The sequence below is a fragment of the Streptomyces doebereineriae genome (assembly GCF_031845645.1).
GTDB lineage: Bacteria > Actinomycetota > Actinomycetes > Streptomycetales > Streptomycetaceae > Streptomyces > Streptomyces canus.
This window is the reverse complement of sequence record NZ_JAVREZ010000004.1, coordinates 1-716,712: the sequence shown is the minus strand read 5'-3', so window position 1 is coordinate 716,712 and position 716,712 is coordinate 1. Positions and strand designations below refer to the sequence as shown.

Here is a 716,712-nt window from a genome sequence, read left to right as displayed (position 1 = left end):
CCCCCGGCCCCCACCCCCAAAGGCCTACCCAGGCGTGCGAAAAGCCCCTCTCGGTTCGATATTGGCCGGTAACGGATCAGTCTTGAGGAGGCACTCCATGCGTGGAGCCACGCACGCCAAATGGGCCGCTTGCGCGGCGGCGGTAGCCCTCGCGGCGGCGGCCTGCGGGGGTGAGGACAGCGGCAGCGACAGCGGCAGCAGTGACGGCGGCGCGGTGCTGAGCTCCTCCTGGGGCGACCCGCAGAACCCGTTGGAGCCGGCCAACACCAACGAGGTGCAGGGCGGCAAGGTCCTCGACATGATCTTCCGGAGCCTGAAGAAGTACAACCCGGAGACCGGCAAGGCCGAGGACATGCTCGCCCAGAAGATCGACACGAGCGACTCGCAGAACTTCACGATCACGGTCAAGAGCGGCTGGACCTTCAGCAACGGCGAGAAGGTCACCGCCAAGTCGTTCGTGGACGCCTGGAACTACGGGGCCTCCCTCAAGAACAACCAGAAGAACGCCTACTTCTTCGGCTACATCGACGGATACGACAAGACGCACCCGGAGGACGGCAGCAAGCAGAGCGCCGACACCCTCTCCGGACTGAAGGTCACCGGCGAGCAGACCTTCACCGTCAAGCTCAACCAGAAGTTCTCGACCTTCCCCGACACCCTCGGCTACCCCGCCTACGCCCCGCTCCCGCAGGCGTTCTTCAACGACCACGCGAGCTGGCTGCAGAAGCCCGTCGGGAACGGGCCGTACACCATCGACTCGTACACCAAGGGCTCGCAGATGGCCCTGAAGAAGTGGGACGCCTATCCCGGCCCGGACAAGGCCCAGAACGGCGGAGTCACCCTCAAGGTCTACACCGACAACAACACCGCCTACACCGACCTCCTGGCCGGCAACCTCGACCTGGTGGACGACGTCCCGGCCGCCCAGCTCAAGAACGCCAAGAACGACCTCGGCGACCGCTACATCAACACCCCGGCCGGCATCATCCAGACCCTCGCCTTCCCGTTCTACGACAAGAGGTGGAACACGGCCGGGATGGAGAAGGTCCGCACCGGCCTCTCCCGGGCGATCAACCGCGACCAGATCACCGAGACCATCTTCCAGAAGACCCGCACCCCCGCCACCGACTGGACCTCCCCGGTCCTCGGCAAGGAGGGCGGCTTCCAGGACGGACTGTGCGGGGACGCCTGCGACTACGACCCCGCCGCCGCCAAGAAGCTCATCGAGGACGGCGGCGGACTCCCCGGCGGTCAGATCAAGATCACGTACAACGCGGACACCGGCTCCCACAAGCAGTGGGTCGACGCCGTCTGCAACTCCATCAACAACGCGCTCGACAACGACAAGGCCTGCGTCGGCAACCCCGTCGGCACCTTCGCCGACTTCCGCAGCCAGATCACCGCGAAGAAGATGAGCGGCCCCTTCCGGGCCGGCTGGCAGATGGACTACCCGCTCATCCAGAACTTCCTCCAGCCGCTCTACTACACCAACGCCTCCTCCAACGACGGCAAGTGGTCCAACAAGGACTTCGACAAGCTCGTCAACGAGGCCAACGCCGAGACCGACACCACCAAGGCGGTGGAGAAGTTCCAGGAGGCCGAGAAGGTCGTACGGGACAACATGGCCGCCATCCCGCTCTGGTACCAGAACGGCAGCGCCGGTTACTCGGAGCGACTGTCGAACGTGAAGCTCAACCCGTTCAGCGTCCCCGTCTACAACGAGATCAAGGTCGGCTGACCCCGCCATGGGACGGTACGTCGTCCGGCGTCTGCTCCAGATGATCCCGGTGTTCATCGGGTCGACCCTGCTGATCTTCCTCATGGTGAACGTGATGGGCGACCCCATCGCGGGCCTGTGCGGCGACAAGCAGTGCGACGCGGCGACGTCCGCCCAGCTCAAGAAGGAGTTCGGCCTCGACAAGCCGGTCTGGCAGCAGTACCTGACCTACATGGGGCACGTCTTCACCGGCGACTTCGGCACCGCGTTCAACGGCCAGAAGGTCACCGAGCTGATGGCGACGGCGTTCCCCGTGACCATCCGGCTGACGATCGTCGCGATCCTCATCGAGATCGTCATCGGCATCACCCTGGGCGTGATCACCGGACTCAAGCGCGGCCGGCCCGTCGACACCTCGGTCCTCCTCCTCACCCTCGTCGTGATCTCCATCCCCACCTTCGTCACCGGTCTGCTGCTCCAGCTGCTCCTCGGCGTCGAGTGGGGCTGGATCAAGCCCTCGGTGTCCACGGAGGCCACCTTCGGCGAGCTGCTCGTGCCGGGCCTGGTCCTCGCGTCGGTGTCACTGGCGTACGTGACCCGGCTGACCCGCACGTCGATCGCGGAGAACCGGCGCTCGGACTACGTCCGTACGGCGGTGGCCAAGGGTCTGCCGAGACAGCGGATCATCGTGAGGCATCTGCTGCGCAACTCGCTCATCCCCGTGGTCACCTTCATCGGCACCGACATCGGCGCCCTGATGGGCGGCGCGATCGTCACCGAGCGCATCTTCAACATCCACGGCGTCGGCTACCAGCTCTACCAGGGCATCCTGCGCCAGAACACCCAGACCGTGGTCGGTTTCGTCACCGTGCTCGTCCTGGTCTTCCTGGTCGCCAACCTGCTCGTCGACCTCCTGTACGCCGTCCTCGACCCCAGGATCCGCTATGCCTGAATCCCAGGACCAAGAGGGTGCCATCGCCGGGACCGGAGCGGGCGGTGCGATGGATCTCGCGGTGAGTGAGGCGACCACCCTGGAGAAGGGCCCCGACGATACGACCCCTCTGGACAAACCCCGCTCGCTCTGGTCCGACGCCTGGCGAGACCTGCGCCGCAACCCCGTCTTCATCATCTCGGCCCTGGTGATCATCTTCCTGGTCGTCATCTCCCTGTGGCCCTCACTGATCACCTCGGGCAACCCCCTCAAGTGCGACCTCTCCAAGGCCCAGGAGGGCTCCCAGCCGGGCCATCCCTTCGGCTACGACGGCCAGGGCTGCGACGTCTACACGCGCACGGTGTACGGCGCCCGTACGTCGGTCACCGTGGGCGTCTGCGCCACGCTGGGCGTCGCGATCCTCGGGTCGGTCCTCGGCGGTCTCGCCGGGTTCTTCGGAGGCTTCTCGGACTCGATCCTGTCCCGCACCACCGACATCTTCTTCGCGATCCCGGTGGTCCTCGGCGGCCTGGTGCTCCTGTCGGTCGTCACGAGCAGCACGGTGTGGCCGGTCATCGGGTTCATGGTGCTGCTGGGCTGGCCGCAGATCTCCCGCATCGCGCGCGGCTCGGTCATCACCGCCAGACAGAACGACTATGTACAGGCGGCCAGGGCTCTCGGCGCCTCCAACTCCCGCCTGCTGCTGCGCCACATCGCCCCGAACGCCGTCGCCCCGGTGATCGTGGTCGCGACCATCGCGCTCGGCACCTACATCGCCCTGGAGGCGACCCTGTCGTACCTCGGCGTGGGCCTCAAACCCCCCACGGTCAGCTGGGGGATCGACATCTCCGCGGCCTCCGCCTACATCCGCAACGCCCCCCACATGCTCCTCTGGCCGGCCGGAGCCCTCGCGATCACGGTTCTCGCCTTCATCATGCTCGGCGACGCGGTCCGCGACGCCCTCGACCCGAAGCTGAGGTGAGCGGACGTGGTGCTGAGCGCGCGTGAGAGCAGCGGCAGTGCGGCGCGGCGAACCCCGCGCTCCTTCCGCCCGCACCACGTCGTCCTGCCCGGTGGCGCCGCATCAGACGCGCACCCCGAAGCCGAGGCAAGCGGCAGCGGCCCCCCGCGACCGCACCGCGCGGGCAGGTCGGGACCCGGTCGCGGCGTGGCGCGGTGCGGCTGCCGGAGTCGTCGTCGTCCCGCCACGCCTCTTCCGTCCCCGTTCCGTCCTGCGCGGCGCGACCCGCGACGCCCCGACCCGAAGCCGAGGTGAGTCGCCGTGCTGCTCGAAGTGCGTGATCTGCATGTGGAGTTCAGGACCAGGGACGGGGTCGCCAAGGCGGTCAACGGGGTCGACTACGGGGTGGACGAGGGCGAGACCCTCGCCGTGCTCGGGGAGTCGGGATCCGGGAAGTCGGTGACCGCGCAGGCGATCATGGGGATCCTCGACATTCCTCCGGGGAAGATCACCGGCGGCGAGATCGTCTTCCAGGGGCAGGACCTGCTGAAGCTGAAGGAGGAGGAGCGGCGCAAGGTCCGTGGTGCCCAGATGGCGATGATCTTCCAGGACGCACTGTCGTCGCTGAATCCCGTACTGAGCGTCGGGGACCAGCTCGGCGAGATGTTCGTCGTGCACCGCGGGATGTCGAAGAAGGACGCTCGGGCCAGGGCCGTCGAGCTGATGGACCGGGTGCGCATCCCGGCCGCCAAGGAGCGGGTGAGGGACTATCCGCACCAGTTCTCCGGCGGCATGCGCCAGCGCATCATGATCGCGATGGCGCTCGCCCTGGAGCCCGCGCTGATCATCGCCGACGAACCGACGACCGCGCTCGACGTCACCGTCCAGGCCCAGGTGATGGACCTGCTCGCCGAGCTCCAGCGCGAGTACAACATGGGGCTCATCCTGATCACCCACGACCTCGGTGTCGTCGCGGACGTGGCCGACCGGATCGCCGTCATGTACGCCGGACGGATCGTCGAGCAGGCCCCCGTCCACGACATCTACAAGGCGCCGGCCCACCCCTACACACGCGGACTCCTCGACTCCATCCCCCGTCTCGATCAGAAGGGGCAGGAGCTGTACGCCATCAAGGGACTGCCGCCCAACCTGATGCACATCCCGCCGGGTTGCGCGTTCAACCCCCGGTGCCCGATGGCCCGGGACGTCTGCCGCACGGACGTACCGCCTCTGTACGACGTCGACGACAGGCGGACGAGTGCCTGTCACTTCTGGACGGAGTGCCTCAATGGTTGAGCCGATCCTGGAAGTGGGTGGACTGGTCAAGCACTATCCCTTGACGCGGGGCATTCTGTTCAAGAAGCACGTCGGTGCCGTCAAGGCCGTCGACGGTGTGGACTTCGCCCTCGGCAAGGGAGAGACCCTCGGCATCGTCGGGGAGTCCGGCTGCGGCAAGTCGACCGTCGCCAAGATGCTCGTCCATCTCGAGCGGCCGACCGCGGGAGCCATCAAGTACAAGGGCGAGGACATCACCAAGCTCTCCGGCAAGGCGCTCAGGTCGGTCCGTCGCAACATCCAGATGGTCTTCCAGGACCCGTACACCTCGCTCAACCCCCGTATGACGGTCGGCGACATCATCGGGGAGCCGTACGACATCCACCCCGAGGTGGCTCCCAAGGGGGACCGGCGCAGAAAGGTCCAGGACCTGCTGGACGTCGTGGGCCTCAACCCCGAGTACATCAACCGCTATCCGCACCAGTTCTCCGGCGGTCAGCGCCAGCGCATCGGCATCGCGCGCGGACTGGCCCTGCGCCCGGAGGTCATCGTCGCCGACGAACCGGTCTCCGCCCTCGACGTCTCCGTCCAGGCCCAGGTGATCAACCTCCTCGACCGGCTCCAGAGCGAGTTCGAGCTGTCGTACCTCTTCATCGCGCACGACCTGTCGATCGTCCGGCACATCTCGGACCGGGTCGGGGTGATGTACCTCGGGCGGATCGTCGAGATCGGCCGGGACGCCGAGATCTACGACCATCCGACGCACCCCTACACCCAGGCGCTGCTGTCCGCCGTGCCGGTGCCCGACCCGGAGGCCCGCGAGCACCGGGAGCGGATCATCCTCACGGGTGACGTCCCGTCCCCGACGAACATCCCGTCCGGGTGCCGCTTCCGCACCCGCTGCTGGAAGGCCCAGGAGCGCTGCGCGCTGGAGGTCCCGGCACTGGCGGTGCCCGCGGAGTTCCGGTTCGCGGGCGGGCCGGCGGCACACGACTCGGCGTGCCACTTCGCGGAGGAGAAGCAGGTCGTCCCGACCGAGGAGCCGGAGTAACACGGAGGCAACTTGGCTGACCCGGTTCCGATATACGGACGCGTCAGTCTCTACGACGTACGGCCGTGCGGGTGCCGTAAGCGGGCCGGGACGCGCCATGTCGTCCCGGCCCGCTGCTGTTACTGCGCCATCCCCAACGACCGCTTCAGGAAGTCCAGCTGAAGCCGCAGCAGGTTCTCCGCGACCGTCTCCTGCGGGGTCATGTGGGTCACGCCGGACAGCGGCAGCACCTCGTGCGGGCGGCCGGCGGCCAGCAGGGCCGAGGACAGGCGCAGGGAGTGGGCGACCACCACGTTGTCGTCCGCGAGGCCGTGGATGATCATCATCGGGCGGTGCGGCTCGGCCGCATCGACCAGGCCCTCGTCGTGGACCAGCGAGTTGCGGCGGTAGACGGCCGGCTGCTCGTCCGGGTGGCCGAGGTAGCGCTCCTGGTAGTGGGTGTCGTACAGGCGCAGATCGCTGACTGGGGCGCCGACCACCGCCGCGTGGAAGACGTCGGGCCGGCGCAGCACCGCGAGGGCCGCCAGATAGCCGCCGAAGGACCAGCCGCGGATCCCGACCCGGGAGAGGTCGAGAGGGAAGTCCTCGGCGAGCGCCTGGAGCGCGTCGACCTGGTCCTGGAGGACGACCGCGGCGAGGTCGTCCCGGACCGCCTTCTCCCAGGCGGGGGAGCGTCCCGGGGTGCCCCGGCCGTCGGCCACGACCACCGCGAAGCCCTGGTCGGCGAACCACTGCGAGGTCAGGTGCGGATTGTGTGCGGCGACCACCCGCTGTCCGTGCGGACCCCCGTACGGGTCCAGCAAAACCGGAAGGGGGCTGTCACCGGCGTAGTCCTGCGGCATAAGCACGGCGCACGGGATCTTTCGTGCGCCCCCCTCGACGAGTGTCACGCGCGGGGTCAAACCGGGATCTTCTGCGTAAGAGGTGACAGTCGCCGTCTCCTTGCCGTCGCGCAGTACCCGCGCGCGGGCGCCCGGCCGGTCGAGGGCCGCCGACACCAGCACGGTCACACCCCCGGCGCGAACCGCCGAGTGCACGCCGGGATCCTGCGAGACGCGCTCCACCCCGAGCTCGTTCACCCGGTAGACGTGCACCTCGCCGGTCTCCGGCGACTCGGCCTCCGCACCGGCCGACGCCGAGACCAGCACGTCGTCCTCGGTCACGTCCAGCACCGCGCGGACGTGCAACTGCGGTCCGGTCAGCGGGCGTTCACCGACCGCGAGCACCCGCGCGCCACCCTCGTCGGCGATCCGCACGAGCTGTCCCGAAGGGCTCCAAGAGGGCACCCCGGGGAAAAGATCCAGCCAAATTGGATCTTCGTCCGCGTGCACCATCCGGGTCGCTCCGGACTCCGGGTTCACCGCGAGATACAGCTGACTGCGCTGGTCGCGCGCCTGTACGAGCAGCAGCGGAGCGCCCGCCGCTGACCAGTGCACATGGGCCAGATACGGATAGCGCCCCCGGTCCCAGGAGACCTCCGTGCGGGCCCCGTCCAGGGCCAGCACGAACAGCCGTACCTCCGCGTTGGAGGTGCCCGCGGCCGGGTACGGGACGTGGTGTGGCTCACGCTCCGGGTGGGCCGGGTCGGAGATCCACCAGCGCCGCACCGGCGTGTCGTCCACCCGCGCGACCAGCAGCCGGTCCGACTGCGGCGACCACCAGAAACCCCGTGACCGGCCCATCTCCTCGGCCGCGATGAACTCCGCGAGACCGTAGGTGACGTGGTCCGACTCCGGGACGGCGAGCGCCCGGTCCCCCTCGCCCTCGGCGCCCACGACCCTCAGGGCGCCCTGGGCGACGTACGCGATGTGCCGTCCGTCGGGGGCCGGGCGCGGGTCGATCACCGGTCCGGGGACGGGCAGTTCACGTGCCGTGCCGACGCGCAGCTCCGCCGTGAAAAGCCGCCCTGACAAGGCGAAAGAGGCCAACTCGACGGCTGCGTCGGTGGCGTGGCCGACGATGCCGGCACCGCCCTCGCGGCTGCGTTCGCGGCGCGCCCGCTCCTCGGTCGAGAGGTGCTCCTCGGCGCCGCCCAGGAGGGCGCGCGGGTCGGCCGCGACGCGCTCCCCACCGTCCGCCGTGTCGAGCACCCACAGTGAATTGGCCCTGTCCGTGCCGGAGTTCGAGCGCAGGAACACGACACGCGATCCGTCGGGCGCCACGGTGAACGCGCGCGGCGCGCCGAGCGTGAAGCGCTGGGTACGGGCGTGCCGGCGGGGAAAGGAGTCAGGCTCGGTCGTCATGCCCCGACCATATTGGCCATGCGCCCCCTTGTGCGGCCGTGCGCCGACGGATGCGCAGGCCCGGATAGTTATGATCACTACCGCATAGTGGGTATGAACCTGCTGGCCGACGTATGGATTTATCTGCCCCCCTGGTCCGACCCCCCGCGCTCTTGGGATCTTTGGAGGTGAGCCGCCGTGGCACTCTCGATTTCGGCGGTGGTGCTGCTGGCGATCATCGTCTTCTTGTTGGTCAAGAAGTCGGGACTGAAGGGCGGGCATGCCGTCGTGTGCATCCTGCTCGGCTTCTATCTCGCCGCCTCTTCGATCGCACCGACGATCAGTGAGCTGACGACCAACATCGCGGGCATGATCGGCAGTATCAAGTTCTGAGACCGGCTGAGCGGGACTGTCGGTGGCTCCTCGTAGGGTGGGGCCATGACGGAACAGCCCGCTCGGCGTCTTCTCCTGGTGCACGCGCACCCGGACGACGAGTCGATCAACAACGGCGCGACCATGGCCAGGTACGCGGCCGAGGGCGCGCGGGTGACCCTGGTCACCTGCACCCTCGGCGAGCGTGGCGAGGTCATCCCGCCGGAGCTCCGGCATCTGACCGGCGCCGGCCTCGCTCAGGAGCGTGAGCGCGAGCTGGCCGCGGCCATGGAGCGACTGGGCGTCGAGGACTTCGGTTTCCTCGGCGGCCGCGGCCGGTACCAGGACTCCGGGATGATGGGCACCGCCGACAACGACAACCCGCACTGCTTCTGGCGGGCCGACGTCGACGAGGCGGCCCGCCATCTCGTCGAAGTGATCCTGGAAGTGCGTCCCCAGGTCCTCGTCACCTACGACGACCACGGCGGATACGGCCACCCCGACCACATCCAGGCCCACCGGGTCGCCATGCGCGCGGTGGAGCTCGCCGCCGAGACGGGCTGGACGATCGAGAAGGTCTACTGGAACCGCGTACCCCGCGCGGTCGGCGAGCAGGCCTTCGCCCGGCTCCACGACGACCTGCCCGGCCTCCCCTTCACCAAGGCCGCCGTCCTCGACGACGTACCGGGTGTGGTGGACGACCTACGCATCACCACGGAGATCGACGGCACGGCGTACGCCGCCGCCAAGAGCGCCGCGATGGCCGCGCACGCCACCCAGATCGACGTCTCCGGGGCGTACTTCGCGCTCTCGAACGAACTCGCGCAACCCCTCTTCACCACCGAGTACTACCAATTGGTGAGAGGGGAACACGGGGAGAACAAGGAGACCGACCTGTTCTCCGGGATCGAGGGCACGTCATGAGCGACCGCACGTCGATGCTGGCCCAGCCCCTGCAGCGCCCCTCCGCCGGACGGGCCGCCGCCTACCTCGGTCTTTTCGTGCTCGGCGCGGTCGTGGGGCTCGCCGGAGCGCTGGTGCAGGGGGGCTGGTTCCCCGGCGGACTGCTGCTCGCGCTGCTCGGCGAGGCCGGACTGCTGCTCGGCGGAGCGCGCGCCGCCGGCAGCCGCGCCGGAGCCGTCGCGCCCGCGGGCGGCTGGATGCTCGCCGTCATCTTTCTCACCGCCAGCCGTCCGGAAGGCGACTTCGTCTTCGCCGCAGGAAGCGGCTCCTATCTCTTCCTGCTCGGTGGCATGGCTGTGGCTGTGATCTGCGCCACCCTTGGGGGAGGGCGGCAACCGGGCGGCGACCCCGTCCGACTTGGCAAGTGACGTACCACTTCTCCGCATCGCGCGCGTGCGAGTCCCGTGTGGGTTTCCTCAGCGGTCGTGGGATACAGGCCAGAAGTGGCCAGTATGGTGGTGCGCGCCGCCGAGCCGCCCGAAGCACTGAGGTCGAAACGGGCGGTGGAGCCAACCAGGAGAACCTGCCTTGAGTCGTGAAACTGACAGTCCGTCCTCCGGGCCCAACGGGCGCGGCGGAGCCGCCTACCCCTCGGGCACGCCGCCGTACGGGACGCCCCAGGTGTCCGACGGCGGTCCGGACGCGGGCCGTTCGGCCGCGCAGCCGGAGGAACGCAAGACCGAGACCACGCTGACGACCCGGATCCGGATCAACATCCCCGGATCGCGGCCCATTCCGCCGGTCGTCGTGCGTCAGCCCGTCGGCGAGACGGAGAACTCCGGCGACAGAGGCCCGGACTCCCAGGCGTCGGCGCCGAGTCCCTCCTCGACCACGGGCACGGTCGAACTGCCCGCCGACCCCGCGCCGCCCGCCGCGGAGGAGAAGGCGAGCGACTGGTTCGCGCCCCGCAAGTCCGGGCCCGCCAAGGGTGGTCCGGGCGAGGGTGCCACCAACGGGGCGGGTCTGCCCGGCGGTTCGAGTGCGGGTGTGCCTGGTGCCGGTGCGCCGGGTGGTGCGGGCCCGGGTGCCGGTGCGTCCGGTCCCCGTCACGGTGGCTCGAGCGCGGCCGGGTCCGGCGGTGCGCGTCACGGGGCCGGTCGCCCCGGTGGTGTGGTCGGTTCCATGAGCGTGCCCGGCGGTTCCCGCTCCGGCGGGACGAACGGCGCCGGGCTCACGGGCGCCACCGGCGGCCCGGTGGCCCCCGGCCACGGCGGCGGCACAGGCTCCTTCGACGTCACCGAGGCCCTGAACGCCGGCCCGCGCGGCACCGAACCCCGCCGCGACGACCTCCCGTACTTCGCGGAGAACGGCAACGGCTCCGGCGGCCCGAACGGCGAGAACGGCCAGGGCGGGTACGGCGGCCATGACGGCCCGAACGGTCAGGCTGGGTTCGACGGCCAGAACGGCCAGAACGGCCAGAACGGCCAGAACGGCCAGAACGGCCAGGGCGGGTTCGGCGGCCCCGGCGGCCCGAACGGTCAGAGTGGCTTCGGCACGCAGGGTGGCCCAGGCGGCGGCCCCGGCGGGCAGAACGGCCAGATCGACTACGGCGGTCAGGGCGGCCAGATCGACTACGGCGGTGGCTTCGGCGGACCCCAGGGCCCCGCGGGCCCGACCGGCGGCCCGGTCACCGGCGACGGCCCGGTCGTGCCGCCCGCCGGACCGGACCCCTTCGCCGGGGCCGAGTCCTTCGGCGGCGAGTCCTTCAACGGTTCCGACGGCTTCGGCGGTCAGGGCGCACCCGGTGGCCCGGGCGGTCCGGGTGGCGCACGCGGTCCCGGCGGCCCTGGCGCTTCCCGCGGTCCGGGCGGCACTCGCGGTCCCGGCGCCCCGGGCGCTCCCGGCGGCCCCGGAATCTCCGGCGGGCTCGCCGGCCCCGGCACCCCGGGCATCTCCGGCGGTCAGGCCGGTCAGGGCGGCCCCGGCACCCTCGGTCGCCCGGGCGGCCCCGGCGCCCCCACCCCCGGTGGTGTCCCCGGCGCGGGCCTCGGCCCCGGTGGCGGTCTGAGCGACGACACCGCGATCCTCACCCCGCAGAAGCCGGCCCCCGGACCGGGTGCCCCCGGCTTCGGCAACCCCGACAACGTCTCCGGGCACACCGTCACCAGCGGCATCCCGGTCGTGCCGCCCGGCGCCCAGAACGCCCCCTTCGGGCCGGGCGCCGACGGCCGTACGCCTCCGAAGCTGCCCGACACCGCGTCGCAGGAAGCCCCGGCCGCCGCGCCGAAGAAGAAGAAAAAGAAGGGCCGCAGCAAGCTGGCCCTGCTCGGCGGCACCGTGGTCCTCGTCGGCGTCGGTGCCTACGGTGCCGGTCTCCTGATGAACCGGTCCGACGTGCCCAAGGGCACCACCGTGCTCGGCGTGGACATCGGCGGCGGCACCCGCGACGACGCCGTCAAGAAGCTCGACGACGCCCTCGGTGACCGGGTGAACGAGGCCCTGAAGCTGTCGGTCGGCGGCGACACCGTCTCGCTCAAGCCGGACCAGGCGGGGCTCCAGCTCGACGACCAGGCCACGGTCGCCGCGGCCGCGAAGAGCGACTACAACCCCATCTCCGTCATCGGCTCCCTCTTCGGCAACCACCGGGTCGTCGACCCGGTCATGCCGGTCGACGAGGAGAAGCTCCAGGCCGCCCTGGAGGACGCCTCGGGCGGCGCCGGTTCGGCGACCGACGGCACGATCAAGTTCGAGAACGGCAAGGCCGTCGCCGTCTACGGCAAGGCCGGCAAGGGCATCGACGTGGCCCGGTCGACCACCGCGGTCGAGGACGCGTACCGCACCCAGGTGGAGACCGGCACGGCCGGCTCGGTCACGCTGCCGACGACCACCAAGGAGCCGTCGGTCTCGAACGCCGAGGTCGACCGGATGATGAAGGAGTTCGCGGAGCCCGCGATGTCCCAGCGCGTCACGATCCGGACCGACGCGACGCACAGCATCGACTTCGGCGCGCTGTCCCTGCCGAAGATCCTCGGCTTCAAGGCGGTCGATGGCAAGCTCGTGGAGACGTACAACCTCGAAGCGCTCAAGGAGGCGTACGGCGCCACCTTCGTCGGTGTGAAGATCAACGGCGCGAGCGGCAAGCGCGACGTCCTGCCGCAGGATGTCGCCTCCGCGCTGGGCAAGGCGCTGCGCGGCAAGACGGCGGCCGATCGCGTCGTGGTCATCGACACCGACCCGAGCTGACCGACCCGCGAAAACCGCACCGGAGTGCCGCCCGACATGACATCTGTCATGCGGCACTCCGGACGGCCGACACTGCCCGCGGCCGCACCCGCGCAGCCACCATGGCCGTATGACAACGACAGCCCCGGTGGTCGCGTTCGACCAGGTGAGCAAGGCGTACGGCGAGGTACGAGCCGTGGACGGACTGACTCTGACCCTGCGGCCGGGGGAGACCGTGGCGCTGCTCGGCCCCAACGGCGCCGGCAAGTCGACCTCCCTCGACCTGCTGCTCGGCCTCAAGCAGCCCGACAGCGGCAGCGTCCGGCTCTTCGGCACCACCCCGCGTGAGGCGATCGTCGCCGGACGCGTGGGCGCGATGCTGCAGAGCGGCGGGCTGATGGACGAGGTCACGGTCGCCGAGCTGGTACGGCTCGCCTGCGACCTGCATCCCAAGCCGTACAAGGCGAACGACGTCCTCGCCCGCGCCGGTATCGCCCAGATCGCCGAGCGCAAGGTCAACAAGCTCTCCGGCGGCCAGGCCCAGCGCGTCCGCTTCGCCCTCGCGACCGCGGGCGACAGCGACCTGATCGTCCTCGACGAACCCACGACCGGCATGGACGTCACCACCCGGCAGGCCTTCTGGGCCACCATGCGCGAACAGGCCGACCAGGGCCGTACGGTCCTCTTCGCCACCCACTACCTCGAAGAGGCCGACGCCATCGCCGACCGGGTGCTGGTGCTGCACCGGGGCCGCCTGCTGGCCGACGGCACGGCCGCCGAGATCAAGGCCAAGGCAGGCGCCCGCAGGATCGCCTTCGACCTGGAGGGCACGATCGACGAGGCGCCCCTGCGCGGTCTGCCGTTCCTCACCTCCGTCACTGTGTCGAAAAGCGGCTCCGCCGCGGGCAGCGGCCAGACGATCCGCATCCAGTCCACCGACGCCGACGCGACCGTCCACGCCCTCTACGGCCTCGGCGTCTACCCCCGCAATCTCGAAGTCGCCGGGCTCGGTCTGGAGCAGGCCTTCGTCGCCATCACCGCCGCCGAGGAGGCGAAGTCGAAGTGAACAGCCTCATCAAGCTGGAACTCACCCGCGCCCTGCGCAACCGCAAGTTCCTGTTCTTCTCGGTGATGTACCCGTCGCTGCTGTTCCTGATCATCGCGGGCAACGCCGACAGCACGACGAAGGTCGACGGCACGGGCCTGACCCTGCCGACCTACATGATGGTCTCGATGGCCTCCTTCGGCGCCCTGACCGCCGTTCTGATGGGCAACAGCGAGCGCATCGCCAAGGAGCGGGAGGGCGGCTGGGTACGGCAGTTGAGACTGACCCCGCTGCCGGGACGCGGCTATGTGTTCGCGAAGACGGCGAGCGCGGCCGTGGTGAGCCTGCCCTCGATCGTGGTCGTGTTCGTCGTCGCCGCGCTCGTGAAGGACGTACGCCTGGACGCCTGGCAGTGGCTCGCGCTCACCGGCGCGATCTGGGCCGGAAGCCTCGTCTTCGCCGCGCTCGGCGTGGCCATCGGCTACCTCGCCACCGGCGACGCGGTCCGCCCGATCACGATGATCACCTACTTCGGACTGTCGATGCTGGGCGGCCTGTGGATGCCGACGACGACCTTCCCGCAGTGGCTCCAGGACATAGCCAAGTGGCTGCCCACGCACGCGTACGCTGCCCTCGGGCAGGCCATCGAACAGAGCCGCGCCCCGCACGCACAGGACATCGCCGTCCTGGCCGTCTCCTTCGTCCTGTTCGCGGGCGGAGCGGCCTGGCTGTACCGGAAGGACACGTTGAAGGCGTGAGCGGCACCGGCGTCGGGATCGGGCAGCGCCCGGAGACCCGCAAGCAGACGATGGTCAAGTTGCTGTGGACGGGCATCTGGCTGGTCTATCTGAGCGCACCCGTCTCGGACCTCCTGCACGGCGGCCACGGGGTCGTGGCCGTCGTCCTCGGCTGGCTCGGCCTCGCGGTCTTCGTCGCCTGGTACCTGGCCCTGCTGTTCCGGACCGGCCGCCGCAACGCCCAAAGCTTCGTGCTCGTCTCCCTCGCGGTCCTCTCGGTCGAGTCGACCCTGCTCGTCCTCACCCTGGGCCGCGAGTGGCTCGTCCTCTTCGTGTACGTGTCGATCGCGTCCGGCGCGGCCCTGCCGCTGCGGCTCGCCCGCTGGACCATCCCGGCCGCGTCCGCCCTGATGGCGAGCCTCGCCCTGGTCGTCGCCGACGGCACGGACTACATCGGCGCCCTCCTCATCCCGGCGCTGCTCGGCGGCTTCGCGATGACCGGCGTACGCGAACTCGTCCGTACGACCATCGAGTTGCGGGAGGCCAGGGCGCGGGTCGCCCAGCTCGCCGCCAACGAGGAACGTCTTCGCCTGGCCAGGGACCTGCACGACCTCCTCGGCCACTCCCTGTCCCTCATCACCCTGAAGAGCGAACTGGCGGGCCGGATGCTCCCCGCCCACCCCGACAAGGCGGCCCAGCAGGTCGCCGACATCGAACAGGTCAGCCGCCAGGCCCTGGTGGACGTCCGCGAGGCGGTCACCGGTTACCGGCGCGCCCGCCTGGCCGCGGAACTCGCGGGCGCCCAGGTCGCGTTGACGGCCGCGGGAGTCAGCGCCGCGCTGCCCGCCGAACCCGACCTCACCGGCGTCCCCGAGGAGAGCGAGTCGGCCCTGGCCTGGGCGCTGCGCGAGGCGGTCACCAATGTCGTACGGCACAGCGGCGCCCGCGGCTGCACGGTGGAGCTGCTGCACCGCCAGACCCTCGACGGGCCGAGGCTCGAACTCACCGTGGAGGACGACGGCTCGGGCGACGCGGGCAACGGTCCGGGCAACGGCCTGACCGGTCTCACCGAGCGCCTGGAGAAGGCAGGCGGCACCCTGGAGGCCGACGGCACCCGGCACGGCTTCCGCCTGGTCGCCCGGGTGCCCGCCGGTTCCGCGGCCGACGTAGGATCCGCCACATGACGAGCCGCACGATCAAGGTCCTGCTCGCCGAGGACCAGTCGATGGTCCGCGAGGCCCTGGCCGCCCTGCTCGGCCTGGAGGACGACATCGAGGTCGTCGCCCAAGTGGCCCGCGGCGACGAGGTCCTGGCGGCGGCCCGCGCCCACGACATCGACGTGGCCCTCATGGACATCGAGATGCCGGGCGCGACGGGCATAGAGGCGGCGGCTCAACTCCACAAGGAACTCCCGTCGGTGAAGCTCGTGATCCTCACGACCTTCGGCCGCCCCGGCTATCTCCGCAGCGCGATGGAATCGGGCGCCGACGCCTTCCTCGTCAAGGACGCCCCCGCCTCCCAACTGGCTCAGGCGGTACGCAAGGTACTGGCGGGGGAGCGGGTCATCGACCCCACCCTGGCGGCAGCGGCGCTGGCGGAGGGCGCGAACCCGCTGACGGACAGGGAGCGAGAGGTCCTCCGAGCGGCGGCCGACGGCTCCACGAACGCGGAGTTGGCGCAGACCCTCCACCTGTCCCAGGGCACGGTCCGCAACTACCTCTCCACGGCCATCCAGAAGCTGGCGGTACGGAACCGGGCCGAGGCAGTCCGGATCGCGAGGGAGAAGGGCTGGCTGTAACGCCCTAGTTCAACATCGCGCGTGCGGCGTGAGCCTGCTGCCGCACGCGCGCCGCCGCCGGCTCGTCGACGGCCGCCACCACCTCGGCGTACGCGTCCAACTCGACGGCTCCCTGTACGAAGTCCCCCCGCTGCACGAACAACTGGGCCCGTTCGTACCGCAGTCGGGCCGGGTGGGACGGCAGCAGCAGCGACAGCTCCACGGCCCACAGGGCCACGTCCGACCGTTCGGGCCTGGCCGCGGCCCACGCCCGGACGTTGTTCAGGATCCGCTGTACGACGTCCAGCGGATCCGCCGGACTCAGCATCGACGGATCCAGCGAACTCCCCGTCGCCCCGGCGACCAGCAACTCCGCGTCGCCGCCGCTCAACACCCGCCCCCCGTCGAACGGATCGGCCAGCACCTGCTCCTCCGTCGGCCCGAACCCGACCACGAAATGCCCCGGCAGCGCCACCCCGTACACCGGAGCCCCCGCCCGCCGGGCCACCTCCATCCACACCACGGACAGCAGGATCGGCAGCCCCCTGCGCCGCCGTAGCACCTCGTGCAGCAGCGAGGACTCCAGCCGCTGGTAGTCCGCCGGCGCGCCACGAAACCCGCAGCGGTCCCCGAGGAGCTCCCGCAGTGACACCGCCCACGACCGCGGCCCACCCGGCCGGAACGGCAACTGCCCGGCCAGCCGGTCGAGTTCGATCTGGGCCGCGTCGATGCCGGTCTCGTCGAGCTCCCCGTCCGCCTGCGCCCCGACGAGCAGACACAGCGCGGACAGATCCGGCCGCTCGGACCGCGCCTCATCGGCGAACCGCCTGCGGATCTCGGCGGAACGTTCGGGCGGTGGCGGAAACGGGGGACGCATAGCTGGCTCGTGCCCTTTCACGGCGATCGCTACTACCGCGCCTCGCCGGAGACGTCCGGCTCGCGGTAGTGGTGGTAGGCATGGTGCGCGGCGAACCCCATGCCGTCGTACAGGGCCCGCGCACCGGTGTTGTCCGACTCGACCTGGAGCCACGCGGCCGACGCCCCCTCGTCGAGCGCCCGCCGGGCCAGCGCCGCCATCACGGTCGAGGCCAGCCCCCGTCGCCGTAGCGAAGGATCCACCTCGACCGCGGCGAACCCGGCCCACCGCCCGTCGACGACACACCGCCCGATCGCGGCCGGCGCGTCCTCACCGGGGACGGTGGCGAACCACACCGACGGCCCGCTCCTCAGCACCCGCAGCGCGACCTCGCTCACCCCCTTGCGCTGATAGCGCGCCAGCCAGTCCGCGTCGGCCTCCCGGGACAGCACGACACCCGAAGTCTCGCGGTCGGCGACCGGCGCCAGCGCCCCGGTCCACAGCTCCGCCGTCACCTCCCGTGTCCACCCCCGCGCCTCCAGCTCCGCGCACAGCGCCTCCTGGGTGCCCGCGGCGCCGGTCGCGGTCTGTATGTACGCCGGCAGACCGCGGTCGCCGTACCACCGTCGTACGGCGGTCAGGGCCTCGTCGAGCGGCAGGCCGGGGTCGCCGAGCGGGAGGACGGAGTTCGCGCGGCGGGTGAACCCGGAGGCGGCCCGCAGCTCCCACTCGCCGAGCCGCTCGCTCTCCACCGGCCGCCAGCCGCGCGCGGTGATCCGGGCCAGTTCCTCGTACGAGGCGGCCGGGCCCCGGCGGCGGGCCGGTTCGGCGGGGACGACCTTGCCCGCCACCAGCGCGGATTCCGGAATGCGGACGCGCTCGCCGTCCCGGCGCGTGATCATCAGCACACCGTCGTCCCATGATGTGAGAACACCCACCGTGTCGGTGAAGTTCTGCCCCGGCCCGCCGGTTTCGTCCAGGCGCCGCACGGATACCCGTTTGCCCACGTCAGCTGCGGAGATACGGACGACGAGACGCCCCCCGGCGGAGATTTCCACAGGTCAGTTCACCCCTCCTGTTCGGATCATGCCCAAGAACGGAGATACTAGGGGCGGGCATCGACGACGCCGCGCTCCCGCGCGCGAGGCGGCGGAGCCTGAGGAGGCCCGCCAGCATGGAGGAGGAACGACAGCGTGACCTACGTCATCGCGCAGCCTTGTGTCGACGTGAAGGACAAGGCCTGCATCGAGGAGTGCCCGGTCGACTGCATCTACGAGGGCTCCCGGTCCTTGTACATCCACCCGGACGAATGCGTCGACTGTGGTGCATGTGAGCCGGTCTGCCCGGTCGAGGCGATCTTCTACGAGGACGACACTCCGGACGAGTGGAAGGACTACTACAAGGCGAACGTCGAGTTCTTCGACGAGCTCGGCTCGCCCGGCGGCGCCAGCAAGCTGGGTCTGATCGAGCGGGACCACCCGTTCATCGCCGCGCTGCCGCCGCAGGCATAGTCATCCGCATCAGCGGCCCGCACTTCGTGCCGCCTCGGTCCCGTACGGCCTGATCACGGCCGTGCGGGGCCGAGGCGTTTGCCGTACGACCCGAAAGTGAGCCCGAAAGCCGTGTCCGCAGTCTCCGACCGCCTTCCCACCTTCCCCTGGGACAAGCTGGAGCCGTACAAGAAGACGGCGGCCGCGCACCCCGGAGGCATCGTCGACCTGTCGGTCGGCACCCCCGTCGACCCGGTCCCCGATCTCGTCCAGAAGGCCCTGATCGACGCGGCGGACTCCCCGGGCTACCCGACGGTCTGGGGCACCCCGGCGCTGCGTGACGCGATCACCGGCTGGGTCGAGCGGCGCCTGGGCGCCCGCGAGGTCACCCACCGCCACGTCCTGCCGATCGTCGGCTCCAAGGAACTCGTCGCCTGGCTCCCCACCCAGCTGGGCCTCGGCCCGGGCGACCGGGTCGCGTACCCGCGCCTGGCCTACCCGACGTACGAGGTCGGCGCGCGCCTCGCCCGCGCCGGCCACGAGGTCTACGACGACCCCACCGAGCTGGACCCGGCGGGCCTGAAGCTCCTGTGGCTCAACTCCCCGTCGAACCCGACCGGCAAGGTGCTGTCGAAGGAGGAGCTGACGAGGATCGTCGCCTGGGCCCGGTCCCACGGCATCCTGGTCTTCTCCGACGAGTGCTACCTGGAGCTCGGCTGGGAGGCGGACCCGGTCTCGGTCCTGCACCCGGACGTCAACGGCGGCTCCTACGACGGCCTCGTGGCCGTGCACTCGCTGTCGAAGCGGTCCAACCTCGCGGGCTACCGCGCGGCCTTCCTGGCGGGCGACCCGGCCGTCCTGGCGCCCCTCCTGGAGATCCGCAAGCACGGCGGCATGATGACTCCGGCGCCGACCCAGGCCGCGGTGGTGGCGGCCCTGGGCGACGACACCCACGTCCACGAACAGCGCGAGCGCTACCTGGCCCGCCGCACCCTGCTGCGCGAGGCACTGCGGTCCCACGGCTTCCGTATCGAGCACAGTGAGGCCAGCCTCTACCTCTGGGCCACGCGGGACGAGTCCTGCTGGTCGACCGTCGCCCACCTGGCCGACCTGGGCATCCTGGTGGCCCCGGGCGACTTCTACGGCGAGGCGGGCGAGAAGTTCGTACGCGTAGCGCTGACGGCGACGGACGAGCGGGTGCGGTCGGCGGTCGAGCGCCTGGCGTAGACGCGCGGGCATACGGCGAAGGGGTCCGGGATGGTGTTCCCGGACCCCTTCGCCGTATGCGCGAGGTACTAGCCGAGCGGAAGGCCCTTCACCGGCAGGGTGCCCGCCGCCGGCACGCCGCCCTTGGCGAGGGAGCCGGCCGGCAGGCCGCCCTTCGTCGCGCCGGACGCGGTCTCCCCGAGGAGGCCCCCGGCGGAACCGGCGGCCTCGCCCGCCGCCTTCTGCGCGACCGGTGCCACCTTCTTCACGGCCTTGCCCGCGGTCGGCACCGCCTTCTCGACCGTCTTGCCACCGGTCTTGGCCGCGGTCCCGGTCAGGTTCTGCGCCGCGCCGTCCACCGTGTTGCCGACGTTCGCCCCGTCCAGAGCGGTCAGCCCACCGAGGTTCGGGGTGGCCGTCGGCTGCGCGGGGGCCGCACTGGCGGCGCCGGCCGCACCGACCCCGGCTGCCGCTCCCGCAGCCACGAGCAGCGCGGCACGGGCGATCCTGCGGGTCAGGGGGAGGGACATGTTGCTCCTTCGACGGAGGAAAACGTTGCTTAGGACGCCGTGACTACCGCTCGAAGCCGTCGAAGGTTGCGGAGGGCCAACGTAAAGAGTTGGCAATGCGTCGCATTATCACCTACGGATAAAAACGGGCAAAAGGCTTCCGGTCTGAAAGTCTGCCGAATCGTTGCAGCCCTTTGAACTCAAGGGTTTTTGCGGATACGGGGGTGACGTGACGAAAACCTGCGCACACCCGCTCCGACAGTGGGCGCACATGACCCTTCCAGGTGATCTTCCGAACTACCGTCCCGTCAGTATCCGCACCGCGCCCGTGCCGCCCTCGCCGGCCGCCGTACGCCACTCGCTGTCCGTGTTCCCGGCCGTCCACTGCCGCCCGGCGTACGAGACGCGCTCGATGCGCAGCGCGGAGGAGTTGGCGACGGCCCAGTGGGCGAGCTGCCAGCCGCGTTCCCTGATACTGCGGTCGGAGCCCGGGCCGGTGTTCTCCCGCACGGGCAGGGTCACGGTGCGCCCGTCGCCCGAGGTGGGGGTCGGGCTCGGCGAGGCCTTGCCGCCCACCTCCGCGGCGGTCGTCTCCAGGGCGTCCCGCCCGAAGTCCCGTACGAGAGCCGACCGCACCGCGTCCGGGCCCGTGGCGGTGGCCTGGACGGCCTGTGTGGAGTCCTGGCGCCCGTCACAGGTCAGGGTGGCCGCGGAGGTGCCGGTCAGGGCGGCGGCGAGCAAGGTGGCGTCCGGCTCGTGCTTGGCGTACGCCTCCGGATACCCGCTGCGCTGCACACGCTGGGCGGCGACGGTCAGCGGGAGGTCCTGGTAGCCCCGCACCTTGACCAGGTGCTTGTAGAACTCGCCCGCCGCGTACGTCGGGTCCAGGATCTCCTGCGGGGTTCCCCAGCCCTGCGAGGGCCGCTGCTGGAACAGCCCGAGCGAGTCACGGTCGCCGTGCTGGATGTTGCGCAGCCCCGACTCCTGGAGCGCGGTGGCGAGCGCGATCGCCACGGCCCGCTCCGGCAGCCCGCGCCCGGTGCCGACGGCGGTGATCGTCGCCGCGTTCACCGCCTGCTCGGGCGTGAACTCGTACGACGGTCCGACGGCACTGCCCGAGACGACTCTGCAGCGCGGCCCGTCGGTGCCTCCGGTGACGTACTGCACCACGAGGTAACCGGCGACCGCGCACAGGACCACGAGGGCCGCCCCGAAGCGGAGGAGGCGGCCACGGCGCTTGCGAGTAGGGGGCAACGGCTCTGGCATCCGGACAAGATACTGGAGAGTACTGAGACACCCGCGCCGGATGTGGACAGTGGGCGCGAACAGCGGGGCGTTAGGGTCGGGAGCATGGCCGACACCCCTCTTGACCTTTCGCTGGACGCAGCTCAGCTCACCGCGCAGCTCGTCGACTTCCCCTCCGAGAGCGGCACCGAGAAGCCTCTGGCGGACGCGATCGAGACCGCCCTGCTCGCCCTGCCGCACCTGACGGTCGCCCGCCACGGCAACAACGTCGTCGCCCGCACGAACCTCGGCCGTCCGGAACGCGTCATCCTCGCCGGCCACATCGACACGGTCCCCATCGCGGGCAACGTCCCCTCCCGCCTCGACGACGAGGGCTACCTGTGGGGCTGCGGCACCTGCGACATGAAGTCCGGGGTCGCGGTCCAGCTGCGGATCGCGGCGACGGTCCCCGAGCCCAACCGCGACCTCACCTTCATCTTCTACGACAACGAAGAGGTCGCGGCACACCTCAACGGCCTGGGACATGTGGCCGAGGCCCACCCCGAGTGGCTGGAGGGCGACTTCGCGGTCCTCCTGGAGCCGACGGACAACCAGGTCGAGGGCGGCTGCCAGGGAACTCTGCGGGTGCTGCTGACGTTCAAGGGAGAGCGTGCGCACTCCGCGCGCGCGTGGATGGGCTCCAACGCGATCCACAAGGCCGCTCCCGCCCTCGCGAAGCTGGCGGCCTACGAGCCGCGCAAGCCGGTGGTGGACGGTCTCGAGTTCCACGAGGGTCTCAACGCGGTGCGGGTGGAGGGCGGTGTGGCCACGAACGTCATCCCCGACTCCTGCACGCTGACGGTCAACTTCCGTTACGCCCCGGACCGCAGCGAGGCCGAGGCGGAGTCTTTCGTGCGGGACTTCTTCGCGGACTGCGGGGTCGACGAGTTCACCGTCGACGACCACACCGGCGGTGCCCGCCCCGGCCTCACCCACCCCGTCGCCCAGGCCTTCATGGCGGCGGTCGGGGGCGTCGCCCGCCCCAAGTTCGGCTGGACGGACGTGTCCCGCTTCAGCGCGCTCGGCGTGCCCGCGGTGAACTACAGCCCCGGTCAGCCGCTGCTGGCGCACAAGGTGGACGAGCGGGTGAAGGTGTCGCTGATCCCGGAGGCGGAGGAGAAGCTGAGGGCATGGCTGACGTCGTAGATGACGCGTCTCGCCGGGTTCCGCCCGGTGGCGCTTCATGGCGGACACGCGTACGTCCCCCCTCCGTAACCCGCGTAGATCTACGCTGAGACGGAAAAACCAGGCAAGCGGAGGGAGCGCACATGGCTACCGGGAACCCCGAGGGCAAGAAGCAGCCGCCGGAGGAGCAGCGCCTGGGACCTGTCCTCCGCAGGCGGGGACAGGTCACGGCGAGCACGACCGACCAGCGACTGCTGGACGCGGGCGGTCCCTCGGACTGGGTCCACACCGACCCCTGGCGCGTTCTGCGCATCCAGTCGGAGTTCATCGAGGGCTTCGGCACGCTCGCCGAACTCCCGCCCGCGATCAGCGTGTTCGGCTCCGCGCGGACGCCTGCGGACTCCCCGGAGTACGAGGCGGGCGTGCGGCTCGGCCGGGGCCTGGTGGAGGCCGGCTTCGCCGTCATCACCGGCGGCGGCCCCGGCGCCATGGAGGCGGCCAACAAGGGTGCCTGCGAGGCGAACGGCACCTCCGTCGGCCTCGGCATCGAGCTCCCCTTCGAGCAGGGGCTCAACCCCTACGTCGACATCGGCCTCAACTTCCGCTACTTCTTCGTCCGCAAGATGATGTTCGTGAAGTACGCGCAGGGTTTCGTGGTCCTGCCGGGCGGACTCGGCACCCTGGACGAGCTGTTCGAGGCGTTGACGCTGGTCCAGACCCAGAAGGTCACCCGCTTCCCGATCGTGCTCTTCGGCAGCGAGTACTGGGGCGGACTCGTCGACTGGCTCAGGAACACCCTGATCGCCCAGGGCAAGGCGTCGGAGAAGGACCTGCTGCTGTTCCACATGACGGACGACGTGGACGAGGCGGTGGCGTTGGTGTCCAAGGAGGCGGGTCGGTAGTCCCTGTGGGCTCGGAACGCCGGAGGGGCTGGGAAATCAGCCCCTCCGGCCTTTGAGGAGTGGGTGCGGAAGAACCCCTACGCCAGCCCTCGACGCGCGACCGCAGGAGGCCGGTGCCCCGCGATCGACGCCACCATGTCCAGCACCTGCCGGGTCTCGGCGACCTCGTGCACCCGGTACACCTGCGCCCCCAGCCAGGCCGACACCGCGGTGGTCGCCAGCGTCCCGACCAACCGCTCCTTCACCGGCTGGTCCAGGGTCTCGCCCACGAAGTCCTTGTTGGACAGGGACACCAGCACGGGCCACCCCGTCCCGACCATCTCCCCGAGCCGCCGGGTCGCCTCGAGACTGTGCCGCGTGTTCTTCCCGAAGTCGTGCCCGGGATCGATCATCACGGACTCCCGGGGCACCCCCAGAGCCACCGCCCGCTCGGCGAGACCCACGGTCACCCGCAGAATGTCGGCCATGACGTCGTCGTACGTCACCCGGTGCGGCCGCGTACGCGGCTCGGCGCCCCCGGCGTGCGTGCACACCAGCCCCACCCGGTACCGCGCGGCGACCTCGGCGAGCCCCGGATCGACCCCGCCCCACGCGTCGTTGAGCAGGTCCGCCCCCGCCTCGCAGACGGCCTCACCGACGGACGCCCGCCAGGTGTCGACGCTGATGATCACGTCGGGGAACCGCCGCCGCACCTCCGCCACGAACCCGACGGTCCGCCGCGCCTCCTCCGTCGCGGAGACCTCTTCCCCGGGCCCTGCCTTGACCCCGCCGACATCGATGATGGCGGCACCTTCGGCCACCGCCTGCTCCACGCGCGCGAGGGCGGGCTCGTCGAGGAACGTGGCTCCCCGGTCGTAGAAGGAGTCGGGGGTCCGGTTCACGATCGCCATGATCACCGGCTCGTGCGCGTCGAATTCACGCCTGCCCAGCCTGAGCATCGCCTGTGACCTCACTTCGTGCGTCTGTGTGTTCGGAGTCTGCGGCCGCCTGCGACCCTAACTGTCAGACTCGCATGGCACGATCGGACCCTGACACATTCGACGCCGGCGGCCGGCCGCCGGCAGGGACCATGGGGACCTCAGCGATGGTTATGTTCTTGTTCCTGGTCATCGCGCTCGCGGTCGTGGTCGCCGCGGTGACGCTCGCCGTCGTGGGCGGCGGGGAGAGCGACGGGCCGCTGCCGGACGTCACCCCCGAGCGGCTCCAGGACCCGCTGCCGCCGGACCGACCGGTGAACCGCGCGGACATCGACAGCCTGCGCTTCCCGCTGACCGCCCGCGGCTACCGCATGGCTGACGTCGACGACGCGCTCAGCCGCCTCGGCGCTGAGCTCGCCGAGCGGGACGCCCGGATCGCCGACCTGGAGTCCGCGCTGGCCGGGGCCCGCGCCGCGGCCCATGTCTCCATGGAGAAGCCTGAGCACGGCCACGGGGAGCAGCGGTGAGCGACAGTGCTGCCCTGGCCGGACCGGACGGCGCGCCGCGCTGCCCCTGGGCCCTGTCCACGCCGGACTACGTGACGTACCACGACGAGGAGTGGGGCCGCCCGGTCCACGGCGACGACGCCCTGTACGAACGCCTCAGCCTGGAGGCCTTCCAGTCCGGCCTGTCCTGGATCACGATCCTGCGCCGCCGCGAGGGCTTCCGCGCCGCCTTCGCAGGCTTCGAGATCGCCAAGGTGGCCGCGTTCGGCGAGGCCGACCGCGACCGCCTGCTGCTCGACCCGGGAATCATCCGCAACCGCGCCAAGATCGACGCGACGATGGCCAACGCGCGCGTGCTGGCCGAGTGGGCCCCGGGCGAGCTGGACGAGCTGATCTGGTCCCATGTGCCGGCTTCTCATGCGATCCCCAGGACCCTGGGAGACGTCCCGGCGGTGACTCCGGAGTCGACAGCCCTGTCGAAGGCATTGAAGAAGCGCGGCCTGCGCTTCGTGGGCCCGACGACGGCGTACGCGCTGATGCAGGCCTGCGGCCTGGTCGACGACCACTTGGAATCGTGCGTGGCGAGACGCGTTTAGGGGCCCACCCCGCGACGGCGGGTCACCGCCCCAGATACTCCGGCGTCTCCTTGTTCACGAACGCCCGCACGGCAATCGCATGGTCCTCGGACGCCCCGGCCCGCCCCTGCAGCTCGTCCTCCTTCTCCAGCGTCTCCGCCAGAGAGTGCGACAGCGCGTACGCGAGCGACTCCTTGATCGCCCCGTACGCCACCGTCGGCCCCGAGGCCAACGCCCGCGCCACCTTCTCCGCCTCCGCGGGCAGCTCGGTCGACGGCACGAGACGGTTCACGATGCCCAGCTCGTACGCGTCCTGCGCCGAGACGGTCCGAGGAAAGAGCAGCAGATCCGCGGCCCTGCCCGGCCCGACCACCCGCGGCAGCGTCCACGAGATGCCGGAGTCCGCGGTCAGCGCGACTCCCGCGAAGGACGTGTTGAAGGCGGCGGTGTCCGCCACCACCCGGTAGTCCGCGGCCAGCGCGAGCCCGAAGCCGGCCCCGGCAGCGACCCCGTTCACCCCGGCGACCACGGGCTTGCGCATCTCCGTAAGCGCTCGCACCACGGGGTTGTAGTGCTCCTTGACCGTGCTCATCACGACGTCGGACCCCTGCATCAGCAGCCCGATGTGCTCCTTGAGGTCCTGCCCCACGCAGAACGCCCGCTCCCCGGCGGCGGTGAGCAGCACGGCCCGTACGGCGTCGTCCGAGGCCGCCGACTCCACGGCCTCCCGCAGCGCGACCTTCGTGGCGACGTTCAGCGCGTTCATCGCCTCCGGCCGGTTCAGCGTGATCGTCGCGAGCCCGTCGTGCACCTCGTAGAGCACGGTGTCGGCCATGGCGTATCCCCTCCGGTGTGTCCGCTGCATCCGATGTCCGAGGGACAGCATGGCGGAGATCGCCGTCCGAGGACCGGACCGGACGTGTGACCTGCGTCAAAGAATTCCGGAGCGCTCACGACCGGCCGGGATCGGCGCAGCGGCGGAGTATCGCAGCCACATCGCCGAATTGAGTGGTTTTGCTCGCGCGCGTTGCCCAAGCGATGCCGACTGATGTTGGTCATCGGGTCCTGAGATGCGGGATAATGGCTTGGAAGCAATGTGTTCGATGCCGGTGGCGCGTGTCCCACTTTGACGCGCGTGCCCTCCCAGGGCTGTCGGCTTTGACGATGAGCTGGTTTCAGGAAGGGGAACGAGCATGGCGGCCATGAAGCCGCGGACGGGCGATGGCCCGCTCGAGGTGACCAAGGAGGGGCGGGGCATCGTCATGCGCGTTCCGCTCGAAGGCGGCGGTCGGCTCGTCGTCGAGCTGACCCCTGACGAGGCCGACGCCCTTGGCGACGCCCTCAAGAAGGTCGTCGGCTGAGCGGAAGCGACCATACCCTTTCGGCTGCCCCGGCATCTCAGGAGATGCCGGGGCAGCAGTTTTTCCCGGGCTTTTCCACGAATGGCCGTACGGCCCTCACCGGCTCAGCGCTTGACCGCGCAGAGCAGCCCGTCACCCACCGGCAGCAGTGACGGCATCAGGTCCTGGCTCTCGCGTGCGGCCCGCAGCAGCTCTCTGAGGCGCAGCACCTCCGTGGGCTGCGGTCCCGAATCCATCGTGCGGCCGTTGGCGAAGACGCCCTCGAAGACGACCAGTCCCCCCGGACGCAGCAGGCGCAACGATTCAGCGAGATAGTCCATGACCTCCTGCCGGTCGCCGTCGCAGAAGACGAGGTCGTAGCCGGCGTCGGCGAGGCGGGGCAGGACGTCCAGCGCGCGGCCCGGAATGAAGCGGGCCCGGTTGCTGGCGAAGCCACAGGCGCGGAAGGCCTGGCGGGCGAACTGCTGGTGCTCCGGCTCGGGGTCGACGGTGGTCAGCACCCCGTCCGGGCGCATGCCGTGCAGCAGATGGATGCCGGAGACACCGGTGCCGGTGCCGATCTCGGCGACGGCCTTGGCGTCCACGGAGGCGGCCAGCAACCGCAGCGCCGCGCCCGTGCCGGGCGACACCGAGCGCAGCCCGGCGTCACGGGCCCGGTCGCGGGCCCAGCGCAGGGTTTCGTCCTCGGCGACATAGGCGTCGGCGAACGCCCAGCTCGTCTGCCGGTTGCCGGTAATGAGCCTCTCCTTGCCCCGTGGTTGCCTGGGCGTGACTGTATCCGTTGCCGCCGGGAACCCGCAGATGGGACCGGGCGTTTAGAGGGGTGGAGACGCACCCGGGGGGACACAGTTGGATCACAATGCCGAGCAGGCCCTCGAGCAACTGCTGACGCAGGGGACCGAGTGGTATCAGCCCAGATCAAATTCTCGTAAAACCGCTTATCCGGAGCTAACGGGCGAGGTGGCTATGGTAGGGGCTCCACTGGAGACAACCAGAGCCGACAGGGGAGGTGCGGCCGCGCCTGGAGATCGTGGGGGAGTGCTGCGGCGCTTCCTCGGATCGGCGGGCAGGCCGAAATCCGTGAACAACACTGCTGACCACAGCCACGCCGGCGACTACGCCCAGACCGCGACCTTCGCCACCGACGCGGACGGGCAGGCGTGGACTCCGCCCACCTGGGAGGAGATCGTCAGCACGCACAGCGGCCGCGTCTACCGCCTCGCGTACCGCCTCACCGGCAACCAGCACGACGCCGAGGACCTCACGCAAGAGGTCTTCGTCCGCGTCTTCCGCTCGCTGTCCACGTACACACCGGGCACCTTCGAGGGCTGGCTGCACCGCATCACCACCAACCTCTTCCTGGACATGGTCCGCCGCAAGCAGCGCATCCGCTTCGACGCCCTCGGCGAGGACGCGGCCGAGCGACTGCCCAGCCGCGAGCCCTCACCCCAGCAGGTCTTCAACGACGCCCACTTCGACGCGGACGTCCAGCAGGCCCTCGACACCCTCGCGCCGGAGTTCCGCGCCGCGGTCGTCCTGTGCGACATCGAAGGACTGTCGTACGAGGAGATCGCCGCGACCCTGGGCGTCAAGCTCGGCACCGTCCGCTCACGGATCCACCGCGGCCGTTCCCAGCTGCGCAAGGCCCTCGCGCACCGTTCGCCCGAGGCCCGCGCCGAGCGCCGCTCCTTCATGGCCAGGGTCCCCGCCTTGGGGGGAGGGGGCGCGTCCGCGTGAGTGGATCACTGCCCAAACCCGGCGAGGGGAGCCTCGCGGAACAGCATCTGGGAGACCGACTCGCCGCCCTGGTGGACGGCGAGCTGGGTCATGCCACGCGGGAGCGTGTTCTCGCGCATCTCGCCACCTGCCCGAAGTGCAAGGCGGAGGCGGACGCCCAGCGCCGCCTGAAGAACGTCTTCGCGGAGGCCGCCCCGCCCCCGCCCTCGGAGAGCTTCCTGGCCCGGCTTCAGGGCCTGCCGGGAGGTGATCCGGAGGATGGCGACAGCTCGCCGTTCGGCGGGGGAGGACTCGGAGCACTGTCGGGGCGACCCGGCGCCGCCGGAGCCTTCGGCGTGAGACGTGGCGAGCGCTTCGAGTTCGGCTACGTCCCCGCCCGCCCGCACGCCTCGGTGCTCCCGCCCTCCGCGGGCCGGGGCTTCCGCATCCATGACGTCAGCCGTCACGAGGCCGAGCGCTCGGCCTCGCGCGGCATGAGGTTCGCGTTCGTCGCCGCCGGGGCGGTGTCGCTGGCCGCGATCGCCCTGGGCGGCGTCACCACGGGGGCACCGGGCGACACCGACGCCCGCGGGGCCGGCAGCAATGTGACTCCGGCGCGCACACCGGGCACGGGAGCGGCGGTGCCGGAGAACCAACGGCGGCGTGGCGTGGGTCCGTTGCTCGCACAGGATCAGGGACAGCGGACGCTCGGCGACACCCCGGTCTCCCCGACCGAGGCGTCCGCGCCGCTGCTGCCGGGCGTCCCCGCCCAGGTCAAGGAGGCGGCTCTGCACAGCCTCACGGCGCCCGTGCTCGCCGGTGCCGCCGCCATGTCCCCTCTCATACGTCCGCTCAGCAGCACCCCGCCGCTCACCCTGACGTCCTGGTCCGCGACTTCGGACCTGTCCGCCTCCGGCCTCCCCGCCGCGCCCGTCCCCCACACGATGTCCGCGCCCACGCCTCCCAGCACCTCCCGCTGACCGGTGCCCTGCTCCGCGGCGCGTGAACCTGGTTGAATCCACAGGTAGGTCGACGTGCCGCGGACCGCGGCCGGTCAGCTGTGGGGAGAGCATGGACGAGGGGACGCCCACGAAGGCGAAATGGTGGAGCCGACCCAGGCCACGGGGGGTTTCCGGGCCGGGCGAGAGCGACACCCCGACACCAGCCACGACCGGATCCGACGCCGATTTCGTGCTGAGGGCTCCGGAGGATGGGGTGCCTGATGCGGGGGCTGGTGTGCCGGGGGCTGAGGGCGACTTCGAGTTGAGGGCTCCGTTCGGCGGGGCGAACTCGGAGGGTGACTACGAACTCACGGCCCCGCGGGACTCGTCCGTCGAGGAGGGGGACTTCGCACTGGCGCGGCCGCTGCCGACGGAGTCCCCTGCGACGGACACTCCCGTCGACGACCGTTCCACCGAGCCGGTCGACGCCGTCGGTCAGGGTCCTGCAGAGCCCGCCACGGTCCGCCCCGAGCCCGCGCACGGCTCCGACTCCACCAGCACCCCGCCGTACGGCGTACCGGGCCCCTGGGCCCCCGCTCCGCCGGTCCAGCACCCGGCGACCGCACCCGCACACGGCGCAGCGATACCCACGCCGCCTCCGCCGCCCGCCCACGCCACGCCTGTGACCGGGGACACGGTCACTTCCGGGCCGCCGAAGGACCATGACGTGCCCGGGCCGCACGGCTCACCCACGCCCACACCGCCGCAAGCGCTGTCACCAGTGCCCCGCACCCCTTGGCAGAACTACGACCCCTGGGCTCCCGTCCCCGCCCCCCTCCAGCAAACCGGCGCCGCCGTGGACACCAGGGACACCCGGCGTCGCCGAGCCCGGCGAGCGCTCCTCGCCGGCGCTCTCCTGCTCGCGCTCGTCGCAGGCGGTGTCGGTGGGGTCGTAGGGGCGTATCTCGAGCGCAATGGTGCGGGAGGGGACGTCGTGGAGTTGCCGCAGGCTGCGGAGGAGCCCAGGGGGCGGGCTCCCGACAGTGTCGCCGGGATCGCCGCCCGCGCCCTGCCCAGCGTCGTGACCCTGCATGTGAGCGGGGCCGAGGAGTCCGGTACCGGTACCGGCTTCGTGCTGGACGATCGCGGGCACATCCTGACCAACAACCACGTCGTGGAGCCGGCCGGGACCGACGGCGAGATATCGGTGACCTTTCACAGCGGGGACACCGCCAAGGCCACCGTCGTGGGACGGGACAGCGGATACGACCTCGCCGTCGTCGAAGTGAGCGATGTCAGAGGCCTGAAGCCCATGACCCTCGGCAACTCCGACAACGTCCAGGTAGGCGACCCGGTCGTCGCCATCGGCGCCCCCTTCGACCTGGAGGGCACCGTCACCGCCGGGATCATCAGCGCGAAGGAGCGGCCCATCACCGCCGGAGGCGAGAGCGGGGGCGGCACTGACGTGTCGTACGTCGACGCCTTGCAGACCGACGCCCCCATCAACCCCGGCAACTCCGGCGGCCCGCTCCTCGACTCCCGGGCCCGGGTCGTCGGCATCAACTCCGCCATCCGTTCCGCCGACGACGGATCCGGTTCCGGGACCGGGCAGGCCGGCTCGATAGGTCTCGGCTTCGCGATCCCCGTCAACCAGGCCAAGCGGGTCGCCGAAGAACTGATCAACACGGGCAAGGCGACCCACCCCGTCATCGGCGTCACCCTCGACATGGACTACACCGGCGACGGCGCCCGCGTCGGGACGAAGAGCGGTGACGGCGGACCCGCCGTGACCGAGGGCGGCCCGGGCGACAGGGCCGGGCTCGAAGCGGGCGATGTCATCACCGCGGTGGACGGCCGCCGTATCCACTCCGGCGACGAGCTCATCGTGAAGACCCGCGCCCACCGTCCCGGAGACCGCCTCGAGCTCACGGTCGAACGCGACGGCAGGGAAAAGTCCGTCTCATTGGTGCTCGGATCCTCGGACGGCGACTAAGAGAATTGAAAGAGAACCGTCAGAGGACCGATTAACAGAAACCTCACAGAGGCGGCCCCAAACCGCTCTCCACAAGGCAAACAACCCGGAAAACCGCCCACCCGCCCGCACTCGGAGCCCTCGGGACAGTACCGGTCGTACGGGAACGGCAGGTACCGTGGACCCGGCCCGGACCACGGAAGACCCGCACAGACCACCGAGGGCCGAGGACCGAGGACATCGCAAGGAGCTTCAGGTGTTCAATGACATAGGACCGCTCGAGCTGATCACGCTCGTTGTCCTCGCCGTGCTCGTCTTCGGTCCGGACAAGCTCCCGAAGGTCATCCAGGACGTCATGCGGACCGTGCGCAAGATCCGTGAGTTCTCGGAGAGCGCCAAGCAGGACATCCGCTCGGAGCTCGGCCCGGAGTTCAAGGACTTCGAGTTCGAGGACCTCAACCCGAAGACGTTCATCCGCAAGCAGCTGGACAACGACGAGCTGGGGCTCAAGGAGATCCGTAACGGCTTCGACCTGAAGAAGGAGATGGCCGAGGTCACCGACGCGGTGCACAGCACGGACACCCCCGCGGCGTCTTCCTCCGGTGGTCGGATCGACATGACCAAGAAGCCCGAGGAGCCCGGCGAGGACAACCGCCCGCCCTTCGACGCGGACGCCACCTGAGCCGTACGCACCACCGGAAGGCGCCTGCCCGAGCAGTTCGGCTCGCGGGCGCCTTTTCCCGTCGTACGTGACGCGTTTCATACCCTGCTCTCACCTCGTACGGCCTGAACGCATCCCCCATGCGCCCCGCGCGCCGGGCGGTTTCCCGGCAGCTCGGAGCGGTGTGGCTATGCTGCCGAGTTGTTGTGCGGGCCGTACGCGTACCAGCGACGCCGCCCGAAGGGGGGCGGGCCGGTCCGGTCCGACGAGAGCTAGTAGGAGGCGTCCGGCACATGGAGACGACGAGTGGGGCGGTCGCGCAGGCGCCGGCCGCGGAGGGTGGCCAGCAGGTTTCCTCCGCCCGGCGCACGGTCGACGGCTACCTTCAGGCGCCCTTTTCCTGGTACGGCCTCGACGAGGCCTTCACGGGGCCGCGCTGGCTGATGCAGGTCGGCACGTCGGCCGACGGGGCCGTCGAGCACGGGTCGATCGGGCACGGTGACGAGCCCTCGGTGAAGAACGAGGCGGGTTCCACGGCGGAGCCGAAGGAGAAGTTCGCGGTGGTCGTGACCGTCGCCGCGAACCCCTCCCGCAGGAGCGCGGACGGCACGGGGCTGCTGGAGGCCACGTCCGTCTCCTCCGCCGCCTGGCTGGCCGGGGTGGGGCTGCTGTCGTTCACCTGGCCCGGCCAGATGGACCACTCCCTGCGGGACGACTGGCTGGACCAGCAGACCGAGACGGCCTGGGTCCTGGCGGACGACCTCGAAGGAGCCGACTGGTCCACGCTGTCGCTGCCGGTGGACGGGGTGCCCACGCCCTTCCACTACCGGGAGTCGGAGTTCGGCTGGGTGCTCGCGGGCTCCACGCGGGAGGGGGTGCACGTGGGGGCGTACGGGAGAGGCATGAGCGCGTACGGGCTCGGGTTCGCGATGATCAAGGACATCTCGGCGTACGCCTAGCGCGTACGGGGGCACCGCAGGCCCGTGCGGTGCCCCACAACTGTCCTATCGGCCCAGTCGCCGCCGTACCCGCCGGACCTGGCGGTGGTCGGCGACCGCGTCGAGGAACCGGCGTCCGGCACCGGACGCGTGGGCCGGGCCCTCGAGTCGCAGCAGGGCGCCGTCGCGGACGACGGCGTACGCGACGGGGGCGCCGGACCTCGGGAGGGCGACCGGGTGGCGTCCGTCCGGGAGCCGGAGGCGAGCGGGCAGCCTCAGCCGTGCCGTCGTCCCGTCGTCACCGGCGATCAGCGCGGCGTCCGCCGTCAGGGCGGACACGGTGACCTTGAGGCGGGCCGGACCACTGGCCGCGGTCGCCGCCAGGTACGGCAGCGGGAGCGACGCCTCGCCGCGCGCGGTGTTCGCCGCGGCGGCACCGGCCGTGTCGGAACCGAGCCTTCGCCGGCGCTGGTCCACGTCGAGGGCGAGCTGGCCGCTGCCCGTCCAGTACGGCAGCGCGAGCCGCCCGCCGGTCAGCGCCGGGCCCGCGGCCGGGGCGCCCGGGGTGCCGTCGCCGGTCAGGCGGACCATGCGGTCGACGCCCAGCAGCTGGACGTACGCCCACACGTCGTGCACCCCGCGCGCCAACGGCCGCCCGCCCGCGAGCCGTTCCGGATCGAGCCGCAGCCGCCCGGACGCGACGAGCCGCGACCGCCCCTGGCCGAAGGGCTCGAGCCGCACTTCCAGGTCGCCCTCGGGGTACCACCAGTCCTCGCGGTCGCGGTCCTTGACGACCAGTTCGGCGTACGCCAGCCGGAAGGGATCGCGGGCCTCCCAGCCGTCCTCGGTCCCCGGGACCCCGGCGAGCAGCTCCGGGTCGAGCCACCGCTTCCCGTCCCGCTCGAGCAGCACCAGCGGCTCGCCGTCCCCGCGCTGCAGGTCAAGGGTGACGTCGGCGACCAGTCTGCCGCCCTTCCATCGCAGTCCGCCGACCGTGCTGCGGACCTTGACCTCACGGATGCGCTCGGCGAGGGCCACGGCGCCGTCGAAGTCACCGCGTTCGAGGAGTTCGGCGCGGAGGCGGGACAGGGTGGGGAGCCCTTCGCGTACGGCTGCCGGGAACTCCTCGATCGCCAGATGCCGGGCCGCCTCGAAGCGCTCCCGCTGTGCAGCCGGCTCCTCGCGGAGGATCTCGGGTTCGCGGGTGCGGGAGAGGATCTCGACGTGGTAGAGGCGGTGCAGGAGGCGGTTCTGCAGCGCGTCGATGTCGTCGGACGGGGGCGTGCCGTCCTTGATCTGACGCACGACGGTGCGGCAGTTGGACCAGAAGCCGTGACGCGGGTTGAAGCGATGCCGGGTGTTGTTGCCGCCGTCGTCCCGCTTCATCCAGTAGTAGCAGGGATAGTCGGCCAGGACCGAGATCCGCTCGGCCTTCAGATAGGCGGCGCTGACGAAGGCCAGGTCCTCCAGGATCCAGGGCCCCTCGGGGAACAGCAGACCGTGCTCCTCGATGAAGGCGCGCCGGAACATCTTGTGCGGCGACATGCTCTGCATGAGCTCGTCGTACTCGATGGTGCACACGTCCACCGTGTGCCGGAACAGCCGTCGGGGACGCACCATCGTGCTGGACATCTTGCCGAGGACCACGTCGGCGTCATTGTGCTTGGCGTGCTCGTACAGCCGCTCCAGGGCCTCGGGCCCGAGCATGTCGTCGTGGTCGACGAACTGGATGTACTCGCCCTCGGCGTGTCGTATGCCGAGGTTGCGGGGGGCACCCGGCCAGCCTGAGTTCGGCCGGGTGTGCACCTGAACGTTGGGGTGTACGGCCGCGAGCTTCTCCACCCGGGCCGGTGTGTCGTCCGACGATCCGTCGTCGACGTAGATGACCTCGTACTCGTCGGCGGGCAGACTCTGCCCGAGCAGCGACGGGGCACACTCGTCGACGTACTTCCCGGTGTTGTGGACGGGAACGATGACGCTGACCTTGACTCCCGGCATTCCACGGACCCTACCGGGCCCCTGGAATGCCTTCCGTCACATGCGTCTCAGAACTTGTTCCTCGGCGTGATCCCCAGCGACAACCCCGAAAGCCCCCGCTGCCGCCCACCGAGCTTCCCCGCGATCCCCCGCAGAGCAGCCCCCGCCGGAGAGTCCGGGTCCGTCAGGACCACCGGCTTGCCCTCGTCGCCGCCCTCGCGCAGGCGGACGTCGATCGGGATGGAGCCGAGGACCGGGACCGTCGCACCCGTCGTGCGGGTCAGGCCGTCCGCCACCGACTGACCGCCACCCGTGCCGAAGACGTCCACCATCTCGCCGCAGTGCGGGCACGGCAGGCCGGACATGTTCTCCACCACGCCGACGATCTTCTGGTGGGTCTGGACGGCGATGGAGCCGGCGCGCTCGGCGACCTCCGCCGCCGCCTGCTGCGGGGTCGTCACCACCAGGATCTCCGCGTTCGGGACCAGCTGGGCCACCGAGATCGCGATGTCGCCCGTGCCCGGGGGGAGGTCCAGGAGCAGTACGTCCAGGTCGCCCCAGTACACGTCCGCCAGGAACTGCTGGAGGGCACGGTGGAGCATGGGCCCACGCCACACCACCGGCGCATTGCCCGGCGTGAACATGCCGATCGAGATGACCTTCACGCCGTGCGCGGACGGCGGCATGATCATGTTCTCGACCTGGGTGGGGCTGCCGTCGGCGCCCAGCATGCGCGGCACCGAGTGGCCGTAGATGTCGGCGTCGACCACGCCCACCTTGAGGCCGTCGGCGGCCATCGCCGCCGCCAGGTTCACCGTCACCGAGGACTTGCCGACACCGCCCTTGCCGGAGGCGACCGCGTAGACGCGGGTGAGCGAGCCGGGCTTGGCGAAGGGGACCTCGCGCTCGGTCTGGCCGCCGCGCAGCGCGGTCGCCAGCTCCTTGCGCTGTTCGTCGCTCATCACGTCGAGCGTGACGTCGACGCGGGTGACGCCCTCGACGGCCGCGACCGCGTCGGTGACGCGTTGCGTGATCGTCTCGCGCATGGGGCAGCCGGAGACCGTCAGGTACACGGTCACCGCGACCGCCCCGTCGGCCCCGATCTCCACCGACTTCACCATCCCGAGCTCGGTGATGGGCCGGTTGATCTCGGGGTCGTTCACCGTCGCCAGTGCCTCGCGCACCGCGTCTTCGCTAGCCATACAGACGATGGTACGGCGCCGTACAAGCCCCCCTGTACGGCTCTCAACGGTCGTCTACGTCACGTCCCGATGGCCGATCCGACCGTTCTGCCCGGAATACGACATGCCCGTCGTGCTGCTGCCGTGCCTCCAGCTCCTTCATCAGGTCCTGGAGCTCCGAGCGGATCCAGTCGCGCGTCGCCACCTCCCCGAGGCCGATCCTGAGGGCGGCGATCTCGCGGGTCAGATACTCGGTGTCCGCGATCGACCGCTCGTTCTGCTTGCGGTCCTGTTCGAGATTGACCCGGTCCCGGTCGTCCTGCCGGTTCTGCGCGAGCAGGATCAGCGGGGCCGCGTACGAGGCCTGGAGGGACAGCATCAGGGTGAGGAAGATGAACGGATAGTTGTCGAAGCGCAGATCGCGGGGCGCGAAGATGTTCCACAGCACCCACGCGATGATGACGACCGTCATCCAGACGATGAACCGCCCGGTGCCCAGGAACCGCGCGATCCGCTCCGACAGCCGCCCGAACGCCTCCGGGTCCCACTCGGGCAGCAGCCGGCGGCGCGGTGCCCGCGGCTGGTCGAGCCGGGTGCGGGGGCGGGTGGCCGCCGTGGCCCCGGCCGGGCCGCGCTCACGGGCCGACGTCTCGCGCTCAGGCACCATGAGGGGTCCCCTCTTCGGAGTCGAACTCCGTCTCCCGCCAGTCCTCCGGCAGCATGTGGTCCAGTACGTCGTCCACGGTCACCGCGCCGAGCAGCGAGCCCGAGTCGTCGACCACGGGTGCCGCGACCATGTCGTACGTCGCGAAGAACCCGGCGACGACCGGCAGGGTCGCGTCCGGATCGAGGGCCTGCAGGTCGTCGTCGAGCATGGAGCTGACGAGGGTGTACGGCGGGTCGCGCAGCAGCCGCTGGAAGTGGACCGTGCCGAGATACTTGCCGGTCGGTGTCTCGTCGGGCGCGCGGCACACGTAGACCTGGGCGGCCAGGGCCGGGGAGAGGTCGGCGTTGCGGACGCGGGCGAGCGCGTCGGCGACGGTCGCGTCCGGCCGCAGGACGATCGGTTCCGTCGTCATCAGACCGCCGGCCGTGTGCTCCTCGTACGCCATCAGGCGCCGCATGTCGGCCGCGTCCCCCGGCTGCATCAGGCTCAGCAGCCGCTCCTGCTCCTCCGTGGGGAGCTCGGAGAGCAGGTCGGCCGCGTCGTCGGGGTCCATGGCCTCCAGGACGTCGGCGGCCCGCTCCTCCTTGAGCTTGCCGAGGATCTCGATCTGGTCGTCCTCGGGAAGCTCTTCCAGTACGTCGGCCAGGCGGTCGTCGTCGAGAGCCGCGGCCACCTCGGCGCGCCGCTTGGGGGAGAGGTGGTGCAGGACGTTGGCGAGGTCGGCCGCGCGCAGCTGCTCGAAGGTGGCGAGGAGGCTCTCGGCGCCCTGTCCGTGCTCCTCCAGCGTGAAGCCGGTGACCGCGGACCACTCGACGGTCAGCGCCTCGCCCCTGCGCCTGAACGCCCCGCCCTTGCCGCCCTTGCGCACGAAGACCCGGTCGATCTCCCAGTCCCGGCGGGCCGGCAGGTGGTGCACCGACGCGTCGAGGACGGTGACCTGTTCGTCCGTCTCCACGAGCGTGACACGCCGGTCGAGGAGCTCGCCGAAGACCAGGCGCTCGGTGGGCCGTTGCTCGAAGCGGCGGACGTTGAGCACGCCGGTGGTGATGACCTGGCCGGACTCGATGCTCGTGACCCGGGTCATGGGCAGGAAGATGCGGCGCCGGGTGGAGAGTTCGACGACCAGCCCGAGCACGCGAGGTGGCCGGCGCCCGACGCGCAGCACGACGACGAGGTCGCGTACGCGGCCGACCTGGTCGCCGTTGGGATCGAAGACGGCGACGCCGGCGAGGTGCGAGACAAAGATCCGGGGGGCGCCCGCTGCCATGGCTGTGCTTCCTTTGCGTACGGGGTGTTTCGTTCGTCGTTCGTTGTCCGGATTGCCCGCTCGGGAGGGCTTAAGGCTAGCCCGTACCGATCGGATACGCCCTGGTGAGCGGTCCGGACGGTCTGGCTCCGCCCGAGGCCCGGAGCCCCGGTACGCTGCCGTACGCCGCTGAAGGACCCTCGTCAGAAAGGCAGCCCCACCTGTGACTGCGATTCCCCAGGGCCGTGCCCGCAGGGCCGTACTGGTGAGCGCGATCTGCGCCCTGGTCGTGACGGGAACGGGGCTGACAGGATGCAGCGAGGATCCCGACGAGGGCACCAACGGGGTCGGCAAACTGCCCGCCGCCCAGATCCAGTCCAGGACCCGGGCGGCCGCCGGGTCCGCCGACGCGCTGCGCCTGTCGGGGAACGTCGTCACCAGCGGGCGTACATACAAGCTCGACATGCGCCTGAACTCCGACGGCGGCTCCGGGTCGGTCACCGCGCAAGGGGCCACCTTCCAGCTGCTGCGGATCGGCAAGGAGCTGTACCTCAAGGCGGACGCCGACTTCTGGACCCAGGAGGACGGCAAGGGCGACGGTTCGGACTCGGACGCGGCCGCCGACAAGCTCGACGGCAAGTACGTGAAGGTGCCGTCGGGCGACCCGGCGTACAAGAAGTTCAGCGGTTTCACGGACAAGGACGTTCTCCTCGACGGACTTCTGACGCTGCACGGCAGCCTGGACACCGACGGCCACCATGAGCAGGCGGGTACCCGCACGATCCGCATCACGGGTGACAAAGGCGACGGCGGCACGCTGGACGTCTCCCTGGAGGGCCGGCCGTACCCCCTGCGCCTGGCCCGGGCGGGCGGCGCGGGCACGCTGACCTTCTCGGCCTGGGGCAAGAACTTCTCCCTGACCGAACCGGGCAAGGACGAGACGGTGGACTACGGCAAGCAGCTGCCGACGTCCTAGCGTTTGCGCCGTTTCAGCAGCAGCCGCGGAAGCCCCGCCGGGATCGGCTCACGCGTGGTCGCCGGTGTCGGCAGCGGCGGTTCGGCCAGGTCGCCGTCGGGGAGCGATCCCATGATCCCCGTCGGCTCGAGCCGCAGCACCCGGCACTCGCGGGACCAACGGTCCGTCATCGCCTCGCCGTCGGGGGCGTTCAGCCGTTTCCCCTTGAGCTCGGCGACGGCCGCCTCCCACGCCTCGGATCCGGGCGCCAGTTCCACGACCTTCGCCGCCCAGGAGACCAGCCGACCGCCCTTGTCCTTGCTCCGGACGGTCACCTCGGCCGGGCCCCCGTCGGTCAGTCCGGGCAACGGCTGCTCCCCGGGCCCGTCACCGACCAGGCACGCGGCGCCTTCGTGCCACACGTGCCACAGGGCGCGGGCCGGGCCGCCGGGCCCCGCGACCCAGATGAGGCCGGACTTCTTCGTGGCCTCCTCGACGAGGGCCCGGTCGAGCAGCTCACTTGTCATGGGGCCCACCCTAGAGCCAGCCGTTGCGCTTGAGGGTGCGGTGGATGCCCAGGCAGATGACACCGGTGATCGCCATGATCACCGGATAGCCGAGCTTCCAGTGGGTCTCCGGCATGTAGTCGAAGTTCATGCCGTAGACCCCGCACACCATCGTCGGTACGGCGATGATCGCGGCCCAGGACGTGATCTTGCGCATGTCCTCGTTCTGGGCGACGGACGCCTGCGCGAGGTTGGCCTGGAGGATGGAGTTGAGGAGCTCGTCGAAGCCGAGGACCTGCTCCTGGACGCGGGCGAGGTGGTCGGCGACGTCCCGGAAGTACTTCTGGATGTCGGGGTCGACGAGCCGCATGGGCCGCTCGCTGAGCAGCTGCATGGGCCGCAGCAGCGGGGCGACGGCCCGCTTGAACTCCAGCACCTCACGCTTGAGCTGGTAGATCCGCGCCGAGTCGACACCGCGCGAGACCTTGCCGCCGCGCCCCGGGGTGAACACCTCGGTCTCCACCTCGTCGATGTCGTCCTGCACCGCGTCGGCGACCGCGACATAGCCGTCGACGACATGGTCGGCGACCGAGTGCAGCACCGCCGAGGGGCCCTTGGCGAGCAGCTCGGGGTCGTCCTGGAGCCGGTGGCGCAGCGCCCTGAGCGAGCCCTGGCCGCCGTGCCGGACGGTGATGAAGAAGTCCCGGCCGGTGAAGCACATGACCTCGCCGGTCTCGACGATCTCGCTGTTGGCGGTGAGCTCGTCGTGCTCGACGTAGTGGATGGTCTTGAAGACGGTGAACAGGGAGTCGTCGTAGCGCTCCAGCTTGGGCCGCTGGTGGGCCTGCACGGCGTCCTCGACGGCGAGCGGGTGCAGCCCGAACTCACCGGCGATACCGGAGAATTCGGCCTCGCTCGGCTCGTGCAGACCGATCCAGACGAACCCGCCGTCGCGGCGCACCTGGCGCATCGCCTCGTGCGGGCTCAGCTGCTGGTCGGTCTCCACGCGCCGGCCGTCGCGGTAGACGGCGCAGTCGACGACGGCGGAGGGTGTCGAGGGGTCGCGCGTCGCGTCGTACGCACCGGTGTCCTTGCGCAGCGAGGGGCGCGACGGCCGCACGGCGGCACGCAGGTCACGGATCATCGACATGGCAGGCTCCTTCGTGACGGGCAACAAAGGGCGCCGGCGAGGGATGGAACTACCCGGAATGGGGACGTCCTGCTGTGGGTGTTTGGCACGTCCACAAAGCGGGGAGCACCGCACCATCGCGGTGGCGAGCTTCGCTACTGATTCAGCTACTGCTGCAGATCAGACAGATCAGGCAAAACGAACGAAGTGCTCTTCCGCACGAAGACGCGAACGTGAAAGGCGGCGGTTGCCGAAAGTCACAGAGCTGCATCAGCGGCCGGAAGAACGAGTGGTACTACCAGGTCGACTTCGATCCATGACAGCCCCACCTCCTCCGGCCGGTCCCTCGTAAGGGACGATCCATTCCCGTAAGGGAGTCTCACTGGCGTCGGGACTCGATGCGCGACGCTTCTGCGTGCTGCCCCGGCGACCGGGCAAGACTATCAGCCGGCCCAAGTGTCAAGGTGCTGCTTTGCCCGGTACTGACGAGTTCTATGCTCGCCGCATGGCAGATGTTCTTCCTCTGGTCGAGGCCCGGTTGCGCAGCGCGCTGGGCGAGCCGGACGCGCGCGCGGCGGTCACGTTCCTCGGCACGGACCGCATCGAGGTGCTCCGTTTCACCGACGGGGACGTCGTCCGCTACGCCACCCTCGGCATGTCCGCCCAGCCGATGGGCGACCCCACCGCGATGCTCGCCGACCCGGTCAAGGGCCCGCGCGCCGAACTGCTGATGTCCGTACGGTCAGGGCTCGCCGACACCGACAAGGTGCTCCGCCCGCTCGCCGTGCTCGCCGCGTCCCCGCAGGTCGAGGGCGTGGTCGTGGCTCCGGGCGCCTCACTCGACGTGGGTGAACCCCTGTGGCCCGGCGCCCCGTTCACCTCGGTCCTGGTCGCCGAGCCGGGCGGACTGGTCGAGGACCTGGAACTCGACGAGCCCCTCGACCCGGTCCACTTCCTGCCGTTGCTCCCCATGACGCCGAACGAGGCCGCCTGGAAGCGCGTCCACGGCGCCCAGGCTCTGCAGGAGCGCTGGCTGACGAACGGGACGGACCTCAGGGATCCGTCCCGGAAATCCGTCCCGCTGGAGTGAGCAAGGTCACCAAGTGGTGGCCGGAAGCCGTCAGTTGGCGAAGACGGCGACACTGTCCTCGGTCGCGTGCCTCGGCTCCAGCTCCTCCGCCTCGTGTGTGAGCGCCTTCCGCCGTACGACGACCACGAGCGCGCCCAGCACCGCCGTCACCGCCGCCACCACGAACGGGATGTGGATGTCGGTCCACTCCTCGATCTTCGGCGCGAAGAAGGGCGCCGCGGCCGCCGCGAACCAGCGCACGAAGTTGTAGCCCGCGCTCGCCACGGGCCGCGGGGCGTCCGAGACGCCGAGCGCCAGCTCCGTGTAGACGGTGTTGTTCACGCCGATGAAGGCGCCGGACAGGATCGTGCAGACGATGGCCGCCGTGTGGTTGCCGTAGCCGAGGACGAGCACGTCGAGCGCGAGCAGGACGAGTGAGCCGCCGAGCACCTTGAGCGAACCGAACCTCTCCTGGAGGCGCGGCGCGGCGAACACCGAGAAGACGGCGAGCAGCACACCCCAGGCGAAGAACACGGCACCCGACTTGTACGGGGTCATGTCGAGCACGAAGGGCGTGAAGGCCAGCACGGTGAAGAACGTGTAGTTGTAGAAGAAGGACGACACCGCGGCCGAGGCGAGCCCGCCGTGGCCGAGTGCCTTGATCGGGTCGAGCAGGGACGTCTTCCGGGCCGGCTTGGGCTGTTCCTTCAGGAACACCGTGATGCACAGGAAGCCGATCGCCATCAGGAAGGCCGTACCGAAGAACGGGTAGCGCCAGCTGGCGTCACCGAGCAGCGCGCCCAGGAGCGGGCCGCAGGCCATGCCGAGGCCGAGGGCGGACTCGTACAGCAGGATCGCCGCCGCGCTGCCGCCCGCCGCCGCGCCGACGATGACGGCGAGGGCCGTGGAGACGAACAGGGCGTTGCCCAGGCCCCAGCCGGCCCGGAAGCCGACCAGCTCCTGGACCGAGCCCGAGGTGCCCGCGAGCCCCGCGAAGACCACGACGAGGGCGAGGCCGAGCAGCAGGGTCTTCTTGCCGCCGATGCGGCTGGAGACGAAGCCGGTGACCAGCATCGCGATCGCGGTGATCAGGAAGTACGAGGTGAACAGGAGGGAGACCTGGCTCGCCGTGGCGTCCAGGCCCTGGGCGATCGACGGCAGGATCGGGTCCACGAGACCGATGCCCATGAAGGCGACGACGGAGGCGCCGGCGGTCGCCCATACCGCCTTGGGCTGGCGCAGGAGGCTGGTCGCTCCCGCGTCGAAGGGGTCCTGACTGGCTCCCATCATGTGCTCCCATCCAGACGTAGATAGTTGGTATATGCACATAGTAAGTTAGAGGAGCTAATTAATGCAAGCTACATCTACTTGTCCTGGTGAACCGCTTCCGTCCGGACGGGTGATCGTCCTTGACGTGAGGGAGCGAGGGTAGGACCGTGGGGCCCTATGAGGGGCGAACCCAGTTGCCCGAAGTGTGGTGGCCGGGTCAGGGCTCCCGGACTCTTCTCCGATTCCTGGCAGTGCGATGTGCACGGGACCGTGCATCCGCTGCAGCCCGTGATCCCGCCCAGCGTCGAGGCCCTCGATGTCGTGGTGCATCGCACGCAGGTGCCGGTGTGGATGCCGTGGCCGCTGCCGGTCGGCTGGCTGTTCACGGGCGTGGCCTGCGCCGGTGACGACCGCAGTGGCGGCCGCGCCACTGCCGTGGCCTGCACGGGGCCCGGGCCGCTCGGGGGTGTCGGCGAGCTGATTCTCGTGGCCGAGGAGCTCGGGGTCGGGCTCGGGGCGCGCTACGCGGGCATCGACGGGCCGGATCCGGGGCCGTACATGAGCGTGGAGAAGCCGGCGCAGGCGAAGGTGCTCGCTGCCGGTCGGCCGACTCCGCTGTGGCATGTTTCCAGCGCGCCGGACGACCGGGCGGTGTTCGCGGGAGAGGCGCTCGGGTTGTGGCTGTGGGCGGTCGTCTGGCCCGAGCAGTCCGGCTTGCTGATGTATGACGAGCTGGTGCTCACGGATCTGCGGGACGCGGGGGCGGAAGTGGAACTGGTGCCCTGCGGGGCGCTGTCGCCCCGACTGCTGAAACCCTGACTGTAGGGGTCGCACCCTTGCGGCGGGTGTGACAGAGGAGCTGGATGATCTGGTTATCCTTGAGCGTCCTCTTCTGTTCCGTCAGCGTCTGGAGTCCGCGTCGTGCGTATCGATCTGCACTGCCACTCCACGGCCTCCGACGGGACCGACACGCCCGCCGAGCTGGTGCGGAATGCCGCCGCTGCCGGGCTGGACGTCGTCGCCCTCACCGATCACGACACGACCCGTGGCTACGGTGCGGCCATTGCCGCGCTGCCCGTGGGACTGACCCTCGTCACCGGGGCCGAGCTGTCCTGCCGGATCGGCGGGGTGTCCATGCACATGCTGGCCTACCTCTTCGACCCCGAGGAGCCGGCGCTGCTCGCCGAGCGTGAGCTGGTGCGGGACGACCGGGTGCCCCGGGCGCGCGGGATGGTGGCCAAGCTTCAGGAGCTGGGCGTGCCGGTCACCTGGGAGCAGGTGGCGCGGATCGCCGGTGACGGGTCCGTCGGGCGGCCGCATGTCGCCACCGCGCTCGTCGAACTCGGGGTCGTTGCGAGCGTCGACGACGCCTTCACCGACGGCTGGCTGGCCGACGGCGGGCGGGCCTACGTGGAGAAGCACGAGACCGACCCCTTCGAGGCGATCCGTCTGGTCAAGGGGGCCGGCGGGGTCACCGTGTTCGCCCACCCGGGCGCGAGCAAGCGCGGTCACACCGTCCCGGAGTCCGCGATCGCCGAGATGGCCGCCGCGGGGCTCGACGGCATCGAGGTCGACCACATGGACCACGACGAGGACACGCGCGTACGGCTGCGCGGGCTCGCCAAGGAACTGGGGCTGCTGACCACCGGCTCCAGCGACTACCACGGCAGCCGCAAGACGGTCGCCCTCGGCGAGTACACGACGGACCCCGAGGTGTACGGGGAGATCACGCGGCGGGCGACGGGCGCGTTCCCCGTCCCGGGAGCCGGCGGAATCTGAGGCTCGACCCCGCTTCCCGTCACCCGGCGCCGGGCCGTGCCCGGCTCCGTGTTCCACCCCCTTCGGTAAGGCCAGTTCCGTCATGTTCGACGTCGCCGTCTTCGGTTCGCTCTTCCTCACCCTGTTCGTCATCATGGATCCCCCCGGGATCACCCCGATCTTCCTCGCGCTGACCGCCGGCCGTCCCGGCAAGGTGCAGAAGCGGATGGCCTTCCAGGCCGTCTGTGTCGCGGGCGGCGTCATCGCCGTCTTCGGGCTCCTGGGCCACCAGATCCTGAACTACCTGCACGTCTCCGTGCCCGCGCTGATGATCGCGGGCGGGCTGCTGCTCCTGCTGATCGCGCTCGACCTGCTCACCGGCAAGACCGACGAGCCGAAGCAGACCAAGGACGTGAACGTGGCGCTCGTACCCCTCGGCATGCCGCTGCTGGCGGGCCCGGGTGCGATCGTCTCGGTCATCCTCGCCGTGCAGAAGGCCCACAGTGTCGCCACGCAGGTCTCGGTGTGGACGGCGATCCTCGCCATCCATGTCGTGCTGTGGCTGGTGATGCGGTACTCGCTGCTGATCATCCGGGTCATCAAGGACGGCGGGGTCGTGCTGGTGACACGGCTCGCGGGCATGATGCTCTCCGCGATCGCCGTACAGCAGATCATCAACGGGATCACCCAGGTGGTCCAGGCGAGCTGAGCGGCCATGGGTATGCGCAGAGCCCCCGCCCGGCGTCGATGCCTGGCGGGGGCTCTGAAGCTTCGGCGGTGATCCGCGTCTGTTACGAGGCCGAGGTGTCGGCCGGACGGATCCAGAGCCGCTGTCCTATGGCGGCGGCCTGCTGAACGATCCGATTGACGGAGGCGGCGTCCACGACAGTGCTGTCCACGGGCGTGCCGTCGACGTCGTCGAGTCGCATGATTTCGAAGCGCATGGCTTCTCCCTTCGTCTGGTCATCCTCCTGCGGAGAATTACTGCGTACATGAGGAGTCAACGGGGTGCGTGTTACAAACATTCCCTACGCTAAAGAAATTTTTCGAACGGCTAACTACTGACCGGTAAGTGAGTCTTCGGAGACTCCTTGGGACCGGTTGTGTTCACAGCGTGACCGCCGGGACAATGGTGGCGATGAACGACGACCTGGCGCCCCTGAGTGCCCGCATCGACCGCACCAACGAGCTGCTCACGCGCATGCTCGCCGAGGTCGCGAAGACGCCCTCGACGCATGCGATCTTCGTCGACGCGGGATACCTCTACGCGGCCGCGGGACGACTCGTCGCCGGCACCGAGGACCGTCGCGCCTTCGACCTCGACGCCGAGGGCCTGATCGAGGCCCTCATCGACCGGGCCCGCACCATCTTCGCGGACAGCAGACTGCTGAGGGTCTACTGGTACGACGGCGCGAGACGCCGCATCCACACGTCGGAACAGCAGTCCATCGCCGAACTCCCGGACGTGAAGGTCCGGTTGGGCAACCTGAACGCCAACAACCAGCAGAAGGGCGTCGACTCGCTGATCCGCTCCGACCTGGAGTCCCTGGCCCGGCACCGCGCGATCAGCGACGCGGCACTCCTGGGCGGAGACGAGGACCTGGTCTCGGCGGTCGAGGCGGCCCAGGGTTACGGCGCCCGCGTGCACCTGTGGGGCATCGAGGCACCGGAGGGCCGCAACCAGGCGGAACCGCTCCTCTGGGAGGTCGACAGCCAGCGCACCCTCGACCTCGACTTCTTCAAGCCGTACGTCTCCCGGCGGGCGGCTGTGCCCTACGAGGCGACGACCACCCGGCCCACCCGCGACGACGTCCGTTTCGTGGGAGCGCAGATCGCCGCGAAGTGGCTTGGGGAGCGGGGGCGGGCGGCGCTGCAGGAGCTGCTGCCCGGCCATCCGTATCTGCCGGGCTCGGTGGACCAGGACCTGCTGGTGGAGGCGGAGGTGCTTCTCCAGTACTCACTGCGGGGGCAGGCGGATCTGCGACGGTCACTGCGGGACGGGTTCTGGGAGCACTTGCAGGGGCAGTACTGACCACTCGCCCCGCTCAACGGCCGACGCTGTCCCAGAAGTCGGCCAGGGCGTGGGCCATGGGGAGGGGCTGGTCGGCGTTGGGGGAGTGTTCGGCTCCCGGGATCACCGTGCGGCGGGCGCCCAGTCGTACGGCCATGTCGTCGAGGAGAGGCACCGGCCAGGTGTCGTCCTGCGATCCGGACAGGACGTGGAACGGCAGCGGGACGGCGGCGAGTTCGCCGACCCGGTCCGGCTCGGTGCACAACTGGCGGCCCGTCGCGAGGAGTTGGGCGGGCCTGTTGCCGAGCCAGCGGCGGCGGAGCTGTTCGTCGTCCCCGATGCCCTTGGCGGGGCCGCCGACCTCCTCCGGCGGTCCCATGGCCAGGATCGCGTCCCACACCTCGGTCATCGTCATCACACCGAGCGCGTCCCGCAGCAGCTTCACCCGCTGCTGCTGGGAGTCGGAGATCTGCGCGGGGCCCGAGGAGACGAGGGTGAAGGACAGGAAGGGGGAGTGGTCGAGCAGTACGGCAGCGCGCGCGATCTGACCGCCCAGGGAATGCCCGAGCAGCTGCACGGGTGCGTCGAGGGCGGCGGCCTGGGCGAGCACGTCCCGCGCCAACTCGCCTCGCACGTAGGCGGATTCGTCGGTCTCCGGCCCGTCCGACTCGAACTGTCCCCGCCCGTCCACGGCCACGACCCGGTATCCGCGCGCCGTGAGCGGCTCGTGCAGCAGCGTGAAGTCCTCCTTGCTCCCCGTGAATCCGGGCAGCAGCAGCGCGGTGCCCTTCTTCGCGACACCGGGGGGCACGGCCGAGTCCACGACCGCGAACTCACCGCGGGCGGTGCGCAGGGGGTAGGCACGGGCGCCGGGGGGCGGGGTGAAGACGGCTCGGGTGCTCACGGGGTGAGGGTATCGGGCGGTCGGCGCCGTAGGGGTGGCGCGGAGCGCGTTCTCGGGCGGCTGCGGGTTCGTCGTGGCTTGACGCGCAGTGGTGGGCGTGGTCGGCGTCGTCTGCCACGGGCGGTGCGGTGCGGGAACGCCGACGGCCCGGCCCCAGGTGAAGGGGCCGGGCCGTCGGTGTGGGATCAGCTGTCCGCGGGCTCCGCGGCGGCCGTCTTGCGGGCCCGGCGGCGCGGTGCGGCGACCTTCGGCTCCTGGTCCGCCTGGGCCGGGATGTCGGCGGTCACCGCCGGCTCGGCGGCCTTGCGGGTGGTACGCCGACGGGGCGTGGCCTCGACGGTGTCCGCGACGACCTCGGCGGTGGCCGCGCTCTTGCGGGTACGACGCGGCTGGACCTCCGCGGTCTCCGCCGTGTCGGTGGCCTCCGTCTTCGCGGTCGCGGCCGTGGTCTTGCGGGTGCGGCGCGGCTTGGTGGCCGTGCCTTCCGCGGTGTCCACCGCCGTCTCGGCCGCCTTCGCCGAGCTCGCCGTCTTTCGCGTACGCCGCGGGTTGGCCACCTCGACCGCCTCCGGTTCCTGGACCGCCTGGGCCGGGATGTCGGCGGTCACGGCGGGCTCGGCGGCCTTGCGGGTACGGCGGCGCGGCTTGGCTTCCGTGGCCTCGGCCGTGTCCACGGCGGCTTCTGCGGCCGGTGTGGCGGCTGCCTTGCGGGTGCGGCGCGGCTTGGCCTCGGTGGCCTCGGCCGTGTCCACCGCGGTCTCGGCGGGGGGCGTGGCCGCGGCTGCGGTCTTGCGGGTGCGCCGGGGCTTGGCCTCCACGGCCTCCGCTGTGTCGGCGGTGGTCTCCGGCGCCGCGGTCGTGGTCTTGCGGGTGCGGCGCGGCTTGGTGGCCGTGCCTTCCGCGGTGTCCACTGCCGTCTCGGCGGGAGCCGCGGTAGCTGCCTTCCGCGTCCGCCGCGGCTTGGCCTCCGTGGCCTCGGCCGTGTCCACGGCGGCCTCAGCGGCCGGAGCCGCCGTCTTGCGCGTACGGCGCGGCTTCGTGGCCGGAGCCTCCGGAGCGGCCTCGGTGACCGGAGCGGCCTCCGTGACCGGCGTGGTCTCGACGACCGTCTCCACGGCGGCCGGTGTCTCCGCGGACCTGCGGGTCCGGCGGCGGCGCGGCTTGGCCGGGGTCTCGGTATCGAGGGACGGGCCCTCCGCCGCCGTGACGGCGGACTCCGCGGCCTCGGAGACGGCCGGCTCGACCGCCGCCGCTGCCGTGGTCACCGTGGCCGGCGCCGAGTCGGACGCCCCGCCGCGGGTGCGGCGACGACGGCGCGGGGTGCGGGTCGCGGCGGTGTCCTCGACCGCGGTGGTCTCCGACGGGGCGACCGCCTCGGCGGGGGCCGTCACGTCCGGCGCCGTCCCACCACGGGTACGACGGCGACGGCGCGGCGTACGCTCCGAACGCTCGCTGTCGGCGGCGCGGGACTCGTCCCGGCCACCACGCCCGCGACCCCGGTCACGGTCACCACGGCCGCGTGCACCGCGTCCGCCCGGCTCGCCCAGGTCCTCCAGCTCCTCCGCGGCGAGCCCCGCGCGCGTGCGGTCGGCCCGCGGCAGGACACCCTTGGTGCCCGCGGGGATGCTCAACTCCTCGTAGAAGTGCGGGGAGGTGGAGTACGTCTCCGGCGGATCGTTGAAGTTGAGCTCGAGCGCCTTGTTGATCAGCTGCCAGCGCGGGATGTCGTCCCAGTCGACGAGGGTGATCGCGATGCCCTTGGCACCCGCGCGACCGGTACGGCCGATGCGGTGCAGGTACGTCTTCTCCTCTTCGGGAGACTGGTAGTTGATGACGTGCGTGACGCCTTCGACGTCGATACCGCGGGCGGCGACGTCGGTGCAGACGAGGACGTCCACCTTGCCGTTGCGGAAGGCGCGCAGCGCCTGCTCACGGGCGCCCTGGCCCAGGTCGCCGTGGACCGCGCCGGCGGCGAAGCCGCGCTGCTGGAGCTGGTCGGCCAGGTCGGCCGCGGTGCGCTTGGTGCGGCAGAAGACCATGACCAGTCCCCGGCCGTCGGCCTGCAGTATGCGCGCGACCATCTCGGGCTTGTCCATGTTGTGCGCGCGGTACACATGCTGCTTGGTGTTCGCGACCGTCCTGCCCGCGTCGTCGGGCGAGGTGGCGTTGATGTGCGTGGGCTGCGACATGTAGCGGCGCGCGAGACCGATGACCGCGCCCGGCATGGTCGCCGAGAACAGCATCGTCTGGCGGCGGGCCGGCAGCATGTTGATGATCTTCTCGACGTCGGGCAGGAAGCCCAGGTCGAGCATCTCGTCGGCCTCGTCGAGGACGAGCGCCTTGATGTGGCCGAGGTTGAGCTTCTTCTGGCCCGCGAGGTCCAGCAGTCGTCCCGGGGTGCCGACGACGACGTCGACGCCCTTCTTGAGGGCCTCGACCTGGGGCTCGTAGGCGCGGCCGCCGTAGATGGCGAGGACGCGTACGTTGCGCACCTTGCCCGCGGTCAGCAGGTCGTTGGTGACCTGGGTGCACAGCTCGCGCGTGGGGACGACGACGAGCGCCTGCGGGGCGTCGGTGAGGTCCTCGGGCTTGGCGCGGCCGGCCTCGACGTCGGCGGGGACGGTGACGCGCTCGAGGAGCGGAAGGCCGAAGCCCAGCGTCTTGCCGGTGCCGGTCTTGGCCTGGCCGATGACATCGGAGCCGGAGAGGGCGACCGGGAGCGTCATCTGCTGGATGGGGAACGGGTTGATGATGCCGACGGCTTCGAGGGCCTCGGCCGTCTCGGTGAGAATCCCGAGATCGCGGAAGGTCGTAGTCAGGGTGCTGCCTCTTCTGTGTGCGCGGTGCGAGGCGAGCGCGGGGGGTCGTCTACCGTGCTGGGGACGTCGGCTGCCTTACGGGCTAAGCCGTAATGGCACGGGACCACTGCCGACGCTCTAGCGCTCGTACCGCTGAGGGTCCCCCTCCGAACTCCGTACGCACTGTGCCGTACGGGCGAGGAGGGCTGTCGGGTCGGAGCCGATCGGGCCACCGACCGGGCATCCTCATACGTGCGGCCTGTCGAGGTTCGGTGCACTCATGAAGTGCCGTCGTGCCAGCAGGCGCATTACCACCATACCCCGGAATCGTGCACATGCGATGGCCGATTTGGTCACGTAGTCGTCGTCACACTGATTGACCAGGGCCTTCCGCCGTCCGGAGAGCGGGCTATTGTGCGCTTCATGACGACCTCTGACAAGCCCGACAACGCCTCCGAGACCCCTGCCGAACCCACCGGAGTCGCCGCCCAGGACTGGACGAAGGCCTCCGCCGACCCGCAGTACCGAGCCGCGGTCGTCGACCTGCTCGGCGCGCTCGCGTACGGCGAACTGGCGGCCTTCGAGCGGCTCGCGGAGGACGCGAAGCTGGCGCCGACGCTGGCGGACAAGGCGGAGCTGGCGAAGATGGCGTCGGCCGAGTTCCACCACTACGAGAAGCTGCGTGACCGGCTGACCGAGATCGGCGAGGAGCCGACGCTCGCGATGGAGCCGTTCGTCGCGGCGCTCGACGGCTTCCACCGGCAGACGGCTCCGTCGGACTGGCTGGAGGGGCTCGTCAAGGCGTACGTCGGCGACTCGATCGCCAGTGACTTCTACCGGGAGGTCGCGGCGCGGCTCGACGCGGACTCGCGCGAGCTGGTGCTGGCCGTCCTCGACGACACCGGGCACGCCGGGTTCGCCGTCGAGAAGGTGCGGGCGGCGATCGACGCGGACCCGCGGGTGGGCGGCCGACTGGCCCTGTGGGCACGGCGGTTGATGGGGGAGGCGCTGTCGCAGTCGCAGCGGGTCGTCGCCGACCGGGACGCGTTGTCGACGATGCTCGTGGGTGGGGTCGCCGACGGGTTCGATCTCGCCGAGGTGGGCCGGATGTTCTCGCGGATCACCGAGGCGCACACGAAGCGGATGGCTGCGCTGGGTCTGGCGGCTTAGCGCCCAGCGGCTCGGGGGCTGTGCGTTCGTTGTGGCCGGTCGCGCAGTTCCCCTACGCCGGCGCTGATCGGCGCAGTCTGCCGTTCGGCCGCAGGAGCAGGGACAGTGACGCCACCGAGACCACTGCCGCGCCCAGGAGGATCAGCAGGAGGTTGCCCGGGTCCAGCGCGGTGTGGGTCACGAAGGCGCCGAAGAGGGCTCCCGCGGTGCCCGTCGCGAGGACCAGAGAGCGGGTCGGCAGGCGGTGGGCGAGGCGGTGTACCGCCACCCCTGCCAGTACGAGACCGAGCAGTGCGGAGCCGAGCGCTTCGATCAACATCATGGGGTCCCTCCCACACGGCCACACTGCGCATCACGGTCGTAGCCCGTCATACCCGTGACCTGCGGAATGCAATCCTCCTCCGTGTGTTCCCCGTGCTCCATACGTGGAGAAAAGAATCTTGCCCGCGGCACGAAGAGGGGCCCGGCGACTTCCGGTCGCCGGGCCCCTCTTCGTCTGACTGCCTACAGCGCGCCGAAGCCCACCTTGCGCGGAGCCGGCTCACCGAGCTCGACGTACGCCAGACGGTCGGCCGGGACGAGGACCTTGCGGCCGTGCTCGTCCACCAGGCTCAGCAGCTGAGACTTGCCGGCCAGGGCCTCCGCCACCGCCCGCTCGACCTCCTCGGCGCTCTGACCGCTCTCCAGAACGATCTCGCGGGGCGCGTGCTGCACGCCGATCTTGACCTCCACGGCTATGTCCCTCCGACGGTCAGTGAAGTGCGCGGCCTTCCGCGCCGTACCCAGCACACATTAGCCCGGTGAGGGGACGTACACGTTCCGCGCAAGAACGCCAACAGCGAACAACGGACGGGAACAAACGACCCGCACGCGCGCGTGCGGGTCGAAGAGGTGGTCCCGGTGGTGCTCTCAGTGGTTGTCCGTGCCGTGCAGCGGGAATCCGGCGATGCCCCGCCACGCCAGTGACGTCAGCAGCTGGACCGCCTGGTCGCGCGGGACGCTGCGGTCGCTGTGCAGCCAGGACCGGGCCACCACCTGCGCGAGGCCACCGAGGCCCGAGGCGAGCAGCATCGACTCCGCGCGCGAGAGTCCGGTGTCCTCCGCGATGACCTCGGAGATCGCCTCGGCGCACTCGACGGTGACCTTGTCGACGCGCTCGCGCACCGCGGGCTCGTTCGTCAGGTCCGACTCGAAGACCAGGCGGAAGGCGCCGCCGTCGTCCTCGACGTACGCGAAATAGGCGTCCATGGTCGCCCGCACGCGCTGCTTGTTGTCGGTCGTCGACGCGAGCGCGGTGCGTACCGCCAGGATCAGGGACTCGCAGTGCTGGTCCAGCAGCGCGAGATAGAGGTCGAGCTTGCCCGGGAAGTGCTGGTAGAGCACCGGCTTGCTGACGCCGGCGCGCTCGGCGATGTCGTCCATCGCGGCCGCGTGGTAGCCCTGCGCCACGAAGACTTCCTGCGCGGCGCCCAGCAGCTGGTTCCGTCGGGCACGGCGCGGCAGGCGCGTCCCGCGCGGGCGTGCCGCCTCTGTCTGCTCGATGGCTGTCACGCCGCCTCCCAATGTCGTCCACATGCGGTGTGCGCCGCGCCGCCATCGTACTTTTCGGTAACCGTGCTGTGCGCGGTACGAACGCAGAATTTCACGGACCGGACGGTGATGAAAACCGCCCAAAGGTTTCAAATGGTCATCTAGTGGGCAGTGGCCGCCCCGTTCCTGCTCCGGAATGCGCTGATGAGTGCTTTGTCGGCCGCCCGGCGCCGGGCCGACGTCACCGATAGTCGTCCTCGTCGAGCGAGACGACCCTGGCCTGTTCGACGAGGTCGGCCTCGTTGGCCCGGTCGGGGTCGACGCCGGTCAGGGGGTCGTCGCGGTCGGGCGCGACGTCGGTGCGCTGCTCGGCCGCGTCGACCTCGGGGGCCTCGACGTCGCGCTCGGCGACGTCGTCCTCCTCGAAGGCCTCGGAGTCGGTGAAGGCCTCGGGGTCGGTGGGGTCGTAGGCCATGGTGGGCTCCCTTCCTAGAACGTCCCTGAGGTACACAGGGGGCCACATTCGGGTGCCCTGCGTACGAGCCTAGGAGACACACGATCTGGACGCCATGCGATGGACGTGCCGCCGCCGCGCACCCGTCGTACATGTGCTCTGTGATGGCGAACACATGAACCAGTGCGTGATCGTCTCGTAACATTGCCGCATGTCTTCGACCGAGCTGCCCTTTGTGCCGCCCGCCACCGTCCTTCCGAAGGTGGCGCCCGTCAGGGTCGGTGAGGGCGAGCGGATCAGGTCGGTGGGGCTGCCGGGGATCACTCTGACGGTGCGTTCGAGACCACCCGCGCGTGAGGGGCTGCCGCCCGCGTTGTACGTCCATGGCCTGGGCGGTTCCTCGCAGAACTGGTCGGCGCTGATGGAGCAGCTGGAGGGCGACGTCGACGGCGAGGCCGTCGATCTGCCGGGCTTCGGTGACTCCCCGCCGCCGGACGACGGCAACTACTCGATCACCGCGCACGCGCGCGCGGTGATCCGTTTTCTCGACGCGTCCGGCCGCGGCCCCGTCCACCTCTTCGGGAACTCCCTCGGCGGCGCGGTGTCCACGCGCGTGGCAGCGGTGCGGCCCGACCTGGTGCGCACCCTCACCCTCGTTTCACCGGCCCTCCCGGAGATCCGCGTCCAGCGCACCGCCGTGCCCACGGGGCTGCTGGCGGTGCCCGGCGTGGCCGGTCTGTTCACCCGGTACAGCAAGGACTGGACGGCCGAGCAGCGCGTCCGCGGGGTGACGGCCCTGTGTTACGGCGATCCCGGGCGGGTCACTCCGGAGGGCTTCCGGTACGCGGTGGAGGAGATGGAGCGGCGGCTGCAACTGCCGTACTTCTGGGACGCGATGACGCGTTCCGCGCGCGGGCTGGTGAACGCGTACACACTGGGCGGCCAGCACGCGCTGTGGCGCCAGGCCGAGCGTGTTCTCGCGCCCACGCTCCTCGTCTACGGCGGCCGCGACCAGCTCGTCGGCTTCCGCATGGCCCAGAAGGCGGCCCGGGCCTTCCGCGACTCCCGACTGCTGACCCTGCCGGAGGCGGGGCACGTGGCGATGATGGAGTACCCGGAGACGGTGGCTGGGGCGTTCCGGGAGTTCGCCGCGGACGGGGCGACTTCCGACGGTTCCGTGGGAGGCTCTGACAGGCGTGACGGCTCCGTGGGCGCCTCCGGTGAGGGGGCCTCAGGTGACGGGCGCGATATCGCGACGGCCTCCGGTGACGGGGCCGACGCCACGACTGTGGGGAGCTGAGGCGGGGCGTGGGACGCCACAGTCGACGCGGGCCCGCTCCCAAGAAGGGGCCCGACAAGGGCAGTTCCGGCCAGGGTGATTCGGGCGGGACGGGCGCCGAGGGTCTTGGCAGGGAGGCGAGGGGCCGGGCGGGCGCCGAAGGGGCGCGGGGCGTCACGGGTCCCGGCACGGAGGGGACGGACCGGGCGGGCGCCGCGGGAGTGCGGGGTGCCACGGGTCTCGGCAGGGAGGCGAGGGGCCGGGCGGGCGCCGAAGAGTCGCGGGGCGCCACGGGTCTCGGCACGGAGGCGACGGGCCGGGGACGGATGCCGACTTCCTCCGCTCCGGCGCCGCAGGCTGCTCGGCAGAGGACGCAGGGAGGCCGGGGGCCGGACCGCGGGGGACCCGGGGCCGGACCCGGGGTCGAGGCTGCCGGGTATCGGGTGCCTGCGCAGGGCGGCCCGCGGCTTCCCGATGGCACGCCCGCACATGGTTTCCCGCGGCTTCCTGACGGCACGCCCGCGCACGGGTTTCCCCGGGTCTCGGACGGCACGCCCGCACATGGTTTCCCGCGGCTGCCCGACGGTACGCCGGCGCGCGGGGTCCCTCGTGTGGCCGACGGTCCGTCAGGCCAAGGCGGGCGGCGGTTGCCGGAGGGGACGCCCCCGCACGGTTTCCCGCGGCTGCCCGACGGCACCCCGGTCCATGGCGTCCCCCGGGTGCGTGGTGGCCATCCCGAGCAGCGTGAATCCGGGGACGGCTGGGGGGAGTTGAGCGGTCGGGGGCCGGACGGGTACGCCGCCGGACCCGGAGCCGCTCCTCCGCGGCAGCGGCAGGGCCCGTCGGGATCGAGGTCGGGGCCACGACAGGATTACCTCGACGCGTTCACCGACGAGGTCGATGTCTTCGCGCCCGGCGGCCCTCGTGGCCCTGGTGGGCCCCGTGGCCCTGTTCCCGCGAGCCGTCCCGTCACGGGGGCTCGCGCGTCAGCCTCCGCGTACCCCGCCACCGCGCACCCCTCCGACCCGTACGGCTCGGTCACCGACTGGCCCGACGACACCGACAGCGACGAGGACGTCCGCGCCGACCCCGGTGAGGCGCCGCCGGCCGACCCCCCGCCGGCCAAGGGCGACAAGGGCCGGGCCTTCACCGGCATCGCGGCCGCCGCCGTCGTCACCGTGCTCGCCGTCGTCGTGGCAGGACAGGTCACCGACGGCCGCGACACCCCCGTGGGCACACAGTCCGCGACCGACCAGGCCCGGGACGCCCGCGACTCCGCCACGGGCGCCGACGGGCAGCCGACGCCGTCCACCTCGGCCAGTGTGGCGACGCTGACGTACGAACAGGCGATGGGCACCAAGTACCCGCTCAGCGCCAAGCTCGACGGCTCGGGGAAGTTCGACGCGATCCAGGGGGTCGACAAGGCGCCCGGCAAGGGACAGAAATACACCTACCGCGTGGACGTGGAGCAGGGGCTCGGACTCGACGGCGCACTCTTCGCCGAGGCCGTGCAGAAGACGCTCAACGACGATCGCAGCTGGGCCCACGGCGGCGCCCGGACCTTCGAGCGCGTCTACTCGGGCAAGCCCGACTTCGTGATCACGCTCGCCAGTCCCGGCACCACGGCCGACTGGTGCGCCAAGTCCGGCCTCGACACCACCGAGGACAACGTCTCGTGCGACTCGGCCGCCACCGAACGCGTGATGATCAACGCATATCGATGGGCGCAGGGATCAAGCACATACGGTGATCAGATCCATGCCTACCGTCAAATGTTGATCAACCATGAAGTCGGTCACCGCCTCGGCTACTCCCATGTCACCTGCGACAAGAACGGCGAACTCGCGGCGGTGATGCAGCAGCAGACCAAGTTCCTCAACCACGACGGGATCCACTGCCGGGCCAACCCCTGGCCGTACCCCGGGAGTTGACGGATGGCGTCCATGTCACATTGACATGGGTTGATTCGGTCGTACATATTGCTGCGCATGTGGTCTAGTCATGCCGTCGAGAGCAGCGCCGCCATCCAGCTGGCGCTCATCGGTGTGACCCCGCTCTGCGTGGCCGACATTCTCTGTCGCTGACGCCCGCCCCCAGGCGCGCGCGTCGCGAATCCCGCACTTCTCCGTGACCTCGGTCATGGCTCTTTCGACGACCCGACGCCGGGGCAGACGTCTGTCCACTTTCGTCTCACCCTTCGTCAATCTGTCTCGACATTCGAGACTCGTCATTCGAGAGGTCGTCTCCGATGCGTCCACCGTCCCTCACAACGCGCCGTGTGGCAGCGGTATCCGTAAGCCTGGTTCTGGCAGCGGGCGCCGCCGCCTGCGGCCCTGAGGACAACGATGCCAAGAGCTCCGGCGGCGACTCCACGCCCCACAAGGGCGGCACCCTCACGGTGCTGAACTCCAACCCGCAGCAGGACTTCGACCCCGCCCGCCTGTACACCTCCGGCGGCGGCAACGTGCCCTCGCTCGTCTTCCGCACCCTCACCACCCGCAACCGCGAGAACGGCGCCGCCGGTACCGAGGTCGTCCCCGACCTCGCCACCGACACCGGGCGCCCCAACAAGGACGCGACCGTGTGGACGTACACGCTGAAGGCAGGGCTCAAGTACGAGGACGGCACCGCGATCACCTCGGCCGACATCAAGTACGGCATCGAGCGCTCCTTCGCGCCCGAACTCTCCGGCGGCGCCCCCTACCTGCGGGACTGGCTGGTCGGCGCGGCGGACTACCAGGGGCCGTACAAGGACAAGAAGGGTCTCGCGGCCATCGAGACGCCGGACGCCCGCACCATCGTCTTCCATCTGAACAAGCCCGAGGGCGAGTTCCCGTACCTGGCCACGCAGACGCAGTTCACGCCCGTCCCGAAGGCCAAGGACACCGGTACGAAGTACGAGGAGCACCCCGTCTCGTCCGGCCCGTACAAGGTCGTCACGAACGAGAACGACGGTGAGCACCTCGTCCTGGAGCGCAACACGTACTGGTCCACTGCCACGGACGCCGAGCGCAAGGCGTACCCGGACAGGATCGATGTCAAGTCAGGGCTCGACTCCTCGGTGATCAACCAGCGGCTGTCGGCGTCCCAGGGCGCGGACACCGCCGCGGTCACCACGGACACCAACCTCGGCCCGGCCGAACTCGCCAAGGTGACGGGCGACAAGGAGCTCGCCTCCCGCGTCGGCACCGGGCACTTCGGCTACACCAACTACATAGCGTTCAACCCGACGGTCAAGCCGTTCAACAACGTCAAGGTGCGGCAGGCGATCTCGTACGCCATCGACCGGTCCTCCGTGGTGAACGCGGCCGGCGGCAGCGCGCTCGCGGAGTCCGCCACCACCTTCCTGCCGAACCAGAAGTCCTTCGGCTACGAGCCGTACGACCTCTTCCCGGCAGGTGCGACGGGCAACGCGGCGAAGGCCAAGGAGCTGCTGAAGGAGGCCGGACACCCGAACGGGCTCACGGTCACGCTCACCCACTCCAACGCCAAGGACTTCGAGACCAGCCCCGAGATCGCGACCGCGATCCAGGACGCGCTCAAGAAGGCCGGCATCACGGTCAAGCTCCAGGGCCTGGAGGACAACGACTACTCGGACACGATCCACAGTGTGAAGACCGAGCCCGGCTTCTTCCTCGCCCACTGGGGTGCCGACTGGCCCTCCGGCGGCCCCTTCCTCGCCCCGATCTTCGACGGCCGTCAGATCGTCAAGGACGGCGCGAACTTCAACACGGGCCTGCTCAACGACAAGTCGGTCAATGACGAGATTGACGCGATCAACAAGTTGACCGACCTTGACGCTGCCGCCAAGCGGTGGGGCGCACTGGACAAGAAGATCGGCGAGCAGGCACTGACCGTGCCGCTGTTCCACCCGGTCTACAAGCGTCTGTACGGCAAGGACATCAAGAACGTCGTGATCAGCGACTGGACCGGTGTGCTGGACATCTCGCAGGTCGCGGTCAAGTAACCCGATGAGCGAGGCACTTGTCGCCACCGAGGTTCCCGAGGCGTCCGCCTCGGGGGCCTCGGGGGCCCGTCAGTTCTGGCGGCGGCTGCGGGCGCAGCGCGCCGCCATGGTCGCGGCGTCCGTCGTCGCGCTGCTCGTCCTGGTGGCGCTCGCGGCGCCCCTGCTCACCGCGCTGGAGGGCCAGGACCCGACCACCTACCACCCCTCCCTGGTGGACTCCGCGCGCGGCGGCGTGCCCATCGGGTCCTTCGGAGGCATCGGCGCGGACCATTGGCTCGGCGTCGAACCGCAGACCGGACGCGACCTGTTCGCGCGCCTGGTGTACGGCGCCCGGGTCTCCCTGGGCGTCGCGCTGACCGCGACCGCCGTACAGGTCCTCCTCGGTGTCGTCGTGGGCGTCGCGGCCGCGCTCGGCAACCGATGGGTTGATCAACTGTTGAGCCGGATCACCGACATCATCGTGGCCATGCCGCTGATGATCATGGCGTTGGCGCTGCTGGCCATCGTGCCGAGCAGCTTCCCGCGGCCGGTCCTGGTCGCGCTCATCATCGGTTTCGTCGCCTGGGGCACGATCGGCAAGATCGCGCGCGCCCAGACCCTCACCCTCAAGGAACTCGACTACGTGGCCGCCGCCCGGCTGAGCGGCTGGGGCACCGTGCGGATCGCCCGCCGGGAACTGCTCCCCGGTCTCGCCGCGCCCGTCATCACCTACGCGGCACTGATGGTGCCGGCGAACATCAGCATCGAGGCCTCCTTGTCCTTCCTCGGCGTCGGCGTGAAGCCACCCACCCCGTCCTGGGGACAGATGCTCTCCTCGGCCGATGTCTGGTACCAGGCGGCCCCGCAGTACCTGCTGCTGCCCGCGGCCGCGCTGTTCATCACCGTCCTCGCGCTCACCGTCCTCGGCGACGGCGTCCGCACCGCCCTCGACCCGCGCGCGGCTTCCCGCCTGCGCATCGGCACGGGCCGCAAGCAGGAGTCCAAGGCCGGCCAGGAGGGCTCCGCATGAGCGGCTTCACCGGATTCACCCTGCGCCGGACCGTGAGCGCCGTACTCACCCTGCTCGCCCTCTCGGTCATCGTCTACGTCGTTTTCTACGCCACGCCCGGCAACGTCGCCCAGATCACCTGCGGCCCGCGCTGCTCGCCGGAACAGGTGCACCAGGTCGCTCAGCAGCTCCGGCTCGACGACCCGCTGTACTTGCGCTACTGGCACTTCCTCCAGGGCATCGTCGCCGGCCACGACTACTCCACCGGCACCTCGGTCGAGCACTGCCCGGCGCCCTGCCTCGGGCTGTCGTACCAGAGCGACCAGCAGGTCACACAGGTCATCCTGAACAAGCTGCCCGTCAGCCTGTCGCTGGTGGTCGGCGCGATGGTGCTCTGGCTGCTGCTGGGCGTCGGCACCGGCGTGCTCTCCGCATGGCGGCGCGGCCGGTTCAGTGAGCGCGCGCTGACCGGCCTCACCCTCGCGGGAGTCGCCACACCTGGCTTCGTCATCGGCCTCGTCCTGATGATCGTGGTCTGCGGGCAGCTGGAGCTACTGCCCTTCCCGGAGTACGTCGCCTTCTCCGACGACCCCGAGCAGTGGATGTGGGGCCTGCTGCTGCCCTGGGTCACGCTCGCCCTCGGAGAGGCGGCCTACTTCGCGCGGCTGACCCGTGCGTCGATGCTCGAGACGCTCGCCGAGGACCACATCCGCACCTTCCGGGCCTACGGCGTCGGCGAGCGGTCGATCGTCGGCCGGCACGCCCTGCGCGGGGCCCTGGCACCGATCATCGCCCTGAACGCCAACGACTTCGGCAGCGCGGTGGGCGGGGCCGTCCTCGTCGAGTCACTGTTCGGCCTGCCCGGCATCGGCCAGGAACTGGTCCACGCCGTCACCGTCGTCGACCTCCCGGTCGTCGTCGGGATGGTCCTGGTCATCGGTTTCTTCGTGGTGCTCGCCAACGCCTTCGCGGACGTCCTGTACGCGGTGGCCGACCGACGGGTGGTGCTCGCATGAGCCTCGTCCATGTCACGGACCTGACCGTCGAGTTCGGCCACCTGCGCGCGGTCGACGGCCTCTCCTTCCGCCTGGAGCAGGGCGCCGCCCTCGCCCTGGTCGGCGAGTCCGGCTCCGGCAAGTCCACCGTCGCCTCGGCCCTGCTCGGGCTGCACCGCGGCACGGGCGCCCGCGTGGGCGGCTCGGTCGAGGTCGCCGGAGTGGACGTACAGCAGGCGTCGGACGACGACCTGCGGCGGCTGCGCGGCGCGAAGGCCGCAATGGTCTTCCAGGACCCGCTGTCGTCCCTGGACCCGTACTACGCCATCGGCGACCAGATCGCCGAGGTGTACCGCGTGCACACGCGTGTGTCGCGACGAGCGGCACGCGCGCGTGCGGTGGAGGTGCTGGACCGGGTCGGCATTCCGGACGCCGTACGGCGATCCCGGGCCCGTCCGCACGAGTTCAGCGGCGGCATGCGTCAGCGCGCCCTCATCGCGATGGCGCTGGCCTGCGAACCCGACCTGCTGATCGCCGACGAGCCGACGACCGCGCTCGACGTGACCGTCCAGGCCCAGATCCTCGACCTGCTGCACACCCTGCGCCAGGAGACCGGCATGGGCCTGCTGCTCGTCACGCACGACGTGGGCGTCGCCGCCGAGAGCGTCGACGACGTGCTCGTCATGCGGCACGGTCGCGCGGTCGAGCAGGGGCCGGTCGGCGCGGTGCTCGGGGCGCCCGCGGAGGGGTACACGCGTGAACTGCTCGCCGCGGTACCGCGCGTGGACGCGCCTCGGGCACCTTCCCGGGCATCCGGCGAGGTGGTCCTCGAAGCGACGAGCCTGCGGCGCGAGTTCGGACGCGGCAAGAGGGCCTTCGCGGCTGTCGACGACGTCTCGCTGACAGTCCACCGTGGCGAGACCCTCGGCGTCGTCGGCGAGAGCGGCAGCGGCAAGACGACGCTGGGGCGGATGCTGGTCGGGCTGCTGGAGCCGACGGCGGGCGAGGTCCGTCAGGACGGCCACGCGCGCGTGGGGGTGAACCCGGCCGTGCAGATGGTCTTCCAGGACCCCGTCTCCTCCTTGAACCCACGCCGCAGCGTGGGCGAGTCGATCGCCGACCCGCTCCGCGCGCGTGGTGAACGGGACGAGAAGCGGATCAAGGGGCGCGTGACGGAACTCCTGGAGCGCGTGGGGCTCGAAGGGGCGCACTACGACCGCTACCCGCACGAGTTCAGCGGCGGCCAGCGCCAGCGCGTGGGCATCGCGCGGGCGCTCGCGGCCGACCCGCGCGTCATCGTCTGCGACGAGCCGGTCTCCGCGCTCGACGTCACCACCCAGGCCCAGGTGGTCGCCCTGCTCGGCGAGTTGCAGCGGGAGCTCGGACTCGCGCTGGTCTTCGTCGCGCACGACCTCGCCGTCGTACGCCAGGTCAGCGACCGGGTCGCCGTGATGCGGCGCGGCCGGATCGTCGAGACCGGGCCCGCCGACGAGGTGTACGACAACCCCCAGGACCCGTACACCAAGCAGCTCCTCGCCGCCGTACCGGCGCTCGATCCGCGGATCGCGGCCCGGCGCAGGGCCGAGCGCCGGGAAGTGGCCGTGACCTGACGTTCTGTGTCCGCATGATCTCTTAGCGCGACCGAACGCGATCCGCACGGGAAAGTTACGACCGTTCACCCCTTTTGGTGGCGCGATGGACAACCGTCCGTCGCGCCACCGCCTTGTCCGCATACGTTCGTCCCGCTGCGAGCCGCCGGACCAATGGCGGCTCTCGAGACGGGAGATCGGGGGCGCACTCGTGCGCATAGGACTGCTTACGGAGGGTGGCTATCCGTATGTGAGCGGTGATGCCAGGCTCTGGTGCGACCGGCTCGTGCGCGGCCTCGGGCAGCACGAGTTCGACATCTACGCGCTCAGTCGCAGCGAGCGCCAGGAGGACGACGGCTGGGTCCAGCTGCCGCCGCAGGTCGGCCGGGTCATCACGGCCCCGCTGTGGACCGCGCCGGACGACGGGGTGGTGTACGGCAGGCGGGCGCGCCGTCGGTTCGCGGAGTCCTACGGCGAGTTGGCGGCGGCGCTGTGCGAAGGGGGGGTCGGCGACGCCTCGGGGGAGTCGTCGGCCGCCGAGGCGGACCGTTTCGCCAGCGCCCTGTACGGGCTCGCCGAACTCGCCCGCGACGAGGGCGGACTGGTGGGGGCGCTCCGCTCCGAGATCGCCGTACGCGCCCTGGAGCGCGCCTGTCGCGCACCCGGCGCCCGGCAGACGGCGCGCGAAGCGCGCGTACCGGAGCTGCTGGCTGTCGCCGCGCACCTGGAGCGCGCCCTGCGCCCCCTCTCGCTCGACTGGTACGAGGACGACGGCCTCGGCGCGGTCGACCTGTGCCACGCGGCCTCCGGCGGCCCGGCCGCCCTGCCCGGTCTCCTCGCGCACCACTTCTGCGGCGTCCCGCTGCTGGTGACCGAGTACGGCGTGCGGTTGCGCACGCACTACCTGGCCGACACCGAGTCCGCGCCCGCCGTACGGGCCCTGCTCGCCGCCTTCCACGGTCGGCTGGCCACCGAGACCTACCGGCGGGCCGCGGTCGTCACGCCCGGCAACACCCACGCCCGCCGCTGGCAGGAGCGCTGCGGCGCCGACCGCGAGAAGCTGCGCACGGTCTACCCCGGCATGGACGCCGCCCGCTTCGCGGAGGTGGGGGAGTCGGCGGAGTGCGGGGACCCGGACAGGCTGGTCTGGGTGGGCCGCATCGAACCTGCCAAGGACCTGATCTCCCTCCTCCACGCCTTCGCGGAGATCCGCAAGGAGGAGCCCAAGACGCGGCTGAGGATCGTCGGCGCGCCCACCGGCCCCGAGGGCGCGGCCTATCTGGGGCACTGCAAGGCGCTGGCCGCGCAGCTCTTCCCGGACGAGGCGGAGGGACTGCACGCCGTCGGCGACAACCCCGTCTCCTTCGAGGAGATCGGCGGTCCCGAGGTGCCGACCCTGGCCGACGCATACGCCTCGGGCGCGGTCATCGTCCTGTCCAGCGTCGTCGAGGGCTTCCCGATCAGCCTCGTCGAGGCCATGTTCTGCGGCCGGGCCACCGTGTCCACCGACGTCGGCGCGGTCGTGGAGGTCATCGGCGGCACGGGGCTCGTCGTCCCGCCGCGCAACCCGAAGGCGCTCGCGGAGGCGTGCGTGACGCTGCTGCGCGACCCCGAGCGGCGTGAGCGCCTCGGTGCCGCCGCGCGCGCCCGCGCACTCGAACTGTTCACCGTGGAGCAGAACATCACGGCATTTCACAGCATTTACCTGGAGATCGTCTCGCACACGCCGGTCCGCCGGGTCGTGCTGGACAACACTGGCGAGCCCCTCCCGTTCGCCGCCCCCGCCGAGGCCCATGTCCCCGGCCACTGGACCGAGCTCAGCACCCGCGTCGTGGCCCGAGGCGGCCCCGGCCGGGCCGCGGGACCCCCGGTCCGCGCGACGCCTCCCTTCGCCGCCACGGAAGGAGCGTCCGGATGAGCGACGTGGAACTCGACCGCCCCGGCACTCCGGGCAGCCCGGGGGCGCGGGACACGGAGTCGGCGGAGCGGCTGACGCGGGAGACGTCCGTGGGGGGCGAGCGCGGGGCGGATGGCGGCAGGGGGCCCGTCGGGTCCGACGGGTCCGACGGGTTTGGAGGATTCGAGGCATCCGTAGGGCCCGAAAGGGCTGAGCCGGGCGTCGCCGACACACTCACCGGTGAGCCGGAGCCGCCCACCGGTGAGGCTCTCGGGGGCGCCGCCGCGCACGCCCCCGAGTCCGCCGGAGATGCCGAGGCGCATACCCCCGTGGCCTCCGCAAGGGCCGGCGCGCACACCCCGGTGTACCCGGGCAGCCTCGGCGCGCACACCCCGGTGTCCTCGGGCGGCCCCGGCGCGCGTACTCCCGAGGCTTCCGAGGGCGCGGACCCGCATACCCCATCGGCTCCCGCCCCCCGCGCCCCCGAGGTCTCCACCGGTCATAAGCCCACCACCCCCGGCCCCGCCCGCCGTTCCCCTGCCGACCCGGTGAAAGCCCTGATGCACCGTCACCGCGAGCTGTGCGAACGGGCCGTCGACCCCCTGGAGATCGCCGCGGGTCTTGAGGCCCACGGCGTCACCGACCGCACCGCCGTCCGCTTCCGGCACCGAGACGTCTTCTCCCTCGCCGAGGAGATGTACGCCCGCGTCCCGAGGGACGGCGAGAGGCCCCCGCCCCCCACGGCGGAGCAGGCACCCCGGGCCCGTGCCGACTGGGCCCTGCTCACCCTCCTCCCCGGTGCTCTCTGCGCGGCCACGGCGGCCGGCATCCGCCTCACCGACGGCCAGTCCCGCCTGGTCGCCGCCCTGGTGGGCTTCCTGGCCGTGTCCCTGGCCATGCGCGCGGCCCTGTCCCGCGGCCCCCTCGGCATCCCCGACCGCGCACCCACCACCGGCACCTCCACCTGGACGTACTGGCTCCTCGCCTACGCAGCCCTCGGCGACGGCCTTCTCACGGCGGCCGTGACCGGCGGTCCCGATGCCCTGCCCACCGGCGCCCCCGACGCCCCCTGGCCCATGGCCACGGCTCCCGTCCTCGCCCTGGCCCTCTCCTGCGCTCCGGCGGCCTGGTTCGCCCACCTCTTTGCGGTGCGCGCCCGCCGCAAACTGACCGTCAGCCGAGGCCTGGAGGACTTCGCGGCCTCCGTACGCCCCCTGCTGCTCGGCACGTTCGCCTTGTATCTGTGCGCCCTGACGGCTCTCTCGGCCCTGTCCGGCGCCGCCCTGGACGAACCCTCCGCCCACCCACAGGTCATCGCCTTGGGCGCCCTCCTCTTTCTCGCCCGCCTCCTCACCGTCCACGGCTTCACCCACGCCCCCGCGGTGGTGCTCACCGCCGCCGCGACAGCCCAGGCGACGGCCCTGGCCGCGGCCTTCGCCTCCCGCCTGCCGGGCTGCGGCTTCCTGACCGCTCCGGTGGAAGCCCTCGTGGACCTCTGGGGCGCCGGCGGCATCCAGACCCTCTCCTGCGGGCTTGGCGCCCTGGCTCTGCTGATCCACGGCAACCGCAAGCTGACGAGGGCCTCGGCCCACGCCCAGGCGGAGGACCCGTGCTGACCCGGCCCCGAGCGACACACCCGCCGTAGGCGCGACCACCCCGCCCGCCCTGGGCGAAACCGCCCCGCTGAACCCCGCACAGGCCGCCGCAGGCACCCCGGCCCAACCGCCTGAGGCAACTCGCAAGCCCCTCCCGAAGGAGAACCCGCAATGACCACCTCCCGACCTGCCCCCAAGGCCCCGGGAGCAGCCCGATGAGAGTCCTGCTGATCGGAGCCAACGGATACCTCGGCCGCTTCGTCGCCGACCGCCTGCTCGCCGACCCCGCCGTCCAGCTCACCGCGCTCGGCCGCGGTGACGACGCCGATGTCCGCTTCGACCTCGCGTCCGGCAGCCCCGGCGCCCTCACCCGCTTCCTCGACGCGGTCCACCCGGGCGTCGTCGTCAACTGCGCCGGCGCCACGCGCGGCGGCGCCCGCGAACTCACCCGCCACAACACGGTCGCGGTCGCCACCGTCTGCGAGGCCCTGCGGCGCAGCCGCTGCGCTGCCCGTCTGGTGCAGATCGGCTGCGGCGCGGAGTACGGCCCCAGCCAGCCCGGCTCCTCCACGGCCGAGGACGCCGTCCCCCGCCCCGGCGGTCCGTACGGCGTCAGCAAACTCGCCGCCACCGAACTGGTCCTCGGATCCGGCCTGGACGCCGTCGTCCTGCGGGTCTTCTCACCGGCAGGCCCCGGCACGCCCGCGGGCTCCCCGCTCGGCCGTCTCGCCGAGGCCATGCGCCGTGCCATGCAGTCCGGCGACGGCGAACTGAAACTCGCCGGCCTCGGCGCCCAGCGCGATTTCGTCGACGTCCGCGATGTGGCCCGCGCCGTCCACGCGGCCTCGCTCTCCGCCGCACAGGGCGTCATCAACATCGGCTCGGGCCGTGCCGTCCGCCTCCGCGACGCCGCGGCCGTCCTGGCCCGGGTCGCCGGATACGGCGGCGCCCTCCATGAGCTCGACGGTCCTCCCGGCCAGCTGAGGGCAACCATCGGGCATCCCCGCTCCGAATCGGACCACGCGGGACCCGTCGCGTACCCGTACCCCGACGGCTGCGGCAGCTGGCAGCAGGCCGACGTGCGCACCGCACGCGATCGGCTCGGCTGGCGCCCCCGGATCAACCTCGAAGAGTCCCTCGCCGACATCTGGATGGAGGCGGCATGCCGCATCTGACCAGCACGAAGACAAACACGCCGAGCACTGACCTGCGCGTCGGCCTCGGTGCCCCCGGCTTCGCCCATCCCTTGGTCGCCCCCGCCGAATGGGCCGAACTCACCCGTCCCGGCACCCCACTGCACTGGGCCGTCCTCAACGTCGCCGACGGACCCGGGGCCCGCCCCGACCCACACTGCCTCGAAGCGGCCGGCCGGCTGCGCAACGCGGGCGTCCGCGTCCTCGGTCACCTCGACACCTCCGGGGTCCGCACCTGCGGCGAGCTGGTCCCCGAGGCACACCGCTACGTCGACTGGTACCAGGTCGACGGCTTCCTCCTGGACCACTGCCCGGCCGAACACGCCGCGCTCCCCGAGGTCCGCCGCACCGTCACCGCGCTCCGCTCGATCCGTGACGATGCCCACATCGTCCTCGGCCACGGCACCCATCCCCACCCCGGCTACGCCGAGACCGCCGACCAGTTGGTCACCTTCTCCGGCCCCTGGAGCGACTACCGCTGGTCGCAGGTGGCCGAGTGGACCGCCGACTACCCGCCCGACCGCTTCTGCCACCTGGTCCACGGATTGCCAGGCCCGCACCTCGAGGAGGCCCTGCGGATCGCGCGCTGGCAGGGTGCCTCGACGATCTGGTTCACCGACCGCACGGACCGCGGCTGCCGCGTCGACCCCTGGGAGACCATGCCCGGCTACTGGGACGAAATCGTCTCGCGGATCGGAACGGGTGTCTCGGAATGAAGAAGCCCATGGCAGTGTTACGGGGAGAACAACTGTAGTGATTGACCGACCAACGGAGTCCCCGTGTCGCTGCCACCCCTGGTCGAGCCCGCCTCCGAGCTCACCGTAGACGAGGTCCGCAGGTACTCCCGCCACCTGATCATCCCCGACGTCGGGATGGACGGGCAGAAGCGGCTGAAGAACGCCAAGGTGCTCTGTGTGGGCGCCGGCGGCCTGGGCTCGCCGGCGCTGATGTACCTGGCCGCGGCGGGCGTCGGCACGCTCGGCATCGTGGAGTTCGACGAGGTCGACGAGTCGAACCTGCAGCGCCAGATCATCCACAGCCAGGCCGACATCGGCCGCTCCAAGGCCGAGTCCGCGCGCGACTCGGTCCTCGGCATCAACCCCTACGTGAACGTGATCCTTCACGAAGAGCGGCTCGAGGCCGAGAACGTGATGGAGATCTTCAGCCAGTACGACCTGATCGTCGACGGAACCGACAACTTCGCGACCCGCTACCTGGTCAACGACGCGTGCGTGCTGCTGAACAAGCCGTACGTCTGGGGCTCGATCTACCGCTTCGACGGCCAGGCCTCCGTCTTCTGGTCCGAGCACGGCCCCTGCTACCGCTGCCTCTACCCGGAGCCCCCGCCCCCCGGCATGGTCCCCTCCTGCGCCGAGGGCGGCGTCCTGGGCGTGCTGTGCGCGTCCATCGGCTCCATCCAGGTCACCGAGGCGATCAAGGTCCTCACGGGCGTCGGCGAGCCGCTCGTCGGCCGCCTGATGATCTACGACGCCCTCGAGATGCAGTACCGCCAGGTCAAGGTCCGCAAGGACCCGGACTGCGCGGTCTGCGGCGAGAACCCGACCGTCACCGAGCTCATCGACTACGAGGCCTTCTGCGGCGTCGTCTCCGAGGAGGCCCAGGAGGCGGCCGCCGGCTCGACGATCACTCCGAAGCAGCTCAAGGAGTGGATCGACGACGGCGAGAACATCGAGATCATCGACGTCCGTGAGATCAACGAGTACGAGATCGTCTCGATCCCGGGCGCGAAGCTGATCCCGAAGAACGAGTTCCTCATGGGCACCGCCCTGGAGGGCCTCCCGCAGGACAAGAAGATCGTCCTGCACTGCAAGACGGGTGTCCGCAGTGCGGAAGTCCTCGCGGTCCTGAAGTCCGCGGGCTTCTCCGACGCCGTGCACGTCGGCGGCGGTGTGATCGGCTGGGTCAACCAGATCGAGCCGGACAAGCCGGTCTACTAGGCCCACGTCTTCCCGGGAGGGGCTCGGCACCAGGTGTGCCGGGCCCCTTTCCGCTACTGGCGCCGGCCGCAGACCTTGCCGTTCTTCGGCACCGTGCCCTCCAGCAGGTACGCGTTCACCGTGGAGTTCACACAGTCGCTCCCGTTCCCGTACGCCCCGTGTCCCTCGCCTTTCCAGGTGAGCTCCACGCCGACGCCCTTGCCCAACTCGTCCGCCATCCTGCGTGCCCCCTCGTACGGGGTCGCCGGGTCGCCCGTGTTGCCGATCACCAGCACCGGCGCCGCACCGGGCGCGCTGACCTCCGGGGTCGCGTACTGCCCGGGCACCGGCCAGTCGTGGCACCAGCCGGCCGCGTCCCAGCCGAGGAAGGGGCCGAACACCGGCGAGATCCTCTCGAACTCGGGCAGCAGCTGCTTCGTCTCCGCGAGCGTGGGCCGCTGCTTGTCGTCCAAGCACGATATGACTCGTTGTGACTGCGTCAGCAGGCCGTAGCGGCCCGAGGCATCCCGTTCGTTGTAGCCGTCGGCGAGCGCCAGCAGTTCGGAGCCGTCCCCCTGCTCGGCCGTGTCGAGAGCGCTGGTCAGCGAGGGCCAGCTGTCCTGGCGGTACAACGGCAGGACGATGCCGGTGAAGGCCAGCACCTGGGTCAGCTTCCGCCCGGAATACGTGTCCAGCGGGTCCGCGTCGATCCGCTCCAGCAGGTCCGCGATCTTCCGGGTGCCCTTTTCCGGGTCCTGGCCGGTGGATTCGAGGTAGTTGTCGAGGGCGCGCTGGAAGCCCCGGGCCTGGTTCTTGCGGTGGTCCACCAGGTCGGCGGTCGGATCGACGACCGCGTCGAGCACCAGCCGCCCGACATTCTCGGGGAACAGGTGGGCGTAGACGCCGCCGAGTTGGGTGCCGTAGGAGATGCCGAAGTAGTGCAGCTCGGTGTCGCCGAGGACCTGGCGCATCAGGTCCATGTCCCGCGCGGTGTCGGTGGTCGAGACGTGCGCCAGCAGTCTGCCCGCGCCCTTCTCGCAGCCCTGGGCGAAGTCGGTGGCGTCCCTGAGATACGCCCGTTCCTCGGCCGGGGTGTCCGGGGTGGCGTCCACCGCCTCCGCGGCCTGGGTCTCCTTGTCACTACGGCAACGGACGCCTTCGCTGGCGCCGACCCCGCGCGGGTCCCAGCTCACCAGGTCGTACCGCTCGCGCAGCAGGGAGACGGTGGCGGCGTAACCGGGCATTCCGGCGACGCCCGACGCGCCGGGGCCGCCGAAGTTGAACAGGAGCGAGCCGATGCGGTCGCCGCCGCGGGCCTTGGAGCGGATCAGCGCGAGGCCGATCGTCGCGCCGTCCGGCTTCGACCAGTCGAGCGGCACCTTCAACGTCGCGCATTGCCAGTCCCTGCCGGGCGGGGAGGAGTCCGCGGTGGCCTCGCAGCGCTCCCAGCCGAGCTTCTGCGAGGTCAGCGCGTCGGGCAGCGCCTTCGCGCCTGTGGTGGTGGGCCTCGCGCTGCCCGACCGCTCGTCCCCTTCCCCGCCACCGGACGAGCCGCCGCTGCAGCCCGCCGCCAGCAGCGCGGCCGCGGCGGTCACAGCCGCCCACCGTACGAAACGCCCCATTCCAGTCCCCCTCCCCAACCGTCCGCGCCGAGCCACGAACGTCGGTCTGGCCATGGTAGGCCGATCACCTGACACCCGTCGGGGCCTGTGGATAACCTTCTGACCAGCGGTTTCGCAGGAGGTTCGGGGTGGCTGCGGTCGCGCTACGAGCAGACGGTCCCGGCCGCCGGCACCTTTCCGCGCAGGAGATAGCCGTTGACGGCGTCCTGCACGCACTTGTTCTTGCTGTCGTACGCCCCGTGCCCCTGCCCCTTGTACGTCAGCTCGACCCCGACGCCCGCTCCGAGTGCCTGCGCCATCTTGCGCGCGCCCTCGTACGGGGTCGCCGGGTCCCCGGTGTTGCCCACGACCAGGATCGGTGCCGAGCCGGTGGCGCTCACGTCGGGATGGTCGGCGGCGCCCGCCACGGCCCAGTCGGTGCAGCTGACCATCGACCAGGCCATGACGTCGCCGAACAGAGGGGACGCGGCGCGGAACTCGGGCAGCTTCCGCTCGACCTCGGTGGTGGTGTATCGGGGCCTGTCGTCGGCGCAGTTGATGGAGGTGATGGCCGCGGCGATATTGCTGTACTCGCCGTTCTCGCTGCGCCCGTTCAACGTGTCGGAGAGCAGCATCAGGAGCCTGCCGTCGCCGGCGTACGCCTGCTCCAGGCCCTCGGTGAGGTACTCCCAGAGGTCCTTGGAGTACAGCGCCTGCATGATGCCGTTGGTCGCGGCGGTCTGGGTCAGCACCCGCTGCCCGATGCCGGGGATCGGCCTGCTGTCGAGGTCGGCCAGCAGTTCGGCGATGCGGTTCCTGACATCCTGCGCGGTGTCGCCGACGGGGCAGTCCGTGGGCTGCGAGGTGCAGTCCTCGGCGAAGTTGTCGAGCGCGAGCTGGAATCCCTCGGCCTGACCGAGTGAGCCCTGTTCGCTGCTCTGCGTCGGGTCGACGACCGCGTCGAAGACCGCGCGCCCGACGTGCTTCGGGAACAGGTGGGCGTAGACGCCGCCGAGTTCGGTGCCGTACGAGATGCCGAAGTAGTGCAGCTTGTCGTCGCCGAGGACCTGGCGCATCAGGTCCATGTCGCGGGCGGAGTCGGTCGTGCGCACATGCGGCAGCGTCTTCCTGGAATTCTCCTCGCAGGCCGCGTTGAACTCCTTGGTGTCGTCCAGCAGCGAGGCGCGCTCGGCCGAGTCGTCAGGGGTCCAGTCCTGCTCGAAGTACACGTCGAGCTGGGGGGCGTTCAGGCACTCCACCGGGGCACTGCGGCCGACCCCGCGGGGGTCGAAGCTCACCAGGTCGTAGCGGGTGCGCAGTTTCGCGTAGTCCGTGCCGAAGGCGGGCAGCGTGGTGACGCCCGAGACACCGGGCCCGCCGAAGTTGAAGACGAGCGAGCCGATGCGCTTGTCCTCGGCGCCACTGGCCTTCGCCCGGATCAGCGCGAGGCCGATCCTGTCGCCCTTGGGCTTCGCCCAGTCGAGAGGGACCTTGAGGGTGGTGCACTGCCACTCCTCGTCGCCCGGCAGCGGTGAAGGGGCGTCACCGCCGCCCTCGGCCGGGGAGGGTGCCGGACAGTCCTTCCAGCTCAGCTTCTGGGCCGACAGGTCCTCGTCCTGGGAGTCGTCGCCGCAGCCTGCCAGCACGGAGGTCAGCACAAGGGCGGTGGTGGTCAGGGCGGCGGCGCGCAGTCGAGGGGGGTTGGGCATGATCCCATCCTGCGGTCGCGCGCGCGGGGACGCTCGGGGCGCGTGCCGTAAGAGGTACCTGCCGCGGCTCGGCGGTACGGACTACAGCGCGCCCTTCCGGGACAGCTGGTTGAAGGCCAGCCAGCCCGGCAGCACCGGCAGCCACAGCGTCAGCAGACGGAACAGCAGGACGGCCGGGGCGGCGACCTCCTTGGGGAGCCCCACGGCGATCAGACCGACCGTCAAAGTGGCTTCCACGGCGCCCACACCGCCCGGTGTCGGGGCCGCCGACCCGAGCGCGTTGCCGGCGAGGAAGACGACGGCGACGCTGGCGATGCTGAGCGAGGTCCCCTCTTGGCCGAAGGCGCGGATCGAGGCGTCCAGGCACATCACGAAGCAGGCCGTCAGCAGCAGCATGCCGCCGATGCCGGTGACCAGCTTCTGCGGCCGCTGGAGCACGTCCAGCATGCGCGGCACGACACCTGCGAACAGCGACCTCACGCGCGTGACGACGAATTTCCTGAGGAACGGCACCGAGGTGACCACGAGCACGAGCACCGCCACCGTCAGCAGACCCGCGATGACCGTCCGGGACGGCGACAGCGACGGCGTCTTCTCGGTACCGGTCAGATAGCCGAAGGACAGCAGCATCACGATGTGGCAGCCGAGCCCGAACAACTGCGAGGCGCCGACACTGGCCACCGCGAGCCCCGGCCGCACCCCCTGGCGTTGCAGGAAGCGCGTGTTGAGTGCCACACCGCCGACCGCGGCCGGCGCGACGATCTTCACGAACGAACCGGCGACCTGGGCCGCGACCGTCCGCAGGAACCCCACCCGCTCGGGCACGAAGCCCAGCAGCGCCATGGCCGCGGCGAAGTAACTGCACGCCGAGAACAGCACGGCAGCCGCGACCCAGCCCCACTCGGCGTTGGCGACGAGCGGCCCGAACTCGATGTGGGTGAGCTGCGTCAGCAGGAAGTACGCGCCGATGGCACCCGCGATGAAGCTGATCAGCGTGCGCGGCTTCACCCGCTCCAGGCGGGCCGGTTCGACCGGTGCCTGTGGCCTGATCAGCAGCACCTGGTGGCGGATCTGCGTCAGCAGGTCCTCCTCGCGCGCCTCTTCGATGGCCTCGTCGATGGCCCGCTTCTCGGCCCGCGCCTCCGCCTTGACGGTCTTCTTGTCGGGCTTCTCGAGTACGGGTCTGGCGTTCTCCGGCGCCTCCTCCAGACGGGCCTGCTTGGCCTGCTGGGACGCGTCCAGGACCGCCTCACGCTCGCGCTGGGCCCGCTCCCGGGCCAGTCTGCGCAGCGTCGCGCGCGTGGAGCGCGTCAGCGCGATGGGCTGCAGCATCGGCAGACAGTCCGCCACGGCGTCGGGGCCGAGGATGGTGACCGCCGAGGCCACCGCGCGCTCCGCGCCGGCCAGCAGCCCCAGGGTCGTCACCAACTGGGCGACGTCCATGCGCAGCAGCAGGGTGCTGGCCGCGATCTCGCCGCCCCGGAGATCGGTGAGGATCACCGCACCGGACCGATCCACCAAAATCGCGTCACCCGCGAGCCTGCGGTGCGCGATACGCCGCGACTGCAGCGCCTGCACCTGACGCCAGGTGTTGCGCAGCAGTTCGTCGGTGATCTCCTCCTCGGCCAGTGACTCGAGCGTGCGCCCTCCGGTGTGCTCGTAGACCAGCATCACGGCGTCGGGGCCGAGCTCGGAGGTGGCGATCAGCTTGGGCGCGTTGGCGCCGGCCGCGATGGCCGCGTAGGCGAGCAGCGCCTCCTGCTCCAGCGCCTGCCTGAGCGACTGGAGGCTGCTGCGGGTGGCGAAGCCGCGCAGCGTGAGATTGCGCCACACGCGGTAGAAGAAGCCCTGCGCCTGCTGCTCCCGGTCGACCACCGTCACATCCAGTGGGGGGCCGTCCTCCAGGGTGACGAAGTAGCGCCGGCCGCGGTCGCTGTTCTCCGCGGTCTCCGAGGCCTCCTCGCGGGCCGCGCTGACCGGGTGGAAGCCGACGGTCCTGAGGCCCGCGATCAGCGTCCGCCCGGTGGGCCGGACATTGGGCGAGCCGACCGCGTACAGCGTCCCGTAGGCGACCGTCCAGCCGATCAGCACCGTCAGGATGATCGAGAACGGTGTGGTGTAGCCGGTGACGAGCATCGAGAACGCGTCGAGCATCAGCACGATCCACAGCACCGACCGCCAGCGCGGCCTGCGGGACATGCCGACGGCCGTCATATAGGCGATGACAGGCGCGAGATAGCCGTGCACCGGGTCGGTGAGGGCGTGGATGTCGCCGGGGGAGGGCTGGGTGAGCGCCTCCTGGATCGAGCCCGGGGCGGCCTTGGCGACCCACAGGTCGGTGGCGAGAGTCACACCGTGGGCGAGGACCGCGGCGAGTACGCCGTCGGCGATCCGCAGTCCGTCGCGCTTGATCAGCCGCTCGATCGCGAACGCGACCGGGACGAGGAGGATCGCGATGCTGGAGGCGAGACCGGCGATCTTGATGAGCAGGTCGGGCGCCTGCCCGGTGCCCTTGTTGATGTCCTGTTCGAGGCCGGAGGTGGTGCCGTGCGCGAACGCGGCGATCGCGAGCAGGACGACGACGGCCAGCACGCCGACCAGCAGTCGCATGAGGTCGGAGGGCCGGTGCACGCGCGCGGGAAGCAACGGTTCGTCGCTCTCGACCTCGTCGACGTGCACCTCCTCGACGCAGTCGTCGGTGTCCTTGCTGTCCGCGTCGGCGGTGTCGGGGCGCGACGAAGCGTCAGAGGTGCTCTCGGCGTCCTCCGGGTGCACACCCTGTGGCTTCATCGTCTCTTCTTGGTCTCGTATCACCAGTCACCGCCCGCACGATGGTGGCATGCCCCACCGACACACGGGGGCGTCAGGGTGCACATGCGGGGGCGCACAGTCTGCCCGAAGCGCTGTCCCCGGGCGAGGGATACGCACGGTCGCGAGCCCGTCACATTGTCGGTGGGGTGGGGCAGGATGGGGCGGATGAGCGAGCAGAGCCGTCCTCAGGACGCCCACCCGGAGTACGCGGACACGCTGCCGGAGTACGCCGAGCGGGTCCTCGACGTCGCCGAACGCATTCCGCCCGGGCGCGTCATGACGTACGGCGACGTCGCCGAGTGGCTGGAGGAGGGCGGCCCCCGTCAGGTCGGCCGGGTCATGGCCCTGTACGGCGGAGCCGTCCCCTGGTGGCGTGTCGTCCGCTCGGACGGCGTCCTGCTTCCTGGGCACGAACTGCGGGCCCTCGGCCACTACCGCGCCGAGGGCACGCCCCTGAAGGAGGCGAGCAGGGCCGCCGAGAACCATCTGCCGCGCCTCGACATGAGACGAGCGCGCTGGGACGGCGGCGATCGTGCGGAGGGTCACACCTGACAGCTTCCGCCATCCCGCGGGCCCTGGGACACCCTGAGGCCCGTACGGGGGAAACAGGGCACGTCCGTGGCATGCCGTACGTTCGTGGGGTGAGGGACGTACGGGTCGCGTGGGCCGCATGGGTCGCGCGGGATGAAGCGGAAGCCCTGCTTCCGCACTCGGCGTCGGCGTAGCGTCGCCTGCACGCGTCCCCCTCACCCCCCGTCCACCGCCCTCCACGCGCGGCGGGCCGCCCAACAGCACACCCACCAGGACCGGCGAACCACGTGAGCTCCTCTTCCTCCACCAGGCGTCTGTCGCACTCCCCGGTGCGACAGGGGACCCGTGGCGCTTACCGACTGGTGCGTACCCCGCCGGCGCGGGTGGATCCCCCTCGTCTGGACGCCGCACAGCGCGCCGTGGTTGAGCACGGAGGCGGCCCTTTGCTCGTTCTTGCAGGTCCGGGCACCGGGAAGACCACCACGCTCGTCGAGTCGGTGGCCTCACGAATCGCCCGCGGAGGGGACCCCGCGCGCGTGCTCGTGCTGACGTTCAGCCGCAAGGCGGCCGTCGAGCTGCGCGACCGCATGGCGCTGCGCATAGGAGCGGCGCGCGCGCCGCAGGCGACCACCTTCCACTCGTTCTGCTACGCCCTGGTCCGCGCCCACCAGGACAGCGACCTGTTCGTGGAGCCGCTGCGGCTGCTGTCGGGTCCCGAGCAGGACGTGGCCGTACGCGAACTGCTGGCCGGTCAGCCCGACCTGGAGCGGCTCGGACTCGCGCATGTGCGCTGGCCGGACGAACTGCGCGCCTGTCTGACCACCCGCGGCTTCGCCGACGAAGTCCGCGCGGTCCTCGCCCGCAGCCGCGAACTGGGCCTCGGGCCAGGCGCCCTCGACGCCTTCGCCCGCCGCAGTGGCCGCCCCGACTGGCGGGCCGCGGCCGCCTTCCTCGCCGAGTACCTCGACGTCCTCGATCTCCAAGGCGTCCTCGACTACGCCGAACTCGTCCACCGCGCGGTGCTCCTCGCCCGCCGCCCCGAGGTCGCCGAACGACTCGCCGCCCAGTACGACGCCGTGTTCGTCGACGAGTACCAGGACACCGACCCGGCCCAGGTACGGCTGCTGCAGGCACTCGCCGGGGGTGGCCGCACCCTCGTCGCCTTCGGCGACCCCGACCAGTCGATCTACGCGTTCCGTGGCGCGGACGTGAACGGCATCCTCGACTTCCCGTACGCCTTCCCGCGCGCGGACGGCCGGACGGCCCCCGTCGAGGTCCTGCGCACCTCCCGCCGCTCCGGAGCCGCCCTGCTGGCCGCGACCCGCCTGGTGACCCAGCGCATGCCGTTGACCCGGCTGCCGTCGGAGAAGGTCCGCGCCCACCGAGAGCTCGCCCCGGTCCGGGACGGGGGACGCGTGGAGGTGTACACGTACCCGACAGCCGGCACCGAACTGGACAACATCGCGGACATCCTGCGCCGGGCGCATCTGGAGGACGACGTGCCCTGGGGCGAGATGGCGGTTCTGGTGCGCGCGGGATCCCGCACCATTCCGACGGTCCGGCGCGCTCTCACAGCGGCCGGAGTCCCCCTTGACATCGACGGCGACGACCTGGCCCTGCGACACGAACCGGCGGTGGCGCCGCTGCTGACGGCGTTGCGGGCAGTGGCCACGGCGGAGGCGGCGGAGGGGGCCGTACGGCTTGAGGAGGGCGGCGCTTCCGACGAGCCGCGGTCGGTGTCCGACGAGGAGGCGCGGCAGGACTCGGCCGACGAGACGCAGTCGGTGTCCGGCGATGAGCCGCGGTCGGTGTCCGACGACGACGAGCCGCAGCGGGACTCGGCCGACGAGCCGCAGCAGGACTTGGACGGCGAGCCACAGCCCCCCTCCGCGGATCCGCCGTCGGCCACCTCTTGGCTCGACACCGAGACCGCCCTCACCCTCCTCGCCTCCCCCCTCGCCGGTATGGACGCCGCCGACCTGCGCCGCCTCGGCCGTGCCCTGCGGGACGAGGAGCGGGCCGCGGGCAACGCCCTGCCGCCGCCCTCCGACGTGCTGCTCGCGCGGGCGCTCGCCGAGCCCGAACGCCTGGCCGTGCACGACCCCGCTTACGCGCGCGGAGCCCAGCGGCTCGGCGCGCTGCTCGGCAAGGCCCGCGAGCGCCTCGCGAGCGGCGGCAGCGCCGAGGAGGCGCTGTGGGACCTGTGGGAGGGCACACCGTGGCCCGGGCGCCTCGAGCGGGCCGCCCGGCGCGGCGGCGCCGCGGGACGCAACGCGGACCGTGATCTCGACGCCGTGTGCGTGCTGTTCGCGACCGCCGCGCGCGCGGAGGAGCGCACCGGAGGCCGCGGCGCGCTGAACTTCCTGGAGGAGATCGACGCCGAGGACATCGCCGCCGACACCCTCACCCGGCGTGCCGTACGCCCCGACGCCGTCCGCCTGATGACCGCGCACCGCTCCAAGGGGCTGGAGTGGCGCCTGGTCGTCGTCGCGGGCGTCCAGGAGGGCCTGTGGCCGGACCTGCGCCGCCGCGGCTCCCTCCTGGAGGCCGACCGCATCGGCCGCGACGGACTCGCCGAACCGCTCACCCCCGGCGCCCTGCTGGCCGAGGAGCGCCGCCTGTTCTACGTGGCCGCCACGCGTGCGCGTGAGCGACTCGTGGTCACGGCGGTGAAGGCACCGGCCGACGACGGCGACCAGCCCTCCCGTTTCCTGACCGAACTCGGCGTCGAACCCAGGGACGTGACGGGCCGCCCCTGGCGCCCGCTGTCCGTCGCCGCCCTGGTCGCCGAACTCCGCGCCACCACCGTCGACCCACGCGTCTCCGACACCCTGAGGGAGGCCGCCGCCCGCCGGCTGGCCCGGCTCGCCGCCCTCGCCGACGAGGACGGCCGCCCGCTCGTCCCCTCCGCCCATCCCTACCGCTGGTGGGGGATGTTCGAGCCGACCGAGTCCAAGGTGCCGCTGCGCGACCGCGACCAGCCCGTCGTGCTCTCCGGCAGCGCCCTCGACCAGCTCGCCAACACCTGCGCCCTCCAATGGTTCCTGGGCCGCGAGGTGAAGGCCGACGCGCCCGCGACGGTCGCCCAGGGCTTCGGCAACGTCGTGCACGTCCTCGCCGACGAGGTCGCCTCCGGACACACCCCCGCCGACCTCGACGTCCTCATGGAGCGCCTCGACTCGGTGTGGAACGCGCTCGCCTTCGACGCGCCCTGGAAGTCGGCGCAGGAGAAGGAGAACGCGCGCGTGGCGCTCGAACGCTTCCTGAAGTGGCACGTAATGGACCGCACCGGCCGCACGCCGGTGGCCAGCGAGCATGACTTCGACGTCACCTTGGAGGCGGGCGAGGTCGAGGTGCGCATCCGCGGTCAGATGGACCGGGTGGAGGCCGACGGCGAGGGCCGCGCGTATGTCGTCGACTTCAAGACGGGCAAGCAGCCGGTGAGTTCCGCCGAGGTCGAACGCCACCCCCAGCTCGCCGTCTACCAGCTCGCCGTCCGCGAGGGCGCCGTCGACGAGGCCTTCGACGGGGTACGGCCGGAGCCGGGCGGCGCCGAACTCGTCCAGCTGCGCCAGGCCGCCCCCAAGCGGGACGGCGGCGAGACCCTCCCCAAGGTGCAGGCGCAGGAGCCGCTGGAAGGGGAGTGGGTCGGAGATCTGCTCGCCACGGCGGCGGGAAAGGTCCTCGACGAACGCTTCACACCGAACGCGGGGCAGCACTGCTCCCATTGCGCCTTCCGGGCCTCGTGCAGCGCTCAACCGGAAGGACGGCAGATCGTGGAGTGAGTTGGGCACACCGGTGTGATCAGTCGCACCATGCGTGCCGACCTGCGCTTCTTCCGGCCCGCCGAGGTGATTCGTCCTCCGTTGTCAGTGCGCGCCGCTAGCCTCTGCGACATGCCCGCCCGTATCACCGATCCCGATCAGCTCAAGGAGCTCCTCGGCATCCCGTTCACCCCGGAGCAGACGGCCTGCATCACCGCGCCGCCCGCGCCGCAGGTGATCGTGGCCGGCGCCGGCTCGGGCAAGACGACGGTGATGGCGGCCCGCGTGGTCTGGCTGGTCGGCACCGGCCAGGTCGCCCCCGAACAGGTCCTCGGCCTCACCTTCACCAACAAGGCCGCCGGAGAACTCGCCGAGCGCGTCCGCAAGGCACTCATCAAGGCCGGCGTCACCGACCCCGACGTCATCGACCCGGACAACCCGCCGGGCGAACCCGTGATCTCCACGTACCACGCCTTCGCGGGCCGCCTGCTGACCGACCACGGCCTGCGCATCGGGCTCGAACCCACCTCCAGGCTGCTCGCCGACGCCACCCGCTACCAGCTCGCCGCGCGCGTACTGCGCGAGGCCCCCGGCCCCTACCCGGCCCTGACCCGCTCCTTCGCCGACCTCGTCAGCGACCTCCTCACCCTCGACGCGGAACTCGCCGAGCACCTCGTACACCCCGAGCGCCTGCGCGCGTACGACGCCGAACTGCTGCGCGACTTGCAGGGCGCCAAACTCACCAACGACGCCCTGCGCAAGGTCCCCGAGACGGCTGCCGCCCGCCGTGAACTCGCCGACCTGGTCGTCCGCTACCGCGCCGCCAAACGCGAACGCGACCTGCTCGACTTCGGTGACCAGATCGCCCTGTCCGCACGCCTCGCGGGGGCCCCGGAGGTGGGCCGCATCCTGCGCGACGAGTTCAAGGTGGTGCTGCTCGACGAGTACCAGGACACCTCGGTCGCCCAGCGCGTCCTGCTGGCAGGCCTGTTCGGCGGCGGCACCGGCCATCCGGTCACCGCCGTCGGCGACCCCTGCCAGGCCATCTACGGCTGGCGCGGCGCCTCCGTCGCCAACCTCGACGACTTCCCCGAGCACTTCGCCCACCCCGACGGCCGGCCCGCCACGCGGCAGGCGCTCAGCGAGAACCGCCGCAGCGGCGGCCGCCTCCTCGACCTCGCCAACGGCCTCGCCGAGCCCCTGCGCGCCATGCACGCGGGCGTGGAGGCCCTCCGCCCGGCCCCCGGCGCCGAGCGCGACGGCATGGTGCGCTGCGCTCTCCTGCCCACCCACGCCGAGGAGATCGACTGGCTCGCGGATTCGATCACCCATCTCGTACGGACCGGGAAGGAGCCCGGCGAGATCGCCGTCCTGTGCCGCACCGCGACCGACTTCGCCGAGATCCAGGGCGCCCTCGTCGCACGGGACGTTCCGGTGGAGGTGGTGGGACTCTCGGGCCTGCTGCACCTGCCAGAGGTCGCCGACCTGGTCGCCGTCTGCGAGGTCCTCCAGGACCCCGGTGCCAACGCCGCCCTGGTCCGCCTGCTGACCGGCCCGCGCTGGCGCATCGGCCCGCGCGACCTCGCCCTCCTCGGCCGGCGTGCCCGGCGGCTCGTGTCGTACGCGCGCGTGGACGGCGACGACGACCCCGACCGCCGGCTCGCCGAGGCCGTCGAGGGGGTCGACCCGGCCGAGGTGATATCGCTCGCCGACGCCCTGGAGACCTTCCTGGAGACACCCCTCTACAGCGAGGACGAGGACGACGACGGGCTGCCCTTCTCGCCGGACGCGCGTGTGCGGTTCGCGCGCCTGGCCGCCGAACTGCGCGACCTTCGCCGCTCCCTCGCCGACCCCCTGATGGACGTCCTGCACCGCGTCCTCGCCGTCACCGGCCTGGAGGTCGAACTGTCGGCTTCCCCGCACGCGTTGGCCGCCCGCCGCCGCGAGACCCTGTCCAACTTCCTCGACATCGCCGCCTCGTTCGCGGCCGGCGACAACGAGGCGACCCTCCTCGCCTTCCTCGGCTTCCTGCGCACCGCCGCCCAGTACGAGAAGGGCCTCGACAACGCACTGCCCGGCGGCGAGAACACCGTCAAGGTGCTCACCGCGCACAAGTCCAAGGGCCTGGAGTGGGATGTCGTCGCCGTCCCCGGCCTGGTCACCGGGACCTTCCCGAGCACCCAGGGCCGCGAGAAGTGGACCGCCCAGGGCAAGGTGCTGCCGCACGCGCTGCGCGGCGACACCGACACCCTGCCCGACATCGACTCCTGGGACTCACGCGGCATGAAGGCCTTCCACGAGGCCATGAAGGACCACCAGCACACCGAGGAACTCCGCCTCGGCTACGTCACCTTCACCCGACCCCGCTCCCTCCTCCTCGGCTCCGGCCACTGGTGGGGACCGACACAGAAGAAGCCCCGAGGCCCGTCCGACTTCCTCAAGGCCCTGTCCGACCACTGCACGGCCGGCTACGGCGAGATCGAGGCCTGGGCCGACGAACCCGCCGAGGACGCGGAGAACCCGGCCCTGCACGGACAGAGCGCCGACCAGGTCTGGCCCCTGCCCCTCGACGACACCGCCCTCGCGCGCCGTCGCGCCGCCGCCGAGACGGTCCTGGCCCACCTGGAGAACCTCGCCTCCCACACGGACGGCCATCCCGCGGCCGCCCACGACCCGGACACCTACGACGACCCGGACTGGCCCCCACCACCGGATGACGAGGAGCCGGGCTTCGATGACCGGGACTTCGCAGAACCGGACCCAGAGGCCTTCGTGGACGCCGAGGACGAGCCCCTCCCGGAGGACCCCGCCGACTGGGACACCTGGACGACGGTCCGCGCGGCCGTCCCGCACCAGGCCACGGCCCCGGACGGCGACGAGCCCACCGGCCCCCACGAGGGCCCGCGAAGCCATCCCGAGGAGCGTGAGCCTCACGAGGCGCGCGCCCACGTTCCCGAGCGCCCGCCCACGCGTCAGCGCGCCCACCAGCAGACTCCCACGCACCCCCGGCTCACCCCCGAGGAAGCCCGCACCATCGCCTCCTGGGACCGCGACCTCGACGCCCTGGCCGGGGAACTCCTGCGCACACGGCAAGCCGTCACCGACGTGCCCCTGCCCGCGTCACTCACCGCGTCCCAGGTCCTGCGTCTGGCGAGCGACCCGGACGGGCTCGCACAGGAGCTCGCGCGCCCCATGCCGCGCCCTCCGCAACCGGCCGCACGTCAGGGCACCCGGTTCCACGCCTGGGTCGAAGCCCGCTTCGAAGCCCTGACCCTGCCCATGCTGGAACCGGACGACCTGCCCGGCAGCGACGCCGAGATCGCCGACGAACGCGACCTGGAAGCCCTCAAGGACGCCTTCGAGCGCAGCGAGTACGCCCACCGCACCCCCTACCGGATCGAGACGCCCTTCCAGCTCGCCGTCGCAGGCCGCGTGATCCGGGGCCGTATCGACGCCGTCTACCGACACAGCGACGGGGACACGACGACGTACGAGATCGTCGACTGGAAGACCAGCCGCACCCGCACCGCCGACCCCCTCCAGCTCGCCGTGTACCGGTTGGCCTGGGCCGAGCGGCAGGGCGTCCCTGTGGAATCGGTCACGGCCGCGTTCCTGTACGTCCGTACCGGAGAAGTCGTACGCCCCAAGGACCTGCCCGGCCGGGCAGCACTGGAGCGGCTGCTCACCCAGGGACCGGGAGGGCGGTCGAACGGTTCCGCGCAGGCACACTGTGAGGAACCGCCCACCGAGGATGTCGGTGCGGGCCGATAGGCTCGTGACCATGAGCCAACCCGTTGACAGTGCCGTCAGCGCCGTCCGTACGTACATCGAGCAGCACCGCGCCGCCTTCCTCGACGAGCTCGCCGAATGGCTGCGCATCCCGTCCGTCTCGGCGCAGCCCGACCACGGCCCCGATGTACGCCGCAGTGCCGACTGGCTCGCAGCCAAGCTCAAGGAGACCGGGTTCCCCACGGCCGAGGTCTGGGAGACCCCGGGTGCGCCCGCCGTCTTCGCCGAGTGGCCCGCCGGGGACCCGACGGCCCCCACAGTCCTCGTCTACGGCCACCACGACGTACAGCCCGCCGCCCGCGAGGACGGCTGGGACAGCGACCCGTTCGAGCCGGTCGTCCGCGACAACCGCCTCTACGCGCGCGGGGCGGCCGACGACAAGGGCCAGGTCCTCTTCCACGCCCTCGGCGTCCGCGCCCACCTCGCCGCCACCGGCCGCACCGCCCCCGCCGTGCATCTCAAGCTGCTGATCGAGGGCGAGGAGGAGTCCGGCTCACCCCACTTCCGCGCCCTCGTCGAGAAGCACACGCACCGGCTCGCCGCCGACGCCGTGATCGTCTCCGACACCAGCATGTGGGACGAGAACACCCCCACCGTGTGCACCGGCATGCGCGGCCTCGCCGAGTGCGAGATCCGGCTGTACGGCCCCGACCAGGACATCCACTCGGGCGCCTTCGGCGGCGCTGTACCCAACCCGGCCACGACGGTCGCCCGCCTGGTCGCCGCCCTGCACGACGAGCACGCACGCGTGACCGTCCCCGGCTTCTACGACGGCATCGTCGAACTGACCGACCGCGAGCGTGAACTCTTCGCCGAACTCCCCTTCGACGAGCAGCAGTGGCTGCACACGGCCAGGTCGCACGCCACCCACGGCGAGTCCGGACACACCACCCTGGAGCGGATCTGGGCCCGCCCCACCGCCGAGGTCAACGGCATCGGCGGCGGCTACCAGGGCCCCGGGAGCAAGACGATCATCCCGTCGTCGGCCATGGTGAAGCTGTCGTTCCGTCTGGTTGCGGGCCAGGATCCCGACCACATCGAGAAGGCCGTCCGCGCCTGGGCCACTGAGCAGGTGCCCGCCGGGATCCGGCACGAGATCACCTTCGCGCCCGCCACGCGCCCGTGCCTGACCCCGCTCGACCACCCCGCGCTGCAGTCCGTGGTCCGCGCCCTGGGCCGCGCCTTCGAGAGCTCGGTCCGCTTCACCCGCGAAGGTGGCTCCGGCCCTGCCGCCGACCTCCAGGACGTCCTCGGCACACCCGTGCTGTTCCTCGGCATCTCCGTCCCCTCCGACGGCTGGCACGCGCCGAACGAGAAAGTCGAGCTCGATCTGCTGTTCAAGGGCGTCGAGACCTCCGCTTACCTTTGGGGTGATCTCGCCGAGCACTGGAGCCACGCGCCCTGACCGTCCCGCGCCGCCCGGCCCGGCAGCGCGCGGGGCACCCTGAAAGGGCCGCCCCGTACCGCGAGGCCCCGCCGGACCCGGTCGCCCTCCGACGTACGTCCCGCCGAACCGTTCGCCGAAACAATCCGCTGCACCGGGGGAGTTGGAAGCACCCGTGACCACCTGGACCGACCACACCGCCGACCGTCCCGTCTCGCTCACCGCCCCCAGCGGCATCGACCGCGCCGCGCACCACCGGCTCGACGAGGCCTGGCTCGCGGCAGCGTGGAGCCACCCCACAACCCGCTGCTTCGTGGTTTCCGGCGGTCAGGTCCTGATCGACGAGACGGCTGACGGCCGTACCGAACTCGTCATGACCCCGTCCTTCGAGGCCCCGCTGACCGAGGCACACCGCTACTTCCTCGGCATCGACGAGGAGGGTGTCCGCTACTTCGCCCTCCAGAAGGACACCCTGCCCGGCCGCATCGACCAGTCCGCGCGACCGGCCGGACTGCGCGAGGCCGGCCTGCTGCTGTCCGCGCGCGAGGCGGGCCTGATGGTGCATGCGGTCGGTCTGGAGAACTGGCAGCGGACCCACCGCTTCTGCTCCCGCTGCGGCGAACGCACCGTCATCGCCGCGGCCGGCCACATCCGCCGCTGCCAGGCCTGCGGTGCCGAGCACTACCCGCGCACCGACCCGGCCGTGATCATGGCCGTCACGGACGACGAGGACCGCATCCTGCTCGGCCGCCAGGTGCACTGGCCGGAGGGCCGCTTCTCGACCCTCGCCGGATTCGTCGAGCCGGGCGAGTCCATCGAGCAGTCGGTGCGCCGCGAGGTCTTCGAGGAGGCCGGGATCACCGTCGGCCCGGTCGAGTATGTTGCCAGCCAGCCCTGGCCGTTCCCCTCCAGCCTCATGCTCGGCTTCATGGCCCGTGCCACCTCCACCGAGATCGATGTCGACGGGGACGAGATCCATGAGGCCCGCTGGTTCTCCCGCGACGAACTGGGCGCCGCCTTCGAGACGGGAGAGGTCCTCCCGCCGTACGGCATCTCGATCGCGGCCCGTCTGATCGAGCTCTGGTACGGCAAGCCGCTGCCGACGAGGAGTTTCGTCTGAGAGGACGGGCATGCCCGACCCGTACTGGAACCACAACGTCCACTACCACCGCCTGGTGCTCGACGCCGTGCCGGACGGCTGTCGAGAGGCCCTGGACGTGGGGTGCGGTGACGGGCTGCTCGCCCGCAAGCTGGCCGAGAAGGCCGCGTTGGTCACGGGCGTGGACCGCTCACCGGAGATGATCCGGCAGGCGCGCGCGACCGCCTCCGGGAACATCACGTTCCTGGAGGCGGACTACCTGGACGGCACCGCCCTGCCCGAGGCCAGGTACGACTTCGTCAGCGCGGTCGCCGTGGTGCACCACGCGCCCTTCGAGGACGCGGTCGACAGCCTGGTCCGGCTGCTGGCCCCCGGCGGACGGCTGGTGATCGTCGGGATGGCGTACAACAGGACGGCGCTGGACTGGGTGATCAGCGGCTGTGGCCTACCCGTGTCGCTGCTCCTCAGACGGCGACGGGGCGGCAAGCGGGCGCCGGTCGGCATGCCCATGGAGGACTCGACCGTGCACTGGGGCGAGGCGCGCAGGGCTGCCCGCCGCCTTCTGCCCGGCTGCCGTTACCGGCGCCGACTGCTGTGGCGCTACACGGCGGTATGGGACAAACCACTTGAGTCCTAGGTCAGCGCGACAGTGAACGTCTCGCGGTGGTCGGTCAGCCAGGCCTGTATGCGGTCCCAGCGTTCCCATCCGCCACGGTCGGCCAGCGCTTGGAGATAGAGAGGATCACCGTCGGCCACGCGGCGGGCGACGAAGGCCCGGCAGATCTCCGTGGCCTGCTCGATCACGCCGGGCAATTCGGCGCGCTCTCCTGGCGAGAGACCGTAGCCGTCGGCAAGCGTCCGCAGCCGTGCAGGCGCATCCAGTCCGGCGGGATACGCGGCAGCTGCGGACACCGGATCAAGCATGGGAACCCAGTAGCGGGCGGCCATGGCTACGTCCCAGAGAGGACGGCCCGGAGCCGCCAGGTCGAAATCAATCAAGGCGGCGGCACGACCGTCGCGGAAGACGACGTTTTCCGGGCACACGTCGTTGTGGCACACCATCGTTCCGCCCTCCGGGTCGGAGAGGTCCTGGGGCCACTCGACGTCTGTTGCGACCGCGATGGTCGCACCGGCCTCGTGCAGGCGGCGCAGCAGGATGCCCACCGATTCGAGGGCGGTCGTCGTCAGCACCCAGGGCGGGAACGGTGGCAGAGCCACGTCGCCAGGGACGAAGGTCAGCTGCTCACGACCGTCAGCGGTCAGGCCCACGGGAGCCGGAGCCGCGTCGAAGCCGTGCTCTTTCAGCGCGAGGAGGTGGGCATGGAGGGCGTGTGCGTTGCGCGGTGCCGGGCGTTCCACCGACGCACCCCGGCGGAAGACCGCGCCCGCGTTCGCCATGCCACCGACCAGCGCCTCACAGTCCGCCCCGTCCTCGGTCGTCATGTCGATCACGCTACCGCCGAGCCGCCTCGTACAGGGCGGGCATACAAAACCCCCGATCCGGCGCCAGGCCGGTCGGGGGTCGTGTGCGTCATGTGAGTCAGACGCCGAGCGCCTGCTTCACCTGGGCCAGGCTCGGGTTCGTCATCACGACCTCAGCGCCACCGCTGGAGGGAACCACCTGAAGGGTCGGAACCGTCTGATTCCCGCCGTTCGCCTTCTCCACGAAAGCCGCGGACGCCGGGTCCTGCTCGATGTTGATCTCGGTGTACGCGATGCCCTCGCGGTCCAGCTGCTTCTTCAGCCGCTGGCAGTAACCGCACCATGTGGTGCTGTACATCGTCACAGTGCCCTGCATGTCTCGCGCGCTCCTTCGGTGGCTCGGGGGAAGAGGTCGTCCGTTGAGGGAACGTATGCGACCTGAGCGCCATTCCCGACCCGGCTGCCCGGCCAGGTGACGCCTGCCGCATTAGTACGACTGCGGCTACCTGCCTGTGGACAACCGGCTCACCCGTCTCCGCCGACCTGGCAGCATGGCCGTGTGACAGCAGCAACGCACTCCACGCTCTTCCCGCGCACACCGGACTCGGCCGACGCGGTGCTCGAAGGGCTTGATCCCGAGCAGCGCGAGGTGGCCACCGCCCTGCACGGGCCGGTGTGCGTGCTGGCGGGCGCCGGCACCGGCAAGACCCGGGCGATCACCCATCGCATCGCCTACGGGGTGCGGGCCGGAATCCTCCAGCCCTCGAGCGTGCTCGCCGTCACCTTCACCAACCGTGCTGCCGGGGAGATGCGCGGGCGACTGCGCCAGCTCGGCGCCGCGGGCGTCCAGGCGCGTACGTTCCACTCGGCGGCCCTGCGCCAGCTCCAGTACTTCTGGCCGAAAGCCGTCGGTGGTTCCATGCCCCGGCTTGTCGACCGCAAGATCCAGCTCGTCGCCGACGCGGCCGCCGCCTGCCGCATCCGCCTCGACCGGGGCGAGCTGAGGGACGTCACCGGCGAGATCGAATGGTCCAAGGTCACCCAGACCGTTCCCTCCGACTACGCCCTCGCGGCAGCGAAGGCCGGCCGTGAGACCACTCGCGCCGCGGCCGAGATCGCACAGCTCTACTCCGCCTACGAGGACCTCAAGCGCGATCGCGCCGTCATCGACTTCGAGGACGTCCTGCTGCTCACCGTCGCCATCCTCCAGGACCGGCACGACATCGCCGAACAGGTCCGTTCCCAGTACCAGCACTTCGTCGTCGACGAGTACCAGGACGTCAGCCCCCTGCAGCAGCGCCTGCTGGATCTGTGGCTCGGGCGCCGCGACAGCCTGTGCGTCGTCGGCGACGCCAGCCAGACGATCTACTCCTTCACTGGCGCAACTCCCGACCATCTTCTCGACTTCCGTACCCGCCACCCCGGCGCCACCGTCGTCAAACTGGTCCGCGACTACCGCTCCACCCCTCAGGTCGTCCATCTCGCCAACGGCCTGCTCGCCCAGGCCCGCGGCCGCGCGGCCGACCACCGGCTGGAACTGATCTCCCAGCGCCGGCCCGGCCCCGAGCCCGTCTACACCGAGTACACCGACGAGCCCGCCGAGGCCGAGGGAGCCGCCCGCCGTATCCGGGAGCTCATGGACGCGGGCGTCCGGGCCAGCGAGATCGCCATCCTGTTCCGCACCAACTCCCAGTCCGAGACCTATGAACAGGCCCTGGCCGACGCCGGAGTGCCCTATCAGCTGCGCGGCGCCGAGCGGTTCTTCGACCGTCCCGAGGTACGCAGGGCCATCGTCAACCTCCGGGGCGCGGCCCGCTTCGGCGGCAACGACTCGCGGTTGGACGACGCCGTCGACCTGCCCTCGCAGGTGCGTGCCGTGCTGTCGGGCGAGGGCTGGACCACTGTGCCGCCGGCCGGCTCCGGGGCCGTCAGGGAGCGCTGGGAATCGCTGGCCGCCCTGGTGAACCTCGCGCAGGACTTCGCCGCCGCGAGAGTCGGCGCCACTCTGAACGACCTCGTGGCCGAACTCGACGAGCGGGCCGGCGCCCAGCACGCCCCGACCGTCGAGGGCGTCACCCTCGCCTCCCTGCACTCGGCCAAGGGTCTGGAGTGGGACGCCGTGTTCCTTGTCGGTGTCGCCGAGGGCATGATGCCGATCACCTACGCGAAGACGGACGAGCAGATCGAGGAGGAGCGCCGGCTCCTCTATGTCGGTGTCACCCGCGCCCGCGAGCGCCTGCACGTGTCCTGGTCGCTGTCCCGCTCGCCCGGCGGCCGCCCCAACCGCCGCCCCAGCCGCTTCCTCGACGGACTGCGCCCCGGCTCCACCGCCACCGCGGGGCGGACTGCGGGTGGCGGTCCCGGAGGTGTCGAGCGCGGCTTCACCAGCCCCGCCGGCGCCGCTCCCAGACGCACCCAGCGCACCCCGGCGCGCTGCCGGGTGTGCGGGCGCACGCTCACCGACGCGGGCGAGATGAAGCTCATGCGTTGCGAGGACTGCCCCTCCGACATGGACGAGGGACTCTACGAGCGCTTGCGCGACTGGCGTGCGGTGCAGGCGCAACGCACAGGACAGCCGGCCTTCTGCGTCTTCACGGACAAGACCCTGATGGCGATCGCCGAGGCCGTGCCCGACGACGAGCACGAGCTCGCGCGGATCCCGGGCGTCGGCATGCGCAAGCTCAACCGCTACGGAGCCGATGTGCTGACCATCTGTGCAGGCCAGGACGTTTCGGAAGAAGAAAACGAGGCCTGATCCCAACTCGTCGAAAAAATAGTTTGCGCATGCCCCAGCAATCCCCATAGGTTCTTAGCCACGGGGACGGAGGCCTTCTCGGAGGCCCCGATTCCGTGTTCTACTTGCATTTCCGTCGGACAGCGGCTCGCGCCGCCGTCCCCAGAGACGCCGAGAGGAGGCGATTGAAGTGATCAGCATCAACAGCAGCACGGCCATCACCACGGCCAAAATGACCGATCGCTCGGTCGTCTCCGCGTGCATGCTCGGCGTTTCGAACCTGGGCACCGGTCTGTCCGGCATTCCTGCCGCGCGTCCGGCGTCCTCCGTGTCTCTCGCGGTCCTTCCCGTCCGCGAGCGCAATGAGCGACCGACCAAGGCACTGGAAGCAGTAGTGGCACAGGCGCATGTCTATGCCTTTGCGGCGGCCGGTGCCGGATTCCGGAAGCAGACGACGCAGCACCACCTGATGTGGGCCTTCCGTGGGCCAGAACCCTGGAGTGATCCAGCCTGATCGTCGATCAGGCCGGCGCCTTCAGGGCCGCGGAACCCCATCCGGGATCCGCGGCCCTTCTGTTTTCCCCGAACGGGGAGAGCGGAGCGAAGGGGCCTCGGGACAAGAAAAGAACCCGGTACCAAGCGACTACCGGTCCAACAGGGCCGGACCGAACAGACGAGGAAGACAACCCGTGCAACTCGAAGCGCACGCCCCGTCCGTACCGCCTTCCGAAACGATCCCCCCGCCCGGCCTCACGGAGGACTCCGCCTTGACTCCGCTCACCGCGCTCACCGCGCTCGACGACGCCATCGAGAACCTCGGCGTACCCGTCCCCTGCCGTTCCTACGACCCGGAGGTCTTCTTCGCCGAGTCGCCGGCCGACGTCGAGTACGCCAAGTCCCTCTGCCGCACCTGCCCGCTGATGGAGGCCTGCCTCGCCGGCGCCAAGGAGCGGCGTGAGCCCTGGGGCGTCTGGGGTGGCGAGCTGTTCGTCCAGGGGGTCGTCGTCGCCCGGAAGCGGCCGCGTGGTCGCCCGCGCAAGAACCCGGTCACGGCATGAACACCGCAGGAACGATCGACCGCCCCCTCACGAACGACCCCACGAAGCAGGCCCCGATGAAGCCGTCCACCAGCGAGCCCACCGGCTCCGCGATCCCAGACTTCACCACCACCGACGCGTCCGACTCGCGTCAGAACAGGACCCGAGAGATGCAACTCATCCCAGAAGCCCTGGCTCGTGCGCATATGCACGACCGGCTGCATGAGGCCGAGCAGGAACGCCGGGCGATCCGCCTGGCGACCGCCCGCCGGATGCAGCGCCGGGCCGAGCGCGCCTCCCTGCGTGCTCGCCGTGCGCTCGCCATCGCCGTCATGCAGTAGATCCCGACCCACACCTGAAGCGGTGGCCTCCCGAACCGAGCAGAACTGAGCTCACCGGGAGGCGGAAGCTCTCCCCCGCGGGGGCGGGTCCGTCCGAACGGACCCGCCCCCGCGCTGCGTTGTGCGCCTACACCTGACGAAGACCGTTCACGCCTCCGCGGCGGATCCCTCTTCGTCCAGGTCCTCCTCCGGCATGAACCCCGGCAGCCACTCCTCCAGTTCCTCGCGCAGCCGGACGGTCGCGCCCAACTGGCACAGGACGCCGATGGTGCTCAGGGTGACCCGGTGTATCAGGAGGTATGCCGGGGGGAGGTTGAGCTGTTTGCCCAGTTGGTGGGCGGGGGAGCGGGGGTCTGCGATCCGGGCGGCCTGGCTGCGCATCCAGCCGCGGGTGAAGGTGAACTCGTCGACCTCGGCCGGTTCGATGATCGGCAGGAGGTAGTCGAGGACCGCGTCGGGGTCCAGCTCTATCGACTCCTTGACGAAGCCCTCCACGCGGAGGAGTTCGTAGACCGCTTCCGCCTCACCGTCCAGCGTCATGCGCAGGGAGGTGCCGATGGTGTCCGGCAGACCGCCCGGGAGCCGGTCGACCGTGCCGAAGTCCAGGACGCCCAGGCGCCAGTCCTCCTCGCCGCCCGGACCGCCGGGCAGGAGCCGGAAGTTGCCCGGGTGCGGGTCGGCGTGCAGCAGGCCGGTGCGCGCGGGGCCGGAGAAGAGGAAACGGGCCAGGAGTTGTCCGGCGCGGTCGCGCTGCTCCTGGGTGCCGTCGGAGATCACCTCCGACAGGGGCACACCGTCGATCCACTCCGTGATCAGGACCTGGTCGCTCTGGTGGACCACGGCCGGGACCACGACGTCCGGATCGTCCGCGAACTCCTCCGCATGGGCCTGCTGGGCCTGTGCCTCCAAGCCGTAGTCGAGCTCCTCCGAGACCCGGTCGCGCAGTTCGGCGATGAGTGGCTTGATGTCGATCCCGGGGACGAGGGGCCCCAGCAGACGGGCGAAGCGGCCCAGTTGGTTCAGATCGGACAGCAGGGCCTCGCCGGCTCCCGGGTACTGGACCTTGACCGCCACCTCGCGCCCGTCGTGCCACACGGCCCGGTGCACCTGGCCGATGGACGCCGCCGCGGAGGGCTTGTCGTCGAACTCGGCGAACAGCTCCCGCCAGTCCTCGCCCAGCCGCTCCTCGAGCACGGTGTGCACGGTGCGGGTCGGCATCGGGGGCGCCGCCTCCTGCAGCTTCGTCAGGGCCGCGCGGTAGGGGCCGGCGACCTCCTCGGGGAGCGCCGACTCGAAGACGGACAGGGCCTGGCCGAACTTCATGGCGCCGCCCTTGAGCTCCCCGAGCACCTTGAACAACTGGTCGGCGGTGCGCTGTTGCAGCTCTCGGCCGACGATCTCCGCGGACTCGCCCACGATCCGCTTGCCGAGTCCCCAGGTGGCCCGCCCGGCGTAGCCGAGCGGGAGCGCGGCGAGCTTGGCGGTCCGGGTGACCGCCTTCCGGGGAAGATCAGACATGCGCCCTCCAGGTCCCAGCAGGCCGTGGCGCGGTTGCCTTGCGGCACAGCTCCTCCGACGACCCTTGCTCCGTCATTGTCTCGTGCGCAGCCTCCTCCTTGGAGGTGTGTTCTCCCTTACCTTTCTCCGCGGCCCCGCACGGACATGCGGAATGCGGCCGGACCGGCCGCGCGTGCCAGCTCAGATTGGGCAGCGAGACCTCCCAGCGGACGCCCGCGCTCGACGGGAGGCGACCGTCCAGGAAGGCGAGTGCGTGCGCGGCCGCAAGCCCGGCGACTGTAGTGGCCAGTGCCAGGTCACAGGGCCGCGCCGTCAGCCGTCTGCTGCCCGAACGCCACTGGGCGACCAGCCGGGGCCAGGTCTGGTCGCGGTCGGTCCGCGTCTCGTGCAGACAGCCCGCGCAGCCCGTCTCGCCCGGCAGGACGAGAGGGCCGACCACTCCCGTCGCCTCGACCACACCGGCGTACAGATGAGGTGTGCCGGACCTCACGAGGGGCTCGCCGGTGGCCGGGGCGGGCGCGTGCACGTCGACGTCGTCCCGCGGGGCCAGGATCACCAGGGAGAACCCGGGGTCGTCCGCCCCGGTCGAGGCCCGGGAGCCACCGCGGGGCGGGCGCCCCGGAGCCGCCGCGGACACCGCCCGGCGTGCGGCCGTGTCCCTGCGGTCGCCGACGGAGCCGGCGGGCAGCCCACCCGGAGCCACGTCCCAGGGCTCGACCCGCCCGCTGTCCCGCACGTCGACCTCCCCGACGCCGGCACCGGAGAGCAGCGCGGCCAGCACCACACCCACCCGGCCGGCACCCCTGACCTGCACGCGCAGTGAACGGCGGGCGGCCAGGAGTCTCATCGCGTCACCCGGCTCCGACGTGGTCAGCGAGAGGGACGCCAGGTCGGGTGCCAGCCGGTCGAGGACCTCCTTCTTCCCCCGCAACGTGTCCGCGTCCGGCCCGCCGCCCCTCGCGTCGTCGACGAGTCCGGCTCGCGCGAGCCGCCCCACCAGCGTGTCGACATGGCCCTCGGGCAGATCCATACGGCGCCCCTCCTCCCGCAGCAGCGCGAGACCTCGCGTGCCGTTGAGCAGGTCGAGGAAGCTGCCCGTCGCCGTGTCCATCGGACCCAGCGTCATCGCGTGCGCCGGGGTCATCCCGAACTGCACCGTGTTGAGATCGCGCCAGCCGCGCCGGAGCGCGGGTTTCATCTGCGGAACCATTGTTTGCTCGAGCGGAACCACTGCTTGCATGACAGCCCCCGTAGCCCTCGTGGAACGTCCCCGTCCGTCGCCGGAGCCCGGACGACGGCCGGTCGTGGCTCAGGCGGCGGTGCCAGCATGCCCGGACCCGGCCGTCACGTGCCGAAAGTTGTCCACAGGTGAGGGCCATTCGTCGTACAAATCAGACGCATGGCGGGCGATCGGAACCGAACCGTCCCGGAGTCGGGACTTCACCCGTGTGCAGCGGGTAACGTCAGGGCGTGCCCGCCGACCCACTGCACAGCGCCGGAAAGCCACAGCGCAGTACGACGAGCCAGCCGCCGAGCGGCTCGGGGGCGAGCGCGATCGAGGTGCGCAGGAGCAGCCGTCGCCGCCGGACGGTCTCCGCGTACCGCGAGGGCGATCGCACCGTCGTGCTCATCCCTGCCCGGATGTCCGAGGCCGAGGAGCAGCGCTGGGTGAGCGTCATGCTCGACAAGCTGGCCGCCCAGGAGAGCAAACGGGTCCTCGGCGACACCGAGCTCTCCGAGCGCGCCCAGCGGCTTTCGGCCCAGTACTTCGACGGCCGGGCGCGGCCCGCCTCGGTGCGCTGGGTCACCAACCAGAACACCCGCTGGGGCTCGTGCACCCCGTCCGAAGGCAGCATCCGGCTCTCGCACCGGCTCCAGGGCATGCCGGAGTACGTCGTCGACTACGTCCTGCTCCATGAGCTCGCGCATCTGCTCGTGCCCGGACACGGGCCCCGTTTCTGGCGGTTGCTGGAGGCCTATCCGCGCACCGAGCGGGCCAAGGGCTATCTCGAAGGCGTGGTCGCCGCCGACCGGTTGCCGCACCCTCCGGACGCCCGCGGAGAGTGACCGCCGACCCGAACGGGTTTTTGTACCGGATCTGTACCGACCTGCACCGGTGTCCGAGTTTGCCGTTAGCCTGTCGCGACGCACTCGTATTCGGGATGGGGGACGGTCGTTACGCATGGCCAGGGAATTCCAACGCGGCCACAAGGCCAAGATCAGTGACCTGACCGCGGGCACGGATCTGTACGTAGGCGTGCAGATCTCCGGCCCCGGACTGACCTTCGACATCAGCTGCTTCGGCCTCGACGCCGACGAACGGCTCTCGGACGACCGGTACTTCATCTTCTTCAACCAGCCGAAGTCCCCCGAGGACTCCATCCAGCTCCTGGGCGCGCAGTCGGGCGACACGGAGTCGTTCCGGGTCACGCTCGATCAGATTCCGTCGCAGATCCAGAAGCTGTCGTTCACGGCGACGATCGACGGCGCAGGCCAGATGTCCCAGATCGCTCCCGGCTACCTTCGAATCGTCGCCGGTGGCGAGGAAGTGGCCCGGTACTCCTTCGACGGCGGCGAGTTCTCCACCGAGCGTGCCGTGATGGTGGGCGACCTGTATCTGAAGGACGTCTGGCGGTTCGCCGCGGTCGGCCAGGGCTTCGACGGCGGCCTCGACGCGCTGCTGAAGAACTTCGGCGGCGAGGTCGCCGAGGAGGAGCCCGAGGCCGCGCCCCAGCAGCCCGCCGTCCCGGCCCAGTCCCAGGCGCCGGCCTTCGCCCCGCCCCCGCAGGCCGCCGCGCCGGCACCTTCGTTCGGCGCGCCGCCGCCCCCCGCGCCCGCCGCTGCGCCTGTCGCCGGGACGACCCCGCCCGCGCCCGCCGCGCCGACGAGCCCGCAGACGTTCACTCCACCGGGTCAGACCTTCACGCCGCCCGGCGCACCTCCGGCGGGGCAGTTCGCGCCCCCCGGCGCACCCGCGGGCCAGTTCACTCCTCCGGGCGCCGTCGCCGGCCAGTTCGCGCCTCCCGGTGCCCCTGGAGCCTTCCCCGGCCAGGCGCAGCCCTTCGGCGGCGGCACCCAGCTCGCCCCAGTGCCGCCCGAGGCCAACGTCCGGGTCGTCCTGACGAAGTACGCGGAAGCCCCTGTCGGCGACCGCTGGACCGAGCAGAACACGAACCTGGTGCGGGCCACGCTCACCAAGGACGCCCCCATCCTCGCCAAGCAGGGCAGCATGGTCGCCTACCAGGGCGACATCGACTTCGCCCACAAGGGCTCGGGCCTGCTCGGCAAGCTCACCGGGGCGCTCACCGGCCAGGGCATGTCCCTGATGCGCTGTACGGGCAACGGCGAGGTGTTCCTCGCCGACGAGGCCAGCCGTGTCTTCGTCATCCGTCTCCAGGGCGAGCAGATCTACACCAGCGCCCAGGGCGTGCTCGCCTTCGACGAGTCCCTGGAGACCGAGGTGCGCCGCATCGAGGGCGCGGGACTGCCCGGCGGGGGCTTCTTCAGCATGCTCTTCTCCGGCACGGGAGCGGTTGTCGTCAAGACACGCGGCGTGCCCGTCGTCCTCCCCGTCGGCGCGGCCACCTACGTCGACGGCAACGCCGTCATCGCCTGGTCCGCAGGTGCGCAGGCGGTCACCACGACCTCGCTCAGGCTGCGCCGCTCCGGGTACGCCCGGCAGACCACCGAGGCCGTGAACCTCCAGTTCCGCGGCGCTCCCGGCAACTTCGTCGTCGTACAGCCCTTCGAGGTGTGAGGCCATGGACTCCCAGACTCTGACTGCGCACCGCGCCGCCGCGACCGGCGTCCGCATGAGCGTGCACAGCTCCAAGACGCTCAAGGTCACCATGGTCACCGGGCAGGACCTGATCGCCAAGGCCGGCTCGATGATCGCGTACGACGGTTATGTGCAGTTCGACGGGGCGCCCGCGAGCCTGCGCCGCTCGGCGGAGGAGATGGTCAGCGGCGAGGGCGGCAAGCTGATGCTGGCCCGCGGCGACGGCGATCTCTACCTGGCCGACTACGGCGGCGACATCCTCGTCCTGCACCTCAACGGCGAGGCCCTGTCGGTCAACGGCGCCACCCTGCTGGCCTGCGACGCCTCGCTGGAACTGGCCATCGAGCCGGTCAAGGGGCTCGCCAAGCTGTCCGGCTCCGGCCTGACCAACCTCGTCGTCAAGGGCACCGGCTGGGTCGCCCTGGTCAGCCGGGGCATCCCGATGGCCCTGGACTGTGCCGAACGCGAGACGTACGTCGACCCGGACGCCCTCGTCGCCTGGACGACCGGCCTGGAGATGAAGGCCCGCCGCACCATCAAGGCGAGCGCGCTGATCGGCCGCGGCAGCGGCGAGGCCTTCCAGATCGGCTTCAAGGGACAGGGCTTCGTCGTCGTCCAGCCGAGCGAGGACACCGGCGACCGATTCAAGATCCGGGGCTGAGGGGAGCACCAGGCACATCATGCACAGCACACTCTTCGCACACGTCCCGGTCGAGTCGACCGGGCGCTACACACTGCAGAACCCGCAGCTCCTGAAGACCGACGTCACCCAGGGCAGCAGCGCCGTTCTCGCCCGGCAGGGCGCCATGGTGGCCTTCGAGGGCCAGGTCGAGTTCGACAGCCAGTACCGCAACCGCAGTTGGCGCAACGTCGAGCGGATGACCGGCGAGCGCCTCGAACTCATGCGCTGCAAGGGCAACGGCATCGTCTACCTGGCCAACCTCGCCCAGCACCTGCACATCATGGAGGTCGGCAGGGGCATCACGGTCGACAGCTCCTACGTCCTGGCCTTCGACGGCTCCCTCGGTGTCGGCATCGTCGCGGTGGACAGCGCCGTCGAGGTGGCCGCCGCGGGCGCCTACAACCTGGAGCTGTCCGGCTCCGGCCAGGTGGTCCTCATGACCTCCGGCGAGCCGCTGGTGCTGGAGGTGGGACCGGACAAGAACGTCTGTGTCGACTCCGACGCCGTCATCGCCTGGTCCACGTCGCTGCGCACCCAGCTCCAGGCGCCCACCTCCACCTCCGGAGTGTGGCGCCGCCGGGGGACCACCGGCGAAGGCTGGGAGATGCACTTCGGCGGCACGGGCCACGTCCTGGTCCAGCCCAGCGAACTGCTGCCGCCGCAGGGCATGCGCAACGGCGGGATGCTCGGTCAGTTCGGCATGCGCGGCAACTCCCTCGGGGGCAGCAACAGCTAGCCATGCGTAAGGGGCGCCTGTCATTGCCGGGCGCCCCTTACCCGTGCGCTCACAGCCTCGCGCGGGTCGCTTCCAGCAGTCGTACGACCGAATCGTCCGCCACAGCCGCCACCTCGTCGTAGGCGAACCACCGCACGTCGAGCGATTCGTCGCTGACCGTCTCCACGGCCCCGGACGGAGCGAGCGCCGCGTACTGGACGTCGAAGTGGCAGTGGCACGGCGGCGGAATCGGATGCCGGTCCAGGCGCACCGGGCCGCCCGGCAGCAGTGTCAGGCCGGGGATGCCGGACTCCTCCGTCGCCTCGCGCAGGGCCGCCGCCTCCAGGGAGGTGTCGGCCGGTTCGCAGTGGCCGCCCATCTGCAGCCACATGCCCAGCTTCTTGTGGAGGGTCAGCAGAGCCCGTCCGCGCTCCGGGTCGACGACCAGGGCACTCGCCGTGATGTGGCCCTCCTCGCAGGCCTTCCACATGCCGTCCGGGTGTGCCGCCAGATGGTCCAGGTAGGCCTGGCGAAGATCCGCCTGGTCCTCGTATCCCTTGAGGACCAGGACGGCGTCGTCATGGAGACTCACTCTGCGCTGCCGCCCTCGGGGTCGTCCTTCTTCTTGAGGTCGGGCTTCTCCGCGGCCTCGCCGAGCATCTTGTCCAGCTCGGAGAAGTCCAGCTGCTCGCGGTGCACGAAGCCGTCCGGGTCGTCCAGGTCGGACGCGGTCGGCAGCATGTCCGGGTGGGACCACAGGCCGTCACGGCCGTCGACCCCGCGCGCGTCGGTGAGCGAGGCCCACAGACGGGAGGCGTCCCGCAGGCGGCGCGGACGCAGTTCCAGCCCGATCAGCGTGGCGAACGTCTGCTCGGCCGGGCCGCCCGACGCGCGGCGGCGGCGCAGGGTCTCGCGCAGCGCGTCGGCGGACGACAGACGCGGCTTCGCGGCCGCGTGGACCACCGCGTCCACCCAGCCCTCCACGAGCGCCAGAGCGGTTTCCAGACGGGCCAGGGCGGCCTTCTGCTCCGGCGTGTCCTCCGGCTGGAACATCCCCTGCTGGAGGGCGTCCTGCAACTGCTCGGGATTCTGCGGGTCGAACTGGCCGACCACGTCCTCCAGCTTGGCGGTGTCGACCTTGATCCCGCGCGCGTAGCCGTCGACCGCGCCGTACAGGTGCGAGCGCAGCCACGGCACGTGCGCGAAGAGGCGCTGGTGGGCGGCCTCGCGCAGGGCGAGATACAGCCGCACCTCGTCCTTGGGCACGCCGAGGTCCTTGCCGAAGGCCTCGATGTTCGCCGGCAGCAGCGCGGCCTTGCCGGCCGGGCCGAGCGGCAGGCCGATGTCGGTGGAGCCGACGACCTCGCCCGCGAGCACGCCGACGGCCTGCCCGATCTGGGTGCCGAACATGGCCCCGCCCATCGAGCGCATCATGCCGATCAGCGGGCCCGCCATGGCCTGCATCTCCTCCGGCAGGACATCACCCATGGCATTGCCCACGCGCTCGGCGACCGGGTCGACGAGCTCCTTCCACGCGGGCAGGGTCGCCTCGACCCACTCCGCGCGGGACCACGCCACGGCGGAGCCCGCCCCGGAGGGCAGCGACGTCGCGTCGTCGAGCCACAGGTCCGCCAGGCGCACGGCCTCCTGGACCGCGGTGCGCTCGGCGGGGCCGATACTCGCGTCCTTGGTGCCGTCCGCGGTGCCCTGGGACACCGTCTGGCGGGCGATCTGCTTGGCCATGTCCCAGTTCACGGGACCGCCCTCGTACGAGAGCATCTGACCCAGCTGCTGGAAGGCGGCGCCCAGGTCGGTGGGGTTCAGTGAACCGAACATGGCTGCGAGCGGATTGTCCGCACCGGGGCCGCCAAAGCCTCCGGCTCCGGGCAGACCGCCGAAACCGAACGGGTTGGCCGGTCCCTGACCACCACCGCTCTCCTGGTCCTTCTTCTTGCCCTCGTCGCCGTCGTCCGGCTCCTCCGGCGGAAGGCCGAATCCGAATGGGGTGTCACTCACGGGATTCCTCGGCTGGTAAGGCCACCGGTTGCCTCCGGCGGCGCGGCTGCCCGATAACACCCCCCAGCGTAGACACCGACGGCCGTTAGGGCCTCGGTGCTCCGCCGACTCTCCGCCTGCGGCAGGATGGATGCCACCTGGTACGTACGCGTCACTCGCGTTCCTACTGAAGACAACCGCTGGAGACGCCCGGTGAGTTCCCCTGATCCGCAGGTTCGCGCAGCGCGAAACCAGTCAACCAACCCCGCCGCGCGCCGGCCAGTCGTCGCGGTCACCGGTGCCGCGTCCGGCATCGGAGCGCTGCTCACCGAGCGGCTGGCCGCTTCGGAGGAGATCAAGCAGGTCATCGCGCTGGACGAGCGGCGTGGTGAGTGCGCCGCGGCGCAGTGGCACATCCTGGATGTGCGGGATCCGGCCATCGCGGAGAAACTGCGCGGGGCCGACGTCGTGGTGCATCTGGCGCTCGACCTCGATCTGGAGACGGACCCGGCCGCACGTACGGCGTACAACGTCCGGGGGACGCAGACCGTCCTGACCGCCGCGGCGGCCGCCGGCGTCCACCGGGTCGTGCTGTGCACCTCCGCCATGGTCTACGGGGCGCTTCCGGACAACGAACTGCCCCTTTCGGAGGACGCCGAGCTGCGGGCCACCGCGGAGGCGACCGGGGTCGGCGATCTGCTGGAGATCGAGCGGCTCGCGCGGCGGGCCCCTCGGGCGCATCCCGGGCTCAATGTCACCGTCGTGCGGCCTGCCGTGCTGGTGGGCGGCGGGACCGACACCGCTCTGACCCGGTACTTCGAGTCCCCGCGGCTGCTGGTCGTGGCCGGGTCCCGGCCCGCGTGGCAGTTCTGCCACGTCGAGGATCTGTGCAGCGCTCTGGAGCACGCCGTCCTGGAGAAGGTCGACGGGGAGCTGGCCGTCGGGTGTGACGGGTGGCTGGAGCAGGAGGAGATCGAGGAGCTCAGCGGGATCCGCCGGATGGAGTTGCCGTCGGCGGTCGCGCTGGGGGCGGCGGCCCGGCTGCACCGGATCGGGCTGACGCCGTCTCCCGCGGGGGATCTCGCGTACACGATGTACCCCTGGGTGGTGAGCGGGAGCCGGCTGCATGACGCCGGGTGGCGGCCGCAGTGGACCAACGAGGAGGTGCTCGCGGAGCTGCTGGAGGAGGTCGCCGGGCGGCACACGGTCGCCGGGCGGCGGCTTGGGCGGAAGGACGCGACGGCCGCGGGGGCCGCGGGGGCGACGGTGGCGCTGCTGGGGGCGGCGGCTGTGGTGCGGCGGGCCCGGAAGGCGCGGCGGCGGATCTGACCGGAGCGCCTCGCGGGGTGCTGCGCGAGGTTGGCCGGCGGCTGCGGGTCCGCGGGGGCCGTCGCGCCCACGCGGCGGAGCCGCAGATCGATACAGCCCCGCACCCCTGCGAGGCGCGTCCCCTGTACGAGCCTCCAAACGCACACACGCGTGTGCCGGGTGATAGCGCTATTTCCCGTGGTCTCAGGAGTGCGGCACGATGGACGCATGGCACCCACTTACGACCACCCCGGTGAGCAGGCCGCCGATGAGCCGATCAAGCTGATCGCGATCCGTGAGACCCCGCTCTCCCTCGACGAGGTATTCCGGGCCGTCGGGGACGACTCCGCCGGGGGGACCGCCCTGTTCGTCGGGACCGTCAGGAATCACGACGGGGGAGCCGACGTAGACAAGCTCGGGTATTCGTGTCACCCCAGTGCCGAGGCCGAGATGCGGCGGGTCGCCGAAAAGGTCGTCGCCGAGTTTCCGGTGCGGGCCCTTGCCGCCGTGCATCGGGTCGGGGATCTCGGGGTCGGGGATCTCGCCGTCGTGGTCGCCGTTTCCTGTCCTCACAGGGGAGAGGCCTTCGAGGCCTGCCGGAAGCTGATCGACGATCTCAAGCACGAAGTTCCGATCTGGAAGCACCAGACGTTCTCTGACGGTACGGAGGAATGGGTCGGCGCCTGCTGAACCCTTCCTTCACCCCTCCGGTTGCGTAACCGCACCCCTGGCATGAGCGTTGTCAGTGCGGATGATTAATCTGCTGATCAGTCAGTTTTTCGCGGTCGCTCAGCGCGGGGTCGGGAGGTCGGCATGGGGGCGCTCATCTGGTTGTTGATTCCGTTCTTGGCCGCGGTCGCTGCCGGACTGTGGGGCAGTTGGGCCAACCGGACCCGGCGGATGCGCAGCGACGGCCCCGAGCTCGACGGTTACGCCCGTTTCCGCGCCGCGATGGAGAAGTCGCACTCCGGCCCTGACGACCGGGTGACGACGGCGCCCTGACGATGGTCCGACAGGAGCGTCCCGTACTGTCGTGCCATGCCACGCCGCACCGCGACGATGCTCGCCTCCACCCTGATGCTGATCGCGCTCCTGTGCGCGGGAGTCTTCATCAAAGTGCCCTACGCCGAGATGTCACCTGGCCCCACGGTGAACACCCTCGGGGACCACGGCGGCGAGCCGGTACTGCAGATCTCCGGGCGCAAGACGTATCCGACGAACGGTCACCTGAACATGACCACCGTCCGGGTCACCAGCGCCGACTACAAGATGAACCTCGTCGAGGCCGTGTACGGCTGGCTCGCGCACGACAACAAGGTCGTACCGCACGACACCCTCTATCCGGACGGCAAGACCGAGGAGCAGTCCACCCAGGAGAACGCCGAGGAGTTCAGCCAGTCCCAGGAGAGCGCCAAGGTCGCCGCCCTGAAGGAACTGGCCGTCCCGGTGCAGGCCTGGGTGATCGTCTCCACCGTCGTGAAGGACTCCCCGGCCGAGGGCAGGCTGCACGCCGGTGACGTGATCAAGGCCGTCGACGGTACGACGGTGAAGGAGCCGGACGACGTCGCCAAGCTGGTGACCAAGCACAAGCCCGGCGAGGACGTCGTGTTCACGATCGTGCCCGCGAAGGAGCAGGCCGCCGCGGAGAAGGCACATCGGACGGCGACGAAGACCGAGAAGATCACCATCACGACCAGGACGTCCGACGACGAGGGCGAGAAACGCGCCATCGTCGGGATCGCCGCCGGGACCGACCACACCTTCCCGTTCACCGTCGACATCAAGCTCGCCGACGTCGGTGGCCCGAGCGCCGGTCTGATGTTCGCGCTCGGCATCTACGACAAGCTCACTCCGGGCAGCCTGACCGGCGGCAAGTTCGTCGCCGGCACCGGGACGATCGACGACGACGGCAAGGTCGGCCCGATCGGCGGCATCGAGATGAAGACGGTCGGCGCGCGCGACAAGGGCGCCCAGTACTTCCTGACGCCCGCCGACAACTGCGCGGCCGCCGCCAAGGACACCCCCGGCGGACTCACCCTGGTCAAGGTGAACACCATCGACGACGCCCTCGGCGCGCTCAAGGACATCCGCGAGGGCAGGACGGCCGACCTGCCGAAGTGCACGACCAAGAGCTGACCGGCACGCACGGGTACGACGACGGGGGCGCCCCTCACACCGAGGGCGCCCCCGTCGTCGTACCGGAAGACCTGGAAGATCTGGGAGACCTGGAAGAACTCAGTCCGCGAACGTCGCCGACAGCGCCTCCGCCAGGCCGGGAACCAGGTCGCGGCCCGTGAGGACCTCCGTCGGGGAGTCCTTCTCGCGCAGGCGCAGGGCAGAGTCGCGGGTGCCGTCGCGCAGGACCGCGACCGTCATACGGACCTCCTGGCGGGCCGGGTGCTCGGCGACCCACTTCGCCAACCGGGCGTCGCTCAGCCCCTGCGGGACGGACGCCTCGGCGGACGGCGGCAGCATCAGGCGCTCCACGGTGAGCGCGCAGCCGACGACCGCGTCGGGCCAGGCGATCGTGCCGAGGAACTCGTCGAGCGGCTTGCCCGCGGGAATCTCGTCCTGCTCGATGGGGGTCAGGCCCGAGGACTCCTGCGCTTCCTCCAGACCGAGCTGGCTCGCGAGAGCGGGTTCCTGAGCTCGCAGCTGTGCGGTGTCTACGAGGGCGAAGAGGCGAGCGGGCTGGTCCCAGCCGAGGCCGGAGGCGTACTCGTCGATCTCGAGTACGGCCCGGGTGAGCGGGCTCGCTGCCATGGGAGTGTTGGACATGGTCACAATCCTGCCTCGTTCGTGACCGGAATCGGGAACCGAGTAAACGGTGAGTAAGTTGCATAGGTGTGGGCCCGCGATCACGGGGGCTCTGGAGGGGCTCGCGAACACGGGGGCCTGACGGATCGACAGCGAACTTCGAGGTGCGCACCTTGGCTTTCCAGATGCCGGACCGCGGCGGAGGCCCGACGGGGCCGCGGATGAGAGTGGGCCGCCCGTCCCGGCGCGCCCGGACCCTGCTCATGACGCTGGGCGTCCTTGCCGTTCTCGGCATGGCGTTCACCATGTTCGCGGGTTTCTGGACGGACTGGCTCTGGTACCGCTCGGTGAACTACTCGTCCGTGTTCACCACCACGCTGTGGACCAAGATCGGGCTGTTCTTCGTCTTCGGCGTGCTGATGGCCCTCGCGGTCGGTTTCAACATCTGGCTGGCCCACCGGCTGCGCCCGCCGCTGAGCGCCATGTCCATGGAGCAGCAGAACCTCGATCGCTACCGCATGGGCATCGCGCCCTACAAGAGGTGGCTGCTGCTGGGGATCGTCTCCCTGGTGGGCCTGATCGCGGGCGCCTCCGCCTCCAGTCAGTGGCGGACCTGGCTGATGTGGGTCAACGGCGTCTCCTTCGGCCAGAAGGACCCGCAGTTCCACCTCGACATCTCCTTCTACACCTTCGACCTGCCCTGGTACCGGTTCCTGCTCGGCTTCGGCTTCGCCGCGGCGATCCTCTCGGTGATCGCCGCAGCGCTCACCCATTACCTGTACGGCGGTCTCAGGATCACCTCCCCGGGCGCGCGGGCCACGGCCGCCGCGACCGGGCACCTGTCGGTGCTGCTCGGCGTCTTCGTCGCCCTGAAGGCGGTCGCGTACTGGCTCGACCGGTACGGCCTCGCGGTGAAGTCCAGCGACTTCAAGGCGACCGACAGCTGGACGGGCCTCAGGTACGTCGACGCGAACGCCTATCTGCCGGCCAAGACGATCCTGTTCTGCATCGCCGTGATCTGCGCCCTGCTGTTCTTCGCCACCCTGTGGCGGCGCACCTGGCAGCTGCCCGTGATCGGCTTCGGCCTGATGGTGCTCTCGGCGATCCTGATCGGCGGGCTCTACCCCGCGATCGTCCAGAAGTTCCAGGTCCAGCCGAACGAGCAGGCCAAGGAAGCGCCGTACGTCGAGAAGAACCTCAAGGCGACGCGTGAGGCGTACGGCATCGACGACGCCTCGGTGAAGGAGTACGACGGCAAGTCCACCACCACGGACAAGACCAAGCTGCGCGATGACGTCGACGCCACGGCGAGCATCCGGGTCGTGGACCCCAACGTGGTCTCACCGACGTTCCAGCAGCTCCAGCAGATGCGGAACTACTACGCGTTCCCGACCAACCTGGACGTCGATCGCTACAGCAAGGACGGCAAGGACCAGGACACGGTCATCGGTCTGCGCGAGCTGAACCTCGCCGGTATCCCGAAGAACAACTGGATCAACGACCACTTCCGTTACACCCACGGCTACGGCGTGGTCGCCGCGAAGGGCACCGAGGCCGACGCCGAGGGCCGCCCGGTCTTCACCGAGTCCAACCTGCCGTCCCAGGGCGACCTCGGGACGTACCAGCAGCGCGTCTACTACGGCGAGAAGACCACCGAGTACTCGATCGTCGGCGGTCCCCAGAAGGAGATCGACTACTCCGACGACAACGGTGAGAAGACCTACAGCTACAAGGACAAGAGCGGGGTCAACCTCTCCAACCCGGTCAACCGGGCCGCGTACGCGGTGGCGTTCAGCGAGCCGCAGATCCTCTACTCCGGAGCGATCGGCGAGGGCTCGAGGATTTTGTACAACCGCACGCCCAAGCAGCGGGTCGAGGCGGTCGCCCCCTGGCTGACCATCGACGGCGACGCCTATCCGGCGGTGGTCGGCGGCAAGATCCAGTGGATCGTCGACGCCTACACGACGACGAACGGCTACCCGTACGCCTCCCGTACGACCCTCGGTGACACGACGGCCGACTCGCTGACCGCGACGAACAACCAGCGTGCGGTGGTGGCCCAGCAGAACCAGGTCAACTACATCCGCAACTCGGTGAAGGCGACCGTCGACGCGTACACCGGCGAGGTCAAGCTCTACCAGTGGGACACCAAGGACCCGGTCCTCAAGACCTGGATGAAGGCGTTCCCGGGCACGGTGGAGCCGAAGAAGGACATCTCCACCGACCTGATGGCTCATCTGCGGTACCCGCAGGACCTGTTCAAGGTCCAGCGTGAGCTGCTGGCGCGCTATCACGTCGAGGACGCGGACACCTTCCTCAGCGGCAGCGAGGTGTGGCAGGTGCCGGACGACCCGACCAACAAGTCGGGCGACGCGGTGCCGCCGTACTACCTGAGCATGAAGATGCCCGACCAGTCGGCACAGGCGTTCTCGCTCACGACGACGTTCACGCCCAACGGCCGGGACAACCTCAGTGCGTTCATGTCGGTCGACGCCGAGGCCGGCACCAGTGACTACGGCAAGATCAGAATCCTGAAACTGCCGACCAACACCACGGTCAACGGGCCCAAACAGGTGCAGAGCCAGTTCAACTCCGAACAGGACATCGCCGAGACCATCAGCCTCCTCAACAGAGGCGACTCCAATGTGGAGTACGGCAATCTCCTGACGGTGCCGCTCGACGGAGGACTGCTCTATGTGGAGCCGGTCTACGTACGCGGTGGTGGACTCAAGTACCCGCTGCTGCGGAAGGTGTTGGTGACCTACGGCGGCAACACCGCCTTCGAGGACACCCTTGACGAAGCCCTGAACAAGGTCTTCGGGGCGGACGCTTCGACGACCCCGCCACCGGACGACGACGGCGGAACCACCAAGCCACCACCGACCTCCAGCAACCCGACGGTCCAACAGGCGCTGGACGACGCACAGAAGGCCTTCGACGCCGGCCAGGAAGCCCTGAAGAAGGGCGACTGGGAGGCGTACGGCCGGGCCCAGGAGGACCTGGAGGACGCGCTCAAGCGGGCCGAGAACGCGCAGGCCGCAGCGGACAAGAGCGGCGGCAGCAGCGCGAAGCCCAGTAGCAGTCCAAGTCCCAGGAGCAGTCCCAGCAGTAGTCCCCGTAGCAGTCCGAGCAGTAGTCCGAGCGGCTGAGCAGCCGCTGGTCAAATGCCCACCCCGCGCCGTGATACGGTTGCAACACAACGGCGCGGGGTGGAGCAGCTCGGTAGCTCGCTGGGCTCATAACCCAGAGGTCGCAGGTTCAAATCCTGTCCCCGCTACTGAAAGCGAAGGCCCGGATCCTCTTGAGGATCCGGGCCTTCGTGGTGTGCGAACGCATGTGCCGACCGATGGGACGGCCGTGCCGCCTCGGGGAGTTGGGGGTAGCCGTGTTTGACTTGTCTCTCTGTGGGCATGTCGACAAAACGCTGAAGTGACCTCACTGGCTGCGGTATACCAGGTGTACCCAGGTTGCAGGTGGTGCGACGATGGACGTTATGGGGGACAAGGCAACTCTGTTGGAGACAGGGCGTTTTGTGCAGCCTGCCGATTTTTCGGAGTCGACGGGCGACTTGTCGCAGCCCATGGACCGGGACGAAACCGGGGAGGCTGCCGAGGAGGCACGTCAGCTCCTTGCCGCGCAGAGCGGTGATGTCGAGGCGATGAGCGTCCTCGGCGCCCTCCTGCTGCGCCGCGGTGACCTCGACGGAGCCGAGCCCCATCTGCGTGCCGCCACCGCCGCGGGCGACCGGGCCGCCGCCAACAACCTGGGTGTCCTGCTGCACCAGCGCGGTTACGCCGAGGACGCCGCCGGCTGGTGGCGGATCGCCGCCGTCGCCGGATCCGCCGCGGCCGCGCACGCGCTGGGACGCCACCACCGTGAGCGGGGCGACGAGCCCGCCGCAGAGTACTGGCTGCGCCAGTCCGCCGAGCAGGGGCACGCGCTGGGCGCCTACGCGCTCGCCGACCTGCTGGAGCACCGCGGGGACACGGGCGCCGAGCAGTGGATGCGGATCGCCGCCGAGCGGGGGCACCGCGAGGCGGCCTACCGGCTCGCCCGCGCGCTCGACCGCCGGCTGGTTCCCGAGGGCGACGTCGGGGACGACCACGGTGCCGGGGCCGAGGCCGAGCAGTGGTACCGGCAGGCCGCCGCGCGCGGCCACCGTCGGGCGGCGCTGCATCTCGGGGCGATCCTGGAGAGGCGCGGCGCGCTCAAGGAGGCCGGGCGCTGGTATCTGACGTCCGCCAAGGACGGGGAGGCGCGGGCCGCCTGCGCGCTCGGGTTCCTGCTGCGGGACGCCGGTGACACCGAGAGTGCCGCCATATGGTGGCTGCGCGCTGCCCAGGACGGGGACGGCAACGCGGCCAACGCCCTGGGCGCCCTGCACGCCGAGCGCGGCGAGTCGCAGACCGCCGAGCGCTGGTACCGGGCGGCGATGGACGCCGGTGACGACAACGGCGCGTACAACCTGGGGCTGCTCTGCGCCGAGCAGGGGCGGACCGCGCAGGCCGAGCAGTGGTACCGGCGGGCCGCGTACGCGGGGCACCGGGAGGCGGCCAACGCGCTCGCCATTCTGCTGCTCCAGGGCGGGGACACGGCCGGGGCGGAGCCCTGGTTCTCCAAGGCCGCGGAGGCCGGGAGTGTGGACGCCGCGTTCAACCTCGGGATCCTGTTCGCCGGGCGGGGCGAGGAGGCCGTCGCTCTGCGGTGGTACGAGCGGGCGGCTGCCGCCGGACACACCGAGGCCGCGCTGCAGGTGGGCATCGCCCGGCTGCGGGACGGGGACGAGAGCGAGGCCGAGCGGCACCTTCGGTGTGCGGCGGGGGGCGGCAGCGCGGAGGCCGCGTACCGGCTGGCGACCGTGCTGGACGCCCGGCGGCCGCCGGTGCCCGCGCACTCGCTCGGTGAGCCGGTGCACACGGAGAAGAGCGAGTGCGAGGAGTGGTACGAGCGGGCGGCCTCCCAGGGGCATCGGCGCGCTCAGGTGCGGGTGGGCATGCTCGCCGCCGCTCGCGGTGATGTCGTGGAGGCGGCCCGGTGGTACCGGGAGGCCGCGGAGGCGGGGTCCCGGAACGGAGCCTTCAATCTGGGGCTGCTGCTCGCCAGGGAGGGGAGCGACCCGGAGGCCGCCGTGTGGTGGGCCCGGGCGGCCGACGCGGGGCACGGGCGGGCGGCGTTGCGGTTGGCCCTGGTCTACGCGCGTCGGGGAGAGCTGGCCGAAGGGCAGCGGTGGGCCGACCGGGCGGTGGCTCTGGGGCCGGCCGAGGTGGCCGAGCGGGCCGCTCGGCTGCGGGACGCGTTGCGTGAGGAGCTGTCGGCGTAGCGATGCGCGGTGGAGCGCCGGAAGCGATTTGCCTCTGGCCTCCTCCTTCACGTAACGTTGCATTCATCGCCGCGGGGTGGAGCAGCTCGGTAGCTCGCTGGGCTCATAACCCAGAGGTCGCAGGTTCAAATCCTGTCCCCGCTACTGACGATCGAGGGCCGGAATCCGAAAGGGTTCCGGCCCTCGGTGTTTCTCAGGGGCGGTGGCCCACCGCCTCCTCGTACAGGGTCCGGTCCACCGTCTTCGATTCCGGCAGCGGCTCGCCCTCCGCCACGCCTTGTGACGTGTACGCCGCCTGCAGCCGGTCCGTCGTGCCGGACCGGATCTCCCAGTCCATGCGCAGGGACGGGGTGGACCTGAGGATCGCCTCGTCGGTCTTCAGGAGTTTCGCCAGATAGGTGACGAAGGTCGCATCCGACTTGTAGTCGGCCGTGAAGTAGGTGTTCACCGTGCGGATGTACGCCCGCAGCAGGGCGACCCCGGCGTCCACGTCGTCGTTCAGCAGGCCGGGACCGTAGAGCATGCCGCCCAGGGGCTCGCCGAGCGGCTGGCCGCCGAGGAAGGCGTAGCCGGGCTCGCCGTCGACCCTGCGCCAGACCGGGTCCAGGAGCCAGGCCGAGTCGACGCCGCCGTTCTGCAGGGCCGTGAGGACATCGGCCGAACCGAGCTGCTGGTACTGGATCTCGTCGAGGCCGCCGCCATGACTTTCGAGGGCCTTCTCCATGGGGTACGCGATCACCGAGCCCTTGCCGATCATCGTGCCCATCCTGCGGCCGGCCATCTTCACCTGGTCGCCGGTCTCGCCGTCCTTCAGCCGTACCCACAGGCCGCTCTTCGACTTCGGGTCGGGCGAGAAGTTCGCGGCGACCCAGCGGATGTCGAAACCGCCCCGGAGGCCGTTCATGACAGCCGCCTCGGGGGCCGCCCACAACGCGTCGATGTCGCCCTTGGCGAGGAGGGGGAGCGAGTCGGGGGTCGGCAGCACCTTCAGGGTGACCTCCAGGCCCTCCTTCTTGAACTCACCCTTGTCCAGCGCCACTTGGAGGGGTGCCACGTACTCCGCGCTCAGTGTGCCGGTGGCGATCGTGATCTTGCGGGGCTCGGGGAGCGGGGCGGGGGCGGGGGTGCCGGGCTCGCAGCGGGCCGGGGTGCGGGTCGGGGAGAGGTCCGCGGGGTCAGTCCAGGACTTCGCGCCGCAGCCCGCCACCGGGCGGACGGTCCGCGTCCCGCCCCCGCCCGCCTTCGACTCCGAGCTCGTCGAATCGTGTGACGCCGTGCACGCTGTCGACGTCAGCAGGAGGCCTGCGGTCAGTACTGCGCCGTAGAACCGTGTTTTCACGACTGGCCCCTTCCGCGGTCCCTGGGTGCCCATGGGGTGAGCAGGCGGCCCACGATGCGGACCAGTTCGGAGAAGAGGACTCCGAGGGCGGCCACGCAGACGATGCCGACGAACATCACGTCGTTCTGGAACAGGGCGCGTGAGTCGAAGATCAGGTGGCCCAGGCCGTTCGTCGCGGCGATCTGTTCCGAGGCGACGATCACCAGGACCGCCACGCCCGCCGCGATCCTGGCGCCGACCAGGACGGACGGGAGGGAGGCGGGGAGCAGGACGTGGCGGAACATCTGCCACGGTGAGGCGCCGAAGACCTGGCCCGCGTCGCGGTGGCCGGAGGGGATCGAGATCACCGCCGACATCGTCTGGATCCATACGAAGAAGAAGACCGTCGCCGCCACCAGGGCGATCTGGGGGCCCTCGCCCAGGCCGAACATGTTCAGGAAGACGGGCAGCAGGGCCAGTTTCGGGACGACGTACAGGGCGTCCAGCAGGGGTTCCAGGGCTGCCCTCACCAGGGACAGCGAGCCCATCAGAAGCCCCAGCGCGTAGCCGGTGGCCGTGCCGATCGCGTAGCCCGCCAGGACGCGTTTCGTGGTCGCCCACACGTCCGGCCACAGGTCGCCGGCCGCCGCGCGGTCCCAGCCGTCGGCGAGGATCGTGGAAGGGGCGGGGTAGACGCGGTCGTCCAGCCAGGCCCGGGTGGCGGCCAGCTGCCACAGGAGGACCAGGAGCAGGGGGACGGCTGTCGCCAGGGTCAGTTCCAGGGCTCGCCTGCGGCGGTGGGTGCGTACCGGGTGCAGCTCTTCCGGGCCCGGGCGGCGTACGAGTACGGAGACCTTCTCGGGAGCCACGGTCGTCATGCCGGTATCGCCTCCTTGCGCAGCAGGTCCCACAACTCACTCTTCAGGGACGTGAATTCGGGCGCCGAGCGGATGTCGCCGGTGCGCGGGCGGGGGAAGGGCGGGCGGTGTTCGGCGATCAGCCGGCCGGGGCGGGCGGACATCACCAGGACGCGGTCGCCGAGGACGATCGCCTCCTCCAGGCTGTGGGTGATGAAGAGGGTGGTGGTGCGCAGGGTTTGCGTGATCTCCAGCAACTCGTCCTGGAGGATCATGCGGAGTTGGGCGTCCAGGGCCGCGAACGGCTCGTCCATCAGGAGGAGTTCGGGTCCTACGGCGAGGGCGCGCGCTATCGCGACACGCTGGCGCATGCCTCCCGAGAGGGTCGCGGGGTACGCGTCGGCGAAGTCCGACAGTCCCATGCGGGCGAGCCACTCGTCGGCACGGGTGTTCGCCTCGCGGCGTGGGACGCGCTGGATGTCCAGGCCGAAGCGGACGTTGGCGCGGACGGACTTCCAGTCGTAGATGCCGTAGTCCTGGAAGATCATGGCGGCCGGACGCGGTGCTGTCGTGCGGATCTCCAGGGTGCCCGCGCTCGGACGGAGCAGGCCCGCGGCGATGCGCAGCAGCGTCGACTTGCCGCAGCCCGAGGGGCCGACCAGGCAGACGAACTCGCCGGGGTCGACGGTGAGGTCGAGCGGGCCGAGGGCTTCGACGGAGCGGGGCGGGCGGCCGAAGGTGCGGGTCAGGGCGGTGGCGTGGAGTTTGGGGCGCGGATGGTCCGGGGCGGCCTGCGGTGGCTCCGGGGCGGGCTGCGGGTCTCCCACGGTGGGTTCGGGGTGCGGATCTCCCACGGTTGCTCCTTGCGGAGTTCGGTACGGAGAGGGGGTGGCCGCACGACGATATGACGGTCCGTCAGATTCAGGAACCCCGTGGGCAGCACAAAGCCCCGGCGTCCGCGAAGGACGCCGGGGCTTTGTGCTTCGGTGAAGCCTGTTACGCCGCCGCGCAGTTCGGGCAGACGCCCCGGTACGTGACCTCGACGCCCGAGACGGTGAAGCCGAAGCGCTCCGAGTCGGGAAGCTCGGTCAGCGGGTCGCCCGTGGGGTGGACGTCCCGGATGGCGCCGCACTGGGCGCAGACCAGGTGGTGGTGCGGTCGGTGGGCGTTCGGGTCGTACCTCTTGGCACGCTTGTCGGTGGCGACCTCGAGCACCTCGCCGAGGGTGACCAGCTCGCCCAGCGTGTTGTAGACGGTTGCCCGGGAGATCTCGGGCAGCTTGGCCACGGCGCGAGCGTGGACCTCGTCGGCCGTCAGGTGGACGTGTTCGCCGTCGAGGACCTCGGCCACGACGCGCCGCTGCGCGGTCATCCGCCAGCCGCGGCCGCGCAGTCGTTCCAAAAGGTCGCTCATGCGTCCCAGCTTAACAGCATGGGACCAGAATCCGAATGGGTGTGAGTTTGGATGGCTGCTGGACTTGGATTAAGTCCAGATCAAGAGCGGGCCGGTACGCGCTGTCGGGCAGGCGCCCAGCAGCGGATGATGTCGCGGACCGAGACGATGCCCGTGGGCTCGCCGTGGTCCAGGACGATGAGGTGCCGGAAGCCGCCGTGGGTCATCGCGTGCGCCGCCTCCTCCAGGGTCCAGGTCGGGGTGGCGAAGACGACGTCGGTGGTGGTGTGGGCATGTGCGTACTCCGTGTCCGGGCTCTGGCCGAGGCCCACGGAGTTGAGGATGTCGCGCTCGGTCAGTATGCCGATACCGGTGCCATCGGGATCGAGGACCACGGCCGCGCCCACCCGGCGGGCGGACATCAGGGCGGCGGCCTGGCGGAGAGTGTGGGCGGGGCCGATGGTGAGGACCACCGTGCTCATGGCGTCGCGGACGAGCATGGGTTCGCAGTCACCTCCTGGGAGCCGGTGTGTTAGTTCACCGGTTCACAAGTTCACAAATGAGGGTCCTCTCAGAGTCGCAGGTAAAGCGAGGGTCAACAAGAGGGCGCACGTCGCCGATTGAGGGCGTGCGTGCTCAGATGTGCTCCCCGGAAGCGCCCCTCGGCCCCCGGTGGCGGGTCTCTAGTAGCGCTCGTTGAGATAACCCAGGAACTCGTCGTGGAGCAGACCGTTGGAAGCGGCCGCGTTGCCGCTGTGCGGGCCGGGACGGCCGTCGAGACCGGTGAAGGTGCCGCCGGCCTCCGTGACGACGATCGCGTTCGCGGCCATGTCCCAGAGGGAGAGCTCCGGCTCCGCGCAGAGGTCGATCGAGCCCTCGGCGACCATCATGTACGGCCAGAAGTCGCCGTACGCGCGCGTGCGCCACACCTCGCGGGTCAGGTCCAGGAAGCCGCCGAGGCGGCCCTGGTCCTCCCAGCCGGTGAGGGAGGAGTACGCGAACGAGGCGTCCGAGAGCTTGCCGATCTGGGAGACGCGCAGGCGGGAGGCGGCGGAGAGGCTGCGGCCGGTGTAGGCGCCGTGGCCCTTCGCTGCCCACCAGCGGCGGCCGAGGGCGGGGGCGGAGACCACGCCGACGACGGGCTGGTAGCCGCCCTCCGCCGCCTCCATCAGGGAGATCAGCGTGGCCCAGACCGGAACGCCCCGTACGTAGTTCTTGGTGCCGTCGATGGGGTCGATGACCCAGCGGCGGGGGCCGGTCCCCTCGATGCCGAACTCCTCGCCGAGGATGGCGTCGCGGGGACGGGCGCGCTTGAGGTGGCCGCGGATGAGTTCTTCCGCCGCCTTGTCCGCCTCGCTGACCGGGGTCATGTCCGGCTTTGTCTCGACCTTGAGGTCCAGTGCCTTGAAGCGGGCCATGGTGGTCGCGTCGGCCGCGTCCGCGAGGACGTGGGCGAGGCTGAGGTCGTCGAGGTAGTCGGGCATGTTGCGAACGGTATCTGTCGGTGTCGGTACGGGGCCAGCGGGCCCGGTGTGTGGACGCTGCGGGGGTTCGTGCAGACAGGGCCCCGTTTCGCTCGCCCACGCCTGCGAGGCGCCGCCGCGCGCGCCCCTTCGTGTCCTCGCGAACCCTTGACAGTGCTCCCGTGCGCGTCAAATCTGGGCGCAGAGCTGCTTGCTCCCTGGGAGGCGCTGATGCCTGCTGCGCGGGAATCGCTGCTGGATGCCGCTTATACGGCGTTGGCGCGTCGGCCGTGGTCCGCCGTGAGGATGGTGGACGTCGCGGCGACGGCCGGAGTGTCCCGGCAGACGCTGTACAACGAGTTCGGGAGCAAGGAAGGGCTGGCCCGCGCGCTGGTCAGACGAGAGGCCGACGGGTATCTCGTCGGCGTCGACCGGGCGCTCACCGCGCACGGCGACGTCCGGGAACGGCTGACTGCGACCGCCGAGTGGACCACCGCCTCCGCCCGGGAGAACGCGCTGGTACGGGCCATGCTCACCGGCTGCTGGAGCGAGCGGCTCCCTTCGCCGACGCTCTCTCCGGTGCCGTCCTCCTCCGCGGTGCCGGCGCAGCGCCGGGCCGACGGAGCGCTGCCGTCGCCCGGCGACTTCGTGGCACTGGTGCGCGACCGCGCCGTGTCCGTCCTCTCCGGCCCCGGTGTGCACAAGTCGGACGTCCCCGACCTCGCCCGCTCCTGCGAACTGGCCGTCCGGCTCGCCCTGTCCTGCGTGGCGGCCCCGCCGGGTGAGGGCGGGGTCGGGGACCTGGTGCGGAGCGTGCTGCACCGGCAGCCGGTGTGAACGGCTCCAGTGGGGTGTGAAAAGCCCTAGTGAGATGACCCCGACAGTTGGAGTCCGATCACGCCGATGATCACCAGGCTGATCGAGACGATCTTCAGTGTCGAGACCAGGTCGTCGAAGAAGATCATTCCGTAGATCGCGGTGCCGGCCGCGCCGATGCCGGTCCACACCGCGTACGCGGGGCCGACATCCAGCTTCTTCAGGGACAGGGTCAGCAGGCCGAAGCTGCCGAGGGCGAAGATGCAGAACGCGATCGTCGGCCACAGTCGGGTGAAACCGTGGGAGAGCTTCAGACACACGGCGAATCCGGTCTCGAGCAACCCGGCCACCACCACCAGCAGCCACGCCATGTGCTGTCCTCCCGTATGTCCGGCTCGGTGCGATTATGCACTTACCGAACTCGCGTACACCCAAACAATGCGGAGGTCAGTCCCCTTCGGTCCGCTCCCGCGTCGAGAGCAGCCGCCGCAGGGAGTACAGCCGGGCCGGATCGGCGTGACCCTCGGCCACCCACGCGTCCAGCGCGCAGTCCGGCTCATCATGACTGCACGCGCGCGGACAGCCCTCGGTTCCCGGTACCAGGTCGGGAAACGCGAGGATCACGCGGGAGGGGTCCACGTGGTGGAGGCCGAACGACCGTACGCCCGGGGTGTCGACCACCCAGCCGGCGTCGCCCGCCAGGGGAAGCGCCAGCGCCGAGGTCGTGGTGTGGCGGCCGCGGCCGGTCACCGCGTTCACATGACCCGTCACCCGGCGCTGCTCGACCGGGACCAGCGTGTTGACCAGTGTCGTCTTGCCCACGCCCGAGTGACCGACGAAAGCCGTGATCTTGCCGTCGAGGTGCTCGCGCACCACGTCCGCCGCGCCGCCGCTCTCCAATTCCTCGCGGCTGGTGACGACGTACGGAATGTCCAGGTGGCCGTACAGCTCCAGCAGCTTGTCGGGCTGGGCCAGGTCCGACTTCGTCAGGACCAGGAGAGGGGTCAGACCGCCGTCGAAGGCAGCCACCAGGCAGCGGTCGATCAGACGGGGGCGGGGTTCCGGGTCGGCGAGGGCCGTGACGATGGCGAGCTGGTCGGCGTTGGCGACGACCACGCGCTCGTACGGGTCGTCGTCGTCCGCCGTGCGGCGCAGGACCGAGGTGCGCGGCGCGATGCGCACGATGCGGGCCAGGGTGTCCTTCTCGCCGGAGAGGTCGCCGACGATGGCCACCCGGTCTCCGACGACCGCGGCCTTGCGGCCCAGTTCGCGGGCCTTCATCGCCATGACGACCTTGTTGTCGACCAGACAGGTCAGACGGCCCCGGTCGACGGTGAGGACCATGCCCTCGACCGCTTCCTCGTGCTTGGGGCGGATGTTCGTACGCGGACGGTTGCCCTTGCGGTTCGGGCGGCTGCGGATGTCGTCCTCGTCGGTGTGCTTGCCGTAGCGGCGCATGGCGTGAGTCCCCTACGCCTTCTCGCTCCCGAGCATCCCGCTCCACATGTCGGGGAAGTCCGGCAGCGTCTTGGCCGTCGTCGCGACGTTCTCGATCTGTACGCCCTCGACCGCGAGGCCGATGATCGCGCCGGCCGTGGCCATGCGGTGGTCCTCGTAGGTGTGGAAGATCCCGCCGTGCAGCCGGCGCGGGCGGATGTGCAGACCGTCGGCCGTCTCGGTGACGTCACCGCCGAGTTCGTTGATCTCCTTGGTGAGCGCGGCCAGCCGGTCCGTCTCGTGCAGGCGCAGATGGGACACCCCGCGCAGGGTGGAGGGGGAGTCCGCGAGGGCCGCCACGGCCGCGATGCCGGGGGTCAGCTCGCCGACCTCGCCGAGGTCGACATCGATGCCGTGGATCGCACCCGAACCGGTGAACACCAGGCCGTACTCGGTGAGTTCGCAGGAACCGCCCATCTCGGTGAAGATCTCGCGCAGCCGGTCACCGGGCTGGGTGGTGCGGTGCGGCCAGTCCGGGACAACGACCTTGCCGCCGGTCACCAGCGCCGCCGCCAGGAACGGCTGGGCGTTGGAGAGGTCGGGCTCGACGGTGAGGTCCCGGCCCAGCAGGGCACCCGGCGTGACCCGCCAGACGTTCGGCTCGCCGCCCGACTCCGGGGTGTCCACCTGGGCGCCCACCGCGCGGAGCATGTCCACGGTCATCCGGATGTGCGGCATCGACGGCAGGGCGGAGCCGATGTGGCGGACCTCGACGCCCTGGTTGAAGCGCGGGCCGGACAGCAGGAGCGCCGACACGAACTGGGACGACGAGGACGCGTCGATCTCGACCGGGCCGCCGTCCAGGGCACCCCCGCCGTGCACCGTGAGCGGCAGCGCGCCACGGCCGTCGTCGTCGATCCGCGCGCCGAGGACGCGCAGGGCGTCGATCACACCGTTCAGGGGGCGTTCGTACGACCTCGGGTCGCCGTCGAAGTGGATCGGGCCGTCGGCGAGCGCGGCGACCGGTGGCAGGAAGCGCATCACCGTGCCGGCGTTGCCGACATCGATCGTGGCGGGGCCGGCGAGGCCCGTCGGAAGCACCCGCCAGGCCTCGCCCGAGCCGTCCGGGCCCACGCCCTCCTCGATCGCCACGCCCATCGCCCGCAGGGCGCCCGCCATCAGCAGGGTGTCCCGGGAACGCAGCGGGCGGCGCAGCCAGCCGGGCTCGGAGGCGAGGGCGGCCAGTACGAGGGCTCGGTTGGTGACTGACTTCGACCCCGGCACGTGGACCGTCGCGTCGACGGCTGCGCTCGCATGGGGGGCGGGCCAGAGGGCGGTGTCTGCGGGGTTCGAAGCCATGGGGTCCACTTTAGTGGCGGTCGTCTTTCGGGTGCAGCGCCGTCGTGGCTGGTCGCGCCCCGCGGCGGAGCCGGCCTCGCACCCCTGAGTCGGCCGGTCACACCTCCAGCAACCACCTTCCGCCGCCTATCAAGGAGCACAGGCTCACCGCGTGGAACAGGAACAGCCACAGCCCCGCCGGGACGTTCGTGAGACGCGAGAGCTGGTCCGCGTCCGAGTCACCCGCCCCGCCCCGCGCCCGCTTCGCCTGGAGCTCGAAGGCCGGACGTACCCCGCCGAGCAGCAGGAACCACACCACCGCGTACGCGAACGCCGCCTGCACCTGGGGTCCGGCGAGCCAGGACACCACCACGAAGGTGCCGCCCGTGAGCACCACCGTCAGCGCCCCGTACGCGTTGCGGATCATCACCAGCATCACCACGAGCAGGGCCGTCGCCGCCCACAGCAGCAGGGTGATCCGGCCGGCGGCCAGCAGGGCGGCGCCGCCGAGGCCGAGCAGCGGGGGAGCGGTGTAACCGGCCGCCGCCGTGAGGATCATGCCGATCCCGTGCGGCTTGCCCCGGCTGACCGTCAGTCCGCTGGTGTCGGAGTGCAGCCGTATGCCGGTGAGCTGACGCCCCGTGAGCAGCGCGACCAGGCCGTGGCCGCCCTCGTGGGCGATGGTGATGGCGTTGCGCGAGAGCCGCCACAGCGTGTGCGGGACAACTATGGCGAGCGCCGCCACCATGGTGGCCAGGACCACCCACAGGTCGGGGTCGGGCTGCAGGCCGACGAGGCGGTCCCAGAGGTCGGGCAGCGCGGTCGATGCGGTGCTGTCCATGTTTCCCGGTGGCTCCCTCTCCTCGTACGGAGTCTGGCAGTGTGGCACGTATGTGCGGACGGTATGCAGCGAGTCGTAGGCCCGAGGATCTCGCAGGAATCTTTGAGATCGAGAAGTGGGAGCCCGAGGAGACCCTCGAGCCCGACTACAACGTGGCCCCGACCAAGGAGGTTTACGCCGTCCTCGACCGTCCCCTCAAGGACGTCGAGGACCCGCGACCGGTTCGGCAGCTGCGGAAGCTGAAGTGGGGGCTGGTCCCGAGCTGGTCGAAGACCCCCGAGGGCGCTGCCCGGATGATCAACGCGCGCGCGGAGACCGTGCACGAGAAGCCGTCGTACAAGAGGGCCTTCGCCACCCGCCGCTGCATCATCCCGGCCGACGGCTACTACGAGTGGGTCACCGGGTCCGGCGAGCGGGAGCTGGAGGTCGAGGGGAAGAAGAAGCGGCCGCGCAAGCAGCCCTACTTCGTGCTGCCCGCCGACGGTTCGGTGTTCGCGATGGCCGGACTGTACGAGTTCTGGCGCGACAAAACCCTGCCCGACGACCATCCGCAGGCCTGGTGGACGACCTGCTCCGTGATCACCACCGAGGCGGAGACGGGCCCGCTGGCCGTCTCCCCGGCCGACGGCCCGCGCTCGCTCGTCGACATCCACCCCCGGATGCCGCTGATGCTGACCCCGGACCGCTGGGACACCTGGCTCGACCCGTCCCGCACCGACCTCGACGACCTGCGCAACCTGCTCGCACCGCCGCCCGAGGGGCTGATGCGGGCCTTTCCGGTGAGCACGGCCGTCAGCAACGTCCGCAACAACGGGCCGGAGCTGCTCAAGGAGCTGGAGGGGCCGGAAGAGGGCACACTCTTCTAGCCTTCTGGTGTGAAGACCGAGATCATCAGCACCGAGGCCGGGGACGCCCGCATCACCTGGCACCCGGCGCGGAAGGCGCGGTTCGTGCTGGCCGTGAGCCATGGCGCCGGCGGCGGCATCGAGGCACGGGACCTCCAGGCGCTCGCGCGGGTGCTCCCCGGCCATGGCGTGAGCGTCGCTCTGGTCGAGCAGCCCTGGCGGGTGGCCGGCAAGAAGGTCGCGCCCGCGCCGAAGACGCTGGACGTGGGATGGCGGGGCGTCTGGCCCTCGCTCGTGGAGCCCGGCCTGCCGGTGATCTCCGGCGGGCGCAGTGCCGGGGCCCGGGTCGCCTGCCGTACGGCCGTGGAACTGGGCGCCGCCGCCGTACTCGCCCTGAGCTTCCCGCTGCACCCGCCCGGCAGGCCGGAGAAGTCCCGCGCCGCGGAGCTGCTCGGATCCGGGGTGCCCACCCTGGTCGTACAGGGCGGCAGCGACCCGTTCGGGAAGCCGGAGGAATTCCCGGACGGATCCTTCGAACTGGCCGAGGTGCCCTACGGCGATCACGGCTTCGCCGTCCCGAAGCGGGCACAGATCACTCAGGAGGAGGCCGTGACGGTCATCACGGACGCGGTCGTGAAGTGGCTCGGGTCACTGGGGTGAAAGCCCGGGAATGCTGAGCCGCGGACCTCTGTTGAGGCGGACAGAAGCGCTGAGGAACAGCGCAGACCGTCGTAGGAGAGGAAGTCCGCCGCATGGGTTCGACCTTCTGCCCGAGCCGCGGCAGCCGCGCTGACCTGGATTGGGCGGTGCTGCATGCGGCCAAGACCACCCCTATTCGAGGGGCGGCCGGGACGGGTAGTCGTCTATCCTCCAATTCCGGTGGCACCGGTTTCGGTGCTGCCCGGAATCTTGAGGAGGTGGGTCCGGTCACTGGGATCGACGCAGGGACCGACAACGGTCAGGCGGAGCAGCCCGAGGGCCTGGGCGCGAGCACGGAGTCGACTGCGGAGCGCACCGCGCGCTTCGAGCGGGACGCGCTCGAATTCCTCGACCAGATGTACTCGGCCGCGCTGCGTATGACGCGCAATCCGGCCGACGCCGAAGACCTGGTGCAGGAGACGTACGCCAAGGCGTACGCGTCCTTCCACCAGTTCCGTGAGGGGACCAACCTCAAGGCGTGGCTTTACCGGATCCTCACCAACACGTTCATCAACTCGTACCGCAAGAAGCAGCGCGAACCCCAGCGCTCCGCGGCCGAGGAGATCGAGGACTGGCAGCTCGCCCGCGCCGAGTCGCACATGTCGACCGGTCTGCGCTCCGCCGAGTCGCAGGCGCTCGACCACCTGCCCGACTCGGACGTGAAGGAAGCACTCCAGGCGATCCCCGAGGAATTCCGCATCGCCGTCTACCTCGCTGACGTAGAGGGCTTTGCGTACAAGGAGATCGCGGACATCATGGGGACACCCATCGGAACGGTGATGTCCCGACTGCACCGGGGCCGCCGTCAACTGCGCGGCATGCTCGAGGACTACGCCCGTGAGCGCGGGCTCGTCCCGGCCGGTGCCGGAGAGTCGAACGAAGCGAAAGGCTCGGGCTCATGAGCTGCGGAGAGCCGCACGAGACGGACTGCAGTGAGGTACTCGATCATCTCTACGAGTTCCTCGACAGTGAGATGCCGGACGTCGATCGCGTCAAGTTCAAGCAGCACTTCAACGAGTGCTCTCCGTGCCTGGAGAAGTACGGTCTCGAAGAGGCCGTGAAGAAGCTCGTCAAGCGGTGCTGCGGCCATGACGACGTGCCGACCGACCTGCGCTCCAAGGTGCTGGGGCGGCTCGACCTGATCCGCTCGGGACAGGCCGTGCCCGACCACGACGTGACGGCCTCGCCGGCGACACCGCAGGAGTCCTGAACAGTCCGGTCGCCGTTCACTCGAACGTGCTAATCGGCAGGTGATCGGCCCACGCCGCCTCCCCTCGCCGTCCTAGGCTCCTCACAGCTGTGCGGACCTTGGGCTGGAGGGGCGAGATGGAGGCGGTACCGGCACGCGCGCGTGCGTACGTCGCCTGTGTCGCCGTCGCCGTACTGCTCTGTCTGCTGCCGCTGCCGGCCGTACGCACCCCCTGGTGGGAGGTCGCGCTGCTCGCCGCGCTCTCTGCGGGATGTGAGCAGGCCGCCGCCCGCTGGCGGTTCGCCGGCACCTTCTATCCCGTCCTGCTCGCCGGCGCCTTTCTGCTGCCGCCCCCGGCCGCCGCCCTCGTGGCCCTGCCGGGGGCGCTGCTGTCCCCGGTCGAGCAGCGCCCGCGTGGGCTGCGCCGTCTCTGGCGGGCCGCGCAGCTCATGATGAGTGTGTGGGCGGCGGCACGCGTGCACGGCGCGGTGGGCGGCCGGGACGCGGTCGTGGCCTCCGACTTCCCGTACGCGCTGGTCCCGGCCGTGGTCGCGGTGCTCGTCTTCTGCCTGGTGCTGAGCCTGCTGGACGGAGGGATCCTGGCGCTCGCCGAGAGGATTCCCGTACGGCGGGCCTGGCGCGGCCTGTTTCTCCGCTCCCTCGCCCCCGTCGCCGTACACGGGCTGGCCGGGCTCATGATGGCCGTCCTGTGGCGCAGTCCCTACGGGCCCGTCGCCGCGTTGCTCGTGCTGCTGCCGATGTGTGTGTCGTGGTGGGTGTTCGCGCAGTACCACCGGGAGCGCGCCGCCCACCAGGCCACCATCCGGGCGCTGGTGCAGGCCGTCGACATCAAGGACGAGTACACGCGCGGGCACAGCGAGCGGGTCGGGCAGGCGTCGATGATGATCGCGCGGGAGCTCGGCATGGACGACGCCCGGATCGAGGTGCTGCGGTTCGCCGGGATCCTGCACGACGTGGGAAAGCTCGGGGTGCCGACGCGGCTGCTCAGGAAGGACGGGCCGCTGACCCCGCAGGAGCGGCGGATCATCGAGCTGCATCCCGAGTACGGGCACGAGATGGTCCGGGGCATCTCCTTCCTGGGTGAGGCCCGGGCCGCCGTACTGCACCACCATGAGCGGCTGGACGGGAGCGGGTACCCGTACGGACTGACAGGGGGACAGATCCCGGAGTCCGCGCGGGTGGTGGCCGTGGCCGACGCCTTCGACGCCATGACGTCCACCCGGTCCTACCGGCGGGCCCGGCCCGTCTGCGCCGCGCTGGAGGAACTGGAGCGGTGCGCGGGCAGCCAGTTCGACCCACGGATGGTGACGGCCCTCGTCCGTGCCCTGTCCCGGTACGGCTGGCATCCGGCGGTCACGGCCGACGAGCCCGGTGTCCCGCGTCCCCGCCCGGAGGTCACAGGGCGCCCGGGGGCACGTCGGTGAGCGCCCGGAGCGCACCGAAGACGTCCTGCCGGGTGCCGCCACTCCTCACCCTGGTCCACACCTCCGCCGCTCTCCTCGCCACCGGCTCGCTCGCCTTCGTCCTCTGGACCGGTCTCGAGGAGCGCGGCACCGCCCTCACCTTCGGGGTGCTGATCGCGGTCGGTGAGCTCAACCGGCGCAGCGGTCCCCATGTCAGGGAGGCCGCGCCCCTCGGTGCCGCCGGGGCGCTGTCGTACGCCCTGCTCGGCGAGAACGCCGGTGCGCCCACGCAGCACGGCGCCGCGCAGGTCGTCACCGTCGTCCTCGCCGCCTCCCTCGTCGGCAGCGTGCCGCACGTCGGACGCGGACAGGGCCCCACCGCCGATCAGCTCGCCCGCCGCGTCCTGACCGTCGGGTTCGCCGCCGTGTGCTTCCAACCCCTGTACAACCAGGGCACCTTCGCGCAGTGGAGCGGTCCCGCGTACGCCCTGCTCCTGCTCGCCCTGCTCTCGCTCACCGCGCTGTGTGACGCCGTGCTCGCGGCCGCCCTGGCCCACTCCCGCACTCGCTGGCCCTTCGGCCCGCTGCTCAGGGACGAGCTGCGGGCCCTGCTCGGCATCGGGTCCGCCGTCGTGGCCACCGGGGCCGTGATGGCGCTCGCGGTCGCCGTCGCGGGACTGTGGGCGCTGCCCGTCTTCTCGGTGCCCCTGGTGCTCACCCAGCTCTCCGTCCGCCGGTACGCCGCCGTCCGTTGCACCTACCGGCAGACCATCGCCTCCCTCGCCCGAGCCACCGAGATAGCCGGGTACACGCCCGCCGGGCACGCCCGCAGGGTCGCCGCGCTCAGCCGGGAGGTCGGGCGCGACCTGGGACTGTCCCGGCCCGAGCTCACCGTCCTGGAGTACGCCGCCCTCATGCACGACATCGGCCAGCTGAGCCTCGTCGACCCGGTGCCCGCTGGGGCCACCGCGGGTCTGCCCCTCGCCGAACAGCGCCGTATCGCGCTCCTCGGCGGGGCCGTCGTACGGCAGACGGGCGTGGACGCGGCCGTCGCCGTGGTCGTGGAGCGGCAGGCCGACCCCTGCCGGGAGCAGCCGCTGGCCGCGCGGATCGTGCGGGCCGTGAACGCGTACGAGGAGAAGGCGCGTGACGCCGGACCCGGCGGGCCATTGACCGCGCTCGAGGAGCTGCGCCTGGGCACCGCGGGGGACTACGCTCCGGAGGTCGTGGAGGCGCTGGCCAGGGTGCTGTCGAGAGACTGTCTGACCTCCCCCACGACGGGGTAACCCATGGGTAATGAGCGCCCTTCCAAGCACACGTGGTTGGATGCGAGAGAGAGGGTGTCCGGGGGCACAGCCAGCCCACTCGACGGAACTGGCAGGCGGGAATCGTGAGGATCTTCGGCAAGGGACGGCACCGGCCCTCCGCCTCCTGGCGGCAGGCCACGGACCGCGCGTTCACGCTGATCGGCGACGGCCGGTACGAGGACGCGGGCGCGCTGCTGACACGTGCCGCGGACCTGGAGCCGTGGCTGTCCGAGTCCTGGTTCAACCTCGCCCTGCTCCACAAGTTCCGGCACGACTGGGAGCAGGCGCGGGCCGCGGGCCTCAGGGCCGTGGCGCTGCTCGACCGGGAGACCGGGGCGCCCGACTGGTGGAACGTCGGCATCGCCGCGACCGCGCTCCAGGACTGGTCGCTGGCGCGGCGGGCCTGGCAGGCGTACGGGCTGCGGGTGCCCGGTGGGGCGACCGATGCCGGTGAGCCGCTCGGCATGGACCTCGGCAGCGCGGCCGTACGGCTGTCTCCCGAAGGGGAGGCCGAGGTGGTCTGGGGGCGGCGGCTCGACCCGGCCCGTATCGAGGTGCTGTCCATCCCGCTGCCGTCCTCCGGGCGGCGGTGGGGCGAGGTCGTGCTGCACGACGGGGTGCCGCACGGCGAGCGGACCACGGCGTCCGGGCATGCGTATCCCGTCTTCGACGAGATCGAGCTGTGGGCTCCCTCACCCGTCCCCACCTGGGTGGTTCTCCTGGAGGCGGCCACCGAGGCGGACCGGGACGCGCTGGAGCAGCTCGCGGCGGACGCCGGGTTCGCGGCGGAGGACTGGTCGTCGTCGGTGCGGTTGCTGTGCCGGATGTGCTCCGAGTCGCGGATGCCGTCGGACGAGGGCGACGGGGAGCACCTGGACCCCCACGACCACAGCGAACCGGGACACCCGGGGCCGCTGGGGCACCGCACGGACGGTCAGCTGTGGGTGCCGGAGCGGGAGTGCGGGGTGGCTGCGCCGGCCTCGCTGGTTCGGGGACTGTTGGACGGTTGGGTCGCGGACAGTCCGGACTCCAGGGACTGGCGGGATCTCGAAGAGGTCTGCTGACCGTTCGCCGTACCCTGTATCAGCGTCACACCCTCTTTGTTCTTTGTTTGTGCAGGAAGGCGATCCGTAGGTCATGGCCCAGCAGGACACCGATCAGCAGCACGCGGGCGTGCTCCCCGTCGACGACGAGGGGTTCGTCATCGACACCGAGGACACGGAGGAGCGGGAGAACGCCTGGCGTGAGCGCGGCACCTCGCGGCCCATCACCGTCGTCGGGAACCCCGTGCTGCACAAGGAGTGCAAGGACGTCACCGAGTTCGGTGAGGAGCTCGACCAGCTGGTCGCGGACATGTTCGCCAGCCAGCGCACCGCCGAGGGCGTCGGCCTCGCCGCCAACCAGATCGGCGTCGACCTGAAGGTCTTCGTGTACGACTGCCAGGACGACGAGGGCCGGCGGCACGTGGGTGTCGTCTGCAACCCGAAGCTCGTGGACCTGCCCGCGGACAAGCGCCGCCTCGACGACAGCAACGAGGGCTGTCTGTCGGTGCCCACCGCTTACGCGCCGCTCGCCCGCCCCGACTACGCCGAGGTCACCGGGCAGGACGAGAAGGGCAACCCGGTCAAGGTCCGTGGCACCGGCTACTTCGCCCGGTGTCTGCAGCACGAGACCGACCATCTGTACGGCTACCTCTACATCGACCGGCTCTCCAAGCGCGAACGCAAGGACGCGCTGCGGCAGATGGCCGAGAACGAGCCCCGCTACCCCGTGGTCGCGAACGACTGACGTCCCACAACTCCCGACCGCACGGCGCCTGTTCAGGAATCACTCCCCGAACAGGCGCCGTTCGCATGTGCGTCGCACGTTCGATCGGATGTGCTCACATGGTGATCCGAATCGAGTCACACATAGGGAGAATACCGACACCGTGGGGTAGTGAATGAAGCAAATCCGTTCCCAGAATGGTCAGTTGTGGTGCTGAATGGGAAGTGCGGGGATACGCAACGGCGCACGCCCGGTTCAGCGGCAGGGGCATGCGTCAACTGGCGGCTGGAAGGGGTTTGTTCGTGCCTGCTTTCCCACACAGCACCACATCGACGCCGACGGCGATCGCGGTTCCACCGTCGCTCTCTCTCCCGGTGATCGAGGCAGCGTTTCCCAGGCAACTGCATCCGTATTGGCCCAGGCTCCAGGAGAACACCCGTACCTGGCTTCTGGAAAAGCGGCTCATGCCGGCGGACAAGGTGGCGGAATATGCCGACGGACTGTGCTACACGGACCTCATGGCGGGGTACTACCTCGGCGCCCCGGACGCGGTCCTCCAGGCGATAGCGGACTTCAGCGCGTGGTTCTTCGTCTGGGACGACCGGCACGACCGCGACATCGTCCACCGCCGTCCACGCGCGTGGCGCCGGCTGAGGTTCCGGTTGCACGCGGCACTCGACTCACCACGGGATCATCTGCACCACGAGGATCCGCTGGTCGCCGCCTTCGCCGACTGCGTGGTGCGGCTGTACTCGTTCCTCCCGCGGACGTGGAACACCAGGTTCGCCGGACACTTCCACGACGTGATCGAGGCCTACGACCGGGAATTCCGCAATCGCGCCAAGGGAATCATCCCGCCGGTCGGTGAATACCTGGCACTGCGCCGCCTCACCTTCGCGCACTGGATCTGGACGGATCTGCTGGAGCCGTGCGCGGGACGTGAACTCCCGGACGGTATAAGGGAAAACCCGGCGTACCGGCGGGCGGCGCTGCTGAGCCAGGAATTCGCCGCCTGGTACAACGACCTCTGTTCGCTGCCAAAGGAAATAGCGGGAGACGAGGTCCACAATCTCGGCATCAGTCTCATCAAACACGAGGGACTGACTCTCGAAGAGGCGATACGGGAAATGCGACGGCTGGTCGAGAAATGCGTGGACGCATTCCTCGTCGCCGAGGCCGACGCCCTCCATTTCGCCGACGGCCTCGACGACGGCACCGCGCGGGGAAGGGAACTGAGCGCCGCCGTCCGGGCCTGCGTCCGCAATATGCGCAACTGGTTCAGCACCGTCTACTGGTTCCACCACGAGTCCGGCCGTTACATGGTCGACAGCTGGGACGACCGGTCCACGCCCCCGTACGTCAACAACGAAGCGGCAGGTGAGAAATGACCGTCGAATCCGTGAAACCCGAAGCCACTGTGGCTGCCGAGTTGCGTGAGCCGCCGTTCGCGGGCGGGCGCGTCCCCGTCCTCGGCCACGGCTGGCGGATGGTCCGCGATCCGCTGAGCTTCATGTCCGGGCTCCGGCGGCACGGCGATGTCGTACGCCTCAGGCTCGGCCCCAAGACGGTGTACGCGCCCACCACCCCGGAACTGACCGGAGCCGTGGCGCTCAACCCGGACTTCATCATCGCCGGGCCGCTGTGGGAGTCCCTGGAGGGACTGGTCGGCAAGGAGGGCGTGGCCACCGCCAACGGCCCCCAGCACCGGCGGCAGCGGCGCGTCATCCAGCCCGCCTTTCGGCTCGACGCGATCCCGGCGTACGGGCCGATCATGGAGGAGGAGGCGCATGCGCTCGCCGAGCGCTGGCGGCCCGGTGAGACCGTCGACTGCACCTCCGAGGCCTTCCGGGTCGCCGTGCGCGTCGCGGCCCGCTGTCTGCTGCGCGGGGACTTCATGGACGAGCGCGCCGAACGGCTGTGCGTCGCGCTCGCCACCGTCTTCCGGGGCATGTACCGGCGGATGGTGATACCCGCCGGGCCGCTGTACCGGCTGCCCCTGCCGCCCAACCGAAAATTCAATCGAGCGCTGGCCGATTTGCATCTCCTCGTCGACGAGATCGTCGCCGAGCGCAGGGCATCCGGTCAAAAGCCGGACGATTTGCTGACGGCATTGCTGGAGGCGAAGGACGAGAATGGCGAGCCCATCGGGGAACAGGAGGTCCACGACCAGGTCGTCGCGATACTCACCCCCGGCAGCGAAACCGTCGCGGCCACGGTCATGTGGTTGCTCCAGGCTCTTGCCGCACACCCGGAACACGCGGACAAGGTGTGCGCGGAAGTCGAATCGGTCACCGGCGGACGTCCCGTGGCATTCGAGGACGTCCGGGCGCTCACGTACACGAACTATCTGGTGATCGAGGTCATGCGTTTACGGCCCGCCGTGTGGATATTGACGCGGCGGGCGGTGCGGGACACGGAACTCGGTGGCTGTCGCATTCCGGCCGGGGCCGACATCGTGTACAGCCCGTATGCGATCCAGCGCGATCCGAAGTCGTACGACGACAGCCAGGAGTTCGATCCCCTGCGCTGGAGTCCGGAGCGGGCCAAGTCCGTGCCGAAACACGCCATGAGTCCGTTCAGCACGGGTAACCGGAAGTGCCCGAGCGACCATTTCTCGATGGCCCAGCTGACGCTGATCACGGCGGCGCTGGCCCGGAAGTACCGCTTCGAGCAGGTGTCCGGATCCGACGACGCGCCACGGGTGGGCATCACGCTGAAACCGGCCGGGCTGTTGCTGAAACCCGTGCCGAGGACGTAGGTCAGGCGGCCGCCTCCGGGCCCTGGAAGGTGCGCCGGTAGGCGTTCGGGGTGGTGCCCACCGCGCGCAGGAACTGGTGGCGCAGCGCGGCCGCGGTGCCGAACCCCGCCCGGCCGGCGATCGCGTCCACCGTCTCGTCCGTCGCCTCCAGCAGCCGCTGGGCCAGCAGCACCCGCTGGCGCAGGATCCAGCGGTAGGGAGTCGTACCCGTCTCCTGCTGGAAGCGGCGGGCGAAGGTGCGCGGGGACATGTGCGCGCGCTCGGCGAGCTGCTCAACAGTGACCTCTTCGTCGAGGTGCCGCTCCATCCACACGAGCACCTCGCCGACGGTGTCGCACTTCGACCGGGGCAGCGGCCGCTCGATGTACTGCGCCTGCCCGCCGTCCCGGTGCGGCGGGACGACCATGCGCCGGGCGATCTTGTTGGCGACCTCGGGGCCCTGCTCCTTGCGCACGATGTGCAGACAGGCGTCGATGCCGGCGGCGGTGCCCGCGGAGGTGATCACCGGGTCCTCGTCGACGTACAGGACGTCCGGCTCGACCGTCAGCCGCGGATACGCGAGCGCGAGCTCCTCCGCGTGGTGCCAGTGCACGGCGCAGCGCCGGCCGTCGAGCAGTCCGGCCGCGGCGAGCAGGAAGACGCCGGAGCACACGCTGAGCACCCGTGCTCCGCGGTCGACCCCGTTCCGCAGGGCCTCGAGCAGCTCGGGCGGGAAGTCCCGCGTCTCGTAGCGGGCGCCGGCCGGCACGGCGATCAGGTCGGCCGACTCCAGCCGCTCCAGGCCGTGCTCGACGTGCAGGGAGAAGCCCGCCCGCGAGGTCAGTGTGGGGCCCTCGGCCGAGGCGACCGCGAAGTCGTACACGGGCAGTCCGTCGTCGCTGCGGTCGGTGCCGAAGACCTCGCAGACGACTCCGAGCTCGAAGGGATTCACACCGTCCAGGACGACGGCGGCCACGTTCTTCAGCATGCTGCCAGTGTGCCTCAGGAGTGGCAGTAAATCGAGGGTCCACGGCAGTCCTGCCACTGTTGGTAAGGAGTCTGCGGCGCGACAGTAGTGACATGACGACCGCACAGACACAAGGACTGATCGCAATGCTGACTGTTCTCGGAATCCTCGTCCTGCTGGTGCTCCCGTCGGTGATCGGGATACTGCACGACAAGCGCGTCGACCGTCAGATCCGGGCCGCGCAGAGGCGTTACTTCACCTCCACGGCGACCCACCACTCCTGAATCCCCTTGCACGAGACCCGGCCGGTGTCGGTGGCGCACAGGGGGCGCTGTGAACTCAGCCGCACCTGTCCCGCCGAGACCGCCTTGTACGCGGAACTCGCGTCACCGGGCAGCAGGACGATGCCGCTGTTGGTGGCCTCCAGGCCACTGCCGACGACGGCGACCGGCTTCCAGGGGCGGCTCTTCGTCCCGTCCAGCGAGATCCGGATCGTGTCGCCCACCGCGAGGCACACGGTGTCCCCGCTGTCGGTGGCGCCGAGTTCCGCCCGGGTAGTGCACCCGGTCGCCGTGGGCGTGGGCGTGGGCGTGGGCGTGGGGGAGGACGGCGACACTCTGTCGCCGGCTCCCCCCTTCCCGTTCCCGGCTTCGGTGCCGCAGCCCGCGAGAAGCAGCGTCAGCGTCGCGAGGGCGAGGATCGTCTTGCGGATCGGGCGCATGGATGGCCTCCTTCCCTCTTGGACGTACCACCCACGTGCCCGGATCCCGGTCTAGAAGTCCTCGTCCAGGTCGACCGTGCCCTCCACCGCCACCTGATACGCGGACGGACGCCGCTCGAAGAAGTTGGTCAGCTCCTGAACCCCCTGCAGCTCCATGAAGGAGAACGGGTTCTCCGAGCCGTACACCGGGGCGAAGCCGAGGCGCGTCAGGCGCTGGTCGGCGACGCACTCCAGGTACTGCCGCATCGACTCGGTGTTCATGCCCGGCAGCCCGTCCCCGCACAGGTCGCGCGCGAACTGCAGCTCCGCCTCGACGGCCTCCGCCAGCATGTCGGTGACCTGCTGCCGGAGCCGGTCGTCGAACAGCTCCGGCTCCTCCTTGCGGACGGTGTCGACCACGTCGAAGGCGAAGGACATGTGCATGGTCTCGTCGCGGAACACCCAGTTGGTGCCGGTGGCGAGGCCGTGCAGCAGGCCCCGGCTGCGGAACCAGTAGACGTAGGCGAAGGCGCCGTAGAAGAACAGGCCCTCGATGCACGCGGCGAAGCAGATCAGGTTGAGCAGGAAGCGGCGGCGGTCGGACTGGGTCTGCAGACTGTCCAGCTTCTCGACCTCGTTGATCCACCTGAAGCAGAACTCCGCCTTCTCGCGGATCGAGGGGATGCTCTCGACCGCGTCGAAGGCCGCCGTCCTGTCCTCCGGGTCGGGGAGGTAGGTGTCGAGGAGCGTCAAGTAGAACTGGACGTGGACGGCCTCCTCGAAGAGCTGGCGGCTCAGGTACAGCCGCGCCTCGGGGGAGTTGATGTGCTTGTACAGCGTCAGCACCAGGTTGTTCGCGACGATCGAGTCGCCGGTCGCGAAGAAGGCCACCAGGCGGCCGATGAGGTGCTGTTCGGCGGGGCTGAGCTTCGCCAGGTCGGAGACGTCCGAGTGGAGGTCGACCTCCTCGACGGTCCAGGTGTTCTTGATGGCGTCCCGGTAGCGCTCGTAGAAGTCGGGATAGCGCATGGGGCGCAGAGTCAGCTCGAAGCCGGGGTCGAGCAGGTTCTGGGTGCTGGACATTACTGGCAGGCCTCGCAGGACTCGGGGTTCTCAAGGGAGCAGGCGACCGCGTCTTCGGGGGCCGGCTGCTGGACGGGGACCGTCGCCTGCGCGGCACGGGCGATACGGGTCGCCGGGCGCGAGCGCAGGTAGTACGTCGTCTTCAGCCCGGACTTCCAGGCGTACGCGTACATCGAGGAGAGCTTGCCGATGGTCGGCGTCTCCAGGAACAGGTTCAGGGACTGGGACTGGTCGAGGAACGGGGTCCGCGCCGCGGCCATGTCGATCAGACCGCGCTGCGGGATCTCCCACGCCGTGCGGTACAGCGCCCGTACGTCCTCGGGGATCCACGCGAAGCCCTGCACCGAGCCGTTCGCGTCGCGCAGCGCCTCACGGGTGCGGGCGTCCCAGACGCCGAGCTTCTTCAACTCGGCCACCAGGTACGAGTTGACCTGGAGGAACTCCCCGGACAGCGTCTCGCGCTTGAACAGGTTGGAGACCTGCGGCTCGATGCACTCGTACACACCGGCGATCGACGCGATGGTGGCGGTGGGAGCGATGGCGAGGAGCAGGGAGTTGCGCAGTCCGGTGACGGCGATACGGTCGCGCAGGGCCGCCCACCGCTCGGGCCAGGTGAGTTCGACGCCGTAGTGGTCGGGGTGCAGGACGCCCTGGGCGGTACGGGTCTTCTCCCAGGCCGGCAGCGGGCCGCCCCGCTCGGCGAGGTCGGCGGAGGCCTCGTAGGCGGCGAGCATGACGCGCTCGGCGATCCGGGTGGAGAGTTCCTTCGCCTCGGGGGAGTCGAAGGGCAGCCGCAGCTTGAAGAAGACGTCCTGGAGGCCCATCGCGCCGAGGCCCACGGGGCGCCACTTGGCGTTGGACCGCCCGGCCTGCTCGGTCGGGTAGAAGTTGATGTCGACGACCCGGTCGAGGAAGGTCACGGCGGTACGGACGGTGGCGTCCAGCCGCTCCCAGTCGATGCCGTCGCCGGTGACGAACGCGCCCAGGTTCACGGACCCCAGGTTGCACACGGCCGTCTCCCCGTCGTCCGTGACCTCCAGGATCTCCGTGCAGAGGTTGGAGGAGTGGACGACATGGCCCGGCGTGGCCGTCTGGTTGGCCGTGCGGTTGGCGGCGTCCTTGAAGGTCATCCAGCCGTTGCCGGTCTGCGCGAGGGTGCGCATCATGCGGCCGTAGAGGTCACGGGCGGGGATCGTCTTCTTCGCGAGCCCCGCGGCCTCGGCCTTCCGGTACGCGGCGTCGAACTCCTCGCCCCACAGGTCGACCAGCTCGGGCACGTCGGCGGGGGAGAAGAGGGACCACTCGGCGTCCGCGTTCACCCGGCGCATGAACTCGTCCGGGACCCAGTGCGCGAGGTTCAGGTTGTGTGTACGACGGGCGTCCTCACCGGTGTTGTCCCTGAGCTCGAGGAACTCCTCGATGTCGGAGTGCCAGGTCTCCAGATAGACCGCGGCCGCGCCCTTGCGCCGGCCTCCCTGGTTCACGGCGGCGACCGAGGCGTCCAGCGTCTTCAGAAACGGGACGATGCCGTTGGAGTGTCCGTTGGTGCCGCGGATCAGCGAACCGCGGCTGCGGATACGGGAGTACGACAGACCGATGCCGCCGGCGTGCTTCGAGAGGTTGGCGACCTGGTGGTAGCGGTCGTAGATGGAGTCGAGCTCGTCCTTCGGGGAGTCGAGGAGGTAGCAGGACGACATCTGGGGGTGCCGGGTGCCGGAGTTGAAGAGGGTGGGGGAGGAGGGGAGGTAGTCGAGGCGGCTCATCAGCGCGTAGAGCGCGGCGACCTCGTCCAGGGCCCTGACCGTGTCGTCCTCGGCGAGGCCGGACGCCACCCGGAGCAGGAAGTGCTGGGGCGTCTCGATCACCTTGCGGGTGAGAGGGTGCCTGAGGAGGTACCGGCTGTGGAGGGTCCGGAGGCCGAAGTAGCCGAAGCGGTCGTCGGCGTCGGTGTCGACCAGAGCGTCGAGCCGCTCGGCGTGGACCCGCACGAACTCGGCGGTGCGGTCGGCGATGAGGCCCTCGCGGTGTCCCACGGCGACCGATCCGGTGAACGAGGTGACGCCCTGCGAGGCGGCCTCCGCGGCGATACTGATGGTCAGCAGCCGGGCCGCCAGCCTGCTGTAGGCGGGGTCCTCGGAGATGAGGCCGGCCGCCGCCTCGGTGGCCAGCTCGCGCAACTCCGCGACCATTTCGGGGGAGGCCCCACGCGAGGACCGGCCGCGCAGCGCGGCCGCGGCGACCCTGCCGGGGTCGGCGTCGGGGAGGTCGGCGGTCAGCGCGGTCAGGGTCCGCAGCAACGCGGTTCCGGGACCGTCATCGTCCACAAAGGTGGTCGCTGAAGCCGGTTCGGCTGGCGCGATGGTCACGTGGGGCACTCCCTCGCTGGGCACGGGGCCTTGCGGAGGGCAGGGGGCAGCACACGAGCGCACACGGCGTCGCGTCCACCGGCCCATTCCACGAGGCCCGGACGTCAGGACACCCGGGCCGTTTGGCTCGGGCGTGCTGTCGGCAGGTCCTCGGACTGACTCTCATGTGTGCCTATGCACGCATGAGTACACCGTTGCGGGACAGTTCCGGATTCATACCGGATTCCCCTGCGGCGACAGCGAGCATGAGCATACATCTTGTGCCGGGTGAGGAAAGCAGGCCCATATGTTGTGTCGCGGTGACTTCACAGCGTCAACTCATAGGTGAGAAGCGTGAAGTCGTCGCCGGGTATCGGGTTCCAGTCGCGCTCGGGGGCGCGGGAGAAGCCGAGGCGTTCGTAGATGCGGTGGGCGGTGTGCATCGTGGGCTGGGTGCACAGGACGACGCCGGTGGCCGTGCCGCTCGCGCGGTCGACGCAGGCCTGAACGAGGGCCTGTCCGATGCCTCTGCCCCGGGCCGCGTGCGCCACCGCGAGCATGCGGATCTCTGCCTCTCCGGGGCGGGCGAGGTCGGCCATGGGGCCGCCGGACGGGACGAAGGTGACTCCGCCGAGGAGGTCGTCGTTCTCCGTGGCCACCAGGACGTCCGCGGCGGACGCCCTCTTGGCCACGTCCTTGAGTTCTTCGAGGTACCAGTCGCTCTCACCGAACAGGAGGAGGCCGTCCTGGAGGTAGGCCTGGGCAGTGATCTGGCCGAGGGGTTCGTAGTCGGCGGGTACCGCGGGGCGGATCAGGATGTCCATGCGGGTGAGTGTGCCCGACGGATACGGCGACGGGCCGCCGGGCGAGAACTCCGACGGCCCGTGCACTCCGTGACTAGTGGGTCTTACCCGCGGTCGCCGGCGGAAGCTCCACCTGGACCCCCGGGTCGCCCGCGTCCGCCGTGTAGTCCTCCGGGCTGGTCTCGTCCACGCCGTCGGGGACCTTGGCCGCCTTCAGGGCGAAGGTCAGGACCACCGTCACGACGACGTTGAGCACGAACGCCGTCAGGCCGATGTAGCCGATCTCGCCGATGCCGGGGATCTCCTTCGCGGAGCCGCCGAAGTGCTTCTGCGTCGGGGAGGCGACGCCGTACGCGGCGACCGTGCCGTAGATCATGCCGACCGCCCAGCCGGCGAGCAGGGCCCAGCGGTGGCACCAGCGGGTGAAGAGGCCGCCGACCAGGGCCGGGAAGGTCTGGAGGATCCAGATGCCTCCCAGGAGCTGGAAGTTGATGGCGACCGTCTTGTCCATCGTGAGGACGAAGACCAGCGCGCCGACCTTCACCAGCAGGGAGACCAGCTTGGAGACCTTGGTCTCCTGCGCGGGCGTGGCGTCCGGCTTGATGAAGTCCTTGTAGATGTTGCGGGTGAACAGGTTCGCGGCCGCAATCGACATGATGGCCGCCGGGACCAGCGCGCCGATGCCGATCGCCGCGAAGGCCACGCCCGCGAACCAGTCCGGGAACATGTCCTCGAACAGCTGCGGGATCGCCAACTGCGGGTTGGTGACCTTGACTCCGGCCGCGATCGCCATGAAGCCGAGCAGCGCGAGCAGGCCCAGCATCAGCGAGTACAGCGGCAGGATCGTGGTGTTGCGGCGGATCACCTCACGGCTGCGGGAGGAGAGCGTCGCTGTGATCGAGTGCGGGTACATGAAGAGCGCGAGTGCCGAGCCCAGCGCGAGGGTGGCGTACGTCCACTGGCCCGCCTCCAGCGGGACGAGGCCGCCGGCCTTGGCCGCCGTGTACTTCTCGCTCGCCGCGCCGAAGACGTCGTCGAACCCGCCCAGCTTGATCGGGATGTAGATGATCGCCACCGCGATGACGATGTAGATCAGCGTGTCCTTCACGAACGCGATCAGGGCAGGGGCCCGGAGGCCGGAGGAGTACGTGTAGGCCGCGAGGACACCGAAGGCGATCAGTAGCGGGAGGTCCTTGACGAACCAGTTGGTGTTCTCGCCGCCGCCGACGCCCATCACGTCCAGCACCGCCTGGATACCGACCAGTTGGAGCGCGATGTACGGCATGGTCGCGAGGATGCCGGTGACCGCCACCGCCAGCGACAGGCCCTTGGAGCCGAAGCGGCCGCGCACGAAGTCCGAGGTCGTCACGTATCCGTGCTTGTGGGAGACCGACCACAGCCGGGGCAGGAACGTGAAGATCAGCGGGTACACCAGGATGGTGTACGGCACCGCGAAGAAGCCGGCCGCGCCCGCCGCGTAGATCGCCGCGGGCACCGCGACGAAGGTGTACGCCGTGTAGAGGTCGCCGCCGAGCAGGAACCAGGTGACCCAGGTGCCGAACGACCGCCCGCCCAGACCCCATTCGTCGAGGCTTTGCTCGTTCTCGGCCTTGCGCCAGCGCGAGGCCAGGAAGCCCATGACCGTGACGGCCAGGAAGAAGATGATGAAGACGGCGAGTGCCACGCCGTTGACGCCGTCGTTCACTTGGAACCTCCGTGGCGGGCACGCTGGTCACGCTGCCACAGCTTGTACGCGGTCATCGTCAGCGCGGTGGAGATCAGCACCCACAGCATCTGGTACCAGTAGAAGAACGGGATGCCGATGAACGTGGGGTCGACCTTGGCGTACGAGCCGACCCACAGCATCGCCACGAACGGGGCGACGAGGCACAGGGCGATGACCACCCTTGCCGGTGTCACCACCGGCGGTCTCACTTCAGGTGCGTCCGACATTCCGCGACTCCGTCCCCTGGCTGATCACCTGTAACGCGCAGGCAATCTAGGTCACGGTGTCAGGTGAGCGGAAGACCTCGTCCGCATATCGGTATGTCGATTCTGTGAAGCATCAACAGCAGCGGAAGCCTTGGCGGGGATCTTCTTCCTGACGTTCCGTCCGCATCCGTTCGAACGCCCGCCGTGTCGGTACCGGCGCCTGCGGGTGGCCCTGGCGCACATGCGCGACATAGCGGTCGTACGCCGACTCGTCGGTCAGTTCGCGGACGTACCAGCGCACGGCCCTAAACGCCCGTCGGAGTGACCGCATCCCGCGCCTCCTCCCTCTCTTCCCGGGTCGGGATCAGACCGGCCGGGGCCAGGATCTTCGACTCGACGTACGGCGCCTCGCTGAGCGTGGACAGCGCGGGACGGCGCAGGTGCCGGACGCAGACCCGCAGGGCGTCGGCGATCACCACCACGATCAGCAGGGCGAGGACGGCCGTGAGGACGCCGTCGACCGTGGAGTTGGTGACCACGGTGTGCATGTCGTCCATGCTCTTGGCGGGCGGCAGGACCTTGCCGTCGTCGATGGCGTCCTGGAACACGGACCGCTGCTTGAAGAAGCCGACCTTGGGGTCACTGGAGAACACCTTCTGGAAGCTGGCCGTGAGCGTCACGGTCGCGTCCCAGACGAGCGGAATCCCGGTGATCCAGGCCCACTTGAGGCGCCCCGACTTCACCAGCAGCGTGGTGCAGACGGCCAGTGCGACCGCGGCGAGCAGCTGGTTGGAGATACCGAAGATCGGGAAGAGCTGGTTGATCCCGCCGAGCGGCTCGTGGACGCCCACCCACAGGAAGTAGCCCCACAGCGCGCACACGATCGCGCTGGTCAGAACCAGTCCCGGCTTCCAGCTGATGTTCTTGAACGGCCGGTGGACGTTGCCCAGCATGTCCTGGAGCATGAACCGGCCCACGCGCGTCCCCGCGTCCAGCGCGGTCAGGATGAACAGTGCCTCGAACATGATCGCGAAGTGGTACCAGAAGGCCCTGAGGCTCCCGCCGGTGACCTTGGAGAAGATCTCCGAGACGCCGACGGCGAGGGTCGGGGCGCCGCCGGTGCGGGACAGCAGGGTGGCCTCCTCGACGTTCTTCGCCGCCTGGGCGAGCTCGGCGGGGGAGATGGAGTAGCCCCAACCGGTCACCACCTGCGAGGCGTTCTCGACGGTCGTGCCGATCGCACCGGCCGGCGCGTTCATCGCGAAGTACAGCCCGGGATCGATGATGCTCGCCGCGACCAGGGCCATGATCGCGACCGACGACTCCATCAGCATGGAGCCGTAGCCGATCATCCGGACCTGCGTCTCCTTCTGGATCATCTTCGGCGTCGTACCGCTCGAGATCAGGGAGTGGAAGCCGCTCAGCGCTCCGCAGGCGATGGTGATGAAGACGAAGGGGAACGGCGAGCCCGCGAACACCGGACCGTCGCCGCGCGAGGCGAAGTCCGTCACCGGGTCCATCTTCAGCGTCGGCAGCGCGATGACGACACCGAGGGCGAGCAGGGCGATCGTGCCGATCTTCATGAAGGTCGAGAGGTAGTCGCGGGGCGCCAGGAGCATCCACACCGGCAGGATCGACGCGATGAACCCGTACGCCACCAGCCAGACGACCAGCGTCGAGGGCGCGAGGGTGAAGGCGCCGGCCCACGAGGACTCGGCCACCCAGCGGCCCGCGACCAGCGCGAGCAGCAGCAGTCCCACGCCGACGAGGGAGACCTCGGCGACCCGGCCGGGGCGAAGTACCCGCAGATAGAAGCCCATCAGCAGGGCGATCGGGATCGTCATCGCGATGGAGAAGGTGCCCCAGGGCGAGGCGGCCAGGGCGTTGACGATGACGAGGGCCAGTACGCCGAGCAGGATGATCATGATGGCGAAGGCGGCGATCAGCGCGGCCGCGCCACCGAAGGGGCCGATCTCCTCGCGGGCCATCTGCCCGAGTGAGCGTCCGTCCCTGCGCGTGGAGAAGAAGAGCACCACCATGTCCTGGACCGCGCCCGCGAAGATGACGCCCGCGATGATCCAGACCGTGCCGGGGAGATAGCCCATCTGCGCGGCCAGCACCGGGCCGACGAGCGGTCCGGCGCCCGCGATGGCGGCGAAGTGGTGGCCGAGCAGGACACGGCGGTCGGTGGGGTGGAAGTCGATGCCGTTGTTGAGGCGTTCGGCAGGGGTGGCCCTGGTCGCGTCGACCTTCAGGACCTTGTACGCGATGAACTTCGAGTAGAAGCGGTAGCCGATCGCGTACGACCCGAGGGCGGCCGCGACCATCCAGGCGGCGGAGACGTCCTCGCCCCGGGCGAGCGCGAGCACGGACCAGCCGGCGGCGCCGACCAGGGCGACGAGGGTCCAGATGACGATGGTTCGGACGTTCGCGGTACGCACGAGGCGGTCCTCCCGTCCAGACGGAGTCGGAAGGACCGTAGAGCAGGATGTGCGGTTGCGCTACACCGCGTGCGGTACCGGAAAGGACTACTCGACAGGCCTCTTGAGGCGGGCCACGAACTTGTACCGGTCGCCCCGGTACACCGACCGCACCCACTCCACCGGCTCGCCCGTCTTGTCGGACGAGTGGCGGGACAGCATCAGCATCGGCAGGCCCACGTCGGTGCCGAGCAGGCCCGCCTCGCGGGGGGTGGCCAGGGAGGTCTCGATGGTCTCCTCGGCCTCGGCGAGGTGGACGTCGTAGACCTCGGCGAGCGCCGTGTAGAGCGACGTGTACTTGACCAGTGACCTGCGCAGGGCCGGGAAGCGCTTGGCGGAGAGGTGGGTCGTCTCGATGGCCATCGGCTCGGCGTTGGCCATGCGCAGGCGCTCGATGCGCAGCACCCGGCCGCCGGCGGTGATGTCGAGGAGCTCGGCGAGACGGTCGTCGGCGGTGATGTAACCGATGTCGAGCAGTTGCGAGGTGGGTTCCAGACCCTGGGCGCGCATGTCCTCGGTGTAGGAGGTGAGTTGCAGCGCCTGCGAGACCTTCGGCTTGGCGACGAAGGTTCCCTTGCCCTGGATGCGCTCGAGCCGGCCCTCGACCACCAGCTCCTGGAGGGCCTGGCGCACGGTGGTGCGGGAGGTGTCGAACTCGGCGGCGAGGGTGCGCTCGGGCGGTACCGGCGTGCCGGGCGACTGGGTCTCCGTCATGTCGAGCAGGTGCTTCTTCAGGCGGTAGTACTTGGGCACGCGCGCCGTACGGACGCCTGCCCCGCCCTCGGTCTCCGCACTGCTGACGTCGCTGCTCATGGTCTGCCTTCCCGGCTCCGGATGCGGATCACATCGTGATCCCTTCTGTATACCGTCGCCGTCTCTTTTGGTCTAGTCCACCGAGGTAAGTGGTCTAGCGGACGAGAGTACTCCGGCGCCGTTGTTTTCGCTGGCTTCTTTACTAATGGTTCCTGCATATGTAGCTCGCATAACGGCTGGTCAGAGCCATTTCGTAGGCCCTTGACAGGCTTCGTGGTCTGGTCCAAGCTCCCCCTACTGGTCTACACCATTGGTCCAGGTCCCGGCCTGTGGGCGGGAGGTGTGGGCATCCCTGAGGAGGGTGGCGTGAAGCGCAAGCTTGCAGCCGCGATCGGTATCGCGGGCATGGTGGTCTCCGTCGCGGCATGTGGGAACAGCGACAGCGGAAGTTCGGACAACAGCGGCGCGGACGCCAAGGAGCTGACCGTCTGGCTCACCGTCGACGCTCAGAACAACTGGCCCGAGCTGGTCAAGGCCGCGGACGCCGCGGTCCAGAAGAAGCACCCCGGCATCAAGATCAACCACGAGTACTACGGCTGGCCGGACAAGAACACCAAGCTCGACGCGGTCCTCGCCACCGACAAGGCCCCCGACGTGGTCGAGATGGGCAACACCGAGATGCTGGGCTACATGGTCAAGGGCGCCTTCGCGCCCCTGGACACATCGAAGTTCACCAACTCGTCCGCCTGGCTCGACGGTCTCAAGGCCTCGGTGTCCTACGACGGCAAGACCTACGGCGTCCCCTACTACGCGGGTGGCCGCGTCGGCAACTGGCGCAAGGACCTCTTCGCGTCGGTCGGCGTCAAGTCCACGCCGAAGACCTACGCGGAGCTCACCGCCGCCCTGGACAAGGTCCAGAAGAAGGAGGGCGACAAGTTCTCCGCCTGGTACCAGCCCACCCGTGACTGGTACGCGGCCATGTCCTTCGTCTACGACGCAGGCGGCTCCATCGCCAAGGAGGACGGCGGCCAGTGGAAGGCCAACCTCTCCTCGCCGGAGTCGGTCAAGGGCCTCACCGAGTTCAAGAACGTCGTCGACAAGTACATGCACGGCGACAAGACCAAGGACGAGAACGACCGTTACATCGTCTACGGCCAGGGCAAGTCCGGCATGATCTTCGGCGCGGCCTGGGAGGGCGCGACCTCCGCCGACCCGAAGAACGACAAGACCGGCAAGCTCAAGGACAACCTCGAGAACTTCGTGATGCCGGGTCCCTCCGGCAAGAACATGCCCGTCTTCCTGGGCGGTTCGGACCTCGCCGTCCCGGTGAAGTCGAAGGCGCAGGCCGTCGCCGCCGAGTGGATCAACGCCTTCACGGGTCCCTCCGGCCAGAAGGGCCTGATGGCCAAGGGCAACCTGCCCAACAACAAGACCGACCTCGCCACCCTGAAGAACGACCCGGCGACCGCGGTCCCGGCCACCGCGGCCGAGTCCAACTGGTTCGTCCCGATGGCGCCCGGCTGGGGCCAGGTCGAGAAGGCACAGATCCTGCAGAACATGCTGCAGAACATCGGCACCGGCAGGAAGTCGGTCGAGGCCGCCGCGAAGGAGGCGGACGCCGCGATCGACAAGGTCATCAACACCAAGTGACCGCAGGCAGGGCCCCGTTGAGACCGGCGGGGCCCTGCTTCTCGTACGACGTGAAGGACCGCTGAGGAGCACGCGATGAGTGCCGCAGACACGACCACCCCCACCGAGGTGCCGCCGCCGATGTCGGTACCACCGCCGTCCAGGCCGGTTCTGCCGCGCAGAAAGCGGACCTTCAACGCCACCCCCTGGCTCCTGCTCGCCCCCTGTCTGCTGATCCTGGTGCTGGTCCTCGGCTATCCGCTGGTCCGCCTGGTGACGCTGTCCTTCCAGAAGTTCGGACAGTCCCAGCTGTGGGGCTTCCTGCCCGCGGACTGGGTCGGATTCGACAACTTCACGGGCGTCCTCGACGACGGCGAGTTCTGGTCGGTCGTCGTCCGGACCGTCGTCTTCGCGGCCGGCTGCGTGATCTTCACGATGGTCGCCGGCATGCTGATCGCCCTGCTGCTCCAGCGGGTCTCCGGCTGGGTGAAGACCCTCGTCAACATCGCGCTGGTGGCCAGCTGGGGCATGCCGATCATCGTCGCCACCACGGTCTTCAAGTGGCTGTTCGACGCCGACTACGGCATCCTCAACGCGCTGCTCAGCAAGCTGCCCGGGGTCGAGATGATCGGCCACAACTGGTTCGCGAGCGGTCCCCAGGGCCTGGCCGTGATCATGCTGCTCGTGGTCTGGGGCGCGGTGCCCTTCGTCGTGATCACCCTGAGCGCCGGGCTCACCCAGGTCCCGGCCGAGCTGGAGGAAGCGGCCCGGCTGGACGGCGCGGGCGCATGGGGCATCTTCCGGTACGTCACCCTGCCGATCCTCAAGCCGCTCATCGTGATGCTGACGACCCTGTCGGTCATCTGGGACATGGGCGTCTTCCCCCAGGTGTTCGTCATGCGCAACGGCCACCCCGAGCCGGAGTTCCAGATCCTGACGACGTATTCGTACGACCGCGCCTTCGTGGTCAACGACTACGGGCAGGGCTCGGCGATCGCCCTCATCACCGTGCTCCTGCTGCTCGGGGTCGTCGCCGTCTACATGCGCCAGATGCTGAAGATCGGAGAGGTCGAATGACCATCATGGACGCCGTCGCCAGGTCAGGGAGCGGCTCGGGGCGCACTTCGCGGCCCCGGAAGTCCAAGGCGGGCTGGAACCTCCTCGGTCTCCTCGTCTTCGTCACCGCCGGCTTCCCCGTCTACTGGATGCTGAACACGGCGTTCAAACCGGCGAAGGACGCCATCGACCCGGACCCGAGCCTGCTGCCGACGGGGCTGACGCTGAGCAACTTCAGCCGCGCACTGGACATCGCCGACTTCTGGGGCCCGGTCGGCCGCAGCCTCATCGTCTCCCTGTCGGTCGTGGCGATCGGCGTCGTGGTCGGCACCCTGGCCGCCCTCGCCATCTCCCGCTTCGCCTTCCGCGGCCGCAAGATCGTGATCGTGGGCATCCTCGCGGTCCAGATGATCCCCCTGGTCGCGATGATCATCCCGGTCTTCCTGCTCCTCAACGACCTCGACCAGTACGACAAGTTGTCGGGCCTGATCATCACGTACCTGACCTTCATCCTCCCCTTCACGGTGTGGACGCTGCGCGGCTTCATCGTCAACATCCCGAAGGAGCTGGAGGAGGCGGCGATGGTCGACGGCTGCTCGCCCACGGGCGCCTTCCTGCGGGTGGTCTTCCCGCTGCTGGCTCCCGGCATGGTCGCCACCTCGGTCTACGCCTTCATCCAGGCCTGGAACGAGTACCTCTACGCCCTCATGCTGCTCAGCCAGAAGAACCAGACCGCGACCGTCTGGCTCGGCAACTTCACCACCAAACACGGCACCGAATACGCCCCGATGATGGCCGGTTCCACCATGATGGCCGTGCCGATCGTGGTCCTCTTCCTCCTCGTCCAGCGCAAGATGGCCGCGGGCCTCACCGCGGGCGCCGTGAAGGGATAACGCCCCCCGATGACGACATTCGCCAGCGGCACAGACACGCTGACCCGCGACGCGCTGACCGTCCTGCAGCCCGGCTTCACCGGCACCACCGCCCCCGACTGGCTGCTGCGCCGCCTCGGTGAGGGCCTCGCCTCGGTCGGCCTGTTCGGCCGCAACATCGCCTCGCCGGAACAACTGACCGCCCTGACGGCCCAGTTGCGCGCCGAACGCGACGACGTCCTGGTGGCCATCGACGAGGAGGGCGGTGACGTCACCCGCCTGGAGGTGCGCACCGGCTCGTCCTTCCCCGGCAACCACGCCCTCGGCGCGGTGGACGACGTGGAACTGACACGAGACGTGGCCGCGGAACTGGGCCGCCGCCTCGCGGCCTGCGGGGTCAACCTCAACTGGGCCCCTTCGGCCGACGTGAACTCGAACCCGTCCAATCCGGTGATCGGCGTCCGCTCCTTCGGCGCCTCCTCAAAACTGGTCGCCCGCCACACCGCCGCCTACGTCACCGGCCTCCAGTCCGCGGGCGTGGCGGCCTGCACCAAGCACTTCCCTGGCCACGGCGACACGGCGGTCGACTCCCACCACGCGCTCCCACGCATCGACGTGGACGCCTCCGTCCTGGGATCGCGTGAACTCTCCCCGTTCCGCGCGGCCATCGCCGCCGGAACCCGCGCGGTGATGACCGCCCACATCCTGGTCCCGGCCCTGGACCCGGACCGCCCGGCCACGTTGTCCGGCCAGGTGCTGACCGACCTGCTCCGCGGCGAACTCGGCTACACCGGCCTCATCGTCACCGACGGCATGGAGATGCAGGCCATCGCCGGCACCTACGGCATCGAGCGTGGCAGCGTCCTGGCCATCGCCGCCGGCGCCGACGCGATCTGCGTGGGCGGCGGACTGGCTGACGACGAGACGGTACGGCGCCTGCGCGACGCCCTGGTCTCGGCGGTGCGCTCGGGCGAACTCCCCGAGGAGCGGCTCGCGGATGCGGCGGAACGTGTCCGCACGCTGGCCCACTGGACGGCCGCCGGCGCGGCCGACGCACAACTGCCGGCAGACGAGGAGGTGGGACTGCGCGCGGCTCGAAGGGCGTTGCGCATCACCGGCGCAGACGGCTTCACCCCCCTCACCACGGCGCCCTATGTCGCCGCCTTCACCCCGGTGGCCAATGTGGCCGTCGGCGACGAAACGCCCTGGGGCGTCGCCGCCGAACTCGCCCGTCTGATCCCGGGCACGGAAACGGGCAGCTTCGCCGGCGAGGACGCCGGCCTCGCCACCCTGGCCGCGGCCGGTCCCCGTCGCGTCGTGGCCGTGGTGCGCGACGAACACCGCCACCCCTGGATGGGAGCGGCCCTGGACACCGTTCTCAGAACCCGCCCCGACACGATCGTGATCGAAATGGGCCTCCCTCAGGCCCCCGCCCGAGGAGCCCTGCACATCGCGACCCACGGCGCCGCCCGGGTCTGCGCCAGAGCGGCGGCGGAGATCATCGCGGGGGAGTAGGGCTGCAGCAGGTCTGTACGACAGAAGGTGCCGGTCCGTTCTGGGGACCGGCACCTTCTGTCGTACAGACCTGAAGGCGAGAGAGCCGCCCTAAATCCCCTGCCAGTCGGGCTTGTTGACAAACGTGTGCCGGAAGTAGTCCGCCAGCTTCAGCTTGGAAGCGGCACCCTCGTCGACCACGACCGTGGCATGCGGATGCAGCTGAAGCGCGGACGCGGGACACACCGCGGCAACCGGCCCCTCCACCGTCGCCGCAACCGCATCGGCCTTCCCCTCACCCGTGGCGAGCAGCACCAGATGCCGAGCCTCCAGGATGGTCCCGATGCCCTGGGTGATGACGTGATGCGGGACCTGCTCGATGTCCCCGTCGAAGAACCGCGCGTTGTCCACCCGGGTCTGCTCGGTCAACGTCTTGATCCGAGTCCGCGAGGCCAGCGAGGAACACGGCTCGTTGAACCCGATGTGCCCGTCCGTCCCGATCCCGAGCAACTGCAGATCCACGCCCCCGGCATCGGCCAGCGCCGAGTCGTAGGCCTCACAGGCGCCGGGGATGTCCTCCGCCGTCCCGTCCGGCCCCATGAACGAGGACATCGGCACCCCCAGCGGCTGCAGCACCTCGCGCCGCAGCACCGAACGGTACGACTCGGGATGCTCGGCCGGCAGCCCCACGTACTCGTCGAGCTGGGCTATCCGTGCCCGCGACGCGTCCACGGCACCGGACCGCACCTTGGCCGCCAGCGCCTCGTAGATGGGCAGCGGGGTCGAGCCGGTCGCCACGCCGAGCAGGGCGTCGGGCTTGCGCCGGAGCAGCTGGGCCATGGCCCCGGCGATGAGCTCGCCACCCGCCTTGGCATCCGGAACGATGACAACTTCCACGCTGGGCCTGCCGATCTGAGGAAACGGTCTGATCTGGAGTGACGGTCTGATCTGGAGAAACGGTGTGAACCGAGAGGGCTCGACCGAACCCGGTGCAGCCCATGTGGTTTAGACCAATCTAACAGAATCGGGATCCACGGCCCAGGTCCACGAACGCCATCACCTCGCCATATCTCGGACGGCCCCATTCCACGCGGTGGAGCGGAAGGGGGAGGAGGGGAAGTGGAATCGAGCAGGCCTCGGCCGGTTGCATCCTGCCGACCGAGAAGGTGACCGAGGAGGCCCAGTCCGTCCTGGAGATCATCCCTCTCCAGCTCCTGGCCTACGGGGTCACCATCGCCCGCGGCCAGGACCCGGTGCCAGTGCCGGTGCCGGTGCCGGTGTCGTGGTTGCGGTCCGCCGGGCCCCGCCGGGCCCCGCCGGGCTGCACCGCAGGGCGCGACACAAGGCCGGGGCCGGCGCGGAAGCCTCGCGCGAGCCGCCGTCGGCCATCCCTAGTGCAGGCTCAGCAGTGATCCTCCCGTCGCGTCGATGTGCTGCCCCGTGACCCAGCGGGAGTCGGGTGAGGCCAGGAACGCCACCACGTCCGCAACCTCGGACGCCGTGCCGACACGCTTGAAGACCGAGACGGCCTCGGCATGCGCGCGTATCGCGGGGTCGGAGAGCGCGGCGCTGGTCAGATCGGTGTCGATGAATCCGGGCCCCACGGAGTTGGCCGTGATGCCGCGCGGCGCCAGCTCGGCCGCGAGGGAACGGGTCAGGGTGGTGACCCCTCCCTTGGCCATGTGAGTGGCGGCGATGGGGGCGATCGCGGCGTCCGTGGCAGCCGTGACGTTGATGATCCGGCCGTTGTCACGCAGGCGTCGCAGGCCGTGCTTGACGATGAAGAACGGCGCCTTGGCGTTGACCGCCTGCGTCCGGTCGTACATCTCCTCGTCCGTCTCGCCGATGCCCGCGAAGATCGCCATGCCCGCGTTGCTCACCAGGATGTCCAGTCCCTGCGCATGCCGGTCGAAGGCCTCCCACAACACCTGCGCGTCGCCGGGCACGCCGAGCTCCGCGCGGATCGCGAACGCGCTGCCGCCCGCCGCCTCGATCGCGGTGACCGTCTCCTTCGCCGCCGCCTCGTTGCTGCCGTAGTGCACGGCCACCCGCGCCCCGTCCCTCGCCAGCCGCTCGGCGACGGCCCGCCCGATCCCCCGGCTCGCCCCCGTGACCAGCGCCGTCCTGCCCGTCAGCACGCCCATGCCAACTCCCCCTTCGCTTTTACATAGCGGTCGCTACAGAAAAACCGTACAACACCTCCCCGCCCTTTCTCTAGCACCCGCTATACAATTCACTCCATGGTGAGCAGCGAGGAGACGAAGGCGCAGGTCAACTCCACATCCCGGATCTCCAGACCGCGTGGACGACCCCGCTCCTTCGACCGTGAGACCGCGTTGGAGAAGGCGATCCTGGCCTTCTGGGAGCGCGGGTACGAGGCGACGTCCGTCTCCGACCTCACCCGCGTGATGGACATCGGCGCCCCCAGCCTGTACGCGGCCTTCGGCGACAAGCGCACGCTCTTCGAGGAGGCGGTGAGTGTCTATGACTCCCGCTACGCCGCCTTCGCCGACCGCGCCCTGGCGGAGGAGCCCACCGCCCGTGCCGCTGTCGAGCGGACCCTGCGGGAGGCCGCCCGCGCGTACACGGACCCCGACCGTCCGCATGGCTGCCTCATCGCCCACGCGGCCATCAACTGCACGACTCCTGAGGTCGCGGAGTCCCTGCGGAACCGGCGCAACGCCATGATCACCGCGTTCGAGAGCCGCATTCGGGCCGACATCGCCGCAGGCGCCCTGCCCTCCGGTACCGACGCGCGCGCACTCGCCCGGCACAGCGGCGCGATTGTGCACGGCATGTCCCAACAGGCGCGCGACGGCGCGAGCCGGGAGGAGTTGGAGGCGGTCGCGGAAATTGCCATGGCTATCTGGCCCCGCACATGAACCCACACGCGTTAGGCTGCGTGGTGGTTGTTAGGGCGTCCGACTAGTTGACTCCCGTGAGGGAAAGCTCCAACAACAAACAGGCTCCAACGCATGGACACACCTAGTGGTCTAGTCCACAATTGAACACGTGACTTCCGTCTTCCCCGCACAGGAAGGCGGACCGAGGAACCGGAGCTCTCTGCCCTGACTGCCCCGGGTCCTCATCCTCGGCCGACCGGGACCGCACACCCCACGGCCGATATTGCTCCGGGCTGCGGTGCCGGGAAGGTTGAGGGTCCTTCCCAGGCGCCGCGGCCCGCGGGTGTTTTCAGGGCCCGGTGTTTTAGGTCGCACACATACCCCCAGGTACGCTCGCACCTGTGCCCTCCATGAACGAACTGGTCCGCCAGCACACCGCCCTCGACGACTCCGACCTCGAGTGGCTGCATCTGCTGGTCTCGGAGTGGCAGTTGCTCTCCGACCTCTCCTTCGCCGACCTCGTTCTGTGGGTCCCCACCCGCGACGGCACCCGCTATGTCTCCGTTGCCCAGATGCGGCCCAACACCGGCCCCACCTCCTACCAGGACGACATGGTCGGTCACCTCGTCCCGCGCGGCCGCCGCCCCCTGCTGGACGCGGCGCTCGACGAGGGCCGGATCGTGCGTGAGGGCGACCCGGAGTGGCGCGAGGAGGTCCCGGTCCGCGTCGAGTCGATTCCGGTACGACGGGAGGGACGCGTCCTCGGTGTCATCGCGCGCAACACCAACCTCCTCACCGTGCGTACCCCGAGCCGCCTCGAACTCACCTATCTCCAGAGCGCGTCCGACCTCGCACAGATGATCGCGGCCGGTTCCTTTCCCTTCCCCAACCAGCAGATGGACATGGACGCGGCCCCACGGGTCGGCGACGGCCTGATCCGCCTCGACGCGGACGGCATCGTCCAGTACGCCTCTCCGAACGCCCTGTCCGCCTACCACCGCATGGGCCTCGCCTCCGACCTCGTCGGCCAGCACCTGGGCAGGACCACCGCCGAACTGGCCCCCTCCCGCGGGCCGGTGGACGAGGCGCTCTCCAAGGTCGCCAGCGGCTGGGCACCGCGCGAGTTCGAGATCGAGTCCGGCGACGGGGTCATCCAGTTCAGGGCGATCCCGCTCAAGCCCAAGGGCACCCGCATCGGTTCGCTGGTCCTGCTACGGGACGTGACCGAACTGCGCCGACGCGAGCGAGAGTTGATCACCAAGGACGCGACCATCCGGGAGATCCACCACCGGGTGAAGAACAATCTCCAGACGGTAGCGGCCCTGCTCCGCCTCCAGGCCCGGCGCATCGAGTCCGACCGCGGCCGGGAGGCCCTCGAAGAGGCGGTACGGCGGGTCGGCTCCATCGCGATCGTGCATGAGACGCTGTCTCAGAACCTGGACGAACGCGTGGAGTTCGACGAGATCGCCGACCGGGTGCTCGCGATGGTCGCCGAGATCTCCCCGGGCAAGGTCACCGGCCGGCGCAGCGGACGCTTCGGCATCCTGGACGCCGAGGTCGCCACCCCCCTGTCGATGGTCCTGACGGAAATCCTCCAGAACGCCCTGGAGCACGGGTTCCGCGAGGGCGAGACCGGCACGGTCGAGGTCTCGGCCGTCCGCGGCGGTACCACCAAGGAGGCCCGCCTCCTCGTGACCGTCCAGGACGACGGCGTCGGTCTGCCCGAGGGCTTCGACCCGCACACCGGGGGCAACCTGGGCCTGCAGATCGTACGGACGCTGGTGGAGGGCGAGTTGGGCGGTACGTTCGACATGGTCCCGGCTCCGGAGGGCGGCACCCGGGTGATCCTGGACGTACCGGTGCTGGCGCACAAGTAGATCCGCGCACTGGCCGGGGCACCGGCACAGCAAAAAGCCCCGGACCGTTCAGGGGTCCGGGGCTCAAATGCTCGTTGCCAGCGTTTGCTGCGCATCGGGGGTACTGCGCGCTGCGGCTCGGGGGCGGGAGAAGCGTACGCGGTGTACGCGCCGCCAAGCTCAGGCTGTTTTGCGGGGTGGGTATGTCAGGCAGAAGCCTGACGGGCCCGGTTGCGGGCGGCACGGCGCTTCATGGCGCGACGCTCGTCCTCGCTGAGACCACCCCAGACGCCGGAGTCCTGACCGGACTCGAGCGCCCACTGCAGACACTGATCCATAACGGGGCAGCGACGGCAGACGGCCTTGGCTTCCTCGATCTGCAGCAGCGCAGGACCGGTGTTGCCGATGGGGAAGAAGAGCTCGGGGTCTTCCTCGCGGCAAACGGCGTTGTGACGCCAGTCCATGGCTGCTACCTCTCCTTGGTATTACGTGCGGGTTGCTTGTGAATGTGAACGCTTTCACGAATCCCTCAACAAGTGAAGGGCCGTCCGCCGAGTCTTCCCCGGCGTGGTCCTGTGGATTGAAGAGGGGTTCCGGTGGTCTGTGGACGCTGGTGTTGCGGGCTGTCCCGACCGCCACGTAGAGACTCGCAAACCTCAGCGGCGGATACAACCCCTTCCGGAAAGTTTTTTTTGATTCCTCGGTGTCGACTAGGTCACAGCCGTACTTCCATGGGGTGGACCCTGGTCTAAACGTTCGAGTGAAAGGACTTTAGCCCCTTCTGCTCACACAATCACACGCAGTGCACGGCGTACGCCTGTGAACGTCACGCTCGTACGCAGTCCGAGGTGGTCGCCGTCCATCTGGAGGGGCAGGGGCACCTTCGAATGCAAGGTGAACTGGTCCAGGTCGTGCAAGGACACGGCGTGCTTGCCATGGGGGCCGCGTTCGGGGGACGAAGTGAGCAACTGGGTGCCATATCGGGTGATCGCGGTCGTCGTCATACGGCTGAGACCGAGTACGTCGAGGCCTTTATCGAACGAGGCCTTAGGTGACGCGTACATCGGGTGATTGCCGAGGAAGGTCCACGGAGAGGTGTTCGAGACTATGGAAAGGACCAGATCGGTCACCGGCTCCGCGTCCGGACGCTCCACAGTGATCGTCCCGTGGCGGCGGTGCGCCTCGCCGAAGAACTGGCGCAGTGCCTGGCGGACGTAGAGAGCGTGCGTGGATTTCCTGCCGCGCTCACGCTGCTGCTCGACCCGCCCGACCACCCCGGCGTCGAATCCGAGCCCCGCGTTGAAGGTGAACCAGCGTCCCGGGACGGCCTCGTCCTCCGTGCCCGGTGTACCGGAGGCCAGACCCAGGCCGACCGTACGCTCGCTGCCCTCGCGCAGGGCGTCCAGGAGGGCGCCGGTTGCCTCGACGGCGTCGTTGGGCAGACCGAGGGCTCGGGCGAAGACGTTGGTGGAGCCGCCGGGGACCACGGCGAGACCGGGGAGGTGCTCGGGGGCGGGGCCGGCGTGGAGGAGGCCGTTGACGACCTCATTGACCGTGCCGTCGCCGCCCAGGGCCACGACCAGGTCGATGTCCTTGCTCTCCGCCGCCTGCCGGCCCAGGTCGCGCGCGTGGCCGCGGTACTCGGTGGTGACCGCTTCCAGTTTCATCTCGCTCGCGAGCGCGTGGATCAGGACATCGCGCGTACGTGCGCTTGTGGTGGTTGCCGCCGGATTGACCACGAGAAGTGCACGCATGGGTTGCAGCGTACCTACTGGGTGGTACCGGGCACAGGCCGAGGTAGGGATCACGTAAGACTTCGGCGCGTGAACCTTGCCACGGGGGCGTGAGGCAACCCGAAGGCAGCGGTGTGCGTTGCCCGCGCCTCACCCGAGAGGCTTCGGGGGCGAGGGCTACTCTTCAGGGGTGAGCAGCGAGCAGACCCCCGCCACCCCCGAGACCGCCGGTCCGCGCCCGCGGCGCCTGACGTACGCCGCCGCCCTGGCCGCGCTGGAAGGGCTTGCGCTCGTCGCGGGAGGCGTCTGGATGCTCGTGGAGGGCCTCGCCGGTGACCCGGACGACAGGCAGTCGGCCGTCACCGGGGGCGTCACGCTGATCGTCCTCGCACTGCTGCCGCTCCTCGCCGCGCGCGGACTGCTGGCTCGGCGCAGTTGGAGCCGGGGGCCGGCCGTCATCACCCAGATCATGGCCCTGCCCGTCGCCTACAACCTCCTCCAGGCCGACAGCGTGGCGATCCCGGCGGGCATCGCCCTCGCGGTCGTCGCGGTGGCCGCGCTGATCCTCCTCATCAACCCGGCGACGACCCAGGCCCTGGGCATCAGGGGCCCGGGACGGGCACAAGACGGCAAGCAGTAGCGGTAGGGGTGTGGGCGGGGTGCGCCGCCCAGTGGGCGAGCCACGGCTGTCGGCTCCGAGTGCCGACAGTGCCGACAGCGCCGCGGGCTGAGGTGGCGCGCAGCGGCCGTAGGGCTCACGGCGGTTGCCTGGTCGGGCCGAGTCGTTGCAGCGGCTCCTGAGTGTGGGCCTCGGATCGACCCGTGGCCGAGGTGGCGGGCGATCGTCGTGGAACCTGGGTGCCGACGGCGAGCGCGGTGCCGGGGGGCCCGCAGTTGTCGGTCCGGGTTGTTGCTCTGGTGCGCGGCTGTCGGCCGGGGGCGGCGGTGGCGCACGACGGGCGAGTGCGGTGCCGGTGGGCGCCGCAGCTGTTGGTCCGGTGTGCGGTGTCGGCCGGGGGCGGCGGTGGCGGCTGAGGGGGGCTGGCGTCGAGCCGTCGAACCGTGGCCCCAGAGCGGCGGTGGGGTCGTAGGGCGGTCTCGGTTGGCGGCCTCCGGGCTGCTCACCGGGCCGAGGTCGGCGCCCGGTGGCGAGCGGTGGCGTCGGGCCGAGTGGATGTCGTCGGCCCTGAACCCGTCCCTCCGAAGCCTGGACCCGTGACGGACCGCCGCTTGGGGAGGCCCCTGGGCCTACTCCTCCACCAGCAGCTTCTCCCGGAGCTGGGCCAGGGTGCGGGCCAGCAGACGGGAGACGTGCATCTGAGAGATGCCGACCTCCTGGGCGATCTGCGACTGGGTCATGTTGCCGAAGAAGCGGAGGAGGAGGATTCGCTTCTCGCGCGGGGGGAGGTCCTCGAGCAGAGGCTTGAGCGACTCCCGGTACTCGACGCCCTCCAGCGCCTCGTCCTCCGCGCCGAGGGTGTCCGCCACCGCCGGGGACTCGTCGTCCGTGTCGGGGACGTCCAGGGACAGGGTGGAGTACGCGTTGGCGGACTCCAGGCCCTCCAGGACCTCTTCCTCCGAGATGGCCAGCTTCTCGGCCAGCTCATGGACCGTGGGAGAGCGGCCGTGCTGTTGGGAGAGTTCCGCCGTGGCCGTGGTGAGAGCCAGGCGCAGTTCCTGCAGGCGCCGCGGCACCCGCACCGCCCAGCCCTTGTCACGGAAGTGGCGCTTGATCTCGCCCACGACCGTGGGAGTCGCGTAGGTCGAGAACTCCACCCCGCGGTCCGGGTCGAAACGGTCGACCGACTTGATCAGGCCGATGGTGGCGACCTGGGTGAGGTCGTCCAGCGGCTCGCCGCGGTTGCGGAAGCGGCGCGCGAGGTGCTCGACGAGCGGCAGGTGCATGCGGACCAGCTTGTTGCGCAGCTCCGCGTACTCCGGGCTGCCGTCCTTCAGCGCGCGCAGCTCGACGAACAGGGCGCGTGCCCCGCTGCGGTCATGGGGGTCGTGCCGCGGGACCGGCGTGTTGTTCGCGCCCGCCACGCCGTCCTCTGCGTTTCGCTCGTGCTCGCTCATCGTCCCGCCCGTCGCCCTTCCACGAGCCCTCGCCTCCGTCGCCACCGGGAAGACCCCGGCCCGCCCTGCCGGAGGCGCACCCTGCACGGCACCTTGCCGATCCCGCTGCCCGTCGTCCAGGAGGCCGGTCGCCGTGGTGTCGACGGCGCCCTCCTCCGGATGCGGCCGGGCCTGCTCGGGGATGCCGTCGATGCCGTCCGCCATGCGTCGGGAACCGCCGGGGCCGTCGCCCAGGCTGTCGGCGCCGCTCGGGCAAGGAAGGCGGTGTCCGCCCTCGGCCGGCAGCTCCCGTGTGCCGCGCTCTTCGTCCCGCACCGGCCCGTCCCCGTTCCTCACGCCGGCCCGGGTCCCGCGCCGCGCTGTTTGTAGAGGCTGATCGAAACGGTCTTGTCCTCGTCCACGGCCGACGAGACCTTGCCCGCGAGGGCCGAGAGGACGGTCCAGGCGAAGGTGTCCCGCGAGGGTGCGTGACCGTCCGTGGTCGGGGCCGAGACGGTGACCTCCAGCGAGTCGTCGACGAGGCGGAAGACACAGCTGAGCACCGAGCCCGGCACGGCCTGCTGGAGCAGGATCGCGCAGGCCTCGTCCACCGCGATGCGCAGGTCCTCGATCTCGTCGAGGGTGAAGTCCAAACGGGCTGCGAGGCCGGCCGTGGCCGTCCGCAGCACCGACAGGTAGGCACCCGCGGCCGGCAGCCGGACTTCCACGAAGTCCTGGGTCGCGGGCTCGCCTGCGATCTGGGACACCCTCACCTCCAAGGTGGTACAAGCTTTACGGGGGCCGAGGGTCGCCCCCCGGAGTAACGCGAAGTGTGGTTCAGCGGTGACGCTACCGCGCTCTCGACTTTCCTGTCCCCGGGACCCCAACCCCTTGCCGTCACTCACAGTAAAACTGTGAACACGCTCCGTGTCTAGGGGTTTGCGGCTCCAATTGGGAAGAACGCGCGCCGGGTTGACGTACCCAGACGTCAGACGGTCGAACCGTCCTGGAACCCGACGGTCCAGGGTCACACAAGGACATGGTCCACGAAGCACCAACGCCAGTTCTCACCCGGTTCGTGGGTCCGCATGATCGGGTGGTCGGAGTCCTTGTGGTGCTTCGTCGCGTGTTGTCCCGGCGAGGAGTCGCAGCAGCCGACGTGACCGCAGGACAGGCACAGGCGCAGTTGTACCGGGTGGGTACCGTCCCTCAGGCACTCCGGACACGTGTCGGCCAGCGGCTCGGGCTCCGGGTGCGGCAGCGCGTCGGCGTGCGTGCACTGTTTCATGATTGCCAGGTTACGACGGCCGCGCGGGCGGACGCGCACAAAAACCGAGGGGCGGGCGCACGACGATGAGCGAGGGCGGGCGAGGGTCATGGACGTGATGCCACTGCTGTTGCTGGTGGCGGGGAGTGCGGCGGTCGCCGCGGCCGCCCGGCGTACCCCGATTCCGGCGCCACTGCTGCTGGTCGCGGCCGGCCTGGTGATCTCGTACCTCCCAGGGGTGCCGGAGTACACGCTCGACCCGGACGTGGTCCTGCCCATCATCCTGCCGCCGCTGCTGCACTCCGCGGCCACCGACAGCTCCTATCTCGATCTCAGGGCACAAATGCGGCCCGTGGCGCTGCTGTCGGTGGGATACGTGCTCTTCGCGACCCTTGTCGTCGGCTGGGCGGCGTACCAGATCGTGCCGGGGCTGTCGCTGACCGGTGCGCTCGTGCTGGGGGCCGTGGTGGCGCCGCCGGACGCGGTCGCGGCGACGGCGGTGGCACGCCGTGTGGGGCTGCCGTCCCGGATCACGACCATCCTCCAGGGTGAGTCGCTGGTGAACGACGCCACCGCGATCACCGCCTACCGGGTCGCGCTCGCGGCCGCGGTGGGCGAGGGTGCCACCTGGGCGGGCGGCATCGGCGAGTTCCTGCTCGCGGCGGTCGGCGGCGTCGCGGTCGGCCTGGTGCTGATGGTGCCGATCCACTGGCTGCGCACGCACCTCAAGGAGCCGCTGCTGCAGAACACGCTCTCCCTGCTGATCCCGTTCGTCGCCTACGCGGCGGCCGAGCAGTTCCACGCGTCCGGGGTGCTCGCGGTGGTCGTGGTGGCGCTCTTCCTCGGACACCGCGCGTGGGAGGTCGACTTCGCGACGCGCCTCCAGGAGGACGCCGTCTGGAAAATGGTTGCCTTCGTCCTGGAATCGTCGGTGTTCGCCCTCATCGGCCTGCAGCTGCCCGTCGTACTGAAGGGCCTCGGGCAGTACGAGGGCGGCCGCGCCGCCTGGTACGCGGTCGCCGTCTTCCTCGTGGTCGTCGTGTCGAGGTTCGTCTGGGTCTATCCGGCGACCTTCCTGCCGCGCATGCTCTCGGCGCGGATCCGCGCGCGGGAGGACAACCCCACCTGGAAGGGGCCGTTCGTCATCGCCTGGGCCGGGATGCGGGGCGTGGTCTCGCTGGCGATCGCCTTCTCGATCCCGGAGCACCTGCACGACGGAGAACCGTTCGCGGGCCGCAACCTGATCCTCTTCCTCACCTTCACCACGGTCATCGGCACCCTCGTCGTCCAGGGCGTCACCCTGCCCCCGCTGATCCGCGTGCTCAAGCTCCCCGGCCGCGACCAGCAGGCCGAGACCCTGGCCGAGGCCAACGCCCAGGCGCAGGCCTCCAGGGCCGCCGAACGCCGCCTGGACGAACTCCTCTCCGACGAGCGCAACGCCCTCCCGCCGCCCCTCGCCGACCGCCTGCGCATGGTCCTGGACCGCCGCCGCAACGCCGTCTGGGAACGCCTCGGCCAGTCCAACCCCCTCACCGGCGAGACCGTCGACGACACCTACCGCCGGCTGTCCGGGGAGATGATCGGCGCCGAGCGCGCGGTGTTCGTGAGGCTGCGGGACCTGCGCTACATCGACGACGAGATGCTGCGGACACTGCTGCGCAGGCTGGATCTGGAGGAGGCGGCGGCGTATCGGGAGGCGGAGTGAGGCGGCGGTTTATGGCCACCCGGTGAGGACGTCGTCCACGGCCTCGAAGGCGGCGGAGTCGGCGGGCCGGCGTAGGCGGGTCGGTCATGACCGGCCGTGGGCGTCACCGCCCACCAGCTGCTGGTCGGCCCTGCGTCAGGCCTCCTGGGAAGTCCCCGTGACGACCGCCACGACCGTCGCGCCGCGCGGGAAGGCGCCTTCGTCGGCCAGGGTGACAAGTCCGTACAGCAACTTGGCGACATAAAGACGCTCGACGAGCACGCCGTGCCGTTCCTCGAAGTCCTCGGCGAAGGCCTCGAGTTCGGGAGTGGTGCGGGCGTAGCGGCCGAAGTGGAAGCGGTCGTCGAGCTGCCAGTCGCCGCGCGGACCGCCGAAGGCCTGGTGCTGGAGGGCCCTTATGTCGGCCGTCAGGAAGCCGCCTCTGAGGACCGGTACGCCCAGGGCGCGCTGGTCCGGGGAGAGGCCCGCGGCCAGGCCCGCGAGGGTGCCGCCGGTGCCGCAGGCGATCGCGACGACGTCGGCCCGCCCCGACAGCTCCTCGCCGAGCGCGCGGCACCCCCGTACGGCGAGGGCGTTGCTGCCGCCCTCAGGGACCACGTACGCGTCCGTCGCTCCCGCCGCCCGCAGCAGCGCCGCCAGCGTCTTTGGATCGGTCTTGCGGCGGTACGTCGACCTGTCGACGAAGTGCAGACGCATACCGTCCGCCGAGCAGCGGGCCAGGGAGGGGTTCAGGGGGCGGTCGGAAAGTTCCTCACCGCGGACCAGGCCGATCGTGGGCAGGCCGAGGAGGCGGCCGGCGGCCGCCGTGGCGCGCAGGTGGTTGGAGTACGCGCCGCCGAAGGTGAGGATCGGGCGGCCGGCCGCGGCCGTGAGGTTCGGCGCGAGCTTGCGCCACTTGTTGCCGACGAGGTCCGGGTGGATCAGGTCGTCCCGCTTGAGGAGGAGCCGGACGCCCCGGCGGGTGAAGCGCTCGTCCTCGACCTCCTGCAGCGGCGACGGGAGCCGGGGACGCAGGGTGGTGAGGTCGGGGACGCCGGGGCTGGACACCGCTCCATTGTCACTTGAGGCGATCCCGGATGCGCGCCCGCATCGAGGCCATCGTGAAGCCCCGCGGGTCCACCTTCCCGGGCTGCCACTCCAGGTGGCCGATGACCGACCGTTCCGTCCAGCCGTGGTGGCGGCACACCGCGGCGGAAACCCGCTCGATCGCCGTGAGCTGGGCCGCCGGCCAGGGGTCCTCGCCGTCGCCGAGGTTCTCGCACTCGAAGCCGTAGAAGTGGCGGTTGCCGTCGGTGTTGGCTTCGTTGTCGAGGGGGAGCGCCTTCTCCGCGATCACCGCGCGCAGGACGTCGTCATCGCCCAGACCGGCGTGGTTGGCGCGGCCGTAGCCGACGAGATGGACTTTGCCGTCCTTGGTGATGACACCGTGGCAGAGCGGGCCGGGCAGGCCCGTGTAGCCCTTGCGGCACAGCTCCACCGTCGCCGCACTGCCCTTCGTCACCGTGTGATGGATCATCACGCCGTGCACCGGACCCCAGGCGCCGACGTGGTTGCGGTTGTGGTGCTCCCAGTCGCCGACCTCGACGACGGTGGCGCCCTCCGCCCGCAGGACGGCCAGGAATCTGCCCGCGGACATGGGTGAGGCCATGGCCCCCTCCTTCGCACTGCGCACCGGCCGCCGACCGCGGCCGGCTCGTACCGGTGCTTGTACCGAAAACGGCGGACTCCGACTCCTGGTTCGTACAGCGTGCGAGCTGATTCGGACAGGTAAATTCCGTTCCGGGAAGGGGACTTGACCCGCCGTCAGTGGACATGAAGCGCGCATATGCCCAGCCTCGCGATGATCCATTCCCGCTCTTTCGTGTAATAGCACTGCCACGTTCCGTAAGGAAGGCTTGTCCGTGCACACGATGCCCGGGAGCAGATCGCGTCCGGGCATGTACCGGGAGGGCAATTCCTTATGTCGGTAGGCGAAGAGGTCCGCACCGAGCAGGACAGGCCGCAGCAGAGCCTCGGCACGGCGGCCGCGCGGAACCTGGCCACCACCACCAAGTCCGCTCCACAGATGCAGGAGATCAGCTCCCGCTGGCTGCTGCGCATGCTGCCCTGGGTGAACGTCCAGGGCGGCACGTACCGGGTGAACCGACGACTGAGCTACGCCGTGGGCGACGGCCGGGTGACGTTCGTGAAGACCGGAGACCGGGTCGAGGTGATCCCCGCCGAGCTGCGCGAGCTGCCGGCGCTGAGGTCGTACGAGGACGACGACGTGCTCTCCGAGCTCGCCCGACGCTGCCAGCAGCGGGAGTTCACCCCGGGCTCGGTGATCGCCTCGTTCGGCGCCCAGACCGACGAGGTGTACCTGCTGGCGCACGGCAGGGTGGAGAAGGTCGGCACCGGCCCCTACGGCGACGACGCGGTCCTCGGAGTCCTCGCCGACGGCGCCTACTTCGGCGACCAGGCGCTTCTCGACCCGGACGCCATCTGGGAGTACACCGCCCGCGCGGCCACCGCCTGCACGGTCCTCGTGCTGCCCCGCCAGGACGTCGAGCAAGTGGCGGAGCGTGCCGACGCCCTGCGCGAGCACCTCCGGGAACAGCGCGCGATCCCCTCGCAGCGCACCAACAAGTACGGCGAGAAGGAGATCGACCTCGCGGCGGGCCATGACGGCGAGCCCGACATCCCGCACACCTTCGTCGACTACGACGCGAGTCCCCGTGAATACGAGCTGAGCATCGCCCAGACCGTCCTGCGCATCCACACGCGTGTGGCCGACCTGTACAACCAGCCGATGAACCAGACGGAACAGCAGATCCGGCTGACCGTCGAGGCACTCAAGGAGCGCCAGGAGCACGAACTCGTCAACAACCGCGAGTTCGGCCTGCTGAACAACTGCGAGTACGACCAGCGGCTCCAGCCGCACGACGGCGTGCCCAGCCCCGACGACCTCGACGAGCTGCTCAGCCGCCGCCGGGGCACCAAGCTGCTGCTCGCCCACCCGCGCGCGATCTCCGCGATCGGCCGTGAGCTCAACAAGCGCGGACTGGTCCCCGAGACCATCGACATGGGGGGCAACCGCATCCCCACCTGGCGCGGGGTGCCGATCTATCCGTGCAACAAGATCCCGGTCACCTCGGAGCGGACCACGTCGATCATCGCCATGCGTACCGGTGAGGCCGACCAGGGGGTCATCGGCCTCCAGCAGGCCGGTATCCCGGACGAGATCGAGCCGAGTCTGTCAGTGCGGTTCATGGGCATCAACGAGCAGTCGATCATCAAGTACCTCGTGACGGCCTACTACTCGGCGGCCGTGCTGGTGCCGGACGCGCTCGGAGTCCTGGAGAACGTCGAGATCGGCCGCTGGAGGTGACGTTTCTGCACCTGGGAGGCGTGTCCGCGCCCACCGGGGCGGGTACACCCCGGTCGAACGCCGGGGTGGAGACACCTCGGTGGAACGCGCCCACCCACAGCGGAAGCGCCACCGTCCGCGGCCTGACCGAGGGGGGTTCCATGGCCGAGTTCACGACGGGGACGCAGGAGCGTGCGACAGAAAGGGCGGAGGTGCGGGTGCCGGCGGCCGGGCAGACGGAAGTGCCGGCCACCGGTAGGACGGGGGAGCGGGCACAGTCAGGCGAGACGGGCCCAGTGGGGGGTCTCGAGACACGTTCACGCCAGGAGGCCGAGGCGCGTCCGCTTGACGGGTCCGAGGTGTGGCCCGAGTTGCCTTCGCTTCACGGATCCGAGGCGCGTCCGCTTCCCGGCTCCGAGGCACGGGCCGAGACGCCTCTGCTCCACGGGCCCGACCCGCGGTCCGAGATGTCTTCGCTTGACGGGTCCGAGGTGCGGCTCGAGGTGTCTACGCTTCACGGCCCTGACCCGCGCCCCGACACGCCTCCGCTCCACGACCCTGCCCCCCGCCCCGAGACAGCTCCGCTCGACGGCCATGAGGCGGGGGTGATCCTTGAGCGGGTCCGGGCGTCGGTCGATCCCGAGTTGCGCTCCGCCCTGGAGTCGCTGCCCGGTTCCCTGCGCAGGGTCGCGCTCTACCACTTCGGCTGGGAGCACGCCGACGGCACCCCGGCGGCGGGCAACGCGGGCAAGGCGATACGGCCCGCGCTCGTCCTCACCGCGGCCACCGCCCTCGGAGGTGACCGGGCGAGGGCGGCGGCCGTCCGGGCGGCCGTGGCGGTGGAGTTGGTGCACAACTTCACGTTGCTGCACGACGACGTGATGGACCGCGACACCACCCGCAGGCACCGGCCCACCGCGTGGACGGTGTTCGGCGTCCCCGACGCGATCCTCGCCGGGGACGCCCTACAGGCGCTGGCGCTCCGGCTGCTGGCCGAGGACCCGCACCCCGCGGCGGGAGCGGCCGCGGCCCGGCTCGCGGACTGTGTCGTCGAGCTGTGCGAGGGCCAGCACGAGGACACCGCCATGGAGGCGCTCGACCCCGGCGAGGTCACCCTCGACCAGGTGCTGGTCATGGCCGAGGCCAAGACGGGGGCTCTGCTCGGGTGTGCCTGCGCCCTCGGGGCGCTGTACGCGGGAGCGTCCGGGGAGGAGGTCGGGGCGATGGACGCGTTCGGCCGGGAGGCCGGGCTCGCCTTCCAGCTCATCGACGACGTGATCGGCATATGGGGCGACCCCAGCCGCACCGGCAAGCCGGCCGGCGCGGACCTCGCCGCCCGTAAGAAGTCCCTCCCGGTGGTCGCCGCGCTCACCTCCGGCACGGCGGCGGCTTCGGAACTGGCCGCGCTGTACGCGGCGCCGTACGACGAGGGGGATCTGGTGCGAACGGCCCTCGCCGTCGAGGAGGCCGGCGGACGCGACTGGGCGCAGGTGCAGGCCGCCGACCGGATGGCCCGGGCGATGGGGCAACTGGCCCGTGCCGTGCCCGATCCGGAAGCGGCGGGCGGGCTGCTGTCCCTCGCGGAGTTCGTGACGCGGCGCAGCGCCTGAGAACCCCGGAGCGCCCGGTACCGCGCGGTTCCTGACCCCGCGCGGCCCTCCGGGGGCTCCGGCCGACGGGTCCCGCACATCCCCACGGTGTGCGGGGCCCGTTTCCGCGCTCACCGGATAGTCTCAACATCCTTGTGGTCAAGGGTGGTTGAGACAAAGGGGTGGGGCATGGGCGTGGCGATACGGACGGCCGGCGCAGACGACCGCGAGTTGGTCGCGCGGCTGCTGGACTCGGCCTTCCAGGACGATCCGGTCAGTGGGTGGATCTTTCCGGGGGAGGAGGAGCGCCGGACGATCCATCCCCGGTTGATGACCGCGTTCGTCGACATCGTGCTCGCCGAGGGGCGGGTCGATGTCGCGGAGGACGGGGCGGCATGCGCGTTGTGGCTGCCGGTGTCGGCGGAGAACGCTGACGGGCATGACGACGAGGACGGGTTCGCCCAGTTGAGGGAGGCTCTCGATCCGGACAACGAGCGGATCGAGTTGATCGGCCGGCTCACCGCGGATGTGCATCCGTCGGGACGGGCGCACGAGTATCTGTGGATGATCGGGGTGGCTCCGGAGCGGCAGGGGGAGGGCCTCGGGACCGCGCTCATCGGGGCGGTTCTGGAACGGTGCGACCGGGAGACGCTGCCCGCCTACTTGGAGGCGAGCAGCGCGCGGAGTCGGGCGCTGTACGAGCGGCTCGGCTTTGAGCTGGTGGAGCGGCCGCTCGACCTGCCGGACGGACCACAGATGTGGCCCATGTGGCGCGAGCCGCGCGCTGCGCGGTAGCGCCGAGGCGGGTCGTCCGGCGGCTGCGGCCGAGTGGGGGCCGGCCGCGCCCGCGCGGTGGTGGCCGCAGCTTCAGCTCGCCGGCGAACTGCGCGACGAGATCGACGAACTCGTCATCAAGACCCACCCGGTCGTGCTCGGCAGCGGCATGCCGATGTTCGCCGCCGACTTCGCCGTCTGCGGGTTCGCGCTCGACGAGGTCCGCCTGTCCGACAACGGCGTCCTGGCGCGGACGTACAGCAGGAAGGGCTGACTGCGAAAGCCCCGACAAGCCGGGCGTCGACGGCGGGAAGCGCCCGCGGCCCCCTCGCTCTACCCTGAAGGCATGGACAGCGACGAACACGTCTGTCCCGTCTGCGGGCAGCCGGTCCAGACAGTTGTACGGCGTCACAAGACGCTGGGTGCGTGGGTCCCCGTGTGGGTGGGCGGCCCGTGCCACAACCCCGAGTGCGAGGCGAGCGCCGACAAGGTCACCGCGCCCGACAAGGTCACCGCGCCCGGCAAGGGCCCCGGTGACGCCCCCGCCGGAAAAAGTTCCTGAATCCGTGTCGAGAATCCGTCCCCGGCTCCGACGTCCCCCGTGAGAGCCGCCCGCACGGGGCGGCCGAAGCCGAAGGAGCGGAATCATGAAGTACCTGGTCATGGTGCAGGGAACGCAGGCCGACTACGAGGCCATGCGCGGCAAGGGCTCCGAGCAGTCCCCGGCCTGGAGCGAGCAGGAGATCCAGACGATGTACGCCTTCATGAGCGCCATCAACGACGACCTGTCCGAGACCGGCGAGATGCTCGACGGCCAGGGACTCGCCGAGCCCGCGAAGGTACGGCACGTCAGCCGGGACGCGGACGGCAAGGCCGTGATCACCGACGGGCCCTACAGCGAGACCAAGGAGCTGCTGTGCGGCTACTGGGTGCTGGAGTGCGAGAGCCTGGAGCGCGTCACGGAGATCGCCGAGCGCATCGCCCAGTGTCCCCAGCCTGCCGGCGCCCCCGAATACCCGGTGGTGATCCGGCCCATCCTGGACGGCGCCGGGGACATCTGAGGACCGTGCGAGGAGCCACCGGGACCGAGGACCTGCTGCGCCTGCACGCGCCGCAGGTCCTCGGCGCGCTGGTCAGGCGGTACGGCCATTTCGACGCCGCCGAGGACGCCGTACAGGAGGCACTGCTCGCGGCGGCCGGGCAGTGGCCGTCGGCAGGGGTGCCCGACAATCCGCGCGGGTGGCTCATCAAGGTGGCCTCGCGGCGGCTGACCGACGCGCTGCGCGCGGAGGAGGCGCGGCGGGCGCGGGAGGAGCGGGTGGCGGCGCTGAGCGTGCGGGACACGGCCGTCGCCGACCGTGCGCCACGCGAGGACGACACCCTGTCCCTGCTGTTCCTGTGCTGCCATCCGCAGCTCACCGCGTCCGCGCAGGTCGCGCTCACCCTGCGCGCGGTCGGCGGTCTGACCACGGCGGAGATCGCCCGGGCGTATCTCGTCCCCGAGGCGACCATGGCCCAGCGCATCAGCCGGGCCAAGCAGAAGGTCCGGGGTCTCGGTTTCGGCCGGCCGGAGAACTGGGAGGAGCGGCTGCCCGCCGTCCTGCAGACCCTCTACCTGATCTTCAACGAGGGGCATACGGCGACCTCGGGCCCGGCCCTCCAGCGGCGCGACCTCGCCGGCGAGGCGATCCGTCTGACCCGCACGGTCCACCGTCTCCTGCCCGACGACTGCGAGATCACGGGCCTGCTCGCCCTGATGCTCCTCACCGACGCCCGTCGCGAGGCCCGCACCGGCCCGGACGGCGACCTGGTCCCCCTGGACGAACAGGACCGCGCCCGCTGGGACAAGGCGGCGATCGAGGAGGGCGTCGCGCTGGTCACCCGGGCGCTGGCCCGCCGCCATGCCGGGCCCTACCAGATCCGCGCGGCCATCGCCGCCGTACACGACGAGGCGCCCTCGCCGGAGGCGACCGACTGGCGGGAGATCCTCGGCCTGTACGACGTTCTCGTACGGCTCGTTCCCGGCCCCGTGGAGCGGCTGAACCGGGCGGTCGCCGTCGCCATGGTCCGCGGACCGGAGGCGGGGCTCGCGGAACTGGACTCGCTCACCGGCGAGTTGGGGCACCGACTGGACGCCGTACGCGGGCATCTGCTGGAGCGGGCCGGTTCCCACGAGCAGGCCCGGGCCGCGTACGAGTCGGCGGCGGCCAAGACCCTGAGCCTGCCCGAGCAGCGCTATTTGCAGGGGCGGGCGGCCCGGCTGAGGCCCTAACGTGGGCCCCATGTCCACGACACCCATCCTGCACCTGACGGAACGCTCCCTGTGGGACGAGGCGCGCGCCCGGGGCACGTACGAGATGTCCACGCGCGGCCGCACCCTCCAGGAGGAGGGGTTCATCCACTGCTCGACGCGCGAGCAACTGCCCGCCGTCGCCGCCTTCCTGTACGGGTCCTACGACGGCCCCGACGAACTGGTGCTCCTCGTCATCGACCCCGCGCGGCTGGCCGTACCGCTGAAGTACGAGGCCCCCGAGCCCGGTGCCGAGGAGTTCCCGCACATCTACGGGCCGCTCCCGGTGGAGGCGGTCGTCGACGTGGAACCGTGGGAGTGAGCGGTCGCCGTCGATTGTGGCGCTGGGGCCTGTCGGTGTGGGCGGCTCTCGTGGTCGCGGCGGGCGGGCTGACGCTCTGGCTCCAGGACTCGGACGAGCCGTCGGGGCCGTACGTGTGGGAGCGGGCGACTCCGACACCCTCGCTCCCGGAGGGGTGGCAGACGGCGTGCTCCCGCTCCTCCCCCGACGAGCAGGGCCGTACCCTCTGCTTCTTCAGGAGCCGCTAGGCACTCCGCCCGTTTCCGGGTCCCGGCCGGTCAGGCAGTAGGTGCCGCCTGCCGGGTCCCTCATCACTGTCCAGCGGCTGCCTTCGGCGACGAACTCGGCGCCCAGGCGCTCGTGTTCGGCCCGCGTCTCAGCGATGTCCGCGCAGGCGAGGTCCAGATGGGCGGAGACGGGGCGTTCCTCGTCGAGGCGCTGGAGGAGGATGCGGACCGGGAGGCCGGCCGGCGGCTTGAGCACATGGAATTCGGGGAGCGAGCCGGAGAGGGACTCCCAGTCGGGCAACAGGGCGGCCCAGAAGGCGACTTCGGCGTCGTAGAGGGAGGGCGGGATGTCGAGGCAGACCTGGTCGAGGCGGGTGCCGCGGACCACCGGCGGGCGGGTCGACTGCCCGCGCCAGGGATCGGCGCAGAACAACTGACCGGCGGGGGAGCGGAGCACGACCAACGTGCCCTGATCGGCGACCACATGCGCGCCGAGCGCCTGCGCCCCCTTCGCGAACTTCCGTACGTCGTCGACACAGAAGTCGAGATGAGCACCGCCGGGCCCGGAGGCGACGGCCTGAACCTTGACGCAGGCGTCGGCCCCGCCGGGCGGCACCAGGGTCACGAACTCCCGCCGCTCGCCCCGGGAGTCGGACAACCGGGTGCCGGTGGCGCCGGTCCAGAACTCGCAGGCCTGGGCGAATCGTGGCACGGGCCGGTCAACGAAGGCGTACGTCCAGCGGGTAGTCATGCCGTGATCGTAGGCGCCCTACTTCGGCGCTTCCATGAACCGCAGCATGTTCCCCGCCGGATCCCGGAAAGCGCAGTCCCGCACTCCGTACGGCATGTCGGTGGGCTCCTGGATCACCTCCGCTCCCGATTCCCGCACCCGGGCGAACAACGCGTCGCAGTCGGTGGTCGTGAAGTTGACCCCCCGCAGCAGCCCCTTGGCCAGCAACCGGGCCATGGCCTCCTTGTCCGCGGGGGAGGCGTCGGGATCGGCGGCGGGCGGCTCCAGGACGATGTCCACGTCCGGCTGGAGCGGCGAGCCGACCGTCACCCAGCGCATGCCCTCGTACCCGACGTCACCGCGCACCTCCATGCCCAGGACGTCCCGGTAGAACGCGATCGCCTTGTCGTGGTCGTCCACGGCGATGAAGCAGTTCTTGAGTCTGATGTCCATGGGTTCACGTTAGGCCCGTCGGGGCCGGGTGTGCCTGCGGACCACGCAGGGAGGGATCCCCGCGATCTCCTCGTGGGAGCGGGCGCGGTACGTGCTCGGCGTCTCGCCCACCAGTTCCGTGAAGCGCGAGCTGAAGGAGCCGAGGGACGTACACCCCACGGCCATGCAGACCTCGGTGACGGACAGGTCCCCGCGCCGCAGCAGCGCCTTCGCGCGCTCGATGCGCCGGGTCATGAGATAGCCGTACGGCGTCTCACCGAACTCGGCGCGGAAACTGCGCTGGAAGTGGCCCGGTGACATCAGCGCGGTGCGGGCGAGCGCGGTCACGTCGAGCAGCTCGATGTACTCGCGGTCCATCCGGTCCCGCGCCTGTCGCAGCCGCACCAGGTCCTCGATGCTCACCATCACGCCAGCATCGCACGACGCTCACGAGCTGGGCGCGTGGACCTGGAACGCGCTTTGCCTCGCGTTCGCCTGCCGTATGGAAGCGCTTGTTCCCATGAGAGGCATGGACCACATCACGTTCCTCGTGGCGGTCGTCATCGTCACTGCCCTGGCTTTCGACTTCACCAACGGATTCCACGACACGGCCAACGCGATGGCGACGTCCATCGCGACCGGCGCACTGAAACCCAGGACCGCGGTCCTGGTGAGCGGCGTCCTGAACGTCGTCGGCGCCTTCCTGTCGACCGAGGTCGCCAAGACGATCTCCGGCGGCATCGTGGACGACGCCCTCGTGTCACCGGGGATGATCTTCGCGGGGCTGGTCGGAGCGATTCTGTGGAACCTGCTGACCTGGCTGGTCGGCCTGCCGTCGAGCTCCTCGCACGCGCTCTTCGGCGGACTCGTCGGAGCGGTCTGGGTCGGCGCGGGCTCCCACGGCGTCCACTTCGACAAGGTGGTCGAGAAGATTCTGATCCCCGCCGTGGCCTCACCGGTCGTGGCGGGTGTGGCGGCGCTCATCGCCACCTACCTCGCCTACAAGCTCACCACTCGCGCCCGGAAGGACTCGGTGACCAGGGGTTTCCGGCTCGGCCAGATCGCCTCCGCGTCCCTCGTCTCCCTCGCGCACGGCACCAACGACGCCCAGAAGACCATGGGCGTCATCACGCTGACCCTCATCTCGGCGGGCGCGCTCGGCCACGACGCCGGTCCGCCGGTCTGGGTCATCGCCTCCGCCGGTCTCGCGATCGGCCTCGGCACCTACCTCGGCGGCTGGCGGATCATCCGCACCATGGGCAAGGGCCTCACCGAGATCCAGTCCCCGCAGGGCTTCGCCGCGGAGAGCGCGTCCACGACGGTCATCCTGACCTCCGCGCACCTCGGTTTCGCCCTTTCGACCACCCAGGTCGCCTCGGGCAGCATCCTCGGCGCGGGCCTCGGCCGGAAGCTGGCGGAGGTCCGCTGGGGCATCGCCGGGCGCATGGTCGCGGCCTGGCTGATCACCCTGCCGGCGGCCGCGCTGGTCGGCGGCGTCTCCGCGAGCGCCGTGAAGCACGGCGGGAACTTCGGCACGGTCGTCGTCGCGCTGGTCGGTGCCGCCGTCGCCGCGGGCATTGTGCTGCTCTCGCGCCGCAACCCGGTCGGCGCGCACAACGTCAACGACGCCCACGAGGTCACCCTCCGCACCGAGCCGCCGGCGCGCGTCGGTACGGCCGCCTGAACCCCCAGGAGTTCCTGTCATGAGCATCGACTGGACCGCACTCGGCCAGGTCACCGCGGTGAGCGTCGGCGTCACCGTCGCCGTGGTCGTCGTCTTCGCCCTCGGTGTCCTGGGCCTCGCCCGCTTCGAGGGGGCGAGGGAGGATGGCGGTGGTGGCACCTCCACACTCGGCATCGCCCAGGCCGGCCTGTGCTTCCTCGCCTGCGCGGCGGTGGTGGCGTACGGCATTTATCTGATCGTGCCGCAGTTCCACTGATCCACCGAGACGAGAGGGGAGCAACGATGACGCCCCTGCTGACCGATCTGAAGGTCGACTACACCGACCCCGACGACCCCGTCCTCATCCGCCCGGACGGCAGCCCGATCGACACCTGGCGGGAGAACTACCCCTACGCGCACCGCATGGAGCGCAAGGAGTACGACTGGCACAAGCGGCTCCAGCAGATCGAACTGCTGAAGCTGCAGAGCTGGATCAAGGAGACCGGGCGCCGGCTCGTCATCGTCTTCGAGGGGCGGGACGCGGCCGGCAAGGGCGGCACCATCAAGCGCTTCACGGAGCACCTGAACCCCCGTGGCGCGCGGGTGGTGGCGCTGGAGAAGCCCACCGAGCGCGAGCGCGGGCAGTGGTACTTCCAGCGGTACGTCGAACATCTGCCGACGGCGGGCGAGATCGTGCTGTTCGACCGGTCCTGGTACAACCGGGCCGGGGTGGAGCGGGTCATGGACTTCTGCTCGGACGACGAGTACCGGCGCTTCATGCGGCAGGCCCCGCTGTTCGAGCGGATGCTCGTCGACGACGGGGTGGACCTGCTGAAGTTCTGGTTCTCGGTCTCCCAGGGCGAGCAGCGCACCCGCTTCACGATCCGTCAGATCGATCCCGTACGGCAGTGGAAGCTCAGCCCCATGGACCTCGCGTCCCTGGACCGCTGGGACGACTACACCGCCGCCAAGGTCGCCATGTTCCGTGAGACGGACACCCAGTTCGCGCCCTGGACGGTGGTCAAGAGCAACGACAAGAAGCGGGCGCGCGTCGAGGCCATGCGCAGTGTGCTGGCCCGCTTCGACTACTCGGACAAGGACGACGAGGTGGTCGGCACCCCGGACCCGCGGATAGTGGGCGCGGCGGCGGGACTGCTGGAGGCGGGCGAGGACTAGGAGGCGTTGCGGGCCGGGTCCTGGAGCACACCGGGGGCGATCGCGCCTGAGTACACGTACTCAGGCGGGTAGCGGCGCTCGGCTCTGGCAGGGGCGATGCGGGTTTTCCATGATGCAACTCACCCGCGTCGAAAGAGGTGCTCATGGTTCGGGACCTGCAGCTGCGCTCAGCCACTTCCGAGGATCTCGACTGGATCCACGAACTGCGTCACCGGGTCTACGCACAGGAGTTGGGCCAGCACACGCCGGATCCGGCCGGGCGGCTGCGAGACGGTCTCGACGGTGACAACGTCTACCTCGTCGCGGCGCGCGGAACCGCCCGCATCGGCTTCGTCAGCCTCACCCCGCCCTGGCTGGGGCGGTTCGGGCTGGACAAGTACCTGACCCGCGACGAACTGCCGGTGTTGGCCGGCGACGACGTGTTCGAGGTGCGCATCCTCACCGTCGAGCCGCGCTGGCGCGCCACCTCGGCGGCGCCCCTGCTGATGTACGCGGCGCTGCGCTGGATCGCCTCCCGGGGCGGCCGTCGGGTGGTGGCGATGGGGCGTACGGAAGTGCTCGACCTGTACCGGGCCGTCGGTCTGCGCCAGGTCGGCCGTACCGTCCGCAGCGGGGCGGTGACGTTCGAGGTGCTGACCGGCGGTGTGCCCGAGCTGACGAGGCGGGCCAGGGAGCGGTACGGCAGCGCGCTGGAGCGGTTGCGGTCCGTGGTGGACTGGCGGCTGGACATGCCGTTCGCGCCCCGGCCGGACGGCTGCGAGCACGGCGGTGCCTCGTTCACGGCCATCGGCACGGACTTCCGCACCCTGCACCGGCGGCACGACATCGTCATGGCCGATGTGCTGGACGCCTGGTTCCCGCCGGCCCCAGGAGTGCGGGCGGCCCTCGCGGACGACCCGGACTGGGCCGCCCGTACCTCGCCGCCGTCCGGCGCCGAGGGTCTGTCGGCGGAGATCGCCGCGGCCCGGCAACTGCCGCAGGACGCGCTGGCGGTGGGGGCCGGTTCGTCCGACCTGATCTTCCGGGCGTTCGGCCGCCGACTGACCCCGCAGAGCCGGGTACTGCTGACCGACCCGTGCTACGGCGAGTACGCCCACGTCACGGAGCGGGTGATCGGATGCAGGGTGGACCGGTTCCCGCTGCGCCGTGAGGACGGCTGGCGGATCGATCCGGACCGGCTGTCCGCGGCCGTCCACTCCGGCCGCTACGACCTCGTCGTGGTGGTCAACCCGAACAACCCGACCGGGCGGCACGCGCCGGCGTCCGGGCTGCGCGCAGTGATCGCGGCCGCGCCGGACCGTACGCACTGGTGGATCGACGAGGCATACCTGGGCTACGTCGGCCTGGACGAGTCACTCGCCGGCCTCGCCGCTACGGACCCGCGGGTGACCGTCTGCACCTCGCTGTCGAAGATGTACGCGCTGTCCGGCATGCGGGCCGCGTACGTGGTGGCCGAACCGGCCACGGCGGAGGAACTGCGCCGATGGACTCCGCCCTGGCCGGTCAGTCTGCCGGCACAGCTGGCCGCCGTGGCGGCGTTGCGCGCTCCGGAGTACTACCTCGACCGCTGGCATGCCACGCACGCCCTGCGTCGGCGGCTTGCGGCGGATCTGGCCGGGTCGGCGCAGGACGTGACGGTCGAGGAGTCCGTGGCGAACTTCCTCTCGGTGACCCTGCCGCCGGGCGGACCGAGTGCCGCGCAACTGGTGCACGAGTGCCGCCGCCAGGGTGTGTATCTGCGCGACCTGTCGCCGTTGTCGCCGCGGTACGAGGGGCGCACCGTGCGCATCGCGGTCCGGGACACCACCGAGAACGCGCGCATCGTGGCGGCGTGCCGGGCCGCCCTGGACGTGCTGCGGCCGGGGTCCGCCGCGCCCGTGGCGACGCCCGTGGGCGTTTCCGCCACGGGAGCCGCTCGGTGATCACCGTGGCCTCGCTGGCGCCCTACCTTGGTGGGGCGCTGGCCCTGGGCGGTGTGGCGGTGGCGGCCTCAAGGCGCCGCGAGCTGATCGTCCGGTGGTGCGCCTGGGCGGTCGGGGTGCCGCTGGTCACCGGGGCGTTCTGGTGGGGCGAGCCGGGTACCGCGGCCGTCGCCGTCGTGGTCGGGGTGATCGCGGTGCTGGAGTTCGGCGGGCTGATGCTGCTGGGCAGGGCGGACCGTGCGGTGCTGGCCGCGGCGGTGGCGGGTGTGGTGCTGACCGCCTGGCTGGCGCCCGGCGAGGTGCTTCGGGCGCTGGCGGTCGGGGCGCTCACGGTGGCCGCGGTGCCGTTGGTGACCGGCGACGCCGAGCATGGCCTGCGTCGGCTCGGCGCCGGGCTGCTCGGGCTGGCCTGGCTGAGTGTGCTGGCCGCGCTGGTGCCCCTCGGGGCAAGCGCGCTGGCGTTGTTCGTGGCGGTCTCGGTCGCCGACATCACGGCGTACTTCGCCGGACGACGGCTCGGTGGGCCACGGTTGTCGCCGCTGTCACCGGCCAAGCGATGGAGCGGGACCCTCGCCGGGGCCGCGGCCGGGCTCGGCGTGCTGGCCGTGCTGTCCGCGCTGAGCTGGCCGATGGCGGTCGCGGTGGCGGTCGGCGGGCCCGCCGGGGACCTGCTGGAATCCATGATCAAGAGGGGTGCGCAGGTCAAGGACGCCGGCCACTGGCTGCCCGGCTCCGGCGGCCTGCTGGACCGGATCGACTCCCTGCTCGTCGCACTGGCCGTGCTGCTCGTCCTGAGCTGACGTCCTACGCGGAAGGGGGGCGGCGGGCGTGAGCCGGCGGCGGCCCGGGCTCGGCCGGTATCAGCCGGCCGAGCCCCTTCCACACGTTCACCGACCCTGGGGTCAGGCCTTCTTGGTCTCCCAGAAGATCTTGTCGATCTGGGCGATGTAGTCCAGAGCCTTCTGACCGGTGGCCGGGTCGGTCGAGCCCTTGGCGGCCGAGAGGGCCTTGAGGGCGTCGTTGACCAGCTGGTGCAGCTCCGGGTACTTCTCGAAGTGCGGGGGCTTGAAGTAGTCGCTCCAGAGCACGGAAACGTGGTGCTTCGCGAGCTCGGCGCGCTGCTCCTTGATGACCGTGGCACGGGCCTGGAAGTGCGGGTCGTCGTTGGCGGCCATCTTCTCCTGCACGGCCTTCACCGACTCCGCCTCGATGCGGGCCTGGGCCGGGTCGTACACACCGCAGGGCAGGTCGCAGTGTGCGCTGACCTTGACCTTGGGGGCAAACAGGCGGGAAAGCATGGAGCATTCCTTCCTCGTGATCGTCTTCTCTGGTGCGACATTACTCCCTGAGAGAGGCGAATTCGCGGGTGCCCCCATGGGCTTAGGACAAAAGTCCGGGGTCAGACTGAGACTGGTGGATGAACGTACCGGGGAGGTGCCGGGGATGCCGGAGCTGTCGCAGGAGACCGAGCGGGAGAGGTCGTTGCTGCCCTTTGTCGGGGTGGCCGAGGTGACCGGGCCGTCGATGGTGCCCACGCTCCAGCACGGTGACCAGCTCGTCGTGCACTGGGGGGCCAGGGTCGGTCCCGGTGACATCGTGGTTCTGCGGCATCCGTTCCAGCAGGACCTGCTCGTCGTCAAGCGGGCCGTCGAGCGCCGCGAGGGCGGCTGGTGGGTGCTCGGGGACAACGCGTTCGCGGGCGGCGACAGCACGGACTACGGCGTCGTCCCCGAGGAGCTCGTGCTGGGGAAGGCCCGGCTGCGTTACCGGCCGCTCAAGCCGGGTCAGCGCTCGCCGCTGGCCGCCGCGCGCTGGGCGCTGTCAGCCGTACGGCCCGTCTTCCCCGACCGGTCGGCCTCCAGGCGTTTGCGGGCACGGTAGGCGGCCACGTTGGCGCGGGTGGCGCAGCGGTCGGAGCAGTAGCGCCGGGAGCGGTTGGTGGAGGTGTCCAGGTAGGCGTTGCGGCAGGGGGCCGCCTCGCACAGGCCCAGCCGGTCCACGCCGTACTCGGTGAGGTGGAACGCCAGGCCCATCGCCGCGATCGCCGCGTACCCGGCGGTGGCGTTGGACGGGTGGTCCGCCAGGTGCATGTGCCACAGCGGGCGGCCGTCGTCGTCGCGGAAGTCGTGCCCGGAGATCTGCGGGCTCACCGGGAACTCCAGCAGGAGCGAGTTCAGCAGGTCCACCGCGAGCGTCTCGTCGCCCTGGTCCGCCGCCTCGAAGACCGACCGCAGCCGGGCCCGGACCGAACGGAACCGGGTGACGTCGGCGTCGGTGGCGCGGCGGGCGCCCGTGCCGTAGCCGCCGAACAGATCGCGGACGGCCTCCACCGAGGTCAGTGTGTCCTTGCCGCGGGCCGGGTCCTCGCTGTTGACCAGACGTACGGCGTAGTCCGAGTAATAGGCCAGTTCCACTTGTAGTCCTTACGGAGGCGTTCTATCGTCGTGGCACGGTCGGGTAACAGCTGATCGTGCTTCCAGGGTATTACGACAGTGAGCGGACAGGGGGCTCCCATGACGACTGGTGTCGGCACGGACTGGCAGGCCTGGCAGGAGAGCTGGGACCGGCAGCAGGAGTGGTACATGCCGGACCGCGAGGAGCGGTTCCGGGTGATGCTCGACATGGTCGAGGCCCTCGTCGGGCCCCGGCCGCGCGTGCTCGACCTCGCGTGCGGCACGGGAAGTATCACGGCCAGGCTGCTCGCCCGGTTCCCCGACGCGACCAGCACCGGCGTGGACCTCGACCCGGCGCTCCTCGCCATCGCCGAGGGCACGTTCGCGGACGACGAGCGGGTCACCCTCGTGACGGCCGACCTCAAGGACCCGGACTGGCCCGCGAAGCTGCCGTACGACTCGTACGACGCCGTCCTGACCGCCACGGCCCTGCACTGGCTGCACAGCGAACCCCTCGCGGCTCTCTACGGCCGGATCGCGGAACTCGTGCGCGACGGCGGTGTCTTCATGAACGCGGACCACATGATCGACGAGGCCACGCCCCGGATCAACGCGGCCGAACGCGCGCAGCGTCACGCACACATGGATCAGGCCAAGCGGGACGGCGCCCTCGACTGGGCCGCATGGTGGCAGGTCGCCGCCGAGGACCCCGTGCTCGCCGGGCCGACGGCGCGCCGCTTCGAGATCTACGGCGAGCACGCCGACGGGGACATGCCATCCGCCGCGTGGCACGCACGTGTGCTGCGCGAGAAGGGCTTCGGGGAGGCCCGGCCGGTGTGGTGCTCCCCCTCGGACACGCTGCTGCTCGCGCTCAAGTAGGTGCCCATGCGAAAGGGGCGGTACGGGAATCCCGTACCGCCCCTTCGACGTCGTACCGCTAGAGCACCTTCGACAGGAACGCCTGCGTGCGCTCGTGCTGAGGGTTCGTCAGGACCTCGCGGGGATCGCCGGACTCCACCACCACGCCGTCGTCCATGAAGACCAGGCTGTCGCCGACCTCGCGGGCGAAGCCCATCTCGTGGGTGACGACGACCATCGTCATGCCGGACTCGGCGAGGTCGCGCATGACGTCGAGGACGTCACCGACCAGCTCCGGGTCGAGCGCCGAGGTCGGCTCGTCGAAGAGCATCAGCTTCGGGTCCATCGCGAGCGCCCGGGCGATCGCCACGCGCTGCTGCTGGCCGCCGGAGAGCTGGGCGGGGTAGCTGCCCGCCTTGTCGGCCAGGCCCACCTTCTCCAGGAGCTCCCGCGCGCGTTCCCGGGCCTGGGTCCTGCCCGCGCCCTTGACCTGGACCGGTGCCTCCATGACGTTCTCGGCGGCCGTCATGTGCGGGAACAGGTTGAACCGCTGGAACACCATGCCGATGTCCCGGCGCTGCCGCGCGACCTCGCTGTCCTTGAGCTCGTACAGCTTGTCGCCCTTCTCGCGGTAGCCGACCAGCTCGCCGTCGACGTACAGCCGGCCGGCGTTGACCTTCTCCAGGTGGTTGATGCACCGCAGGAAGGTCGACTTGCCGGAGCCCGAGGGGCCGATGAGGCAGAAGACCTCGCCCTGCTTCACTTCCAGGTCGATGCCCTTGAGGACCTCCACCAGGCCGAAGGACTTGTGGACGCTCTCGGCCTTCACCATGGCGGTCATGTCACACGCCCCTTTCGCGACTGAAGGCCATCAGGTTGACCCTGATCTTCTGCCACGGCGTCGGCGGCAGGCTCCGGGACGAACCGCGGGCGAAACGGCGCTCCAGGTAGTACTGGAAGACGCTGAACACGCTGGTCATGACCAGGTACCAGATGGAGGCCACGAACAGCATCTCCATGACGGCGTACGACGTCGAGCCGATCGTCGAGGTGGCGCGCAGCAGTTCGTTGTACGTCACCGCGTACACCAGCGACGAGGTCTTCAGCATGTTGATGAACTCGTTGCCGGTCGGCGGCACGATCACCCGCATCGCCTGCGGGATCACGATCCGGCTCAGCGTCTTGCCGTGGCTCATGCCGAGCGCGTGCGCGGCCTCCGTCTGGCCCTCGTCGACGGCCATCAGACCGGCGCGGCAGATCTCCGCCATGTACGCGGCCTCGTTGAGGCCCAGGCCCAGCAGGGCGCACATGAACGGCGTCATCACGTCCGTCATCTCGTCCTTGTAGATCGGACCGAGATTCAGCATCGGGAAGATCAGCGCCAGGTTGAACCACAGCAGCAGCTGGACGTAGACCGGGGTCCCGCGGAAGAACCAGATGTAGAACCAGGCCACCCAGCTCGTCACCGGGTTCTTGGAGAGCCGCATCACGGCCAGCACGACGCCGAGGACCACGCCCACGATCATCGCGAGGACGCTGATCAGCAGGGTGCGGCCGGCACCCGCGAGGACCGTGGAGTCGAACAGCTTGTCGCCGACCGCGCTCCACTGGATCTTCTCGGCGGTGGCGAACGCGTTGACCAGCAGGGCCACCAGCGCCAGCACGATGACCGCGCTGACGTAGCGGCCGTAGTGGCGGACCGGGATGGCCTTGATGGTCTCCGGTGGGAGGGAGGCCGGCGGCGGTGTGTCCGCCGGCTCCTTGTCGATCTTGTCAGTCACCGTGACTGCCCTTCAGTGGTGCCGGGTCCGTCACTTGCCGCCGTTGACCGCGGCCTTGTCGATGGCGCCGGTCTCGGCGCCCCACTTGTCCAGGACCTTCTTGTACGTGCCGTCCTCGATGATGGCGTTCACGGCCGCCTCCAGGGCGCTCGTGAGCTCCTTGTTGTCCTTGTTCACGGCGATGCCGAACGGGCCGGCGTCGACCTGCTCGCCGACGACCTCGAAGGCGTTGCCGCCATCGGCCTTGCGGGCGAGGTCGACGGCGACCGGGTAGTCGTTGACGCCCGCGACCGCGCCGCCCGACTTCACCCGGGTCTGGGCCTCGGTGTCGTTGTCGAACGACTCGATCGTCATCTTCTTCTTGCCGGCCTCGGTGCACGCCTTGGACTGCTTCTGCAGCGCCTGCTCGTAGGTCGTGCCGCGCTGCACGGCGACCTTCTGACCGCAGAGGTCCTCGATCGAGCCGATCTTCTTCGGGTTGCCCTTCTGGACGTAGATGGCGGTGCCGGCCGTGAAGTAGTCGACGAAGTCGACACCGGGGCCGAGCTTCTTGCCGTCCTCGTCCAGGCCCTCCTGGCGCGCCTTGGTGTCCGTGATGGAGGACATGGCGACGTCGTAGCGCCCGGAGTTCAGGGAGCTGATCAGGCCGTCGAAGGAGCCCGAGGTGAACTGGAACTCCACGCCCAGCTGCTTGCCGAGCGCGGCCGCGATGTCGGGGTCGACGCCGACGATCTTGCCGCCCTCCTGGTACTCCATGGGGGCGTACTCGGCGTTGGTGCCGACCTTGATGACGCCGGCCTTCTGGATCTTCGCGGGCAGCTTGTCGAACAGCGGGGCGCTGCTGGACGACGAGGATTCCTTGCTGCTGCCGCCGCTGTCCGTCTGGTCACCGCAACCGGTGAGAATCAGGGCGCCTGCGACCGCGATCGCACCTACCGCGGCTGTCCTGGTGCGCGCGACGGTCGTACGACGGGTGGAGCTTGCGGTCATGGTGGGTTCCTCCGGCGGATGGGTGGAGTTGCCGATGGGCGGGGCGGCTGCCGAGTGGTTCGGCAGCACTGCCTTCATTCCTCAGGTCGACGAGAGCACACGCCTTCGAGTGTCGCGACCTCGTGTGATGACGGCATCTTGCCATTCGGACTGGACCATTCAGGGGGCCGGTCATGTCAAAATCGGATAACGGGTGACCCCCGAACCGCACCATGTCCGTACATCACGACCGGACCATCTGCGGGAATCTGGCATTCCGGCCGGAAGATCTTCGGTGTGCGTCGCGGAGCGGGTGACCTGGACGGGGCGGGCCGCGGTCGGTTGAGCGACCGTCCGGTGATCGTCAAGGGCCCGCTGATGGTTTGTCCGGATGGCCCTCCATGATTCATGTCACCGGCCTCCGATGATCGATGATCGATTTACGTTCCGGCATGTGACCTTGGACGTATTGGACTCGTCCTCGACGCCGGTCGTCCGGTAAGAAGGTTCTTTACACCCCTCATCCGGGGCTCAGGGCGCGTGTGCGGCGCGCCCGTCGTGTACCGGCCCGTACGCATCAGTGAACAGGGCCGTACGCGGTGCCCGCCCACTTCTCAACCAGGAGTGGCCACCCTCAAACCATGAAGACCTAAGGGGTAAGACAAAGTGGCAGCGGAGATCGTCAATCCTCGCAGCGACAGCGATACGGGACAGGACGGAGGGGCGGAGCCCCTCGATTCCTTCGACCCCGCGTTCGCGCTGCACCGCGGCGGCAAAATGGCTGTGCAGGCCACCGTGCCGGTCCGTGACAAGGACGACCTGTCCCTCGCGTACACGCCCGGCGTGGCGAAGGTGTGCAGCGCCATCGCCGAGCAGCCGGACCTTGTCCACGACTACACGTGGAAGTCGTCGGTCGTCGCCGTCGTGACGGACGGTACGGCCGTGCTGGGGCTCGGCGACATCGGGCCCGAGGCCTCCCTCCCGGTCATGGAGGGCAAGGCGATCCTGTTCAAGCAGTTCGGCGGCGTGGACGCGGTTCCGCTCGCGCTGGCCTGCACGGACGTCGACGAGATCATCGAGACGGTGGTCCGTCTGGCGCCCTCCTTCGGCGGCGTGAACCTCGAGGACATCTCGGCTCCCCGGTGCTTCGAGATCGAGCGGCGGCTCCAGGAGCGGCTCGACATTCCCGTGTTCCACGACGACCAGCACGGGACCGCGGTCGTGACGCTGGCGGCACTGCGGAACGCCGCGCGGCTGAGCGGGCGGTCCATCGGGGATCTTCGTGCGGTGATCTCCGGTGCGGGTGCGGCGGGCGTGGCCATCGCCAAGATGCTCGTCGAGGCGGGCATCGGCGATGTCGCCGTCGCCGACCGCAAGGGTGTCGTGTCCGCCGACCGGGACGACCTCACGTCCGTGAAGCGGGAACTGGCCGGGTTCACGAACAAGGCGGGGTTGTCGGGGTCGCTGGAGGACGCGCTCGCGGGTGCGGACGTCTTCATCGGTGTGTCCGGCGGTACGGTCGCGGAGTCGGCGGTCGCCTCCATGGCGGAGGGGGCCTTCGTGTTCGCGATGGCCAACCCGGACCCCGAGGTGCACCCGGATGTCGCGCACAAGTACGCGGCCGTGGTGGCCACCGGGCGGTCCGACTTCCCGAACCAGATCAACAACGTCCTGGCGTTTCCGGGGATCTTCGCGGGGGCGCTGCAGGTGCGGGCCTCGCGGATCACGGAGGGCATGAAGCTCGCGGCGGCCGAGGCGCTGGCCGCGGTGGTCGGGGACGATCTGGCGGCGGACTACGTGATCCCGTCCCCGTTCGACGAGCGGGTGGCTCCGGCGGTTACGGCGGCGGTTGCCGCGGCGGCTCGGGCTGAGGGTGTCGCTCGCCGCTGAGTTCTGTTGGGTGTGAGGTGGCCTCGTCCGGGTGTGGTTCGTTCCGGGCGGGGCCACTTCTTTGCTTTCGGGTGCGGCTGATCGGGTGAGGGTGGGGTTGTCGATTGGCTGCGGGCCGGTGGGGGCGGGTGTAGCGCGGCGGGTCCGGTGGGTGGGTCGGGGCCGGGGTGGGGGGTGCGGCGAACGGTCCGTCCTGGCGCGGGTGACTGCGACTCCCCAGGGGCGCGGGGAACTGCGCGACCAGCCCCACTCACCCGCACCCGCCCGACAACCGAACCCGGCACCCCCGTAGCCGCCCCGCCCAAGCCCGGCGCAGCTGCCCGCACCCAACCGCAACAGGGCATGTGTCACAGCGCGCCCCGGTTCCCCCGCACCGCCGGCGGACCTATCGTCAAGGTCATGTTCGCTGTCTACGCCGCCCGAATCGACCGCGACAACCCGCTCTCGGGACTGGAGTTGGGGGAGCGCCCGGCCCCCGAAGCCCGCCCGGGTTGGAGCGTCGTCGACGTCAAGGCCGCTTCCCTCAATCACCATGACCTCTGGTCCCTGCGCGGCGTAGGCCTCGCGGAGGACAAGCTGCCGATGATCCTCGGCTGTGACGCCGCCGGTGTCGACGAGGACGGCAACGAGGTCGTCCTGCACTCCGTCATAGGGCAGAGCGGGCACGGCATCGGCCCCAAGGAGCCCCGTTCCATCCTCACCGAGCACTATCAGGGGACGTTCGCCGAGCAGGTTGCCGTGCCGACCTGGAACGTCCTCCCCAAACCGAAGGAGCTGTCCTTCGCGGAGGCCGCCTGTCTGCCCACGGCCTGGCTGACGGCGTACCGGATGCTGTTCACGAATGCCGGGGTGCGGCCCGGAGACTCCGTGCTGGTGCAGGGGGCGGGCGGTGGTGTCGCCACGGCCGCGATCGTGCTGGGGAAGGCCGCGGGGCTGCGGGTCTTCGCCACCAGCCGGGACGAGGCCAAGCGGAAGCGTGCGGTGGAGCTCGGGGCCGTGGAGGCGCTGGAGCCGGGGGCACGGCTGCCGCAGCGGGTGGACGCCGTCATCGAGACGGTGGGCGCGGCCACTTGGTCGCACTCCGTGAAGTCGCTCAAGCCCGGCGGCACGGTGGTCATCTCCGGTGCCACGAGCGGCGACCGCCCCTCGCACGCCGAACTGACCCGGATTTTCTTCCTGGAGCTCAAGGTCGTCGGCTCGACCATGGGGACCAAGGACGAGCTGGAGGACCTGCTCGCGTTCTGCGCGGCCACGGGTGTGCGGCCCGTGATCGACGAGGTGCTCCCGATGGACCGTGCGCGTGAGGGCTTCCAACGGGTTGAGTCCGGTGAGCAGTTCGGGAAGGTCGTGCTCACGAACGACTGATCTCTTCCTTCTCTTCGCGTCGGCGGCCGGTCCGGTTTCGGGCCGGCCGCCGACGTTTGTCAATCGTGGTTGACAGATACTAGGCGTCAACGTAGGTTGACATCATGACCGAAGCAACGGATCTCGCCGAGCGCGCCGGTGATCGCGATCCCCGGGTCGGACTGCGTGCCGTCGCCGCACTGCGCAGGCTGCTGGAGCAGCTGGAGTCGGTGCAGGTGCGCAGCGCGCGCAATCAGGGCTGGTCGTGGCAGGAGATCGCCGCGGAACTCGGAGTGAGCAGGCAGGCCGTGCACAAAAAGTACGGGAGGCATTGATGTTCGAGCGGTTCACGAAGGACGCCCGGGCGGTGGTCATGGGTGCGGTCGAGCATGCCGAGGGGGCTGGGACGGGTTCCGTGGACGCCGAGCATCTGCTGCTGGCGCTGCTGGCGCTGCTGGACCGGGAGGCCGGCCGGGCCTCCTTCGCCCTGGCCGCTCTCGGGCTGGCTGAGCGTGGGGACGCCGTACGGGAGGCGCTGGGCGAGGCGCGGCGGCGGGCCGGGCTGTCCCAGGCGGACGCCGAGGCGCTGGCCGGGCTCGGGATCGACGTCTCGGAGATCGTCGCCCGGGTCGAGGAGGTGCACGGGGTCGGGGCGATGTCCGGCGACCGGAAGGACAAGGGGTGGTGGTCCGGGCGGCGCTCCTTCGGGCGGGGCGCCAAGGAGATCCTGGAGAAGGCGCTCCGTATCGCTGTGGCCCGGCGGGACCGCCATGTCGGCGACGAGCACATCCTGCTGGCCCTGACGATCAGGCCGGGGGTGCCCGGGGAGGTTCTCGCCGATCACGGGGTGACCTATGAGTCGGTCATGCGTGTCCTCTACGGCGGGGGAGAGGCGAAGGCGGCCGGCTGAGTCCCGCCGGGGCGCCGACGCCCAAGACGGCGGCGCCCCGGCCGGTTCACGCCTTCGGCACTCGCAGCAGCGCTCCTATGTGGGCCGCCGCCGTCGACAGATGGCGGCGGGCGTCGCGCAGCTGGTCGGCCGTGATGCCGTGGTCGCGGGCCGCGTCGCGGATGTCGTCGCGGAAGCGGTCGAGCAGGCGGTCCAGGTCGCGGGCCGGGTCGCCGGTGGAGTCCTCGTGGGCCCAGGAGGGTTCGTACTCGGCGGGAAAGTCCTCCGGGGTGTGCGAGTACTGGGGGCCGGATGGCGTCCCCTCGGGCCGCTCGGCCTTCTCGGACTTCGCGCCGCCCCGCCCGAAGCCGAAGTCCTTCCCGAACTCCTTGCCGTAGTCCTTCCCGAACTCGCCGAACTCCTTGGCCAGTTCGGTCAGCCCCTCGCGCACCCCCGTCGGCCAGTCGCCGCGCGCGAAGTGGTCCTGCACCTGCTCCTGTACGCGCTTGGCGATGCGCTGCACCTCCTCCTGCGCCTGCTCCCGGGCCCGGTCCTGGGCCTCCTTGGCCTGGCGGCGGGCCCGCTGGGCCTCCTCGCGGGCGCGGCGGCTCTCGTCCTTGGCGCGCCGGGCCTGCTCCTTCCACTCCTGCTTGACGCGGCGCATCTCCTCCTTGGCGGTGCGCCACGCCTCCTTGTCGGCGTACTCCGTGAAGTCCCCGAAGGGGCCCTCGTGTTCGCCGGTGCCTTCCTTGGTGCCACCGCCCCGGCGGGCCTGGGTCGCGGCCGCCCGCATCTCGCGCCGCAGATCACCCGCCGCGCCGCGCACATCGGCCCGGATCTCGGCGGCGAGCTCGGCGACCGAGTCGCGGATCTCCAGCTCCAGGTCGGCCAGTTCACCGCTGCGGTCGGCCAGCTCGGCACGGCCCGCGTCCGTGATGGCGTACACCTTGCGGCCGCCCTCGGTGGTGTGGGTGACCAGGCCCTCCGCCTCCAGCTTGGACAATCGGGGGTAGACGGTGCCCGCCGAGGGAGCGTACAGGCCCTGGAAACGCTCCTCCAGGAGCCGGATCACCTCGTAGCCGTGGCGCGGGGCCTCGTCCAGCAGCTTCAACAGGTACAGACGGAGGCGGCCGTGGGCGAAGACGGGAGGCATGTCAGAGCACCTTCTTGTCGGTCGTGCCGTCGGCCGGGGCGCGGGTCGGGTCGTCCGTCGGATCGTCCGCGGGGTCGTGGTCGTCCGTGAGGTCGGGGTGGTCGGCCCGGCCGGAAAGGGAATTGTCCCCCGAGGCGCCGCCCTCGCCGTCCACCGGGCCGGCGGCGTCGGCCGGTCCGGCACCCGTGCCGGCGTCCTTCACGAAGGGATCCGTCTCCCACGGCTCCTCCTCGTCCTCCCGGGGCGGGCGGCGCAGGAGGGCGATGGAGCCGGAGACGGTGGTCGCGCGGAGCTTGCCGGTGCCGGCGCCGAGGCGGCCCGTGACCTTGTGGGCGCCCCACTGGCCGTGCACGCGCAGGCCGTCGAAGGCGTTGGAGATCGTCCCGCTCGCGGTGTTGGCCTCCACCTCCGCGTCCGCGGGCTGGGGGAGCCGGATGGCGATCTCCCCCGAGACACTGGTCAGCCGGACCTCGGTGGGGCCCTCCGGATCGAGGTCCACGATCATCGAGCCGCTGACCGAGTCGGCCCGCACCGAGGGTCCGGAGCCTTCCACGACGGTGAGATCCCCGGAGACCGAGTTGAAGCGCAGGTCACCGGTGACGGCCTGCGCCTCCAGGTTTCCGGAGACGGTGTCGGCGCGGACCGGTCCGGAAAGGCCGACGAGGGTCGTGTCGCCGTTGACCCCCTTCACCACCGACGGGGCGCGCAGCCCCGACACGACGGCGGCGGCGCTGACCACACCCACCTCGACGCGGGTGTCGGCCGGCACGGCCAGCGAGACGACCGCGCTGCGCCGCCAGCCCTTGCGGTCGAGCCACTTGAGGAACCCCTTCCAGGGCAGGTCCTCGTAGGCCACTGTGAGGGTCCCGCCCTCCTGGGTGACGACCAGAGGTGGTCCCTCGATCTCGGACACCTCCAGGCGTGCGGAACCTTCGTCCGTGCCCACCACGTTCACCGTTCCGTTGACGATGCGCACGTGGAGTTCGCGTACGGGCTCGTCGAAGGTGAGCTTCCTGGGCTCCGTGACGGACCACTCGGGCATGGTGCAGACCTCCCCGTAGCAACGCGCCATATCGCGTCTCGTGAAATTCACGATATATCGTGGACGCCGAAAGTCAAGACACTCTTTCCGGGGACAGCGCAGGCTTCAAATACGACCAACCCCCGCAAATCGCCCTAGCGTGTGACCATGTCGGAAGCCACCTCCCGAACCGGTCGTACCGGTCCCGCCCCCGGCGCCCTGCTGCTCTGCCGGGCCGAGCCGGATTCCGTCGCCCCCGTCGCCCGGTTGCTGCGCGACCGCATGCGGCTCATGCGCGCGGGGGAGGGCTGGAGCGTCCTCGTGCCGGAAGGCGGCCCGTGGCTGCACGGCGAGGAGCCGGTCGACCGTGTCATGACGGGCTGGGCCACCGCCCTGGCGGTCGGCGCTCCCTGGCCCGTTCTCGCCCTGGGGTGGGACGCCGACCGCGGCGGCTACACCCTCGCGTCCGGCTTCCGCCGCCCTGTGGGCTACGTCTGGCTCGCCAACGGCACCCTGGCGGGCGAGGACGAGGCCATGCACACCTTCGCGGCCCGTCTGGCCCTCGACCCGGTTCTGGACGCCCAGTCCCTCGACCACCTCACGAAACCGGACCCCGCCTCCGACGCCCGTGCCCGCCTGCGCGGCCTGCTCGCGGTCCTCGCGCGCGTGGGCCTGGACCTTCCCGCCGGCCTCGCTCCCGGCGAACCGACCGACCGCCTGCTCGAGGTGGCCCGGGACCTGCCGGACGCCCGCCCGATCGAGTGGGAGGGTTGGCAGACGGTCCGCGGCGAACTCGAAGTGGTCGCGGGCCGCCGCCTCACCCCCTGGCTCCCCTGGTCCGGCGACCCGAAGGCCCGCGCCCTGGCCCTGGCCCAGATGGCGGCAGGCCTCCCGCTGGCCGCCTGGGGCCTGCGCCACCGCAGCGGCGGCTGGCTCACGGCGGGAGCGCTGCTGCTGGCGCACGGGGCGCTCGGGCTGTCGTACGACCTGACGCACCCCCGCGACTGACCCCCACGTCCGATCACCGGCACGAAAAGCGGGGCACCTCAGGGGCGCCCCGCGGTGGAGAAGCCGTACGACCCTATTCGTCGTCCTCGTCGTCCAACCGGGCCAGCCACGTGGCCAGCCGCTCCACCGGCACCTCGAAGTCGGGATTGAGATCGACGAACGTCCGCAGCTGCTCGGCGAGCCACTCGAAGGTGACCTCCTCCTCACCGCGCCGCTTCTCCAGTTCCTCGATGCCACGGTCCGTGAAGTACATGGCTCAAGGATAAGTGCGCCGAAACGGCCGGGCCGCACCCCTTTCGAAGAGGGGTGCGGCCCGGTTCCGTACAGCCTTCGAGAGCGGTTACGCCTCGAACACCTCACGCACGAGCTGCTCCTGCTCCGCCTGGTGCCGCTTGGCGGAACCGACCGCCGGGGACGAGCCGTGCGGGCGGGAGATCCGGCGCAGGCGCTCGCCGTGCGGGATGTCCGCGCCGACCGCCAGGTCCAGGTGGTCGATCAGGTTGAGGGCGATGAAGGGCCATGCGCCCTGGTTCGCCGGCTCCTCCTGGGCCCAGAGGTACTTCTCGGCGTTCGGGTACTTGGCGATCTCGGCCTGGAGCTCGGCACCCGGAAGGGGGTAGAGGCGCTCGACGCGGATGATCGCCGTGTCCGTGACACCGCGCTTCTGACGCTCGGCGTCGAGGTCGTAGTAGACCTTGCCGGCGCAGAAGACGACCTTCTTGACCGCGGCCGCGTCCACCGACGTGTCGCCGATGACCGGGCGGAACTGACCCGACGTGAACTCCTCCGTCTTCGACGCGGCGGCCTTGAGGCGCAGCATCGACTTCGGTGTGAAGACCACCAGCGGCTTGTGGTGCGGGTTGTGCACCTGCCACCGCAGGAGGTGGAAGTAGTTCGACGGGAGGGTCGGCATCGCGACCGTCATGTTGTTCTGGGCGCAGAGCTGGAGGAAGCGCTCCACGCGCGCGGACGAGTGGTCCGGGCCCTGGCCCTCGTAGCCGTGAGGGAGGAGCAGCGTCACACCGCTGGTCTGGCCCCACTTCTGCTCCGCCGCCGAGATGTACTCGTCGACGATCGTCTGCGCGCCGTTGACGAAGTCACCGAACTGCGCCTCCCACAGCACGAGCGCGTCGGGGCGGGCCAGCGAGTAGCCGTACTCGAAGCCCATGACCGCGTACTCGGACAGGAGGGAGTTGTAGACGTTGTAGCGGGCCTGGTCCTCGTTGAGGTACTGGAGCGGAGTGTGCTCCTCGCCCGTCTCCCGGTCGATCAGCACCGCGTGGCGCTGGCCGAAGGTGCCGCGCTGGGAGTCCTGGCCGGACAGACGGACCGGGGTGCCCTCCAGGAGCAGGGAGCCGACGGCCAGCGTCTCGCCCATGCCCCAGTCGATCGTGCCGTCCTCGACCATCGACGCCCGGCGCTGCAGCTGCGGCAGCAGACGCGGGTGGACGTGGAAGGTGTCGGGGATGTTGACCTGGGACTCGGCGATCCGCTTCACGGTCTCCGAGGAGATCGCGGTGTTCACGGCGACCGGGAACTCGGCCTGCGGGTCGGAGACCGGTCCGGCGGCCGGCTGGGCCGTGACGGCCTCGCGGACCTCCGTGAAGACCTTCTCCAGCTGGCCCTGGTAGTCCTGCAGGGCCTGCTCGGCCTCTTCCAGGGTGATGTCGCCGCGACCGATCAGGGACTCGGTGTACAGCTTGCGCACCGAGCGCTTCTTGTCGATCAGGTCGTACATCAGCGGCTGGGTGAAGGCCGGGTTGTCCGACTCGTTGTGACCGCGGCGGCGGTAGCAGATGAGGTCGATCACCACGTCCTTGTTGAACGCCTGGCGGAACTCGAAGGCCAGCCGGGCCACCCGGACCACGGCCTCCGGGTCGTCGCCGTTCACGTGGAAGATCGGGGCCTCGATCATCCTCGCCACGTCCGTCGCGTACATCGACGAGCGGGAGGACTCCGGGGCGGCCGTGAAGCCGACCTGGTTGTTGATGACGATGTGGACCGTGCCGCCGGTGCGGTAACCCCGCAGCTGTGACATGTTCAGGGTCTCGGCCACCACGCCCTGGCCCGCGAAGGCCGCGTCGCCGTGCAGGGCGACCGGCAGGACCGTGAAGTCCGTGCCGCCCTTGTTGATGATGTCCTGCTTGGCGCGGGTGATGCCCTCGATGACCGGGTCGACCGTCTCCAGGTGGGACGGGTTCGCGGCCAGCGACACCTTGATCTGCTCGCCGTCCAGGCCCGTGAAGGTGCCCTCGGCGCCCAGGTGGTACTTCACGTCGCCGGAGCCGTGCATCGACTTCGGGTCGAGGTTGCCCTCGAACTCGCGGAAGATCTGCGCGTACGACTTGCCGACGATGTTGGCGAGGACGTTCAGCCGGCCGCGGTGGGCCATGCCGATGACGACCTCGTCCAGGCGGGACTCGGCGGCCGAGTCCAGTACCGCGTCGAGCAGCGGGATGACGGACTCGCCGCCCTCCAGGGAGAAGCGCTTCTGGCCGACGTACTTCGTCTGCAGGAAGGTCTCGAAGGCCTCCGCGGCGTTCAGCCGGCGCAGGATGCGCAGCTGCTCCTCGCGTTCCGGCTTGGTGTGCGAGCGCTCGATGCGGTCCTGGATCCACCGGCGCTGCTTCGGGTCCTGGATGTGCATGAACTCGACGCCGGTGGTGCGGCAGTACGAGTCGCGCAGCACACCGAGGATGTCGCGCAGCTTCATCAGGGACTTGCCGGCGAAGCCGCCGACCGCGAACTCCCGCTCCAGGTCCCACAGGGTGAGGCCGTGCTCGGTGATGTCCAGGTCGGGGTGCTTGCGCTGGCGGTACTCCAGCGGGTCGGTGTCGGCCATGACGTGGCCGCGGACCCGGTAGGAGTGGATCAGCTCGAAGACGCGGGCGGCCTTCGTGACGTCGTCGTCGTGCGAGGCGTCGATGTCCTTGAGCCAGCGGACCGGCTCGTAGGGGATGCGCAGCGCCTCGAAGATCTCGTCGTAGAAGCCGCCCTCACCGAGGAGGAAGTTCGCGACGATCCGCAGGAACTCGCCGGAGGCGGCACCCTGGATGACCCGGTGGTCGTAGGTCGACGTGAGCGTCATGACCTTGGCGATGCCGAGCTTGTTCAGGGTGTCCTGGGAGGTGCCCTGGAACTCCGCCGGGTAGTCCATGGAGCCGACGCCCATGATGACCGACTGGCCGGGCATCAGACGCGGCACGGAGTGGACCGTACCGAGGCCGCCCGGGTTGGTCAGGGAGACCGTCACACCCGAGAAGTCGTCCATCGTCAGCTTGCCGTCACGGGCGCGGCGGACGATGTCCTCGTAGGCCTGCCAGAACTCGAAGAAGTTCAGCGTCTCGGCCTTCTTGATGCCCGCGACGACCAGCTGGCGGTCGCCGTTGGGCTTCACCAGGTCGATGGCGAGGCCGAAGTTGACGTGCGGCGGCTTGACGAGGGTGGGCTTCCCGTCCTTCTCCGCGTAGTGCCAGTTCATCGACGGCATGGCCTTGATGGCCTGCACCATCGCGTAGCCGATCAGGTGCGTGAAGGAGATCTTCCCGCCCCGGGCCCGCTTCAGATGGTTGTTGATGACGATGCGGTTGTCGAAGAGCAGCTTCACCGGGACCGCGCGCACGGACGTGGCCGTGGGCAGCTCCAGGGAGGCGTTCATGTTCTTCGCGACCGCGGCGGCGGGACCGCGCAGGGTCACCATCTCCGGGCCCTCCGCGGAAGAACCCGCGGCGGCGGGCTTCGCGGCGGCAGCAGGCTTCGCGGCGGCCGGCTTGGCAGCCGGAGCGGCCTGAGCCGGAGCGGCGGCCGGTGCGGCCTTGGCGGGGGCCGGAGCCGCGGCGGCCGGCTTTGCGGCAGGAGCAGCGGCCGGGGCCGGCGCGGCAGCCTGAGCCGGAGCGGCCTGAGCCGGTGCGGTGGGAGCCGGTGCGGCCGCGGCCGCGGTGGTGGTCTCCGCGGCCCCCGCGGCCGCGGTACCCGCCGCAGCCGGAGCGGCGGCCCCCGACTTGTAGTCGGCGAAGAAGTCCCACCAGGCACGGTCTACCGAATTCGGGTCCTGGAGGTACTGCTGATAGATCTCGTCGACGAGCCACTCGTTCGGGCCGAACGCGGCAGCGGGGTTCTTGCCCGCTTGGTCTGCGTCGGTCGAGATGCTCGAGTTACTGGGGGACTGTGGCGACACGGCGGCAACCGCCCTCTTCCGCTTCTCACAAGGTGATGGACAGCGGGAATAAAGGCTACGCCCCCAAGACGGTGAAGGTCAGGCCGGGCCGGTCCATCGTCGTGTAAGTCACATCAAAGAGCGGGTTTCGGGGGTGGAAATGGCGGGAAACAAGCGTGGTTCCGCTGCGTGAATCCACGAGAGGGAAGCGCCCGGCGGGGCCCTGCGCGACGGCGGCGCGGCCCTCTGCCTGATCACACGTGTCCGTCGACGCGGAACAGAGATGGATCTTGTGGCTCCGCTTCGAACTTTACGTCAACTTGGCAGAGATGGAAGTCCTGGAAGGGTGACAAGGATCCTGCAGCCCCGATCGGATTCGGCCACTCCGATCCGGCCGCCGTGCAGATCCACCGCCCAGCGGGCGATCGCGAGCCCGAGTCCGGTGCCGCCGTCGCTGCCCGGCCCGTGCGGCCGCCTGACCTGGCCGCGGTTGAACCGCTCGAAGACGCGGTGCCACTCCGAGCGCGGAATGCCGGGGCCCTCGTCGAGCACCTCCAGCTCGAGCGACTCCGGCAGGGACCCGCGCCGCGCCTTGACCGTCACCCGGCCGTGCGCCGGGCTGTGCTTGACCGCGTTGTCGATGAGGTTGGCGACGACCTGGTGGATGCGCTCCGGGTCGGCGTGCGCGGTGAGCTCCGGCGGGGACACGTCGAGGTGCAGATGGACGTCGTTGCGGGTGTGACTGCCGGACCCGGACGCGATGCCCGCGCGCGCCGTGGCGACCATGTTGGCCTCCTTCAGCACGCCCGACAGGTACGGCCACACCTCGAAACGGCGCTTTTTCAGCGGTACGACGCCGTTGTCGAGCCGGGACAGGTCCAGCAGCGTCTCCACCAGCCGGCCGAGCCGCTCGGTCTGCTTCAGGGCCGTGCGCATGGTCTCGGGGTCGGCCTGGGTGACCCCGTCGACGATGTTCTCCAGCACCGCGCGCAGGCCCGCGATGGGCGTGCGCAGCTCGTGGGAGACATTTGCCACAAGTTCCTTGCGCTGGCGTTCCTGGGCCTCCAGGTCGTCCGCCATGCGGTTGATCGTCTGGGCCAGGTCGCCCAGCTCGTCCCGCCGGTTCTCGCGCACCCGGCGGGTGTAGTCGCCGTGCGAGATGGACCGGGCGACCGCGTTCATGTCGTCCAGTGGCGCGGTGAGCGAATGCGCCACGAACTGCGTAATGAGCAGTGTGGCGATCATCGAGAAGACCGTGATGAAGCGCAGCTCCGTCGCCGTGCGCATCGCGATCATCATCAGCCCGGTGGTGATGAGGACCGCGATGACGACCAGGACACCCAGCTTCGTCTTGATCGAGAACGGGCTTACGCCGCCCCAGGGCTCCCTGGGGCTTCTCCGGCCGGCCGGACCCTCGCTCATGGCGTCGGCGTCTCCAGGGCGTAGCCCACGCCGTGCACCGTACGGATCCGTTCGGCGCCGATCTTCCGGCGCAGCGCCTTGATGTGGCTGTCGACCGTGCGGGTGCCGGAGGCGTCCGCCCAGTCCCACACCTCGGCCAGCAGCTGCTCACGGGAGAGCACCGCGCGCGGGGTGTTCGCCAGGCACACCAGGAGGTCGAACTCGGTGGGCGTCAGATGCACGTCCTCCGAGCGCACCCGCACCCGGCGCTGCGCGTGGTCGATCTCCAGCTCGCCGAGCCGGAGGATGCCGGACCGGGGCGTCGCGGCCGCCAGTGCGGCCCGCTCGACCCGCCGCAGCAGGACGTGCACGCGCGCGGCCAGCTCACGCATCGAGAACGGCTTGGTCATGTAGTCGTCGGCGCCGACGCCGAGCCCGACCAGCATGTCGGTCTCGTCGTCCCGCGCGGTGAGCATCATCACCGGCACCGGACGGGCGGCCTGCACACGGCGGCAGACCTCGAGACCGTCGAAGCCGGGCAGCATGATGTCGAGGATCAGCAGGTCCGGCTGCCAGGCCTCTGCCGTGTCCACCGCCGACGGACCGTCGACCGCCGTTTGCACGAGGAATCCCTCGGCGCGCAGGCGGGTCGCGATGGCGTCGACGATCGTCGGATCGTCCTCGACGACCAGTACCCGGCGCTGTGCGCCCGGCGTAGCCGTCGTGCCGTTGTGGGAGGTGTGTGTCTGCTCCATCGCCCGCCCCTGGGGAGTGCTTTCCGGAACCATGTGGGGTGATTCCTTGTCTGCGCATGACTGCGATTGACGCTTGAATGATCGGCGTAGGGAAGCAGAGTACGGGGAGTCATCACCCCTTTGCTATCCAGGTCGGACGGCAAGGTGCACGACGTCCGGTACGCCCCGGGCAACGTGGATCTCCTCGGTACGTACCTGCTGGAACCCGGCATTTGATAGGGATCCCTCAAATTCCGCAGAGGGTTTCGCGGACCACACGGCCAGTACCCCGCCCGGCTTCAACACCCTTGCGCAACTTGTGAGTCCGGCACGCGCGTAGAGTCCGCCGTTGCCCTCCGTGACCGTCCAGTCGGGTCCGTTGTCGATGTCGAGGCACAGCGCGTCAAAAGTGGCGCATGTCTCATTGACGAATCCGACTAGATCCGTTTCCAGAATGTTCGCCCGGGGATCGGTGAGCGCCTCGGCCGAGAGCGCCGAGAGCGGGCCCGCGCGGTGCCAGTCGACGATCGCCGGTTCCCGCTCGACGACCGTGATCCGCCCCCAGCGTGGGTTCGCGGCCGCATGTGCGAGCGAGAAGCCGACGCCGAGGCCGCCGATGAGGACGTGCGGGGCGGGGCGGTCGTCGAGGGCGTCGAGCGCCGCGTCGACGAGCATCCGCTCGGAGCGTCCGTCGGAGGTGTCCATCAGGAAGCAGCCGTTGGCGATGATCTGGAGCAACTCGCCGTGGCGCCGCAGGACCACCTCTCCGTAGGGGCCCTCGCGACGGTCCAGGACTTCGGGAATGTCGTACGAGGTGGGCATCGGCCCATCCTGGCAGGTACGGCGTCCTGACCGGGACTTCTTGAGAAGTCCCTGTGAATCGGGGGCGAGGTGGCGCCGGTCACAGACAGCGGGTGGGTCGGGCGCGAAGGCTGGGACGGAACGGAAGGAGCAGCTCACCTTGGAACGGACCGTGCCTGCCACTCCTTCCGACGACGCGCCCGCCCCTGCGCCGGTGGCGGGACTGCTCGACGGGATGCCCCGGCAGCGGGAAGGAGGCCAGACCGGTGCCGCCGAGACACCGGTGACACCTCCGGCAACGACCGCCCCGGACACCCGACTTCGCGTCCCCCGCCTGCGGCGGCTGTTCCCCAGCCCCGCCGGGACCCCGTTCACCTTCGTCTACGGCGCCGTCCTGGCCGTCGTCTCGCTCGTCGCCGCGCATCTTGACCCCGCCCTCGTGCACACCCTGCATCAGGGCTCCAGCACCGATGTCGCCCACCTCGTGCGGACGCCCGTACTGGTGCTGGTCGCCAGCGCGTTGTGGATCGCGGGCGGGATCCTCTCGCCGTACGCCGTCGCCCTGCTGTTCGTCCTCACCGCGCTGGAGCGTCGGATCGGTGGGGTGCGCACGGCCGGCGTCTTCCTGCTCGGGCATGTCGGCGCGACCCTCGCCACGGAGGTCCCCATAGGACTCGCGGTCCTGGTCGGGCATCTGCCCGCCAGCTCACTGCACCGTCTCGACTACGGAGTCAGCTTCGGTGTGGCCGCGAGCCTCGGCGCGCTGTCGGGGCTGCTCGCGCCGTGGCTGCGCCGGCCGTTGCTCGCCCTCTTCGCCTGGACGCTGCTGACCGACCTGATCGCGTTCACCGACCCGATGACCGACTGGGGCCATCTGATCGCCCTGACGATCGGCGTCGCGACCTGGCCGGTGGTACGGCGGTGGCACCGCGTACGTCAGCCCGTCACCGACAGGCCCTAGGTGCGATGGTCAGAGACCCGGGGGCGTCCAGACGTACGGCGTCGTCGTGGTCACCGCGTGCATGCCGAGCCTGCGCAGGATGGGCGCGCTGTCGTCGGACGCGTCCACGTGCAGATAGGTGACTCCGCGGGCGACGGCGAGAGCGGCGCGCACGGCGACCAGGGCGCGGTAGATGCCCTTGCCCCGCCACTCGGCGAGCGTGGATCCGCCCCACAGGCTCGCGAACCCCGTGCCCGTGCGGAACACCAGCCAGGCGGCGCACACCACTTCGCCGTCCGCCTCGGCGACGTACACCGCGATGTCGTCCGGCGCGGCGGCCACCCTGCCGATGAGGTCGTCGGCGAGCCAGCTCCAGTCCTGGCCCCAGACCGCCGACTCCATCGCGGCGATCCGGCGCATGTCCGCGTCCGCCGTGACGCGGCGCACGGTGACGCCTGCCGGTGGCGTGGTCTGTCGTACGGCCATCTCGGCGGCGCGGCCGACCAGTACGGTCTCCCGCTCCTCGGGCACGAAACCGGCCGCGCGGAGTCGTTCGGTGAGGTCGGGCGGGGTGTCGTGGGAGCGGGTCTTCCATTCGACGGCCTCGCCGCGTGCCGCGAAGAAGTCACGTTGCCGCGCGATGAGTTCGTCGAGCGCGCCGCCGTCGACGCCCAGGTCGCGCGGCCCGCTCACGAGCCCGCGGAACTGGCCGACGATTCTGAGCAGCGGTCCGTCCTGTTCGTACGTCACCCCTGCGGGCGCGGTCGGAGGAGCGCCGCGCATCTGGTCGTCGTAGGCGGAGAGGAGGGGCTGTATGTCTGTGGTGGTCATGGTCGTTCGTTCCCCCGGTCATCTCGGTCGTTCTGGTCGTCGCCCCGCACGCGCGCGTGGAGGTGCTGGTCGTGCCAGCCGTCTGAGTGGAGGAGGGCGTGGCGCATGGTGCCCTCCAGCCGGAAGCCGGCCTTCTCCGCCACCCGGCAGGAGGCCTCGTTGGCGACGGCGTGGCAGAGGGTGAGGCGGTGCAGGCCGAGCTCGTGCAGCGCCCAGTCGGTGAGCCGCCGGGCGGCCTCGACCGCGATGCCGGTGCCGCGGCCGGCGGGCAGCACCCAGTAGGCGATCTCGGCGTGGCCCCGGTCGAGGTCGACGTCGATCCAGGCGGCGAGGCCGAGGATGTCGCCGGGGCGGGGTTTTTGGGAGTGCTCGTCCCGCGGACCGGCGGCGGGGTCGATGCCGGTGCTCGTCAGGACGCCCGCCCCTTCGCCCCCGTCCTCCCGCGCAACCGCCCACACCGCCCCCGTCTCCCTCTCCCACCGCTCCCGCATCCGCCCGATACGCGCGCGTGCCTCGTCCTCGGTCAGTGTCGGCACCAGGTTCCACCGGCTGATGGCCGGATCGTGGCTCGCGGCCACCAGGGCACCGGCGTCCGTCGTGCGCCAGGGCCGGAGTTCCAGACCGCCGGGAAGAGCCAGGACCGGCTGGGTGTTGTCCGCCATGCGGCCGGCGGGAACCACCGGAGGTATCGGGGCGATCACCGGCGCAGCATGACAGAGGCCGTCCCCGGTCGCCTCCGGGTTTTCCGTGGGCGGTGACGGACGGTCACCCGGCGTCCGGTCCCACGAACTTCGCACTGGTGAGCGGAGCTTGCACATGCCAGCCCAGAGACTCGTACAGCCCCCGCCCCGCCGGCGTTCCCGCGAGGACGCCGGTCTCGGCACCCGCGTCGGTCGCCACGGTATGGAGCGTGCGCATGACGACGCTGCCCAGCCCCCGGCGCCGATGGGCGGCCACGGTCTCGATCTGGTCGAACACGGCGGTCGCGCCGGTCGGGGCGACCTGACCGCGCGCCGCGAGGGAACCGTCGGGCGCGGCGACGAGTACGCGGGTGACGCCGCCGACGGACCAGATGCGCAGCCGGTATCCGTCGGGGACGGCGGTCCGTCGCGCCGACCCGGTCAGCGGGACCGTCATCAGGTAACCCGGCTCGGGATCCACCCACCAGCCCTCGTCCAGCCAGGGCCCGACCACCTCCGGGTCCTGGAACACCTTGAGCCACACCCCGGCCCCCGTCACCCCGCCCGCCACCTTGCGCACCACACCTTCGTCGACACCGTCGCCCAGCGCGTCGAAAACGTGCCGCGACACCTGCGCGACCTGCCCCACGTCGACGGTGAAGCCCCACGCCTCACGCTCCGGTGCCGCCGCCCCGCGGGACACGACCCAACCGGTCACCCACGCCTGTACGACTCCGTCCATGACATCCCCCTGTAATGGCCGCTAACGGCATGTGTCTATTACTGGATGACCATAGGTCCCGAACCGCCGATTCCGGCAGCCGTGATCGCCGACAGCGAACAGGCGGGCGGGTGGGGAACATTCGAAGGGCGCTATGCATTGAGTCGGCATAGCTCAACTTGACTGCCTAAGGGGAGATCATGGCTTCGACGTCCACACCGCTCACCCTGCCCGTGCTGCCGCTCGACGACGAGGTCGTGCTGCCCGGAATGGTGGTTCCGCTGGACCTGAACGACACCGACGTCCGCGCCGCGGTGGAGGCCGCCGAGGCCGCCGCCCGCTCGGAACCCGGAAAGCCGAAGGTCCTCCTGGTGCCACGCATCGACGGCACCTACGCGAGCACCGGCGTGCTCGGCACCGTCGAACAGGTCGGCCGGCTGGCCGACGGCGACCCTGGCGCGCTCATCCGCGGCCGGAGCAGGGTGAAGATCGGTGCGGGGACCACCGGCCCGGGCGCCGCCCTGTGGGTCGAGGGGACCACGGTCGACCAGACCGTCCCCGAACCGCTGCCCGGTCATGTCACCGAACTCGTCAAGGAGTACAAGGCCCTCGCCACCGCCTGGCTGCGCAAGCGCGGCGCATGGCAGGTCGTCGACCGGGTGCAGGCCATCGACGACGTCTCCACCCTTGCCGACAACTCCGGTTACTCGCCCTTCCTGACCACCGAGCAGAAGGTCGAACTGCTGGAGACCGCGGACCCGGTCACCCGCCTCAAGCTCGCCACCCAGCAGCTCCGCGACCACCTCGCCGAGCAGGACGTCGCCGAGACCATCGCCAAGGACGTCCAGGAGGGCGTCGACAAGCAGCAGCGGGAGTTCCTGCTCCGCCGTCAGCTGGAAGCCGTACGCAAGGAACTGCGCGAGCTCAACGGCGAGCAGGAGGGCGAGGAGTCCGACGACTACCGCGCCCGCGTGGAGGCTGCCGACCTGCCCGAGAAGGTGCGGGAAGCCGCCCTCAAGGAGGTCGACAAGCTGGAGCGGTCCAGCGACCAGTCCCCGGAGGGTTCCTGGATCCGGACCTGGCTGGACACGGTCCTCGAACTGCCGTGGAACGAACGGACCGAGGACGCGTACGACATCCAGGGCGCCCAGGCGATCCTCGACGCCGAGCACGCGGGCCTCGAGGACGTGAAGGAGCGGATCACCGAGTACCTGGCGGTGCGCAAGCGCCGCAGCGACCGGGGACTGGGTGTCGTCGGCGGCCGGCGCGGCGGTGCCGTCCTGGCCCTCGTCGGGCCGCCCGGCGTCGGCAAGACCAGCCTCGGGGAATCCGTGGCGCACGCCATGGGCCGTAAGTTCGTCCGCGTCGCCCTCGGTGGCGTACGGGACGAGGCGGAGATCCGAGGCCACCGGCGGACGTACGTCGGCGCGCTGCCCGGCCGGATCGTGCGGGCGATCAAGGAGGCCGGGTCGATGAACCCGGTGGTCCTGCTCGACGAGATCGACAAGGTGGGCTCCGACTTCCGCGGCGACCCCGCGGCGGCCCTCCTGGAGGTCCTGGACCCGGCGCAGAACCACACCTTCCGCGACCACTACCTGGAGGTCGAGCTCGATCTGTCGGATGTCGTCTTCCTCGCCACGGCCAACGTGCTGGAGGCGATCCCGGAGGCGCTGCTCGACCGGATGGAGCTGGTCCGGCTCGACGGGTACACCGAGGACGAGAAGATCGTCATCGCCCGTGACCACCTGCTCCCGCGCCAGCTGGAGCGGGCGGGGCTCGCCAAGGACGAGGTCGTCATCGACGAGAGCGCGCTGCGCAAGCTCGCCGGCGAGTACACCCGCGAGGCGGGCGTCCGCACCCTGGAGCGGTCCGTCGCGAGGCTGCTGCGCAAGGTGGCGGCCCAGCACGAACTGGGCGAGCGGGAGCTTCCGTTCACCGTCACGGACGAGGAGCTGCGCGGTCTGATCGGCCGGCCGCACCACGTGCCCGAGTCGGCCCAGGACCCGGCGGAGCGCCGTACGGCGGTCCCCGGGGTGGCGACCGGACTCGCGGTCACCGGAGCGGGCGGAGACGTGCTGTTCGTCGAGGCGTCGCTGGCCGACCCGGAGACGGGCGCGGCGGGTCTGACGCTGACCGGCCAGCTGGGTGACGTGATGAAGGAGAGCGCGCAGATCGCGTTGAGCTTCCTGCGGTCGCGCGGCGCGGAGCTCGAACTGCCGGTCGGCGATCTGAAGGACCGGGGCGTGCACATCCACTTCCCGGCGGGCGCGGTCCCGAAGGACGGCCCGAGCGCGGGCGTCACCATGACGACGGCGCTGGCCTCGCTGCTCTCCGGTCGCCTGGTCCGCACGGACGTGGCGATGACGGGCGAGGTCTCGCTGACCGGCCGGGTCCTCCCGATCGGCGGCGTGAAGCAGAAGCTGCTCGCCGCGCACCGCGCCGGGGTGACGACCGTCATCATCCCGAAGCGCAACGAGGCCGACCTGGACGACGTCCCGGCGGAGGTGCTGGACAAGCTCGACGTCCACGCTGTCACCGACGTCCGCCAGGTCCTGGAGCTGGCGCTGTCCCCGGCGACCAACGGGGCCGCGCCGGAGGTTCCGGTGGCGGCGTAAGGCCGTAGTCCTCAGCGGGCTCGGCCCGCGGCTGCCGGACGAGGTGAAGGCCCGGGTTCTCGTGAGGGAGGCCCGGGCCTTCGCCGTACGCCGGGGTGGGTCAGCCGCCGGCGAGCGCCTGTACGCGGTCCAGGGCGCCGTTGAACCGGTCGTGGTCGCCGACCGTCGGACCGGAGGAGGTGTACTGCCACATGGTGTACGTGCTCCAGCCGGCCGGGAGGGTGCCCGCCGTCGAGGCGTACCGGGCGATCCACAGCGGGTTGGCGGAGAAGCCGCCGTAGTTCCCGGTGCACTGGGTCCACCAGTTGGTGGCCGTGTAGATGACGGCGTGGCGGCCGGTGCGCGCCTTGTACTGGTTCAGGAAGTCGCGGATCCAGGTGACCATCGCGCTCTGCGACTTGCCGAAGCAGGCGTCGCCGTACGGGTTCCACTCGATGTCGAGGGTGCCGGGCAGTGTCCTGCCGTCCCCGTACCAGCCGCCGCCGCTGTCGACGAAGTAGTCGGCCTGCGTCGCGCCGCTGCTGGTGTCCGGGGTGGCGAAGTGATAGGCGCCGCGGATCATGCCGACGTCGTAGGAGCCGGTGTACTGCTGGCTGAAGTAGGGATTCCTGTAGTACGTCCCCTCGCTCGCCTTGGTGTACGCCCAGCGCACCCCGCTGTTCCACAGGGTCGGCCAGGAGACGTTGCCCTGGTAGCTGGCGACGTCGACGCCCTCCGCCTGGCTTGCGCGGGTGCCGGCGGGCAGACCGTCCTGGCCGTCATGCGCTACGACGCCCATTCCCATGTGGGCGGAGCCGCGGGCCGGGGTGGCGGTGGTTTCGGGGGTTTCGGGAACTTCGGGGACTTCGGCGGCCGAGGCGGCGGCCGGGTGGAGCAGGGAGAACGCGGTGAGCAGGAGTGCGACGAGGAAGAGGCGTCGGGGACGTATCGGTCCGGGTCTGTGCACGGGCATGGCGTGCCTCCGAAGGCTCGGTGATGCTCGGTTGGGGGGAACACGGGACGGCCGTGCCGGGCTGGCGTGAGCATGCCAGCCGCTGCTCGGCGAAGACGCTTCGTGCGACGACGAGGGGTGGGAAGCGGGACCGGCGGCTGCCATTGGTCCAGCCCTGCGAAATACTTACGGAGCCGCGGTGATGGCGCAATTTGGCGGAAACCTTCACGACCGGGATATTCAAGGCAGGGGCTGACGTGCACGAAGACGGAAACGGCGGCGGGAGCCGGGGCGGGGCCGACGTGGCGCCGAGCGGTGTGGACCAGCCCGGATTCCTCGCACTGGAACGCGAGTTGACCGTCCTGCTGCGCCGCGCCCGGGCCAACCAGGGCGAGATGGCCCGCGAGGTCCACCCCGACCTGGAGTCGGCGGCCTACGGCCTGCTCGTCCGTCTGGATGAATGCGGCCGCCAGCGCGCCACCGAACTGGCCGCCTACATCGGCGTCGGCAAGGCCACGATGTCCCGCCAGCTACGCGCCCTGGAGGACCTGGGCCTCGTCGCCCGCGCACCCGACCCGGCGGACGGCCGGGCCTGGCTCGTCGACCTCACCCAGGAGGGCCGCTCCCGGGTGCAGAGGGTCCGCGACGCGCGCCGGGCCCGGTACGCGGGCCGGCTGGCGCACTGGAACCCGGACGAGGTCACCGAACTGGCGAGGCTGCTGCACCAGCTGAACCGGGGCATGGAGAAGTAGTCCGCCTCCGTGCGCCGGTCGGGGTGATCGAAGGCACGGTCGACGGCGGACGGCCGCGCGGGGTGCTCGACGGCGTCGACCGGAAAACGGCTGTTCGGACGATCGCCCGGTTGGTAGGCCGAGCTGGTCGTGTCGCCGTGGGTCGGCCGTGGGTGGTCAAGGGCACGGTCGACGGCGGACAGTCGCGCGGGGTGCTCGACGGCGTCGACCGGAAAACGGCCGTCCGGACTATCGCCCGGTTGGCGGTGAGGGTGGCGAGGCGGGGGGAGCCGGGGGTCTCGGTGCGGGTGGCCACGGCGGTGGCAGGCAAGGCTCGTGTGCGTGCCGCACCACCAGGAGCGGCAGCTCACGGCGGCGGGCATCGCGGGCAGGGACCGCCCGACCTCCACGGCCGGCCCGGCGAGGCCCCGGGAGGCGGGTTCGCGGACGTGGTGACGGCGGGCCTGCTCGTCGGCCGTCGGGATTCCGGTTCCTCTCGGCGGGGCGCCGCCCCTCGCAGGTCCGCGTTCATCACCGGGCCGGCCGGGCGAGGCCCCGGGCGGCCGGTTCGCGGACGTGGTGACGGCGGATCTGCTCGTCGGCCGTCGGGATTCCGGTTCCTCTCGGCGGGGCGCCGCCCCTCGCAGGTCCGCGTTCATCACCGGGCCGGCCGGGCGAGGCCCCGGGAGGCGGGTTCGCGGACGTGGTGACGGCGGGCCTGCTCGTCGGCCGGCAGCCCCCGTCCCTCAAAGCTCCGCGTACACCACCGTCGCGTCGTCGTGGGTCTTGCTGCGGCGCAGATATGTCCGGGTCTTCGCGTCCGCCCGCTCCAGCTCCCGGACGCGGTCCACCAGTGCCTGCGCCCCCTCCTTGCGGACGAAGGTGAGGCAGTCCCCCCAGCCGCCCTCATGGAACTTCTCCACCCACCGGGTCGCCCCGTCGGTCAGGGCCACGAGGGTGCGTACCGCCGAACGTGGCAGCACCCCCGTCACCGCGCGCCCCGCCACCGACGGATCGGCGGCCGCCGTGAAGAAGCCGCCCTCCTTGTTGCGGAGGTTGGCGTCGATCAGGGCGTCCGCGGCCAGGGCGGTGCGGGGGAGGCGGGAGAGGCGCTCGTCCAGTACGGCCGTGACCGTGCCGTCGGCTGCCTCCACGAGCAGCGCCGAGTCCGACAGGACCAGGTACTCGACCGTCTCCGGGGACCACCTCGCCATCACCACCGTCGCCTGCGGTGTTCGTGGGTGAGAAAGGTCACAACCTTCACCATGTGTCTCAGCTGTGCGCGCGATGGCCCGGGACAGCACCTCGGCCGGTGGAACATCCATGAGTGAAACGGCCAGTTCGGTCAGCGCCCCGCCGAGACGGGCCGTGAACCAGGGGACCGAATGCAGACAGCCCGTCGGGCCCACGGGCGGGGTGACCCCGTCGAGGGCGATCAGTACACCGCCCTGTCCGGAAGCGGGGAGAGCGACGCTCGCGAAGTCCTCGTTGAGGCGGCTGACATCACCGGGTTCCGAGACAAGTTCCGTACGCATTCGGCCAGTCTGCACGAGCCCTTCACATGCTTCGCCGAAGAGTGCCAACGGTCGCGGAATTGACGCAGTCGCGCAGGTCAGACGCCAGGTTTGGGGTGGAATGGTTCACTCCGAGCAGGCGTAGCGGCGAATACTGCCACCGGTCTTCGCCGGCGTCCAACCGGCCTGCCGCACAAGACCCGTACGCGTGCCGCAGGAACTTGCCCGCCAACTCACCTACGCGGTTCACTCCTTCGGGTGGCGGCTCAGGCGATGTGCGGCCACCGCCCACCGGCGCTGGGAGGGTCGGAAACCGTACCCCGGTGTGCACAACAGTTGACGGAGCGTCACCCCGGGCCCATGGGTATCACGAGTTCAGGAATGCGAGCAGCGGTGCAGAAGACGCGGCCTCGTCGCACAGGCAAGCAGACGGCCTCCGGCACAGGCGCGGAGCGCACACCCGCCACGCCCGGCGTCCCCGAGACCCCCGTCGGCAAGGGCCGCCCCACCCACGTCCGCACCCGGCTGATTCTCGCCGTCGCCGTCGTGGCCGCCGCCGTCGCCGGAGCCGGCGCCCCCTCCCTCGTCACCGCCTCCGGGGAACTCCACGACTCCCAGGACCTGGTGACGTTCGCCGAGCAGACCCAGGACGCCCTCGACCTCGCCCACTCGCTCGCCGACGAACGCGACGAGGTCACCCCCTACATCGCGGCCGGCCGCCCCAGGTCGAAGGCGCCCGGCGAGCAGTCGAGCGCCCGCGTAGACCGTCAAGTCGAGGAACTGCGCGCCGACACCGACCTGTCCACGACGCTGCGCGGCGACCTCGACGACATCGCCGCCGTACGACGCTCCGCGCTCACCGGCAAGAGCACCGCCCTCGAGGCGCACAGCGCCTACTCCGCCGCCATCACCGAACTGCACCGGCTCGCCGAGGAACTGGCCGAGAGGATGCCGTCCCGCGCGGGCTCCGGCGCCCACTCCCTCGCCGAGCTGGACTCCGCCGTACAGCAGTCCGCCGCCACCCGCGGACTGCTGCTCGCGGCGCTCAGCGTGCCGACGACGACCCAGAGCGTCTACGACCCGATCACCGGCCTGACGAACACCAAGAAGGTCTCCTCGAAGGCCGACACCGCACAGCGCGACGCGCTCAGCGCCGCCGCCCAGCAGGCCCGGCTGCGCTCCGACGCGGCCCTCGCCGACTTCCAGGACTCCGCGCCCGCCACCGCCAAGGCGAGCTACGACTCCACGGTCACCGGTCCCGAGGTCAACTCCGCCGACAAGTACCTCGCCGCCCTGACCGACCAGCCCACCCTCTCCGGCGGCGAACTCGGCACCAGCGCCGGCAAGCTCGACGCGGCCCTCTCCGCCCGCGTCGACCTCATGCGCGGCGCCGAGTCCGCGCTCTTCGACCGCCGGGTCAAGGAGCTTGCCCAGCTCCGCGACGACGACGTCACCGCGCTGGAGCTGCGCGTCGCGATCCTCGGCGCCCTGATGCTGCTGGCCGTCGGCATCGCCACCGCGATGGCCCGCACCCTCACCCGCCCCCTCTCCGTGCTGCGCCGCGGTTCCGCCCGGCTCGCCGGGGCCGAGGACCCCACCGCCGAGGAAGCGGTCACCTTCACCGGCCGCAACGACGAGTTCGCCCAGGTCGTCCGCTCCGTCAACGCCCTGCACGCGCACACCGTCGCGCTCGCCGAGCGGATCAACACCCTGGAGTCCGACCGCAAGCACCTGGTCGGCCAGCGCCAGAAGATGGCGGACGCGCGCGAGCAGCTCAAGAGCGAACTCGCCGACTCCGCAACCCAGCTGGAGCGGCTGCGCACCACCATCGGCGCCACCTTCGTCAACCTCGCGCTGCGCACCCTCGGCCTCGTCGAGCGGCAGCTCGCCGTCATCGAGGGCCTGGAGGAGCGCGAGCAGGACCCGGACCGCCTGGCGACCCTCTTCAAGCTCGACCACTTCGCCACGGTCATGCGCCGCCACAGCGAGAACCTCCTCGTCCTGGCCGGCACGGAACATGTGCAGCAGAGCGCCGGGCCGGTCCCGCTCGTCGACGTCGTCCGCGCCGCGGTCAGCGAGATCGAGCGCTACGAGCGCGTCCGCATCGCCGCCCTCCCGCCGCACGCCCATGTGGCGGGCTTCGCCGCGGACGACCTCTCCCATCTCCTGGCCGAACTCATGGAGAACGCCACCTCGTTCTCCCCGCCCGACCTGCCCGTCGAGGTCTCCGGCTGGCTCCTGGAGAGCGGCGAGGTCATGCTCTCCGTGCAGGACGAGGGCATCGGCATGACCGCCGAGCGGATGACCACCCTCAACTCCCGCCTCGCCGAGTTCGATCCCGAGGCCGCGTACGAGTCGTACGACGAGGGCGGCGAGGGACTCGGACTGGGCCTGTACGTCGTGGCCCGGCTCGCCCACCGGCACGGCGTCCGGGTGCAGCTGCGCGAGCAGAAGCAGGGCGGGGTGGCCGCGGTGGTGGTCCTCCCCAAGACCCTGCTCACCGCCGCGCCCGCGTCCGCCGTACCGGCCTCCGGCACCGGCCCGGTCACCGGCGCGCCCCACTCCTTCTCCCTCCCCGGCGCCGACGCGGAGGTCAACTCCAACGTCCTGAGCGGCCGTTCGCAGGGCGGCGACCCCCTGGTGGACCTGGCCGAGAAGGCCGTACGCCACGCGGAGGCGGAGTCCCCCGCCGAGACGACGATGGAGCTCCTGGCCCCCGTACCGGCACAGGGGGAGCCGGCCCCCGCACAGGAGGAGCCGTCGGCACCCACGGCCGCCGAGATCGACGCCGCCACGGAACACACCCGCGCCGACGAGGAGCCCGTCACCGACAAGGGCCTCCCCAAGCGCACCCCCAAGATCACCGCACCCACCACCCCGGTGCCCCGCCAACGGAACAGCTCCGTGGACGCCGACGCCCTCCGCCGCAGGCTGGGCGGCTTCCGCCGGGGGGCGGAGGCCGGCTACCGCGACGTGGAAGCGGAGATCCAGGAACAGACCGGCGAGACCAGACTGCCGGCGACGCACAGCACCGCATCCGAAGAAGCCACGGGGGGCACAGCCGAGGAGGCAAGCAGTTGACCGCGCCCAGTACCTTCGGACTGAGTCGTGAAGCACGCAATCTCCACTTCCTGCTGACCAACCTCGTCGAGGAGGTCCCCGGCGTCCAGTCCGTCGCCGTGGTCTCCTCCGACGGACTGCTCCTGCTCTCCTCCGACGCCGAGCGGAACGCGGAGGCCCGCGAGGCCCGCGAGGAGAAACCCTCCGGCCCGCGCGGCTCGTCCGCCGACCTCGCGACCGTCGTCTCCGGCATCGGCAGCCTCACCCTCGGCGCCGCGAAGCTCATGGACTTCGGCGCGACCAAGCACACCATGATCGCGATGGACGACGGCAGCCTGTTCGTGATGTCGATCAGCGACGGTTCGCTGCTCGGTGTGCACGGCTCCGCCGACTGCGACATGAGCGTGGTGGCGTACCACATGGCGCTGTTCGTCGGCCGCGCCGGACACGTCCTGACCCCCGAACTCCGCAGCGAGCTGCGCCAGTCGCTGGAGAACGACGCGACAGGGAGCGCCCGATGACGAACAGGCCCGGCCTCCCGGTCCGCGGCGGTGACCGCAAGGCCGCCCGGGTACGGCCGTACTCGCTCACCGGCGGCCGTACCCGCTTCGGCCACGTCCTCCTCGTGGAGACGTTCGTGGCCAGCACAGCGGCCCTCGAAGCTGCCGAGGAGCGCAAGGAGCTCACCAACGGCGGGCTGAAGTCGGTCATGCCGGAGCTGCGGGCCATCGTCGAACTGTGCCGCCGGATGCGCACGGTGGCCGAGATCGCCGCGCTGCTGAAGATGCCGCTCGGCGTGGTCCGCGTGCTCCTCAGCGACCTCGCGGACCAGGGAAAGATCCGTGTGTACGGCACCGGGACCGGTCACGGTACGGGCCGTCCCGACCGCGCTCTGCTGGAAAGGGTGCTCAGTGGACTCCGTCGTCTCTGACGCCGCCGCCTCCTCCGGGTACGGCGTCACCCCGTTCGTCGATGTCGAGACCGACGACAACCTCAAGTCCTGGCAGACGGACCGCACGCGGGCCCCCATCGCCACGAAGATAGTCGTGGCCGGCGGCTTCGGCGTCGGCAAGACCACCCTCGTCGGCACCGTCTCGGAGATCGAGCCCCTCCAGACGGAGGCGCTGATGACCGAGGCCAGCGAGCAGGTCGACGACCTCACCGGCACCCCGGAGAAGGTCTCCACCACCGTGGCCATGGACTACGGCCGCATCACGCTCGACGACGACCTGGTCCTGTACCTCTTCGGCACGCCGGGCCAGGAGCGCTTCTGGTTCATGTGGGACGACCTGGTGCGTGGCGCGATCGGCGCGGTGGTCCTCGCGGACACCAGGCGGTTGAAGGACTGCTTTCCGGCGCTGGACTACTTCGACGGCTGTGGGATGCCCTATGTCGTCGCGGTCAACCACTTCGACGGCAGTGATCGCTTCGAACCGGAGGATGTGCGGGAGGCGTTGACGATCCCCGCCCACATACCTGTCATGATCATGGACGCGCGACGGAAGATCTCGGTGATCGAGACGCTCCTGTCCCTGGTCGGCCACGCACTGGACGTCACACCCGAGTAGGAGAACAGCCCCGCATGCGGAAGATACTCGTCGTCGGAGCCGGCCAGTCCGGACTCCAGCTCGCCCTCGGCCTCCAGTCGCACGGGTACGAGGTCACCCTGATGTCCAACCGGACGGCGGACGAGATCCGCTCCGGCCGGGTCATGTCGACGCAGTGCATGTTCCACACGGCACTCCAGCACGAGCGCGATCTCCAGCTGAACTTCTGGGAGTCCCAGGCCCCGAAGATCGAAGGGCTCGGCGTCTCGGTGGCGGCTCCCGGCTCGTTCGACCCGGGGCCCTCGCAGCGCGCGATCGACTGGCTGGGCAGGCTCGACGGGTACGCGCAGTCGGTCGACCAGCGGGTCAAGATGGCCGGCTGGATGGAGACCTTCGCGCAGCGCGGCGGCCAGCTCGTCATCCACGGCGCGGCGGTCGGCGACCTCGACTACTTCTCCCGCACGTACGACCTCGTGCTGGTCTCGGCCGGCAAGGGCGAGCTGGTCTCCATGTTCGCGAGGGACCCGGAGCGCTCCCCGTACACCGAGCCGCAGCGCGCGCTCGCCGTGTCCTACGTCCACGGCCTGGGCCCGCGCCCCGAGCACCCGGAGACCGAGGCCGTCCGCTGCAACCTCGTCCCCGGCGTCGGCGAACTCTTCGTCATGCCGACGCTCACGACCTCCGGGCGCGCCGACATCCTCTTCTGGGAGGGCATACCCGGCGGCCCGCTCGACGTCTTCAACGGCGTGAAGGACCCGGCGGAACATCTCTCCCTGACCCTGGAACTCATGGAGAGGTTCCTGCCCTGGGAGTACGCGCGCGCCACGAACGTCGAACTCACGGACGCCGGTGCCACCCTGGCCGGCCGCTACGCGCCCACCGTGCGCAATCCGATAGGCCGCCTGCCCGGTGGGGGACTGGTTCTGGGCGTGGCCGACGTCGTCGTCGCCAACGACCCGATCACCGGGCAGGGCTCCAACTCCGCGTCCAAGTGCGCGGCCTCCTATCTCGCGTCGATTCTCGACCAGGGGGAGAAGGAGTTCGACGAGGAGTGGATGCGGGCGACGTTCGAGCGGTACTGGGCCACCGCCCAGCACGTCACCAAGTGGACGAACGCGATGCTCGCTCCGCCGCCGGAGCACATCCTGAATCTGATCGGGGCGGCCGGGCAGTTGCCACCGGTGGCGGACCGTTTCGCCAACGGCTTCGACGACCCGGCCGACTTCGAGAACTTCTTCTACGACCCGGAGAAGACGGGGGCCTACCTGGCTTCGGTGGCGGGCGGCTGACCGTCGCCCTTGCGGGTGCGGGCCGTCTGTGGCCGGTCGCGTCTGTCCGGACGTACGGCTCCGAGGAGCGGGTGGGCCGCGATCGGGGAGACCTTGATCCGCTCGCCGGTTCTCGGGGCCTCGATGACCTTTCCCCTCCCCATGTACATCGCCACGTGGGTCGCCTTGGGAAAGTAGATCACCAGGTCACCGGGGCGCAGGTTCTTCAACGGGATCCTCGGGAGCCGCGCCCACTGCTCCTGGCTGGTCCTCGGGATCGGAGTGCCGGCGTGCGCCCAGGCCTCCGACGTCAGGCCCGAGCAGTCGTACGTCCTCGGGCCCTCCGCGCCCCACTCGTACGGCTTCCCCAGCTGCCGCCGGGCGTACCGCAGGGCCGTCTCGCCCCTTCGGGTGGGCTTGCGGTCCTCCTCGCCGAGGGCGCCGGACGTCGTCAGCTCCTCCTGCGCCTTCTCCACCCCCTTCTCCTCGAACTCGGCCAGCCTGGTGAGCTGTTCGGCGGTGAGGGAGGCGAGGAGTTCCTCCACGTCGGTGAGCTTCTCCTGTACGGCGTCCCGTTCCCGCTTCTGCCGGGCGGCGAGCGTGAGCTGGTCGTCGAGCGCCGTGCGTGCCCTGCGGGCGACTTCGTCGGCACGGTGCTCGGTGCCGGTCAGGCGGCCCACCGTCACGGCCCGCTCGCGCGCCAACTGGCCGATGACATGGCCCTGGTCGAGAGCGTGCTGGGGATCGCGGGCGAGCAAAAGGCGGACGTACGGCGAGATGGTGGTGGTGTTCTGGTACTGCTGCCGGGCCAGCCGTCCCGCGGCGCCCCGGCTGTCGTGCAGGGAGAGACGGGCCTTGGAGAGTTGCGTATCGAGGCGGGCGACCTCCGCACGCTTCTCCTTCAGCTTCTCCTCGGTGGCGTTGTAGGTCTCGGTGGCCTCCTCGGCCTCCCGGTACAGCCGCTGAAGATCCGTCACCAGATCGGCGACGGAACGCTCGCGCGGCTCCGGCTCCGGGACAGCCGCCGCGGGCAGCGGCGCGAGGGCGGTGCCGACCGCCACCGCCGCCGTGCACACCAGACGCAGAAGCCTTCCTGACACGTCATCACCTCCGGTGCGGAGCAGCCCCTCTGTTCCGCACGGTGAGCATCAGGCGGCGTCGGCGTCCTCGCGCGCCGGGTGGGCGGTTCGGCGCAACGTCGTCACCCTTCGGTGTCAGCCGGTCCGTCGTCCGGCCTGTCGTTCGGCCTGTCGGGCTTGGACCAGGGCCACTTCATCCTGCCCACCCCTTTTTCACCTTCGGCGGCGTACTCGTACTTCCACCCCTTCTGGATCCCCATCCTGGAGTGGCCCCTGGGCACGAGGCGGTAGACCAGCACGGTGGGCGGGCCGCCGGCCGTGTCGGGGACGGGGATGCGGTATGTCTTCGGCGGCCGGCCCGTAGGGCCCAGCAGTACGGGCAGCACCCGGCCGTCCATGGGGCCGCCCTCGAAGGGGGTGTCCTCGCTCTTCACCGCACCAGTGTCAGCCATCCGCCGCGAGGGCCGTGACCAGCGCGGCGGTCTGCGGGTCGCGGTTCGCGGTCACGGAGAGCACGGCGACGAACTGCTCGACCAGCCAGTCGCGCAGCTCCTCGACCGGGGGCTGCTTGCCCTCGTCGAGCCAGATCAGCGAGGCCGCCTCCACCGCGGTGATCCACATCCGTACGGTCATGCGCAGCCGCAGGCCGGGTCCGGTGACGCCGAGGTGGCTGAGGATGTGCTCGGCGGCGGCCCGTCGTACGCCATCGACGATGGCGGTGGTCCGGGACGTCTCGACCACGCTGCCGCCCTGGAGGAGTGCGCTGAAACCGGCGTCGTGCTCGTCGACGAAGGCGAGGTAGCGGTCGAGGGCACGGGAGAGGCGGATGAGCAGGGGCCCCTCCCGGGGCTCGTCGAAGCACTGCTCCAGCTCATCGGCGGCGGAGCGGAGGGCGGCCTCGTAGAGCTGCTGCTTGCCGCCCGGGAAGTACCGGTAGACGAGGGGACGGGAGACTCCGGCCGCTTCCGCCACGTCGTCGAGGGAGATGTCCTCGGGGGCGCGGTGCGCGAAGAGAGTGAGGGCGGCTTCGAGAAGCTGGCTGCGTCGCTCCTCGACGCTGAGGCGGCGATAGGCGGGCGCGGCAGGGGTCATGCCTCGAAGGGTAGTCGGCCGTCCGCGGGTACGTCGTGGCTGGTCGCGCCCCGCGGCGGAGCCGCTGATGTCACAGCCCCGCGCCCCTAACAGGTGGGTGCTGCGAGGCACGTCTGACTGCACCCACCCAGGGGCGCGGGGCTGTGTCGATATGCGGCTCCGCCGCGTGGGCGCGACCAGCCCCCACCGGGCCCGCACCTGACCATCAGGCCAGCAGCCCCGATGACCTCCACAGCCGTCGCCCCACACCCCGCAGCACCCCGATGTCGTCCAGGAAGTCGGTCAACCGCTTCGCGCCGGTCTGCATGACCTCACGCCGGTGCCCACTCGCCTTCACCTGCGCCAACGCCTCCCGCTGGTCAAGGCCCACATTCGTGTACACCTCCGGATTCACGAACGCCACGGAGAACACCCGCGCGAACTCCCCGGACGTCACCCGAGTGAACTCCTGCGACCACCGCGGAGCGGAGACCATCTGCCGCCGCAGCTCCTCCCGGGCGTAGCGCACATGGCGCGCCTCCTCCACCACATGGATCCGCGTCACGCCCCTGATCAGCGGCTGCACCCGCTCGTCCGGGAAGGTCAGCCGCTGCATCCAGTCGAGGATCTCCTCACCCAGCAGCGTCGCCGTGAAGGATCCCGGCGTCGTGGAGATGGTCTTGAACAGCCGGCCCAGCTGCTGATGGCCCCGGCTCACCGGGTACCAGGGCGTCCCGCCCCGCGAGATCAGCCGCGCGAACATCTTGGAGTGCCGGCACTCGTCCTCGATCTCGGTGAGCGCGTACCGCACATGCGCACTCGTCGCCGCCTTGTCGTAGATGTGACGGCACAGCAGCTGCATGAGGATGATCTCGAACCAGATCCCCAGCGAGGCCAGCGCCGCGGCCTCGTGCTGCGAGAGCAGGATCCGCTGTTCCTCGCTCATCCGCCGCCACATCGGGGTGTCGTACAGCGAGACCAGCTCCGGCGGCCAGAACCACTTGCCCTCCTCGAAGGGCGCGTCCCAGTCCAGTTCCTCGTCCGGGTCGAAGGAGTGCTTCCTGGAGGAGTCGAGCAGCCGCTCGGCGACCTGCTCCCGGTCCTTGAGCAGACCGAGCGCGTCACGCAGCCCTTCGAGCGCGTCGACTTCTGTCAGACTCGTCATGGCTCTTATGAGACTGCTTGTCAGCAAGCTCGTCAATCCCTTGCGCATGACTTGTTGACCCGGCGTCTACAAAGCGGCAGCCTGCGGAACATGCCGACTTTCGACCTGTACACCACGGACCCCGGGGACCCCCACTGGCAGGTACCGGCGACGGGTGCGGCCCGCTTCGCCTGGGAGTACGACGACGGACGCGACCGCCTGCTGGCCCTCTACCAGAAGGGCAAGGACAAGCAGTGGGACGGGCAGAAGCGCATCGACTGGAGCCTCGAGGTCGACCCGTACGACCCGCTCGGCACCCCCGACGAATCCATCTCCGTCTACGGCACCAAGTACTGGGCGAAGTTCACCGACCAGGACAAGGGAGAGCTCCGCAAGCACCTCGCCTCCTGGCAGTTCAGCCAGTTCCTGCACGGCGAGCAGGGCGCGATGGTGTGCGCCGCGCGGATCGTGGAGTCCGTCCCCGACCTCGACGCCAAGCTCTACTCGGCGACCCAGGTGATGGACGAGGCGCGGCACGCGGAGATCTACGGCCGTTTCCTGCACGAGAAGATCGGGATGCTGTACCCGATCAACGACAACCTCCAGTCCCTGCTGGGCGACACGCTCAGGGACTCGCGCTGGGACATGCCCTACCTCGGCATGCAGGTCCTCATCGAGGGCCTGGCGCTGGCCGCCTTCGGCATGATCCGCGACACCACCGACAAGCCCCTCCCCAAGCAGATCCTCGCGTACGTCATGCAGGACGAGGCCCGTCACGTGGCCTTCGGCCGCATGGCGCTGCGCGACTACTACAAGCAGCTCTCCGACGCCGAACTCCGCGAACGCGAGGAGTTCGTCATCGAGGGCTGCTACCTGATGCGTGACCGGCTGCGCGGAGTCGAGGTCCTGGAGAACTTCGGCATCCCGAGGGCGGAGGCCGAGGAATACGCCGAACGGTCCGAATTCCTCGCCCTCTTCCGCCAGTTGCTCTTCTCCCGGATCGTCCCCTGCGTCAAGGACATCGGCCTGTGGGGCAAACGCCTCCAGCAGGCCTACGCCGACATGGGGGTGTTCGAGATGGGCAACTCCAACCTCGACCTCCTCATGGCCCAGGACGAGGAGATCGCGGAGAAGCTGGACGCCGAAAGGTTCGCGGCCGAGGAGCGGGAGCGGATCACCGAGGTGGCGGAGGCCATCGAGGCGGGCTCCACCGAGGAGTGACGCATCATTTGCGTGCAGTAATGTGCTGACGTGTCCACGCCTATGCCGCCCCAACCTCCCTACGGGGCGCAGAATCCCTACGCGCCCCAGAACCCCTACGGTCAGCAGCCCCCACAGGGTCCCTACGCCCCCGGCCCCTACGGCCAACCGCAGCCGCAGCCGCCGTACGGAAACCCGTACCCGCAGCAGCCCGCGGGTTACGGCTGGGGCATGCCCCCGATGGCCCCGCCGCCCCGGCCGAAGCGGCGGCTCGGGCTCGTGTTCGGCATTCTTGGTGGATTCCTCGCCGTGAGCGTAGTGGGGTACGCGATGAACGGCTCGAAGCTGGCAGGCGGCGGCTTCCCGGAGGCCAAGTACCGGCTCTCCCTCCCCAAGACACTGGTGGACAACCGCTACCAACTCATGCGGGACATCTCCGACTCCGAAGGCAAGGAGCTCGAGGACGAGGCTGCCGGCAGCTGGGATGCCAAGCTCGGGGGTGTCGCGGCAGGGCACTACAGCCCCGGCGGTGACGAGGCGAAGGGCACGCTTGTGGTGACGGGTATCTACGGCCGGTTCAAGGACCCCGACTGGACCCGGAACGACATGATGAAGGGCGGTGGGGAGGGAGCAGGCACGGAAGTGGTCGTGGCTCCGAAGGACTTCCACCCGGCCGGCTCCGGCGGGATCACGATCACCTGCGAGGTCAGCACTCGGACCGAAAGCGGCGTGAAGGTGACGCTCCCGATCTGTGGCTGGGTGGATGCCAACACGTTGGGATCGGTGGTCGAGGCGAGGACCACCGCGACCACCGACGACCCGTCGGACGTGGACCTGGGCAAGCTGGCGGCGACCACCCTCCAGATCCGCTCGGAGATGCGGAAGCCGATCTAGGCCGGGCAGCCCAGATCGTCCGGGATCTCCAGAGCCGTGACCGGCTCCGCCCCCTGCGGCGGGTACGACGTGCGGAGGGTGAAGGCGTACGGGGTCGGGCCGTTGGCGCGCAGGTGCAGCAGGCGGGACTCCGCCTCGGCGACCGTGGGGCGATGGCCGGCCGGGACCCACCACAGGGCCACCATCGCCTCCTGGACCCGCTCGAAGAACTCCCTGCGGCGGGCGAGCATCTCGCGGTGCCGGCCCTGGTACATGTACGCCGTCAGCGCGTTGGTGTCCCGCCACACCGACATGTTGATGATCAGCCACTCGTCGCCGAAGACGGCGATGTCCGTCGCGTCGCCGGACTCGTCCTCCAGTCGCCAGACGAAACCGTCGGCGCTGTCGGCGTCGGCGTTCACGGGATCGAGGTTGTCGACGAAGGCCTTCAACTGCGGGGAGTCCAGCGGGGCTTTGAGACGGCCGATGTTCACCTGGGCGAGTTGGTACACGGTGGCTTCAGTCATGTACCGAACGTTAGGTCGGTAGCCCGGCGGGACTCAACCCCCATCTCAATACCTGGAGTTGAGCACCGCCTTCATCACCGCCCGCGCGATCGGCGCCGCCACCCCGCCCCCGGTGATGTCCCCCCGGACGGCCGACGCGTCCTCCACCACGACGGCCACCGCGACCTTCGGCTCCATGTCCCGCTCGCCCTGCGCCCACGACACGAACCAGGCGTACGGGGTCCCGGAGTTGCCGATGCCGTGCTGGGCGGTGCCGGTCTTGCCGCCGACGACGGCGCCGGGGATGGCGGCGTTGGTGCCGGTGCCCTCCGTGACCACCTGGGCCATGAGCTCCTTCAGCCGTGCGGCCGTCGCCGGGTACATCGCCTGCCGTACCGGGCGCGAGCCCGCCGTCGCCACCGTGTCCCCGTCGTCCGTCGTGGTCCGCTCCACCAGATAGGGCGTGCGGATCTGCCCGCCGTTGGCGACCGCCGCCGAGACCATCGCCATCTGGAGCGGGGTCGCGCGGGTGTTGTACTGGCCGATCGACGACAGGGCCAGCTGAGCCTTGTCGACGGTCGGGTCGAAGGTGCTTCGGGCCACCGAGAAGGGGATCCGCAGCGAGTGGTCGTTGAAGCCGAAGGCGTGCGCGGTCGCCGTCATGTCACGCGCCCCCACCTTCACCCCGAGTTTCGCGAACACCGTGTTGCACGACCACCGGAAGGCCTCGCGCAGGGACAGGTCCTCGCAGCCCTCGGACTCGTTGGTGAGGGAGGTGGTGGTGCCGGGCAGGGTGTACGGCTCCGGCGAGTCGGTCGGCGCGTCCACGTCCTTGATGACACCCGCGTCCAGGGCGGCCGCCGCGGTGACCACCTTGAACGTGGAACCCGGCGGATAGGTCTGCCGTACCGCCCGGTTGAGCATGGGCTTGTCCACGTCCGCGTTGAGCCGGGCCCAGGCCCGGCCCACCCGCGGGTCGTTCCCGGACAGCGCCGCGGGGTCGTACGAAGGGGAGGACGCCAGCGCGAGCACGCGGCCCGTCGCCGGCTCCACCGCCGCCACCGCGCCCTTGCGCCCGCCGAGTCCGTGGAAGGCCGCCTTCTGCGCGGCCCTGTTGAGCGTGGTGACGACGTTCCCGCCCGGGTTGCGTCTGCGCGTGAAGTCGTTCCACAGCGGGAACGGCGTCAGCAGCGGGTCCGAGCCGGAGAGGACCGAGTCCTCGGTGTGCTCCAGGAAGGACGTCCCGTACTCCTGCGAGGCGAAGCCGGTGACCGGCGCGTACAACGGCCCGTCCGTGTACGTCCGTTCGTAGCGCAGCTGCTCCCCGGTGTCCCGGGACCCGGTGACCGGCCGCCCGCCGACCAGGATGTCGCCGCGCTCCCGGCCGTAACGGGCGATGGTCTCGCGGCGGTTGGCCGGGTTCTCGCCGTGGGCGCGGGCCTGGACGACCTGGACGCGGGCGGCGTTGACGAGGAGTGCCATGAGCAGCAGGGCGCAGAAGCAGGCGGCGTGCCGGATGTAACGGGCCATGCCGGGGCCTCGCGTCGTCACGGGTTCTCCTTTCCGTCGTACTGGTGGCGGGCCGAGTCGCTCACCCGGATCAGCAGAGCGACGATCGCCCAGTTGGTGACGACCGACGAGCCGCCCTGCGCGAGGAACGGCATCGCCATGCCGGTCAGCGGGATCAGTCCGCCGACCCCGCCCGCGATCACGAATACCTGGAGCGCCACGATCGAGGCGAGTCCGATCGCCAGCAGCCGCCCGAACGGGTCGCGCAGGGCGAGGCCCGCCCGGTAGCCGCGCTCCACCAGCAGGGCGTACAGCAGGAAGATCGCGGCGAGGCCCGCCAGGCCCAGCTCCTCGCCGGCGGTCGCCAGGATGAAGTCCGACTTCGTGGCGAAGCCGATCAGGATGGAGTGGCCGAGCCCGAGCCCGGTGCCGAGGACCCCGCCCGCTGCGAAGGCGAACAGGGATTGCGCGAGCTGGTTCGGCCCCTGGCCCGCCTCGATCGATGCGAAGGGGTGCAGCCAGTCCTGCACTCTGATGTGCACATGCGGCTCCAGCCAGCCCACGGCGACGGCGCCGACGGCGGCCAGCAGCAGTCCCAGCGCGATCCAGCCGGTGAGTCCGGTGGCGACGTACAGCAGAACGACGAACAGTCCGAAGAACAGCAGCGAGGTGCCGAGGTCCCGCTCCAGGACCAGGACGCCGACGCTGATCAGCCAGATGGTGAGCAGTGGGCCCAGCACGCGGCCGGTGGGCAGCTGAAGCCCCCACAGCCGCCGCCCCGCGAACGCCAGCGCGTTCCGGTTGGTCGCGAGATACGCGGCGAAGAACACCGCCAGCAGCACCTTGGCGAACTCGCCCGGCTGGATGGAGAACCCGGCGATCCGGATCCAGATGCGGGCGCCGTTCACGGAGGGGAAGAGGATCGGGAGGGTCAGCAGGACCAGTGCGGCGGCGACACAGACGTAGGCGTACCGCTGGAGCACGCGGTGGTCGCGCAGCATCAGCACGACCACGATGAACAGGGTCACCCCGACCGTGGACCACACGAGCTGGGTGGGGGCGGCGCGGTCGCCGGGTGTCTCCAGGTCGAGCCGGTAGATCAGGACGAGGCCCAGGCCGTTGAGCAGTACGCCGATCGGCAGCAGAAGCGGATCGGCGTACGACGCCCTCAGGCGCACCGCTCCGTGGGCGATGAGCGCGAGCACGCCGAGCCCGGCGCCGTAACCGGCGGCGCCGGGCGGGACGGAGCCGTTCTTGGCGAGGCCGACAGCGCAGTAGCCGTACACCGACAGCAGGACGGCGAGGACGATGAGGGCCAGTTCGATGCCACGGCGCCGGGGCAGGCGTACCGAGGGAGCGGAGGTCTCCGCGGGGGCCACGGTGGTTCCGACCTTGGTCATGTCCGGAACTTACCCAAATAGGACGTGATGTCTCCTAGCGTGCGGGGATGTCAGCACCAGCGTGGCGCCGTTCCGATGGTCCGGATGTAACGGGCCGGGCCCCAGGCCCAGGTGCCGTCCGTGAGGAGGTACCACTGGCGGTTGCCCTGGACGCTCTGGCCGTTGGTCTTGCAGAAGATCGAGACGACCTCGCCCCGGTCGGCCCACCGGATGATCTGGCCGCCCCGGTTCGGCGCACTGCGCAACGCCAGCGAACTGGCCGTCACGACGCCTCTGGACAGACGGGGGTTGTGGTTCTGGTTCTGACCCTGGCCCTGGTTCTGCGTCTGGCCTTGGCCTTGGCCCTGGCCCTGGTTCTGGCCCTGGCCCTGGTTCTGGCCTTGGCCCTGGTTCTGCGTCTGGCCTTGGCCCTGGCCCTGGTTCTGGCCTTGGCCCTGGTTCTGCGTCTGGCCCTGGCCCTGGCCTTGGCCCTGGCCCTGCGGCTGGTCCTGGGTCTGGTTCTGTCCCCAGTCGTCGCGCGGGTCGTCCGGGTCGTCACCGGCGACGGCGGGCGTGGCGAGGGCGGCCACGGCGAGGGTGCCGGCGGCCACGGCTATGGAGAGACGGGAGCGCAGGGACATGGGGGGACCTCCGTGATGGGGGTGCAAACCTGACTATTCGCCACGTTAGGAGCCCCACACACAGGTCGCCTTTCACACTGAGCCATAGGAGAACCGGCCCAGGGCCGTCTACCGCAAGAACAACGTCGCGACCGCCCCGCCGTTCACCGCGTTGGAAAACGAGAGGCGCGCTCCCAGCACCTCCGCCTGCCCCACCGCGATGGTCAACCCCAGGCCGTGCCCCTTCGACCCGCCCTCGGTACGGAACCGCTGCGGCCCGTGCTCGATGAGATACGGCGGAAAGCCGTCCCCGTGGTCCCGAACGGTGACCACCGGCCCGTCCACCGTGAGAGACACCGGTCCCCTGCCGTGCCGGTGCGCGTTGGCCACCAGATTGCCCAGCACCCGCTCCAGCCGCCGCCGATCCGTCTCCACGGCGAGATCCCGCACGACGACGACCTCGGTGTCGGTACCGGACGCACGGACCACCCGCGCGGCCAACGCCCCCAAGGGCTCGGTGTCCAGCTCCAGGGTCTCCCGCCCGGTGTCCAGCCGGGAGATCTCCAGCAGATCCTCCGTCAGGGTCCGCAACGCCCCCACCCGATCCCGTACCAGTTCCGTGGGCCGCCCCGGCGGCAACAACTCGGCGGCCGCGTGCAGCCCGGTCAGAGGCGTCCGCAGCTCATGCGCCACATCCGCCGTGAACCGCTGCTCGCTCAGCAGCTTCCCCTGCAGGGACACCGCCATGGAGTCCAGCGCCACGGCCACCGCGGCCACCTCGTCCTGCGGCCGTGACGGATCCTTCGTACGGGGATCGTCGACCCGCGCGTCGAGGTCGCCCGCGCTGATCCGCCGGGCCACCCGAGCGGTCGTGTGCAGCCGCGTCGTCACCCTGGTGACCGCGAAGGCGCCCACCAGCAGCGTCGCCGTGATCGCCAGCGCCGACGACCACAGGATCGCCCGGTCCAGCCCCGCGATCGTCCGCGCGCCCTGCGAGTAGTCGACCTCCACGGCCAGCGCCCGGTCCCCGTCCACCGGCCCCGCCGCCCACATCACCGGGCGCCCGCGGTGCTCGCCGACCATCGTGCCGCGGTCCCCGGCCACCGCCAGCGTCCGCAGCGAGCCCGGCAGGTCCGGCGGATCCACGCCGGCGTCCCACATCAGCGTGTCCCCGGCCTCATACGCCTCGGTCGCGTCCTTCAGCCGGCTCAGCGCCAGCTCACGGGCCTCGCCGACGGTCTGGTTCGTCACCGAGACATGCACGAGGACTCCGAGCAGCGCGGCGAGGGCGCAGCACATCACGGTGATGAAGACGGCGGCCTTCACGGCCAGCGTGCCGGACCAGCGTGGCAGCGCGAGTCTCATCGCGAGCTCGCGGACGGGCCGGGCGCCGGGCTCTGCGCATCCCCGAGGGAACGGCTGCCGGTGCGCAGCATCTCGTCGTGGGTGAGGAGCATCGACTTCTGCTGCGGGTCCCAGGTCCACTGGAGCCGGTACTCGTATCCGGCCACCTCGGACGGCGAACGGATGATCACGGACCGACCGGCCAGCTCGACCCCGCTGACCGCGTCCTCCCAGTGCATGACCCGCACGAGCCGGTGCTTCTCGACGGTGTAGACGCGTACGGCGGTGACATTGCCGGGCAGCTGCCGAAAGCCCAGCGTCAGGTCTTTGCGCCCGTCACCGGTCAGGTCGCGGTAGTACGGCTGGAGGACCGGACACCTCTTCCCGGCCGCTCCCGTCTTCCCGCAGTCCGCCATCCGGCGGGCCGTCTCGACGTAGCCCGCGTTGGCGTAACTGCTGGAGTCCTCCTTGATCTCCGCGCGTACGAGCGCGACCGGGTCCACCTCGCGGATGTCGTCGCCGGGCACGGAGACGCCCGCCACGACCTGCGAGTCCACCTCGCCGATCTCGAACGCCGGGCTGGAGGCGGGCGTCAGCTGCGGCCACAGCCGGTCGGGGCTGATCGCGGTCGGTGTCGAGCCCGCGCCCACCAGGTCGCCCGCGTCGCCGCAGCCCGACGCGGCCGCGAGCAGCAGGGCGGCGACGGCGACGGCGCGGGTCGTACGGGGTGCGCGGCGGGCGGGTGGCACTGTGCTCCTGGGGTCGGGGCCGGGCCGTGCGTCGGAGGCGTATCTCGGAAGCGTGCGTCGGCCCGACCACCTTATTCGTGTGGAAGTCCTCTTTGCGTTCCGGCGGCCTCCGGGCCGCCCTACTCGGTCAGCTCCTCCAGCAGCCGGGCCGTCGGGAGGCCGGCCCGGAGGTACTCGACGAACAGTTCGTTGTGCAGCGCCCACGGCGAGCGCCGGCCGCGGATCAGCCGGATCGCCTCGTCGGCCGTATGCCCCCTGCGGACCAGGGCGTGTGCCACGACCAGGCCCGAGCGGTTGTAACCGTGGTAACAGCGGACGAGGACTTTGCGGCCCTCGTCCAGCGCGTCGCTCGCGGCCTGTGCCAGACGCATCACTCCCGCGAGCTGGGTCCCGTCCAGCGGGCCGTCCGGAATCGGCCACACATGGTGCTCGACGCCGGGATCGGGACCGTGGCCCGGAAGCCGCAGCAGCGTCTGCACGACCTCGAACTCGTCCCGTACGACGGCGAACTCCCGTTGTCCGGACAGGCCCTGGAACTCATGCCCACCCATCCACAGCCCGGGCACGATCTCGTCCCACGCTCTGTCCGGAGCCGGTACATCGGGTTGCTTCCTGCGGGTCCGCAACAGCGCCTCCCCAAGCCCCTGCGCCAAGCCCTGCAACTCACGGCAACTCACCCCAAAGGTATCCGGCTTCTTGCCTGCGCAGCACCCCGCCTGTTCCCATGGTCCATGGGGTGATGGTGCATGAGCGGACTGCGCGTCGTACCGACCTGGCGCCATGGTCAGGAGCGGCTGTACGTCTGCCTCACGGACGGCAGGAACATCGCCTGGTACGACCGTGAGGCGGCCCGGATCAATCTGCTGAGCGAGGACCGCAGGGAGGATGTGCTCGATGTCCTCGGGCCCTTCCTGACCGGCCCGGTGGCCGTGGGCCCGCCCCCGGTGCCGACGCCCGCCGAACTGGCCCGGCTCACCCTCCACCCGGACGACGACCTGGCGCCCAACCGGCCCGGCGAGGCCCTCCAGATCGCCCTGGACCGGGATCCCGGCTCCCCGCACCTGATCCGCCGCGACCCCCGTCGGCGCGCGCTGGAGGCGGAACAGACCGTGGGTGAGGCGCTGGACGGCCTCGACGGCATGGGCTGGCACACCCTGCACTCCGTCCCGCTGCCCGGCGGCGACCGTGTCCACCATCTGGTGATCGGTCCCGCCGGACTGTTCGCCGTGCACGCGCTGTACGCCCGCAGGCAGCGGGTCACGGTCGCCGACCCGATGGTCGCCTTCGGCCGCCGCGACCCACAGCCGCTGCTGCGCCGTGTCCGCGCCGACGCCGACCGGGCCTCCTACGCCCTGACGGCCGAGGTCCACCCGGTCCTCGCCCTCGTCGGCCCCGCGGCCGTGACGGTCACCCTCCCGCCCCGCGGGGTCCGCGTCCTCGCGGCCACGGACCTCGAAGGCCTCGCCCGCCTCGGCGGGGTGCTCAAACCGGCGGACGTGGAGGCCCTGCACGCGATGGCACGGGACCGGCACACCTGGACGAAGGTCTAGCGCAGGGTCCCGAAGTAGTGGGCCATGGCCCAGGCGCCGATACGGCCACCGGTCCTGACTGCCACCACGTCACTGCTGCGGAAGTGGACCCCGACCCACACCCGGGCGTCGACCACGTCCCGGTTGTACGCCGCCGCGTCGGCGTACGTCCGGGTCGTGCCGGTCACCGCGGACGAGATCCGGAAGTCGACGTGCCCGCCGGTGAGGCGGTTCAGGACGCTCATCACGGCACCGTCGTTGATGTTGTGCCCGCTGACCCAGTCCGGGTACGGAGGGGTGTCGAGCAGCGGCTGCCAGGACGGGTCGGGCGTGGTGGCGGGGTTGCCGTCACTGTCCGCGAGCCGGATCGCCGTGATCGGACGCCACTGGCCGTACGTCAGCTTGGCGTTCCACGCTGTGATGGCCGCATCGGCCGTCGCCGTGCCGGTCGCGGCGAACAGCCGTGCCGCGTCGACGAGATCGAGTCCGTGCCGTGCGACGTAGCCGCGGTACGCGGCCTGGAACTGCACCGGCAGCACGTCGGAGAAGAACCGCGCGGTCTCGGTCTGCGCCGGGGTCCGGCGGACGCTGTTCTTCGCTCCGATCGCCTTCACCTCGGCGAAGTCCCGGGTGTAGGTCTTCGACGCGAGGGCCGGCGGCGGCCCCGGCAGGAACCGGTCCGGCGAGTCGAGCAGCATCGGGCGCACCTTGCCGAGCCAGGGGACGGCGAAGGGCGCGTTCGCCGGCGGGGTGGGCCGCCAGACGCCGGGGGCGGGCGGCTTGTCGTACGTCACCCGGGCGTCGCGGCCGTCGTTCTCGCGCAGCCGCACGATCCGCGCGGCGGCGCGCTCCCCGAAGCGGACGCCCTGCTTCTCGGCCCTGCCGTCGGGGACCCTCGCCAGGGACGCGGTGTAGGCGGCGTCGAGGCGGGCCTGCGAGGCCGGGAAGTAGGTCAGCAGAACGCGGTGGGCGGCCGCTGCGGCGGCGGCCTCCGAGGAGGCATGACGAGGGCCGCGTTCATGCCACTTGTACGGGGTGTACCGGCCCTCGATGCCGACGACCGCGTTGTAGACGGCGGCGTCGACGAAGCCGTAGTAGAGGAACTGCTCCGCGGCCGGTTTCTTGGCGTCGGTGTGGACGGTGGCGACGGCGGTCTCGCTCCAGTCGAGGATCACCTGGGCGCCGGTCCGCTGCTGCGGGGCGGCCGTGGCGGCGGTCCAGGGTGTGGTGCCGAGGGCGAGGGCGACGAGGCCGGCGAGGAGCCCTAAGGCATGCTGTGTCGCTTTCGTGGTCATGGGGTGGTCCCCCTTCGGGCGGTTGTGTTGAGCCCAAGGGTGGCCCCATGCCCGGGCGGACTCAGGAGTTCCGCGATGTGGTCAGCCCGCTGAACCGGAGGACGTGCAGCCACTTGCCTGCGAGCCTCGGCACCTCGAACGGGCGTCCTCAGGGCAACGCTGTCGCCCGCTCGCCGTCGAGGAGCGGGGCCAGCAGATCGCCGTAGTCCTGGATGCGCGGGCCCATGTCCGGTGCCTCGAAGAACAGCCGGGCCGGTGTGCCGCACTCCTCGACCTCCGTCCAGGTCACCGGTGCCGACACCAGGGGCCGGGTCCGGGCCCGCAGGGTGTAGGGCGTGGCGGTGGTCTTGCGGGCGGCGTTCTGGCTCCAGTCGACGAAGACCTTGCCGGGGCGCAGATTGCGGGTCATCCGGTGCAGGGCCAGCCGGGGCATCGCCCGCTCCGCCTCCACGGCGAGCTGCTTGGCGTACTCCGACACCTGGTCGGACGACGCCCCCCGGACCGCCGCCAGCAGATGCAGCCCCTTCGAGCCGGCGGTCTTCGGGTACGCCTCGATACCGTCCGCCGCCAGCCGCTCCCTGAGCCAGAGGGCGACCTCGCAGCACTCGACGATCGTCGCGGGTGACCCCGGATCGAGGTCGAGGACCAGGCGGTCGGCCTCGTCGGGGGTGCTGATCGGCCACTGGTGGGTGTGGAACTCGGTGACCAGGTTGGCGGCCCACATCAGGCTCGCGAGGTCCTGCACGAGCACCATCCGGGCCGGCCCCTCCGAGCGGGGCACCTCCGCGGTGGTGACCCAGTCGGGCGTACCCGGCGGAACGTTCTTGGCGAAGAACACCTGCCCCTCGGGGCCGTCCGGATAGCGCAGGAAGGAGACCGGACGGTCACGCAGATGGGGGAGCAGCACCTCGGCCGTCGTGGCGTAGTAGTGCAGTACCTCGCCCTTGGTGAAGCCGGTGGCCGGATACAGCACCTTCTCCAGGTTGCTGAGCGCGAGCCGTCGCCCCTCCACCTCTGTGATCGGCGTCATACGATGAGAATCTCACGCATACCTGATGAAACGGTGTAATACCCCAGAAAGGGTGCTGCTGGTGAGATCCATTTGGAACGGCGCCATCTCGTTCGGCCTGGTCAGCATTCCGATCAAGCTGGTGAACGCCACCGAGAGCCACTCGATCTCGTTCCGCCAGATCCACACCGAGGACGGCGGCCGCGTCCGCTACCGCAAGGTCTGCGAACTGGAGGACCGGGAGATCAGCCAGGCGGAGATCGGCAAGGGGTACGAGGACGCCGACGGCACCATCATCCCGATCACCGACGAGGACCTGGCCCATCTGCCGCTCCCGACGACGAAGACGATCGAGATCGTGGCCTTCGTGCCGGGCGACCGGATCGACCCGCTCCAGATGGATGCCGCGTACTACCTCCAGGCGGGCGGCGCCCCCGCCGCCAAGCCGTACACCCTGCTCAGAGAGGCGCTCAAGCGCAGCAACAAGGTGGCCATCGCCAAGTTCGCGCTGCGGGGGCGGGAACGGCTCGGGATGCTGCGGGTGGTGGAGGACGCCATCGCGCTGCACGGGCTGCTGTGGCCGGATGAGGTCCGCGCGCCCGAGGGACTCGCCCCCGACACCAAGGTCACCGTCAGCGACAAGGAACTCGACCTCGCCGACGCCCTGATGGACACCCTCGGCGAGATCGACCTCGACGAACTCCACGACGAGTACCGCGAGGCACTGGAGGAGGTCGTCGCCGCGAAGGCCGCGGGCGAGGCACCTCCGGAGGCACCCGAGCGGGCCAAGGGCGGCAAGGTCCTCGACCTCATGGCCGCACTGGAGAAAAGCGTCCGGGACGCGAAGGAGTCCCGGGGCGAGGAGCCGGGGGAGGTCACGCGGCTGCAGCAGCGCAAGTCGGCGCGGGCGGCGCCGAAGCAGACGGGCGGCAAGAAGTCCACGTCCGCCACGAAGAAGACGGCCGCCAAGAAGACGACGGCGAAGTCGTCACAGGGAACGAAGAAGACCGCGTCGGCGAAGAAGGCGACGAGTGCGAAGAAGACGGCGGCCAAGAAGACGACCGCCCGCAAACGGACCGCGTGACCTGCGCACTGCCGTCGGCACCGCGCAGGTCGCGTCAGTCTGTCGGCGAGGTCAGTCGACGGCCTTCGCGGACTCGATGATCACCGGCTGCGTGGGCACGTCACCGTGACCGCGGCTGCTGCCGGTGCGCACGCCCTTGATCTGGTCGACGACGTCCTGGCCCTCGACGACCTTGCCGAACACGGTGTAACCCCACCCGTTCGGGCTCTTGGCCGTGAAGTTGAGGAACTCGTTGTCCGAGACGTTGACGAAGAACTGCGCGGTCGCCGAGTGCGGGTCGCTGGTGCGCGCCATCGCCACGGTGTACGCCGTGTTCTTCAGACCGTTGTCGGCCTCGTTCGGGACCGGCGCGAGCGTGGGCTTCTGCACCATGTCCGGGGTGAAGCCACCGCCCTGGACCATGAAGCCGTTGATCACCCGGTGGAAGATCGTGCCGTCGTAGTGCCCGTTGCCGACGTACTTCAGGAAGTTCTCGACGGTCTTGGGGGCCTCGGCGTCGGCGAGCTCGAGGACGATACGGCCGAAATTAGTGGTCAGCTCGACCCTGGACATGGGAATCGTCCCTTTCTGGTGGGGCATGACCGAAGCATCTTGTCACACGGCTGCCCAGGCCCGACGGCCCCACGGCCTGGCGGCCCCGCGGCAGAGGCGACGTCAGGGGGCGTCACCGGGCGCGTTCCCGGTCATGCCCCCCGATGGCGTCGGAACGGCCGACGGTTCAGAGGGGGCGGCCGACGGCGACGCCGGGCCCGTGGTGGTGGGCGGGGGACTGCTCACCGGGGCCAGCGGCACCGAGGAGCGGCCCGGGTCCTCGCCGGGCAGGGCGGCCACGGCCCCGGCCGTGAGGACGGCGGCCACCAGCACTCCCACGGCGCCCGAGACCGCCGTACGACGGCGTCGGATCCGTCGGCCGCCGGCGACGGCCGCGTCAGTGACGCTGGGCAGGGCCGGCTCCCGCGAGCCGTCGAGGATGGCCTCGAAGGCGCCCCGCACGCGGCCGCCCTCCCCGTACTCGTCCGAGTCGTACATCTGCCGCCTCACCTCCCGCTCGTCTCGCCCGCGAGACCCTCGACGAGCCCGCGCAGCCGGACGAGCCCGCGGGCGCTCTGGCTCTTGACCGTGCCCGGGGTCACGCGCAGTGCCTCGGCGGTCTGCTCCACGCTCCAGTCCTCCCAGAACCGCAGTACCAGGACCGCCCGGTAGCGGGGCGGCAGTTCCATCAGCGCGGCCTGCATCACCAGCCGCAGCTCGGGCGTGACCGGCGGCTCGGCGGACACCGGTTCCGGCAGCTCCTCCGTCGGCTCCTCCCGCCAACTCCGTTTGCGGTACTGGTCGATGAAGACGCGGGTGAGGATCGTACGGGCGTAGGCCTCGACGTTGCCGTCGCGGCGGACCCGGCCCCAGGAGGCGTACAGCTTCATCAGCGTCGTCTGGGTGAGGTCCTGGGCCTGGTGCCAGTCCCCGCACAGCAGATACGCGCTGCGCCTGAGCTGCCCCTGCCGGGCCTCGGCGAACTCCCGGAACTCCCGCTCCCGGACTGCTTCCCGCACCCGCCGCCCCTCCGCCGCACCGATCACGCCTGTCCTTACAGAGGTACGGCGAGGGGGCTCTGCGAGGTTGCACGCGGCGGCCGGAAACTTTTCTTCCGTGGGCGTGCAACCCGCCCCGGCCGGTGCCCCGTACTCCTCTCACGCAATCGACCCGACGACAGAGGAGCAGCTTTGACGAACCGTCATGGCATCCGACCCACCCGCCGCCTGCTGATCGGCGTCCTCGCGGGAAGCGCCGTGGCCGTGGCGGGCTGGGCGGCCGTCGCCGGCGCCGCGACCGGCACCGCCACGCCGAAGCCGGCGCCGGCCTCGGCGTCCGAGGCGCCCACGGTGGCGCCTTCGGCCGTCCCGTCGCCCGTGCCTTCCCCCGTGCCGTCGGAGCGGCCTTCCCGGCCGAGCCCGGTGCCGTCCGCTGTGCCTTCCGAGCCGGGGACCGCGCCGAGCCCGGTGCCGACGGTCGAGCCGGACCAGCGCCCCTCGGCCGTCCCGAGCCCCGCCCCGGCGGAGCCGACCACCGTACCGAGCCCGGTGCCGTCGGTCCCCACGAGGCCGTCGAAGTAGGGCCGGTACGGACGACGGGACGGCGTTCCGAGCAGCCGTCCCGTCGTACGGCCAAGTCGTCCGAGACCCACTGCGCGGTCACGGTGGAGGGGGTGGTGAGGTGATCGGGTGTTGGCGAGCGGTGGTGGTGCCGTGTCGTCGTGGGGCCGAGTGCTCCGGTGGGCGCCCGGTTTGGGCCGTGTGCTGTGGGAAGGCCCACTGCGCGGTCACGGTGGAGGGGGCGGTGAGGGTGGCCGAGCGCGGGGCGAGCGGTGGTGGTGCCGTGTCGTCGTGGGGCCGAGTGCTCTCCGGTGGGCGCCCGGGTTGGGCCGCATGCTGCCGGAACACGCACTGCGCAGTCACGGTGGAGGAGGCGGTGAGGGTGACCGGGCGCGCGACGAGCGGTCGTGGCGCCGTTGCGTCGTACGGCCGACTCGCCTCAGGAGCGTTCTGGTTGGGCCGTGTGCTGTCGGAAGGCCCACCGCATGTCCGGTTCGACCAGGCACCGCAGGGCGCGTCGGACCGGTGGGGTGCACAGGGCGGTCACGACGGAGGCGGCGACGAGGGCGACCGCGGCCGCGCCGACCGGTTCGTGGACCCAGTCGGGCCCGTACCAGCCCCAGAACCGGGCGCCCTGGACGAGGAAGCCGTGCAGCAGATAGCCGTAGAGCGTGCCCGCGCCCAGCACCGTGAACCAGGTCCGCCGCCCGGGCACCAGGGCGAGGAAGCACCCGACCAGGACCAGCGAGCACCCGAAGGTGACCAGCGTCATCACCGGTCCCGACCAGGCGGGCGCACCCAGCTCCTGGGCGCTGTCCCGGTGGTAGAACCAGGCCCCGCTCATCCGCGGCACGGCCCAGTAGGCCAGCGTGAGCGCGACCGCGAACACCGGCAGGGCCGCCAGCCGTACGGCCCGCCGACGGACCAGACGGAAGTGCTCCGGCTTCAGGCACAGACCCAGCACGAAGTACGGCAGGAACTGCAGGACGCGCTGCAGATCGAGATCGTCGCCGATGGAGGGAGTGAGGGTGGCCAGCATCGCCACGGCGAGGGCGAGTGGCACCGGATGACGCACCCGCTGCCACAGGGGCGTGGTCAGCCGCCAGACGAACAGCGCCACCAGGAACCACGTCAGATACAGCGGATCCAGCAGACTCACCGGCCGGTCCGGCACCTGGTCGGTCCACCGGGTGAAGAACGTGTACGCCGTCTCGAACACGACGTACGGCACGACCAACCCGGTCACCAGCCTCCGCAGCCGCTGCGGACCGGCGTCGAAGTTCCGCGAGAAGTACCCGGAGACGACGATGAACGCGGGCATGTGAAAGGCGTACACGAGCAGGTACAGCGCCGAGACACCCCGGCTCCCGTCCCGCAACGGCTCCCACGCGTGACCCACCGCGACCAGCACGATCGCCAGATACTTGGCGTTGTCGAAGTAGGCGTCGCGCTCCGCGGGACGCTGTGCTGCGAGTCTTTCCCGAGGGGCGACTGTGACAAGTTGCTCGTGCATCCCGGGCGCCTCACCAATCCGGGGCGACCCAAACCCCGTACCTGAGTGCTAGCTGTGCCTCGTAGATGCGCGCGGGAACCGAGGGCATTGGCGTTGACCATGGCGCTGTCCAGGACGAGTGGGGATGGCTCACGGCAGGGGCGTGCCGCCGGTCGCGTTGAGGATCTCAGCGGTGACGAAGCTCGCTTCCTGAGAGGCCAGGTAGACATACGCCGGGGCCAGCTCGGCGGGCTGGGCCGGGCGGCCCAGCGGACTCTGCTTGCCGAACTCCACGGTGTCGGGCAGCGTCGCGGGGATCAGCGGCGTCCACACCGGGCCCGGCGCGACCGCGTTGACGCGGATGCCGCGCTCCGCGAGCATCTGGGCCAGCCCCTGGGTGAAGGTCACGATCGCTCCCTTCGTCATCGCGTAGTCCAGCAGGTGCGGACTGGGCTTGTACGCCTGCACGGACGTGGAGTTGATGACGCTGCCGCCCTCCGGGATGTGCGGCACGGCGAACTTGGTCAGCCAGAACATCCCGTAGAGGTTGGTGCGCATGACCCGGTCGAACTGCTCGGTCGTGATGGCTTCGATGCCGTCCGGCTGCGACATCTGGAACGCCGCGTTGTTCACCAGTACGTCGATGCGTCCGAACTCGGAAACCGCGCGCTCTGTCAGCGCCCGGCAATTGTCCTCGTCACGGATGTCGCAGGAGACGGCGACCGCCTTGCGGCCGGCGTCCTCGACGAGGCGTGACGTCTCGCGCGCCTCGTCCGCCTCCGCCTCCAGATGGGTGAACAGCACGTCGGCGCCTTCCCGGGCGAAGGCCAGCGCCACCGCCCGCCCGATGCCGGAGTCCCCGCCCGTGATGACGGTCTTGCGGCCCTCCAGCCGGCCCGTGCCGCGGTAGGACTCCTCGCCGTGGTCGGGCGGCGGGTCCATCGGCCCGGTCCAGCCCGGGTGCGGCTGGTCCTGCGCCGGAAACTCCGGGCGCGGGTGCTGCGTCGCCGGGTCCTGCTGGGTGTGCTGGTGCTCGGTCACGGCGGCCTCCTCAACGCCGACGGGTTCGGACGGACCAGCGAGTTCCCGCCCTGCATCACCCGAAAAGCCTGGGTACTCCTCCTCGGCCACCGGAGTGAAGTGGCGGACCGGCGTGAGGTCGTCGCTACGCCCGTGGCAGGTATCTGGAAACGACAAGGAGTGGAGACCCATGGCACACGGCGGAAACGTCATCCAGGAACTGACTACGGACCACCGCGAGGTGGACGACCTCTTCGCGCAGATCGAAGCGCTGCCGGGAACCGACCAGAAGCGACGTGAACTGGCGGACCGGCTCACCATGGAACTGATTCGGCACTCGGTGGCCGAGGAGGAGTACCTGTACCCGGCGGTGCGCCGGTACGTCGACGGGGGAGACGACCTCGCCGACAAGGAGATCGACGACCACGGTGAAGTCGAGCGCATGCTCAAGGAGCTCGAAGGCTGCCGGCCTGGGGACGGGAATTTCGACACGCTGATCCTGCGTCTGAAGAACTCCGTCACGGCGCATGTCAGCGACGAGGAGAACCGGCTCTTCCCGTTGCTGGCCGACGTCTGTTCCGCCGACGCCCTGGAGGAACTGGGCGAGAAGGTCCGCTCGGCCAAGCAGCACGCTCCCACCCGCCCGCACCCGTCCGCGCCGGACACCCCACCCGCGAACAAACTCCTCGCGCCCGGTACCGGCATGGTCGACCGCCTGCGCGACATGCTCACCGGCCGCGGAAAGCAGGACTGACACACTGACAGGGCCGACAGGGACCGGACCTTGTCCGTCCCGTCGACGACGCCCGCGAGCCACTCGGCCTGCTGCGCTTGCGAGCGACCGGTCAGCCATCGCGCGCGGGCTGCTCACCGAGACCGGCGTCCGCCGCGTCAACGGTCGCGTCGACGAACCTCCCGGCCCGTTCGACGTGTGGGTCGTGTGCCCGCACGGCCCCGACGACGGCTGCTCCTGCCGCAAGCCCGCACCGCGCCCGCCGACCACCTCGTTGTCGGCGACGTCGGCGCCGATGGATCAACGAACCTGAGCGCAAGCCATACCGCCGCTTCCAGTTCGGGGCACGCTCGGCAAACGCGTCACGCGTCAACAGACCGGTGAACGCCGGCGTGCCTGTGGCTGAGGTAGCCCGTCGGGTCGGCAACTCGCCCGAGGTAATTCACCGCGTCTACGAAGGTTGTATCTACGGTCAGGAGGAGGCCATGAACAGGAAAATTGATATAGAACTAGACTGGCCGAACTAGATGGATTAGCAATATGACGGCGCTTGCATAAGGCGCGGCCAGTCGCGGAACGAGCAGCCACTCACTTCAGAAAAGTCTTTGTGCGAGTTTCGCGAGAGGCGGCCCTTCGGATGTAGCGAGTAGCCTGCGTAGGTCGTCGCAGGCATCGCCATGGATCCCTTCCTCGATGCCAAGGCCCCTAAGAGCCTTGGCCCAATCCACATCATCGGCTGTGTTCGGTGCGAGTAGTGCTAGGCCCGCCTGCCCATCGACACGGGAGCACAGAGCGGCTTGCAGTGCGGGCCAGCGGGCAATAATTTCGGCGAGCGTGATGAGGTGCATCGCGTCGTCAGCAGAAAGCGTTTTTGTAGCACTCTCTTTATAAGCGAGAACTCTCAGATAGAACTGCCAGACGGTTAGAAGTCTTTTGGCTTCTCGAATGGATACATGTCGCTGTGCCGACAGTCTTTCTTGAAGACGATCTCTAACGGCGCGATGCTTCTCCAGGATGAGTACTTGCTTTTCTACCTCTGGAGTCAGTGCTGATTCTTCAGGGATGTTGAATGTCTTAGGAATTCGGCCAGTACTGATGGAGGAGGGAGCCGTACTAGCTGGCGGAGGGGTAGAGCGATCGGCCCCTTCCTTATCGTCGACCGGTCCGAGCAAGTTATTCACAGCAATTGTGAGACTCTGATGTTTGATGGGGGGCAATGCAATCGGAAGTTGGATTAGTTTCCTAAGAAACGTCCAGCCCCAGGATGGATCTTGATGACCAGCCTGTCCTCGTACTGATCCGAAGTCGGCGTAAGCGCGGTCAAGGTGACTTGCCACGACTGAGGAGTCCAGACCTAGCACAAATCGGCAAGGGGGAGCGCTCGGTTCTGCACCACGTTGCTGAGAGTGGAGCGCTCCGGATAGGAAAAGATTGATCGCTTCGAAAACCTCTGCCGTTGCTCGCGCTGAGCAGCGGTCAAGATCGTCGATAAAAATGATTATTTCCTGTCCGCTGGAATAGATCGTGTCCAATAGATCCCGAATATCGTGCTGTACCAGGTATAGATAGCCGGAGCGGGCGTTGTAGTAGGGGTCGCGCAAAGCGCTATCTGCCCCACCGTCTGCGTTTGTGGCAAAGGCCCCACTCAGGACCGGCCCGTCTAAGACTTCTCCTGGAAGAAAGGACCGCGCTCGACCCCATAGGAATCTACTTACGGTATGCAGGAGACCCAAGCTCAGGAGGACCAAAGGTAGCGCGATGGCGAAGAGTGCGGCGTTTACAGTGTGACCTTCCCAATTGTATTTTGCGTCCGCCTTTGCCAATTGTGCTACGACTGGGACCACGAGAGCGAAAACGGCTACTCGTAGTAGAGGGGAGAGGAGGCGCCTAGCTGCAGTGCGCCGCAACTGGTGTCGGTCGAGACGTGCCGCATTGCGTTGTAGCCAATAGGTTTCACGCGCTCGTCCGTCCACGCCCTGAGCGGTGCGCGAAGCTTCTACAATCTCGCGGGAAAGGCCGGCCCAGATTTGATCGCTCGTCTGATAAGACCACGGATTGAAGCGGACAGTCACGGCCTTTCGGGCTGCCGGACGAATTTGATTATTTTTGTGATGAGTCGACTTGGCGTTGCCTTTCCCCATCGGGCTGAGTTGGCGATGAGTTCGCAGCGCCCAAATTGCTGTACGTACAGGAAGGAATCTGCGATGCGACCACGGTGCCCTTTTCTTCTTTGCTGTCTTACGTTTCAACCAATGGCGCTCCACTGGGAGAATCGAAGCGTCATGTTGGCGGGCAAGTACCTCTTCCTCGATGAGTTGCATCATCGTGGACTTCCCTGACCCCCACGGGCCCTCGATGGCTACCACCGATGGGCCGGTTTCGTCTTCGCCAACGCTTCTGATTACCTCGTCGCTGACGTCGATAGGGGCGAGCAAGTCGGCAACTGCGTTTATCAGCGCAATCCGGTCTAGCGAGTCTCGGCTAGCGGGTCGGTCGGAGAATCCTCGGAAGTGAACTGCTCCCCTTTCCGGCACATTTGCATTGGGCACACCAGCCAGGATCAGGGCCCGTTCAGTAAGCTCACGATCGAAGCGTGACATGAGATCTGCGGAAAGATCGAGGGCGACATAACGTTGCAGGTCGGGATGCTTGGTAATTTGTTGATCAAGCCAATTGGCGCCATGGAATTCGCCAATGAAGGGGTATCTACCTCGAAGTTTGTCGAACCACTGGTAATCTCCCGGGCCGAGATCTGCGGCGCAGACTAGGTTCCACCGGTCCGGCGGATTCTCCTCAACGCTCCGGAGCGTCTCGCGGATCTGTGTACGACGGGAAGCAGTCATGGGTCCGGCGAAAGATTTGATCTCAAATGCGATGTACTCGCCGGTCTCCGTCACCTCGAATACGTCGCCCCGCGAGGGGTGGCTTGACAGGAGATTCTCGGGTACCTCCGCGCGTGGGTTGAGTCTAAGGAGGAGCAAGGCGACCAAGGTATGGAACTGCTGGTAGTTGGCTGCGAGTCCGTTCCAAGAGATGTTCACTGGCCAACGGTACGATCAGGCTGGAGGGTCCGTACGGCTTTGCCGGCACCTGCACTGCTGCGGGCGGGCGTGGGAACAGGAGCTCCGTGCGATCGAGCGGTGTACTCCGCGGTGGCGGGATAGCAGTGCGTGCCCCAACGCTGCGGTCGGCAGTGCGTCGTCGCTGAACTCCTGGACCGCAGGCGGCTGAACCTACGCTCGATGTGCTTCGCCCGGGTAGCCCTCGCTGCTGCGGCCTTCCGGTGCTGCTGGCGGTGTCCCCGAATCTGCGAGTGTCTATCGCAGGTCTATCGCGATCGGCGCGCAACAACGACAAAGAGCGGGACCCAGTGAGACTGGTTCCCGCTCTTCATACTTGGCATCTGCGCTGGTCAACCGCATCATCGTGCTGGTTGAAGCGAAGTGCCCCCGGCAGGATTCGAACCTGCGCACACGGCTCCGGAGGCCGTTGCTCTATCCCCTGAGCTACGGGGGCGTGTCGGCGCGGAGTTGGTGGCTCGCGGCGACGGGTAGAACACTACCAGCTCGCTCGGGGTGATCAGGAACGGGTTTCGTGGCGGGGTCCCGGTGTGGGTTCCCGGGCGGGGTGGAAGTGGGGAAAACCCGGACGCGGTGGCCGGTCCGCACCTACTCTCGAGTTGTGCCAGGCGCGTCGGGTCGGGTGCTTGTTGTGGACGACAACAAGGTCATCCGGCAGTTGATCAGGGTCAATCTCGAGCTGGAGGGTCTCGAGGTCGTGACCGCGGCCGATGGTGTCGAGTGTCTGGATGTCGTTCATCAGGTGCGGCCCGATGTCGTGACCCTCGATGTGGTCATGCCCAGGCTGGACGGGCTGCGGACCGCCGCGCGGCTGCGTTCCGATCCCCGGACGGCTCACCTTCCCCTCGCCATCGTCAGTGCCTGTACGCAGCACGAGGTCGACAGCGGTCTCGACGCCGGCGTCGACGCCTTCCTCGCCAAGCCCTTCGAGCCCGCCGAACTCGTACGACTCGTACGGCAGTTGATGGAGCAGAGCACGCAAGGGCGGGTGCCCGGTGCCGGTGCCGGTGCCGGTGCCGAGGACGGTCGTCTGGTCGGGGGCGTCCTCGGCGGCGGAGAGGCCGAACGGGCCGGTCGCTCCGGCGGCTGATCACCGGGACAGCGGTTCCCAGTGACGCCGAGTGACGGCGACGTCCGCAGGCGCGTAGGGCGGGCATCCACCCTCACCCCCGGCGACCGTCCACATCCCGGACCCCCGCCCAAACCCGCTCGCCCTCCCACCCCCCTCCTCCCATACGCTTGTCCCGTGACCCCCGTCGAGCTCTCCCGTACCGTGCTGCGCGCGGTGCGTCGTGCTGTCGACGACGGGGAACTGGACGTAACCGTGCCGGGGCAGACGAGCGTCACGCCGCCGGGGCCCGGTGGCTGTGGTGACTACGCCACCAACGTCGCCCTCCAGCTCGCCCGGCCCGCCGGGCAGCCGCCGCTTCGGGTCGCCGAGATCCTCCGGGAGCGCCTCGTCCGGACGGACGGCATCAGCGAGGTCGTCGTCACCGGACCCGGGTTCCTCAACATCAGCCTGCGGGGGACCGAGACCGCCCTCGTGCGGGAGATCCTGCGGTGCGGTCACCGGTACGGTCACGCCGACCGGCCCACGGGCCGGCTCGTGCAGCTGCACGCCCCCTATGAGGTCCGCGCCGTCGTCGTCATGGACGCCGTCGCCCGCATCCTCCGCTCCCAGGGCGCCCTCGTCCGCACCAGCTGTGCCGGCAGGCCTGCGCCCGAGTGGGCCGCCATCCTCGGCGTCGACATCGACGCATACGGCACCCCCGACGCCCCCGCTCCCCTCGACGTCAACGTGCGCCCCGTACCGGCGACCCTCGACGCCCCCGCTGCCCTTGACGTCAACGTGCGCCCCGTAATCGACGCATACGGCACCCCCGCCGATCCCACCCCCCTCGACGTCAACGTGCGCCCCGTACCGGCGGCCCCCGCCGATCCCACCCCCCTCGGCCGGGACGCCGCCCGCTGGGCCCTTCTCCACCCCGCCCTCCACGACCGGCCCCGCATCACCGCCGACCACCTGGTCCAGCGCGAGAGCAACCCTCTCTTCCGTGTCCGTTACGCCCACGCCCGCACCCGGGCGCTCACCCGCAACGCCGCCGACCTGGGCTTCCACGCCGAGCCCGGGGACGCAGACCTACGGGGCACACAGGCAGCCGTACAGGAAACCGTCGTACAGGACACACCGGACACGACCGTCCTGAGGCACGCCCTCGCCGATCACCCCCGCATCCTCCAGGCAGCCGCCGCGCACCACGCCCCCGACCGCCTGGCCCGGCACCTCGTCACCGTCGCCGATGCCGTTCTCCCTTTTCTCGCCGCCGTCCTTCCTCGTGGTGCGGAGAAACCCTCGGCCGCCCACCGTGCCCGGCTCGCGCTCGCCGAAGCCGCCGGGGCGGTGCTGGCCGGTGGCCTGTCCCTGCTTGGCATCGACGCACCCGAACACCTCTAGAGAGCCAGTCAAGAAGATGAGCCGTTCAGCACATCCCGCCGGGCCCCGGCACGCCGACGTCCTTCCCGAGGGCCACTACTCCGCCCCGCCCGCCGACCTCAACACCCTCGACCCCAAGGTCTGGGCCCAGACGGTCGACCGTGACGAGGACGGTGTCGTCACCGTCGGCGGCATCGACGTCAAGACCCTCGCCGAGGAGCACGGGACCCCCGCCTACGTCGTCGACGAGGCCGACTTCCGGGCCCGGGCGCGGGCGTGGCGCAGTGCCTTCGGAACCGATGCCGACGTCTTCTACGCCGGCAAGGCGTTCCTCTCCCGGGCCGTCGTGCGCTGGCTGCACGAAGAGGGGCTCAACCTCGACGTCTGCTCCGGCGGCGAGCTCGCCACCGCCCTCTCCGCAGGAATGCCCGCCGACCGCATCGCCTTCCACGGCAACAACAAGTCCAGGGAAGAGATCACCAGGGCCATCGAGAACGGCGTCGGACGCATCGTCCTCGACTCCTTCCAGGAGATCGTCCGCGTCGCCCACATCGCCCAGAGCCTGGGGAAGCGCCAAAGGGTCCAGATCCGTGTCACCGTCGGCGTCGAGGCCCACACCCACGAGTTCATCGCCACCGCCCACGAGGACCAGAAGTTCGGCATTCCGCTGGCCGGCGGACAGGCCGCCGAGGCAGTGCGGCGGGCGCTGAAGCTCGACGGTCTCGAGCTCATCGGGATCCACTCCCACATCGGGTCGCAGATCTTCGACATGTCCGGCTTCGAGGTCGCGGCCCATCGGGTGGTCGGGCTGCTCAAGGACGTCCGTGACGAGCACGGTGTCGAGCTTCCGGAGATCGACCTCGGTGGTGGCCTCGGCATCGCCTACACCAGCGACGACGACCCCCGCGAGCCGCACGAGATCGCCAAGGCGCTGACCGAGATCGTCACGAGGGAGTGCGAGGCCGCCAGGCTGCGGACCCCGAGGATCTCCGTCGAGCCCGGGCGCGCCATCGTCGGCCCCACCGCCTTCACGCTCTACGAGGTCGGCACCATCAAGCCCCTCGACGGGCTGCGCACCTACGTCTCCGTCGACGGCGGCATGTCCGACAACATCCGCACCGCGCTGTACGACGCCGAGTACACCGTCGCCCTCGTGTCCAGGACCAGTGACGCCGAGCCCATGCTCGCCCGCGTCGTCGGCAAGCACTGCGAGAGCGGGGACATCGTGGTCAAGGACGCGTTCCTGCCGGCCGACCTGGCACCGGGTGACCTCATCGCCGTACCGGCGACGGGCGCCTACTGCCGTTCCATGGCGAGCAATTACAACCACGTGCTGCGTCCGCCGGTCGTCTCCGTGCACGAGGGCGAGTCCCGGGTCATCGTCCGCCGTGAGACGGAGGAGGATCTTCTGCGGCTCGACGTCGGATGACCGGAAAGCAGAGAAGGAAAGCGGCGAAGGAAAAGCGGAGAAGGAAGATCTACGGTCTTCGGCCCCCGTGCAAATGAAATAGATGTCTCATAATCCGGACGAGGGGCAGAAACTCCCGTCCGGTGAGTGAGACTGGTCCCACCGTAGACGGTATGAGGAAACGAGGTCGGATGATGCGTACGCGTCCGCTGAAGGTGGCGCTGCTGGGCTGTGGAGTGGTCGGCTCAGAAGTGGCGCGCATCATGACGACGCACGCCGACGACCTCGCCGCCCGGATCGGGGCCCCCGTCGAGCTCGCGGGGGTCGCGGTACGGCGGCCCTCCAAGCTCCGTGAGGGCATCCCGCAGGAACTTGTCACCACCGACGCCACCGCCCTCGTCAAACGCGGGGACATCGACGTCGTGGTCGAGGTCATCGGCGGCATCGAGCCCGCCCGCACCCTCATCACCACCGCCTTCGAGCACGGCGCCTCCGTCGTCTCCGCCAACAAGGCGCTCCTCGCCCAGGACGGCGCCGCCCTCCACGCGGCGGCCGGACAGCACGGCAAGGACCTCTATTACGAGGCCGCCGTCGCCGGTGCCATCCCGCTGATCCGTCCGCTGCGCGAGTCCCTCGCAGGCGACAAGGTGAACCGGGTGCTCGGCATCGTCAACGGGACGACCAACTTCATCCTCGACAAGATGGACTCGACGGGCGCCGGCTATCAGGAGGCCCTCGACGAGGCCACGGCGCTCGGGTACGCGGAAGCCGACCCGACCGCCGACGTCGAGGGGTTCGACGCCGCCGCCAAGGCCGCCATCCTCGCCGGGATCGCCTTCCACACGCGCGTGCGTCTCGACGACGTCTACCGCGAGGGCATGACCGAGGTCACCGCGGCCGACTTCGCCTCCGCGAGGAACATGGGCTGCACCATCAAGCTGCTCGCCATCTGCGAGCGCGCCGAGGACGGGCAGTCCGTCACCGCGCGCGTGCACCCCGCGATGATCCCGCTGAGCCACCCGCTCGCCTCCGTGCGCGGCGCCTACAACGCCGTGTTCGTCGAGTCCGACGCCTCCGGCCAGTTGATGTTCTACGGCCCGGGCGCGGGCGGCGCCCCCACCGCCTCCGCCGTCCTCGGTGACCTCGTCGCCGTCTGCCGCAACCGGCTCAGCGGCACGACCGGACCCGGTGAGTCCGCGTACACCGCCCTGCCCGTCTCGGGCATGGGTGAGGTCGTCACGCGCTACCACATCAGCCTCGACGTGGCGGACAAACCAGGTGTTCTCGCCCAGGTCGCGACCGTGTTCGCCGAGCACGGGGTGTCCATCGATACCGTTCGGCAGCAGGGGAAGGACGGCGAGGCATCTCTCGTCGTCGTCACGCACCGCGCGTCCGACGCCGCCCTGGGCGGGACCGTCGAGGCGTTGCGCAAGCTCGACACCGTGCGGGGTGTCGCCAGCATCATGCGGGTTGAAGGAGAGTAACGAGCAATGACCCACCAGTGGCGCGGAATCATCGAGGAGTACCGGGACCGGCTGCCCGTCTCCGACACCACGCCGGTCGTGACGCTCCGCGAGGGCGGCACGCCCCTCGTGCCCGCGCAGGTGCTCTCCGAGCGCACCGGGTGCGAGGTCCACCTCAAGGTGGAGGGCGCCAACCCCACCGGGTCCTTCAAGGACCGCGGTATGACCATGGCGATCACGCGGGCCAAGGAGGAGGGCGCGAAGGCGGTCATCTGCGCCTCCACCGGCAACACGTCGGCGAGCGCCGCCGCCTACGCCGTACGCGCGGGCATGGTCTCCGCCGTACTCGTTCCGCGAGGGAAGATCGCGCTCGGCAAGATGGGCCAGGCGCTCATCCATGGCGCGAAGATCCTCCAGGTCGACGGAAACTTCGACGACTGCCTCACCCTGGCCCGCGCCCTGAGCGACAACTACCCCGTGGCGCTGGTCAATTCGGTCAACCCGGTGCGCATCGAGGGCCAGAAGACCGCCGCCTTCGAGATCGTCGACATGCTCGGCGACGCGCCCGACATCCACGTCCTCCCGGTCGGCAACGCCGGCAACATCACGGCGTACTGGAAGGGCTACAAGGAGTACGCCGCCGACGGGGTGGCCGCCAGGACGCCCCGGATGTGGGGCTTCCAGGCCTCCGGCAGTGCCCCGATCGTGCGCGGCGAGATCGTCAAGGACCCGTCGACCATCGCCACCGCCATCCGTATCGGCAACCCCGCCTCCTGGCAGTACGCCCTCGCGGCGAAGGAGGAGTCCGGCGGGTTCATCGACGAGGTGACGGACCGTGAGATCCTGCGCGCCTACCGGCTGTTGGCCGCTCAGGAGGGTGTCTTCGTGGAGCCCGCCTCCGCCGCGTCCGTGGCCGGTCTGCTGAAGGCCGCCGAGCAGGGCAAGGTCGACCCGGGCCAGCGGATCGTGTGCACGGTCACCGGCAACGGCCTCAAGGACCCCGACTGGGCCGTCGCGGGCGCCCCGCAGCCGGTCACCGTCCCGGTCGACGCGGCCACGGCGGCCGAGCGCCTCGGGCTCGCCTGAGGACCTGGCCCGAGTCGTCCGAGCAGGGAATCCCTAGGAGGGGTGCACAGGGGGCTTACGACACGCATCGTGCGCCTCCTGTGCGCCCTATGTCGCCACAGAACCTTCCTTCGATAGGCTGTACCGAACCCGCCCGCTGCATATGCCCTCGCGTACAGCGGGGTGCCGCGTCGTTTCCGCGGCCGGCCGGGTCTTCGTACGTCATCGAATGTCATTCGACAATCACGCAGCTCAAGGAGAGTCATCGAGAGATGGCCGGTCCCGCATTCCGCGCCGCCGCCGTCCGGGTGCGCGTCCCCGCCACCAGCGCCAACCTCGGCCCGGGCTTCGACGCCCTCGGCCTCTCGCTGGGGCTCTACGACGACGTCGTCGTCCGGGTGGCCGACTCAGGGCTGCACATCGACATCGCGGGGGAGGGGAGCGAGACGCTCCCGCGTGACGAAAACCACCTTCTCGTACGCTCCCTGCGCACCGCCTTCGATCTGCTGGGCGGCCAGCCGCGCGGCCTGGAGATCGTCTGCGCCAACCGCATCCCGCACGGCCGGGGTCTCGGCTCCTCCTCGGCCGCCATCTGCGCCGGAATCGTCGCCGCGCGCGCCGTGACCATAGGCGGCGAGGCCCGGCTCGACGACACCGCGCTCCTGGAGCTCGCCACCGAGATCGAGGGCCACCCCGACAACGTGGCCCCGTGCCTTCTGGGCGGCTTCACGGTCGCCTGGATGGAGGCCGGCGCCGCCCGGGCGATCAGGCTGGAGCCCGACGATTCCATCGTTCCGGTGGTTTTCGTGCCCGGAAAGCCCGTCCTGACCGCGACCGCGCGCGGACTGCTCCCGCGCACCGTGCCGCACGTCGACGCCGCCGCCAACGCCGGCCGTGCCGCGCTGCTCGTCGAGGCCCTCACCAGGCGCCCCGAGCTGCTGCTGCCGGCCACCGAGGACCGTCTCCACCAGGAGTACCGCGCTCCGGCCATGCCGGAGAGCGCCGCGCTGGTGGAGAGGCTGCGGGCCGACGGAGTCCCGGCAGTCATCTCAGGGGCAGGGCCCACCGTGCTCGCGCTGGTCGACGCCGACAGCGCCGACAAGGTGGCCCATCTGGCGGGCGGGGGCTGGGCCGCCAACCGGCTGGAGCTCGACGCGCAGGGGGCCTGTGTGCTCCCGCTCGCGGCCGCCAGTGACATGTGAGATCCGGCGTGTGCCGGATTTCGAGAGGGGGAATGTTTGTTGGATCCGGTAGTGTTAATCTCAAGTCTGCACCCGACCCCACCATGGCGAGGTGCTTCACGTCCCCGTCCGGGACAGACATTCTTCCGGGAGCCTCCCAAGCCGCACAGCGTTCCGTACGACGTACATGGGCAGTACCTCGTACGCGAGCACTGAGCGACTTGCCGGGCACGCTCCGGAACCGGTGTGACCAAGCCACGTGACACGGACACTCAGTGCCACGGCTCTCGGAAGCGCCGTCACCACATTCCTCCGCCACTCAGGCGGACCACCGCCCCGGCACGGTCCACAAGGATGGGACCGACGTCGGACAGCACAAACGGTCGCCGAGCCAGACAGGCCGACGTCCGCTCCAGGGAAGGACCCTTCGTGAGCGACACCACCGATCTGATGGGCGCACGTGTCGAGGAGACCGCTGCCGCGCCCTCCACGGACGCCTCCGCGCCTGCCACCGGTGCCGGCTCCCGGCGGCGCCGCGGTACCGGCCTCGACGGCATGGTGCTGGCCGAGCTGCAGCAGGTCGCATCCGGCCTCGGCATCAGGGGCACCGCGCGTATGCGCAAGAGCCAGCTGATCGAGGTCATCAAGGAGGCGCAGGCCGGGGGAGGTGCCGCGGCTCCCAAGGCGGAGGCCGCCACCGCCACCGAGACCAAGCCGAAGCGCCGCGCCACCTCCAAGGCCCGTACGGGCGATGCCGCCGAGAAGAAGGCGGAGGCGAAGGTCGAGGCCCCCGCCGAGAAGGCCGTGGCCCAGCAGCAGATCGAGATCCCCGGACAGCCGGCCAGCGACGACGCTCCCGCGGAGCGCCGTCGTCGCCGCGCCACCGCCGAGGCCGGCGCCCCCGCGGGCAGCCCCGAGACGGTCGTGGCCGAGGCGAAGAGCGAGCCCAAGGCCGAGACCCCGGCGCAGCAGCAGCCGCAGGGCGACGCCGGTGACGGCGACGGCCGTGGCCGCCGCGACCGCCGTGACCGCGACCGCGGTCGTGACCGCGGGGAGCGTGGCGACCGCGGAGACCGCGGGGACCGCCGCAAGAGCGACGACCAGCAGGGCCAGGGCGGTCAGCGCCAGCAGCAGAGCCAGCAGCAGGGCGGCGGCCGTCCGGACCGCCAGGACCGTCAGCAGCGCGACAACGGTCCGCAGGACGACGACGACTTCGAGGGTGGCCGCCGCGGCCGCCGGGGCCGTTACCGGGACCGCCGTGGCCGTCGTGGCCGTGACGAGATCGGTGGCGCGGGCGAGCCGCAGATCAACGAGGACGACGTCCTGATCCCGGTCGCGGGCATCCTGGACATCCTCGACAACTACGCCTTCATCCGTACGTCGGGCTACCTGCCGGGCCCCAACGACGTGTACGTCTCCCTCGCCCAGGTCCGCAAGAACGGCCTGCGCAAGGGCGACCACGTCACCGGTGCGGTGCGTCAGCCCAAGGACGGCGAGCGTCGCGAGAAGTTCAACGCGCTGGTCCGCCTGGACTCGACCAACGGCATGGCCCCCGACTCGGGGCGCGGGCGCCCGGAGTTCAACAAGCTGACGCCTCTTTACCCGCAGGACCGCCTCCGCCTGGAGACGGACCCCGGCATCCTCACCACCCGCATCATCGACCTCGTCGCGCCGATCGGTAAGGGCCAGCGTGGTCTGATCGTGGCCCCGCCGAAGACCGGCAAGACCATGATCATGCAGGCGATCGCCAACGCGATCACGCACAACAACCCCGAGTGCCACCTGATGGTCGTCCTGGTCGACGAGCGTCCGGAAGAGGTCACCGACATGCAGCGGTCGGTCAAGGGCGAGGTCATCTCCTCGACCTTCGACCGCCCGGCCGAGGACCACACCACGGTCGCCGAGCTCGCCATCGAGCGCGCCAAGCGTCTGGTGGAGCTGGGCCACGACGTGGTCGTGCTGCTCGACTCCATCACGCGTCTGGGCCGTGCCTACAACCTCGCCGCGCCCGCCTCCGGCCGCATCCTGTCCGGTGGTGTCGACTCGACCGCCCTGTACCCGCCGAAGCGCTTCTTCGGTGCGGCCCGCAACATCGAGGACGGCGGCTCGCTGACCATCCTCGCCACCGCGCTGGTGGACACCGGGTCCCGCATGGACGAGGTCATCTTCGAGGAGTTCAAGGGCACCGGCAACGCCGAGCTCAAGCTCGACCGGAAGCTCGCCGACAAGCGCATCTTCCCGGCGGTGGACGTCGACGCGTCCGGTACCCGTAAGGAAGAGATCCTGCTCGCTCCCGACGAGCTCGGGATCGTATGGAAGCTGCGCCGGGTGCTGCACGCCCTCGACCAGCAGCAGGCGGTCGAGCTGCTTCTCGACAAGATGAAGCAGACGAAGTCGAACGCCGAGTTCCTGATGCAGATCCAGAAGACGACGCCGACGCCGGGCAACGGCGACTGACGTCGAGCGTTCGGAAAGAGGGCCGCCCCCTGTTGTCAGGGGGCGGCCCTCTTTGGTTTACGATCACGCTCTTCGGTCGAATTTTCGATCTCTGAACTTCTGAGCCCCAGGGGGGGGACTTGCATGGGCATACCCATGTCCGGAGGCGCCGGGCGCCACAGACGCCGGCTCCGGATCGCTCTGCCCGTCGCCGTGGCCGCCGCGCTGCTGACCACGTCGGCGAACGCCGCCACCGTCGGACCCGAGCCGCTGGCGCCGGCCACGGCCGCCACGGCCGCCACCGTCGCGTCCACGCCGTCGCAGGCCGAGCTCGAGCAGCGGATCGCCGGTGCCATCGCGGCCGAGGACACCTCCGGGACGACGACCCGGTCGCCGATGAGCGGTGGCAGCGTCGACTCCACCGTCTCGCCGATGATCATCGGCGGGACGACGACCACCATCACCTCGGCCCCGTGGATGGCCCAGCTCTGGTACACCGACGACCAGGGCACCACCGACACCAGTGACGACACCGGCTTCTTCTGCGGCGGTGCCGTCGTCGCGCCGACGAAGATCCTCACCGCCGCGCACTGCGTCAAGGGCGCCGACTGGGCCAAGGGCGGCGCCGTGGTGACCGGGGCCACGCAGCTGCCCTCGGACGACGGCGACCTGCACGGCGGCACCGCGACGGCCGTGCTGCGGCAGTGGTACCACCCGTCGTACAACGCGGACGCCATCGACAACGACATCGCGGTCCTGACCCTGGCGGCTCCCGTCAAGGCCACCCCGATCCGCATGACGACGTCCACCGACACCGCCTCGTACGACCCCGCCACGACCGGCGCCAAGAGCGCCAAGGTCTACGGCTGGGGCCGCACCAGCTCCACCAGCGACGACGTCTCCCCGACGCTGAAGACGGCCACGCTGCCCATCAAGTCGGACACGACCTGCGCCGCGGCCTACGGCTCCTGGTTCATCAAGGGGCACATGACCTGCGCCGGGCCGCCCGCCAGTGGCACCGACTCCGGTACGACCGCCATCTGCAGCGGTGACTCCGGCGGCCCCCTCGTCGTGAACGGGCGGATCGTCGGCGTCGTCTCCTGGAACGTCACGGACTGCGTCGCCAAGGGCGCCTACAGCGTCTTCACCAAGGTCAGCAAGTACGTCGGCGCCGCCTATCCGCGCGTCGACGACACCAACCTGAACTTCGACCACAAGGCCGACCTGTGGATGCGCAAGTCCTCCACCAAGGTCGGCTACGAGCAGGACTCCAAGGGCACCACCCTCGGCGCCCGGCAGTCCTGGGGCGACTGGAACGGTGTGAACCTCGTCCGGCAGACCGACCTCAACCGGGACGGCTACCAGGACCTCATGTACCGCGTCTCCGCCACCGGTGACGTCTACTGGCTGCGGTTCCTCCCCTCCACCGGGACCTGGGCCGACCCGAAGAAGGTCTTCACCGACTGGAGGACCCGCACCCGGATCGTCACCCCCGGCGACGTCACCGGCGACTACAAGCCCGACCTGCTCTCCGTCGACTCCGCGGGCGTCCTGTGGATCTACCCGGGCAAGGGCGACGGCAGCTTCGCGACCCGGGTCAGGGTCGGCGGCGGCTGGAGCCAGTACAACCAGCTGCTCGGCCACGGCGACTTCACCGGCGACGGCAAGGCGGACGTGCTCGCCCGCAACAAGAGCACCGGCGACCTCTATCTGTACAAGGGCACCGGCAAGTCCGGCACGGGCGTCTTCGCGGCCCGCGTCAAGGTGCGCACGAACTGGAGCGGCTACAACGCCTTCGACGCCGTCGGTGACATCACCGGCGACGGCAGGGCCGACCTCGTGGCCCGCACCGCGGGCGGCACGCTCTATCTGTACAAGGGCACCGGCAAGGCGACCAGCGAGATCTTTGCCACAAGGACCAGCATGGGGACCGGTTTCCAGCAGTACGACATCTTTGGCTGAAACCGCTGGTGAACAGGGCTTGCCCTGATTCTCCTGTGACGTGCTGTGACCGCCGCTTCACGTGGTGGTCGCAGCACGCTGTGCAACCCTTTCTCGAGTTCCCCCGTCTGACCAGGCGGAGCGAACATGGTGCGGTACGGGTCTTTTTGTGACCACGTCTGACCCTGAAAACAGGGGGTAACCGACCGGACGAGATTCGAGGAGCGCATGTCAGCCGAGGGCAGTGGCAAGGGACGTCGTCGCAAACCCCGCAGCAAGGGACGGAAGGGCCTGCTGATCACGGCCTGGGTCGCCGCGGGGATCGTCGTGCTGGGCGGTACCGGGGCGGGCTACCTGTACTTCAAGCTCAACGGCAACATCAAGAGCGTCGACATCGACCAGGTCCTCGGCAGTGAGCGGCCCACGAAGGTCGACAACGGCTCCGAGAACATCCTCGTCCTGGGCTCGGACACCCGCTCCGGCTCCAACAAGGAGCTCGGCGGCGGCACCGACGACGGCAGCGCCCGCTCCGACACCGCGATGATCATCCACGTGTACGAGGGCCACAAGAAGGCCACCGTGGTCTCCATACCGCGCGACACCCTGATCGACCGCCCCGAGTGCACCGACACCGACGGCAAGGAGCACGACGCCGCGTCGGACGTCATGTTCAACTCCGCGTACACGACCGGTGGGGCGACCTGCGCCGTCAAGACCGTCGAGTCCATGACCGACATCCGCATGGACCACTACCTGGAGGTCGACTTCAGCGGCTTCGAGAAGCTGGTCGACGAACTCGGCGGGGTCACGGTCACCACGACCAAGGACATCAAGGACACCGACAGCCACCTGGACCTCAAGGCCGGCCCGCACGAACTCACCGGCGCCCAGGCCCTCGGTCTCGTCCGCACCCGGCACGGCGTCGGCGACGGTTCCGACCTCGGCCGTATCCAGCTCCAGCAGGCCTTCATCAAGGCGCTGGTCAAGCAGGTCAAGAGTGTCGGCGTGCTGACCAGCCCCAAGAAGCTGTACGACCTCGCGAACACCGCCACCAAGGCCGTCACCACCGACTCCGACCTCGGCTCGGTCAACTCCCTTGTCTCCTTCGCGAGCGGCCTCAAGCACATCAGCCCGTCGGACATGACCATGGTCACGATGCCGGTCCGCTACGACCCGGCGAACCCGAACCGCGTGATCGTGCAGGAGACCAAGGCCAAGCAGATCTGGACGGCCCTGGAGAACGACCGGACGATCCCCGAGTCAGCCACCGAAGGCACCGCGACGGGCCAGGCCAAGGGCGTCGTCACGTCGTAGGACAGCGTCTGCCGAGGTCTGGGAATAGATCGCGGTGCCCCCTCGTTTTGGGGGATGCGGCCAGTGCTGGCAGACTGGTACGTCGGCCCCGGTTCACGCCCCCGCAGCCCGCGGCGGCGACCCGGTGCCCTCCCGAAACTAGGAGACACCTTGAAGCGCGACATCCACCCCGAGTACGTCGAGACGCAGGTCAGCTGCACCTGTGGCGCGTCGTTCACCACCCGCAGCACGATCTCCAGCGGCACCGTCCGCGCCGAGGTCTGCTCCGAGTGCCACCCGTTCTACACGGGCAAGCAGAAGATCCTCGACACCGGTGGCCGTGTGGCCCGCTTCGAGGCCCGCTTCGGCAAGGCTGCTGCCAAGAAGTAGCGAGCCACCAGCGCCGGTCCACGCCGCACTCCTCGGAGTGCGCCGGGACCGGCGTTTTTGGTCGCCCGCCTTCCCCTTCATCCGCAGTACAGGAGCCCTGAGATGTTCGAGGCCGTCGAGGAACTCGTCGGTGAGCACGCCGACCTGGAGACGAAGCTCGCCGACCCGTCGGTCCACTCCGACCAGGCCAACGCGCGCAAGCTGAACAAGCGCTACGCCGAGCTCACCCCGATCGTCGCCACGTACCGCTCCTGGAAGCAGACCGGCGACGACATCGAGACCGCGCGCGAACTGGGCGCCGACGACCCGGAGTTCGCCGCCGAGGTCAAGGAGCTGGAGAAGGCCCGCGAGGAGCTGACGGAGAAGCTGCGGCTTCTCCTCGTCCCGCGCGACCCCAGCGACGACAAGGACGTCATCCTCGAGATCAAGGCGGGCGCGGGCGGCGACGAGTCCGCGCTGTTCGCCGGCGACCTGCTGCGCATGTATCTCCGGTACGCCGAGCGCGTCGGCTGGAAGACCGAGATCATCGACGCCACCGAGTCCGAGCTGGGCGGCTACAAGGACGTCCAGGTCGCCGTGAAGACCAAGGGCGGCCAGGGTGCCACCGAGCCCGGCCAGGGCGTCTGGGCCCGGATGAAGTACGAGGGCGGCGTGCACCGCGTGCAGCGCGTCCCGGCGACGGAGTCCCAGGGCCGTATCCACACCTCCGCGGCCGGTGTGCTGGTCACCCCCGAGGCGGAGGAGGTCGAAGTCGAGATCAACCCCAACGACCTCCGCATCGACGTCTACCGCTCCTCAGGGCCCGGCGGACAGTCCGTCAACACGACCGACTCCGCCGTGCGCATCACGCACATTCCCACCGGAGTCGTCGCTTCCTGTCAGAACGAGAAGAGCCAGCTGCAGAACAAGGAGCAGGCCTTGCGTATCCTGCGCTCCAGGCTGCTCGCGGCGGCGCAGGAGGAGGCGGAGCGCAATGCCGCCGACGCCCGGCGCAGCCAGGTCCGCACCGTCGACCGCTCCGAGAAGATCCGCACGTACAACTTCCCGGAGAACCGCATCTCGGACCACCGTGTCGGCTTCAAGTCGTACAACCTGGACCAGGTCCTGGACGGCGACCTCGACGCGGTGATCCAGGCCTGCGTCGACGCGGACTCGGCGGCGAAGCTGGCGGCCGCGTAAAGAGGTACCTACGCACGACCCAGTACCGAGCACGACACGGAGGACTTGCGTGCAGCCATCATTTGGGGGACGACCCCCAAACCCCCGCGGCTTGCTGCTCGCAGAGGTGGCCCAGGCCACCCAGCGGCTGGCCGACGCCGGCGTGCCCTCGCCGCGCAACGACGCGGAGGAACTCGCCGCGTTCGTGCACGGCGTGAAGCGGGGCGAGCTGCACTCCGTGAAGGACGCGGACTTCGACGCCCGCTACTGGGAGACCATCGCGCGCCGTGAGCAGCGTGAGCCGCTCCAGCACATCACCGGGCTCGCCTACTTCCGGTACCTCGAACTCCAGGTGGGGCCCGGTGTGTTCGTGCCGCGGCCCGAGACGGAGTCCGTGGTCGGCTGGGCCATAGACGCGGTACGCGCGATGGACGTCGTCGAGCCGTGCATCGTCGACCTGTGCACCGGCTCCGGCGCCATCGCGCTCGCCCTCGCCCAGGAGGTCCCGCGCTCCCGCGTGCACGCCGTGGAGCTGTCCGAGGAAGCCCTGCGGTGGACCCGTAAGAACGTCGAGGGGTCGCGGGTCGACCTGCGGCAGGGCAACGCCCTGGACGCCTTCCCCGACCTCGACGGCCATGTCGACCTGGTCATCTCCAACCCGCCCTACATCCCGCTCACCGAGTGGGAGTACGTCGCTCCCGAGGCCCGGGACTACGATCCCGAACTCGCCCTGTTCTCGGGGGAGGACGGCCTCGACCTCATCCGCGGTCTGGAACGGACCGCACACCGGCTCCTGCGCCCGGGCGGCGTCGTCGTCATCGAGCACGCCGACACCCAGGGCGGCCAGGTGCCGTGGATCTTCACCGAGGAGCGGGGCTGGGCCGACGCGGCCGACCACCCCGACCTCAACAACCGCCCCAGGTTCGCGACGGCCCGCAGGGCGATGCCGTGAGCCGCACTCCCCAGACTTCAGAGCAGTACGTGTACGAGGAGGCCCGCTAGATATGGCACGGCGATACGACACCAACGACGCGACGGACCGCACGACCGGTCTGCGCGAAGCCGCGTCCGCCGTCCGCCGTGGCGAGCTCGTGGTCCTCCCGACCGACACGGTGTACGGCATCGGCGCCGACGCGTTCTCCTCCGAGGCCGTCTCCGACCTTCTGGAGGCCAAGGGCCGGGGCCGCAACATGCCCACCCCCGTGCTGATCGGCTCCCCGAACACCCTCCACGGTCTCGTCACCGACTTCTCCGAGCTGGCCTGGGAGCTCGTCGACGCCTTCTGGCCGGGCGCGCTCACCCTCGTCGCCAAGCACCAGCCGTCCCTGCAGTGGGACCTGGGTGACACGAGGGGCACGGTGGCCGTCCGTATGCCGCTGCACCCGGTCGCCATCGAGCTGCTGACCGAGGTCGGCCCCATGGCGGTCTCCTCCGCCAACCTGACCGGTCACCCGGCACCGGAGGACTGCGACGCCGCCCAGGAGATGCTCGGCGACTCGGTCTCCGTCTACCTGGACGGCGGACCGACCCCCGGTAACGTCCCCTCCTCGATCGTCGACGTCACCCGCGAGGTGCCCCTGCTGCTGCGCGCGGGCGCGATCTCCGCGGACGAGCTCAGGAAGGTCGTACCCGACCTCGAGGTGGCGAATTGACGGCCCCTGACGCGGGGCGTGGCATATGGGACGGGGAAGAGACGCGGACCTTCACAGGGCTCCCGCATGACAGCTTCCGCATCCTCCACGTCAGCACCGGCAACGTGTGCCGCTCACCGATCACCGAGCGGCTGACCCGGCATGCCCTGGCGGACCGGCTCGGCGACCCGCTGTGGGGCGGCGTGGTCGTGGAGAGCGCGGGGACCTGGGGCCACGAGGGCGCGCCCATGGAGGCCAACGCGGAGACCGTCCTTGCCGAGTTCGGCGCGGACGCCTCCGGCTTCATGGGCCGGGAACTGCTGGACGAACACGTGATCATGGCGGACCTGGTCCTGACCGCCACCCGCGACCACCGTCAGCAGGTGATCTCGATGGGCCACTCGGCGGGCCTGCGCACCTTCACGCTGAAGGAGTTCACCCGGCTGGTGAAGGCGATAGACACGGCGACCCTGCCGCCCCTCGAGGAGGGCCTGGTGATCCGCGCACGCGCCCTGGTCCGCGCGGCGGCGGCTCTACGCGGGTGGCTCCTGGCCCCGACCGCCGAGGCCGACGAGGTCTTCGACCCGTACGGAGCACCGCTGCCCTTCTTCCGCTCGATCGGCGACGAGATAAACGAGGCGCTGGATCCGGTGGTGACGGCGCTGACGGGGGTTCCTGCGCGCGCGTGACGCAGGGCGGGACCCGAGCCGGCGGGAGTCCGGCGCGTTGGGGATGGGCTGAACGAGGCGCTGGATCCTGTCGTCACCGCGCTCACGGGTGTACCCGCAAGGACGTAACGACCGGGCACCTCACGGGCCCCGGGCCTACATTGGACGTACGTCACCGTCGACGCCCCGGAGTTCACCATGTCGGTCACCCATGCGCCCCAGACCGCCGACGTCCTCACGCGGCAGGACCCCGAGCTGGCCGAGATCCTGCTCGGGGAGCTCCATCGGCAGTCGTCGACGCTTCAGCTCATCGCCGCCGAGAACTTCTGCTCCCCGGCCGTACTGGCCGCGCTGGGCTCTGCGCTGGCCAACAAGTACGCCGAGGGATATCCGGGCGCCCGGCACCACGGCGGCTGCGAGATCGTGGACGTCGCCGAGCGGCTCGCCGTGGACCGGGCGAAGTCCCTGTTCGGCGCCGAGCACGCCAACGTGCAGTCCCACTCCGGCTCTTCGGCGGTCCTGGCCGCCTACGCCGCGCTCCTGCGCCCCGGCGACACCGTCCTCGCCCTCGGCCTGCCCTACGGCGGCCATCTCACCCACGGCTCGCCCGCCAACTTCTCCGGCCGCTGGTTCGACTTCGTCCCCTACGGCGTCGACGCCGAGACCGGGCTCATCGACCACGACCAGGTCCGGACACTGGCCCGCACCCACCGGCCCAAGGCGATCGTGTGCGGCTCCATCGCCTATCCCCGGCACATCGACTACGCCTTCTTCCGCGAGGTCGCCGACGAGGTGGGCGCGTATCTGATCGCCGACGCCGCGCACCCCATCGGGCTCGTCGCCGGGGGAGCGGCGCCCAGTCCGGTGCCGTACGCCGACGTCGTCTGCGCCACCACGCACAAGGTGCTGCGGGGCCCCCGCGGCGGAATGATCCTCTGCGGCGGCGAACTGGCCGAGCGGGTCGACCGGGCCGTCTTCCCGTTCACGCAGGGCGGCGCGCAGATGCACACCATCGCGGCCAAGGCGGTCGCGTTCGGCGAGGCGGCGACACCGGCGTTCGCCGCGTACACCCATCAGGTGGTGGCCAATGCGAGGATCCTCGCGGCCGCGCTGGCCGACGAGGGGATCGTCGTCACCACCGGCGGGACCGACACCCACCTCGTGACGGCCGATCCGGCGCCCCTCGGCGTCGACGGACGCACGGCGAGGGGACGGCTCGCGGCCGCCGGCATGGTCCTCGACTGCTGTGCGCTGCCTCACGCGGACACCCGCGGACTGCGCCTCGGCACCGCCGCCGTCACCACCCAGGGCATGGCGGAGAAGGAGATGGAGAGGATCGCCGCCCTGCTCGCGGGGGTCGTGCGCGGCGACGTCGAGAGCGTCAGGGCACGTGAAGAAGTGCGGGATCTGGTCGGTGGATTTCCGCCGTATCCGGCCTGAGCGGGGGTATCCGCACCTGCGGGCACAGCCGCACATGCAACCATCGGCTCTACCCGGAAGTCCCCAACCATATGCGTGCGTCGCTAGGGTGTGGGGCGGAGATGGCCAGCGAGACCTGTGGGGAAGCCTGTGCGTGAATACCTGCTGACGCTCTGCATCACGGCCGCGGTGACGTATCTGCTGACAGGGCCGGTACGGAAGTTCGCGATCGTGGCCGGAGCGATGCCGGAGATCAGGGCCCGTGACGTGCACCGGGAACCGACTCCGAGGCTCGGCGGTATCGCCATGTTCTTCGGACTGTGCGCGGGCCTGCTGGTCGCCGACCACCTGACCAACCTCAGCGAGGTCTTCGAGAAGTCGAACGAACCGCGCGCCCTGCTCTCCGGAGCGGCCCTGATCTGGCTGATCGGTGTCCTGGACGACAAGTTCGAGATCGACGCCCTGATCAAGCTGGGCGGCCAGATGATCGCCGCGGGCGTGATGGTCATGCAGGGTCTGACGATCCTGTGGCTGCCCATCCCCAGCGTCGGCTCGGTCGCGCTGACCCAGTGGCAGGGCACCCTGCTGACGGTGGCGCTCGTCGTCATCACCATCAACGCGGTGAACTTCGTCGACGGCCTCGACGGTCTCGCGGCGGGCATGGTCTGCATCGCGGCGGCGGCGTTCTTCCTGTACGCGTACCGGATCTGGTACTCGTACGGCATCGAGGCGGCCGCCCCGGCGACGCTGTTCTCGGCGATCCTGATGGGCATGTGCCTGGGCTTCCTGCCGCACAACATGCACCCCGCGCGGATCTTCATGGGCGACTCCGGCTCGATGCTCATCGGCCTGGTGCTGGCCGCGGGCGCGATCTCCATCACCGGGCAGATCGACCCGGACGCCCTGAAGCTGTTCGCCGGGTCCGAGAAGGCGGCCGTGCACCAGACGGTCCCCGTCTACATCCCGCTGCTGCTGCCGCTGAGCATCATCGCGGTGCCGGCCGCCGACCTGATCTCGGCGATCGTGCGCCGGACCTGGCGCGGTCAGTCGCCGTTCGCCGCCGACCGCGGGCACTTGCACCACCGGCTCCTGGAGATCGGGCACTCGCACAGCCGCGCGGTGTGGATCATGTACTTCTGGTCGGCCCTGATCGCGTTCGGCTCGCTCGCCTACTCGGTGAACTCCGCGTCCATGTGGATCGTGCTCGGCGTCGTGTTCCTCAGCGCCATCGGTCTCGTGCTGCTCCTGCTGCCGCGCTTCACCCCGCGCGTCCCGGTGTGGGCTCAGGCCATCGTGCCGCCGCGCTACCGCCGTCGGCGTCCCGTGGCCGCGGAGTCCATGGAGTCCGTGGAGGTGGAACAGCGCACCCCGGTCGCTGTCGGGGTGGCGGGTGTCAACGGCGCCACCGCGCTGAGGGCTCGTTCGCACGCCCCGGAGAGGCCCAAGGCCGAGACCTCGCGCTGACGCCCAAGGTAAGAATCTGACTAAAGCATTGCCAACGCGTGGGAGTTCGGCGGGGCGACAAACTGCCCTTATACCAGACAAGTCGCCCGCGTTTCCGCACAGACGCGCAGCTTCACTCTCATGTGTGACAGCGAGCACACCATCTAGGTAAAGACCGCATCAAATAGTTTGTGATACGGTTCACGAGAACCCAGGGCGGAGCCGAAGGACCGTAGTGCGACGGTCCATTGGCGTGAGGGTCACCCTCAGCCCGGGACTACGCTCGTCCATGACGACACCCTGCCCCCCTTTGAAAGCGGAGTTGCCGCCATGCCGTCCAACGACGTCCGGATCCTGGCTCAGGCCGCCGTGCCCACGGCTGCCGTCGGCGCTGTTGCCGCCGTCGTCAGTGGTGTGGTCGCCGGTGGCAAGGGTGCGATCGGGGCGGGGGTGGCGACGCTGATCGTGATCCTCTTCATGGGTATCGGCCTCTACGTCCTGCAGCGCACTGCCAAATCGCTTCCGCACCTGTTCCAGGCAATGGGCCTGATGCTCTACACGGCTCAGATCCTGCTGCTGTTCGTCTTCGTCGCGGTGTTCAAGAACACCACGCTGTTCCACCCCAAGGCTTTCGCTCTCACGCTCGTCGTCGGCACCCTCACCTGGATCGCCGCACAGACACGCGCCCACATGAAGTCCAAGATCCTCTACGTCGAACCCGATTCGGGCACCAAGCCCGAAAAAACGGGGCACTCGTCGTGAGAGGTAGGGCCGGGATAAATGCGACTGAGAGACCCTGCTATCGTCCGGTGCCAACTGCGGCATCGCGGGCGCGGGCATCCGAGCTGACGCCTGCTCGAACGCGAGGCTCGATGCCCCCCGGCCGCCCCCACATCCGTTACACCAGTCCCGTGCCGAACTGCGGCCTACCGCCGCGCCGACACAACGAGGTTGCCGTACCTATGCGCCACGACGAAGGAGCCCGCGGTGAGTGCTGACCCGACGCAGACGCTCGCTTTCGACACGAGCTGTCACCTGTTCGACGGGTGTGGCTTCCCGGCTCCGGGCCTGCACTCGTTCATGTTCGAGCCCCTCTGGGGCGACGCGGACGGCAACGGCCTCTACTTCAACAAGCCGATGCTGCTCGCCCTGCTCGGCTCCGTCATCATCGTGGGCTTCTTCTGGGCCGCCTTCGCCCGGCCGAAGGTCGTCCCCGGCAAGCTCCAGATGATCGCCGAGGCCGGCTACGACTTCGTCCGCCGCGGCGTCGTCTACGAGACGATCGGCAAGAAGGAGGGCGAGAAGTACGTTCCGCTCGCCGTCTCGCTGTTCTTCTTCATCTGGATGCTGAACCTGTGGTCGATCGTCCCGGTCGCCTCCTTCCCGGTGACGTCGATCATCGCCTACCCGGCCATCCTGGCCGCGGTCGTCTACGTCACCTGGGTCTCGCTGACCTTCAAGCGGCACGGTTTCGTCGGCGCCTTCAAGAACTTCACCGGCTACGACAAGTCGCTGGGCGCGGTGCTCCCGCTGTCGATGACGATCGAGCTCGCCTCGAACCTGCTGGTGCGTCCGTTCACGCACGCGGTGCGACTCTTCGCGAACATGTTCGCCGGCCACACCCTGCTGCTGCTCTTCACGATCGCCAGCTGGTACATGCTCAACGGCATCGGCATCGCCTACTCCGCCGTCTCGTTCGTGATGGTCATCGTGATGACGGCCTTCGAGCTCTTCATCCAGGCGGTCCAGGCGTACGTCTTCGTCCTCCTGACCTGCACCTTCATCCAGGGCGCGCTCGCCGAGCACCACTGAGCACCGCCCCCGCCACACCCCAAGAGACATCCGGTGGCCAACCCCCACCGGTCACTGAAAGAGAAGGAAGAACCGGCATGTCCGCTCTCCAGACCCTCGCTGCGGTCGAAGGCAACCTCGGCTCCATCGGTTACGGCCTCGCCGCGATCGGCCCGGGCGTCGGCGTCGGCATCATCTTCGGCAACGGCACCCAGGCCCTCGCCCGCCAGCCCGAGGCGGCCGGCCTCATCCGCGGTAACCAGATCCTCGGCTTCGCGTTCTGTGAGGCGCTGGCCCTCATCGGCCTCGTCATGCCGTTCGTCTACTAAGACGAACCACGACGACAGCCCCATTCGACGAAAGGCACTGATGTGAACCACGCACTGGTTCAGCTGGCGGCCGAGGCGGAGAAGGAGAATCCCCTCATTCCGCCGTGGCCGGAGCTTGTCATCGGCCTGATCGCCTTCGTCATCGTCTTCGGCTTCCTCGCCAAGAAGCTCCTCCCGACCATCAACAAGGTTCTGGAAGAGCGTCGCGAGGCCATCGAGGGCGGTATCGAGAAGGCCGAGGCCGCGCAGACCGAGGCCCAGAGCGTCCTTGAGCAGTACAAGGCACAGCTCGCCGAGGCCCGCCACGAGGCAGCGCGTCTGCGCCAGGAGGCGCAGGAGCAGGGCGCCACGCTCATCGCCGAGATGCGCGCGGAAGGCCAGCGGCAGCGCGAGGAGATCGTCGCCGCCGGTCACTCGCAGATCGAGGCCGACCGCAAGGCCGCCGCGTCCGCGCTGCGCCAGGACGTCGGCAAGCTCGCCACCGACCTGGCCGGCAAGCTCGTCGGTGAGTCCCTCGAGGACCACGCCCGGCAGAGCCGCGTGATCGACCGCTTCCTCGACGACCTCGAGGAGAAGGCCGAGGCCGCGCGATGAACGGAGCGAGCCGCGATGCCCTGGCAGCCGCACGCGAGCGTCTCGACGCGCTGACGGACAACACGTCCGTGGACGCCGGCTCGCTCGCCGACGAGCTGGCCGCCGTCACCGCGCTGCTCGACCGCGAGGTGTCGCTGCGTCGGGTCCTGACCGACCCGGCGCAGGCCGGCGAGGCCAAGGCCGAACTGGCCCAGCGCCTGATCGGCACGCAGGTCGGCGGCCCCGCCACCGACCTGGTGTCCGGCATGGTGCGCTCCCGCTGGTCGCGCTCGCGTGACCTGGTGGACGCGCTGGAGGAGCTGGCCGACGCCGCCGACCTCACCGCCGCGCAGCAGCGGGGCAAGCTCGACAACGTCGAGGACGAGCTGTTCCGGTTCGGCCGGATCGTCGCCTCGAACACCGAGCTGCGCGCCGCGCTGACCGACCGCGCCGCAACCGCCCCGGCCAAGCGTGAGCTGCTCGGCAGCCTGCTCGGCGGCCGCGCCGATGCGACGACCGAACGTCTGGTGACGCGCCTTGTGGCCGCGCCCCGGGGACGTAGCCTGGAGGCGGGACTGGAGTCCCTGTCCAAGCTCGCCGCCGAGCGCCGGGACCGCATGGTGGCCGTCGTCACCTCGGCGGTTCCGCTGAGCGACCAGCAGAAGCAGCGTCTGGGCGGTGCCCTGGCGAAGCTCTACGGCCGCCAGATGCACCTCAACCTCGACGTGGACCCCGAGGTCCTCGGCGGGATCCGGGTGCAGGTCGGCGACGAGGTCATCAACGGCTCCCTCGCGGACCGCATCGAGGACGCCGGCCGCCGCCTGGCGGGCTGACAGCAACTTCATAGCAGTACGTACTTACGACGGCCCTGGTTGGGCCGTACATGAAGAATCCTGGGGGTCGCCCCCAGACCCCCAAAGTGAAACTTCGGGCCCAACAAGGAGAGCAGGGAACCCAGATGGCGGAGCTCACGATCCGGCCGGAGGAGATCCGGGACGCGCTGGAGAACTTCGTCCAGTCGTACAAGCCGGACGCGGCCTCGCGCGAGGAGGTCGGTACGGTCACCCTTGCCGGCGACGGCATCGCGAAGGTCGAGGGTCTGCCCTCGGCCATGGCCAACGAACTGCTGAAGTTCGAGGACGGCACCCTCGGCCTCGCGCTCAACCTGGAAGAGCGCGAGATCGGCTGCGTCGTCCTCGGTGAGTTCAGCGGCATCGAGGAGGGTCAGCCGGTCTCCCGTACCGGTGAGGTCCTCTCCGTGGCCGTCGGCGAGGGCTACCTCGGCCGCGTCGTCGACCCGCTCGGCAACCCGATCGACGGCCTCGGCGAGATCGAGACCAGCGGTCGTCGTGCCCTTGAGCTGCAGGCTCCGGGCGTCATGGCCCGTAAGTCGGTGCACGAGCCGATGGAGACCGGCTACAAGGCCGTCGACGCGATGACCCCGATCGGCCGTGGCCAGCGTCAGCTGGTCATCGGTGACCGTCAGACCGGCAAGACCGCCCTGGCCGTCGACACGATCATCAACCAGCGCGACAACTGGCGCTCCGGCGACCCGAAGAAGCAGGTCCGCTGCGTCTACGTCGCCATCGGTCAGAAGGGCTCGACCATCGCCTCCGTGCGTGGCGCCCTGGAAGAGGCCGGCGCGCTGGAGTACACGACCATCGTCGCCGCCCCGGCGTCCGACCCGGCCGGCTTCAAGTACCTGGCGCCGTACACCGGTTCGGCCATCGGCCAGCAGTGGATGTACGAGGGCAAGCACGTCCTCATCATCTTCGACGACCTCTCGAAGCAGGCCGACGCCTACCGCGCCGTGTCCCTCCTGCTGCGCCGCCCGCCGGGCCGTGAGGCCTACCCGGGTGACGTCTTCTACCTGCACTCCCGTCTGCTGGAGCGCTGCGCGAAGCTCTCCGACGAGCTGGGTGCCGGCTCGATGACCGGTCTGCCGATCGTCGAGACCAAGGCCAACGACGTCTCGGCGTTCATCCCGACCAACGTCATCTCCATCACCGACGGCCAGTGCTTCCTGGAGTCGGACCTGTTCAACGCCGGTCAGCGCCCCGCGCTGAACGTCGGTATCTCCGTCTCCCGAGTCGGTGGTTCCGCGCAGCACAAGGCGATGAAGCAGGTTTCCGGCCGTCTGCGCCTGGACCTCGCCCAGTACCGTGAGCTGGAGGCGTTCGCCGCCTTCGGTTCCGACCTGGACGCCGCGTCGAAGGCGCAGCTGGAGCGCGGTCAGCGACTGGTCGAGCTGCTCAAGCAGGCTCAGTACCAGCCGATGGCCACCGAGGACCAGGTCGTCTCCATCTGGGCGGCCACCACCGGCAAGCTGGACGAGGTCCCGGTCTCCGACATCCGCCGCTTCGAGAAGGAGCTGCTGGAGTACCTGCACCGCAAGGAGCAGGGCCTCATGACCTCCATCAAGGAGGGCGGCAAGATGTCGGACGACACGCTCACCGCCATCGCCGACGGCATCGCGGACTTCAAGAAGCAGTTCGAGACCTCGGACGGCAAGCTTCTCGGCGAAGACGCGCCGGCCGCCACGGCCAAGTGACGACGGAAGGGACCTGACTCATGGGAGCCCAGCTCCGGGTCTACAAGCGTCGCATCCGATCCGTCACCGCGACCAAGAAGATCACCAAGGCGATGGAGATGATCGCCGCCTCGCGCGTCGTCAAGGCGCAGCGCAAGGTGGCGGCCTCCACGCCGTACGCGCAGGAACTGACGCGTGCGGTCACGGCGGTCGGTACCGGCTCGAACACGAAGCACCCGCTGACCACGCAGGCCGAGACGGTCGTGCGCTCCGCGGTGCTGCTCCTGACGAGCGACCGTGGTCTTGCCGGTGCCTTCAACTCCAGCGCCATCAAGACGGCTGAGAAGCTCACCGAGCGGCTGGAGCGCGAGGGCAAGGAGGTCGAGATCTACATCGTCGGCCGCCGTGGTGTCGCGCACTACAACTTCCGTGAGCGCAAGATCACGGAGTCGTGGGGCGGCTTCACCGACCAGCCCACGTACGCGGACGCCAAGAAGGTCGCGGCGCCGCTGATCGAGGCCATCGAGAAGGACACGGCCGAGGGCGGCGTGGACGAGCTCCACATCGTCTTCACCGAGTTCGTCTCGATGATGACGCAGACGGCGCTCGACGACCGTCTGCTCCCGCTCAGCCTCGAGGACGTGGCGAAGGAGGCCGCCCCCCAGGGCGAGATCCTCCCGTTGTACGACTTCGAGCCCTCGGCGGAGGACGTCCTCGACGCCCTTCTGCCGCGCTACGTCGAGAGCCGTATCTACAACGCGCTGCTCCAGTCGGCCGCCTCCAAGCACGCCGCCACGCGGCGCGCGATGAAGTCGGCCACCGACAACGCGGGAGACCTGATCACCAGCCTCTCCCGACTTGCCAACGCGGCCCGCCAGGCCGAAATCACCCAGGAAATCAGCGAGATCGTCGGTGGCTCCGCAGCCCTGGCCGACGCGTCCGCGGGGAGTGACAGGTAATGACGACGACAGTTGAGACGGCCGCTGCCACGGGCCGCGTCGCCCGGGTCATCGGCCCGGTCGTCGACGTGGAATTCCCCGTCGACGCGATGCCGGAGATCTACAACGCTCTGCACGTAGAGGTGGCCGACCCGGCCCTCGACGGTGCGAAGAAGACGCTGACCCTGGAGGTCGCCCAGCACCTGGGTGACGGCCTGGTCCGCACCATCTCCATGCAGCCCACCGACGGTCTGGTCCGCCAGGCCGCGGTCACCGACACCGGTGCCTCCATCACCGTGCCGGTCGGCGACTTCACCAAGGGCAAGGTGTTCAACACCCTCGGTGAGGTGCTGAACACCGACGAGAAGTACGAGGGCGAGCGCTGGGGCATCCACCGCAAGGCCCCGAACTTCGACGAGCTCGAGTCGAAGACCGAGATGTTCGAGACCGGCGTCAAGGTCATCGACCTTCTCACCCCGTACGTCAAGGGTGGAAAGATCGGTCTGTTCGGTGGTGCCGGCGTCGGCAAGACGGTGCTCATCCAGGAGATGATCTACCGCGTCGCCAACAACCACGACGGTGTCTCCGTGTTCGCCGGTGTCGGTGAGCGCACCCGTGAGGGCAACGACCTCATCGAGGAGATGGCGGAGTCGGGCGTCATCGACAAGACCGCCCTGGTCTTCGGCCAGATGGACGAGCCCCCGGGCACCCGTCTGCGCGTGGCCCTCGCCGGTCTGACCATGGCGGAGTACTTCCGCGATGTGCAGAAGCAGGACGTGCTGTTCTTCATCGACAACATCTTCCGCTTCACCCAGGCCGGTTCCGAGGTCTCGACCCTGCTCGGCCGGATGCCCTCCGCGGTGGGCTACCAGCCGAACCTGGCCGACGAGATGGGTCTCCTCCAGGAGCGCATCACCTCGACCCGTGGTCACTCGATCACCTCGATGCAGGCGATCTACGTCCCCGCGGACGACCTGACCGACCCGGCCCCGGCCACCACGTTCGCCCACCTCGACGCGACGACGGTTCTCTCCCGTCCGATCTCGGAGAAGGGCATCTACCCGGCCGTGGACCCGCTGGACTCCACGTCCCGGATCCTGGACCCGCGCTACATCACGGCGGACCACTACAACACCGCCATGCGTGTCAAGGGGGTCCTGCAGAAGTACAAGGATCTCCAGGACATCATCGCCATCCTCGGCATCGACGAGCTCGGCGAGGAGGACAAGCTGGTCGTCCAGCGTGCCCGCCGCGTGGAGCGCTTCCTGTCCCAGAACACCCACGTCGCCAAGCAGTTCACCGGCGTGGACGGCTCGGACGTGCCGCTGGACGAGTCGATCACCGCGTTCAACGCGATCATCGACGGCGACTACGACCACTTCCCGGAGCAGGCGTTCTTCCTGTGCGGTGGCATCGAGGACCTCAAGGCCAACGCCAAGGAGCTCGGCGTCTCCTGAACTCACTGAGTTCGACTGAGGGGGCGGGGCACGTCCCGCCCCCTCATTCACGCCCACTAGACTTGTAACCAACACCCGGCCGAATCGCCGGGTGGTGACCCGAGGAGCCACCTTGGCTGCTGAGCTGCACGTCGCGCTGGTCGCGGCCGACCGAGAGGTCTGGTCCGGCGAGGCCACCCTGGTCGTCGCGCGCACCACGTCCGGCGACATCGGCGTCATGCCCGGTCACCAGCCGCTGCTCGGTGTGCTGGAGTCGGGCCCGGTGACCATCCGTACGAGTGATGGCGGGACGGTCGTCGCCGCGGTGCACGGCGGTTTCATCTCGTTCGCGGACAACAAGCTGTCGCTGCTGGCCGAGATCGCCGAGCTGTCGGACGAGATCGACGTCCAGCGCGCGGAGCGGGAGCTGGAGCGCGCGAAGGCGGAGGGCGACGCCGCCGCCGAGCGTCGCGCGGACGTACGACTGCGTGCGGCGACTGCGCGCTGAACCAGCGCGGAGCCGTATGACGTTCCTCAGCCGCGGCCGGCACCGGAGTGATCCGGAGCCGGTCGCGGCTGAGGCAGATCTGGATGTTTTTTCCGTTCCGTTACCTATTGAAGGTACCTAGGAGACGAGGAGGTCGGTGTCGATGGTCCTCGCTCTGACTGTGTGCGGAATCGTCGTGGCCCTGGTGGTGCTGGGGCTGTTCGTCTTCGGTCTGCGGCGCAGACTCATCCAGCGCTCCGGCGGTACCTTCGACTGTTCCCTGCGCTGGGACGTGCCGGAGAAGACCGACACCAGCGGCAAAGGCTGGAGCTACGGCGTCGCCCGCTACAACGGCGACCGAGTCGAGTGGTACCGCGTCTTCTCCTACGCCTATCGCCCGCGCCGGGTGCTGGAGCGTGCCGCGATCGAGGTCGCCGGCCGTCGCCTGCCCGAGGGCGAGGAGGAGCTGGCGCTGCTCTCCGACCACATCGTGCTGACCTGTCTGCACCGGGGCACGCGTCTCGAGCTCGCCATGAGCGAAGACGCGCTGACCGGTTTCCTCGCGTGGCTGGAGGCAGCCCCGCCCGGACAGCGCGTCAACGTCGCTTAGCGGCCCGTTACGACAGCCCGCTGTTGATGGCGCTCACCAGCTCTCCGTTACCGGTGTCGCCGCTGAACTCCCAGAAGAACGCTCCGCCCAGGCCCTGGTTCTTGGCCCAGGTCATCTTGCCGGCGATCGTCGCGGGGGTGTCGTAGGACCACCAGTTGTTTCCGCAGTAGGCGTACGCCGTGCCGGCGACGGTGCCAGTGGTGGGGCAGGACGTCTTGAGGACCTTGTAGTCCTCGATGCCCGCCTCGTAGGTGCCGGGTGCCGCGCCGGTCGCCGAGCCTCCGGGGGCGGCCTGGGTGACGCCGGTCCAGCCGCGGCCGTAGAAGCCGATGCCGAGCAGCAGCTTCTTCGAGGCCACGCCCTTCGACTTCAGCTTGGCGATCGCGTCGGCCGAGTTGAAGCCCGCTGTCGGGATGGCGGCGTACGAGGTCAGCGGGGAGTGCGGGGCGGTCGGACCGTCCGCGTCGAAGGCGCCGAAGTAGTCGTACGTCATCACGTTGTACCAGTCGGCGTACTGGGAGGCGCCGCCGTAGTCGGCCGCGTCGATCTTGCCGCCGGAGGAGCCGTCGGCCGTGATGGCCGCGGTGACCAGGTAGCTGGAGCCGAACTCCGAACGCAGCGCCCCCATCAGGTTCTTGAAGGCGGCGGCCCCGCTGGTGTCGCAGGTCAGACCGCAGGCGTTCGGGTACTCCCAGTCGATGTCGATGCCGTCGAAGACATCCGCCCAGCGCGGGTCCTCGATGACCGACTTGCAGGAGGCGGCGAAGGCGGCGGGGTTGGCCGCGGCCTGCGCGAAGCCGCCGGAGTAGGTCCAGCCGCCGAAGGAGTAGAGCACCTTGATGTGCGGGTACTTGGCCTTGAGCTCACGCAGCTGGTTGAAGTTGCCGCGCAGCGGCTGGTCCCAGGTGTCGGCGACGCCGCTGACGGACTGGTCGGCGGTGTACGCCTTGTCGTAGGCGGCGTAGGTGTCGTCGACGACGCACTTGCCGTCCTTGACGTTGCCGAAGGCGTAGTTGATGTGCGTGATCTTCGAGGCGGAGCCCGAGGTCACCAGGTTCTTGACGTGGTAGTTGCGGCCGTAGACGCCCCACTCGGTGAAGTACCCGAGCTTGACCTTGGAACCGGTGGGCGGCGGGTCGGTGGTGCCGCCGGTGGTGTGCACGGCGACCGCGCCGCCGGCCGGTCCGGTCTGGTCGGCGGTGTCACGGGCCTGGACCGTGTAGGAGTAGTCGGTGCCGGCGGTCAGACCGGTGTCCGTGTACGAGGTCGTCGTCACGGTCGCCACCTTGGCACCGTCGCGCAGCACGTCGTAGTTCTTGATGCCCTTGTCGTCGGTGGCGGCGCTCCAGGCCAGCTTCACCGAGGTGTTGGTGATGCCGGAGGCGGTCGGGGTGCCGGGGGCCGACGGGGGCGCGTCTCCTGGAGTGCTGCCGCCGTCACAACTGCCGCCGTTCAGCTTGCAGTTGGCGGGGGATCCGCTGCCGGCGCCGTTGAAGCCGAAGGAGACGGAGGCGCCTGGGGCGAGGGTGCCGTTCCACGACTTGTTCTTGGCGGTCCAGTGGGTGCCGGACGAGGTGACGTCGGCGTCCCAGGCGGAGGTGACGGAGGTGCCGGAGGGAAAGTCCCACTCGACGGTCCAGGAACTGAGGCTGGTGGTACCGGTGTTCTTCACCGTCCACTTGCCTTCGAAGCCGGTGCCCCAGTCCTGGGTCTTGGCGTAGGTGGCGGTGGCGGAGGTCGCGGCCTGGGCGGGGCTCGCGAGGCCGACCAGGCCGGCGAAGGGGAGCAACAGCGTCGCGAACCCTGCCGCGGCTCTGTGTCTGAAGCGCATCGTGCGCCTCCTAGGGGAGTTGGGGGCGTGACTGAGCCTTCACACCCACGGTGCCGCGAGAATAGAAAGGTCTGGACCACGGGTCAATAGGTCTGGACCACTCTGGTGCAAGACGCAACTAGACACCCAACTCCTGTGCCAGTACGGCCGCTTGCACCCGGCTGCGCAGCTCCAGCTTCCCCAGCAGACGGCTGACGTGCGTCTTCACCGTGGCCTCCGCCATGTCGAGGCGGCCGGCGATGTCGGCGTTGGACAGGCCCTCCCCGAGACAGGACAGCACCTCGCGTTCCCTGCGGGTGAGGGTGTCCAGGACGGCCGGATCGGCGCTCGTCCCGCGGACCGGCCTGGCGGCGAACTCGGCGATCAGACGCCGGGTGACGGCAGGGGCGACGATTCCCTCCCCCCGCGCCACCGTGCGCACGGCGGTGATGAGGTCCTTGGCCTCCGTGTTCTTCAGCAGGAAACCGGCGGCCCCGGCCCGCAGGGCCCCGAACACGTACTCGTCGAGATCGAAGGTGGTCAGCACCAGGACGTCCGCGAGCCCTTCCCCGACGACCTGCCGGGTCGCCGACACCCCGTCCAGACGCGGCATCTGAATGTCCATCAGCACGAGATCCGGCCTCAACTCGCGTGCCAGCACGACCGCCTGCTCACCGTCCGCCGCCTCGCCGACCACCTCGATGCCGGGGGCGCTGCGCAGAATGAGGACCAGCCCGGCGCGGACGGAGGACTGGTCCTCGGCGACGAGGACGCGGATCATTCGGGGACTCCTTCACGCAGGGGCAGGGTGGCGCGTACGGTCCAGTGCGGCCCGTCGGGACCGGCGTCGAACGTGCCGTCGAGCAACGCGGCCCGCTCGCGCATCCCGACCAGCCCGGCGCCGGAACCGGGGGCGCGGGGCCCGTCCCGGTCGCCGTACGGACTGCTCACCGCGACGGTCAGGTCACCGTCCCGCTCCGCGAGGCTCACTCGGACCCGGCCCGGACACGCGTGCTTGAGGGCGTTGGTCAGGGACTCCTGGACGATGCGGTAGGCGGCGAGTTCGACGGGAGCGGGCACGGCGCCGTGGTGGCGGGCGTCCAGGGTGACGTCCAGACCGTTGGCTCGGGCGCCGTCGACGAGGGCGGCGAGACCGTCGAGGGTGGGGACGGCGGAGGGCTCGTGGTCGCCGTCGCGCAGGATGCCGATCAGCCTGCGCATCTCGGCGAGCCCGTCGACGCTGTTCTCCCGGATCACCGAGAGCGCCTCCCGGGAGGTCGCGGGGTCGTCGATGGACAGCGCGGCCGTGGAGTGGATGGCGATCGCCGACAGGTGGTTGGCGACCATGTCGTGCAACTCCCGTGCCATCCGGGCGCGTTCGGCGGTGACGGCCTGCGTGCGGTCCATCTCGGCGACCAGCGCGGTCTGTTCGGCGCGCAGCCGGGCGGCCTCGGCGGCGTCACGGTGGTTGCGCACGATCCACCCGGTGGCGGCCGGCGCGTACGCCACGACACCGACGACCACGCCGATCAGCAGCGCCTCCGGCACCCGCCACACCGCGAACGGCACCAGCGTCCCGGCCACGGTCAGCAGACCGGTGATCCACTGGATGCGGCGGGCCGAGGCGAGCGGACCGTAGAGCACGGCCGCGTAGACGACGTCGGTGAACATCAGGATCGTGGCGAGGTTGCCCTGGGTCACGAGGTCGGCGCAGATCGCGGCGGTGCCGGTCAGCAGGGCCGTGCGGGGCGCCGTCCGGCGCAGCAGCTCGCAGCCGGCCAGCACGGTGAGCGGCACGAGGACCGGCCGGGGGCCGTCGAAGAGGGTGATCGGGTCGCTGGACGGCCGGGTGCCCAGACCGATGCCGACCAGCAGCAGGCCGCCGAGCAGCCCGCCGACCGCGATGTACACGTCGAAGCGGTGCGGGCGGGGGAGGGCCATGGCTCCATCCAACACGGTGTCCGCGCGTCGCGCGTGATGCCCGGGAACGGTCCTGGACTGCATCTTTCGATGTACGGCGGTTTCGTCACCGGCGACGACGAAAGGGATCGCGCGCGCCGGGAGCCTGGAGAGCGGACGAAGGGAGCGGTCGTGATCGTCGGACTGATCGTCGCGTGTGAGGTCGCCTTCTGGGTGCTGCTGGCAGCCGGGCTGACCTTCCGTTACGGGCTGCGCATGCCGCGCGTCGGGCTGGCCCTGCTGCTGTGCGAGCCGTTGCTGGAGCTCGTGCTGTTCACGGTCACCGCGATCGACCTCAGGAACGGTGCCGAACCCGACTGGAAGCACGGCCTGGCCGCCGTCTACATCGGTTTCACCGTGGGCCTCGGTCACTCCACGATCAAGTGGGCGGACGCCTGGGTCGCCCACCGGTTCGCGGGCGGCCCGCCGCCGGTGAAGCCGCCGAGGTACGGCATGGCCCGCGCCGTCCACGAGTGGAAGGTCGCGGGCCGCTGGATCCTCGCCGCGGTGGTCGCCATGGCTCTGCTCCAGGCCGCGGTCTGGTACGTCGGCGACGGGCAGACCGAATCGCTGCGCGCCTGGCAGCAACGCATGCTGTGGCTGATCGGCATCAACGTGGTCATCGCCGGCAGCTACACGCTGTTCCCCAAGCGCGGGCGCTAACGCTCCCCGCCCGGGACCCCAGAGCACGTCCCCGACCTCCTTGTTGGCCGTGCGGGCAAGGATGCTGCATCTTCCGGGGGGCGACCCCCGGACCCCCGGCCGGACGGGAGTGGTCGCTAGCGTTCGCCGCCCGGGACCCAGAGCACGTCCCCGACCTCCTTGTTGGCTGTACGGGCAAGGATGAAGAGCAGGTCCGACAGACGGTTCAGGTAGGTCGCCGTAAGAGGGTTCATCGCCTCGCCGTGGACCTCCAGCGCTGCCCACGTCGAGCGCTCGGCGCGGCGTACGACCGTGCAGGCCTGGTGGAGCAGGGCCGCGCCCGGGGTGCCGCCCGGGAGGATGAAGGAGCGGAGCTTCTCCAGCCGCTCGTTGAAGCGGTCGCAGTCCGCCTCCAGCTTGTCGACGTAGAACTGCTCGACACGCAGGGGCGGGAACTCGGGCTTCTCGACGACGGGCGTCGAGAGATCGGCTCCGACATCGAACAGGTCGTTCTGCACACGGGTGAGGACCTTGACGACCTCCTCCTCGAGACCGCCCAGGGCGATCGCCGTGCCGATCACCGCGTTCGCCTCGTTGGTGTCCGCGTACGCGGAGATCCGCAGATCGGTCTTGACGACCCTGCTCATGTCGCCGAGGGCGGTGGTGCCCTGGTCGCCGGTCCTGGTGTAGATGCGCGTCAGATTGACCATGAGGTCAGCGTAAGTACGCTCCGGCCGTCGAGGCGAGCCGGACGGAGGCCTGATCGCCGGTCAGATCGGCCGCCGGGCGCAATCCGGACGAAGTGGCACGAGAGGTGCTCGTGCTTCTCGACGAGAAGGAGGAGCTGTTGAGCGATAGGGTGCTCAACTACGCCGTACGAGACCACTAGTGACGTCTGCCGGTGTGATGTCCGTCAGATGAGACGTGACGCGCATTACTAACCGGTCACACAGCACCTCACGAGCGCTAGGGTCCGCCGAAGAGGCAACGTAAACAGGGTGTAAGGCGTTTCAAAGGGGAGTCGCAACAGTGGCACGGAAGCTTGCCGTCATCGGCGCCGGCCTGATGGGTTCCGGCATCGCCCAGGTCTCCGCCCAGGCGGGCTGGGACGTGGTCCTCAGGGACGTCACCGACGAAGCGCTGAAGCGCGGTACCGACGGCATCAAGGCTTCGTACGACAAGTTCGTGAGCAAGGGCAGGCTGGAGGCGCACGACGCCGACGCCGCCCTCGCCCGGATCACCGCGACCACCGACCTGGGCGCGGCCGCCGACGCCGACATCGTCGTCGAGGCCGTCTTCGAGAAGCTCGAAGTCAAGCACGAGATCTTCCGCACGCTCGACAAGATCGTCCGCGCGGACGCCGTGCTCGCCTCCAACACCTCCGCGATCCCGATCACCAAGATCGCGGCGGCCACCGAGCACCCGGAGCGCGTGGTCGGCGTGCACTTCTTCTCGCCGGTGCCGATGATGCAGCTCGTCGAGCTGGTCCGCGGCTACAAGACGAGCGACGAAACCCTCGCCACCGCTCGGGAGTTCGCCGAGTCGGTCGGCAAGACCTGCATCGTCGTGAACAGGGACGTGGCGGGGTTCGTGACCACCCGTCTCATCTCCGCCCTCGTCGTCGAGGCGACCAAGCTCTACGAGTCGGGCGTCGCGACCGCCGAGGACATCGACCTCGCCTGCAAGCTGGGCTTCGGCCACGCCATGGGACCGCTCGCCACGGCGGACCTGACCGGCGTCGACATCCTGCTGCACGCCACCAGCAACATCTACACCGAGTCCCAGGACGAGAAGTTCGCCCCGCCGGAGCTGATGCGCCGGATGGTGGACGCCGGTGACATCGGACGCAAGAGCGGGCAGGGCTTCTACAAGCACTGAAACCGCACAAGCCCCTCGGGTTTCACACCCGAGGGTGAATTCGGTATCGGTTCGCTTACAGACGGCAACCTCCGACCGCCCAACGCAGTCAGAGGTGTCATCACTGGACATCAGATTCGTGGAGTACTACACGCACTCACGGGGAGCGCATATGTACATCAGGGGCGACCACGCCGAGCTGGTCGTCGGGGGCCGCCTCGACGTCCGCAGCGCGGCGGACGCCCGTACGGTCCTGCACTCGGCCGTCGACGACGGAGTCGGCGATCTGGTGCTCGACCTGTCCGAGCTGGATTCCTGGGACGCCACCGGGCTCGGGGTGATCATGGGGGCGCACCGCAGGGCCGGTCGCTGCGGTCGCCGGCTGGTGCTGCGCGACGTACCGCCGCAGATGCAGCGCCTCCTGGTCGCCACCCGACTGCACCGGATCCTGGCGATCGAAGGCGGCATCGGGGTGGAGTCACTGCCCCGCGTGTGACCCCGGCCACCCAGGCGAAACGTATCCCGCGCGCAATCCTCACGAGACTGTGACGTCTCGGACGGCGCGGTACCCCGGGCTGTCGTAGATACTGTGCGAAGGTTTAGGGTTCGGTCGCCCGCTGTCTGCATCCCTTCCAGCGGGCCCGGACCAGAAGCGACAGCGCAGTGTGCTGCAGGCCGGGAGGGGCCACTGACGGCACACGAGACGCTTTTGGGGGGCTTGAACCTATGGACCCGAACAACCGGGGACCCGAGGAGTACGGCCATGACGACGACGGCGGCACGCCGCGTCAGCGGCCTCCCAGGGACTCCCTCACCACAGACTTCGGCCAGCACTCGCCCACGCTCGCCCGTACCGTGCAGCTCGTCGCGGGCGACTTCCTGCTCACCGTCAACCCCGTCGACGGCAGCGAGATAGAGGCCTGCCCGCCCGGCGAGCGGCCCGGACGGCCCGAGAGATACAGCGCCGCCGAACGCGCCGAGGTGGACCGGGCTGCCCGCCCGCCCGTCCCGCCCGGACCGACCCGCACCGCGCTGTCGCTCCTGGCCCGCCAGGACGAGCGCGAACGACTCGTACGGCTGCTCGCCCGCGGCCGCTCGGTACGCCTGACCGGCCCCGCCGGCTCCGGCCGCACCAGCCTCCTCGACCTCGTCGCCGAGGACTGCGGCGACCTCGCCCCCGACGGGGTGGTCCGCCTCACCGGCTTCAACCGCACGGCGAGCGAACTGCTGTACGACCTCTTCTACGCCGTCTTCAACTCGCCCCTGCACCGCCCCGACCGGGACGAGCTGCTCTCCTGCGTCCGGGAGGTCGGCGCGGTCGTCGTCCTCGACGACATCGAGTTCGGCGGCGCGGCCCTCGACGAACTGCTGGACGCCACCCCCGAGTGCGCGTTCGTGATCGGCGCGACACCCGACGTGCCCGCGCCCTCGGCCGACTCCGCCGTCGAGGAGATCTTCCTCAGCGGCCTGGAGCGCGCCGACGGCCTGGAGCTTCTGGAGCGTTCCGTCGGCCGGGTGCTGACGGAAGAGGAGTCGAACTGGGCGGGCGACCTCTGGTTCGAGTCCGAGGGTCTGCCCCTGCGCTTCGTCCAGGCGGGTGCTCTGCTCAGGCAGCGCGACCGGCTGCGGGCCGGGGCGAACGCCGTCGACGAGTTCGGTGTCTTCGCGGACGCGGCCCCGGTGGACGCCCCGTTCACCCCCGACGAGGGCGAGGAGATACCCCTGCCCGCGCTCGGCGAGGCCGCGGCACCGGCCCCGCTGCTCGCGTCCCGGCTGAGCGAGTCCGCGCGCGCCACCCTGCGGTTCGCCGTCGCGCTCGGCGGCGAGGTGCCCCACCAGGCGCACCTGCCCGCACTGGTGGGCGACACCCACGCGGACGCCGCACTCGGCGAGCTCGCGGACTGCGGTCTGGTCTCCCCGGTCGGCTCCCGCTACCGGCTTGCCGCCGGTGTCCTCACCCAGCTGGAAGCCGCCGGATACGGCGACGACATCGAGACCCCCGCCCTCACCGCCGCCCAGCACTACGGCTGGTGGGCCGGCCACCCCTCGGTCACCCCCGAGCGGGTGTGCGCCGAAGCCGATGCCCTGCTTGCCGCCCTCGCCGTCCTGGTCCCGGCCACCACCCCGCCCGCCGAGGGCGAGGAGGCCGTCACCGTGCAGCTGGCCCGCACGGCGGCGCCCGCGTTCGCCGCCGGCGGCCACTGGGGGGCCTGGGAGCGTTCGCTGCGGGCCGGTTCCGAGGCCTCCCGGCTGGCCGGCGAGGTGTCCGAACAGGCCTACTTCCACCACGAGCTCGGCATCCTCGCGCTCTGCGGCGGACAGCTCGACCGGGCCCGCGCCGAACTGGAGGCCTCCATCGGCCTGCGCGGCGCCCTCGCCGACAAGCGCGGCACCGTCGCGGGGCGCCGCGCCCTCGCCCTGGTCTCCGACCGGGACGGCAGCGCGCTCGGTCTGGCCGGCCTCGGCGCGATGGCGGGCGAGGAGCTGCCCGACGCCCGGTACGACGAGTCGGCCTCGCCGCCCGGGGGAGTTCCCGCTGCCTTCCCGCCGCTCCAGTCACCGGCCGACTCGCAGACGATCGTCGTCCACCGCCCGCCCTCCACACGCGCGCCCTCGCGCAAGGCCCGGGGCGGACTCAAGGGCCTCGCCAAGCGCAACCTCGTCGCGGCCGGCGCGGGTGCGCTGCTGGTCGCGGTGCTCGGCACGGTCGTGACGCTGGGCGCCACCTCCGACAACGACCCGAACTCCCCGTCCAACGAGGTGGGTGTCAACCCGTCGGCCAGCGTCGGCATCGACGACGGCAACCTCGGCGCCGACGTCCCGAAGAACGACGACGGCCAGGGTGACACGGGTACGGCCACGTCCCGTCCGACCGACCCGGGGCCCGATGGGACGTACGGGACTTCGGACGATCCGACGCCTACGGATGTGGCAGAGCCTTCGGACAGGCCGAGTGGGACGCAGGGCGGTGGTTCGTCGAGTTCGTCCAGGCCCTCGTCGCCGAGGCCGTCGAACACGACGAGGCCGACGACCTCGCCGTCCGACAGGCCGTCGACGACCCCGTCCGGCTCGACATCGCCGTCCGCCTCGACGTCCGCTACGCCGACGGATCCGCCCACGGGCACCCCGACCGACACGACCCCCACCACCTCCGACTCGGCCAGCGGCCCCGCCTCCACCACCCCGGTGGAGACCAGCAGCTCGGCCAGTGCCCCGCAGAGCAGCACCGTGAGCTCACCGAGCAACTCGGCGCAGGTCATCTGACGGACAGCGCGACACAAGAGGGCCGGGTCCACGTATCGGACCCGGCCCTCGTCGTCGTAGAAGAAGAGGTGCTGTCAGAACAGCCGCAGCTTGTCGTCCTCGATGCCCCGCAGCGCGTCGTAGTCCATGACGTGGCAGCCGATACCGCGGTCGGTCGCGAGGACCCGGGCCTGCGGCTTGATCTCCTGGGCGGCGAAGATGCCGCGGACCGGGGCGAGATGGGGGTCCCGGTTCAACAGGTCGAGGTAGCGGGTGAGTTGTTCGACGCCGTCGATCTCGCCGCGCCGCTTGATCTCCACCGCGACCGTCTGGCCGTCGGCGTCCCGGCACAGGATGTCGACCGGGCCGATGGCCGTCATGTACTCGCGGCGGATCAGGGTGTAGCCGTCGCCGAGCGTTTCGATGCGGTCGGCGAGCAGCTCCTGAAGGTGTGCTTCCACGCCGTCCTTGATCAGGCCGGGATCCACGCCGAGTTCGTGCGAGGAGTCGTGGAGAACTTCCTCCATCGTGATGATGAGCTTCTCGCCCGCCTTGTTGATGACGGTCCAGACGCCTTCCTCGTCGCCGGTCCCCTCCTTCAACGTGCAGGGCGGCGACATCCAGTTCAGGGGCTTGTAGGCCCGGTCGTCGGCGTGGATGGAGACGCTGCCGTCCGCCTTCACCAGGATCAGACGGGGGGCCGAGGGCAGGTGGGCGGTGAGCCGGCCCGCGTAGTCGACGGAACACCGGGCAATGACGAGACGCATGGTCGGCAACGCTACTCGACGGGCGCATGTCCACGCGATTCGGCCCGTAAGGCTGTGGAGAAACCCTGTTCACTTGTGGCCGATTGTGGGCCTGTTGGGAGTGCTCTTTGTTCGCATTCTCCTGGTGCCGTCACCGTCGGTTGCCTACCGTAGTAAACGGGAGGTCGCGAGGCGTGTACTGAGCGTGTCCGGCAGCGCGAACTCCCTCATCTGTCCGGCAACCCCTGAGGAATCGGGGGTGCGAGAGGAGAACCCATGTCGCTCGACGTCTCACCGGCCCTACTCGAGAAGGCCGAGCGAGGCGAGGTCGACGAAGCGGAATTCGTCGACTGCGTCCGGACCTCCCTGCCCTACGCATGGGAGATGATCAGCTCCCTGGTGGCCCAGCTGAAGGTCGACGGCGGCAACTTCGCCGACAACCAGACGCCCCCGCCGGACGAGCAGGCACGCGGTCAGCTGCTGCGTGCGCTTGCGAGTGACGCGATACGCGGCGCGCTTCAGCGGCACTTCGGTGTGCGGCTGGCCTTCCAGAACTGCCACCGGGTGGCGGTGTTCCCGTTGGACTCCTCGGTCGACGAGACGCTGGTCCGCTTCACCTCGGTGCGCAGTCAGCTGCTGAACCAGTCTCCGGAGTTCCGGGACTGCTGACGCGGCGCCGCTTGCTTGCCGCTCCGTACGCGGGAGGTGCATCAGTACCGGGGCGGCAAGCTCCCGCCGGGCAGGGTTGTTCCGTTTCAGGTCAGATGCGGCAGCACTTCCGCACCCAGCCGCCGTACGTTCTCCTCGGTGGCCGCCAGGTCTCCCGAGCCCTCGACGAGCAGGGCGAAGCGGGAGACACCCGTCCGTTCGCTGGTCGCCGCGAGGCGGTCGGCGCACAGCCGCGGAGTCCCCACCGGGTGCAGCCCGCAGAGCAGTTCCGTGTAGGCCACCGGATCGCGCATCTGCCGCGCACGGCCGTCGACCGTGACATGGGCGCCGAGTCCCTGCCTGAGCCAGCCCGGCATCGCCTTCACGAGGGCCTCCACCGCGTCCGTGCGCCGGTCCGCGATCTGGCAGACACCGGCCGAGACATGGGGCGCGTCAAGGACCTTCTCCGGCGCGTGTCCGGCGGCGCGCGCCTGCCTGCGCCACAGGGCGACCATCTCCGCCTTCTCCTCGTCCCCGACATGCATCCCGAGCAGCATCGGCAGCCCGCGCTCGGCGGCCAGCCGGACGCTCGCCGGGGAGGTGCAGGCGACGACCACCTCCGGACCGTCCGCTTCCGTGAGCGACTCCGACGGCCGTGGTACGACGGGCACTTCACGGAAGCGGAAGCGCTCGCCGTCGGCTCCGACGGAGGGTTCACGCAGCCAGCGCACCAGCAGATCGAGTGATTCCGGGAACCCCTTCTCGTACGCCTGAAGACCCGACCCGAACACCTCCAGGTCGACCCACGGACCGCCGCGCCCCACGCCGAGCGAGAAGCGCCCGCCGCTCGTCATGTGCAGCAGTGCGGCCTGTTCGCCGAGGGCGACGGGGTGGGCCGTGGGCAGCACGCTCACGGCGGTGCCGACGCGGATACGGCGGGTGCGGCCCAGCAGCAGGGCCGCCAGGGTGATCGCCGACGGGCAGGTGCCGTACGGCACGAAGTGGTGTTCTGCCAGCCAGACCGCGTCGAGTCCGGCCTCCTCCGCGACCTCGGCCGAGCGGACCGCGCGGTGCAGCGCCTCCCCCTGGCCCTGCCCCGGGAACTGGGCCGCCAACACGAAACTTCCAACGTGCATGTGCTCTTCCTGCTTCCTTGGCTCCGACACGGAGCTCCCCCACCCGGCATAACCGTCTGACACGTGCCGAGGACACGGCCTGGCGGAGAGATTTGCCGATTGTCTGCAGAATGGGTCGCCCCGGAGGGGCACTTGTGGGGGTTGGTGCCCTACGCGTACCCCGCCTCGTGCCGCGTAGGCTGGACACGGTCCCTGCTCCCTGTATAGCCCCGTGAGGTGTCCTGTGTCCCCGCGTCGCAACCGACCCAAGGGTTCCGGTTCGTCGGACTCGGCCGGCCGGAGTGCCGAGGACGACCGTTCAGGCCGCTACGGCGGCTTCCAGTCCTCGACGCACTGGCAGGGCGAGGACTGGAACATCCGGCATGTGGCAGGGGCGAGCGCGCAGGGCAAGACGTACCGCTGTCCTGGCTGCGACCAGATGATCCCGGACGGAGTCCCGCACATCGTGGCCTGGCCGGACCACTCGGGTGTCGACGAGCGCAGACACTGGCACAAGGCGTGCTGGAACGCGCGGGACCGCCGCACCACGCGGGTGCAGCGGTCCCGTAACGCGCCGAGGTTCTAGGGGATCAGCCGAGGTTCTGGAAGATCAGACGTCCCGCTTCTCCAGCAGGGCGAAGGCGCAGGCGAACGCCGCGGCCGTCACGCCGATGATGATCCACAACGGGTCCCAGCCCGAGGGGCCGGTCTCGGTGAGGGAGTTGGAGTAGAACACGCTGAGCTGGTTCGGGATGGAGTACTCGAACAATGCCTGGCGCAGGCCATCCAGGGACTGCGAGACCATGAACAGCGCGATGACCAGCGGGGCCAGCACGACACCGATCATGATGGTGATCGCGCCTGCCGAGTGCCGGATGATCGAACCGATGATCAGCGAGAACAGGCCGAGCAGGGCGATGTAGAGCGAGATGCCGATGGTGCCCTTCAGCCATTCCTGGCCGGTCGGGGTCCGGGCTCCGTCCAGCAGGGCCACGTCCGCGAGGGCTACGACGAGGACCGAGACGAGGGTGGTCACGAAGGCGACGGCGAAGAACACGACCGCCTTCGCCGTGAGGACCCGGCCGCGGGAGGGGCAGGCGACCATCGTCGTGCGGATCATTCCGGTGCCGTACTCCGAGGCGGTGGTCAGCACACCGAGTGTGATGACGCACATGCTGCCGAGCAGCAGCCCGAAGAAGCCCAACGACAGCGGACTGTCGTTGTTCAGGTCCTCGGGGGAGGCGTTGGCCGCGATCAGCGCGGCGACCCCGATCCCGATCCCGATCACGAGCAGCACGAACACGCCGAGCGTCCAGATCGTCGACCGCACCGACCGGATCTTCGTCCACTCCGACGCGATGGCGTTCCCGAGATGGGTGCGCACGATGGGGATCGGCGAGGTGTAGCCGCGGTACGACGACCCGTCCGCCGGCTGCCGGTTCGGCACGGCGGCCTGGGCCTGCGGCATCGAGGGCTGCGGGGTGCTCATCGGACGTCCTCGGGCTTGGTCGGGGTGGCGGGAGCGGAGGCCTGCGGCTGCGGAGTCGCTGGAGGCTGGAAGGGCGGCTGAGCCTGGCCCTGGGGAGCCGCGGGGCCCGCCTGGGCGTACGGATTGGGCGTGCCGGCGCCGGGACCGCCGTACGGGCCCGCCTGCGCCTGGCCCTGCGGGCCTGCGAACGGCTGACCGCCCTGCTGGGGCGGCGGCGGGGCGTACCAGCCCGGCTGGCCCTGGCCCGGGACCGGCATGGGGGGCTGCGTGCCCGGCGGCAGGGGCTGCATCAGGCCCGCCTTCTGGTCGATGGTCGAGCGGTAGTCCACCGCGCCCTGCGTCATCCGCATGTAGGCCTCCTCCAGCGAGGCCTGGTGCGGCGACAGCTCCCACAGGCGTACGTCCGTGTCGTGCGCGATGTCGCTGATGCGGGGGAGGGCCAGCCCCGTGACCCGCAGCGCCCCGTCCTGCTCCGGCAGGACGTGCCCGCCCGCCTCGGTGATCGCGGCCGACAGCTTCTCGCGCAGCTGCGGTTCGGTGTCCGGCGTCCGCACCCGCGCGAAGCCCGCGGAGTTCGCGGCGATGAAGTCCTGGATGTTCATGTCGGCGAGCAGCTGCCCGCGTCCGATGACGATGAGATGGTCGGCGGTCAGCGCCATCTCGCTCATGAGGTGGGAGGAGACGAAGACCGTACGGCCCTCCGCCGCGAGCGCCTTCATGAGGTTGCGCACCCACAGGATGCCCTCGGGGTCGAGCCCGTTGACCGGCTCGTCGAAGAGCAGCACCTGGGGGTCGCCGAGCAGCGCGGCAGCGATCCCGAGCCGCTGCCCCATACCGAGAGAGAAGCCCTTGGAACGCTTCCTGGCCACGTCCTGGAGGCCGACCACACCCAGCACCTCGTCCACCCTGCGGGCCGGGATCCCGGACAGCTGGGCCAGGCACAGCAGGTGGTTACGGGCCGCCCGCCCGCCGTGCACGGCCTTGGCGTCGAGGAGCGCACCGACCTGCCGGGCCGCGTTGGGCAGCCTGCGATACGGGTAGCCGCCGATCGTCACCTGCCCCGAGGTGGGGTTGTCCAGCCCGAGGATCATCCGCATGGTCGTCGACTTGCCCGAGCCGTTGGGGCCCAGGAAGCCGGTGACGGCACCGGGACGTACCTGGAAGGAAAGGTTGTACACAGCGGTCTTGTCGCCGTAGCGCTTGGTCAGGCCGACTGCCTCGATCATGCTCCGCACCCATCGCAAGGTTCAGGACAGCGGGGCACACGCCCCCCGTAAGGGTTAGGAGCTTATCGGGGCGCTGACGGTTCCGCTCAAATGAAAGCAAAGGCTCTTCGCGTCACGCGTCCCGCTTCTTCAACAGGACATAACCGCCGATCAGCGCCACCGCCACCCACAGCGCCATGATCCCGAGCCCGCCCCAGGGGCCGTAGGGAGTGTCGTCGTCGATCGGGGTGACCACCTGCATGATCCTGCTGCCGGCCTGGTCGGGCAGGTACCGGCCGATCTTCTTGGTGGCCGAGACGTTGCCGAGGATGTTGGAGATGAGGAAGAAGAACGGCATCAGGATGCCCAGCGACAGCATCGGCGAGCGCAGCATCGCGGCGACGCCCATCGAGAACATCGCAATGAGGGTCATGTAGACGCCACCGCCGATCACGGCACGCAGCACGCCCGGGTCGCTGATCTCCGCCCGGTGCGAGCCGAGCATCGCCTGCCCGAGGAAGAACGTCACGAAGCTGGTGACGAGGCCGACGGCCAGCGAGAGCCCGGTGGCGACCGCGATCTTGCTGACCAGGAAGCTGCCGCGCTGCGGCACGGCGGCCAGCGAGGTGCGGATCATGCCGGTGCTGTACTCGTTCGAGACGACGAGCACCCCGAACACGATCATCGCGAGCTGTCCGAGGCTCATCCCGGCGAAGCTGATGAAGGTCGGGTCGAAGGAGAGCTTGTCCTCGCGGCTCATGTTGTCGAACTCGTTCTTCGACAGGGCCGAGATCAGGATGCCGAGCCCGATGGTGACCACCACGGCGAGGGAGAGCGTCCACACCGTGGAGGCCACCGACCGGATCTTGGTCCACTCGGAGCGGATGACCTGGGTCGCCGCCATGGTCAGTTCCCCTTCCAGCCGTCGCCCCACTGCTGCTGGGGCGGCAGCGGTGCGTCGACGGGTGTGTCGCTGTGGGCGTGGTACTCGACCGACTCCGCGGTCAACTGCATGAACGCCTCCTCCAGGGAGGCCTGTTGGGGGCTCAGCTCGTGCAGCACGATCTGGTGCTGCGCGGCCAGCTCACCGATGTACTCGGACTTGCTTCCGTCGACCTCCAGCGTGCCGTTCCCGGTCTCCACGACGGTGACCCCGGCCGCGTGCAGCACGTCGAGCAGCCGCTCGCGCTGCGGGGTGCGGATGCGGACGTAGGACCGCGAGTTCTGCGCGATGAAGTCGGCCATGGAGGTGTCGGCGAGCAGCCGTCCCTGGCCGATGACGACGAGATGGTCGGCGGTCAGCGCCATCTCGCTCATGAGATGGGAGGAGACGAAGACCGTACGGCCCTGCGCGGCAAGGGACTTCATCAGATTGCGGATCCAGTGGATGCCCTCGGGGTCGAGCCCGTTGACCGGCTCGTCGAACATCAGGATCCGAGGGTCACCGAGCAACGCGCCCGCGATGCCGAGCCGCTGACCCATGCCCAGCGAGAAGCCCTTGGCCTTCTTCCTCGCGACGGCGGTGAGACCGACCGTGTCGAGGACCTCGTCCACCCGCTTCTTCGGGATGCCGTTGCTCTGCGCGAGACACAGCAGATGGTTGAAGGCGCTGCGCCCACCGTGCATGGCCTTGGCGTCCAGCAGGGCGCCGATGTAGGTGAGCGGGTCCTTGAGCTGGTCGTAGTGCTTGCCGTCGATGCGGACGTCCCCGGCGGTGGGCCGGTCCAGGCCCAGCATCATGCGCATGGTGGTCGACTTGCCGGCGCCGTTGGGACCGAGGAAGCCCGTGACGATGCCCGGTCTGACGGTGAAGGTCAGATTGTTGACCGCCACCTTCTCGCCGTACCGCTTCGTCAACCCCGCTAGCTCGATCATGCGGACCACGCTAGGCGCGGGGTTCGGCAGATGCCAATCGTATGGGCAAACGGAGGCCGACGAGAGAGGCAAAAGATGTGGAATCCGGCCATCAGTTGCCGTGCCGGACCAGCCCGCGGACACGCCGAAGGGCCCGCACCTGTCGGGGGAGAAGGTGCGGGCCCTTGATGTGCCGTCAGGCGGTGTTACCGGGACTGCTGGGCCGGAACCCCACGGGAGATCGGCTCGTCGTCGGCCGGGCTGCCGGCGGCGGCCACCGCGGCGCCGGTGAGCGTGGCGAGCATCTCGCGGACGTTCGTCAGCTGGGCGTTGATCGAGTCGCGACGGTTCGTCAGAGCCGCAAGCTCCCGCTCGGATTCCGAACGGATGCGGTCGGCCTTGGCGTTGGCGTCGGCCACGATGTCCTCGGCCTGGCGCTGCGCGGTCTCCACCGTCTGGCGGGCGCGGCGCTCGGCGTCGGTGCGCAGCTTCTCGGCCTCCAGGCGCAGCTGCTCCGCGCGGTGCTCGATCTCCGCGAGACGCTTCTCCGCCTTCTGCTGACGCGAGGCCAGGTCGCGCTCGGACTGCTCGCGGCGCTTGGCGAGGTTGGTCTCGAAGTCGGCGGCGGCCTGCGCTGCCTTGGCGCGGGTCTCCTCGAAGAGGGCGTCCGCCTCCTCACGCTTCTGCTGCGCGTCCTTCTGCGCCTCCTGACGGAGCTGAGAGGAATCGCTCTTGGCCTTCTCGACAATCCGGACGCCCTCGTCCTCGGCCTTGGCCTTGCGCTCCGCAGCGAACGATTCTGCGTCGTTGCGGACCTGCTGGGCCGCCGACTCGGCGAGTTCGCGGTGCTGCTCGGCCGCGCGACGGGCCTCCTCGCGCAGGTCCTTGGCCTCCTCCTCGGCGAGGCGGAGGATCTTCTCGACACGCGCGCCGAGGCCGGCGTACGACGGCTCGGCGTCGGAGACCTGTGCCTGGGCGTTCTGCGTCTCGAGGTGGAGCTCCTCGATGCGCTTCTCCAGTGCGGTGATGCGGGAGAGCGCGCTGTCACGGTCGGAGACGAGCTTGGAGATCCGTTCGTCCACCTGAGCGCGGTCGTACCCACGCCGCACAAGCTCGAAGCCGTAGGGGGAAGTGTCGCTCATGGGGTTCCTGTCAAATGAGACCGGTGAGGTGATAGGGGGAATCCTAGGGGCCGAAGCGGTGTGTCATCGAGCGGATACGTGTTTGATCTGGAGAATGACACCCCTTTTGAGTGGCTAACCCCGGGACGGCTTGCCAAAAACTTGGTCAAAGGCCCCAGACGGCACCCGATTCCGACCAGTCGGTCAGCTGTCCGACGGCTTACCCGAACGAGGGGCGCCGACCGCGGCGCCCGCCTTGACGCCGCCGTCCTTGCCCGCCGACGGAGCCTCGAAGGACTCCAACGCCTCCAGGACATCCTGGACACGGGAGATCTCGGTGTTGATGTCCTCACGGCGGCGGACGAGGACCTCGAGCTCGCGCTTGCCCTCCTCGACCGTGCGCTTCGCCTCGCGGATCGCCTCGGCCTTGAGCTCCTCGGCCTCCCGGACCAGGGTGGCCTTCTTCTGCTCGGCCTCCTTGAGGAGCCCCTCGGCCTTCTTGACCGCGGCGATACGCACCTTGCCGGCCTCCGAATTGGCCTCCGAGACCAGCTCCCTGGCCTTCGCCTGGGCCTTGGCGAGCTGCTCCTCCGAGGCCTTGATGAGCGCGTCGCAGCGGTCGCCGGTCGACTTCATGGTCTCCGCGGCCTCACGGCGGGCCCGCTCGTGCAGCGCCTCGATCTCGCCCGTGATCCGGTCGCGCAGCTCCTCGGCGCGCTCCCTTATCGCGGTGGCGTCCCGGCGGGCACCGACGAGCAGTTCGTCCGCGTCCGTGCGGGCCTTCTCCACGCGCGCGTTGCCCTCGACGGTCGCCTCGGACACCAGCCGGTCGGCCTCCTTGCGGGCCGCGCCCACCATGGTGTCGGCCTGCCCCTCGGCGTCCGCGGTGGTCTTGAGCGCCTGCTGCTGCGCCTCGCTGAGCAGCTTGTCCGCCTCGGCGGCGGTCTCCGTGATGAGCGTGTCGACCTGCTCGGCCGCTTCGGAACGCCGCTTGTTGGCGTCCTTGCGTGCCTCGTCGAGGGTGCGATCGGCCTCCGCGCGCGCGGAGTTGACCAGTTCCTCGGCCGCGGCCGCCGCGTCCGCCCTGACCCGCTCGGCCTCGGTACGGATCCGCTCCGCGTGCTGCTGGGCCTGCCCGACCGTCTGGGCGGCCTCGGCGCGCAGCCGCTCCGCGTCCCCGGAGGCCTCCCCGATCAGCTGCTCGGCCTTGGCGACCGACTCGGCGCGCACCCGCTCGGCCTCGGCGACCGTCTCCGTGCGCAGCCGGTCGGTGTCGTTGATGGTCTCCTCGGTGAGCCGCTCCGCCTCGCTGCGCGCCTCGGTGATGAGGGTGTCGGCCTGCGTCGCCGCGTCCGAGCGGATGCGGTTGGCGTCCTCGCGGGCGTCCGCCCGGGTACGGGAGGCGTCCTGCTCGGCCTGGGCGACGGCGTCCGAGGCCTCGGTGCGCGCCCGCTGGGCGTACTCGGACGACTCCGACCTGAGCCGCTCCGCCTCCGAGATCGCCTCCGAGACGGTGCGCTCGGCAAGGGACTTGGCGGCGTCCGTCTCCGCGGTGGCCTCGCGCCGGATCCGGGCCGCGTCCTCGCTGGCCCGCTCCCGCTCGGAGTAGGCGTCCGAGCGGACCCGGTCGGCCTCCTCCTGAGCCTCGCGCCGGGTACGGTCCGCCACGTGCTCGGCGGCGGAGCGCAGCCCGGTGATCTCCTCCTGCGCCTGCTCGTGCAGCCCGGCGACCGAGTCCCGCACCTGCTGGGCGTGCTGCTCGGCGGCCGACACCATCTCGTTGGCCCGCCGGTCCGCCTCCTCGACCAGCCGTACCGCCTCGGCCTGGGCCTCCTCCACGCGGTTGCGCGCCGAGGCCAGCAGCTCCTCGCTCTGCTCGCGGGCCCGCTCACGCTCCTGGTCGGCCTCCTGGCGCGCCGAGCCGAGATACTCCTCGGCCTCCCGGCGGCGCCGGTTGGCCTCCTCCTGGGCGGCGGCCAGCGTCTCGGACGCCTCGGTGGCGAGCCGCTCCGCCGCGGCCTGCGCCTCCGCCCGGACCCGGTCCGCGGTGTCCTGCGCCTCGGTCTTGAGCCGCTCCGCCTCGGCGGCGGCCTCGGAACGCAGCCGTACGGCGACGGCCTCGCCCTCGGCTCGGGAGGCGGACGCGTCGGACGCGGCCTCGGTGCGCAGCCGGTCGGCCTCCGCCTCGGCCTGCTGCTGCAGGGTGCGGATCCGCTCGGCGGCCTCGCCGCGCAGCCGGTCGGTCTCCTCGGATGCCTCGCGGCGGATCCGCGCGGCCTCCTCACGGGCCTCGGTGAGGGCCTGCTCGGCGGCGGCGAGGCGCTCCTCGGCCTCGGTGTGCAGCCGGGTCAGTTCCTCGGCGGCCTCGGCGCGACGGGACTCTATGGCCCGCTCGGTCTCCTCGTGCAGCTCGCGCGCGGCGCGCTCGGCGTCGGCCTTGATCTCCTCGGACTGCTCGACGGCCTCCTCGCGGTGCCGATCGGCCTCCTGACGGGTCCGCTGGAGGGTCTCCTCGGCCTGCCGGCGCAGCGTGGTGGCGCGCTCGATGGCCTCGGTGCGGACCTTCTCGCTGTCCGTGGTGGCGGTCTGGCGCAGCTCGTCGGCGTCCGCCTTGGCCTTGGAGAGCAGCTCCTCGGCGGTCTTGGCCGCCTCCTCGATCTGCTGGACGGCCTCCTTGCGGGCCTCCGCGCGGATCTTCTCGCCCTCGGCGACCGCGTCGGCGCGCAGCTGCTCGGCCTCGCCGCGCAGCCGACGGGCCTCCTCCTGCAGCTCGACCGTCTTGGCGCGGTACTCCTTGGTGTCGTCCTTCGCCGTGCCCTTGAGCTGCTCGGCGATGTCGTGCGCCTCGGCGCGCAGCCGGTCCGCCTCGGTCTCCGCCTCGTGGCGGATCCGCTCGGCCTCCTCGGTGGCGGCCCTGGTGGTCCGCTGCGCGTCCTCCTGTGCCTTGTTGAGGACGTCCTCGGCGGTCTTGGCGGCCTTGGACAGCTGGGTCGCGCTCTCCTCGGCGGTGAGCGTGCGGGCCTTCTCGGCGGCCTCGGTGACGATCTTCTCGGCCTCGGCGCGGGCGTCCGCGACGATCTGCTCGGCGGCCTCCTTGGTCGCCTCGGCCTCCTGGCTGGCCTCGGTGACCAGCCGGGCGACCTGCTCCTTGGCCGTACGGGTGCGCTGTTCGTTGGCCGACTCCGCGCTCGCGAGCGTCTTCTCGGCGGCCGACTTCGCCTCGGTGAGCACCTTCTCGGCCTCGGCCTGCGCCTTGCGCAGCGCCTCCTCGGCCTCCGTCATCCGCTGTTCGGCGGCCCGGCTGAGCTCGGTGGCCTGGCGGCGGGCGCTGTCCGACTCGGTCGCCGTGGACGTGCGCAGCTGCTCGGCGTGGTCGGTGGCCTCCTGGGCCTGCGTGGAGGCGGTGTCGAGCAGGCGCTCGGCGTCCGCGCGGGCGCGGCGCAGCAGCTGTTCGGCCTCCGCACGGGCGGTCTCGGCCTCGCTCTGCAGACGCTGGCGGGCCTCGGAGGTGACCCGCTCGGCCTCGGCACGGGCGGCCGCCATGGCCTGCTCGGCCTCGGCACGGGACTCCTCCAGGAGCCGTCGGGCCTGCGACTCGCTGCGGGCGCGCAGCTGCTCGGCCCACGCCACGTTCTCGTTGACGTGCGACTCGACGGTCTGCCGGCGCTCGGCCAGCTCCTGGTCGAGCTGCTGACGTCGGGTGACGGCCTCCTGGTGCAGCTCCGCCTGCAGACGCGCGGCCTGCTCGGCGTGCTCCTGGAGGATGCGCTGGGTCTGGGCGCGGACCTGGCTCAGTTCGCGCTCGGCGTCCTGGCGCAACTGGTCGGCCTGGATCTGGGCGTTGCGCAGCAACTGTTCGGCCTGGTAGCCGATGTCCCCGCCGCCGAATTCGGGCCGGGACATGAGGGTGCGACGCGCCTCGTGCAACTTGGCGCGCAGCACCTCGACCTGGTAGCCGAGGTCCTCGGCGTGCTGGATCGCCTTTTCCCGCTCGGTCTTCAGCCGCTCCATCTCGGCCTCGAACCGAGAGAGGTGGTCGACGTCAGCCGCCGGCTCTCGCTCCTGGCGTTCGTAGCCCCGCACTGCGCGGTCCCATCCGTCCCCTGGTCGCAAGTCTCTCCTGACGAGCCCTGTCCATCCGCCGAACGGGGCCCCCGGGGAATGGTGTCAGATCAACGGCGGAGCATGGGCTGCTGCCCGCCGCTCGCCCCCCGAAACCCGGACCCCGGCTCGGTTCTGCCGCCATGGGCAGGACCCGGTCGCCCTGGTAAGAGCGGCGACCGCCCCCAACCCTACCGGCCCATATGTACGAGGGTCAGTGCTCAGGTGACTCAACAGGCGCCGAAGTGACCAGTTCTGTCAGTACGCCGTGGCAATCCTTTGGGTGCAGGAAGGTGATCCGTGACCCCATGGAGCCGCGTCGGGGCTCCTCGTACAGGACGCGTACGCCCTTGTCCTTGATGTCCGCGGCCTCCGCGTCCACGTCCGCCGTACCGAAGGCGATGTGGTGGACACCCTCGCCGTTCTTGTCCAGCCACTTGGCGACGGTCGAGTCGGGGCGGGTCGGCTCCAGAAGTTGCAGGTAGGAGGCGCCGCCGTCGGAGGTTTCGTTGATCTTGAGCATGGCCTCGCGCACGCCCTGCTCCTCGTTGACCTCGGAGTGGAACACCTCGAAGCCGTAGGTGGCCCGGTAGAACTCGACGGTCTTGTCGAGGTCGAAGCAGGCGATCCCGATGTGGTCGATTCGCGTCAGCATGTTGTTAGTGCAGCGCTCCCCGGATGGTTACGCAACGTGCGCGCGATCACACCGACGGGGCGATGACGGCACGGAGTGCCACTCAGTACATTTTAAGTAAACCCTCGTTCACTCCTCGGCAGTGCAGCCGGTAAGGGGATCGCAGCTCATGTCTGGATCGAACAGCACGACCTCGGTGATCGTCGCGGGCGCCCGTACGCCCATGGGGCGGTTGCTGGGCTCGCTGAAGTCCTTCTCCGGAGCCGACCTCGGCGGCTTCGCGATCAAGGCCGCCCTCGACCGTGCGGGGATCGGTGGCGACCAGGTGCAGTACGTCATCATGGGCCAGGTCCTCCAGGCCGGCGCCGGTCAGATCCCGGCCCGCCAGGCCGCGGTCAAGGCCGGCATCCCGATGAACGTCCCGGCGCTGACCATCAACAAGGTGTGCCTCTCGGGCCTCGACGCGATCGCGCTGGCCGACCAGCTGATCCGCGCCGGCGAGTTCGACGTGATCGTCGCGGGCGGCCAGGAGTCCATGACCAACGCCCCCCACCTGCTCCCGAAGTCCCGCGAGGGCTTCAAGTACGGCGCGATCGAGATGCTCGACGCGATGGCCCACGACGGCCTCACCGACCCCTGGGAGAACATCCCCATGGGCCAGTCGACCGAGACGCACAACACCCGCCTCGGCATCCAGCGCCCCGCGCAGGACGAGATCGCCGCCCTGTCCCACCAGCGGGCCGCCGCCGCACAGAAGAACGGCATCTTCGAGGCCGAGATCACCCCGGTCGAGATCCCGCAGCGCAAGGGCGAGCCGGTCGTCTTCAGCAAGGACGAGGGCATCCGCGCCGACACCACGGCCGAGTCCCTGGGCAAGCTGCGCCCCGCGTTCACCAAGGACGGCACCATCACCGCCGGTACCTCCTCGCAGATCTCGGACGGTGCGGCGGCCGTGGTCGTGATGAGCAAGGCCAAGGCGCAGGAGCTCGGCCTCGAGTGGATCGCCGAGATCGGCGCCCACGGCAATGTGGCCGGCCCGGACAACTCCCTGCAGTCCCAGCCGTCCAACGCGATCCTGCACGCCCTCAAGAAGGAGGGCCTGGAGGTCTCCGACCTGGATCTCATCGAGATCAACGAGGCCTTCGCCGCGGTGGCCGTCCAGTCAATGAAGGACCTCGGTGTTTCCACGGATCGGGTGAACGTCAACGGTGGCGCGATCGCCCTGGGCCACCCCATCGGCATGTCCGGCGCCCGGCTCGTCCTGCACCTCGCCCTGGAGCTCAAGCGGCGCGGCGGCGGTGTCGGCGCGGCCGCGCTGTGCGGTGGCGGCGGTCAGGGTGACGCGCTCGTCGTGCGGGTACCCAAGGCCTGAGTCCCCGTAGGTTTCGGGCGAAGCGCGTTTTCAGGCGAACGGAGCTGTGATGCAGGACGTCTCCACCCTGGTGGCCCAGGCCAGGGAGGGCCGCCCGCGGGCCGTGGCCCGGCTGATCTCCCTCGTGGAGGGGGCGTCCCCGCAGCTCAGGGAGGTCATGGCGACGCTCGCCCCGCTCACGGGCAACGCCTACGTGGTGGGCCTGACGGGCTCGCCGGGGGTGGGCAAGTCGACGTCCACCTCGGCTCTCGTGACCGCCTACCGCAAGCAGGGCAGACGGGTCGGCGTCCTGGCCGTCGACCCGTCCTCGCCGTTCTCCGGCGGTGCCCTGCTCGGCGACCGGGTGCGCATGTCGGAGCACGCCTCCGACCCCGGCGTCTACATCCGCTCGATGGCGACCCGCGGCCACCTCGGCGGTCTGGCCTGGGCCGCCCCGCAGGCCATCCGGGTCCTGGACGCGGCCGGCTGCGACGTGGTCCTGGTCGAGACGGTCGGCGTCGGCCAGTCCGAGGTGGAGATCGCCGCCCAGGCGGACACGTCCGTGGTGCTGCTGGCCCCCGGGATGGGTGACGGCATCCAGGCCGCCAAGGCCGGAATCCTGGAGATCGGCGACGTGTACGTCGTCAACAAGGCCGACCGTGACGGCGCCGACGCGACCGCCCGCGAGCTCAATCACATGCTGGGCCTGGGCGAGTCCCGCGGCCCCGGCGACTGGCGCCCGCCGATCGTCAAGACGGTCGCCGCCCGCGCCGAGGGCATCGACGAGGTCGTGGAAGCCTTGGAGAAGCACCGCGCCTGGATGGAGGAGCACGGTGTTCTCGCCGAGCGCCGCCGCGCCCGCGCCGCCCACGAGGTCGAGACCATCGCCGTCACCGCCCTGCGCGAACGCATCGGCGACCTCAGGGGCGACCGGCGCCTGGACGCGCTCGCGGAGAGGATCGTCGCCGGCGAACTGGACCCCTACCGCGCGGCGGACGAGTTGGTGGAAGGCCTGACCCGGGGCTGAGCCCCCTGATACGTTGACCGTCATGTTCCTCTCCTTGGCGTAGGGCCGCACCGAGCCACGGTTCGAGCACACGGCTCCCGTGGCTCCTCGGTGTCCCCTCCCACGCCTCCTTCGAGGAACGCACCCATGTCTGCGTCCTATGCGCAGGTGCTGCGCATTCCGTATGCCCGCCGCACCTTCGCCACCGCCCTGCTCGGCAGGCTGTCGTACGGCGTCGTCCCGCTGTCGGTGATGCTCGCCGTGACCCGCGCCTCGGGCTCGTACGCGGTGGCGGGTGCCGTGATGGCGCTCTTCGGTGCCACCGTCGTCTTCCTGGCGCCCGCGCGGGCCGCCCTGATCGACCGCTTCGGGCCGCCGCGGGCGCTCGTCCCCCTGCTCTCGGCCTACGTCCTGCTGCTCGCCCTGCTCACCGCGGCCCTCTGGCGCCCCGGCGCACCCCCTGTCCTCCTCGGCACCCTCACCGCCCTCGCGGGAGCCTGCGTCCCGCCGCTCGGACCCACCATGCGGACCGTGTGGGCCCGGCTCGCCCAGGACGACAAGGCGCTGCTCCAACGGGCGTACAGCCTCGACGGGGTGGCCGAGGAACTGCTCTTCGTGTCGGGCCCGCTGCTGGTGGGCGTCCTCGTCGGGGCCGCCGCGCCGGCCGTGGGGATCGTCGTCGGCGCCGCCCTGATGGTGGCGGGGACGACCGGCTTCGTACGGTCACCCGCGGTACGGGCCGTGCGGCCGGCGGGTTCTTCTCCACGACGGGCCAGCGGCGGCCGGCGCGTACTGCGCCGGGTCCACCGTCCCGTCGTGGCCGCCGCGGCCGTGGGCCTCGCGCTCGGTGTCCTCGACCTGCTCGTCGTCGTGTTCGCCGAGCGGCATCAGCACGGCGGCGCGAGCGTGGCCTGGGTGCTCGCCGCGCTGTCGGCCGGAAGCGCGGTCGGCGGGATGCTCAACGGCGCGGTGAACTGGCGGACGCCCGCCCGGACCCGGCTGGCGCTGCTGACGGCCTGCCTGGGCCTCGCGCTCGTCGGCGCCGGGCTCGCGCCGGGCCTCGGCACGCTCGCCCTGGTCATGGCGGGCGCCGGGTTCTTCGTGTCACCGGCCATCACCACCGCGTATCTCATCGCCGACGCGGCGGTCGCCCCCGAGTCCCGCACGCAGGCCGGCGCGTGGGTCAACACGGCCGTCAACGCCGGGAGTACGGGCGGAACGGCCGTGGCGGGAGCCCTGGCGGGACAGTTGCCGGTGGCCGTGTGTTTCGCGCTGACGGGCGGGGTGGTCGCCGTGACGGCGGTGCTGGTCATGACGAAGGGCGCCCGGGGGAGGGGCGCCCTTCGCGGTGGTACGGATCGGGAGGCCACGCCTGTCGCGTGACGGCTGGGTCAGGCGTCGTCGCCGTCGTCGTCGCGGTCCTGGGTGACCTTGCCCGTGTCGAGGGCGACGTTCCACTCGCCGTGGCTGTTGCCCTTCACGGTCTCCGCCGACCAGGCCACGGTGCCGTTGTCGTCGTCGATGCCGACCTCGGTCACCGTGCCCTTGTGCGCGGCGGCCAGCGCGGCCTCACGGGCGTCCGTCTTCGCGCCCTTCACCGCGGCGAGTTCGGCACGGTCGTCGCCGTCGTGGTCGTCGTCGGTGTCACGCTGGGCGCCGAGGACCTTGCCGGAGTCGGGGGCGATCCGTACGTCGTACTCGGTGCCGTTGCCCTTGACGACGCTCACCTTCCACGCGTCGGCGCCGTCGTCGTCCAGGTCGGCCGAGACGGCGGTGCCCGGCGTGTGCTTCAGGGCGGCCGCGATCGCCTCGGCCGCGGTGACGTCGGCGCCACGGACCGCCGTACGGTCCTCGGTGGCGTCGTCGTCCCGGTCGTCCGCGGAGTCGTCGGCGTCGTCGCGGTCCGAGGCCGCCTGGGCGCTCGTGTTGGTCTGGCGCTGCGTCGCCGTCGCCTCGTCGTCGCCCGCGGCGAAGGCCGCGACGGTGCCGCCGGTTGCCAGCGCGGCGGCGGTGAGGGTGGCGATGACGATGTTGCGCTTCATGAGGATTCCTCCAGAGCCGTTCTGCTTCGTTCGCTTTCGACGACAACCACGCTGCCGGAGGGGAGCTGAACGGGACCTGAAGCCCCCTGAAGGCGTCTTCAGGTTCGCTTTGCCACCCTGTGCGCATGCGCCTGTTGATCGTCGAGGACGAAAAGCGACTCGCCCTGTCCCTCGCCAAGGGCCTCACCGCCGAGGGCTACGCCGTCGATGTCGTCCACGACGGCCGGGAGGGGCTGCACCGGGCCACCGAGGGGTCGTACGACCTGGTGATCCTCGACATCATGCTGCCCGGCCTCAACGGCTACCGGGTCTGCGCCGCCCTGCGGGCCGCGGGCCACGAGGTGCCGATCCTGATGCTCACCGCCAAGGACGGCGAGTACGACGAGGCCGAGGGGCTGGACACCGGCGCCGACGACTATCTGACCAAGCCCTTCTCCTACGTCGTCCTGGTCGCCCGGATCAAGGCACTGCTGCGTCGACGCGGGCAGGGCGCCGGGGCGTCGCCGGTGCTCGAACTCGGTGGGCTGAGGATCGACACCGCCGCCCGCCGGATCTTCCTCGACGGCGACGAGGTCACCCTCACCGCCAAGGAGTTCTCGGTCCTGGAGCAACTCGCGGTGCGGGCCGGCGAGGTGGTCTCCAAGGCGCAGATCCTGGAACATGTCTGGGACTTCGCGTACGACGGCGACCCCAACATCGTCGAGGTGTACGTCAGCACCCTGCGCCGCAAGCTGGACGCGGGCCTCATCCACACGGTCCGCGGTGCCGGGTACCGGCTGGAGGCCGGCAGATGAGGCGGCTGTTCGGCTCGGTCCGGTCCCGGGCCACGCTCGGCGCCACCCTCGTCGTCGCCGTGGCGCTGGTCGCGGCCGGGGCCGCCGTGCTGCTGTCCCTGCGTTCCAACCTCATCGACCAGGCGGGCACGCAGGCCGAGCGGGCCGCGCGGAACGTCGCCGCCGACCTTTCGGGCGGGACGCCGTACACGAGCCTGGAACTGGACGACGACGAGCCGGTCCAGGTCGTCGACGAGCACGACACCCTGGTCGCGGCCACCGAGCACCTGGAAGGGATCAGCGGCACCCGCACTGCCGAGGTGAAGCCGCAGCCGCCCGCGGCCGGTACCGGCGGTACCGGGGGCACGAGCGCATCCGGCGACCCGGAGGACTCCGACGACGACTCGGCAGGGGACGACGAGTCCGTCCTCGAGCCCGGAGAGATCGCCGACGGCGTCGGGCTGACGAACGGCTCCGCCACGATCGACGGTGAGTCCGCCGACTACCGGTTCGCCGCCGTGGAGGTCGAGGTTCCCGGCAAGGGCACACTCACCGTGTACGCCGGCGCCTCCCTCAACCCCGAACAGAGCGCGGTGGGCACCGCCCAGACCGTCATGCTGGTCGGGTTCCCGCTGCTGCTCGGCGTCGTCGCCGCGGTGACCTGGCTGGTCACCCGGCGTGCGCTGCGGCCGGTCGAGGGCATCCGTGCCGAGATGGCCGCGATCACCGCCTCCGAGGACCTCGCCCGCCGCGTCCCGGTGCCGGACACCCACGACGAGGTGGCCCGCCTCGCCCGCACCACCAACGAGACGCTGGCCGCGCTGGAGACCTCCGTCGAACGCCAGCGCCGGTTCGTCGCCGACGCCTCGCACGAGCTGCGCAGCCCGATCGCCTCACTGCGCACCCAGCTCGAAGTGGCCGCCGCGCATCCCGAGTTGCTGGACCTGGAAGGGGCGGTCGAGGACACGGTACGACTGCAACACCTCGCGGCGGACCTGCTGTTGCTGGCCCGCCTGGACGCGGGGGAGCGGGGCGCCGGCGCCCGGGTCGAGCTGGCGGCGCTGGCCCGGGAGCGGATCGCCGGGCGGGCGGGGGTGACGGTACGGGCGGACGCCGTCGAAGTGACGGGGTCCCGGGGGCAGTTGGAGCGCGTGCTCGACAATCTGCTGGACAACGCGGAACGGCACGCGCGGTCGGCGGTGGTGGTGACGGTACGACGGGACGGTGACCGGAATGCCGTGGTCGAGGTCGGCGACGACGGCGACGGGGTGCCGGCGGGCGACCGGGAGCGGATCTTCGAGCGGTTCGTTCGGTTGGACGAGGCGCGGGCGCGGGACGACGGCGGCGCCGGGCTCGGACTCGCCATCGCCCGTGATGTCGCCGCTCGGCATGGTGGGACGCTGACGGTGCGGGACGCGCCGACAGGCGGAGCTCTGTTCGAACTCCGCCTGCCGATCGCCTGAAAGGGCCCCGGTGTCAGGGACGCCCTCGATGCCCCCGCAGATGCTCCGCGATCGGCTTGAGGGCCTTGTCCAGTTCTGTCAGGGACTCAGCCGGCACGAGGTCGATGAAGTGCCTCCGCACAGACGCCACATGATGGGGCGCGACCTTCTTCATCGTCTCCATGCCGTGCTCGGTCAGGACCGCGTACAGGCCGCGGCGGTCGGACTCGCAGTTCTCGCGCCGGACCAGGTCCGCGTTCTCCATGCGGGTGATCTGGTGCGAGAGCCGGCTCTTGGACTGGAGGGTGGCGGAGGCGAGATCGCTCATCCGCATCCGTACGCCCTCCGACTCGGAGAGATTGACCAGGATCTCGTAGTCGTTCATCGTCAGGCCGAACGGCTGAAGGTCCCTCTCGAGCTGATACGTCAACAGCCTGTTGACCTCCAGGTGGGTGCGCCAGGCGCACTGCTCCGCATCGGTCAGCCAGCGCGTGGCCGTCTCGGTCTCCATGAATGAAGTCTACCTAAAAGGTTGAAAGGCGAACTAATGAGGGTGGTGTGACTGTGCGCACGCGTTCGATGTCACACTCCGCAGACTACCGCTCACAGCCCGAAGCGACGCTGGAGGTCCCCCAGCTGTCCGGGAAGGCGCGGTGCCCCCGGCTGCTGTGGATGGCCTGTGGGTGCCCCATGGCCGCCGGGTACTCCGGCCTGCTGCGGAGTCGCTCCGACGGCCTGCTCGGCCATCAGAACCTCCGTCGACTGGAGCAGTACGGTGCCGGCCCCCACGAACTCGAACTGGTGCTCTTCCCCGGAGGCTCCGCCGAGGCCCGTCATCGCACGTAGACCGCCCATCAGACCCGTCATGTAGCCGTGGTCGTAGTGGTGGCAGGGCGAGGGGCAGTCCGCCCAGCCCACAAGCGCTTGCGGGTCCACCCGGATCGGGGGCTCCATGAACACCACCGGCCCGTTGGAGGCGGCCACGAACTTTCCGGTTCCGATGAGAGTCAGGAAGCCCGGCACGATCGACTGCTTCAACGCGAGACTTGGCTGAAAAGCGAGCAGGTTGCCCGAGCGAATGGTCAGGTTGCCGTTGTCGAGGTCGTAGGAGTTCACGTCGAAGGCCCGGTCGGCGAGGAGCATCTTGCCCGAACCCTGCGCCACGACCCAGTCGCTTGCGTGCAGAGGCGAATGGAAGGACGTACGGATGAGACCGTCGAGGCCGCCGTGTCCGATGCCGTTGAAATCCATCTGGCCGTAGTAGGCGATCATCTTCCCCTTCTGCAGGAACCACTGGCTCCCCTTGAGCTCCACGCAGAAGGTGTAGTTGTTGACGTTGTCGTCCGAGGGCAGCGTCATGGGGTCGTACACGGTGGGGCCAGCGCCCGGGTAGTGGCTCACAGCTTCTCCTCCGAGGCCTGGACGTACACCACGCCGTTCCCACTGAGTTCCAGTTGGAAGGCCTCGCCGGAGCCGCGGCCCACCATGTCGCGCCAGCCGAGCGCCGTCGACAGTTTGTTGCGGACGTCGCCGTGGTGGGCGACGTAGGCCTGCGGGTCGACGTGGACCGGGCGCTGCGGGGTGACGGGGACCTCGAAGACCCCGCCGTGGGCCATGACGGCCACCGAGCCGTGTCCCTTGAGCGTGGTCGTGAAGAGGCCCTGGCCGCTGATCTGGCCGCGCACCATGCCCATGACGCCGCCCTGCGAGCCCATGAACATGGTGCCCTGCTGCAGGGTGCCCTCGAAGGCGAGCAGGCGGTCCGCCTCGACGTACAGGGTGTCGCCGGTGAGGTTGATGATCTGGACGTGGTGGCCGCCGTGCCCGAACAGGACGGTGCCACTGCCCTCGACGGTCATCAGGGGCGTGTCCTCGTTGGCCACGCGGCGGCCGATCATCGACATGACGCCGCCCTGGCCGCCCTGGAGGTTCGGAGTGAAGGACACCTCGCCCTTGTACGCCAGCATCGCGCCGCGCTGGCTGAACAGCCGCTGGCCCGGCCGGACGGTCGCCTCGATCATCTTGGAGTTGATCTCGCTGAAGGGCATGTCACACATCCCCCGCGATCGTGTTCCGCTCGCTGGGCTGGACGTACACCAGGCCGTCACCCTCGAAGCGGATCTGGAAGGCCTCGCCGCCGCCCTCACCCATGAACGTGCGGAACGTCACACCGGACTGGAAGGACTGGCTGAGGTTGCCCTGGTGGGCGATGTAGGCGCCGGGGTCGACGGTCAGCGGGTACTGGCGGCTGACCCGCAGGACGACCGCCGGGCCGTCCGACATGATCGCGGCCTGGCCGTGCCCCTCGACCGTGGTCGTGAACAGGCCGTTGCCCTGTGAGGCCCCGCGCAGGCCGGTGAAGCTGGTGCCGGTCCTGAGTCCGCCGTCGGTCGCGAGCAGATTGCTCGACTCCACGTACAGCTTGTCCCCCTGGAGGCCGACGAGGTTGATCTCCGAGGCCCGGTCCGCGAACCAGCACGTCCCGTGCCCCGACACCTCCATCACGGTCATCTGCTCGCCGGTGATCCGCCGGGTCACCATCCCCCGGATCCCCTCACCACCGCCGCTCATCTTCTTGAACGCCATCTGCCCGTCGTACGCGACCATCGAGCCGTTCTTCGCCTTCACGGCGTCCCCGGTCATGTCGACGGCGAGCACCTTGCTGCCTTGAAGTCGGAACATCGCCACGGAGTGAAGGTAGCTGGCGCGAGCCCGCGCCGACAGGTCCTGCGGGTGGAGTCGCACCCTGAGTGGTCCCTTAGGGCGCGGGGTGCCTGCCGGCGGCCTGTGCGGGTGCGGCTGGGTGGGGGCGGGCGTTGTGCGCAGTTCCCCGCGCCCCTGAATGCCTGCGGCGCAGCTGCGGCCCCGGTGGGGGCTTGTGTAGCGTGTGCGGGTGCGTTGGGGGTCGGGTACGCGTCTGCACGTGCCTGCACCTGTCCGACCCAGGGGCGCGGGGAACTGCGCGATCAGCACGACGGACCCGCAGTCGGACCCCATGCCCCGGCTCCCCGGAACCGTTTGTCACAATGGGCGGACGCTTGTGCCTGCGTTCACAAACTGTCGACGTACCTCCCACCGAAGGTGACCCGTGGACCTCAAGACAGCCTCCGCCATCCGACGCCTCCGCCTGGTCTCCGCTCCCGAGGCGATCTCGTTCCTGATCCTGCTCGTCTGCTCGGTGCTGAAGCGGACCACGGACTTCGACGCCGTGCGACCCATGGGCATGATCCACGGCGTCCTGTTCATCCTGTACGTGATCTTCTGGTTCGACGCCTGGAACCGCACCAAGTGGTCCGCGAAGACGGGCATCTGGTACTTCGTGCTCTCCGTGCTGCCCACCGGCGGCTTCTTCGCCGAGCGCAGGCTCAAGCGCGAGGCCGAGGACGCGGTCATCGCCTCGCGCGCCCGCAAGGAAGGGGTCGTGGGCGCATGATCGTCGCCTTCTCCGTGACCCCGCTGGGGGTCGGTGAGGACGTGGGGGAGTACGTCGCCGACGCGGTGCGGGTCGTCCGTGAGTCGGGGCTGCCGAACCGCACCGACGCCATGTTCACCTCGATCGAGGGCGAGTGGGACGAGGTCATGGAGGTCGTCAAGCGGGCCGTGGCCGCCGTGGAGGCGCGGGCGCCGCGCGTCTCGCTGGTGCTCAAGGCGGACATCCGCCCCGGAGTGACGGACGGTCTGACCTCCAAGGTGGAGACGGTGGAGCGGCACCTCGCCGACTGAGCGGGTCTCACCGCGACGCACGAACCCCGGCCCGCGCGGGCCGGGGTTTTCTCGCACCTCCCATTTGAGCGATCGCTCAAAAACGTGTACGTTCCTCCCCGGAGTGTTGAGCAGTCGCTCAAATAACGAGCTCACCCTGGGGGAATCAATGGGGCTCTACATCGAGGCACGCATCCGCGCCGATCTCGACGATCTCTGGACCCGGACACAGGAACCGTCCCAGCACCAGCGCTGGGACCTCCGCTTCACCCGGATCACCTATCTCCCGCGCGCGGAGGGCGAGCCACAGCGCTTCCGGTACGCCACCCGGGTGCTGCCCGGTCTCACCGTCGCCGGCACCGGAGTCTCCGCGGGGGAGCGGGAACGCCCCGACGGCACCCGCACCTCCGCCCTGCGCTTCTCCTCCCCGCACCCGCTCTCGCTCCTGGCGGAGGGCAGCGGCTACTGGCGCTACCTCCCGGACGGCGACGGCGTCACCTTCCTCACCGGATACGACTACCGCCCGCGCTGGGGCCGCGTCGGCGCCGTGGCCGACCGGCTGCTCTTCCGCCCCCTGATCGGCTGGGCGACGGCCTGGTCCTTCGACCGGCTGCGCCTGTGGCTGGAGCGCGGGATCACCCCGGAGCGCGCGCTGCGGAACTGGCTCGCCGAGCTCCTTGTCCGCGCCCTCGTCGTGATCGTCGGCGCCACCGGACTCGGCCTGGAGCGCTTCCTGCACCTCTTCGGCCCCCTGGCGGCGTCGATGGCCTACGTCTCGCCACTTCTCCTCGCCGTCGTCATCTCGCTGGCCCTGTTCACGTCACCCCTGCCCGGCACCCCGGCCGCGCGCCGCTGTCTGCGCCGGCCCGCCACCCGCGTGCGTGCGCCGCGCGTCCTTCGTACCCTGGAGACTCCGCGATGACCTCGATGTTCTGCACGGTGATGGGCGCCGACTTCGACCGCCTGCACCCCCAGCTCCAGCGCCGCTTCTCGGTCGGCCTGACGACCGGTGAGGCGTGCACCGGCCGGGGTGTGATGGACCGCGTCTGGCACGGCGGGGCTTTCGTGAAGCCTTTCCTGGCCCTCGGTACGACCCGCAACATCCTGGTGCCGAGACCGGGGCGCAACGTGCCGTTCGTGATCGAGAACGTGCCCTACGCGGACACCTACGGCCGTGAGACGGTGACCTTCGTGCGCACCTTCCACCTGCCCGGCCGCCCCCGCCGCTTCGACGCCCAGATGGTGCTGAGCCCCAAGGGCGACCGCATCCTCGACTACCTCGGCACCCACCAGCACCTGGCCAGCGAGCTCCACTTCCACGCCGAGCCCGACGGCTCGCTGCTGATCCGCTCCGGGGAGCACCGGTTCCGGGAGGGCGTGGTGGACGTCCGGGTGCCCGAGCTGATCGGCGCGACGGCGGAGGTGCGGGAGTCGTACGACGAGGAGGCAGGCCGTTTCCGCATCGGGGTCCGGGTCGTCAACCGGTACTTCGGCCCGCTCTTCGGCTACGAGGGCTCCTTCGAGGCGACGTACAGCGACATCACGGCCCGCGGGGTCCGCCCCGGCCTGCGCCCCGTGCGCGAGGAGGCTCGCGCATGAGCCCAGAGTCCGCCAAGTCCCTGGAGACCAAGACCAAACTTTTGGAAGGTGCCCTGCGCACCCTCACCGAACAGGGCATCGCCAAGACGTCCGCCCGCACGGTCGCGGCGGCCGCCGGGGTCAACCAGGCCCTGGTCTTCTACCACTTCGGCTCGGTCGACGAACTCCTCGCGGCGGCCTGCCGCTACGGCGCGGAGCGCGCGGTGGCCCGCTACCGGGAACGGATGGCCGCCGTGACCTCGCTGTCCGAACTCCTCGCGGTGGGACGGCAGATCCACGAGGAGGAGCGCGCCGGAGGCCATGTGGCACTCCTCGGCCAGCTGCTGGCCGGCGCCCAGACCCACGCGACCCTCGGCCCGGCCACCGCGGCGGGCCTGGAGCTGTGGATCGCCGAGATCGAGAAGGTCCTCACCAGGGTCCTCGCGGCCACGCCCTTCGGTGAGTTCGCCGACCCCGCGGGCCTGGCCCGTGCGGTGGCCGCCTCCTTCGTGGGCATCGAGCTGTACGAAGGGGTCGACGCGTCCGGCGCCACCGCGGCCCTGGACGCCCTGGAGCAACTCGGCGTGCTCGTCGCCGCGCTGGAGGACCTGGGCCCGGTCGCCCAGCGCGCGGTGCGCCACCACCTGCGCAGGACCGGCCGCCGCTGACCCCGTCCCACCCCCCGACCCGAGGAGGACACCGTGCCCGGCTCAGACAGCCTCTACGAGACCCTGGACGACCGCTTCCGGCCCTGTACCAACGGCGACAGCAGGCTGGAGATCCTGTACGACGGCTGTCGCTGGGCCGAGGGACCCCTGTACCTGCCCGCCTGGCGCCAGCTGATCTGGAGCGACATCCCGAACGACCGCCTCCTGCGCTGGGACGAGGCCACCGGCACGGTCGGCGTCTTCCGCACCCCGGCAGGCAACACCAACGGCAACACCGTCGACGGCCAGGGCCGCCTCGTCAGCTGCGAACAGGGCAACCGCCGCGTCACCCGCACCGAGCCCGACGGCACGGTGACCGTGCTGGCCGAGCGCTACCAGGGCAAGTGCCTGAACAGCCCGAACGACTCCGCCGTACGCTCCGACGGCACGATCTGGTTCTCCGACCCGGACTTCGGCATCCTCAGCGACTACGAGGGGCACCGGGCCGAGTCCGAGATCGGCGCGTGCCATGTGTACCGGATCGATCCGGCCACGGGTGACGTGTCTCTTGCCGCGGACGGGCTGGACGGGCCCAACGGGGTGATCCTGTCCTCCGACGAGCAGCGGCTGTACGTCTCCGACTCGCGGGCGGCCCGGATCCATGAGTACGACATCCACGCCGACGGCACGCTCTCGGGCGGCAAGGTATTCGCCGAGGCCCGCGAGGGCGTCCACTTCGACAACATCCGCTTCGACGACGAGGGCCGCCTGTGGGCCGCCGCCCTGGCCGACGGCATCCACTGCTACGACCCCGACGGCACACTGATCGGCCGCATCCGCGTCCCGGAGCCGGTGGCCAACGTGACGTTCGGCGGGCCGAAGGGGAACCGGATGTTCATCGCGGCCACGACATCTCTGTACTCCCTGGTGATGTCGGTGACCGGGACGCCGAGGGTGTAGCGGTTGTCGGGCCGGTGCGGGTGCGGTGGGGCTTTCGTCTGAAGGGCGAGACGGTGCTGACCACGATGTGACCGGCCGGTAAGGTCGTTGCCGTGCCGAAGCCGCTCAGTCTTCCCTTCGACCCCATCGCCCGCGCCGACGAACTCTGGAAGCAGCGCTGGGGAAACGTGCCGTCCATGGCGGCGATCACCTCCATCATGCGTGCGCACCAGATCCTGCTCGCTGAGGTCGACGCCGTGGTCAAGCCGTACGGGCTGACGTTCGCGCGGTACGAGGCGCTGGTGCTGCTCAACTTCTCCAAGGCCGGCGAGCTGCCGATGTCGAAGATCGGTGAGCGGCTGATGGTGCATCCCACGTCGGTCACCAACACCGTGGACCGCCTGGTCAGGTCCGGTCTGGTCGACAAGCGCCCGAACCCCAACGACGGCCGCGGCACCCTCGCCTCCATCACCGACAAGGGCCGCGAGGCCGTCGAGGCCGCCACGCGTGACCTCATGGCGATGGACTTCGGGCTCGGTGTGTACGACGCCGAGGAGTGCGCGGAGATCTTCGCGATGCTGCGGCCGCTGAGGGTCGCCGCGCACGACTTCGACGAGGACTGACCCGCGGGAAGATCGCCCGGAACGCGTGGTTACGCTCGTAGGCATGAAAAAGAGCGTGCTGACCCGCTACCGCGTCCTGGCCTACGTCACCGGTGTGCTGCTGGTCCTGCTGTGCCTGAGCATGATCGCCAAGTACGGCCTGGACATCGACGGTGCCGCGGACGTCACCCGCGTCGTCGCCATCGCGCACGGCTGGCTGTACGTGGTCTACCTGGTCTTCGCCTTCGACCTGGGTTCCAAGGCGAGGTGGCCCATCCTCAAGCAGGTGTGGGTGCTGCTCGCCGGGACGATTCCGACGGCCGCCTTCTTCGTGGAGCGGAAGATCAGCCGCGAGCTGGAGGGCAAGTTCACCGAAGCGGCCCCCGCACCCGTCAAGGCGTAACCGTTCCTAGGGACTGAGCGGGAGTGAGTCCTGTTGCCAGGTCTCGTGCTCAGCCGAACGCCCCAAACGGTGTTGGGCGTTCTGGTTGCCCGCGTTCGCTCCGCGTCCGGGCGGCACGGATCGTGTCCGTGGTCCGGGGATGCGGGGGCGGGTTCCCTCACGCCCGGGAACGCCTGATCCGGCCTGGACGGTCCGATGCCCCTGCTCATCACTCCGGTGAGCAGGGGGCGGTGCCGTCCGTCGCCGGATCGGGTGTCCCTGGGCGCGCCTTCCGATCACCACGGCAGCAGCATCGTGGCGAGTGGTCTTACGGTTCTTCGTGGTGAGGTGCTTCTGCCAGTGCTGGGCACCCCAACGGCTGGTGTAGGCCGGGTCGACGGCGATGACCGCGATGCCCGTCTGGTCGGCCATTGATGACAATCGGGCGCGGAGTTTACCGGTGGGCATGCCGGAGATCAGCTGCCGGAAGCGCCTTTTGCGGCCGTGCTTCTCGCGGGTCTTCTCGGCGGCGAAGTCCAGGTCCTCCACCGCGATCGCCTTCACACCGCAAGCGCGGGCCCAGTAAAGCAAGCCGGTCAGGGCGTGGCGGACCTGGGCGTCCCGATGGGGCGCGGTGCCGGTCAGGTCGTAGAAGAAGCGGCGCGGGGCGCCGGTCGGGTTGCCGTGGACGTCGAGGCGCCAGGCGGCCAGATGATCCGCATTCATGTCGACGCCGATCACACCGTGCGCGAGCGCGGCCTCGATCGAGAGAGCGGGGGTGAGCGGGATCTGCCAGGAGGCAGTCAGGTACCAGCGGTCCCGGCCGGCGTCGTAGTGGATGCGGTAGGCGAGTGCCCGGTTGGCCGCGACGCGGTCGGCCCACTCGGTGCCCCGGTGCGCGAACGTGACCCGGCAGGCCAGGACGTAGCGTCCGTGCGGGGCGTTCGCCAGATGGGTGAGCGGCGCGGGCAGCTTGATACTCACCTCACCGTCGGGGCTGACGCGGATCGTCTCGTTGCCATACCGCTTTCCCGACTCCCCGTCCGCCTGGCAGAACCAGCGCTCCGCCTCCCAACGCTCGCGCCATGCGCCCTCGGTCAGCCCGGCCGCCTCCAGGTGGTGGCGGGTGCGGGCCAGACGCTTGCCCCCGCGTACGACGTGCACGATGCCGGCCTGCCTCGCGGTCGGCCCGCGCGGCAGCCAGCCGGTCTTCCAGTACCCGCAGCCGCCGGGACTTCGCATGCCACTCCCGCCGCGACCGGTAACCCCCCGGCGCCCCATTGGGCCCCTTGTGGCCGATCGGCTGGGACAGCCGGTCCTCGATCGTGCGGATGCCCGCTTCCAGGTTCTGGATGTGCGCCGACTGACCACGCCGGGCCAGCGCCCACTGGTCGTGCGTGGCTTTGGTGATGCTGCCCGCCCACCGCGACGAAGCAAGCGGCGTCAGCTCCCGCTTACGCACCGCCCACGCCGCACCGGAATGCTCCAGACCGCCCCGGCAACGGGCCTTAAGATCCTTCGAGGCCAGTGATCCAAGATGCGCACCCACCAGGCGCAGCACCTTCTCATCGTCCGGCGTCAGCTGCTTGAGGCGGGTCCGGACGGCCACACCACTGGGACCGGAGGCGACGAACGGCGCGGCGAGGCTCCTCAGCTCACCCACTCTGTCACCCCCGCCCGGCCCCACCCGAAGATCCCGTCGCCATGGGAAACGAGCACCACCCGTGAAGGTCACGCATTCGATGAGGGAACGCCAGTTCCCCGCTGAAACAGACACCATCACCGAGGCGCGTGACACACCACAGACCAGCGGCACTGACTCCCGCTCACCAGAACGCTCTTGAGCGCACTCCAGCGGCAGCAGCTCCAAACCCCCACCGCCGTACAACACGCGTACGGCGGTCGTCCTTCGCGTTTACTTGGACGTCCTAGTAACTTCGAAGGTATGGACGCTGACGCCATCGAAGAGGGCCGCCGACGCTGGCAGGCCCGATACGACGCCTCGCGTAAGCGTGAGGCCGACTTCGCCACGCTCTCGGGTGATCCCGTGGAGCCGGTGTACGGGCCACGGCCGGGGGACGCGTACGAGGGCTTCGAGCGGATCGGGTGGCCGGGGGAGTACCCCTTCACGCGCGGGCTGTATCCGACGGGCTACCGGGGGCGGACGTGGACCATCCGCCAGTTCGCCGGGTTCGGGAACGCCGAGCAGACCAACGAGCGGTACAAGAAGATCCTCGCCAACGGAGGCGGCGGCCTGTCGGTCGCCTTCGACATGCCCACGCTGATGGGGCGGGACTCCGACGACCCCCGGTCCCTCGGCGAGGTCGGGCACTGCGGGGTCGCCATCGACTCGGCGGCGGACATGGAGGTCCTGTTCCAGGACATTCCGCTGGGTGACGTCACGACGTCGATGACGATCAGCGGACCGGCCGTCCCCGTCTTCTGCATGTACCTGGTCGCGGCCGAGCGGCAGGGCGTGGATCCCGCCGTCCTCAACGGCACGCTCCAGACGGACATCTTCAAGGAGTACATCGCGCAGAAGGAGTGGCTCTTCCAGCCCGAGCCGCACCTGCGCCTGATCGGCGACCTGATGGAGTACTGCGCGGCCGGCATCCCCGCCTACAAGCCGCTGTCCGTCTCCGGCTACCACATCCGTGAGGCCGGTTCCACGGCGGCGCAGGAACTGGCGTACACGCTCGCGGACGGGTTCGGGTACGTGGAGCTGGGGCTGTCGCGCGGGCTTGACGTCGACGTGTTCGCGCCCGGGCTGTCCTTCTTCTTCGACGCACACGTCGACTTCTTCGAGGAGATCGCCAAATTCCGGGCGGCGCGGCGCATTTGGGCGCGGTGGATGCGGGACGTGTACGGGGCGCGCTCCGATAAGGCGCAGTGGCTGCGGTTCCACACCCAGACCGCGGGTGTCTCGCTGACCGCGCAGCAGCCGTACAACAACGTGGTGCGTACAGCGGTCGAGGCGCTGGCCGCGGTCCTGGGCGGGACCAACTCCCTGCACACCAACGCGCTGGACGAGACGCTCGCGCTCCCCTCCGAGCAGGCCGCGGAGATCGCGCTGCGCACCCAGCAGGTGCTCATGGAGGAGACCGGGGTGGCGAGCGTGGCCGACCCGCTGGGCGGTTCGTGGTTCGTCGAGCAGCTGACGGACCGGATCGAGGCGGACGCGGAGAAGATCTTCGAGCAGATCAAGGAGCGCGGGCTCATGGCGCACCCCGACGGGCAGCACCCCATCGGGCCCGTCACCTCCGGCATCCTGCGAGGTATCGAGGACGGCTGGTTCACGGGCGAGATCGCCGAGTCGGCCTTCCGGTACCAGCAGGCCCTGGAGAAGGGCGAGAAGAGGGTCGTGGGGGTGAACGTCCACCATGGCTCGGTCACCGGCGACCTGGAGATCCTGCGGGTGAGTCACGAGGTGGAGCGGGAGCAGGTGCGGGTGCTGAGCGGTCGTAGGGCCGCCCGGGACGAGGCCGCGGTGCGAACCGCCCTGGACGGCATGCTCGTTGCCGCCCGCGAGGGGTCCAGCATGATCGAGCCGATGCTGGACGCGGTGCGGGCGGAGGCGACCCTCGGGGAGATCTGCGGGGTGCTGCGGGACGAGTGGGGGGTGTACACGGAGCCGGCCGGGTTCTGACCTCACCCGCGCGCCTCACTCCACGGCCGGCCCCGCCAAGCCCGTCAACAGCACCTGGGTGAAGCCGTGGACCCATGCCTCGTCCGCCGGTTCCGCGCTGACCAGGGTGCGGTGGACCACCGCACCCGCCACCATGTCGAAGATCAGGTCGACCGTGCGGGCCGCTTCCGAGGGGTCCGCCTCCGGTGGGAGTTCGCCGCGGGCCTGGGCACGTTCCCGGCCCTCGAGGACCAGACGTTTCTGACGGTCGACGATCGACGACCGGATGCGTTCACGCAACGCGTCGTCGCGGCACGACTCCGCCACCACCGCCATCAGCCCGTTCTGGGCCTCCGGTCGCGCCAGGATCGCCGCGAACTGGAGGACGACGCCCTCGATGTCCGCGGCGAGGGTCCCGCTGTCGGGGAGCTCCAGCTCGTCGAAGAGCTCGGCCACCGCGTCGACGACGAGCTCGTTCTTGCCGGCCCAGCGGCGGTAGAGGGTGGTTTTCGCGACCCCCGCACGGGTAGCCACATCTCCCAGCGTGAGCTTCGACCAGCCCAGCTCCACCAGCGCCGCCCTCGTCGCCGCGAGGATCGCGGTGTCCGCGGCGGCGCTGCGCGGGCGTCCTGTGGCGCGTGGGGCGGGGGTGCGGCTCTGCATCCACCGACCATAACCGGCGGTTCTCGGCCGCAGTGAGAGAGATCACCGGGGTGGGGTACCGGGCAGGCACTCGGTGCCATTACGCTACGACTCGTAGCGAAAGCTCGCGATGGACGTACGCGAGCGGTGGTACGCACGGCGTGGGGTGGGGACCCGGCGTCAGGACCGCGCTGCACGACCGGCTTTCACATCGCTTTTCACAGACGCGTGTCCACGGGGGAGGATAGACGCATGCAGCCACGGAACATGTCCATGAGCGGAGTCGTCGACCTCGCCGCGGTGAAGGCGGCCCAGGAGGCCAAGGCGAAGGCGGAGCAGGCGCGCGCCGAAGCCGCACGGCAGGGCGGCGGCCCGGGTGCCGTCTCCCCGGCCGATCTCGTCATCGACGTAGACGAGGCGGGCTTCGAGCGCGATGTCCTGCAGCGGTCCACCGAGGTCCCGGTCGTCATCGACTTCTGGGCCGAGTGGTGCGAGCCCTGCAAGCAGCTGAGCCCCGTCCTGGAGCAGCTCGTCGTCGAGTACAACGGACGCCTGCTCCTCGCCAAGATCGACGTCGACGCCAACCAGATGTTGATGCAGCAGTTCGGGGTGCAGGGCATCCCGGCCGTGTTCGCCGTCGTCGCCGGCCAGGCCCTGCCGCTCTTCCAGGGCGCGGCAGGCAAGGAGCAGATCCAGCAGACCCTGGACCAGCTGGTGCAGGTTGCCGAACAGCGCTTCGGGCTGACCGGTCTCGCGGTCGACCCGGACGCCGACCCCGGCGCCGCCCCGCAGCCCGCGGCCGTGCCCGCGGGACCGTACGACGCACTCCTCGAAGCCGCCGTACACGCCCTGGACGCAGGGGACTTCGGCGGTGCCGTCCAGGCGTACAAGAACGTACTGAGTGACGACCCCGGCAACAGCGAGGCCAAACTGGGGCTCGCCCAGGCCGAGTTGCTCCAGCGGGTGCAGGGCCTCGACCCGCAGCAGGCGCGCAAGGAGGCGGCCGAGAAGCCGGGTGACGCACAGGCGCAGATCGCCGCCGCCGACCTGGATCTGGTCGGCGGTCATGTCGAGGACGCGTTCGGCCGGCTCATCGACACCGTGCGTCGCACGGCGGGTGACGAGCGGGACACCGTACGGATTCGGCTACTTGAGCTCTTCGAGGTGGTCGGCGCCGACGATCCACGGGTGTCGGCGGCCCGCAGGGCGCTCTCCCGCGCCCTGTTCTGAGCGGGGGGTCCGAGCGGGGCGTGAGCCCGGTTCTGACCAGTTGCTAAACACCACGGCATGTGTTGCCGGAGTGAAAGATTTGCCGTCAGAGTGTCACTGCGGCCGCGCTTTGCCAAAACTTGGTAAACGCGGCCGCTGTTACTTCCAGTAAGTCAGAGCCGTTGATCTGTCGGATTCTGTCCATCGATCAACGGCTTTGTCCTCCCCCCGGTTGCCACCCAGCGTCGCCGACCGAGACCAGCGGGTCGTTGTTCGGTTATCCGGCCGTTACTACCGAGTAACGAAGCCCCTTGTGCGGGCGGCGAGAATGCACCACGATCGGCGACGCTCGGTCCTTTCCCGTACCCCGACAGCCGGTCGGGCGGCGGGATTCCTTGGGTCCCCACCGAGCAGGGTCGGCGGCAGGTGCGCCGGCTCTTGGACAGGGGGGTCTTCGCCCACACGGCGGAGCCTGTCCAGCAAGGTTGTGCGTGATGCGTGTCAGGCGCGACCAGTGGTTGTCGCTCGGGGGTGATCGCCGGTGATCGGTGCGCGGTTCGCGCCTCCGAAGGCAGGCGCTCTCCTTCCCGAGGACGTAGCACTTCTCCCATCCCTGCCCGGCTGAGCCGTCCTTTCGACAGGGGCAGTCAGGGTCAGGAGATGTACGTCCGAGAAGGAGGAAATATGCAGTCCCAGGTGCGTGGCGGGACCAGATGGAAGCGCTTCGCTGTGGTCATGGTGCCCAGCGTCGCCGCGGCCGCGGCAGTGGGTGTCGGGCTTGCGCAGGGTGCGCTCGCCGCGTCGTTCAGCGTGTCCGGCCAGGAGTTCAAGGTGAAGGCCGGCCACCTCGAGGGCCAGGGCTTCGCCCAGTACGGCGGTATCGACACCGGTTACACGTCGACCGACGGTACGAGCAAGACCGTGCACCCGGTCGCGATCTCGTCGTTCAAGACGGCTCAGATCACGAACATGTGCCAGTCGGTCAAGACCGAGATCCCCCTCATAGGCAAGACGTTCTACCTGCGTCTTGACGCGGGTCCGGACGCCAACCACAAGGTCGAGGCCGAGAACCTCTACATCGACGTCGCTCAGCTCGACGCCGATGCGACGTTCAAGAACATCGACATCGGCGTTGCGGTCAAGGACCAGAGCAAGGGCCCCGCGGTCAAGAGCGGTGACAACGTCCTGCCGGGCGGCTTCGCCCAGCAGGCCGATTCGGCCGACCTGAAGGACGTTGAGCAGACGGCGTGGGCCACCACGGCCGGCACCTTCAAGCTCAGCGGCCTGAAGATGCGTCTCGGCACCAGCTCCACCATGGAGTGCTTCTGACGGCTGAGGCCGCAGGGGTGACTCGGCGCGGCTGAGTAGCCCCGGGGCGGGGAGGCAGCTGCTTCTCCGCCCCGCATGGCCGGCCCGGCGCCCCGTCGGACCGCTTGCACACAGACAGACTTTCCGGTTCTCCACGCCTACGGCCGAGCCGGTATGTACTTCCGGACCCAGGGAGCTTTTTCCATGAGTGCCGAGACTCCGGTCCAGAGCGCCGGGACCTTCACCCGGTTGCGCCTGCGATTCCGTACCTGGCGAGGCCGCCGCCCGTTCTGGGCAGGTCTGTTCACGCTGCTCGGCGGTCTGCCGATCGCCTACTTCCCGTACGCCACCCTCAAGCTGGGCACCATGTCGATCGCCATGGCGACCACCGCTGGTGCCGGCTCCCTCATCATCGGCGTACTGCTGTTCACGCTGGGTCTGACCATGTGGTTCCAGCAAGCCACGCGGATCTTCGCCGGCGTCGCCGCGATCGTCCTCTCCCTGGTGTCCCTGGTGGTCTCGAACATCGGCGGCTTCATCCTGGGCTTCGTGTTCGCGCTGGTCGGCGGAGCGCTCGCCGTCTCCTGGGCGCCCGGAGCGCCGCCCCAGCCGCAGCCGCTGGGCGAGAACGGGACGGAGGGCGGTGCGCCCCAGGGCGCCGACCCCGACACCGCGATCCTGCGGCCCGTGATGGACGAGCCCGCGCCGTACCAGGCCCCCGAGCCCGGTCGTGACGGATCGTCGGACCGGACGCCCGAGAGCGCCTGGGCCGGCGGCGACGACGCGAACGGGGGGTACCGTGTCGGCTGAGAACCTCCATGGCGAGGGCTCCGCGGCCGCGGCGGAGGTCAGAACGGGTCCCCGGCACGCGGCGCCCAAAAAGCCTCTGTTCAACAGGTTCCACATGCCGGCCGGCAAAGCGATAGCCATGGCGGCGATGCCGACGGCGGTCCTCATGGGCATCGGGTTCACGCCGACGCTCGCGCTGGCCGACGACGCGCCGACCGCGAAGAGCCTGACGGCCGACGAGTACAAGGACTGCATCGCGGCGCTGGACAGTGCGTCCCCGTCCGCCTCGGCGAGCCCGTCCTCGTCCCCCGACTCCGACGACTCCGCCACGGCGACGCCGTCCCCGTCGGCCTCCTCCGGCTCGGGATCGGACTCCGGCTCGAACTCGGGCGACTCCTCGACGGATTCGGGTTCCGACGACAAGGCCACGCCCACCCCCACGCCGTCCGCCTCCGCGAGCAAGGAGGAGAGCAGCTCCTCCTCCGGAAGCTCCGACACCGCCACGGCGTCCCCCTCGGCCTCCGCGAGCGACGACGGCAACCTCCTGACGGACATCGGCGACGCGATCACCGGGATCTTCACGGGCGGCTCCGGCGATGCGTCCAGTGCCAGCCCTACGCCGACCCCCTCGGCCTCGGCGTCCAAGAGCGCGGACGACAGCGCCGGGGACACCGCCAAGGAGACGACCGAGAAGGTCACCGACACGGTGAAGGACACCGTGAAGGACACCACCGACACGGCGTCCAAGGCGGCCGAGGACACCACCAAGGCCGTGGAGGACACCACCGAGGCGGCCGAGGAGGCGGCGGCGGACGCCACGGCCTCCCCGAGCCCGTCGGCGAGCTCCACCACGGACCCGGAGGACTGCCCGGTCGCCACGGACGACGTGGGCGACACCGAGCCCGGTGTGACGGTGGCGGACAACGCCTGGACTCTGAAGGCCAGTTCGCTGCTGCTCAAGGGCGCCGACTACCAGGGCATCGTGAAGGTCAAGACCGCGAGCGGCAAGACCAAGAAGGTGCTGAAGTACGTCATCTCCGGCGGCACCGACATCGGTGACCTGCACCAGATCGTCACCGAGCGCGGCAAGACGTATCACGTGCAGGCGGGCAAGGGCACGACGTCCACGATCACTGACGGCAAGACGACCATGTACACCGAGAGCATCTCCGGCAACCTGCTGGGGCTGATCCCGATCACGTTCAGCCCGGACAGCCCGCCGCCGCTGAACATCCCGCTGATCTACTTCACCAATGTGACGGTCCAGCAGGCGGCCCAGTACGGCGGGACGCTGCACGTGCCCGGGATGCGCCAGTACAGCGAGGGCTGACCGACGCCCCTCACGAACCCTTCCGGGAGCCGCACACACGCTGAGGGTGTCCTCTTCAACAGAGGGCACCCTCAGCGCGTTTGTGAGCCCCGTGGCCGCCTGCCGGGGTAGTTCCAGGGCGTACACATCCGCCGGGCACACCAAGCCGGCGCGAAGCCGAGTACGCGCTGATGGGCGGGAGGCCCTGTACGACGGGACAAACACACCGAGGGCGCCCCCTGCCGCAGGGGCGCCCTCGATGTCGTACGGATTCCTACTGCGCGCCGCCGATGTGGTGGACGCGGAGCATGTTGGTGGTGCCCGCGACGCCGGGGGGCGAGCCGGCGGTGATGATGACGATCTCGCCCGGGTTGAAGCGGTTGATCTTGGCGATCTCCTGGTCGACCATGTCGACCATCTCGTCCGTGGTGTTCACGAACGGCACCACGTGCGACTCCACGCCCCAGCTGAGCGCCAGCTGGTTGCGGGTGTTCTCGTCGGTGGTGAAGGCGATGATCGGCTGCTGCGCGCGGTAGCGCGACAGGCGCCGGGCGGTGTCGCCGGACTGGGTGAAGGCCACCAGGCCGCGGCCGCCGAGGAAGTCGGCGATCTCGCAGGCCGCGCGGGCCACCGAACCGCCCTGGGTGCGGGGCTTCTTGCCCGGGACCAGCGGCTGGAGGCCCTTCGACATCAGCTCCTGCTCGGCCGCGACGACGATCTTCGACATCGTCTTGACGGTCTCGATGGGATACGCGCCCACGCTCGACTCCGCCGACAGCATGACCGCGTCCGCGCCGTCCAGGATCGCGTTGGCCACGTCGGAGGCCTCGGCGCGGGTCGGACGGGAGTTGGTGATCATCGACTCCATCATCTGGGTCGCCACGATCACCGGCTTGGCGTTGCGGCGGCACAGCTCGATCAGGCGCTTCTGCACCATGGGGACCTTCTCGAGCGGGTACTCGACGGCCAGGTCGCCACGGGCCACCATGACGGCGTCGAACGCCATCACGACGCTCTCCATGTTGTCCACCGCCTGCGGCTTCTCCACCTTGGCGATGACGGGGACCCGGCGGCCCTCCTCGTCCATCACGCGGTGGACGTCGTCGACGTCCTTGGCGTCCCGGACGAAGGACAGCGCGACCATGTCGCAGCCCATGCGCAGCGCGAAGCGGAGGTCCTCGATGTCCTTCTCGCTCAGCGCCGGGACGTTCACCGCCGCGCCGGGCAGGTTGATGCCCTTGTGGTCGGAGACGACACCGCCCTCGATGACCATCGTCTTGACCCGCGGGCCCTCGACGTCCAGGACCTTCAGCTCGACGTTGCCGTCGTTGATGAGGATCTGGTCGCCGCGGGAGACGTCACCGGGCAGGCCCTTGTAGGTCGTCCCGCAGATGGTCTTGTCACCCGGGACGTCCTCGGCGGTGATGACGAACTCGTCACCGCGCTCCAGCTCCACCGGACCTTCGGCGAAGGTCTCCAGGCGGATCTTCGGGCCCTGCAGGTCGGCGAGGACACCGATGGCCCGGCCGGTCTCCTTGGCGGCGGCACGGACGCGGTCGTACCGCCCCTGGTGCTCGGCGTGCGTGCCGTGGCTGAAGTTGAAACGGGCCACGTTCATGCCGGCTTCGATCAGCGAGACCAGCATCTCGTGGGAGTCGACCGCGGGGCCGAGAGTACAGACGATTTTCGAACGGCGCATGGGGCGATCCTATCGGTTTGTTTCGCTGCGGAATATTCCGTCTGGCGGAAGATACAAATGGGCGGAACGTCGCTCAGCTGGGTTACCGCTCAGTCGCCACGCGGTGGAGCCGCAAATCAATGCCGCGCGACCAGTGCGTAGGTCTGCGTCGCGATTTCCAGTTCTTCGTCGGTCGGCACCACGGCGACCTTCACCCGTGCGTCGGCGGGCGAGATCAGCCGCGGTTCGTCGCTCCGTACGGCGTTGAGCTCGCGGTCCACCGCCGGGCCCAGGGTCTCCAGGCCCGCCACGGCGGCCTCCCGCACCGGCGCCGCGTTCTCGCCGACCCCGGCGGTGAACGCGATCGCGTCCACCGTACCGAGAACGGCGTAATAGGCGCCGATGTACTTCTTCAGACGGTGAATGTAGATGTCGAAGGCGAGCTCGGCCTGCTCGTCGCCCTCGTCGATCCGGCGCCGAATCTCCCGCATGTCGTTGTCACCGCAGAGGCCGACCAGTCCGCTCTTCTTGTTGAGAAGAGTGTCGATTTCGTCGATGGACATTTTGCCAACGCGCGCCAAATGGAAGATGACGGCCGGATCGGTGTCTCCGGAGCGCGTACCCATCACGAGTCCCTCCAAAGGCGTCAGCCCCATGGAGGTGTCCACGCACCTGCCGCCCCGGACCGCGGAGGCGCTCGCGCCGTTGCCCAGGTGCAGCACGATCACGTTGACGTCCTCGGGTGCCTTGCCCAGCAGCTTCGCGGTCGCCCGGGACACGTAGGCGTGCGAGGTGCCGTGGAAGCCGTAGCGCCGGATGCGGTGCGCGTCGGCGGTCTCCACGTCGATCGCGTAGCGCGCGGCCGACTCCGGCATCGTGGTGTGGAACGCGGTGTCGAAGACGGCGACCTGGGGCAGGTCCGGGCGCAGCGCCCGCGCGGTGCGGATGCCGGTGAGGTTGGCCGGGTTGTGCAGCGGGGCGACCGGGATCAGCCGCTCGATCTCGGCGAGCACGGTCTCGTCGATCACCGTCGGCTCGGTGAAGGTCTTGCCACCGTGCACCACGCGGTGGCCTATCGCGGCCAGCTCGGGGGAGTCGAGGCCGAGCCCGTCCTTCGACAGTTCCTCGGCCACGGCCTTCAGCGCGGCGTCGTGGTCGGCGATCGGGCCGGTCCACTGACGGGACTCACCCCCCTGGGGCGTGTGCTTGAGACGGGAGCCCTCCTCACCGATGCGCTCGACGAGCCCCACCGCGAGCCGGCTGCTGTCCCGCATGTCGAGCAGTTGGTACTTCAACGACGAGGAGCCGGAGTTGAGGACGAGAACGCGCGTGGCACTCACTGTGCGGTGGCCTTTTCTGTGGCGGGAGTCGGGGTCTGGGCCTGAATCGCCGTGATGGCGACGGTGTTGACGATGTCCGAGACGAGGGCGCCCCGGGACAGGTCGTTGACGGGCTTGCGCAGCCCCTGGAGCACCGGCCCGACGGCGATCGCGCCGGCCGAACGCTGCACGGCCTTGTAGGTGTTGTTACCGGTGTTGAGGTCGGGGAAGATCAACACGCTGGCCTGGCCCGCGACTTCGGAGCCCGGCAACTTGGTCTGAGCCACGGTCGGCTCGACGGCCGCGTCGTACTGGATCGGCCCCTCGATCTTGAGGTCGGGCCGCCGCTGCCGTACCAGCTCGGTGGCCTCGCGCACCTTGTCGACGTCGGCGCCCGAGCCCGACGTACCGGTGGAGTACGACAGCATCGCGATCCGCGGCTCCACGCCGAACTGCTCGGCGGTCGCGGCCGACTGGATGGCGATGTCGGCGAGCTGCACGGCGTCGGGGTCGGGGTTCACGGCACAGTCGCCGTACACCAGCACCTTGTCGGCGAGGCACATGAAGAAGACCGACGAGACGATGTCGGCGTCCGGCTTGGTCTTGATGATCTCGAAGGCGGGGCGGATGGTCGCCGCGGTGGAGTGCACCGAGCCGGACACCATGCCGTCGGCGAGGCCCTCCTGGACCATCAGGGTGCCGAAGTAGTTCACGTCGGAGACGACGTCGTAGGCCAGCTCCACCGTGACGCCCTTGTGGGCCCTGAGTGCCGCGTACTTCTCGGCGAAGGCGTCGCGCAGTTCGGAGGTCGCCGGGTCGATCAACTGGCAGTCGCCGAGGTCGATGCCGAGGTCGGCGGCCTTCTTGCGGATCTGGTCGACCGGGCCGAGCAGGGTGAGGTCGCACACGCCCCGGCGCAGCAGGACCTCGGCGGCGTGCAGGACGCGCGGCTCGGTGCCCTCGGGCAGGACGACACGGCGCTTGTCGGAGCGGGCCGTCTCCAGGAGCTTGTGCTCGAACATCATCGGGGTGAGGCGGTCGCTGCTCGGCGTGGAGACCCGGCGGGCGAGGTCGGCGGTGTCGGCGTACCGCTCGAAGAGACCGAGTGCGGTCTCCGCCTTGCGGGGCGTGGCCGCGTTCAGCTTCCCTTCCAGCGCGAAGAGTTCGGCGGCGGTGGGGAAGCTGGTGCCGGCCACCGAGAGCACCGGGGTGCCGGGGGCCAGTCGGGCGGCGAGGGTGAGGACGTCGTCGCCCGGCACCTCGTTCAGGGTGAGCAGCACGCCGGCTATCGGCGGGGTGCCGGCGCTGTGCGCGGCGAGCGAGCCGACGACCAGGTCCGCGCGGTCGCCCGGGGTGACCACCAGACAGCCCGGGGTCAGGGCCTTCAGGAAGTTCGGCAGCATCGCGCCGCCGAAGACGAAGTCCAGGGCGTCCCGCGCGAGCCCGGAGTCGTCGCCCAGGACCACCCGGGCGCCGAGGGTCTGGCCGATCTGGGCGACGGTGGGCGCGGCCAGGGCGGAGTCGTCCGGCACGACGTAACAGGGCACGGGCAGCCTGCCCGAGAGCCGCTCGGCGATCTCGTCCCGGTCCTGGCGGGCCACCCGGTTGGTGACCATGGCGAGGACGTCGCAGCCCAGGCCGTCGTAGGCCCGGTAGGCGTTGCGGGTCTCGGCGAGCACCGACTCGGCGGCCTGCCCCCGACCGCCCACGACCGGGATCACGGAGGCGCCGAACTCATTGGCCAGCCGGGCGTTGAGGGAGAGTTCGTCAGGGAGCTGGGTGTCGGCGAAGTCGGTGCCGAGGACCAGGACGACGTCGTAGTCGCGGGCCACCAGGTGGAAGCGGTCGACCAGGGTGGAGACCAGCTCGTCGGTGCCCTGCTCCGCCTGCAGCGCGGAGGCCTCGTGGTAGTCGAGGCCGTAGACGGTGGCCGGGTCCTGGGTGAGCCGGTAGCGGGCGCGCAGCAGCTCGAAGAGCCGGTCGGGACTGTGGTGCACCAGCGGCCGGAACACCCCCACCCGGTCGACCTGGCGGGTCAGCAGCTCCATGACCCCCAGTTCGACGACCTGGCGGCCGTCGCCGCGGTCGATCCCGGTCACGTACACGCTGCGGGTCACGCGTGATCTCCGTTCCGTCGCCTTCGAAGTTCCGTCGCCTTCGAAAAAGTCGCTGTCATGAAAATCGCCCACCGAGGTGAGCGGAAACCCTCTTGACAATACCCCGGACGATGGATAAGGCGCCCGTCAGCACGGGGTGCGACGGCCCCGTGCGGGACGTGAAACAATCGGAATTGGCTCACCGGTATCAACAGCGAGCAGGAGACACAGCACGATGCGCATCGGAGTTCTCACCGCAGGCGGCGACTGCCCGGGTCTGAACGCAGTGATCCGGTCGGTCGTGCACCGAGCGGTCGACAATTACGGCGACGAGGTCATCGGCTTCGAGGACGGCTACTCCGGCCTCCTGGACAGCCGCTACCGCGCCCTCGACCTGGACAGCGTCAGCGGCATCCTGGCCCGCGGCGGCACCATCCTCGGCTCCTCCCGCCTGGAGCGTGACCGGCTGCGCGAGGCGTGCGAGAGCGCCTCCGACATGATCCACGAGTTCGGCATCGACGCGCTGATCCCGATCGGCGGCGAGGGCACCCTCACGGCCGCCCGCATGCTGTTCGACGCCGGTCTCCCGGTGGTCGGCGTCCCGAAGACGATCGACAACGACATCTCCTCCACCGACCGCACCTTCGGCTTCGACACCGCGGTCGGTGTCGCCACCGAGGCCATGGACCGCCTCAAGACCACCGCCGAGTCCCACCAGCGCGTGATGGTCGTCGAGGTCATGGGCCGGCACGCGGGCTGGATCGCCCTGGAGTCCGGCATGGCCGCCGGCGCCCACGGGATCTGCCTGCCCGAGCGCCCCTTCGACCCGGCCGACCTGGTCAAGATGGTCGAGGAGCGCTTCGCCCGCGGCAAGAAGTTCGCGGTCGTCTGCGTCGCCGAGGGCGCCCACCCCGCCGAGGGCAGCATGGACTACGGCACGGGCGAGATCGACAAGTTCGGCCACGAGCGCTTCCAGGGCATCGGCACGGCCCTGGCGTACGAGCTCGAGCGCCGGCTCGGCAAGGAGGCCAAGCCGGTCATCCTCGGGCATGTGCAGCGCGGCGGCGTGCCCACCGCGTACGACAGGGTCCTGGCCACCCGCTTCGGCTGGCACGCGGTGGAGGCCGCGCACCGGGGCCAGTTCGGCAGGATGACCGCGCTCAGGGGCACCGACATCGTGATGGTGCCGCTCGCCGAGGCGGTCACCGAGCTGAAGACGGTCCCGAAGGACCGGATGGACGAGGCGGAGTCGGTCTTCTAGTCATTCGTCCGGGTGGTCGCTGTTCTACGGCCGCCTGTCGACCGCCTCCCAGAACCGCTCCACGATCTCGTCCAGGAACTCCTGGCCGGCCTCGCCGGAGCGTTCGCCGCCCCCGCCCCAGGTCAGGGTGGACACCATCTGCCCCTGGTACTGCCGGTGCAGATCCATGAGGGTCTCCTCCACCAGCCGCCGGTCCAGGGGCACGATCTTCGCGACCTGACGGACGTAGGCCTGCCAGCGGGTGCCTACCGCGCCGCGCAGGCATTCGGCGAGCCGCTTCTCGCGGCCCGTGACGGCGACGAAGTCCGGCAGGTTCAGCTCCAGCAGGTCGGCGAGAGCGGTGGACTGGCGGTCGGTGCCGCGCCACTCGTCGTGCTCCTCCATGGCGAGGTAGGCGAGCAGTTCGAGCCCCACGGCGCGGGCGACGTCCTCGGGGGCGATGCCGCGCGCGACGCGGTGCTCGCGCAGGGTACGGGGACGGCCGATGAGTTCACCGGGGGAGCACCACAACACGCCCGCGAGAGCGGTGAGTTCCGGACTGGTGGGGCAGACGATCCCGCGTTCCCAGGCGACGACGAGATCCGGGGCGACGTAGGGGAGTCCGTACGAGACGCGCAACCCGTAGGCCACGTGCTCGGGCCCCATGCCGAGAGCGACACGGAGTCTGCGGGCGGTGAGGTTGTCGAAGGGCGGTCCGGGCTGGTTCGGCAGGGCTGGGGGTCGGCGCACGGCCCACAAGTTAGGGAAACGGACGTCCGGTGACTACGGTCTGTTCGGCCAGGATCACGGATTGTAGGAATCTACGGTTTCGGCTGCGTGTTCGGGCTGGCCGAAGATCGTCTGTCGGCGGTGCGGACGCGGTGGCGAGGATGGCGCCGGGTGCCCGGACGGGTGGCCGGAAAGAGGTGTGATCTTCGTGTACGAAGTGAATGGCAAGGTAGAGGGGCATATTCGCGAGCGGCTGCTGGCGCCGAACTTCTGGCATCTGGCGACCGTCGGTCCGGACGGAGCGCCGCAGGTCTCGCCCATGTGGGCGGATCTCGAAGGTGAGTACGTCATGGTCAACACGGCGATCGGACGTGTGAAGGAGGAAAACCTGCGGCGCAATCCGAACGTTTCCCTCTCCCACCACGACCCCGACAACCCTTACGACCGGGTCGAGATCCGGGGCCGGGTGGTGCGGTTCGTGGAGGGCGAGGAGGCGGAGCGCTCCATGGACCGGCTCACGCGGAAGTACATCGGCGAGGAGCGGTATCCGTGGCTGCTCGAGGGGGAGCGGCGGGTGATGCTGCTGATCGAGCCGGTGCGGGTGCGCAGGGTCGTGGGAGTGGAGCCGTTCCGGCCCGGGGTGCTCCCTTCGTGAGCCGGCTCATCCCTTGACCGCCCCGCCCAGCGCGAAGCCCCCGCCCAGCCGCCGCGCGATCAGCACGTACAGCAGGATCACCGGCGTCGAGTAGACGATCGAGAACGCGGCGAGCTGCCCGTACGCCACCATCCCGCGGTTGCCGAAGAACTCGTTGATGCTCACCGACGCCGGCATCTGGTCCGGGGTGAGCAGCAGCATGAACGGCACGAAGAAGTTGCCCCACATCATGACGAAGGAGAAGACGGTCACGACCGCGACCCCGGGGCCCATGAGGGGCAGCACGATCCTGGTGAGCGACTGGAGGGAGCCCGCACCGTCCGTCCAGGCCGCCTCCTCCAGTTCCTTCGGGACGCCGTCCATGAAGTTCTTCATCAGCCAGATGGCGAAGGGGAGTTGGGAGGCCGCGAAGAAGAGGATCGTGCCCTGGAGGGTGTCGATCAGGTCGACCTGCACGAACAGCGCGTACACCGGGACCATGATCGCCGTGATGGGCAGGCTGGTCGCGAAGAGGATCGACAGCAGGAACGGCCGGTTGAGACGGGAGCTGAAGCGGGACAGGGGATAGGCCGCGAGGGCCGCGCAGACCACCGTCAGCAGGGTCGCCCCGCCGCACAGGATCAGGCTGTTGAGCAGCGGGGTGAAGGTGATGTCGGAGGTCAGGATCGCGTCGAAGTTCTCGAGAGTGACACCGTCGGGGGCCTTCACCCTCAGGTCGGCGTGCGGATCGAGGGCCGAGAGGACGACCCAGGCGAGCGGCAGCACGAACGCGGCGGCGACCCCCAACAGGCCCGCGTCGGCGGCCAGTCGGCGGTTGCGGCGGCGGTCGGCGAAGTGTGTGGCGGCCATGGTCAGACCTCCGTCCGAAGCAGGCGCATGTAGGCCACGGAGAAGACCGACCCCACCAGGAGCAGCAGCAGGGCCACCGCGGTGCCGTAGCCGATCATGCTGTTCTGGAAGGCCTGTTCGTACATGAAGAGGGGCAGGGTCTGACTTTTGTCGCCCGGCCCGCCCCTCGTCATCACCCAGATCAGCCCGAAGACCGACAGCGTCTGGAGGGTGTTGAGCATCAGGTTCGTGCCGATGGAGCGACGGATCATCGGCAGGGTGATGTGCCACATCCGGCGCCAGCCGCCGGCGCCGTCGACCTCGGCGGCCTCCGTGATCTCCTTGGGGATCTCGCCCAGGGCTGCCGTGTAGACCAGCATCGAGAAGGCGGTGCCGCGCCAGACGTTCGCGAAGGACACCGCCAGGATCGGCAGGGTGAACAGCCAGTTCTGGGACGGGAGATGGAGCAGGTCGAGCACGGCGTTCAGAGTGCCCTCCTTGCGGAAGAAGGCGTAGAGGAGGAAGCCCGCGACGACCTCCGGGAGCACCCAGGCGGTGATGACGATGCCTCCGGTGAGCGTGCGCACGGGCTTCGAGGCGCGCTGCATGAGCGCCGCCAGCGCCAGGCCCAGCGTGTTCTGCCCGATCAGCGACGACACGACCGTGAACACCAGCGTCAGCCATACGGCGTTGAGGAACTCCTCGTCCTGGAAGGCCGTACGGAAGTTCTCGAAGCCGACGAAGGACGACTCGGCCTGACCGGTCAACTGCAGGTCGGTGAAGGCGATGTAGGCGCAGTAGGCGATGGGTCCGGCGAGGAAGAGGAGCAGCAGGACGAGTGCGGGCGTGACCGGGAGGGCGCGGGTGAGGGAGCGCCGGTTCACTTTTCGATCACTTGGTCGTCCGTGGCCTTCTTGAGCGAGTCGTCGTAGTTCCTGGCCGCCTCCTCGACGGAGGTGTCACCGGTCGTCACGCCCTCCATCGCCTCCTGGATCGCGGTGGAGACCTTCGGATACGCCGGGTAGGCGGGCCGGTAGTGGGTGCTGGCGACCAGGTCGGTGAAGAACTTGATGCCGGGCTGGGCCTTGGCGTAGGCGGGGTCCGCGGCCACGTCCTCGCGTACGGAGATGCCTGAGTTGGCGACGTACCACTTCTGGGCGTTGGCCTTGGTCTGCATCGTCCGGACGAAGTCGAAGGCGAGGTCGGGGTTGGCCGCCTTGGCGGGGACGGCCCAGGTCCAGCCGCCGGACATGCTCACCTTGCCGGGGGCCTGACCGTGCTGGGTCGGCATGTACGCGAGCCCCAGCTTGCTCGACCACTCGGGCCATTCGTGTCCGCTGCCGGGCAGCCAGTCCTGCGGGAGCCAGGAGCCGTCGAGATTGATGCCGAGCTTGCCCTTGGGCAGCAGGTCGCCCCGGACGATGGTCTGGATGTTGGGGTCGAGGGCGGTGGAGACGTCCGGGCCGAGCTTCTCCCGGTAGACCGTCTCGACGAAGGAGAGCGCGTCCTCGAAGCCCTCGCTGCCGGCGATCCACTTCTTCGCGGCATCGTCGTACAGGCGGTCCTCGGTCCCGTACAGCAGCATCTCGAAGCCCTGCATGGTGGCGGCCTCGCCCGCGGGTTTGCCGGTGTAGACGTTGAGGGGCGTGACGTCCGGGACCCTGCGCTTGATGGTGCGGGCGGCGTCGAGGACCTCGTCCCAGGTCTTCGGCTGCCAGTCGGTGGGCAGCCCGGCCTTGGCGAAGATCCCCTTGTCGTACCAGAGCCCCCGGGTGTCCGTGCCGTCCGGGACGCCGTACGTCTTGCCGTCCTCGGCCTTGGCGGCGGCCTTCGCGGTGTCGATGAACCGGTTCCAGTCGGGCCACTTGGCGAGGTAGGCGTCGAGGGGCTTCAAGTACCCGCTGGTGATGTCGGAGTTGATGAGGAAGGTGTCCTCGTAGACCAGGTCGGGCGCGGTCTTCGCGGAGCGGAGCATCTGCTGCAGTTTGGTGTAGTACTCCGAGTCCGGGGCCTTGATCGGGACGAGCTCGACCTTCTTGCCGGGGTTCGCCTTCTCGAACTGCTTCTTGATGTCCGCGAGGTAGTCGTCCATGACGTGGATCGAGTTGTCCGTGGACTGCTTGAACGAGACCTTCACGGTGTCCGGATCGCTGCCGGAACCGCCGCAGGCGGTGAGGGCGGATGCGGCGAGGGCGGTGGCGAGCAGGGAGGGAAGTACGGCGGTGGGGCGCACGGGCATGACCTCCTACGGGCTCACGTCGTTGTGGCCGGGACGGCTGCCGTGTGAACGTAAGAGGAGTGGTCTAGGCCCGTCAATGACCGTGCACGGGCTCGGACTTACCGACCCCGGACCTAGTGCTGGCCCTGCCCCCTGACCCACCGGTACTGCAACTCCGGCCGCCCCACCGTCCCGTACTGCGGACTGCGTTCCGCCCGGCCCGCGTCGACCAGATGCTCCAGGTAGCGGCGGGCCGTTATCCGGGAGATCCCGACCACTTCGGCCAGGCCGGTCGCCGTGAGCCCCTCCGCACAGTCCCGCAGGGCCACCGTCACCCGCTCCAGAGTCGGTGCGCTGAGCCCTTTGGGCAGGGCGGCCGGGCCCGGTGCCCGCAGCGTGGCCAGCGCGCGGTCCACCTCGTCCTGACCGCTCGCCTCACCGGCCGACGCGTGGAACTCCGCGTACCGGATCAGCCGGTCGCGCAGGGTGGCGAAGGTGAACGGCTTCAGCACGTACTGCACGACCCCCAGCGAGACACCCTCGCGGACGACCGTCAGATCCCGGGCCGAGGTCACCGCTATCACGTCCGCCTGATGTCCGGCCGCGCGCAGCTGACGGGCCAGTTGGAGGCCGTGCCCGTCCGGCAGGTGCAGGTCGAGCAGGAGCAGGTCGACGGCCGTGCGGTCCAGGAGACGGCGGGCCTCCGCACCCGTGTGGGCCTTGCCCACAGCCGTGAAGCCGGTGACACGGTTGACGTACATGACGTGCGCGTCGGCGGCGACCGGGTCGTCCTCGACGACCAGGACACGGATGGGCTGCTGGGTGGTCATACGTCGCCTCCGGGGGCCGTGGCACCGTGGGGGACCGTAGCGCTGTCTGCGGCCTTGGGGTTCTTGGGGGCGGTGAAGTTTTCCGGGTCGGGGGTGTGCTGGGGAGCCGTCGGGTCGTCGGGGGTGGTGGCGTGCTTGGGGGCGGTTGTGTCGGCGGGGGCGGTGGTGTGCTCGGGGGTAGTGGTGCTCTCCGGGGTGGTGGCGTGCTCGCGGGTGGTGGCGTCCTTGGGGGCGGTGGTGCTCTCGGGAGCCGTCGTGTACTCGGGGATCGTGGTGTGCTCGCGGGTGCTCGTGTCGTCGGGGGCGGTGGTGCTCTCCGGGGTGGTGGCGTGCTCGGGAGCCGTCGTGTCTTCGGGAGCCGTGGCATCCTCAGGGCCCCTGGATTCGCTCCCCAGGGGCAGCCGCACCTCGAACCGGGCGCCGCCCCCTTCGGCCTCCGCCACGGTCAGGGTGCCCTTGCAGCGGTTGACCGCCTGCCGGACGAGCGCCAGGCCGAGCCCGCGCCCGCCGGGACCCGCCGGCTTCGTCGAGAAGCCCCGTTCGAAGACCGCCTCCGCGTGCGCCGGGTCTACCCCGGCCCCGGTGTCGGACACCCGGAGCACCAGTTCCGAGCGGTCCGGATCGGCGTACGCCGTCACCGTCACCCGCGCCCGCACGCTGCCCTGCGCCGCGTCCACCGCGTTGTCGATGAGGTTGCCGAGGATCGTGACCAGGTCCCGGGCCGGAAGGCTCTCCGGCAGCAACCCGTCGTCCAGGCGGCTGTCCTCCGACACGACCAACTCCACGCCGCGTTCGTTCGCCTGCGCGGTCTTGCCCAGCAGCAGGGCGGCCAGGACGGGCTCGCCGACCGCCGCCACGACCTGGTCGGTCAGCGCCTGCGCCAGCTCCAGCTCGGCGGTCGCGAAGTCCACCGCCTGCTCCGCACGCCCCAGTTCGATCAGGGAGACGACTGTGTGCAGCCGGTTCGCCGCCTCGTGGGCCTGGGAGCGCAACGCCTGGGTGAAGCCCCGTTCGGAGTCCAACTCGCCCATCAGGGACTGGAGTTCGGTGACATCGCGCAGGGTGACCACAGTGCCACGCTGCTCTCCGCCGGAGACCGGGGAGGTGTTGACGACCAGCACCCGCGAGGACGTCAGATGCACCTCGTCGACCCGTGGCTCCGAGGAGAGCAGCGCACCCGTCAACGGCGCCGGCAGCCCGAGCTCGGCCACCGACCGCCCGATCACCCGGTCCTGCGGGGACACACCCAGCAACTCCCGTCCGCCGTCGTTGATCAGCGCGACACGGTACTGCCCGTCCAGCATCAGCAGCCCCTCGCGTACCGCGTGCAGGGCCGCCTGGTGATAGTCGTGCATCCTGCTGAGCTCGGCCGCGTTCATGCCGTGGGTGTGGCGGCGCAGGCGGGCGTTGACGACGTAGGTGCCGATGGCACCGAGCGCGAGCGCGCCGCCCGCGACGGCGAGCAGGGCGGTGAGCTGGCCCTGCACCCGCTCGCTGATCTTCTCGACCTGGATGCCGGCGCTGACCAGGCCGATGACCTTCCCGCTGTCGTCCTTGACCGGGGTGACCGCCCGGACCGAGGCGCCCAGGGTGCCGGTGTAGGTCTCCGTGAAGGTCTCGCCCTTGAGCGCGCGCTCGGTGTTGCCCAGGAAGTGCTTGCCGATCTGGTCCTTGTCGGGGTGGGTCCAGCGGATGCCCTGCGGACTCATGATCGTGACGAAGTCGACCTCGGTGTCGGCCATGACCCGGAGCGCGTACGGCTGAAGTGCGGCCGTGGGATTCGGCGTGCCGATCGCCTCCCGCACGGACGGCGAGTCCGCGACCGCCCGCGCCACGGCCCTGGCCTGAACACGCGCCGCGTCCTCGGCCTGGCCGCGGTCACTGACGTAGGTGAACAGCGCGTACCCCGCCACGACCACGGCGATCAGCACGGCCTGCATGGCGAAGAGCTGGGCCGCGAGGCTCCGGGGTCTCGGTACGGGGATGCGCATGTCGTCAGTCTGCCTCCATGGCTGATTGTGAACTAAATGAACGGAAGGGTGACCGCCCTCACAGGGCGGGAGATAGTCACGGCATTCCTTCAAAAGCCCGGACGTGAGCCGCACGCCGGTCATGCCGACGAAGACGTCAAGGAGGGCAGCCGTGGCCGCCAGCACCCCCGATACGGCACCGACAGTCAAAAAGGACCGCACCCACTACCTCTACATCGCGGTGATCGTCGCGGTCGCCATCGGTATCACGGTCGGCCTGGTCGCGCCCGACTTCGCCGTGGAGCTCAAGCCCATCGGTACCGGGTTTGTGAACCTGATCAAGATGATGATCTCGCCAATCATCTTCTGCACGATCGTGCTCGGTATCGGATCGGTACGGAAGGCCGCCAAGGTCGGCGCCGTCGGCGGTATCGCGCTTCTCTACTTCACGATCATGTCGCTGGTCGCGCTGGGCATCGGCCTGGTCGTCGGCAACATCCTGGACCCGGGCACCGGCCTCGCCGTGACCGACGCGGTCAAGGACGTCGGCCATGCGCAGGTCGACGCGGAGGCCAAGGACACCACCGAGTTCCTGCTCGGCATCATCCCGACGACCTTCGTCTCCGCCTTCACCGAGGGCGAGGTGCTCCAGACCCTGCTGATCGCCCTGCTCGTCGGCTTCGCCCTGCAGGCCATGGGCTCGGTCGGGCAGCCGGTCCTGCGCGGTGTCGAGCACATCCAGCGGCTCGTCTTCCGGGTCCTCGCCATGGTGATGTGGGCCGCCCCGATCGGCGCCTTCGGCGCGATGGCCGCGGTCGTCGGATCGGCGGGCGTGGACGCGCTCAAGGATCTCGCGCTCCTGATGGTCGGCTTCTACATCACCTGCTTCCTGTTCGTCATCGTCGTGCTCGGAACCCTCCTGCGGATCATCGCCGGGCTGAACATCCTCACGCTCTTCAAGTACCTGGGCCGTGAGTTCCTGCTGATCCTGTCGACCTCGTCCTCCGAGTCCGCGCTGCCGAGGCTCATCGCGAAGATGGAGCACCTGGGTGTCAGCAAGCCGGTGGTCGGCATCACGGTCCCGACCGGCTACTCGTTCAACCTCGACGGCACCATGATCTACATGACCATGGCCTCGCTGTTCATCGCCGACGCCATGGGCACGCCGATGTCGATCGGCGAGCAGATCCCGCTGCTGCTCTTCCTGTTCGTCGCCTCGAAGGGTGCCGCCGGTGTCACCGGCGCCGGTCTCGCGACCCTGGCCGGCGGTCTCCAGTCGCACAAGCCCGCGCTGGTGGACGGCATCGGCCTGATCGTCGGCATCGACCGCTTCATGAGCGAGGCGCGCGCCCTGACCAACTTCGCGGGCAACGCCGTCGCCACGGTCCTGATCGGCACCTGGACCAAGGAGATCGACCGCGAGCGCGTCGACCAGGTGCTCGCCGGTCACCTGCCCTTCGACGAGAAGACGCTCCTCGACCACGAGGACGACGACGTCTCGGCGGACATCCCCGAGCAGGGCGGCGAGAAGGAGCTGGCCAAGGCCTGAGCGGCCGGACGCCGGTGGCCGTACGGCCACACAGAGCTGAGCCGGGCCCGACCTGAACCCGGGCCCGGCTCCCGCCCCGGGCGGCCGAGTACTCCCCCGTAGCTCGGCCGCCCGGACCCACTCCCCGAAGAACAGCTCAGTCGCTCAGTTTCGCCACCAGCGCGGTGGCCAGAGAGGCGGGTACGCCCGCCGCGGTCAGAACGGTGACCGCGGCGGAGCGGCCCGCCTCTTGCGCGTCCAGCAGCCCGTGGTTCACCGCCTCCATCACCGCGAACATCATCTGCTCGTGGACGTACGCCAGCGCGGGCGCGGGCAGCGGTGAGACGAAGACGCCCTCGTCCAGGCCGCGCTGGAGCAGTTCGGTGGACGCTTGGCGCACGGGGGCGAGCCGCTCGATGATGCCCTCCATGGTGACGCTGCGCTGGGCGAGCGCGACCAGGATGCGATAGCGGTCGGCGACCTTCCAGACCGCGAGCACGGAGCCCGCCACGGCCTGCGCCAGATCGTCGATCCCCTCGCGTCCCGCCGCGTCGGCGGCCGCCACCGCCTCCACGGCCCCGTCGACGAGCGTGCTGATCAGCGCCTCACGGCTGGGGAAGTGGCCGTACACGGTCCGCCGTACGACACCCGCGGCGCGCGCGATCTGGTCCATGGACGCGTCGGGGTCGCGCAGCAGCTCGGTGAGGGCGACATCGAGGATGTGGCGGCGGTTGGCTTCGGCGCGAGGTGAATGGCCCGTGGTCATGGGCGTCATTGTGCCCCTCCCCAGCTGAACTTGCACATGGCTGTGCAGCAGGCGTACATTGCACAGCGTTGAGCAAATGCACATCACTGTGCAAGTCTGCTGAGGGAGGCCACCCCTGCCATGCGACTCGTCATGACCGAACCGGTCGAGAAGATGGAGCGCCCCTACGCCCGCCGCTGGTGGGCACTCCTCGTCCTCTGCCTCAGCCTGCTGATCATCGTGATGGCGAACACCGCCCTCACGGTCGCGGCCCCCGACATGACCGAGGACCTCGGCCTGTCCAGCGCCGACCTCCAGTGGGTGATCGACGGCTACACCGTCCCGTACGCCGCGCTGATGCTGCTGTTCGGCGCGATCGGCGACAAGTACAGCCGCCGCGGGGCGCTGCTGCTCGGGCTCGGAGTGTTCGGGGGCGGCGCGGTCTTCGGCTACCTCGCCGACAGTGCCGCGACGGTCATCGCGGCCCGCGCGGTGATGGGCACCGGCGCCGCGATGATCATGCCGGCCACGCTGTCCCTGCTCGCCGCGACCTTCCCGCGCGGTGAGCGCGCCAAGGCGATCACCGTGTGGACCGCCACCTCCGGCGTGGCGATCGCGGCCGGTCCGCTGGTCGCGGGCGCGCTCCTGGAGCACCACGCCTGGACGTCCACGTTCCTGATCAACGTCCCGATCGCGGCCGTCGCCGTCGTCGCCGCTCTCGTCCTCGTCTCGCCGTCCAAGGCCGCGAAGCGCGGTCGCATCGACTACGTCGGCGGTCTGCTGTCGGTCGTGTGGATCGGCGCCCTGATCTACATGATCATCGAGGGTCCGCACTTCGGCTGGCACGCCAAGGCTCTCGCCGCCGCCGGGGTCGCGGCCGTCGGTCTGGTGCTCTTCGTCGTCTGGGAACTGCGCCACCCGCGCCCCGTCATCGATGTCCGCCGCTTCACCGACCGCGGCTTCGCGGGCTCCAACCTCGCCGTCGCCCTGTTCTTCCTGGCCGTCTTCGGCGCCTTCTACTACCTCACCCAGCACCTCCAGTTCGTGCTCGGCTACAGCGCCCTGGAGACCGGCCTGCGCATGCTGCCGCTGGCCGGCGCGGTCTTCGTCGGCTCGGCCCTGACCGGGTTCCTCACCCCGCGGGTCGGCATGAAGTGGACGGTCACCGCGGGCATGGTCGGCGGTACGGCGGCCCTGGCCCTGCTCACCCGGATCGACGCGGGTTCGTCGTACGGCGATCTCGTCGCGCCCTTGATGGTGCTGGGCCTGGCGATCGGCCTGGCCCTCTCGCCCGCCACGGACGCGATCATGGGAGCCTTCCCCGAGTCCGAACTGGGCGTCGGCGGCGCGGTGAACGACACCTCGATCGAGCTCGGCGGCTCGCTCGGCATCGCGATCCTCGGCTCGCTGCTGGCCACCTCGTACGCGGACCACCTCTCCGACGCCACCGCCGGCAGCAAGCTTCCCGCCTCGACGCTGGACGCGGCGCAGGACTCGGTCGGCGCCGGATACACGGTCGCGCAGGGCATCGGCGAGAAGGCCCAGCAGGTCGCCGCGCAGGCCGCCCAGGCCACCGACCCCCAGCAGGCGGCCCAGCTGAAGGCACAGGCCGGGCAACTCGCCTCCGGTGCCCGGCAGATGGCGGACGCGGTCGGCTCGTCCTTCTCCGACGCGGTGGCGCACACCAGCCTGATCGGGGCGGTCGTGCTGGGCGTCGGGACGATGGTGGTCGCGGTGCTGCTGCCCGGTCGGAAGTCTGCGGAGCCCGCTGCTCAGGACGCGGAGGAGAAGGAGCTGGTCGGCACCCGCTGACTCACCGAACTCTTACCCGGCCCCACTAGCGTGCCGTCCCCGGACGGCACGCTTTTCCATCGGAGGCACACGGGGGATGAAGATCGACTGGGACCGGCGCACCTGTGCGCGCCGCGGCCATGTGACGTACGCGCCGGACGAACCCCGCCTCCGGGACCGGCTGTACGCCGAGACCGCCCTGGGCGGGGCGTGGCGCTGCCTGCGCTGCGGCGACTTCGCCCTGGGCGAGCCGCACGGCTCGGGGCCCGCGGACCACGCGCCCCTCGTGCCGCGCGGCACGGTGCTCAGGGACCTGTTCGTCCTTCGCTTCCTCGCGATCGAGCGGGCTGTGCGCGGGGTGTTCATCGTGCTGGCCGCGGTGGCGGTGTGGAGGTTCAGCAACAGCCAGGACGCGGTGCGCCGGCTCTTCGACGAGTATCTGGACGTCTTCCGGCCGGTGTTCAGGCACTTCCACTACGACCTCGACCACTCGCCGGTCGTCGACACCGTCCAGAAGACGTTCGGGTACCGGCACAACACCCTTGTCCTCGTGGCCGTGCTGCTGCTGGCGTACGCCCTCATCGAGCTCGTCGAGGCGGTCGGCCTCTGGTACGCCAAGCGCTGGGCGGAGTACCTGACAGTGGTCGCGACCGCCGCCTTCCTGCCGCTGGAGATCTACGAACTCACCGAGCACATCAGCTGGTTGAAGATCGCCACACTGTTCCTCAACGTCCTCGCCGTTCTCTACATCCTGCTGGCCAAGCGCCTGTTCGGCCTCCGCGGCGGCCACCGGGCCTTCGAGGAGGAACGGCAGAGCGCGTCGCTGCTGGAGGTGGAGGAGGCCGGCGGGCTGAGCGAGCTCAGCGCAGCGGGTCACACCCCTGGGCCCACGGGTCGGTGATCTCCCGGAGCAGCGTCAGCGCCTCGCGCAGCTGCTTCATACGGCGCCTGCCGAGGTGGTCCTCCCACTCCTTCTCCACCTCGGCGACCACCCCGTCGGCGACCTCCTTCGCCGCCCACGCCTTGGCCGCGCCGCACACCAGCCGGGCCCGCTTGTCGGTCGGGTCCGGGACGCGGGTGACGTAGCCCGCCTTCTCCAGCTGGTCGACCAGGAAGCCCGCGGTCTGCTTGGTGATCTGGGCCTGCTCGGCGAGCTCCGTCAGCCGGGTGCCGTCCGGGCCGATCCGCTGCATGACCCGGGCCTGGGCGGGCGTGAAGTCGTCGAAGCCGGCTTCCGCGAGCACGGCGAAGATTCGATTCTCCAGGGCCCGGTACGGGAGGAACAGGAGCAGCCCCGTGTTGAGCTCGCTCTCCGCCACCATCGTCGACGCTCCCTCGCACTGCTTGACATTGGTCAGAGTCCCTGACTACTTTGGTCAGAGAAGCTTACCACTTGGGGTGGGTGATTGCCGTGGGTGCAGTGCTGGACACCGACGAGCTCTGGCAGATCGTCGACCGGGAGCGGACGAGCCTGGCCGACCTGCTGGAAGGTCTGAGCCCGCAGGAGTGGGAGACGCGGACGCGGTGCGGGGACTGGCGGGTCAGGGACATCGCCGCGCATCTGACGATCGCGGCGCGCTACTCCTACGGCCAGGTCGTACGGGAGATGGTTCGCGCCCGCGGTGACTGGAACCGGATGATCCACGACTCGGCGGTCCGCGAGGCCGACGTGCCGGTTGCCGAGATCGTCGCCAACCTGCGCTCGATCGTCGGCTCCCGCCGCCTCGCGCCGACCACCTCGCCCCGTGAACCCCTCCTCGACCTCCTCGTCCACGGCCAGGACATCGCCCTCGCCCTCGGCCGTGAGCGCGCGATGCGGCCGGCGGCCGCCCGTGACTCCGCCGACCGGGTATGGACCATGCGGTTCCCGCCGCGCCCCTGGCCCCTGCCGAAGGCGCGGCTCGTCGCCACCGACATCGAGTGGACACGCGGGGAGGGCGAGGAGATCCGCGGCCCCATCACCTCCCTGCTCCTGCTGCTCACCGGCCGCCCGCAAGCGGCCCGTGAGTGGGCCGAGCGCACCGGGGAGCCGTTCCCCGCGGGTAGCTGCGCTGGGCTTGGGCGGGGCGCCTAGGGGGGCCGGGTGGGGGTGTTGCGCGTCTGTAGGCCGGTGGGGGCTGGTCGCGCAGTTCCCCGCGCCCCTGGGGAGTTGCAGTCACCCGCGCCACGACGGACCGTTCGCCACCTCGCGCGCCGCGACGGGCTGTTAGCCGCGCGCCACGATGGGCCGGTGGCCGCACGCCGCGCCAGGCCGATCGCGCTCGCCCGCAGGTCACCCAGGGTGCGGTAGCGGATCTCAGGCCTTCTTGCCGAGGGTCTCGGTCACGGCCCGTGGCAGCCATTGGCGTGCGTCGCCGAAGGCGAACCCGAGACGGGTGGCGCGGAAGTTGTCCATGCCGTAGGAGCGGGTGAAGGAGAACGGCGAGACCTCGCCGAGCTCGACGAGCTGGAGGACGGTCTTCCCCTCGGGGACGTGCGCGGCCACCGCCCTGCACAACTCCTCCGTGCCCAGCAGCCCGTGAGAGGCCGCGTTCACGGGGCCGGTGAAGTCCTGGCCCACCGTCCAGGCGAGGAAGTCGGCGATCTCCTCGACGTGGATGTAGGTGGCGGGCTGGTTGTCGACCGGGACGGCGATGGGCTCGCCGGTGCGGATACGGTCCGCGTAATGGGCGAGCCGCCCGGTGAAGTCGTCGTCCCCGCCCAGGACGTGGGCCACGCGGACGGTCGTAACGGGAAATACAGGGTCGGCGGCGAACACGGCTTCCGCTTGTCGCTTTCCTTCTCCGTAATGGGAGTCGAGGAATTCGGGGTCGTCCCAGGGAAGTCCGAGATCGACGGGTACGGTCGCCGGGTCGACGGCGTCCTCCCGCACGAGGGCGATCGAGTCCTCGTACTCGTACACCTCCACTGTCGAGGTCATCACATAGCGGCGGGTGCGTCCGGCGAAGACCCGGCGGGCCACCGCCGCCTGGCGCGGGGTGTAGCAGACCTGGTCGACGACGACGTCGAACGTGCGGGAGCCCAGGGCGCTGCGCAACGAGCTCTCGTCGTCGCGGTCCGCGACCAGGTGAACCGTCCCGCGAGGGGGCGCGGACGAGCCCCGGTTGAGGACCGTGACCCGGTCGCCCGCGGCCAGCAGTCGTGCGATCAGCCGCTTGCCGAAATAACGGCTGCCGCCGATGACCAGTACCTCTCGTGGGGTTTGCATGACCATAATTCTCCCGGCGTATGTCCACGTATTGAAGGGGGAACCATGGGAGTTCGGGCAGGCCTGCCAAAAGAACCACGGCATCTGCGCACTGCCGCCGACGAAACCTCGGTGGCCTTCGACGCGCTGGACCGGCAGATCCTGGAGCTCCTCCAGACCGACGGCCGGATCAAGCTCAGCGAGCTGGGTCGCCGGGTGCGGCTGAGCCCGGCGGCGGTCACGGAGCGGGTGCGGCGGCTCGATGCGGCGGGTGTGATCAGCGGCTACGGCGCCCAAGTGGTCCCGGCCCGGCTCGGCTACGGCATCCAGGCGTTCATCCGGGTCAGCCCGCACGGCGGCTACAACCTGAGGCATCCGAGGACCCTGGAGCTGATGGAGCGCCCTGAGATCACGGAGGTGCACCACGTGGTCGGCGAGGACTGCTGGATCCTCAAGGTCGCCGTCCGGGACACCGTCCACCTGGAGGACGTCCTGGAAGAGGTCTCCACCCTGGGCCGCACGACGACGTCGATCGTGCTGACCTCTCCGGTGCAGCGCAAACCGCTCTTGCCTTGACGTCGGCGTCAAGGACTACGTTCATGGGCATGCGAATCGGCGAGCTGGCCGCACGGGCCGGGACCACGACGCGGACGCTGCGCTACTACGAGGCGCGGGGCCTGCTGCCCGCGCGGCGTGGCCACAACGGATACCGGACCTACGACGAGGACGACCTGAAGCTGCTCCGGCAGATACGGACGCTCCAGGACTTCGGGTTCGACCTGGAGGAGACGCGGCCGTTCGTGGAGTGTCTGCGGGCCGGTCATCCCGAGGGCGATGCGTGCCCCGCCTCGCTCGCGGTCTACCGGCGCAAGCTCGGTGAACTGGACGCGCTGATCGGCGAGTTGCAGACCGTGCGGGCCCAGGTCGGGCAGCAGCTGGAGCGGGCCGAGCGAGCGCGAGACGGGCTGGCCGCCGACGCGGAGGTTCCGGGTGGTCCGGAGCCGCAGTGCGAACTGGGAGGGATCCACAGGTGATCAGGGCAGCGGGTGTGGCAGAAGTGACGGACACGGACTTCGAGACGGAGGTGCTCGGCTCGGAGCTGCCGGTGCTGGTGGAGTTCACCGCCGACTGGTGTCCGCCGTGCCGGCAGATGAAGCCGGTGCTCACGGCTCTCGCCGCGGAGGAGGGCGAGCGGCTCAAGGTGGTCCAACTGGACGTCGACACCAATCCGCTGACCACCAACGCCTACAAGGTGCTGTCGATGCCCACCTTCATGGTGTTCCGGGGCGGGGAGCCCGTGCGGTCGATGGTGGGGGCGAGGCCCAAGCGGCGGCTGCTCGAGGAGCTGACGGACGTCCTGTGACCTGACGCAATACAGAGAAATACCCCGAGCGATTGCGCTCGGGGTATTTCTTTGCGTATATTCAATGATTCGCGACTTCAAAGCTATTGAGTCGCAAAGAAGCTCAGTCAGCACAGTATATCCGGGCGGGAGTGGAATTGTCAAACACCGGTTTTCCGGACGATGAATTGCGGCAGGAGCAGGAATTCATCGACGGGCTGTACGCACATGTGGACGCCCTGCGCGGCGACACCGAGGTCTCCGTCACGGACGCGCTCGCCCAGGGCGACACCCCCATGCAGGCGCGCCTTGAGCGGGACATCCTGGTGGCCGAGCGCTCGGGGCTGCTGGCGGCGCTGAACGCGGTCGACGGCTCGCTCTGCTTCGGCCGGATCGACCTCACCTCGGGTACCACCCATCACATCGGCCGGATCGGACTGCGCACCGAGGACGCCGAACGCACCCCGATCCTCATCGACTGGCGAGCCGGCGTCGCCCGCCCCTTCTACCTGGCCACCGGCCACACCCCGATGGGCCTGCGCCGCCGCCGGCACATCGGCACCGAGGGCCGCCGGGTGACCGACCTGCACGACGAGATCCTCGACCTGGGCGACCAGGAACGGACCGGTCACGAGGACCCGACCGGCGACGCCGTGCTGCTCGCCGCGCTCAACTCCGCACGCACCGGCCGCATGAGCGACATCGTGCAGACCATCCAGGCCGAGCAGGACGAGATCATCCGTGCCCCCCACCGCGGGGTGCTGGTGGTCGAGGGCGGCCCGGGCACCGGCAAGACGGCCGTCGCCCTGCACCGGGCCGCGTATCTCCTCTACGAACACCGGGAGTTGCTGGCCAAGCGTGCCGTGCTGATCGTCGGGCCCAACCCCGCCTTCCTCGGTTACATCGGCGAGGTGCTGCCCTCGCTGGGCGAGACCGGCGTGCTGCTCGCGACGGTCGGGGAGCTCTTTCCCGGTGTGAAGGCGACGGCGACCGACAGCCGCGCGGCGGCCGCGGTGAAGGGGCGCGCCGCCATGGCGGACGTCCTCGCCGACGTCGTACGCGACTGGCAGGCCCTGCCCGACCCGGTGATCGCGATCGAGCACGACCGCGAGATCCTCATGCTGGACGACGGTCTGGTGAAGGTCGCCCGTGAGCGCACCCGGGCCGCCCGGCTGCCGCACAACGCGGCCCGTGAGCACTTCGAGGGCCACATCCTCAACACGCTCACCGACATGGTCGCCGAACGCATCGGCACGGACCCGTTCGACGGGACGAACCTGCTGGACCCGAGCGACATCACGCAGATCCGCGACGAACTCGCCGAGAACCCCGAAGTCTGGGCCGCCATCGACCAGTTGTGGCCACGTCTGACCCCGCAGCGGCTGGTCGCGGACTTCCTCGCCGATCCGGTCGGCTACCTCCCCGACGAGGACGCGGCCGCCATACGCCGCCCGGTGACCCGGGGTTGGACGGTGGCGGACGTACCCCTCCTCGACGAGGCGGCCGAACTCCTCGGCGTGGACGAACGGCTGGCCCGGGCCCGGGCCGAGCGCGAGCGGGAGACACAGATCGCCTACGCGCAGGGCGTGCTGGACGTGTCGTACGCCTCGCGGACCTACGAGTTCGACGACAAGGACGAGGAGGACTCCGAGGTCCTGTCCGCGCACGACATCATCGACGCCGAGCGGTTCGCCGAGCGGCAGGAGGAGGACGACCACCGCAGCGCCGCCGAGCGCGCGGCGGCCGACCGCACCTGGGCGTTCGGGCACATCATCGTCGACGAGGCACAGGAGCTGTCGCCGATGGCCTGGCGGTTGCTCATGCGGCGCAGCCCGACCCGTTCGATGACCCTGGTCGGCGACCCGGCGCAGACCGCGGAGGCGGCGGGCGTGGGTTCCTGGCAGAAGATCCTGGAGCCGTACGTCGAGGACCGCTGGGAGCACGCCCGGCTGGGCGTCAACTACCGCACCCCGGCCGAGATCATGGAGCTCGCGGCGGCCGTGGTGCGCGCCTCGGACCCCGGCTTCGAGCCGCCGAGTTCGGTGCGGTCGACAGGGGAACGGCCGTGGGTGCGCGCCACCGACGACCTCCCCGGCGCGGTCGCGGAGGCGGTGAAGGAGCTGACCCCCGCCGAGGGGCGGCTCGCGGTCATCGCCCCCCGCCATCTGCACCGCAGGCTGGCGGCCCGGCTCGACGGGGTCACCGCGGGCGCGGAGCCGGACCTGACGCGGACCGTCGTACTCCTCGACCCCCGGCAGTCGAAGGGGCTCGAATTCGACTGTGTGCTCGTGGTCGAGCCGGGGCTGTACGGCACGAGCGACCTCTATGTGGCGCTGACCCGGGCGACCCAGCGGCTGGGGGTGCTGCACACGGGCCGGCTGCCGAAGGCACTGGCCGACACATCCGTCCCAGGGATCACCGAGCCGTAACAGTTCCCGCCATGGTCACTGCTTGTGCACGGCCGGTGCGGTAAGCGTGTGCGGTATGGAAGCCCACTCCCACGCGACCCCGCCGGCCGACGGCCCCACGCTCGGGTCGCTGCCCGTCGAGCCGTTGCTCACCGCCGAGTTCGACGTCGACCCCGGCGCGGTGTACGAGCGCCTGCGCAGCACCTACGGGCCGGTCGCGCCGGTCGGTCTGATGGGCGTGCCGGTGTGGCTGGTGCTCGGGTACACCGAGGTCACCGAGGTGCTGCGGAACGAGAGTCTGTGGCGGCGGGACATCCGGTACTGGCGGGCGCGGGCCGAGGGGCGGCTGCCGCGGGACTGGCCGTTGCTGGCCGGTTACGAGGTACGGCAGATGATGTTCATGGACGACGACGAGCATCTGGGGGCCCGGCGCACCCATCACTCGGCGCTGAGCCCCTTCCAGGACGCACGGAGTCCGGAGGGGTGGCAGCTGCGGGCCGCCGTCGCACGGTACGCCGACGAGCTGGTCGGGATGCTGGCGGCGGAGTCCGGGTCCGTGGGGTTCGCGGATCTCGGGGCGCAGTACACGCGGCCCTTGCTGCTCATGGTCACGACCAAGCTGTTCGGCTGTCCTGTGGAGTTGGGCGACGAGCTGGTCATGGACCTGTGGCGGATGCTGGACGGGGGGCCGGACTCGGGGCCCGCGACGGCGCGTGCGCTGGGAGCCTTCACCCGTCTCGCCGCGCATCGCAGGGCCCGGCCGGGTGACGATCTCACGTCCTACATGCTGCTCGCGGATCCGGGCTTGAGCGACGAACAGCTCGGGCGGGAGTTGTTCATGAACGCCGTGTACCTGAACGACATCACCGGGAACATGGTGCTCAACACACTGCTGGAGGTGCTGCGCGGGAACGCGACGGTCCGGCGGAGCCTTTCGGCCGGGCAGCTGGGAGAAACGGTCAACCGGGCGGCGCTGGCGAATCCTCCGGTGGCCAACATGTGTTTTCGGTTCGCCGCGCGGGACGTGCGGCTGGGGGAGGTGTGGGTGCGGGCGGGGGACGCGGTGTCCCCCTCCGCCGCGGCTGCCCATCATGACCTGCTGGCGATCAGCTCGTCCCACCTGGTGGGGTCGACAGTGTCCACCCGGGCGCATCTGGGGTGGGGGGCCGGGCCGCATCAATGCCCCAGTGCGGCACGGGAGTTGGGCGGGATGATCGTGGCAACCGCGGTCGGACGCGTCCTCGACCACTTCGCGCGCGCCGAACTCACCCTGCCGCCCGACCAGTTGCCCTGGCGGTCGGGACCGGTGGTGCGGGGCCTCAGGCTGCTGCCGGTGCGCTACGAACTGCGCGCGGGGGTGCTGCCGGCGCAGCGGCGGGACCCGGCCGAACCGTCCACCGCGCCGACCGCCGACGGATACGCCCGACGGCTGCTCACGGTGCTTCGGCGGCTCATGCCCGGAGGCAAGGAAGAAGACCGGGTCCTTCCGTAAGGGATTCCGAATTGCCCGGCGCAGGGTGAGCGGCCGCGGTTCAGGCCGGCCGCAGCCACACCGTCGCCAGCGGGGGCAGCGTGAGCTGGATGCTGGCCGGGCGGCCGTGCCAGGCCTGGGGGTCCGGCTTCACGATGTCGGGGTTGGTGACGTCGCCGCCGCCGTACTTGGCGAGGTCGGTGTTCAGGGACTCCAGCCAGGCCGGGACGTCGTCCGGGGCGCCCAGGCGGTAGTTGGGGCGGACCACCGGGGAGAGGTTGGAGACCGCGAGGAGCGGGGACCCCTCCGCGTCGTAGCGCAGGAAGGCGAAGACGTTGTCCTCGGACGCGTCACCCACGATCCACTGGAAGCCCGAGGGGTCCGTGTCGCGCTGCCAGAGGGCCGGGGTGTGGCGGTAGACGACGTTCAGGTCGCGGACCAGGTCGCGGACGCCCCGGTGGTCGGCCTCCGCGCCGTACGCCGGGTCCAGGAGCCACCAGTCGGGACCGTGCGCCTCCGACCACTCCGCGCCCTGGGCGAACTCCTGGCCCATGAAGAGGAGCTGCTTACCGGGGTGGGCCCACATGAAGGCCAGGTAGCCGCGGAGATTGGCCCGCTGCTGCCACCAGTCACCCGGCATCTTCGAGACCAGTGAGCGTTTGCCGTGCACGACCTCGTCGTGGGAGATGGGCAGGACGTAGTTCTCGCTGTATGCGTACACCATCGAGAACGTCATCTCGTGGTGGTGGTACTTGCGGTGCACCGGTTCGTGGGACATGTAGTCCAGCGAGTCGTGCATCCAGCCCATGTTCCACTTCAGGCCGAAGCCGAGGCCGCCGAAGCCGCCGGGGCCCATGTGGTGCGTCGCGCGGGTGACCCCGTCCCAGGCCGTGGACTCCTCCGCGATCGTCACCACGCCCGGGACCCGCCGGTAGACCGTCGCGTTCATCTCCTGGAGGAAGTCCACCGCGTCCAGGTTCTCCCGGCCGCCGTGCACGTTCGGGACCCACTGGCCCGGCTCGCGCGAGTAGTCGAGGTAGAGCATCGAGGCGACCGCGTCGACCCGCAGGCCGTCGATGTGGAACTCCTCGCACCAGTAAACGGCGTTCGCCACCAGGAAGTTGCGGACCTCACGGCGGCCGTAGTCGAACTCCAGCGTCCCCCAGTCGGGGTGGGCCGCGCGCAGTGGGTCCTCGTGTTCGTACAGGGTGCGGCCGTCGAACTCGGCGAGCGCCCAGTCGTCGCGCGGGAAGTGCGCCGGCACCCAGTCCATCAGTACGCCGATGCCGGCCTGGTGGAGTGCGTCGACGAGGTACTTGAAGTCGTCGGGGGTGCCCAGGCGGGCCGTGGGCGCGTAGAAGCCGGTGACCTGGTAGCCCCAGGAGCCGCCGAAGGGATGCTCGGCGACCGGCATCAGCTCGACGTGGGTGAAGCCGAGGTCCTTGACGTACGCGGGGAGCTGCTCGGCGAGCTGACGATACGTCAGGCCGGGTCGCCAGGACGGCAGATGGATCTCGTACACCGAGAAGGGAGCCTCGTGCGCGGGGGCGCCCTCCGCGCGGCGGGCCAGCCATTCCGCGTCCTCCCACTCGTGGTGCGAGGCGTGGATGATCGAGGACGTGTTGGGCGGGACCTCCGTGCGGCGGGCCAGCGGGTCCGCGCGTTGGGTCTTGGAGCCGTCGGGACGGGTGATCTCGAACTTGTACAGCTCGCCCTCGCCGACACCGGGCACGAACAGCTCCCAGATGCCGGTGGAGCCGAGCGAACGCATCGCGAACGCCGACCCGTCCCAGAAGTTGAAGGTACCCGCCACCCGCACACCGCGCGCGTTCGGAGCCCACACGGTGAAGCGTGTTCCCGCTACGCCCCGGTGGGTCATGGGCTGGGCGCCCAGTGCCGTCCACAGCTGCTCGTGCCGGCCCTCGCCGATCAGATGCAGGTCGAGGTCGCCCAGCGCGGGCAGGAAGCCGTACGCGTCCTCCGTGTCCTGGACCGTCTCCTCGTACGCCACGAGCAGCCGGTAGGGCGGGACCTCCCGCAGCGCCAGCAGGCCGGAGAAGAAGCCGTCGCCGTCGTCGTGCAGCTCGGCCCGCACGTCCCCGGCCACGACCGTCACGGCCCGGGCGTACGGGCGGAACACCCGGAAGGCCACCCCGCCGGGGACCGCATGCGCGCCGAGCACCCCGTGCGGGTCGTGGTGGGTGCCCGACAGCAGCCGGTCGCGGTCGGCGGCGGGTACTTCCGGTGAGACCGGGATCGGTGCGAGCACCTCCGGTGGTGACGCCGGGACGGGGGCGGCGACCTTCTTCGCCTTCGCGGTCCCCTTCTTCGCGGTCTTCGCGGCGGCCTTCTTGGTGACAGCCTTGCTGACGGCGTTCTTCTCGGCGGCCTTCTTCGCCACGGCCTTCTTCGCGGGCGCCTTCTCGGCCACCGGATCCGGCTTCTTCGCGGCGGTCTTCCTGGTCACCGCCTTCTCCGCGGCCTTCTTCACGCTCTTCGCCGCTTTCGCGGCCGACTTCTTCGGGTCCGAACCGCTGGGGGTGGGGCGGGGGGTCACTGGCGGAGCCTCCTCGGCGAAGGTCAGGTCGGGTCAGATCGGGTCGGGCGACGCGTACCGCGCCACCGCGGCCATCGGCACCTGCAGCCAGTCCGGGCGGTGCCGGGCCTCGTAGACGACCTCGTAGATCGCCTTGTCGGTCTCGTACGCGCGCAGCAGCACCGGATCGGTCCGCGGGTCCACGCCACTGACCTCGGCATATCCGGAACAGTACGCGGCCCGGCACGCCTCGGCCCAGCCCTGTACCGGCAGATCGGTCGAGTGCGCCGCGTAGTCGAAGGAGCGCAGCATCCCGGCGATGTCCCGGGCCGTGGGCTGCGGCAGCCGGCGTTCGGAGAGCGGCTTGGACGGCTCGCCCTCGAAGTCGATCAGCGACCAGTGCCCGGTCGCCGAGCGCAGACACTGGCCGAGGTGGAGGTCGCCATGGATGCGCTGGGCGGTCCAGGTGGTGCCCTCGGCGGCGAGATCACCCAGCGCGGTGAACGCGGAGCGCAGGCCCGGCGCGTACGGCCGGAGCGCGGGGACCGCCTGTACGGCCGCCTCCAGCCGCTCGATCATGCCGTCGACGAGCAGGTGCAGCTGCTGGTGCCCCAGTGTCACGGTCGGCAGCGCCCGGGCGAGCGCGGTGTGCACCTCGGCGGTGGCCCGCCCGAGGGCGTGCGCCTCGGCGCCGAAGTCCTCGCCCTTCGCCAGCTCCCGCAGGGCCAGCTCCCAGCCGTCCGACGCGCCCTGCACGAAGGGCTGCATCACCCCGAGGGTGTACGGCTCTCCGGCCAGCTCCGTCTGCAGCCACCCCGTCGGCGCGGGCACCCGGGGGCAGCCCTCCCGGGCCAGGGCCAGCGGCAGCTCCAGGTCGGGGTTGACGCCGGGCACGACCCGGCGCAGGAGCTTCAGGATGAACGTATCTCCGTAGACGATCGACGAATTCGACTGCTCGGCGGTCATCACCCGGGCCACCAGACCCTCCCGGATGTCCTGGTGCGGGTCCCGCTCGAAAGACAGCCCGCCGATCCGGGTCCCGGAGCGGATCGCTTCCAGGAGCAGTTCGGCGGGCAGTGGGTCGTAGAGGGCGTCGTACGCGGTACGGCCGGTGAGCGGGCCCTCCTCGACATGGCCGATCAGCGCGGGCGCCAGCCGGGGCGGCAGCGCCTCGCGCAGGCCTATCAGGAGCTGGTAGCAGTCACCGGGGTGCGTCGGAGCGCCCACGGTGAGTGGCTGGTGGGCTCGGACCAGCAGGTGGTACAGACCGAGCTTGGCCGTGGGCGGCAGCAGCTCGGTGGCCTCCACCAGCGAGAACCCGGTGACCGGGCGCCCCTTGCCCGCGAACCAGCGCTGCCGCGGCAACCACTCGCGCAGAAGTGGATCAAGCGAGGCGAGGAGGCCTGGACTTGTCGTGGCGGTACGGGTGACGGCTTCCGACATGGCGTGGCGTCCTTTCCCCGGGCTGGCTGATCGGGGTGTTACTGATGCGTGCCCCGGGCGGGGCAGTGGAAACCGCCTCGCCCGGGTCCTCGTCGGCTAAACGGCGTCCTTGCGGAGCCGGAACCAGTAGAAGCCGTGCCCGGCGAGGGTCAGCAAGTACGGCAGCTCACCGACGGCCGGGAACCGCACCCCGCCGAACAGCTCGACCGGATGCCGTCCGTTGAAGGCACTCAGGTCCAGCTCCGTCGGCTGCGCGAACCGGGAGAAGTTGTGCACGCACAGGACCAGGTCGTCCTCGTACTCCCTCAGGAACGCGATCACCGCCGGGTTCGACGACGGGAGCTCGGTGTAGGAGCCGAGGCCGAAGGCGGCGTTCTGCTTGCGGATCTCGATCATCCGACGGGTCCAGTGCAGCAACGACGAGGGCGACGCCATCGACGCCTCGACGTTGGTGACCTGGTAGCCGTAGACGGGGTCCATGATGGTCGGCAGATAGAGCCGCCCGGGGTCGCAGGAGGAAAACCCTGCGTTACGGTCCGGTGTCCACTGCATGGGCGTGCGTACGGCGTCGCGGTCGCCGAGCCAGATGTTGTCGCCCATGCCGATCTCGTCGCCGTAGTAGAGGATCGGCGAGCCGGGCAGGGACAGCAGCAGGGCGGTGAAGAGCTCGATCTGGTTGCGGTCGTTGTCGAGGAGGGGGGCGAGCCGCCGCCGGATGCCGATGTTGGCGCGCATACGCGGGTCCTTCGCGTATTCGGCCCACATGTAGTCGCGTTCCTCGTCGGTGACCATCTCCAGGGTCAGCTCGTCGTGGTTGCGCAGGAAGATGCCCCACTGGCAGTTCGACGGGATGGCCGGCGTCTTGGCGAGGATTTCGGAGACGGGGTAGCGGGATTCCCGCCGTACCGCCATGAAGATCCGGGGCATGACGGGGAAGTGGAACGCCATGTGGCATTCGTCGCCGCCGCTCTCGAAGTCGCCGAAGTAGTCGACGACGTCCTCCGGCCACTGGTTCGCCTCCGCCAGCACCACCGTGTCCGGGTAGGAGGCGTCGATCTCCTTGCGGACCCGCTTGAGGAACTCATGGGTCGCCGGCAGGTTCTCGCAGTTGGTGCCCTCCTCCTGGTAGAGGTAGGGCACCGCGTCGAGGCGGAAGCCGTCGATGCCCAGGTCCAGCCAGAACCGCAGGGCGGAGATCATCTCCTCCTGGACCGCCGGGTTCTCGTAGTTGAGGTCCGGCTGGTGGGAGAAGAAGCGGTGCCAGTAGTACTGCTTGCGCACCGGGTCGAAGGTCCAGTTGGAGGCCTCGGTGTCGACGAAGATGATCCGGGCGTCCTGATACTGCTTGTCGTCGTCGGCCCACACGTAGTAGTCGCCGTAGGGGCCGTCGGGGTTGGCGCGGGACTCCTGGAACCACGGGTGCTGGTCGCTGGTGTGGTTCATGACGAAGTCGATGATCACGCGCATGCCGCGGTGGTGGGCGGCGTCGACGAACTCCACGAAGTCGGCGAGGTCACCGAACTCCGGCAGGACGGCGGTGTAGTCGGAGACGTCGTAGCCGCCGTCCCTGAGCGGTGACTTGAAGAACGGCGGCAGCCACAGGCAGTCGACACCCAGCCACTGCAGGTAGTCGAGTTTGGCGGTCAGGCCCTTGAGGTCGCCGACGCCGTCGCCGTTGCTGTCCTGGAAGGATCGGACGAGGACCTCGTAGAAGACCGCACGCTTGAACCAGTCCGGGTCCCGGTCCTTGGCGGGGGTGTCCTCGAAGGTGTCGTGGACAGGCTCGTTGACGATCATGTTGTGGGTGACCCTCCGATCTGCGGGGTGGACGGTCGCAGGACGGTGAGGATGTGCGCGGGGCGAGTGCCCGGTTCGAGACGCACGTAGTTCGCCCTGCCCCAGTGATAGGTCTCGCCGGTGAGCTCGTCGCGCACCGGCACCGACTCGTGCCATTCCAGGCCGAGTTGCGGCATGTCCAACGAGACCGTGGCCTCCTGGGTGTGGTGCGGATCGAGGTTCACGACCACCAGAACCGTGTTCGAGCCACTCCGCTTCGAGTACGCGATGACCGAGTCCTTGTCCGCGTGATGGAAGTGGAGGTCGCGCAATTGCCGTAGGGCGGGGTTCTCCCGCCTGATGGTGTTGAGCTGGGTGATCAGGGGGGCGAGGCTGTCGGGGGAGTCCCAGTCGCGGGCCTTGAGCTGGTACTTCTCCGAGTTCAGGTACTCCTCGCTGCCCGTGCGCACGGGGGTGTTCTCGGCGAGTTCGTAGCCGGAGTAGATGCCCCAGGTGGGTGAGAGGGTCGCGGCCAGGATGGCGCGCAGGGCGAACGCGGGCCGGCCGCCGTGCTGGAGGAACTCGTGCAGGATGTCGGGGGTGTTGGCGAAGAAGTTCGGCCGCATGTAGGAGGCCGCCTCACCCGAGAGCTCGCTCAGGTACTCGGTGAGCTCCTCCTTGGTGGTGCGCCAGGTGAAGTAGGTGTAGGACTGCTGGAAGCCGATCTGGGCCAGGGTGTGCATCATCGCCGGGCGGGTGAACGCCTCGGCCAGGAAGATCACGTCCGGGTCGGTGGCGTTGATGTCCGCGATCACCCGCTCCCAGAACACCACCGGCTTGGTGTGCGGGTTGTCCACCCGGAAGATCCGCACCCCGTGGTCCATCCAGTGCCGCAGCACCCGCAGCGTCTCCGCGATCAGGCCTTCCAGGTCGGCGTCGAAGGCGATCGGGTAGATGTCCTGGTACTTCTTCGGCGGGTTCTCCGCGTACGCGATGGTGCCGTCCGGACGGTGGTGGAACCACTCCGGGTGCTTGTGCACCCAGGGATGATCCGGCGAGCACTGCAGGGCGAAGTCCAGCGCGACCTCCAGACCCTGCTTGCCGGCCTCCTGCACGAACCAGTCGAAGTCCTCGAGCGTGCCCAGATCCGGGTGGACGGCGTCATGGCCGCCCTCCGGCGAGCCGATCGCCCACGGCACGCCCACATCGTCGGGCCCGGCGGACAGGGTGTTGTTGCGGCCCTTGCGGAAGGTGCTGCCGATCGGATGGATCGGCGGCAGGTAGACCACGTCGAACCCCATCGCCGCGATCGCCGGCAGCCGGCGGGCCGCGGTACGGAACGTGCCGTGCGGCCGCTCCGGCGTGCCCTCCGAGCGGGGAAAGAACTCGTACCACGACCCGAACAGCGCCCGCTCCCGCTCCACCAGCAGCGGCAGCGTCTCCGACGCCGTGATCAACTCCCGCAGCGGGTATCGCGCCAGCACCGCGTCCACCTCGGGCGTCAACGCGGCCGCGAGACGGGCGGCGGCGGGCCGGGTGTCGTCGCGGAGGGCGCGGATGGCCGCGAGGATCACGCCGTTCCGGCCGTCGTCGGGCACGCCGGCGGCGGCCCGCTCGTAGAGCCGGGCGCCCTCCTCCAGGACCAGTTCGGTGTCCATGCCCGCCGGGATCTTGATCTGGGCGTGGTGCCGCCAGGTGGTGACGGGGTCGCCCCAGGCCTCGACCGTGAAGGTCCACAGACCAGGGCTGCCGGCGGTGACGGTGGCGCCCCAGCGGTCGGTGCCCGGGGTCAGTTCGTGCAGGGGGGTCCACGGTCCGGCGCGGCCTTCCGGATCCTTCAGTACGACATTCGCGGCGACCGCGTCATGGCCCTCACGGAACACGGTGGCCGAGATCTCGAACGTCTCGCCGGTGACCGCCTTGGCGGGGCGGCGTCCGCGCTGGACGACCGGGCGGACGTCGAGGACGGGTATGCGCCCGATGGCCGGAGCCGGTGCCGCTGGTGTGGAGGGTCGCTCCTGGCGCGGTGGCCCGGGGTCGACGGGACGCGTGGTGGACGCGTCGGTGCTGGACGTCGGGGGTGCTGACGAATGGTGCGTGGCGGGCATGACCGCTCCTGTCCGCGTCAACTTTGGGTGGGCGGATGGATGTGGGGAGGGGGTCCTGCGTGGCGTACCGGTGAACCTACCTGAGCCGTGTACCGCAGGAGCCTTCCCACCCTATTCGGGTAGGCAATCCAGCACTTTGTTAACTACTCACGCGTATGTCTTTACACAAAACAGGCCCCGTTCTCGCCGAACGGGGCCGCCTTGCGGACGCTCACCCCTGGGAACCGGGCACCTGGAGAAGTTTGTCCGGTGAACCTGCCCCCCGACCGGACACCTTCCCGGAGGCCGCCAGTTTCACCAGCGCTTTACCGACCTGCGCCGGAGTGGCCTTCGGATGGCCGGCGAGGTACAGCGCGGCCGTGCCCGCCGCGTGCGGGGTCGCCATCGACGTACCCGAGTAGGTCGCCCTTGCGGTGTCGCTCGTGATGCCCGCTGAGGTGATCGAGACTCCTGGTGCGAAGAGGTCGAGAGCGGATCCATAATTGGAGAAGCCCGCCCGGGTGTCCTTCGTGTCGGTCGCGCCGACCGTGATCGCCTGCGGTACGTCGGCGGGCGAGTAGAGCCCGGCCGGCAGACCGTCGTTGCCCGCCGCGACCGCGTAGGTCACCCCGGACGCGATGGAGGTGCGGACAGCGGCGTCCAGCTGGGCATTGTGGTAGCCGCCCAGGCTGAGGTTGGCGACGGCCGGCTTCCGCGCGTTCTTCGTCACCCAGTCGATACCGGCGATGACCTGGGCGGTCGTGCCCGAACCCTTGTTGTCGAGGACGCGTACGGCCACCACCTTCGCCTTCTTGGCGACGCCGTACCCGGTGCCGGCGACGGTGGCCGCCACGTGCGTGCCGTGGCCGTTGCCGTCCCCCGCCGATCTGTCGCCCCCGACGAAGTCCCAGCCGTAGGCCGCCCGGCCCCCGAAGTCCTTGTGGGTGATCCGGATGCCGGTGTCGATCACGTACACCGTCGCCCCGGCGCCCGCGGACTCCGGCGAGGTGTAGGACCTGTCCAGCGGCAGCTTCCGCTGGTCGACGCGGTCCAGGCCCCAGGACGGCGGGTTCCGCTGGGTGCGCTCCAGGGTCACCCGGGTGTCCTGGACGACCGAGGCGACGCGTGAGTCCGCAGCGAGCCACCTGGCCTGTCTCTCGTCGGCCCGGATCGCGTAACCGTTGAGTACCGTGCCGTAGGTATGGCTGATTCTCGCCCCGTACTTCTCGGCGAGGCCTTTTCCGGTCGCCGACGGAGCTTTCGTTCCCCCCTTGAGTGTCACCAGGTAACTCCCGCTGACGGAACCGGGCTCTCCGGCGCCGAGTATCCGCCCCTCCGGTGCGGCGTGCGCGGGCAGGGTGATGGCCGAAAGTGCGGCGGTACAGCTCACCGCGGTCAGGCCCCCCACCCAGCGCAGACGCCGATCTCGCGTCCGTGCCATGACTTGAGTTCCCCTCCTCAACTCGGCGTACGGCAGCCGCGGTCCGCCGGGTGCACCCGGCGTCGGCCGGTACGCCATGGGGAAGCCTCTCGTGTGGTGTGAAGTACCACAAGGACGCCTGCGGGGGTGGAATCGGCCATATCGGCTATGGGGGACGTGGGGAGGTTGCGGCGATTTCCGGACCGGTCCTGGGGCGCAGCCCCCACCACGGGCGACATCAACGCCGATACCGTTGTCGGAGACGACGACGCACACCGCCGTGCGTCCTCCAGCGAACGCGCTGAGGTGGCAAGTGAAGGCTATCCGTCGATTCACCGTCCGACCCGTACTGCCCGAGCCCCTCCGGCCGCTGAGCGACTTGGCGCGCAATCTGCGCTGGTCCTGGCATGCGGAGACCCGCGACCTCTTCCAGTCCGTCGATCCGGAGCGCTGGGCCGCGTCGGGCGGTGATCCCGTACGGCTGCTCGGCAGCGTGCGGCCCGCCCGGCTCGCCGAGCTCGCCGAGGACCGCCGTTTCCTGCGCCGGCTCACCGCGGTCGCCGACGATCTCCACGACTACGTCACCGGTGAGCGCTGGTACCAGAGCCACACCGGTGAACTCCCCGCCGCCGTCGCCTACTTCTCGCCCGAGTTCGGCGTCACGGCCGCCCTGCCGCAGTACTCCGGCGGTCTGGGCATCCTGGCGGGCGACCATCTGAAAGCGGCCAGTGACCTGGGCGTACCGCTGATCGGCGTCGGTCTGCTGTACCGCCACGGCTACTTCCGCCAGTCCCTGTCCCGGGACGGCTGGCAGCAGGAGCACTATCCGGTCCTGGACCCCAACGAACTGCCGGTGGCGCTGCTGAGGGAGGCCGACGGCACCCCGGCACAGGTGTCGCTGGCCCTTCCCGGCGGCAAGCAGCTGCACGCCCGGATCTGGCTCGCCCAGGTCGGCCGGGTGCCCCTGCTGATGCTGGACTCCGACGTCGAGGAGAACGACCTCGGCGAACGCGGGGTGACCGACCGGCTCTACGGCGGCGGCAGCGAACACCGCCTGCTCCAGGAGATGCTGCTGGGCATAGGGGGCGTCCGCGCCGTACGGACGTACTGCCGGCTGACCGGTCACGCCGGCCCCGAGGTCTTCCACACCAACGAGGGGCACGCCGGCTTCCTCGGCCTGGAGCGGATCGCCGAACTCTGCGACCAGGGACTGGACTTCGACGCCGGCCTGGAGGCGGTCCGGGCGGGGACCGTCTTCACCACGCACACCCCCGTCCCGGCCGGCATCGACCGCTTCGACCGGGAGCTGGTCGCCCGGCACTTCGGTCCCGACGCGGAGCTCCCGCGCATGGACGTGGGCCGGATCCTCGCCCTCGGCATGGAGACCTACCCCGGCGGCGAACCCAACCTCTTCAACATGGCCGTGATGGGCCTGCGCCTCGCTCAGCGCGCCAACGGCGTCTCGCTGTTGCACGGGCAGGTCAGCCGGGAGATGTTCTCCGGACTCTGGCCGGGATTCGACCCCGAGGAGGTGCCGATCACCTCCGTGACCAACGGGGTGCACGCCCCGACCTGGGTCGCGCCCGAGGTGTTCCGGCTCGGCGCCCGGCAGATCGGCGCCCAGCGCACCGAGGACGCGCTGACCGTCGGCGGCTCGGACCGCTGGGACGCCGTGGGTGACATTCCCGACCAGGACGTCTGGGAACTGCGCCGCTCTCTGCGGGAGCAGCTGGTGGTGGAGGTACGGGACCGGTTGCGGGCGTCCTGGCGGCAACGCGGCGCCGGTACGGCGGAGTTGGGCTGGATCGACGGCGTGCTGGACCCCGACGTCCTCACGATCGGATTCGCGCGCCGCGTCCCGTCGTACAAGCGACTGACCCTGATGCTGCGGGACCGCGACCGGCTGATGGACCTGTTGCTGCACCCCGAACGCCCGATCCAGATCGTGGTGGCGGGCAAGGCGCACCCGGCGGACGACGGCGGAAAGCGCCTGGTCCAGGAGCTGGTGCGGTTCGCCGACGACCCGCGGGTCCGCCACCGGATCGTCTTCCTGCCCGACTACGGCATGGCGATGGCGCAGAAGCTGTACCCGGGCTGCGACATCTGGCTCAACAACCCGCTGCGGCCGCTGGAGGCGTGCGGCACGAGCGGGATGAAGGCCGCGCTGAACGGCTGCCTCAACCTCTCCGTCCTGGACGGCTGGTGGGACGAGTGGTTCCAGCCCGACTTCGGCTGGGCGATCCCGACGGCGGACGGCGTGGGGACCGACCCCGACCGCCGTGACGACATAGAGGCCGACGCCCTCTACGACCTCCTCGAACAGCGGGTGACCCCCCGCTTCTACGAGCACGGCCAGGGCGGCCTCCCCGACCGCTGGATCGAGATGGTCCGCCAGACGCTCACCCTGCTGGGCCCGAAGGTCCTGGCCGGCCGCATGGTCCGCGAGTACGTCGAACGCCTCTACGCCCCCGCGGCCCAAGCCCACCGCACGATGGCCCCGGACGTGGCGCGCGAGCTCGCGGAGTGGAAGTCCCGGGTGCGGGGGGAGTGGCATGGGGTGACGGTCGACCACGTGGAGACCACGGCCGCGACGACCACGGCCGAACTCGGCACCACGCTCGGCCTCAGGGTCCACGTGGGCCTCGGCGCCCTCGGCCCGGACGACGTGGAGATCCAGGCCGTCTCCGGCCGCGTCGACGAGGAGGACCGCATCGCGGACGCGGCGACGGTCCCGCTGAAGTCGGTCGGCGGCCCGGACCCGGAGGGCCGGTGGGTCTACGAGGGCCCGCTGTCCCTGGACCGCACGGGCCCCTTCGGCTACACCGTCCGCATCCTGCCCTCACACCGACTGCTGGCGTCGGGCGCGGAGCTGGGGCTGGTGGCGGTGCCTTCGGAGGAGGTGGTGGAGGGGGCGGGGGTGCTCATGCGGTGAACCGCGGGGGCGCGGGCCGGGCTTCTCCGCTCAGCCCGCGTCCTCCCCGCCGCACAGCTTCCGCAGGACGGCCCCGCACTTTCGCGCATATGCGTGCTGCAGCCCCCGCGTCGCCGGGCCGCCCGCCCGGGCGTACCACTTGGCGGCGCGGCTGAATGCCGACACCGTCAGCCATACCGTGCCGTCGCCCGTGCGGTCGACGACGAAGGACTCCTCGCCGGACTCGGGGTGGCCGGGGAGGGTGCCGTAGGCCCAGCCCGCGCGGCGGTGTTCCTCGACCGTCCAGACGACTCGGCAGGGGGCCCTGATGACGCCCGCGAGGGTGACCGTGACGTCCACGTCGGGGGCCGCGCGGTCCGCGGTGGCGTCTATGCCCACGCCCAGGGCGCGGTGCATCTCCCAGGTCAGGACCGCCTCGGAGGCCTTCCGGAAGACGTCGTGACCCTCGCCTATGCGGGTGCGTACGTGCAGGGGGTGGAAGCCGGGCGGGCAGAAGCCGCTCCGCCGGGTCGCGCCGACGTCGTCGTACGTGAAGGACATGGGACCCAAGAGTAGGGCGGTACCCGGAAATGCCTTCGTTCCGGGTACCGCCCGTCAGTCCCTCGGGACCACTAGCTCACGTTGACCGCGGACCAGGCCGCGGCCACCGCCTTGTACTCGGTGCTGGTGGAGCCGTACAGGGCGGACGCCGCGGAGAGCGTGCCCGTGCGCGCCGACTTGTAGTTGGTCGTCGACGTGAAGTACGTCGTCAGCGCCTTGTACCAGATCTGCAGGGCCTTGGCGCGGCCGATGCCGGTGACCGTGGAACCGTTGGACGTCGGCGAGTTGTAGGACACACCGTTGATCGTCTTGGCGCCGCTGCCCTCCGAGAGGAGGTAGAAGAAGTGGTTCGCCACGCCCGACGAGTAGTGGACGTCCAGGTTGCCGACCGAGGAGGACCAGGAGTCCGCCGAGCCGCCGTCCTTGCTGGGCTTGTCCATGTAGCGCAGCGGGCTGCCGTCGCCATTGATGTCGATCTCCTCGCCGATGAGGTAGTCACCGACGTCGTTGGAGTTGGCCGCGTAGAACTCGACACCCGTGCCGAAGATGTCCGAGGTGGCCTCGTTGAGGCCGCCGGACTCGCCGGAGTAGTTCAGGCCCGCCGTGTTCGAGGTGACGCCGTGGCTCATCTCGTGGCCCGCCACGTCCAGCGAGGTGAGCGGGCTGACGTTGCCCTCACCGTCGCCGTACGTCATGCAGAAGCAGCTGTCGTCCCAGAACGCGTTGACGTACGCGTTGCCGTAGTGCACCCGGGAGTAGGCCGCGACACCGTTGTTCTTGATGCCGCTGCGGCCGAAGGTGGACTTGTAGAAGTCCCAGGTCTCCGCCGCGCCGTAGGCTGCGTCGACGGCCGCCGTCTGGTCGGTGGTGGAGCTGGAGGCGGCTCCGGTGCCCCACGTGTTGTCGGCGTCCGTGAACAGGGTGCCCGCGGAGGAGCTGGTGCCGTGGGACTTGTTGTACGTCTTGTGGGTGCCGCGCGTGCCGTCGGTCAGCTGGTACGTCGAGCCCGACAGGGTGGTTTCCAGGCTGACCGTGCCCGAGTACAGGCTCTTGCCGGTGCCGGTCGCGTTCTCGATGCCCTGGTACTCGAAGAGCTTCTTGCCGGTGGCGGCGTCGGTGATGACGTGCAGCTGGTTCGGGGTGCCGTCGTCCTGGAAGCCGCCGACGATCGTCTCGTAGGCGAGGACGGGGGTGCCCGAGCCGGCCCAGACGACCTTGCGCGCGCCGTCCGCCGCGGTCTTGTCCGAACCCGCGGCCTTGGCGATGGTCAGCGCCTGCTTCTCGGCCTTGGCGACGGTGACCTTCGGGGTCAGGGAGGAGACTCTGATGGTGGCCTTCGTCGCCTTGGAGACGCCCTCGGTCGCACCGGACTTCGACTCGTGGACGACCAGGTCGCCGCCGAGGACGGGCAGGCCGTCGTAGGTGCGCTCGTAGCGGGTGTGGACCGTGCCGTCGGCGTCCTTCACGACGTCCTTGACGACCAGCTTCTCCTTGGAGCCGAGGCCTATCTCCTGGGCCGTGGAGCCGGCCTCGGCCTGCTGCTCCTTGATGAGCGAGGTGCGCGCGGCCGCGGACAGCTGGACGGGGGTGCCCGCGGGGGCGGCCTTGCCGGAGCTTTCCGCCGGGGTCACGGCGGCGGCGCTGCCGGTGGTCAGACCGGTGGTGAGCAGGGCTCCGGCCGCGACAGCGGTGGCGATGGCCAGAGTGGTGCGCTTGTGACGCGCGTAGAGGGGGGTCACACAAGCTCCTTCGTGGGGGAGCCCGGAGGGCGTGGGGTTGCCTTCCGGGGTGGTTGTGAAGTTGTGCGGCGGTTGTGAGGAAGCGTGGCATCAAGGCGCGTACATGTCATGACCCTCAAGTGATGTTGGCCGAAAGTCGACCAGTGGGCGAACATTGCAGCGATGTAAACCCAGTTGACCTGGGCAAAGCCCCAACAAGCCGTCAGTCATGGGATGGCAAAAAGAGGGCGCCGCCCCGGGGAGTCGAACCACCGGGGCGGCGCCCTGTCCGTGTGCCTGTCGGTCGTGCCGCCCTACGGGAAGGTGAGCTTCCAGCTGTTGATGTAGCCGGTGTCCTGGGCCGCGTTGTCCTGGACCCGCAACTGCCAGGTGCCGTTGGCGACCTCGGAGGAGGCGTTGACCGTGTACGTGGTGTTGAGGTTGTCGGTGCTGCCGCCGGTGCCGTACGCCTTCAGCGTGTACGCCGTACCGTCCGGGGCGATCAGCTGCACCCGGATGTCACCGATGTAGGTGTGCACGATGTCGACCGCGACCGCGAGGTTCGACGGCGCGTTGCCGGTGCGCCCGGACACGGTGATCGGCGAGTTGACCGCCGCCCCGTTGTCCGGAATCGATACGTCGGTGGTCGACTCGAACGAGGTGCCGCCACCGCCGCCACCGCCGGGACGCGAGCCGACCGCCACGCCCGCCCAGGCGTTCGCCACGGCCGTGTACTCGGCGCTCGTCGTGCCGTACAGCTCACCCGCCGCCGCGAGGGTGCCGGTGCGGGCGCCCGCGTAGTTGGTCGTGGTCGTGAACTTCGTGGTCAGCGCGCGGAACCAGATCTTCTCCGCCTTGTCCCGGCCGATGCCGGTGACCGGAAGGCCGTCCGCGGTGGGCGAGTTGTAGCTGACGCCGTTGATGGTCTTGGCGCCGCTGCCCTCGGACAGAAGGTAGAAGAAGTGGTTCGCCGGGCCGGACGAGTAGTGCACGTCGGCCGATCCGATGCCGGAGGTCCAGTTGTTGTACGACGCGCCGTCCTTGCTCGGCTGGTCCATGTAGCGCAGCGGGCTGCCGTCGCCGTTGATGTCGATCTCCTCGCCGATGAGGTAGTCACCGACGTCGGAGGAGTTGTTGGCGTAGAACTCGACGGCTGTGCCGAAGATGTCGGAGGTCGCCTCGTTCAACCCGCCGGACTCGCCCGAGTAGTTGAGCCCCGCGGTGTTCGACGTGACGCCGTGGGTCATCTCGTGACCGGCCACGTCGATCGACGTCAGCGGGTGGGTGTTGCCCGAGCCGTCGCCGTACGTCATGCAGAAGCAGCTGTCCGACCAGAACGCGTTGACGTAGTTGTTGCCGTAGTGGACCCGGGAGTACGCCCCGACACCGTCACCGCGGATACCCGAACGCCCCTGCACGTTCTTGTAGTAGTCCCAGGTGAGCGCGGCGCCGTAGTGCGCGTCGGCCCCCGCGGTCTCCGTGTTGGACGCGCTGCCGTTGCCCCAGATGTCGTCGGGGCCCGAGAAGAGGGTGCCCGTGCCGGAGGTGCCGCGGTTGAGGTTGTACGTCTTGTGGCCGCCGCGCGCCCCGTCGGTCAGGTTGTACGTCGACCCGGACTGGGTGGTGCCGAGCGTGACCGTGCCGCTGTACATGGTGTTGCCGGTGCCGTTCTCGATGCCCTGGTACTCGAAGAGCTTCGCGCCGGTCGCCGCGTCCGTGACGACGTGCAGCTCGTTCGGCGTGCCGTCCTCCTGGAGGCCGCCGACCACCGTCTCGTACGCCAGGGTCGGTGTGCCGTTGCCGGCCCAGATGACCTTGCGCGGGGCGCGGTTGACGTCGGGGGTCTTCGCGTCCGCCGCCTTCGCGGCCTTCAGGGCCTGCGTCTCGGCCTTGGCGGCGGGCAGCGCGGCCGTGGTCGTGGCGGGCCTGATGGCCTTCTGGGTGGCCTTGACGACCGTCTCGGTCGCCCCGGACTTCGCGGTCTCCACGACCAGGTCGCCGCCCAGGACGGGCAGGCCGTCGTAGGTGCGCTCGTAACGGGTGTGGAGCGTGCCGTCGCCGTCCTTGACGACGTCACGGACGACCAGCTTCTCCTTGGCGCCCAGGCCGAGGTCCTTGGCGGTGTCCGCCTTGGTGGCGTTCGCCTCGCGTATCAGCTCGGCGCGCTGGGCGGGGGTGAGCTTGAGGGACTCGGCGCCCGGGATCACCTTGCTCGCGGCCGACGGTGCCTTCTCCGGGGCTGCGGTGGCGGCGCCCGACTGGACGGCCGCGGCGATCAGGGCGGACACACCGACGAGGGCCACGGCAGCGGCCTTGCGGTGCAGGGTGCGGGGGGTGCGTCTGTGGGAGGAACTGTCTCTCAACACTGACTCCTTCTGCGCGGCCGCGGATCGCGCGGCCAGGGGAGACCGGACGGTGGGTCGACCGTCCGGGCGGTACGCGGAACGAGGTGCAGGTGGCCGCGGATCAGAACACAGCGAGAGATCTGTGAGGTTGCTGTGAAGCGGCCGTGGGAAGCCTGGCACCGGAAAGCCCGTACTGTCAGGAGCGCGTCAGGAACTTGGCTGGAAATCGTTCGTTGTCCGGGAGTTCATGTTCGCTATACGGACTTTCCACCCTGGTCGGACACCGAGGGCCGGTCCCCGTGCCACGACCCCCACAGCGCCGCGTAGGCCCCGTCCGCCGCCACCAGCTCCTCATGCGTACCGAGCTCGGTCAGCAGACCGTTCTCCATCACCGCCACCCGGTCCGCGTCGTGCGCCGTGTGCAGCCGGTGCGCGATCGCGATGACCGTGCGTCCTTCGAGTACGGCGGCCAGGGCCTGCTCGGTGTGCCGCGCGGTCGTGGGATCGAGGAGCGCGGTCGCCTCGTCGAGGATCAGGGTGTGCGGATCCGCCAACACCACCCGGGCCAGGGCGAGTTGCTGCGCCTGTGAACCGTCCGTACGGCAACCGTTCTCGCCGAGCGCGGTGTCGAGCCCCTCGGGCAGCTCCCGCACCCACCCGTCGGCTCCCACGGCGGTCAGGCCGGCCCACAACTCCTCGTCCCCGGCGCCGGGTTCGGCGATGAGGAGGTTGTCGCGGACCGTGCCCAGGAAGACGTGGTGCTCCTGGGTGACCAGGACGACCTGGCGGCGCAGCTGCTCGGGGTCGAGGCCGACGACGGGGACCCCGCCGACGGTCACCGATCCGGAAGTCGGCGCGTCGACACCCGCGAGCAGCCTGCTCAGAGTGGTCTTCCCGGCGCCGGACGGGCCCACGACGGCCAGGCGTTCACCGGGGCGCACGGTCAGGTCGACGCCGTGCAGGACCTCGCCGCCGCGGCCGTAGGAGTAGCGCACAGCGGTGACGTCGATGCGGTCGTCGGCGGGGGCGGGGGAGGTCTCGGCGGAGGCCCGCGGGGCCGCGGCGAGGCCCTCCACGCGGGCGAACGAGGCACCGCTGGACTGGAGTTGCTCCACCCGCACCAGGATCTGGTCGAGCGGGTTGACCAGTTGCTGGAGATACAGGGCGGCCGCCACCACCGAGCCGAGGCTCATCACACCCTGCGCGTGCAGCACGCCGCCGACCAGGAGCACACCGGCCACGGGCAGGATGTACGCCACCTCCACCACCGGGAAGAACACACTGCGCAGGTAGAGGGTGTAGAGGCGGGTGCGGCGGGCCGTGTCGAGAGCGTCCCGGCTCGCCCGGACGCGCCGCTCCTCGAGCCGGAGCGCCTCGACCGTGCGGGCGCCGGACGCGGTGGCCGCGAGGATCTCGGCGACGTCGGAGGTGGCGGCGCCCTCGGCCAGGTAGCCGTCCCTCGCCCGCCGCAGATACCAGCGCAGGACGAACCAGATGGGCAGCAGACCGAACACGCCGACGGCACCGAGCAGCGGGTCGAGGAAGAACACCGCGGCCAGCAGGAACAGGAACTGCACGGAGTTGATGAGGAGTTCGGGTCCCGCGTCGCGGAGTGTGGTGCCGACGGTCGCGACGTCCGCGGTGCCCCGGGCGGTGAGGTCGCCGGTGCCGGCGCGTTCCACGACGGAGGCGGGCAGGGCCAGGGTGCGCTCCACGAACTCCTCGCGGACGCGGGCGAGGGTGCGTTCGCCGAAGCGGTGGCCGACGTAGCGGGCCCAGCGGGCGAGGAGGAGCTGTGTGCTCGCGCACACCACGAGGACGAGCGAAAGCCGGTCCACCGCGGCCACGCCCTCACCGGCGCGCACCTCGTCGATGATCCGGCCGAGCAGCCACGGGCCGGCCAGACCGCTGACGGCGGCGAGTGAGTTCAGGGCGAGTACGACGGTGAAGGCGCGGGTGTCTTTGCGTATCAGCCGGACGGACGCGCGCCGTACGGAGGCCTGGTCGGCGACCGGGAGGTGGCCCCTGCTCATTTCATGACCTCCGCGTCTCGTGCGACCAGGGCTCGGTATCCCGGTTCCTCGGTGAGGAGTTGCTGATGGGTGCCGGTTGCCGCGAGTTTGCCGTCGACGAGGTACAGGACTGTGTCGGCGTGGTCGAGGACGAGGGGGGAGGTGGTGGTGACGGCTGTGGTGCGGCCTTCCCTGGTCTCGCGCAGGCGCTTGGCCACGAGGGCTTCTGTGTGGGCGTCCAGGGCGGAGGTGGGTTCTATGGCCAGGAGGATTTCCGGGTCGGCGAGGAGGGCCCTTACCAGTCGGATGCGTTGACGCTGGCCCCCGGAGAGGTTGCGGGCCTGGGCGTCCATCGGTGAGTCGAGGCCATCGGGGAGAGCTTGGACGATGTCGTCCGCCACGGCTGCGTGTATGGCGGCCGCGGGGTCGGAGTCCGCACCCATGATCACCTCGCGCAGTGTGCCCGCGAACAGGTCGGCCTCGTGGTCCGCCAGCAGGATGTGCTCTCTGATCCGGTGCAACCGGATCTCGTCCAGGGGGACTCCGGCCCAGGTCGCGCGCGAGGGGGTGTACCGGGCCAGGCGGTCCAGGACCGTCGCCGTGTCCGAAGGGCGCGCGCAGGCCAGTGCCGTCAGGCGGCCCGGGAGGATGCGGACGTCCGACTCCGGGTCGTGCAGAACCGAGGGCTCTGCGGGAGCATCCCGCGTGCCCCGGTCCTCCAGGGGCTCCAGGCGCAGGAAGCGTACGACCCTTCTCGCCGCCACCACGCCCCGGCTGAGCTGGTAGCCGCACTCCACCCAGAACGCCACCGGGCCCACCAGGACCGCGACATAGCCGTACACCGCGACCAACTCGCCCACGGTGATCTCACCTTGGGCGGCCAGGCGGGCCGCGAGCCAGGTGACCACGGCGAGGAACAGCGTGGGCAGGCCCACGCCGAGGGCCTGGACCCAGCTGGTGACCGCGCCGACCCGGTAGCCCTGGGCTTGCAGGTGCCGGCTGTCGCGGTGGAAGGCGTCGGCGACCAGGCCCTTGCCGCCGAGGCCGTTGAGGACACGCAGGCCGCCCGCGAGGTCGGCGATGCGGGAGGTGAGGACGCCCTGGCGGTCGCGGTACTCCGTCTCGGCGCCCTGGAGGCGGGACAGGAAGGGGCCCACGAGGAGGACGATCGCCGGGATGCCGAGGAGGACCACGGCCGCGAGGAGCGGGGAGACCGACACCAGCAGGGCGGCCACCGTCAGATAGGCGACGCACGCGCCGACGCCCGGGCCGACGACGGTCAGGGCCTGGGCGATCGTCTGCACGTCCCCCACGCCGATCGTGACGACCTCCCCGGCCCCGGTCCGGCGCGAGAGGGCGGCGCCGAGGCGGACCGCCTGTCCGACGACCACCTTGACCGTGCGGAAGTTGGCGTCCATCCGCACCCGGGTCATCGTGCGGTGCCGCATGATGCTCAGCCAGGCGTTGAAGGAGCCGACCGCGAACAGGGCGGAGCACCAGCCGGCGAGCGCCGCCCAGTCGCCCGGTTCCAGGCCCTCGTCGATCGCCTTCGCCATCAGATACGGCGTCGCCGCCAGCAGCACCATCCAGGAGCTGCCCAGCAGCGCCCCGGCGACGGACCGCCCGGGCTGGCAGCGGACCAGCCACCACAGATACCGCCAGCCGCCCCGGACGTCGGGCGTGCCGGGGTCCTCGTACGCGTCGATCACCTGTCCCCCTGTCGATTCACGCCAGGCTGTCCCGCCAGGCCCGGTGCAGATCCGCGAACCGGCCCGTGCCCGCGACGAGGTCGGCCGGTGTGCCGTCCTCGACGATCCTGCCGTGCTCCATGACCAGCACCCGGTCGGCGATCTCCACGGTGGACAGCCGGTGCGCGATCACCACGGCCGTACGGCCCTTCAGGACCGTCGTCATCGCGCGCTGCACGGCCCGCTCGCCCGGGATGTCGAGCGAACTGGTCGCCTCGTCCAGGATCAGCACCGCCGGATCGGCGAGCAACGCCCGTGCGAACGCCACGAGTTGGCGCTGGCCCGCCGAGATACGGCCGCCGCGCTTGCGTACGTCCGTGTCGTAGCCGTCGGGCAGGGCGCTGATGAAGTCGTGCGCGCCGATCGCCTTCGCCGCCTGCTCGATGTCCTCGCGGGTGGCGTCCGGCCGGCCGATCGCGATGTTCTCGGCGACCGTGCCGGAGAACAGGAACGCCTCCTGCGTCACCATGACCACACCCCGCCGCAGTTCGGGCACGGCGAGCTCGCGGAGGTCGACGCCGTCCAGAAGGACGCGGCCGTCCGAGGGGTCGTAGAAACGGGCGAGGAGCTTGGCGAGCGTCGACTTTCCGGCGCCGGTCGAGCCGACCACCGCGACCGTCTGCCCGGCGGGCAGGGTCAGATCGAAGCGGGGGAGCACCTCGCCGCCGGTGCGGTAGGCGAAGCGGACGCCGTCGAAGACGACCTCGCGACCCGGGTGCTGCGACTCGAGGGCCGGGAGCTGCCTGGGTGTCACCGGCTCGGGCACGGTCGGGGTCTGGGCGAGCAGGCCCGCGATCTTCTCCAGGGAGGCCGCCGCCGACTGGTAGGAGTTCAGGAACATTCCGAGCCGGTCGATCGGGTCGTACAGCCGCCGCAGATACAGCACCGCCGCCGCCAGTACACCCAGCTCCAGCGAGTCCTGCGCCACCCGGTAGGCGCCCCACAGCACGATCCCCGCGACGGCCGTGTTGGCGACCAGCCGGGAACTGACGACATAGCGGGCCATCTCCAGCAGCGCGTCGCCGTTGACCCGCTCGTGCCGCTTGTTCAGTACGGCGAAGTCGGCGTCGTTGGCGGCCTCGCGGCGGAACGCGCGGACCGGCCGGATGCCGTTCATCGTCTCCACGAACTTGACGATCACGGCGGCGATCGCGGTCGACCGCTTCCGGTACACCCGGCCCGCGCGCCGCCGGTAGCCCCGCACGAGCAGGTACAGCGGCACGAAGGACGCCACCGCGACCGCGCCGAGGGCGAGATCCAGCCAGAGCAGCAGGGCGGAGATGTAGAGGAAGGACAGGATGACGGTGACGAGTTCCTGCAGGCCCTCATTGAGCAGTTCGCGCAGCGACTCCACGTCCGTCGTCGAACGGGAGATGAGACGGCCCGAGGTGTAGCGCTCGTGGAAGTCGATGCTCAGCGCCTGCGCGTGCCGGAAGATCCGGCCGCGCAGGTCGAGCAGCACGTCCTGGTTGACGCGGGCGGAGACCAGGATGAACGCGTACTGGAGTCCGCCTGAGGCCAGCGCGGACAGCAGATAGCCGGCGCCGACCGCGATCAGCGGGCCGTTGTCGTGGTCCCGGAACGCCGGAACCGCGCGGTCGATGGCGTACGCGACCAGCAGCGGGCCCGCCTGCACGGCCGCCTGCTGGAGCAGCAGCAGGAACGTGGTGAGGGTGACCCGCGCTTTCATCGGGGCGAGCAGGGAGCGCAGCAGGAGGGAGGTGGCGCGCGGGGGAGTGGGCAGGCGGTCGCGGTCGAAGGCGTCCACCGCGTCCTCGTGACGGGGGAGCTCCGGTTCGTCGTCCGCGGTGGGGGCGTTGGTGGTGGGGGCCGTCATCGGTCGTCGTCCTTCGCTTCCCCGGTGCCGGACATGAGGTGGGCGTACTCGGCGTTGGTGCGCAGCAGTTCGTGGTGGGTGCCCACGGCGGTGATGCGGCCGTCGGACAGCAGCGCGACGCGGTCGGCGAGCAGCACGGTCGAGGGGCGGTGCGCCACGATGAGCGCGGTGGTGTCCGCGAGGACGTCGCGCAGCGCGGCCTCCACGGCCGCCTCGGTGTGCACGTCCAGCGCGGACAGGGGGTCGTCGAGGACGAGGAACCTGGGCTTGCCGACCACGGCCCGTGCGAGGGCGAGGCGTTGGCGCTGGCCGCCGGAGAGGCTGAGGCCCTGTTCGCCGACCTGGGTGTCGGTGCCGTGGGGGAGGGCGTGTGCGAAGTCCGCCTGCGCGACGGACAGGGCGCGGTCCAGTTCCTCTTCGTCCATGCCCAGCAGGACGTTGTCCTTGACGCTGGCCGAGAAGAGGGTGGGTTCCTCGAAGGCGACAGCCACTCTTGAGCGCAGCTCTTCTCTGGACATGGCGGTGATGTCCTCGCCGTCCAGGGTGATGTGGCCGGATGTCACCTCGTGGAGGCGGGGGACGAGGGCGGTGAGAGTCGTCTTGCCGCTGCCCGTCGTGCCGACCAGGGCCATGGATTCGCCGGGGCGGATGTGGAGGTCGATGAGGTCGAGGATGGGTGGGGAGTCCTCGGGGGCGTCGGGGTAGCGGAACCGGACGTTGCGGAACCGGAGGCCTTGCTCGTCGGCTGCGGGTTCGTGGGGGCTGGGCGCGCCGTTCCCCGCGCCCCTTGAGTAGGCCTCCTCTTCCGGCACTTCATTGATCACTTCGAAATAGCGCTCAGTCGCCGTTGCCGCTTCCTGGGTCATCGCCAGCAAGAAGCCGATGGATTCCACCGGCCACCTGAGCGCAAGCGCTGTCGACAGGAAGGCGACCAACGTGCCCGCCGACAACTCCCCGTCGGCCACCTGCACGCAGCCCAGGACCAGTGCGGCCCCGATGGCCACCTCGGGGAGGGTGGTGATGACCCCCCAGATCGTGGCCAGCAACCCCGCCTTGCGCAGCTCGGTTCCCCGCAGCTTCCCGGACAGTTCACGGAACGCCCGCGCCTGGGAACGGTGGCGTCCGAAGCCCTTGATGATCCGGATGCCGAGCACGCTCTCCTCGACGACCGTCGTGAGGTCGCCGACCTGGTCCTGGGCGAGCCGCGCCACACGGTGGTACCGCTTCTCGAAGACCATGCACGTGATCACCACGGGGATGGCCGGACCCAGGATCACCAGCCCGAGCGTCCAGTCCTGGATCAGCATGATGATCACGCCGACGGTGATCGTCACGCTGTTGACCAGCAGGAACGTCAGCGGGAAGGCGAGGAACATGCGCAGGAGCATGAGGTCCGTGGTGGCCCGGGACAGCAGCTGGCCGGACGCCCAGCGGTCGTGGAAGGCCACCGGGAGGCGCTGGAGGTGCCGGTACAGGCCCGCCCGCATCTCCGCCTCGACATGGGAGAGCGGTCTCGCCACCAGCCATCGCCGCAGCCCGAACAGCAGTGCCTCCGCGAACCCGAGCAGCAGCAGGTACAGCGCGCCGAGCCATACGCCCGCGGTGTCCCCGTCGGCGACCGGGCCGTCCACCATCCACTTCAGGACGAGGGGGATCACCAGCCCCGTACAGGAGGCGAGGATCGCCACGAACGCGGCGGTGAACAGCCGCGCGCGGGCCGGCCGGACATACGGCCACAGGCGCAGCAGGGTGGTTGCCGCCGATCGGTCCTTGGTGGTTGCACGTGTCGTGGACATCAGCTGCGAGCCTACGGACCGGCACTGACAACGCCCACCTAGTTTTGGCCGGACCGGAATCGGCCGTTGGTCCTACGACCTGCATGTTCGAGGGGTCGTACGGCCGCATCCGCCGATCGGTTGATGCCGGTTCGAGCGCGACGGGCGATGTGGCGGCGGGGTCCGTCCCGGGACGCTGATGCCATGTCCGTCATCGAAGTCAGCGAACTGCGCAAGTCCTACGGCGGCCGGGCCGTCGTCGACGGTGTCTCCTTCGCCGTCGAGGAGGGCGAGATTTTTGGAATTCTTGGCCCGAACGGCGCCGGGAAGACCACCACCGTCGAGTGCGTCGAGGGTCTGCGGATTCCCGACGCGGGCCGCGTGCGGGTCACCGGTCTCGACCCCGTCGCCGACCACGCGCGCGTGGCCCGCGTCCTCGGCGCCCAGCTCCAGGAGAGCGAACTCCAGGCCAAGCTCACCGTCCGCGAGGCCCTGGAGCTGTACACCGCGTTCCATGACGAGCCCCTCGACTGGCGCCCGCTCGCCGAGCGCCTGGGGCTCACCCAGAAGCTCACCACCCGGTTCGGCAAGCTCTCCGGTGGCCAGAAGCAGCGCCTGTTCATCGCGCTCGCGCTCGTCGGCAACCCCCGGGTCGTCGTCCTGGACGAGCTGACCACCGGCCTCGATCCGCGTGCCCGCCGCGACACCTGGGAGCTCATCGAGGACATCCGCGCGAACGGCGTCACCGTCCTGCTCGTCACGCACTTCATGGAGGAGGCGCAGCGGCTCTGCGACCGGATCGCCGTGATCGACAAGGGCCGGATCGCCGCCCTGGACACCCCGGCGGGCCTCATCCACCGCTCGGCGGGCGCCACCGTCATCAGCTTCACCCCGTCCGCCCCGCTCGACGCACACGAACTGAACACGCTGCCCGCCCTCGCCTCGATCGAGGACCGGGACGGCCGCCTCACCCTGTCCGGCACCGACGAGACCGTGAACGCCGTGATCACCCTGCTCGCCCGCCGGCACGTCACCGCCCACCAGCTCCGGGTCGTCGACGCCACCCTCGACGACGCCTTCCTCGACCTGACCCAGGAGGCCACGGCATGAACACCGCCGTACTGCGGACCGAGGTCCGACTCTTCCGCCGCGAACCCGGCGCCCTCTTCTGGATCCTGCTGTTCCCGACCCTGCTCCTGGTGATCCTCGGCTCGATCCCGTCCTTCCGGAACCACGAGGCCGACCTCGGCGGCCTCAGGACCATCGACGTCTACGTCCCGGTGGCCGTGCTCCTCGGTCTGATCGTCGGCGGTCTGCAGTCCATGCCGCAGACCCTCACCGGCTACCGCGAGCGCGGCATCCTGCGCCGCATGTCCACCACCCCGGTCCGCCCGACCGCCCTGCTCACCGCGCAGATGACCGTCTACGGCGGCGCCGCCCTGGCGTCCGCGCTGCTGGCCCTCCTCGTCGGGCGGTTCGCCTTCGCCGTACGACTGCCCGAGCAACTGGTCGGATACCTGCTGGCCCTGGTGCTGGCCGTGCTGGCCGCCCTCGCGCTGGGCGCGGTGGTCTCCGCGCTGTCCCGGACGACGAAGATCGCCGGTGCCATCGGGTCCGCCGTGTTCTTCCCGGCGATGTTCTGCGCGGGCGTGTGGGCGCCGGTGCAGACCATGCCGGACGTCCTCGCCCGGATCGTCGGGTACACCCCGTTCGGCGCGGCCGCCGAGGCTCTGAACCGGGCCGCGGCCGGCGGCTGGCCGGGCTGGACCCACCTGGGCGTGCTCGTCGCCTGGACGGTGCTGCTCACGGCCGCCGCGTCGTGCTGGTTCCGCTGGGAGTGAGGGACGGGCCGTGCAGACTGGGGAGATGAACGCGTCGGACGCCAGGATCGACCGGTACTGGGAGCGGCTGCACGTCTGGGGGCCGTACGGGCTGCTCGGCACCAGCATCGTCCTCGCGGTCGTCTCCGCGGGCATCGTGGACGGCCCCGTCGACTGGTATCTCATGGGGGCCCTGGTCGTCGCCGCGATCGTTCTCCAGGCGTGGTGGCACGGCACCCGGTACCGCCGCGTCAGGCGCGGCCGCAGCCCCTCCCGGGCCGGCACCGCGTACTACGCCGTGCGCTGGGCCATCGCCTTCGTGCTGACCTGGATCAACCCGTTCTTCGCGTTCTACGCCGCCACCGGCTACATGGACGCCGACGAGCTGATCCCGGGCCTGTGGCGGCGGCTCGGACTGTTCGCGAGCGCGGTCACCGTGGCGGGCGCGCAGGCCGGCGGGCTGATGCCGGACAGTACGGCCCAGTGGCTCGGGTTCGCCGCGCTCCTGGCCGCCAACTTCGGTCTGCAGTCGGTGGTCGCCCACATCACCGAGCAGGAGGAGCAGCGCTCCCGCGAGCGCACCTCGACCATCGAGGCCCTGCAACAGGCGCTCGACGAGAACGCCGCCCTTCACGCCCAACTCCTCGTCCAGGCACGGGAAGCGGGTGTCGCGGACGAGCGACGGCGGCTCGCCGCCGAGATCCACGACACCCTCGCCCAGGGCCTGACCGGCATCATCGCCCAGCTCCAGGTGGTCGCGAACACGCCCGACGAGGGCCAGGCCCGCGAGCACGTCCACCGCGCCATGGACCTCGCCCGGCACAGCCTCGGCGAGGCCCGCCGCTCGGTGCACAACCTCGCCCCCGTCGCGCTGGAGCACGACGGGCTGCCCCAGGCCCTGAAGAACACGGTCGCCGACTGGGGCGAACGGACCGGAATCCGCGCCGAGTTCACCGTCGCCGGAACCACCGAGCACCTTCACGACGAGCTCTCGGCCACCCTGCTGCGCATCGCCCAGGAAGCCCTCTCCAACGCCTCCCGGCACGCCCGGGCCGGACGCCTCGGCGTCACCCTGACCTTCCTGGGCGACGACGTCATCCTCGACATCCGCGACGACGGAGTCGGCTTCGACCCCCTCGCCGTACCGCCCCGCTCCCGCACCGGCGGCTTCGGACTCGACGGCATGCGGGCCCGCGCCGAACGCATCGCGGGCTCCCTCACCGTCGAGTCCGAACCGGGCCACGGCACCGCGCTGTCGGCTCGCGTACCGTTGGTCCGCCATGACCAGTGACATCTCGGTGCTGATCGTCGACGACCATCCCGTCGTACGGGACGGTCTGCGCGGCATGTTCGAGTCCGCACCCGGCTTCACCGTCCTCGGCGAGGCGTCCGACGGCGTCGAGGCCGTCGAGCGGGCGACCGCTCTCGATCCCGACGTGATCCTGATGGACCTGCGGATGCCGGGCGGGGGCGGGGTGGACGCCATCCGCGAGCTGACCCGCGCCCGGGCCCGCGCGAAGGTCCTCGTCCTGACGACGTACGACACGGACTCCGACACCCTGCCCGCCATCGAGGCGGGTGCGACCGGCTACCTCCTCAAGGACGCCCCGCGCGACGAACTGTTCACGGCCGTGCGGGCCGCGGCGGCGGGCCGTACGGTCCTGTCCCCGGCCGTCGCCTCCCGCCTGGTCTCCGCGGTCCGCGCCCCCAGGGCCCCCGGCAACGAACCCCTCTCCGCCCGTGAGCGCGAGGTGCTGGCCCTGGTCGCCAAAGGCACGTCCAACCGCGAGATCGCCCGCGAGCTGTTCATCAGCGAGGCGACCGTGAAGACCCATCTCACCCACCTGTACGCCAAGTTGGGCGTGAAGGACCGCGCGGCGGCGGTCGCGACGGCGTACGAGCGGGGCATCCTCGGCTAACCGGCGCGGCAACGTCGTCTCAGCCGGCCACCCGCAGCAGCAGCACCGCCCGCGCCGGAACCGTGATCGACGCCCCCGCCCGGTGCACCACGCCCGGCGCCTCCTCCTGCTCCTCCCTCGACGTGTCGACGACCACCTCGTAGCGCTCCGCCCACGGCGGCCCCGGCAGCAGGAAGCTCGCCGGCCGGTCCCCGGCGTGCAGGACGGCGAGGAAGCTGTCGTCCACGATCGGCGCACCGCGTTCGTCCCGGCCGGGGATGTCCCGCCCCGACAGATACATGCCGAGCGTCCCGGCGGGGGCGTACCAGTCCCGCTCCGTCATCTCCGCGCCGCGAGCCGTGAACCAGGCCAGGTCGCGCAGCCCGTCCGCGGAGTGGGCCCGCCCCGAGAAGAACGCCCGGCGCCTGAGCACCGGGTGCCGATGGCGTAGTTCGATCAGCCGGGCGGTGAGGTCGAACAGGGCCTTCCAGCCGGGGTCCTCCAGCAGACCCCAGTCCACCCAGCTGATCTCGTTGTCCTGGCAGTACGCGTTGTTGTTGCCGCGCTGGGTGCGACCCAGCTCGTCGCCGGCGACCAGCATCGGCACACCCGTCGACAGCAGCAGCGTGGTGAGCAGGTTCCGCAACTGCCGCCGCCTGAGCGCCCGTACGCGCTCGTCGTCCGTCTCCCCCTCCGTCCCGCAGTTCCAGGCCCGGTTGTCGTCCGTGCCGTCCCGGTTGCCCTCGCCGTTCGCCTCGTTGTGCTTCCGCTCGTACGACACCAGGTCCCGCAGGGTGAAACCGTCGTGCGCGGTGATGAAGTTGACCGAGGCGTACGGCCGGCGCCCGCCCCAGGCGTACAGGTCGCTGGAACCGGAGAGGCGGTACCCGAGATCCCGTACGTCCGGCAGGGCGCCCCGCCAGAAGTCCCGTACGGCGTTGCGATAGCGGTCGTTCCACTCCGTCCACAGGGGCGGGAAGGCGCCCACCTGATAGCCCCCGGAGCCCACGTCCCAGGGCTCGGCGATCAGCTTCACGCGCCGCAGCACCGGGTCCTGGGCGATGACCGCGAGGAACGGGGACAGCATGTCGACGTCGTGCATGGAACGGGCCAGCGCGGCGGCCAGGTCGAAGCGGAAGCCGTCCACGCCCATCTCCGTCACCCAGTAGCGCAGGGAGTCGGTGATCAGCCGCAGGACATGCGGCTGGACCACGTGCAGGGTGTTGCCGCAGCCCGTGTAGTCCGCGTAGCGCCGGGCGTCGGACTGCAACCGGTAGTACCCCCGGTTGTCGATGCCCTTCAGGGACAGCGTGGGGCCCAGCTCGCCCGCCTCCGCCGTGTGGTTGTAGACCACGTCGAGGATGACCTCGATCCCGGCCTCGTGCAGCGCGCGCACCATGCGCTTGAACTCGCCGACCTGCTGGCCCGTCGTACCGGAGGCGGCGTAGGCCGCGTGGGGCGCGAAGTAGCCGATGGAGTTGTAGCCCCAGTAGTTCTTGAGGCCGCGCCGCAGCAGGTGGTCCTCGTGCGCGAACTGGTGGACGGGGAGCAGCTCGACGGCCGTGACGCCGAGTTTCACGAGGTGCTCGATCGCGGCCGGGTGCGCCAGCCCGGCGTACGTCCCGCGCATCTCCTCGGGGATGCCGGGGTGCAGCGCGGTGAACCCCCGCACATGCACCTCGTAGATCACCGAGTCGGCCCACGGGGTCTTCGGGCGGCGGTCCTCGGCCCAGTCGTCGTCATCGTGGACGACCACGCCCTTCGGGACGTACGGCGCCGAGTCCCGGTCGTCCCGTACGGTGTCCGCGACCTGCTGCTGGGGCCAGTCGCGGACATGGCCGTACACCTCGGGCGGCAGGCTGAAGTCGCCGTCCACCGCGCGGGCGTACGGGTCGAGGAGCAGCTTCGAGGGGTTCCATCGGGCACCGGTCCACGGGTCCCAGCGGCCGTGCACCCGGAAGCCGTAGCGCTGGCCGGGCATGACACCGGGCACGAAGCCGTGCCAGATCTCGTGGGTGAGCTCGGTGAGCCGGGCCCGGGTCTCCTTGCCGTCCGCGTCGAACAGACACAGCTCGACCGCCTCGGCCCCGCCCGCCCACAGCGCGAAGTTGGTCCCCGCCACCCCGTCCGGGCCGACCCGGAACCGGGCGCCCAGCGGCGTCGGCGCACCGGGCCACACCGGCACGGCGGGCACCTTGCGCTGCGCGCCGTTCACCAGCGCGGCGGGGCGCTCCTCGGCGGCTTCGGTCACCGCCTCCTGCTCGGCTGCGCTGGACACCGGTCGGCCTCCCACGGCTCATGGAGCAACGCGGAAAAGGGCGCACGGCGTCCCGGCCGCGACACCCCCTCGCGTCGTTCTCCCCACTGTTCTGCCCAGCGCTTGCCTCGCACTCACGTTTCCCCGGCAGGGCCGGTGGGCGGACTGTGAGTGGGGAGGGTGAAGAGCGGGGCTCGTGGCCGCGTTCCCGGCGTTCGTGAGGCCGGTGCACGAACGGGCTCGTACTCACGTTTCCCCGGGGCGGGGCCGGTCGTTGGGTTCCTCGTGAGGCATGGACAAGGGCGCGCTCGGCGCGCGGGGGCCGTTCTGGCCGCCGTCATGACATGGGCAGGACTGCTGGCCGGAGTCGCCGGCTGTACGACGGACGGGGGTGGCGGGATCGGCGGGGTCGGCGGATTCGGGAAGCCTCCCGCGCCCGAGGACGTGATCAGGGTCGCGCCCGACGACGGCACCAAGGGCGTGCCGCCCGAGGAGAGGCTGCGGATCCGGGTCCCCAGCGGACGCCTCGAGTCGGTGACCGTCGTCAAGTCCCAGGACGCGCAGGACTTCCCGGTGCCCGGGCGCATCTCCGAGGACGGCCTGCGCTGGGAACCCGACGAGGCACAGCTGGCGCTGGCCGCCAAGTACACCGTCGACGCGGTCGCCCTGGACGGGCACGGCCGCCGCTCGGCCCGGCACACGACGTTCACCACCTATGTCCCCGAGGAACGTTTCATCGGGTACGTCAGCCCCGAGAACCGCTCCACCGTCGGCACCGGGATGATCGTCTCCCTGGAGTTCAACCGGGAGATCGAGGACCGCTCCGCCGTCGAACGCGCCGTACACGTCACCTCGAAGCCGCCCGTCGAGATCCGCCCGCACTGGTTCGGCAACGGCCGCCTCGACTTCCGCCCCGAGCACTACTGGACGCCCGGCACCCGTGTGACGGTCGCGCTCCGACTCCGTGACGTGGAAGGGGCGTCGGGCGTCTACGGCCTCCAGCACCGGACCTTCTCCTTCACCGTCGGCCGCAGCCAGGTCTCCCTCGTCGACGCGGCCCGGCACACCATGGAGGTCAGGCGGGAGGGTGAACTCCTCGCGACCGTGCCGATCACCGCGGGCGCCCCGAAGACGACCACGTACAACGGCAAGATGGTCATCACCGAGATGCTCGAAGTGACCCGGATGAACAGCCGCACGGTCGGCTTCGGCGGCGAGTACGACATCCCGGACGTCCCGCACGCCCTGCGTCTGACCGACTCCGGCACCTTCCTGCACGGCAACTACTGGGCGCCCACCGCCCCCGGCAGGGTCAATGTCAGCCACGGCTGTGTGGGCCTCAGGGATGTGAAGGGCGGCAGCTCGGACACGCCCGCGGGCTGGTTCTTCGACCGGAGCCTGGTCGGGGACGTCGTCGAGGTCGTCCACAGCAATGACAAAAAGGTCGCTCCTGACAATGGACTCGGAGGATGGAATATGGGCTGGAAGGAGTGGAAGGCGGGCAGTGCGGTGAAGTAACCCGACAGGGGGGTGGGTCGGCCCAACTTTCCGTTGAAGTTGGGACGGAATGGTGACCTTGGGCTCACACGATGCTCAAAACTCTGCGGTTAATATTCGCCGACGCGTTCGTGGAACGCGCTGGGGAGCGGGCCTGACCAGGCCCTTCGAGGGGAGAAAGACTTGAACGTGCGACCGATATCGGGGGCGTCGGTTGACGCGCGGGGGCGCGGGACCAAGGGGCTGCTGGCGCTGATACTCGGCGTTCTGCTGCTGGCCGTCACCGCCTGCGGCGGGGGAGATTCGGGATCCGGTGACGCCAAGGCCGAGAAGGGCGACTCGGCCGCCACCGAGACCAAGCAGTCCGAGGCGGTCGTCTCCATCACCCCGAAGGACGGGGCGAAGGCCGTCGACACCAGCGGCGCCCTCAAGGTCGGTGCCACCCAGGGCAAGTTGACCGAGGTCCAGGTCAAGGACGCCAAGGGCACCGCGATAGCAGGGAAGATAACCGGCGACGGCGCCTCCTGGACGCCGTCCACCCACCTCGCCTCCGGCACCGCCTACACCGTGCACGCGGTCGCGAAGGACGCCAAGGGCCGTACGGCGGCCGAGGACTCCAGCTTCACCACCCTGACCCCGAAGAACACCTTCACCGGTACGTTCACGCCCGAGGACGGTTCTACCGTCGGCGTCGGAATGCCGTTCTCCATCCGCTTCACCCGGGGCATCACCAGCCCCGCGGACGTCGAGAAGGCCATCACGATCAAGACCTCGCCCGCGGTCGACGTCGAGGGCCACTGGTTCGGCAACGACCGCCTGGACTTCCGTCCCGAGCAGTACTGGAAGGAAGGCACCAAGGTCACCGTCGACCTCAACCTGAACGGGGTCGAGGGCCGCGACGGCGTCTACGGCAAGCAGGACAAGACCGTCTCCTTCACCATCGGCCGCAACCAGGTCTCCGAAGTGGACGCCAAGAAGCACACGATGAAGGTCACCCAGGACGGCAAGACCATCAGGACCATCAAGGTCACCACCGGCAAGCCCGGCTACGACACCTGGAACGGCCAGATGGTCATCAGCGAGAAGCTCGCGGTGACCCGGATGAACGGCGAGACCGTCGGCTACGGCGGCGAGTACGACATCAAGGACGTCCCGCACGCCGCCCGGCTGACCGACTCCGGCACCTTCATCCACGGCAACTACTGGGGCGGCGACGCCTTCGGCAACTACAACGCCAGCCACGGCTGCGTGGGCCTGCGTGACGTCAAGGGCGGTTACGACAGCGGTGTCCCGGCCGCCTGGTTCTTCAACCACTCGCTGATCGGCGACGTGGTCGTGGTCAAGAACTCCGACGACGCGACGGTCGCACCGGAGAACGGCCTCAACGGCTGGAACATGTCGTGGGAGAAGTGGAAGGCGTAGTCCGTACGACGATCAGCGGCCCCGGTGTGAGCTACGGCACCGGGGTCGCTGCGTTGGCCCCCCTTAACCTGCTGGCATGACCGTGAATCTCGAAGTCGCCGAAGGTGTCGGCACCATCCGTCTCGACCGCCCGCCCATGAACGCGCTGGACGTGGCCACCCAGGACCGGTTGAAGGAGCTCGCCGAGGAGGCGACCCGGCGCGAGGACGTGCGCGCCGTGATCCTGTACGGCGGGGAGAAGGTGTTCGCGGCCGGCGCGGACATCAAGGAGATGCAGAACATGGACCACACCGCGATGGTCCTGCGCGCCCGCGCCCTGCAGGAGGCGTTCACGGCCGTGGCCCGCATTCCCAAGCCGGTCGTCGCGGCCGTCACCGGCTACGCCCTGGGCGGCGGTTGCGAGCTCGCGCTGTGCGCGGACTTCCGGATCGCCGCGGAGAACGCCAAGCTGGGGCAGCCGGAGATCCTGCTCGGCCTGATCCCCGGCGCGGGCGGCACCCAGCGGCTCGCCCGGCTGGTCGGCCCGTCCAAGGCCAAGGACCTGATCTTCACGGGCCGTATGGTCAAGGCCGACGAGGCGCTGACACTGGGCCTCGTGGACCGGGTCGTGCCCGCCGACGAGGTGTACGCCGAGGCGCACGCCTGGGCGGCCAGGCTCGCCCAGGGACCGGCGATCGCCCTGCGCGCGGCGAAGGAGTCGATCGACACGGGGCTGGAGACCGACATCGAGACGGGCCTCGCGGTGGAACGGAACTGGTTCGCCGGTCTGTTCGCCACGGAGGACCGCGAACGCGGCATGAAGAGCTTCGTCGAGGAGGGCCCCGGCAAGGCGAAATTCCTCTGAACCGCTTGCAATTGACGCGATGTCTGATCCGGGTCCCTCGATGGGGCGGTTTATGGGAGCCTTAACGCAACCTTAAGTCTGCCTTGTCGAGGGAGTCCGTCGATTGCCTCCCAGCGAGCCTCCGCCGCAGGTCAGCAGGGCTTTCAAAGGCGCCGAAGTGCCGTTGGCATATGCCGATCGACTCCGTCGGAACGACGCATTCCGGGGGGCGTATTCGTCAGGAACGGCCCCGGAGGGCGCTTTGGGCGGCCATGATGGGGGCATGGCGGGGCTGGAGGGTTTCGAACAGCCGCGGGGAGACGGCCGTACGACGGCGGCGCGCTGGTCTCCGGCGGTCGAGGACGAGCACGCACTGAAGGCGCTCGAACTGTTCGGGAATCCTACCGAGGCCGAGGTTCCGTTGCCGTCCCGACCGGAGTCCGCGGCGACCGCACGGCGCCTGACCCAGGTGATCGTTCTTCGGCACTGGGGGCTCACTCCGAAGATGACCGAGGACGCGGTGTTACTCGTGTCCGAGCTGGTGGGAAACGCGGTGCGGCATACGGGCGCGCGGGTGTTCGGCCTCCGGATGCGGCGTCGTCGGGGGTGGATCCGGATAGAGGTGCGCGATCCGTCCCGGGGGCTGCCCTGTCTGATGCCGGTGCAGGAGATGGATGTCAGCGGGCGAGGGCTGTTCCTCGTGGACAAGCTCTCGGACCGGTGGGGCGTGGACCTGCTGCCTCGTGGGAAGACAACCTGGTTCGAGATGCGCGTGGCTGACAGGTAGTCGGTGGGTCGATCACCGTGATTCTCTGACATAACCACTTAAATGGGGCGGGTGACCGCTACCGATCGTCGGGCAGTGCTGCTCGCCACCGCCGGGCTTGCGTTGGCCGCGGGATGTGCGAGCAGCAGTGGTGCCGTCGCCCCTCCAGATGGTTCCCCCAGCGGAGCTCCCGCTCTCCCCGCCCAGCTCACCCACGGCCCCCGCGACCGCCCCCGTGTCGCCCTCACCTTTCACGGTGACGGTGATCCCGCGACCGCCCGCACCCTGCTCACCGAAGCCGAGAAGTACGGCGCCCGGGTCACTGTCCTCGCCGTGGGCACATGGCTCGACGCGCACCCCGACCTCGCCCGCCGGATCCTCGACGGCGGCCACGACCTCGGCAATCACACCCTGCGCCACCTCGACATCAACGCGATGTCCGAGACCGAGGCCAGAGAAGAGATCACCGGGTGCGCGGAGCGGCTGAAGCGGCTCACCGGGTCGATCGGGACCTGGTTCCGGCCCTCCCGTACGCCCGTCGCCACACCCCTCGTCACGCGGCTGGCCCGAGAGGCCGGCTACTCCCACGTCCTCTCCTACGACGTCGACTCCCTCGACTTCACCTCGCCCGGCGCCCCCGTCGTCGCCCGCAAGGTTCTCGCCGAGATCCGCGAAGGGTCCGTGGTGAGCCTGCACTTCGGGTACGCCGACACGATCGCCGCTCTCCCCGTCGTACTGGAAGAACTCGACCGGCGCGGCCTGGCCGCGGTGACCACCACGGAGCTGTTCAGCTGATGCGCCCCACACCCATGAAGCGCCACCTCGTGAAGAGCGCCCTGATCGCGGGCGCCGCGTTCGTCGCCCTCGCCGCCTGCGGCACCGAGTCCAAGGACGGCCCGAACGAGGGCCTGGGCACCAAGGCGGCCGTCCCCGCTCCCGTGAAGCCGGTGCAGAAGCCCGCTCAGGGGCTGCCCGGGATGCCGCCCGTCCTCGATCCGAAGGACGTGTACGCGGCCGACCGGCCGAACAAGCTGTCGCCGGTGGTCAAGGACTTCCCGTCGCGGGTCTATGTGCCCAACACCGAGTCCGACACGGTCTCCGTCATCGACCCGAAGACGTACGAGATCATCGAGACGATCCACGTGGGACGGCAGCCCCAGCACGTCGTGCCCTCCTGGGACCTGAAGACCCTCTGGGTCAACAACAACCGCGGGCACACCCTCACGCCGATCGACCCGAGGACCGGGAAGGCGGGCAAGCCGGTCGACGTGCACGACCCGTACAACCTCTACTTCACACCGAACGGCAAGTACGCGGTCGTGATGGCCTCCCTCGACCGCGAGCTCGTCTTCCGCGACCCGCACACCATGGAGCGGGTCAAGACCGTGCCGGTCAGCTGCTACGGCGTCAACCATGCCGACTTCTCCCTGGACGGGAGGTACTTCATCGTGTCCTGCGAGTTCAGCGGTGAACTCCTGAAGGTCGACACCGAGAAGATGAAGGTGATCGGGCAGCAGAAACTCCCCTTCGACGGGGCCATGCCGCAGGACGTCAAGGTCTCGCCGGACGGGAAGCGGTTCTACGTCGCGGACATGATGGCCGACGGGATGTGGGTCCTGGACGGCGACACCTTCGGCAGGCCGACGCTGCTGCCCACCGGCAAGGGCACCCACGGTCTCTACGTCAGCCGCGACTCGCGCGAGATGTATGTCTCCAACCGTGGCGAAGGGACCGTCTCCGTCTTCGACTTCACCCAGAACAGGCTCACCAAGAAGTGGCAGCTCCCCCACGGCGGCAGCCCCGACATGGGCGGCGTCTCGGCCGACGGCAAGGTCCTGTGGCTGTCCGGCCGCTACAACTCCGAGGTCTACGCCATCGACACCCGCACCGGCGCGCAGCTGGCCCGCGTCAAGGTCGGCAGCGGCCCGCACGGGCTCGCCGTGTATCCGCAGCCGGGGCGGTACTCACTCGGTCACACCGGCATCTTCCGCTGAACCGCCGAGCACCCGCGGGGCCGTGGCGAGCAGCACCGCCTCCGCGCCCACCGGACGGTAACCGGCCGCCTGGAACGCCCGCATGCTGCGGGCGTTCCCCGGTGAGACCTGGGCCCACAGCGGTTCCGTGACCAGCTGCCTGGCCGCGATCACCAGCGCACGCCCCAGCCCCCGGTGCCGTACGTCCTCGTCCACCTCCACCGAGACCTCCAGACGGCCGCCGACCCCGCGCCCCGTCACCAGCACCCCGCCCTTGGCCGTCCAGGCACGGATGTCGTCGCGCCGCCTGCGGGCGTAGGCGACCCGGGGATGGTTCGCGTCCTCGATCTCCGTCAGCGCGAGCGGCGGTTTACCCGGCAGCGGGTCGGCGACCAGCATCGCGTCGATGGTCTCGGACCTGCGCCCGGTCCGGTCCAGGAAGGCGGCCAGGAACCGCGGGTTCAGCGTCGCGGCCAGCGCGTCGCAGTCCAGGCCGCGCAGGGTGGCGTGGACCCACTCGGGGTCCTCGTCGGTGAAGACGACCGAGTGTGCCGTGAAGGACAGCACGCCCGCGTCCCGGTGGCACTCCTGCGGTACGACCGTCGTGCCGCCGTCCGCGGGCGGGAAGACACCGCGGGCCGCCGCGTCGAGTATGTCCCGCAAGGTCTCCATCACACCGCTCCTCGAGTCGCCACCCACTGCAATGCCCACACTCGCAGACATGATCGAGGACGGCACCGCGGTTTTCCCCGGGTGGTCGCCGCACCGGACGTCGGGGTGGGCGGCTAATCTGACCTGCGGCAGTAAGCCGGCAGGACACGACGAAGGCAAGAAAAGGGGCGGACCGGTGGCGCACATCGACATCGAGGAAGCACGCAAGCAGTTCGAGCGGATCGATGCGGACGGAGACGGCACCATCACCGCCGCCGAGTTCAAGTCCGCCCTGGCCCAGGGCGGCGACTGGAACGTGACCGAGTCGGTCGCCGAGGCGATCATCAAGAGCCGCGACCTGAACGGCGACAAGCTCCTGTCGTTCGACGAGTTCTGGGCCTTCCTGAACAAGTAGAGCCGACGGTGAGGGGGGCGCCTCGACGGGCGCCCCCTTCGTCATGCCCCGTCCTGGCCCCGGCGCCGGATCCGTACCGTCCAGCGGCCGTCGTGGCGCTCCAGGACCAACGGCAGGTCGAAGCACTTGCCGACCTGGTCACCGGTCAGGACGTACGACGCCGGACCCTGCGCGAGGACCCGGCCCTCGCGCAGCAGCATCGCGTGGGTCGTGCCGGCCGGGAGCTCCTCCAGATGGTGGGTGACCAGGACCGTCGCCAGTGCCGGATGCTCCCGGCGCAGGGCGCCCAGGGCCTCGATCAGCCGCTCGCGGCCCGGGAGGTCGAGGCCGGTCGCCGGTTCGTCGAGAAGGAGCAGCCGCGGCTCGGGCATCAGCGCGCGGGCGATGAGCGTACGGCCGCGCTGACCCTGCGAGAGCGTCGGCCAGCGGGCGTCGCCGAGGTCGGCGAGGCCGAGGGTGCCGATGAGCCGGGCGGCCCTGTCCCGTTGCCCCTGCGTCGGCCGCCAACGAGGGAGCGGGGCGACGGAGTTGGTCAGCCCGGTCAGGACGATGTCCCGGACCCGCAGGGGCGCGGTGAGCGGATGACGCGGGTCGACGTGACCGACGTGGGCGCGCAGCTCCCGCAGGTCGACCCGGCCGAGCCGGCGGCCCAGCACCTCGACCGTGCCGCGGGTGGGGTGGACCAGGGCACCGCACAGACTGAGCAGGGTGGACTTGCCCGCGCCGTTGGCGCCCAGGAGCGCCCAGTGCTCACCCGCCCGGACGGTCAGGGAGACCTCCTGGAGGATCGGCCTCCCGTCCCGGACGACGTGCACGTCCTCGGCGCGCAGGACCTCCGTCATCGCATCGCCCGGTTCAGCGCGGACAGCACGGCCTGGACGGCGGCGGCCGGACCCACGCCGGCGCCCCAGGCCGTCGTACGGCCGTTGACGCGGCACTCGGCATAGGACGCCGTGCCGTCCTCGGCGAAGTCGACGACCTCGACGCCGTACCCGGCACCGGCGAGCGCGTCCACGAAGGCCGAGAGCGGACTGGTGCCCGTGCCCTCGTGGTCGCCGACGCGCTCGTCGCACTCCAGCGTGCCGACGAAGCGGTGGACGCCGGGCGCCTCCTCGTACGCCGTCCCGTCGTGCAGCCGGACCTCGCCCTCCATGAGATAGGTGGCCCTGAACAGCTCGTACAGCTCCTTGGGGCTCATCTCCCGCCCGCTCGTGTCGGTGGCCGCCTGGACGACCCGGGAGAAGTCGGCGCGCATGCGCGCGGGCAGGTCGATGCCGTGGTGCGTGCGCAGCAGATACGCCGTCCCGCCCTTGCCGGACTGGGAGTTGACGCGGATCACCGCCTCGTACGTCCGCCCGATGTCGGCCGGGTCGATGGGCAGGTACGGGACCTGCCAGGGCTCGTCCGGGTGCCCGACCCGGTGCGCGAGGCCCTTGCTGATGGCGTCCTGGTGGGTGCCGGAGAAGGCGGTGTGGACGAGCTCGCCGGCGTACGGGTGGCGGGGGTGCACGGGCAGCCGGTTGCAGTGCTCGACCGTCTCGCGGACGGCGTCGATGTCGCCGAAGTCGACCATGGGGTCCACCCCTTGGGCGTACAGGTTCATCGCGAGGGTCACCAGGTCGACGTTGCCGGTGCGCTCGCCGTTGCCGAACAGACAGCCCTCCACCCGCTGGGCGCCGGCCAGCACGGCGAGTTCGGCGCAGGCGACGCCGGTGCCGCGGTCGTTGTGCGGGTGGACGGAGAGGATCACACAGTCGCGGCGGGCCAGGTGGCGGTGGACGTACTCGATCTGGTCGGCGTAGACGTTCGGGGTGGCGATCTCCACGGTCGCGGGCAGGTTGTGGGTGACCGGGCGGTCAGGGCTCGCGTCCCACAGTTCCGTCAGTCCGTCGCACAGCTCCAGCACGAAGTCCGGCTCGGTGAGGTTGAAGGTCTCGGGGGAGAACTGGAAGCGCACGGCTGTGCCCTTGAGGGCCTCGGCCCGCCGCGCCATGTGCTCGGCCGCCTCCCGAACGGTCCGCCACACCTCCCTCCGGTCCCGGCCCAGGACGACGTCCCGCCACACCGGTGAGGTCGCGATGTACAGGTGGACGACGGCACGCGGCAGTCCGGCGATCGAGTCGAAGGTCCGGTCGATCAGGTCGGTGCGGGCCGGGGTGAAGACGACGGGAGTGACGTCGTCGGGGACGGCCCCGCCCGTCACCAGATGCCGTACGAAGTCGAAGTCGGCGCGGCTCGCGGAGGGATAGCCGACCTCGATCTCCTTGAAGCCGGTGCGCACCAGCAGGTCGAAGAAGCGGCTCTTGCGGGCGGTGTCCATCGGCTCGGCGAGGGCCTGGTTGCCGTCGCGCAGATCGACGGGGACCCAGAGGGGAGCGTGCTCGATGCGGGCGGAGGGCCAACTCCGGTCGCTGACCGGTACGTTCACGCGGTCCTCGAAGGGGCGGTAGCGGTGGAAGGGCATGGGGCTGGGCCGCTGCGCATTCCAGACGGTGGTCACGGTGTTTCCTTCGGCTCGGTCGACGGAGACCGGCAGCACGGCGTCCCGCGGCGGGGTGCCGGTCGCGTCAGGCCCCGCCGCGGCAGCCGAGAAGAAGGAGACCGCTGAGCGTCATGCCGGTAGGCTAGCCACCCCTCAGGTCCTCAGACAAGTGAGAATCACCGAGTACCGTCCTTTGCCCCGCACGAGTTGGTGAACCGCAGATGCCGCTTGGCCCCGTCCGCCCCAGTCCCCTGGTCGAACAGGCCGCCGAGCGGCTGCGTGAGCAGATCACCGCGGGCCACTGGCCCGTGGGCACCAAGCTGCCCGGTGAGACCACGCTCGCGAAGGAACTGGGCGTCGGCCGCTCCACGGTCCGCGAGGCCCTGCGGGTGCTGGCCGGGGCGGGGCTGGTGCAGCCGAGACAGGGCGCGGGGGTCTTCGTCACCGCGACGCGGACGGTGGAGGACTGGCCCACACGTCTGCGCCGGGCCGCGGTCACGGACGTCTACGAGGTCCGCATGGCGGTGGAGGTCCACGCGGCCCGCCTCGCCGCGCGCCGTCGTACCCCCGAGGACGTGACGGCGATGGAACGCGCGCTGGAGGGCCGGCGGGCCGCCTCCGCGTCCTCCGACGCGGCCTTCGTCGACGCGGACATCACCTTCCACGCAGCGGTGGTCGCGGCCGCGCACAACCCCGTACTCGCCGACCTGTTCAGGGAGTTCACCCCCGTCCTGCGCGAGGGCCTGGTCGAGTTGCTGGCCCTGACCGCCCTGCGCGACGACGACCCCAACACCGCGGACGAGGCCCACGCGGCACTGGTCCGGGCGGTGGCGGACGGGGACGCGGAGAGGGCGGCGGAGATTCTGCGGGCGGAGCTGGAAGATCCGTTCGCGGGCTGAGCGGCGGGCAGCAACCGACGTACCCGCCCCCGCGCGATCACACGATGTCGAGCGGCCGGTGCGGCCCGTCCGGCGGCTCGATCCCGACGGTGTCACCGGGACGCACCACACCTCCCGCCACGACGACACCCATGATCCCGGACCTGAAGCGGGCGCTCCCGTCCGGACCCCGTCCGACGACCTCCTTCAGCAGGCCCTTGCGGAAGCCGTCGATCTGCGCACACGGATTCCGCAGGCCGGTCACCTCGACGACGGCCTCGTCGCCCAGACGCAGCAGGGTCCCCACGGAGAGCCCCAGCAGGTCGACGCCCCTGGTCGTCACGTTCTCCCCGAGCTGCCCGGCGCCGACCTCGAACCCGGCCACGCGGAGCTCCTCGAACAACTCCTCGTGCATCAGATGCACCTGCCGGAGGTTCGGCTGCGAAGGGTCCTTCTTCATCCGGAAACGGTGCTTGACCGTCGCCCCGCCATGCACATCCCCCTCCACGCCGAACCCGGCGAGCAGCGTGATGCTCTCGCGGTTCGGCTTGGTGAAGGAGTACGTCCCGTTGCTGCTGACCGCAGCGATCTTCCCGCCCATGAGGACAGCTTACGATCAGGGCGCCGGTCAGGCGTCGGTCGCCCACTCGCGCAGGGCCGCCTTGCTCGCGAAGTCGGCGACGTTCTTGTCCACGGGGTCGTCGGTGTACTGGTGGAAGCGCCACTTGGCCTTGATGCGGGGCTTGCCGGCCGTGACGTAGTCGGCGATCCAGAGGCCGTCGCCGGCGTACGACGTGTTGTCCACGTCCAACCAGTAGTGCCGGTTGCAGTAGAGGACGACCCGGTTGTTCGGGCGGAGCTGCTTCACCTTGCGGATGAAGCTGTCCTTCTCCGCGTTGCTCGCGTGGGTGCCGTCGCCCGTCGTCTCCCAGTCGACCGCGAGGATGTCGCCCCCCTTCTCGGGGGCGTGTTTGACGAAGTACTCGGCCTGGGCGGTGAGATTGCCGGGCCAGAGGAAGTGGTAGAAGCCGACGACCAGTCCGGCGTCACGGGCGTGCTTGGTCTGCGCGGAGAGTTTCGGGTTGGTGTAGGAGCGGCCTTCTGTCGCCTTGATGAAGACGAAGGAGAGACCCTCCGTGCTGTAGGTGGACGACTGGTAGGCGCTGACATCGATGCCGCGGAGCATGTGGGGGCTCCCTGAAGTGTGGTTGGGGGGACGGGAGTTGATGATGCCCCACATGGCGGCGGAGGAACCTCGGCTGCGCGCGGGCGCAGGTCCGGGCGGCACGGCAACCTGCGCCGACCTCCGCATCCGCAGGATCGGCGGAGAAGAATGCGGGGGACACGCCGTACAGGTCTGTCATGCCCGGAGCGGAGCGAATTGTCGATGGGAACGACATGTCGCCTCCCGCTCAGCACTCGATGATGTTCACCGCGAGCCCGCCCCGCGCCGTCTCCTTGTACTTCACGGATATGTCGGCGGCTTCTGATCATGGGGCTGGCCTGCGGATTTGCTCTGGGATGGGTCACCTTGAGTCGCGTCGGGGACTTTTCGGGGACTTTCTTGCCCAGGGCTGCCTACAAGGTATCCGACGGGGTGTGAGATGGCGGTGGGAGTGGGTCTTTTGGTTCAGCGCGGCCGTCCGTTCGCTTCGTCGGCCTCTGTACTCGTAATGCGTAGGTCTCGGGTTCGAATCCCGAAGGTGGCTCCATGGTGAGCCCCGGGTCAGGCCTATGACCTGGGGTTTCTTCGTTTTGTTGACCTTGAGATTCGGGCTAATCGGACACTCAAGGCCTATGCATCGTAATGCGTAGGTCCGAGGTTGACGGTCGGTGGTGATTCTGCCCTGCAAGGCTGTGAACTGGCCTTTTGTCGCTCGCTATCGGTCCACCTCGGCCTGTTCGGAATGACGTGGTGGCCATTTGGTGGCCAAGTGTGCAGGCACCGTGCAGACCGGCTCCTGCTCAGCCGCGCAACTGGAGGCATAAAGGGGAACAGCTGTTGTGCCAACCCGATAATCGCGCGTTCCAACTGCCTCTCGCTTGGGCGGTTGCCGGGCACTGGCAGACTGTCGTCCTGTGCGAGATCAGCGGATACGAGTGCGGCCCCGTGGTGCCTGGCGGGCCGTTGCTGGAGCATGCTGGCTTCTGGTCCAACCACCTTCTCGGCCTCTGCTGGCCCGCCTCCGGCGACGTCAGGCCAGCGCCTGAATGGTTCGGCGACGATAGTGCCGACACCGACGCGACGTCCGAGATCCTGCTGGACGCCCAGGCGTGGCCTGCTTTCCGGATTCCGTTGGACGCCTGCCACTCAGCTGTGGTGGTCTACCGCAATCTCGTCGGCGACTACGGAATCGACTACCTGCTCGCCCACCCCGATGGGACAGGTGCGGAGGCCGTGGCTAATAGATTCGACGGAGACTGGTCGGGGCTGGGACTTGTCTGGCGTGACCTCAAGCGCATCGTCGTTTCACCGGATCTGACGGCAGCTGGCGTGCACGATCCCTCGGAACGCCTGCTGATCCTGCTGCCGGTCTTGAACGACGCGGAACTGCCGGCGGATGCTCCTGCAGTTGTGGAAGCGGCGCTCACAGCTCTCGGTGCACCACGCCATAGTGCAGCGCATACGGCAGCGCGCCTCTTGGACGGCAGGCGTCGTTCGGCCGGACACCGTGTCCTCACGGGTTCTCGCCTCAGCGGCGGCTCCGGGGATCACTTCAAGTGCGGTCGCATCTTGGTACTGGAATTCGACATACGCGTCTGCCGGGCCCCGGAATGCCACCAGACCACGGCAGCCACGTCACGCGCCGTGGGACTGTGACGTGCCGCCCTACGTCTACCGGATCACCAAGTACGATCCCGTGGACCGCGACGCGCGGGGTGGCTACACCGGTGCGGAGGACCCGGTCAGCGACCACGGACCGGTGGAGGCCGCATACCTGCAGGCAGTTGCCGCCTCCGCCGAGGACACGGGAGTCCGGCGCCTGGCCATCCGCGAACCTGAGGTCGCCCCCGGCTTCACGCACTTCGGCGCCTCCGCGTCTTACGTCCGTCAGCCGCCCGTGAGTAGGCGTTCGCGCTCGGCCGCCACGATCTCGCGAGCCAGCTCAGCATCCGTGATGTCGAATGCTTCCGGGGCGCTGTCGGCGGTTTCGGAGACGCGGGCAAACTCCGCGAAGAGTTGGTTCTTGCGCGCCAGGATCTCAATGATGCGCTGGTCGACGCCTTCTTCGGAGAGCAGGCGGTGCACTTGTACCGACTCCAGCTGCCCCATCCTGTGGGAGCGGCCGATGGCTTGCCATTCGGTCGTCGGCTTGAGCTGGGGCTCGCAGATCACGACGACCGATGCCGACTGAATGTTCAGACCGACGCCGCCTGCCACGATCTGTGCGACGAGGACTGCCCCGTGGCGGGCTTGGGAGAATTCATCAACCATGCTCTGTCGCTTCGCGGCGGGAACGGAGCCGGTAAGGGGCCCGAACACCTTCCCCGGAAGGACCGACGCCACTGCATCGAGGACGTCACGGAAGTACGAGAAGACCAGCACCTTGCGCTCGTTGTCCTCTGCCTCCTGGACGATGTCGACGAGGCGCTGCATCTTCTCGGACTTCGCGCCGGCGCGTAGCGCGGCCTGGCGCATGGCCATGAAGTTGCCTTCGATGACAGCCGCTCGGTAGTGCTGCTCGTCGGCGCTGGACATCGGCATCCACTCGTCGACTTCGAACCGCTCCGGGAGCTCGGTGAGGACGTCTTCCTGATTGCGCCGCAGGTAGGCCGGTGCCACCTGCTTCCGGAACTGGCGAGGAGCGATTTCCGAGGCACTGATCGACAGGTCTGGCCGGAGGTAGCCGACGAGATTGCGGAACTCCTCGATCCGGTTCTCCAGCGGGGTGCCGGTCAGTAGGATCGCTCGCTCCGAGCTCTTGATCAGGGCCGTGGATCGCCGGGTTCGCTGGGCGTCCGGATTCTTGATGTAGTGCGCTTCGTCGAACACCAGGCACGCAAGTTCGGCGCGTTCGGGGATCCGACCTTCCAGCCAACCGAGGATGTCGTAGGTGGTGACCGCGACTCCACCATTGCGGATCCAGGACTTCAGCGCGTCGTCGCGACCGGGCCCGTGCAGGCGATACGCGCGCAGATCGGACTTGGCCTGGACTTCGCGCACCCAGTTGGTCACGACAGCGGCTGGGCACACGACCAGGAAGTGGGAGGAGCCCTTGGCGCGCAAGTGGGCGAGTACGGCGAGTGACTCGACCGTCTTTCCCAGCCCCATCTCGTCGCCGATGATGACCTTCCGTTGCACGATTGCGAAGCGGGCACCGAACGACTGGTATCCACGAAGGGACGCCTTCAGATGGCTGGTGTCGAGCTTGAGCTCCCTGACCGCCTCGACGATTTCGGTCGGTAGGTCGCCGTGACTCTTCTCGGCGTCGTCGGCCAGGAATCCGAGCTCCGCGAGCATCGCGTAGTAGTCGGCCGGGCGGGCGATGAAATCCTCCCAAGGATCACCGCCTGCGGCGTCGTCCCCGCCGCTGAGCTTCGCCCCGCGGCGCTCGACGGCCGCCAGCGCGGTACGCAACTCGGCGACGGTTCGAGCCTGGGGGACGAGAACCACGTGGGAGGTCTTGGAATCAAGGCTTTGGAGGAGCGGCCGAACCGCGTCGGCGGCAGTGAGGTCGGCTGTCGCGCTGCGGATCGAGCGTGCCGTGTCCCAAGCCCGCATCGCCTTGAGGAGCTTCGTGGTGTCGCGGGATCGGTTCCTGATGTCGATTCGGACCGGCATCTCGTCCAGCGTGGTCTGCCAGATGGTCCGTGCGGCGCCGACCATCCGGTTGCCCGTCGTCTCACCGACGCCGGGGAGCGATCGAATCCGTGATTTCTGGTCGAGGACCTGCTGCACGTTCCTGATCCCGGCATCGGTCAGCGCCGTGATGCGCAGTTGGCCGCTGGTTGCGTCCTTGAGCCGCTCGACGGGCATTTCGGCGACCAGTTTGCGAGCCTCGGCCTGTCGGACGGTATTGCCGGCGGCATTGACGGCCGTTCTGAACTGGTCCTCGCGCTGCAGGGCCTGATCGATCGCGCTGATCGCGGTCTTGGCGACATCCAGTTCATGCCGCCCGACGAGTTCGGCTCGGCCGCCGAGGAGTTGGGCGAAGCCGACCGTGTCATCGAGGATGGCCGAGGGCCCGATTGCGGGGACAGCCTTCCTGTCCCAGGCTGCCAGGCTTTCCAACTCGGTTACGAGTGGGGTGCTCGTAGCCCGCCCGTGGAGGGATATCAGGTATGCCGCAGCTTGCTCTGCTTCATCCTTGCGGCCTTTGCCCGACAATATCCGGCGGGCACCGAACAGCGCCCGGACGGCCGTCAACGCTGGGCCGACGTCGTTGGTCAACTGCTGGATGCCCTGCTGGGCATTCGTCGTGAGCGTCGGAAGAGCCTGACGGCAGGCCAGGGAGGTCACCAGGGCGACATCGGACGGTGAGACCTGAAGTACGCGCCATGCGGTGGTGGTCCCGGTCCCGAGTGAGGCCACGCGGCCGAGGAACTGCCTGGCGGCGTCTTCCGCCGCTGCCTCGACGGTCTCACGTTGCTCGACGATCCCCACCGCGAGCTTGCGCCACCCGCTGATCTCCTCCACCACACCACGCAGGTGCTGACGTGCTTCTCGCTCCATTGCCCCCGCCGACTCGCATGACCTCTGGGAAGATTAGCGACCCCGGTTGACGAAGTCGACGGGATCAGGAAATCGCCGGAACGTCCGAGTAGCGTTCGCAGGCCGCCAAGCAGGAGGTTGTGTACGTGCTGCTCGAGGAGCTCAAGCCGGGGCTGCGGATCGACGGACTCATACCGGCGGAGGCAGTCACGGTCATCGCCGCCCAGTGGCACGGTGCGAACGCGCTCGAACTGACCTACAAGACCGCCGCAGGCGGCCTCGACCAGCGGGTCGTCTTCCGCAAGGACGAGGACAAGCTGAGCGTCGCCCGCGGCGGCAGCCGCGCCTTCGACGCGAACACAAGTGACTTCAAGCTGGTCGCCGAGGCTCAGCGGATCTCACTGGCTGGTCTGTTCGACCCTATGCTCGCCGTGGCGACCAGTGACGTTCAGCCGCTCCCGCACCAGATCCGCGCCGTGTACGGCGAGCTCATGCCCCGTACACCGTTGCGCTTCCTGCTTGCGGACGATCCGGGCGCGGGAAAGACGATCATGGCTGGGCTCTACATCAAGGAGCTCCTGCTGCGCGATGACGTCAAGCGGTGTCTCATCGTGGCTCCGGGAGGCTTGGTCGATCAGTGGCAGGATGAGCTCTTCTTCAAGTTCGGCCTCCGCTTCGACCTGCTCACGAACCAGCTCATCGACTCCCAGCTCCATCTCAACGTCTTCGAGACCAACCCGCTTCTGATCGCCCGCATGGACCAGCTCTCTCGTAACGAGCACCTGAAGGCGCAGCTCCAGGAGACGGAGTGGGACCTGATCGTCGTTGACGAGGCGCACCGCATGGGGGGCCACTACTTCGGTGGCAAGGTGGAGAAGACCAAACGGTTCCAGCTTGGCGAGATGCTCGGCGAGATCACTCGCCACCTGCTCCTGATGACAGCGACCCCGCACTCGGGAAAGGAGGAGGACTTCCAGCTCTTCCTCACCCTGCTGGACCGTGACCGGTTCGAGGGCAGGCAGAAGAGGAGCGTCGACGTCAGCGGGATCATGCGGCGCATGATCAAGGAAGACCTGCTTACCTTCGAGGGCAGGAAGCTCTTCCCGGAGCGCATTGCGGAGACCGTCCCCTACGAACTCACGGCACTCGAGTACGACCTCTACGAGGACGTCACCCACTATGTCCGCGAGGGGATGAACCGCGCCGACCGCATCGGTGGCAAACGCAAGAACACTGTCGGTTTCGCGCTTACCGTTCTGCAGCGACGCCTGGCCTCCAGCCCCGAGGCGATCTACAAGAGCCTCGTGCGGCGTACCGAGCGCCTGGAGCGCAAGAAGCAGGAGATCCTTAACGGTACCTGGCGCGAGAGCATGCCCACCATCGACCTTGCCGACTTCGACGATAGCGACCTCAATGCCGAAGAGATCGAGGAGATCGAGGAGGAACTGCTCGATGCCGCGACGGCGGCGCAGACGGTCGACGAGCTCAACGCCGAACTCGCCGAGCTGAGGGCGTTGGTGAAGACGGCGCAGCGGGTCCGCGAGGCAGGTACGGACCGCAAATGGACCGAGCTGTCCGCCCTCCTCCGGGACCACGCGCTGGTGACAGACGCCAATGGCCGACCTCGGAAACTCATCATCTTCACCGAGCACCGCGACACCCTCCACTATCTGCAGGGCAAGATCGGGTCGCTTCTGAGCAAGCCCGACGCCGTCAAGGCTATTCACGGCGGCGTACGCCGGAGCGAACGCCGACAGATCACCGAGGAGTTCACCAAGAACCGCGACGTTCAGATCCTGCTGGCCACCGACGCCGCCGGCGAGGGACTCAACCTGCAGGCCGCACACCTGATGGTCAACTACGACCTGCCCTGGAACCCCAACCGCATCGAGCAGCGCTTCGGCCGCATCCACCGCATCGGCCAGGAGGAGGTCTGCCGGCTCTGGAACCTCGTCGCCTCCAACACCCGCGAGGGCGAGGTTTTCACGCGCCTGCTGGAGAAGCTCGACCAGATGCGCGAGACGTACGGCGGGAAGGTCTTCGATGTCCTGGGAGAGGCGTTCGCCGAGACCCCGCTGCGAGACTTGCTGCTCGATGCCATCCAGTACGGTGAGCAGCCAGACGTCAAGAACAGGATGTACGAGGTCATCGACAGCACCGTCGGAGACGGCCTCAAGGGCCTCCTGGACGAGCGTGCGCTCGCTTCGGAGCACCTCTCAGATGCCGATCTTCGCGCCCTGCGCGTCACGATGGACGAAGCCCGCGCCCGACGTCTTCAGCCGCACTACATCGAATCGACCTTCAAGGACGCCTTCACCCGGCTCGGTGGCCGGATCGTCAAGCGCGAACAGGGGCGTTACGAGATAGCCAACGTGCCCCAGCACATCCGCTCAGCAGGCAACGGACCGATTGCCACCAAGTACGATCGCATCACCTTCGACCTCAGCCACGTCCAGCCTGACGACCGCGCCCGCGCCGACCTGCTCGCCCCCGGCCACCCGCTGCACGACGCCGTCATGGACGAAACCATCCGGAACTTCGGGGGCGCCCTCAACCAGGGCACCGTCCTCGTCTCGGCCACCCTCGAAGAACCGCACCTCCTCGTCGGGGTCGTCGAAGAGGTCGCGGACGCCACTGGTGAGTCGGTGGCCCGACGGTTCGCCTACGCCTACATCGACAGCCACGGCACCGTGCACCCGGCCGGCCCCGCGCCCTACCTCGACTGCGCCGCGGCGCCCAACGGCGCGGCGACCGACATCGCATGCGGACTTCCCTGGCTCGCAGACGCCGAAGACAAGGCAACCAGCTGGATCATCGCCAACCAGCTTCCCGAATACCTGGCCGAGGTCCAGCCCCGTCGCCTGGCAGAGTTGATCAAGACCCGGGAACTGGTGACCAAGCGCCTGACCTCGGAGAGCGAGCGGCTGCTCCGCGATGCTGCGGCAGCCTCCGAGAAGGAACGGAGGGGCGAGAAGCCCAAGGAGTCCTCCGAGAGCCTCCACCGCAAGGCCGTCGAGCTCGACGTACGGCTTCGGAAACGTCTCGCACTGCTCGACCAGCAGCAGCTGATGTCGACCAAGCCACCGCAGATCCTCACCGCGGCGCTTGTACTGAGCGTCTCCGATCTACCCTCTTGCGAGTGAAGACCGCTTTTGTGTGATCACGAGGAGGGCGGGAGCGCGGCGGTAATGCGGTTCGGGCTGACTCGCAGCAAGCCGAGCACCTGCCAGCGCCCGAGTTCGGCGAAGGCACACTCGGCAGGGTGCGGAGCCTGGTGAGGGCAGAGTTGGCTTGATTGTCCCTGGATGTCCTCACGGCCGAGTCCGCGCCGGAGCCGGTCTACGTGGCCGACGTGCGCGGCACCCAATAGCGGAGGCTGCTCAACCAGTGAGGTTCCCGACTTGTATTGGCTGTAGCGGAGCGCGGTCGGGTTGGCCGCTCGTAGTGTTCCGTAGGACGCTGGGCTGGATGGCTCGTGAGGTTCCTGCCGCCCGTTGGGGCTGGCCCGCTCGGGGTGTGCCGCCGACCCGGTGTCCGGTCACGGTCTGACTCAACAGAGGCGTGTCCCGGCAGCGGTTCCGGAAGTCGGCGTGTCGGCCGTGGACGTCCTGTCGTCCGGTCGTGAGGAACGAACTCCTGTGATATTGCTCGGTGTTGACCCGCACAAGTCCACTCACACCGCTACCGCCGTCGACCCTGTCTCAAATCAGCAGGCCGGTTCGCTGAGGATCGAGGCGAGCCTGGCGGAGTACCGGCGGCTCTTGACCTGGGGTCGCCGGTGGCCGCAGCGCAGGTGGGTGGTGGAGAACGCCAACGGGCTCGGCCGCCACCTGGCCCAGTGGCTCGTCGCCCGCGGCGAGACCGTCATCGATGTACCCGCCTCGGCGACCAGCCGCGTCCGTCAACTCACCCGTGGCGGCGGCCGCAAGAACGACCGGATCGACGCTGCCGCCGCGGCCGCGGCCACGGCCCACATCCACGGAGACGGGCGTGAGGTGAACATGGACGACCACTCCACGGCCCTGGCCCTGCTCGACGAACGACGCGTCAACCTCGCCCAGGCCCGGGTCCGGACCGTCAACCAGCTGCACGCTGTGCTGCGTGATCTGCTGCCCGGCGGGGCTCCGCCTCAGCTGTTGGCGGACCAGGCCGCCGCGCTGCTGCGCACGGTCCGCCCCGCCGGCGACGCCGAAAAGGTCCGCAAGGACCTTGCCCGCGACCTGGTCACGGAGATCCGGGCGCTGGACAAGCGGCTGGCGGAGAACGCCGTACGCATGGAGGAACTGGTCGAGTCCTCGGGCAGCAGGCTGATGAACACGCCCGGCGTCGGGCCGGTGCTGGCGGCACGGCTCGTCGGCCGTGTCGGACGCGCCAGCCGGTTCGCCACTGCGGCGGCGTTCGCGAACTACACAGGCGTCGCTCCGGTCGAGATCGCCAGCGCGGACAAGGCCCGCCACCGGCTCTCACGCTCCGGCGACCGCCAGCTCAACTCCGTCCTCCACACCATCGCCATCACTCAGATCAGGATGCCGAGCGCCCCAGGACATGCCTACTACCAGCGGGAACTCTCCGAAGGAAAGACACCACGGGAAGCCAAGCGCTGCCTGAAGCGCCGTCTCGCCGACCATGTGTGGCGCGTCATGATCGCCGACGAGCGCAGGTCCAAACACCCGCTGCCTCAAGCGACTTGACAAAACACAGAGGCACCCCGGCGTGCGGGACGTGCTGATCAGTGGGTCAGGAACGGACTTGAAGGACGGTCTCGGGAAACAGCCAACCGGCGAGGTCTGCACCGGCCACGTTGGAAGGGGCCTTCTCTGGAGCGACCCGCGGGAGACCCGGCACGCGTACGAAGGGTATGTGGGAGGCCGACAGTCTCGGTGTCCCTGCTTCTTGTCACCAGTGGTGGCCTTCCCGGTGGCCAGCCGGTGGCCGGACGCCTTTGGACGGTGCAGCATTGGGTGGCACGGGTCAATCTATTGCACGTGCTCTGATCAGGCAGAACGTCACTCAGTAGCACGACCAGGCACCACGCAGCACGAACGCTCACGGTCTCGTAATGCATACGTCTCGGGTTTGCGTCCCGAAGACTTGGTCGGTTTTTCAGGTCTGGTTCATGACCACGTGAGGGCCGCTGCATTCCATGTGAGGGTGACGGCGCCACCATCGAGGAGTGTGTCGGCGAAGGCGGTGACCTGCCGGATGACGTCGGTGAAGCGTTCGGGGTAGCCGGTTGCGGCGGAACCCTGTCGTCGGCGCCAGGCGGTGTAGGAGGTCTGGCGCCGCTCGGCGAGGTCGGTGATTGCGGTGCTGAGGGGTTTCAGGGTGATGCCGCGGTGTACGGCGGTGGCGGTGAGCGCCGTCGTGAGTTCCTGGCCGTCGAGGTCGTTGAGGGTGAGTAGGCGGTAGAGGTCTCCGTAGTCGCGGTCGCGGGTGTTGAGGTCGCCGAGGGAGACAGCGGTGGAGAGTTTTTCGGCGATGACGGTGGCGAGGGGGTAGCCGAGAATCTGGAAGTTTTCCGTCGTGAGCTGCTGTGGGTAGTCGATGATTTGAGGGCCGGGGGTGACAGGGTCGCCGAAGCTGACATCCAACTGGAGCTTGAGCCGGGCCCGGGCGATGGAGGCGGCCATGGACAGGCGTACGCCGTGGTACTCGTCCTCCTCGCGGATGGGGACGGTCTTGAGCGTCGCGGGATCGAACGCGACTCCGTCGTCGATCTCGGTGGCGGCGATCACCGCGATCCTGCGGACGATCTCGGTTTCCGTGCCTGGGAACGAGCGGCCGAGGATGTCGATGTCGCGGGTCATTCGACGTGCGCCGAACTGGGCCAGCAGCAGGCCGCCCTTGAGGACGAAGTGTTCCCGGCCAAGAGGCGAAACGGCCAAGCGGTAGAGGAATCGTTCGAGGACGTACTCGACCATGATCTCGTCTGTGGACCGGCTGTTGCGGCGAGCCAGGTTGCGCAGGTCGTTGTAGACGCGGCCGGCTGTGGTGTCACGCGCGGGGTTGGCCATCAGGCGAGCACCGCCTCTACGGCGGGACGGATGACGGAGAGGGCATCCAACTCGCGCGCGATGTGCTGGAGTTCGCCGACCCCGCTGCGTCCGTCTCGGCGCAGGTAGCGGCCGAGCGCCGACAGGGCGAGGGTCTCGCCGACACGGTTGCGGTGGCGCATCGCGTCGACGACGCTGCGGGCTGCGTTGTACACGGGGATGGTCTCACCCGGGGCTGCTTCGAACCGCTCGACTCCGAGGGCGAAGGTCTTCGGGGCGTACTGCGCCACCACGGTCGGCGGGTAGGAAATCGTGGGGCGGCGTGTACCGCGCGGCACGGCGATGTGCACTGCCGCGGGGATGTCGTCGATCAGCTCGTGCAGGGCCAGGGCGGACTCACCACACACGGCAGCGTGAGGAGCCCGCGCGCACACGGCCAGTAGGTCTGAATGTGCGGTCTCCGGGGCGTCTGCCCGCCGGTACACCCCACGGGACAGTTCGTCTATCTCCCCCTCCGCCATCAAGGACGCCAGATCACGGGAGGAGAGCAGGGCCTGACGTGCCTGCGCCGTCGTGAACGTGGGGGGCAGGTCGGCCAGCCGCTGCTCCAGGCGCGAGTTGTCCGCAGCACTCATGTATCGAATGGTACCCCTCTGTCAGTCTCAAGGGATCGATTTGATACATCTTGACGACAGTCGACGGTCAGGGCGGATTGGAAGAGAGATCGCGGATGTCACGAACCCCCAGGTCGGACGCCCATCCCGTGGGATTTCCTGGGGACTTTTCGGGGACTTTCACGTCTGTCACAGGGACATTCCGGGGACTTTCCGCCGCGTAAGCAGGGAAGGCCCCGACAGCGCTGAAAGACACGAACACGCTGGTCAGGGCCTGTCACCTCAGCACTCGATGATGTTCACCGCCAGCCCGCCCCGCGCCGTCTCCTTGTACTTCACGCTCATGTCGGCCCCGGTCTCCTTCATCGTCTTGATGACCTTGTCGAGGGACACCTTGTGCGAGCCGTCTCCCCGCAGGGCCATCTTCGCCGCCGTGACCGCCTTGACCGCGGCCATGCCGTTGCGTTCGATGCAGGGGATCTGGACCAGCCCGCCGACCGGGTCGCACGTCAGACCCAGGTTGTGTTCCATGCCGATCTCGGCGGCGTTCTCGACCTGTTCGGGGGAACCGCCGAGGACCTCGGCGAGAGCGCCCGCGGCCATCGAGCAGGCCGAGCCGACCTCGCCCTGGCAGCCGACCTCGGCGCCGGAGATGGACGCGTTCTCCTTGAAGAGCATGCCGATGGCACCGGCGGCCAGCATGAACCGGACGACGCCCTCCTCGTCGGCGCCGGGCACGAAGTTCATGTAGTAGTGGAGCACCGCGGGGATGATGCCTGCGGCCCCGTTGGTCGGGGCGGTCACCACCCGGCCGCCCGCCGCGTTCTCCTCGTTCACCGCCATCGCGTACAGCGTGATCCACTCCATGGAGTGCGCCAACGGATCGCCCTCGGCGCGGAGTTGGCGGGCTGTGACGGCGGCCCTGCGGCGCACCTTGAGCCCGCCGGGCAGGATGCCCTCACGGGACATGCCCCGCGACACGCAGGCCCGCATGACCTCCCAGATCTCCAGCAGCCCGGTGCGGATCTCGTCCTCGGTGCGCCAGGCGCGTTCGTTCTCCAGCATCAGGGCGGAGATCGACAGTCCGGTCTCCCTCGTCAGCCGCAGCAGCTCGTCGCCGGTGCGGAAGGGGTACTTCAGCACTGCGTCGTCGAGCTTGATCCGGTCCGCGCCCACCGCGTCCTCGTCGACGACGAACCCGCCGCCCACCGAGTAGTACGTCTTCGACATGAGCTCGGCGCCCGAGGCGTCGTACGCCCACACCGTCATGCCGTTCGCGTGGTACGGGAGTGTCTTGCGGCGGTGCAGTACCAGGTCGTCGTCGAAGGAGAAGGGGATCTCGCGCTCGCCGAGCAGCTTCAGGACGCCCGCGGCCTTGATCTCCGCCACCCGGTCGTCCGCGTTCTCCACGTCCACCGTGCGCGGGGAGGCACCCTCCAGGCCGAGCAGCACCGCCTTCGGGGTGCCGTGGCCGTGACCGGTCGCGCCCAGGGAGCCGTAGAGCTCGCAGCGCACCGAGGCGACGGAGGACAGCAGCTCCTCGTTGCGCAGGCGGCGGGCGAACATACGGGCCGCGCGCATCGGGCCGACCGTGTGGGAGCTGGACGGGCCGATGCCGATCGAGAACAGGTCGAAGACCGAGATGGCCACGGGCACTCCTTCAAAAAGGGTGGGGGCACACGTCGTCGGGTGCCCCCACCGTGGAACTACTTGTTCAGGCCGGGGTACAGCGGGTGCTTGTCGGCAAGGGCCTTCACCCGGGCCTTGAGCGACTTCAGGTCGTACGAGGGCTTCAGCGCCGAAGCGATGACGTCCGCGACCTCGGTGAAGTCCTCGGTCGTGAAGCCGCGGGTGGCCAGGGCGGGCGTGCCGATCCGCAGCCCCGACGTCACCATCGGCGGGCGCGGGTCGTTGGGGACGGCGTTGCGGTTGACCGTGATGCCGACCTCGTGGAGGCGGTCCTCGGCCTGCCGGCCGTCCAGTTCGGACTCGCGCAGGTCGACGAGGATGAGGTGGACGTCGGTGCCGCCGGAGAGCACGTCGACCCCGGCCTCCCGGGCGTCGTCGGCCGTCAGACGCTCGGCGAGGATGCGCGCACCGTCCACGGTACGCCGCTGGCGCTCCTTGAACTCCTCCGAGGCCGCCACCTTGAAGGACACCGCCTTCGCCGCGATCACGTGCTCCAGGGGACCGCCCTGGAAGCCCGGGAAGACTGAGGAGTTCAGCTTCTTCGCGAACTCCTTCTTCGCCAGGATGATCCCGCCGCGCGGTCCGCCCAGCGTCTTGTGGGTGGTGGAGGTGACCACGTCCGCGTACTCGACGGGGTTCGGGTGCAGCCCCGCCGCCACCAGGCCCGCGAAGTGGGCCATGTCGACCCACAGATACGCCCCGACCTCGTCGGCGATCCGGCGGAACTCCGCGAAGTCCAGCTGCCGCGGGTACGCCGACCATCCGGCGATGATCACCTTGGGCCGGTGCTCCTTGGCGAGCTTCTCCAGCTCGGCCATGTCGACGAGACCCGCCTCGTCCACGTGGTACGCGACCACGTCGAACTGCTTGCCGGAGAAGTTCAGCCGCATCCCGTGGGTGAGGTGACCGCCGTGCGCCAGGTCCAGACCCAGGATCGTGTCACCGGGCTGCGCCAGCGCGAACAGGGCGGCCTGGTTCGCGGAGGCACCGGAGTGGGGCTGGACGTTGGCGTACTCGGCTCCGAACAGCTCCTTGACCCGGTCGATCGCGATCTGCTCGGCCACGTCGACGTGCTCGCAGCCGCCGTAGTAGCGACGGCCGGGATAGCCCTCGGCGTACTTGTTGGTGAGGACCGAGCCCTGCGCCTCCATGACGGCGAGCGGAGCGAAGTTCTCCGACGCGATCATCTCGAGGGTGGACTGCTGACGGTCCAGCTCGGCGTCGACCGCGGCGGCGATCTCCGGGTCGAGCTCGTGCAGGGGCGTGTTCAGTGCGGACATCGGGTGCGGACTCCTCAGCCGGCGGAAAAGGCGGTGTACTCGTCGGCGGAGAGCAGGTCGGCCGGCTCCTCGGCGACGCGTACCTTGAACAGCCAGCCGCCCTCGAAGGGGGCGGAGTTCACCAGCGCCGGGTCGCTCACGACGTCCTCGTTGACCTCGGTGACCTCACCGGAGACCGGGGAGTACAGGTCGCTGACCGACTTGGTCGACTCCAGCTCGCCGCAGGTCTCGCCCGCGGTCACCGTGTCACCGACCTCCGGGAGCTGGACGAAGACGACATCGCCGAGCGCGTTGGCCGCGTGCTCGGTGATGCCGACCGTCGAGACGCCGTCCTCGGCGCCCGACAGCCACTCGTGCTCCTTGCTGTAGCGCAGCTGCTGCGGGTTGCTCATGGTCTGAATTCTCCTGTACGCGGGGGAGTGCTGATGAATGGGGGACTGCGGAAGGCGTGCGTGAGCAGCGACTCTGTGCTCAGCATCACCTACGACGGCTACTTCTGACGCTTGTAGAACGGCAGCGCCACGACCTCGTACGGCTCGTGACTGCCCCGGATGTCCACACCGACACCCGCCGTGCCCGGCGTCGCGTGCGCGGGGTCGACGTACGCCATCGCGATCGGCCTGCCCAGCGTGGGGGAGGGGGCACCGGAGGTGACCTCGCCGATCACCTCGCCGCCCGCGACGACCGCGTACCCGGCACGCGGGACCCGACGGCCCTCGGCGACGAGTCCGACGAGGACGCGTGGCGGGTTCTCCGCGGCACGGGTGGCCGCCTCGGCCAGCGCCTCCCGCCCGACGAAGTCACCCTCCTTCTCGAACTTCACGACCCGCCCGAGCCCGGCGTCGAAGGGCGTCAGCTCCCGCGAGAGCTCGTGCCCGTACAGCGGCATGCCCGCCTCGAGGCGCAGCGTGTCCCGGCAGGACAGGCCACAGGGGACCAGGCCGGCCGGCTCGCCCGCCTTGGTCAGGGCCTGCCACAGCGCTTCCGCGTCGGACGGCGCGACGAACAGCTCGAAACCGTCCTCGCCGGTGTACCCGGTGCGGGCGATCAGCGCGGGCACCCCGGCGACCGTGCCGGGCAGACCGGCGTAGTACTTCAGGCCGTCGAGGTCGGCGTCGGTCAGGGAGGCGAGGATCCCGGGCGCCTGAGGTCCCTGTACGGCGATCAGCGCATAGGCGTCCCGGTCGTCACGCACCTCGGCGTCGAAGCCGGCCGCGCGCTCGGTGAGCGCGTCCAGCACGACCTGGGCGTTGGAGGCGTTGGCGACCACCATGTACTCGGTCTCCGCGAGCCGGTAGACGATCAGGTCGTCCAGGATGCCGCCGTCGGCCTGGCAGATCATGGTGTAGCGGGCGCGGCCGACACCCACGGACGCGATGTTGCCGACGAGGGCGAAGTTCAGCAGCTCGGCCGCCTGCGGCCCGGTCACGGTGATCTCGCCCATGTGGGAGAGGTCGAAGAGCCCGGCCTTCGTGCGCACGGCGTTGTGCTCGTCGCGCTCGGAGCCGTAGCGCAGGGGCATGTCCCAGCCGGCGAAGTCGGTCATGGTCGCGCCCAGCGAGCGGTGCAGGGCGTCGAGCGCGGTACGACGGGATTCGGTACTGCTCATCGGACGGTCGTCTCCCAAGGATCCAAGGCATGACGGGCGAGGGCTTTCCTCCCCATCTGTCATCGGAACCTGAGAGGTTCGCCCTGATCACGAAATGATCCGGGCTTGCACCGTGGGTGGAGCCGCCTTCGAGTCGGCGGCCCGCTTTTCAGATGTGCCTCGCCCGCGCGGTAACGGGGCCTGAGAGATTCAAGGGAGGGACTTGCTCCTTCGGCGCCCGGGTACACGTACCCAGGACTCTCCCGCGCGGATTCAAGCGGCCGGTATGCAGTTGGCGCGGACATCATTGCACGCCGCGCACGCGTCCGGCAGGGCGGCGTCTGTAACCAGCTTGTGGCGGTACGACTACAGAAAAGCGAGAGATCGTCCATTACCTTCTCTTTACGCTCGGTGGGGAGGGGAACCCCGACCCCGGAGGAGGACGATGACGGTGGACAGGACCACGGCGTACGCGACGACCTCGGGCATCGCGCTGCCGGAGCAGCCCGCGGCCCCGGCCGTCGAGCTCCGCGGCGCACGGCACGCCCCGGTCGTCCGCGACCTGCGCGATCGCGCGGGCCGCAGTCCGCACGCCCTGCTCTTCGGCCCCAGGGACCTCGTCGTCATCACCGGCCTGCCGGGCAGCGGCAAGTCCACGCTGATGAAGCGTGCGGTGGGCGGGATCCGGATCGACTCGCAGGACACCCGCGACCGCTGGGACGGCCGGCTGTCCGGCTTACTGCCGTACGCCGTCTACCGCCCCCTGGTCCGGCTCGCGCACTACGCCGGACTGCGCAGCGCCCTGCGCTCCGGCGAGGGAGTCGTGGTCCACGACTGCGGGACGCAGGCCTGGGTGCGCGGGTGGCTGGCCCGCGAGGCCCGGCGTCGGGGCGGCACCCTGCATCTGCTGCTGCTCGACGTCACGGCGGACACCGCGCTGGAGGGCCAGCGCGAGCGCGGCCGGGGCGTCTCGCGGTACGCCTTCCTGCGGCACCGGGGCGCGGCCTCCCGGCTGATCCGCTCCGTGGAGCGCGGTGACCTGCCCCAGGGTTGCGGTTCGGCGGTGCTGATCGACCGGGACGCCGCGGACGTGCTGCGGCGGATCGGTTTCACGGGCTGAGCCACCTTTCCGTCGCACCCGCTAGCCTTTCAGCCACATCAGTAGGTTCACAGCAGGCGGTCAGACAGATGGACTTCCCGGCGGATCTTCCCGCGGACTTTCCAGCACCGGCACACCCGCACCCTCATCCGCATGGCGGATGGCCCGGCAACGAACTGGAGGAGGTGCTCTCGGCCTCCCTCGGCATGCCCTCGGCGGGCGGCCGGATCATCGAGGTGCTCGGCCGCAGCTTCGTCTGGGTCCCCCTGCCGAACGGCGGCGGTCCGCACAGCGGCCCCCTCGACCTGCCCTCCCTGGAGATCGCGGGCCAGGCCTTCGTCCCGGTCTTCAGCTCCGAGGAGCAGCTCCGCCAGGTCGTCGGCAGCCATCTGTCGTACACCATCGCCCCGGCGGTCGAGTTCGCCCGTGGTCTGCCCCCGCACGTGGGCATCGCGGTGAACCCCGACGGAGTGGTCGGCGTGCCCCTCCCGCCCGCCGCGGTCGCGGATCTCTGCCGCGTGGGCCGCACCCCGCTGGACGGCCCCAACACCGGTGGCCGGGTCAAGCTCTACGAGCCGGACTGGCAGGACGACCCGGTCGACTTCCTGGCAGCCGCGTCGGCCGAGTTCGCGGCCACCGGAGTGGTCCTCACGGCCCGCCGCTGCCTGGCCGCGATCGAAACGGCCGACCCGGTGATGTTCGTGGGCGTCGAACTCTCCCAGTGGGAGGGCGATCTGCGCACTCTCCCGATGGACGCCCTCGGCAGGGCCCTGGGGACGACTCCGGTCCCCTGGCCGGTCAACCTGGTTCTGCTGGACGTGGCGGACGACCCGGTGGGCCACTGGATGCGCGAACAGGTGCGCCCCTTCTATACACAGGGCTGACGGCGCACAGATCCCGAGCTCGTGGGCGCTTAAGCTGGTTTCCTACTCGGGGCAACTTTCAAGAAGGGGCGATACAGGGTGAGCGCCACCACGACCGACCAGGTCGAGCACATGCTGCGCCAGGTGACCCCCGGGCGCTACGACGCCTACGAGGCACTGCTGCGCGCCCTGGCGACCCCGAACTCCGGCCAGATCTGGATGCTCCTGTGGCACGGCCAGGCCGGCTCCCCGGACGCCCAGTACGGAAACATGGAGGTCGACGGCTACGGCTACGCCCCCTGTGTGACCTCGGCCCAGGAGCTCAGCGCCAGCGGCTGGAACCGCTCGTACGAAGTGGTCGACGGCATCGATGTGGCCCGCACCCTCTACCCCGACCAGTACGGGCTTTGGCTCAACCCGCACGCCCCCGGCGGCGGCCTCGGCATCCCCTGGCTCGATCTGCGCCGCATCGCCACCGGCCTCGAGCGCCAGCCCGCGGGGCCGCTCAGGCTGTCGGAACCCGGCATCGAGATCCCCCAGTTCTACGCGCAGCTCGTGCAGAACGCCCACCGCACCCCGGCGGTCCGCTCACTGCGCCGCGCCTGGGTGCAGCCGGCGCTCGGGGCGCCGTATCTCGCGATCGGTCTGGACGTGTACGACACCAGCCCCTCGGCCGTGGACTCGGTGCGCGCGATGATGCAGCAGTCCATCGGCGCCGTCCCGGACGGGCTCCCGGTGTCGACCGTGGCGATGTCCGACGAGTACGACCCGGTGGCGCTGTGGATGCGCGCCGGTGCCCGTCCCTTCTACGACCGCGAGGCCCACGGGTCCCCCGCGCAGGCGCCGGCCGCCGGGTACGGCTACCCGCCGACCCGTGGCGGTTACTGAGAGCTACGACTACCTGTTCGACTCGTTTACGTAACGGCCACGTTTCTTCGCGCGTAGATAGCGGCAGGTCATCACGAAAGTCGCCTATTGTACCGTTCTGTCCCAACTAACATGCGTCCGAGAGGCGTTACCCGTTGTTCGGATAACGGAATCCCTCGTACTGCATCACGGTTACGCATACTTTCTTCGCCAGGCCTGGCGGGTGATCGCAGCGAAGCTGAAGACTCCCCAGGCAGACGCAGGATCAGACGTTCCCTGCGAGCTGAGCAAGTCGACAAAGCCGTAATCCACGGCAGGTGTAGGCCGGTCACCACCGGCGAGAGGGGTCGGGTCACTGTGACCGCACCGATCGAGACCACCGGGGCGCAGGCCGAGGCGCAGCCGGAGGCTGTCCTCGTCGGCGTCGACAAGGGGCAGATCGAGGGCCGTTCCCTGGGGCAGATCGCCTGGTCCCGGTTCAAGAAGGACAAGGTGGCGGTCGCCGGTGGCGTGATCGTCATCCTGCTGGTCCTCCTCGCGGTGCTCTCCCGGCCCATCCAGGCCATGTTCGGCCTCGACCCGAACGCCCTGCACCAGGATCTGATCGACCCCAACACCTCGCTGCCCAAGGGCAACTTCGGCGGCATGAGCTGGGACCACCCGCTCGGCGTGGAGCCGAAGTTCGGCCGCGACATCGCCACCCGCATCCTCGAGGGCTCCTGGGTCTCGCTGGTCGTCGCCTTCGGCGCCACGATCCTGTCCAACACGATCGGCGCCGTGCTCGGCGTGGTCGCCGGCTACTACGGCGGACGGGTCGACACGATCATCAGCCGGCTGATGGACACCTTCCTGGCGTTCCCGCTGCTGCTGTTCGCCATCGCCATCTCGGCCACACTCCAGGGCGGTGCCTTCGGGCTCGAGGGTCTGCCGCTGCACATCAGCGTGCTGATCTTCGTGATCGGCTTCTTCAACTGGCCCTACCTGGGCCGCATCGTGCGAGGTCAGACGCTGGCCCTGCGCGAGCGGGAGTTCGTCGACGCCTCGCGCGGGATGGGGGCCAGGGGGCCGTACATCCTCTTCCGGGAGCTGCTGCCGAACCTCGTCGGCCCGATCATCGTCTACTCGACGCTGCTCATTCCGACCAACATCCTCTTCGAGGCGTCGCTGAGCTTCCTCGGCGTCGGCATCCAGCCTCCCCAGGCCTCCTGGGGCGGCATGCTCAACCAGGCCGTCGACTTCTACCAGGTCGACCCGCAGTTCATGATCGTGCCTGGTCTGGCCATCTTCGTGACCGTCCTGGCGTTCAACCTGCTCGGCGACGGTCTCCGCGACGCTCTCGACCCGCGCAGCCGCTGACCCGCGACCGCGGTGAGAGTCCACCAGATTTCCGACAATTGAAGGGGAAGCAGACCATCATGCGAAGGTCAGCGCTGGCCGCAGTGGCGGCCATCGGCAGTGCGAGCCTGTTGCTCTCGGCTTGCAGCAAAGCCGATGACAACGACGGTGGAGACGGGAACAAGTCGGCTGGGGCCAACGCAGCGACCAAGGGCGTCGTCAATGCCTCCACCCAGAAGGGTGGGACGGTCACGTACGAGCTCACCGACGTTCCGGACTCCTTCGACCCGGGCAACACGTACTACGCCTACATGTACAACCTCAGCCGGCTGTACGCCCGCCCGCTGATGACCTTCCAGCCCGGTCCGGGCGAGGAGGGCAACAAGCTGGTCCCGGACCTCGCAGCGAGCGCGGGCCAGCCGAGCGACGGCGGCAAGACCTGGACGTACAAGCTGCGTTCGGGCCTGAAGTACCAGGACGGCACGGCGATCACCTCGAAGGACGTCAAGTACGCCGTCGAGCGCTCCAACTTCGCTCGTGACGTGCTCTCCCTCGGTCCGAACTACTTCCAGCAGTTCCTGGTGGGCGGCAAGGACTACAAGGGCCCCTACAAGGACAAGAGCGCCGAGGGCCTGAAGTCCATCGAGACGCCGGACGACACCACGATCGTCTTCAAGCTCAACACCGCCTTCCAGGAGTTCGACTACCTGGTCGCGACGCCGCAGACGGCGCCGGTCCCGCAGGCCAAGGACACCGGCATCGACTACATCAAGAGCATCGTGTCCTCGGGCTCGTACAAGTTCCAGAGCTACGACGAGGGCAAGCAGGCCGTCCTCGTCCGCAACGAGAACTGGGACGCGAAGACCGACCCGCTGCGCAAGCAGTATCCGGACAAGATCGTCGTCAAGCTGAAGGTCAACCCGGAGACCATCGACCAGGACGTCCAGGCCGGTGACGCGATCGAGCTCGCCGGTACGGGTGTCCAGGCCGCGACTCAGGCGAAGGTCGTCAACGACGCCTCGCTGAAGGCCAACACCGACAACGCATACGGTGGCCGTCTGGTCTACTTGGCGATCAACAACCAGGTCGCCCCGTTCACCAACGTCGCCTGCCGCAAGGCCGTCGAGTACGCCGTCGACAAGGTCTCCGTGCAGACCGCCGAGGGCGGCCCGATCCGCGGTGACATCGCCACCACCGTTCTGCCGCCGGACATCCCCGGCTACCAGAAGGCGGACGTCTACGCCACCACCGGCAACAAGGGTGACGTCGCCAAGGCCAAGGAGCAGCTGAAGGCCTGCGGCAAGACGGCGATCAGTACCAACATCTCCGCGCGCAGCGACCGTCCGCAGGAGATCGACGCGGCCACCGCGATCATCGCCTCGCTGAAGAAGGTCGGCATCAACGCCACCCTGAAGCAGTACCCGTCGGGCAAGTACTTCACCGACTACGCGGGTGTGCCGACGTTCGACAAGAAGCAGAACATCGGTCTGCACATGATGCAGTGGGGTGCCGACTGGCCGGGCGGCTACGGCTTCCTCCAGCAGATCCTGAACGGTGGCGCGATCGGCACGTCCGGTAACACCAACCTCTCGTACCTCGACGACAAGCAGATCAACGAGGCGCTGGCGAAGGCCATCGCCACCGAGGACGAGACCGCGCGCAACGCCCAGTACGCCGCGATCGACAAGCGTGCGATGGACCTGGCGGCGCTCGTTCCGCTGACCTACTTCAAGGTCCTGCTGTACCGCCCGGACAACTTCACCAACCTGGTGTCCTCGTCGGCCTTCAGCGGTCAGTACGACTACCTCAACATCGGCACGACCAAGAAGTAGCCCCGGAAGGCAGGTGAAGGCATTGGTGCCCGTGGGCCTCGCGGCCCGCGGGCACCAGCGCCGGTCCCCGTGATCTCGTACATCCTCCGTCGGACGTTCGCGGCAGTGATCCTGCTGCTGGTCGTCACCGCGGTCACCTTCGCGATCTTCTTCCTGCTGCCGCGGATGGCCGGCCAGACCGCCGACCAGCTCGCGCAGCAGTACATCGGAAAGAGTCCGACGAAGGCCGACATCGCCGCGGTCAAGCAGAACCTCGGTCTGGACGAGCCCCTGTATGCCCAGTACTGGCACTTCATCAAGGGGATCGTGTCCGGCGCCACCTACAACCTGGGCCCCACGACGGCGCACTGTGACGCGCCGTGCTTCGGCTACTCCTTCAAGAACCACGTCGCGGTGTGGCCGCAGCTCACCTCGCGCCTTCCGGTGACCGTCTCGCTGGCCGCCGGTGCCGCCGTGATGTGGCTGGTGTCCGGTGTGGTGATCGGCGTGATCTCCGCGCTCAAGCCCCGCAGCTTCTTCGACCGCGCCTTCATGGGCGTCGCGCTCGCCGGTGTCTCGCTGCCCATGTTCTTCACGGGCAACCTGGCGCTGCTGCTCTTCACCTACCAGTGGCCGATCTTCGGGCGAACCTACGTACCGTTCACCGAGAATCCGGCCCAGTGGGCCAACACACTCTTCCCGGCCTGGTGCTCGCTGGCGCTGCTGTACTCCGCCATCTACGCGCGGCTGACCCGCTCGGGCATGCTGGAGACGATGAACGAGGACTTCATCCGCACGGCCCGCGCCAAGGGCCTGCGGGAGCGCAAGGTGGTGGCCCGGCACGGGCTGCGGGCCGCGCTGACCCCGATCATCACCGTCTTCGGCATGGACCTGGGCCTGCTGCTCGGCGGCGCCGTGATCACCGAGACGGTGTTCTCGCTGCCCGGCATCGGCCAGTACGCGGTGCAGGGCATCACCGACAACGACCTGCCCCCGATCCTCGGCGTCACCCTGCTCGCCGCCTTCTTCGTCGTGATCGCAAATCTCCTGGTGGACCTGTTGTACGCCGCCGCCGACCCGCGGGTGAGGCTCTCGTGACCGAACTCTCCAAGACCGGTGCCGCCCTGGGCGAGCCGGCTCCCGGAAACGCTCCCGACGCCTTCCTCGCGGTCCGCGACCTCAAGGTGCACTTCCCGACCGACGACGGCCTGGTCAAGTCCGTCGACGGGCTCAGCTTCCAGGTGGAGAAGGGCAAGACCCTCTGCATAGTGGGCGAGTCGGGCTCCGGCAAGTCCGTCACCTCGCTGGCGATCATGGGCCTGCACCGGCTCGGGGCACGTGGCAAGAACGTCCAGATGTCCGGCGAGATCTGGCTGGACGGCAAGGAACTGGTCTCCGCCGACCCGGACGAGGTGCGCCGGCTGCGCGGCCGCGAGATGGCGATGATCTTCCAGGACCCGCTGTCCGCGATGCACCCGTACTACACGATCGGCAGTCAGATCGTGGAGGCGTACCGCGTCCACCAGGACGTCAACAAGAAGACCGCTCGCAAGCGGGCGATCGAGATGCTCGACCGGGTCGGCATCCCCGAGCCGGACAAGCGCGTGGACGGTTACCCGCACGAGTTCTCCGGCGGTATGCGCCAGCGCGCGATGATCGCCATGGCGCTCGTCAACAACCCCGAACTGCTCATCGCGGACGAGCCGACGACCGCCCTCGACGTCACCGTCCAGGCGCAGATCCTCGACCTCATCCGGGATCTGCAGAAGGAGTTCGGCTCCGCGGTCGTCCTCATCACCCACGATCTGGGTGTGGTCGCCGAGATCGCCGACGACGTCCTGGTGATGTACGGCGGCCGGTGCGTGGAGCGGGGCAGCGTCGACGACGTCTTCGAGCGGCCGCAGCACCCGTACACCTGGGGTCTGCTCGGCTCGATGCCGCGCATCGACCGGGAGACCTCCGAGCGGCTCATCCCCGTCAAGGGCCAGCCGCCGAGCCTCATCAACGTCCCCTCGGGCTGCGCCTTCCACCCCCGCTGCCCGTACGCGGACATCCCCAAGGGCGATGTCACCCGTACCGTGCGCCCGGAGCTCCAGCAGGTCGGCGGCGGGCACTTCTCCGCGTGCCACCTCTCGCCGGAGGACCGCACGCGGATCTGGACCGAAGAGATTGCGCCGAAGCTGTGAGTGAGACGAAGAAGACGGACGCGGACGTGACGGCCGCCCCCGACGAGCGCGAGATACTGCTCAAGGTCGAGGGCCTCCAGAAGCACTTCCCGATCCGCAAGGGCGTCCTCCAGCGCCAGGTCGGTGCGGTCAAGGCGGTCGACGGCATCGACTTCGAGGTGCGCAAGGGCGAGACCCTCGGCGTGGTCGGCGAGTCGGGCTGCGGCAAGTCGACCATGGGCCGGGTCATCACCCGCCTCCAGGAGCCGACCGGCGGTTCGATCCACTTCGAGGGCCAGGACATCACGCGGCTGAACGCGGCCGGGATGCGTCCGCTGCGGCGGGACATCCAGATGATCTTCCAGGACCCGTACGGCTCCCTGAACCCCCGGCACACCATCGGCGGAATCGTCTCGGCGCCGTTCCGGCTCCAGGGCGTGGAGCCCGAGGGCGGGGTGAAGAGGGAGGTCCAGCGCCTGCTGGAGCTGGTGGGCCTGAGCCCCGAGCACTTCAACCGCTACCCGCACGAGTTCTCCGGCGGCCAGCGTCAGCGCATCGGCATCGCCCGCGCGCTCGCGTTGAAGCCGAAGCTGGTGGTGGCGGACGAGCCGGTGTCCGCGCTGGACGTGTCGATCCAGGCGCAGGTCGTGAACCTGATGGACGACCTCCAGGAGGAGCTCGGCCTCACGTACGTGATCATCGCGCACGACCTGTCCGTCGTACGGCATGTCTCGGACCGCATCGCGGTGATGTACCTCGGCAAGATCGTCGAACTCGCCGACCGCACCTCGCTGTACGAGGCGCCGATGCACCCGTACACCAAGGCCCTGATGTCGGCGGTCCCGGTGCCGGACCCGAAGCGCCGCGGCACCAAGTCGGAACGCATCCTGCTGCGCGGCGACGTCCCGTCCCCGATCTCCCCGCCCTCGGGCTGCCGCTTCCACACCAGGTGCTGGAAGGCCACGGAGATCTGCAAGACGACGGAGCCCCAGCTGATCGAGCTGCGCCCCGGCCAGCGGGTGGCCTGCCACCACCCGGAGAACTTCGAGGACCAGGCCCCGCAGGACACCGTGCTCCTGTCGGTGGCCAAGGAGGCGGCCGCGCTGGTCGCCGAGGAGGTCCTGGCTGAGTCGGCGGAGACGTCGGCGGCGGTCGCGGCGGTGGTGGAGGGCTCCCAGGAGGCAGAGCCTTCCGAGACCTCGGCCGAGAAGCCCGCGGCCGAGGCCACGGCCGACGCCGAAGCCACGTCCGCGAAGACCGGCCCGGGAGCGAGGACCACGCCCGCCACCGGCGTCCAGGAAGCGGAAGACGACGGTCAGGAGTCAACCGACAAGTAACGCATGACGAGTTGGCAAAGTCATGCACATGCCCGAACGGGAGAGTGAAGAGTCGTCCGTGTCCGACTTATCGGCACAGGCTCGGAGGGACGACACGATGGGACTCTCCCGTTCGGCACGCTTAGGAGCCGTCGCGACCGCGGCGGCTTCCTTCTTTGTCATCGCGGCCTCCCCAGGCCCCGCCGCCGGCGCCCCCGGCATCGGTGACCCATACTTCCCGCTCCTCGGCAACGGCGGCTTCGACGCCCGCCACTACACCCTCGACGTGGCGTACAACCCGGACACCGACCGTCTGGACGGCCGTACGACACTCACCGCCCGCGCCACCCAGAACCTCTCCTCCTTCGACCTGGACCTCCAGAAACTCGAGGTCACGAGAGTCGAAGTGAACGGCAGACGCGCCCAGTTCACCCGCGACGGCGACGAGATCCGCATCACGCCGCGCCAATCCCTGCGCAAGGGCCACGACTTCACGGTCGCCGTCACCTACGGCGGCGTCCCCGAACCCCTCAGCGGCCCCATCGTCTTCGGCTCCGACTACGGCTGGATGAAGACCCCCGACGGCGTCTTCGTCGCCTGTGAACCCAACGCCGCGTCCACCTGGTTCCCGTCCAGCGACCACCCTTCCGACAAGGCCACCTACGACATCCGCATCAGGACCCCCAAGGGCCTGACCGCGGTCTCCAACGGCCGGCTCGTGTCGACGTACGACAAGGGCGGCTCGACGTACACCCACTGGCGCGAGAAGAAGCCGATGGCGACCTACCTCGCGACCGCCACCATCGGGAAGTTCGACGTACGCACCGGGAAGACCCCCGGCGGCATCCCCATCTACACCGCCATCGACCCGGTGCTGGAGAACAGCAACAACGTCGACGTGTACGGCGTGACCGCCGAGGCCACCGACTACTGGTCGCAGGTCTTCGGGCCGTACCCCTTCGAGGAGACCGGCGCGATCGTCGACGACATGCCGCAGGCGGGGTTCTCGCTGGAGGTGCAGTCGAAGCCGGTGTACTCGGCGGTGCGCAACGAGACCACGATCGTGCACGAGCTCGCGCACCAGTGGTTCGGTGACTCGGTCTCCGTCGCGCACTGGAAGGACATCTGGCTCAACGAGGGCTTCGCCACCTACTCCCAGTGGCTGTGGGCCGAGCACAAGGGCACCCGCAGCGCCCACGACTCCTTCCTCGCCGGCTACGACGCCCGCCCCGCCGACAACCCGTTCTGGCAGATCACCGTCGGCGACCCGCAGCGCGACACGATGTTCGCGTCCGCGGTGTACCAGCGGGGCGCGATGACCCTCCAGGTGCTGCGCGAACGGATCGGCGACAAGGCGTTCTTCAAGCTGCTGCCGGCCTGGACCAAGCTCCACCGCTACGGCAACGCCGACACCGCCGACTTCATCCGGCTCGCGGAGAAGGTCAGCGGACAGCAATTGGACGACCTGTTCCGCACCTGGCTCTTCACGACGGGCAAACCGGCCCGGTAAAAGCCCCTGCGCAAGAATGTGGTGTGCTCCAGCAACTGTTCAGCCCCTCCGTCCAGCACACGCTCGACCTCGTCGGCATCTTCGTGTTCGCCATCTCCGGCGCGCTGCTGGCCGTCCGCAAGAACTTCGACGTCTTCGGCATCGCCGTGCTCGCCGAGGTCACCGCGCTGGGCGGAGGGCTGTTCCGGGACCTGATCATCGGCGCGGTACCGCCCGCCGCCTTCACGGACCTGGGCTACTTCGTCACCCCGCTGCTCGCCGCCCTGCTGGTCTTCTTCCTGCACCCGCACGTGGAGCGCATCCAGGCCGGTGTGAACGTCTTCGACGCGGCCGGCCTCGGACTGTTCTGCGTCGCCGGGACGACGAAGGCGTACGAGTACGGGCTCGGCCTCACCCAGTCCGTCACCCTCGGTCTCGCCACCGCCGTCGGCGGCGGTGTCCTGCGGGACGTGCTCGCCAACGAGGTTCCCTCGCTGCTGCGGTGGGACCGCGACCTGTACGCGGTCCCGGCGATCGTCGGCGCCACCATGGTCGCCCTGTGCATCCGTTACGACGCGCTCTCTCCGTTCACCAGCGGGCTCGCGGCCCTCACCGCCTTCGTACTGCGCCTGCTCGCGATGCGGTTCCACTGGCGAGCTCCGCGGGCGTGGAACCGGCGATCGACCGTGCGTGAGGAGTAGTGCCCGCCCGGCCGTGCAGCAGCCCCATCTCCTCGGTCAGCCACTGGAACGCCGGGACCACCTGCGGCTGCCACAACGCCATGTTGTGGCCGCCCGCGCTCTTCGGGATGTAGACGACGTGCACGGTGGTCGGCGCCTTCGCGATCTGTTCGAGACCGGTGGCCGCCTCGTAGCCGTCGCCCGGCTGGCCGGACTGGTAGAGCGCGATCGCGGGTGGGGTACGGGCCTCGCGCAGCAGCAGGTAGGGGTTGTTGGCGCGGCGCAGGGCGGGGGTCTCGGTGGCCAGCGAGTTGTGTTCGGCGATCGGGTCGTTGTAGCCCGACATGCTGACCGCGGCCCGGTAGCGGTCGGGGTGGGCGACGGCGAGCTTCGTCGCACAGTGCCCGCCCGCCGAGTACCCGGCCACCGCCCAGCCCGCGGGACCGGCCTGGGCGCGGAAGTTGTCGGTGACCATCTTCGGCACGTCGACGCTGAGCCAGGTGTCGGCGTTCACCGTGCCCGTGATGTTGGCGCAGCCGGTGTCCACCCCGGCCAGCAGGTTCATACGCGGGGCGACCAGGATGAAGGGCGCCACCCGGCCCTGCCGCATCAGCGGCCGCAGCTGGTTCACCGCGTGCAGTGACCCGAACCAGGCCTTCGCCGAGCCCGGATAGCCCGACAGCAGCTCCACCACGGGGAACTTGTGGTGCCGGTAGGCGGGTGTGCCGTACTGCGGCGGCAGCCAGACGTAGACCTCGGCGTTCACGCCCGAGACCCGGCCCTTGAGCTGGGTCACCCGTACGCCGTGCATGCCGGGTCCGGTGGCCTTCGTGAAGTGCTGCTCGACCCTGGGCAACCGTTTCAGCGAGATGCCGCCGGTGCCGTCGGCGCCCAGGTTCGCGGCCTGCTGGACGTGGTTGCCGGTGCCGAGCAGGTCGGCCCAGTTGTCGTACAGGTTGTTCTGGTTGTTGACCACCGCGAAGACGAGGCCGACGGCCGTGCCCTGGGCGAACAGCACCATCAGTACGCGGGCGGCGGCGCGTGCGATCCGGGGGCCCCGCAGTCGCGACCACAGGGCGAGCGGCAGCACGAGGGCGACGACGGACAGCACGATCAGTGTGTAGAGGAACGCGGTCCCGGTGAGGCTCATGTCCCTGTAGAGGGGGATGCCGGGACCTGGGTTTACGGACGAGTACGGACACTTACCGAAGAATTGCCCTCGTCTCACCTGGACCGGCCTGTCGGTGACGCGAGAAAAGCTACCGCTTAGTAGTTGGTTGTTGTACCGTTCAGGCATGCCAGAAGCAGCCTCCGTCACGCGTGCCACCATCGGCGACAGCGAGTTCGACCGGGACACCGCGGTCACCCGCCGTGCACCCGGCGTCTACGACATCGACCTCTCCGCGGGCTGGACGATCATCAGCGCCGTCAACGGCGGCTACCTGCTGGCGGTCCTGGGCCGCGCTCTCGCGGACGCCCTGCCGCACGCCGACCCGTTCACGATCTCCGCGCACTACCTGACCGCGTCCCAGCCCGGACCGGCGGTGATCCGCACGGACGTGGTCCGCACCGGCCGTACCCTCTCCACCGGCCAGGCCTCGCTCTTCCAGTACGACGAGGAGGGCAAGGAGGTCGAGCGAATCCGCGTCCTCGCCTCCTACGGCGACCTCGACTCCCTCCCCGACGACGTCCGTACGATGGCCGAGCCGCCGGTGATCCCGCCGATGGACCAGTGTTTCGGCCCCCAGGACGGCCCTGCTCCCGTCGAGGGCAGCTCCGCCATCACCGACCGGCTGATGCTCAAGCTGGACCCCTCGACCCTGGGCTGGGCCCTCGGTGCCCCGTCCGGCAAGGGCGAGATGCGGTCCTGGTTCGGGCTCGCCGACGGCCGCGACGCCGACCCCTTCTCGCTGCTCCTCGCGGTGGACGCGCTCCCGCCCACCGCCTTCGAGATCGGCATCAAGGGCTGGGTGCCCACGGTGGAGCTCACCGTCCACATCCGCTGCCGCCCGGCACCGGGTCCGCTGCGCGTCTCCATCACCACCCGCAACCTCGCCGGCGGCTTCCTGGAGGAGGACGCGGAGGTCTGGGACAGCGCGGACAGGTTGGTGGCCCAGTCGCGTCAGCTTGCCAGGGTCAGGTTGCCCTGACCCACCCATGGGCGCGGGACTGCTTCGATCGGTCACGCGAGATCCTGTCCCGGTGAAGTCCGACCGTCTCCTGTCGATCCTGCTCCTGCTCCAGACCCGCGGCCGCGTGACCGCCTCCGAACTCGCCGCCCGGCTGGAGGTCTCCGTCCGCACCATCTACCGGGACATCGAAGCCCTCTCCACCTCAGGTGTCCCGGTCTACGCCGAGCGCGGGCGACACGGCGGCATCGAACTCCTCGCCGGCTTCCGTACGGACGTCACCGGCCTGACCGCCGACGAGTCCCGCGCCCTGTTCATCCTGGCCGCCCAGGGCGCCCACGCGGCCCTCGGCCTGGACTCCGCCCTCGGCTCGGCGCTGCGCAAGGTGATGGCCGCGCTGCCCGCCCCGCACCGCCCGGCCGCCGAGGCCACCGCACGCCGCATCCTGGTCGACGCCACCCGCTGGAAGGGCGGACCACAGCGGTCCGTCGACCTGGCGACCCTCCAGGACGCGGTCCTCGCCGACCGGCGGCTGCGGCTGCGCTACCGGCACAGCGGCGAGCGGGAGACCCGCGCGTACACCGTCGACCCGTACGGCCTCGTCGCCAAGGCGGGCGTCTGGTACCTGGTCGCCGACCGGCGGGGCCTGCCGCGGCTGTTCCGGGCGGACCGGGTGCACTCCGCGGCTCTTCTGGACGACCCCGTGAAGCGCCGGCCCGGTGTCGAACTCGCCGACGTCTGGGAGGTGTTGCGGCGCCAGGTCGAGGAGCGTCCCGGCGGCATCGATGTCACCGTCCGGGTCCGCCGCGACCGACTCGACCTGTTTCTGCGGCTGATGGCCCCGTATCTCGCCGAACTCCCCGACGACGACGGCGAGAGCGCGTGGGTGACGGCCCGGCTGTCCCTCGGCGTGGTCGGCGAGGCCCGTCAACTCCTGCAGTTCTCGGACCGGGTGGAGGTGCTCGCGCCGCCCGAGGTGCGTGCGGAGGTGGCCCGCGCGGCCGCTTCTGTCACGGGCTTGTACCAGCGAGTAGGCCGAAGGCCGGAGGAGAAGTCCAGGTCGGACAGGGTGCTTTAGCCGCGCTTTGCCTTGCGCACAGGCGGGGGACAGGCCGGACTCAATGAAGGCTCAGGGGCCGTTGCGAGAGTTCCCGACCTCAGGACTTCCTCATCCTCCCTGGAGCTGTCTCTCATGAAGCGTGTGCGTCTTCTCCCCGCCGTGGCCCTGTTGGCGCTCTCGCCCCTCGCCCTGGTGGCCTGTGGCTCGGGCGACTCGTCGTCGACCTCGAACAACGGCAACTCGGGCGGGCAGCAGAACTGCCAGGCGCCCACCGGCAACGCGTCCGGCATGCCGAGCGGTGCCCCCTCGGGCGCCCCCACCGGCAACGCCACCGCACGGCCGTCGGGCGCGCCCAGCGGCAACCCCTCCGGGATGCCGAGCGGCGGTCCCGGCGGCGGCCAGGGTGGTCAGGGCGGCCCCGGCGGCGGCATGGGCGGCTGCGGTGGACCCGGCGGCGGCACGGCCCCGAGCGGTGCGCCCAGCGGAGCGCCGAGCGCGGCGGCGACGAAGAGCTGACCCCGACGTCGTACGACAGGGGCGGTGCTCCCGGTGAACGGGGGTGCCGCCCCTGTGCGTTGCCCGGACGGGGTGTAGGTGGACGGGCCCTAGTCCAGCCAGTGTTCGCGGCCGATGCTGATCAGGCGCATCTGGCGCTCCGCCACCTGGCAGACGCGCTCCCGCTCCTCCGGGGACGCCTCCAGGGCCTCCAGGAACAGTGAGGCCGTGATCAGCATCTGGTCGACGTAGAGGTTGGCCAGCATTAGCAGGTCGTCCTCGCTCCAGCCTTCGGACACCGGGTCCTTGGCCAGCTCGTCCTTCACCTCCTGGCCGAACCGGGCGAGTTGCTCCCGGATGGCCTCCCGGACAGGCTGGACTCCGCCATGTCGCTCCCGGGCGATAAAACGGACATGAGCGGGGTACGCGTCTACATGGCCGGCGATCAACTCGATGGCGCGCTCGATGCGTTGAGCGTGGTCGTCGGACGCGGACACCGTCGTCCGGATCATCGGGTGCAGGCTGCCCAGCGCCTCCTCGACCAGAGCCGCGCCGAGATCCGCGATGGAGCGGAAGTGCCGGTAGAAGGCGGTCGGGGCGACGCCGACGGCGCGCGTGACCTCGCGCAGGCCCAGGCTGCTCAGGCTCTGCTCCTCCAGCAGGGCCAACGCCGCGTCCAGGAGCGCCTGTCGGGTCTTCTGCTTCTGTGCCTGCCGGATGCCGAGGGTGTGACTCATGTCATCCAGTTAACAACTGTTCTCCGTAATTGGAAAGCCGTGTGACGCGCTAGACTCTGGAGTCAGTGAACAACTGTAACTACAACTGTTCACCCAAACGTAACGACAGCCATCTCGGAGGGGGATCCGTCCCATGCTGTTCCTCGTCGCCGCACTCATGCTGCTCGGCGTCGTCCTGGGCACCGTCGCCCACGCGCCGCTCACCTTCACCGCCGTCGCCGCCGTGGTGATCGCCGTCTGGCTGGGCATCTTCGCGCTCCGCGAGCGCCACGCCCGCCGCCGCACCTCGGCCCACTGACCCCCGCCCCACCGTCCCCAGGAGCACTGATCACCATGCAGCTCACCGCGCAGGCCACCTCCCGCACCGGCGCCCACGATGCCGACGGCATGGCCGTGGCGTCCTTCATCCTCGGCCTCCTCGGCCTTCTCGTCCTCAACGTCTTCCTCGGCCCGATCGCCATCGTCCTGGCCTCGGTGGCCCTGTGGCGCGGCACCGCCCGCCGCGGCCGTGCCTACCTGGGTCTCGGTCTCGGAGTGGCCGACCTGCTGGTCCTGGTGGCGTTCATGCAGTTCGACAGCACGGTGTCCTGGAACCTCTGAGACCTCCGGCAGCGGCCGGTCCTGGCCTGAGGGTGCTCACATGCGACCCGTAGAATCGGCGTCACCATGGCATACCTCGACCACGCCGCGACCACCCCGATGCTCCCCGAGGCGGTCGAGGCACTCACCGCGCACCTCGGCGCCACCGGGAACGCCTCTTCCCTCCACGCATCCGGCCGCAGGGCCCGCCGCACGGTCGAGGAATCCCGCGAGACCCTCGCGGAGGCGCTCGGCGCCCGGCCCAGTGAGATCGTCTTCACCTCCGGCGGGACGGAGGCCGACAACCTCGCCGTGAAGGGCCTGTACTGGTCCCGGCGCGACGCGGACCCCGCAAGGACGCGGGTTCTCGCGAGCCCCGTCGAACACCACGCCGTCCTCGACGCCGTCCACTGGCTCGGCGAACACGAGGGCGCCACGGTCGAGTACCTCCCCGTCGACTCGTACGGCCGGGTCCACCCCGACGCCCTGCGCGCGGCGATCGCCCGCGACCCCGACGACGTCGCCCTGGCCACGGTCATGTGGGCCAACAACGAGATCGGCACGGTCCTGCCGGTCCGCGAACTCGCCGACGTCACCGCGGAGTTCGGCGTCCCGCTGCACGCCGACGCCGTCCAGGCCTTCGGCCAGGTCCCCGTCGACTTCGCCGCCTCCGGCCTCGCCGCGATGACGGTCTCCGGTCACAAGATCGGCGGCCCGTACGGCATCGGCGCCCTGGTCCTCGGCCGTGAGTGGACCCCCGTCCCCGTCCTGCACGGCGGCGGCCAGGAGCGCCACGTCCGCTCCGGCACCCTCGACGTCCCCGCCATCGCCTCCTTCGCGGTGGCCGGCCACCTCGCCGCCGAGCAGCGCGAGTGGTTCGAGCTCGAGATCGGCGCCCTGCGCGACGCCCTGGTCGAGGCGGTCCGTACGGCGGTCCCGGACGCGATCCTCGGCGGCGACCCGGCGCCGGGGGGCCGTCTTCCGGCCAACGCCCACTTCACCTTCCCCGGCTGCGAGGGCGACTCCCTGCTGCTGCTCCTGGACGCCCAGGGCATCGAGTGCTCCACCGGCTCCGCCTGCACCGCGGGCGTCGCCCAGCCCAGCCACGTCCTGCTGGCCACCGGCACCGAGCCCGACCTGGCCCGCGGCACCCTGCGCTTCTCCCTCGGTCACACCTCCACCGAGGCGGACATCGAGGCGGTCGCGAAGGCCATCGGCCCGGCGGTGGAGCGCGCCCGCGCGGCGGGGCTGACGTAACGCCGCCGCTCGAGTCTGCCGCCGGCACGTCCACTGCCGGCGGCAGCCCGCTGACGGGTCTTGAGCGACCATCTGTTCCGGTCAGCTCTCCGTGACCATGAGGGAGGCCATCATTCCCTCGTCCTCGTGCTGGAGCAGATGGCAGTGGAGCATGTACATGTACGTGTCGTCGGCGAAGTCGGTGAACTCCATCGCGATCACGATCTCCCCGCCGCCGACGACCTCGAACGTGTCGTACCAGCCGAGATCGACCCCGGTCGGCTCCTCACCGTTGATCGAGACGAGCTGGTAGGGCACGTCGTGCAGATGGAACGAGTGCTCCAGCTGGCTGGCGTTGGTGATCGTCCATATCTCCTTCGCGCCCAGCGTGGTGCTGATCATGGTCATGCTGGACATGGTGAGCCCGGCCGAACCGTTGATCTTCATGGTCGCTCCCGTGTTGCTGAGGGTGATGGCGCGCGCCGTGAAGTCGGAGGTGTCGTACCGCTCGATGGTGTTGAGCGTGCTCGGCAGGTCGTCCGGGGTGTCGGTGCCGCCCGCCGTGACGGTGAGGAAGTCGTACGTACCGGAGCCGCCGCGGATCCAGCCCGTCGTGATGACGGCCTGGAGCGTGACGTCCTCGCTGACGTCCATGACGAACTCGGCGCGGGCGCCGGCCACCAGACGGATGGTGGTCACCTCGGCCGCCTCCGTCAGATAGCCCTGGTCCGTGGCGATCCGGGTCAGCGTGCCGCCGTCGCTGCGCTGGAGGGTGATGATGTCCGACGGCGAGGCGTTGAGCGCACGGAAGCGGGTGCGGGTCCTGGTGGCGGCGAAGGCGAGCGTGGTGTCGTCGACGTTCTCGCCGTTCACCAGCAGCGGGAAGCTGAGACCGGAGCTGAGATAGCCGCTCTGGTCGTACTTGATGTCGCCGGCGCTGTCCACGGCCAGGCACTGGAAGACGAGCGGGATGTCGTCGACGCCGTAGTCGCCGGGCAGTGCGGCGGACGTGTCGGAGTCGTCCTCGACGATGATCATCCCGGCCAGGCCGTGGGTGGCCTGCTTGGCCGTGGTGCCCAGGGCGTGCGGGTGGTACCAGAGGGTCTTGGCCTCGTCCAGGACCGTGAAGGTGGGGGACCAGGTCGTCCCGGCGGAGAAGGCGTTCTGCGGGCCGCCGTCCATCGTGGGCGGGACGTGGGCGCCGTGGAAGTGGACGGTGGTGTCCTCGGCGAGGCCGTTGGTGATGTTCAGCAGCACGGTGTCGCCCTTGGTCCACTTCAGGGTGGGGCCGAGGAACGACTGGTTGTAACCCGCGGTGCTGCTGGTGACGCCGCTGAGCACCACGGCGGTGCCGGTCTGTGCCGCCAGGGTGAAGGTGGTGGTGCCGTCGGAGGTGGTGCCCTCCAGCAGGTCCGGAATGGTGAGGGTGCCGTCCGTCGCGGCGGCCGCCTTGCTGCGGGTGCCCTCGGTCAGCAGGGAGAATGCGGCGCCTGCCGCCCCCACGGCTCCGAGGCCCACCCCGGCCATCCCGCCGAGGAACTTCCGCCGGTGCAGACCCTTCTTGTGGCCTCTGCTCTCCTTGGAGTGCTCGGGCTTGGCCCCCAGGCCGTCTGTGGTGTGTGTCATGGCCGGGGAGCCTCGACGTAAGGGCTGTGTGAGGACTGGGGTGAAGCTAGGTGCGGGCTCGGGAAGCTGTGAGGGCGGGGCCTGGGTCAACTCCATTGAAAAAAAGCCAAGTTGACGGTCCGCAGGTCATGATCGGGATGCGGGACATGTCGGGCGTGCGGTCTTGGCCGAATGTTCATAACCAAGCGGGATGTTCGTCGCTGGGTGGGATGTTCGTGGCTAGGCGGAGGCACTCGGCACCTTCCGCACCAGCCGCATGTACCGCTCCCAGTCCCAGTGCTCGCCCGGGTCGGTGTGATCCGTGCCCGGCACCTCCACATGGCCGATGATGTGCTCGCGGTCGACGGGTATCGCGTACCGCGCGCATATCCCCGCCGTGAGCCGCGCCGAAGCCGCGTACATCTCGTCCGTGAAGTCCTCGGGCCGGTCGACGAATCCCTCGTGCTCGATGCCCACACTGCGTTCGTTGTAGGCGCGGTTGCCCGCGTGGTACGCCACGTCCAGCTCGCGGATCATCTGGGTGATGTGTCCGTCCTTGCGGACGATGTAGTGCGCGGCCGCGCCGTGCCCCGGGTCCTGGAACACCTTCACCGCGCTGGCGAAGCTGCCCTGGGTGACATGGATGACCACCATGTCTATGCCGTAGTCGTCGGGCCGGTCCGCCCGCCGCCAGTTCGCGTCGGAGGCCGCCACCCACTGCGCGCCGCGGAAGTCGACCGCGCCCTGGACACGCGGTTTCTCCACACCCGGCGCCCGCCACCACAGCCGCGCCAACTCGTCGCGGGCCAGCACCGCCGAGCCCACGGCCGCCGCCGTCCCGCCGATGAGCAGGGCTCGGCGCCCGATGCGCCGGTCGCCGTCCGCGGATGCCTGTTTCTCCCCCATGTGATCGTCAACGGATACTCGTGGGCTTCGGTTCCCGCGTCCCCGTACCCTTGAGGGGTTATGACTGACACCACGCCGCGCCCTCTTCGTGTACTCGCCGCCATGTCCGGAGGAGTCGACTCCGCCGTCGCCGCCGCCCGCGCCGCCGAAGCCGGCCATGATGTGACCGGCGTCCATCTCGCGCTCTCCGCGAACCCTCAATCGTTCCGCACGGGCGCGCGTGGCTGTTGCACCATCGAGGACTCGCGCGACGCCCGCCGCGCCGCCGACGTCATCGGCATCCCGTTCTACGTCTGGGACCTCGCCGACCGCTTCCGCGAGGACGTGGTCGAGGACTTCGTCGCCGAGTACGAGGCCGGCCGCACCCCCAACCCCTGCCTGCGCTGCAACGAGAAGATCAAGTTCGCCGCCCTCCTCGACAAGGCACTCGCGCTGGGCTTCGACGCGGTCTGCACCGGCCACTACGCGAAGGTCGTCATGCTCGCGGACGGCTCCCGGGAGCTGCACCGCGCCTCCGACATGGCGAAGGACCAGTCGTACGTCCTCGGTGTCCTGGACGAGAAGCAGCTGGCGCACGCCCTGTTTCCGCTCGGGGACACGGTCACCACCAAGGACGAGATCCGCGCCGAGGCCGAGCGCCGGGGTCTCGCGGTCGCCAAGAAGCCCGACTCGCACGACATCTGCTTCATCGCCGACGGCGACACCCAGGGTTTCCTCGCCTCGCGCCTCGGCAGGGCGGAGGGCGACATCGTCGACGAGTCGGGCGCGAAGATCGGCTCCCACGAGGGTGCGTACGGCTTCACCATCGGCCAGCGCAAGGGCCTCAGGATCGGCACCCCGGCCGCCGACGGCAAGCCGCGCTATGTCCTCGACATCTCGCCGGTGAACAACACGGTGACGGTCGGCCCGGCCGCCGCGCTGGACGTGAACGCCCTGACCGCGATCAAGCCCCGCTGGTGCGGCGCGGCCCCGACGGGCCCCGGCACCTACACGGCCCAGCTCCGCGCCCACGGCGGCGAGACCGAGGTCACCGCGGAGCTGGTGGACGGCGAGTTGCGGGTGTCGTTCGGGGAGCCCGTCCGCGGGGTGGCCCCCGGCCAGGCGATCGTGCTGTACGACGGCACGCGCGTGGTGGGTTCGGCGACGATCGCGTCCACGGTGCGGGTGACGGCGGACGTGGCCTGAGACCCCCGACGGCTACGGGCCCACGAGGGAACTCCGCGCGCGGCCACTGGGTGGGTGGTCCGGGGGTGTTGGCGGGGTGGGTATGGCTGTGGGGTGTGTCGGGGGTGCCGCGCGCGGGTGCTCGCAGGCCGCTGGGTGGGTGGTCCGGGGGTGTTGGCGGGGTGGGTACGGCCGTGGGCTGTGTCAGGGGTCGCACGCGCGGGTGTCTGCTGGGTGTCGGGCGGAGAGTCCGGGGTGTCGGCCGGTGGGTATGGCCGTGGGCTGTGTCAGCGGGCCACGCGCGCGTGGCCGCAGCCCCTGGCGAGTCGTTCGTCGGTGTTGGCGCGTGCGTTCGGCCGCGGGGTGTATCAGCGGGGCACGCGCGCGTGGCCGCAGCCCCTGGCGGGTCGTCCGCCGGTGCCGGGCCCGCGCGGTCGCCGCGGGCCCGCGCGTACGGGCGTGTTCCGCCACCCCGTGGTGCTGGGTGGTCAGGCCGCGAAGAACTGCGCCAGGACGGGTCCGAGGGCCGTCGGGTCCACCATGTGGGTCTGGCCCTCCAGGACGCGGTACGAGCCGTTCGGCGCCGCCTCCGCGACCGCCCTGGTGCCTTCGCGCATCCACTCGGGGCTCGCGCCGCCCGCGACCGCCAGCAACGGGACCGTGATCGAGGCCAGCCGGTCCCGGGGCACCAGACCGCCGGCCATGACCGAGTTGTCGTAGGCGAGCGTCGGGGCGACCGACTCCATGCCGGGCCACATGGGGGACTGGCGGGCGCCCTGGATCATCCCCTCGCCCATGCCGGTGAGCCGCAGGAAGTGCTCCACCGCGTCCCCGCGCCGGCCCTCGGCGAGCGCTGCCGTCAGCTTCTCGGTGTACTCGGCGTTCCGCTCCGCGCCGCCGTCCAGGAAGTCGGCGTACGGCGTCTCGTAGACGGCGACCCGGCGCACCGGCAGTCCGCTCGCCGCGGCCTCCAGGACCAGCGCACCGCCGGACGAGATGCCGCACAGGCACGCCTCACCGCCCGCCGCCTCGATGAGGGCGGCGAGGTCCTCGACCTCACGGGCCACCGCGTAGGGGGCCGTGTCGCCGCTCGCACCGCGGCCCCGGCGGTCGTACACGAGCACGTCGAACCGCTCGGACAGCGGCACGGCCAGGGGCGCGACCGTGCCGCCGGTGGACATCGCGCCGCTGACGAGGATGACCGCCGGGCCGTGTCCGGTGCGTTCGTACGCGATGGGCGTGCCGTCGCGCGAGAGGGTCTTCTTGTCCATGCCTGTGGAGACTGCCGCACCGCACGGAAATCATCGGTCAGGACACGTCGACCTCGTAGAAACAGAGGTGGTCCTTGATCTCGGCGACGGCGGGCTTCGGCTCGGGATAGGACCACACCAGGTCGGGCGCGTCCGGCAGGGACCAGTAGGACGCGGTGCCCTTGAAGGGACAGTAGGTGTGGGTGTCGGAGGGGGTCAGCAGGTCGAGTCGTACGTCCTCGGCGGGGAGGTAGTACCGCACGGGAGAGCCCGTCTCGCGCAGCACGAGGGGCCGTTCGCTCTCCGCGAGGACCTGGTCGCCGTGCACCACGCGCACGTGCTGGTCGGCTTGCTCGATGGTGATCGTGTGTCCTTCGGCCATACAGAGAAAAGCGCTCGCGGGCCCCCGGTTCTTCCCGCGTACGGTGACCTCATGCGAATCTGCGTCTTCCTCTCCGCCGCCGACCTCGACGACCGCTACACGCGCCCCGCGCGGGAGTTCGCGAAGCTGCTGGGCAAGGGCGGCCACACGCTGGTGTGGGGCGGCTCGGACGTGGGCCTCATGAAGGTGGTCGCCGACGGGGTGCAGGAGGCGGGCGGACGGCTTGTCGGGGTCTCCGTGGAGTTCCTGGCCGCCAAGGTCCGCCCGGGCGTCGACGAGATGGTGATCGCGAAGGACCTCGCCGAACGGAAGAAACTGCTCCTGGACAAGGCCGACGCCGTGGTGATCATGGTGGGTGGCACGGGCACGCTCGACGAGGCGACCGAGATCCTGGAGCTGAATAAGCACGGGCACACCGAGAAGCCGGTGGTGCTGCTGAACACGGCGGGCTTCTACGACGGGTTGAAGGAGCAGTTCCGCCGCATGGAGGACGAGGGATTCCTGCCCCGTCCGCTCACCGACCTGGTGTTCTTCGCGGAGGAGCCGGTGGGGGCGCTGGCGTACCTGGAGGAGTCGCTCGGTACGCGCTGACGCCCTGATGCGAGCATGGCGGCATGGCTACACATGTGATCACCGGAGCGGGCTCCGGCATCGGTGCGGCGGTGACCCGCCGTCTGCACGCGCGCGGGGACGAACTCGTGCTGCACGCGCGTGACGCGGGCCGGGCCAAGGAGCTCGCGGCGGAGTTCCCCGGGGCGCGGACCCTGGTCGGGGATCTGGCCGACCCCGACAAGCTGAGCTGGGCCTTCTCGCACCAGTCGCTGCCGGACCGGGTGGACTCCCTGCTGCACATCGCGGGTGTGGTCGACCTCGGCCCGGTCGGCGAGCTGACCCCGAAGACCTGGCGCCACCAGCTGAACGTCAACCTGATCGCTCCGGCCGAGCTGACCCGCCACTTCCTGCCCCAGCTCCGGGCGACCCGAGGCCATGTGGTGTTCGTGAACTCGGGCGCGGGGCTCAACGCGCACGCCGACTGGTCCGCGTACGCCGCCTCAAAGTACGGCCTCAAGGCCCTGGCGGACTCCCTGCGCCACGAGGAGCACCCGAACGGCGTCCGCGTCACCTCGGTCTACCCCGGCCGCACGGCGAGCCCCATGCAGGCCAAGGTCCACCAGCAGGAGGGCAAGGACTACGACCCCACGCGATGGATCGACCCCGAGTCGGTCGCCACGACGATCCTGACGGCGATCGACCTGCCGCGGGATGCGGAGATCAATGACCTGACGGTCCGCCCCGGTCGCTGACGGTTCCGTGGGGGCGAGAACCATGCGAGAACCACGCCGGTCACCTACGTAGGCTTCACACGTGACCGCAGACCTTCGCTTCGCCCCCGCCACCGGCATCGGCTCCCTCCCCGGCGGCGACGCCCGTGAGGCCGCCAGGACCGCCACCGGCTCCTTCGAGGACTTCCCGTTCCTGCCCGAACTGCCCGCCCGGGGCCCCGGCGCCGACATGATCGGCCGTACCGCCGGAATGCTCGTCGAGCTGTACGCGCGCGTGGAGCCCAGCGGGTGGCGGATCGGGGACCGGCCCGGGCGGGACACCAAGCGGGCGCGGTCCTGGCTGGGGGAGGACCTCGACGCGCTGGAGGAGTTCACCCAGGGGTACGAGGGGCAGCTGAAGGTGCAGGCCGTCGGTCCCTGGACGCTGGCCGCCACGCTGGAACTGCGCAACGGCGAGGTCGCCCTCTCCGACCCCGGCGCGTGCCGGGACCTCGCCGGCTCGCTGGCCGAGGGACTGCGCCTCCACCTGGAGGAGGTCCGAAGGCGTATCCCCGGGGCGCAGATCGTGCTCCAGCTCGACGAGCCGTCCCTCATCGGCGTCCTGCGCGGGCAGGTGAGGAGCGCCAGCGGGTACCGCACCCACCGTGCCGTCGACCGTCAGGTCGTCGAGGCCGGCCTGCGCGACGTCGTCGGGGTTCACGCGGGTGGTCCCGTCGTGGTCCACTCGTGCGCACCGGACGTCCCCTTCGCCCTGCTGCGGAGGGCGGGCGCGGCGGCGGTCTCCTTCGACTTCTCGCTCCTCACCGAGCGTGACGACGATGCGATCGGCGAGGCGGTGGAAGGGGGGACGCGGCTCTTCGCCGGTGTCGTGCCCGGGACGGACACGGCATTGTCAGACCCTGCCGGTAGCGTCATGGGTGTCAGGACGCTGTGGCGCAGGCTGGGGCTGCATCCGGGACTTCTCGCGGAGGCGGTCACGGTCACTCCGTCGTGCGGGCTCGCGGGGGCCTCCCCCGAGTACGCGCGCAAGGCTCTCGCCCACTGCGCCCAGGCGGCGAGGTCCCTCGCGGACAACCCAGAGTAACGGGAGGACAACACGGTGGCCGGCGACAAGCAAGCGGAGACGACGGTGCCCGCCGAGGCACGGGAGAAGCACGCGCAGCTCGCTGAGCAGATCGAGGAGCACCGCTTCCGGTACTACGTGAACGACGCCCCGGTCATCAGCGACGCCGACTTCGACAAGCTCCTGCGCTCCCTCGAAGCCCTCGAGGACGAGTACCCCGAGCTGCGCACCCCCGACTCGCCGACCCAGAAGGTCGCGGGGGCGTACGAGACCGACTTCACGTCCGTCCAGCACCGCTCTCGCATGCTCTCCCTCGACAACGCCTTCAGCGACGAGGAGTTGGCGGCCTGGGCCGAGCGGGTCGCCAAGGACGTCGGCACCACCGACTACCACCTGCTGTGCGAGCTCAAGGTCGACGGCCTCGCCGTCAACCTCACCTACGAGCACGGCCGCCTCACCCGCGCGGCGACCCGCGGCGACGGCCGCACCGGCGAGGACATCACGCCCAACGTCCGCACGATCGCCGAGATCCCGGACCGCCTCACCGGCGACAAGGTCCCCGACCTCGTGGAGATCCGCGGCGAGGTCTACTTCCCGATGGAGAAGTTCGAGGAGCTCAACGCCCGCCTGGTCGAGGCCGGCGACAAGCCCTTCGCCAACCCGCGCAACGCGGCGGCCGGTTCGCTGCGCCAGAAGGACCCGCGCGTCACCGCCACCCGGCCCCTCCACATGGTCGTCCACGGCATCGGCGTCCTGGAGGGCTTCACCGGCATGACCCGCCTCTCCCAGGGCTACGACCTCCTCAAGTCCTGGGGCCTGCCCACCGCCAAGCACAACAAGGTGGTCGACGACCTCGACGGTGTACGCGAGTTCATCGCGTACTTCGGCGAGAACCGCCACTCCGTGGAGCACGAGATCGACGGGGTCGTCGTCAAGCTCGACGAGATCCCCCTTCAGGGCCGCCTCGGCTCCACCTCCCGAGCCCCCCGCTGGGCGATCGCGTACAAGTACGCGCCCGAAGAGGTCAACACCAAGCTCATCAACATCCGCGTGGGCGTGGGCCGTACGGGCCGGGTCACGCCGTACGCCCAGGTCGAGCCGGTGACGGTGGCCGGCTCGGAGGTCGAGTTCGCCACCCTTCACAACCAGGACGTCGTCAAGGCCAAGGGCGTGCTCATCGGCGACACCGTGGTGCTGCGCAAGGCCGGTGACGTCATCCCGGAGATCCTCGGCCCGGTGGTCGACCTGCGCGACGGCAGCGAGCGCGAGTTCGTGATGCCGAGCGAGTGCCCGGAGTGCGGTACGGGCCTGCGCCCCATGAAGGAGGGGGACGTCGACCTGCGCTGCCCCAACGCCCGGACCTGCCCGGCCCAGCTGCGCGAACGCCTGTTCTACCTCGCGGGCCGCAAGTCGCTGGACATCGAGCACTTCGGGTACGTCGCGGCCGCGGCCCTGACCAAGCCGCTGGAACCCTCGGACCCGCCGCTGACCGACGAGGGCGACCTGTTCGACCTCACCATCGAGCAGCTGCTGCCCATCAAGGCGTACGTCCTCGACCAGGACAGCGGTCTGCCCAAGCGTGACCCGAAGACCGGCGAGGAGAAGATCGCCACCGTCTTCGCCAATCAGCAGGGCGAGCCCAAGAAGAACGCCGTCGCCATGCTGGAGAACATCGCGGCCGCCAAGGAGCGTCCGCTCGCCCGCGTCCTCACCGGTCTGTCGATCCGCCATGTCGGCCCGGTCGCCGCCGAGGCGCTGGCGCGCAACTTCCGCTCGATCGACCGCATCGAGCAGGCGAGCGAGGAGGAACTGGCGAACACCGACGGCGTCGGGTCGATCATCGCCAGGTCCCTCAAGGAATGGTTCGCGGAGGACTGGCACCAGGAGATCCTGCGCAAGTGGAAGGCCGCGGGGGTGCGCACCGAGGAGGAGGGCTCGGGGGAGGACGAGGGGCCGCGTCCCCTCGAAGGGCTCACCGTCGTCGTCACCGGCACCCTGGAGCGCTTCACTCGCGACGGTGCCAAAGAGGCGTTGCAGACCAGAGGGGCGAAAGTCACCGGTTCGGTTTCGAAGAAGACGTCTTTCGTCGTCGTAGGTGACAATCCGGGTTCTAAGTACGACAAAGCGATGCAACTCAAGGTGCCTGTTCTGAACGAGGACGGCTTCGACGTGCTGCTGGAACAGGGCCCCGAGGCGGCCACGGATGTGGCACTTCCCACGGAGGAGTAGCGAGCAGCGGCGGTTGAAGGCCACCCGATCGGCGCATACCAGATGCATACGGGTGGCCGGGGCGCATTCGGGCAACCGTCGACGACCGCTGCCCGTGGAAGCCTTCTGCGGCCTACTGTTGAGACGTGCGCCTGCCGTGCCCAGCTGCGGTCGGGGCATCCCCTTGCTCCTGAAGAGCAAGGGGAAGGTTTTTCCAACGCGGCGCCGTCGAGAGTTTTGTCGGGCGAACGAGCCGCGTGGCGTGGGCACCGCCGGCTGTGAGAGGGACGGGAATGGAACCGACCGAGAGCGCCGCCCCGGACACACGGCTGCGCATGCGCCGGCTCACCGGCGCATGGCGGTCGAGCCGCTGGGCCGGGCGGCCTTCGGAGCGTCCGGGTGCGGAGGGGCGCGCCGCTGGACAGTACACCGCGGCCGGCGGCTCCGGTGCCGCACAGCTCACGGCCGAGCGCGCCCCCGGCATGCCGGACTCCGACCCCGACCGACAGCTGTCCTGGCCCGCCCTGCCCACGGCGGTCGTCTCGGCGGCCGGATTCGTGCTGGGCGCGGGCTTCTACCGGGCGTTCACCGGCGGCCACGCCCTCTTCCCGTCCGGCACCGTCGGCTGGTCGCTGGCCGTGCTGACCGGCGTCATCGTCGGCCATCTGGTCGCCCTCGGCCGCGCCCGCTGGTGGGGCGGCACCGGTTCGGGCGCCGCCCTGACCCTCGCCGTCCTGCTGCTGTACGGCTGGGTGCCCGCCGGGATGGTCAGCCTCACCGTCGTCCTGCTGGTCGGCATAGCCCGGCGCCACCGCTGGCGGCAGGGCATCCTGCACGGCGCGGTGGACATGCTCGGCATAGCCACCGGCGCCCTGGTCATCGCCGCGTTCGGTCAGTCGCCGTCCGTCGAGACCCCCTGGAACCCCGACACCTGGACCTTCTACACCGGCCCCGAGGTGGTCCTGGTCGCCATCGCCTACCTCGCGGTCACCCGGGCCCTGGGCTGGTATCTGCACTCCTCCCGGCACGCCGGTCTGCCCACCGTGGCCCGCACCGCCCTGGTCAGACAGGGCCTGGTCGCGGTCGCGCTGCTCGGCATCGCACCCCTGGTCTGCGTGGTCGCCGCCGCCAAGCCCGTGCTGCTCCCGCTGTTCGCGATCCCCCTCATCGCCCTCGACTCCACGCTGTGGATGGCCCGGGCCCGTGCCGAGGAGCAACTGCGCGACCCGCTGACCGGACTGCCCAACCGGCAGTGGCTCCTGGAGCGCATCTGGACCGCCCTGGACGACGCCGAGCGCATCGGCGCCCGGTCCGCCCTGATGCTCATCGACCTCGACCGCTTCCGCTCGGTCAACGACACCCTGGGGCACCTCGCCGGTGACCGGCTGCTCCTCCAGATCGCCGACCGGCTGCGGATCGCGCTGCCGCGCGGGGCGGAGGCGGCGCGGCTCGGCGGCGACGAGTTCGCCGTCTTACTGCCGGTCGCCGACTCCACGACCTCCGCGACCCGGGTCGCCCGCAACCTGGTCGCGGCCCTCAGCTCCCCGCTCGATCTCGACGGGCTGACCCTCGTCCTGGAGGCCAGTGCCGGGGTCGCCGTCTTCCCCGACCACGCCGTGGACGCCGAGGGGCTGCTGCGGCGGGCGGACGTGGCGATGTACCAGGCCAAGCGGGACCGGACGGGCGTAGAGGTGTACGAGTCCAAGCGGGACTCCAACACCCCGGACCGGCTCGGGCTGCTCGGTGATCTGCGCCGGGCGCTGGACGCGCACGAGGTGCAGCTGCACTACCAGCCCAAGGTCCGCTTCGACGGACAGGTCGCCGGTCTGGAGGCTCTGGTGCGCTGGGTGCATCCGGAGCGCGGGAAGGTACCGCCGGACGAGTTCATCGCGATCGCCGAGTCGTCCGGACTGATGCCTTACCTCACCGAGTACGTCCTCGACACGGCTCTCGCCCAGGTCGCCGAGTGGCGGGCGCACGGCCTGTTCGTCCCGGTGGCGGTCAACGTCTCCCCGCGTGACGTCCACACCCCGGGCTTCGCCGGCTCGGTGGCCGCGCGCCTGGCCCGGCACGGCGTCCCCGCGGGAGCCCTGCAGCTGGAGATCACCGAACACGTCCTCCTCGAGGACCCCTCGCGGGCCGCGGACACTCTCGCCGCACTGACCGGGCACGGCGTGAAGATGTCCCTGGACGACTTCGGCACGGGCTACTCCTCCCTGGTCCACCTGCGCCGCCTCCCCGTCAGCGAACTGAAGATCGACCGCTCGTTCGTGGCCAAGCTGGCCGTGGACACCGAGGACGCGGAGATCGTCCGCTGCACGGTCGACCTCGCGCACTCCCTGGGCCTCCTGGTCGTGGCGGAGGGCGTGGAGGACGACGAGACCTGGGAGAGGTTGCGCGACATGGGCTGCGACGCCGTACAGGGCTGGCTGGTCGCAGCCGCGATGCCCCCGGAGGAGACGACGGCGTGGCTCCTGGCCAGGGGATCGAGGGGCTGGCAGAGGCCGAGGGCAGCGCTGCCGGCAGCGGAGTGACGTCGCAGCCCAGGAGGGCGACAGCGCCCCGTCAGGGGCGCGGGGAACTGCGCGATCAGCCACCGCGGAGCCGCGGACGGCAGACGGCCGAACCAGCTGCGAGGGAAACCGTTTAACGGCCGGAGGCCCCCGCCCCATAGGATTGGCCCCAAACCACACGCACTCACCCCAGAGGATCGCTGCATGCCTGGCATCACGCGCGAGGAGGTCGCCCACCTCGCACGGCTGGCGCGTCTGGAGCTGAAGCCCGAAGAGCTCGAGCACTTCGCGGGACAGCTGGACGACATCATCGGCGCGGTCGCACGCGTCAGTGAGGTCGCCGACCAAGACGTACCGCCGACCTCGCACCCGCTCCCGCTGACGAACGTCATGCGCGCGGACGAGGTCCGTCCGTCGCTCACCCCCGAGCAGGCGCTCTCCGGCGCCCCGGCCCAGGAGCAGCAGCGTTTCAAGGTGCCGCAGATCCTGGGGGAGGACTAATCGCCATGACGGACATCATCAAGCTCACCGCCGCCGAGACCGCCGCGAGGATCGCTTCCGGTGAGCTCACGGCCGTGCAGGTCACCGAGGCCCACCTCGCCCGTATCGAGGCCGTCGACGAGAAGGTGCACGCCTTCCTGCACGTCGACCGCGAGGGCGCCCTCGCGCAGGCCCGTGCCGTCGACGAGAAGCGGGCCAAGGGCGAGAAGCTCGGCCCGCTCGCCGGCGTCCCGCTCGCGCTGAAGGACATCTTCACCACCGAGGGCATCCCGACGACCGTCGGTTCGAAGATCCTCGAGGGCTGGATCCCGCCGTACGACGCCACCCTCACCAAGCGGCTGAAGGCCGCCGACGTCGTCATCCTCGGCAAGACCAACATGGACGAGTTCGCCATGGGGTCGTCGACGGAGAACAGCGCCTACGGACCCACCGGCAACCCCTGGGACCTCACCAGGATCCCCGGCGGTTCCGGCGGCGGTTCCTCCGCCGCGCTGGCCGCGCACATGGCGCCCCTCGCCATCGGCACCGACACCGGCGGTTCCATCCGCCAGCCGGCCTCCGTCACCGGCACGGTCGGCGTGAAGCCGACGTACGGCGCGGTCTCCCGCTACGGCATGGTCGCCTTCTCCTCCTCCCTCGACCAGGGCGGCCCCTGCGCCCGTACGGTCCTGGACGCGGCCCTGCTGCACGAGGTCATCGCCGGGCACGACCCGCTCGACTCCACCTCGATCGACGCCCCGGTCCCGGCGGTCGTCGAGGCCGCCCGCAACGGCAGCGTCGAGGGCATGCGCGTCGGTGTCGTGAAGCAGTTCCGCGGCGAGGGCTACCAGGCCGGTGTCATCCAGCGCTTCGACGAGTCGGTCGCCCTCCTCAAGGAGCTGGGCGCCGAGATCGTCGAACTGGACTGTCCGTCCTTCGACCTCGCCCTGTCGGCGTACTACCTGATCGCACCGTCCGAGTGCTCGTCCAACCTCGCCCGCTTCGACGGCCTGCGCTACGGCCTGCGGACCGGCGACGACGGCAGCCACTCGGCGGAGGAGGTCACCTCCCTCACCCGTGAGGCGGGCTTCGGCCCCGAGGTCAAGCGCCGGATAATGCTCGGCACCTACGCCCTGTCGAGCGGTTACTACGACGCCTACTACGGCTCGGCGCAGAAGGTCCGCACGCTCATCACGCGCGACTTCGAGAAGGCCTTCGAGCAGGTCGACGTGATCGTCTCCCCGACGACCCCGACCACCGCCTTCCCGATCGGCGAGCGCGCCGACGACCCGATGGCGATGTACCTGGCCGACCTCTGCACCATCCCGACCAACCTCGCGGGCAACGCGGCCATGTCGCTGCCGTGCGGTCTGGCGCCCGAGGACAACCTGCCCGTCGGTCTCCAGATCATCGCCCCGGCCCTGAAGGACGACCGCCTTTACAAGGTCGGCGCAGCCGTCGAGGCCGCCTTCGTGGAAAGGTGGGGGCACCCGCTCCTCGAGGAGGCACCGTCGCTGTGAGCAAGCTGACCAAGGCGAAGGACTTCAAGAAGTCCAAGTCCGGCACGTACCTGTCCATCGCCGGGACCGCGTTCGGCGCGATCGGCGTCGCCAAGCGGCTCAAGAAGGCCCGCGCCGAGAAGGACACGCTCGTCCTGATCGACGCCACCGTGTCCGCCGTCGCCATCGTCACCGGCCTCGCCATCCTGTACCGCGAGCTGAAGCGGCTGGGCGACGACGACGTCCTGCTGGGCTGAGAGGGAAGTTTCACCGTGACCACCACGACCGACCTGGTGTCGTACGAGGACGCTCTCGCGTCGTACGACCCCGTCATGGGCCTCGAGGTCCATGTCGAACTCGGCACCAAGACCAAGATGTTCTGCGGCTGTTCGACCGAGCTCGGTCAGGACGCCAACACGCAGACCTGTCCCACCTGCCTCGGCCTGCCCGGCGCGCTCCCGGTCGTCAACGCGATCGGCATCGAGTCGGCCATCAAGATCGGTCTCGCGCTGAACTGCGAGATCGCCGAGTGGTGCCGCTTCGCCCGGAAGAACTACTTCTATCCGGACATGCCGAAGAACTTCCAGACCTCCCAGTACGACGAGCCGATCGCCTTCAACGGCTACCTCGACGTCCAGCTGGAGGACGGCGAGACCTTCCGCGTGGAGATCGAGCGCGCCCACATGGAGGAGGACACCGGCAAGTCGACCCACGTGGGCGGCGCGACGGGCCGTATCCACGGCGCCTCGCACTCGCTCCTCGACTACAACCGGGCCGGCATCCCGCTCATCGAGATCGTCACCAAGCCGATCGAGGGCGCGGGCGAGCGCGCTCCCGAGGTGGCGAAGGCGTACGTCCGTGAGCTGCGCGAGGTCATCAAGGCGCTCGGTGTGTCGGAAGCCCGCATGGAGATGGGGCAGATGCGCTGCGACGTGAACCTGTCGCTGCGCCCCAACGGCACGGAGAAGTTCGGCACGCGTTCCGAGACGAAGAACGTCAACTCGCTGCGGTCCGTGGAGCGCGCGGCCCGTTTCGAGATCCAGCGGCACGCGGCCGTCCTGAGCAGTGGCGGGACGATCATCCAGGAGACCCGGCACTTCCACGAGGACACGGGGTCCACGACCTCGGGCCGCGTGAAGGAAGAGGCCGAGGACTACCGGTACTTCCCCGAGCCGGACCTCGTTCCGGTGGCCCCCTCGCGCGAGTGGGTCGAGGAGATCAGGGCGGCGCTCCCCGAGCTGCCGCTGGTCCGCCGCAACCGGCTCGTCGCCGAGTGGGGCATCACGGCTCTCGACATGCAGGCGATCCTCAACGCCGGCGCCCTGGACCCGATCGTCGCCACGATCGACGCCGGTGCCGACGCGGCCTCCGCCCGCAAGTGGTGGATGGGCGAACTCGCCCGCAGCGCCAATGAGTCCGGCACGGCGCTGGACGAGCTGGCCATCACGCCGGAGCAGGTCGCCCGGGTCACCGAGCTGGTCTCCAAGGGTGACCTGAACGACAAGCTGGCCCGCCAGGTCATCGAAGGCGTCCTCGCGGGCGAAGGCACCCCGGACGAGGTCGTCGACAAGCGCGGTCTGAAGGTCGTCTCCGACGAGGGCGCCCTGGGTGCCGCCGTCGACGAGGCCATCGCCGGCAACCCGGGCATCGCCGACAAGATCCGCTCCGGCAAGGTCGCCGCGGCCGGCGCCCTGGTCGGCGCGGTCATGAAGGCGACCCGCGGTCAGGCCGACGCGGCTCGCGTCAAGGAGCTGATCCTGGAGAAGCTGGGCGTCGGCGAGGGCTGAGCCAGAGCGTGGGGTACGGCCCCGGAGGACATGTCCTCCGGGGCCGTACGTCTACTTACGGCGTCCTACGAGCCGTACGAAGCCCAGTGTCCGGCCTTCGTCGGCGCGCACCAGATCCACCGAGTCGCGGGCCATGTCGGCCATCCACGCGTAGGGGCTCTCCTCGGCGCAGACCTCGCTCCACAGCAGCCAGTCCTTCCAGCCGTCGGGCTGCCATTCGGCGGTCTCGACCTCGACGGCCCCCGTGCGCGTCCACTGGCGCCGCCACCAGGCGGCGGAGTGGAACGCCCAGAACCCGGGGTCCCAGAAGGGCTTGAGGTGCTCCGGCGGTTCGGTGCCCTCGATCTCCTCCCTGAGCGCCGGTACGACGATCCCGATCCGCCCACCCGGCTTCAACAACCGGGTCAGCGTGGGCAGATAGAGGTCGTTGGTGCCGAAGTACTGGTACGCGTCGATGCTCACGATCGCATCGAAGCTGCCTTCGGCGAAGGGCAGGTCGTGTGCCTCGGTGTGCACGGGCAGCACCCGGTCGGCGAAACCGGCCTCGGCGATGCGCTTCGCGTTCTCGTCGGGTTTGACCCACAGGTCGGCCGCGGTGACCTGGACGTCGTACTCCCTGGCCAGGAAGACCGAGGTCATCGCCCGGCCGCAGCCCAGGTCGAGCACGCGGGCGCAGGGCCGGAGGGTGTCCAGGCCCAGGGCGGGCGCGAGCCACTCCAGCAGCCACAGCGCGTTCGGGCCCATCTGGTTCTCGATGACCCAGCGGGCGTCGTAGCTGTTGCTGCGCGGGTAGCGGGCCTGGGTCAGCCGCCGGGTGAGGTCCTCACTCGAGGTCCCTGTCATGGACGGGGTGATGTCGTCTGGCATCGGTGAACGGGCTCCTTGAGTCCGGGGAAACGGAAAGGGATACGGAGGAGCTCGGTCGGACGCTCAAACAACGCACCTGCTTCGGTCGGGGGCCGGACGGGCCCGGAGTCTCTCAGCGGAACACGCTACGCTCGCCCGCCATGAACGGTCCTGCGAATTCCGAGCCATCCGACATACAGGAGGAGTACGACGGCCAGGTGCTGGACGCCCGGCGGGCCCGCTGGACGGCCTCCGGCACCGGCGCGCTGCTGGCCCTCGCCGGTCTGGCCGCGGCGGCGCTCCGGTTGAGCGGCTCCGCTCCCGCGCTGGTCCCGGCGGCCTACGCATTCGGCGCCGGGGTGTGCGCGCTTGCCGCGGTCCTGGGCTCCCGCGGGCGCACCCGCTGGGCTCTGTGGCTGCTGATCGCCGGCGTGATGGTGATGGCGCTGGGCGACCAGTTCGACTGACGTGACAGAGTCACCGTTACTGTCCTGTGATCTGTCTCCCACTCTTGTGAATAAACGCACGATCGCGATAAACGATCACTTTCCCCTGCAAGAGTGGTCCACGCATTGCTCATGCGTTCTTTGCGGGCTGTTCACACATGAAGGACTGTTCCCGGACAAAGATCCACAATTCACCTCCCCGGGAGCACGTTCGTGGCAGCCCTTGCACGCTGGTGTGTACGACGACGTCTGGTCGTCGTTCTCCTGTGGCTCCTCGCCCTCGGCGGAGTGAGCGCGGCCGCCGCCGTCACCGGCTCCGCGTACTCGAACGACTACGAGGTCCCCGGCACCGAGTCCGGCCGCGCCACCCAGCTGCTCCAGGACGGCTTCCCGCACCTCGGAGGCGACAGCGACACGGTCGTCTGGCACCTCACATCCGGCTCGGTCCGGGACGCCGACGTCGAGCAGACGATGACCGCGACCCTGGACAAGATCGAGGACCTGCCCGGAGTGGCCGCCGTCGTCAGCCCGTACGACGACGCGGGCGCCGGCCGGGTCAGCGCCGACGGACACACCGCGTACGCCACCGTCACCTTCGCCGACTCGGCCGAGGACATCGACGCCTCCGAGGCGAAGGCCGTGGTGGACACCGCCAAGGACGCAGAGGCCGACGGGCTCCAGGTGGAGCTGGGCGGCAGCGCCGTCGCCCTCACCGAGTCCTCGGGCGGGCATGTCGCCGAGATCGTCGGAGTGCTCGTCGCCGCCGTCGTGCTGTTCCTGGCCTTCGGCTCGCTCGCCGCCTCGCTGCTGCCCATCGCCACCGCCCTGGTCGGTGTGGGCACCGCGTACGCCGGGATCGGGCTGCTCGGGCATGCCATGACCGTCGCCGACTTCGCGCCCATGCTCGGCATGCTGATCGGGCTCGGCGTCGGCATCGACTACGCCCTCTTCATCGTCACCAGACACCGGCGCGGCCTCAAACGCGGGCTCAGCGTCGCCGACTCCGTCGAGAACGCCGTCAGCACCACCGGGCGCGCCGTCGTCTTCGCGGGTGCCACGGTTTGCATCGCCCTGCTGGGGATGCTGATCCTCCGGCTCGGCTTCCTCAACGGCGTCGCGATAGCCGCCTCCCTGACCGTCGTCCTGACGGTCGCCGCCTCCGTGACCCTGCTGCCGGCCCTGCTCTCCCTCATCGGCATGCGCGCCCTGAGCCGGCGGGAGCGGCGCCGCCTCGCCGAGCACGGGCCCGAGCCGGAGCTGCCGACCGGGTTCGCCCACCGCTGGTCCGCGTTCGTGGAACGGCACCCCAAGCTGCTCGGCGCCATCGCCCTGCTGGTCATCACCGTCCTCGCGCTGCCCACGCTGGGCCTGCGCCTCGGCACCTCCGACCAGGGCAACGACCCACGGTCCGCGACCACCCGGCAGGCCTACGACCTCCTCGCGGACGGCTTCGGCCCCGGGGTCAACGGCCCGCTCACGCTGGTGACTCGTGTCGACGGAGCCGAGGACAAGCTGCTCCTCGACAACCTCGACGCCACCATTCGCACCACCGAGGGCATCGCGTCCACCACCCCGGTGACCTACGACACAGGCGGCGACCTCGCCTACTTCACGATCGTCCCCGAGTCCGCCCCGCAGTCCCAGCAGACCAGCGAGCTCGTGGACCGGCTGCGCACCGAGGTGCTGCCGCGCGCGGAGACCGGCACGTCACTCGACATCCAGGTCGGCGGGACGACGGCGTCGTACGACGACTTCGCGGACGTCATCGTCGGAAAGCTGCCGCTGTTCGTCGGCGTGGTCATCGGCCTGGGCTGTCTGCTGCTCCTGCTCGCCTTCCGTTCCGTCGGCATCCCGCTGAAGGCGGCCGCGATGAACGTGGCCGCCGTCGCCGCCTCCTTCGGAGTGGTCGTGGCGATCTTCCAGTGGGGCTGGGGGAGCGAGCTGCTCGGCCTCGGCCGCGCGGGCCCGATCGAGCCCTTCCTCCCCGTGATCATGGTGTCCGTGCTCTTCGGACTCTCCATGGACTACCAGGTCTTCCTGGTCAGCCGGATGTACGAGGAATGGCTGGAGACCCGCGACAACCGGCGGGCCGTCCGGGTCGGCCTCGCCGAGACCAGCCGGGTGATCAACTCCGCCGCGGTCATCATGATCTCCGTCTTCCTCGCCTTCGTCCTCAGCGGCGACCGTGTGATCGCCATGTTCGGCATTGCGCTCGCCGCCGCCGTCGCCCTCGACGCCTTCGTCCTGCGCACCCTCCTCGTCCCCGCCCTCATGCACCTGCTCGGCGGTGCCAACTGGTGGCTGCCGGGCTGGCTGGACCGCCGGATGCCCCGCATCAGCATCGAACCTCCCGAGCGCCGCGCCGCGCATGAGAGGCTCACCGATGTCGTGGAGCAGGACGTCGTGGAGCAGATGGAGAGGGAGCGGGACGAGGATGTACGCGATATCCCTGGGTGACGACGGGGCCGAACTGCGGCCCCTGGAGCCGTGGCACGCGGAGGAGTTCCTGGCCAATCTGGAGCGGGGCCGGGAGTTCATCGGGCAGTTCATCCCCTTCGGTTCCCAGGCCGTCGACGTGGCCTCCGCGCGCGAGACACTCCAGCGGTACGCCCGGATGCGTGCCGACGACACCGGCGGCTACCACGGCATCTGGCTCGACGGAAAACTCGTCGGCGGAGTGCTCACCCTCAACTTCGACGCCGAGCAGGGAAACTGCGAGGTCGGCTGCTGGCTGGAGCCCGCCGCGACCGGCCGCGGACTGATCACCCGGGCCATGCGGATACTGATCGACTGGGTGGTCGAGGAACGTGGTGTCCACCGGGTCGAGTGGGTCGCCGCGTCGGGAAACACGGCCAGCATCAACGTCGCCCGGCGCCTGGGAATGACCCGCGACGGAGTCCGCCGTGAGGCCCACCCCTATCGTGGCGTACGGCACGACCTCGAGGTGTGGTCGATTCTCGCCCCCGAGTGGCGTGAAGCACGCGCGCGTGCAGCCCGGAACGATCATTAAGAACCCTCTCAGACAGGATCCGTACGGTGCCCGACATGGGAACGAAGACAGCTGACGAGACCGGCGCCGAGACGAGCGCAGAGGCCACGACCGAGGAGAAGGTGAACGTCGCCAAGACCGACGCGGTGACGGAGGCCGAGGACACCTCGGCCGAGGACACCGCCGCCGACGAGATCGACGACGAGGACGACCTGCCCGAGTCCGCCCGGGAGGAGGGCCCCACCGGGGTCGGCCAGGGCGCGGGCGCCGTCGTCTCCGCGGCGCTCGGCCTCGTCTCGCTCACCGGCAGCTGGGTCGGCACCATCGCCGCCCAGAAGGAAAGCCTGCTGAGCCAGATGCACAACTCGCAGACTTCGAACGTCTCCACGCTGCTGAAGGAGGGCTACGGCGATGTCTGGAACGTCCAGGCACTGTACGGCGGGATCTTTGCCCTGGTCGCACTGATCGTCGGCGTCGTCGTTCTGGTCCGTCCGGCTTTCGGAGCGCCCGGCAAGCCGCAGGCCGTCTGGATCAAGTCGGTCTCCTGGGCAGGCGTCACGCTCGCTGTCATCGGACTGCTGATCGCCGTCCTCAGGTACAGCGACGTGTTGGTCAGCCTGCCCGCCGCAAGCTGAGTCATGGCAGCTCACGAGGGGTCTTAGGACAGCCGTAGGTACCTTACGGAGGCGATAAGACCCCTCTAGCGCGTCTAAGGCCCCCGCGGCCCGCGAAGATGCGGAACTCTCCCGATGTGGCGGACCCCCCTCGGAGACGAAGGTAGAGGCATCGCAGAAAGCGAAGCCCGAAACCGACTCCGACAAGGACGACACCATGTACTCCGCATACGAGATCTCCCAGTACCGCTCCGCCGAACTGCGCCGCCAGGCCGAGCACGAGCGCCTCGTCCGCGAGACCCTGCGCGGCCGCCGCGCCGCCCGTCGCGAAGCCGCCGAGCGCACCGCGGAGAGCGATTCGCATACCGGCCGCCCCCGGCGGCACCGGTTCCTCCGCACGGCGTGAGCGCCGGCAGGGAGGACGGCCGTACGGCTCTGCCCGTCCCCGCGGTCATCACCGCGGCCGTCCTCCCGGCAACCAGGGCCAGTTGGGGAACCGGACCCGCCCCGAAAACGAGTGCCGCGCTGTCGGACCCGCGTGTAATGCTCGGGCCTGTGGAGACCAGGTCCGTCAGTCCCGTGTTCGTCGGCCGCACCGAAGAGCTGAACAGCCTGAACGAAGCGCTCGCCCGCGCCACCGCGGGCGAGCCTCAGGCGTTGCTGCTCGGCGGCGAGGCCGGTGTCGGCAAGACCCGGCTCGTCGAGGAGTTCGCCACCGCCGCCTGCCGTCAGGGCGCGGTCGTCGCCCTCGGCGGCTGCGTCGAGATCGGCGCCGACGGCCTGCCCTTCGCCCCCTTCTCCACCGCCCTGCGCGCGCTGCGCCGCGCCCTGCCCGACGAACTGGCCGCCGCGGCCGCGGGCCAGGAGGAGGAACTGGCCAGGCTGCTGCCCGAGGTCGGCGAGGCCCTCCCCGCCCGGGGCACCGGCCGGCACGACGAGGAGAGCCTGGCCCGCCTCTTCGAACTGACCGCCCGCCTCCTGGAGCGCGTCGCCGCCGAGCGCACCGTCGTCGTCGCCCTGGAGGACCTCCACTGGGCCGACGCCTCCACCCGCCACCTTTTGGCCTACCTCTTCCGCACCCTGCGCACCGGCCGCCTGGTCGTCCTCGCCACCTACCGCGCCGACGACATCCATCGCCGCCACCCGCTGCGCCCCCTGCTCGCCGAACTCGACCGGCTGCGCACGGTCCGCCGGATCGAACTCGGCCGCTTCAACCGGGACGAGGTCAGCCGCCAGATAGCCGGGATCCTCGCCACCGAACCGAACCCCGCCCAGGTCGACGACATCTTCGAACGCTCCGACGGCAACGCCTTCTTCGTCGAGGAACTCGCCGTCTGCGCCACCGAGGGCTGTGGCACCGGCCTCACCGACTCCTTGCGCGATGTGCTCCTCGTCCGCGTCGAGGGGCTGCCCGAGAGCACCCAGCGGGTCGCCCGGGTCGTCGCCGAGGGCGGCTCCACCGTGGAGTACCGGCTGCTCGCCGCCGTCACCCGGCTCGCCGAGGACGACCTCATCGAGGCGCTGCGGGTCGCGGTGAACGCCAACATCCTCCTTCCGGCCCCCGACGGCGACGGCTACCGCTTCCGGCACTCCCTGGTCCGCGAGGCCGTCGCCGACGATCTGCTGCCCGGCGAACGCTCCCGCCTCAACCGCCGCTACGCCGAAGCCCTGGAGGCCGACCCCACGCTCGTCCCGGCCGACGGGCGAGTCATGCGTCTGGCCAGTTACTGGTACCACGCCCACGACGCGGCCAAGGCCCTGCCCGCCGTCCTGGACGCCTCCGTCACCGCCCGCCGCCGGCACGCCTACTCCGAACAACTCCGGCTCCTGGAACGCGCGATGGAGCTGTGGGACACCACCCCCGAGGACGTCAGGGCCGCCCTGCGCCCCGTCGACTACACCGAGGTCTACCCTCCCTGCGGCTGCGACCCGGCCACCACCGCGCTGCGCTACCTCGACCTGATGGCCGAGGCCGCCGTCGCCGGCCGCCTGGGCGGCGAACGCGAACGCGCCCTGAAGATCACCAGGCGGGCCCTGCACCTCCTGGAGGACGACGGGGACCCCCTGCGCGCCGCCTGGTTCTGGGTCCAGCGCTCCCATCTCGTCCAGGGGCTGGCCCGCGGCGACGGCTGGACCGAACTGGCGACCGCCAAGGATCTCGTCTGCGGTCTGCCGCCCTCCGAGGTGCATGCCGATGTCCTGGCGAACGTCGCCCACTGGTCCATGGTTCACGTTCCCGGCCCCGAGGCCATCACGGCCGCCGAAAGTGCCGTGGAGTACGCGCGCATGGTCGGCGCCCGCGAAATCGAGATGAACGCCCGGCTCACCCACGCGGGTCTCATCGTCGAGTCCGGTGGCGTCGAGACCGGGCTCGCCGAGATGTTCGAGATCCTGCGGCAGACCATCGAGGACGGCATCTCCGCCGTCGCCAGCCGTGTCTACGTGAATCTGCCGAACGCCCTCGAAGCCATCGGGCGCTCCCGGGAAGCCGTGCCGATCCTGGAGGAGGGGCTCGGCTACGCCCGGAAGTTCGGCCTGTCCGACAAGGAGGCCTGGATCTGGGGCAACCTCGCCGAGTCCCTCTATTCGCTGGGCCACTGGGACCGGGCCGCGGAATCCGCCACGAGGGCCGAACTCGTCGGCAGGAGCGCCCAGCCCCGCGGCTTCCACGCCGGCAACCGCGCGGCACTCGCCCTCGCCCGCGGCGACCTGTCCGAGGCGGCACGCCAACTCACCGCCGCGCGCGGCTACTTCGGTACCCATGACAGAACCCCTCAGCACGAACTCCCCCTCACCGAACTGGCCATCGGCATCGCCGCCGCCGAGGGCCGCCTCCTCGACGCCCGCGCCGAACTCGAACGCGTCCTGGACGCCGGCTTCCCGCCCGGCACCCAGCGCTATGCGTGGCCCCTGCTGCTCACCGCCGCCACCATGGAGGCCGACGCCCTCGGCCTGCCCGTCGCCGAACAGGGTCGCGCGAAGATCCTCCACCGCATCAGGGAGGCCGCCAGGCCCCTCGCCACCAACGCACCCGTCTGGCTGGCCCACGAACGCTGGGTCCGCGCCGAACTGCTGCGCGCCGAGAGCGCCGACACCCCGGACCACTGGTACGAGGCCGTCACCGCCCTCGAGCCCTTGGAACGCCCCTACGACCTCGCCCGCGTCCGCCACCGGCTAGCCCAAGCCCTGCTGTCGGCACCCGGGGGCGCCGAGCAGCCCGAGCGCGACCGGGCCACCGAACTCCTGCGCCTCGCCCACGCCGCCGCCGACCACCTAGGCGCCCGGCCCCTCGCCGACGCCGTCACCCTCCTCGCCCAGCGCGCCCGCCTCACCCTGACCGCTGCGCCGGCCCCCGGCCGGGAGGACCCGGTCCGCTCCCTCGGCCTCACCGGCCGCGAACGCGATGTCCTGCGCCTGGTCGCCCTCGGCCGCACCAACCGCCTGATCGCCGAGGAACTCTTCATCTCCCCGAAGACGGCCAGCGTCCATGTCTCCAACATCCTGGCCAAGCTCGGCGTCTCCGGACGGGGCGAGGCGGCGGCGGTGGCGCACCGGCTGGGGCTGTTCCCGGCGGAGGCTCTCCACGCGCCGATCACAGAGTGAGGCGTACGGTGTAGGAGACCGGCAGGGGAGACTGCATGTTCAACATGTTCGAGGAACTGTTCGCACCCGGCCGTAAGCACACCCGTGACGAGCAGAACCGGCTGGAGCTGACCCGCGAGGACGTCGGCGACGGCGACCCCGGACGCGGACCGATAGATCTCACGTCCGGGAAGGTCGTCGTCCGCCGGTCCAGGCCGGACGACGACACCGAGGATCCCTCGCAGAGCGCGCCGGAATGACGGCTCCGGCTAGCTGACCTGTATCTCCAGGATCTTGTCGTCCCCGTCCTTGGGGCTGCCGCGGCCGTCGGTGTTGCTGGTGACGAGCCACAGCTTGTCGCCGCCTGCCGAGACCACCGTGCGCAGCCGGCCGTACTCCCCCTTCAGGAAGGACTGCGGGTCGGCGGAGGCCGCCGTGCCGTTCAACGGGATGCGCCACAGGCGCTGGCCCTTCAGCCCGGCCATCCAGACGGAGCCCTCGGCGTAGGCGATACCGCTGGGGGAGGCGTCGTCGGTGTGCCACTGGGCTATCGGGTTGTGGAAGTTCTTGTCGTCGGACTTGCCCTCGGCGGTCGGCCAGCCGTAGTTGTCGCCCGGCTTGATCGCGTTCAGCTCGTCCCAGGTGTCCTGGCCGAACTCCGAGGCGAACAAACGCTGTTTGGAGTCCCAGGCGAGGCCCTGCACATTGCGGTGGCCGTAGGAGTACACGGGGGAGTCCGGGAACGGGTTGCCCGGGGCCGGGTCGCCCTCCGGGGTCAGGCGAAGGATCTTGCCGCCGAGGGACTTGCGGTCCTGGGACAGGCCGGTGTTGCCGCTCTCGCCCGTGCCCGCGTACAGCATGCCGTCCGGGCCGAACGCGATCCGGCCGCCGTTGTGGATGAAGCCCTTCGGTATGCCCTTGAAGACGGTGTCGGGTGCGCCCAGTTGCTCACCGGAGGCCTTCTGCTCGTCGTAGACCATGCGCACGACGCGGTTGTCCGAGTCGGAGGTGAAGTAGGCGTAGACCATGTGGTCCGAGGCGTAGTCCGGGGACAGCGCGATGCCCAGGAGGCCGCCTTCGCCGGCCGCGGAGACCCCGGAGACCTGCCCCAGCTCCGTCTTCTTGCCGGACTGTCCGTCGACCCGGGTGATCGTGCCGTCGTCCCGTGAGGAGACGAGCAGGTCGCCGTCGGGGAGCGGGGCGAGGCCCCAGGGGGTCTTGAGGTCCTCGGCGACCGTGCGCACCACCTTCACCGAGCCCTTCGCCGGCGGGGTTGCCTCCGCGGCCTGCTGGGTGGGGGAGGACCCCGAGGCCGGACCGCTCGACGAGGCGCTGTCGCCGCCGTCGGGCGAGCCGCCGCCCCCTCCTCCGCCGTCGGAGGAGCAGCCGGCCGTCAGCAGGAGCGTGGTCGCGGCCAGCACGGCCGTCACAGCTCGACGATGCACGATCATGGTCCCTTCGAAGCGGCGGGTTCTACCTGTCATACACCGCTCGCGCCTCCCAGGTTCCCGATCTCCCGGACCCAATGCGCGCACCCGCTCCCGCCAGTTCCGCGGCGCGTGTGCGGTCGGTGGGTCTGCCGGCCCACGGCTCGTGTGCGGTCGGCAGGCATCGGTCCGCGGCGCGGACGCGGTCCGAGGGTCTGCCGGTGCTGCGGGTCCCTGCGCAGTCGGAGGCCTGCTGGTCCGCGGCTCGGGTGCCGCTGGGGGCTGCTGGTCCGCGGCTGGGGCGCCGGCGTTGGTGGGTCTGCCGGCCTTGCGGCGCCTAACGGGCCGGTGGGTCTGCCGGTCCCACGGGCCCCTGGGCAGTTGGCGGGTTTGCTGGTCCGTGGCCTGTGCGCCGCCGCTGGGTCTGCCGGCTTGTGGCCCGTGTGCTGTCGGCAGGCTGGTTCGTGGTGCGGGTGTCGGCCAGGGGCCTGCTCGTCCCACGGATCGTGGCGCGGACGCCGTCCGAGGGTCTGCCGGTGCTACGGGTCCCTGCGCAGTCGGCAGGCTTGCTGGTCCGCAGGTCGGGTGCCGCCGCCGGGGCTGCTGGTCCGTGGCCCGTCGGCGGGTCCGTCAGTCCCACGACCCCTGTGCCGCCGGCAGTGCCGCCACCTCGGTGAGGTCCTGGCCGGTCAGACGGAGGCCGGACGCCGCCGCGTTCTCCGCCACCCACCGCTCCTGCTTGGTCCCGGGCACCGGGACCACGTGAGTGCCCTGGGCCAGCACCCAAGCCAGCGCCACCTGCGCCGGGGTGAAGCCCTCCCCGTGCCGGGCCGCGACGCGGCGCAGGCCGGAGACGATCGGCTGGTTCGCGGCCATCATCTCGGCCGTGAAGCGGGGATGGCGGGCGCGGACGTCGTCCGGTTCGAAGCCCTCGCCGGGGATAAGGGTGCCGGTCAGGAAGCCGTTGCCGAGGGGCATCGCCGCCAGGAAGCCGATGCCGCGTGCCGCGCACCACGGCAGCAGCGTCTTCAGCGCCTCCGGCGACCACACCGACAGCTCCGCCTCCACCGCGCTCACCGGGAAGACCTGCTGGACCCGCTGCAACTGCCGGATCGTCGCGTCGTACAGCCGCCTGCCGGAGCGGCGCCCGCCTCGCGCTCCCATCGCGCAGAGCCCCAACGACCGTACCTTTCCGGCCTGTACGAGCTCCGCCATCGCGCCCCACGTCTCCTCGACCGGCACCTCGGGGTCCTCGCGGTGCAGCTGGTAGAGGTCGATCACATCGGTCTGGAGCCGCCGCAGGGAGGCGTCACAGGCCCGTTTCACATAGCCAGGGCGGCCGTTGGCCACGATGTGCTGTTCGCCCACCAGCAGGCCGACCTTCGTCGACACGAAGGCGTCCTCGCGCCGCTCCTTCAACACCCGGCCGAGCAGTAGCTCGTTGGTGAACGGGCCGTACATGTCGGCCGTGTCCAGCAGCGTCGAGCCCAGATCGAGCGCCCGGTGCACGGCCCTGACCGACTCGTCGCCCCGCTGCCGCGACCCGCTGTAGGCCCAGCTCATCGGCATGCACCCGAGTCCGACGGCTCCCACCGCGAGCGCCGCCGCGCCGATCTTCCTGCGCTCCACCTGCTCGTGACCCTCCCTCTTCCGGCCCCCAACCTAACCTCTGGGCTCCCGGGCGCCTGACATAGCCTCCTGAGCATGAGTGCTGACGTGTGGCTTCCCATCCCGCCCGACGACATCGAGGGACTCCCCGAGGGCCCCGGCTATCACTTCTGGAACGGCGAGGAGGACTTCCCGGCGGACCCGGCCGACTGCGTGTACTACGTCGTCCCCTACATGAAGCCGCTCGATGTCGTCCTGCGGCCGATGCCCCACCTGAGCTCCGTCGAGGTCGTACAGACGCTGTCGGCCGGCGTCGACAACGTGGCACCGGGCCTGAGGCATCTGCGTCCCGGCGTGCGGTTGTGCAACGCGCGCGGTGTGCACGAGGCGAGCACCGCCGAGCTCACGCTCACCCTGGTCCTCGCCTCGCTGCGCGGGATCCCCGACTTCGTACGGGCCCAGGACAAGGGGGAGTGGCGCGGCGGGTTCCGGCCCTCGCTCGCCGACAAGAACGTCCTCATCGTCGGCTACGGCTCGATCGGCTCCGCCATCGAGGACCGGCTCGTACCGTTCGAGGTCGCGCGGGTGGCGCGCGTCGCGCGCTCCGCGCGCACCACGGAGCGCGGGCCGGTGCACCCGCTCACCGAACTGCCCGCCCTGCTCCCCGAGGCGGACGTCGTCATCCTGTCCACGCCCCTCGACGAGACCACGCGTCACCTGGCCGACGCCGACTTCCTGGCCCGTATGAAGGACGGCGCGCTCCTCGTGAACGTCGCCCGCGGACCGGTCGTCGACACCAAGGCGCTGCTCGCCGAACTGGAGACCGGCCGCATCACCGCCGCCCTCGACGTCACCGACCCCGAGCCGCTGCCCCTGGGACACCCCTTGTGGCAGGCGCCGGGCGTACTCATCAGTCCCCATGTCGGAGGACCCACCTCCGCGTTCCTGCCGCGCGCCAAGCGCCTGTTGGTGGACCAGTTGACCCGCTATGTGAACCAGGAACCCTTGCGCAACGTGATCCTTACGACGGGTTCCGAGAACGCTTAGACACACGGAGCAACAGGCGCGCAATCCGCTTCCTGTACCCTCCGCAACCTTCCGGACGCGGGCCGTGCTCACATCGCCGCTGGTCGTCACGGAGCGTAGAGGAACTATGTCCCTGAGTGACGAGACTGGTGTATCGTCCCGACAGGGGCAGCGCCGCGCACCGTTCGGCGCCGGGGATGGACATTGCAGACTGTGAGGGGGGCGACGGGCGATGTACGGCCTATGGACCAACGATCCGACGCGGCGGGGCCGCCGGCTCCGACCCTGGCACACAGCCGCGCGCAGACGCGGCCACCACGCCGGTCACGGCGGTCACCACAGCCCTCAACACCGCAGGCACAGCAGCCGCAGGAGGCATGCGCACCCGGCGCACCCGGACCCCTGGGACCCCGGAGCGGCGCGGACCGGGAGGACCCGGTGAGCTCGCCCCCCTCTCCCACGACGACCCTCGACGGAGCGCTGCGCGCCCGGCCCGCGAGGGGGGCGCTGCTGCCCTCCCGGCCGCCGGTCCTCCGTGGCGGGTCGAGCCTGGTCCACCAACTCCTCCTCGCCCTGGTGTGCGCGGGATACGCCATCGGTTCCGCGCTCGGCTGGGGCTCGCGCGAAGTCGCCCTGATCATGGGCGACTTCGGGCTGAGCGCCGCGGCGGGCGCCGCCGCCGTGTCGTGCTTCCTCCACGCCCGCGACCGCCGGGTCCGCTTCCGGCAGGCCTGGCTGCTCTTCGCGCTCTCCTCGCTCATGGCGTCGCTGGGCAACCTGATCTGGGGGTGGTACGAGGTCGTCCTGGGCCGGGAGGTGCCCAGCCCCAGCTATGCCGACCTGTTCTTCCTGTGCTTCGCGCCGCCCGCCATCGTGGGTCTGCTGGTCCTCGCCAAGCGCCCGGTGACGAAGGCGGGCTGGGTCTGTCTCGGCCTGGACTCCTGGCTGATCGGCGGCTCGCTCCTCACGCTCTCATGGAGCCTGGCTCTCGCCCAGGCGGCCAAGTCGGAGGGGCCCAGCGTCGCGCACACCGCACTGTCCCTGGCCTATCCGCTGCTGGACATCGCCCTGGTCAGCATGGTCCTCGCGCTGCACTTCCGGCGCTCGGCGGTCAACCGCACCGCGGTGAACACCGCGATCGGCGCGCTCGCTCTGACCGTGATGTGCGACGCCCTGTTCACCTCGCCACTGCTCCACAACAACTACCGCTCCGGCCAGTTGCTGGACGCCGGATGGTTCGCCGGCTCCCTGCTCCTCGCCTACGCCCCCTGGGCCGCGCCCCGGCAACCGGACGGCGACCGGCGCCGACCGACCGGGCGCACGCGCGTGGTGCACGAACACCTGCCCAGGCCGCGCTTCGGGATCCAGCGCCACCCGTCCGCGCAGGGAGTGCAGGGAGTGCAGGGCGCGCAGGGCGGTGACCACAGCCGGTATCCGGTCACCCGGCCCATCACCGGGTCGCTGGCCGCCCTCACCCCGTATCTCGCGGCCGCCGTCTGCACGCTGGGGATCCTCTACAACGTCCTCAACGGCCGCAGCGTGGACCGCGTGGTGCTCCTCACCGGCGGCACCGTCGTGCTCGCCCTCGTGGTGCGTCAGGGCATCATGCTGCTCGACAACATCACCCTCACCCAGGAACTCGCGCAGAAGGAGAACCACTTCCGCTCCCTGGTGCAGGGCTCGAGCGACGTCATCATGATCGCCGCACCCAACGGCATCCTCCGGTACGTCTCCCCGGCCGCCGCAGGGGTCTACGGCCGCTCCGCCGAGGAGCTCGTGGGTACGGAACTGGCCGGTCTCATCCACCCGGAGGATCTGGGCTGCGTGGTGCACGAGGTGCGCCGTTTCCTCGCCGCCAGCCCTCTCGAAGAGCCCACCACCCGCATCGAGTGCCGTTTCCGGTCCGGCGACGGCGGCTGGCTCAACGTCGAGTCCACCGTCAACCGTCACCACGGCGGCCTCATCTTCAACAGCCGGGACGTGACCGAAAGAGTGCGCCTGCAGGCGCAGCTCCAGCACAACGCCGAGCACGACCCGCTGACCGACCTGCCCAACCGCGCCCTGTTCACCCGGCGCGTCCAGCAGGCCCTGTCCGGCCGCCGTTCCTCCGACCGCGGCACGGCCGTCCTCTTCATCGACCTGGACGGCTTCAAGGCCGTCAACGACACGATCGGGCACCAGGCCGGGGACGAGCTGCTCGTCCAGGCCGCCCGCAGACTCCAGGACGCGGTCCGCTACGGGGACACCGCCTCCCGCCTCGGCGGGGACGAGTTCGCCGCGCTGATCGTCGGGGACGGCACCCGCGACCGCACCGCCCGCGAGGGCCACATCCTGGAGCTCGCCGACCGCCTCAGGGTCACGCTCTCGCAGCCGTACCTCATCGACGGCAACGATGTCCGGGTCGCCGCCTCCATCGGCGTCGCCTTCGCCGACCCCGGCCTCGGGGCGGGCGAGCTCCTGCGCAACGCGGACCTCGCGATGTACCGCGCCAAGGCGGGCGGCAAGGGCCGCGTCGAGCTCTACGCGCCCCAGATGCAGCAGGACGTCGTACGGAAGGCGGAGCTGGCCACGCGCCTGCGTGCCGCGCTGCACGACGGCGAGTTCGCCCTGCTGCACCAGCCCGTCGTCTGTCTGGAGGACGGCCGGATCACCTCGGTCTCCGCCCAGGCACGCTGGCGCTCCTCCCAGGGGGTGCTGTTCACGCCGGCCGAGTTCCTGCGGGTGGCCGAGGACAGCGACCGTGCGCAGGAGCTGGGCCGCTGGATCCTGGAGGAGGCCCTCGAACAGGCCGCAGAGCGGGCCGCGACCGGGCTGACCGTGCCCGTGGCGGTCCGGATGAGCGCCCAGCGGCTGCTGGACCGCTCACTGCCCCTGGGCTCGGTGGAGGCGCTGCTGACCCGGCACGGGCTGCCGTCGGGCTCCCTGGTCATCGAGCTCTCCGACACCGATCCCCGGGTCTCCCTGGACGAGCTGGAGCGCCGGCTGACCGCCATCCGCCGCGTCGGTGTCCGGATCGCCCTGGACGGCTTCGGCAGCGGCTACGCGGCGATCACCGCGCTGCGCAGACTCCCCGTGGACGTACTGAAGCTCGACCGCAGCCTGGTCGAGGGCGTCGTGGAGTCCGCCAGACTGCACAAGATCACCAGCGGTCTGCTGAGGATCGCCGGAGACCTCGGCCTTCAGTCCGTGGCCGACGGCGTGGACCTCCCGGAACAGGTCGTCGCCCTGCGGGCGATGGGCTGCACCCACGGGCAGGGCATGGCCTTCTCCGGACCGCTGGACGAGTACAGGCTGCGCAGGGCGCTGGCCTCGGGCCACTATCCGGTGCCGCACGGCCCCGCCGAGCCCGCGTTCGCGGGGAGCGGCGCGGAGGTGTACACCAGTGGGGTGACCGCGGTCCTCGGAGGCGGCACGGCCCTCCGCTCACATAATGAGACTCCCGTCCCACCCACTTGACACCACATGCGTGCCGGGGGGAGGGTCAGTGCCATGCGCACCCGAATTCTCGTACTTGGAAAGCGCGTCGGCTGACGCTGAGCCCTCGATCGCTCAGCGACCCCACCCGGCGCGCTCCCCTCGCTTGCCTTATGGCACGAGGGGTTTTTTGTTGCACCAGCACCAGTCGAACACCGCACAAACTTCGCAAAAACCCTCAGCATCGAGAAGAGAATGACGATGACCGAGCAGGCCACCGGGGCCCATCCGCAGCCGCGGCCCCGATCCGGAGGACAGCAGTCCGCCCCCGAGCACGTCACGGGCGCGCAGTCCCTCATCCGCTCTCTCGAGGAGGTCGGCGCCGAGACGGTATTCGGCATTCCCGGCGGTGCCATCCTTCCGGCGTACGACCCGCTGATGGACTCCACCCGGGTCCGGCACGTCCTGGTCCGTCACGAGCAGGGCGCGGGCCACGCGGCCACCGGTTACGCGCAGGCCACCGGCAAGGTCGGCGTCTGCATGGCGACCTCGGGCCCCGGTGCCACCAACCTGGTCACCCCGATCGCGGACGCCCACATGGACTCGGTGCCGCTCGTGGCGATCACCGGGCAGGTGGCCTCCAAGGCGATCGGCACGGACGCCTTCCAGGAGGCGGACATCGTCGGCATCACCATGCCGATCACCAAGCACAACTTCCTCGTCACCAAGGCCGAGGACATCCCGCGCGTCATCGCGCAGGCCTTCCACATCGCCTCCACCGGCCGCCCCGGCCCGGTCCTGGTCGACATCGCCAAGGACGCCCTCCAGGCGAAGACGACCTTCTCCTGGCCGCCGGTCATGGACCTGCCCGGCTACCGCCCGGTGACAAAGCCGCACGCCAAGCAGATCCGCGAAGGCGCCAAGCTGATCACCCAGGCCAAGCGGCCCGTCCTCTACGTCGGTGGCGGTGTCATCAAGGCCGGCGCCACCGCCGAGCTGAAGGTCCTCGCAGAACTCACCGGAGCCCCCGTCACCACCACCCTGATGGGGCTCGGCGCATTCCCCGACAGCCACCCGCTGCACGTGGGAATGCCGGGCATGCACGGTTCGGTCACCGCCGTCACCGCGCTTCAGAAGGCCGACCTGATCGTCGCCCTCGGTACCCGCTTCGACGACCGCGTCACCGGCAAGCTGGACAGCTTCGCCCCGCACGCCAAGATCGTCCACGCCGACATCGACCCTGCCGAGATCGGCAAGAACCGTGCCGCCGACGTGCCGATCGTCGGGGACGCCCGCGAGGTCATCGCCGACCTGGTCCAGGCCGTCCAGAAGGAACACAGCGAGGGCCACCAGGGCGACTACAGCGCCTGGTGGAAGGACCTGTCCCGCTGGCGCGAGAACTACCCGCTCGGCTACGACCTGCCCGCCGACGGCTCGCTCTCCCCGCAGCAGGTGATCGAGCGGGTCGGACAGCTCGCCCCCGAGGGCACGATCTTCGCGGCGGGCGTCGGCCAGCACCAGATGTGGTCCGCGCACTTCATCCAGTACGAGAAGCCCGCCACCTGGCTGAACTCCGGCGGCGCCGGAACCATGGGCTACGCGGTCCCGGCCGCGATGGGCGCCAAGGCCGGAATGCCGGGCAACACGGTCTGGGCGATCGACGGCGACGGCTGCTTCCAGATGACCAACCAGGAACTGACCACCTGCGCCCTGAACAACATCCCGATCAAGGTCGCCATCATCAACAACGGCGCCCTCGGGATGGTCCGCCAGTGGCAGACCCTCTTCTACAACCAGCGGTACTCCAACACCGTGCTGCACAGCGGTCCCGAGGACATCAACCCGGACGCCAAGGGCACGCGCGTGCCGGACTTCGTGAAGCTGTCCGAGGCGATGGGCTGCGTGGGCCTGCGTTGTGAGCGCCCGGAGGACCTGGACAAGGTCATCGAAGAGGCGAACTCCATCAACGACCGTCCCGTCGTCGTCGATTTCATCGTCCACGAGGACGCGATGGTGTGGCCGATGGTCGCCGCCGGCACCTCGAACGACACGATCCTGGCCGCCCGGGACGTCCGCCCCGACTTCGGCGACAACGAAGACGACTGAGCGAGAGAGACGTAAAAGATCATGTCCAAGCACACGCTCTCCGTCCTGGTGGAGAACACCCCCGGCATCCTCGCCCGGATCGCCGCCCTGTTCTCCCGCCGCGGCTTCAACATCGACTCGCTCGCGGTCGGTGTCACCGAGCACCCCGAGATCTCCCGGATCACCATCGTGGTCACCGTGGTCGAGGAACTGCCGCTGGAGCAGGTGACCAAGCAGCTCAACAAGCTCGTCAACGTGCTGAAGATCGTCGAGCTGGAACCCGGCTCGGCCGTTCAGCGCGAACTCGTTCTGGTGAAGGTGCGCGCCGACAACGAGACGCGCTCCCAGATCGTCGAGATCGTCCAGCTGTTCCGCGCCAAGACCGTCGACGTCTCCCCGGAGGCCGTCACGATCGAGGCCACCGGCAGCGGCGAGAAGCTGTCCGCGATGCTGAAGATGCTGGAGCCCTTCGGCATCAAGGAGCTGGTCCAGTCGGGCACCATCGCGATCGGCCGCGGCGCCCGTTCGATCACGGACCGCTCGCTGCGCGCGCTCGACCGCAGCGCATAGGGCCGGGTACGGGCGGCTCCGGCCGCCCGTATACCGAGACCCGGAAACTTCATCTCAGCCCGCCGTCATACGGTGGGACGCAACACCTGCAGACCAAGGAGAGAACCCAAAGTGGCCGAGCTGTTCTACGACGCCGACGCCGACCTGTCCATCATCCAGGGCCGCAAGGTCGCGGTCATCGGTTACGGCAGCCAGGGCCACGCCCACGCGCTGTCGCTCCGTGACTCGGGTGTCGACGTGCGTGTCGGTCTGCACGAGGGCTCCAAGTCCAAGGCCAAGGCCGAGGAGCAGGGCCTGCGCGTGGTGACGCCGTCCGAGGCCGCCGCCGAGGCCGACGTCATCATGATCCTGGTCCCGGACCCCCTCCAGGCCCAGGTCTACGAGGAGTCCATCAAGGACAACCTGAACGACGGCGACGCGCTGTTCTTCGGCCACGGCCTGAACATCCGCTTCGACTTCATCAAGCCCCCGGCCGGCGTCGACGTCTGCATGGTCGCCCCCAAGGGCCCGGGCCACCTCGTCCGTCGCCAGTACGAGGAGGGCCGCGGCGTTCCGTGTATCGCGGCCGTCGAGCAGGACGCGACCGGCAACGCCTTCGCGCTCGCGCTGTCGTACGCCAAGGGCATCGGCGGCACCCGCGCCGGCGTCATCAAGACGACCTTCACCGAGGAGACCGAGACCGACCTGTTCGGTGAGCAGGCCGTTCTCTGCGGTGGTACGGCCGCGCTGGTCAAGGCCGGTTTCGAGACGCTGACCGAGGCCGGCTACCAGCCGGAGATCGCGTACTTCGAGTGCCTGCACGAGCTGAAGCTCATCGTCGACCTCATGTACGAGGGCGGCCTGGAGAAGATGCGCTGGTCGATCTCCGAGACCGCCGAGTGGGGCGACTACGTCACCGGCCCGCGGATCATCACGGACGCCACCAAGGCCGAGATGAAGAAGGTCCTCGCCGAGATCCAGGACGGCACCTTCGCCCGTGAGTGGATGGCCGAGTACCACGGCGGTCTGAAGAAGTACAACGAGTACAAGACCGCGGACTCCGAGCACCTGCTGGAGACCACCGGCAAGCAGCTGCGCAAGCTGATGAGCTGGGTCGACGAGGAGGCGTAAGCCTCAGGCCACGGGGCCGGAGCAGACCAGCTCCGGCCCCGTTGTCCAACCCGTCGCATCACGGACGGGTGATCCTTCCGCAGAGGCGCGGGGCGACCGTCCTGGCGCCACTACACTGCCGTATTACATACGCGTCAGGCCCACAGCGTCGTGCGTCTCCAACGCGGCAAGCACCCCTCCACCGCCTGCGGCCGTCGGGACGGCCGTCCGCATTGGACTTGTGAGGACTCACGTGAGCTCGAAACCCGTCGTACTCATCGCTGAAGAGCTGTCGCCCGCGACTGTGGACGCGCTTGGCCCCGACTTCGAGATCCGGCACTGCAACGGAGCGGACCGCGCCGAACTGCTCCCGGCCATCGCCGAGGTCGACGCGATCCTGATCCGCTCCGCCACCAAGGTGGACGCCGAGGCGATCGCCGCCGCGAACAAGCTGAAGGTCGTCGCACGAGCCGGCGTCGGCCTGGACAACGTCGACGTCTCCGCCGCCACCAAGGCCGGCGTGATGGTCGTCAACGCCCCCACCTCGAACATCGTGACCGCCGCCGAACTGGCCTGCGGTCTCCTCGTCGCCACCGCCCGCCACATTCCGCAGGCCAACGCCGCGCTGAAGAACGGCGAGTGGAAGCGCAGCAAGTACACGGGCGTGGAGCTCGCCGAGAAGACCCTCGGTGTCGTGGGTCTGGGCCGGATCGGTGCGCTGGTCGCCCAGCGCATGTCCGGCTTCGGCATGAAGGTCGTCGCCTACGACCCCTACATCCAGCCCGCCCGCGCCGCCCAGATGGGCGTCAAGGTGCTGTCCCTGGACGAGCTGCTCGAGGTCTCCGACTTCATCACCGTCCACCTGCCCAAGACCCCCGAGACCGTCGGCCTCATCGGCGACGAGGCGCTGCGCAAGGTCAAGCCGAGCGTGCGGATCGTCAACGCCGCGCGCGGCGGGATCGTCGACGAGGAGGCGCTGTACTCCGCCCTCAAGGAGGGCCGGGTCGCCGGTGCCGGTCTCGACGTGTACGCGAAGGAGCCCTGCACGGACTCCCCGCTCTTCGAGTTCGACCAGGTCGTCGCCACCCCGCACCTCGGTGCCTCCACCGACGAGGCCCAGGAGAAGGCCGGTATCGCCGTCGCCCGCTCGGTGCGCCTCGCCCTCGCCGGTGAGCTGGTGCCCGACGCGGTGAACGTCCAGGGCGGCGTCATCGCCGAGGACGTCAAGCCGGGCCTGCCCCTCGCCGAGCGCCTCGGCCGCATCTTCACCGCGCTCGCCGGTGAGGTCGCGGTCCGCCTCGACGTCGAGGTGTACGGCGAGATCACCCAGCACGACGTGAAGGTGCTGGAGCTGTCCGCTCTCAAGGGTGTCTTCGAGGACGTCGTCGCCGAGACGGTGTCGTACGTCAACGCCCCGCTGTTCGCCCAGGAGCGCGGCGTCGAGGTGCGACTGACGACCAGCTCGGAGTCGGCCGACCACCGCAACGTCGTCACCGTGCGCGGCACGCTCGGCAGCGGCGAGGAGGTGTCGGTCTCCGGCACGCTGGCCGGTCCCAAGCACCTCCAGAAGATCGTCGCGGTCGGTGAGTACGACGTCGACCTGGCCCTCGCCGACCACATGGTCGTCCTCAAGTACGAGGACCGTCCCGGCGTCGTCGGCACGGTCGGCCGTATCTTCGGCGAGGCCGGTATCAACATCGCCGGTATGCAGGTGTCGCGGGCGATCGCCGGTGGCGAGGCGCTCGCGGTCCTCACCGTCGACGACACGGTGCCCGCGGGTGTGCTGACCGAGGTGGCCGAGGAGATCGGGGCGACATCGGCCCGTGCGGTGAACCTGGTCTGACGCTTGACGACAGGAGGCTGGGCGGACCGGGAGTTCCCGGTCCGCCCAGCCTGTTTTTCATGCGAGTGACTTCTCCGGTTCCGGTTCCGGCTCCGCCGCCTCCTTGCGCACCTCGACTCCTCGCAGCGTCAGCGCCGCCAGGCCCGCCGCTCCGACCAGCAGCACCGCCCCCGCGATCGCCGCGCCCTGCATTCCGCTGGTGAACGCCTCCCGGGCCGTCGTCGCGAGCCCCGGGAACCGGTCGGCCACGGCGAGCGCCCCGCCCAGCGTCTCCCGCGCCGCATCCGGCGCCGCATCCGGCATCTCGTGGCGGTAGACCGCCGTACCGATGGAGCCGAGGACCGCCATGCCGAGGGCGCCGCCGAACTCCGCTCCGGTCTCCATCAGGGAGGACGCCGAACCGGCCCGCTCCACCGGGGCGCTGCTCATCGCGAGGTCCGTGATCTGCGAGATCACGGTGACGACGCCGACGGCGAGGACACCGCACGCGGTCAGGACCAGCGCCATCGAGTCCGTGCCGGTGAAGGCCAGCAGCGCGTAGCCGGCCGCGCCGATCGTGAAGCCGGCGGTGACGACGTGGGCGCGGTCGACGCCCTTCTGGACCAGGGAGGTCGCGAGCGGGGCCGCGGCGCCGATCGGCACCGAGGGCAACAGCGCCCACAGGGCCGCCTCCAGCGCGCTCTTGCCGAGCACCGACTGCAGATACTGCGTGGTGAAGTAGGCCGAGCCCATCATCGCGAACGAGGAGATGAGATTGAGCGCGACGGAGGGCGCGAAACCGCGGCCGCGGAACAGGGCCGGGGAGATCATCGGCGAGGCCGTGGTGCGCTGGCGGTGCACGAAGAGGACCGCGAAGAGCAGACCGACGGTGATCGAGACGACGTAACGGACGTTCCAGCCCTCGGACGGAATCTCCTTCAGGCCGTAGACGACGGGCAGCACCGAGGCCATCGACAGGGGGACGCTCAGCCAGTCGAACCGGCCGGGCGAGGCGGCCTTCGACTCGGGCAGCAGGATCGGGCCGAGGACCAGGAGCAGCACCATCGCGGGCAGGTTGACCAGGAAGACCGAGCCCCACCAGAAGTACTCGACCAGCACACCGCTCATCACCGAACCGAGCGCGATCCCGGCCGTCATCACGCCGGACCACATGCCGATCGCCTTCGCGCGCTGTCCGGGGTCGGTGAACATCGTGCGGATCAGCGCCATCGTCGACGGCATCAGGGTCGCGCCGCCGATGCCGAGGAGCGCTCGGGCCGCGATGAGGGTCTCCGCGCTGTTCGCGTAGGCGGCGATCAGCGAGGCGGTGCCGAAGGCGACGGCGCCGATCAGCAGGAGCCTGCGGCGGCCGATGCGGTCGCCCAGGGAGCCCATCGTCATCAGCAGGCCGGCCAGGACGAAGGCGTAGATGTCGAAGATCCACAGTTGCTGGGTGCCGCTCGGCTCCAGGTCCGCGCTGATCGACGGGATCGCGAAGTAGAGGACGGAGACGTCCATCGAGACCAGGAGCAGCGGAAGCATCAGGACGGCGAGGGCGGTCCATTCACGGCGGCCGGCGCGGCCGGACGGGGTGGTGGTGCTCGTCGGGTTCGTCATGACGGTGACTATACGAGCGTCTTAAACGCTTGTCTATGACGCTTGTATAAATCGCTTGTCTAGATAGGCTGAGCGCATGGGACATCGCGAGGATCTGCTCGAAGGCGCCAAGCGCTGCCTGCTGGAGAAGGGGTTCCTGCGGACGACCGCGCGGGACATCGTCAAGGAGTCCGGGACGAACCTGGCGTCCATCGGCTATCACTACGGCTCGAAGGACGCGCTCCTGGCGCAGGCCTACGTCTCGCTCGTCGAGGCGACGGGGGACCGATTCGACCCCGGCGGGGCGGGGGAGGGCGCCCTGGCGACTGCTCCTGGATCGCTGGAGCGCTTCCAGGAGGTGTGGACGCACATCGTGAACGCGGTGGGCGAGTCGCGGGCGATCTGGTTGCTCAGCTTCGAACTGATCGTGCAGGGCGACCGGATGCCGGAGGTGCGCCGGATGCTCGTCGAGGCGGAGGAGCAGGGCCGCTCGGGGCTGCTGCCCCTGTTCAACGGCATCCCGGAGGAGGAGCAGGGCAAGGACGCCGTCGACTCCGAGGGCCGCTTCTACCAGACCCTGCTCCAGGGACTCATGGTCCAGATGCTGTTCAACCCGGAGACGGCGACGGACGCCGCCCAGCTCACGGAGGGCCTGCGCCGCGTGATCGAGGGTGCTACGAAGGGCTGACGGGTCCGCCTGATCCCGGCCCGGATGGAGGGCCCGGCGCCGACTCCGACTCGTCCAGCACCAGCAGCCTCGGCTCGACATCGGTCGTGTTCACGGCGTCCGGGTCACGCACGATCAGTTTCAATGATTGTCCCGACCGCTGGTCACGCGCCGGACGGCGGACGCGGTGTCCGGGGTGGTGAGGATGGGCCGGTAGTCCGGTTCCGTCCACGGCCGGCCGGCCGAGACCCATACGCTCCGCGCTCCGACGCCCAGCGCGCCTCGGATGTCCGCGGGGGCCGAGTCGCCGATCATCCACGAGCCGTCGAGCGCGGCTCCGGCGACGGCGGCCGCCGCGTGGAAGATCTCCGGCTCGGGCTTCCAGTGCCCGGCCGCCTCGGAGACCACCCAGCCGTGGACGAGCCGGTCGAGGCCGGAGTTGCGGATCTTCGTCTCCTGCTGGACGGTCCGCCCGTTGGTCACGATCACGCAGGACCAGCCGGCGGTGCGGGCCTCGACGAGCGCCTCGCGGACCGGGTCGGACAGGGTGATCCGGTCGGCCGCGCCCCGGTCGAGGAAGTCCTGGGCGTCGATGCCGCCGTACCGCTCGGACAGCGCCCGCGCGACCTCCCGCCGTGGTGTGTGGCCGCTCGCGTCGAGGGTCATCAGCCAGTCCAAGTCCCCTTCGGGCAGGCCGTGTTCGCTGAGAAAGCCGGTCGCGGCCGCACGGAAGGCGGCGTCCCGGTCGACGAGGGTGTTGTCGAGGTCGATCATCAGTAGGGGCACGGGGATCAGTCTCCCCGCGCCGGTCGCACGCCGAACGCGGCGATCACGGTGCCGCTTACAGCCGCGCCCCCTTGAGCGCCATGTGCAGCAGCAGCCGGTCCTCGCCGTCGTCCAGGTCCAGGCCGGTGAGCTGTTCGACGCGGGAAAGGCGGTAGTAGAGGGTCTGGCGGTGGATACCCAGTTCCGCGGCGGTGCGGCCGGCCTGGCCCGCGCAGTCGAGGTAGACCTCGGCGGTGCGGGCGAGTTCACGGTGGGCGGGGGAGAGGAGGGGGCGTACGACGGGGTCGTGGGCCGTCTCCGGGGGCAGCGCGGTGAGCAGACGGTACGGGCCGATGCGCGACCACTCCGCGACCGGCCCGAACCGGGGTTCCGCGAGCGCGGCGCGGGCCGCTGCCGACGCCTCCTGCCAAGCGGGGGCCAGCTCGGCAAGGCCCACACGGGCCTCGGCGACCCCGGCGACCCCGGCGCCGAGGGCTGGGGTGTCCCGTGCCGCGCCGGGGGGTGCGGTGCCCTGCGTCACTCCCGCGGCTTCCGTACCGCGCGCCGCACCCTGGGATGCCGTGCCGCCTGTCGTGCCCGGGGCTGCGGTGTCCCGGCTCGCGCCTGAGGCTGCCGTGTCGCCCACCGCGCCCGGGGCCGCCCGCTCCAGCAACCGCCCCGCCGCCGAGCTCGCCGGTGTCAGGGTGTCGGTCGCCCGTAGCCGTACCAGGACCGCCAGGGCCTGGCCCGTGACACCCCACGGCACCGTGCACAACGCCGTCGCGTGCGGGACCGTACGGGCCGAAGGGGCGTCGTCCGGGTCGGCGGACGGCCATGGGGCGACGCACACCACGGTGTACGGGCCGTCGGCGCGGGGACCCAGCGCCGTACGCAGGGCGGCCACCGCCATGTCGCCCTGCCAGCCGCGCTCGGCGGTCAACACCGCCCGCAGCTCCCGGCTCAGGTCCGCCCCGTGCTGCGCCTCGTCCGCGAGCAGTGCGCCGATACGCGCCGTCACCCGCATCGCCGCGTCCAGCTGCGGGTCGGTCGGGCCGGGGTCGGAGTCCAGGAGCCAGACGTAACCGAGGACGACCCCCCGATGACGTACGGGCAGACAGATCCGCCCGCGATAGACCCCCGCCTCCGGAGTGGGCGGAATCCGCACCGGCCCGCTCGCCCGGGTGATGCCGAAGCCCTCGAACCACGTCCGGACCGCGGCCGTGGAGCGCCGGGTCAGGATCGAGCGGGTGCGGACGGGGTCCAGCGCCGACGGATCGAGCTCGCCCTCACTGTCGTACACACCGAAGGCGATCAGCTCGAAGTCGCGGTTCTCCAGGGTCGCCGGCACGCCCAGGAGCTCCGAGATCTCGTCGACCAGCTCCTGGTAGTCACCTGCGCGGCTGAAGGATGCGGCATCGGACGTCACCCGGGCATTCTCCCGCAATTCCGCGGTCCTTCATACATCTGTCTGAGATCTGCGGCACGGATGCGTGACAGCTGTCGATGGCCGACGATCGGGGGGATCCTTAGATTTCACGGTGGTTCTATCTGCTGGTTTGTGGAGGTGCCCCGTGCTGGGTCCCGTGATTCTTGCCGCGTCGCGCAGCGACCGGATGCGACGCCTGATCTCGGCGGCCCCGGTGACCAAGCGGGTCGTCGACCGCTTCATCCCGGGCGAGACGGTCGACGAGATCGTGCCGATCGTCCGCGAGCTGACCGACCGCGGTCTGGAGCTGACGATGGACGTCGTCGGCGAGGACATCACCACCCCGGAGCAGGCGGAAGCCGCCCGGGACGCCTATCTGGCGCTCATCGAGCGGCTCAGGACACTCGAACTGGGTACCAGGGCCGAGATGTCGGTGAAGCTGTCGATGTTCGGCCAGGCGCTGCCCGGGGGTCACGAGCTGGCCCTCGCGAACGTCCGGCCGGTCGTCGAGGCGGCCGCAGCCATCGGTACGACCGTCACGCTCGACGCCGAGGACCACACCACCCTCGACTCGATGTTCGCCATCCACGAGGAGCTGCGGAAGGACTTCCCGCAGACCGGCTGTGTGATCCAGGCCTACCTCTTCCGCACCGAGGCCGACGCCCGCCGGCTCGCCGGGGCGGGCAGCCGGGTGCGGCTCGTGAAGGGCGCGTACAAGGAGCCCGCCGAGGTCGCCTACCAGCAGAAACATGAGATCGACAAGGCGTACGTCCGGGTCCTGCGCATCCTCATGGAGGGCGAGGGATACCCGATGGTCGGCTCCCACGACCCGCGCCTGATCTCCGTTGCCCAGGAACTCGCCCGGCAGGCGGGCCGAAAGCCCGACGAGTACGAGTTCCAGATGCTCTACGGCATCCGCGGCGACGAACACCTGCGGCTCGCCGCCGAGGGCCACCGCATGCGCGTCTACACGGCCTACGGCACCGACTGGTACGGCTACTTCATGAGGCGGCTCGCGGAGAAGCCGGCGAACCTGCGCTTCTTCCTGCGAAGCATGATCAGCAAGGGCTGAGCCCCAACACCCGCTCAAGTGCAAGGAGTTACGGAACCCATGGACGCTGTGACCCAGGTCCCCACCCCCGTCAACGAGCCGGTGCACGGCTACGCCCCCGGCTCGCCCGAGCGGGCCCGGCTGGAGGCCAGGCTCAAGGAGCTGGCCGAGAACCCGGTCGACCTGCCGATGACCATCGGCGGTGAGAAGCGGCTGGGCGGCGGCGAGGCCTTCCAGGTCGTGCAGCCGCACAACCACAAGGCCGTGCTGGGCACTTACCGCAACGCCACCCAGCAGGACGCCCAGGACGCCATCGACGCGGCGCTCGCCGCCGCCCCCGCCTGGCGCGCGATGTCCTTCGACGACCGCGCCGCGATCATCCTGCGCGCCGCCGAACTGCTCTCCGGCCCCTGGCGCGAGACGCTGGCCGCCTCCACCATGCTCGGCCAGTCCAAGACCGCCCAGCAGGCCGAGATCGACACGCCCTGCGAGCTGATCGACTTCTGGCGCTTCAACGTCAAGTACGCCCGTGACCTGCTCGCCGAGCAGCCTCCGGCCAACGCCCCCGGCGTCTGGAACCGCCTCGACCACCGCCCGCTCGAGGGCTTCGTCTACGCGATCACGCCGTTCAACTTCACGGCGATCGCGGGCAACCTGCCGACGGCGCCCGCGCTGATGGGCAACGTCGTGGTCTGGAAGCCGTCCCCGACCCAGACCCACGCCGCCGTGCTGCTCATGCAGCTCCTCGAGGAGGCCGGTCTGCCCAAGGGCGTCATCAACCTCGTCACCGGTGACGGCATCGAGGTCTCCAAGGTCGCTCTGGAGCACCGGGACCTCGCGGGCATCCACTTCACGGGTTCGACGAAGACCTTCCAGCACCTGTGGAAGACGGTCGGCGCCAACATCGAGAAGTACCGCACCTACCCGCGCCTGGTCGGCGAGACCGGCGGCAAGGACTTCGTCGTCGCCCATCCGAGCGCCGACCCCGCGATCCTCAAGACCGCCCTGACCCGCGGTGCCTTCGAGTACCAGGGCCAGAAGTGTTCCGCGACCTCTCGCGCGTACATCCCGGCGTCGATCTGGAACAACGGTTTCCGTGAGGAGTTCGCCGCCGAGATCGACGGCATCGCCATGGGTGACGTCACCGACCTGTCCAACTTCATCGGCGCGGTCATCGACGAGCGCGCCTTCGCCAAGAACAAGGCGGCGATCGACCGCGCGCAGTCGGACCCCACCTGCACGATCGTCGCGGGCGGTTCCTACGACGACTCGGTCGGCTACTTCGTCCGCCCGACCGTCGTCCAGTGCACGGACCCGGCGAACGAGGTCTTCACCACCGAGTACTTCGGCCCCTTCCTCGCGGTGCACGTCTACGAGGACGACACGTACGAGGAGATGCTGACCCAGATGGAGTCGGCGTCCGACTACGCGCTGACGGGCTCGGTGATCTCGTCCGACCGCGCGGCGGCGGCGTACACGATGGAGAAGCTGCGCTACGCGGCCGGCAACTTCTACATCAACGACAAGTCCACCGGCGCCGTCGTCGGCCAGCAGCCCTTCGGCGGCGGCCGCGCCTCCGGCACCAACGACAAGGCCGGCGCCCCGCAGAACCTCCAGCGCTGGACCCTGACCCGCGCCATCAAGGAGACCCTGGTCCCGCCCACCGAGTACGGGTACCCGCACATGGGCTGATCGTCCGTCAGCCATCGTTAAGGGCCGGGCTGTTGCCCGGCCCTTCGTGCGCGCACAATGCGGGCATGACCGCGATCACCGAGGACGGCGTACGACTGTGGGCTTCGCGTTCGGGTGAGGGCGACCCGCTGGTCCTGTGCCACGGCGGGCCGGGACTGTGGGACATGTTCGGGGACATGGCCGCGATGCTCGGCGACCGGGCCTCGGTGATCCGCTGGGACCAGCGCGGCTGCGGCCGCTCGCAGCGGTGCGCGGGACCGTGGACGACCGACCGGTTCGTGGCCGACCTGGACGTCGTACGACGCCACTTCGGCCTGGACCGGATGACGTTGTTCGGCCACTCCTGGGGCGCGCAACTGGCGTTGAGCTACACCCTCGCCCACCCTGAGCGGGTGAGCACGCTGATATACGTCAGCGGGTCGGGCATCGTGCCGGCGTCGGACTGGCACGCCCCCTACACGGACAACCTCGCCGCGCGCCTCGGCGAGGATCCCGAACGGCTCGCCCGCTGGCGGGAGTTGCCGAAGAGGGACCCGGAGCGCGCGCTCCTCCAGTGGACGGCCGACTTCGCGGACCACGAGCACGCCCTGGAGCACGCCCGCCGGATGGCCGACCCCTGGTTCGACATCAACTACGAGTGCAACAAGGCACTGAATGCCGAGACCGCGGGGAGCTGGGGTACCGCCGTCCTGCGCACCGCCTGCACGTCCCTGGACGTCCCCGTCCTGATCATCGACGGCGCCGAGGACATCCGCCCGCGTTCGGCGGTGGACTCGCTGGAGAAGGCATTGCCACGAGTACGGCGGGTGGTGCTGCCGAAGGCTGGTCATCTGCCGTGGGTGGAGGCCCCGGAGGGCTTCCGGGACGAGCTGGAGACCGTGCTCGGCCGTACGTCGAGGCCGGGTCGGAGGTGACCGCGGCCGCTGTACATCACCCCGCCCCGCCCACCTCACCCGGACCGGCCGCCCTCACCAGGATCTTCCCGGTGTTCCCGCCGCGCAGCATCAGCAGGAACGCCTCCACGATCCGCTCGAATCCGGTCACCACCGTCTCGTCGGGAACGAGTGCCCCGGTGAGCAGATGCGGTACGGCGAACTCGTACAACTCCTCCTGCAGGTCCACGTAGTCGCGCACCAGGAAGCCCTCGATGCGCAGGCTCTTCTCCACGACGTCCGCGTGGTTGAAGACGACCGGCGGCGTGTCCGGGGTGTTGTACTGGCCCACCGTGCCGATCCGGACCACTCGGCCGCGCTCCCTGAGCGCACCGATCGCCGCGCCCAGGTGCTCGCCGCCGACGTTGTCGACGAACACGTCGATGCCGTCGGGGGCGGCCTTCGTGAGGAGGTCCGCGACCGGGCCGGACCGGTAGTCGAACGCGGCGTCGTAGCCGACCTGTTCGATCAGGTGTCTGACCTTCGCCGGCGATCCCGCGCTTCCGATCACCCTGCCCGCGCCCAGCAGCCGTGCGAAGCGGCCCGTCGCCGTGCCGACCCCGCCGGCCGCGGCGGAGACGAACACGTCGTCGCCCTCCCGGAGTCGGGCGACGCGGGTGAGGCCGACGTACGCCGTCAGGCCCGTACCGCCGAGAACGCTCAGGTACGCGGAGAGCGGTACGCCGTCATGGAGGGGCAGGCGTCTGGTCTCGGCCGGGGTCACCACCGAGTGGGTCCGCCAGCCCTTCCGGTGGAAGACCAACTCGCCCTCCGGCAGGGACGGTTCGCGCGAGGCGACGATTCTGCCGAGCGCACGGCCCTCCAGCGGGGCGTTCAACTCGAAGTCGGCGTCCATCATTTCGCGGTGGTAGGGGTCTACGGACCAGTACAGGTTCTCGACGAGCGCCGTGCCGCGTGATGGCTCCGGAACCCGGGACTCCACGAAGCGGAAGTGCTCGGGGGCCGGGAAGCCGGTCGGGCGGACGGTCTGGTGCACGGTGAGCGCGGTCATGACCGGGACGGTAGGCAGGAATGCGTGGGTGCGGGCAGAGGGTTGGGCTCATGGAACGGGCGGATCCATGAGCCGCCCTCATGGGGGGCGGAAATGAGCAGTGCTGTCGATCTCGCTCCGCAGGAACTTCGTGTCCTGGTCGCGGTCGCCGAAGAAGGCGCCTTCTCGGCGGCTGCGGTCCGGCTCGGCACGACCCAATCGGGCGTCTCGCACGCCGTGCGCGGCATCGAACGCAAGGTCGGCGTCGTGCTGTTCGAGCGGGGGCGGTTCGGTGCCCGGCCCACCCCGGCCGGTGCGCGGACGGTGGCGCACGCCCGCCGCGTGCTGCGGATGCTGGAGACCCTGGTCAGGGAGGCACGCGACACACCTACGGGCGAGATCGCCGGGCCGCTCCGCATCGCCGCGTTCCGCAGCGCGGCCCTGCACCTGCTGCCGCCCGTACTGGAGCGGCTGTCCGCACGGCACCCGGGCATCGAGGCGACCGTCACCGTCGTACGGGAAGTCGGTCCCGGAACGGCCGGGGAGGTGGCCGAAGGGCGGGCCGACCTCGGGATCGCCGGCCTCGGCACCAGCTCGCCGATCCCGCCGCAGCTCGTCGGGGACGTCCTCCTTGAGGAGCCGTACGCCCTCGTGCACCCGGCCGGGCATCCCGATCCGCGGTCGCTGCCGCTGGTGGACTGGACGGAGAACTGCTCCTCCTACACCCGGCAGTGGTGGGCCGCGCAGGACTGGATCCCTGCCGCGACCGTCCGCGCCGAGGACGACGGTGCCGTGCTGTCGATGGTGGGCAGCGGGCTCGGTATGGCGATCATGCCCGCGCTCTCCCTCACCGCGGCCCCGGCCGGCACCGAGATCACCGACCTCGGACCCGAGCGGCCCACCCGCCGGGTCGGCTACGTCACCACCCCGGAACTCGCCGCCACCGCGACCGTCCGGGCGCTCGTGCGGGAGCTCAGGGCGTCGGTGAAACCGCAGGTCAGTGGCGGGTGATCCACTCCGCCGTCTCAGATAGTAGGAAGTCCGAGTAATTGTGGAGACAGACCGGCCGTCCTCCCTTAGCTTTGTAGGAGCCGAACGTCTCGCTCGATCAAGCGAATGGCGGTCGTGAGCCGGGCCCCATGCAGGCAACCCCTGCGGTCCGTCGCTCCCCGCCCCCTCCGGCGTCTCGTTGTCCCCTTCCCTGGAAATTCGAAGGAGTCGATTTCTCATGGCCGAGACGACCGCCCGCCGTCGAGTCCGTCACACCTCCCGGACCAGCGAGTCCGACCGCAAGAACGCCGCCGCAGCCCTGCAGCGTGCCCTCGACCGCCGTGACAACGGCGGCTCGACCGGTCACTGACCGACCCCTCGAAGCCGGGAGCCGCACCCGAACGAGGTGTGGCGCGGGCCCGTCAGGCCCCGCGCCGCACCTCGAAGTGGTCGATGCGCTCCCCGCTCTGCGCGAGCGCCGACACCGTCAGCCGCGGCCGCGCCCCGCTCTCCGCCGCCACCGAGAGCAGCGAGAACCCGCGGTAGCGCACCCGCGACCACTCCACCGTCTCCTTCCGGGGCTGCTCGGACTTCGTCCACTGGAAGGTCTCGACGGACTCGTGGTCGTGCACGCGCCCCTCGTAGCTCTCCTTCACGCCCGCCGGGAAGCCGTACAGATCCCGGCCGCCCCCGCCGGCCGTCACGTACACGATCCCGTCCCGCGTCGGATCCGTGGCGCCGCCCACCGGCACCGGCCGGCCCACCTCGCCGCCGCGGATCGCGTCCGTCCGCTCGTACACGTGGTTGTGCCCGTTGATCACCAGATCCACCTGGTGCTTCTCGAACACCGGCAGCCACTCGGCGCGCACCCCGCCGTCGGAGGCGTGCGAGGACGTCGAGTACGCGCAGTGGTGGAAGTAGACGACGACGAAGTCGATCCCCTCGGCCGCGCGCAGCTCGGCCAGCCTCTTCTCCAGCCACTTCGTCTGCTTCCCGCCCGTGTGGCCGAAGTTGGCCTGGATCTCGTACGACACGTCGTTCGCGTCCAGCGCCACCACGCCGACGTTGCCGTAGACGAAGGAGTACACGCCCGGTGCCGAGCGCGGGTCGAAGCCGCTGTCCGGGAGGGACCAGCGGGCGAGCTGGCCGCCGTAGCCGTCGGGCGAGTACCAGGCCTCCATGTCGTGGTTGCCGGTCGTCACCATCCACGGCACGCTCCGCGCGACCCCCTCGTTCTGCTTGAGGAACAGATCCCAGAAGCCCGGGTCGTAACCGTCCGACGTCAGGCCCCGGCCGTTGCCGTCGGCGTAGCAGATGTCGCCGGCGTGGAGGTGGAAGGCGGGGTTCTGGCGCAGCAGGAGGTTGTCGTTGGCGGCCGCGGCGGTGCCGACGCCCTGGTCGCCGAAGGCGGTGAAGACGAACTTCTCGGGGCTCGCCGGGGCCGTTCGGAAGCTGCTGATGGTCGAGCGGCGGCTCGGGTCCGCCGGGTCGAAGCCGTCGTGGCCGACGCCGTAGTAGTACGTCGTGCCGGGGCGCAGGCCGTCCAGGGCCGTGTGCAGGTAGTACTGGTCGAGGGCGAGACGTACGCCGGTCTGCCCCGGGGTGTGCAGGTCGCGCAGCTCCGCCTCGATCTTCCGGCTCAGGTCGTCGGGTTGCAGGCCGACGCGGACGTACGGCTTCTTCACCGCGAGCGGGACCTGCCACGAGATCCGCATCTGCGTCCTCGGGTCGGCGCCGAAGGCGAGATGGCGGCCGAAGGGGGCGACGGCGGAGCCGGGCACCGAGGCCGTGGGGGAGGGGACGGCGGCCGGGCTCGAAGGGCTGTTGCCCGCGCAGCCGGTCAGCAGGCCGCCCGCGACCGCGCCCGCCGTCACCAGCGTGCGGCGCCGGGACAGCTTCGTCCGCAGGTACTCGTGCTGCTCGGCCATGGTCATCCGGCGCGCGAGCTGGGGCGGAATGCCGAAGTCGGGGAGGTCCATGGCAGTGAACTTCCCAGCGCACCCCAACAGCCGCCAGACCTCCAGGTGAACGTGAGCCGAAGGGCTGACGCCCGTCCGTGCGGGCGCTGTCGTGTCCGTATCGCGGACACGCCATGTCATCCCATGGGACGAGGAGTAGGGTTCCCGCATGTCTCGCAGCATCAATCTCGCAGTGATTCCCGGTGACGGCATCGGCCAGGAGGTCGTGGCCGAAGGTCTGAAGGTCCTCTCCGCCGTCCTTCCGCAGGATGTGAAGCTGGAGACCAAGGACTTCGACTTCGGCGCCCGTCGCTACCAGGCCACCGGTGAGACCCTCACCGACGCCGACCTCGACGCGCTGAAGAAGCACGACGCGATCCTGCTGGGCGCCATCGGCGACCCGTCGGTCCCCTCCGGCGTGCTGGAGCGCGGCTTCCTGCTCAAGCTCCGCTTCGCCTTCGACCACCACGTGAACCTGCGTCCGTCGAAGCTGCTCCCGGGTGTCGACACGCCCCTCAAGGGCGAGCCGGCCATCGACTTCGTCGTCGTCCGCGAGGGCACCGAGGGCCCGTACACCGGCAACGGCGGCACCATCCGCAAGGGCACCGAGCACGAGGTCGCCACCGAGGTCTCCGTGAACACGGCCTTCGGTGTCGAGCGCGTGGTCCGTGACGCCTTCGCCCGCGCCCAGGCCCGTCCCCGCAAGAAGCTCACGCTGGTCCACAAGAACAACGTGCTGACCTTCGCCGGGCACCTGTGGACGAACATCTTCAACAAGGTGGCCGAGGAGTTCCCCGAGGTCACCACCGACTACATCCATGTCGACGCGGCCACGATCTACCTGGTCACCGACCCGGCCCGGTTCGACGTGATCGTCACCGACAACCTCTTCGGCGACATCATCACCGACCTCGCCGCGGCCGTCTCCGGCGGCATCGGCGTCGCGGCCTCCGGGAACATCAACCCGAGCGGCGAGTTCCCGTCCATGTTCGAGCCCGTCCACGGCTCGGCCCCGGACATCGCCGGCCAGGGCAAGGCCGACCCCACCGCCACGGTCCTGTCCGTCGCCCTGCTCCTGCGTCACCTCGGCTTCGAGGCCGAGGCCGCCCGCATCGACGAGGCGGTCACCGCCGACCTCGCCGAGCGCACCGGCAAGCCCGCCCGCAGCACGTCGGAGATCGGCGACGCGCTCGCCGTACGAGTAGCCGGCTGACCGGGCGCGCCACTCGAAAACCATTCGAAGCCGCCGGGTCACTCGAACCCGGCGGCTTTCGCATGTCCCCCGCCGGGTGCCACCATCATCCCCTGGGTCGCATTTCACGCCGTTTCTTCCTCGGCTCCCCGCTTGCGATAATCGAACGCGGAGCCGCGGAGTGAGGGAATGCTCGGACGTCCTAGCACTGGTCACTGACAGTAAAAGGGCGTGAGCGCGGCCCGTCACTACAACCGGTGAAGGACAACCACTCATGACGACGCCCACGATCGAGCTCAAGCCCTCGGCCTCGCCACTTTCCGACGCGGAGCGCGCGGCGATCCTGGCCAATCCCGGGTTCGGCCGCCACTTCACCGACCACATGGTGACGATCAAGTGGACCGAGGGCCGCGGCTGGCACGACGCGCAGCTCGTCCCGTACGGCCCCATCTCCCTGGATCCCTCCACCCACGTCCTGCACTACGGCCAGGAGATCTTCGAGGGCCTGAAGGCCTACCGCCAGGGCGACGGCTCGGTCGCCGTGTTCCGGCCCGAGGCCAACGCCCGGCGCTTCCGCAACTCCGCCCGTCGGATGGCGATGGCCGAGCTGCCCGAGGAGCTGTTCATCGAGGCCCTCGACGCGCTGATCGGCCAGGACGCGGACTGGGTCCCGCCGCACGGCGGCGAGGAGTCCCTCTACCTGCGGCCCTTCATGTTCGCCACGGAGGCCGCGCTCGGCGTCCACCCGGCCAACGAGTACCTCTTCATGCTGATCGCCTCCCCGTCCGGCGCGTACTTCGCCGGCGGGGTCAAGCCGGTCACCATCTGGGTCTCCGAGGATCACGTCCGCGCGGTCCCCGGCGGCACCGGCGACGCGAAGACCGGCGGCAACTACGCGGCCTCCCTCCTCCCGCAGGCCGAGGCCGCCGCGAACGGCTGCGACCAGGTCGTCTACCTCGACGCGGTGACCCGCACCAAGGTCGAGGAGTCCGGCTCCATGAACATCGCCTTCGTCTACGGCGACCGGATCGTCACGCCGTCTCTCACCGGCTCGATCCTCGAGGGCATCACCCGCGACTCCCTCCTCCAGGTCGCCCGCGACCTCGGGTACACCGCCGAGGAAGGTGTCATCACCCTGGACCAGTGGCGCACCGACGCCGCGTCCGGCGCCCTCACCGAGGTCTTCGCCTGCGGCACCGCCGCGGTCGTCACGCCGATCGGCCATGTCAAGACGAAGACGGACGCCTGGACCCACGGCGACGGCACGCCCGGCGAGGTCACCCTGAAGCTGCGCGAGGCGCTGCTCGGTATCCAGCGCGGTGTCAGGGAGGACAAGCACGGCTGGATGCACAAGCTGGGCTGATCCCCGCAGACGTCACACGGGCCCGTTCGGAGGACTTCCGGGCGGGCCCTCGTCCGCGTTCCCCTCCCGGACGCCGTACGTCCGGAGGCCACCGCATGACCACCCGTCATCGCACCCCACCCCAGGGGACGATTCTCGGCCATGTACGGGAGTTGCCGGAGGAGAGTCTCCTCGCGGACGCGTGACCTTCCGTCCGGGTTGTACGCAATAAGGACGATTGACCCTGTGGTCTCTGGTGCGTTTGCCTCGCAGGGAGCCCTCGGCGCGGGGCCGGGGGTCATGCGTCAACGGGGAACACAAGGGGGAACATGTCCAAGGCTTCAGCCATGTCCGGCAGAGCTGTGACCGTGTCCGGCAGAGCCAAAGCCGCGTCCGGCGTCTCCTTAGGCACGGCGCTGCTGCTCGCGTTCACCGGAACGACCGCCGGTGCCGCGCAGCACGCGCCCCGGACGGAACGGGTGGAGCGGGTGAGCACCGCCGCCGACGGCACCCAGGGCGACGGCGCCTCCAGTGCGGCCGTCACCACGCCGAACGGCCGCTACATCGCGTTCCGTTCGTCGGCCACCAACCTCGTGCCCGAGGGGATCAGCCGCCCGGGCACCTACTCCTACATCCGTGACCTGACAACCGGCGAGGTCACCAAGATCGAGCAGGCGCTGAGCACGCCCCGGCTCAGCGCCGACGGACGCTGGGCCACGTACACCGACTGGGGCAGCCGCAACATCAACGTCTTTCTGTCCGACCTGAGCACGGGCACCAGAATCCGGGTCGGGGCCCCCGACGGCCGGGACACCGCGTCCTCGCCGACCATCAGCGAGGACGGTCGCTACATCGCCTACCGGTGGCTCGGGCACCCTGAGTTCCCGACCCGCATCGACCTCTACGACCGTCTGACCGGCACCCGCGAGACCGTCAGCGCGGGCCCGCAGGACTCCAGCCGGGACATGGACAGGCCGTCGATCAGCGGCGACGGCCGCCGGGTCGCCTACCAGGACAACGGCACCGGCGACGTGTGGGTCGCCGACCGCGCCACCGGCGCGCAGACCGAGGCCGACGACGGCACGCCCTCGACCGTGGTCCAGCTGAGCGCCAACGGCCGTTTCCTGGCGATGGATTCGGCCGACGGGTCCTACGTACGGGACCTGCGCACGGGCCGCGTCCAGCACTTCCCCGGTATCCGCGTCCTGGCCGTCAGCCCGGACGGGCGGCGGCTGTTGACGCGGGACGCGGACGCGAACCTGACCCTGCGCGGCCTGTACGGCGGACGCGAGATCCCCGTCGGACACGGCAGCGCCACCGCGGGCTCGGTCTCCGCCCACGGCCGCTCCGTCGTGTACTCCACGGTGGACGCTGACGTCGTCCCCGGTGACACCAACGGCATGTACGACGTCTTCCAGTGGAGGTCAAGCTGATGTTCCGCGCCTCAAGAGCCGTGCTCGGCACGGCAGTCGCGATCGCGCTGGCCTGGACGCCGGCGGCCGCCGCACAGGACCGGGGTCCCCAGGGGCGCGACGAGCCCCGGACAGCGCGGGTGAGCACGGCCGCCGACGGCAGTCAGGCCGACGGACCGTCGAGCGGGGCCGCGATCAGCGCCGACGGCCGCCAGGTCGCGTTCACGTCCACCGCGCCGAGCCTCGGCTGCGAGCGCTTCTCGCCGTGCCTGTTCCTGAAGGACCTGGCCGACGGCGGCCTCACCAGGATCGACCTCGGCAGCGGCCACACCTACGACGCGCCGATGTCGAGCGCCGACGGGAGCCGTGTCGCCTTCTCCGCCGGCACCCGCTTCCAGGCTCCTTACCTGTACGACAGCGCCACCGGCCGTTCGGAGCGGCTGTGGCCCGAAGACCCGCCCGGCTTCGACGAGTTGGGCCGCGCCCAGTCGATCAGCCCCGACGGGACGCACGTCGCGTACACCGTCGGCAACCGCAACGGAGGCCAGACCGCGCGGCTGCTGTACGTCCGTGACACGGAGACCGGCACCGACGAGCTGATCTCGCCCGCCGAGGAGGGCGACAAGAACGGGGCCTCGGTGAGCGGTGACGGCGAGCGGGTCGCCTACTCGGTCCGGGGGGACGTCGAGGGCGACGACCCGAACGACGTCTTCGTCAAGGACCGGGCGACGGGCGAGCGCATCCACGTCGACGCGGACCTCGGTGTCGCCCATCTGATCCGGATCACGGAGGACGGCCGCCGGGTCCTCCTCAACGCCAACACCGGGGTGTACGTCCACGACCTGAGCACGGGCACATCGCGACGGGTGGCCGACGGAACCGCCTCCTCGGCCACGGCGGACGGCCGGTACGCCGTCGTCACGGGCGCGGACGGCGTGCGGGTGCGTGACCTGCGGACGGGGCTGCGAGGGGCCGCCCTGCCGTGGACCGCCACGGTGATGGGCCACTCGCTGGCCGCCAAGGGGCGTGTGGTGGCGTTCAGTTCGACGGCGTCCCATCTGGTGCCGGGCGACACCAACCGGGAGTCGGACGTGTTCGCCTTCTCGGGCGGACTGAGGAAGAACCCGGCCCCGATGCCGTCCGTCACCGAACGGATCGGCGGACCGGCCGGGGCGTCCCACGACCCGGTGATGGGGGAGAACAAGGTCGTCACCTTCACCTCGGAGGAAGACGTCTTCATCAACGCGGCTGTCCGCGTCGTCCAGGTCAACTCCGACACGGAGAAGCCGTCGTCGCAGAGCACCCCCTGCTACAGCGGACGCATGGTGGGCTATGCGGTCCCGTCCGCTGCCGACGGCGCCCCGGAGATCCACATCCGCAACCGCTCCGTCGGCAAGGTCACCACCCTGGACTCCTACCAGGGCGTCCGCTTCACCTGGATGGGGCGGCCCCGGATCAGCCCCACCTGCCAGTGGATCACCTACGCGGCGACCCTGCCCGCCACCGACGCCGACCCGGACCCGCAACCCCGCGTCTACCGCTTCAAGTTCGACGGCGGCACCACGGACGTGGTCAGCGCGCCCTCGGGCGGTCCGGCGGGCAACCCGTCCATCGACTACGACGGCCGGTACATCGCCTTCGAGCAGGACGGCGACCTCTACGTCCGTGACCTGGACACCGGCGACCTGTCGAAGGTCGCGGACGGCGCCTCGGCCCCCTCCCTCAGCGCGAACGGCCGCACGATCGCCTTCCAGCAGGGCCGGTACGTCTCCGTACGGGACCTCGACACCGGCACCACCACGGCCCGGGTCAGGGGCGCCCAGCCCTCGATCTCCGGGCACGGCACAGAGTTCGCGTACACCTCGGGCCGTTCCGTGTATCTGCTCGAACTCGGCACGGGGAAGAGGCAGTTGGTCAGCGTGGACCGCTGGGGCGGCCGCAACGACCTTCCGGCGGAGCGTCCCTCCGTCAACGCCGACGGCACGGTCGTCGCGTTCGAGTCGGCGTCACCCGATCTGGTGGAAGGGGACACGAACGGGGTGACGGACATCTTCCTGCGGACAGTGCGGTAGCAGGCGACAACCACCACGAATGACAGGCAACACCACAACGGGGGAACACCATGCACAGCACCAAGCGATTCTTCGTGCTCGCGGCCGCCCTCGCGGCGGCGGCGCTCACCGCACCCACGGTGAGCGCCGCCCCCAGGGCCCCGCACACCGAACCGATCAGCGTCACACCGGAGGGCAGGGCGGGAGGCGGCGCCTCGTACGACGCCGTCATCAGCCGCAACGGCCGCTACGTCGGCTTCGACTCGACCGCCGAGGACCTGGACCCGAACATCCCGCACGGCGGCATGTACATCCGCGACCTGAGCACGGGGAAGCTCCGTTTCTCGGGCTTCGGAAGCATCGTGGCGGTCCTGAACGACGGCCGCTACGTCTACCACCAGAACGACGTCGTGCTCCACGACTCGCGGACGGGCAAGGAGGAGAAGTTCGGCATCGGGATCCCCGAGGGCTTCGAAGGGCCGATCGGCCAGGTCTCCGTCAGCGCCGACGCCCGCTACGCCGTCTTCACGCTCCGGGAGACCGGCGGGGGCGGCGTGGTCTTCCTGCGCGACCGGATCGCGGGCACCACCGAGCGGATCAGCCACCCGAAGCCCACCTGGGAGCCGCGCGACGCCTCCGGGCCGACGATCAGCGACGACGGCAGGCGGGTCGTCTACCAGTACAACTACGCGAACGGCCCGCGCGGCGACGACTGGGGCGACGTCTGGATGTACGACCGCACCACGCACGAGCGCACTCAGATCGACCGCTCCCGGGACGGCTCGCAGACCCAGCGGGAGTCGACGCAGCCGTCCATCAGCGGCGACGGACGGACGGTCGTCTTCGAGTCCGCGGACACCCATCTGGTGCCGGACGACACCGACGGCAGCTGGAACGTGTTCGTGCACACCCTCGCCACGGGCACCAACCAGCGCCTCCACTCGCCCGGCGACGCCCCCTCCCACGTCTCCACCCGGGCCCCCGCCGTCAGCGCGAACGGCCGGTACGTCACCTTCACGGGCCGGGTCGACGGACTGCCCGGCGGCACCCGCAACCCCGTGTACCTGCGGGACCTGAAGAAGGGCGCGACCACCCTGGTCACCCCCGACGCCACCGGCGACCCGGTGTCCGCCCAGGCCGGACCGGGCGGCATCGCGGACGGGGCCCGGCGGATCGTCTACGTCTCCTGGGACGGGACGCTGATCCCGGGCGGGGACACCAACGAGGAGCGGGACGTGTTCGTACGTCACCTGCGCTGATCAGCACAGTGCTCGCATCCTGAGACGGAGGGTGAGCGCGGGGGCGGTCTGTGCCAGACTGCCTCCGTGCTCTCGTTCGCCATGATTATTGGCAGCAGGCGCGCCGGTCCGCAGTGACCGCCACGTACGACCAGGTACGGGCGGACACCGTCGTCCTCGACCCGCGCGCAGACCTCTCGCACCCGCGAGGGGTTTTTCGCTTTTTCTGGCCCACCCGCAGCCGGAAGCGAGAGCGCGAGGGAGTATGTGGGGGCGGTGGAGCCGGTCATTCCGGTACGACCGAGATCCAATCCACAGGAGCCTTGAGACCATGACCGCAACCAGCGAGCTCGACGATCAGTTCCACGTCTTCGACACCACTCTGCGCGACGGCGCCCAGCGGGAGGGCATCAACCTCACCGTCGCGGACAAGCTGGCCATCGCACGGCACCTGGACGACTTCGGCGTGGGCTTCATCGAGGGCGGCTGGCCCGGCGCCAACCCACGGGACACCGAGTTCTTCTCCCGCGCCCGCCAGGAGATCGACTTCAGGCACGCCCAGCTCGTCGCATTCGGTGCGACCCGCCGGGCGGGCGCCAAGGCGTCGGAGGACCCGCAGGTCAAGGCCCTCCTGGACTCCGGCGCAGACGTGATCACCCTGGTCGCCAAGTCGCACGACCGGCACGTCGAGCTGGCGCTCAGGACGACCTTGGACGAGAACCTGGAGATGGTCCGCGACACGGTGTCCTTCCTGAAGGACCAGGGCCGCCGTGTCTTCGTCGACTGCGAGCACTTCTTCGACGGCTACCGCGCGAACCCGGAGTACGCGAAGGCCGTCGTACGGGCGGCCTCGGAGGCCGGTGCCTCCGTCGTCATCCTCTGCGACACCAACGGCGGCATGCTCCCGGCCCAGGTCCAGGCGGTCGTCGCGACCGTCCTCGCCGACACCGGCGCCCGGCTCGGCATCCACACCCAGGACGACACCGGCTGCGCGGTCGCCAACACCCTCGCCGCCGTGGACGCGGGCGCGACCCACGTCCAGTGCACGGCGAACGGCTACGGCGAGCGGGTCGGCAACGCCAACCTCTTCCCGGTCGTCGCGGCCCTGGAGCTCAAGTACGGCAAGAAGGTCCTCCCCGACGGCAAGCTGCGCGAGATGACCCGTATCTCGCACGCGATCGCCGAGGTCGTCAACCTCACCCCCTCCACCCACCAGCCCTACGTCGGCGTCTCGGCCTTCGCCCACAAGGCGGGCCTGCACGCCTCCGCGATCAAGGTCGACCCGGACCTCTACCAGCACATCGACCCCGAGCAGGTCGGCAACACCATGCGGATGCTGGTCTCCGACATGGCGGGCCGCGCCTCGATCGAGCTCAAGGGCAAGGAACTCGGCATCGACCTCGGCGGCGACCGCGAGCTGGTCGGCCGGGTCGTGGAGCGGGTCAAGGAGCGCGAGCTCAAGGGCTACACGTACGAGGCCGCCGACGCCTCCTTCGAACTCCTCCTCCGCGCCGAGGTCCAGGGCAAGCCCCTGAAGTACTTCGGGGTCGAGTCCTGGCGCGCGATCGTGGAGGACCGCCCCGACGGCACCCACGCCAACGAGGCCACGGTCAAGCTCTTCGCCAAGGGCGAGCGCATCGTCGCCACTGCGGAGGGCAACGGCCCGGTCAACGCCCTCGACCGCACCCTGCGCGTGGCCCTGGAGAAGATCTACCCCCAGCTCGCCAAGCTCGACCTCGTCGACTACAAGGTCCGCATCCTGGAGGGCGTCCACGGCACCTCCTCCACGACCCGGGTCCTGATCTCCACGTCGGACGGCACGGGGGAGTGGTCGACGGTGGGCGTCGCGGAGAACGTGATCGCGGCGTCGTGGCAGGCCCTTGAGGACGCCTACACGTACGGACTGCTGCGGGCCGGGGTGGAGCCGGCGGAGTAGCCCCCGCTCAACACGAGTCCTCGGCGAGCTCCTCGAACTCGCCGAGGCTCATCGCCCGGTCGTCGGCCCAGACCTGGCCGGGTCCCAGGGCGGCGAGGTCGCTCGCGCGAAACGTGACCGTGCCGGTGTACTCGTAGTTGAACTCGGCCTTCCCGAAGGCGAGTTCATAGGTGTACGACGGCACCGGCCGCTGCTCTCCGACCGCTCGGGCGTGCCAGGTGGCCGGCGGCGAGAAGAGCGGGAACTCGGCATCGCCGCCCCGCCGTTTGCCGGGCACCCGCCACCCGGACAGATTCCGCCCGGACTCGTCCCCGGCCGGGGCCCCTTCGAGCGAGAGCCCCTGCACCAGATCGTCACCGCACGGCCGCAGCACGACCTCCGGCGCCCCGCCGTCGTCCACCCGCACCGCGACCAGCGGCAGGATCTCCGCCCCGCACCCGCTCAACAGCCCTACGGCGACGACCACACCGGCCATCGCGAAGACACCCCGCCTCATCGCCCCGCCCCCTTCATGCAGCCCTGCGAGCACATCACGGGCCGGACCGCCGCGCGACCACCGTTGCGCACCGGTCGCGTTGCGGTCCGGCAACTCGCCCGGGACGCAATGGCCGACGTGGTGTCTTGACGGATTTGCGTGCTCTCAGTTCACTCACGCCGTGAGGTAAGTCCTGTGTGAACCCTGAGAGCCGAGGGAAGGTCCATGCGAAGAACCGCCCTGCTCGTCTCCGCCGCCCTGCTCACCTCCCTGCTGCCCCTGGCCGTCGCCCGGGCCGCCGACGACCCGCCCCCGGTCGCCGTCGACCGCTTCGAGGGCGAAGTGCCCTTCGCAAGCCCGCCGGAGAACGGCATCTTCACCTGGGGCAGCGACACCGACGACCCGCCAACTCTCCGGCTGAGCCCCCGAGATGACGCTCCCGAGGGAGACCAGGTCCTCACCGGCAGCTACGACATCAGCGGCTACGGCGGCTTCACACACGACTTCGCCTTCGCCGAGCCCGCCCACGACTGGTCCGCCCACCAGGGCATCCGCTTCTGGTGGGAGGGGCAGAACAACGGCAAGAAGGTCGCCTTCGAGCTCAAGGACGGCGGAGCGAACGGCGAGGCCTCCGAGCTGTGGACGACGTCCTTCACCGACGACTTCAGCGGCTGGAAGCAGATCGAGATCCCCTTCACGGACTTCGCCTACCGCACCGACTACCAGCCCGTCGGCGGCATCGACCACGTCCTGGGGCTGACGGAGATGTGGGGGTACGGCGTCACGCTCCCCGTCGGTGCACCGGGCCGATTCGCCATGGACGGCGTCGAGTTGTACGGCAAGGCCGACCAGTCGCTGCGCGCCGCCGTCACCACCGACTCCGCCGTCTACCCGGTCACGCAAGGCAGGACCGCGACGGTCGAGGTCACGGTCGCCACCACCGGCTCCGCCCCGATCGACGAGCCGGTGACGGTCGCCTACGAGACGGCGGGCGGAACGGCCTCGGACGCGGACTACATGCCCCTGAAGGGCGAGTTCACCTTCCCCGCAGGCACCGCATCCGGCACCACCCGCACCCTCCAGGTCGTCACCCGCAAGGACAGGACCGCCTCCGAGACCGCCGAGACCATCCCCCTCAAGCTCACCGTCACCGGCGCCAAGGCCCCCGCCGAGACCCCGCAGGTCGTCATCGACGCGCACGGGCTGCCGTATCTGAACAGCAAGCTCCCCGTGAAGAAACGGGTCGCGGACCTTCTCTCCCGGATGTCCCTCGCGGAGAAGACCGGTCAGATGACCCAGGCCGAGCGCGGAGCCGTCGGGACCGGGGCCGACATCGCCGCCGACGACCTCGGCTCGCTGCTCTCCGGCGGCGGCTCCACGCCCACGCCCAACACCGCCGAGGCCTGGGCGAAGATGATCGACTCCTTCCAACTCCGGGCGCAGGCGACCAGGTTCCAGATCCCGATCGTCTACGGCGTCGACGCCGTCCACGGCCACAACAACCTGGTCGGCGCCACGGTCATGCCGCACAACATCGGCATCGGGGCGACCCGGAATCCCGGCCTCGCCCAGAGGACAGGTGCCGTGACCGCCGCCGAGGTCCGTGCCACCGGCATCCCCTGGGACTTCGCGCCCTGTCTCTGCGTCACCCGCGACGAACGCTGGGGCCGTTCCTACGAGTCCTTCGGCGAGGACCCGGCGCTCGTCGAGTCCATGGAGACGGTCGTCCAGGGGCTCCAGGGCGCCCGCGACGGACGGGACCTGAAGGACGACGACAGGGTCCTCGCCACCGCCAAGCACTTCGTCGGCGACGGCGGTACCGCGTACGGCTCCTCCACCACCGGCACCTACACCATCGACCAGGGCGTCACCACGGCCACGCGAGCGCAGCTGGAGGCGATCCACCTCGCGCCGTACAAGTCCGCGGTGGACCGCGGCGTCGGCACGGTCATGCCGTCGTACTCCTCGCTCGACGTCGTCGGCGACGGCCTCGGACCGGTCAGGATGCACGCCCGCGCCGACATGATCAACGGAGTCCTGAAGAAGAAGCTCGGCTTCGACGGCTTCGTCATCAGCGACTGGAACGGCATCGACCAGATCCCCGGCGACTACGCGAGCGACGTCCGTACGTCCGTCAACGCCGGCGTCGACATGGTCATGGCCCCCTACGCCTACAAGGACTTCCACGCCGCGCTCGTCCAGGAGGTGCGGGCCGGTCGCGTCAGCGAGAAGCGGATCGACGACGCCGTGTCCCGCATCCTCACGCAGAAGTTCAGGCTCGGGCTCTTCGAGAAGCCGTACGCCGACGCGAGCGGCGCCTCGAAGATCGGTTCCGCCGGGCACCGGGCCGTGGCACGCCAGGCGGCCGCCGAGTCGCAGGTGCTGCTGAAGAACTTGGGGAGCGTGCTGCCGCTGAGGAAGTCGCAGAGGGTGTACGTCGCCGGGTCCAACGCCGACGACATCGGCAACCAGAGCGGCGGCTGGACGGTCACCTGGCAGGGGGCCTCCGGTGACATCACCCCCGGCACGACGATCCTGGAGGCGATGCGCGGGAACTCCGCGCGGCTGACGTACTCCAAGGACGCGTCCGAGCCGCTGACCGGCTACGACGTCGGTGTGGTCGTCGTCGGCGAGACCCCGTACGCCGAGGGCGTCGGAGACGTCGGCAACGGCCATGACCTGGAGCTGTCCGCCGCCGACCGGGCCGCCGTCGACAAGGTGTGCGCGGCCATGAAGTGCGCCGTGCTGATCGTCTCCGGGCGTCCCCAGCTCATCGGCGACCGGCTCGGTGAGATCGACGCCCTGGTCGCCTCCTGGCTGCCGGGCACCGAGGGCGACGGGGTCGCGGACGTCCTGTACGGCAAGCGGGCCTTCACCGGCAGGCTCCCCGTCACCTGGCCGAAGTCGGAGGCCCAGCTGCCGATCAACGTCGGCGACGCGGCGTACGACCCGCAGTTCCCCTACGGCTGGGGCCTGACCACCCTCACCAAGGTCCCGGAGGGCGGGGCGGCCACGCTCGTGGCGCTCGGGGCCGCGGCCAGGGCGGCCGAGCGGGCCGGTGCCGACGACAGGGGCCGCGCGCTCGTCGGGCAGGCCCGGCTGATCGTCCAGCGGAAGGGCATCACCGCGGCCTTCGCCAAGCCCTTCGCCGACGCCGACCACCTGCTGCTGACCGGACACTACGGAGAGGCGGTGCGGAAGCTGACGGAGGCGTATCGGGCCGCCTGAGACGACCGCCTGAGAGGTCCGTTCCGGGAGGTTTCGGGTAGCGTCGAAGTATGAAGGCCGCCGCGCAGGCCGTAGTACGGATCCGGAGCCTTCCAGGGCTGCTGTTCGCCCTGGTGCTCGCGGTCCTGGGCGTCCTGGCGGGCGCCCCGCCCGTCTCCGCCACGACGACCACGACAACCACGACGAGTGCCACGAGCGTCTCGGCCATCGGCCAGGCCCTCCGCGAGAACCCCGTCTACGTCGATCCGGCCGCCGCGGCCCAGCTGTCCGCCAAGGACGCGGACGCCCTGGCGGACCGGATCACGAAGGCGGACAAGCCGCTGTTCGTCGCGGTGCTGCCCGCCGACTACCCGAAGCAGGACCTCTTCACGAAGCTGCGCACCGCGACCGGCATCACCGGCCTGTACGCGGTCCGCCTGGGCGACGCCTTCGACGCCCGCGCCGACGCCTCGGTCCTGTCGGGCGCGGCCGTACGGAACCTGGTGACGACCGTCGAGGGCGAGGACACCCGCGCCCAGCTGACCGACTTCACCGCCGCCGCTGTCACCAACATGGGCGGCTCGGCTCCGTCGACCTGGCGGACCTCCGACGACGGGGGCGGGGTCTCGAGCACGGCACTGATCACGGTCGGCGCGGTGCTCGTGGCCGGTGGGGCGGGCGCGTACACGCTGGTGCGGCGCAACCGGCGCCGGCACGCGGAGGAGCAGCGGGCCGCGCTGGAGAAGCTGCGGGTGGTGGTGGACGAGGACATCACGGCGTTCGGCGAGGAACTGGACCGGCTGGACTTCCACCCGGCCGAGGCGGGCGCCGACGACGCGATGCGCGCGGACTACGAGCGGGCCCTGGACGCGTACGAGCAGGCGAAGTCGCTCATGGGGGCGGCCACGAGACCCGAGGACGTGCGGGCGGTCACCCAGGCCCTGGAGGACGGCCGCTTCTCGCTGGCCCAGCTCTCGGCGCGCCGCGAGGGCCGGGCGCTTCCCGAGCGCCGGGTCCCCTGCTTCTTCGACCCCCGCCACGGTCCCTCCGTCACGGACGCCGGCTGGACGCCGCCGGGCGGGGCCCCGCGCGAGGTCCCGGTCTGCGCCGCGGACGCCACCCGCCTGGCCGACGGCCGGGACCCGGTGATGCGCGAGGTCGACACCGATCAGGGCCGCCGCCCCTACTGGGACGCGGGCCCCGCCTACGGCCCCTGGGCCGGCGGTTACTTCGGCGGCGGCCTCCTCCCCGGCCTGCTGGTCGGCACGGTCCTCGGCAGCATGATGGCCGCCCCCGCCTACGCGGCCGACTACGGCTCCGGTTACGGCGATTTCGGCAGCGGTTACGAGGGCGGCGACCTCTCCGGCTCGGACTTCGACTCCGGGGACTTCGGCGGCTTCGGGGGTGGCGGGGACTTCGGAGGCGGTGGCGATTTCGGTGGAGGAGGGGACTTCGGCGGAGGCGGCTTCTGACCGCTCTGGCTCATTCAGCCCCTCCGGCGGGCGAGGGCGAGGGGGGCGGCGGGGGCGAAAACCGCAGGCCCGGCACCCAACGCACCGGACCCGCGGAAGACCGTACGAGACCCGCCTCACCTCACAGTGACGCGGCCGCCGAAGCGATCGCCGAGGCGAACGTGGACACCTCGGTGTAGACCCCGGGCGCATTCGCCCGGGCGCACCCTATGCCCCAGCTCACGATGCCCACCTGGATCCACGCGTTGGCCGAGTCCCGCCGGAACATGGGCCCACCGGAGTCCCCCTGGCAGGTGTCGACCCCGCCCGCGGCATACCCCGCGCAGATCTCCTCGTTCGCGATGAGACCGCTGTACCCGCTGTATCCCCGGCAGGTGGCGTCGCTCACGAACGGCACGGTGGCCTTCAGCAGATACCGCTGCTGAGCCCCGCCTTCGGTGGCCGCACCCCATCCCGCGACCGTGAAGGTCCCGGTGTTGTACTGCGTCGTCGTCGCGATCTTCAGCGTAGGAAGGTTGATCGGCGCGGCGAGCTTGATGAGTGCCCAGTCCTTGCCGTCACCGTTGTACCCGGGCGCCCGATACACGTACGTCGACCTGACCTGCACCCGCCCGCTGCTGGACTGGAGGTCCGCGACGCCTGCGGTGGCGGTGATGCTGGTGTTCGCTCCGGTGCCGTTCACACAGTGCGCGGCGGTGAGCACGATCTGCTGGGTGTACAGCGCCCCGCCGCACCCCATGGACAGGCGCACCATGAACGGGAACTCGCCCTGCGCGGCACGGCTGCCGCCGACGACGGGCGAGGGCGCGGCCTGCGCGGCCGACACGGGCTGGAGGCCGGCGATCGCGAGCGCGACGGCTCCGACCGCCAGACATCTCTTGAGTGCGGTAAGGAGGTTCTTCAAGGTGATGCCTCTTCCAGGTGGGGGGTGGCTTTGACGAGTTCATGCCAAGCTGGGCGCCAAAAGAAACGCCCAAGTTCTGACATGGGCTGGTCAAATCTGTTGATGGATTATGGGAATCCTGTGAACTCGCGCACAAGGGGTGCGATTCAGCCAGATGCGGGTGTCTCCGCGTCGGCGACCCGCTCCATCAACTCCGCGGCCAGCTCCAGCACCCCCCGCTCGGTCGCGGTCAAGGACGCCAACGCCCCCGCCAGCCAGGCGTCCCGCTCGCCCATGTCCCGCTCCAGCGCCAACCGCCCCGATTCCGTGACGGACAGCACGGACTGACGCCGGTCCACGGTCCCTGCCTCGCGGGCCATCAGCCCCTCCGCCTCCAGTTCGGCGAAGACCCGGGTGAGCGACTGCGGCCGCTGCCGCAGCGCCGCCGCGATCTCGCCGGGGGTGGCCGACCCGTGCCGGTGCAGATGCCCGAGCACCTCCAGCTGGCTCGGGGGGAGGCTGCCGTCGCCGCGCTCCTGCCGGAGCCGCCGGTTCAGCCGCACTACGCCCCGTCGAATGCGGGACGCGGAGGTGAGAGGGTCCATGGGGCAATCGTATGCGAATACTTACTACCTCAATCCGTATCCGGCCCATATTCTCGTCGGATGGCGCACAAACTCCTACGCAACGCGTACGAATCCGGGCTGACGATGACAGCCGTGCTGCTCTGCTGGTCCCTCGCCCTCCGGCTGGAGGCGGTCGCGGGACTGCACACCGACGTCCTCGTCCTCGCGGTCGCCCTGACCCTGACCCTGGCCGGAACCCAGCGCACCGCGGACACCCGCCGCCGTCTCACCGCGCTGGCCCTGCTGCCCGCGACGGCGGCGGTCTCGATCCTGGTCGGCCGGCTGATCGCCGCGCACTACGTCATCGGCGCGGTGGTCTTCACGGCCGGGATGTCGGCCCCCGTCTGGATCCGCCGCTACGGCCGCGCCGCCACGAAGGCGGGCACCCTGATGACCCTCCCCTTCATCGCCCTCCTGGTCGTCCCCGGTCCGGCTCTGCCGCCCAAGGCGCAGGGCGCACTGGTGAGTTGGGGCTGGGCCGCGCTGATCGGGGTGCTGGCGGTGTCCTGCGTGTGGTTGGTGCAGGGGCTGGGGGACCGCTACGGCCCCTGGCGCCCCGATCCCGAGCCGGCGAACCCCCCACCCCGCCGCCCGTCCCCTCTCCGGCCGCGCCCGAGTACCCGCATGGCGGTGCAACTGGCGGCCGCGATCGCCGCCGCCTTCGTCGCCGGCCGGCTTCTCTTCGACGACCACTGGCCCTGGGCGGTCCTGACGGCGTACGTCGCAGCGAGCGGCAACCGCGGCCGAACGGACGTCGTACGCAAGGGAATCGAACGCCTTGCGGGAGCCTGCGCGGGCACACTGCTGGCGGCCGGTGTCGCCACGGCCGGGGTCACCGGTCCGGCTTCGGTGGCCCTGATGTTCACGGTCCTGGCGATCGCCCTGTGGCTGCGCCCCCTCAACTACGCCTACTGGGCGGCCGGAATGACCACCGTCCTCTCGCTCCTCCTCGGCCGGCTCGGCCAGGACGCGACGAGTCTTCTGCCCACCCGCCTCGCGGCGATCGCGGTCGGCGCCGCGCTCACGGTGGCATCGGCGTGGTGGGTCCTGCCGGTGGCGAAGCGGCGGGTGGCGGCACCGGAAGCCGTACGGCCGAGTGCCGGGACCGATCAGCGACTTGCGCGACCGTCCGGGAGCGGTGCCGCTCAGGACGCGTGACGGGTGAGGGCGTACCGCTTCCCGGCGGAGGGCCGGCTCGGGTGCGACCCGAGCCGCCACAACGCCTCATACTCACCCACACCGGCGACCGGTGTCCGCCCCCGGAGCCGGGGTCACGCGTTCTTGATCGCGGAGATGTCGAAGCTCAGCTTGATCTTGTCGGAGATCAGGACGCCGCCGGTCTCCAGGGCCGCGTTCCAGGTCAGGCCCCACTCGGAGCGCTTGATCTCCGCCTTGCCCTCGAAGCCCACGCGCTCGTTGCCGAACGGGTCCTTCGCGGCGCCGTTGAACTCGAGGTCGATGGTGAGCGGCTTGGTGGTGCCGAGGATCGTCAGGTCGCCGGTGATGCGGTAGTCCTCGTCGCCGAGCGCCTCCGCCTTGGTGGAGCGGAAGGTCATCGTCGGGAACTCCTCGATCTTGAAGAAGTCCGCGCTCTTGAGGTGCCCGTCACGGTCCGCCGACCCGGTGTCGATGCTGTCCATCTTGACGTCGATGGAGGCCGTCGACGCGGACGGGTCACCGCCGTCCAGGTGCAGCGAGCCGCTGAACTCGTCGAACTTGCCCTTGACGTTGGTGACCATGGCGTGACGCACGGTGAAGCCGATCGTGGAGTGGGAGGCGTCGATCGTGTAGTCGCCGGTCAGCGCGGTCAGGTCGGTGTTCGTCATGACGTAGCTCCTTGAGGTGAGGATGTTGAACGTTGAACCACTCAACGCGAACGACCGTAGACCTATTCCGTACAGGTTTCAACATCATCCGCGAAGTGTTGGCATGATCGCTCCGCGGTGGTAGATGCCCCGGTATGAACCCGCAGCGCAGAGCCCTCGTGCGACCCACCCGCAGAGCCGTCTTACTCGCGGCGGCACTCCTGGCCACCGCCGCCCCGCCCGCCCGCGCCGCCGCGGCCGACTCCTACGACACCCTCCGCCGACGCTGGCTCGACATCGCCCTCGGTACCGGCTACGACCCGGCAGCGCAGCCGTACGCCGCCCGCCTCGCCGAGACCGGCGAACGCGCCCGCGGCTTCCGCGCCACCATGGCCCCCACTCCCACCTCCCTGTGGCCGGGCCACCCCTACGACCCCCCGGCCGGCATCACCCGGAGCTACGGCCGCCTGTGGACGATGACCCAGGCCTACGTTCAGCGGGGCACCGGCTCCACCGGCGACGAGGCCCTCCTCGCGGACGTCCTCCGCGGCCTCGACCACCTCTCCGCCACCGTGTACAACCCCTCCACCACCCGTTACGGCAACTGGTGGGAATGGCAGATCGGCAGCCCCCGCCTCCTCATGGACACCACGGCCGCCCTGTACGACCACCTCGGCCCGGACCGCGTCACCGCGGCCTGCGCCGCCGTCGACCACTTCATCCCCGACGCGATGCTCACCGACTACTCCGGCACCTCCACCGGCGCCAATCGTGTCGACCTGTGCCGCTCCGTCGTGCTGCGCGGCATCCTCGGCAGAGCCCCCGACCGGATCGCCCTCGCCCGCGACGCCCTCTCGCCGGTCTTCCCGTACGTCACGAAGGGCGACGGCCTCTACGCCGACGGCTCCTTCGTCCAGCACACCTGGGTCGCCTACTCCGGCACCTACGGCCAGGTCCTGCTCGACGGCCTCGGTCGCCTCTTCGCCCTGCTCGCCGGGTCCGAGTGGGAGGTGACCGACACGCACCGGCAGACCGTCCTCGACAGTGTCGAGCACGCCTACGCCCCGCTGATCCACGACGGGCTGGTGATGGACAGCGTCAACGGCCGTGCCATCAGCCGCGGTCACCTCAAGGGGGACGACCGCCACGTCATGCGCGGCGACCACTTCCACGGCCAGGGAATCATCGCCGCCGTCGCGCTGCTGGCGGGCGGGGCGAGCGAGGAGGAGCGGTCTCGCTGGCACGGCCTGGTGAAGGGCTGGATCGAACGGGACACCGTCACACCGATCCTGACGGCACCCCAGTTCGACGTGGCCGACCTCGCCCGGCTGCACGCGGTGGCGGAGTCACCCGTCCCCGCCATCCCCGAACCCGTCGGGCACACGCTGTTCGCCGCCATGGACAGGGCTGTCCACCGCCGCCCCGGATTCGTCGCGAACATCGCCATGGCCAGCGACCGCATCGCCGCCTACGAATGCGGCAACGGCGAGAACCCGCGCGGCTGGCACACCGGCGCCGGAATGCTCTCCTGGTGGGCCGACGGCCGGACCGATCAGTACACGGACTGGTACTGGCCGACCGTCGACTGGTACCGCCTTCCCGGCACGACCGCCTCCACGAAACGTCTTCCCGACCGGGCCGGCGGTGAGTGGGGCGAGCCCAAGCCGGACGTCCGCTGGGTCGGCGGCACGACCGACGGCGAGTACGCGGCGATCGGCCAGCACCTGAAGGGACTGGAGTCGACTCTTCAGGCCCGCAAGTCGTGGTTCTGCGTCGCGGACGCGGTGATCTGCCTCGGCGCGGGCATCACCTGCACCGACGGCGTCCCCGTCGAGACCGTCGTCGACAACCGCAACCTGGGGGAGGGCGGGACACAGTCCTTCCTACGGGGACGGGACTGGGTGCATCTGGAGGGGCACGGCGGCTGGCTCGTCCCCGGCGACCTGCGCGCCCTGCGCGAGGACCGCACCGGTGCCTGGTCCGACATCAACGCCTCCAGTACGACCGAACAGCGCACCCGGCGCTGGCAGACCCTCTGGCTCGACCACGGCACCGACCCCGTGGACGCCTCGTACGCCTATGTCCTGATGCCCGGGGCTTCCCGTCACGCCGTCGCCGCCCGCGCCGCCGACCACCACTGGCTGTCGGTCCTCGCCAACGACAGGGTGTGCCAGGCGGTCCGCGTCGACCGCCTGGGCCTGACCGCCGCGAACTTCTGGCGGGCCGGCACCGCGGGTCCGCTCACCGCGTCGGCCGGGGCGAGCGTGCTGGTCCGCCGCAGCGGTCGTACCGCTACCCTCTCCGTGGCCGAGCCACCCCGTTCGGGCGAACCGCTGGAGATCATCTGGAACCGCCCCGTGCGCTCGGTCGTACGCGCCGACGACACGGTGGAAATCCGCGCCACGGGCCGCCTGCTGCACCTCCGTGTCACTCCGGGGACGGCATGCGCCACGCATGGATGTGAGGTGACTCTCACGCCCTGACTTTGTAAGACCTCTACAAGCGACAGCCCCCCTGAGCAGTCAGAACGCCTGCATGCCTCCCGGGTTCTGTTCAGTGGCACCAGGAAAACGGGCCGGAGACTGTGAGGAGTCGACGGCTCGCATTCCTCGCGGGGCTTCGTAAGGTCACTACATGACCGTTTTGGATGAGGCGCCGGGTGAGACGACGGATGAGCCCACGGGTGAGCCGACGGACGCGCGCGGACGGGTGGCCGAACTGCACGGGATCCGTGCGGCGGCCTTGGCCGGCCCCAGCGAGAAGGCGACCGAGGCGCAGCACGCCAAGGGCAAGCTGACCGCACGGGAGCGCATCGAGCTGCTCCTCGACGCGGGTTCCTTCCAGGAGGTCGAGCAGCTGCGCCGGCACCGGGCGACCGGGTTCGGCCTGGAGGCCAAGAAGCCGTACACCGACGGTGTCATCACCGGCTGGGGCACGGTGGAGGGCCGTACGGTCTTCGTCTACGCCCACGACTTCCGCATCTTCGGCGGCGCGCTGGGCGAGGCCCACGCCACCAAGATCCACAAGATCATGGACATGGCCATCGCGGCGGGCGCGCCTCTGGTGTCCCTGAACGACGGCGCGGGCGCCCGGATCCAGGAGGGCGTCTCCGCCCTCGCCGGCTACGGCGGCATCTTCCAGCGCAACACCAAGGCGTCGGGCGTCATCCCGCAGATCAGCGTCATGCTCGGCCCGTGCGCCGGCGGCGCGGCCTACAGCCCCGCCCTGACGGACTTCGTCTTCATGGTCCGCGAGACGTCCCAGATGTTCATCACCGGACCGGACGTGGTGAAGGCGGTGACGGGCGAGGAGATCACCCAGAACGGCCTCGGCGGCGCGGACGTGCACGCCGAGACGTCCGGTGTCTGCCACTTCGCCTACGACGACGAGGAGACGTGCCTCGCCGAGGTGCGCTACCTGCTGTCGATGCTCCCGCAGAACAACCGGGAGAACCCGCCGCGGGTGGAGTCCACGGATGTGGCGGACCGGCGCGGCGACGTGCTGCTCGACCTGGTCCCGGCGGACGGCAACCGGCCGTACGACATGACCAAGGTCATCGAGGAGATCGTCGACGACGGCGACTACCTGGAGGTCCACGAGCGCTGGGCCCGCAACATCATCTGCGCGCTGGCCCGGCTCGACGGCCAGGTCGTCGGCATCGTGGCCAACCAGCCCTCCTCGCTCGCCGGTGTCCTGGACATCGAGGCGTCGGAAAAAGCTGCGCGCTTTGTCCAGATGTGTGACGCTTTTAACATCCCGATCGTCACTTTCCTGGACGTCCCCGGGTTCCTTCCGGGTGTCGACCAGGAGCACGGCGGAATCATCCGCCACGGCGCCAAGCTGCTGTACGCGTACTGCAACGCCACCGTGCCGAGGATCTCCCTGATCCTGCGCAAGGCGTACGGCGGGGCCTACATCGTCATGGACAGCCAGTCCATCGGCGCGGACCTCACCTACGCCTGGCCGACGAACGAGATCGCGGTGATGGGTGCCGAAGGTGCCGCCAATGTCATCTTCAGGCGTCAGATCGCCGAGGCCGAGGACCCCGAGGCCATGCGGGCCCGCATGGTCAAGGAGTACAAGTCCGAGCTGATGCACCCGTACTACGCGGCGGAGCGCGGCCTGGTGGACGACGTGATCGACCCGGCGGAAACCCGCGAGGTGCTGATCCGGTCCCTGGCGATGCTCCAGTCGAAGCACGCCGACCTGCCCTCCCGTAAGCACGGCAACCCTCCGCAGTAACCCCGCGGACCCTCCGCGACACCCTCGCGGAAACCTCTCTCACGGAGACTGTGACCTATGAGCACCCCTGACATCCGCGTCGAGAAGGGCCACGCCGAGCCCGAGGAAGTCGCCGCCATCACGGCGATCCTCCTGGCTCGCGCGGCGGCCGCCCCGTCGTCCACCCCGACCCACCGAGTCCGCCCCAAGGCCGGCTGGCGCCGCCTGGAGCGCGAGGGCGGCTTCCGGGCCCCGCACAGCTGGCACTGAGCGCGTACGACGCCTGAGGGCCCCCTCTCGAAAGAGAGGGGGCCCTCAGGCTTTTAGGGGCGCGGGGCTGTATCGATGTGCGGCTCCGCCGCGTGGGCGCGACAAGCCACTGGGCTGCCGCAGACGGCGTACGACCGTCCGAGGCAGCCCAGTAGCCGCAAACAGAACCACTTACCGCAGGCGAGCCATCAACGCGTGCTCCACAAGAGTGATCAGCGCCGACTTCGCGTCCGACCGGTGCCGCGCGTCCGTCGTGATGATCGGCGTGTCCGGACCGATCTGCAGAGCCTCCCGGACCTCGTCCGGGTTGTACGGCTGGTTCCCGTCGAACCCGTTCAGGGCGATCACAAAAGGAAGCCCCGAGTTCTCGAAGTAGTCGACAGCCGGGAAGCAGTCGGCAAGGCGCCTCGTGTCAACGAGGACGATCGCGCCGATGGCACCGCGGACCAGGTCGTCCCACATGAACCAGAAGCGGTCCTGACCGGGCGTACCGAAGAGGTACAGGATCAGGTCCTGGTCCAGGGTGATGCGGCCGAAGTCCATGGCGACCGTGGTGGTCGTCTTGTCCCCGGTGTGGGTCAGGTCGTCGATGCCCGCGCTCGCGGACGTCATGACGGCCTCGGTGCGCAGCGGGTTGATCTCCGAGACGGCGCCGACGAACGTGGTCTTGCCCACGCCGAAGCCGCCCGCCACCACGATCTTCGCGGACGTGGTGGAGCGGGAAGGCCCTCCGCTAGAGCTTGCGAAGTCCACTGAGCACCCTTTCGAGCAGTGTCACGTCTGGCTGGCCGCCGGCGTTCTCGTCGCCGCCGGGCTGATGGATGGCGACCAGGCCCGCCTCCGCCAAGTCGGCGACGAGGATCCTGGCCACGCCGAGGGGGATGGTCAGCAACGCCGAGATCTCGGCTACCGACTTGATCTCCCGGCAGAGGTTGCAGATCCGCTGATGCTCGGGCAACTGGCCCTGCATCTGGTGCGGCTGCGCGGTGGTGTGCACCAGCGCCTCGATGGCGAGCTGGTAGCGCGGGCGGGTACGGCCGCCCGTCATGGCGTACGGGCGCACCAGGGGATTGCTGGCGCCTCCCGCGGGTGAAGGCTCGGGGGTGCGTCGATGCGGCTGCACGGGCTGGATGCGCGGGGCGGGCGGCTGGTCGTACGGCGACGGCCCGGGACCCTGCGGGCCCTGGGGCGCGTACGGCTGCTGACGCCGCTGGCTGGGTGCGGAGGGGAAGTTGTAGCGGTTCGGGTTCTGGGAACCGTCGTTCTGACCCTGGCCAGGGCCGTACGACCAATTGCCAGATGAACCACCTGGGGGTGTTGCCACTTTCTCTCCTCCTCCGACTGTGCCGGGGCACCCATCACGCTGTGTGGAGCCGCGTCCCGAAACCTTACGGCCCCGGGACGCCAAAACGCACCGTCTGTCTGTCAGTTGAGCAAGCTGCCCTGGAGCTCCGCACGCAGATCGGGCGTCAGGACCGAACCGGCTCGGTCCACCAGGAGGGCCATCTCGTACCCAATGAGGCCGATGTCCGCCTCGGGGTGCGCGAGGACCGCGAGCGAGGAACCGTCGGATACGGACATGAGGAACAGGAATCCCCGCTCCATCTCCACAACCGTCTGATTCACGGCGCCGCCCTCGAAGATGCGCGAGGCACCCGCGGTCAACGAGGTCAGACCGGAGGCGACGGCGGCAAGCTGGTCGGCGCGGTCGCGGGGAAAGCCTTCGGACATCGCCAGAAGGAGTCCGTCGGCGGAGACCACCACGGTGTGGGACACCCCCGGGGTGTTGTCCACGAAGTTGGTGATCAACCAGTTCAGGTTCTGCGCCGCCTGGCTCATCGGGCTCACACTAACGCTCCTGGTTGTAGGTGCTGTCAGAACCGAAGCCCTGACCGTTCGTTTCACTGCCTGCGTTGCGGCCCCGCTGGACACCGCGACGCAGATTGCTCAGCCTGCCCCGGACGTCCTCGGGAGCACGGGAGACCGATGGGCCCCCCTGGGGGGTGGATTCGGCGGCTCCCTCGACCAGGTTGGCCTTGGGCACCCGCCGCGGCAGACCGGAGGAGGTGACCCCGCCCGCCTTGGGCTTCCGGAGCTGGGAGGCCTGCTGCCACCGCGCGTCGTTGGCCGAGCGCCAGGATTCGCCGCCGCCATTGCTCTCCGGCGCGGAGGCCGACGGCTCCTGGGTCGCGTGCCGCGTGCCGTTCGAGCCGTTGGCGCCGCTGCCGGTGGAGCCACGGCGGGGGAGTCCGGCGTCGGTCAGCTCGTGACCCACGGTGGCGGGGGCCGGCCCCGGACGTTCGAAGCCTACGCGGTCGCGCTCACTCACGTCAGCGGCCTGCACAGATTCCGCTTCCGGAGCGTACTGGTCCGGGTAGCCGTTCTGGTAGCCGTCCGGCTGCGGCCAGTCGTCCTGGTAGCGGCGCTCCTCGAATCCCGAGAAGGTCTCCGGTGCGGCCGCGTGCACCGGCGCGGGCTCCTCCTGAACCGGCTCCGCATAGGAGGGCTCCGGGTAGCCGCCGCCGGGGGAGAAGGTGTCGTTCTGCGGCAGGCCGCCGTTCTGCGCGAAGTACGGCTCGTCGTACGCCGGGCGCTTCGGCTCCTCGTACGCCGTCTGCCGCTGCTCCTCGTACGGCGCCTGCTGCGCCTCCTCGTACGACGTCTGCTGGTCGTACGCGGCGGGCTGCTGTTCCGGGAAGCCGCCCCGGCCGTTGTCGTAACCGGTCTGCGGGGTGCTCTGGGGAGCGTCGAACGCGTCGGTGTACGACGGGTTCGGACCCTGGAGAGCGGGCGGCTCGCCGCCGTTCTGGGACTCCAGGGCCGCGCGGCGCTCCTCGCGCATCAGGGAGCGGCCGACCGGGTCCAGCTCACGTATGTCGTCCGGGACCTCGGAGTAGCGGCTGTCGTCGAAGCCGAGCTCCGCGGCCGTACGCATCGGCAGGCCGTTGTTGAAGTTCTCGCCGCCGAAGTTCTGCTCCGGGATGATCTGCGAGACCGTGAACTCGTCACGGTTCGGCTGGTGCTCGCCGCCGCCGCCGTGGGTGATCGCGTCCGGCAGCATGACCAGCGAGGTGGTGCCGGCCTGCTCCCCGGAGGGGCGCAGCTGGACGCGGATGCCGTGCCGGTCCGACAGCCGGCCGACCACGAACAGGCCCATGCGCTGGGAGATCGCGGCGTCCACGGTCGGCGGGTTGGCCAGCTTGTGGTTGATGTCCGCGAAGTCCTCGGCGGTCAGGCCGATGCCCTTGTCGTGGATCTCGATCATGATGCGGCCGTCGGGCAGCCGGGTCGCGGTGACGCGGACCTTGGTCTGCGGCGAGGAGAAGGTGGTGGCGTTCTCCAGGAGCTCGGCGAGCAGGTGCACGAGGTCGGTGACCGCGCGGCCGTGGATCTCGGCCTCCGGGACGCCGGACAGCTCGATGCGCTCGTACTGCTCCACCTCGGAGGAGGCGGCGCGCAGCACGTCGACCAGCGGGACCGGCTGGTCCCAGCGGCGGCCGGGCTCCTCGCCGGCGAGGACCAGGAGGTTCTCGCCGTTGCGGCGCATACGGGTCGCGAGGTGGTCCAGGCGGAAGAGGTTCTCCAGCTGGTCCGGGTCGGCCTCGTTGTTCTCCAGGTCGGTGATCAGGGTCAGCTGGCCCTCGATCAGCGACTGGTTGCGCCGGGACAGGTTGGTGAAGATCGCGTTGATGTTGCCCCGCAGCAGGGCCTGCTCGGAGGCGAGTCGTACGGCCTCGCGGTGGACCTGGTCGAAGGCGCGGGCGACCTCGCCGATCTCGTCCTTGGTGTTGATCGGGATCGGGGCGACCCGGGTGTCGACGCGGCCGGGGTCGGTGCGCGAGAGCTGGTCGACCAGCATCGGCAGGCGCTGCTCGGCGATGCCGAAGGCGGCGTTGCGCAGCTGGCGCATCGAGCGGGACATCTGGCGGGCGACCGCACCGGCCAGGATGAACGCGAGGAGCAGGGCGACCACGACGGCGGCACCCACGATGAACGCGTCGCGCTTGGCGTCGTCGGCGATGCTCGCGGCCTCGTTCACCGCGGTGTCGGCCAGGTCGGTCTCGATCTGGCGGTACGCGTTGTACTTGAGGGTGTTGACCGCCCACCAGTTCTCGGCGGTGATGCCGTCCTTGCCGAGCGCCTCACGGGCGCTCTCGTCCATCGACGGCAGCTGGGCGAGGCTGGAGACCATGACCACGGGGTCGGACGGCGGCGGGACGTAGTTCGGGTTCTTGGCCGCGGCCTCCTTCGCGAGCGCCGCGCCCTCGGCCTGGATCTGCTTCTTCGCGGTGTCGAGCTTCGCCGCGTCGGCCTCGGTGCCACCGCCGACGTACTCCTCGACGGCGATGCCCTCCAGGTACGCGTACGAGGAGAGGGCGACCTTCTGGCTGGCGAAGCTGCTGAGCCCCGGGCCGGGCTTGATCAGCAGGTGCATGCCGATGGAGCGCTGCAGCGACAGGGCCGCCTTGGTGAGCTCGATGGCGTAGACGGTACGGCCGTAGCTGGTGATGTTGCCGGTGCCCAGGCCGAGCTCGTTGGCGAACTCCGTCAACGGGTGCGCGATCTGGGTGTAGCCCTCTTCGGTCTTCACGCCGGTGAGCTTGGAGGAGGTGTAGGCGCCGGCGCGCAGCGTCTGGAGCCCTCCCTCGCCGTCCCGGAACAGCGTGAGGCGGCGCTGCAGGCCCGCCTTCTGCGGCATGTTCTGGGCGGCCTCGTCGAAGGCGTCCGCGGCCTCGTCGGTCTTCTTGCGGGCGGCGACGACCGTGGCGTTGTCCTGGCCCTCCCCGCTCAGCAAGGGGGCGGCGGTGCTGTCGCGCTCCTGGTAGAGGGCGTCGGCGTAGCTGAGGGAGGCCCGCACCAGACGGGCGGTGTTCTCCGCGTCCTCGGCCTCACGCCAGGTGTCGATCGAGCTCTTGACCTGGAAGCCGCCCATGACGAGGCCGACGATCACGGGTATGAGCAGGATCGCGTTCAGCCGGGTGGGCACCCGCCAGTTGCGCGGGGAGAACCGGCCACCGCTGGACGACGGCGCGGCCGTCGAGTCCGGACCGGGCACAGGGGCGGGCGCCGCTCCGCGCGGCGGCGGGGTGAAGTTGCCCCGGGCCGACGGCTCGGGACCGTTCTTGCTTCGCCTCACTCGACCAACAACCTCTCGGAGGGGTCGGCACCTACGTTGTGCCGCAGTCTCTCAGAGCCCAGTGCCATCGACTGATGAGTACGTCTTTGACTATTGGGCAGTTCACGCATTCCAGCACGACGGCCTCCGCACCACCAAACAGTGGTACGCGCGGATTCCGCGTGATGTAAGCCCCAGATAAAACGGTCATACAGAACGAGCCCCGTCAAAAGACGGGGCCGTTGTGAGCGCAGCGAGACCGGTTGGCAACCACGCGTGGCCGTACCACCCGATTCCTCTGCCGAAACGTTATGAACGCCGGGGCCGGCCGTGTCAAAGACCACAGCCGGCTCCGGGACATCTACGACAACTGCCGTATGACGCATTTGATTTGGGAGCTGATCGACACGTCTTCGGGGCGTTACCGCAGACGTGCCATGAGGGCATGCTCGACCAGTGTGATCAGGGCACTCTTGGCGTCCGACCGGTGCCGGGCGTCCGTCGTGATGATCGGTGCGTCCGGCCCGATCTGCAGGGCCTCGCGCACCTCCTCGGGAGCGTACGGCTGGTGTCCGTCGAAGCCGTTGAGGGCCACGACGAAGGGCAGACCGCTGTTCTCGAAGTAGTCGACCGCGGGGAAGCAGTCGGCCAGACGCCGGGTGTCGACCAGCACCACCGCGCCGATGGCACCGCGGACCAGGTCGTCCCACATGAACCAGAAGCGGTCCTGACCGGGCGTACCGAAGAGGTACAGGATCAGGTCCTGGTCCAGGGTGATGCGGCCGAAGTCCATGGCGACCGTGGTGGTCGTCTTGTCACCGGTGTGGGTGAGGTCGTCGATGCCCGCGCTCGCGGACGTCATGACGGCCTCTGTGCGCAGCGGGTTGATCTCGGAGACCGCGCCGACGAACGTGGTCTTGCCCACGCCGAAGCCACCCGCCACCACGATCTTCGCGGAGGTGGTGGCCCGCCCCGCGTCAGAGCTTGCGAAGTCCACTGAGCACCCTTTCGAGCAGCGTCACATCGGGAGCGCCGCCGTTGTTCTCGTCGCCGCCCGGCTGGTGGATGGCCACCAGTCCGGCCTCGGCGAGGTCCGCGACGAGGATCCTGGCCACACCGAGCGGCATGGCGAGCAGCGCCGAGACCTCGGCGACCGACTTCACCTCACGGCACAGGTGGCAGATGCGCTGGTGCTCGGGGAGGAGCCCCATCAGCGCCGCCGGGTCGGCCGTGGTGCTGATCAGAGCCTCGATGGCGAGCTGGTAGCGCGGCCGGGTCCGGCCGCCGGTCATCGCGTACGGACGTACCAGCGGCTGGTCGCCCTCATCCTCGTACGGCTCCGCGTACGGATCATGAGAGGCGGTGGGCGGGGTCATGAATCCTCCGGGCGGGACAGCAAGTCGGTAGGGCAAGCCGTCTGAAGAGGCCGGTGGGGGGATTGTGGCGGCCGGACGGTGATTTGGTGAGACGGGTGGATCCGGGCGGGTCAGTGGAGCAGACTGCCTTGGAGCTCGGCTCGCAGGTCGGGCGTGAGCACTGCGCCCGCGCGGTCGACGAGCAGTGCCATCTCGTATCCGACCAGGCCGATGTCGCATTCCGGGTGGGCGAGGACCGCGAGCGAGGAACCGTCCGAGACGGACATGAGGAAGAGGAATCCCCGTTCCATCTCCACGACGGTCTGTGCCACGCTGCCGCCCTCGAAGATCCGTGAGGCACCCGCCGTGAGCGAGGTCAGCCCCGAAGCGACGGCCGCCAGCTGATCGGCACGGTCGCGTGGGAAGCCCTCGGACATCGCCAGAAGGAGGCCGTCGGCGGACACGACGACGGTGTGGGACACCCCTGGGGTGTTGTCCACGAAGTTGGTGATCAACCAGTTGAGGTTCTGTGCCGCCTGGCTCATCGGGCTCAACTAACGCTCCTGCTGGTGAGTGGGGTTCGGGAAGCTGCCCGTCTGGCCGTTGCCGCCGACCTGACGACCTTGCGCGATACCCCGACGGAGATTGGTCAGCCGGCCGCGCACGTCGTCAGGCGCACGCGAGACAGCCGGACCGCTTTGGTGCTGTTGCTGCTGAGCGGTACCCGGGACGAGGTTCGCCCTGGGCACCCGGCGCGGCAGACCGGAGGTGGTGACACCGCCCGCGGCCGGCTGGCGGACACGTTCCGCCTGCCGGACGAGGTCGTCGTTGGGCGAACTGCGCCAGGCCGCGGAGGCCGCGGGCCGTTGCGGTGCGCCGGCAGAACTCTGTGGGGCCGCGGGAGCCTGCTGCTGCCGCGGTGCCTGAGCCGGGGAGGAGCCGTTGCCGTTGGCCGGCTGCCCCTGTCCCTGCTGCTGGCTGCCGTGGAACCAGTTGGTCTCCAGCGTGTCGTACAGCGGCGTCCGGCCGTCACCGGGACCCGCCGGCGGCAGCGCCTCCGGCTCCTGGCTGACCGGCCGCTGCTGCGGACGCGGCGGCATGGGCGGCCGCGGGGCGCCGAAGTCGGCGCCGTTGGCCTGGGGTCGCTCGAACTGGCCCGTGGACGCGGGGTCCTGACGGCCCGGCAGGGAATGCTGCCCGGTGGAGCTGCCGTCATAGCCCGGCATCGCGAACTGGCCCGTCGAGCCGCTGTCGTACGCCTGCGGGGCCGCGAACTGCCCGGTCTGCGAACCGCTGTTCTGCCCGGGCGGAGTACCGAAGACGTCCGTGCGGACGAACTGGCCCGTGTTCTGCGGGTCGTTCGTGACGGGGCGGGGGAACTCGCCCGTGTCCTGGGGGCCGTTGGATCCCGGCCGCGGGAACTGGCCGGTGTTCTGCGGGCCGGACGCACCCGGGCGGGGGAAGTCGCCCTGCGGACCGTTCGCACCCGGCCTCGGGAACTGGCCGGTGTTCTGCGGCGCGTCGAAGTCCGGCCGCGGGAACTCCGAGGTGCTCGCCGGACCCCGGTGGTCGTCGATCCGCGGCATCCGCGAGGTGGCGGCCGGGTCCTGCTCGTCGTGGCCGCGCGGGACGTCGAGCGAGGCGCGCGGCACCGGCGGCTGCGCGTTCTCGTCGCTCCAGCTCGGCGTGCGGGGCTGCTGGTTGCCGCCCGGCAGCTCGGCCCGCGGACCACCGCGGCCCGGCAGCTGCGGCCGACGGCGCCGGCCGCCGGACTCGGGAGCCTGGCCGGCGTTCGGGGCCTGCGACTGCGGGGGTACGGTCCCCCGGCCGCCGAAGGCGTCCTGGCCGCCGCCGAAAGCGTCCTGACCGTTGAAGGCGTCCTGACCCGGACCCCCCGTGCCCGCGGCCTGGAGGCCCTGCGGAGCACCCGGTGCCTGGCCGCCGAACCCGGCACCGGCGGGAGCGGGCCGGCCCTGCGGGGGCGTACCCGGACCCTGCGGTCCTCGCGATCCGCCCGGCGCACCGGGACGACCGCCCTGGCCACTGCCGGGCAGTGCGGCCCGTGGTCCCTGACCGGAGCTGAGCCGCCCGCCCGAGGGGGCACCGGCACCGAGAGCGCCACCGCCACCGGGCGCACCGCCAAGGGCACCGCCCCCGCCGCCCCCGCCGCCACGACGGGCCGCGGCCACACCGGCGGCGGCCTGAGCCGCGGGGATACCGGGCGCGCCCTGGCCGGGCTTGGGCTGCGGCTTCTTGCCGCCCTGGGCGACATCCACGGGCAGCATGACCAGCGCGGTCGTACCACCGGAGTCGGACGGGCGCAGCTGGATGCGGATGCCGTGGCGCTGCGACAGCCGGCCGACCACGAACAGGCCCATGCGTCGGGAGACGGAGACGTCCACGGTGGGCGGCGAGGCGAGCCGCTCGTTGATCGCGGCGAGGTCCTCTGGGGAGAGGCCGATGCCGGTGTCGTGGATCTCGATCAGCACCCGGCCGTCGGGCAGCGCGTGACCGGTGACCTTGACCTTGGTCTGCGGGGAGGAGAACGAGGTCGCGTTCTCCAGCAGCTCGGCGAGCAGGTGCACGAGGTCGTTGACCACTCGGCCGGCCACTTCGGTGGTCGGCACGGAGGCCAGTTCGATGCGCTCGTACTGCTCCACCTCGGACGCGGCGGCACGCAGCACGTCGACCAGCGGGACCGGACGGGTCCAGCGGCGGCCGGGCTCCTCACCCGCGAGGACGAGGAGGTTCTCACCGTTACGGCGCATGCGGGTCGCGAGGTGGTCGAGCTTGAAGAGCGAGGACAGCTGGTCCGGGTCGGCCTCGCGGGACTCCAGTTCGGAGATGAGCGAGAGCTGACGCTGGATGAGGCCCTGGGAGCGGCGCGAGAGGTTGGTGAACATCGCGTTGACGTTGCCCCGCAGCAGGGCCTGCTCGGCGGCGAGGCGGACCGCCTCGCGGTGCACGTCGTCGAAGGCCGCGGCCACCCGGCCGATCTCGTCCCGGGAGTGCACACCGACCGACTCCACGGACGTGTCGACGTCCTGCGGGTCGGACTCGGACAGCTGCTTGACCAGCTCGGGCAGCCGGTCCTGGGCGACCTTGGTGGCGGTCTCCTGGAGGCGGCGCAGCGAGCGGATCATGGACCGGGCCACGACGAACGCGCCGACCAGGGAGACACCGAGCACGAGCAGGATCAGGGCACCGGCGATGATCGCGTCGCGCTCGGTGGCGCTGCGCAGCTCGCGGGCCTTCTGCTCCATGTCCTCGAGCAGCGTGTGCTCGATGCGGCCCATCTCCTGGATCTTGGTCGAGCTGTCGTCGACCCAGTCCTTGTAGGAGCGCTTGTCCAGGTCGGCGAGGCCCCCCTGGCGGCCGAAGGCACGGCCGGCGTACTGGTCGGCGGCCTCGATGTTCGAGTTGCCGTCCTCGATGGGCTGCAGGAGCTCCTCGGCGTTGTTGTCGCCGTAGATGCTCCGGAAGGTGTTGAGGTCGGACGCCTCACTGTCGAGCGCGCCCTGGCCGTACAGCCGGTCGGTCTCGGAGAGGCTGCCCAGTGTGCTCTTGTTGGCGGGCAGTGCCGCAGCGAGGATCGCGCGCTGGCTGGACGCGTACTCCTTGGCGGAGGAGAAGGCCGCCAGGGCACGCGTGCTCTGGATCATCTCCGGGTTGCTGGTCGCCTGGGCCATGTCCTGCGAGAGGTCGAGCAGGTGGGTGATCAGGCGGTGGTAGGACTCGACCGTCTGTGTCGCGTTGCCCTTGGTCTCGTAGGCGTCGCCGCGGATCTTGCTCAGCGTGTCCAGGTCGCGGACGAGGCCGACGAGGCTGTCGCGGACGCCCTGGAGGTTGCCGTCCTTGCCGGCGGTGTCGATGTCCTCGGCGGCGTTGATGAAGTTGGTCGCGGCCCGGTCCGTCTTGTCCCGGTAGCCCTTGACCGTGATGTTGCTCGCCGTGGAGTCGTGCGCCAGCGGACCGGCCGACTGGTCGCGCTCCTCCTGGAGGGCCGCGGCAAGCTCGGTGGCCTGCTTCGTCATCTCCGTCAGCAGCTTCATGTTGTCGAGCTGCTGGATGTCGTCCATGGAGTCGTTGATGCGCAGCGCGCCCAGCGAGGTGGCCGCCACCACGGGGAGCGCGAGCAGCGACACCAGGCGCGTGGAGATGCGCCAGTTGCGCAGGGCTACGCGCGACCCCGGGCCGTTCGTGCCCTTCGAGGGCTTCACCGGCGGCTTGGCCGGGGTCGCCGGGCCCGAGGACGCCGACGTGCCGAGACGCCCGGGGCCGGAACCGCCCTCGACGGCCGGGCCCGGGTTCTGGGCGTGCTGGGGGGAGGAACTGCCGACATTGGGGCCAGTCCCGCCGTGCTGCTCCGGCTCGGCCGAAGCGCTGCCATCCCTCTTGAAACGTCCCTGCACTAGCGTCGCAACCTCTGGACCAGGCGCTCCTCCGCAGGACGGCGGAGCACGGTGTCGGCGTTGTGGGGAGCGCCCTGAATGCGCACCCCGGGTGATCTGAGTGACCGGCGCTGCTCCCCCTTCTCACCGCCGCTCGGCGCTTCTCTGCGCCCCCTGTGCGCCGGTTCGATCCCGCGGCGGTCCGTGGAATTCCAGCACAGTGCCGGATCTCCAACAAGGTCCGAGGGTCAGACCGTGACCTACGTGACACCACGTGAGGGCAACGTCACCGGGTGTGGGAAGCGTTCTCGTCCATAACGGACATAAGTCCGCGAGTCACCCTGCGGGGGTAGGTGTCCCAGTCGCCATGATCAGGAGCGGAATGATGGCTTCAGGGAGCCAATGTCCGTTTCGTTGGGGTGAGTTAAGACTCTGAATTGTCCGGTTTGCCCATAGGTCAGTGAGCAAACTCACACAGCGATCATGAGGTCTTCGCGGCTTCGGAGGGGAATGGCATGTTTAGCCTGGCGCTTTACAAGAAGGCTCCATCTGTCCAAACCACCACTGTCGAGGTCGAGTACAACCGTGAAGACGACGATGATGTTCCGCAACATTGCCAACCCGCGGCGCACGACGCTGGCGCACCTCGAGGACGCCGACGCACTGCAGATCCCGGAGCAGCCGGAGCACACGCTCGCCCTCCCGGCCCAGACCGCCAACCCCCGGCGGACGGTCCTGATGGAGATCCCGGTCTCCGCCGCCAAGTAACCGTAGCGCGCCCGGATCACCGCCCTGTGGGCAGGTGTCCCGGGCGCATCACACGAGGCACGGGCCTGTCCCGGAGCCTCGGGGCACCCCTCCCCGCGCTAGCCTGGAGCGTCAGACTCCAGCCGGCCGAGTAGAGGGGCGCCCAGATCCCGTGCGCATCGCCAGATTCTCCATCGACGGGAACGTCGCCTTCGGCGCGGTCGAGGGCGACAGGCCGGACGAGCTCGTCCTCGACATCATCAAGGGCATCCCGTTCGCGGACTTCGAGCTCTCCGGTACGAAGGTCCCGCTCAGCAAGGTCCGGCTGCTGCCCCCGGTGCTCCCGAACAAGGTCGTGGCGTACGGCCGTAACTACGCCGACCACGCGAAGGAACTCGGCAACGAGGTCCCGGACGTCCCCTTCGCCTTCTTCAAGCCCTCCACCTCGGTGATCGGCCCCGGCGACGAGATCCAGTACCCCTCCTTCTCGGCGGACGTCCACCACGAGGCCGAACTCGCCGTCGTCATCGGCCGTATGTGCCGCGAGGTGCCGCGCGAGCGCGTCAAGGACGTGATCTTCGGCTACACCTGTGCGAACGACATCACCGCCCGGGACGTCCAGAAGCGCGAGAAGCAGTGGGCGCGGGCCAAGGGCTTCGACACCTCCTGCCCGCTGGGCCCCTGGGTGGAGACGGACCTGGACCTGGAGACGGCCTCCGACCTGACGATCCAGCTCACCGTCAACGGCGAACAACGCCAGCTCGGCCGAACCAGCGAGATGATCCACCCGATCGAGGATCTGATCGTCAACATCTCCGAGGCCATGACGCTGCTCCCCGGCGACGTGATCCTCACGGGCACCCCGGCAGGCGTCGGGCCGCTCACCGTCGGCGACGAGGTCGCCGTCACCATCGAAGGCATCGGCACTCTCACCAACAAGGTTGTCAAGCGTGGCTAGCGCACCCGTCCGCGTACGTTTCTGCCCCTCGCCCACCGGTAACCCCCACGTGGGCCTGGTCCGCACCGCCCTGTTCAACTGGGCGTTCGCCCGGCACCACCAGGGCACGCTCGTCTTCCGCATCGAGGACACCGACGCGGCCCGCGACTCCGAGGAGTCGTACAACCAGCTGCTCGACTCGATGCGCTGGCTGGGCTTCGACTGGGACGAGGGCCCCGAGGTCGGCGGCCCGCACGCCCCGTACCGGCAGTCGCAGCGGATGGACCTCTACAAGGACGTCGCCGCCAAGCTCCTGGACGCCGGTCACGCGTACCGCTGCTACTGCTCCCAGGAGGAGCTGGACACCCGTCGCGAGGCGGCTCGCGCGGCCGGCAAGCCCTCGGGCTACGACGGCCACTGCCGCGACCTGACCGACGAGCAGGTCTCCACGTATGTCGCCGAGGGCCGTACGCCCATCGTCCGCTTCCGTATGCCCGACGAGACGATCACCTTCACGGACCTGGTCCGCGGCGAGCTGACGTTCACCCCGGAGAACGTGCCGGACTACGGGATCGTACGAGCCAACGGGGCGCCCCTCTACACGCTCGTGAACCCGGTCGACGACGCGCTGATGGAGATCACGCACGTCCTGCGCGGCGAGGACCTGCTGTCCTCCACCCCCCGCCAGGTCGCCCTGTACAAGGCGCTGATCGAGCTGGGCGTGGCGAAGTCCGTGCCCGCCTTCGGGCACCTGCCGTACGTGATGGGCGAGGGCAACAAGAAGCTCTCCAAGCGTGACCCGCAGGCCTCGCTGAACCTCTACCGGGAGCGCGGCTTCCTGCCCGAGGGCCTGCTCAACTACCTGTCCCTGCTGGGCTGGTCGCTCTCGGCGGACAAGGACATCTTCACCACCGACGAGCTGATCGCGGCCTTCGACATCGCGGACGTGAACCCCAACCCGGCGCGCTTCGACCTCAAGAAGTGCGAGGCGATCAACGCCGACCACATCCGTCTCCTGGACGTGAAGGACTTCACGGAGCGCTGCGCCCCGTGGCTGCAGGCTCCCTTCGCCCCCTGGTCCCCGGAGGACTTCGACGAGACGAAGTGGCAGGCGATCGCTCCGCACGCCCAGACCCGTCTGAAGGTCCTCTCGGAGATCACCGACAACGTCGACTTCCTGTTCCTGCCGGAGCCGGTCTTCGACGAGCCCTCGTGGACCAAGGCGATGAAGGAGGGCTCGGACGCCCTTCTGCGTACGGCCCGCGAGAAGCTGGAGTCCGCGGACTGGACCTCGCCGGAGTCCCTCAAGGAGGCCGTACTGGCCGCCGGCGAGACCCACGGCCTCAAGCTCGGCAAGGCCCAGGCCCCGGTCCGCGTGGCCGTCACCGGACGCACGGTCGGCCTGCCCCTCTTCGAGTCCCTGGAGATCCTGGGCAAGGAGACGACGCTGGCCCGCATCGACGCGGCGCTGGAGAAGCTGACGGCGTAACGCACGCACGTGTGAGGGGCGGCAACCGGGAACTCCGGCTGCCGCCCCTTTGCCGCTCTCAGACCGCGTCGCTCTCGTCGATCAGGTAGGCGCTCTCGTCGAAGATCTCCAGCACGACGACGACCATGATCGCGCCGGCCACCATGTACTCCAGCATCACGCCGGGCGCCACATAGGCCTTGCGCAGGTGCTCATCGGGCCCGAGCTGCGCGGTCGATGTCTTGCGGAACGGGTCACGAGCCAGTATCCGCACGGCCTTGTCCAACTGGGCTCGACGCTCTCCGGGCAGAGCGTCGTACGTCGCCTGGGCCTCGACGGTGAACTGGACGCGGTACTCGGTCATGAGCCCAGTGTGCCAGTCCACCCCGCGCCGCTCGCCCGAGTCCTGAGGGCCCCAATCGCCGGACGCCACCCCGGACGCCGGGTTACCGTCGGATCATGAGCATTCGGGCCGTGGTCTGGGACGTGGACGACACCCTCTTCGACTACACGGGGGCCGACCGCATCGGAATGCGTCTGCATCTGACGGCCGAGGGGTTGCTCGAGGCGTACGAGAGCGTCGAGCAGGCCATCGTGCGGTGGCGGGCCATCACCGATACCCAGTGGGCGCGGTTCTCGGTGGGGGAGGTCGACTTCCAGGGTCAGCGGCGGGAGCGGGTGCGGGTGTTCCTGGGCGAGGAGCTGACCGACGCGGAGGCGGACGCCTGGTTCCAGCGGTACATCGCGCACTACGAGACCGCCTGGACCCTCTTCCCCGACGTGCTGCCCGCCCTGGACGCCCTCGCCGCCAGCCACCGGCACGCGGTGCTGTCCAACTCCAGCATCCAGGTCCAGGACCACAAGCTGCGCGTGCTCGGCGTGCACGACCGCTTCGAGGTCATCCTGTGCGCCGCCGAACTGGGCGTCTCCAAGCCCGAGGCCGAAGCCTTCCTCGCGGCCTGCGACGCCCTGGAGCTGGCCCCGCACCAGGTGGCGTACGTCGGCGACCACCCGGAGATCGACGGCCGGGGCGCCGCCGAGGCCGGACTGCTGTCGGTCTGGATCGACCGCGACGGCGGTGTGCACGCCCATGTCCCCACCCCCGCCGGACCGCGGCGCATCGCCTCGCTCGCCGAACTCCCCGCGATCCTCGGCGCGGATAGTCGTTTTGGAGCCCCGTCCACCTTCGGGTAATGTTCTTCCTGCGCCGCCGGGGAGCGGGCCGAAAGGCCGGGATCCGGAGGAGCAAACTAGAACAAGATCCCCGTAGGGGCTTGAGTTCCAGTGGCCTATGGTGTAATTGGCAGCACGACTGATTCTGGTTCAGTTAGTCTTGGTTCGAGTCCAGGTAGGCCAGCTCGCAGAGCTCATCTGCAAAGGCGGAGATCAATTCCGCGAAGCCCCCGTTGTGTAGCGGCCTAGCACGCTGCCCTCTCAAGGCAGTAGCGCCGGTTCGAATCCGGTCGGGGGTACAGATCCTTCCCGGAGGGTCAGTCAGGGTCGCACCCGCTGACGCTCATGCAGGATCGCTAGGGCCCCCGTTGTGTAGCGGCCTAGCACGCCGCCCTCTCAAGGCGGTAGCGCCGGTTCGAATCCGGTCGGGGGTACGATTTACTCTAAATCACCTTGGTCTATGGTGTAATTGGCAACACTACGGTTTCTGGTACCGTCATTCTTGGTTCGAGTCCAGGTAGACCAGCTCGGACCTGCGGAAACGCAGGCTCCACGCCCCCGTTGTGTAGCGGCCTAGCACGCCGCCCTCTCAAGGCGGTAGCGCCGGTTCGAATCCGGTCGGGGGTACGTTGAGGAAGGCCCTTCACTTCGGTGGAGGGCCTTCGCCGTGTCCGGGGGCTCATTCGAAGCCGTACCGCCGCGTCGACTCCTCCTCCTGGGCCAGCCGGTGCAGCGACCGCAGCAGCGGCTCGTTGAGGATCGCGCCCAGGATCGCGAACTCGACCCGCTCCGCCTCCGACGGGTGGGTCTCCAGGTTGTCCACGTCGAGGACGGCTGTCCGGTGCATCAACTCGGCGTACGGCGCGAGCTGTTCGGCCCCCCACTCGTAGCCGAGCCGGCGGAACGCGGCCACCGCCACCACCAGCGAGCGGTACGCGGGGGAGATGGTCGTGAGCTGCTTGGCGTTCTCCCAGCCGAGCCGGTCCAGGAGCGTGGTGACCTCCTGGTGCGCGGCCCGGACGAACTCGTCGTCCTCGTCCGGCTCGGGCACCTGCGGAAGTGCCCACAGCGCCGCGCCGAGACGGATCGAGCGGCCCAGGGAGTCGTCGTCCACGTGTCCGAGGACCTCGCGCACCTTCGCCACCGGCACCCGGCCCACCTGGATCATCGCGCGTACCAGTCGCAGTCGCCGCAGATGCTCCTCGTCGTACTCGGCCGTCGTGGCATTGATCTGGCGGCCCGGCGGCAACAGCCCTTCGCGCAGGTAGTACTTGATCGTCGCGGTCGACACACCGCTGTGCTCGCTGAGTTCGGCCAGCCGCATCTCTTGCACCCCCTCTCGGATACCGGCACTATCCAAACATGCCGCAGTCGGATAGTGCTGCTCGCCAACGAGGGGGTCCCATGATCGGGAAGAAGGTCGCCGCAGGCCGCACCACCGCGTCCGCGGAGAAGGACGTGGTCGTCCTGCTGATCGGGATGCGCATCAACCGCTTCTGGGCCGTGCACCACTGGGTCCCGGTCCTCCTGGCCATGCCGCGGATGCTGCGGGAACTGCAGAAGGCTCCGGAGCGGGGTCTGCTCTCGCATGTACTGCTGACGGCCTCACCGCGGACGTACTACGTCGTCCAGTACTGGGAGTCGAAGGAGAAGCTGTACGCCTACGCGCACTCGCCGGAGATGTTCCACCACCGGGCGTGGGCGATCATCAACCGCAAGGAGAAGGCGGGGAGGACACGGCGGCACGTGGGGCTGTGGCACGAGGCGTATGTGGTGCCGGAGGGGTCCTACGAGTCGATCTACGCGGACATGCCGGCGTTCGGACTGGCCGCGGCCCATGGGCAGGTGCCGGTGGAGCGCAGGGGACGTTCGGCGAGGGAACGGTTCGCATACAAGTCCGGGAGTGCAACCTCTTAGGGGCGCGGGGAACTGCGCGACCGGCCACGACGGCGGGGCGGACGATCGATACACTCCAGCGCCCCTGGGCGGGCATCTTCCCGTCGGTCCAAGACCTAGCCGCGGCGTTGAGGCCGGTCTCGTTCCGACGGAGTCCGCTCAGCCCGTACGGCGCAGTGCCTCGGAGAGGCGGGCGGCGGCGTCGATGACCGCCTGGGCGTGCATGCGGCCCGGATGACGGGTCAGGCGCTCGATGGGGCCGGAGACCGAGACGGCGGCCACCACGCGGTTGGAGGGACCGCGTACGGGCGCGGACACGGACGCGACGCCCGGCTCGCGCTCGCCGATGGACTGGGCCCAGCCGCGGCGTCGTACGCCCGACAGGGCCGTGGCCGTGAAGCGGGCGCCCTGGAGGCCGCGGTGCAGGCGCTCCGGCTCCTCCCAGGCCATCAGGATCTGGGCCGAGGAGCCCGCCTTCATGGTGAGCGTCGAGCCGACCGGGACGGTGTCCCTGAGGCCCGACAGGCGCTCAGCCGCGGCGACGCAGATACGCATGTCGCCCTGGCGGCGGTAGAGCTGTGCGCTCTCGCCGGTGATGTCCCGCAGATGCGTGAGCACCGGCCCGGCTGTCGCGAGGAGGCGGTCCTCGCCGGCGGCCGCGGCCAGCTCGGCGAGGCGCGGGCCCAGAATGAAACGGCCCTGCATGTCGCGTGCCACCATGCGGTGGTGTTCCAGAGCCACGGCCAGCCGGTGGGCCGTGGGTCGTGCCAGTCCGGTCGCCGCGACCAAGCCCGCGAGGGTGGCCGGACCGGACTCCAGAGCGCTCAGGACAAGGGCTGCCTTGTCCAGAACGCCGACGCCGCTACTGTTGTCCATGAAACGATACTCGCGTCTCACTCTGTGAAACGCAAGTTCCTTTTTTCGTGAGACGCGCAACCCTTGTAGACACAGCGGCCCGGTGACCGTACGGGCCTGGTGACGGGCGCCCGTGAACTGGGGCCGGGTGCCGTCTCCTCAAGATCTCTAGTTGGGCCGGTGGACGTTTGCCGGCCGGAGGGAAAGCGATGGGTAGGACACTCGCGGAGAAGGTCTGGGACGACCATGTCGTCCGGCGCGCCGAGGGCGAGCCCGACCTCCTCTTCATCGATCTGCACCTGCTGCACGAGGTGACCAGCCCGCAGGCCTTCGACGGTCTGCGCAAGAGCGGTCGCCAGGTGCGCCGGCTCGACCTGACCATCGCCACCGAGGACCACAACACCCCGACCCTCGACATCGACAAGCCCATCGCGGACCCGGTCTCCCGGATCCAGCTGGAGACGCTGCGCAAGAACGCCGCCGACTTCGGTGTGCGCCTGCACCCGCTGGGCGACGTCGAGCAGGGCGTCGTGCACGTGGTGGGTCCGCAGCTCGGACTGACCCAGCCCGGCATGACCGTGGTCTGCGGCGACTCCCACACCTCCACGCACGGTGCCTTCGGCGGCCTGGCGTTCGGCATCGGCACCTCCCAGGTCGAGCACGTCCTGGCCACCCAGACGCTGCCGCTGGTCCGCCCGAAGACCATGGCCATCACGGTCGACGGCGAACTGCCCGACGGCGTCACCGCCAAGGACCTGATCCTGGCGATCATCGCCAGGATCGGCACCGGCGGCGGCCAGGGCTACGTCCTGGAGTACCGCGGCTCCGCCATCGAGAAGCTCTCGATGGAAGCCCGCATGACCATCTGCAACATGTCGATCGAGGCCGGCGCCCGCGCGGGCATGATCGCCCCCGACCAGACCACCTTCGACTACCTCGAGGGCCGCCCGCACGCGCCCAAGGGCGAGGACTGGGACGCGGCCGTCGCGTACTGGAAGACGCTGAAGACGGACGAGGACGCGGAGTTCGACGCCGAGGTCGTCATCAAGGCCGACGAGCTGGCGCCGTTCGTCACCTGGGGCACCAACCCCGGCCAGGGCGCGCCGCTTTCGGCGGACGTCCCCGATCCTGCTTCGTACGAAGACGCTTCGGAGCGCCTCGCCGCCGAAAAGGCCCTGGAATACATGGGGTTGGAGGCCGGGCAGCCGCTGCGCTCCATCAAGGTGGACACCGTCTTCGTAGGTTCGTGCACCAACGGCCGTATCGAGGACCTGCGTGCCGCCGCCGAGCTCGTCAAGGGCCGCAAAGTCGCCGACGGCGTACGGATGCTGGTCGTCCCCGGCTCCGCGCGCGTGGGCCTGCAGGCCGTCTCCGAGGGCCTGGACGTCGTCTTCAAGGAGGCCGGCGCCGAATGGCGGCACGCGGGCTGCTCGATGTGTCTGGGCATGAACCCGGACCAGCTGGCCCCCGGTGAGCGCTCCGCGTCCACCTCCAACCGCAACTTCGAGGGCCGGCAGGGCAAGGGCGGTCGTACGCACCTGGTGTCGCCGCAGGTCGCGGCCGCGACCGCCGTGCTGGGCCACCTGGCTTCGCCCGCCGACCTGTCCGACGCCCCTGTCGCCGCTGGAGTCTGAGAGTCATGGAAGCATTCACCACGCACACCGGCCGGGCCGTCCCGCTGCGCCGTTCCAACGTCGACACCGACCAGATCATCCCTGCTCACTGGCTCAAGAAGGTGACACGGGACGGGTTCGAGGACGGACTGTTCGAGGCCTGGCGCAAGGACGAGAAATTCATCCTCAACCAGCCCGAGCGCAAGGGCGCCACGGTCCTGGTCGCCGGCCCCGACTTCGGCACCGGATCCTCCCGTGAGCACGCGGTGTGGGCGCTGCAGAACTACGGCTTCAAGGCCGTCATCTCGTCCCGCTTCGCCGACATCTTCCGCGGCAACTCGCTCAAGAACGGCCTGCTCACGGTGATCGTGGAGCAGAAGATCGTGGACGCGCTGCAGGAGCTCACGGAGAAGGACCCCACGGCCGAGATCACGGTCGACCTGGAGGCCCGCGAGGTGCGTGCCGAGGGCATCACCGCGTCCTTCGAGCTGGACGAGAACTCCCGCTGGCGGCTGCTGAACGGCCTGGACGACATCTCCATCACCCTCCAGAACGAGGCCGACATCGCCGCGTACGAGGCCAAGCGACCTTCGTACAAGCCGCGGACGCTGCAGAGCTGACCCCGAGGGCGGCCGGACCACCCGGAACCCTCCTTCGGAGCAACTGAACAGGTCGAGTTTCGGCCACCGCAACACCCCCGCCGTACCCCCGATCAGCCCGATCGGGGGTACGGCCGTGTCTGGGCCCGTACGGACTCGCGCGGTGCGACACGCCCGTTCAACTTCCCACGTTACGGCGGGTGTTGTCGGGGTACGCGTCCCTTGTAGCCGTGGCTTCCGGATGTGCCCGGAAGGCCGTTTGAGGCGGCAGTTGCACCCCTAGCAGGCGACAACTCGCCCCAGATGGCACAATCTGTGCATGGAACACGACGGCCAACTCGAGCTCTATGCGGCAGTCGCGGACCAACTCAAGGAAGCGCACGCAAGGGTGCGCGCACTGCAAGTCCCGGAGGGCGTACGGATGGCGCTGACCCGGAAGCTGCTGGTCATTACGGCCGCGGCCAAGCACGACGTCGTCGAAGCGACAAGGCGTCTGGAGGGGTTCATGGCCGACCTCGACGCGGGGCGAATCCCGGAAGAGGAACGCTGAACACGTCCAGAGCAGCCGAGTTCGTTGCGGCACAAGGGTGATAAGCCCGTTTCGTGTTTGATTTGCGGTATATATCTGCCTAACGTGCGAAAAAGCTTGAACACTTTCGTTCTGGCAATGTCTCCGAAGGGGAAGACGTGAACAAGGCGCAGCTCGTAGAAGCGATTGCCGACAAGGTCGGCGGCCGCCAGCAGGCCGCCGACGCGGTCGACGCGGTCCTGGACGCCATCGTCCGCGCGACGGTCGCGGGCGACCGGGTCTCGGTCACCGGCTTCGGTTCGTTCGAGAAGGTCGACCGGCCGGCCCGTTACGCCCGTAACCCCCAGACGGGCGAGCGGGTTCGGGTCAAGAAGACCTCCGTTCCGCGCTTCCGCGCGGGCCAGGGCTTCAAGGACCTGGTGAGCGGCACGAAGAAGCTCCCGAAGAACGACGTCGCGGTCAAGAAGGCGCCCAAGGGCAGCCTGACCGGCGGGGCTTCGGCCACGGTCAAGAAGGCGGCCGCGAAGAAGGCCACCGCCAAGACCGCCGCGGCCAAGAAGACCACCGCGAGGAAGACGACGGCCAAGAAGACGACGGCCACCGCGAAGAAGACCACGGCGAAGAAGGCGCCCGCCAAGAGCACGGCGACCGCCAAGACCACCGCCGCGAAGAAGACCACCGCCAAGAAGGCGACGGCCAAGAAGGCCCCGGCGAAGAAGGCGACCGCCAAGAAGGCCCCCGCCAGGAAGTCGACGGCTCGCACCACCACCGCCAAGAAGGCCACGGCCCGCAAGAGGTAAGGGCACAGGGCACTCACGCGCCGGGCCGGACTCCACATCGGAGTCCGGCCCGCGGCGTGTGCACAGGGGGTTCAGAAGGTCTGGAGGGTCACCAGGGTGACCTTGTCCCCGTCCATCTCGATGCGCACGCGCTGCCCGGGACGCAGCAGCCTCAGATCGCCCGCGTCGAACGCCGGTGCGTCGAACGGGACGGGGGTGCCGTCGTCGAGAAGCACCTGCCCGCTGCGGCTTTCGGGGTCGTACGTGTACGCGGTCGCCTGCATGGCCGCAGCCTACTGCCCGGGAATCAGCAACCGCGCCGCGGCGGCGGCCGTCCGGGGGCCCACCCCGAGGGCGAGCGCGGCCCGCAGGTCCTCGCCGGTGTCCACGTCCTGCCGTACGGAATCCACCCCGGTCAGGGGGAGTTCCGTCGCTCCCGAGGCGCGATGTCGTGCACGGGAATCCCGGCCGAAGGCGGGGCGCAATTCCGTGCCCTCCCGGGCCGCCAGCAGAGTGGTGCCGATTTCTGCGGCGTCCGCGAGAAAAGCGCGCGGGAATTCCGCGGCAGCGTCGAGGACCCGGGCCAATTCCAGGGGCCGTAGCGCCGGAAGATCGGCGTTCAGGGCCGCGAGGGCGCTTTCGGGACGCGTGGACCGCACGACGGCCGCCGCGTGCGACAGGGCCGCGTTCAGGCCGCCCCGCGGCTCGTCGGGGACGATCCGGGCGCCGAGGGCCGCCAGTTCACGGCCCGCCAGGGCGTCATCCGTGACTACCGCCACATCACCGACCGCGGGGCAGGCCAGCGCGGCCGCCACGGTGTCCTGGGCGAAGGCGAGGGCCAGACCCGGGCGCATCCCGTCGTCGGCGGTGTCCGAGAGCCTGCTCTTGGCCCGCGCCAAGGGCTTCAGCGGGATGACCAACGTCCACAGCACGAGTGTTCCGTCCTTCTCCGGTGGCGGCCATTGTCACTCAGTCGTCACGCGGCCCATCTGGCGGTGTCGGTGGCGGGGCGTACGGTGTTCTCGACAGACCGGCGGCCTGGGGCGACACTTGTGCGGCCCCCCAGGCCCTAGAGGAAGGTGTCCGCGTGCCCCGCCGCAGAATCGGCTTCTGGTACCGCCTGGCAGCGGTGATCGCCAAACCGCCGCTCGTGGTTCTGATCAAGCGGGACTGGCGCGGAATGGAGCATATTCCGGCCGACGGCGGATTTATCACCGCGGTAAACCACAATTCGCACATCGATCCCTTCGCGTACGCGCACTTCCAGTACAACACCGGGCGCGTTCCGCGATTCCTCGCGAAGAGTGGTCTTTTCAACAAGGGCTTCATCGGCGCCATGATGCGCGGCACGGGGCAGATTCCCGTCTACCGCGAGACCACGGACGCGCTCAGCGCCTTCAGGGCCGCCATCGACGCCGTGGACCGCGGCGAATGCGTCGCCTTCTACCCCGAGGGCACCATCACCCGGGACCCCGACCAGTGGCCCATGATCGGCAAGACCGGTGCCGCGCGGGTGGCCCTCCAGACCAAGTGCCCGGTGATCCCCGTCGCGCAGTGGGGCGCCAACGAACTGCTGCCGCCGTACGCCAAGAAGCTCCATGTGCTTCCGCGCAAGACCTCGTACGTCCTCGCGGGGCCGCCCGTGGACCTGTCGCCGTTCTACGGCAAGGACATGACCCCGGACCTCCTCAAGGAGGCCACCGAGGTCATCATGGCCGCCGTCACCGCCCAGCTGGAGCTGATCCGCGGCGAGAAGGCACCCGAGACGGCGTACGACCCGCGCCGCGAGCGGATCGAGCAGCGGCGCCGGACCCAGGCACAGAACGGCCACGAGGGGGAGAAGAGCAAGTGAGCAAGCCCGTCAAGGCGGCCGTCTTCGGTACCGGTTCATGGGGCACCGCGTTCGGCATGGTGCTCGCCGACGCGGGGTGCGAGGTCACCCTGTGGGCGCGGCGTCCCGAACTCGCGGAAGCCGTCAACTCCACGCGGACGAACCCGGACTACCTCCCCGGCGTCGAACTCCCGGAGAACCTCCGGGCGACGGCAGACGCCGCGGAGGCCGCGCGCGACGCGGAGTTGACCGTTCTCGCGATCCCCTCGCAGACCCTGCGCGCCAACCTCGCCGAGTGGACCCCCCTGCTCGCGCCCGACACCGTCCTCGTCTCCCTCATGAAGGGCGTCGAACTCGGCTCCGCCATGCGGATGAGCGAAGTGATCGAGGACGTCGCGAAGGTCGGCGCCGACCGCATCGCCGTGGTCACCGGACCCAACCTCGCGCGGGAGATCGCCGCCCGGATGCCGGCCGCCGCCGTGGTCGCCTGCACCGACGAGGCGGTCGCCCAGCGTCTCCAGTCCTCCTGCCACACGCCGTACTTCCGCCCGTACACCAACACCGACGTGGTGGGCTGCGAACTCGGCGGCGCCGTGAAGAACGTCATCGGCCTCGCCGTCGGTATCGCGGACGGCATGGGCCTCGGTGACAACGCCAAGGGCTCGCTCATCACGCGCGGTCTCGCGGAGACGACCCGGCTCGGACTCGCCATGGGCGCCGACCCGCTGACGTTCTCCGGACTCGCCGGTCTCGGCGACCTGGTGGCGACCTGCTCCTCGCCGCTGTCGCGCAACCACACCTTCGGCACCAACCTCGGCAAGGGCATGACCCTGCAGGAGACCATCGCGGTCACCAAGCAGACCGCGGAGGGCGTCAAGTCCTGTGAGTCCGTGCTGGATCTGGCCCGCAGGCACGGCGTCGACATGCCGATCACCGAGACCGTCGTCGGCATCGTGCACGAGGGCAAGGCCCCGGTGGTCGCCGTCAAGGAGCTGATGTCGCGCAGCGCGAAACCCGAGCGACGCTGAGCTACGACCTCGTTTTTTGCCTCGTTCGCCGCAGGGGCGCACGCTGTATCCGGGCACTACCAACGGGTACTCTCAACGCGATATGAGCACCGAGAACCTCCCCCAGAGCCCTCAGCAGCCGCCTCGCAAGCCGCGCGTGGCCGTCGTGTTCGGCGGACGCAGCTCCGAACACGGGATCTCCGTGGTCACCGCCGGCGCCGTACTGCGGGCCATCGACCGGAGCAAGTACGACGTCCTGCCGATCGGCATCACCCGGGACGGCCGTTGGGCGCTCACCGCCGACGAACCGGAACGCATGGCGATCACCGAGCGCCGTACGCCGAGTGTCGAGGAACTCGCCGAGTCGAGCGAGGGCGGCGTGGTGCTCCCCGTCGACCCCGCGAACCGTGAAGTCGTCTACAGCGAGCCGGGATCGGTGCCCAAGGCGCTCGGTGAGGTCGACGTCGTCTTCCCCGTCCTGCACGGCCCCTACGGCGAGGACGGCACCCTGCAGGGCCTCCTGGAGCTCTCGGGCGTCCCGTACGTCGGCGCGGGTGTGCTCGCCTCGGCCGTCGGCCAGGACAAGGAGTACATGAAGCGGGTGTTCACCTCCTTCGGGCTCAAGGTCGGCCCGTACGTGGTGATCAGGCCGCGCGAGTGGCAGCGGGACGAGTCCGCGGCCCGTGCGAAGATCGTCGACTTCGCGGGCGAGCACGGCTGGCCGCTGTTCGTGAAGCCCGCACGCGCGGGTTCGTCGATCGGCATCACCAAGGTCGACGACCTGTCCGGCCTGGACGAGGCGATCGCCGAGGCACAGAGCCACGACCCGAAGATCCTCGTGGAGGCGGCGCTGCGGGGCCGCGAGATCGAGTGCGGTGTCCTGGAGTTCGAGGACGGACCGCGCGCGTCGGTCCCGGCCGAGATCCCCCCGCCGCAGGAGCACGCCTACTACGACTTCGAGGCGAAGTACATCGACTCGACCCCGGGGATCGTGCCGGCGCCGCTCACGCCCGAGGAGACGGCCGAGGTCCAGAGGCTCGCGGTCGACGCCTTCGACGCGGCCTCCTGCGAGGGCCTGGTCCGCGCGGACTTCTTCCTCACCGAGGACGGCGAGTTCGTGATCAACGAGATCAACACGCTGCCGGGCTTCACGCCGATCTCGATGTACCCGCAGATGTGGGAGAAGAGCGGGATCAGTTACCCGGAACTGGTGAGCAGGTTGATCGAGGCGGCCCTGCGCAGGTCGACGGGGCTTCGCTAGCCGGACGGCAGCTAGTCGGCGATCCCCTCGGGGATCGCCTTCTTCACGGTGGGTGCCAGATCCACCAGTGGTGCCATGCCGTCGTCGGTGCGGTCCTTGGGGATCGTCACCTCGACATACGCCTTCCGCAGGGTCGTGGTGAACCGGAACGACCCGTCGTCCTGCTTCTCCAGCAGCCAGCCGACCCCGTTCACCTCGATCCCGTCGGCCTCCGGGTCGTCCATCTTCGAGGGCCGCTCGACACCGCACCGCAGTATGATCGCCGGGTCACCCCAGCCCGCGGTCAGCGCGGACGCGGGCTCGGGATCCCGACGGTCCTGGTCGTCGACCTTGGACGGCAGTACCCGGTCCAGTTCTCGGCAGAGCTTCGTGACGCCCGCCCCCGGCGAGGGAACCGCCGCCGACGCGCTGTCGTCTGCGGAGGAGCAGCCCGCGACCGTGATCAGCAGGGCGAGCGCGGGCAGACCAAGAGGCCGGTGACGGAAGAAGTTCACCGGCCAAGGGTAGACGGGGGCTACAGATGGACGACCGGGCAGGTCAGGGTACGGGTGATGCCATCCACCTGCTGGACCTTGGCGACCACCATGCGGCCCAGGTCGTCCACGGTGTCGGCTTGTGCACGGACGATCACGTCATACGGTCCTGTCACGTCCTCGGCCTGGATGACTCCAGGAATCTTGCTGATCGTCTCGGCGACGGTCGACGCTTTGCCGACCTCCGTCTGGATCAGGATGTACGCCTGTACCACGGAACCTCCAGGGCGGCCACGAGGATCATGTGGGGAAAAGGAACGCCACGGTATCGCGTCGCCGCTCGTCGCGGGGAGACCCGCGGGGGCGTGGACGCCCGCGCCGGGGTGCGGACACGACAGAAGTTCACGGTCCCCTCGACCGTATCGAGGACACTGATGACGCGCGACCGGGCACGGCACGGCACAGAAGGGGCGTAAGGGCAATGAAGGGCACTGTTGGTGAGCTCGGTGAGTTCGGGCTCATCAGGGAGCTCACCTCCCGTCTCACCACCACCCCGGCGGTCCGGGTGGGTCCCGGCGACGACGCCGCGGTGGTCGCCGCGCCCGACCGCAGGGTCGTGGCGAGCACCGACATCCTTCTGGAGGGTCGGCACTTCCGCCGCGACTGGTCCACGGCCTACGACGTCGGCCGCAAGGCGGCCGCGCAGAACCTCGCGGACATCGCCGCCATGGGTGCCGTGCCGACCGCCCTGCTGCTCGGCCTGGTCGTACCCGCCGAACTCCCCGTCACCTGGGCCTCGGAGCTCATGGACGGCCTGCGCGACGAGTGCCAGGTCGCGGGCGCGTCGGTGGTCGGCGGGGATGTCGTACGGGGAGACACGATCATGGTCTCCATCACCGCCCTCGGCGATCTGCGGGGCCAGGAGCCGGTCACCCGCGCCGGCGCCCAGCCCGGCGACCTCGTCGCGGTGACCGGCTGGCTGGGCTGGTCCGCGGCCGGGTACGCGGTGCTCGCCCGCGGCTTCCGTTCGCCGCGCGCGTTCGTGGAGGCGCACCGGCGCCCCGAGCCGCCGTACCACGCGGGCCCGGCCGCCGCGGCGCTCGGCGCGACCGCGATGTGCGACGTGAGCGACGGGCTGATCGCCGACCTCGGACACATCGCCGAGGCCAGCAAGGTCCGCATCGACATCCGTTCCGGCGCGATCGACATCCCCACCCAGATGAACGACATCGGGCAGGCCGTCGGGGTCGACCCCATGCAGTGGGTGCTGAGCGGGGGAGAGGACCACGCGATCGTGGCGACCTTCTCACCGGACGTGAAGCTCCCCGCCCGCTGGAAGGTGATCGGCGAGGTCCTCAACCCCTCGGCGCTGCCCCAGGTGACGGTCGACGGGGCGCCCTGGACGAGCAAGGGCGGCTGGGACCACTTCGGCGGGGACATCGAGTCGTGAAGCCCCTGGTGCTCACGGTGGCGGGCTCCGACTCCGGCGGAGGCGCCGGAATCCAGGCCGATCTGAAGACCATGCTCGCGCTCGGCGTGCACGGCATGAGTGTCGTCACGGCCGTCACCGCGCAGAACTCCCTCGGCGTACAGGGTGCCTGGGAGCTGCCCGTCGAGGCGGTGCGGGCCCAGTACCGCAGTGTCGTGGACGACATCGGCGTCCAGGCCGTGAAGACCGGGATGCTCGCCTCGGCCGAACTCGTCGAGGCGGTGGCCGAGTTGCTCGGAGCCACGGACGCACCGGCCGTGGTCGACCCGGTCGGCGTCTCCAAGCACGGGGACCCGCTGCTGGCCGAGTCCGCCCTGGAGTCCGTACGCACGAGGCTGCTCCCGGTCGCCACCGTCGCCACCCCGAACCTCGACGAGGTGGCGCAGCTCACCGGCGTCCGGGTCGAGTCGGAGTCCGGTATGCGAGAGGCCGCCGAGGCGGTCCTGTCGTACGGACCGAAGTGGGTGCTCATCAAGGGCGGCCATCTGACCGGCGACGCCGTCGACCTGCTCACCGACGGCCGTGAGGAGCACTGGCTGCGCGCGCCCCGCTACGACAACCGGCACACGCACGGCACGGGCTGCACCCTGGCCTCCGCGATCGCCTCGCAGCTCGCGAAGGGACAGTCCGTGCCGGAGGCGGTGGCGGCCGCCAAGGAGTACGTCACCGGGGCGATCGCCGCCGGCTTCGCTCTCGGCGACGGGATCGGTCCCGTGGATCATGGATGGCGGTTCCGCCAGTACGAGGGCGCGTAGTGCGTGGACGCGTAGTGCGTGGACACGGCAAAAAGCCGGCCCACCTCTCGGTGGACCGGCTCAGTGCAGCGAACCAGCAGTGGCCGCGCGCTTAGCTGTGCGTCAGCGCGAGACCTTGCCGGCCTTGATGCACGAGGTGCAAGCGTTCACGCGCTTCGGCGTCCCGCCGACCACGATACGGCGTCGCTGGATGTTCGGGTTCCAGCGACGGGACGTACGGCGGTGCGAAAACGAGATGTTGTTGCCGAAGCCCGGCCCCTTGCCGCAGACGTCGCAGTTGGCAGCCACGGGTCACTCCAAAGACTTCAGATGCACTTACGGTCGGATCCCGGCAAGCCGGGATCGAGATCGTAGGATCAGAGATCTGAGTGGCACTGCCAGGGGGAATGGCCCGATCGAGATCGGGCAACCGGAGCAGCATACAACGACTGCGCCAGTAGAACGAAACTACCATGGCTGACCAGGCACTCGCTCCCGGCCCACTTCCGGTGGACACCCACCCGGGGTCTACGCTGCGTCCAGTCCAGCAGCCCGAGGAGGCGCAGGTGGCACACGTGCCGCAGACATTCTTCGATGCTCTCGCGGTGCGCACCTGGTGCGGTCTCGCGCTGCGGGCGCTGGGCCGGGCGCGCGAGGAGATCGACGCGATCAACGTCTACCCCGTCGCCGACGGGGACACCGGCACGAACCTGTATCTGACGGCGGAGTCCGCGGCCGCGGCCGTGGAAGCCGTGTTCGACGGTCACGACGCCCACGGCTCGGGGAAACCGGCGCTGGCCGACGCCGCGCGCGCGATGGCGCACGGAGCCCTCATAGGCGCCCGCGGCAACTCGGGCACGATCCTCGCCCAGCTGCTGCGGGGCATGGCCCAGGTGCTGGCCGCCGACGGTGAGACGGCTCACACGGACGGCGAGGGACTCCGGCTCGCCCTGCGGCACGCGGCCGACTCCGCCCGCCAGGCCGTGGCCCACCCGGTCGAGGGCACGGTCCTCACGGTCGCCTCGGCCGCCGCCGACGCCGCCGAGGCAGCGGAGGGCGACTGCGGGACGGTGGCCCGGGCCGCCTACGACGGCGCGCGCGCCGCCCTCGCCGCGACACCCGGCCAGCTGGCCGTCCTGGAGCGGGCCGGGGTGGTGGATGCCGGCGGGCGGGGACTGGTGGCGGTGCTGGGGGCGCTGGTGGAGACGTTCACGGGCGAGGCGCCCAGGGCGGTGCCGGTGATGAGCGGGACGTTTCCGAAAGCAGGTTCCACCGAAGTCTCCGCGGCCGCCTCCGAAGCCGCCACGGCCTCCCCCGACGGGTGCGCCGACGCCCCGGGCACCGGTGGCCCCGCCTTCGAGGTGATCTACCTCCTGGAGGCCGACGACACGGCCGTCGCGCGGCTGCGGGAGCGGCTCGACGGGCTCGGGGACTCGCTCGTGGTGGTCGGCGGCGACGGGCTGTGGAACGTCCATGTGCACGTCGACGACGCCGGCGCCGCCGTGGAGGCGGGCATCGAGGCCGGGCGGCCGTACCGGATCCGCATCACGCACTTCGCGCTCGGTGACGTGCACACCACCGGCGCCGAACGGCAGCCCCGCGAGCGCGCCCAGCGGGCCGTCGTCGCCGTCGTGCCCGGCGAGGGCCTGGCCGGGCTGTACACCGAGGCCGGCGCGACCACCGTGCTCGCCCGGCCCGGGGAGCCGCCCGCGAGCGGGGAGCTCGTGGAGGCCGTACGGCGTGCCCACGCGCGCGAGGTCGTGCTGCTGCCCAATGACGCCGACCTGCGCCACACCGCGGCCGCCGCGGCCGAGCAGGCCCGCGCGGAGGGCATCCGCGTCGCGCTGATCCCGACGCGCTCCGCGGTCCAGGGCATCGCGGCGCTCGCCGTGCACGAGCCGGAGCGCCGGTTCGACGAGGACGTCGTCCAGATGACCTCGGCGGCCGGCGCGACCCGCTACGCCGAGATCGCCGTCGCCGAACGCCAGTCCTGGACCATGGCCGGCATCTGCCAGGCCGGTGACGTCCTCGGCCTCATCGACGGGGACGTGGCCGTGATCGGTTCGGACGTCACCGTCACGGCCGAGACCGTCCTCGACCGCATGCTCTCGGCCGGCGGCGAGCTGGTCACCCTCGTCCTCGGCGACGAGGCCCCCGAGGCGGTCGCCGACCACCTGGAGACGCGCGTACGGGAGTCGTACCTCGCCGTCGACACGGTGGTGTACCGGGGCGGACGGCAGGGAGCCGTGCTGCTCATCGGGGTCGAATAGCACCCCTGGGCGCTCAGCTGTCCTGCTCCTCCATGAGGCCCAGCATCTGCTCGGCCTCGGCCCGCCGGGCCCGCGCCGTCTCGTCGTCGCGAACCTCGCCGGAGCCGTCCGTGCCGCCATAGGCGTCGAGCACCGCACGCGCGCGTGCCGCCGCCTCCGCCGGCCGGCTCAGGTCCGCCGCCAGCCAGCCCGCCGCGAGCTCGGCACCGGTCCGGGCGTCCAGGGCGTCGTCCCCGAGCGAGGCGAACACCACGATCGCCTCCACCACCTGGGCCAGCGACTCCTCCAGCACCGCCCGGATCGAGTCGTCCTCGGCGTCCTCGGGCACGGAACGGGCCAGCAGGTCCCCGAACTGCCGGTGGGTGTGCCCCAGTTCGCCGACGAGCCGCTGCCACGCCTCCTCCTCGGCCTGCGTCTCGCCCAGCGCGACCTCGCACTCCCGGACCGCCTCCGTCATCAGCTCCCGTGCCGCGTCCGCCCCGTCCTCGGCACGCAGCGCGAGCCACGCGCGGGCGCGCAGGGAGCGGATCAGCCCGTGGACGTTGCCGAGGTCCCGCCACAGGCCGCCCGCGCGCGCGTACGCCCGATCCGCCTCGACGGGCAGACCCGCGGCCCCGAGGGACTCGGCGGCGAGGTGGGCGAGCGTCGCGTGGTCGTGCTGCTCGGGCCAGTGCCGGGCGATCTCGGCGGCCTGCAGGCGTCGTTCTGCCGCCTCCCGGTGCTCGCCCAGCTCGCTCAGACAGTCACCGAGCCACCATTGCGTCTGTACGACCGTCCCGTCGCCGTGCGTCTCGGCGCTCAGGTCGGGCAGCGCCGACTCCAGCACCTCGGCGGCCTCGGCCCACCGGCCCTGCCGCAGCAGGAACCCGCCCAGCTGGTGCCGGGCCAGGGCACCCAGCGTCGGGCCCTCCCCGGCCTCGTCGGCCCAGTGAGCGGCCTCCAGGGCGTGCTCGGCCGCCTCTTCGTCGTCACCCCGGCCGCCGACGACCTCGGCGAGCTGGAGACGCAGCTGGGCCCGCCCGATCGCCTCCAGGTGCGGGCCGCCGTGCTCCAGGGCCGCCCGCAGCGCCCGCTCGGTCCCCGCCGGATCGCCCAGGTGGTGCATGAGCCCGGCAAGGCGGGCCTCGTACTCCACCGCGAACCACGGCAGGCCCGCCTCCACGAACCCCGCCGCGGCCCATGTGAACAGCTCTGCGGCCGCCTCCACGTCCCCGGCCCGCGAGGCCAGCTCCGCCAGCATCGCCTGCGCCTCGGCGACCCGCGCGGCGAGCCGCACGTCGTCCCCGGTCCGTCCCTCGACGAGGGCGAGCACCTCCCGCACGGCCTGTTCCGCCTCCGGGAGGACCGCGTCCTCCTCGGCCTCGTGCACCCGCCGCATCAGGATGCGCGCCCGGGACATCAGCACCGACGCCGTCTGCCGTACGCCCGTGTCGTCCACGGAGTAGAGGGCGAGGACCTCGTCGTACAGCCCGGCGACCACGGTGAGCGCCTCGTCCACCTCGCTCGCCAGCGCGCGTACATAGGCGGCACGCGCGCGTGCCGCGAGCGACTCGCCGGGATCGCCCGCCTCCGCGTACAACTCGGCGGCCTGCTCGAACAGTTCGGTTCCCCCGGGACCCAGGTCCATCGCCTCGTGGTCGGCGATCTCCGCCCGGTCGCGCGGGTCCAGCTCAACGCCCTGCGCGGCCCGCGCGACCGCCGCCCACGCCTCGACGGCGTTCGGCTGAAGGGTGTCCGACAGCCGCCGCGCCTCGGCGATCAGCGCGGGCAGACCGGGCTCCTGGGCAGTCACCGGGGCCGGTGGCACGACCGCGGCAGCGGCGGCCGTCCGCACCGCCCGCACTCCCAGAGGCAGCCGTTCCACCAGCGGACGTCGGGCCATCCGCGCGCGTGCCCGCTCGCTGACATGGGCCGTGCCGTTGCGCTCGTCGAAGCGGGCGGCCAGCGCGAGGGCCTCTGCGCGCGCGTGGGCGGCGAGTTCGGCCGCGGTCCAGGACCGGCCCGCGGGTCCCGGCACCGGCCGGTCGCCCGGGCCCAGCTCGGTCAGCCGGTCCATGAGCAGGGCCACCACGGCCGTGAAGTCCAGCCTGCTGCGCGGATGACCGTCGTCCGTGAAGTACGCGGGACGCTCCGCGAGCAGCTCCAGACCGCGCGCCTCGTTGCCGCTGAGGGCGCAGAACTCGACATGGTCCGCGTAGGCGCTGCGCATGCTCTCCATGGACCGCACGAGCCTGAACCCCCGCAGATGGTTGGCGCGTGCCTCGTCGAGGCGGCCCAGCCGCAGCAGCGGCGTCAACGAGGACGCGAGGACCGCGTGCGGCTCGTGGGCGCAGGTGAACTCGCCCTCCAGGACCGGCGCCCACAACCCGAGCGCCTCCTCGTCCCTCCCGCGCTGCGCCTGCCACCAGCCCTGCTCGTGCAGCTCGCAGGCGTGACAGTCGGCCATGACGTCCCGGTCGGCGGCCAGCCACGCGGCGTACGCGCGCTCGGCCCGCGCCAGGTCCCCGACATGCGCGGCCACGCTGTACTCGGCGCTGCGCACGGCCCGTTCGGAGTGCCCGGCCAGCCGGTAGCGGTGCTCCATCTCGCCGAGCCACTTCTCCATGGCGGCGAGCGGGATGTGCGGCTGGTCGAGCATGCCGGTCGTCATCCACTTGAAGACCCAGTGCAGGGAGTGCGTCTCGTACTCGTCGAAGTCCTCGGGCCGCTCGTCCCACATGCGCAGCAGCCGCGCGAAGGGGACGAACATCTTGGCCTTCTCGGAGCTGTAGTTGTAGACCTTCAGCTGGTGTCCGAGTGCCTCGATCACCGCGAGCGGGATGTTCAGCTTCTCGGCCTCGGCGAGCAGCTGCTCCGCGCGCGCGTTGCGGGCGGGCCCCTCCGGTTCCTCGGCGTTCTCCGCCATCGCACGGCGCAGTGCGTCGAAGCCCGTGACCCCGTGGTCGCCGTCCATCCCGTCGATCCCGCTCATCACAGGCCCTCCTCGCCGTTCGTGGCCCACTCCAGCAGGCCCATGAAGGCCCGGTTCAGCAAGGCCGAGTCCGCGGGCCTGAGCGGGCGCTGGGCCATCAGCAGGGCCTGCCCGTACAGGGACTCGGTGGCGGTGCCGATCAGTTCCGGATCGCCGAGCGCACCGATCCGCCGTACCAGCGGGTTGAGATGGTTCAGCACGAGACGCGCGCGGGGGGCGCTGCCGCGCAGCGAGCCGAGGATGCCCGCCCACAGGTCGTCGGCCCGGTCCTCGGCCTCCGCACGCGCCTGCTCGTGCCGGGCGTCCCGGTCGTCCAGGTGCAGCGCGGGCACGGACAGTGGCCGGAACGCACGCAGGACCACGTCACAGCCCAGCGGATCGAGCCTGGCCCGCGCGGCCGCCAGGAAACCGGACAGCGCCAGCTCCTCGGCCGGGTCGACCAGGTCCATGTGGGCGGTGACGGTGTCCGCGTCCAACTCGGAGACGACCGTTCCCGGCCGCACCGAGGGCAGCGCCTCGACCAGGTCGCTGTCGTACGTGTAACCGCCGTTGACCACCCCGACGCCCTGCGCCGAGGCGATCGGCGCGACCTGCCGGTACTCCTCGACGGTCCGCGTGAAGTGCACCACCGGGTGCCGCTGCGCGAACTCCTCCAGCGACAGCCGCCCGTCGGTCGTCTCGAAGGGCAGCCACGGCAGCATCGTGCGCAGCATGTCCGAGTCGTGCCGCGCGAGCGACTTCACGCCCAGGTGGTGCACGGACAGGAAGGCCGCGAGCGGTTCCGGATCCCCTGCGGCGAGGCCCGTCAGCCAGGACCGGATCCTTTCCCCGAGTGCCTCCCGTACGGCCGCCAGCGTCTCGTCCTCGTACAGCGACTCGCGCGAGGCCGTGGGACGCAGGCTGTCGGTGTCCAGGACGCAGCGCACGAAGAACGCCCAGTCCGGCAGCAGCTGTTCGGCCCGCTCGGTCAGCAGCATGCCCTTGAGATGGACGCGGTGAGTCGCCCGCTGGGCGGGGCTGACCGCCGACGGCAGGACGTAGGCCACGCCCCGGATCCCGGCGAGCGGCACGTTCAGCTCGATCGAGTCCAGCGGGGTGAAGCCGAACAGCTCGTGACAGTGCCGGGCCAGGGCCACTCTGCGGGTGGCGGGGGAGGGGTGGGGCCGGTCCCAGGGGGCGGGCAGGTCGGTGACCGCCTCGTCGCCGACCCGGACGTCGTACGGCAGCAGGGAGCCGAAGTCCCGCGCGAGCCGGAGTACCCGCTCCGGCGTGAGCCACTCGCCGGCGCCCGCCCGCGCGACCAGGTGCACGGTGGTCCCCGGCTCCGGACGGGCCTCGGGGGGCAGCGTCCGCACTTCGTACGAACCGTCGTCGCTCGCCGTCCACTCCACGGGTGGCGCGTCCGGCGTACGGGCGCTGCGGCTGACCACCCGGATCCGCTCGGCGACCACGAAACAGGCGAGCAGACCGATGCCGAACTGGCCGAGGAAGTCGGAGCGGGCCTCCTGAAGTCCCTCGGCCCGCTTGGAGCTGCGTCCGATGGTGGCCAGCAGGCTGTGCACGTCCGCCTCGGTGAGCCCCACCCCGGAGTCCTCGACCCTCAGGGCGCCGTTCTCGGCGTACAACCGCACGAGGGCCGGGGCGTCCGGTTGTTCGGCCCGCCGGGCCGTGATCGCGTCCACCGCGTTCTGGAGCAGTTCGCGCAGATAGACCTTCGGGCTGGAGTAGAGGTGATGGGAGAGGAGGTCCACCAGACCGCGCAGGTCGACCTGAAACGTATGAGGTTGCTGAGGTACCTGGGGTGTCTGTGATGACTGTGAGGTCTGGGAATCCATCGTCGCAGCGCCGGTGGGAGGAACGTTCGCGCGGCGCGGGGTCGGGCGGTCCCGGGTGGGGCGGGGATCCGCGGGGATGGCCGGAGCGCGCCATCCTAAGTCCCCAACCAGCCGTCTGACCAGGGGTTTCCCAGTATGTATACGGCAATGTCAGTGGTGTGGTGTGCAATGGATCTCGTGCCCGCACTGGAAGAACCGTTGAAGAAGGTGCTCGGCCCCGCCACCGCGAAGGTGATGGCCGAGCATCTCGGCCTGCACTCCGTCGGCGACCTCCTGCACCACTACCCGCGCAGATACGAGGAGCGGGGGCAGCTGACCCACCTCGCCGACCTGCCGATGGACGAGCATGCCACCGTCGTCGCCCAGGTCGCCGACGCCCGTCTGCACACCTTCGCCTCCGCCAAGGCGCCGCGCGGCAAGGGACAGCGCCTGGAGGTCACCATCACGGACGGCAGCGGCCGCCTCCAACTGGTCTTCTTCGGCCACGGCGTTCACAAGCCCCACAAGGAGCTCCTGCCGGGCACCCGCGCGATGTTCGCCGGCAAGGTCTCCCTCTTCAACCGCCGCCTCCAACTGGCGCATCCGGCCTACGAGTTGCTTCGTGGGGATGCTGAGGAGACGGTGGAGACCTGGGCGGGCGCCCTGATCCCCCTCTATCCCGCCACCGCCAAACTGGAGTCCTGGAAGATCGGCAAGGCGATCCAGACGGTGCTGCCGAGCGCCCAGGAGGCGGTCGACCCCCTCCCGGAGTCACTCCGCGAGGGGCGCGGCCTGGTCCCCCTCCCCGAGGCACTCCTCAAGATCCACCGCCCGCACACCAAGGCCGACATCGCCGACGCCCACGCCCGCCTCAAGTGGGACGAGGCCTTCGTCCTCCAGGTGGCCCTGGCCCGCCGCCGCCACGCGGACGCCCAACTCCCGGCGGTACCGAGGAAACCCGCTCCGGACGGCCTCCTCTCGGCTTTCGACGACCGACTGCCCTTCACGCTCACGGACGGGCAGCAGAAGGTCTCCAAGGAGATCTTCGACGACCTGGCGACGGACCATCCGATGCACCGGCTGCTGCAGGGCGAGGTCGGATCGGGAAAGACCTTGGTGGCCCTGCGCGCCATGCTCGCCGTGGTCGACGCCGGCGGGCAGGCCGCCATGCTGGCCCCCACCGAAGTGCTCGCCCAGCAGCACCACCGGTCGATCGTGGAGATGATGGGGGAGCTGGCCGAGGGCGGCATGCTGGGCGGGTCCGAGCAGGGCACCAAAGTCACGTTGCTCACCGGTTCGATGGGGACGGCCGCGCGCAGGCAGGCCATGCTGGATCTGGTCACCGGTGAAGCCGGGATCGTGATCGGGACGCACGCGCTGATCGAGGACAAGGTGCAGTTCCACGACCTGGGCCTGGTCGTGGTCGACGAGCAGCACCGGTTCGGGGTCGAGCAGCGGGACGCCCTGCGCGGCAAGGGCAAGCAGCCGCCCCACCTCCTCGTCATGACGGCCACGCCCATCCCGCGCACGGTCGCGATGACGGTCTTCGGTGACCTGGAGACCTCCGTCCTGGACCAGCTCCCGGCCGGCCGCTCACCCATCGCCAGCCATGTCGTCCCCGCCGCCGACAAGCCCCACTTCCTCGCCCGGGCCTGGGAGCGGGTCCGCGAGGAGGTGGAGAACGGCCACCAGGCCTACGTCGTCTGCCCCCGCATCGGCGACGAGGAGGACGACCCGAAGAAGGCCAGGAAGTCCGCGGAGGACGAGGCCGAGAAGCGCCCGCCGCTCGCCGTCCTGGACATCGCCGACCAGCTCGCCAAGGGCCCCCTGAGCGGCCTGCGGGTCGAGGTGCTGCACGGCCGTATGCACCCCGACGACAAGGACGCGGTCATGCGCCGCTTCGCCGCGGGCGAGACCCACGTCCTGGTCGCCACCACGGTCATCGAGGTCGGCGTCAACGTCCCGAACGCCACGGCGATGGTCATCATGGACGCCGACCGCTTCGGCGTCTCCCAGCTCCACCAGCTGCGCGGCCGGGTGGGCCGCGGTTCGGCGGCGGGTCTCTGTCTCCTGGTCTCGGAGATGCCGGAGGCGAGCCCGGCCCGCCAACGCCTCAACGCGGTCGCCGCCACCCTCGACGGCTTCGAACTCTCCCGCATCGACCTGGAGCAGCGCCGGGAGGGCGATGTCCTCGGCCAGGCCCAGTCCGGCGCCCGCACCTCCTTGAGGGTCCTCGCCGTGATCGAGGACGAGGAGATCATCGCGGAGGCGAGGCAGGAGGCGACGGCGGTGGTGGAGGCCGATCCCGAGCTGACGGGACTTCCCGGCCTGCGCACAGCCTTGGACGCGCTCCTGGACGAGGAGAGGGAGCAGTACTTGGAAAAGGGCTGAGAAACTGGATCCCGTAACCATCCCCCGAACAAGGACCGAAGATGACTCGCGTGATCGCGGGCAGAGCCGGCGGACGCCGCCTGGCTGTCCCGCCGGGCAACGGAACCCGTCCCACCTCGGACCGCGCGCGCGAAGGTCTCTTCTCCACCTGGCAGTCCCTCCTCGGCGGCCCCCTGGACGGCGAACGGGTCCTCGACCTGTACGCAGGCTCAGGTGCCGTGGGCCTGGAAGCCCTCTCCCGCGGAGCGGGCCACACCCTCCTGGTCGAGGCCGACGCGAGAGCCGCCCGCACGATCCGCGAGAACGTCAAGAGCCTCGGCCTCCCCGGCGCCGAGGTACGGGCAGGCAAAGCGGAACAGATCATTCAACAACCGGCACCGACAGAGCCGTACGACCTCGTCTTCCTCGACCCGCCCTACCGAGTCACAGATCACGATCTTCGCGAGATTCTCCTCACACTCCGCACCGAACACTGGCTAGCGCCCGAGGCCCTGGTCACCGTGGAGCGCAGCACCAGAGGCGGAGAATTCCAGTGGCCGCCCGGTTTCGACGCGGTCAAGGCCCGTCGCTACGGCGAGGGAACGTTTTGGTACGGTCGCGCCGCCTCTACGTGCGAAGACGCACGATGACCGGACCGGAGAGCGAGGGATCTCAAGTGCGCCGCGCCGTCTGTCCCGGGTCGTTCGACCCGATCACCAACGGACATCTCGACATCATCTCCCGCGCCTCCCGTCTGTACGACGAGGTCTACGTCGCGGTAATGATCAACAAGTCCAAGAAGGGCCTCTTCGAGATCGACGAGCGGATCGACCTGATCCGCGAGGTCACCGCCGAGTACGGCAACGTGATCGTGGAGGCCTTCCACGGCCTCCTCGTCGACTACTGCAAGGAGCGCGACATCCCGGCCATCGTCAAGGGCCTGCGCGCGGTCAGCGACTTCGACTACGAGCTCCAGATGGCCCAGATGAACAACGGCCTCTCGGGCGTCGAGACCCTCTTCGTCCCGACCAACCCCACCTACAGCTTCCTGTCCTCCTCGCTCGTCAAGGAGGTCGCGACCTGGGGCGGAGACGTCTCCCACCTGGTCCCGCCGCTGGTCCTGGAGGCACTCAACAAGCGCCTGCGCAAGGACTGATGGGACTACAGTCGTCCCGTCCGTCTCCAACACAGCTGTAGAGAGTGGCGAGCACAGGTGGACGTGCAGAAGAAGCTCGACGAGATCGTCTCCGCGGTCTCCGGTGCCCGGTCGATGCCCATGTCGGCCTCGGTGATGGTCAACCGCGCCGAACTGCTCGCGATGCTCGAAGAGGTGCGCCAGGCCCTGCCCGGCTCCCTCGCGCAGGCCCAGGAACTGATCGGCGACCGCGAGCAGATGGTCGAGCAGGCCCGCCAGGAGGCCGAGCGGATCATCGGGCAGGCGCATGCCGAGCGCGGCTCCCTGATCTCCGACACCGAGGTCGCCCGCCGCTCCCAGGCCGAGGCCGACCGGATCCTGAACGAGGCCCGCCAGGAGGCCGAGGAGGTCAGGGCGGAGGCCGACGACTACGTCGACTCCAAGCTCGCCAACTTCGAGGTCGTCCTCACCAAGACCCTCGGCTCGGTCGGCCGCGGCCGCGAGAAGCTCCTCGGCACCGGCCCGGGCCTCGACGAGAACGGCTACGAGGACGAGGACGCCCCCGAGCGCAGCCACGACCCCGAGACCCTGCGCAAGGACGCCGACTCCTACGTCGACGTCAAGCTCGGCGCCTTCGAGGCCGTCCTCGCCAAGACCCTGGAGGCCGTCGGCCGCGGCCGCCAGAAGCTGCACGGCCGTATCGCCACGGACGACCTCGGCGCCCTCGCCGACGACACCTCCACCGTCCAGCACTCCAGCGACGCCGACTACCTCGCCGACCTCACCGCCCTCGCGGAGCAGGACGCCCGGACCCTGGCCCGCGGCCAGTCCGAGCAGCCGGCCCAGCAGCCGGACTACGCCCAGCAGCACGCATACGGCTACCAGCAGCAGAGCGACGCCTACGCCGCCTATCAGCAGCAGCCCGATCCCTACGCCCAGCAGGACCCGTACGGCTACCAGCAGGCCGATCCCTATGCCTACCAGGGCTACGACCAGCAGCAGTACGACCCGAACCAGGCCCAGCAGGCCCAGCAGGTCGAGCAGGCCCACCCGTCGCAGCAGAGCTACGCCCTGGACGAGACCAGCCTCTTCGACACGGGCATGATCACGCCGGAGCAGTTGAGGGCGTACGAGCAGGGTCGCGGCCAGTAAGAGACCACCGGATTGGGCCGTGAGCGAAAGGTCCAGTATCCTGGCTCTTCGGTCGCGCGTACGTCCGCGATCAACGCTGCCCGGGAGCACCGAAAGGGCGGCGACCCTTTGAGCTCGAAGATCGAAAGCAGGAATGGCCCTGAACGCCCGCCTCGACCACCGCAACCCTCTCGTGTTCGACACACACGAGCTGGGGCGGCGTCCTGGCGCGCTGCAGCGCCTGACCCGTGAGATCGACGCTCCCAAGGATCTCGGTATCCAGGGAGTGATCGGAGTGCCGGAAGGCGCCCCGGTCGTGCTCGAGCTCCGCCTCGAGTCGGTCATGGAAGGTGTGCTTGTCACAGGCACCGCCCGTGCACAGGCCGAGGGGGAGTGCGTAAGGTGTCTGGAGCCGCTTGAGCTGGTGCTCGAAGCGGATTTCCAGGAGATGTTCTCGTACCCTGACGCCGACGACCGTGGCCGCGTGAAAGCGGAACCGGCCGACGACGCCGAGGAAGACGAGGACAGGCTCTTCATCGAGGACGGCCTGTTCGACCTCGAACCCGTGCTGCGCGATGCGGTGGTGCTCGCACTGCCGATGCAGCCGGTGTGCCAGGACGACTGTCTGGGCCTGTGCTCCGAGTGCGGAGCCCGGCTCACGGACGACCCGGACCACCACCACGACGCCGTCGACATCCGTTGGGCGGCACTGCAGGGACTCGCCGGTTCACTCGAAGACGGCGAGAAGGACGAGATGAGCGGCGCCGAACCTGGCGTCGACGAGAAGCAGGAGAAGTAGCCGTGGCTGTTCCGAAGCGGAAGATGTCGCGCAGCAACACGCGCCACCGCCGGTCGCAGTGGAAGGCTGCGGTCCCCACCCTGGTTGCGTGCGAGCGCTGCCACGAGCCCAAGCTGCAGCACATCGCGTGCCCGGCTTGCGGCACCTACAACAAGCGCCAGGTCCTCGAGGTCTGAGCGGCTGGTGAGAGGCACTGTGTCCACGCCGAAGAAGAACGCGGGCGACAACCAGGCCTCGTCCCACACGCTGTTGGAAGGGCGGCTCGGGTACAAACTCGAGTCCGCCCTTCTGGTGCGTGCGCTGACCCACCGTTCGTACGCGTACGAGAACGGCGGTCTGCCGACCAACGAGCGGCTGGAGTTCCTCGGGGACTCCGTGCTCGGCCTCGTGGTCACGGACACGCTGTACACCACCCACCCCGACCTGCCCGAAGGCCAACTGGCCAAGTTGCGGGCCGCGGTGGTCAACTCACGCGCACTGGCGGAGGTCAGCCGAGGGCTCGACCTGGGCTCCTTCATCCGGCTCGGCCGTGGTGAAGAGGGCACAGGCGGCCGGGACAAGGCATCCATCCTCGCCGACACCCTGGAAGCGGTGATCGGCGCGGTCTATCTCGACCAGGGCCTCGAAGCGGCCTCCGAACTGGTGCACCGCCTGTTCGACCCGCTGATCGAGAAGTCCTCCAACCTCGGTGCCGGCCTGGACTGGAAGACCAGTCTCCAGGAGCTCACCGCGACCGAAGGGCTCGGCGTGCCCGAGTACCTGGTCACGGAGACCGGCCCCGATCACGAGAAGACCTTCACTGCTGCCGCCCGCGTCGGAGGCGTCTCGTACGGCACCGGCACCGGCCGCAGCAAGAAGGAGGCGGAGCAGCAGGCCGCGGAGTCCGCCTGGAGGTCCATCCGGGCCGCCGCGGACGAGCGCGCCAAGGCGGTAGCCGAGAAGGCCGTCGAGGCCGTTGAGGTCGTCGAAGCCGCCAAGGACGACGATGAAGGTCCGTCGTCCGTCTCCGCCTGACGCCTGGAAGCTCCAGCGCGTCCGGAAGAACAGCGCATTCGAGCGCCTGCCCCTGAACACCGGGGCGGGCGCTCGCTCATACACCGGTCCGTGACGGGGGAGCCCATGCCCGAGTTGCCCGAGGTCGAGGTCGTACGGCGGGGCCTGGCGCGGTGGGTCGCCCACCGTACGGTCGCCGAGGCCGAGGTGCTGCACCCGCGCGCGGTCCGCCGTCACCTCGCCGGTGCCGACGACTTCGCGCACCGCCTCAAGGGCCGCCGCGTCGGCACCCCGAGCCGCCGTGGGAAGTACCTCTGGCTGCCCCTGGAGGACACGGACCAGTCGATCCTGGCCCACCTCGGCATGAGCGGCCAGCTGCTGGTCCAGCCGCATGCGGCACCCGACGAGAAGCACCTCAGGATCCGGGTGAGGTTCGCGGACGACGTGGACACCGAGCTTCGTTTCGTCGACCAACGGACCTTCGGCGGGCTGTCGTTGCACGACAACACCCCGGACGGCCTGCCCGACGTCATCGCGCACATCGCGCGCGACCCTCTCGACCCGCTCTTCGACGACGAGGCCTTCCACCAGGCCCTGCGCCGCAAGCGCAGCACCATCAAACGGGCTCTGCTCGACCAGTCGTTGATCAGCGGAGTCGGCAACATCTACGCGGACGAGGCCCTTTGGCGCTCCCGCATCCACTACGAGCGCCCCACCGCGAACTTCACGCGCCCGCGCACGGCCGAACTCCTGGGCCACGTCCGGGACGTGATGAACGAGGCCCTCGCGGTCGGCGGCACCAGCTTCGACAGCCTGTACGTCAACGTCAACGGCGAGTCCGGCTACTTCGACCGGTCCCTCGACGCGTACGGCCGGGAGGGGCTGCCGTGCAAGCGGTGCGGTACGCCGATGCGCCGACGGCCCTGGATGAACCGGTCCAGCTACTTCTGCCCGAGGTGTCAGCGGGCGCCGCGCGTCACGTCGTAACGCTCGCGGGCGGCCAGGACGTCGTCCATGCGGCCCTCGACGAAGTGGATGAGGCCCAGCAGCCGCTCGGCGACCTCGTGGCCCAGCGGGGTCAGTTCGTAGTCGACCCGGGGCGGGTTGGTGGGCTGGGCCTCGCGGTGCACCAGGCCGTCGCGCTCCAGCGCCTGGAGCGTCTGGGAAAGCATCTTCTCGCTGACGCCGTCGACCCGGCGGCGCAGCTCGTTGAAGCGCAGCGAGCCCTCGTACAGGGCGCCGAGCGTGAGTCCGCCCCAGCGGCCCGTCACATGCTCCAGCGTGCCGCGCGAGGGGCAGACCTTGGCGAAGACGTCGTACGGGAGGTCCCGCGCCTCCAGGGGCTGCTGCGTGGTGTCCATATCACGAGCGTACTGGAAGACAGTACTAACCAACAGATTGCACTAACCATAAGTTAGCGCAATCTGCCTCAGTGTCCTCTAGTAGCCGAAGTCCTGCGTCCACCAGGGGCCGCCCGAACCGAAGACCACACCCACGCCCAGCGTCTTGAAGTCGCAGTTCAGTATGTTGGCCTTGTGGCCGGGGCTGTTCATCCAGGCCTCCATGACCGCCGCCGGGTCGGACTGGCCCCGGGCTATGTTCTCGCCGCCGAGGCTGGTTATCCCGGCCTGCGCGGCCCGGTCCCACGGCGTGGCGCCGCTCGGGTCGGTGTGGTCGAAGAACCCCTGGTCGGCCATGGCCTTGCTGAAGGCCCCGGCGAGATCGGCCAGCGCGCTGTTGGCGGCGACCGGGCTGCAGCCGACGTTCGCCCGCTCGGCATTGACGAGCCTGAGCACCTCGGCCGCCGCGGCGGCCTCGTTGGAGACCTCCACGGGCGCGGTGGTCTCCTTCTTCGCCGGCTCCTTCTCCTTCTGGGAAGGCGTCGTCTCCGGCTTCTTGCTCGGCGGGGCCGCCGGCTTCTTCGTCGGCTTCTCGGTCGGAGTGGCCGTCGAGGTCGAGGGGGACGGCGAGGACGAGGGCGAGGAGGCGCGGTCGGCGTCCCGGCTCGTCGAGCTGCCGTCCTCACGGCTGTCGGCGCTGCCGGAGTTGCCGCCCTGCTCGGCCGGGGAGTTGGTCGGCGAGCCCGCCGCCTGCACATCGCCGCCGGTGGTGCTGCCGCCGCCGAGCTTGTAGTTGTCCAGGCCGGGCACCACACCGGTGGCGACCGCGACCGTGCCTATCGCGACGGCCGCCGAGACCCCGAGCAGCCCGGTCTTGACCGGCGTCACGAGGTTCCTCTTGCGCCGGCGGTGCGACCCGCTGCGCCGGGAACCGTCGGCGGGCGTGTAGCCCTCGCCCCGGTAGAGCGCGTACTCCTCCTCCGACGCGAACAGGTAGGCGTCACTGCGCGCGTAGGGGTCGGGGTCTTCCTGACCTCGGTAGGTCGCGGTGCCCGCCGAGGCGAAGTTGTACGAGTCCTGTGGGTCGTAACCGCTCCCGTAGGAGTCGTGTGTCGCTGTTACCCCCGTGGCGCGGCCCGTGGCGGCGCGGCCGGCGGCGGAGCGTCGGTGGCGTCCCATGTGCTTGCCTTCCTAGTCCTCGTTCGTGAGGTCGACGCGTCCCCCCGGGTCAACCAAAGTCACAAAACCCACACCATCGAGTGAGTTTCGTATGAGATTCATTGGCAGCGGACAGTACCGCATGGCGCCTGGGGAGGGAGTGCCCAGAGAGACATTGGCCGGTTAGGTTGCACCCATGAGCGAGGATGTACGACTGGTCGCCTGGGTGCGCGGACGCGTCCAAGGTGTGGGTTTCCGCTGGTTCACGCGGGCCAAGGCCCTGGAGATCGGTGGCCTGAGTGGTTTTGCTCTCAATTTGGGCGACGGACGCGTGCAAGTGGTCGCGGAGGGCCCGCGAAAGGGATGCCAGGGACTCCTCGACTGGCTCCTGGGTGACGACACGCCCGGCCGCGTAGACGGTGTCACCGAGATCTGGGACACACCTCGTGGGGGTTACGACGGCTTCGCCATCCGATGAGCCGTTTCTGTAAAACGGCCCAGGCGGAAGCGGAGGGACATGCCACTGGCACCTGCCCGGAGCAGGAAGTCGCTGGTGGTTGCCAAGAAGGCCGTGCCGTGGCAAGCTCCGCGGCTAAGACTGATCGTCACGTCCCGAGGGCCCCGAGGGAGCCGCAGCGCCGCCGTCTCAGGTCGCGCCGGACCGGGTTGTCCGCCAATACGGGGCGTGATCGTGTTGACCGTCAAACTTTTTGGTGAGACGCTGAAAGCACCCCGCGCACCTTGGCTGTTTGGCATGGATGAACAGCAACATGAACTCAAGAGTGTCAAGCACCGCGGGTGCGAATCCCTCACGACCCACACCGCTTCGGTCGGTCACTCAGTGTGGAGGACCATCCATCATGGCAAAGGCGCTTCTCGGTTACGTCGGCGGCTCCGACCCTCGACTCCTCGCCGAGATGCGACGGCTCCAGCAGCGCGTACAGGATCTGGAATCCGAGCTCGTACGGATTCAGGCCGAGAACGACGCGCTCGCGGCTGCCGCTTCTCACGAAAGTCTCCTGGAGAGCATCGACGCACACCAGGCGGAGCCTGCGCTCACCTGATCACTGCATCGCTCCACGACAGCTCACGCAGTGGTTGGGCGGCCTGTATCAACCGCTAAGTTGTCAGAGTTTGCAAGGGACGCTTCGGCGTCCCTTCTTTCTTGCCCCCGTGCATCCTTTCACTCTCTTAACGTTTGGTGTGCCCTGCACGTTCAACGGTGAAACCGCGGGCAACAACGCGTTCATGGAGTGAGACACCCCCGGAAGGTAGAGTCCAGCGGCGTGCACCTCAAGGCGCTGACCCTCCGAGGGTTCAAGTCGTTCGCCTCGGCGACCACGCTCCGGTTCGAGCCGGGGATCACGTGTGTCGTGGGGCCGAACGGCTCAGGCAAGTCCAACGTGGTGGACGCGCTCAGCTGGGTCATGGGCGAGCAGGGTGCCAAGTCGCTGCGCGGCGGCAAGATGGAGGACGTCATCTTCGCCGGCACCACCGGCCGCCCGCCGCTGGGCCGCGCCGAGGTGTCCCTGACCATCGACAACTCCGACGGCGCCCTGCCCATCGAGTACGCCGAGGTCACCATCACGCGGATCATGTTCCGCAACGGCGGCAGCGAGTACCAGATCAACGGCGACACCTGCCGCCTCCTCGACATCCAGGATCTGCTCTCCGACTCCGGCATCGGCCGCGAGATGCACGTCATCGTCGGCCAGGGCCAGCTCGACTCCGTCCTGCACGCCGACCCGACGGGCCGCCGGGCCTTCATCGAGGAGGCCGCCGGAGTCCTCAAGCACCGCAAGCGCAAGGAGAAGGCCCTCCGCAAGCTCGACGCGATGCAGGCCAACCTCGCGCGCGTGCAGGACCTGACCGACGAACTCCGGCGCCAGCTCAAGCCGCTCGGCCGCCAGGCCGCGGTCGCCCGCCGGGCCGCCGTCATCCAGGCCGACCTGCGAGACGCCCGCCTGCGGCTGCTCGCCGACGATCTCGTACGACTGCGGCAGGCGCTCCAGACCGAGGTCGCGGACGAGGCCGCGCTGAAGGAACGCAAGGACGCCGCCGAGCTAGAGCTGAAGAAGGCCCTCCAGCGGGAGGCCCTGCTGGAGGACGAGGTCCGACAGCTCACGCCCCGGCTCCAGCGGGCCCAGCAGACCTGGTACGAGCTCTCCCAGCTCGCCGAGCGGGTGCGCGGCACGGTCTCGCTGGCCGACGCGCGGGTGAAGAGCGCGACCTCGGCGCCGCCCGAGGAACGGCGGGGCCGTGACCCCGAGGACATGGAGCGCGAGGCCGCTCGCATCCGCGAGCAGGAGGCCGAGCTGGAGGCTGCGCTGGAGGCGGCCGAGCACGCCCTGGAGGACACGGTCGCGCACCGCGCCGACCTGGAGCGGGAACTCACCCAGGAGGAACGGCGACTGAAGGACGTCGCCCGTGCCATCGCCGACCGCCGCGAAGGCCTCGCCCGGCTGGGCGGCCAGGTCAACGCGGCCCGTTCCCGCGCCGCCTCCGCCCAGGCCGAGATCGACCGCCTCGCCGCCGCCCGGGACGAGTCCCAGGAGCGGGCGGTCGCCGCGCAGGAGGAGTACGAGGCGCTGAAGGCCGAGGTGGACGGCCTGGACGCGGGCGACGCGGAACTGGCGGAGCGGCACGACGCGGCGAAGCGAGAGCTTGCCGAGGCGGAGGCAGCACTGACGGTGGCCCGAGAGGCGGTCACGGCGGCGGAACGCAAACGCGCGGCGACGCAGGCCCGGCACGAGGCGCTGGCAATGGGACTGCGGAGGAAGGACGGGACGGGAGCGCTGCTCGGCGCGAAGGATCGTCTCACCGGACTGCTGGGTCCGGCGGCGGAGTTGCTGACGGTGAGACCGGGGCACGAGGTGGCACTGGCCGCGGCGTTCGGCGCGGCGGCGGACTCCCTGGCGGTGACCTCGCCTTCGGCGGCGGCCGACGCGATCAGGCTGCTGCGGAAACAGGACGCGGGCCGAGCGTCACTCCTCTTGGCAGGGGCCCCAGAAGATACGCCCTTTGGGGGCGCGACCAGCCACGACGTGCCCGCGGACGCCACGCGGCACCACGCGGCAGATCTGGTCCGCGGCCCGTCCGACCTCATGCCGGCCGTCCGCCGCCTGCTCCACGGCATCGTCGTCGTCGGCACTCTCGAAGACGCCGAAGACCTCGTCTACGCCAACCCCCACCTCACCGCAGTGACCGCCGAAGGCGACCTCCTCGGCGCCCACTTCGCGCACGGCGGCTCCGCGGGCGCCCCCAGCCTCCTCGAAGTACAGGCATCCGTCGACCAGGCCGCCGCCGAACTCGAAGAGCTGGCCGTGCAGTGCGAGGAACTCAGCGAGGCCCAGCACGCGGTGGTGGCACACCGCAAGGAGTGCACGGCCCGAGTGGAGGAGCTCGGAGAGCGCCGCCGCGCCGCTGACCGGGAGAAGTCAGCCGTCGCCCAGCAGCTCGGCCGCCTCGCCGGCCAGGCGAAAGGTGCCGCTGGCGAGGCGGAGCGGTCCACCGCGGCCGCCACGCGAGCGCAGGACGCCCTGGAGAAGGCGCTCGAAGAGGTCGAGGAACTCGCCGAACGGCTCGCCGTCGCCGAGGAGATGCCGGTGGAGGAGGAGCCCGACACGTCGGTACGGGACCGTCTCGCCGCCGACGGCGCCAATGCCCGCCAGACCGAGATGGAGGCCCGCCTCCAGGTCCGTACCCACGAGGAGCGGGTCAAGGGGCTTGCCGGACGGGCCGACTCCCTCGACCGTGCCGCCCGTGCGGAGCGAGACGCACGCGCGCGTGCCGAACAGCGGCGGGCCCGGCTGCGGCACGAGGCCGCCGTGGCCGAAGCCGTCGCCTCCGGTACGCGGCAGCTGCTCGCCCACGTCGAGGTGTCCCTCGCGCGCGCGGACGAGGAGCGGACCGCCGCCGACGCCGCCAAGGCGCTCAGGGAGCGGGAGTTGACCGCCGCGCGGAACACCGGCCGCGATCTCAAGTCCGAGCTCGACAAGCTGACCGACTCCGTCCACCGCGGCGAGGTGCTCGGCGCCGAGAAGCGGATGCGGATCGAGCAGCTGGAGACCAAGGCGCTGGAAGAACTGGGTGTCGAACCGGCGGGGCTCATCGATGAGTACGGCCCCCACCAGCCGGTACCGCCCTCTCCGCCCGCCGAGGGCGAGGAGCTGCCCGACGATCCGGAGCATCCGCGCAACCAGCCGAAGCAGTTCCACCGGGCCGAGCAGGAGAAGCGGCTCAAGGCGGCCGAGCGGGCGTACCAGCAGCTCGGCAAGGTCAATCCGCTCGCCCTGGAGGAGTTCGCGGCGCTGGAGGAGCGGCACAAGTTCCTCAGTGAGCAGTTGGAGGACCTGAAGAAGACCCGCACCGACCTGCTTCAAGTGGTGAAGGAGGTCGATGAACGCGTCGAGCAGGTCTTCACCGAGGCCTACCGGGACACGGCCCGGGAGTTCGAGGGTGTCTTCAGCCGGCTCTTCCCCGGCGGCGAGGGCCGGCTCATCCTGACCGACCCCGACAACATGCTCACCACCGGCGTGGACGTCGAGGCGCGGCCGCCGGGCAAGAAGGTCAAGCGGCTGTCGTTGCTCTCCGGTGGCGAGCGCTCTCTCACCGCCGTGGCGTTGCTGGTGTCGATCTTCAAGGCTCGGCCCAGCCCGTTCTACGTCATGGACGAGGTCGAGGCCGCCCTCGACGACACCAACCTGCAGCGGCTGATCCGCATCATGCAGGAGCTGCAGGAGGCCTCGCAGCTCATCGTGATCACGCACCAGAAGCGGACCATGGAGGTCGCCGACGCGCTGTACGGCGTCTCCATGCAGGGCGACGGTGTGTCGAAGGTGATTTCACAGCGCCTCCGCTAGCCCTCCCTCAATGCTTCAAGACTTGAACACAAGTTGTTCCGCCGTGCCTCCTATCTCACACCACTTGCCCTCTTGACTTCGAAACTTGAAGGCATAGTCTCGGCAATGTTGTTTTTACCTTCAGGTACCACCTATCTGGAAGGGTCGCCCCCAGCCGGCAGCGTTGCCGGTGGCCCGAGGAGTACACGTGACCAGCACAGAGCAGGCGTCCAAGTCAGGAGCCCAGGCGGCTCACCCCGATCATCTCGGGCACGTCATCTTCATCGCGGCGGCGGCCGCGATGGGCGGTTTCCTCTTCGGCTACGACAGCTCCGTGATCAACGGCGCCGTCGAGGCCATCCGGGGCCGTTACGACATCGGTTCCGCGGCCCTGGCGCAGGTCATCGCCATCGCCCTGATCGGCTGTGCGATCGGCGCGGCGACCGCGGGACGTATCGCGGACCGCATCGGCCGCATCCGGTGCATGCAGATCTCGGCCGTCCTCTTCACGATCAGCGCCGTCGGCTCGGCCCTGCCCTTCGCGCTGTACGACCTGGCCTTCTGGCGGATCGTCGGCGGCTTCGCCATCGGTATGGCCTCGGTCATCGGCCCCGCCTACATCGCCGAGGTCGCCCCACCGGCCTACCGCGGTCGCCTCGGGTCCTTCCAGCAGGCCGCGATCGTCATCGGCATCGCCGTCTCGCAGCTGGTCAACTGGGGCCTGCTGAACGCGGCCGGCGGTGACCAGCGCGGCAAGCTGATGGGTCTCGAGGCCTGGCAGGTCATGCTCGGCGTCATGGTGATCCCGGCCGTCCTCTACGGCCTGCTCTCCTTCGCCATCCCGGAGTCCCCGCGCTTCTTGATCTCCGTCGGCAAGCACGAGCGCGCCCGGGAGATCCTCGAGGAGGTCGAGGGCGACAGGATCGACCTCGACGCGCGCGTGGCCGAGATCGAGAACGCCATGAAGAGCGAGCACAAGTCGACCTTCAAGGACCTGCTCGGCGGGAGCTTCTTCTTCAAGCCGATCGTCTGGGTCGGCATCGGTCTCTCGGTCTTCCAGCAGTTCGTCGGCATCAACGTCGCGTTCTACTACTCCTCGACGCTGTGGCAGTCGGTCGGCGTCGACCCGACGGACTCGTTCCTCTACTCCTTCACGACGTCGATCATCAACATCGTCGGCACCGTGATCGCGATGATCTTCGTGGACCGCGTCGGCCGCCGGCCGCTCGCCCTGATCGGTTCGGTCGGCATGGTGATCGGTCTCGCACTGGAGGCCTGGGCGTTCTCCTTCGACCTGGTCGACGGCAAGCTGCCGGCCGCGCAGGGCTGGACCGCGCTGATCGCCGCGCACGTCTTCGTCCTCTTCTTCGCCCTGTCCTGGGGTGTGGTCGTCTGGGTCTTCCTCGGCGAGATGTTCCCGAACCGGATCCGCGCCGCCGCGCTCGGTGTGGCCGCGTCCGCGCAGTGGATCGCCAACTGGGCCATCACCGCGAGCTTCCCGTCGCTGGCCGATTGGAACCTCTCCGCGACCTACGTGATCTACACGGTCTTCGCCGCGCTCTCCATCCCGTTCGTCCTCAAGTACGTCAAGGAGACGAAGGGCAAGGCGCTGGAGGAGATGGGCTGACGGCCCCTACGAACCCGGGGGGAGGGGCCAACACCCCGCTGCCCTTCTCCCCGCACCCTCCGCCGCCCCCGGTCCGGCAACCGTCTGGACCGGGGGCGGCGGTGTTGTCCGCGTGGGTCACCAGATGAGGACGCCGCCGCCGATCTCCAGGGCCTTGCGGATGCTCTCCTCGATGATCTGCAATCGAGTCTCGATCTGGTGCCGGTGCTCCTCGACGGTCCGTGGCCGCTGCGTGCCGTGGGCGGCCTCGTCAAGGCGGGAGCGCAGCAGGGCGACCTCGCGCTGGAACTCGGGTACCTCCTCGGCCTCGACATAGAGGTCGCCCTCGGCCAAGACAGGCAGGAAGCGCGCACCGAGCGAGCGCACGAACTCCGAGCCCCACACCGTCGTACGCCACGACTCGAAGCCGCCGGACTGGTACACGCCGTCCGGCACGTCGAGTATCCGCCGCTTGCCGTCCGGCTCCCGGACGAACACTTCCACCAACAAGCTCATGGGCTCAGTGGAGCATCGCCGAGTCCTCGTCGACCACCGGATATCGCCCGGCTCAGCCGTTCAGCGCCGGAAGCACCCGCTGCGCGAACAACCGCAGACTCCGCCACCCCTCCTCCACCGGCATCCCGCCCGCCAGCGGATGCAGGACGAGATTGTCGAGCCCCTGCTCCACGCACTCGTCCGGGGTCAGGATCCGGTACACGCCCTCCGCGCGCAGCTCCTCCACGCTCGCAGCGGCCGACCGCACCGCCGAGCGGATGTCGCCGGACTGCCAGGAGGCGTAGGTCCGGGCCTCGTGGAGGAAGTGCTCTCCGTGACGCGCCCACGCCTCGTCCGGGTTCTCGGCGATGTGCAGCAATGGTGTCTCGGCCGTCGGCATCATGGTCCAGCCCTCGGTGCCGTACTCGACGAGCCGCTCCTTGTAGTACGCCTCCAGTTCCGGAAGGTGGGCGCTGGGGAAGAAGGGGAGGCCGAGGCGGGCGGCCCGGCGGGCGGCGGCCTTGGAGGAGCCGCCGACCAAGAGGAGGGGGTGCGGGTCGGTGAAGGGGCGCGGGGTGATCCGTACCGTACGACCCCGGTACTCGAACTCCTCGCCGGTCCAGGCCTTCAGCAGGGTCTCCAGCAACTCGTCCTGCAGGCGGCCCCGCCGCCTCCACTCCACGTCGAACAGGGCGTACTCCTCGGGCCGGTACCCGATCCCGGCGACCGTCACCAGCCGACCGCCGCTCAGCAGATCCAGTACGGCGATCTCCTCGGCCAGGCGGAGCGGGTCGTGCAGGGGGCCGATCACGGCGGAGACGGTGACCGCGATCCTCCGCGTCGCGCCGAACACCGCGCCCGCGAAGGCGAACGGCGACGGCAGCCAGTTGTTGTCGACGCCGTGGTGCTCCTCGGTCTGCACGGTGGTGATCCCGTGCTCGTCGGCGTACGCGGCCATGTCCAGGGCGGCCCGGTAGCGGGCGCTGAGGGAGGCGGGCGTCGCGCCGGGCTCGACGAGGTTGAAACGGACGACCGTGACGGGCATGGGGGTCCCCCTTCACCGGGCGGGTGGTGCGGGGACGGTAGCTGACGAGGCATCAGATTTCTATGGAGGCGGCACGCGCGGGCCGTAGAGAGAGCGCGTTCCGGATCAGATGATGGCGTCGACACCTTCAGTCGTCCGCCCGGCCGGTTCGACGGCCGCCGGCTTCGTCAGGACCCCGTACAGCAGCCCGGAGATCACGATCGTCGCCGCCCAGCCGAGGCCGTACTCGCCGATCGGGTTGTTCGAGGCGAGCGGGCCGGTGAACCAGTCGGAGGTGGTGAACAGCAGCCCGGCACCGAGTCCGGCCGCCCATGCGGTGACCGCCGCCGGGCTGAAGCCGCCGCGATACCAGTAGGCGCTGGTCCGTGTCGTGTCGAGCAGGGCCTCGCCGTCGTACGACGTCCGGTGCAGCAGGTCTACGCCGAAGACCCCGGCCCAGGCCGAGAAGGCCACCGCGAGAAGGGAGAGGAAGGCTGTGAACGTATCCAGGAAGCTCGTCGCGGCCAGCATGAGGACGCCGCCGAGGACCAGTGAGATCACCGCGTTTACCGAGACCGCCCAGTGCCGCGGGACCCGGAAGCCGAGGGTCTGCGCGGTGAAGCCCGCGGAGTACATGGACATCGAGTTGATCAGCAGCGTGCCGGCCAGGGCGATCAGGAGGTAGGGGACGGCGAGCCAGAGCGGAAGGATCTCGCCCAGAAAGGAGACCGGGTCCGGGGCGGAGGCCAGGCTCGGGGTCGCGGACGCCATGACCATGCCCATGAGGACCAGCGGCAGGACCACGACGCCGGCGCCACCCACCGTGTTGCGTACGATCGCCGCCGAGGAGGCCGTACCCGGCAGATAGCGCGTGAAGTCGGGGGAGGAGGGCACCCAGCTGATCCCGCCCGCGGCGATCAGACCGATGGCCGTGATCATCGCCGACGCCGGTCCCGCGCCCCGCCCGAAGACCTTCACCCCAGTCCGTGTCGACGATCAGACGGGCGAGCACCAGGACGGAGAAGGCGCCGAAGAGCCAGGCAGCCCACGTGGCGCACCTCTGCACGGCGTTGATCCCCAGACCCGAGATCGCGAAGGTCGCGACCACGAAGAGCAGCAGCGTCACGACGATCAGCGCGGTGCCGCTCCGGACGTCGAAGAGGATGTCCACGGCCTCGAACAGATCCCCGAGGCCGAGCGCACCGCGAAGACACGTGAGCTCTTCCCCACCTGGGTCGCCGCCAACATCAGCGTCCTGCTCCTGACCATGGGGGCGGGCCTGTCCGTCTCGTACGGCTCGACTTCTGGCAGATCCTGGTCGTCGGCGCCACCGCGCCGATCGTGTCGTACGGCCTGGTCGGGCTGATCGGAATCGCCGGCAAGCGCGGCGGCGCACCCGGCATGGCGCTGTCCCGGGCGGTGTTCGGACAGCGGGGCAATCTGCTGGTTTCGAGACCGCTCATGAGCAGCCATCGTATATTAGGCCTACTAAAAGCCATTTTGTGGCTATTTTCCCCGTGTGAAAACACAAGCTGGGTTCGGTCGTGACGCATGGCCGATACTGGGTGCGTTATGGAAACCGTCATCCTTGCTGTAGTCATCGCCGTGGTCGTGCTCGGTGTGCTCGGCGGGCTCGTCGTCGGCAGTCGGCGCAAGAAGCCGCTGCCCCCGCCACCTCCCGCCGCGCCCGACATCACCGCCCCTCCGGCCGAGCCGCACGTCGGCGACGAGGCCGAGACGCCGCGCGACGAACCGCGCCGGACCATAGAGGAGGTGGACCTCCCGGACGGCTCGGCGCCGCCCGTCGTAGAAGAGCTCCCCCCGACCGAGATCGAAGTCCCGGAGCCCACCGCCGGCCGCCTGGTCCGGCTGCGCTCCCGGCTCTCCCGCTCGCAGAACGCGCTGGGCAAGGGGCTGCTCACGCTCCTGTCGCGCGAGCACCTCGACGACGACACCTGGGAGGAGATCGAGGACACCCTCCTCACCGCCGACGTCGGCGTGGCCCCCACCCAGGAGCTGGTCGACGGGCTGCGTGAGCGGGTGAAGGTGCTCGGCACCCGCACCCCGGACGAGCTGCGCGGGCTGCTGCGTGAGGAGCTGCTCAAGCTGGTCGGCACCGAGGTCGACCGCACGGTGAAGACCGAGCCCGAGGAGCGCAAGCCGGGCATCGTGATGGTCGTCGGCGTCAACGGCACCGGCAAGACCACCACCACCGGCAAGCTCGCGCGCGTGCTCGTGGCCGACGGACGGAGCGTGGTTCTGGGCGCCGCGGACACCTTCCGTGCCGCCGCCGCCGACCAGCTCCAGACCTGGGGCGAGCGGGTGGGCGCCCACACCGTGCGCGGACCCGAGGGCGGCGACCCCGCCTCCGTCGCCTTCGACGCGGTGAAGGAGGGCAAGGAGATGGGGGTCGACGTGGTCCTCATCGACACCGCGGGGCGGCTGCACACCAAAACCGGTCTCATGGACGAGCTCGGCAAGGTCAAGCGGGTCGTCGAGAAGCACGCCCCGCTCGACGAGGTGCTGCTGGTCCTGGACGCCACCACCGGGCAGAACGGCCTGGTGCAGGCCCGCGTCTTCGCCGAGGTCGTCGACATCACCGGCATCGTCCTGACCAAGCTGGACGGCACGGCCAAGGGCGGCATCGTGGTCGCGGTCCAGCGTGAACTGGGCGTTCCGGTCAAGCTGATCGGCCTCGGAGAGGGTGCCGACGACCTGGCACCGTTCGAGCCGGCGGCGTTCGTGGACGCGCTGATCGGCGACTGAGCCGCCGTACCCGCGGCGGGTGAAGCCGTGAGCGCGAAGAAGCGCCCGCCCCCAAGGTGCAGTTGAGGGCGGGCGCTTCGCTGTGTACGTCTACGCCTGTGACCGGTGTGCCACGTAAGCCAGTGTCCCCAGCAGCAGGCGGGCCGCCGGCGGCTTCGTCGCGGTGTCCAGAGAAGGCGGCCGAAGCCACTGCACCGGCCCCAAGCCGCCCCGGTCCGACGGCGGAGCCGTGATGCAGGTGCCGGAGCCCAGGCCGCGCAGGTCGAGGGAGGCGGCGTCGTCCCAGCCCATGCGGTAGAGGAGTTCGCCCAGGTCGGACGCGGCGCCGGGGGCGACGAAGAACTGGGCGCGGCCCTCGGGGGTCGCGGTCACCGGGCCGAGGGGGAGGCCCATGCGCTCCAGGCGGACCAGGGCGCGGCGGCCGGCCGGCTCGGCGACCTCGATGACGTCGAAGGCGCGGCCGACGGGCAGCATCACCGAGGCGCCGGGGAACTCGGACCACGCCTTGGTCACGTCGTCGAGCGTGGCCCCGGCCGGGACCGGAGGTGCGAAGTCGAGGGGGTGGGCGCCGGGGCGACGGCAGTCCGCGCGGCCGCAGGAGCAGGCGCCGGCCGCAGCGCGCGCGCCCGGGACGACGTCCCAGCCCCAGAGTCCGGTGAACTCGGCGACGGTGGTGCACTCCGAGGAGCGGCCGCGCCTGCGGGTACCGGAACGGATCTCCCGAATGCCGCCGATCGTGAAGCCCATGCCCCCTCCAACGGGTCCAGCGCGCCGGTGGTTACGCGACGGACGCGGCCAGTCACTCTCCGTTGCTTCTTCCGGGCGACATCGGCGCTCGGAGGTGCCCCGGGTGGTGCGCTGGGTCATGTGCGCCCCTGAGTGCACCGCTCCGCCTACCCCTGCTCGGTCTATGTCAAGTGAATCGTGTGGAGGCGACCGTGAGTTCATTCGAAGGGGTGGCGAATGGTGGCGTTTCCGGGATCGCCATGGCTGGACGCGTGATCGTAGGATTACTTTGAGTGCACGAGTCCTGGGGGCACATGCACTTGTGGGTATGCCGGAGGCAAGTCGGCTCCTCGTTCGAAGGCTGGCAACTGCCGGACGAACGGCCGTATTTACCGGCATTCTGATAAGGCTTGGCGCACTCGGCGACAAGTGGTCTCAGGGATGGGGGCGTTCCAGTGGGCGGCAACAGCGGAAGCGGGACGGGCGCCGGGAGCGCCGCGCAGAGCTCCTCTCAGGCCGACAAGCGCCCCAACGAGCTGCTCACCTCCTGGTTCGTGCGCAGCGGCTGGTCGAAGGGCGAACTCGCCCGCCAGGTCAACCGCAGGGCCCGCCAGTTGGGGGCCAACCACATCTCCACCGACACCTCGCGGGTGCGCCGCTGGCTGGACGGCGAGAACCCCCGCGAACCCATCCCCAGGATCCTGTCCGAGCTGTTCTCCGAGCGGTTCGGATGCGTCGTCTCCGTCGAGGACCTCGGACTGCGCGCCGCCCGCCAGTCACCGTCCGCGACCGGGGTCGACCTGCCCTGGACGGGCCCGCAGACCGTGGCCCTGCTCAGCGAGTTCTCGCGCAGCGACCTCATGCTGGCGCGGCGCGGCTTCCTCGGGACCTCGCTGGTCCTGTCCGCGGGCCCGTCCCTCATCGAACCCATGCAGCGCTGGCTCGTCCCCGGGCCGGCCGCCACCCCGCACCGGGAACCGGACCCCGCCTCGTCCCGTCGCGTCGGCCGTCTCTCCAGGCCCGAGCTCGACCTCCTCGAGTCGACGACCGAGATGTTCCGCCAGTGGGACGCCCAGTGCGGCGGCGGCCTGCGCCGCAAGGCGGTCGTCGGCCAGCTGCACGAGGTGACGGACCTCCTCCAGGAGCCCCAGCCCGAGACCACCACCCGCAAGCTGTTCAAGGTCGCCGCCGAACTGGCGGAACTCGCGGGCTGGATGTCGTACGACGTGGGGCTGCAGCCCACCGCGCAGAAGTACTTCGTCCTCGCCCTGCACGCGGCCAAGGAGGCCGGCGACAAGCCGCTCGGCTCCTACGTCCTGTCCAGCATGAGCCGTCAGATGATCCACCTCGGGCGGCCCGAGGACGCCCTGGAGCTGATCCACCTCGCGCAGTACGGCAGCCGGGACTGCGCGAGCCCGCGCACCCAGTCGATGCTGTATGCGATGGAGGCCCGCGCCTACGCCAACATGGGACAGCCCGGCAAGTGCAAAAGGGCCGTCCGGATGGCCGAGGACGTTTTCGCCGACGCCGACGAGTGGGACGAGCCGGACCCCGACTGGATCCGGTTCTTCTCGGAGGCCGAGCTGTACGGCGAGAACTCCCACTCCTACCGGGACCTGGCCTACGTGGCCGGTCGCAGCCCGACCTACGCCTCCCTGGCCGAGCCCCTCATGCAGCGGGCGGTGGGGCTCTTCTCCGAGGACGACGAGCACCAGCGGTCGTACGCACTCAATCTCATCGGCATGGCCACGGTGCATCTGCTCCGGCGCGAGCCCGAACAGAGCACCGTACTGGTGGAACAGGCCATGCACATCGCCAAGAAGGTCCGCTCCGAGCGCGTCAACACTCGTATTCGAAAGACGGTCGACACGGCTGTACGCGATTTCGGTGATCTCGCCGAGGTCGTGGATCTCACCGAGAAGCTCGCCGTGGAACTCCCGGAGACCGCGGAAGCCGTCTGAATCCCCGGAACCCCGGCCGCGGCCGGCCCTCCCGAACTGCCCGACTCGGCTCCCCCATGCCAGGTCATCGGAAGGCCGACCGCGGTCGGTTTGACTCCTTGGGCGAAGGTTGCGCCACGATAACGATCGACGCGGCCCATATCTGCCAGTTCATCGACGCGTAACACGCAAGGCGTCTTCGTCACGGCGGCGAAACAACGAGGGGCTTCCACCGAAACCGCGCTGCGTCAATCTCATGGCGCATAACCGGCCCACCCCTCATTCCGCTCTGGCTTCGCCCGCACGGGGCCGTACCTACGACGAGGAGACGCCGATGGCACCAACCGCCATCACGCTCGCCGCAGACAAGCTGTCTGTGGCCAACACAGGCTTCATGTTGATCTGTTCCGCCCTGGTGCTGATCATGACGCCGGGTCTCGCCTTCTTCTACGGAGGCATGGTCCGCGTCAAGAGCACCCTCAACATGCTGATGATGAGCTTCATCAGCATGGGTATCGTCACGATCCTGTGGGTGCTGTACGGCTTCTCCATGGCGTTCGGAACGGACCACGGCTCGCTCATCGGCTGGGAATCCGACTTCTTCGGATGGACCGGCATCGACAAGGGCGACATCTGGTCCGGGTACACGATCCCGGTCCTCGCCTTCGCCGTCTTCCAGATGATGTTCGCCATCATCACGCCCGCCCTGATCAGCGGTGCGATCGCCGACCGCGTGAAGTTCTCCGCCTGGGCGCTCTTCGTGGCGCTGTGGGCGACGGTCGTGTACTTCCCGGTCGCCCACTGGGTCTGGGGCACCGGCGGCTGGGCCTTCGAGCTCGGTGTGATCGACTTCGCCGGTGGTACCGCGGTCCACATCAACGCGGGCGCCGCGGCGCTCGGTGTGATCCTGGTCATCGGCAAGCGCGTCGGCTTCAAGCGCGACCCGATGCGCCCGCACAGCCTTCCGCTGGTCATGCTCGGCGCCGGTCTGCTGTGGTTCGGCTGGTTCGGCTTCAACGCCGGCTCGTGGCTCGGCAACGACGACGGCGTCGGCTCGCTGATGTTCGTCAACACGCAGATCGCCACCGCGGCCGCCATGCTCGCCTGGCTCGTCTACGAGAAGATCCGCCACGGCGCGTTCACCACGCTGGGCGCCGCCTCCGGCGCGGTCGCCGGTCTGGTCGCCATCACCCCGTCCGGTGGTGCGATCACCCCGATCGGCGCGATCTGCATCGGCGCCATCGCCGGTGTCGCCTGCGCCGCGGCCGTCGGTCTGAAGTACCGGTTCAACTACGACGACTCCCTGGACGTCGTCGGTGTCCACATGGTCGGCGGTGTCATCGGCTCCCTGCTGATCGGCTTCTTCGCCAGCGGCAAGGGCCAGTCCGACGTCAAGGGCCTCTTCTACGGCGGCAACGCGGACCAGCTCTGGAAGCAGTGCGCCGGTGTCTTCGCGGTCCTCGCCTACTCCCTGATCGCCTCCGCGATCCTGGCCTTCCTGCTCGACAAGACGATCGGCATGCGGGTCACTGAGGACGAGGAGGTCTCGGGCATCGACCAGGCCGAGCACGCCGAGACCGCATACGACTTCAGCGGTGCCGGTGGCGGCGCCGCCCGGACCTCCGTCACGGCCCCGGCCGACGACGCGGGCAAGAAGGTGGACGCATGAAGCTCATCACCGCCGTCGTCAAGCCCCACAGGCTCGACGAGATCAAGGAAGCCCTCCAGGCCTTCGGGGTCCACGGCCTGACGGTCACCGAGGCGAGCGGCTACGGTCGTCAGCGGGGCCACACCGAGGTCTACCGCGGTGCCGAGTACACCGTCGACCTGGTCCCGAAGATCCGCATCGAGGTCCTCGCCGAGGACGACGACGCCGAGCAGCTGATCGACGTCATCGTCAAGGCGGCCCGTACCGGCAAGATCGGTGACGGCAAGGTCTGGTCCCTGCCGGTCGAGACCGCCGTACGGGTCCGGACGGGCGAGCGCGGCCCGGACGCGCTCTGACCGAAGAACAGAACTGGAGCTGCTGGGTGACGAGCACGGACGTGCACAAGGACGTAGAGGACTCGGGACCCAGCGGCTACGCGGCGGCCCGGCTGCGCCTCCTCCAAGAGGGGGCGCGGTCCGGGCCGCCGCGCCGTTCGGCCCTCGCCGACCTGACGGACGACTGGCTCTCGGGGCTGTTCACCGCAGGCTCCGAGGCACTGCGCGGGGTCTCCCTGATCGCCGTCGGCGGCTACGGCCGCGGCGAGCTGTCCCCGCGCAGCGACCTGGACCTGGTTCTGCTGCACGACGGCAGCGACTCCGGCGCGGTCGCCGCGCTGGCCGACCGCATCTGGTACCCCGTGTGGGACCTCGGTCTCGCCCTCGACCACTCCGTGCGCACGCCTGCGGAGGCCCGCAAGACGGCCGCGGAGGATCTGAAAGTCCAACTCGGCCTCCTGGACGCCCGCCACATCGCCGGCGATCTGGGGCTGACCGCGGGCCTGCGGACGGCGGTCCTCGCCGACTGGCGCAACCAGGCCCCCAAGCGCCTCCCCGAGCTCCAGGAACTGTGCGCCGAGCGCGCCGAGCGCCAGGGCGAACTGCAGTACCTGCTCGAACCCGATCTCAAAGAGGCCCGGGGCGGCCTGAGGGACGCCACCGCCCTGCGTGCCGTCGCCGCCTCCTGGCTGGCCGACGCCCCGCGCGAGGGCCTCGACGACGCCCGGCGCCGACTGCTCGACGTCCGGGACGCCCTGCATCTGACGACGGGCCGCGCGACCGACCGGCTCGCGCTCCAGGAACAGGACCAGGTCGCCGCCGAGCTCGGCCTGCTCGACGCCGACACCCTGCTGCGGCAGGTCTACGAAGCCGCGCGGGTCATCTCGTACGCCAGTGACGTCACCTGGCGCGAGGTGGGACGCGTCCTCAGGTCGCGTGCCGTGCGGCCACGGCTGCGCGCCATGCTCGGGGGCGGCAAACCGGCGCCAGAGAGGTCGCCGCTGGCGGAGGGCGTCGTCGAGCAGGACGGCGAGGTGGTGCTCGCCCGCGCCGCGCGCCCCGATCGCGACCCCGTGCTGCCGCTGCGTGCCGCGGCCGCCGCCGCACAGGCCGGACTCCCGCTCTCCCTGCACGCCGTACGGCGCATGGCGGCCGGAGTGCGCCCGCTGCCCACGCCCTGGCCCGCCGAGGCGCGCGAGCAGCTCGTGACCCTGCTCGGCTCGGGCCAGCCCACCATCGACGTCTGGGAGGCGCTGGAGGCCGAGGGGCTGATCACTCAGATGCTGCCCGACTGGGAGCGGGTGCGGTGCCGTCCCCAGCGCAACGCCGTGCACATCTGGACCGTCGACCGCCACCTGATCGAGACGGCCGTCCGCGCCTCGGAGTTCACCAGGCGCGTCCACCGTCCCGACCTGCTGCTCGTCGCCGCACTGCTGCACGACATCGGCAAGGGCTGGCCCGGCGACCACTCGGTGGCCGGCGAGATCATCGCGAAGGACGTCGCCGCGCGCATCGGCTTCGACCGCGACGACGTCGCCGTACTCGCGACGCTCGTACGCCATCACCTGCTGCTCGTGGACACCGCCACCCGGCGTGACCTGGAGGACCCGGCCACCGTGCGCTCGGTCGCCGAGGCGGTCGGATCGCAGGGCACGCTGGAGCTGCTCCACGCGCTGACCGAGGCGGACGCCCTGGCCACCGGTCCGGCCGCCTGGTCGTCCTGGCGGGGCTCGCTCGTCGCCGACCTTGTCAAGAGGGTGGCCGCCGTGCTCGCCGGGGACGACCTCGAGGAGCCGGAGGCCGCCGCGCCCACCGCCGAGCAGGAGCGGCTCGCCATCGAGGCGGTGGCGACCGGCAGCCCGGTGCTGTCCCTGCGCGCGCAGACCGAGCCGCCGACTCTCACGGAGGGCCAGCCCGCCGCCGACCCCGAGCCGCTCGGCGTGGAGCTCCTCATCGCCGTACCGGACCAGCCGCGCGTCCTGCCCGCGGTCGCCGGGGTGCTGGCCGTGCACCGGCTGACCGTCCGCACGGCGGAGCTGCGGGCCCTGGACCTGCCCGACGGTGTCGAGGGCTCGGTGCTCCTGCTGAACTGGCGGGTCGCCGCCCAGTACGGCTCGCTGCCCCAGGCTGCCCGGCTGCGCGCCGATCTCGTACGGGCCCTGGACGGCTCGCTGGACGTCGCCGGGCGTCTGGCCGAGCGCGACGCCGCGTATCCGAGGCGCCGGGGTGTCGTCGCGCCCGCCGCCCGCGTGACGGTCGCTCCGGCGGCCTCCCGGCATGCGACGGTGATCGAGGTGCGGGCCCAGGACGCCCCGGGACTGCTGTTCCGCATCGGGCGCGCGCTGGAGGACGCCGGGGTGCGGATGCGCAGCGCGCACGTGTCGACGCTGGGCGCCAACGCGGTGGACGCCTTCTACGTCACCGACGGCAAGGGCGCCCCGCTAGGGGCCGGCGAAGCGGCTTCCGTGGCCCGGAAGCTGGAGGAGACCTTGCGGGGCTGACCGGGGGATCCCGGCTACGTGTGTCGCCGGGATACCCTGGAGGGCGATTCCCAGCTGCCACCGACCCCGAGGACCGCGAGCGCCGTGTTCGATACTCTTTCCGATCGCCTCTCAGCGACTTTCAAGAACCTGCGCGGCAAGGGACGGCTCTCCGAGGCGGACATCGACGCCACCGCGCGCGAGATCCGGATCGCCCTTCTGGAAGCGGACGTGGCCCTGCCTGTCGTCCGGACGTTCATCAAGAACGTCAAGGAGCGTGCCCTCGGTGCCGATGTCTCGCGGGCGCTGAACCCCGCGCAGCAGGTCCTGAAGATCGTGAACGAGGAGCTCGTCACGATCCTCGGCGGCGAGACCCGACGGCTGCGGTTCGCCAAGAACCCGCCCACCGTGATCATGCTGGCGGGTCTCCAGGGTGCAGGTAAGACCACCCTCGCAGGCAAGCTCGGCCACTGGCTGAAGGAGCAGGGCCACTCGCCGCTGCTCGTCGCCGCCGACCTCCAGCGTCCCAACGCCGTCAACCAGCTCAGCGTCGTCGCCGAGCGCGCCGGTGTCGCGGTCTACGCGCCCGAGCCGGGCAACGGCGTCGGTGACCCGGTCAAGGTCGCCAAGGACTCCATCGAGTTCGCGAAGTCCAAGGTCCACGACATCGTGATCGTGGACACCGCCGGCCGCCTGGGTATCGACCAGGAACTGATGCAGCAGGCCGCGGACATCCGCGACGCCGTCTCGCCCGACGAGATCCTCTTCGTCGTCGACGCGATGATCGGCCAGGACGCGGTCAACACCGCCGAGTCCTTCCGCGACGGCGTCGGCTTCGACGGCGTGGTGCTCTCCAAGCTCGACGGTGACGCCCGCGGTGGTGCGGCCCTGTCGATCCGGCAGATCACCGGCAAGCCGATCATGTTCGCGTCGAACGGCGAGAAGCTCGAGGACTTCGACGCCTTCCACCCTGACCGGATGGCCTCCCGCATCCTCGACATGGGTGACCTGCTCACCCTGATCGAGCAGGCGGAGAAGACGTTCAGTCAGGAAGAGGCCGAGAAGATGGCCTCCAAGCTGGCGTCCAAGAAGGGCCAGGACTTCACCCTGGACGACTTCCTGGCCCAGATGGAGCAGGTCCGGAAGATGGGCAGCATCTCCAAGCTGCTCGGCATGCTCCCGGGCATGGGCCAGATCAAGGACCAGATCAACAACCTCGACGAGCGGGACGTCGACCGCACGGCCGCCATCATCAAGTCGATGACCCCGGCCGAGCGCGCCGACGCCACGATCATCAACGGCTCGCGCCGCGCCCGCATCGCCAAGGGTTCCGGCGTCGAGGTCAGCGCGGTCAAGAACCTCGTCGAGCGGTTCTTCGAGGCCCGCAAGATGATGTCCCGCATGGCTCAGGGCGGCGGCATGCCGGGGATGCCGGGTGTCCCGGGCATGGGCGGCGGCCCCGGCCGCTCCAAGAAGCAGCCCAAGAAGGCCAAGGGCAAGCAGCGCTCCGGCAACCCGATGAAGCGCAAGCAGCAGGAGCTGGAGGAGGCCGAGCGCAAGGCCGCCCAGGGGGGCAGCGCCTTCGGTGTGCCCGGCCAGCAGGCCCCGCAGGACTTCGAGCTGCCGGACGAGTTCAAGAAGTTCATGGGCTGAGTCCCGTACGACTGTGAGGGCGTCCTCCCTGCCGGAGGGCGCCCTCAGCGCGTGCCGAGGCCCGAGGTCTGCCGTAACGTCCAGGTATGAGCAATGCCGCTCCGGCGCGCAAAGCCCCCGACCAGCCCTGGCGCACCGAGGGCACCCCGGACGACGGACCCCGGCCCCCCGGCGGCAGGCGGCCGCGCGGCCGCTGGTGGGGACTGGCCGTCACCGCGGTGATCGTCTTCCTGCTGGTGTACGTCGGGCTGAACTACCTCGGCGGGGGCGACGAGCCGACGATCTCCTACACGGAGTTCAGCAGACAGGTCGACGCGGGCAACGTCGACAAGATCTACTCCAAGGGCGACGCGATCCAGGGCCAGCTCAAGCAGTCCCGGGACGATCCCGACGGCGGCGGCGACTACACCAAGTTCAGGACCCAGCGCCCGGCCTTCGCCGACGACGCCCTCTGGCAGAACCTGAGCAGACACGACGTCACGGTCACGGCGCGCCCGGTCGTGCAGCAGCGCGGTCTGCTGCCCAACCTGCTGCTCTCGCTGGTGCCGATCGTGCTCCTCGTCGCCGTGTGGATCTTCTTCGCCCGGCGGCTCGGCGGCGGCGGGGTGGGCGGTGCGGGCGGCGTGCTCGGGCGCAAGGCGCCGCCCAAGCCGGTGGGCCTGCGGCCCGGCACCCAGCGCACCACCTTCGCCGACGTGGCCGGCATCGACGAGGTCAAGGGCGAGCTGGACGACGTCGTCGACTTCCTGGAGCACCCCGACGTCTACCGCAGGATGGGCGCGAAGATGCCCCGCGGGGTGCTGCTCGCCGGTTCGCCCGGCACCGGCAAGACCCTGCTGGCGCGCGCCGTGGCGGGCGAGGCGGGCGTGCCGTTCTTCTCCGCCTCGGCCTCCGAGTTCATCGAGATGATCGTCGGTGTCGGCGCGTCCCGGGTCCGTGAGCTGTTCGCCGAGGCCCGCAAGGTGGCGCCGTCGATCATCTTCATCGACGAGATCGACACCATCGGGCGGGTCCGCAGCGGCGGCGCCTCGGTGGGCGGTCACGACGAGCGCGAGCAGACGCTGAACCAGATCCTCACCGAGATGGACGGCTTCTCGGGGTCCGAGGGCGTCGTCGTCATCGCGGCGACCAACCGCGCCGACATCCTGGACCCGGCGCTGACCAGGCCCGGCCGCTTCGACCGGGTGGTCAACGTCTCGCCGCCGGACCGCGCCGGACGCGAGGCGATCCTCGCCATCCACACCCGCGAGATCCCGCTCGCGCCCGAGGTGGACCTGGCCCGGGTGGCACGCACGACGCCGGGCATGACGGGGGCGGATCTGGCCAATCTCGCCAACGAGGCCGCGCTGCTCGCCGTGAAGCGCAAGCAGGAGCTGGTGACGCAGTCCGATCTGTCGGAGGCCTTGGAGAAGGTGCAGCTCGGGGCCGAGCGCACGCTGGTGATGCCGGAGGAGGACCGGCGCCGTACCGCGTTCCACGAGAGCGGGCACGCCCTCCTCGGCATGTTGCAGCCCGGCGCAGACCCGGTCCGCAAAGTGACCATCGTGCCGCGCGGCCGGGCGCTCGGGGTGACCATGTCGACGCCCGAGGTGGAGCGGTACGCGCTCTCCGAGGAGTACCTGCGCGGACGGATCATCGGCGCGCTCGGCGGCATGGCCGCAGAACAGGTCGTCTACGGCGTCATCACGACCGGCGCCGAGAACGACCTCGAGCAGGTCACGAACATCGCGCGCGGGATGGTCGCGCGGTGGGGGATGAGCGAGCGGGTGGGACGCCTGTCCGCCCTCCCCAGCGACGCCCAGCAGGCGTACGGCCTCGCCGCCGCTCCCCAGACCCTCGATGTGATCGACAGCGAGATGCGGCGGATCGTCGACGATTGCTACGAGGAAGCCCGCCGCAAGCTCACCGAGCACCGGGGGCAGCTGGACGCGCTGGCCGAGGCCCTGCTGGCGAGCGAGACGCTGGAGGAGGCGGACGCGTACCGGATCGCCGGGATCACGCGGCTGAAGAAGGAGACGGAGGTCTAGGGGACCCTCGCGATCAGGTACCGGAAGACGTTCGGCATCCACACCGTGCCGTCCCGGCGCTGATACGGATGCAGGGCTTCCGTCACTTCCTTGTCCACCTGTGCCCGGTCGGTCGCCTCGATGGCCGCGTCGAAGAGCCCGGTCGACAGCAGCCCCCTGAGCGCGCTGTCGAGGTCGGCGTACCCGAAGGGACAGGCCACCCGCCCCGAGCCGTCGGGCCTCAGGCCCGCCCGCTGGGCGACCTCCTCCAGATCGTCGCGCAGGGCCGGGCGCCAACTGCCCGTGCTGCGCAGCGGATCCGCCAGCTTGGTGGCCACCCGCAGCACGGACGACGTGGCGCACCGCTCCGGCGGACCCCAGCCGGCGAGCGCCACGGGCGCTCCCCGCTCGGCGAGCGGTGTCGCCGAGGCGAGAAGTTCACCGAGCCCCTCCGAGTCGCCCGCGAGACACCCGATCGGCTCGAAGGCGGTCACGAGGGTGTACGGGGGAGTGCCGGCGTCGGCGGCGTCCCCGGGGGGTCCCTCGACGAGCCGGGTGCCGGCACGCGCGCGTGTGCCCCACGTCTCCGGCAACAGCCGCTGCCGCGCGAGCGCCAGCCGTTCGGGGCAGGAGGGCTCCACACCGGCGACCGCGGCGCCTCTGGAGACCGCCATCAGCAGGGCGAGCCCGCTGCCGCAACCGAGGCCCAACACCCGTGCCGCGGGGCCCACTTCCAGTCGCTCGTAGACGGCCTCGTACAGCGGAACCAGCATCCGCTCCTGGATCTCGGACCAGTCACGCGCGCGTGCACCGAGGTCCGTACGGGATCCCTCTCCCGTATGAGACAGGTGCTGCCGCACGAGCGTAGGTGTCATGGATAAGCGCCCCAATCCGCCGAGAGTTGACTCTGTGCCCGATTCCGTAGCCCCCGTGACGTGCGCTCGCACTTCCCCCGTATGCCAGGTAACTCCGCACTCGACCGCTCGTCCAGAGGGTGAAGGGCCCTGCTTGCGGGTTGGCATGTGCCGGGGAAAAGAATTCACATCCCGGCAATCTGCGCCCGTAACATCGCGCCATGGCAAAGGCACCTGTTCTCACACCCCGGGCGGACGACTTCCCGCGCTGGTACCAGGATCTGATCAACAAGGCCGAACTGGCCGACAACGGTCCGGTGCGCGGCACCATGGTCATCCGACCGTACGGGTACGGGCTGTGGGAGCGGATGCAGGCCGAGATGGACGCGCGCATCAAGGAGACGGGCACCCAGAACGCTTACTTCCCGCTGCTGATCCCGCAGTCGTACCTGACCCGCGAGGCCGACCATGTCGAGGGGTTCGCGCCCGAACTCGCGGTGGTCACCCACGGCGGCGGCAAGGAACTCGAGGAGCCCGCGGTCGTCCGCCCCACCTCCGAGATGATCATCAACGACTACTTCTCGAAGTGGGTGCAGAGTTATCGCGACCTGCCGCTGCTGATCAACCAGTGGGCGAACGTCGTGCGCTGGGAACTCAGGCCCCGGCTCTTCCTGCGGACGACGGAGTTCCTGTGGCAGGAGGGCCACACCGCGCACGCGACCGAGGAGGACGCGCGTGCGTTCGCCTCGCACATCCACCGGCAGGTCTACGAGGACTTCATGACCAATGTCCTCGCCATGGACGTCGTCCCGGGCCGCAAGACCGTCAAGGAGCGCTTCGCCGGCGCCATCAACACCCTGACGCTCGAAGGCATGATGGGCGACGGCAAGGCCCTCCAGATGGCCACCAGCCACGAGTTGGGCCAGAACTTCGCCAAGGCCTTCAACACCTCGTACCTGTCCAAGGACGGCACGCAGGAACTCGTCTGGCAGACCTCCTGGGGTTCGACCACCCGCATGATCGGCGCCCTGGTGATGATGCACGGCGACGACAACGGCCTCCGCGTTCCGCCGAGGCTCGCGCAGACCCAGGTCGTCGTCCTCGCGATCAAGGGCGACGAGCCGGTTCTGGCCAAGGTCCGCGAGATCGGCGACCGGTTGAAGGCGGCGGGCATCCGCGTCCACATCGATGACCGCACCGACACCCCCTTCGGCCGCCGCGCGGTCGACTGGGAGCTCAAGGGCGTACCGGTCCGCGTCGAGATCGGGCCCCGTGACCTGGAGAACGGCACCGCGATGGTGGCGCGGCGGATCCCGGGGGGCAAGGAAGCGATCGCCGTCGAGGATCTCGTACGACTGCTCCCGGCCGTCCTCGAGGAGGACCAGGCGCTGCTGCTGGCCCAGTCCCGCGAGCGACGCGAGTCCCGTACGACCGAGGTGTCGACGTTCGACGAAGCCGTCGAGGCCGCTGTCGCCGGCGGCTGGGCGCGGATCCCGTGGGCCACCCTCGGCGAAGAAGGCGAGGCCAGGCTGGCCGAGCACGGGGCGACCGTACGGTGTCTGGTCGCGGAGGACGGGTCGGTGCCGAGTGCCGACGACGCGCCCGGTAACGTCGCGGTCGTCGCGCGCGCTTACTGAGGCAGGGCCCTTCCGGTGCGAGAGCGGCCGAAACGCCTCTTGCGCATCTGCGGATCACAACCGCACCGGCGCGTGGACGCGATCTACGCGCCGGGGCGTACCTCACACTACGCACCAGCTTGGTATGAGCTGCGAGGCTTCTCCGCAGATCAGCGCACCCGCCCTCGTCTCCACGCATCAGCGGCAACTGACGGGTACGTGCAAATTATTTGGGATGCCCCGGAATAGGAACACAGGGGCACCCCGGCTCGTTGTCATTACGTGAGCACGACACAGACACCACCTGTTCTCGCCGCAGAGCTGGCAGAGGCGTGGGCCGACATTCAGCGGTACCACCCCGAGCTGCCGGACCTTGCCGCGCCAGAGTCCCTGATCGGGGAGTCGTCGTCCGCGTGCGGTCACGAGCTCTCCTTCGAGCGACTGCTTCACGAGGCAGTCCACGGCATCGCCGCCGCGCGAGGCATTCGCGACACCTCCCGCGCCGGCCGCTACCACAACCGCAGATTCCTCGCGATCGCCGAGGAGATGGGCCTGGACCACCCCGAGGAGCCGCACCCGAGCAGCGGCTTCTCACTGGTCACGCTCACCCCCGAGGCGAAGCGTCGGTATCGCCCGACCATCGATCAGCTCCAGCGCGCCCTCAAGGCCCACACGGCGGCGACCTCCGCCGACACCGCCCGCTCCTTCCGGGGACCGGCGGCCCGTCACGGCTCCTCCGGAGGCGGGGTCCGCGTCAAGGCGGTCTGCGACTGCGGCCGCAATGTGAGGGTCGTCCCCTCCGTCCTGGCCCAGGCGCCGATCGTCTGCGGGGGCTGCGGCAAGCCGTTCCGCATCCCCGAGATCGTGGGCGCGGCGGCAAGCTGAGATCGCGGCTGCTCGTGGCAGTCGCGGTCTGCCCGAGGGCACCTGGAACGCCGGGTGCCCCTCGGGCATGCACGTGCGCGGCCTCGGTCCGACGTGAGCCGCGGGGTGTGGCACAATGGCTAGCTGTACTCGACAGCCGCACAGGAACCCTCTCGCCTCCGGCTGACGCGTCCATCGGGCACTCGGGTACCGCAACCCCACGCGGCAATCTCGCCGTGCCCAACCACGTCAAATCCAGGAGAATCCACTCCCGTGGCAGTCAAGATCAAGCTGAAGCGTCTGGGCAAGATCCGTGCGCCTCACTACCGCATCGTCGTCGCCGACTCCCGCACCCGCCGTGACGGCCGTGCGATCGAGGAGATCGGCCTGTACCACCCGGTGCAGAACCCCTCGCGCATCGAGGTCGACGCCGACCGTGTGGCGTACTGGCTCGGTGTCGGCGCGCAGCCGACCGAGCCCGTGCTCGCCATCCTGAAGAAGACCGGCGACTGGCAGAAGTTCAAGGGCGAGCCCGCCCCGGCTCCGCTGCTCCAGCCGGCCGAGAAGGCCGCGCGTCCCTCGTTCGAGGCCCTTGGTGGCGACGACGAGGGCAAGGGTGAGGCCATCACCCAGAAGAAGAAGACCGAGAAGAAGGACGAGGCCGCGGCCGAGTCCGGGTCGACCGAGGCCTGAGCATGCTCGAGGAGGCTCTCGAGCACCTCGTGAAGGGCATCGTCGACAACCCTGACGATGTGCAGGTCGCCTCGCGCAACCTGCGCCGCGGGCGCGTTCTCGAGGTCCGGGTGCACCCCGACGACCTCGGCAAGGTGATCGGCCGCAACGGCCGCACCGCGCGTGCCCTGCGCACCGTCGTGGGCGCCATCGGCGGCCGCGGTGTTCGCGTCGACCTCGTCGACGTCGACCACGTCCGCTGACGTCAAACGCAGCACCGGCTCGGGCCGGGGAGGGCCATCGGGCCGTCCCCGGCCCGTAGTCGTATGACAGGAGAGCAAGCACAGTGCAGCTGGTAGTCGCACGGATCGGCCGCGCCCACGGCATCAAGGGCGACGTCACCGTCGAGGTACGAACCGACGAGCCCGAACTCAGGCTCGCCCCCGGCGCCGTCCTGGCCACCGACCCGCCCTCCACGGGGCCGCTCACCATCGAGACCGGCCGCGTCCACAGCGGCCGTCTCCTCCTGCGCTTCGAGGGCGTGAAGGACCGCACCGCCGCCGAGGCCCTCCGCAACACCCTCCTGATCGCCGAGGTCGATCCGGAGGAGCTGCCGGAGGAGGAGGACGAGTACTACGACCACCAGCTGATGGACCTCGACGTGGTCACCGCGGACGGCGTCGAGGTGGGCCGGATCACCGAGATCTCGCACCTGCCCTCCCAGGACCTCTTCATCGTCGAGCGGCCCGACGGCAGCGAGGTGATGATCCCGTTCGTCGAGGAGATCGTCGCCGAGATCGACCTGGCGGAGCAGAAGGCGGTCATCACGCCACCGCCCGGGCTGATCGACGACCGCGCCGAGATCGCGTCCTCCCGGGACTCCGAGGACGAGTCCTGATGCGGCTCGACGTCGTCACGATCTTCCCCGAGTACCTCGAACCCCTGAACGTCTCCCTGGTCGGCAAGGCACGCGCGCGTGGGCAGCTGGACGTGCACGTCCACGATCTGCGCGCGTGGACGTACGACCGGCACAACACCGTCGACGACACCCCGTACGGCGGCGGCCCGGGCATGGTCATGAAGACCGACCCCTGGGGGGACGCGCTGGACTGCGTGCTCGCGGACGGCTACGAGACGGGCTCCCACGCGCCCACGCTCATCGTCCCCACCCCGAGCGGCCGCCCCTTCACCCAGGAACTCGCCGTGGAGCTCTCCGAGCGCCCCTGGCTGATCTTCACTCCGGCGCGCTACGAGGGCATCGACCGCCGGGTGATCGACGAGTACGCCACCCGGATGCCCGTCCACGAGGTGTCCATCGGCGACTACGTCCTCGCCGGCGGCGAAGCGGCCGTACTGGTGGTCACCGAGGCCGTGGCCCGGCTGCTGCCCGGTGTGCTGGGCAACGCCGAGTCGCACCGGGACGACTCCTTCGCACCCGGAGCGATGGCGAACCTGCTCGAAGGCCCCGTCTACACCAAGCCGCCCGAGTGGCGCGGCCGCGGCATCCCGGACGTGCTGCTCAGCGGGCACCACGGCAAGATCGCCCGCTGGCGCCGCGACGAGGCACTCCGGCGTACGGCGGCCAACCGGCCCGATCTCATCGAGCGCTGTGACCCGGGGGTCTTCGACAAGAAGGACCGCGAGATGCTCTCCATCCTGGGCTGGGCGCCGGACCCGGCGGGGGAGCCGTACGGCCGATTTTGGCGCAGGCCACAAGCCGTGGAAGAATAGGCCGCTGTTGTGCGTCGTCCGGCGTGCGCCCCTGCCACAGGGGGACACGACGCCCGCCCCGGCACGGACAGCCTCCTCACGAAACCTAGCTACCGCCGATGACCTGTGGCATGGGCGAAGAAAGCAGACGAAATGTCTCACCTGCTCGACTCCGTCGACTCCGCGTCGCTGCGCAGCGACATCCCGGCCTTCCGCCCGGGTGACACCGTCAACGTCCACGTGCGCGTCATCGAGGGCAACCGCTCCCGTGTGCAGCAGTTCAAGGGCGTGGTGATCCGTCGCCAGGGCGCCGGTGTCCGCGAGACCTTCACGGTCCGCAAGGTCTCGTTCTCCGTCGGCGTCGAGCGCACCTTCCCGGTGCACACCCCGATCGTCGAGAAGATCGAGCTCGTCACCCGCGGTGACGTGCGTCGCGCGAAGCTGTACTACCTGCGCGAGCTCCGCGGCAAGGCCGCGAAGATCAAGGAGAAGCGCGACAACTGAGCGCTTTTCGGAGGTCACAGCGGGGCCGGATAGCATCTGGCTCCGATGGACACCGAAGCACAGCCGACGGAGCGCGACCGCTCCTCCCGCCCCGCACCAGGGGCCGTGGAGGGACGGTCGCGTTTCGTGTTGGTGTCGAGGATCACCGAGGGCCTGCCGGGGGGCCGGATCTCCCTGGCCCTGCTCCTCTGCCTGGTCTTTCTTCTGCTGATCAGTACGTTCGTGGTCAGGCCATTCCAGATTCCCAGCGGATCCATGGAAAACGGATTGAGGATCGGGGACCGCGTTCTCGTAAATAGGTTGGCGTACCGTTTCGGTGCCGAACCGCGGCGGGGAGATGTGGTCGTGTTCGACGGAACCGGGTATTTCGGGGACGGGGACTACATCAAACGGGTTGTGGGTGTGGGGGGAGACCACGTGGTCTGCTGCGACAAGGTGGGGAGGATCGAGGTGAACGGCCGGTCGGTCGACGAGTCGGGCTTCCTGTACCCGGGCGACAGCCCGTCCTCGGTGTCCTTCGACGTCGAAGTGCCCGACGGCGCGCTGTTCGTCCTCGGTGACCATCGCAGCGTCTCCAGCGACTCCCGGAACCATCTGGGCTCACCGGGCGGCGGCATGATCCCCGTCGACGATGTTCTCGGTCGGGCCGACTGGATCATCTGGCCCGCCGGCCACGCCACCCGTCTGCACCGTTCCGCCGCCTACGCGCGCGTGCCCGCAGCGGAGGGCGCGCATGGGTAACCGCGGCAAACCGCGCGGTGTGTCGAGTTCCGCCGCCGACAATCTGCTGCCCACCGGCGTCCGGCGTTCCGCCGGTTCCTCGGGCGGCCGTTCGCGCGCGGAGCGGCGCAAGCTCCAGCGCAAGGTCAAGCGGCGCAGAAGGCGCGGCGCGGTCAAGGAGATACCCCTCCTCGTCGGTGTGGCCGTCCTCATAGCCCTGGTCCTGAAGACCTTCCTCGTCCAGGCGTTCGTGATCCCGTCCGGCTCGATGGAACAGACGATCCGGATCGGCGACCGCGTCCTGGTCGACAAGTTCACCCCGTGGTTCGGCTCCGAGCCCGAGCGCGGGGACGTCGTCGTCTTCAAGGACCCCGGCGGCTGGCTCCAGGACGAGCAGACCACGACGAAGAAGGACGACCCCATCGTCGTCAAGCAGGTCAAGGAGGGCCTGACCTTCATCGGCCTGCTGCCGTCCGACAACGAGAAGGACCTCATCAAGCGGGTCGTCGGCGTCGGTGGCGACCGCGTCAAGTGCTGCGACACCCAGGGGCGCGTCACCGTCAACGGTGTCCCCCTGAGCGAGACCGACTACCTCTATCCCGGAAACGCCCCCTCCACCCAGCCGTTCGACATCACCGTCCCGCAGGGGCGGCTGTGGGTGATGGGGGACCACCGTGCCAACTCCGCGGACTCCCGCTCGCACCAGGACACCGACTACGGCGGCACCGTCTCCCTGGACTCGGTGGTCGGACGGGCCATGGTCATCGCCTGGCCCTTTGGGCACTGGACCACCCTGAAAGAACCGAAAACTTACTCTTCCGTGGCCGACTCGGCACCGGGGACGACCTCAGGTTCCCAGGCGTCGCTTAGGGTTGCTCCCGAGGATCCGAACGAAGCGATCCAACTCCCGAGCCCTGCGGAACTCCCGCTCGTTATGGGAGTGGTGGGCCTGCGCCGAACCTGGGGCAGGCGGCGGCACAGAGTAAGGAGTTGGCGTGGGGGATGTGGCGGTTGGCGCACGATCCGGGCACGACGGCGAGGAGCACCGCGGACGCCCCGTGGAAGCAGCCGACCCGGCCGCGGACAGCGCCGTGACCTCCGGGAATGACTCCGGGGCGACCGAGGACGGCATGGCGACGGAGGTAAAGGGAGGGGGGCCCGGCGACTCGGCCCCCAAGGTGAAGAAGCCGCGCTCCTTCTGGAAGGAGCTGCCCATCCTGATCGGCATCGCGCTCGTGCTGGCGCTGCTGATCAAGACGTTTCTGGTGCAGGCCTTCTCGATCCCGTCCGACTCGATGCAGAACACCCTCCAGGAGGGCGACCGCGTCCTGGTCGACAAGCTCACCCCGTGGTTCGGCTCCGAGCCCGAGCGCGGCGAGGTCGTCGTGTTCCACGACCCCGACAACTGGCTGGCGGGCGAGCCGACGGCGGACCCGAACGCCGTACAGACGTTCCTCTCCTGGATCGGCCTGATGCCCTCCGCCGAGGAGAAGGACCTCATCAAGCGCGTCGTCGGCGTGGGTGGTGACACGGTCTCCTGTGAGGGCACCGGCCCGCTGAAGGTCAACGGCAAGGCGCTGAGCGAGACGTCGTACGTCTACCCCGGCAACACCCCGTGCAGCCAGGACGACCAGGGCGGCCAGTTCACGGTGAAGGTCCCCAAGGGCTACATCTGGGTGATGGGCGACCACCGGCAGAACTCCCGTGACTCGCGCTACAACCAGTCGGACAAGCACCACGGGATGGTCCCGGTCGACGACGTCGTCGGACGCGCCGTCGTGAAGGCCTGGCCGCTCAACCGCTGGGGCACGCTGCCCAAGCCCGACACCTTCGACCAGGCCGGCATCAACAACGGGTCGTCCGCCTCCGCCGCCCTGACGGTCGCGCCGCAGGGCATCGCCCTCGTCGGTGTGGTGCCGGTGGCACTGTGGCGGCGCAGGAAGATCACTGTGGAGCGGACCCGCTGACCAGACCCTGGTCACCGGGGGTGCCGCGCGACCTGGCGAAAGCTTTGCGGAGCGGGTGACCCCGGCCGGGGAGGAGGGGCTGCCCCGGCCCGGTACCGCCGGGTAGGGTGCGGGTCCATGGGTGGCGAGAGCACTACGCGTACGGCCCCGCAGAGCGGCGGCACCAGCACGGGCCCGGTGGGCGGCCGGACCGGACAGCGACTGTCCGGACTGGCCGTCGCACTGGGCCTGGTGCTGTTTCTCGGGGGATTCGCCTGGGGAGCGGTGCTGTACCGGCCGTACACCGTGCCCACCGGCTCGATGACGCCCACCATCGACGCGGGCGACCGGGTGCTGGCGCAGCGCGTCGACGGCGACGAGATACGCCGGGGCGATGTCGTCGTCTTCACCGACAAGAGCTGGGTGACCGGCGCCTCGGTGGTCAAGCGGGTGGTCGCGGTCGGCGGGGACACCGTCTCCTGCTGCACGGACGGGAAGCTGACCGTCAACGGTAAGAAGATCGACGAGACCTATCTCAAGGGCAGCGTGGTCGAGGACAAGTCCATCCCGACGGTGAAGGTGCCCGAAGGCCGGCTGTTCCTGCTCGGCGACGAGCGCCAGGGCTCGCTGGACTCCTCCGCCCACCTCACCGACGCCGCCCAGGGCACCGTCGCACGCTCGGCCGTGACCGCTCGGGTCGACGCCGTCGTCTGGCCCATGAGGGGCATGCTGGAGCGCCCCAGTGGCTTCGAGCCGCTCGGCGCGCTCTCCTCGCCCGGACCGCTGCGTACGATCTTCATCCTGATCGTCGCCGGCGCGGTGCTTGTTCTCGGCGGCGGGGCGTACGGGCCCGTCGCCAAGCTCTTCGGCGGGCGCTCCCGCGTCCGGACGGAGCCCGTCGGTGCCCGCTGAGGCGTCGGCCGGGCACGACGACTCGGCCGAAGGCGGACTGCGCAAGGTGGCCCGGGTGGTCCTGCTCGATCCCGAGGACCGCATCCTGCTGCTGCACGGTCACGAGCCGGACGATCCGGCCGACGACTGGTGGTTCACACCCGGCGGCGGACTGGAGGGCGAGGAGACCCGTGAAGAGGCCGCGCTGAGGGAACTCGCCGAGGAGACCGGCATCACCGAGGTGGAACTCGGGCCGGTGCTCTGGCGGCGGACATGCTCGTTCCCGTTCGCGGGTCGTCGCTGGGACCAGGACGAGTGGTACTACCTGGCCCGTACGACGGTGACGGCCACCCGGGCCACGGCCCTGACCGAGCTCGAGCGGCGCAGTGTCGCCGGAGCGCGCTGGTGGACGTGTCAGGAACTGAGCCAGGCACATGAGACGGTGTATCCGACCAGACTCGCCGAGCTGCTGCGCAGGCTGCTCGACGAAGGTCCCCCGGCCGGGCCCGTGACCCTCGACACCGAAATCGTCTAGGTGCTGACGGGACTGGCGCACAATGGTGGGATCGCACGGCTGAAGGGGAACATGCCATGAGCGCCGAGGACCTCGAGAAGTACGAGACCGAGATGGAGCTCAAGCTCTACCGGGAGTACCGCGATGTCGTCGGTCTGTTCAAATACGTGATCGAGACCGAGCGGCGCTTCTACCTGACCAACGACTACGAGATGCAGGTGCACTCGGTCCAGGGCGAAGTGTTCTTCGAGGTGTCCATGGCGGATGCGTGGGTGTGGGACATGTATCGGCCGGCTCGCTTCGTGAAACAGGTCCGGGTGTTGACGTTCAAGGACGTGAACATCGAGGAGCTGAACAAGAGTGACCTGGAGTTGCCGGGCGGGTGACGCTTGCGGGTGACCCGGTTTTCCACAACCGGTGAGTAGTCCACCAAGATCAACTCGGTGGACGGGGGTGCGTGATCGTTGGCGCCGGAGGTGGTGCCGACATGAACGCACGCAGTGCACTCGGCAAGTACGGCGAGAGTCTGGCCGCGAGGCGGCTGACCGAGGCCGGGATGACGGTCCTGGAGCGCAACTGGCGCTGTGGCAGGACGGGCGAGATCGACATCGTGGCGCGGGACGGCGAGGTCCTGGTCGTCTGCGAGGTCAAGACACGGCGGGCGGGTGCCTTCGGGCACCCCATGGCCGCGGTGACCCCCGAGAAGGCGGAGCGCCTGCGGGGCCTCGCCGCCTGCTGGATCCACGCCCACGGCGGTGCGCCACCGGGAGGCGTCCGCATCGATCTGGTGGGTGTGGTCCTGCCGCAGCGCGGCGCGCCCGTGGTCGAGCATGCGCGGGGGGTGGCCTGAGATGGGTTTCGCTCGTACGTGCTCGGTGGCGCTGGTGGGCGTCGAGGGAGTCGTGGTCGAGGTCCAGGCGGACCTGGAGCCCGGGGTGGCGGCGTTCACCTTGGTGGGGTTGCCGGACAAGAGCTTGACGGAGAGCCGGGACCGGGTTCGGGCGGCCGTCGTGAACTCGGGCGGTGAATGGCCCCAGAAGAAGCTCACGGTGGGGCTCAGTCCGGCATCGGTGCCGAAGGCGGGTTCGGGATTCGACCTTGCCGTCGCCTGTGCCGTGCTGGGCGCCTCCGAGCGGATCGACCCGCGTGTGCTCGCCGACATCGTGATGATCGGAGAGCTGGGGCTGGACGGCCGGGTGCGGCCGGTCCGGGGCATCCTGCCCGCGGTACTGGCCGCCGCGGACGCCGGCTATGAGCAGGTCGTGGTGCCGGAGTGCGCCGCAGCCGAGGCTTCGCTGGTGCCCGGGGTCTCCGTGCTCGGCGTCCGCACTCTGCGGCAGCTGATCGCGGTCCTCGCGGACGAGCCGGTGCCCGACGAGGAACCCGACGAGCCGGGCCGTCCCGATCCGCTGCTGGCCGGCCTGCGTGTGCCGGGCACGGGCGCCGCCACCGGCATGCACAGCTCCGGAGCGGCGCAGCAGGACCACGGTCACGACCTGGCCGACGTCGTCGGCCAGATCTCGGCGCGGACCGCGGTGGAGGTGGCGGCGGCCGGGGGCCATCACCTGTTCCTGGAGGGCCCGCCCGGCGCGGGCAAGACGATGCTCGCGGAGCGGCTGCCCGCGATCCTGCCCCGGCTGGCCCGGGAGGAGTCGCTCGAGGTGACGGCGGTGCACTCGGTGGCGGGTCTGCTGCCGCCGGGCAAGCCCCTGATCGATGTCGCCCCCTACTGCGCGCCGCACCACTCGGCCACCATGCAGGCCCTCGTCGGCGGCGGACCCGGTATCGCCCGTCCCGGCGCGGTGTCGCTGTCCCATCGAGGCGTGCTCTTTCTGGACGAGACACCCGAGTTCAACACCCAGGCCCTCGACGCGCTGCGGCAGCCGCTGGAGGCGGGGCACGTGGTGATCGCGCGCAGCGCGGGCGTGGTGCGGTTTCCGGCGAGGTTCCTGATGGTGCTCGCGGCGAATCCCTGCCCCTGCGGCCGCTTCTCGCAGACCGACGACTTCTGCGAGTGCCCGCCCTCGGCGATCCGGCGCTACCAAGCCCGGCTCTCCGGTCCGCTGCTCGACCGGGTCGACCTGCGGGTGCAGGTGGACCGGGTCACGCGTGACCAGCTTGCCGGACGCGGAGCCCGGGGCGAGTCGACCGCCGTGGTCGCCGACCGGGTACGGGCCGCCAGGGAACGGGCGGCGATGCGCTTCGCGGGCACCCCGTGGCGGACCAACAGCGATGTGCCCGGGCGCGAGCTGCGAAGCCGCTGGCACGCCGTGTCCGGGGCGATGGACGAGGCCGAGCGCAATCTGGAGCGGGGCGTCCTGACCGCCCGTGGGCTCGACCGCGTCCTGCGTGTCGCCTGGACGGTCGCGGACCTTGCCGGACACGACCGTCCGGACGCGACGGACGTCGCCCTGGCGCTGCAACTGCGCACCGGAGTGCCCCGGGGAGTGCCCATGGCCATCGGGGCGCTGACATGACCGCCGACGAACCAGACGGCGAGCTGCTCGACCGCGTCTTCCTCGCTCGGGTCGTCGAGCCCGGGGACGAGGTCGGCGGGCGGTGGATTCGGGAGTGGGGTGCGGGGGAGGTCGCCTCGTGGTTACGGGGGTCCGGCAAGCCGTTGCCCGGCGTGAGTGAGAAGCGGTGGAGTGGGTTGCGGGCCCGGGCCAGGGTGGCAGAGCCCCGCCGGGATCTGGCCGTCGCCCACGACGCCGGTGCGCGCTTTGTCGTGCCCGGGAGCGCCGAGTGGCCGGGGCAGCTCGACGATCTCGGAGACGCGCGGCCGATCGGACTGTGGGTGCGGGGGCTGCCCAGCCTGCGGATGTGGGCATTGAGGTCCGTCGCCCTCGTGGGGGCCCGGGCCTGTACCGAGTACGGGGCCCATATGGCGGCCACCCTCGGCACCGGGCTCGCCGAGCGCGGCTGGGTCGTCGTGTCCGGCGGGGCGTACGGGGTCGACGGCGCCGCCCACCGCGGTGCTCTCGGCGCAGGCGGCGCCACCGTGGCCGTCCTGGCCTGCGGGGTCGACCGGCCCTACCCACGCGGACACACCCAGTTGATCACCAGGATCGCGGAACAGGGTCTGGTGATCGGGGAGTTGCCGCCCGGCGATCATCCGACGCCCAGCAGATTCGTGCTGCGCAACAGGGTGATCGCCGCCCTCACCCGGGGCACCGTGGTCGTCGAGGCCGCCCACCGCAGCGGCTCGCTGGTCACCGCGCGTGCGGCGCAGCGGTTGGGCCGTCACACGATAGGAGTGCCCGGGCCGGCCACCAGCAGCCTGTCGGCCGGAGTGCACGAGCTGCTGCGCGGGGACGCCACGCTGGTCACGGACGCGGCGGAAGTCGTGGAGCTGGTCGGCGACATGGGGGAGCTGGCCCCGGACCGGCGCGGGCCCGTGCTGCCGCGCGATCTGCTGGCCCCGGCGGCACGGAGGGTGCTGTCCGCGCTGCCCGGTCGGCGGGAGGCCGGTGTGGAGGAGATCGCGCGCGGGGCGCAGACGACGCGGGACGACGCCATCGCGAGACTGTACGAACTCCGTGCACTTGGTTACGTCGAACGACACGGCGACAGCTGGAAGTTGACACGCCAGGCGATGATCTCCGTCCGGGGTGGTCGCGGCCCGCGTTGACCGAGCGTGTTCGGCCGTCCGGGCGAGGCCCGAAGCCCTTGCGGTTTCCCGCAGTTGGAGTGTTCCGGTGATCACACAGGGTGATGCCTGTGCCCCGGGAGAGCGGTCGGCGGAACGCATCTGCGCATGCACTCGGCCACGCTGTTTGCGCACTGCGACTCTTCAGTCACGCTACGCTCACGGGGATTCCGACGCACTTCACGTTACTTCACGGCAGAACGGCACAAGGCGACGAATGCCCCAGCACACTTCCGGGTCCGACCGGGCGGCGATCCCCCCAGCCGCCCGTGACGGTGGCAGCGTGCGGCCGCCCGCTCCCTCGACGCTCGACGAGCTGTGGCGGTCGTACAAGGCGACGGGAGACGAGCGGCTGCGTGAGCAGCTGATCCTGCACTACTCGCCGCTCGTGAAGTACGTGGCCGGGCGGGTGAGCGTCGGGCTGCCTCCCAATGTCGAGCAGGCGGACTTCGTGTCCTCGGGGGTCTTCGGGCTCATCGACGCGATCGAGAAGTTCGACATCGACCGGGAGATCAAGTTCGAGACGTACGCGATCACCCGGATCCGGGGCGCGATGATCGACGAACTGCGGGCGCTGGACTGGATCCCCCGGTCCGTGCGGCAGAAGGCGCGCAACGTCGAGCGGGCGTACGCGACGCTGGAGGCGCGGCTCAGGCGGACGCCCACGGAGGGGGAGGTCGCCGGCGAGCTGGGGATCGCGGTGGACGATCTTCACGCGGTCTTCAGCCAGTTGTCGCTGGCCAACGTGGTGGCGCTGGAGGAGCTGCTGCATGTCGGGGGCGAGGGCGGCGACCGGCTGAGTCTCATGGACACCCTGGAGGACACCGCCGCGGACAACCCCGTGGAGGTCGCCGAGGACCGGGAGCTCAGACGGTTCCTGGCGCGGGCCATCAACACGCTGCCCGAGCGCGAGAAGACCGTCGTCACCCTGTACTACTACGAGGGGCTCACCCTCGCGGAGATCGGGAACGTGCTGGGCGTGACCGAGAGCCGGGTCAGCCAGATCCACACCAAGTCCGTGCTGCAACTGCGGGCCAAGCTGGCCAGTTTCGGTCGCTGACCTGGCCGTACGGCCTCTCGGTCACGGCTGGTCGGGTGGAGTGACTCCCGTCCGCAGTGGTGCGTCCGTACAGTGGTTGACGTGCCAAGGATTCGAGCGGCCTCCGTGGCCGAGCACCGGTCGATGCAGCGAGCCGCCCTGCTGGACGCGGCTCGGTCTTTGCTGTCCGAGGGCGGGACGGAGGCGCTGACCTTCCCGGCTCTCGCCGAGCGGACGGGGCTCGCGCGGTCGTCCGTGTACGAGTACTTCCGGTCGCGGGCCGCCGTGGTCGAGGAGCTGTGCGCGGTCGACTTCCCCGTCTGGGCCGCGGAGGTCTCGGCGGCGATGGCCGCGGCGGAGGCCCCCGAGGCCAGGGTCGAGGCGTATGTGCGCCGGCAGCTGGCGCTGGTGGGGGACCGGCGGCACCGGGCTGTCGTGGCCATCTCCGCGAGTGAGCTGGACGCGGGGGCCCGGGAGAAGATCCGGGCGGCGCACGGGGGGCTGGTGGCGATGATCGTCGAGGCGCTCGGCGAGATGGGGCATGAACAGCCTCGGCTGGCGGCGATGTTGGTGCAGGGCGTTGTGGATGCGGCGGTGCGCAGGATCGAGCTGGGGGCCGCGGAGGAACCGTCCGTGATCACCGAGGCCGCGGTTTCCATGGCGCTGCGGGGTGTGCGGGGCTGAGGCCGGGTGGGCGCGGGTTTCGCGTGCCCGCGCTTGCGAAGCCGCCTCTGTGGGTCGGGAGCCGCACCAGGCGGCTGCTGCCCGCGGTCAGGGCAGCGGGACGTCCAGTACCGGGAGCAGTCTCGACGGACCCCTGCGCAGCAGCCAGGGCGGGAGCAGGGACAGGGGATCCAGGTAGGTCTCGCCCCTCCGTAAGCCCCAGTGCACACAGGTGGTCGTGCAGTGGGAGCCCGTCGGTTCAACTGTGCCCATCACCTCGCCCGGCGCCACTTCGGCGCCCTTCTTCACCGACGCCGTCACCGGTTCGTAGGTCGTTCGAAGGTCAGTTCCCGTCAGTTCCACCGAGACCACACCCTTCCCCGCCACCCGCCCCGCGAAGGACACCCGGCCCGGCGCCACCGCTCGTACCGGGCTTCCGGGAGGCGCCGCCAGGTCCACGCCCCGGTGGCCGCGGCCGTACACCGTCGCCGGGGGCTCCCAGCCGCGCAGAACCGTCGGACGGGCGCCCACGGGCCAGGCGCGGCCGATCGCCGGGACCGAGGTGTCGGTGGCCGTCGGGGTGAGAAAGGGCGGCCGGGGTGTGGGCGCCGGCGCCGTCAACAGCAGCAGAAACCCCAGCACCAGCCACGTACCGCATCGCCCGTATCGCTTCGCTCGCATGCGGAAACCGTCCCGCACCTGACCCGGTCATGGCCGGGACCTGTGGACCACTCCCGGGTTGTGGACAACGGCGTCACCCGGTACCTCGCGGGTCCCGTACACTTCTTCTGGCGATCCGGGTCACCGGGTCGACTTCGCACGCCCCGACATCTGGCCCTCAAACAGCCGGTGTCAGCGCCTCTCGGTCCCTAGTGGCAAGGCGCATCGCGGGCGTCAGGCGCGAGTGCCATCCGGCGCGCGCGGCACAACCGAGAACACCAAGGAGAACGGCCATGGCCGTCGTCACGATGCGGGAGCTGCTGGAAAGCGGCGTCCACTTCGGTCACCAGACCCGTCGTTGGAACCCGAAGATGAAGCGGTTCATCTTCACGGAGCGCAACGGCATCTACATCATCGACCTGCTCCAGTCGCTGTCGTACATCGACCGCGCCTACGAGTTCGTCAAGGAGACCGTCGCCCACGGCGGCACGGTCATGTTCGTCGGCACGAAGAAGCAGGCGCAGGAGGCCATCGCCGAGCAGGCCACCCGCGTCGGCATGCCCTACGTCAACCAGCGCTGGCTGGGCGGCATGCTCACCAACTTCTCGACCGTCTACAAGCGTCTGCAGCGCCTCAAGGAGCTCGAGCAGATCGACTTCGAGGACGTCGCCGCGTCGGGTCTGACCAAGAAGGAGCTTCTCGTGCTCTCGCGCGAGAAGGCCAAGCTGGAGAAGACCCTCGGTGGTATCCGCGAGATGTCCAAGGTGCCCAGCGCCGTCTGGATCGTGGACACCAAGAAGGAGCACATCGCGGTCGGCGAGGCCCGGAAGCTCAACATCCCGGTCGTCGCCATCCTCGACACCAACTGCGACCCCGACGAGGTCGACTACAAGATCCCGGGCAACGACGACGCGATCCGCTCCGTCACCCTGCTCACCCGTGTGATCGCGGACGCGGTCGCCGAGGGCCTCATCTCCCGCTCTCGTGTCGCCACCGGTGACAAGGGCGAGAAGGCCGCGGGCGAGCCGCTCGCCGAGTGGGAGCGCGACCTGCTCGAGGGTGGCGAGAAGAAGGCCGACGAGGCGCCCGCCGCCGAGGCCGCTCCGGCCGCGGAGGCCACCGAGGCTCCTGCTGCCGAGGCCCCCGCCGCCGAGGCTGAGGCCCCCGCTGCCGAGGCCCCGGCTGAGGCGCCCGCCGAGGAGGCGCCCGCCGCCGAGGCCGCTCCGGCCGCGGACGCCGAGCAGGCCTGATCCGTCAGCGTCAGGGGTGACGGCGGGAGCGGGGGCATGAACTCCGCTCCCGCCGTTCACCCGTAGGTCAGCGGAGAGTCGGCGGCCCCCGGCTGAATGGGGGCCGTGGACCCCGTAGATCTTCGATCTTCCAGACTTCGAGAAAGATTCACAGACTCATGGCGAACTACACCGCCGCCGACGTCAAGAAGCTCCGTGAGCTCACGGGCGCCGGCATGATGGACTGCAAGAAGGCGCTGGACGAGGCCGCGGGCGACGTCGAGAAGGCAGTCGAGGCGCTCCGGATCAAGGGCCAGAAGGGCGTCGCCAAGCGCGAGGGCCGCTCCGCCGAGAACGGCGCCGTGGTCTCGATCATCGCCGACGACAACTCCTCCGGCGTCCTCGTCGAGCTCAAGTGCGAGACGGACTTCGTCGCCAAGGGCGAGAAGTTCCAGGCCGTCGCCGACAAGATCGCGCAGCACGTCGCCGCGACCTCCCCGGCCGACCTGGATGCCCTGCTCTCCTCCGAGATCGAGGCCGGCAAGACCGTCCAGGCGTTCGTGGACGAGGCCAACGCCAACCTCGGCGAGAAGATCGTCCTGGACCGCTTCGCGCAGTTCGCCGACGGCTTCGTGACCGCGTACATGCACCGCACGATGCCCGACCTGCCCCCGCAGATCGGTGTCCTCGTCGAGCTGGACAAGCCCAACGCCGAGGTCGCCCGCGGTGTCGCCCAGCACATCGCCGCCTTCGCGCCGAAGTACCTCTCCAAGGAGGACGTGCCGGCCGAGGTCGTCGAGTCCGAGCGTCGCGTCGCCGAGGAGACCACCCGCGCCGAGGGCAAGCCCGAGGCCGCCCTGCCGAAGATCGTCGAGGGTCGCCTCAACGGCTTCTTCAAGGACGCCACGCTGCTCGGTCAGCCGTACGCGCTCGACAACAAGAAGTCGGTCCAGAAGGTTCTGGACGAGGCCGGTGTCACCCTGAAGCGCTTCACGCGCATCAAGGTCGGCATCTGAGTCCGTACCGCGAGCGACGCGCGGGCCCTATAGGGTCGTCAGCAGTCGTCCGGTACGCCGCCACGCACGCGCGTGGCGGACGACAGCAGATCTGACGAGGAGGCCATTGCCGCGCATGGGATGCGAACCAGTTCCCACCGGCAATGGCCTTCTTCGTATGTGCAACAGGTGAAAGAGGCGGGATCCCCATGACCACCAAGGCCCAGAAGAGCGACGACGGCAATGTGCGCGGCCGGTTTCTGCTGAAGCTGTCCGGAGAGGCGTTCGCCGGTGGCGGGGGCCTGGGTGTGGACCCCGACGTGGTGCACAAGATCGCCCGTGAGATCGCCGCCGTCGTCCGGGACGGTGCCGAGATCGCCGTCGTCATCGGTGGCGGCAACTTCTTCCGCGGTGCCGAACTCCAGCAGCGCGGCATGGACCGCGCCCGCTCGGACTACATGGGCATGCTCGGCACCGTGATGAACTGCCTCGCCCTCCAGGACTTCCTGGAGAAGGAGGGCATCGACAGCCGGGTGCAGACCGCCATCACCATGGGCCAGGTCGCCGAGCCGTACATCCCGCTGCGTGCCGTGCGCCACCTGGAGAAGGGCCGCGTGGTCATCTTCGGCGCCGGTATGGGCATGCCGTACTTCTCCACCGACACCACCGCCGCGCAGCGCGCCCTGGAGATCGACGCCGAGGCGCTGCTCATGGGCAAGAACGGCGTGGACGGGGTCTACGACTCCGACCCGAAGACCAACCCCGACGCGGTCAAGTTCGACGCCCTCGGATACGGCGAGGTCATCACCCGTGACCTGAAGGTCGCCGACGCCACCGCCGTCACGCTGTGCCGCGACAACAAGCTTCCGATCCTGGTGTTCGAGCTCCTGGCGGAGGGCAATATCGCCCGCGCCGTCAAGGGTGAGAAGATCGGCACGCTTGTGGGTGAGCAGGACAGCCGGGACTGACCCGGGATACACCCGGTCCCTGACCGGGGGATGGACAATGTCCTGCCGGTCGGGAACCGTGCAGGAAGAAGACGCGACGCAGCCGGCCGCCGCCCCCACGCACACGGAACAGCAGCCGGGCCTACTCAAGACACGCAGGAGCAAGTGGTGATCGAAGAGACCCTCCTCGAGGCCGAGGAGAAGATGGAGAAGGCCGTCGTGGTCGCCAAGGAGGACTTCGCCGCGATCCGCACCGGGCGTGCGCACCCGGCGATGTTCAACAAGATCGTGGCCGACTACTACGGCGCGCCGACGCCGATCAACCAGCTGGCTTCGTTCTCCGTGCCGGAGCCGCGCATGGCCGTGGTGACCCCGTTCGACAAGACCGCCCTGCGCAACATCGAACAGGCGATCCGCGATTCCGACCTGGGCGTCAACCCGAGCAACGACGGCAACATCATCCGGGTGGTGTTCCCCGAGCTCACCGAGGAGCGCCGCCGCGACTACATCAAGGTCGCCAAGGCCAAGGCCGAGGACTCGCGCGTGTCCATCCGCTCGGTCCGCCGCAAGGCCAAGGACGCGATCGACAAGCTCGTCAAGGACGGCGAGGTCGGCGAGGACGAGGGCCGCCGTGCGGAGAAGGAGCTCGACGACGCGACGCACAAGTACGTCGCCCAGGTGGACGAGCTCCTCAAGCACAAGGAAGCAGAGCTTCTCGAGGTCTGATGAACGACTCTTCCTGGGCGACGCCGCCCCACGCCGGGTACTGGGGGCCGTCCGACCAGGGGCCTGCTCAGGGGGCTGACCCGGCGGGTCCCGCGTACGATGCGCATGACGCGCAGCACACTCGGCCCATGCCCATCGTGCCCGACGGACCCGCTGTACCTCGATACGGCGGCGACCAGGATGACGACCGGGGGGCCGCTCGGCTGAGCGGTCCCTTGTTCCGGGACGACCAGTTCCGGGACGAGGCGTTCCGGAACGAGAGGTTCCGCGACGAGACCACGTCGGCGCAGCCCCACGCGGCGGCGCCGCAGAAGCAGAATCCGGAGCCCATGCCCGACTCCTCGCAGCCGGCGCCCGCGCCGCAGAAGAAGAGCGCGGGGCGGGATCTGGGTGCCGCCATAGGGGTCGGGGTCGGACTCGGTGCGGTGATCATCGCGTCGCTGTTCTTCGTCAAGGCCGCGTTCGTCGGCGTGATAGCCGTCGCCGTGGTCGTGGGTCTGTGGGAGCTGACCAGCAGGCTTCAGGAGCGCAAGGGCATCAAGGCGCCGCTCGTGCCGCTGGCGCTCGGCGGCGCCGCGATGGTCGTCGCGGGGTACGTCAGGGGCGCCGAGGGGGCCTGGGTCGCCATGGCGCTCACGGCACTCGCCGTCCTCGTCTGGCGGATGACGGAACCGCCGGAGGGCTATCTCAAGGACGTCACGGCGGGCGTCTTCGCGGCGTTCTACGTCCCGTTCCTGGCCACGTTCGTCGCGATGATGCTGACGGCCGAGGACGGGGCGGCCCGGGTACTGATGTTCCTGCTCCTGACCGTCGTCAGCGACACCGGCGCGTACGCCGTCGGCTGGCGCTTCGGCACCCACAAGCTCGCGCCGCGCATCAGCCCCGGCAAGACCCGTGAGGGCCTGGCCGGAGCAGTGCTGTTCGCGATGGTGGCGGGCGCGCTGTGCATGCAGTTCCTGATCGACGACGGCACCTGGTGGCAGGGCCTGCTCATCGGCCTCGCGGTCGCGGCCAGCGCGACGCTGGGTGACCTGGGCGAGTCGATGATCAAGCGGGACCTCGGCATCAAGGACATGGGCACACTGCTGCCGGGCCACGGCGGCATCATGGACCGCCTGGACTCCCTCCTGCCGACGGCTCCGGTGGTGTGGCTGCTGCTGGTGCTGTTCGTGGGCTCCGGCTGACCTACTTCGCGTGTACGGCTTTCCGGGCCCCCGTCCTGTTCAGGGCGGGGGCTGCGTCGTCGGGGTCGCACGGCCTTCGGGGTGCGGATCCTCGGGCCGTCCCGTGGGCCGTCAGAGCTCCTGGGCCATGTTGAAGACGCCATCCAGGGCCCGGCGCGCACGCGGGCTGCTGCTCGGCATCAGGTGGGCGTACACCGGCAGTGTCATCGCTGGGAGCGTGGCCGAGGTACCAGAAGTGGCGAAGGGTGGGCATCAACCGCCTCAAGCAGTGGCGCGGCATTGCCACCCGCTACGAGAAGACCGCTGAATCAAAACCGCCTAGCGGCGGGTGAGGCGGGTGAGGGTGACCCCGTTGGGGAAGGCGGTGCGCTCGGCGACGTCGAAGACCGTGGGGTCGAAGGCACCGTCGACCACCGGGATTCCGGTACCGGCAACGACCGGATACGTCTTGATCAGCAGCTCGTCCATCTCGGGCAGCAGGGTGCCCGCGAGCCGGCCGCCCCCGCAGAGCCAGATGTCCAGGCCGGCGCCCACCTCGCCCTTGAGCTCGCGGACGAGGGAAAGCGGGTCGCTCGGCACGACGGTGACGGCTGGGTCGGTGTCCGGCTTGAGGGTGCTGGACACGACGTACTGGCGCAGGTGTGCGTACGGGCTGGTGATCCCGTTGTCGAGGGCAGGACGGTAGGTACCGAGACCCATGACGACGGTGTCGAAACGCCGGTTGGGCGCGTCTTCAACGCCGACGGCCGCGCGGTAGGCGGTCGGGACGGTCTCCGGGTACAGCGCGTTCATCCAGATCGAGTAGGCGGCGGTCTGCTGCTCGTCGCCCTGCGGGAAGAAGTCGAACTCGCCACCGGGGCCGGCGATGCGGCCGTCGAGTGAGACGCCGACGTAGTACACGAGCTTTCGCATAGTAATCCCCCACACGTAGTACTCTACTTGAAGTGGTTTGAACGTAGTACTACATGCGGAGTGGTGTCAATGGTGAGACGGAACGACCAGCGGCGTGCGGCCCTCGTGGACTCGGCGATCGAGGTGCTGGCCCGGGAAGGGGCACGCGGCCTGACTTTCCGGGCTGTGGATGCCGAGGCAGCCGTTCCCGCCGGCACGGCGTCCAACTACTTCCCCAGCCGCGACGACCTGCTCACTCAGGCCGGCGCCCGGGTCTACGAGCGACTCCAGCCTGATGAGGCGACGATCGCCCGCCAACAGGCGGCCGGCCGCGACCGGGAGACCTATGCGCAGCTGATGCGCGAACTCGTCGGTCGCATCGCCTCCTTCCGTACCGGTTACCTCGCGCTGCTGGAACTCCGCCTTGAAGCCACGCGCCGCCCCGAACTACGCAAGGTCCTCACTCAACGAGTGCGGGCCGACGTCGACGCCAACGTCGCCTATCACGAGGCCTCCGGCCTCCCTGGCGACGCCATGGCGGTCAAGCTGCTCATCCTGACGCTGAACTGGTTGATCGTTGAGCAGCTCACACTGCCGGACGTCTTCACGGAGGCAGAGCGTGAACAACTGGTGACGGCCGCCGTGGAGCGCATCGTGGCACCGGAATAGATGGCTCGGCCCCAGAATGGCCCCAGGCGGCTGCGGAGGAAGCGGGCTGGATCGGACCGGCCGCGGCATGTGCCCGCCCTTGGTTCCGCCGCTGATCCGAAAGAAACGGCCCGACTACTGGGACACTCCGGGGGCTACGTCGAGACCGGTAAGTCTCCGCTGCAGGCTGCTAACCGAGAGGTACGGGAAGAACTCGGCATCACGCCGACGCTCGGCCGCCTCCTGGCCGTCGACTGGGCGCCCAGCGCTACCGCGGGCGACAGCGAGCTTGCTCCGGAGGCCGTGGACGGGATCCGCCCGCAGGTCGAGGAACTCAACAGCTCACATTCGTGGCCCCGAACGAAATCATGGACCGGACGATCCCTTGGTTGGCCCAACGCCTCCTTGCGGCGATCGACGCCCGAGCGGCGAGCGCCTCGGAGTACCAAGAGCATGGCCAGGCGTCGAGCGATGTAGCGGCATAGCCGAGCCCGAAGACCTTCATCCCAGCGGGATAAGACTCTCCCTACTTCATCAAGGCCCGCGCCCGGCGGCTGGGGCAGAAGGTAGGAGACACCCTCTGTGGCTGGGGCGGTCGGCTCCACGGCTTTGGGCAGCCACTTTGGGGCGAGCCTCCAAGATCATGGCCCCGACGTCGTGCTTTAACGGGCAGGTCCACAGACTGCCCGAGTCACCCGAAGCTTAACGGGCCATGATCACTCGCCCCAAAGCCGCTCCAGCCCAAAACCGCTCCGCCGACCTACGTCATGGACTGGCACGTACGACACGGCGAGCATCTCCCTTGACCCTCCTCAGGGCGATGTCATAGGCCCAGGCGTAAGTGGAGACCTTTTTATCGATAGAGAAGTGTCGCCCTGTTGCCGTGTCCAGGACGCGATGGAACTCATCCATCAGGTCCGGCCAGGCTACTGCCCCGAGATCATCATCCGTCCAGCCGTAGAGGGATTTCAATTCCTCCTTCACCGCCGAAAAGAAGGACAAAGGTTCGCGGGATTCCTTTCCGGTCGGGGCATTGCGTCTCCGCGGAAGTTCCTTCACCTCCTCGGGTGCGTCCACCCACTTGTCCGGACTGTCCCTGAGCTCTGCGTAGTCGATCCACGCCCAGAAGCTCTCCGCATCAGCCACATCCGGAGCCTCCGCGTGATGGTCTGAACACAGCAGCGCAAAATTCCTGACATCCATCGAGCCCCCGAGCGCAGTCGGGACAACGTGTGCCCGCTCAACAGGCTTACGCCAGCACACCAGGCACGCGGCTTCCTCCAGGCCTAGATATTCGGCAATGGCCCGTACGGTGGGCGCCGTCTTCCTGTCGACCGGCTCCTTTTCTCGAGGCTGAATTCCTAGCGATCCGGCATCGTACCCGTACTTACTGCCATCGTCTGGATGATTGATCCGCAAGACGTCCGGAATGTCATTACTCTGCTTACGCGGGTTCCGTGCACCGTAGAAGGGAGTATGAATCTCCGTTAGGTAGTCCCCAAGAAATCCGAGCGCGAAGTCCTGGATCAATTCAAGGGCGTCGTGGTCGTATCCGCCCGCTTCATTCCTGTGTCCCTGGATGTCGATGTAGAGAAACCGTGGGGCGCCTGGCGATCTTTTCTCGGCTGCCTTGATGCATTCGAAAATGCGAATAGCGCTTCGCTCGAAGTTCTCGTACACCTTCATGTCATGGTAAATCGCAACGCCCTTTTGGGTCTTCTTTTTCCGCGTCTGCTGTCGCGTCTTCTTGGCCACGAGCCCCCCTAGGCCATGGTCTTGTATGGCACTCGGAGCATGGCAGACCGCACTGACATCCAGCAGCCGAAGTAGCTGATGCTGAACCTGAAGTGCTAGGCCACGAGCGGTGCCGAGCGCTAGCAGTCGGGGCCGCGAGGCTTATCCCCTGGGTCGTCCCTAGGCCGTCCGAAGCCGGCCAACGCCGACACTCGGCACCCACAGGTGACCACCCACACCCCACTCCGGCCTGGGCACCCAGAGTTGATCTGCCACACTGGAAGGGTTATGCCTGCACCCGGAGAACTCACTTTCGTCGCCCCCCGCGGAGCCAAGAAGCCGCCGCGGCACCTTGCCGATCTCACGCCCGCCGAGCGCAAGGAGGTCGTGGCGGGGATCGGGGAGAAGCCGTTTCGTGCCAAGCAGCTCTCGCAGCACTACTTCGCGCGGTACGCGCACGACCCGGCGGAGTGGACCGACATCCCGGCCGGTGCGCGCGGCAAGCTTCAGGAGGCGTTGCTTCCCGAGCTCATGACCGTCGTACGGCATCTGTCGACCGACCAGGGGACCACGCGCAAGACGCTGTGGCGGCTGTTCGACGGGACGCTCGTGGAGTCGGTGCTGATGCGGTATCCGGACCGGGTGACCATGTGCATCAGCTCGCAGGCGGGCTGCGGCATGAACTGCCCCTTCTGTGCCACCGGGCAGGCGGGACTGGACCGCAATCTGTCCACCGCCGAGATCGTGCATCAGATCGTGGACGGGATGCGGGCGCTCCGGGACGGAGAGGTGCCGGGCGGGCCCGCGCGGCTCTCCAACATCGTCTTCATGGGGATGGGTGAACCGCTCGCCAACTACAAGCGGGTCGTCGGCTCCATTCGCGCGCTCACCGATCCCGCTCCCGACGGGCTCGGGCTGTCGCAGCGGGGCATCACCGTGTCGACCGTGGGGCTCGTGCCCGCCATTCACCGGTTCTCCGACGAAGGCTTCAAGTGCCGGCTCGCGATCTCCCTGCACGCGCCCGACGACGAGCTGCGCGACACCCTCGTTCCCGTGAACACGCGGTGGAAGGTGCGCGAGGTGCTCGACGCCGGGTTCGAGTACGTCGAGAAGTCGGGGCGGCGCCTCTCCATCGAGTACGCGCTGATTCGCGACATCAACGACCAGGCCTGGCGCGGTGACCGGCTGGGCCGCCTGCTCAAGGGCAAGCCGGTGCACGTCAACCTGATCCCGCTGAACCCGACGCCCGGGTCCAAGTGGACCGCCTCCCGGCCCGAGGACGAGAAGGCCTTCGTCGAGGCCATCGCCGCCCATGGTGTGCCGGTGACGGTCCGGGACACCCGTGGACAGGAGATCGACGGGGCCTGTGGTCAGCTCGCGGCCACCGAGCGGTAGTCTGACGGACGTACGTACATCTTCATATCCGACAGGGGAGCGCCACAGCGCTGAGAGTGCGGCAATCGGGCCGCAGACCCTCTGAACCTCGCCCAGGTCATTCTGGGTAGGAAGTTCGGTCATCACCGTGAACAACAAGAAGTTTCTTGCTGCCGTCGTCGGCCTCGGCCTGGTCACGCTGTCCGCGTGCGGATCGTCGTCCGACGACGCCAAAAGCTCCGGCTCCAAGAGCGTCACCCTGGTCAGCCACGACTCGTGGGCCGTCTCCAAGAGCGTCCTCGCCGACTTCGAGAAGAAGTCCGGCTACAAGGTCAAGGTCCTGGAGGACGGCGACGCCGGGCAGGCCGTCAACAAGGCCATCCTCACCAAGGACAACCCGCAGGGTGACGTCTTCTTCGGCGTCGACAACACCCTGCTGTCGCGCGCGCTCGACAACGGGCTCTTCCAGTCGTACGAGGCCAAGGGCGCCGATCGGATCAAGGCCGGGTACCGGGTCGACGGGGACAAGGTCACGCCCATCGACACCGGCGACATCTGCGTCAACTACGACAAGGCCTACTTCACCGAGCACAAGCTCCAGCCGCCGACGTCGTACGACGATCTGATCAAGCCCGCCTACAAGGACCTCCTCGTCACCGAGAACGCCTCCACCTCCTCGCCGGGGCTCGGCTTCCTCCTGGGGAGCGCCGCGAAGTACGGCGACGACGGGTGGCAGGGCTACTGGAAGAAGCTCAAGGCCAACGGCGTCAAGGTCGTCGACGGCTGGGAGCAGGCCTACAACGAGGAGTTCTCCGGTTCCGCCGGGGGCAAGAAGGCGAAGGCCGACCGGCCGCTCGTCGTGTCGTACGCCTCCTCGCCGCCCGCCGAGGTGATCTACGCCGACCCGAAGCCGAAGACCGCCCCGACCGGCGTGGCGCAGGGCACCTGCTTCCGGCAGATCGAGTACGCCGGACTGCTGAGCAACGCCGCGAACGCCAAGGGCGGCAAGGCGCTCCTGGACTTCCTGCTCACCAAGGAGTTCCAGCAGGACATGCCGCTCAACATGTTCGTCTACCCGGTCGTGGACGGCGCCCAGGTGCCGGCCGAGTTCACGCAGTACGGTCCGCAGGCCAAGGACCCCGAGACCATGGACCCGGCGAAGATCGCCGACAACCGTGACGACTGGGTCAAGTCGTGGACCTCGCTCGTACTGAAGTAAGGCCCCGCAAGGGCGTCAAGAACGCGGCGACCCGGCTCGGGCTGATGGCCGTGCCCGTCGCGTTCTTCGCCGTCTTCTTCGCCTATCCCGTCTCCGCGATCGTCGCGCGCGGACTCGAGACCGACGGGACCTGGCAGTTCGGCAGGATCACCGACGTCCTCACCCAGCCGGACATCCGGCACGTCCTGTGGTTCACCACCTGGCAGGCGCTCGCCTCCACCGTGCTCACGCTCCTGGTCGCGCTCCCCGGCGCGTATGTCTTCGCGCGCTTCGACTTCCCCGGCAAGCAGATCCTGCGGGCCGTGGTCACCGTCCCCTTCGTGCTGCCGACCGTCGTCGTCGGTACGGCCTTCCTGGCGCTCGTCGGCCGTGGTGGGTTGCTGGACGAGCTGTGGGGCGTACGGCTGGACACCACGGTGTGGGCGATCCTGCTCGCGCACGTCTTCTTCAACTACGCGGTCGTCGTACGGACCGTCGGCGGACTGTGGGCCCAGCTGGATCCGCGTCAGGAGGAGGCCGCGCGGATGCTGGGCGCGTCCCGGCTCAGGGCCTGGCGGACGATCACGCTCCCCGCGCTCGGGCCCGCCGTGGCCGCCGCCGCCCTCATGGTGTTCCTCTTCACCTTCACCTCCTTCGGCGTGGTGCAGATCCTCGGCGGGCCGACCTTCTCGACCCTCGAAGTGGAGATCTACCGGCAGACCTCCGAGATCTTCGACCTGTCCACGGCCGCGGTGCTGACGCTGATCCAGTTCGTCGCGGTGGGCGCTGTTCTCGCCCTGCACGCGTGGACCGTACGGCGCCGGGAGACCGCGCTGCGGCTCGTGGACGCGTCCGTCACCGCCCGGCGGCCGCGAGGGGCGGGGGAGTGGGGGCTGCTGGCCGGGGTCGTGGTCAGCATCGCGGTACTCCTGGTGCTGCCGCTCGCGGTGCTGGTGCAGCGGTCCCTCGACGCCCCCGACTTCGGCTACTACCGGGCGCTGACCCACAGCGACGGCGGGGTCTTCCTCGTCGCGCCGATCGAGGCGGTCGGGAACTCACTGGAGTACGCCCTCGCCGCCACCGCCATCGCGGTGGTGATCGGGGGCCTCGCGGCGGCCGCGCTGACGCGGCGGGACGCGGGCCGGTTCGTACGGGGCTTCGACGCGCTGCTGATGCTGCCGCTCGGGGTGTCCGCGGTGACGGTCGGCTTCGGGTTCCTGATCTCGCTCGACGAGCCGCCGCTGGACCTCAGGCAGTCCTGGATCCTGGTGCCGCTCGCGCAGGCGCTGGTCGGGGTGCCCTTCGTCGTGCGGACCATGCTGCCGGTGCTGCGGGCCGTGGACCACCGGCTGCGGGAGGCCGCGGCCGTGCTCGGGGCCTCGCCGTGGCGGGTGTGGCGGGAGGTCGATCTGCCCATGGTGCGGCGGGCGTTGCTGATCGCGGCGGGCTTCGCCTTCGCCGTGTCGCTGGGCGAGTTCGGGGCGACGGTGTTCATCGCGCGGCCCGACAATCCGACGCTGCCGGTCGCCGTGGCACGGCTGCTCGGGCGGGCCGGTGATCTCAACTACGGCCAGGCGATGGCCCTTTCGACGATCCTGATGGTGGTGTGCGCGGTGGCGCTGTTGGTGCTCGAACGGCTGCGGACCGACCGGACCGGGGAGTTCTGATGCTGCTGAGCCTTGCGGACGCGACGGTACGGTTCGGCGGGCGGGCCGTGCTCGACGAGGTCGGTCTCGATGTCGCCGAGCACGAGATCGTGTGTGTGCTCGGGCCCAGCGGCAGCGGCAAGTCGACGCTGCTGCGGGTCGTGGCCGGCCTTCAGCCGCTCGACCGGGGCCGGGTCCTGCTCGACGGGCGTGACCAGGGCGGGGTGCCCGCGCACAAGCGCGGGGTCGGGCTGATGTTCCAGGATCATCAGCTCTTTCCGCAGCGGGACGTGGGCGCCAATGTGGCCTTCGGGCTGCGGATGCATGGGGCCGCGAGGGCGCAACAGGACGCGCGGGTGCGGGAGTTGCTCGACCTCGTCGGACTTCCGGGTGCCGCCCGTCGCGCTGTCGGCGCGCTCTCCGGCGGTGAGCAGCAGCGGGTCGCGCTGGCCCGTGCGCTCGCGCCCCGGCCCCGATTGCTGATGCTCGACGAGCCGCTCGGACAGCTGGACCGCTCGCTGCGGGAGCGACTGGTCGTCGAACTGCGGGAACTGTTCGGGCGGTTGGGCACCACGGTGCTCGCGGTCACCCACGACCAGGGCGAGGCCTTCGCGCTGGCCGACCGGGTCGTGGTGATGCGGGACGGGCGGATCGCCCAGTCCGGTACGCCACTTGAGGTGTGGCAGCGGCCGGCGGACGAGTTCGTGGCCCGCTTCCTCGGCTTCGAGAACGTCGTCGAGGGCACGGTGGCGGGTGAGGTCGCGGACACGGTGTGGGGGAAGGTTCCGGTTCCTTCCGGTGCGGCCCAGGGGGTCAGGAGCGTGCTGGTGCGGCCGGCCGGAGTACGGCTCATGGCGGCCGACGAGGGCCTGCGCTGCACGGTGACCGCGCGGACCTTCAAGGGCACCCACGTGGCCGTACATCTGCACCCTGGGGAGGGCGGGCCGCGGTTGGAGGCCGCGTGCGCGCTCCGTGCGGCGCCGGAGGTCGGGGACACGGTCGGGGTGGAGTTCGACCCGGCCGAAATCGTTGTGCTGGACTGACAGGCCGGACATAGGGTGCGGGGCATGACCCTGCTCGCACATGATCAGTACTGCGACGAGATCGCTCACCAAGTCGGCCTGCTGAGGGACGTGCTGACATCCGGGGTCGACCTGGCCGTGACCGTGCCGACCTGCCCGGAGTGGTCACTGGAGCAGCTGGTGCGGCACACCGGGGGCGCCCTGCGCTGGGTGGAGCTGATGGTGCGGACCCGGGCCCAGGAGGAACTGCCCGAGGACCAGGTGCCGTTGGGGGAGGGGCCCGAGGACGCCGGGGCCCTGGACTCCTGGCTCGCGGAGACCGGGGAGATGCTCGTCGCCGCGCTGCGGGAGGCCGGGCCGGATGCCAAGGTGTGGTCCTGGGCCGGGATCCCCACCTCGGGCTTCTGGGCCCGCAGGATGGCACACGAACTCACGGTCCACCGTGCCGACGCCACGCTCGCCGCCGGGCAGCCGTACGAGGTGGCCCCGGAGATCGCCGCCGACGCGATCGACGAGTGGTTGCAGATCGTGGAGTTCGCACAGCGGACCATGCCGGACGACGAGTCGAGGGAACTGCGCGGCTCCGGGCGCAGTATCCATCTGCATGCCACCGACGGAACGCCTCGGCTGAACGCCGAGTGGGTGATCGAGCTCACCGAGGAGGTCATCGTGTGGCGGCGCGGGCACGAGAAGGCGACCGTCGCCCTGCGGGGTCCGCTGACCGCCGTCATGCTCGCCTTCTACCGTCGACTTCCCCTGGACAGCCCGGATTTGAAGGTCCTTGGGGAGCGGGAGCTGCTGGAGTTCTGGCTGCAGCGGGCCACCTTCGGCTGACATGCGTGTGGCCCGCCCCGAACCCGGGACGGGCCACGCACGACTGTCGTCAGCGGGTGCTGGCCCCACGACGGCGCAGGCCGAAGAACACGGCGCCGCCGCCGATGGCGACCAGGGCGATCGCGATCCCGGCGATCAGGCCGGTGTTGGAGTTCGCACCGGTCTCGGCGAGGTTGGAGTCGCCGGCCGCGGCCGACGGGGCGTTGCTCTCGACGGTGGCCGGAGCGGTGGTGCCCTCCGAGGCCGACGGGGTCGGGGTCGGGGACTCCTCGGCCGGGGTGCTGGCGGAGTCCGACGGGGTGGGCGTGGGCGTCGGGGTCGGCGTGTCCTCGGTCTTGCAGGCGGTCGCCGGGGTGGTCAGGTTCGGCGTGATGTCCGAGCTCTTGATGTAGGGCAGGGCCTCGACGTGGATGCGGTACACCGCGTTGGGCGCCCAGTCCTCCTCGAAGGTGATGGTGGTGCCCTCCTTGGAGCCCTTCACCGTCTGCTCGCCGACCTTCTTCGCGTCGGCGCCGTTGCTCTGCAGGTACACGGAGACCGTCGCCTCGACGCCGGTCTTGTCCACGTCGGTGACGGTGATGACGCCCTGAGTGCCGTCGCACTTGGCTTCGGCGGAGAACTCATTGATGTTGCAGGCAAGAGCGTTGCCGGAGGCACCGAGCACGATCGCGGTCGATGCGGCGGCGACGCCGAGGAAGCGCGAGACGCGGGCGGTGCGGCGGGATATGGGCGTAAATGCCACGTTCGTCCTTCACGGGATGCTCAAATGCGGGGGGCTGAGGGGATGGTGATGTGACATCACCGTCCCCAGGAGTCTCACAGGTCTATAAGCGCAGCATAAGAAGTGTCAACGTGCAGGGACCCTACACGTGTTGACTTTGCCTGCTTATTAAGGTGTGAGACGTTTCAGCGCCTCGCCGGCGTCCTCGATCCGGTCAACAAGGGCGATTCGGGCCTCCATTGACCGCTCCCGCGCGAGCGCCTGGAGCAGCGGCCAGGTGGGCAGCTTCTCCGTCCAGTGGACGCGGTTCACGAGCACCATCGGCGTGGGTTCGCCACGCGACTCGTAGTAGTTGGGCGTCGCGTTGTCGAAGATCTCCTGCACGGTCCCGGCGGCGCCCGGCAGGAAGACCACGCCCGCGGTGGAGCGGGCGAGCAGGCCGTCCTCGCGGGTGGCGTTGGCGAAGTACTTGGCGATGTGCGAGGCGAAGGCGTTCGGCGGCTCGTGCCCGTAGAACCAGGTCGGGATGCCGACGGAAGGGCCGCCCCGGGGCCAGCGGGCGCGGACCTCGAAGGCGGCGCGCGCCCAGTCGGAGATCGACGGCGTGAACGACGGTGCCCCGGAGAGGATGTCGCACGCCTCGTCGAGCATGGCGTCCTCGAAGGGGGCCGCGTAGGCGCCGAGGTTGGCCGCCTCCATCGCACCCGGACCGCCACCGGTGGCCACGGTGAGCCCGGCGCGGGCCAGTTCGCGGCCGAGGCGCGCGGCGCCGGCGTATTCGCGGGTGCCGCGGGCCATCGCGTGACCGCCCATGACCCCCACGACCCTTGTGCCGCGCAGGAGTTCGTCGAGGGCGTCGGAGACGGCGTCGTCGTGGACGGAGCGCAGCATCGACGCGTATATGTCGCCGTCGGCCTTGGTGCGCTGGAACCAGGCGTAGGCGAGCGCGTCGGGGGTCTGCTCATATCCCTTCTCCAGCCCGTCGAACAACTCGTCGGGGGAGTAGAGCAGTCCGCGGTACGGGTCGAAGGGCAGGTGCGGGACGGGCGGGAAGACCAAGGCGCCGTCCGCGCGGATCTTCGCCGCGGCGTTCTCCCGCATCGGGCAGCCGAGGAAGACGGCGCCCGCGGTGTCGGTGGCCAGCAACTCCCTTGTCCGGTCCGTCAGATCGACGGCCTGGACGCGGAAACCGGCGAGGGTGCCGCGGGCCGGTACGACCGCGTCGAACTCCTCCAGCGTCTCGATCTCACGGTCGTCGTGGTGTGCCGCATGGGCGGGGCTCGTCTGCACCCGCCCATGCTCGCACGCCGAGTCGCGGCCAGTGGTTCAGCCCTGGATCGTCGCCGGATCCATCCAGACGACCTCCCAGGTGTGGCCGTCGAGGTCGTCGAAGGAGCGGCCGTACATGAAGCCGTGGTCCTGGGTCTCGCCGGCCGGGGTGCCGCCCGCGGCGATCGCCTTGTCGACCAGTTCGTCGACCTTCGCGCGGCTCTCCGCGCTCAGCGCGATCAGGACCCCGCTGGTCTTCGTCGCGTCCGCGATCTCCTTCTTGGTGAAGGTCGAGTAAAACCCCTTCGTCAGCAGCATCGCGACGATGGTGTCGCTGATCACGACGGACGCCGCGTTGTCGTCGCTGAACTGAGGGTTGATCGAGTAACCGAGCTCGGTGAAGAACTTCTTCGAGGCGTCGAGGTCGTTCACGGCCAGGTTCACGAAGATCATCTGCTGGTAGGTCGGCGAGGTCATCGGAGTCTCTCCCATCGGGTGCGTGCTGTTCGGTGGGTAGACGGGTGGGCGCGGCGGAACTCATCGGTGGCCGTGATTTTTTTCTCAGGAGGTCAGGGGGAGGGCCGCCAGCTCGGCCACGACCAGGGTGAGCGGGCCGAAGAGGGCCAGCAGGGCGCCGGCGCGGAGGGCCGCCGCGCTGCGGAGCATGGTCGCCGGGGCGCCCAGGCGGAGCAACGCGGCGGTGGTGTCCGACCTCGCGTGCTTGGCCTCCACGGCGGCGGTGAGGAGCGTGGCGATCGTGCAGCTCGTCACCAGGAGCAGGCCGAGGGTGGTCAGGGGGCCCACTTCGGGGTCTGTCGGGTCGTACAGGGTGGCCATGGCGTAGACGCCGGACGTCACCGCGCAGACGATGCCCAGGGGGCGGCCGATGCGGGCGGCTTCCGACATGAGGACCCTTCCGGCGAGGAGGCGCAGGGCGCCGGGGTGGGTGGACTGGAGGAGGCGGCCGCAGAGGTGGGTGAGACCGGGGCCGGCGACCGCCAGGCCTACGGCGGTGAGGAGCCAGCCGATCAGGACGGAAGGGGTGCCTGCCAGGCCGCCGGGGAGGGGTGCCGCGGAGGCGGCACCTTGCCGGTTGGCGTAGGCCTCCACCGCCAGGCCCGCGGCGAGCACGGCGATGCCCCAGGGGAGACCTTTGGGGGCTTCCTGGGGGGTGGGCAGGGCTTCTCGGCCGAGGTCCTCGGTCTGGTCGTCCGTGGCGGGGGGCGCTGTCAGGGTGCTTTCGCCGGCCCGCGCGTGCGGAGTGCGCCCTCGCGCGGGGTCGGGAGCGGCCCCGGCGGAACGACCACCCGCGGGCCGGTGCGCCCTGAAACGGCCGTACGAGCCGAAGGTCTCCCTGGCTGCCGTCCTGCCGTACGCGCCGAAACGGCCGTACGACCGCGCCTCCCTCTTCGCCGATGCCGGTCTGTCGTCCCGTGGCCGCAGGACGAATCCCACCGTGGCCGACGCGATCGCCGGGACCAGGCCCAGCAGGGTCAGGGCGGCCGGCCACGGGAGCGGGGCGTCCGCCGCCAGGAAGTCCGCCGCCGCTCCGTCGAAGGGCATGCCCGTCAAGTCGCCCCGGAGGTGCAGGAAGAAGAGCAGGGCCAGCAGGGAGCCGAGGGTGCAGGACAGGGCCGTTGTCGTGGCCGATACGGCCATCAGGCGGGCCGGGCCCAGGCCGATGGCTGCGAGGCCGGGGCGGGGGCGGGTGCCCGGGTCGGTACGGGCGACCGCCAGGGCGAAGTGGACCGTCGCCGCCAGGGGCGTCAGACACCAGGCCAGGCGCAGCAGGGCGCCGGACGGGTCCCCGGGGTGACTGATCGCGTGGCCGAGTGCGCACAGGAGGAGGAAGCCCGTGCCCGCGGAGGCGAGTGCCACCAGGAGGCGGCGCAGCTGTACGGCGGGACGGGCGCCCCGCATCAGACGGAGAGCGAGCACGCGGTACGGCCTTCCGAGTCGGCCATCGGGGGCAGGTGCACGGTGTTCACCCGGCGTCCGTCCAGGAGGGTCACCGTGCGGTCCGCGAGGGCTGCGGTGTGGGCGTCGTGCGTCGCCAGGACCACGGTGATGCCGTGGGAGCGGGCGGCCGTCGTGAGTGTCCTCAGGACGTGCGCGCGGTCCGCCCGGTACAGGGGAGCCGTCGGTTCGTCCGCGAACAGCACGGACGGGGCCGGGGCCAGGGCGCGGGCGACGCAGACGCGCTGGCGTTCGGACTGGGTCAGCTCATGCGGGCGGCTGCCGGTCCGGTCGCCGACGTCGAGGCGCTCCAGCCACTCCAGGGCGGCCGTCCTGGCGCGCCTGCGGCCGGTGCCGCGCAGCATGAGGGGGAGGGCGACGTTCTCCCAGGCGTTGAGCTCCGGGACGAGCGCGGGGGCCGGGTCGATCCAGCCGAAGCGGTCGCGGCGCAGCCGCTCGCGGGTCATCGGGCCCATCGTGTGCACGGGCACGCTGTTGAACCAGACCTCGCCGCGCTGGGCCGGGGTGAGTCCCGACAGGCATCTGAGCAATGCGGTCTTGCCGCTGCCGCGCGGGCCGCTCACGGCGAGGATCTCTCCCTCGCGCACGCCGACGGAGACACCCTGCAGTGCCGGCGAGCCGTCGCGGTGGGTGAAGTGCAGGGAACGTGCCCAGAGCACATCGTTGTCCGGCGGGGCCTCCATGGGCGTACACCTCGTTCTGGTCCGTTGTGCCTTGCAACCCCCGAGCGGGGGAACGAAAGCAGGGCCGATCGGTCACCAGGCACGCTAAGGAGGCGGGGGCTGGACGCCGTACAGCACACGGCCCGGGGTGCACGCCTGTCACTCGGACGGGTGCACGCCGGGCCGTACGGGTCGCTGAATCGCCGGGGGCTAGAGCTTCGTCCAGGCCTCGGTGAGGGTCGCGCGCAGGATCTGCTCGATCTCGTCGAAGGTGCCCTGGTCGGAGATCAGCGGCGGGGCGAGCTGGACGACCGGGTCGCCGCGGTCGTCGGCACGGCAGTACAGGCCGTTGTCGTACAGAGCCTTGGAGAGGAAGCCGTACAGGACGCGCTCGGTCTCCTCGTCGTTGAAGGACTCCTTCGTCGCCTTGTCCTTGACCAGCTCGATGCCGTAGAAGAAGCCGTTGCCGCGGACGTCGCCGACGATCGGCAGGTCGTGGAGCTTCTCCAGGGTGGCGCGGAAGGCGCCCTCGTTGTCGAGGACGTGCTGGTTGAGGTTCTCGCGCTCGAACAGGTCGAGGTTCGCCAGACCCACCGCGGCCGACACGGGGTGGCCGCCGAAGGTGTAGCCGTGCAGGAAGACGTTGTCCTCCTTGTAGAACGGCTCGGCGAGGCGGTCGGAGATGATGCAGGCGCCGATCGGGGAGTAGCCCGAGGTCATGCCCTTGGCGCAGGTGATCATGTCCGGGACGTAGTCGAACTTGTCGCAGGCGAACATGGTGCCGAGGCGGCCGAAGGCGCAGATGACCTCGTCGGAGACGAGCAGTACGTCGTACTGGTCGCAGATCTCGCGGACGCGCTGGAAGTAGCCCGGCGGGGGCGGGAAGCAGCCGCCCGCGTTCTGCACGGGCTCCAGGAAGACCGCGGCGACCGTGTCCGGGCCCTCGAAGAGGATCTGCTGCTCGATCTGGTCGGCGGCCCAGCGGCCGAAGGCCTCGGGGTCGTCGCCGAAGAGCGGGGCGCGGTAGATGTTGGTGTTCGGGACCTTGTGGGCGCCCGGGACCAGCGGCTCGAAGGGGGCCTTCAGAGCCGGCAGGCCGGTGATCGACAGGGCGCCCTGCGGGGTGCCGTGGTAGGCGACCGCGCGGGATATGACCTTGTACTTCGTGGGCTTGCCGGTGAGCTTGAAGTACTGCTTGGCGAGCTTCCAGGCGGTCTCGACCGCCTCGCCGCCGCCGGTGGTGAAGAAGACCTTGTTCAGATCGCCGGGCGCGTGCTGCGCGAGGCGCTCCGCGAGTTCGACGGCCTTCGGGTGGGCGTAGGACCACACCGGGAAGAACGCCAGGTCCTGCGCCTGCTTGAAGGCGGCCTCGGCGAGTTCCGTGCGGCCGTGACCGGCCTGGACCACGAACAGGCCCGCGAGACCGTCGAGGTAGCGCTTGCCCTTGTCGTCGTAGATGTAGGTGCCCTCGCCCCGGACGATGGTCGGGACCGGGGAGTTCTCGTACGAGGACATGCGGGTGAAGTGCATCCACAGGTGGTCGTACGCGGTGCGGCTGAGGTCCTTGGAGCTCACGGTTATCGGGTCCTCACGGTTATCGGGTTCCCCACATGTAGGTCTGCTTCTTGAGCTTCAGATAGACGAAGCTCTCGGTGGAGCGCACTCCGGGGACGGCCCGGATGCGGCGGTTGATGACCTCGAGGAGGTGGTCGTCGTCCTCGCAGACGATCTCCACTATCAGGTCGAAGGAGCCGGCGGTCATCACCACGTACTCGCATTCGGACATGGCGCTCAGCGCGTCGGCCACGGACTCCACGTCGCCCTCGACATGAATGCCGACCATCGCCTGGCGCCGGAAGCCCACGGTGAGCGGGTCCGTGACGGCGACGATCTGCATCACGCCCTGGTCGAGCAGCTTCTGGACGCGCTGGCGCACGGCCGCCTCCGACAGGCCGACGGCCTTGCCGATCGCGGCGTACGGACGGCGGCCGTCCTCCTGGAGCTGCTCGATGATGGCGAGGGAGACGGCGTCCAGGTTCGGGCCGGCGCCGTTCCTGGACTCGCTCCTGGACTCGCGGGAGTCCCTGGGGTCTGCGCTTCGACTGGCCACGACGTCACTGTGCACGAGGTCTCGTCGCTTCCGCAAGGTCGGGGCGATGAAATTCGTTGTTTACGTGAGTGAGACCTGCGGATTTCGCAGCCTTGGCGCGATCGGGGGTGTTGAAAACGTGGGCCTGGCGATTAGGGTGGGTGTCTCAGTGAGTGGACAGTTTCAATCCCCAGGAGGCCGGCAGTGAGCACCGAGCTGCGTCGTCTGCGCAACTACATCGACGGTGAGTTCCGGGACGCCGCCGACGGGCGCACCACCGAGGTGGTCAACCCCGCGACCGGTGAGGCGTACGCGACCGCGCCGCTGTCCGGGCAGGCGGACGTGGACGCGGCGATGGCCGCCGCTGCCGCCGCCTTCCCGGGCTGGCGTGACGTCACCCCCGCGGAGCGGCAGAAGGCCCTCCTGAAGATCGCGGACGCGTTCGAGGAGCGGGCCGAGGAGCTCATCGCGGCCGAGGTGGAGAACACCGGCAAGCCGATCGGGCTCACGCGGTCCGAGGAGATCCCGCCGATGGTCGACCAGATCCGCTTCTTCGCCGGAGCGGCGCGGATGCTGGAGGGGCGGTCGGCCGGTGAGTACATGGAGGGCCTGACCTCCATCGTGCGGCGCGAGCCGGTCGGGGTCTGCGCGCAGGTGGCGCCGTGGAACTACCCGATGATGATGGCCGTATGGAAGTTCGCGCCGGCGATCGCGGCGGGCAACACCGTGGTGCTGAAGCCGTCGGACACGACGCCTGCGTCGACCGTGCTGATCGCGGAGATCATCGGGTCGATCCTGCCGAAGGGTGTCTTCAACGTCATCACCGGTGACCGGGACACCGGGCGCCTGATGGTCGAGCACCCGACGCCGGCGATGGCGTCCATCACGGGATCGGTGCGGGCGGGCATGTCCGTCGCCGAGTCCGCGTCCAGGGACCTGAAGCGGGTGCACCTGGAGCTGGGCGGCAAGGCCCCGGTCGTCGTCTTCGAGGACACCGACATCCCGAAGGCCGTCGAGGACATCTCGGTGGCGGGCTTCTTCAACGCCGGGCAGGACTGTACGGCGGCCACACGCGTCCTGGTGCAGTCCTCGATCCACGACGAGTTCGTCGCGGCGCTGGCGAAGGCCGCCGCCGACACGAAGACCGGACAGCCGGACGACGAGGACGTGCTGTACGGGCCGCTCAACAACCCCAACCAGCTCAAGCAGGTCTCCGGGTTCATCGAGCGGCTGCCCGCGCACGCCAAGGTCGAGTCCGGCGGTCACCAGGTCGGCGAGAAGGGGTACTTCTACGCGCCGACCGTCGTGTCCGGGCTGAAGCAGGACGACGAGATCATCCAGAAGGAGGTCTTCGGGCCGGTCATCACGGTCCAGTCCTTCACGGACGAGGAGCAGGCCGTGTCGTGGGCCAACGGGGTCGAGTACGCGCTCGCCTCCTCGGTGTGGACCAAGGACCACGGCCGCGCGATGCGGATGTCCAAGAAGCTGGACTTCGGGTGTGTGTGGATCAACACGCACATTCCGCTGGTCGCCGAGATGCCCCATGGCGGCTTCAAGAAGTCCGGCTACGGCAAGGACCTCTCGGGCTACGGCTTCGACGACTACACGCGGATCAAGCACGTCATGACGTCGTTGGACGCGTAGTCTCTTCGGCCGCGGGGGTGCGGGGGCGGTCGGTCTGTCGTGCGCGGCCCGCGCCGGGCTACGGCTTGGCCCTGACCAGCCCGGTGTCGTACGCCGTGATCGCGGCCATTCGTCCAGCCGTGTCCGATGGCGACGAGGATCTCGCGTTCGCGGTCGCTGAGGATCCGGAGCCGGGGGTCGCCGGGGGCGGTGGCGTCGGGCGGGGGGCCACGACCGCGTCGCCGGGGGCGACCGCGTGGACGCCGGCGACGGGTCCTCCGGACGGGCGTCCTTGAGCAGGAAGCCGCTGGCTCCTGCCCGCAGCCCTTCGTAGGCGGTCGGCAGCCAGACAGGGACCGCGGTACAACCCGGACCGTGTGTGCCGCCCCGGCGGGGGTATCCGCTTCGCACCGCAACCGTCGAGCAAGCCCCCGGCCGATCGGAAGGAGAGGTACCGCGTGTCCGCGTCCCTCGTGGAAACGGTCGATATCGAGGCTCCCGTCGCTGTCGCATGGGCCCTGTGGAGCGATGTGACCCGGTGGCCGACCTTTCTGAGCCACGTACGCCTGGTGGAGCGGCTGGACGAGCGCCGCTTCGCCTGGCAGCTGCAACTGCCCGGCGCCGACAAGAACTTCGTCGCCGAGCTCACCGAGGTCATTGCCGAGGACCGCATCGCCTGGCACACGGTGGAGGGGGTTCACCACGCGGGCGTGGTCACCTTCCACCGGCTCGGTGACACCACGAGCCGGGTGACGCTGCAGATCGAGTACGACCCCAAGGGGTTCATCGAGCACCTCGGCGCGCTGACCAACCTGGACTCGACGCTCGCCAACTACGACCTGGGCGAGTTCCAGAAGCTGGCAGAGACGGCAGCGGCGTCCTGACCTCGATCCTCCCGCACTTCTCATGTTTTGAACATGTTCAATTCCAGGCGTACGCTGCTGCCGTGAGCGACAGAGCCGCCCAACTCAGGGGCATCCGCGCATGGCTGGTCTTCTTCGTCGTCTGCCTGGTGCTCAGCGGTGCCACCGCCTTCCCGCTGGTCCACGAACTGCGCTGGACCGAGGACGTGCTGCGGCACCTTCCCGCGCCGGACGCCCTGACGGACTGGATCACTCGCGTCCGGCGCGGCCTCGACACCGCCGACTCCGACTACCCCTTCCTCCTCTACGGCACGGACTGGCTGGCGTTCGCCCACCTGGTCATCGCGGTCGCCTTCTACGGCCCCTACCGCGACCCGGTCCGCAACATCTGGGTCGTCGAGTTCGGCATGATCGCCTGCGCCGGGATCGTCCCGCTCGCCCTGATCTGCGGACCGATCCGGGGGATCCCGTTCTGGTGGACCGTGATCGACATGGCGTTCGGGGTGTTCGGGGTGCTCCCGCTGTACGTCGTACGGAGGAGGATCAAGCGGCTGGAGGCACTCACTCCGCACCACCCCACGCCCAACACCTCCGCTGCGCTCACTACTTGAGCGCGGCCGTGATGATCCGGACGACGACGGGGTTCGCGTCCTCGCTCTTCGCGTCGGTGGAGTTGACCGAGTAGACGAGGGTGCGGCTCAGGTCGCGGGTGGCGGCGATCGCCGAGTTGTAGCCGTACCGGCCCCCGGACTTGACCCAGTAGACCTTCCCGTCGGACTCGAAGCGCTGGAGGCCGCCCGCGCTGTAACTCGCGCCGGTGATGCCCGACGGGACCGAGAACACCTCCTTCAGCTGCGGCCGCTCGACGATCCGGCCCCGGAAGAGGTCCGTGAGCAGCCGCTCCAGGTCCGCGGTCGTGGAGATCATGTCCCCGGCCGCGAACCGGTCCGCCTGGTTCCACTCCGTGACGTCCACGAACTCCGTCGTCCCCTCGGCCCTCCGCACCGCCTGGTAGCCCCGGTTGTGCGGGCCGAGGATGCGCGGGTCGGTGCCCGGGAAGTACGTGTCCCGCATCCCGGCCGGCGCCAGCACCAGCCGGGCGGCCTCGGCGGCGTACGACCGCCCGGTCACCCTCTCGATCAGCAGGCCGAGGAACGTGTAGTTGATGTTGAGGTAGTGCTGCTGCCTCCCGGGGCAGAACTCCGGCTCCTTCGCGCCCGCGGACGCGGCGACCCGCTGAGGGGTGAGCGTGTCGAAGCGGTGGGCGTACACCTCCTCGAAGGTGGTGCCGAGACCGTCGCCCGCCGGGATGCCGCTGGTGTGGTTGAGCAGGTGCCGTACGGTGACCGGCCGGAACCGCGCGCCCAGGAGGCCGGGCAAATAGTGCTGGACCGGCGTGTTCAGGTCGATCCGCCGCTCGGCCACCAGGCGCAGTACGGCCGCCGCCGTGACCACCTTCGTCGTCGAACCGGCCCGGAACCGCGCGTCCGGATCGGCGGGCCGCCCGCTCTCCAGGTCGTGCACGCCCGAGCTGCCGCGCCAGCCCCCGCCGGTACCGCCGACCCGGACCAGGGCCGCGGTGGCGTCCGCGTCGGGGAGCCCCGCGAGGGCCGCACGCAGCGCCTTGCCGTCCGGTGCGCAGGCGCTGTGCGCGGTCGCCGACGAGGTCGGCAGGCCGGCGGTCAGGGGCACGGCTAAAGCGCCGGCGAGGATGCTTCTGCGACGAAGGTCACGCACGAGTCGGCTCCTGGGGGTGTGGGATGTGTGTGATCATCCTGCGGTGCTGTCGAGGTGACGGGATCGTCGGTGAGGAGGGCCCGGCCCCTGGTGGAACCCTGAGCAACTCCCGCTGCATTTAGGGGAGTTGTGGGGGAGGCCCCCTAGGGGGCGAAAAAGCGTTATCGCGGAGCCCTTCACTCCGTCTCCACGCACGAAGGGGCACCGGCCGGAGAGGACGACGTGGACACGCGGCAGTGGCGCGACACCATCGCGGCGGCGCAGGACGGCGACCGGCGGGCGCTGGACGAGCTCGTCGAAGGCTGGCTGCCGCTGGTGTACAACATCGTCGGCCGAGCCCTGAACGGCCACGCCGATGTCGACGACGTCGTCCAGGAGACCATGCTGCGGGCCGTCGACAACCTCGGCAGCCTGCGCGACCCGGACAGCTTCCGGTCCTGGCTGGTCGCCATCGCCATGCGGCAGATACGGGACCGGGCCCGCCGCAGGACCCCCGCCCCGCTGGACGAGTCGGCCACGGGCGGAGCCGCCGACTTCGCCGAACTCACCGTCCTGCGGCTCCAGTTGGAAGGGCAGCGGCGCGAGGTTGCGGAGGCGGTGCGCTGGCTCGACGACGAGGACCGGCAACTGCTCTCGCTGTGGTGGCTGGAGGTCGCCGGCGAGCTCACCCGACGGGAACTGGCCGCCGCCGTCGGTATCAGCAGGCAGCACGCCGCGGTACGCGTCCAGCGGATGAAGGAGCGCCTGGAGACCTCCCGGGGCATCGTCCGCGCCCTCGACGGGGCCTGCCCCGACCTGCGCGAACTGGCCGCCCGCTGGAACGGCCGCCCCGACTCGGTCTGGCGCAAGCGGCTGGCCCGGCACATCCGCGGCTGCGGCTACTGCGGAGACACCCGCGAGTCCGTCGTACCGCCGGAGCGGCTGCTCGTCGGGATCGCGCTGGTGCCGGTCCCGGTCGGATTCACCCTCTCGCTGGCCCTCGGCGGCAAGACGGCCGCGGCGGCCACCGCCACGGTCGCGTCCGTCAGCTGGTCCGCCAAGGTGATGAGTGCCCTCACCCAGCCCGTCGTCGCGGCCACCGCGGGGGCGACGATCGTCGCGGGCGGGGCGTACGTCGTCACACAGACGCCGGACGTCCCACCGCCGAGGGTGGCGGTCTCGCCCACGGCGGCGAGCACGCATCGGCCGCCGCCCGTGGTTCACACCCCGTCGGTCTCCCCGTCGCCGTCCCCTTCCCCGTCGGCGACACCCACGAAGACCCTCCTCTACGGCAGCGTCGTCGACGCCGTCGACCGCGCCCCGGACCCCGACACCCCGCCCGCCGCCCTGCCGCACCGGCCCGAGACCGGCGTCACCAGCACCGGCGGCGCGCACGCCGTCATGAACCACCGCGGGGACAGCGTCACGCTCACCGGCAAGGGCTATGTCCTCGTCCGCTGGCAGATCTCGCCGCAATACCGGGCCGGCGGCCTGGTCATGCCGTCCTGGACCGGCCTGAGGGGCGAGCTCTTCCACGTCGCCTCGGGCGGCGGCCGCCGTATGGACGATCCCGTCAGCGCCACCGACAGCACCGCCACCGGCATGGGGAACTCCACCGTCGGCTACACCGTCCTGCCCGCCGGCGCCCAGCAGATGTGGCAGAACGAGTACTTCTACCTCGACGGCAGCGTCACCCTCACGGTCAACGAACGCGGCGCCGACTACGGTCTCAGCGTCTTCCCGTCCAGCTGGGACGCGGCGGAGAAGGACATCACCACCGGCCCCGACCAGGGCGTCAAGCGCTACGGCCTGGTCCGCGACACCGGCGAGGACGACACCCCCGTGCCGCAGTACGTCACCCGCTCGACTCCTGCCGACGCGGCGACCGTCGCTCAGAAGTCCCGGGTGTCGGCCCCGTAGGTCTCCGTCCAACTCCCGTTCGCCTGTGCTCTCAGTGCGCAGAGCACGTCCACCCGGTTCGTCGTGATCGAGTCGACGCCCGCGGCGGCCAGGCGGCGCATCGAGCGGCGGGTGTCGGGGGTCCAGACGGAGATCAGGTAGCCGTCGGTGTGGATGCGGTCGGCGAGGCCGCGGTCGATCAGGCCGAAACGGTAGTTGAGCCAGCGGGGCCGCACCGCGTCCAGGAGGGTGGGACGCGGGGGCGCGAGTGTCGTCCAGGTGAGCGCGATCTCCGCGGACGGGTCGGCCGCGCGTACGGCGAGCATGGCGGTGGCGTCGGCGCAGTAGTAGACGCGGTCCTGGGCTCCGCACTCGCGGACCACGTCGACGACGCGGCGGGCGACCCGTACCTCCCTCGTGCCGGGCAGGTCGAGCATCAGGCGGTGGCCGTCGGTGGCCCGGAGGGCCTCCGCGAGCGTCGGCACCCTGCCGTCCGTCAGCCCTCGTACCTCGTCGGCCGACAGGGCGAGAAGGGGACGGTCGTGCTCCCACAGTCGCTTCAGCGTCTCGTCGTGGAGCAGCACCGGTACGCCGTCCCTGGTGAGCCGTACGTCGATCTCCACCGCGTCCGCGCCCCGGTCGAGCGCGGCACGCAGGGAGTCGATCGTGTTCTCACGGACGTGGTAGGGGTCGCCGCGGTGTGCCACGGCCGTCAGCTTCTGCATGTGCCCATTGTGGTGGGGGCGTTCGCTCAGGGTGCGAGCCAGGTGGCGGTGTAGCTGTCGATCTCGTCCTTGATCCTCGCCTTGCCGGGCTCGTCGAGGAACGACACGTCCACCGCGTTCTTCGCGAGTGCGGCAAGGCCCTGCTCGTCGAGGTTCAGGAGCCGTGCCGCCACCGCGTACTCGCTGTTCAGGTCGGTGCCGAACATCGGGGGGTCGTCGGAGTTGATCGTGACGACGATGCCCGCCTTCACGAACTCCTTGATCGGGTGCTCGTCGAGGGTGCGGACGGCTCGGGTCGCGATGTTGGAGGTGGGGCACACCTCCAGCGGGATGCGGTGGTCCGCGAGGTGGGTGAGGAGCGCCGGGTCCTGGAAGGAGCTCGTGCCGTGGCCGATGCGTTCGGCGCGGAGATGGGTGAGGGCGTCCCACACCGTCTCCGGGCCGGTGGTCTCGCCGGCGTGCGGGACCGAGTGGAGGCCCGCGGCGATCGCGCGGTCGAAGTACGGCTTGAACTGGGGGCGGGGTACGCCGATCTCGGGACCGCCGAGACCGAAGCTCACGAGGCCCTCCGGGCGGAGGCGGTCGTCGGTGGCGAGGCGGGTCGTCTCCTCGGCCGCCTCCAGGCCGGCCTCGCCGGGGATGTCGAAGCACCAGCGCAGTACCGTGCCGAACTCGGACTCCGCCGCCTTGCGGGCGTCCTCTATGGCCTCCATGAACGCGCGCTCGTCGATGCCGCGGCGGGTCGAGGAGAACGGGGTGATCGTGAGCTCGGCGTAGCGGACCTGCTGGCGGGCGAGTTCCCGGGCGACCTCATAGGTGAGGAGCCGTACGTCCTCGGGGGTGCGGATCAGGTCCACGACGCTCAGGTACACGTCGATGAAGTGGGCGAAGTCCGTGAAGGTGAAGTAGTCGACCAGCGCCTCGGGGTCCGTGGGGACCTTGGAGTCGGGGTGGCGGGCGGCCAGTTCGGAGACGATGCGCGGGGAAGCCGATCCGACGTGGTGCACATGGAGTTCGGCCTTGGGCAGGTCGGCGATGAAGGCGTGCAGGTGGTCGGTCGTCGTCATGGGGGCCTCCCCTTGCTGGGCGCCTGGCACGGTGGGGTGTGCGGCGGGCGCGGTGATCGGCTGATCGATGCGGAACATGTTAGGCGGGGGTGCCTCCGGCGGTTGGGCGGAGCGTGGGTTGTCGGGTGGCTGCGGGCCGGTGGGGGCGGGCGTTGTGCGCAGTTCCCCGCGCCCCTGAACGCCTGCGGCGCAGCTGCGGCCCCGGTGGGGGCGGGTGTAGCGCGTGCGGGTGTGTTGGGGGTCGGGGCCGGGGTGGGGGGTGTCCGTCCTCGGTCCGGCGGCTCGGTCCCTTGAGCAGGGCTCGGTGCCGGACGCCGGCCGCTGCGGGCGGACACCACCCACCCCGTCCCCTTCGCGCCGTACGCGGCGACCGGTCCGTCGTGGCGCGGGTGACTGCGCGACCAGCCCCCACCGGGCCGGCAGACGCGCAAAAACCCGGCGCCCAAGCCCGCTCACGCGGCAGTCGCCTCACCATCAAGACCCGGCACTGCCTGCCGTAACATGGCCGCACGAACGACCTAGGGGGACGTGAGCATGACGGACGGAACGCAGTCGAACGGGGACAGTCGGGACCCGTGGGCGCCGCCGGAGAGTGGGCCTTCGCTGGAGAAGAGCCCGTCGCCCGGTGCCGGTCAGCCGCCGTCGCCGCCCGTGCATGATCAGCCCACCGTGACGTCCATGCCGAACGACGGCTACGGCTTTCCGCCTCCCGGAGCCGCAGGACCCGCCCCCACTCCCGGCTACGGGCCCGGACCCGGCATACCCGGCGGGCCCGCCTCCGTGCCGCCCCCGCCCATCGGGCCGGAGGGTCCCGGCGCCCCCGTCGGCTACGGCTACCCCAACTACCCGCAGGGGTACGGCGGTTGGCCCGCCCCGCCGATGCCCCCGCAGAACGGTATGGGTGTCGCGGCGATGGTGCTGGGCATCCTGTCCTGCGCGCTGTTCTGCATGTACGGCATCCTCTCGCTGGTGCTCGGGGTCCTCGCCATCGTCTTCGGGATCAAGGGACGCAAGCGGGCCGAGCGGGGTGAGGCCACCAACCACGGGCAGGCACAGGCCGGATTCATCATGGGGATCATCGGGACGATCCTCGGTGTCGCCGTGATCGTGCTGCTCGCCATCGGCATCACCGCCGCCATCAACTCGGATGACGACTCCGACTACTACGACGGCTCCCTCGCCGTCGTGGCGGCCTCCGCCTCGGTGGCGTAGCGAGCGTCTCGGAAGCAACAGGGGGGATCGCCGGGATTCGGTGGTCCCCTTCAGGCGTTCCTGAGGCGGTGTCTCGCTTCCATCAGCGCGAAGCCCAGGAGGTTCGGGCCTCGCCAGCGCTCCGGGTCGCCCGCCGCCTCGTCGTCCGCCGCCAGGCCGATCCCCCACACCCGGTCCATCGGGCTGGCCTCCACCAGAACCCGGTCGCCGGTGTTCAGGAGGAACTCCCGAAGGTCTGCGTGCGCCGCGAACTTGTGGACGCTGCCCTCGACGACGATCCCGAAGCGCTCGCGGAGCCAGGTCTGCTCGTCGAAACGGCGGACCAGGCGGCCCACGTTCTTGGCCTGAGCCGGAGATCCGGCCGCCAGGACTCGGCGCTCGGCCTCCTGATCTTCGAAAAGGCGCGCCTTGCCCGCCATCATCCAGTGCTCGGCGGTCGCATAGGTCACTCCGTCCACCACGAACGGTGACGGCCACCACTGGCTCAGACAGCTCGCGCCGACTCGGCCGTCCGGTCGCGGGCGGTGTCCCCAGAAGTGCAGATACTTGATCTTCGCTCCGGCCCGGACCTGCTTGACCAGGGCATCCTGCGAATCGATCGTCCCCGTGATCTTCCCCATGCACCCGAGTCTGGCAGCTGCCACTGACACTCCGTCCTTTCTTTTCGAGGACGACTCGACACCTGGTCGACAGATTCCGTCGCGTAACCGAAAGGCAACAACGGAATCACTTGTAGGAGTGTCATTGCTCTGTCAGGATCGGCACTCAAATCGAGCTGGAGCTACGCCACCCACCCGCGGAAGCCGCGGGATGACGGCGGAGGAGAGCGACATGCACAAGCCGGGCAGTGCCACCCCGGACCGGTTCGCGGCCCAGGAGCGGTTCGCCGAAGGCGCGCAGTTCATCGGAGGGCGCCTCACCAAGGGGACCTCCGGTCGTACGCACGCGGTCGTGGATCCCGCGAGTGGGGAAGAGGTCTTCACCTACGAACTGGCGGGCGTCGAAGATGTGGACGCCGCCGTCGCCGCGTCTCGCGCGGCCTTCCCGGGCTGGGCGGCCCTCACTCCCGGTGAGCGGTCCGACGCCCTGCACCGGTTCGCCGCCGAGCTCGCCGAGTGCGCCGAGGACTTCGCCCGGGCGGAGTCGCTCCAGTGCGGGAAGCCGCTGAAGCTGACCCGGGAGTTCGACGTCCCGGGCACGATCGACAACACCGCCTTCTTCGCGGGTGCCGCCCGGCATCTGCAGGGGCAGTCCGCCGGTGAGTACTCCGGTGACCACACGTCGTACGTCAGGCGCGAGCCCATCGGTGTCGTGGGGGCCATCGCCCCCTGGAACTACCCCCTTCAGATGGCCGCCTGGAAGATCCTTCCGGCGATCGCCGCGGGCAACACGATCGTGCTCAAGCCCGCCGAGATCACCCCGCTCACCTCGCTGCTCTTCGCCCAGGCGGCCACCCGGGCGGGCATTCCCGACGGTGTCGTCAACATCGTCACCGGGACCGGGAAGGAGGCCGGAGAGCGTCTGGTCGGACATCCCGACGTGGCCATGACCTCGTTCACCGGGTCGACGGCCGTGGGCAAGCGCGTGGCCGAGATCGCCACCGCCACCGTCAAGCGGCTGCACCTGGAGCTCGGCGGCAAGGCTCCCTTCGTCGTCTTCGACGACGCCGACCTGGAAGCCGCCGTCAACGGTGCCGTCGCGGGCGCGCTCATCAACACCGGGCAGGACTGTACGGCCGCCACACGCGCGTACGTGCAGCGGCCGCTGTACGACGCCTTCGTCGAGAAGACCGCCGCGCTCATGGAGACCGTCCGGCTCGGGGACCCCTTCGCCGCCGGCACCGATCTCGGGCCGCTCATCTCGCACGTCCAGCGGGACCGGGTCGCCGGGTTCGTCGACCGTGCGCGTGCCTACGCGCGCGTGGTGACCGGTGGCGAGGTGCCCGAGGGGGAGCTCGCCAAGGGGGCGTACTACAGGCCCACGCTCGTCGCCGACGCCGCCCAGGACAGCGAGATCGTCCAGTCCGAGATCTTCGGACCCGTCCTCGTGGTCCTGCCGTTCGACACTGATGACGACGGCATCCGACTCGCCAACGACACCCCCTACGGGCTTGCCGCCTCCGCCTGGAGCCGGGACGTCTACCGGGCGAACCGGGCCACCCGTGAGATCAAGGCCGGATGCGTGTGGGTCAACGACCACATCCCGATCATCAGCGAGATGCCCCACGGCGGGTACAAGGCGTCCGGCTTCGGCAAGGACATGTCCTCGTACTCGTTCGAGGAGTACACCCAGATCAAGCACGTCATGTTCGACAACACGGCGGTGGCGGCGAAGGACTGGCACCGCACGATCTTCGGGGACCGATAGCCGAACTCAGGCCGCCCGACCCGCGGCCGCCCACTTTCCCGAAAGGGCACCAGCGCATGGAGCAGTACGAGCCCGACCGCCTGTCCCCGGCCCAAGTGGCCGCCATGCGGCGCAGCTTCCGAAGCGGCCGGGCCGCCATGACCCGGCGGTCCCTGTTGCGTGCCTCCGCGGGCGGCGCGCTCACGGTCGGCGGCCTCGGGGCACTGAGCGCCTGCGGCATCCCCGCGGCCGGCAACACCAAGGGCGGTGTCTCCGCGGAGGACCACTCGGCCAAGGAGAAGGTCGTCCACTTCTCCAACTGGACCGAGTACATCGACGTGGACGAGAGCGAGAAGCACCACCCCACACTCGACCAGTTCAAGAAGCGGACCGGCATCTCGGTGAAGTACACCGAGGACATCAACGACAACGTCGAGTTCTTCGGGAAGATCAAGCCGCAGTTGGCCGCCGGTCAGGACACCGGGCGGGACATCATCGTCCTCACGGACTGGCTCGCGGCCCGGCTGATACGCCTCGGGTGGGTCCAGAAACTGGACGCCTCCAACCTCCCGCACGCGTACGCCAACCTGTCCGCGCAGTTCCGTGACCCGGACTGGGACCCCGGGCGGGCCTACAGCTATGTGTGGCAGGGCATCTCGACCGTCATCGCCTACAACAAGAAGGCCCTCGACGGCGAGGAGGTGAAGTCGGTCTCCGACCTGCTCGACAACGCCAAGCTCAAGGGGCGCGTCGGCTTCCTGTCGGAGATGCGCGACAGCATCGGCATGACCCTGCTCGACATGGGCAAGGACCCGGCGCACTTCACCGCCGACGACTACGACGCGGCCATCGCACGGCTCCAGAAGGCCGTCGACAAGGGGCAGATCCGCCGCTTCACCGGCAACGACTACACCTCCGACCTGACCAGCGGCGACTTCGCGGCCTGTATCGCCTGGGCCGGTGACGTCGTACAGCTGAAGGCGGACAGCCCGGACATCGACTTCATCATCCCGGACAGCGGCTACATGACGTCGACCGACAACATGCTGATCCCCAACAAGGCGCGTCACAAGACGAACGCCGAGCGGCTCATCGACTTCTACTACGAGCCGAAGCCGGCCGCCGAACTCGCCGCGTACATCAACTACGTGACCCCCGTCGACGGTGTGAAGCCCGAGCTGGAGAAGCTCGACCCGGATGCGGCGAACAACCCGCTGATCATCCCCGACAAGGCCATGGCCGCGAAGTCCCACGCCTTCCGCTCCCTGAGCTCGAAGGAAGAGACGGCCTTTGAAGAGAAGTTCGCGAAGCTGACTGGGGCGTGACCACCATGACGAACAAGAACACCGACAGCAGCGGCGACGTCCGTCTCTCCGGCATCAGCAAGACGTACGACAACGGCTTCACCGCCGTACAGCCGCTCGACCTGACCGTCCCCCAGGGCTCCTTCTTCGCTCTGCTCGGCGCCTCCGGCTGCGGCAAGACGACCACCCTGCGCATGATCGCCGGTCTCGAGGAGCCCACGACGGGCACCGTGCACCTCGGCGATCTGGAGGTCACCCGGCTGCCGCCCTACAAGCGTCCGGTGAACACCGTCTTCCAGTCGTACGCCCTCTTCCCGCACCTCGACATCTTCGAGAACGTCGCCTTCGGTCTGCGCCGACGCGGCATCAAGTCGGTGAAGAAGCAGGTCGAGGACATGCTGGAACTCGTGCAGCTGGGGGAGCAGGCCCGCAAGAAGCCGCACCAGCTCTCCGGTGGCCAGCAGCAGCGGGTCGCCGTGGCGCGGGCGCTGATCAACACGCCCAAGGTGCTGCTCCTTGACGAGCCGCTCGGCGCCCTCGACCTCAAGCTGCGCCGCCAGATGCAGCTGGAGCTCAAGCGCATCCAGACCGAGGTCGGCATCACCTTCGTGCACGTCACGCACGACCAGGAGGAGGCCATGACCATGGCCGACACGGTCGCCGTGATGAACGCGGGCCGCGTGGAGCAGCTCGGCTCGCCGACCGACCTGTACGAGAACCCCAACACCACCTTCGTCGCCAACTTCCTCGGCACCTCCAACCTCATCGAGGCCGAGGTCGACTCCAGGAGCGGCGGCGAGATCGTGCTGAAGGCGGGCGGCGGGAAGCTGGTGCTGCCCGAGGCGCGGTACGCCGGGCCCACGACCACGGGCGGCAAGGTGCTGGTCGGCGTCCGGCCGGAGAAGATCTCCCTCACCCACGCCGACGAGGCCGGGGAGATCCCGGAGGGCCGCAACCGGATCACCGGGACGATCGCCGACTCCTCCTTCATCGGCGTCTCCACGCAGTACGTCATCGACAGCCCCGTCTGCCCCGAGTTCGAGGTCTACGCCCAGAACATCGACCGCGACGACCGGCTCGTCCCCGGCGCCGAGGTCGTCCTGCACTGGAACCCGGCCCACACCTTCGGCCTGGACGCGGACCAGGACATCGACGCCGGTATCCAGGAAGAGGCGACGGTCTGATGGCGACGCTCACCGAGGCACCGCCGCCTCTGACCCCGACCGCGCCCGAGAAGAAGCCCCCGCGCAAGAGGGGCCGCTTCACGCCGTACTGGCTGCTGCTGCCCGGCATCCTGTGGCTGCTGGTCTTCTTCGCGCTGCCGATGATCTACCAAGCCTCCACGTCCGTGCAGACGGGCTCCCTGGAGGAGGGCTACAAGGTCACCTGGCACTTCGCGACCTACTGGGACGCCCTGTCCGAGTACTGGCCGCAGTTCCTGCGCTCGATCCTGTACGCCGGTGCCGCGACGGTCCTCTGCCTGGTGCTGGGGTATCCGCTCGCGTATCTCATCGCGTTCCGCGCGGGGCGCTGGCGGAACCTGATCATGATCCTGGTCATCGCGCCGTTCTTCACCAGCTTCCTGATCCGCACCCTCGCCTGGAAGACGATCCTCGCGGACAGCGGCCCGGTGGTGAGCGCGCTCAACACGCTGCACGTCCTGGACGTCACCAACTGGCTGGGCTGGACCGCCGGCGACCGCGTGCTCGCCACACCGCTCGCGGTGGTGTGCGGACTGACGTACAACTTCCTGCCGTTCATGATCCTGCCGCTCTACACCTCACTGGAACGCATCGACGGGCGGCTGCACGAGGCGGCGGGCGACCTGTACGCCAAGCCGATCACCACCTTCCGCAAGGTCACCTTCCCGCTGTCGATGCCGGGCGTGGTCTCCGGAACGCTGCTGACCTTCATCCCGGCGGCCGGCGACTACGTCAACGCGGATCTGCTCGGCTCCACGGACACCCGCATGGTCGGAAACGTCATCCAGACGCAGTTCCTGAGGATTCTGGACTATCCGACGGCCGCGGCCCTCTCCTTCATCCTGATGGCCGCGATTCTCTTCATGGTCACGCTCTACATCCGTAGGTCCGGCACGGAGGATCTGGTTTAAATGGCCTTCGTCAACTGGCTCAAGCGCCATCTCGTCGTCATCGCCGGACTGATCACGCTCGGATATCTGCTGCTGCCGAACGTCGTCGTCACGGTGTTCTCCTTCAACAAACCGAAGGGGCGCTTCAACTACCAGTGGCAGCAGTTCTCCCTGGACGCCTGGAAGGACCCCTGCGGGGTCGCCGACATGTGCGGCTCGCTCTCGATCAGCCTCCAGATCGCGTTCTGGGCGACGATCGGCGCGACCGTCCTCGGCACGATGATCGCCTTCGCGCTGGTCCGCTACCGCTTCCGCGCCCGCGGCGCCGTGAACTCGCTGATCTTCCTGCCCATGGCGATGCCCGAGGTCGTCATGGCGGCCTCGCTGCTCACCCTGTTCCTCAACATGGGCGCACAACTGGGCTTCTGGACGATCCTCATCGCCCACATCATGTTCTGCCTCAGCTTCGTCGTGACGGCGGTCAAGGCGCGCGTGATGTCGATGGACCCGAGGCTGGAGCAGGCGGCGCAGGACCTCTACGCGGGACCGCTCCAGACCTTCCTCCGCGTCACGCTCCCCATCGCGGCCCCTGGAATCGCCGCGGGCGCGCTGCTCGCCTTCGCGCTCTCCTTCGACGATTTCATCATCACCAACTTCAACGCGGGCTCGACCGTCACCTTCCCCATGTTCGTCTGGGGTTCGGCACAGCGCGGAACGCCCGTTCAGATCAATGTCATCGGTACGACCATGTTCCTCGTCGCCGTGCTGCTCGTGCTGGTCTCGATGGTCGTCGGGAATCGTCGTAACAGGCAAAAGGCGTAAGCATGAGCCGTTGGACAAAGGCACTTTCCGAAGTCCGGCCGGTCCCGTACTGGCTGGACGACCCCGGCAGGCCCCGCCCCGAGCCGGCCCTCACCGGCGCCGAGACCTGCGACCTGCTGGTCGTCGGCGGTGGCTACAGCGGGCTGTGGACCGCGCTCAACGCGAAAGAGCGTGACCCGCAGCGGGACGTGGTCCTGCTGGAAGGCCGTGAGGTGGGCTGGGCCGCCTCCGGTCGCAACGGCGGCTTCTGTGCCGCCTCCCTCACCCACGGTCTGCCCAACGGGCTGACCCGCTGGCCGGACGAGATCCACAGGCTCCAGGAGCTGGGCGCCCGCAACCTCGACGAGATCGAGAAGGCGGTCGCCCGGCACGACCTCGACTGCGAGTTCGAGCGCACCGGGGAGATCGACGTGGCGACCGAGGCGTACCAGGCCCGGGAACTGCGCGACTGGTACGAGGAGCTCCAGGAGAAGGGCCTCGCCGACGGAGTCGACTTCCTGGACGCCGACGCGGTGCGGAAGCAGGTGGACTCGCCGACCTTCGAGGCGGGGCTGTGGGACCGCCGGGGCGTGGCCATGGTCAACCCGGCCAAGCTCGTCTGGGGCCTGAAGCGGGCGTGTCTGGGACTCGGTGTCCGGATCTACGAGCACACGCCCGCACTGGACCTGAAGTCGTACGGCGCCGGCATGGCCGTACGCACGCCGTACGGTTCGGTCCGGGCCCGGAAGGTCGCGCTCGGCACGAACATCTTCCCGAGCCTGGTCAAGCGGGTGCGGGCGTACACCGTGCCGGTCTACGACTACGCCCTGATGACCGAGCCGCTGAGCGACGAGCAGATCGAGGCGATCGGCTGGAAGAACCGGCAGGGCCTGGGCGACAGCGCCAACCAGTTCCACTACTTCCGGCTCTCCGCCGACAACCGCATCCTGTGGGGCGGTTACGACGCGGTCTACCAGTACGGCGGCCGGGTGCGGGCCGAGTACGACGACCGGCCGGAGACGTACGCCAGGCTCGCCGGGCACTTCTTCACCTGCTTCCCGCAGCTGGAGGGCGTCCGCTTCACGCACGCGTGGGGCGGCGCGATCGACACCTGCTCGCGGTTCTCCGCGTTCTACGGCACCGCGCACCAGGGCAAGGTGGCGTACGCGGCCGGCTACACGGGTCTCGGCGTCGGTGCGACCCGGTTCGGGGCGGACGTGATGCTGGACCTGCTGGCCGGGGAGAGCACCGAGCGGACCTCGCTGGAGATGGTCCGCAAGAAGCCGCTGCCCTTCCCGCCGGAGCCCTTCGCCTGGACGGGTATCGCCCTGACCAAGTGGTCGCTGGCCCGTGCCGACGCGCACGGCGGGCGGCGCAACCTGTGGCTGCGGACCATGGACAAGCTCGGTCTGGGATTCGACAGCTGAACGGTCGTATGTGATCTGATTCACTCCAACGGGTGGTCATAACCCGCGTAATGCTCGGCAGGAGACCTTCCTCTCTCTCGTGGCGTGATCAACGTCGATGAGAGAAAGGGAGGTCCTGTCATGACTGGGGCGAAGACGGCGGTCGAATGGCTGGCATCCGTCGCACCGGATCCCGAGGCCTGCCGCTGGGAGTGGGAGCGCAACCCCCTCGGGGTCGCGCTGCTTCCGGCCGGCAAGGCCTGGGACGTACTGATTCTGCCGGGCGAACTCGGCTACCCGACGCTCGACGTCCTCACCCGCATCCTCGACCGGCTCGGCCCGGTGCTCGTCGACTTCGGCGACGCGCGGATGGGCTTCTTCGTGCCGCCGGGCACCGCGGCCCGCTGGCTCGGCACCGGTATCCGTACGGCAGGTGCCGGCACCTGGATCGTCGTGCCGTACCCGGGCCGGGTGGCGGGGGGAGGGGTGCGCTGGCTGGTCCCGCCGGACGGCTCCGGCATTCTCGTGGATCCGGCGCTGCTCGAACTGGCGATGCACGAGGCGGCGGCGGGCCTGGCGACGGAGGGCAACGGCTGAACCGACGTACCACCGCGCCGTCGGCGGCCGCCCGTGCGGCCGACGTGGACCGGAGAGTCCTGTGCGCAGTGGGAGTTCGGCGCTGCGGGCGTCCCCGCCGGCAGCGACAACGCCCAGTGTGCCCAGGAGTTCAGCGGCGGCCGAGCCGCGCCAGGAAGAGCCAGAACCCGAGCATCAGGACCGTGCAGAGGCACCAGCTGGCCACCACGTCCAGGGGCCAGTGCCAGCCGCGGCGGACCAGGCCGAAGGAGACACCGAGAACGAGAAGGCCGTAGAGGATGACGAGTGCGCGGCGGGCGCGGGTGGTGCGGAGCCAGGGGAGGACGAGCAGGGTGGCGGCGCCGTAGGCGATGGCGGCCGTGGCGGTGTGGCCCGAGGGGTAGTAGCCGGTACCCGGCGGGACGACGGGGGTGCCCGAGCGGGCGGTGAGCTCCTTGAGGGGGACCACCAGGGCCGGGACCAGTGCCATCAGGACGGCCGCCGCGGTGGGCGGCAGCCACCAGCGGTCTGTACCCATGCGGCGGGCCCGCCGGGCCGACCAGAGGAGGGCCGCGACCAGGACCGGAACCGCGATCTCGACATTGCCCAGGTCCGCGAGGCCCGCCGAGGCGAGGTCAGGGTGGACCAGTGCGCGGCTGACCCGCTCGTCGACGCGCAGAAGCGGCCCGTCCTCGACGACCTGCCAGGTGATCAGGGCGAAGAGGAGGACCGCGCTTCCGAGAAGGAAGATGAGAAAGGCCGGCCGCCCCGGAACAGGGGGGGTGGTTCCGGGGCGGCCGATCGGATCGGATGGTCGGCCGCCCCGGGGGGTTTGGGGCGGGCGACTGTCCGATCGGTGAGGAGATCCGGAGCCGGAAGCTCCAGTTGTGTGCGCGAGGGCACGACCAGGTCGAAGCTGGGGAGGCCCCGGCCTGATGTCGCCCACAGTCCCCTGTGGGCGGGGTGTATCTCTCATCTGGGTAGAACCTACGGCAGGGTGGCGGCGTACGACAGGCAGAATCGCATCCTCACAACCACCTCGCACACCTTCTTCACACCCTCTGCCGTTCGCCACCGCAGCACCGGAATCCCGGGGGATGTCAGCCCTGGGACGGCTGGTGTCGGAAGGTGCGAGTCCGCTTCCGACCTGCTGCGTTTCTCCTCAGATACGGGTGAACGCCTGCTCGATGATGTCGAGGCCCTCGTTGAGCAGGTCCTCGCCGATGACGAGCGGGGGCAGGAAGCGCAGGACGTTGCCGTAGGTGCCACAGGTCAGGACCAGCAGGCCCTCCTGGTGGCAGGCCTTGGCGAGCGCGGCGGTCGCCTCCGGGTTCGGCTCCTTGGTCGTACGGTCCTTGACGAGCTCGATGGCGATCATGGCGCCGCGGCCGCGGATGTCGCCGATGACGTCGAACTTGTCCGCCATGGCGGTGAGACGGGCCTTCATGACCGTCTCGATGTTCTTCGCCCTGGCGTTGAGGTCGAGCTCCTTCATCGTCTCGATCGAGCCGAGCGCGCCCGCGCAGGCCACCGGGTTGCCGCCGTAGGTGCCGCCGAGGCCGCCGGCGTGGGCGGCGTCCATGATCTCGGCGCGGCCGGTGACGGCGGCGAGCGGCAGACCGCCCGCGATGCCCTTCGCCGTGGTGATCAGGTCCGGGACGATGCCCTCGTCCTCGCAGGCGAACCACTGGCCGGTGCGGCAGAAGCCGGACTGGATCTCGTCGGCGACGAAGACGATGCCGTTGTCGGCGGCGAACTTACTGATGGCCGGCAGGAAGCCCTTCGCGGGCTCGATGAAGCCGCCCTCGCCGAGCACCGGCTCGATGATGATCGCGGCGACGTTCTCCGGGCCGACCTGCTTGGTGATCTGGTCGATGGCCTGCGCGGCGGCCTCGGGGCCCGCGTTCTCCGGGCCGGTCGGCCAGCGGTAGCCGTAGGCCACCGGGACACGGTAGACCTCGGGCGCGAACGGGCCGAAGCCGTGCTTGTACGGCATGTTCTTCGCGGTCAGTGCCATGGTGAGGTTGGTGCGGCCGTGGTAGCCGTGGTCGAAGACGACGACGGCCTGCCGCTTGGTGTGTGCGCGAGCGATCTTGACGGCGTTCTCCACAGCCTCGGCGCCGCTGTTGAACAGGGCCGACTTCTTGGCGTGGTCACCCGGGGTGAGCTCGGCGAGGGCCTCGGCGACCTCCACATAGCCCTCGTACGGGGTGACCATGAAACAGGTGTGGGTGAAGTCGGCCAGCTGGGCGGAGGCTCGGCGTACGACGGCCTCGGCGGAGGCGCCGACGGAGGTCACGGCGATGCCCGAACCGAAGTCGATCAGCCGGTTCCCGTCGACGTCCTCGACGATCCCGCCGCCCGCGCGCGCCGTGAAGACGGGCAGCACGGACCCCACACCCTGCGCGACCGCGGCGACCCGGCGGGCCTGCAGCTCCTGCGACTTGGGTCCGGGGATGGCGGTGACGAGGCGGCGCTCCTGCGGCAGTGCGGTCATGAGGGGCTCCTGGGGTGGTGCTGACGCTTACCTTCTTTTCTCGCAGGCTAGGCCGGGGACCGGGCGGTGGGCATGCTCCATGTGGGCGTTGTCAGGAGATCGGGTTGTCCGCGGTGGACATGGCGCCGACCGCGACGCCCGGCCACGTAAGCAGTGAACTCCCTTGGCGGTGGCGTTAGATTGACCGCTGATGGTGGACGGAACGGCTGGTCAGGGAGCAGGGGCGATGGACAGCGACGGGACGCGGGACGCGCGGGGTACGCATGCGAATCCTGTGCCACGGGCACGGTCCGATATGCCGCCGATGCCCTCCCAGGCGCCTGGGAGGCCACCACTGCCGGACAACTCGGCGTTCCTGACGTGGCTGCGGACGCCACGGCCCGAGACGCTGCCCGGGGTGTGGCGGTTCGGACACCGGCCCCGGCCGGAGGCGGAACCGGCACTGATTCCCGGCCGCCAGTTGATCAGTGGCGCGTTGATCGCGTTCCTCGTCGGCTGGCTCGTCTGGTCGCTGCTCCAGAACGGTTATGTCGGCCAATGGTGGTGGGTTCCGCTTCTTCTGATCACTCCTGACTCCTGGCGCGGCCCCGACGGCGCCCTCGGCCGGACGGGCACCGCCCTTCTCTACACGGGTTACAAGGTGCTCGTCGCGTTGATCATCATGGTCGTCGTGGGCAAGCTCGGTCGCTGGGGCGAGGTCTGGCGCCGCTTCGGCCCCCCCGCCTGGCGTGGGGCCGTGCCCGCACAAGAGCCGCCGCCCGCCCCCGAACAGGATCCCGCCGAATGGCCCCAGCTCCGCGCTGCCGGTGCCGTCGACGCCGCCGAGCGGCTCGCCGCCGAGGCCAGGGCCGGGCAGATGCGCGACGTCGACCACGCCCGCATCGCCCGTGCCTGGCAGGGCGTGCGCAGTGGGCGGTTCGGGCTTGGCACGTTCACCGGGGCCGTGCTCCAGGACGGGGCAGCTGCCTGTCTGCACCCCTCCGGGGAGCGGGATCTGCCCACTCGGCTGGCTCGGCACGATCTCCTCACCGGGCAGGTGCGGCTGGGCACGACCGCCGACGACGCCCGTAATCCGTACGCCTATCGGGGGACCGGGCTCGGGCTCGGGCCCGAGCTGCTCGGTACCTCGCTGCTCGCCGTGGGGCCGGCCGGGTCCGGGAAGACCGGGACCGTCATCAGGCCGCTCGCCGAGTCGCTGTGTCTGCACGCCCTCGCCGGACGGGCCGCCGTCGTGGTGATCGGAGCCGCGGGCGCGGGGCTCGGACCGGCCGACGCCTACGACGTCGTCGTACAGATCGGGAATCCGGAGTCGGTGTACGACCTCGACCTGTACGGCGGTACCTCCGATCCGGACGAAGCCGCGGCCGTGCTCGCCGAGGCGCTCGTCGGGGACCTCGCCGAGCCTCATCAGGGGGGCGACACCCGCCGGTCCACCACCGTGCTCGCCCAGCTCCTCGGACCGTTCCGGTCGGTCCACGGCCGCTTCCCCTCCGTACCGGAGCTGCGGCAGCTGCTCGACGGGGCGCCGGGGCCGATGGCCGCGCTGCGCAAGGGGCTCGAGGACTCCCGGCAGGAGTCGCTGCTGCGTGAACTCGACGCGCGGGAGCGGCAGATGGGGAATCCGGGGGATGTGGGGGGCATCCTCGCGGACCGGGTCGCGCTGCTCGACCGGCCCGCCTTCGCGGGGTTCTTCGACACGTCCGGACAGTCGCGGCCGTTCTCGCTGAAGGCCCTCGACCACCCCGTCCGGGTCCGGATCGACCTGCCCCAGCGCGGGCACGCCGACGCCTCGCGGATGCTGGCGCGGCTGGTGCTCGCACAGTTCACGGCGAGCGTCGCGGTGCGGGAGGACAGGTCGCTGTTCGCCTGCCTGGTCATCGACGACGCCACGGGGGTCGTGACGCCCGAAGCCGTACGGGGCGTCCAGCGGCTGCGGTCCGGCAACGCGGGAGTGGTGCTGACGCTGCGGACGCTGGACGACGTACCGCGGCCGCTGCGCGGGCCCCTGCTCGGGGCCACCGGGTGCCGGATGGCGCTGTCCGGGCTCACCCCGTGGGACGGGCAGGACTTCGCCGAGGTGTGGGGCAAGGAGTGGATCGAGGCGCGGGACGTCACCGACCGGCAGATCATCGCCGAGACCCCGGCCGGCAAGGTGCTGCACGCGGTGCGCCGGGTCATCACCGGCAAGGCGCCGACCGCGCGGGCGGTGACCGTGCGGCAGGTCGAGCGGGAGCGGTGGTCCGCGTCCGAGCTCGCGCACGGGGTGCCGCCGGGGCACGCGGTGCTGTCGCTGACCACGGTGAAGGGCGAGCACGCGCCGCCGCTGCTGGTGGACCTGCGGGGATGACGTGAGCTGAGGACCGTACAGTGAGGCAGAATCGTCACGGGTCGTTCATACACGGCGGCCAAAGGATCACACCTCTGCGCACTTCTCTCCGAAGGTCCCGGGCCTCATGCCACCCACCCTCGCCTCGCTCGTCCATCACTCCGCGCTCAAGCTGACCGTGCGCGCGGGCGAGGACCGGCTGGACGTCCCGGTCCGCTGGGCGCACGTCAGCGAGCTGGCCGATCCCGTTCCCTACATGGAGGGCGGGGAGCTGCTGCTGATCACCGCGCTGAAGCTGGACGCGGAGGATCCGGAGGCGATGCGGCGGTATGTGAAGCGGCTTGCCGGTGCGGGGGTGGTGGGGCTCGGGTTCGCCGTCGGGGTCAACTACGACGAGATCCCCGGGGCCCTCGTCGAGGCGGCCCGCGAGGAGGGGCTCCCGCTGCTCGAGGTGCCGCGCCGCACTCCTTTCCTCGCGATCAGCAAGGCCGTGTCCGCGGCGATCGCCGCCGACCAGTACCGGTCCGTCACCGCGGGCTTCGCCGCCCAGCGCGAACTGACCAAGCAGGCCCTGACCGGCGGCCCGGAGGGGCTGCTCGCCGCGCTCGCCTCCCAGGTGGACGGCTGGGCGGCGCTCTACGACGCCTCGGGCGCCGTCGTCGCCACCGCGCCGGAGTGGGCCGGCCGCCGGGCCGCGCGCCTCACCGCCGACGTGGAACGGCTGCGGGAACGGCCCGCGCCCGCCTCTTCCGTGGTCGGGGGGTCCGGCACTTCTGACAACGACGACCGTGTGGAGCTGCACTCCCTGGGCACCGGGCGACGACCGCGGTCCGCGCTGGCGGTGGGGACGGCCGCGGCGCTCGGTACGGCGGAGCGGTACGCGGTGCACTCGGCGATCGCGCTGCTGACGCTCACGACCGAGCGGTCCCGCTCCCTGCAGGCGGCCGAACAGCGGATCGGGGCGGCGGTGCTGCGGATGCTGCTCGCGGGCGAGCCGGAGCACGGGCGCACGGTCGCGGGCGATCTGTACGGCGGGCTCCTGGACGCGCCCTTCCGGCTGATCGTGGCGGAGACGGTCGCCGTGTCGTCCGTGCGGATCGCCGCCGACGCCCCCACCCGGGTCCCGTCCGCCGCCGGGCTCGCCGCGGCCGCCGACACGAACGGCGATCCGCTCGAGGCGCTCACCGAGGTCGTGGAGTCCGCTGCGGCCCGCTCCGGCGAGGCCGTGCTCGTGGTCCCCGAGCGGGAGCGGCTGGTGGTGCTGGCCGCGGACGGCGGGGCCGCCGTCACCGCGTGCGGCGAGTACGCGGTGGCGCTGGAAGCGGCGCGGACACGCGAACAGGCGAGCGCCGGGGACGAGGACGAACTGGTCGTCGGCGTGTCCGCCCCCGTGGGACCGATCGCCGCCGCGGCCGCCTACAAGCAGGCCGAACAGGCACTGTCGGTCGCCCGGCGACGGGGCCGGGTGTACGTCGAGCACGAGCAGCTGGCCTCCGGGTCGGTGCTGCCGCTGCTCGCCGACGACGCGGTACGGGCCTTCGCGGACGGGCTGCTGCGGCCCCTGTACGAGCACGACGCGACCGGCCGGGGCGACCTGGTCGCCTCGCTGCGGGCCTGGCTCTCCCGGCACGGCCAGTGGGACGCGGCGGCCGCGGACCTCGGCGTCCACCGGCACACGCTGCGGTACCGGATGCGGCGGGTCGAGGAGATCCTCGGCCGGTCGCTGGACGATCCCGATGTGCGGATGGAGCTGTGGCTGGCGTTGAAGGCGACGACGTCGGCGGAGTAGACACCGCCGGGAGCGCCGAACCGGAGTGTCCGAGTGCCCCACTGCTACACCCCGGACAAATTCGATACCGCCCTCGCGGCCCTACCGTGGAGTCATGACTTCCACCCACGCCTTCTGGCTCGCCGGCCGCCGGGTCACCGGCGAGGACACCTTCGACGTCACCTCCCCGTGGGACGGCCGGCTCGTGGGCAGGGTCGCCGTGCCGGACGACGAGCAGATCGAGGAGGCCGTGGCCGCCGCGTACGCCGTACGGGACGAGTTCGCCGCCACTCCCGCCCACGTCCGCGCCGCCGCCCTCGACCACGTCAGCCGCAGGCTCGTCGAACGCACCGAGGAGATCGCGCAGCTGATCTCCGCCGAGAACGGCAAGCCGATCAAGTGGGCCCGGGGGGAGGTCGGCCGTGCCGTCTCCGTGTTCCGGTTCGCCGCGGAGGAGGCCCGGCGGTTCAACGGCGGTGAGGCCCAGCGCCTCGACACCGACCTGGGCGGTCAGGGGCGCCTCGCGCTGACCCGGCGCTTCCCGAAGGGTGTCGTGCTCGGTATCGCGCCCTTCAACTTCCCGCTCAACCTCTGCGCCCACAAGATCGCCCCGGCGATCGCGGCCGGCGCCCCGATCATCCTGAAGCCGGCCCCCGCCACCCCGCTCTCCGGGCTGATCATCGGCGACCTCCTGGCCGAGACCGAGCTGCCCGCCGGTTCCTGGAGCATCCTGCCCGTCCCGAACGACCGGATGCCCGCCCTCGTCCAGGACGAGCGCCTGCCCGTGATCTCCTTCACCGGTTCCGAGAAGGTCGGTTACGCGATCATGGACTCGGTGCCGCGCAAACACTGCACCCTGGAGCTCGGCGGCAACGGCGCGGCGGTCGTTCTCGGCGACTACGCGAGCGACGAGGACCTCGACTGGGCCGCGACCCGCATCGCGACCTTCTCCAACTACCAGGGCGGCCAGTCCTGCATCTCGGTGCAGCGCGTGATCGCCGACGCGTCGGTGTACGACCGGCTGCTCCCACGGATCGTCGCCGCCGTCGAGGCCCAGGTCACCGGCGACCCGGGCGACGACAGGACCGACGTCGGCCCGTTGGTCAGCGAGGACGCGGCGGTACGCGTCGAGGCGTGGGTGAAGGAGGCCGTCGAGGCGGGCGCCACCCTGCTCACCGGGGGCGACCGCGACGGTGCCTCCTACGCGCCGACCGTTCTCGCCGACGTCCCGGCCGACACGACGATCTCCTGCGAGGAGGTCTTCGGTCCCGTCCTCACCGTGCAGAAGGCCGACGGCGAGGCCGCGGCGTTCGCCGCCGTCAACGCCTCCAAGTACGGGCTCCAGGCAGGCGTGTTCACCCACGACCTGCAGGCCGCCTTCCGTGCCCACCGCGCGCTGGAGGTCGGTGGCGTGGTCGTCGGCGACGTGCCCTCCTACCGCGCCGACCAGATGCCGTACGGCGGCGTCAAGCAGTCCGGTGTGGGCCGCGAGGGCGTGAAGTTCGCGATGGACGACTACACGTACGAGCGGGTGCTGGTGCTGACGGGGCTCGCCCTCTAGCCAAAGCTCTCTAGCTAATGGGAACCATTTCCATATAGGGTTCACGAAGAGGCCCGGCACCGATGCCTTCCGGTGCCGGGCCTCTTCTTGTCGTCAGCCGCTCCGGACCCTCAGCCGGAGAAGCCGACATGCGCGAGCCGCAGTGGGCCGCGCAGCCTGAGGTGCACGTCGTGCACGCCCTCGGCGACGATTCCGGCGCCGAGCGTGGTGTAGTCGTACGGTCCGGAGTCGGATTCCTCCACCTGCACTGCGGCGAGCACCGTGCCCCCGTCCAGCGACAGTTCGACCGCGCCCTCGCCGGAGACCGTCATGGTGACCTCGGAGACGCCGTCCCCGAAGTCGCAGTCCCGGTAGACGAGTTCGCCGGTACGGCCCTCGCCCGCCGTCACCGCGTCGCCCGCCGTCCTCGTCCGGTCGACGATCTCGACGCCGCTCTGCTCGTCGAAGTCCGCGCCCTCCAGGCCCCGTTGGAGCACGGGGCGCGGTGCGCCGGGCTCGCCGTCGAGCAGGACCGTCGTCCGCAGCCGGATGTCCTCGCTGGAGGCACCGGCCAGCAGCTCGTACGGGCCCGGCTCCAGGCGCGAGCGGCCCTGCGTCACGTCCCAGAACTCGAAGGAGCGCAAGGGGACTTCGAAGGACAGCTCCTCCCGGGCACCCGGGGAGAGCGTCACGCGCCGGTGCGCCACGAGTTCGCGGCGCGGGCGGGGGAGTGCCGGGTCCACCGCGCGGGTGTAGAGCTGGGCGACCTCGTCGGCGGTCACGTCACCGGTGTTCGTGATCGCGAACGAGACATGCAGCGTCCCTTCGGTCACACGGGAGGTGAGGTCGCCGTACGAGAAGGACGTGTACGACAGTCCGTGGCCGAACGGGAACAGGGGCGTGCCCTCGAAGTACAGGTACGTCTGGCGGCTGCCGATGACGTCGTAGTCGAGGAGCCCGGGGAGGTCGGCGTCGTTCTCGTACCAGGTCTGGGGGAGGCGGCCCGCGGGAGAGACGTCCCCGGCCAGGACGCGGGCCAGGGCGGTGCCGGCCGCCTGGCCGCCGTGGGCCGTCCAGAGCGCCGCGGCCAGGTCGGACGTGTCGACCGCGTAGGGGTAGGCCGAGACCAGGGCCAGGACCGTGCGGGGGTTGGCGGCGCGCGCCGCCCGCAGCAGGCGCTCCTGGTGGGCGGGGAGCCGCAGGGACGCCCGGTCCTCGGTCTCGCGGCCGTTGATGTGCGGATCGTTGCCCGCGACGACCAGGACCACGTCGGCCTCGGACGTGACGCGGGTCACTGCGTCCTCGCCGCATTCGGCGATGATCAGCTCGAAAGTTTCCGCGTTCTCGTCGGCAACCTTCACTCCGTCCGCGGCGACAGTGACGTGGCGGCCCGTGCCGATGTGCCTGAGGAGGTGACCGTTCGCGTGCGGTTCCAGGCGGAAGGTCTCCTGGACGACCCAGCCTCCCGGCTGGTCGGCGGAGGCGCGCAGGTAGCCGTCCTCGGCGACGGAGAGATAGCGGCCGTCGGGGGCGCGGAGCGTGAGGACGCCCTCGTCCCAGTCGATCAGCGCGAACTCGGTGCCGGTCGCATCGGTCGTCAGCGGGGGCAGGTCCGTGCGGCCCGCGAGCAGCGCCGGGTCCAGGGCGCCCTCGGCACCGCGCGCCTCGTCCTCACCCTCTTCGGAGGCCAGGACATGCAGAAACGTCCCGGCGGAGGTCTTCAGCCGGACCCGGTCCACACCCTCGGCGAACTCCACCCGCTCGGCGCCGAACCGTTCGTACAGCCCCTCCAGCGGGGTGGAGCGGTGAAGGAGCGTGCCGCTGTACCAGTCGAGCTTGCACTCGTCGGCGAGCAGGCCGACCACGGCGAGCCGGGTGCCGGGGGCGAGCGGGAGCACGCCGTCGTTCCTGAGCAGCACGATCGCCTGCTCGGCGGCCTCCTGGGCGAGCGCGCGGTGTGCCGGGGTGTCGAAGTCCTTGACGTCGGCGTGCGGGTCGTAGTGCGGGTCGAACTCACCGAGCCGGAAGCGGATCGCGAGCTGCCGGCGGACCGCGGTGTCGATGTCGGCCTCGGTCAGCAGGCCCTGCTCGTAGGCCTTCCGGATCCGCCCGACCATCTGCGAGCTGTCCGTGCCGTGGTCGGTGAAGCTGTCGACGCCGGCCCGCAGGGAGGCCGCGGTGGCCTCCTCGTGGGTGTCGAAGTAGTGCTCGTGGTCGACCAGGTTGGAGGGCGCGCCCGCGTCCGAGCAGACCAGCAGCTCCTCGTCGGTCCAGGCGCGCAAGTGCTCGCGCAGATACGGCGATACGTGGTTGGGGCGGCCGTTGACCAGGTTGTACGCCGGCATCACCCCGGCCACCGCGCCCGCCTCGACCGTCTCGCGGAAGGCGCGCAGGTCGTACTCGTGCAGCACGCGCGGACGCACCGAGCTCGACGAAGTGGCCCGGTCCGTCTCGTTGTTGTGGGCGAGCCAGTGCTTGAGCACCGGGGCGGTGCGCCAGTACGTGGGGTGGTCGCCGCGCAGTCCGTGGGTGTAGGCGGTGGCGATGGCCGAGGTGAGCTTCGGGTCCTCCGAGTAGCCCTCCTCGTTGCGGCCCCACAGCGGGTGCCGGAGCAGATTGACAGTCGGTGCCCAGATGTTGAGGCCGACCCTGTCGTCGCGGGCGCGCATCGCCCGGACCTCCTTGGACACCGCCTCGCCGATCCGGCGCACGAGATCGGTGTTCCAGGTCGCGCCGAGGCCCACCGCCTGCGGGAACACCGTCGCAGGTCCCATCCACGCGACGCCGTGCAGCGCCTCCTGGCCGGTGCGGAACGCGGGAATGCCGAGCCGTTCGACGGCCGGGGCGAACTGGTGCAGGAATCCGGTCTTCTCGTCGAGGGTCAGCCGCGACAGCAGATCGTCGATGCGCTTCGCGAACGGCAGGTGCGGATCGCGAAACGGTGGTGTGTGCGGCGGGTGTGCGGTCACGTGGGGATCCCCTTGCGATGGATCGGTTCGATGCTTTCGAAGCGCTTCGATGCTCATTCGACACCGGGGCGGGTGTCAAGAGATCCACACCGTCACTTCAAGCGGTGCATAAGAAAAGGTCACCCCTTATGCCACGGAGGAATCTTGGGATCGACCCTTGTGCACCCCTGGGTGTTCACTTAACCTCACAGCAACATCGAAGCGCTTCGACTACGGATTCCGTCGCACGGTCGAAGCATCGCTTCAGCTCAGCCAGTTCCACTCAAGACACCGCAGCCGACGGCTCCACCGCCGGGTGTCCTGGTGCGCCATGAAGGGTTGACGCAATGACGCCGAACGCCGCTTCCGCCTCCTCCGGGCCGAGCCGGAGAAGCTTCCTCGCCTCCACCGCGGTCGCCACCGCAGCGGTGGCGGGCGGGATGCCGCTGCTTGCCGCCTGTGGCGGCTCGGACAGCGGCGAGCGCGAAGGGACCACGTCGGGCAAGGCCGCGGACAAGCTGCTGCCGGCATTCGTCGCCAGCACGGTCGCGAACCCGGACCTGCCGTCCAAGAACGGCTCGGCCGCCGGCTACACCGGCAAGGTCGACCTCGCCGCCCTCAAGACCTCGGTCCCGGAGAAGCTCGGCACCGGCGCCCCCATCAAGATCATGTCCCCGTTCTGGGGCTCCCCGCCGAAGGCCGGCTGCGCCTACTACACGGCACTCGACGCCGCCGCGGGCACCAAGATCACCTGGCAGAACCAGGACGGCAACACCTACGGCCAGAAGCTCGGCGCCGTCCTCGCCTCCAGCTCCATACCCGACATGGTGGTCGTGCCGAGCTGGGAACTGGTCGGCAAGATCTCGAACGCCGTCACCGCGAAGTTCATGGACCTCGGTCCCTACCTGGCGGGCGACAAGGTCAAGAAGTACCCGAACCTGGCCGCGATCCCCTCCGACGCCTGGCGCATGGGCATCTTCGGCGGCGCGCTGCGCGGCATCCCGATGCCCGCCGCCACCGCGAACTGGATCGCGCCCCTGTACCGCAAGGACATCTTCGACAAGAAGGGCTACTCGGTACCCAAGTCGGCCGACGAGTTCATGAGCTGGGCCAAGGAGGCCACCAGTTCCAAGGCCAAGGTGTGGGCCTGCGGTGACATGACCTGGTCGGCGTGGAGCTTCTTCGGCGTCCGCGGTTCCGGGCCGATCGGCTGGGACGTCGGGTCCGACGGCAAGCTGACGTACCGCATCGAGCAGCCCGAGTACCTGGAAGCGCTGGAGTGGGTCCGCAAGCTGTACGACGCGGGTGTGGTCCACCCCGACGACAAGGCGCGCTCGGGCGACCCGGGTCAGCGGTTCACCGCCGGGCAGACCCTGGTCTGGTGCACCAACATCGCCGACTGGTACGGGAAGGTCTCCGAACAGGCCCAGTCCAACCCGGACCTCGTGATCGACGCCATGGACCTCTTCGGTGCGAACGGCGGCAACCCCAAGCTGTACGCCTCGTCGCCGGCCACCATCTGGTCGCTGATCCGCAAGGGCGCCTCGAAGACGACGATCGAGAACGCGCTGGCCGCCGCCGACTTCTCGGCCGCTCCCTACGGCACCAAGGAGCGGATGCTCGTCGACTACGGCGTCGAGGGCACCCACTACACGGTCAAGGACGGCGTCCCGCTCAAGAACGACCTCGGCAACTCCGAGGTGCTCAACGCCTGGGTCATGCTGGCCGCACCGGCCGCCTACTACGCCCACCCCGACTTCCCCGAGGTCGCCCGCAAGCAGGTCGAGTGGCAGCAGCGGATGGGGGCGTTCATGAAGAAGACGTCCACCTTCGGCATGAACATCGTCGAGCCGACCCGCTACGCCAACCTCTCCAGCCAGTTCGAGCAGTACGAGATCGACTACGTGCGCGGCAACAAGAAGCTGTCCGACGTCCAGCAGGCCATCTCCACGTGGAAGTCCTCCGGCGGCGACAAGCTGCGCGACTGGTACAAGCAGCTCATCGACAAGAACGGCAGCGCCAACTGATGTCTCTCACGGCCGGGAGCAGGCCCGACGGGACTCGTCCTCCCGCGGCCGTCGAGGAACCGACGGCCGCGGTCGGCGCAGCGGTGGCGAAGGTGCGAGTGCCGCGCAAGGCGAGCAAGGCCGGCAAGGTCCCCTTCCGGGTCCGGCTGCGCCGCGACCGCGCGCTCATCCTGATGACGCTGCCCGTCATCCTCCTGCTCCTGCTCTTCAACTACGTCCCGCTGCTGGGCAACGTCGTCGCCTTCCAGGACTACGACCCCTATGTCTCGAGCAACGGCATCACGGCGATCTTCCACAGCCCGTGGGTCGGGGTGGAGCAGTTCTCGCGGATGGTCGACGACCCGCTGTTCTGGGACGCCACGCAGAACACGCTCGTGCTGTTCGCGCTCCAGTTGGTGCTGTTCTTCCCGATCCCCATCGCCCTCGCGCTGCTCATCAACAGCGTGATCCGGCCCCGGGTGCGGGCCGTGGCGCAGGCGATCATGTACCTGCCGCACTTCTTCTCGTGGGTCCTCGTCGTCACCGTCTTCCAGCAGATCTTCGGCGGCGCGGGCATCATCGCCCAGACCCTGGAGGACCACGGCTGGAGCGGCTTCGACCTGATGACCAACGCGGACCTCTTCAAGTACCTGGTCACCGCGCAGGCCGTGTGGAAGGACGCCGGCTGGGGGATCATCGTCTTCCTCGCCGCGCTGGCCGCGGTCAGCACCGACCTGTACGAGGCCGCCGCGATGGACGGCGCCGGGCGCTGGCGGCGCATGTGGCACGTCACGCTGCCCGCACTGCGCCCGGTGATCGCGCTGCTGCTGGTGCTGCGGGTCGGCGACGCGCTCAGCGTCGGCTTCGAGCAGTTCCTCCTCCAGCGGGACGCGGTCGGCGCGGGGGCCAGCGAGGTCCTCGACACCTATGTGTGGAACATGGGTATCCAGAACGGCGACTTCAGCTACGCGGCCGCGGTCGGCCTCGTCAAGGGAGTCATAGGAATCTGCCTCGTGCTGGGTGCGAACAAGTTCGCGCACCTGCTCGGCGAGCAGGGGGTGTACCAGAAGTGAGCCTCAACACGCAGCTCGTCCGCAGTCTCAAGGCTCCCGCCCGCCCGGTGTGGGAGGAGCCGCCCAGCAAGGCCGGCATCACCGCGAAGAGCGGCTTCCTCGCGCTCTGCTGCCTGGGGGTGCTCGCCCCGCTGTGGATCGTGATCGTCACCAGCCTGTCCCCGAAACCGGTGATCGACCGGGTCGGTGGCCTGGTCGTGATTCCCCAGGGCATCACCTTCGTCAACTACACCGAACTGCTCAGCGGCGGCCAGGTCAGCCGGGCCATCATGGTCTCGGTCGGGGTCACGCTCACCGGCACGGTGTTCTCCATGGCGGTGTCGGTGCTGGCGGCCTACGGTCTGTCGCGGCCGGGGAGTCTGGGCCACCGGCTCTTCCTGGTCATCATGATGGCGACGATGTTCTTCGGCGCCGGGCTCATCCCGACCTACCTGCTGGTGCAGTCGCTGGGACTCACCGACACCTATCTGTCGCTGATCCTGCCGAGCGCGGTCAGCGTCTTCAACATCCTCGTGCTGCGCGCCTTCTTCATGGGCATCTCGCCCGAGCTCACCGAGTCCGCGCGCATCGACGGGGCCGGTGACCTGCGGATCCTGCTGACGATCATCATGCCGCTGTCGCGGGCCGTGCTGGCCGTGATCTCGCTGTTCTACGCGGTCGGGTACTGGAGTGCCTGGTTCAACGCGTCCATCTATCTCAGCGATCAGGACATGATGCCGTTGCAGAACGTGCTCATTCAGCTGGTCCAGAAGAACACGGCGAACCCCACGGGGCTTCAGCAGGCGGTGCGTACGGGGCAGTTGTCGGCGCTGGGGTTGCAGATGGCGGTCATGGTGCTGGCGTTGATTCCTGTCGCGGTTGCGTCTCCGTTCGTCCAGCGGCATTTCAAGAAGGGCATGTTGACGGGTGCGGTGAAGGGCTGACCGTTCGCCATCCCGGAGGGGTGGTTTTGTCGGACGGCGACTGCGGGTGTGTTGTGGCTGGGCGCGCAGTTCCCCGCGCCCCTGAGTGGGCTTACTTCCCCTTAGTTCAGAGCGAGGTTTGTCATGCTTACGTCCAGGCTGAGCCGGCGTGCTGTTCTGGCCGGGACCGCGGCTGCCGCCGCGCTCACCACCATTCCTTCCCTGCAAGGGCGTGCGGAAGCCGCCTCGGTCACCCCGACCTACCGCTGGCGCACCGCCGTCATCGGTGGCACCGGGTTCGTCACCGGTGTGCTCTTCCATCCCTCCGTGCGGGGGCTCGCCTACGCCCGTACCGACATCGGCGGGGCCTATCGCTGGGACGACCGGAGCGCGCGCTGGATTCCGCTCAACGACGATCTCGGCTGGGACGACTGGAACCTCCTCGGGGTCGAGGCGATCGCCGTCGACCCCGCTCACCCGAACCGGGTGTATCTGTCCCTCGGCACCTACGCCCAGCCCTGGGCCGGAAACGGGGCGGTCCTGCGGTCCGAGGACCGGGGTGCCACCTGGGCCCGTACCGATCTCACCGTGAAGCTCGGGGGGAACGAGGACGGGCGGGGGGCCGGGGAGCGGCTGCTCGTCGATCCTCGGGACAGTGACACGCTGTGGCTGGGGACCAGACACGACGGGCTGCTCAAGTCCACGGACCGGGGCGCGTCCTGGAAGGCCGTGAGCTTCCCGGCCACCCCGAGCGCCACCGGCCAGGGCATCACCCTCCTCGTCGCCGCGGGCCGTAGCGTCTACGCCGGCTGGGGTGACTCTGACGGCACTGCCGCCAACCTGTACCGCACCGCCGACGGCACCACCTGGGAAGCCGTCCCCGCGCAGCCCTCCGGTGCCGCCGCCAAGGTGCCGATCAGGGCCGCCTACGACTGCCACACCCGCGAGCTGTACGTCACCTACGCCAACGCGCCCGGCCCCAACGGGCAGTCCGACGGCAGTGTGCACAAGCTGGCCACGGCGAGCGGGAAGTGGACCGACGTCACGCCGGTGAAGCCCGGTGGGACCACGAGCGACGGCTCCTCCGACTCCTTCGGGTACGGCGGAGTCGCTGTCGACGCCCGCCGGCCCGGCACGGTCGTCGTCTCCACCAACAACCGCTGGGCGGCCGTCGACACCCTGTACCGGAGCACGAACGGCGGCCGCACCTGGACCTCCCTCAAGGAGTCCGCGGTCCTCGACGTGTCCGAGACCCCGTTCCTCACCTTCGGGGCCGACGCGGCCAAGTTCGGCTGGTGGATCCAGGCCCTCGCCGTCGATCCGTACGACTCGAAGCACATCGTCTACGGCACCGGCGCCACCCTCTACGGCACCCGGGACCTGAAGCACTGGGCCCCGCAGATCCGCGGCCTGGAGGAGACCTCCGTACGCCTGCTGATCTCGCCCCCGACCGGGGAGGCGCACCTGCTCAGCGGTCTCGGGGACGTCGGAGTGATGTACCACGAGCGGCTCACGGCATCTCCGTCGCGGGGCATGGCGGCCAACCCCGTGTTCGGATCGGCGACGGGACTCGCCCAGGCCGCGGCCAAGCCCTCGTACGTCGTCCGCACGGGCTTCGGCGACCACGGCAACGGCGCCTTCTCGAACGACGGCGGCAAGTCCTGGGCGCCCTTCGCGACCCAGCCCGCCCTCGCCAAGGACGCGCCGGGGCCGATCGCCACCAACAGCGACGGCAGTGTGCTGCTGTGGACCTTCGTGCACTGGGACGGCACCAAGTACCCCGCCCAGCGCTCCACGGACAACGGAGCGAGCTGGTCCGAGGTCTCCACCTACCCCAAGGGCGCCACCCCGCTCGCCGACCCGGCCGACCCGACGCGCTTCTACGCGTACGACACCGACACCGGCACCCTGTTCGCCAGCACGGACAGCGGCCTCACCTTCACCGGACGCGCGAGCGGACTGCCCTCCGGCGACAGCCAGTTCCAGCTGGCCGCGGCCCCCGGGCGCACCGGCGACCTGTGGCTCAGCACCAAGACGAACGGCCTCCACCGGTCCACCGACGGCGGAGCGACCTTCACCAAGCTCACCAGCTGCTGGGCCTCGCACACCCTCGCCTTCGGCAAGGCGGCCAAGGGCGCCGACTACCCGGCGATCTACCAAGTCGGCGCCACGGAGGCGATCACCGGCGTGTACCGCTCCGACGACGGCGCGAAGACCTGGGTGCGCGTCAACGACGACCGGCACCAGTGGGGCTGGATCGGCGCGACCATCGCCGCCGACCCGCGCCTGTACGGCCGCGTCTACATCGCCACCAACGGCCGGGGCATCCAGTACGGGGAGCCCGTCTGATGGCCGTGGAAAAGAGGCCGCACCTGGGCGACGCCACCCGCGGCCGCATCCTCTACGGCGGCGACTACAACCCCGAGCAGTGGCCCGAGGAGACCTGGCCGGAGGACGTCCGGCTGATGAGGGCCGCCGGCGTCAACTCCGTCACCCTCGGGGTCTTCTCCTGGGCGAAGCTCGAACCCCGCCCGGGAGAGCGGGACTTCGGCTGGCTGGACCGGCTGATGGACCTCATGCACGACAACGGCATCGGAGTCGTCCTCGCCACCCCCACCTCCTCGCCACCGCCGTGGATGGGCCACCTGCACCCCGACACCCTGCCCGTCACCGAGGACGGCCGCACCGAGTACTGGGGCGGACGCCAGCACTTCTCGCACTCCAGCGCCACCTACCGCCGTTACGCCGCAGCCATCACCGAGGACCTCGCCGCCCGCTACGGCGGCCACCCGGCCCTCACGATGTGGCACATCAACAACGAGTACTGCACCTACGACTGGAGCGACGAGGCCGCCGCCCGCTTCCGGACCTGGCTGCAGGACCGGTACGGCTCCCTCGACGCCCTCAACTCCGCCTGGGGGACCGCCTTCTGGAGCCAGGGCTACGGCGACTGGGCGGAGGTCCACACGCCTCGCAACGCCCACTACATGAAGAATCCCAGCCAGGTACTGGACTTCAAGCGGTTCACCTCCGACATGCTCCTCGAGTGCTACCTCGCCGAGCGGGACATCGTCCGCCTGGCGACTCCGCACACCCCGGTGACCAGCAACTTCATGCCGCTGTGGGTGGGCCAGGACGCCTGGCGCTGGGCCGAGGAGGAGGACGTCGTCTCCGTCGACCTCTATCCCGACCCCCGTGATCCGCTCGGGGCCCAACAGGGCGCTCTCGTCCAGGACATGACCCGCTCACAGGCCCGTGGGCCGTGGATGCTGATGGAACAGGCCGCCGGACCGGTCAACTGGCGGGGCGTGAACCACCCCAAACCCCATGGCCTGAACCGCCTTTGGTCCCTGCAGGCCGTCGCCCGCGGTGCGGACGCCGTCTGCTACTTCCAGTGGCGCCAGTCCCGGCAGGGCGCGGAGAAGTTCCACTCCGGAATGGTCAGCCACGCGGGAGAGGAGGGCCGCACTTATCAGGAGATCAAGCGGCTCGGAGCCGAACTCGCCGCGATCTCTGGACAGGTGACGGGACGTCACACCGCCCATGACGTCGCCGTCCTGCACGACTGGCATGCCTGGTGGGCCGGTGCCCAGGACGGCCGCCTCTCCAATCAGGTCGACTACCCCGACGTCCTCAAGGCCTGGCACCGCGCGCTCTGGGAAGCCCACCTCACCACCGACTTCGCCCACCCCGAACACGACCTCACCGCCTACAAGGTGGTCGTCGTCCCCCAGCTGTACGCCCTCACCGACGCGGCGATCGACAACCTCCTCGCCTACGTCCGCCAGGGCGGCACCCTCGTCTCCGGATTCCTCACCGGTGTCGCCGACGAGGACGACCGGGTGCGCCCCGGCGGCATGGACACCCGGCTGCGCGAACTGTTCGGCATCCGCACCCTGCACGAGTGGTGGCCGCTGGACGCGGGGGAGTACGCGGACTGCGACACCTTCCGCGGCACCCTGTGGTCGGAGGAGATCGACAAGACCGAGGACGCCGCAGCAGAGGCCTCGTACAAGGGCGGTGAGCTCGACGGGCTGCCCGCCGTGCTGCGCAGGGGCCGCGCCTGGTACCTCTCGACGCTGCCCGAGCCGGGCGCCCTGCGCGAGCTCCTCGCCGGGATCGCCACGGGTGCGGGCGCGCGACCGGTGCTCGACGGACTGCCCGACCAGGTGGAGGCCGTCCGCCGCGGTGACCTGCTCTTCCTGCTCCACCACGGCCGCGAGCCGGTGACGGTCCCGGTGCCGGGCACCCACCACGACCTGCTGACCGGAACGGCCGTCACGGACCGGCTCACCCTGGACCGCTACGGCGTGGCGGTACTGCGCACATGAACCTCGTCCACGGCACCTGGGAACCCGAACCGGCGGCGCGCTGGGAGGACGGCTTCCTCAGCGGCAACGGCCACCACGGCGCTCTCCCCTTCGGCGAACCGAACGACGAGCGGGTCCTCGTCACCCACCACACCCTCGTCCGCCCCAACGGCGCCGAACATGCCCGCCCGCCCCGCCTCGCCGCCGAACTCCCCGCGCTCCAGGACCGGTTGCTCGCCGGAGACCTCCACGCGGCCGAGAGCTTCACCGACCGGCGCGAGCTCCAGTGGGTACAGCCCTTCCACCCGGCCTTCGCGATCCGGCTGCGGCGGACCGCCCCCGCCGAAGGCTCCGGCTACCGCCGCTGCGTCGACTTCACCACCGGCGTCGCGCAGACGGAGTACGACGGCCGCCTCAGCCGCGTCTTCGTCTCCCGGGCCGACGACGTCATCGTCCACCAGACCACCACCCCCGACCTGGACATCTCCCTCGACCACCGGCTCCCGAACGCCCCGCACGGCCTAGCCGTCGGCCACGGCGCCGTACTCACCCCCGAGGGCGCCCTTCTCACCCTGCGCGCCCGCTACCCCGGCAGCGACCGCGCCTACACCGGCGTGACCCTCGTCGTGGTCACGGGCGGCCGTACGACACTCACGCCCCCCGGCCTCCGCATCACCGGCGCGGACTCCGTCCTCCTGCTGACCCGCGTCCTGCGGCACACCGACGAGCCGGACGCGCTCGCCGAGGCCCGCGCCCTGGGCGAGCTGCTGACCGACCGGCAGGATCCCTACGACGGCCTCCTGGCCCGTCACACCGAGTCCCACCGCCCCGCCTACGAACGCGTCACCCTCGACCTCGCCGCCGACCCCGCCGAACGCGCCCTGCCGGGCTCGGAGTTGCTCGAGCGGCCCGACAGCCCCGCCCTCCTGGAACGCCTCTTCGCCGCCGGCCGCTACCACCTGCTCTCCTCCAGCGGCCTCTTCCCGCCCCGCCTCACCGGACTGTGGACCGGCGACTGGGACACGGCGTGGTCGGGAGCGTTCACCAACGACGCCAACGTCAACCTCCAGACCGCGTCGGCCGCGTGCGCGGCACTGCCCGAAGTCACCGAAGCCCTCGCGTCTCTGATTCACCGTCAGTTGACCGACTGGCAGGAAAACGCCCGCGAGATCTTCGGCACCCGGGGTGCCGTGGCCCCGCCGCACTCCGACGGCGAGTCCGGGCTGACCTATCACTTCAGCCGCGAGTACCCGCTGCATCTGTGGACCGCGGGCGCCGACTGGCTGCTCAAGCCCCTCGTCGACCACGACGAGACCCGTGGCGAACAGGACCCGCGCACCGCCCGTGCGCTCGCCGAAGTCGCCCTGTTCTACGAGGACTTCCTCACCCGCACCGACGCCGACGGCCATCTCGTCGTCGTCCCCTCCTACTCGCCGGAGAACCGCCCGGCGAACGCCAGTTGGGGCGCGATCAACGCGGCCATGGACCTCTCGGCCGCCCGGCACGCCCTGCTCGCGGCCGCCGCCTACCACCCGGAGAAGGCGGACGCCTGGCGGGCCCTCGCCGACCGGCTCCCACCGCACCGGATCAACGCCGACGGAGCCCTCGCCGAATGGGCCTGGCCCGGCCTCGACGACACCTACGACCACCGCCACCTCAGCCACCTCTACGGCGTCTGGCCGCTCGACGAGATCACCCCCTACGACACCCCCGACCTCGCCCGGGCCGCCCACCGCGCCCTCGAACTGCGCGGCTCCGAGAACGACTCGGCCCACGGCCACCTCCACCACGCCCTCGTCGCGGCCCGGCTGCGCGACGGCGAACGGGTCGCGCACGCCCTCGGCCAGGTCCTCAAGGGCGACTTCTTCCACGCCTCGCTGATGAGCGCGCACTACCCGAACCGGCACGTCTACAACGCGGACGCCGCCCACACCCTGCCCGCCGTCCTCGTCGAGATGCTCGTGCAGTCGACACCGGACCGGCTGGTGCTGCTCCCGGCGGTCCCGACCACCTGCCCCCGAGGTGAACTACGGGGCATCCGCACCAGGTTCGGGGCCACACTCGACCTCACCTGGAACCCCACCGAAGCGACCGCGGTGCTGCGCCCCACCCGCACCCACCGCGTCGAACTCCGGACTTCCTCCGGCACCGAGCCGCTCGACCTCATCGCCGGAGAAGACCACGTCCTTCGTCTGGAGGCGTGGTAACCACCCCCGCATTTCCCCCCACCCATGGAAAGGGACACCATGGCAAGCACTCTTCGTAAGATCACCATGGCGGTGCTGGCCCCGGCGATGGCCATCGGCGCCACCGTCGGACTCGCCTCGGCCCCCGCGTCAGCCGCCGTCTGGAGCTCCTGCGACCAGTGGGGCAACACGAGCCTGAACGGCTACACGCTCTACAACAACATCTGGGGCTCCGGCGCCGGCAGCCAGTGCATCTGGGCCAACTCCGGCACCAACTGGGGCGTCAACGCCAACCACCCCAACACCGGCGGCATCAAGTCCTACCCCAACTCCAAGAAGGTGATCAACAAGTCGATCACCTCGCTGGGCTCGCTCTCCAGCAGCTACAACGTCAGCGTCCCGTCGTCCGGCGCGTACAACACGTCGTACGACATCTGGGACACGGACTACGACTACGAGATCATGCTCTGGGTCAACAAGACCGGAGCCGTCGGTCCGCTCGGCACCTCGCAGGGCAACGTGACGCTCGGCGGCCACACCTGGACCGTCTACAAGGGCACCAACGGCGCGAACGAGGTCTTCTCCTTCGTCCGCACCTCCAACTCCAGCTCCGGCACGGTCAACATCCTCCCGATCCTGAAGTGGATCAAGGACACCAAGGGCTGGTTCGGCAACGAGACCATCGGCGACGTGCAGTTCGGCTTCGAGATCACCAGCTCGAACGGTGGCCTCGACTTCGCCGCCAACAACCTGACCGTAAGCAGCAGTTGACCTGATCGTGGGGCAGGGTCGGGTTTGATGGGGGCATGCGTACCACCACCCCCCTCCGACGTGCCCTGATCACCGTGACCGTGACCGCGACCGCGGCCGTCGTTCTCACCGCGACGGGTTCCGCGGTCGCGGTTCCCGTCTCCGGGACGGCCGCGGCACCCCACGCCACCGCCCCCTCCCTCTCCGCCCTGCATCCCGTCGTCGAACTCGCCGCCGAACGCCTGGCCACCGCCGACCTGGTCGCCGCCGCCAAATGGGGCACCGACAGCCCCATCGACGACCCCGCCCGCGAACAGCAGGTCCTCGACAACGTCGCCGCCCAGGCCCAGCAGCTCGGCGCCGACCCGGACGAGGTCCGAGTGATCTTCCGCGACCAGATCGAGGCGAACAAGATCGTCCAACGCGGCCTGTTCCAGCGGTGGACCGACCACCCCGACGAGGCGCCGACGACCAAGCCGGACCTGAGCGTCGTACGGCAGGAGATCAACCGGGTGACCAGCGCACTGGTCGAGGCCCTCGCCACCACCGCCGACGACCGCAGCGCGGTCGCCTGCCGTCCCGAACTCCTCCTCGCCGCCCTCCAGGTCCACCACGAGGACCACCTCGACGCCCTGCACACCCGGGCCCTGGCCCGTGCCCTGCGCTCGGTCTGCGGAAGCTGACCCCCACACGACGAAGCGGCCGGCCCACCCCCGTGGGACCGGCCGCTTCCCTGGAGCTACTCCACCACCGGAAGCCGCGCCCCGTCCCGCAGGAACAGCGGGATCCGGTCCAGCGGAGCGTCGACGGTCACCGTCCTGCCGCCCTCGTACGTCTCACCGGTCCACGCGTCCGTCCAGGTCGCGCCCGCCGGGAGATAGGTCGTACGGGCCGTCGCGCCCGCCGTGAGAACCGGGGCGACCAGGAGGTCCGCGCCGAAGAGGTAGGCGTCGTCGACCGTCCACGTCGCCTGGTCGTCCGGGAATTCCAGGAACAGCGGGCGCATCGGCGTCAGGCCCTCCTCGTGGGCCTCACGCATGACCTTCAGGACGTACGGCTTCAGCCGCTCGCGCAGTCGCAGGTACTTCTCCATGATCGCGCCGGCCTCCTCGCCGTACGACCACACCTCGTTGGGGCCGCCGGTCATCTCCGGTCCCAGCGGCATGCCCGGGTCGCGGAAGCCGTGCAGACGCATGAGCGGGGACAGCGTGCCGAACTGGAACCAGCGGACCATGACCTCGCGGTACGCCGGGTCGTCCGGGTCGCCGCCGTGGAAGCCGCCGATGTCCGTGTTCCACCACGGGATGCCGGACATCGCCGTGTTGAGCCCCGCGGCGATCTGCTCGCGCAGGGTCGGGAAGTCGGTGCCGATGTCCCCGGACCACAGGGCGGCGCCGTAGCGCTGACTGCCCGCCCAGGCCGAGCGGTTGAGGGTGATGACCTCCTCACCGGCGGCTGTCAGGCCCTCGTGGAAGGTGCGGGAGTTCTCGGCCGGGTACATGTTGCCGACCTCGAGGCCGGGCCCCGCCCAGTAGCGCAGGTTCTCCTGGAAGCCGGGCTTGAGCTCCGGCTCGCAGGCGTCCAGCCAGAAGGCCGTGATGCCGTACGGGGCGAGGTAGTTGTCGCGGACCTTCGACCACATGAACTCCCGGGCCTCCGGGTTCGTGGCGTCGTAGAAGGCGACCTGGACGGTGGAGGCGACTCCCTTGTCGGGCCAGTCGGCGTGTGCCATCGGGCCGTACTGGGTGCCGATGAAGTAGCCGCGCTGCTCCATGACCGGGTGGTTCTCGCTGAGCGGCGACACCGACGGCCAGACGCTCACCACCAACTTGATCCCCAGCTCCTCCAGTTCACGGACCATCGCCGCCGGGTCGGGCCACTCGGCCGGGTCGAACTTCCACTCGCCGAGGTGCGTCCAGTGGAAGAAGTCGCAGACGATCGCGGAGATGGGAAGCCCGCGCCGCTTGTACTCCCGTGCCACGGACAGGAGTTCGTCCTGGGTGCGGTAGCGCAGCTTGCACTGCCAGAAGCCCGCCGCCCACTCCGGCAGCATCGGCGTCCGGCCGGTCACCCCGCTGTAGCGGCGCTGACCGTCGGCCGGGGTGCCCGCGGTGATCCAGTAGTCGATCTGGCGGGCCGAGTCGGCCACCCAGCGCGTGCCGTTGCGGGCGAGTTCCACGCGGCCGATCGCCGGGTTGTTCCAGAGGAGGGTGTAGCCGCGGCTGGAGGCGAGAACCGGGATGCCCACCTCGGCGTTGCGCTGGATCAGGTCGAGGACCAGGCCCTTCTGATCCAGCTTGCCGTGCTGGTGCTGGCCGAGGCCGTACAGCTTCTCGTCGTCGTAGGCGGCGAATCGCTGCTCGAGACGGTGGTGGCCGTTGCCGACCGCGGTGTACAGACGCGAGCCGGGCCACCAGAAGTGGGCGCGGGCCTCAGCGAGGAGCTCGGCGGAGTCCGCGGTGCGCAGAAAGCGGAGCTGCCCCTCGGCGTCGACGTGGACGGTCAGCGCGCCCACCGTCAACTGGCCCTCCGCGTCACCGATCTTGACGGTGCTCTCGGTGGCCGGCGGCTCGTCGAGCAGGGCGCCCGGCAGCCCTTCGAGGATCGGCCCGCCGAGCCGGGCACGCACCCGGACCGCGTCCGGACCCCAGGGCTCGACACGGACGGTCTCCTGGCGCCCGCTCCACTCCAGCGCGCCGTCCCGCTCCCGGAACGTGCCGACGGTGGGGGACGACTGCGCGAGAGTGACCTTGGGCTGGTTTTCGGCAGGCTGATTCACGAGGAGTGCTCCTGAAGGAATGCAGACAGGGGCGTCCCGCACAGGCACGGGATGCGTGGTGTGTGAGGTCTGGTGGGTGAGGTGTCAGGACGCCGAAGGCGCCGGGCCCGTGCTCGACCGGACCGTCAACTCCGGTTCGATCAGGACGACTTCGTCCTCACCGCGGCCCTCCAGCTTGGCGACCAGCCGCTCCAGGGCGTGCCGGCCCATCTCCTGGGCGGGAATGGCGACCGACGTCAGCCGCACCGAGGCCTGGACGGCGACCTGTTCGGGGCAGATCGCGACCACCGAGACGTCCTCGGGAATGGCCCGGCCCTGCTGGCGCAACAGCGCGAGCAGCGGCTCGACCGCCTGCTCGTTCTGCACGACGAAGCCCGTGGTGGACGGACGCTCGTCGAGGACGCGGGCGAGCGTCACGGCCATCGCGTCGTACCCGCCGTCGCACGGCCGGTGCAGCAGTCGTACGCCCAACTCCTGGGCCCGCGACCGGAGTCCGTCCAGAGTGCGCTCGGCGAAACCGGTGTGCCGTTCGTAGACGGCGGGGGCCTCGCCGATGACAGCGATGTCGCGGTGACCGAGCTTCGCGAGGTGCTCGACGCACAGGGCGCCGGTGGCCCGGAAGTCGAGGTCGACGCAGGTGAGCCCGGACGTGTCGGCGGGGAGGCCGATGAGCACGGAGGGCTGGTCGGTGCCGCGCAGGAACGGCAGCCGCTCGTCGTCGAGTTCGACGTCCATCAGGATCATCGCGTCGGCGAGCCCGCTGCCGGTGACGCGTCGTACGGCGTCGGGACCCTCCTCGCCGGTGAGCAGCAGGACGTCGTACCCGTGCGTCCGTGCGGTGGTGGCCACCGCGATGGCGATCTCCATCATCACCGGCACGTACATGTCGGTGCGGAGCGGGATCATCAGCGCGATGATGTTCGACCTGCTGCTGGCGAGTGCGCGGGCGCCGGCGTTCGGGTGGTAGCCGAGCTCGCGGATGCTCTCCTCGACGCGCTGCCGGGTGGTCGTCGAGATGGACCGCTTGCCACTGAGGACATAGCTCACCGTGCTCGCCGAGACTCCGGCGTGCTGGGCGACCTCGGCGAGGGTGACCATCCAGCTCTCCAAGCTTTGTGAAGCGCTTCGACAGTGCGCAGTGCGAACAGGGGCGGGTGAGGGTGGTTCGACAGTAGCTCCCCCGGGAGTGGGTGTCCATAGGTTGTCGAAGCGCTTCGACAGGGACTCGTGCGCGAGCGGCGCGAGGAGAAGGGCCCGCCATCGCGGAACCCGCTCCGGCCTGCCCGTTCACGGCCTCGACGGGGTACGGCTTCCTGCCTACCACGACCGGCCGCGGGGGACCATGGAGCGGGGCCGCGAGAACCCGTCCCGTAGGGCCCGGTGAGAGCGGGATGGGCACGGTACACCTGGTGCGGGGTGCGGGGTGCGGGGTGCGGGGTGCGGGGTGCGCGGGGGGTGCTGCCGGGCGTCCCGACGCGCGACGGACCCCGGATCGTCCATGGCGGCACCACCCGCCCCGAGGACGCTGCGACCGTCGCCCCCTGCGCCTGCGGGGCTGTCCGGGCCCTCGGGGCCGCCCGGACTCCCGGCCCCTGCGCCTGCAGGGTCAAGGGCCCCTGAGGCCGTCGACAATGAGCCGGTCGACGTCCAGCTCCTCGCCGGTCCCCGCAGCCCGCACGTCCTGCGCGGCGGCCGCCTCCAGGCCCGCCCCGCCCGGCGGCAACCCGGAGGGGGACATCCAAGGTCGCCCTCGACCTCGAGGACTTCCCCCGGCCACTCGTCCGGCGGAAGCTGCCGAGGCAGAGACAACTACGTCTGCGGCACCCAGGTCTTCAAGGCACCAGCCGACTGGACACCAAGTCGTTTTCCGTCGACATCGGCCGAACGGCCGCACGAAGGGTGGTGGCCTCGCCCCGGATCGGGTACATACGATCGGGTAGCACCCGTCGGTAACCATACGGCCCCCAAGATCCCGATTCACGACGAGGTGAGCCTGATGTCCGCACCGTCCACCAAGCCCGTCGTCACCGAGCGCGAGGCCCGCGAGGTGGCGGAGGCCGCCCGGGAACAGGACTGGCGCAAGCCCAGCTTCGCCAAGGAACTGTTCCTCGGGCGTTTCCGGCTCGACCTCATCCACCCCCACCCGATGCCCCCCGAGGAGGACGCCCAGCGCGGCGAGGACTTCCTGGCCAAGCTCCGCGACTTCTGCGAGACCAAGGTGGACGGCGCCCTCATCGAACGCGAGGCCCGAATCCCCGACGGCGTCGTGGACGGGCTCAAGGAGCTCGGCGCCTTCGGCATGAAGATCGACACCAAGTACGGCGGCCTCGGCCTCACCCAGGTGTACTACAACAAAGCGCTGGCCCTCGTGGGCTCCGCGAGCCCCGCGATCGGCGTGCTGCTGTCGGCCCACCAGTCGATCGGCGTGCCCCAGCCGCTCAAGCTCTTCGGCACGCAGGAGCAGAAGGAGCGGTTCCTGCCCCGGTGCGCCCGCACCGACATCAGCGCCTTCCTCCTGACCGAACCGGACGTCGGCTCCGACCCGGCACGCCTCGCGACCAGCGCGGTACCCGACGGGGACGACTACATCCTCGACGGAGTGAAACTGTGGACCACCAACGGGGTGGTCGCCGACCTGCTCGTCGTGATGGCCCGCGTCCCCAGGTCCGAGGGCCACAAGGGCGGCATCACCGCCTTCGTCGTGGAGACCGACTCACCCGGCATCACCGTCGAGAACCGCAACGCCTTCATGGGCCTGCGCGGCATCGAGAACGGCGTCACCCGCTTCCACCAGGTCCGGGTGCCCGCGGCCAACCGCATCGGCCCCGAGGGCACGGGCCTGAAGATCGCCCTGACCACCCTGAACACCGGGCGTCTCTCGCTGCCCGCCTCCTGCGTGGCCGCCGGCAAGTGGTGTCTGAAGATCGCCCGTGAGTGGTCCGCGGCCCGCGAGCAGTGGGGCAAGCCGATCGCCCACCACGAGGCCGTCGGCTCCAAGATCTCCTTCATCGCGGCGACGACCTTCGCCCTGGAGGCCGTACTGGACCTCTCGAGTCAGATGGCCGACGAGAACCGCAACGACATCCGCATCGAGGGCGCCCTCGCCAAGCTCTACGCCTCCGAGATGGCCTGGCTCGTCGCCGACGAACTGGTCCAGATCCGCGGCGGCCGGGGCTTCGAGACCGCCGATTCCCTCAGGGCCCGCGGCGAGAAGGCGGTCCCCGCCGAACAGGTCCTGCGCGACCTGCGCATCAACCGTATCTTCGAGGGCTCCACGGAGATCATGCACCTGCTGATCGCCCGCGAGGCCGTCGACGCCCACCTCTCGGTCGCGGGCGACCTCATCGACCCGGAGAAGTCCCTCGGCGACAAGGCGAAGGCGGGCGCGAACGCGGGCGTCTTCTACGCCAAGTGGCTCCCGAAGCTGGTGGCGGGTCCTGGTCAACTTCCCACCTCCTACGCCGAGTTCAAGCGCGAAGTAGACCTCTCGGTACACCTGCGCTACGTCGAACGAACGGCCCGCAAACTCGCCCGCTCCACCTTCTACGCCATGTCCCGCTGGCAGGGCCGGATGGAGACCAAGCAGGGCTTCCTCGGCCGGATCGTCGACATCGGCGCCGAACTCTTCGCGATGAGCGCGGCCTGCGTACGCGCCGAACTCCTCTACACCACCGAACCCCACGGCCGCGAGGCCTACCAACTCGCCGACGCCTTCTGCCACCAGTCCCGCCTGCGCGTCGAGGAACTCTTCGGCCGCCTGTGGAACAACACCGACGACCAGGACCGCAAGGTCGTCAAGGGAGTCATGTCCGGCACCTACGGCTGGCTCGAGGACGGCATCGTCGACCCCTCGGGCGAGGGCGTCTGGATCGCCGACGCGACCCCCGGCCCGTCGGAGAAGGAGAACCTGCACCGGCCCATCCGGTGACAAGGCGGTCCCCCTCCCGCAACCCGAGAGGGGGACGCGCTGTCCTCACACACCGTCCTTACGGCCACAATGGAGGGATGAGCGACAGTCCAGCCCCCCGAGGGCACGGGCCGGAAGCCCCGTCTGCCCCGCGACGCCATGCACGCACTCTCGCCGCACCGGGCGCCGACCCAAGTACACCCAGTACGAGGGCCGACGCCCGGCACGGCGAGAGCACGCACCTGACGCCGCAGGGCCCGCCCTCCGGGCGGACGACGGGGCTTCCGGCCCGCGCCCTCGCCGACCCGCACCTGGTCTACGACCCCCTCCCGGGTGACGGTCCCAAGGACGTGGTGATCCTTGGCTCCACGGGCTCCATCGGGACCCAGGCCATCGACCTCGTGCTGCGCAACCCCGACCGGTTCCGGGTGACCGGGCTCTCCGCCAACGGCGGCCGGGTCGCGCTCCTCGCCGAGCAGGCGCACCGGCTGAAGGCGCGGACCGTCGCGGTCGCCCGCGAGGACGTCGTACCGCAGCTGCGCGAGGCACTCAGCGGTCTCTACGGCACGGGCGAGCCGCTCCCCGAGATCCTCGCCGGCCCGGACGCGGCCACACAGGTCGCCGCCTCCGACGCGCACACCGTCCTCAACGGCATCACCGGCTCCATCGGCCTCGCCCCGACCCTCGCCGCCCTGGAAGCGGGCCGCACCCTCGCGCTCGCCAACAAGGAGTCGCTCATCGTGGGCGGCCCGCTGGTGAAGGCCCTCGCCAAGCCCGGGCAGATCATCCCGGTCGACTCCGAGCACGCGGCCCTCTTCCAGGCCCTGGCCTCCGGGACGAGGGCCGACGTGCGCAAGCTCGTCGTCACCGCGTCCGGCGGCCCCTTCCGAGGCCGTACGAAAGCCGACCTCGCCCAGGTGACCGTCGAGGACGCCCTCGCCCACCCCACCTGGGCCATGGGCCCGGTCATCACGATCAACTCCGCGACCCTCGTCAACAAGGGGCTGGAGGTCATCGAGGCACACCTCCTCTACGACATTCCCTTCGACCGCATTGAGGTGGTCGTGCATCCCCAGTCGTATGTCCACTCGATGGTTGAGTTCACGGACGGATCCACGATCGCCCAGGCGACGCCCCCCGACATGCGCGGGCCGATCGCCATCGGCCTGGGCTGGCCCGAGCGCGTCCCCGACGCGGCGCCCGCATTCGACTGGAGCAAGGCGTCGACCTGGGAGTTCTTCCCGCTCGACAACGACGCGTTTCCTTCGGTCAACCTTGCGAGACACGTCGGACAGCTCGCGGGCACGGCCCCGGCGGTGTTCAATGCCGCCAACGAGGAGTGCGTCGAGGCCTTCCGGGCCGGCGCGCTGCCGTTCAACGGGATCATGGAGACCGTGACCCGGGTGGTGGACGAGCACGGCACCCCGCGCGGGGGAACCTCGCTCACCGTCGCGGACGTCCTCGAAGCGGAGACCTGGGCGCGGACCCGGGCCCGGGAACTGACGGCACAGACGGCGGAGGCCCGTGCATGACGACCCTGATGTTCATCCTCGGCATAGGGCTCTTCGCCTTCGGCCTTCTGGTGTCGATCGCGTGGCACGAGCTGGGGCATCTGTCCTTCGCCAAGCTCTTCGGCATCCGCGTGCCGCAGTACATGGTCGGCTTCGGACCGACCATGTTCTCGCGCAAGAAGGGCGAGACGGAGTACGGCATCAAGGCCGTCCCCTTCGGCGGCTACATCCGCATGATCGGCATGTTCCCGCCCGGCGACGACGGCCGTATCAGCGCCCGCTCCACCTCCCCCTGGCGCGGCATGATCGAGGACGCCCGCTCGGCCGCCTTCGAGGAACTCCAGCCCGGCGACGAGAAACGCCTCTTCTACACCCGTAAGCCCTGGAAACGCGTCATCGTGATGTTCGCGGGCCCCTTCGCGAACCTGATCCTCGCGGTGGCGCTGTTCCTCACGGTCCTCATGGGCTTCGGCATCTCCCAGCAGACCAACACGGTCAGCTCCGTCTCCAAGTGCGTGATCTCCCAGAGCCAGGACCGCCAGACCTGCAAGGCCTCCGACCCCGCCTCCCCGGCCGCGGCGGCCGGCCTCAAGGCGGGCGACAAGATCCTCTCGTTCAACGGCGTACGGACGGACGACTGGAACAAGCTCTCCGACCTCATCCGCGCCAACCCCGACAAGACGGTCCCGATCGTCGTCGAGCGCGACGGCAAGGACGTCACCCTCACCGCGAAGATCGCGAGCAACCTGGTCGCCAAGAAGGACTCCAGCGGGCAGTACGTCCAGGGCAAGTACGTCACCGCCGGCTTCCTCGGCTTCAGCGCGGCCACCGGCATCGTCAAGCAGGACTTCGGCGACTCCGTGGTCTGGATGGGCGAGCGCGTCGGCGACGCCGTCGACTCCCTCGCCGCCCTGCCCGGCAAGATCCCGGCCCTGTGGAACGCGGCCTTCGGCGACGCCCCGCGCGAGCCGGACTCCCCGATGGGCGTGGTCGGCGCGGCGAGGGTGGGCGGCGAGATCTTCACGCTCGACATCCCCCCGACCCAGCAACTCGCCATGGCGCTCATGCTGGTCGCGGGCTTCAACCTCTCCCTCTTCCTCTTCAACATGCTCCCGCTGCTGCCCCTGGACGGCGGCCACATCGCGGGCGCCCTGTGGGAGTCCCTGCGCCGCAACCTGGCGAAGGTGCTGAAGCGCCCGGACCCGGGCCCGTTCGACGTGGCGAAGCTGATGCCGGTCGCCTATGTGGTGGCGGGGATCTTCATCTGCTTCACGATCCTCGTCCTGATCGCCGACGTCGTTAACCCGGTGAGAATCTCCTAGCCATACGGCGTTCGAGGCGGCCCGGCAGGTGTGTGCCGGGCCGCTCTCCATTGAGTGGGTTTGCGGGCCGTGATGTGCTCGCGCCCGGTCCCTTGCCGTAATCTCGAAGTCCGGAGCCCGGCGCTGACGGGACCTGGACCTTGATCCACGACTTGGGGTTGCACAGCAGATGACTGCGATTTCTCTCGGCATGCCGTCCGTTCCGACCAGGCTCGCCGAACGCCGGAAGAGCCGGCAGATCCAGGTCGGCACCGTGGCGGTGGGCGGCGACGCCCCGGTCTCTGTCCAGTCGATGACGACCACGCGCACCTCGGACATCGGCGCCACGCTCCAGCAGATCGCCGAGCTCACGGCGTCCGGCTGCCAGATCGTGCGGGTGGCCTGCCCGACCCAGGACGACGCCGACGCCCTCGCGACCATCGCGCGCAAGTCGCAGATCCCGGTGATCGCGGACATCCACTTCCAGCCCAAGTACGTGTTCGCGGCGATCGAGGCCGGCTGCGCGGCCGTACGCGTCAATCCCGGCAACATCAAGCAGTTCGACGACAAGGTCAAGGAGATCGCGCGGGCCGCGAAGGACCACGGCACGCCGATCCGCATCGGCGTCAACGCCGGGTCGCTGGACCGCCGGCTGCTCCAGAAGTACGGCAAGGCGACCCCCGAGGCGCTGGCCGAGTCCGCCCTGTGGGAGGCCTCCCTCTTCGAGGAGCACGACTTCCGGGACATCAAGATCTCGGTCAAGCACAACGACCCGGTCGTGATGGTCGAGGCGTACCGCCAGCTCGCCGCCCAGTGCGACTACCCGCTGCACCTCGGCGTGACCGAGGCGGGCCCCGCCTTCCAGGGCACGATCAAGTCGGCCGTCGCCTTCGGCGCGCTGCTCTCCCAGGGCATCGGCGACACCATCCGGGTGTCGCTGAGCGCCCCGCCGGTCGAGGAGGTCAAGGTCGGCAACCAGATCCTGGAGTCCCTGAACCTCAAGCAGCGAGGCCTGGAGATCGTCTCCTGCCCGTCCTGCGGCCGCGCCCAGGTCGACGTCTACAAGCTGGCCGAAGAGGTCACCGCGGGCCTGACCGGCATGGAGGTCCCGCTCCGCGTCGCGGTCATGGGCTGCGTGGTGAACGGCCCGGGCGAGGCCCGCGAGGCCGACCTCGGCGTCGCCTCCGGCAACGGCAAGGGCCAGATCTTCGTCAAGGGCGAGGTCATCAAGACCGTCCCCGAGTCGAAGATCGTGGAGACCCTCATCGAAGAGGCGATGAAGATCGCCGAGCAGATGGAGGCGGAGGGCATCGCCTCCGGCGAGCCGTCGGTGTCGGTCGCGGGCTGACCTCCGTGGCTCACCGGTGCCGCATCCAGACGTTCGGCTCCTGATAGAGGCCGACGTCGGCGTCCCGGTCGACCCGCAGCACACTCAGCCCGTCCGGGATGACGTAGTCGCCGGACTCGGGGAGGGCGAGGTCCGTCCAGCCCTCCCACTCGGCGACCGTGCCGGTCATCGTCTGTGAGACGGGGGCCGGGGCGAGGATCTCGGCGCCGAGCCGTTCATGGGTCCGGATCCAGGGATCGAGGGCGGTCCCGTCCTGTCGCCGCCAGCGCAGGAACGACTCGATGGGCGTCAGCGGATAGCGGGCCTTGGTCGTGGGCCGCACGGGCGCGACGACCCGCGCCAGTCCCGCATCCTGTCCGGCCTCCCGCAGGGCGGTGAGCATCCGCCCGGCGAGCCCCTGCCCCTTGAGCGACGGGGTGACGATCGCCCCGCAGATCACCAGGGTGTCGGGTTCGATGCCCTGCTCATGCCCCTGTACGGCCCGCACCAGGGCGTCCGTGTACCCCGAGGGCAGCGCGTCGGCCCGGCCGTCCCACCGCAGCGGCACCCCCCAACCGGCGGCCACGGGAACCCCGTCCGCGTCCAGAAGCATCAGATCCAGCCCCGCGAAGAACTCCCGCACCCGTCCGATGTACTCCTTCACCAGCCGATCGGCGGTGATGAACGAGGGGAAGCCCTCGCTGAACAACTCCGCGAGCTGCTCGTCGGACCATTTCCGGGCGTCGGATCGCACAGGGGTCGAGATCATCCGACGTTCCTATCAGCGCGGGTCGGGCGTGTCAGCAACGAACGGCCCCCGAACTGGGGGCGGCACGGCTCAGCTTCCGCAGGTACAGTGCGGAGATCAGCAGACCCCAGTGTGAGGCCCCGCCCGTGTTGACCCAGACGACCTCCCGGGTCCTCGAACCGAGCGACCTGGACGCCGCGCTCGCCGTCCTCGACCGCGATCCGGTCGCGAACGCCTTCGTGACGTCGAGGGTGCAGGTCGCCGGCCTTGACCCGTGGCGGCTCGGTGGCGAGATGTGGGGCTGGTACGAGGACGGCATGCTCACGTCCCTCTGCTATGCCGGCGCCAACCTGGTCCCGATCTGCGCGACCCCCCGGGCCGTCCGCGCCTTCGCCGACCGCGCCCGGCGTTCCGGCCGCCGCTGCTCCTCCATCGTCGGCCCCGCCGAACCCACCGCCCAGCTCTGGCGCCTGCTGGAACCCAGCTGGGGCCCGGCGCGGGAGGTCCGTGCCCAGCAGCCCCTCATGGTCACCGACCGCATGCCCACCGACATCGCCCCCGATCCGTACGTCCGCCGCATCCGCAAGGACGAGATGGAAACGATCATGCCGGCGTGCGTGGCGATGTTCACGGAAGAGGTCGGCGTCTCCCCGCTGGCCGGCGACGGCGGCCTCCTCTACCAGGCCCGCGTCGCCGAACTGGTCGGTTCCGGCCGCTCCTTCGCCCGCCTCGACGAACACGGCAAGGTCGTCTTCAAGGCGGAGATCGGCGCCGCGACGGACCGGGCCTGCCAGATCCAGGGCGTATGGGTGGCCCCCGAGTACCGGGGCAGGGGAGTGGCGGCCCCGGGGATGGCGGCCGTACTGCGGTACGCCCTGGCGGACGTGGCCCCGGTGGTGAGCCTGTACGTCAACGACTTCAACACCCCGGCGAGGCGGACGTACGCAAGGGTGGGCTTCCAGGAGATCGGCGCCTTCATGAGCATCCTCTTCTGAGCCGACCCGCCCCCGGCACACACCTGAAACCCCCCTGTACGCTGCCCGCATGGACCTCGTCATCGGCCCCCTGGACCTGTCCGCCCACGTGGACGAGGCCCTGGCAGTACAGGCCATCGCATTCGGCCTCGGCGCCGACGAGGTAGCGGTCCGCCGCCAGATCGTGCTCCGTCACATGACCTATCCCGGTGCGAGGGCCCTCGGCGCGACCGTCGGAGGGCACCTCGTCGGATTCGTGTACGGCATGCCCAACAACCGCACCCACTGGTGGTCCACCGTCGTGGAGCCCTACCTCCGCGCGCAGCACAACGACATCTGGCTCGACGACTCGTTCGTGATCACCGAGCTCCATGTCCACCCCCACCACCAGAACCGCGGCATCGGCCGCACCCTGATCACCACGATCACCGACAGCGCCGCGGAGCCCCGCTCGATCCTCTCCGCGATCGACACCGACAGCCCGGCCCGCGGCCTGTACCACTCCCTCGGCTACCAGGACCTCGCCCGCCAGGTCCTCTTCCCGAGCGCCCCGAAGCCGTACGCCGTGATGGGCGCACCGCTGCCCCTGCGCCGCCGTTGACGGATTTCCACCGGCACAGCCCGCCCGGCTACCCTCCTGGCATCACCTAGACGCAGCAGGAGTACGAGAACCATGGCGAACGCACCGGTCCAGCGCATGTCCCAGTTGATGGCGAAGACGCTGCGCGACGACCCGGCGGACGCCGAGGTCCTCAGCCACAAGCTGCTCGTCCGCGCCGGGTACGTCCGCCGGACCGCGGCCGGCATCTGGAGCTGGCTGCCGCTCGGTATGCGCGTCCTGCGCAATGTGGAACGGATCGTCCGCGAGGAGATGGACGCGATCGGCGCCCAGGAGGTGCTGCTCCCCGCCATCCTGCCGCGGGAGCCGTACGAGGCGACCGGCCGCTGGGACGAGTACGGCCCCGAGCTGTTCCGCCTGCAGGACCGCAAGGGCGGCGACTACCTCCTCGGCCCGACCCACGAGGAGATCTTCACCCTGCTGGTGAAGGACCAGGCGTCCTCCTACAAGGACCTGCCGGTCATCCTCTACCAGATCCAGAACAAGTACCGGGACGAGGCCCGCCCGCGGGCCGGCGTCCTGCGCGGCCGTGAGTTCCTGATGAAGGACTCGTACTCCTTCGACACCGAGGACGAGGGCCTGGCCCGGTCCTACGCCCTGCACCGCCAGGCCTACCAGAAGGTCTTCGAGCGCCTGGGCCTCGACTACCGCATCTGCGCCGCCACCGCCGGCGCGATGGGCGGCTCCAAGTCGGAGGAGTTCCTCGCCCCGGCCGAGGCCGGCGAGGACACCTTCGCGGACTGCCCGAACTGCGATTTCGCGGCCAACACCGAGGCGATCACGTACGAGTTGAACCCGGTGGACGCGGCGGGCGTCGCCGCTCTCGAGGAGATCCCCACCCCCGACACCCCGACCATCGAGACCCTCGCCGCCCACCTCGGCGTCGAGGCCTCCGACACCCTCAAGAACCTCCTCGTGAAGGTCGACGGCGAGATCGTGGCCGTCGGCGTCCCCGGCGACCGCGAGGTCGACATGGGCAAGGTGGAGGCGCACTTCGCGCCCGCCGCCGTGGAGCTGGTGAGCGCCGAGGACTTCGTCGGCCGTCCGGACCTCGTCCGCGGTTACGTCGGTCCGCAGGGCCTGGGCGAGAAGGTGAAGTACATCGCCGACCCGCGCGTTGCCCCCGGCACCGCCTGGATCACCGGCGCCAACAAGGAGCACACGCACGCGAAGAACGTCGTCGCGGGCCGTGACTTCGAGGTCGACGAGTACGTCGACGTCGTGGTCGTCCAGGAGGGCGACCCGTGCCCGAAGTGCGGCACCGGCCTCAAGCTGGACCGCGCCATCGAGATCGGCCACATCTTCCAGCTCGGCCGCAAGTACGCCGACGCCCTCAAGCTCGACGTCCTCGGCCAGAACGGCAAGCCGGTCCGCGTGACCATGGGCTCCTACGGCATCGGCGTCACCCGCGCGGTCGCGGCCATCGCCGAGCAGAGCGCCGACGAGCAGGGCCTGTGCTGGCCCGCCGAGGTCGCCCCGGCCGACGTGCACGTCGTCGCCGCCGGCAAGGCCCTCCAGATCGAACTGGCCCTCGACGTCTCCGAGAAGCTGCGTGAGGCGGGCCTCAGGGTCCTCGTCGACGACCGCGCCGGGGTCTCCCCGGGTGTGAAGTTCACCGACTCCGAGCTCATCGGCGTACCGAAGATCCTGGTCGCGGGCCGCCGCTCCGCCGAGGGCGTCCTGGAGCTCAAGGACCGCCGCAGCGGTGAGCGCGAGGAGCTGACGGTGGACGAGGCGATCGCCCGCCTGACCGCTTGAGAAAGTGCGTACGGCGGCGGTCGCACCGGCGGCCGCCGCCGTACGGCCTCAGAGCCACCCGGCGAACTCCAGCAGCAACTCGGCATCCTTCGGCCGCCCCACCCGTAGCGCCCGGACCCCCGACTCCACGGCCCGGAACAACGTCCACCCCCGCAACCGCTCCTGATCCACCTCGAGTGACTCCGCGAGCCGCTTGATCCGCCGGCGGGTCGTCGCCGCCCCCGACGGCGAGGCGATCAGGTCCTCCACCCGATCCCGCACCAGCCGGGCAAGATCGAACGCACACTCCCCGACGACAGGGTCAGGCCCGACGGCGAGCCAGGGCGACCGCACACCGGAAAGCACCTTGCTCTGCCGGAACGTCCCGTGCAGCAACCGCTCCTCCGGCGGCGCGGCCAGCAACGACTCCCGCGCATCGAGAGCCGCGCTCACCAGCCCCGCCACCTCCGCGGAAGCACCCCGCATGACCGCGGCCTGCCGCCCGGTCCGCTCGGCCACCGTCTCGAAGACATGGTCACCGGGCGGCTCCACCCACAGCCGCCGCAGCGCCCCGGCAGCCTCGAGCAGTGCTTTCGCCTCCGGCAGGGACCGCACGGACACATCCGGATGCAGCCGCTCGAGCAGCAACACTCCCTCGGCGACAAAGGGCTCCAGCAGCTGTACGGCCCCCCGCCCGGCCCAGTGCGCGAGAGCCGCCCGCTCGCTCTCCGGCCGGGCCCGGGCCGGGGCCAGCTTGAGCACGGCCGGGGTCCCGTCAGCGCGCCGCACGAGCAACACGAGGCTGCTGCGTCCCCCGGGCACCTGAACCCGCTCCACGGTCAACTCGCGCAGTGCGACGGCCTGTCCGGCAATCTCGGGCAGCCTCTCCACCCAGTCGTCACCGTCCGGCGCGCTCTCGCCGAGCGCCCGCACCAGCCGCTGCGGTGGTTCGAAAGCCATGCGCGAGTCGTTTCCTTCCTGTACCGCGTTACGCCGTGGGAGCCGGCGAAGAAGCCGGGCCATAGGCCGAGGACGACATCGTGATCGCCCGCTCGGCGAGCCCAGGGAAGGCTACGCTCTCGCCGCGCCAGCGCACCGCCCGCACCGCGGCCTCCCGCAGCGCCTCGGCGGCCGTGCTCCGCCGCCCGCCCTCGGTTGCCCGCACCAGGTCGGAGTACACCCCGGCCACCCGCTCCTCCAGGTCGGCGGCGAGCCGTACCGCCGCGGCCGAGTCCGGCACCGGGAAGGGCAGCGCGTACGCCGCGGCCGCGGCCACCGGCTTTCCGCCCATGTTCCGCACCTGGCGCACCAGCCCGTCCCGCCGGGCCCGGTGGGCGTCATAGGCGGCCTTGGCCTCCGCTCGCCGGCCCGCACCGATCCGGCCGCCGACGACGCCGTAGCCGTACACGGCCGCGTGCTCGGCGGCCAGCGCCTTCTGAAAGGCCTCCAGCTCCTTGTCGTTCTTGTCGCTCACCGGATCCCCTCCATCAGCAGATAGGCGTGCGCCGCACCGGCCGCCGCCACGGAGGCCAGCAGCCGGGCCAGCTCGCCCGGTACGTCCAGCAGCGCCTTGGCCCGCCGGTCCGCGAGCGCCCGTTCGGCGGCGGCGAGCTGGGCGAGGGCGTCCTTCTCGGTCGCGGGCACCGTGACCGACGGTGCGGGCGAGGTCTGCGACGCGGTGGGCGAGGACTTGGCGACCGTCTCCCCGAACGCCTCCGCATGCCGCACCGCTTCCGCCCGCAACGGCCCCACCCGCTCCGCCAGCGCCGGATAGGCGGCGAGGACGGCGTCGTACCGTTCGACGATCCCCCGGCTGTCCCGAGCCGCACGCACGCGTGTGCGCTCGACGACGGACGGACTGCCGGCGGTGTTCTCCTCGGTGCCGGTCCCGTCGGAGCAGCCGGCCAGCAGGGCGCCCCCGGCGACCGAGGCGAGCAGGGATCTTCTGCGCGGCCCCGAGGGCATGTGCGGCGGAGGGGGGTACGGCACGACAGACGTCCTCGGGAAGCTCGTACGAACACATGGGCGGGAGGTCAGCCCGCTGGCGATCACGGTACCCGCGCATCCGAGGTCACCTGGACGGCAACACCCCCTGCGACCGGATACCCTTTGACCAGACACGCGACCTACCCACAACAGCACACGCGGCCGAGGAGTCACCCGGATGAGCACGACCCACAGCGAGAGGCTGCGAGAGCTCCTGGAACCGCTCGTCACCTCCGAGGGCCTGGATCTCGAAGAGATCGCAGTGGACTCCGTAGGACGAAAGCGAGTGCTGCGTGTCGTCGTCGACTCGGACACCGGTGCCGACCTGGACCAGATCGCCGATGTGAGCCGCGCGCTCTCGGCGAAGCTCGACGAGAGCGACGCGATGGGCGCGGGGGAGTACACCCTCGAGGTCGGCACCCCGGGCGCGGAGCGCCTCCTCAAGGAGCACCGTCACTACCTGCGTGCCGTGGACCGGCTGGTGAAGTTCCAGCTGACCGAGGGCGGCGAACTGGTCGCCAGGATCCTGAAGGTCGACGACGAAGGCCTCGACCTCGAAGTGCCCGGCGTGAAGGGCCGCAAGGCCACCGCCCGCAGACTCGCCTTCTCCGACTTCGACAAGGCGCGCGTGCAGGTCGAGTTCAGCCGCAAGGACAGCAAGAACGAAAACGAGCAGGAAGAGGAGGCGTAGCCGTGGACATCGACATGAGTGCCCTGCGGGGCTTGGTACGGGAGAAGGAGATCTCCTTCGACCTGTTGGTCGAGGCGATCGAGTCGGCCCTCCTCATCGCCTACCACCGCACCGAGGGAAGCCGCCGTCACGCGCGCGTGGAGCTCAACCGCGAGAGCGGCCATGTGACCGTGTGGGCGAAGGAGGATCCCGAGGACCTGGAGGAGGGTCAGGAGGCCCGCGAGTTCGACGACACCCCGTCCGGCTTCGGCCGTATCGCCGCCACCACGGCCAAGCAGGTCATCCTGCAGCGGCTGCGCGACGCCGAGGACGACGCGACGCTCGGCGAGTACGCCGGGCGCGAGGGCGACATCGTCATGGGCGTGGTCCAGCAGGGCCGCGACCCGAAGAACGTGCTCGTCGACATCGGCAAGCTGGAGGCCATCCTGCCGGTGCAGGAGCAGGTCCCCGGTGAGACGTATCCGCACGGGATGCGGCTGCGGTCGTACGTCGTACGAGTGGCGAGGGGTGTGCGTGGTCCGTCCGTCACCCTGTCGCGCACGCACCCCAATCTGGTGAAGAAGCTCTTCGCCCTGGAGGTGCCGGAGATCGCCGACGGGTCCGTCGAGATCGCCGCGATCGCCCGCGAGGCCGGTCACCGCACCAAGATCGCCGTACGGTCCACCCGCTCGGGCCTGAACGCCAAGGGCGCCTGCATCGGCCCCATGGGCGGACGTGTGCGCAATGTCATGGGTGAGCTGAACGGTGAGAAGATCGACATCGTCGACTGGTCGGACGACCCGGCCGAGATGGTCGCCAACGCGCTGTCGCCGGCCCGGGTGTCCAAGGTCGAGGTCGTGGACATGGCCGCCCGCTCCGCGCGGGTGACGGTCCCCGACTACCAGCTCTCCCTCGCCATCGGCAAGGAGGGCCAGAACGCCCGGCTCGCCGCCCGGCTCACCGGCTGGCGGATCGACATCCGGCCGGACACCGAGCAGGCCGGCGACTAGCGCCGGTGACTGGCTCCGGCTAATGGTGCTGGGGAATAGATCCAAGCCGTAGGTGGCTTAGATCACGACAACAACCGTTCGATCGCTGCCCCCAAGGGGTGAGGTCGGTACGGGGAGGTAGACTTAAGAGTGTCTGGCCGGACGCCCGCCCGAGCATGCCCTGAACGCACCTGTGTGGGTTGCAGGCAGCGAGCGGCCAAGACCGATCTGCTGCGCATCGTGGCGATCAAGGACGCATGCGTCCCTGATCCTCGCGGTACGCTGCCCGGCCGGGGTGCGTACGTACACCCCGCCCTGGTCTGTCTCGACCAGGCGGTACGCCGCCGGGCGTTCACGAGGGCGTTGCGCGCCCCGGGAGCGCTCGACACAAAGGCGTTGCGCCAGTACGTCGAGCAGACAGACAGTTGCTGAGCAGGCAACACCGTAAGAAGCGTCGCGCGGAACCCCCGTGCGGCCCTGGTACCCCGCGAGTTGGAAGTAGGTCGAGATTGCGATGAGCACTCGATGAGCACGCGATGAGTACGCCCATGAAGTAGCGACGGTCCGGACGCACCCGGACCTAAAAGGAGCGAAGTGGCTAAGGTCCGGGTATACGAACTCGCCAAGGAGTTCGGGGTGGAGAGCAAGGTCGTCATGGCCAAGCTCCAGGAACTCGGTGAATTCGTCCGTTCGGCGTCTTCGACCATCGAAGCGCCCGTTGTCCGTAAGTTGACGGACGCCCTCCAGCAGGGCAACGGAGGCGGCAAGCCCGCCTCCGCACGCAAGGCTGCCCCGGCCAGGCCGGCAGCCCCCTCTCCCGCGCAGGGTGCCCGTCCGGCCGCCCCGCGCCCGCCGGCTCCCAAGCCGGCCGCCGCCGAGAGGCCCGCGGCTCCCGCCGCCCCGGCCGCTCCCGGCTCCCGTCCCACTCCGGGCCCGAAGCCCGCACCGGCGCCGCGGCCCGCCCCGGCGTCCCCGGCTCCGACCACGCCCGAGTTCACGGCACCCCCGGCGGCTCCCGCCGCACCGGCCTCTCAGGGCCAGGGGCAGGGCCAGGGCCAGGGTTCCGGCCCGCGTCCGGGTGCTCCGCGTCCGGCCTCCCAGGCCCCTCGTCCGGGCGCCCCGCGTCCGGCCGGCGGTCCCGGTCAGGGCGGCCAGGGCCGTGGTGAGCGCGGCGACCGTCCCGGCGCTCCGCGTCCGGGCGGCCAGGGTGCCCGTCCCGGCGCTCGTCCGGCCGGTCCCCGTCCGGGCAACAACCCCTTCACCTCTGGTGGCTCCACCGGCATGGCGCGCCCGCAGGCGCCCCGTCCGGGCGGTGCCCCGCGCCCCGGCGGCCCTGGTGGCCCCGGTGAGCGTCCCGGCGGCGCCCCGCGTCCGCAGGGTCAGGGCCAGGGCGGTCCCCGTCCCCAGGGCGCGGCGGGCGGTCCCCGTCCGCAGGCTCCGGGCGGCTCGCGTCCGACCCCGGGCGGCATGCCCCGTCCGCAGGGCGGTCCCCGTCCCGGCGGCGGTGGCCCCGGCGGCCCGCGTCCCAACCCCGGCATGATGCCGCAGCGTCCGGCTGCCGGCCCGCGTCCCGGCGGCGGTGGCCCCGGTGGTCGCGGTCCCGGTGGCGGTGGCGGTCGCCCCGGTGGCGGTGGCGGCGGTCGTCCCGGTGGCGGCGGCGGTTTCGCCGGTCGTCCCGGTGGCGGTGGCGGCGGCTTCGCCGGTCGTCCCGCGGGTCCCGGTGGCGGTGGCGGCGGTTTCGCCGGCCGTCCGGGTGGTCCCGGCGGTGGCGGCGGCGGTCGTCCCGGCTTCGGTGGTCGTCCCGGCGGTCCCGGTGGCCGTGGTGGCACGCAGGGCGCCTTCGGTCGTCCCGGCGGTCCCGCGCGTCGCGGTCGCAAGTCGAAGCGGCAGAGGCGCCAGGAGTACGAGGCCATGCAGGCCCCGTCGGTCGGCGGCGTGATGCTGCCTCGCGGCAACGGCGAAGCCATTCGCCTGTCGCGCGGTGCATCCCTCACCGACTTCGCCGAGAAGATCAACGCCAACCCGGCGTCCCTCGTCGCGGTCATGATGAACCTCGGCGAGATGGTCACGGCCACGCAGTCCGTCTCCGACGAGACGCTGCATCTCCTCGCGGGCGAGATGAACTACACGGTTCAGATCGTCAGCCCCGAGGAGGAGGACCGCGAGCTGCTCGAGTCCTTCGACATCGAGTTCGGCGAGGACGAGGGCGACGACGAGGACCTGGTCGTCCGTCCGCCGGTCGTGACCGTCATGGGTCACGTCGACCACGGTAAGACCCGACTCCTCGACGCCATCCGCAAGACGAACGTCATCGCGGGCGAGGCCGGCGGCATCACCCAGCACATCGGTGCCTACCAGGTCTCGACCGAGGTCAACGAAGAAGACCGCGCGATCACCTTCATCGACACCCCGGGTCACGAGGCGTTCACCGCCATGCGTGCCCGTGGTGCCCGGTCGACGGACATCGCGATCCTGGTCGTCGCGGCCAACGACGGCGTCATGCCGCAGACGGTCGAGGCGCTCAACCACGCCAAGGCGGCCGACGTCCCGATCGTCGTCGCGGTCAACAAGATCGACGTCGAGGGTGCCGACCCGACCAAGGTGCGCGGTCAGCTGACCGAGTACGGCCTGGTGGCCGAGGAGTACGGCGGCGACACCATGTTCGTCGACATCTCCGCCAAGCAGGGTCTGAACATCGACTCCCTGCTGGAGGCCGTGGTCCTCACGGCCGACGCCTCGCTCGACCTGCGGGCCAACCCGAACCAGGACGCGCAGGGCATCTCGATCGAGTCCCGTCTCGACCGCGGCCGCGGTGCCGTGGCGACGGTCCTCGTCCAGCGAGGCACGCTGCGGGTCGGCGACACGATGGTGGTGGGCGATGCCTACGGCCGCGTGCGCGCCATGCTCGACGACAACGGCAACAACGTCGCCGAGGCCGGCCCGTCGACGCCGGTCCAGGTCCTGGGCCTGACCAACGTCCCGGGTGCGGGCGACAACTTCCTGGTGGTCGACGAGGACCGTACGGCCCGTCAGATCGCCGAGAAGCGCGCCGCCCGCGAGCGCAACGCGGCCTTCGCCAAGCGCACGCGCCGCGTCTCGCTCGAGGACCTGGACAAGGTGCTCAAGGCCGGCGAGGTCCAGCAGCTGAACCTGATCATCAAGGGTGACGCTTCTGGTTCCGTCGAGGCCCTCGAGTCCTCCCTGCTCCAGCTGGACGTCGGCGAAGAGGTCGACATCCGCGTCCTGCACCGCGGTGTCGGTGCGGTCACGGAGTCGGACATCGACCTGGCGATGGGCTCGGACGCCATCGTGATCGGCTTCAACGTCCGCGCGGCAGGCCGTGCGGCGCAGATGGCCGAGCGCGAGGGTGTGGACGTCCGTTACTACTCGGTCATCTACCAGGCGATCGAGGAGATCGAAGCGGCCCTCAAGGGCATGCTCAAGCCGGAGTACGAAGAGGTCGAGCTCGGCACGGCGGAGATCCGCGAGGTCTTCAAGTCGTCCAAGCTGGGCAACATCGCCGGTGTCCTGGTCCGCTCCGGCGAGGTCAAGCGCAACACCAAGGCGCGCCTCATCCGCGACGGCAAGGTGGTCGCGGAGAGCCTCACCATCTCCGGTCTGCGCCGCTTCAAGGACGACGTCACCGAGATCCGCGAAGGGTTCGAGGGCGGTATCAACCTCGGCAACTTCAACGACATCAAGGTCGACGACGTCATCGCGACGTACGAGATGCGCGAGAAGCCGCGCGGCTGACCGTCGTAGCACGCGATCGGGGCCGGTCGGCGGACGTAATATCCGTCGATCGGCCCCGGCCGTTGCGTGTACGGTTCCCCGTACCGGCGTCCAAGCGCGGCGCCCGTACCCCGAACCGGCGGGACATCCGGACACACATGTATGTGGGGACTCTGTCCTTCGACCTGCTCCTCGGTGACGTCCACTCGCTGAAGGAGAAACGCTCTCTCGTCCGTCCGATCGTGGCCGAGCTCCAGCGCAAGTACGCGGTGAGCGCGGCGGAGACGGGCAATCAGAACCTCCACCGCAGGGCCGAGATCGGGCTCGCGGTGGTCTCCGGGGACACGGGACACCTCACCGACGTGCTGGACCGCTGCGAGCGGCTGGTCGCCGGGCGGCCCGAGGTGGAACTGCTCTCGGTTCGACGCAGGCTCCACAGCGACGAAGACTGAAGCAAGCAGCAAGACAGTTACTAAGGAGACGGACCAGTGGCCGACAACGCGCGCGCCAAGAGGCTGGCGGACCTCATCCGAGAGGTGGTGGCCCAGAAGCTGCTGCGCGGGATCAAGGACCCGCGGCTCGGCTCACACGTCACCATCACGGACACCCGGGTCACGGGTGACCTGCGGGAGGCGACCGTCTTCTACACGGTGTACGGCGGTGACGAGGAGCGGGCGGCCGCGGCCGCCGGACTGGAGAGCGCCAAGGGCGTGCTCCGGTCCGCCGTCGGGGCGGCGGCGGGAGTGAAGTTCACCCCGACGCTGACCTTCGTGGCCGATGCGCTGCCCGACACCGCCAAGACCATCGACGACCTCCTCGACAAGGCCCGCCAGTCCGACGAGAAGGTGCGCGAGGTCTCGGCCGGCGCCAAGTACGCCGGCGACGCCGACCCGTACCGGAAGCCGGGCGACGAGGACGAGACGGACGACGCCGCCGAATGACCCAGAAGACTCCGCCGCCCGACGGCCTTGTCATCGTCGACAAGCCGTCGGGCTTCACTTCGCACGACGTGGTCGCCAAGATGCGCGGGATCGCCAGGACCCGCCGCGTCGGACACGCCGGCACCCTCGACCCCATGGCGACGGGCGTGCTGGTCCTCGGTGTCGAGAAGGCCACCAAGCTCCTCGGGCACCTCGCGCTGACCGAGAAGGAGTACCTGGGCACGATCCGGCTCGGCCAGACGACGCTGACCGACGACGCGGAGGGCGAGATCACGGGGTCGACAGACGCCTCGAAGGTCACCCGAGAGGCCGTCGACGCCGGGATCGCCAAGCTGAGCGGCGACATCATGCAGGTGCCGTCCAAGGTCAGCGCCATCAAGATCGACGGTGTGCGCTCGTACAAACGGGCGCGTGAGGGCGAGGAGTTCGAGATCCCGGCCCGCCCCGTCACCATCTCGTCCTTCGCCGTGTACGACGTCCGGGACGCGGTCGCCGAGGACGGCACGGCCGTTGTGGATCTGGTCGTGTCGGTGGTCTGCTCGTCCGGCACCTACATCCGGGCCCTCGCCCGCGACCTGGGCGCCGACCTGGGCGTCGGCGGTCACCTGACGGCTCTGCGCCGCACGCGCGTGGGCCCGTACAAGCTGGACTCGGCCAAGACCCTCGACCAGCTCCAGCAGGAGCTGACGGTGATGCCGATCGCCGAGGCCGCGACAGCCGCGTTCCCCCGCTGGGACGTCGACGGCCGCCGGGCCAAGCTGCTCACCAACGGCGTACGGCTCGACATGCCCGACGAGTACACGGGCGCCGGTACGGTGGCCGTCTTCGACCCCGAGGGCCGCTTCCTTGCGCTGGTCGAGGAACACAAGGGCAAGGCGAAGAGCCTGGCCGTCTTCGGCTAGGCCTGGCCCGGGGGAGCACCGAGGCTGTTTGCCCGTGGAGCGGCGATCACGGGGTTGTGCCGCCGCTCCACGGTCCCCCCTCGGTTCCCCCACCCCTAGGGTGTATCCGCCCGTCTCCTTCCATTCACCCGCGCGGGCAGGCGCTCGGAGTGAACCGGGGGAGTGGAAGGGGGCGCGTTCACCACACGATCTGTGCCGCCGATCACCGCACGCCTACCGTCGACAACAGGAACGTGCGTACGGCGGGGAGGTACGGCCATGGCGGCAGGAGGTGACCCCGCCGACGGAACGACGCCTCTCGCCTCCGGCGCCGGTGCGGAGATGCCGGGGCGGGGGGAAGGGATCACGGGGGAGACGGGTCGGCCTGCGGGGCTTGGGGAGCGGGAGCCGCGTGAGACGGGTCTGTCTGTGGGGCCTGGGGGTTGGGAGTCGCGCGACACGGGTCTGTCTGCGGAACAACGGGGCCGGGAGCCGCGTGAGTCCGGTCGGCGGGTCCGGTGGGGTGACCGCGCGGCCCGCGAGGAGAACCCGCGGTTCCGGCAGAGCGACCCGGAGGCAGGTTCCGGCGGGCACGATGACGGCGGAGCGGGGCAGGAGAGCCGGCGGGTTCGGCCGGGAGACCGGGAGATCGCTGAGGGTGCCGGGTGGGTCGATCGTGATGATCGGCTGGGGGACTGTGAGGTCGTGGGGAGCGCCGGATCCGTGGATCGTGAGGTGCGGCAACGGGATCGGGAGGTCGGCAAGGCCGGGCCGTCCGATCGGGGTGGCAATCGCGAGACCGGCGATTTCGTACGGCCCGGGCGGAGCGGGTGCGAGGAGCGTTCCCGGCAACGCGGGCAGGCCCCCGGGGCCGGGTGGGACGGGGAACTCGTGCGGATTCTTGATCTGGCCGGCCGGCCCCGGGGGGTCGGGTTCGTGGCCGATCATCGTGGCACCGTCGTCACCAGCCATGAGGCCGTCGACGGGCCGGCCCGGCTCGTGCTGCACGCCGGCGGTGACCGCAGCTGCGTGGTGTCCTCCGATGCCGTGACCGCGCTGCCCGAGCTGGACCTGGCGCTCGTCCGTACCGAAGGACTCGGCGTGGACCCGTGGCCGGTGTCCGTGCGCGACACCGTCGAGACCGGCACCTACGTCCGGCTCCCCGCCGGCTGCTGGCGCGAGGCCCGGGTGCTCGGCGCGGCCGCCGTGACCTACACCGCCACCGACCGCTTCCATCTCCTCGAAGACGTCCTGGAGTTGGCGATCGGCACCGCGGGACGGGACGCACTGCGGCTGGGCGGCGGGGCCGCCGGAGGCCCCGTGCTCGACGCCGGGACCGGCGCGGTGCTCGCCGTCCTCGGCACCGCCCTGCAGTGCGGCCACCGCGACAGCGGATACGCGGTCCCGCTCCGCTCCGCCCGGACCGGCCCCCTCGCCGACCTGCTCGCGGAGAACGCGGCGACGGTCCCGGCGTACGGCGCCGACCTCAACCTCGCCGGCGTGCTGGAACTGACGGCCATCTCGGTGGGCCAGGACGGCCCGCCGGGCACGCTCGCCGGTCACGTGGGCCGGGCAGACCCGACCGAGCCGGTCGAACGGGCCGCCATCACCAGGGAGTTCGCCGCTTTCACCGAGGGCCCGGCCGGCGTCCTCGGCCTCGTCGGACCGCCCGGCAGCGGCCGTACGACACAACTCGCGGCCCTCGCCGCCCGCCGCCACCGGGGCCCCGCCCCGGCCCCCACCCTCTGGCTGCGCGGCGCCGACCTCGAGAACACCGACGCCTCGGTGGCCGACGCGGCGAGCCGAGCGCTCACCAGGGCCGCCCGGATCGTGGCGACCTCCACGGACACCGTCCCCGCCGACCTGGGCGACCTCACCCCCGAACGCCTGGCCCGCCTCGCCGGCACCGCAGGCCGCCCCCTGTTCCTCCTCCTCGACGGCCCCGAGGAGATGCCCCCGGCCCTGGCCCACCGCCTCGCCGAGTGGACGGAGGGCACGGCGAAGTGGCTGGCGGAGACGGGGGCGCGGCTGGTGGTGGCGTGCCGGGAGGAGTACTGGGAGGGCACGGACTTCCCGGAGGAGCTGCTGTACGGCAACCCGCAGGGGCACCTTCCGCCCTGCGTACGCCTCGCCGACCTCACCGACGAGGAGGCCCGTCGCGCCCGGGCCCGCCACACCCTCCCCGAAGGCATTCTCACCGCCCCCGACGACCGGCACCCCCTCACCCTGCGGCTCCTCTCCGAGGTCCGCGCGGCACTCGGGGACGCCCCTCATGCCCCCGTGGACCGCGACGCGGTCTTCTCGGCGTACCTCGACCTGATGTGCCTGCGCATCGCGGTACGGCTGGCCACGGCGAGCGGTCTGCGCGGCACCGCCGTCCGCCGGCTCGCCGCGAAGGTCTCCGGCCAGGTCCACGAGGCCGCCCGCCGCAGCCTCGGTCCCGGGCAGGGGGAGCTGGACCGGGAGTCGTTCGAGGCCGTATTCCCCTGGGGCCAGGCGCCGAAGCGGCTCGGCGGCGCCGGCTGGGCCTCCGCCGTCCTCACCGAGGGCCTCCTCGTCCCCGCCGGCAACGGCTACCGCTTCGCCCACGAGGAACTCGCCGACTGGATCCACGGCACCCACCTCGACCTGGACGAGGCACTGCGCGCCCTGGTCCACCGTCGCAGTACCGGACGGGAACACCCCCTCCCCGTCCCGCACCACCGCATCGGTCCCGTCGTCCAGGCCCTGCTCCTCGTCGCCCGCCAGCACGGCGCACCGCAACTGGCGTACCGACTGGAGGAGTTGCTCCACGCCCTCGACGCCGACCCGCACTCCTGGTGGGCGGCCCGCCTTCTCACCGAGACCCTGCTGAGCGTGCCCGACGCGACGCCGTACACCGATGTCCTGCGGCGGCTCACCGACCGCCTGGTGGCCCGGCGCCGTCGGGAGGAACCGGTCCCGCCCGCGTTCGGGCCCGCCTTCTGGACCGCCCTCCCGCTCCCGCCCGGCACCCGCTTCGACCTGCTGCGCCGCCTCGTCCTCGCCGACGGGCCCCCGCACGAGCCCGGCCCCCGGTTCCTGGACGCCGTGGCAGAGCTGCTGGCCATGGACCCCACCGCCGTACAGCCGCATCTCGCCCGCTGGTTCGACGACGACCGGCCGCTGCCCGCGACCCCGCACGCGACCGTGGCGAAGGCCGCGCAGGCGCTGCTGCACACGCACCGGACCCGGGCCCTGGACGACCTCACCGAGGTGCTCGTCGGCTGTGCGCACCGGCGGGCCGACGAACTGCTCGCCGTGCTGGCCGAGGACGAGCCGTCGGCGGTGTGCCGGGCCGTGGACCGGTGGGCGCACGACACGCGGCCGGCGAGGCGGGTGGCGGCGGTGGCGTACGGACTGCGGGCGGCTCCGCACGTACGCACCGAGGCCGACCGCGAACTCCTGCGCTACGCCGCCCTCGCGCTGCTCGCCCGCCCCGAGGACTGCACCCTGCACGGCGGTGCGCTCGCCCTGCTGGTGCGTGACCCGTGCACGCGTGCCCGTCATCTCCCGCAGGCGCTCGGTCACTTCGCCGCCGGCGACCCGCAGTTCCCGCCCGGCGCGCTGGTCCCCGCGCTCGCCACCGACCCCGATCCGGTCCTGGAGGCCTTCCGGGAGCGGCTGCGCAGACCGGGTGCCGGGGAGGCGCTGCGCACGCTCGCCGACGTCACCACGCCCGCCCTGGCCCGCCGGGTGGCCGTGCTGGTGCGGGAGGCGGTCCAGCAGTGCCCGGCGATCGCCGGTGACGTGGCCGCGTACGTCGACCGGCGCCTCGACCAGGGCCCGGCCGCCCGGGCCGTACTCCTCCCGCTGGTCACCGGACTGCTCGACGGCACCTCGGAACGGGTGCGGGCCGCGCTGGCGGCCGTGCTCGTCGGCCCGGGCACCCCCGCCTCCGGCCCGCTGCGCCAGGAACTCCTCGCATATCTCCTGGACCACGAACGGGAACCCGCGGTCCTCGTCGCCCTGCTGCCCGCGGCCGCCGCGCGCGGCGGGGACGGCGTGCGCGACCTCGTCCGGCGCACAGGCCTCCTCCTCGTCCGCACCCCGCTGGGCGCGACCCGCTTCGACCGCGCTCTCGTCGACCTCGGCCGGCATGTGCCCGGGTTCGCCGCGCTGGTGGCCGGCTGGCTCGCCGAGGCCCCGCAGGAGTGGGCGGGGATGGTCGGCCCCAGCACCCGGCGGATGATCGAGAACCTGGCGGGTGTACGGGTTCCGGCCTGACTCCGCGTGCGTCGGGTCACAGCCCCCATGCCGATGCGAGCGACGGGCACGCGGCATGGCACCCTTAGACCTGCGTAAGTCGCAAGAGTCAATACGGACACGGGTTCGACGAGGAGCGGTCACAGTGCAGCGCTGGCGTGGCTTGGAGGACATCCCCGAGGACTGGGGGCGCAGCGTCGTCACCATCGGGTCCTACGACGGGGTCCACCGCGGGCACCAGCTGATCATCCGGCATGCCGTGGACCGGGCGCGCGAGCTGGGCGTCCCCTCGGTCGTCGTCACCTTCGACCCGCACCCCAGCGAGGTCGTCCGCCCCGGCAGCCACCCGCCGCTGCTGGCTCCGCACCACCGCCGCGCCGAGCTCATGGCCGAGCTGGGCGTGGACGCGCTCCTGATCCTCCCCTTCACCACGGAGTTCTCGAAACTCTCGCCCGCCGACTTCGTCGTCAAGGTCCTGGTCGACAAGCTGCACGCCAAGGCGGCCGTCGAGGGACCCAACTTCCGTTTCGGCCACAAGGCCGCTGGCAACGTCGACTTCCTCGTCGAGCAGGGCAAGACGTACGACTTCGAGGTCGAGATCGTCGACCTGTACGTGTCGGGCACGGCAGGCGGCGGTGAGCCCTTCTCCTCCACCCTGACCCGGCGTCTGGTCGCCGAAGGTGACGTGGAGGGCGCCGGGGAGATCCTGGGCCGCCCGCACCGGGTGGAGGGCGTGGTCGTCCGCGGGGCCCAGCGAGGTCGCGAGCTCGGCTTCCCGACCGCCAACGTCGAGACCCTCCCGCACACCGCCATCCCCGCCGACGGCGTCTACGCCGGCTGGCTGCACGCCCAGGGCGAGGCGATGCCTGCCGCGATCTCCGTCGGCACCAACCCGCAGTTCGACGGCACCGAGCGCACGGTGGAGGCGTACGCGATCGACCGCGTCGGGCTCGACCTGTACGGGCTGCACGTGGCGGTGGACTTCCTCGCCTATGTGCGCGGACAGCAGAAGTTCGAGTCGCTGGACGCGCTGCTGAAGGCGATGGCCGAGGACGTGAAGCGGTGCCTGGAGCTGATCGAGGGCGCGGAGGCCTGAAGCGCGCAGAGACGGAAGAAGAGGGCCGGCACCTTTGTGGTGCCGGCCCTCTTTCGTCCACTGCTTTCGTCTACTGCTGCGGAGGCTGTCCCGCGTTCGGGTCGTACGGCGGCTGCGGGAACCCGGGCTGCGGCTGACCCGGCTGACCGGTCTGCCAGGGCTGGCCGGGCTGTGCGCCGGGGAAGCCCTGGAACGGCGGCTGGGGCTGCTGCGGCTGCGCGGCCGGGGCCTGCTGGTGACCCGGCATCGGGGGAGCCATGGTCGGCGGCTGGTGGCCGCCCTGCCCCGTCCACAGGCCCTGCTCCTGCTGGGCCCGCACGAAGTCCTCGGCCACCATCGCGGCGAGCTCGAAGTACGACTCCCGGACCTTCGGCCGCATCATGTCGAGGTCGACCTCGGCACCGGCCGCCAGGTGCTCGTCGAACGGTACGACGATCACGCCCCGGCAGCGCTGCTCGAAGTGGGTGACGATGTCCTCCACCTTGATCATCTTGCCGGTCTCGCGCACACCCGAGATCACGGTGATGGACCGCGAGACCAGGGACGCGTACCCGTGCGCCGACAGCCAGTCCAGCGTCGTACTGGCACTGCTCGCACCGTCCACCGACGGGGTCGAGATGATGATCAGCTGGTCGGCGAGGTCGAGGACCCCGCGCATGGCGCTGTAGAGCAGACCCGTGCCCGAGTCCGTGAGGATGATCGGGTACTGGCGGCCCAGCACGTCGATCGCGCGCCGGTAGTCCTCGTCGTTGAACGTCGTGGACACGGCAGGGTCGACGTCGTTGGCGATGATCTCGAGGCCCGAGGCCGCCTGGGACGTGAACCGGCGGATGTCCATGTACGAGTTGAGGTACGGGATCGCCTGGACCAGGTCACGGATGGTGGCGCCGGTCTCGCGCCGCACCCGGCGGCCGAGGGTGCCGGCGTCCGGGTTGGCGTCGATGGCGAGGATCTTGTCCTGCCGTTCGGTGGCGAGGGTGGAGCCGAGGGCGGTGGTCGTGGTCGTCTTGCCCACTCCGCCCTTGAGGCTGATCACCGCGATCCGGTAGCAGGACAGCACCGGGGTGCGGATGAGGTCGAGCTTGCGCTGCCTCTCCTGCTCCTCCTTCTTGCCGCCGAGCTTGAACTTCGAGCCACCGGGAGTGGGGCGGCTGCTCTTGGCCTTCTGCTTCTTGCTGTTGACCAGTCGGTCCGAGGTCAGCTCGACCGCGGCGTTGTAGCCGAGCGGCGCGCCCGCACCGGCGACCTGCTGCCGCTGGTCGTGCTGGACGGCCGCGGGCCAGGCTCCACCGGTACGGGGGTCCACGCCGGGCTGGCCCGGAGCGCCCCCGTAGGGGCCGGGCTGAGGTACCTGCGGCGGCTGCTGTCCCGGGAACTGCGGCTGCCCCGGCTGGGCCTGCGGCTGTGCCGGAGGCGGCTGCACGGGCTGACCCGGCTGACCCGGCTGGCCGGGCTGCGCGGGGGCCTGCTGCTGGGGGTAGCCGTAGCCGCTCTGGTCGGGCTGGGGAGCGGGGGGCTGCGGGAAGCCGTAACCGCCCTGGGGGTTCGGGGGAGCGGGCTGCTGGGGGTAGCCGTAGCCGCCCTGGCCGGGCTGGGGCGCAGGGGGCTGGGGGTAGCCGTAACCACCCTGTGCCGGCTGGCCCTCGGGCTGCGGCGGGGTGGCCGGCCAGCCCCCGGGCGCCGGCTGCGGTGCCTGGGGCGCGGCCGTCGGCTGCGCGGGCGGGAGCGGGGCGCCGGGCTGTCCGCCCGTCGTCCACTCCGGGGCCGACTGCGGTGCCGTACCGGGGGCCGCCGACGCGTACTGGGGCGGGAGCGGCGGGACGGCGCCCTGGGGGGCCGGCGGGGGACGCCAGCCTTCCTGCTGGGCGTCGGGCTGCTCCGGTACGGCGGCGGCCTGCGGTGCCTGGGGCCGGTCCGGTGCGGCGGTCTGCGTGGCCGGGGCGTCGGGCGCGGCTGCCTGCGGCTCGACGTCAGCGCCCGGGGCGGAGGCCGGGGGCGTGTTGGCTTCCGGTGCCTCAGGCGCTTCCGGCGCCTCCGGTGCCGTGGCTTCGGCGGTGGGGGCCTGGGGCGCTGCCGTGCCCTCGTCGGTTCCGGTCTCGTCGTCGGAGGCGGATGTGGCTCCGGCCTCGCTCGGGGAGGGGGCAGCCGGCGCCTCGGCGTCCGCCTCCGCGGAGCCCTGCGGGGCTTCGGCGGGGGCCGGTGGCGCGGGGGCGGTGGGCGCGGTGGGTGCCTCCGGCGACGGGGCGACGGGGGGCTGCGGAGCGCTCGTCGCGGTGGCGGAGGCGGAGGGCGCGTCGATACGGCCTTCCGCTTCACCTCCGGCGGAAGCCGCGCCGCCATCCGCGGTCGGGGAGCCGGGGGCGGCAGGAGGTGCGGGAGCCACGGGGGGCGCAGGAGGCGCGGGGGCTACAGGGGCGACGGGAGGTGCTGGCGCTACAGGGGCGACGGGCGGCGCGGCAGCCACCGGGGCCGCGGGGGGTGCGGGCGGTGCTGTAGGAGCGGGCGATTGTGGATAGCCGTAGCCGCTCTGGGGGTTCGGGGGCGCGGGGGGCTGAGGGTAGCCGTAGCCGGTCTGCGGGTTCGGGGGCGCGGGCGGCTGAGGGTAGCCGTAACCACCCTGGGGGTTCGGGGGAGTGGGCGGCTGAGGGTAGCCGTAGCCGCTCTGCGGGGGCTGGGGGGCCGCACCGGGGTTCCCTGCCCACGGCGGCGGCGGTGGCGTCGCGCCGGCCGGGCCCGCGGAGGGGGCGAACTGCGGGCCGGGAACGGGAGCCGACGGTGCGGAACCGGACGTATCGGGGTAACCGGGGTGCGGTGCAGGCGCGGTGGGGGCAGCGGCGGGCGCGGGAGGTTCCGCCTCGGCCTCGGGCGCCGCGCTCTGCGTGTACCAGGCAGGCGCGGCGTAGTCGATGGTGAACTCGCCCGTCATCTCGGTGGCGGACTCCGCGTCGGACTGGTCGTCGCTGGGCGTGGTCCAGCCCGCGCGCAGCCCGTCCCGATCGCTCTGCACAATTCCTCCTGGTATGGGGTCGAGCACCCTCGTGCCGTGTGGGCACTCACGTGCCGGGCTGGGGGCGACCGTTCCTGGTGTCCGATCCGTCTGAAGTCCCCTGGACGCGAACAACCCAGCCGTGGGTTCTTACGTCGCACCCGCATCAAGCGTAAACGCCACGGGCGTCGGCGGGGCAGGCCCGTCCGCTGTGCGCTCGCGCCCAACGGGCCGGTGCCTGCCCTGATGTCGGCCTTGTGGCGATTGTTCGTGTCTTGAAGCCCGGGGCGGTTTGGCTCTGTCCCGGCCGGGGCCGGGCCGTGGTGCCTACTCCGCCTGCTCCGCGGTGAGCCCGCCGTGGTGCTGTGCGGCCTCCAGGTCGAACTCGCCGTCGCGTGCGCCGAGTACGAAGGCCCGCCACTCCGCCTCCGTGTACCGCAGCACGGTGTCCGGGTCCAGGGAGGACCGCATGGCCACCGCGCCCTCGGGGAGGTAGGCGATCTCGACGCGCTCCTCGTGCTCCTCGGTGCCGGGCGCGCTGTGCCACTCGACGCCGGAGATGTCCAGGCCGTACAGCTCGTCCCGTTCCCGCGCCTTTCGCGCCTTGACGTCCTCGTCCGGTGTCTTTGCGGCGATGTCGTCCGCGTCAGTCATGGTCGGCGGGCCCTTTCTCATGAGCGAACCTCGTGCACGAGCACCCTACTTGGCCTGGGCCCTCTCACACGGCGCAACGGTTCGGTTACGAACTCGCGTGAGGGGCCGACGCCTTGGCCGTGTCACGAGCCCGCCCGTCAGTCCATCCGGCGGGGCGCCCCGAGGAGACCGGTCTCCGCGTCGGTGGGCTGGGTCATCACGTACTGCCGGTGCTTCTGTGTGCACCACAGGGCGACGTTGTCGGAGAGGGACGGCAGGGACGCGGCATCACCCTGGGGCAACCGCATGGACTTGCCGACCACTTCGGACTCCTGCGGCGAGATCCGCTGTACGCCGACGATGTCCGCGTTGGCCAGCAGCCGCGGGGCGGTCGGGCCGAGATAGGGGAGCAGGGTCAGCACCGACTGCCAGGGCGCCGTGGTGAGACGGCTGCGCGGCGGGCGGATGCCCAGGTCGCGGATGATGAGCACCGGGCTGGCCGGGGACGGGCCCTGCGGGGCGATCCGCCCCACCTGGTGCACCGTCACGCACTGCTGGCCGCCGCCGGCCGCCTGCGCCATGGGCGCCCACAGCTGCGGACGCGCCGTCTCCACGGCCACGCGCGCGCCGATCGCCGCCGCCCGCAGGGCGATGACCTGGGCCAGCCAGGTACCGCCGACCAGCACCATGTCCAGGCGGGTGGGGCGGCACAGTCCCAGCACCGCGGGCTGGTTGTCGGGGTCGATGCCGAGGATCAGACCGTCGTCGCCGACGGGCAGCGTCAGCTGCGCCAGGACGTCGGCGTCGACGAGGTGACGCTCACGCCGGGGGCCGAGCAGACCGAAGGCCTCGCGCAGACGCCGCTCGGGACCGATCCGGGCGGGCTCGGGAGAGCGGGGCAGATGCCCGGGACGCTGTCCGGGGAAGCCCGGGGTCGACGATCCGAAGCCGGAGCGGCCGGAAGGACGGACGGTGGGAGCGGACATCAGCGGGTACCTCCCAGCGGCAGGGTGGCCAGAACTCCGGGCAGCTGCTCACGGTCGAGCCGCACGAGACCGACCTTGAAAGCGGACGCGGCCCGCTCCAGGTGCTCGGCCGCCTCGCCCAGTTCGTTCTCACCGCGGCCGGTCAGGCGCACATGCCCGGACAGGGCGAGGACCTTGCCCCGGCGCCTGCTGATGGTGAGCGAGAAGGTGCTGGCCAGCGTGGGCGCCGAGGTCAGCGCGCCGACCAGCCGGGGGAACGCCGGACCGCCGCCGCCGAACTGCGGCCACCGGGAGATCCAGTACGTGGTGTGCAGCCGGTCGTCGCAGCGCCAGGCACGGGTGCTCTCGGCCGTACGGCGGCCCGAGCGGCTCCCGTCCAGCGCGGCACCGCCGGTCGTGGCCATCGGATTGACACAGCTGGAGGTCGCGATGGCGCCGCAGATGTCCGACTCGCTCAGCACCTTGGCCTGCATGCCGACTCCCATGAGACGGCTGGCCAGTTGGTCGGCGACGCGCAGCAGCGCCCGCCGGGCCCCCTGCATACCGCCACCGCGGGCTTCCACGGCCTCGGGGCACAGCTCCGGGTCGAACTTGAGCGCGACCCAGGTGATGCGCAGCCCCGGTGTCATGCTCTGGGCCTGCAGCGGCCCGTAGGAGCGGACCGCCATGGCCTGCGGAGGCAGATGCGGGGCGGGCGCGGGCTGGGTGTGCTGGACGACCTGGACCGAGGCGAGGCGGATGTCGTCCACCTCCAGCAGGCCCTGCAACAGATCGAGCGGGATGTCCCCGGTGCCGTAGGTGGGACGAAGGGGGGTGTCGGCGGCCTGCACCTGCACCAGCGCGGTGAGGAAGGTGCCGTCGCCGAGCATGCCGATCTCACGCTGCTCGCGGTCCTGGAAGCTGTAGGTGCGCAGCGCCGGGTCGCACTCGACGGCCGGGGCGAACCCGGGGTCGGTGCCGGGGGGCACGGGTTCGGCGTTGCGCTTGCGGCGGTCGCGGAGCGCACGGGCGGTGCTGAACCACTCGGGCAGCGGACGCCCGCGCCGGCGCAGCAGTCCGGCCAGGACCAGCGGTACGGCCAGCACGATGCCGACGGTGAGACCGATGGGGCGCAGCAGCCAGCCGATCAGCAGGACCGCGGCGGCCAGTTCGAAGCCGACCAGGTGCTGGACGCGGATGGGGCCGATGCTGCCGGGGCGCCTGGCGAGCGACGGCGAGGCCGGACTCGGGCGCGTGGACGGCTGTGCCGGTTCCGGCCCCGGCCCCTGGTTCTCCTGGGTACGACGGCTGCCGTTACGGCGCCGGGACCTGGTCGCAGTGCTCATCCCCCGGTACAACCCCTTTGCATTGTCTGGCCGCGACTTGAGCTGGCGGCGGATCACCGTACCCCGTACCGTACGGTGCGATCGTCACACGGCATAGTAGAGGCCCCTGCAGGAGCAAACGCCACGGACTACCGGGCGGCCCTGGGGAGTTCCGCATTCGGCAACAAAGCGAAAAAACGGGGAGTTGACCCATCGATGGCGACACGTCGGGATGAGCTGAACGCTTACTCCTTCGCGCGCAGGCGCACGGTGGCGGCGTTTCTTCAGCCGTCACCGCACGGTTCGGAAGAGGCGGCACCGCGTCCCCTCAAGACCGTCCTGCCGAGTCTCGGTGTGGCGGTGCTGGTGCTCATCGGATTCGGCGCCTGGGGCATGCTCAGCCCGACCGCTCCGAAGGGCTGGAACCAACAAGGCAAGAACATCCTCGTCGGCAGCGAGTCGACGACGCGCTATGTCCTGGTGAAGACCAAGGGCGAGAACAAGCTCAGCCTGCACCCGGTCCTCAACCTGGCGTCCGCCAAGCTGCTGCTGAACGGCGAGAACCCCCAGGTCATGAAGATCAAGGAGTCGGTGCTCGACAACAGCAAGTACCCGATGGGCGCGACTGTGGGAATTCCGTTCGCGCCGGACCGGCTGCCGTCCGCGCAGGACGCGGAGACGGTCAAGACCTGGGCGTTGTGCCAGTCGCCGGGGCAGGACGGGCAGCCCGTCAGTGCCACGTACGTGCTGGACAAGAGCGACTACAACAAGCTGCTGCACACGAAGGGCGAGCTGAAGCAGGGCAAGGTCCTGTACATCGAGGGCCCGAAGGACCCCACCTCGCTCAGCGGCAACGGTCCGCGGTACATGGTCACCGAGGACGGGAGCGCCTACCTGATCGGCGGCAAGGACTGGCGGCTCGACAGCAAGAACACGCTGCAGGACATCGAGCGGGCCGTGTTCGGAGTCGGCAAGCCGCAGAGCGTCAGCCCGGACTTCCTCAAGACGCTGAACATCGTGGGAACCCTCGAGTTCCCCAGCATGGGGGCGGAGGCGGGGACGGACGCGAATGTCGAGGGGCTCGCTCCCAACCTCTCCAAGGTGGGCATGATCCTCGAGGCCGGTTCCGGAGCCGTGCAGCAGAAGTACGTCGTGCTGAAGGACAAGGTCCAGCCGGTCTCCGACTTCGCGGCGCAGATGTGGATGCGCAGTCCTTTCATCAACTCCGTGTACGCGGGCAAGACCCCCGCGCCGGTGGAGGTCGGCTTCAACGACATCCACCCGGATACCGGCGAGTGGATGGACGAGATGAGGTGGCCCGACGAGCCGGTGGTCCAGGCCAACACGCACTGGGAACGGGGCGGCAACAAGATCTCGTGCAGTGTCTGGCACGGCGGTGAGAAGAACCAGAGGACGGGCTCGGAGCTGATGACGGTGTGGACCGGCTCGGACTACCCCAAGGACCTCTCCCAGAGCGGTTCCCGGACCTACGTCTCGCCCGGCAGCGGCCTCCTGTTCAAGCGCCTCACGGGTGCCGACGCCGGTGGCGGCAGCACCTTCCTCGTCACCGACACCGGCCTGCGCTACTCGGTCCCCGCACGCAACGACAGCGCGGTCACCGGCGGCGAGAAGGCCGACACCCAGGAGACCAACACCGCCCAGGTCAGGCTCGGTTACGGCAAGATCAAGCCGGTCGCGGTGCCGGCCGCGTGGGCCGATCTGCTGGCGGCGGGGCCGGAGCTCAGCAGCGGGAACGCGGAGCAGGCACAGGGGTCGTAGGCCAGGCGTCCGCGCATGAACGAGGGCTCTCCGCCAGGCTGTTGGGGCTGGGGGAGGGCCCTCGTGGTGTCTTCCTCCGTCGCCTTTGTTGGCCGCGCGCGTCGCGCGCGCATAGCAAACAACTTGTGAAAAAGGTGAGTTGAGTTCATCGCGATCTTGCTACAGAACCCTTCGGATGTTCGTTCTGACGGCGGATGCGTCTAGAGTGGTGCCAGACCAGACTGGCTACGCCTGCCGCCCTTCGGCGGCGGTGTGCCGTGTGTGGGTCTACTCAGAACTCCTACGTCTCATGGGGGACACAACATGGCTGGACAGCAGTTCACCATGACCGAGGAGGAGATGGTCGCGTTCAGCGGCAAGATCTCCTCGGTCAACTCCTCGATCCAGGGCGAAATCTCCCGCCTGCAGACCGTGATCGACACGATCACGGGCGGCTGGAAGGGCTCGGCGGCCACCGCGTACAACAACCTGCAGTCGCAGGTGAACCAGGATGCCAACAAGATCAACCAGATCTTGAACGACATCAAGGAAGCGATCGACCAGAGCACCAAGGCCTACGCGGCTTCGGAAGAGGAGCAGCGCGCGTCCATCCAGAACATCGCGGCCTCGTCCCCCTTCGGATGATCGGACCCGTGCGCCGCGGCGTACGTCCGTGACCGACCATCCACACATCTGAGGAGACACAGAAGAGATGTCCGGGCAGATTCTTGTAAATTTCGCCACGATCTCCCAGGCCGCGCAGGACGTCCGCAGCACTGCGGGCAAGGTCCGTACGCAGCTTGACGAGCTGGAGAGCGGCGTCAAGCGCATCTCCGCCAGCTGGGAAGGCTCGGCGCAGGAGTCCTACCGCGCCAAGCAGGCCGAGTGGGACCAGCGCGCCGCCTCCATGCAGCAGACGCTGGAGGCCATCGCCAAGGCCCTCGACAGCGCCGCCCAGAACTACCAGGCGACCGAGTCGAAGAACGCCCAGATCTGGGGCGGCTGACGTGATCGCTTGATGGGGGCGGGTGCGCTGTCGCGCACTCGCCCCCATCGGCGGTTCACGGGGCGTATGGACTTTTCCGCTCATAGCTGGTTCATGCGCCCCGTACAGGAACAAAACGGGAGGACGTAAGACTGTGGGATCCGGGGCATCGCGCACCGCGCGTCGAAGCGCCGCAGGCACCGCCGCCGTCGCGGTACTGGCCTGTGGGCTGCCCTTGGCGGGGGCCACACCGATTGCCGCCGCGGAGCGCGTGCGGACCACCTTGGCCGACGACGACGTGCGCTTCCAGGTCGACGACACCAGCTGCTCGTTCCCGTCCGACATCATCAAGGGAACGCCCTGGTCGCTGCAGCGTGTCGTGCTGGACCAGCTGTGGCAGAGCACCAAGGGCAAGAACGTCAAGGTCGCCGTCATCGACACCGGTGTCGACACCGTCAACGCGCAGCTCAAGGGCGGCGCCGTCGCCAACGGCAAGGACTTCCTGCACCCGGGCGGCAACGGCAAGACCGACAAGGTGGGCCACGGCACCAAGGTGGCGGGCATCATCGCGGCCCGGAAGCTCGACGGCACCGGATTCATCGGCCTCGCCCCGGAAGCGACGATCATCCCGATCCGCCAGAACGACGACCAGGGCAGCGGCAATGTCGACACGATGATCCGGGCGATCAAGTACGCGGCCGACGCCGGCGCCAAGGTCATCAACATCTCGCAGGACACGGCTTCGAAGATGGACCCGACGGTCGACGCGGCTTTCCAGGGGGTCATCAAGTACGCCCAGGAGCAGCATGACGCCCTGATCGTCGCGGCGGCCGGTAACGACGGTGCGGACGGCAAGATCAAGGAGACGTACCCGGCGGCGTACCCGGGCGTGCTGGCGGTCGCGGCTTCCGACCGCAACAACGCCCGTGCCCCCTTCTCCCAGTCGGGCCCGTTCGTGGGCGTCGCGGCACCGGGCATCGACATGGTCTCGACCGTCCCGGTGGGCGGCAACTGCGTCGACCAGGGCACGAGTTTCGCGGCCCCGTACGTCTCGGGTGTCGCGGCGCTGATCCGCGCCAAGCACCCCGACTGGAGCTACAAGCAGGTCATCACCCAGATCGAGCAGACGGCGGACCGGACCAAGGCGGGCCGCGACGACTTCGTGGGCTGGGGCGTCATCGACCCGGCCGCCGCGGTCAACGACGACACGACGGCGCCCTCGGCCGACGGCCCGAAGCCGGACTCGGTCGGCCCCGCGGGCGACTCCGCCAACGTCCAGGCCGCGACACTGGTCCTCGGCGAGTCCGAACAGCAACGGACGGAACGCTACGCGCTGTACGTCCTGGCGGCCGGGTTCGCGTTGGTGCTGCTTCTGTTCGGGGGCGGGCGGGTTCTGAGCGACTGGCGACGTAAGCAGGGTGTGGGTAACAACGTGGAGTCAACGGGGAGCTGAGCATTATGGCTGAGCAGTACAAGGTCGATCTGAGTGAGATCGAGGGGACGATCACCAAGCTGAACGCTGTCCTCAAGAACATGTCCGCGTCCAAGGCGGGTGTTCAGAACAAGACGTATCTGCCGCAGGGGGCTCTTGGGACTGGCTTCGGGGAGGCAGAGACGCTGTACACGGCTCATGCCCAGATGAAGACGGTCCTTGAGGGTGTCGTCCAATACCTCGAAGACCTACTGGACGACTTCGGGCAGAAGACGAAGAAGACGCATGATGCGTTCAGCGACGCTGAGGCGGAGAACTACTCCGCGTTCCGAGGGAAGTGACAGGTGTTCTGCTACATGGAGATGAGGGGGCAGTAGCCATGGGCGACAAGGGCATCGGCGACCTGCAATACGTGCCGGCAAACCAGTGCTTTGCGGCAAAGCCCACCACGAAATTTGGGCTTGAGTGCGACATGGACCAGATGAAGGCGATGGTCCAGGGCGCAGACGCGGGAACGGTCCAGTCGGTCGCACAGGGCTGGGCAGATCTCAGCAATGACCTCGTCGGCAGCGGCGGCATCAAGGAAGCTCTTGATACCGCTGTCCAGCACGTCCTGGGGCATTGGGAAGGTCAGAGCGCAGATCTTTTCGGGGAGCGGGCCAAGGAGATCAGTAAAACGCTCACCGACAGTGCCGGGTACGCGGACAACGTCGCGGCGTCCCTCCGTGGCGCGGCTGCGATCCTCTCGCGTGTCAAGGACACGGTTATGGCGATGGAGAAGCCGGGCAAGCTCTCCAGCGCGGCGGACTACCTCGGCGATCTTGGCGACCGGGACGGCGGTCCTGCTGCCGACAACGCCCTTAAGAGTGGGGCCAGTTCGGGAGATGTCCTCGCCAATAAAGAGGGCAGCCTGTCGGCGGGACGAGAGGCTCAGCTCAAGATGGCTGAGCAGATGGAGATTTTGGGGGCGGCCTACAACAGCCGGGCCCTGGAGATGGGGAAGTGGAGGGGCAGTATTGACGATACCCAGGACTACCCTGGCGATCCCAGCGGCGGCGTTGCCCCTGCTCCCGTGATTATGCCCACAGGGACCGCAACGCGAAGCCCGCAAAAGGTATCGGGGGGCGCTGCTCGCAGTGGTGGCCAGACCAGCACGATCGGCTCCTCCAAGCCTGTGGCTCCGCCTTCGGGCATCACAGGTGGCGCGCATAAGGCGACGCCGCAGACCCCGAATGTCGGCACAGCGATTGATGGCATCACCGGTGGACGGACTGGTGCGCCGACGGTCGGCGGGGCAGGCATGGCCGGTGGTGGATCTGTCAGCGGTGTCGGTGGCAGCGGTGGTGGTGTCGGTGGTGCTGGCTTCGTCGGTGGTGCGGTTGGAGGTGCGGCTGGAGCTGGTGCCGCTCGCGGCGGCATGGTCGGTCGTGCCGGAGCTGCGGGCATGGCAGGTCGTGCCGGTGCCGGTGCCGGCGGCGTGGGCGGCGCAGGCGCTGCCAAGGGTGTGGCCGGACGTGTAGGAGGCACGGCTCGTGGTGGCGTAGTGGGTGGCACGCCCAAGTCCGGTACAGGCGCGGGCAGGGGCACTGCCGGCGGTTCGGGCCTACACAGCAGCCGCGGTGCCGCAGGCAAGGGAGGAGCCAGCGCCGTTCGCAAGGGGGGCGTCGCAGGCGCCCCCGGTTCGCGCACTGGCCGCCGCAAGGAAGACGAACAGCACGAGGGCGAGCGTCCCGACTACCTGGTCGAGGACGAGGAGACCTGGACCCCGCAGACCAACGCGGCCCCTCGAGTCATCGAGTAGTCGTCTGAGGTCCAGTGGCAAGTGACAGGATGCGTGGGCGTGGTCAGAAGACCACGCCCACGTTCGGTAACGGGAGATGGAACACGGAATGGCCTTCAAGCGAACGGCACATGCGCTGAGTGTTACAGCATTGACTGGCGCTCTGGTCCTGGCAGCGGCTCCGGCTTCCTTTGCCGACCAGACCAGAGATGACCAGTGGGCGCTGGACGCATTGCAAGCCGAATCGGTTTGGAAGGTCTCCACCGGCAGCGGTGTCACTGTTGGTCTCATCGATAATGGTGTCAATTCCGACCATATCGACCTGAAGGGCAACGTGCTCAAGGGGCGAGACTTCGAGGACGATGACGATGATGCAAGTCCTGAAGGAGCCAATTCGGGCTCAGGTCACGGCACGGGAATGGCTTCGATTATTGCTGGCCATGGTCATGGTCTAGACGGAGATGATGGCGTCAAGGGGTTGGCGCCAGACGCTAAGATTCTCCCTATTCGGTCGGGTACCAATGGCTATGCGGATGCGATCCGCTACGCCGTGGATCACGGTGCCTCAATCATCAACATTTCCGAATTTCAGACGCAGGATCTCCCGCAGGACCGAGAAGCTGTGACATATGCACTTGCGCATAATGTCTTGATCGTCTCAGGTTCGGGCAACAACGGTAGCACCAATATTCAGTTTCCCGCGAAATATCCTGGTGTGCTAACTGTCGGTGGCGTGGACAGTAGTGGAAAAGTTTGGGAGAAATCTAACTACGGGCCTGAGGTTCTTCTGACTGCGCCAGCTACTCGCATTGTGCACGCAGGGTGGCCAGGCAATAGTAAGCTCGGTATCGGAGACGGAACTTCAGACGCTACTGCCTACGTGTCTGCTGCCGCAGCGTTGATTCGAGCAAAGTTCCCTGACCTCACGGCGGGGCAGATTGCCAACCGGCTGGTGAAGACCGCCGTCATCCCCGCATCGGTGAAGGGTATTTCCCTGCCGGACGAGAAGTACGGTTATGGAATCGTTAATCCGCTTAATGCCTTGACGAAAAATATTCCTGCGGGATCCAAATATGGGCCGCTCAACGTCTCAGGCGACAGTAGCTCGTCATCTGCTCCGAGCGCTGGCAACTCTGCCACTGGCAGTGCTGCTGAAGACGAAAAGGGAGACCAGAACCAAGTGCTGTTCCTCGTCATCCTTGGCGTCGCTGCCGTGGTTGTAATTGGTCTTATTGTGCTCCTGGTTGTGAAGCTGTCCCGGCGCAACAAGAACAACGGACCTGGGGGCTCGACCGGTCCGACTCACTACGGCCAGCCCTCGGCCTCCCCGCAGCAGAATCCGTACCAGCAGCATGTAACACCGCAACAAAACCCGTACCAGCAGCAGTCCACCCCGCCTCAGGGACAATGGCCGCCTCAGCAGTAGCTGCCTGAAATAGATTGGCACCAGCCGCGCGTGACATAGCCGAACCTCACGTTCGCGTGGAAATGCGAAATAATGAGGGCACGCCTGGGCCGTTTGCTTAAGTCGCTAAAAAGGGAAACTCAAGTGCACTCCAGCCAACATCCGGGATATACGCCCCCCGGCTCATCGGCATATGGTGGCTTTCCTCAAGGAGCCTCGCCTACTTCACCGGAAGTTCCTTATCCGTCCTACCAGTCGACACCGCCGGCGAAGCCAAAGGGACGTGCCCGTAAAACCTTCGGCATCCTGCTGATGGTATTCGGTGTTTTTCCGCTTCTCGGTTCGGCCCTGACCGTCTACAGGACCATTCAAGACTCCAAAGAGCAAAATTCGAACGATGCGTTCATCCCCAAGGCATGGCATAACCTTCGGAGTGACGACATTTTTCCTGCCCGTTTTACCAGCAGGACTGTTGGTGACGATTCAAAGGTTTGGGCACGTCAAGGGATCGCCGAAGGTGCTTCATGCAAGGAGGCGTTCTCCGCTGATTTTTCGGGAAACGTGGCCGACGGGTGCAAATTCGTGCTGCGAGCGACTTACACGGACGTGGGCGGCGAGATGGTCGCGACCATTGGCCTAGTAGTGGCCAATACGCCAGCCGCCGCCGAGGCAATCGAATCCCGGATCGAGAGGATTCAGAGCGACGCGGTGGGCTCCGACCGAGCGCCTACGGTTCGGCCGTTTGCCGTTCCTGGTACGCAGGCGGCCGCCTGGTCCGAGAAGATGGGTATCGGTGGTGCTGCGACGCAGGTCTACCTGCCTGATTCGCCGTATACCGTAACCATCACCACGGGGCCCACGGACTCCGCCCGTCCAGTCGGTCAACTACCTGAACCATGGGCCTTCATTGGCTTTGAAGAGAGAGCCCCCTACAGAAACACAGCGAAAGTTCTCGCGGCGATCTATGCCGATGATCTGCGGCGGACGGTGTTGGGCAAGTGATCAAGCGAATTATGAAGAGCGCGCTGCTGGCAGGAGTCCTGACAGCGGCCAGCGTGTCAACCGCCTCAGCTGCCCCTGCACGGGGCTGGGAGCTGCCGGCCATGTCCGTCCCGGCTGCCCACACCATCAGCCAGGGCGAAGGCGTCACGGTTGCGGTCGTTGACACTGGCATCCGTACTGGCCACCCCGTGCTGAAGGGCCGTGCGACGGAGGGACCGGACTTTCTCCAGGCGAATGACAAGTCTGAGTCATGGTACGGCGAGCACGGCACTGCGATGGCATCCAGCGTCCTTGATATTGCCCCCAAGGCGAAGATTCTGGGGCTGCGCGTAATCCGGGATGAGGACGACCCCAACTATCAGGGGGGCAAAATGAGCAACCCTGATGCGCTCTCGCAGGCGATCATCTACGCAACGGATCACGGAGCCGATGTTATCTCGATGTCGATCGGTTCCAGGACCCTCTTGAATAGTTACGACGAGAAGGCCCTGAAGGCTATTGATTACGCCCTGTCTAAGGGCGTCGTACTTCTTGGCGCAGTAGGCAACCTAGGGGACAAGTCAGAGGGGGGCGACAATGCTATTTCTTACCCGTCGGCCTACCCGGGCGTCATCACTGTGGCGGCCTCAACCCCGGACGGATCGCGCGCATCGTTCTCGTCCGTGCACTCATACGTTGACATCGCCGCTCCGGGCGTTGCCATCTACGAAGCGGACTACCGATCCAGCGGTCGTACGTCCGGCGAGGGAACATCTACAGCCTGTGCACTGGCTGCGGGCGTAAGTGCGCTGATCGTCTCGAAGTATCCGGATCTCGCGCCGCGTCAGGTGGAGAAGGTCCTCGAAGAGACTGCTTCACATGCCTCCCGTGGGTACAGCGCGGAGACCGGCTATGGAGTGATCAACGCTAAAGCGGCACTACAGGCTGCGGCCAAGCTCACTCCAGAGAAGAAGGTAGCGATCGGCGACACCGGGACCGGTTTGCACTTCGGCCCCGGAGACGACGGCACGCCCAAGACGTACTCCCAGGGTGTGGACTTCTTCAAGGTTGGGCTTGCGGCCGTCGGGTCCCTCACCACTCTCCTCTTCATGCTCGGCGGCTTCTGGCTCTTCAAGAGCGGTCGTCGACTGCAACGTCAGGGGCCCGGGGGCGGTGGGCCTGGCGGTTCTGTCGCGTATCCGCAATACGGCCAGCAGCCTGCCCTGCCACAGCAGAATCCGTACCAGCAGCCCACCCCGCCTTCTGGTCAGTGGCCGCCTTACCAGTAATCGCGGCTCAGGCCCGAGTGACGCACCTTCACCGGGCCGGAGGGCACGATCGTCTCCGTGCATTCAGCTCGGCCCAGACCGTCTTCCCAACGCCGTCCTCGCGTACTTGCACACCCCAGCGGTAGGTCAAGGCCTTCACAAGCAGCAGCCCGCGTCCGCCGGTCTCGCCCTCGCTGGGGCTCTGGACTTCAGGTAGGCCCTCGCCGGCGTCGCTCACCTCCAGCCGCAGCAGGCCGTCTTCCGCCGAGTGTGCGATGACGTACTCCGACCTGGCGGGTCGCGCGGGGCCCGCGCCCGGAGGGCGTTAGGGCATGAACTCCGCTCTCGGAGAGGACGCGTTCTCGACCGAGAAGTGGACCCATGGGACGTCGAGCAACGCGCTGATGGCGAAGCTTGCCAGTTGGTGTCACCAGGAGCAGTTCAGCGCCCCCGACACGCTCGACGCCGGCAGCAAGGCGGCCAAGGGCAAGGCCGCCACGGTGGACGGGCAGCAGGCGGTGCCCATCGTTCTGTCGGAGAAGGGTGAGTCCGTCACGTGGTACGTGGCGACCACCGGCAAGGGGGAGTCCGTCACCTGGTACGTCGCGACCACCGGCAAGCCGTACTTCATCAAGCAGGACAGCACCCGAGACGACATGCAGGACCTCACGGACTCCGACTTCGGCGGGGCGGTGAGCGCGAAGGCGCCGTCCGGGGCGGTCGTCGAGGCACCGGCGGCCTGATCTTCGGCGAGCGGTGAGCAGGGAACGGCTCGGTGGGCAGGTGCCCGCCGAGCCGTTCGTGTTCGCGTTCACTTTCGCGTCCCACAGTGCGGCCAACAGTGGGCCGCGCAAGGGAAGATCCGGTATCTTTCGGCCTGCTGATTGGCATGTCCTTGCCTAGGTCGCCGAGCGCGAGGCTCGGCCGGAGTGGGCACCTCACGTCGTACGGATCCAACGAAATCCGTCGGCGAGTGGGTGGACGGGCATGTCCACCACTTTCACCACGGGGATGGGACAAGGGATGAGTACTCCCTTCGATGCACCGCAGCACGGCGGATCCACTCAGACGCGGCTGAACTCCGTGCCCGCAGAGGGCGGTGGCGGGGGCGGCGGTGGCGGCACCAACGTCGACACCCAGCGCCTCGACGAGGCCGCCAACGCTCTCGTCGAACTGCGCGGTGACACCGAGAACGTCGACAACGGCGCCGACGACGACTGCCTGAGCGCCTCCAGGGGGCTGAACAAGCACAGTGCCGGGGGCATGGCCGAGGCGGGCTCCTGGGCCACCGCCGGTTCCCTGGTGACCATGGACGTCCGTTGGGGCTCCCAGGTCATCAACCTCAAGAGCCTGCTCCAGGACATCAGCGACAAGCTCCACACCACCTCCGGCCACTACACCAGCACCGAGCAGGAGGAACAGGCCCGGCAGCGCTCGATCAGCACGCCCTTCGGGTGAATGGGGCCGCCCGGGCCGACGTCGTAGCGCCGCCCGGGTGAGCCCATCGAGTCGGACCGGAACCCCCTCACAAGGAGCAGTCGCCCATGGTGTCCATCCCCTACCTCGACAAGGCCGACCTCGGCCCGCTGGCCGACGCCGCCGCGTCCTGGAAAGCGTTGCCGGCCAAGTACGACGCGTTGCAGCGGGAGTTCGAGCAGCGGGTCATCAACCACCTCAAGGGCCACTGGGAGGGTGACGCGGCCGAGGCCGCCTTCGTCACCATGGGCAAGGCCCGTACGGAGTACGAGAACGCCGCCACCGAGGCGGAGCGCATCGCCAAGCTGCTGCTGGACGCGCACGGTGAATTCGCCGCGTCCCAGAAGCAGTTGCACGCCCTGCTCGATGAAGCCCGCAACGACCACTACAAGGTCTACGACGACGGGCGCGTCGAGGACGTCGACCCGCGGCAGGACAGCCCGACCGCTTCCGCCTCGCCGGGTCTCGCCGAGGAACGCAAGAAGAAGCTGGACTCGCTCGTCTCCCGGTTGACGCGGGTCCTGGAAGTGGCCACCGCCGCCGATGAGGCCGCCAGTTCGGCTCTGGAACGCGACGCCAACGGCGACAGCCAGTCCTTCAACACCAGCGTCTACACCACGCTCGACTCCGTCGAAGCCGACCAGGCGGCCGCCCTGATGAACAAGAAGGGCCGGCTCTCCGACGCCGAGATCACCAAGCTCAACCTGCTCCTCTCCGCCAACAAGAACGACCCCGAGTTCTCAAGGGACTTCGCGGTCAAGACCGGCGGTGAGAACATGCTGAGCAAGTACAACGAGCTCATGAGCCCGCCGGCCGGCACCACGCTCTCCAAGGAGCAGCTGGCCCAACTCAAGGAGCTCAAGGCGAACTTGGGCACCACCATCGGTACGGCGACCACGTCGGACGACGGGGGTAAGCCCAACAAGGACATCACCGACTTCCAGAACGACCTGCTCAAGGCAGGCCAGCGCGACTTCAACGCCAACCCCACCGAGTCGCCGTACGGCCTCAGCGGCTACCAGCTCACCAGCAGCCTGATGAGCGAGGGCAAGTGGGACAAGGACTTCCTCCAGGATTACGGCGACGCGCTGATCACCGCGGAGAAGAACGGCGCGAACGCGGGGCAGAACCCGGACGCGTACTGGGGGTACCCGCGCACGCTGGGTACGACCAACATCGGAGCGCTCGACCCGATGGCGGGCTTCATGGACGCACTGGGGCACAACCCCGACGCCTCCACCGAGTTCCTCACGTCCGACGCCACCATTGACGGCGAGAAGGTCGATCACCTGGACTACCTGCTGAAGGACCGGCACTGGCCCGAAGGCCCCGGCTACACGGGTGACCCCGGCAACCCCAGTGGCTACAACAACCTCGGGCACGCCCTGGAATCCGCTACCACTGGCCGTTCATTCGACGACGACGGTGCTCCGGTGAAGCACACAGCCGAGCGTGCCGCCCTGATGAAGGATGTGGTCGACACCATCGGCGGCGACCCCGGCCTGGCCAGTGATTCTCCTCGGGACGCGCTCCGCGACAGCCTGGGCAACATGACGGCGGAGTACATGGCGGACGTGCAGGGCGCGATAGCGAACGAACAGGGCACGATCAAGCCGTTCGGTGCGGATGCCCAGCTGGACATGGGCACCCTGGAGCCGTTCCTCGCGACGGTTGGTCGGGATCCCGATGCCTATGTCGCCATCACGGAAGCGTCACAGGCCAACACCGCCATATGGATGCAGCAGGTGGCGGACGGGAATCCGTCCGACCTAAATGCCGCAATGGAGAATGTCACGTATCCGGGCGGTGTCGTGGCGGGTATCCTCAGCGACTCCCGAGACCAGGCCATCTTCGAAGAGCACTCAGCGTCCGACAAGGACTTCAACGACGCTGTGGCGACCGGGGACAAGTGGGCGGGACGTGGCCTGGGTATGGCGGTCGGCGCGGCAACGGGTACGGCCGCACCGATCGTGGGAACGGTCGCAGGCTGGGCCGTCGAGGACATCCAGGCAATGGTGGTGGAGCAGGTTCAACAGGACACCACGGACGAGGCCAAGCGGGAAGCGGCCACCAAGTACGCGGAAGGCTGGAACGCGGCGGGCGAATCCAGCGCGTCATCGGTACGCGAAGCCATCGCGCACTCGGGACGGCAGATGTCGCGAGAAGACCTCGACGTGTTGGCCGGCTCCGTGGAACAGGCTGCGAAGTCCGGGCATACGGCGGGAACTGCCTGGAACTCCTCGGTAAACGGACGGTGATCGCTGTGCTGGAACGCTCTTCCCGAAGTACTCGATACCTGGTCGCTTTCGCCGTCACCCTGATGGCCGCGGCAGGTTGCAGCAACTCGGACAAGCAGACGAACGACGAGAGTAAACCGGTGTGCGGCGGCAAGCTCGCCGGAGACGCCTTCCAGACTCTCGCCGGCGACGGCGGCATCACCGAGGAGCAGCTCAGAAAATTCTCTCCCAAGGAGTGGACGGCAGCAGGGTCCTGCACGCTCTACGGAAAAGAGCACGCCGTGGAGATCGATTACCTCTGGCACTCGGACAGCATCGACAACCTCGACAGGTACAGGTCTCCGGGCCCATCCACCGTCAAGACCTTCAAGGTCGGTTCGAGCACCGGATACCTGGAGAGGACCAAGGTGCGGGTGGCCAAAGGAAACGTGAACCAGAACCGGGCGTGGCTGGCTCTCCCCTGCGCTATGCCTGGAGAGGCGACGAGCGATCACGCCGTGCTGGAGATCGAGGTGAAGGAGCCGCCCCCGGCGCGGAGCCTCGACGACTCGCTGACCAAGGCGTTCGTCTCCGCGCTGACCATCGCCACGAGCTACCTCGGTGACGACGTGTTCAAGTGCTCGGCGTCCCCTTCCCCGGCCGCGTCCCGGTCGGCTTCCCCGAACGCTTCGGGTGGCTGAGACCGGCATGGGTTTGAACTACCGTAGTTTCCGGCGTGGAACAGACATGCGCCGGCTGATCGGTTCCGCGCTGACCCTGGCCGTCCTGGGGGCCGGGTACTACGGATTTCAGCTCCAGTACCCGGCCGCCAAGACCGCACGGGCGTGCAGTGGAATGCTCCCGGTCGACTCTGTACTGGATCTCGCGGGGAAGTCGAAACTCTCCCTGCTCGGTCTGGGATTCGACGTCTCCAGCTGGCAGTTCGACGTGTCGGACGACGTGACGGAGCCAGCCGGTCTGGCGACGCGGTGCAAGGTCGACGGCATCGAGATCGCCGTCGAGACCACGGCCGGCGCCCACAACGCGTACGCGGCCTACCAGAACGATGAGAGGACCACCCCCGTACCCCTGAACGGCGGGTGGCAGGGGCTCATGGTCACCAGGGACGAGGAGTCGACCGCATCGGTGCTCCTCAGTTGCAAGAACTGGTCGCCGAAGGAGGGCGGCGGAATCCTCGTGACGGCCGATTCGCCGTACGACGTCGAGGCCACCGAGTCCATACGCCTCAAGCTCGCCCGGGCTGCCACCGGGACGGCGCAGCGCGCGGCGGAGAAGACCGGCTGCGAGACGGAATCTGGAGGCACGGGCAAGCTGGCCGCTCCAGCAGCCGGTGCGCGGACGGTGTCGGCCGGTGCCGCCACGGGGACCTGCAAGGGGATGACCTCCGCGCCGACCGTGCGCGAGACCGCCGCCGCGAAGTCGCCGGTGGAGGAGTGCGTCCTCGTCGGCAGCCTGCGACTTGTCGCGGATTACGGCCCCTTCAGTGACGCGTCCGAAGCGGTCGTCAACGGTGAGTACGGCGGGAACGACACCCCCTCTGGGGTCGATAGGTCCACGGCCTGGACGTCGGCCACGTGCCAGGGCGCCCTGGGCGTCGGCTACTACCAGGCGTCGACTGTCGAGGGGAACGATCGCAAGTTCACTTCGGATCCGCTCACTGAGCAAGAGCATGTGGACCTGGAGCACTTCGCTGAGCAGTCGGCGGCCCGCCACGGGTGCGGCGCACCAGCAAAGCTGACCTCGTGAGCCAGGATCCGACAAGAGCAACTGGTCCCCGCCACGGGGACGTCAACGGCCCGGACGTGTTGCCTACCGGGAGAGCCGGTCCGCCCTGACGGTGTTGCGCGGCGCGGCACGGCACGTATGCCTCGTGTCGGCCTAGACGCGCAGTGCCTCCGCCGGGACGGTCAGGCTGATGTGATGCCCCGGGTTGAGCCGGACCGGGAGACCTGCGGCTGCGAGCTCGCGACCCGTGGTCCGGTGCCACTGGCGCCAGGTTCTCGGCGTGTGGTCGGGATGGGTGAAGGCCGCGATGTAGCGACTGCCGTCGGGGTCGGTCACAGTGAGTGGGTCCCGTTGCGAATCCGGGGGGAAGACTGAGAGCGCGGCGTCGCGGAAGGCGGCGAACAGATCCGCCTCGCTGCCGTATCCGGTGATGGCCAGGTGCATGGTGACCTCCAGAGCGGAGAGCGGGGTGGGGAACTCCAACGCCGCTGGTGATGCACGGTAGTTCGGGTTGTGGCTGAAGGCGACCAGGCGGCCGGTGTTGTCGACGGACCAGCCACCGACGATGCCGTACGGCGGGACTGCGCGGTGGGGATCGAAGTACGGGTCGATTGCGTAGACGTAGCCACCGCGTTGATGTGCGGCCACGGCACGAAGGGCATCGGTGACCGGGGGAACGGCAGGCGTCGGGCCGGAAGGGGCTGCTACCGGGTCCGGGTTCCACTGATGTTCGAAGAGGATCTGCTCGGCGATGGTGCCAAGCGTCTCGCGGGGCGCCTCGTGGAAGGTCTGGACACGGTCCGCGTTGGTGAGGCGGGCGCCGGGGGTGAGGCGATACACCTGGAAAGCGCCCAGGCCACGGCACATGCCGGAGGCCCAGGTGTCACGGCGAGCGCCGTTGACTCCCAGGAGCCATCCGGCGGGCTCGATCTGCTCACGGACGCGGGTAAGCGCCTCGAAGCAGTCCCTTCCGATACCGATCACCTGGGCCCATGGCCCGTCGGCGACGACCGTGTAGTCGTCGTCCTTCTGTTCCCAGCGCAGGACGACGGCTACCTGCTGGTCGCCGTTGTGGGCGAGTACGTCGAATCGGTCCGGGATCAGGTGGCTCATCGGGTCCATCCGTGGTGCGGAGCAGTGGGTGAGGGTTCTTGGTGAGTGCGGCGGCAGCGGAAGGCTGTGGACGGCTGGCTCGGAGTCGTAAGTGCCCTTGATCGTTGGGTAATTCAATCATCTGCGTAGAAATAGGCTTCGAGGGAAGCTCTGTTGAGGCCTTGGCCTGGTGCGCTTTCGCCCTTGGGAAGCGACGGGGCCTTCCTCGGTGGGTAGTTGACGCGGTACCTCCATCGGGTGCCAGTACGTGACTCTTCGGGCCGTTTGATGTTGCGGAAGTGCATGTCAAACGTCTCGAAGGATGGGGTGTACGGAGTGGCGCATGGCCGGTGACTTCTACTTGGATCCGCAAGAACTGGGGAAGTTGGCGAGCGCGTTTGATACGCGGGCGTATGACCTGGGCCGTGCGGTCAAGAGTTTTCAGGGCGTGACGGGGACCGAGCAGATCCATGACGGCTTCGAGTTCCTGACCGAGTCCGATGAGGTGACGGCGGCCTACATCGAGTTGGCCGCGGAGATGGCCGTATCGCTGGGGGAACTCGCCAGGCATCTCGATGAGATGGGGCAGGCCATCAAGGACAACGCGAAGACTTCCGAAGCGTCGGACGAGGCTCTCGCCGGTCTGTTCAAGGGTGGGAAGACGTGAGCGAGGAGAGCGTCGCCGAGAAGGTGTACGAGGCCGGGATCGAGGTGGTGAATCCCGGTGGCCGTCCGGATGTGCTGCGGGCGGCGGCCAAGGGGTGGCGGACGATGGGGGAGGAGCTGGAGGAGGCGTACTCCGCGCTCGACCGGCAGGTGCGGGTGAGACTTGGTGAGCACTGGCGGGGTGAGTCCGCGGGGGCATGCCGCGAGCACTGGGCGAGGGTTGGTCACGGGGTCGAGGAGACCTTGCCGCTCTTCGAGGAGGCGGCGAGGGGGCTCGAGGAAGCGGCCGACCACATCGAGGAGATCAATGCCGACATTCACAAGATCTACCTCGAGATCGGCGTCTCGATCGGTGCGTCCGTGCTGCTCTCCTTCGTCACCGTCGGGTTCTCGGCGGCGGCCGGGGCGGCGAATGCGGTGCGGTTGGGGGCGCAGGCCGTGGATGCGGCCACGAAGTTGGGGCGACTGCTGGCGGCTGCGGCCCGTGCGTTCCAGACCATTCGCACATGTCTGAGGGACCGGAAGTTGCTGGGCCTGGGCGTCGAGCTGGGTGTGCAGTGGGCTGCCGGCACGGGTTCCGGTGTCATGACGAGCTTGGCCACGGGCGATGACCCTGAGCTCAAGAGCAATGCCGTCAACGGCGTTGTGGGCGCCCTCGGCGGCAAATTGGTAGCGGGTCGTCTGGCCTCGCAGTTCGGCGGAGGCGTGGCCGCGACCGCTGTCGACGGTGTGACGCTGGGCGCCTTCTCCTCCGTTGCCGGTGACACCGTCAACAACATTCGCAGCGGAGAGCGGTTCGACGCGTCGCAGATGGCGTTCGGAGCAGTCGCCGGAGGACTCGCTGGTGGAGCCGGGAGCACGGCCGTTCACCGGGCCACGGACGGGCGGACGCTCTCTGCGGCACGGAACCTGGCGGGGGATGTGGCCACCAACGCTCCCATCGGATTCGCTCTCGGCGCGGGCGGCAACATCTCCAAGCACAGCGACGCGGCCGTCAATGGCGATCCCAACGCGGACGAGAAAGAGGCCCGACCCGGTGCAGCCGAGGACACGCGGAAGAGTGCGGGCGCAGCTGCCGAGGTCCTGCGGAATCGGCCCGACCCACAGCGGTATGGAGCGTTCGGATGAGTGGTAGGTGGACCCTGGACAAGGGCGTGAACGACCTCCGTCCCTTCCCGCGCTGCGGGCGGTTCGTCACTGTGGCCGTCCCGCTCTCTCTCACGGCGCTGACCGCCGCCTGGCTGTTCCTGGGCGCCACACCGGCGCGCACGGTTGTTCTGTGGTGCTCGCTGGTTCTGCTCGCCGCGTCCCTGACGATCTGGTCGGTGGCGGTGTTGCGCGACGGTGATCGGTCCCGCAGCGACACGTACCAATGGGCAGTGCGGACAGCCTCGGTGTCCCCAGGGCGCGGTGAAGGCGCCGTGCCGCGGCGGCTGAGCGGAACACGCTGGCTGACCGTCCGTTACGGGGGCACGGTGGTCACCGCTTTCACGCTTGTGGCTCTCTGGGTGACGCTCGCCGCCGCCGACGCACGGGGAACGGGCACGAGTGCGGTGCTGGCTCAGGAGGGTGCGGTGATCGAACGGCGTCCTATCGTGAAGATCGAGAACCAGGAGGCGGGCAGTGGCCCCCGCTCCTCCGCCACGGCTGACTACACAGTCCTGCTTCCCTCGTCGGCCGGAGAGGGCGGAGTGCCCGTGACATTCCAGGCGGACACCAATCGACGTCAGGGGATCGGCAGCGAGCTGTTCGTGGCATCCGTCCGGGAGCGGCCCGAGCTCGGAGCCATCGGTGACGACCGGCTCGCCGAGGTGGAGCGCCAACTTGCCGGGCGGGCTGTGGAGTTCGACAGCATGTTGGTAATCGGGCCCTTCTGGGGCCTGGCGACTCTCGCTGCCCTCATCGGGTGGTGGCTGACTGAAAGTATCCGGCGCCCCGCCCGCACCGTCACCCCCGACTGGCATTCCTTGCGAGTCGTGGTCGCCGGCACCAAGGAACACACCGAACCGCCCCCGCCGGGAAGCCCTGAAGCGGCCGATGAGAAGAAGCGTCGGGAGAACACCCGGAGGTTTCGGTGCCTGGTGCTGGAAGGCTGCGGTCAGGAAGTCCCCCTCCGGTCCGAGATGGGACTCGAGGCAGCTGGAGAAGCGCTCTCAGGTGCGCATGGCTGGCTGCTCTGGCACCCCCTCAAGAAGCGAGGCCGCGACATGCTCGCCGAGTTGGTGGGTGACGACGGCTGGCAGTTGCCGGGCGCGGTCCCGGTCCAGGTGGTCGAGCGGATCACAGCGGAAGGACTCACTGAACCCGCGCACCCGGACCCCGAACGCCGGGTCCGGATGCTGGACCTCGGAGCGGGCTGGCTGGTGACGGCATCCGTACCGGGAGTCGTCGGATGCGCGGTGGCGTTCGGCTGCCTGTCCACCCTGCTGCTCGTCCCGGAGGATGGGGCTTGGCGGTGGTGGACCGCCTTGGCGGGTGTGCTCGCCACTGCGGTCGGCTTCACGGTGCAGGCGATGGGGCGGATCGGAGATTGCGACCGCAACAATGACGCGGCGGCGTCTTCGCAGCCCGCTGCGTGATTCCCGGAACAACCCAAGTACACCCAGGCCGTCAACTGATGGCCGAAGCTGTCACGCCTGCCGGCGCCTCATGCCGATCACATAGCAGAGGCCCCACGCCGCAGCCGCCGCGAGCACGAGGCCCAGCAGGTTCAGCCAGTCGACTCCGCCGGTGTTGTTGTGCCACCAAAGCTTGGCCGGGAGGAAGGGCTCGTGCTCCAGCACGTCGAACGCGGCCTTCGGCGTTTCCTCCATGGCGAAGACCAGCGGGATGGAGTTGGCGTAGCCGAAGAAGGCGCCGAGCGCGGCGATAACGGCTCCGCCGATCCCGGCACCGTTGTTGCCGCGCCCCACTGAGCCGACCAGGAAGCCGACGACAGCTCCGTTGAGCAGGGCGTGGGCGAAGTAGAGGACGTTGGACGTGGTGACCGACTGCTCCTTGTACGTGGCCATGATGAGACCGCTGTAGAGCAGCGATACGACCACCGACGCGAAGAGCCCGAGGAAGATCGCGCCGACCGGATTGCCGCCGTTGTTCGGCTGCTGCGCGACGGGCGGTACCTGGAACGGCTGCGCGGGGTGCGGCGCGGAGTACATCGGGGGCTGACCGGGAACGGGTGTGAGGCCGACGGGTGCCGACGGTTGTCCCAATCCTGGCGTCCGCTGAGGCGGCAGAGGTGGCTGGGCGTACGGGCTGTAGGGCTGTGCCGAATGCGGGGGCTGAGGGGGCTGCGGTGGTGGCTGGAACGGCGGCTGGTTCATGGATCCCCCGAGATGTGAACTGACAGAGCAGCAAGGTATCAGCGGGATCCGGAGGGGTTCGGCGGCGCCGGAGGGGGCGGTGTGAAGGGGCGGGCCCCGTCGGTACTCAGCGCGCTCGTGGCCCTCGCCGCCACGGTGGTCGCCGGTGCTCCGGGCAGTACCGAAGCGTTGGTGGCTCTCGGCGGCACGGCCTGACCCGTGTACGTGTGAAGGTTCCGAGGAGGCCCCCCATACCCCCCGTACGATGATCACCAACAGCCAGTTCACATCGGGGGAGTCGTCCATGGCCGACATCGACATCAATGCTGCGCGCGTACGCGCCGCGGCCGATGACACCGAATCCTTGTCCCAGCAGACGATGAAGCGTCTCAGTCATTCGCTCGACACCAGCGACGAGGTGTACGGCGCCCACTACGGCAACGGCTGGGAGAGCCCGGTGCAGCTCAAGGTGTGTGCCGAGAAGTGGGAGGAGCACATGGTCTCGCTCGCCAAGCGGATGGGCGAACTCAGCCAGAAGCTGCGGGAGTCCGCCGACGGTTACGACAGTGCGGACGCCGAGGCCGAGTCGCGGTTGCGCGCCGGGCTGCACGACCTCGGGAGGGGCTGACCATGGTGTCGTACGAGGGGATCAACAACGCCCGCCCCAAGACCTGGGCGACGGCCGCCGATGAGTGGCACGCCCTCGCCAAGTACTCCCTGGACGCGGCGAAGGACCTGCGCGAGTACGGTGCGAAGCCGCTGAAGGACAACTGGACCGACGAGGTCGGTGCCACCGCGGCCGCCGAGTTCGCCAAGCTGGCCGACCAGTTGGAGGCTGCCTACGACATTCTCCTGTCGGTCAACATGGTCGCCGACGGGATGACGACGACCATCGAGACCGCGCACAGCACCATGCGCGCCGCGGTGGACCTTGCCACGCAGTACGGCCTCGAGATCGGCGTCGACGGGGCGGTCACCGGTCCGCCTCCGCGCAGCCGCACCGAGGCCGAGGAGATGGGGCCGTACCGCGCGCAGGTGCAGGATCTTGTCGACCAGGCCGTCGAACAGGTCACCGCCGCCGACCGGTTGGCGGCGTCCGAGTTCGCAAAGCTCGCCGGCCAGACCGGGCTCACCGATCCGGGCAAGGCCCTCAACGACCTCCAGACGCATGCCTCGCACGTCCAGATGCAGATGCTCGCGAACGACATCCCGGTCGACGAGGACCCGACCACCGTCCGTCAGTGGTGGAACGGTCTGACCGACCGGCAGCGCAAGGACATGATGCTGGCCCAGCCGGTGGCCCTCGCCAACCTCGACGGCATCCCGGCGGACGTACGGCGGGAACTGCGCGGCAACGGCAAGTACGACCGCGTGCAGCTGGTCGAGTACGCCCTCGCCAACTGGGACAAGAGCGACCCGACGGACTTCGGCAACAACTGCACCAACTTCGTCTCCAACGCCCTGCTGCACGCGGGCATGAAGGAGAAGACCAGCATCTGGGGGACGTCCGACGACGACTCCTGGATGATCGGCAACCGCACGGGCGTCGACGGTGTCGACAAACGGCTTGCCTACTCCGACAGTTGGGCCGCCGCCGAGAACAACCAGAACTTCATGCTGGAGCACGGTGGCAGCGAGGTCCCGCGCTCCGACGTGAAGCCCGGCGACATCATCTACTACGAGCAGTCCGGGCCCAACGACTCCATCGAGAAGGGCAACACGCACCACGCGGCGATCGTCACCGCGGTGATGCCGGACGGTGAGATCAAGTACACGCAGCACAGCGACTCGTACCAGAACGTCAGTCTGGAGGGCCGGCTCCCCGCGACCGAGCAGCATGAGGGGCAGCAGAACATCCGGATCGTCCGACCCAATCCGGACTGGTACTGATGGCCGGCCCCACGCCGCGTTGGTCGCTGCTGGTCCCGGTCCTCGTCGTCGCTTCGGCGGGCCTTCTCGCGGCCCACTTCTCCTTCGACGGGGACACTTTCCAGAACTGCCGTTACCTGGGCCCGTCCACCCGCATGTACGTCACCGCCTGGGCCGCGCCCGCGTGCGCCCTGGCGGCCCTGTTCCTCCTGCTGTCCCTGCGGCGCCGGGGGCAGCGGCCGGGGACCCTCGCCATGGCCGCCGGGTGCGTCGTCCCCGTCCTGCTGCTGGCCCAACTCGCCGCCCTGTACTGGGTGTACGAGCCGGACCCCGCCGGCGGCCAGGACTGTTCCGGGCTGACGAGGGCCGCCGCGCGGTACTGACCCGGACAGAAGGCTCCCGTCGCCGGTACGCGGGCGACGGGAGCCTTCTGGGCAACAGCCCCTCGGTCAGTCGGTGGTGGGGAGGGCCACCAAGGTGTACGGCGTCTCCCCGTAGATGACGGAAGGGTTCGGCTCGGACACGTAGAGCCGGTTTTCGTGCCAATAGGGCCTGGCGGATATCGACATGCCCTTGCGGACGTCCGTCGGGTACTCGACGACGGTCTTCGTCGAACCGTCCTTCGCGTTGAACTCCACCAGCTCGGGGCCCTTGTCGTTGTCGTTGCTCGTCTTGTAGGCGAGGATCCGGTCGCCTCCCGCCGCGGGCAGCGGATAGTACGACCTGAACTCGACCGCGTCGGTCTTCCACAGCTGCTTGCCGCTGTCCAGGTCGTAGGCGGCCAGCAGCTCCTTGCTCTTCTCGGTGGGCACACCGATGACGAAGGTGTCGCCGAAGACGCCCGCCTCCGACCAGGGGCCGCCCAGTGAGTCGTCGGTCCTGATGTACTCGGACGGTGTGGCGGGGGAGAACTGGCTGCGCACCTTGCCCGTCTCGTCGTCGAGGGAGAAGAGCGCGTCCCCGTCGTCGCCGTGCCGGACCAGGACGACGGGAGAGGTGGAGACGACGTCACGGCCCTCGATCTCGCCGAAGCTGTCCTTGGGCACCTTGTGGTGGTAGGTCCAACGCGCCTGTCCGGTGGCCGGGTCGATCAGCGAGACCTCGTCCCAGTTCTGACCCCAGTCGGGGTCGTCGAAGTCGCTGATCTGGCAGCCGCGCACCCGGATCAGTGCCTTGCCGCCGGTGAACTCGCCGCTGCCGCAGTCCTGTGTCGCGAACTTCTTCGGGTCCCAGGCCGCCGTGCCGTCGGCCGCCTTCAGCGCCAGCGTCACCTTCGCGGCGTTGACGACGACCACATCGCCGGCCCGGGCGACCGACACCTCGTCCTTCGACGTGGTGCCACCCGGCTTGAGGTCCCTGTCCCAGAGCTTATTGCCGGTGCGGAGGTCGTAGGCCACGAGGTGGTCGCAGGCCTTCCCCTCGCCGTAGGCGACGATGCCGATGTCGCCGGAGGAGTTCTCGGGCGCGACGCACGCCTCGCTGCTGTCGCCGGGGAGCGCCGTCGCCCACAGCCGCTTGCCGCTGTCGAGGTCGTACGCCTTCACACCGTTGGGCAGGGTCTGGACCACCGACTTGTCGGTGAACCAGGTGCCCCGCGTCTTCGCCCCGAGGACCGCGTCGACATCCTCGCCCTCCTGCTTGGAGGCCACGCTCCACAGCACGTTGTTGCTCGCCGAGCCGACGAGCATGTACCAGGCCCCGAAACCGGCCCCGCTCAGCACGAGCACGGCCATGACGAGCAGCACGATCATCCCGACCGGCTTCTTCCGCGCGTTCCCCGGCTGGGCCGGGCCGACGGGGCCGCCCGGACCGGGGTACCCGTACGGCTGCGGGGGCTGCGGCGGGAACCCGTAGCCCTGCTGTCCGGGTTGCTGCGGATGGCCGTAGCCCTGCGGGACCCCGTACCCCGGCGGGGGCGCCTGCTGCGGTCCGCCGTACCCATAGCCGTACGGCTGCGGCGGTGGCCCCTGCGGTGGCGGGCCCTGCGGCGGCGGGCCCTGCGGTGGTGCCGGGGGTTGCTGCGGGTACCCGTACCCCGGCGGGGGGACGCGCGGAGGCTGCGGCCCGTACGGGCCGGCGGAGCCCTGGCTGCCGTCTGTACTCATCAGCTGTTGCTCCTCACGTAACCCGCCCAGGCGGCCTGGAACTCGCTCTCCCCCATGCCCGTGGCCTCGCGCAACTGCCGGTCGAGCTGCCCGGGGTGGCGGTACTGGTCGGTGACGAACCGGAGAGCCGCGGCCTCGCCGTGCTTCTCGGCCATGAACCGGATGGCCAGGTAACTGACCGTGTAGTTCGTGGAGACCTCGTCCCCGGCCCCGGGGTCCTCGGGCAGCGTGCCGCTGAACTCCTTGCCGGTGACGTCGTTGCGGATGTTCCACGCGCCGAGCTCACTGTCGAAGCGGAACGCCACGTAGTCGGCGAAACCCTCGACGACCCACCAGCGGGTGTTCGACTCGGTGGCGAACCCGCCGGAAGAGGCCTCCAGCGGCTGCACGACGGCGTGCGCGAACTCGTGGTGGGAGATCTCCTGGACGAGCTTCGGCCAGTACGTCGCGTTGGTGAAGCGGCTCCCGGACATGTCCATCTTGACCCGGGCACCGCCGTACTCCAGGTCCTTCTCGTCACCGCCGAACCCGGCGTCGAAGGTGGGCATCGCCACGCTCTGGCCGGCCTCCCAGTCGACGGACTGCGAGCCGTACAGGGAGGAGTAGGTCTTGCGGTCGGGTTCGAGAACCGTCACGAAGCCCGTGGGCGTCTCGGTGTCCTCGGGGCCGTTCGCCCTCCACAGCTCGATGTCGTCCTTCGCCGCCTTCTCGATGTACGGCGCGTAGCGGTCCGTGTCGGCGGCGTGCTTATTGTCCGAGATCGTCAGCGTGTGGGCCTTCTTGACGACGTGCATGTCCTCGTAGAGGTCCCAGGGAGCCGGGTAGAACACATAGCTCTTGGCACCGAAGGCGCCGGGTGCGGGACCCACCTTGGTGATCCGCGGCTCGGCGTCCTTCGACTCCCGCTTGATGATCCACCGGTACCACTCGGACACCGGCCGGACGTCCACGTCCTGGATCTTGTGGACGAAGGCGACGTCGAGGGCGACCGAGGCCCCGTCGCCGTACTCGTCGGTGCTCGTGCCCGTCGTTTTGAGGACGGAGTACTCGGCCTGCGCGAAGGGGATCTTGCGCAGATTCTCGAAGAGACTCCTCTGCGTGTCCTTGGCCTCGCCGGTGAAGGGGGCGAGATACGTGTCCTCCTCGCCGCTCCTCAACGCCTGACTACGGCCGTCGAGCAGCTCCTGGATGTCCTTGGCGCTCAGCAACTGCTCGCCCTGGGCGTCGCCCGCCGCGGTGGGCAACGCGCCGCCGCCGAAGGCCTGGTACGCGGCGAGCCCGCCGATGCCGAGCACGGCGAGCACGGCCAGGACGACCAGACCGATGACGGCCTTCTTCAGGCCGCTCCCGCCCCGGTCACCGCCGGGTCCACCGGGAGGCTGCGATTGCGGGTACGGCATGTGGGGCGGCGCGGGCCAACCCTGAGCCGTGGCGGGCGGTTGCGGCGGATAGCCGTAGTGACCTGGCGCGGCCTGTGGCGGGTAGGGCACGCCCCCCGGCTGCGGCTGCGTCGGCTGCTGCTGTGGGGCCCACCCTCCCTGCCCCTGTGGATACGCGCCGCCCGGCCCTCCGGGCGGCGGAGGGTACGACATGAACCCGGTCCCCCATGAGTCTCGATGATGTGTGGGAGCCCGCAGAGAAATGGAGCACGACGCTCAAGTGATCAACAGCTCCCCCGTAATGCACATGACACCCTACAAGTACGACGGTTCTGGTCGATGCCGCCCCCATCCCTTGCTCATCCAGGCGGAAAAAGATGGTGATCCGCGCGGAAAGGGCCAGTGGTGGTGAGGTGGGACTCATGGGGTGGCCATGTGAACGCGTGTGATGAATAGGTGAAGTCGAGGCCTGGACCAGCACTTATGCGGTGGCACGGCGGGCGCCGTGGTGTGCCGGGTCGTCCCTCCGTGGACAGACGAGCGAACAAAAAGAGCCGCTAAGGTGCGGGCCCTCTGCTGTTGTCACCCGGAGGTTCCCCCTCGATGCACATGGCCGGTGTTCTGCTCGCGGCCCCGCCCGGCGGCGCCGTCAGCCCGGTTGCCCTCGGGGGCATCGGTGCGGGCATCGCCGCGCTGGTGCTCGTGAACCTCCTGATCGCATGGTCGTCGCGCCGCAAGCGCAGCAAGGTCCCGGCCGAGCAACTGCGCGAGGAACTGCGCGGGGAGATCCGGAACGGCGCCCCGAACGTCCGCGGGCACATCCGCGTCAATCCGGCCCGCTATCCGGGGATTTCGGTCGGGCAGGCGGAAGCTCTCGCCGCCGAAGAGGGATTCACCCGGCAGACCCACGGCACCAAGGGAATGTGGCTTTTCCTGCGCCGGGTCTCCGACTGAAGCACAGGATCTCGGACGGAATACGGGGGAAGGAACATGGCCGATTTCAAGGTCAGTCTCGATGAACTGCGCAGGCTGAAGAAGAAGCTCGAGGACAGCGAGTCACAACTCGACGAGGCGATGCGCCGGATGAAGGACACCGGGCCGAAGGACCTGGGCAAGCGCGTGCTCGACAAGGCCTGTGAGGACTTCGAGGAGAGCTGGGAGTTCGGGCTCGGCAAGACACAGGAACGGATCAAGGTCCTCAACGAGGCGCTGCCCGCCATCATCAAGGCGTACGAGCAGACCGAGCAGGAGATCCAGGGCGCGTTCGCGCACACCGGAGCCCACACTCCAGGGGTGGCGCAGTGAGCGACGACTGGAGCGGCCTCGGCTGGAACCCCACCCCCGGCCACCCCCACCTGGCGACCAACCTCTCCGACAATCTGCTGCACACCGCCGAAACCCTGCAGACCGCTTATCAGTTGCTGGACTCCCTTTCCAAGGAGAGCACCTGGTGGTCGGGGGAGGCGGCCAAGGCGTTCACCGAGAAGGTGACGGACCTCCCCGACTACCTTCAGCGCGCCCATGACTCCCTCGAAGCCGCGGGCGGCGAGATAGCCAGGTGGAGCGACACCCTGCACGACCTGAAGGCCAGGGCCGGCCACTACGAGGCGGACGCCGAGGAGGCGCGCAGGAAGGCCGACCAGGCCGAGCGGGACTACGAGACCGCCCGGTCCGACCCGGATCTGCGACTGGCCGGCCGGATGTTCACCGACAAGGCGCAACTGGACGACGCCCAGGCCCGTTTGAACCGTGCCAACGAACGGCTCGACAGCGCGGGCAGGACGCTGAACAGCGCCCGCGACCAGCTCCAGGACCTGATCGACGACGCCAGGAAGCTGGAGACCCAGCACGGCGACCGGGCCCAGGAGTACGCCGACGCGATCCGCAGGCACGCCAGTGAGTACGCCCCCGAGGGCGGGGCCTGGGAGAAGTTCAAGGACTGGTGGAACGAGCACGGCGGCGACCTGCTGACGATCGCGGCCACGGTCGTCGGCATCGCCGCGATCTTCTGCCCCGTCCTCGCGCCCATCGCCATCGGCCTCAGCCTGGCCGCGGCGGCCCAGCACACCTACCAGTACGTCCGGAGCGGCAAGGACATGTGGCCGCCGACGTCGAAGAACCTGAGCGAGTGGGCCACGCTCGGCGGCGACCTGCTCGGTGCCGTCCCGGGCGTGGGCCCCGCCATCGACGGTACGAAGGCAGCCATCGAGGGAGGCAGGACCGCCTTCGAGGCGGCACGGGGAGCCGAGACGCTCGCCCGCACCGGTGCGACCGTCTCGCAGGCCGTCAAGAGTGGCGGCGAGGCCTTCAACTGGGCGGCGAAGGCGGCGGACCCCTCCAACCCGCTCATCGCCCGGCCCGTCGAGTGGGCCGCGGCCAAGCTCGGCTCCTCGTCGGCCGCCGGCGCGATGGCCGCGGACGTGACACAAGCGGTGACGACGGGAGCCCTCGCCCTGCCCACGGCCATCACCCTCGACCCCGACTACACCGACGCATGGGCGACCCCGGCCACGAACGCCACCGTCGCAGGCGACGGCGTCATGGCGGGCGGGCTCGCCGTCGAACCCCTCCAGAAGATCTTCGCCGTGGCCAGGGCCCTGTGATGGCCACCGTCGACGATGGCCGGCCCCTGCCCCTTTGGTACACCCTGCCGGAGGGCTTCCAGTCAGTGGATCTCTCGGCCGATCCCGAAGAGCGCATGGAGGCCAACTACACCGCGCTGGCCGAGCTGTGCCCCGACGCGGCGACCGGCCAACTGGTCGCGAGCGCCCTCGCTTTCGAGGCCGCGCTGGGCAGACTGGTCGAGGACGGACTGGTCCACTTCAGTTCTTTCGTCCTGCGCACGGACGGCGACCTGCTCCTCACGGGGATCTGCCAGATCTCCGTGACCGACCGCCCCGCGGGCGACCCCCACCTCTACCCGCACAGCGCGCTGCGCGCCCACCCGGACCAGCCGGACACCCACAAGGCGGTCGTCGAACTGCCGCCGGGGCTCGCCGCCGTCGTGGTGGCGGATCAGGCCGTCACGGTCCCCGGAACGCTGTTCGGCGTCGAGGGCGAGAGCACCTCGGCCGTCCGCACCGCCACGTTCCACCTCGCCTTCCCGCGGATCCCGCAGGCGGTGGTGGTGTCCCTGTCCACCGAGGTCTTCGAGGCGCAGGAGGAGTTCCTGGAACTGGCCACGCTGATGGCCGCCGGGATCTCCTTCACGGCCCCGAAGCCGGCCCGCGAACCGAAGACGGCCGTGGCAGCGGCCCACAGCCCCTTCGGCTAGCCGGCAGGGCGCCTCACCGTTCCCAGAGCACGTCCAGCTGCAGTCGTACGGCATTCAGTCCCTCGGGGTCCCCGATGACCAGCAGGCCCTCGGAGGTCAGCGCGAGCGCGTCGCAGACGTGCAGCCAGGGCAGCACACGCACCCTGCCGGTGAACACGTGCCACAGATGCAGCTCGCCGTCGCTCCAGGCCACGGCGAGCACCGGACCGGCGGAGGTGTCCGCGGCGGCGAGCGCGGTGGTCCGGTACCGGCGCTGCTGCACCGGCACCGGCATCGGCTCGGCCGAGGTCTCCCACAGCCGCACCGCGCCGTCCGCCCCGGCACTGAAGGCCAGCGTCAGTCCGTCGGCGGTGTCGACGCAGGTGACGGCCGTGACCGGCTGTTCGTGCACACGGCAGGAGCGCGGAACGTCCTGGTACTCGCCCAGGGACCACACATGCACCGTGCCGCCCCGGTCGCCGACGACCGCGTACGGACTCCGGGTGCCGCCGCTGCCGAGCGCGGTGACCAGCGACTCCTCCCCGGCGAGCGCGGCCGAACCGTGGTGCTCGGCGATGCGCTCGAGCGCGAACGCGGCGGTCGGGTCGTCCTCGGTCACGAGCGGCAGCAGCGCGCCGGACCGGTCGAGCAGCAGCGCCGAGCGGGCGTCACAAGGGGCGACCGAGCGCGGTCGTACGAAGGTGGGGTGGACGGAGGGCACTGCGGCTCCGTCGGACGCGCCGACGGACGGCGATGCGGTCCCGCCGAGTGCCGCACCGCTCCCCACGTCGTACGTCCGCAGCCGCCCCGTCGGGTCCGAGGCCAGCAGCCATCGCTCCATACCCGGCACCAGAGCCGGCGCGCTCTCGTGGAGGGCCCGCCGGGCCCAGACCGCGGACCACCAGTGCTGGTGGGCGAGCGGTCGCAGGTACTCGGTGAGGTCCGGGTCCGTGCCGACCGCGGCGGCGTGCAGCAGGGCGGCCCGTTCGGCGCTGTCGGTGTGAAACGCCGTCAGTTCCGGTGCGGCACGCCTCCACACCTCGCGCAGCCGGCCGGGCACCGGGATGCGCTCGTCGGTGAGGACGGCGGTGAGCGCGGTGGCCGAGCCATGCACCAGGAACCCGGGGTCGGTCAACAGGCCGCGCACGGCGGCTCCTTGGGCGTCGACATCGTCGGTGCGCAGCGCCGCGTCGAGGACGCGCCGGAGCACCATGTCAGGGGCCTGGGACCAGTCGGGGCGGCCGTCGGCCGTGCGCGGGACCGCGGCGACGAGCTCGGTGTACGAGGCCTGTCCGTTGCCGCTGCCGTTGTCGCCGCCGTCGCCCAGGTCGACCGACTCGGCGTCGTGCGCGGCCAGCAACCCCGACGTCCCGACCTCAACGGCCACGCGCAGATGGGGAAGGGCCAGCAACGGCTCCAGCAGCTCGGCAACCAGGGTCTGAGGTGCCGCCGACGACAGATCCGCGGGGCCCGCTCCGGCCCGGTGGAGATCGGGTACGAGGATCAGCAGCGGTCGCTCGTCCTGGCTCACCCGGTCCAGCAGCCGCGCCGGGGAGAGTGGGCCATAGCCGAGCTGCCGACCCAGGCTCCAGGCGAAGGACTCGGCCGTCAGCCCTGCGGCCAGGACAGTGGCGTGGACGGTTGTTCGCGGGTGCCCGGCCGCCCCGGCCAGGAACCAAGCGAGCAGATGGCTCTTGCCGCTGCCCTCGGCGCCCCGCACCAGGAACAGCTGGGGCCCGACTGCGGTGTCGTCCGCTGCCCAGTTCAGCAACCGCTGTCCGAAGGCCCGTTTTTCCTCGTCCAGCGGCGGCCAGGAGGCGATGTCCGGTGTGACGGCACCGACGGTCATGGTGTGCTGGGTCCCCTTTTCGCTCTACTGCGGCTGCTCGGCGGCGGCCTCGCGCAGCAGCCGGATGCCTTCCGCACGGGACTCCGCCGTCTCCCCGTAAGGGAAGTTGTGCGTCAGCTGCGCCTCGGGGAAAACCTGCCCGAGCCACAGCGAGCAATAGTGCCCCGGCATGAAGCAGGCCTCCAACTCGGTGTGGATCCGCAGCACTTGCTCCGGCTGCACACCCGCGGCCCGCAATCGGGCCCACAGCCGCTCCTCCGGATGGACGCCGATGTCGCCGGCCTGCGTGACGATCTGCTTCTCGCCCCTGTCGTCAACGATCTCGAAGGCGGTGAACCACTCCGCGCTCGCGGTGTCCCGGATGTCGTCGAGGACGAGGGGCCACCAGTGCTCCCGCCCCTCGAACGCCCGCGGGTCGAGAGTCCGCAACCGCTGCTCCAACTCCGCGTACGCGGCTGCGGCCTCCTGCGGCACCTCGGTGCCGAGGATCACGGCGAGGGCCCGGTCGAGTGCGGCGAGCGACTCGGCGAACATCTCCGGAGTCGCGTTCACGAACCTCAACTCCTCGTTCCAGTCGAGGAGTACCGCACGCACGACGCCCTCGTGGTCGGCGCAGATCTCGAACCCCCGGTCGGAACCGAGCCGTGCCCAGTCCGCACAGGACTCCTGTACGACTCGTCGCCCCACGGTCTCGGCGTATTCCGCGAGGCGTACGGCGTCGTCGGCGTCGGTGGCGAAGTACGGCCCGACCTGACGAGGCACGGCCACCTCCGCCAGCCTGCTCACGCTCGGGGGCGGAGCGGAGGCGTCACCGGCGACCTCCTGCCGGAAACGCCGGACACCGTCTTCGGGGACAGTCATGGATGAATCCGCCTAACCAATGGACTCGTACACGTTCGAGAGAACAACATCCCACGGGGGCATGCGAGGTGCGTCGTCCGCCTCCCAGTCGAACTCCTCCGACCAGGCGGGCTCGACCCCTTCGAACGGAAGCGGATCCGCCCGGCGCATCCTCTCTCGCAGTGACACCGCGACGCCCTCCGAATCGGGAATCTCTTCGGACACCGTGAAGTCGTAGTTGGGACGCTCGAGTTCAAGCAGATAGGTGAAGTAGACGAACGAATCGAGACTCTGGTTGATCGGGTACGTACCGGGCTCGCCGTCCGGCAGGCAGTACACCGCCCCGGACGCGGGGTCCAGGACCACGGCATCGTAGAAGATCTCCCCGAGGACGAGCCAGTTCTCCCAGCCCTCCGGCATGTCCTTGTAGTCGGAGAAGTAGCGGAGTTCAGCGCAGCGGCGGAACCTGTTGGGGGTCTCTCCTTCGAAGAGCGCTCCGTCGAGCACGAAAAAGGAACTCCGGTCGTCCGGCAGGCCGACCCCGGTGAGGATCGTGTGAGCCGACTCGTGGAGTTCCCGGGGCAGCTTCGCCTCCTCCAGTGTCACAAGCCTTTCCGGAGGGAAGACCGACTCCATCATCGCGCGGTCGACAAGCTGGGGCATTTTCTGTCCTGTCGGTTATTTCACAACTGCTGTCGCTGGGGCGGGCATTTTATCGGCAGTGGCCGCCCCAGGTCAATTAGTGCCTCTTTTTGGGATTGATACCGTTGAGGTACCGTTCCATTTCTTCGTTGCCCTTCTGCTTCGACTCCGCCGTGTGGCCGTACTCCACAGTGTGTGAAACGCGCACACTTTCCGGCAGGTGTTCCGATATCCAGGCGCTGCAGTCTTTCGCGCCCGGCCCGGTCGTGCATGGCTCACGCTCGGTATAGAGCTCGGACATCCCTTTTTCGGTGCCATTGTTGAGGAACGGGATACCGACCTGGCGTTCCGAATGGGAGGCAGGCCATTTACTGCGGCCGACAAGTATGAACTCGTTCTCCGATCCCGAGTCGCCGTACCGCGCGGCGGCGTAGTTCCGACTGGAGAACTTTCCCTTTCTCGTCTGCCCGTAGTCCTTGTTCGCGTCACGTGCCAGGCGTGTGGCCTGCGACAGATCGGTACTTCCGAAACCGACCTGCGTCGACGACTTCCTTTTGCGATCCGGTGCGTCGGGCAGTCGGTAGTCGGCTGCCACCCGCCGCCCGACATTGTCTCCCTGGAGATTCAGCGGGGTGAGACGGGCCCGGTCCTCGGCGGTCAGGTCCTGGTGACCCGTGGATGTGAGGCGGGTGACCTTTCCCTGGTCGTCCACGTGGTAGACGTGCTTCTTGCTGATGCCCTGGAGCTCGGTCGCGATGTCGTCGTCAGTGCTCTTGTGACGCTTGGCCATCTTGCTCAGGCCGCTGGTCATGCTCTCGTCGAGGTGGGACGCGGAGCGCTTGACGCCCTTTCCGATCCCCTCCATGAGCTCGTCGACCATGGGGTCGAGGAGATTGGTGAGCGCATCCTTGCCCCGGGCGCGGCCGTGCGAGGACTTCGCGCGGGTCAGCTTGCTGCCGGCCCCGTCGCGGATCTTGCCGCCCGCGCTCTTGAGCCCGTTGCCCGCGCGGTCGTAGGACTCCAGGTCCATGCTGAACTGACCGCCGCCGCTGCTCGACCCGCCGTCCCCGCCCGCACCGGCCAGCTGCATCGAACCGCCCGCGCCCCCGCCCGCGCTGGCCAGCTGCATGCCCCCACCCGACTTGAGGCTGTCGACGCCGTCGTCCAGGCCCTCCCGGCCCGCTTTCGCGGTCTGGCCGAGGTCGACGCCGTTCTGCGTCCCCAGGGCGTTGCCGCCCAGTTGCAGGACCAGGTCACCCGCCATCGCGCCGAGAGCCTGGAATATCGGACCCGTGGCGACCTCGATGATCCGTGAGGCGATCTCCTCGCACACCTCCTGGAAGATGCGTTTCACCGCGATCCGGGTGGCCTGCGTACCCGCGATACCGCCCAGCGTCGACAGGCCCAGGGTGACCGGGGCGGCCGCGATGGCGGCCACGATCTCCGCGGCGAGGATGCCGAGTTGGGCGATCGCCGCGATCTTCGCGCCCTCGATCAGCACGGCGACCGCGTCCAGCGCGGTCGCCGCCACTCGGCCCGCTTCGGAGAGGTTGGTCAGATGCTTGCCCTTGACGAGGTCCCAGTGCTTCTCCAGCGCCTGGATCGCGAGGCCCTCGTTGCCGCCGATCAGATCGGTGATCGCCTGGTGCGCATCCGCGGCGCCGTCCTCGATGTCGTCGGCGAACTCCCGCATGGCCTGGGCCATGTCGCGGTAGTCGTCCTCGTCGACGTTGGGCCAGCTGATGCCTATCAGGTCCAGGGCCGCATCCAGCTCGCTCGGCAGGACTACACCCACAAGGACCCCCGTTCGAAAGTTAGTTGGTAAAACGTAACTTTGATCGGATCATGGGAACAAGTTCACCCGGCGTCACATGACCTGAACCGAGGCTCAGTTGGCGCATACCTTTCCGAACGGAACCCGGGGGCACGTAAATCCGTCGCGCCCCCGCGGGCGTGCCGTTAGCCTCCGCCTGGACGGGACCGTGAGGGGAGCCGGGCATGGAGACGGGACGCGTACGGACCGACCGACTGGGCGTACTGCTGGACCAGTTCGACTGCGTCAGGGAGCGGGCGCAGGTACGGCTGGAGGGTCTCGGCGACGAGGAGTACCTCTGGGAGCCGGTCCCCGACTGCTGGTCGATCCGGCGCCGGAGCGAGGCGGTGACGCCCCGGGCGTACGGTCCCGGCGAGTGGGTCCTCGACAAGGGCGCCCCGGACATCCCCTCGGGCGAGTACGCCGAGGTCGCCCGCCAGGCCGCCGACGGCATGAGCGTCGCCAAGATCGCCGAGGACTGGAGCGTGAGCGTCGAACGGGTCGAGGAGGTCCTCGCCCACACCGGCCCGGTGGAACCCGACATCACGCCGGTCACCACCATCGCCTGGCGACTGGGGCATCTGCACTCCTGTTTCGCGGGCGAGTGGGAGTGGACCTTCGGCGAACGCCGCACGGATCCCCACCAGTTGGTCGACTTCACCCCTTCCGCGGCCTTGGCCCAGGAACGCTTCTGGACCCTGCTCGACCGCTGGCGCGAAGCCGTCGGCCGGGTCACCGAGGAACAGCTCGACACGATCGGCTTCTCCCAGTACCCGTACGGCTCCGCGCCCGACGAGCCGTACATCTCCGTGCTGTGGGGGTCCAACCTGGAACTCATCCATCACATGGCGGAGATCGCGCTGCTCCGCGACTTGTGGCAGGCCCGCTTCAACGCTGCTGGGTAGTTCGACCGGCCGAGGGCTGAGCGCCATGACAGGGGCGCGGGCCGGGTGAGCGGTTCTGGGCGGATAGGGCCCCCGACCGTGAGATGTCGCCGGAGTCCGGCAAGGGCGTCCGGCTCCTCGACCTTCAGGGTCACCCTCGCAACCCATTGCACAGCGAGCAGCCCGGCCGCACCGGCCTCCAGCCCAGACGCGGCGAGGGAGCTTGCCGTGGTGGAAGCCGGTTTTCGCCGCGGACGTCTCACGGCTGACCCCCCGGCGGGGACGTTCCCGGGAGCTGCAGGAGCGGCGGCGGCCGCGACCATGTCGGACGGGGCGCACTGAGCAGGGGGCATGCGCCGTCGGCGGACCAGCCTTGCGCGGCGTCCGGTCGCGGCGTGACAGCCGCCGGCGGCCCCTCCACGGGGAAACCTTCCAGGGGAAATCCTGTGAAGTTCACGTGAACAAGTCGTCGTTGAATCGGCTGACGCCGACCACCCCGCGACGCGGCCGACCGACCTTTGAGATTCTGACGCTCGTCATCGTCAACGGCATCGACAGTTTGGGCGGCCATGGACCACAGCAGCCAGGAATGGGCCTCGCAGGGCCAGCAGCCGGGGCGGCCGCAGGCCCCGGGACCGTACGGCGGGCCCCCCGTTCCGGCGTCTTACCCGCATCCCGCGGCCGAGACCAGGATCGAGATCGAGAGCAAGAGACTGCGGGCGTACGCCCGGGTCAAGGCCGGGGAACAGACCGTCGCCATCCGGTCGGCGGACGAGGGGACGAAGGGCAATCCCGTCGCTTACGTCAACGTGCCCCAGGACGCCCTGAACGGCGGGCGCCATGCGCGGCCCCCGTTCACCGTGAGCGGCCCGGACGCCGAACCCTTGTGCTCGGTCCGGTCCGTCGGCTCGGGTGCGTACGAGGTGTACGGCGGGGACGGTGCACCGATCGGCCGGATCACGCGTCTGGACGGACGGGCGCTGCCATGGCCGCGCCGCCCGCGCTGGACCGTGCAGGCGGTTACCGGCGGCGAGCCTCTCACCGCTGAGCGCGGAACCCCGGTCGGGTGGGCGCTGTTCACCCTCTTCTCCCCGGTCTACCTCGTCATCTGGGCGCTTGGGGCGCTCCAGGGGCTGGTGCCGTTGTTGTTCGGCGACAAGGACGAGGCGAAGAAGGAGTCGGCCTGGGACCTCGGCCTTCCGAGCCGCGCGCTGTGGCGCGCCTCGGGTGATTCCGAGGTCGTCGTCGACTATCGGGGCGGCGGCATCTTCCACATCGCGTCGTCGCGGCTGGACCCACGGCTGGCGTACGCGCAGTCGGTGCTGCATGTGTGGGACGGCGTCTGAGCCGCGGTCCTCACAAGTTGGCGACCGCGAACATCCGCAGGTACCCCGGAGGTTGCCCCTCCGATAATCTGTGCGCCGGTGACTGGATCACGACTACGGGGAGACACGGGGATGGCTGACTTCCAGATCGATGTCGATCGCATGAAGACCCTGATCAACCGGCTGGACCAGGTGGACGACCGTATGCGCGGCGCCCAGGAGCGGCTCAACAAGGTGGGTCCCAAGGGACTTGGCACGGATGGTCTCGACAATGCCTGCGACGACTTCCAGGACGACTGGGGCGACGGCATCAAGCGGATCGCCGACGGCGCCAAGCAGCTGCACGAGGGGCTCAAGAAGACGCTCGAGTCGTACGAGTCGACCGACAAGGAGCTGCAGAAGGGCTTCAGCCAGAAGTAGTGCCGGCCACCGCCGGTCCGACAACTCGCACACGCACACAACGGGGAGAAGACGATGGGAATGTTCGACGACCCCAACTGGCCCGGACTGACGTTCAACCCGGCCAAGGGCGACCTGCACACGATCGAGTCACTGGCGTACGACGTGAAGACGGTCGGCGACGAGCTCGACGAGATGCGCGAGATGCTGGTGGGCATCGGCAAGACGGACGGGATCTGGGACGGCGAGGCCGCCAGCAAGTTCCAGGAGAAGGTCGGCGAACTGCCCAAGTACCTTCAGCAGGGCCACCAGTCGATGAACGCCTGCTCCAGGGCGCTCAAGGGCTGGCACGACGAACTCGAGACCATGCAGCGCCAGGCCAAGAACCTCGAGGAGCGTGCGGTCGAGGCCCGCAAGCGGCTCGACCAGAAGAACGCCGACGTCGACAAGGTGAACGTCAAGATCGAGGGCGCGCAGTTCCAGCAGCTCACCGAGCAGCAGGCGAAGGCGCTCTCCGAGGAGGCAGACTCCGCCTCGCGAGCCGCCCAGGACGCCGCGACCGACCTCAAGCTCCTCATCGAGAACGCCGAGGCGCTGCGCAAGTACTGGGAAGAGCAAGCCGGGAAGGCCGAGAAGGCCATCCGCGAGGCCGCGAACAACCGGCCGCCGGACATCAGCATCTGGGACAAGATCACGGATGGCCTGAAGGGCGCCTGGGACGGGTTCAAGAACTTCCTGATCGACAACGCGGACCTGTTCTCCACCATCTCCAGCGCGCTGGCAGCAGCCGCGATCGTCGTCAACGTCATTCCGGTCGGTGGCCAGGTCGCTTCCGCAATCCTGGGCGCGGGCGCCATCGCCTTCTCCGGGGCTGCCATGGCCGGCCACTGGATGGGCGGCGCCTCGCCCTTCAAGATCGGAATGGACGCGTTCGGCATGCTCCCCGGCATCGGTGCGGCCAAGGGCCTGTTCACCGGCATCAAGGCAGGAGCGAAGGGCGCCAAGCTCGCCGCCGGCCTCACCCAGGGCGGCAAGGGCCTGATGCAGGGCATCAAGAACGGTGTCATGTCGACGCAGATCAACAAGCGGATCCTGGGTCCGCTCGGCAAGGCCCTGCCCGAGTCGGAGGTCTGGAAGATCTCGCTTCCCACGAAGGCGGGCAGCGCCCTCCTCGGCACCGGAAAGCTCATCTTCGGCGGCGACGACGGTGGCAGCCAGCCCGCGGTGTCGACTCACCCGACCCCGGCGAACCCGAGCCAGTCCTCTCCGGTCCGGACGATGCCGTACCCCGCCACGGGTGACAAGTTCCTCCAGACCCTGGCGGCCTGAGCGAGATGACCGAAGTCACCACCGTCACGGCAGACCCCGAGGGCCGGCGCGGCGACCTCCACGTCGGCTGGATCATGCCGCCGTTCTTCCACGAGCTTCCCGTGGACGCTGAGGACGCCGACGAGGTCGGCGAACGGCTCGGCGAACTGGTCAGGACGATCCTCGCGGAGGGCAGCGAGGACGACCAGATCACGATGTTCGCCCTCTACTTCCAGATCACCGCCCAACTGGCGGACGCGGGCGCCGAGTACGCCGGCTTCTGCCTGATGGACATGGACGGGCGCCGGAGCACCGCCACCGTCGCGGTCTACCGCATGTCGCTGGAGAAGATCACGGCCGGCGAGGCCCTGTCGGAGGCCTACTCCGCGCTTCGCCGGGCCTACCCCGACGACGACGTTCAGATCAGTGCCCTGCCCGTGGGCAAGGGGGACAGCCAAGCCGTGGTGAGGATCGGCGGCGCGCCGTTCACGATCACCGCGGAGGCGTCCCCCACGGGTGAGCCGCTGGAAGTGCCGCGCGGACAGATACAGGTCTACATCCCCCTGCCCAACGACGCCGACATGCTGGTGTTCGAGCTCTCCACGCCTTCCATGGAGGACTGGGACCTCTACTCCGAGCTCTTCGCGACGATCGTCCGGACACTGGACTGGGCCACGGAGGAGGAGGCCGAGATGGCCTCCGCGCTCTCGCAGGCTCAGCCGGTCCCGGACGTGGCTCCCGATCCGGCCGTCGTCCAAGAGCTCTATGCCCACTCCAGCCGGGTCCTGGACGCCCTCGGCGTGCGCGGCCGGATGGACGAGGGCAACGCGGTGTCGGCGGTCACGTGTGTCGATTGCTGGTCCAAGGGGCTGAGGTCGGTGTGCACGGCACGCCACCACTGGCAGATCGACGGTGTCGAGGACGCGGAGCTTGCAGTCGCCGTCGGACGGCTCGAAGAGACCTTCCAGGGGCAGGGCTGGTTCACGTTGTCGGGCACACCGGGCCAGAGCGTGTCCCTGGCCGCGGACGGTGACTCGGGACACCGCGTCAACGTCACGCTGATCTCCGGCCGCCAACGGCTCGTCATCGAGGTGATCGCTCCCTGCACACGTATCGTGCGGGGGCCGGTCGACTCCGCCTTCGGATAGGGGCCGGCCTGAGGAGGCGGCCGCATCATGGACAACAACCCCAGTGATCTCCTGCCGGTCGGCGCGCACGCACTGTCCGCGGACCCGCGACTCGCCGATGCCGTACGGCAGATCGGCAGCACGTACGGCTACGACTACTTCGACGACGGGGCGGTCAGAAAGACCCTCTCCGAACACGAGGCCGCCCTTCGACGGCTCGGACGCGGAGGACTGGTCTGGGCCGGCTCCCTGGCCACAGCCGTCGGAATCGTCTGGCTGGTATGGGCCGCGGCCGGCAAACCGGACAACATGGCGGTGGCGGCAGCACCCCCGGCGGCTCTCCTGGTCCTGGCGCTCGCCGCCTTCGTCCAGGTCAACCTCCAGGGCAGGCGCAAGCTCCGGCACCCCTTCCTGGAGGGGTACCGGCACGTGCTCGCGGCGGCGCGCGCGCACGGCGCCCCCGTGGCCTTCGTCCCCGCCTGGCTCACCGGCCGAGGCGGCGCGGCACTGGACGTGGCCCCGCTGCCGTCGTACGCCACACCGGCCGGGGCGCCCGCCACCGGCGTGCGAGCCACCCCGGTGGCCCCGCCGCCCAAGCCGGCCGAGGTCGAGGAGTACGAGCGGATCGCCGACCAGGGCGGCTGGCACGACGAGGCGGGCTGGATCCTCGTCGTCGCGGGAGCCGTCGGGGTGGGCTACGCCGTGGTCAAGGACCTGCCCGCGGCGTACGCGTCGGTACTGCTCATCGCCCTCGGTATCTGGACCTGGCTGTCCGGACACCGCCTCGGCAGACGCCAGAGGGAACTGTCCGGCGAGGCCCTGCGCTACCTCGACGAGCTGACCAGGTCCCAGGCCTCGGGAGCACCCGTGCACGAGCTCTCGCCACCCTTGCGCAAGCTCCTGGACACACGGCTCTGACAGACAGCACGCATACGGCGGTGGCGGCACCCTCCCCGGGCGCCGCCACCGCCGTACCCGCAGCCGCTCAGCCCCTCAACCGACCCGCGCCCCCGCCGCCTTGGCCCGCTCCCGCGCCTCGGCGCTGACGCCGCGTTTGCGGGCCGACATCCGGTCGTCCACCGCCGTACGCTGGGCGACTCCGAACAGCCGTCGCGGCCCCGGTACGGCGACGACGCCCAGGAAACGCGGGTCGCCCGCGAACCAGACCTCGCCGACCTCGCCCGACCTGACCCTGCGGACCCAGAAGGTGTATCCGCTGCCCAGGAAGCTGCCGTAACCGAGGGAGACGGTCTTGTCCGGGCGCTCGGGATCCGCGAAGGAGAACCTGGTGGTGCCGTTCTTCGCGATCGAGGCGGCCCCGGGGACCGACTGCCAGGGATAGACCCGCAGGATCCGGCGCAGCGACCGGATGCCCAGCACCCTCGCGGTGTTCAGCATGGCCAGGTAGATCAGCACGAACAGGGCGGGGAAGAGGACCCAGAGCGTCCACACCGGTGTCAGCAGCACCGCGTACAGCCAGGCCACGAAGGACCCGAGCGAGAGCACGAAGGCACTGAGCCGGAACGCGGCCGTGCGGCGCCAGGCCCGCCGGGTGGCCGGGTCCTCGTAAGCCGTCTTCGTCAGGGGAACGTCCACTGCGTCTCTCTCCATCGAGGTCAGCCGAAGACCGCGCGCATGGACGCCTCGACCTCGGACTCGGGAATCCGGGCCTTGAACTCCTCGGGGAGCGGGTTGTCGAAGCTCACCATCTCCGCCATGGCGCGGTGGATGTCACGGTAGTTCTCGCGAGCGCCGACGGCCGTCGTCGTCAGTGTGAGGACCGCGAGGTTCCGCCCATCCGGGAAGGGCAGATACGCGGTCGCCTCGTACAGGGAACGCTGCCGGGAGTCGGCCTCCGCCGGCAGCTCCACCAGTGACTCGGTGAACGCGCCGGGCCCGCAGGGCAGGTCCACCACGGCGATCGGCAGCGCGTTCTTGCGTGCGGTCGCCGCCTGCGCCGCCGCCAGCTTCGGCGGGGTCCAGGGGATCTCGCGGCGGGCGAGCATGACGACCGACTCCAGCATGGCGCCGTCGTCCCCCTCGTGGGCGCCGATGGCGAAGCTCACCACGCCTTCCCGCCGCATCTCCGAAGTGAGGGCCCTGGCCTGGGCGAGCTGCTCCAGGAAGCCGGCCTGCTGCTCCTGCGGGACCAGTTCGAGGAGCGACTCGACGGCCTCGACCACCCTCGCGCCCTCGGCAGACTCCGGATCGGCGAAGAGATCGCGGAAGGGGACCTCCACATAGCCGGGCGCGAGCGCGAACCACAGGTCGCAGCCACGCTCCATGGCCGACTCGTCGATGGCGTACTCGAACTCGTCCGCGTCGTCGGTCATGAGTTCCACTCCTTCAGTGCGTCGCGCCGAACAGGATCTTCAGCGTCTTGAGGGCGGTGGCACCATGGCCGGCCCCGTCGAAACTGCCGGCCCGGACACCGTCCGCCCCGGTCGCCGCGTTCTCCGCGGCGGGGTTCTTGATCTCGTCCCACAGGTTCTTGGCCACGCCGTACGTGCCGGTCAGCGCTCCCGCGCCGGAGACCGAGACGTCGATGATCTTCGCCGCCGAGGACGGGTCGGCGGCGCCCTTCACCAGCCAGGTGGTCAACGGGTTCTCGGCGGCGTGGATGCGCTGCGCGGCCAGCCAGGTCTTGCCACCGGCACTGCTCAGCCTCTCGCCGAGGGTGAGGGCCTCCGCGCCGGCGCTCGCCGACCGCGCCGCACCGTTGACCCCTCGTGCGACGGCGCCAACGCCCGGGACCATGCCGAGGGTGTCGCCGACCACGCCCACCGCGTTGCTCCAGAAGTCGGCGTCGAACTCCCCTTTGGTGAACCCGTCCTTGAGCGATGCGCGCACCACCGGATCGGACAACCGGCTGATCAGGGTCGCCGCGCTCGCCGCCGCCGCGACCAGCAGGAGGATGGGGCCGACCGGTACGGCGAAGAAGAGCGCCGCGAGACCCGCGATGGCCGCGATCGTGCCGAGGATGTCGGTGAGGTTGTCGCCGACCCAGTCCATGGCTTTCTCGAACCAGTTCGGTTCCTCGGGCGCCAGCTTGTCCGTGGAGTCGCGCAGTACGCGCGCCCTGCCGCGGGCGTCGGTGCCGTGCTCCTCCTGGAGCTCCTGCGCCTTCCTGACGACGTCGTTGTACGCGGTCCTGGCGTTGGTCACCGCCTCGCGTGCCTTGGTGAGCTCCTCAGTCGCCCGGTCCAGCCGTGCCTGCGCGTTCTTCAGCTCCGCGTCGTCCGTGAACGTCTTGCCCGCGAGCTTGAGGTCGGGGTTCGCGGAGGCTGTCTTCTCCTGGCCCTCCGCGGTCCCGATCCTCCCCTTGGCGTCCTTCGCGTCGCTGTCGAGGGCCCGCGCCCGCTGCTGGTAGCCGTCCAGCGCCTTCTGCCAGTCGGCCAGCGCGGTGGCTGCCCTGGTGATGGACGAGTGGGCGTTCTTCAGGTTCGTCGGCAGTGCCCCGTCGAGCTGCTCGCGGAAGGCGACCGCCGCATCCCCCTCCCAGTCGCCGCCCGAGCGCAGATTCTCGATCATCTTGTGGGCGTCGGAGATGGTCTGCGCCGACTTCTGGAGCCGTGACGTCAGCTCCGATACGACTGAGACACTGCCCGGTGCCGGGTCGAAGCCCAGGGACGGATAGGAGTTCGCAGTCACTTGCCGCCTCCCTGCGCCGCCTTGCGGAAGCCCTCTTCGAGGGCGTGGTCGACCTCGTCGTAGTTGGCCTTGCTCTGGCCCACGCTGTCCGCGAACTTCCCGGTCAGCTCCGCGATCTGCTCGGAGCCGTATTTCCAGTGCTCGTGGAACTCGGCACAGGCGTCATCGAGCTCCTTGGTGCCGATGCCCTCCGCGGACACGTCCTGCATCCACTTGCGGACGTTGTCCAGCTCGGACTTCGCATCTTCCAACGTCCTTTTGAACCGCCCCAGTTCGGCGGTGTCGGTCTTGAAGTACTCCGTCACAGGCTCTCTCCCCGTTGGACAGGTTTCTTTCACACAAACAAAGAGGGGCGGCCCGCAGACACGGCCGCCCCTCCACCCGAAGAGGCTCAGCTCTCCGGCAGGTATCCCGTCTGGACGAGCTGGCCGCTCGTCCGGCGCGAGATGAACTGGCCACGGCCCGGAGGCATCGGGGCGGCCTTGATGTTGTTGAACACCGGGCCCTCCGACGGGTCACCGGACAGCACGATGCCCTGCGCGCCGAGCTCCTTGATCCGGGTGAGGACCGGCTCGAAGGAGGAGCGTGAGGCGCCGGACGTGGAGCGGGCCAGGATGATGCGCAGACCCAGGTCACGCGCGAACGGCAGGTACTCCAGGAGCACCGACATCGGGTTGCCCATCGACGTGGCGACGAGGTCGTAGTCGTCGATGAAGATGAACGCGTCGGGCTCGTTGTACCAGGAGCGGTTGCGCAGCTGGTCCGGCGTCACGTCCGGGCCCGGCATACGGCGGCTCATCGAGCCGGCCAGCGACTCCATGACCTCCTGGAGCTGCGGACCCGAGGCGCAGTACTTGTACATGTGGCTCTCGGGCACCTGGCCGAGCAGCGCGCGCCGGAAGTCCGAGACCACGAACAGCGCCTTGTTGGTCGCGTACCGCTCCGAGACCTGCTTGGCGATGAACCGCAGCAGCGAGGACTTGCCGGACTCGCTCTCGCCGTAGATGACGAACAGCGGGTCGGTCTCGAAGTCCACGAAGACCGGCGAGAGGGTGAGCTCGTCGACACCGACCGCGATACCGCGGCTGCCGAAGTCGCCGCCGCCGGGCAGCTCGGACGCGTGCAGCATGGTCGGCAGCATCCGCACCTTCGGTGCCGCCGGGCCCTGCCAGGCGTTGTTGACGCTCTGGACGAGGTTCGCCATGCCGTCGGCGAGGTCCTCCACCGCGGTCGACCCGTCGATCCGGGGCGTGGCGGCGAGGTAGTCCAGCTTGTCCGGGGACAGACCGCGGCCGGGCTTGCCCATCGGCACGTTCTCGGCCCGCTTGCGGTCGAACTCCGACTCCATCGCGTCACCGAGCCGCAGTTCGAGGCGGCTGAGGATCTGGTCGCGCAGCGCGGGCCGCATCTCGGTGTAGCGGGTCGCGGTGATGACCAGGTGGATACCGAAACCCAGACCACGGGTGGCGATGTCCGCGATGACCGGGTCGAGCATCTCGTAGTCGTTCTTGAACGTCGCCCAGCCGTCGATGATGAGGAAGACGTCGCCCCACTGCTGGTCGGGGTAGTGGCCCTGCGCCCGGCGGTTTCGGAAGGTGCCCATGGAGTCGATGCTCTTGGAGCGGAAGAACTCCTCACGGGCGTTGAGGATGCCGTGCACCTCCGCGACCGTACGGCGGACCTTCTCCTGGTCCAGACGGGAGGCCGCGCCGCCCATGTGGGCCAGGTTCTCCAGCGCGAGCATGCCGCCGCCGCCGAAGTCGAGGGCGTAGAACTGCACTTCGGCCGGGGTGTGGGTGAGCGCGAACGACGTGATCATCGTGCGCACGAGCGTCGACTTGCCGGACTGCGGGCCACCCACGATCAGCGCGTGACCGGCGGACCCCGACAGGTCCGCGTACATCACGTCACGGCGCTGCTCGAAGGGCTTGTCGACCAGGCCGACCGGGACGGTCAGCTTGCTCTGGGCGTGGTAGCCCTCGGCGTGCAGACCGCGCTCCGCGCTGATGTTGAGGGCCGGCAGCACCTGGTCGAGGCTGAACGGCTCGTCCAGCGGCGGCAGCCACACCTGGTGGGCGGGCGGGCCCTGACCGTCCAGGCGGCTGACGATGACGTCGAGGACGGTGTCGGCGAGCGCGTCGTCGACCTGGTTGCTCCGGGTCTCCGGTTCCGGCTCGGCGAGGATCCGCACCGGCACCGGCGCGGCGGTGAACAGTACGGGGGAGCGGTCGATCCGGCCGCCGCCCTGGACCGTCGGTCCGTTCGGCCGGTAGGTCCCCGACACGTAGGCGGCCTTGAACTGCACCATCGTCTCGGTGTCGTACTTGAGGATGCCGGCACCGGGGACGTTCGGCAGGTGGTAGGCGTCGGGCACACCGATCGCCGTACGGGACTCGGCCGCGGAGAAGGTGCGCAGACCGATGCGGTACGACAGGAAGGTGTCCAGGCCGCGCAGCTTGCCCTCCTCGAGGCGCTGCGAGGCGAGCAGCATGTGCACACCCAGTGAACGGCCGATACGGCCGATCTGGATGAACATCTCGATGAAGTCGGGCTTGGCGGCGAGCAGTTCGCTGAACTCGTCGATGATCAGGACGAGCGAGGGCAGCGGGTCGAGCGCGGCACCGGCGGCGCGCGCCTTCTCGTAGTCGGTGATGTTGGCGTAGTTGCCGGCCTGCCGCAGGAGTTCCTGGCGGCGGGTCAGCTCACCGGTGATGGAGTCACGCATCCGGTCCACGAGCGTGAGCTCGTCGGCCAGGTTGGTGATGACCGCGGAGACGTGCGGCATGTTGCCCATGCCGGTGAAGGTGGCACCACCCTTGAAGTCCGCGAGGACGAAGTTGAGCGTCTCGGACGAGTGCGTCACCGCGAGGCCGAGGACCAGGGTGCGCAGCAGCTCCGACTTGCCGGAACCGGTGGCGCCGACGCACAGGCCGTGCGGGCCCATGCCCTCCTGCGAGGCCTCCTTGAGGTCCAGCATGACCGGCTCGCCGCTCTCGCCGAGACCGATCGGCACGCGCAGCCGCTCGTGCAGGGTGCGCGGCCGCCAGGTGCGCGAGACGTCCACGCCCGCAGCGTCACCGATCTGCATCAGGTCGGTGAAGTCCAGGTTCGCCAGCAGCGGTTCGTCCGCATCGGCGGCACCGAGCCGCAGGGGCGCCAACTGGCGGCCCAGCGACTCCGCCTGCGCCTGCGACAGGACGTCGGGGACACCGGTGAAGACTCCCGTGCCCGCCTCCAGCTCCATGGCGTCGGGCCACACCCGCACCGACAGCGAGCCACGCGCCTCGTCGAGTTCGCCGGGCACCACCTCGACGATGGTCACGCCCTGCAGGCCCTCCGCCGAGGCGAGGACCGAGTCGGCGGGGACACCGCCGCCGTCGAGTACGACGACCACGTGCGGCTGGTCGAGCACCGGCGAGCCGTCACGGCTCCAACGGGGGCGGCCCTCCAGCTGGTGGGCGATCATCTCCTCGAGCTCGCCGAGGTCGTAGCAGAGCAGACGGCGGCTGCCGGCGCCGTCGGACTCCTTGTGCTGCATGTGCGGCAGCCACTTGGTCCACTCCCAGTCCACCGCCGCACCCGGCGAGGCCACGACCGCGATCACCACGTCCTCGGGCGAGTGCAGCGAGGCCAGTTGACCGACCACCGACCGGGTCTGGCCGTAGACCGTCTCAGCGTCCCCGGAGATCGTCACGTGGTAGAAGGAGCGCAGTCCGATGGCCAGCGGGAGTTCACCGAGCGTGCCGTAGCTCGCGATGAACTGCTGCATCGCGTGCGCGGTCAGCGGCTCCAGCTCGTCCACCGGCGCGGTGTCGGGCGCGACCAGCGGCGTCGCCAACTGCTGCGGACCCAGGCCGATCCGGACCTGGACGAAGTCCGGGTCCATGGCCCGCCGCTCCCACAGCCGCGACCCCTCGGCGACCAGCGCCCACAGCTGCTCCGGCGCCGGGTGCAGGTAGTACTGGGCGTCGCGCTGCTTGTGCACCGTGCGCCGCACCTCACGGCGCTTCTGCGCCAGGTACTTGAGGTAGTCGCGCCGAGCCTCGGCCATCTGACCGGACGGCCCCTTCCGGGCCCGCACGATCTGGGCGACCAGCATGGCGACAGTGGACACCATCATGAGGCCGCCCATGATCTTCATGAAGCCCTGGGCGCCGGGCATGAAGAAGAAAGCCGCCGACGAACCCATGCCCAGCATGGGCAGCAGGTTCATCAGGAGGCTGTCGTCCTCGGTACGAGGGAGTTCGGGAGGTGACTCGAGCTTGACCTCCTCACTCGGCACCTCCGGCGGGAGTACCCGCGGCGGGCGCTTGACGATGACGACGCTCACCGATCCACCAGTCCTTCACGCAATCGCAATGTCGAACCGCCCCCGTCGTGACGGCCCCCGTATGTTCGTCAACTCATGGGGCTTTGCCAACACATGAGCCGGGCGTTGATCCTACTGTTCTGCGGGCCCCTTGAGCCGGGAGGGGATGGGGAGAAGCCGCAAGGGGACGGTAGGGTGACGCTCCAAACGAAGCGCGGAGCGGGAATCGCCCTGGCAAACCGCGACGAATCACCGAGTACTGGACTAGGGGGAACCGTCAGGTGAGTACGGTTTCAGCAACCGGATTCTGCCGGGTCACGGTGGCGGCACCGAACAGCCGGATCGATGTGGCACTTCCCGAGGACGTGCCGCTCTCTGACGTATACCCGGAGATCCTGCGGCTGTCGGGACAGACACCCGAAGAGGCCGCGCCCACCGGGTACAACCTCGTACGCAGGGACGGCTCCGTCCTCGACGACGGCCGCTCGCTCTCCGAACAGCAGATACGCGATGGCGAATTGCTGCTCCTGCGGCCGTTCGCGGACTCCCTGCCGCCCGCCGTCTTCGACGACGTCGTCGACGCCGTGGCCGCCGTCGTCGAGGCCGACCGGCGCAGCTGGAACGACGGCATGATGCGCGTCGTCGGCCTGACCGCCGGCGCGCTGCTGCTGACGATGATGGCGCTGGCCCTGTGGTTCTCGGAGCCGCTGCGCCACGACATGCACGGACTGCCGGGCGTCATCGCCGGAGCCACCGGTGTCGTCCTCGTCGCGCTCGCCTCCGTCCGCGCCCGCGTCTACGACGACCACCACGCGGCCGTGGCCCTCGGCCTCGCCTCGCTGCCGCACCTGATGGTCGGCGGCTCCGGCATCATGGCCCTCGACGCGGGCGAGGGCCCCGGCCGGCTGAACCTCCTCGTCGGCTTCGCCGCCGTCCTCGTCGCCGCGGTGCTGCTCGTCCTGATGCTGCCCCAGAAGGACGCGCCCTTCATCGCCGCCGCGTTCGGCGCCGGCATCGGCGTCCTCGCCACCTTCGCCGCGATCGTCTCCGAGGCCGAGCCGCGCGAGGCCGCCGCCGTCACCGCCGTGGTCATGGTCGCCGTCATCGGCTTCCTGCCCGGCTGGTCCGCCCGCTTCTCCCGGCTGCCCATCGGCTTCCGCTCGCCCGACCAGATCGCCAAGCGCGGTCGCGCCGAGGACCAGCAGGAGCAGGAGCCGGTCGACTACCAGCTCATCACCGACCAGGCCCGCCGCGGCCACGAGCTGCTGCTCGGCCTCGTCGGCGGCGCCGCGGTCACCGGCGTCGCCTCCGCGGGTGTGGTGCTCGGCTTCTCCAGCAGCGGCTGGGCCCAGCTGCTGTCGCTGGCGGCCGGCCTCGCCATGCTGATGCGGGCCCGGCTCTTCCTGTACACGTCCCAGGTCGTGACCCTGATGATCTCGGGCATCATCACCGTCAGCCTGCTGGTCCTCGGTCTCGCCCTGAACCCGCCGGCCGACATCATCAAGGACCTCATCTACGACCACAACAGCGCCCCGCTGGACATCCGCACCGTCTGGCTGTCCGCCGCGGTGGCCCTGGGTGCCACGCTCCTGGTGGCCATCGCCCTGATCGTGCCGCGTAAGGGCGTGACCCCCTTCTGGGGCCGGATGCTCGACCTGAGCGAGGGCGCGGTGCTCCTCTCCCTCGTCCCGCTGTGCCTCGCGGTCCTCGACCTGTACGCGGCGGCCCGCGGCATGACCAGCTGAGCCCCGCACACCTCGCGGCGGCTGTCACCCACACGGGTGGCAGCCGCCGCGGCATGTGTACGACCCCGGCGTGGGCCGGGGCACTGCCGTCGGGCTGATACCCTGGCTGACGGCCGTTTGTGTACGCACCCCCGGAGCTCACCGCTCTGGAGGCCGCGCCCAGCGGATCCCCGCCTCCCGAGTTACGGAAGCTCCCCTGAGAAGTGGACCAGGGGCACTCGGTGGCTACCAAGAGACTACGAGGAGTACGCGTGCCGCTCGACGCCGCTACGAAGAAGCAGATCATCAGCGAGTTCGGCCAGAAGGAGGGCGACACCGGCTCCCCCGAGGTCCAGGTCGCGATGCTCTCGCGCCGTATCTCGGACCTGACCGAGCACCTCAGGACCCACAAGCACGACCACCACTCCCGTCGTGGTCTGCTGATCCTCGTCGGTCAGCGCCGTCGCCTTCTCCAGTACCTGGCGAAGAAGGACATCCAGCGCTTCCGTGCGCTGGTCGACCGCCTCGGCATCCGCCGCGGTGCGGCGGGCGCCAAGTAGGACGCCGTGAAGGGAGCGGTTCCCGAAACGATCGGGGACCGCTCCCTTTGCCGTACGTGCTCGACGTACGTACGGAAACGTGCGCAGTGTCACACCCACTTTGTAGTGTGGTAGCACAACGCAGGAACACGAGGAGAAGTGCACCTCGCCGCCGCCGGTCCTCGGTAGTGGCCCCCGGGCCTTGCGAACCCGGGTGCTTCGATCGAAGACCGGCCCGCACCAGATGGAGCGCTTCTCCGCTCACGTCCCCCCGCCACACGGGCGGATCGGGACAAAAGACGCAACGCAGACGATAAGTAACGGAGAAAACGCTAGTGGAGAACGAGACCCACTACGCCGAGGCCGTCATCGACAACGGCTCCTTCGGCACCCGCACCATCCGCTTCGAGACGGGCCGCCTGGCCAAGCAGGCCGCCGGCTCCGCCGTGGCGTACCTGGACGACGACACCATGGTGCTGTCGGCCACCACCGCCTCCAAGAACCCCAAGGACCAGCTCGACTTCTTCCCCCTGACGGTGGACGTCGAGGAGCGGATGTACGCCGCCGGCAAGATCCCCGGCAGCTTCTTCCGCCGTGAGGGCCGCCCCTCCGAGGACGCCATCCTCACCTGCCGCCTGATCGACCGCCCGCTGCGCCCCTCCTTCAAGAAGGGCCTGCGCAACGAGATCCAGGTCGTCGCCACGATCATGGCGCTCAACCCCGACCACCTGTACGACGTCGTGGCGATCAACGCCGCCTCCGCGTCCACGCAGCTGGCCGGCCTGCCCTTCTCCGGCCCGATCGGCGGCGTCCGCGTCGCGCTGATCAACGGCCAGTGGGTGGCCTTCCCGACGCACTCCGAGCTCGAGGACGCTGTCTTCGACATGGTCGTCGCGGGCCGCACCCTGGAGGACGGCGACGTCGCGATCATGATGGTCGAGGCCGAGGCCACCGAGAAGACCATCCAGCTGGTCAAGGGCGGCGCCGAGGCTCCGACCGAAGAGGTCGTCGCCGCCGGTCTGGACGCCGCGAAGCCCTTCATCAAGGTGCTCTGCAAGGCCCAGGCCGACCTCGCGTCGAAGGCCGCCAAGCCCACCGGCGAGTTCCCGATCTTCCTCGACTACCAGGACGACATCCTGGAGGCGCTGTCCGCCGCCGTCCGCCCGGAGCTCGCCTCCGCGCTGACCATCGCGGCCAAGCAGGAGCGCGAGGCCGAGCTGGACCGCGTCAAGGCGCTCGCCGCCGAGAAGCTCCTGCCGGAGTTCGAGGGTCGCGAGAAGGAGATCTCCGCCGCGTACCGCTCCCTGACCAAGCAGCTCGTCCGCGAGCGCGTGATCAAGGAGAAGAAGCGCATCGACGGCCGTGGCGTGACGGACATCCGTACGCTCGCCGCCGAGGTCGAGGCCATCCCGCGCGTGCACGGCTCCGCGGTGTTCGAGCGTGGCGAGACCCAGATCCTGGGCGTCACCACCCTCAACATGCTCCGCATGGAGCAGCAGCTGGACACCCTCTCCCCGGTGACCCGCAAGCGCTACATGCACAACTACAACTTCCCGCCGTACTCCACCGGTGAGACCGGCCGCGTCGGCTCCCCGAAGCGTCGCGAGATCGGCCACGGCGCCCTCGCCGAGCGCGCCCTGGTCCCGGTCCTGCCGACCCGCGAGGAGTTCCCCTACGCGATCCGCCAGGTCTCCGAGGCGCTGAGCTCCAACGGCTCGACGTCCATGGGCTCGGTCTGCGCCTCCACCATGTCGCTGCTGAACGCCGGTGTGCCGCTGAAGGCCCCCGTCGCCGGTATCGCCATGGGCCTGATCTCCCAGGACATCGAAGGCGAGACGCACTACGTCACCCTCACCGACATCCTCGGTGCGGAGGACGCCTTCGGTGACATGGACTTCAAGGTCGCCGGCACCAAGGAGTTCGTCACCGCCCTCCAGCTCGACACCAAGCTGGACGGCATCCCCGCCTCCGTCCTGGCCGCCGCTCTCAAGCAGGCCCGTGACGCCCGCCTCCACATCCTCGACGTGATGATGGAAGCGATCGACACGCCGGACGAGATGTCCCCCAACGCCCCGCGGATCATCACCGTCAAGATCCCCGTGGACAAGATCGGCGAGGTCATCGGCCCCAAGGGCAAGATGATCAACCAGATCCAGGAGGACACCGGCGCCGACATCACGATCGAGGACGACGGCACGATCTACATCGGCGCGGTCGACGGCCCGTCCGCCGAGGCCGCCCGCACCACGATCAACTCGATCGCCAACCCGACCATGCCGGAGGTCGGCGAGCGCTACCTGGGTACGGTCGTCAAGACGACCACCTTCGGTGCGTTCGTCTCGCTGCTCCCCGGCAAGGACGGTCTGCTGCACATCTCGCAGATCCGCAAGCTCGCCGGCGGCAAGCGCGTGGAGAACGTCGAGGACGTGCTCGGTGTGGGCGCCAAGGTCCAGGTCGAGATCGCCGAGATCGACTCCCGCGGCAAGCTCTCCCTGATCCCCGTGATCGAGGGCGAAGGCGACGATGAGAAGAAGGACGACACCGACCAGTGACGTCGAGTAGCTCCACGGCGACGGCCCGCACCTCCTCGGAGGCGCGGGCCGTCGCCCGTACCCAAACCCTGATCAAGGGCACCAACGGCATCGGTGTCGTCCGCAAGACCACCCTCCCCGGCGGCCTGCGCATCGTCACCGAAACCCTGCCGTCGGTCCGCTCGGCGACCTTCGGCATCTGGGCGCACGTCGGCTCCCGCGACGAGACGCCCGCCCTGAACGGCGCCACCCACTACCTGGAGCACCTGCTCTTCAAAGGCACCACGAAGCGCAGCGCCCTGGACATCTCCTCCGCCATCGACGCGGTCGGCGGCGAGATGAACGCCTTCACGGCGAAGGAGTACACGTGCTACTACGCGCGCGTGCTCGACGCCGACCTGCCGCTGGCCATAGACGTCGTCTGCGACATGCTGACGGGCTCACTCATCCTCGAAGAGGACGTCAACGTCGAGCGCGGTGCGATCCTCGAAGAGATCGCCATGACCGAGGACGACCCGGGCGACTGTGTGCACGACCTGTTCGCGCACACGATGTTCGGCGACAACCCCCTCGGCCGCCCGGTCCTCGGCACGGTGGACACGGTCAACGCCCTCACCGCCGACCGCATCCGCCGCTTCTACAAGAAGCACTACGACCCGACCCATCTCGTGGTCGCGGCCGCCGGCAACGTCGACCACAACAAGGTCGTACGACAGGTCCGCGCCGCCTTCGAGAAGGCCGGCGCCCTGAAGAGCCCCGACGCCATGCCCATCGCCCCGCGCGACGGCAGGCGCGCCCTGCGCACCGCGGGCCGCGTCGAACTGATCGGCCGCAAGACCGAGCAGGCACACGTCGTCCTCGGCATGCCCGGCCTGCCCCGCACGGACGAGCGCCGCTGGGCCCTCGGCGTGCTCAACACCGCCCTCGGCGGCGGCATGTCCTCGCGCCTCTTCCAGGAGGTCAGGGAGAAGCGCGGACTGGCGTACAGCGTCTACTCGTACACCTCCGGCTTCGCCGACTGCGGCCTGTTCGGCGTGTACGCCGGCTGCCGGCCCTCGCAGGTCCACGACGTGCTGAAGATCTGCCGCGACGAACTCGACCAGGTCGCCGAACACGGCCTCTCGGACGACGAGATCGGCCGCGCCATCGGCCAGCTGAGGGGCTCCACGGTCCTGGGCCTGGAGGACACCGGCGCGCTGATGAACCGCATCGGCAAGAGCGAGCTGTGCTGGGGCGAGCAGATGTCCGTCGACGACATGCTGACCCGGATAGCGTCGGTCACCCCGGACGACGTGCGTGCGGTCGCCCACGAGATCCTGGGACAGCGTCCGTCGCTGTCGGTCATCGGCCCGCTGAAGGACAAGCAGGCGGCCCGACTGCACGACGCCGTCGCCTGATCCACCCCGGTTGCATCGGTTAAGGAAGCAAGAAGATGAGCAAGCTGCGCGTGGCGGTCCTCGGAGCCAAGGGCCGGATCGGCGCCGAGGCGGTCAAGGCCGTCGAGGCCGCCGAGGACATGGAGCTGGTGGCCGCCCTCGGCCGGGGCGACACACTGGAGACCCTGGCCGAGACCGGCGCGCAGGTCGCCGTCGAACTCACCACGCCGGCCTCGGTGATGGACAACCTCGAGTACTGCGTCGGCCACGGCATCCACGCCGTCGTCGGTACGACGGGCTGGACCGACGAACGTCTCGCGCAGCTGAAAAACTGGCTGGATGCCTCCCCGCAGACGGGCGTCCTCATCGCGCCCAATTTCTCCATCGGGGCGGTCCTGACGATGAAGTTCGCGCAGATCGCCGCGCCCTACTTCGAGTCCGTCGAGGTCGTCGAGCTCCACCACCCCAAGAAGGTCGACGCCCCGTCCGGCACCGCCACACGCACGGCCCAGCTCATCGCCGAGGCCCGGCGCGCGGCGGGCACGGCCCCGGCACCGGACGCCACGGAGACGGCCCTGGACGGGGCGCGCGGCGCGGACGTCGACGGGATCCCCGTCCACGCCGTCCGCCTGCGCGGTCTGCTCGCCCACCAGGAGGTCCTGCTCGGCGGGGAGGGCGAGACCCTGACGGTCCGCCACGACTCCCTCCACCACAGCAGCTTCATGCCGGGCATCCTGCTCGGCGCCCGCCGAGTGGTCACGACCCCGGGCCTGACCTTCGGCCTGGAGAACTTCCTGGACCTGGGCTGATGCGCGCCAAGCTGTCCTACGCCATCACGGCCGCCGTCCTGGTCTTCTACTTCGTCCTGGTCGGCAGCCGCGGCGTCATGCTGATCCAGTCCGGCACCCTCATCACCGTCACCTTCGGCGTCGCGGTGCTGATCCTGCCGGTGATCGGCGTGTGGTTCCTGTGGAAGAACACCCAGTTCGTCCGCAGGGCCAACGCTCTCGCCGCGGAGCTCGACGCCGAGGGCGGCCTGCCCGTCGACGAACTGCAGCGCACGCCCGGCGGCCGGATCGACCGTGACTCGGCCGACGAGGTCTTCGCCAAGCGCAGGGCCGAGACGGAGGCGGCTCCCGACGACTGGCGCAGCTGGTTCCGCCTCGCCGTCGCCTACCACGACGCCCGCGACACGCCCCGGGCGCGCAAAGCGATGCAGCGCGCGATAGCCCTGCACGACGGCAGGCCCGTACAGCAGCTCTGAAGCCCCGGCATGGCGAAGGGGGCCGGTCCTGGTGCGGACCGGCCCCCTTCGCCATGCGTCCCTGTCGGGCTCAGACCCTCCCGTACTCCGCGGCCCAGGCCTCCACCGCGTCCGCGGCCCGCTCGAACGCCTGGCCGCGCGCGAGGAAGTCCGCGTTGTGCGTGGTCAGCAGCGGCGACACGTCCTGCGGTGCCTGGCCCTGCCGTACGAGGGTCAGCGCCTGCCCCTGGACCGTGCGCGGCAGCCCGAGCCAGCGCACCGGCTGCTGTGCCGTCCGCACGGCGACGACCTGGTCCCAGGACACCGTACGGGTGAAGAGGAACCCCACCCGGCGCACCCCGCGAGCGCTGACCCACACACCCATGCGCAGCAGCCGCAGCGCGCCGACGATGACGAGCGCCGCGATGCCGAGCACCACACCGGCCTCCGACGGTGAGTCCGTCAGCGCGATGATCACCGCCGCGAACAGCACGTAGGAGGCGAGCAGCAGCAGGATCGCGGCCACGCCCACCCGCCACGGACCGGGCCGGTAGGGCCGGCGCCAGTGGTCACGGTTGTCGAACGGCAGCGCGACGTCGTCCGTCGTCTCGAATGCGCGGTCGGCCGTCAGGAAGGGCAGGGGCACGGCGGGTCCTCACTCGATCCATGCGGTGGGCTGTGCCCGGTGAGGCTATCCGCCGGTAACCCTGTCGGCCACCTCAGGGGGTCCATGGGGGTATCTCCCACGCCATTCCGGTGGTGGGAGAGAGTCAGTGCCCCTGGGAGGCTTGCGACTGCTGGTTCTGTGCGGGCGCCTGATCCTGTGACAGCGCCGGCATCCCGAGCACCAGGGATCCCACGAGTCCGGCGACGATGGTGAGTCCCGTCAACCAGCGTCCGGCCATCTCACCGGCGGACGCCCTCTGGCGGGGTGGAGGGGTGACATTGCTGCGGAACCTGTCGGCTTCGGCGAGAAAGGCGAACGGTACGGGTTCGCGCCGACGCAACAGCATGGGGGTACTTCTCCCTTCGGGGTCGAACGAATCGCTGCTGTCTGTACAGACGAGCGGTTGCCGCAAAAGGTGCCCGGTTTCGCCGACTTAACTCGGTCACGACAGTGAAAGTCCCGTTTGGCGGGTCGTAGAGTGGCGTCGCCATACGACGAGCTGGGAAGGACCCCCCGAACCGTGAGCCCCACCCCCGACGACGATTTCAAGATCGAGCTGCGCGACGACGTCACAGTCGAACTGGTCAAGCACAGCGCGGCCGACTCCGACGTGCTGTTCGCCGCCAGGGTGTCGACCGTCGGAGAGCAGTCCCTGGAAGAGCTGAGCAAGGACCCGGAACGCTCCAAGGGCCTGATCAACTACCTCATGCGGGACCGGCACGGCAGCCCGTTCGAGCACAACTCCATGACCTTCTTCATCAACGCCCCGATCCTCGTGTTCCGCGAGTTCATGCGGCACCGCGTGGGCTGGTCGTACAACGAGGAGTCCGGCCGCTACCGGGAGCTCCAGCCCGTCTTCTACGTCCCCGGCCCCGACCGCAAGCTCGTCCAGCAGGGCCGCCCGGGCAAGTACGTCTTCGTCGAGGGCACCCCCGAGCAGCACGAGTCCGTCGGCAGCGCCATGGAGGAGTCGTACCGCCAGGCGTACCGCGCCTACCAGGAGATGCTCGCGCAGGGCGTCGCCCGCGAGGTCGCCCGCTCGGTCCTCCCCGTCGGCCTGTTCTCCTCGATGTACGCCACCTGCAACGCCCGCTCGCTCATGCACTTCCTCGGTCTGCGCACCCAGCACGAGCAGGCGACGGTGCCGTCCTTCCCGCAGCGGGAGATCGAGATGGTCGGCGAGAAGATGGAGGCGGAGTGGGCGAAGCTCATGCCGCTCACCTACGCCGCCTTCAATGCGAACGGCCGTGTGGCGCCGTAACGGACGGCTGTTTCCCCGCTGAGTACAGATGTGCGGGTCCTCCCGGCGAAGTGTCCGTATTGCGGCATTTAGAGAAGTTCACTTAGCCTGATCGAACGGACCCGGCACTGCTTGAACCCCCGAGCAGGCAGTGCCGGGCTCCGCATTTGTCACCACTTGTCGCGTCCCCCTAGGGCAGACCCCACCTTGAGCAACGAGTAGCGTGTTACCCATGGCTCCGACCTCCACTCCGCAGACCCCCTTCGGGCGGGTCCTCACCGCCATGGTCACGCCGTTCACGGCGGACGGCGCACTCGACCTCGACGGCGCACAGCGGCTCGCCACCCACCTGGTGGACGCAGGCAACGACGGCCTGATCATCAACGGCACCACCGGCGAGTCCCCCACCACCAGTGACGCGGAGAAATCGGACCTGGTACGAGCCGTACTGGAGGCGGTCGGCGACCGCGCCCACGTCGTCGCCGGCGTCGGCACCAACGACACCCACCACAGCATCGAGCTGGCGCGTGCCGCCGAGAACGTGGGGGCGCACGGCCTCCTGATCGTGACGCCGTACTACAACAAGCCCCCGCAGGAGGGCCTGTACCGGCACTTCAAGGCCGTCGCCGACGCCGCCGAGCTGCCCGTGATGCTCTACGACATCCCGGGCCGCAGCGGGGTCCCGATCAGCACGGAGACGCTGGTCCGGCTCGCCGAGCACCCGCGGATCGTCGCCAACAAGGACGCCAAGGGCGACCTCGGCCGCGCCAGCTGGGCCATCGCCCGCTCCGGCCTCGCCTGGTACTCCGGCGACGACATGCTGAACCTCCCGTTGCTCTCCGTCGGCGCGGTCGGCTTCGTCTCGGTCGTCGGCCATGTGGTCACCCCGGACCTGCGCGCCCTGGTCGAGGCGTTCGTCTCCGGCGACGTACAGAAGGCCACCGAGATCCACCAGAAGCTGCTCCCCGTGTACACCGGCATGTTCCGCACCCAGGGCGTGATGACGACCAAGGCCGCGCTCGCCCTCCAGGGCCTGCCCGCCGGGCCCCTGCGCGCCCCCATGGTGGAGCTTTCCACCGACGAGATCGGGCAGCTCAAGATCGATCTTGCCGCCGGCGGGGTACAGCTCTAACACCAGACTTCGCGCGCCCGGCGCGCAAACGGACTCAACAACTGAATACGCGGGCCACCGGTGCCCGCACCACAACGACAACTGCTACACGCATAAACGTCACGCACGCCATGTGCCCCACCGGTACGTGGCGTGTGTGGTGAGGAGAGTCTTTTGAGTCATCCGCATCCTGAACTGGCCCCGCCCCCGCCGCTCCTCGAAGGCGCCCTGCGGGTCACCCCACTCGGCGGTCTCGGCGAGATCGGCCGAAACATGACGGTCTTCGAGTACGGCGGCCGCCTGCTGATCGTCGACTGCGGGGTGCTCTTCCCGGAGGAGGAGCAACCCGGAATCGACCTGATCCTGCCGGACTTCTCGTCCGTCAGGGACCGCCTCGACGACATCGAGGGCATCGTCCTCACACATGGCCACGAGGACCACATCGGTGGCGTCCCGTTCCTCCTGCGCGAGAAGCCGGACATCCCACTGATCGGCTCCAAGCTGACCCTCGCGCTCATCGAGGCCAAGCTCCAGGAGCACCGCATCCGCCCCTACACCCTCGAGGTGGCGGAGGGACACCGCGAGCGCATCGGTCCCTTCGACTGCGAGTTCGTCGCGGTCAACCACTCCATCCCCGACGCCCTGGCGGTCGCCATCCGTACGCCCGCCGGCATGGTGGTCCACACGGGCGACTTCAAGATGGACCAGCTCCCGCTGGACGGGCGTCTCACGGACCTGCACGCGTTCGCGCGGTTGAGCGAGGAGGGCATCGACCTCCTTCTCTCCGACTCCACGAACGCCGAGGTCCCGGGCTTCGTCCCACCGGAGAAGGACATCTCGAACGTCCTGCGGCAGGTCTTCGGCAACGCCCGCAAGCGGATCATCGTGGCGAGCTTCGCCAGCCACATCCACCGCATCCAGCAGATCCTGGACGCGGCCCACGAGTACGGCCGCCGGGTCGCCTTCGTCGGCCGCTCGATGGTCCGCAACATGGGCATCGCGCGCGACCTCGGCTATCTGAAGGTCCCCCCGGGCCTGGTGGTCGACGTCAAGACGCTCGACGACCTCCCGGACCACGAGGTGGTCCTGGTCTGCACGGGCTCCCAGGGCGAACCGATGGCAGCCCTGTCCCGCATGGCCAACCGCGACCACCAGATCCGGATCGTCAACGGCGACACGGTGATCCTCGCGTCCTCGCTGATCCCCGGAAACGAGAACGCGGTCTACCGGGTGATCAACGGCCTGACCCGCTGGGGCGCCAATGTCGTCCACAAGGGCAACGCCAAGGTGCATGTCTCGGGCCACGCGTCCGCGGGCGAGCTCCTGTACTTCTACAACATCTGCCGGCCGAAGAACCTGATGCCGGTCCATGGCGAATGGCGGCACCTGCGCGCCAACGCCGAGTTGGGCGCCCTGACCGGCGTCCCGCAGGACCGGATCGTCATCGCCGAGGACGGTGTGGTCGTCGACCTCGTAGAGGGCAAGGCGAAGATCTCGGGCAAGGTCCAGGCGGGATACGTCTACGTCGACGGCCTCTCGGTCGGCGATGTCGGCGAGCCGGCACTCAAGGACCGCAAGATCCTCGGCGACGAGGGCATCATCTCGGTCTTCCTGGTGGTGGATTCGTCCACCGGCAAGATCACGGGCGGCCCGCACATCCAGGCCCGCGGCTCCGGCATCGACGACTCGGCGTTCAGTGACGTGATTCCGAGGATCACCGAGGTCCTGGAGCGCTCGGCGCAGGACGGCGTTGTCGAACCCCACCAGTTGCAACAGCTGGTGCGGCGGACCCTGGGCAAGTGGGTCTCCGACACCTATCGCCGCAGGCCGATGATCCTCCCTGTGGTGGTGGAAGTCTGACGGATCGTCGGACGCTGGTCCGAGTGAACCAGGAGCGGGGCGCCTCGATTTGCAT

Annotated in this window: 635 protein-coding genes, 8 tRNA genes, 7 pseudogenes and 3 riboswitches; of the genes and pseudogenes, 404 read left to right on the top strand and 246 right to left on the bottom strand. The window is 70.0% G+C overall.

Translation table 11 applies throughout. The features are described 5' to 3' along the window. The first annotated feature begins 97 nt into the window (after positions 1–97). From RNB18_RS16210 to RNB18_RS16190, 5 genes are all read left to right on the top strand, one after another. Positions 98–1,738: a peptide ABC transporter substrate-binding protein gene (locus tag RNB18_RS16210; protein WP_311714754.1), complete on the top strand. Its 1,641-nt coding sequence runs from the start codon at positions 98–100 to the stop codon at positions 1,736–1,738. Between the two features lie 7 nt (positions 1,739–1,745). Continuing rightward, positions 1,746–2,669, top strand: a complete 924-nt coding sequence (locus tag RNB18_RS16205) for an ABC transporter permease (RefSeq protein WP_311714753.1) — start codon at positions 1,746–1,748, stop codon at positions 2,667–2,669. Beyond that, on the top strand, positions 2,662–3,630 hold the full coding sequence (locus RNB18_RS16200; RefSeq protein WP_311714752.1) for an ABC transporter permease: 969 nt from the start codon (positions 2,662–2,664) through the stop codon (positions 3,628–3,630). The genes RNB18_RS16205 and RNB18_RS16200 overlap by 8 nt, the downstream gene beginning before the upstream one ends. A gap of 300 nt (positions 3,631–3,930) precedes the next feature. Beyond that, the gene (locus RNB18_RS16195; RefSeq protein WP_311714751.1) at positions 3,931–4,905 is read left to right on the top strand and encodes an ABC transporter ATP-binding protein; all 975 of its coding nucleotides are present in this window, start codon (positions 3,931–3,933) and stop codon (positions 4,903–4,905) included. After that, positions 4,898–5,935: an ABC transporter ATP-binding protein gene (locus tag RNB18_RS16190; RefSeq protein WP_311714750.1), complete on the top strand. Its 1,038-nt coding sequence runs from the start codon at positions 4,898–4,900 to the stop codon at positions 5,933–5,935. Before RNB18_RS16195 ends, RNB18_RS16190 begins: the two co-directional genes overlap by 8 nt. Before the next feature lie 119 nt (positions 5,936–6,054). Here the strand turns inward: RNB18_RS16190 and RNB18_RS16185 are convergent, their stop codons facing one another. Then, the gene (locus RNB18_RS16185; RefSeq protein WP_311714749.1) at positions 6,055–8,178 is read right to left on the bottom strand and encodes a S9 family peptidase; all 2,124 of its coding nucleotides are present in this window, start codon (positions 8,176–8,178) and stop codon (positions 6,055–6,057) included. 177 nt (positions 8,179–8,355) lie between these two features. On the opposite strand from RNB18_RS16185, the gene RNB18_RS16180 reads away from it, so the two are divergent. From RNB18_RS16180 to RNB18_RS16145, 8 genes are all read left to right on the top strand, one after another. Further along, the gene (locus RNB18_RS16180) at positions 8,356–8,550 is read left to right on the top strand and encodes a hypothetical protein (protein ID WP_007384493.1); all 195 of its coding nucleotides are present in this window, start codon (positions 8,356–8,358) and stop codon (positions 8,548–8,550) included. 45 nt (positions 8,551–8,595) lie between these two features. Then, positions 8,596–9,453: an N-acetyl-1-D-myo-inositol-2-amino-2-deoxy-alpha-D-glucopyranoside deacetylase gene (mshB, locus tag RNB18_RS16175; RefSeq protein ID WP_311714748.1), complete on the top strand. Its 858-nt coding sequence runs from the start codon at positions 8,596–8,598 to the stop codon at positions 9,451–9,453. Beyond that, positions 9,450–9,860, top strand: coding sequence for a DUF6113 family protein (locus RNB18_RS16170; protein WP_311714747.1), 411 nt, complete (start codon positions 9,450–9,452; stop codon positions 9,858–9,860). Before mshB ends, RNB18_RS16170 begins: the two co-directional genes overlap by 4 nt. Positions 9,861–10,020: 160 nt before the next feature. Further along, on the top strand, positions 10,021–12,675 hold the full coding sequence (locus RNB18_RS16165) for a hypothetical protein (RefSeq protein WP_311714746.1): 2,655 nt from the start codon (positions 10,021–10,023) through the stop codon (positions 12,673–12,675). Positions 12,676–12,784: 109 nt separating this feature from the next. Then, positions 12,785–13,720 (top strand): ABC transporter ATP-binding protein, encoded by a 936-nt coding sequence (locus tag RNB18_RS16160; protein WP_311714745.1) that lies wholly within the window; start codon positions 12,785–12,787, stop codon positions 13,718–13,720. Continuing rightward, positions 13,717–14,457 carry an ABC transporter permease gene (locus tag RNB18_RS16155; RefSeq protein ID WP_311714744.1) on the top strand — a complete coding sequence of 247 codons (741 nt, stop codon included), beginning with the start codon at positions 13,717–13,719 and terminating at the stop codon, positions 14,455–14,457. The genes RNB18_RS16160 and RNB18_RS16155 overlap by 4 nt, the downstream gene beginning before the upstream one ends. Then, the gene (locus RNB18_RS16150) at positions 14,454–15,620 is read left to right on the top strand and encodes a sensor histidine kinase (protein ID WP_311714743.1); all 1,167 of its coding nucleotides are present in this window, start codon (positions 14,454–14,456) and stop codon (positions 15,618–15,620) included. The genes RNB18_RS16155 and RNB18_RS16150 overlap by 4 nt, the downstream gene beginning before the upstream one ends. After that, complete coding sequence (locus RNB18_RS16145; protein ID WP_306976755.1) at positions 15,617–16,234, top strand: response regulator transcription factor; 618 nt, start codon at positions 15,617–15,619, stop codon at positions 16,232–16,234. Before RNB18_RS16150 ends, RNB18_RS16145 begins: the two co-directional genes overlap by 4 nt. A gap of 4 nt (positions 16,235–16,238) precedes the next feature. On the opposite strand, the gene RNB18_RS16140 is transcribed toward RNB18_RS16145, so the two are convergent. Both RNB18_RS16140 and RNB18_RS16135 read right to left on the bottom strand, forming a co-directional pair. Then, positions 16,239–17,090 (bottom strand): transglutaminase-like domain-containing protein, encoded by an 852-nt coding sequence (locus tag RNB18_RS16140; RefSeq protein ID WP_311714742.1) that lies wholly within the window; start codon positions 17,088–17,090, stop codon positions 16,239–16,241. 32 nt (positions 17,091–17,122) lie between these two features. Beyond that, complete coding sequence (locus RNB18_RS16135; protein WP_311714741.1) at positions 17,123–18,127, bottom strand: GNAT family N-acetyltransferase; 1,005 nt, start codon at positions 18,125–18,127, stop codon at positions 17,123–17,125. Between the two features lie 135 nt (positions 18,128–18,262). On the opposite strand from RNB18_RS16135, the gene fdxA reads away from it, so the two are divergent. Then, complete coding sequence (gene fdxA, locus RNB18_RS16130) at positions 18,263–18,580, top strand: ferredoxin (RefSeq protein WP_007384503.1); 318 nt, start codon at positions 18,263–18,265, stop codon at positions 18,578–18,580. A gap of 111 nt (positions 18,581–18,691) precedes the next feature. Next, a complete protein-coding gene (locus tag RNB18_RS16125) occupies positions 18,692–19,786 on the top strand; it encodes a bifunctional succinyldiaminopimelate transaminase/glutamate-prephenate aminotransferase (RefSeq protein WP_311714740.1) in 1,095 nt (364 codons plus the stop codon). Positions 19,787–19,854: 68 nt separating this feature from the next. Here the strand turns inward: RNB18_RS16125 and RNB18_RS16120 are convergent, their stop codons facing one another. Continuing rightward, on the bottom strand, positions 19,855–20,295 hold the full coding sequence (locus RNB18_RS16120; RefSeq protein ID WP_311714739.1) for an ATP-binding protein: 441 nt from the start codon (positions 20,293–20,295) through the stop codon (positions 19,855–19,857). A gap of 276 nt (positions 20,296–20,571) precedes the next feature. Further along, a complete protein-coding gene (locus tag RNB18_RS16115) occupies positions 20,572–21,540 on the bottom strand; it encodes a heavy metal transporter (RefSeq protein WP_311714738.1) in 969 nt (322 codons plus the stop codon). An 84-nt stretch (positions 21,541–21,624) separates the two neighbouring features. Here RNB18_RS16115 and dapE point away from each other — a divergent pair, with 84 nt between their 5' ends. Together dapE and RNB18_RS16105 are read left to right on the top strand one after the other, a co-directional pair. Further along, positions 21,625–22,704 (top strand): succinyl-diaminopimelate desuccinylase, encoded by a 1,080-nt coding sequence (dapE, locus tag RNB18_RS16110; protein ID WP_311714737.1) that lies wholly within the window; start codon positions 21,625–21,627, stop codon positions 22,702–22,704. A 122-nt stretch (positions 22,705–22,826) separates the two neighbouring features. Beyond that, entirely contained in the window at positions 22,827–23,585 is a 759-nt protein-coding gene (locus RNB18_RS16105; RefSeq protein ID WP_311714736.1) for an LOG family protein, read from the top strand. A 77-nt stretch (positions 23,586–23,662) separates the two neighbouring features. Here RNB18_RS16105 and folP read toward each other — a convergent pair whose 3' ends face one another. Next, positions 23,663–24,523 (bottom strand): dihydropteroate synthase, encoded by an 861-nt coding sequence (gene folP, locus RNB18_RS16100; RefSeq protein WP_311714735.1) that lies wholly within the window; start codon positions 24,521–24,523, stop codon positions 23,663–23,665. A gap of 146 nt (positions 24,524–24,669) precedes the next feature. On the opposite strand from folP, the gene RNB18_RS16095 reads away from it, so the two are divergent. Together RNB18_RS16095 and RNB18_RS16090 are read left to right on the top strand one after the other, a co-directional pair. Continuing rightward, positions 24,670–25,029, top strand: a complete 360-nt coding sequence (locus tag RNB18_RS16095; RefSeq protein ID WP_079077092.1) for a DivIVA domain-containing protein — start codon at positions 24,670–24,672, stop codon at positions 25,027–25,029. After that, positions 25,026–25,604, top strand: a complete 579-nt coding sequence (locus tag RNB18_RS16090) for a DNA-3-methyladenine glycosylase I (RefSeq protein WP_311714734.1) — start codon at positions 25,026–25,028, stop codon at positions 25,602–25,604. Before RNB18_RS16095 ends, RNB18_RS16090 begins: the two co-directional genes overlap by 4 nt. Before the next feature lie 22 nt (positions 25,605–25,626). Here RNB18_RS16090 and chcB read toward each other — a convergent pair whose 3' ends face one another. After that, positions 25,627–26,418 (bottom strand): 2-cyclohexenylcarbonyl CoA isomerase, encoded by a 792-nt coding sequence (gene chcB, locus RNB18_RS16085; RefSeq protein WP_266559842.1) that lies wholly within the window; start codon positions 26,416–26,418, stop codon positions 25,627–25,629. Between the two features lie 358 nt (positions 26,419–26,776). Between chcB and RNB18_RS16080 the strand changes: the two genes are divergently transcribed. After that, positions 26,777–26,944, top strand: a complete 168-nt coding sequence (locus RNB18_RS16080) for a DUF3117 domain-containing protein (protein WP_003966491.1) — start codon at positions 26,777–26,779, stop codon at positions 26,942–26,944. A gap of 104 nt (positions 26,945–27,048) precedes the next feature. Here RNB18_RS16080 and RNB18_RS16075 read toward each other — a convergent pair whose 3' ends face one another. Next, positions 27,049–27,747, bottom strand: coding sequence for an O-methyltransferase (locus tag RNB18_RS16075; protein ID WP_280863795.1), 699 nt, complete (start codon positions 27,745–27,747; stop codon positions 27,049–27,051). A 235-nt stretch (positions 27,748–27,982) separates the two neighbouring features. Here RNB18_RS16075 and sigE point away from each other — a divergent pair, with 235 nt between their 5' ends. From sigE to RNB18_RS16050, 5 genes are all read left to right on the top strand, one after another. Further along, a complete protein-coding gene (gene sigE / locus RNB18_RS16070) occupies positions 27,983–28,681 on the top strand; it encodes an RNA polymerase sigma factor SigE (RefSeq protein ID WP_057610053.1) in 699 nt (232 codons plus the stop codon). Further along, positions 28,678–29,640: an anti-sigma factor family protein gene (locus RNB18_RS16065; protein ID WP_311714733.1), complete on the top strand. Its 963-nt coding sequence runs from the start codon at positions 28,678–28,680 to the stop codon at positions 29,638–29,640. Before sigE ends, RNB18_RS16065 begins: the two co-directional genes overlap by 4 nt. Positions 29,641–29,731: 91 nt before the next feature. After that, on the top strand, positions 29,732–31,594 hold the full coding sequence (locus tag RNB18_RS16060) for a trypsin-like peptidase domain-containing protein (RefSeq protein WP_311714732.1): 1,863 nt from the start codon (positions 29,732–29,734) through the stop codon (positions 31,592–31,594). Positions 31,595–31,829: 235 nt separating this feature from the next. Further along, on the top strand, positions 31,830–32,255 hold the full coding sequence (locus tag RNB18_RS16055; RefSeq protein WP_057610056.1) for a sec-independent translocase: 426 nt from the start codon (positions 31,830–31,832) through the stop codon (positions 32,253–32,255). Between the two features lie 272 nt (positions 32,256–32,527). Next, positions 32,528–33,193 carry a hypothetical protein gene (locus RNB18_RS16050; protein ID WP_311714731.1) on the top strand — a complete coding sequence of 222 codons (666 nt, stop codon included), beginning with the start codon at positions 32,528–32,530 and terminating at the stop codon, positions 33,191–33,193. A 45-nt stretch (positions 33,194–33,238) separates the two neighbouring features. Here the strand turns inward: RNB18_RS16050 and RNB18_RS16045 are convergent, their stop codons facing one another. The 4 genes from RNB18_RS16045 to RNB18_RS16030 are packed head-to-tail and all read right to left on the bottom strand — an operon-like array spanning position 33,239 to position 38,264. Beyond that, a complete protein-coding gene (locus RNB18_RS16045) occupies positions 33,239–35,170 on the bottom strand; it encodes a glycosyltransferase family 2 protein (RefSeq protein ID WP_311714730.1) in 1,932 nt (643 codons plus the stop codon). Positions 35,171–35,217: 47 nt separating this feature from the next. Continuing rightward, positions 35,218–36,351: an Mrp/NBP35 family ATP-binding protein gene (locus RNB18_RS16040; protein WP_311714729.1), complete on the bottom strand. Its 1,134-nt coding sequence runs from the start codon at positions 36,349–36,351 to the stop codon at positions 35,218–35,220. Between the two features lie 43 nt (positions 36,352–36,394). Continuing rightward, entirely contained in the window at positions 36,395–36,997 is a 603-nt protein-coding gene (locus tag RNB18_RS16035; RefSeq protein ID WP_311714728.1) for a DUF1003 domain-containing protein, read from the bottom strand. Next, positions 36,987–38,264, bottom strand: a complete 1,278-nt coding sequence (locus RNB18_RS16030; protein ID WP_311714727.1) for a magnesium transporter MgtE N-terminal domain-containing protein — start codon at positions 38,262–38,264, stop codon at positions 36,987–36,989. The genes RNB18_RS16035 and RNB18_RS16030 overlap by 11 nt, the downstream gene beginning before the upstream one ends. A gap of 202 nt (positions 38,265–38,466) precedes the next feature. Here RNB18_RS16030 and RNB18_RS16025 point away from each other — a divergent pair, with 202 nt between their 5' ends. Further along, complete coding sequence (locus RNB18_RS16025) at positions 38,467–39,219, top strand: hypothetical protein (protein WP_311714726.1); 753 nt, start codon at positions 38,467–38,469, stop codon at positions 39,217–39,219. Here RNB18_RS16025 and RNB18_RS16020 read toward each other — a convergent pair. Next, positions 39,216–39,725, bottom strand: coding sequence for a hypothetical protein (locus RNB18_RS16020; RefSeq protein WP_311714725.1), 510 nt, complete (start codon positions 39,723–39,725; stop codon positions 39,216–39,218). The genes RNB18_RS16025 and RNB18_RS16020 overlap by 4 nt on opposite strands. 10 nt (positions 39,726–39,735) lie before the next feature. Beyond that, on the bottom strand, positions 39,736–40,854 hold the full coding sequence (locus RNB18_RS16015) for a magnesium and cobalt transport protein CorA (RefSeq protein WP_311714724.1): 1,119 nt from the start codon (positions 40,852–40,854) through the stop codon (positions 39,736–39,738). A gap of 484 nt (positions 40,855–41,338) precedes the next feature. Between RNB18_RS16015 and RNB18_RS16010 the strand changes: the two genes are divergently transcribed. After that, the gene (locus tag RNB18_RS16010; protein ID WP_057610064.1) at positions 41,339–41,923 is read left to right on the top strand and encodes a suppressor of fused domain protein; all 585 of its coding nucleotides are present in this window, start codon (positions 41,339–41,341) and stop codon (positions 41,921–41,923) included. Between the two features lie 30 nt (positions 41,924–41,953). Here the strand turns inward: RNB18_RS16010 and RNB18_RS16005 are convergent, their stop codons facing one another. Then, positions 41,954–43,189 (bottom strand): MFS transporter, encoded by a 1,236-nt coding sequence (locus RNB18_RS16005; protein WP_311714723.1) that lies wholly within the window; start codon positions 43,187–43,189, stop codon positions 41,954–41,956. A gap of 159 nt (positions 43,190–43,348) precedes the next feature. Here RNB18_RS16005 and RNB18_RS16000 point away from each other — a divergent pair, with 159 nt between their 5' ends. The 3 genes from RNB18_RS16000 to RNB18_RS15990 all read left to right on the top strand — a co-directional run bounded on the left by RNB18_RS16000 (position 43,349) and on the right by RNB18_RS15990 (position 45,638). Then, entirely contained in the window at positions 43,349–43,990 is a 642-nt protein-coding gene (locus RNB18_RS16000; RefSeq protein ID WP_311714722.1) for a DUF6758 family protein, read from the top strand. Positions 43,991–44,092: 102 nt separating this feature from the next. Then, positions 44,093–44,950 carry a PHP domain-containing protein gene (locus tag RNB18_RS15995; protein WP_311714721.1) on the top strand — a complete coding sequence of 286 codons (858 nt, stop codon included), beginning with the start codon at positions 44,093–44,095 and terminating at the stop codon, positions 44,948–44,950. An 82-nt stretch (positions 44,951–45,032) separates the two neighbouring features. Further along, positions 45,033–45,638: a MarC family protein gene (locus tag RNB18_RS15990; RefSeq protein WP_280862697.1), complete on the top strand. Its 606-nt coding sequence runs from the start codon at positions 45,033–45,035 to the stop codon at positions 45,636–45,638. Positions 45,639–45,720: 82 nt separating this feature from the next. Here RNB18_RS15990 and RNB18_RS15985 read toward each other — a convergent pair whose 3' ends face one another. Beyond that, a complete protein-coding gene (locus RNB18_RS15985; RefSeq protein ID WP_007384531.1) occupies positions 45,721–45,873 on the bottom strand; it encodes a hypothetical protein in 153 nt (50 codons plus the stop codon). Between the two features lie 194 nt (positions 45,874–46,067). Here RNB18_RS15985 and RNB18_RS15980 point away from each other — a divergent pair, with 194 nt between their 5' ends. After that, on the top strand, positions 46,068–46,961 hold the full coding sequence (locus RNB18_RS15980) for an NYN domain-containing protein (RefSeq protein WP_311714720.1): 894 nt from the start codon (positions 46,068–46,070) through the stop codon (positions 46,959–46,961). A gap of 13 nt (positions 46,962–46,974) precedes the next feature. Here RNB18_RS15980 and RNB18_RS15975 read toward each other — a convergent pair whose 3' ends face one another. After that, entirely contained in the window at positions 46,975–47,844 is an 870-nt protein-coding gene (locus RNB18_RS15975) for an alpha/beta fold hydrolase (protein WP_311714719.1), read from the bottom strand. Between the two features lie 185 nt (positions 47,845–48,029). Then, positions 48,030–50,570, bottom strand: a complete 2,541-nt coding sequence (locus RNB18_RS15970) for a DEAD/DEAH box helicase (RefSeq protein ID WP_311714718.1) — start codon at positions 50,568–50,570, stop codon at positions 48,030–48,032. 486 nt (positions 50,571–51,056) lie between these two features. Here RNB18_RS15970 and RNB18_RS15965 point away from each other — a divergent pair, with 486 nt between their 5' ends. Then, on the top strand, positions 51,057–51,812 hold the full coding sequence (locus RNB18_RS15965; RefSeq protein ID WP_057610071.1) for a ferritin-like fold-containing protein: 756 nt from the start codon (positions 51,057–51,059) through the stop codon (positions 51,810–51,812). A 52-nt stretch (positions 51,813–51,864) separates the two neighbouring features. Here RNB18_RS15965 and RNB18_RS15960 read toward each other — a convergent pair whose 3' ends face one another. The 4 genes from RNB18_RS15960 to RNB18_RS15945 all read right to left on the bottom strand — a co-directional run bounded on the left by RNB18_RS15960 (position 51,865) and on the right by RNB18_RS15945 (position 53,817). Further along, positions 51,865–52,131: a hypothetical protein gene (locus RNB18_RS15960; protein ID WP_057610104.1), complete on the bottom strand. Its 267-nt coding sequence runs from the start codon at positions 52,129–52,131 to the stop codon at positions 51,865–51,867. A 185-nt stretch (positions 52,132–52,316) separates the two neighbouring features. Next, positions 52,317–52,544, bottom strand: a complete 228-nt coding sequence (locus RNB18_RS15955) for a DUF3107 domain-containing protein (protein WP_020119766.1) — start codon at positions 52,542–52,544, stop codon at positions 52,317–52,319. A gap of 177 nt (positions 52,545–52,721) precedes the next feature. Further along, positions 52,722–53,363 (bottom strand): TetR/AcrR family transcriptional regulator, encoded by a 642-nt coding sequence (locus tag RNB18_RS15950; RefSeq protein ID WP_311714717.1) that lies wholly within the window; start codon positions 53,361–53,363, stop codon positions 52,722–52,724. 220 nt (positions 53,364–53,583) lie between these two features. Further along, a complete protein-coding gene (locus tag RNB18_RS15945; RefSeq protein ID WP_311714716.1) occupies positions 53,584–53,817 on the bottom strand; it encodes a hypothetical protein in 234 nt (77 codons plus the stop codon). A gap of 190 nt (positions 53,818–54,007) precedes the next feature. Between RNB18_RS15945 and RNB18_RS15940 the strand changes: the two genes are divergently transcribed. The 12 genes from RNB18_RS15940 (at position 54,008) to moeZ (ending at position 69,257) form a co-directional block, all read left to right on the top strand. Further along, positions 54,008–55,096 (top strand): alpha/beta hydrolase, encoded by a 1,089-nt coding sequence (locus tag RNB18_RS15940; RefSeq protein WP_311714715.1) that lies wholly within the window; start codon positions 54,008–54,010, stop codon positions 55,094–55,096. Positions 55,097–55,722: 626 nt separating this feature from the next. Beyond that, a complete protein-coding gene (locus RNB18_RS15935) occupies positions 55,723–57,006 on the top strand; it encodes a DUF3152 domain-containing protein (protein WP_394817622.1) in 1,284 nt (427 codons plus the stop codon). A gap of 57 nt (positions 57,007–57,063) precedes the next feature. Further along, positions 57,064–57,159, top strand: a complete 96-nt coding sequence (locus RNB18_RS15930; RefSeq protein ID WP_311714713.1) for an Ms4533A family Cys-rich leader peptide — start codon at positions 57,064–57,066, stop codon at positions 57,157–57,159. Between the two features lie 164 nt (positions 57,160–57,323). Next, the gene (locus RNB18_RS15925; RefSeq protein WP_311714712.1) at positions 57,324–59,042 is read left to right on the top strand and encodes an ABC transporter substrate-binding protein; all 1,719 of its coding nucleotides are present in this window, start codon (positions 57,324–57,326) and stop codon (positions 59,040–59,042) included. Positions 59,043–59,046: 4 nt separating this feature from the next. Beyond that, a complete protein-coding gene (locus tag RNB18_RS15920; protein WP_311714711.1) occupies positions 59,047–60,051 on the top strand; it encodes an ABC transporter permease in 1,005 nt (334 codons plus the stop codon). Then, positions 60,048–61,046 carry an ABC transporter permease gene (locus RNB18_RS15915; RefSeq protein ID WP_311714710.1) on the top strand — a complete coding sequence of 333 codons (999 nt, stop codon included), beginning with the start codon at positions 60,048–60,050 and terminating at the stop codon, positions 61,044–61,046. The genes RNB18_RS15920 and RNB18_RS15915 overlap by 4 nt, the downstream gene beginning before the upstream one ends. Next, complete coding sequence (locus RNB18_RS15910) at positions 61,043–62,635, top strand: ABC transporter ATP-binding protein (protein WP_311714709.1); 1,593 nt, start codon at positions 61,043–61,045, stop codon at positions 62,633–62,635. The genes RNB18_RS15915 and RNB18_RS15910 overlap by 4 nt, the downstream gene beginning before the upstream one ends. Before the next feature lie 85 nt (positions 62,636–62,720). Beyond that, positions 62,721–64,532 (top strand): DUF3492 domain-containing protein, encoded by a 1,812-nt coding sequence (locus tag RNB18_RS15905; RefSeq protein ID WP_311714708.1) that lies wholly within the window; start codon positions 62,721–62,723, stop codon positions 64,530–64,532. After that, a complete protein-coding gene (locus RNB18_RS15900) occupies positions 64,529–66,127 on the top strand; it encodes a hypothetical protein (RefSeq protein WP_394817621.1) in 1,599 nt (532 codons plus the stop codon). The genes RNB18_RS15905 and RNB18_RS15900 overlap by 4 nt, the downstream gene beginning before the upstream one ends. Before the next feature lie 194 nt (positions 66,128–66,321). Next, positions 66,322–67,281: an NAD-dependent epimerase/dehydratase family protein gene (locus RNB18_RS15895; RefSeq protein ID WP_311714707.1), complete on the top strand. Its 960-nt coding sequence runs from the start codon at positions 66,322–66,324 to the stop codon at positions 67,279–67,281. Continuing rightward, positions 67,269–68,015: a spherulation-specific family 4 protein gene (locus tag RNB18_RS15890; protein WP_311714706.1), complete on the top strand. Its 747-nt coding sequence runs from the start codon at positions 67,269–67,271 to the stop codon at positions 68,013–68,015. The genes RNB18_RS15895 and RNB18_RS15890 overlap by 13 nt, the downstream gene beginning before the upstream one ends. A gap of 63 nt (positions 68,016–68,078) precedes the next feature. Further along, the gene (gene moeZ / locus RNB18_RS15885; protein ID WP_057610084.1) at positions 68,079–69,257 is read left to right on the top strand and encodes an adenylyltransferase/sulfurtransferase MoeZ; all 1,179 of its coding nucleotides are present in this window, start codon (positions 68,079–68,081) and stop codon (positions 69,255–69,257) included. 53 nt (positions 69,258–69,310) lie between these two features. Here the strand turns inward: moeZ and RNB18_RS15880 are convergent, their stop codons facing one another. From RNB18_RS15880 to RNB18_RS15870, 3 genes are all read right to left on the bottom strand, one after another. After that, positions 69,311–70,858 (bottom strand): alpha/beta hydrolase, encoded by a 1,548-nt coding sequence (locus RNB18_RS15880; protein ID WP_311714705.1) that lies wholly within the window; start codon positions 70,856–70,858, stop codon positions 69,311–69,313. A 143-nt stretch (positions 70,859–71,001) separates the two neighbouring features. Then, positions 71,002–72,546: an alpha/beta hydrolase gene (locus RNB18_RS15875; RefSeq protein ID WP_311714704.1), complete on the bottom strand. Its 1,545-nt coding sequence runs from the start codon at positions 72,544–72,546 to the stop codon at positions 71,002–71,004. Positions 72,547–72,627: 81 nt separating this feature from the next. Then, positions 72,628–75,336, bottom strand: a complete 2,709-nt coding sequence (locus tag RNB18_RS15870; RefSeq protein WP_311714703.1) for a lysylphosphatidylglycerol synthase domain-containing protein — start codon at positions 75,334–75,336, stop codon at positions 72,628–72,630. 186 nt (positions 75,337–75,522) lie between these two features. Between RNB18_RS15870 and RNB18_RS15865 the strand changes: the two genes are divergently transcribed. The 6 genes from RNB18_RS15865 (at position 75,523) to RNB18_RS15840 (ending at position 86,561) form a co-directional block, all read left to right on the top strand. Further along, positions 75,523–75,909: an MGMT family protein gene (locus RNB18_RS15865; protein ID WP_311714702.1), complete on the top strand. Its 387-nt coding sequence runs from the start codon at positions 75,523–75,525 to the stop codon at positions 75,907–75,909. 266 nt (positions 75,910–76,175) lie between these two features. Continuing rightward, positions 76,176–79,673, top strand: coding sequence for an ATP-dependent helicase (locus RNB18_RS15860; protein WP_311714701.1), 3,498 nt, complete (start codon positions 76,176–76,178; stop codon positions 79,671–79,673). 111 nt (positions 79,674–79,784) lie between these two features. Continuing rightward, positions 79,785–83,423 (top strand): ATP-dependent DNA helicase, encoded by a 3,639-nt coding sequence (locus RNB18_RS15855; RefSeq protein WP_311714700.1) that lies wholly within the window; start codon positions 79,785–79,787, stop codon positions 83,421–83,423. Between the two features lie 10 nt (positions 83,424–83,433). Next, the gene (locus RNB18_RS15850; RefSeq protein WP_311714699.1) at positions 83,434–84,846 is read left to right on the top strand and encodes a dipeptidase; all 1,413 of its coding nucleotides are present in this window, start codon (positions 83,434–83,436) and stop codon (positions 84,844–84,846) included. A 154-nt stretch (positions 84,847–85,000) separates the two neighbouring features. Beyond that, positions 85,001–85,945 carry an NAD(+) diphosphatase gene (gene nudC, locus RNB18_RS15845; RefSeq protein ID WP_311714698.1) on the top strand — a complete coding sequence of 315 codons (945 nt, stop codon included), beginning with the start codon at positions 85,001–85,003 and terminating at the stop codon, positions 85,943–85,945. A 10-nt stretch (positions 85,946–85,955) separates the two neighbouring features. Beyond that, positions 85,956–86,561 carry a class I SAM-dependent methyltransferase gene (locus RNB18_RS15840; RefSeq protein WP_311714697.1) on the top strand — a complete coding sequence of 202 codons (606 nt, stop codon included), beginning with the start codon at positions 85,956–85,958 and terminating at the stop codon, positions 86,559–86,561. Here RNB18_RS15840 and RNB18_RS15835 read toward each other — a convergent pair. Together RNB18_RS15835 and RNB18_RS15830 are read right to left on the bottom strand one after the other, a co-directional pair. Beyond that, a complete protein-coding gene (locus RNB18_RS15835) occupies positions 86,558–87,367 on the bottom strand; it encodes a phosphotransferase enzyme family protein (protein WP_311714696.1) in 810 nt (269 codons plus the stop codon). The two genes, RNB18_RS15840 and RNB18_RS15835, sit on opposite strands and share 4 nt — an antisense overlap. Positions 87,368–87,464: 97 nt before the next feature. Continuing rightward, the gene (locus RNB18_RS15830; RefSeq protein ID WP_311714695.1) at positions 87,465–87,722 is read right to left on the bottom strand and encodes a mycoredoxin; all 258 of its coding nucleotides are present in this window, start codon (positions 87,720–87,722) and stop codon (positions 87,465–87,467) included. A gap of 183 nt (positions 87,723–87,905) precedes the next feature. Here RNB18_RS15830 and RNB18_RS15825 point away from each other — a divergent pair, with 183 nt between their 5' ends. From RNB18_RS15825 to RNB18_RS15810, 4 genes are all read left to right on the top strand, one after another. Further along, positions 87,906–90,101: an ATP-dependent DNA helicase UvrD2 gene (locus RNB18_RS15825; protein ID WP_311714694.1), complete on the top strand. Its 2,196-nt coding sequence runs from the start codon at positions 87,906–87,908 to the stop codon at positions 90,099–90,101. Positions 90,102–90,270: 169 nt separating this feature from the next. Further along, entirely contained in the window at positions 90,271–90,594 is a 324-nt protein-coding gene (locus RNB18_RS15820; protein WP_311714693.1) for a hypothetical protein, read from the top strand. Between the two features lie 175 nt (positions 90,595–90,769). Continuing rightward, on the top strand, positions 90,770–91,138 hold the full coding sequence (locus RNB18_RS15815; protein ID WP_030784068.1) for a WhiB family transcriptional regulator: 369 nt from the start codon (positions 90,770–90,772) through the stop codon (positions 91,136–91,138). Next, the gene (locus RNB18_RS15810) at positions 91,135–91,458 is read left to right on the top strand and encodes a hypothetical protein (protein ID WP_306976596.1); all 324 of its coding nucleotides are present in this window, start codon (positions 91,135–91,137) and stop codon (positions 91,456–91,458) included. Before RNB18_RS15815 ends, RNB18_RS15810 begins: the two co-directional genes overlap by 4 nt. Positions 91,459–91,605: 147 nt before the next feature. On the opposite strand, the gene RNB18_RS15805 is transcribed toward RNB18_RS15810, so the two are convergent. Further along, on the bottom strand, positions 91,606–92,976 hold the full coding sequence (locus RNB18_RS15805; protein ID WP_311714692.1) for an ABC1 kinase family protein: 1,371 nt from the start codon (positions 92,974–92,976) through the stop codon (positions 91,606–91,608). Further along, positions 92,969–94,186, bottom strand: coding sequence for a TOMM precursor leader peptide-binding protein (locus tag RNB18_RS15800; protein ID WP_311714691.1), 1,218 nt, complete (start codon positions 94,184–94,186; stop codon positions 92,969–92,971). Before RNB18_RS15800 ends, RNB18_RS15805 begins: the two co-directional genes overlap by 8 nt. 260 nt (positions 94,187–94,446) lie before the next feature. Here RNB18_RS15800 and RNB18_RS15795 point away from each other — a divergent pair, with 260 nt between their 5' ends. From RNB18_RS15795 to RNB18_RS15780, 4 genes are all read left to right on the top strand, one after another. Beyond that, positions 94,447–95,043 (top strand): M48 metallopeptidase family protein, encoded by a 597-nt coding sequence (locus RNB18_RS15795; protein ID WP_311714690.1) that lies wholly within the window; start codon positions 94,447–94,449, stop codon positions 95,041–95,043. Positions 95,044–95,158: 115 nt separating this feature from the next. Next, a complete protein-coding gene (locus RNB18_RS15790) occupies positions 95,159–96,733 on the top strand; it encodes a TerD family protein (protein WP_311714689.1) in 1,575 nt (524 codons plus the stop codon). A 4-nt stretch (positions 96,734–96,737) separates the two neighbouring features. Then, a complete protein-coding gene (locus RNB18_RS15785; RefSeq protein ID WP_311714688.1) occupies positions 96,738–97,415 on the top strand; it encodes an AIM24 family protein in 678 nt (225 codons plus the stop codon). Between the two features lie 19 nt (positions 97,416–97,434). Next, positions 97,435–98,172 (top strand): AIM24 family protein, encoded by a 738-nt coding sequence (locus RNB18_RS15780; protein WP_059204535.1) that lies wholly within the window; start codon positions 97,435–97,437, stop codon positions 98,170–98,172. A gap of 49 nt (positions 98,173–98,221) precedes the next feature. On the opposite strand, the gene RNB18_RS15775 is transcribed toward RNB18_RS15780, so the two are convergent. Beyond that, complete coding sequence (locus tag RNB18_RS15775) at positions 98,222–98,743, bottom strand: NUDIX hydrolase (RefSeq protein WP_311714687.1); 522 nt, start codon at positions 98,741–98,743, stop codon at positions 98,222–98,224. Next, positions 98,740–100,167: a zinc-dependent metalloprotease gene (locus tag RNB18_RS15770; RefSeq protein ID WP_311714686.1), complete on the bottom strand. Its 1,428-nt coding sequence runs from the start codon at positions 100,165–100,167 to the stop codon at positions 98,740–98,742. Before RNB18_RS15770 ends, RNB18_RS15775 begins: the two co-directional genes overlap by 4 nt. Before the next feature lie 192 nt (positions 100,168–100,359). Here RNB18_RS15770 and RNB18_RS15765 point away from each other — a divergent pair, with 192 nt between their 5' ends. The 4 genes from RNB18_RS15765 to RNB18_RS15750 all read left to right on the top strand — a co-directional run bounded on the left by RNB18_RS15765 (position 100,360) and on the right by RNB18_RS15750 (position 103,590). Beyond that, on the top strand, positions 100,360–101,475 hold the full coding sequence (locus tag RNB18_RS15765) for an SDR family oxidoreductase (RefSeq protein WP_266389339.1): 1,116 nt from the start codon (positions 100,360–100,362) through the stop codon (positions 101,473–101,475). Positions 101,476–101,682: 207 nt separating this feature from the next. Continuing rightward, entirely contained in the window at positions 101,683–102,144 is a 462-nt protein-coding gene (locus tag RNB18_RS15760) for a molybdenum cofactor biosynthesis protein MoaE (RefSeq protein WP_059204531.1), read from the top strand. A gap of 123 nt (positions 102,145–102,267) precedes the next feature. Further along, positions 102,268–102,456 (top strand): hypothetical protein, encoded by a 189-nt coding sequence (locus tag RNB18_RS15755; RefSeq protein WP_311714685.1) that lies wholly within the window; start codon positions 102,268–102,270, stop codon positions 102,454–102,456. A 36-nt stretch (positions 102,457–102,492) separates the two neighbouring features. Beyond that, entirely contained in the window at positions 102,493–103,590 is a 1,098-nt protein-coding gene (locus RNB18_RS15750; protein WP_311714684.1) for a YlbL family protein, read from the top strand. A gap of 99 nt (positions 103,591–103,689) precedes the next feature. Here RNB18_RS15750 and RNB18_RS15745 read toward each other — a convergent pair whose 3' ends face one another. Then, positions 103,690–104,232: a PPA1309 family protein gene (locus tag RNB18_RS15745; RefSeq protein WP_311714683.1), complete on the bottom strand. Its 543-nt coding sequence runs from the start codon at positions 104,230–104,232 to the stop codon at positions 103,690–103,692. Between the two features lie 200 nt (positions 104,233–104,432). On the opposite strand from RNB18_RS15745, the gene RNB18_RS15740 reads away from it, so the two are divergent. From RNB18_RS15740 to RNB18_RS15725, 4 genes are all read left to right on the top strand, one after another. Further along, complete coding sequence (locus RNB18_RS15740; protein ID WP_311714682.1) at positions 104,433–107,360, top strand: UPF0182 family membrane protein; 2,928 nt, start codon at positions 104,433–104,435, stop codon at positions 107,358–107,360. A gap of 54 nt (positions 107,361–107,414) precedes the next feature. After that, a tRNA-Met gene (locus RNB18_RS15735) sits at positions 107,415–107,488 on the top strand. 207 nt (positions 107,489–107,695) lie between these two features. Then, the gene (locus RNB18_RS15730; protein WP_311714681.1) at positions 107,696–109,531 is read left to right on the top strand and encodes a tetratricopeptide repeat protein; all 1,836 of its coding nucleotides are present in this window, start codon (positions 107,696–107,698) and stop codon (positions 109,529–109,531) included. A gap of 70 nt (positions 109,532–109,601) precedes the next feature. Then, positions 109,602–109,675: transfer RNA gene (locus RNB18_RS15725), tRNA-Met, on the top strand. Between the two features lie 49 nt (positions 109,676–109,724). Here RNB18_RS15725 and RNB18_RS15720 read toward each other — a convergent pair. The 6 genes from RNB18_RS15720 to hisN form a co-directional block, all read right to left on the bottom strand. Next, positions 109,725–110,870, bottom strand: a complete 1,146-nt coding sequence (locus RNB18_RS15720) for an ABC transporter substrate-binding protein (RefSeq protein WP_311714680.1) — start codon at positions 110,868–110,870, stop codon at positions 109,725–109,727. Beyond that, on the bottom strand, positions 110,867–111,727 hold the full coding sequence (locus RNB18_RS15715; RefSeq protein ID WP_311714679.1) for an ABC transporter permease: 861 nt from the start codon (positions 111,725–111,727) through the stop codon (positions 110,867–110,869). The genes RNB18_RS15720 and RNB18_RS15715 overlap by 4 nt, the downstream gene beginning before the upstream one ends. Then, complete coding sequence (locus tag RNB18_RS15710) at positions 111,724–112,533, bottom strand: ABC transporter ATP-binding protein (protein ID WP_394817625.1); 810 nt, start codon at positions 112,531–112,533, stop codon at positions 111,724–111,726. Before RNB18_RS15710 ends, RNB18_RS15715 begins: the two co-directional genes overlap by 4 nt. A gap of 169 nt (positions 112,534–112,702) precedes the next feature. Next, positions 112,703–113,119: a Fur family transcriptional regulator gene (locus RNB18_RS15705; protein WP_069765890.1), complete on the bottom strand. Its 417-nt coding sequence runs from the start codon at positions 113,117–113,119 to the stop codon at positions 112,703–112,705. An 80-nt stretch (positions 113,120–113,199) separates the two neighbouring features. Continuing rightward, positions 113,200–113,598, bottom strand: coding sequence for a CBS domain-containing protein (locus RNB18_RS15700; RefSeq protein ID WP_311714678.1), 399 nt, complete (start codon positions 113,596–113,598; stop codon positions 113,200–113,202). Between the two features lie 183 nt (positions 113,599–113,781). After that, on the bottom strand, positions 113,782–114,582 hold the full coding sequence (hisN, locus tag RNB18_RS15695) for a histidinol-phosphatase (RefSeq protein ID WP_311714677.1): 801 nt from the start codon (positions 114,580–114,582) through the stop codon (positions 113,782–113,784). Positions 114,583–114,789: 207 nt separating this feature from the next. Here hisN and RNB18_RS15690 point away from each other — a divergent pair, with 207 nt between their 5' ends. Further along, positions 114,790–115,398 carry a TetR/AcrR family transcriptional regulator gene (locus RNB18_RS15690; RefSeq protein ID WP_311714776.1) on the top strand — a complete coding sequence of 203 codons (609 nt, stop codon included), beginning with the start codon at positions 114,790–114,792 and terminating at the stop codon, positions 115,396–115,398. Positions 115,399–115,424: 26 nt separating this feature from the next. Here RNB18_RS15690 and RNB18_RS15685 read toward each other — a convergent pair whose 3' ends face one another. The 4 genes from RNB18_RS15685 to RNB18_RS15670 form a co-directional block, all read right to left on the bottom strand. Then, positions 115,425–115,748: a DMT family transporter gene (locus RNB18_RS15685; RefSeq protein WP_266522149.1), complete on the bottom strand. Its 324-nt coding sequence runs from the start codon at positions 115,746–115,748 to the stop codon at positions 115,425–115,427. A gap of 76 nt (positions 115,749–115,824) precedes the next feature. Continuing rightward, positions 115,825–116,835, bottom strand: a complete 1,011-nt coding sequence (rsgA, locus tag RNB18_RS15680) for a ribosome small subunit-dependent GTPase A (RefSeq protein ID WP_311714676.1) — start codon at positions 116,833–116,835, stop codon at positions 115,825–115,827. A gap of 12 nt (positions 116,836–116,847) precedes the next feature. Next, positions 116,848–118,173 (bottom strand): 3-phosphoshikimate 1-carboxyvinyltransferase, encoded by a 1,326-nt coding sequence (gene aroA / locus RNB18_RS15675; protein WP_311714675.1) that lies wholly within the window; start codon positions 118,171–118,173, stop codon positions 116,848–116,850. Between the two features lie 97 nt (positions 118,174–118,270). Continuing rightward, positions 118,271–118,993 carry a M50 family metallopeptidase gene (locus RNB18_RS15670; RefSeq protein WP_266522155.1) on the bottom strand — a complete coding sequence of 241 codons (723 nt, stop codon included), beginning with the start codon at positions 118,991–118,993 and terminating at the stop codon, positions 118,271–118,273. 50 nt (positions 118,994–119,043) lie between these two features. Here RNB18_RS15670 and RNB18_RS15665 point away from each other — a divergent pair, with 50 nt between their 5' ends. From RNB18_RS15665 to RNB18_RS15620, 10 genes are all read left to right on the top strand, one after another. Then, positions 119,044–119,859 (top strand): SOS response-associated peptidase, encoded by an 816-nt coding sequence (locus RNB18_RS15665; RefSeq protein WP_311714674.1) that lies wholly within the window; start codon positions 119,044–119,046, stop codon positions 119,857–119,859. Between the two features lie 9 nt (positions 119,860–119,868). Continuing rightward, positions 119,869–120,498: an alpha/beta hydrolase family protein gene (locus RNB18_RS15660; protein ID WP_311714673.1), complete on the top strand. Its 630-nt coding sequence runs from the start codon at positions 119,869–119,871 to the stop codon at positions 120,496–120,498. A gap of 257 nt (positions 120,499–120,755) precedes the next feature. Continuing rightward, the gene (sigR, locus tag RNB18_RS15655; RefSeq protein ID WP_311714672.1) at positions 120,756–121,439 is read left to right on the top strand and encodes an RNA polymerase sigma factor SigR; all 684 of its coding nucleotides are present in this window, start codon (positions 120,756–120,758) and stop codon (positions 121,437–121,439) included. Further along, positions 121,436–121,747 (top strand): mycothiol system anti-sigma-R factor, encoded by a 312-nt coding sequence (gene rsrA / locus RNB18_RS15650; protein WP_266559715.1) that lies wholly within the window; start codon positions 121,436–121,438, stop codon positions 121,745–121,747. Before sigR ends, rsrA begins: the two co-directional genes overlap by 4 nt. Before the next feature lie 116 nt (positions 121,748–121,863). Further along, positions 121,864–123,171 carry an HD-GYP domain-containing protein gene (locus RNB18_RS15645; protein ID WP_311714671.1) on the top strand — a complete coding sequence of 436 codons (1,308 nt, stop codon included), beginning with the start codon at positions 121,864–121,866 and terminating at the stop codon, positions 123,169–123,171. Continuing rightward, the gene (locus RNB18_RS15640) at positions 123,168–124,436 is read left to right on the top strand and encodes an HD-GYP domain-containing protein (protein WP_311714670.1); all 1,269 of its coding nucleotides are present in this window, start codon (positions 123,168–123,170) and stop codon (positions 124,434–124,436) included. The genes RNB18_RS15645 and RNB18_RS15640 overlap by 4 nt, the downstream gene beginning before the upstream one ends. 104 nt (positions 124,437–124,540) lie before the next feature. Then, positions 124,541–125,521 (top strand): tetratricopeptide repeat protein, encoded by a 981-nt coding sequence (locus RNB18_RS15635; protein ID WP_057612214.1) that lies wholly within the window; start codon positions 124,541–124,543, stop codon positions 125,519–125,521. A 73-nt stretch (positions 125,522–125,594) separates the two neighbouring features. Next, on the top strand, positions 125,595–126,245 hold the full coding sequence (gene def / locus RNB18_RS15630) for a peptide deformylase (RefSeq protein ID WP_306976537.1): 651 nt from the start codon (positions 125,595–125,597) through the stop codon (positions 126,243–126,245). A 248-nt stretch (positions 126,246–126,493) separates the two neighbouring features. Continuing rightward, positions 126,494–127,612 carry an epi-isozizaene synthase gene (cyc1, locus tag RNB18_RS15625; protein ID WP_394817620.1) on the top strand — a complete coding sequence of 373 codons (1,119 nt, stop codon included), beginning with the start codon at positions 126,494–126,496 and terminating at the stop codon, positions 127,610–127,612. Next, the gene (locus RNB18_RS15620; protein ID WP_311714668.1) at positions 127,609–128,982 is read left to right on the top strand and encodes a bifunctional albaflavenone monooxygenase/terpene synthase; all 1,374 of its coding nucleotides are present in this window, start codon (positions 127,609–127,611) and stop codon (positions 128,980–128,982) included. Before cyc1 ends, RNB18_RS15620 begins: the two co-directional genes overlap by 4 nt. Before the next feature lies 1 nt (position 128,983). Here RNB18_RS15620 and RNB18_RS15615 read toward each other — a convergent pair whose 3' ends face one another. After that, positions 128,984–129,949, bottom strand: a complete 966-nt coding sequence (locus tag RNB18_RS15615; protein ID WP_311714667.1) for a GlxA family transcriptional regulator — start codon at positions 129,947–129,949, stop codon at positions 128,984–128,986. A gap of 92 nt (positions 129,950–130,041) precedes the next feature. Between RNB18_RS15615 and RNB18_RS15610 the strand changes: the two genes are divergently transcribed. Continuing rightward, on the top strand, positions 130,042–130,212 hold the full coding sequence (locus tag RNB18_RS15610; protein ID WP_311714666.1) for a hypothetical protein: 171 nt from the start codon (positions 130,042–130,044) through the stop codon (positions 130,210–130,212). Here the strand turns inward: RNB18_RS15610 and RNB18_RS15605 are convergent. The 9 genes from RNB18_RS15605 to RNB18_RS15565 form a co-directional block, all read right to left on the bottom strand. Beyond that, positions 130,179–130,649, bottom strand: a complete 471-nt coding sequence (locus tag RNB18_RS15605; protein WP_311714665.1) for a hypothetical protein — start codon at positions 130,647–130,649, stop codon at positions 130,179–130,181. The genes RNB18_RS15610 and RNB18_RS15605 overlap by 34 nt on opposite strands. A 51-nt stretch (positions 130,650–130,700) precedes the next feature. Further along, entirely contained in the window at positions 130,701–131,711 is a 1,011-nt protein-coding gene (locus tag RNB18_RS15600) for a ribonucleotide-diphosphate reductase subunit beta (RefSeq protein ID WP_311714664.1), read from the bottom strand. Beyond that, positions 131,711–134,077 (bottom strand): ribonucleoside-diphosphate reductase subunit alpha, encoded by a 2,367-nt coding sequence (locus tag RNB18_RS15595; protein WP_311714663.1) that lies wholly within the window; start codon positions 134,075–134,077, stop codon positions 131,711–131,713. The genes RNB18_RS15600 and RNB18_RS15595 overlap by 1 nt, the downstream gene beginning before the upstream one ends. A gap of 124 nt (positions 134,078–134,201) precedes the next feature. Next, positions 134,202–134,330, bottom strand: a riboswitch (cobalamin riboswitch). 52 nt (positions 134,331–134,382) lie between these two features. After that, positions 134,383–134,880 (bottom strand): GNAT family N-acetyltransferase, encoded by a 498-nt coding sequence (locus tag RNB18_RS15590; RefSeq protein WP_311714662.1) that lies wholly within the window; start codon positions 134,878–134,880, stop codon positions 134,383–134,385. Positions 134,881–134,953: 73 nt separating this feature from the next. Then, positions 134,954–136,564: a monocarboxylate uptake permease MctP gene (gene mctP, locus RNB18_RS15585; protein ID WP_311714661.1), complete on the bottom strand. Its 1,611-nt coding sequence runs from the start codon at positions 136,562–136,564 to the stop codon at positions 134,954–134,956. Continuing rightward, positions 136,561–136,812 carry a DUF3311 domain-containing protein gene (locus tag RNB18_RS15580; protein WP_311714660.1) on the bottom strand — a complete coding sequence of 84 codons (252 nt, stop codon included), beginning with the start codon at positions 136,810–136,812 and terminating at the stop codon, positions 136,561–136,563. The genes mctP and RNB18_RS15580 overlap by 4 nt, the downstream gene beginning before the upstream one ends. Before the next feature lie 112 nt (positions 136,813–136,924). Next, positions 136,925–137,122 (bottom strand): YbdD/YjiX family protein, encoded by a 198-nt coding sequence (locus tag RNB18_RS15575; protein ID WP_311714659.1) that lies wholly within the window; start codon positions 137,120–137,122, stop codon positions 136,925–136,927. After that, entirely contained in the window at positions 137,097–139,232 is a 2,136-nt protein-coding gene (locus tag RNB18_RS15570) for a carbon starvation CstA family protein (RefSeq protein WP_311714658.1), read from the bottom strand. The genes RNB18_RS15575 and RNB18_RS15570 overlap by 26 nt, the downstream gene beginning before the upstream one ends. An 87-nt stretch (positions 139,233–139,319) precedes the next feature. After that, on the bottom strand, positions 139,320–140,084 hold the full coding sequence (locus RNB18_RS15565; RefSeq protein ID WP_311714657.1) for a GntR family transcriptional regulator: 765 nt from the start codon (positions 140,082–140,084) through the stop codon (positions 139,320–139,322). A gap of 306 nt (positions 140,085–140,390) precedes the next feature. Between RNB18_RS15565 and RNB18_RS15560 the strand changes: the two genes are divergently transcribed. From RNB18_RS15560 to RNB18_RS15545, 4 genes are all read left to right on the top strand, one after another. Further along, positions 140,391–141,674 (top strand): extracellular solute-binding protein, encoded by a 1,284-nt coding sequence (locus tag RNB18_RS15560; protein WP_311714656.1) that lies wholly within the window; start codon positions 140,391–140,393, stop codon positions 141,672–141,674. 75 nt (positions 141,675–141,749) lie between these two features. Then, complete coding sequence (locus RNB18_RS15555; RefSeq protein ID WP_311714655.1) at positions 141,750–142,730, top strand: carbohydrate ABC transporter permease; 981 nt, start codon at positions 141,750–141,752, stop codon at positions 142,728–142,730. 5 nt (positions 142,731–142,735) lie between these two features. Further along, on the top strand, positions 142,736–143,602 hold the full coding sequence (locus RNB18_RS15550; protein WP_311714775.1) for a carbohydrate ABC transporter permease: 867 nt from the start codon (positions 142,736–142,738) through the stop codon (positions 143,600–143,602). Between the two features lie 9 nt (positions 143,603–143,611). Further along, positions 143,612–145,096, top strand: coding sequence for a glycoside hydrolase family 3 protein (locus RNB18_RS15545; RefSeq protein ID WP_311714654.1), 1,485 nt, complete (start codon positions 143,612–143,614; stop codon positions 145,094–145,096). 90 nt (positions 145,097–145,186) lie between these two features. On the opposite strand, the gene nagB is transcribed toward RNB18_RS15545, so the two are convergent. After that, positions 145,187–145,972 carry a glucosamine-6-phosphate deaminase gene (nagB, locus tag RNB18_RS15540; RefSeq protein WP_311714653.1) on the bottom strand — a complete coding sequence of 262 codons (786 nt, stop codon included), beginning with the start codon at positions 145,970–145,972 and terminating at the stop codon, positions 145,187–145,189. Between the two features lie 227 nt (positions 145,973–146,199). Between nagB and RNB18_RS15535 the strand changes: the two are divergent. Next, a pseudogene (locus RNB18_RS15535) lies at positions 146,200–146,328 on the top strand (SIS domain-containing protein); the annotation flags it as partial. Between the two features lie 138 nt (positions 146,329–146,466). Here RNB18_RS15535 and RNB18_RS15530 read toward each other — a convergent pair. Continuing rightward, entirely contained in the window at positions 146,467–147,219 is a 753-nt protein-coding gene (locus RNB18_RS15530; protein ID WP_311714652.1) for an SDR family oxidoreductase, read from the bottom strand. A gap of 96 nt (positions 147,220–147,315) precedes the next feature. Here RNB18_RS15530 and RNB18_RS15525 point away from each other — a divergent pair, with 96 nt between their 5' ends. Both RNB18_RS15525 and RNB18_RS15520 read left to right on the top strand, forming a co-directional pair. Beyond that, positions 147,316–147,957, top strand: coding sequence for a TetR/AcrR family transcriptional regulator (locus RNB18_RS15525; RefSeq protein ID WP_311714651.1), 642 nt, complete (start codon positions 147,316–147,318; stop codon positions 147,955–147,957). A 371-nt stretch (positions 147,958–148,328) separates the two neighbouring features. Continuing rightward, positions 148,329–149,795 carry a sensor histidine kinase gene (locus RNB18_RS15520; protein ID WP_311714774.1) on the top strand — a complete coding sequence of 489 codons (1,467 nt, stop codon included), beginning with the start codon at positions 148,329–148,331 and terminating at the stop codon, positions 149,793–149,795. A 185-nt stretch (positions 149,796–149,980) separates the two neighbouring features. Here RNB18_RS15520 and RNB18_RS15515 read toward each other — a convergent pair whose 3' ends face one another. Both RNB18_RS15515 and RNB18_RS15510 read right to left on the bottom strand, forming a co-directional pair. Next, positions 149,981–150,238, bottom strand: a complete 258-nt coding sequence (locus RNB18_RS15515) for a WhiB family transcriptional regulator (protein ID WP_006142322.1) — start codon at positions 150,236–150,238, stop codon at positions 149,981–149,983. 321 nt (positions 150,239–150,559) lie between these two features. Next, entirely contained in the window at positions 150,560–151,528 is a 969-nt protein-coding gene (locus RNB18_RS15510; protein WP_057612191.1) for a diacylglycerol/lipid kinase family protein, read from the bottom strand. Positions 151,529–151,697: 169 nt separating this feature from the next. Here RNB18_RS15510 and RNB18_RS15505 point away from each other — a divergent pair, with 169 nt between their 5' ends. Next, positions 151,698–152,147, top strand: a complete 450-nt coding sequence (locus RNB18_RS15505; RefSeq protein WP_311714650.1) for a hypothetical protein — start codon at positions 151,698–151,700, stop codon at positions 152,145–152,147. A gap of 608 nt (positions 152,148–152,755) precedes the next feature. Here RNB18_RS15505 and RNB18_RS15500 read toward each other — a convergent pair. The 3 genes from RNB18_RS15500 to RNB18_RS15490 form a co-directional block, all read right to left on the bottom strand. Then, positions 152,756–153,898 (bottom strand): RNA polymerase sigma factor SigF, encoded by a 1,143-nt coding sequence (locus tag RNB18_RS15500; RefSeq protein WP_311714649.1) that lies wholly within the window; start codon positions 153,896–153,898, stop codon positions 152,756–152,758. Between the two features lie 17 nt (positions 153,899–153,915). Further along, positions 153,916–154,329: an ATP-binding protein gene (locus RNB18_RS15495; protein WP_004925829.1), complete on the bottom strand. Its 414-nt coding sequence runs from the start codon at positions 154,327–154,329 to the stop codon at positions 153,916–153,918. Between the two features lie 260 nt (positions 154,330–154,589). Next, positions 154,590–154,850: a UBP-type zinc finger domain-containing protein gene (locus RNB18_RS15490; RefSeq protein ID WP_057612189.1), complete on the bottom strand. Its 261-nt coding sequence runs from the start codon at positions 154,848–154,850 to the stop codon at positions 154,590–154,592. 88 nt (positions 154,851–154,938) lie between these two features. On the opposite strand from RNB18_RS15490, the gene RNB18_RS15485 reads away from it, so the two are divergent. Further along, positions 154,939–156,534, top strand: a complete 1,596-nt coding sequence (locus tag RNB18_RS15485; RefSeq protein ID WP_311714648.1) for a Na+/H+ antiporter — start codon at positions 154,939–154,941, stop codon at positions 156,532–156,534. A 135-nt stretch (positions 156,535–156,669) separates the two neighbouring features. Here the strand turns inward: RNB18_RS15485 and RNB18_RS15480 are convergent, their stop codons facing one another. Both RNB18_RS15480 and RNB18_RS15475 read right to left on the bottom strand, forming a co-directional pair. Next, the gene (locus tag RNB18_RS15480; RefSeq protein ID WP_311714647.1) at positions 156,670–157,581 is read right to left on the bottom strand and encodes a 1-aminocyclopropane-1-carboxylate deaminase/D-cysteine desulfhydrase; all 912 of its coding nucleotides are present in this window, start codon (positions 157,579–157,581) and stop codon (positions 156,670–156,672) included. A 10-nt stretch (positions 157,582–157,591) separates the two neighbouring features. After that, positions 157,592–158,182 carry an N-acetylmuramoyl-L-alanine amidase gene (locus RNB18_RS15475; protein WP_063805610.1) on the bottom strand — a complete coding sequence of 197 codons (591 nt, stop codon included), beginning with the start codon at positions 158,180–158,182 and terminating at the stop codon, positions 157,592–157,594. A 312-nt stretch (positions 158,183–158,494) separates the two neighbouring features. Here RNB18_RS15475 and RNB18_RS15470 point away from each other — a divergent pair, with 312 nt between their 5' ends. The 9 genes and pseudogenes from RNB18_RS15470 (at position 158,495) to RNB18_RS15430 (ending at position 165,082) form a co-directional block, all read left to right on the top strand. Then, positions 158,495–159,901, top strand: a complete 1,407-nt coding sequence (locus RNB18_RS15470; RefSeq protein WP_311714646.1) for a family 2B encapsulin nanocompartment shell protein — start codon at positions 158,495–158,497, stop codon at positions 159,899–159,901. A gap of 446 nt (positions 159,902–160,347) precedes the next feature. Next, complete coding sequence (locus RNB18_RS15465) at positions 160,348–161,490, top strand: family 2 encapsulin nanocompartment cargo protein polyprenyl transferase (RefSeq protein ID WP_394817619.1); 1,143 nt, start codon at positions 160,348–160,350, stop codon at positions 161,488–161,490. A gap of 168 nt (positions 161,491–161,658) precedes the next feature. Next, on the top strand, positions 161,659–162,264 hold the full coding sequence (locus RNB18_RS15460) for a GNAT family N-acetyltransferase (protein WP_311714644.1): 606 nt from the start codon (positions 161,659–161,661) through the stop codon (positions 162,262–162,264). 73 nt (positions 162,265–162,337) lie between these two features. After that, positions 162,338–162,517 (top strand): annotated as a pseudogene (locus RNB18_RS15455) (dihydrofolate reductase family protein); the annotation flags it as partial. 72 nt (positions 162,518–162,589) lie between these two features. Next, entirely contained in the window at positions 162,590–162,805 is a 216-nt protein-coding gene (locus tag RNB18_RS15450; protein ID WP_311714643.1) for a hypothetical protein, read from the top strand. A gap of 85 nt (positions 162,806–162,890) precedes the next feature. Beyond that, the gene (locus RNB18_RS15445) at positions 162,891–163,304 is read left to right on the top strand and encodes a YciI family protein (RefSeq protein ID WP_311714642.1); all 414 of its coding nucleotides are present in this window, start codon (positions 162,891–162,893) and stop codon (positions 163,302–163,304) included. 5 nt (positions 163,305–163,309) lie between these two features. Then, on the top strand, positions 163,310–164,515 hold the full coding sequence (locus RNB18_RS15440) for an RNA polymerase sigma factor (protein WP_394817618.1): 1,206 nt from the start codon (positions 163,310–163,312) through the stop codon (positions 164,513–164,515). A gap of 10 nt (positions 164,516–164,525) precedes the next feature. Next, positions 164,526–164,855, top strand: coding sequence for a DUF952 domain-containing protein (locus RNB18_RS15435; protein WP_311714641.1), 330 nt, complete (start codon positions 164,526–164,528; stop codon positions 164,853–164,855). Continuing rightward, a complete protein-coding gene (locus RNB18_RS15430; RefSeq protein ID WP_311714640.1) occupies positions 164,852–165,082 on the top strand; it encodes a hypothetical protein in 231 nt (76 codons plus the stop codon). Before RNB18_RS15435 ends, RNB18_RS15430 begins: the two co-directional genes overlap by 4 nt. Here the strand turns inward: RNB18_RS15430 and RNB18_RS15425 are convergent. The 3 genes from RNB18_RS15425 to RNB18_RS15415 are packed head-to-tail and all read right to left on the bottom strand — an operon-like array spanning position 165,069 to position 166,649. Continuing rightward, positions 165,069–165,812, bottom strand: coding sequence for a VOC family protein (locus tag RNB18_RS15425; RefSeq protein ID WP_311714639.1), 744 nt, complete (start codon positions 165,810–165,812; stop codon positions 165,069–165,071). The genes RNB18_RS15430 and RNB18_RS15425 overlap by 14 nt on opposite strands. Before the next feature lie 18 nt (positions 165,813–165,830). Beyond that, positions 165,831–166,244, bottom strand: a complete 414-nt coding sequence (locus RNB18_RS15420; RefSeq protein WP_311714638.1) for a VOC family protein — start codon at positions 166,242–166,244, stop codon at positions 165,831–165,833. 9 nt (positions 166,245–166,253) lie between these two features. Then, positions 166,254–166,649: a helix-turn-helix transcriptional regulator gene (locus tag RNB18_RS15415; protein ID WP_311714637.1), complete on the bottom strand. Its 396-nt coding sequence runs from the start codon at positions 166,647–166,649 to the stop codon at positions 166,254–166,256. Positions 166,650–166,752: 103 nt separating this feature from the next. Between RNB18_RS15415 and RNB18_RS15410 the strand changes: the two genes are divergently transcribed. The 5 genes from RNB18_RS15410 (at position 166,753) to RNB18_RS15390 (ending at position 171,784) form a co-directional block, all read left to right on the top strand. Continuing rightward, a complete protein-coding gene (locus RNB18_RS15410; protein WP_311714636.1) occupies positions 166,753–167,907 on the top strand; it encodes an inorganic phosphate transporter in 1,155 nt (384 codons plus the stop codon). A gap of 19 nt (positions 167,908–167,926) precedes the next feature. Then, positions 167,927–168,163 (top strand): hypothetical protein, encoded by a 237-nt coding sequence (locus RNB18_RS15405; protein ID WP_057612179.1) that lies wholly within the window; start codon positions 167,927–167,929, stop codon positions 168,161–168,163. A 26-nt stretch (positions 168,164–168,189) separates the two neighbouring features. Next, positions 168,190–169,062, top strand: coding sequence for a polyphosphate kinase 2 (gene ppk2, locus RNB18_RS15400; RefSeq protein ID WP_311714635.1), 873 nt, complete (start codon positions 168,190–168,192; stop codon positions 169,060–169,062). A 143-nt stretch (positions 169,063–169,205) separates the two neighbouring features. After that, positions 169,206–170,984 carry a histidinol-phosphate aminotransferase family protein gene (locus RNB18_RS15395; protein ID WP_311714634.1) on the top strand — a complete coding sequence of 593 codons (1,779 nt, stop codon included), beginning with the start codon at positions 169,206–169,208 and terminating at the stop codon, positions 170,982–170,984. Continuing rightward, positions 170,981–171,784, top strand: coding sequence for a phosphatidate cytidylyltransferase (locus tag RNB18_RS15390; RefSeq protein WP_311714633.1), 804 nt, complete (start codon positions 170,981–170,983; stop codon positions 171,782–171,784). The genes RNB18_RS15395 and RNB18_RS15390 overlap by 4 nt, the downstream gene beginning before the upstream one ends. Before the next feature lie 102 nt (positions 171,785–171,886). Here the strand turns inward: RNB18_RS15390 and sodN are convergent, their stop codons facing one another. After that, positions 171,887–172,282, bottom strand: coding sequence for a superoxide dismutase, Ni (gene sodN / locus RNB18_RS15385; protein WP_007491258.1), 396 nt, complete (start codon positions 172,280–172,282; stop codon positions 171,887–171,889). A gap of 145 nt (positions 172,283–172,427) precedes the next feature. Between sodN and sodX the strand changes: the two genes are divergently transcribed. Continuing rightward, positions 172,428–172,865 (top strand): nickel-type superoxide dismutase maturation protease, encoded by a 438-nt coding sequence (sodX, locus tag RNB18_RS15380; RefSeq protein ID WP_069765960.1) that lies wholly within the window; start codon positions 172,428–172,430, stop codon positions 172,863–172,865. Here the strand turns inward: sodX and RNB18_RS15375 are convergent. Then, on the bottom strand, positions 172,769–173,398 hold the full coding sequence (locus RNB18_RS15375) for a CGNR zinc finger domain-containing protein (RefSeq protein WP_266559649.1): 630 nt from the start codon (positions 173,396–173,398) through the stop codon (positions 172,769–172,771). The genes sodX and RNB18_RS15375 overlap by 97 nt on opposite strands. Positions 173,399–173,497: 99 nt before the next feature. On the opposite strand from RNB18_RS15375, the gene RNB18_RS15370 reads away from it, so the two are divergent. After that, positions 173,498–174,256, top strand: a complete 759-nt coding sequence (locus tag RNB18_RS15370) for a class I SAM-dependent methyltransferase (RefSeq protein WP_311714632.1) — start codon at positions 173,498–173,500, stop codon at positions 174,254–174,256. A gap of 58 nt (positions 174,257–174,314) precedes the next feature. Here the strand turns inward: RNB18_RS15370 and RNB18_RS15365 are convergent, their stop codons facing one another. Genes RNB18_RS15365 through RNB18_RS15355 form a run of 3 tightly spaced genes read right to left on the bottom strand, consistent with a single transcriptional unit; the run spans position 174,315 to position 177,006 of the window. Beyond that, positions 174,315–175,076, bottom strand: coding sequence for an amino acid ABC transporter ATP-binding protein (locus RNB18_RS15365; RefSeq protein ID WP_311714631.1), 762 nt, complete (start codon positions 175,074–175,076; stop codon positions 174,315–174,317). 1 nt (position 175,077) lies between these two features. Beyond that, a complete protein-coding gene (locus RNB18_RS15360; protein ID WP_057612172.1) occupies positions 175,078–176,016 on the bottom strand; it encodes an amino acid ABC transporter permease in 939 nt (312 codons plus the stop codon). Between the two features lie 30 nt (positions 176,017–176,046). Then, the gene (locus RNB18_RS15355) at positions 176,047–177,006 is read right to left on the bottom strand and encodes an ABC transporter substrate-binding protein (RefSeq protein WP_311714630.1); all 960 of its coding nucleotides are present in this window, start codon (positions 177,004–177,006) and stop codon (positions 176,047–176,049) included. A 645-nt stretch (positions 177,007–177,651) separates the two neighbouring features. On the opposite strand from RNB18_RS15355, the gene RNB18_RS15350 reads away from it, so the two are divergent. From RNB18_RS15350 to RNB18_RS15335, 4 genes are all read left to right on the top strand, one after another. Further along, positions 177,652–178,875 (top strand): NAD(P)-dependent malic enzyme, encoded by a 1,224-nt coding sequence (locus RNB18_RS15350; RefSeq protein ID WP_311714629.1) that lies wholly within the window; start codon positions 177,652–177,654, stop codon positions 178,873–178,875. A 399-nt stretch (positions 178,876–179,274) separates the two neighbouring features. Continuing rightward, positions 179,275–180,240, top strand: coding sequence for a zinc-binding dehydrogenase (locus tag RNB18_RS15345; protein WP_311714628.1), 966 nt, complete (start codon positions 179,275–179,277; stop codon positions 180,238–180,240). A 104-nt stretch (positions 180,241–180,344) separates the two neighbouring features. Beyond that, positions 180,345–180,554 (top strand): helix-turn-helix domain-containing protein, encoded by a 210-nt coding sequence (locus RNB18_RS15340; RefSeq protein ID WP_007384656.1) that lies wholly within the window; start codon positions 180,345–180,347, stop codon positions 180,552–180,554. Further along, entirely contained in the window at positions 180,554–181,129 is a 576-nt protein-coding gene (locus tag RNB18_RS15335; protein ID WP_311714627.1) for a Clp protease N-terminal domain-containing protein, read from the top strand. The genes RNB18_RS15340 and RNB18_RS15335 overlap by 1 nt, the downstream gene beginning before the upstream one ends. Before the next feature lie 46 nt (positions 181,130–181,175). Here RNB18_RS15335 and RNB18_RS15330 read toward each other — a convergent pair whose 3' ends face one another. Together RNB18_RS15330 and RNB18_RS15325 are read right to left on the bottom strand one after the other, a co-directional pair. Next, on the bottom strand, positions 181,176–182,261 hold the full coding sequence (locus RNB18_RS15330) for a PadR family transcriptional regulator (protein WP_311714626.1): 1,086 nt from the start codon (positions 182,259–182,261) through the stop codon (positions 181,176–181,178). Between the two features lies 1 nt (position 182,262). After that, positions 182,263–183,303 (bottom strand): DUF4097 family beta strand repeat-containing protein, encoded by a 1,041-nt coding sequence (locus RNB18_RS15325; RefSeq protein ID WP_311714625.1) that lies wholly within the window; start codon positions 183,301–183,303, stop codon positions 182,263–182,265. 147 nt (positions 183,304–183,450) lie between these two features. On the opposite strand from RNB18_RS15325, the gene RNB18_RS15320 reads away from it, so the two are divergent. After that, on the top strand, positions 183,451–184,290 hold the full coding sequence (locus tag RNB18_RS15320) for a hypothetical protein (RefSeq protein ID WP_311714624.1): 840 nt from the start codon (positions 183,451–183,453) through the stop codon (positions 184,288–184,290). 73 nt (positions 184,291–184,363) lie between these two features. Here the strand turns inward: RNB18_RS15320 and RNB18_RS15315 are convergent, their stop codons facing one another. The 5 genes from RNB18_RS15315 to RNB18_RS15295 form a co-directional block, all read right to left on the bottom strand. Then, positions 184,364–184,543, bottom strand: a complete 180-nt coding sequence (locus RNB18_RS15315) for a DUF6104 family protein (protein ID WP_003992906.1) — start codon at positions 184,541–184,543, stop codon at positions 184,364–184,366. Positions 184,544–184,630: 87 nt separating this feature from the next. Next, positions 184,631–188,467: a multifunctional oxoglutarate decarboxylase/oxoglutarate dehydrogenase thiamine pyrophosphate-binding subunit/dihydrolipoyllysine-residue succinyltransferase subunit gene (locus RNB18_RS15310; RefSeq protein ID WP_311714623.1), complete on the bottom strand. Its 3,837-nt coding sequence runs from the start codon at positions 188,465–188,467 to the stop codon at positions 184,631–184,633. Positions 188,468–188,761: 294 nt separating this feature from the next. Next, positions 188,762–189,868, bottom strand: coding sequence for a HAMP domain-containing sensor histidine kinase (locus RNB18_RS15305; RefSeq protein WP_306976414.1), 1,107 nt, complete (start codon positions 189,866–189,868; stop codon positions 188,762–188,764). Then, entirely contained in the window at positions 189,865–190,602 is a 738-nt protein-coding gene (locus RNB18_RS15300; protein WP_057612257.1) for a response regulator transcription factor, read from the bottom strand. Before RNB18_RS15300 ends, RNB18_RS15305 begins: the two co-directional genes overlap by 4 nt. A gap of 123 nt (positions 190,603–190,725) precedes the next feature. Continuing rightward, positions 190,726–191,403 carry a spermine/spermidine synthase domain-containing protein gene (locus tag RNB18_RS15295; protein ID WP_311714622.1) on the bottom strand — a complete coding sequence of 226 codons (678 nt, stop codon included), beginning with the start codon at positions 191,401–191,403 and terminating at the stop codon, positions 190,726–190,728. Positions 191,404–191,542: 139 nt separating this feature from the next. Between RNB18_RS15295 and RNB18_RS15290 the strand changes: the two genes are divergently transcribed. After that, a complete protein-coding gene (locus tag RNB18_RS15290; protein ID WP_311714621.1) occupies positions 191,543–192,343 on the top strand; it encodes a rhomboid-like protein in 801 nt (266 codons plus the stop codon). A 9-nt stretch (positions 192,344–192,352) separates the two neighbouring features. Here RNB18_RS15290 and RNB18_RS15285 read toward each other — a convergent pair whose 3' ends face one another. The 3 genes from RNB18_RS15285 to RNB18_RS15275 form a co-directional block, all read right to left on the bottom strand. Continuing rightward, positions 192,353–193,153 (bottom strand): GNAT family N-acetyltransferase, encoded by an 801-nt coding sequence (locus RNB18_RS15285; RefSeq protein ID WP_311714620.1) that lies wholly within the window; start codon positions 193,151–193,153, stop codon positions 192,353–192,355. After that, on the bottom strand, positions 193,150–193,854 hold the full coding sequence (locus tag RNB18_RS15280) for a GNAT family N-acetyltransferase (protein WP_311714619.1): 705 nt from the start codon (positions 193,852–193,854) through the stop codon (positions 193,150–193,152). Before RNB18_RS15280 ends, RNB18_RS15285 begins: the two co-directional genes overlap by 4 nt. Before the next feature lie 64 nt (positions 193,855–193,918). Continuing rightward, positions 193,919–194,575: a GNAT family N-acetyltransferase gene (locus tag RNB18_RS15275; protein ID WP_311714618.1), complete on the bottom strand. Its 657-nt coding sequence runs from the start codon at positions 194,573–194,575 to the stop codon at positions 193,919–193,921. A 179-nt stretch (positions 194,576–194,754) separates the two neighbouring features. Here RNB18_RS15275 and lon point away from each other — a divergent pair, with 179 nt between their 5' ends. After that, positions 194,755–197,169: an endopeptidase La gene (gene lon, locus RNB18_RS15270; RefSeq protein WP_311714617.1), complete on the top strand. Its 2,415-nt coding sequence runs from the start codon at positions 194,755–194,757 to the stop codon at positions 197,167–197,169. 100 nt (positions 197,170–197,269) lie between these two features. On the opposite strand, the gene RNB18_RS15265 is transcribed toward lon, so the two are convergent. Beyond that, a complete protein-coding gene (locus RNB18_RS15265; RefSeq protein ID WP_311714616.1) occupies positions 197,270–198,121 on the bottom strand; it encodes a lysozyme in 852 nt (283 codons plus the stop codon). 236 nt (positions 198,122–198,357) lie between these two features. On the opposite strand from RNB18_RS15265, the gene RNB18_RS15260 reads away from it, so the two are divergent. Then, on the top strand, positions 198,358–198,852 hold the full coding sequence (locus RNB18_RS15260; protein ID WP_311714615.1) for a MarR family winged helix-turn-helix transcriptional regulator: 495 nt from the start codon (positions 198,358–198,360) through the stop codon (positions 198,850–198,852). Between the two features lie 725 nt (positions 198,853–199,577). Here RNB18_RS15260 and RNB18_RS15255 read toward each other — a convergent pair. Then, complete coding sequence (locus RNB18_RS15255; RefSeq protein WP_311714614.1) at positions 199,578–200,366, bottom strand: protein phosphatase 2C domain-containing protein; 789 nt, start codon at positions 200,364–200,366, stop codon at positions 199,578–199,580. Positions 200,367–200,738: 372 nt separating this feature from the next. Here RNB18_RS15255 and RNB18_RS15250 point away from each other — a divergent pair, with 372 nt between their 5' ends. The 5 genes from RNB18_RS15250 to RNB18_RS15230 are packed head-to-tail and all read left to right on the top strand — an operon-like array spanning position 200,739 to position 206,241. Further along, positions 200,739–203,426 (top strand): sensor histidine kinase, encoded by a 2,688-nt coding sequence (locus tag RNB18_RS15250; protein WP_311714613.1) that lies wholly within the window; start codon positions 200,739–200,741, stop codon positions 203,424–203,426. Next, positions 203,423–203,926 (top strand): roadblock/LC7 domain-containing protein, encoded by a 504-nt coding sequence (locus tag RNB18_RS15245; RefSeq protein WP_311714612.1) that lies wholly within the window; start codon positions 203,423–203,425, stop codon positions 203,924–203,926. The genes RNB18_RS15250 and RNB18_RS15245 overlap by 4 nt, the downstream gene beginning before the upstream one ends. After that, entirely contained in the window at positions 203,923–204,336 is a 414-nt protein-coding gene (locus tag RNB18_RS15240) for a DUF742 domain-containing protein (protein WP_311714611.1), read from the top strand. The genes RNB18_RS15245 and RNB18_RS15240 overlap by 4 nt, the downstream gene beginning before the upstream one ends. Further along, positions 204,317–204,973: a GTP-binding protein gene (locus tag RNB18_RS15235; RefSeq protein ID WP_057612153.1), complete on the top strand. Its 657-nt coding sequence runs from the start codon at positions 204,317–204,319 to the stop codon at positions 204,971–204,973. The genes RNB18_RS15240 and RNB18_RS15235 overlap by 20 nt, the downstream gene beginning before the upstream one ends. Positions 204,974–204,987: 14 nt before the next feature. Then, on the top strand, positions 204,988–206,241 hold the full coding sequence (locus tag RNB18_RS15230; RefSeq protein WP_311714610.1) for a styrene monooxygenase/indole monooxygenase family protein: 1,254 nt from the start codon (positions 204,988–204,990) through the stop codon (positions 206,239–206,241). On the opposite strand, the gene RNB18_RS15225 is transcribed toward RNB18_RS15230, so the two are convergent. The 4 genes from RNB18_RS15225 to RNB18_RS15210 all read right to left on the bottom strand — a co-directional run bounded on the left by RNB18_RS15225 (position 206,214) and on the right by RNB18_RS15210 (position 209,535). Beyond that, entirely contained in the window at positions 206,214–207,320 is a 1,107-nt protein-coding gene (locus tag RNB18_RS15225) for a C40 family peptidase (RefSeq protein ID WP_311714609.1), read from the bottom strand. The two genes, RNB18_RS15230 and RNB18_RS15225, sit on opposite strands and share 28 nt — an antisense overlap. Positions 207,321–207,421: 101 nt before the next feature. Further along, positions 207,422–207,751 carry a hypothetical protein gene (locus RNB18_RS15220; protein WP_311714608.1) on the bottom strand — a complete coding sequence of 110 codons (330 nt, stop codon included), beginning with the start codon at positions 207,749–207,751 and terminating at the stop codon, positions 207,422–207,424. After that, positions 207,744–208,391 carry a TetR/AcrR family transcriptional regulator gene (locus RNB18_RS15215; protein WP_311714607.1) on the bottom strand — a complete coding sequence of 216 codons (648 nt, stop codon included), beginning with the start codon at positions 208,389–208,391 and terminating at the stop codon, positions 207,744–207,746. Before RNB18_RS15215 ends, RNB18_RS15220 begins: the two co-directional genes overlap by 8 nt. A gap of 205 nt (positions 208,392–208,596) precedes the next feature. After that, entirely contained in the window at positions 208,597–209,535 is a 939-nt protein-coding gene (locus RNB18_RS15210) for an AurF N-oxygenase family protein (protein WP_311714606.1), read from the bottom strand. Between the two features lie 90 nt (positions 209,536–209,625). On the opposite strand from RNB18_RS15210, the gene RNB18_RS15205 reads away from it, so the two are divergent. Continuing rightward, the gene (locus tag RNB18_RS15205; protein ID WP_311714605.1) at positions 209,626–210,735 is read left to right on the top strand and encodes a ferritin-like domain-containing protein; all 1,110 of its coding nucleotides are present in this window, start codon (positions 209,626–209,628) and stop codon (positions 210,733–210,735) included. A 30-nt stretch (positions 210,736–210,765) separates the two neighbouring features. Beyond that, entirely contained in the window at positions 210,766–211,608 is an 843-nt protein-coding gene (locus RNB18_RS15200; protein WP_311714604.1) for a hypothetical protein, read from the top strand. Here the strand turns inward: RNB18_RS15200 and RNB18_RS15195 are convergent. The 7 genes from RNB18_RS15195 to RNB18_RS15165 form a co-directional block, all read right to left on the bottom strand. Then, complete coding sequence (locus RNB18_RS15195) at positions 211,605–212,114, bottom strand: DUF3291 domain-containing protein (RefSeq protein WP_311714603.1); 510 nt, start codon at positions 212,112–212,114, stop codon at positions 211,605–211,607. The two genes, RNB18_RS15200 and RNB18_RS15195, sit on opposite strands and share 4 nt — an antisense overlap. 45 nt (positions 212,115–212,159) lie before the next feature. After that, positions 212,160–213,623: a penicillin-binding transpeptidase domain-containing protein gene (locus tag RNB18_RS15190; RefSeq protein ID WP_311714772.1), complete on the bottom strand. Its 1,464-nt coding sequence runs from the start codon at positions 213,621–213,623 to the stop codon at positions 212,160–212,162. A 17-nt stretch (positions 213,624–213,640) separates the two neighbouring features. Beyond that, positions 213,641–215,002, bottom strand: a complete 1,362-nt coding sequence (locus tag RNB18_RS15185) for an FtsW/RodA/SpoVE family cell cycle protein (RefSeq protein WP_311714602.1) — start codon at positions 215,000–215,002, stop codon at positions 213,641–213,643. 50 nt (positions 215,003–215,052) lie between these two features. Continuing rightward, entirely contained in the window at positions 215,053–215,622 is a 570-nt protein-coding gene (locus RNB18_RS15180) for an SH3 domain-containing protein (protein ID WP_311714601.1), read from the bottom strand. Between the two features lie 108 nt (positions 215,623–215,730). Beyond that, entirely contained in the window at positions 215,731–216,966 is a 1,236-nt protein-coding gene (locus tag RNB18_RS15175; RefSeq protein ID WP_311714600.1) for a HAMP domain-containing sensor histidine kinase, read from the bottom strand. Beyond that, a complete protein-coding gene (locus RNB18_RS15170; RefSeq protein ID WP_311714599.1) occupies positions 216,963–217,694 on the bottom strand; it encodes a hypothetical protein in 732 nt (243 codons plus the stop codon). Before RNB18_RS15170 ends, RNB18_RS15175 begins: the two co-directional genes overlap by 4 nt. Before the next feature lie 119 nt (positions 217,695–217,813). Further along, positions 217,814–218,320, bottom strand: coding sequence for a protein-tyrosine phosphatase family protein (locus RNB18_RS15165; protein ID WP_311714598.1), 507 nt, complete (start codon positions 218,318–218,320; stop codon positions 217,814–217,816). 120 nt (positions 218,321–218,440) lie between these two features. Between RNB18_RS15165 and RNB18_RS15160 the strand changes: the two genes are divergently transcribed. Then, positions 218,441–219,244, top strand: coding sequence for a nuclease-related domain-containing protein (locus tag RNB18_RS15160; RefSeq protein ID WP_311714597.1), 804 nt, complete (start codon positions 218,441–218,443; stop codon positions 219,242–219,244). Here the strand turns inward: RNB18_RS15160 and RNB18_RS15155 are convergent. Both RNB18_RS15155 and ligD read right to left on the bottom strand, forming a co-directional pair. After that, a complete protein-coding gene (locus tag RNB18_RS15155; protein ID WP_311714596.1) occupies positions 219,241–220,518 on the bottom strand; it encodes a vanadium-dependent haloperoxidase in 1,278 nt (425 codons plus the stop codon). The two genes, RNB18_RS15160 and RNB18_RS15155, sit on opposite strands and share 4 nt — an antisense overlap. Before the next feature lie 148 nt (positions 220,519–220,666). Continuing rightward, positions 220,667–221,548: a non-homologous end-joining DNA ligase gene (gene ligD / locus RNB18_RS15150; protein ID WP_311714595.1), complete on the bottom strand. Its 882-nt coding sequence runs from the start codon at positions 221,546–221,548 to the stop codon at positions 220,667–220,669. 61 nt (positions 221,549–221,609) lie between these two features. Here ligD and ku point away from each other — a divergent pair, with 61 nt between their 5' ends. Further along, complete coding sequence (gene ku, locus RNB18_RS15145) at positions 221,610–222,611, top strand: non-homologous end joining protein Ku (RefSeq protein ID WP_449657636.1); 1,002 nt, start codon at positions 221,610–221,612, stop codon at positions 222,609–222,611. 51 nt (positions 222,612–222,662) lie between these two features. On the opposite strand, the gene RNB18_RS15140 is transcribed toward ku, so the two are convergent. From RNB18_RS15140 to RNB18_RS15115, 6 genes are all read right to left on the bottom strand, one after another. Next, entirely contained in the window at positions 222,663–223,163 is a 501-nt protein-coding gene (locus tag RNB18_RS15140; RefSeq protein WP_311714593.1) for a peptidylprolyl isomerase, read from the bottom strand. A 102-nt stretch (positions 223,164–223,265) separates the two neighbouring features. Continuing rightward, entirely contained in the window at positions 223,266–223,640 is a 375-nt protein-coding gene (locus RNB18_RS15135; protein ID WP_311714592.1) for a hypothetical protein, read from the bottom strand. A gap of 8 nt (positions 223,641–223,648) precedes the next feature. Then, entirely contained in the window at positions 223,649–224,161 is a 513-nt protein-coding gene (locus RNB18_RS15130) for a SigE family RNA polymerase sigma factor (protein WP_266559575.1), read from the bottom strand. A gap of 182 nt (positions 224,162–224,343) precedes the next feature. Then, the gene (locus RNB18_RS15125) at positions 224,344–224,793 is read right to left on the bottom strand and encodes a hypothetical protein (RefSeq protein WP_311714591.1); all 450 of its coding nucleotides are present in this window, start codon (positions 224,791–224,793) and stop codon (positions 224,344–224,346) included. Positions 224,794–225,140: 347 nt separating this feature from the next. Further along, on the bottom strand, positions 225,141–226,214 hold the full coding sequence (locus RNB18_RS15120) for an acyltransferase family protein (protein ID WP_311714590.1): 1,074 nt from the start codon (positions 226,212–226,214) through the stop codon (positions 225,141–225,143). Positions 226,215–226,343: 129 nt separating this feature from the next. Beyond that, the gene (locus tag RNB18_RS15115; RefSeq protein WP_311714589.1) at positions 226,344–227,234 is read right to left on the bottom strand and encodes an SDR family oxidoreductase; all 891 of its coding nucleotides are present in this window, start codon (positions 227,232–227,234) and stop codon (positions 226,344–226,346) included. 169 nt (positions 227,235–227,403) lie between these two features. On the opposite strand from RNB18_RS15115, the gene RNB18_RS15110 reads away from it, so the two are divergent. After that, a complete protein-coding gene (locus RNB18_RS15110) occupies positions 227,404–227,967 on the top strand; it encodes a hemerythrin domain-containing protein (protein WP_311714588.1) in 564 nt (187 codons plus the stop codon). Between the two features lie 572 nt (positions 227,968–228,539). Here RNB18_RS15110 and RNB18_RS15100 read toward each other — a convergent pair. Together RNB18_RS15100 and RNB18_RS15095 are read right to left on the bottom strand one after the other, a co-directional pair. Then, positions 228,540–230,987 carry a KAP family P-loop NTPase fold protein gene (locus RNB18_RS15100; RefSeq protein WP_311714587.1) on the bottom strand — a complete coding sequence of 816 codons (2,448 nt, stop codon included), beginning with the start codon at positions 230,985–230,987 and terminating at the stop codon, positions 228,540–228,542. A gap of 403 nt (positions 230,988–231,390) precedes the next feature. Then, positions 231,391–231,462, bottom strand: a tRNA-Arg gene (locus RNB18_RS15095). Positions 231,463–231,657: 195 nt separating this feature from the next. Here RNB18_RS15095 and RNB18_RS15090 point away from each other — a divergent pair. The 26 genes from RNB18_RS15090 to RNB18_RS14965 all read left to right on the top strand — a co-directional run bounded on the left by RNB18_RS15090 (position 231,658) and on the right by RNB18_RS14965 (position 259,650). Further along, a complete protein-coding gene (locus RNB18_RS15090; protein WP_394817617.1) occupies positions 231,658–232,116 on the top strand; it encodes a response regulator in 459 nt (152 codons plus the stop codon). 156 nt (positions 232,117–232,272) lie between these two features. Next, positions 232,273–233,481, top strand: a complete 1,209-nt coding sequence (nrtL, locus tag RNB18_RS15085) for an ArgS-related anticodon-binding protein NrtL (RefSeq protein WP_311714585.1) — start codon at positions 232,273–232,275, stop codon at positions 233,479–233,481. A 16-nt stretch (positions 233,482–233,497) separates the two neighbouring features. Continuing rightward, on the top strand, positions 233,498–234,889 hold the full coding sequence (lysA, locus tag RNB18_RS15080) for a diaminopimelate decarboxylase (protein ID WP_311714584.1): 1,392 nt from the start codon (positions 233,498–233,500) through the stop codon (positions 234,887–234,889). 170 nt (positions 234,890–235,059) lie between these two features. After that, positions 235,060–236,352, top strand: coding sequence for a homoserine dehydrogenase (locus RNB18_RS15075; protein WP_266559544.1), 1,293 nt, complete (start codon positions 235,060–235,062; stop codon positions 236,350–236,352). 6 nt (positions 236,353–236,358) lie between these two features. Beyond that, the gene (gene thrC / locus RNB18_RS15070; RefSeq protein ID WP_057612092.1) at positions 236,359–237,417 is read left to right on the top strand and encodes a threonine synthase; all 1,059 of its coding nucleotides are present in this window, start codon (positions 236,359–236,361) and stop codon (positions 237,415–237,417) included. A gap of 251 nt (positions 237,418–237,668) precedes the next feature. Beyond that, positions 237,669–238,598, top strand: coding sequence for a homoserine kinase (gene thrB / locus RNB18_RS15065; RefSeq protein WP_311714583.1), 930 nt, complete (start codon positions 237,669–237,671; stop codon positions 238,596–238,598). 408 nt (positions 238,599–239,006) lie between these two features. Further along, the gene (gene rho, locus RNB18_RS15060) at positions 239,007–241,034 is read left to right on the top strand and encodes a transcription termination factor Rho (RefSeq protein WP_311714582.1); all 2,028 of its coding nucleotides are present in this window, start codon (positions 239,007–239,009) and stop codon (positions 241,032–241,034) included. Positions 241,035–241,169: 135 nt separating this feature from the next. Then, complete coding sequence (locus tag RNB18_RS15055) at positions 241,170–242,975, top strand: trypsin-like serine protease (protein ID WP_311714771.1); 1,806 nt, start codon at positions 241,170–241,172, stop codon at positions 242,973–242,975. A gap of 207 nt (positions 242,976–243,182) precedes the next feature. Beyond that, positions 243,183–244,268, top strand: coding sequence for an LCP family protein (locus RNB18_RS15050; protein ID WP_311714581.1), 1,086 nt, complete (start codon positions 243,183–243,185; stop codon positions 244,266–244,268). Positions 244,269–244,418: 150 nt separating this feature from the next. Continuing rightward, complete coding sequence (gene rpmE / locus RNB18_RS15045; RefSeq protein ID WP_020122779.1) at positions 244,419–244,637, top strand: 50S ribosomal protein L31; 219 nt, start codon at positions 244,419–244,421, stop codon at positions 244,635–244,637. A 102-nt stretch (positions 244,638–244,739) separates the two neighbouring features. Continuing rightward, positions 244,740–245,816 carry a peptide chain release factor 1 gene (gene prfA, locus RNB18_RS15040; RefSeq protein ID WP_311714580.1) on the top strand — a complete coding sequence of 359 codons (1,077 nt, stop codon included), beginning with the start codon at positions 244,740–244,742 and terminating at the stop codon, positions 245,814–245,816. A gap of 91 nt (positions 245,817–245,907) precedes the next feature. Next, a complete protein-coding gene (prmC, locus tag RNB18_RS15035) occupies positions 245,908–246,747 on the top strand; it encodes a peptide chain release factor N(5)-glutamine methyltransferase (RefSeq protein ID WP_057612086.1) in 840 nt (279 codons plus the stop codon). A 52-nt stretch (positions 246,748–246,799) separates the two neighbouring features. Continuing rightward, positions 246,800–247,447, top strand: coding sequence for an L-threonylcarbamoyladenylate synthase (locus RNB18_RS15030; protein ID WP_069765550.1), 648 nt, complete (start codon positions 246,800–246,802; stop codon positions 247,445–247,447). After that, positions 247,444–248,115 carry an arsenate reductase/protein-tyrosine-phosphatase family protein gene (locus tag RNB18_RS15025; protein WP_311714579.1) on the top strand — a complete coding sequence of 224 codons (672 nt, stop codon included), beginning with the start codon at positions 247,444–247,446 and terminating at the stop codon, positions 248,113–248,115. Before RNB18_RS15030 ends, RNB18_RS15025 begins: the two co-directional genes overlap by 4 nt. A gap of 177 nt (positions 248,116–248,292) precedes the next feature. After that, positions 248,293–249,534 (top strand): serine hydroxymethyltransferase, encoded by a 1,242-nt coding sequence (locus RNB18_RS15020; RefSeq protein WP_311714578.1) that lies wholly within the window; start codon positions 248,293–248,295, stop codon positions 249,532–249,534. Positions 249,535–249,663: 129 nt separating this feature from the next. Further along, a complete protein-coding gene (locus tag RNB18_RS15015; RefSeq protein ID WP_311714577.1) occupies positions 249,664–250,977 on the top strand; it encodes an MraY family glycosyltransferase in 1,314 nt (437 codons plus the stop codon). A gap of 309 nt (positions 250,978–251,286) precedes the next feature. Beyond that, entirely contained in the window at positions 251,287–251,718 is a 432-nt protein-coding gene (locus tag RNB18_RS15010) for a hypothetical protein (protein WP_057612081.1), read from the top strand. Positions 251,719–251,943: 225 nt separating this feature from the next. Then, on the top strand, positions 251,944–252,768 hold the full coding sequence (gene atpB / locus RNB18_RS15005; RefSeq protein WP_266526968.1) for a F0F1 ATP synthase subunit A: 825 nt from the start codon (positions 251,944–251,946) through the stop codon (positions 252,766–252,768). A gap of 77 nt (positions 252,769–252,845) precedes the next feature. Continuing rightward, the gene (locus tag RNB18_RS15000; protein ID WP_031040683.1) at positions 252,846–253,076 is read left to right on the top strand and encodes an ATP synthase subunit c family protein; all 231 of its coding nucleotides are present in this window, start codon (positions 252,846–252,848) and stop codon (positions 253,074–253,076) included. Between the two features lie 42 nt (positions 253,077–253,118). Continuing rightward, positions 253,119–253,670: a F0F1 ATP synthase subunit B gene (locus RNB18_RS14995; RefSeq protein ID WP_311714576.1), complete on the top strand. Its 552-nt coding sequence runs from the start codon at positions 253,119–253,121 to the stop codon at positions 253,668–253,670. Next, complete coding sequence (locus RNB18_RS14990) at positions 253,667–254,482, top strand: F0F1 ATP synthase subunit delta (protein WP_311714575.1); 816 nt, start codon at positions 253,667–253,669, stop codon at positions 254,480–254,482. The genes RNB18_RS14995 and RNB18_RS14990 overlap by 4 nt, the downstream gene beginning before the upstream one ends. A gap of 125 nt (positions 254,483–254,607) precedes the next feature. After that, positions 254,608–256,200: a F0F1 ATP synthase subunit alpha gene (gene atpA / locus RNB18_RS14985; RefSeq protein WP_057612078.1), complete on the top strand. Its 1,593-nt coding sequence runs from the start codon at positions 254,608–254,610 to the stop codon at positions 256,198–256,200. Between the two features lie 20 nt (positions 256,201–256,220). After that, positions 256,221–257,138, top strand: a complete 918-nt coding sequence (locus RNB18_RS14980) for a F0F1 ATP synthase subunit gamma (protein ID WP_059211387.1) — start codon at positions 256,221–256,223, stop codon at positions 257,136–257,138. Next, a complete protein-coding gene (gene atpD / locus RNB18_RS14975) occupies positions 257,138–258,574 on the top strand; it encodes a F0F1 ATP synthase subunit beta (RefSeq protein WP_057612076.1) in 1,437 nt (478 codons plus the stop codon). Before RNB18_RS14980 ends, atpD begins: the two co-directional genes overlap by 1 nt. A 112-nt stretch (positions 258,575–258,686) precedes the next feature. After that, positions 258,687–259,061 (top strand): F0F1 ATP synthase subunit epsilon, encoded by a 375-nt coding sequence (locus RNB18_RS14970; protein ID WP_007384727.1) that lies wholly within the window; start codon positions 258,687–258,689, stop codon positions 259,059–259,061. Positions 259,062–259,203: 142 nt separating this feature from the next. Beyond that, entirely contained in the window at positions 259,204–259,650 is a 447-nt protein-coding gene (locus tag RNB18_RS14965; protein ID WP_057612075.1) for a DUF2550 domain-containing protein, read from the top strand. A gap of 7 nt (positions 259,651–259,657) precedes the next feature. Here the strand turns inward: RNB18_RS14965 and RNB18_RS14960 are convergent, their stop codons facing one another. The 3 genes from RNB18_RS14960 to RNB18_RS14950 form a co-directional block, all read right to left on the bottom strand. Further along, the gene (locus tag RNB18_RS14960; protein ID WP_311714574.1) at positions 259,658–261,481 is read right to left on the bottom strand and encodes a glycoside hydrolase family 18 chitinase; all 1,824 of its coding nucleotides are present in this window, start codon (positions 261,479–261,481) and stop codon (positions 259,658–259,660) included. A 118-nt stretch (positions 261,482–261,599) separates the two neighbouring features. Next, entirely contained in the window at positions 261,600–262,241 is a 642-nt protein-coding gene (locus tag RNB18_RS14955) for a response regulator transcription factor (RefSeq protein WP_311714573.1), read from the bottom strand. Next, entirely contained in the window at positions 262,238–263,401 is a 1,164-nt protein-coding gene (locus tag RNB18_RS14950; protein ID WP_311714572.1) for a sensor histidine kinase, read from the bottom strand. The genes RNB18_RS14955 and RNB18_RS14950 overlap by 4 nt, the downstream gene beginning before the upstream one ends. 150 nt (positions 263,402–263,551) lie before the next feature. On the opposite strand from RNB18_RS14950, the gene RNB18_RS14945 reads away from it, so the two are divergent. Beyond that, positions 263,552–264,082, top strand: coding sequence for a hypothetical protein (locus RNB18_RS14945; RefSeq protein WP_311714571.1), 531 nt, complete (start codon positions 263,552–263,554; stop codon positions 264,080–264,082). A 116-nt stretch (positions 264,083–264,198) separates the two neighbouring features. Here the strand turns inward: RNB18_RS14945 and RNB18_RS14940 are convergent, their stop codons facing one another. Next, positions 264,199–264,771 carry a cob(I)yrinic acid a,c-diamide adenosyltransferase gene (locus RNB18_RS14940; RefSeq protein WP_311714570.1) on the bottom strand — a complete coding sequence of 191 codons (573 nt, stop codon included), beginning with the start codon at positions 264,769–264,771 and terminating at the stop codon, positions 264,199–264,201. A 71-nt stretch (positions 264,772–264,842) separates the two neighbouring features. Between RNB18_RS14940 and RNB18_RS14935 the strand changes: the two are divergent. From RNB18_RS14935 to RNB18_RS14920, 4 genes and pseudogenes are all read left to right on the top strand, one after another. Then, a pseudogene (locus RNB18_RS14935) lies at positions 264,843–264,950 on the top strand (TetR/AcrR family transcriptional regulator); the annotation flags it as partial. Positions 264,951–265,090: 140 nt separating this feature from the next. Further along, positions 265,091–265,939 carry a 3-hydroxyacyl-CoA dehydrogenase family protein gene (locus tag RNB18_RS14930; RefSeq protein WP_311714569.1) on the top strand — a complete coding sequence of 283 codons (849 nt, stop codon included), beginning with the start codon at positions 265,091–265,093 and terminating at the stop codon, positions 265,937–265,939. Positions 265,940–266,090: 151 nt separating this feature from the next. After that, a complete protein-coding gene (locus RNB18_RS14925; protein ID WP_031040714.1) occupies positions 266,091–266,414 on the top strand; it encodes an STAS domain-containing protein in 324 nt (107 codons plus the stop codon). Between the two features lie 230 nt (positions 266,415–266,644). Then, entirely contained in the window at positions 266,645–269,182 is a 2,538-nt protein-coding gene (locus tag RNB18_RS14920; RefSeq protein ID WP_311714568.1) for an ATP-binding protein, read from the top strand. A gap of 74 nt (positions 269,183–269,256) precedes the next feature. Here the strand turns inward: RNB18_RS14920 and nucS are convergent, their stop codons facing one another. Continuing rightward, a complete protein-coding gene (gene nucS, locus RNB18_RS14915; protein ID WP_057612068.1) occupies positions 269,257–269,928 on the bottom strand; it encodes an endonuclease NucS in 672 nt (223 codons plus the stop codon). 255 nt (positions 269,929–270,183) lie between these two features. On the opposite strand from nucS, the gene RNB18_RS14910 reads away from it, so the two are divergent. After that, positions 270,184–270,576 (top strand): SCO5389 family protein, encoded by a 393-nt coding sequence (locus tag RNB18_RS14910; RefSeq protein ID WP_007384741.1) that lies wholly within the window; start codon positions 270,184–270,186, stop codon positions 270,574–270,576. Between the two features lie 86 nt (positions 270,577–270,662). Here the strand turns inward: RNB18_RS14910 and RNB18_RS14905 are convergent, their stop codons facing one another. After that, positions 270,663–271,691 carry an LLM class flavin-dependent oxidoreductase gene (locus RNB18_RS14905; protein ID WP_311714567.1) on the bottom strand — a complete coding sequence of 343 codons (1,029 nt, stop codon included), beginning with the start codon at positions 271,689–271,691 and terminating at the stop codon, positions 270,663–270,665. Between the two features lie 223 nt (positions 271,692–271,914). Here RNB18_RS14905 and RNB18_RS14900 point away from each other — a divergent pair, with 223 nt between their 5' ends. Then, a complete protein-coding gene (locus RNB18_RS14900; RefSeq protein WP_311714566.1) occupies positions 271,915–272,256 on the top strand; it encodes an ATP/GTP-binding protein in 342 nt (113 codons plus the stop codon). Between the two features lie 24 nt (positions 272,257–272,280). Here the strand turns inward: RNB18_RS14900 and RNB18_RS14895 are convergent, their stop codons facing one another. From RNB18_RS14895 to mce, 7 genes are all read right to left on the bottom strand, one after another. Then, positions 272,281–273,159, bottom strand: coding sequence for an ABC transporter permease subunit (locus RNB18_RS14895; protein ID WP_311714565.1), 879 nt, complete (start codon positions 273,157–273,159; stop codon positions 272,281–272,283). Next, positions 273,156–274,385, bottom strand: coding sequence for an ABC transporter ATP-binding protein (locus RNB18_RS14890; RefSeq protein WP_311714564.1), 1,230 nt, complete (start codon positions 274,383–274,385; stop codon positions 273,156–273,158). Before RNB18_RS14890 ends, RNB18_RS14895 begins: the two co-directional genes overlap by 4 nt. Before the next feature lie 112 nt (positions 274,386–274,497). Further along, on the bottom strand, positions 274,498–275,268 hold the full coding sequence (locus RNB18_RS14885; protein ID WP_311714563.1) for an ABC transporter permease: 771 nt from the start codon (positions 275,266–275,268) through the stop codon (positions 274,498–274,500). A 2-nt stretch (positions 275,269–275,270) separates the two neighbouring features. Further along, complete coding sequence (locus RNB18_RS14880; RefSeq protein WP_311714562.1) at positions 275,271–276,239, bottom strand: ABC transporter ATP-binding protein; 969 nt, start codon at positions 276,237–276,239, stop codon at positions 275,271–275,273. 185 nt (positions 276,240–276,424) lie between these two features. Further along, positions 276,425–277,360, bottom strand: coding sequence for a coiled-coil domain-containing protein (locus RNB18_RS14875; protein ID WP_057612062.1), 936 nt, complete (start codon positions 277,358–277,360; stop codon positions 276,425–276,427). A 183-nt stretch (positions 277,361–277,543) separates the two neighbouring features. Further along, positions 277,544–281,422: a polarized growth protein Scy gene (gene scy / locus RNB18_RS14870; RefSeq protein ID WP_311714561.1), complete on the bottom strand. Its 3,879-nt coding sequence runs from the start codon at positions 281,420–281,422 to the stop codon at positions 277,544–277,546. Positions 281,423–281,654: 232 nt separating this feature from the next. Next, positions 281,655–282,095 (bottom strand): methylmalonyl-CoA epimerase, encoded by a 441-nt coding sequence (gene mce, locus RNB18_RS14865; protein WP_020136539.1) that lies wholly within the window; start codon positions 282,093–282,095, stop codon positions 281,655–281,657. Positions 282,096–282,243: 148 nt separating this feature from the next. On the opposite strand from mce, the gene RNB18_RS14860 reads away from it, so the two are divergent. The 3 genes from RNB18_RS14860 to RNB18_RS14850 all read left to right on the top strand — a co-directional run bounded on the left by RNB18_RS14860 (position 282,244) and on the right by RNB18_RS14850 (position 285,814). Further along, positions 282,244–283,446, top strand: coding sequence for an acetyl-CoA C-acetyltransferase (locus RNB18_RS14860; protein WP_266559491.1), 1,203 nt, complete (start codon positions 282,244–282,246; stop codon positions 283,444–283,446). 49 nt (positions 283,447–283,495) lie between these two features. Continuing rightward, the gene (gene meaB, locus RNB18_RS14855; RefSeq protein WP_311714560.1) at positions 283,496–284,452 is read left to right on the top strand and encodes a methylmalonyl Co-A mutase-associated GTPase MeaB; all 957 of its coding nucleotides are present in this window, start codon (positions 283,496–283,498) and stop codon (positions 284,450–284,452) included. A 126-nt stretch (positions 284,453–284,578) separates the two neighbouring features. Continuing rightward, on the top strand, positions 284,579–285,814 hold the full coding sequence (locus tag RNB18_RS14850; RefSeq protein WP_311714559.1) for an MFS transporter: 1,236 nt from the start codon (positions 284,579–284,581) through the stop codon (positions 285,812–285,814). A gap of 8 nt (positions 285,815–285,822) precedes the next feature. Here RNB18_RS14850 and RNB18_RS14845 read toward each other — a convergent pair whose 3' ends face one another. After that, a complete protein-coding gene (locus RNB18_RS14845) occupies positions 285,823–286,473 on the bottom strand; it encodes a PepSY domain-containing protein (protein ID WP_311714558.1) in 651 nt (216 codons plus the stop codon). 125 nt (positions 286,474–286,598) lie between these two features. Here RNB18_RS14845 and RNB18_RS14840 point away from each other — a divergent pair, with 125 nt between their 5' ends. Next, positions 286,599–287,267 (top strand): response regulator transcription factor, encoded by a 669-nt coding sequence (locus tag RNB18_RS14840; protein ID WP_311714557.1) that lies wholly within the window; start codon positions 286,599–286,601, stop codon positions 287,265–287,267. Further along, positions 287,264–288,709: a sensor histidine kinase gene (locus RNB18_RS14835; RefSeq protein ID WP_311714556.1), complete on the top strand. Its 1,446-nt coding sequence runs from the start codon at positions 287,264–287,266 to the stop codon at positions 288,707–288,709. Before RNB18_RS14840 ends, RNB18_RS14835 begins: the two co-directional genes overlap by 4 nt. A gap of 13 nt (positions 288,710–288,722) precedes the next feature. Here the strand turns inward: RNB18_RS14835 and RNB18_RS14830 are convergent, their stop codons facing one another. The 4 genes from RNB18_RS14830 to RNB18_RS14815 form a co-directional block, all read right to left on the bottom strand. Next, positions 288,723–289,199, bottom strand: coding sequence for a MarR family winged helix-turn-helix transcriptional regulator (locus RNB18_RS14830; RefSeq protein WP_311714555.1), 477 nt, complete (start codon positions 289,197–289,199; stop codon positions 288,723–288,725). Between the two features lie 92 nt (positions 289,200–289,291). Continuing rightward, entirely contained in the window at positions 289,292–290,089 is a 798-nt protein-coding gene (locus RNB18_RS14825; protein ID WP_311714554.1) for an AIM24 family protein, read from the bottom strand. After that, positions 290,086–290,736: an AIM24 family protein gene (locus tag RNB18_RS14820; RefSeq protein WP_311714553.1), complete on the bottom strand. Its 651-nt coding sequence runs from the start codon at positions 290,734–290,736 to the stop codon at positions 290,086–290,088. The genes RNB18_RS14825 and RNB18_RS14820 overlap by 4 nt, the downstream gene beginning before the upstream one ends. A 1-nt stretch (position 290,737) precedes the next feature. Beyond that, entirely contained in the window at positions 290,738–291,370 is a 633-nt protein-coding gene (locus tag RNB18_RS14815) for an AIM24 family protein (RefSeq protein ID WP_311714770.1), read from the bottom strand. Positions 291,371–291,776: 406 nt separating this feature from the next. On the opposite strand from RNB18_RS14815, the gene RNB18_RS14810 reads away from it, so the two are divergent. The 8 genes from RNB18_RS14810 to RNB18_RS14775 all read left to right on the top strand — a co-directional run bounded on the left by RNB18_RS14810 (position 291,777) and on the right by RNB18_RS14775 (position 296,559). Beyond that, entirely contained in the window at positions 291,777–292,121 is a 345-nt protein-coding gene (locus RNB18_RS14810) for a DUF3817 domain-containing protein (RefSeq protein WP_311714552.1), read from the top strand. Then, on the top strand, positions 292,118–292,411 hold the full coding sequence (locus tag RNB18_RS14805) for an MTH1187 family thiamine-binding protein (protein ID WP_057612050.1): 294 nt from the start codon (positions 292,118–292,120) through the stop codon (positions 292,409–292,411). The genes RNB18_RS14810 and RNB18_RS14805 overlap by 4 nt, the downstream gene beginning before the upstream one ends. A gap of 148 nt (positions 292,412–292,559) precedes the next feature. Continuing rightward, positions 292,560–293,312, top strand: a complete 753-nt coding sequence (locus tag RNB18_RS14800) for a hypothetical protein (RefSeq protein ID WP_311714551.1) — start codon at positions 292,560–292,562, stop codon at positions 293,310–293,312. Continuing rightward, entirely contained in the window at positions 293,309–293,989 is a 681-nt protein-coding gene (locus RNB18_RS14795; RefSeq protein ID WP_311714550.1) for a DUF4166 domain-containing protein, read from the top strand. The genes RNB18_RS14800 and RNB18_RS14795 overlap by 4 nt, the downstream gene beginning before the upstream one ends. After that, positions 293,986–294,636, top strand: a complete 651-nt coding sequence (locus RNB18_RS14790) for a TetR/AcrR family transcriptional regulator (protein WP_311714549.1) — start codon at positions 293,986–293,988, stop codon at positions 294,634–294,636. Before RNB18_RS14795 ends, RNB18_RS14790 begins: the two co-directional genes overlap by 4 nt. Positions 294,637–294,669: 33 nt before the next feature. Further along, positions 294,670–295,575, top strand: a complete 906-nt coding sequence (locus tag RNB18_RS14785) for an SMP-30/gluconolactonase/LRE family protein (protein WP_311714548.1) — start codon at positions 294,670–294,672, stop codon at positions 295,573–295,575. Between the two features lie 92 nt (positions 295,576–295,667). Beyond that, positions 295,668–296,177: a MarR family winged helix-turn-helix transcriptional regulator gene (locus RNB18_RS14780; protein WP_069765594.1), complete on the top strand. Its 510-nt coding sequence runs from the start codon at positions 295,668–295,670 to the stop codon at positions 296,175–296,177. 43 nt (positions 296,178–296,220) lie between these two features. Continuing rightward, positions 296,221–296,559: a DUF3817 domain-containing protein gene (locus tag RNB18_RS14775; RefSeq protein ID WP_069765595.1), complete on the top strand. Its 339-nt coding sequence runs from the start codon at positions 296,221–296,223 to the stop codon at positions 296,557–296,559. A gap of 6 nt (positions 296,560–296,565) precedes the next feature. Here the strand turns inward: RNB18_RS14775 and RNB18_RS14770 are convergent. Continuing rightward, positions 296,566–298,201: pseudogene (locus tag RNB18_RS14770) on the bottom strand (IS200/IS605 family accessory protein TnpB-related protein). 282 nt (positions 298,202–298,483) lie between these two features. Between RNB18_RS14770 and RNB18_RS14765 the strand changes: the two are divergent. Then, positions 298,484–300,184: an acyl-CoA mutase large subunit family protein gene (locus RNB18_RS14765; protein WP_311714547.1), complete on the top strand. Its 1,701-nt coding sequence runs from the start codon at positions 298,484–298,486 to the stop codon at positions 300,182–300,184. Positions 300,185–300,199: 15 nt separating this feature from the next. Here RNB18_RS14765 and RNB18_RS14760 read toward each other — a convergent pair whose 3' ends face one another. Then, complete coding sequence (locus tag RNB18_RS14760; protein ID WP_311714546.1) at positions 300,200–300,826, bottom strand: TetR/AcrR family transcriptional regulator; 627 nt, start codon at positions 300,824–300,826, stop codon at positions 300,200–300,202. Positions 300,827–301,057: 231 nt separating this feature from the next. Between RNB18_RS14760 and RNB18_RS14755 the strand changes: the two genes are divergently transcribed. The 4 genes from RNB18_RS14755 (at position 301,058) to RNB18_RS14740 (ending at position 305,441) form a co-directional block, all read left to right on the top strand. Beyond that, positions 301,058–302,035, top strand: a complete 978-nt coding sequence (locus RNB18_RS14755; protein ID WP_311714545.1) for a tetratricopeptide repeat protein — start codon at positions 301,058–301,060, stop codon at positions 302,033–302,035. Between the two features lie 663 nt (positions 302,036–302,698). Beyond that, entirely contained in the window at positions 302,699–303,343 is a 645-nt protein-coding gene (locus tag RNB18_RS14750) for a DUF6230 family protein (protein WP_311714544.1), read from the top strand. Positions 303,344–303,526: 183 nt separating this feature from the next. Beyond that, the gene (locus RNB18_RS14745) at positions 303,527–304,132 is read left to right on the top strand and encodes a DUF6114 domain-containing protein (protein ID WP_311714543.1); all 606 of its coding nucleotides are present in this window, start codon (positions 303,527–303,529) and stop codon (positions 304,130–304,132) included. Continuing rightward, positions 304,122–305,441 (top strand): hypothetical protein, encoded by a 1,320-nt coding sequence (locus RNB18_RS14740; protein ID WP_394817616.1) that lies wholly within the window; start codon positions 304,122–304,124, stop codon positions 305,439–305,441. Before RNB18_RS14745 ends, RNB18_RS14740 begins: the two co-directional genes overlap by 11 nt. 253 nt (positions 305,442–305,694) lie before the next feature. Here the strand turns inward: RNB18_RS14740 and pyk are convergent, their stop codons facing one another. The 3 genes from pyk to pta form a co-directional block, all read right to left on the bottom strand. Continuing rightward, positions 305,695–307,119, bottom strand: coding sequence for a pyruvate kinase (gene pyk / locus RNB18_RS14735; protein WP_057612037.1), 1,425 nt, complete (start codon positions 307,117–307,119; stop codon positions 305,695–305,697). A gap of 116 nt (positions 307,120–307,235) precedes the next feature. After that, a complete protein-coding gene (locus RNB18_RS14730) occupies positions 307,236–308,438 on the bottom strand; it encodes an acetate kinase (RefSeq protein WP_311714541.1) in 1,203 nt (400 codons plus the stop codon). After that, positions 308,435–310,534, bottom strand: coding sequence for a phosphate acetyltransferase (pta, locus tag RNB18_RS14725; protein WP_311714540.1), 2,100 nt, complete (start codon positions 310,532–310,534; stop codon positions 308,435–308,437). The genes RNB18_RS14730 and pta overlap by 4 nt, the downstream gene beginning before the upstream one ends. A gap of 214 nt (positions 310,535–310,748) precedes the next feature. Here pta and RNB18_RS14720 point away from each other — a divergent pair, with 214 nt between their 5' ends. Next, positions 310,749–311,774 (top strand): ATP-dependent 6-phosphofructokinase, encoded by a 1,026-nt coding sequence (locus tag RNB18_RS14720; protein ID WP_311714539.1) that lies wholly within the window; start codon positions 310,749–310,751, stop codon positions 311,772–311,774. A 24-nt stretch (positions 311,775–311,798) separates the two neighbouring features. On the opposite strand, the gene RNB18_RS14715 is transcribed toward RNB18_RS14720, so the two are convergent. Next, a complete protein-coding gene (locus RNB18_RS14715; RefSeq protein WP_311714538.1) occupies positions 311,799–312,503 on the bottom strand; it encodes a helix-turn-helix domain-containing protein in 705 nt (234 codons plus the stop codon). 178 nt (positions 312,504–312,681) lie between these two features. Between RNB18_RS14715 and RNB18_RS14710 the strand changes: the two genes are divergently transcribed. Continuing rightward, complete coding sequence (locus RNB18_RS14710) at positions 312,682–313,137, top strand: PPOX class F420-dependent oxidoreductase (protein ID WP_079077250.1); 456 nt, start codon at positions 312,682–312,684, stop codon at positions 313,135–313,137. Positions 313,138–313,143: 6 nt separating this feature from the next. On the opposite strand, the gene RNB18_RS14705 is transcribed toward RNB18_RS14710, so the two are convergent. From RNB18_RS14705 to RNB18_RS14685, 5 genes are all read right to left on the bottom strand, one after another. Beyond that, positions 313,144–313,986: a carbohydrate ABC transporter permease gene (locus tag RNB18_RS14705; protein WP_311714537.1), complete on the bottom strand. Its 843-nt coding sequence runs from the start codon at positions 313,984–313,986 to the stop codon at positions 313,144–313,146. A 2-nt stretch (positions 313,987–313,988) separates the two neighbouring features. After that, complete coding sequence (locus tag RNB18_RS14700; protein WP_311714536.1) at positions 313,989–314,849, bottom strand: carbohydrate ABC transporter permease; 861 nt, start codon at positions 314,847–314,849, stop codon at positions 313,989–313,991. Beyond that, entirely contained in the window at positions 314,846–316,204 is a 1,359-nt protein-coding gene (locus RNB18_RS14695; RefSeq protein ID WP_311714535.1) for an extracellular solute-binding protein, read from the bottom strand. Before RNB18_RS14695 ends, RNB18_RS14700 begins: the two co-directional genes overlap by 4 nt. Positions 316,205–316,317: 113 nt before the next feature. Then, complete coding sequence (locus RNB18_RS14690; protein WP_311714534.1) at positions 316,318–317,013, bottom strand: response regulator; 696 nt, start codon at positions 317,011–317,013, stop codon at positions 316,318–316,320. Beyond that, the gene (locus tag RNB18_RS14685; protein WP_311714533.1) at positions 317,010–319,004 is read right to left on the bottom strand and encodes a sensor histidine kinase; all 1,995 of its coding nucleotides are present in this window, start codon (positions 319,002–319,004) and stop codon (positions 317,010–317,012) included. Before RNB18_RS14685 ends, RNB18_RS14690 begins: the two co-directional genes overlap by 4 nt. 121 nt (positions 319,005–319,125) lie before the next feature. Here RNB18_RS14685 and RNB18_RS14680 point away from each other — a divergent pair, with 121 nt between their 5' ends. Further along, entirely contained in the window at positions 319,126–320,532 is a 1,407-nt protein-coding gene (locus RNB18_RS14680; RefSeq protein WP_392782381.1) for a cation:dicarboxylate symporter family transporter, read from the top strand. 136 nt (positions 320,533–320,668) lie between these two features. Here RNB18_RS14680 and RNB18_RS14675 read toward each other — a convergent pair whose 3' ends face one another. Further along, positions 320,669–321,286 carry a TetR/AcrR family transcriptional regulator gene (locus tag RNB18_RS14675; RefSeq protein WP_311714531.1) on the bottom strand — a complete coding sequence of 206 codons (618 nt, stop codon included), beginning with the start codon at positions 321,284–321,286 and terminating at the stop codon, positions 320,669–320,671. Positions 321,287–321,397: 111 nt separating this feature from the next. Here RNB18_RS14675 and RNB18_RS14670 point away from each other — a divergent pair, with 111 nt between their 5' ends. Together RNB18_RS14670 and RNB18_RS14665 are read left to right on the top strand one after the other, a co-directional pair. Continuing rightward, positions 321,398–323,068, top strand: coding sequence for an MFS transporter (locus RNB18_RS14670; protein WP_311714530.1), 1,671 nt, complete (start codon positions 321,398–321,400; stop codon positions 323,066–323,068). 76 nt (positions 323,069–323,144) lie between these two features. Next, positions 323,145–323,948: a DUF2127 domain-containing protein gene (locus RNB18_RS14665; protein WP_311714529.1), complete on the top strand. Its 804-nt coding sequence runs from the start codon at positions 323,145–323,147 to the stop codon at positions 323,946–323,948. Here the strand turns inward: RNB18_RS14665 and RNB18_RS14660 are convergent. After that, positions 323,908–324,369 carry a MarR family winged helix-turn-helix transcriptional regulator gene (locus tag RNB18_RS14660; protein WP_311714528.1) on the bottom strand — a complete coding sequence of 154 codons (462 nt, stop codon included), beginning with the start codon at positions 324,367–324,369 and terminating at the stop codon, positions 323,908–323,910. The genes RNB18_RS14665 and RNB18_RS14660 overlap by 41 nt on opposite strands. 80 nt (positions 324,370–324,449) lie before the next feature. Between RNB18_RS14660 and RNB18_RS14655 the strand changes: the two genes are divergently transcribed. After that, positions 324,450–325,121: a maleylpyruvate isomerase family mycothiol-dependent enzyme gene (locus RNB18_RS14655; protein WP_311714769.1), complete on the top strand. Its 672-nt coding sequence runs from the start codon at positions 324,450–324,452 to the stop codon at positions 325,119–325,121. A 222-nt stretch (positions 325,122–325,343) separates the two neighbouring features. Here RNB18_RS14655 and RNB18_RS14650 read toward each other — a convergent pair whose 3' ends face one another. Next, positions 325,344–326,255 carry an NAD-dependent epimerase/dehydratase family protein gene (locus RNB18_RS14650; RefSeq protein ID WP_311714527.1) on the bottom strand — a complete coding sequence of 304 codons (912 nt, stop codon included), beginning with the start codon at positions 326,253–326,255 and terminating at the stop codon, positions 325,344–325,346. 45 nt (positions 326,256–326,300) lie between these two features. Here RNB18_RS14650 and RNB18_RS14645 point away from each other — a divergent pair, with 45 nt between their 5' ends. From RNB18_RS14645 to RNB18_RS14625, 5 genes are all read left to right on the top strand, one after another. Then, complete coding sequence (locus tag RNB18_RS14645) at positions 326,301–326,810, top strand: Lrp/AsnC family transcriptional regulator (protein WP_311714526.1); 510 nt, start codon at positions 326,301–326,303, stop codon at positions 326,808–326,810. A 29-nt stretch (positions 326,811–326,839) separates the two neighbouring features. Next, positions 326,840–327,268, top strand: coding sequence for a MerR family transcriptional regulator (locus tag RNB18_RS14640; protein WP_311714768.1), 429 nt, complete (start codon positions 326,840–326,842; stop codon positions 327,266–327,268). Positions 327,269–327,282: 14 nt separating this feature from the next. After that, entirely contained in the window at positions 327,283–327,597 is a 315-nt protein-coding gene (locus RNB18_RS14635) for a thioredoxin family protein (protein ID WP_059211406.1), read from the top strand. Between the two features lie 119 nt (positions 327,598–327,716). Next, positions 327,717–330,005 carry a HelD family protein gene (locus RNB18_RS14630; RefSeq protein WP_311714767.1) on the top strand — a complete coding sequence of 763 codons (2,289 nt, stop codon included), beginning with the start codon at positions 327,717–327,719 and terminating at the stop codon, positions 330,003–330,005. A gap of 55 nt (positions 330,006–330,060) precedes the next feature. Then, the gene (locus RNB18_RS14625; protein WP_311714525.1) at positions 330,061–331,476 is read left to right on the top strand and encodes a cytochrome P450 family protein; all 1,416 of its coding nucleotides are present in this window, start codon (positions 330,061–330,063) and stop codon (positions 331,474–331,476) included. A gap of 40 nt (positions 331,477–331,516) precedes the next feature. On the opposite strand, the gene glgB is transcribed toward RNB18_RS14625, so the two are convergent. From glgB to RNB18_RS14600, 5 genes are all read right to left on the bottom strand, one after another. Next, positions 331,517–334,012, bottom strand: coding sequence for a 1,4-alpha-glucan branching enzyme (gene glgB, locus RNB18_RS14620; protein ID WP_311714524.1), 2,496 nt, complete (start codon positions 334,010–334,012; stop codon positions 331,517–331,519). Positions 334,013–334,045: 33 nt separating this feature from the next. After that, on the bottom strand, positions 334,046–335,434 hold the full coding sequence (locus RNB18_RS14615) for a maltokinase N-terminal cap-like domain-containing protein (RefSeq protein ID WP_311714523.1): 1,389 nt from the start codon (positions 335,432–335,434) through the stop codon (positions 334,046–334,048). A gap of 96 nt (positions 335,435–335,530) precedes the next feature. After that, positions 335,531–337,231 (bottom strand): maltose alpha-D-glucosyltransferase, encoded by a 1,701-nt coding sequence (gene treS / locus RNB18_RS14610; protein WP_311714522.1) that lies wholly within the window; start codon positions 337,229–337,231, stop codon positions 335,531–335,533. After that, positions 337,228–339,318, bottom strand: a complete 2,091-nt coding sequence (locus RNB18_RS14605) for an alpha-1,4-glucan--maltose-1-phosphate maltosyltransferase (protein WP_311714521.1) — start codon at positions 339,316–339,318, stop codon at positions 337,228–337,230. The genes treS and RNB18_RS14605 overlap by 4 nt, the downstream gene beginning before the upstream one ends. Before the next feature lie 211 nt (positions 339,319–339,529). Then, a complete protein-coding gene (locus RNB18_RS14600) occupies positions 339,530–340,738 on the bottom strand; it encodes a S8 family peptidase (protein WP_311714520.1) in 1,209 nt (402 codons plus the stop codon). Between the two features lie 292 nt (positions 340,739–341,030). Here RNB18_RS14600 and RNB18_RS14595 point away from each other — a divergent pair, with 292 nt between their 5' ends. Continuing rightward, positions 341,031–343,649, top strand: coding sequence for a glycosyltransferase family 1 protein (locus RNB18_RS14595; RefSeq protein ID WP_311714519.1), 2,619 nt, complete (start codon positions 341,031–341,033; stop codon positions 343,647–343,649). Positions 343,650–343,679: 30 nt separating this feature from the next. On the opposite strand, the gene RNB18_RS14590 is transcribed toward RNB18_RS14595, so the two are convergent. From RNB18_RS14590 to RNB18_RS14560, 7 genes are all read right to left on the bottom strand, one after another. Continuing rightward, positions 343,680–344,189 carry a DUF1990 family protein gene (locus RNB18_RS14590; RefSeq protein WP_311714518.1) on the bottom strand — a complete coding sequence of 170 codons (510 nt, stop codon included), beginning with the start codon at positions 344,187–344,189 and terminating at the stop codon, positions 343,680–343,682. A 71-nt stretch (positions 344,190–344,260) separates the two neighbouring features. Then, entirely contained in the window at positions 344,261–345,928 is a 1,668-nt protein-coding gene (locus RNB18_RS14585) for a M4 family metallopeptidase (protein ID WP_311714517.1), read from the bottom strand. 293 nt (positions 345,929–346,221) lie between these two features. After that, complete coding sequence (locus tag RNB18_RS14580; RefSeq protein ID WP_311714516.1) at positions 346,222–348,270, bottom strand: M4 family metallopeptidase; 2,049 nt, start codon at positions 348,268–348,270, stop codon at positions 346,222–346,224. Between the two features lie 236 nt (positions 348,271–348,506). Then, positions 348,507–350,285, bottom strand: coding sequence for an ABC transporter ATP-binding protein (locus RNB18_RS14575; protein WP_311714515.1), 1,779 nt, complete (start codon positions 350,283–350,285; stop codon positions 348,507–348,509). Next, positions 350,282–351,973 (bottom strand): ABC transporter ATP-binding protein, encoded by a 1,692-nt coding sequence (locus tag RNB18_RS14570; protein WP_311714514.1) that lies wholly within the window; start codon positions 351,971–351,973, stop codon positions 350,282–350,284. Before RNB18_RS14570 ends, RNB18_RS14575 begins: the two co-directional genes overlap by 4 nt. A gap of 16 nt (positions 351,974–351,989) precedes the next feature. Beyond that, positions 351,990–353,849: an ABC transporter ATP-binding protein gene (locus RNB18_RS14565; protein WP_311714513.1), complete on the bottom strand. Its 1,860-nt coding sequence runs from the start codon at positions 353,847–353,849 to the stop codon at positions 351,990–351,992. After that, the gene (locus tag RNB18_RS14560) at positions 353,846–355,645 is read right to left on the bottom strand and encodes an ABC transporter ATP-binding protein (RefSeq protein WP_311714512.1); all 1,800 of its coding nucleotides are present in this window, start codon (positions 355,643–355,645) and stop codon (positions 353,846–353,848) included. Before RNB18_RS14560 ends, RNB18_RS14565 begins: the two co-directional genes overlap by 4 nt. Positions 355,646–355,828: 183 nt before the next feature. On the opposite strand from RNB18_RS14560, the gene RNB18_RS14555 reads away from it, so the two are divergent. From RNB18_RS14555 to RNB18_RS14540, 4 genes are read left to right on the top strand one after another with little or no spacing between them, the layout of a single operon-like run. Further along, positions 355,829–356,734: an ABC transporter ATP-binding protein gene (locus RNB18_RS14555; RefSeq protein ID WP_311714511.1), complete on the top strand. Its 906-nt coding sequence runs from the start codon at positions 355,829–355,831 to the stop codon at positions 356,732–356,734. Continuing rightward, positions 356,731–357,465: an ABC transporter permease gene (locus RNB18_RS14550; protein WP_311714510.1), complete on the top strand. Its 735-nt coding sequence runs from the start codon at positions 356,731–356,733 to the stop codon at positions 357,463–357,465. The genes RNB18_RS14555 and RNB18_RS14550 overlap by 4 nt, the downstream gene beginning before the upstream one ends. Positions 357,466–357,490: 25 nt before the next feature. Beyond that, on the top strand, positions 357,491–358,735 hold the full coding sequence (locus tag RNB18_RS14545) for a sensor histidine kinase (RefSeq protein ID WP_311714509.1): 1,245 nt from the start codon (positions 357,491–357,493) through the stop codon (positions 358,733–358,735). Next, positions 358,725–359,363, top strand: coding sequence for a response regulator (locus RNB18_RS14540; RefSeq protein WP_057616264.1), 639 nt, complete (start codon positions 358,725–358,727; stop codon positions 359,361–359,363). The genes RNB18_RS14545 and RNB18_RS14540 overlap by 11 nt, the downstream gene beginning before the upstream one ends. Positions 359,364–359,382: 19 nt before the next feature. Here RNB18_RS14540 and glgX read toward each other — a convergent pair whose 3' ends face one another. Continuing rightward, on the bottom strand, positions 359,383–361,620 hold the full coding sequence (gene glgX / locus RNB18_RS14535; protein WP_311714508.1) for a glycogen debranching protein GlgX: 2,238 nt from the start codon (positions 361,618–361,620) through the stop codon (positions 359,383–359,385). A gap of 264 nt (positions 361,621–361,884) precedes the next feature. Here glgX and RNB18_RS14530 point away from each other — a divergent pair, with 264 nt between their 5' ends. From RNB18_RS14530 to RNB18_RS14505, 6 genes are all read left to right on the top strand, one after another. Beyond that, the gene (locus RNB18_RS14530) at positions 361,885–363,117 is read left to right on the top strand and encodes a L,D-transpeptidase (RefSeq protein WP_311714507.1); all 1,233 of its coding nucleotides are present in this window, start codon (positions 361,885–361,887) and stop codon (positions 363,115–363,117) included. A gap of 162 nt (positions 363,118–363,279) precedes the next feature. Further along, the gene (locus RNB18_RS14525) at positions 363,280–364,518 is read left to right on the top strand and encodes a L,D-transpeptidase (RefSeq protein WP_311714506.1); all 1,239 of its coding nucleotides are present in this window, start codon (positions 363,280–363,282) and stop codon (positions 364,516–364,518) included. A gap of 76 nt (positions 364,519–364,594) precedes the next feature. Continuing rightward, on the top strand, positions 364,595–365,362 hold the full coding sequence (locus tag RNB18_RS14520; protein ID WP_311714505.1) for an enoyl-CoA hydratase/isomerase family protein: 768 nt from the start codon (positions 364,595–364,597) through the stop codon (positions 365,360–365,362). 262 nt (positions 365,363–365,624) lie between these two features. Continuing rightward, a complete protein-coding gene (locus RNB18_RS14515; RefSeq protein WP_057616270.1) occupies positions 365,625–366,128 on the top strand; it encodes an ATP-binding protein in 504 nt (167 codons plus the stop codon). Positions 366,129–366,170: 42 nt separating this feature from the next. Continuing rightward, on the top strand, positions 366,171–366,902 hold the full coding sequence (locus tag RNB18_RS14510; protein ID WP_311714504.1) for a polysaccharide deacetylase family protein: 732 nt from the start codon (positions 366,171–366,173) through the stop codon (positions 366,900–366,902). Then, positions 366,902–368,101 (top strand): YncE family protein, encoded by a 1,200-nt coding sequence (locus RNB18_RS14505; protein ID WP_394817615.1) that lies wholly within the window; start codon positions 366,902–366,904, stop codon positions 368,099–368,101. The genes RNB18_RS14510 and RNB18_RS14505 overlap by 1 nt, the downstream gene beginning before the upstream one ends. On the opposite strand, the gene RNB18_RS14500 is transcribed toward RNB18_RS14505, so the two are convergent. Next, positions 368,072–368,752: a GNAT family N-acetyltransferase gene (locus tag RNB18_RS14500; RefSeq protein WP_311714503.1), complete on the bottom strand. Its 681-nt coding sequence runs from the start codon at positions 368,750–368,752 to the stop codon at positions 368,072–368,074. The two genes, RNB18_RS14505 and RNB18_RS14500, sit on opposite strands and share 30 nt — an antisense overlap. 175 nt (positions 368,753–368,927) lie before the next feature. Between RNB18_RS14500 and RNB18_RS14495 the strand changes: the two genes are divergently transcribed. After that, positions 368,928–369,146 (top strand): EF-hand domain-containing protein, encoded by a 219-nt coding sequence (locus tag RNB18_RS14495; RefSeq protein WP_020121116.1) that lies wholly within the window; start codon positions 368,928–368,930, stop codon positions 369,144–369,146. 41 nt (positions 369,147–369,187) lie between these two features. On the opposite strand, the gene RNB18_RS14490 is transcribed toward RNB18_RS14495, so the two are convergent. Together RNB18_RS14490 and RNB18_RS14485 are read right to left on the bottom strand one after the other, a co-directional pair. Next, entirely contained in the window at positions 369,188–369,988 is an 801-nt protein-coding gene (locus tag RNB18_RS14490; RefSeq protein WP_311714502.1) for an ABC transporter ATP-binding protein, read from the bottom strand. Next, a complete protein-coding gene (locus RNB18_RS14485; protein ID WP_311714765.1) occupies positions 369,985–371,610 on the bottom strand; it encodes a 2-isopropylmalate synthase in 1,626 nt (541 codons plus the stop codon). Before RNB18_RS14485 ends, RNB18_RS14490 begins: the two co-directional genes overlap by 4 nt. Positions 371,611–371,849: 239 nt before the next feature. On the opposite strand from RNB18_RS14485, the gene RNB18_RS14480 reads away from it, so the two are divergent. Beyond that, a complete protein-coding gene (locus tag RNB18_RS14480) occupies positions 371,850–372,527 on the top strand; it encodes a FadR/GntR family transcriptional regulator (protein WP_311714501.1) in 678 nt (225 codons plus the stop codon). Between the two features lie 37 nt (positions 372,528–372,564). Here RNB18_RS14480 and RNB18_RS14475 read toward each other — a convergent pair whose 3' ends face one another. Beyond that, positions 372,565–373,107, bottom strand: coding sequence for an MOSC domain-containing protein (locus RNB18_RS14475; RefSeq protein ID WP_311714500.1), 543 nt, complete (start codon positions 373,105–373,107; stop codon positions 372,565–372,567). A gap of 27 nt (positions 373,108–373,134) precedes the next feature. After that, complete coding sequence (locus RNB18_RS14470) at positions 373,135–373,692, bottom strand: glycoside hydrolase family 25 protein (protein WP_057616282.1); 558 nt, start codon at positions 373,690–373,692, stop codon at positions 373,135–373,137. Between the two features lie 942 nt (positions 373,693–374,634). On the opposite strand from RNB18_RS14470, the gene RNB18_RS14465 reads away from it, so the two are divergent. Continuing rightward, positions 374,635–375,327 (top strand): hypothetical protein, encoded by a 693-nt coding sequence (locus tag RNB18_RS14465; protein ID WP_311714499.1) that lies wholly within the window; start codon positions 374,635–374,637, stop codon positions 375,325–375,327. Positions 375,328–375,558: 231 nt separating this feature from the next. On the opposite strand, the gene RNB18_RS14460 is transcribed toward RNB18_RS14465, so the two are convergent. After that, positions 375,559–378,147: a DEAD/DEAH box helicase gene (locus tag RNB18_RS14460; RefSeq protein ID WP_311714498.1), complete on the bottom strand. Its 2,589-nt coding sequence runs from the start codon at positions 378,145–378,147 to the stop codon at positions 375,559–375,561. Positions 378,148–378,305: 158 nt separating this feature from the next. On the opposite strand from RNB18_RS14460, the gene RNB18_RS14455 reads away from it, so the two are divergent. Together RNB18_RS14455 and RNB18_RS14450 are read left to right on the top strand one after the other, a co-directional pair. Further along, positions 378,306–381,302 carry a helicase-related protein gene (locus RNB18_RS14455; protein ID WP_311714497.1) on the top strand — a complete coding sequence of 999 codons (2,997 nt, stop codon included), beginning with the start codon at positions 378,306–378,308 and terminating at the stop codon, positions 381,300–381,302. 387 nt (positions 381,303–381,689) lie between these two features. Then, a complete protein-coding gene (locus RNB18_RS14450) occupies positions 381,690–382,850 on the top strand; it encodes an IS110 family RNA-guided transposase (RefSeq protein WP_311714496.1) in 1,161 nt (386 codons plus the stop codon). Positions 382,851–383,273: 423 nt separating this feature from the next. Here the strand turns inward: RNB18_RS14450 and RNB18_RS14445 are convergent, their stop codons facing one another. The 6 genes from RNB18_RS14445 to gcvT form a co-directional block, all read right to left on the bottom strand. Then, entirely contained in the window at positions 383,274–384,173 is a 900-nt protein-coding gene (locus RNB18_RS14445; protein WP_311714495.1) for a nucleotidyl transferase AbiEii/AbiGii toxin family protein, read from the bottom strand. Beyond that, the gene (locus RNB18_RS14440) at positions 384,173–384,787 is read right to left on the bottom strand and encodes a type IV toxin-antitoxin system AbiEi family antitoxin domain-containing protein (protein ID WP_311714494.1); all 615 of its coding nucleotides are present in this window, start codon (positions 384,785–384,787) and stop codon (positions 384,173–384,175) included. Before RNB18_RS14440 ends, RNB18_RS14445 begins: the two co-directional genes overlap by 1 nt. A 261-nt stretch (positions 384,788–385,048) precedes the next feature. Further along, positions 385,049–386,416, bottom strand: a complete 1,368-nt coding sequence (locus RNB18_RS14435; protein ID WP_311714493.1) for an L-serine ammonia-lyase — start codon at positions 386,414–386,416, stop codon at positions 385,049–385,051. Between the two features lie 56 nt (positions 386,417–386,472). After that, positions 386,473–387,735: a serine hydroxymethyltransferase gene (glyA, locus tag RNB18_RS14430; protein ID WP_311714492.1), complete on the bottom strand. Its 1,263-nt coding sequence runs from the start codon at positions 387,733–387,735 to the stop codon at positions 386,473–386,475. Positions 387,736–387,749: 14 nt separating this feature from the next. Further along, entirely contained in the window at positions 387,750–388,127 is a 378-nt protein-coding gene (gene gcvH, locus RNB18_RS14425) for a glycine cleavage system protein GcvH (protein WP_007384830.1), read from the bottom strand. Between the two features lie 98 nt (positions 388,128–388,225). Continuing rightward, the gene (gene gcvT, locus RNB18_RS14420) at positions 388,226–389,344 is read right to left on the bottom strand and encodes a glycine cleavage system aminomethyltransferase GcvT (protein WP_311714491.1); all 1,119 of its coding nucleotides are present in this window, start codon (positions 389,342–389,344) and stop codon (positions 388,226–388,228) included. A gap of 46 nt (positions 389,345–389,390) precedes the next feature. Further along, positions 389,391–389,502: riboswitch (glycine riboswitch) on the bottom strand. Beyond that, positions 389,503–389,599: riboswitch (glycine riboswitch) on the bottom strand. A 169-nt stretch (positions 389,600–389,768) separates the two neighbouring features. On the opposite strand from gcvT, the gene RNB18_RS14415 reads away from it, so the two are divergent. The 10 genes from RNB18_RS14415 (at position 389,769) to RNB18_RS14370 (ending at position 400,969) form a co-directional block, all read left to right on the top strand. Beyond that, entirely contained in the window at positions 389,769–390,443 is a 675-nt protein-coding gene (locus tag RNB18_RS14415; RefSeq protein ID WP_311714490.1) for an AAA family ATPase, read from the top strand. A gap of 68 nt (positions 390,444–390,511) precedes the next feature. Continuing rightward, entirely contained in the window at positions 390,512–391,306 is a 795-nt protein-coding gene (locus RNB18_RS14410) for an enhanced serine sensitivity protein SseB (RefSeq protein WP_311714489.1), read from the top strand. A gap of 111 nt (positions 391,307–391,417) precedes the next feature. Further along, positions 391,418–392,173: an enhanced serine sensitivity protein SseB C-terminal domain-containing protein gene (locus RNB18_RS14405; protein ID WP_311714764.1), complete on the top strand. Its 756-nt coding sequence runs from the start codon at positions 391,418–391,420 to the stop codon at positions 392,171–392,173. A 336-nt stretch (positions 392,174–392,509) separates the two neighbouring features. After that, positions 392,510–393,508 carry an ABC transporter permease gene (locus RNB18_RS14400; RefSeq protein WP_266559331.1) on the top strand — a complete coding sequence of 333 codons (999 nt, stop codon included), beginning with the start codon at positions 392,510–392,512 and terminating at the stop codon, positions 393,506–393,508. A gap of 59 nt (positions 393,509–393,567) precedes the next feature. Next, positions 393,568–395,319, top strand: coding sequence for an ABC transporter substrate-binding protein (locus RNB18_RS14395; RefSeq protein ID WP_266559329.1), 1,752 nt, complete (start codon positions 393,568–393,570; stop codon positions 395,317–395,319). A 69-nt stretch (positions 395,320–395,388) separates the two neighbouring features. Further along, a complete protein-coding gene (locus RNB18_RS14390) occupies positions 395,389–396,396 on the top strand; it encodes an ABC transporter permease (RefSeq protein WP_311714488.1) in 1,008 nt (335 codons plus the stop codon). Beyond that, positions 396,393–397,484 carry an ABC transporter ATP-binding protein gene (locus RNB18_RS14385; protein WP_311714487.1) on the top strand — a complete coding sequence of 364 codons (1,092 nt, stop codon included), beginning with the start codon at positions 396,393–396,395 and terminating at the stop codon, positions 397,482–397,484. The genes RNB18_RS14390 and RNB18_RS14385 overlap by 4 nt, the downstream gene beginning before the upstream one ends. Continuing rightward, positions 397,481–398,800 (top strand): ABC transporter ATP-binding protein, encoded by a 1,320-nt coding sequence (locus RNB18_RS14380; protein WP_311714486.1) that lies wholly within the window; start codon positions 397,481–397,483, stop codon positions 398,798–398,800. The genes RNB18_RS14385 and RNB18_RS14380 overlap by 4 nt, the downstream gene beginning before the upstream one ends. A 97-nt stretch (positions 398,801–398,897) precedes the next feature. Continuing rightward, the gene (locus RNB18_RS14375) at positions 398,898–400,289 is read left to right on the top strand and encodes a M1 family metallopeptidase (protein WP_311714485.1); all 1,392 of its coding nucleotides are present in this window, start codon (positions 398,898–398,900) and stop codon (positions 400,287–400,289) included. 23 nt (positions 400,290–400,312) lie between these two features. Then, positions 400,313–400,969 carry a trimeric intracellular cation channel family protein gene (locus tag RNB18_RS14370; protein ID WP_266527251.1) on the top strand — a complete coding sequence of 219 codons (657 nt, stop codon included), beginning with the start codon at positions 400,313–400,315 and terminating at the stop codon, positions 400,967–400,969. Here RNB18_RS14370 and RNB18_RS14365 read toward each other — a convergent pair. Then, positions 400,878–402,098: an alpha/beta hydrolase gene (locus RNB18_RS14365; protein ID WP_311714484.1), complete on the bottom strand. Its 1,221-nt coding sequence runs from the start codon at positions 402,096–402,098 to the stop codon at positions 400,878–400,880. The two genes, RNB18_RS14370 and RNB18_RS14365, sit on opposite strands and share 92 nt — an antisense overlap. A 145-nt stretch (positions 402,099–402,243) precedes the next feature. On the opposite strand from RNB18_RS14365, the gene RNB18_RS14360 reads away from it, so the two are divergent. From RNB18_RS14360 to RNB18_RS14350, 3 genes are all read left to right on the top strand, one after another. Next, complete coding sequence (locus RNB18_RS14360; protein WP_311714483.1) at positions 402,244–403,098, top strand: thioesterase family protein; 855 nt, start codon at positions 402,244–402,246, stop codon at positions 403,096–403,098. Between the two features lie 52 nt (positions 403,099–403,150). Continuing rightward, positions 403,151–404,155, top strand: a complete 1,005-nt coding sequence (locus RNB18_RS14355; RefSeq protein WP_311714482.1) for a helix-turn-helix transcriptional regulator — start codon at positions 403,151–403,153, stop codon at positions 404,153–404,155. A gap of 114 nt (positions 404,156–404,269) precedes the next feature. Then, positions 404,270–404,653: a hypothetical protein gene (locus RNB18_RS14350; protein WP_311714481.1), complete on the top strand. Its 384-nt coding sequence runs from the start codon at positions 404,270–404,272 to the stop codon at positions 404,651–404,653. An 89-nt stretch (positions 404,654–404,742) separates the two neighbouring features. Here the strand turns inward: RNB18_RS14350 and RNB18_RS14345 are convergent, their stop codons facing one another. Beyond that, positions 404,743–405,369: a TetR family transcriptional regulator gene (locus tag RNB18_RS14345; RefSeq protein WP_311714480.1), complete on the bottom strand. Its 627-nt coding sequence runs from the start codon at positions 405,367–405,369 to the stop codon at positions 404,743–404,745. Positions 405,370–405,502: 133 nt separating this feature from the next. On the opposite strand from RNB18_RS14345, the gene RNB18_RS14340 reads away from it, so the two are divergent. The 3 genes from RNB18_RS14340 (at position 405,503) to RNB18_RS14330 (ending at position 407,205) form a co-directional block, all read left to right on the top strand. Then, complete coding sequence (locus RNB18_RS14340; RefSeq protein ID WP_266559313.1) at positions 405,503–405,667, top strand: hypothetical protein; 165 nt, start codon at positions 405,503–405,505, stop codon at positions 405,665–405,667. Positions 405,668–405,702: 35 nt separating this feature from the next. Then, positions 405,703–405,969, top strand: a complete 267-nt coding sequence (locus tag RNB18_RS14335; RefSeq protein ID WP_311714479.1) for a DUF4190 domain-containing protein — start codon at positions 405,703–405,705, stop codon at positions 405,967–405,969. A 66-nt stretch (positions 405,970–406,035) separates the two neighbouring features. After that, positions 406,036–407,205, top strand: coding sequence for a cysteine desulfurase family protein (locus RNB18_RS14330; RefSeq protein WP_311714478.1), 1,170 nt, complete (start codon positions 406,036–406,038; stop codon positions 407,203–407,205). An 81-nt stretch (positions 407,206–407,286) separates the two neighbouring features. On the opposite strand, the gene RNB18_RS14325 is transcribed toward RNB18_RS14330, so the two are convergent. Together RNB18_RS14325 and RNB18_RS14320 are read right to left on the bottom strand one after the other, a co-directional pair. After that, positions 407,287–408,810, bottom strand: coding sequence for a multicopper oxidase family protein (locus tag RNB18_RS14325; protein ID WP_311714477.1), 1,524 nt, complete (start codon positions 408,808–408,810; stop codon positions 407,287–407,289). Positions 408,811–409,029: 219 nt separating this feature from the next. Further along, on the bottom strand, positions 409,030–409,695 hold the full coding sequence (locus RNB18_RS14320; RefSeq protein WP_311714476.1) for an N-acetylmuramoyl-L-alanine amidase: 666 nt from the start codon (positions 409,693–409,695) through the stop codon (positions 409,030–409,032). A 60-nt stretch (positions 409,696–409,755) separates the two neighbouring features. Here RNB18_RS14320 and mnmA point away from each other — a divergent pair, with 60 nt between their 5' ends. After that, the gene (mnmA, locus tag RNB18_RS14315) at positions 409,756–410,880 is read left to right on the top strand and encodes a tRNA 2-thiouridine(34) synthase MnmA (protein WP_311714475.1); all 1,125 of its coding nucleotides are present in this window, start codon (positions 409,756–409,758) and stop codon (positions 410,878–410,880) included. Positions 410,881–411,347: 467 nt separating this feature from the next. Here mnmA and RNB18_RS14310 read toward each other — a convergent pair whose 3' ends face one another. Together RNB18_RS14310 and RNB18_RS14305 are read right to left on the bottom strand one after the other, a co-directional pair. Beyond that, entirely contained in the window at positions 411,348–412,130 is a 783-nt protein-coding gene (locus tag RNB18_RS14310) for an alpha/beta fold hydrolase (RefSeq protein ID WP_311714474.1), read from the bottom strand. A gap of 37 nt (positions 412,131–412,167) precedes the next feature. Next, on the bottom strand, positions 412,168–412,491 hold the full coding sequence (locus tag RNB18_RS14305) for a DUF427 domain-containing protein (RefSeq protein ID WP_057616345.1): 324 nt from the start codon (positions 412,489–412,491) through the stop codon (positions 412,168–412,170). Positions 412,492–412,542: 51 nt separating this feature from the next. Between RNB18_RS14305 and RNB18_RS14300 the strand changes: the two genes are divergently transcribed. From RNB18_RS14300 to gatB, 9 genes are all read left to right on the top strand, one after another. Next, a complete protein-coding gene (locus tag RNB18_RS14300; RefSeq protein ID WP_311714473.1) occupies positions 412,543–413,082 on the top strand; it encodes an LOG family protein in 540 nt (179 codons plus the stop codon). Between the two features lie 23 nt (positions 413,083–413,105). Continuing rightward, positions 413,106–413,795 carry an SDR family oxidoreductase gene (locus tag RNB18_RS14295; RefSeq protein ID WP_311714472.1) on the top strand — a complete coding sequence of 230 codons (690 nt, stop codon included), beginning with the start codon at positions 413,106–413,108 and terminating at the stop codon, positions 413,793–413,795. 61 nt (positions 413,796–413,856) lie between these two features. After that, complete coding sequence (locus RNB18_RS14290) at positions 413,857–414,858, top strand: methionine synthase (RefSeq protein WP_062045747.1); 1,002 nt, start codon at positions 413,857–413,859, stop codon at positions 414,856–414,858. A 15-nt stretch (positions 414,859–414,873) separates the two neighbouring features. Then, the gene (gene ligA / locus RNB18_RS14285; RefSeq protein ID WP_311714471.1) at positions 414,874–417,066 is read left to right on the top strand and encodes an NAD-dependent DNA ligase LigA; all 2,193 of its coding nucleotides are present in this window, start codon (positions 414,874–414,876) and stop codon (positions 417,064–417,066) included. 272 nt (positions 417,067–417,338) lie between these two features. Beyond that, complete coding sequence (locus tag RNB18_RS14280) at positions 417,339–419,579, top strand: putative bifunctional diguanylate cyclase/phosphodiesterase (RefSeq protein ID WP_311714470.1); 2,241 nt, start codon at positions 417,339–417,341, stop codon at positions 419,577–419,579. Positions 419,580–419,762: 183 nt separating this feature from the next. After that, the gene (gene gatC, locus RNB18_RS14275; RefSeq protein WP_007384860.1) at positions 419,763–420,059 is read left to right on the top strand and encodes an Asp-tRNA(Asn)/Glu-tRNA(Gln) amidotransferase subunit GatC; all 297 of its coding nucleotides are present in this window, start codon (positions 419,763–419,765) and stop codon (positions 420,057–420,059) included. Positions 420,060–420,064: 5 nt separating this feature from the next. Beyond that, positions 420,065–421,558, top strand: a complete 1,494-nt coding sequence (gatA, locus tag RNB18_RS14270; protein ID WP_311714469.1) for an Asp-tRNA(Asn)/Glu-tRNA(Gln) amidotransferase subunit GatA — start codon at positions 420,065–420,067, stop codon at positions 421,556–421,558. Then, positions 421,555–421,794, top strand: coding sequence for a hypothetical protein (locus tag RNB18_RS14265; RefSeq protein WP_007384862.1), 240 nt, complete (start codon positions 421,555–421,557; stop codon positions 421,792–421,794). Before gatA ends, RNB18_RS14265 begins: the two co-directional genes overlap by 4 nt. 15 nt (positions 421,795–421,809) lie before the next feature. Next, the gene (gatB, locus tag RNB18_RS14260) at positions 421,810–423,324 is read left to right on the top strand and encodes an Asp-tRNA(Asn)/Glu-tRNA(Gln) amidotransferase subunit GatB (RefSeq protein WP_311714468.1); all 1,515 of its coding nucleotides are present in this window, start codon (positions 421,810–421,812) and stop codon (positions 423,322–423,324) included. A gap of 51 nt (positions 423,325–423,375) precedes the next feature. Here the strand turns inward: gatB and RNB18_RS14255 are convergent, their stop codons facing one another. Then, positions 423,376–424,191 (bottom strand): SAM-dependent methyltransferase, encoded by an 816-nt coding sequence (locus tag RNB18_RS14255; RefSeq protein WP_311714467.1) that lies wholly within the window; start codon positions 424,189–424,191, stop codon positions 423,376–423,378. Positions 424,192–424,331: 140 nt separating this feature from the next. Between RNB18_RS14255 and RNB18_RS14250 the strand changes: the two genes are divergently transcribed. The 7 genes from RNB18_RS14250 to RNB18_RS14220 all read left to right on the top strand — a co-directional run bounded on the left by RNB18_RS14250 (position 424,332) and on the right by RNB18_RS14220 (position 432,061). After that, positions 424,332–424,637, top strand: a complete 306-nt coding sequence (locus RNB18_RS14250) for a hypothetical protein (protein WP_311714466.1) — start codon at positions 424,332–424,334, stop codon at positions 424,635–424,637. A gap of 192 nt (positions 424,638–424,829) precedes the next feature. Then, the gene (locus tag RNB18_RS14245; RefSeq protein WP_311714465.1) at positions 424,830–427,073 is read left to right on the top strand and encodes an MMPL family transporter; all 2,244 of its coding nucleotides are present in this window, start codon (positions 424,830–424,832) and stop codon (positions 427,071–427,073) included. Further along, the gene (locus tag RNB18_RS14240) at positions 427,051–427,626 is read left to right on the top strand and encodes a GNAT family N-acetyltransferase (protein WP_057616366.1); all 576 of its coding nucleotides are present in this window, start codon (positions 427,051–427,053) and stop codon (positions 427,624–427,626) included. The genes RNB18_RS14245 and RNB18_RS14240 overlap by 23 nt, the downstream gene beginning before the upstream one ends. A 35-nt stretch (positions 427,627–427,661) precedes the next feature. Beyond that, on the top strand, positions 427,662–428,240 hold the full coding sequence (locus tag RNB18_RS14235) for a hypothetical protein (protein WP_311714464.1): 579 nt from the start codon (positions 427,662–427,664) through the stop codon (positions 428,238–428,240). 196 nt (positions 428,241–428,436) lie between these two features. Then, positions 428,437–428,625 (top strand): hypothetical protein, encoded by a 189-nt coding sequence (locus RNB18_RS14230; protein ID WP_311714463.1) that lies wholly within the window; start codon positions 428,437–428,439, stop codon positions 428,623–428,625. Between the two features lie 137 nt (positions 428,626–428,762). Further along, positions 428,763–431,822: a helix-turn-helix transcriptional regulator gene (locus tag RNB18_RS14225; RefSeq protein ID WP_311714763.1), complete on the top strand. Its 3,060-nt coding sequence runs from the start codon at positions 428,763–428,765 to the stop codon at positions 431,820–431,822. A 35-nt stretch (positions 431,823–431,857) separates the two neighbouring features. Then, positions 431,858–432,061 (top strand): DUF6191 domain-containing protein, encoded by a 204-nt coding sequence (locus RNB18_RS14220; RefSeq protein ID WP_311714462.1) that lies wholly within the window; start codon positions 431,858–431,860, stop codon positions 432,059–432,061. Between the two features lie 9 nt (positions 432,062–432,070). Here RNB18_RS14220 and RNB18_RS14215 read toward each other — a convergent pair whose 3' ends face one another. Beyond that, on the bottom strand, positions 432,071–433,252 hold the full coding sequence (locus tag RNB18_RS14215; protein WP_311714461.1) for a PQQ-dependent sugar dehydrogenase: 1,182 nt from the start codon (positions 433,250–433,252) through the stop codon (positions 432,071–432,073). 606 nt (positions 433,253–433,858) lie between these two features. Then, complete coding sequence (locus RNB18_RS14210) at positions 433,859–434,857, bottom strand: aldo/keto reductase (protein WP_311714460.1); 999 nt, start codon at positions 434,855–434,857, stop codon at positions 433,859–433,861. A gap of 75 nt (positions 434,858–434,932) precedes the next feature. Here RNB18_RS14210 and RNB18_RS14205 point away from each other — a divergent pair, with 75 nt between their 5' ends. The 6 genes from RNB18_RS14205 to serA all read left to right on the top strand — a co-directional run bounded on the left by RNB18_RS14205 (position 434,933) and on the right by serA (position 444,863). Next, complete coding sequence (locus RNB18_RS14205) at positions 434,933–435,883, top strand: 2-hydroxyacid dehydrogenase (protein ID WP_311714459.1); 951 nt, start codon at positions 434,933–434,935, stop codon at positions 435,881–435,883. A gap of 417 nt (positions 435,884–436,300) precedes the next feature. Continuing rightward, positions 436,301–439,318, top strand: a complete 3,018-nt coding sequence (locus RNB18_RS14200; protein WP_311714458.1) for a putative bifunctional diguanylate cyclase/phosphodiesterase — start codon at positions 436,301–436,303, stop codon at positions 439,316–439,318. A gap of 219 nt (positions 439,319–439,537) precedes the next feature. Then, positions 439,538–441,382: an acetolactate synthase large subunit gene (locus tag RNB18_RS14195; RefSeq protein ID WP_311714457.1), complete on the top strand. Its 1,845-nt coding sequence runs from the start codon at positions 439,538–439,540 to the stop codon at positions 441,380–441,382. Positions 441,383–441,403: 21 nt separating this feature from the next. Next, positions 441,404–441,931, top strand: coding sequence for an acetolactate synthase small subunit (gene ilvN, locus RNB18_RS14190; protein WP_069766166.1), 528 nt, complete (start codon positions 441,404–441,406; stop codon positions 441,929–441,931). A gap of 111 nt (positions 441,932–442,042) precedes the next feature. After that, positions 442,043–443,041: a ketol-acid reductoisomerase gene (ilvC, locus tag RNB18_RS14185; protein WP_311714456.1), complete on the top strand. Its 999-nt coding sequence runs from the start codon at positions 442,043–442,045 to the stop codon at positions 443,039–443,041. 232 nt (positions 443,042–443,273) lie between these two features. Then, complete coding sequence (serA, locus tag RNB18_RS14180) at positions 443,274–444,863, top strand: phosphoglycerate dehydrogenase (RefSeq protein WP_266527359.1); 1,590 nt, start codon at positions 443,274–443,276, stop codon at positions 444,861–444,863. A gap of 57 nt (positions 444,864–444,920) precedes the next feature. Here serA and RNB18_RS14175 read toward each other — a convergent pair whose 3' ends face one another. Further along, on the bottom strand, positions 444,921–446,459 hold the full coding sequence (locus RNB18_RS14175; protein WP_311714455.1) for an MFS transporter: 1,539 nt from the start codon (positions 446,457–446,459) through the stop codon (positions 444,921–444,923). A gap of 76 nt (positions 446,460–446,535) precedes the next feature. Between RNB18_RS14175 and RNB18_RS14170 the strand changes: the two genes are divergently transcribed. Continuing rightward, positions 446,536–447,126, top strand: coding sequence for a TetR/AcrR family transcriptional regulator (locus tag RNB18_RS14170; RefSeq protein WP_311714454.1), 591 nt, complete (start codon positions 446,536–446,538; stop codon positions 447,124–447,126). Between the two features lie 120 nt (positions 447,127–447,246). Here the strand turns inward: RNB18_RS14170 and RNB18_RS14165 are convergent, their stop codons facing one another. Both RNB18_RS14165 and RNB18_RS14160 read right to left on the bottom strand, forming a co-directional pair. Then, the gene (locus RNB18_RS14165) at positions 447,247–447,891 is read right to left on the bottom strand and encodes an HAD family hydrolase (RefSeq protein ID WP_311714453.1); all 645 of its coding nucleotides are present in this window, start codon (positions 447,889–447,891) and stop codon (positions 447,247–447,249) included. Positions 447,892–447,946: 55 nt separating this feature from the next. Beyond that, entirely contained in the window at positions 447,947–449,314 is a 1,368-nt protein-coding gene (locus RNB18_RS14160) for a PucR family transcriptional regulator (RefSeq protein ID WP_394817614.1), read from the bottom strand. A gap of 127 nt (positions 449,315–449,441) precedes the next feature. On the opposite strand from RNB18_RS14160, the gene RNB18_RS14155 reads away from it, so the two are divergent. From RNB18_RS14155 to RNB18_RS14145, 3 genes are all read left to right on the top strand, one after another. Beyond that, positions 449,442–450,368 (top strand): proline dehydrogenase family protein, encoded by a 927-nt coding sequence (locus tag RNB18_RS14155; RefSeq protein ID WP_311714451.1) that lies wholly within the window; start codon positions 449,442–449,444, stop codon positions 450,366–450,368. Positions 450,369–450,407: 39 nt separating this feature from the next. Next, positions 450,408–452,039 (top strand): L-glutamate gamma-semialdehyde dehydrogenase, encoded by a 1,632-nt coding sequence (pruA, locus tag RNB18_RS14150; RefSeq protein ID WP_311714450.1) that lies wholly within the window; start codon positions 450,408–450,410, stop codon positions 452,037–452,039. A 65-nt stretch (positions 452,040–452,104) separates the two neighbouring features. Further along, positions 452,105–452,953, top strand: a complete 849-nt coding sequence (locus tag RNB18_RS14145) for an alpha/beta fold hydrolase (protein ID WP_311714449.1) — start codon at positions 452,105–452,107, stop codon at positions 452,951–452,953. A 16-nt stretch (positions 452,954–452,969) separates the two neighbouring features. Here RNB18_RS14145 and RNB18_RS14140 read toward each other — a convergent pair whose 3' ends face one another. Continuing rightward, a complete protein-coding gene (locus tag RNB18_RS14140) occupies positions 452,970–453,983 on the bottom strand; it encodes an NADP-dependent oxidoreductase (protein WP_311714448.1) in 1,014 nt (337 codons plus the stop codon). Positions 453,984–454,076: 93 nt separating this feature from the next. On the opposite strand from RNB18_RS14140, the gene RNB18_RS14135 reads away from it, so the two are divergent. Together RNB18_RS14135 and RNB18_RS14130 are read left to right on the top strand one after the other, a co-directional pair. Further along, positions 454,077–454,973, top strand: a complete 897-nt coding sequence (locus tag RNB18_RS14135; protein WP_311714447.1) for a LysR family transcriptional regulator — start codon at positions 454,077–454,079, stop codon at positions 454,971–454,973. Positions 454,974–455,190: 217 nt separating this feature from the next. Then, positions 455,191–455,322: a hypothetical protein gene (locus RNB18_RS14130; RefSeq protein WP_020121043.1), complete on the top strand. Its 132-nt coding sequence runs from the start codon at positions 455,191–455,193 to the stop codon at positions 455,320–455,322. A 52-nt stretch (positions 455,323–455,374) separates the two neighbouring features. Here the strand turns inward: RNB18_RS14130 and RNB18_RS14125 are convergent, their stop codons facing one another. Continuing rightward, positions 455,375–456,931, bottom strand: coding sequence for a purple acid phosphatase family protein (locus RNB18_RS14125; RefSeq protein ID WP_311714446.1), 1,557 nt, complete (start codon positions 456,929–456,931; stop codon positions 455,375–455,377). Between the two features lie 148 nt (positions 456,932–457,079). Between RNB18_RS14125 and RNB18_RS14120 the strand changes: the two genes are divergently transcribed. The 6 genes from RNB18_RS14120 to cimA all read left to right on the top strand — a co-directional run bounded on the left by RNB18_RS14120 (position 457,080) and on the right by cimA (position 466,081). Continuing rightward, positions 457,080–458,123, top strand: a complete 1,044-nt coding sequence (locus tag RNB18_RS14120) for a 3-isopropylmalate dehydrogenase (RefSeq protein ID WP_311714445.1) — start codon at positions 457,080–457,082, stop codon at positions 458,121–458,123. Between the two features lie 253 nt (positions 458,124–458,376). Beyond that, the gene (locus RNB18_RS14115) at positions 458,377–459,465 is read left to right on the top strand and encodes a branched-chain amino acid aminotransferase (RefSeq protein WP_311714444.1); all 1,089 of its coding nucleotides are present in this window, start codon (positions 458,377–458,379) and stop codon (positions 459,463–459,465) included. A 326-nt stretch (positions 459,466–459,791) separates the two neighbouring features. Then, positions 459,792–460,877, top strand: a complete 1,086-nt coding sequence (locus RNB18_RS14110; RefSeq protein ID WP_311714443.1) for a protein TolB — start codon at positions 459,792–459,794, stop codon at positions 460,875–460,877. Beyond that, on the top strand, positions 460,862–462,928 hold the full coding sequence (locus tag RNB18_RS14105) for a hypothetical protein (RefSeq protein WP_311714442.1): 2,067 nt from the start codon (positions 460,862–460,864) through the stop codon (positions 462,926–462,928). The genes RNB18_RS14110 and RNB18_RS14105 overlap by 16 nt, the downstream gene beginning before the upstream one ends. Positions 462,929–462,978: 50 nt before the next feature. Next, positions 462,979–464,166, top strand: coding sequence for a TolB family protein (locus tag RNB18_RS14100; protein ID WP_311714441.1), 1,188 nt, complete (start codon positions 462,979–462,981; stop codon positions 464,164–464,166). A 310-nt stretch (positions 464,167–464,476) separates the two neighbouring features. Then, the gene (gene cimA, locus RNB18_RS14095; protein WP_311714440.1) at positions 464,477–466,081 is read left to right on the top strand and encodes a citramalate synthase; all 1,605 of its coding nucleotides are present in this window, start codon (positions 464,477–464,479) and stop codon (positions 466,079–466,081) included. Positions 466,082–466,088: 7 nt separating this feature from the next. Here the strand turns inward: cimA and RNB18_RS14090 are convergent, their stop codons facing one another. Beyond that, positions 466,089–466,577 carry a hypothetical protein gene (locus RNB18_RS14090; RefSeq protein ID WP_311714439.1) on the bottom strand — a complete coding sequence of 163 codons (489 nt, stop codon included), beginning with the start codon at positions 466,575–466,577 and terminating at the stop codon, positions 466,089–466,091. A gap of 204 nt (positions 466,578–466,781) precedes the next feature. On the opposite strand from RNB18_RS14090, the gene RNB18_RS14085 reads away from it, so the two are divergent. Further along, entirely contained in the window at positions 466,782–469,784 is a 3,003-nt protein-coding gene (locus RNB18_RS14085) for a glycoside hydrolase family 3 N-terminal domain-containing protein (RefSeq protein WP_311714438.1), read from the top strand. Between the two features lie 50 nt (positions 469,785–469,834). After that, entirely contained in the window at positions 469,835–471,235 is a 1,401-nt protein-coding gene (locus RNB18_RS14080; protein ID WP_311714437.1) for a hypothetical protein, read from the top strand. Between the two features lie 121 nt (positions 471,236–471,356). Here the strand turns inward: RNB18_RS14080 and RNB18_RS14075 are convergent, their stop codons facing one another. Next, positions 471,357–472,139, bottom strand: coding sequence for a S1 family peptidase (locus RNB18_RS14075; RefSeq protein WP_311714436.1), 783 nt, complete (start codon positions 472,137–472,139; stop codon positions 471,357–471,359). Positions 472,140–472,285: 146 nt separating this feature from the next. Then, complete coding sequence (locus RNB18_RS14070; RefSeq protein WP_311714435.1) at positions 472,286–472,723, bottom strand: MarR family winged helix-turn-helix transcriptional regulator; 438 nt, start codon at positions 472,721–472,723, stop codon at positions 472,286–472,288. 60 nt (positions 472,724–472,783) lie between these two features. Here RNB18_RS14070 and RNB18_RS14065 point away from each other — a divergent pair, with 60 nt between their 5' ends. Continuing rightward, entirely contained in the window at positions 472,784–473,902 is a 1,119-nt protein-coding gene (locus RNB18_RS14065) for an FUSC family protein (protein WP_311714434.1), read from the top strand. Between the two features lie 113 nt (positions 473,903–474,015). Here the strand turns inward: RNB18_RS14065 and RNB18_RS14060 are convergent, their stop codons facing one another. Then, the gene (locus RNB18_RS14060; RefSeq protein WP_311714433.1) at positions 474,016–474,570 is read right to left on the bottom strand and encodes a YceI family protein; all 555 of its coding nucleotides are present in this window, start codon (positions 474,568–474,570) and stop codon (positions 474,016–474,018) included. Between the two features lie 134 nt (positions 474,571–474,704). On the opposite strand from RNB18_RS14060, the gene RNB18_RS14055 reads away from it, so the two are divergent. The 3 genes from RNB18_RS14055 to RNB18_RS14045 all read left to right on the top strand — a co-directional run bounded on the left by RNB18_RS14055 (position 474,705) and on the right by RNB18_RS14045 (position 479,040). Further along, entirely contained in the window at positions 474,705–477,032 is a 2,328-nt protein-coding gene (locus RNB18_RS14055; protein ID WP_311714432.1) for a polysaccharide lyase 8 family protein, read from the top strand. A 151-nt stretch (positions 477,033–477,183) separates the two neighbouring features. Beyond that, on the top strand, positions 477,184–478,791 hold the full coding sequence (locus tag RNB18_RS14050; RefSeq protein WP_311714431.1) for an acyl-CoA carboxylase subunit beta: 1,608 nt from the start codon (positions 477,184–477,186) through the stop codon (positions 478,789–478,791). 57 nt (positions 478,792–478,848) lie between these two features. Then, positions 478,849–479,040, top strand: a complete 192-nt coding sequence (locus RNB18_RS14045) for an acyl-CoA carboxylase subunit epsilon (protein ID WP_069766191.1) — start codon at positions 478,849–478,851, stop codon at positions 479,038–479,040. Positions 479,041–479,211: 171 nt separating this feature from the next. Here the strand turns inward: RNB18_RS14045 and RNB18_RS14040 are convergent, their stop codons facing one another. The 8 genes from RNB18_RS14040 to RNB18_RS14005 form a co-directional block, all read right to left on the bottom strand. Further along, positions 479,212–479,793 (bottom strand): GTP-binding protein, encoded by a 582-nt coding sequence (locus RNB18_RS14040; RefSeq protein WP_269642923.1) that lies wholly within the window; start codon positions 479,791–479,793, stop codon positions 479,212–479,214. After that, complete coding sequence (locus RNB18_RS14035) at positions 479,774–480,364, bottom strand: DUF742 domain-containing protein (RefSeq protein ID WP_311714430.1); 591 nt, start codon at positions 480,362–480,364, stop codon at positions 479,774–479,776. Before RNB18_RS14035 ends, RNB18_RS14040 begins: the two co-directional genes overlap by 20 nt. A 101-nt stretch (positions 480,365–480,465) precedes the next feature. Beyond that, the gene (locus RNB18_RS14030; RefSeq protein WP_311714762.1) at positions 480,466–480,879 is read right to left on the bottom strand and encodes a roadblock/LC7 domain-containing protein; all 414 of its coding nucleotides are present in this window, start codon (positions 480,877–480,879) and stop codon (positions 480,466–480,468) included. A 10-nt stretch (positions 480,880–480,889) separates the two neighbouring features. Continuing rightward, entirely contained in the window at positions 480,890–484,177 is a 3,288-nt protein-coding gene (locus RNB18_RS14025) for a sensor histidine kinase (protein ID WP_311714429.1), read from the bottom strand. Between the two features lie 400 nt (positions 484,178–484,577). Then, entirely contained in the window at positions 484,578–485,153 is a 576-nt protein-coding gene (locus tag RNB18_RS14020) for a GTP-binding protein (RefSeq protein ID WP_007384912.1), read from the bottom strand. Then, on the bottom strand, positions 485,134–485,532 hold the full coding sequence (locus RNB18_RS14015; RefSeq protein ID WP_003973454.1) for a DUF742 domain-containing protein: 399 nt from the start codon (positions 485,530–485,532) through the stop codon (positions 485,134–485,136). Before RNB18_RS14015 ends, RNB18_RS14020 begins: the two co-directional genes overlap by 20 nt. A gap of 110 nt (positions 485,533–485,642) precedes the next feature. Further along, positions 485,643–486,056, bottom strand: coding sequence for a roadblock/LC7 domain-containing protein (locus RNB18_RS14010; protein WP_003993189.1), 414 nt, complete (start codon positions 486,054–486,056; stop codon positions 485,643–485,645). Between the two features lie 9 nt (positions 486,057–486,065). Then, the gene (locus RNB18_RS14005; protein ID WP_311714428.1) at positions 486,066–489,923 is read right to left on the bottom strand and encodes a sensor histidine kinase; all 3,858 of its coding nucleotides are present in this window, start codon (positions 489,921–489,923) and stop codon (positions 486,066–486,068) included. Positions 489,924–490,487: 564 nt separating this feature from the next. On the opposite strand from RNB18_RS14005, the gene RNB18_RS14000 reads away from it, so the two are divergent. From RNB18_RS14000 to gltX, 3 genes are all read left to right on the top strand, one after another. Further along, on the top strand, positions 490,488–490,670 hold the full coding sequence (locus tag RNB18_RS14000) for a hypothetical protein (protein ID WP_311714427.1): 183 nt from the start codon (positions 490,488–490,490) through the stop codon (positions 490,668–490,670). Between the two features lie 151 nt (positions 490,671–490,821). Then, positions 490,822–491,607, top strand: coding sequence for a fumarylacetoacetate hydrolase family protein (locus RNB18_RS13995; RefSeq protein ID WP_057616450.1), 786 nt, complete (start codon positions 490,822–490,824; stop codon positions 491,605–491,607). Beyond that, entirely contained in the window at positions 491,591–493,075 is a 1,485-nt protein-coding gene (gene gltX / locus RNB18_RS13990) for a glutamate--tRNA ligase (protein WP_311714426.1), read from the top strand. Before RNB18_RS13995 ends, gltX begins: the two co-directional genes overlap by 17 nt. 58 nt (positions 493,076–493,133) lie before the next feature. Here the strand turns inward: gltX and RNB18_RS13985 are convergent, their stop codons facing one another. Further along, positions 493,134–493,418, bottom strand: a complete 285-nt coding sequence (locus RNB18_RS13985) for a type II toxin-antitoxin system RelE family toxin (protein ID WP_307181293.1) — start codon at positions 493,416–493,418, stop codon at positions 493,134–493,136. 95 nt (positions 493,419–493,513) lie between these two features. Here RNB18_RS13985 and RNB18_RS13980 point away from each other — a divergent pair, with 95 nt between their 5' ends. The 6 genes from RNB18_RS13980 (at position 493,514) to RNB18_RS13955 (ending at position 494,854) form a co-directional block, all read left to right on the top strand. Beyond that, positions 493,514–494,248 carry an HAD family hydrolase gene (locus tag RNB18_RS13980; protein WP_311714425.1) on the top strand — a complete coding sequence of 245 codons (735 nt, stop codon included), beginning with the start codon at positions 493,514–493,516 and terminating at the stop codon, positions 494,246–494,248. Between the two features lie 91 nt (positions 494,249–494,339). Beyond that, a tRNA-Gln gene (locus RNB18_RS13975) sits at positions 494,340–494,411 on the top strand. A gap of 42 nt (positions 494,412–494,453) precedes the next feature. Then, a tRNA-Glu gene (locus RNB18_RS13970) sits at positions 494,454–494,526 on the top strand. 62 nt (positions 494,527–494,588) lie between these two features. After that, positions 494,589–494,661, top strand: a tRNA-Glu gene (locus RNB18_RS13965). Between the two features lie 20 nt (positions 494,662–494,681). Then, positions 494,682–494,753, top strand: a tRNA-Gln gene (locus RNB18_RS13960). 28 nt (positions 494,754–494,781) lie between these two features. Further along, a tRNA-Glu gene (locus RNB18_RS13955) sits at positions 494,782–494,854 on the top strand. 52 nt (positions 494,855–494,906) lie between these two features. On the opposite strand, the gene RNB18_RS13950 is transcribed toward RNB18_RS13955, so the two are convergent. After that, entirely contained in the window at positions 494,907–495,551 is a 645-nt protein-coding gene (locus RNB18_RS13950; RefSeq protein ID WP_311714424.1) for a MerR family transcriptional regulator, read from the bottom strand. 80 nt (positions 495,552–495,631) lie between these two features. Here RNB18_RS13950 and RNB18_RS13945 point away from each other — a divergent pair, with 80 nt between their 5' ends. Further along, positions 495,632–496,144 carry a DUF4188 domain-containing protein gene (locus tag RNB18_RS13945; protein WP_311714423.1) on the top strand — a complete coding sequence of 171 codons (513 nt, stop codon included), beginning with the start codon at positions 495,632–495,634 and terminating at the stop codon, positions 496,142–496,144. Between the two features lie 138 nt (positions 496,145–496,282). Here RNB18_RS13945 and ndgR read toward each other — a convergent pair whose 3' ends face one another. Beyond that, positions 496,283–496,999, bottom strand: a complete 717-nt coding sequence (gene ndgR / locus RNB18_RS13940) for an IclR family transcriptional regulator NdgR (RefSeq protein ID WP_007384919.1) — start codon at positions 496,997–496,999, stop codon at positions 496,283–496,285. 188 nt (positions 497,000–497,187) lie between these two features. On the opposite strand from ndgR, the gene leuC reads away from it, so the two are divergent. The 4 genes from leuC (at position 497,188) to RNB18_RS13920 (ending at position 500,519) form a co-directional block, all read left to right on the top strand. Beyond that, positions 497,188–498,612, top strand: a complete 1,425-nt coding sequence (gene leuC / locus RNB18_RS13935; RefSeq protein WP_311714422.1) for a 3-isopropylmalate dehydratase large subunit — start codon at positions 497,188–497,190, stop codon at positions 498,610–498,612. Between the two features lie 5 nt (positions 498,613–498,617). Then, positions 498,618–499,211, top strand: a complete 594-nt coding sequence (leuD, locus tag RNB18_RS13930; protein WP_311714421.1) for a 3-isopropylmalate dehydratase small subunit — start codon at positions 498,618–498,620, stop codon at positions 499,209–499,211. Between the two features lie 298 nt (positions 499,212–499,509). Next, complete coding sequence (locus tag RNB18_RS13925; RefSeq protein ID WP_007384922.1) at positions 499,510–499,740, top strand: SCO5555 family protein; 231 nt, start codon at positions 499,510–499,512, stop codon at positions 499,738–499,740. A 137-nt stretch (positions 499,741–499,877) separates the two neighbouring features. Further along, positions 499,878–500,519 carry an HU family DNA-binding protein gene (locus RNB18_RS13920; RefSeq protein ID WP_266559213.1) on the top strand — a complete coding sequence of 214 codons (642 nt, stop codon included), beginning with the start codon at positions 499,878–499,880 and terminating at the stop codon, positions 500,517–500,519. Between the two features lie 71 nt (positions 500,520–500,590). Here the strand turns inward: RNB18_RS13920 and RNB18_RS13915 are convergent, their stop codons facing one another. Both RNB18_RS13915 and cofC read right to left on the bottom strand, forming a co-directional pair. After that, entirely contained in the window at positions 500,591–500,782 is a 192-nt protein-coding gene (locus tag RNB18_RS13915) for a hypothetical protein (protein ID WP_311714420.1), read from the bottom strand. 9 nt (positions 500,783–500,791) lie between these two features. Further along, a complete protein-coding gene (gene cofC / locus RNB18_RS13910; protein ID WP_311714419.1) occupies positions 500,792–501,430 on the bottom strand; it encodes a 2-phospho-L-lactate guanylyltransferase in 639 nt (212 codons plus the stop codon). A 155-nt stretch (positions 501,431–501,585) separates the two neighbouring features. Here cofC and RNB18_RS13905 point away from each other — a divergent pair, with 155 nt between their 5' ends. From RNB18_RS13905 to RNB18_RS13895, 3 genes are all read left to right on the top strand, one after another. Next, positions 501,586–502,350: a lysophospholipid acyltransferase family protein gene (locus tag RNB18_RS13905; protein ID WP_311714418.1), complete on the top strand. Its 765-nt coding sequence runs from the start codon at positions 501,586–501,588 to the stop codon at positions 502,348–502,350. Beyond that, complete coding sequence (locus RNB18_RS13900) at positions 502,347–503,357, top strand: NAD(P)H-dependent glycerol-3-phosphate dehydrogenase (RefSeq protein WP_311714417.1); 1,011 nt, start codon at positions 502,347–502,349, stop codon at positions 503,355–503,357. Before RNB18_RS13905 ends, RNB18_RS13900 begins: the two co-directional genes overlap by 4 nt. Positions 503,358–503,439: 82 nt before the next feature. Beyond that, positions 503,440–504,597, top strand: a complete 1,158-nt coding sequence (locus RNB18_RS13895) for a D-alanine--D-alanine ligase family protein (protein ID WP_311714416.1) — start codon at positions 503,440–503,442, stop codon at positions 504,595–504,597. Between the two features lie 11 nt (positions 504,598–504,608). Here RNB18_RS13895 and RNB18_RS13890 read toward each other — a convergent pair whose 3' ends face one another. Together RNB18_RS13890 and RNB18_RS13885 are read right to left on the bottom strand one after the other, a co-directional pair. Beyond that, the gene (locus RNB18_RS13890) at positions 504,609–505,091 is read right to left on the bottom strand and encodes a DUF3515 domain-containing protein (RefSeq protein ID WP_311714415.1); all 483 of its coding nucleotides are present in this window, start codon (positions 505,089–505,091) and stop codon (positions 504,609–504,611) included. Positions 505,092–505,111: 20 nt separating this feature from the next. Next, positions 505,112–505,345, bottom strand: a complete 234-nt coding sequence (locus RNB18_RS13885; protein WP_003997603.1) for an Lrp/AsnC family transcriptional regulator — start codon at positions 505,343–505,345, stop codon at positions 505,112–505,114. Between the two features lie 206 nt (positions 505,346–505,551). Here RNB18_RS13885 and RNB18_RS13880 point away from each other — a divergent pair, with 206 nt between their 5' ends. Beyond that, positions 505,552–506,520, top strand: a complete 969-nt coding sequence (locus tag RNB18_RS13880; protein WP_311714414.1) for a thiamine-phosphate kinase — start codon at positions 505,552–505,554, stop codon at positions 506,518–506,520. Further along, complete coding sequence (gene thiD, locus RNB18_RS13875; protein ID WP_311714413.1) at positions 506,517–507,314, top strand: bifunctional hydroxymethylpyrimidine kinase/phosphomethylpyrimidine kinase; 798 nt, start codon at positions 506,517–506,519, stop codon at positions 507,312–507,314. Before RNB18_RS13880 ends, thiD begins: the two co-directional genes overlap by 4 nt. A gap of 102 nt (positions 507,315–507,416) precedes the next feature. On the opposite strand, the gene rpmB is transcribed toward thiD, so the two are convergent. Beyond that, positions 507,417–507,602, bottom strand: coding sequence for a 50S ribosomal protein L28 (rpmB, locus tag RNB18_RS13870; RefSeq protein WP_069765393.1), 186 nt, complete (start codon positions 507,600–507,602; stop codon positions 507,417–507,419). A 257-nt stretch (positions 507,603–507,859) separates the two neighbouring features. Here rpmB and RNB18_RS13865 point away from each other — a divergent pair, with 257 nt between their 5' ends. After that, a complete protein-coding gene (locus tag RNB18_RS13865; RefSeq protein ID WP_311714412.1) occupies positions 507,860–509,563 on the top strand; it encodes a DAK2 domain-containing protein in 1,704 nt (567 codons plus the stop codon). Positions 509,564–509,576: 13 nt separating this feature from the next. Here the strand turns inward: RNB18_RS13865 and RNB18_RS13860 are convergent, their stop codons facing one another. Beyond that, positions 509,577–512,534, bottom strand: coding sequence for a tetratricopeptide repeat protein (locus RNB18_RS13860; protein WP_311714411.1), 2,958 nt, complete (start codon positions 512,532–512,534; stop codon positions 509,577–509,579). After that, entirely contained in the window at positions 512,534–514,369 is a 1,836-nt protein-coding gene (locus RNB18_RS13855) for an HSP90 family protein (RefSeq protein ID WP_311714410.1), read from the bottom strand. Before RNB18_RS13855 ends, RNB18_RS13860 begins: the two co-directional genes overlap by 1 nt. Positions 514,370–514,537: 168 nt before the next feature. Here RNB18_RS13855 and recG point away from each other — a divergent pair, with 168 nt between their 5' ends. From recG to mutM, 8 genes are all read left to right on the top strand, one after another. Further along, complete coding sequence (gene recG, locus RNB18_RS13850) at positions 514,538–516,739, top strand: ATP-dependent DNA helicase RecG (protein WP_311714409.1); 2,202 nt, start codon at positions 514,538–514,540, stop codon at positions 516,737–516,739. A 41-nt stretch (positions 516,740–516,780) separates the two neighbouring features. Continuing rightward, positions 516,781–517,368 carry a 16S rRNA (guanine(966)-N(2))-methyltransferase RsmD gene (gene rsmD, locus RNB18_RS13845; RefSeq protein ID WP_311714408.1) on the top strand — a complete coding sequence of 196 codons (588 nt, stop codon included), beginning with the start codon at positions 516,781–516,783 and terminating at the stop codon, positions 517,366–517,368. A gap of 26 nt (positions 517,369–517,394) precedes the next feature. Continuing rightward, the gene (coaD, locus tag RNB18_RS13840) at positions 517,395–517,874 is read left to right on the top strand and encodes a pantetheine-phosphate adenylyltransferase (protein ID WP_057616492.1); all 480 of its coding nucleotides are present in this window, start codon (positions 517,395–517,397) and stop codon (positions 517,872–517,874) included. A gap of 57 nt (positions 517,875–517,931) precedes the next feature. Next, positions 517,932–519,005, top strand: coding sequence for an ATP synthase F0 subunit B (locus RNB18_RS13835; protein ID WP_311714407.1), 1,074 nt, complete (start codon positions 517,932–517,934; stop codon positions 519,003–519,005). Positions 519,006–519,138: 133 nt separating this feature from the next. Further along, a complete protein-coding gene (locus RNB18_RS13830) occupies positions 519,139–519,783 on the top strand; it encodes a YceD family protein (RefSeq protein WP_057616496.1) in 645 nt (214 codons plus the stop codon). A gap of 2 nt (positions 519,784–519,785) precedes the next feature. Continuing rightward, a complete protein-coding gene (gene rpmF, locus RNB18_RS13825) occupies positions 519,786–519,959 on the top strand; it encodes a 50S ribosomal protein L32 (RefSeq protein WP_006139588.1) in 174 nt (57 codons plus the stop codon). Positions 519,960–519,978: 19 nt separating this feature from the next. Further along, entirely contained in the window at positions 519,979–520,797 is an 819-nt protein-coding gene (rnc, locus tag RNB18_RS13820) for a ribonuclease III (protein ID WP_311714761.1), read from the top strand. Between the two features lie 105 nt (positions 520,798–520,902). Continuing rightward, the gene (mutM, locus tag RNB18_RS13815) at positions 520,903–521,763 is read left to right on the top strand and encodes a bifunctional DNA-formamidopyrimidine glycosylase/DNA-(apurinic or apyrimidinic site) lyase (RefSeq protein ID WP_062045808.1); all 861 of its coding nucleotides are present in this window, start codon (positions 520,903–520,905) and stop codon (positions 521,761–521,763) included. Here mutM and RNB18_RS13810 read toward each other — a convergent pair. Both RNB18_RS13810 and RNB18_RS13805 read right to left on the bottom strand, forming a co-directional pair. Continuing rightward, the gene (locus RNB18_RS13810; RefSeq protein WP_311714405.1) at positions 521,736–522,137 is read right to left on the bottom strand and encodes a winged helix-turn-helix transcriptional regulator; all 402 of its coding nucleotides are present in this window, start codon (positions 522,135–522,137) and stop codon (positions 521,736–521,738) included. The genes mutM and RNB18_RS13810 overlap by 28 nt on opposite strands. Before the next feature lie 78 nt (positions 522,138–522,215). After that, on the bottom strand, positions 522,216–523,295 hold the full coding sequence (locus RNB18_RS13805) for a CAP domain-containing protein (protein ID WP_311714404.1): 1,080 nt from the start codon (positions 523,293–523,295) through the stop codon (positions 522,216–522,218). Positions 523,296–523,470: 175 nt separating this feature from the next. On the opposite strand from RNB18_RS13805, the gene RNB18_RS13800 reads away from it, so the two are divergent. The 4 genes from RNB18_RS13800 to RNB18_RS13785 all read left to right on the top strand — a co-directional run bounded on the left by RNB18_RS13800 (position 523,471) and on the right by RNB18_RS13785 (position 529,742). After that, the gene (locus RNB18_RS13800) at positions 523,471–523,752 is read left to right on the top strand and encodes an acylphosphatase (RefSeq protein ID WP_311714403.1); all 282 of its coding nucleotides are present in this window, start codon (positions 523,471–523,473) and stop codon (positions 523,750–523,752) included. A 382-nt stretch (positions 523,753–524,134) separates the two neighbouring features. Further along, a complete protein-coding gene (locus tag RNB18_RS13795) occupies positions 524,135–524,338 on the top strand; it encodes a hypothetical protein (protein ID WP_057616507.1) in 204 nt (67 codons plus the stop codon). 222 nt (positions 524,339–524,560) lie between these two features. Further along, positions 524,561–528,136, top strand: coding sequence for a chromosome segregation protein SMC (gene smc / locus RNB18_RS13790; protein WP_311714402.1), 3,576 nt, complete (start codon positions 524,561–524,563; stop codon positions 528,134–528,136). A 187-nt stretch (positions 528,137–528,323) separates the two neighbouring features. Then, a complete protein-coding gene (locus tag RNB18_RS13785; RefSeq protein WP_311714401.1) occupies positions 528,324–529,742 on the top strand; it encodes a sugar porter family MFS transporter in 1,419 nt (472 codons plus the stop codon). Positions 529,743–529,859: 117 nt separating this feature from the next. Here RNB18_RS13785 and RNB18_RS13780 read toward each other — a convergent pair whose 3' ends face one another. The 3 genes and pseudogenes from RNB18_RS13780 to RNB18_RS13770 form a co-directional block, all read right to left on the bottom strand. Beyond that, positions 529,860–530,237, bottom strand: coding sequence for a hypothetical protein (locus RNB18_RS13780; RefSeq protein WP_311714400.1), 378 nt, complete (start codon positions 530,235–530,237; stop codon positions 529,860–529,862). A gap of 52 nt (positions 530,238–530,289) precedes the next feature. Next, positions 530,290–531,261 carry an LLM class flavin-dependent oxidoreductase gene (locus RNB18_RS13775; RefSeq protein WP_311714399.1) on the bottom strand — a complete coding sequence of 324 codons (972 nt, stop codon included), beginning with the start codon at positions 531,259–531,261 and terminating at the stop codon, positions 530,290–530,292. A gap of 105 nt (positions 531,262–531,366) precedes the next feature. Then, positions 531,367–532,408 (bottom strand): annotated as a pseudogene (locus tag RNB18_RS13770) (cytosine permease); the annotation flags it as partial. 15 nt (positions 532,409–532,423) lie between these two features. Here RNB18_RS13770 and RNB18_RS13765 point away from each other — a divergent pair. Both RNB18_RS13765 and ftsY read left to right on the top strand, forming a co-directional pair. Then, positions 532,424–532,686, top strand: a pseudogene (locus tag RNB18_RS13765) (cytosine permease); the annotation flags it as partial. 126 nt (positions 532,687–532,812) lie between these two features. After that, positions 532,813–534,006 carry a signal recognition particle-docking protein FtsY gene (gene ftsY, locus RNB18_RS13760; RefSeq protein ID WP_311714398.1) on the top strand — a complete coding sequence of 398 codons (1,194 nt, stop codon included), beginning with the start codon at positions 532,813–532,815 and terminating at the stop codon, positions 534,004–534,006. Between the two features lie 90 nt (positions 534,007–534,096). On the opposite strand, the gene RNB18_RS13755 is transcribed toward ftsY, so the two are convergent. Further along, on the bottom strand, positions 534,097–534,753 hold the full coding sequence (locus RNB18_RS13755) for a bifunctional DNA primase/polymerase (RefSeq protein WP_311714397.1): 657 nt from the start codon (positions 534,751–534,753) through the stop codon (positions 534,097–534,099). Positions 534,754–535,187: 434 nt separating this feature from the next. Here RNB18_RS13755 and nsdA point away from each other — a divergent pair, with 434 nt between their 5' ends. From nsdA to ftsH, 6 genes are all read left to right on the top strand, one after another. Beyond that, positions 535,188–536,693 (top strand): transcriptional repressor NsdA, encoded by a 1,506-nt coding sequence (nsdA, locus tag RNB18_RS13750; protein WP_311714396.1) that lies wholly within the window; start codon positions 535,188–535,190, stop codon positions 536,691–536,693. Between the two features lie 313 nt (positions 536,694–537,006). Then, positions 537,007–538,341 (top strand): ammonium transporter, encoded by a 1,335-nt coding sequence (locus tag RNB18_RS13745; protein ID WP_311714395.1) that lies wholly within the window; start codon positions 537,007–537,009, stop codon positions 538,339–538,341. Next, positions 538,338–538,676: a P-II family nitrogen regulator gene (locus RNB18_RS13740; RefSeq protein ID WP_003997576.1), complete on the top strand. Its 339-nt coding sequence runs from the start codon at positions 538,338–538,340 to the stop codon at positions 538,674–538,676. The genes RNB18_RS13745 and RNB18_RS13740 overlap by 4 nt, the downstream gene beginning before the upstream one ends. A gap of 26 nt (positions 538,677–538,702) precedes the next feature. After that, on the top strand, positions 538,703–541,156 hold the full coding sequence (locus RNB18_RS13735; RefSeq protein WP_311714394.1) for a [protein-PII] uridylyltransferase: 2,454 nt from the start codon (positions 538,703–538,705) through the stop codon (positions 541,154–541,156). 84 nt (positions 541,157–541,240) lie between these two features. Beyond that, on the top strand, positions 541,241–542,788 hold the full coding sequence (gene ffh, locus RNB18_RS13730) for a signal recognition particle protein (RefSeq protein WP_311714393.1): 1,548 nt from the start codon (positions 541,241–541,243) through the stop codon (positions 542,786–542,788). Between the two features lie 86 nt (positions 542,789–542,874). Further along, complete coding sequence (ftsH, locus tag RNB18_RS13725) at positions 542,875–544,815, top strand: ATP-dependent zinc metalloprotease FtsH (RefSeq protein WP_311714392.1); 1,941 nt, start codon at positions 542,875–542,877, stop codon at positions 544,813–544,815. On the opposite strand, the gene RNB18_RS13720 is transcribed toward ftsH, so the two are convergent. Next, positions 544,812–545,669 (bottom strand): class I SAM-dependent methyltransferase, encoded by an 858-nt coding sequence (locus tag RNB18_RS13720; RefSeq protein ID WP_311714391.1) that lies wholly within the window; start codon positions 545,667–545,669, stop codon positions 544,812–544,814. The two genes, ftsH and RNB18_RS13720, sit on opposite strands and share 4 nt — an antisense overlap. A gap of 200 nt (positions 545,670–545,869) precedes the next feature. On the opposite strand from RNB18_RS13720, the gene proS reads away from it, so the two are divergent. The 18 genes from proS (at position 545,870) to RNB18_RS13630 (ending at position 560,457) form a co-directional block, all read left to right on the top strand. Continuing rightward, the gene (gene proS / locus RNB18_RS13715) at positions 545,870–547,285 is read left to right on the top strand and encodes a proline--tRNA ligase (protein ID WP_311714390.1); all 1,416 of its coding nucleotides are present in this window, start codon (positions 545,870–545,872) and stop codon (positions 547,283–547,285) included. A 261-nt stretch (positions 547,286–547,546) separates the two neighbouring features. Further along, positions 547,547–548,149, top strand: coding sequence for a hypothetical protein (locus RNB18_RS13710; protein ID WP_266559152.1), 603 nt, complete (start codon positions 547,547–547,549; stop codon positions 548,147–548,149). 252 nt (positions 548,150–548,401) lie between these two features. Continuing rightward, entirely contained in the window at positions 548,402–548,821 is a 420-nt protein-coding gene (gene rpsP, locus RNB18_RS13705; RefSeq protein WP_311714389.1) for a 30S ribosomal protein S16, read from the top strand. Positions 548,822–548,823: 2 nt separating this feature from the next. Next, a complete protein-coding gene (locus RNB18_RS13700) occupies positions 548,824–549,063 on the top strand; it encodes an RNA-binding protein (RefSeq protein ID WP_003973401.1) in 240 nt (79 codons plus the stop codon). Between the two features lie 83 nt (positions 549,064–549,146). Further along, positions 549,147–549,698 carry a ribosome maturation factor RimM gene (rimM, locus tag RNB18_RS13695; RefSeq protein ID WP_266527566.1) on the top strand — a complete coding sequence of 184 codons (552 nt, stop codon included), beginning with the start codon at positions 549,147–549,149 and terminating at the stop codon, positions 549,696–549,698. Next, complete coding sequence (gene trmD / locus RNB18_RS13690; protein WP_311714388.1) at positions 549,698–550,531, top strand: tRNA (guanosine(37)-N1)-methyltransferase TrmD; 834 nt, start codon at positions 549,698–549,700, stop codon at positions 550,529–550,531. Before rimM ends, trmD begins: the two co-directional genes overlap by 1 nt. Positions 550,532–550,663: 132 nt before the next feature. Further along, positions 550,664–551,014, top strand: coding sequence for a 50S ribosomal protein L19 (gene rplS / locus RNB18_RS13685; RefSeq protein ID WP_013000407.1), 351 nt, complete (start codon positions 550,664–550,666; stop codon positions 551,012–551,014). Positions 551,015–551,059: 45 nt separating this feature from the next. Then, positions 551,060–551,755: a signal peptidase I gene (gene lepB / locus RNB18_RS13680; protein WP_311714387.1), complete on the top strand. Its 696-nt coding sequence runs from the start codon at positions 551,060–551,062 to the stop codon at positions 551,753–551,755. Then, positions 551,748–552,842, top strand: a complete 1,095-nt coding sequence (lepB, locus tag RNB18_RS13675; RefSeq protein WP_311714386.1) for a signal peptidase I — start codon at positions 551,748–551,750, stop codon at positions 552,840–552,842. Before lepB (RNB18_RS13680) ends, lepB (RNB18_RS13675) begins: the two co-directional genes overlap by 8 nt. After that, on the top strand, positions 552,730–553,701 hold the full coding sequence (lepB, locus tag RNB18_RS13670) for a signal peptidase I (RefSeq protein ID WP_311714385.1): 972 nt from the start codon (positions 552,730–552,732) through the stop codon (positions 553,699–553,701). Before lepB (RNB18_RS13675) ends, lepB (RNB18_RS13670) begins: the two co-directional genes overlap by 113 nt. A 117-nt stretch (positions 553,702–553,818) precedes the next feature. Then, positions 553,819–554,592 carry a signal peptidase I gene (gene lepB / locus RNB18_RS13665; RefSeq protein WP_311714384.1) on the top strand — a complete coding sequence of 258 codons (774 nt, stop codon included), beginning with the start codon at positions 553,819–553,821 and terminating at the stop codon, positions 554,590–554,592. Then, positions 554,582–555,106: an NUDIX hydrolase gene (locus tag RNB18_RS13660; RefSeq protein ID WP_311714383.1), complete on the top strand. Its 525-nt coding sequence runs from the start codon at positions 554,582–554,584 to the stop codon at positions 555,104–555,106. The genes lepB (RNB18_RS13665) and RNB18_RS13660 overlap by 11 nt, the downstream gene beginning before the upstream one ends. A gap of 56 nt (positions 555,107–555,162) precedes the next feature. After that, a complete protein-coding gene (locus RNB18_RS13655) occupies positions 555,163–555,471 on the top strand; it encodes a DUF2469 domain-containing protein (protein WP_003965949.1) in 309 nt (102 codons plus the stop codon). A gap of 101 nt (positions 555,472–555,572) precedes the next feature. Continuing rightward, positions 555,573–555,935 carry a YraN family protein gene (locus RNB18_RS13650; protein WP_311714382.1) on the top strand — a complete coding sequence of 121 codons (363 nt, stop codon included), beginning with the start codon at positions 555,573–555,575 and terminating at the stop codon, positions 555,933–555,935. A 1-nt stretch (position 555,936) separates the two neighbouring features. Then, positions 555,937–557,562, top strand: coding sequence for a YifB family Mg chelatase-like AAA ATPase (locus tag RNB18_RS13645; protein ID WP_311714381.1), 1,626 nt, complete (start codon positions 555,937–555,939; stop codon positions 557,560–557,562). After that, positions 557,559–558,716, top strand: coding sequence for a DNA-processing protein DprA (gene dprA / locus RNB18_RS13640; RefSeq protein ID WP_311714380.1), 1,158 nt, complete (start codon positions 557,559–557,561; stop codon positions 558,714–558,716). Before RNB18_RS13645 ends, dprA begins: the two co-directional genes overlap by 4 nt. A gap of 235 nt (positions 558,717–558,951) precedes the next feature. After that, positions 558,952–559,794 (top strand): RNA polymerase sigma factor WhiG, encoded by an 843-nt coding sequence (whiG, locus tag RNB18_RS13635; RefSeq protein ID WP_057616558.1) that lies wholly within the window; start codon positions 558,952–558,954, stop codon positions 559,792–559,794. 105 nt (positions 559,795–559,899) lie between these two features. After that, entirely contained in the window at positions 559,900–560,457 is a 558-nt protein-coding gene (locus tag RNB18_RS13630; RefSeq protein ID WP_311714760.1) for a TetR/AcrR family transcriptional regulator, read from the top strand. 87 nt (positions 560,458–560,544) lie between these two features. Here the strand turns inward: RNB18_RS13630 and RNB18_RS13625 are convergent, their stop codons facing one another. Then, positions 560,545–561,117, bottom strand: coding sequence for a murein hydrolase activator EnvC family protein (locus RNB18_RS13625; RefSeq protein ID WP_311714379.1), 573 nt, complete (start codon positions 561,115–561,117; stop codon positions 560,545–560,547). A 272-nt stretch (positions 561,118–561,389) separates the two neighbouring features. Here RNB18_RS13625 and rpsB point away from each other — a divergent pair, with 272 nt between their 5' ends. The 5 genes from rpsB to RNB18_RS13600 all read left to right on the top strand — a co-directional run bounded on the left by rpsB (position 561,390) and on the right by RNB18_RS13600 (position 566,177). Next, positions 561,390–562,346 (top strand): 30S ribosomal protein S2, encoded by a 957-nt coding sequence (gene rpsB, locus RNB18_RS13620; RefSeq protein ID WP_311714378.1) that lies wholly within the window; start codon positions 561,390–561,392, stop codon positions 562,344–562,346. A 158-nt stretch (positions 562,347–562,504) separates the two neighbouring features. After that, entirely contained in the window at positions 562,505–563,341 is an 837-nt protein-coding gene (gene tsf, locus RNB18_RS13615; protein WP_266559017.1) for a translation elongation factor Ts, read from the top strand. A 188-nt stretch (positions 563,342–563,529) separates the two neighbouring features. After that, positions 563,530–564,288: a UMP kinase gene (gene pyrH / locus RNB18_RS13610; protein ID WP_311714377.1), complete on the top strand. Its 759-nt coding sequence runs from the start codon at positions 563,530–563,532 to the stop codon at positions 564,286–564,288. Between the two features lie 147 nt (positions 564,289–564,435). Beyond that, positions 564,436–564,993 (top strand): ribosome recycling factor, encoded by a 558-nt coding sequence (gene frr, locus RNB18_RS13605; protein ID WP_057616820.1) that lies wholly within the window; start codon positions 564,436–564,438, stop codon positions 564,991–564,993. Continuing rightward, positions 564,993–566,177 (top strand): phosphatidate cytidylyltransferase, encoded by a 1,185-nt coding sequence (locus RNB18_RS13600; RefSeq protein WP_311714376.1) that lies wholly within the window; start codon positions 564,993–564,995, stop codon positions 566,175–566,177. Before frr ends, RNB18_RS13600 begins: the two co-directional genes overlap by 1 nt. Before the next feature lie 318 nt (positions 566,178–566,495). On the opposite strand, the gene RNB18_RS13595 is transcribed toward RNB18_RS13600, so the two are convergent. After that, positions 566,496–567,089 (bottom strand): dihydrofolate reductase family protein, encoded by a 594-nt coding sequence (locus RNB18_RS13595; RefSeq protein ID WP_311714375.1) that lies wholly within the window; start codon positions 567,087–567,089, stop codon positions 566,496–566,498. Positions 567,090–567,158: 69 nt separating this feature from the next. On the opposite strand from RNB18_RS13595, the gene RNB18_RS13590 reads away from it, so the two are divergent. Both RNB18_RS13590 and RNB18_RS13585 read left to right on the top strand, forming a co-directional pair. Next, positions 567,159–567,737 carry a TetR/AcrR family transcriptional regulator gene (locus RNB18_RS13590; protein WP_311714374.1) on the top strand — a complete coding sequence of 193 codons (579 nt, stop codon included), beginning with the start codon at positions 567,159–567,161 and terminating at the stop codon, positions 567,735–567,737. Then, the gene (locus RNB18_RS13585) at positions 567,738–568,193 is read left to right on the top strand and encodes an NUDIX hydrolase (RefSeq protein WP_311714373.1); all 456 of its coding nucleotides are present in this window, start codon (positions 567,738–567,740) and stop codon (positions 568,191–568,193) included. Between the two features lie 288 nt (positions 568,194–568,481). Here RNB18_RS13585 and RNB18_RS13580 read toward each other — a convergent pair whose 3' ends face one another. Beyond that, on the bottom strand, positions 568,482–569,471 hold the full coding sequence (locus tag RNB18_RS13580; protein ID WP_311714372.1) for an HNH endonuclease signature motif containing protein: 990 nt from the start codon (positions 569,469–569,471) through the stop codon (positions 568,482–568,484). A gap of 267 nt (positions 569,472–569,738) precedes the next feature. On the opposite strand from RNB18_RS13580, the gene rlmN reads away from it, so the two are divergent. From rlmN to RNB18_RS13555, 5 genes are all read left to right on the top strand, one after another. Next, entirely contained in the window at positions 569,739–570,845 is a 1,107-nt protein-coding gene (rlmN, locus tag RNB18_RS13575; RefSeq protein WP_057616579.1) for a 23S rRNA (adenine(2503)-C(2))-methyltransferase RlmN, read from the top strand. 127 nt (positions 570,846–570,972) lie between these two features. Next, positions 570,973–572,043, top strand: coding sequence for a thiamine ABC transporter substrate-binding protein (locus RNB18_RS13570; protein ID WP_311714371.1), 1,071 nt, complete (start codon positions 570,973–570,975; stop codon positions 572,041–572,043). A gap of 44 nt (positions 572,044–572,087) precedes the next feature. Next, positions 572,088–573,689, top strand: coding sequence for an ABC transporter permease (locus RNB18_RS13565; protein ID WP_311714759.1), 1,602 nt, complete (start codon positions 572,088–572,090; stop codon positions 573,687–573,689). Beyond that, on the top strand, positions 573,689–574,711 hold the full coding sequence (locus RNB18_RS13560) for an ABC transporter ATP-binding protein (RefSeq protein WP_311714370.1): 1,023 nt from the start codon (positions 573,689–573,691) through the stop codon (positions 574,709–574,711). The genes RNB18_RS13565 and RNB18_RS13560 overlap by 1 nt, the downstream gene beginning before the upstream one ends. A gap of 24 nt (positions 574,712–574,735) precedes the next feature. Next, on the top strand, positions 574,736–575,524 hold the full coding sequence (locus tag RNB18_RS13555) for a maleylpyruvate isomerase family mycothiol-dependent enzyme (RefSeq protein ID WP_311714369.1): 789 nt from the start codon (positions 574,736–574,738) through the stop codon (positions 575,522–575,524). 49 nt (positions 575,525–575,573) lie between these two features. Here RNB18_RS13555 and RNB18_RS13550 read toward each other — a convergent pair whose 3' ends face one another. The 7 genes from RNB18_RS13550 to RNB18_RS13520 all read right to left on the bottom strand — a co-directional run bounded on the left by RNB18_RS13550 (position 575,574) and on the right by RNB18_RS13520 (position 582,278). Beyond that, on the bottom strand, positions 575,574–576,266 hold the full coding sequence (locus RNB18_RS13550) for an LAETG motif-containing sortase-dependent surface protein (RefSeq protein WP_311714368.1): 693 nt from the start codon (positions 576,264–576,266) through the stop codon (positions 575,574–575,576). Between the two features lie 147 nt (positions 576,267–576,413). Next, a complete protein-coding gene (locus RNB18_RS13545) occupies positions 576,414–577,535 on the bottom strand; it encodes an LOG family protein (protein ID WP_311714367.1) in 1,122 nt (373 codons plus the stop codon). Between the two features lie 36 nt (positions 577,536–577,571). Beyond that, positions 577,572–577,991 carry a VOC family protein gene (locus tag RNB18_RS13540; RefSeq protein WP_311714366.1) on the bottom strand — a complete coding sequence of 140 codons (420 nt, stop codon included), beginning with the start codon at positions 577,989–577,991 and terminating at the stop codon, positions 577,572–577,574. An 84-nt stretch (positions 577,992–578,075) separates the two neighbouring features. Beyond that, positions 578,076–579,452: a hypothetical protein gene (locus RNB18_RS13535; RefSeq protein ID WP_311714365.1), complete on the bottom strand. Its 1,377-nt coding sequence runs from the start codon at positions 579,450–579,452 to the stop codon at positions 578,076–578,078. Next, positions 579,434–580,174, bottom strand: a complete 741-nt coding sequence (locus tag RNB18_RS13530) for an ABC transporter ATP-binding protein (protein ID WP_311714364.1) — start codon at positions 580,172–580,174, stop codon at positions 579,434–579,436. The genes RNB18_RS13535 and RNB18_RS13530 overlap by 19 nt, the downstream gene beginning before the upstream one ends. Positions 580,175–580,363: 189 nt before the next feature. Continuing rightward, a complete protein-coding gene (locus RNB18_RS13525) occupies positions 580,364–581,728 on the bottom strand; it encodes an aspartate aminotransferase family protein (RefSeq protein ID WP_311714363.1) in 1,365 nt (454 codons plus the stop codon). A 19-nt stretch (positions 581,729–581,747) separates the two neighbouring features. Next, positions 581,748–582,278: an Lrp/AsnC family transcriptional regulator gene (locus RNB18_RS13520; RefSeq protein WP_311714758.1), complete on the bottom strand. Its 531-nt coding sequence runs from the start codon at positions 582,276–582,278 to the stop codon at positions 581,748–581,750. Between the two features lie 168 nt (positions 582,279–582,446). On the opposite strand from RNB18_RS13520, the gene RNB18_RS13515 reads away from it, so the two are divergent. Then, positions 582,447–583,886 carry a gamma-aminobutyraldehyde dehydrogenase gene (locus tag RNB18_RS13515; RefSeq protein WP_311714362.1) on the top strand — a complete coding sequence of 480 codons (1,440 nt, stop codon included), beginning with the start codon at positions 582,447–582,449 and terminating at the stop codon, positions 583,884–583,886. A gap of 104 nt (positions 583,887–583,990) precedes the next feature. Here RNB18_RS13515 and RNB18_RS53670 read toward each other — a convergent pair. Continuing rightward, a pseudogene (locus RNB18_RS53670) lies at positions 583,991–584,201 on the bottom strand (DNA-binding response regulator); the annotation flags it as partial. Between the two features lie 122 nt (positions 584,202–584,323). Between RNB18_RS53670 and RNB18_RS13505 the strand changes: the two are divergent. Together RNB18_RS13505 and RNB18_RS13500 are read left to right on the top strand one after the other, a co-directional pair. After that, positions 584,324–584,749, top strand: a complete 426-nt coding sequence (locus tag RNB18_RS13505; protein ID WP_311714361.1) for an SRPBCC family protein — start codon at positions 584,324–584,326, stop codon at positions 584,747–584,749. 62 nt (positions 584,750–584,811) lie between these two features. After that, a complete protein-coding gene (locus tag RNB18_RS13500; RefSeq protein ID WP_311714360.1) occupies positions 584,812–585,339 on the top strand; it encodes a hypothetical protein in 528 nt (175 codons plus the stop codon). Here RNB18_RS13500 and RNB18_RS13495 read toward each other — a convergent pair. Continuing rightward, a complete protein-coding gene (locus tag RNB18_RS13495; protein ID WP_311714359.1) occupies positions 585,332–586,465 on the bottom strand; it encodes a serine hydrolase domain-containing protein in 1,134 nt (377 codons plus the stop codon). The genes RNB18_RS13500 and RNB18_RS13495 overlap by 8 nt on opposite strands. A 222-nt stretch (positions 586,466–586,687) precedes the next feature. On the opposite strand from RNB18_RS13495, the gene RNB18_RS13490 reads away from it, so the two are divergent. Further along, complete coding sequence (locus tag RNB18_RS13490; RefSeq protein WP_311714358.1) at positions 586,688–588,364, top strand: RNA polymerase sigma factor; 1,677 nt, start codon at positions 586,688–586,690, stop codon at positions 588,362–588,364. Here RNB18_RS13490 and RNB18_RS13485 read toward each other — a convergent pair. Both RNB18_RS13485 and RNB18_RS13480 read right to left on the bottom strand, forming a co-directional pair. Continuing rightward, positions 588,337–589,068, bottom strand: a complete 732-nt coding sequence (locus tag RNB18_RS13485) for a glycerophosphodiester phosphodiesterase (RefSeq protein WP_311714357.1) — start codon at positions 589,066–589,068, stop codon at positions 588,337–588,339. The two genes, RNB18_RS13490 and RNB18_RS13485, sit on opposite strands and share 28 nt — an antisense overlap. A 26-nt stretch (positions 589,069–589,094) precedes the next feature. Further along, on the bottom strand, positions 589,095–590,213 hold the full coding sequence (locus RNB18_RS13480) for an adenosine deaminase (protein ID WP_394817613.1): 1,119 nt from the start codon (positions 590,211–590,213) through the stop codon (positions 589,095–589,097). Between the two features lie 456 nt (positions 590,214–590,669). On the opposite strand from RNB18_RS13480, the gene RNB18_RS13475 reads away from it, so the two are divergent. Then, positions 590,670–591,347 (top strand): DUF4190 domain-containing protein, encoded by a 678-nt coding sequence (locus RNB18_RS13475; RefSeq protein ID WP_311714355.1) that lies wholly within the window; start codon positions 590,670–590,672, stop codon positions 591,345–591,347. Positions 591,348–591,397: 50 nt separating this feature from the next. Here the strand turns inward: RNB18_RS13475 and RNB18_RS13470 are convergent, their stop codons facing one another. Further along, the gene (locus tag RNB18_RS13470; protein ID WP_266527664.1) at positions 591,398–591,967 is read right to left on the bottom strand and encodes an NADAR family protein; all 570 of its coding nucleotides are present in this window, start codon (positions 591,965–591,967) and stop codon (positions 591,398–591,400) included. Positions 591,968–592,178: 211 nt separating this feature from the next. On the opposite strand from RNB18_RS13470, the gene RNB18_RS13465 reads away from it, so the two are divergent. From RNB18_RS13465 to RNB18_RS13435, 7 genes are all read left to right on the top strand, one after another. Then, a complete protein-coding gene (locus RNB18_RS13465; RefSeq protein WP_311714354.1) occupies positions 592,179–593,714 on the top strand; it encodes a gamma-aminobutyraldehyde dehydrogenase in 1,536 nt (511 codons plus the stop codon). Between the two features lie 56 nt (positions 593,715–593,770). Continuing rightward, a complete protein-coding gene (locus tag RNB18_RS13460) occupies positions 593,771–595,018 on the top strand; it encodes an ABC transporter substrate-binding protein (RefSeq protein ID WP_311714353.1) in 1,248 nt (415 codons plus the stop codon). A 5-nt stretch (positions 595,019–595,023) separates the two neighbouring features. Then, the gene (locus RNB18_RS13455) at positions 595,024–596,181 is read left to right on the top strand and encodes an ABC transporter ATP-binding protein (RefSeq protein WP_057616826.1); all 1,158 of its coding nucleotides are present in this window, start codon (positions 595,024–595,026) and stop codon (positions 596,179–596,181) included. Beyond that, positions 596,181–597,110, top strand: a complete 930-nt coding sequence (locus RNB18_RS13450) for an ABC transporter permease (RefSeq protein WP_311714352.1) — start codon at positions 596,181–596,183, stop codon at positions 597,108–597,110. The genes RNB18_RS13455 and RNB18_RS13450 overlap by 1 nt, the downstream gene beginning before the upstream one ends. Further along, positions 597,111–597,911 carry an ABC transporter permease gene (locus RNB18_RS13445; protein ID WP_266390439.1) on the top strand — a complete coding sequence of 267 codons (801 nt, stop codon included), beginning with the start codon at positions 597,111–597,113 and terminating at the stop codon, positions 597,909–597,911. Positions 597,912–597,913: 2 nt separating this feature from the next. Further along, positions 597,914–599,317 carry an NAD(P)/FAD-dependent oxidoreductase gene (locus tag RNB18_RS13440; RefSeq protein WP_311714351.1) on the top strand — a complete coding sequence of 468 codons (1,404 nt, stop codon included), beginning with the start codon at positions 597,914–597,916 and terminating at the stop codon, positions 599,315–599,317. Between the two features lie 120 nt (positions 599,318–599,437). After that, the gene (locus RNB18_RS13435) at positions 599,438–599,893 is read left to right on the top strand and encodes a hypothetical protein (protein WP_311714350.1); all 456 of its coding nucleotides are present in this window, start codon (positions 599,438–599,440) and stop codon (positions 599,891–599,893) included. 130 nt (positions 599,894–600,023) lie between these two features. Here RNB18_RS13435 and RNB18_RS13430 read toward each other — a convergent pair whose 3' ends face one another. Then, the gene (locus tag RNB18_RS13430) at positions 600,024–600,818 is read right to left on the bottom strand and encodes a phosphatase PAP2 family protein (RefSeq protein ID WP_311714757.1); all 795 of its coding nucleotides are present in this window, start codon (positions 600,816–600,818) and stop codon (positions 600,024–600,026) included. Positions 600,819–601,034: 216 nt separating this feature from the next. Further along, complete coding sequence (gene gabT / locus RNB18_RS13425) at positions 601,035–602,369, bottom strand: 4-aminobutyrate--2-oxoglutarate transaminase (RefSeq protein ID WP_311714349.1); 1,335 nt, start codon at positions 602,367–602,369, stop codon at positions 601,035–601,037. A gap of 226 nt (positions 602,370–602,595) precedes the next feature. On the opposite strand from gabT, the gene RNB18_RS13420 reads away from it, so the two are divergent. From RNB18_RS13420 to RNB18_RS13410, 3 genes are all read left to right on the top strand, one after another. Next, positions 602,596–604,716: an ATP-binding protein gene (locus RNB18_RS13420; RefSeq protein WP_311714348.1), complete on the top strand. Its 2,121-nt coding sequence runs from the start codon at positions 602,596–602,598 to the stop codon at positions 604,714–604,716. Positions 604,717–604,822: 106 nt separating this feature from the next. Further along, entirely contained in the window at positions 604,823–606,484 is a 1,662-nt protein-coding gene (locus tag RNB18_RS13415) for a PucR family transcriptional regulator (protein WP_311714347.1), read from the top strand. A 94-nt stretch (positions 606,485–606,578) separates the two neighbouring features. After that, a complete protein-coding gene (locus tag RNB18_RS13410; RefSeq protein ID WP_311714346.1) occupies positions 606,579–608,024 on the top strand; it encodes an aldehyde dehydrogenase family protein in 1,446 nt (481 codons plus the stop codon). A 110-nt stretch (positions 608,025–608,134) separates the two neighbouring features. Here RNB18_RS13410 and RNB18_RS13405 read toward each other — a convergent pair whose 3' ends face one another. Then, a complete protein-coding gene (locus tag RNB18_RS13405; protein ID WP_311714345.1) occupies positions 608,135–610,972 on the bottom strand; it encodes a glycoside hydrolase family 3 C-terminal domain-containing protein in 2,838 nt (945 codons plus the stop codon). Positions 610,973–611,298: 326 nt separating this feature from the next. Here RNB18_RS13405 and RNB18_RS13400 point away from each other — a divergent pair, with 326 nt between their 5' ends. The 8 genes from RNB18_RS13400 (at position 611,299) to RNB18_RS13365 (ending at position 622,861) form a co-directional block, all read left to right on the top strand. Beyond that, positions 611,299–612,978 (top strand): extracellular solute-binding protein, encoded by a 1,680-nt coding sequence (locus RNB18_RS13400; RefSeq protein ID WP_311714344.1) that lies wholly within the window; start codon positions 611,299–611,301, stop codon positions 612,976–612,978. Then, positions 612,978–614,030, top strand: a complete 1,053-nt coding sequence (locus tag RNB18_RS13395) for an ABC transporter permease (protein ID WP_062045870.1) — start codon at positions 612,978–612,980, stop codon at positions 614,028–614,030. The genes RNB18_RS13400 and RNB18_RS13395 overlap by 1 nt, the downstream gene beginning before the upstream one ends. Further along, positions 614,027–614,953 carry a carbohydrate ABC transporter permease gene (locus RNB18_RS13390; protein ID WP_311714343.1) on the top strand — a complete coding sequence of 309 codons (927 nt, stop codon included), beginning with the start codon at positions 614,027–614,029 and terminating at the stop codon, positions 614,951–614,953. The genes RNB18_RS13395 and RNB18_RS13390 overlap by 4 nt, the downstream gene beginning before the upstream one ends. A 123-nt stretch (positions 614,954–615,076) precedes the next feature. Then, on the top strand, positions 615,077–617,281 hold the full coding sequence (locus tag RNB18_RS13385) for a WD40/YVTN/BNR-like repeat-containing protein (RefSeq protein ID WP_311714342.1): 2,205 nt from the start codon (positions 615,077–615,079) through the stop codon (positions 617,279–617,281). Continuing rightward, positions 617,281–619,263: a beta-galactosidase gene (locus RNB18_RS13380; protein WP_311714341.1), complete on the top strand. Its 1,983-nt coding sequence runs from the start codon at positions 617,281–617,283 to the stop codon at positions 619,261–619,263. The genes RNB18_RS13385 and RNB18_RS13380 overlap by 1 nt, the downstream gene beginning before the upstream one ends. Next, positions 619,260–621,449, top strand: coding sequence for a glycosyl hydrolase family 95 catalytic domain-containing protein (locus RNB18_RS13375; RefSeq protein WP_311714340.1), 2,190 nt, complete (start codon positions 619,260–619,262; stop codon positions 621,447–621,449). Before RNB18_RS13380 ends, RNB18_RS13375 begins: the two co-directional genes overlap by 4 nt. 39 nt (positions 621,450–621,488) lie before the next feature. Next, on the top strand, positions 621,489–622,199 hold the full coding sequence (locus RNB18_RS13370; protein ID WP_311714339.1) for a glycoside hydrolase family 12 protein: 711 nt from the start codon (positions 621,489–621,491) through the stop codon (positions 622,197–622,199). Between the two features lie 35 nt (positions 622,200–622,234). Continuing rightward, positions 622,235–622,861 carry a chorismate mutase gene (locus tag RNB18_RS13365; RefSeq protein WP_311714338.1) on the top strand — a complete coding sequence of 209 codons (627 nt, stop codon included), beginning with the start codon at positions 622,235–622,237 and terminating at the stop codon, positions 622,859–622,861. Between the two features lie 56 nt (positions 622,862–622,917). On the opposite strand, the gene RNB18_RS13360 is transcribed toward RNB18_RS13365, so the two are convergent. The 3 genes from RNB18_RS13360 to RNB18_RS13350 all read right to left on the bottom strand — a co-directional run bounded on the left by RNB18_RS13360 (position 622,918) and on the right by RNB18_RS13350 (position 626,695). Then, entirely contained in the window at positions 622,918–624,957 is a 2,040-nt protein-coding gene (locus RNB18_RS13360; RefSeq protein WP_311714337.1) for a glycoside hydrolase family 31 protein, read from the bottom strand. Between the two features lie 84 nt (positions 624,958–625,041). Continuing rightward, entirely contained in the window at positions 625,042–626,055 is a 1,014-nt protein-coding gene (locus tag RNB18_RS13355; RefSeq protein ID WP_311714336.1) for a LacI family DNA-binding transcriptional regulator, read from the bottom strand. Positions 626,056–626,563: 508 nt separating this feature from the next. Beyond that, positions 626,564–626,695, bottom strand: coding sequence for a hypothetical protein (locus RNB18_RS13350; RefSeq protein WP_311714335.1), 132 nt, complete (start codon positions 626,693–626,695; stop codon positions 626,564–626,566). A 258-nt stretch (positions 626,696–626,953) separates the two neighbouring features. Between RNB18_RS13350 and RNB18_RS13345 the strand changes: the two genes are divergently transcribed. The 4 genes from RNB18_RS13345 (at position 626,954) to ispG (ending at position 633,024) form a co-directional block, all read left to right on the top strand. After that, positions 626,954–628,885, top strand: coding sequence for an acyl-CoA dehydrogenase family protein (locus RNB18_RS13345; protein ID WP_311714334.1), 1,932 nt, complete (start codon positions 626,954–626,956; stop codon positions 628,883–628,885). Between the two features lie 77 nt (positions 628,886–628,962). Then, positions 628,963–630,396 carry a 1-deoxy-D-xylulose-5-phosphate reductoisomerase gene (gene dxr, locus RNB18_RS13340; protein WP_311714333.1) on the top strand — a complete coding sequence of 478 codons (1,434 nt, stop codon included), beginning with the start codon at positions 628,963–628,965 and terminating at the stop codon, positions 630,394–630,396. A gap of 8 nt (positions 630,397–630,404) precedes the next feature. Beyond that, the gene (locus tag RNB18_RS13335) at positions 630,405–631,697 is read left to right on the top strand and encodes a M50 family metallopeptidase (RefSeq protein ID WP_311714756.1); all 1,293 of its coding nucleotides are present in this window, start codon (positions 630,405–630,407) and stop codon (positions 631,695–631,697) included. 169 nt (positions 631,698–631,866) lie between these two features. Further along, positions 631,867–633,024 (top strand): flavodoxin-dependent (E)-4-hydroxy-3-methylbut-2-enyl-diphosphate synthase, encoded by a 1,158-nt coding sequence (ispG, locus tag RNB18_RS13330; RefSeq protein WP_057616679.1) that lies wholly within the window; start codon positions 631,867–631,869, stop codon positions 633,022–633,024. A gap of 10 nt (positions 633,025–633,034) precedes the next feature. Here the strand turns inward: ispG and RNB18_RS13325 are convergent, their stop codons facing one another. Continuing rightward, the gene (locus RNB18_RS13325; RefSeq protein ID WP_311714332.1) at positions 633,035–633,772 is read right to left on the bottom strand and encodes a GNAT family N-acetyltransferase; all 738 of its coding nucleotides are present in this window, start codon (positions 633,770–633,772) and stop codon (positions 633,035–633,037) included. 125 nt (positions 633,773–633,897) lie between these two features. Between RNB18_RS13325 and RNB18_RS13320 the strand changes: the two genes are divergently transcribed. The 3 genes from RNB18_RS13320 to RNB18_RS13310 all read left to right on the top strand — a co-directional run bounded on the left by RNB18_RS13320 (position 633,898) and on the right by RNB18_RS13310 (position 637,102). Further along, the gene (locus RNB18_RS13320; protein WP_311714331.1) at positions 633,898–634,746 is read left to right on the top strand and encodes a GNAT family N-acetyltransferase; all 849 of its coding nucleotides are present in this window, start codon (positions 633,898–633,900) and stop codon (positions 634,744–634,746) included. Positions 634,747–634,795: 49 nt separating this feature from the next. Next, positions 634,796–635,326: a GNAT family N-acetyltransferase gene (locus tag RNB18_RS13315; protein ID WP_311714330.1), complete on the top strand. Its 531-nt coding sequence runs from the start codon at positions 634,796–634,798 to the stop codon at positions 635,324–635,326. Between the two features lie 72 nt (positions 635,327–635,398). Then, complete coding sequence (locus RNB18_RS13310; RefSeq protein WP_311714329.1) at positions 635,399–637,102, top strand: proline--tRNA ligase; 1,704 nt, start codon at positions 635,399–635,401, stop codon at positions 637,100–637,102. Between the two features lie 48 nt (positions 637,103–637,150). Here the strand turns inward: RNB18_RS13310 and RNB18_RS13305 are convergent, their stop codons facing one another. The 3 genes from RNB18_RS13305 to RNB18_RS13295 are packed head-to-tail and all read right to left on the bottom strand — an operon-like array spanning position 637,151 to position 639,070. Next, the gene (locus RNB18_RS13305; RefSeq protein WP_311714328.1) at positions 637,151–638,041 is read right to left on the bottom strand and encodes an aminoglycoside phosphotransferase family protein; all 891 of its coding nucleotides are present in this window, start codon (positions 638,039–638,041) and stop codon (positions 637,151–637,153) included. 28 nt (positions 638,042–638,069) lie between these two features. Next, the gene (locus RNB18_RS13300) at positions 638,070–638,555 is read right to left on the bottom strand and encodes a ferritin-like domain-containing protein (RefSeq protein ID WP_311714327.1); all 486 of its coding nucleotides are present in this window, start codon (positions 638,553–638,555) and stop codon (positions 638,070–638,072) included. Further along, positions 638,552–639,070 carry a hypothetical protein gene (locus RNB18_RS13295; RefSeq protein ID WP_311714326.1) on the bottom strand — a complete coding sequence of 173 codons (519 nt, stop codon included), beginning with the start codon at positions 639,068–639,070 and terminating at the stop codon, positions 638,552–638,554. The genes RNB18_RS13300 and RNB18_RS13295 overlap by 4 nt, the downstream gene beginning before the upstream one ends. Before the next feature lie 175 nt (positions 639,071–639,245). Here RNB18_RS13295 and rimP point away from each other — a divergent pair, with 175 nt between their 5' ends. The 9 genes from rimP to RNB18_RS13250 all read left to right on the top strand — a co-directional run bounded on the left by rimP (position 639,246) and on the right by RNB18_RS13250 (position 651,600). Then, entirely contained in the window at positions 639,246–639,758 is a 513-nt protein-coding gene (gene rimP, locus RNB18_RS13290; RefSeq protein WP_311714325.1) for a ribosome maturation factor RimP, read from the top strand. 2 nt (positions 639,759–639,760) lie between these two features. Continuing rightward, the gene (nusA, locus tag RNB18_RS13285; protein ID WP_311714324.1) at positions 639,761–640,747 is read left to right on the top strand and encodes a transcription termination factor NusA; all 987 of its coding nucleotides are present in this window, start codon (positions 639,761–639,763) and stop codon (positions 640,745–640,747) included. Positions 640,748–640,876: 129 nt separating this feature from the next. Beyond that, positions 640,877–641,158 carry a YlxR family protein gene (locus RNB18_RS13280; protein ID WP_311714323.1) on the top strand — a complete coding sequence of 94 codons (282 nt, stop codon included), beginning with the start codon at positions 640,877–640,879 and terminating at the stop codon, positions 641,156–641,158. 162 nt (positions 641,159–641,320) lie between these two features. Further along, positions 641,321–644,479 carry a translation initiation factor IF-2 gene (infB, locus tag RNB18_RS13275; RefSeq protein ID WP_311714322.1) on the top strand — a complete coding sequence of 1,053 codons (3,159 nt, stop codon included), beginning with the start codon at positions 641,321–641,323 and terminating at the stop codon, positions 644,477–644,479. A 137-nt stretch (positions 644,480–644,616) separates the two neighbouring features. Beyond that, the gene (locus RNB18_RS13270) at positions 644,617–644,910 is read left to right on the top strand and encodes a DUF503 domain-containing protein (protein WP_020122665.1); all 294 of its coding nucleotides are present in this window, start codon (positions 644,617–644,619) and stop codon (positions 644,908–644,910) included. 36 nt (positions 644,911–644,946) lie between these two features. Beyond that, complete coding sequence (gene rbfA, locus RNB18_RS13265) at positions 644,947–645,399, top strand: 30S ribosome-binding factor RbfA (RefSeq protein WP_266558903.1); 453 nt, start codon at positions 644,947–644,949, stop codon at positions 645,397–645,399. After that, positions 645,396–646,301: a tRNA pseudouridine(55) synthase TruB gene (gene truB, locus RNB18_RS13260; RefSeq protein WP_311714321.1), complete on the top strand. Its 906-nt coding sequence runs from the start codon at positions 645,396–645,398 to the stop codon at positions 646,299–646,301. Before rbfA ends, truB begins: the two co-directional genes overlap by 4 nt. Before the next feature lie 870 nt (positions 646,302–647,171). Beyond that, positions 647,172–650,525 (top strand): trypsin-like peptidase domain-containing protein, encoded by a 3,354-nt coding sequence (locus RNB18_RS13255; protein ID WP_311714320.1) that lies wholly within the window; start codon positions 647,172–647,174, stop codon positions 650,523–650,525. Positions 650,526–650,649: 124 nt separating this feature from the next. Continuing rightward, the gene (locus RNB18_RS13250; RefSeq protein ID WP_311714319.1) at positions 650,650–651,600 is read left to right on the top strand and encodes a bifunctional riboflavin kinase/FAD synthetase; all 951 of its coding nucleotides are present in this window, start codon (positions 650,650–650,652) and stop codon (positions 651,598–651,600) included. Positions 651,601–651,670: 70 nt separating this feature from the next. Here RNB18_RS13250 and RNB18_RS13245 read toward each other — a convergent pair whose 3' ends face one another. From RNB18_RS13245 to eccE, 4 genes are all read right to left on the bottom strand, one after another. Continuing rightward, positions 651,671–654,607, bottom strand: coding sequence for an SCO5717 family growth-regulating ATPase (locus RNB18_RS13245; RefSeq protein WP_311714318.1), 2,937 nt, complete (start codon positions 654,605–654,607; stop codon positions 651,671–651,673). A gap of 306 nt (positions 654,608–654,913) precedes the next feature. Continuing rightward, positions 654,914–655,240 (bottom strand): DUF397 domain-containing protein, encoded by a 327-nt coding sequence (locus RNB18_RS13240; protein ID WP_311714317.1) that lies wholly within the window; start codon positions 655,238–655,240, stop codon positions 654,914–654,916. Between the two features lie 137 nt (positions 655,241–655,377). After that, positions 655,378–656,205, bottom strand: coding sequence for a hypothetical protein (locus RNB18_RS13235; protein WP_311714316.1), 828 nt, complete (start codon positions 656,203–656,205; stop codon positions 655,378–655,380). After that, the gene (eccE, locus tag RNB18_RS13230; protein WP_311714315.1) at positions 656,205–657,530 is read right to left on the bottom strand and encodes a type VII secretion protein EccE; all 1,326 of its coding nucleotides are present in this window, start codon (positions 657,528–657,530) and stop codon (positions 656,205–656,207) included. Before eccE ends, RNB18_RS13235 begins: the two co-directional genes overlap by 1 nt. A gap of 195 nt (positions 657,531–657,725) precedes the next feature. Between eccE and eccB the strand changes: the two genes are divergently transcribed. The 14 genes from eccB to RNB18_RS13160 all read left to right on the top strand — a co-directional run bounded on the left by eccB (position 657,726) and on the right by RNB18_RS13160 (position 672,577). Then, the gene (gene eccB, locus RNB18_RS13225; protein ID WP_311714314.1) at positions 657,726–659,288 is read left to right on the top strand and encodes a type VII secretion protein EccB; all 1,563 of its coding nucleotides are present in this window, start codon (positions 657,726–657,728) and stop codon (positions 659,286–659,288) included. Between the two features lie 303 nt (positions 659,289–659,591). Further along, positions 659,592–659,912, top strand: a complete 321-nt coding sequence (locus RNB18_RS13220) for a WXG100 family type VII secretion target (protein ID WP_007385064.1) — start codon at positions 659,592–659,594, stop codon at positions 659,910–659,912. 67 nt (positions 659,913–659,979) lie between these two features. Next, positions 659,980–660,273 carry a WXG100 family type VII secretion target gene (locus tag RNB18_RS13215; protein ID WP_266527783.1) on the top strand — a complete coding sequence of 98 codons (294 nt, stop codon included), beginning with the start codon at positions 659,980–659,982 and terminating at the stop codon, positions 660,271–660,273. A gap of 250 nt (positions 660,274–660,523) precedes the next feature. Further along, a complete protein-coding gene (gene mycP / locus RNB18_RS13210; protein ID WP_311714313.1) occupies positions 660,524–661,705 on the top strand; it encodes a type VII secretion-associated serine protease mycosin in 1,182 nt (393 codons plus the stop codon). Between the two features lie 5 nt (positions 661,706–661,710). Next, the gene (locus RNB18_RS13205; RefSeq protein ID WP_311714312.1) at positions 661,711–662,025 is read left to right on the top strand and encodes a hypothetical protein; all 315 of its coding nucleotides are present in this window, start codon (positions 661,711–661,713) and stop codon (positions 662,023–662,025) included. A gap of 38 nt (positions 662,026–662,063) precedes the next feature. Then, positions 662,064–663,485 carry a WXG100 family type VII secretion target gene (locus tag RNB18_RS13200; protein WP_311714311.1) on the top strand — a complete coding sequence of 474 codons (1,422 nt, stop codon included), beginning with the start codon at positions 662,064–662,066 and terminating at the stop codon, positions 663,483–663,485. A gap of 88 nt (positions 663,486–663,573) precedes the next feature. After that, positions 663,574–664,890 carry a S8 family serine peptidase gene (locus RNB18_RS13195; protein WP_311714310.1) on the top strand — a complete coding sequence of 439 codons (1,317 nt, stop codon included), beginning with the start codon at positions 663,574–663,576 and terminating at the stop codon, positions 664,888–664,890. Between the two features lie 123 nt (positions 664,891–665,013). Beyond that, on the top strand, positions 665,014–665,871 hold the full coding sequence (locus RNB18_RS13190) for a hypothetical protein (RefSeq protein ID WP_311714309.1): 858 nt from the start codon (positions 665,014–665,016) through the stop codon (positions 665,869–665,871). After that, complete coding sequence (locus RNB18_RS13185) at positions 665,868–667,139, top strand: S8 family serine peptidase (RefSeq protein ID WP_311714308.1); 1,272 nt, start codon at positions 665,868–665,870, stop codon at positions 667,137–667,139. Before RNB18_RS13190 ends, RNB18_RS13185 begins: the two co-directional genes overlap by 4 nt. Positions 667,140–667,450: 311 nt before the next feature. After that, the gene (locus RNB18_RS13180) at positions 667,451–667,861 is read left to right on the top strand and encodes a hypothetical protein (protein ID WP_311714307.1); all 411 of its coding nucleotides are present in this window, start codon (positions 667,451–667,453) and stop codon (positions 667,859–667,861) included. Between the two features lie 280 nt (positions 667,862–668,141). Further along, positions 668,142–668,576, top strand: coding sequence for a hypothetical protein (locus tag RNB18_RS13175; RefSeq protein WP_311714306.1), 435 nt, complete (start codon positions 668,142–668,144; stop codon positions 668,574–668,576). An 86-nt stretch (positions 668,577–668,662) separates the two neighbouring features. Further along, on the top strand, positions 668,663–670,852 hold the full coding sequence (locus RNB18_RS13170) for a DUF6571 family protein (RefSeq protein WP_311714305.1): 2,190 nt from the start codon (positions 668,663–668,665) through the stop codon (positions 670,850–670,852). Positions 670,853–670,857: 5 nt separating this feature from the next. After that, on the top strand, positions 670,858–671,511 hold the full coding sequence (locus tag RNB18_RS13165) for a hypothetical protein (RefSeq protein WP_266558878.1): 654 nt from the start codon (positions 670,858–670,860) through the stop codon (positions 671,509–671,511). Positions 671,512–671,557: 46 nt separating this feature from the next. Next, positions 671,558–672,577: a hypothetical protein gene (locus RNB18_RS13160; protein WP_311714304.1), complete on the top strand. Its 1,020-nt coding sequence runs from the start codon at positions 671,558–671,560 to the stop codon at positions 672,575–672,577. A 132-nt stretch (positions 672,578–672,709) separates the two neighbouring features. Here the strand turns inward: RNB18_RS13160 and RNB18_RS13155 are convergent, their stop codons facing one another. After that, entirely contained in the window at positions 672,710–673,669 is a 960-nt protein-coding gene (locus tag RNB18_RS13155) for a type VII secretion system-associated protein (RefSeq protein ID WP_311714303.1), read from the bottom strand. A 322-nt stretch (positions 673,670–673,991) separates the two neighbouring features. Between RNB18_RS13155 and RNB18_RS13150 the strand changes: the two genes are divergently transcribed. Genes RNB18_RS13150 through RNB18_RS13140 form a run of 3 tightly spaced genes read left to right on the top strand, consistent with a single transcriptional unit; the run spans position 673,992 to position 676,893 of the window. After that, positions 673,992–674,315 carry a hypothetical protein gene (locus RNB18_RS13150; RefSeq protein ID WP_311714302.1) on the top strand — a complete coding sequence of 108 codons (324 nt, stop codon included), beginning with the start codon at positions 673,992–673,994 and terminating at the stop codon, positions 674,313–674,315. After that, a complete protein-coding gene (locus RNB18_RS13145; RefSeq protein WP_311714301.1) occupies positions 674,312–675,442 on the top strand; it encodes a WXG100 family type VII secretion target in 1,131 nt (376 codons plus the stop codon). The genes RNB18_RS13150 and RNB18_RS13145 overlap by 4 nt, the downstream gene beginning before the upstream one ends. Next, positions 675,439–676,893, top strand: coding sequence for a hypothetical protein (locus RNB18_RS13140; RefSeq protein WP_311714300.1), 1,455 nt, complete (start codon positions 675,439–675,441; stop codon positions 676,891–676,893). Before RNB18_RS13145 ends, RNB18_RS13140 begins: the two co-directional genes overlap by 4 nt. Positions 676,894–676,944: 51 nt before the next feature. Here the strand turns inward: RNB18_RS13140 and RNB18_RS13135 are convergent, their stop codons facing one another. Continuing rightward, positions 676,945–677,469: a hypothetical protein gene (locus RNB18_RS13135; protein ID WP_311714299.1), complete on the bottom strand. Its 525-nt coding sequence runs from the start codon at positions 677,467–677,469 to the stop codon at positions 676,945–676,947. Positions 677,470–677,878: 409 nt separating this feature from the next. Here RNB18_RS13135 and RNB18_RS13130 point away from each other — a divergent pair, with 409 nt between their 5' ends. From RNB18_RS13130 to RNB18_RS13120, 3 genes are read left to right on the top strand one after another with little or no spacing between them, the layout of a single operon-like run. Further along, entirely contained in the window at positions 677,879–678,241 is a 363-nt protein-coding gene (locus RNB18_RS13130; RefSeq protein WP_311714298.1) for a type VII secretion target, read from the top strand. A gap of 2 nt (positions 678,242–678,243) precedes the next feature. After that, positions 678,244–679,503, top strand: coding sequence for an amidase domain-containing protein (locus RNB18_RS13125; protein WP_311714297.1), 1,260 nt, complete (start codon positions 678,244–678,246; stop codon positions 679,501–679,503). Then, the gene (locus tag RNB18_RS13120; RefSeq protein ID WP_311714296.1) at positions 679,503–679,865 is read left to right on the top strand and encodes a hypothetical protein; all 363 of its coding nucleotides are present in this window, start codon (positions 679,503–679,505) and stop codon (positions 679,863–679,865) included. The genes RNB18_RS13125 and RNB18_RS13120 overlap by 1 nt, the downstream gene beginning before the upstream one ends. A gap of 66 nt (positions 679,866–679,931) precedes the next feature. On the opposite strand, the gene RNB18_RS13115 is transcribed toward RNB18_RS13120, so the two are convergent. Both RNB18_RS13115 and RNB18_RS13110 read right to left on the bottom strand, forming a co-directional pair. Continuing rightward, complete coding sequence (locus RNB18_RS13115) at positions 679,932–681,587, bottom strand: outer membrane protein assembly factor BamB family protein (RefSeq protein WP_311714295.1); 1,656 nt, start codon at positions 681,585–681,587, stop codon at positions 679,932–679,934. Continuing rightward, entirely contained in the window at positions 681,587–682,987 is a 1,401-nt protein-coding gene (locus tag RNB18_RS13110) for a hypothetical protein (RefSeq protein ID WP_311714294.1), read from the bottom strand. The genes RNB18_RS13115 and RNB18_RS13110 overlap by 1 nt, the downstream gene beginning before the upstream one ends. Before the next feature lie 588 nt (positions 682,988–683,575). Between RNB18_RS13110 and RNB18_RS13105 the strand changes: the two genes are divergently transcribed. The 4 genes from RNB18_RS13105 to RNB18_RS13090 are packed head-to-tail and all read left to right on the top strand — an operon-like array spanning position 683,576 to position 686,240. Beyond that, complete coding sequence (locus RNB18_RS13105; RefSeq protein ID WP_311714293.1) at positions 683,576–683,920, top strand: hypothetical protein; 345 nt, start codon at positions 683,576–683,578, stop codon at positions 683,918–683,920. Positions 683,921–683,956: 36 nt separating this feature from the next. After that, positions 683,957–684,271 carry a hypothetical protein gene (locus RNB18_RS13100; protein ID WP_311714292.1) on the top strand — a complete coding sequence of 105 codons (315 nt, stop codon included), beginning with the start codon at positions 683,957–683,959 and terminating at the stop codon, positions 684,269–684,271. Next, entirely contained in the window at positions 684,268–685,569 is a 1,302-nt protein-coding gene (locus RNB18_RS13095; protein ID WP_311714291.1) for a putative T7SS-secreted protein, read from the top strand. Before RNB18_RS13100 ends, RNB18_RS13095 begins: the two co-directional genes overlap by 4 nt. Continuing rightward, positions 685,569–686,240: a hypothetical protein gene (locus tag RNB18_RS13090; protein WP_311714290.1), complete on the top strand. Its 672-nt coding sequence runs from the start codon at positions 685,569–685,571 to the stop codon at positions 686,238–686,240. The genes RNB18_RS13095 and RNB18_RS13090 overlap by 1 nt, the downstream gene beginning before the upstream one ends. Before the next feature lie 13 nt (positions 686,241–686,253). Here RNB18_RS13090 and RNB18_RS13085 read toward each other — a convergent pair whose 3' ends face one another. The 4 genes from RNB18_RS13085 to RNB18_RS13070 form a co-directional block, all read right to left on the bottom strand. Then, positions 686,254–688,068: a hypothetical protein gene (locus RNB18_RS13085; RefSeq protein ID WP_311714289.1), complete on the bottom strand. Its 1,815-nt coding sequence runs from the start codon at positions 688,066–688,068 to the stop codon at positions 686,254–686,256. A gap of 24 nt (positions 688,069–688,092) precedes the next feature. Then, entirely contained in the window at positions 688,093–688,929 is an 837-nt protein-coding gene (locus tag RNB18_RS13080; protein ID WP_311714288.1) for a nucleic acid/nucleotide deaminase domain-containing protein, read from the bottom strand. A 12-nt stretch (positions 688,930–688,941) separates the two neighbouring features. After that, on the bottom strand, positions 688,942–689,571 hold the full coding sequence (locus tag RNB18_RS13075) for an SUKH-4 family immunity protein (protein WP_311714287.1): 630 nt from the start codon (positions 689,569–689,571) through the stop codon (positions 688,942–688,944). Between the two features lie 76 nt (positions 689,572–689,647). After that, positions 689,648–691,345 carry a nucleic acid/nucleotide deaminase domain-containing protein gene (locus RNB18_RS13070; RefSeq protein ID WP_311714286.1) on the bottom strand — a complete coding sequence of 566 codons (1,698 nt, stop codon included), beginning with the start codon at positions 691,343–691,345 and terminating at the stop codon, positions 689,648–689,650. A 203-nt stretch (positions 691,346–691,548) separates the two neighbouring features. On the opposite strand from RNB18_RS13070, the gene RNB18_RS13065 reads away from it, so the two are divergent. The 6 genes from RNB18_RS13065 (at position 691,549) to RNB18_RS13040 (ending at position 697,324) form a co-directional block, all read left to right on the top strand. After that, positions 691,549–692,268 (top strand): DinB family protein, encoded by a 720-nt coding sequence (locus tag RNB18_RS13065; protein ID WP_311714285.1) that lies wholly within the window; start codon positions 691,549–691,551, stop codon positions 692,266–692,268. A gap of 548 nt (positions 692,269–692,816) precedes the next feature. Further along, on the top strand, positions 692,817–693,593 hold the full coding sequence (locus RNB18_RS13060; protein WP_311714284.1) for a hypothetical protein: 777 nt from the start codon (positions 692,817–692,819) through the stop codon (positions 693,591–693,593). Positions 693,594–693,704: 111 nt separating this feature from the next. Beyond that, positions 693,705–693,992 carry a WXG100 family type VII secretion target gene (locus RNB18_RS13055; protein WP_280862262.1) on the top strand — a complete coding sequence of 96 codons (288 nt, stop codon included), beginning with the start codon at positions 693,705–693,707 and terminating at the stop codon, positions 693,990–693,992. Positions 693,993–694,046: 54 nt separating this feature from the next. After that, positions 694,047–695,300: a putative T7SS-secreted protein gene (locus RNB18_RS13050; RefSeq protein ID WP_311714283.1), complete on the top strand. Its 1,254-nt coding sequence runs from the start codon at positions 694,047–694,049 to the stop codon at positions 695,298–695,300. A gap of 5 nt (positions 695,301–695,305) precedes the next feature. Next, positions 695,306–696,427, top strand: coding sequence for a hypothetical protein (locus tag RNB18_RS13045; RefSeq protein WP_311714282.1), 1,122 nt, complete (start codon positions 695,306–695,308; stop codon positions 696,425–696,427). Positions 696,428–696,454: 27 nt separating this feature from the next. Continuing rightward, a complete protein-coding gene (locus RNB18_RS13040; RefSeq protein WP_311714281.1) occupies positions 696,455–697,324 on the top strand; it encodes a hypothetical protein in 870 nt (289 codons plus the stop codon). A gap of 75 nt (positions 697,325–697,399) precedes the next feature. On the opposite strand, the gene RNB18_RS13035 is transcribed toward RNB18_RS13040, so the two are convergent. From RNB18_RS13035 to eccCa, 5 genes are all read right to left on the bottom strand, one after another. Then, the gene (locus RNB18_RS13035) at positions 697,400–698,002 is read right to left on the bottom strand and encodes a hypothetical protein (protein ID WP_311714280.1); all 603 of its coding nucleotides are present in this window, start codon (positions 698,000–698,002) and stop codon (positions 697,400–697,402) included. Positions 698,003–698,022: 20 nt separating this feature from the next. Further along, on the bottom strand, positions 698,023–698,739 hold the full coding sequence (locus RNB18_RS13030; protein WP_311714279.1) for a hypothetical protein: 717 nt from the start codon (positions 698,737–698,739) through the stop codon (positions 698,023–698,025). Positions 698,740–698,752: 13 nt separating this feature from the next. Then, on the bottom strand, positions 698,753–700,057 hold the full coding sequence (locus RNB18_RS13025) for a WXG100 family type VII secretion target (RefSeq protein WP_311714278.1): 1,305 nt from the start codon (positions 700,055–700,057) through the stop codon (positions 698,753–698,755). After that, the gene (locus RNB18_RS13020; protein ID WP_311714277.1) at positions 700,054–700,362 is read right to left on the bottom strand and encodes a hypothetical protein; all 309 of its coding nucleotides are present in this window, start codon (positions 700,360–700,362) and stop codon (positions 700,054–700,056) included. Before RNB18_RS13020 ends, RNB18_RS13025 begins: the two co-directional genes overlap by 4 nt. Before the next feature lie 86 nt (positions 700,363–700,448). After that, positions 700,449–704,387, bottom strand: coding sequence for a type VII secretion protein EccCa (gene eccCa / locus RNB18_RS13015; RefSeq protein ID WP_311714276.1), 3,939 nt, complete (start codon positions 704,385–704,387; stop codon positions 700,449–700,451). A 260-nt stretch (positions 704,388–704,647) separates the two neighbouring features. On the opposite strand from eccCa, the gene eccD reads away from it, so the two are divergent. The 6 genes from eccD to RNB18_RS12985 all read left to right on the top strand — a co-directional run bounded on the left by eccD (position 704,648) and on the right by RNB18_RS12985 (position 711,800). Continuing rightward, a complete protein-coding gene (eccD, locus tag RNB18_RS13010) occupies positions 704,648–706,111 on the top strand; it encodes a type VII secretion integral membrane protein EccD (protein ID WP_311714275.1) in 1,464 nt (487 codons plus the stop codon). Positions 706,112–706,362: 251 nt separating this feature from the next. Then, positions 706,363–706,650 carry a 30S ribosomal protein S15 gene (gene rpsO, locus RNB18_RS13005; protein WP_311714274.1) on the top strand — a complete coding sequence of 96 codons (288 nt, stop codon included), beginning with the start codon at positions 706,363–706,365 and terminating at the stop codon, positions 706,648–706,650. A gap of 314 nt (positions 706,651–706,964) precedes the next feature. Continuing rightward, on the top strand, positions 706,965–709,181 hold the full coding sequence (locus RNB18_RS13000) for a polyribonucleotide nucleotidyltransferase (RefSeq protein ID WP_311714273.1): 2,217 nt from the start codon (positions 706,965–706,967) through the stop codon (positions 709,179–709,181). Continuing rightward, positions 709,178–710,557, top strand: coding sequence for a M16 family metallopeptidase (locus RNB18_RS12995; protein ID WP_311714272.1), 1,380 nt, complete (start codon positions 709,178–709,180; stop codon positions 710,555–710,557). Before RNB18_RS13000 ends, RNB18_RS12995 begins: the two co-directional genes overlap by 4 nt. A 35-nt stretch (positions 710,558–710,592) precedes the next feature. Beyond that, on the top strand, positions 710,593–711,345 hold the full coding sequence (dapB, locus tag RNB18_RS12990; protein WP_311714271.1) for a 4-hydroxy-tetrahydrodipicolinate reductase: 753 nt from the start codon (positions 710,593–710,595) through the stop codon (positions 711,343–711,345). After that, positions 711,345–711,800, top strand: coding sequence for a tetratricopeptide repeat protein (locus RNB18_RS12985; protein WP_311714270.1), 456 nt, complete (start codon positions 711,345–711,347; stop codon positions 711,798–711,800). Before dapB ends, RNB18_RS12985 begins: the two co-directional genes overlap by 1 nt. Before the next feature lie 70 nt (positions 711,801–711,870). Here the strand turns inward: RNB18_RS12985 and RNB18_RS12980 are convergent, their stop codons facing one another. Both RNB18_RS12980 and RNB18_RS12975 read right to left on the bottom strand, forming a co-directional pair. Beyond that, the gene (locus tag RNB18_RS12980) at positions 711,871–712,425 is read right to left on the bottom strand and encodes a phage holin family protein (protein WP_311714269.1); all 555 of its coding nucleotides are present in this window, start codon (positions 712,423–712,425) and stop codon (positions 711,871–711,873) included. Between the two features lie 124 nt (positions 712,426–712,549). Continuing rightward, positions 712,550–712,789, bottom strand: a complete 240-nt coding sequence (locus tag RNB18_RS12975) for a hypothetical protein (RefSeq protein WP_311714755.1) — start codon at positions 712,787–712,789, stop codon at positions 712,550–712,552. 177 nt (positions 712,790–712,966) lie between these two features. Between RNB18_RS12975 and thyX the strand changes: the two genes are divergently transcribed. The 3 genes from thyX (at position 712,967) to RNB18_RS12960 (ending at position 716,657) form a co-directional block, all read left to right on the top strand. Then, the gene (gene thyX, locus RNB18_RS12970) at positions 712,967–713,707 is read left to right on the top strand and encodes an FAD-dependent thymidylate synthase (RefSeq protein ID WP_311714268.1); all 741 of its coding nucleotides are present in this window, start codon (positions 712,967–712,969) and stop codon (positions 713,705–713,707) included. Positions 713,708–713,918: 211 nt separating this feature from the next. Continuing rightward, positions 713,919–714,818, top strand: a complete 900-nt coding sequence (dapA, locus tag RNB18_RS12965) for a 4-hydroxy-tetrahydrodipicolinate synthase (protein WP_266558811.1) — start codon at positions 713,919–713,921, stop codon at positions 714,816–714,818. A 153-nt stretch (positions 714,819–714,971) separates the two neighbouring features. Continuing rightward, entirely contained in the window at positions 714,972–716,657 is a 1,686-nt protein-coding gene (locus tag RNB18_RS12960) for a ribonuclease J (RefSeq protein ID WP_311714267.1), read from the top strand. Positions 716,658–716,712 lie beyond the last annotated feature (55 nt).

What these genes read in the sequence shown, in the direction of transcription:
- RNB18_RS15460 (WP_311714644.1), top strand. Translation starts at nt 161,659, where the DNA reads ATGGGCGTGGCGATACGGACGGCCGGCGCAGACGACCGCGAGTTGGTC.
- RNB18_RS15415 (WP_311714637.1), bottom strand. Translation starts at nt 166,649, where the DNA reads ATGGTGAGCATCGAGGACCTGGTGCGGCTGCGACAGGCGCGGGACCGG.
- eccB (WP_311714314.1), top strand. Translation starts at nt 657,726, where the DNA reads ATGGCGACACGTCGGGATGAGCTGAACGCTTACTCCTTCGCGCGCAGG.
- RNB18_RS14050 (WP_311714431.1), top strand. Translation starts at nt 477,184, where the DNA reads ATGACCGTTTTGGATGAGGCGCCGGGTGAGACGACGGATGAGCCCACG.
- RNB18_RS14350 (WP_311714481.1), top strand. Translation starts at nt 404,270, where the DNA reads ATGAAGCGTGTGCGTCTTCTCCCCGCCGTGGCCCTGTTGGCGCTCTCG.
- RNB18_RS13365 (WP_311714338.1), top strand. Translation starts at nt 622,235, where the DNA reads ATGCGTACCACCACCCCCCTCCGACGTGCCCTGATCACCGTGACCGTG.
- RNB18_RS14555 (WP_311714511.1), top strand. Translation starts at nt 355,829, where the DNA reads ATGTCCGTCATCGAAGTCAGCGAACTGCGCAAGTCCTACGGCGGCCGG.
- RNB18_RS13855 (WP_311714410.1), bottom strand. Translation starts at nt 514,369, where the DNA reads ATGGATTCCCAGACCTCACAGTCATCACAGACACCCCAGGTACCTCAG.
- RNB18_RS16050 (WP_311714731.1), top strand. Translation starts at nt 32,528, where the DNA reads ATGGAGACGACGAGTGGGGCGGTCGCGCAGGCGCCGGCCGCGGAGGGT.
- RNB18_RS14195 (WP_311714457.1), top strand. Translation starts at nt 439,538, where the DNA reads ATGACCGAGCAGGCCACCGGGGCCCATCCGCAGCCGCGGCCCCGATCC.
- ftsH (WP_311714392.1), top strand. Translation starts at nt 542,875, where the DNA reads ATGAGCAATGCCGCTCCGGCGCGCAAAGCCCCCGACCAGCCCTGGCGC.
- cimA (WP_311714440.1), top strand. Translation starts at nt 464,477, where the DNA reads ATGACCGCAACCAGCGAGCTCGACGATCAGTTCCACGTCTTCGACACC.
- RNB18_RS15905 (WP_311714708.1), top strand. Translation starts at nt 62,721, where the DNA reads ATGGACAACCGTCCGTCGCGCCACCGCCTTGTCCGCATACGTTCGTCC.
- RNB18_RS14395 (WP_266559329.1), top strand. Translation starts at nt 393,568, where the DNA reads ATGCGAAGGTCAGCGCTGGCCGCAGTGGCGGCCATCGGCAGTGCGAGC.
- RNB18_RS13140 (WP_311714300.1), top strand. Translation starts at nt 675,439, where the DNA reads ATGAGTGGTAGGTGGACCCTGGACAAGGGCGTGAACGACCTCCGTCCC.
- RNB18_RS13195 (WP_311714310.1), top strand. Translation starts at nt 663,574, where the DNA reads ATGGCCTTCAAGCGAACGGCACATGCGCTGAGTGTTACAGCATTGACT.
- RNB18_RS13270 (WP_020122665.1), top strand. Translation starts at nt 644,617, where the DNA reads ATGTATGTGGGGACTCTGTCCTTCGACCTGCTCCTCGGTGACGTCCAC.
- RNB18_RS14820 (WP_311714553.1), bottom strand. Translation starts at nt 290,736, where the DNA reads ATGCCCTTCAGCGAGATCAACTCCAAGATGATCGAGGCGACCGTCCGG.
- RNB18_RS13775 (WP_311714399.1), bottom strand. Translation starts at nt 531,261, where the DNA reads ATGCCCGTCACGGTCGTCCGTTTCAACCTCGTCGAGCCCGGCGCGACG.
- RNB18_RS15620 (WP_311714668.1), top strand. Translation starts at nt 127,609, where the DNA reads ATGACCGTCGAATCCGTGAAACCCGAAGCCACTGTGGCTGCCGAGTTG.
- RNB18_RS13530 (WP_311714364.1), bottom strand. Translation starts at nt 580,174, where the DNA reads ATGGAGGCCCCGCCGGACAACGATGTGCTCTGGGCACGTTCCCTGCAC.
- RNB18_RS14010 (WP_003993189.1), bottom strand. Translation starts at nt 486,056, where the DNA reads ATGAGCCAGGCGGCACAGAACCTCAACTGGTTGATCACCAACTTCGTG.
- RNB18_RS16170 (WP_311714747.1), top strand. Translation starts at nt 9,450, where the DNA reads ATGAGCGACCGCACGTCGATGCTGGCCCAGCCCCTGCAGCGCCCCTCC.
- RNB18_RS15615 (WP_311714667.1), bottom strand. Translation starts at nt 129,949, where the DNA reads ATGCTGAAGAACGTGGCCGCCGTCGTCCTGGACGGTGTGAATCCCTTC.
- RNB18_RS13880 (WP_311714414.1), top strand. Translation starts at nt 505,552, where the DNA reads ATGAAGGGCACTGTTGGTGAGCTCGGTGAGTTCGGGCTCATCAGGGAG.
- RNB18_RS16020 (WP_311714725.1), bottom strand. Translation starts at nt 39,725, where the DNA reads ATGACAAGTGAGCTGCTCGACCGGGCCCTCGTCGAGGAGGCCACGAAG.
- RNB18_RS14045 (WP_069766191.1), top strand. Translation starts at nt 478,849, where the DNA reads ATGAGCACCCCTGACATCCGCGTCGAGAAGGGCCACGCCGAGCCCGAG.
- RNB18_RS14565 (WP_311714513.1), bottom strand. Translation starts at nt 353,849, where the DNA reads ATGACGGCCCCCACCACCAACGCCCCCACCGCGGACGACGAACCGGAG.
- RNB18_RS13310 (WP_311714329.1), top strand. Translation starts at nt 635,399, where the DNA reads ATGGCGAACGCACCGGTCCAGCGCATGTCCCAGTTGATGGCGAAGACG.
- recG (WP_311714409.1), top strand. Translation starts at nt 514,538, where the DNA reads ATGGATCTCGTGCCCGCACTGGAAGAACCGTTGAAGAAGGTGCTCGGC.
- RNB18_RS14410 (WP_311714489.1), top strand. Translation starts at nt 390,512, where the DNA reads ATGGACTTCCCGGCGGATCTTCCCGCGGACTTTCCAGCACCGGCACAC.
- RNB18_RS13215 (WP_266527783.1), top strand. Translation starts at nt 659,980, where the DNA reads ATGTCCGGGCAGATTCTTGTAAATTTCGCCACGATCTCCCAGGCCGCG.
- RNB18_RS14960 (WP_311714574.1), bottom strand. Translation starts at nt 261,481, where the DNA reads ATGCGCTTCAGACACAGAGCCGCGGCAGGGTTCGCGACGCTGTTGCTC.
- RNB18_RS14215 (WP_311714461.1), bottom strand. Translation starts at nt 433,252, where the DNA reads ATGATCGTGCATCGTCGAGCTGTGACGGCCGTGCTGGCCGCGACCACG.
- RNB18_RS15395 (WP_311714634.1), top strand. Translation starts at nt 169,206, where the DNA reads ATGGTTCGGGACCTGCAGCTGCGCTCAGCCACTTCCGAGGATCTCGAC.
- RNB18_RS14955 (WP_311714573.1), bottom strand. Translation starts at nt 262,241, where the DNA reads ATGATCCGCGTCCTCGTCGCCGAGGACCAGTCCTCCGTCCGCGCCGGG.
- RNB18_RS13445 (WP_266390439.1), top strand. Translation starts at nt 597,111, where the DNA reads ATGGCCTTCGTCAACTGGCTCAAGCGCCATCTCGTCGTCATCGCCGGA.
- RNB18_RS14885 (WP_311714563.1), bottom strand. Translation starts at nt 275,268, where the DNA reads ATGGCGGCGACCCAGGTCATCCGCTCCGAGTGGACCAAGATCCGGTCG.
- RNB18_RS13915 (WP_311714420.1), bottom strand. Translation starts at nt 500,782, where the DNA reads ATGCAGGCGACCGCGTACACGTACGACCCCGAAAGCCGCAGCGGGCAG.
- RNB18_RS13060 (WP_311714284.1), top strand. Translation starts at nt 692,817, where the DNA reads ATGGACCACAGCAGCCAGGAATGGGCCTCGCAGGGCCAGCAGCCGGGG.
- RNB18_RS14695 (WP_311714535.1), bottom strand. Translation starts at nt 316,204, where the DNA reads ATGCCCGTGCGCCCCACCGCCGTACTTCCCTCCCTGCTCGCCACCGCC.
- RNB18_RS14480 (WP_311714501.1), top strand. Translation starts at nt 371,850, where the DNA reads ATGCCGCTTGGCCCCGTCCGCCCCAGTCCCCTGGTCGAACAGGCCGCC.
- RNB18_RS15295 (WP_311714622.1), bottom strand. Translation starts at nt 191,403, where the DNA reads ATGCCCACCTCGTACGACATTCCCGAAGTCCTGGACCGTCGCGAGGGC.
- RNB18_RS14310 (WP_311714474.1), bottom strand. Translation starts at nt 412,130, where the DNA reads ATGGACAAGAAGACCCTCTCGCGCGACGGCACGCCCATCGCGTACGAA.
- RNB18_RS13565 (WP_311714759.1), top strand. Translation starts at nt 572,088, where the DNA reads ATGGCCGTGCCCGTCGCGTTCTTCGCCGTCTTCTTCGCCTATCCCGTC.
- RNB18_RS15930 (WP_311714713.1), top strand. Translation starts at nt 57,064, where the DNA reads ATGTGGTCTAGTCATGCCGTCGAGAGCAGCGCCGCCATCCAGCTGGCG.
- RNB18_RS15920 (WP_311714711.1), top strand. Translation starts at nt 59,047, where the DNA reads ATGAGCGAGGCACTTGTCGCCACCGAGGTTCCCGAGGCGTCCGCCTCG.
- RNB18_RS14090 (WP_311714439.1), bottom strand. Translation starts at nt 466,577, where the DNA reads ATGAGGCGGGGTGTCTTCGCGATGGCCGGTGTGGTCGTCGCCGTAGGG.
- gcvT (WP_311714491.1), bottom strand. Translation starts at nt 389,344, where the DNA reads ATGAGCAGTACCGAATCCCGTCGTACCGCGCTCGACGCCCTGCACCGC.
- RNB18_RS15940 (WP_311714715.1), top strand. Translation starts at nt 54,008, where the DNA reads ATGTCTTCGACCGAGCTGCCCTTTGTGCCGCCCGCCACCGTCCTTCCG.
- RNB18_RS14345 (WP_311714480.1), bottom strand. Translation starts at nt 405,369, where the DNA reads ATGAGTCACACCCTCGGCATCCGGCAGGCACAGAAGCAGAAGACCCGA.
- RNB18_RS13555 (WP_311714369.1), top strand. Translation starts at nt 574,736, where the DNA reads ATGACCCTGCTCGCACATGATCAGTACTGCGACGAGATCGCTCACCAA.
- RNB18_RS14705 (WP_311714537.1), bottom strand. Translation starts at nt 313,986, where the DNA reads ATGGCCGCCACACACTTCGCCGACCGCCGCCGCAACCGCCGACTGGCC.
- RNB18_RS15510 (WP_057612191.1), bottom strand. Translation starts at nt 151,528, where the DNA reads ATGCGTGCACTTCTCGTGGTCAATCCGGCGGCAACCACCACAAGCGCA.
- RNB18_RS15255 (WP_311714614.1), bottom strand. Translation starts at nt 200,366, where the DNA reads ATGCGTACGGAACTTGTCTCGGAACCCGGTGATGTCAGCCGCCTCAAC.
- dapB (WP_311714271.1), top strand. Translation starts at nt 710,593, where the DNA reads ATGAGCAAGCTGCGCGTGGCGGTCCTCGGAGCCAAGGGCCGGATCGGC.
- RNB18_RS13925 (WP_007384922.1), top strand. Translation starts at nt 499,510, where the DNA reads ATGGAACACGACGGCCAACTCGAGCTCTATGCGGCAGTCGCGGACCAA.
- RNB18_RS15555 (WP_311714655.1), top strand. Translation starts at nt 141,750, where the DNA reads ATGAGTGCCGCAGACACGACCACCCCCACCGAGGTGCCGCCGCCGATG.
- RNB18_RS13030 (WP_311714279.1), bottom strand. Translation starts at nt 698,739, where the DNA reads ATGACCGACGACGCGGACGAGTTCGAGTACGCCATCGACGAGTCGGCC.
- RNB18_RS14860 (WP_266559491.1), top strand. Translation starts at nt 282,244, where the DNA reads ATGTCTGGATCGAACAGCACGACCTCGGTGATCGTCGCGGGCGCCCGT.
- RNB18_RS14240 (WP_057616366.1), top strand. Translation starts at nt 427,051, where the DNA reads ATGTACGCGATATCCCTGGGTGACGACGGGGCCGAACTGCGGCCCCTG.
- RNB18_RS15520 (WP_311714774.1), top strand. Translation starts at nt 148,329, where the DNA reads ATGAACGAACTGGTCCGCCAGCACACCGCCCTCGACGACTCCGACCTC.
- RNB18_RS14360 (WP_311714483.1), top strand. Translation starts at nt 402,244, where the DNA reads ATGCCAGAAGCAGCCTCCGTCACGCGTGCCACCATCGGCGACAGCGAG.
- RNB18_RS15300 (WP_057612257.1), bottom strand. Translation starts at nt 190,602, where the DNA reads ATGGAGCAGACACACACCTCCCACAACGGCACGACGGCTACGCCGGGC.
- thrC (WP_057612092.1), top strand. Translation starts at nt 236,359, where the DNA reads ATGACCCACCAGTGGCGCGGAATCATCGAGGAGTACCGGGACCGGCTG.
- RNB18_RS15590 (WP_311714662.1), bottom strand. Translation starts at nt 134,880, where the DNA reads ATGGACATCCTGATCCGCCCCGCGGTACCCGCCGACTACGAACCCCTC.
- RNB18_RS14600 (WP_311714520.1), bottom strand. Translation starts at nt 340,738, where the DNA reads ATGGCACGGACGCGAGATCGGCGTCTGCGCTGGGTGGGGGGCCTGACC.
- RNB18_RS15790 (WP_311714689.1), top strand. Translation starts at nt 95,159, where the DNA reads ATGGCCAGGGAATTCCAACGCGGCCACAAGGCCAAGATCAGTGACCTG.
- RNB18_RS13315 (WP_311714330.1), top strand. Translation starts at nt 634,796, where the DNA reads ATGGACCTCGTCATCGGCCCCCTGGACCTGTCCGCCCACGTGGACGAG.
- RNB18_RS15645 (WP_311714671.1), top strand. Translation starts at nt 121,864, where the DNA reads ATGGAGGCGGTACCGGCACGCGCGCGTGCGTACGTCGCCTGTGTCGCC.
- RNB18_RS14750 (WP_311714544.1), top strand. Translation starts at nt 302,699, where the DNA reads ATGCAGTCCCAGGTGCGTGGCGGGACCAGATGGAAGCGCTTCGCTGTG.
- RNB18_RS13410 (WP_311714346.1), top strand. Translation starts at nt 606,579, where the DNA reads ATGACTTCCACCCACGCCTTCTGGCTCGCCGGCCGCCGGGTCACCGGC.
- trmD (WP_311714388.1), top strand. Translation starts at nt 549,698, where the DNA reads ATGCGGCTCGACGTCGTCACGATCTTCCCCGAGTACCTCGAACCCCTG.
- nucS (WP_057612068.1), bottom strand. Translation starts at nt 269,928, where the DNA reads ATGCGTCTCGTCATTGCCCGGTGTTCCGTCGACTACGCGGGCCGGCTC.
- RNB18_RS15190 (WP_311714772.1), bottom strand. Translation starts at nt 213,623, where the DNA reads ATGGCCCGTTACATCCGGCACGCCGCCTGCTTCTGCGCCCTGCTGCTC.
- atpD (WP_057612076.1), top strand. Translation starts at nt 257,138, where the DNA reads ATGACGACGACAGTTGAGACGGCCGCTGCCACGGGCCGCGTCGCCCGG.
- RNB18_RS15700 (WP_311714678.1), bottom strand. Translation starts at nt 113,598, where the DNA reads ATGCTCGTCCGCGACGCCATGAGCACGGTGGTCCTCACCATCGGCCCC.
- RNB18_RS15990 (WP_280862697.1), top strand. Translation starts at nt 45,033, where the DNA reads ATGTTCGACGTCGCCGTCTTCGGTTCGCTCTTCCTCACCCTGTTCGTC.
- RNB18_RS15470 (WP_311714646.1), top strand. Translation starts at nt 158,495, where the DNA reads ATGTCGGTAGGCGAAGAGGTCCGCACCGAGCAGGACAGGCCGCAGCAG.
- lepB (WP_311714386.1), top strand. Translation starts at nt 551,748, where the DNA reads ATGGGTAACCGCGGCAAACCGCGCGGTGTGTCGAGTTCCGCCGCCGAC.
- RNB18_RS14660 (WP_311714528.1), bottom strand. Translation starts at nt 324,369, where the DNA reads ATGGTGGCGGAGAGCGAGCTCAACACGGGGCTGCTCCTGTTCCTCCCG.
- RNB18_RS15135 (WP_311714592.1), bottom strand. Translation starts at nt 223,640, where the DNA reads ATGTACGACTCGGACGAGTACGGGGAGGGCGGCCGCGTGCGGGGCGCC.
- RNB18_RS13450 (WP_311714352.1), top strand. Translation starts at nt 596,181, where the DNA reads ATGGCGACGCTCACCGAGGCACCGCCGCCTCTGACCCCGACCGCGCCC.
- RNB18_RS16105 (WP_311714736.1), top strand. Translation starts at nt 22,827, where the DNA reads ATGGCTACCGGGAACCCCGAGGGCAAGAAGCAGCCGCCGGAGGAGCAG.
- RNB18_RS15875 (WP_311714704.1), bottom strand. Translation starts at nt 72,546, where the DNA reads ATGCCCAACCCCCCTCGACTGCGCGCCGCCGCCCTGACCACCACCGCC.
- RNB18_RS14305 (WP_057616345.1), bottom strand. Translation starts at nt 412,491, where the DNA reads ATGGCCGAAGGACACACGATCACCATCGAGCAAGCCGACCAGCACGTG.
- leuC (WP_311714422.1), top strand. Translation starts at nt 497,188, where the DNA reads ATGGGTAGGACACTCGCGGAGAAGGTCTGGGACGACCATGTCGTCCGG.
- RNB18_RS16005 (WP_311714723.1), bottom strand. Translation starts at nt 43,189, where the DNA reads ATGGGAGCCAGTCAGGACCCCTTCGACGCGGGAGCGACCAGCCTCCTG.
- RNB18_RS13100 (WP_311714292.1), top strand. Translation starts at nt 683,957, where the DNA reads ATGGCCGATTTCAAGGTCAGTCTCGATGAACTGCGCAGGCTGAAGAAG.
- RNB18_RS15970 (WP_311714718.1), bottom strand. Translation starts at nt 50,570, where the DNA reads ATGACGCTCCCGGTCGCCCTCTCCGGCTCCGATGTCATCGGCCAGGCC.
- RNB18_RS15265 (WP_311714616.1), bottom strand. Translation starts at nt 198,121, where the DNA reads ATGCCCGTGCACAGACCCGGACCGATACGTCCCCGACGCCTCTTCCTC.
- RNB18_RS14795 (WP_311714550.1), top strand. Translation starts at nt 293,309, where the DNA reads ATGACCTCGATGTTCTGCACGGTGATGGGCGCCGACTTCGACCGCCTG.
- RNB18_RS14365 (WP_311714484.1), bottom strand. Translation starts at nt 402,098, where the DNA reads ATGAGCCTCACCGGGACCGCGTTCCTCTACACACTGATCGTGCTGTCC.
- RNB18_RS13325 (WP_311714332.1), bottom strand. Translation starts at nt 633,772, where the DNA reads ATGATCTCGACCCCTGTGCGATCCGACGCCCGGAAATGGTCCGACGAG.
- rpsB (WP_311714378.1), top strand. Translation starts at nt 561,390, where the DNA reads ATGGCCGTCGTCACGATGCGGGAGCTGCTGGAAAGCGGCGTCCACTTC.
- gatA (WP_311714469.1), top strand. Translation starts at nt 420,065, where the DNA reads ATGACGGACATCATCAAGCTCACCGCCGCCGAGACCGCCGCGAGGATC.
- RNB18_RS15800 (WP_311714691.1), bottom strand. Translation starts at nt 94,186, where the DNA reads ATGGTTCCGCAGATGAAACCCGCGCTCCGGCGCGGCTGGCGCGATCTC.
- RNB18_RS15830 (WP_311714695.1), bottom strand. Translation starts at nt 87,722, where the DNA reads ATGCAGGGCACTGTGACGATGTACAGCACCACATGGTGCGGTTACTGC.
- RNB18_RS13380 (WP_311714341.1), top strand. Translation starts at nt 617,281, where the DNA reads ATGGCCGTGGAAAAGAGGCCGCACCTGGGCGACGCCACCCGCGGCCGC.
- RNB18_RS15205 (WP_311714605.1), top strand. Translation starts at nt 209,626, where the DNA reads ATGCCGACTTTCGACCTGTACACCACGGACCCCGGGGACCCCCACTGG.
- RNB18_RS15000 (WP_031040683.1), top strand. Translation starts at nt 252,846, where the DNA reads ATGTCCGCTCTCCAGACCCTCGCTGCGGTCGAAGGCAACCTCGGCTCC.
- ligD (WP_311714595.1), bottom strand. Translation starts at nt 221,548, where the DNA reads ATGACGCCGATCACAGAGGTGGAGGGGCGACGGCTCGCGCTCAGCAAC.
- RNB18_RS14840 (WP_311714557.1), top strand. Translation starts at nt 286,599, where the DNA reads ATGCGCCTGTTGATCGTCGAGGACGAAAAGCGACTCGCCCTGTCCCTC.
- RNB18_RS14690 (WP_311714534.1), bottom strand. Translation starts at nt 317,013, where the DNA reads ATGACCACCCAGCAGCCCATCCGTGTCCTGGTCGTCGAGGACGACCCG.
- RNB18_RS15900 (WP_394817621.1), top strand. Translation starts at nt 64,529, where the DNA reads ATGAGCGACGTGGAACTCGACCGCCCCGGCACTCCGGGCAGCCCGGGG.
- RNB18_RS14060 (WP_311714433.1), bottom strand. Translation starts at nt 474,570, where the DNA reads ATGACGAACACCGACCTGACCGCGCTGACCGGCGACTACACGATCGAC.
- RNB18_RS13055 (WP_280862262.1), top strand. Translation starts at nt 693,705, where the DNA reads ATGGCTGACTTCCAGATCGATGTCGATCGCATGAAGACCCTGATCAAC.
- mce (WP_020136539.1), bottom strand. Translation starts at nt 282,095, where the DNA reads ATGCTGACGCGAATCGACCACATCGGGATCGCCTGCTTCGACCTCGAC.
- RNB18_RS13470 (WP_266527664.1), bottom strand. Translation starts at nt 591,967, where the DNA reads ATGGGGAAGATCACGGGGACGATCGATTCGCAGGATGCCCTGGTCAAG.
- rlmN (WP_057616579.1), top strand. Translation starts at nt 569,739, where the DNA reads ATGCCTGCACCCGGAGAACTCACTTTCGTCGCCCCCCGCGGAGCCAAG.
- RNB18_RS16205 (WP_311714753.1), top strand. Translation starts at nt 1,746, where the DNA reads ATGGGACGGTACGTCGTCCGGCGTCTGCTCCAGATGATCCCGGTGTTC.
- RNB18_RS14300 (WP_311714473.1), top strand. Translation starts at nt 412,543, where the DNA reads ATGCGAATCTGCGTCTTCCTCTCCGCCGCCGACCTCGACGACCGCTAC.
- RNB18_RS15210 (WP_311714606.1), bottom strand. Translation starts at nt 209,535, where the DNA reads ATGACGAGTCTGACAGAAGTCGACGCGCTCGAAGGGCTGCGTGACGCG.
- RNB18_RS13335 (WP_311714756.1), top strand. Translation starts at nt 630,405, where the DNA reads ATGTTCATCCTCGGCATAGGGCTCTTCGCCTTCGGCCTTCTGGTGTCG.
- RNB18_RS13345 (WP_311714334.1), top strand. Translation starts at nt 626,954, where the DNA reads ATGTCCGCACCGTCCACCAAGCCCGTCGTCACCGAGCGCGAGGCCCGC.
- sodN (WP_007491258.1), bottom strand. Translation starts at nt 172,282, where the DNA reads ATGCTTTCCCGCCTGTTTGCCCCCAAGGTCAAGGTCAGCGCACACTGC.
- RNB18_RS15275 (WP_311714618.1), bottom strand. Translation starts at nt 194,575, where the DNA reads ATGGACGGAGTCGTACAGGCGTGGGTGACCGGTTGGGTCGTGTCCCGC.
- RNB18_RS14510 (WP_311714504.1), top strand. Translation starts at nt 366,171, where the DNA reads ATGGGGCGGGTGACCGCTACCGATCGTCGGGCAGTGCTGCTCGCCACC.
- RNB18_RS15285 (WP_311714620.1), bottom strand. Translation starts at nt 193,153, where the DNA reads ATGACCACCACAGACATACAGCCCCTCCTCTCCGCCTACGACGACCAG.
- RNB18_RS15855 (WP_311714700.1), top strand. Translation starts at nt 79,785, where the DNA reads ATGCCCGCCCGTATCACCGATCCCGATCAGCTCAAGGAGCTCCTCGGC.
- aroA (WP_311714675.1), bottom strand. Translation starts at nt 118,173, where the DNA reads ATGGCTTCGAACCCCGCAGACACCGCCCTCTGGCCCGCCCCCCATGCG.
- RNB18_RS14745 (WP_311714543.1), top strand. Translation starts at nt 303,527, where the DNA reads ATGAGTGCCGAGACTCCGGTCCAGAGCGCCGGGACCTTCACCCGGTTG.
- RNB18_RS14625 (WP_311714525.1), top strand. Translation starts at nt 330,061, where the DNA reads ATGGAAGCCCACTCCCACGCGACCCCGCCGGCCGACGGCCCCACGCTC.
- RNB18_RS13590 (WP_311714374.1), top strand. Translation starts at nt 567,159, where the DNA reads ATGGTGAGACGGAACGACCAGCGGCGTGCGGCCCTCGTGGACTCGGCG.
- RNB18_RS14440 (WP_311714494.1), bottom strand. Translation starts at nt 384,787, where the DNA reads ATGAGTGCTGCGGACAACTCGCGCCTGGAGCAGCGGCTGGCCGACCTG.
- RNB18_RS16045 (WP_311714730.1), bottom strand. Translation starts at nt 35,170, where the DNA reads ATGCCGGGAGTCAAGGTCAGCGTCATCGTTCCCGTCCACAACACCGGG.
- RNB18_RS14250 (WP_311714466.1), top strand. Translation starts at nt 424,332, where the DNA reads ATGAACGGTCCTGCGAATTCCGAGCCATCCGACATACAGGAGGAGTAC.
- lysA (WP_311714584.1), top strand. Translation starts at nt 233,498, where the DNA reads ATGAGCCGTTCAGCACATCCCGCCGGGCCCCGGCACGCCGACGTCCTT.
- RNB18_RS14550 (WP_311714510.1), top strand. Translation starts at nt 356,731, where the DNA reads ATGAACACCGCCGTACTGCGGACCGAGGTCCGACTCTTCCGCCGCGAA.
- RNB18_RS14665 (WP_311714529.1), top strand. Translation starts at nt 323,145, where the DNA reads ATGAAGATCGACTGGGACCGGCGCACCTGTGCGCGCCGCGGCCATGTG.
- RNB18_RS15030 (WP_069765550.1), top strand. Translation starts at nt 246,800, where the DNA reads ATGGCACGGCGATACGACACCAACGACGCGACGGACCGCACGACCGGT.
- RNB18_RS13170 (WP_311714305.1), top strand. Translation starts at nt 668,663, where the DNA reads ATGGTGTCCATCCCCTACCTCGACAAGGCCGACCTCGGCCCGCTGGCC.
- RNB18_RS13385 (WP_311714342.1), top strand. Translation starts at nt 615,077, where the DNA reads ATGCTTACGTCCAGGCTGAGCCGGCGTGCTGTTCTGGCCGGGACCGCG.
- RNB18_RS14950 (WP_311714572.1), bottom strand. Translation starts at nt 263,401, where the DNA reads ATGGCCCTCCCCCGCCCGCACCGCTTCGACGTGTACATCGCGGTCGGC.
- RNB18_RS13830 (WP_057616496.1), top strand. Translation starts at nt 519,139, where the DNA reads ATGGCCCTGAACGCCCGCCTCGACCACCGCAACCCTCTCGTGTTCGAC.
- RNB18_RS14115 (WP_311714444.1), top strand. Translation starts at nt 458,377, where the DNA reads ATGACGACGCCCACGATCGAGCTCAAGCCCTCGGCCTCGCCACTTTCC.
- RNB18_RS13085 (WP_311714289.1), bottom strand. Translation starts at nt 688,068, where the DNA reads ATGACCGTCGGTGCCGTCACACCGGACATCGCCTCCTGGCCGCCGCTG.
- RNB18_RS15515 (WP_006142322.1), bottom strand. Translation starts at nt 150,238, where the DNA reads ATGGACTGGCGTCACAACGCCGTTTGCCGCGAGGAAGACCCCGAGCTC.
- whiG (WP_057616558.1), top strand. Translation starts at nt 558,952, where the DNA reads ATGCCCCAGCACACTTCCGGGTCCGACCGGGCGGCGATCCCCCCAGCC.
- RNB18_RS15055 (WP_311714771.1), top strand. Translation starts at nt 241,170, where the DNA reads ATGTCCGGAGGCGCCGGGCGCCACAGACGCCGGCTCCGGATCGCTCTG.
- RNB18_RS14940 (WP_311714570.1), bottom strand. Translation starts at nt 264,771, where the DNA reads ATGGTCAATCTGACGCGCATCTACACCAGGACCGGCGACCAGGGCACC.
- RNB18_RS15315 (WP_003992906.1), bottom strand. Translation starts at nt 184,543, where the DNA reads ATGTACTTCACGGACCGTGGCATCGAGGAACTGGAGAAGCGGCGCGGT.
- RNB18_RS16115 (WP_311714738.1), bottom strand. Translation starts at nt 21,540, where the DNA reads ATGCCAGAGCCGTTGCCCCCTACTCGCAAGCGCCGTGGCCGCCTCCTC.
- RNB18_RS15780 (WP_059204535.1), top strand. Translation starts at nt 97,435, where the DNA reads ATGCACAGCACACTCTTCGCACACGTCCCGGTCGAGTCGACCGGGCGC.
- tsf (WP_266559017.1), top strand. Translation starts at nt 562,505, where the DNA reads ATGGCGAACTACACCGCCGCCGACGTCAAGAAGCTCCGTGAGCTCACG.
- RNB18_RS13375 (WP_311714340.1), top strand. Translation starts at nt 619,260, where the DNA reads ATGAACCTCGTCCACGGCACCTGGGAACCCGAACCGGCGGCGCGCTGG.
- RNB18_RS14145 (WP_311714449.1), top strand. Translation starts at nt 452,105, where the DNA reads ATGACCGCGATCACCGAGGACGGCGTACGACTGTGGGCTTCGCGTTCG.
- sodX (WP_069765960.1), top strand. Translation starts at nt 172,428, where the DNA reads ATGCCGGAGCTGTCGCAGGAGACCGAGCGGGAGAGGTCGTTGCTGCCC.
- RNB18_RS14545 (WP_311714509.1), top strand. Translation starts at nt 357,491, where the DNA reads ATGAACGCGTCGGACGCCAGGATCGACCGGTACTGGGAGCGGCTGCAC.
- RNB18_RS14540 (WP_057616264.1), top strand. Translation starts at nt 358,725, where the DNA reads ATGACCAGTGACATCTCGGTGCTGATCGTCGACGACCATCCCGTCGTA.
- RNB18_RS14110 (WP_311714443.1), top strand. Translation starts at nt 459,792, where the DNA reads ATGTCCGGCAGAGCTGTGACCGTGTCCGGCAGAGCCAAAGCCGCGTCC.
- RNB18_RS15485 (WP_311714648.1), top strand. Translation starts at nt 154,939, where the DNA reads ATGGACGTGATGCCACTGCTGTTGCTGGTGGCGGGGAGTGCGGCGGTC.
- RNB18_RS13460 (WP_311714353.1), top strand. Translation starts at nt 593,771, where the DNA reads ATGGAGCAGTACGAGCCCGACCGCCTGTCCCCGGCCCAAGTGGCCGCC.
- ilvN (WP_069766166.1), top strand. Translation starts at nt 441,404, where the DNA reads ATGTCCAAGCACACGCTCTCCGTCCTGGTGGAGAACACCCCCGGCATC.
- RNB18_RS15405 (WP_057612179.1), top strand. Translation starts at nt 167,927, where the DNA reads ATGAGCATCGACTGGACCGCACTCGGCCAGGTCACCGCGGTGAGCGTC.
- RNB18_RS13895 (WP_311714416.1), top strand. Translation starts at nt 503,440, where the DNA reads ATGAGCACCGAGAACCTCCCCCAGAGCCCTCAGCAGCCGCCTCGCAAG.
- RNB18_RS15870 (WP_311714703.1), bottom strand. Translation starts at nt 75,336, where the DNA reads ATGAAGCCACAGGGTGTGCACCCGGAGGACGCCGAGAGCACCTCTGAC.
- RNB18_RS15705 (WP_069765890.1), bottom strand. Translation starts at nt 113,119, where the DNA reads ATGAGCGACCTTTTGGAACGACTGCGCGGCCGCGGCTGGCGGATGACC.
- def (WP_306976537.1), top strand. Translation starts at nt 125,595, where the DNA reads ATGGCCCAGCAGGACACCGATCAGCAGCACGCGGGCGTGCTCCCCGTC.
- RNB18_RS13720 (WP_311714391.1), bottom strand. Translation starts at nt 545,669, where the DNA reads ATGACACCTACGCTCGTGCGGCAGCACCTGTCTCATACGGGAGAGGGA.
- RNB18_RS15530 (WP_311714652.1), bottom strand. Translation starts at nt 147,219, where the DNA reads ATGGGCGTGCTGACGGGCAGGACGGCGCTGGTCACGGGGGCGAGCCGG.
- RNB18_RS15985 (WP_007384531.1), bottom strand. Translation starts at nt 45,873, where the DNA reads ATGCGCTTCGAAATCATGCGACTCGACGACGTCGACGGCACGCCCGTG.
- RNB18_RS13040 (WP_311714281.1), top strand. Translation starts at nt 696,455, where the DNA reads ATGGACAACAACCCCAGTGATCTCCTGCCGGTCGGCGCGCACGCACTG.
- RNB18_RS13755 (WP_311714397.1), bottom strand. Translation starts at nt 534,753, where the DNA reads ATGGGCTTCACGATCGGCGGCATTCGGGAGATCCGTTCCGGTACCCGC.
- RNB18_RS14760 (WP_311714546.1), bottom strand. Translation starts at nt 300,826, where the DNA reads ATGCAGAGCCGCACCCCCGCCCCACGCGCCACAGGACGCCCGCGCAGC.
- RNB18_RS15685 (WP_266522149.1), bottom strand. Translation starts at nt 115,748, where the DNA reads ATGGCGTGGCTGCTGGTGGTGGTGGCCGGGTTGCTCGAGACCGGATTC.
- RNB18_RS13420 (WP_311714348.1), top strand. Translation starts at nt 602,596, where the DNA reads ATGGACAGCGACGGGACGCGGGACGCGCGGGGTACGCATGCGAATCCT.
- RNB18_RS14330 (WP_311714478.1), top strand. Translation starts at nt 406,036, where the DNA reads ATGGCATACCTCGACCACGCCGCGACCACCCCGATGCTCCCCGAGGCG.
- RNB18_RS15365 (WP_311714631.1), bottom strand. Translation starts at nt 175,076, where the DNA reads ATGACCGCCATGGTGAAGGCCGAGAGCGTCCACAAGTCCTTCGGCCTG.
- RNB18_RS13370 (WP_311714339.1), top strand. Translation starts at nt 621,489, where the DNA reads ATGGCAAGCACTCTTCGTAAGATCACCATGGCGGTGCTGGCCCCGGCG.
- thrB (WP_311714583.1), top strand. Translation starts at nt 237,669, where the DNA reads ATGGCCGGTCCCGCATTCCGCGCCGCCGCCGTCCGGGTGCGCGTCCCC.
- RNB18_RS14980 (WP_059211387.1), top strand. Translation starts at nt 256,221, where the DNA reads ATGGGAGCCCAGCTCCGGGTCTACAAGCGTCGCATCCGATCCGTCACC.
- RNB18_RS14800 (WP_311714551.1), top strand. Translation starts at nt 292,560, where the DNA reads ATGGGGCTCTACATCGAGGCACGCATCCGCGCCGATCTCGACGATCTC.
- eccE (WP_311714315.1), bottom strand. Translation starts at nt 657,530, where the DNA reads ATGAGCACTGCGACCAGGTCCCGGCGCCGTAACGGCAGCCGTCGTACC.
- RNB18_RS14680 (WP_392782381.1), top strand. Translation starts at nt 319,126, where the DNA reads ATGCCGACGAAGACGTCAAGGAGGGCAGCCGTGGCCGCCAGCACCCCC.
- RNB18_RS14230 (WP_311714463.1), top strand. Translation starts at nt 428,437, where the DNA reads ATGTACTCCGCATACGAGATCTCCCAGTACCGCTCCGCCGAACTGCGC.
- RNB18_RS14790 (WP_311714549.1), top strand. Translation starts at nt 293,986, where the DNA reads ATGAGCCCAGAGTCCGCCAAGTCCCTGGAGACCAAGACCAAACTTTTG.
- RNB18_RS13355 (WP_311714336.1), bottom strand. Translation starts at nt 626,055, where the DNA reads ATGGTCACCCTCGCCGAGGTCGCCCAGCACGCCGGAGTCTCGGCGAGC.
- RNB18_RS16140 (WP_311714742.1), bottom strand. Translation starts at nt 17,090, where the DNA reads ATGCGTCCCCCGTTTCCGCCACCGCCCGAACGTTCCGCCGAGATCCGC.
- RNB18_RS16120 (WP_311714739.1), bottom strand. Translation starts at nt 20,295, where the DNA reads ATGTCCCTCCCCCTGACCCGCAGGATCGCCCGTGCCGCGCTGCTCGTG.
- RNB18_RS15605 (WP_311714665.1), bottom strand. Translation starts at nt 130,649, where the DNA reads ATGCGCCCGATCCGCAAGACGATCCTCGCCCTCGCGACGCTGACGCTG.
- RNB18_RS14100 (WP_311714441.1), top strand. Translation starts at nt 462,979, where the DNA reads ATGCACAGCACCAAGCGATTCTTCGTGCTCGCGGCCGCCCTCGCGGCG.
- RNB18_RS13600 (WP_311714376.1), top strand. Translation starts at nt 564,993, where the DNA reads ATGAACGACTCTTCCTGGGCGACGCCGCCCCACGCCGGGTACTGGGGG.
- RNB18_RS14280 (WP_311714470.1), top strand. Translation starts at nt 417,339, where the DNA reads ATGGAACCGACCGAGAGCGCCGCCCCGGACACACGGCTGCGCATGCGC.
- RNB18_RS15325 (WP_311714625.1), bottom strand. Translation starts at nt 183,303, where the DNA reads ATGCCCGAGTGGTCCGTCACGGAGCCCAGGAAGCTCACCTTCGACGAG.
- RNB18_RS15230 (WP_311714610.1), top strand. Translation starts at nt 204,988, where the DNA reads ATGCGGAAGATACTCGTCGTCGGAGCCGGCCAGTCCGGACTCCAGCTC.
- RNB18_RS15755 (WP_311714685.1), top strand. Translation starts at nt 102,268, where the DNA reads ATGGGGGCGCTCATCTGGTTGTTGATTCCGTTCTTGGCCGCGGTCGCT.
- RNB18_RS15715 (WP_311714679.1), bottom strand. Translation starts at nt 111,727, where the DNA reads ATGACGACCGTGGCTCCCGAGAAGGTCTCCGTACTCGTACGCCGCCCG.
- RNB18_RS13155 (WP_311714303.1), bottom strand. Translation starts at nt 673,669, where the DNA reads ATGAGCCACCTGATCCCGGACCGATTCGACGTACTCGCCCACAACGGC.
- dapE (WP_311714737.1), top strand. Translation starts at nt 21,625, where the DNA reads ATGGCCGACACCCCTCTTGACCTTTCGCTGGACGCAGCTCAGCTCACC.
- RNB18_RS16015 (WP_311714724.1), bottom strand. Translation starts at nt 40,854, where the DNA reads ATGTCGATGATCCGTGACCTGCGTGCCGCCGTGCGGCCGTCGCGCCCC.
- RNB18_RS15320 (WP_311714624.1), top strand. Translation starts at nt 183,451, where the DNA reads ATGTCGGAAGCCACCTCCCGAACCGGTCGTACCGGTCCCGCCCCCGGC.
- RNB18_RS14765 (WP_311714547.1), top strand. Translation starts at nt 298,484, where the DNA reads ATGGACGCTGACGCCATCGAAGAGGGCCGCCGACGCTGGCAGGCCCGA.
- RNB18_RS13650 (WP_311714382.1), top strand. Translation starts at nt 555,573, where the DNA reads ATGAACGCACGCAGTGCACTCGGCAAGTACGGCGAGAGTCTGGCCGCG.
- RNB18_RS13480 (WP_394817613.1), bottom strand. Translation starts at nt 590,213, where the DNA reads ATGTTCCGCATCGATCAGCCGATCACCGCGCCCGCCGCACACCCCACC.
- RNB18_RS16000 (WP_311714722.1), top strand. Translation starts at nt 43,349, where the DNA reads ATGAGGGGCGAACCCAGTTGCCCGAAGTGTGGTGGCCGGGTCAGGGCT.
- RNB18_RS15890 (WP_311714706.1), top strand. Translation starts at nt 67,269, where the DNA reads ATGCCGCATCTGACCAGCACGAAGACAAACACGCCGAGCACTGACCTG.
- RNB18_RS15980 (WP_311714720.1), top strand. Translation starts at nt 46,068, where the DNA reads ATGAACGACGACCTGGCGCCCCTGAGTGCCCGCATCGACCGCACCAAC.
- RNB18_RS13585 (WP_311714373.1), top strand. Translation starts at nt 567,738, where the DNA reads ATGGCTCGGCCCCAGAATGGCCCCAGGCGGCTGCGGAGGAAGCGGGCT.
- RNB18_RS13400 (WP_311714344.1), top strand. Translation starts at nt 611,299, where the DNA reads ATGACGCCGAACGCCGCTTCCGCCTCCTCCGGGCCGAGCCGGAGAAGC.
- RNB18_RS14520 (WP_311714505.1), top strand. Translation starts at nt 364,595, where the DNA reads ATGACCGTGAATCTCGAAGTCGCCGAAGGTGTCGGCACCATCCGTCTC.
- meaB (WP_311714560.1), top strand. Translation starts at nt 283,496, where the DNA reads ATGCAGGACGTCTCCACCCTGGTGGCCCAGGCCAGGGAGGGCCGCCCG.
- RNB18_RS14505 (WP_394817615.1), top strand. Translation starts at nt 366,902, where the DNA reads ATGCGCCCCACACCCATGAAGCGCCACCTCGTGAAGAGCGCCCTGATC.
- RNB18_RS15195 (WP_311714603.1), bottom strand. Translation starts at nt 212,114, where the DNA reads ATGACTGAAGCCACCGTGTACCAACTCGCCCAGGTGAACATCGGCCGT.
- RNB18_RS15180 (WP_311714601.1), bottom strand. Translation starts at nt 215,622, where the DNA reads ATGTCCCTGCGCTCCCGTCTCTCCATAGCCGTGGCCGCCGGCACCCTC.
- RNB18_RS13465 (WP_311714354.1), top strand. Translation starts at nt 592,179, where the DNA reads ATGCACAAGCCGGGCAGTGCCACCCCGGACCGGTTCGCGGCCCAGGAG.
- rsmD (WP_311714408.1), top strand. Translation starts at nt 516,781, where the DNA reads ATGACTCGCGTGATCGCGGGCAGAGCCGGCGGACGCCGCCTGGCTGTC.
- RNB18_RS14135 (WP_311714447.1), top strand. Translation starts at nt 454,077, where the DNA reads ATGAGCAGTGCTGTCGATCTCGCTCCGCAGGAACTTCGTGTCCTGGTC.
- RNB18_RS14055 (WP_311714432.1), top strand. Translation starts at nt 474,705, where the DNA reads ATGAACCCGCAGCGCAGAGCCCTCGTGCGACCCACCCGCAGAGCCGTC.
- RNB18_RS15355 (WP_311714630.1), bottom strand. Translation starts at nt 177,006, where the DNA reads ATGACCGCAAGCTCCACCCGTCGTACGACCGTCGCGCGCACCAGGACA.
- RNB18_RS13700 (WP_003973401.1), top strand. Translation starts at nt 548,824, where the DNA reads ATGCTCGAGGAGGCTCTCGAGCACCTCGTGAAGGGCATCGTCGACAAC.
- RNB18_RS13980 (WP_311714425.1), top strand. Translation starts at nt 493,514, where the DNA reads ATGAGCATTCGGGCCGTGGTCTGGGACGTGGACGACACCCTCTTCGAC.
- RNB18_RS15840 (WP_311714697.1), top strand. Translation starts at nt 85,956, where the DNA reads ATGCCCGACCCGTACTGGAACCACAACGTCCACTACCACCGCCTGGTG.
- RNB18_RS13950 (WP_311714424.1), bottom strand. Translation starts at nt 495,551, where the DNA reads ATGCGGCTGGCCGAACTCAGCGAGCACAGCGGTGTGTCGACCGCGACG.
- dxr (WP_311714333.1), top strand. Translation starts at nt 628,963, where the DNA reads ATGAGCGACAGTCCAGCCCCCCGAGGGCACGGGCCGGAAGCCCCGTCT.
- prfA (WP_311714580.1), top strand. Translation starts at nt 244,740, where the DNA reads ATGTTCGAGGCCGTCGAGGAACTCGTCGGTGAGCACGCCGACCTGGAG.
- RNB18_RS14175 (WP_311714455.1), bottom strand. Translation starts at nt 446,459, where the DNA reads ATGACGAACCCGACGAGCACCACCACCCCGTCCGGCCGCGCCGGCCGC.
- RNB18_RS15160 (WP_311714597.1), top strand. Translation starts at nt 218,441, where the DNA reads ATGAGCGGACTGCGCGTCGTACCGACCTGGCGCCATGGTCAGGAGCGG.
- RNB18_RS13435 (WP_311714350.1), top strand. Translation starts at nt 599,438, where the DNA reads ATGACTGGGGCGAAGACGGCGGTCGAATGGCTGGCATCCGTCGCACCG.
- RNB18_RS14295 (WP_311714472.1), top strand. Translation starts at nt 413,106, where the DNA reads ATGGCTACACATGTGATCACCGGAGCGGGCTCCGGCATCGGTGCGGCG.
- RNB18_RS13160 (WP_311714304.1), top strand. Translation starts at nt 671,558, where the DNA reads ATGCGCCGGCTGATCGGTTCCGCGCTGACCCTGGCCGTCCTGGGGGCC.
- RNB18_RS15785 (WP_311714688.1), top strand. Translation starts at nt 96,738, where the DNA reads ATGGACTCCCAGACTCTGACTGCGCACCGCGCCGCCGCGACCGGCGTC.
- RNB18_RS14070 (WP_311714435.1), bottom strand. Translation starts at nt 472,723, where the DNA reads ATGGACCCTCTCACCTCCGCGTCCCGCATTCGACGGGGCGTAGTGCGG.
- RNB18_RS13135 (WP_311714299.1), bottom strand. Translation starts at nt 677,469, where the DNA reads ATGTACTCCGCGCCGCACCCCGCGCAGCCGTTCCAGGTACCGCCCGTC.
- RNB18_RS14560 (WP_311714512.1), bottom strand. Translation starts at nt 355,645, where the DNA reads ATGTCCACGACACGTGCAACCACCAAGGACCGATCGGCGGCAACCACC.
- RNB18_RS15760 (WP_059204531.1), top strand. Translation starts at nt 101,683, where the DNA reads ATGGCACCCACTTACGACCACCCCGGTGAGCAGGCCGCCGATGAGCCG.
- RNB18_RS13475 (WP_311714355.1), top strand. Translation starts at nt 590,670, where the DNA reads ATGACGGACGGAACGCAGTCGAACGGGGACAGTCGGGACCCGTGGGCG.
- RNB18_RS14685 (WP_311714533.1), bottom strand. Translation starts at nt 319,004, where the DNA reads ATGCGCATCCCCGTACCGAGACCCCGGAGCCTCGCGGCCCAGCTCTTC.
- RNB18_RS14255 (WP_311714467.1), bottom strand. Translation starts at nt 424,191, where the DNA reads ATGCCAGACGACATCACCCCGTCCATGACAGGGACCTCGAGTGAGGAC.
- RNB18_RS15215 (WP_311714607.1), bottom strand. Translation starts at nt 208,391, where the DNA reads ATGACCCCTGCCGCGCCCGCCTATCGCCGCCTCAGCGTCGAGGAGCGA.
- mnmA (WP_311714475.1), top strand. Translation starts at nt 409,756, where the DNA reads ATGACTGACACCACGCCGCGCCCTCTTCGTGTACTCGCCGCCATGTCC.
- RNB18_RS14325 (WP_311714477.1), bottom strand. Translation starts at nt 408,810, where the DNA reads ATGACACACACCACAGACGGCCTGGGGGCCAAGCCCGAGCACTCCAAG.
- RNB18_RS15525 (WP_311714651.1), top strand. Translation starts at nt 147,316, where the DNA reads ATGGTGAGCAGCGAGGAGACGAAGGCGCAGGTCAACTCCACATCCCGG.
- RNB18_RS13110 (WP_311714294.1), bottom strand. Translation starts at nt 682,987, where the DNA reads ATGCCGTACCCGCAATCGCAGCCTCCCGGTGGACCCGGCGGTGACCGG.
- RNB18_RS13810 (WP_311714405.1), bottom strand. Translation starts at nt 522,137, where the DNA reads ATGGACACCACGCAGCAGCCCCTGGAGGCGCGGGACCTCCCGTACGAC.
- RNB18_RS14140 (WP_311714448.1), bottom strand. Translation starts at nt 453,983, where the DNA reads ATGACCGCGCTCACCGTGCACCAGACCGTCCGCCCGACCGGCTTCCCG.
- RNB18_RS14475 (WP_311714500.1), bottom strand. Translation starts at nt 373,107, where the DNA reads ATGGGCGGGAAGATCGCTGCGGTCAGCAGCAACGGGACGTACTCCTTC.
- RNB18_RS16145 (WP_306976755.1), top strand. Translation starts at nt 15,617, where the DNA reads ATGACGAGCCGCACGATCAAGGTCCTGCTCGCCGAGGACCAGTCGATG.
- RNB18_RS14205 (WP_311714459.1), top strand. Translation starts at nt 434,933, where the DNA reads ATGAGTGCTGACGTGTGGCTTCCCATCCCGCCCGACGACATCGAGGGA.
- RNB18_RS14905 (WP_311714567.1), bottom strand. Translation starts at nt 271,691, where the DNA reads ATGCACGTTGGAAGTTTCGTGTTGGCGGCCCAGTTCCCGGGGCAGGGC.
- RNB18_RS13235 (WP_311714316.1), bottom strand. Translation starts at nt 656,205, where the DNA reads ATGTCCGCTCCCACCGTCCGTCCTTCCGGCCGCTCCGGCTTCGGATCG.
- RNB18_RS14615 (WP_311714523.1), bottom strand. Translation starts at nt 335,434, where the DNA reads ATGTCGGAAGCCGTCACCCGTACCGCCACGACAAGTCCAGGCCTCCTC.
- RNB18_RS15915 (WP_311714710.1), top strand. Translation starts at nt 60,048, where the DNA reads ATGAGCGGCTTCACCGGATTCACCCTGCGCCGGACCGTGAGCGCCGTA.
- RNB18_RS13350 (WP_311714335.1), bottom strand. Translation starts at nt 626,695, where the DNA reads ATGTCCCCCTCCGGGTTGCCGCCGGGCGGGGCGGGCCTGGAGGCGGCC.
- RNB18_RS14080 (WP_311714437.1), top strand. Translation starts at nt 469,835, where the DNA reads ATGAAGGCCGCCGCGCAGGCCGTAGTACGGATCCGGAGCCTTCCAGGG.
- lepB (WP_311714387.1), top strand. Translation starts at nt 551,060, where the DNA reads ATGGACACCGAAGCACAGCCGACGGAGCGCGACCGCTCCTCCCGCCCC.
- RNB18_RS15880 (WP_311714705.1), bottom strand. Translation starts at nt 70,858, where the DNA reads ATGGGGCGTTTCGTACGGTGGGCGGCTGTGACCGCCGCGGCCGCGCTG.
- RNB18_RS14415 (WP_311714490.1), top strand. Translation starts at nt 389,769, where the DNA reads ATGACGGTGGACAGGACCACGGCGTACGCGACGACCTCGGGCATCGCG.
- RNB18_RS15730 (WP_311714681.1), top strand. Translation starts at nt 107,696, where the DNA reads ATGGACGTTATGGGGGACAAGGCAACTCTGTTGGAGACAGGGCGTTTT.
- dprA (WP_311714380.1), top strand. Translation starts at nt 557,559, where the DNA reads ATGACCGCCGACGAACCAGACGGCGAGCTGCTCGACCGCGTCTTCCTC.
- RNB18_RS16060 (WP_311714732.1), top strand. Translation starts at nt 29,732, where the DNA reads ATGGACGAGGGGACGCCCACGAAGGCGAAATGGTGGAGCCGACCCAGG.
- RNB18_RS15140 (WP_311714593.1), bottom strand. Translation starts at nt 223,163, where the DNA reads ATGTCCAGGGTCGAGCTGACCACTAATTTCGGCCGTATCGTCCTCGAG.
- RNB18_RS13080 (WP_311714288.1), bottom strand. Translation starts at nt 688,929, where the DNA reads ATGACTGTCCCCGAAGACGGTGTCCGGCGTTTCCGGCAGGAGGTCGCC.
- RNB18_RS16160 (WP_311714745.1), top strand. Translation starts at nt 12,785, where the DNA reads ATGACAACGACAGCCCCGGTGGTCGCGTTCGACCAGGTGAGCAAGGCG.
- RNB18_RS13985 (WP_307181293.1), bottom strand. Translation starts at nt 493,418, where the DNA reads ATGACCGAGTACCGCGTCCAGTTCACCGTCGAGGCCCAGGCGACGTAC.
- RNB18_RS13150 (WP_311714302.1), top strand. Translation starts at nt 673,992, where the DNA reads ATGGCCGGTGACTTCTACTTGGATCCGCAAGAACTGGGGAAGTTGGCG.
- RNB18_RS13800 (WP_311714403.1), top strand. Translation starts at nt 523,471, where the DNA reads ATGAGCGAGGATGTACGACTGGTCGCCTGGGTGCGCGGACGCGTCCAA.
- RNB18_RS15545 (WP_311714654.1), top strand. Translation starts at nt 143,612, where the DNA reads ATGACGACATTCGCCAGCGGCACAGACACGCTGACCCGCGACGCGCTG.
- RNB18_RS15565 (WP_311714657.1), bottom strand. Translation starts at nt 140,084, where the DNA reads ATGAGCAGCGACGTCAGCAGTGCGGAGACCGAGGGCGGGGCAGGCGTC.
- RNB18_RS16035 (WP_311714728.1), bottom strand. Translation starts at nt 36,997, where the DNA reads ATGGTGCCTGAGCGCGAGACGTCGGCCCGTGAGCGCGGCCCGGCCGGG.
- RNB18_RS15175 (WP_311714600.1), bottom strand. Translation starts at nt 216,966, where the DNA reads ATGAGACTCGCGCTGCCACGCTGGTCCGGCACGCTGGCCGTGAAGGCC.
- RNB18_RS16030 (WP_311714727.1), bottom strand. Translation starts at nt 38,264, where the DNA reads ATGGCAGCGGGCGCCCCCCGGATCTTTGTCTCGCACCTCGCCGGCGTC.
- RNB18_RS13050 (WP_311714283.1), top strand. Translation starts at nt 694,047, where the DNA reads ATGGGAATGTTCGACGACCCCAACTGGCCCGGACTGACGTTCAACCCG.
- proS (WP_311714390.1), top strand. Translation starts at nt 545,870, where the DNA reads ATGGCAAAGGCACCTGTTCTCACACCCCGGGCGGACGACTTCCCGCGC.
- RNB18_RS13655 (WP_003965949.1), top strand. Translation starts at nt 555,163, where the DNA reads ATGAGCGCCGAGGACCTCGAGAAGTACGAGACCGAGATGGAGCTCAAG.
- ppk2 (WP_311714635.1), top strand. Translation starts at nt 168,190, where the DNA reads ATGACGCCCCTGCTGACCGATCTGAAGGTCGACTACACCGACCCCGAC.
- RNB18_RS15425 (WP_311714639.1), bottom strand. Translation starts at nt 165,812, where the DNA reads ATGACTACCCGCTGGACGTACGCCTTCGTTGACCGGCCCGTGCCACGA.
- mshB (WP_311714748.1), top strand. Translation starts at nt 8,596, where the DNA reads ATGACGGAACAGCCCGCTCGGCGTCTTCTCCTGGTGCACGCGCACCCG.
- RNB18_RS13595 (WP_311714375.1), bottom strand. Translation starts at nt 567,089, where the DNA reads ATGCGAAAGCTCGTGTACTACGTCGGCGTCTCACTCGACGGCCGCATC.
- RNB18_RS14120 (WP_311714445.1), top strand. Translation starts at nt 457,080, where the DNA reads ATGTCTCGCAGCATCAATCTCGCAGTGATTCCCGGTGACGGCATCGGC.
- RNB18_RS14500 (WP_311714503.1), bottom strand. Translation starts at nt 368,752, where the DNA reads ATGGAGACCTTGCGGGACATACTCGACGCGGCGGCCCGCGGTGTCTTC.
- rsgA (WP_311714676.1), bottom strand. Translation starts at nt 116,835, where the DNA reads ATGCGCCGCTACGGCAAGCACACCGACGAGGACGACATCCGCAGCCGC.
- treS (WP_311714522.1), bottom strand. Translation starts at nt 337,231, where the DNA reads ATGATCGTCAACGAGCCTGTCCACGACACCTTCGAGGACACCCCCGCC.
- RNB18_RS15120 (WP_311714590.1), bottom strand. Translation starts at nt 226,214, where the DNA reads ATGCACGAGCAACTTGTCACAGTCGCCCCTCGGGAAAGACTCGCAGCA.
- RNB18_RS14515 (WP_057616270.1), top strand. Translation starts at nt 365,625, where the DNA reads ATGGCGGGGCTGGAGGGTTTCGAACAGCCGCGGGGAGACGGCCGTACG.
- RNB18_RS14170 (WP_311714454.1), top strand. Translation starts at nt 446,536, where the DNA reads ATGGGACATCGCGAGGATCTGCTCGAAGGCGCCAAGCGCTGCCTGCTG.
- RNB18_RS14880 (WP_311714562.1), bottom strand. Translation starts at nt 276,239, where the DNA reads ATGATCGAGCTAGCGGGGTTGACGAAGCGGTACGGCGAGAAGGTGGCG.
- RNB18_RS14990 (WP_311714575.1), top strand. Translation starts at nt 253,667, where the DNA reads ATGAACGGAGCGAGCCGCGATGCCCTGGCAGCCGCACGCGAGCGTCTC.
- RNB18_RS14835 (WP_311714556.1), top strand. Translation starts at nt 287,264, where the DNA reads ATGAGGCGGCTGTTCGGCTCGGTCCGGTCCCGGGCCACGCTCGGCGCC.
- RNB18_RS13485 (WP_311714357.1), bottom strand. Translation starts at nt 589,068, where the DNA reads ATGCAGAAGCTGACGGCCGTGGCACACCGCGGCGACCCCTACCACGTC.
- RNB18_RS13205 (WP_311714312.1), top strand. Translation starts at nt 661,711, where the DNA reads ATGGCTGAGCAGTACAAGGTCGATCTGAGTGAGATCGAGGGGACGATC.
- RNB18_RS13860 (WP_311714411.1), bottom strand. Translation starts at nt 512,534, where the DNA reads ATGAGCGGGATCGACGGGATGGACGGCGACCACGGGGTCACGGGCTTC.
- lepB (WP_311714384.1), top strand. Translation starts at nt 553,819, where the DNA reads ATGGGTGGCGAGAGCACTACGCGTACGGCCCCGCAGAGCGGCGGCACC.
- RNB18_RS14675 (WP_311714531.1), bottom strand. Translation starts at nt 321,286, where the DNA reads ATGACGCCCATGACCACGGGCCATTCACCTCGCGCCGAAGCCAACCGC.
- RNB18_RS14575 (WP_311714515.1), bottom strand. Translation starts at nt 350,285, where the DNA reads ATGAGCAGGGGCCACCTCCCGGTCGCCGACCAGGCCTCCGTACGGCGC.
- RNB18_RS14065 (WP_311714434.1), top strand. Translation starts at nt 472,784, where the DNA reads ATGGCGCACAAACTCCTACGCAACGCGTACGAATCCGGGCTGACGATG.
- RNB18_RS15600 (WP_311714664.1), bottom strand. Translation starts at nt 131,711, where the DNA reads ATGTCCAGCACCCAGAACCTGCTCGACCCCGGCTTCGAGCTGACTCTG.
- RNB18_RS15665 (WP_311714674.1), top strand. Translation starts at nt 119,044, where the DNA reads ATGTGCGGACGGTATGCAGCGAGTCGTAGGCCCGAGGATCTCGCAGGA.
- RNB18_RS15335 (WP_311714627.1), top strand. Translation starts at nt 180,554, where the DNA reads ATGTTCGAGCGGTTCACGAAGGACGCCCGGGCGGTGGTCATGGGTGCG.
- RNB18_RS15490 (WP_057612189.1), bottom strand. Translation starts at nt 154,850, where the DNA reads ATGAAACAGTGCACGCACGCCGACGCGCTGCCGCACCCGGAGCCCGAG.
- RNB18_RS15330 (WP_311714626.1), bottom strand. Translation starts at nt 182,261, where the DNA reads ATGCCTCCCGTCTTCGCCCACGGCCGCCTCCGTCTGTACCTGTTGAAG.
- RNB18_RS14640 (WP_311714768.1), top strand. Translation starts at nt 326,840, where the DNA reads ATGCGAATCGGCGAGCTGGCCGCACGGGCCGGGACCACGACGCGGACG.
- pyrH (WP_311714377.1), top strand. Translation starts at nt 563,530, where the DNA reads ATGACCACCAAGGCCCAGAAGAGCGACGACGGCAATGTGCGCGGCCGG.
- rplS (WP_013000407.1), top strand. Translation starts at nt 550,664, where the DNA reads ATGTCTCACCTGCTCGACTCCGTCGACTCCGCGTCGCTGCGCAGCGAC.
- RNB18_RS13805 (WP_311714404.1), bottom strand. Translation starts at nt 523,295, where the DNA reads ATGGGACGCCACCGACGCTCCGCCGCCGGCCGCGCCGCCACGGGCCGC.
- RNB18_RS15445 (WP_311714642.1), top strand. Translation starts at nt 162,891, where the DNA reads ATGAAGTACCTGGTCATGGTGCAGGGAACGCAGGCCGACTACGAGGCC.
- RNB18_RS14895 (WP_311714565.1), bottom strand. Translation starts at nt 273,159, where the DNA reads ATGAGCACCCCGCAGCCCTCGATGCCGCAGGCCCAGGCCGCCGTGCCG.
- RNB18_RS15740 (WP_311714682.1), top strand. Translation starts at nt 104,433, where the DNA reads ATGAGAGTGGGCCGCCCGTCCCGGCGCGCCCGGACCCTGCTCATGACG.
- RNB18_RS15835 (WP_311714696.1), bottom strand. Translation starts at nt 87,367, where the DNA reads ATGACGACCGAGGACGGGGCGGACTGTGAGGCGCTGGTCGGTGGCATG.
- RNB18_RS14850 (WP_311714559.1), top strand. Translation starts at nt 284,579, where the DNA reads ATGTCTGCGTCCTATGCGCAGGTGCTGCGCATTCCGTATGCCCGCCGC.
- RNB18_RS13130 (WP_311714298.1), top strand. Translation starts at nt 677,879, where the DNA reads ATGATCACCAACAGCCAGTTCACATCGGGGGAGTCGTCCATGGCCGAC.
- RNB18_RS14890 (WP_311714564.1), bottom strand. Translation starts at nt 274,385, where the DNA reads ATGATCGAGGCAGTCGGCCTGACCAAGCGCTACGGCGACAAGACCGCT.
- RNB18_RS14605 (WP_311714521.1), bottom strand. Translation starts at nt 339,318, where the DNA reads ATGCCCGCCACGCACCATTCGTCAGCACCCCCGACGTCCAGCACCGAC.
- RNB18_RS14650 (WP_311714527.1), bottom strand. Translation starts at nt 326,255, where the DNA reads ATGCAAACCCCACGAGAGGTACTGGTCATCGGCGGCAGCCGTTATTTC.
- RNB18_RS13105 (WP_311714293.1), top strand. Translation starts at nt 683,576, where the DNA reads ATGGCCGGTGTTCTGCTCGCGGCCCCGCCCGGCGGCGCCGTCAGCCCG.
- RNB18_RS15010 (WP_057612081.1), top strand. Translation starts at nt 251,287, where the DNA reads ATGCCGTCCAACGACGTCCGGATCCTGGCTCAGGCCGCCGTGCCCACG.
- RNB18_RS14375 (WP_311714485.1), top strand. Translation starts at nt 398,898, where the DNA reads ATGGGACTCTCCCGTTCGGCACGCTTAGGAGCCGTCGCGACCGCGGCG.
- RNB18_RS13075 (WP_311714287.1), bottom strand. Translation starts at nt 689,571, where the DNA reads ATGCCCCAGCTTGTCGACCGCGCGATGATGGAGTCGGTCTTCCCTCCG.
- RNB18_RS14720 (WP_311714539.1), top strand. Translation starts at nt 310,749, where the DNA reads ATGCGCATCGGAGTTCTCACCGCAGGCGGCGACTGCCCGGGTCTGAAC.
- RNB18_RS15410 (WP_311714636.1), top strand. Translation starts at nt 166,753, where the DNA reads ATGGACCACATCACGTTCCTCGTGGCGGTCGTCATCGTCACTGCCCTG.
- folP (WP_311714735.1), bottom strand. Translation starts at nt 24,523, where the DNA reads ATGCTCAGGCTGGGCAGGCGTGAATTCGACGCGCACGAGCCGGTGATC.
- RNB18_RS13065 (WP_311714285.1), top strand. Translation starts at nt 691,549, where the DNA reads ATGGAGACGGGACGCGTACGGACCGACCGACTGGGCGTACTGCTGGAC.
- RNB18_RS13240 (WP_311714317.1), bottom strand. Translation starts at nt 655,240, where the DNA reads ATGACTGACGCGGACGACATCGCCGCAAAGACACCGGACGAGGACGTC.
- RNB18_RS15340 (WP_007384656.1), top strand. Translation starts at nt 180,345, where the DNA reads ATGACCGAAGCAACGGATCTCGCCGAGCGCGCCGGTGATCGCGATCCC.
- RNB18_RS15550 (WP_311714775.1), top strand. Translation starts at nt 142,736, where the DNA reads ATGGACGCCGTCGCCAGGTCAGGGAGCGGCTCGGGGCGCACTTCGCGG.
- RNB18_RS13645 (WP_311714381.1), top strand. Translation starts at nt 555,937, where the DNA reads ATGGGTTTCGCTCGTACGTGCTCGGTGGCGCTGGTGGGCGTCGAGGGA.
- dapA (WP_266558811.1), top strand. Translation starts at nt 713,919, where the DNA reads ATGGCTCCGACCTCCACTCCGCAGACCCCCTTCGGGCGGGTCCTCACC.
- RNB18_RS13745 (WP_311714395.1), top strand. Translation starts at nt 537,007, where the DNA reads ATGGCACCAACCGCCATCACGCTCGCCGCAGACAAGCTGTCTGTGGCC.
- RNB18_RS14645 (WP_311714526.1), top strand. Translation starts at nt 326,301, where the DNA reads ATGGGAGTTCGGGCAGGCCTGCCAAAAGAACCACGGCATCTGCGCACT.
- rsrA (WP_266559715.1), top strand. Translation starts at nt 121,436, where the DNA reads ATGAGCTGCGGAGAGCCGCACGAGACGGACTGCAGTGAGGTACTCGAT.
- RNB18_RS14925 (WP_031040714.1), top strand. Translation starts at nt 266,091, where the DNA reads ATGTACATCAGGGGCGACCACGCCGAGCTGGTCGTCGGGGGCCGCCTC.
- atpA (WP_057612078.1), top strand. Translation starts at nt 254,608, where the DNA reads ATGGCGGAGCTCACGATCCGGCCGGAGGAGATCCGGGACGCGCTGGAG.
- RNB18_RS15020 (WP_311714578.1), top strand. Translation starts at nt 248,293, where the DNA reads ATGTCGGTCACCCATGCGCCCCAGACCGCCGACGTCCTCACGCGGCAG.
- RNB18_RS14805 (WP_057612050.1), top strand. Translation starts at nt 292,118, where the DNA reads ATGATCGTCGCCTTCTCCGTGACCCCGCTGGGGGTCGGTGAGGACGTG.
- RNB18_RS15345 (WP_311714628.1), top strand. Translation starts at nt 179,275, where the DNA reads ATGTTCGCTGTCTACGCCGCCCGAATCGACCGCGACAACCCGCTCTCG.
- RNB18_RS13090 (WP_311714290.1), top strand. Translation starts at nt 685,569, where the DNA reads ATGGCCACCGTCGACGATGGCCGGCCCCTGCCCCTTTGGTACACCCTG.
- RNB18_RS14340 (WP_266559313.1), top strand. Translation starts at nt 405,503, where the DNA reads ATGCTGTTCCTCGTCGCCGCACTCATGCTGCTCGGCGTCGTCCTGGGC.
- RNB18_RS14015 (WP_003973454.1), bottom strand. Translation starts at nt 485,532, where the DNA reads ATGACCCCGCCCACCGCCTCTCATGATCCGTACGCGGAGCCGTACGAG.
- RNB18_RS13220 (WP_007385064.1), top strand. Translation starts at nt 659,592, where the DNA reads ATGGCTGGACAGCAGTTCACCATGACCGAGGAGGAGATGGTCGCGTTC.
- RNB18_RS13740 (WP_003997576.1), top strand. Translation starts at nt 538,338, where the DNA reads ATGAAGCTCATCACCGCCGTCGTCAAGCCCCACAGGCTCGACGAGATC.
- RNB18_RS14320 (WP_311714476.1), bottom strand. Translation starts at nt 409,695, where the DNA reads ATGGGGGAGAAACAGGCATCCGCGGACGGCGACCGGCGCATCGGGCGC.
- ftsY (WP_311714398.1), top strand. Translation starts at nt 532,813, where the DNA reads ATGGAAACCGTCATCCTTGCTGTAGTCATCGCCGTGGTCGTGCTCGGT.
- gcvH (WP_007384830.1), bottom strand. Translation starts at nt 388,127, where the DNA reads ATGAGCAACCCGCAGCAGCTGCGCTACAGCAAGGAGCACGAGTGGCTG.
- RNB18_RS15220 (WP_311714608.1), bottom strand. Translation starts at nt 207,751, where the DNA reads ATGGCTGACACTGGTGCGGTGAAGAGCGAGGACACCCCCTTCGAGGGC.
- hisN (WP_311714677.1), bottom strand. Translation starts at nt 114,582, where the DNA reads ATGCCCGACTACCTCGACGACCTCAGCCTCGCCCACGTCCTCGCGGAC.
- pruA (WP_311714450.1), top strand. Translation starts at nt 450,408, where the DNA reads ATGGACGCTGTGACCCAGGTCCCCACCCCCGTCAACGAGCCGGTGCAC.
- RNB18_RS14670 (WP_311714530.1), top strand. Translation starts at nt 321,398, where the DNA reads ATGCGACTCGTCATGACCGAACCGGTCGAGAAGATGGAGCGCCCCTAC.
- RNB18_RS15050 (WP_311714581.1), top strand. Translation starts at nt 243,183, where the DNA reads ATGTCAGCCGAGGGCAGTGGCAAGGGACGTCGTCGCAAACCCCGCAGC.
- RNB18_RS15750 (WP_311714684.1), top strand. Translation starts at nt 102,493, where the DNA reads ATGCCACGCCGCACCGCGACGATGCTCGCCTCCACCCTGATGCTGATC.
- truB (WP_311714321.1), top strand. Translation starts at nt 645,396, where the DNA reads ATGACCCAGAAGACTCCGCCGCCCGACGGCCTTGTCATCGTCGACAAG.
- RNB18_RS15465 (WP_394817619.1), top strand. Translation starts at nt 160,348, where the DNA reads ATGTCTTCGCTTGACGGGTCCGAGGTGCGGCTCGAGGTGTCTACGCTT.
- pyk (WP_057612037.1), bottom strand. Translation starts at nt 307,119, where the DNA reads ATGCGCCGTTCGAAAATCGTCTGTACTCTCGGCCCCGCGGTCGACTCC.
- RNB18_RS16200 (WP_311714752.1), top strand. Translation starts at nt 2,662, where the DNA reads ATGCCTGAATCCCAGGACCAAGAGGGTGCCATCGCCGGGACCGGAGCG.
- RNB18_RS16185 (WP_311714749.1), bottom strand. Translation starts at nt 8,178, where the DNA reads ATGACGACCGAGCCTGACTCCTTTCCCCGCCGGCACGCCCGTACCCAG.
- RNB18_RS15850 (WP_311714699.1), top strand. Translation starts at nt 83,434, where the DNA reads ATGAGCCAACCCGTTGACAGTGCCGTCAGCGCCGTCCGTACGTACATC.
- RNB18_RS14335 (WP_311714479.1), top strand. Translation starts at nt 405,703, where the DNA reads ATGCAGCTCACCGCGCAGGCCACCTCCCGCACCGGCGCCCACGATGCC.
- RNB18_RS14590 (WP_311714518.1), bottom strand. Translation starts at nt 344,189, where the DNA reads ATGTCCTTCACGTACGACGACGTCGGCGCGACCCGGCGGAGCGGCTTC.
- RNB18_RS13455 (WP_057616826.1), top strand. Translation starts at nt 595,024, where the DNA reads ATGACGAACAAGAACACCGACAGCAGCGGCGACGTCCGTCTCTCCGGC.
- chcB (WP_266559842.1), bottom strand. Translation starts at nt 26,418, where the DNA reads ATGGCCGACACCGTGCTCTACGAGGTGCACGACGGGCTCGCGACGATC.
- RNB18_RS14920 (WP_311714568.1), top strand. Translation starts at nt 266,645, where the DNA reads ATGGACCCGAACAACCGGGGACCCGAGGAGTACGGCCATGACGACGAC.
- mutM (WP_062045808.1), top strand. Translation starts at nt 520,903, where the DNA reads ATGCCCGAGTTGCCCGAGGTCGAGGTCGTACGGCGGGGCCTGGCGCGG.
- RNB18_RS13625 (WP_311714379.1), bottom strand. Translation starts at nt 561,117, where the DNA reads ATGCGAGCGAAGCGATACGGGCGATGCGGTACGTGGCTGGTGCTGGGG.
- RNB18_RS14085 (WP_311714438.1), top strand. Translation starts at nt 466,782, where the DNA reads ATGCGAAGAACCGCCCTGCTCGTCTCCGCCGCCCTGCTCACCTCCCTG.
- RNB18_RS13945 (WP_311714423.1), top strand. Translation starts at nt 495,632, where the DNA reads ATGATCGGGAAGAAGGTCGCCGCAGGCCGCACCACCGCGTCCGCGGAG.
- RNB18_RS13395 (WP_062045870.1), top strand. Translation starts at nt 612,978, where the DNA reads ATGTCTCTCACGGCCGGGAGCAGGCCCGACGGGACTCGTCCTCCCGCG.
- RNB18_RS14130 (WP_020121043.1), top strand. Translation starts at nt 455,191, where the DNA reads ATGGCCGAGACGACCGCCCGCCGTCGAGTCCGTCACACCTCCCGGACC.
- RNB18_RS14775 (WP_069765595.1), top strand. Translation starts at nt 296,221, where the DNA reads ATGAAAAAGAGCGTGCTGACCCGCTACCGCGTCCTGGCCTACGTCACC.
- lon (WP_311714617.1), top strand. Translation starts at nt 194,755, where the DNA reads ATGGCTTCGACGTCCACACCGCTCACCCTGCCCGTGCTGCCGCTCGAC.
- RNB18_RS15810 (WP_306976596.1), top strand. Translation starts at nt 91,135, where the DNA reads ATGAACACCGCAGGAACGATCGACCGCCCCCTCACGAACGACCCCACG.
- RNB18_RS15370 (WP_311714632.1), top strand. Translation starts at nt 173,498, where the DNA reads ATGACGACTGGTGTCGGCACGGACTGGCAGGCCTGGCAGGAGAGCTGG.
- RNB18_RS13125 (WP_311714297.1), top strand. Translation starts at nt 678,244, where the DNA reads ATGGTGTCGTACGAGGGGATCAACAACGCCCGCCCCAAGACCTGGGCG.
- RNB18_RS14470 (WP_057616282.1), bottom strand. Translation starts at nt 373,692, where the DNA reads ATGCTCCGCGGCATCGATGTCAGCGCCTACCAGTCGTCCACCTACAGC.
- RNB18_RS13440 (WP_311714351.1), top strand. Translation starts at nt 597,914, where the DNA reads ATGAGCCGTTGGACAAAGGCACTTTCCGAAGTCCGGCCGGTCCCGTAC.
- RNB18_RS14845 (WP_311714558.1), bottom strand. Translation starts at nt 286,473, where the DNA reads ATGAAGCGCAACATCGTCATCGCCACCCTCACCGCCGCCGCGCTGGCA.
- RNB18_RS14125 (WP_311714446.1), bottom strand. Translation starts at nt 456,931, where the DNA reads ATGGACCTCCCCGACTTCGGCATTCCGCCCCAGCTCGCGCGCCGGATG.
- RNB18_RS16010 (WP_057610064.1), top strand. Translation starts at nt 41,339, where the DNA reads ATGGCAGATGTTCTTCCTCTGGTCGAGGCCCGGTTGCGCAGCGCGCTG.
- RNB18_RS14485 (WP_311714765.1), bottom strand. Translation starts at nt 371,610, where the DNA reads ATGCCCTTCCACCGCTACCGCCCCTTCGAGGACCGCGTGAACGTACCG.
- RNB18_RS15575 (WP_311714659.1), bottom strand. Translation starts at nt 137,122, where the DNA reads ATGCGGTCACTCCGACGGGCGTTTAGGGCCGTGCGCTGGTACGTCCGC.
- RNB18_RS12985 (WP_311714270.1), top strand. Translation starts at nt 711,345, where the DNA reads ATGCGCGCCAAGCTGTCCTACGCCATCACGGCCGCCGTCCTGGTCTTC.
- RNB18_RS16095 (WP_079077092.1), top strand. Translation starts at nt 24,670, where the DNA reads ATGGTTATGTTCTTGTTCCTGGTCATCGCGCTCGCGGTCGTGGTCGCC.
- gatC (WP_007384860.1), top strand. Translation starts at nt 419,763, where the DNA reads ATGCCTGGCATCACGCGCGAGGAGGTCGCCCACCTCGCACGGCTGGCG.
- RNB18_RS13560 (WP_311714370.1), top strand. Translation starts at nt 573,689, where the DNA reads ATGCTGCTGAGCCTTGCGGACGCGACGGTACGGTTCGGCGGGCGGGCC.
- RNB18_RS16040 (WP_311714729.1), bottom strand. Translation starts at nt 36,351, where the DNA reads ATGGCTAGCGAAGACGCGGTGCGCGAGGCACTGGCGACGGTGAACGAC.
- RNB18_RS14225 (WP_311714763.1), top strand. Translation starts at nt 428,763, where the DNA reads ATGCTCGGGCCTGTGGAGACCAGGTCCGTCAGTCCCGTGTTCGTCGGC.
- RNB18_RS14755 (WP_311714545.1), top strand. Translation starts at nt 301,058, where the DNA reads ATGCAGCCACGGAACATGTCCATGAGCGGAGTCGTCGACCTCGCCGCG.
- RNB18_RS15475 (WP_063805610.1), bottom strand. Translation starts at nt 158,182, where the DNA reads ATGGCCTCACCCATGTCCGCGGGCAGATTCCTGGCCGTCCTGCGGGCG.
- RNB18_RS15435 (WP_311714641.1), top strand. Translation starts at nt 164,526, where the DNA reads ATGTCCACGACACCCATCCTGCACCTGACGGAACGCTCCCTGTGGGAC.
- RNB18_RS13045 (WP_311714282.1), top strand. Translation starts at nt 695,306, where the DNA reads ATGACCGAAGTCACCACCGTCACGGCAGACCCCGAGGGCCGGCGCGGC.
- RNB18_RS15580 (WP_311714660.1), bottom strand. Translation starts at nt 136,812, where the DNA reads ATGTCGGACGCACCTGAAGTGAGACCGCCGGTGGTGACACCGGCAAGG.
- RNB18_RS14235 (WP_311714464.1), top strand. Translation starts at nt 427,662, where the DNA reads ATGGGAACGAAGACAGCTGACGAGACCGGCGCCGAGACGAGCGCAGAG.
- RNB18_RS13175 (WP_311714306.1), top strand. Translation starts at nt 668,142, where the DNA reads ATGAGTACTCCCTTCGATGCACCGCAGCACGGCGGATCCACTCAGACG.
- gabT (WP_311714349.1), bottom strand. Translation starts at nt 602,369, where the DNA reads ATGACCGCACTGCCGCAGGAGCGCCGCCTCGTCACCGCCATCCCCGGA.
- RNB18_RS14815 (WP_311714770.1), bottom strand. Translation starts at nt 291,370, where the DNA reads ATGTTCCGACTTCAAGGCAGCAAGGTGCTCGCCGTCGACATGACCGGG.
- RNB18_RS13795 (WP_057616507.1), top strand. Translation starts at nt 524,135, where the DNA reads ATGGCAAAGGCGCTTCTCGGTTACGTCGGCGGCTCCGACCCTCGACTC.
- RNB18_RS15155 (WP_311714596.1), bottom strand. Translation starts at nt 220,518, where the DNA reads ATGACCACGAAAGCGACACAGCATGCCTTAGGGCTCCTCGCCGGCCTC.
- RNB18_RS14220 (WP_311714462.1), top strand. Translation starts at nt 431,858, where the DNA reads ATGTTCAACATGTTCGAGGAACTGTTCGCACCCGGCCGTAAGCACACC.
- RNB18_RS14405 (WP_311714764.1), top strand. Translation starts at nt 391,418, where the DNA reads ATGCTGCGCCAGGTGACCCCCGGGCGCTACGACGCCTACGAGGCACTG.
- RNB18_RS15110 (WP_311714588.1), top strand. Translation starts at nt 227,404, where the DNA reads ATGGCACACGGCGGAAACGTCATCCAGGAACTGACTACGGACCACCGC.
- RNB18_RS13200 (WP_311714311.1), top strand. Translation starts at nt 662,064, where the DNA reads ATGGGCGACAAGGGCATCGGCGACCTGCAATACGTGCCGGCAAACCAG.
- RNB18_RS15865 (WP_311714702.1), top strand. Translation starts at nt 75,523, where the DNA reads ATGAGCGAGCAGAGCCGTCCTCAGGACGCCCACCCGGAGTACGCGGAC.
- RNB18_RS15925 (WP_311714712.1), top strand. Translation starts at nt 57,324, where the DNA reads ATGCGTCCACCGTCCCTCACAACGCGCCGTGTGGCAGCGGTATCCGTA.
- RNB18_RS13180 (WP_311714307.1), top strand. Translation starts at nt 667,451, where the DNA reads ATGAACTCCGCTCTCGGAGAGGACGCGTTCTCGACCGAGAAGTGGACC.
- glyA (WP_311714492.1), bottom strand. Translation starts at nt 387,735, where the DNA reads ATGTCCGCACTGAACACGCCCCTGCACGAGCTCGACCCGGAGATCGCC.
- RNB18_RS16080 (WP_003966491.1), top strand. Translation starts at nt 26,777, where the DNA reads ATGGCGGCCATGAAGCCGCGGACGGGCGATGGCCCGCTCGAGGTGACC.
- RNB18_RS14030 (WP_311714762.1), bottom strand. Translation starts at nt 480,879, where the DNA reads ATGAGCCAGGCGGCGCAGAACCTGAACTGGTTGATCACCAACTTCGTG.
- RNB18_RS15450 (WP_311714643.1), top strand. Translation starts at nt 162,590, where the DNA reads ATGGACAGCGACGAACACGTCTGTCCCGTCTGCGGGCAGCCGGTCCAG.
- RNB18_RS15075 (WP_266559544.1), top strand. Translation starts at nt 235,060, where the DNA reads ATGATGCGTACGCGTCCGCTGAAGGTGGCGCTGCTGGGCTGTGGAGTG.
- RNB18_RS14875 (WP_057612062.1), bottom strand. Translation starts at nt 277,360, where the DNA reads ATGAGCGACACTTCCCCCTACGGCTTCGAGCTTGTGCGGCGTGGGTAC.
- RNB18_RS15945 (WP_311714716.1), bottom strand. Translation starts at nt 53,817, where the DNA reads ATGGCCTACGACCCCACCGACCCCGAGGCCTTCACCGACTCCGAGGCC.
- RNB18_RS15745 (WP_311714683.1), bottom strand. Translation starts at nt 104,232, where the DNA reads ATGTCCAACACTCCCATGGCAGCGAGCCCGCTCACCCGGGCCGTACTC.
- RNB18_RS15610 (WP_311714666.1), top strand. Translation starts at nt 130,042, where the DNA reads ATGACGACCGCACAGACACAAGGACTGATCGCAATGCTGACTGTTCTC.
- RNB18_RS16210 (WP_311714754.1), top strand. Translation starts at nt 98, where the DNA reads ATGCGTGGAGCCACGCACGCCAAATGGGCCGCTTGCGCGGCGGCGGTA.
- RNB18_RS13115 (WP_311714295.1), bottom strand. Translation starts at nt 681,587, where the DNA reads ATGAGTACAGACGGCAGCCAGGGCTCCGCCGGCCCGTACGGGCCGCAG.
- RNB18_RS13540 (WP_311714366.1), bottom strand. Translation starts at nt 577,991, where the DNA reads ATGACCTCGCCGACCTACCAGCAGATGATCTTCGTGAACCTGGCCGTG.
- RNB18_RS15240 (WP_311714611.1), top strand. Translation starts at nt 203,923, where the DNA reads ATGACGAACAGGCCCGGCCTCCCGGTCCGCGGCGGTGACCGCAAGGCC.
- RNB18_RS14445 (WP_311714495.1), bottom strand. Translation starts at nt 384,173, where the DNA reads ATGGCCAACCCCGCGCGTGACACCACAGCCGGCCGCGTCTACAACGAC.
- RNB18_RS15805 (WP_311714692.1), bottom strand. Translation starts at nt 92,976, where the DNA reads ATGTCTGATCTTCCCCGGAAGGCGGTCACCCGGACCGCCAAGCTCGCC.
- ndgR (WP_007384919.1), bottom strand. Translation starts at nt 496,999, where the DNA reads ATGGACAACAGTAGCGGCGTCGGCGTTCTGGACAAGGCAGCCCTTGTC.
- RNB18_RS14490 (WP_311714502.1), bottom strand. Translation starts at nt 369,988, where the DNA reads ATGACGGAGGTCCTGCGCGCCGAGGACGTGCACGTCGTCCGGGACGGG.
- RNB18_RS13305 (WP_311714328.1), bottom strand. Translation starts at nt 638,041, where the DNA reads ATGGCTTTCGAACCACCGCAGCGGCTGGTGCGGGCGCTCGGCGAGAGC.
- RNB18_RS15910 (WP_311714709.1), top strand. Translation starts at nt 61,043, where the DNA reads ATGAGCCTCGTCCATGTCACGGACCTGACCGTCGAGTTCGGCCACCTG.
- RNB18_RS14910 (WP_007384741.1), top strand. Translation starts at nt 270,184, where the DNA reads ATGTCGCTCGACGTCTCACCGGCCCTACTCGAGAAGGCCGAGCGAGGC.
- RNB18_RS15185 (WP_311714602.1), bottom strand. Translation starts at nt 215,002, where the DNA reads ATGACCAAGGTCGGAACCACCGTGGCCCCCGCGGAGACCTCCGCTCCC.
- rimP (WP_311714325.1), top strand. Translation starts at nt 639,246, where the DNA reads ATGAGCACGACCCACAGCGAGAGGCTGCGAGAGCTCCTGGAACCGCTC.
- RNB18_RS15305 (WP_306976414.1), bottom strand. Translation starts at nt 189,868, where the DNA reads ATGAGCGAGGGTCCGGCCGGCCGGAGAAGCCCCAGGGAGCCCTGGGGC.
- RNB18_RS13120 (WP_311714296.1), top strand. Translation starts at nt 679,503, where the DNA reads ATGGCCGGCCCCACGCCGCGTTGGTCGCTGCTGGTCCCGGTCCTCGTC.
- ispG (WP_057616679.1), top strand. Translation starts at nt 631,867, where the DNA reads ATGACTGCGATTTCTCTCGGCATGCCGTCCGTTCCGACCAGGCTCGCC.
- RNB18_RS15420 (WP_311714638.1), bottom strand. Translation starts at nt 166,244, where the DNA reads ATGGACATCAGACTCAAGAACTGCTTCATCGCCGTGGACGACCACGAC.
- RNB18_RS15895 (WP_311714707.1), top strand. Translation starts at nt 66,322, where the DNA reads ATGAGAGTCCTGCTGATCGGAGCCAACGGATACCTCGGCCGCTTCGTC.
- RNB18_RS13415 (WP_311714347.1), top strand. Translation starts at nt 604,823, where the DNA reads ATGCCACCCACCCTCGCCTCGCTCGTCCATCACTCCGCGCTCAAGCTG.
- RNB18_RS15960 (WP_057610104.1), bottom strand. Translation starts at nt 52,131, where the DNA reads ATGTTGATCGAAGCGCTCGGCTCCGCACTGCTCGGTCTCGTACTGGCA.
- RNB18_RS15670 (WP_266522155.1), bottom strand. Translation starts at nt 118,993, where the DNA reads ATGGACAGCACCGCATCGACCGCGCTGCCCGACCTCTGGGACCGCCTC.
- leuD (WP_311714421.1), top strand. Translation starts at nt 498,618, where the DNA reads ATGGAAGCATTCACCACGCACACCGGCCGGGCCGTCCCGCTGCGCCGT.
- RNB18_RS14965 (WP_057612075.1), top strand. Translation starts at nt 259,204, where the DNA reads ATGGTCCTCGCTCTGACTGTGTGCGGAATCGTCGTGGCCCTGGTGGTG.
- RNB18_RS16190 (WP_311714750.1), top strand. Translation starts at nt 4,898, where the DNA reads ATGGTTGAGCCGATCCTGGAAGTGGGTGGACTGGTCAAGCACTATCCC.
- cyc1 (WP_394817620.1), top strand. Translation starts at nt 126,494, where the DNA reads ATGCGTCAACTGGCGGCTGGAAGGGGTTTGTTCGTGCCTGCTTTCCCA.
- RNB18_RS14830 (WP_311714555.1), bottom strand. Translation starts at nt 289,199, where the DNA reads ATGGAGACCGAGACGGCCACGCGCTGGCTGACCGATGCGGAGCAGTGC.
- RNB18_RS13780 (WP_311714400.1), bottom strand. Translation starts at nt 530,237, where the DNA reads ATGAGCTTGTTGGTGGAAGTGTTCGTCCGGGAGCCGGACGGCAAGCGG.